Source organism: Pelagibacterium flavum (genome assembly GCF_025854335.1).
GTDB lineage: Bacteria > Pseudomonadota > Alphaproteobacteria > Rhizobiales > Devosiaceae > Pelagibacterium > Pelagibacterium flavum.
Window position 1 is genome coordinate 1190571 of sequence record NZ_CP107716.1, and the last position, 915575, is coordinate 2106145.

The 915575-nt window shown below is 60.7% G+C and carries 910 protein-coding genes, 11 tRNA genes, 2 other RNA genes, 13 pseudogenes and 1 riboswitch (2 of these 937 cut by a window edge); of the genes and pseudogenes, 537 read left to right on the plus strand and 399 right to left on the minus strand.

Annotation, left to right across the window (positions count from 1 at the left end):
- The 3 genes in view from murD to OF122_RS05860 are tightly spaced (at most 47 nt apart) and all read right to left on the minus strand, a layout consistent with a single transcriptional unit that may run on beyond the window.
- Positions 1–410 carry the 5' portion of a UDP-N-acetylmuramoyl-L-alanine--D-glutamate ligase gene (gene murD, locus OF122_RS05850; protein ID WP_264226873.1) on the minus strand. The gene continues 865 nt to the left of window position 1, outside the view, so 410 of the gene's 1275 nt are visible here — the first part of the coding sequence; the start codon lies at positions 408–410; its stop codon lies beyond the left edge, outside the window.
- Positions 400–1734: a hypothetical protein gene (locus OF122_RS05855; RefSeq protein WP_264226875.1), complete on the minus strand. Its 1335-nt coding sequence runs from the start codon at positions 1732–1734 to the stop codon at positions 400–402. The genes murD and OF122_RS05855 overlap by 11 nt, the downstream gene beginning before the upstream one ends.
- Before the next feature lie 47 nt (positions 1735–1781).
- A complete protein-coding gene (locus OF122_RS05860) occupies positions 1782–2672 on the minus strand; it encodes a metallophosphoesterase family protein (protein WP_264226876.1) in 891 nt (296 codons plus the stop codon).
- A 92-nt stretch (positions 2673–2764) separates the two neighbouring features.
- On the opposite strand from OF122_RS05860, the gene OF122_RS05865 reads away from it, so the two are divergent.
- Positions 2765–3229, plus strand: coding sequence for an NUDIX domain-containing protein (locus OF122_RS05865; protein WP_264226877.1), 465 nt, complete (start codon positions 2765–2767; stop codon positions 3227–3229).
- 2 nt (positions 3230–3231) lie between these two features.
- Here OF122_RS05865 and OF122_RS05870 read toward each other — a convergent pair whose 3' ends face one another.
- Positions 3232–4191 (minus strand): glutathione S-transferase family protein, encoded by a 960-nt coding sequence (locus OF122_RS05870; RefSeq protein ID WP_264226878.1) that lies wholly within the window; start codon positions 4189–4191, stop codon positions 3232–3234.
- A gap of 367 nt (positions 4192–4558) precedes the next feature.
- Between OF122_RS05870 and OF122_RS05875 the strand changes: the two genes are divergently transcribed.
- The 3 genes from OF122_RS05875 to OF122_RS05885 are packed head-to-tail and all read left to right on the plus strand — an operon-like array spanning position 4559 to position 6940.
- Entirely contained in the window at positions 4559–5098 is a 540-nt protein-coding gene (locus OF122_RS05875; protein WP_264226879.1) for a GNAT family N-acetyltransferase, read from the plus strand.
- A 20-nt stretch (positions 5099–5118) separates the two neighbouring features.
- On the plus strand, positions 5119–5748 hold the full coding sequence (locus OF122_RS05880) for a CoA pyrophosphatase (protein WP_264226880.1): 630 nt from the start codon (positions 5119–5121) through the stop codon (positions 5746–5748).
- Positions 5738–6940, plus strand: coding sequence for a CCA tRNA nucleotidyltransferase (locus tag OF122_RS05885; protein ID WP_264226881.1), 1203 nt, complete (start codon positions 5738–5740; stop codon positions 6938–6940). The genes OF122_RS05880 and OF122_RS05885 overlap by 11 nt, the downstream gene beginning before the upstream one ends.
- 5 nt (positions 6941–6945) lie before the next feature.
- Here the strand turns inward: OF122_RS05885 and OF122_RS05890 are convergent, their stop codons facing one another.
- From OF122_RS05890 to OF122_RS05900, 3 genes are all read right to left on the minus strand, one after another.
- On the minus strand, positions 6946–7131 hold the full coding sequence (locus OF122_RS05890) for a DUF1059 domain-containing protein (RefSeq protein WP_264226882.1): 186 nt from the start codon (positions 7129–7131) through the stop codon (positions 6946–6948).
- 74 nt (positions 7132–7205) lie between these two features.
- The gene (gene hemF / locus OF122_RS05895; protein ID WP_408636310.1) at positions 7206–8102 is read right to left on the minus strand and encodes an oxygen-dependent coproporphyrinogen oxidase; all 897 of its coding nucleotides are present in this window, start codon (positions 8100–8102) and stop codon (positions 7206–7208) included.
- Between the two features lie 85 nt (positions 8103–8187).
- Positions 8188–8676 carry a tRNA (cytidine(34)-2'-O)-methyltransferase gene (locus OF122_RS05900; protein WP_264226883.1) on the minus strand — a complete coding sequence of 163 codons (489 nt, stop codon included), beginning with the start codon at positions 8674–8676 and terminating at the stop codon, positions 8188–8190.
- Positions 8677–8904: 228 nt separating this feature from the next.
- On the opposite strand from OF122_RS05900, the gene petA (OF122_RS05905) reads away from it, so the two are divergent.
- The 5 genes from petA (OF122_RS05905) to OF122_RS05925 all read left to right on the plus strand — a co-directional run bounded on the left by petA (OF122_RS05905) (position 8905) and on the right by OF122_RS05925 (position 12487).
- The gene (petA, locus tag OF122_RS05905) at positions 8905–9429 is read left to right on the plus strand and encodes a ubiquinol-cytochrome c reductase iron-sulfur subunit (protein WP_264226884.1); all 525 of its coding nucleotides are present in this window, start codon (positions 8905–8907) and stop codon (positions 9427–9429) included.
- Between the two features lie 14 nt (positions 9430–9443).
- Entirely contained in the window at positions 9444–10697 is a 1254-nt protein-coding gene (locus tag OF122_RS05910; protein ID WP_264226885.1) for a cytochrome b, read from the plus strand.
- A gap of 22 nt (positions 10698–10719) precedes the next feature.
- The gene (locus OF122_RS05915; protein ID WP_264226886.1) at positions 10720–11544 is read left to right on the plus strand and encodes a cytochrome c1; all 825 of its coding nucleotides are present in this window, start codon (positions 10720–10722) and stop codon (positions 11542–11544) included.
- A gap of 129 nt (positions 11545–11673) precedes the next feature.
- Positions 11674–11877 (plus strand): hypothetical protein, encoded by a 204-nt coding sequence (locus tag OF122_RS05920; RefSeq protein WP_264226887.1) that lies wholly within the window; start codon positions 11674–11676, stop codon positions 11875–11877.
- Positions 11878–11953: 76 nt separating this feature from the next.
- Positions 11954–12487: an adenine phosphoribosyltransferase gene (locus OF122_RS05925; RefSeq protein WP_264226888.1), complete on the plus strand. Its 534-nt coding sequence runs from the start codon at positions 11954–11956 to the stop codon at positions 12485–12487.
- A gap of 30 nt (positions 12488–12517) precedes the next feature.
- Here the strand turns inward: OF122_RS05925 and OF122_RS05930 are convergent, their stop codons facing one another.
- A complete protein-coding gene (locus OF122_RS05930; protein WP_264226889.1) occupies positions 12518–13360 on the minus strand; it encodes an SDR family oxidoreductase in 843 nt (280 codons plus the stop codon).
- 87 nt (positions 13361–13447) lie between these two features.
- On the opposite strand from OF122_RS05930, the gene OF122_RS05935 reads away from it, so the two are divergent.
- Positions 13448–13858: a winged helix-turn-helix transcriptional regulator gene (locus OF122_RS05935; protein WP_408636311.1), complete on the plus strand. Its 411-nt coding sequence runs from the start codon at positions 13448–13450 to the stop codon at positions 13856–13858.
- A gap of 706 nt (positions 13859–14564) precedes the next feature.
- Here the strand turns inward: OF122_RS05935 and OF122_RS05940 are convergent.
- From OF122_RS05940 to OF122_RS05965, 6 genes are all read right to left on the minus strand, one after another.
- A complete protein-coding gene (locus OF122_RS05940; protein ID WP_264226890.1) occupies positions 14565–14918 on the minus strand; it encodes a DUF423 domain-containing protein in 354 nt (117 codons plus the stop codon).
- On the minus strand, positions 14915–15466 hold the full coding sequence (locus OF122_RS05945; protein WP_264226891.1) for a MaoC/PaaZ C-terminal domain-containing protein: 552 nt from the start codon (positions 15464–15466) through the stop codon (positions 14915–14917). The genes OF122_RS05940 and OF122_RS05945 overlap by 4 nt, the downstream gene beginning before the upstream one ends.
- On the minus strand, positions 15463–15957 hold the full coding sequence (locus OF122_RS05950) for a MaoC family dehydratase (protein ID WP_264226892.1): 495 nt from the start codon (positions 15955–15957) through the stop codon (positions 15463–15465). The genes OF122_RS05945 and OF122_RS05950 overlap by 4 nt, the downstream gene beginning before the upstream one ends.
- Positions 15958–16020: 63 nt before the next feature.
- Positions 16021–17685 carry an ABC transporter ATP-binding protein gene (locus OF122_RS05955; protein WP_264226893.1) on the minus strand — a complete coding sequence of 555 codons (1665 nt, stop codon included), beginning with the start codon at positions 17683–17685 and terminating at the stop codon, positions 16021–16023.
- A 69-nt stretch (positions 17686–17754) separates the two neighbouring features.
- Positions 17755–18402, minus strand: a complete 648-nt coding sequence (locus tag OF122_RS05960; protein WP_264226894.1) for a hypothetical protein — start codon at positions 18400–18402, stop codon at positions 17755–17757.
- A gap of 5 nt (positions 18403–18407) precedes the next feature.
- A complete protein-coding gene (locus tag OF122_RS05965) occupies positions 18408–18851 on the minus strand; it encodes a DUF305 domain-containing protein (RefSeq protein ID WP_264226895.1) in 444 nt (147 codons plus the stop codon).
- A 166-nt stretch (positions 18852–19017) separates the two neighbouring features.
- Here OF122_RS05965 and OF122_RS05970 point away from each other — a divergent pair, with 166 nt between their 5' ends.
- Positions 19018–19374, plus strand: a complete 357-nt coding sequence (locus tag OF122_RS05970; RefSeq protein ID WP_264226896.1) for a YciI family protein — start codon at positions 19018–19020, stop codon at positions 19372–19374.
- Positions 19371–20606: an RNA polymerase sigma factor gene (locus tag OF122_RS05975; protein ID WP_264226897.1), complete on the plus strand. Its 1236-nt coding sequence runs from the start codon at positions 19371–19373 to the stop codon at positions 20604–20606. Before OF122_RS05970 ends, OF122_RS05975 begins: the two co-directional genes overlap by 4 nt.
- A gap of 24 nt (positions 20607–20630) precedes the next feature.
- On the opposite strand, the gene ychF is transcribed toward OF122_RS05975, so the two are convergent.
- From ychF to lgt, 8 genes are all read right to left on the minus strand, one after another.
- On the minus strand, positions 20631–21728 hold the full coding sequence (gene ychF, locus OF122_RS05980) for a redox-regulated ATPase YchF (protein WP_264226898.1): 1098 nt from the start codon (positions 21726–21728) through the stop codon (positions 20631–20633).
- Positions 21729–22826: 1098 nt separating this feature from the next.
- Positions 22827–23543, minus strand: a complete 717-nt coding sequence (pth, locus tag OF122_RS05985; protein WP_264226899.1) for an aminoacyl-tRNA hydrolase — start codon at positions 23541–23543, stop codon at positions 22827–22829.
- 51 nt (positions 23544–23594) lie between these two features.
- On the minus strand, positions 23595–24233 hold the full coding sequence (locus tag OF122_RS05990; RefSeq protein ID WP_264226900.1) for a 50S ribosomal protein L25/general stress protein Ctc: 639 nt from the start codon (positions 24231–24233) through the stop codon (positions 23595–23597).
- A gap of 124 nt (positions 24234–24357) precedes the next feature.
- On the minus strand, positions 24358–24621 hold the full coding sequence (locus OF122_RS05995) for a hypothetical protein (RefSeq protein WP_264226901.1): 264 nt from the start codon (positions 24619–24621) through the stop codon (positions 24358–24360).
- 256 nt (positions 24622–24877) lie between these two features.
- Positions 24878–25810: a ribose-phosphate pyrophosphokinase gene (locus OF122_RS06000; RefSeq protein WP_264226902.1), complete on the minus strand. Its 933-nt coding sequence runs from the start codon at positions 25808–25810 to the stop codon at positions 24878–24880.
- A gap of 150 nt (positions 25811–25960) precedes the next feature.
- Complete coding sequence (gene pgeF / locus OF122_RS06005) at positions 25961–26731, minus strand: peptidoglycan editing factor PgeF (RefSeq protein ID WP_264226903.1); 771 nt, start codon at positions 26729–26731, stop codon at positions 25961–25963.
- A gap of 17 nt (positions 26732–26748) precedes the next feature.
- On the minus strand, positions 26749–27831 hold the full coding sequence (locus OF122_RS06010; protein WP_264226904.1) for a class I SAM-dependent methyltransferase: 1083 nt from the start codon (positions 27829–27831) through the stop codon (positions 26749–26751).
- On the minus strand, positions 27824–28621 hold the full coding sequence (gene lgt / locus OF122_RS06015) for a prolipoprotein diacylglyceryl transferase (RefSeq protein ID WP_264227620.1): 798 nt from the start codon (positions 28619–28621) through the stop codon (positions 27824–27826). Before lgt ends, OF122_RS06010 begins: the two co-directional genes overlap by 8 nt.
- Before the next feature lie 137 nt (positions 28622–28758).
- Between lgt and OF122_RS06020 the strand changes: the two genes are divergently transcribed.
- The 6 genes from OF122_RS06020 (at position 28759) to OF122_RS06045 (ending at position 32938) form a co-directional block, all read left to right on the plus strand.
- Entirely contained in the window at positions 28759–29010 is a 252-nt protein-coding gene (locus OF122_RS06020) for an accessory factor UbiK family protein (protein WP_014131331.1), read from the plus strand.
- 8 nt (positions 29011–29018) lie between these two features.
- Entirely contained in the window at positions 29019–29753 is a 735-nt protein-coding gene (locus OF122_RS06025; protein WP_264226905.1) for a metallophosphoesterase family protein, read from the plus strand.
- A gap of 268 nt (positions 29754–30021) precedes the next feature.
- Entirely contained in the window at positions 30022–30522 is a 501-nt protein-coding gene (locus OF122_RS06030; protein ID WP_014131329.1) for a type III secretion system chaperone family protein, read from the plus strand.
- Complete coding sequence (proC, locus tag OF122_RS06035) at positions 30519–31334, plus strand: pyrroline-5-carboxylate reductase (RefSeq protein WP_264226906.1); 816 nt, start codon at positions 30519–30521, stop codon at positions 31332–31334. The genes OF122_RS06030 and proC overlap by 4 nt, the downstream gene beginning before the upstream one ends.
- Entirely contained in the window at positions 31331–31672 is a 342-nt protein-coding gene (locus tag OF122_RS06040; protein WP_264226907.1) for a tRNA-binding protein, read from the plus strand. Before proC ends, OF122_RS06040 begins: the two co-directional genes overlap by 4 nt.
- A gap of 141 nt (positions 31673–31813) precedes the next feature.
- Positions 31814–32938: an AI-2E family transporter gene (locus OF122_RS06045; RefSeq protein ID WP_264227621.1), complete on the plus strand. Its 1125-nt coding sequence runs from the start codon at positions 31814–31816 to the stop codon at positions 32936–32938.
- On the opposite strand, the gene OF122_RS06050 is transcribed toward OF122_RS06045, so the two are convergent.
- Both OF122_RS06050 and OF122_RS06055 read right to left on the minus strand, forming a co-directional pair.
- Positions 32894–33727 (minus strand): undecaprenyl-diphosphate phosphatase, encoded by an 834-nt coding sequence (locus OF122_RS06050; protein ID WP_264226908.1) that lies wholly within the window; start codon positions 33725–33727, stop codon positions 32894–32896. The genes OF122_RS06045 and OF122_RS06050 overlap by 45 nt on opposite strands.
- A gap of 11 nt (positions 33728–33738) precedes the next feature.
- Positions 33739–34194: a MarR family winged helix-turn-helix transcriptional regulator gene (locus tag OF122_RS06055; protein WP_264227622.1), complete on the minus strand. Its 456-nt coding sequence runs from the start codon at positions 34192–34194 to the stop codon at positions 33739–33741.
- Between the two features lie 207 nt (positions 34195–34401).
- Here OF122_RS06055 and OF122_RS06060 point away from each other — a divergent pair, with 207 nt between their 5' ends.
- Positions 34402–35292, plus strand: a complete 891-nt coding sequence (locus OF122_RS06060; protein WP_264226909.1) for a branched-chain amino acid aminotransferase — start codon at positions 34402–34404, stop codon at positions 35290–35292.
- 54 nt (positions 35293–35346) lie between these two features.
- Here the strand turns inward: OF122_RS06060 and OF122_RS06065 are convergent, their stop codons facing one another.
- The 5 genes from OF122_RS06065 to OF122_RS06085 are packed head-to-tail and all read right to left on the minus strand — an operon-like array spanning position 35347 to position 39274.
- On the minus strand, positions 35347–35793 hold the full coding sequence (locus OF122_RS06065) for a molybdenum cofactor biosynthesis protein MoaE (RefSeq protein WP_264226910.1): 447 nt from the start codon (positions 35791–35793) through the stop codon (positions 35347–35349).
- 1 nt (position 35794) lies between these two features.
- Positions 35795–36046 (minus strand): molybdopterin converting factor subunit 1, encoded by a 252-nt coding sequence (gene moaD, locus OF122_RS06070; RefSeq protein ID WP_264226911.1) that lies wholly within the window; start codon positions 36044–36046, stop codon positions 35795–35797.
- Complete coding sequence (gene pgsA / locus OF122_RS06075; RefSeq protein ID WP_264226912.1) at positions 36043–36624, minus strand: CDP-diacylglycerol--glycerol-3-phosphate 3-phosphatidyltransferase; 582 nt, start codon at positions 36622–36624, stop codon at positions 36043–36045. Before pgsA ends, moaD begins: the two co-directional genes overlap by 4 nt.
- 20 nt (positions 36625–36644) lie before the next feature.
- Positions 36645–38555 carry an excinuclease ABC subunit UvrC gene (gene uvrC / locus OF122_RS06080; protein WP_264226913.1) on the minus strand — a complete coding sequence of 637 codons (1911 nt, stop codon included), beginning with the start codon at positions 38553–38555 and terminating at the stop codon, positions 36645–36647.
- Positions 38516–39274 (minus strand): SDR family oxidoreductase, encoded by a 759-nt coding sequence (locus OF122_RS06085; RefSeq protein WP_264226914.1) that lies wholly within the window; start codon positions 39272–39274, stop codon positions 38516–38518. Before OF122_RS06085 ends, uvrC begins: the two co-directional genes overlap by 40 nt.
- Before the next feature lie 196 nt (positions 39275–39470).
- Here OF122_RS06085 and OF122_RS06090 point away from each other — a divergent pair, with 196 nt between their 5' ends.
- A complete protein-coding gene (locus OF122_RS06090) occupies positions 39471–39770 on the plus strand; it encodes a hypothetical protein (protein WP_264226915.1) in 300 nt (99 codons plus the stop codon).
- Positions 39771–39833: 63 nt separating this feature from the next.
- Here the strand turns inward: OF122_RS06090 and OF122_RS06095 are convergent, their stop codons facing one another.
- On the minus strand, positions 39834–40043 hold the full coding sequence (locus OF122_RS06095) for a hypothetical protein (RefSeq protein WP_264226916.1): 210 nt from the start codon (positions 40041–40043) through the stop codon (positions 39834–39836).
- A gap of 153 nt (positions 40044–40196) precedes the next feature.
- Between OF122_RS06095 and OF122_RS06100 the strand changes: the two genes are divergently transcribed.
- Positions 40197–40640, plus strand: coding sequence for a hypothetical protein (locus OF122_RS06100; protein WP_264226917.1), 444 nt, complete (start codon positions 40197–40199; stop codon positions 40638–40640).
- A gap of 2 nt (positions 40641–40642) precedes the next feature.
- Here the strand turns inward: OF122_RS06100 and OF122_RS06105 are convergent, their stop codons facing one another.
- From OF122_RS06105 to OF122_RS06120, 4 genes are all read right to left on the minus strand, one after another.
- Entirely contained in the window at positions 40643–40858 is a 216-nt protein-coding gene (locus OF122_RS06105; RefSeq protein ID WP_264226918.1) for a hypothetical protein, read from the minus strand.
- A 102-nt stretch (positions 40859–40960) separates the two neighbouring features.
- The gene (locus OF122_RS06110) at positions 40961–41425 is read right to left on the minus strand and encodes an SH3 domain-containing protein (protein WP_264226919.1); all 465 of its coding nucleotides are present in this window, start codon (positions 41423–41425) and stop codon (positions 40961–40963) included.
- Positions 41426–41620: 195 nt separating this feature from the next.
- Positions 41621–42130 carry a pyridoxamine 5'-phosphate oxidase family protein gene (locus tag OF122_RS06115; RefSeq protein ID WP_264226920.1) on the minus strand — a complete coding sequence of 170 codons (510 nt, stop codon included), beginning with the start codon at positions 42128–42130 and terminating at the stop codon, positions 41621–41623.
- 635 nt (positions 42131–42765) lie between these two features.
- Complete coding sequence (locus tag OF122_RS06120) at positions 42766–43245, minus strand: hypothetical protein (RefSeq protein WP_264226921.1); 480 nt, start codon at positions 43243–43245, stop codon at positions 42766–42768.
- 589 nt (positions 43246–43834) lie between these two features.
- Here OF122_RS06120 and OF122_RS06125 point away from each other — a divergent pair.
- On the plus strand, positions 43835–44137 hold the full coding sequence (locus tag OF122_RS06125) for a helix-turn-helix transcriptional regulator (protein WP_264226922.1): 303 nt from the start codon (positions 43835–43837) through the stop codon (positions 44135–44137).
- 221 nt (positions 44138–44358) lie between these two features.
- A protein-coding gene (locus OF122_RS06130; protein WP_408636240.1) for an IS5 family transposase occupies positions 44359–45113 on the plus strand; the annotation gives its coding sequence in 2 pieces (ribosomal slippage) (positions 44359–44700 and positions 44703–45113; 753 coding nt in all).
- A gap of 273 nt (positions 45114–45386) precedes the next feature.
- Here OF122_RS06130 and OF122_RS06135 read toward each other — a convergent pair.
- The 4 genes from OF122_RS06135 to OF122_RS06150 form a co-directional block, all read right to left on the minus strand.
- Positions 45387–45683 (minus strand): GIY-YIG nuclease family protein, encoded by a 297-nt coding sequence (locus tag OF122_RS06135; RefSeq protein ID WP_264226923.1) that lies wholly within the window; start codon positions 45681–45683, stop codon positions 45387–45389.
- Positions 45684–45909: 226 nt separating this feature from the next.
- The gene (gene uvrB, locus OF122_RS06140) at positions 45910–48447 is read right to left on the minus strand and encodes an excinuclease ABC subunit UvrB (protein ID WP_264226924.1); all 2538 of its coding nucleotides are present in this window, start codon (positions 48445–48447) and stop codon (positions 45910–45912) included.
- 162 nt (positions 48448–48609) lie between these two features.
- A complete protein-coding gene (locus tag OF122_RS06145) occupies positions 48610–50199 on the minus strand; it encodes an acyl-CoA dehydrogenase family protein (protein ID WP_264226925.1) in 1590 nt (529 codons plus the stop codon).
- Positions 50200–50388: 189 nt separating this feature from the next.
- Positions 50389–50787 (minus strand): MAPEG family protein, encoded by a 399-nt coding sequence (locus OF122_RS06150; protein ID WP_264226926.1) that lies wholly within the window; start codon positions 50785–50787, stop codon positions 50389–50391.
- A 107-nt stretch (positions 50788–50894) separates the two neighbouring features.
- Here OF122_RS06150 and OF122_RS06155 point away from each other — a divergent pair, with 107 nt between their 5' ends.
- From OF122_RS06155 to OF122_RS06165, 3 genes are all read left to right on the plus strand, one after another.
- Complete coding sequence (locus OF122_RS06155) at positions 50895–51716, plus strand: LysR family transcriptional regulator (RefSeq protein WP_264226927.1); 822 nt, start codon at positions 50895–50897, stop codon at positions 51714–51716.
- Positions 51717–51890: 174 nt separating this feature from the next.
- Entirely contained in the window at positions 51891–53237 is a 1347-nt protein-coding gene (locus OF122_RS06160) for an HD-GYP domain-containing protein (protein ID WP_264226928.1), read from the plus strand.
- Between the two features lie 62 nt (positions 53238–53299).
- Entirely contained in the window at positions 53300–54196 is an 897-nt protein-coding gene (locus OF122_RS06165) for an HNH endonuclease (protein ID WP_264226929.1), read from the plus strand.
- Between the two features lie 18 nt (positions 54197–54214).
- On the opposite strand, the gene OF122_RS06170 is transcribed toward OF122_RS06165, so the two are convergent.
- From OF122_RS06170 to OF122_RS06180, 3 genes are all read right to left on the minus strand, one after another.
- Positions 54215–56116: an ABC transporter ATP-binding protein gene (locus tag OF122_RS06170; RefSeq protein ID WP_264226930.1), complete on the minus strand. Its 1902-nt coding sequence runs from the start codon at positions 56114–56116 to the stop codon at positions 54215–54217.
- A complete protein-coding gene (locus OF122_RS06175; protein WP_264226931.1) occupies positions 56113–57969 on the minus strand; it encodes an ABC transporter ATP-binding protein in 1857 nt (618 codons plus the stop codon). Before OF122_RS06175 ends, OF122_RS06170 begins: the two co-directional genes overlap by 4 nt.
- Before the next feature lie 427 nt (positions 57970–58396).
- The gene (locus tag OF122_RS06180; protein WP_264226932.1) at positions 58397–58603 is read right to left on the minus strand and encodes a hypothetical protein; all 207 of its coding nucleotides are present in this window, start codon (positions 58601–58603) and stop codon (positions 58397–58399) included.
- Positions 58604–58649: 46 nt separating this feature from the next.
- Here OF122_RS06180 and OF122_RS06185 point away from each other — a divergent pair, with 46 nt between their 5' ends.
- The 4 genes from OF122_RS06185 to OF122_RS06200 all read left to right on the plus strand — a co-directional run bounded on the left by OF122_RS06185 (position 58650) and on the right by OF122_RS06200 (position 61929).
- A complete protein-coding gene (locus tag OF122_RS06185; protein WP_264226933.1) occupies positions 58650–59414 on the plus strand; it encodes an ABC transporter ATP-binding protein in 765 nt (254 codons plus the stop codon).
- Between the two features lie 26 nt (positions 59415–59440).
- Positions 59441–60301 carry an ABC transporter permease gene (locus tag OF122_RS06190; protein WP_264226934.1) on the plus strand — a complete coding sequence of 287 codons (861 nt, stop codon included), beginning with the start codon at positions 59441–59443 and terminating at the stop codon, positions 60299–60301.
- 93 nt (positions 60302–60394) lie between these two features.
- The gene (locus tag OF122_RS06195; protein WP_264226935.1) at positions 60395–61447 is read left to right on the plus strand and encodes an ABC transporter substrate-binding protein; all 1053 of its coding nucleotides are present in this window, start codon (positions 60395–60397) and stop codon (positions 61445–61447) included.
- 56 nt (positions 61448–61503) lie between these two features.
- Positions 61504–61929, plus strand: a complete 426-nt coding sequence (locus tag OF122_RS06200; RefSeq protein ID WP_264226936.1) for an allophanate hydrolase-related protein — start codon at positions 61504–61506, stop codon at positions 61927–61929.
- A gap of 2 nt (positions 61930–61931) precedes the next feature.
- On the opposite strand, the gene OF122_RS06205 is transcribed toward OF122_RS06200, so the two are convergent.
- The gene (locus tag OF122_RS06205; RefSeq protein WP_264226937.1) at positions 61932–62582 is read right to left on the minus strand and encodes a GntR family transcriptional regulator; all 651 of its coding nucleotides are present in this window, start codon (positions 62580–62582) and stop codon (positions 61932–61934) included.
- A 338-nt stretch (positions 62583–62920) separates the two neighbouring features.
- Between OF122_RS06205 and OF122_RS06210 the strand changes: the two genes are divergently transcribed.
- Entirely contained in the window at positions 62921–64918 is a 1998-nt protein-coding gene (locus OF122_RS06210) for a methyl-accepting chemotaxis protein (protein ID WP_264226938.1), read from the plus strand.
- Positions 64919–65061: 143 nt separating this feature from the next.
- Positions 65062–66033, plus strand: a complete 972-nt coding sequence (locus OF122_RS06215) for an iron-siderophore ABC transporter substrate-binding protein (RefSeq protein WP_264226939.1) — start codon at positions 65062–65064, stop codon at positions 66031–66033.
- 532 nt (positions 66034–66565) lie between these two features.
- Here the strand turns inward: OF122_RS06215 and OF122_RS06220 are convergent.
- A complete protein-coding gene (locus tag OF122_RS06220; RefSeq protein WP_264226940.1) occupies positions 66566–66958 on the minus strand; it encodes a septal ring lytic transglycosylase RlpA family protein in 393 nt (130 codons plus the stop codon).
- Positions 66959–67179: 221 nt separating this feature from the next.
- Positions 67180–67827, minus strand: coding sequence for a peptidase inhibitor family I36 protein (locus OF122_RS06225; RefSeq protein ID WP_264226941.1), 648 nt, complete (start codon positions 67825–67827; stop codon positions 67180–67182).
- A gap of 169 nt (positions 67828–67996) precedes the next feature.
- Here OF122_RS06225 and OF122_RS06230 point away from each other — a divergent pair, with 169 nt between their 5' ends.
- Entirely contained in the window at positions 67997–68647 is a 651-nt protein-coding gene (locus tag OF122_RS06230; RefSeq protein WP_264226942.1) for an MOSC domain-containing protein, read from the plus strand.
- A 2-nt stretch (positions 68648–68649) separates the two neighbouring features.
- Here OF122_RS06230 and OF122_RS06235 read toward each other — a convergent pair whose 3' ends face one another.
- Together OF122_RS06235 and OF122_RS06240 are read right to left on the minus strand one after the other, a co-directional pair.
- Positions 68650–69054: an acyl-CoA thioesterase gene (locus OF122_RS06235; protein WP_408636312.1), complete on the minus strand. Its 405-nt coding sequence runs from the start codon at positions 69052–69054 to the stop codon at positions 68650–68652.
- On the minus strand, positions 69051–69644 hold the full coding sequence (locus tag OF122_RS06240; RefSeq protein WP_264226943.1) for a thymidine kinase: 594 nt from the start codon (positions 69642–69644) through the stop codon (positions 69051–69053). The genes OF122_RS06235 and OF122_RS06240 overlap by 4 nt, the downstream gene beginning before the upstream one ends.
- 369 nt (positions 69645–70013) lie before the next feature.
- On the opposite strand from OF122_RS06240, the gene OF122_RS06245 reads away from it, so the two are divergent.
- Positions 70014–70367 carry a DUF2147 domain-containing protein gene (locus OF122_RS06245; protein ID WP_264226944.1) on the plus strand — a complete coding sequence of 118 codons (354 nt, stop codon included), beginning with the start codon at positions 70014–70016 and terminating at the stop codon, positions 70365–70367.
- On the opposite strand, the gene OF122_RS06250 is transcribed toward OF122_RS06245, so the two are convergent.
- Positions 70351–71244 carry a DMT family transporter gene (locus OF122_RS06250; RefSeq protein ID WP_264226945.1) on the minus strand — a complete coding sequence of 298 codons (894 nt, stop codon included), beginning with the start codon at positions 71242–71244 and terminating at the stop codon, positions 70351–70353. The genes OF122_RS06245 and OF122_RS06250 overlap by 17 nt on opposite strands.
- A gap of 76 nt (positions 71245–71320) precedes the next feature.
- The gene (locus OF122_RS06255; protein WP_264226946.1) at positions 71321–71746 is read right to left on the minus strand and encodes a CBS domain-containing protein; all 426 of its coding nucleotides are present in this window, start codon (positions 71744–71746) and stop codon (positions 71321–71323) included.
- A 165-nt stretch (positions 71747–71911) separates the two neighbouring features.
- Between OF122_RS06255 and OF122_RS06260 the strand changes: the two genes are divergently transcribed.
- On the plus strand, positions 71912–73114 hold the full coding sequence (locus OF122_RS06260) for a pyridoxal phosphate-dependent aminotransferase (RefSeq protein WP_264226947.1): 1203 nt from the start codon (positions 71912–71914) through the stop codon (positions 73112–73114).
- Positions 73115–74223: 1109 nt separating this feature from the next.
- Here the strand turns inward: OF122_RS06260 and OF122_RS06265 are convergent.
- The 4 genes from OF122_RS06265 to OF122_RS06280 all read right to left on the minus strand — a co-directional run bounded on the left by OF122_RS06265 (position 74224) and on the right by OF122_RS06280 (position 77313).
- Positions 74224–75123 carry a LysR family transcriptional regulator gene (locus tag OF122_RS06265; protein WP_264226948.1) on the minus strand — a complete coding sequence of 300 codons (900 nt, stop codon included), beginning with the start codon at positions 75121–75123 and terminating at the stop codon, positions 74224–74226.
- A gap of 71 nt (positions 75124–75194) precedes the next feature.
- Positions 75195–76145 (minus strand): thioredoxin-disulfide reductase, encoded by a 951-nt coding sequence (gene trxB / locus OF122_RS06270; protein WP_264226949.1) that lies wholly within the window; start codon positions 76143–76145, stop codon positions 75195–75197.
- A 154-nt stretch (positions 76146–76299) separates the two neighbouring features.
- Entirely contained in the window at positions 76300–76773 is a 474-nt protein-coding gene (greA, locus tag OF122_RS06275) for a transcription elongation factor GreA (protein WP_264226950.1), read from the minus strand.
- Positions 76774–77100: 327 nt separating this feature from the next.
- Positions 77101–77313 carry a cold-shock protein gene (locus OF122_RS06280; protein ID WP_264226951.1) on the minus strand — a complete coding sequence of 71 codons (213 nt, stop codon included), beginning with the start codon at positions 77311–77313 and terminating at the stop codon, positions 77101–77103.
- Positions 77314–77821: 508 nt separating this feature from the next.
- Here OF122_RS06280 and ltaE point away from each other — a divergent pair.
- Entirely contained in the window at positions 77822–78844 is a 1023-nt protein-coding gene (gene ltaE / locus OF122_RS06285) for a low-specificity L-threonine aldolase (protein ID WP_264226952.1), read from the plus strand.
- A gap of 82 nt (positions 78845–78926) precedes the next feature.
- Positions 78927–79916: a methyltransferase domain-containing protein gene (locus OF122_RS06290; RefSeq protein WP_264226953.1), complete on the plus strand. Its 990-nt coding sequence runs from the start codon at positions 78927–78929 to the stop codon at positions 79914–79916.
- A gap of 44 nt (positions 79917–79960) precedes the next feature.
- On the opposite strand, the gene OF122_RS06295 is transcribed toward OF122_RS06290, so the two are convergent.
- From OF122_RS06295 to carB, 3 genes are all read right to left on the minus strand, one after another.
- The gene (locus OF122_RS06295) at positions 79961–80758 is read right to left on the minus strand and encodes a phytanoyl-CoA dioxygenase family protein (protein ID WP_264226954.1); all 798 of its coding nucleotides are present in this window, start codon (positions 80756–80758) and stop codon (positions 79961–79963) included.
- Positions 80759–80925: 167 nt separating this feature from the next.
- Positions 80926–81843 (minus strand): hypothetical protein, encoded by a 918-nt coding sequence (locus OF122_RS06300; protein ID WP_264226955.1) that lies wholly within the window; start codon positions 81841–81843, stop codon positions 80926–80928.
- A 118-nt stretch (positions 81844–81961) separates the two neighbouring features.
- Positions 81962–85273: a carbamoyl-phosphate synthase large subunit gene (gene carB, locus OF122_RS06305; protein WP_264226956.1), complete on the minus strand. Its 3312-nt coding sequence runs from the start codon at positions 85271–85273 to the stop codon at positions 81962–81964.
- 274 nt (positions 85274–85547) lie between these two features.
- Between carB and OF122_RS06310 the strand changes: the two genes are divergently transcribed.
- Together OF122_RS06310 and OF122_RS06315 are read left to right on the plus strand one after the other, a co-directional pair.
- Positions 85548–86387, plus strand: coding sequence for an aldo/keto reductase (locus OF122_RS06310; protein WP_264226957.1), 840 nt, complete (start codon positions 85548–85550; stop codon positions 86385–86387).
- A 72-nt stretch (positions 86388–86459) separates the two neighbouring features.
- Positions 86460–86822 carry a DUF1801 domain-containing protein gene (locus tag OF122_RS06315; protein ID WP_264226958.1) on the plus strand — a complete coding sequence of 121 codons (363 nt, stop codon included), beginning with the start codon at positions 86460–86462 and terminating at the stop codon, positions 86820–86822.
- On the opposite strand, the gene OF122_RS06320 is transcribed toward OF122_RS06315, so the two are convergent.
- Positions 86813–87271, minus strand: coding sequence for a GNAT family N-acetyltransferase (locus OF122_RS06320; protein WP_264226959.1), 459 nt, complete (start codon positions 87269–87271; stop codon positions 86813–86815). The two genes, OF122_RS06315 and OF122_RS06320, sit on opposite strands and share 10 nt — an antisense overlap.
- A 147-nt stretch (positions 87272–87418) precedes the next feature.
- On the opposite strand from OF122_RS06320, the gene OF122_RS06325 reads away from it, so the two are divergent.
- A complete protein-coding gene (locus tag OF122_RS06325; protein WP_264226960.1) occupies positions 87419–87952 on the plus strand; it encodes an outer membrane protein in 534 nt (177 codons plus the stop codon).
- Here OF122_RS06325 and OF122_RS06330 read toward each other — a convergent pair.
- Positions 87949–89556, minus strand: a complete 1608-nt coding sequence (locus tag OF122_RS06330; protein ID WP_264226961.1) for an acyl-CoA dehydrogenase family protein — start codon at positions 89554–89556, stop codon at positions 87949–87951. The genes OF122_RS06325 and OF122_RS06330 overlap by 4 nt on opposite strands.
- 119 nt (positions 89557–89675) lie before the next feature.
- Between OF122_RS06330 and OF122_RS06335 the strand changes: the two genes are divergently transcribed.
- From OF122_RS06335 to OF122_RS06350, 4 genes are all read left to right on the plus strand, one after another.
- Entirely contained in the window at positions 89676–89864 is a 189-nt protein-coding gene (locus OF122_RS06335; protein ID WP_264226962.1) for a hypothetical protein, read from the plus strand.
- Positions 89865–89872: 8 nt separating this feature from the next.
- Positions 89873–90376, plus strand: a complete 504-nt coding sequence (locus OF122_RS06340) for a cupin domain-containing protein (RefSeq protein ID WP_264226963.1) — start codon at positions 89873–89875, stop codon at positions 90374–90376.
- Positions 90377–90379: 3 nt separating this feature from the next.
- The gene (gene ypfJ / locus OF122_RS06345) at positions 90380–91291 is read left to right on the plus strand and encodes a KPN_02809 family neutral zinc metallopeptidase (RefSeq protein WP_264226964.1); all 912 of its coding nucleotides are present in this window, start codon (positions 90380–90382) and stop codon (positions 91289–91291) included.
- 187 nt (positions 91292–91478) lie between these two features.
- A complete protein-coding gene (locus tag OF122_RS06350) occupies positions 91479–92363 on the plus strand; it encodes an alpha/beta fold hydrolase (protein ID WP_264226965.1) in 885 nt (294 codons plus the stop codon).
- A 203-nt stretch (positions 92364–92566) separates the two neighbouring features.
- Here the strand turns inward: OF122_RS06350 and OF122_RS06355 are convergent, their stop codons facing one another.
- The 3 genes from OF122_RS06355 to carA all read right to left on the minus strand — a co-directional run bounded on the left by OF122_RS06355 (position 92567) and on the right by carA (position 97334).
- Positions 92567–94555, minus strand: coding sequence for a bifunctional 2',3'-cyclic-nucleotide 2'-phosphodiesterase/3'-nucleotidase (locus OF122_RS06355; RefSeq protein ID WP_264226966.1), 1989 nt, complete (start codon positions 94553–94555; stop codon positions 92567–92569).
- 346 nt (positions 94556–94901) lie between these two features.
- Entirely contained in the window at positions 94902–96023 is a 1122-nt protein-coding gene (locus OF122_RS06360) for a serine hydrolase domain-containing protein (RefSeq protein ID WP_264226967.1), read from the minus strand.
- Between the two features lie 123 nt (positions 96024–96146).
- Positions 96147–97334 (minus strand): glutamine-hydrolyzing carbamoyl-phosphate synthase small subunit, encoded by a 1188-nt coding sequence (carA, locus tag OF122_RS06365; RefSeq protein ID WP_264226968.1) that lies wholly within the window; start codon positions 97332–97334, stop codon positions 96147–96149.
- Between the two features lie 338 nt (positions 97335–97672).
- Between carA and OF122_RS06370 the strand changes: the two genes are divergently transcribed.
- The 6 genes from OF122_RS06370 (at position 97673) to OF122_RS06395 (ending at position 103700) form a co-directional block, all read left to right on the plus strand.
- On the plus strand, positions 97673–98128 hold the full coding sequence (locus OF122_RS06370) for a GatB/YqeY domain-containing protein (protein ID WP_264227624.1): 456 nt from the start codon (positions 97673–97675) through the stop codon (positions 98126–98128).
- A gap of 61 nt (positions 98129–98189) precedes the next feature.
- Positions 98190–98747 carry an HdeD family acid-resistance protein gene (locus OF122_RS06375; RefSeq protein WP_264226969.1) on the plus strand — a complete coding sequence of 186 codons (558 nt, stop codon included), beginning with the start codon at positions 98190–98192 and terminating at the stop codon, positions 98745–98747.
- A 68-nt stretch (positions 98748–98815) separates the two neighbouring features.
- A complete protein-coding gene (gene dnaG, locus OF122_RS06380) occupies positions 98816–100738 on the plus strand; it encodes a DNA primase (RefSeq protein WP_264226970.1) in 1923 nt (640 codons plus the stop codon).
- A gap of 201 nt (positions 100739–100939) precedes the next feature.
- Positions 100940–103012 carry an RNA polymerase sigma factor RpoD gene (gene rpoD, locus OF122_RS06385; protein ID WP_264226971.1) on the plus strand — a complete coding sequence of 691 codons (2073 nt, stop codon included), beginning with the start codon at positions 100940–100942 and terminating at the stop codon, positions 103010–103012.
- 70 nt (positions 103013–103082) lie between these two features.
- Positions 103083–103367: an HlyU family transcriptional regulator gene (locus OF122_RS06390; RefSeq protein ID WP_264226972.1), complete on the plus strand. Its 285-nt coding sequence runs from the start codon at positions 103083–103085 to the stop codon at positions 103365–103367.
- A 108-nt stretch (positions 103368–103475) separates the two neighbouring features.
- On the plus strand, positions 103476–103700 hold the full coding sequence (locus tag OF122_RS06395; RefSeq protein ID WP_264226973.1) for a hypothetical protein: 225 nt from the start codon (positions 103476–103478) through the stop codon (positions 103698–103700).
- An 8-nt stretch (positions 103701–103708) separates the two neighbouring features.
- Here the strand turns inward: OF122_RS06395 and OF122_RS06400 are convergent, their stop codons facing one another.
- Complete coding sequence (locus OF122_RS06400; RefSeq protein WP_264226974.1) at positions 103709–103882, minus strand: hypothetical protein; 174 nt, start codon at positions 103880–103882, stop codon at positions 103709–103711.
- A gap of 66 nt (positions 103883–103948) precedes the next feature.
- Positions 103949–104560, minus strand: a complete 612-nt coding sequence (locus OF122_RS06405) for a tellurite resistance TerB family protein (protein ID WP_264226975.1) — start codon at positions 104558–104560, stop codon at positions 103949–103951.
- Between the two features lie 129 nt (positions 104561–104689).
- Here OF122_RS06405 and OF122_RS06410 point away from each other — a divergent pair, with 129 nt between their 5' ends.
- Positions 104690–105319 carry a GyrI-like domain-containing protein gene (locus OF122_RS06410; protein WP_264226976.1) on the plus strand — a complete coding sequence of 210 codons (630 nt, stop codon included), beginning with the start codon at positions 104690–104692 and terminating at the stop codon, positions 105317–105319.
- 37 nt (positions 105320–105356) lie between these two features.
- Here the strand turns inward: OF122_RS06410 and OF122_RS06415 are convergent, their stop codons facing one another.
- Both OF122_RS06415 and OF122_RS06420 read right to left on the minus strand, forming a co-directional pair.
- Positions 105357–107702 carry an OmpA family protein gene (locus OF122_RS06415; protein ID WP_264226977.1) on the minus strand — a complete coding sequence of 782 codons (2346 nt, stop codon included), beginning with the start codon at positions 107700–107702 and terminating at the stop codon, positions 105357–105359.
- A gap of 142 nt (positions 107703–107844) precedes the next feature.
- Positions 107845–108210, minus strand: coding sequence for a hypothetical protein (locus OF122_RS06420; RefSeq protein WP_264226978.1), 366 nt, complete (start codon positions 108208–108210; stop codon positions 107845–107847).
- A 191-nt stretch (positions 108211–108401) separates the two neighbouring features.
- Between OF122_RS06420 and OF122_RS06425 the strand changes: the two genes are divergently transcribed.
- Together OF122_RS06425 and OF122_RS06430 are read left to right on the plus strand one after the other, a co-directional pair.
- A complete protein-coding gene (locus tag OF122_RS06425) occupies positions 108402–108845 on the plus strand; it encodes a secondary thiamine-phosphate synthase enzyme YjbQ (protein WP_408636313.1) in 444 nt (147 codons plus the stop codon).
- 127 nt (positions 108846–108972) lie between these two features.
- Positions 108973–109800, plus strand: a complete 828-nt coding sequence (locus tag OF122_RS06430) for a sulfite exporter TauE/SafE family protein (RefSeq protein ID WP_264226979.1) — start codon at positions 108973–108975, stop codon at positions 109798–109800.
- A gap of 47 nt (positions 109801–109847) precedes the next feature.
- Here OF122_RS06430 and OF122_RS06435 read toward each other — a convergent pair whose 3' ends face one another.
- Positions 109848–110567 carry an SIMPL domain-containing protein gene (locus OF122_RS06435; protein WP_264226980.1) on the minus strand — a complete coding sequence of 240 codons (720 nt, stop codon included), beginning with the start codon at positions 110565–110567 and terminating at the stop codon, positions 109848–109850.
- Between the two features lie 179 nt (positions 110568–110746).
- On the opposite strand from OF122_RS06435, the gene OF122_RS06440 reads away from it, so the two are divergent.
- The 7 genes from OF122_RS06440 (at position 110747) to OF122_RS06470 (ending at position 115103) form a co-directional block, all read left to right on the plus strand.
- A tRNA-Ile gene (locus OF122_RS06440) sits at positions 110747–110823 on the plus strand.
- 240 nt (positions 110824–111063) lie between these two features.
- Positions 111064–111858, plus strand: coding sequence for a hypothetical protein (locus OF122_RS06445; RefSeq protein ID WP_264226981.1), 795 nt, complete (start codon positions 111064–111066; stop codon positions 111856–111858).
- Positions 111858–112109 carry a hypothetical protein gene (locus tag OF122_RS06450; protein WP_264226982.1) on the plus strand — a complete coding sequence of 84 codons (252 nt, stop codon included), beginning with the start codon at positions 111858–111860 and terminating at the stop codon, positions 112107–112109. The genes OF122_RS06445 and OF122_RS06450 overlap by 1 nt, the downstream gene beginning before the upstream one ends.
- A 49-nt stretch (positions 112110–112158) precedes the next feature.
- Positions 112159–112509, plus strand: coding sequence for a hypothetical protein (locus OF122_RS06455; protein ID WP_264226983.1), 351 nt, complete (start codon positions 112159–112161; stop codon positions 112507–112509).
- A 187-nt stretch (positions 112510–112696) separates the two neighbouring features.
- Entirely contained in the window at positions 112697–114247 is a 1551-nt protein-coding gene (locus tag OF122_RS06460) for an AAA family ATPase (protein WP_264226984.1), read from the plus strand.
- A 222-nt stretch (positions 114248–114469) separates the two neighbouring features.
- Positions 114470–114790 (plus strand): DUF6634 family protein, encoded by a 321-nt coding sequence (locus tag OF122_RS06465; protein WP_264226985.1) that lies wholly within the window; start codon positions 114470–114472, stop codon positions 114788–114790.
- On the plus strand, positions 114783–115103 hold the full coding sequence (locus tag OF122_RS06470; protein ID WP_264226986.1) for a hypothetical protein: 321 nt from the start codon (positions 114783–114785) through the stop codon (positions 115101–115103). The genes OF122_RS06465 and OF122_RS06470 overlap by 8 nt, the downstream gene beginning before the upstream one ends.
- A gap of 698 nt (positions 115104–115801) precedes the next feature.
- Here the strand turns inward: OF122_RS06470 and OF122_RS06475 are convergent.
- Both OF122_RS06475 and OF122_RS06480 read right to left on the minus strand, forming a co-directional pair.
- Positions 115802–117625: a UvrD-helicase domain-containing protein gene (locus OF122_RS06475; RefSeq protein ID WP_264226987.1), complete on the minus strand. Its 1824-nt coding sequence runs from the start codon at positions 117623–117625 to the stop codon at positions 115802–115804.
- A gap of 8 nt (positions 117626–117633) precedes the next feature.
- Positions 117634–119439, minus strand: coding sequence for an ATP-dependent nuclease (locus OF122_RS06480; RefSeq protein WP_264226988.1), 1806 nt, complete (start codon positions 119437–119439; stop codon positions 117634–117636).
- A 300-nt stretch (positions 119440–119739) separates the two neighbouring features.
- Here OF122_RS06480 and OF122_RS06485 point away from each other — a divergent pair, with 300 nt between their 5' ends.
- Positions 119740–120465, plus strand: a complete 726-nt coding sequence (locus OF122_RS06485) for a GIY-YIG nuclease family protein (protein WP_264226989.1) — start codon at positions 119740–119742, stop codon at positions 120463–120465.
- A gap of 332 nt (positions 120466–120797) precedes the next feature.
- On the opposite strand, the gene OF122_RS06490 is transcribed toward OF122_RS06485, so the two are convergent.
- Positions 120798–121730: a helix-turn-helix transcriptional regulator gene (locus OF122_RS06490; protein ID WP_264227626.1), complete on the minus strand. Its 933-nt coding sequence runs from the start codon at positions 121728–121730 to the stop codon at positions 120798–120800.
- Between the two features lie 345 nt (positions 121731–122075).
- Positions 122076–122558: a DUF305 domain-containing protein gene (locus OF122_RS06495; protein WP_264226990.1), complete on the minus strand. Its 483-nt coding sequence runs from the start codon at positions 122556–122558 to the stop codon at positions 122076–122078.
- A gap of 397 nt (positions 122559–122955) precedes the next feature.
- Here OF122_RS06495 and OF122_RS06500 point away from each other — a divergent pair, with 397 nt between their 5' ends.
- The 3 genes from OF122_RS06500 to OF122_RS06510 all read left to right on the plus strand — a co-directional run bounded on the left by OF122_RS06500 (position 122956) and on the right by OF122_RS06510 (position 124998).
- Positions 122956–123387 carry a hypothetical protein gene (locus OF122_RS06500; RefSeq protein ID WP_264226991.1) on the plus strand — a complete coding sequence of 144 codons (432 nt, stop codon included), beginning with the start codon at positions 122956–122958 and terminating at the stop codon, positions 123385–123387.
- A 127-nt stretch (positions 123388–123514) separates the two neighbouring features.
- On the plus strand, positions 123515–124558 hold the full coding sequence (locus OF122_RS06505; protein ID WP_264226992.1) for an acyltransferase family protein: 1044 nt from the start codon (positions 123515–123517) through the stop codon (positions 124556–124558).
- Positions 124555–124998 carry a FixH family protein gene (locus tag OF122_RS06510; protein ID WP_264226993.1) on the plus strand — a complete coding sequence of 148 codons (444 nt, stop codon included), beginning with the start codon at positions 124555–124557 and terminating at the stop codon, positions 124996–124998. Before OF122_RS06505 ends, OF122_RS06510 begins: the two co-directional genes overlap by 4 nt.
- Positions 124999–125020: 22 nt before the next feature.
- On the opposite strand, the gene OF122_RS06515 is transcribed toward OF122_RS06510, so the two are convergent.
- The 5 genes from OF122_RS06515 to OF122_RS06535 all read right to left on the minus strand — a co-directional run bounded on the left by OF122_RS06515 (position 125021) and on the right by OF122_RS06535 (position 130042).
- On the minus strand, positions 125021–125692 hold the full coding sequence (locus tag OF122_RS06515; protein WP_264226994.1) for a c-type cytochrome: 672 nt from the start codon (positions 125690–125692) through the stop codon (positions 125021–125023).
- A gap of 221 nt (positions 125693–125913) precedes the next feature.
- Positions 125914–126483, minus strand: coding sequence for a c-type cytochrome (locus OF122_RS06520; protein ID WP_319019399.1), 570 nt, complete (start codon positions 126481–126483; stop codon positions 125914–125916).
- Positions 126484–126925: 442 nt separating this feature from the next.
- The gene (locus OF122_RS06525; RefSeq protein ID WP_264226996.1) at positions 126926–127789 is read right to left on the minus strand and encodes a WD40/YVTN/BNR-like repeat-containing protein; all 864 of its coding nucleotides are present in this window, start codon (positions 127787–127789) and stop codon (positions 126926–126928) included.
- A gap of 56 nt (positions 127790–127845) precedes the next feature.
- Complete coding sequence (locus tag OF122_RS06530) at positions 127846–129327, minus strand: multicopper oxidase family protein (protein ID WP_264226997.1); 1482 nt, start codon at positions 129325–129327, stop codon at positions 127846–127848.
- Between the two features lie 517 nt (positions 129328–129844).
- Entirely contained in the window at positions 129845–130042 is a 198-nt protein-coding gene (locus OF122_RS06535) for a heavy-metal-associated domain-containing protein (protein WP_264226998.1), read from the minus strand.
- A gap of 138 nt (positions 130043–130180) precedes the next feature.
- Here OF122_RS06535 and OF122_RS06540 point away from each other — a divergent pair, with 138 nt between their 5' ends.
- Positions 130181–132721, plus strand: a complete 2541-nt coding sequence (locus tag OF122_RS06540; RefSeq protein WP_264226999.1) for a heavy metal translocating P-type ATPase — start codon at positions 130181–130183, stop codon at positions 132719–132721.
- Entirely contained in the window at positions 132718–133179 is a 462-nt protein-coding gene (cueR, locus tag OF122_RS06545) for a Cu(I)-responsive transcriptional regulator (RefSeq protein ID WP_090599157.1), read from the plus strand. The genes OF122_RS06540 and cueR overlap by 4 nt, the downstream gene beginning before the upstream one ends.
- A 14-nt stretch (positions 133180–133193) precedes the next feature.
- Here the strand turns inward: cueR and OF122_RS06550 are convergent, their stop codons facing one another.
- The 3 genes from OF122_RS06550 to OF122_RS06560 all read right to left on the minus strand — a co-directional run bounded on the left by OF122_RS06550 (position 133194) and on the right by OF122_RS06560 (position 135837).
- Positions 133194–133649: a c-type cytochrome gene (locus OF122_RS06550; protein WP_264227000.1), complete on the minus strand. Its 456-nt coding sequence runs from the start codon at positions 133647–133649 to the stop codon at positions 133194–133196.
- A gap of 176 nt (positions 133650–133825) precedes the next feature.
- The gene (locus tag OF122_RS06555; RefSeq protein ID WP_264227001.1) at positions 133826–134695 is read right to left on the minus strand and encodes a type IV toxin-antitoxin system AbiEi family antitoxin domain-containing protein; all 870 of its coding nucleotides are present in this window, start codon (positions 134693–134695) and stop codon (positions 133826–133828) included.
- A 347-nt stretch (positions 134696–135042) separates the two neighbouring features.
- Positions 135043–135837, minus strand: a complete 795-nt coding sequence (locus tag OF122_RS06560; RefSeq protein WP_264227002.1) for a YdcF family protein — start codon at positions 135835–135837, stop codon at positions 135043–135045.
- 178 nt (positions 135838–136015) lie between these two features.
- On the opposite strand from OF122_RS06560, the gene OF122_RS06565 reads away from it, so the two are divergent.
- A complete protein-coding gene (locus tag OF122_RS06565; protein WP_264227003.1) occupies positions 136016–138055 on the plus strand; it encodes a copper-translocating P-type ATPase in 2040 nt (679 codons plus the stop codon).
- Between the two features lie 123 nt (positions 138056–138178).
- On the opposite strand, the gene OF122_RS06570 is transcribed toward OF122_RS06565, so the two are convergent.
- Genes OF122_RS06570 through OF122_RS06580 form a run of 3 tightly spaced genes read right to left on the minus strand, consistent with a single transcriptional unit; the run spans position 138179 to position 140210 of the window.
- Complete coding sequence (locus tag OF122_RS06570) at positions 138179–139078, minus strand: DUF305 domain-containing protein (protein ID WP_264227004.1); 900 nt, start codon at positions 139076–139078, stop codon at positions 138179–138181.
- 56 nt (positions 139079–139134) lie between these two features.
- The gene (locus OF122_RS06575) at positions 139135–139473 is read right to left on the minus strand and encodes a hypothetical protein (protein ID WP_264227005.1); all 339 of its coding nucleotides are present in this window, start codon (positions 139471–139473) and stop codon (positions 139135–139137) included.
- Entirely contained in the window at positions 139470–140210 is a 741-nt protein-coding gene (locus tag OF122_RS06580; RefSeq protein WP_264227006.1) for a glutaredoxin, read from the minus strand. Before OF122_RS06580 ends, OF122_RS06575 begins: the two co-directional genes overlap by 4 nt.
- Before the next feature lie 329 nt (positions 140211–140539).
- Between OF122_RS06580 and OF122_RS19800 the strand changes: the two genes are divergently transcribed.
- Positions 140540–140812, plus strand: a complete 273-nt coding sequence (locus tag OF122_RS19800; RefSeq protein ID WP_456299650.1) for a DUF7282 domain-containing protein — start codon at positions 140540–140542, stop codon at positions 140810–140812.
- Here the strand turns inward: OF122_RS19800 and OF122_RS06585 are convergent.
- On the minus strand, positions 140722–141768 hold the full coding sequence (locus OF122_RS06585) for a LysR family transcriptional regulator (RefSeq protein ID WP_264227007.1): 1047 nt from the start codon (positions 141766–141768) through the stop codon (positions 140722–140724). The genes OF122_RS19800 and OF122_RS06585 overlap by 91 nt on opposite strands.
- Positions 141769–142083: 315 nt before the next feature.
- Here OF122_RS06585 and OF122_RS06590 point away from each other — a divergent pair, with 315 nt between their 5' ends.
- Together OF122_RS06590 and OF122_RS06595 are read left to right on the plus strand one after the other, a co-directional pair.
- Positions 142084–142737 carry an RNA polymerase sigma factor gene (locus tag OF122_RS06590; protein ID WP_264227008.1) on the plus strand — a complete coding sequence of 218 codons (654 nt, stop codon included), beginning with the start codon at positions 142084–142086 and terminating at the stop codon, positions 142735–142737.
- A 39-nt stretch (positions 142738–142776) separates the two neighbouring features.
- Entirely contained in the window at positions 142777–143670 is an 894-nt protein-coding gene (locus tag OF122_RS06595) for a DMT family transporter (protein WP_264227009.1), read from the plus strand.
- 21 nt (positions 143671–143691) lie between these two features.
- Here the strand turns inward: OF122_RS06595 and OF122_RS06600 are convergent, their stop codons facing one another.
- From OF122_RS06600 to OF122_RS06610, 3 genes are all read right to left on the minus strand, one after another.
- Positions 143692–144495: a Crp/Fnr family transcriptional regulator gene (locus OF122_RS06600; RefSeq protein WP_264227010.1), complete on the minus strand. Its 804-nt coding sequence runs from the start codon at positions 144493–144495 to the stop codon at positions 143692–143694.
- Positions 144496–145547: 1052 nt separating this feature from the next.
- The gene (copM, locus tag OF122_RS19805) at positions 145548–146366 is read right to left on the minus strand and encodes a CopM family metallochaperone (protein ID WP_456299651.1); all 819 of its coding nucleotides are present in this window, start codon (positions 146364–146366) and stop codon (positions 145548–145550) included.
- 91 nt (positions 146367–146457) lie between these two features.
- Positions 146458–146916, minus strand: coding sequence for a hypothetical protein (locus OF122_RS06610; protein ID WP_264227011.1), 459 nt, complete (start codon positions 146914–146916; stop codon positions 146458–146460).
- A gap of 307 nt (positions 146917–147223) precedes the next feature.
- On the opposite strand from OF122_RS06610, the gene OF122_RS06615 reads away from it, so the two are divergent.
- The 3 genes from OF122_RS06615 to OF122_RS06625 all read left to right on the plus strand — a co-directional run bounded on the left by OF122_RS06615 (position 147224) and on the right by OF122_RS06625 (position 149578).
- A complete protein-coding gene (locus tag OF122_RS06615) occupies positions 147224–147490 on the plus strand; it encodes a DUF2933 domain-containing protein (RefSeq protein WP_264227012.1) in 267 nt (88 codons plus the stop codon).
- Positions 147491–147512: 22 nt separating this feature from the next.
- Positions 147513–148157 (plus strand): methyltransferase family protein, encoded by a 645-nt coding sequence (locus OF122_RS06620; protein WP_264227013.1) that lies wholly within the window; start codon positions 147513–147515, stop codon positions 148155–148157.
- Positions 148158–148360: 203 nt separating this feature from the next.
- On the plus strand, positions 148361–149578 hold the full coding sequence (locus tag OF122_RS06625; RefSeq protein WP_319019400.1) for a cyclopropane-fatty-acyl-phospholipid synthase family protein: 1218 nt from the start codon (positions 148361–148363) through the stop codon (positions 149576–149578).
- Positions 149579–149668: 90 nt separating this feature from the next.
- On the opposite strand, the gene OF122_RS06630 is transcribed toward OF122_RS06625, so the two are convergent.
- Together OF122_RS06630 and copM (OF122_RS06635) are read right to left on the minus strand one after the other, a co-directional pair.
- The gene (locus OF122_RS06630) at positions 149669–150160 is read right to left on the minus strand and encodes a hypothetical protein (protein ID WP_264227015.1); all 492 of its coding nucleotides are present in this window, start codon (positions 150158–150160) and stop codon (positions 149669–149671) included.
- Between the two features lie 24 nt (positions 150161–150184).
- Positions 150185–150628: a CopM family metallochaperone gene (copM, locus tag OF122_RS06635; RefSeq protein WP_264227016.1), complete on the minus strand. Its 444-nt coding sequence runs from the start codon at positions 150626–150628 to the stop codon at positions 150185–150187.
- A gap of 252 nt (positions 150629–150880) precedes the next feature.
- Between copM (OF122_RS06635) and arcC the strand changes: the two genes are divergently transcribed.
- From arcC to OF122_RS06680, 9 genes are all read left to right on the plus strand, one after another.
- On the plus strand, positions 150881–151792 hold the full coding sequence (gene arcC / locus OF122_RS06640) for a carbamate kinase (RefSeq protein ID WP_264227017.1): 912 nt from the start codon (positions 150881–150883) through the stop codon (positions 151790–151792).
- A 21-nt stretch (positions 151793–151813) separates the two neighbouring features.
- Positions 151814–152254: a universal stress protein gene (locus OF122_RS06645; RefSeq protein WP_264227018.1), complete on the plus strand. Its 441-nt coding sequence runs from the start codon at positions 151814–151816 to the stop codon at positions 152252–152254.
- A gap of 187 nt (positions 152255–152441) precedes the next feature.
- The gene (locus OF122_RS06650; protein ID WP_264227019.1) at positions 152442–154556 is read left to right on the plus strand and encodes a copper-translocating P-type ATPase; all 2115 of its coding nucleotides are present in this window, start codon (positions 152442–152444) and stop codon (positions 154554–154556) included.
- 2 nt (positions 154557–154558) lie between these two features.
- Positions 154559–155584 (plus strand): ribose-phosphate pyrophosphokinase, encoded by a 1026-nt coding sequence (locus OF122_RS06655; RefSeq protein WP_264227020.1) that lies wholly within the window; start codon positions 154559–154561, stop codon positions 155582–155584.
- A 29-nt stretch (positions 155585–155613) separates the two neighbouring features.
- Positions 155614–157983, plus strand: coding sequence for a phosphoketolase family protein (locus tag OF122_RS06660; RefSeq protein ID WP_264227021.1), 2370 nt, complete (start codon positions 155614–155616; stop codon positions 157981–157983).
- Between the two features lie 14 nt (positions 157984–157997).
- Positions 157998–159356: an MBL fold metallo-hydrolase RNA specificity domain-containing protein gene (locus tag OF122_RS06665; protein ID WP_264227627.1), complete on the plus strand. Its 1359-nt coding sequence runs from the start codon at positions 157998–158000 to the stop codon at positions 159354–159356.
- Positions 159353–160882, plus strand: coding sequence for a thymidine phosphorylase family protein (locus OF122_RS06670; RefSeq protein WP_264227022.1), 1530 nt, complete (start codon positions 159353–159355; stop codon positions 160880–160882). Before OF122_RS06665 ends, OF122_RS06670 begins: the two co-directional genes overlap by 4 nt.
- A complete protein-coding gene (locus tag OF122_RS06675; protein ID WP_264227023.1) occupies positions 160879–161403 on the plus strand; it encodes a cytochrome b in 525 nt (174 codons plus the stop codon). Before OF122_RS06670 ends, OF122_RS06675 begins: the two co-directional genes overlap by 4 nt.
- A 43-nt stretch (positions 161404–161446) precedes the next feature.
- Positions 161447–162136 carry a DUF4010 domain-containing protein gene (locus OF122_RS06680; protein WP_264227024.1) on the plus strand — a complete coding sequence of 230 codons (690 nt, stop codon included), beginning with the start codon at positions 161447–161449 and terminating at the stop codon, positions 162134–162136.
- Between the two features lie 21 nt (positions 162137–162157).
- Here OF122_RS06680 and OF122_RS06685 read toward each other — a convergent pair whose 3' ends face one another.
- A complete protein-coding gene (locus OF122_RS06685) occupies positions 162158–163186 on the minus strand; it encodes a saccharopine dehydrogenase NADP-binding domain-containing protein (protein ID WP_264227025.1) in 1029 nt (342 codons plus the stop codon).
- 49 nt (positions 163187–163235) lie between these two features.
- Positions 163236–163658 (minus strand): hypothetical protein, encoded by a 423-nt coding sequence (locus OF122_RS06690; RefSeq protein WP_264227026.1) that lies wholly within the window; start codon positions 163656–163658, stop codon positions 163236–163238.
- A gap of 148 nt (positions 163659–163806) precedes the next feature.
- On the opposite strand from OF122_RS06690, the gene OF122_RS06695 reads away from it, so the two are divergent.
- The gene (locus tag OF122_RS06695; RefSeq protein WP_264227027.1) at positions 163807–164847 is read left to right on the plus strand and encodes a type II glyceraldehyde-3-phosphate dehydrogenase; all 1041 of its coding nucleotides are present in this window, start codon (positions 163807–163809) and stop codon (positions 164845–164847) included.
- A gap of 18 nt (positions 164848–164865) precedes the next feature.
- Here OF122_RS06695 and OF122_RS06700 read toward each other — a convergent pair whose 3' ends face one another.
- From OF122_RS06700 to OF122_RS06725, 6 genes are all read right to left on the minus strand, one after another.
- The gene (locus OF122_RS06700) at positions 164866–165543 is read right to left on the minus strand and encodes a DUF6629 family protein (RefSeq protein WP_264227028.1); all 678 of its coding nucleotides are present in this window, start codon (positions 165541–165543) and stop codon (positions 164866–164868) included.
- A 50-nt stretch (positions 165544–165593) separates the two neighbouring features.
- A complete protein-coding gene (locus tag OF122_RS06705) occupies positions 165594–166604 on the minus strand; it encodes a hydroxyacid dehydrogenase (RefSeq protein WP_264227029.1) in 1011 nt (336 codons plus the stop codon).
- On the minus strand, positions 166601–167245 hold the full coding sequence (locus tag OF122_RS06710) for a CBS domain-containing protein (RefSeq protein WP_264227030.1): 645 nt from the start codon (positions 167243–167245) through the stop codon (positions 166601–166603). The genes OF122_RS06705 and OF122_RS06710 overlap by 4 nt, the downstream gene beginning before the upstream one ends.
- A 34-nt stretch (positions 167246–167279) precedes the next feature.
- Positions 167280–168971, minus strand: a complete 1692-nt coding sequence (glgP, locus tag OF122_RS06715) for an alpha-glucan family phosphorylase (protein ID WP_264227031.1) — start codon at positions 168969–168971, stop codon at positions 167280–167282.
- Positions 168972–169124: 153 nt separating this feature from the next.
- Complete coding sequence (locus OF122_RS06720; protein ID WP_264227032.1) at positions 169125–169322, minus strand: DUF2934 domain-containing protein; 198 nt, start codon at positions 169320–169322, stop codon at positions 169125–169127.
- Between the two features lie 125 nt (positions 169323–169447).
- Positions 169448–170116 carry a MauE/DoxX family redox-associated membrane protein gene (locus tag OF122_RS06725; protein WP_408636331.1) on the minus strand — a complete coding sequence of 223 codons (669 nt, stop codon included), beginning with the start codon at positions 170114–170116 and terminating at the stop codon, positions 169448–169450.
- Between the two features lie 161 nt (positions 170117–170277).
- Here OF122_RS06725 and istA (OF122_RS06730) point away from each other — a divergent pair, with 161 nt between their 5' ends.
- A complete protein-coding gene (gene istA / locus OF122_RS06730; RefSeq protein WP_264227033.1) occupies positions 170278–171831 on the plus strand; it encodes an IS21 family transposase in 1554 nt (517 codons plus the stop codon).
- 31 nt (positions 171832–171862) lie between these two features.
- Here the strand turns inward: istA (OF122_RS06730) and tnpC are convergent.
- From tnpC to OF122_RS19740, 3 genes and pseudogenes are all read right to left on the minus strand, one after another.
- A pseudogene (gene tnpC, locus OF122_RS06735) lies at positions 171863–172951 on the minus strand (IS66 family transposase); the annotation flags it as partial.
- Between the two features lie 123 nt (positions 172952–173074).
- A complete protein-coding gene (gene tnpB, locus OF122_RS06740) occupies positions 173075–173359 on the minus strand; it encodes an IS66 family insertion sequence element accessory protein TnpB (RefSeq protein ID WP_264227034.1) in 285 nt (94 codons plus the stop codon).
- 474 nt (positions 173360–173833) lie between these two features.
- Positions 173834–174073: an NAD-dependent epimerase/dehydratase family protein gene (locus OF122_RS19740; protein WP_408636314.1), complete on the minus strand. Its 240-nt coding sequence runs from the start codon at positions 174071–174073 to the stop codon at positions 173834–173836.
- A 913-nt stretch (positions 174074–174986) separates the two neighbouring features.
- Between OF122_RS19740 and petA (OF122_RS06745) the strand changes: the two genes are divergently transcribed.
- Positions 174987–175511 carry a ubiquinol-cytochrome c reductase iron-sulfur subunit gene (gene petA / locus OF122_RS06745; RefSeq protein WP_264227035.1) on the plus strand — a complete coding sequence of 175 codons (525 nt, stop codon included), beginning with the start codon at positions 174987–174989 and terminating at the stop codon, positions 175509–175511.
- A gap of 271 nt (positions 175512–175782) precedes the next feature.
- A pseudogene (locus tag OF122_RS19745) lies at positions 175783–175842 on the plus strand (hypothetical protein); the annotation flags it as partial.
- Positions 175843–176233: 391 nt separating this feature from the next.
- Here the strand turns inward: OF122_RS19745 and OF122_RS06755 are convergent.
- Positions 176234–176515 (minus strand): metal ABC transporter permease, encoded by a 282-nt coding sequence (locus tag OF122_RS06755; protein ID WP_264227036.1) that lies wholly within the window; start codon positions 176513–176515, stop codon positions 176234–176236.
- Positions 176516–176527: 12 nt separating this feature from the next.
- On the opposite strand from OF122_RS06755, the gene OF122_RS06760 reads away from it, so the two are divergent.
- Positions 176528–177100, plus strand: a complete 573-nt coding sequence (locus tag OF122_RS06760) for a molybdopterin oxidoreductase family protein (RefSeq protein WP_319019401.1) — start codon at positions 176528–176530, stop codon at positions 177098–177100.
- A 68-nt stretch (positions 177101–177168) separates the two neighbouring features.
- On the opposite strand, the gene istB (OF122_RS06765) is transcribed toward OF122_RS06760, so the two are convergent.
- From istB (OF122_RS06765) to istA (OF122_RS06780), 4 genes and pseudogenes are all read right to left on the minus strand, one after another.
- On the minus strand, positions 177169–177936 hold the full coding sequence (istB, locus tag OF122_RS06765; RefSeq protein WP_264227037.1) for an IS21-like element helper ATPase IstB: 768 nt from the start codon (positions 177934–177936) through the stop codon (positions 177169–177171).
- Positions 177933–178592, minus strand: a pseudogene (locus OF122_RS06770) (Mu transposase domain-containing protein); the annotation flags it as partial. The pseudogene OF122_RS06770 and the gene istB (OF122_RS06765), both read right to left, overlap by 4 nt.
- Positions 178593–178660: 68 nt before the next feature.
- Positions 178661–179452, minus strand: coding sequence for an IS21-like element helper ATPase IstB (gene istB, locus OF122_RS06775; RefSeq protein WP_264224549.1), 792 nt, complete (start codon positions 179450–179452; stop codon positions 178661–178663).
- On the minus strand, positions 179442–180968 hold the full coding sequence (istA, locus tag OF122_RS06780) for an IS21 family transposase (protein WP_264224548.1): 1527 nt from the start codon (positions 180966–180968) through the stop codon (positions 179442–179444). The genes istB (OF122_RS06775) and istA (OF122_RS06780) overlap by 11 nt, the downstream gene beginning before the upstream one ends.
- A 141-nt stretch (positions 180969–181109) precedes the next feature.
- On the opposite strand from istA (OF122_RS06780), the gene OF122_RS06785 reads away from it, so the two are divergent.
- The 8 genes from OF122_RS06785 to OF122_RS06820 all read left to right on the plus strand — a co-directional run bounded on the left by OF122_RS06785 (position 181110) and on the right by OF122_RS06820 (position 185645).
- Complete coding sequence (locus tag OF122_RS06785; RefSeq protein ID WP_264227038.1) at positions 181110–182345, plus strand: AAA family ATPase; 1236 nt, start codon at positions 181110–181112, stop codon at positions 182343–182345.
- Positions 182346–182358: 13 nt separating this feature from the next.
- Positions 182359–182568: a hypothetical protein gene (locus OF122_RS06790; RefSeq protein WP_264227039.1), complete on the plus strand. Its 210-nt coding sequence runs from the start codon at positions 182359–182361 to the stop codon at positions 182566–182568.
- Positions 182565–183152 carry a hypothetical protein gene (locus tag OF122_RS06795; protein ID WP_264227040.1) on the plus strand — a complete coding sequence of 196 codons (588 nt, stop codon included), beginning with the start codon at positions 182565–182567 and terminating at the stop codon, positions 183150–183152. The genes OF122_RS06790 and OF122_RS06795 overlap by 4 nt, the downstream gene beginning before the upstream one ends.
- A complete protein-coding gene (locus OF122_RS06800) occupies positions 183145–183681 on the plus strand; it encodes a hypothetical protein (protein WP_264227041.1) in 537 nt (178 codons plus the stop codon). The genes OF122_RS06795 and OF122_RS06800 overlap by 8 nt, the downstream gene beginning before the upstream one ends.
- Positions 183674–184036, plus strand: a complete 363-nt coding sequence (locus OF122_RS06805) for a hypothetical protein (protein WP_264227042.1) — start codon at positions 183674–183676, stop codon at positions 184034–184036. Before OF122_RS06800 ends, OF122_RS06805 begins: the two co-directional genes overlap by 8 nt.
- Positions 184002–184322 (plus strand): hypothetical protein, encoded by a 321-nt coding sequence (locus OF122_RS06810; RefSeq protein WP_264227043.1) that lies wholly within the window; start codon positions 184002–184004, stop codon positions 184320–184322. The genes OF122_RS06805 and OF122_RS06810 overlap by 35 nt, the downstream gene beginning before the upstream one ends.
- On the plus strand, positions 184319–184813 hold the full coding sequence (locus tag OF122_RS06815) for a DUF433 domain-containing protein (RefSeq protein WP_264227044.1): 495 nt from the start codon (positions 184319–184321) through the stop codon (positions 184811–184813). The genes OF122_RS06810 and OF122_RS06815 overlap by 4 nt, the downstream gene beginning before the upstream one ends.
- Positions 184814–185012: 199 nt before the next feature.
- On the plus strand, positions 185013–185645 hold the full coding sequence (locus OF122_RS06820) for an MT-A70 family methyltransferase (RefSeq protein ID WP_264227045.1): 633 nt from the start codon (positions 185013–185015) through the stop codon (positions 185643–185645).
- Here OF122_RS06820 and OF122_RS06825 read toward each other — a convergent pair whose 3' ends face one another.
- Positions 185646–186488 carry a BglII/BstYI family type II restriction endonuclease gene (locus OF122_RS06825; RefSeq protein ID WP_264227046.1) on the minus strand — a complete coding sequence of 281 codons (843 nt, stop codon included), beginning with the start codon at positions 186486–186488 and terminating at the stop codon, positions 185646–185648.
- A gap of 81 nt (positions 186489–186569) precedes the next feature.
- On the opposite strand from OF122_RS06825, the gene OF122_RS06830 reads away from it, so the two are divergent.
- Complete coding sequence (locus tag OF122_RS06830) at positions 186570–187457, plus strand: abortive infection family protein (protein ID WP_264227047.1); 888 nt, start codon at positions 186570–186572, stop codon at positions 187455–187457.
- Positions 187458–188111: 654 nt separating this feature from the next.
- The gene (locus tag OF122_RS06835; RefSeq protein ID WP_264227048.1) at positions 188112–188504 is read left to right on the plus strand and encodes a chemotaxis protein CheW; all 393 of its coding nucleotides are present in this window, start codon (positions 188112–188114) and stop codon (positions 188502–188504) included.
- A 111-nt stretch (positions 188505–188615) separates the two neighbouring features.
- Here the strand turns inward: OF122_RS06835 and OF122_RS06840 are convergent, their stop codons facing one another.
- From OF122_RS06840 to OF122_RS06850, 3 genes are all read right to left on the minus strand, one after another.
- Positions 188616–188783, minus strand: coding sequence for a hypothetical protein (locus OF122_RS06840; protein WP_264227049.1), 168 nt, complete (start codon positions 188781–188783; stop codon positions 188616–188618).
- Positions 188784–188896: 113 nt separating this feature from the next.
- Positions 188897–191332, minus strand: a complete 2436-nt coding sequence (locus OF122_RS06845; protein ID WP_264227050.1) for a YbcC family protein — start codon at positions 191330–191332, stop codon at positions 188897–188899.
- 24 nt (positions 191333–191356) lie between these two features.
- Entirely contained in the window at positions 191357–192928 is a 1572-nt protein-coding gene (locus OF122_RS06850) for a proton-conducting transporter transmembrane domain-containing protein (RefSeq protein ID WP_264227051.1), read from the minus strand.
- 107 nt (positions 192929–193035) lie between these two features.
- Between OF122_RS06850 and OF122_RS06855 the strand changes: the two genes are divergently transcribed.
- From OF122_RS06855 to OF122_RS06870, 5 genes and pseudogenes are all read left to right on the plus strand, one after another.
- On the plus strand, positions 193036–193926 hold the full coding sequence (locus tag OF122_RS06855) for a LysR family transcriptional regulator (protein ID WP_264227052.1): 891 nt from the start codon (positions 193036–193038) through the stop codon (positions 193924–193926).
- Between the two features lie 563 nt (positions 193927–194489).
- Positions 194490–194615: pseudogene (locus OF122_RS19750) on the plus strand (helix-turn-helix domain-containing protein); the annotation flags it as partial.
- Between the two features lie 3 nt (positions 194616–194618).
- Positions 194619–195440 carry a helix-turn-helix domain-containing protein gene (locus tag OF122_RS06860; protein ID WP_264227053.1) on the plus strand — a complete coding sequence of 274 codons (822 nt, stop codon included), beginning with the start codon at positions 194619–194621 and terminating at the stop codon, positions 195438–195440.
- A gap of 553 nt (positions 195441–195993) precedes the next feature.
- Positions 195994–197073, plus strand: coding sequence for a transposase (locus tag OF122_RS06865; protein ID WP_264227054.1), 1080 nt, complete (start codon positions 195994–195996; stop codon positions 197071–197073).
- A 137-nt stretch (positions 197074–197210) separates the two neighbouring features.
- Positions 197211–197489 (plus strand): annotated as a pseudogene (locus OF122_RS06870) (transposase); the annotation flags it as partial.
- 12 nt (positions 197490–197501) lie between these two features.
- Here OF122_RS06870 and OF122_RS06875 read toward each other — a convergent pair.
- From OF122_RS06875 to OF122_RS06885, 3 genes and pseudogenes are all read right to left on the minus strand, one after another.
- Entirely contained in the window at positions 197502–197801 is a 300-nt protein-coding gene (locus OF122_RS06875; RefSeq protein ID WP_264227055.1) for a hypothetical protein, read from the minus strand.
- Positions 197802–197815: 14 nt separating this feature from the next.
- A complete protein-coding gene (locus tag OF122_RS06880) occupies positions 197816–198445 on the minus strand; it encodes a HEPN domain-containing protein (RefSeq protein WP_264227629.1) in 630 nt (209 codons plus the stop codon).
- 46 nt (positions 198446–198491) lie between these two features.
- Positions 198492–200048, minus strand: a pseudogene (locus OF122_RS06885) (ISL3 family transposase).
- Between the two features lie 52 nt (positions 200049–200100).
- On the opposite strand from OF122_RS06885, the gene OF122_RS06890 reads away from it, so the two are divergent.
- Genes OF122_RS06890 through OF122_RS06900 form a run of 3 tightly spaced genes read left to right on the plus strand, consistent with a single transcriptional unit; the run spans position 200101 to position 204168 of the window.
- Positions 200101–202842, plus strand: a complete 2742-nt coding sequence (locus tag OF122_RS06890; RefSeq protein WP_264227056.1) for a baseplate multidomain protein megatron — start codon at positions 200101–200103, stop codon at positions 202840–202842.
- A 10-nt stretch (positions 202843–202852) separates the two neighbouring features.
- Entirely contained in the window at positions 202853–203929 is a 1077-nt protein-coding gene (locus OF122_RS06895) for a DUF2793 domain-containing protein (protein WP_264227057.1), read from the plus strand.
- Positions 203930–203949: 20 nt separating this feature from the next.
- Positions 203950–204168, plus strand: a complete 219-nt coding sequence (locus OF122_RS06900; RefSeq protein ID WP_264227058.1) for a DUF6127 family protein — start codon at positions 203950–203952, stop codon at positions 204166–204168.
- Here OF122_RS06900 and OF122_RS06905 read toward each other — a convergent pair.
- The gene (locus OF122_RS06905; protein WP_264225444.1) at positions 204125–205471 is read right to left on the minus strand and encodes an IS5 family transposase; all 1347 of its coding nucleotides are present in this window, start codon (positions 205469–205471) and stop codon (positions 204125–204127) included. The genes OF122_RS06900 and OF122_RS06905 overlap by 44 nt on opposite strands.
- Before the next feature lie 74 nt (positions 205472–205545).
- Between OF122_RS06905 and OF122_RS06910 the strand changes: the two genes are divergently transcribed.
- A complete protein-coding gene (locus OF122_RS06910) occupies positions 205546–205803 on the plus strand; it encodes a DUF6127 family protein (protein ID WP_264227059.1) in 258 nt (85 codons plus the stop codon).
- A gap of 160 nt (positions 205804–205963) precedes the next feature.
- Entirely contained in the window at positions 205964–206638 is a 675-nt protein-coding gene (locus tag OF122_RS06915) for a YcbK family protein (RefSeq protein WP_264227060.1), read from the plus strand.
- Positions 206639–206864: 226 nt separating this feature from the next.
- Here OF122_RS06915 and OF122_RS06920 read toward each other — a convergent pair whose 3' ends face one another.
- The 8 genes from OF122_RS06920 to OF122_RS06955 form a co-directional block, all read right to left on the minus strand.
- Complete coding sequence (locus OF122_RS06920) at positions 206865–208460, minus strand: complex I subunit 5 family protein (RefSeq protein ID WP_264227061.1); 1596 nt, start codon at positions 208458–208460, stop codon at positions 206865–206867.
- Positions 208461–208549: 89 nt separating this feature from the next.
- Positions 208550–210028: a complex I subunit 5 family protein gene (locus OF122_RS06925; protein ID WP_264227062.1), complete on the minus strand. Its 1479-nt coding sequence runs from the start codon at positions 210026–210028 to the stop codon at positions 208550–208552.
- Entirely contained in the window at positions 210025–211482 is a 1458-nt protein-coding gene (locus tag OF122_RS06930; RefSeq protein ID WP_264227063.1) for a complex I subunit 5 family protein, read from the minus strand. The genes OF122_RS06925 and OF122_RS06930 overlap by 4 nt, the downstream gene beginning before the upstream one ends.
- Positions 211479–211799 (minus strand): NADH-quinone oxidoreductase subunit K, encoded by a 321-nt coding sequence (locus OF122_RS06935; protein WP_264227064.1) that lies wholly within the window; start codon positions 211797–211799, stop codon positions 211479–211481. Before OF122_RS06935 ends, OF122_RS06930 begins: the two co-directional genes overlap by 4 nt.
- A gap of 7 nt (positions 211800–211806) precedes the next feature.
- The gene (locus tag OF122_RS06940; RefSeq protein ID WP_264227065.1) at positions 211807–212751 is read right to left on the minus strand and encodes an MnhB domain-containing protein; all 945 of its coding nucleotides are present in this window, start codon (positions 212749–212751) and stop codon (positions 211807–211809) included.
- Positions 212748–213047: a cation:proton antiporter gene (locus OF122_RS06945; RefSeq protein WP_264227066.1), complete on the minus strand. Its 300-nt coding sequence runs from the start codon at positions 213045–213047 to the stop codon at positions 212748–212750. Before OF122_RS06945 ends, OF122_RS06940 begins: the two co-directional genes overlap by 4 nt.
- Positions 213044–213331, minus strand: a complete 288-nt coding sequence (locus OF122_RS06950; RefSeq protein ID WP_264227067.1) for an MrpF/PhaF family protein — start codon at positions 213329–213331, stop codon at positions 213044–213046. Before OF122_RS06950 ends, OF122_RS06945 begins: the two co-directional genes overlap by 4 nt.
- On the minus strand, positions 213318–213899 hold the full coding sequence (locus tag OF122_RS06955) for a Na+/H+ antiporter subunit E (RefSeq protein WP_264227068.1): 582 nt from the start codon (positions 213897–213899) through the stop codon (positions 213318–213320). Before OF122_RS06955 ends, OF122_RS06950 begins: the two co-directional genes overlap by 14 nt.
- Before the next feature lie 123 nt (positions 213900–214022).
- Here OF122_RS06955 and OF122_RS06960 point away from each other — a divergent pair, with 123 nt between their 5' ends.
- From OF122_RS06960 to OF122_RS06990, 7 genes are all read left to right on the plus strand, one after another.
- Complete coding sequence (locus tag OF122_RS06960; RefSeq protein ID WP_264227069.1) at positions 214023–214334, plus strand: hypothetical protein; 312 nt, start codon at positions 214023–214025, stop codon at positions 214332–214334.
- A gap of 62 nt (positions 214335–214396) precedes the next feature.
- Positions 214397–215743, plus strand: coding sequence for an IS5 family transposase (locus tag OF122_RS06965; RefSeq protein ID WP_264225444.1), 1347 nt, complete (start codon positions 214397–214399; stop codon positions 215741–215743).
- A 373-nt stretch (positions 215744–216116) separates the two neighbouring features.
- Positions 216117–217208: an IS630 family transposase gene (locus OF122_RS06970; protein WP_264227070.1), complete on the plus strand. Its 1092-nt coding sequence runs from the start codon at positions 216117–216119 to the stop codon at positions 217206–217208.
- A 190-nt stretch (positions 217209–217398) separates the two neighbouring features.
- Entirely contained in the window at positions 217399–218649 is a 1251-nt protein-coding gene (locus tag OF122_RS06975; RefSeq protein ID WP_264227071.1) for an MgtC/SapB family protein, read from the plus strand.
- 48 nt (positions 218650–218697) lie between these two features.
- Entirely contained in the window at positions 218698–219780 is a 1083-nt protein-coding gene (locus tag OF122_RS06980; protein ID WP_264227072.1) for a patatin-like phospholipase family protein, read from the plus strand.
- Positions 219781–219786: 6 nt separating this feature from the next.
- A complete protein-coding gene (locus OF122_RS06985) occupies positions 219787–221229 on the plus strand; it encodes a GntP family permease (RefSeq protein ID WP_264227073.1) in 1443 nt (480 codons plus the stop codon).
- A 333-nt stretch (positions 221230–221562) separates the two neighbouring features.
- On the plus strand, positions 221563–223098 hold the full coding sequence (locus tag OF122_RS06990; RefSeq protein WP_264227074.1) for a site-specific integrase: 1536 nt from the start codon (positions 221563–221565) through the stop codon (positions 223096–223098).
- A gap of 120 nt (positions 223099–223218) precedes the next feature.
- Here the strand turns inward: OF122_RS06990 and OF122_RS06995 are convergent, their stop codons facing one another.
- Entirely contained in the window at positions 223219–223638 is a 420-nt protein-coding gene (locus OF122_RS06995; RefSeq protein WP_264227075.1) for a helix-turn-helix domain-containing protein, read from the minus strand.
- An 81-nt stretch (positions 223639–223719) separates the two neighbouring features.
- Here OF122_RS06995 and OF122_RS07000 point away from each other — a divergent pair, with 81 nt between their 5' ends.
- Both OF122_RS07000 and OF122_RS07005 read left to right on the plus strand, forming a co-directional pair.
- On the plus strand, positions 223720–224463 hold the full coding sequence (locus OF122_RS07000) for a ParA family protein (RefSeq protein ID WP_264227076.1): 744 nt from the start codon (positions 223720–223722) through the stop codon (positions 224461–224463).
- Positions 224460–224747 carry a hypothetical protein gene (locus tag OF122_RS07005; RefSeq protein WP_264227077.1) on the plus strand — a complete coding sequence of 96 codons (288 nt, stop codon included), beginning with the start codon at positions 224460–224462 and terminating at the stop codon, positions 224745–224747. The genes OF122_RS07000 and OF122_RS07005 overlap by 4 nt, the downstream gene beginning before the upstream one ends.
- A gap of 517 nt (positions 224748–225264) precedes the next feature.
- On the opposite strand, the gene OF122_RS07010 is transcribed toward OF122_RS07005, so the two are convergent.
- The gene (locus OF122_RS07010; protein ID WP_090597856.1) at positions 225265–225663 is read right to left on the minus strand and encodes a DUF779 domain-containing protein; all 399 of its coding nucleotides are present in this window, start codon (positions 225661–225663) and stop codon (positions 225265–225267) included.
- A gap of 130 nt (positions 225664–225793) precedes the next feature.
- On the minus strand, positions 225794–227314 hold the full coding sequence (adh, locus tag OF122_RS07015; protein WP_090597854.1) for an aldehyde dehydrogenase: 1521 nt from the start codon (positions 227312–227314) through the stop codon (positions 225794–225796).
- Positions 227315–227518: 204 nt separating this feature from the next.
- Here adh and OF122_RS07020 point away from each other — a divergent pair, with 204 nt between their 5' ends.
- The 4 genes from OF122_RS07020 to OF122_RS07035 all read left to right on the plus strand — a co-directional run bounded on the left by OF122_RS07020 (position 227519) and on the right by OF122_RS07035 (position 232259).
- Positions 227519–229354 carry a sigma-54-dependent Fis family transcriptional regulator gene (locus OF122_RS07020; RefSeq protein WP_264227078.1) on the plus strand — a complete coding sequence of 612 codons (1836 nt, stop codon included), beginning with the start codon at positions 227519–227521 and terminating at the stop codon, positions 229352–229354.
- 589 nt (positions 229355–229943) lie between these two features.
- Positions 229944–230698, plus strand: a protein-coding gene (locus OF122_RS07025; RefSeq protein ID WP_408636240.1) for an IS5 family transposase whose coding sequence is annotated in 2 segments (ribosomal slippage) — positions 229944–230285 and positions 230288–230698 — 753 coding nt in all. Because the reading frame shifts where the segments join, the coding sequence is not laid out codon by codon here.
- Positions 230640–231728, plus strand: coding sequence for an MBL fold metallo-hydrolase (locus OF122_RS07030; protein WP_264227079.1), 1089 nt, complete (start codon positions 230640–230642; stop codon positions 231726–231728). The genes OF122_RS07025 and OF122_RS07030 overlap by 59 nt, the downstream gene beginning before the upstream one ends.
- Positions 231729–231824: 96 nt before the next feature.
- Positions 231825–232259 (plus strand): universal stress protein, encoded by a 435-nt coding sequence (locus OF122_RS07035; RefSeq protein WP_264227080.1) that lies wholly within the window; start codon positions 231825–231827, stop codon positions 232257–232259.
- A gap of 151 nt (positions 232260–232410) precedes the next feature.
- Here OF122_RS07035 and OF122_RS07040 read toward each other — a convergent pair whose 3' ends face one another.
- Positions 232411–233469, minus strand: a complete 1059-nt coding sequence (locus OF122_RS07040; protein ID WP_264227081.1) for a cytochrome c3 family protein — start codon at positions 233467–233469, stop codon at positions 232411–232413.
- A gap of 117 nt (positions 233470–233586) precedes the next feature.
- On the opposite strand from OF122_RS07040, the gene OF122_RS07045 reads away from it, so the two are divergent.
- The 10 genes from OF122_RS07045 to OF122_RS07090 all read left to right on the plus strand — a co-directional run bounded on the left by OF122_RS07045 (position 233587) and on the right by OF122_RS07090 (position 241155).
- Complete coding sequence (locus tag OF122_RS07045) at positions 233587–234834, plus strand: hypothetical protein (protein WP_264224536.1); 1248 nt, start codon at positions 233587–233589, stop codon at positions 234832–234834.
- Positions 234831–235616 (plus strand): RnfABCDGE type electron transport complex subunit D, encoded by a 786-nt coding sequence (locus OF122_RS07050; protein WP_264224537.1) that lies wholly within the window; start codon positions 234831–234833, stop codon positions 235614–235616. The genes OF122_RS07045 and OF122_RS07050 overlap by 4 nt, the downstream gene beginning before the upstream one ends.
- Entirely contained in the window at positions 235609–236415 is an 807-nt protein-coding gene (gene nqrC / locus OF122_RS07055) for an NADH:ubiquinone reductase (Na(+)-transporting) subunit C (protein ID WP_264224538.1), read from the plus strand. Before OF122_RS07050 ends, nqrC begins: the two co-directional genes overlap by 8 nt.
- A 3-nt stretch (positions 236416–236418) precedes the next feature.
- Positions 236419–237075 carry an NADH:ubiquinone reductase (Na(+)-transporting) subunit D gene (locus OF122_RS07060; RefSeq protein ID WP_264224539.1) on the plus strand — a complete coding sequence of 219 codons (657 nt, stop codon included), beginning with the start codon at positions 236419–236421 and terminating at the stop codon, positions 237073–237075.
- Positions 237072–237668: an NADH:ubiquinone reductase (Na(+)-transporting) subunit E gene (nqrE, locus tag OF122_RS07065; RefSeq protein ID WP_264224540.1), complete on the plus strand. Its 597-nt coding sequence runs from the start codon at positions 237072–237074 to the stop codon at positions 237666–237668. The genes OF122_RS07060 and nqrE overlap by 4 nt, the downstream gene beginning before the upstream one ends.
- Complete coding sequence (nqrF, locus tag OF122_RS07070; RefSeq protein WP_264224541.1) at positions 237668–238885, plus strand: NADH:ubiquinone reductase (Na(+)-transporting) subunit F; 1218 nt, start codon at positions 237668–237670, stop codon at positions 238883–238885. The genes nqrE and nqrF overlap by 1 nt, the downstream gene beginning before the upstream one ends.
- A 2-nt stretch (positions 238886–238887) precedes the next feature.
- On the plus strand, positions 238888–239841 hold the full coding sequence (locus tag OF122_RS07075; RefSeq protein ID WP_264227082.1) for an FAD:protein FMN transferase: 954 nt from the start codon (positions 238888–238890) through the stop codon (positions 239839–239841).
- Positions 239842–239850: 9 nt separating this feature from the next.
- On the plus strand, positions 239851–240018 hold the full coding sequence (locus OF122_RS07080; RefSeq protein WP_264224543.1) for a hypothetical protein: 168 nt from the start codon (positions 239851–239853) through the stop codon (positions 240016–240018).
- Positions 240015–240404: a CBS domain-containing protein gene (locus tag OF122_RS07085; RefSeq protein WP_264227083.1), complete on the plus strand. Its 390-nt coding sequence runs from the start codon at positions 240015–240017 to the stop codon at positions 240402–240404. The genes OF122_RS07080 and OF122_RS07085 overlap by 4 nt, the downstream gene beginning before the upstream one ends.
- Before the next feature lie 79 nt (positions 240405–240483).
- Entirely contained in the window at positions 240484–241155 is a 672-nt protein-coding gene (locus OF122_RS07090) for a CBS domain-containing protein (RefSeq protein WP_264227084.1), read from the plus strand.
- A 174-nt stretch (positions 241156–241329) separates the two neighbouring features.
- Here the strand turns inward: OF122_RS07090 and OF122_RS07095 are convergent, their stop codons facing one another.
- Positions 241330–241854 carry a DUF6653 family protein gene (locus OF122_RS07095; protein ID WP_264227085.1) on the minus strand — a complete coding sequence of 175 codons (525 nt, stop codon included), beginning with the start codon at positions 241852–241854 and terminating at the stop codon, positions 241330–241332.
- A gap of 211 nt (positions 241855–242065) precedes the next feature.
- On the opposite strand from OF122_RS07095, the pseudogene OF122_RS07100 reads away from it, so the two are divergent.
- Positions 242066–242847: pseudogene (locus OF122_RS07100) on the plus strand (IS5 family transposase).
- Between the two features lie 37 nt (positions 242848–242884).
- Here the strand turns inward: OF122_RS07100 and OF122_RS07105 are convergent.
- The 3 genes from OF122_RS07105 to OF122_RS19755 form a co-directional block, all read right to left on the minus strand.
- The gene (locus OF122_RS07105; RefSeq protein WP_264227086.1) at positions 242885–243676 is read right to left on the minus strand and encodes a DUF2243 domain-containing protein; all 792 of its coding nucleotides are present in this window, start codon (positions 243674–243676) and stop codon (positions 242885–242887) included.
- Between the two features lie 82 nt (positions 243677–243758).
- Positions 243759–244451: an MFS transporter gene (locus OF122_RS07110; protein WP_264227087.1), complete on the minus strand. Its 693-nt coding sequence runs from the start codon at positions 244449–244451 to the stop codon at positions 243759–243761.
- The gene (locus tag OF122_RS19755; protein WP_408636317.1) at positions 244412–244924 is read right to left on the minus strand and encodes an MFS transporter; all 513 of its coding nucleotides are present in this window, start codon (positions 244922–244924) and stop codon (positions 244412–244414) included. The genes OF122_RS07110 and OF122_RS19755 overlap by 40 nt, the downstream gene beginning before the upstream one ends.
- A 271-nt stretch (positions 244925–245195) precedes the next feature.
- Here OF122_RS19755 and OF122_RS07120 point away from each other — a divergent pair, with 271 nt between their 5' ends.
- Complete coding sequence (locus tag OF122_RS07120; RefSeq protein WP_264227089.1) at positions 245196–245828, plus strand: tyrosine-type recombinase/integrase; 633 nt, start codon at positions 245196–245198, stop codon at positions 245826–245828.
- A gap of 290 nt (positions 245829–246118) precedes the next feature.
- On the opposite strand, the gene OF122_RS07125 is transcribed toward OF122_RS07120, so the two are convergent.
- The 3 genes from OF122_RS07125 to OF122_RS07135 form a co-directional block, all read right to left on the minus strand.
- Positions 246119–246523 carry a MerR family transcriptional regulator gene (locus OF122_RS07125; RefSeq protein ID WP_264227090.1) on the minus strand — a complete coding sequence of 135 codons (405 nt, stop codon included), beginning with the start codon at positions 246521–246523 and terminating at the stop codon, positions 246119–246121.
- Positions 246524–246588: 65 nt separating this feature from the next.
- Positions 246589–247248, minus strand: a complete 660-nt coding sequence (locus OF122_RS07130; protein WP_264227091.1) for a DsbA family protein — start codon at positions 247246–247248, stop codon at positions 246589–246591.
- Positions 247245–247721, minus strand: coding sequence for a disulfide bond formation protein B (locus OF122_RS07135; protein ID WP_009452625.1), 477 nt, complete (start codon positions 247719–247721; stop codon positions 247245–247247). Before OF122_RS07135 ends, OF122_RS07130 begins: the two co-directional genes overlap by 4 nt.
- A 185-nt stretch (positions 247722–247906) precedes the next feature.
- On the opposite strand from OF122_RS07135, the gene OF122_RS07140 reads away from it, so the two are divergent.
- From OF122_RS07140 to fabA, 9 genes are all read left to right on the plus strand, one after another.
- The gene (locus OF122_RS07140) at positions 247907–250039 is read left to right on the plus strand and encodes a heavy metal translocating P-type ATPase (protein WP_040673348.1); all 2133 of its coding nucleotides are present in this window, start codon (positions 247907–247909) and stop codon (positions 250037–250039) included.
- Between the two features lie 66 nt (positions 250040–250105).
- On the plus strand, positions 250106–250714 hold the full coding sequence (locus OF122_RS07145; protein ID WP_264227092.1) for a cation transporter: 609 nt from the start codon (positions 250106–250108) through the stop codon (positions 250712–250714).
- A gap of 1 nt (position 250715) precedes the next feature.
- Positions 250716–251219 carry a copper chaperone PCu(A)C gene (locus tag OF122_RS07150; RefSeq protein WP_264227093.1) on the plus strand — a complete coding sequence of 168 codons (504 nt, stop codon included), beginning with the start codon at positions 250716–250718 and terminating at the stop codon, positions 251217–251219.
- The gene (locus tag OF122_RS07155) at positions 251216–251836 is read left to right on the plus strand and encodes an SCO family protein (protein ID WP_264227094.1); all 621 of its coding nucleotides are present in this window, start codon (positions 251216–251218) and stop codon (positions 251834–251836) included. Before OF122_RS07150 ends, OF122_RS07155 begins: the two co-directional genes overlap by 4 nt.
- Entirely contained in the window at positions 251836–252579 is a 744-nt protein-coding gene (locus OF122_RS07160) for a cytochrome c biogenesis CcdA family protein (protein WP_264227095.1), read from the plus strand. The genes OF122_RS07155 and OF122_RS07160 overlap by 1 nt, the downstream gene beginning before the upstream one ends.
- Positions 252580–252603: 24 nt before the next feature.
- Entirely contained in the window at positions 252604–253068 is a 465-nt protein-coding gene (gene lspA, locus OF122_RS07165; RefSeq protein WP_151576963.1) for a signal peptidase II, read from the plus strand.
- Positions 253065–254180, plus strand: a complete 1116-nt coding sequence (locus tag OF122_RS07170; protein WP_264227096.1) for a flavin-containing monooxygenase — start codon at positions 253065–253067, stop codon at positions 254178–254180. Before lspA ends, OF122_RS07170 begins: the two co-directional genes overlap by 4 nt.
- A 231-nt stretch (positions 254181–254411) precedes the next feature.
- Positions 254412–255062 carry a TetR/AcrR family transcriptional regulator gene (locus tag OF122_RS07175; protein WP_264227097.1) on the plus strand — a complete coding sequence of 217 codons (651 nt, stop codon included), beginning with the start codon at positions 254412–254414 and terminating at the stop codon, positions 255060–255062.
- Positions 255055–255585, plus strand: a complete 531-nt coding sequence (gene fabA, locus OF122_RS07180; RefSeq protein ID WP_264227098.1) for a bifunctional 3-hydroxydecanoyl-ACP dehydratase/trans-2-decenoyl-ACP isomerase — start codon at positions 255055–255057, stop codon at positions 255583–255585. The genes OF122_RS07175 and fabA overlap by 8 nt, the downstream gene beginning before the upstream one ends.
- A 563-nt stretch (positions 255586–256148) precedes the next feature.
- Here fabA and OF122_RS07185 read toward each other — a convergent pair.
- A complete protein-coding gene (locus OF122_RS07185) occupies positions 256149–257039 on the minus strand; it encodes a LysR family transcriptional regulator (protein ID WP_264227099.1) in 891 nt (296 codons plus the stop codon).
- A gap of 96 nt (positions 257040–257135) precedes the next feature.
- Between OF122_RS07185 and OF122_RS07190 the strand changes: the two genes are divergently transcribed.
- The 8 genes from OF122_RS07190 to OF122_RS07225 all read left to right on the plus strand — a co-directional run bounded on the left by OF122_RS07190 (position 257136) and on the right by OF122_RS07225 (position 264410).
- Positions 257136–258182 carry a hydroxyacid dehydrogenase gene (locus tag OF122_RS07190; protein ID WP_264227100.1) on the plus strand — a complete coding sequence of 349 codons (1047 nt, stop codon included), beginning with the start codon at positions 257136–257138 and terminating at the stop codon, positions 258180–258182.
- A 61-nt stretch (positions 258183–258243) separates the two neighbouring features.
- On the plus strand, positions 258244–259221 hold the full coding sequence (locus OF122_RS07195; protein WP_264227101.1) for a tripartite tricarboxylate transporter substrate binding protein: 978 nt from the start codon (positions 258244–258246) through the stop codon (positions 259219–259221).
- 68 nt (positions 259222–259289) lie between these two features.
- Positions 259290–259757, plus strand: a complete 468-nt coding sequence (locus tag OF122_RS07200; protein ID WP_264227102.1) for a tripartite tricarboxylate transporter TctB family protein — start codon at positions 259290–259292, stop codon at positions 259755–259757.
- A 9-nt stretch (positions 259758–259766) separates the two neighbouring features.
- The gene (locus OF122_RS07205) at positions 259767–261293 is read left to right on the plus strand and encodes a tripartite tricarboxylate transporter permease (protein ID WP_264227103.1); all 1527 of its coding nucleotides are present in this window, start codon (positions 259767–259769) and stop codon (positions 261291–261293) included.
- A 53-nt stretch (positions 261294–261346) separates the two neighbouring features.
- Positions 261347–262204, plus strand: a complete 858-nt coding sequence (locus OF122_RS07210) for a hypothetical protein (RefSeq protein WP_264227104.1) — start codon at positions 261347–261349, stop codon at positions 262202–262204.
- Between the two features lie 8 nt (positions 262205–262212).
- The gene (locus OF122_RS07215; RefSeq protein WP_264227105.1) at positions 262213–262713 is read left to right on the plus strand and encodes a PPC domain-containing DNA-binding protein; all 501 of its coding nucleotides are present in this window, start codon (positions 262213–262215) and stop codon (positions 262711–262713) included.
- Entirely contained in the window at positions 262710–263684 is a 975-nt protein-coding gene (locus OF122_RS07220; RefSeq protein ID WP_264227106.1) for a 2-hydroxyacid dehydrogenase, read from the plus strand. The genes OF122_RS07215 and OF122_RS07220 overlap by 4 nt, the downstream gene beginning before the upstream one ends.
- A 51-nt stretch (positions 263685–263735) precedes the next feature.
- Positions 263736–264410, plus strand: a complete 675-nt coding sequence (locus tag OF122_RS07225) for an RraA family protein (RefSeq protein ID WP_264227107.1) — start codon at positions 263736–263738, stop codon at positions 264408–264410.
- A 569-nt stretch (positions 264411–264979) separates the two neighbouring features.
- On the opposite strand, the gene OF122_RS07230 is transcribed toward OF122_RS07225, so the two are convergent.
- The 4 genes and pseudogenes from OF122_RS07230 to OF122_RS07245 all read right to left on the minus strand — a co-directional run.
- Entirely contained in the window at positions 264980–265621 is a 642-nt protein-coding gene (locus tag OF122_RS07230) for a flavin reductase family protein (protein ID WP_264227108.1), read from the minus strand.
- Positions 265618–265836 (minus strand): annotated as a pseudogene (locus OF122_RS07235) (aminopeptidase P family protein); the annotation flags it as partial. The pseudogene OF122_RS07235 and the gene OF122_RS07230, both read right to left, overlap by 4 nt.
- A gap of 24 nt (positions 265837–265860) precedes the next feature.
- Positions 265861–266990 (minus strand): IS3 family transposase gene (locus OF122_RS07240; protein WP_264224916.1). Its coding sequence is split into 2 segments (ribosomal slippage): positions 265861–266747 and positions 266747–266990, totalling 1131 coding nucleotides; the frame shifts between segments, so codons are not numbered across the junction.
- A 59-nt stretch (positions 266991–267049) separates the two neighbouring features.
- Positions 267050–268057: pseudogene (locus tag OF122_RS07245) on the minus strand (M24 family metallopeptidase); the annotation flags it as partial.
- Between the two features lie 81 nt (positions 268058–268138).
- Between OF122_RS07245 and OF122_RS07250 the strand changes: the two are divergent.
- Entirely contained in the window at positions 268139–270223 is a 2085-nt protein-coding gene (locus tag OF122_RS07250; protein WP_264227109.1) for an ATP-dependent helicase, read from the plus strand.
- 142 nt (positions 270224–270365) lie between these two features.
- On the opposite strand, the gene OF122_RS07255 is transcribed toward OF122_RS07250, so the two are convergent.
- The 4 genes from OF122_RS07255 to OF122_RS07270 all read right to left on the minus strand — a co-directional run bounded on the left by OF122_RS07255 (position 270366) and on the right by OF122_RS07270 (position 272654).
- Entirely contained in the window at positions 270366–270674 is a 309-nt protein-coding gene (locus tag OF122_RS07255) for a hypothetical protein (RefSeq protein WP_264227110.1), read from the minus strand.
- 117 nt (positions 270675–270791) lie between these two features.
- Entirely contained in the window at positions 270792–271934 is a 1143-nt protein-coding gene (gene dinB / locus OF122_RS07260) for a DNA polymerase IV (protein ID WP_408636318.1), read from the minus strand.
- Positions 271921–272157, minus strand: coding sequence for a hypothetical protein (locus OF122_RS07265; protein ID WP_264227112.1), 237 nt, complete (start codon positions 272155–272157; stop codon positions 271921–271923). The genes dinB and OF122_RS07265 overlap by 14 nt, the downstream gene beginning before the upstream one ends.
- Entirely contained in the window at positions 272157–272654 is a 498-nt protein-coding gene (locus OF122_RS07270) for a hypothetical protein (protein ID WP_264227113.1), read from the minus strand. The genes OF122_RS07265 and OF122_RS07270 overlap by 1 nt, the downstream gene beginning before the upstream one ends.
- A 112-nt stretch (positions 272655–272766) precedes the next feature.
- Between OF122_RS07270 and OF122_RS07275 the strand changes: the two genes are divergently transcribed.
- Positions 272767–273441 carry an SOS response-associated peptidase gene (locus OF122_RS07275; protein WP_264227114.1) on the plus strand — a complete coding sequence of 225 codons (675 nt, stop codon included), beginning with the start codon at positions 272767–272769 and terminating at the stop codon, positions 273439–273441.
- A 174-nt stretch (positions 273442–273615) separates the two neighbouring features.
- Positions 273616–273867 (plus strand): hypothetical protein, encoded by a 252-nt coding sequence (locus OF122_RS07280; RefSeq protein ID WP_264227115.1) that lies wholly within the window; start codon positions 273616–273618, stop codon positions 273865–273867.
- Positions 273868–274416: 549 nt separating this feature from the next.
- Here the strand turns inward: OF122_RS07280 and OF122_RS07285 are convergent.
- Complete coding sequence (locus OF122_RS07285) at positions 274417–275730, minus strand: hypothetical protein (protein ID WP_264227116.1); 1314 nt, start codon at positions 275728–275730, stop codon at positions 274417–274419.
- Positions 275731–276556: 826 nt separating this feature from the next.
- On the opposite strand from OF122_RS07285, the gene OF122_RS07290 reads away from it, so the two are divergent.
- The 4 genes from OF122_RS07290 to OF122_RS07305 all read left to right on the plus strand — a co-directional run bounded on the left by OF122_RS07290 (position 276557) and on the right by OF122_RS07305 (position 279954).
- Positions 276557–276775: a hypothetical protein gene (locus OF122_RS07290; protein WP_264227117.1), complete on the plus strand. Its 219-nt coding sequence runs from the start codon at positions 276557–276559 to the stop codon at positions 276773–276775.
- 347 nt (positions 276776–277122) lie between these two features.
- Positions 277123–278616, plus strand: a complete 1494-nt coding sequence (istA, locus tag OF122_RS07295; protein WP_264224573.1) for an IS21 family transposase — start codon at positions 277123–277125, stop codon at positions 278614–278616.
- The gene (istB, locus tag OF122_RS07300; RefSeq protein WP_264224574.1) at positions 278613–279380 is read left to right on the plus strand and encodes an IS21-like element helper ATPase IstB; all 768 of its coding nucleotides are present in this window, start codon (positions 278613–278615) and stop codon (positions 279378–279380) included. Before istA (OF122_RS07295) ends, istB (OF122_RS07300) begins: the two co-directional genes overlap by 4 nt.
- 133 nt (positions 279381–279513) lie before the next feature.
- A complete protein-coding gene (locus OF122_RS07305; RefSeq protein WP_264227118.1) occupies positions 279514–279954 on the plus strand; it encodes a DUF4238 domain-containing protein in 441 nt (146 codons plus the stop codon).
- Here the strand turns inward: OF122_RS07305 and OF122_RS07310 are convergent.
- On the minus strand, positions 279951–280274 hold the full coding sequence (locus OF122_RS07310; protein ID WP_264227119.1) for a hypothetical protein: 324 nt from the start codon (positions 280272–280274) through the stop codon (positions 279951–279953). The two genes, OF122_RS07305 and OF122_RS07310, sit on opposite strands and share 4 nt — an antisense overlap.
- A 463-nt stretch (positions 280275–280737) precedes the next feature.
- Between OF122_RS07310 and OF122_RS07315 the strand changes: the two genes are divergently transcribed.
- Both OF122_RS07315 and OF122_RS07320 read left to right on the plus strand, forming a co-directional pair.
- On the plus strand, positions 280738–281925 hold the full coding sequence (locus tag OF122_RS07315) for a tyrosine-type recombinase/integrase (RefSeq protein ID WP_264227120.1): 1188 nt from the start codon (positions 280738–280740) through the stop codon (positions 281923–281925).
- Positions 281922–282539: a hypothetical protein gene (locus OF122_RS07320; protein WP_264227121.1), complete on the plus strand. Its 618-nt coding sequence runs from the start codon at positions 281922–281924 to the stop codon at positions 282537–282539. Before OF122_RS07315 ends, OF122_RS07320 begins: the two co-directional genes overlap by 4 nt.
- Positions 282540–282896: 357 nt before the next feature.
- On the opposite strand, the gene OF122_RS07325 is transcribed toward OF122_RS07320, so the two are convergent.
- On the minus strand, positions 282897–283730 hold the full coding sequence (locus OF122_RS07325; protein ID WP_264227122.1) for a class I SAM-dependent methyltransferase: 834 nt from the start codon (positions 283728–283730) through the stop codon (positions 282897–282899).
- 132 nt (positions 283731–283862) lie between these two features.
- On the opposite strand from OF122_RS07325, the gene OF122_RS07330 reads away from it, so the two are divergent.
- Positions 283863–284723, plus strand: a complete 861-nt coding sequence (locus OF122_RS07330; protein WP_264227123.1) for an alpha/beta fold hydrolase — start codon at positions 283863–283865, stop codon at positions 284721–284723.
- Positions 284724–284794: 71 nt separating this feature from the next.
- On the opposite strand, the gene OF122_RS07335 is transcribed toward OF122_RS07330, so the two are convergent.
- Entirely contained in the window at positions 284795–285535 is a 741-nt protein-coding gene (locus tag OF122_RS07335) for an N-acyl amino acid synthase FeeM domain-containing protein (RefSeq protein ID WP_264227124.1), read from the minus strand.
- A gap of 377 nt (positions 285536–285912) precedes the next feature.
- On the opposite strand from OF122_RS07335, the gene OF122_RS07340 reads away from it, so the two are divergent.
- Both OF122_RS07340 and OF122_RS07345 read left to right on the plus strand, forming a co-directional pair.
- Positions 285913–288204, plus strand: coding sequence for a putative bifunctional diguanylate cyclase/phosphodiesterase (locus tag OF122_RS07340; RefSeq protein ID WP_264227125.1), 2292 nt, complete (start codon positions 285913–285915; stop codon positions 288202–288204).
- A 30-nt stretch (positions 288205–288234) separates the two neighbouring features.
- Complete coding sequence (locus OF122_RS07345; protein WP_264227126.1) at positions 288235–288654, plus strand: cupin domain-containing protein; 420 nt, start codon at positions 288235–288237, stop codon at positions 288652–288654.
- A 53-nt stretch (positions 288655–288707) separates the two neighbouring features.
- Here OF122_RS07345 and OF122_RS07350 read toward each other — a convergent pair whose 3' ends face one another.
- The 7 genes from OF122_RS07350 to OF122_RS07380 form a co-directional block, all read right to left on the minus strand.
- On the minus strand, positions 288708–289553 hold the full coding sequence (locus OF122_RS07350) for a substrate-binding periplasmic protein (protein WP_264227127.1): 846 nt from the start codon (positions 289551–289553) through the stop codon (positions 288708–288710).
- Complete coding sequence (locus tag OF122_RS07355) at positions 289553–290365, minus strand: ABC transporter permease (RefSeq protein WP_264226716.1); 813 nt, start codon at positions 290363–290365, stop codon at positions 289553–289555. The genes OF122_RS07350 and OF122_RS07355 overlap by 1 nt, the downstream gene beginning before the upstream one ends.
- Positions 290366–290374: 9 nt before the next feature.
- Positions 290375–291199 (minus strand): ABC transporter ATP-binding protein, encoded by an 825-nt coding sequence (locus OF122_RS07360; RefSeq protein ID WP_264226714.1) that lies wholly within the window; start codon positions 291197–291199, stop codon positions 290375–290377.
- 29 nt (positions 291200–291228) lie between these two features.
- Positions 291229–292263 (minus strand): ABC transporter substrate-binding protein, encoded by a 1035-nt coding sequence (locus OF122_RS07365; protein WP_264226713.1) that lies wholly within the window; start codon positions 292261–292263, stop codon positions 291229–291231.
- 20 nt (positions 292264–292283) lie between these two features.
- The gene (locus OF122_RS07370) at positions 292284–293078 is read right to left on the minus strand and encodes an ABC transporter permease (RefSeq protein ID WP_264226712.1); all 795 of its coding nucleotides are present in this window, start codon (positions 293076–293078) and stop codon (positions 292284–292286) included.
- Positions 293075–294043 (minus strand): ABC transporter ATP-binding protein, encoded by a 969-nt coding sequence (locus OF122_RS07375; protein ID WP_264227128.1) that lies wholly within the window; start codon positions 294041–294043, stop codon positions 293075–293077. Before OF122_RS07375 ends, OF122_RS07370 begins: the two co-directional genes overlap by 4 nt.
- A 116-nt stretch (positions 294044–294159) precedes the next feature.
- Positions 294160–294768, minus strand: a complete 609-nt coding sequence (locus OF122_RS07380; protein WP_264227129.1) for a zinc metalloprotease — start codon at positions 294766–294768, stop codon at positions 294160–294162.
- A 171-nt stretch (positions 294769–294939) separates the two neighbouring features.
- Between OF122_RS07380 and OF122_RS07385 the strand changes: the two are divergent.
- The 5 genes and pseudogenes from OF122_RS07385 (at position 294940) to OF122_RS07405 (ending at position 300428) form a co-directional block, all read left to right on the plus strand.
- Positions 294940–295542 (plus strand): annotated as a pseudogene (locus OF122_RS07385) (5'-methylthioadenosine/S-adenosylhomocysteine nucleosidase).
- Between the two features lie 57 nt (positions 295543–295599).
- On the plus strand, positions 295600–296325 hold the full coding sequence (locus OF122_RS07390; protein ID WP_264227130.1) for an endonuclease/exonuclease/phosphatase family protein: 726 nt from the start codon (positions 295600–295602) through the stop codon (positions 296323–296325).
- A gap of 79 nt (positions 296326–296404) precedes the next feature.
- Positions 296405–298213 (plus strand): ABC-F family ATP-binding cassette domain-containing protein, encoded by a 1809-nt coding sequence (locus tag OF122_RS07395; protein WP_264227131.1) that lies wholly within the window; start codon positions 296405–296407, stop codon positions 298211–298213.
- Positions 298214–298591: 378 nt separating this feature from the next.
- Positions 298592–299176, plus strand: a complete 585-nt coding sequence (locus OF122_RS07400; RefSeq protein WP_264227132.1) for a L,D-transpeptidase — start codon at positions 298592–298594, stop codon at positions 299174–299176.
- 73 nt (positions 299177–299249) lie between these two features.
- Complete coding sequence (locus OF122_RS07405; RefSeq protein ID WP_264227133.1) at positions 299250–300428, plus strand: BaiN/RdsA family NAD(P)/FAD-dependent oxidoreductase; 1179 nt, start codon at positions 299250–299252, stop codon at positions 300426–300428.
- Here the strand turns inward: OF122_RS07405 and OF122_RS07410 are convergent.
- Entirely contained in the window at positions 300425–300643 is a 219-nt protein-coding gene (locus OF122_RS07410; protein WP_264227134.1) for a hypothetical protein, read from the minus strand. The two genes, OF122_RS07405 and OF122_RS07410, sit on opposite strands and share 4 nt — an antisense overlap.
- Before the next feature lie 319 nt (positions 300644–300962).
- Between OF122_RS07410 and OF122_RS07415 the strand changes: the two genes are divergently transcribed.
- Positions 300963–302111 carry a PRC-barrel domain-containing protein gene (locus OF122_RS07415; RefSeq protein WP_264227135.1) on the plus strand — a complete coding sequence of 383 codons (1149 nt, stop codon included), beginning with the start codon at positions 300963–300965 and terminating at the stop codon, positions 302109–302111.
- Positions 302112–302491: 380 nt separating this feature from the next.
- On the opposite strand, the gene OF122_RS07420 is transcribed toward OF122_RS07415, so the two are convergent.
- From OF122_RS07420 to OF122_RS07435, 4 genes are all read right to left on the minus strand, one after another.
- Positions 302492–302926 (minus strand): phage holin family protein, encoded by a 435-nt coding sequence (locus OF122_RS07420; RefSeq protein WP_264227136.1) that lies wholly within the window; start codon positions 302924–302926, stop codon positions 302492–302494.
- An 11-nt stretch (positions 302927–302937) separates the two neighbouring features.
- Positions 302938–303270, minus strand: a complete 333-nt coding sequence (locus OF122_RS07425) for a DUF883 family protein (RefSeq protein ID WP_264227137.1) — start codon at positions 303268–303270, stop codon at positions 302938–302940.
- A gap of 109 nt (positions 303271–303379) precedes the next feature.
- Positions 303380–303937, minus strand: a complete 558-nt coding sequence (locus tag OF122_RS07430) for a sigma-70 family RNA polymerase sigma factor (protein WP_264227138.1) — start codon at positions 303935–303937, stop codon at positions 303380–303382.
- Positions 303938–303946: 9 nt separating this feature from the next.
- Positions 303947–304138 (minus strand): NepR family anti-sigma factor, encoded by a 192-nt coding sequence (locus tag OF122_RS07435; RefSeq protein ID WP_264227139.1) that lies wholly within the window; start codon positions 304136–304138, stop codon positions 303947–303949.
- A 178-nt stretch (positions 304139–304316) separates the two neighbouring features.
- On the opposite strand from OF122_RS07435, the gene OF122_RS07440 reads away from it, so the two are divergent.
- The 9 genes from OF122_RS07440 to glgX all read left to right on the plus strand — a co-directional run bounded on the left by OF122_RS07440 (position 304317) and on the right by glgX (position 318207).
- Complete coding sequence (locus OF122_RS07440; protein ID WP_264227140.1) at positions 304317–305114, plus strand: response regulator; 798 nt, start codon at positions 304317–304319, stop codon at positions 305112–305114.
- A 75-nt stretch (positions 305115–305189) separates the two neighbouring features.
- A complete protein-coding gene (locus OF122_RS07445) occupies positions 305190–305357 on the plus strand; it encodes a DUF1328 domain-containing protein (protein WP_264227141.1) in 168 nt (55 codons plus the stop codon).
- A gap of 87 nt (positions 305358–305444) precedes the next feature.
- On the plus strand, positions 305445–306452 hold the full coding sequence (locus OF122_RS07450; RefSeq protein ID WP_264227142.1) for a sensor histidine kinase: 1008 nt from the start codon (positions 305445–305447) through the stop codon (positions 306450–306452).
- 400 nt (positions 306453–306852) lie between these two features.
- On the plus strand, positions 306853–309321 hold the full coding sequence (locus OF122_RS07455; RefSeq protein WP_264227143.1) for a glycogen/starch/alpha-glucan phosphorylase: 2469 nt from the start codon (positions 306853–306855) through the stop codon (positions 309319–309321).
- A 91-nt stretch (positions 309322–309412) separates the two neighbouring features.
- Positions 309413–311614: a 1,4-alpha-glucan branching protein GlgB gene (gene glgB / locus OF122_RS07460; RefSeq protein ID WP_264227144.1), complete on the plus strand. Its 2202-nt coding sequence runs from the start codon at positions 309413–309415 to the stop codon at positions 311612–311614.
- A gap of 128 nt (positions 311615–311742) precedes the next feature.
- Positions 311743–313014 carry a glucose-1-phosphate adenylyltransferase gene (gene glgC, locus OF122_RS07465; protein ID WP_264227145.1) on the plus strand — a complete coding sequence of 424 codons (1272 nt, stop codon included), beginning with the start codon at positions 311743–311745 and terminating at the stop codon, positions 313012–313014.
- Positions 313014–314456, plus strand: a complete 1443-nt coding sequence (gene glgA / locus OF122_RS07470) for a glycogen synthase GlgA (RefSeq protein ID WP_264227630.1) — start codon at positions 313014–313016, stop codon at positions 314454–314456. The genes glgC and glgA overlap by 1 nt, the downstream gene beginning before the upstream one ends.
- Positions 314453–316084, plus strand: coding sequence for an alpha-D-glucose phosphate-specific phosphoglucomutase (locus OF122_RS07475; protein ID WP_264227146.1), 1632 nt, complete (start codon positions 314453–314455; stop codon positions 316082–316084). The genes glgA and OF122_RS07475 overlap by 4 nt, the downstream gene beginning before the upstream one ends.
- 104 nt (positions 316085–316188) lie before the next feature.
- Positions 316189–318207: a glycogen debranching protein GlgX gene (gene glgX / locus OF122_RS07480; protein ID WP_264227147.1), complete on the plus strand. Its 2019-nt coding sequence runs from the start codon at positions 316189–316191 to the stop codon at positions 318205–318207.
- A gap of 194 nt (positions 318208–318401) precedes the next feature.
- Here the strand turns inward: glgX and ald are convergent, their stop codons facing one another.
- Complete coding sequence (gene ald, locus OF122_RS07485; RefSeq protein ID WP_264227148.1) at positions 318402–319520, minus strand: alanine dehydrogenase; 1119 nt, start codon at positions 319518–319520, stop codon at positions 318402–318404.
- A gap of 122 nt (positions 319521–319642) precedes the next feature.
- Between ald and OF122_RS07490 the strand changes: the two genes are divergently transcribed.
- The 5 genes from OF122_RS07490 to OF122_RS07510 all read left to right on the plus strand — a co-directional run bounded on the left by OF122_RS07490 (position 319643) and on the right by OF122_RS07510 (position 325026).
- The gene (locus tag OF122_RS07490) at positions 319643–320107 is read left to right on the plus strand and encodes an Lrp/AsnC family transcriptional regulator (RefSeq protein WP_264227149.1); all 465 of its coding nucleotides are present in this window, start codon (positions 319643–319645) and stop codon (positions 320105–320107) included.
- Positions 320108–320205: 98 nt separating this feature from the next.
- Positions 320206–322182: a methyl-accepting chemotaxis protein gene (locus OF122_RS07495; protein ID WP_264227150.1), complete on the plus strand. Its 1977-nt coding sequence runs from the start codon at positions 320206–320208 to the stop codon at positions 322180–322182.
- Positions 322183–322335: 153 nt separating this feature from the next.
- Positions 322336–323367 carry an ABC transporter substrate-binding protein gene (locus tag OF122_RS07500; protein WP_264227151.1) on the plus strand — a complete coding sequence of 344 codons (1032 nt, stop codon included), beginning with the start codon at positions 322336–322338 and terminating at the stop codon, positions 323365–323367.
- A gap of 52 nt (positions 323368–323419) precedes the next feature.
- Positions 323420–324211 carry an ABC transporter ATP-binding protein gene (locus OF122_RS07505; RefSeq protein WP_264227152.1) on the plus strand — a complete coding sequence of 264 codons (792 nt, stop codon included), beginning with the start codon at positions 323420–323422 and terminating at the stop codon, positions 324209–324211.
- A 71-nt stretch (positions 324212–324282) separates the two neighbouring features.
- Positions 324283–325026 (plus strand): ABC transporter permease, encoded by a 744-nt coding sequence (locus tag OF122_RS07510; protein ID WP_408636332.1) that lies wholly within the window; start codon positions 324283–324285, stop codon positions 325024–325026.
- A 65-nt stretch (positions 325027–325091) separates the two neighbouring features.
- Here OF122_RS07510 and OF122_RS07515 read toward each other — a convergent pair whose 3' ends face one another.
- The 5 genes from OF122_RS07515 to OF122_RS07535 form a co-directional block, all read right to left on the minus strand.
- Positions 325092–326093, minus strand: coding sequence for an NAD(P)-dependent alcohol dehydrogenase (locus OF122_RS07515; RefSeq protein WP_264227154.1), 1002 nt, complete (start codon positions 326091–326093; stop codon positions 325092–325094).
- Positions 326090–326317, minus strand: coding sequence for a helix-turn-helix transcriptional regulator (locus OF122_RS07520; protein WP_264227155.1), 228 nt, complete (start codon positions 326315–326317; stop codon positions 326090–326092). Before OF122_RS07520 ends, OF122_RS07515 begins: the two co-directional genes overlap by 4 nt.
- A 5-nt stretch (positions 326318–326322) precedes the next feature.
- On the minus strand, positions 326323–326751 hold the full coding sequence (locus tag OF122_RS07525) for a hypothetical protein (protein ID WP_264227156.1): 429 nt from the start codon (positions 326749–326751) through the stop codon (positions 326323–326325).
- 231 nt (positions 326752–326982) lie between these two features.
- Positions 326983–329379, minus strand: a complete 2397-nt coding sequence (locus OF122_RS07530; protein ID WP_264227157.1) for a S8 family peptidase — start codon at positions 329377–329379, stop codon at positions 326983–326985.
- A 166-nt stretch (positions 329380–329545) separates the two neighbouring features.
- Positions 329546–329950 carry a hypothetical protein gene (locus OF122_RS07535; protein WP_264227158.1) on the minus strand — a complete coding sequence of 135 codons (405 nt, stop codon included), beginning with the start codon at positions 329948–329950 and terminating at the stop codon, positions 329546–329548.
- A gap of 401 nt (positions 329951–330351) precedes the next feature.
- Between OF122_RS07535 and OF122_RS07540 the strand changes: the two genes are divergently transcribed.
- From OF122_RS07540 to OF122_RS07555, 4 genes are all read left to right on the plus strand, one after another.
- Positions 330352–330852 carry a PepSY domain-containing protein gene (locus tag OF122_RS07540; RefSeq protein ID WP_264227159.1) on the plus strand — a complete coding sequence of 167 codons (501 nt, stop codon included), beginning with the start codon at positions 330352–330354 and terminating at the stop codon, positions 330850–330852.
- Between the two features lie 6 nt (positions 330853–330858).
- The gene (locus tag OF122_RS07545; protein WP_264227160.1) at positions 330859–331524 is read left to right on the plus strand and encodes a response regulator transcription factor; all 666 of its coding nucleotides are present in this window, start codon (positions 330859–330861) and stop codon (positions 331522–331524) included.
- A complete protein-coding gene (locus tag OF122_RS07550; RefSeq protein ID WP_264227161.1) occupies positions 331521–332870 on the plus strand; it encodes a sensor histidine kinase in 1350 nt (449 codons plus the stop codon). The genes OF122_RS07545 and OF122_RS07550 overlap by 4 nt, the downstream gene beginning before the upstream one ends.
- A 105-nt stretch (positions 332871–332975) precedes the next feature.
- Positions 332976–333644, plus strand: a complete 669-nt coding sequence (locus tag OF122_RS07555; protein WP_264227162.1) for a glutathione S-transferase family protein — start codon at positions 332976–332978, stop codon at positions 333642–333644.
- Here the strand turns inward: OF122_RS07555 and OF122_RS07560 are convergent.
- From OF122_RS07560 to OF122_RS07570, 3 genes are all read right to left on the minus strand, one after another.
- Complete coding sequence (locus tag OF122_RS07560) at positions 333594–333899, minus strand: hypothetical protein (protein ID WP_264227163.1); 306 nt, start codon at positions 333897–333899, stop codon at positions 333594–333596. The two genes, OF122_RS07555 and OF122_RS07560, sit on opposite strands and share 51 nt — an antisense overlap.
- Before the next feature lie 244 nt (positions 333900–334143).
- On the minus strand, positions 334144–334566 hold the full coding sequence (locus OF122_RS07565; RefSeq protein ID WP_264227164.1) for a DMT family transporter: 423 nt from the start codon (positions 334564–334566) through the stop codon (positions 334144–334146).
- Between the two features lie 4 nt (positions 334567–334570).
- Positions 334571–335059, minus strand: a complete 489-nt coding sequence (locus OF122_RS07570; RefSeq protein WP_264227165.1) for a DMT family transporter — start codon at positions 335057–335059, stop codon at positions 334571–334573.
- Between the two features lie 71 nt (positions 335060–335130).
- Here OF122_RS07570 and OF122_RS07575 point away from each other — a divergent pair, with 71 nt between their 5' ends.
- The 4 genes from OF122_RS07575 (at position 335131) to OF122_RS07590 (ending at position 340720) form a co-directional block, all read left to right on the plus strand.
- Complete coding sequence (locus OF122_RS07575; RefSeq protein WP_264227166.1) at positions 335131–335625, plus strand: GNAT family N-acetyltransferase; 495 nt, start codon at positions 335131–335133, stop codon at positions 335623–335625.
- A gap of 83 nt (positions 335626–335708) precedes the next feature.
- Positions 335709–337895, plus strand: a complete 2187-nt coding sequence (locus OF122_RS07580) for an FdhF/YdeP family oxidoreductase (RefSeq protein ID WP_264227167.1) — start codon at positions 335709–335711, stop codon at positions 337893–337895.
- 261 nt (positions 337896–338156) lie between these two features.
- Positions 338157–339812, plus strand: a complete 1656-nt coding sequence (gene ettA / locus OF122_RS07585) for an energy-dependent translational throttle protein EttA (protein ID WP_264227168.1) — start codon at positions 338157–338159, stop codon at positions 339810–339812.
- Positions 339813–339886: 74 nt separating this feature from the next.
- Positions 339887–340720 (plus strand): alpha/beta fold hydrolase, encoded by an 834-nt coding sequence (locus tag OF122_RS07590; protein WP_264227169.1) that lies wholly within the window; start codon positions 339887–339889, stop codon positions 340718–340720.
- Positions 340721–340729: 9 nt separating this feature from the next.
- Here the strand turns inward: OF122_RS07590 and OF122_RS07595 are convergent, their stop codons facing one another.
- The gene (locus tag OF122_RS07595; RefSeq protein WP_264227170.1) at positions 340730–341650 is read right to left on the minus strand and encodes a hydrogen peroxide-inducible genes activator; all 921 of its coding nucleotides are present in this window, start codon (positions 341648–341650) and stop codon (positions 340730–340732) included.
- A 124-nt stretch (positions 341651–341774) separates the two neighbouring features.
- Here OF122_RS07595 and katA point away from each other — a divergent pair, with 124 nt between their 5' ends.
- From katA to OF122_RS07700, 21 genes are all read left to right on the plus strand, one after another.
- Positions 341775–343256 (plus strand): catalase KatA, encoded by a 1482-nt coding sequence (gene katA, locus OF122_RS07600; protein WP_264227171.1) that lies wholly within the window; start codon positions 341775–341777, stop codon positions 343254–343256.
- A 176-nt stretch (positions 343257–343432) separates the two neighbouring features.
- The gene (locus tag OF122_RS07605; protein WP_264227172.1) at positions 343433–344548 is read left to right on the plus strand and encodes a DUF2336 domain-containing protein; all 1116 of its coding nucleotides are present in this window, start codon (positions 343433–343435) and stop codon (positions 344546–344548) included.
- A 75-nt stretch (positions 344549–344623) separates the two neighbouring features.
- Complete coding sequence (locus OF122_RS07610) at positions 344624–345592, plus strand: ArsR/SmtB family transcription factor (RefSeq protein ID WP_264227173.1); 969 nt, start codon at positions 344624–344626, stop codon at positions 345590–345592.
- A 2-nt stretch (positions 345593–345594) separates the two neighbouring features.
- Positions 345595–346494, plus strand: coding sequence for a methylenetetrahydrofolate reductase [NAD(P)H] (metF, locus tag OF122_RS07615; RefSeq protein WP_264227174.1), 900 nt, complete (start codon positions 345595–345597; stop codon positions 346492–346494).
- 211 nt (positions 346495–346705) lie between these two features.
- The gene (locus OF122_RS07620) at positions 346706–347434 is read left to right on the plus strand and encodes a hypothetical protein (protein WP_264227175.1); all 729 of its coding nucleotides are present in this window, start codon (positions 346706–346708) and stop codon (positions 347432–347434) included.
- A gap of 107 nt (positions 347435–347541) precedes the next feature.
- A complete protein-coding gene (locus OF122_RS07625; RefSeq protein ID WP_264227176.1) occupies positions 347542–348276 on the plus strand; it encodes a J domain-containing protein in 735 nt (244 codons plus the stop codon).
- Between the two features lie 35 nt (positions 348277–348311).
- Positions 348312–348687, plus strand: an RNA gene (gene rnpB, locus OF122_RS07630) — RNase P RNA component class A.
- A gap of 163 nt (positions 348688–348850) precedes the next feature.
- Entirely contained in the window at positions 348851–349828 is a 978-nt protein-coding gene (gene rsmH / locus OF122_RS07635) for a 16S rRNA (cytosine(1402)-N(4))-methyltransferase RsmH (RefSeq protein ID WP_264227177.1), read from the plus strand.
- Positions 349825–350214: a cell division protein FtsL gene (ftsL, locus tag OF122_RS07640; RefSeq protein WP_264227178.1), complete on the plus strand. Its 390-nt coding sequence runs from the start codon at positions 349825–349827 to the stop codon at positions 350212–350214. The genes rsmH and ftsL overlap by 4 nt, the downstream gene beginning before the upstream one ends.
- Positions 350211–351935 carry a peptidoglycan D,D-transpeptidase FtsI family protein gene (locus OF122_RS07645; protein WP_264227179.1) on the plus strand — a complete coding sequence of 575 codons (1725 nt, stop codon included), beginning with the start codon at positions 350211–350213 and terminating at the stop codon, positions 351933–351935. The genes ftsL and OF122_RS07645 overlap by 4 nt, the downstream gene beginning before the upstream one ends.
- A 30-nt stretch (positions 351936–351965) precedes the next feature.
- On the plus strand, positions 351966–353408 hold the full coding sequence (locus OF122_RS07650; protein ID WP_264227180.1) for a UDP-N-acetylmuramoyl-L-alanyl-D-glutamate--2,6-diaminopimelate ligase: 1443 nt from the start codon (positions 351966–351968) through the stop codon (positions 353406–353408).
- A gap of 8 nt (positions 353409–353416) precedes the next feature.
- Positions 353417–354814: a UDP-N-acetylmuramoyl-tripeptide--D-alanyl-D-alanine ligase gene (locus OF122_RS07655; protein WP_264227181.1), complete on the plus strand. Its 1398-nt coding sequence runs from the start codon at positions 353417–353419 to the stop codon at positions 354812–354814.
- Between the two features lie 19 nt (positions 354815–354833).
- Positions 354834–355919, plus strand: coding sequence for a phospho-N-acetylmuramoyl-pentapeptide-transferase (gene mraY / locus OF122_RS07660; protein ID WP_264227182.1), 1086 nt, complete (start codon positions 354834–354836; stop codon positions 355917–355919).
- A 422-nt stretch (positions 355920–356341) separates the two neighbouring features.
- Complete coding sequence (locus OF122_RS07665; RefSeq protein WP_264227183.1) at positions 356342–357529, plus strand: FtsW/RodA/SpoVE family cell cycle protein; 1188 nt, start codon at positions 356342–356344, stop codon at positions 357527–357529.
- Positions 357530–357565: 36 nt separating this feature from the next.
- Positions 357566–358660, plus strand: a complete 1095-nt coding sequence (gene murG / locus OF122_RS07670) for an undecaprenyldiphospho-muramoylpentapeptide beta-N-acetylglucosaminyltransferase (RefSeq protein WP_264227184.1) — start codon at positions 357566–357568, stop codon at positions 358658–358660.
- A complete protein-coding gene (murC, locus tag OF122_RS07675; RefSeq protein ID WP_264227185.1) occupies positions 358657–360090 on the plus strand; it encodes a UDP-N-acetylmuramate--L-alanine ligase in 1434 nt (477 codons plus the stop codon). Before murG ends, murC begins: the two co-directional genes overlap by 4 nt.
- Positions 360087–361064 (plus strand): UDP-N-acetylmuramate dehydrogenase, encoded by a 978-nt coding sequence (gene murB, locus OF122_RS07680; RefSeq protein ID WP_264227186.1) that lies wholly within the window; start codon positions 360087–360089, stop codon positions 361062–361064. Before murC ends, murB begins: the two co-directional genes overlap by 4 nt.
- Before the next feature lie 22 nt (positions 361065–361086).
- Positions 361087–362007 carry a D-alanine--D-alanine ligase gene (locus tag OF122_RS07685; RefSeq protein ID WP_264227187.1) on the plus strand — a complete coding sequence of 307 codons (921 nt, stop codon included), beginning with the start codon at positions 361087–361089 and terminating at the stop codon, positions 362005–362007.
- A complete protein-coding gene (locus OF122_RS07690; RefSeq protein WP_264227631.1) occupies positions 362004–362969 on the plus strand; it encodes a cell division protein FtsQ/DivIB in 966 nt (321 codons plus the stop codon). The genes OF122_RS07685 and OF122_RS07690 overlap by 4 nt, the downstream gene beginning before the upstream one ends.
- Positions 362966–364279 (plus strand): cell division protein FtsA, encoded by a 1314-nt coding sequence (gene ftsA / locus OF122_RS07695; protein WP_264227188.1) that lies wholly within the window; start codon positions 362966–362968, stop codon positions 364277–364279. Before OF122_RS07690 ends, ftsA begins: the two co-directional genes overlap by 4 nt.
- 120 nt (positions 364280–364399) lie before the next feature.
- The gene (locus OF122_RS07700; protein ID WP_264227189.1) at positions 364400–364909 is read left to right on the plus strand and encodes a superoxide dismutase family protein; all 510 of its coding nucleotides are present in this window, start codon (positions 364400–364402) and stop codon (positions 364907–364909) included.
- 55 nt (positions 364910–364964) lie between these two features.
- On the opposite strand, the gene OF122_RS07705 is transcribed toward OF122_RS07700, so the two are convergent.
- Entirely contained in the window at positions 364965–365441 is a 477-nt protein-coding gene (locus OF122_RS07705; RefSeq protein ID WP_264227190.1) for a VOC family protein, read from the minus strand.
- Between the two features lie 236 nt (positions 365442–365677).
- Here OF122_RS07705 and ftsZ point away from each other — a divergent pair, with 236 nt between their 5' ends.
- The 7 genes from ftsZ (at position 365678) to OF122_RS07740 (ending at position 375058) form a co-directional block, all read left to right on the plus strand.
- Positions 365678–367384, plus strand: a complete 1707-nt coding sequence (gene ftsZ, locus OF122_RS07710; RefSeq protein WP_264227191.1) for a cell division protein FtsZ — start codon at positions 365678–365680, stop codon at positions 367382–367384.
- Positions 367385–367495: 111 nt separating this feature from the next.
- Positions 367496–368452 (plus strand): UDP-3-O-acyl-N-acetylglucosamine deacetylase, encoded by a 957-nt coding sequence (gene lpxC, locus OF122_RS07715; RefSeq protein WP_264227192.1) that lies wholly within the window; start codon positions 367496–367498, stop codon positions 368450–368452.
- Between the two features lie 150 nt (positions 368453–368602).
- Complete coding sequence (locus OF122_RS07720) at positions 368603–369394, plus strand: outer membrane protein assembly factor BamD (protein WP_264227193.1); 792 nt, start codon at positions 368603–368605, stop codon at positions 369392–369394.
- A 193-nt stretch (positions 369395–369587) separates the two neighbouring features.
- Positions 369588–371261 (plus strand): DNA repair protein RecN, encoded by a 1674-nt coding sequence (gene recN, locus OF122_RS07725; protein ID WP_264227194.1) that lies wholly within the window; start codon positions 369588–369590, stop codon positions 371259–371261.
- Positions 371262–371272: 11 nt separating this feature from the next.
- Positions 371273–373417: an NAD-dependent DNA ligase LigA gene (gene ligA, locus OF122_RS07730; protein ID WP_264227195.1), complete on the plus strand. Its 2145-nt coding sequence runs from the start codon at positions 371273–371275 to the stop codon at positions 373415–373417.
- A complete protein-coding gene (locus OF122_RS07735) occupies positions 373390–374673 on the plus strand; it encodes a hypothetical protein (RefSeq protein ID WP_264227196.1) in 1284 nt (427 codons plus the stop codon). Before ligA ends, OF122_RS07735 begins: the two co-directional genes overlap by 28 nt.
- Positions 374674–374695: 22 nt before the next feature.
- Positions 374696–375058, plus strand: coding sequence for a GFA family protein (locus tag OF122_RS07740; RefSeq protein ID WP_264227197.1), 363 nt, complete (start codon positions 374696–374698; stop codon positions 375056–375058).
- Between the two features lie 21 nt (positions 375059–375079).
- Here the strand turns inward: OF122_RS07740 and OF122_RS07745 are convergent, their stop codons facing one another.
- Positions 375080–376906 carry an aminopeptidase P family protein gene (locus OF122_RS07745; protein WP_264227198.1) on the minus strand — a complete coding sequence of 609 codons (1827 nt, stop codon included), beginning with the start codon at positions 376904–376906 and terminating at the stop codon, positions 375080–375082.
- A 141-nt stretch (positions 376907–377047) separates the two neighbouring features.
- Here OF122_RS07745 and OF122_RS07750 point away from each other — a divergent pair, with 141 nt between their 5' ends.
- Positions 377048–377191 (plus strand): hypothetical protein, encoded by a 144-nt coding sequence (locus OF122_RS07750; protein ID WP_014131140.1) that lies wholly within the window; start codon positions 377048–377050, stop codon positions 377189–377191.
- 79 nt (positions 377192–377270) lie between these two features.
- On the opposite strand, the gene OF122_RS07755 is transcribed toward OF122_RS07750, so the two are convergent.
- Positions 377271–378140, minus strand: coding sequence for a 50S ribosomal protein L11 methyltransferase (locus OF122_RS07755; RefSeq protein ID WP_264227199.1), 870 nt, complete (start codon positions 378138–378140; stop codon positions 377271–377273).
- 224 nt (positions 378141–378364) lie between these two features.
- Here OF122_RS07755 and OF122_RS07760 point away from each other — a divergent pair, with 224 nt between their 5' ends.
- Both OF122_RS07760 and OF122_RS07765 read left to right on the plus strand, forming a co-directional pair.
- Entirely contained in the window at positions 378365–378658 is a 294-nt protein-coding gene (locus OF122_RS07760; RefSeq protein ID WP_264227200.1) for a putative quinol monooxygenase, read from the plus strand.
- Between the two features lie 191 nt (positions 378659–378849).
- Positions 378850–379692 (plus strand): AraC family transcriptional regulator, encoded by an 843-nt coding sequence (locus OF122_RS07765; protein ID WP_264227201.1) that lies wholly within the window; start codon positions 378850–378852, stop codon positions 379690–379692.
- A gap of 194 nt (positions 379693–379886) precedes the next feature.
- On the opposite strand, the gene OF122_RS07770 is transcribed toward OF122_RS07765, so the two are convergent.
- From OF122_RS07770 to OF122_RS07785, 4 genes are all read right to left on the minus strand, one after another.
- A protein-coding gene (locus OF122_RS07770; RefSeq protein WP_264224182.1) for an IS630 family transposase occupies positions 379887–380835 on the minus strand; the annotation gives its coding sequence in 2 pieces (ribosomal slippage) (positions 379887–380498 and positions 380500–380835; 948 coding nt in all).
- 122 nt (positions 380836–380957) lie between these two features.
- Complete coding sequence (locus tag OF122_RS07775; RefSeq protein WP_264227202.1) at positions 380958–381659, minus strand: HAD family hydrolase; 702 nt, start codon at positions 381657–381659, stop codon at positions 380958–380960.
- Between the two features lie 58 nt (positions 381660–381717).
- Positions 381718–382650 carry a sensor domain-containing diguanylate cyclase gene (locus tag OF122_RS07780; protein WP_264227203.1) on the minus strand — a complete coding sequence of 311 codons (933 nt, stop codon included), beginning with the start codon at positions 382648–382650 and terminating at the stop codon, positions 381718–381720.
- A gap of 65 nt (positions 382651–382715) precedes the next feature.
- Positions 382716–383165, minus strand: a complete 450-nt coding sequence (locus OF122_RS07785) for a MarR family winged helix-turn-helix transcriptional regulator (protein ID WP_264227204.1) — start codon at positions 383163–383165, stop codon at positions 382716–382718.
- Between the two features lie 47 nt (positions 383166–383212).
- On the opposite strand from OF122_RS07785, the gene OF122_RS07790 reads away from it, so the two are divergent.
- Positions 383213–383983 (plus strand): hypothetical protein, encoded by a 771-nt coding sequence (locus OF122_RS07790; protein ID WP_264227205.1) that lies wholly within the window; start codon positions 383213–383215, stop codon positions 383981–383983.
- Positions 383984–384029: 46 nt separating this feature from the next.
- On the opposite strand, the gene OF122_RS07795 is transcribed toward OF122_RS07790, so the two are convergent.
- The 3 genes from OF122_RS07795 to OF122_RS07805 all read right to left on the minus strand — a co-directional run bounded on the left by OF122_RS07795 (position 384030) and on the right by OF122_RS07805 (position 387596).
- Entirely contained in the window at positions 384030–384254 is a 225-nt protein-coding gene (locus tag OF122_RS07795) for a DUF3072 domain-containing protein (RefSeq protein WP_264227206.1), read from the minus strand.
- A 135-nt stretch (positions 384255–384389) separates the two neighbouring features.
- Complete coding sequence (locus OF122_RS07800; protein ID WP_264227207.1) at positions 384390–385160, minus strand: SDR family oxidoreductase; 771 nt, start codon at positions 385158–385160, stop codon at positions 384390–384392.
- 111 nt (positions 385161–385271) lie between these two features.
- Positions 385272–387596, minus strand: a complete 2325-nt coding sequence (locus OF122_RS07805; RefSeq protein WP_264227632.1) for an ATP-dependent helicase — start codon at positions 387594–387596, stop codon at positions 385272–385274.
- A gap of 237 nt (positions 387597–387833) precedes the next feature.
- Here OF122_RS07805 and OF122_RS07810 point away from each other — a divergent pair, with 237 nt between their 5' ends.
- Entirely contained in the window at positions 387834–390017 is a 2184-nt protein-coding gene (locus OF122_RS07810) for an esterase-like activity of phytase family protein (RefSeq protein WP_264227208.1), read from the plus strand.
- A 95-nt stretch (positions 390018–390112) separates the two neighbouring features.
- Here OF122_RS07810 and OF122_RS07815 read toward each other — a convergent pair whose 3' ends face one another.
- Positions 390113–390796 (minus strand): glutathione S-transferase family protein, encoded by a 684-nt coding sequence (locus tag OF122_RS07815; RefSeq protein ID WP_264227209.1) that lies wholly within the window; start codon positions 390794–390796, stop codon positions 390113–390115.
- Between the two features lie 118 nt (positions 390797–390914).
- On the opposite strand from OF122_RS07815, the gene OF122_RS07820 reads away from it, so the two are divergent.
- The gene (locus OF122_RS07820; protein WP_264227633.1) at positions 390915–391379 is read left to right on the plus strand and encodes a MarR family winged helix-turn-helix transcriptional regulator; all 465 of its coding nucleotides are present in this window, start codon (positions 390915–390917) and stop codon (positions 391377–391379) included.
- Between the two features lie 64 nt (positions 391380–391443).
- On the opposite strand, the gene OF122_RS07825 is transcribed toward OF122_RS07820, so the two are convergent.
- Together OF122_RS07825 and OF122_RS07830 are read right to left on the minus strand one after the other, a co-directional pair.
- A complete protein-coding gene (locus tag OF122_RS07825) occupies positions 391444–392226 on the minus strand; it encodes an alpha/beta fold hydrolase (protein ID WP_264227210.1) in 783 nt (260 codons plus the stop codon).
- Positions 392227–392403: 177 nt separating this feature from the next.
- On the minus strand, positions 392404–394047 hold the full coding sequence (locus OF122_RS07830) for a chloride channel protein (protein ID WP_264227211.1): 1644 nt from the start codon (positions 394045–394047) through the stop codon (positions 392404–392406).
- A 314-nt stretch (positions 394048–394361) separates the two neighbouring features.
- Between OF122_RS07830 and OF122_RS07835 the strand changes: the two genes are divergently transcribed.
- Complete coding sequence (locus tag OF122_RS07835; RefSeq protein ID WP_264227212.1) at positions 394362–397985, plus strand: AsmA family protein; 3624 nt, start codon at positions 394362–394364, stop codon at positions 397983–397985.
- Here OF122_RS07835 and OF122_RS07840 read toward each other — a convergent pair.
- The 3 genes from OF122_RS07840 to ssrA form a co-directional block, all read right to left on the minus strand.
- Positions 397974–398186 (minus strand): ribbon-helix-helix domain-containing protein, encoded by a 213-nt coding sequence (locus tag OF122_RS07840; RefSeq protein WP_264227213.1) that lies wholly within the window; start codon positions 398184–398186, stop codon positions 397974–397976. The two genes, OF122_RS07835 and OF122_RS07840, sit on opposite strands and share 12 nt — an antisense overlap.
- 6 nt (positions 398187–398192) lie before the next feature.
- Positions 398193–398690, minus strand: coding sequence for an SspB family protein (locus OF122_RS07845; protein ID WP_264227214.1), 498 nt, complete (start codon positions 398688–398690; stop codon positions 398193–398195).
- A gap of 75 nt (positions 398691–398765) precedes the next feature.
- Positions 398766–399122, minus strand: a transfer-messenger RNA (tmRNA) gene (ssrA, locus tag OF122_RS07850).
- Between the two features lie 83 nt (positions 399123–399205).
- On the opposite strand from ssrA, the gene OF122_RS07855 reads away from it, so the two are divergent.
- Genes OF122_RS07855 through OF122_RS07865 form a run of 3 tightly spaced genes read left to right on the plus strand, consistent with a single transcriptional unit; the run spans position 399206 to position 401309 of the window.
- Positions 399206–400000 carry a thymidylate synthase gene (locus OF122_RS07855; protein WP_264227215.1) on the plus strand — a complete coding sequence of 265 codons (795 nt, stop codon included), beginning with the start codon at positions 399206–399208 and terminating at the stop codon, positions 399998–400000.
- A complete protein-coding gene (locus tag OF122_RS07860) occupies positions 399997–400980 on the plus strand; it encodes a DUF4424 domain-containing protein (protein ID WP_264227216.1) in 984 nt (327 codons plus the stop codon). The genes OF122_RS07855 and OF122_RS07860 overlap by 4 nt, the downstream gene beginning before the upstream one ends.
- Positions 400977–401309: a MazG nucleotide pyrophosphohydrolase domain-containing protein gene (locus OF122_RS07865; RefSeq protein WP_264227217.1), complete on the plus strand. Its 333-nt coding sequence runs from the start codon at positions 400977–400979 to the stop codon at positions 401307–401309. Before OF122_RS07860 ends, OF122_RS07865 begins: the two co-directional genes overlap by 4 nt.
- An 87-nt stretch (positions 401310–401396) precedes the next feature.
- On the opposite strand, the gene greA (OF122_RS07870) is transcribed toward OF122_RS07865, so the two are convergent.
- A complete protein-coding gene (gene greA, locus OF122_RS07870; protein WP_264227218.1) occupies positions 401397–401879 on the minus strand; it encodes a transcription elongation factor GreA in 483 nt (160 codons plus the stop codon).
- 87 nt (positions 401880–401966) lie between these two features.
- Complete coding sequence (locus OF122_RS07875; protein ID WP_264227219.1) at positions 401967–402263, minus strand: hypothetical protein; 297 nt, start codon at positions 402261–402263, stop codon at positions 401967–401969.
- Positions 402264–402458: 195 nt separating this feature from the next.
- Here OF122_RS07875 and OF122_RS07880 point away from each other — a divergent pair, with 195 nt between their 5' ends.
- The 9 genes and pseudogenes from OF122_RS07880 to OF122_RS07920 all read left to right on the plus strand — a co-directional run bounded on the left by OF122_RS07880 (position 402459) and on the right by OF122_RS07920 (position 410103).
- The gene (locus tag OF122_RS07880) at positions 402459–403115 is read left to right on the plus strand and encodes a TetR/AcrR family transcriptional regulator (protein ID WP_264227220.1); all 657 of its coding nucleotides are present in this window, start codon (positions 402459–402461) and stop codon (positions 403113–403115) included.
- 16 nt (positions 403116–403131) lie between these two features.
- On the plus strand, positions 403132–404064 hold the full coding sequence (locus tag OF122_RS07885; RefSeq protein ID WP_264227221.1) for an HlyD family secretion protein: 933 nt from the start codon (positions 403132–403134) through the stop codon (positions 404062–404064).
- Positions 404061–404999 (plus strand): ABC transporter ATP-binding protein, encoded by a 939-nt coding sequence (locus OF122_RS07890; RefSeq protein WP_264227222.1) that lies wholly within the window; start codon positions 404061–404063, stop codon positions 404997–404999. The genes OF122_RS07885 and OF122_RS07890 overlap by 4 nt, the downstream gene beginning before the upstream one ends.
- Complete coding sequence (locus OF122_RS07895; RefSeq protein ID WP_264227223.1) at positions 404996–406126, plus strand: ABC transporter permease; 1131 nt, start codon at positions 404996–404998, stop codon at positions 406124–406126. Before OF122_RS07890 ends, OF122_RS07895 begins: the two co-directional genes overlap by 4 nt.
- An 81-nt stretch (positions 406127–406207) precedes the next feature.
- Positions 406208–406687, plus strand: a complete 480-nt coding sequence (locus OF122_RS07900) for a GNAT family N-acetyltransferase (RefSeq protein WP_264227224.1) — start codon at positions 406208–406210, stop codon at positions 406685–406687.
- Between the two features lie 73 nt (positions 406688–406760).
- The gene (locus OF122_RS07905) at positions 406761–407447 is read left to right on the plus strand and encodes a dihydrofolate reductase (protein ID WP_264227225.1); all 687 of its coding nucleotides are present in this window, start codon (positions 406761–406763) and stop codon (positions 407445–407447) included.
- 146 nt (positions 407448–407593) lie between these two features.
- A complete protein-coding gene (hflK, locus tag OF122_RS07910; RefSeq protein WP_264227226.1) occupies positions 407594–408703 on the plus strand; it encodes an FtsH protease activity modulator HflK in 1110 nt (369 codons plus the stop codon).
- A pseudogene (gene hflC / locus OF122_RS07915) lies at positions 408703–409590 on the plus strand (protease modulator HflC); the annotation flags it as partial. The gene hflK and the pseudogene hflC, both read left to right, overlap by 1 nt.
- Before the next feature lie 327 nt (positions 409591–409917).
- Positions 409918–410103 (plus strand): DUF2065 domain-containing protein, encoded by a 186-nt coding sequence (locus OF122_RS07920; protein WP_264227228.1) that lies wholly within the window; start codon positions 409918–409920, stop codon positions 410101–410103.
- Here the strand turns inward: OF122_RS07920 and OF122_RS07925 are convergent, their stop codons facing one another.
- Genes OF122_RS07925 through serB form a run of 3 tightly spaced genes read right to left on the minus strand, consistent with a single transcriptional unit; the run spans position 410104 to position 411990 of the window.
- The gene (locus OF122_RS07925) at positions 410104–410502 is read right to left on the minus strand and encodes a GFA family protein (protein WP_264227229.1); all 399 of its coding nucleotides are present in this window, start codon (positions 410500–410502) and stop codon (positions 410104–410106) included.
- A gap of 57 nt (positions 410503–410559) precedes the next feature.
- Positions 410560–411096, minus strand: a complete 537-nt coding sequence (locus tag OF122_RS07930; RefSeq protein WP_264227230.1) for a GNAT family N-acetyltransferase — start codon at positions 411094–411096, stop codon at positions 410560–410562.
- A gap of 18 nt (positions 411097–411114) precedes the next feature.
- Positions 411115–411990 (minus strand): phosphoserine phosphatase SerB, encoded by an 876-nt coding sequence (gene serB / locus OF122_RS07935; RefSeq protein WP_264227231.1) that lies wholly within the window; start codon positions 411988–411990, stop codon positions 411115–411117.
- Between the two features lie 10 nt (positions 411991–412000).
- Between serB and miaA the strand changes: the two genes are divergently transcribed.
- Positions 412001–412897, plus strand: coding sequence for a tRNA (adenosine(37)-N6)-dimethylallyltransferase MiaA (gene miaA / locus OF122_RS07940; RefSeq protein WP_264227232.1), 897 nt, complete (start codon positions 412001–412003; stop codon positions 412895–412897).
- Here the strand turns inward: miaA and OF122_RS07945 are convergent.
- Entirely contained in the window at positions 412894–413844 is a 951-nt protein-coding gene (locus tag OF122_RS07945; protein WP_264227233.1) for a calcium/sodium antiporter, read from the minus strand. The genes miaA and OF122_RS07945 overlap by 4 nt on opposite strands.
- Before the next feature lie 19 nt (positions 413845–413863).
- Positions 413864–414340 carry a YbaK/EbsC family protein gene (locus OF122_RS07950; protein ID WP_264227234.1) on the minus strand — a complete coding sequence of 159 codons (477 nt, stop codon included), beginning with the start codon at positions 414338–414340 and terminating at the stop codon, positions 413864–413866.
- Positions 414341–414456: 116 nt separating this feature from the next.
- Between OF122_RS07950 and OF122_RS07955 the strand changes: the two genes are divergently transcribed.
- The 3 genes from OF122_RS07955 to pncB are packed head-to-tail and all read left to right on the plus strand — an operon-like array spanning position 414457 to position 416990.
- Positions 414457–415026, plus strand: coding sequence for a DJ-1/PfpI family protein (locus tag OF122_RS07955; RefSeq protein ID WP_264227235.1), 570 nt, complete (start codon positions 414457–414459; stop codon positions 415024–415026).
- A gap of 54 nt (positions 415027–415080) precedes the next feature.
- Entirely contained in the window at positions 415081–415680 is a 600-nt protein-coding gene (gene pncA / locus OF122_RS07960; RefSeq protein ID WP_264227236.1) for a bifunctional nicotinamidase/pyrazinamidase, read from the plus strand.
- Positions 415677–416990, plus strand: a complete 1314-nt coding sequence (gene pncB, locus OF122_RS07965) for a nicotinate phosphoribosyltransferase (RefSeq protein WP_264227237.1) — start codon at positions 415677–415679, stop codon at positions 416988–416990. The genes pncA and pncB overlap by 4 nt, the downstream gene beginning before the upstream one ends.
- On the opposite strand, the gene OF122_RS07970 is transcribed toward pncB, so the two are convergent.
- Entirely contained in the window at positions 416987–418390 is a 1404-nt protein-coding gene (locus tag OF122_RS07970; RefSeq protein ID WP_264227238.1) for an MATE family efflux transporter, read from the minus strand. The two genes, pncB and OF122_RS07970, sit on opposite strands and share 4 nt — an antisense overlap.
- A 317-nt stretch (positions 418391–418707) precedes the next feature.
- Between OF122_RS07970 and OF122_RS07975 the strand changes: the two genes are divergently transcribed.
- From OF122_RS07975 to OF122_RS08000, 6 genes are all read left to right on the plus strand, one after another.
- Positions 418708–418977 carry a YMGG-like glycine zipper-containing protein gene (locus tag OF122_RS07975; RefSeq protein WP_264227239.1) on the plus strand — a complete coding sequence of 90 codons (270 nt, stop codon included), beginning with the start codon at positions 418708–418710 and terminating at the stop codon, positions 418975–418977.
- Positions 418978–419285: 308 nt separating this feature from the next.
- Positions 419286–421055, plus strand: a complete 1770-nt coding sequence (locus OF122_RS07980; protein ID WP_264227240.1) for an acetolactate synthase 3 large subunit — start codon at positions 419286–419288, stop codon at positions 421053–421055.
- A 145-nt stretch (positions 421056–421200) separates the two neighbouring features.
- Positions 421201–421755, plus strand: a complete 555-nt coding sequence (gene ilvN, locus OF122_RS07985) for an acetolactate synthase small subunit (RefSeq protein WP_264227241.1) — start codon at positions 421201–421203, stop codon at positions 421753–421755.
- Positions 421756–421928: 173 nt separating this feature from the next.
- Positions 421929–422672, plus strand: a complete 744-nt coding sequence (locus OF122_RS07990; RefSeq protein WP_264227242.1) for a pyridoxine 5'-phosphate synthase — start codon at positions 421929–421931, stop codon at positions 422670–422672.
- Positions 422673–423023: 351 nt separating this feature from the next.
- Positions 423024–423632 carry an NADPH-dependent FMN reductase gene (locus OF122_RS07995; RefSeq protein WP_264227243.1) on the plus strand — a complete coding sequence of 203 codons (609 nt, stop codon included), beginning with the start codon at positions 423024–423026 and terminating at the stop codon, positions 423630–423632.
- A gap of 136 nt (positions 423633–423768) precedes the next feature.
- The gene (locus OF122_RS08000) at positions 423769–424290 is read left to right on the plus strand and encodes a hypothetical protein (protein ID WP_264227244.1); all 522 of its coding nucleotides are present in this window, start codon (positions 423769–423771) and stop codon (positions 424288–424290) included.
- Here OF122_RS08000 and OF122_RS08005 read toward each other — a convergent pair.
- The gene (locus OF122_RS08005) at positions 424287–424697 is read right to left on the minus strand and encodes a hypothetical protein (RefSeq protein WP_264227245.1); all 411 of its coding nucleotides are present in this window, start codon (positions 424695–424697) and stop codon (positions 424287–424289) included. The two genes, OF122_RS08000 and OF122_RS08005, sit on opposite strands and share 4 nt — an antisense overlap.
- A 170-nt stretch (positions 424698–424867) precedes the next feature.
- Here OF122_RS08005 and OF122_RS08010 point away from each other — a divergent pair, with 170 nt between their 5' ends.
- From OF122_RS08010 to ilvC, 3 genes are all read left to right on the plus strand, one after another.
- Positions 424868–426745, plus strand: a complete 1878-nt coding sequence (locus tag OF122_RS08010) for a phosphatase PAP2 family protein (protein ID WP_264227246.1) — start codon at positions 424868–424870, stop codon at positions 426743–426745.
- Positions 426746–426963: 218 nt separating this feature from the next.
- Entirely contained in the window at positions 426964–427593 is a 630-nt protein-coding gene (locus OF122_RS08015; RefSeq protein ID WP_264227247.1) for a TetR/AcrR family transcriptional regulator, read from the plus strand.
- A gap of 37 nt (positions 427594–427630) precedes the next feature.
- Complete coding sequence (gene ilvC / locus OF122_RS08020) at positions 427631–428650, plus strand: ketol-acid reductoisomerase (RefSeq protein WP_014131087.1); 1020 nt, start codon at positions 427631–427633, stop codon at positions 428648–428650.
- A 191-nt stretch (positions 428651–428841) separates the two neighbouring features.
- Here the strand turns inward: ilvC and OF122_RS08025 are convergent, their stop codons facing one another.
- The 6 genes from OF122_RS08025 to OF122_RS08050 form a co-directional block, all read right to left on the minus strand.
- Positions 428842–429171: a YciI family protein gene (locus OF122_RS08025; protein ID WP_264227248.1), complete on the minus strand. Its 330-nt coding sequence runs from the start codon at positions 429169–429171 to the stop codon at positions 428842–428844.
- 54 nt (positions 429172–429225) lie between these two features.
- On the minus strand, positions 429226–429789 hold the full coding sequence (locus OF122_RS08030; RefSeq protein WP_264227249.1) for a dihydrofolate reductase family protein: 564 nt from the start codon (positions 429787–429789) through the stop codon (positions 429226–429228).
- Positions 429790–429792: 3 nt separating this feature from the next.
- On the minus strand, positions 429793–430257 hold the full coding sequence (locus tag OF122_RS08035) for an SRPBCC family protein (protein WP_264227250.1): 465 nt from the start codon (positions 430255–430257) through the stop codon (positions 429793–429795).
- Positions 430254–430712, minus strand: coding sequence for an SRPBCC domain-containing protein (locus tag OF122_RS08040; RefSeq protein WP_264227251.1), 459 nt, complete (start codon positions 430710–430712; stop codon positions 430254–430256). Before OF122_RS08040 ends, OF122_RS08035 begins: the two co-directional genes overlap by 4 nt.
- A complete protein-coding gene (locus tag OF122_RS08045; RefSeq protein WP_264227252.1) occupies positions 430709–431050 on the minus strand; it encodes an ArsR/SmtB family transcription factor in 342 nt (113 codons plus the stop codon). Before OF122_RS08045 ends, OF122_RS08040 begins: the two co-directional genes overlap by 4 nt.
- 68 nt (positions 431051–431118) lie before the next feature.
- Positions 431119–432348 carry an FAD-dependent oxidoreductase gene (locus OF122_RS08050; protein WP_264227253.1) on the minus strand — a complete coding sequence of 410 codons (1230 nt, stop codon included), beginning with the start codon at positions 432346–432348 and terminating at the stop codon, positions 431119–431121.
- Between the two features lie 182 nt (positions 432349–432530).
- On the opposite strand from OF122_RS08050, the gene OF122_RS08055 reads away from it, so the two are divergent.
- Positions 432531–433424, plus strand: a complete 894-nt coding sequence (locus OF122_RS08055; protein WP_264227254.1) for a PhzF family phenazine biosynthesis protein — start codon at positions 432531–432533, stop codon at positions 433422–433424.
- Positions 433425–433452: 28 nt separating this feature from the next.
- On the opposite strand, the gene OF122_RS08060 is transcribed toward OF122_RS08055, so the two are convergent.
- Positions 433453–434022: a TetR/AcrR family transcriptional regulator gene (locus tag OF122_RS08060; RefSeq protein ID WP_264227255.1), complete on the minus strand. Its 570-nt coding sequence runs from the start codon at positions 434020–434022 to the stop codon at positions 433453–433455.
- 133 nt (positions 434023–434155) lie between these two features.
- Between OF122_RS08060 and OF122_RS08065 the strand changes: the two genes are divergently transcribed.
- From OF122_RS08065 to OF122_RS08075, 3 genes are all read left to right on the plus strand, one after another.
- Complete coding sequence (locus OF122_RS08065; protein WP_264227256.1) at positions 434156–435217, plus strand: DUF418 domain-containing protein; 1062 nt, start codon at positions 434156–434158, stop codon at positions 435215–435217.
- A gap of 539 nt (positions 435218–435756) precedes the next feature.
- Positions 435757–437310 (plus strand): 2-isopropylmalate synthase, encoded by a 1554-nt coding sequence (locus tag OF122_RS08070; RefSeq protein ID WP_264227257.1) that lies wholly within the window; start codon positions 435757–435759, stop codon positions 437308–437310.
- A gap of 62 nt (positions 437311–437372) precedes the next feature.
- Entirely contained in the window at positions 437373–438314 is a 942-nt protein-coding gene (locus OF122_RS08075; protein WP_264227258.1) for an endonuclease/exonuclease/phosphatase family protein, read from the plus strand.
- On the opposite strand, the gene OF122_RS08080 is transcribed toward OF122_RS08075, so the two are convergent.
- The gene (locus OF122_RS08080; RefSeq protein ID WP_264227259.1) at positions 438315–439031 is read right to left on the minus strand and encodes a leucyl/phenylalanyl-tRNA--protein transferase; all 717 of its coding nucleotides are present in this window, start codon (positions 439029–439031) and stop codon (positions 438315–438317) included.
- 306 nt (positions 439032–439337) lie between these two features.
- Between OF122_RS08080 and msrA the strand changes: the two genes are divergently transcribed.
- The 5 genes from msrA (at position 439338) to OF122_RS08105 (ending at position 443231) form a co-directional block, all read left to right on the plus strand.
- On the plus strand, positions 439338–439952 hold the full coding sequence (gene msrA, locus OF122_RS08085; RefSeq protein ID WP_264227260.1) for a peptide-methionine (S)-S-oxide reductase MsrA: 615 nt from the start codon (positions 439338–439340) through the stop codon (positions 439950–439952).
- A 155-nt stretch (positions 439953–440107) separates the two neighbouring features.
- A tRNA-Lys gene (locus OF122_RS08090) sits at positions 440108–440183 on the plus strand.
- A gap of 210 nt (positions 440184–440393) precedes the next feature.
- Positions 440394–440615 carry a hypothetical protein gene (locus tag OF122_RS08095; RefSeq protein WP_264227261.1) on the plus strand — a complete coding sequence of 74 codons (222 nt, stop codon included), beginning with the start codon at positions 440394–440396 and terminating at the stop codon, positions 440613–440615.
- A 130-nt stretch (positions 440616–440745) separates the two neighbouring features.
- Entirely contained in the window at positions 440746–441918 is a 1173-nt protein-coding gene (locus tag OF122_RS08100) for a lipid II:glycine glycyltransferase FemX (RefSeq protein ID WP_264227262.1), read from the plus strand.
- Positions 441919–441926: 8 nt separating this feature from the next.
- Positions 441927–443231: a lipopolysaccharide biosynthesis protein gene (locus OF122_RS08105; protein ID WP_264227263.1), complete on the plus strand. Its 1305-nt coding sequence runs from the start codon at positions 441927–441929 to the stop codon at positions 443229–443231.
- Here the strand turns inward: OF122_RS08105 and OF122_RS08110 are convergent.
- Positions 443228–443800 (minus strand): GNAT family N-acetyltransferase, encoded by a 573-nt coding sequence (locus OF122_RS08110; RefSeq protein WP_264227264.1) that lies wholly within the window; start codon positions 443798–443800, stop codon positions 443228–443230. The two genes, OF122_RS08105 and OF122_RS08110, sit on opposite strands and share 4 nt — an antisense overlap.
- Before the next feature lie 182 nt (positions 443801–443982).
- Here OF122_RS08110 and acs (OF122_RS08115) point away from each other — a divergent pair, with 182 nt between their 5' ends.
- From acs (OF122_RS08115) to OF122_RS08155, 9 genes are all read left to right on the plus strand, one after another.
- Positions 443983–445929: an acetate--CoA ligase gene (gene acs / locus OF122_RS08115; protein ID WP_264227265.1), complete on the plus strand. Its 1947-nt coding sequence runs from the start codon at positions 443983–443985 to the stop codon at positions 445927–445929.
- A gap of 114 nt (positions 445930–446043) precedes the next feature.
- On the plus strand, positions 446044–448827 hold the full coding sequence (locus tag OF122_RS08120; protein WP_264227266.1) for an EAL domain-containing protein: 2784 nt from the start codon (positions 446044–446046) through the stop codon (positions 448825–448827).
- Between the two features lie 86 nt (positions 448828–448913).
- Complete coding sequence (locus OF122_RS08125) at positions 448914–450014, plus strand: glycoside hydrolase family 3 protein (protein WP_264227267.1); 1101 nt, start codon at positions 448914–448916, stop codon at positions 450012–450014.
- Positions 450011–450544 carry a DUF1697 domain-containing protein gene (locus OF122_RS08130; protein WP_264227268.1) on the plus strand — a complete coding sequence of 178 codons (534 nt, stop codon included), beginning with the start codon at positions 450011–450013 and terminating at the stop codon, positions 450542–450544. Before OF122_RS08125 ends, OF122_RS08130 begins: the two co-directional genes overlap by 4 nt.
- A 70-nt stretch (positions 450545–450614) precedes the next feature.
- Positions 450615–451208: a LysE family translocator gene (locus OF122_RS08135; protein WP_264227269.1), complete on the plus strand. Its 594-nt coding sequence runs from the start codon at positions 450615–450617 to the stop codon at positions 451206–451208.
- 103 nt (positions 451209–451311) lie between these two features.
- Positions 451312–452112 carry a UDP-2,3-diacylglucosamine diphosphatase gene (locus OF122_RS08140; protein ID WP_264227270.1) on the plus strand — a complete coding sequence of 267 codons (801 nt, stop codon included), beginning with the start codon at positions 451312–451314 and terminating at the stop codon, positions 452110–452112.
- A 94-nt stretch (positions 452113–452206) separates the two neighbouring features.
- Positions 452207–453427 (plus strand): MFS transporter, encoded by a 1221-nt coding sequence (locus tag OF122_RS08145; RefSeq protein ID WP_264227271.1) that lies wholly within the window; start codon positions 452207–452209, stop codon positions 453425–453427.
- A gap of 57 nt (positions 453428–453484) precedes the next feature.
- On the plus strand, positions 453485–454288 hold the full coding sequence (locus tag OF122_RS08150; protein WP_264227272.1) for a UDP-2,3-diacylglucosamine diphosphatase: 804 nt from the start codon (positions 453485–453487) through the stop codon (positions 454286–454288).
- A complete protein-coding gene (locus OF122_RS08155; RefSeq protein ID WP_264227273.1) occupies positions 454285–455310 on the plus strand; it encodes a glycosyltransferase family 4 protein in 1026 nt (341 codons plus the stop codon). The genes OF122_RS08150 and OF122_RS08155 overlap by 4 nt, the downstream gene beginning before the upstream one ends.
- A 58-nt stretch (positions 455311–455368) precedes the next feature.
- Here the strand turns inward: OF122_RS08155 and OF122_RS08160 are convergent, their stop codons facing one another.
- Positions 455369–460738: an apolipoprotein A-IV repeat region-like domain-containing protein gene (locus OF122_RS08160; protein WP_264227274.1), complete on the minus strand. Its 5370-nt coding sequence runs from the start codon at positions 460736–460738 to the stop codon at positions 455369–455371.
- A 333-nt stretch (positions 460739–461071) separates the two neighbouring features.
- On the opposite strand from OF122_RS08160, the gene OF122_RS08165 reads away from it, so the two are divergent.
- The gene (locus tag OF122_RS08165) at positions 461072–461452 is read left to right on the plus strand and encodes an Hpt domain-containing protein (protein ID WP_264227275.1); all 381 of its coding nucleotides are present in this window, start codon (positions 461072–461074) and stop codon (positions 461450–461452) included.
- Between the two features lie 99 nt (positions 461453–461551).
- Positions 461552–461872 (plus strand): 2Fe-2S iron-sulfur cluster-binding protein, encoded by a 321-nt coding sequence (locus OF122_RS08170; protein ID WP_264227276.1) that lies wholly within the window; start codon positions 461552–461554, stop codon positions 461870–461872.
- Between the two features lie 57 nt (positions 461873–461929).
- Here OF122_RS08170 and OF122_RS08175 read toward each other — a convergent pair whose 3' ends face one another.
- Together OF122_RS08175 and OF122_RS08180 are read right to left on the minus strand one after the other, a co-directional pair.
- The gene (locus tag OF122_RS08175) at positions 461930–463747 is read right to left on the minus strand and encodes a metallophosphoesterase (RefSeq protein WP_264227277.1); all 1818 of its coding nucleotides are present in this window, start codon (positions 463745–463747) and stop codon (positions 461930–461932) included.
- Positions 463748–463902: 155 nt separating this feature from the next.
- The gene (locus OF122_RS08180; RefSeq protein ID WP_264227278.1) at positions 463903–464130 is read right to left on the minus strand and encodes a DUF2798 domain-containing protein; all 228 of its coding nucleotides are present in this window, start codon (positions 464128–464130) and stop codon (positions 463903–463905) included.
- Positions 464131–464603: 473 nt separating this feature from the next.
- Here OF122_RS08180 and cysG point away from each other — a divergent pair, with 473 nt between their 5' ends.
- From cysG to OF122_RS08225, 9 genes are all read left to right on the plus strand, one after another.
- A complete protein-coding gene (gene cysG, locus OF122_RS08185; protein ID WP_264227279.1) occupies positions 464604–465998 on the plus strand; it encodes a siroheme synthase CysG in 1395 nt (464 codons plus the stop codon).
- A gap of 7 nt (positions 465999–466005) precedes the next feature.
- Positions 466006–466311: a DUF2849 domain-containing protein gene (locus OF122_RS08190; protein WP_264227280.1), complete on the plus strand. Its 306-nt coding sequence runs from the start codon at positions 466006–466008 to the stop codon at positions 466309–466311.
- Positions 466298–467956: a nitrite/sulfite reductase gene (locus tag OF122_RS08195; protein WP_264227281.1), complete on the plus strand. Its 1659-nt coding sequence runs from the start codon at positions 466298–466300 to the stop codon at positions 467954–467956. The genes OF122_RS08190 and OF122_RS08195 overlap by 14 nt, the downstream gene beginning before the upstream one ends.
- The gene (locus tag OF122_RS08200; protein ID WP_264227282.1) at positions 467943–469226 is read left to right on the plus strand and encodes a phosphoadenylyl-sulfate reductase; all 1284 of its coding nucleotides are present in this window, start codon (positions 467943–467945) and stop codon (positions 469224–469226) included. The genes OF122_RS08195 and OF122_RS08200 overlap by 14 nt, the downstream gene beginning before the upstream one ends.
- An 80-nt stretch (positions 469227–469306) precedes the next feature.
- Complete coding sequence (locus OF122_RS08205) at positions 469307–470338, plus strand: NAD(P)/FAD-dependent oxidoreductase (protein WP_264227283.1); 1032 nt, start codon at positions 469307–469309, stop codon at positions 470336–470338.
- Between the two features lie 144 nt (positions 470339–470482).
- Positions 470483–470812, plus strand: coding sequence for a 2Fe-2S iron-sulfur cluster-binding protein (locus OF122_RS08210; protein WP_264227284.1), 330 nt, complete (start codon positions 470483–470485; stop codon positions 470810–470812).
- A gap of 85 nt (positions 470813–470897) precedes the next feature.
- The gene (locus OF122_RS08215) at positions 470898–471512 is read left to right on the plus strand and encodes a LysE family translocator (RefSeq protein WP_264227285.1); all 615 of its coding nucleotides are present in this window, start codon (positions 470898–470900) and stop codon (positions 471510–471512) included.
- 258 nt (positions 471513–471770) lie between these two features.
- Positions 471771–472028: a hypothetical protein gene (locus OF122_RS08220; protein ID WP_264227286.1), complete on the plus strand. Its 258-nt coding sequence runs from the start codon at positions 471771–471773 to the stop codon at positions 472026–472028.
- A gap of 243 nt (positions 472029–472271) precedes the next feature.
- Positions 472272–472559: a hypothetical protein gene (locus OF122_RS08225; RefSeq protein WP_264227287.1), complete on the plus strand. Its 288-nt coding sequence runs from the start codon at positions 472272–472274 to the stop codon at positions 472557–472559.
- An 85-nt stretch (positions 472560–472644) separates the two neighbouring features.
- Here the strand turns inward: OF122_RS08225 and OF122_RS08230 are convergent, their stop codons facing one another.
- The gene (locus OF122_RS08230; protein WP_264227288.1) at positions 472645–473667 is read right to left on the minus strand and encodes a YcjF family protein; all 1023 of its coding nucleotides are present in this window, start codon (positions 473665–473667) and stop codon (positions 472645–472647) included.
- On the minus strand, positions 473664–475121 hold the full coding sequence (locus tag OF122_RS08235; protein ID WP_264227289.1) for a YcjX family GTP-binding protein: 1458 nt from the start codon (positions 475119–475121) through the stop codon (positions 473664–473666). The genes OF122_RS08230 and OF122_RS08235 overlap by 4 nt, the downstream gene beginning before the upstream one ends.
- Positions 475122–475326: 205 nt before the next feature.
- On the opposite strand from OF122_RS08235, the gene OF122_RS08240 reads away from it, so the two are divergent.
- Positions 475327–475560 (plus strand): BrnA antitoxin family protein, encoded by a 234-nt coding sequence (locus tag OF122_RS08240; protein WP_264227290.1) that lies wholly within the window; start codon positions 475327–475329, stop codon positions 475558–475560.
- A 37-nt stretch (positions 475561–475597) separates the two neighbouring features.
- Here OF122_RS08240 and OF122_RS08245 read toward each other — a convergent pair whose 3' ends face one another.
- The 5 genes from OF122_RS08245 to OF122_RS08265 form a co-directional block, all read right to left on the minus strand.
- Positions 475598–476014 (minus strand): GFA family protein, encoded by a 417-nt coding sequence (locus OF122_RS08245; protein ID WP_264227291.1) that lies wholly within the window; start codon positions 476012–476014, stop codon positions 475598–475600.
- A 33-nt stretch (positions 476015–476047) separates the two neighbouring features.
- The gene (locus OF122_RS08250) at positions 476048–476512 is read right to left on the minus strand and encodes an SRPBCC family protein (protein ID WP_264227292.1); all 465 of its coding nucleotides are present in this window, start codon (positions 476510–476512) and stop codon (positions 476048–476050) included.
- The gene (locus tag OF122_RS08255) at positions 476509–476829 is read right to left on the minus strand and encodes an ArsR/SmtB family transcription factor (protein WP_264227293.1); all 321 of its coding nucleotides are present in this window, start codon (positions 476827–476829) and stop codon (positions 476509–476511) included. The genes OF122_RS08250 and OF122_RS08255 overlap by 4 nt, the downstream gene beginning before the upstream one ends.
- Positions 476830–476951: 122 nt before the next feature.
- Positions 476952–477872 (minus strand): homoserine O-succinyltransferase, encoded by a 921-nt coding sequence (locus tag OF122_RS08260; RefSeq protein WP_264227294.1) that lies wholly within the window; start codon positions 477870–477872, stop codon positions 476952–476954.
- 24 nt (positions 477873–477896) lie between these two features.
- Positions 477897–478829 (minus strand): ATPase, encoded by a 933-nt coding sequence (locus OF122_RS08265; RefSeq protein ID WP_264227295.1) that lies wholly within the window; start codon positions 478827–478829, stop codon positions 477897–477899.
- A gap of 313 nt (positions 478830–479142) precedes the next feature.
- Here OF122_RS08265 and OF122_RS08270 point away from each other — a divergent pair, with 313 nt between their 5' ends.
- From OF122_RS08270 to OF122_RS08280, 3 genes are all read left to right on the plus strand, one after another.
- Complete coding sequence (locus OF122_RS08270) at positions 479143–480762, plus strand: flagellar hook protein FlgE (RefSeq protein WP_264227296.1); 1620 nt, start codon at positions 479143–479145, stop codon at positions 480760–480762.
- 61 nt (positions 480763–480823) lie between these two features.
- The gene (flgK, locus tag OF122_RS08275; protein WP_264227297.1) at positions 480824–482653 is read left to right on the plus strand and encodes a flagellar hook-associated protein FlgK; all 1830 of its coding nucleotides are present in this window, start codon (positions 480824–480826) and stop codon (positions 482651–482653) included.
- Between the two features lie 6 nt (positions 482654–482659).
- Positions 482660–484126, plus strand: a complete 1467-nt coding sequence (locus tag OF122_RS08280; protein WP_264227298.1) for a flagellin N-terminal helical domain-containing protein — start codon at positions 482660–482662, stop codon at positions 484124–484126.
- Between the two features lie 77 nt (positions 484127–484203).
- Here the strand turns inward: OF122_RS08280 and flaF are convergent, their stop codons facing one another.
- The 8 genes from flaF to OF122_RS08320 all read right to left on the minus strand — a co-directional run bounded on the left by flaF (position 484204) and on the right by OF122_RS08320 (position 490827).
- Positions 484204–484572 (minus strand): flagellar biosynthesis regulator FlaF, encoded by a 369-nt coding sequence (flaF, locus tag OF122_RS08285; protein ID WP_264227299.1) that lies wholly within the window; start codon positions 484570–484572, stop codon positions 484204–484206.
- The gene (gene flbT, locus OF122_RS08290; RefSeq protein WP_264227300.1) at positions 484505–484948 is read right to left on the minus strand and encodes a flagellar biosynthesis repressor FlbT; all 444 of its coding nucleotides are present in this window, start codon (positions 484946–484948) and stop codon (positions 484505–484507) included. Before flbT ends, flaF begins: the two co-directional genes overlap by 68 nt.
- A gap of 120 nt (positions 484949–485068) precedes the next feature.
- Positions 485069–486619 (minus strand): flagellin N-terminal helical domain-containing protein, encoded by a 1551-nt coding sequence (locus OF122_RS08295; protein ID WP_264227301.1) that lies wholly within the window; start codon positions 486617–486619, stop codon positions 485069–485071.
- Positions 486620–486795: 176 nt separating this feature from the next.
- Positions 486796–488316, minus strand: coding sequence for a flagellin N-terminal helical domain-containing protein (locus tag OF122_RS08300; protein ID WP_264227302.1), 1521 nt, complete (start codon positions 488314–488316; stop codon positions 486796–486798).
- A gap of 135 nt (positions 488317–488451) precedes the next feature.
- A complete protein-coding gene (locus OF122_RS08305; RefSeq protein ID WP_264227303.1) occupies positions 488452–488802 on the minus strand; it encodes a hypothetical protein in 351 nt (116 codons plus the stop codon).
- 119 nt (positions 488803–488921) lie between these two features.
- On the minus strand, positions 488922–489389 hold the full coding sequence (locus OF122_RS08310; RefSeq protein WP_264227304.1) for a hypothetical protein: 468 nt from the start codon (positions 489387–489389) through the stop codon (positions 488922–488924).
- A complete protein-coding gene (locus OF122_RS08315) occupies positions 489389–489703 on the minus strand; it encodes a rod-binding protein (protein WP_264227305.1) in 315 nt (104 codons plus the stop codon). The genes OF122_RS08310 and OF122_RS08315 overlap by 1 nt, the downstream gene beginning before the upstream one ends.
- Positions 489703–490827, minus strand: a complete 1125-nt coding sequence (locus OF122_RS08320) for a flagellar basal body P-ring protein FlgI (protein WP_264227306.1) — start codon at positions 490825–490827, stop codon at positions 489703–489705. Before OF122_RS08320 ends, OF122_RS08315 begins: the two co-directional genes overlap by 1 nt.
- Positions 490828–491090: 263 nt before the next feature.
- Here OF122_RS08320 and OF122_RS08325 point away from each other — a divergent pair, with 263 nt between their 5' ends.
- Together OF122_RS08325 and dksA are read left to right on the plus strand one after the other, a co-directional pair.
- Positions 491091–491507: a flagellar assembly protein FliX gene (locus OF122_RS08325; protein ID WP_264227307.1), complete on the plus strand. Its 417-nt coding sequence runs from the start codon at positions 491091–491093 to the stop codon at positions 491505–491507.
- 114 nt (positions 491508–491621) lie between these two features.
- A complete protein-coding gene (gene dksA, locus OF122_RS08330) occupies positions 491622–492041 on the plus strand; it encodes an RNA polymerase-binding protein DksA (protein WP_264227308.1) in 420 nt (139 codons plus the stop codon).
- A 66-nt stretch (positions 492042–492107) separates the two neighbouring features.
- On the opposite strand, the gene OF122_RS08335 is transcribed toward dksA, so the two are convergent.
- On the minus strand, positions 492108–493688 hold the full coding sequence (locus tag OF122_RS08335; protein ID WP_264227309.1) for an ABC-F family ATP-binding cassette domain-containing protein: 1581 nt from the start codon (positions 493686–493688) through the stop codon (positions 492108–492110).
- Positions 493689–493829: 141 nt separating this feature from the next.
- On the opposite strand from OF122_RS08335, the gene OF122_RS08340 reads away from it, so the two are divergent.
- The gene (locus OF122_RS08340) at positions 493830–494816 is read left to right on the plus strand and encodes a hypothetical protein (RefSeq protein ID WP_264227310.1); all 987 of its coding nucleotides are present in this window, start codon (positions 493830–493832) and stop codon (positions 494814–494816) included.
- Positions 494817–494863: 47 nt separating this feature from the next.
- On the opposite strand, the gene OF122_RS08345 is transcribed toward OF122_RS08340, so the two are convergent.
- From OF122_RS08345 to flgF, 5 genes are all read right to left on the minus strand, one after another.
- The gene (locus OF122_RS08345; protein ID WP_264227311.1) at positions 494864–496357 is read right to left on the minus strand and encodes a carboxypeptidase M32; all 1494 of its coding nucleotides are present in this window, start codon (positions 496355–496357) and stop codon (positions 494864–494866) included.
- Between the two features lie 202 nt (positions 496358–496559).
- On the minus strand, positions 496560–497300 hold the full coding sequence (flgH, locus tag OF122_RS08350) for a flagellar basal body L-ring protein FlgH (protein ID WP_264227312.1): 741 nt from the start codon (positions 497298–497300) through the stop codon (positions 496560–496562).
- Positions 497301–497356: 56 nt separating this feature from the next.
- Positions 497357–498310: a flagellar basal body P-ring formation chaperone FlgA gene (flgA, locus tag OF122_RS08355; RefSeq protein WP_264227313.1), complete on the minus strand. Its 954-nt coding sequence runs from the start codon at positions 498308–498310 to the stop codon at positions 497357–497359.
- Positions 498311–498337: 27 nt separating this feature from the next.
- Positions 498338–499123 carry a flagellar basal-body rod protein FlgG gene (gene flgG / locus OF122_RS08360; RefSeq protein ID WP_264227314.1) on the minus strand — a complete coding sequence of 262 codons (786 nt, stop codon included), beginning with the start codon at positions 499121–499123 and terminating at the stop codon, positions 498338–498340.
- 71 nt (positions 499124–499194) lie between these two features.
- A complete protein-coding gene (gene flgF, locus OF122_RS08365) occupies positions 499195–499938 on the minus strand; it encodes a flagellar basal-body rod protein FlgF (protein WP_264227315.1) in 744 nt (247 codons plus the stop codon).
- Between the two features lie 279 nt (positions 499939–500217).
- Between flgF and OF122_RS08370 the strand changes: the two genes are divergently transcribed.
- The 5 genes from OF122_RS08370 to OF122_RS08390 all read left to right on the plus strand — a co-directional run bounded on the left by OF122_RS08370 (position 500218) and on the right by OF122_RS08390 (position 506405).
- Entirely contained in the window at positions 500218–500706 is a 489-nt protein-coding gene (locus OF122_RS08370) for a flagellar basal body-associated FliL family protein (protein ID WP_264227316.1), read from the plus strand.
- 9 nt (positions 500707–500715) lie between these two features.
- On the plus strand, positions 500716–501810 hold the full coding sequence (fliM, locus tag OF122_RS08375) for a flagellar motor switch protein FliM (protein WP_408636319.1): 1095 nt from the start codon (positions 500716–500718) through the stop codon (positions 501808–501810).
- On the plus strand, positions 501807–502220 hold the full coding sequence (locus OF122_RS08380; RefSeq protein WP_264227317.1) for a DUF6468 domain-containing protein: 414 nt from the start codon (positions 501807–501809) through the stop codon (positions 502218–502220). Before fliM ends, OF122_RS08380 begins: the two co-directional genes overlap by 4 nt.
- Positions 502217–502966, plus strand: coding sequence for a MotE family protein (locus OF122_RS08385; RefSeq protein ID WP_264227318.1), 750 nt, complete (start codon positions 502217–502219; stop codon positions 502964–502966). The genes OF122_RS08380 and OF122_RS08385 overlap by 4 nt, the downstream gene beginning before the upstream one ends.
- 85 nt (positions 502967–503051) lie before the next feature.
- A complete protein-coding gene (locus tag OF122_RS08390; protein WP_264227319.1) occupies positions 503052–506405 on the plus strand; it encodes a hypothetical protein in 3354 nt (1117 codons plus the stop codon).
- Between the two features lie 374 nt (positions 506406–506779).
- Here OF122_RS08390 and fliP read toward each other — a convergent pair whose 3' ends face one another.
- Positions 506780–507586 carry a flagellar type III secretion system pore protein FliP gene (fliP, locus tag OF122_RS08395; protein ID WP_408636320.1) on the minus strand — a complete coding sequence of 269 codons (807 nt, stop codon included), beginning with the start codon at positions 507584–507586 and terminating at the stop codon, positions 506780–506782.
- A complete protein-coding gene (locus tag OF122_RS08400; RefSeq protein WP_264227320.1) occupies positions 507540–508124 on the minus strand; it encodes a flagellar biosynthetic protein FliO in 585 nt (194 codons plus the stop codon). Before OF122_RS08400 ends, fliP begins: the two co-directional genes overlap by 47 nt.
- Before the next feature lie 205 nt (positions 508125–508329).
- On the opposite strand from OF122_RS08400, the gene flgB reads away from it, so the two are divergent.
- From flgB to cckA, 7 genes are all read left to right on the plus strand, one after another.
- The gene (flgB, locus tag OF122_RS08405; protein WP_264227321.1) at positions 508330–508734 is read left to right on the plus strand and encodes a flagellar basal body rod protein FlgB; all 405 of its coding nucleotides are present in this window, start codon (positions 508330–508332) and stop codon (positions 508732–508734) included.
- A gap of 11 nt (positions 508735–508745) precedes the next feature.
- Positions 508746–509159, plus strand: a complete 414-nt coding sequence (flgC, locus tag OF122_RS08410; protein WP_264227323.1) for a flagellar basal body rod protein FlgC — start codon at positions 508746–508748, stop codon at positions 509157–509159.
- Positions 509160–509230: 71 nt separating this feature from the next.
- Entirely contained in the window at positions 509231–509554 is a 324-nt protein-coding gene (locus OF122_RS08415; RefSeq protein WP_264227324.1) for a flagellar hook-basal body complex protein FliE, read from the plus strand.
- Between the two features lie 91 nt (positions 509555–509645).
- Positions 509646–509912 (plus strand): flagellar biosynthesis protein FliQ, encoded by a 267-nt coding sequence (gene fliQ / locus OF122_RS08420; protein WP_264227325.1) that lies wholly within the window; start codon positions 509646–509648, stop codon positions 509910–509912.
- 6 nt (positions 509913–509918) lie between these two features.
- Positions 509919–510680 (plus strand): flagellar biosynthetic protein FliR, encoded by a 762-nt coding sequence (fliR, locus tag OF122_RS08425; protein ID WP_264227326.1) that lies wholly within the window; start codon positions 509919–509921, stop codon positions 510678–510680.
- Between the two features lie 3 nt (positions 510681–510683).
- Positions 510684–511769 carry a flagellar biosynthesis protein FlhB gene (gene flhB / locus OF122_RS08430; protein WP_264227327.1) on the plus strand — a complete coding sequence of 362 codons (1086 nt, stop codon included), beginning with the start codon at positions 510684–510686 and terminating at the stop codon, positions 511767–511769.
- Positions 511770–511895: 126 nt separating this feature from the next.
- A complete protein-coding gene (gene cckA, locus OF122_RS08435) occupies positions 511896–514442 on the plus strand; it encodes a cell cycle histidine kinase CckA (protein WP_264227328.1) in 2547 nt (848 codons plus the stop codon).
- Here cckA and OF122_RS08440 read toward each other — a convergent pair.
- Positions 514439–514597 carry a hypothetical protein gene (locus OF122_RS08440; protein ID WP_264227749.1) on the minus strand — a complete coding sequence of 53 codons (159 nt, stop codon included), beginning with the start codon at positions 514595–514597 and terminating at the stop codon, positions 514439–514441. The two genes, cckA and OF122_RS08440, sit on opposite strands and share 4 nt — an antisense overlap.
- A gap of 194 nt (positions 514598–514791) precedes the next feature.
- Between OF122_RS08440 and recA the strand changes: the two genes are divergently transcribed.
- Positions 514792–515865 carry a recombinase RecA gene (gene recA, locus OF122_RS08445; RefSeq protein ID WP_264227329.1) on the plus strand — a complete coding sequence of 358 codons (1074 nt, stop codon included), beginning with the start codon at positions 514792–514794 and terminating at the stop codon, positions 515863–515865.
- 284 nt (positions 515866–516149) lie between these two features.
- Positions 516150–518813: an alanine--tRNA ligase gene (gene alaS, locus OF122_RS08450; RefSeq protein ID WP_264227330.1), complete on the plus strand. Its 2664-nt coding sequence runs from the start codon at positions 516150–516152 to the stop codon at positions 518811–518813.
- Between the two features lie 231 nt (positions 518814–519044).
- On the opposite strand, the gene OF122_RS08455 is transcribed toward alaS, so the two are convergent.
- Entirely contained in the window at positions 519045–520256 is a 1212-nt protein-coding gene (locus OF122_RS08455) for an NADP-dependent isocitrate dehydrogenase (protein ID WP_264227331.1), read from the minus strand.
- A 192-nt stretch (positions 520257–520448) separates the two neighbouring features.
- On the opposite strand from OF122_RS08455, the gene OF122_RS08460 reads away from it, so the two are divergent.
- Together OF122_RS08460 and fabF are read left to right on the plus strand one after the other, a co-directional pair.
- Positions 520449–520889 (plus strand): MarR family winged helix-turn-helix transcriptional regulator, encoded by a 441-nt coding sequence (locus OF122_RS08460; RefSeq protein WP_264227332.1) that lies wholly within the window; start codon positions 520449–520451, stop codon positions 520887–520889.
- A 37-nt stretch (positions 520890–520926) separates the two neighbouring features.
- A complete protein-coding gene (gene fabF, locus OF122_RS08465) occupies positions 520927–522198 on the plus strand; it encodes a beta-ketoacyl-ACP synthase II (protein ID WP_264227333.1) in 1272 nt (423 codons plus the stop codon).
- Between the two features lies 1 nt (position 522199).
- On the opposite strand, the gene OF122_RS08470 is transcribed toward fabF, so the two are convergent.
- The 3 genes from OF122_RS08470 to OF122_RS08480 are packed head-to-tail and all read right to left on the minus strand — an operon-like array spanning position 522200 to position 523395.
- Positions 522200–522535 carry a TfoX/Sxy family protein gene (locus tag OF122_RS08470; RefSeq protein ID WP_264227334.1) on the minus strand — a complete coding sequence of 112 codons (336 nt, stop codon included), beginning with the start codon at positions 522533–522535 and terminating at the stop codon, positions 522200–522202.
- Positions 522536–522934, minus strand: coding sequence for a GFA family protein (locus tag OF122_RS08475; RefSeq protein ID WP_264227335.1), 399 nt, complete (start codon positions 522932–522934; stop codon positions 522536–522538).
- Positions 522934–523395, minus strand: a complete 462-nt coding sequence (locus OF122_RS08480; protein ID WP_264227336.1) for a GFA family protein — start codon at positions 523393–523395, stop codon at positions 522934–522936. The genes OF122_RS08475 and OF122_RS08480 overlap by 1 nt, the downstream gene beginning before the upstream one ends.
- A gap of 85 nt (positions 523396–523480) precedes the next feature.
- Between OF122_RS08480 and OF122_RS08485 the strand changes: the two genes are divergently transcribed.
- The 4 genes from OF122_RS08485 (at position 523481) to rpsD (ending at position 526683) form a co-directional block, all read left to right on the plus strand.
- On the plus strand, positions 523481–524044 hold the full coding sequence (locus tag OF122_RS08485) for a GNAT family N-acetyltransferase (protein ID WP_264227337.1): 564 nt from the start codon (positions 523481–523483) through the stop codon (positions 524042–524044).
- The gene (locus tag OF122_RS08490; protein WP_264227338.1) at positions 524044–524853 is read left to right on the plus strand and encodes an RNA methyltransferase; all 810 of its coding nucleotides are present in this window, start codon (positions 524044–524046) and stop codon (positions 524851–524853) included. Before OF122_RS08485 ends, OF122_RS08490 begins: the two co-directional genes overlap by 1 nt.
- Before the next feature lie 73 nt (positions 524854–524926).
- On the plus strand, positions 524927–525847 hold the full coding sequence (locus tag OF122_RS08495) for a DMT family transporter (RefSeq protein WP_264227339.1): 921 nt from the start codon (positions 524927–524929) through the stop codon (positions 525845–525847).
- 218 nt (positions 525848–526065) lie between these two features.
- Positions 526066–526683 (plus strand): 30S ribosomal protein S4, encoded by a 618-nt coding sequence (gene rpsD, locus OF122_RS08500; protein WP_264227340.1) that lies wholly within the window; start codon positions 526066–526068, stop codon positions 526681–526683.
- A gap of 56 nt (positions 526684–526739) precedes the next feature.
- Here rpsD and OF122_RS08505 read toward each other — a convergent pair whose 3' ends face one another.
- Positions 526740–528116, minus strand: coding sequence for a peptide transporter (locus OF122_RS08505; RefSeq protein WP_264227341.1), 1377 nt, complete (start codon positions 528114–528116; stop codon positions 526740–526742).
- Positions 528117–528521: 405 nt separating this feature from the next.
- Here OF122_RS08505 and ttcA point away from each other — a divergent pair, with 405 nt between their 5' ends.
- Together ttcA and OF122_RS08515 are read left to right on the plus strand one after the other, a co-directional pair.
- The gene (gene ttcA / locus OF122_RS08510) at positions 528522–529373 is read left to right on the plus strand and encodes a tRNA 2-thiocytidine(32) synthetase TtcA (RefSeq protein WP_264227342.1); all 852 of its coding nucleotides are present in this window, start codon (positions 528522–528524) and stop codon (positions 529371–529373) included.
- The gene (locus OF122_RS08515; protein ID WP_264227343.1) at positions 529370–530182 is read left to right on the plus strand and encodes an inositol monophosphatase family protein; all 813 of its coding nucleotides are present in this window, start codon (positions 529370–529372) and stop codon (positions 530180–530182) included. The genes ttcA and OF122_RS08515 overlap by 4 nt, the downstream gene beginning before the upstream one ends.
- A 140-nt stretch (positions 530183–530322) precedes the next feature.
- On the opposite strand, the gene OF122_RS08520 is transcribed toward OF122_RS08515, so the two are convergent.
- The 10 genes from OF122_RS08520 to purC all read right to left on the minus strand — a co-directional run bounded on the left by OF122_RS08520 (position 530323) and on the right by purC (position 539774).
- Positions 530323–531576 (minus strand): multidrug effflux MFS transporter, encoded by a 1254-nt coding sequence (locus OF122_RS08520; protein WP_264227344.1) that lies wholly within the window; start codon positions 531574–531576, stop codon positions 530323–530325.
- A gap of 85 nt (positions 531577–531661) precedes the next feature.
- Positions 531662–532891, minus strand: coding sequence for an MFS transporter (locus OF122_RS08525; RefSeq protein WP_264227345.1), 1230 nt, complete (start codon positions 532889–532891; stop codon positions 531662–531664).
- 167 nt (positions 532892–533058) lie between these two features.
- Positions 533059–533394 (minus strand): Grx4 family monothiol glutaredoxin, encoded by a 336-nt coding sequence (gene grxD, locus OF122_RS08530; RefSeq protein WP_264227346.1) that lies wholly within the window; start codon positions 533392–533394, stop codon positions 533059–533061.
- A 100-nt stretch (positions 533395–533494) separates the two neighbouring features.
- Complete coding sequence (locus OF122_RS08535; protein ID WP_264227347.1) at positions 533495–533809, minus strand: DUF6665 family protein; 315 nt, start codon at positions 533807–533809, stop codon at positions 533495–533497.
- A 7-nt stretch (positions 533810–533816) separates the two neighbouring features.
- Positions 533817–534050 carry a BolA family protein gene (locus tag OF122_RS08540; RefSeq protein WP_264227348.1) on the minus strand — a complete coding sequence of 78 codons (234 nt, stop codon included), beginning with the start codon at positions 534048–534050 and terminating at the stop codon, positions 533817–533819.
- 148 nt (positions 534051–534198) lie between these two features.
- Positions 534199–536409 (minus strand): phosphoribosylformylglycinamidine synthase subunit PurL, encoded by a 2211-nt coding sequence (purL, locus tag OF122_RS08545; RefSeq protein WP_264227349.1) that lies wholly within the window; start codon positions 536407–536409, stop codon positions 534199–534201.
- 61 nt (positions 536410–536470) lie between these two features.
- Complete coding sequence (gene purQ / locus OF122_RS08550; RefSeq protein ID WP_264227350.1) at positions 536471–537130, minus strand: phosphoribosylformylglycinamidine synthase subunit PurQ; 660 nt, start codon at positions 537128–537130, stop codon at positions 536471–536473.
- Between the two features lie 132 nt (positions 537131–537262).
- Positions 537263–538348, minus strand: a complete 1086-nt coding sequence (locus OF122_RS08555; RefSeq protein ID WP_264227351.1) for an acyltransferase family protein — start codon at positions 538346–538348, stop codon at positions 537263–537265.
- A gap of 321 nt (positions 538349–538669) precedes the next feature.
- The gene (gene purS, locus OF122_RS08560) at positions 538670–538912 is read right to left on the minus strand and encodes a phosphoribosylformylglycinamidine synthase subunit PurS (protein WP_264227352.1); all 243 of its coding nucleotides are present in this window, start codon (positions 538910–538912) and stop codon (positions 538670–538672) included.
- Between the two features lie 97 nt (positions 538913–539009).
- On the minus strand, positions 539010–539774 hold the full coding sequence (purC, locus tag OF122_RS08565) for a phosphoribosylaminoimidazolesuccinocarboxamide synthase (RefSeq protein ID WP_264227353.1): 765 nt from the start codon (positions 539772–539774) through the stop codon (positions 539010–539012).
- 283 nt (positions 539775–540057) lie between these two features.
- Here purC and OF122_RS08570 point away from each other — a divergent pair, with 283 nt between their 5' ends.
- The 5 genes from OF122_RS08570 to OF122_RS08590 all read left to right on the plus strand — a co-directional run bounded on the left by OF122_RS08570 (position 540058) and on the right by OF122_RS08590 (position 542186).
- A complete protein-coding gene (locus OF122_RS08570; RefSeq protein WP_264227354.1) occupies positions 540058–540384 on the plus strand; it encodes a DUF1476 domain-containing protein in 327 nt (108 codons plus the stop codon).
- A 26-nt stretch (positions 540385–540410) separates the two neighbouring features.
- Positions 540411–540809, plus strand: a complete 399-nt coding sequence (locus OF122_RS08575; RefSeq protein WP_264227355.1) for a DUF1801 domain-containing protein — start codon at positions 540411–540413, stop codon at positions 540807–540809.
- 89 nt (positions 540810–540898) lie between these two features.
- Positions 540899–541213 (plus strand): ArsR/SmtB family transcription factor, encoded by a 315-nt coding sequence (locus OF122_RS08580; protein ID WP_264227356.1) that lies wholly within the window; start codon positions 540899–540901, stop codon positions 541211–541213.
- Positions 541210–541530 (plus strand): SRPBCC family protein, encoded by a 321-nt coding sequence (locus OF122_RS08585; RefSeq protein WP_264227357.1) that lies wholly within the window; start codon positions 541210–541212, stop codon positions 541528–541530. Before OF122_RS08580 ends, OF122_RS08585 begins: the two co-directional genes overlap by 4 nt.
- A gap of 47 nt (positions 541531–541577) precedes the next feature.
- The gene (locus OF122_RS08590; RefSeq protein WP_264227358.1) at positions 541578–542186 is read left to right on the plus strand and encodes an ATP-dependent Clp protease proteolytic subunit; all 609 of its coding nucleotides are present in this window, start codon (positions 541578–541580) and stop codon (positions 542184–542186) included.
- A gap of 1 nt (position 542187) precedes the next feature.
- Here OF122_RS08590 and OF122_RS08595 read toward each other — a convergent pair whose 3' ends face one another.
- From OF122_RS08595 to OF122_RS08610, 4 genes are all read right to left on the minus strand, one after another.
- Positions 542188–542739, minus strand: a complete 552-nt coding sequence (locus OF122_RS08595; RefSeq protein ID WP_264227359.1) for an RBBP9/YdeN family alpha/beta hydrolase — start codon at positions 542737–542739, stop codon at positions 542188–542190.
- Positions 542740–543086: 347 nt separating this feature from the next.
- On the minus strand, positions 543087–544391 hold the full coding sequence (gene purB, locus OF122_RS08600; protein ID WP_264227360.1) for an adenylosuccinate lyase: 1305 nt from the start codon (positions 544389–544391) through the stop codon (positions 543087–543089).
- Positions 544392–544426: 35 nt separating this feature from the next.
- A complete protein-coding gene (gene rpe / locus OF122_RS08605; RefSeq protein ID WP_264227361.1) occupies positions 544427–545101 on the minus strand; it encodes a ribulose-phosphate 3-epimerase in 675 nt (224 codons plus the stop codon).
- 90 nt (positions 545102–545191) lie between these two features.
- The gene (locus tag OF122_RS08610) at positions 545192–546040 is read right to left on the minus strand and encodes a DMT family transporter (RefSeq protein ID WP_264227362.1); all 849 of its coding nucleotides are present in this window, start codon (positions 546038–546040) and stop codon (positions 545192–545194) included.
- 147 nt (positions 546041–546187) lie between these two features.
- On the opposite strand from OF122_RS08610, the gene OF122_RS08615 reads away from it, so the two are divergent.
- Both OF122_RS08615 and OF122_RS08620 read left to right on the plus strand, forming a co-directional pair.
- Positions 546188–546925: a cytochrome c biogenesis CcdA family protein gene (locus tag OF122_RS08615; protein WP_264227363.1), complete on the plus strand. Its 738-nt coding sequence runs from the start codon at positions 546188–546190 to the stop codon at positions 546923–546925.
- A 129-nt stretch (positions 546926–547054) separates the two neighbouring features.
- Positions 547055–548221, plus strand: coding sequence for a GNAT family N-acetyltransferase (locus tag OF122_RS08620; RefSeq protein ID WP_264227364.1), 1167 nt, complete (start codon positions 547055–547057; stop codon positions 548219–548221).
- 109 nt (positions 548222–548330) lie between these two features.
- On the opposite strand, the gene radC is transcribed toward OF122_RS08620, so the two are convergent.
- The 4 genes from radC to OF122_RS08640 are packed head-to-tail and all read right to left on the minus strand — an operon-like array spanning position 548331 to position 550957.
- The gene (gene radC / locus OF122_RS08625; RefSeq protein WP_264227365.1) at positions 548331–549050 is read right to left on the minus strand and encodes a RadC family protein; all 720 of its coding nucleotides are present in this window, start codon (positions 549048–549050) and stop codon (positions 548331–548333) included.
- Entirely contained in the window at positions 549047–549883 is an 837-nt protein-coding gene (gene map, locus OF122_RS08630) for a type I methionyl aminopeptidase (RefSeq protein ID WP_264227366.1), read from the minus strand. Before map ends, radC begins: the two co-directional genes overlap by 4 nt.
- 33 nt (positions 549884–549916) lie before the next feature.
- On the minus strand, positions 549917–550618 hold the full coding sequence (gene sfsA, locus OF122_RS08635) for a DNA/RNA nuclease SfsA (RefSeq protein WP_264227367.1): 702 nt from the start codon (positions 550616–550618) through the stop codon (positions 549917–549919).
- Between the two features lie 12 nt (positions 550619–550630).
- The gene (locus OF122_RS08640; RefSeq protein WP_264227368.1) at positions 550631–550957 is read right to left on the minus strand and encodes a DUF3088 domain-containing protein; all 327 of its coding nucleotides are present in this window, start codon (positions 550955–550957) and stop codon (positions 550631–550633) included.
- A gap of 168 nt (positions 550958–551125) precedes the next feature.
- On the opposite strand from OF122_RS08640, the gene OF122_RS08645 reads away from it, so the two are divergent.
- The 4 genes from OF122_RS08645 (at position 551126) to OF122_RS08660 (ending at position 552767) form a co-directional block, all read left to right on the plus strand.
- Positions 551126–551899, plus strand: a complete 774-nt coding sequence (locus OF122_RS08645) for a competence/damage-inducible protein A (protein WP_264227369.1) — start codon at positions 551126–551128, stop codon at positions 551897–551899.
- The gene (gpt, locus tag OF122_RS08650; protein WP_264227370.1) at positions 551896–552390 is read left to right on the plus strand and encodes a xanthine phosphoribosyltransferase; all 495 of its coding nucleotides are present in this window, start codon (positions 551896–551898) and stop codon (positions 552388–552390) included. Before OF122_RS08645 ends, gpt begins: the two co-directional genes overlap by 4 nt.
- Positions 552390–552668, plus strand: a complete 279-nt coding sequence (locus tag OF122_RS08655; RefSeq protein ID WP_264227371.1) for an ASCH domain-containing protein — start codon at positions 552390–552392, stop codon at positions 552666–552668. The genes gpt and OF122_RS08655 overlap by 1 nt, the downstream gene beginning before the upstream one ends.
- Before the next feature lie 13 nt (positions 552669–552681).
- Positions 552682–552767 (plus strand) — tRNA-Leu (locus OF122_RS08660).
- 23 nt (positions 552768–552790) lie between these two features.
- On the opposite strand, the gene OF122_RS08665 is transcribed toward OF122_RS08660, so the two are convergent.
- The 5 genes from OF122_RS08665 to OF122_RS08685 form a co-directional block, all read right to left on the minus strand.
- Positions 552791–552919 carry a DUF6481 family protein gene (locus OF122_RS08665; RefSeq protein WP_264227372.1) on the minus strand — a complete coding sequence of 43 codons (129 nt, stop codon included), beginning with the start codon at positions 552917–552919 and terminating at the stop codon, positions 552791–552793.
- A gap of 176 nt (positions 552920–553095) precedes the next feature.
- Positions 553096–553278 carry a hypothetical protein gene (locus tag OF122_RS08670; protein ID WP_264227373.1) on the minus strand — a complete coding sequence of 61 codons (183 nt, stop codon included), beginning with the start codon at positions 553276–553278 and terminating at the stop codon, positions 553096–553098.
- Between the two features lie 4 nt (positions 553279–553282).
- Complete coding sequence (locus tag OF122_RS08675; RefSeq protein ID WP_264227374.1) at positions 553283–553705, minus strand: hypothetical protein; 423 nt, start codon at positions 553703–553705, stop codon at positions 553283–553285.
- Positions 553706–553837: 132 nt separating this feature from the next.
- The gene (locus tag OF122_RS08680; protein ID WP_264227375.1) at positions 553838–554113 is read right to left on the minus strand and encodes an EF-hand domain-containing protein; all 276 of its coding nucleotides are present in this window, start codon (positions 554111–554113) and stop codon (positions 553838–553840) included.
- A 301-nt stretch (positions 554114–554414) separates the two neighbouring features.
- Complete coding sequence (locus OF122_RS08685) at positions 554415–554735, minus strand: hypothetical protein (RefSeq protein ID WP_264227376.1); 321 nt, start codon at positions 554733–554735, stop codon at positions 554415–554417.
- A gap of 215 nt (positions 554736–554950) precedes the next feature.
- On the opposite strand from OF122_RS08685, the gene OF122_RS08690 reads away from it, so the two are divergent.
- On the plus strand, positions 554951–555724 hold the full coding sequence (locus OF122_RS08690) for a MerR family transcriptional regulator (protein ID WP_264227377.1): 774 nt from the start codon (positions 554951–554953) through the stop codon (positions 555722–555724).
- A gap of 73 nt (positions 555725–555797) precedes the next feature.
- On the opposite strand, the gene OF122_RS08695 is transcribed toward OF122_RS08690, so the two are convergent.
- The 4 genes from OF122_RS08695 to OF122_RS08710 all read right to left on the minus strand — a co-directional run bounded on the left by OF122_RS08695 (position 555798) and on the right by OF122_RS08710 (position 562538).
- Complete coding sequence (locus OF122_RS08695) at positions 555798–557978, minus strand: TRAP transporter permease (RefSeq protein ID WP_264227378.1); 2181 nt, start codon at positions 557976–557978, stop codon at positions 555798–555800.
- A 129-nt stretch (positions 557979–558107) separates the two neighbouring features.
- The gene (locus OF122_RS08700) at positions 558108–559085 is read right to left on the minus strand and encodes a TAXI family TRAP transporter solute-binding subunit (RefSeq protein WP_264227379.1); all 978 of its coding nucleotides are present in this window, start codon (positions 559083–559085) and stop codon (positions 558108–558110) included.
- A 223-nt stretch (positions 559086–559308) separates the two neighbouring features.
- Positions 559309–560670, minus strand: a complete 1362-nt coding sequence (locus OF122_RS08705) for a sigma-54-dependent transcriptional regulator (RefSeq protein ID WP_264227380.1) — start codon at positions 560668–560670, stop codon at positions 559309–559311.
- On the minus strand, positions 560667–562538 hold the full coding sequence (locus tag OF122_RS08710) for a sensor histidine kinase (RefSeq protein ID WP_264227381.1): 1872 nt from the start codon (positions 562536–562538) through the stop codon (positions 560667–560669). Before OF122_RS08710 ends, OF122_RS08705 begins: the two co-directional genes overlap by 4 nt.
- A 92-nt stretch (positions 562539–562630) precedes the next feature.
- On the opposite strand from OF122_RS08710, the gene OF122_RS08715 reads away from it, so the two are divergent.
- Positions 562631–563509, plus strand: a complete 879-nt coding sequence (locus OF122_RS08715; protein WP_264227382.1) for a TraB/GumN family protein — start codon at positions 562631–562633, stop codon at positions 563507–563509.
- On the opposite strand, the gene OF122_RS08720 is transcribed toward OF122_RS08715, so the two are convergent.
- Positions 563506–564027: a gluconokinase gene (locus OF122_RS08720; RefSeq protein WP_264227383.1), complete on the minus strand. Its 522-nt coding sequence runs from the start codon at positions 564025–564027 to the stop codon at positions 563506–563508. The genes OF122_RS08715 and OF122_RS08720 overlap by 4 nt on opposite strands.
- Positions 564028–564224: 197 nt before the next feature.
- Here OF122_RS08720 and gndA point away from each other — a divergent pair, with 197 nt between their 5' ends.
- Positions 564225–565634, plus strand: coding sequence for an NADP-dependent phosphogluconate dehydrogenase (gene gndA, locus OF122_RS08725; RefSeq protein WP_264227384.1), 1410 nt, complete (start codon positions 564225–564227; stop codon positions 565632–565634).
- Between the two features lie 90 nt (positions 565635–565724).
- Here gndA and OF122_RS08730 read toward each other — a convergent pair whose 3' ends face one another.
- The 3 genes from OF122_RS08730 to OF122_RS08740 all read right to left on the minus strand — a co-directional run bounded on the left by OF122_RS08730 (position 565725) and on the right by OF122_RS08740 (position 568643).
- The gene (locus OF122_RS08730; RefSeq protein ID WP_264227385.1) at positions 565725–567101 is read right to left on the minus strand and encodes a TCR/Tet family MFS transporter; all 1377 of its coding nucleotides are present in this window, start codon (positions 567099–567101) and stop codon (positions 565725–565727) included.
- Positions 567102–567191: 90 nt separating this feature from the next.
- Positions 567192–568382, minus strand: coding sequence for an FAD-dependent monooxygenase (locus tag OF122_RS08735; protein WP_264227386.1), 1191 nt, complete (start codon positions 568380–568382; stop codon positions 567192–567194).
- A gap of 15 nt (positions 568383–568397) precedes the next feature.
- Positions 568398–568643: a zinc-finger domain-containing protein gene (locus OF122_RS08740; protein WP_014130943.1), complete on the minus strand. Its 246-nt coding sequence runs from the start codon at positions 568641–568643 to the stop codon at positions 568398–568400.
- 147 nt (positions 568644–568790) lie between these two features.
- Between OF122_RS08740 and OF122_RS08745 the strand changes: the two genes are divergently transcribed.
- From OF122_RS08745 to OF122_RS08760, 4 genes are all read left to right on the plus strand, one after another.
- Positions 568791–569549, plus strand: a complete 759-nt coding sequence (locus tag OF122_RS08745; RefSeq protein ID WP_264227387.1) for an alpha/beta fold hydrolase — start codon at positions 568791–568793, stop codon at positions 569547–569549.
- A gap of 98 nt (positions 569550–569647) precedes the next feature.
- Complete coding sequence (gene cysE, locus OF122_RS08750; protein WP_264227388.1) at positions 569648–570469, plus strand: serine O-acetyltransferase; 822 nt, start codon at positions 569648–569650, stop codon at positions 570467–570469.
- 152 nt (positions 570470–570621) lie between these two features.
- Complete coding sequence (locus OF122_RS08755) at positions 570622–570840, plus strand: DUF3126 family protein (protein ID WP_014130940.1); 219 nt, start codon at positions 570622–570624, stop codon at positions 570838–570840.
- A 127-nt stretch (positions 570841–570967) separates the two neighbouring features.
- Positions 570968–572578 carry a BCCT family transporter gene (locus OF122_RS08760; RefSeq protein WP_264227389.1) on the plus strand — a complete coding sequence of 537 codons (1611 nt, stop codon included), beginning with the start codon at positions 570968–570970 and terminating at the stop codon, positions 572576–572578.
- Between the two features lie 7 nt (positions 572579–572585).
- Here the strand turns inward: OF122_RS08760 and OF122_RS08765 are convergent, their stop codons facing one another.
- Positions 572586–573281 carry a hypothetical protein gene (locus OF122_RS08765; RefSeq protein ID WP_264227390.1) on the minus strand — a complete coding sequence of 232 codons (696 nt, stop codon included), beginning with the start codon at positions 573279–573281 and terminating at the stop codon, positions 572586–572588.
- A gap of 94 nt (positions 573282–573375) precedes the next feature.
- Between OF122_RS08765 and OF122_RS08770 the strand changes: the two genes are divergently transcribed.
- Positions 573376–573702: a DUF6949 family protein gene (locus OF122_RS08770; protein ID WP_264227391.1), complete on the plus strand. Its 327-nt coding sequence runs from the start codon at positions 573376–573378 to the stop codon at positions 573700–573702.
- A gap of 123 nt (positions 573703–573825) precedes the next feature.
- Here OF122_RS08770 and OF122_RS08775 read toward each other — a convergent pair whose 3' ends face one another.
- From OF122_RS08775 to OF122_RS08810, 8 genes and pseudogenes are all read right to left on the minus strand, one after another.
- Positions 573826–574455, minus strand: a complete 630-nt coding sequence (locus OF122_RS08775; RefSeq protein ID WP_264227392.1) for a transglutaminase-like cysteine peptidase — start codon at positions 574453–574455, stop codon at positions 573826–573828.
- 125 nt (positions 574456–574580) lie between these two features.
- The gene (locus OF122_RS08780) at positions 574581–575306 is read right to left on the minus strand and encodes an amino acid ABC transporter ATP-binding protein (protein ID WP_264227393.1); all 726 of its coding nucleotides are present in this window, start codon (positions 575304–575306) and stop codon (positions 574581–574583) included.
- A complete protein-coding gene (locus OF122_RS08785; RefSeq protein WP_264227394.1) occupies positions 575284–575943 on the minus strand; it encodes an amino acid ABC transporter permease in 660 nt (219 codons plus the stop codon). Before OF122_RS08785 ends, OF122_RS08780 begins: the two co-directional genes overlap by 23 nt.
- Complete coding sequence (locus OF122_RS08790) at positions 575940–576614, minus strand: amino acid ABC transporter permease (protein WP_264227395.1); 675 nt, start codon at positions 576612–576614, stop codon at positions 575940–575942. Before OF122_RS08790 ends, OF122_RS08785 begins: the two co-directional genes overlap by 4 nt.
- A 106-nt stretch (positions 576615–576720) precedes the next feature.
- Entirely contained in the window at positions 576721–577503 is a 783-nt protein-coding gene (locus OF122_RS08795) for a transporter substrate-binding domain-containing protein (protein ID WP_264227396.1), read from the minus strand.
- A gap of 157 nt (positions 577504–577660) precedes the next feature.
- Positions 577661–578008: pseudogene (locus tag OF122_RS08800) on the minus strand (cell wall hydrolase); the annotation flags it as partial.
- Between the two features lie 285 nt (positions 578009–578293).
- Positions 578294–578926 carry a PilZ domain-containing protein gene (locus OF122_RS08805; protein WP_264227398.1) on the minus strand — a complete coding sequence of 211 codons (633 nt, stop codon included), beginning with the start codon at positions 578924–578926 and terminating at the stop codon, positions 578294–578296.
- A gap of 94 nt (positions 578927–579020) precedes the next feature.
- Positions 579021–579674, minus strand: coding sequence for a PAS domain-containing protein (locus tag OF122_RS08810; RefSeq protein ID WP_264227399.1), 654 nt, complete (start codon positions 579672–579674; stop codon positions 579021–579023).
- A 182-nt stretch (positions 579675–579856) separates the two neighbouring features.
- On the opposite strand from OF122_RS08810, the gene OF122_RS08815 reads away from it, so the two are divergent.
- Positions 579857–580600, plus strand: a complete 744-nt coding sequence (locus tag OF122_RS08815) for a rhomboid family intramembrane serine protease (RefSeq protein WP_264227400.1) — start codon at positions 579857–579859, stop codon at positions 580598–580600.
- Here OF122_RS08815 and hisI read toward each other — a convergent pair.
- Both hisI and folE read right to left on the minus strand, forming a co-directional pair.
- Positions 580588–581037, minus strand: coding sequence for a phosphoribosyl-AMP cyclohydrolase (gene hisI / locus OF122_RS08820; protein WP_264227401.1), 450 nt, complete (start codon positions 581035–581037; stop codon positions 580588–580590). The genes OF122_RS08815 and hisI overlap by 13 nt on opposite strands.
- 40 nt (positions 581038–581077) lie before the next feature.
- Positions 581078–581704, minus strand: coding sequence for a GTP cyclohydrolase I FolE (folE, locus tag OF122_RS08825; RefSeq protein WP_264227636.1), 627 nt, complete (start codon positions 581702–581704; stop codon positions 581078–581080).
- A 191-nt stretch (positions 581705–581895) separates the two neighbouring features.
- Here folE and OF122_RS08830 point away from each other — a divergent pair, with 191 nt between their 5' ends.
- From OF122_RS08830 to thrS, 4 genes are all read left to right on the plus strand, one after another.
- Complete coding sequence (locus OF122_RS08830; RefSeq protein ID WP_264227402.1) at positions 581896–582324, plus strand: iron-sulfur cluster assembly scaffold protein; 429 nt, start codon at positions 581896–581898, stop codon at positions 582322–582324.
- Positions 582324–582656 carry a membrane protein insertion efficiency factor YidD gene (gene yidD / locus OF122_RS08835; protein ID WP_264227403.1) on the plus strand — a complete coding sequence of 111 codons (333 nt, stop codon included), beginning with the start codon at positions 582324–582326 and terminating at the stop codon, positions 582654–582656. The genes OF122_RS08830 and yidD overlap by 1 nt, the downstream gene beginning before the upstream one ends.
- Positions 582634–583047: a GFA family protein gene (locus OF122_RS08840; protein ID WP_264227404.1), complete on the plus strand. Its 414-nt coding sequence runs from the start codon at positions 582634–582636 to the stop codon at positions 583045–583047. Before yidD ends, OF122_RS08840 begins: the two co-directional genes overlap by 23 nt.
- Positions 583048–583162: 115 nt before the next feature.
- On the plus strand, positions 583163–585133 hold the full coding sequence (gene thrS / locus OF122_RS08845) for a threonine--tRNA ligase (protein WP_264227405.1): 1971 nt from the start codon (positions 583163–583165) through the stop codon (positions 585131–585133).
- A 652-nt stretch (positions 585134–585785) separates the two neighbouring features.
- Here thrS and OF122_RS08850 read toward each other — a convergent pair.
- Positions 585786–586775, minus strand: coding sequence for a hypothetical protein (locus OF122_RS08850; protein ID WP_264227406.1), 990 nt, complete (start codon positions 586773–586775; stop codon positions 585786–585788).
- A 114-nt stretch (positions 586776–586889) separates the two neighbouring features.
- Here OF122_RS08850 and OF122_RS08855 point away from each other — a divergent pair, with 114 nt between their 5' ends.
- From OF122_RS08855 to OF122_RS08865, 3 genes are all read left to right on the plus strand, one after another.
- Positions 586890–587468: a nitroreductase family protein gene (locus OF122_RS08855; RefSeq protein WP_264227407.1), complete on the plus strand. Its 579-nt coding sequence runs from the start codon at positions 586890–586892 to the stop codon at positions 587466–587468.
- A gap of 58 nt (positions 587469–587526) precedes the next feature.
- The gene (locus OF122_RS08860) at positions 587527–588342 is read left to right on the plus strand and encodes a transglycosylase SLT domain-containing protein (RefSeq protein ID WP_264227408.1); all 816 of its coding nucleotides are present in this window, start codon (positions 587527–587529) and stop codon (positions 588340–588342) included.
- Positions 588343–588429: 87 nt separating this feature from the next.
- Positions 588430–589632: a DUF2336 domain-containing protein gene (locus OF122_RS08865; RefSeq protein WP_264227409.1), complete on the plus strand. Its 1203-nt coding sequence runs from the start codon at positions 588430–588432 to the stop codon at positions 589630–589632.
- 7 nt (positions 589633–589639) lie between these two features.
- Here OF122_RS08865 and OF122_RS08870 read toward each other — a convergent pair whose 3' ends face one another.
- The 3 genes from OF122_RS08870 to OF122_RS08880 all read right to left on the minus strand — a co-directional run bounded on the left by OF122_RS08870 (position 589640) and on the right by OF122_RS08880 (position 591222).
- Positions 589640–590416 carry an NAD kinase gene (locus tag OF122_RS08870; RefSeq protein WP_264227410.1) on the minus strand — a complete coding sequence of 259 codons (777 nt, stop codon included), beginning with the start codon at positions 590414–590416 and terminating at the stop codon, positions 589640–589642.
- Between the two features lie 60 nt (positions 590417–590476).
- Positions 590477–591073, minus strand: a complete 597-nt coding sequence (locus tag OF122_RS08875; protein WP_264227411.1) for an HdeD family acid-resistance protein — start codon at positions 591071–591073, stop codon at positions 590477–590479.
- Positions 591074–591146: 73 nt separating this feature from the next.
- A tRNA-Thr gene (locus OF122_RS08880) sits at positions 591147–591222 on the minus strand.
- A 134-nt stretch (positions 591223–591356) separates the two neighbouring features.
- On the opposite strand from OF122_RS08880, the gene OF122_RS08885 reads away from it, so the two are divergent.
- The gene (locus tag OF122_RS08885; RefSeq protein WP_264227412.1) at positions 591357–592463 is read left to right on the plus strand and encodes an NADH:flavin oxidoreductase/NADH oxidase; all 1107 of its coding nucleotides are present in this window, start codon (positions 591357–591359) and stop codon (positions 592461–592463) included.
- A 2-nt stretch (positions 592464–592465) separates the two neighbouring features.
- Here OF122_RS08885 and OF122_RS08890 read toward each other — a convergent pair whose 3' ends face one another.
- Positions 592466–593677 carry an ROK family transcriptional regulator gene (locus OF122_RS08890; protein ID WP_264227413.1) on the minus strand — a complete coding sequence of 404 codons (1212 nt, stop codon included), beginning with the start codon at positions 593675–593677 and terminating at the stop codon, positions 592466–592468.
- 254 nt (positions 593678–593931) lie between these two features.
- On the opposite strand from OF122_RS08890, the gene xylF reads away from it, so the two are divergent.
- The 6 genes from xylF (at position 593932) to OF122_RS08920 (ending at position 599856) form a co-directional block, all read left to right on the plus strand.
- Complete coding sequence (gene xylF / locus OF122_RS08895; protein WP_264227414.1) at positions 593932–594972, plus strand: D-xylose ABC transporter substrate-binding protein; 1041 nt, start codon at positions 593932–593934, stop codon at positions 594970–594972.
- 107 nt (positions 594973–595079) lie between these two features.
- Positions 595080–596384 (plus strand): sugar ABC transporter permease, encoded by a 1305-nt coding sequence (locus OF122_RS08900; protein ID WP_408636333.1) that lies wholly within the window; start codon positions 595080–595082, stop codon positions 596382–596384.
- A gap of 12 nt (positions 596385–596396) precedes the next feature.
- A complete protein-coding gene (locus tag OF122_RS08905) occupies positions 596397–597182 on the plus strand; it encodes an ATP-binding cassette domain-containing protein (RefSeq protein WP_264227416.1) in 786 nt (261 codons plus the stop codon).
- Positions 597183–597281: 99 nt separating this feature from the next.
- Positions 597282–598409: an S-(hydroxymethyl)glutathione dehydrogenase/class III alcohol dehydrogenase gene (locus OF122_RS08910; RefSeq protein WP_264227417.1), complete on the plus strand. Its 1128-nt coding sequence runs from the start codon at positions 597282–597284 to the stop codon at positions 598407–598409.
- A 2-nt stretch (positions 598410–598411) separates the two neighbouring features.
- A complete protein-coding gene (locus tag OF122_RS08915; protein WP_264227418.1) occupies positions 598412–598873 on the plus strand; it encodes a YaiI/YqxD family protein in 462 nt (153 codons plus the stop codon).
- A 98-nt stretch (positions 598874–598971) separates the two neighbouring features.
- A complete protein-coding gene (locus OF122_RS08920; protein ID WP_264227419.1) occupies positions 598972–599856 on the plus strand; it encodes a polysaccharide deacetylase family protein in 885 nt (294 codons plus the stop codon).
- On the opposite strand, the gene rlmB is transcribed toward OF122_RS08920, so the two are convergent.
- Positions 599853–600605 (minus strand): 23S rRNA (guanosine(2251)-2'-O)-methyltransferase RlmB, encoded by a 753-nt coding sequence (gene rlmB / locus OF122_RS08925; RefSeq protein ID WP_264227420.1) that lies wholly within the window; start codon positions 600603–600605, stop codon positions 599853–599855. The two genes, OF122_RS08920 and rlmB, sit on opposite strands and share 4 nt — an antisense overlap.
- A 180-nt stretch (positions 600606–600785) precedes the next feature.
- Between rlmB and OF122_RS08930 the strand changes: the two genes are divergently transcribed.
- The 12 genes from OF122_RS08930 to OF122_RS08985 all read left to right on the plus strand — a co-directional run bounded on the left by OF122_RS08930 (position 600786) and on the right by OF122_RS08985 (position 609674).
- Positions 600786–600870 (plus strand) — tRNA-Tyr (locus tag OF122_RS08930).
- Positions 600871–600924: 54 nt separating this feature from the next.
- A tRNA-Gly gene (locus OF122_RS08935) sits at positions 600925–600998 on the plus strand.
- A gap of 264 nt (positions 600999–601262) precedes the next feature.
- The gene (locus OF122_RS08940) at positions 601263–602015 is read left to right on the plus strand and encodes an ABC transporter ATP-binding protein (protein ID WP_264227421.1); all 753 of its coding nucleotides are present in this window, start codon (positions 601263–601265) and stop codon (positions 602013–602015) included.
- The gene (locus tag OF122_RS08945) at positions 601999–602685 is read left to right on the plus strand and encodes an ABC transporter ATP-binding protein (protein WP_264227422.1); all 687 of its coding nucleotides are present in this window, start codon (positions 601999–602001) and stop codon (positions 602683–602685) included. The genes OF122_RS08940 and OF122_RS08945 overlap by 17 nt, the downstream gene beginning before the upstream one ends.
- Positions 602686–602724: 39 nt before the next feature.
- Positions 602725–603939 (plus strand): ABC transporter substrate-binding protein, encoded by a 1215-nt coding sequence (locus OF122_RS08950; RefSeq protein ID WP_264227423.1) that lies wholly within the window; start codon positions 602725–602727, stop codon positions 603937–603939.
- Positions 603936–604805, plus strand: a complete 870-nt coding sequence (locus OF122_RS08955) for a branched-chain amino acid ABC transporter permease (protein WP_264227424.1) — start codon at positions 603936–603938, stop codon at positions 604803–604805. The genes OF122_RS08950 and OF122_RS08955 overlap by 4 nt, the downstream gene beginning before the upstream one ends.
- A 4-nt stretch (positions 604806–604809) precedes the next feature.
- On the plus strand, positions 604810–605706 hold the full coding sequence (locus tag OF122_RS08960) for a branched-chain amino acid ABC transporter permease (protein WP_264227425.1): 897 nt from the start codon (positions 604810–604812) through the stop codon (positions 605704–605706).
- Positions 605703–606212 (plus strand): GAF domain-containing protein, encoded by a 510-nt coding sequence (locus OF122_RS08965; protein ID WP_264227426.1) that lies wholly within the window; start codon positions 605703–605705, stop codon positions 606210–606212. The genes OF122_RS08960 and OF122_RS08965 overlap by 4 nt, the downstream gene beginning before the upstream one ends.
- Positions 606213–606318: 106 nt before the next feature.
- The gene (locus OF122_RS08970) at positions 606319–606903 is read left to right on the plus strand and encodes a TetR/AcrR family transcriptional regulator (RefSeq protein ID WP_264227427.1); all 585 of its coding nucleotides are present in this window, start codon (positions 606319–606321) and stop codon (positions 606901–606903) included.
- Between the two features lie 100 nt (positions 606904–607003).
- Positions 607004–608224, plus strand: a complete 1221-nt coding sequence (locus tag OF122_RS08975; protein ID WP_264227428.1) for a metal-dependent hydrolase family protein — start codon at positions 607004–607006, stop codon at positions 608222–608224.
- 30 nt (positions 608225–608254) lie between these two features.
- Positions 608255–608965, plus strand: coding sequence for an isochorismatase family protein (locus OF122_RS08980; RefSeq protein WP_264227429.1), 711 nt, complete (start codon positions 608255–608257; stop codon positions 608963–608965).
- Positions 608952–609674 (plus strand): haloacid dehalogenase type II, encoded by a 723-nt coding sequence (locus tag OF122_RS08985; protein WP_264227430.1) that lies wholly within the window; start codon positions 608952–608954, stop codon positions 609672–609674. Before OF122_RS08980 ends, OF122_RS08985 begins: the two co-directional genes overlap by 14 nt.
- 35 nt (positions 609675–609709) lie before the next feature.
- On the opposite strand, the gene OF122_RS08990 is transcribed toward OF122_RS08985, so the two are convergent.
- The 7 genes from OF122_RS08990 to OF122_RS09020 all read right to left on the minus strand — a co-directional run bounded on the left by OF122_RS08990 (position 609710) and on the right by OF122_RS09020 (position 616587).
- The gene (locus OF122_RS08990; RefSeq protein WP_264227431.1) at positions 609710–610720 is read right to left on the minus strand and encodes an Ldh family oxidoreductase; all 1011 of its coding nucleotides are present in this window, start codon (positions 610718–610720) and stop codon (positions 609710–609712) included.
- Entirely contained in the window at positions 610720–611754 is a 1035-nt protein-coding gene (locus OF122_RS08995; RefSeq protein ID WP_264227432.1) for a trans-3-hydroxy-L-proline dehydratase, read from the minus strand. Before OF122_RS08995 ends, OF122_RS08990 begins: the two co-directional genes overlap by 1 nt.
- 3 nt (positions 611755–611757) lie before the next feature.
- Complete coding sequence (gene lhpI / locus OF122_RS09000) at positions 611758–613449, minus strand: cis-3-hydroxy-L-proline dehydratase (protein WP_264227433.1); 1692 nt, start codon at positions 613447–613449, stop codon at positions 611758–611760.
- Between the two features lie 106 nt (positions 613450–613555).
- On the minus strand, positions 613556–614278 hold the full coding sequence (locus OF122_RS09005) for an amino acid ABC transporter ATP-binding protein (RefSeq protein ID WP_264227434.1): 723 nt from the start codon (positions 614276–614278) through the stop codon (positions 613556–613558).
- The gene (locus tag OF122_RS09010) at positions 614271–614927 is read right to left on the minus strand and encodes an amino acid ABC transporter permease (RefSeq protein WP_264227435.1); all 657 of its coding nucleotides are present in this window, start codon (positions 614925–614927) and stop codon (positions 614271–614273) included. Before OF122_RS09010 ends, OF122_RS09005 begins: the two co-directional genes overlap by 8 nt.
- 15 nt (positions 614928–614942) lie before the next feature.
- A complete protein-coding gene (locus tag OF122_RS09015; RefSeq protein ID WP_264227436.1) occupies positions 614943–615668 on the minus strand; it encodes an amino acid ABC transporter permease in 726 nt (241 codons plus the stop codon).
- Positions 615669–615765: 97 nt separating this feature from the next.
- Entirely contained in the window at positions 615766–616587 is an 822-nt protein-coding gene (locus tag OF122_RS09020; protein WP_264227437.1) for an ABC transporter substrate-binding protein, read from the minus strand.
- A gap of 276 nt (positions 616588–616863) precedes the next feature.
- Here OF122_RS09020 and OF122_RS09025 point away from each other — a divergent pair, with 276 nt between their 5' ends.
- Positions 616864–617529, plus strand: coding sequence for a GntR family transcriptional regulator (locus OF122_RS09025; RefSeq protein WP_264227438.1), 666 nt, complete (start codon positions 616864–616866; stop codon positions 617527–617529).
- Here the strand turns inward: OF122_RS09025 and OF122_RS09030 are convergent.
- Positions 617526–617660 carry a hypothetical protein gene (locus tag OF122_RS09030; RefSeq protein ID WP_264227439.1) on the minus strand — a complete coding sequence of 45 codons (135 nt, stop codon included), beginning with the start codon at positions 617658–617660 and terminating at the stop codon, positions 617526–617528. The genes OF122_RS09025 and OF122_RS09030 overlap by 4 nt on opposite strands.
- On the opposite strand from OF122_RS09030, the gene OF122_RS09035 reads away from it, so the two are divergent.
- Entirely contained in the window at positions 617659–618504 is an 846-nt protein-coding gene (locus OF122_RS09035; RefSeq protein WP_264227440.1) for an SDR family oxidoreductase, read from the plus strand. The genes OF122_RS09030 and OF122_RS09035 overlap by 2 nt on opposite strands.
- A gap of 44 nt (positions 618505–618548) precedes the next feature.
- Here OF122_RS09035 and OF122_RS09040 read toward each other — a convergent pair whose 3' ends face one another.
- Positions 618549–618734, minus strand: a complete 186-nt coding sequence (locus tag OF122_RS09040) for a hypothetical protein (RefSeq protein ID WP_264227441.1) — start codon at positions 618732–618734, stop codon at positions 618549–618551.
- Positions 618735–618890: 156 nt separating this feature from the next.
- On the opposite strand from OF122_RS09040, the gene ku reads away from it, so the two are divergent.
- Positions 618891–619748 (plus strand): non-homologous end joining protein Ku, encoded by an 858-nt coding sequence (gene ku, locus OF122_RS09045; protein ID WP_264227442.1) that lies wholly within the window; start codon positions 618891–618893, stop codon positions 619746–619748.
- A gap of 2 nt (positions 619749–619750) precedes the next feature.
- Positions 619751–622213 carry a DNA ligase D gene (gene ligD, locus OF122_RS09050; RefSeq protein ID WP_264227443.1) on the plus strand — a complete coding sequence of 821 codons (2463 nt, stop codon included), beginning with the start codon at positions 619751–619753 and terminating at the stop codon, positions 622211–622213.
- A 1-nt stretch (position 622214) separates the two neighbouring features.
- Here ligD and OF122_RS09055 read toward each other — a convergent pair whose 3' ends face one another.
- Both OF122_RS09055 and OF122_RS09060 read right to left on the minus strand, forming a co-directional pair.
- Positions 622215–622952 (minus strand): Crp/Fnr family transcriptional regulator, encoded by a 738-nt coding sequence (locus tag OF122_RS09055; protein WP_264227444.1) that lies wholly within the window; start codon positions 622950–622952, stop codon positions 622215–622217.
- A gap of 19 nt (positions 622953–622971) precedes the next feature.
- Complete coding sequence (locus OF122_RS09060) at positions 622972–623592, minus strand: flavodoxin family protein (protein WP_264227445.1); 621 nt, start codon at positions 623590–623592, stop codon at positions 622972–622974.
- A gap of 228 nt (positions 623593–623820) precedes the next feature.
- Between OF122_RS09060 and OF122_RS09065 the strand changes: the two genes are divergently transcribed.
- From OF122_RS09065 to OF122_RS09080, 4 genes are read left to right on the plus strand one after another with little or no spacing between them, the layout of a single operon-like run.
- The gene (locus OF122_RS09065) at positions 623821–624222 is read left to right on the plus strand and encodes a response regulator (protein WP_264227446.1); all 402 of its coding nucleotides are present in this window, start codon (positions 623821–623823) and stop codon (positions 624220–624222) included.
- Positions 624219–624725 carry a response regulator gene (locus OF122_RS09070; protein WP_264227447.1) on the plus strand — a complete coding sequence of 169 codons (507 nt, stop codon included), beginning with the start codon at positions 624219–624221 and terminating at the stop codon, positions 624723–624725. The genes OF122_RS09065 and OF122_RS09070 overlap by 4 nt, the downstream gene beginning before the upstream one ends.
- An 18-nt stretch (positions 624726–624743) precedes the next feature.
- Positions 624744–626162, plus strand: coding sequence for a sensor histidine kinase (locus tag OF122_RS09075; protein WP_264227448.1), 1419 nt, complete (start codon positions 624744–624746; stop codon positions 626160–626162).
- Positions 626163–626219: 57 nt separating this feature from the next.
- Entirely contained in the window at positions 626220–626726 is a 507-nt protein-coding gene (locus OF122_RS09080; protein ID WP_264227449.1) for a DUF2231 domain-containing protein, read from the plus strand.
- Here OF122_RS09080 and OF122_RS09085 read toward each other — a convergent pair whose 3' ends face one another.
- The 6 genes from OF122_RS09085 to pobA all read right to left on the minus strand — a co-directional run bounded on the left by OF122_RS09085 (position 626727) and on the right by pobA (position 632796).
- On the minus strand, positions 626727–627068 hold the full coding sequence (locus tag OF122_RS09085; protein WP_264227450.1) for a hypothetical protein: 342 nt from the start codon (positions 627066–627068) through the stop codon (positions 626727–626729).
- Positions 627068–629590 (minus strand): cytochrome c oxidase subunit I, encoded by a 2523-nt coding sequence (ctaD, locus tag OF122_RS09090; RefSeq protein WP_264227451.1) that lies wholly within the window; start codon positions 629588–629590, stop codon positions 627068–627070. The genes OF122_RS09085 and ctaD overlap by 1 nt, the downstream gene beginning before the upstream one ends.
- Positions 629583–630242 (minus strand): cytochrome c oxidase subunit II, encoded by a 660-nt coding sequence (gene coxB / locus OF122_RS09095; RefSeq protein ID WP_264227452.1) that lies wholly within the window; start codon positions 630240–630242, stop codon positions 629583–629585. The genes ctaD and coxB overlap by 8 nt, the downstream gene beginning before the upstream one ends.
- Before the next feature lie 20 nt (positions 630243–630262).
- Entirely contained in the window at positions 630263–630766 is a 504-nt protein-coding gene (locus OF122_RS09100) for a CopD family protein (protein WP_264227453.1), read from the minus strand.
- Positions 630763–631476, minus strand: a complete 714-nt coding sequence (locus tag OF122_RS09105; RefSeq protein WP_264227454.1) for a cytochrome c oxidase assembly protein — start codon at positions 631474–631476, stop codon at positions 630763–630765. Before OF122_RS09105 ends, OF122_RS09100 begins: the two co-directional genes overlap by 4 nt.
- Positions 631477–631626: 150 nt before the next feature.
- Positions 631627–632796, minus strand: a complete 1170-nt coding sequence (gene pobA, locus OF122_RS09110) for a 4-hydroxybenzoate 3-monooxygenase (protein WP_264227455.1) — start codon at positions 632794–632796, stop codon at positions 631627–631629.
- A gap of 108 nt (positions 632797–632904) precedes the next feature.
- On the opposite strand from pobA, the gene OF122_RS09115 reads away from it, so the two are divergent.
- Positions 632905–633789 carry a helix-turn-helix domain-containing protein gene (locus tag OF122_RS09115; protein ID WP_264227456.1) on the plus strand — a complete coding sequence of 295 codons (885 nt, stop codon included), beginning with the start codon at positions 632905–632907 and terminating at the stop codon, positions 633787–633789.
- Here OF122_RS09115 and pcaQ read toward each other — a convergent pair.
- Positions 633767–634681 (minus strand): pca operon transcription factor PcaQ, encoded by a 915-nt coding sequence (gene pcaQ / locus OF122_RS09120; RefSeq protein ID WP_264227457.1) that lies wholly within the window; start codon positions 634679–634681, stop codon positions 633767–633769. The two genes, OF122_RS09115 and pcaQ, sit on opposite strands and share 23 nt — an antisense overlap.
- A gap of 95 nt (positions 634682–634776) precedes the next feature.
- Between pcaQ and pcaD the strand changes: the two genes are divergently transcribed.
- The 7 genes from pcaD to panC all read left to right on the plus strand — a co-directional run bounded on the left by pcaD (position 634777) and on the right by panC (position 640263).
- Positions 634777–635586 carry a 3-oxoadipate enol-lactonase gene (pcaD, locus tag OF122_RS09125; RefSeq protein ID WP_264227458.1) on the plus strand — a complete coding sequence of 270 codons (810 nt, stop codon included), beginning with the start codon at positions 634777–634779 and terminating at the stop codon, positions 635584–635586.
- The gene (pcaC, locus tag OF122_RS09130) at positions 635583–635987 is read left to right on the plus strand and encodes a 4-carboxymuconolactone decarboxylase (RefSeq protein WP_264227459.1); all 405 of its coding nucleotides are present in this window, start codon (positions 635583–635585) and stop codon (positions 635985–635987) included. Before pcaD ends, pcaC begins: the two co-directional genes overlap by 4 nt.
- Complete coding sequence (gene pcaH, locus OF122_RS09135) at positions 635980–636732, plus strand: protocatechuate 3,4-dioxygenase subunit beta (RefSeq protein ID WP_264227460.1); 753 nt, start codon at positions 635980–635982, stop codon at positions 636730–636732. Before pcaC ends, pcaH begins: the two co-directional genes overlap by 8 nt.
- Complete coding sequence (gene pcaG, locus OF122_RS09140) at positions 636732–637343, plus strand: protocatechuate 3,4-dioxygenase subunit alpha (protein ID WP_264227461.1); 612 nt, start codon at positions 636732–636734, stop codon at positions 637341–637343. The genes pcaH and pcaG overlap by 1 nt, the downstream gene beginning before the upstream one ends.
- The gene (locus tag OF122_RS09145; RefSeq protein WP_264227462.1) at positions 637343–638404 is read left to right on the plus strand and encodes a 3-carboxy-cis,cis-muconate cycloisomerase; all 1062 of its coding nucleotides are present in this window, start codon (positions 637343–637345) and stop codon (positions 638402–638404) included. The genes pcaG and OF122_RS09145 overlap by 1 nt, the downstream gene beginning before the upstream one ends.
- Before the next feature lie 165 nt (positions 638405–638569).
- Positions 638570–639412, plus strand: a complete 843-nt coding sequence (gene panB / locus OF122_RS09150) for a 3-methyl-2-oxobutanoate hydroxymethyltransferase (RefSeq protein ID WP_264227463.1) — start codon at positions 638570–638572, stop codon at positions 639410–639412.
- Complete coding sequence (panC, locus tag OF122_RS09155) at positions 639409–640263, plus strand: pantoate--beta-alanine ligase (protein WP_264227464.1); 855 nt, start codon at positions 639409–639411, stop codon at positions 640261–640263. Before panB ends, panC begins: the two co-directional genes overlap by 4 nt.
- A 5-nt stretch (positions 640264–640268) precedes the next feature.
- Here the strand turns inward: panC and OF122_RS09160 are convergent, their stop codons facing one another.
- The 4 genes from OF122_RS09160 to OF122_RS09175 form a co-directional block, all read right to left on the minus strand.
- Positions 640269–642998 (minus strand): sensor histidine kinase, encoded by a 2730-nt coding sequence (locus tag OF122_RS09160; protein WP_264227465.1) that lies wholly within the window; start codon positions 642996–642998, stop codon positions 640269–640271.
- Positions 642995–643228, minus strand: a complete 234-nt coding sequence (locus OF122_RS09165; RefSeq protein ID WP_264227466.1) for a hypothetical protein — start codon at positions 643226–643228, stop codon at positions 642995–642997. Before OF122_RS09165 ends, OF122_RS09160 begins: the two co-directional genes overlap by 4 nt.
- A 12-nt stretch (positions 643229–643240) precedes the next feature.
- Positions 643241–643633 carry a response regulator transcription factor gene (locus OF122_RS09170; protein WP_264227467.1) on the minus strand — a complete coding sequence of 131 codons (393 nt, stop codon included), beginning with the start codon at positions 643631–643633 and terminating at the stop codon, positions 643241–643243.
- Positions 643634–643720: 87 nt separating this feature from the next.
- Positions 643721–645301, minus strand: coding sequence for a helix-turn-helix domain-containing protein (locus tag OF122_RS09175; protein ID WP_264227468.1), 1581 nt, complete (start codon positions 645299–645301; stop codon positions 643721–643723).
- 174 nt (positions 645302–645475) lie between these two features.
- On the opposite strand from OF122_RS09175, the gene OF122_RS09180 reads away from it, so the two are divergent.
- From OF122_RS09180 to acs (OF122_RS09205), 6 genes are all read left to right on the plus strand, one after another.
- Positions 645476–646828: a substrate-binding protein gene (locus OF122_RS09180; RefSeq protein WP_264227469.1), complete on the plus strand. Its 1353-nt coding sequence runs from the start codon at positions 645476–645478 to the stop codon at positions 646826–646828.
- Between the two features lie 72 nt (positions 646829–646900).
- Positions 646901–647929 (plus strand): branched-chain amino acid ABC transporter permease, encoded by a 1029-nt coding sequence (locus OF122_RS09185; protein WP_264227470.1) that lies wholly within the window; start codon positions 646901–646903, stop codon positions 647927–647929.
- A 1-nt stretch (position 647930) separates the two neighbouring features.
- Positions 647931–649082: a branched-chain amino acid ABC transporter permease gene (locus OF122_RS09190; protein ID WP_264227471.1), complete on the plus strand. Its 1152-nt coding sequence runs from the start codon at positions 647931–647933 to the stop codon at positions 649080–649082.
- 10 nt (positions 649083–649092) lie between these two features.
- Entirely contained in the window at positions 649093–649860 is a 768-nt protein-coding gene (locus tag OF122_RS09195) for an ABC transporter ATP-binding protein (RefSeq protein WP_264227472.1), read from the plus strand.
- A complete protein-coding gene (locus OF122_RS09200; protein ID WP_408636321.1) occupies positions 649860–650615 on the plus strand; it encodes an ABC transporter ATP-binding protein in 756 nt (251 codons plus the stop codon). The genes OF122_RS09195 and OF122_RS09200 overlap by 1 nt, the downstream gene beginning before the upstream one ends.
- Positions 650616–650626: 11 nt before the next feature.
- Entirely contained in the window at positions 650627–652555 is a 1929-nt protein-coding gene (acs, locus tag OF122_RS09205) for an acetate--CoA ligase (RefSeq protein WP_264227473.1), read from the plus strand.
- Between the two features lie 75 nt (positions 652556–652630).
- On the opposite strand, the gene OF122_RS09210 is transcribed toward acs (OF122_RS09205), so the two are convergent.
- The 5 genes from OF122_RS09210 to OF122_RS09230 all read right to left on the minus strand — a co-directional run bounded on the left by OF122_RS09210 (position 652631) and on the right by OF122_RS09230 (position 659555).
- Positions 652631–654670, minus strand: a complete 2040-nt coding sequence (locus tag OF122_RS09210; RefSeq protein WP_264227474.1) for a TRAP transporter permease — start codon at positions 654668–654670, stop codon at positions 652631–652633.
- On the minus strand, positions 654664–655173 hold the full coding sequence (locus OF122_RS09215) for a DUF1850 domain-containing protein (protein WP_264227475.1): 510 nt from the start codon (positions 655171–655173) through the stop codon (positions 654664–654666). The genes OF122_RS09210 and OF122_RS09215 overlap by 7 nt, the downstream gene beginning before the upstream one ends.
- The gene (locus OF122_RS09220; RefSeq protein ID WP_264227476.1) at positions 655160–656122 is read right to left on the minus strand and encodes a TAXI family TRAP transporter solute-binding subunit; all 963 of its coding nucleotides are present in this window, start codon (positions 656120–656122) and stop codon (positions 655160–655162) included. Before OF122_RS09220 ends, OF122_RS09215 begins: the two co-directional genes overlap by 14 nt.
- Positions 656123–656368: 246 nt before the next feature.
- Entirely contained in the window at positions 656369–657730 is a 1362-nt protein-coding gene (locus OF122_RS09225) for a sigma-54-dependent transcriptional regulator (protein ID WP_264227477.1), read from the minus strand.
- Positions 657723–659555: an ATP-binding protein gene (locus tag OF122_RS09230; RefSeq protein ID WP_264227478.1), complete on the minus strand. Its 1833-nt coding sequence runs from the start codon at positions 659553–659555 to the stop codon at positions 657723–657725. Before OF122_RS09230 ends, OF122_RS09225 begins: the two co-directional genes overlap by 8 nt.
- 211 nt (positions 659556–659766) lie before the next feature.
- Between OF122_RS09230 and OF122_RS09235 the strand changes: the two genes are divergently transcribed.
- From OF122_RS09235 to rplQ, 44 genes are all read left to right on the plus strand, one after another.
- Positions 659767–660741 carry a class 1 fructose-bisphosphatase gene (locus OF122_RS09235; protein WP_264227479.1) on the plus strand — a complete coding sequence of 325 codons (975 nt, stop codon included), beginning with the start codon at positions 659767–659769 and terminating at the stop codon, positions 660739–660741.
- 172 nt (positions 660742–660913) lie between these two features.
- Positions 660914–662185, plus strand: coding sequence for a pilus assembly protein TadG-related protein (locus OF122_RS09240; RefSeq protein WP_264227480.1), 1272 nt, complete (start codon positions 660914–660916; stop codon positions 662183–662185).
- A gap of 171 nt (positions 662186–662356) precedes the next feature.
- Positions 662357–663547 carry an elongation factor Tu gene (gene tuf / locus OF122_RS09245; RefSeq protein ID WP_264227481.1) on the plus strand — a complete coding sequence of 397 codons (1191 nt, stop codon included), beginning with the start codon at positions 662357–662359 and terminating at the stop codon, positions 663545–663547.
- Between the two features lie 118 nt (positions 663548–663665).
- Positions 663666–663741 (plus strand) — tRNA-Trp (locus OF122_RS09250).
- 238 nt (positions 663742–663979) lie between these two features.
- Positions 663980–664174: a preprotein translocase subunit SecE gene (secE, locus tag OF122_RS09255; RefSeq protein WP_014130852.1), complete on the plus strand. Its 195-nt coding sequence runs from the start codon at positions 663980–663982 to the stop codon at positions 664172–664174.
- Between the two features lie 35 nt (positions 664175–664209).
- Positions 664210–664740 (plus strand): transcription termination/antitermination protein NusG, encoded by a 531-nt coding sequence (gene nusG, locus OF122_RS09260; protein ID WP_264227482.1) that lies wholly within the window; start codon positions 664210–664212, stop codon positions 664738–664740.
- 127 nt (positions 664741–664867) lie between these two features.
- Positions 664868–665296, plus strand: a complete 429-nt coding sequence (rplK, locus tag OF122_RS09265) for a 50S ribosomal protein L11 (RefSeq protein ID WP_264227483.1) — start codon at positions 664868–664870, stop codon at positions 665294–665296.
- 6 nt (positions 665297–665302) lie between these two features.
- Complete coding sequence (rplA, locus tag OF122_RS09270; RefSeq protein ID WP_264227484.1) at positions 665303–665995, plus strand: 50S ribosomal protein L1; 693 nt, start codon at positions 665303–665305, stop codon at positions 665993–665995.
- Positions 665996–666328: 333 nt separating this feature from the next.
- Entirely contained in the window at positions 666329–666844 is a 516-nt protein-coding gene (gene rplJ / locus OF122_RS09275; RefSeq protein ID WP_264227485.1) for a 50S ribosomal protein L10, read from the plus strand.
- A gap of 60 nt (positions 666845–666904) precedes the next feature.
- The gene (rplL, locus tag OF122_RS09280) at positions 666905–667279 is read left to right on the plus strand and encodes a 50S ribosomal protein L7/L12 (RefSeq protein WP_264227486.1); all 375 of its coding nucleotides are present in this window, start codon (positions 666905–666907) and stop codon (positions 667277–667279) included.
- Positions 667280–667642: 363 nt separating this feature from the next.
- The gene (gene rpoB, locus OF122_RS09285; protein ID WP_264227487.1) at positions 667643–671785 is read left to right on the plus strand and encodes a DNA-directed RNA polymerase subunit beta; all 4143 of its coding nucleotides are present in this window, start codon (positions 667643–667645) and stop codon (positions 671783–671785) included.
- Between the two features lie 88 nt (positions 671786–671873).
- Positions 671874–676076 (plus strand): DNA-directed RNA polymerase subunit beta', encoded by a 4203-nt coding sequence (gene rpoC / locus OF122_RS09290; protein ID WP_264227488.1) that lies wholly within the window; start codon positions 671874–671876, stop codon positions 676074–676076.
- 146 nt (positions 676077–676222) lie between these two features.
- Positions 676223–677308, plus strand: a complete 1086-nt coding sequence (locus OF122_RS09295) for an esterase-like activity of phytase family protein (RefSeq protein WP_264227489.1) — start codon at positions 676223–676225, stop codon at positions 677306–677308.
- Between the two features lie 443 nt (positions 677309–677751).
- Positions 677752–678123, plus strand: a complete 372-nt coding sequence (gene rpsL, locus OF122_RS09300; protein WP_041528652.1) for a 30S ribosomal protein S12 — start codon at positions 677752–677754, stop codon at positions 678121–678123.
- A gap of 15 nt (positions 678124–678138) precedes the next feature.
- Entirely contained in the window at positions 678139–678609 is a 471-nt protein-coding gene (gene rpsG / locus OF122_RS09305; protein ID WP_264227490.1) for a 30S ribosomal protein S7, read from the plus strand.
- 12 nt (positions 678610–678621) lie between these two features.
- Positions 678622–680712 carry an elongation factor G gene (gene fusA, locus OF122_RS09310; protein WP_264227491.1) on the plus strand — a complete coding sequence of 697 codons (2091 nt, stop codon included), beginning with the start codon at positions 678622–678624 and terminating at the stop codon, positions 680710–680712.
- A gap of 53 nt (positions 680713–680765) precedes the next feature.
- Complete coding sequence (gene tuf / locus OF122_RS09315) at positions 680766–681956, plus strand: elongation factor Tu (protein WP_264227481.1); 1191 nt, start codon at positions 680766–680768, stop codon at positions 681954–681956.
- A 66-nt stretch (positions 681957–682022) separates the two neighbouring features.
- Positions 682023–682331, plus strand: coding sequence for a 30S ribosomal protein S10 (gene rpsJ, locus OF122_RS09320; RefSeq protein ID WP_014130837.1), 309 nt, complete (start codon positions 682023–682025; stop codon positions 682329–682331).
- Positions 682332–682423: 92 nt separating this feature from the next.
- Entirely contained in the window at positions 682424–683119 is a 696-nt protein-coding gene (rplC, locus tag OF122_RS09325) for a 50S ribosomal protein L3 (protein ID WP_014130836.1), read from the plus strand.
- Positions 683119–683739, plus strand: a complete 621-nt coding sequence (rplD, locus tag OF122_RS09330; RefSeq protein ID WP_264227492.1) for a 50S ribosomal protein L4 — start codon at positions 683119–683121, stop codon at positions 683737–683739. The genes rplC and rplD overlap by 1 nt, the downstream gene beginning before the upstream one ends.
- Positions 683736–684029 carry a 50S ribosomal protein L23 gene (locus OF122_RS09335; protein WP_264227493.1) on the plus strand — a complete coding sequence of 98 codons (294 nt, stop codon included), beginning with the start codon at positions 683736–683738 and terminating at the stop codon, positions 684027–684029. The genes rplD and OF122_RS09335 overlap by 4 nt, the downstream gene beginning before the upstream one ends.
- A gap of 23 nt (positions 684030–684052) precedes the next feature.
- Positions 684053–684892 (plus strand): 50S ribosomal protein L2, encoded by an 840-nt coding sequence (gene rplB, locus OF122_RS09340; protein WP_264227494.1) that lies wholly within the window; start codon positions 684053–684055, stop codon positions 684890–684892.
- Between the two features lie 3 nt (positions 684893–684895).
- A complete protein-coding gene (gene rpsS / locus OF122_RS09345; protein WP_014130832.1) occupies positions 684896–685174 on the plus strand; it encodes a 30S ribosomal protein S19 in 279 nt (92 codons plus the stop codon).
- Positions 685175–685176: 2 nt separating this feature from the next.
- Entirely contained in the window at positions 685177–685557 is a 381-nt protein-coding gene (gene rplV / locus OF122_RS09350; RefSeq protein ID WP_264227495.1) for a 50S ribosomal protein L22, read from the plus strand.
- The gene (gene rpsC / locus OF122_RS09355) at positions 685557–686267 is read left to right on the plus strand and encodes a 30S ribosomal protein S3 (protein ID WP_264227496.1); all 711 of its coding nucleotides are present in this window, start codon (positions 685557–685559) and stop codon (positions 686265–686267) included. The genes rplV and rpsC overlap by 1 nt, the downstream gene beginning before the upstream one ends.
- A 14-nt stretch (positions 686268–686281) precedes the next feature.
- On the plus strand, positions 686282–686695 hold the full coding sequence (rplP, locus tag OF122_RS09360; RefSeq protein ID WP_264227497.1) for a 50S ribosomal protein L16: 414 nt from the start codon (positions 686282–686284) through the stop codon (positions 686693–686695).
- Positions 686696–686707: 12 nt separating this feature from the next.
- Positions 686708–686908 (plus strand): 50S ribosomal protein L29, encoded by a 201-nt coding sequence (rpmC, locus tag OF122_RS09365; RefSeq protein ID WP_264227498.1) that lies wholly within the window; start codon positions 686708–686710, stop codon positions 686906–686908.
- Between the two features lie 9 nt (positions 686909–686917).
- Positions 686918–687151 (plus strand): 30S ribosomal protein S17, encoded by a 234-nt coding sequence (rpsQ, locus tag OF122_RS09370; protein ID WP_264227499.1) that lies wholly within the window; start codon positions 686918–686920, stop codon positions 687149–687151.
- A 76-nt stretch (positions 687152–687227) separates the two neighbouring features.
- A complete protein-coding gene (rplN, locus tag OF122_RS09375; protein ID WP_014130826.1) occupies positions 687228–687596 on the plus strand; it encodes a 50S ribosomal protein L14 in 369 nt (122 codons plus the stop codon).
- The gene (rplX, locus tag OF122_RS09380; RefSeq protein ID WP_264227500.1) at positions 687596–687910 is read left to right on the plus strand and encodes a 50S ribosomal protein L24; all 315 of its coding nucleotides are present in this window, start codon (positions 687596–687598) and stop codon (positions 687908–687910) included. Before rplN ends, rplX begins: the two co-directional genes overlap by 1 nt.
- The gene (gene rplE, locus OF122_RS09385; protein ID WP_264227501.1) at positions 687903–688457 is read left to right on the plus strand and encodes a 50S ribosomal protein L5; all 555 of its coding nucleotides are present in this window, start codon (positions 687903–687905) and stop codon (positions 688455–688457) included. The genes rplX and rplE overlap by 8 nt, the downstream gene beginning before the upstream one ends.
- Before the next feature lie 36 nt (positions 688458–688493).
- Positions 688494–688799, plus strand: coding sequence for a 30S ribosomal protein S14 (rpsN, locus tag OF122_RS09390; protein ID WP_264227502.1), 306 nt, complete (start codon positions 688494–688496; stop codon positions 688797–688799).
- 13 nt (positions 688800–688812) lie between these two features.
- Positions 688813–689211, plus strand: a complete 399-nt coding sequence (gene rpsH / locus OF122_RS09395) for a 30S ribosomal protein S8 (RefSeq protein ID WP_264227503.1) — start codon at positions 688813–688815, stop codon at positions 689209–689211.
- Positions 689212–689332: 121 nt separating this feature from the next.
- Positions 689333–689866 carry a 50S ribosomal protein L6 gene (gene rplF / locus OF122_RS09400; protein WP_264227504.1) on the plus strand — a complete coding sequence of 178 codons (534 nt, stop codon included), beginning with the start codon at positions 689333–689335 and terminating at the stop codon, positions 689864–689866.
- A 12-nt stretch (positions 689867–689878) separates the two neighbouring features.
- A complete protein-coding gene (gene rplR, locus OF122_RS09405) occupies positions 689879–690232 on the plus strand; it encodes a 50S ribosomal protein L18 (protein WP_264227505.1) in 354 nt (117 codons plus the stop codon).
- A gap of 36 nt (positions 690233–690268) precedes the next feature.
- The gene (gene rpsE, locus OF122_RS09410; protein WP_264227506.1) at positions 690269–690799 is read left to right on the plus strand and encodes a 30S ribosomal protein S5; all 531 of its coding nucleotides are present in this window, start codon (positions 690269–690271) and stop codon (positions 690797–690799) included.
- 23 nt (positions 690800–690822) lie between these two features.
- The gene (gene rpmD, locus OF122_RS09415; protein WP_014130818.1) at positions 690823–691011 is read left to right on the plus strand and encodes a 50S ribosomal protein L30; all 189 of its coding nucleotides are present in this window, start codon (positions 690823–690825) and stop codon (positions 691009–691011) included.
- Positions 691012–691026: 15 nt separating this feature from the next.
- Positions 691027–691506 carry a 50S ribosomal protein L15 gene (gene rplO, locus OF122_RS09420; protein ID WP_264227507.1) on the plus strand — a complete coding sequence of 160 codons (480 nt, stop codon included), beginning with the start codon at positions 691027–691029 and terminating at the stop codon, positions 691504–691506.
- Between the two features lie 150 nt (positions 691507–691656).
- Positions 691657–692991 carry a preprotein translocase subunit SecY gene (secY, locus tag OF122_RS09425; RefSeq protein ID WP_264227508.1) on the plus strand — a complete coding sequence of 445 codons (1335 nt, stop codon included), beginning with the start codon at positions 691657–691659 and terminating at the stop codon, positions 692989–692991.
- Entirely contained in the window at positions 692988–693554 is a 567-nt protein-coding gene (locus tag OF122_RS09430; RefSeq protein ID WP_264227509.1) for an adenylate kinase, read from the plus strand. Before secY ends, OF122_RS09430 begins: the two co-directional genes overlap by 4 nt.
- Before the next feature lie 186 nt (positions 693555–693740).
- Positions 693741–694109 (plus strand): 30S ribosomal protein S13, encoded by a 369-nt coding sequence (gene rpsM, locus OF122_RS09435; RefSeq protein ID WP_264227510.1) that lies wholly within the window; start codon positions 693741–693743, stop codon positions 694107–694109.
- A gap of 120 nt (positions 694110–694229) precedes the next feature.
- Complete coding sequence (gene rpsK, locus OF122_RS09440) at positions 694230–694622, plus strand: 30S ribosomal protein S11 (protein WP_014130813.1); 393 nt, start codon at positions 694230–694232, stop codon at positions 694620–694622.
- 50 nt (positions 694623–694672) lie between these two features.
- Positions 694673–695734 carry a DNA-directed RNA polymerase subunit alpha gene (locus tag OF122_RS09445; RefSeq protein WP_264227638.1) on the plus strand — a complete coding sequence of 354 codons (1062 nt, stop codon included), beginning with the start codon at positions 694673–694675 and terminating at the stop codon, positions 695732–695734.
- Between the two features lie 99 nt (positions 695735–695833).
- Entirely contained in the window at positions 695834–696262 is a 429-nt protein-coding gene (gene rplQ, locus OF122_RS09450) for a 50S ribosomal protein L17 (protein ID WP_264227511.1), read from the plus strand.
- A gap of 262 nt (positions 696263–696524) precedes the next feature.
- Here the strand turns inward: rplQ and OF122_RS09455 are convergent, their stop codons facing one another.
- Positions 696525–697085, minus strand: coding sequence for a P-loop NTPase family protein (locus OF122_RS09455; protein WP_264227512.1), 561 nt, complete (start codon positions 697083–697085; stop codon positions 696525–696527).
- Positions 697085–698236, minus strand: coding sequence for a type III PLP-dependent enzyme domain-containing protein (locus OF122_RS09460; protein ID WP_264227513.1), 1152 nt, complete (start codon positions 698234–698236; stop codon positions 697085–697087). The genes OF122_RS09455 and OF122_RS09460 overlap by 1 nt, the downstream gene beginning before the upstream one ends.
- Positions 698237–698455: 219 nt before the next feature.
- On the opposite strand from OF122_RS09460, the gene OF122_RS09465 reads away from it, so the two are divergent.
- The 5 genes from OF122_RS09465 to OF122_RS09485 all read left to right on the plus strand — a co-directional run bounded on the left by OF122_RS09465 (position 698456) and on the right by OF122_RS09485 (position 703831).
- The gene (locus tag OF122_RS09465; protein ID WP_264227514.1) at positions 698456–699847 is read left to right on the plus strand and encodes a DegQ family serine endoprotease; all 1392 of its coding nucleotides are present in this window, start codon (positions 698456–698458) and stop codon (positions 699845–699847) included.
- Positions 699848–699864: 17 nt separating this feature from the next.
- Positions 699865–701196, plus strand: coding sequence for a replication-associated recombination protein A (locus OF122_RS09470; RefSeq protein ID WP_264227515.1), 1332 nt, complete (start codon positions 699865–699867; stop codon positions 701194–701196).
- A gap of 192 nt (positions 701197–701388) precedes the next feature.
- Complete coding sequence (locus tag OF122_RS09475; RefSeq protein WP_264227516.1) at positions 701389–702390, plus strand: RluA family pseudouridine synthase; 1002 nt, start codon at positions 701389–701391, stop codon at positions 702388–702390.
- A complete protein-coding gene (locus OF122_RS09480; RefSeq protein WP_264227517.1) occupies positions 702390–703058 on the plus strand; it encodes an HAD-IA family hydrolase in 669 nt (222 codons plus the stop codon). The genes OF122_RS09475 and OF122_RS09480 overlap by 1 nt, the downstream gene beginning before the upstream one ends.
- Complete coding sequence (locus tag OF122_RS09485) at positions 703058–703831, plus strand: ATP12 family chaperone protein (protein WP_264227518.1); 774 nt, start codon at positions 703058–703060, stop codon at positions 703829–703831. The genes OF122_RS09480 and OF122_RS09485 overlap by 1 nt, the downstream gene beginning before the upstream one ends.
- Here OF122_RS09485 and folK read toward each other — a convergent pair.
- The 6 genes from folK to lipB all read right to left on the minus strand — a co-directional run bounded on the left by folK (position 703823) and on the right by lipB (position 708349).
- On the minus strand, positions 703823–704269 hold the full coding sequence (gene folK, locus OF122_RS09490) for a 2-amino-4-hydroxy-6-hydroxymethyldihydropteridine diphosphokinase (RefSeq protein WP_264227519.1): 447 nt from the start codon (positions 704267–704269) through the stop codon (positions 703823–703825). The genes OF122_RS09485 and folK overlap by 9 nt on opposite strands.
- The gene (folB, locus tag OF122_RS09495; RefSeq protein WP_264227520.1) at positions 704269–704655 is read right to left on the minus strand and encodes a dihydroneopterin aldolase; all 387 of its coding nucleotides are present in this window, start codon (positions 704653–704655) and stop codon (positions 704269–704271) included. Before folB ends, folK begins: the two co-directional genes overlap by 1 nt.
- Before the next feature lie 5 nt (positions 704656–704660).
- The gene (folP, locus tag OF122_RS09500; protein WP_264227521.1) at positions 704661–705512 is read right to left on the minus strand and encodes a dihydropteroate synthase; all 852 of its coding nucleotides are present in this window, start codon (positions 705510–705512) and stop codon (positions 704661–704663) included.
- Positions 705509–706861 (minus strand): 30S ribosomal protein S12 methylthiotransferase RimO, encoded by a 1353-nt coding sequence (rimO, locus tag OF122_RS09505; RefSeq protein ID WP_264227522.1) that lies wholly within the window; start codon positions 706859–706861, stop codon positions 705509–705511. Before rimO ends, folP begins: the two co-directional genes overlap by 4 nt.
- A 174-nt stretch (positions 706862–707035) precedes the next feature.
- Positions 707036–707557: a DUF4282 domain-containing protein gene (locus OF122_RS09510; protein WP_264227523.1), complete on the minus strand. Its 522-nt coding sequence runs from the start codon at positions 707555–707557 to the stop codon at positions 707036–707038.
- A 57-nt stretch (positions 707558–707614) separates the two neighbouring features.
- Positions 707615–708349, minus strand: a complete 735-nt coding sequence (lipB, locus tag OF122_RS09515; RefSeq protein ID WP_408636322.1) for a lipoyl(octanoyl) transferase LipB — start codon at positions 708347–708349, stop codon at positions 707615–707617.
- Positions 708350–708430: 81 nt separating this feature from the next.
- Between lipB and OF122_RS09520 the strand changes: the two genes are divergently transcribed.
- From OF122_RS09520 to OF122_RS09535, 4 genes are all read left to right on the plus strand, one after another.
- A complete protein-coding gene (locus OF122_RS09520; protein ID WP_264227524.1) occupies positions 708431–708664 on the plus strand; it encodes a FliM/FliN family flagellar motor switch protein in 234 nt (77 codons plus the stop codon).
- 111 nt (positions 708665–708775) lie between these two features.
- Positions 708776–708862, plus strand: a tRNA-Leu gene (locus OF122_RS09525).
- A gap of 85 nt (positions 708863–708947) precedes the next feature.
- Positions 708948–710585: a site-specific integrase gene (locus tag OF122_RS09530; RefSeq protein ID WP_264227525.1), complete on the plus strand. Its 1638-nt coding sequence runs from the start codon at positions 708948–708950 to the stop codon at positions 710583–710585.
- 338 nt (positions 710586–710923) lie between these two features.
- Positions 710924–711589: a Rha family transcriptional regulator gene (locus OF122_RS09535; RefSeq protein WP_264227526.1), complete on the plus strand. Its 666-nt coding sequence runs from the start codon at positions 710924–710926 to the stop codon at positions 711587–711589.
- A gap of 628 nt (positions 711590–712217) precedes the next feature.
- Here OF122_RS09535 and OF122_RS09540 read toward each other — a convergent pair.
- Both OF122_RS09540 and OF122_RS09545 read right to left on the minus strand, forming a co-directional pair.
- Positions 712218–712463 carry a hypothetical protein gene (locus OF122_RS09540; protein ID WP_264227527.1) on the minus strand — a complete coding sequence of 82 codons (246 nt, stop codon included), beginning with the start codon at positions 712461–712463 and terminating at the stop codon, positions 712218–712220.
- 182 nt (positions 712464–712645) lie between these two features.
- Entirely contained in the window at positions 712646–712966 is a 321-nt protein-coding gene (locus tag OF122_RS09545) for a hypothetical protein (protein WP_264227528.1), read from the minus strand.
- A 56-nt stretch (positions 712967–713022) separates the two neighbouring features.
- Between OF122_RS09545 and OF122_RS09550 the strand changes: the two genes are divergently transcribed.
- Complete coding sequence (locus OF122_RS09550) at positions 713023–713184, plus strand: DUF4168 domain-containing protein (protein WP_264227529.1); 162 nt, start codon at positions 713023–713025, stop codon at positions 713182–713184.
- 298 nt (positions 713185–713482) lie between these two features.
- Positions 713483–714112: a L,D-transpeptidase gene (locus tag OF122_RS09555; RefSeq protein WP_264227530.1), complete on the plus strand. Its 630-nt coding sequence runs from the start codon at positions 713483–713485 to the stop codon at positions 714110–714112.
- A gap of 31 nt (positions 714113–714143) precedes the next feature.
- Here OF122_RS09555 and OF122_RS09560 read toward each other — a convergent pair whose 3' ends face one another.
- Both OF122_RS09560 and OF122_RS09565 read right to left on the minus strand, forming a co-directional pair.
- Complete coding sequence (locus OF122_RS09560) at positions 714144–714725, minus strand: DNA-3-methyladenine glycosylase (protein WP_264227531.1); 582 nt, start codon at positions 714723–714725, stop codon at positions 714144–714146.
- Between the two features lie 15 nt (positions 714726–714740).
- Positions 714741–715526 (minus strand): GGDEF domain-containing protein, encoded by a 786-nt coding sequence (locus OF122_RS09565; protein WP_264227532.1) that lies wholly within the window; start codon positions 715524–715526, stop codon positions 714741–714743.
- Between the two features lie 200 nt (positions 715527–715726).
- Here OF122_RS09565 and mgtE point away from each other — a divergent pair, with 200 nt between their 5' ends.
- The 4 genes from mgtE to OF122_RS09585 all read left to right on the plus strand — a co-directional run bounded on the left by mgtE (position 715727) and on the right by OF122_RS09585 (position 719457).
- On the plus strand, positions 715727–717136 hold the full coding sequence (mgtE, locus tag OF122_RS09570) for a magnesium transporter (protein ID WP_264227533.1): 1410 nt from the start codon (positions 715727–715729) through the stop codon (positions 717134–717136).
- A gap of 342 nt (positions 717137–717478) precedes the next feature.
- Positions 717479–717901: a DUF1489 family protein gene (locus tag OF122_RS09575; protein ID WP_264227534.1), complete on the plus strand. Its 423-nt coding sequence runs from the start codon at positions 717479–717481 to the stop codon at positions 717899–717901.
- Between the two features lie 97 nt (positions 717902–717998).
- A complete protein-coding gene (locus OF122_RS09580; protein WP_264227535.1) occupies positions 717999–718400 on the plus strand; it encodes a PRC-barrel domain-containing protein in 402 nt (133 codons plus the stop codon).
- Between the two features lie 184 nt (positions 718401–718584).
- Entirely contained in the window at positions 718585–719457 is an 873-nt protein-coding gene (locus OF122_RS09585; RefSeq protein ID WP_264227536.1) for a division plane positioning ATPase MipZ, read from the plus strand.
- A gap of 8 nt (positions 719458–719465) precedes the next feature.
- On the opposite strand, the gene OF122_RS09590 is transcribed toward OF122_RS09585, so the two are convergent.
- The 3 genes from OF122_RS09590 to OF122_RS09600 all read right to left on the minus strand — a co-directional run bounded on the left by OF122_RS09590 (position 719466) and on the right by OF122_RS09600 (position 722215).
- A complete protein-coding gene (locus OF122_RS09590) occupies positions 719466–720245 on the minus strand; it encodes an SDR family oxidoreductase (RefSeq protein WP_264227537.1) in 780 nt (259 codons plus the stop codon).
- A gap of 63 nt (positions 720246–720308) precedes the next feature.
- Positions 720309–720590 (minus strand): hypothetical protein, encoded by a 282-nt coding sequence (locus OF122_RS09595; RefSeq protein WP_264227538.1) that lies wholly within the window; start codon positions 720588–720590, stop codon positions 720309–720311.
- 56 nt (positions 720591–720646) lie between these two features.
- Positions 720647–722215: a serine hydrolase gene (locus OF122_RS09600; RefSeq protein ID WP_264227539.1), complete on the minus strand. Its 1569-nt coding sequence runs from the start codon at positions 722213–722215 to the stop codon at positions 720647–720649.
- Between the two features lie 285 nt (positions 722216–722500).
- Between OF122_RS09600 and clpS the strand changes: the two genes are divergently transcribed.
- Both clpS and clpA read left to right on the plus strand, forming a co-directional pair.
- The gene (gene clpS / locus OF122_RS09605) at positions 722501–722917 is read left to right on the plus strand and encodes an ATP-dependent Clp protease adapter ClpS (protein ID WP_264227540.1); all 417 of its coding nucleotides are present in this window, start codon (positions 722501–722503) and stop codon (positions 722915–722917) included.
- 12 nt (positions 722918–722929) lie between these two features.
- Positions 722930–725311 (plus strand): ATP-dependent Clp protease ATP-binding subunit ClpA, encoded by a 2382-nt coding sequence (clpA, locus tag OF122_RS09610; RefSeq protein ID WP_319019402.1) that lies wholly within the window; start codon positions 722930–722932, stop codon positions 725309–725311.
- A 172-nt stretch (positions 725312–725483) separates the two neighbouring features.
- On the opposite strand, the gene OF122_RS09615 is transcribed toward clpA, so the two are convergent.
- From OF122_RS09615 to OF122_RS09640, 6 genes are all read right to left on the minus strand, one after another.
- Entirely contained in the window at positions 725484–725903 is a 420-nt protein-coding gene (locus tag OF122_RS09615; RefSeq protein ID WP_264227541.1) for an HIT family protein, read from the minus strand.
- A 61-nt stretch (positions 725904–725964) separates the two neighbouring features.
- Entirely contained in the window at positions 725965–727125 is a 1161-nt protein-coding gene (locus OF122_RS09620) for a GNAT family N-acetyltransferase (protein ID WP_264227542.1), read from the minus strand.
- Positions 727122–727871: a glycerophosphodiester phosphodiesterase family protein gene (locus tag OF122_RS09625; protein WP_264227543.1), complete on the minus strand. Its 750-nt coding sequence runs from the start codon at positions 727869–727871 to the stop codon at positions 727122–727124. The genes OF122_RS09620 and OF122_RS09625 overlap by 4 nt, the downstream gene beginning before the upstream one ends.
- A gap of 32 nt (positions 727872–727903) precedes the next feature.
- Positions 727904–728356, minus strand: coding sequence for a RidA family protein (locus tag OF122_RS09630; RefSeq protein WP_264227544.1), 453 nt, complete (start codon positions 728354–728356; stop codon positions 727904–727906).
- Positions 728331–729659 carry a DNA polymerase IV gene (locus OF122_RS09635; protein ID WP_264227545.1) on the minus strand — a complete coding sequence of 443 codons (1329 nt, stop codon included), beginning with the start codon at positions 729657–729659 and terminating at the stop codon, positions 728331–728333. The genes OF122_RS09630 and OF122_RS09635 overlap by 26 nt, the downstream gene beginning before the upstream one ends.
- Positions 729660–729663: 4 nt before the next feature.
- Positions 729664–729939 (minus strand): DUF3572 domain-containing protein, encoded by a 276-nt coding sequence (locus OF122_RS09640; protein ID WP_264227546.1) that lies wholly within the window; start codon positions 729937–729939, stop codon positions 729664–729666.
- 100 nt (positions 729940–730039) lie between these two features.
- Between OF122_RS09640 and OF122_RS09645 the strand changes: the two genes are divergently transcribed.
- The 3 genes from OF122_RS09645 (at position 730040) to OF122_RS09655 (ending at position 732841) form a co-directional block, all read left to right on the plus strand.
- On the plus strand, positions 730040–730414 hold the full coding sequence (locus OF122_RS09645) for a response regulator (protein ID WP_264227547.1): 375 nt from the start codon (positions 730040–730042) through the stop codon (positions 730412–730414).
- A 42-nt stretch (positions 730415–730456) separates the two neighbouring features.
- Positions 730457–731827: a PleD family two-component system response regulator gene (locus tag OF122_RS09650; protein ID WP_264227548.1), complete on the plus strand. Its 1371-nt coding sequence runs from the start codon at positions 730457–730459 to the stop codon at positions 731825–731827.
- Between the two features lie 405 nt (positions 731828–732232).
- Complete coding sequence (locus OF122_RS09655) at positions 732233–732841, plus strand: hypothetical protein (RefSeq protein WP_264227549.1); 609 nt, start codon at positions 732233–732235, stop codon at positions 732839–732841.
- Positions 732842–732931: 90 nt separating this feature from the next.
- On the opposite strand, the gene rpmG is transcribed toward OF122_RS09655, so the two are convergent.
- From rpmG to OF122_RS09710, 11 genes are all read right to left on the minus strand, one after another.
- A complete protein-coding gene (gene rpmG / locus OF122_RS09660; RefSeq protein ID WP_014130775.1) occupies positions 732932–733099 on the minus strand; it encodes a 50S ribosomal protein L33 in 168 nt (55 codons plus the stop codon).
- Positions 733100–733201: 102 nt separating this feature from the next.
- Positions 733202–733630: a DUF983 domain-containing protein gene (locus OF122_RS09665; protein WP_264227550.1), complete on the minus strand. Its 429-nt coding sequence runs from the start codon at positions 733628–733630 to the stop codon at positions 733202–733204.
- Positions 733631–733633: 3 nt separating this feature from the next.
- The gene (rnr, locus tag OF122_RS09670; protein ID WP_264227551.1) at positions 733634–735928 is read right to left on the minus strand and encodes a ribonuclease R; all 2295 of its coding nucleotides are present in this window, start codon (positions 735926–735928) and stop codon (positions 733634–733636) included.
- A gap of 9 nt (positions 735929–735937) precedes the next feature.
- Positions 735938–738532 (minus strand): type I DNA topoisomerase, encoded by a 2595-nt coding sequence (topA, locus tag OF122_RS09675; RefSeq protein ID WP_264227552.1) that lies wholly within the window; start codon positions 738530–738532, stop codon positions 735938–735940.
- A 186-nt stretch (positions 738533–738718) separates the two neighbouring features.
- Positions 738719–739834 carry a DNA-processing protein DprA gene (gene dprA, locus OF122_RS09680; RefSeq protein WP_264227553.1) on the minus strand — a complete coding sequence of 372 codons (1116 nt, stop codon included), beginning with the start codon at positions 739832–739834 and terminating at the stop codon, positions 738719–738721.
- A gap of 10 nt (positions 739835–739844) precedes the next feature.
- Positions 739845–740447, minus strand: coding sequence for a glycerol-3-phosphate 1-O-acyltransferase PlsY (gene plsY, locus OF122_RS09685; protein ID WP_264227554.1), 603 nt, complete (start codon positions 740445–740447; stop codon positions 739845–739847).
- On the minus strand, positions 740444–741742 hold the full coding sequence (gene pyrC / locus OF122_RS09690; protein WP_264227555.1) for a dihydroorotase: 1299 nt from the start codon (positions 741740–741742) through the stop codon (positions 740444–740446). Before pyrC ends, plsY begins: the two co-directional genes overlap by 4 nt.
- Complete coding sequence (locus OF122_RS09695; RefSeq protein WP_264227556.1) at positions 741735–742712, minus strand: aspartate carbamoyltransferase catalytic subunit; 978 nt, start codon at positions 742710–742712, stop codon at positions 741735–741737. Before OF122_RS09695 ends, pyrC begins: the two co-directional genes overlap by 8 nt.
- 69 nt (positions 742713–742781) lie before the next feature.
- Positions 742782–743285, minus strand: coding sequence for an anthrone oxygenase family protein (locus OF122_RS09700; protein ID WP_264227557.1), 504 nt, complete (start codon positions 743283–743285; stop codon positions 742782–742784).
- Between the two features lie 60 nt (positions 743286–743345).
- Positions 743346–743741, minus strand: coding sequence for a DUF4345 domain-containing protein (locus OF122_RS09705; protein ID WP_264227558.1), 396 nt, complete (start codon positions 743739–743741; stop codon positions 743346–743348).
- Positions 743738–744568 (minus strand): Rossmann-fold NAD(P)-binding domain-containing protein, encoded by an 831-nt coding sequence (locus OF122_RS09710; RefSeq protein ID WP_264227559.1) that lies wholly within the window; start codon positions 744566–744568, stop codon positions 743738–743740. The genes OF122_RS09705 and OF122_RS09710 overlap by 4 nt, the downstream gene beginning before the upstream one ends.
- 133 nt (positions 744569–744701) lie before the next feature.
- On the opposite strand from OF122_RS09710, the gene OF122_RS09715 reads away from it, so the two are divergent.
- Positions 744702–745655, plus strand: coding sequence for an AraC family transcriptional regulator (locus tag OF122_RS09715; RefSeq protein ID WP_264227560.1), 954 nt, complete (start codon positions 744702–744704; stop codon positions 745653–745655).
- On the opposite strand, the gene ruvX is transcribed toward OF122_RS09715, so the two are convergent.
- Complete coding sequence (gene ruvX / locus OF122_RS09720; protein WP_264227561.1) at positions 745641–746099, minus strand: Holliday junction resolvase RuvX; 459 nt, start codon at positions 746097–746099, stop codon at positions 745641–745643. The genes OF122_RS09715 and ruvX overlap by 15 nt on opposite strands.
- Before the next feature lie 75 nt (positions 746100–746174).
- On the opposite strand from ruvX, the gene OF122_RS09725 reads away from it, so the two are divergent.
- From OF122_RS09725 to OF122_RS09755, 7 genes are all read left to right on the plus strand, one after another.
- Positions 746175–746711: a hypothetical protein gene (locus OF122_RS09725; RefSeq protein WP_264227562.1), complete on the plus strand. Its 537-nt coding sequence runs from the start codon at positions 746175–746177 to the stop codon at positions 746709–746711.
- Between the two features lie 111 nt (positions 746712–746822).
- On the plus strand, positions 746823–747110 hold the full coding sequence (gene gatC, locus OF122_RS09730) for an Asp-tRNA(Asn)/Glu-tRNA(Gln) amidotransferase subunit GatC (RefSeq protein WP_264227563.1): 288 nt from the start codon (positions 746823–746825) through the stop codon (positions 747108–747110).
- Positions 747111–747113: 3 nt separating this feature from the next.
- Positions 747114–747581 carry a GNAT family N-acetyltransferase gene (locus OF122_RS09735; protein WP_264227564.1) on the plus strand — a complete coding sequence of 156 codons (468 nt, stop codon included), beginning with the start codon at positions 747114–747116 and terminating at the stop codon, positions 747579–747581.
- A 10-nt stretch (positions 747582–747591) separates the two neighbouring features.
- Positions 747592–749076 (plus strand): Asp-tRNA(Asn)/Glu-tRNA(Gln) amidotransferase subunit GatA, encoded by a 1485-nt coding sequence (gene gatA / locus OF122_RS09740; protein ID WP_264227565.1) that lies wholly within the window; start codon positions 747592–747594, stop codon positions 749074–749076.
- Complete coding sequence (locus tag OF122_RS09745) at positions 749076–749468, plus strand: pentapeptide repeat-containing protein (protein ID WP_264227566.1); 393 nt, start codon at positions 749076–749078, stop codon at positions 749466–749468. Before gatA ends, OF122_RS09745 begins: the two co-directional genes overlap by 1 nt.
- Positions 749416–749838 (plus strand): pentapeptide repeat-containing protein, encoded by a 423-nt coding sequence (locus OF122_RS09750; protein ID WP_408636334.1) that lies wholly within the window; start codon positions 749416–749418, stop codon positions 749836–749838. The genes OF122_RS09745 and OF122_RS09750 overlap by 53 nt, the downstream gene beginning before the upstream one ends.
- Before the next feature lie 73 nt (positions 749839–749911).
- A complete protein-coding gene (locus OF122_RS09755; RefSeq protein ID WP_264227568.1) occupies positions 749912–750226 on the plus strand; it encodes a V-type ATPase subunit a family protein in 315 nt (104 codons plus the stop codon).
- Between the two features lie 96 nt (positions 750227–750322).
- Here the strand turns inward: OF122_RS09755 and OF122_RS09760 are convergent, their stop codons facing one another.
- A complete protein-coding gene (locus tag OF122_RS09760; RefSeq protein WP_264227569.1) occupies positions 750323–750580 on the minus strand; it encodes a YjhX family toxin in 258 nt (85 codons plus the stop codon).
- A 257-nt stretch (positions 750581–750837) separates the two neighbouring features.
- On the opposite strand from OF122_RS09760, the gene OF122_RS09765 reads away from it, so the two are divergent.
- From OF122_RS09765 to OF122_RS09780, 4 genes are all read left to right on the plus strand, one after another.
- Positions 750838–751152, plus strand: coding sequence for a chorismate mutase (locus tag OF122_RS09765; protein WP_264227570.1), 315 nt, complete (start codon positions 750838–750840; stop codon positions 751150–751152).
- Positions 751153–751166: 14 nt separating this feature from the next.
- The gene (locus OF122_RS09770) at positions 751167–751682 is read left to right on the plus strand and encodes a GNAT family N-acetyltransferase (protein WP_264227571.1); all 516 of its coding nucleotides are present in this window, start codon (positions 751167–751169) and stop codon (positions 751680–751682) included.
- 83 nt (positions 751683–751765) lie between these two features.
- Entirely contained in the window at positions 751766–753250 is a 1485-nt protein-coding gene (gene gatB / locus OF122_RS09775) for an Asp-tRNA(Asn)/Glu-tRNA(Gln) amidotransferase subunit GatB (RefSeq protein WP_264227572.1), read from the plus strand.
- A gap of 50 nt (positions 753251–753300) precedes the next feature.
- The gene (locus tag OF122_RS09780) at positions 753301–753492 is read left to right on the plus strand and encodes a hypothetical protein (protein WP_264227573.1); all 192 of its coding nucleotides are present in this window, start codon (positions 753301–753303) and stop codon (positions 753490–753492) included.
- Between the two features lie 100 nt (positions 753493–753592).
- Here OF122_RS09780 and OF122_RS09785 read toward each other — a convergent pair whose 3' ends face one another.
- From OF122_RS09785 to purM, 3 genes are all read right to left on the minus strand, one after another.
- Entirely contained in the window at positions 753593–754492 is a 900-nt protein-coding gene (locus tag OF122_RS09785) for a DMT family transporter (RefSeq protein ID WP_264227574.1), read from the minus strand.
- Positions 754493–754607: 115 nt separating this feature from the next.
- A complete protein-coding gene (purN, locus tag OF122_RS09790; RefSeq protein WP_264227575.1) occupies positions 754608–755201 on the minus strand; it encodes a phosphoribosylglycinamide formyltransferase in 594 nt (197 codons plus the stop codon).
- Positions 755198–756274: a phosphoribosylformylglycinamidine cyclo-ligase gene (purM, locus tag OF122_RS09795; RefSeq protein WP_264227576.1), complete on the minus strand. Its 1077-nt coding sequence runs from the start codon at positions 756272–756274 to the stop codon at positions 755198–755200. The genes purN and purM overlap by 4 nt, the downstream gene beginning before the upstream one ends.
- 127 nt (positions 756275–756401) lie before the next feature.
- Between purM and OF122_RS09800 the strand changes: the two genes are divergently transcribed.
- Genes OF122_RS09800 through OF122_RS09815 form a run of 4 tightly spaced genes read left to right on the plus strand, consistent with a single transcriptional unit; the run spans position 756402 to position 761941 of the window.
- Positions 756402–757520, plus strand: a complete 1119-nt coding sequence (locus OF122_RS09800; RefSeq protein ID WP_264227577.1) for an AI-2E family transporter — start codon at positions 756402–756404, stop codon at positions 757518–757520.
- Between the two features lie 4 nt (positions 757521–757524).
- Positions 757525–758202 (plus strand): HdaA/DnaA family protein, encoded by a 678-nt coding sequence (locus tag OF122_RS09805; protein WP_264227578.1) that lies wholly within the window; start codon positions 757525–757527, stop codon positions 758200–758202.
- Positions 758203–758222: 20 nt separating this feature from the next.
- Entirely contained in the window at positions 758223–760403 is a 2181-nt protein-coding gene (locus OF122_RS09810) for an RNA degradosome polyphosphate kinase (protein WP_264227579.1), read from the plus strand.
- The gene (locus OF122_RS09815; protein WP_264227580.1) at positions 760400–761941 is read left to right on the plus strand and encodes a Ppx/GppA family phosphatase; all 1542 of its coding nucleotides are present in this window, start codon (positions 760400–760402) and stop codon (positions 761939–761941) included. Before OF122_RS09810 ends, OF122_RS09815 begins: the two co-directional genes overlap by 4 nt.
- A gap of 3 nt (positions 761942–761944) precedes the next feature.
- Here OF122_RS09815 and rnd read toward each other — a convergent pair whose 3' ends face one another.
- Positions 761945–763108, minus strand: a complete 1164-nt coding sequence (gene rnd, locus OF122_RS09820; RefSeq protein WP_264227581.1) for a ribonuclease D — start codon at positions 763106–763108, stop codon at positions 761945–761947.
- Positions 763109–763261: 153 nt separating this feature from the next.
- On the opposite strand from rnd, the gene aspS reads away from it, so the two are divergent.
- From aspS to OF122_RS09835, 3 genes are all read left to right on the plus strand, one after another.
- Complete coding sequence (gene aspS, locus OF122_RS09825) at positions 763262–765046, plus strand: aspartate--tRNA ligase (protein WP_264227582.1); 1785 nt, start codon at positions 763262–763264, stop codon at positions 765044–765046.
- Between the two features lie 92 nt (positions 765047–765138).
- Positions 765139–766728 carry an EAL domain-containing protein gene (locus OF122_RS09830; protein WP_264227583.1) on the plus strand — a complete coding sequence of 530 codons (1590 nt, stop codon included), beginning with the start codon at positions 765139–765141 and terminating at the stop codon, positions 766726–766728.
- 122 nt (positions 766729–766850) lie between these two features.
- A complete protein-coding gene (locus OF122_RS09835) occupies positions 766851–769133 on the plus strand; it encodes an NADP-dependent malic enzyme (protein WP_264227584.1) in 2283 nt (760 codons plus the stop codon).
- A 27-nt stretch (positions 769134–769160) separates the two neighbouring features.
- Here the strand turns inward: OF122_RS09835 and OF122_RS09840 are convergent, their stop codons facing one another.
- The 3 genes from OF122_RS09840 to OF122_RS09850 all read right to left on the minus strand — a co-directional run bounded on the left by OF122_RS09840 (position 769161) and on the right by OF122_RS09850 (position 771958).
- Complete coding sequence (locus tag OF122_RS09840) at positions 769161–770639, minus strand: AMP nucleosidase (RefSeq protein WP_264227585.1); 1479 nt, start codon at positions 770637–770639, stop codon at positions 769161–769163.
- Between the two features lie 278 nt (positions 770640–770917).
- Positions 770918–771340, minus strand: coding sequence for a DUF1801 domain-containing protein (locus OF122_RS09845; protein ID WP_264227586.1), 423 nt, complete (start codon positions 771338–771340; stop codon positions 770918–770920).
- A 12-nt stretch (positions 771341–771352) separates the two neighbouring features.
- On the minus strand, positions 771353–771958 hold the full coding sequence (locus OF122_RS09850; protein ID WP_264227587.1) for a DUF1176 domain-containing protein: 606 nt from the start codon (positions 771956–771958) through the stop codon (positions 771353–771355).
- Positions 771959–772063: 105 nt separating this feature from the next.
- Positions 772064–772175, plus strand: a riboswitch (TPP riboswitch).
- On the opposite strand from OF122_RS09850, the gene OF122_RS09855 reads away from it, so the two are divergent.
- The 4 genes from OF122_RS09855 (at position 772166) to OF122_RS09870 (ending at position 775869) form a co-directional block, all read left to right on the plus strand.
- Positions 772166–772783 (plus strand): Ykof family thiamine-binding protein, encoded by a 618-nt coding sequence (locus tag OF122_RS09855; RefSeq protein WP_264227588.1) that lies wholly within the window; start codon positions 772166–772168, stop codon positions 772781–772783. It overlaps the preceding riboswitch by 10 nt.
- 63 nt (positions 772784–772846) lie before the next feature.
- A complete protein-coding gene (locus OF122_RS09860; protein WP_264227589.1) occupies positions 772847–773461 on the plus strand; it encodes an ECF transporter S component in 615 nt (204 codons plus the stop codon).
- Positions 773458–775107 (plus strand): ABC transporter ATP-binding protein, encoded by a 1650-nt coding sequence (locus tag OF122_RS09865; RefSeq protein ID WP_264227590.1) that lies wholly within the window; start codon positions 773458–773460, stop codon positions 775105–775107. Before OF122_RS09860 ends, OF122_RS09865 begins: the two co-directional genes overlap by 4 nt.
- 6 nt (positions 775108–775113) lie before the next feature.
- Entirely contained in the window at positions 775114–775869 is a 756-nt protein-coding gene (locus tag OF122_RS09870) for an energy-coupling factor transporter transmembrane component T family protein (protein ID WP_264224093.1), read from the plus strand.
- Here the strand turns inward: OF122_RS09870 and OF122_RS09875 are convergent.
- A complete protein-coding gene (locus OF122_RS09875) occupies positions 775866–776495 on the minus strand; it encodes a Spy/CpxP family protein refolding chaperone (protein ID WP_264224094.1) in 630 nt (209 codons plus the stop codon). The genes OF122_RS09870 and OF122_RS09875 overlap by 4 nt on opposite strands.
- A gap of 174 nt (positions 776496–776669) precedes the next feature.
- Positions 776670–777923: an aminopeptidase gene (locus tag OF122_RS09880; protein ID WP_264224095.1), complete on the minus strand. Its 1254-nt coding sequence runs from the start codon at positions 777921–777923 to the stop codon at positions 776670–776672.
- A gap of 90 nt (positions 777924–778013) precedes the next feature.
- Here OF122_RS09880 and OF122_RS09885 point away from each other — a divergent pair, with 90 nt between their 5' ends.
- The 7 genes and pseudogenes from OF122_RS09885 to OF122_RS09915 all read left to right on the plus strand — a co-directional run bounded on the left by OF122_RS09885 (position 778014) and on the right by OF122_RS09915 (position 784569).
- A complete protein-coding gene (locus OF122_RS09885; RefSeq protein ID WP_264224096.1) occupies positions 778014–779204 on the plus strand; it encodes a TIGR03862 family flavoprotein in 1191 nt (396 codons plus the stop codon).
- Positions 779205–779708: 504 nt separating this feature from the next.
- Entirely contained in the window at positions 779709–780080 is a 372-nt protein-coding gene (locus OF122_RS09890) for a VOC family protein (protein ID WP_264224097.1), read from the plus strand.
- 79 nt (positions 780081–780159) lie between these two features.
- Complete coding sequence (locus OF122_RS09895) at positions 780160–780393, plus strand: hypothetical protein (protein WP_264224098.1); 234 nt, start codon at positions 780160–780162, stop codon at positions 780391–780393.
- 239 nt (positions 780394–780632) lie between these two features.
- Positions 780633–781414: pseudogene (locus OF122_RS09900) on the plus strand (IS5 family transposase).
- Positions 781415–781561: 147 nt separating this feature from the next.
- Entirely contained in the window at positions 781562–783088 is a 1527-nt protein-coding gene (gene istA / locus OF122_RS09905; protein WP_264224099.1) for an IS21 family transposase, read from the plus strand.
- The gene (istB, locus tag OF122_RS09910; protein WP_264224100.1) at positions 783078–783860 is read left to right on the plus strand and encodes an IS21-like element helper ATPase IstB; all 783 of its coding nucleotides are present in this window, start codon (positions 783078–783080) and stop codon (positions 783858–783860) included. Before istA (OF122_RS09905) ends, istB (OF122_RS09910) begins: the two co-directional genes overlap by 11 nt.
- 100 nt (positions 783861–783960) lie before the next feature.
- The gene (locus tag OF122_RS09915; RefSeq protein ID WP_264227640.1) at positions 783961–784569 is read left to right on the plus strand and encodes a type I restriction endonuclease subunit R, EcoR124 family; all 609 of its coding nucleotides are present in this window, start codon (positions 783961–783963) and stop codon (positions 784567–784569) included.
- Positions 784570–784661: 92 nt separating this feature from the next.
- On the opposite strand, the gene OF122_RS09920 is transcribed toward OF122_RS09915, so the two are convergent.
- From OF122_RS09920 to OF122_RS09940, 5 genes are all read right to left on the minus strand, one after another.
- Positions 784662–786077 (minus strand): SAVED domain-containing protein, encoded by a 1416-nt coding sequence (locus OF122_RS09920; RefSeq protein WP_264224101.1) that lies wholly within the window; start codon positions 786075–786077, stop codon positions 784662–784664.
- Complete coding sequence (locus OF122_RS09925) at positions 786074–786535, minus strand: Mov34/MPN/PAD-1 family protein (RefSeq protein WP_264224102.1); 462 nt, start codon at positions 786533–786535, stop codon at positions 786074–786076. The genes OF122_RS09920 and OF122_RS09925 overlap by 4 nt, the downstream gene beginning before the upstream one ends.
- Positions 786513–788153: a ThiF family adenylyltransferase gene (locus OF122_RS09930; RefSeq protein WP_264224103.1), complete on the minus strand. Its 1641-nt coding sequence runs from the start codon at positions 788151–788153 to the stop codon at positions 786513–786515. Before OF122_RS09930 ends, OF122_RS09925 begins: the two co-directional genes overlap by 23 nt.
- Positions 788154–788194: 41 nt before the next feature.
- Positions 788195–789211, minus strand: coding sequence for an SMODS domain-containing nucleotidyltransferase (locus tag OF122_RS09935; RefSeq protein ID WP_264224104.1), 1017 nt, complete (start codon positions 789209–789211; stop codon positions 788195–788197).
- 265 nt (positions 789212–789476) lie between these two features.
- Positions 789477–793181, minus strand: a complete 3705-nt coding sequence (locus tag OF122_RS09940) for a vitamin B12-dependent ribonucleotide reductase (RefSeq protein WP_264224105.1) — start codon at positions 793179–793181, stop codon at positions 789477–789479.
- A 543-nt stretch (positions 793182–793724) separates the two neighbouring features.
- Here OF122_RS09940 and OF122_RS09945 point away from each other — a divergent pair.
- Positions 793725–794123, plus strand: a complete 399-nt coding sequence (locus OF122_RS09945) for an NADH:ubiquinone oxidoreductase subunit NDUFA12 (protein ID WP_264224106.1) — start codon at positions 793725–793727, stop codon at positions 794121–794123.
- A gap of 15 nt (positions 794124–794138) precedes the next feature.
- Positions 794139–794552 carry a DUF2155 domain-containing protein gene (locus OF122_RS09950; protein WP_408636217.1) on the plus strand — a complete coding sequence of 138 codons (414 nt, stop codon included), beginning with the start codon at positions 794139–794141 and terminating at the stop codon, positions 794550–794552.
- Positions 794553–794693: 141 nt separating this feature from the next.
- On the opposite strand, the gene aat is transcribed toward OF122_RS09950, so the two are convergent.
- The 5 genes from aat to OF122_RS09975 all read right to left on the minus strand — a co-directional run bounded on the left by aat (position 794694) and on the right by OF122_RS09975 (position 798752).
- A complete protein-coding gene (aat, locus tag OF122_RS09955; RefSeq protein ID WP_264224107.1) occupies positions 794694–795326 on the minus strand; it encodes a leucyl/phenylalanyl-tRNA--protein transferase in 633 nt (210 codons plus the stop codon).
- Positions 795327–795380: 54 nt separating this feature from the next.
- Complete coding sequence (accC, locus tag OF122_RS09960; RefSeq protein ID WP_264224108.1) at positions 795381–796727, minus strand: acetyl-CoA carboxylase biotin carboxylase subunit; 1347 nt, start codon at positions 796725–796727, stop codon at positions 795381–795383.
- 9 nt (positions 796728–796736) lie between these two features.
- Positions 796737–797237, minus strand: a complete 501-nt coding sequence (gene accB / locus OF122_RS09965) for an acetyl-CoA carboxylase biotin carboxyl carrier protein (protein ID WP_264224109.1) — start codon at positions 797235–797237, stop codon at positions 796737–796739.
- A 37-nt stretch (positions 797238–797274) separates the two neighbouring features.
- The gene (aroQ, locus tag OF122_RS09970; RefSeq protein WP_264224110.1) at positions 797275–797712 is read right to left on the minus strand and encodes a type II 3-dehydroquinate dehydratase; all 438 of its coding nucleotides are present in this window, start codon (positions 797710–797712) and stop codon (positions 797275–797277) included.
- A 164-nt stretch (positions 797713–797876) separates the two neighbouring features.
- Positions 797877–798752 carry a DsbA family protein gene (locus tag OF122_RS09975; RefSeq protein ID WP_264224111.1) on the minus strand — a complete coding sequence of 292 codons (876 nt, stop codon included), beginning with the start codon at positions 798750–798752 and terminating at the stop codon, positions 797877–797879.
- 240 nt (positions 798753–798992) lie between these two features.
- Here OF122_RS09975 and OF122_RS09980 point away from each other — a divergent pair, with 240 nt between their 5' ends.
- A complete protein-coding gene (locus OF122_RS09980) occupies positions 798993–800132 on the plus strand; it encodes a pyridoxal phosphate-dependent aminotransferase (RefSeq protein ID WP_264224112.1) in 1140 nt (379 codons plus the stop codon).
- A gap of 157 nt (positions 800133–800289) precedes the next feature.
- Here the strand turns inward: OF122_RS09980 and OF122_RS09985 are convergent, their stop codons facing one another.
- Positions 800290–802893: an Rne/Rng family ribonuclease gene (locus tag OF122_RS09985; protein ID WP_264224113.1), complete on the minus strand. Its 2604-nt coding sequence runs from the start codon at positions 802891–802893 to the stop codon at positions 800290–800292.
- A gap of 526 nt (positions 802894–803419) precedes the next feature.
- Between OF122_RS09985 and OF122_RS09990 the strand changes: the two genes are divergently transcribed.
- The 3 genes from OF122_RS09990 to prfB all read left to right on the plus strand — a co-directional run bounded on the left by OF122_RS09990 (position 803420) and on the right by prfB (position 808537).
- Positions 803420–804697 carry an N-acetylmuramoyl-L-alanine amidase gene (locus OF122_RS09990; protein ID WP_264224114.1) on the plus strand — a complete coding sequence of 426 codons (1278 nt, stop codon included), beginning with the start codon at positions 803420–803422 and terminating at the stop codon, positions 804695–804697.
- Between the two features lie 233 nt (positions 804698–804930).
- Positions 804931–807348, plus strand: coding sequence for a penicillin-binding protein 1A (locus OF122_RS09995; RefSeq protein ID WP_264224115.1), 2418 nt, complete (start codon positions 804931–804933; stop codon positions 807346–807348).
- Between the two features lie 72 nt (positions 807349–807420).
- A protein-coding gene (gene prfB, locus OF122_RS10000) for a peptide chain release factor 2 (RefSeq protein ID WP_408636219.1) occupies positions 807421–808537 on the plus strand; the annotation gives its coding sequence in 2 pieces (ribosomal slippage) (positions 807421–807489 and positions 807491–808537; 1116 coding nt in all).
- Between the two features lie 18 nt (positions 808538–808555).
- Here the strand turns inward: prfB and OF122_RS10005 are convergent.
- Both OF122_RS10005 and OF122_RS10010 read right to left on the minus strand, forming a co-directional pair.
- Positions 808556–809662, minus strand: coding sequence for a M23 family metallopeptidase (locus OF122_RS10005; protein WP_264224117.1), 1107 nt, complete (start codon positions 809660–809662; stop codon positions 808556–808558).
- Positions 809663–809760: 98 nt separating this feature from the next.
- A complete protein-coding gene (locus tag OF122_RS10010; protein ID WP_264224118.1) occupies positions 809761–810240 on the minus strand; it encodes a peroxiredoxin in 480 nt (159 codons plus the stop codon).
- Between the two features lie 240 nt (positions 810241–810480).
- Here OF122_RS10010 and OF122_RS10015 point away from each other — a divergent pair, with 240 nt between their 5' ends.
- Positions 810481–813954: a hypothetical protein gene (locus OF122_RS10015; RefSeq protein WP_264224119.1), complete on the plus strand. Its 3474-nt coding sequence runs from the start codon at positions 810481–810483 to the stop codon at positions 813952–813954.
- Between the two features lie 33 nt (positions 813955–813987).
- On the opposite strand, the gene tyrS is transcribed toward OF122_RS10015, so the two are convergent.
- Both tyrS and OF122_RS10025 read right to left on the minus strand, forming a co-directional pair.
- Positions 813988–815241 carry a tyrosine--tRNA ligase gene (tyrS, locus tag OF122_RS10020; RefSeq protein ID WP_264224120.1) on the minus strand — a complete coding sequence of 418 codons (1254 nt, stop codon included), beginning with the start codon at positions 815239–815241 and terminating at the stop codon, positions 813988–813990.
- Positions 815242–815406: 165 nt separating this feature from the next.
- Positions 815407–816069, minus strand: coding sequence for an alpha/beta hydrolase (locus tag OF122_RS10025; protein ID WP_264224121.1), 663 nt, complete (start codon positions 816067–816069; stop codon positions 815407–815409).
- A gap of 248 nt (positions 816070–816317) precedes the next feature.
- Here OF122_RS10025 and OF122_RS10030 point away from each other — a divergent pair, with 248 nt between their 5' ends.
- The 8 genes from OF122_RS10030 to sufA are packed head-to-tail and all read left to right on the plus strand — an operon-like array spanning position 816318 to position 823514.
- Positions 816318–817460 carry a cysteine desulfurase family protein gene (locus tag OF122_RS10030; RefSeq protein ID WP_264224122.1) on the plus strand — a complete coding sequence of 381 codons (1143 nt, stop codon included), beginning with the start codon at positions 816318–816320 and terminating at the stop codon, positions 817458–817460.
- A 17-nt stretch (positions 817461–817477) separates the two neighbouring features.
- A complete protein-coding gene (gene sufB / locus OF122_RS10035; protein ID WP_264224123.1) occupies positions 817478–819007 on the plus strand; it encodes a Fe-S cluster assembly protein SufB in 1530 nt (509 codons plus the stop codon).
- Positions 819007–819525 (plus strand): cupin domain-containing protein, encoded by a 519-nt coding sequence (locus OF122_RS10040; RefSeq protein ID WP_264224124.1) that lies wholly within the window; start codon positions 819007–819009, stop codon positions 819523–819525. The genes sufB and OF122_RS10040 overlap by 1 nt, the downstream gene beginning before the upstream one ends.
- An 8-nt stretch (positions 819526–819533) precedes the next feature.
- Positions 819534–820286, plus strand: a complete 753-nt coding sequence (gene sufC / locus OF122_RS10045) for a Fe-S cluster assembly ATPase SufC (RefSeq protein WP_264227642.1) — start codon at positions 819534–819536, stop codon at positions 820284–820286.
- Between the two features lie 11 nt (positions 820287–820297).
- Positions 820298–821509, plus strand: a complete 1212-nt coding sequence (sufD, locus tag OF122_RS10050) for a Fe-S cluster assembly protein SufD (protein WP_264224125.1) — start codon at positions 820298–820300, stop codon at positions 821507–821509.
- The gene (locus OF122_RS10055) at positions 821509–822726 is read left to right on the plus strand and encodes a cysteine desulfurase (protein ID WP_264224126.1); all 1218 of its coding nucleotides are present in this window, start codon (positions 821509–821511) and stop codon (positions 822724–822726) included. Before sufD ends, OF122_RS10055 begins: the two co-directional genes overlap by 1 nt.
- A 12-nt stretch (positions 822727–822738) precedes the next feature.
- Positions 822739–823125, plus strand: coding sequence for an SUF system Fe-S cluster assembly protein (locus tag OF122_RS10060; protein ID WP_264224127.1), 387 nt, complete (start codon positions 822739–822741; stop codon positions 823123–823125).
- Between the two features lie 2 nt (positions 823126–823127).
- Complete coding sequence (sufA, locus tag OF122_RS10065; protein WP_264224128.1) at positions 823128–823514, plus strand: Fe-S cluster assembly scaffold SufA; 387 nt, start codon at positions 823128–823130, stop codon at positions 823512–823514.
- 6 nt (positions 823515–823520) lie between these two features.
- Here sufA and OF122_RS10070 read toward each other — a convergent pair whose 3' ends face one another.
- The 3 genes from OF122_RS10070 to parE form a co-directional block, all read right to left on the minus strand.
- Entirely contained in the window at positions 823521–824582 is a 1062-nt protein-coding gene (locus OF122_RS10070) for a GGDEF domain-containing protein (protein WP_264224129.1), read from the minus strand.
- Between the two features lie 323 nt (positions 824583–824905).
- Positions 824906–826315, minus strand: coding sequence for a DEAD/DEAH box helicase (locus tag OF122_RS10075; protein WP_264224130.1), 1410 nt, complete (start codon positions 826313–826315; stop codon positions 824906–824908).
- A 243-nt stretch (positions 826316–826558) separates the two neighbouring features.
- Complete coding sequence (parE, locus tag OF122_RS10080; RefSeq protein WP_264224131.1) at positions 826559–828571, minus strand: DNA topoisomerase IV subunit B; 2013 nt, start codon at positions 828569–828571, stop codon at positions 826559–826561.
- 513 nt (positions 828572–829084) lie between these two features.
- Between parE and OF122_RS10085 the strand changes: the two genes are divergently transcribed.
- Positions 829085–829978: a sulfotransferase domain-containing protein gene (locus tag OF122_RS10085; RefSeq protein ID WP_264224132.1), complete on the plus strand. Its 894-nt coding sequence runs from the start codon at positions 829085–829087 to the stop codon at positions 829976–829978.
- Positions 829979–830235: 257 nt separating this feature from the next.
- A complete protein-coding gene (locus tag OF122_RS10090) occupies positions 830236–831744 on the plus strand; it encodes an ATP-binding cassette domain-containing protein (protein ID WP_264224133.1) in 1509 nt (502 codons plus the stop codon).
- 39 nt (positions 831745–831783) lie between these two features.
- On the opposite strand, the gene OF122_RS10095 is transcribed toward OF122_RS10090, so the two are convergent.
- The 9 genes from OF122_RS10095 to OF122_RS10135 form a co-directional block, all read right to left on the minus strand.
- Positions 831784–833379, minus strand: a complete 1596-nt coding sequence (locus tag OF122_RS10095; protein WP_264224134.1) for a carboxylesterase/lipase family protein — start codon at positions 833377–833379, stop codon at positions 831784–831786.
- A gap of 311 nt (positions 833380–833690) precedes the next feature.
- A complete protein-coding gene (locus OF122_RS10100; protein WP_264224135.1) occupies positions 833691–834179 on the minus strand; it encodes a DoxX family protein in 489 nt (162 codons plus the stop codon).
- Complete coding sequence (locus OF122_RS10105) at positions 834176–834931, minus strand: HvfC/BufC N-terminal domain-containing protein (protein ID WP_264224136.1); 756 nt, start codon at positions 834929–834931, stop codon at positions 834176–834178. The genes OF122_RS10100 and OF122_RS10105 overlap by 4 nt, the downstream gene beginning before the upstream one ends.
- Positions 834928–835794: an MNIO family bufferin maturase gene (gene bufB, locus OF122_RS10110; RefSeq protein ID WP_264224137.1), complete on the minus strand. Its 867-nt coding sequence runs from the start codon at positions 835792–835794 to the stop codon at positions 834928–834930. The genes OF122_RS10105 and bufB overlap by 4 nt, the downstream gene beginning before the upstream one ends.
- Before the next feature lie 62 nt (positions 835795–835856).
- On the minus strand, positions 835857–836150 hold the full coding sequence (locus tag OF122_RS10115; RefSeq protein WP_264224138.1) for a BufA1 family periplasmic bufferin-type metallophore: 294 nt from the start codon (positions 836148–836150) through the stop codon (positions 835857–835859).
- Positions 836151–836293: 143 nt separating this feature from the next.
- A complete protein-coding gene (locus OF122_RS10120) occupies positions 836294–837331 on the minus strand; it encodes a serine hydrolase domain-containing protein (RefSeq protein ID WP_264224139.1) in 1038 nt (345 codons plus the stop codon).
- Positions 837332–837506: 175 nt separating this feature from the next.
- Positions 837507–837638 carry a hypothetical protein gene (locus OF122_RS10125; RefSeq protein WP_264224140.1) on the minus strand — a complete coding sequence of 44 codons (132 nt, stop codon included), beginning with the start codon at positions 837636–837638 and terminating at the stop codon, positions 837507–837509.
- A gap of 158 nt (positions 837639–837796) precedes the next feature.
- A complete protein-coding gene (gene glnA, locus OF122_RS10130; RefSeq protein WP_264224141.1) occupies positions 837797–839206 on the minus strand; it encodes a type I glutamate--ammonia ligase in 1410 nt (469 codons plus the stop codon).
- A gap of 97 nt (positions 839207–839303) precedes the next feature.
- Positions 839304–839642, minus strand: coding sequence for a P-II family nitrogen regulator (locus OF122_RS10135; RefSeq protein WP_014130680.1), 339 nt, complete (start codon positions 839640–839642; stop codon positions 839304–839306).
- A 342-nt stretch (positions 839643–839984) separates the two neighbouring features.
- Between OF122_RS10135 and OF122_RS10140 the strand changes: the two genes are divergently transcribed.
- The 3 genes from OF122_RS10140 to OF122_RS10150 all read left to right on the plus strand — a co-directional run bounded on the left by OF122_RS10140 (position 839985) and on the right by OF122_RS10150 (position 843204).
- Positions 839985–840069: transfer RNA gene (locus OF122_RS10140), tRNA-Leu, on the plus strand.
- Between the two features lie 54 nt (positions 840070–840123).
- A complete protein-coding gene (gene tig / locus OF122_RS10145; protein WP_264224142.1) occupies positions 840124–841512 on the plus strand; it encodes a trigger factor in 1389 nt (462 codons plus the stop codon).
- 213 nt (positions 841513–841725) lie between these two features.
- Positions 841726–843204 (plus strand): NAD(P)H-hydrate dehydratase, encoded by a 1479-nt coding sequence (locus OF122_RS10150; protein ID WP_264224143.1) that lies wholly within the window; start codon positions 841726–841728, stop codon positions 843202–843204.
- Between the two features lie 328 nt (positions 843205–843532).
- On the opposite strand, the gene OF122_RS10155 is transcribed toward OF122_RS10150, so the two are convergent.
- Positions 843533–844786 (minus strand): cytochrome P450, encoded by a 1254-nt coding sequence (locus OF122_RS10155; protein WP_264224144.1) that lies wholly within the window; start codon positions 844784–844786, stop codon positions 843533–843535.
- A 235-nt stretch (positions 844787–845021) separates the two neighbouring features.
- Here OF122_RS10155 and OF122_RS10160 point away from each other — a divergent pair, with 235 nt between their 5' ends.
- The 7 genes from OF122_RS10160 (at position 845022) to OF122_RS10190 (ending at position 851662) form a co-directional block, all read left to right on the plus strand.
- Positions 845022–845249, plus strand: coding sequence for a hypothetical protein (locus OF122_RS10160; RefSeq protein WP_264224145.1), 228 nt, complete (start codon positions 845022–845024; stop codon positions 845247–845249).
- 174 nt (positions 845250–845423) lie between these two features.
- Positions 845424–846053 (plus strand): ATP-dependent Clp protease proteolytic subunit, encoded by a 630-nt coding sequence (locus OF122_RS10165; RefSeq protein WP_264224146.1) that lies wholly within the window; start codon positions 845424–845426, stop codon positions 846051–846053.
- A 170-nt stretch (positions 846054–846223) separates the two neighbouring features.
- Positions 846224–847501, plus strand: a complete 1278-nt coding sequence (gene clpX / locus OF122_RS10170; RefSeq protein WP_264224147.1) for an ATP-dependent Clp protease ATP-binding subunit ClpX — start codon at positions 846224–846226, stop codon at positions 847499–847501.
- 185 nt (positions 847502–847686) lie between these two features.
- Positions 847687–848073, plus strand: coding sequence for a hypothetical protein (locus OF122_RS10175; protein WP_264224148.1), 387 nt, complete (start codon positions 847687–847689; stop codon positions 848071–848073).
- A gap of 251 nt (positions 848074–848324) precedes the next feature.
- On the plus strand, positions 848325–850751 hold the full coding sequence (gene lon, locus OF122_RS10180) for an endopeptidase La (protein ID WP_264224149.1): 2427 nt from the start codon (positions 848325–848327) through the stop codon (positions 850749–850751).
- A gap of 389 nt (positions 850752–851140) precedes the next feature.
- Positions 851141–851413 (plus strand): HU family DNA-binding protein, encoded by a 273-nt coding sequence (locus OF122_RS10185; protein ID WP_264224150.1) that lies wholly within the window; start codon positions 851141–851143, stop codon positions 851411–851413.
- A 173-nt stretch (positions 851414–851586) separates the two neighbouring features.
- A tRNA-Val gene (locus OF122_RS10190) sits at positions 851587–851662 on the plus strand.
- Positions 851663–851951: 289 nt separating this feature from the next.
- Here the strand turns inward: OF122_RS10190 and OF122_RS10195 are convergent.
- Together OF122_RS10195 and OF122_RS10200 are read right to left on the minus strand one after the other, a co-directional pair.
- Positions 851952–852410: a hypothetical protein gene (locus OF122_RS10195; protein WP_264224151.1), complete on the minus strand. Its 459-nt coding sequence runs from the start codon at positions 852408–852410 to the stop codon at positions 851952–851954.
- A gap of 388 nt (positions 852411–852798) precedes the next feature.
- Entirely contained in the window at positions 852799–853212 is a 414-nt protein-coding gene (locus OF122_RS10200; protein ID WP_319019357.1) for a GFA family protein, read from the minus strand.
- A gap of 35 nt (positions 853213–853247) precedes the next feature.
- Here OF122_RS10200 and OF122_RS10205 point away from each other — a divergent pair, with 35 nt between their 5' ends.
- Positions 853248–853529, plus strand: coding sequence for a hypothetical protein (locus tag OF122_RS10205; RefSeq protein WP_264224153.1), 282 nt, complete (start codon positions 853248–853250; stop codon positions 853527–853529).
- An 81-nt stretch (positions 853530–853610) separates the two neighbouring features.
- The gene (locus OF122_RS10210; RefSeq protein WP_264224154.1) at positions 853611–854147 is read left to right on the plus strand and encodes a thermonuclease family protein; all 537 of its coding nucleotides are present in this window, start codon (positions 853611–853613) and stop codon (positions 854145–854147) included.
- A gap of 50 nt (positions 854148–854197) precedes the next feature.
- Here the strand turns inward: OF122_RS10210 and arfB are convergent, their stop codons facing one another.
- The 3 genes from arfB to OF122_RS10225 all read right to left on the minus strand — a co-directional run bounded on the left by arfB (position 854198) and on the right by OF122_RS10225 (position 855307).
- A complete protein-coding gene (arfB, locus tag OF122_RS10215; RefSeq protein WP_264224155.1) occupies positions 854198–854629 on the minus strand; it encodes an alternative ribosome rescue aminoacyl-tRNA hydrolase ArfB in 432 nt (143 codons plus the stop codon).
- A 134-nt stretch (positions 854630–854763) separates the two neighbouring features.
- Positions 854764–855078: a YbjQ family protein gene (locus OF122_RS10220; RefSeq protein ID WP_264224156.1), complete on the minus strand. Its 315-nt coding sequence runs from the start codon at positions 855076–855078 to the stop codon at positions 854764–854766.
- A gap of 19 nt (positions 855079–855097) precedes the next feature.
- Positions 855098–855307, minus strand: coding sequence for a hypothetical protein (locus OF122_RS10225; protein ID WP_264224157.1), 210 nt, complete (start codon positions 855305–855307; stop codon positions 855098–855100).
- A gap of 257 nt (positions 855308–855564) precedes the next feature.
- On the opposite strand from OF122_RS10225, the gene OF122_RS10230 reads away from it, so the two are divergent.
- Positions 855565–855641, plus strand: a tRNA-Asp gene (locus OF122_RS10230).
- 348 nt (positions 855642–855989) lie between these two features.
- Here the strand turns inward: OF122_RS10230 and OF122_RS10235 are convergent.
- From OF122_RS10235 to OF122_RS10245, 3 genes are all read right to left on the minus strand, one after another.
- Positions 855990–856415: a hypothetical protein gene (locus OF122_RS10235; RefSeq protein ID WP_264224158.1), complete on the minus strand. Its 426-nt coding sequence runs from the start codon at positions 856413–856415 to the stop codon at positions 855990–855992.
- A 120-nt stretch (positions 856416–856535) separates the two neighbouring features.
- Positions 856536–856859, minus strand: coding sequence for an I78 family peptidase inhibitor (locus tag OF122_RS10240; protein ID WP_264224159.1), 324 nt, complete (start codon positions 856857–856859; stop codon positions 856536–856538).
- 208 nt (positions 856860–857067) lie between these two features.
- Entirely contained in the window at positions 857068–857286 is a 219-nt protein-coding gene (locus OF122_RS10245) for a hypothetical protein (protein ID WP_264224160.1), read from the minus strand.
- Positions 857287–857479: 193 nt separating this feature from the next.
- Here OF122_RS10245 and OF122_RS10250 point away from each other — a divergent pair, with 193 nt between their 5' ends.
- From OF122_RS10250 to OF122_RS10290, 9 genes are all read left to right on the plus strand, one after another.
- Positions 857480–858958, plus strand: coding sequence for an ABC transporter substrate-binding protein (locus OF122_RS10250; RefSeq protein ID WP_264224161.1), 1479 nt, complete (start codon positions 857480–857482; stop codon positions 858956–858958).
- A gap of 19 nt (positions 858959–858977) precedes the next feature.
- Positions 858978–859925: an ABC transporter permease gene (locus OF122_RS10255; RefSeq protein WP_264224162.1), complete on the plus strand. Its 948-nt coding sequence runs from the start codon at positions 858978–858980 to the stop codon at positions 859923–859925.
- Positions 859922–860737, plus strand: coding sequence for an ABC transporter permease (locus OF122_RS10260; protein WP_264224163.1), 816 nt, complete (start codon positions 859922–859924; stop codon positions 860735–860737). Before OF122_RS10255 ends, OF122_RS10260 begins: the two co-directional genes overlap by 4 nt.
- On the plus strand, positions 860734–862317 hold the full coding sequence (locus OF122_RS10265) for an ABC transporter ATP-binding protein (protein ID WP_264224164.1): 1584 nt from the start codon (positions 860734–860736) through the stop codon (positions 862315–862317). Before OF122_RS10260 ends, OF122_RS10265 begins: the two co-directional genes overlap by 4 nt.
- Before the next feature lie 74 nt (positions 862318–862391).
- Positions 862392–863042 (plus strand): protein-L-isoaspartate O-methyltransferase family protein, encoded by a 651-nt coding sequence (locus tag OF122_RS10270; RefSeq protein WP_264224165.1) that lies wholly within the window; start codon positions 862392–862394, stop codon positions 863040–863042.
- Between the two features lie 173 nt (positions 863043–863215).
- Positions 863216–864568: a TolC family outer membrane protein gene (locus OF122_RS10275; protein ID WP_264224166.1), complete on the plus strand. Its 1353-nt coding sequence runs from the start codon at positions 863216–863218 to the stop codon at positions 864566–864568.
- 299 nt (positions 864569–864867) lie between these two features.
- On the plus strand, positions 864868–865587 hold the full coding sequence (locus OF122_RS19670; protein ID WP_319019358.1) for a DUF2497 domain-containing protein: 720 nt from the start codon (positions 864868–864870) through the stop codon (positions 865585–865587).
- A gap of 320 nt (positions 865588–865907) precedes the next feature.
- Positions 865908–868724, plus strand: coding sequence for a valine--tRNA ligase (locus tag OF122_RS10285; RefSeq protein ID WP_264224167.1), 2817 nt, complete (start codon positions 865908–865910; stop codon positions 868722–868724).
- A gap of 575 nt (positions 868725–869299) precedes the next feature.
- On the plus strand, positions 869300–870109 hold the full coding sequence (locus OF122_RS10290; RefSeq protein ID WP_264224168.1) for a tetratricopeptide repeat protein: 810 nt from the start codon (positions 869300–869302) through the stop codon (positions 870107–870109).
- Between the two features lie 107 nt (positions 870110–870216).
- On the opposite strand, the gene xth is transcribed toward OF122_RS10290, so the two are convergent.
- From xth to OF122_RS10305, 3 genes are all read right to left on the minus strand, one after another.
- Complete coding sequence (gene xth, locus OF122_RS10295) at positions 870217–871023, minus strand: exodeoxyribonuclease III (RefSeq protein WP_264224169.1); 807 nt, start codon at positions 871021–871023, stop codon at positions 870217–870219.
- Between the two features lie 20 nt (positions 871024–871043).
- Entirely contained in the window at positions 871044–871655 is a 612-nt protein-coding gene (locus tag OF122_RS10300; RefSeq protein ID WP_264224170.1) for a LysE family translocator, read from the minus strand.
- Positions 871656–871729: 74 nt separating this feature from the next.
- A complete protein-coding gene (locus OF122_RS10305; RefSeq protein WP_264224171.1) occupies positions 871730–872080 on the minus strand; it encodes a HesB/IscA family protein in 351 nt (116 codons plus the stop codon).
- An 82-nt stretch (positions 872081–872162) separates the two neighbouring features.
- On the opposite strand from OF122_RS10305, the gene OF122_RS10310 reads away from it, so the two are divergent.
- The 13 genes from OF122_RS10310 (at position 872163) to OF122_RS10370 (ending at position 886330) form a co-directional block, all read left to right on the plus strand.
- Positions 872163–873335: a deoxyguanosinetriphosphate triphosphohydrolase gene (locus tag OF122_RS10310; RefSeq protein WP_264227644.1), complete on the plus strand. Its 1173-nt coding sequence runs from the start codon at positions 872163–872165 to the stop codon at positions 873333–873335.
- 234 nt (positions 873336–873569) lie between these two features.
- Entirely contained in the window at positions 873570–875321 is a 1752-nt protein-coding gene (argS, locus tag OF122_RS10315) for an arginine--tRNA ligase (protein ID WP_264227645.1), read from the plus strand.
- A gap of 85 nt (positions 875322–875406) precedes the next feature.
- Positions 875407–877428 (plus strand): SPOR domain-containing protein, encoded by a 2022-nt coding sequence (locus OF122_RS10320; RefSeq protein ID WP_264224172.1) that lies wholly within the window; start codon positions 875407–875409, stop codon positions 877426–877428.
- Positions 877429–877652: 224 nt separating this feature from the next.
- The gene (locus tag OF122_RS10325; protein ID WP_264224173.1) at positions 877653–878447 is read left to right on the plus strand and encodes a segregation and condensation protein A; all 795 of its coding nucleotides are present in this window, start codon (positions 877653–877655) and stop codon (positions 878445–878447) included.
- Complete coding sequence (gene scpB / locus OF122_RS10330; RefSeq protein WP_264224174.1) at positions 878444–879106, plus strand: SMC-Scp complex subunit ScpB; 663 nt, start codon at positions 878444–878446, stop codon at positions 879104–879106. Before OF122_RS10325 ends, scpB begins: the two co-directional genes overlap by 4 nt.
- Positions 879107–879247: 141 nt before the next feature.
- Positions 879248–879487, plus strand: coding sequence for a twin-arginine translocase TatA/TatE family subunit (gene tatA / locus OF122_RS10335; RefSeq protein WP_264224175.1), 240 nt, complete (start codon positions 879248–879250; stop codon positions 879485–879487).
- Between the two features lie 41 nt (positions 879488–879528).
- A complete protein-coding gene (gene tatB / locus OF122_RS10340) occupies positions 879529–880320 on the plus strand; it encodes a Sec-independent protein translocase protein TatB (protein ID WP_264224176.1) in 792 nt (263 codons plus the stop codon).
- A complete protein-coding gene (gene tatC, locus OF122_RS10345; RefSeq protein WP_264224177.1) occupies positions 880317–881147 on the plus strand; it encodes a twin-arginine translocase subunit TatC in 831 nt (276 codons plus the stop codon). Before tatB ends, tatC begins: the two co-directional genes overlap by 4 nt.
- A 71-nt stretch (positions 881148–881218) precedes the next feature.
- Positions 881219–882523 (plus strand): serine--tRNA ligase, encoded by a 1305-nt coding sequence (gene serS / locus OF122_RS10350; protein ID WP_264224178.1) that lies wholly within the window; start codon positions 881219–881221, stop codon positions 882521–882523.
- Positions 882520–883311: a 5'/3'-nucleotidase SurE gene (surE, locus tag OF122_RS10355; protein ID WP_264224179.1), complete on the plus strand. Its 792-nt coding sequence runs from the start codon at positions 882520–882522 to the stop codon at positions 883309–883311. Before serS ends, surE begins: the two co-directional genes overlap by 4 nt.
- 16 nt (positions 883312–883327) lie before the next feature.
- Complete coding sequence (locus OF122_RS10360) at positions 883328–883972, plus strand: protein-L-isoaspartate(D-aspartate) O-methyltransferase (RefSeq protein ID WP_264224180.1); 645 nt, start codon at positions 883328–883330, stop codon at positions 883970–883972.
- A gap of 91 nt (positions 883973–884063) precedes the next feature.
- Positions 884064–885215 (plus strand): M23 family metallopeptidase, encoded by a 1152-nt coding sequence (locus OF122_RS10365; RefSeq protein ID WP_264224181.1) that lies wholly within the window; start codon positions 884064–884066, stop codon positions 885213–885215.
- Positions 885216–885381: 166 nt separating this feature from the next.
- A protein-coding gene (locus OF122_RS10370) for an IS630 family transposase (RefSeq protein WP_264224182.1) occupies positions 885382–886330 on the plus strand; the annotation gives its coding sequence in 2 pieces (ribosomal slippage) (positions 885382–885717 and positions 885719–886330; 948 coding nt in all).
- A gap of 97 nt (positions 886331–886427) precedes the next feature.
- Here the strand turns inward: OF122_RS10370 and OF122_RS10375 are convergent.
- Positions 886428–887309: an ATP-binding protein gene (locus OF122_RS10375; protein ID WP_264224183.1), complete on the minus strand. Its 882-nt coding sequence runs from the start codon at positions 887307–887309 to the stop codon at positions 886428–886430.
- A gap of 165 nt (positions 887310–887474) precedes the next feature.
- Between OF122_RS10375 and yajC the strand changes: the two genes are divergently transcribed.
- The 4 genes from yajC (at position 887475) to OF122_RS10395 (ending at position 891711) form a co-directional block, all read left to right on the plus strand.
- A complete protein-coding gene (gene yajC, locus OF122_RS10380) occupies positions 887475–887810 on the plus strand; it encodes a preprotein translocase subunit YajC (protein ID WP_264224184.1) in 336 nt (111 codons plus the stop codon).
- 110 nt (positions 887811–887920) lie between these two features.
- Positions 887921–890467 carry a protein translocase subunit SecD gene (secD, locus tag OF122_RS10385; protein WP_264224185.1) on the plus strand — a complete coding sequence of 849 codons (2547 nt, stop codon included), beginning with the start codon at positions 887921–887923 and terminating at the stop codon, positions 890465–890467.
- 5 nt (positions 890468–890472) lie between these two features.
- Positions 890473–890865 (plus strand): Mth938-like domain-containing protein, encoded by a 393-nt coding sequence (locus tag OF122_RS10390; protein WP_264224186.1) that lies wholly within the window; start codon positions 890473–890475, stop codon positions 890863–890865.
- On the plus strand, positions 890866–891711 hold the full coding sequence (locus OF122_RS10395; RefSeq protein ID WP_264224187.1) for a phytoene/squalene synthase family protein: 846 nt from the start codon (positions 890866–890868) through the stop codon (positions 891709–891711). It abuts the gene before it with no gap.
- A 3-nt stretch (positions 891712–891714) separates the two neighbouring features.
- On the opposite strand, the gene trmFO is transcribed toward OF122_RS10395, so the two are convergent.
- The 3 genes from trmFO to OF122_RS10410 all read right to left on the minus strand — a co-directional run bounded on the left by trmFO (position 891715) and on the right by OF122_RS10410 (position 894042).
- Positions 891715–893094 (minus strand): methylenetetrahydrofolate--tRNA-(uracil(54)-C(5))-methyltransferase (FADH(2)-oxidizing) TrmFO, encoded by a 1380-nt coding sequence (gene trmFO, locus OF122_RS10400; protein ID WP_264224188.1) that lies wholly within the window; start codon positions 893092–893094, stop codon positions 891715–891717.
- A 95-nt stretch (positions 893095–893189) separates the two neighbouring features.
- Positions 893190–893750: a type 1 glutamine amidotransferase domain-containing protein gene (locus tag OF122_RS10405; protein ID WP_264224189.1), complete on the minus strand. Its 561-nt coding sequence runs from the start codon at positions 893748–893750 to the stop codon at positions 893190–893192.
- A 142-nt stretch (positions 893751–893892) separates the two neighbouring features.
- A complete protein-coding gene (locus OF122_RS10410; RefSeq protein WP_014130631.1) occupies positions 893893–894042 on the minus strand; it encodes a DUF1127 domain-containing protein in 150 nt (49 codons plus the stop codon).
- Positions 894043–894182: 140 nt separating this feature from the next.
- On the opposite strand from OF122_RS10410, the gene OF122_RS10415 reads away from it, so the two are divergent.
- Positions 894183–894833, plus strand: a complete 651-nt coding sequence (locus OF122_RS10415; protein WP_264224190.1) for a glutathione S-transferase family protein — start codon at positions 894183–894185, stop codon at positions 894831–894833.
- Between the two features lie 65 nt (positions 894834–894898).
- Here the strand turns inward: OF122_RS10415 and OF122_RS10420 are convergent, their stop codons facing one another.
- A complete protein-coding gene (locus tag OF122_RS10420; RefSeq protein WP_014130629.1) occupies positions 894899–895048 on the minus strand; it encodes a DUF1127 domain-containing protein in 150 nt (49 codons plus the stop codon).
- Positions 895049–895586: 538 nt separating this feature from the next.
- Positions 895587–898478 (minus strand): excinuclease ABC subunit UvrA, encoded by a 2892-nt coding sequence (uvrA, locus tag OF122_RS10425; RefSeq protein WP_264224191.1) that lies wholly within the window; start codon positions 898476–898478, stop codon positions 895587–895589.
- A gap of 318 nt (positions 898479–898796) precedes the next feature.
- On the opposite strand from uvrA, the gene ssb reads away from it, so the two are divergent.
- A complete protein-coding gene (gene ssb, locus OF122_RS10430) occupies positions 898797–899270 on the plus strand; it encodes a single-stranded DNA-binding protein (RefSeq protein ID WP_264224192.1) in 474 nt (157 codons plus the stop codon).
- Between the two features lie 44 nt (positions 899271–899314).
- Here ssb and OF122_RS10435 read toward each other — a convergent pair whose 3' ends face one another.
- The 3 genes from OF122_RS10435 to OF122_RS10445 all read right to left on the minus strand — a co-directional run bounded on the left by OF122_RS10435 (position 899315) and on the right by OF122_RS10445 (position 902623).
- Positions 899315–899848, minus strand: a complete 534-nt coding sequence (locus OF122_RS10435) for a hypothetical protein (RefSeq protein WP_264224193.1) — start codon at positions 899846–899848, stop codon at positions 899315–899317.
- Positions 899832–902090 carry an efflux RND transporter permease subunit gene (locus OF122_RS10440; protein WP_264224194.1) on the minus strand — a complete coding sequence of 753 codons (2259 nt, stop codon included), beginning with the start codon at positions 902088–902090 and terminating at the stop codon, positions 899832–899834. Before OF122_RS10440 ends, OF122_RS10435 begins: the two co-directional genes overlap by 17 nt.
- Before the next feature lie 98 nt (positions 902091–902188).
- Positions 902189–902623, minus strand: a complete 435-nt coding sequence (locus OF122_RS10445; RefSeq protein ID WP_264224195.1) for an Lrp/AsnC family transcriptional regulator — start codon at positions 902621–902623, stop codon at positions 902189–902191.
- Positions 902624–902740: 117 nt separating this feature from the next.
- On the opposite strand from OF122_RS10445, the gene rocF reads away from it, so the two are divergent.
- Both rocF and rocD read left to right on the plus strand, forming a co-directional pair.
- Positions 902741–903667 carry an arginase gene (gene rocF, locus OF122_RS10450; RefSeq protein ID WP_264224196.1) on the plus strand — a complete coding sequence of 309 codons (927 nt, stop codon included), beginning with the start codon at positions 902741–902743 and terminating at the stop codon, positions 903665–903667.
- 12 nt (positions 903668–903679) lie between these two features.
- Entirely contained in the window at positions 903680–904882 is a 1203-nt protein-coding gene (gene rocD / locus OF122_RS10455) for an ornithine--oxo-acid transaminase (protein WP_264224197.1), read from the plus strand.
- Here the strand turns inward: rocD and OF122_RS10460 are convergent.
- The 3 genes from OF122_RS10460 to OF122_RS10470 form a co-directional block, all read right to left on the minus strand.
- Positions 904879–905817, minus strand: coding sequence for a YihY/virulence factor BrkB family protein (locus OF122_RS10460; protein WP_264224198.1), 939 nt, complete (start codon positions 905815–905817; stop codon positions 904879–904881). The genes rocD and OF122_RS10460 overlap by 4 nt on opposite strands.
- A gap of 6 nt (positions 905818–905823) precedes the next feature.
- Positions 905824–906279, minus strand: a complete 456-nt coding sequence (locus OF122_RS10465; RefSeq protein ID WP_264224199.1) for a host attachment family protein — start codon at positions 906277–906279, stop codon at positions 905824–905826.
- A 96-nt stretch (positions 906280–906375) separates the two neighbouring features.
- Entirely contained in the window at positions 906376–907566 is a 1191-nt protein-coding gene (locus OF122_RS10470) for an MFS transporter (RefSeq protein WP_264224200.1), read from the minus strand.
- Positions 907567–907812: 246 nt separating this feature from the next.
- On the opposite strand from OF122_RS10470, the gene gyrA reads away from it, so the two are divergent.
- The 8 genes from gyrA to pgi form a co-directional block, all read left to right on the plus strand.
- Positions 907813–910530 carry a DNA gyrase subunit A gene (gene gyrA / locus OF122_RS10475; RefSeq protein ID WP_264227646.1) on the plus strand — a complete coding sequence of 906 codons (2718 nt, stop codon included), beginning with the start codon at positions 907813–907815 and terminating at the stop codon, positions 910528–910530.
- A gap of 75 nt (positions 910531–910605) precedes the next feature.
- On the plus strand, positions 910606–911226 hold the full coding sequence (locus OF122_RS10480; RefSeq protein ID WP_264224201.1) for a LysE family translocator: 621 nt from the start codon (positions 910606–910608) through the stop codon (positions 911224–911226).
- Between the two features lie 12 nt (positions 911227–911238).
- Positions 911239–911727, plus strand: a complete 489-nt coding sequence (gene coaD, locus OF122_RS10485; protein ID WP_264224202.1) for a pantetheine-phosphate adenylyltransferase — start codon at positions 911239–911241, stop codon at positions 911725–911727.
- Entirely contained in the window at positions 911727–912341 is a 615-nt protein-coding gene (locus OF122_RS10490) for a peptidylprolyl isomerase (protein ID WP_264224203.1), read from the plus strand. The genes coaD and OF122_RS10490 overlap by 1 nt, the downstream gene beginning before the upstream one ends.
- Before the next feature lie 27 nt (positions 912342–912368).
- Complete coding sequence (locus tag OF122_RS10495; RefSeq protein ID WP_264224204.1) at positions 912369–912845, plus strand: peptidylprolyl isomerase; 477 nt, start codon at positions 912369–912371, stop codon at positions 912843–912845.
- A gap of 69 nt (positions 912846–912914) precedes the next feature.
- On the plus strand, positions 912915–913988 hold the full coding sequence (gene queA / locus OF122_RS10500; RefSeq protein WP_264224205.1) for a tRNA preQ1(34) S-adenosylmethionine ribosyltransferase-isomerase QueA: 1074 nt from the start codon (positions 912915–912917) through the stop codon (positions 913986–913988).
- Positions 913985–915118, plus strand: a complete 1134-nt coding sequence (gene tgt, locus OF122_RS10505) for a tRNA guanosine(34) transglycosylase Tgt (RefSeq protein WP_264224206.1) — start codon at positions 913985–913987, stop codon at positions 915116–915118. The genes queA and tgt overlap by 4 nt, the downstream gene beginning before the upstream one ends.
- An 11-nt stretch (positions 915119–915129) precedes the next feature.
- On the plus strand, positions 915130–915575 hold the 5' end (the start) of the coding sequence (gene pgi / locus OF122_RS10510) for a glucose-6-phosphate isomerase (RefSeq protein WP_264224207.1). The gene runs 1195 nt beyond the window's last position; the window shows 446 of its 1641 coding nt (coding positions 1–446); its start codon is at positions 915130–915132; its stop codon lies beyond the right edge, outside the window.

Consider the following 915575-nt stretch of genomic DNA (forward strand, 5'->3'; position numbering starts at 1 on the left):
CCCACATTGCCAGCCAGCACCACATCGACCCCGGATTTCTCCAGCATCAGATGGACCAGCGTTGCCGTGGTAGATTTTCCCTTGGTGCCGGAAATCGCAACGACCGTGCGGCCTTCGCGGAAGTGGGCGCCCCAGATGTTGAGGTTGGATGTGATCTTGACCCCAGCGGCGCGGGCTGCCTCGAAAATCGGCTTGTAGAGCGACACGCCGGGGCTCTTGACGATGGTTCCGAAGCGCGAAACCTGATTTGCCTCATCGGGCGGGATGAAGCTTGCGCCATTGAGTTCGGCCACACCGTCATCGGTGGTCACGAACAGTTCGAGGTCAGGATAGGTGCGGCGCAGGAATGCGGCAGTGGACCGGGCCTCGCGGCCAGCGCCATATAAAAGAACGGGACCGTCAATGTGCATGGGGTGCAATCGCGTTTTGAATGTGTTCGGGGATGAGGTGGTCGGTGCTGTCGGTCATGAACTCCTCATAGGCCGATTGCAGGCGGGCCGGGCCGTAAAACGCTTCGAGGTCCGGCTTGAGCGCCTTGACCACGGCGCTGTCGCGCCAGTCTCGATGATCGGAGATGCGCCATAGGCAAGCCGCCGCTTCGAGAATTTCCCCAACGCATTCCCAGGGTTTGTGCCCGGAAAGCCCGGTCAATTCGCGATAGGGAGCAATGTTTTCGGGATTGTCGAGGACATCCTGTCCGAAAATGGCGGTCAGGCGGCTCCTCTCCATTTGCGGCGCAAAGATCAGGAAGACGAAATGGCATTTGGGGCATTTCCCGCACCAGAGCGGGCCGTCATGTCCAGCGAGGCGGAAATTGCGGTTGCAGCTCGAAAACACGTCGTCATAGCGGTTCGTCCGCGCAAAAAGCGCCGCGATGCGCGCTTCCGAATAGGGGCGCAGAAGGGAGAAATAACCCAGCATGCCTGATGTTGCGGTCGACAGGACGTCGCGGATGTCACGTTCAAAATCGATCGATTTCGAATATTGGTGATTGGCCTGTCGCCCATCGAATTCGACATTGCCCTCGCTGGCCGAGCGCTCGTTGGACAGCACGATATTTCCATATCCGTACAAGAGGCTGGCGAGAGCCGCGATCATCGAATTGATCGCCGTGGAGGGGACGTGCCCGTTGTAATAGCCCGGCTTTTGGCTCAGCGCGATCATTTCAGGATCGAGGGCGCGCTCAACCGTAAGGAAGGGTAGGCCGGATCGCTCCGTGGAGGACAGGATCGGGCCCTTGGGGTTGACCGCAAACAGGCTCATTTCGGTCCCGGCGCTTTCGAGCAATTGCACGCTGACCAGCGAATCCTTGCCGCCACCGATCAGAACGAGCGAGCGGGCAGGCAGAGTTGGGGGCGTATCGTCCTCGCGCGGCGCATCGGCGGTGATCGTCAGGCGTCCGAACCGCTTGAGGTCGTTGCGGGCGTAGAATTCGCCCAGCCCGTTTTCGTAAACGTCGATCACGAATGCCTGCTGCGCCTGGGACAGCGCAAGAGCGGACGCATCGATCTTGAAAGGCGCGAGCAGTTTGAAATAGCTCACTCCCAGCACGGCAGCAGTCAGATCAAGCATGGTGGCAAAAGCCGCAGTGGTGGCTCTTGCCGTCTCCAGGTTTTCGAGTGGAAAGCGCAGCGTCTCGACGAAGGCGTGATCGGCAAGCCGATATCCAAACCTCGCCTCGCCGGTTGAAGGGTCGAAAACCGGGGCATCAATGGTGAATGAAATCTGGCTCACGCTCTCGCCTTGCGCTGTTCGATACGGCGCGTTGAATCACTTGGTGTCTAATATATGCGCATTTGCAGCCGCAATGCGATCTCATCGCCGATCCGCTGATAGCCATATTCGCGCATGGCGCATGTCCATTCGGTTCCGACCTTTTCGATGCGGAAAAGATTGTAGCGGCCGGGTGCGTCGTGGCCCTCGGGCGATGCCGAGGCAGCGGCCACTCCGACCACGGGAATTTCCTGGCACGGACCGGGGATTGCGTTTATGGAGGAAAGGTGGGTGTGGCCGTGCAGGATCAGTTCTGCTCCGGTCTGCTTGAGCACGGCGCGGAAATCGCTGCCGTCCCAGAGGCCGAGCCGCCGGGAGTCGGCGAATTCGGGGTGGGGCGGATGGTGGATCATGACGATGCGGAAATAGCCCGCCTCGCCAAGCAGCGCCAACAGCTTGCGCAGCCGTTCAATCTGTTCTGCCCCAACCTTGCCGGCGGCAAAGAACGGTGGGGTGGCAACGGCGCTCGATACCCCGATCAACGCCACCATGCCCAGCCGGCGGACATAGGGAAAAGGCTGATCGTCCAGCGTTTCCCCGCGCATGTAATTGCCATAGGCACCAAGCGCCTTTTCAAGCGCGCCGGGCACATAGGCGTCATGATTTCCAGGTATCGCACAAACTTTTTCAGGGCCGCCCAGCCCGGTGAACCATGTTGCAGCCCGTCTGATTTCCTCATAGAGCGCTAGGTTGACCATGTCTCCGGTCACTGCGGTCATATCAGGATTGTGGGCCTTGAGATGGTCAAGCAGTGCCATCAGCGTTTCGGGACGCATGTCTCCCCGGCGCTTGAGCTGCCAGTTGAGCCAGCCGGTGAGGCGCTTTGATGCGAGCTCCCGTGGGGTCACGGCGGGAAGCGGTGCGAGATGGACGTCGGAAATATGGGCGAGGGTAATCATCGGTCGCACTATTGGCATGGGGGCTAAGGCAAGAAAATGGCCGATTGCAGCGTTTGCCACAATTTGTCATGGGTAGGCTAACAGGAGTGCCCATGACCGGCGGTTGGCAAAAGTTCAAATTCGGCGCGATGTTGCGCGCCCGCGGCATTTATACCCATCTCACGCTCGGGGCGCGTACAGCGGTGATAGTGAATGGTCGGGTGCTTCTGGTGCGCCACGGCTATGTGGCGGGTTGGCAGATGCCGGGCGGCGGCGTCGATCCGGGTGAGACGGCCGAGCACGCGGCGCGGCGCGAGGTGCTCGAGGAAACCGGATATGCAATAGAGGGGCCGATGCGGCTTTTCGGGCTCTACCATTCGACTGGTTACACCAATCGCGACCATGTAGCCCTTTACGTTGCCGACGACGCGCGCGAGGTTCATCGGTTCGTACCCAACCGCGAAATCGTCGAGATGGGCTGGTTTGCCTTGGGCGACTTGCCCGAACCCATGGCCCCGGGCGCCAGGCGGCGGCTGGAAGAAATCGGCGAGAACAGGGCGCCCTCGCCGAACTGGTAGGCTTAGCCGAGAAAATCGAGCGCCGGGCCTTCCGGCACGATACGGGTCGGATTAATGGTCGTGTGGCTCCAGTAATAGTGCGTCTTGATGTGATCGAGATGCACGGTTGCGGCCACACCGGGCCAGTCGCACAGGGTCTTGAGATATTTCGAGAGGTTGGGGTAGTCGGCGATGCGACGGATGTTGCATTTGAAATGCCCCACATACACGGCGTCGAACCGCATCAGGGTTGTGACCAGCCGCCAATCGGCCTCGGTCGGTGTGGAGCCGGTGAGGAATGGCTGCTGGCTCAGGATGCCTTCGACCCAGTCCAGTGCGTCAAATAGCGCAGTGACCGCTTCGGTATAGGCAGCCTGGGTGGTCGCGAAACCGGCCTTGTAAACACCATTGTTAATGTCGCTATAGACCCGCGCGTTGATGCGGTCGATCTCGTCGCGCTTCTCGTGGGGGTAAAAATCGAGCGTGTTGCCGGTGATCCCGTCAAACGCCGAGTTGAACATACGGATGATGTCGGCGCTTTCGTTGGAAACGATGGTCTGGCGCTGCTTGTCCCAGAGGACGGGCACGGTGACGCGACCCGTATAGTCAGGCACCGCCTTGGCATAGACCTGCCAGAGGTAATCGGCGCCGTTGAGCATGTCGGTGTCGGATTCAAGATCGCCGGTGAAGGCCCATCCGGTTTCGTCGGGCATCTTGGGAGATACCACGGAGACGGAAATGTGGTCCTCGAGCCCTTTGAGGGCGCGGAAGATCAATGTCCGATGGGCCCAGGGGCATGCATAAGAAACATAGAGATGGTAGCGGCCGCTTTCGGCCTTGAACCCGTCTTCGCCAGTCGGTCCGGCGGCGCCATCTGCGGTGACCCAATTGCGGAAGGCCGATTCAGAGCGCTTGAACTTTCCGCCTGTCGATTTGGTATCGTACCATTGGGTCGACCATTTGCCGTCGATCAACTGGCCCATTGCTTTTTCTCCTTATCCAATTTCTTCTCGATAACGACATATCTAGCCGGATTGTTCTCAGTTATTAGACGGAGAAAGCCGAACACCGTGTTCGGCTTCGATTTCGATGGACCGAAGGTATTGGGGGTGCTAAATCCGCACTCAGCTAGAGTATCTCCGCGTTTCTTCGAATCGCAGAAATCCTCCAAGTCCTTGTTTGGTCACGCGTCCGATGCGATAAAATGGTTTCCACTTTATCTGGACGCGCTCTGGTAATCGGGTCCGGTTCATGATGTTCGGTATCGAGCGAGACATTCGACGACTTTAGGACGCGCCTTGCCGCGCGACCGTCGTCGTATTGCCTTGATCGATCTGGATATTGCTGACAATGACCGCACTCTCGCCGCTCCCGGCTGCCACTGTTCCTACGCCTGCCGCGCTGTCCATTCGGCCCGAAACGCCGGACGATGATTCATGGATCGAGGCGTTGCACGAGGTTTCCTTCGGTCCTGGCCGTTTTGCCCGTGCCGCCTTCCGGGTGCGTGAGCGGATCGCGGTTGATCCCGACTTTTCCTACATCGCCGAAATCAAGGGACAGCGTGCGGCGAGTGTGCGGATGACCCCGATCAGCCTGGGCGGTATCAACGGATACCTGCTCGGGCCGTTGATGACCGATCCCGAATTCAGAAAGCAGGGTGCCGGGCGGGCGCTGGTTGCTCATGTCTGCGATCTCGCGCTCGAGCGGGAGGGCATTGCTTTCGTGCTGCTTGTCGGCGATTTCGCCTATTATGGCCCTTTGGGTTTTGTGCGCACCGTGCCCGGCGCCATCACTTTTCCTGGCCCCGTTGATCCGACGCGCGTGCTGGTCCACTCTCGCGACCCGCATGCGGCGGATACGCTTGCCGGGGAAGTGTTGCCCTGGGTTTAGGGGCAGGACCCAAAATCGAAATGTCGAGCGAGAGTGACATCAGGGACATTGTGACCCGGCTCCTGCCGGCCGCCCAACCCATGCCCGATGCTTCCGATCTGGTTGCCGATTTCGTCATCAGCGATGTGGGCAATGCCGTGCCCGTCCCGGCGGCGGTCCTGATCGCGCTGGTCAAGCGCGGCATGGGATACAACGTCCTCTACACCGAGCGGGCGACAGCCCTGCGCAAGCATTCGGGGCAGGTGGCTTTTCCCGGCGGGCGGATCGACCCGGAGGATCAGGACGCTGCCTATGCGGCGTTGCGGGAGGCTAACGAGGAAGTCGCCCTGCATCGCGACGACGCGGAAATTCTTGGCTACATGCCCTACTATTACACCGGCACGAACTACTTCATCACGCCGGTGGTCGCCATCGTCGACCCCCGCGCTCCCTTCGTGCCCAATCCGGGCGAAGTGGACGATGTTTTCGAAGTGCCGCTGGAAACGCTGATCGATGAAAGAAGCTACAGCACCTTTCGCGCCGTCTATCGCGGGCTGGAACGAAAAAGCTGGCAGATCGATCATGATGGCCATCGTATCTGGGGGATAACCGCCAATCTCACTCGCCGCTTTCGCGACAGTGTCCTGACGGAGCCGCGCAATGAATCGTGAGGCCGCCCTGGCGCGGCTCAGGCGCGCGCCCTGGCTCGAGGCGGCGCAGCCGTTTTTCGCGTGCCTTGATGGTGCGGAGGGCAGAACGCGCATGGTCGGCGGGATTGTCCGCGATACACTGCTCGGGTTCGAGGGCGGGCGACCTGATATCGATATGGCAAGCGAATTGCTGCCCGATCAGGTGGCTGAACGCGGCCGGGCAGCGGGGATGAATGTCCATCCCACCGGCGTCGATCACGGCACCATAACCTTGGCCCACAATGGCCGCACCGCCGAGGTCACGACGCTGCGACGGGACGTGGAAACCTTCGGGCGAAAGGCAAGGGTCGTGTTCGGGACCGACTGGACCGAGGACGCCAGCCGGCGCGATTTCACGATGAACGCACTCTATTGCGGACCGGAAGGCGAGTTGTTCGATCCGTTAGGTGGTCTGGATGACTGCCTTTCCGGCCGTGTCCGGTTCATTGGCGATCCCGATGTCCGCATCGCCGAGGATCGGCTTCGTGTCTATCGCTATTTCCGGTTTGTGGTCAGCCACGGCAACCAGGGCTTCGATGAGAACGCGCTCGCAGCCTGCCAGCGTTCGGCGGACGATCTCGGCGCTCTTTCGGCCGAGCGCGTGGGGCATGAAATGATGCGGCTGATGTCCCATCGCCGGTGCGCGCTGACGCTTGAAAAAATGGCGTCCATGGGAGTGCTGTCGGGGGAACTCTTTTCCGTCCCGGCTTTGGCCGCTTTGGAGGCAATGGAGGTGTTCGCCGTCCCCGTCGATGCGGAGATGCGCCTGGCTTTGATGGGCGTGTTGGGCGCGCCAACGTCATCGCTGCGCGACAAATGGCGCCTTTCCAACGCGACAACGGCCCGCATCGGCCGCCTTGCCGGGGCTGCCGAACTGGCACGTCAGGACAAATTGGGCGAACTGGCTTATCGATATCCCGATGACCGGGAAGCCGGCCTCGCCATAGTCGCTGCTCTCGATCGCAAGCCGGAAAACTGGCTGGCGGAGCGGTCGGAAACCGTCAGGGCAATCGCCCCTGGCAAATTCCCCTTGTCCGGCTCCGATCTTGTTTCAGCCGGATATCGGTCCGGCCCCGCGCTGGGGGCCGAACTTCAAAGGCTTGAAAAACTCTGGATCGAATCGGGCTTTTCGCTGGACCGGACAGCGCTTCTCGCCCTTGTCCGGCGCACTTAACGGCGTTAGTGACGCGTTCCGACGTCGAAAATGCGTTCCTTGATGCGTTCGACCATGTCGGGACGCACATCAGTTTCGCCGTGCTCGATCTTGAGTTTTTCCACAGCCTTGCGGACCACTTCGGCCTCACTTTCGGCCGTGGCATGCCATGTCGCGCCTGGGATCAGCGATCCGCCGTCAAATCGTTTCATGGTTGTTCCTCCGTATCCTTCCGGGTTGCACGAAGTCTAGCTTAGGGAAACGAATGAAAGCGCCTCGGGTTCCTTTACGGCCAGCGTACGGCAGGAGGCATTGATGACAGAATGGATCTCACATTGCCCCCGGTCTTGAGGCCGAAGGTCGTTCCCCGGTCATAGAGCAGGTTGAATTCCACGTATCTGCCGCGCCGTACCAACTGTTCCTCCCGCTGTTCATCGGTCCAGGCGGTATTGAAATTCCGGCGCACCAATTGGGGATAGACCTCGACGAAGCGCCGGCCCACATCCTGGGTAAAGGCAAAATCGGCATCCCAGTCACCACTGTTGTGGCGGTCGTAAAAGATCCCGCCGATGCCGCGCGGCTCGTTGCGGTGGGCGAGGAAAAAATACTCGTCGCACCAATCCTTGTAGCGCTGGTAGTCGACCTGAGCGTGTGGTTCGCAGGCCGCTTTCATTGCCGCATGGAAATCGATGCTGTCGGGATCGGTCTGCGTCCGGCGGGCGTCGAGCACCGGGGTCAGATCGCCGCCGCCGCCGAACCACCAGTTCGAAGTCACCACCATACGGGTGTTCATGTGAACGGCGGGAACGTTGGGGTTCCATGGATGGCCGATCACTGAAATTCCCGACGCCCAGAACTGAGGGCTCTCCTCTGTTCCGGGAATCTGCTTGGCGAACTCGGGCGAAAATTCTCCGAACACCGTCGAGATGTGAACGCCCATCTTTTCAAAGACACGGCCCTTGATGATCGACATTTCGCCGCCTCCGCCGGCCGGGCGATCCCAGGCTTCGCGTTCGAAACGGCCGGGCGGGAGATCGGCGTGCGGGCCGGTCACCTCATCCTCAAGGGTCTCGATTGCGGCGCACAGATCGTCGCGGACGGTTTTGAACCAGGCGCTGGCGCGGGCCTTCTTGTCTTCAATGTCGTGGGGTAGGGCCATTGTCTCAAATATCTGCATATTCATGGTCTGTGCGGCGTCCGTATCACGTTGGAGGTGGCTCGACCATGCGTGACATCCGGTCAGAGACGTTTGACCGGGATCAAATGCGTCAGCCTGCCGCGGACGCGCCAGTCAGCCGCTCAAAGCCTCCGGTCTGGCGCATGGCCTCGCCCACAACGATTGCGGCCGATACCGCGACATTGAGCGATCGCGCCGCCGGCTGCATCGGAATGCGGACCCGCTGTTCGGCGTCGTTGGCGATCTCGGGCGGCACGCCCGCGCTTTCACGCCCGACCATCAGGATGTCGTCGCCCGTGTACTCGGCCTTGTGGGCTGGGATGCTGGCCCTTGTGGTCAGCAGCACCAGCCGCTTTCCCGCTTCGTGCCGCCAGGTGTCAAATCTGGCGTAGCTGTCGTGTTCGATCATTTCGACCGTATCGAGATAGTCCATGCCGGAACGCTTGAGCGCGGCGCGGGAAAAGGGAAATCCCGTGGGGTGGATGATGTGGACCGGCACGCCCAGACACGCGCCGAGTCGGAGCAGTGTTCCGGTGTTCAGGGCGATGTCGGGCTGATAGAGCGCAAGAGCGATAGGCAATGGCAGGACCGTGGCAATAGGTTGGTTAAAGCAAGGTGGGTATAGTGTCGCAGATCGATCAAGTCACCTTTGCCAAGGCTGGACAAGTCCATGAGACAGTGCAAAAAGAGGCCAAAAATCCGCACCGCCTGGCGGCGGCGGACCCGACTCGCGTACCCATGCGTGTAAATCACGGCGTCCGGCGGATATCAGAACAAGTTTGTGCAGGCCTTTTGGGGATCTAGAGCTTTGGCGACAGCGAGCGAAACAAAAGCAACACGACGCGATTTTCTATTCATCGCGACCGGTGCGGTCGGTGCAGTCGGGGTGGCGGGAGCCGCCTGGCCGCTCATCAATCAATTGAACCCCGATGCGTCGGTCCTGGCCCTGGCCTCGATCCGGTTTGACGTTGCTCCGGTAGCCGAGGGATCGTCGGTGACTATCATGTGGCGCGGGCTTCCGGTCTTTGTCCGGCACCGCACACCGGCCGAGATCGAAGAGGCGCGTGCTGTGCCGCTTTCCGAGCTCAAGGATCCCCAGACCGACGAAGAGCGCGTGCTCGAGGGCCATGAGGAATGGCTGATCATGGTGGCCAACTGTACCCATCTGGGCTGCGTGCCGGTTGGCGAATCGGGCGATTACGACGGGTGGTTCTGCCCCTGCCATGGGTCGCACTACGATACTGCGGGCCGAATCCGTCGCGGGCCGGCACCGAAGAACCTCGTCGTGCCGCCCTACGAGTTTGTGTCCGACACTGTCGTGCAGATCGGTTAAGGGGAGTAGAGGGCATGGCCAATCACGCTGGCAATTATACGCCGGGCACCGGAATCGAGCGCTGGCTCGACGACCGTCTTCCCATCATCAGGTTCTCCAAAGAACACCTGATGGATTACCCGACGCCGAAAAACCTCAACTACTGGTGGACCTTCGGCGCGATCCTGACCTTCATGCTTGTCGTCCAGATCGTCACCGGCGTTATTCTGGTGATGCATTATACGCCGCATGTGGATCTGGCTTTCGCGTCGGTGGAGCATATCCGCCGTGACGTCAATTTCGGCCGCATCATCCAGGGCACTCACGCCGTGGGCGCCTCGATGTTTTTTGCCGCGCTTTATGTCCACATCTTCCGTGGCCTTTATTATGGTTCCTACAAGGCGCCGCGCGAGGTCATCTGGATGCTGGGCGTGATCCTGTTCATCCTTTTGATGGCGACTGCCTTTATGGGCTACGTGCTGCCATGGGGACAGATGAGCCTTTGGGGCGCGACGGTTATCACCGGCATCTTCTCGGCGATTCCGCTGGTTGGTGAAGCGATCCAAACCCTGCTGCTCGGCGGCTTCTCGGTGGCCAATCCCACGCTGAACCGCTTCTTCTCGCTGCACTATCTCATTCCCTTCATCATCGCCGCGGTCGTTGTGCTGCACATCTGGGCCCTGCACGTTCCGGGCAACAACAATCCGACCGGCGTGGACGTGAAGGAAAGCCGTGACACGCTGCCCTTCCATCCCTACATCACGATGAAGGATTTGTTCGCGCTGGTCGTGTTCCTCATCCCGTTTGCATGGTTCGTGTTCTTCGCACCCGACATTCTCGGCCATGCGGACAATTACATTCCGGGCAATCCGCAGGTAACGCCGACCCATATCGTTCCCGAATGGTACCTGCTGCCGTTCTACACGATGCTCCGCGCCATCGACTTCAACGTGCTGTTCATCGACTCCAAGCTTGGCGGTGTCATCGCGATGGCGGGTTCTTTGCTGATCCTGTTTGTGATTCCCTGGCTCGATACCTCCAAGGTTCGCTCGGGTGCTTTCCGTCCGCTGTTCCGCCCGTTCTACTGGTTGTTCGTGATCAACTTCATTGCGCTCGCCTATCTGGGCGCGCAGCCGGCCGAAGGCATCTACGTGCTGCTGGCCAAGATCTGCACGGCCTATTATTTCGGCTACTTCCTCATCATTCTTCCGATCCTGGGACGCATCGAAAAGCCAGCGCCACTTCCGGCCAGCATTTCGCAAAGCGTGCTTGGCAAGGCTAATGGCTGATAAGGCGCGAAGGACAACGACAATGTTTAAAAAGACGATCCTTGGCGTACTCGCCGTTGCGGCATTTGCGCTTGGTAGCGCCAGCGTGCAGGCCGCTGAAGAATATGCGCACACCGACCAGCAGGACTGGAGTTTTGCCGGTGTGTTCGGCACTTATGACCAGAACCAGCTTCGCCGCGGTTTCCAGGTTTACCGCGAAGTCTGTTCGAGCTGTCACGCCCTGGAATATATCGCCTTCCGCAACCTCGCCGAAGAGGGTGGGCCCCATTACAGCGAAGATCAGGTTCGGGCGCTGGCCGCTGAATATACAATCGCCGACGAAATGGCGGAAGGCGGAGAGCGCGAGGGTGTGCCGGCAGACCGTTGGCCCGATCCGTTCCCGTCCGAGCAGATTGCTGCCGAGGCCAATGGTGGCAAGGCGCCGCCCGACCTTTCGCTGATGGCGAAAGCACGCGGCATCCACATGGACTTCCCCTGGTGGGTGTTCAACTACTTCACCGCCTATCAGGAGGCTGGTGCGGACTATATCTACAATCTGCTCACCAGCTATGAGGAAGCGCCCGAGGGCGTCGAGGTCGCCCCGGGCCTGAGCTATAACGAGTATTTCCCGGGCCATTTCATCGCAATGGCGCCGCCGCTTTCGGACGGCATCGTCTCCTATTCCGATGAGGCGACACCGGAAACGGTTGAGCAGTATTCCAGGGACGTTGCGGCATTTCTCCAGTGGACCGCCGATCCGCACATGGTCTCGCGCAAGTCGACAGGGTTTGTGGTGATCCTGTTCCTTATCGGTCTGTCGATCCTGATGTATCTGGTCAAGCGCCGTATCTGGCGCGACGTCCACTAAGCGATTTGAAAAGGGCCCCGCGGGGCCCTTTTTGTTGCGGCAATTTTCGCCCTTGTTCGCAAACGCCAAATTCTCCATTGTGGCGATGGTGAAGCTGCAATCTCAATCGGAACCGATGGGAGGAAAACGATGTCGGCTTTTCGAATAGCCAAGACGGTGGCCTTCCTGGCGCTGGCGGCAAGCCGCAGTCCCGTTGTCCGCTCAGCCGTAAAGGCGGCGCCGAAGCTCGTTTCCAAAGAGCGCAAGCAAGCGGCCTATGAAGCGACCAAGCGCGCGGCGCGCAAGGCAGGAGAGGTGACGGCAAGGGTCGTTCCTCCCAATCGCTATTTCTAGGATCGTCGGCACCGACGACGTTTGGCGTTGCACGTTAATCTCAGCCCATTGACCTTTTCCTGCGGAGCTCTGCTTCATGGCCATCGACCTCAAGGCGCTCGTGCGCTCGATTCCCGACTATCCCAAGCCGGGCATCATTTTCCGCGACATCACTTCGTTGATCGAAGATTCGGCCGGGTTCAGCGAAAGCTGCGAGCGGTTGGCGGCGGCTCATCGCGGCGTCGGCATCACGAAGGTTGCGGGCATTGAAGCGCGGGGCTTTATTTTCGGAGCCGGCGTGGCGATAGCGCTCGGTGTCGGGTTCGTTCCCGTGCGCAAAGCCGGCAAGCTGCCCGGTGAGACGATCGGGCAGAACTACGCGCTCGAATATGGGGTGGACACCATTGAGGTCCATGCCGATGCGGTCGGCGGCAACGACCACGTATTGTTGATCGATGATCTGATCGCCACTGGCGGAACGGCGATCGCTGCGGTCTCGTTGCTGCGGCGTACCGGCGCCAAGGTCGAGCATGCCGGGTTCGTCATCGATCTGCCCGATATCGGTGGCGCCGGCAAGTTGCGGGCGCACGGGGTGGCGGTCGAAGCCCTTATGACATTCAAGGGGCACTGAGAGCGGCCTTTCAACCGCTCTCATGCGCCGTTACTGGAGCGCTTCGGCGACGGCCTGTTGCAAGGTCTGGGTCGGGCGGCCAAGCAGCTTGCCCAACGATCCGCTGTTTTCCGCAAAAGCACCAGCGGCGGCTTTCTCGTCACTGTCGGCAATCATATCTGCAACAGGCGCCGGCAGGCCGACCCCTTCGAGGATCTTTGCGTATTCAGCCTTGGGCAGGTTGGTATAGACAATCGGCTTTCCGGACTGGCGCGAAACCTCTGCGGCAAGGTCTGAAAGCGTATAGGGCTCATCGTTGCCCAGTTCGTAGATCTTGCCCACATGTCCATCCGAGGCGAGGACATTGGCGGCTGCCTGTGTCAGATCGGCTCGGCTGGCGGTATTGAGCTTGCCCTCGGCGGCTGAGCCTATGATGGCGCCGTGTGCCAGCGCAGCGCCCAGATTGCCGGTATAATTTTCGGTGTACCAGGAATTGCGCAGGATCGTGTAATCGAGGCCCGATGCCTTGAGAGCTGCCTCAGTTTCCCTGTGGTCTGGGGCCAGAAGAATTTCGGATGTGTCGGCGTGCAAAAGACTCGCATAGATGATGTGCTTGACCCCCGCGCGAACGGCAGCCGCTATGACGGCCTTGTGCTGGGGCACGCGCTTGCCGACTTCGCTGCCCGAGATCAACAAGAGCTTTTCGACGTTTTCGAGCGCAGGTTCGAGGGATTGGGGTTTGTCATAGTCGAACAGGCGCACGGAAACACCCAGGTCGGCGCCCTTGGACGGGTCACGCACCAGCGCGACTGTCTGGTCGCTCAGTCCCTTGTCCTTGAGCGCTGCAATGACGATGCGGCCAAGCTGGCCGGTGGCTCCGGTTAGTGCGTACATATTGATATCGACTCCATTGTTGTCGTGTGATGTCGATCGATATAAAGTTGGCGCTTACAAAAAGTAAGTACGTACGCAAAGGTAAGTATGAAGATGGTCGTCAAGGACAATTCGCTCACCAAGGGCCCGTTGGCGAATGCGATGGAGCGGGGGCATCTGTTTGCCGAAGCCTGTCCCTCACGCGAAGTGCTCAAACATCTCACCAGCCGGTGGGGCGTTCTGGTGCTGATCGCGCTTCTGGACGGAACCCACAGATTCTCCGAACTGCGCCGGAAGGTCGGCGGGGTGAGCGAGCGCATGCTGGCTCAGACCCTGCAATGGCTTGAAGATGACGGCATGGTCGATCGCCGCGCCTATCCGGTCGTTCCGCCACATGTCGAATACAGCCTGACGCCCTTGGGACGAGAGGCCGCCGAAAAGGTGGGCGGCCTGGCCGACTGGATCGAGACCAACATGCCGAGGATTGGCGCCGTCTGGGAGGAAAGGCGGGCCGGCTGACCGGCCGGCCCAAAGTTGGCCCTATCTGCCCCGCAGCTTGTCGGGCAGGGGCAGCGGCAAATTGTCTGCTTTGGGGAGGTGACTCTCTATGCTCTCCTTGCGTCTGGTTGGCAGGGGCGGGCCGCTGCGCGGGCCCTTGAGGGCAGGGGACTTTCCAAAACGTCCAGTGCCGGTGAGTTTGTACATCTTACCTTTCACGGCATCTCCAGTATAGGATGATAATCCTATTTTCAATATCGTTCCTGTCCACGCGAACGAGGTTCGGTGAAGAAACAATTTTCTGCGGATGGCCACGGTTGGACGGCCTGAATTGGGCTGTCACATGTGCCGGTTGCGGGCTGGAAAATTCGCGCAGCGTCAGATGTCCTGACGAGAGGCTCTGTGAGGATGGCGATGGCCCTGATACCAGAGCCGTCGGTGTAGAACGGAATTTGGCACGCGTTTTAGCGTGCTATAACAGCCTCTTGAAGCCGATCTGGCTTGGGCCATCGGTCCATCTAGGGCTGTCTTTCGAGGGAGAAGGCCGGAAGCATTTGGCTGCCGATTGCCGACTCTCGCAATCCGATATACTCATCACCGTCGCCATCATGCCACTGCATTGCCTTTAAAAATCCAGGCAAGGTCTTGGGCATCTGCGCTGACGCGTTACGATATCAGATCATCGGCTTTGGTTACGATGGGAAGAAAACACAGGAAAATGATCCTGTCAACCGCGTCGCCCGAACAGCCCGCCGACGAGAACCAGGAGCCATCCCGCGATCAGTGTCATGCCGCCGATAGGGGCGAGCAGAGGCAGTGGCGATGCACCGGCGAAATGGCGCACCGCCAGATCGGCGCAAAACAGTACCGCGCCCACCGCGAGGACAATCAGGGCCCAGTTGAATATCCTGGGCAGCGGGGCCAGCGCCAAAGCGAGAATGGCCGGGGCGTGGCTCAGCGCAATCAGCGAATAGGGGCCGAGCAGCGCCGCGCCGGCGTGGGAGGACGCTGCAGCAGCCATAATTCCGGTCGCGCCGAGCAGGCCCGCAAGGGCGATGGCCGTGCGCTCGAGCGGGCTCATCGGCGCACCAGCGTCTTGAGGCCCGGCACCTTTGCCAGAGCCATCACCGCCCGTACTTTCAGCGGCATCCGGTAGTCGCGCCGTTTGGAAAAACCCACAAGATCGGCCGAATATACAAGTTCGCCATGCTGATTGTACGCCTCGAGCAGGTTGAACAGCAGGCCCCAGCCGGGAATGGAGTTCGAGGGGCGTTTTCCGGTGACCGTGAGGGTAAAACGGACCGTATCCCCCGGTCGTACGGGTGCCTTGAAATCCATGCGGTTGACGCCGGGCGATGGGCCGGACACGCCCGGCTCGCCTCCTTCGGCGCGCACCACGTCCTCTTCGGCCACAAGGCGATCGACCATCAGGCGGTGCCCGACGCTGACCGTGTACCAGCCCGACGCAACCAGTCCGCCGAAATGGGAACGAGCTGCGGCATCGGCATCGACGTGGAAATATTGCGGATCGTAGAGTTTGCCGAAGCGGATAATTTCCTCGGCCGTGAAATCATGACTGCCCAGATCGAACGGCAGATCGACCTGAACGTCCTCAAACCAGCGGGTCATTGAGCGGCCTCGTGCGTGGGGGCGGATGGATCTCGCACCTCGACGAGATTGGTGAGGTTGAGGGTCATCACCTGCTGGTTCTTCTGGTTACGCATGTCGAAGCCGATCGTGATGATGCCCATATTGGCGTGGCTGGCCGAGCGGCGGAGGGAGGTGACCGTCGCAGTGCCCGACAGCGTGTCGCCCTTCATCAGCGGCCGTTTCCATTTGAGGTCGGTAAAGCCGAGCCCGCCCATCGAGGCGATCTTGGAGAGGAACGCGTCAACCAGCATGCGCAGCGACAGCGCGCCTGTTTGCCAGCCGCTCGCGGCCAGCCCGCCCAGCAGGCTTTCCTTGGCCGCCTTTTCATCGAGGTGGAAGGGGAAGGGATCGAACTCGGTGGCAAATTCGATGATGTCGGCCTTACTCACGGTGCGCGGCCCAAGGGAAATGGTCTCGCCGACCGTCAGATCCTCGAAATGGCGCCGATCTTTGGTTATCGTATTGGTCACTGTGTTGTCCTTAACGTCAACATTAATTGTGCCCCATGGGCGTTGGCGAAGCAAGGGGCTGTTCTATGGTTCGACGGCACCGATCGCGACAACACTATCCTGGGACGCGATAACGCTGAGCCTGTGGGTGATGGCGATGATCGTCACCTGATCACAGATCAGGCGCAACTGGTCCATGATCTCTCTTTCGGTATCTGCATCGAGAGCGGAACTGGCCTCATCGAGCAGCACGATGGCGGGGTCTGCATAGAGCGCGCGGGCAATGGCGATGCGCTGGCGCTCGCCACCGGAGAGCTTGAGGCCGCGCTCGCCGACCACCGTTTCAAAGCCATCCTCCAGACCCTCGATGAACCCGAGAACTGCAGCGCGTTCGGCCGCGCGGCGCAGACGGGCCGCGTCACGGGTACGGCCCAGAACGATATTGGTGGCCAGCGTATCGTTCAGCAACACAACGTCTTGGGGCACTGCGGCGACATGGGCGAACCAGTCGGCCCGCGAGACGGCGTCGATGGGCACTCCATCGACGGTTATGGTGCCCAATTGTGCGCTCATCGATTTGAGCAGCAGCTTGAACAGTGTCGATTTGCCCGAGCCTGTATCGCCCGTGATGTAGGTGATCGTGCCGCGACGGGCGACAAAGCTTGCGCCCTGAACCCCGCGGCCGTTGGGGTAGAGATAGCCGACATCGGCAAAGGTTACTGTACCATCGGTGAGGGTGAAGTCTCCGGCGCGCTCGAAGTCGTCATGGGCCTGGGCCTGCCACATGCGGGCGAAGGGCAGGAATTTTGAATACGATTGCGCCATTTGCTGGATGGCCTGCCCCATCATCTGAAAAGGCATATTGAGTTGCAGTAGCAGAGAATTGAACAGCACAAGATCGCCGACCGTAAGGCTGCCTTGGGCGACCCGGGGTACGAGCAACCATAGCGTCAGCGCGAACTGGCCCGCCAGCGCCAACCCGAACAGCAGGGCATAGCGCACATGGGTCATCGCATAACGTCGCCATGCCTCGTGGGCCGAGTGTTGGCGGGTGGTGAACTGGCCGATCATCCAGCGGGCGGAACTGAACTGGCGCAGGGTGTCCATGCTGGAAATGGCATTGCCGATAAAGCGCGAGCTCGCCTGTGAGTGTTCGATCGCCTCGTCGAGATGGGCGCGGGTTCTCCGTGTCGCGCGTGCCACGAGCGCGATATAGGCGATGCCATAAACCACCACGATCAGTGCAATGTCGGGGCTCAGCACCGTGCCGAGCATCACAAGGCTCAAGATGACCTGCAGCCCGCCCGGCAAAAGCGCCGCGAGGCTGAACTGAACCACGATATTGAGCGCTTCGAGCCCGCGGTGCTGGGCGGTTTCGATTTCGACCGGGTTGTGATCGAGAAAGAACGCGGACGCTTTGCCGGCGAGGCGCTCGAAAAATGCTGTCGAGGTGACGAAGTTCAGGCTCTCGGACGTCATGAAAGTCAGAAAGCTCGACATGCGCTGGATGGTGAACGCGGCCCCCATCAAGATCGCATAGGCCATGAACCCCCAGATCAGGCCCTGTGCAAAATTGGCGGGATCGAGCTGATCGATCAGGCGGGAGAAGACGAAGGGCGCAGCAATGGTGGTCAGCGTGCCCAGGACCGTGAGGACCACCACGACCGCCAGGATCAGCTTGGCCGTGCGCAGATATTGCCCGAGGATGGCCTTGAGTGGAGGAGCGACCAGAGCCAGATCGATTTTCATTGGTCGCCTCTTACCGCATCGGGCAGGGCACGATAATCGATTCGTCCCGTTGTGGAACAACGACGGCAATCAGCCGGCCCGTCTGATCTCCTTGATGGATTTGTCGAGGCTGGCGCGGACCAATGAGGTTACAAGTCGCGGGTAGTCAGGCTTGCCGATGTGTTTTGCCAGGCCATGTGCCGTATGCGGCAATCCAAGTTCCCGGGCGGCATCGAGACTCTTTTTGTCGGCAAAGGGATAGAGTTCGTCCCAGGCGGTCTGCACTTCGCGGAAGAAGATATCGACCCCAACGTCGCCAAGCCCCTTGAATGTTTTGAGCGCCGTTCGCATCCGGGCCGGATCCTGCCCGGCCTCCTCGCGCAAATTGCGCAGATCGCCATCATAGGTTTCGATAAGGTGTTCGGCGGTTTCACCGAGCATGCGCGACGTGCTCTCGTCATATCTGGCGTAACCGTTCTTGTTGAGCACGTCGACCCGCTCTTCCCACGTGGCATCCCTGAGCTTTTCCGGCGTCGTCCAGCCCGCATTGGACAGAGCGGCGGCAGCTTCGACGGCCTGGGCCGCGCCGATACGGGCGCTGAACAGGATCGAGGCGCAAAGCCAGCGGAACAGGGGCGAGGGCGTATTGTCGGCTATGGGGATGTGCAACTCGTCGCAATAGGTCTGCCCGTATTTGTCGAGCAGCGCATTGATTACGTCCTTGTGCGCAGATGCCATTTCACTCACTCCAGATCGGCGATCAGGGCCTTCATCTCATCAATCTCGCTGCGCTGGGCTTCGATGATGCGGTTGGCAAGATCGAGCACGCGGGGATCGGAAAGATTGGCGTTTTCGCTGGTGAGGATGGCGATCGAATGATGCGGGATCATCGCACGCATCCAGGAGACTTCATCGACGGTGGCTTGCGAACGCACCAGATAGAGCGAACCTGCAAAGACCAATATGGCAACGGCGTAAATGGAAATGTTGAGCGACGTGTTCTTGTACATGCCCAGCATGAAGCTGAGCATGACGATAGCCATGGTGGCGCCCATCAGCAGGGCCATGTAGGCGCGGGTTTCACTGAAAAAGATATGATCGAGGGCGTAGGTATTGAGATACATCAGCCCAAACATCACCAGCGTCGAGGTGACGATCATGGCAAAGAAGCGACCGTAGCCTTTCATGTCCGATCCTCCTGGGGTTGATTGGGTGCAACGGCAGCGACCTGCTATCGTTCCAACCGCCCTTGTTGCCGTGAGATTTTTTTGGCGCGCACTGTCGATCGTGCGGTTTACCGGACGACATCTGGGTGCACGATGATGTGCCTTCAAAGTCGAAAGGACCAATTTTATGCGTTACATGCTCATACTTCACGCTGACGAGGTTGCCGGCGCGGCCATTCCGCCCGAGCAGATGAAGGCCGCCATGGACCAGATGGGGGCCTATGCCCAGGCGCTTGAAAAAGCCGGGGCGTTCATCGCCACCGAAGCCCTCGATTTTGCCTCCAAGGGGTCGCTTGTTTCGGTTCGCGATGGAGACACGCAGGTCCAGGATGGCCCGTTTGTGGAATCCCGTGAACAGTTCGGCGGCTATTTCATCATCGAAGCGGCCAATGAGGATGAGGCGCGCCAATGGGCGGCGCGTTGTCCGGCGGCAGTCTGGGGCACCATAGAGGTCCGGCGCATCCGCGACCGGAGCGAATATTGAGGCCGACGAACCCGGCACTGCAGGCGGCAGAGCGCGTGGCTCGCGAAAGCTACGGGCGGCTGCTTGCCCTGCTCGCCGCGCGCACTAGGGACATCCCCGGTGCCGAGGATGCGCTGGGTGAAGCGCTGGCGGCGGCATTGCAGCAATGGCCGGAACGGGGTGTTCCGGCCAATCCCGAGGCCTGGCTGGTGGCGGTGGCTCGCCGCAGGCAGGTCGATGCGGTGCGCCGCCGGGTCGTCGCCGAGGCTGGAGAGGAACATCTGGCAATGATTGCGAGTGAACTCGAGAATGGCTCGGGTGGCGCGGGGACGGCCTTTCCGGATCGGCGGCTGGCCCTGATGCTGGCCTGCACCGATGGAGGGATCGAGCCGGCGATGCGCACGCCCTTGATGCTTCAGGTTCTGTTGGGGCTTACGGCCGGAGAGATCGGGGCGGCGTATCTGATGCCCCCGGCGACCATGGCGCAGCGCCTAGTGAGAGCCAAGGCGCGGATCAGGGAGCTGGGCCTTAAGTTCGAAGAGCCCGAGCCCGACAGCCTTGCCGACCGCCTGCCGGCGCTGCTCGATGCAATCTATGCGGCGTTTACCAGCGATTGGGTCGGGCGCGACAGCCGAAAGCGGGCGGAGGAGGCGATCTGGCTGGCGCAATGCGTCGTGGCTCGGGTCCCGTCCGATCCCGAGGCCAGGGGGCTCTTGGCATTGCTTTTGTATCTGAGCGCGCGAATGAATGCGCAGCGCGACCCCGAGGGCCGATATGTTCCGCTCGCCGAACAGGATGTCTCGCGTTGGGACCATCGTGCGATCGATCCGGCGGAGGCTCTGCTGCATGCAGCCAATCAGGACGGGCCGAGTGGGCGCTACCAGATCGAAGCCGCTATCCAGTCGGTCCATTGCGCACGGCGCAGCAGCGGAAAAACCGACTGGGCGACGATCGGCTCGCTCTATGATCTGCTGTTTGCCTTGCTTCCCTCTCCCGTCGTCCAACTCAACAGGGCGCTGGCCCGCAGTCAGACCGAAGGAGCGGCGGAGGTGCTCGCCGAGATCGTCCAACTGGGGCAGGACCGGCGCATGGTGCCTTATCAGCCCTATTGGGCCGGACTCGCACGGCTGGCTGCCGATGCGGGTGACCGGGAAACGGCGCTTGAAGCCTATGGCATTGCCATGGGGCTTACGGCAGATCCGGCGGTGCGCGCTTACCTCGCGGCGCGCCGCCAGCTTCTGTTCGATGGGTAAGGCAAATGTGCCGCGGGCCGGTTTTCAGGTGTTGAACTTGAAGAGCATCACGTCGCCATCCTTGACGACATATTCCTTGCCTTCGTCACGTGCCTTGCCCGCTTCCTTGGCGGCCACTTCGCCACCCAGCGCGACGAAATCGTCATAGGCGATGGTCTGGGCGCGGATGAAGCCGCGTTCGAAATCGGTGTGGATGACGCCTGCGGCCTGCGGTGCCTTGGTGCCGACGGGAATGGTCCAGGCGCGGGCTTCCTTGGGGCCGACGGTGAAATAGGTCTGAAGGTGCAGGAGCTTGTAGCCCTCGCGGATCAGCTTGTTAAGGCCGGGTTCTTCCAGTCCGAGCGAGGAGAGGTAATCGGCGCGGTCGGCTGCATCGAGCCCGGCCAGTTCGGCTTCGATCTCGGCGCAGATGATCACCGTGCGAGCCTCGTGCCCCCTGGCGTAGTCCTCGACCTTTTTGGTGTGCTCATTGCCGGTCGCGGCGGCGGATTCGTCGACATTGCAGACATAGAGCACCGGCTTTGCGGTGAGGAGCTGGAGTTCCCTGAACGCCTTTTCCTCGTCAGGGGCGCGCTCGGTATGGCGGGCGGGCTTGCCCTCTTCGAGCAGCGCCTTGGCGCGGTTGACCAGTTCAAGGGTGAGCTTTGCGTCCTTGTCGTTGGCGCGGATTTTCTTTTCGAGCCCACCGATGCGCTTTTCGAGGCTTTCGAGATCGGCCAGCATCAGTTCGGTTTCGACCACTTCGGCGTCGGCGATAGGGTCGACCTTGCCCGCCACATGCACGATGTCGTCATTTTCAAAGCAGCGCAGCACATAGGCGATGGCGTCGCATTCGCGGATGTTGGCGAGAAACTGGTTGCCCAGTCCTTCGCCCTTGGACGCGCCCTTGACCAGGCCGGCAATGTCGACGAACGAGAGCCGGGTGGGGATGACTTCCTTGGACTTTCCAATCTCGGCCAGTTTGTCGAGCCGCTCATCAGGCACAGACACCTCGCCGACATTGGGCTCGATGGTGCAAAATGGAAAATTCGCGGCCTGCGCCGCAGCAGTCTGGGTGAGGGCGTTGAAAAGCGTCGATTTGCCGACATTGGGCAGACCGACGATGCCGCATTTGAAACCCATGATGGAACCTCGGAGATGGCGCGAAACGCGCTCGAAAAATCGTTGGGCCTTAACTCGTGCAGGAGCGGGGAGAAGTCAAGAGAAGCTGGTCGTGCCTAAGCGTCCGACGGCGATATCGCCTCGGGCTATGATCGCCATTCGAGCCTAGCTCTCATGGCCTTCTCACCTCCAATCGTGCCACCGGCACGATTGGCCGAAGGACGGATCGAAGAACGGCATGGGGCGATGAACGCTCCGCATGTTTAGTTAGTATATGAAGCGATCATCGCCCCACGCGCCCGGGGTTTTTGGCTTAGTCGCCCTTCAGAAGGCTAGGGTCAATCCCTTCCGGGTTTCCCCGGTACGACGGCGTTAGCAAAATCGCGCCAGCCTCGAAACCGAGATCAGGCGGCCGGTTCACGCCGTCCGGCGCTTGTGACGTTTGGGCCTTCCCTGCGGCGACCCGCAAGGAACCCGGACCAAACCCGCCCAAACGTTCGTTGCGCTTGCGTCCATATGCGCGGGTTCGTGAGAGGGAGTATGGGGGAGGTTGAATGGGCGGGGATAAGTTTCTTTGCGGCTGGGGCGTGTGGCGACGCATCATGATGGATTCCGGGAATAAATCCCGGAATGACAATGGGGAGTGGGATGTTCTCCATCATCTCACACTCCCCCGCGTCATCCTCGGGCTTGACCCGGGGATCTACAGCGCTGCCATTGAGCACCGCAGAAGTGATACGTGTGGCCTCTCCCCGTTCCCAAACCTCTTCACCGGCTGCCCAATGCAGCGGATCCCCGGGTCAAGCCCGAGGATGACGACGGGGGGGCGGGCGATGGTGATTGGATCGAGAGCGGGTCGAGCCTGAGGATGATGATGGGGTGGGGTGAGTGGTGAGGATGGAGCCGGAGAGGGGTAAGACCGAGGGCGACGATGGCAAGGCCGGGGCTACCCGTCCCTGACTGTCCCGGACCCGATCCGGACACGCAAGCCTTGCCGATACTCTTGGCGGCTGCAATTGGCTCAATAAGGCCGCTCACCGGCCCGACGGACTCCATCGCCCCTCTGGCGGGAGGGTTAAGGGAAGTCGCATGAGCGCCAGTGAAACTCCAGCCGCGGCCTTAGTCCTTTTTCCCGAACAGCTTTTTGAGCATATCGGCCATGGGGCCGGATTCGGGGACTTTGCTCTGAAGGGCGGATTGGCGCGCTTGCCGGACGTGGCTTTGGGCCCTTGGTGCCGGCTTTTCGGTCGCCGGTGCGGCCTTGGGCGCCGAAGGGAGGGCAAGCGCAAGCTTGTTCATCAGCCCTGCCGCGTCACCCTTGGCGATCAACCCCGCGTTTTTGGCGAGCGAGTCGAGCAGGGGTTCGAGCCACTCGTTATCGGCCTTGTGGAAGTTGGAGAGCACATGGGAATGCACACGGTCCTTGTGACCCGGATGGCCGATGCCCAGACGGACCCGGACAAAGTCCTTGCCCAGATGGCTTTCGATGGACCGCAATCCGTTGTGGCCGCCATTGCCGCCGCCGGTTTTGACGCGGACCTTGCCGGGGGCAAGATCGAGTTCGTCATGGATAACCGAGATGTCGGAGGGCGCGAGCTTATAGAACTGGGCAGTCTGGGCGACGGAGTCGCCCGAGCGGTTCATGAAGGTCTGGGGCTTGATCAGCATGATTTTTTCGCCATCGATCACGCCTTCGGAGATGAGGGCGGAGAATTTCTGGCGGAAAGGCGGGAAATTGTGCTGGCGGGCGATCTCGTCGACGGCCAGAAATCCGATATTGTGCCGGTGAGCGGCATATTCGGCGCCGGGATTGCCGAGCCCTACAATCAGGTGCATCGCATCTCTCCGGGAACAGTAGGGCCGGCGAGGAGCGCCGGCCCGAAAGACTTACTCTTCGTCTTTTTCTTCTTCGCCTTCATCGGCGCCCGCGTCTTCAGCGCCTTCAGACGAGCGCAGGGCAGACGGTGCCGCGATGGTGGCGATGGTGAAGTCGCGATCGGTAATGGTCGGGACAACGCCCTTGGGCAGATCCACGGCCGAGATGTGCAGCGAGTCGCCGACTTCGGACTTGGACAGGTCGACCACGAGATATTCGGGGATCGAATCGGCCGGGACGGTCACTTCCACGGTGTGACGCACGACGTTGAGCACGCCGCCCTTCTTGAGGCCGGGGGACTTTTCCTGGTTCTCGAAATGGACCGGAACTTCGACCGTGAGGGTCGAATTCTTGCCCACGCGCAGGAAGTCCACATGCACGAGGAAGTCGCGCACGGGCTCAAGCTGGTAATCCTTGGGGATCACGCGGTGCTTGTCGCCGTCCACATCGATCTCGATGACGTGCGAAAGGAATCCGCCGTCATGAATCTTGCGGAACGTGTCCTTGTAGGAAATCGCGATGGAAAGAGGGGCTTTCTTATCGCCGTAAATAACGGCAGGAACCAGACCTTGACGACGCAGTTCACGAGCGGCCCCCTTGCCCACCCGGTCCCGCACCGAAGCCTTCAGCTCGACGCTCATGGAAATCATCCATTGGTTGGGTGCGTTTCTCAACCAGAAAAAGAAACGCGCGCCCGTCCTCCAGGGGTGACGAGCGCTTCATGGAGCGGGTCTATACAGGAGGCGGAAAAATTGGGCAAGAGGCTGGTTGGCGCTAGTCTTCGTCTTCAGCCAGAGCCTCGAGCCCGCGCCGGCTCATTTCCTCGAACGCAGCGGCGCGCAGGGTCAGGGCGCGTTCAGTCAGCGGCCCATCAGGATCGTGATGGACGCGGAAAAGGCGGCTGGTCCCGAACCGCTTGTGCATGTGCACGAGCATGGCGTCGGGCCATCCCGGAATTTCATCGAGGAGGGCCAGCAGCTCTGTCTCGGCGCTTGAGCGCGGGGCCACCAGAGGGTGGCGGGGAGGGGTCTTTTTCACTGATACTTCCACATACGCAGCGTACGCGGTCATGGCTGGCTCGCCCCACCGGATCTTCCGCAAAAAGGGAAAATGCCGGAGCCAGTCCAAAGTTCCGCGCGCTGGTAGCGCTTGTGGCTGAGTCGTCGCCATCGGTCAAAACTCCCTCGCTTCCATTTGAGCAATGGCAGCGTGAGAGATTCGCCGACCGGGCGACAGCCGGGGCGAGTCCGGGTATGAGCGTTAAGCGCTTATTAACCTTCGCCAGGAGCGGCGATCAGTCGAAAAGGCTCGAAACCGACTGCTCGGACGCGGTGCGCGCTATGGCTTCGCCGATCAGTGTGGCGATGGAGATGTGGCGGATCTTGTCGACCTTGGCGACAGCCTCGGTCATCTCGATGGAATCGGTGGTAACCAGTTCCTTGAGCCGCGACTTGGCGATGCGGGCCGGCGCGTCGCCCGAGAGGACGCCATGGGTGATATAGGCCGAGACTTCCCTGGCCCCGGCATTGAGCAGGGCCTCGGCCGCGTTGACCAGCGTGCCGCCGGAATCGACGATATCGTCGATCAGGATGCAGGACTGGTCTTCGACGTCGCCGATGATGTTCATCACTTCGGACACGCCGGCGCGGGGGCGGCGTTTATCGACGATGGCCAGTTGCGCGCCGATGCGGTTGGCCACGTTGCGGGCCCGCAGAACGCCGCCGACGTCCGGGGAAACGATCATCACCTTTGATGTGTCGTAATTTTCGGCGATATCGCGGGTGAGGACCGGGGCGGCATAAAGATTATCGGTTGGGATATCGAAAAAACCCTGGATTTGCGGTGCATGCAGATCCAGGGTCAGAATGCGGTTCGCACCGGCATGGGTTATGAGATTGGCCACGAGTTTGGCCGAGATCGGCGTGCGCGGAGCCGATTTGCGATCCTGACGCGCATAGCCGTAATAGGGCAGGACGGCCGTGATGCGGCGGGCGGACGACCGGCGCATGGCGTCGATCAGGATCAGCAGTTCCATGAGGTTGTCATTGGCCGGAAAGGACGTGGACTGGAGGATGAACACATCCTCGCCGCGCACGTTCTCGTGGATCTCCACGAAAATTTCCTTGTCGGCGAACTTCTTGACCGACGCGTCGGTCAGCGGAATTTCGAGATAGTCGGAAACGGCCTTGGCCACGGTGAGGTTTGAGTTGCCCGTCACCAGCTTCATGGTCAGCCTCTATGTGTGCCCTGATCGCCAGAGGCCGCCAATGCCCCGAGCTTGTGGGGCGGACGTTTAGACCCCGGACGGCGCAAACTCAATATGACTTTTGAATGAAGGTGAAGCGCGGTTAACGGTGTTGCCCGTCTGCACAGGCGATTATCCCCTGGCGATGAGCGCGATCTGGCGACCGGCACGGGTGTTGTTGTGGGTTGAATGACGATGGGAGAAATAGAGATCGGGATTGGCGTAAGTGCAGCCTCCGACCGATTCGACCGTGCCGATGCCCAGCGATTTTGCCTGCGCCAGCACAAGGCCGGGCACGTCGAAATGAGGCTTGGGCCAGCCGTCGGTGATGATGAAATCGGCTGCGTCGGGAAATCGGGTGCGAATCTCTTTGGCCATCTCCTCGCCGATCTCGTAATTTTCAACCGAGATGGCCGGGCCGATGGCCGCGATGATGTTGGCACGGGAAGCGCCCAGTTGTTCCATGGCGGCGACGGTATCGGCCAGAATGCCGCCGACGGCACCCTTCCAGCCCGCATGGGCCGCGCCGATTATCCCCGCCTTGGGATCTGCAAGTAGAATGGGTGCGCAATCGGCGGTCAGAATGCCCAGCGCGATGCCGGATCTGTTGGTGACCATGGCGTCCGCTTCGGGGCGGTGCTGAAGATCGAAGGCCTTGTCGACGATATGTACATGCGTGCCGTGAACCTGCGTCGCGAGTGCGACTTCGATGGGGCCGCCCTTGAGGGCCATGACAGCGCGGTGGACGTTATCGACCACATTTGCCGCGTCGTCACCAACCGAACGCGAGGCGTTGAGGGAGGCGAATTCGCCCTCCGATACCCCGCCGCGTCGCCCGAAAAACCCGTGGCGGATAGCGGCGGCGGCGGTGATTGCGGGGCTCTTTTCGACTGGAGGATGCATTGTGAGGTTGGCTTTCTTTATGCGGGAAATCCCGCCGGACGCAGCCCTGGGCTTGCTGCGCACAGGACCTTGAACAACTCACCCATCTGATCGGCCCCTGTGAGCCGGTCGAAGGCCGATGCGAGAGAAGCGGCCTTTTCCGGGTTTGCTGCGGCGAGCGCCGAATGGCGTTCGGCCAGTCCCAATGATGTAAGAAAACGCCCCTGGGTCACAATGGGGTGGACCGTCAACCCAGCCATGCGTCCAGCGCGGCCCAGCGCTTCGAAATCCACATGTGTCGTGAGGTCTGCGGCACCGGGTTGAGCCAAGGGATCGACCGGGGCGTGACGGGACAGTGCCTGTAGCGTTTCGCCGGGCTGAGTGTGTTCATAGCCATAATCGATGGCGAGCAACGCCCCGCCTCGGGGGGCGAGGAGACGGCACAGCTGGCCCATGAACTGTTGGGCAGCCAAGCCGATTTCGGCGACTTCGCCATCTCTGGCCGAGGCGAATGCCTCGCCGATCAGTGCTTCCTCATAAGGCGTCGGCGAAAGGCCGAGAACGCGCTGGCCATCAGCAAGCCCGACGCTGCGTTCGTACCATTTGCCTTCCCGCCGGACGAATTGCCGAACCGGCAGGGCGTCGAAAAATTCGTTGGCAATTATGACGAGCGGAGAACTGCCGAGGGCTTCGACGTCCTCGATCCAGTCGGGCGAATAGGCCGCCAGCTTTTCGCGCTGCATGGCGGCGAGAACAGGGTTGGTCTCATAGAGCTTGAGGTCGAGCGCCCGGGCAAGGCCAGTCGCGCGGGTGGCGACACGCAGGGCATCGGAGAGCAGGGTGCCGCGGCCGGGGCCCAGTTCAAGGAGGGTGAACTTGTCCGGCAGGCCCATCTGCAGGAAGAGATCGGCGATCCAGGCGCCGATCATTTCACCGAACGTCTGGCTGATTTCCGGAGCGGTGATGAAATCGCCACCGGCGCCGAGTGGGTCGGCTTTGCGGTAGTAGCCGCGCGTGGGGTGGGTCAGGCACAGGCCCATATAGGTCGCCAGCGACATCGGCCCCTGCTGGCGAATCTGCATGTCGATCAGATCACCAAGAGAAAGGCCCGGCTTAGGCATGACGACGCGTCCGGGCCCAAACGATCAGGGCGATGCCGGCAACAAGGATGGGCAGCGAGAGAACCATGCCCATGGTCAGCCAGCCGAAGGCGAGATAGCCGATGTGGCTGTCGGGCAGGCGGAAGAATTCGACGAAAATGCGTGAAAGCGCATAGCCAATGCCGAAGATCCCGGCGGCGATGCCGGGGCGGCGCAGCACCAGTTTGACGTGCGTGAAATAGCGGATGACGAGGAACAGAAGGACACCTTCAAGCAAGCCCTCATAGAGCTGGCTGGGGTGGCGCGGGAGATCGCCGGCGCCGGGAAAGATCACGCCCCATGGCATTGTGGTGACCGAGCCGTAGAGTTCGGCGTTGATAAAATTGGCGACGCGCCCGAGAAACAGACCGATGGTGGCGCAGCAGGCGAGCAGGTCCAGGCCGGACAGGATGTTGGCCTTCTTGCGGCTAAGATACACGATTATGGCAACCATCAGGCCCAGCATCCCGCCGTGGAAACTCATGCCGCCGTCCCAAAGGGCGATGATCTGGCCCGGATTTGCTGCAAAGACCAGTGGATCGTAAAACACGACATAGCCCAACCGGCCACCGATGATGATGCCGATGACGATCCAGAAGGTGAAATCGAAGAGCTCGTCCGGGGTCATTGGCGGTGTGCCGTTGACCCAGAGCGATTTGCGCTTGAGGAGCAGCATGCCGTAACCTACCCCGAGAAATATGCCCGCCAGATAGGCCAGGGCGTACCAGCGGATGACGATGGGGCCGATGGCAAAGGCGACCGGATCGATCATGGGGAAGGGCACGTTGGGCCTCGAAGCTGATTGCAATTTTGCGGGACCATGCCGCCCGGACTGGCTCTGGTCAAGCGGGCCTGGAGCCCCTACATAGTTGGCAGTGGGCCGGACGGCCAAACAAGAGGAAGTGAGCGATGTCGCAAGGACAAAAGTTTTTCGACGATCTGGGACGGCTGATGAACGATGCCGCATCGGTTGCCGATGGCGCGCGCCGTGAGGCGGAGACTGCGATCAGGGGGCAGATGGAGCGGGTCGTCAATGATCTCAACCTCGTAAAGCGTGAAGATTATGACGCGCTGCGCGAATTGGTGAGCATCCAGGGCGAGGAAATCGAAGCCCTGCGCCGCGAACTCGAAGCATTCAAGCGTCGCAAGAAGACCACCTGAGCGCGATGATGCGGGTCGCGGTCATTTCGGATGTCCATGCCAATGTGCTGGCCCTCGAAGCGGTGCTTGCCGATATTGCCCGGCATGATGTGGAAAAGATCCTCAATCTCGGCGATCATTTCGCCGGACCGCTGTGGCCCAACAAGACTGCTTCGGTGATGGCCGGACTCGATATGGTGGCGATCCGGGGCAACACCGATCGCTATCTGGCAGAGGGTGACGCCGACCTGCTCGACGCCGAAGATCTGAAGATCATCGACGCTATCGAGGGCGAGCCGATGGATTGGCTCAGGCAGCTCCCCGAGACGGCCGTTTATGCCGATGCAATCTTTATGAGCCATGGGACACCGCGTTCGGATGAGACCTACTGGCTGGACCGCAAGGTCAAAAAGCAGGGCTTTCGCCGGTCCACGGTCGAAGAAATCGAGGCCGAGCTACCCCATGCCGACTACCCGCTCTATTGTTGTGGCCATACCCACATCGCGCGTGTGGTTACGCTGTCCGACGGGCGGATCGTGTTTAATCCCGGCAGCGTGGGGCGGCCGTCGTTCAATATGAACGATCCTGAATCCGCGGCGCGGCTTTCGCCAGCGGCTGCTTATGCCATTGTCGAGATGTCGGCGGGGAAATGGCACGTCAACCTGCGGCAGGTGGCTTATGACAACATGGCGGCGTCAGCCATGGCGCGAGCCTGGGGTAATGAAACCTGGGCCCGCGATCTCGCCGAAGGCCGCACACGCTGATGCGGTTTGTGACAGTGGTGTAAAACCCTGTGGTTTGAAGGGTTTGTTAAGAACCCGTTAACCATATCGCTCCGATCATCCACAAGAGAATTTCGGTTTTGGGCTCGCGTTTCTGGGTCCGTGCCGGGAGTGCGGTGTACAGTCGAGATCAATGACGATTCGTACATCCTGTCCCCGGCCAAGCCGGTTCGGTTGTGCCGCGTAAGGCGTCCGGCATCCTGTCGGCCGCTGCATCTTCGAACCAACGCATAAGCGTGCGGAGCCAGCCATGTCACTCCTCGAATTGGAACTGGATCGGACCATTCACCCGGTTGATATTATCGAGCACATCGCCGCAATTAGCGACTGGTCGTTCGAGCGCCAGGACGCTGACGAAATCTCCATTTCGGTCAAAGGCGGCTGGAGCGACTATCATGTGTCGTTCAACTGGATGGAGGAGATGGAATCGCTCCACCTGGCCTGCGCGTTCGATTTGAAGGTGCCCGAGGCGCGCCGCGGCGAAATCAAGCAATTGATCTCACTCATCAACGAGCAGCTCTGGATCGGTCATTTCGATATCTGGAGCAAGGAAGGCGTGGTTCTGTTCCGCAACTCGCACCTGCTTTCGGGCGGCGCGGAAGTCTCGCCGCAACAGTGCGAGGCGCTGCTGCGCTCGGCAACCGAGAGTTGCGATCTTTACTACCAGGCGTTCCAGTTCGTTGTTTGGGCAGGCAAATCGGCCGCCGATGCTCTGGCAGAAGTGATGTTTGAAACCGTGGGGCAGGCATGAGTCTTTCGGACGCCGGCTCCGTGGTGCTGATCGGGGCCGGCAAGATGGGTATGGCCATGGCGTCGGGCTGGGTGCGGGGCGGACTGCCCGGTCCAGCCCTCACGCTCGTCGATCCACAGCCTCATGAAAGCGTTTCTGCGTTTGCCAGCCAGCACGGCGCTGTTGTGCGAACCGACCTGCCCAGCGAAACGCCGCGTGTCGTGGTTCTCGCGGTCAAGCCGCAGATCATGGATGGCGTACTGGGCATGACCAAACAATTGATCGGTGCCAAGACGCTTGTGGTCTCGATCGCTGCTGGGATTTCGTCGGACAAGATTGTCGCCGGTCTTGGTACCGACCGCGTCGTACGCACGATGCCCAATACACCAGCGCAGATCGGCAAGGGTATCTCGGGAGCTTATGCCGGAGACGCGGTCACGGCAGAAGACCGAGAATTGACCGAAGCGTTGCTGGCTGCAGCAGGTGGTGTGGTCTGGGTCGAAAAGGAAAGTCTGATCGACGCAGTTACTGCGGTTTCCGGTTCGGGGCCAGCCTATGTATTCCATCTCGTCGAAGCAATGGCAGCGGCTGGTGAAGCGGAAGGATTGAGCCCTGAGCAGGCCATGGTCCTGGCGCGCCAGACGGTGGTTGGTGCGGCGGCCCTAATGGAAGCGGATGACAGCGAAGCTGCGCAATTGCGCAAGAACGTGACTTCGCCCAATGGCACGACGCAGGCTGCGCTCGATGTGCTGATGGCGCCTGACGGGCTTGGTGCGCTGATGAAACGGGCAATCAGCGCAGCCCGCAAGCGAAGTGAAGAATTGGGGCAATGAGCGACACCATCACTTTTGACGATTTTCTCAAGGTTGACATCCGCACCGGGACGGTGGTCGAGACGCGGCCTTTTCCCGAGGCGCGCAAGCCTGCGATCATTCTGCTTATCGATTTCGGCCCGGAATTGGGGATCAAGAAATCCTCGGCCCAGATTACTGTTCACTACACGCCCGAGGAATTGGTGGGGCGGCAGGTGATGGCGGTGGTCAATTTCCCTCCGCGTCAGATCGGGCCACTGAAATCGGAAGTGCTCACGCTTGGATTTGAGGATGATGACGGCGCGATTGTCCTTGCCGCTATCGACAAGCCAGTCCCCAATGGCCGCAAGCTGATGTGAAGGGTTCGCTTGTCTTGGCGCGCAGCTTTACCATATAGGTGTTGCTCCTCAGACCGGAAGTAGCACGTGACCAAACCGGACCTTATCCCCGAACGCGAACCCCGTCTGCTTGGATCGAAGCGCTCGGCGCTCGTGCCGCCCATGGCGGTGGCCCGCTGGCTGATCATCCTGATCTTGCTGGCGTGTGTTTATTTCTTTCACGGCTTTCTCGTTCCCGTTCTTGCAGCATTGATTATCGGCTTTGCGAGTTGGCCGGTGTATCGGCGCGTGCTGGGTACGGTGGGTGGCAACCGCACGCTGGCGGCGAGCCTGATGATCGCCGTGATCGTGCTGTTTATCCTGATCCCCATTCTGATGGCGTTGACCTATGCCACCAATGAGGCGCGGCAGCTGATCGGTTGGGTTCTGGCCACAAATGCCAATGGCGCGGCTGCGCCGACCTGGTTTGCGACGCTGCCCATGGTGGGAGAATGGGCGACCGAGCAGTGGGATCTCTATGTGGGGCGGCCAGGCGCGCTGGGCCAGTATGTCGCCTATATCGGGGGCGCCAATGTCTATAATATCTACCAGACGATCCTGGCGGCGGGTGGAAGTTTTCTCGACCTGGCACTGAACCTTTTGTTCATGCTGATCGCTCTGCTGTTCGTTTATCGCGACGGGGCCAATCTGGCGGGGCAACTCGACCGTTTTGGCGAGCGCATCCTGCCAACCCGCTGGCAAAGACTGTCGCGGGTGGTGCCGGCTACGATCAGCTCGACAGTGACCGGCATGACCATCATCGCCATTGGCGAGGGCATTGTTCTGGGCATTGCCTATGCGCTTGCCGGAGCACCGTCTCCTGTGCTGCTTGGGGTCATCACCGGCGTGGCGGCCATGATCCCGGGCGGGGCGCCGCTTTCGTTCACGATGGTTTCGATTTATCTGGTGGCCAGCGGGTCGATCATTCCTGGTATCGCGCTGTTTGTGTGGGGTTCGGTGGAGCTGTTCATCGTCGACAAGACGCTGCGGCCCAAGCTGGTCGGCGGGCCGATCAAGCTGCCGTTCCTGCCGACGTTTTTTGGATTGATCGGCGGGGTCAAGACGATGGGGTTTGTGGGGCTGTTCATCGGCCCCGTCCTGATGGCGCTGTTCGTCTCGATGTGGCGCGAATGGGTCCACGATCTCGACCAGTCCGATGATGAAGGCGGCGCGGGTCTTGCAGTGCCCCCCGAGGTCGAGGACTTACGCGATGCCCGCATAGATGAGCCCCAGAAGGAGCAGGCCTAGCACCAGCCGATAGATCACGAAGGGCGTGTAAGACTGGCGCTGCAGCCAGTTCATCAACAATGCGATGCTGGCCAGTGCAGCAAAAAAGGCAAGGACGCCACCAAACAGCGCGTCCGAGGTCACCTGGGCATTGCCGGCCTCATAGAGATCGTAACCAGCAAGCAAGCCGGCCCCCAGGATCGTGGAGATCGAAAGAAGCATGGCGAGGCGCGCCGAAAGAGGCCGATCCATGCCCACGAAACGTCCGGCCGTCATGCAGATGCCAGAGCGCGAGACGCCGGGAATTATGGCGATGCACTGAGCCAATCCCACAATCATGGCGTCACGCAGCGAAAGGGTCTCGAGCGTGCCGCTTTGTTCGGGGCGACGATCGGCCAACCAGAGCAGTACGCCGAAGATGATGGTGGTCCAGGCGATGATCGTTATGTTGCGGCCCGCATCTGTCACCAGATCCTTGGCGAGGAAGGCGACGAGCACGATGGGGAGTGAGGCGGCTATCACGACAAGAAGGGTGCGAAAGCGCGGGCCCATTCTGCCGGTAAGACCATCGATGAGCCCCATGAACAGCATGCCGACGTCACGCCGGAAATAGACGATTACGGCACCGAGTGAGCCGACGTGGAGCGCTATATCGAGTGCCAGTTCCTCGGCGGGAGTCATGGTCGAAGAGGCGATGCCCAGAAGGCCGAGCAGCCAGCGACCCAGAATAAGATGGGCCGAGGAACTGATGGGCAAAAATTCGGTAATGCCCTGAATCAGGGCAAGAAAGACCGTGCTGACGATATCCAATTGATGGCGTCCTATGACATCGGTTCGATAAGGCGCAGGGTGCGCAGCAATTGCTGGTCGCCCCGCTCGGTCATTTCAGCAAAGAAGTGGCGAACGCATTCTCGCGTGTCCTCGGGCAGCGCTGCAAAGGCCGCCTCGATACGGCGGGCCTGGGTGGCGCTCAAAACCTCGAAAAAGTCGCGGCCCTTCTCGGTGGGAAACAGCAGGCGCTGGCGGCGGTCGGTCTCGCCGTGCCGTTGGGCGACGTATCCGCTGTCAATCAGCTGGCGCAGGACGCGCGCCAGGCTTTGCTTGGTGATGCGCAGGATATCGAGCAGATCGGCCACCGTCATGCCCGGACGCAGGTTTACAAAGTAGATAACGCGGTGATGCGCGCGGCCAAATCCCTGCATCTCAAGGAGCGCATCGGCATCGCGAACGAAGTCCCGATAGGCAAAGAAGAACAGTCCCATGATATCGATCGGCATCTCGGGAAAATCGTAGATGGCTGAATTTATGTCAGCCTTATTGACATTTATCGAATGCGCTGGCATCGTCCTACCAATATCTTTGCCGTCTAGTGACTTATCACAGAGCCGCTTTGGTTTGCCAAGTGGTGAGAGAATACTGCATTATAGGGCACAGATCGTGGCCGAATGGCCCAAAGGAAACAAACGCATAATCGGGAGATTAAAATGGCCACCGTGCCAATGGATCAGCGAGACGGTTGGATCTGGTACAATGGAGAGATGGTGCCCTGGAAGGATGCCAAGCTCCATGTGCTGACTCACGGTCTGCACTATGCCAGCAGCGTCTTTGAGGGGCAGCGCGCTTACGGCGGAGAGGTGTTCAAGCTGCGCGAGCATACCGAGCGGCTGATCTTTTCGGGCAAGACGCTCGATTTCACAATTCCATATTCGGCCGAGGAGATCGACGAGGCCTGCCGTCAGGTGCTGGCCAAGAACGACCTTGTCGATGCCTATATGCGCCCCGTCGCCTGGCGCGGATCGGAAACGCTTTCGGTTCCGGCCCGCGACAACAAGGTGCATCTGGCAATCGCCGCCTGGGTGTGGCCGAGCTATTTTTCCACCGAAGAACGACTCAAGGGTATCCGTCTTTGCTGGGCCGACTGGAAACGGCCCTCTCCGGAGACGATTCCGTGCAAGGCAAAGGCTGCGGGTCTTTACATGATCTGCACGCTGTCTAAACACGCAGCGATGGACAAGGGCTATGCCGACGCGCTGATGCTCGACTATCGCGGCTATGTGGCCGAAGCGACCGGGGCGAACGTATTCTTCGTCAAAGGCAAGGAAATCACCACCCCGCTGCCGGACTGTTTCCTCGATGGCATCACGCGCCGCACGCTGATCGGGCTGGCCAAGGCCAATGGCTATACCGTGACCGAGCGCCACATCAAGCCGGAAGAACTGGCAGAATTCGACGAGTGCTTCCTGACGGGGACCGCCGCCGAAGTGACCCCGGTTTCAGAAGTGGGCGAATACAAGTTCACGCCTGCCGATGCATGCCGGACGCTGGTGGAGGCCTATATGAGCGAAGTGCAGCCCAAGCAGGCGGCTGCGGAATAAAAAAGCTGCACTATCGCAGAGATTTGAGAGCCGGGGAGAAATCTCCGGCTTTTTTCATGACCAGCGCGCGGTGGCTTTGTCGTCGCTGTCCTTTGCCTCTACCCATCGCGTTCCAGCCGGCCCCTCTTCCTTTTTCCAGAAGGGCGCCGTGGTCTTGAGGGTATCCATGATGAAATTGGCACCGTCAAAGGCCGCCTGCCGGTGAGGGGCGAGAGCCATCACCTGCACGATGGGTTCGCCGGGATGGAGCTTGCCGAAGCGGTGAATGATTTGGGCATCAAGGAGTGCGAAGCGTTCGATCGCTTCTGCGCGCAGGGCTTCGAGCTGGCGTTGCGCGAGTTCAGGGTAGTGTTCGAGCGTCATCGACACGATAGGATCGTCAGGCGTGGAGCGCACCAGTCCCGTAAAGGTGACAGCAGCTCCGGCGCTCTTATTTGCCCCAAGGAAGGCATTGAAGAGTGCGCCAGGATCGAAGGGCTCGGACTGGAGGGTGACGCTCATCTCATCCGCCTGTCATCGGTGGGAAGAGCGCGACGGTTTTCGCGTCCTGGAGCGGCGTTTCGTGTTCGACGAGTTCGTCGTCGATGGCGGCCCGGATAAGCTTGCGGTTTGCGGTTGCCAAGGCAAAGCCTTCGTCGCGGCTTGCCAGCCACTCTATGAGATCGGCTATGGTGGCGACGGAATTGGGTGGGACCACTTCATCGCTATCTCGGCCAAGCCGCTCGCGCAGCCAGGCGAAATAGAGAATCTTCATATCGGATCGTCCTCGCTGTGCGCCATGTGTGCCGAAACGCCGGACCAATACTGCCAACCGGTGATGGCTGTAAGGATTGCCGCGAGCCAGAGCAGAATATCGCTCAATTCGCGCATGCCGGGGATAAGTGGCTCGGCGACAATGATACCCAACGCAACGAGTTGAACCGTCGTTTTGTATTTGGCGAGTTTGGAGACTGGCACCGTAATTTTTTCGGTGCCCATGAATTCGCGCAGGCCGGAAACGAAGATTTCGCGCAGCAGAATGATCGTGGCCGGGATGAGATCCCAGACGCCGAAACTGCCGTCAAAGCAGAAGACCAGCAGCAGGGCGCCAACGAGCAGTTTGTCGGCGATGGGGTCGAGCATGCGACCGATTGGGGAGACCGATCCGTATTTGCGCGCGAAATAGCCATCGAAGAAGTCGGTGACCGCGGCCGCGATATAGAGCAGCAAGGCGAGCCAGCGCAGCGGACCGTTATCGGCCAGCAGAAACAGCATGATAACCGGGATTGCGACGATGCGACCGTAGGTCAAGAGGTTCGGCAATCGGGCCATGTCGAATTTGGTGTCGCTCATTTGGTATCCTCAGGCCTTGGTCATCTCTGGTTGAAGTGATCGTAGATCAATTGCGCCATGGCGGTCGAGATGCCAGGCAGGGCGGCGATATCGGCAACCGAGGCTCGGGAAACCGCTTTGGCGGAGCCGAAATGCTGGAGCAATGCCCGTTTGCGGGTGGGGCCGATGCCGCCGATCTCGTCGAGCGGGTTCTTGACCATTTCCTTTTTGCGTCGGGCGCGATGGGTGCCGATGGCGAAACGATGCGCCTCATCGCGCAGACGCTGGACATAGTAGAGAACCGGATCGCGAGCCGGCAGCATGAAGGGCTCCTTGCCCTCCATATAGAAGGTTTCGCGGCCGGCATTGCGTTCCTCGCCCTTGGCGATGCCAATAACGGTAACGTCGCGCGGCAGATTCATTTCGGCCAGCACGGCCTTGACGGCATTGGTCTGGCCGGCGCCGCCATCGATCAGGAGCACGTCGGGCCAGTCGGGCATGCCGGTGGCGTCGTCTTCTGCTTCGGGCTCGCTTTCATTGGCCAGCCGGGTGAACCGGCGCGTAAGCACCTCGCGCATCATGCCGAAATCGTCCCCGGGCGTGAGGTCTTTCGATTTTATGTTGAAGGTGCGGTAGTGCTTTTTCGACAGCCCTTCCATACCTGCTACGACCATTCCGCCCACTGCGTTGGTGCCCTGGATGTGGGAGTTGTCGTAAACCTCGATGCGGCGCGGGGTTTCGTCGAGACCGAAAGTATCGGCCATGGCTTCGAGCAGCTTGCGCTGACTGGCCGAATCCGAAAGGTGGCGGCCCAGCGCTTCGCGGGCGTTGGTCAGGGCGTTTTCGACCAGAGTGCGCTTCTCGCCACGGCGCGGTGTTTCGATCCGGACGGCACGGTCGGCGCGGGTGGACAGCGCCTCGCGCAACAGTTCGGGTTCGACGAGATCTTCCGAGAGCAGGACGAGCCTTGGCGGAGTGCGGTTCTCATAAAACTGCGCGATGAAGGCTTCGAGCACTTCGGCGTTCGTGCTGTCATCGTCGGCGCGCGGATAGAAGGCGTAATTGCCCCAGTTCTGGTGCGCGCGGTAAAAGAACACCTGCACACAGAAATTGCCCGCCTCGTTGTGGATGGCGAAGACGTCGGCCTCGGGGATCGATTGGGCGCCGGTCCCGGTGGAGCCCTGAATGAGGGCCAGGGCGCCAAGGCGGTCGCGCAGCATAGCGGCACGCTCGAAATCGAGCGCCTCGGCCGCCGCGTTCATCTCTTTTTGCAAATGATCCTGCACGGCCTTGGTCTTGCCAGAGAGAAAGGCGCGAGCTTCGGCGACAAGTTCGTTGTAGTCCGGGATTGAAATGACACCGGTGCAGGGGGCGGCGCAACGCTTGATCTGGTGCTGGAGGCAGGGGCGGGTGCGCCCAGCATAAAAGCTGTCCGAGCAATTGCGCAACAGGAACGCCTTTTGCAGCGCGGTGATGGTGCGGCTGACAGCGACCGCAGAGGCGAAGGGCCCGAAATAGTCGCCCTTGCGGCGGCGGGAGCCGCGGTGCTTGGTGAGTTCGGGCGCCTCGTGCTCGGTGGCGATCAGGATATAGGGAAACGTCTTGTCATCGCGCAGCAGCACGTTAAAGCGCGGGCGCAGGCGCTTTATCATGTTGGCTTCGAGCAGGAGCGCTGCCGCTTCGGTCTCGGTGCGCACGAACTCCATCGACCGGGTCGCGGCGATCATGCGGTTGATGCGGACCGAATTGCCCTCATAGCTCGTGTAGTTGGTGACGCGTGATTTGAGATTGCGCGCCTTGCCCACATAGATGACGTCGCCCTTCTCATCGATCATGCGGTAAACGCCTGCGCCTGTGGGCAGGGTTTTGACGAAGCGCTTGATGATGTCGGGGCCGGTGAGGGTTTCGTCTGTCATTGCTGGCGAGGGGTCGGCGCGTTGCGCGCGCTCCATTCGAGATGTTCGCCGCCGTCGAGCGCGATCATCTGGCCGGTCATCGATGGCAGGCTGAGGATAGAAACCACTCCCTCGGCAATCTCCTCGGGATCGGCGCCGGTCTGGAGAGGCAGGCGCTGGCGGGACGCTTCAAACTCGCTCTCCGACTGGCGGGAATTGGCCAATGTGGGGCCGGGGCCGATGGCGTTGACGCGGATGCGGGGGGCGAGTGATTGGGCGAGGGTGCGGGTGGCGGTCCAGAGTACCGATTTTGAGAGGGTGTAAGAGAAATAGTCCGGAGAGAGCGACAGCACGCGCTCGTCGATGATGTTGACGATATTGCCCTTTTCACCCGCGGGGAGTTGGGCTGCGAAATCGCGGGCTAGGAAGACGGGCGCTTCGGCATGGACGGCCATGTGCAGATCCCATAGATCCTCATAGACGGTATCTGCACTGTCGGGTTCGAACACCGACGCGTTGTTGACCAGCACCGTCAAAGGACCGAACAACTCGGCCGCCTTGGCGATCAGGCCCATGCGGTCTTCGCGCCTGGCCAGATCTCCCTGCAGCACGCCGGCCAGTCCGCCATCGGCGCCAATTGCATCGGCGAGGTCCTCGGCCTTCGCGCCGGAAGAGCGATAATGGATGACGACCGCATAGCCTTCAGCCGCCAGGCGGGCCGCGATGGCTGCCCCGATCCTGTCGGCGGCTCCGGTTATCAGCGCTGCTTGCGGCATAAAGTCGATTTCCGTTTCGAGTGCGAATTGTCGTGCCGATCAGCAGGATCGTGCTGATCCGAGATAGGCAGAACGGAGTGGCAACGCAATGGTTCTTGCTCCGGTTTTCCCGCAGCTTACCCCGAATCGGGAAAGAGCGTAGGCTGGGCGGTGTGGGGAGGTGCATTTTAGCACCTCGTTTGCAAGTGGGGACACTATGGAAGCAATCATTTCTATCGTTATCCAACTCGTGGCCGGTGCCGTTGGTGGCAACGGTCTGGGCGCGGCGGCCAAGAATCTCAGCCTTGGCACGACGGGCAACACCATCGCCGGAGCTATCGGCGGTGTGGGCGGTACGTGGCTGGCCGGCCTCGTGCCCGGCCTGGCTGGACTTCTGGGCGGCGCGGGCACCGGCATGGACGCCGGTGCGCTTGTCAGCCAGGGGGTTACCGGCCTTGTTGGCGGAGGCATACTGACCGCCGTCGCTGCTGCTGTGAAGAAAGCAACAGCCAAATAGAGCCGGGCGCGCCCTGTCTCTCCGGCCCGGGCGGCATCGTCCGGGCCTTTGTCTTGCGCTTCGCTATCGCCTCAGTGTGCCGATCCCCCACATCACCAGACCGGCGAGCAGGCACAGGCCGCCGAGCGGGGCGACCGAGAGGCTGAGCAGGACCGGAACGAGGGCGGATGCGCCGGGGAACAGCGTTGCCATGACGCCCAGAGGCAAAAGGCCGATGGCGAGGAGCAAGGCTCCGAGCTGAATGAAGGCGATGCCCCAGCGGGATAGTTTCATGGACTGGCTCCTAGGATGACCTACCATGATACGGGATCGTTCCTGACCCCAGAGTGAACAAGCCTAGCATAAGATGATCTGACGAGGAGAACTTGCGGGAACCTTGTGCAATGGCCATGTTGAGACTGCAACACCAATGCGGAGGCAAGCGGTTTGGCTATCGTGCTCTATGCGGCGCTGGGACTGGCGGCGATTACCATTATCGGCAACCTGATGCTGGCGAAGTGGAATGCGCAGCGGGTCGAAACGCGGATCAGCGAGCGGGCCGAGGCGTATCTGGCCAGTCTCGAGCGCGAGGGGCTGCCCGAGCCACTTTCGGCGATGAGTGACATCGAGCGGCGGGAGGCTGTGCTGAGCGCGGGGCGCGAGGTGCGGGCCGAGAGCGACAGGCGGTTTTATCTGGCGACCATTGGCGGGATGGCGGTGTTTTTCGTGGCGCTGGGGTTCGGCATCGAAGCGGGCGGGATGCGGGCGTTCGTTCTGGCGCTGGCAGTGGGCGGGGCGGCGCTCTACGGCGTTACCGTTTTCATGCGCCGCAGCCTTAGATCGCGGCTGGCCGCGCGCGGATTGGATGCCGAACGGCTGCGGACCACTTAGGTTTACTTCAACCCCAGCACCGCGCCTCCGATATAGACCAGAACGCCGGCGGCGATGAGGGCCAGGGGCGTCAGCGCCAGGACGGATACCAGACCGCCGGTTCCGGCGGGGAGGTGGATATTGCCGCTGGCCATTCCGCCGGCGATGGCCCGTTCAAGGGCGACGGCACCGATACCGGACAGCATGAGACCGGAAGCGAGCTTGACGTAGGATTTCATCGGATAGGTCCGCGATACGACGACTAGAAGCCTAGCATATCGGATTTGAGCGGGGAAAAATCAACAAGGCCGGAGCAGAACGCTCCGGCCTTGTCTGTTCGGTCAGTTGCCGATGCAGAAGTAGCCGTTGGGGCCGTTAAAGCACACCTGGCTGTGGGGACGCGGGGGAGGGCCCGGGTTCCAGTGCGGGGGCCGCGGATAGCCCCAATGCGGCGGGCGCGGCGGGTAGGGGTTCCAGCTGGGCGGATGCGGGCGCGGGGGCTGCCAGGAGGGCGGGTTTGGCCGCGGCGGCTGCCAGTTTCCGACTTCGCGCAGATAGTTCTGGCTTGCCCAGCCGGTGCGGCCATAGCGGCCCGTATCGAGAAAGCACCAGCCCGAGCGGCAGTATTGCACGTCGACGACCTGGTGGCGCTGGAGGGTGGTGACCACGTTGAACTGCGTGCCCGGACCCGAGCGCACGTTGAGCGGGCTTGTCGCGTAGGCTTCCCAGGCAAACGCGCCTGCGGTCATCATCGCGACCATAAGAGCGGCGATGCCGCCCTTTATTGCTGTTTTTCCGAGAGCCATGACGCTTCTCCCATCGTGTGTTGCTGGCAGAGTTCTCGTCTGCCTTGATGACACTAAAGCGCAGTCTGGCTGAACCGTTGCTGAATGGGGTGTTTAGCTTGAGTTTCATATGTCTCACGGCGCGCACCGCTCCGACGGGGCGGCCAAAATGTTGGCCCCAGCCCGCGAGCGTAGCTCGCTTGGGCGACTCGTCCATTACATACTGGTTTTCCCGGTTTCGCCCATGTCGATATCGCCGCCGGTGGCAGCGGCAAGAGCCAGTTTGGCCTTGGCGACGGCGCTGCCGGGGCCGTCCCAGAGCTCGCCGCGCGAGGGGGAGACCGTGAGGAGCCGGATGGCGGGGTCGTTTTCGTCGTCCCACCAGGCCTTTGCGAAACTGGAGAAGATTTCGGCGATCCTGGCGCGGTCATTGGTGATTTTCGCTTCGCCCGCGATCACCACGTAATTGTTGGAGCCCTTGTCCACGAAGGCGCAGGACACTTCGGGGTATTTCTCGATCTCCTCGTTCTTGTGGCCAGCCTCGTCGACGAGGAAATAGAGCGCGTGCGCGTCACGATCCACATGCGCGGTGAGCGGGCGGGAATGCTGCTCGGACCCGCTCCAGGTGGTGAGCATGCAGATCTTTATGTCGTCGGCGAGCTTCCAGATCTTGTCTTCGGTCTCGGCGGGGGAAAGCTGATCGGCCTGTTCGGTGTGGTGGGACATGAGCAAACTCCTTTTCGTGTTCGGGGGAGAACGATGGAGAGTGCTTGAAAGTTGCCTGACGGTGTCCTCTTGCTCCCGCGCGTCATCCTCGGGCTTGACCCGAGGATCTGCAACGCCGCCACGCTGACGGAAGCAGTGAAACCCGCAATGCCATCCTCGATAACTCCTTCAGCGGCTCCCCCGCCCCGCGGATCCCCGGGTCAAGCCCGAGGATGACGGTTGGGGGAGGGAGAGGCGGGGGTCGTCTTCAGCACGCGCGGCAGCGGCCGACGGCCATGGGCCTCGGGGGATGGTGTGGGCGATGAACGGCGAAGCAAGCTTCTTCCGATTGTGATAGTAAGCGAAGCCAGCTTCGCCGTTCATGACCGGGGTTTTTGGCTTAGTCGCCCTTCAGAAGGCTAGGGTCAATCCCCTCTCCCTTTCGGGAGTACGACGGCGTTAGCAAAATCGCGCCAGCCTCAAAAGAGATCAGGCGGCCGGTTCACGCCGTCCGGCGCTTGTGACGTTTGGGCCTTCCCCGCAGCGACCCGCGAGGAACCCGGACCAGGCTTGCCGAAAGCTCGTATGCATCCGCGCCCGATGCAAGCCCATGACGAGGAGCCTAATGCGGGCGGGATGCGCGGGGATAAGTTTTATCACCGGGCCGACGTGATCCATGGCTTTGTCCAGGCGGCCGGTTGCTGCGGCGGTTCGGTGGGCGATCGCCCGGCGCGCCGCCGGCTCATATTGGCCACGGTGGCGACGAGCATGGCGGCCATATCGCCGTTGGCGGCATCGAGCCGGCCCTTGAGGCTGCGGGGATCGGACTGGGGGAAGTCGTGTTCGAGCCCGAGGGTTTCAAAGCGGGCAGCGGCTTCGCCCAGAACCAGCAGAATGGTTGAAAACCTGACCGTCCCGTTCGGCAGGGAAGGGACGGCGCGCTTGTGGCCGAGGCCGGTCGCAAAGCGCCGCAGATCGGTCAACAGGGCCCGGACCAGACGGGCGGTCTCGTCAGGCGCTTCAAGGGTGGGGCGCGACCTGCCCTGCGCGGCCATGGCGCCCTGAACCGCCGTCAGCCGCGCCATCAACGCGGCAAAGGCTTCGGGGGCGGGTGTGGATGTCTTGCGGCGGGGCATGGGCTGGTCTCCGTGTCAGGTCTGGCTCCGGCGGGGCGGAGGGTGACAGGAGAGGATAGGGGAGGTGCGGGCGGCGGGGATAAAGGACCAGGAATTAAAATCGCTAAGAGCGAACTTTAATCTTGAAAAAACAAATTTTGCTCGCTATATGTATTCTCCGTCTAACGGAAGAACGTCGTTATCTGAAGGTCGGGCTCTATTATCCCGACCGTGGAGGGGTGACCCTCTATCACTTCCCCCAAGAGGCCCCGGTGGGACGGGGACCGACACGGGCGAAGCAGCCGCGATCAACGACTGATCGCGGCTAGAATGAAGGTGAAGTTGCTGTTTCCGACCTCTGTTTGAGACGACCCTAGAGGACTTCCCCTCTAGGCAAACAGAAGGAGAACACCATGAGTGTTTCTGAAGACCAACAGCAACGGCGGCGGTGGACGCGATGGTGCATCTGGCAACGGATGCGCAACCCCAAGGTCCTGACGACGATTATCAGGGCAGCATACGCGCTCTATCGGCTTATTCGCTTTATCTTTGAGTGCTTCTGCACTGGGGGATAAACCGCCAACCCAAATTCTATGAAAGGAAAGAGAACATGCTGCAGGAAGCATTACGGCTTATTCGAGTTTTTCACGATCTCAAACAGTTTGAGGTTGCCGAAAAGATCGGAGTATCTAAGTCTTATATTTCTGAACTCGAAAATGGATCGAAGGCGCCTAGCTTGGAGGTGCTCCAAAGGTATTCATCCGAGTTTGGCATTCCAGTGTCATCGCTAATGTTTTTCTCAGAGCAAATAGACGCTGCCAAGAGTGGTGAAAAGGTGCGAACAACTATTGCTTCTAAGGTGATAGACATCCTAAAATTCATCGAAAACAAGTCTAAGGCGGATGCTGCCTGATGAGGCCTGGCCATCGGATTGTCGATAGCGCCCTGTACAAGGTGCGAACCCGCCGGCGGCTTGCTGAGTTACTTTTCACCGAAGTTGGATTTCTTGAAAGCCTTGAGAAAAACCAGCCTAAGTATGTGGTGAAGTACAAACCTAGGGTCCATACCCAATCAGTTTGTTGAATAGACGCTGCAAATCAGATTCTCTGGCTTTAGATGAGTTCGGAGGTATCGATGAGCAGACTATTTTGGTTGAGTGATGCAGCTTGGGCGGCCATTGAGCCACATCTCCCCAAGAACCAGCCTGGAGCACGTCGAGTGGATGACCGGCGGGTAATTTCGGGGATCGTTCATATGCTCAAGTGCGGCGGACGCTGGGCTGATTGCCCTGCCGAGTATGGCCCCTCGACAACAGTCTACAATCGCTGGAACCGCTGGAGTCGCCGCGGCGTATGGGCACGCATTCTCGCGGCTCTGACCGAACAAGGCTGGATTGCGGAAACCGCCCAGATCGACAGCAGCTATATCAAAGCCCATCGCTGTGCAGGCGGGGGAAAAGGGGGGCGCGAACCAATGCCATTGGCATCTCGCGTGGTGGCCGGACCACCAAGATCCATGCGCTCGTCGACGTTATCGGCAGACCGATCCGCCTCATCCTGACGCCCGGCAATGCCTCGGACATGAAGGGGGCCGATCTGCTCATCGCCCACACGATGGGCATGAAGAGAGTTATTGCTGACCGCGGCTATGATGCCAACCGCCTTCGTTCCACTCTGCGCAACCAGAAGACAATCCCGGTCATCCCTGGCCGCAAGAACCGGAAGCGCAAAATCAAATACGACGAGAAACGCTACAAAGACCGCTGGCGTGTCGAGGCCATGTTCTGCCGGCTCAAGGATTTCCGCCGCGTTGCCACCCGATACGACAAGCTTGCCCGAAACTATCTATCTGCCGTCATGCTCGCAGCGGCAGTCGCATACTGGCTATGAACGAGTCTCGACCCTAGTGAAAACCAAGGTGTATGTGCGGATGCCATTGGCTAGAGCGGCTGGGAGAAGCCGCTGGGTCCCGTGTCGAGCACGGGACAGCGATGGTGGGGGACGAGAGGGTCGATACAATCGCCTTCGCTTCCCCGGCGAAAGCCGGGGTCCATGAGCGGATGCCGCGGGCGACGGGGGTTTTGGGAGGCTGCTGGGTCCCGTGTCGGGCACGGGACAGCGATGGCGGGGTTGGCGCGGCGTGGGCGATGATTTTGAGCGGGGCTAGATCAGGGTTTCGGTGAGGTCGCGCCAGGTGGGGTTGGCGGTTTCGATCAACTGGATTTTCCAGGCGCGCTTCCACGCCTTGATGCGCTTTTCGCGGAGGTAGGCGCTGTCGAGGGTGGGGTGGGTTTCGTACCAGACCAGACGGGCAATATCGTATTTGCGGGTGTGGCCGGGGACGGCTTTTGAGCGGTGGTCGTGGATGCGGCGGGCGAGGTCGTTGGTCATGCCGGTGTAGAGGGCGCCGTTCTGGTGCTTGGCGAGGATGTAGACGTAGTACTGGCGTTGTTCGTACATCGCGTGTTTTCCCCCAAAGCGGAGTTGAGTTTGGGGCGGGGGCGCGGGGAGTGCAAGAGGGGCGGGTACGCTCCTTCGCTTCCCCGGTGAAAGCCGGGGTCCATGTGCGGTGCCGCTGGCGACAGGGGCTTGGGGAGGCTGCTGGGTCCCGTGTCGGAGCACGGGACAGCGATGGGGGTGGGGAGAGGCGGAGGTTCGCCGTAAATGACGGGAGCGGGCGCCGGGATCAGCCGCCGGGGCCTTCGAGGGTATCCAACTCCATCTGCCGCAGCTTCTTGATTTCATCGCGGAGCTTGGCGGCTTTTTCGAATTCCAGATTGGTGGCGGCTTCGCGCATCTGGTGTTCGAGGTCCTTGATGACAGCGGCGAGATTGGCGCCCACCGGAACCGTGTCCTTGCCGTCCTTGCCCGGGCGGATTTTGACCGAGACGTGGTCGCGTTCGTAGACGGAATCCACGATATCGTTGATGCGGGCCTTGACCGATTGCGGGGTGATGCCGTGTTCGGCGTTGTAGGCGAGCTGTTTTTCGCGGCGGCGGTTGGTTTCGGCGAGCGCGCGTTCCATGGAGCCGGTTTCGCGGTCGGCGTAGAGGATCACCTTGCCATCGACGTTGCGCGCGGCGCGGCCGATGGTCTGGATGAGTGAGGTTTCCGAGCGCAGGAAGCCTTCCTTGTCGGCATCGAGGATGGCGACGAGGCCGCATTCGGGGATGTCGAGGCCTTCGCGCAAGAGGTTGATGCCGACCAGCACGTCGAAATTGCCGAGGCGCAGATCGCGGATGATCTCGATGCGCTCGATGGTGTCGATGTCCGAATGCATGTAGCGCACGCGAATGCCCTGCTCGTGCAGGTATTCGGTGAGATCCTCGGCCATCTTCTTGGTGAGGACGGTGAGCAGGGTGCGGTAGCCCTTTTCGGTGGTCTTGCGGATTTCATCGACAACGTCGTCCACCTGAGTGGTGGCGGGGCGGGTTTCGACGACAGGGTCGATCAGGCCGGTGGGGCGGATGACCTGTTCGGCAAACACGCCGCCGGTCTGTTCGAGCTCCCACGCGCCGGGGGTGGCCGAGACATAGACCGTCTGCGGGCGCATGGCGTTCCATTCCTCAAACCGCAGGGGGCGGTTGTCCATGCAGGAGGGGAGGCGGAAGCCGTATTCGGCGAGGGTGGCCTTGCGGCGCAGATCGCCGCGATACATGGCGCCGAGCTGGCCGATGGTGACGTGGGATTCGTCGACGAAGACCAGGGCGTTGTCGGGGAGATATTCGAACAGCGTGGGGGGCGGCTCGCCGGGCTTGCGGCCCGAGAAGTAGCGCGAATAGTTCTCGATCCCCGCGCAGGAGCCGGTGGCCTCCATCATTTCGAGATCGAACAGGGTGCGCTGTTCGAGGCGCTGGGCCTCGAGGAACCGGCCCATGCCGTTGAGCTCCTGCAGGCGGGCGTTGAGCTCGCGCTTGATCTCCTTGATGGCCGCATTCATCGTGGTGCGGGTGGTGACGTGGTGGGAATTGGCGAAGACGCGCACGGCGGTCAATTCGGCCGATTTCTTGCCGGTCAGGGGATCGAATTCGGCGATGGATTCGATTTCGTCGCCGAACAGGGTGATGCGCCAGGCGGCGTCGTCATAGTGGGCTGGGAACACTTCGATGGTGTCGCCGCGCACCCGGAAGGTGCCGCGCACGAAGCCGATGTCGCCGCGCTTGTATTGCAGGGCGACGAGTTCGTTGAGTAACGCGCGCTGGTCGATCTTCTGGCCCTTTTCGAGCCAGATGGTCATGGTGGTGTAGTCTTCCACCGAGCCGATGCCGTAGATGCAGGAGACCGAGGCGACGATGATGACGTCGTCGCGCTCGAGGATCGCGCGGGTGGCCGAGTGGCGCATCCGGTCGATCTGCTCGTTGATGGTGGATTCCTTTTCGATATAGGTATCGGTGCGCGGGACGTAGGCCTCGGGCTGGTAGTAGTCGTAATAGGAAACGAAGTATTCGACCGCGTTGTCGGGGAAGAAGTTCTTGAACTCGCCATAGAGCTGGGCGGCCAGGGTCTTGTTGGGCGCGAGGATGAGGGCCGGGCGTCCGGTCTGGGCGATCACCTGGGCGGCGGTAAACGTCTTGCCCGAGCCGGTGACGCCGAGCAGGACCTGATCGGTCTCGCCATTGGTGATGCCGTCGATGAGTTCGGCGATCGCGGTGGGCTGGTCGCCGGCGGGGACGTAATCGGTCTGCAGGCGGAAGGGGATGCCGCCCTTGTCCTTTTTGAGCGCAGCCGGGCGGTGGGGCCGCCAGGCATTGGTGCCCTCGACCTCCTTGCGGCCCTCGGCGATGATCTTTTCGAGCGCGGCGACGGTGGCCGAAACGCCGGCCGAGGAATTGGTCACATCGGTGGGCGCGTGGAAACCGGCCTGCGGGGCTTCGGCGAAGCCATCGAGATTGGTGGGGCGCTCGACGGAGTTGGCCTTGGATTTTGGGGCCTTGAGCGACATGCCCGTGGCTTCACTGCGTTTGCCCTTGGCGGCACTGGCCTTGCGGGCGTTGGCTTTCGCGTTGTCCTTGCCCTTGCCGGCGAGGCGCTCGGTTTCCTGGGCTTCGGCGGCTGCTTTTTGGTCCGCGCGGTCCAGCGCGCGCTTGTTGCGCATGCGCTCGGCGTAAAGCGGCTTTGAGGCCTGAGCGTCCTCGGCCTTTTCGATTTCCTTGATGAAATCGTCGATGGAAAAGTCGGCTTTACCGGGGCGACCGGCGGACGGGGATTTTTTATCGGAGGTCATGGAGCACCATATCGGGCCGCAGGTGGACTGAATCAATAGATTGGGGTCGCGCAGTCGAACCGAAAAAGTCTGCAACTTTTTCTGACTGCACTCTTAGCACCAACGGAACGGAGTGTGAACGGTTCCTGCTGACAGGATGTGTCAGGAGGACGTGTTTTCGGTTCACGACAGCGCGGGCAGATCCTCTTCGAGCATTTGCCGCAGGCGGGCGGCGGCGTGGTCGATCTCGGCGGAGAGCGATCGGAGGGCGAAGCGGGCCGGAGCGGCAAGGCGGGGGTGGTCGGGGTGACGGGCGGCAAGGTGCGCCAGGGCTGCGGCGTGGTGGAGCAGGCCGGTGAAATGAGCCACGGGCTCGGCCGCCTGCGGGGCGCGGGGATGGGCGGCCAGTGCCTGGGCGCAATCGGCCCATTGGGCAAGGCCGGTTCCGATTCCGGCTTCGAATGGCGTCTCCCGAGCCAGCGTGGCGATGGCGTCGACGAAGGCGGCGCGCGCCGGCGGGTCGGCCAATTCGCGTTTGACGAAGGCTGCGGCGAGGGCGCCATTGGCGCCTTCATAGAGGCGGGCGACGCGGCTGTCGCGCCAGATGCGCTCAATGTCGTATTCGGCAAGGTAGCCGTAGCCGCCGAGCACCTGAATGCCCAGATCGGCGGCGCGGGAGCCCATATCGGTGCAGAAGGTCTTGACGATTGGTGTGAGGAAGGTCGCGAGGCGCGGATTTGACGTGAGCAGGCCGGCGGTGTGGGCCACCATGGCGCGACCGCCAAGGGCGAGACTGTCCATGGTCAACAGCATGCGGCGGATATCGGGGAGGTCGAGCAGGCTGGCCGGAGCGCCCGAGGCGGTGCGGCCCTGCATTCGGGTGCGGGCGTAGGCGAGGGCCTTTTCATGGGCGGCGGAGGCCGCGGCCACGCCCTGGGCGGCGACATCGAGGCGGGCGTGATTCATCATGATGAACATGCCGGCCAGCCCCTTTCCGGCTTCGCCGAGCAGGTAGGCCTCGGCACCGTCGAACCGCATCTGGCAGGTGGGAGAGGCGTGGAGCCCCATCTTCTCCTCGATGCGGGTGACGGCTAGGGCGTTAGCGGTTCCGTCGTCGCGCCGGGCCGGGCAGAGGAAGAGGGAAAGGCCGCGTGTGCCCGGCGTATCGTGGGTGCGCGCGAGGACGAAATGCAGGATCGTTTCGCTCATGTCCTGATCGCCGCCAGAGATGAAGATCTTTTCGCCCGAAATCCGCCAGGTGCCGTCCGGTTGCTTTTCGGCGCGGGTGCGGATGGCGCCCAGATCGGTTCCGGCGCCGGGCTCGGTGAGAGCCATGGTGACAAGGGCCGAGCCATCGGTCAGCAGGGGCAGATAGCGGGGGGCAAGCTCGGGGGCGAGGTGAACCAGCGCATCGGCGCCGCCGCGCACCAATCCGGTGAGCATCTGGAAGGAAGCGTTGGCCGCCGCCAGCAATTGGGTGGCCATGAGGGAAACGGCGTCGGGTGCGCCAAAGCCGCCAGCGGCTTGGGACAGGTGAAGCTGGTTCCAGCCAAGATCGACGTAGGAGCGATAGGCCGCGACCATCGAAGATGGAAGATGAACGCGGCCGTCGGTGAAACGGGCGCCTTCCCTGTCGCATTCGCCCGCCGCCGGAGCGATCACCTCGCTCACGAACTGGCTGAAGGGTTCGAGCACCTGGGCCGTTTCGGACTCCTCCCATCCGGGTTGGGGGAAGGCCGCAAGGGTGAGCAAAACGTCTTCAAGCTGCGTCATCGGGCCTCCCTGTCATCCGGCTAAATGATATGCGCCATAACCATATCGATTTCCGTGTCCGGTGCAATTGGCTCTTGCGAGCATTGTCGGGCGGTGCGGACGGTGTGGTAATGGGAGGCGGTGTCGGCGCTCTTTTGACCGCCGCTTATGCCGCCAATGGAATGGACTGTGAGCAGACCTTGCTGATGCTCATGTCAGTATGGATTGCGCCGAGAGGGCAGCGGTTACTGCAATCGAGGCCATGCCCAAACCCCAGAAGAAAGAGCGCAGGCGGTTGCGACCGGTCCAGTAAGCGAGCGTGAAGGAGATGCGGGTGGCGATGTAGGCGCCGGCGGCCGTTGTGGCGAGCGGGGGTTCGGAGCCATTGCTGAACAGCAGAATGGCTGGCGGGACGAACATGGCAGCGGATTCAAGATTGTTCTGGAGCGTCCGCGCAGCGCGTCCGGCAAAGCCTTCACGCGAAAGCGGCGTGCTGCGGTCGGTAAAGGCGAAGGCGATGCCATTGGCGGTGACCGTATTGAGATGCTGGATGGCGGCCGAGAAAAACACAAGCGCGCCAGCAGTGAGAATGGCGAAGGGAAGGAGCATGTCGGGGTCCGGCTGGTGAAGGAAAGCTGGAAGATTGCTGTTCGTTCGTGTACAGACAACGCGCAATTGTTGAACTCAATTGTGCGAAATTGCACAGGGATGCAAATGTGAACACTTCCGATTTTGTGTTGGTGAAGGCCGTGGCCGCGGGCGGCAGCTTTTCGGCGGCGGCACGCATGTTGGGCATGGCGCACACGACGGTGGCGCGGCGGCTGCGGCAGCTCGAAGCCTATTACCAGACGCGGCTGTTCGATACGCGCGCCGGGCAGATGGTGCCGACGGCGGCGGGGGAACGGGTGCTAGAAAGTGCCGGGCGGATCGCAGTGGAGATGGCGGAACTCGAAAGCGGCATCAAGGGTGAGGACCAGCGGCTGACCGGAGCGGTGCGGCTGACGACGGTCGATATTCTCGCCTGGCACTACATGGACAGGATCGCTGCGTTTCGGGCGGCCTATCCCGGAATCGAGCTTACCATTGAAACGGGAACCGAACTGCGCAGCCTATCCCGGCGCGAGGCCGAAATGGCGCTGAGGCTGACCAACCGGCCGGACGAGTTTTTGTTCGGGCGCAAGGTGGGCCGGTTCGATTTCTATCCCTACTGCCGCAACGGGGCGGCGCAAGGCGAGGTCGGCACCATGGCGTGGATCGACTACAGTGGCCGCGAGTGCGGCGGGCCGGCTGGACGTTGGCTGAAACAGACCTTGCCCGATGTGCAGCCGGTGATGAGCGTATCGACACCTTTGATCATGCTGCGCGCCGTGGCGGCGGGCATGGGAACCGGTCTGCTTCCCAGCACTGTAGCGGATGGGTATGGCGGCCTGACGCGCATCGTCGATGAAATCGCCTTCTCGGTCGACATCTGGCTGCTGGCGCCGGAGGCGCTAAGGCATACGGCGCGAATCCGCGCGGTGTTCGGGGCGCTCGGGTGAGGGGGATTTTCTGCCGGGTCACCGGCGGATCGGGAGCGGGCGGTGAGGGCCGATTTTGACCGGGCGTGTGAGCTTCCGGTGCTGACGCGCTGGAGACCTGGTTCGGCCCGCGTTAACCCAGCTTTGGGTCCTGTGGCCTACCATCGGGAAAATTCCCGATGGGTAGGGCGCGAAATGAGTGGATCTATACGGTTGGCCGAGGTGTTGGGGGCACTGAGCCGGGCGCTCGACATGACCGAGGGGCAACCGCCCGGTCACTGCATGCGCTGTTGCTGGATCGGGGTGCAGGTGGGCCGGTCCATGGGCATGGACGAGGCGGCGCTGCGCGATCTCTATTATGCGCTGCTGCTCAAGGATCTGGGGTGTTCGTCCAATGCGGCGCGTATCTGTGAATTATATCTGGCCGACGATCTGACCTTCAAGCGCGACTTCAAGCATCTCGACGGCAGCCTGCCGCAGGTGCTGCGGTTCGTCCTGTCGCACACCGGGGCCGAGGCGGGGCTGGCCGAGCGGTTCCGCTCGGTGGTCAACATCATGCGCAATGGCGGTGAGATCGTCACCGATCTGATCGAAACGCGGTGCCAGCGCGGGGCGGAGATTGCCCGCCAGATGCGGTTTTCCGAAAATGTGGCGCAGGCCATCCTTGATCTCGATGAGCAGTGGAATGGCGCTGGCAAGCCGGTTGGCAAGGCCGGCGCGGATATTTCGCTGTTTTCGCGTATCGCGCTTCTGGCGCAGGTGGTGGACGTGTTCTTCATGTCCGGGGGGCCGGAGGCCGCGATGACCGAAATCACCTCGCGCTCGGGGACGTGGTTCGACCCAGCGGTGGTTTTCGCCTTTTGCGACGTGGCCGCCGACGAGACGTTCTGGGCAATGCTGGGGCGAGAAGACATCGAGCAGGTGGTGCTCGACCTCGAACCGGGGCAGGAGGTTCAGCGGGCCGATGAGGGGTATCTCGACGATATCGCGCAGGCTTTTGCGCGGGTGATCGACGCCAAGAGCCCGTTCACCTCCGGCCACAGCGAACGGGTGGCGGTGTTTTCCGACCTGATCGCCGAGGAGATGGGATACACACGGGCGCGGCGGCGCTGGCTCAAACGCGCCGCGCTGCTGCACGATATCGGCAAGCTGGGCGTATCCAACAGCGTGCTCGACAAGCCCGGCAAGCTCAATGATGACGAATGGGTTGCCATGCGCGACCACGCCCGGCTGTCCGAAGACATTTTATCGCGCATCGGCGCGTTTTCCGATCTTGCCGTGGTGGCGGGCGCGCATCACGAGCGGCTGGACGGCAAGGGCTATCCCAACGGCAAGACGGCCGACGAACTCGACCTCGACACGCGGATCATTTCGACCGCGGACGTATTCGACGCGCTGACGGCGGACCGGCCCTATCGCGCGGCGATGCCGGTTTCCAAGGCGATGGGGATATTGTGGGAAGGGGCGGGAGCATCGCATGACCCGGCATGCATCGAAGCGCTGGAGCGGGCGCTGGCGCGGTCGGAGCAGGCGGTGGCTTAGGCTGGGTGGACAGCCAGGTGATGGTGGGACATTGTCGAATGATGCGATAGGGGAGAGTGAATTTGGGTTTTGGCGTTTTTATTCATCGCGCAGACTCGATCTATGACGACAGCCCTGCCACGCAATACCAGTTTCCACATCAGTATTATTCCCGCGTGAAATCCTGTGTTGGAGACTGGATCGTTTATTACGAGCCAACCAAAGTGAAAAATTCACGCGGCTATTTTGCCGTGGCAAAGGTTGCCGACGTTACCCTCGATCCAACACGGTCCGACATGTTTTTGGCTTTGATCGAGCCAGGAAGCTATCTGCCCTTTGCGCGCCCAGTTCCGTTCGTTCTTGACAATGAGGTGGTCGAGGCTGGCCTTCTCAACGCCGTCGGGCGGATATCGGGCAGGGCGCAAGCGGCAGTGCGATCGCTTGCGCCTGCAGATTTCAACCGGATCATCGATCTGGGCCTCGTTGGGCAGGACGATCTGCTTCCGCGAAGTGATGCAATTGCCTCTGTTCCGCCTGGTTTGGCGGAAGAGCAAGCGCCGTTTGAAGTCGAAAGAGAGCGGGTGCGTGTGCTTACGTCCCGCATTCTGCGTGACAGCGTGTTTCGGCGAGTTGTCCTGAACGCATACGACTCGCGTTGTGGAATTACGGGCCTCAAGCTCATCAATGGCGGGGGGCGGGCCGAAGTGGAGGCCGCGCATATTCGGCCGGTTGAGGCCAACGGACCCGACATAATAAACAATGGCCTACCGCTTTCGGGCACAGTCCATTGGATGTTCGATCGGGGACTCATTGCGCTGGCGGATGATCTGGAGATCGTTATTTCGCGTCAGGTCAATGACCGTCAGGGACTGGAAAGCCTGATTAACAAGTCCGGGCGGCTGATTGGACCGGCCGAACTGCGGGATCGACCGCACCCTGCATTCCTGTCGTGGCATCGAGAAAATGTCTTCAAGCATTGAAGGACTTGAGGCCCGCCCTCACGTCGTTCCGTCGCCCGCCGTGGCGGCGTTGACGATGTCGTCGGGGATGTCGTCGAAGCTTGAGTAGTTCATGGTGTAGAGGCGGGCGTAGAGGCCGTTTTTGGCCATGAGCTGATCGTGGTTGCCCTGTTCGATCAACTCGCCGTTCTGCAGCACGATGATGCGGTCGGCGCCGCGGATGGTGGCGAGGCGGTGGGCGATGACGAGGCCGGTGCGGCCTTCGAGCAGGGTTTCCAGCGCCTTTTGAATCTGACGTTCTGTGTAGCTGTCGATATTGGCGGTGGCCTCGTCGAGGACGAGGATCTTTGCGTCGGCGACAAGGGCGCGGGCGAAGCTGAGCAATTGGCGCTGGCCGAGCGAGAAGTTGGAGCCGCGCTGTTCGAGGACAGTATCGTAGCCATCGGGCAGGCGGGTGATGAACTCGTGGGCACCGACGGCCTTTGAAGCCGCGATGACGTCATCGATTGTGGCGGAGGCCTTGTTGTAGCGGATGTTTTCAAACACCGTGCCGGTGAACAGGAACGGTTCCTGGAGCACCATGGCGACCTGTTCGCCCAGGCTTTCCTGGGTCACGTCGCGCACGTCATGGCCGCCGACGCGGACGGCGCCGGACTGGACTTCGTAAAAGCGATGGACGAGGGCCATGGCGCTGGTCTTGCCCGAGCCGGTGGGGCCGACAAGGGCGACGGTTTCACCGGGATTGACGTGGAAGGAGACGTGTTTGAGGACCGGGCGTTTGGGATCGTAGCCGAAGACGACGTTGTCGAAATCGACCGAGCCGTCCATGTCGCGGGTGAGGGTTGTCGCGTCGGGCTTGTCGGCGATGGAGACGGGGACGTCGAGCACTTCGGTGATGCGGCGGCCCGAGGTCATGGCGCGCTGCATGATGGAATATTGCATGGTCAGCGAGCGGATGGGATCGAAGAAGCGCTGGATGTAGAACAGGAAGGCTACGATGATGCCGACCTGCATGGAGCCGTTGAGGACCAGCGAACCGCCGACCACGATGACCGTGGCCATGGCGATGCCGGTCAAGCTGTCGACGATGGGCACCATGACCTGGGCGTAGCGCGAGCCGGTCAATTGGGTTTTCAGGTTCGACCAGGCCTTGTCGTCATAGAGGTCGAAATTGACCTTCTGGCGGTCGAGATTCTGGATGGTGCGCACCCCGTTAATGCCTTCGGCCATGGCGCCATTGGTGGCCGAGTTGGTCTCATGGGCAGCCCAGAAGGCGCGTTTGGCCGGCGGCAGCCAGAAGATGCGGACGATGAACAGGGCGGGCATGGTGGCAAGGGTCAGAAGCCCCAGACCCCAATCGAGGCTCAAAAGCACAACGACAATGCCGCACAGCAGGACCAGATCGCCGATGGAGACGATCGAGGTTTCGAGGAATTCCTGCATGGAATTGACGTCGCCCTGCAGCCGGCTCATCAGGCGCCCGACTTCGGTCTTGTCCATGAAGCTCAGCGCAACGATCTGCAGGCGCGCGAACATGGCGCGGCGCATGTCGAACAGCACGTTTTCGGCGACGTTGCCGACCTGTTTTTCCTGCACCCAGGAGGCGGCAAAGTTGAGGGAAATTACTGCGGCGAAGGCGAGGATGGCCCAGAGCAGGTTCGTGGTGTCGCCGCCTTCGGTCATGCCCGAGTCGATGGCAAAACCAATGATGAGCGGGATGGCGAGCTGGGTGGCGGTGAACAAAAGCACGGCGCCGACCGAGAGATAGATGCGGTGGCGATAGGGGTGAACGAAGGCCCAGATGCGCCGGATGGTGCGCGGGTCATAGGCCTTGCCGAACACTTCCTCCTCGATATGGGCGCTGCCCACGGTAGCGCGCGGCGGGCGCTGGCCGGGGAAGGTGGCGGCGTCGTGTTCGTCGTCGAGATCGGTCGCGGTCATTGTCCGGCCTCTTGTTGTTCGATGTCTTCGGTGGGCCGGGTCTGGAGGTCGTAGAGGGCGCGGTAGCGGCCGCCCAGGGCGAGCAGTTCGTCATGGGTGCCGCGTTCGGCGATGGCGCCGTCCTCGAGGAAGAAGATGGTATCGGCGTCCATGAGCGAGGAGAGGCGGTGGGCTATGATGATGGTGATGCGGTCCTTGGCAAAGCGGCGGATGGCCGAGCGAATGCGGTGTTCGGTGCCGGCATCGATGGCGGCGGTGGAATCGTCGAACACCATCACGGCGGGCTTGAGGACCAAGCTGCGGGCGATGGAAAGGCGCTGGCGCTGGCCGCCCGAGAGCGAGACGCCGCGTTCGCCGACGACCGTGTCGTAATCGGCGGGCAGGCCCATGATGTAATTGTGGAGCTGGGCGCTTTCGGCAGCCTTTTCGATGCGGGTTTCCTTGGCCCAGGGGTTGCCGTAGGCGATGTTGTTTTCGATCGTGGTGGTGAACAGGAACGTATCCTGCTGCACCACGGCGACGCTGGTGCGCAGGGATTTCAGCGTCACGTCGCGGACGTCCTGGCCATCGATCTTTATGCTGCCTTCGGACACGTCATAGAAGCGGGCGATCAGGTGCGCGAGCGTGGATTTGCCGCTGCCGGGGGCGCCGACGATGCCGATGGTCTGGCCCTTGCGGGCGACAAAGCTGACGTCCTTGAGGGTCGGATGGGCGGCGCCGTCATATGTAAAGCCGACATGGTCAAAGCTGAGCGTGCCGTCGGTGACGGTGAGATCGGTGGCGCCGGGTTTGTCCCTGATCGCGACGGGGGCATCGATGAAGGCAAAGAAGCGATTGCCGCAGGTCGAGGCGCGGGCAAAGGAATTGACCATCAGGCCGAGCTGGCGCACGGGCATCTGCAGGATGGTCATGAAGGTGAGAAAGCTCGCCAGGGTGCCGACGCTGATTTCGCCGGCGATGACCTTGTTGCCGCCCACCCAGAGCACCAGCCCCATGGCGGCGAAAAAGGAAAAGGTCATCATCGAGGTGTTTTTCACCCGGATGTTGGTGCGCTGGTGGGCAAGGCCGAGAGCATCGTCGGAGGCGGTGTCGAACTTTTTGAGTTCGTGCTTCTGGCCGGAAAACGCGCGAACGACGCGGATGCCGCCGAGGTTTTCTTCCATGATGCGGGTGAGAACCGAGAGCTTTTCCTGCAGGGTCAGCCAGGTCTTGCGCAGGGTCAACTGGGCGACCGAGGAGCGCCAGGCGACGAAGGGCACGAAGCTGAGCGCCAGAAGGCCGAGCACGATATCGGTCGAAATCAGCATCCAGGCGCCGACGCCGATCAGGATGGTGAGCAGGACGACGCGGATCAGGCCGGTCGAAAAGAACATGCGGATGCCGTCGAGATCGAGCAGGCCGATGGTGATGAGATCGCCCGAATGAACCTTGTCGTGATAGGCGTAAGGCAGGCGCTGGACCTTGTCGTAAAAGGCCAGCCGCAGTTCGTAGCCAACGTGGTGGCCCACCGATTCCGCGAAATAGTTCTGGAGCAGGGTGAACAGCCCGCGCAGGATGGAGACGACGAGCAGGGTGATGGCGCTGACCCAAAGGGCCTGTTCGGCCTCTGCTCCGGTGACGGAAAGAATGTTCTGGGCCTGATCGATGGCCTGTCCAAGCAGCCGTGGAATGGCAAGCTGGAGCAGGGCGGCGACGATGGTCGCAACCACGGCGATGGCCACCTGCCAGTGGTGACGGAGGGATAGAAGGGCAATCCGCAACAGGGGGCTGCGATCTTTGCCCGAATGGGCGGCGGCAACATGGGCCCTGGCGTCGCCACGCGAACGCTCCCGGCCAGCCGTGAGGGTGGTCACTTCAGTATCCAGACATCAAAAAACGCCCGAAGGAGACGCGGGAATCGGTCTTGAAGAAAATCGGGCAAATCACTCGCCCGTGTATTCAAGGACGATTTGTAACATGTTGCAAGATGTTCCCTGCCTTCAGGGGACAATTTGCCCGACCGGTTCGTGAATGCCGACAGAGACGTGCAGTGCGGAGGCCCGACCACGAAAAAGCCCTCGCCGGGGAGGGTCGGCAAGGGCCTTGGTGCATGGGATTGAAATGAATGACTTGCCGGTCAGGCGAAGGCGCCGGTGAAGGCCATAACCGTAACCATCATGGTGACCATGACGGCGCCGGCGGCGGTTCCGATGCTCATCTGAATAAGGGTGCGGGCCATTTTCAGCCTCCAGTGTTTTATGCCTCTGTACCGCATTAAACGGGGCAGAACCGGATTTGGTTTCATCCGATGACGGCTTCGTGTGCGGTGAGGCGATAAGGCCATTTTCCGGCTGAACAGGGACTGAACGAGCGGTTCAGGCTTTCGGAAGCGGGAAACAAAGCGCCTAAATTATGGGCGCAGGCTGCGCATTTTCGGCGCAGATCGCATTGCGCCAGAAGTTCTCCCCGAAAAACATTCAATAAAATCAACAGGCTCTGCTTTGGCATGATGATTGCATCCAATTTTGCATGCAAACTGATTGAGGTGAAAAGCATGATGGATGGACTGATCGCGGGGACGGATCTGACCAAGATCTATGCAACGGCGACGGGGCCGCTGGTTGCGCTCGACGGGGTTTCCTTTTCCATCGAGGAAGGTGAGTTCATTTCGCTGGTCGGCCCGAGCGGGTGCGGGAAATCGACGTTGCTTTCCATTCTGGGAGGGCTCGAGGAGCGTTCTGACGGCGACCTGATCCTGGCGGGACAGCGGCTCGATCAGCCCCGGGCCGATATCGGCATGATGTTTCAGACCTCGGTGCTGTTTCCATGGCGGACAGTGCGCCAGAACGTGGAACTGCCCGGCGTCATCCTCAATCTGGATCGGAAACAGCAGGCCGAGCGGTGCGACGAACTGCTGGACCTTGTGGGATTGAACGGGTTCGGGGAACGCTATCCCAAGGAGCTTTCTGGCGGCATGCGGCAGCGCGTAGCGCTGGCCCGGCTGCTGGCGCACGATCCGCGTGTGTTGCTGATGGACGAGCCGTTCGGCGCGCTGGACGAATTTACCCGAGAGACGATGAATCTCGAACTGCTCAAGGTCTGGGAGAAGACCGGTAAGACCGTGATTTTCGTCACCCACAACATCGGCGAGGCGGTGTTTCTGTCGGACCGGATTTTCGTCATGACACCGCGACCGGGGCGACTCGAGGGCGTCGTCGAGGTGGACCTGCCGCGACCGCGGAGGACCGAGATGATGCGCGACCAGCGCTATTCCGACCATGTTTTCGAGATCCGCCGCATGCTCGGTGTGGATCATTGAGCCTCAGCACGGAAAGGAGAGAGACGATGACATCTGCCGGGCAAGCCATGATCACTGAGCAGACACCGATACATGCAGACGATGCAAGCGCGACCGAAGCCTTCGTGGCACGCGAACGGGCCAAGGCTCGGCGCACCGTGCTCAACAACAGGCTGATGGCGGCGGGCTTCGGGCTCTTTGTCCTCGCTCTCTGGGCGTTCGTCACGGAAGCCGGGATCGTGCATGCGCTGATCATTCCCTCGCCAGTCGATACGTTCTGGGCGACCGGGCGGGTAATGAGCGCGGGCTATTTCTGGCCGAACGTGCTGGTCACGCTTTCCGAAATTGCCTGGGGGTTTTTCTGGGGATTGAGCAGTGGCGTGCTGTTCGGAGTCGGGGTTGCCATGTTCCCCTTCGTTCGGGCCACCATCTATCCCTACCTGGTGGCGCTGCAGGCCCCGCCCAAGATCGTTCTGGCGCCGATCTTCATCACATGGTTCGGGTTCGATCAGGCCTCAAAGATCGCCATTGCGGCGGTGATGAGCTTTTTTCCGATGTTTCTCAACACGCTGACCGGGCTGGCCTCGGTCGATCCCAATGCTGTGCGGCTTATGAAGTCGCTGACGGCGGGCCGCTGGAAAACCTTTCGCTACCTGCTGCTGCCCAACGCACTGCCGATCATGATGGCCGGGGTCAAGCTGTGCTGGACGCTGGCGGTGCTCGGGGTGATCGTCGGCGAGTTTGTGGGCGCGTCGGCGGGGATCGGATATCTCATCTACGCCATGAATTTCCAGCTCGATATCGCTGGCGTCTTCTCGCTCATCATCCTGCTCTCGGTGTTCACGCTGGCTGTCTATCAGTTCATCGAGTGGCTCGAGAGCCGCATCGTATTCTGGCAGCAGGTGTAGCTGCCGGCCCCTTTTTACAAGACTTCGAACGAGATCGGACATCCCCCCGGGATAGTCCGGCGCGGAGGGACATTTCAAATGGAGAACAAAGAAATGACTGGTGCAAATATCCTCGCCAAGGCGGGAGCCGCGGCCCTTTCGACGAGCCTTTTGGCGCTGCTTACCGCCGGGGCTGCCTTCGGGCAGGACCTTACGCCCTTTAACGGGGTTACGGCGCAGGGCGGTCCGACCGCCCAGATGTTCCCGATCTTCATGGCCCAGGAAATGGGTTATTATGAAGACGAGGGCCTGGACGTTACGCTCAACTATTCAAAGGGGTCCTCAGACGCTGCGCGGCAGTTGGCTGCCGGCAATGTGGACTGGGGAATCTTTTCCTCGGCTGCAACGATGCAGACCGTCCAGCGCGGGTTCCCGCTCAAGGCGATCATGCAGGTCTATTATCCCGACACGTTCGATATCGTTGTGCCCGAAGAGAGCGAGGTGCAATCGATGGCGGACATGGCCGGGCTGACGATCGGGCTGTCCGATCTGGCCGGCGGTGAAGTGCCGATGACGCGGGCCTCGATCGTCTCGTCGGGACTGGTCGAAGGATCGGACGTGCGGCTGGTGGTTGCAGGGGAAGGCGATCCCACGACGGTGCGCTCCTTTGAAGAAGGGCGCATCCAGGCCTATGCCGGCGCCAAGCGTGATCTGCTTTTGCTTCCCGCACAAGGTCTCGCCATTCGCTCGATCACCCCCGACGTCATTGCCCAGTTTCCAGGCGATGCGCTGGCCGTGCGGCTGGAAACCTATGAAGCCGATCCCGAGCTGCTCGCCAAATTCGTTCGGGCGACGCTCAAGGGCTGGTCATACGGGATGACCAATCCAGACGAGGCGTTCGAGCTGCTCAAGACCGAGTATGCTTCAGCTTCGCTCGGCGACAACCCGGTCGCCGCGGAGTTCTGGGCACTCGTTCAGACCTATTACACAGCGCCCGAGGCCGTCGAACTGCATGGCGAGTTCGTTCCCGAGGCGTGGGAAATCTACATGGAATATTTACAACTGGGCGAGGGCGAACAGAAGGCGTTGGCTGGACCGGTCGATCTGTCGGAGGTTCTGACCGACGACATCGTTGAAGCTGCGTGGGATGGGCTCGAACTGCCCTGACATCATTTCCGGGGGGCAATGCCTCCCGGCTCCGCACTCCTCTCATATTGGTTCCCATGATCCCCAACAGTTCCCACACCGTCGATCTGGCCGTTGTCGGCGCGCATCTGCGTGGTATGCCGCTCAATCACGAGTTGACCGAGCGCGGCGCGGTTTTCCTGCGCGAGTGTCAGACCGCGCCTTGCTACAAGCTTTTCGCATTGCCCGGCACCACTCCGCCCAAGCCAGGGCTGCTACGGGTGCACGATGGCGAGGGAAGCGCCATCGTTGTGGAAGTATGGCGCCTGGAGGTCTCGGCCTTCGGATCGTTCGTTGCGGCGATCCCCGCGCCCATGGGGATCGGTGTGGCGCGGCTCGATGATGGGACAGAGGTCAAGGGCTTCATTGCCGAACCGCTGGCCCTGGACGGCGCGCTCGATATCACTGCGTTCGGTGGATGGCGCAGCTACCTGGCCAGTCTCGCCGCGGCGCAGGACGCCTGATTTCAAGACTTCAGCGTTGGCGAGACCTCGCCGACCGAGGCGCGCACCACAAGCATGTGATCGCGCATCGCGTCGGCCGTGGCATCAGGGTTGCGGGCGACGATGGCGTCGACCACCCGCTGGTGTTCTTCGACCGATTTGAGCAGGCGCCCGAGGGAGCGGAACTGCGCTTTGCGGAACGGAGCGACACGATTGCGCACGCCGATGGTCACCTCGGCGAGGAAACTGTTGCCGCCGACCGCATAAACCGTCTCGTGAAAGAGGAGATTGGTCTGGTAATAGGCATCGATATCGCCGAGCCTTGCGGCATCGGCGCAATCGGCGTGGACACGGTCGAGCGCCTCGAGATCTGATGGCGTGGCGCGTTCTGCTGCGGATCGGGCGCACAGGGCTTCAAGTTCGGCCATTACCCCAAACATTTCGGTGAGCCGCTCGGGCGTGAAATTGGGAACGACGGCGCCGCGATGGGGTCTGGCCTCTGCGAAACCGATCGCTTCGAGCTGGCGTATGGCTTCGCGCACAGGGGTTCGGGAAACCGAAAACCGTTCGGCCAGCGATGCCTCGTCAAGAACGACGCCGGGTCCCATCTCACCGCGCACGATGGCATCGGCGAGGGCGGAGCGGATACGATCGGTGGCTGTCTGCTTTTTCACAGGCGATCCTGAATGCGAGTTTGCATGCAATCTTTAGGCAAGCGAGAGCGCCGTGTAAATCGGGGCGGGGTGAAAGTCTGGGGGGAAAGCCGGCAGGAACAATGATGGCGGAAAAAGACACCGCGGGGGCGGGAGGTGCTGAAAATTTTAAGCATTTCTGCATAGGGTCTCGACGCGCTCCGACTGTGGCAGGGGACGGCATCGGCCGGAGCTGTGGGCGGATTGCGCACATGGCCGGCGGCTTTGTCCCTGGCGTTCAATCCTCCCGCGCAATGTCGGCCTCCCGTCCAGAAAGGGCGGAAGGGCTCTCGGGCTCGAATTACGGATTGAAAGACAGAATGTTTTCGAAACTCAGTGTTAAATTCAGGGTTTATGGCGCCTTTGGCGTTCTCATGGTGTGTCTGCTTCTTGTCGGTCTGGCCGGCCAGTTCGGCGTGCAGGCGATGAATGGCCTCCTCGACGGATACCAAAAGAGTGCCGCCAAGACCCAGGAAATCAACGATTACGTCCGCGACCTCGAAGCAGCGCGGCGGCTCAATTACGAATTCCGGCTCAACCCGTCCGAAGAAACTGCCGAAGCACTGGTGCTCATGATCGAGGACGTCGCAACCAACGACGCCGATGGTCTTGCCCACTTTGCCAGCGATCCTGAGGCCCTGGCCACGATTGGCGAAGTTGAAGTGCTTGCCCAGCAATATCTGACCGCTGCCAAGGAGATGATTGCCGGGCAGCAGGCGATGAATGTCACGGCACAGGTGGCCGCATCACGTACGCTTGATGAACTGGGTCCGCAGATGCAGTCGCTGTACGACGATCTGTCCGATCAGATCACCGATCAGCAGAATGCGCTGGGCGCCCGGATCGACGGTGAGCAAAACTATTACATGACGATCCTGATCGCCGAGATCGTTGCGGCGCTGCTGATCGGAGCGGTTTGCGCGTTTGCGATGGGCCGCTGGCTGTCGGGCGCGATTTCGGGCATGACGACAATGATGCGGCGGCTGGCCGATGGCGACTTCAACACCGATATCTCGGGAAGCGAGCGCGAGCACGAATTGGGCCAGATGGCCAAGGCGCTGCAGGTGTTCCGCTCCAACGGGCAGGCCATGGAAGCGGCCGAGGCCGAGCGGTTGCTCAACGCCAAGACCGCTGCGGAGCGGGCCGAAATGATGGACCGGTTCCAGACAGCGTTCGACGCGGTGATCGAGGCCTGTGTTGCGGGCAATTTCACAACGCGGATCACCGAAACCTTCGGCGATGAGGACATCGACCGGGTGGCGGCGAATTTCAACTCCATGCTCGATACGGTCAATGCCGGACTGGGCGAAGCCGGGCATGTGCTCTCGGCTCTGGCACGCACCGATCTGACCCAGCGCATGGAGGGCCAGTACCAGGGCGCCTTTGCGGCATTGCGTGATGATACCAATTCGGTGGCGGAAAAGCTGACCGAGATCGTTGCACAGCTCAAGACCACCTCGCGCGGCCTCAAGACGGCCACCGGCGAAATTCTGGCCGGGGCCAACGATCTGTCGGAACGCACGACGCGTCAGGCCGCGGCGATCGAGGAAACCTCGGCGGCCATCGAGCAAATGACCTCCACGGTCAAGGGCAATGCCGACAAGGCCGAGATCGCCTATGGCAAGAGCCAGGCCGCAGCCGAACTGGCCAATGCCGGCGGGGAGGTGATGGTCAAGGCAACGACCGCGATGGAACGCATCACGACGTCTTCAGGCAAGATTTCCAACATCATCGGCATGATCGACGATATCGCTTTCCAAACCAACCTTTTGGCGCTGAACGCTTCGGTGGAAGCGGCACGGGCCGGGGATGCGGGTAAGGGCTTTGCCGTGGTGGCTGTGGAAGTGCGGCGCCTGGCGCAGTCCGCGGCTTCGGCCTCGTCCGAGGTCAAGGCGCTGATCGAGCAGTCGTCCAATGAGGTCGACGGCGGGTCGAAACTGGTGGCAGAGGCTGCCTCCAAGCTGAGCGATATCCTGGCCGCGGTTCGGGAAAATTCCGAACTGATGCAGGGGATTTCCGAGGCCAATCGCGAGCAGACCACGGCGATTGGCGAAGTGCGCACCGCCGTGCAGCAGATGGACGAGATGACCCAGCACAACGCCGCGCTGGTCGAGGAAACCAACGCCGCGATCGAGCAGACCGAGGCGCAGGCTTCCGAGCTCGACCGGGTGGTGGCGATCTTTACCATCGACAAGAACACGGCCATTGCCGGCGAACCGGCCGCGCCCCAAACGCGCAAGCCGGAAGTGGCCAAGGCGGCGCGCTCATATCTGACACAGGGCAATGCCGCGCTGAAGGATGACTGGTCGGAGTTCTAAGACCACATCCGCCGTTACAGGATCGAAAAGCCCGCGCAGTATTCTGCGCGGGCTTTTGTTTTGGGTGGCTTGCGCGGGATCGGCTTTCTAAATATGAGTTCTGAAATCATGTTATAGCCGTCGCAGTCAAAAGGAGTTTTGCGATGACGATTGGGATCAGGGCAGCATTGATCGCAGCCATCTCCGGTATGCTGGCGGGGCCGGCGCTGGCGCAAGACTTTCCGGTTACCATCGAGCATGTCTATGGACAGACCACGATTGAAACGCAGCCTGAGCGTGTCGCGACTTGGGCTTGGGGCAACACCGATGCGGTCTTGTCGCTGGGCGTCAAGCCCGTGGCCATTCCGTTCATTTCCTATGGCGGTGGCGACAACGGCATTCACCCCTGGACGGAAGAGGCGCTCGAGGCAATGGGCGGCGAGCTTCCGGCCATTCTGGCCGAGGGCAACGAGCCTCCCTATGAGCAGATCCTTGCCGCCGATCCCGATGTCATCATCGCCGTTTATTCGGGGATCACGGAGGAACAATACGAGCGGCTAAGCCAGATCGCGCCGACAATCGCCTATCAGGGCGCCGCCTGGAGCGCGCCATGGCAGGAGGTGACCCGCGCGGTGGGGCGGGCACTGGGACTTGCCGAGGAGGCCGAGACGCTGGTGGCCGAAACCGAGCAGTTCGTGGCCGGTACCGTCGCGCAGCATGACGGGCTGGAAGGCACGACATTTATCGGGCTCAACGATTACGACGGTTCGCTGGCGATTTATGCGGGGCTCGACTCGCGCGTGAAGTTCCTGACCGATCTTGGGCTGGTCTATGCGCCGAGCCTGGACGCGTTGGGCGGGGACGACGAGAATTTCTATTTCTCGGTCAGCTATGAAAATGCCGACCAACTGGTCTCCGATATCCTGGTTTCCTATTACGAGAACCAGGCGGATTCCGATGCGTTCTTCTCCGAGCCGTATATCGCGCGCCTGCCCCAGACACAGGCGGGTGCCTATGCGTCCATCGTGGGGATCGAACAGGTGGCCGCTGTCTCACCACCTTCGGCGCTTTCCCTGCGCTGGGGACTTGAGGACTATGTGGCACAGCTGGCCGCAGCGGCTGAAAAGGCCGAGTAAGAAACGATAAAAGGGGCCGGGAACTGGCCCCCTTTTTTATGCCGCCAAAGCGCCGGTGACGAACAGGACCACGGTGAACAGGGCACACAGCGTTGCACCGGTCAGCGCGGCCACGGACATCGATACCAGTTTTTGCGTCGTCAGTTTGTAGGACATGGACAACTCTCAAGGCGACCGGGTTGGCTGCCCGGCCAAGGACGTAAGCCGTAGTGCCGGAGCGCGTTTCGCGCGCAGACACCATCTTCGATACAGCCCCCAAACCGGCGTGTGCGCATGTCGCCAAACATCCCGCACAACGCCGGCGGCATTTCTGCCGCGGCCGCAGGGACACCTCAGGAAGTGCCTTGCGACACCCAGACTATGCGCGGTTAACGGACCGCTTTGGAGAAAACTCAAATTGTCGGTAAATTTTTGGTTTCGGTCTGCGGCGCGCTGTGGAGAACCGGCGGTCACAATCTGAAAAGACCATAAAAAACAGGGCGCTCCGGTAATACGGAACGCCCTGTGGGAATAGGCCTTAGAGGCTGAACGATCAGCCGATGACTTCGACGGTCACCCGTGCGGTGCCCGAGTTGATCATGCCGATCTGGCTGGCCGCTTCGCGGGAGAGATCGATGATGCGCCCACCAGTGAAGGGGCCGCGATCATTGATCCGGACGACAACGCTCTCGCCATTGTTGCTGTTGGTGACGACCACTTCGGTGCCGAAGGGCAGATAGCGGTGGGCAGCGGTCAACGCATTCTGGTTGTAGGTTTCGCCGTTGGCGGTTTTTCTGCCGTGGAACTTGCCGCCATACCATGATGCGGTGCCTGACAGGGTTTGTACGATGGAAATCGTGTCCTGTGCGTTGATGGCTGAGGTGGCGAGGGGGAAAGCTCCAAGAGTGAGTGCTGCAACCAGCACTGCAGGCTTGATGAATTTCATGAGGGTCCTGACCCGTATTGTTTGGCGACGGGACAGGGTTCTACACGAAGTTGTGACGAGAACGAGGGCCGAATCGGTCAAAAAATGGGCAAAGCGCTCCCTGCGTCAATTGGCCGGGAACCGTGGCTTTTGGGCAACGCCCTTCAAATGCCGATTGGATCGGCTGCAAAAAACCCGCCCGGAGCGCCGGGCGGGCCAGGATTGCGCGGCGGCAGTTGCGGTCAGCGGCCGCTCAGATAGTAGGACGAGATGTCGTCCGAGAGCATGCCGAGATTGCGTACTGAGCGGTCGATAACCGCACAGCGGCCATTGAAGTTGGAACTGGTGCAAACCGTGGCGCTGACATTGCCTTCGACGCGGGCCGAACGAATGCGATCGTTCCAGAAATTACCCAGGAAGCGCTCGTTGTCGTTGTCGGCGGCACAGAAGCTGCGGCCGGCATAATCGTATTCTTCATAAAAGCATACGCGGCCCGAAGGAGCAGGCGTGCCGGGCCGATTACTGCCGATGCTCAGGTTGAAATTGGGCGTGTTGATCGAAAATCCGATATCGGGCTGGTTGGGCGAGGGGGTCGGTGCGGGCGCAGGCGAGGGGCGACCGTCATTGATCGGGCGAAGATACCGTGCCGAGGCCCAGCCACGAATGTTGGTGGCGGTGACCTGGCACCAGGTATTGGAATTGTTACAGCCGGAAACCTCGACAACCTGATTGGTCGAGAGGGCGGCGATGACCGGATAATTGGTTCCCGGACCGGTGCGCACGTTGAGGGCTGTGGTGGCAAACGCCTGATAGGCCTGAGCGCCGGTCACCGTCGCCAGCACACCCGTTACCGCAATGATCGCGGCGGCCGCAATTTTCCTGAAGTTCATGTGGCTCTCCCTTCGAGAGATTTAGGGCTTGGTGGCAAAAATCTGCAAACTGCCCCTTTGGTTCCATTTGTCCTTTCCGCTGCGCGGTTTACCGCAGGGGGACGCTCGGTTACAGAGACTATAGATCCCACCTTGAACCCCCAATGAACGGGGCTGCATGGAAAGCGTCATGCCTCAAATGCTCCTTGAAAGCGTCAATGTCGGCCAGCCCGTCGTTCTCGACCGGGACAAGCCGGACAAGACCACCGGAATCTGCAAGCGGCCCATGGTGGGGCCGGTGAGGGTGCACCGACTGGGGGCGGAAGGTGACGCGGTGGTGGATACAAGGCATCATGGCGGCCCGGGGCAAGCGCTCTATCTTTATTCGCGCGAGGATTATGCGTTCTGGTCGGCGCGCGGTTTTGAGACCGGACCGGGGATGTTTGGAGAAAACCTGACGGTATCGGGTGTCGAAAGCGCAAATCTGTGCATCGGGGACCGGCTGGCGATTGGGGAGGTCGTGCTTGAGGTCACAGCGTCGCGCATCCCGTGTGCAACCTTCGCCAAGCGAATGGGCGACCCGGGTTTCGTCAAGAAGTTCCGCGATGCGGGTCGGCCCGGGGCCTATCTGCGGGTGATCGCAGAGGGGCATATCGAGGCGGGACAGGCGGTTGAGCTGATCCCGTTCGCGGGGGACAGGATTTCGCTAGGCGAGCATTTTGCCCTGGTGTTCACGGCGATGAAGAAGCCGCTGTCACGCGAGATGATAGAGCGGCTGCTGGCACTGCCGCTCGCAGAGCGCGATCGGGTCGACAACCTCGAGCGTCTTGCGGCGCTTTAGGGTCAGGCGATTGCGGTTTTGTCGATCACACGCTTCTGGCCATCGTCGGTGAGCGCGACGTAGATGAAATGGCCCTCTGTTACCTTGGTGCGCAAGGGCAAGTCGCGGGATTTGGTCCAGGCTTCCATTCCGACCTTGATCGAGGTCGTCCCGATCCTGTCGATCCAGGCATAGACGCAGAACACGTCGCCGACCCTGACCGGGGCGATAAAGCTCATGGCTTCGACGGCAACAGTGGCGACCCGTCCGCCTACGTTTTCGACGGCGCAGATCGCCCCGGCGATATCCATCTGGCTCATCACCCAGCCGCCGAAAATGTCGCCGGCACCGTTGGTATCGGCGGGCATGGGCATGGTGCGGATGGTCATGGCACCGCGAGGTTGGGGTGTATCTTCTTGCATGGTCATGGTCCTTTCACCGGCCAGCGGCCGACAGCTTCTTCCCAATGTTTGCGGCAGAGCGAAAGGTACACCGATTTTTCGATGGAAACCTGATCGCCGTCGGTCAGCACGCGTCCATTGATATCCTGACGCACGACCATTGTCGCCTTGGCGCCGCATGTGCAGATGGTGCGGATTTCGCGCAGGGTATCGGCGATCGCCAGCAATTCGCGCGAGCCGGGGAACAGTTCGCCCTGAAAGTCAGTGCGCAGTCCGTAGCACATGACGGGAATGGCGAGCCGATCTGTGACGCGGGCGAGTTGCCAGACCTGATCGCGTGTCAGGAACTGGGCTTCATCGACGAGCACGCAATCGACCTTGGATTCCTCCTCGTTGTCGCGAACCGAGTGATAGAGGTCATCGCCCTGTTCGTAGAGAAGAGCCGTCTCGGCGATGCCGATCCGCGAGCGTATCAGCCCGACGCCATCCTCGGCGTACAGGGCGGAGGTATAGAGCAGGGGGCGCATGCCGCGCTCGCGATAATTGTGGGCGGCTTGCAGCAGCAAGGTGGATTTGCCCGCGTTCATTGCGGCATAGGAGAAATAGAGCTTGGCCACTGGGCCGTCCCGAAACTGTGAGTGACACGATGTTTGTAACCCGAGCCGACACCGATGGCGGGCGTGTCGGCAGCCTCTTCCACAAGAAAAGAAAACGGTCGCCGGGGTGGGCGACCGAAAAGGTGGTGCCGAATGGGGTATCGGCGTCGGGCTGACCGGCGGGGTATGCCGGTTGCGGAAACGACCCTATTGTTGTCTCATGACGTTGATATGACGGCCAGAGGCAACATTTGCGGTTCATCCGCAGTTCAGTTGACATCGCGCAAAAGAGCAGGCTTTGACATATCGCAATCCCCCCGGAGTTCATTCCCAATGGCGTGTCGTTTTCGCTCGTTTTTGAAACTGGTCGCGTTTGTCATGGCGATGGCTATGACCGCTCCAACTTTGGCGCAGGAACAGTTCAACCCCATCGGCTTGTGGGAGCCCGACAACAAGGAGTCGCGCTACGAATTTTCCTATTGCGGGGAAAATGGCGACCGGCTGTGCGCGGAGCTGATCTGGATCCAGGAGGACAAGCAGGACGCGCGCAACACCAAATATCTCAACACCTACATGTTCAAAAATGCGCGGCACGTCCGGCTCAACCAGTGGCAGGGAACGGTGACGCTGGAGGGGTTCAATATCGGGGGTACTGTGACCCAGACCAACAACAACACCATGCGGCTCGAAGCCTGCGCGTTGTTTGTGATCTGCGAGAACATACGGCTCAGGCGGGTTCAGTAGCCGACCGTCGCCTGAGGTTGGGCAGCAGTTCGACCAGCAGCACGGCCGCAAAGATCATGGCGACGCCGAAATAGCCGATGATTTCCAGTCGTTCGCCCAGGATGATCGCGCCGCCCAGCGCTGCGAACAGGCTTTCGGCCGAGAGGATGATGGCGGCATTGGCCGGCGGAACATGCTGCTGGCCGACGGCCTGAAGGGTGAAGCCCACGGCTGTGGAAAGAGCCCCCGCGTAGAGGATTTCGATCCAGCTGGCAGAAAGCGCAGAGAGTGTCGGAGCCTCGAAGGCGAGGGCACCCACGCTGCCCAGCAAGCCGGCAATCACAAAGCTCATGGACGATATGAAAATGGGTCGGGCCGTTTCGCGCGCCAGATAGCCCAGCAGCAAGACGTGCAGCGCCCAGAAGACGGCGCTGCCAATGACGAGTCCGTCGCCGGTGTTGAGACGGTCGAGCCGGGCGCCGTTGAGAAGAAACAGGCCGATCAGGGCAACGGGCACGCCGAGCCAGATGACCTTGTGGGGTGGCTGGCGGAAAACGAAAAGGAGGATGACCGGTACGAAGAGCACATAGAGCCCGGTCAGGAAGCCTGAATTGGTGACCGTTGTGAACAGCAGGCCATATTGCTGGAGGATGGCGCCGCCAAAGAAGTTGAGGCTCATAAAGACAATGAGCGCCCACTGCCGTCCCGTCAGCCGTTGCGGCTGGCGAGCGTCTTCGCGCAGGGCAAGCGGCAGGATCAACAGACCGCCAAGCAGGAACCGCGCGCCGGTGAAGGTGAGTGGTCCCATGGCCTCCATTGCCGATTTCTGGGCGATAAAGGCAAAGCCCCAGATGGCGGTGGCCAGAAGCAGGCAGAAAAGCGCAAGCGAGCGGGACATGGATTGGCTCAGGGTTCGGCGGTCAGGTGAGTCGCCGACTGGTACTCCGTCCGCTCGTTTCGCTCAAGCGCGGGCGTCAGCTCGCTATATATTCGCGCAGCGCGCCGGCTTCCTGCTCGGCCTCCTCGATCTTGCGCTTGACCACGTCGCCAATCGAGATGATGCCGATAAGCCGACCGTCTTCAACGACAGGCAAGTGGCGGAAACGGCCCTGGGACATGATGTTCATGGCATGATCGACAGTGTCGGAGCGCGAGCAGGTCTTGGGTGCGCGGGTCATCAGGGTAGAGACGGGCTTGGCGCGGAAACCCTCGGCGCTGCCGGCAAGATGGCGGACAATGTCGCGCTCTGAAATGATGCCTTCGACCTTGTCATTGTCGACCACGACGACGGCACCGATATTGTGGCGGGCCAGAGTGGCGATCAAATCGCCAATGGTGGAGTCGGACGGGACCGTCACGACGTCGCTACCCTTGATGGTCAGGATCGATTCAACAAACATGGCCTCTATCTCCTCATCACGGACGTTCAGCTTGCCTTGTGGTGCCTAAACGCGCAAGGGCGCGAAAAGCTCAAATTGGCGGTCGGCGGCGAAGGCACCATGGCAAGGCGTGCAGTCACCCGCTATAGAATGCCTTGGATGGCCATATTCACATAGAGAAATGTCATGGGACTTATTTCGGATGCCCTGTCGCGCGTTCAGCCTTCTGCGACCGTGGGGATCACCCAGCTTGCACGCCAGATGGCGCAGGCGGGAAAGGATGTTATCGCGCTTTCGGCGGGAGAGCCTGATTTCGATACGCCCGAACATGTGCGCAAGGCGGCCATCGAGGCCATCGAGCGCGGCGAAACCCGCTACACCAATGTCGAGGGGATTGCCGAGCTCAAAGAGGCGGTGGCGGCCAAATTCCGGCGCGACAACGGGCTCGATGTGTCGGCCGATGAGTGTTTCGTTTCGGCGGGCGGCAAGCAGATCATCTTCAATGCGTTGATGGCCACGCTCAACTCCGGCGACGAGGTGGTGGTGCCTGTGCCCTACTGGGTGAGCTACCCCGAAATCGTGCGGCTGGCGGGCGCCGAGCCGGTTTTCGCGCAGGCGAGCCAGGAGACGGGGTTCAAGCTGACGCCGCAGGCGTTGGAAGCGGCGATTTCCGACAAGACCAAGTGGCTGATTCTGAATACGCCGTCGAACCCTTCGGGCGCTGCTTATACCGAGCAAGAACTGGCCGGGTTGGCGGCGGTGCTGATGAAGCACCCGCACGTTCATATCCTCACCGACGATATCTACGAGGTTCTGGTCTATGACGGGCGCAAATTTGCGACGATCGCCCAAGTGGAGCCACGCCTGATGGCGCGGACTGTCACCATGAACGGGGTGTCGAAATCCCATGCCATGACGGGCTGGCGCATAGGGTATTGCACGGGGCCGAAGGAGATCCTTAGGGCCATGCTCAAGCTCCAAAGCCAGTCAACGACCAACCCGCCCTCTATTTCGCAATGGGCAGCCGTCGAGGCGCTCAACGGGCCGCAGGAGTTTCTCGCCGGGTGGCGCGAGACGTTTCAGAAGCGGCGCGATTATGTGGTTGGGCGTCTCAATGCGCTCGAGGGTCTCGAGTGCCTGACGCCTGAAGGCGCGTTCTATGTGTTTCCTTCATGCAAGGGGCTGATCGGCAAGACCAGCGCGGGGGGACGCAGGCTGGCGACCGACGAGGACGTGGTCATGGCGCTGCTGGAAGAGAACGGGGTTGCGCTTGTGCATGGTTCGGCTTTCGGGCTGCCGGGGCACTTCCGTATTTCCTATGCAGCTTCGGACGAGGACCTGGGCAAAGCCATGGACCGGATCGAGGCGTTCTGCGCGGGGGTGTATTAGACAAAAAAGAGGCTCCGTCCGAAGACGGAGCCTTGATCGAGGGCCGAAGCCCTAATCTCTCAGTTTACGACCCTGCCGAGGGAGGAGGAGACGGCGCAGGTCGGTTGAGCGAAGGATGTGGGAGGAGGATACATCGTTCGCTCGGTTGCCGGAAGCGAGGGGCCCAGGGAGGAGGAAAGGGCGCGTCGCTCATCGACAAGACGAATATGCGCTGTGCCGTGGCCCGCAACAATAAGCAATAGCGCATACCTGCCATGCATTAGGCACGTCATTCCGGTTGATGAAATATTGAGCAGCTTGCCGAGGCGGAAACAAAAAGGCCCCACCGGGGAGGATCGGTGGGGCCCTTGAACTGTCGGCCGCATTCGAGGGAGGAGGATTCGAATTACGGCCTTAGGAGCGTTCAGGGAGGGAGGAGGAGGAACCCATCCCGCTCTTGTCGTCACGATGCAGGGGGCTTTGGGAGGAGGAGAAAAGCGCGCCGCGTCAGTGACGGTTCGTATATGCCATTCTAATCACGACTTGAGAAGTCGTCTAATGGCATGGCAGCCATGCATTTTGTGCAGAGCCTTGCGAGAGGTATGCATAAAGCGTGGGCAAACAAGCAATGGCAGAAAAAAAGAAGCCCCGCTCGAGGGGAGAGCGGGGCCAGGACGAGAAGCAAGCTTCTCGTTAGGAGGGAACATCAAACGCGCCCAAAGGGAGGAGGAAAGACGCGCAATGTCTGGCGGGTAGGTAGAGATTAGACGCCACTCCGACAACCCCGATCTGGTTATGTCAGCCATGCGGAAAACGCATGTCTATGCCCATTAAACGGGCAATGCGCCTGTTTTCCTTACACTATTTTGTATGCAGACGCCGGCGCGCCTGCACAAAATTTTCTGCGGGTGGGGTGTTTTTTTGCGTGTGGGCAGGCGGTGTGCGCCAAGTGCGTTCCAGCACTGGTGAATGTACGTCCACTTTTCGTGGAATCGCGCCCAGTTTCACTTTCGAGCGGAGCAATGCCTGGAGCGCTTGCGCTTTTCGCTTACGCGGCGCTGGGGCCTGGAAGCGCGAAGATCCAAGGCTTTGTTTGTTGCGCGCTCGAACCGCTGAAGTGGGTGCCCACTTTAGTACTGCCAGTCGCGGGCCTTTTCGACGAGGAAGTCGCGGAACACGCCAACGCGCTTAGAGCTTTTCAAGGCAGGGGGATAGACGAAATAGGTCTCGAATTCAGGCAGGTCGACGTCATCGAGGATCCGTTTGAGGCTGGGTTCCTCTTCGGTGATGTAATCGGGAAGCATGGCGATGCCGATTCCCTGCCGGCAGGCCTGCATCATGCCGTAGATCGCGTTGACCTTGAGTGTGGTACGGCGCGGGGAGTTGTCGGGGCGCCCGATGCGCTCGAGAAAATTCACATCGCCCAAATAGGAGGGGGACGGTTCACCGAAGGTGATGATCTTGTGGCCGTCGAGGTCTTCGATCGAGTTTGGGGTGCCGTTCTCGGCGAGATAGCTTTCGGCGGCGTAGATATGGAAGTGGACGGTGAACAGCTTGCGCTGGATCATTTCCGACTGGTTGGGCCGGTGCAGGCGGATGGCAACGTCAGCCTCGCGCATGGCCAGATCGAGTTCGGCGTCGTTGAGCTTGATCTCAAGCTGGATGGTGGGATAGAGCGTCACGAATTCGTGGATGCGCTTGGTCAGCCAGGTAGAGCCGAACCCTACGGTGGTGGTCACCAGAAGCGGCCCGGTGGGCACGTCCTGGCTTTCGGTCATCTGGGCCTGCACCGATTGCAGTTCCCAGGCCATGCGATGTGCCGTGCGGAAAAGCTGTTCGCCCACTTCGGTCAGAACGAGGCCGCGGGCGTGGCGGATGAAAAGCTTGAGGCCAAGGTCTTCTTCAAGCGCGGAAATCTGCCTCGAGACGGCTGATTGGGACATTCCGAGCTTTTCGGCCGAATGGGTGAAGCTTCCCGATTCGGCGGCGACATGGAATATGCGCAGCTTGTCCCAGTCGAGCATCCCCATGTCCCCTCTTTGTGGCGCCATTCGCGGGGGATCCGCGAATGGCGATCAGTCATTGTCGTTTGCCGCCAGCGTTATTCGGCGGCTTCAGCCATTTCATGGGCCGCGAGATAACGCTCGGCTTCGAGCGCGGCCATGCAGCCCATGCCGGCGGCCGTTACCGCCTGACGATAGACGTCATCGGTCACATCGCCCGCAGCGAAAACACCGGGCACCGAAGTTGTGGTGCTGTCGGGCGCGGTGACGATATAGCCGCCATGCTTCATTTCGAGCTTACCGTTGAAGATTTCGGTGGCGGGAGCGTGGCCGATAGCGACGAAAATGCCGTCGACTTCAATTTCATGGGTCTGATCAGTCGTAACATCACGCAACACGGCGCTGCGCACCGAGGGGGGCATGTTGTCGCCCTTGACCTCGTCGAGCACCGTGTTCCAGCGCACCTCGATCTTGGGGTGCTTGAACAGGCGCTGCTGCATGATTTTTTCGGCCGTAAACTGGTCGCGCCGGTGGGCGATGATGACCTTGGAGGCGAAATTGGTCAGAAACAGTGCTTCTTCGACCGCAGTATTGCCACCACCGATCACCAGAACCGTCTTGTCGCGATAGAAAAAGCCGTCGCAGGTGGCGCAGGCGGAAACGCCGAACCCCTTGAACTTTTCCTCTGTCGGCAGTCCGAGCCATTTGGCCTGGGCGCCAGTAGCGATGACGACGCTGTCGGCAGTATAGATCTTGCCGCTATCGCCGGTCAGGCGGAAGGGGCGGGTGTTGAAATCGACATCGACGATCAGGTCGTTTTCGATTTTCGTGCCCATATGCTCAGCCTGGGCGCGCATCTGCTCGACCAGCCACGGCCCCTGGATGGGGTCGGCAAAGCCAGGATAGTTTTCAACGTCGGTCGTGATGGTGAGCTGACCGCCCGGCTGCATGCCGGCGATCATGAGCGGTTCGAGCATGGCGCGGGCGGCGTAGATGGCGGCTGTATATCCGGCCGGGCCCGAGCCGATGATTATGGTCTTGGCGTGCATTTTATCGTGCCGATCAATTTGCGTTGGAAACAAATATGGCACGGTGCCCCGAGGTTACAAGCGCGCGTGCCACTTGGCAGGGGAAAACCCGGTATGCTGAGGCGAAATTGCATCAAGGAACGGGCGGACCTGCGACCAGATCCGCCCGTTCCTGTCAGATGAAGGCAATCTTGAGGATTTCGTAGCCGCGCGCCCCGCCAGGAGCGGTCACTTCGATCGAATCGCCGACCGACTTGCCGATCAGGGCACGGGCGATTGGCGAGGAAATCGAGATGCGGCCGGCCGAGGCATCGGCCTCGGCATCGCCCACGATCTGGTAGGTCTTTTCCTCGTCGGTATCCTCGTCGACCATCGTCACGGTCGCGCCGAACTTGACCGTCGAGCCCGAAAGCTTGGAAACGTCGACGATCTCGGCCATGGCCAGCATGGATTCAATTTCCATGATACGGCCCTCGTTATGGCTCTGCTGCTCTTTGGCCGCGTGGTACTCGGCGTTTTCGGAAAGGTCGCCGTGGGCGCGCGCTTCGGAAATCGCTTCAATGATCGCGCGGCGTTCGACGCCGGCGCGGCGTTCAAGTTCAGCTACGAGTGCGGCGTGTCCCGCCACTGTCATGGGGACCTTGTCCATATCGGCCAATCCCTCCTATCAATTACAAAATACGTTGAAGCGCATATCGGTATCCTCGCTGACTTCACGTCAGCGGATGCGATCTGCGCTTTCGGGAAACTTACCTGCCAGAGGTTGCCCTTACCGGCCAAGTTGGTCAAGGCCAATCGATGGGCATTCCCCAGCGCCTCCGTGGTGCACCGGCACATATGGGGCTTTGCGCGGCGGCTGCAAGTATCCCTGGGATCGTTCCTGCCCAAAAAGAAAGAGCGCAAACCGTTGTGGTTTACGCCCTATCCTTGTTGCCCGGCCAATGAGCCGGGCTGAGCTCATTTGGCGGATGCCGAACTAGTCGGCAGCGACCAGGTTGCCGGCGGCCGATTTGCCGGTGCGCTTGTCCTTGACGATTTCGTAGGAAATCTTCTGACCTTCATCGAGACCGGTCATGCCGGAATTCTGAACGGCAGAGATGTGGACGAAAACGTCCGCTCCACCCTCGTCGGGCTGGATAAAACCGTAGCCCTTCTGGGTGTTGAACCATTTGACAGTGCCGGTTGCCATGGCTTTGTCCTTTCACGTCGTGCTGTCTGGAACGCGATCCGGCCCGACTGGACCGGCGCTCCAAGTCCTTAGTTTTGTCGCGCGGCCGAAGCGAAAAAGCTGCCACTTTTTCAGACCGCACTCTGATGGGGGTTTGCCGCCCCCGGGTATATCGAAGTCTTGGTTCAGGACGTCAGCAGGCGTAAAAGACGCACGGCTAGATCAGTCGGCCGCAATTTCGATCCCGTTTTTTTAGAAGAAATAGCCGAAATATTCAAGCACTTGTAAAAAACCGGCGGAGTAAAAAATTTTCGATGGCGGTAACACTGTTGTTAATGCCGCAAAGCTGCGCCGCCAGCCTGACATGTCAGTATTGCATACCTTTATGGTAGAGAATGTGGCCCGCCCGGCAAGTATATCGACCGGCGCCGAGCCGTTTCAAGTTGACCCGGGGGACGGTTGGCGGAAGGCGAGGGACGCGATAAGCATCGGCGCGACGCTTCCTTCGACGGGTTCCCAGGGCAGAGAAATGACGACAAGGCGCTATGATTTTCGTTCCGACACCGTGACACGGCCCGATGCGGGCATGCGCGCGGCAATGGCTGCCGCGCCTGTGGGCGACGACGTCTATGGCGAAGACGAGACTGTCATCGCGCTGGAAGCCAGAGTTGCCGAACTGACGGGTAAAGCAAGGGGAATGTTTGTGCCCTCGGGAACGCAATCGAACCTGATCGCGCTGATGAGCCATTGCGGGCGCGGGGATGAATTCATCGCCGGGCAGGACGCGCATGCCTATAAGTATGAGGCGGGCGGTGCGGCGGTTCTGGGCTCCATCCAACCCCAGCCCATCGAGAATGCGCCAGACGGTTCGCTGCCGCTCGACAAGATCGAGGGGGCCATCAAGCCAGACGACATCCACTTTGCACGCACGCGTCTGCTGGCGCTCGAGAACACGATCGGTGGAAAGGTGCTGCCGCAAAGCTATGTGGCCGATGCTGTTGCGCTGGCCCGGCGGCATGGGCTGGGGACCCATCTCGATGGCGCGCGGATCGTCAATGCGGCGGTGGCCTCGAACCGGAGCGTCAAGGAGTTGGCGGAGGGATTCGACAGTGTCTCGGTGTGCCTGTCCAAGGGCCTCGGGGCTCCGGTCGGCTCGGTGCTGGTGGGGGATGCGGATTTCATCGGCAAAGCCAGGCGGCTGCGCAAGATGGTGGGCGGCGGCATGCGGCAGGCGGGCATCATCGCTGCGGCCGGGCTATACGCGCTCGAGCACAATGTTTCCCGGTTGGCGGACGATCACGCGCGGGCGCGGCGGCTGGCCGAGGGGTTGGCACGGCATGACAGGCTGAATGTCGATATGCCGCAGACCAATATCATCTTTCTCAACGCCGATGAATCTGTAGCAAAGGAGTTTGCCGATCACATGGCGGCGCAGGGGATACTGGTTTCGGGCCGCTATGGGCAGCAGCGCTGGGTGACGCACAAGGATATCGGCGACGAGGCGATAGAGGCAGCACTGGACGCGGCGGATAAATTCTTCGCCAGCCTTTGATCTTATAGCTTGCTTTTTGTCGCGGGCGGGCGCATTTCCCCGCGCGCCGGCATTTGCCGGTCTTTGCGGATCGCAACACAAATTGACAACGACTTTTCTGTCTTCGGGCGACCTCATCGTCGATCGCCGGGCCCACTACGCCCAGATGCTGGCTGAGGCTGGCGAATTTTCATCGGCTGCCGATCTGATGGAGCAGGCGCTGGAGAGCGCGCCTGGTTGGGCAGCCGGCTGGATGATGGCGGGGGACTTTCATCTCAAGGCCGATGCATTGGGCAGTGCGATTGCCGCCTGGCAGCGGGCGGCCGAGCACGATCCCGCAGGTACGCTCGGGGCGCAGATGCATCTGGCGGCGCACGGGATTGGCGCAATTGAGCCGCAGGTGCAGGCGGCATATGTCGAAGCGCTGTTCGACCAGTATGCCGGACGCTTTGAAGAAGCGTTGCTGCAAAAGCTCGACTATGTCGTTCCGGGCCGATTGATGGCGTTGCTCGGAGAAACCATGAGCGAACTCGGCATTGACGGGTTCGCGCGCGGCGTTGATCTGGGTTGTGGCACGGGATTGATGGGCGAGCGGTTGCGCCATGTGGTGTCTCACCTGACCGGCGTGGACATTTCCGCGGCCATGGTGGCAGAGACTCGCGACAAGGCGATCTATGATGGCGTTGAGCGCGCCGAACTGCTCGATTTTCTGGGGGCTGAGGGATGCGTGGCTGATATCGTAACGGCAGCGGACGTTTTCATGTATTGCCCGGCGCTGCCGCCGATCTTTTCATTGGTGGGCAAGGTGTTGCGACCGGGCGGCGTCTTTGCGTTCTCGGTCGAGCGGCATGACGGAGAGGACAGCCAATGGCTGCAGGCGTCGCTGCGTTTTGCGCATAATGGCGATGCCGTCGCGCGGGCTCTGGCCGATGCAGGGCTGGACGTCTTGCGCGTAAGTGAGGAAACGATCCGGCGCGATCGCGGCCAGCCGGTAGCGGGGCTCCTGTTCGTTGCGCGCAAGCCCGAAGCCGAGCAACTGGGCGTTGCCGACATCGATGCGGGCATCGAAGCGCCGGTTGAGTTGATAAACTGAGTGGATCCCCGGGGATCGGTTGCGACCCCCGGGAAACGTTTGCGTCAGAACGTCAGGTTGCATGCCTTGCGAATGGCGATCTGAACCGGCGAGGGCGGCAGGGCCGGATCGAAGTCATGCGCGGGCATCAGTGGCGGCTGGGCCATGAACTTGACGCGGCTCCCCCTGTTGGGTTGCGCTGCGTGAACCAGGAACGGATGGCAGAGATAGACGGTGCCGGCGAGACCGGTCGCCAGCGCTTCGGGGCATTTTTCCGTGCCGGCGAAGCTGCCCGCCATCATCTGGTGCATTGTCGCGCCATCCTCACCAAAGGGGAGGAGGAAGCGTGCCATATCCATATGCGAGCCCACGCGGATGCGAGTGGGAGCATCGTCTTCTTGCACATCGGAGAACAGGAACAGCATCAGAAGGGCGCGGCCCCTCGATTTGATGTTGGCCCGGATCGAGAAGAAGTCGTTGGGATCGTCGGTGGGCAGCATGTAACTGGCATCGATATGCCAGCCATCGTCGCCCGGCGGTTGGTCCGAGGGGAAGCGGACGGGGAAGGTGCCCAGGCCCTGCGGCGCAAGCCATCGGCCTTCGCCCACCAACTGGTTGTAAGCGGAATGCAGGCGCGGGGTGTTGGCCGCTTCCCGGAAAGGCGCATCGGCATAGCCGCCGAGGCGGATCACCGGTTTTGTCCAGGTCGAGGGGTCATCGGGGTCGCAACCGGTGTTGCGCCAGAGAATGGCGCGTCCCTGGGCGGCAAGGTCTGCGGAAAAGGCATTGTCGATTCTGACGAAACCGTCGGTGACAAAGGCTTCGATCTGCGCTGGGGTCAGCGCGTCTTCTGTTCCAGGCATTGGAAAAGTCCATGAGTTCGCATTGCTGCACAAGGCAGCGTGCGGGCCGCCAAGCGGCCCGGCTCAAATGCTTCCGGAAAGGAAGCGCCGATCAGGCGCTCAGGAAGACTGCGAACTTGTTGGACACCATCATCATGCGCGCAACACTATCGAATTTGTGATTTCCGTCAACGCTCGACGCCGGCCTGCATCAGATATACCTGGCCGGCAATTTCGAGGCGGCGGAACAGGATTTCGGAAAGGGCGTCGTCGTTGACCAGTGTTTCGCGCCAGACGCTGTCGATCATTGCTTCCTGGCCCAGATCGCGGTCAATGCCAATGAAGCGGTAGGGCTGGAAATTGCGGGCCGCTTCGGGGTGTTCGCCGCCCGTCCACTGATAGGTGCCGGATTCTGCGCTGGCCCAGAATCCCACGACGGCCAGTTCCGCGATCGTGTGCGCGGGCGTGGACAACCCATCCACCGCGTCAGGATATTGAGCCGGCCAGTCGGGCAGGGTGCCGCCCATCTCCTGCCAGTCGGCCATATCTTCAAATGAAGCGTAAGGATCAAGACAGGGTCGGCCGGTGCATTCGTCATCGGCTGCGTCGTCGGGCGAAATCGTGCGATTGGAGACGTCGCGTACCATCGCTGCATTGTTCATCAGGGGCATGAAGACGAAACGCCAGGCCATGTGATCGCCGGTGCCGAAGTCATCGGGCGTGCCGACATTTTCCGCACCATAGGCATCGATTGCATCATTGCGGATCTGCGGGCCGAGATTGTAGTGGCGCAGTTCGATGAAGCTGATGGGTCCGGCCTCCTCATCGACCATCTCGCCATAGGAAATGGCGGTGCGGGTTCGGGTCGAGGGAATGGCGCCGGTGGCCGTCAGCAGTGCCTTTTCGATCGGGCCAATCGGCCCGCCGGGGGAAATGGTTTCAAGATCGAGCCAAAAGGCGTTGAGGTCCTGTTCGGTGGTTACGGGATCAAGGCGCTCAAAGCCCGGGGCGCCAACAAACTTGGTGATGGCGTCGTTGACTTCGCTGGTCTGGGCGAAGGCCGGTGCGGCAAGAAGCAACAACAGAGTAGCCGAAATTCGTTTCATCGCGCGTCCCTTGTGCATGAAAAGAGGGGCCGACTATTCAACCGGCCCCGGCATGCGGTCAAGGTCGCGCCCAAAAGCGCAACGAAAAGGGCGCCGGAGCGCCCTTTGGAAAGCCCGGTCAGGCTGCGAAATAGTCCTGCAGCGCTCGGACCGAGAAGTTGCCGCTGCGGTAGGCGAGGATGCCTTGCACGGCGGCGACGGCGCCGGGAATGGTCGTGTAGTAGGGCACCTTGCTCATCAACGCGGCCCGGCGGATGTCGCGGCTATCGGAAACCGCCTTGACGCCATCGGTGGTGTTGATGACCAGCTGAACCTCGCCGTTCTTGATCGCGTCGACGATATGTGGACGGCCTTCGAGTACCTTGTTGATCTTGGTGCATTCGATGCCCTTTTCCGCCAGGAACCGCTGGGTGCCGCCGGTGGCGATGATTTTGAAGCCTGCGGTGGCAAGGTCACGGACCGATTCCACAAGGGCTGCCTTGTCTTCGTCACGGACGGAAACAAACACGGTGCCCTCGCGCGGTACCTTGGTGCCGCTGCCGAGCTGGGATTTGGCGAATGCGGTGGCGTAATCGGTATCGAGACCGATCACTTCACCGGTCGATTTCATCTCCGGACCGAGAACCGTATCGACGCCGGGGAAGCGCGCGAAGGGGAAGACTGCCTCCTTGATGCCGATGTGCTTGATCTCGCGTTCTTCGAGATTGAAGGATGCGAGTTTTTCGCCAGCCATGATACGCGCGGCGATCTTGGCGATCGGGTAGCCAATGACCTTGGCGACGAAGGGCACTGTACGCGAGGCGCGCGGGTTCACTTCGAGGACGTAGAGCGTGCCGTCCTTGAGAGCGAACTGCACGTTCATCAGGCCGCCCACATTGAGGGCGCGGGCCATTTCGGCGGCCTGGCGCTTGAGCTCGGCGATGATTTCGGGGCTCAGCGAATGGGGCGGGAGCGAACAGGCGCTGTCGCCCGAATGGATGCCCGCCTCCTCGATGTGTTCCATGATGCCGGCAATGAACACGTCCGTGCCATCGCACAGACAATCGACGTCAATTTCGGTGGCGCCCTGCAGATAGCTGTCGAACAACAGCGGATTGGCGGCGAGGACCGAATTGATCTGGCCGGTCTTGTCGTTGGGATATTTGTGCCGGATTTCGGGCGGGACCAGTTCAGTCAGGGTGGACTGGACGTAGCGCTCGAAATCGTCGGCCGAATGACAGATGACCATGGCACGGCCGCCCAGAACGTTGGACGGGCGAATGACCAGTGGGAAGCCCAGGCCCTCTGCGATGATACGGGACTGTTCGAGGGAATAGGCGATGCCGTTGCGCGGCTGGGTGAGATCGAGCCGGTTCAAGAGCTTCATGAACTGGTCGCGATCTTCGGCAAGATCGATCTTGTCGGGCTGGGTGCCCAGGATCGGGATGCCGGCGCGTTCGATGGCATTGGCGAGCTTCAATGGAGTCTGGCCGCCGAACTGGACGATGACGCCGTGCAGGGTGCCCTTCTGCTGCTCGGTCTTTAGAATTTCGAGAACGTCTTCCTCGGTGAGCGGTTCGAAATAGAGCCGATCGGAGGTGTCGTAATCGGTCGACACCGTTTCGGGATTGCAGTTGACCATGATGGTTTCATAGCCGGCATCGGACAGCGCGAAGGCGGCGTGGCAACAGCAATAGTCGAACTCGATGCCCTGGCCGATCCGGTTGGGACCGCCGCCGAGGATAACGACCTTCTTCCTGTCGGACGGATTGGCTTCGTCAGCGACCGCGCCGGCAAACGGGGCTTCGTAGGTCGAATACATATAGGCCGTGGGGGAGGCGAATTCGGCGGCAGAAGTGTCTATGCGTTTATAGACGGGGCGCACATCGAGGGCGTGGCGCAAGGTGCGCACGTCCTTGGCAGTCTTGCCGGAGAGTTCGGCCAGGCGAGCGTCGGAAAAGCCCATCGCCTTGAGCCCGCGCATCTGGCCCTCGGTTTCGGGCAGGCCGTGCTCACGCACCTTTGCCTCTGTGTCGACGATGGCCTGGAGCTGCTCAAGGAACCACGGATCGATGCGGCACGCCTCATGGATCATCTGGTGGTCGTAGCCGCGCCGCATGGCTTCGGCGACCCAGAGCAGACGGTCGGGCGTTGGCGTGCCGAGCGCGGCGCGAACCGCGTTCTTGTCGTCGCCTTCACCAAGGCCGGGGATGCCGATTTCGTTGAGGCCGGTCAGGCCGGTTTCAAGCGAGCGCAGCGCCTTTTGCAGCGATTCGGGGAAGGTGCGGCCGATGGCCATGGCTTCGCCGACCGACTTCATCGATGTGGTCAGGCGATTGTCGGCGCCGGGGAATTTCTCGAAAGCAAAGCGCGGGATCTTGGTGACGACGTAGTCGATCGACGGCTCGAACGAAGCGGGGGTTGCGCCGCCGGTGATGTCGTTTTCGAGCTCATCAAGGGTGTAGCCGACGGCCAGCCGCGCGGCGACCTTGGCGATGGGGAAGCCGGTGGCTTTGGACGCAAGGGCCGAAGAGCGCGACACGCGCGGGTTCATCTCGATGACGATCATGCGGCCATCGGCGGGGTTGATGGCGAACTGGACGTTCGAGCCGCCGGTTTCCACCCCGATCTCGCGCAGGACGGCCAGCGAGGCGTCGCGCATGATCTGGTATTCCTTGTCGGTCAAGGTCAGGGCGGGGGCGACGGTGATGGAGTCGCCTGTATGGACGCCCATGGGATCGATGTTTTCGATCGAGCACACGATGATGCAGTTGTCCTTTTTATCGCGGACGACTTCCATCTCGTATTCTTTCCAGCCGAGAACGGATTCCTCGATCAGGACTTCGTTGGTGGGCGAAGCGTCGATGCCACTCTCGCAGATGGCAAGGTATTCCTCGCGGTTGTAGGCGATGCCGCCGCCGGTGCCGCCGAGTGTGAAGCTGGGGCGGATGATGGCGGGCAGGCCGATATCTTCGAGGGCCTGGAGCGATTCGATGGTGTTGTGGGCAAGGCGGGATTTCGGAGTATCCAGCCCGATCTTGGTCATTGCGTCGCGGAACAGTTCGCGATCCTCGGCCTTGTCGATGGCTTCGGCGTTGGCACCGATCATTTCCACGCCGAATTTTTCAAGCACGCCCATCTTGTTGAGCGAGAGGGCGCAGTTGAGCGCGGTCTGGCCGCCCATGGTGGGGAGCAGCGCGTCGGGGCGCTCCTTTTCGATGATCTTGGCGACGACCTCGGGGGTGATTGGCTCCATGTAGGTGGCGTCGGCAACGTCGGGATCGGTCATGATCGTCGCCGGATTGGAGTTCACCAAAATGATGCGATAGCCTTCTTCGCGCAGCGCCTTGCAAGCCTGAGTTCCTGAATAATCGAACTCGCAGGCCTGACCGATAATGATCGGTCCAGCCCCGATGATGAGGATGGATTTGATGTCTGTGCGTTTGGGCATGTGATACTTCTCGTACGGCAAGCGCGCGGCAGGAAAGCTGTCGCGCGTCGGACGGGGTATGGATTCTGTTGGCTAAGCGGTCTCCTTAGAGCAACCTTGTGGGGATTTCCAGCGTTAAGGAGCGGATTCTTTTGCTCCTGATTGTCGCGGGGCGATTTCCCGTCTTAATCGGGGTGGCGCAAAGCGGCGCCATCGCTACACTGTCTTTAACCCTCCCGACGCCGCGCGACCGGTTGCGGCGCATCATTTTCAAATCAAAGCAAGGAGCGCAGCCATGACGCAGCAGAGCTTTATCGAACTGTCCGACGGCAACATGATTCCGCAGGTCGGGCTTGGGACCTGGAAGCTCGACAGCGCCAACATGCAGCGCGTGGTGGAAGCGGCCATCGAGGCGGGCTATCGGCATTTTGACACCGCCTATGCCTATCGCAACGAGGCGGCGCTGGGCGCGGCGCTCAAGGCATCGGGCCTTGGCGCGAATGAATTGTTTGTCACAAGCAAGCTGCCGAGCGGGCGGCACGGGTACGATTCGACACTCAAGACGTTCGACGAGACTATGGCCAATCTGGGGGTAGATGTCCTCGATCTCTATCTCATTCACTGGCCTATGCCCAAGACGGGCAATTTCATCGACACCTTCAAGGCATTCATCAAGCTCAAGGAGGAGGGGCGGATCAAATCGATCGGGGTTTCAAATTTCCATGAGGCTCACATTGAAAAGCTGATCGCCGAGACAGGCGTGACGCCAGTGATCGACCAGATCGAGCTTTCGCCAATGTTCCAGCAAAAGGAACTCCGGGGGTTCCTAGAGGGCAAGGCTATCAAGATCGAAAGCTGGAGCCCCCTGGGTACAGGCAATGTTGTCGACAATGGTGTCCTCAAGGCGATCGGGGAAAAACACGGCAAGACGCCGGCGCAGGTGACGATCCGCTGGCACATCCAGAACGGGCTGATCGTTATTCCCAAATCATCAAATCCGGACCGCATCCGGCAGAATTTCGAGATTTTCGACTTCGCGCTCGACGCGGACGACATGGAAAAGATCGACGCTCTCGACAGTGCGAACGGGCGGACGGGGGTCAATCCCGATGAGGCCGAATTCCTTCAGGTGTAGGCTGGACGAAGTCCTGCCGCGGGTGCGATTTTGTGGTAAGGTTGCCGGCCGTTTGCGCAAGGGAGGTGCGTGATGAACCGGAGCGAAACCGTCGACGCATGGATGGCCAGTTACGACAACCCGATGAAGCCGGTTGTCGAAGCTGTGCGGACCGTGGTGCTGTCGGCTGACCCGCGAGTGGAAGAAACCATAAAATGGCAGGCGCCGACCTTCGTTTACAAGGGCAATATCGCGAGCTTTTTCCCCAAGTCCAGAAAGCACGCGAGCTTGATGTTTCATCAGGGCGCCTCCATCCCCGGTGATTTTGCCAGCCTTGAGGGGGACGCCAAGGATGGGCGCACGATGAAGTTCGCCGATCTCGATGACGTCGCCTCCAAGGCCGATGACCTGACGCGCGTGGTCATCGCCTGGTGCGACATGCAGGATCACAAATAGAGCTTGAAGCCCTCGTGGCTTTTGGAAAAACCGAGGCGCTCGTAGAAGCGATGCGCGTCGGTTCTCTTCTTGTTGGACGTCAGTTGCACCATGGCACAGCGACGCTCCCCTGCCTTTTCAACGGCCCAAACCATCATCTTTTCCCCGATCCGCTTGTTGCGGTGCTCGGGCGAGGCATGAACGCCTTCGATGGTGCAGCGCCAGCCACCCTGGCGAGCGATGCCGGGGGTGAAGGTCAACTGGAACGTGCCGACAGATGCCCCTTCCAGCTCGGCAATCAGCAGCATCTGGTTGGGGTCGGAAGCGATGGCCTCGAAGGCGGCCATGTAGCCCGGTCCTTTTGGGTTTTCCGTATCCTCGGTTGAACCAATCATCCCGTCGGATTCGATCAGCCCGACAATGAAGGGCAGGTCATCGGGTGTGGCGCTGCGGATGGTGAGATCGGACATGAGGCATCTCCAAGACTATCCCGACATGTTTCATGATTCGGCGCGGAGCGGCAGCGGCGGCCGATGCGTTGAACGCCATGTTAACCCTAATGGATGATTACTGCGGGCCGTACAGGGCGTTGTTGTTCTGCGTTTTTGGGGGTTCTCATGAAAAAGACAGTTTCCATACTCACGATGGCCGGCGCGATGCTGCTGGCCGGCACCGTTCAAGCGGCCGATGTGATCTATCCCGCCTACGAAGTGCCGGTAGCGCCGGTTGCGGACGGGTTCGATTGGGACGGCTTTTATGCCGGCGTCGGGGTTTCCGGTTCGCTATGGGGCGGCGGCGCGCGGAGCGTCGGCGGTTCGCTGTCGGTTGGCGGCAATGCGACATTCGACAACTTCCTGGTCGGTATCGAAGGCTCGGCCCATTACGGCTATTCGAACGCCACCAACGATTGGGGCTATGTGCTGGGTCTTGAAGGCCGGGCAGGTTATCTGGTTGCGCCAGAGGTTCTGGTTTACCTCTCGGGCGGTGCTGCCTATCTCGATCCCGCTCCTTCGGACTGGTACGCGACGGCCGGCGCCGGGGTGGAGTTTGCCGTTACAGACCAGATGTCGGTCGATGTGCAGTACCGCTATCTCTGGGCCAGCACGTCTTCGGCCAATTCGATCGGTGTTTCCGCTCTCTGGCACTTTTAGGCCGACTGGTCCGACGCCAAGGCGATGATCGCTGCGGCGTCGGCGCCTGAAGGGAGCGTTCCCAACGTGTGGCCCCAATCGTCTCCAAGGCGGGTTGCGGCGAAGATTTCGCCAGCAATGGATGTGGGGCCGCGCAGCAGCAGGCTGGCCTGGAGCAACAGTGCCATGGTTTCGGTGACGCGGCGGGCCTGCGATTCATCGAATGGATGGGCGAGGGTGGTTTTCAGGCTGGCGAGCGCGCTATCGAAAGCGGTGTGCATCCCGCGAGCGCCGTTCAATTCGGCCATCAGCGCCTTGATGGCGCCGGGCGAGCGGGCGATGGTGCGCATGACATCGAGGGCGATGATGTTGCCCGAACCTTCCCAGATCGCATTGAGCGGGGCTTCGCGATAGAGCCAGGGCATGGGCGTGTCTTCGATATATCCCATGCCGCCAAGCGCTTCCATGGCTTCGGCGGTGACCAGCGGGCAGCGCTTGTTGTTCCAATATTTGGCGAGCGCGACGGCGAGGCGGGCAAATTCGGTTTCCTGATCATCAAAGGCGGTGGCGACGCGCATGGCCAGGGTCAGCGCTCCGAGCCATTCGAGGGTCAGATCGGCAAGAACCGAAGCCATGAGCGGCTGATCGATCAGCGTTTTTCCGAAGGTCTTGCGGTGTCTGGTCCAGTAGAGGGCTCCGATCAACGCGCGGCGCATCAGGCCCGCCGGAGCGACGGCGGTGTCCAGGCGGGTGTGGTGGACCATTTCCAGAATTGTGCGGACCCCATCGCCGGGCGCGCCGAGCGGTTCGGCATAGGCGCCATGATACTCGATCTCGGCGGAGGCGTTGGCGCGGTTGCCGAGCTTGGCCTTCAACCGCATCAGGTGGATGGCGTTGAGCGTACCATCGGGCAGGCGGCGCGGCACGAGAAAGCAGGAAAGGCCCTCCGGCCCTTGCGCGAGGGTGAGGAAGGCATCGGACATGGGCGCCGAACAGAACCATTTGTGTCCGGTCAACCGGTAAACGCCGTTGGCCGGTTCGGCGATGGTCCGGTTGGCGCGAACGTCCGAGCCGCCCTGCTTTTCCGTCATCGCCATTCCCACAGTGGCTGCGGATTTCTGTCCGAAGGGAACATCGGCAGGATCATATGCCGGGATGCTCGCGAGGCGCGTGAGCTCGGCCGCCAACCCGTCATGCCGGCGCAGGACCGGAAGGGCGGCATAGGTCATGGTCATGGGGCAGCAGGTGCCCGGCTCGATCTGGCTGGCCAGATAGACCATGGCGGCGTGGGCCGCGTGACTTCCCGGCCGGGCCTCCGTCCAGGGCAGAGCGGCGTAGCCGGCCTCAAGGCCCAGTGTCATCAGACGATGATAGGCTTCGGGATAGATTATGGTGTCGATGCGCCGCCCGCCGGTGTCGAAGCGCTCTAGCACCGGGCCGGATCCGGTGGCCAGACGCTGCCCGTCGGTGACCGTGTCGGACCGGCCCAGTTGCTCAGCCAGGTGGCGCGGGGCCGGGTGATCGGTCGGGACGAGCGAGCGCAGTAGCGGATCGTCGTCCCACAAGGGCAGGGCGCCGCGTGGGGGCGGCTGGTTGGTTACCGCGAAGGGATCGACAGGGCTCATATATCCTCTCCACCGGCAATTGGACCTCTGGCGGGGCTTGGCGTCAATCGGGCAGAGGAACCTTTCGTTCGCAATGCCCGTTTTCGAAAGGCGGGGTAGCTGGAGAAAGGACTGGAAAAATGGATGAACGGGATCGGGAAACGGTAGTGGTCACCGATGGCGGCAGTGGAGGGGCCGGAGGGTTGATTTTTGCCGTGATCATCGCGCTGGTGGCGATTATTGGTGTCATCTACTTCGTCAACATCAATTCCGGTGGCGAGGGCGGGACGGTTTCCGTCGATGTCCCGGCGGTGGACGTGACGCAATAGTGGCGCAAATGGAAGCTGTCGAACGACTGGTGCTCGATGACGACGGCCGTTTTCCCAATAGCGCGCTGGCCGTTCTGGTCTATCGCACCGCGGTTTCGGGAGGTGCATCGGTCGAAGCCTTCGAGACCCTGTTTTCAACACATGGCTGGCCGGCCCGGTGGGCCGGCTCGATTTTTCAGTACCATCATTATCATTCAACCGCTCACGAGGCGCTTGGCGTCGCCAGCGGCAACGCGCAAATCACCTTGGGCGGTCCACAGGGGCGCACTGTGGCGGTCCATAAGGGCGATGCAATCGTGATCCCGGCAGGCGTCGCCCACAAGCTCGAAAACGCCAGTGGCGATTTCGAAGTCGTTGGCGCTTACCCGCCGGGCCAGGATTGGGATATCCTTACGGGCAAAGACGGTGAGCGCGAGGCTGCGCTTGCCAATATCGGGCGTGTTCCGCTGCCTCAGTCCGATCCGGTACAGGGCAAAGGGGGAACGCTGCCTGGGGCCTGGAGCGAGAGATAAATCATGAAGTGGCGGGGGCGAAAAAGATCGTCCAATATCGAGGACAGACGCGCTTCGAGTGGCGGAATGTTCCGTCGGTCCTCGGGTACGGGAAGATCAGGGTTTCGCATTCCCACCGGCGGGCGATCCGGCGGTGGACTGGGGATCGGGGTGGTCATTGTTGTCCTGATTATCGGGGTGGCGCTGGGGATCAATCCCATGTCGCTGCTCGATGGCAGTCTGGGCACGGGAACCAGTGGTCCGGGCTCGGTCTCGCGGCCGCTGCCCGAAGCCGGGGAGGACGAACTTGCCGATTTCGTTGCGGTGGTTGTTCAGGACACCGAGGATCTGTGGACCGAGGTGTTTTTCGAGAACGGCATGACCTATGAACCGGCCACCGTGGTGTTATTCACCGACACTGACCGGTCGGCCTGCGGGCTGGCCGATGCACGCACAGGACCTTTCTACTGTCCGGGTGACCGGAATGTTTATATCGACCTCTCTTTCTATGAAACGCTGCGCAGCCAGTTCGGTGCGCCCGGCGACTTCGCCCAGGCCTATGTGATTGCCCATGAGATCGGGCATCACGTCCAGAACCTGGTCGGCGTGCTGCCCGAATATTCGCGCGCCATACAATCGATGAGCGAAGAGGAGGCCAACGCCTATTCAGTGCGGATCGAGCTTCAGGCCGATTGCTATGCCGGCATCTGGGCAAGCTATGTCGGGGAAGAAAACCTGCTTGAAAAAGGCGACATTGAGGAGGCCATTAATGCCGCCGAGCAGATCGGGGACGACGCCATCCAGCGCAGGACACAGGGCATGGTCATTCCCAAAACCTTCACGCACGGCACGTCCGAGCAGCGCCAGGACTGGTTCGAGAGCGGATATTCGTCGGGCAATGTGGGGCAGTGCGACACGTTTTCCAATGAGTTTTAGATCAACCTCATCCTAAGATTCAGGATGAGGCAGGTCGCTGAATCTGATTCCGGTCCAGGCGGTAACCTGCTGCGATATAAGCGGATTTCACCTGGTCCCGTCTGGGGAGCGGGCCATGATGACAAGTGGCTTGACCATAACTAATTGATTATATATCTTCATGGTTAAGTTCACGGAGATAACGATCATGTTCAAGTCTTTTCTTGCCGCCCTTTTCGCTGCTGCGGCGCTATCCACACCATCTATCGCCCAGACCGAAGGAGCATCAGCTGTGAGCACATCCATCTATTCTGACCGAGTCGCGGTCAATGGTGTCGAGCTCTATTACGAAGTCCACGGAGAAGGGGAGCCGCTGGTCATGCTCCATGGCGGAGTCAACCCATCCGACATGTTCGGCGCTCCGCTGGCGCGCATGGCCGAAACGCACAAGGTTTACGCCATTCATCTTCGCGGTCACGGGTTCAGCACCGATAGCGACGCACCGTGGAGCTATGAGCAGATGGCCGACGATCTTGCGGCGCTGCTGGATGAATTGGAGATTGAAACTGTCGATATTATGGGGTGGTCGATGGGTGGCGGTGTCGCGCTGCAAACGGCCATTCGTCACCCCGACCGGGTGGGCAAGCTGGTCGTGATTTCCATGAGCATAAACAATGAAGGTAAATTCCCGGAAATCCAGGATCAGTTTGAAGCGATGCCTGCGATGGCACCGCAGTTCGCGCAACAGCTTTCGCAGTCGCCTCTGGCGACGCTCTACCCCGACGTCGACTGGGAAGCGATGTTTCGCAAGACCGGCGAGATGAACCAGAGCGGATATGACTGGACTGAGGATTTTGCCCAGATCACATCGCCGACCCTACTGATCTTTGCCGACGCCGACATGATGTATCCCGAGCACATGGTGGAGATGTACAGGTTGCTGGGCGGCGGTACGCGCGACGCGGGAATCGACGGATCCCTGCGCCCGACGCCAAACCAGTTGGCCATCATTCCTGACACGACCCATTACGATCTGATGCTCAAGGGAGCCGACGTCGCTACGGATTTCGCCAAAGCATTTCTGGCGAAATAACAGTGCCAAAAGTGCGGGCCCCTGGTTGTCAATCAACCCGGGGCCCGTTTTCGTTTCGATTCCGCAACCCCGTTCAAGCCATTGTTCCGGATCGATTTTTTCTAGAGGATTTCCGCGCTCCTTCGAATCGTGGAAATCCTCCGGTTTTTGTTTTTTCGTGCGTCCGAACCGATAAAGTGGTGCCCACTTTATCTGGACACGCTCTATAGCGTGATGCGGTAGATGCCGAAGCCCGCTTCACTGGTTTCGCCGGTCGGCTCAATGGAGACCGCGGTGACGTCGGCCAAGTGCTGCTCGGCTGCGGGGCCGGTTTCAAACAACACTGTGGTATCGCCAATTTCGGCCAGAGACCAGTTGCTGTCGGCCGCCGGATTGATGGTGCCCTGCTCGACGATGTAGCGAACGATCAGGTCGCGGTTGGTGTCGGGACCCATGAAGATGACCTTGTCGGGGCCGATGCCGGGGAAGCCGCCGCCGCCGCCAGCGCGGTAGTTGTTGGTGGCAACCACGAACTGAGCCTCGGGGTCGATGGGCTGGCCTTCATACATCAGGTCAACAATACGCTGGGCATCGGGGTTCTCCAACGCACCGCCGTCAGCGGCGTATTTCGAGGGCTGTGTCACGTCGATCTTATAGGTCACCCCGTCAATCACATCGAAATTATAAGACGGAAAGGAGGGGTTGATGAGCGGGGCATCGCTGGAACCGGGCTCGACCTGATTGAAGATGCCGGCCGAACGTTCGAGCCATTCCTTGACGTCGGCGCCGGTGAGCAGCACCGCCTGGATGGTGTTGGGGTAGAGATAGAGATCGGCAACGTTGCGGATGGCGACGGGGCCGACGGGAACGTCGGTATAATATTCCGGGCCGCCGCGACCACCGGCCTTGAAGGGAGCAGCGGCCGAGATGATCGGGATGCCTTCCCATTCGGTGCCGGCCATCATCTGTTCGAGATAAGCCTTCTGGGCGATGTTGACGATCTGCACGGACGGATCGTCGGCCACCAGCGCGAAATAGGAGTGCAGTGCAGCGGCGGTTTCACCAACCGGGCGGCGGACGTAGTCGAGGGTTGCCTGGTGCTCCTCGTCGACCGCTTGAGTGACGGTGTCTTCGGATTCAACGGTCGGGGTAACGGCGCCATCGACGCGCTCGTAGATGGGGCGCGCTTCGGAGGTGTGGGAAAGGATCGACCAGGTGCCGGAATCGTCGACTTCGAGCAGCAGGTCGACAAGGCCCATATGGCTGCCCCAGAAGCCGGCCATAACGGCAGGTTTCCCGTTCAGCGTACCGGCTTCGACATCGACGCCTTCGATGCCCTCATAGTCAGGGCCGGGGAAGACGAGATGCTGGTGGCCCGCCAGGATCACATCGATGCCCTCGATGGCGCCGAGCTGGAGGGAAACGTTTTCCATCATCGGAGACGCTTGCCCGCCCTCGATGCCGCCATGGTTCATGGCGACGATGATGTCGGCGCCTTCTTCGCGCATGATGGGCACATAATACCGGGCGGTTTCGATGATGTCGCGCGGGGCGACCTTGCCGGTCAGATGGGCGGAATCCCAGGTCATGATCTGGGGCGGGACGAAGCCGATCAGGCCGATGCGGATGGTCTTGGTTTCGCCAGCGCCATCGGTCAGTTCCTTTTCGACGATCACGTAGGGTTCAAACAGCGTGTCATCATCGGCGATGTTGTCGGGCAGGGTTTCGCCGCGCACGACATTGGCCAGGACGACCGGATACTGGGCTCCGGCCATCGCCGTTTCGAGGAATTCGAGGCCATAGTTGAATTCGTGGTTGCCGATGGTGCCCGCATCGTAGCCGAGTGCGTTCATGGCTGCGATGGTTGGGTGGATATCCTCAGCGTCAACGCCGCGCTCGTAAGCGACATAGTCGCCCATCGGGCTACCCTGGAGCATGTCGCCATTGTCGAGCAGGATCGCATTGCCCGCTTCGGCACGAATGTTCTCGATGATCGAGGCGGTGCGCGCCATGCCCAGCGTGTTGTCTTCACGATCGGCGTAATAGTCGTAAGGCAGCAGGTTGACGTGGATGTCGGTGGTTTCAAGGATACGCAAATGGGCCTGATTGATCTGCGCCATGGCCGCAAAAGGATGCATGACGATGGCGGCGGCGCCGACCGAGGCCGTGCCCGCTAGAAAGGCGCGGCGGCTGATTGAGAGATTATGATGCATGATGTCCCTCCGAAAGGACGCTGGGGTTTGTTGAATCACCAAGAATGATGCGAGGCGCACGTCTCCCCATTGCCGCAGTTTTCTGACGGCCCGATGACGCGCGCGTGATTACCTTCCCGCTTTTTTATCTTTTGGTCAAATATTCGTTGTGACCTGATACGCGTCCTGCCGAAATGCGCAGCGACGCCAAGCGGTCGATGTTCAGGACGCTTGTGGTCCATGCACGCTCGCAGAGGAGCTGCAGCCGATTTGCGAAGAGCCGACCGGAAGACTCACCATCGGTGCGGTAAGTCTCAACCAGATCCGGCATCTCGGGTATGCCGGATCTGGTTTTTTGGCGTTGCGCTTAGCGATTTTGCAGAGCAGCAAGCATTTGCTGGACCTGCGGCAAGGACCGCACGAAGCGGAAATAGTCATGGTCCGGCGCAACGGTCTGCATCAGATCAAGCCATACGCCCATGCCGTTGCCGCCATTGACAAAAACGACCCAGCCGTCGCGGCTGGTGACGTTGTAGACCACGATGGCATTTTCGCCCCAATCCGAGCCGGAGTGAAACACATAGCGTGACTCTTCGAAGTCGGCGACGCTCCAGCCGAGCGACTGGCCCGTTTCAATCGGGCACAGCGAAGTGTCATCCATGGTGCAGGGGGCGTGATCGGAACTGTCGAGCACCGAGGTCGTTCGGGCGTTGGCGGCTTCACCCGTCAGCGGGGTCTCTTCCATCATCGCAACGAACAACCGGGCATAGGCGGGTGCTGTAACAAACAGGTTGTCCGCCGCGCTGGGCGGCATTTCCGCATCTCCGATGGCGTCATAGACCGCCTCGCCGCGCTGCATCGGCGTAGCCAGACGATCCGCCGGCATACCGGCGGCACCAAGACTCACGTCGTTTTCGACGCCAGCGGGCTGGAGCACCCATTCATGAACCAACTCGGCGAAGTCGGCATCCATACGCCGTGCAGCAAATTCTGCGAGAATTTCATACCCAGCGCCGGAATAGGTAAATCCTGTCCCTGGGTCCTGAATGAAGGCCAGGCGGCCGTCTTCATAGTTGTACGGCCAGTTTTTCAAACCCGCCTGATGGGAGAGCAAAATCGCTGGTGTCAGCAACTCGTAGCGTGGATCGTCAGCCAGATCGGGGTGAACATATTCATTTGAGACCGGCTCATGCAGCGAGAGTTTGCCGGCCTCGGCAAGACGCAGAACGAGTTCGGCCGTCACGGTCTTGGCGATGGAGGCAGTGTTGAAAAGGGTGGAGGCGCTGGCGGGAACACCTGGCCCCTGCTCACCGGCATAGCCGCTCCAGGCCACTGCGCCATTCTCGATACGGACGACGGCAAGGCCAGCCGAGGGGTATGCCTGTAAGGCAGCGGACGCAGCATCCGCGAAACCGGCCGGGGCATCCTGGGCTATGGCACCCGTGCTCAAAAAGGCAGCCAAAAGTGCCGTAACCAAACGAATTTTCATGCCGATGTCCCCGAGCTATTGTCTAGTCAGTGCCGGCCGGCCGCCAAGGCGGCGGGCGGCAATTTGCCGAAGGTTTTTCGGCTGCAGGCTCCGAGGTGTCAAGTCACTCGGCGCGGGTGCCGCTTACTCGGCCACGACTTCCATGCCCTTCTGCTCGCGCACCAGATTGATGAAGCGCTTGAAGAGGTAATGGGCGTCGTGCGGGCCGGGGGAGGCCTCAGGGTGATACTGGACCGAAAAGATCGGCTTGCCTTCAACGGCAAGGCCGGCGTTAGAGCCATCGAACAGCGATGTGTGGGTTTCGACCACGCCGGTGGGCAGGCTGTCGCTGTCGACAGCGAAGCCGTGGTTCATCGAGGTGATCTCGACCTTGCCGGTGGTGAGGTCCTTGACCGGATGGTTGGCGCCGTGATGGCCCTGATGCATCTTTGTGGTCTTGCCGCCGAGGGCGAGGCCCAAAAGCTGGTGGCCGAGGCAGATGCCGAACACGGGCTTGCCGGTTTCCATGACCTTCCTGATGGTCGGTACAGCATATTCGCCAGTCGCCGCGGGATCGCCGGGGCCATTGGAGAGAAATATCCCGTCGGGATTGTGCGCCATGATGTCTTCGACCGTCGCGGTGGCCGGAACGACCGTTACGCGGGCACCCTGATCGGCGATACAACGCAGGATGTTGCGCTTGGCACCGTAATCGATGGCTACAATGTGAAAATCGGGGTTTTCGACGCGGCCATAGCCCTCTCCCAGCCGCCAGCGGGTCTCGTCCCATTTGTAGGTCTGGGTGGTCGAGACTTCTTTGGCGAGATCGAGACCTTCGAGACCGGGGAACTGGTCGAGTTCGACCTTGAGCGCGGCGTCGTTGAAATTGCCGTCCGGAGAATGGGCGATCACGGCGTCGGCCATGCCCTTTTCGCGGATCAGGGCGGTCAGCGCGCGGGTATCGAGCCCGGCGATGCCGATGATGCCGCGCTTTTTGAGCCAGGCGTCGAGCCGTTCGGCGGCGCGGTAGTTGGACGGACTGGTGACGTCGGCCTTGATGACGGCACCGCGGATGCCAGAGGCGGCCGCCATGTTAACGGTCTCGATGTCTTCGTCGTTGGCGCCGACATTGCCGATATGGGGGAAGGTGAAGGTGATGATCTGGCCGGCGTAGGAGGGATCGGTCAGGATTTCCTGATAACCGGTCATGGCGGTGTTGAAGCACACTTCGCCGACGGCCGTACCGATAGCGCCGATGCCTTGGCCCTCAAGGCGCGTCCCATCGCGCAGGATAAGGACTGCGGTGGGGGCGGATTCTTTCCAACCGGACACGGGGCTTCTCCATTTTCATGCATCAGAGCCATGTGGCTCTACGACTTTGTTTTGTCGTGCTTCCGGACCGAATGAGTGGTGTCCACTTATTCTGGAAGCGCTCCAGTTCAGGCGCGCGGAACCTCCGGCGATGGTCGCCGTCTGGTGGTTCTGCTCCGCCCTATATTGAATTTGCGCGAACCTATTTGAAGGGCACGGCGCGGTCAACCGAGTCGTTGGGAATTGAAAGTGTTCAAAATCAAAAGCTTAGCATGAATCGGGCAAGCGATTGGCTTTGCGGACACGCTTGGGCTATAGGAACGGCACCAAAACAGGACAACGAACCTCAAGGGAAACCGATCATGCGCGATCAGATCAGTGCTGCCATGAAGGACGCCATGAAGGCGCGCGACGGCCGCCGGACGACGACGCTGCGACTCATCAATGCCGCCATCAAGGACCGTGAAATCGCGGCGCGGGGCGAGGGCAAGGATGGCATCGGAGATGAGGATATCCTTGCCATCCTGCAAAAGATGGTCAAGCAGCGCGAGGAGTCGGCGGCACTTTACGGCCAGAACGGGCGGCCCGAACTCGAAGCGCAGGAGCGCGAGGAAATCGAGATCATCAAGGAATTCCTGCCAAAACCCCTGACCGAGGCCGAGGTCGATGCGGCGATCAAGGCGGCCATTGCCGAAACCGGAGCCGAAGGGCTGCGCGACATGGGCAAGGTCGTGGGCGTGCTCAAGGCCAAATACCCCGGACAGATCGATTTCGGCCAGGCCTCCAAGCAGGTCAAGGCACAGCTCGGCGCCTGATCTTTTCTCACGCAAATATCAGGCGTAAGGTTCCCGGGTTGTTGCGGCTTAGGGGACTATCATGGCTGACGAAAACAAGTCGTCGCGCTTTCCATCCATTCTCACCGGGCTTCGCGGGGTGCTGATGCTGCTCGCGGGGATTTATGCCGTACTGTTTCCCGGAGCGGCCCTTCTCGTGCTAACGACCCTGGCGGCGGCGCTGTTCGTCATCGACGGGGTGCTGGGTTTGTGGGCCATCACATTCGGAGGCGGTAAAACCGGCAATTTTTGGTTCGACGTGGTGCGCAATGCCCTCTCGATCGTCGTGGGCATCCTGATTCTCATCTCGCCGCTGCTGGGTACGCTGATTACCGCGGCATTCCTCGTTTATCTGGTTGCCTTTCAGGCGATTTTTGTCGGGGCCATGGAGATTGTCGTTGTCGTGCGCGAACGCGAACTCTACGCCAAGATCTGGCCGGTGCTGCTCAGCGGCGTGCTTTACGTCCTGTTCGGGCTCTTGCTTGCCTTCTGGCCGCTCGAGGCCGCCGTGGCCCTGGTCATGGTTGGCGGCGTGCTGATGATGGTCTTTGCCTTCGGCCTGCTTGGCCTTGCCTGGCGGCTTTGGCAAGCGGGCCACTGAGGCTGTGAATAAGGAGGAAAAGCGCGGGAACAGGTGACAAAGCGCCGGCTAGCGCTTACCTAACGTCCATGCGCTTTTCCGATCATTTTCTGGACGAGATTCGAAATCGCCTGCCGATAACGCAGGTGGTGGGCGAGCATGTGGTTTGGGACAAGCGCAAATCCCAGCCCGGCAAAGGCGATATGTGGGCCTGCTGCCCGTTCCACGGTGAAAAGAGCCCCAGCTTTCATGCCGACGACCGGCGGGGGCGCTACCACTGTTTCGGATGTGGGGCGAGCGGAGACCATTTCCGCTTTCTGACCGACAAGACAGGAATGAGCTTTCCCGAAGCGGTGGAGCTGCTGGCGGGGCGAGCAGGTGTGCCAATGCCCGCGCGGGATGAAAAGGCGGAAAAACGCGCTGAGGCAAGACGGTCGCTCTACGACGTCATGGATCTGGCGACGGCGTATTTCGTAGAAGCGCTGGCTCACAATGTGGGCGCGCGGGCCCGGGGCTATCTGCTTGAGCGTGGTGTGTCGGGCGCCATGCAGCAGCGGTTCAAGATCGGATTTGCGCCCGATAGCCGCAACGGACTGAAGGAGTTTCTGGCGGCCAACGGTGTTTCGGCCAAGGAAATGATCGATACGGGGCTGGTCGTCCATGGCGACGAGATTCCCGTGCCCTATGACCGGTTTCGCAACCGACTGATGTTTCCCATTACAGACTTCCGCGGGCGGGTGATCGCCTTCGGCGGCCGGGCGCTGAGCGCCGATGTCGCGGCCAAATATCTCAATTCCCCGGAAACCGAGCTCTTTCACAAGCGCCAGACGCTCTACAACGGGCAAGCGGCGCGGCAGGCAGGATATGACGGCAAGCCGCTGATCGTTGTCGAAGGTTATCTAGATGTTATCGCCGCGGTGGCCGCTGGCTTTGAAGGCGCGGTGGCGCCGCTCGGGACGGCGCTGACCGAAGATCATCTCAATCTTCTCTGGCGCATGACCGATATCCCGGTTTTGTGTTTCGATGGCGACAGCGCCGGGATGCGGGCCGCCGAGCGCTCTGTCGATATAGCGCTACCCATGCTCAAACCGGGCAAGAGCGTTTCGATCGTCACGCTGCCCGGCGGGCTCGATCCGGACGACCTCATCAAACAGCAGGGGCGGCAGGCCTTTGCCGAGCTGATCGCAGGTGGTCGGTCGCTGGCAGATGCGGTTTGGGCCATGGAGACGGCGGGGGGCATTCCCGAAGCGCCCGAGCAGCGCGCGGCGCTGGAGGCGCGGCTGCGTGAACGCGCTGCGCGGATCGCCGATGTTTCAGTGCGGCGCCATTACAGTCAGGCGTTCGACGAAAAAATCTCGTCGCTGTTTATCTCGACGCGGGGGCAGTACCGGCGCGAGGGGCGAAATAATGGATATGATCAACGGCGCACCGGACAGCGCGGTAACCCCAAGATGCTGGTTTCCGATACCTTGCGCAATTCGCGGCTGTTGAAAGGCGCTGCGACGCCGGGCGTCATTCCGCGGGAAGCCGTGATTTTGATGAGTCTCGTCAATCACCCAGAACTGGCGCAGGCCCGGCTGGAAGCGTTGGCGGAAATCGAATTCCAGTCATTGCCGGCGCGACAGGTGTTGGCGGCATTTCTCGATCTTGTGACCGTCCATCCCGATCTTGGACCCAACGGGATCGTCGAAGCGCTGATCGCGCGTGGGCACGGGCCCGTGCTGGACCAAATGCGCAGCCAATTGGCGCGGCAAGGGATATGGCAGGCCGATGCGGATACCGCGCAGTCGGACGCAGAAACAGGATTAAAGCACTCGCTGGCCTTGCATTACAAATCCGTTCAACTAAATAGGGAACTCAAAGCAGCCGAACTGGCGCTAGGCGAAGACCTGAGCGAAAACGCATTCGAGCGGCTGCGTGACATCCAGAATCAGATTTCCAGTGTCGACGGTACTGAGGCATTGATCGAGGGATTTGGTTCGCTATCCGGGCGTGCGACGCGGAGTCTTTGAAAAAAGATGATTCGTGTCTGTGCGCTTTTGCGTGTATGGAGCGCTCCTACAGCAAATGGATTCGAACCAGAATCAGGGTTGTTTCGCATCAAAGAAGCGATTTGTTAACCCTGTGATGTCTTTCAATCCCAGTTCATGTGCGATCATCGGGTGATGACACCAGTGCCGCAAACCATGGTGCGGCTCAGGAGAGCGAACTATATGGCCACCAAGGCAGCCAACCAGACCAAGACCGAGACCGACAGCAAGCCGGAATCGCAGACCGAAGCACCCGATGGGCCGCTTCTCGATCTTTCCGATGCCGCCGTCAAGAAGCTCATAAAGACCGCCAAAAAGCGCGGCTATGTGACCTATGAAGAGATCAATGCGGTTCTGCCTTCGGAAGAAGTGACCTCCGAGCAGATCGAAGACATCATGGCCATGTTCTCGGACATGGGCATCAATGTCGTCGATGAGGACGAGGTCGAAGAGGCCGAGGCTGACAACAGCAGTGACGAGGAAGGTGGCGAGATCGCGACGACGGGGACCACGGCGGTCGCCAATACGTCCAATGCCAAGTCCGGTTCCGACAGGACCGACGATCCGGTGCGCATGTATCTGCGCGAAATGGGATCGGTCGAACTGCTCAGCCGCGAGGGCGAAATCGCCATCGCCAAGCGCATCGAAGCCGGTCGCGAAACCATGATCGCCGGGCTGTGCGAAAGCCCGCTGACCTTCCAGGCCATTATCATCTGGCGTGACCAGCTTGCCGAGGGCGAAATCCTTCTGCGCGACATCATCGATCTTGAGGCGACCTATGCCGGACCCGACGCCAAGATGGCGGACGCGACGGCGGGCAATGATGACGAGGACGAAGACGAGGATGCGCCGGCTCCGGCAGGTGTATCGTCGGGCGCCCCTGCGTCGCGTGCCGAGCGGCCCGCAAAAGCCGAAGGCGGTGAGGAAGAGGGCGCGAGCGAAGGCGGCCAGCCCGACGACGACGATGATGACGATGAGTACGAGAACAATCTCTCGCTTTCAGCCATGGAGGCGGAGCTCAAGCCACAGGTCGTGGAGACGTTCGATCGGATTGCCGAGACCTATGGGCGCATGCGCAAGGTCCAGGACCAGCACGTCGAAGACCAGCTTGCCGCCAAGTCTCTGGACGCCAGCGAGGTCAAGGAACTGGATGCCTGGCGCAATCAGGTGATCCTGGACGTCAAGTCCCTCTCGCTCAACGCCAGCCGTATCGAAAGCCTCGTTGAACAGCTCTATGACATCAACAAGCGCCTCGTTCGTAACGAGGGTCGCCTGTTGCGTCTGGCCGAGAGCTATAAGATCAAGCGCGACGATTTTCTCAACGCCTATTACGGGTCGGAACTCGATCCCGATTGGGCCGACAAGGTGTTTCAGCGCCCCGAAAAGGGTTGGGCGGACTTCGTATCGCGCGAACGGGCGACGATTGACGAGCTGCGCGCTGAAATTCAGACGCTGGCGACCGAAACCGGTCTCGATATCGCCGAATACCGCCGCATCGTTTCCAAGGTGCAAAAGGGTGAGCGCGAAGCCGCCATTGCCAAAAAGGAAATGGTCGAGGCCAACCTTCGCCTGGTGATCTCGATTGCCAAGAAGTACACCAACCGCGGGTTGCAGTTCCTCGATCTGATCCAGGAAGGCAATATCGGGCTCATGAAGGCCGTCGACAAGTTCGAATATCGCCGCGGCTACAAGTTCTCGACCTATGCGACCTGGTGGATTCGGCAGGCGATAACCCGTTCGATTGCCGATCAGGCACGCACGATCCGCATTCCGGTGCACATGATCGAAACGATCAACAAGATCGTTCGGACGTCGCGCCAGATGCTCCATGAAATCGGCCGTGAGCCGACGCCGGAAGAGCTCAGCGAAAAGTTGCAGATGCCGCTCGACAAGGTGCGCAAGGTATTGAAGATCGCCAAGGAGCCGATCTCGCTCGAAACGCCGATTGGCGACGAGGAGGATTCAAACCTCGGGGATTTCATTCCCGATACCAATGCGATCCAGCCGATCGATGCGGCGATCCAGTCGAACCTGCGCGAGACCACGACGCGGGTTCTCGCCTCGCTGACGCCGCGTGAAGAGCGCGTGTTGCGCATGCGGTTCGGTATCGGCATGAATACCGACCATACGCTCGAGGAAGTGGGCCAGCAGTTCTCGGTCACGCGCGAGCGTATCCGCCAGATCGAGGCCAAGGCTCTTCGCAAACTCAAGCATCCCAGCCGCAGCCGCAAGTTGCGGAGCTTTTTGGACAACTAGTCCAGCTGGCGTTAAGCTGGTGACAAATCGGGGCGGCCAATGGCCGCCTCGTGCATATGGAGGGTTTGCGATGTCGTTTTGGAAAAATCTGTTCGGTGGTGGCGAAAAGCAGCCAGCAGCGCCCAGTGTCGACGCCCAGGAAGAGTTCGAGGGCTATCTCATCAAGGCGAGTTTGATGAAAGCGGGCGGTGAATATCAGATCGCCGGAACCATCGAGAAAGAGATCGATGGGGAGACCAAGACCTATTCCTTCATCCGGGCCGACAAATTTTCCAACAAGGATGACTGCGTCGCCGCGACCCTAGGCAAAGGCCGGCAAATCATCAAAGAGCAGGGCCGCTTCCTGTTCGACTAGAGAATTCCTACATTTTCCGGACGCGCTCCAGGTTTGTCGCTCTGCAAAAATCAAAGATGGGCTGTCGCGCTGGCGACAGCCCTGTTCAATTTCAAGATTGGAAACCCTATGGCCAGAAAGCCAACCATGCGCACGGAGTTCGTGCTTTTCGACATCGTCTATGAGGATGGCAGCCAACGATCCAACCGCAAGGTGGATGCCGGGTTGCTTGGCGGGCTCGATGGCGATGAACCGGCGCTGACCGCGATTATGGATCAGGACCGGGCAATTTCGGAAAAATCGGGTGTGCCGCCGCTCAAGATCACGTCGATCAAGCGCAGCGGCAAGAAGTAGGGTGGACGTCAGGACGTGCTGACTGTCGGTTCGGGAACGATTTCGGGACGCCCCGTTGAGTTCTCGCTACCGACAGTGAGGGCAAACCAGGCAAAAGCCAGGACGGCGAGGATCGCGACAACTCGCAGGACGATGTGGCCAAAGCCTGCATGGCGCGTCTGATCCGGGTCGAGATAGGTCATGCCAACCTCCCGCTTCCACGTTCGATCAATGTTAAGCGCAAAACCCGCGATTCGTTCCCGAAAATTCTAACGAGCCGCAGCCTTGTGAATTTCGGCCACCAGCGCGTCGGGCAGGCCGAGACGGCTGGCCAGGGCTTCAAGATAGGCGCGTTCGGTTGCCGTGTCGGCGTCGATAGCAACGAGTGAGGCCGCGTATATCTCGGCGGCGTGTTCGGGCGTATCGGCACCGCGCACCACCGCTTCGATATCGAGCGGGGTCGAAAGCTCATCAAACACAAATGCCTTTTCCTGGGCAGACAGGCTCATGTCCTCGAGCCGTTGGAATATGCGCTCCTTTTCGTCCCCGTCGATACGCCCATCAGCCTTGGCGGCCGAAATCATGGCGCGCACCAATGCCTTACCCAGCGCCTCCTGTCCGATCTCGTCGGACGGCGCGGGCATGAACGGGCCCGGGGGAGGGGTTTCGACATCCGGGGCGGTGTTGTCCTGCCGGCTTTTCTGCCAGGCGTTGTAGGCGAGACCACCGATCGCAGCGAGGGCGCCATATTTGGCAATCTTCTTGATGCTTCCACCGCCCAGCAGCATGCCCGCAGCGAGGCCTGCGGCGCCTGCACCGGCTGTGCGCTGCATGTTTGGATCGGTCTTGAGGGCCGTTACGATCTTGTCGATGTCGAACATTGCGTAAAAAGAATCTCCGATATTTTCCTGAAGCACACAAATGGGGATTGCGGGCAAACTGCGCAAGAAATCTTTCCAATCTTTAAGGAGGCTCCTTATCCTTGCGTCCAAGCGGGTGGAGAATTGGTATTGGAAAAGGTCGACTTCAAAAAGCAGCTCAAATCGCTATACGGCCCGACAAAGTCGAAAGGTTTCCACGTCGTCGACGTGCCCACCATGCGGTTTCTGATGATCGACGGGCACGGGGATCCCAATGTCGAGCGGTCCTATCGTGAGGCGGTCGAGACACTCTATGGCGTCGCCTATGCGCTAAAATTCGCCTCCAAGGCCCAATTGAACAGGGATTACACCGTCCCGCCGCTCGAAGGGCTGTGGTGGGCAAAGAATATGCGGAGTTTTGTTGCCCGTGAGAAGGACAAATGGGACTGGACGATGATGATCATGGTGCCAGACTGGATCGGTCCGGCGATGATTGCGTCAACCATCGAGGCGGTCCGCAAAAAGAAGCAACCGCCGGCGTTGGATCTGTTGCGGGTCGAGGCGCTGGAGGAAGGCAGGGCCGTGCAGGTGCTTCACATCGGCTCGTATGATGAGGAAGGGCCCGTTCTGGCCCGGATGCACGATCACTATCTGCCCGAAAATGGATGGGTGCCCACCGGCAAACATCACGAAATCTATCTTGGCGATCCGCGCAAGACAGCGCCTGAAAAACTCAAAACGGTCTTGCGGCAACCGGTAAAGGAAAGGCCGGAGCGCTAGCCCCGGCCTTTGGTCTTTGTGCGTTGTACGTCCGTATTTATCCGGCGGCGCCGTTCATCGGGGTGATGAGCGGGGTGATGCGGCGGATCGTGACGCGGCGGTTGGTGCGTTCAGCGGCCTGCGTGTTGACCTTGAGATAGCGCTCGCCATAGCCCTGCGTCGCAAGGTTTTCGGCGGGGACGCCATAAACGCGGGTCAGTGCGTAGGCAACAGCTTCGGCACGACGGTCGGACAGGGCCAGATTGGAGATGTCCGATCCCACGGCGTCAGTATGGCCCTCGATGAGGAAGGTCTCCGCCGGATTGTCCCGGATCAGCGCAAGCATGGCGTTGGCCGTCGCCGAGAGCGTACCGATCTCGCTTTGCGAGATGTTGGCGCTGCCCGTTTCGAAGGTCAGGTCGGCGATCTCAAGACGGCGAACCATGTCGCGCAGACGGGACGAGCGTTTGACTTCGTCGATCGTGTAGTAGCGCTGAATGGTTTCCACCGGCGGCTGGTCCAGGAAGGTTGCGACCTGCTGTTCATTGGCGACCGACGCGTTAAGGACATATTCGCTGGGCGGAATATTGAGCACCAGCGGCGGGAGTTGGCGGCCCGGATCGATCCAGCGGCCCTGATCGTCATAGCGGCGATAGCTGGGATCGACGTAAACGAGCAGGATTTCACGCCCGTCCGGCTCGATCCGCGAGCGGCGGATAACGTCACCGTACCGATCGCGGATCGTCACGATGCGGCTGCCATCGGCGCGCAGGATGGTTTCGCGGGTGCGCCCATCCGACAGGTTCTCGACGTAATACTGCTGATCGTCGGGATAGACGATACGTGGGGTATCGGGAGTGTTGATGAACTGGTTGGCGCCGATCGCAAAGATCGTGGCCAGGCCGATGGTGGCGATGATTTCTGCGTTGGAGGGACCTTCGCGGACCGGACCGACGAGAACGCCGCCCTGTTGGTTGGCTTGCTGCTGGCCCGAACGTTCCTGAAGGGTCGCCGCAGACGATGCCGATGCAGCCTCCTCGATCTCCTGGATCGAGACTTCCTGACGGTCCTGGCCCTCCTCGGTTTCAATCGACGGAATTTCGGTCACATCGATCTGTTCGGGGGCAGGGGCGGGTTCTGTGGCGGGCTCGCCCTGAGCTTCCGCCTCAGCTTCAACCTCAGCCTCAGCCTCAGCCTCAGCCTCAGCCTCAGCTTCAACCTCAGCGCCGGCTTCGCCTTCCGGCTGGGCGGCAGCGTCGTCCTGTTCTTCTTCCATTACACCCGAAGCTGCGTCTTTCTGGCTGTCGAGAAGCGGAGCAACTTCGCTTTCACTGGTGCCTTCAGGAACGATTTCGCCCTGAACGTCACCTTCGAGAAGGATGCTGTCGTCCATTTCCAGGGCCGGCGCTTCATCCTCTGGCGCGGCTTCCTCGACCGGCGCCTCGCCTTCCTCGGTGGCAGGAGCTTCAGCCATGCCATCGAGCTCCGCCTCGACATCGATAATATCGAGTTCGATATCAAAGCCCGCCAGGCAGGCGTCGAGATCGGTTTGGCCAAGGGCCTCACAGATGCCCTGAAGCTCGGCTTCGGCATCGATCACAGCCTGGGCCGCGGCACTCGTATCGCCACCAGCGGCAACGACCGCTTCGAATTCGGCAACTGCAGCTTCATAGGCGGCTACCGCATCGAGCAGGGAGGCGGGAGCTGAGGATTCTGCATCGGCCGCAGGTTGTTCGACGGGGGCGGCGGTTTCATCTGCCGGAGTTTCGGAGGCAGGTTCGGCATCTTCCATAGTTTCTGGAGCGGGAGCTGGGGCGGGCTCTTCAACCGGAGCAGGTTCAGGCTCAGGGGTAGGCTCTTCCGCCGGGGCGGGCGCTGCCTCCTCAACCGGCGCTGCCTCTTGTTCTGGTTCTGGCGCTGCTTCCTCGAGCGGAGCAGGTTCTTCAGCAGGCGCTGGAGCAGGCTCTTCCGCCTCTACGGGAGCAGGTTCTTCGGCAGGGGCGGCTTGGGGGGCCTCCGCTTCTGGTTCAACAGCTGCTTCGCCTTCAGCTTCAACCGACATTTCGGCTTCCGGTGCCGGGGCAACGGGAGCTATCTCACCACCCTCGAACATGGCGATGCAGGCGTCGATATCGGGTTGTCCGATGGCGGCACACAGGGCACCGAGTTCATCGCGCGCAGCGGCCAGGGTCTCCTGGGCAGCAGCTACGTCGCCACCGCCAGCCTCGGCTGCTTCCACAGCGGCCTGAGCTTCGAGATAGGTTTGAATGGCGCCGGCCAGAGCAGGGGGCGCGGCTTGGGCGACCGTGAATGAGGCATTGCCGCTTTGCGCAAAAAGAGGCGCCACGGGGGTACCGAGCATGAGCATGGCGGTACTGGTCAAGAGCAATTGTTTGAGCTTCATGGGATTTTCTCCTCTGCCCCCCGGCAAATGATGTGGCCGCGCAAAGCGGTCACATGAAAGGGATGGATAACATTGTCAAAATGACGCCAAGCTGAACGAAAGCGGGGCGTAGACGGAATGACACGCCCCGCATCCAAAAAAGTTATTGCGCGGGGGCCGCCTCGACGGGAGCCGCCTCTGCAGGAGCCGTTTCAGCTTCAGCGGGAGCCGTTTCCACCGGGGCCGCCGCCTCAGGCGCCGCTTCGACGGTCGGAGCCGGTTCGGTCACCGGGGCAGTTTCGGTCATTGGGGCGGGCTCGGTCGTCGGAGGCGTTGTTTCAACGGCCGTGGGTACCGTATCCACAGGGGCCGGTTCGCCGCCGCTCAGGGCAATAAAGCCAATAATCAGCACCGCGAGAACAAGCACGCCGCCGATCCACCAGCCGGCGCTCCCGCCGGAATTGACTGCATAGACGCGCTCGCGCTCGGTGCGATTGCGATCCGTGTAGTCGCGATCAATATCAGCCATTTTCAGTCTCCATTCTGTTACACATCGGCGAGCGGACGTCCGCCAGTCGGTGTCAGGTGTCGAGCGCGCGCCGCGTGCGACACCGTGAAAGGGCGGTGCGATGCCGCATCGATAGCGCGCGCTCGAGATGTCACAAAAACGCGATCAACCCGTTTGGGTTCCGCGCCAGGTTTCGGATAGGGTGGCAGCACATGAGAAAAACAGGTGCTGGCATGCAGCAATGGAGCGAGACACTGGAAATCACCACGCGCGGACAGGGGCTTTACGAGTTCACGCCCGAGCTGGGGCGCTTTATGGCCTCGAGCCGTATTCGCGATGGCCTTCTGACAATCTATTGTCGGCACACATCCTGTTCTCTTCTCATCCAGGAAAATGCCGATCCCGACGTTCAGGCTGACCTAAAGACTTTCTTTTCCCGCTTGGTGCCGCGCAACATGGACTGGATCACCCATACCACCGAAGGGCCCGACGATATGCCCGCTCATATCAAGGCGGCGCTGACTCAGACCTCGGTTTGCATTCCGGTCAATGATGGCCGTCCGGCGTTGGGGACGTGGCAGGGTTTGTATCTTTTTGAGCATCGTGACGCGCCACATCGGCGCCAGGTCGTTCTCCACGTTCTGGGTGAGGAGTAACCCGGGGGGCCTCGACAGAGAGCAATAAGTGCTCGATATTCCCGGGATCACCCGCCTGTAAAAGAGTCGGGCTTTCGTTATTCTTACGCAGGGCGCACGACTTCCCCGCGCTCAGGAACAGATTTCCGTGTCCGAACTCATCACCCAATTTCTTCCCTTTGCCATCGGTCTGGCGCTGACCGGGGCCCTGTCCGGCGTCATGGCCGGCCTGCTCGGCATCGGAGGCGGGATCATCATGGTTCCCGCCATGGTCTTTGCCTATCAACTGCTGGGCTACAATCCCGAAATCATCATGCATGTGGCCGTCGGCACCTCGCTTGCAGTCATTATTCCCACCGGTTTGCGCAGTGCGCGCGCCCATGACAAGCGGGGCGCTGTGGACCACAAGGTCGTCAAACTCTGGGCGCCCTGGATTGTTGGTGCGTCGCTGCTGGGCGGGCTGATGGCGGGGCTGTACAGTGCCGCCGCGCTCAAGATCATCTTCGGTGTGATGGCGCTGTTCATTGCCCTCAACATGGCGCTTCCGGTTCAACGCCGGATGATGGAGGCGCTGGCCGGGGTGCCGATGGTCAACCGCATTTCAGCGGCGGTGATCGGCTATGTCTCGGCACTCATGGGCATTGGCGGCGGATCGCTGACCGTACCGACGCTGGCCGCTTTCGGAGTGTCAATTCATACTGCCGTGGGAACCAGCTCGGCGCTGGGTGTTCTGCTCGCCGTTCCTGCGGTTGTCGGGTTCGTTATCTCGGGGTGGAGTGCCGTGGGAGCGCCGCCGTTGAGCATCGGCTTCATCAACATCCCCTCATTTGTGCTCATCGGCGGCCTTGCGACGCTGACCGCGCCCATTGGCGTGGCGCTGGCTCACAAACTCGACGCCAGGCTACTCAAGATCGTGTTCGCGATCTTTCTCATTGTCGTGGGCGCCCGAATGATCCTGCAGGCGGTCGGCATATAAAAAAGGCCAGATCCTGTGAGACCCGGCCCTCCTGAGGTGACGTTCGACTAGTCGCGATCGTCCTCGATTTCCCACGCGATGGTTGCGGTGATCGAATAGGACATTTCGCCCGCTTCCACGGGGACCGAAGCGTCGGCCGCCATTTCCATGGCCTGGGCGCGGTACATGGGCATGGGCGGTTGCTGCATGTCGACTTCCTGAATCGACTCGATCGAACCCAGACGCAACCCGGCAGCGCCGGCATAGGTCTCGGCCTTGGCCAAGGCATCGGCGAAGGCAAGCTTGCGGGCTTCTTCTTCGAGCTTGGTGACATCGTCAACGGCGAAAACGATGCCGTTGATGGTGTTGGCGCCGACGGTCACTGCCTGATCGAGCACGGAGCCGAGCGCTTCGAGGTCGCGGACCACAATGGTGACGGTGTTGGACACCTGATAGCCCTGAATTTCCGGCGGGAGGCTGTAGCCATTGTCGTCCCGACGGTCCGAATAGACATATTGTGGGCTGACACTGAAATCCGATGTCTGGATGTCGCGGCCTTCGAGTCCGGCCTCGCGCAGTGCGGCGACCAAATCGGCCATGGCGGCCGAATTGGCGTCGAGCGCTTCGCGCGCCGTCTCGGCCTGCGTGGTTACACCGGTATTGATGGTGGCCATGTCCGGCGCGGCACGCACAGTGCCCGTTCCACTCAGGGTCATGGTGTCGGCAAGTGCCGGGCTGGCTATCAGGGCGGCCATCGCGATGGGTGCGAGCGTCAGGGGAATGCGCATGAATTGTCTCCTGGAATTCTCAATTGCTGGAAATTGGTTGTGCCCCTCGCAGAACAATCAAGTTTTCCTAATGCATTGAGACGGATTTGCGGCAGCCGGGCCGACCGCTGGAAAAAACGGTAAACAGACGCAAAACCCCATGGACCTCAACGCCCTGACCCGCTAGGAGAACGAAGCGTGGGCCTGTAGCTCAACTGGTTAGAGCCGACCGCTCATAACGGTCTGGTTGGGGGTTCGAGTCCCTCCGGGCCCACCAAGAAATCCGGGCGTTTCCGAGAGATCGGAGGCGCCCGTTTCCTTTAGGGAACCCATTACGGAACCCTCTACCCCAGCGGCCCTTTTTCACGGGCCGCCGAAGCGACCCCATCTCACGTCCGCGCTGTCTCTTCTTTTTTACAATTTTTTGTCAAAAAGGATTGTGGTTGCAATCATTTATCACAGGCGACACACTGTCTTTGAGCTTAGCGCCATCGGGCGCATGAGACGGAGATAAGCGATGACTCAAACCACTACGGCATATTTGCCAGCTGTCCCCAGCACTATCTGGACGCGCTACGGTGCCATATACAAAGCGCGAGCCACAGACGCGTTTTGGCGCCTGTATCGTATCGGCAAAGAAGACCTGCGCAGCGTTGGCATCCGCTGCACCATGGAGGGGCGCGACTGGATGGCGACCTACTCTCCAGGGGTGGCATCGCCGGATCAGATCGAGCGTGTGCTGGTCCGCCTAGATGATGCCGCGATGATGAATGATGCGGCCATCCAGCGGGAGCGGGAGGCGCGCAAAGAAGAGAAACGGCGCAAGGCTGAGGCGGAAGAGCGCGAGCAGCAAGAATGGATTGCGTCACATGTCGATGAGACACGCCAGCTGCAGGCTCAAGCGGCGTCGCTTCTGAAGACATATAAAGCAGCGTGTTCGAAAGCTGAGGAATGGCCGGACTTGATCGGCCGGTTTCCACTTGGGCGCGGCGCATATTGGCGGCTCTGGGATCTGGTCCGCGCCACCAATAAGAAGATCGCGAAATTCGAGCGTGGCGAGGGCTTCAAGCGCAAGCGGTCGCCCTATGCCAATTGGCCAGCTGACGTGATCGCAAAGGGCCTGCGCACTCTGACAGCGGCTGACAGCGATCATGCCGAACTGGCAAACGACATCGGCTGGTCCGCAACGGACAGCTCGGTGGGGCACTACTGCACAGCATTGCTCGAAACCGATTATGAAACTGCGGTTGAGCGTGCCCGCCACTTCATCGGGACGTATGAGAAACAGCTCAAGATGGCGGGGGTGTTGTGATGCGCGAATCTCTTGAGATTATCCGCGATCGCCTCGACGGCACTGGTCGCAAGCGTCTGGCAATGGTCATCGATCATGAAGCCAATGGCGCCTGCCGCGTTCGCGATCATGAGAGCCTCGATGATCTGGTTGTCGTCGAATATCTGTCGCAGTGGGATCCGTCCAAAGTGGCAATGACGAGCTATCTCTCCCGATCGAATGGTGGCTGGGTCAGTCTGGAGGCCCAGACGGAAAAGCGTGTAAGCCCGTGACCCATTTAGCACTCTGCTGTATCGTGAACCCGATTCAGCAGAGGCGCCCATGTCATTTTCAGACCTGCCGCACGGCAACAGTGACCACGACGATCCGGATGCCGGCATGAGCTTTCGTGCCCGCGTCGCGCTCATCTTTCCCGATGCCGCATCGTCCCGTTTGGCCCGTATAGGCGGCGTAAATGGCCGCACCGCGCAGAAATGGCTGGCCGAAGAGGCACCGGTGCCGCAAGACGTTCTGGATTACGTCGAACAGCAATACGCCCGCGTCCATTCCGTGCGCTTAAAAACCTTGGAAGACGCCGTCGAGAAGGCCTCTGTAGATGGCGTAGACAGTGAAGTCATTGCCGCGCATTTGTCGCTGCTTTACGCACAGCTCACGGGTCAGAAAATCCGATAATGGATTTACCACCGCCATAACGGTTTTTCCACGCCGAGAAATTCGCTAATCCGCATTAACTAAACGTACCCCAATACCGCGGTTTCGACTGGTAATCCTTGTCGGCCTGTGCTTGTCTGCAGGCTCCCAAATCTAAAAGCACTCCTTACGCCATTTGGGCGAGAGGACTGCGCCATGAGGGCCAGACATGAAAAAACCCGATATCTCGGGCGCAGATCAATTGCGCCAACGCCAGACCCGCCGTGCCGAAATCCTCGCCGGCGATACGGTCATGACTGTCGACGACAGACGAAAAGCTCTCCCGCCGCTGCGTGACAATCCGTCTGCCGATTTGCGGCAGATCGCGCTGCTTCAGAAGCAGAAGCTGAAAGACGGCGACAGCGACAATCTGCTGGCGGCGATCGACAATGCCTTGGATGCCCCGACTGCAACGAGCGCGCTGGCATTGCGCGACGCGTTGCCGTGGGACCGCAATGCCAGCGCATCACTTGATTTTCTTGCGATGCTGATGGGCGATGAAGATGCCCTGTTTCGCTACATTCAGCGTGCTGGCTATCGTCCTGGGCTCAATGAAATCGATCGCTTCTTTGGTGATGCATTTCTCATCGCACTGATGCGCGACACAATGTATTTCAAACCGTGTGCTGGCCAGGATGGCTATGAAGCCGGCGATCTCGATCTCATGATCGACTGCGGAATCGGTGCGATCAAAGACTTGCACGATAGCTATGACGAGTATGTCGCTGCGACTGCTGAAGCAGCGGAAACGGCTGTAGATGTGCAGTCTGAAATCGCTGCTCTCAATGAAAAGCTCGATGACATCGATGCCAACCTGCCGTCAAAATCTGGTGGCGGCTTCTCGTCGATCGGGAAGTCGTCGGGGCATGTCGTCATCCCGAAGCTGCCGGATGGCGGCACAGGGGGGCAGAGAGATGCGCGTCGGGCGTTCAAAGAATTGGCAGGAAAACCGCTTCCGCTCATCACGCGAGGCGATGTCGCCGGTCATGCGCGTGCGCTCAAGGCTAGGTGGCCGCACGCCGCTTCGGTGATCGATACCGTGCTGGGCGACCTCGCTGCAGTCGATCCGGCTCGCTTTCGACCGACACTTCTTGTGGGTCCGCCAGGCTCAGGGAAGACCAGTCTTGCGCGGGCGATCGCAGAGCAGGTGGGTTTGCCCTGTCAGACGTATTCGATGTCTGGGGTGCACGACGCATCGCTCATCGGGACATCTGGTCAGTGGTCGACGGCAAGGCCAAGCGTGCCCCTGCAGCTTGTGCAGTCGAGCGGCAAGGGCAACGGCGTGATCGTCTGGGACGAAATCGAGAAAGTCGATCCCAGCCGCCACAATGGCTCTGCGGTCGAAGGATTGCTGCCGTTTTTCGAGACGTCGCAGTCCAAGGCCATCAGGGATCTTGCGATCGATGCCGAGGTCAATCTGAGCATGATTTCTCACTTTGCGACCGCCAACGACCTCAACGGCGTCCCGGACCCGGTTCGCGATCGCATGCGGATAATAAAAATGCCGGATCCTGAATGGCAGCATGTCGGGACTTTGAGCCGGCAAATCCTCGACGACCTGGCGAAAGAGTGGGGCAGGGACCCTAGGTGGCATGAAGATCTCGCGCAAGACGAGCTCGAGAATATCCGGCGCGGCTGGAACGGCGGTAGCCTGCGTCAGCTCAGGGTCTCAATCATGGCGACGATTGCGACCCGCGAGAGCTGGATGGCTCGAGCTTAGGGAGCCATCCGACATGACAGAGAACGAACAGCTGCGCGATGTCCTCGCGCTATGCGAGCGGCTGCGGCGGGAGGCGGGAACATCTCGCCTCCGGGCTGCAGCAGAAGAGGTCCTGCGAGTGGGCGCCGATGCTGTGCCGGAGCTGCTGGAAGCAGCGAAGGGGACGGCTCACGAGCGGGTGGTCACAAAGGCGACCTGGGCGGCGTGGAATCGGAGATGATCATGAGAATTGTTGATGGCGCACTACGCGCAAAGCTTGAAGCCGCCCAGGTGGCGCTGGACGAAATCCATGCCGGGCGGGAGCCGACGTCAGAGCAGCTGGCCGATGCGCCGCTTCTTGATGCTTGGGCTGATAGCGAAATGGGCGGCAATCGGATTTGCGGCTTTGTGGAAGGTCATCCGACGATTGATGACGGGCCCTGCACGACTAGCGCGGTGATCTATTTCGCCGAGGATTACAGCTGGTGCCGGACGATTTCGCGATATTATCGGCTTGGAAGGACACTGGAGCGGTATCTAATGAAAGGGCTGCGCGATGACTGACGACCTTTTTGACCGCCTACCCGACGAACCGCTTTCAGACTACGCTCGGCGCATGCTCGATTTGATGGAGCATGCGAAATCATGCGTCGAATTCGAGCTCGGACGCGGCATCGATGCTGACATCATGCTTGATGAAATGCGCGAGATTATCGCGGGCGACGGCAAGTCTCTCGCTGTCCGTCGTGTGCGAGAAGCGCTAACATTTGCGCGGTCGTATTTTCCACGGGTCGAGATACCGCATTACCCGAGCGACAACAACCTGATTGCGGCGGCGATGAAGCTGGTGCGGCAGCATGAGAGAGGTAGGATATGACATGGGTAGATGATGAAGCCGTGCTTGAGCATGCACACGAAGTCCTCTCGGAACGCTGTCCCGGTAAAAAATCAAGATCGTTGCCACGTTCGACATCGCGCACGTTGCATGGGAATTCGACTGCCAAAGTTGGGCTTCACCGGGAAGATGGCGTGCCAGAGCTTGTAACTGTCAATCAGACGACCGGCGATGAGCGGTCGGTGCGTGAAATCTTGGAAGTGTCGTGATCGGACTTTGGTCGATACAAGAAGGCTAAGCGCCGGTCGCCGTTGCCTCTTGGGCCACATCATGGCACCAAGCTGATGGGGTGCAATCATTTTGTTTTGGGGGAGCCATGTCAGCCGTTGACAAGCTGCTGGGCGAGTATCGGAACGCAGCAGTTACCGAACGCGAAAAGGGCACTTACTTCGAACGACTGGCGCGGGCGTATCTCCGTTTCGCCTGAAATACGGAAAAGCCGCTGTCACAGTCGTTGTAGCTGCCCATCTGAACGACCTTATATCGGGCATCGCGTTGGGACCCCCGTCACGGATGAAGAGGCAAAATGGGGGCCGGAAGCTTTCAGTCCGTTGCTGGGGGCAGATCATGGATTGACTGCCTTAAGACGCAGGCAAATGACTTGACCGCGTTACCGTCGCAATAGGCAGCCGCCGCTACCAGCTCGTGACATTGCATACTCACAGCGCCCGCCGCATAGCCTATTTGTCGGGGATCAGCAGGACGCACACGTCGTCGTTAGGCGACATGATCGTCGTGCGGGTTTTCGCGCGCGTTACGCTCACGCGGAAATTCTGGCGAGCTTGCGTCATCGCGCCCGCGCGGACATTGCCGCCCACAATGCGATCCGGGTTGCCGACGATCTCGCCCTTATAGCGCTTCGGCCATCCTTCGAAGATGATGACCTCATCGAATTGCTTCCCCTTCGCCTTGTGCATATTCATCACGACGACACCCGACTCCGGTTTGTGAGCGGTCGCAAAATGCTCCTGCACGAACGCTTGACGAGTGACAGCGAGCGCGTTCTTGTATCCGCCCGTATCGCGCCAGTCCTGCGATAGGCTTTGCCGGAGCTGCGTTCCGCGTTCGAGAAGCCGGACGTTGCGCGCCTCCTTCGCAACCTCGCCGAGCCGAGTGCAAGCACCAGCTTCAAGCACCGCTCGAACGGCGGTCCAATCGTGGTCAGGCCGGCCGGACAGCGCAACAGCCGTTGCAGCCTCGTGGACCGCGAACGTGGCTTGCAGGACGCTGTTCGCCGGAACGGCCTTCCCCTTCGCAAGGCAGTCATTCCACCTGCTCAGCGCCGAGCGGAACCGCGCCGCTTCCGCCAGATCGCCCTTGGTCGGTGCATGACCCCCTCGGCCGCTGAAATAACTGCAAAGCACGTCGACGAATTCGTCAAAGCAACCGACGTGACTTCGCTGCTGGAGAAGGAAGGCAATCACCTCGGACGCCAGGATCGGGCCTTCCATGTCGACGGCTGCAGTGTGTGCGATCGGAGGCACGTTGCCGAAGGGCGCGCGCAAATTGTCGGAGACCAGCCGGGTCATACGCTTGGTCGGCACCAGAATCGCAAGCGACCAATCTCGGCGGGCCGTCGCGACTAGCCGCTTACGAGCTTTCAGAACCTGAGCGACAAGCGAGGCGAAGGCTTGATTAGGATTCGAGGCAAATCCCTCGTAGTCTATGCCCTGATACGCTTCTTCCCGAAATTTGCCGGTAAGAAGGTGGTTTCCGAACAGTGCGATGTCGGTCCCCTTGCTGCGGTGATTGTCCCCGGCCAGATCATGCTCGGAGGGCTTGAACGCCTTCCTGAAGTGATCGAGGCGCTCGGGATCGGCGCCGATGAAATCAAAGATGCGCTGCTCAGGGTCGGCTAGCGCGATCAGTGTGCTGCTCTTGCCTACCGCCTCGACCGCGCGCCACTGCTGGGCGCTGGTATCTTGAAACTCGTCGAGAATGATGGACGGGTACATGGTCGACACGAGATCGCGGACCTTGGTGGAACCATGCAGCAAAGTGGCCACGCGCTCGGCGAACAGATCGAAGCAGATCTTGCCTTCCTCGGTCGCCAGCCGCATCCGCTCGGCAACCTCCAGCGCGGCCTTCTGCGCCTTCTCCTCATCTGACAGCTTGGAGGGCGCCTTGAAGCCGCTGCGGATCGCTGAAAGCGCAATCGCTTCATTGGGAGGCGTCAGGATCGCCATGCGGCGAGGAAACCCGACCAGATAGCCGTGCGCCTTGAGAATGCGCCAGAAGAAGGAGTGATAGGTATCGACCTCGATCCGCTCCTTGTCTTCCTTCATGACCGACTGCTCTTCGTCAATCGCTTCGAAAACGCGCGAGACCGTCGCGCGCGCAAAGCTCAGGAATAGGATGCGCTGCCCCGGCCTCAGCTTCTCGCGGGCGATCTTTGCTGCCTTCAAGATGGACACTGTAGTCTTGCCTGAGCCAGGCCCACCTACGACGAGCTGGTGCCCATCTTCCTTTAGAACATCCTTTTGCGCGGGTGTCAGATCGACCATCGGCCCCTCTATTCGATGGGCTCGACGGCAGCATCCTCGCCATTCTCGTGCGGCGGGGCGGGCGGTGGATCGCAGATCGCCTTGAGCGTCACGCAGGTGTCGCGAATCCACGACGGAACTTCGGGCTCGGAGCATTGGCCGAGGAAATCCGCGATCCCCCAATTTCCCTTCGCCCAGCCGAAATACTCCTTCAGCGCGTCGATCAGGTTGGTCTTCGGATCGGGGAACTTCTGCAACAGGTGCGGTGGCCAATCGAGCGCATCGGAAAAGCGTTCAAGCGCGGCTTGGGTCGTGTTCTTGAGGATTAGATCCTCGATGCCCTTTTCCTCGTGCATGAACAGGCGTTCGACCTGGGCTTCGATTGCGGCCTTCGCGGGGTCGGTCTGCTTGTCGCAAAGTGCGAAAGTCCGCTTGCCGAGACCCTTATAGAGCCCGCCGAGGTCGGCGATCTGCGACTCGGTACCCGCATCGATGATGCAGATGCCGAGAGCCTCGAGCGAGGCATAGGTGGCGGGGTTAAGTTCAGAGAGCCGGCGGGCCGCGACCGGAAAGGAACTCGCCTCGGTCGCGCCCTCGGCGATGAGGACGCGACGCGACAGCAGGCCCTCGCAAAACCGTGTCCGAAACTCCTGGCGATAGCGCTTGTGCTTCACGCTGTCGGGCAGCGCGATCTGCGCCTGCTTAAGGATGCCATCATTCGCCCGCGACAGGATCACCGTCTCATCGAGCTTGAACTCTTCAAGGACATAGGGCGAGTGCGAGGTAACGATCGATTGGGCCGCCAGCTTGCGTAGTTCGTGAACGATCCGCTTCTGGGCATATGGCGGAATCGCGGTCTCGACCTCCTCCATCGCGAAGATGACGTTCTGCTTATCCTCGGCGATCTGCGACAGCATCGCCAGCACCAGCATGTTGATCGTGCCGGTGCCCTGCCGGAAGAAGGGTGCGGCATGGGCGCCATCTCCGGTGGCGATGAAGGCGGTCACGATCTTGCGCAGATGCTCGCGCGTGAGGTTTGATACCTTGAGATGCGGCTTTACGCCCCATTCTCGTGGCACATATTTCTTCAGCGACTTGTCGATACTCTCGAGCACGCCCGAAATGCCGATCGCGGGATCGCTCGCGACATCGAATCCGGCGAGCGTGCCGATCGTGCCTTCCCACATTTGCGGCCGGATTTCCTTCAGCCGCAAGATTATGTCGAGCAGGCTGCCATGCTCCAAGCTGAGCGCACGCGAGCCCGTGCGCAGTGAGCGCAGGAAGAGAAAGCCGCAGTGCTGCTTGTCCTTCTTAGAGAAGGGTACTGGAGTCTCTTCTTCCGTCAAGCTGCGCGCGTAATAGGTATTGCCAACGAAATCGTCCTCTTCGCCGTCGTATGCGCCGACGAACGTGACGCGCAGCGCCGCCTTAATGTTCGCCGCATCCACGCCCGCAGGATTTGCTTCCGTGAAGAAGTCTCCAGTTTCGACGTTGAGCCACTCGATGTTGCCGCCAAACCGGGCTTCCTGCTCCTCTGACAGCCCGATGATCGTGACCTCTACGGTTATTTGCGGGGCGGGTTGCGGCTCTGCTGGGGCTGCCCCGTCATCGGCCGGAGCCGGAGCCACAGCCAGATAATTGCCCTCATAGAAATCGTGCTCGTCGACGGGAGGTCGGCGGTTCAGTCGATCCGGCCCAAGAGCGAGATCTATGGCTTCGAGAACAGAGGATTTGCCGGTGTTGTTGTCGCCGATGAGGACGGCATGATCTGGCAGAACGAGCTTGGTTGAACTTATGCCGCGGAAATTCTTGATCGATACAGCGTGAACTTTCAAAATCGCCCCCCCAAGCCCCGAGCATCTTCATAATTCATCGTCTCCTTTGTTACCTCCGATTTGATGGTGAAGCAAAGGAGCGAAATGGTTCGCGTCGTCGGTACGGGCCTTGGATGGGCTTAGTTTCTTTGTCAGAATTCTATCGGCAGCTTTTGGGAGTAAGCGGGAGCTTCCTGAACGTCCGAAATGGGCGCGCAAAGCCATATCCTCGGACAGCGCAGCGCCGACGAATGTGACGTTCCCTTGAACCTTGATGTTTTTCAGCTACCTTTTTAGCTCTATCGGGCGGGGGACGGTCAAGTGAAGAGATCGCTGCAGGAAAAAATCGACTCCGGCGAGATTGGCGATATGTCGCAATTATTGGCCTATGTCGGCGAGCAAGGCTGGTCGGTGGTTCGCAATGGCGTGGACTATCTCGGCGTGGAAAACGCTGAAGGTAAACGCTTCCGTGTCCGTTTCCCTTTCGTCAATCATACGCGTGAAGCTCGCACAAAGGTCAGCCGCGAACTCAACGAAAAGCGGCGCGACAGTCTTGCCGGCTATTGGATCTACGGTCTGTTGGCCGAACATGGCGAAGATCGTGCCTGTTACATTGGTCAGGCAGTCGACTACGTGCGCAGGGTCAAGGATCACATCCGCGGCAGAGAAGGCCGATCGTCCTGGGACCTGGCACGCTGGGCTGAGGCCCGAGGCGTCGCGGTTGAGTTCGCTCTGCTCGAATTCGTTCCCGGTCAGCCCCGTAGCCATGGGCCTGCTTCAGCGGCCACGGTGATTGAGGGGCTCTGGCTACGACGTGCGCTAGCTGCAGGGTTTCAAGCTCCGGGAATGGAGCGATGGGGTGGTCTGCCTCGACCTGGTGCAGGGGTCGATCTGCGTTGGCCGGAAGATGAAGTGGCGGAAGCCCGACGTCCGCTTGCCTTGGTCATTCCTGATCGTCTCCTGCCGGCACAGGTGGCAATTCGTAGGGCTCGCAAGAGATACGCCACATTAGAGGCGATGCAGCCGACATCTACCGATGGCACATAGAAGGCCCTCTGGATTGCTCCCGCTGCGGCGTTAGGGATCAACGGTGGGCCAGTGACTCCTTCGACTCAACTATGAGATCGGGACGCACAGCCGCATCCGGGCCAGGAACCTTCTGCTGGTCGCTCGATACGCCGCCACTGGACCGTGCGGCGACGTCCGTTTTAGAGAAATTGAGAAAGCTTGGCGAATGGCCGGAGTGGGGGCGCGTTGCTGCCGTTCGAGGACGGCAGACTTGCTCTCCATGGAAAGGCATGTTCCGATAACTTTCGATTATCGGAATATGGGTTTGCCGACCTTCCCGAGGCAATTTGGGGTATGCAAGCAATGTGAAGCTAAGCGGCCTTAGCTTCCACTTTTGGCCGTGCAGCAAGTGGGTTGCTGGCTGACAAAGCCAGAGCTTCGGTCGTGCATGGACCGGTCCAGCCGCGCTGGAGGTGGGTGGCGGCAATCTGGAAACCTGCCGAGGTCCAGTCTTTTGGCTGAGGGGTCAATATCACCCGCTTGAACCCGAACCCTTCATCGCCGATTTGGCGCAACCGGCGCTTGGTGCCGAAATGGTTGATGGGGCACAAGAAGACAATATTGTCGGCGACATCGAGTGCATGGAAGAGAAATTCCCTGAAATCGGAATAGGGCGGGTTGGTGATTATCCAATCCACTTTGCGCGTATAGCCGAAAAAGTCCCGGCCCATCGAAATCTCGCACCAATCCCGCTCGAGGTGCTTAGGAAGCTGGTCAAAGAAGGCGCCTTGGCCGCGCGCCGGTTCGAGCACGAGCCCGTCCATTTCAGAAGCGAATGCAGCGATGACACGCCGAGCCAAAGACGGCGTCGTCATCACAATGTCGGCTTCGGGCGGATTGGGTTTGGGCACGATGGAGCGCCCTTGCACCCTTGGATCGCGTAGCGCAGATTTTTGTCCGATGGCACCGAGATAGGCGAGCAAGACGGGAAGTGTGCCGGTAAAGCGGTTTTCGAGTGCGACGATTGTTGGTTGGGTGACGCCGATCCGACGCGCCATGGCCCGTTGAGATAAGCCGCGCGCCAAGCGCAAGGCTGCCAAGGATCGCCCCCGGTCGTGGGTAACGCTATCGGGCCATCCCCAAACCAGCCCAACTGCCGCAATGATGCTTGAAACTGAACTGAGCTGGCCCCGAGCATTTTCAACGTGGCGAACCGATGGAATGGACACACCGGCAATCGTGGCCAGTCCTTTCTGGGTCAGTCGCCTAGCCTTGCGCCGAGACCTTATCTCTGCGCCGAACATAGCGCGCAAGCTTTGTTGGTTTTTTGCCACAAGAATCGCCAGGAACTTTGATCGCGCGATCCTCCATATAGCGCGGCGATTAACATCTTCTGACCGCCAGGCAGGTCTAATGGGACGTCGTGGCGCCCCAGTCCTGAATGGCAGCAACGCGCCCCAATTCCGGCCGTTCAGCCCACCTTGGTTCCGTCCCAGAAGCTGCCGGTCCTCTTGTGCCGCTGAAACCTGTCAACGGGGGAGTACGACTGGGGCATTGCCGCTATGGCAGATGATCGCCATTAAACATGTCCAATGCCGCGATCGAGCTGAGGTAAGAAGGTGACCGGGATCGCCCCGGTCACCTGGTGCTTACTGGGTTTCAAGCCATTCAAGCATTTCGGCTATCTCACGTTCTTGGGCGTCGACGATTTCCTGGGCGATTTCCTTTACCCATTCGTCCTCGGCATACTCGAGGGCCGCGTTGGCCATCGCGAGAGCGCCCTGATGGTGTGGGATCATGCCGCAAATGAAGGCGACATCGAAGTCTTCGGCCATCATGGCCGCCATCATATCGTTATGCATGGCACCCATATCGGCCATCATGGCCTGGTGGCCCTCGCTCATCCCCTCCATCATTGCACCCATATCCATGTCCATCGACATGCCGGCCATGTGGCCGGCGTTCTCGAGACAGATTTCGGGCAAATCCGAGCTTTCATTGGCATCGGCATCCATGCTCATTCCGTCCATGGACATGCCATCCATGTTGGAATGATCCATGCCCTGCGCCATCGCAATTGACGTTGTGCTGGTCAAGAGGATGGCGAGGCCGAGGGTTTTGAACGTCTTCATTGGTATTCTCCGGTTTGAAATTGATCGTTATCGCGGTTCAAACCAGTGGCTTTGGAGGAGGGGCAGGAACCTTGGGATCTTCGCCGCTTCTGTGCAGGACAGGATAGGCATCAACCAGAACAGCCGTTCGTTCCAAAAGTATCGGGCGAGCTGTGTTGGCAGGCATCAGGCAGCAGGCAATCGCTGCACACTCCTCGTGGCCACTTAAATCGTGCTCCACGTCGTTGTGGTGCGCAGCCGTCTGCTGCCCATCTTGCGGAGGCGAACTCATGGCGCTCGGCGCAGCCAGAAGGCTGAACACGACCAATAACGGAAGAAGAATCAATTTCGCAAATTCGGGCATCAGTCTGATGAGAAATCTTCCATGGTCGGCGCTTCAGCAGGGGAACGTCTTTGGGTGGACCTGATCGATTCGGTTCCCTATGGTGACAAGGTAGTCATCGTATTGGGGCAAATTGCGGCAGTGACCGGTCCAACGGCGAACGCCTCTTCGTGGAAAACGTTCTTGCGCCTGATCGTTGTGGCGTGGGTAATCGTTGTTGCGCTGCCTCTACAGGCGAGCCACGCCCCGCTGCATGGCCCCACTGCGGAAACTCATTTGACGGCGATTGAGTGGAGTGCAGACCCGCAGATTGAAAAGGCGGGCACATTTGGCGCTGGCCAGCACGACAACACCGACCACGTCCATGAAACGCCCATAATCGTGAACGCCCGCTGGGCGAGTCCACCCGACTGGCCGCGGTCGTGGAAACATTCTCATGTCAGGACTCAGATAGCAGATCGTCCTGCACCAATTGATCAGCCCCCGAGACCGGAACAGAGCGCATAACTCTGTTTTCTGACCCGCCGAACATCGGTTTCAGCGGTGACGAGATGTAATCCAACATCAGATTCCGGTATGACCAATGAACCGACCCGTCTATGGGCCGGCGTCAGCTTCTGGCGCGGGCACGCCCATGATGCTTTCGACCGCCTTCGGAAATCCCGACAACAGTTACAATGCCTTGCGCTTGATCGCTGCGTTGAGTGTGGTGCTCTCCCATTCGCTACTTCTGGGCTTGAACTCACCGAGTTACGATCCCTTGAGCTGGGCCGCTTACGATCTGGGGGCAACAGCAGTAAACGTGTTCTTTGTCATATCGGGCGCGATGCTCACCCACAGCGTGTTGCAGCGAGGACTCGGGCAGTTTGTCCGGAATCGATTCTTGCGGATCTACCCGGCGCTGATCGTCAGCGCAGCACTCATTTCCCTCATTATAGGTCCTTTCGGAACAGGTGCACGCCTTTGGGAGTATTATTCCAGCCCACAGACCTGGCTCTACCCTCTCAACGTCGCATGGAACTTCGAGGGGGCCGTCCTGCCGTCCATGTTCGAGCACGGCCGATATCCCGGCGATGTAAACGTACCGCTCTGGACCATAAAATACGAAATCCTGAGTTACATTGTCTTCGGGATTGCTGCGGCTTTGGGACTTCTGCGCCATCCATCCATTGCGTTTGCTGCGTGGGCGGCGTTCGGCTTTGCCCTTCTGGCCGACGTTGGCGTCGATCCCACCGGTGAAACGCCAGTCGAGAGCCTCTTCCGCTTTGGATTTGCCTTTCTCACCGGGGCGGTGGCGCGACGATTCGGCGAAGTAATTCCCCTGCGGTTTGGTTGGGCAATGGCGGCGCTTGCCTTGGCGGTGGCCGGCACGGGAACCCGGTTTGGGGAGGTGACCTGGATCATTGGGATAGGGTATGCAGCGCTCTACGTGGGCGCCAAGAACTGGGGTCGGATCGCCGAGTTCGCGCGGCGGCACGATCTTTCCTACGGCATCTACCTCATGGCATGGCCAATCCAACAGGTCCTGACGCGGGAGCCCATCTGGTTTGGGCCGCAGGTTGCTGTGCTTTTCTTGCTGTCCAGCACCATTTCCGGAAGCCTGGCGTATCTCTCTTGGAAATTCGTTGAGAAGCCAGCCCTTCGCCGCAAAGCGCCAGCCTCGGAGAAGGAACCGTGAAAGCGAAAGGAAAGAGCCGACGCCGGAAAGCGAGCGGAATCTCGTTGGTGATGATCTGGACAGTCGGGACCTTGTTTTTTGGCCTTGTCCTGATCCTTGCGAGCATTCCACTCGTTTCCAATCCCGCTCAGCGTGCGACCGGTGAGGACACCGTCGATACGTCGGGCATCACGGTCAATGTCAGTGCCAGCTTGGCGGACGATAGAACCCTCACCGTATTCATCAGGTCGCCCGTGGATCGAGCCGATATCATCGATCCACGGGTAAAAATTGAGATGCCTGGACATCAGATGACTGTAGATGCCGACGTCTTGTCAGCAGGTCCCGGAGCCTTTCAAGCCAGTGTGATGCTACCGATGGCCGGGCAGTGGGAGGTGCAGGTCAGTATCGGCGAGGACGTCATAAGATTGCCGGTAGATGCGAACCCGGCTGGGCCGTAGCCACTAAAACCAACACCGACCCTCACTGATCCATCAAAAATTCAGCCATGTCCTCAATATGCTGATCCAACAAATAGCTGGTGGAGAGGTGAACGACTTCAGCCATCGCACCTCCAAAAGCATCGCCAGTCGGGGTGAGCCCGGTGCGCAGCGCCGCAATCAGGCTTTCCTCGGTCCAGCCCCCCTCGGCAAGCGCCTCGGTGGTGATCGGGGGTGCGGTCCAACCCGCAGTGCCGCCTGAAGCACCAGCGAACTGAGCGTCAGTATCCAAGCCGCCAGCAAAGTTTCTCGGTGTGTGACAGGCAGCGCAATGGGCCGGTCCCTCCACCATAAACCGTCCACGGTTCCACGATGTCGATTTGGTCTCGTCGACGACATAGTCCACAGGCTCGTAGAAAAAGTTGCGCCAGAGCTTCACGCCCTGGCGAATGCTGAATGGCAGTGGGACCTCGTTCTCTTCAGGCACGAAGTTGGATGGAGGAACCTCTTGGACAGCGGCCCACATGTCGGCCATATCGCGATCGGTAAGAGTGGCATAAAATTCGAACGGGAATGCCGGGTAATATGGAGATCCATCGGGCGCAACCCCGTGCCTTACGGCCCGAACGAAGTCTTGGAAGCTCCAGTCGCCGATGCCAAATTCTGGATCAGGGGTAATGTTTGGGGATACGAAGGTGCCGAAATCAGAGGCCAATGAAACTCCCCCAGCCCATGGGTCGCCGTCTTCGATCGTGTGGCAGGTGACACAGCCCGATAGGCGGGCAAGATACGCACCGCGCTTGGCGTCACCGGTAATTTGCTGCGACAAATCGGGAGTGGAGCTAGGCATGAGCATCCAGGTCACCAAGCCCAGGCCAAAGCCGCCCAAGAGCACCGCGGTTACAACGGGCCATTTGAGATCGATTTTTGGCCAGGTCACTTGCGAAACACCGTGTGGCAGGCCGAGCAGGTGCCGGCGATATCGGTTGCAACCGCGGCAGCGCTTCTGATCGATTGTGTTTCCGGGTCAGAGCTTGAATTTTCGGGGTCAGATTTCGGCGCCAGTCCGAGCAGCACCGAGGTATCCATGCTTGTCCAGTCATTTCGCGCCACCCGAGCGGTCTCCAGCGTCGGTTGGTCAGTGGTCCTTTCTAACTCTTGGGCCAGGCTCTCCAGTTGCTGGGCATACTGAGCAAAGAGAGCCCAGTCCTCCCATATTTCCGGACGTGCTTCCGAAGGGAATTCCGTAGTGCCTTGGGGGAACAACTCGGTCATTGCGTTGCCGGAGTGAGCCGCAATCATCGCTGCGGCCTCCTCAATCACCGCAGGGCCTGGATCGGAAGAGCCGTTGATGATTGGCGTCAGGACCTGCATCTGCTCGCCCAACATCATCATGCCCATCATCCTGTCGGCGACTATGCCGGTGGCGCCGTTATGCGCAAATGCGGACGCACAGCCTGTTGCTGCGCCGGCAAAAGCCAGCGCATAAAAACATGTTCGTTTCATAAGATATCTCTCGGTTGGAACTCGAAATTGCTGTCAATCAGACAGCCAAGGAGTCCTTCCGAGGAGGAGGGGGATCGACCACGAATAAATGAACCGTTAGCTCCAGCGCCGCACTGGTCCAAACCGTTGTCGTCGTATCGAGACGGAGCGCTGACGCTAGTGGGTGCGACAGCAGCAGAGGTCCGCAGTGTTTCGATCCGTGGCCCGAATGGGTATCGTCGGCTGTCGATTGGTCAAGCGACGATGACGTGTGGACGTGGTCACTGATCTCGACATTTTGTGCTGCATGGAGGTGAGCAGTCGAGGCCACCATCAACGCAAGTGCCAAAAAAATGGTTCCCAGCGCCTTCAAACCCGAGCCTTCACGAATCGCCAACCTAATGGCCCATTGATACCGATGATGATGGTTTGATTAGGGCCGTCGGCCCCAATCGTGGCTCATTTACGGAACCGAAATATCGACTGACCCATCCGACGAAAGGAGAACAAGTCCACCTCCATCGGTTGCCGCTACATACCCGCCTTCAGGCATGGATGTGAGATGAAGTAGATAGGTATCATCGAAATCGTCGGCGACAACGGCGAAGTCGAGTTCAGTCTCAGGTGAATGCACCACGCCAACCCCAAGAACGAAGGCATGAACCCCGTTTGCGTCTACATGGACAGAAGAAACCGGCGCGCTTGTTTCATATATCCTGACCCAGGTTCTGCCCGCGTCCTCACTTTTGAAAAGACCTGAATTGGTCGCGGCATAGAGGGCATCCGGAGAGATGCCCGATGCGGCAAGATCGATAATGCCGTCCGGCAGCAGACCAATCTCCTCCCAACTGCGGCCGGCGTCTGTGCTCGTTTGAAGGGAGGCGCCGTGATGTACGCCATAAAGGACTTCCGGATTGGCGCCGCTGACCGTCATCTGGTGGAAATCGACCGGCCCACCGACGCCTTCAGCGATCTTGGACCAGGTCTCGCCTCCGTCGACGCTCTCGATGACACCTATATTGCCGCCCGCGATCGGATGACCGCTGGCCCAGTATCGTTCGTTTTCAGTTGGGTGGGTCGAGAACCCCATGAAGTCGTCGCGGCTGTCTCCTAAAAGCTGGGCAGTCTCGTTGTCGAGATTTACACTCCACAGTCCATGGTGGGTTGCCATAAGGACTTCGGCGGTATTCTCCTGCGACGCCAAGCCGTGGACGTGCGTGGTTTCCAGAACTTCGCTCAGCGGCTGAAGCTCCTGTCCTAGTGCGGCCTGAGAGAGCGTTGCGGAAGTGACTATCAGAAGTGCGGCCATGCTGCGGTTCGTGATCATGAATATCTCCAAAAGTAGTGGACCAGCCCCGCTCGACGGGGCCGGTCGGTTCTGGTTTAGGCCTGGACCCGAAATTCGGTCATCATGCCGGTCGACAGGTGCGGCATGTGATGGCAGTGCAGCATCCACCGCGCCGCCTCGCCTGCGTCCATGGCAATTGTTACGCTGGCCATCGGGGGGACATAGACAGTGTCGCGGACGGCTCCGGAAACCCGGCGAGCGTTAAGGCCGACGACCTGGAAGGCGTGCCCGTGCAGATGCATCGGGTGGCCCATCATCGACATGTTGTGGAACATCAGCTCAACCCGTTCGCCGCTCTTGGCAGAAATGGGCCTATGTTCGCCCCAGCCGCGACCATCGATTGTCCAGACATAGGGCGACATCGACCCGTCCAGCATAATCATCTGGCTGTTGCTCACCTCCCTGTCGGGGAGAGGATTGATCGCGCGAAACCGCCCCTCCTGGGAGAGATCGATGTCGAAAGCGGGTGACGACGTCTCACCCATATCTGACATTTTTGATACTGCCGCCCCTGCCGGTGCAAGCATCAGACCGGTGCGCTCGCGCTCGCCTTCGCGGAGCGCCAGGATGGGGAAGGTGCGCGTCTCGGAAGGGAGGTCGAGGTCGATATCGAGACGCTGTCCCATCGCAAGTCCGAACCGGTTGCCGTTGAGGGGATAAATCCCATGGCCATCGACCGCTACTAGGCGCCCCTCGATGCCGGTGTCGATCCAGAAGGTGGTCGCCGACGAGGCGTTGATGATGCGCAACTTGACGCGCCCGCCGCGTTCGACCCGAACGACTTCCGGGTCGTCGAGCGTGCGGTCGTTGGTGAGATACGCATCGAAGTTGAAGTCATTGAGATCCATGGCCATGGTCGACATGTTTGCCATATCGCTCATGTTCATCTGTCCCATGTCCATGTCGCCATGGTCCATCTGCATCGAACCTTGTGGCATTGCAACGGAAGGACCGTGATCCATGTCCGCATGCCCGGCGCCCTGGGTAATCTCATCAAGGACCGCTTGTGGATCCTTGAACGAGAAATCGTGCAGGAACATCACCACTTCCTGGCGGTCCTCAATAACGTCCTCTGTGCTGCGCACGATGAGCGGTGCAGCAAGGAGGTTCATTTCCTGGGTCGGTACGTGGCTGTGCATCCAGTGGGTCCCGGCCAGCGGCTCGAAATCATAGTCCCGGGTTTCGCCAGGCACGAGCTTGGGGCGTGGCAGATCCGGAACGCCGTCCTGGATATTGGGCGGTATCTGCCCGTGCCAGTGAACGATGGTTTCAACGTCGAGGGTATTCTCCAAGGTGAGCTTAAATCGTTCGCCGGGATCGAGGATAAGTCCCTGACCGCCGCCAGGGCCGGCGATACCGTAGACGGAGGCGGCCCTTCCGTTGACCTCGATGGTGCGAGTAGCGACCGTGAGTTGGCGAGACGATTCCTGAGCCCGACCTATGCGAGGAAGGACAGTGGTTGCCGCAAGCGCGGCAGTTGCCGTGAGAAAGCCACGGCGGGTCAGCACGTTTGTCATTTGAATAGTCCGATCGATGCGCTCAAAAGGCGCGACTGTACGTTACCGCTTGTGAGGCGGCGCGTTAGACGAGGATCGGATTGTGTTTCGGAGGGCGCCGGCCAGGTTCGGGAACAAAAGAGATTGGACCCAAGCCATGAGGCGGGGCAGATCTCAGGGTCAGAGCCAGAGGCGAATGCAAGCTCACCGGCTCAGACAGCGGACCGGCCACTGCACATGCGGTCGCGCACAGCGTATCGTGGTGCCGCTCGGACTTGTGGTGATCGGTTCCATGATTGGTCACGGACATCCCCAAGTCGGCGCTGACCTGGTGACCTTTGTGGAGTTGCAAACGGCCGATGTCGCTTGACGTCTGTGCCCATGACATCGCCGTTGCCGACACCATCAGCGCGAGGATGGTAACGAGCCGCAATATACGTGACGCGAACATGGACATGAAAAAAACTAACCCCGAACGAAAGCGACATCAAGGCGGGTAAGGCTCCCCCGGCGCGACATATCGCGCCGGGGGCATTTCTTACATGGACTCAGGAGAATATCCTGCTTCCGCGATAACGCGTTTTAAGGCGTCGCTCGGCTGCGCACTTTCGATGCGCACGGAGTGCGTGGTGAGATCGACATCCACCTTTGCCGCCGGGTCCGCGCTCTTGACGGCCTTCTCGATTGTTCCTGCGCAGTGGCCGCAGGTCATGTCCTGAACTTTGAACTCATGCATGGGTGTATCCCTTCCGGTTCGACTGCGCCAATCATGGAGCTTCCCACCGTTGGAAGGTCAAGCGCGAATTTGCACTTGACCTTACCATGATTGGAAGGATTAGATCATTGTGCAGTTGTCGAACAAGGACTGCAGAAAATGAACCAGGTGAAACAATTAAACGGCATGAAATCCCTCGATTTTACCATCGAGGGGATGACTTGCGCCTCCTGCGTATCACGCGTTGAAAAAGCTATTCGGGCGGTCCCCGGCGTAGCTTCGGCTTCGGTCAACCTCGCCACCGAGCGTGCGCGAATTGAACTTTCGGGTCCGACAGATATCCGGCAGATCGCCGAGGCGGTGCGTAAAGCCGGGTATACCCCAGCGGCCGCGGAGACTATTACACTCGATATCGAGGGCATGACCTGTGCCTCCTGCGTGGGACGGGTCGAAAAGGCGCTCAAACGCATTGACGGTGTCGCTAACGCCGCCGTCAACCTTGCGACCGAGCGTGCAACAGTCGAAGTGCTTGCAGGAACGGCCACGAAAGAGGATTTGGCGCGCGCCGTTGAGGCGGCTGGCTACAGTGTCCGAAGTGTCGCGGCTGAAGCCAAGACCAACGGACCCAGTCGCGAACAGATCAAGGAAGCCGAAGCCATCTCGCTTCGCAACGCGATGCTTCTTGCAGCGCTGCTCACCGCTCCGCTTTTCGTCATCGAGATGGGCTCGCACTTCATTCCTGCAGTGCACATGTTCATCATGGACACCATTGGCATGCAGACCAATCGGTATCTGCAGTTCATCCTGGCCACGATCGTGCTGTTTGGTCCGGGGCGCCGGTTCCTCGTCAAAGGCTTTCCCAACCTCTGGCGCCGGACACCGGACATGAATTCCCTTGTCGCACTGGGAGCTTCCGCTGCGTGGGGATATTCTGTGGTTGCAACCTTCACACCCCAACTGCTGCCGGCCGGCACGAGCAATGTCTATTACGAGGCCGCAGCCGTTATCGTCACCCTGATCCTGCTCGGCCGTTATCTCGAGGCGCGGGCCAAGGGACGCACCGGACAGGCAATCAAACGCCTTGTCGGACTGCAGGCGAAGACGGCGCGGATCGAACGCGATGGTGCGATCGTTGAGATCGATCTCGATGAGGTCGTGGCCGGGAATGTTGTTCACATTCGCCCGGGTGACAAAATTCCGGTCGACGGCCGCGTGCTCTCAGGATCCTCCTATGTCGATGAGGCAATGATCACCGGTGAACCGGTCCCCGTTCAAAAGACGGCAGGTGCCGAAGTGGTTGGCGGGACAATCAACAAAACGGGCGCGTTCACGTTTGAAGCGACCCGGGTCGGGCGTGACACGGTGCTGGCCCAGATCATTGCCATGGTCGAGGCAGCACAAGGGGCAAAGCTGCCGATCCAGGCGTTGGTCGACCGGGTTACCGGGGTCTTTGTGCCAGTCGTAATCGGTTTGGCCGCTTTCACATTTCTGGTCTGGCTGATGTTCGGCCCCTCTCCACAGCTGAGCTTTGCGCTGGTCAACGCCGTCGCCGTGCTCATTATTGCATGTCCATGTGCCATGGGGCTGGCGACACCCACGTCCATCATGGTTGGCACCGGGCGGGCGGCCGAGCTAGGCATCCTGTTCCGCAAGGGCGAAGCGCTGCAAACCCTGCGATCGGCCGAAGTCGTCGCGCTCGACAAGACCGGAACTTTGACCTTGGGCCAGCCCGAGTTGACCGATATGATCGTCGCTCCGGGGTTCGAGGAGGATGACGTTCTCAGGCTCGTGGCAAGCCTCGAGCAGCACTCCGAACACCCGATAGCCGAGGCGATCGTTCGTGGTGCGCATGCCAGGTCTGTAGACCTTTTGGCCGCCGATAATTTTCTGGCCGATCCGGGTTTTGGCGTCACCGGTGACGTGGATGGGCGCAAAGTGCTGGTTGGGGCCGACCGCGCCTTGAAACGCAGCGGAATTGAGGTCGGTTCATTCGCAAACCAGGCGGTTGAATTTGCCGAAATGGGAAAGTCGCCACTCTATGCAGCAATTGATGGACGGCTGGCGGCCATCATTTCGGTGGCCGATCCTATCAAGCCCACGTCGCGCACAGCGATAGAGCGCCTTCACGCCCTGGGGCTTAAGGTGGCGATGATCACAGGCGATAACGAAAAAACCGCACAGGCTGTAGCCAAACAACTCGGTATCGACGAGGTAGTCGCCGAGGTGCTGCCGAGCGGTAAGGTCGACGCCATCAAAGCGCTTCGCGAGGCAGGCCGCCACCTCGCCTTTGTGGGCGATGGTATCAATGATGCGCCCGCGCTTGCCGAAGCCGATGTCGGCATTGCCGTGGGAACGGGAACGGACATCGCGATCGAAAGTGCCGATGTGGTTTTGATGTCGGGCGACCTCACCGCCGTCGGCGACGCCATCGCCTTGAGCAAGGCGACGATCCGCAATATTAAGCAAAACCTCTTTTGGGCATTTGCATACAACACTGTCTTGATCCCGGTGGCAGCCGGTTTGCTCTATCCCGTTTGGGGAATTCTGCTCTCGCCGGCCCTCGCTGCGGGGGCCATGGCCCTTTCGAGCGTATTTGTGCTGGGGAACGCCCTGCGGCTGAGGCGGTTTGCGCCTCGGCCCATCGATCCTCATCCCGTACCTCAGCAACTTTCCCAGATGAATCTGGAGCCCGCACAATGAATATCGGACAGGCAGCCAAAGCTTCAGGCGTATCGGCGAAAATGATCCGCTACTATGAATCCATAGGGCTCATAGCGCCGGTGCACCGAACAGATGCCGGATATCGCATCTACGATGATCAGGACGTCCACACTTTGCGGTTCATCAGCCGGGCGCGGGATTTGGGGTTTTCGGTGGACGACATGCGCGAACTTCTGGCGCTGTGGCGGGATCGAGAACGGGCCAGCGCGGATGTCAAAGCGATCGCATTGGCCCATGTAGAAATACTGGAGGAAAAGGCGAGGGCCCTGCAGCAAATGAGCGAGACGCTAAAGCATCTCGCCTCCCACTGTCATGGAGACGGTCGCCCAGACTGTCCCATCATCGAGGATTTCGCCAAACCTGAATTGGCCAAACAAAGGTTGAAACGCAAGCCTCGCTTTGAGGCAGGAGTTTTGGTTTCCGCGAAACCGGGATAACTGCCTTCTGACTATCAGTTTTGCTCGGACATTTGTTCTTGGTAAGCGCGTGCGCGTTCGGGCCAAGTGCTTTTGATGTAGTCGAGAATTGCCTCGATCTCGTCGTCAGTGAGCATGTCCCCGAACGCCGGCATGTCGCTTTCATAATTTCCACCAACAATCGCTGCCACGCCATCATGGGTGATGCGAAAAAGTTGCTCGTCGCTGTGATGCCAGGTGTGACCTGTCTCATCGTGGGGAGGAGCCGGCATGCGACCGTTAGGCAGACGCTGGCGCCATTGGGGCTGGCCCTCGAGCGTTTCACCGTGACAAGCAGCGCAATTGTCGAGATACAGCTGCCGACCTTCGGCCGAATTCTCGACGGCATGCGGGAGGGTTCCGCCGATCGCGAAGGAGACCGCAAGAATGGCGAAGAGCATACTCACCGATGCGGCTATGACCGCTATTGGAGCCATGATTGAATTTTTCATTTCCAGGGTTGTGCGCCGGCAAGGCTGGCGATGTCGACCAATGTATCCGCAATTTTGGTCATCTTAGTGCGTGCATCAATTTTCTACGACCCTCCTTTCGACATAGTCGATGCGCTTCGCCTCGAGCTGGTGCGCTGCCTTATTGAGGAGGGAGATATGCTCGGGACTGAAGAATTTCATCGACGCATACCCCATGTGTAGCTGCCAACCTCGGCCAACAGATCGGCTTCAGTGATGTTCACCAGCAGTCCCCATTCGCGCTCATACCCGATGTGGTCAGGCAGTCGCTCCTGACCACCAAAGACCGATCTTGCAGAGGCCGGAATGACTGATCGAAGGGCTGACCGGGCGGCGTCTCCAAGGTAATTTGGCGAATACAGGTCGAGCAAAAATCCGAGCCGCTGCGCTACCGAAACCGAACCGTGTTGAATAGCGGTTTCCACCAGGGCCTCGTCGGATACTCCTCGAGACCCATTGGCTACAATGACCGCCAGCTCCGTTGGTCCGCCGCATAGTTCGGGCCTGTCAACGCAATCGACGATTGTTTTCTCGGGCGTCGAAGCTCGAAATGTCCGCCCCATGGACTCCATTTCCTGCCAGCCGAAGAACTTTTTCGGGGACAGCTTTACATACCGAACCACATTGCCCTGAAGGATTTTTCGTGGCATCTGTCGATCTGTGGCGACCGTTAACTCCCCGGGCACTTGGGTGGTCATTCCGTGCCGACTGGCGGCTCCCCACCAACCGACATAACCTACGTCAGCTGATGCCGAAGCCAGGACATAGATGTCGAAGTCCTCAAATTTCTCGGAGCCCCACGCCGGCGGAAGAACGACGTAGCGACCACCTCCAACCGACTGCAGCCAGCCTTTTGACACCAAGCGCTTGATCGCATTTCGGGCACGATCCTCGTGACCAAATACAGCGATTGCCTCGTCGGTGGTTAGGCTCGACTTCCCTTGAGCCACGACGTCCAAAAACAGCTTGGCCTCGATAGGGCCTAGGCTGCGGAGATTAACATCATCGTGGTTTGGCGTGCTGGACATGCTATACTATATACATTTTAATCTTAGCATAGGTGAGATTAAAATGTATATGTTAAAGCGCGGATAGAACACGCTTCCCACTATGTTTTAATCGGTATCCAAGGTTTTGGCCTCTGCTACGGTTCTGATGGATGAGTTAAAATAGCGGGGCACTCCGACCTCCGGCTGCGTGGCCCGATTCCCTTTATGCTTCAGGGCACAAACGTATGGGCTCATTTATCAGGCTATGCCACCGGATGTTCAGCGTCGCATCCGGCTGACGACCGACGCCGGTGAAAACTCCAACAGGGAATTTTCCGATCACGTCCGACACACTTTGTCTTGAGGGGATTATGCAAAGCTCAGTCTCAATCCCGCGGCGATGGGAAAGTCTCTTCAGTGAACCCTGCCAGGCGATAACTCAAAAGGCCGACCCATTCGTGGGCCGCCAGGTCGGTTGTCGAGAGCCCGTTCGACGCCGTTCCAGGCCAGGTGCCGCCTGCGGATTTGGTCCGGTAATCGACCGGGTAAGGTACAACCGTCAGGTTCGTAGTCCTGAAGCAAGCAACAGCGCGTGGCATGTGACTGGCCGACGTCACAAGAATCCAGGTGCTGGACGCGCGCCCAGCAAGAGCGGCGGCCGTTTCTCGGGCATTCTCGCACGTGTTGCGGGATAGTTCTTCCATGGTGAGGCGTTCGGCGGCAACCCCAGAACTGATCAAGGCGTGTCGCGCCAGTTCGGACTCGGTGAGGCTACCATCGTTCGACAGGTGTCCTCCACCGCCAGAAAGAAAGATCTGGGCCTCGGGATAGCGCGCTGCGAGCATGCGGGTCTCAACAATGCGCTCGCCGGCTTCATTGAGAACGAGTGTGTCCCGGTCGAAAGAGATGTGCGTATCGACAGCACCACCGAGCATGATGACGCCTGCAACATCGTCGGGTAGTGCAGTCCTGGGAAATCTGTTTTCCAATACGCCCAATGCGAACGGGCCAAGAGGTGACCAAGCCGCAAGGGCCAATCCCAAAATCGAAACGATCCCGAGTGCGGCAGCCAGTTTCCGGATCTTCATGACCCAAAACGCCAGCGCCGCCAGAAGGGCCAGCAACAGAACGTTGGACGGCGTGAGAAAGAAGTCGAGAATTTGCGAAACGGCAAAGAACACCGGAAACCTCCCTTGGTTTCGCCACCTAACACTGGCGGCATCAACAAAGGATTGACGCGAATAGGACTTGACCTTCCCAGCATTGGAAGGAGCACGATACCCTTAGGTTGTCTCACCCGCGATCAGTGCTCGTGGCTGAAAACATGTAGGGCTGTTGCAAGAGCGAAGAGGGATTGGAATGGATCAGCACCAACAACACCGTCATGTCCATGACACTGCCGAGACCGAAGACATCACGGCACGCGACAAGCATGCGGGGCATTCGGTGGCAATGTTTCGTGACAAATTCTGGCTCTCACTGGCCCTCACAGTTCCGACGGTGTTTTGGGAGCCGATGATCCAGGAATGGTTCGGGTATACGGCGCCACGGTTTCCAGGATCCGAATTCATTCCCGCCCTTTTTGGGACGGTTGTCTTCATCTACGGGGGGTGGGTGTTTCTGAACAGTGCAATCGGTGAGCTCAAGGCGCGGCTCCCGGGCATGATGACGCTGATCTCGCTGGCCATCTCCGTTGCGTTTGTCTACAGCGTTGCCGTCTTGCTCGGGTTCGACGGTCACCCGCTGTGGTGGGAGCTGGCCACATTGGTGACCATCATGCTGCTGGGACACTGGATCGAGATGCGCTCGATTTCCCAGGCGCAAGGCGCACTCAACGAACTGGCGAAGTTATTGCCCGATTTGGCTGTACGGGTAATTGAAGGAGATAGGACCGAAGAGGTGCCCGTGTCGGGCCTCAGGACGGATGACGTCGTTCTTGTGCGACCAGGGGCCTCGATTCCGGCCGATGGCGTCGTCATGTCGGGCAAAAGCGCTGTCAACGAATCCATGATTACCGGGGAATCTCAACTGGTCGACAAGACAGATGGATCCGAAGTGCTCGGCGGCACCGTGAACGGGCAGGGCTCCCTTCGAGTGCGCGTGCTTCAAACAGGTCAGGAGACGGCCTTGGCCGGCATCATGAGGCTGGTTTCTCAAGCACAATCATCCCGCTCGCGCGCCCAGGCGCTGGCCGACCGGGCCGCCTTTCTGCTCACTATCGTTGCCATCGTTGCCGGTGTCGCGACCCTTGCCGCATGGTCGCTGCTCGGTGCCGAGATCGATTTTACGGTTACCCGGGTGGTGACCGTGCTCGTCATCGCCTGTCCTCACGCCCTAGGGCTCGCCGTTCCACTGGTCACGGCCATTTCAACCACCCTGGGTGCCCGCAATGGTTTGCTCATTCGGGACCGTCGCGGTCTTGAGGAAGCGCGAAATCTCGACACGGTCGTATTCGACAAGACCGGAACATTGACGCTTGGTTCCCACCGGGTGGTCGAGATTGTCGCCGCGAAGGAAAATGATCCGGATACGGTATTGTCGCTCGCAGCAGCAGTCGAACGGGACTCCGAACACCCAATCGCACAGGCATTGCTCAAGAGCGCAGAAGACAAAGGTCTCGCGCTCCCGCGGTCGTCGAGTTTCGAGGCGGCAGCTGGCAAGGGCGTCGAGGCTGTTGTCGAGGCACGCCGCTTGTCCGTTGGGGGGCCGGCGTTGTTGCGGGAACGCAATGTCGAGCTCGACAATGACATGGAGAACGCAAGCCTTCGCTTTGGTGACAACGGGCAGGCCGCGATCTATCTTTTGGAGGGCGAGAACGTTTTGGCCGTTTTTGCGATCGCCGATCAGGTACGCCCGGAGTCTAGGGAGGCAGTAGCCAAGCTACAGTCGATGGGTATCGAGGTCGTCATCCTGACGGGGGACTCAGAGGCCGTTGCGCGATCTGTGGGTCGAGAGCTTGGGATAGATACAGTCTTTTCCGGCGTGTTGCCCGATCAGAAATCGGACAAGATCAAGGAACTGCAGGCCCGGGGCAAGCGCGTCGCCATGGTAGGTGATGGCGTCAACGACGCTCCCGCTCTCGTCACCGCGGATGTAGGTGTGGCCATAGGTGCGGGAACCGATGTTGCTGTCGAAGCAGGCGACGTGGTGCTAGTGCGTTCCGATCCCCGGGACATTGCCCGCATCGTAACCCTCAGCCGCGCGACCTATCGCAAGATGATCCAGAACCTGTGGTGGGCCGCCGGATACAATATTGTTGCGATCCCGCTCGCTGCCGGGGTGCTCTATTGGGCCGGTATCGTCCTGGCGCCCGCGGTGGGGGCGGTGCTAATGTCTGCCAGCACGGTCATCGTTGCGATCAACGCTCAGTTGCTACGGCGGCTCGACATGGCGCGATAGACAGATCTTACTCGGACGAGCCCGTCGGAGATGGGTTGCGCGGCCGAGGCAAAGCGGTGTCGGCTATCAATGCACGCGGCAGACGAGGAAGGGCGCGCTGGCTTGCCGGCCCTTCCTCTTCCCTTAAGCAGAACAGGCGACGTAGCCGCCATAGCCTACGCGGAGTTCGGATCCGATTTCGAACACCATGGTGGCTTCGTTCTGATCAGCATCCCAGCCCTGTGCCTGTTGCTCCGAAGTCAGGCTGATCCGAATGTCGCCCGCTTCATACCGAAGGGCTCCCTCGGAATTGCTGGCCAACGCCAAGCGAACCAATGCTCCGTTGACTTTGATGAGGGCAGCATCTTCCCCGTCAGCGTCTGGGTTAAAAGCGAAAACAGGGTTTCCCTCGCTGGTGTAGCGAAACACGCAGCGACGATCTCCATCCAGACCCTCTTCGATCTGGGCATCATCGAGCGTTGCCGGATCCAGACCGGCGATCTGCGCACCCTCCAATGCGGCTCCTGCCGTCATGAATTCTACGGGTTCGTCGCCGAGCGCGGGATCGATGGCATCGTCAGGCGCACCACTATCGTCGCGATTCGCAAGGTCACCGATGAGAAACTTCATTTCTGAAATTTCCCGCTCCTGGGCCTCGATGATTTCGTCGGCGAGCTTGCGGACGCGCGGATCGGTAATCTGGGAGCGTTCAGAGGTCATGATGGCAATTGAGTGATGCGGGATCATTGCCTGCATGTATTCGCTGTCGTCAACGCTGACTTGACTACGCACTAACCAGAGCGCCCCCGAAAACACGACGATTGAACCAGCGAAAATGGCGATGTTGAGCTTGGTGTTCTTGTACATCGAGAGCATATACGCCAGCATGATGACGGCCATGGTGGCACCCATGACCAGCGCCATCCAGGCGCGGGTTTCGCTCCAGAATACGTGCTCGAAAGCATAGGTGTTGAGATACATCAGGCCGAACATGACCAGCGTCGACGTGGCGATCATGGCGGCAAAGCGCCAATACATTTTCATGAAACTTCTCCGATCGAAATGAATCCAAATGATTTGCGGACCTGCTTAGGTCCGGTTCATCTCGGCGGAGGTGGATCAATGCCTGTATTGTTAGCTGGTGGCGCTGGGAAAGCCCAATGATCGACCAATGTCTGCTTTTCGTCGGTATTTATGTTGATACCGGCGGGCAGCACAGCGGAGGTGGCGCAATGGAGATCGAAGGCGTTGCCAGACCCGGCGTGATGAGCCTGGCTTAATTCACCTGGCGTATTTTGACCGAGCGACTCAGCATCTTGCGTGGGGGCGAGAAGGAATGTGTGTTCGCTTTGGCAAACTGCCCCAATCGCGGGCAGGGCCGTCAAGACCATCATGAGAAAGCCCAGCGATATTGCCCTGCGGAAGCGCATAAGGGTCATAGCATCCTCATCATCCACAGCGCCATGGCCACCATCATCACGTTCTCGGTCAGGGACACGAAGCCCAAGGGGACGTTGCTGTTTCCGCCGACGCAAGCGCATTTGAGATCGCGCTTGTCGATATAGACGGCTTTGAATACTGAAATGGCACCAATGGTGCCGATGACGAGGGCGACGGGGATCGCGATCCAGAGCAGAGCGCCTGCGATCATCAGAACGCCGGCGAGCGCTTCCCCGAAAGGATAGAAGTAGGCGTAAGGGACGTAGCGTTGCGCTACGAGATCGTATCCGAGGAACGTGTTTGAAAACGATGAGATGTCACGGAGCTTGAGAACCGCGAGGATGCACATGGAGATGGCGATGAACCACTCCACGGACCGAATGGTCACAGCGGTGCCGAACGCTGCCCAGGTCGCGGCCAACGCCATTGCCGCAGCCATGGCAAAGACCGCGACTACCGGCGTGTAGCTTGTCTCGCCTTCATTTTTGCCTTTGCCAAAGTGCGTTTTGAGGTCGTCGTAACCGCCGACGCGCCTGTCACCAAGAAATGTTTGCGGCGTGGTATCGACCTGATGCTCTCGCTTGAAAGCGTCGGTCTGCTCCCGAGTTGTCAGCCAGTTGTCCTCAACCTCGTAACCTTCGGACTTCAGCAGATGTCTCGATTTGAGGCCGAACGGACAGATATGGTCGTCCATCACCATCCGATAAAGTACAGCTTTTCCGGCACTTTTACTCATAGGTTCGCACCCCCTTTTGAAATGTAAACGGCCGGGCGGCGGCATGGTTCACGACTTCATCAAGGATAACTCAACGATTTCCACGTCGACGGCGCTGCGGTCCGCGCCCTGAACGAGGGTCGGCCAAACGGGTGATCTCCAGATTGTGAGTTCAGCAGGGGGTGTGGAGTTCTCTTCCCCACGTTGACGAAGACAGGTGTGCCTTGCGTTTCCTGATTGCCAGATTGAAACTTTCCGGTCGGGGCATCGTCGCTTCTCCCAGCGGAGAGATTTGTTTCTCTCCGTGGCCCTGTCCGGGTCATCTTGAATTCATCAAGGAGAAGAACACCATGCTGAAACAATCGATAGTCGCGTTGGCGCTTGGTTCGAGTGCATTGATCGCGGGTCCTGCACTGGCCGATCATCTCAATATTGCAACGGACGGCATTCAGGTCGATGGCGATACGTTGACTATACCCTCGGTCCTCATCGATGAACCTGGCTTCGTGGTCATTCACGAGGTTCTCGATGGTCAACCCGTGGTGCCGGCCTCGATCGGCCATGCATATGTGGAAGGCGGAACGTTCGGGCGTTGCGCCCGAACCGTAAGCGCCTTGCCATAGCGTGAGCGGCCCGCGAGCAGATAAGCGACCGACACGAAGCGGCGTAGTGCAGGGTTGTCGTTGTCGGGTGACCAAACCGCACTGAACGGGACAACATCCTCGCATGCGGTAAGCGGCCGAAAGACCAGGCCGGGCCTGCGCACCTCTGTCCATACGGAGGAGACGAGCGTGATACCTTGGCCGAGTGCGACGAGGCTCATCAAGGTCTCCTGAGAGCAGGGTTTATGCTCCACTCTCGGATAAGTGCTGTAGTCGGCGACTCGTCGCACGATGTAGTCGTGGACCTCCGGGCCTGGCTCACGTCTGGTTACGATGAATTGCTCGTCCCGCAACATCGGCCAATCGACCCGCTCGTAGCTCGAAAGAGGATGGCCGACCGGCAGCGCCACGTGGACCCGCTCCTGCCACAGTTCGGCGCTCTCGCAATCGGGAATCTCCCCGCTACCAGAAAAGAAGGCGACGTCGAGTTGTCGAGAACGCAGGGCCGCCACGTGATCCCGCCGACCGCCATCGTAGACTTCGACTGCCACCTCCGGATGCTTCGACGAATAGTCGAGCAACAGATTTCGCATGAACCCGCCCGCTATCGAAACGATGATGCCAACCCGAACGGTGCCAGCAGCCACACGGCCGGCGGCGCCCGCCGCTCGAAATGCTGATCCGATCTGCCTCACCGCTGGAACGACCTGATCCAGAAAATGTGCGCCAGCGTCCGTCAGTCGAACCCCCGACGAGCCTCTCTCAAAGAGCGCGACCCCGATTTCGTCCTCGAGGTCCCTCACGCCCCGGCTCACGCTCGACGGATGTGCATCAAGAGCTTCTGCGGCGCGGCGAAAGCTCAGATATTCGGCCGCTGCCAGCACGTAGCGAAGTGCGCGAAGATCGAGGGGCGGGCTCTCCTCTGGATGCCCTTCATTCCGGACTTGCATGTGCCGCTCGCGCCGATCGTCGTTCATGCTCCCGCCTCCTTTCCCGACGCAGATCCGCCAATCGGCCGCCATGGCAAAGGGAGGTCGGCTTTCGACATGCGCTCGGGAGGATTGTCCGCAAAGCCGTTCTCACTCGCACGGAGCGAGCGTCGACGATCGCCTTCATTCAGCCGGTGCTGGAACCTGTCGTGCGGTTTCCGCCACATCGCTAAGCAGGTTAAGATTCGGCAGACGAGAAAATCTTGATCTGGATTAAAGACTTACACGCACGAAGCTTCACCTTATTGGATGCAACTTCGACGTCAGAGCAGCGATGGATATGCTGCCGAGAAGGAGAGTATTGTGGCGCGCGACGAAGATCACGAAGTGCCCGAAGGGACCTGGGAAGGTGAGGCCGCAAAGCCTCACGACGCGGCAGTGCAACGAGCACTGGTCGAGGCACAGCAGACAATACTGCATTTTCTTCATAGCCGCCTCCGGGACCGGGACGAGGCGGAGGAAGTGCTTCAACGCTTCTCCCTGCGCGCACTGGAGCGAGCCTCGCAGCTCCGTGACGTTCGCACCGTGCGCGGTTGGCTGGGCAGGATTCTCGCGACAACGATCGTCGACCATCAACGTGATGTGATCAGGCGACGCCAACGCGAGGAGGAGCTGGACCCTGAAACCCTGGAAAGCGCGGAGGCCCAGCCGGACCCCGAGCTGGACGCCGCCATATGCAACTGCCTCTATCGTTTGCTGCCGACCTTGAAGGCCGAATACGCCGACATCATCTGGCGCGCGGACATCCTGGGCGAGCCGCGTGATCGGCTCGCAGCAAGCCTTGGCACGTCGCTGAACAACGTCACGGTGCGGCTGCACCGCGGGCGTCGCGCATTGCGCAAACGCCTGGAGGAGATGTGTCGGACCTGTCCCATACACGGCTTTCTCGACTGCCATTGCGAGAAGGCGGAGAAATTTCGAGTGGAACATGCCGCCGTGGCTGGTCACGCGAAATGAAGGCGGCCCCTCGCGGCAGCTTCGTCCGGTGACGCGTTCATGCTCACTCGCTCGATACCAATCCTCGTCATGGTTGCCTTTCTCAACGCGCTCTGCTTTCCGCTTATCACGCTCGGCCTGGAGCACGCGCCTCACATCACCTTCGCCACGCTGCGGGCGATGATTGCCGGCCTCTCGCTGGCACTTGTCGCGGCCATCCTCGGACGTCCGATTCCCACAGATGTCGGATCGTGGATAGCGCTCGGTGCGATAGGGCTGGGAGCGACCACCTTGGCATATTTCGGTATGTTTCACGCTGCGGAGTTCGTATCGCCGGGCCTCGCGACGATCCTGACCAACACCCAGCCGTTAATCGCTGCGGTGCTGGCTTTCGGGGTTCTTTCCGAACGATTGCGACCGGCGCAATACATGGGTCTGGGGATCGGCTTCCTGGGGATCATCACCGTCGCCATGCCACGGTTCGGTTTCGTGGACGGCATCGGGGAGGTCGCGGCCCTGTCCTACGCTCTCCTCGCCGCTGTTGGGCTTGCGGTCAGCAACGTGGTGATGAAAACGATCCGCGGCCGCATCGATCCCATCGTCGCAATGGCTGCACAGCTCCTCCTCGGCGCGTTGCCTCTTGCGATCCTGGCGCTGCTGACGGAGCAGCCCTCCGAGATCCACCTTTCACCCGGCTTTGCACTCGCGCTGGTCTTGCTGGCACTCCCCGGAACAGCCCTGTCATACTGGCTTTGGTTCTGGGTGCTCGAACGCATTCCGCTCACCTACGCCAACGCCTTCACGTTCCTTACACCTGTGCTTGCGCTTCTGCTTGGGGTCATGGCATTCGATGAACAGGTCGGACCTCTGTTGGTGTTGGGTCTCATTCTGACCTGCATCGGCGTCGTCATCGTCCAACGGAACAGTCGGGGCCAAATCGCTCCGACCGCCTAGTTCAACCACACGCGCTGCCCTTCAAGGCGATCGTCGCTGAAACCACGACATGGCTGTCTGCGGATCGACGCCGGCGACCTCGATAAGCCGATCGGGGTCCAAGATCCGGAGCCGCCGATAGTGGAAATGGACGATCTTCTCCTTGCGGAGCGTGCTGAGCACGCGGTTCACATGGACGAAGGTTAAGCCCGTCGCGTCACCGATCTGCTCCTGGGTCAGCGGGATCGCCATTTCCTCGATACGGTCGCCCGGCCATTGGGCGCGATACCGGGTGAACAACTCAAGGAGAAGGTGCGCCACGCGCTCGCGCGCCGTCCGGCGTCCGATGCTGGTCATATGGTCGTAGGCCATTGATGTATCGCGCGCCAAAGCGCTCGCCAGCCGCATGCTCAACTCCGGATCGTCCCGCGAGGCCGCTGCCAGCACGCTGTTCGGGATGACGGAGACGACCACTTCGGTCAATGCCTGCGCGCTGTAGCTGACCTGGGCGCCCTTGGAGGTTGGCATTCCCATCACCGCGCCCGGCAACGCGAAGTGGACGATCTGCCGCCTTCCGTCCTCCAGCAGCGTGTAGATCGCGACCCAACCCGATAGGAGGTTGAAGATCGCGGTGTTGGTCTCGCCGATACTGAACAAATCCCGGCCAGCCGCGATCTTGCGGTCGCCCTTGCGGTGCCGCGGAAGCAGGCGATAGGCGTCGGTCGACGGCGGCAGCCCCGTCGCCGGAGCCCAGGTCTGGCCGTCGTTTCCGTCGCCATCGCGCTTTGGGCGCCTGCTCAACTCACCGGGCGCAACGCCCGAAGGGCGCTCCGCTTCCCGTGTCACGAATCCTCGAAGAAATGGTCTGCTCCGTCCGCGTTCAAAATCGTCCCATTCGTCGCGGAAGAGCGACCGGGCTACCTCTCTCGATAAGGACGCTCGATCCCAGCTCATATTACACCTCCGGGCGCACGGCCCGTTCCGGCGGCTGCATCCGCAGCCAGCAATGTCCAGAAGAAGAGCCTCGCTCCGCCGCAGCGGCGCCTCCAATGCGTCCTCTGCCAGCTCGCCGAGAGGGAGAGCGGACACGCGAGCATGTCGGCGTGGTCAGGGCACGCGAGGCAACGACCTAGATGGAGCTGAGGCGCGGGACCGGAGGGTCTCTGCTGAGGATGATCGATCGGAGGCAATCATCGCGGAGACCAGGCATGGCGGACGCTTCGAGGGGTCTCCACAGGAACTCGCCACGATGGCCCGGCAGCGGCAACTTGCAGGGTGCGCACACCATGGTGCAGCACGACAGTCGGGAGGAGCAGTCGTTGGCGGGAGTCGCTGCGGTCAGAACGACGTCCGCCACAGCGGCCGGCTGAGTGATGGATTGAAGCGGAGCGAACCTGGCTTCGTGCGCGGACGCCGGCTCCCCTTGCATCAAAAAGGAAACCGTGCAGACGACCAGCAATGCCAGAAACCTGAGCATCTGCCTGTTCCGCTCCGTTAACGACCCCGCGCTCCTTCACGCTTCATCCGACGGCAAGTCTAACCCATCGCACTTGGCGCGCAAGATCACGCCGTCGCACTACACGACAATACCGCTCGCGGCGCCTTGATCGAGATCAACCGTCTTCGCCGTCCGCTATCAGCCCAGCGAAAGGCTCCCCATCGCCGCTTGCAGATGAGCAGACGGCCATCTCTCGCTCGGGTGCCAGATCCGCTTGCGCGGCCTGAGCCGCGAGTGCGAGGTCAACGGATGAGCCTTCGTGGCCTCACTTGATCGAGATTAAAGTGCGCCGCAGCCGGGGCGATGATAGTGACGGTTCAGTGACAAGTCCGACTGACTTCACGGCCCAGGAATGGCATCGATAGCCTCGCCCTCGTCTGATCGAAAGCATAGCGTGGCGCTACTCGTCGCCCGCGACCAACGAAGGTATGCGCTGAGCCCGTTTTTCGCCAAGAGCGATGGGCTCCTCGTAGTCGATCCCGTGGAGCGGCGACGGCGGTATCGTGCCAATGCTCCCCGAACGAACGAGTCTGCGTGCGACCTCATCCTCGCCAGCGGGGCAACTCGTCTCATCTGCGGCTATGTGGCCGTTCCCGACCGTGACAGGCTCCGGGCCGCCGGCATCGACATCCGCCTCGGCTCTTGCGCGCGCACCGTCAACGATCTGGTCACCTCGTTCGAGAGCCTGCCGCCCGCATGAGGCCAGCGACCCCGAAAAAACGACAAGGGAGGCGCCAAACCGCGCCTCCCTTTCATCCTTGCAGCGACGCTTACTCGGGCGCGTTCGCGCGAAGCCTTCCTCCAATTGGGCGATCTCGGCCTCCTGCGCCGAAACAACATCCTCGGCGAGCTGACGGATTTCCGGATCGGACCCGTGCTCGAGGACGACGCGCGCCATGTCGATGGCCGCCTGGTGGTGCGGGATCATGCCGCGTGCAAAGTCCACGTCGGGATTGCCGCTATAGTCCATGGTCGACATCGCGGCGTGCATCGTCTCCATCGCATCGACATAGCCGCGAACCGCCGGATCATCATCGGGCGATACGGAGGTCTCGCCTGCGGCCGGGCCGCCGTGCATCGTGCTGTGGTCGGCCTGCGACCATGCCGGGATAGACGTGGCAAGGCCGAGACCAGCCCGACAGGTCTCGCGCCGGATTGTCTGCACAGTCTGCGGGATCAGTTTCCACGGCGATCCGGTCGACTCTTTAACCGAGATCAAGAACGTCGCTACGAACTGACTACACGCCGTCGTCAACGCTTCGGCAAAGGCGCAGGGCTCGTGGGCAGGCGCTGCGGCCTTCCGGAAGTGGTCAAGCCTGGCTGGCCCGCGGCCTTGCCGCCTTGGCTGCCGGCTGCTCGGACTCGGAAACCTGCTCACGGAAGTCGTCTGCCGTATCCCGCGCCATTGACGCACAGCACTCGTGCAGACTTTGCGTCACGTCGGACAAGCGCTTTGCCCGATGGGAAGCACTTTCATGGAGCACGGCGACGAGCTGGGATTGTGCCGCCAGGAAGTCGTTTGGCTGGCGGCAAAGCATGAAAGCCTGGAACCATTGACCAACCCGGTCGGCACGGTCAATTCCGGTCTTCACTTCTGCCCCATAGGCGTCCGCGACGACTTTCTGCACATCCGTGGCAAAGGTCAGCCAGCGCTTGAAATTCTTATCGATTGCGTCAGGGTGGGTCGCCGAGGGCAGGCCCCACCAAGCTATGACAGCGTTCAATCGCTCGGCGCCTGCGGCCACACCGTCTTTCATCTCCATGGTCATTCTCCTGTCTCCAAACTGCTGGCGAGGCGGGTTCGCATGGGTGATCGGCACCCTTTGCGGGAGCCCCATCAAGGCAGCATAGGATTCAGGTCAGGCCGCGATCTTTAATCCAGATTAAGTGCCAAACAGTCTCGAATGCGTCCTGAATCCGCGTTGAGATTCATCACGGCGGCCACCGAAGACCGCATCGAAACCTGCCGAAACTATAACCGAGATTAAGGTCTACATCCTCGTGCCTGCTCATGGTGGGGCGACCCCGAACTGCACCGTAAACGGGACCACTCATCTCCAGGAAGGTCGAACGATCATGGCGCCGAGCGAAAGAGACCCCGATCATCACGACCAACCGCCGCGCCGCATCTCCGCCGCGACCATCGCGCTTTGGGGCTTTCTTGCCATTGGCGCCTTCTACCTGATCGCCGAACATCGTGCGCACCTGCTCGGGTGGCTCCCTTGGCTGATCATTCTGGCCTGCCCGCTGCTCCACATTTTCATGCACGGAAGCCACGGCGGACACGATCATGGCGGAAGCTCGTCTTCGAAGCGCTCTGATCGTCCTCCCCACCAACATTGAAGATCCAGGGAAGCAGGAAGCCATGCACGAAGACATTCAAGCTTACGGGCTCTGGTCCCTTGTGTTTCTCAACTCGGCCGTTTTCATCTTCTTCGCGTTCAGTTTCTTCAAGCCCTCGACAACGCGGGATTGGCGCTCTTTCGGTGCCTATAGCGCGTTCATCGTCGCATTGTTCACGGAGATGTATGGATTCCCGCTGACTATCTATCTTCTTTCGGGCTGGCTACAGACGCGCTATCCCCAAATCGACTGGCTGTCCCATGACGCCGGACACCTTCTGGAGACGTTGATCGGCTGGCGGCTGAACCCGCATTTCGGACCGTTCCACCTCCTCAGCTTTGTCTTCATCGGCGGCGGGTTCATGCTCATCGCGGCGGGGTGGCGGGTCCTCTACGAGGCCCAAAAGAAGGGCATACTCGCGACCACCGGCGTCTACGCCTGGGTGCGTCATCCCCAGTATGTTGGCTTCGTCCTCGTGATGTTCGGGTTCCTGCTCCAGTGGCCAACGCTGCTGACAGCCGTGATGTTTCCGATCCTCGTGGTCATGTATTGGCGGCTTGCCCGCCGGGAGGAGCAGGAGGTGCTTGACCAGCATGGGGACGCATATGCGCGCTACATGCGCGACGTCCCAGGCTACTTCCCGCGCCTGATCGCCAGACCGGCTTGACCCCGAGCGCATTTCGCCAACGGAAGTGCCAAACAGCGGCGAACAAAACCACGCGTGCGACTTCTGGCGATCAATGTTCTCGCCTCATTGATCCACTTTAAAGTCTGGATACTTGGCGTCGCGCCATTGTCGCCGTGCTCTGGTTTTCTAGCAAAGCACGGTATCGGCACGTGGACGCAATTCTGTTTGGAACGCTTGACCGCATGGTCAAGAAGGGCTCGCTTCAACTCACGACAGCCCGCGGCAAGACGAAAATGTTCGGTGACGGCAGCGGTCCGCCCGTGGTGGCTCGCTTCGCCTGCAAAGCCGCGCAGCGGCGCGTGCTTGCGGACCCCGAACTTCGGCTCGGAGAAGCCTATGCCGATGGCCAGCTCTCGATCGAAAACGGCAGCGTCGCCGATCTGCTGAATCTCCTCCTGTCGCAGGGTGACGCCCTCCAAAGTCGCTTCACCTCACGACTACTATCGGGAACTCGGCTGGCGCTGCGTCGGATCAATCAACACAATCTGCGAAAGCGCTCCAAGCGGAACGTCGCTCACCACTACGACCTCGACGGGCGCCTCTACGATCTCTTTCTCGACCGCGACCGGCAATATAGCTGCGCCTATTTCGAGGACCCGAATCTGACGCTGGACGAGGCGCAGACCGCTAAGAAACGACACGTTGCCGCGAAGCTTCTCGTCGAACCGAGCGCGTCGGTTCTCGACATTGGATGCGGATGGGGAGGGCTTTCGCTCTTTCTGGCCGAGACCTATGGCGCCCAGGTGACCGGCATCACCCTCTCCGAAGAGCAGCATGGATATGCGCGCCAACGAGCCGCGATAGCGCCTCACGGCGATCAGGTGAACTTCCAGCTTTGCGACTACCGCGAGGTCGAGGGCAGGTTCGATCGTATCGTCTCAGTGGGCATGTTCGAGCACGTCGGCGTTAGCCATTTCGGGACATTCTTTCGCAAGTGCCATGATCTGCTCACCGACGACGGCGTCCTCTTGCTGCATTCGATCGGACGGTGCGACCGGCCCGGCTTCACCAATCCGTGGATAGCGAAATACATCTTTCCGGGCGGATATATTCCGTCCCTTTCTGAAGTGCTTCCGGCCGTGGAAAGCTCCGGGCTTGTGGTCACGGACATCGAGATCCTGCGACTTCACTACGCCGAAACGCTCCGCCACTGGCGGGAGCGGTTCCTTGCGCGGCGCGATGAGGCGGTCGACCTCTACGACGAGCGCTTCGCGCGCCTCTGGGAGTTCTACCTTGCGGTTTCGGAAATGGCGTTTCGCCATCAGGGCATGATGGTTTTCCAGATGCAGATTGCGAAGCGGCAGGCGAGTGTTCCGCTGAGGCGCGATTACATTGGCGCCGAAGAAGCACGCCTTCGCAACGTTAACTCCGACGCCGAGGACCGAACGAGCGCGTTATAACCAAGCGCCCTTTCGCGGTTTGCTCTGCGCGACCTCTTGCCTTCCGCTCTGCGCTGCGCTGCGCGGCCGCTGCCCGTCCAATCGACGTGACTACTGATGATCGCTGGAGAATGTGAGGTGGGTCGGCCGGTCCCGGTCCGGGATCGAAATCGACAGTTCGATCTCATAACGGCTGCGGCCAGGAAAGTTGGCGAAGCCGCCATACGTGATCGTGCCGGCGATCGACATCGGTTCCAGATCGATCCGCTCATGGCTGACATGGCCGAGCGAAGAGACCGTCGCCACGATCTCCGCGTTTTCGATCCGGTCGCTCGTCCGGGTGTCGAAGACGGCGACGACGATGTGCTGAGGGTGCCGTCCAGCGGGCGCTCCGCCGTGCATCGCGCCTTCCTCGTGATCGGAGGGATGGCCACGAACGACGGAAGCCGGCATGATGCCGAGATACACTGAAGTCCCATCGGCCGATTGGTAGCCGTCGTCGGCCGACGCCAAGCCTGCCGACACGAGAAGCGCGGCGAGGGTTGCGGACAGGGTTCGCCCGGCGAACAATCTCCTCACCGTTGACGGTTTGCGCTTGACCATCTCGCTATCCTCCGGATCGGCAGCCTATTCGCCGCGATCAGACAGCCACGCTCGCATTGCGTCGATCTCGGCCTGCTGGGCGTCGATGATCTCCTGCGCCCATTGGCGGCTTTGCTCGTCCTCACCGAACTCGAGCGCCGTGCGGGCCATGTCTATCGCGGCCTGGTGATGCGCGATCATACCCTTGACGAACGCGACGTCGGCGTTCTCTTCCTGCATCGCCTCCATCATGGGCGTGTGCATGCCCATCATAGCGCCCATATAGGCTCGCGAGGCTTCCGGCATCGTCGCCATGCGCTCCGCCATCATGCCCTCCATCATCTGCATCATGGGGCCGGATGGCTGAACGGGAGCGGGCTCGGCATGCTCACCATTCCCGTCCGGGTGATGCGGATCGGTTTGTGCCAACACGCCAATCGGAAGGATGGCGAGCCCAGCGACCAGAGCTATTCGTCCAAAGAGTTGCATCGCGACATCTCCTTTTTCGCGCGCCTCCCAGGGATTGTTCAGAGAGAAGCACTTCATTCCTGAAACTAGCGGCCGTCGTCGTGCCAAGACTTGATCTGGATTAAAGAATACGCACTCGCTGCGATCGACACTTTCAGTCCAGCAACATGCAGTTCCGGACGGTCCCCCAAGATGGGGAGAACAATCGGGTCCGGTCCGCGCTTTGCACCAGGCGCGGTGCGCGGCGGCATGGTTTAGGGATGGGAGCGATACATGCGGGTCGTCGTGGCGCTGGGCGGAAACGCGCTTCTCAAACGCGGCGAGCCGATGACGGCGGATGTGCAGCGCGCCAACGCGCGCACGGCCGCACGCGCGCTTGCCGATCTCGCGCGCGATCATGAGATCGTCGTCGCCCATGGTAGCGGACCGCAGGTAGGCTTGCTCGCCCTACAGGCAGCGGCCTACAAAGAGGTCCCGGCTTTCCCGCTCGACATCATCAGCGCCGAGAGTATCGGGATGATCGGCTATCTCGTCGAGCAGGAACTGGCCAACGCGTTGCCGGAAGGAACGCGCATCGCGACCTTGCTGACCCAGATCGAGGTTGACCGCAACGATCCCGCCTTCCAGCGCCCCGAGAAGCCGATCGGGCCAATCTACGGGGCGGCGGAAGCCAAACGGATCGCGAAGCGCGACGGCTGGCCGCTTGTCGAGGAAAGCCCTGGCAAATGGCGGCGCGTGGTCGCATCTCCTTTGCCCGGACGCATTATCCAGATCGAGACCATCCGCCTGCTCGTGGATAACGGCGTGACCGCGATCTGCGCGGGAGGTGGCGGCATCCCTGTGATCCGCGAGGACGACGGCGACCTCGTGGGCGTCGAGGCCGTGATCGACAAGGACCGCGCCGCCGGGCTCCTGGCGGAAGAGCTGTCCGCCGACGCCTTCCTGATGCTCACCGATGTAGACGGAGTCTATGAGGGGTGGGGCACCGACAGCCAACGTCGGATCGAGCGGGTCCGTCCCGAGGCGATCGATGCCAGAGACTTTCCGCCCGGCTCGATGGGGCCCAAGGTCGAGGCGGCGGTCACTTTCGCCTCGGCGAATGGGCGGATCGCCGGAATCGGCAGGCTGGAGGATGCTCGCGCGATCCTCCAACGACGCTCAGGCACGACAATCTCGCACCAATGAAACCCAACGGACACCACGATCATGTATAAGCACATCCTCATCACCACTGACGGCTCGGAGCTTGCCCGCAAGGGCGTCGATCACGGGCTGTCGTTGGCCAAGAGCCTTGCCGCCAGGGTCACCGTCGTGACGGTGACCGAACCGTTCCCGATCTATGCCGGGGAGGGCTGGGCTCTCGGACCCGGTGACTTCGAGCGCTACGACGCGGATCAGGTCAAGTTCGCCCAGGAGCTTCTCGACCCCATCAAGGCCGATGCCGCGAAACTCGGGGTTGCCTGTGAAACGCGCCATGTTCCTGGCCGACGCCCCGCGGAAGCCATCCTCGACGTCGCCTCGGAGCAAGGGTGTTCGCTGATCGTCATGGCATCGCACGGCCGACGTGGACTCGGCCGGCTCTTGCTCGGCAGCCAGACCAGCGAGGTGGTCAGCCAATCGCCAATTCCCGTTCTCGTTGTGAGATAGCAATCGCCCGACCATCCGTGCCTTGCCAGTGGCAGCCCGGCGACGGGCGCCAGCCGCCGATCAACTCGCCGGCTGAGACTTTAACCTCGATCAAAGATTCGATGCCGGGATGAGGCGAGGTTCCTCACTGGAACAACACGCCAATTGCTTTCGCAACATTGCCGCGGCCAGATCAAGGAAGGTCCTGATGAGTTCACCCCATTCCCACCACGGCCATCAGAACCACGAGACGCATGCAACCGGACATCGCGGCGGCGGCGAGGATTACTACGGCAACCCCAAAGTAATCGCTGCCGCCGGCTCCAGCCATTCCGAGCATGCCGGACATGGTGGTCACGACCATGCTGCGATGGTTGCCGACTTCCGCCGCCGCTTCTGGGTCACGCTGGTCCTGACACCTCCGATCCTGCTGCTTTCGCCGATGATTCAGCACTGGTTCGGCATCGCCGATGCCATGGCGTTTCCGGGCGACCGCTATGTGCTCTTCGTTCTCTCGACCATCGCCTACGTTTATGGTGGCTGGCCGTTCCTGACCGGCTTCACCTCCGAGCTGCGCAAAGGCCAGCCCGGCATGATGACGCTGATCGCGCTGGCGATCTCGGCCGCCTACTTCTTCTCGGCCGCCGTCACCTTCGGCTTTCCAGGCGAGGAGTTCTACTGGGAGCTGGTGACGCTCATCGCCATCATGCTCCTCGGGCATTGGGTCGAGATGCGCTCGGTCATGGGCGCCTCGCGGGCGTTGGAAGAGCTGGTAAGGCTCCTGCCCGACAGCGCGACGAAGATCGACGCGGACGGCACGACGCACGAAGTTGCGATCTCGGCGCTCCAGCCAGGCGACCGCGTGCTGGTGCGGCCCGGCGCCAAGGTGCCGGTCGACGGCGAGATCGTCGAGGGCTCGTCCGGCTTCAACGAGGCGATGCTGACCGGGGAATCCCGACCCGTCACCAAAGGAGTCGGGGCGGCCGCGATCGGCGGCGCGATCAACGGCGCCAATGCCGTCACCATCGAAGTGACGGCCACCGGCGACGGCACCTATCTGGCACAGGTCATCGATCTGGTGAAGAAGGCGCAGGCGACCCGGTCGCGCACCCAGGACCTCGCCAACCGCGCCGCGTCGTGGCTGACCTACATAGCCCTGACGGTGGGTTTCGGAACGCTGTTCGTCTGGTGGCTGGTGCTGGGCGCGCCTTTCGGATTCGCGATGGAGCGGATGGTGACGGTGATGGTCGTCGCCTGTCCGCACGCGCTCGGGCTCGCCGTGCCGCTGGTGGTGGCCGTCAGCACCTCGCTCTCGGCCAGCAATGGCCTTCTGATCCGCGACCGCGCCGCCTTCGAGCGCGCCCGCAATCTCAACGCCGCCGTCTTCGACAAGACCGGCACGCTGACCGAAGGCCGCTTCGGCATCAGCGACATCGTGCTGCTCGGCGATGGCAATGAGAACGAGGAACTGGCCTACGCCGCTGCGGCCGAGAGCCAGTCCGAGCACCCCATCGCCCACGGCATCGTGGCCGAGGCGAAGGGCCGCGATCTGACTGTTCCCAGGGCGAGCGAGGTCAGCAACATCACCGGCGAAGGCATCGTCGCCAAGGTTGACGGCCAGGACGTGCGCATCGTCAGCCCCGGCCACCTTGCACGGCAGGGCAACGCCATCGCCCACGACAGCCTGAAGCGGCTGGAGGGACAGGGCAAAACAGTGGTCGTTCTTGTCCGCGAGGGCATGCCGCGCGCGCTGTTCGCGCTCGCCGACATCGTTCGCCCGGAATCGAGGGAAGCTATCGCCGAACTCAAGTCGCTCGGCATCAGCTCCGTCATGCTCACGGGCGACGCGGAAGGCGTCGCGAAAGCGGTGTCGGACGAACTCGGCATCACCGAGTATTTCGCCGAGGTGCTGCCCGACCAGAAGTCGCAGAAGATCGAGGAACTGCAAGCGCGCGGGCTTTCCGTTGCGATGGTCGGCGACGGCGTGAACGACGCGCCGGCGCTGGTCGTGGCCGATCTCGGGATAGCCATCGGCGCTGGCACCGACGTGGCCGTGGAATCGGCCGATGTCGTGCTGGTCCGCAGTGATCCGCGCGACGTCGCCGCGATCCTGGGACTCTCGCGCGCGACCTACCGCAAGATGGTGCAGAACCTGATCTGGGCCACCGGCTACAATGCCGTCGCCATCCCGATGGCAGCGGGCATCACCTTCGGCACCGGCTTCATGATGACGCCCGCCGTGGCCGCCGTCTTCATGTCGGCCAGCACCGTAATCGTCGCCATCAACGCCCAGTTCCTGCGCAACTACAGGCGGAAGGGCTGACGATGGCGGAGAAGACGCAGAAGAAGGGGAACAGGCTGATCCTGCCATTGCCCGGAAACGAAGGGTTCGCGCGGCGCCTCGCCGATGCCGGCGACTGGGAACTTGGCGCGCTGGAGACACGGCGCTTCCCAGATGGCGAGACCTACGTGCGTATTCTCTCGGACGTGAAGGAGAAGGCGGTCGATCTCGTTTGCACCCTGGCCAGGCCCGACGATGGCTTTCTTCGGTCGATCTTTACCGCCGATGCCGCCCGCGACCTCGGTGCGCGGCAAGTGAACCTCATCGCTCCATATCTCTCCTACATGCGGCAGGACCGCCGCTTTCAGGCGGGTGAAGCGGTGACGTCGAAGAGCTTCGCGCGCCTTGTCTCATCGAGTTTCGATCGGCTGGTGACGGTCGATCCGCATCTTCATCGCTACGCGGCGCTCTCGGCGCTCTACACGATCCCGACCGATACGCTGCATGCCGCTCCGTTGCTGGCGGACTGGATCGCAGCCGAGGTCGAAAAGCCCTTGATCGTCGGCCCCGACGAGGAGAGCGAGCAGTGGGTCTCCGCCATTGCCGAGCGGGTCGGGGCCCCGCACGCCGTCCTGCGCAAAATCCGTCACGGCGATCGCAATGTCGACATCGCCCTGCCGGACCTATCCGAATGGCGCGGACGCACGCCGGTGCTCGCCGACGACATAGCAGCCTCCGGACACACGTTGATCGAAGCGGCCCGGCAACTCCCGCTTCAGGGTTTCCCTCGGCCTGTGGTCGCCGTGGTGCATGGCCTCTTTGCGGAAGACTCGTTCCAGCGGCTCGCGCCGCTCTGCGATCGCGTGGTCTCGGCCGACTCCGTTCCCCACGAAAGCAACGTCGTCAGTCTCGCCCCTCTGGTGGCCGAGGCGATGGCCTCCGCAGACACGAGCGACGGTGACCTCGTGCGGCATCGTCGGCCCCCGGAGCCGGTCGACGAGGTCGAGCAGGCGGGCTTCGATTCCTTTCCCGCAAGCGATCCCCCGCCCTGGACAGGCGGCGTGAGCTAACAAACCAGAAGACTGAGAGCGGCGACGATATGAACGACACGGCTACGGAAGCTTTCGAGACATGGCGACAGGGCTATGGCCCCATCGAGCACAACAACGACACCTTGGAGCGGGTCGCCGCCCTGGCCGCTTCGGGTCGGATCGACCCCGATACCCTCTACCGCATCCTCGTGGCGGCCGACCGCCTGACCTCTGCGGCCATGTGGACCGTCGTTCACATGACCTACGCTCACCGCGTCGATCTTTCCGGCGCGCCGCTGCCGGCCGCGGCGTTCAAGCCGACGCCCGAGGGTCACACCGGCGGCTCTCTCAACATGGTTCCCGCCTTCGTCGGCTACCTTGCGGCCAATACGATCACCGCGACGACGCGCGCCTGGATGATGGGTCAGGGCCATTGCGTCGCCGCGATCGAGGCGGTCAATGCGTTGACCGGCGACGTCTCGGATGCCCAACGAGGACGCTACGACCGCAGCGAAAAGGGTCTCTCGCAGCTCGCGGCCGACTTCTATTCCTATGCGATCGACGCTGAGGGGCGTGCTGCGGTGCCGCTCGGCAGCCACGCGGGACCGAATACGGCCGGCGCGATCTCGGAAGGCGGCTATCTCGGCTTTGCCGAGGTGCAATACGCCCATGCGCCGCTGCGGGGCGAGAGCCTCGTCGCCTTCCTGAGCGACGGCGCGTTCGAGGAACAGCGCGGCTCGGACTGGACGCCGCGCTGGTGGCGGGCGAGCGATTCCGGCCTTGCCGTTCCGGTGATGATCCTTAATGGCCGGCGGATCGAGGAACGGGTCCAGATCGCGCAGCAGGGCGGTGCCGAGTGGCTCGCCGACCATCTGAGGCTCAACGGCTTCGATCCCTTCATCGTTGATGGCCGCGATCCCGCCGCCATCGCATGCGCGATCATAGAGGCCGAAACCCGGCTCGAACGCTTTGCCGCCGATCCCGGCCGGACCTATCCTGCGCCGATCCCCTATGTCATCGCCGAGACGGTCAAGGGCTTCGGCTTCCCCGGCGCCGGCACCAACGCCGCTCACAATCTTCCGCTTGGCGGCAACCCCGCAAATGACGAGGATGCCCGAGCCGCCTTCAATGACGCGGCGCGGGGCCTGTTCGTTGCGCCAGAGGAGATCGAGTGCGCAGTCGGCGAGATCGCGTCCCATGATCGGCAGGGCCGTCAGCCAGAGAGCCGGCACCCGCTCGCCACGCGCAATCCGCCAGCGCCCGACCTGCCGGAGCCGGAATGGACCGCTGCCGGCGATCCGCCCGATTGCGCTATGCACGCGCTCGACCGCTTGTTCGTCCGTGTCGTGGATGCCAACCCCGGCCTGCGTCCGCGCGTCGGCAATCCGGACGAGCTGCGCTCCAACCATATGGGCGCCACGCTCGACAGGTTGCGCCATCGCGTGAACACCTCAGAGCCGGGCGTTGCCGACGCGCTCGACGGCTCGGTCATCACCGCGCTCAACGAGGAGGCCGTGGCGGGAGCTGCGCTCGCCAACAAGGGCGGTATCAACCTGATCGTCAGCTACGAAGCCTTCGCGATGAAGATGCTCGGTGGCCTGCGACAGGAGATCGTCTTTTCTCGGCGTCAACGCGAGACCGGCCAGGAGCCCGGCTGGATCTCGGTGCCCCTCGTCGTCACCTCGCACACCTGGGAGAACTCCAAGAACGAGCAGTCGCATCAGGACCCGACGATCGGCGAGGCGCTGTTGGGCGAAATGTCCGACACCTCCCGCGTCCTGTTCCCGGTGGACGCCAACTCCGCGATGGCCGCGCTGCGCTCCGTCTATGACGGCCGCGGCCAGGTTGCGTGCCTCATCGTCTCCAAGCGCGACATGCCGCACCGCTTCGACGCAGCAGCGGCCGAGCGCTTCGTGCGCGATGGCGCGGCGCATGTCGAAGGCGAAGCGGAAAATGCAGAGCTTCAGATCGTCGCCATTGGAGCCTACCAACTCGAGGAGGCCCTGAAGGCCGCCCACCGTCTCAAGACCCATGGGCGCCGTGTCCTCGTCACGGCGTTGTCCGAGCCGGGCCGCTTCCGTATCCCCCGCGACCCGATCGAAGCTGACTTCACCGCGAGCAACGACGAGCTGGGCGCGCTGTTTCCGAAGGGCATGCCGCGCGTGATCGTCTCGCACACCCGACCCGAACCCATGCTCGGCCTGCTGCGGCGACTGGATGGCGGGCCTGAAACCACGACCGCGCGCGGTTATGTCAGCCGGGGCGGCACGCTCGACGTGGCCGGCATGCTGTTCGCCAATCGCTGTTCCTGGGCGCATCTGATCGACGCCGCCGTTTCGCTTGCCGGCTGGAGCCGTGACGATTTTCTCGCGCCCGCCGAGCGGGACGCCGTGGACGGTCGAGGCCATCCCGGCGACATCGCCGCATTCACTATCTGAAGGCACTCATGCTCATGCTCACGCTCACCTCTCTCGGCGGTGCCGGCACTGTCACCGGCTCGAAGCACCTTCTCACCAACGGCGACAACCGCATCCTGATCGATTGCGGATTGTTCCAGGGCCTCAAGAACCTGCGCGAGCTGAACTGGGAGCCGCTCCCGGTCGCACCGTCCAGTATCGCCGCCGTCGTGCTCACCCACGCCCATCTCGACCACTCCGGCTACCTGCCAAAGCTCGTCCGCGACGGCTTTAAGGGGCGCATCTATGCCACCGCCGCGACCCGAGACGTGGCAGAGCTGATCCTGAAGGACAGCGGCTTCCTCAATGAGAAGGACGCTGAATACGCCAACCGGAAGGGCTTCTCCAGGCACAAACCGGCCTTGCCACTTTACGGCGTCCGCGATGCCGAACGCGCGATGGAGTTTTTCTCGACCGTGCCGTTCGATACGGCCGTCCAGCTCCCCGCTGGTGCCACCCTGACGTTCCGCCATGCAGGCCACATTCTCGGCGCGGCCAGCGCGGCCATCGAATGGAGCGGCCGCCGCGTGGCCTTTTCGGGCGACCTCGGCCGCTATGGCGACCCGCTGCTTCCCGATCCGGTGTCGGTTCCACGGGCCGACGCGATCATCGTCGAATCCACCTACGGAAACCGCCTCCACGAAGCGGTCGACACCACAGAGGCTTTGGCAGCAGTCGTCGAGCGGACGGTCAGGCGCGGCGGCACGGTCGTCATACCGGCCTTTGCGGTAGGACGCGCGCAGTCGCTTCTCTACCACCTGTGGAAGCTGAAGACGGCGGGCCGCCTTGCAAATATTCCGATCTATCTCGACAGCCCCATGGCGATCGACGCGACCGACCTGTTGCACGCTCATAGCGACGATCATCGCCTCACCCACGATCAATGTGCCGAGATCTGCAAGATCGCGACCTACACCCGCGATGTGGAAGGCTCCAAAGCGATCACCGCAAGCGCCTGGCCCAAGGTGGTGATCTCTGCCAGCGGCATGGCGACCGGCGGCCGTGTGCTGCACCATCTCAAGACCTTCGCCTCTGACCCCAGGCACACGATCCTGTTCTCCGGCTATCAGGCGGCGGGCACACGCGGCCGCGCCATGGTGCAGGGCGCGCGGGAGATCAAGATCCATGGACAATGGGTGCCCGTGCGCGCCGAGGTGGATGACCTCTCCATGCTCTCTGCCCACGCGGACGCTGACGAGCTGATGCGCTGGCTTTCCGGCTTCCAGCATGCGCCTTCTCGCGTCTTCATCGTCCATGGCGAGGATGAAGCCGCCGAGGCACTGCGCGTTCGGATCGACCGCGAGTTGGGCTGGAACGCCACCGTGTCGCGCCAGCAACAGGAGTTCGAGCTATGACCGCACTCCTTTCCCTTCCCGGTCCCGAGCAACCGACCCTGCGCGCTCGGCGTTTGCTTCTCCATACCCAGCATCAGCCCGTCGTCGTCATGCGCACCGACTGTCACGTCTGCCGCGCCGAAGGCTTGTCCGCACGCGCCCAGGTTCTCGTGACCAACGGCAAAGGACAGGTGCAGGCGACGCTGTTTCAGGTCGACGGCGATGCCTTTCTCGGCCACGACGAGGTCGGCCTGTCTGAAACTGCGTGGAGCCTCCTCGGCGTTGCGGAAGGCGACGCAATTCGCGTCACTCATCCTCCAGCGCTGGATTCACTCGCCAGCGTGAGGCGCCGCATCTACGGCCATCGCCTCGACGCCCATGCCTTTTCGGCGATCGTCGGAGACGTCGTAGCCGGCCGCTATACGGACGTCCATCTGGCCGCATTCCTGACCGCAAGCGCGGCGCTGCCGCTCGACGAGGACGAGACCGCCGACCTTACAGGAGCGATGATCGCCGTCGGCGACCGCATGGAGTGGGACGCGTCCGTCGTCGTCGACAAGCATTGCGTCGGCGGCCTGCCCGGCAATCGCACGACGCCGATCGTCGTCGCGATCGTCGCGGCCAACGGGCTCGTCATGCCAAAGACGTCCTCGCGCGCGATCACCTCACCGGCCGGCACCGCCGACACGATGGAAACGCTCGCGCCCGTCGATCTCGACCTCGCGGCGCTCAAGCGCGTCGTCGAGGCGGAGGGAGGCTGCATCGCCTGGGGCGGCGCCGTTCATCTCAGCCCGGCCGACGACATCTTCGTCCGTGTGGAGCGCGAGCTTGATGTCGACACCGAAGGCCAACTCATCGCTTCGGTGCTGTCCAAGAAAATCTCCGCCGGCTCCACGCACGTCGTGATCGACATTCCGGTTGGACCCACGGCAAAAGTTCGAGGCGAAGATGCCGCCACTTATCTGGCAGCCCGGATGAGCGCGGTCGCGTCCCGCTTCGGTCTTTCCGCAACCTGCGTCCAGACCGATGGATCACAGCCGGTCGGCCGCGGTATCGGTCCCGCCCTCGAAGCATTCGACGTGCTCGCGGTGCTGCAAAACGCTCCCGACGCTCCGGATGATCTGCGCCGCCGCGCGGCCATGTTGGCCGGCGCCGCGCTGGAGATCGGCGGAAAGGCCGGCAAGGGAGACGGTCCGGCTCTCGCTCTGAGCACGTTGGCCGACGGTCGCGCATGGAGGAAGTTCGAGGCGATCTGCGCGGCGCAGGGGGGACTGCGCACTCCGCCAAGTGCTTCCCACGTCCATCCCCTCGTTGCTTCGCGTGCCGGGCGCGTCGTTCATGTCAACAACCGCAAGCTCGCCCGGCTCGCCAAGCTGGCGGGCGCACCTGACGCCAAGGCAGCGGGCATTCACATGGAGGTGCGGCTGGGCGACGAAATCGACCGGGGACAGCCGCTTCTCCACATCCACGCGGAAACGCCCGGCGAACTGGCCTACGCACTCGACTATGCAGCGCAGGCCGGCGACATGATCGAGGTTGAGCCTTGAGATGGCTGCCGATCGCAAGTCGGAAAAATCTCCGGTCTCGCACCGGATACAGCATCCATCAGCGCGCTATGCACTGGGCCATTGTCGCCCTTTGCCTGATTCAGGTGCCGACCTCGTGGGCGATCCGGCGCACCCATCTGGTCCATCCGCCCGCCGTGCCCGACCCGTTCGATCTTTTCCTCCATGAGGTTCATGCCTGGAGCGGCTGGCTTATCCTGGCCCTGGCGCTGGGTCAGCTCGGCCTCCGTCTTTCATTCGGCCGCCCTGCATATCCGGACAACGGTTCACCGTTGGAGCGCCGTGCTTCAGTCGCGGCGCACTGGACGCTCTACGGACTTCTGGTCGCCCTTCCGATCACGGGGACGGTCGCGATGTATGTGACCTTTCGCGTCGCGGCGATCCATAGCCTTCTGAGTTGGGCGCTTCTCGCCATCGCCTCGATTCACGTCACGGCCGCTCTTTGGCATCATCTCTACCGCCGCGACGACGTGCTGCGGCGCATGATGGGCGGCGTCCGATGATGCGGCCAAGGACGCTCGACACCCGATGCCGTCGGCGCGATTGATGGACACGTTGATCCTCAATCTCGGACTTGCGCTCGCTATCGGCCTGCTCGTAGGGCTCGAACGCGGCTGGCGCGACCGCGAAACGGCCGAGGGTGAACGCACCGCCGGAATCCGAACCTACGGAATTTCCGGACTTCTCGGTGGCGTCGTTCGGGTCACCGGCATCATCATTATTGTTGCGCCGGCAGTGCTCGGTGTCGCCGGCATTGCCATTCTTGCCGCTGTCGCCGTCTTTGGCGTGAGCGGCTCCTTGTTTCTCATGAGGGGCAGACTCGAAGGCGACGGCGCTCAGGTGCTGCGCAATCCGTTCGACCTACCGGCCCTGCTGGTCTTCGCTCTCTTCTTCGCCGTTGTCTCGACGATCAGCGCCCTCCTGGCCATGGGGAACACAAGTGGCATGGTCGCCACGTCCGCGATTTCCGGAATTTTCGAGGTGGACGTCGCGGTGCTGAGCGCGTTGCGCTTGCTCGGCGAGGCCGCGCATCTTGAAGCAGTCGGCCACGCCGTTCTGCTTGCGCTCACCACCAACGCGCTGGGCCGGCTCTTCGTCGCAGCCGCGACAGGTCCGGTGCGCTTCTGGCTTCCGATCGTCTTCGCAACCCTTCTCGCGGGAGCGGTCGGCTACGCCGCGTTCCTGACGCTGCCCCATTTCGATTGGCCCGGCTCCCCCGGTGTTCTCGGCTCATAGTGGACGGGGTGGTGAACCCCTCTATCGAACGGTGATGGCGACGTCGGAGGCCGCAAGTTCATCAAAAACGGAGTTGGCATCGACGACCTCGTCGATGTGATGCACGCCCGGCGCCGCCGCCGTGACCAGCAGTCGGCCGATCACAAATGCCGCCACTCGGGCGGTTATCTCGGCCTCACGGCGGCCCTCGCATGTCATCGTAACCGACGCCCGCTGGCCATCCAGGCGGCCGAGAACCTCTACGGCGAGCGCGGCCCGATCAGATCCGACCCGCAGTCGCGTAAGGAGTCCCGCAATCGCCCGCTGCGCGCCGGGGCGATCCCGCAAGAGCGGGGCTCCACGGAACGCCAGCGTCGTGAAGAAGTCGTGGCCGAGCGACAGGAACGTCTTGGCCTCCGAGAGACCAAGCGTTCGTCGCACCGCATACTGATCGGAAAAGGGAAATGGAAAGGCGACCGAAGCCTTGCGATCGTTGCCAAAGCGGATACGTGCCGGCGTTCGATCAGGCATCTTGGGATCGCTCGCGTTGCTCAGCGTCCAGAGAATTGCCGCTTCGCCGTGGGCATCACCGAGCCCCAACAGGACGCCGATCCGGGCCGTTTCGGCGTGATCCATTCGCTCGACAGCCGACTTGACCATCAGGTTGGTCAGCCCAGGCGCGAAGCCGACCGACACGATCGCGCTGCCGCCGGAAGAACGCGCCAAGCTGTCGAGCGTTTCGACACCTTCGATCACAGCCTGACTAGCCGAAATGTCGACGTAGTGCTTCCCCTTCATCAAGACATGCGCCGCGAGGCTGTTGTCGGGCGTATCGATGCACATGACGATGACATCGGACTCGACAACCGCTGGTGCCCAGGTCTCGCGCTCGGCGATGTCGAGGACTGTAGATTCGCAGCCGAGCGCAGCCGCCGTGTTCGCGGCCTTCTCGCGGTTTCGGCCAGCCAGCCGAACGCCTTTATTTGGCTTTGCAAGCAACTCCCGAGCGATCAGCTTCCCGACATGCCCGTATCCGCCGACGATCAGGATATGTTTTGTGGCCTTTCCCATGCCTGCCGGCCGCCTTCCTCACATCGGCTCGACGGCCGATCCATACTGACTACGGCCCGGACTTCCAGATCAGAAGTGCAGCGGCGATCAGCGCCACGACGAACATCGACGCGATGAAGATCAGATAATCCCCGCTGATGACGACATTGCTGTAGGCGAACCGTCCGAAGGCGACGAGGATACCCGCGGCTGTGCCGTAGCGCAGCCATCTGGTGTCCCCTGCAAAAGTCGCAACACCGATCCCGATGATGACGATGCCAAAGCCGGTGATGAAGCCGCCCCATGTCCGAAAGACGATCCCGAGCCAATCGAGGAACGGCTGAGGCAGCGTCGCCTCGTCGATGCCAGTGAACCGAATATCCTCGGGAAGCAAAGTGGGGCGGATTCCCAGGAAGTAGACGCCGGTTCCCAAGGCGAGCACGCCCAGGATCGTAAGGAGCCCGCCTGTCAGGCGGTTCTGTGTCGTTTGCATGCTTGTCTCCGGCAGAAGGTGAGAACTACCGGAGCACCAATGCCGTCGGTTCTATTGGTGTCCTTAACCTCGATCAAGGATGCGGCGACCGCAGACGGAAACACTCGGCAAGATCTGTCGAACATCCACTCCAAGGAAGGCAATCGCCATGACTCAGAGCACCCCCATCCGCGTCGCCATCAACGGCTATGGTGTGATCGGAAAGCGCGTTGCCGATGCGGTGCTCGTGCAGGACGATATGGAACTGGCCGGGGTGGCCGACGTCGTTGCGGACTGGCGCGTCCGCCCGCTCGGGCCGAAAGGGATCGCTCTCTTCGGCGCCACGCAGGAGCACGCCAGGGCGATGACCGATGCCGGCGTGACGGTGACCGGCGTGCTGGACGACCTTCTCGGGCAAGCTGATGTGGTGGTGGATTGCACGCCCAAGCGCATCGCCGCGAAGAATGTCGAGACCTATCGGGCACGCGAGCTTAGATTCATCGTCCATGGGGGCGAAAAGCACGACGTGACAGGTCACTCGTTCGTTGCGGAAGTGTCCTTCTCCAGCGCGGTCGGCCGCTCAGCGACCCGTGTGGTCTCCTGCAACACCACTTCGATCGTTCGGACGCTCACGGCGCTCAAGACTGCCGGCCTTTTGAAGCGGGCGCGCGGGACGCTGCTTCGGCGCGCCACCGATCCTTGGGAAAGCCACGAGGGAGGCATCATGAACACGCTGGTGCCCGAGCCCGAAATCCCAAGCCATCAAGGCCCCGATGCTCAGAGCGTTGATCCTGATCTCGATGTCGTCACGATGGCTGTAAAAGTCCCGCAGACGCTTGCGCACCTGCACTACTGGACGGTTCAGTTGACGCGGGCGGCGACCAAGGACGAGGTGCTCGACGCGTTTCGCGCCTCGCCCCGTATCGCCCTGATCCGCGAGGCCGAGGGGCTGACGGCGCTCAACACGGTCAAAGAACTTATGGCCGATCTCGGCCGCCCGCACGACAGCCTCTACGAGGTAGCCTTGTGGGAGGATATGCTCAAGGTCCAAGGCGACGAGCTTTTTTACGCCTACATGGTCGACAACCAGGCGATTGTCATTCCCGACACGATCGATGCCATCCGCGCGCTCGCGGCACCCGCACCGAAGGCTGCGGACTCGATCGCCCGCACCAACGCCGCGTTGGGCATCGGACGCGGCCTTGTCTGACGCCATCTGGCCAAACTTCTACGCGTCGAGTGAGGTCATTCGATCCGGTCGCTTCCACCAGATCAGCGCCAGCAAGTAGGTCGAGATCAGCGCACCGCCAAAGCAGAACACGGAGATGTAGGCGTAGGAAAAGAACAGGTAGGTGATCACCACGACGCCGCCTGTCAGCAGACCGAACATCTTTACGGCGCGATCGCGGACCACCAGAAACGGCGCAATGATCACGGTGAGATAGATCCCGTATGTCACCACTCGCGACACGATCGCGTCCAGCAAGTTGATATCTTCATATCGAACCGCCCAGGCAAGGAACGACGTCGACAGCCAACCCTCGTGTGTGAAGTAGGGGATGAACTGAAGGCCACCCAGCATGGCTCCAGCGATCACAAACAACAGGATGACAGCGCTTCGGCCCCCGCTCTCGAGGAAGAAGGCCGACATGGGAATCCAGATCGGCCAGACGATCCAGGCGAAGAACATATAGACGAAGGAGTATTGCTCGACATGGTGAGTATGCCCGGCATCTCCGGCGACCCAGACCATCCCTTCGGCCCCTTGTTGCAGCCCGAACAGAAGGGGCAGGATCGCGAGCATGAGATAGCGGCGATCCCCGGCCCACGCCCAGACCGTCGCGACGGCCCCGGAAGGGACAAGGACCGCAGCGGCGGCATAGCTGACCGTGGCGGACAGGCACATGGCGTCACATCCGCTCGACTCTCGTGCTGCGGCAGGTTCCGGCCGTCACGCTACTCTCCCTCCACGATGTTGATGGCGTTGCCCGCAGCGAAGGACGAGATGTTGGCCAGGGTCGTGTCAATGATCCGGCGAAGCGCCTGGTCCGTGTTGTAGGCGTTGTGCGGCGTGACGAGGACGTTCGGAAACCGCAGCAACACGTGGTTCGCCACCAGCGCCTTGAGGTCTGGGGCGTCGAGAGATCGCTGCTGACGGAATATCTCGGCTTCCTCGCGTATCAGGGGCTCCTGCGGCAAGACATCGAGGCCCGCCGCGCGCAGCTTTCCCTCGGCTAGCGCCCGCACGAGCGCTTCGGTGTCGACGACATTTCCGCGCGACGTGTTGATCAGGATCGCTCCCTCCTTCATCGCAGCGAAGGCTGCATCTCCGATCAGCCCGGCGGTTTCGGGCAACGACGGCACGTGCAGGGATATGACGTCGGCTTGCTCCAGCACTGCGCGGAGTGCCGCGTAGGAAAACGCCAGCCTGGACGCAGCCTCATGGTCCTCGTGGCGATCATGGGCGATAACGGTCATGCCGAAGCCTTTGGCGATCTCGATGGCGCGGCGTCCTATGCGGCCGGTTCCGATCACTCCCATGACCTTGCCGTGAAGCTCGAAGCCGCGCGTTCTCGCCATCGAGAACCCGCCGCGACGCGTATGCTCCACGCTCTCGACAATGTTGCGGGCCACCGCGAGAAGCAAAGCAAAGGCGTGCTCCGCCACGGTGGAATCGCCATAGTCGGGGACGTTGGCCACTATGACCCCCCGGCGCCTGCACGCGCCAAGATCGATATGGTCAAAGCCGGTCGATCGCGTCGCAACGAGCTTGAGAGCGGGAAGGCGCTCAAGCACATCGGCATCGATCTTCGAAGCGATAAAGGGACTGACCACCTCAGCGTCGGCATAATCGCCGGCCGTGGTTCTGTTCAGCGCATGTCGGGTGCAACGCACCTCATGCGCGGGACGGAGGCCGGCGCACGCTGCCTCTTCCCAGTCCTCTGCCTCGAACACCGCGATCTTCATTGCTCGCCCTCGATCTCAATCCGGTCGTCAAATCCTGGTCCAGCGACGCTCTCGACAATCATCCGAATTGCGTCCCGTTCGGCCGACGATCGCACCGTGCCGGCGACGCGGACCCGCCCTGCCGCGACATCGACCGTGGGTTGGCGGCTCAGGTAGACCATGGCGTCTTGGAGGCGTGCCAATATCGCACGCCGCGCGGCATCGTCGCCCTTGACCTCTGGCTCAGGCTTGCCCGCCGACACGACCTTGAGCAGGTCTGCCCGGCTGACGACGCCAACGAGCCGGCCGTTCCGCATGACGGGAAGGCGCTTGATCCGATGAACGCCCAGCAGCATCGCGACCTTCTGGACAGGAGTGTCCTCATCGACCGTAATGACCTGCGGGGACATGACGTCGGCGACCTTCCAGCTCCGGCTCCTGACAAATTCGCGTGCCGGATCGTTCGACTGCTCGGCGCCTCCTACGATCGGACCCGACATCCCAAGTTCGGATCTCCGCAAAAGGTCGCCCTCGGTGATGAGCCCGAGCAACCTGCCCGTGTCGTCGACGACCGGGAGGCCGCTCACGCCTCCGGTCAGCATGATGCGGGCAGCATGCCACACGCTATGGGCTGGGCTGACCGTCACGACGTTCCTTGTCATCAGGTCCTTCGCCTGCATTGGACGGCCCCGCTCCCTAGCGTGCATATGCCTCGGTCACGTATCGGCTCATCATGCGGTGGCTGTTGAACAGGGGCCCAATCTTGCTGATTGCCTGCTTCATCATCCAAACCCACCCCGGCCGATCGCGGTAGTAGAGAGGCAGGACCACATCCTCCAGCTTCGCATAGAGTGCTAACCCATCGCCTGGTCCCGGCGGCGTTCCTTCAATCGACCACCCGGTGACGCCATCCACGCAGCCTTCGAGCCACCATCCATCGAGCACGCTGAGGTTCAACACACCGTTCAAAGCCGCCTTCATCCCGCTCGTGCCCGAGGCTTCGAGAGGCGGCAACGGCGTGTTGAGCCAGATGTCGCATCCGGCAACCAAGGTGGCCGAAAGCCGCATGTCGTATCCGGGAAGGAAGACGATCTGCGCGATGCCGTCGAGACGTTCGATGTGCCTGTGGAACGCCGCGATCGCCTTTGCACCGCCTTCGTCCTTCGGGTGTGCCAACCCCGCCAGGACGATCTGAAAGGGGTATTTCTGCGCGATCACACTCAGCCGCTCGATATCAGAGAAGACCAGCTCGGGCCGCTTGTAGGCGGTCATCCGGCGGGCATACCCGATCAGCGGCACGTCGTCGCGCAAATGCGCGCCTGTCTCCGTCGATAGGGTCGCAAGCAGTTCCGCCTTGGCGACCTGATGCGCGTTCCAGACCGATGCGTCGTCGAGCTGGTCGGAAAATGCCAGCGACTCCGGCTCGTGCGCCCAATTGGGATAGCGGCTGGAGTGTAAGTCGGCGAACGCTCGATGGGTCCATGTGTGGACATGCACGCCATTCGTGATCGACGTGATTTCATAGCCAGGGAACATCTGGCGTGCAGTTTCGGCATGTCGGCGCGCCACGCCGTTCACATAGCCGCTGAGATTCAATGCGAGCTGCGTCATGTTGAGCCGCGTTGGACCGGCCAGAGCCCTCAACGTTGCTAGTTCGATGTAGTCGCCGAGGATGGTGCGAACGAGTTCATAGTCGAACTTGTCAAACCCCGCCTCCACAGGCGTGTGCGTCGTGAAAACGCAGCGGTCGCGGACGGCGCCGATGTCGTATTGCTTCAAGGGTTCAGACGAATCGGCGTCGCGCCGCGCTGCCTCGCGGAGAAGCGGCAACGTCAGCAGCGCGGCGTGGCCTTCGTTGAGATGGAACTTCTCGATCTCAAAGCCAAGTGCCCGAAGGATGAGTCGGCCACCGATCCCAAGGACGATCTCTTGCTTCAGCCGATACGCGTCGTCACCGCCATAGAGAAAATCGGTGATGCGGCGATCCGGCGGCTCGTTCTCGTGCAGGTCCGTATCAAGCAACAGGACCGGAACAGCGTGGCCAAGCGGGCATTCCACTGCATATAGCCACGGCCGTATCCAGACATCGCGTCCCTCGATCTGCACAGCGACCATCTGCGGAAGCGGCTTGGCCCAATCTGTGGGTGACCAGGGGTTGGGGCCGCTTTCCTGCTCGCCCCGTGGCGAAATCTCCTGACGGACGTATCCCTGTTCGCTGAGCAGGGTGACGAAGACCATCGGCAAATCGAGATCTGCGGCCGATCGGGCGGTGTCGCCGGCGAGAACGCCGAGCCCGCCGCTGTAAGTATGGACCTCTGGCCGAAGCGCAATCTCCATCGAGAAGTAGGCGATTCGGGCGCGGCGCACGGAGCGCTCGAAGAATGTCAACTGGTATCCCCTGTTCAATGTGGTTTGCGCACCCACCCATGAACGGCCGACGACACGTGGTCGTGTGCCGGCCGCTCGTCGATCCGAGGAGAACCCCCTTCACTCGAACGATTGAAATCGGCGACGCCTGCGTTTCATCGTCGGCAGCGAGGTTCAGGACTTTTTCTTGGACCCCGCGCCCTCCGCCATTTCCAGCTCGGGGACCGCTTCTGTGGTCTCGGATTCCGCGCGCAGCCAGTGGTCGAGTTCGCAGCCGGTGGGACAGCCCTCGTCCTCCCAGATCTGGTATGCCCGCTCCTCGATTCTGACGTGGACCAGCTCACCGGCCGGTGTTGGTTCGCTGTCTGACATTGCCATCGCTCCATTGTAAGGGACTGCAGAACGACAGGAGGATCGCCGGGAAGGAGCGGGCAATCGTTGATGCAAGTTAAAGATACCGAAGGCCAAGTATTTCGCGGGAGCTGGCCCCTTTCCGGCTACATCCATCCCATCCGCAGGGGCATCCAGATCGCCATGGCGATCATGATGAGGTTCTCGGTGAGGGAGACGAAGCCGAGCGGCACGTTGCTGTTGCCGCCCACGCAGGCGCATTTGAGCTTGCGCTTGTCGATATAGACCGCCTTGAAGACCGAGACGGCTCCGACCGTCCCGATGAACAGCGCGACCGGCGATGCGATCCACAGCAGCGTTCCGGCCAGCATCAGCACACCGGCCAACGTCTCACCGAAGGGGTAGAAATAGGCGTAGGGCACATATCGCCGCCCGAGCAGGTCGTAGTTCAGGAACATGGTCGAGAAGCTCTCGACGTCCTGAAGCTTCTGGATGCCGAGCAGGCACATGGCGATGGCGATGAAAAACTCGATCGCGTGAAGGTCGAAGATCGTGCCCAGGGCGAACCAGCTCACGGCGAGACCCATCAGGAGGGCCACGCCGAACAGCGCAATTACCGGCTGATAGGTGGTCTCATCCTTCCCCCGCAGCGGCTTGCCGAAATGCGCGCGGGTGTCGTCGTAGCCGCCGATCCGCCTGCCGCCGATGAAGACCTGCGGCGTGGTCTTCACATCGTGCTCGGCCATGAAGCGATCGGCCTCCTCACGCGAGGTGAGCAGGTGGTCCTCGACCGCCAAACTGCGGGTTTCACAAATTCCCGGACAGCGATTTCAGTAAATCGCGGACACTGATTTCGGTAATTCCGGGACAGTGATTTCAGTAATTCCCGGACAGTTCCGGGAGCCTGGATAAGGTTGGTCACATAGCCTGCGTCGTTGCGGCATCTTCACGGTCTGAACACCGACCGGGAGGGGACATGCCGCGACACAAGCAACCAAGGCGCATGACCGTGCAAGACATACGAACGATCCTTCGACTGAAGCATGAACAGGGCTTGTCGATCCGCGAGATTGCCCTGCGTCTGAAGCTGAGCAAGACGACCGTGGCGACCTATCTGTTTCGTGCCCGGGAGGCTGGCCTTGACTGCTGGCCCCTTCCACGTGGGCGCGATGACGATACAACGCTAAAGACAGTCCTTTTCCAGAAGGTGGGACGCCCGCCCCGCGATTTGACCGAGCCCGACTGGCGCAAGATATCGTCCGAACTCAAGCGCAAGGGCGTAACGCTGGTGCTGCTGTGGGAGGAATATCGCGCTGCCCACCCCGATGGGTATGGCTACACCTGGTTTTGCACCCAGTTCCGGGCCTTCGAGAACCGAACCAGTCCCCGGTTCCGCAATCGCCACGAAGCGGGCGCGGTCATGCAAACCGATTACGCCGGCCATACTATCCCCGTCATCGATCCGGCCACCGGTGTCGCCCACCAGGCCCAGATCTTTGTCGCTGTGCTGGGCGCTTCGAACTACACCTTCGCCTGGGCCAGCTTGACCCAGCGTCTGCCCGACTGGATCGAAGCCCAAGTGCGGGCGCTGGAGTTTTTTGAGGGCGTACCCAAGGCTCTGGTCTGCGACAACCTCAAGGCAGCCGTGGCCCGGCCGCTGTGGTTCGAGCCCTCGCTGAACAAGACCTTCTCGGCTCTTGCCACCCATTACGACACGACCATTCTGCCCACCCGACCGCGCAAGCCGCGCGACAAAGGCAAGGTGGAAAGGGCGGTGCTGATCGTCGAGCGCTGGATTCTCGCGCGCCTGCGCAATCAGCAGTTCTTCTCGATCCAGACCCTGAATGCGGCCATCGCCGAGTTGGTGACCGCCCTCAATGCAAAGATCATGCGCCGGGTTGGTCAGTCCCGCCGGGATCTTTATGAGCAGATCGAACGCCCCGCATTGCGCGCCTTGCCCGACCATCCCTTCGAATATGCCGAGTGGAAGCGCGCCAAGGTGCATCCCGACTATCACATCGAGGTGCTGCACGGCTTTTACTTCGTGCCCCACCGACTGATCGGTCGCCAGGTCGATGTTCGCCTGACCCATCGAATGATCGAGATATTCTACAACCACGAGCGTGTCGCGGTGCACAATCGGCGCGGACAGCGTGGCGGGCACTCCACCGTCAGGGAACACATGCCCAAGTCTCACCAGCGCCATGGTGGCATGACCCCCGAGACGCTGGTGTCTCGTGGCGCCCGTATCGGCTACCACGTCGCCGCCCTTATCGAGCGTCTCATCCGGGAGAGACCACACCCTGAACAAGGATATCGTTCTGCGCTTGGTGTGCTTGGTCTCGAGCGGCGCTTTGGAGGCGACAGGCTCGAGGCCGCCTGCGAGCGGGCCCTGACCCATAACACCGTCCGCTACGCCTCGGTGCAATCGATCCTCATCACGGGTCTGGACAAGGCGAGCGAACCGCCAGCCCCGATGACCCCGGCGCCGCGCCACGACAATATCCGCGGCCCTGGCTACTACCAGTGACCATCAAGGAAAGAAGGTAATATGCTGACATAAGGGCCTGCTCCGGTGGCCCACCGGGTTTGTTTCTCGTCTTGAGGGCATTGACAAATCGTCTTCGTGAATGGGCCATGCATCCAAGGTGAGTGGCACCCTCCAGCGTGCGCCAGGCGGAATAGCCGTCGCTCATCAACATGCCGCGATAATCGCCGAGAAAGGCCTGCGGGTAGATCTGGCCGCGGCCCGGCTGATAATCGAGCAGCACGATCGGTTCGTCGCTGTCCTCGCCACTTCGATAAGCCCACATATACGATGTGCTGGTGGCCTCTCTATTCGTTTCCTTCAGCACCTGGACCGTCGTCTCATCGCCATGGATGAGGGGCTGCGATCTGAGCCGCAGCTTCAGCGCGTCATAGATGCGGGACAGATGCCTCTCACTCGAGCCGATCACCCAGTGACCCAGAGCGCCACGGCTGACAGGAACACCGGCACGTTCGAATGTCTGCGCCAAGCGGTAGAGCGGTGTGCCGTCGGCGTATTTGTGAACCAGGGCGAAGGCCAGCGTCGAGGCCGTGGCGATGCTGCCAGGCAAAGGCTGTGCAGGCATCGGCGCGGTCATGACCGGCGTGTTGATCCCGGTGCGGTCGCAATGGCGGCAAGCATATTTGAACCGCACATTCTGCAGGACCTTTGCCTTCACCTCGATGTGAAGCTGCTCGGCAACGGTCTCGCCCATGCGATGCATCCGGCCATCACAGCAGGGGCAGGCCTTCTGATCCTCGGGAAGGTCATATTCGACGCGCTCACGCGGCAGGTTTTCCGGCAACGGCTTGCGGCCGCGTTTCTTGCCTTCCGGCTTTCCGGCTGGCGGCAATCCGGTGTCCGGCACATCAACAACAGCGCAATCTTCGCCGCCAGCCTCATCCTCGGCTGCAACCTGCTCGGCTTCATTGAAGAGGCGATCAATGTGCTTTTCGCTCTTGGGCGCAAAACGATGCAGCCGCGCAAGCGCCAGTTCTTCCTCGAGTTTGACGACGCGCTGCGCGAGCGCCTCCTTCTCGGCCTTCAGCGTGGCGATTTCGGCAGCATTTACCGCCAACTGTGCCATCAACTCTGCAACGCTCGGTTCACCGGTTCGATTCATCAGATTCTTGAATCTGAACCGTCCAGCTGCGTCAACCGCGCAATTCGAGAGCCTTCAACCAGCGACCTGGTATTGCCGCACAGGATGGCGGACCATCCCATCAATATCGATGCCGTCGAGAATTCAGTGCAATTGTTCCGTCGTCAGCCGCACCACCGTTTCCTGGCGCCGGGGCCAGCGGAACCTGTCCTCGTTCAGCTGCTTTTGCACAAGCACAAAACCCGACCGGTCGAAAAACAGCAGCTTCATCCGGTCGCGACGACGATTGCAGAACGCAAACACTCCAGAGGCAAAGGGATCCAGTCCCATCGTCTCCTGAACCCGCACCGCAAGGCTGTTAATGCCGGCCCTGAAGTCGATCGGTTCGTGATGCAGGTAGACCTGAAGATCAGCGCCCAGTCTGAACATTGCACAATGCTCCGATCATCGCGCTCACCGCTCGCTCATCACCGCATTCCAGCATCAACTTCACCCCGTTCGGCAGTGTCGCGCTCAGCTTGGCTGGAGAGGAAAGCAAGCCGCTCTCATCAGGTTTCGGAAGCCTCGCCCCCGGCTCGTCGGACCGAAAGTCCAGCATCCGGTCATGCCTCGACACAACCGCATTCGCAGCCCCTTCAATCTCAACCGCGATAAACGCAGGCGTGGAAGGCGGCGCAATCACCGCCGTTTCCTTCCTCGCCAACCGGTGCTGGCGTATCCACTTCCACAGAAGTTCGCATTGACCCCGTGATCCAGGGCAAGCTGAGCAACCGACGCTCCGGGGTGCAAACAGTTTTCGATCAGACGCAACTTCGATACAGGATCAAACGTCCGCCGCCCACTCGGATGCACTGCCGTCACCCGCAATTTCCGACCGTCATCTTCCATAACCTGGTGTCCACCTCACTTTTGGTGGACACCACATGCCCCAGAAAACTCAACCGAAAAAGATGCGCAGAAATTCGCGCTTACAAAGCAGACGCATTCGGCCTGATGCGGAGGATGGGGCGGCGAAGACCGGACAAGCCCGACCACGCGGTAACGCTCATGCAGACGTCTAACTACCGCAGCGCCGAGATACCCGCTCGAACCGGTTACAACAATGACGGGTCTATAGTCGTCATCCATGGATGCCTCCGTCATCGCCTATTCGTGCAGGAGTTTCACAAGCGCCCGCGATCTCGAGGATAAGCAGGACGATCATGAGCAGCCACCAGTTCCCCTGCCAAGCATCATGCTGCCGTCGCTCATGATCCAGTCTCCTAGACCGCATCGGTAGAACCGTGCTGAATTCAATTTGTTCCGAAGGCGACGCCAACACGGCAAAATCAGCGTAGGTGACGGGATGAGGGTTGATTGATCTTCGAGAGTAACTTGCTGTGCAGTCTGGTCGGGATCGATTTCCTTTCCGTTCGGAAGACGCCCAGTCTTTCGATATTTCTGTTGACCTTCCATCAACAGGAATTCCTACTGTAGTGGCCATTGAGGAAGCGGAGGACGGAACATGGATGTCGCACAATCAACCGGGAGAGCCGCAAGGGATTCAGTCTGCGGCATGTCGGTACAGCCCTCAACTGACACTCTCAGCCTACAACACTACGGGCACTTCTATCATTTCTGCTCGGAGAGCTGCCGCTCGGCGACCTCCTTGCTCTGACGGTCTTCGGCACAGAACAGGATCATCCGACAGCGAGCGTGCCGCCTTGTGCCGTCGAACCTGCGCCTTAAGAACGGCCTGTCATCGAACCATCTCCCAAAATTGCTCGGATCAATGGTACGAATTACAGTTCTAGATGACTAGGGTCTCGGGCCACTGCGCCACTTCCGGCCACCCGCTCTGATCGCCTTCAGTTCAAACTAGAGTGTCCGCTGGCTGCGCTGGAGCGTGGGGGTGACGTTCCAGGACACCTTGCCCAGTTATGGCTAGCGATGATCGCTGGCACCATGTATCCTTCTCCTTTCTGTTGCTGAGTGGGTCCCAGCTGTGGCATCAAGGAGAGATCGTGCAACAGGGTTTGCTGCCCTCGCAAGTCCCCTCGGAAGGAGATCAACGATCATGACCGGAGCTTCCACGCATGAACCGAGAAGACGGGACTTCCTGTTTGTCGCAACAGGTGCAGTCAGCGCCGTCGGAGTGGCCGGAGCAATTTGGCCCCTCATCGATCAGTTGAACCCTGACGCCTCGGTTTTGGCCTTGGTAAGTGTCGAATTCGACGTGTCGGCGATAGAGGAAGGGCAGACGGTCACCATCCAGTGGCGAGGTCTGCCGGTTTTTGTGCGACACCGCACGGAAGCGGAGGTTCTAGAGGCGCGCTCGGTACCGCTGGAAGAGTTAAAGGACCCGGAGCTGGACCAGCAGCGCGTGGCTGAGAGCCACCCACAGTGGCTGATCATGATTGCTAACTGCACTCATCTCGGCTGCGTACCGGTCGGCGAAGCTGGAGACTATGGGGGCTGGTTCTGTCCCTGCCACGGCTCCCAATTCGATATATCCGGGCGGGTAAGAGCTGGCCCCGCCCCAACAAACCTCGTGGTTATGCCGTATGAGTGGCTCAGCGAAAAGCTCGTGCGGATCGGTTAGTTGTCTGGACTCCGTAGGGCCAGTCGCAGGTTTCGATCCTCCGCGCCCGCGACCCAGAAATCTCGGACTCAACTAAGTAATCTGGGACCACTACATTCTGTATTCGTCCGGAGGCATAGCATCAGCTGAGGAGAATTCGGCTGAGCAGAGGACTGCTATAAACCGCGATGCCTAGGAAACGCCCGAACCGAGGACAAGCTGCTCGAGCTCATTCCCTACGGCGGGGGGTGATCCAGAGGATGTAGCCAAGGCAGCCGTTTGGCTTGCTTCGGACGACTCCGACTATGTGGTGGGCACGACCTTGCATGTCGATGGCGGCATGACGCTCTAGTCTATGCCCGCGATCGTCGTGGTCATCCGCCGGATATAGATCGGAACGCAGGGAACTTCATGGGAGTGCTCACCAACATCAGATGAATGATGGTGTCCATGAAACGATGCCAGGCCATCCCCATGATCATGCCCGTGCTCGGAGATATCGGCCAGTATCTCGCCAACTCCGGACGCGTGCGCGGCTTGCATTGACGGAACCCCCAGCAGGCTGAGCGCAGCGACGAGCAGCAGAAAACAACGTCCCGGAAGGGCAAAGCGACGGAAAATCATGAACGATAGGTAAATCGAACGTGGTTAAGGTCTGGTTACGATGGCGCGGAAAGGTAAAGATTTGGCCGGGCTGTGATTGACCGATCAATGACGGTAATGGGAGACATGATCTGACCGACTTACAAGCCAGACCTTGTCCGCAGTATCCGAAGAATATTGGTGCAGAGGAAAGCTACGGCCGCAACACAAACGATTGACGGGCCCGCTGGCGTATCGAAGGTATAGGCCAAATCCAGACCCAATACCGCTGAAAGCACGCCGATCGCCACGGCCGCCATCGCCATTTGTTCGGGGGTGCGAGAAAGCGGCCGGGCTGCGGCGGCCGGTACGATAAGCATCGCTGTAATAAGGATCACACCCACTACCTTTATGGCAACTGCCACGATGATGGCCAGGGCCAATGTGAGGATCAATTGCTCGCGCTTCGGATTTCGCGCCAGCGCAATTTCCTGCCGCTCCCCGGTGGGGCGCGACCTGACTGGTGGATCATTTGCGAGATCGCCAAGCGTCTCGGGTTTTCACAAGCTTTCGATTTCACTTCGCCGGCCGAGATATTTGCCGAGCACGCCGCTTTGTCGGGGTTCGAAAATGCCGGCACACGCGACTTCGATATCGCCGAGCTGGCCAGTGCGGACTATGAGGCGATTAAACCTATCCAGTGGCCCATCACGGAGGGCAGAGGACGCGTGCGCCATTTTGCCGATGGCAAGTTCTATACTCCGGATGGTCGGGCACGCTTTTTCCCAACGCCGCCACCCCCACCCAAGGCCACTGCGCCGGGCCAGTTGATCCTCAATACCGGCCGGGTTCGCGACCATTGGCACACCATGACCCGAACTGGAAATACCGCGCGCCTCTCGGGGCACTACGCAGAACCCTTTGTTGAAATTCATCCCGAGGACGCCGATCGCATGGGCATTCGCGGCACGACTGTCAACGGCGGGGTAAAAGTCGGCCATTGGGCGGCGCAAAACCAGGCCACTTGATGTTGGGGGTATCGAGCGCCGGGAGGGCGTAGCCCGAGCGGTGTTCGATACCCCCAACATTGCGTTTTTCAGGACGTGCGGCTGGCTTTGCGTGCCCGGCTTTGGGCGAGGCGATAGCTGTCACCATTCATCTCGAGGATGCTGACGTGATGGGTCAGCCGGTCGAGGAGCGCGCCGGTGAGACGCTCGGACCCGAAGGTCTCGGTCCATTCGTCGAAAGGCAGATTGCTGGTGATCAGGGTGGAGCCGCGCTCGTAACGCTGCGAGATCAACTCGAACAGCAACTCGGCCCCGGTCTTGGACAGCGGCACGAAGCCCAGTTCGTCGATGATGAGCAGCTTGTAGCCGGCCACCTGCTTCTGGAGGCGCAGAAGACGACGCTCATCACGCGCCTCCATCATCTCGCTGACGAGCGCGGCAGCCGTGGTGAAGCCAACAGACAATCCCTTCTGACAGGCAGCCAGCCCGAGGCCGATCGCGACATGGGTCTTGCCCGTGCCGCTGGGTCCGAGCGCGATGACATTCTCGCGCCTGTCGACCCATTCGCAGCGCGCCAGTTCCAATACCTGCATCTTGTTGAGCTTCGGAATGGCGGTGAAGTCGAAGCTGTCGAGGCTTTTCGCTGCCGGGAACTTTGCAGCCTTGATGCGACGCTCGACCATGCGCCGTTCCCGGTCGATCAGTTCGAGTTCGACAAGTCGGGCAAGATAGCGGACATGATCCACGTCCTCGAGCGCGCATTGGCGGGCAAGCTTGTGGTGCTCGCGCAGGAAGGTCGGCAGCTTGAGCGCTTTGAGGTGGCTGGCAAGCAGGAGTTCGGGAGCATCGCTGCTCATGCCAGTTCCTCCTCGCGGTCCAGCAGACCCATATAGGCCTTGGCCGAGGTCGTCTCGACACTGGCTCTGGGCAGATAGGGGTAGATGGCAAGGTCGAGCCTGGGTGGCCGGCGTTCGGCCCGGCACAGGACGAGATGCTTGATGGCATCGAAGCTTATGGCGCCCAGGTGCAGCGCCTGCTTTATGGCCGCATGCAGGTCGGCCAGATCGAAGCTTTCCAGAAGACGCAACACTTGCACATAGGCGCGCCGGCCCTGCTTGCCCATCCGCGCTTCCATCAGGCGACGCAGTGTGGCGAACGCCTCGGGAAGTTCCCAGCCCTGGAGCGGGGCCGCCTGGTCGAGCGCATTGATCTTGTGCTCGATCAGCGGCAGGTAATGCAGTGGGTCAAAGACGATGTCTTCGCGCCCATAACTGCGCGGATGACGGGCGATGGTCTCCCCGCCGCAGCCGATCACCACCTCATCGACATAGCCACGGATCCAGGCGTCCTGATGGCCATAGGCAACAGGGACGGAATAGTCGTTGGTTCTGTAGCGCACCAGCGCCTGGGAGGAGACCCGGCCGCTGGCCTGGTCGCAGGCCTCGAAGGGCGATGCCGGCAGCGGCCGCATCGCCGCCAGATCGCGTTGCAGCCGTTCGCCGATCTGTTGATTTCTGCTGAGAAGTGACCCGGTATTTTCACCGAGAATTGACCCGCCTCATGGATATGATTTGGGATTGGTCAGGTGGTCAAGCCGGGTGTTTTCTCCTTTTTGGTTTTGACGGTTTGGGCCGAGCTGTTTTTGAACCGGAAGCTGTCGTTTCCGGTCTCGAGGATATGGCAGTGATGGGTCAGCCGGTCGAGCAGCGCGGTCGTCATCTTGGCGTCGCCGAATACGCTGGCCCATTCGGCAAAGCTGAGATTGGTGGTGATGATGACGCTGGTGCGCTCATAGAGCTTGCTCAGCAGATGGAAGAGCAATGCTCCTCCTGAAGCGCTGAAGGGCAAATATCCGAGCTCATCAAGGATCACCAGATCGGAATGGATGAGCCGGTTGGCGATCTGCCCGGCCTTGCCCTGGGCCTTTTCCTGCTCCAGCGCATTGACCAGTTCGACGGTCGAAAAGAAGCGAACCCGCTTGCGGTGATGCTCGATGGCCTGAATGCCCAGTGCCGTGGCGATGTGGGTCTTGCCGGTTCCCGGCCCGCCCACCAACACCACGTTGTCGGCCTTGTCGATAAAGGCGCCGGCATGAAGCTGGCGCACCAGGGCCTCATTGATCTCGCTACTGGCAAAATCAAAGCCAGCCAAGTCCTTGTAGGTTGGAAAGCGCGCCACCTTGAGCTGATAGGCAATGGATCGCGTCTCTCTTTCAGCCATCTCGGCCTTGAGCAATTGTGAGAGGATCGGAACGGCCGATTCAAAGGCCGGAGATCCCTGTTCGGTGAGTTCGCTGATTGCCTGGGCCATGCCTGCCATCTTGAGGCTCTTGAGCATGATGATCAGGGCCGCGCTTGCCGGATCATGACGCATGGCGCACCTCCTTGTCCGCGCGCAGGGTATCGTAGCGCTCGACATTGGCCTGCGGTTCCTTGCCCAGCACAAGGGCCTGCGGTGCCCTGACTGGCGGCACCGTTCCCGGCTTGCCATCGATCAGCCTGTGCAACAGGTTGAGGATATGGGTCTTGGTGGGCACCCCGGCCTCCAGCGCCATCTCGACCGCGGCCAGCACCGCCTGTTCGTCGTGATGGAGAACCAGAGCCAGGATCTCGACCATCTCACGATCGCCACCGGGTTTGCCCAGAAGGTGGCGCTGAAGTTGCCGGAATCCATCGGGCATGTCGGCAAAGGGTGCACCATTGCGCAGGGCACCGGGCTTGCGCTGGATCACCGCCAGATAATGGCGCCAGTCATAAACGGTGTGACCCTGCCCATGATGCCGCTCGATAATCCTCTTGTGCTCGCAGATCGCCTGGCCTTCAGCGACAACGACAATGCGGTCCGGATAGACCCTGACGCTGACCGGTCTGTTGGCGAACGAGGCCGGAACGCTATAGCGAACGCGCTCGAGGTGAACCAGGCAGGTGGGCGAGACCCGTTTGGTATGTTCGATGAACCCGTCAAAGGCCCGCGGCACGGTCATCAGATACGGCGTCTCGATGCACCAGGAATTGGCAACCGAACCCGGTTCCGCGCCATGAGCAATCTCTTCCCATAGAGCCACACAGCGCTGCTCGAGCCAGACGTTCAACTCATCGAGCGAGTTTGCACGTGGCAAGGGCTGGAAAAGCCGGTGCCGCATATCGAGCACGTTCTTTTCCACCATACCCTTTTCCCAACCGGCAGCGGGATTGCAGAACTCGGGCTCGAACAGGAAGTGGCTGGCCATGGCCGAGAACCGGGCATTGACCTGACGTGCCTTGCCACGGCCAACCTTGTCCACGGCCGTCCTCATGTTGTCATAAATGCCCCGGCGCGGGACGCCGCCCAGAACTCGGAAGGCATGGTTGTGGGCATCAAACAGCATCTCGTGGGTCTGGAGCAGATAGGCCCGCACAATAAAGGCCCGGCTGTAGCAGAGCTTGGTATGGGCGACCTGGAGCTTGATCCGCTCGCCCCCGATCAGTGCCCAATCCTCGCTCCAGTCAAACTGGAAAGCTTCGCCAGGCTCAAAAACAAGAGGAACGAAAACGCCCCTGCCGCTCACATTCTGCTCGCGCTGGCGTTCCTCTTTCCATCGACGGGCAAAGGCCGCCACACGACCATAAGAGCCTTCGAAACCGAGGCTCACCAGATCAGCATGGATCTGCTTGATGGTGCGCCGCTGCTTGCGCGGCTTGCGGCTCTCGGCCTTCAGCCAGCCTGACAGCTTCTCGGCAAAAGCATCGATCTTGCTTGGCCGATCTGGAACCTGGAACTTCGGCTCAACCGTATCGGTCCGAAGGTATTTGCGAATGGTATTCCGGGACAGGCCCGTGCGCCGCGCAATCTCCCGGATCGATAAACCGTCCCGGAAATGCCAGCGCCGGATAACGCTCAAAAACGCCATGTCCAACACTCCTAAATCTCCCGCCCAAAACGAGCAGGATAGCGTTCAAACATGGGTCACTTCTCAGTGGAAAAATCTCCCTGAACCGGGTCACTTCTCAGCGGAAATCAACACAGATACAAAGTCTCCTGGCACGCTGCATTGCTCAGCGATGACGATGCAGTCGCCGAAATCTGCGAAGAAGACACGTCGCGCTTTCACGATCTGCGTGCGCTCTTCCAGAGCGCCTTCATTAGCGGTCTGCGCTTTCAGTCATCCCACGGATTTTTGAGAGAAGAGTGGCGCGCCGGTGCTATGGACGACATCGTCGAAGGCGCGCTGGATACTTTTCGCCGTCAACGGGACGCTCTCGTGCTCTACGAAGGGGCGCTTGAAGCTGCCGACCAGGCCGAGAGCGAAAAGCAAAAACGGCTCGAAGAAATCTTCGAAGAGCATGCTGACGTACTACGTCTCGTAGATGAAGATCGTGCTGAAAGTCCCCGTGCGGGCGGTGATTTCGGGCGACCGAAGACGCACGAAGTCCCCGTGATCCCGCCTCTGGAAACGGCGGGTGGCAAAGATCGCAAAAACATCCGCGATCTTTTCAAGGCCACGGCCGGAAAAGCATTGCCGCTCGTTACCCGCGGCGGCGTCGGCTCACATTTCGCCGCCTTGGCGGGGCGATGGCCACATCTCGACGACGAAATCGAACAGATCTTGATGGACTTGTCAGTCCAGGACCCGATCTGGATCAGGCCCACTATACTTGTTGGAGGGGCGGGCACGGGAAAATCGTCGCTGGCGCGCGGCATCGGTAAGCAGCTGGGTCTGCACACGACGGTCTTCAATGCAGCCGGCGTCAGCGATGGGATGTTCGGAGGTATCAGTGCGAATTGGTCAAGCGCAGGGTGCTCGATCCCGCTTCAGTGCGTGAACAGCTCAAAAACGGCGAATCCGCTGATCGTGCTCGATGAGATCGATAAAGCTGGCACAGGCCGTTACAACGGAAATCTGATCGACACCTTGTTGGCGTTTCTCGACCGCGGAAATGCCAGGGCCTTTCGCGACCCTGCACTCGAAACCGAGGTCGATCTGTCGTGGGTCTCCTACATCCTCACGGCGAACAGCCTGGATGGTATCCCGATGCCACTTCGGGACCGGTGCCGGGTAATTCCGATCCCCGATCCTGATTTCCAGCACGTCGGCGACTTGGTCAAGCACATCGTGGAGGACATCGCGGAGGAACAGGGTCTCGATAGGCGTTGGTATCCGCCGCTTGCCGAGGACGAGATGTCGATCGTGAAGGAAGCCTGGGGCGGCGGTTCGGTGCGGAAACTCAGGAGGGCGGTCGAGGTCCTGCTGCAGGGTCGCGATCAACTCATGATGGCCCGAGCTTAAAGGGCCATCGGACATGACAGGCGAACAATATCGTGGCTGGAACGCCATGCGAGCCCTTTTGCACGACATCGCGACCAAGGGTGAAACACAAGCACTGCGCGAGGCGGCCGAGCGCTGCCTCGCTATCGGTCCGGACGGGCTGCCGGATGTTTCGAAAGAGATGGGCCAGAGCCGTTTTCTCGACGAATGGAAAACCCTGTTGTGGGAAGGATGGAATCGATGAATAGCGCACGTGAAGAATTCCTGAAGATCGCCCACGCCGCGCTGGCTGGCGATCCTTTGTTGCCGACGCTTGGGGTCGAGGGCGACGGGCCAGATTTCCGGTATTCTGTCGATCAAGGTCCGCTGCCGTCGAAGCTTGCTGGCACCGAGTTTTCTCCCGCGCCGCCGTTCGCGCGAGACGATCTGCTCAAGGTCTTGGCGACTGCAACACGCTCTCGATGGCAGCGTGGGCAACTGCCGACGCAAGTAAATCTCGATGATCTGTCGAGTTACTTCAAGGCGTGCCGTGTATCGCTCGCGGTCGATCCAGGCTGGTTTGACCTCCTCTTTTCGGTCTTCCATCTGGCTGTTGGGTTGGGTGCGGCGAACAGATGGGAGACGCTTCAGGTCAAGGAAAAATACGGCACGCTACGCATCTACTATGAAGCTGAGCCCGACGTCGTTGACGGTCTCGATCGCATCATTGAAGCCGCCGAGCATCTGAGCGGGCATATCTGTGAAAAGTGTGGTGCCCCTGGCGAACTCAGGCCGGGCGGATATGTGCGGACGCTGTGTGATGAGCATGCGGGAGGCAGTAATGGCTGACATCGAAATCTGCCTCGCGCAAGAGCGTCGGCAATGGTCCGCGTTGCTCGAAATCGGCGATGGCACTCCTGATTTCTTCGAGGTTCTTGTGCGGAAGACGGCACCTGTCGTGCCTGACGACCGGCCATTCTGGCCAAGGTGGAATGCGGATTCCGCGTTCACGCCGTCGATGACCATTGGCGAGAAATACTACGGCTTGACGCCGGAGCTAACGGACGGCTGGCAAGAATACAAGGCGCGCTGGCAACGGCTGCTCGAGCTCAATCCGCGCATGAAGATCGCTGACATGCTGGGTGACGTCTCCGAAACGCACGATTCGTCCTCTTTCCCCTCCGGATGGGAGGACGTCGTGAGAGATTGGATTCGCCACGGCATGCCGGAGCCGCGACCGTTCGATGATCGCAATCGCATGGATACGCCGGAATGGCGGGCTGAATTCATGTCGGCGGCCAAGGCGGCGGGGCCTGGGTGGGTGTTTCATGCAGACGGCCCTGAAGTCGTCTTCGAATGGAGGTGGGACGATGAGTAAAAACGGATGGGAATTCCTCGGGCCGGCGTGGCGTCGCGGATCGCGATTCGTCCGCGCCTGCGTGCGGGTCAACGATGTCTTTAGGGAGATCCCGATTGCGGAGCTGCAGGGCTGGCTCGAGCGCATGACGTTCTTCGACGAGCCGGATTCCGAGTGGGCAGAGACACCGGGGCCGACGCCACCTGGCTGCCATTTCGATTTTCAGGTCTGGGCGGAGGACGGTCGGGTTTGGATTGTCGGCGATTATGACGGGCTGGCGCGTTTGGAATGGGTGTCGGCGACGCCGGAGGCGTGGCTTCGGCATCAAGAGGAAGCGGCCGATGACAGAACGACTCCTCGACCGCCGCCCAGGTGAGCCGCTTTCTAACTACGCGCAGCGAATGCTCGATTTGATGATGCTCGCAAAATCTATGGTCGAACATGAGCTTGGCCGCAGCATCGACTTCGACGTTGCAATGGCTGAACTGCAAGAGATCATTGATGGCGACGGGAAAGCGCTGGCTGTCCGTGAAGTCAGGAAAGCGCTTGATTTTTCACGGCCGTATTTCCCGCGGCTCGAGATACCGGCATATCCGTCCGACAACGACGTGATCGAGGCGGCAATGGAGATGGTGCGGCAGCATGAGAGGGGTGAACGATGACTGATCTGCCGAAAATTGTCAGCGTCCCCGGCGTCATGTCCGGCGATCCGGTCATCGAAGGCACACGCATTCGACCGGAAACAGTCTTGCTCGAAATCCTGGATGGCAAGCCGGAAGCCGAAATCCTGGAAGCTTATCCGACATTGCCGCCCGGCAGCGTGCAAGCAGTGATCGACTGGGCGCGGGAGAGACTGTCGCTACATGAGAGCAGCGGCTATGATGAGAGAGGTCTCGAAGTCCTCAAGCGGCGGCCGAATGATGCGCTTCGAAAACTGGCTGACGAATATCCCGCCGCAGATATCGAAATCGTCGGCGACGGCGATTCCTATTTCGAGATCGCCGGGATGATGATCGCCACCTGCGCCTTGGGAGAAATCCTTACCGCTCACCCTGGAGCCGATCTCGACGCGGTGATGCGCTGGCATGAAAAGAAATTCGGAGACGACTTGGCGACGACGTATGCGGCTCGTGAATGGCGGGATCGGAGGTGACACCATAACCTGCAATAGCACGGCGGAATTGAGGGCCATATTGCAGGTTATGGCAGTTAACGCGCCTTAGCTTCGCCTTCCCTGTATCCGCGGCGAACTGTGAACTGTGGCAATGTGTGTCCCCAGATCACTTGCTGTCGGTAAATGACCTGTTAACGTGCGTGAAACAGAATAAGAACAACGAATCAAGGTGGATATGATGGACGAAGCCGGACGCGATCTCCTCAAAAAGGTTGGACAGCAAAGGTTTCGCACGATCCTTGCCGATCCCCCTTGGCAGTTTTTGAACCGCACGGGAAAGGTGGCGCCCGAGCACAAGCGGCTCAACCGCTATGGCACGATGAAGCTCGGTGACATCTGTGCGCTGCCGGTTGATCAGGTGGCTGCGCCCACCGCTCACCTGTATCTGTGGGTGCCGAACGCCCTTCTACCAGATGGACTAGAGGTGATGAGGGCCTGGGGCTTCAATTACAAAGCCAATATCGTCTGGCACAAAGTTCGCAAGGATGGCGGGTCTGATGGTCGTGGCGTCGGCTTCTATTTCCGCAATGTCACTGAAATCATCCTGTTCGGAACGCGCGGCAAGAATGCCCGCACCCTGGATCCTGGCCGTTCGCAGGTGAATTACATCAGTTCTCGCAAGCGGGAGCATTCGCGGAAGCCAGATGAGCAGTATCCTCTGATTGAATCGTGCTCGCCTGGGCCGTATCTGGAGCTGTTCTCGCGTGGCGTTCGCAAGGGCTGGGAAGTTTGGGGCAACCAGGCTGAAGACACCTATGCGCCGAACTGGGATACCTATTCCTATAACAGCACTATCGTGGCCGCTGAGTAGCTATTCAGCCGGCGGCCAGTCGCTGATGCATTCCGGACGAATGCCCACAGCCAGCACAGGGCATCCACCATTACGGCCGGCGTTCAGCCGGTATATCAGCTTACCCATCCAGGTTGTCGAGGCGCCATATTTCTGCGCAGTTGGGCGAGGCTGACCGTCCTTCATCTCGATATCGCCGTTTTTCTTTAGCGCCGGCCCCATATCGCGAAAAACTGGATTGAGGGATGCGCTTCGGGTCACCAGGACGCCGACGTCAATGGCGCCGCTGAGAAAGAAGGTGCTGAAGGCGAACAGGTCGCGGTCAAAGGTTTGATCCTTTGAATTCCATTCCAGATCGAACGCCACCTTGTTCTTCACGTAATCGATTTTATGGCCATCGAGGTAATTCTCGCGCCTGATCTCAGCTTCGCGTTTCTCGAATTTTGGCTTGCCGCCCGCTGTGATACCGATCTGCTCTTTCCAATCCAGGCGCACCACCAGGTCACCGGAAATTGTTGTCTCATGCCAACCGTGCTGCCGTAGCCCGGCGGAGAACAGCTTTGGAATGTCCGACTCATTGCCGCCGGCGGTTCGGATCATCGTCGTCGTGATTTTGAAATCGCGCAGAAAGGTCAGCAGCTCCTCAAATTCGGCTTTCCGGCTTTCAGCAAGAATTACAGCCGCATTTCTGTAGCTGACGACGTCGAACTTTTTTCGAATGTCTTCGGGCACCTTCGCATCGACGATTGATTGGGGATCGGCGGCATCGCTCGGAACGAGGGTCGCATCATCAGATTCGACGTCGACTTCATCGCCTTCGATATCCAGATCTTCAACCTCAATTTCGTCTTCGGAATCAGTCATAGAATCACACCCCCAGTCGCTCATAGCCTATCGTCAATCTTTCCGAGATCTACTTTGCGGCGGCTGAGGTAAACTCCGGGTATGCGAATCGACATTTCCGGCCACACGATAGAAGCATTGGCCCAGGTCATTTCGGGCGGACCGTCAGGGTTCGGCGAGCCGATAGGCATCTATCGCACTGCCTATGAACTAAAATCTTGGTTCGCCGCTTTTGGTTTGGATCTCGATGAGGGCCCCAGCCGGGTGAGTTCGGTGCGGTCGACGCTTTCCAGGGTCTTTCTCTCTCATTGGGATGATGAACTCTCACAGAGGATAATCGAGAGGGCAGCCGACCCAAGAGATTTTCTGGGCGACCCAGTAAGGCAGCGCGCTGTTGTTGACCATTTGAACGAGCGTCTTGAGTTCGACGGCCTCAAGCTCGAGTTCGACGGAAAGCGCGTGCGACTTGTTGAGCTGGAGCAGCATAGTGGAGCCGTGGTGGCTCTAACAGAAAAGGTCGAAGCGATCGGCTTTGATACCGTAAAACGGGATGTCGATCGCGCACTTGCAGCTGCCACTTCCGACCCCGAGGATGCTGTAACGGCGGCTTGCTCGATCGTAGAAAGTGTGTGCCGTTCTATTCTGGTTGATCTCCAGGGCGGGCTACCGGCCAAGCGCGATCTTAGTGGCTTGTATCGAGCCGTTCAGGAGCCGCTCGGACTTTCTCCCACCAAAGATGGCATACCTGATGAGATCGCCGAGGACGTCAGAAACGCGCTTTCCGGGCTGGTTACGGCTGTAAGAAGCATAGGCGCCCTAAGAACGCATGGTGGGGACGCGCACGGCAGGGAGAAAGGTTTTCGACGTGTGGACACCCGGATCGCAAGGTTGGCAGTTTATTCGGCCAGCGCAATCGCGCTATTCCTGATCGAGACTTGGGAGATGAAGCATCCGGGCGAAAAGCTGGCGCGGGCAATATCGTCGGACTAAGCCGCCGAATGCTTTAGCACCCGTCTTCCTCGCTGAAGCATGTAATGGATAGTGCGCGTATCCAGATGCCCCCAACGTGCAAGCGCAACACCGTGCGTGGAAACAAGCTCCGCGACTTCAATGTATGACGGCCGCCTGCGCACTGCCCTTTCCCATCTCGGTGCCCGCACTTGACGATCAGGGCTCCTTATTGTGTGGCTTCGCGGGCCGTCCGTTTGGGGGCCGATTGCTGCCTGTCCGGTTCTGAGATGAAAACGAAGATAGCCGACATTCGGCCTCCGACGCCATTCTGGTCAATCATTTATGCCGCAAGTCATGCCAAAAGTAGCCGTGAGGCAGACGGGTAATATGCATTATGGATTGAACCATAGTCGCCTGATCCCATCGAGCAACAAGACCACCGCTGCGCCAGCGGTTACAGGGGCCGTGAGCTTCGAGAAGGCCCAATCTACGCTAGTACGAACGGCGGAAAAAATCGTATCCGATTGGTGGTGAGACAATGCTCGCGCGCCGACCAACACAATCAACGGGTTGCAATAAAACAAGCAGTAGAGCGCGAGGTAAAAGGCTCGATCCCAGTATGACAAGCTGCCCTCCAGAAAAAGAACATTGACCGCACCGAAATAGGGAATGGCGGTCGTCAGATCAGCGACCGTGCTAGACACCGCGAACGCCAAGACAGCGAACAGCTGGGCCCCGGTAACTAAGCTTCCCAACCAGCCCTTGGGCGCCAAGGGCGTCCTCGATATCCGCGGCAGCATCGTCCAGGTCTATGATCTCGTGACCCTGCTCGGCGGTCGAGGCGGTGATAGCGAAAGCAAGAGACAGGTGGTGCTGGTGGTCTCGCTCAAAGCCAATGACATCGGCCTTCTGGCGGATTCGATGTCCGACATCATCTTTGCCAAGGGCGAAGAACTGCGACCGGCGCCCAAGGGTGGCCGGGGCGATGCCGGCTGCGTCTCCGGACTAGTCAAGAACGATCAGCGCCTGATCATCATCCTCGATCTGAAAGCGCTGCTACTCGGCGAAAGCGCAGAGTTCGCCTAGGTTGCAACGACCGCGACCGAAGTTCAAAAATCGGCTGCGGAAATCGCCCCGCTCGTTGAGCGCCTGTTGGTTTTGCAAGCAGCCTTCTACGTGGGCATCGTGGCCTTTTTCTCAACCACGAGGGCGGTTCGCTGTCTCGCCTTCCGCGCTCAAGACTTCCTCTTCGGGCAAGGCCACGCGCAACCTTGCCTCACAATCCGTGCGCAGCAGGACGACCAGGATTTCGAGCTCGTTGAGAACCTCGACCGGGTCGCGCACGGGCATCTCGTAGGGCGCCATTCAGCCAGTTGCTGAGATCGGGATGAGCAAGCGCCCAGGCGATACGTTGCTCACTTTCCTTCAGCACGTCATCGGGGGACGACACCTTCCATTCCTCCACTGCCGATCGAATATTACGCTGCAGCCTGTGCCGCCCGGTGCTCCCGATCTGTTCCGCCGATGTCCTGGTCCCAGCGCAGATCACCGACATAGCGCCAGGCCATTCTACCCTCCTCGTCAAGGGCGAACAGATGAAGCCAGCGATTGTCGAACAGTTTGCGGACCTCTGGATGGCGATCCAATATCGCGTTGATCGCATCCTGCGGCGCTTCAACCAGCACAGAGAGTCGAAGCGGTTCATGTGTGGACCGGTCACCATCGTGAACCGATTGCCAGGGCAGCCCGCCGCGCAGCAGCCCGCCATTCCCCTCGACCACACCGATACCGCCGGTCACATTGTGCAACAGCTTGTTGCCCGCGCCGAAGAGTTCGGGCGCTACGGTCGACCCATAATATTGCAGGCTTATCCAACTGGCGACGACAACCGGCGCCGTCATGATCAGCTCCAGGACCTTGAAGCCCTCATCGTGCCGCCAGTCATAGTCATGCAGGAAAGCTCGTCCCGCCAAGTCGCTTCCGGCCGTGCGCAGCCTCGGCGCGGCCACGAAGGCCTGGCAGCCGGCGAGGGCCCATTCCGGGCGCAACTCCGCCCAGTCGCGGGCGCGATGCAGAATATCCTGCCCTGCTGCGGCGCGGGGTAAGCGCAGCGCGCGTTCTGCCCGCGCCAAGATACCCGCAGAGGCGAGCCAGGTCGTCGCCTGAGCCAGGTCCTGAGCATGTCCCAGCGCGTCATGATCATCCGAATAGACCTTGACCGCATCAGTCGTCGTGTCGTGCAGCGCAGCCAGAAAAAGCGTGTCTTGTGGAATGGCAATGCCGCGTTCAACAAGACCCGCACGCACATCGGGGGCGTTGAGCAAAGCGGCAAGCAACCGCGCATTAGTCTCACCCGAATAACCCCCACATGCGCCGCAATGCAGCGCGCTGGCATGGGGGTTGTTGACCACATTGGCGCCGTGCCCAGCGAGCAGCACCAAGCGCGCAAAGCCACGGGTCAGCGACATTGCCTTGAGCACGCTCGTGGCCATGGTCAGCCGCGTCTCAAGGTCAAGCGTGCTCTCCGGCTGCGGCGCCGGATCATTCGGCGCAGCGTGCCGTGTCAAACCCAGTCCGTCACGCAGCAACTTGGCGACATAGAGCGGGCCGGTCGCTTCGACAAAGGCGAAGGAGGAAATTGCTGCCAGCTTGAAGCGACCCCACGCCCGCTTTGCACGCGCCTTGATGCGCGTGGCCACGTCGTCGGCCTGCGTCTGCGGCGTCAGCCCTCCCGCGTGTGTCAATAGCCCAGGGGTCAGAAGCACGGGCAAACGCGCCTCCACCACGTCCGAAGCGAAGCGGCGGTGGCCGATCCCCAGGCCAAAAAAGCCGGCAAACCCCATTGTTCTTATACCAGGGTCGACCTGTTCCAGCGCGCGACGGAACACTTCCGAACGCACGTCGATGCAGAAGGCCATCTGGAGCTTGGGCCGATCCGGAGCTGCTGGCGCGGGAGGCCGTGAAGCAAGAAGGCCATGCAGCCGTCTCTGCGCGGCGCGCTCGGCTGCTTCCTGCAGGATGGCATCGACGCCATCGTCAGGGGTCGCGACCAGGGGCTCGGCAAAGGCCAGCATCGCAGCGGCAAGCTGCGGCCCGATCTTGGCCGCGTATTGGCGCAGCAAGGCGGCCTCCCAGCTGATGCGGATGGCAAGCAGGTCGGTCACGGACGTATCGACCGCTCCGCCAAGCTCTGCCTGCCACAACCGATAGCGGGCCACCTGTCCCCAGCCGCCCAGACTCGTTAGAAGGCGGTGGAAATAGCTCTCAAGCGCCGCCTCACCGAGGCCCAGGTGGGCGACGCAGATTGCCAAGGCCTCTTTGGCCTCTGCAGGTGCATCTGCCACACCCTGCGCAAAACCGGCCAGGCCGAGTATTTCAGGCGTCAGGTCATTGGTGGCGACGCTTCGCCACGCGGCAAATGCGCCGCTGGCCGGAGTGCTGGCCCAAAGCGCCTGGCCTTGGTCGAAATAGCCTGATGCCCAGTGGCCGATCCGGTCATTGACGATACCGGGCCAGTCGATCGAGGAGACATCGCGCGCCAGTTCGGCGACCGTCGGAATGGCCCGGGGCGCAGTCCGATCGACGAGAGCGGCCTGCTTCAGGGCGGCTAAAGTCGTGGGGCGGAGCACCACTGGCGCTGCCTCGAAAGCGGCTCTCAAATCGGCGTCTGTGATGTCGCCAGACTGCAGCCGCTCGGCATACCAGTGGCGAGGCATCGTGAGTGCAATGCCGCCGACCAGACGCAGTCGCGCGGCTGCCATGGCAAGGGATTCGCCCGACTGGCCAAGAAAGGGATTCACGGCAACACTTGAAGCCAGCGGCCAGAGCGGCGGTATGGCGCGCGCCGCGCGATCTGCCGCTCTCATAACCGCTTCTGATGGCAGGATCGGCGCGTGGATGGTCATCGTCAGCATCGAAAATTCCTTGAATTGATCAGATCACGGCGCTTTGGACAGCGACCAGCCACCGAGGAGACGATCGAGGGTGGCATTGACATAAAGGCCATTGGAGAGATGGACCCGCAGCCCCGCCGCTGCGGGGTGCGCGGTCCAGAGCGGGAAAAGCGCCTGAGCCACAGCCACACCGCCAAAGCTGAGCACGGCCAGCGCCATCAGGGTCCATTCGAGCCGCCCAGGCGCCGGGGTTGCCGGCAGCACGCCGGCCGTCATCCATTCGGCGATGGTCTGGAGCGCGAAATATCCGATTGCGGCGGCGCTGGCATAGATGGCGGTCTTGCGGGTCAGCGGACGCGGTGCAGCATCGGCCAGGCCCTGGGCGAGAAGATACGCGACACCAAAGATCAGGATTGCCCCCAGCGCCAGCGCCTGAGCCGACTTATGGTCGAAGCCGAAGGCAAATCCGAACGCCGCACCAATTGCGGCGTAGATCGCCAGCGCAATGAGGAAGGCACGGCCCACAGCGGTTCCGTCTGGAACTGCGACAGGACCTGGACGGCGTATGGCCGCGACCTGCTCGACCGCCCCGCCGGATGCGAGGAAGGCGTGCGCCTTGTAAAGTGAGTGGGCAACGATATGCAGCAGCGCCAGCGGGAAGAGCGCCAATCCGCATTGCAGCATCATGAACCCCATTTGGGCGACGGTCGACCAGGCGAGCGATGTCTTCACTGACGGCTGCGTCAGCATGACCAAAGCGCCAAACAGGGCCGTGAACCCGCCCAGCATGGCCAGAACGGCGAGCACGCCGGGGGAGGTCAGCATGACATCGGCGAAGCGGATCAGCAGGAAGCCGCCGGCATTGATAACACCGGCATGCAGCAGCGCCGAAACCGGCGTCGGCGCTTCCATCACCTCGGTGAGCCAGCCATGGGTGGGGAACTGCGCCGATTTCAGCACAGCGGCAAGCGCCAGCATGGCCGCCGCTGCAATCTCCAGCCCCGACGCGCCGCCGGTCCGGGCAGCCGCGTTGATCGCGGCGATGTCCGTCGTGCCATAGCTCACCCACAACAGGACCGCTGCGCCCACCAGAGCAACCGCGCCGACCCCGGAGAAAAGGCGCTTCTTGCGGGCCGCACGCTGTGCAGCCACGCGTTCAGGATAGAACAGAAGCAGGCGATGCAGCGCCGCGCTGGTCGCAATCCAGGCCAGGACGATCTGGGCCAGATTGCCCGCCTGGACAAGAAGGAGAACGGCAGCCAGGGCTGCGCAAAGCCAGCCCATGAAATAGCCCTGCCGGGCCTCGCCATCGAGATAGGTGCGGGCATATCGCACTACGATCCAGCCGACGAAGGCGACAAGCAGGAGCATGGTGACGCTCACGGCGTCCAGCCGGGCCGAGAGGCCGATTCCACCCCACCCAATCAATCCACTGTCCCCCTCACCGCGCAGGACGAGGAGCGCCAGTGCAGCGAGCGCAATCACAAGTCCGCCAAACGCCGCGCCTTCTGCAAGCCTTGCCACGATGGGTGCGCGCTTGCCGGGTCGCATCCAGCCATAAACGGCGGCAACAAACAGAAGCAATGGAGCGCAGAGCGGGAGCAGGTAGATCGACACGGCAATCTCCGGAGATCAGTAACAGTCGGACTGCCACTCCATAGCGACGCGTGGGGTCAGGATAAAATTCATTGTTTTCGTCAATACGTTCGTTATTATCGAACGTCATGTCGGCGCTGAATTACAATCATCTTCGCTATTTCTGGGCCGTCGCTCACGACGGCAATCTGACGCGCACGGCCAAGCGGCTGAACGTCACGCAGTCGGCCCTCTCGGTCCAGGTCCGCAAACTCGAGGGGCGCCTCGGGCATCCGCTGTTCGAACGGCGGGGTCGCCAACTCCATTTGACCGAGGCCGGGCAGATCGTCCTGGACCACGCCGACACGATTTTTGCCATCGGCGAGGAGATGCTGGACACGCTTGGTCAGGCGGGAGCATCCCGCCAGGCACTACGTGTTGGGTCTTTAGCGACGCTGTCGCGGAACTTCCAGATGGAGTTCCTCCGACCCGTCCTGGGACGCACCGATATCGATCTGATCCTTCGCTCAGGAGGGTCGGGGGAGTTGCTGCGCACGCTCGAAGCGCTCAACCTCGATGTCATTCTCCTCAATCAGGCACCACCAGGGGACGCCTTGACCTCGTTCGTCACCCACCGTCTGGCGGAACGCACGGTCAGCCTGGTGGGGACACCGGATCGGCTGCGTCCGCCAGCGAGCTTTGCCGACCGCCTGCGCAATCACCCCGTCATTTTGCCAACCATCGACAGCAGCGTGCGCACGGGGTTTGACGCCCTTGCAGACCGCTTGGGCGTGCGGCCACAGATCGTGGCTGAAGTCGAGGACATGGCCATGATGCGGCTGCTGGCGCGGGAGGGTATCGGTCTGGCAGTGCTGCCGCCAATCGTGGTCAAGGACGAGATTGCGGCCGGGGTTCTGGTCGAGGGTGATCGGCTGCCGGGGATCGTTGAGTCATTTCATGCCGTAACCATCGAACGGCGGTTCCCCAACCCATTGGTCAGGCTGCTGCTGCAGTCCGTGGCTGAGTATGAAGGCCCTTAGCCTTCCGGATGTTGCGTTGTGTCCGGCCATCGACTGCAGCGGCATGAGGCATGAGGCATGAGGCATGAGGCAGAGAAATGTTTGCCAAACCAGGGGCAGTCCAGTCGGCAATCTGGCCACTTTACCTAAAGGCTGCCAGTCCGCTATCCACCCCGCAACCGCCATTGATTTGATTTCAGCGGACCGGCTGCTTTTGGGAAGTCGGAGAAGCCGACTGAACGGCCGGAATTGGGGCGCTTTGCTGCCGTTCGAGGACGGCATTTGTTGCTCCCCGCGGAAAGGCATGTTCCGATAACTTTCGATTATCGGAACATGGCGTGTCGCGCTTTTCGGGCAATTCAAGGAAAGTGAAGTTAACGTGCTTTAACTTCCGAATCTGCGCTGCTCACTCGTTTTTTGGTCAGGTTAGCACTTCGCTTGCGTTCGTCACTCGCATTTCTCGCCAGCGATTATGCGGCCATCAATCCTCGCACGGTGATGTCGAGGCGCGCAGCAAATGCAAATGTTGTTCATCCTTTGGCAAAGGATCCTTTCTAGAACGAGCTGTATTCTAGGAAGGATTCTTGGTCATCGAAACTGTCCTACAGCTGCGAGAGCGTCGACGGTCGCTTGGTCTGTCACAGGCCCTTCTTGCTGAGCGTGCCCTGATATCAATTCCGACACTGCGGGCTGTTGAAGCGGGGAGGGGGTCTTTGTCCGCCGCCGCCAATGTTGTCGCAGCACTTGGACTGGTTTGGGCGTGGCCCGAGCATTTGATCGATCATCCTGGTGCGGCTCTCGCACGGTTGCGATCGGAGGCGGGCGTATCGCAACGAGAGATGGCGAAACGCATTGGCGTCACCCATCCGACGATATTGAGCTTGGAAAAGAGATTTCGAGGTAGCCAATCGACCTTATTGTCGTTTCTGCGCTGCCTGGGCCAACAAGGTCACGTTCGAGACCCCTCAGTTCCGCGACGGCGACTGATCCCAAAACCAAATACCCCCCAGCGAGATATCGTCATGACGCCCGAGGCGTTGGCGGTATCCATCATGGCCCAGTTCGGCGGTGAACTGAGAGGGGTTGTCTTGGATCCTTGCCGCGGCAACGGAGCCTTTTTCAATACGTTTCCGTCCACCGTTGAACGTGAATGGTGTGAGATAGCGCAGGGGAGGGACTTTTTTGGATGGACTAGAAAGGTGGACTGGCTTGTAACCAATCCGCCATTTTCCAAAATGCGCGCGTTTCTGGTTCACGCAATGGAAGTCTCTGACAACGTCGTTTTTCTGGCACCTTTGAGCCACTTTACGACCCGGGCACGCATCCGAGACATCAGGTCTGCTGGATTTGGATTAAAACGCATCATCACGGTTCCCACGCCTTCGGATTGGCCAGCATCAGGATTCCAGCTGACAGTCGTGCACCTGAAGCGCGGCTGGCGCGGCACAATTGAGATGTCGGATCTGGATGCATCGGCAACTCGATGGCCGTCAGCCGATCTAACGGATTGTGCCGGTGTTGCACTGGTAGCTTGAGTATCTAGAACGGGGAGGCGCTGGCAGAAAGTTTACGATGTCCTCAACGGCAGGAAAGCGCCCCCTATTAAGACATTCAACCGGCTCCGGTAAGTTCCGAAAAGCGGACATCGCTTTCGCGCCCGACGGCTACCTGAATAGCGGTGGTTGCAAACTGTCGGGTTTGGTGACGGGCCGCAGCACAAGCAGACCTCCGAAGGCCGGGAGCCACGCCGTAGAGTTGCTACGCGAGCTTTCCTGCAGTGAAGTCACGCGCGAGTGCAATGTACGCCTGGAAAGCGGCGGAGGAATTGCGGCGATTATAACAGTAGAGGCACAGCGAATCGAGCGGCGGCGTCCAGGCGAACCGGCGCTGGGGCAGAGCGACCGGGGTGCCGGCGGCGGTCGGGATTACCAGCAAATCAGCGTTCTCACATGAAGGCACTGGAGGAGTTCGAGGCCGGCTATTGGGGACAGCGCTATCCGGCCATCGCCCTGAGCTGGATACCCGCAAAAACCCTGGCCTGTTGAGCGTCTTCATGATTCACTTCGGTGAACCATGGGGAGTGCCGATATGGATCCGAAGTCGCTGTTCAGCCTGAACGATCATCTTGAAGCGCTCAGTGAGCATGGTGATCCGCTCGAGGTACTCGATCAGACCATAGACTTCGAGTATTTCCGGGGCTGGTTGGTCGAGGAGCTGGGCTATAGCGATGGCAGCAAGGGCGGCCGTCCGCCTTTCGATCCGGTCGCCATGTTCAAGATCCTCATCCTGCAGGCCCAGCACAATCTCTCCGATGCTCGCACCGAGTTCATGATCCGGGATCGGTTGAGCTGGATGCGGTTCCTGGGCTTTTCGCTGGGGGACCGGACACCTGACGAAAACACCATCCGGCACTTTCGCAACCGGATGACCGAGACTGGCACCCTCAAGCGGGTCATGAAGGCTTTCGACTGGCAACTGAACAAGAAGGGATACATCCCGATGTCAGGCCAGATCGTCGACGCCAGCTTGGTGCCGGCCCCCAAGCAGCGCAATACCGATGACGAACGGCAGGCCATCAAGGATGGCAAGTCGGCGAAAGAGATCTGGCCTGATAAGCCGGCCAAGGCCGCCCAGAAGGACACCGATGCCCGCTGGACGCTCAAGATCGGGGGCAAGGTGCGCTACCGACAAGATGGCACGCCGCTGCCCATGATCGCGCTTCCGGTGTTCGGCTACAAAAGCCATATCACCATCGACCGCCGGTATGGCTTCATCCGCGGCGCTGCGGTGACCTCGGCGACGGCAGCCGATGGTCGCATGCTGCGCCAGGTGATCGACAGGGAGAATACCGGCAGCGACGTCTGGGCAGACAGTGCATACCGCTCACAGAGCAACGAGAAATGGTTAGCCGATCGCATGCTGACCAGCCGCATTCACCGGCGCAAGCCTAAGGGCAAGCCAATGCCCAAAACCATGGCGCGAGCCAATGCCGCCAAGTCTGCGATCCGCGCCAAGGTCGAACACGTGTTTGCCCACCAGAAGAACAAGTTCGGGCTGTTCATCCGCACCATCGGCATCAAGCGCGCGGAGGCGAAACTCACACTGGCTAATCTGGCTTACAATTTCGACCGCCTGGTCTTCCATGAAAAGCGAGCGATCATGGGATGAGTCTTCCCGGAAACGGGGAAATGACCCCGAACGGGGATCGACCGCAGCCGAAATTGCCGGGAACGGCACCAAAACGGCGCCCCCAAGCCGAGATCAAACTCCCACGGCAACCAAAACAACAGTTTTTGCGGGTGTCCAGCTGGCGGCGCAATTGGGAGCACGTCGTGCCCTTCTTCGCCTTTCCCGAGAGCGTGCGCCGGATCATCTACACCACGAATGCGATTGAAGCGCTGAACTCCAAGCTGAGGCGGGCCGTACGCACCCGCGGACACTTCCCCAGTGACGAAGCGGCAATGAAGCTGCTATATCTGGTGCTCAATCACGCGGCCGAGCAATGGAAACGCCCGCCGCGCGAGTGGTTCGAGGCCAAGACGCAATTCGCCGTCGCATTCGGCGAAAGGTTCGTCAGCCAGTGACGGAAACGGGCCTCAGGCACAAAATATCCGACAGTCCCCATCCCGCTCGTCTTCTGAAATAAGACCGACCGAGTAGGCCAATAGAGTTCGGGCGGACCAGGTACCCACCGGGGAATTGAAACCGTCAAGCAAAGCGTCGGTGGCATCACTTGCGACGAGGTAGCTCTTTAGCAATCTCATGAGCGCGTCCTCGATGAGTGCGCCATGCACCATCGCCATCCCGCGGGGCGTCTCGCCTTTGACTGCGGCCTCGAATTTCTCCCACATCTCATCCACAGGGATGTCCCAAGACATCTTCTTCTTTTTGGCCATAGTCCTTCACCTAGCTAAATCAGAGCGGCGATGGCTTTCATTTCGTCGAGGATCAGCTCGATGCGAGGCTTTGAGTTCGGAGTTGGCTTGGACTTCAGATAGGCCCCTACGTGCTTGACGTTGTTCACCCCGCGCTGCAGGCCTGTGTTGTGCAGCCCCCCAGCGTTCATGGCTTCGTTCATCGCATTGAAGCTGCGCTCGGAATTGTGGGCGATCTCGTTCCGCAGAGCGATCCAGAGCGAGAGCGTAGCTTTCCGAGCGTTCGATAGCCCGTCTATGCCAGTACGATGATCCTCGATCAGATATTTTGCAGCACCTTTCTTCAGCGCCCCATAGTCGAAAAACGTGATGTTCTCGCCTCGCTGGTCGATGAGATCGGTGATCAGGTCGACGGTGAGATGCTTGGGGAACGCGACGGTGACGAAGTTCTCGGCAATGACGTCCTGCTTAGGGGGGCGGGAAGCTTTGAAAGCATCCTGCAAATGATCCTGGAATCTGGTGGAATCGCGATTGATGTAAGCGATGAACATGTCGTTGACGAAGCTCTCCCACAGGGTTGCGGCCGTCAGGATCGTATTTTGAACGAGCAGGGTCTCATCAGAATCTGTTGATTGCCGCTGAGAAGTGACCCGGGATTGGGAGATATTTTCGCTGAGAACTGGCTCTGGCGCATATTTGCTGCAGCCGAGATCATACTGCTCCGATCAATCTCGCCTGCAACAGATCGAGCTTTCCGCGTCCATACATTTGCCGTTTGACGAGCTTCAGGCGTGTGATCTGACCTTCGGTTTGCCCATTAGACCAGGGGGAGATGATCGCGTTTCTGACGGCGGCCATATCCTTTTCGACACCGTTTGCAAATGAGCTCACTAAGCTGGGCTTTGCTGCTTGAAGCCATTCCTCCAGCTTTGTCGCTGTCTTCGAGCGGATCATGGATTGAAAGTCGCCGATGGCGGTGCGGGCGACAACCAGTTCGGGCACATTTATTTCGATCGCTGCTACCAAGATCGCTTCGGACTTCGCAAGGTCGTCGCGCGCAGTGGTCAGCAACCGGGCGATCACACGCGCGGATGGTGTTCGCGCCAGCCCGCTCTGATTGGCTTTTTCGGCGAGACGCCGGCGCTGCGCCCATTGCGAGACAATTCCGCTTTGCCCTGGAAACCCCTGCGCCCGCATCTCGCGCCAGAGCGCCAAGGCGTTCCGCGCGCCGTCTTCCCAGCGGGCGTTTAGCCAAGGAAGCCAGATATCCAGCGAACTCGGTCGCGTGCGGAAGACGTCGAAGCGTTGGCCGCGCAGAACATCGCGCACGACCTTTCGGCTATGGCCCGTCTGACGGACGATCTGGCGGATTGAGGTTCCCGTCTTCGACAGATCCCGAATGGCTTCATTGGTCTCTTGGCGGCGCAGATATCCCTCATATTGAAGCCGCTCGGCATAGGTCAGCAACTTGGGATCGACGATCTTGCTGCCGACCGCCTGTCTGATTTGGCGCATGGATTTGCCGACGGCATCGAGGAAGGCACGGCTCGAGTTTTCCATGAGGTGCCAACGGTCGGCGACTTGAGCCGCATTGGGCAAGGCCCTCGCGATTGCCTCGCCATAGCCGCCGCCACGATCTCGCGCGACGATCGATATCGAGGGGTGTTCGGCCAGCCATGCGCGAGAAGTATTTAATGCGCGGTCCGGTAGCAGCGCGACAGGCCTGCGACGCTCCAGGTCGCAAACAATGGTTCCGTAGGTCTGTCCTCGCCGAAAAGCGAAGTCGTCGATTCCGATGACTGAGAGATGTTCATCGTGCGCAGAAGCACGTCTGCGGACGACACGCAGCAATGTATCTTTGCTTACCGGTATCATGAGACGATCGGCAAAACCGGCTGCCGGCCGTCCTCCCAAAGCCAGCCCAAGATGGTGCACGATGGTCTCCAGGCGCTGCGTGCGCCGGCCGTACCGGGCCAGGACGTCGTCATCGAACCGCTAGCAGAAAATGCGGCGCCCGCAGAGGACACCATCACACCAAAATCGACGCGTCAGGATCGAGAGCTCTACCCGCCGGCCTCCAAGGGGTAAATCTGCCGGCCGGCGCCTATAACGGCTTTGCACGCGCTGGCTACGTCCGCCACAGCCTGGGCAGGTTCCCCAGGATCGGCGAGACCGCAGCAGGATTCGCACCCTATCCGCCACGACCTGCACCGCATCTATTGCAAAACCATCCGGCGCCAAGCTTGCGCGTTGAAAACCATGCCGCATCTGCCGATCCTCCTACGAACCGGCACAAACCTTGTTCACAACAACAGCAAATGTGAGTCAGAGCCAATTCTCGGTGAAAATACCGGGTCACTTCTCAGCGGCAATCAACACCGCGAGCTTCAGCGTCTCGGGTCAGTCGGTCTCCTGGACCGGGCCCTCCGGCGACTGGGGCCTGCGGCGGATGGTGCTGCACTACGCCCATCTCTGCGCGGCCGCAGGCGGGGTGGACGCCTTCCTGATCGGGACCGAGATGCCGGGGCTGACCACCATCCGCTCGGGCGCATCCACCTATCCGGCGGTGCAGGCCTACCGAGACCTGCTCGGCGATGTGCGCTCGATCCTCGGGTCGGGGACGAAGATCGGCTATGCTGCCGACTGGTCGGAGTATTTCGGGCATCAGCCGGTCGATGGAAGCGGCGACGTGTTCTTTCACCTCGACCCGCTCTGGGCCGATCCGGAGATCGATTTCGTTGGGATCGACAACTACATGCCACTGTCGGACTGGCGGGACGGCTTCGAGCATCTCGACGCGGCCGAGGGCTGGCCCGCGATCTACGACCGGCCCTACCTGCAGGGGAACATCGCGGGCGGCGAGGGCTTCGACTGGTTCTATGCCAGTGCGGCGGATCGCGCGGCGCAAGTTCGCACCCCGATCACCGATGGTGCGGCGGCCAAGCCGTGGGTCTTCCGCTACAAGGATCTGCGCGCCTGGTGGTCGAACCCGCATTACGACCGCCCGGGCGGGGTGGAGAGCGGCACGCCGACGGCGTGGGCGCCGCAGTCGAAGCCGATCTGGTTCACCGAGTTGGGCTGTCCCGCCATCGACCGGGGCACCAACCAGCCGAACGTCTTCTTCGACCCGAAGTCGTCGGAGAGCTTCACGCCGCACTTCTCGCGGGGCTGGCGCGACGACGCCATCCAGCGCGCCTATCTCGAGGCGACCTGGCTCTGGTGGGGCGAGGCCGCGAACAACCCGGTCTCCTCGGTCTATGGCGGCCGCATGGTGCATGTGCCCGAATGCGCCGCCTGGACCTGGGACGCGCGGCCCTATCCGTTCTTTCCGGCGCTGACCGATGTCTGGACCGACGGCGCGAACTGGCGGCTCGGCCACTGGCTGACGGGGCGGCTGGGAGCAGTGTCGCTGGCCGCACTGGTCCGGCACCTCTGCCTGCGGGCGGGGCTGCCCGAGTCCCGGGTCGATGTCACCGGGCTTTGGGGCGCGGTCGAAGGCTATGCCATCGCCGCGCTGGAAAGCCCGCGCGCGTCGATCACCACGCTGTCGCGCCACTTCGGTTTCGATGCTGTCGAGACCGAAGGCGTGATCCGGTTCTTCATGCGCGGCCGGGCCTCCGTCGCCACCCTCGCGCCCGACGATCTGGTGGCCGCCCGCGAAGGCGACGTGCTGGAACTAACGCGCGGCCAGGAGACCGAACTGCCGCAGGCGCTGAAGTGGCAGCTGGCCCGCGCCGACGAGGATTACGATGCTGCCCTCGTCGACGCGCGGCGCATCACCGTGGACACCACGCGCATCGCGTCGGAGTCCTTCCCGATGGCGGTGCCGCCCGAGGAAGCCGAGCGCCGCTGCCGCCGCGCGCTGATGGAGGCCTGGGTGGGGCGCGAGACGGCGGCGTTCCGTTTGCCGCCGTCGCGGCTGGCGCTCGATCCGGCCGACGCGATCCAACTGGAGCATGACGGGCGGCTGGTCGATCTGCGGTTCGTCTCCATCGCCGACGCCGAGGGGCGCAGCATCGAGGCGGTCCGCCAGGACCGCGCGACCTACGACCTGCCACCTGGCGATCCCCGCGCGGCGTCACTGACGCGGGCGGTCGTGTTCGGCGCGCCGGATGCGGTGCTGCTGGACCTGCCGCAGCTGACCGAGGACCTGCCCGCGCATCGGCCGCTGGTCGCCGCGCACGCCATGCCTTGGCCCGGCGAGATGGCGGTGTTCCGCAGTCCCTCGACCGATGGCTTCGAATTGCTGACGACGTTCGGCAGTCGCGTCCGGATCGGGACGCTGGTCTCGGATTTCTATGCGGGCCCCACCTCGCGCTTCGATCTCGGCAATACGCTGGTCGTCGACCTGTTGACCGGCACGCTGGAAAGCGTCACCGACCTGACGCTGTTCGGCGGCGCCAATGCGCTCGCCATCGAGAGTGCGCCCGGCGTCTGGGAGATCGTGCAGGCCGGCGCGGCCGAACTGCTGGCGCCGGGTCGGTATCGGCTCACCCGGCTCCTGCGCGGCCAGCGCGGCACCGAGGTTGCCATGGGCAATCCGGCGCCTGCGGGCGCGCGGGTCGTGGTGCTGGACAATGCGCTGGCGTCGCTACCAATCGCCGAGGCCGATCTCGGCATCCCGTGGAACTGGCGCATCGGCCCGGCGAGCCGGCCGGTTAGCGACGAGACCTATGTGGCGCAGTCATTCGCGCCCGAGGGCGTTGGGCTGCGGCCGTTCTCGGTCGCGCATGTCGAGCAGCCGTGGCGCACGCCGCGCACGCCCGGCGATCTGACGATCCGCTGGACGCGCCGGTCCCGCGCGCTCGCCGCCGACAGCTGGGGCGGGCTGGAGGTGCCGCTCGGCGAGGAACTGGAAGCCTATGAGGTCGAGATCCTCGACGGCGCCACCGTGAAGCGTGTGCTGAGCACCGCCACCACCAGCGCGGTCTACACCGCCGCCGCCCAGACCGCCGACTGGGGCGCGCCGCTCGACCCCGGCGACACGCTCGACATCCGCATCTATCAGCTCTCCGCCCTCGTGGGACGGGGTGCGCCAAAAACCGTCACGCTGATACTCTGAAGGCCATCCCATGTCCGACGCTACGACCCATCTCCTGCTGCCCTACATCCTTGCGGCGCAGGCCCAGAAGCATGTCACCCACAATGAGGCGCTGCGGATCCTCGACGGACTCGTCCAGCTCTCGGTGCTCGACCGGGGCCTGACCGCGCCGCCTGGTTCGCCCACCGATGGCGACCGCTACATCGTTGGCTCGGGCGCGACGGGCGACTGGGCGGGCTGGGACCTGAACGTCGCGCTCTGGACCGACGGCGCCTGGCTGCGCCTGCCACCGCGGACCGGCTGGCGGGTGTGGGTCGAAGACGAGGGCATACTGCTGGTCTATGACGGCGCGGGCTGGGTCGGCACAACGCCCGCGACGCTGCAGAACATGGCGCTGCTCGGGCTCGGCACGACGGCGGATGCGTCGAACCCGTTCTCGGCCAAGCTCAACGCCGCGCTCTGGACGGCGAGGACCGTGGCCGAGGGCGGCACCGGTGATTTGTTTTACACGATGAACAAGGAGGCGGCCGGCGACGATCTCGGGTTGACGCTCCAGACCGGCTTCGTGACCAAGGCGCTGGTCGGCCTCTTCGGCTCCGACCGCTTCCGCCTCGCGGTCTCGGCCGACGGCAGCACCTTCTTCGACGGGCTAAGCGTCGACAACGACACCGGCATCGTCGATCAGCCCCGGCTGCCCCGGTTCAAGGCCTGGACCAATTACGACAATTACGTGGGCGTCGGGACCTGGACGAAGATCGGCCTCAACAACACCGACTATAACGAACAGGGCGCCTTCGACGCTGCCAATAACTACTTCGTCGCCCCCGTCGACGGCACCTACCTCTTCGGCGCGACGTTGCTCTACAAAATCAACGCCAGCGCCACGGCCCGCATGCGCGGGCGGCTCGTGCTGAACGGCACGACCGAAATCCGCGGCTCGCTCGGCGAGATCTCCGCCACCCACGTCTCGCTCGCCACCGCGATCTGGCTGCAGACCCTGGTCCCGCTGACTGCGGGCGATACCGTCGAGCTGCAGGGGTATTTCCGGGTCGCGGACGGCTACTTCGCGGCCGACCACACGTCCTTCTGGGGCTGCAAGGTCGGCTGAGCGGCGGAAGGAGGATTCCGATGAACCCACCCCGATCCGAGGGCTACGTGCGCATGCCCGACGCCGAGTTCGAGGCGATCCTGACCCGGGCGGCGGAGGAAGGCGCGAAGCGCGCGCTGGCCGATGTCGGTCTCGACGGCGACGAGGCCGCGCTCGACATCCGCGATCTGGTCGCCTGTGAAGAATCCGGTTTTGTCAGGCAGGGCGTGAGCGGGCCGTGCTGTTCGGGAACAGGATGAGCGCCAGGATCAGCCACAAAAGCTTCCTGAACCATGCCAGGAGGAGCCGGAGGTTGTGACCGATGGCGCAGAGCATGACGTTGATGACGTCTCCTTCGATGCCCTTGAGGGGATTTCGTTCCAGATGGCCGTCCTGCTTCATGTGACCGATGACCGGCTCGATTCCGTTTCGCCGTCGCAGTTCTCGCCTGATGGTGGGTGAGGTGATGCCGCGCGTGTGAGAGACATGGACCTCCAGCCCGTCGCGGTTGAGCCCATGTCCGCGATAGCCGCGGTCGACATAGGCACGGGCGGGGTTCTGTCCGGTGATGCGGGCGACCTGATCGAGCTGAGCACCGAGCGTGTGGCCGTCATACGGGTTGCCGGGCAAGGACAGGGCGCCGAGCACGAACTGGCCGCCCTTGCAGCGCTCGTTGGTGGTGGCAAAGGAGGCTTTTGCGCCGAACTCATATCGGGTGCGAGCTTTGCCCTTGCCGATGCATTCGACCTCCGGCGCGTGGAAGGCGTAGAGCTTCTGTGTGTCGCCGGGCTTCTGGCCATGGATGATCCGGGCCCGTTCCAGGACGGTTGCGAGAGCCTCCATGCGAGTCGGGTCGCCATCGATCCTGCGCTCGATGTCGCGGATCAGTCGGCCCAACCGCGTGCGCATGAAGCGCAGATGCGCCTTCGCCTGCTTGTGGCCACGGCCATGCATGAGGCGGGCCGCCTCCTTGCGGGCACGGCGTGCCACGCGAAGATAGGACTGGCGCAGCCGCACGCCATTGGCCCTTGCCGCCCGGTTCAGCCATTCGATCGCCCGCAGCATCAGATGGCTGTCGGTGGGATGGGCCACTGCCTTGGTCTGGACGGTGGTGTCGACCGTGACACGTTCGAGCTGGCGCTCGCTGACGGCACCGCTTGCCATGGCAATCGAGATCGTCTCGGCCAGCAGCGCTTCGAGCTTGTCGGCGTCCATGCGCTTGCGCCAGTTGGTCATCGAGGAGCGGTCCGCCGGCAGCCTGTGCTGGAAATGGGTCTCGCCGCAAAACGCCTGGTGATAGGGATTCTCAACCCAGGCCGCGCACACGGCCTCATCCGAAAGTCCCTTGATGTGCTTCAACAGGTGCAGTCCCACCATCAGTCGGGTCGGCAGGCCGGGGCGGCCGACCTGCTCCACGAAGGTGGCGCCATAGAGCGCGTCGAGCCGGTCCCAGTCGATGCGTGCCGCAAGCCGCAGGAGCTCGTGCCGGGGATCAAGGATCGCCTCCAGGCTCTCTCGAAACATGTCGGATTGCGGCGTCGGGTCGGGCTTCCTGGGGCGCATCGGCGGGGCTCCATCTTCGGTCCTCGCACTGAATCAGGCCGCGATCGAAATGCCCAGACCCTTCATGCGCGCGCATGCGAAAACGCAAGCAAATGCCGCCAAATCCTCACAACCTTGCGAAACAGGATACTTCCAAGGCCGCCGAAAACCGCGCAATTCCAGCTCGTTGCCAATTGTTCACGGGCGACGATCTGCGCTCCCTGGTGGACTGCATCCGGCTGGTGCGCCGCACCGCGATGCAGACCGCCGTCCGCATGATCACCACCGGCGTCATGCTGGCGCTGCTCGCGGGCATCGCCATCAAGCTCAAGATCTTCGGCGGCAGCCCGTAGCCGCTCGCCATCCCCATTCATGAACCCGCACTGACCCGCCTTCGTGGCGGGGTGAGCCGTGGTCTGCCTGACAGGCAGACGGGAAGGTCCAGTGGACCTTCCCGAGCGGCGAACGCACCGAGCCCTGCGAGGGGCCGGAAACTCGTATTCGGAGGACCCCATGACCACGACCTTCCACCGCCATTGGCGCGACGTTCCGGAAAGCGCCTGGCGCTGGCGGAATTTCAGCCCGGCAGAGATTGCCTGCCGGGGCACTGGCAAGCTGCTCATCAACGAACCCGCGCTCGACAAGCTGCAGGCGCTCCGCGACCGGCTGGGCAAACCACTGATCGTACGCTCGGCCTATCGAAGCCCCGAGCACAACCGCGCCGTCGGCGGTGCCACGCGGTCGAAGCACCTCGACGGCGCGGCCTTCGACATCGCCATGGCGAACCACGACCCGGCGGCGTTCGAGGCGGCGGCGCGGGAGGTCGGGTTCCTCGGCTTCGGGTTCTACCCGCGATCGGGGTTCATCCATGTCGACCTCGGCCCCGCGCGGCAGTGGGGCGAGCGGTTTCCGGTACGGGCGACCGCATTTGCAGCTGAGACGCCACCCGCGCGCGAGGTGCTGGCCGACAGCCGCACAATGAAGGGTGGTGGTGCGGCCGGTGTCGCGACGCTGGGCGCAGCCGGAATCGAGGTGGCGCAAAGCGTCATCGCCGAGACCCAGACCGCGATCCTGCCGCTGGTGCCTTATCTCGACACGTTGCGCTGGGTGTTCATCGCCGTCGCGCTCGGGGGCATCACGGTCACGATCTACGCTCGGCTCGACGATTGGCGGAGTGGGCAGCGGTGATGGCCCCGCTCCTGACCGGCTTCGCCGCCAGCCCATGGATGCGGGCGGCCCTGTCGGCCGCCTGGTCTGCCTGTTCCTGCCGTTAAATCTGTCGTTCCGTGCGGCCTGCGGGCATGGAACAGCGCAACGAAATGACGATCGGCCACTCTAGAACATTAGCCCCCTGCCGGCGGCTGCACCCTCCATTTCCGTTGCATCTAGACCGTGGCGGGACGGCGCGCTTCGGTCAGGCAAGCGCGGCGAACAGGCCCAACGCGATCAGGATCAGGGTGACCGAGCTCGCCGCGTGGTCGTTGATCAGCCGCTCCAGCCGTTCCAGCCCATCCCAGATCTCCGGCCAGGTGCGCGCGGTCTCGACCGGCTTGTCCGATCCGCCCACCGATGCGGCGGCCTGGGCTGCGGCGACCGCACGGGCGTTGAACCTCGCAACCGAGCCGAGCAGGTCGCCTTCGGGCAGCGACGGGGCGCGCAGTCCAATTCCCAACGCGGCGATAACGAGAACCGCCGCGAGCCCAAGGGGCCAGGCGCTAACGCCGAGTGCCAAGAAGTCGATCGTCCCATAGGGTGCTTTGCCCGTTACCGCAGCATAAAGTGACCACGGCAGTGCGAGCGCAGTGGCGGCCAGCGCCACCATCGGCACAACCATCAGACCGGGCAGGCGATCTTCCTTTTCAGCCTTAGGCAGAGTAAATAGAAAACGCGCCAGCAGAAGCCCGGAGGTGAGCGCGGAAAGGCCGATTAACGTCGCACCAAAGTCCCCTGCGGAGCCCTTGATTGCCGATTTCGTAAGCGCCCCAGCGGTCAGCGGCAACCCCGCCACAGACAAGGCGACCATCGCCAGTGCCGCAATCACCAAGCCTCGCACCACACCCCGGGCCTTGCCGGCAACGCCGACACCCAGGAACAGTGCGCCCTTGGCCAGCCCGTGATGCAGCGCATAAAGCGCCACCGCCGGCAGAACCGAAGCCGCTGACAGGCCCGCCGCCAGCGCCGCGCCCATCACGCCCATCAGAAGCCCCATCTGACTGACGGTGGAATAGGCCAGCACGGTCTTTGGATTGCCCTGCATCGCCCCGTAAAGCGCCGCCGCGAAGAGCCCGCTGAACCCCGCCAGGGCCAGCAACGTTCCGCTGATCGGCCAAGCACTGCCCCAGGGCAGAAACGTGACCAGCCCGAAGATACCCGCCTTCACAATGGCGCCAGAAAGTACCGCCGAGGCCGGGACCGGCGCTGCCGGATGTGCCACCGGCAGCCAGACATGCAGCGGGACCAGACCCGCCTTGATGCCGAAACCCGCGATCATTAGCCACAGGACCAGCGGGTCGGCTCGTGGGGCGGCGAGGCTGTCGCGGATCTCGTCGATTAGGATCGTGCCGCCTGCCGCATGGGCGCCGATCATAAAACCGGCCAGCAGCGCGGTTTCGCCAATCACGGCAAGGATGATGTAGACGGCGCCGGCCCGCATCGACGCGGGTTTGCGATCGTGGATCACGAGCGGATAGGCGGCCAGAGACACCAGCGCGAAGAACACGTAGAAGCTCGCCAAATCCGCGGCCAGAAATACACCCAGGTTTCCCGCAAGAACAAGCATCCAGAACAGGGCGAAGGTCCGCGCACGCGGATCGCCGCGCATGTAGCGCAGGGCATAGACTCCGGCCCAGAACCACAGCACCGCGGCGCCGCTCAGAAAAAGCACTCCCGGTTCGGTCAGACGGAGCCCGCCGTCGAGAAGGACCCATGTCACGCTCAAAGTTTGGTCTCGCGGCGCCAGGAACACGGCGGCGAGTGCCGGCAGCGGCGCAAGCGGCAGCGCCAACAGCATCCTCGGCCCCAGCTTCGGTAACAGGCACAGAAGGGCGAGAAGGATCGGCCAGAGGATCACGACCGGCAGAAGAAGGCTGGGTGCGACTGTCATTTCAGGTAGCCACTCTCTGCGATCAGCTTGGCCCAGCTCAGAGGGCTGAACGGGAAGGTCGCAAACGCTCCGGCAGCGAGTGTGGCTAGGGCGGTTATCGCGGCGGGGAGAATCAACATCCGGTTCCAGGCGCCGTCCAGTTCCCGCACCGATGCCAGCTTCGCCGATGGCGGAAGCAGCCAAGCGCGGTAGAGCAGCGGCAGGAAGTAGAGCGCGTTCAGTAGAGATGATCCCGCCAGAACGGCGATGACCCAAGGCGCGTCGGATTGCAGCCCGCCCAACCCGAGGTGCCATTTCGAGATGAAGCCTGCCGTCGGCGGAACACCGATCATGCCGAGCGCGCCGATGCTGAATGCAGCCATTGTCACCGGCATCGCCCGCCCGGCACCGTCGAGATCCGCCACCGACTTGATCCCCATCCGGTTGTCCAGCGCGCCCGCGCACATGAAGAGAGTGATCTTCATGATCCCCTGATGCACCAGATGCACCAACGCGCCGATGATCGCGAAGGGACCGATCAGGCTGGCCCCGAGAATGATGTAGCTGACCTGGCTGACCGTCGAATAGGCCAGCCGCTTCTTGATGTCGGTCTGCATCACGGCGCGGAACGAACCGTAGAGGATCGTCGCTCCAGCCAACACGGCAAGCGGTGTGCCTAGGCCAAGCTCCGACACCGTGTCGATACCGTAGACGTCGTAGATCATCCTCACGATCCCGAACGCACCGGCCTTGACCACGGCCACAGCGTGCAGCAGTGCGCTGACCGGCGCAGGAGCGGCCATCGCCTCGGGCAACCACCCGTGGAACGGGATGAGCGCCGCCTTCACGCCGAGCCCGCCGATGCAAAGGATGAATATAAGCGTAAGTTCAAGCCGCGGGATGCCGGACAGATCAGGCGGTGCCGTAAACTCGATCGTGCCGACGAGCGACTTCAGCCAGACGATGCCCGCCAGAAAGGCGGCGCTGCCTGCCAGCGTATAGATCAGGTAGATGCGCCCCGCGCGCAGGGACTTCTCGTCACCCTTATGGACGACCAGCGGCCATGTCGCCAGCGTCAGGAGCTCGTAGAACAGGAAGAACGTGATCGTTGTGCCCGACATGGCCACGCCGGTCGCCGCGAGGACGCAGAGGTTGAAGAACCCGAAAAAGCGCGCCAGGTGAGGGCCGCGTCCGAAATAGGCGATCGAGTAGACCGTAGCGATCAACCACAGGAAGGCCGAGAGGGTGATGAACAGCAGTGCGATGGAATCGAGTCGGAGGATAAAGTCGTGGCCCGGCAGGAACTCGTAGCGCCATTCCGTGATCACGCCTTCGCGCGCTGCCAGCAGGAGGAAGCCCACGACCGCCAGCTTGATCAGGGCGAAGCTGATGTTGATCGCGTCGCGCCATACCGCCATGCGGTCGGGCAGGGCGAAGCTGATGAGTGCCGGAACGAGTGGCAGGAAGACCAACAACAGGGGCAGGAGATGGATCATCGGACATCCACCGCCACAGCCGTCGGCGGCCCGGCCCAAGGTGCCACGGCGGTGACTTCGACCATCGCCTGTCCGGCGAACCCCAGAGACACGGCGAGAAGCGCCAACGCCAGCGGCGCGGCGGTGCGCAGCGGGGCCCTCGACACGACCACCGGCGTATCGCTGCCGGCGAAGGTCCAGGCCAGCGGGCTGAACAGGTAGACTGCGCCCAGCAACCCGCCGATGAGCAGCACTGCGGCCGCGAACACGGCGCCCTGCTCCACCGCCGCCTCAAGCAGGAGGAATTTCGCGATGAAGCCGACCGAGGGCGGCAGGCCCATCAGCGACACCGCGGCCAGCCCGAAGGCTGCGACGGTCAACGGCATCGCCCGCGCAAGGCCACGCAAGTCCTCGAGGCGCTTGCCGTTCACGGCCTCGAGCATGAGCCCGGCGGCTAGGAACATCGCCGCCTTGGCCAGCAAGTGGGCGACGGCGTGGATCGTCATCCCGGCCCAGGCCCCCCCGGTCCCCGCCGCCGTGGCAACCAGGGGGAACGCCAGCAGGAGATAGCCGATCTGCGCCACGGTCGAATAAGCCACGAGGGCCTTCAGGACGTTCTGCCGGATCGCCTGGACGGAACCGTAGAGGACTGCCAGCGCACCGAGCCAGCCGAGCACCTCCAGCCCCGCAGGAGCTACGATGGTCGGGAAAGCCTCGAACCAAAGGCGCAGCAGGATCACGAATCCCACTTTCACGACGATCGCAGACAGCAGGGCGCTGGCGGGAGCGGGTGCTGCGGCATGGGCCGGCGGCAGCCAGCCGTGCAGCGGAAAGACCGCCGCCTTGATCAGCAGCCCTGCCGTCATCACTGCGAGCGCCGTCTTTGTCGCGAGGTCAGGCCGCGCCGTCGCGGCCAGAAGCGTCAGATCCACCGTCGCATAGTTCGAGAACAGGAGGGCCACGCCCAGCAGGTAGGCCAGTGATCCGACCAGAGCGATCACGAAGTAGCGCAAGGCGGCGCGCAGCGAGCCCATCGCCGCCATCGCCACCGCCGCCAGGCTGACCATCTCCAGCGCTATGTAGAGATTAAAGAGATCGGTGCTCAGGAATCCGGTATTCGCTCCACCCCATAACAGGTAGAAGAGCGGCCAGAAGGCGAAGCCGTGGGCAGTCTCCGATCTGTCCGGGCCGGGTGCGAATTCGTGAAGCGCATACAGTCCGATGAGCGAGGCGCAGGCGGCAGTGGCGCCCACCATCATCTGCGCTAGCCCATCCGCGCGCAACTGAACGCCCAGGGGCAGGTTCCAGTCGCCGACCACATGTGCCGAGCCCGCTGGCAGGAGCAGCAGCCAGACCGCCAGACCTGCCATGACCGGGATTGCCGCCAGCAGCGACCAGCGCGCCCATGCACCAAGCAGCAGCGCCGCGATCATGAAGCCGAGCGGCGCCGCAACAAGCAGGTCGAGCGGGCTCATGTGAGGTCTTCGGTTGTCTTGACCGCCGCTGCGTCGTTCGGCGCGCGCTCATCCTCGACCACGCGCAGAATCAGCGCCGCGCCGAAGGCTGTGAGCGCCACGGCGACGACTATCCCGGTGATCACCAGCGCCTGCGGGAAAGGATCGGTCGAGGCAGCCCCGCGCCCAAGGCCTCCCAGGATCAGGAAGATCCCTGCGCCGACCACGTTGACGGCCAGGATCTGACGCAGTGGATGGCGCAGGATCAGGAAGCCATAGAGCCCGAGCCCCACCAGAGCCACGCCAGTCAAGGGGTAAATATGCAGGAGCATTGTCATGCAGCGGTCAACCTTTGCGACCGGGCGCCACCGGCGGTCCGGCCAGCTGCAGCGCGAGGGTGGCGCCGATCGACAGCGCAAGGCCGTATTCGATGGCGACGATGAAGGCCTTCTCGAAGCCTGGCGGGTAGAACAAGAACCGGCCGAGGGCGATGCCCGCGGCGCCAATGATGAGAAAGACCGCCGGTCCAAGCACGAGAGCCACGCGGAGGTAGAAGTCGTCCGCCCGCGGCCATGAGATCACGCCGCCGATCGCGGCGATGATCAGACCGCCCGCCAGCACGGTTCCGGCCTGGAACGCCCCGCCTGGCAGGTCTGACCCCGCCCAGACAAGGTAGACCGCCAGGATCAGCGCCAGGGGCAGGAGCAGCCGACCGAAGGCTGCCGCCACGTCGTGTCCTTCGTACTCCGCGAGTGCCAGCGCCGCGGGGGCGTGCGGCCACGCGACGCGCGGCGCGAGCGACCAGACCGCGATGAGGGCGCCCAGCAGGACAAAGGCCTCCAGTAACGTATCGTAGGCGCGAAAGGCCAGAAGCACGCCAGTCACCGGGTTTTCGATACCAAGCCCGGGCATCAGTGCGGCGATCGACCCACCCAGATCGTCGGCGGGCGGGACACTCATAACTGCGGAACCGACCATCGCCGTAAAGCCAGCGCAGGCCAAGAGCGCACCGGCTCGGAGCCAGCCGGGCAACTCGGCGCTGACAAGATCGTCACCAAGCGCGTTCAGCCGTTGCCGCGTCAGGATCAGCAGAACTCCGGTGACGCCCGCTCCGATGGCGATTTCCGCCATCGCGACATTGACAGCGTCCATCGCCAGCCATGCCAGACCGAGCAGGTTCCCGAGCACGATGAAGAAGACGACCGCCGCCAGCGCGTTCTGCAACAGCAGCGCCGCGGCGGCAGTGCCGATGATCATCAGACAAAGGATCAGGTCGAAGGCCAGCGTCATTCGTCCGAGCCCCGCTCGGCCGAGGACTTCGCGCGGCGCGCCATCAGCTGCGCGGTTGCTCCGGCGGCCATGAGCGCGAATAGCCAGACGGCGACGATCTTGAGCGCGGCGGCCACTGAGCCCCAGTGCAACGCGGCGGCGAGCGCCACGAATCCCAGCCCGACGTTGTCGGCTTTGGTGAGCGCGTGTAGCCTCGATTCGGCATCCTGGAACCGGAGCAGCCCCAAAGATCCAGCCGCATAGAAGAACACGCCCACATAAAGAAGCGCGGGCACGAGGTAGTCCATGAGGATCATGGCCGTGTGTCTACCGGCTTGCGCCCCTTGCTCCCGCCCTCCCGCACGAAGGCGAGAATTGCGACCGACGCCAGCACCGTGGCCACCAACGCTGCGTCCAGCATCGAGGCGTCGTCCCTGGCCGCGCCCAGCGTCAGAGCCACGCCGACCCCGCTGGTCGCGATGAGTTGCGCAGCCATGACATGGTCGATCGCGCGTGGTCCGTGCCAGGCGCGGAAGAGCGCCAGCGCCAGCGTGAGCAGCAGGGCGATGGCAGCGATCATGAAATGGTCAACTGTATCCATGGTTCTCTCCTGCGTGGTTCTGCGCGACGACCGGGACACCGAAGAGGCGCAGCACGCGGCGCTCCTCTGTCTCCAGGCTGCGCGTGTCGAAAGCGTCGATGTCGAGCGCGTGAACCTCCAGCGCGCCCCCGATGACCCCTGCGGCCAGCGAGCCGGGCAGGACGCTCACGACCCCGCCGAGCACGGCGTTCACCTCGGGGATCGTCGACGAGAGCGGAACCCGGAACCAGCCGGGCCGGACCGGCAGACGTGGGTCGAAAACTCTACGCGCAACATCCAGACCACCCCAAAAGCCGCGGAGCAGGAGGTAGGGCACGTACAGGACTGTCCACCCAAGCCGGATTTCCGGTCGCGTCGCCGGGTACAGCCCGAGGCTTATCCATGTTGCCAGCAGAACCGCCGGCGCCCCGTGGGACAACGCATCTATCGCGCCGCCCGTCAGCGCCAGCCAGAACGTGGCGAAGGTGACGAGGCGCGCAACTGTCGAACGCACTTGCATGATCCAAGTCCAATCTTCACACACCGACACCCCGGTGGCCCAGTCGCGCCGTGCGATGGACATGATCATTCAAGGCTAACTAGATAGAGTTTTTCAGTCAAGCACAACTGGTTAAAAACCATAGCGACTCGACGCTAAAAAGTAACTGTCCAATGGCCAACTGCCAAGACGATTGTCCCGGCGCCCACGGAGGTGTTCGCAGATCGTGAAGCCGAGGCGTGTCGGTTTCGAACAGCACCCCCGAATTTCCTTCACCAGAAGCTGTCGTGCAACTTCCGGATGCTCATCTACGCACTAGGCCTCGACTGCGTGACCATACCGCCGGCCTTTGACGCCAACCGCTTCGGGACCTTCACCCGCGCAATCGACGGCCTGCTGGTCGCCCGTGAACAATTGGCAACGAGCTGGAATTGCGCGGTTTTCGGCGGCCTTGGAAGTATCCTGTTTCGCAAGGTTGTGAGGATTTGGCGGCATTTGCTTGCGTTTTCGCATGCGCGCGCATGAAGGGTCTGGGCATTTCGATCGCGGCCTGATTCAGTGCGAGGACCGAAGATGGAGCCCCGCCGATGCGCCCCAGGAAGCCCGACCCGACGCCGCAATCCGACATGTTTCGAGAGAGCCTGGAGGCGATCCTTGATCCCCGGCACGAGCTCCTGCGGCTTGCGGCACGCATCGACTGGGACCGGCTCGACGCGCTCTATGGCGCCACCTTCGTGGAGCAGGTCGGCCGCCCCGGCCTGCCGACCCGACTGATGGTGGGACTGCACCTGTTGAAGCACATCAAGGGACTTTCGGATGAGGCCGTGTGCGCGGCCTGGGTTGAGAATCCCTATCACCAGGCGTTTTGCGGCGAGACCCATTTCCAGCACAGGCTGCCGGCGGACCGCTCCTCGATGACCAACTGGCGCAAGCGCATGGACGCCGACAAGCTCGAAGCGCTGCTGGCCGAGACGATCTCGATTGCCATGGCAAGCGGTGCCGTCAGCGAGCGCCAGCTCGAACGTGTCACGGTCGACACCACCGTCCAGACCAAGGCAGTGGCCCATCCCACCGACAGCCATCTGATGCTGCGGGCGATCGAATGGCTGAACCGGGCGGCAAGGGCCAATGGCGTGCGGCTGCGCCAGTCCTATCTTCGCGTGGCACGCCGTGCCCGCAAGGAGGCGGCCCGCCTCATGCATGGCCGTGGCCACAAGCAGGCGAAGGCGCATCTGCGCTTCATGCGCACGCGGTTGGGCCGACTGATCCGCGACATCGAGCGCAGGATCGATGGCGACCCGACTCGCATGGAGGCTCTCGCAACCGTCCTGGAACGGGCCCGGATCATCCATGGCCAGAAGCCCGGCGACACACAGAAGCTCTACGCCTTCCACGCGCCGGAGGTCGAATGCATCGGCAAGGGCAAAGCTCGCACCCGATATGAGTTCGGCGCAAAAGCCTCCTTTGCCACCACCAACGAGCGCTGCAAGGGCGGCCAGTTCGTGCTCGGCGCCCTGTCCTTGCCCGGCAACCCGTATGACGGCCACACGCTCGGTGCTCAGCTCGATCAGGTCGCCCGCATCACCGGACAGAACCCCGCCCGTGCCTATGTCGACCGCGGCTATCGCGGACATGGGCTCAACCGCGACGGGCTGGAGGTCCATGTCTCTCACACGCGCGGCATCACCTCACCCACCATCAGGCGAGAACTGCGACGGCGAAACGGAATCGAGCCGGTCATCGGTCACATGAAGCAGGACGGCCATCTGGAACGAAATCCCCTCAAGGGCATCGAAGGAGACGTCATCAACGTCATGCTCTGCGCCATCGGTCACAACCTCCGGCTCCTCCTGGCATGGTTCAGGAAGCTTTTGTGGCTGATCCTGGCGCTCATCCTGTTCCCGAACAGCACGGCCCGCTCACGCCCTGCCTGACAAAACCGGATTCTTCACAGGCGACCTGCTGTAGTATTCGCGTTTGCCGAGCGCTGCGCTTTCCTGAGCATGGCCTGCTCGTGCCGAGTGGCCGAGGCGACCACCCGGCACCGGGCATCTCTTCGATAGGAGTTGTTTATGCCGCCGCTCTCGGCCGTGCCGTCCGTGAAGCGTCGGGCGCGGAGCAATCAGGCATCCCGGATCTCGGTGGAGGATGCCGTTCAGGCAACCGACCGCGCCGCGTACCTGCGTCAGTGATGTCCCCTGACGCCCCGTGCGTGTTACTGAGTTGGGATGCTAATGGTCGCGCATGCTAGTGTTCCACACCTGACGTAGGATTCCCAAGTCTGCTTATCGGTGGCATGATCGGCGGATGAGACGCTCCGACATCTGCCTTTACCTTGGCCCCGCCGACCGCGCTGAGCTGCAAGCTTTGCTGACCAACCGCAACACGCCGCGCAAGCTCGCATGGCGGGCGGACATCGTGCTGGCGACGGCGGACGGCGAGGGGACGGTCGAGATCATGCGGCGGACGGGCATGTCGAAGCCGACGGTCTGGCGCTGGCAGGAGCGGTATCTTGATGAAGGCGTGCCGGGGCTCAAGCGGGACAAGACGCGGCCCTCTCGGGTGCCGCCTCTGCCCAGGGAGGTTCGGCTGAAGGTGATCGCGAAGACCGTGCAGGAGAGCCCACCCAATGCCACGCACTGGAGCCGCGCGACGATGGCCGAGGCGGTTGGCATATCGGCCTCGAGCGTGGGGCGCATATGGGCGGATGCAGGGCTGAAGCCGCATATCGTGAAGGGGTTCAAGGTCTCGAACGACCCGATGTTCGAGGCGAAGGTCACCGAGATCGTGGGGCTCTACCTCGACCCGCCGGATCGCGCGGTCGTGCTGTGCGTCGATGAAAAATCCCAGATCCAGGCGCTCGACCGGACCCAGCCCGGGCTGCCGCTGAAGAAGGGGCGCGCGGCGACCATGACCCACGACTACAAGCGCCACGGCACCACCACGCTCTTCGCCGCACTCGACGTGAAGTCGGGCCTGGTCATCGGCGACTGCATGCCGCGCCACCGCGCAAAGGAGTTCCTGGCATTCCTGCGCCGCATCGACCGGGCCGTGAAGAAACCGCGCGACATCCATCTGGTTCTCGACAACTACGCCACCCACAAGACGCCCGAGGTGCAGGCCTGGCTTTCGAGGCACCCGCGCTTCAATCTGCATTTCACGCCCACCAGCGCGTCCTGGATCAACCTCGTGGAACGCTTCTTTGCGGAGATCACCACAAAGCGCATCCGACGCGGCAGCTACTCCAGCGTCGACGATCTCGAGAGCGCGATCTACGACTACCAGCTGCAGCACAACGCCAAGCCAAAGCCCTTCGTCTGGAGCAAAACCGCCGAAGACATCATCACCCGCGAACGCCGTGCGCTTGATGCACTCGATGAAATCAGAGGAAACAGGTAGCAAGTGTCAGACTCGGAACACTAGATATTCCTGTTTAATGGCGGGAAGCCGATTGCCAACCGGCACTGCGCAAGGTTGAAGGTGGGCTTTATAGCCGCGGCAGCAGCCCAAACCGTTTAGCGTACGAATAGTGGTTTTGTCGCACACGGCAACGGATGGGGGAGTAAACTTGGAGACATCAGAGGCATTATTGCTGCTCGAGGCCTTGGGCATCGGACTTCTGATCGGGATCGAGCGCGAGCGGAATGCAGGCGTGACCGGGGGGCTTGTCCCGGCAGGCGTGCGCACCTTTGCGCTCGCCTCACTGACCGGCGCGCTGAGTCAGATTGCCGGTGGATGGCCAATGCTCGCCGTCGCCGTCGCCGTCATCGGCGGCCTTCGCATGGCGACGCACCTGTCCCAACCGGATCGCCAAGCGGGCCTGACCACCAGCCTTGCCCTGTTGATCGTGGTCGTGCTGGGTGCGCTGTCAATCGAGCACACGTTCCTTGCGGCGGCATCGGGCGTCCTGGTTGCGGCGCTCTTGGCTGCGCGCACGGTGCTGCGCGACTTCAGCCGCTCGGTGCTAAACGATTTCGAGATCCGCGACGGCCTCATCCTCGGCGTCTCGGCGCTACTGATCCTGCCGATCCTGCCCAACGAAGGCTTGGGTCCGGGCGGGGCGATCAATCCGCAAAACCTGTTCGTGATCGTCATTCTCGTCATGGCGATCGGCGCTGTCGGCCACGTCTGCACGCGGGTCTTCGGTTCACGGCTGGGGCTGCCGCTGAGCGGTTTCCTCTCGGGGTTCGTGTCGAGCACCGCCACCGTGGCGGCCATGTTGAAGAAGGTGCAGGATCGGCCGTTCGAGGCCTATCCCGCTGCTGCTGGTGTCACGTTCTCCTCGGTTTCGTCGCTCGCGCAAACCGGCATCGTACTGCTGTTCCTCAGCCCCTCGATGTTCACACTTGCAGCCCCGATCCTGATCATCCCTTCGGGCGTGGCCTTCCTCTATGGGATCCTGCTTGCACGCATCGGATCGCGCGGCGGCGGCGCAGAGCCCGATGGGCTCGAACTTCCCAGCCGGATTTTCAGCGTCCAGGGCGCATTGAGCTTTGCGACGATCGTGGCGACGGTCATCGTCGTCTCCGCTGTCCTGAACGACCGTTTCGGAAGCGAGGCCGTCCTGGTGTCGGCGGCGCTCGCGGGGCTGGTGAGCACGGGATCCGCTGCCGTTGCGCTTGCCTCGCTTGTTGTTGCCGGGCAGTTGCCGGCATCCGAGGCGGTCGTGCCGCTGGCAGCAGCGATCAGCGTGAATGCCGGTGTGCGGATCGTCCTGGCCCTTCGCGGAGGGGCGACGGCGTTCGGCTGGGCGGTTGCCACCGGCCTCCTGTTGACCGCCGCCGCTGTCTGGACGGGGTGGTGGTTTGCAGCCGCCATCCGCATCATGATGGCGGCCTGAGAGTCGTGCCGCGGCGTAGACGCGGGAAGCGCATGTGTGGAGGGCGATATGGTCCAGCAACAGCCCAAAAAGACGATCGATCTGGCGCTTCAGGGCGGCGGGTCCCACGGGGCGCTGACTTGGGGTGTGCTCGACCGCATCCTGGAAGACGAACGGCTGGAGATCGCCGGCATCAGCGGGACCAGCGCTGGGGCAATGAATGCCGTGGTGCTTGCGCAAGGATTTCAAGAGCGTGGCCGGGAGGGAGCGCGCGAGGCGCTCGCCGCCTTCTGGCGGGCCGTGAGCGTTGCAGCGCGCTTTTCGCCGGTGCAGCGCAGCTGGTGGAACAGGCTCACCGGCAACTTCAACCTCGACAAGTCGCCCGGCTACCAATTCTTCGACAACCTGTCACGGCAGTTCTCTCCCTATGAGCTCAATCCGCTCGACATCAATCCGTTGCGCGACCTCGTAGCCAGCACGGTCGACTTCGATCGGGTCAATGCCTGCGCGATGCCGAAGATCTTTGTCACCGCTACCAATGTGCGCACCGGCCAGGCGCGCGTCTTTACCCAGCCGCATCTGTCGGTGGAAACGATCATGGCCTCGGCCTGTCTGCCATCGGTGTACCAGGCGGTGGAGATCGATGGCGAAGCCTATTGGGACGGTGGCTATATCGGCAATCCAGCGCTTCACCCCCTAGTCGACGAGACCGACTGTCGTGACATGGTGATCGTCCAGATCAATCCTATGACTCGCAGCAAACTGCCGCGAACGGGGCGTGAGATCCTCAACCGGGTGAACGAGATCAGCTTCAATTCCAGCCTCATAAAGGACCTTCGGGCGATCCAGCTGCTGCACAAACTTATTGAGGCGGAGGGGCTTGAGACGGAACGCTACCGCGACATGCGGGTCCATCTGATCCATGCTGATGAGGAGCTGCAGGACCTGGACGCCTCCAGCAAGCTCAACGCCGAATGGACATTCCTCAGCCACCTGCAACAGCGCGGCCGGGGTTGGGCGCACCATTGGCTAGAGGCGAACTTTGGTGACCTCGGCGTGCGCTCCACGTTCGACCTCGACGCGCTGTTCGTCGACTCGCTGCGGCCGATGCAGAGGTCCAACAAGTCGAGCGCCAACCGGTCAGCGGAGTAGTCGCAAATGTATGGCATCCTGGTCGTCGTTGCTGCGCTCGGCGGGCTCATGTATCTCGCTTACCGTGGCGTCACCTTGCTGATCCTGGCGCCGGGTCTCGCCCTGCTCACCGTGCTCGCCTCGTTTGAACGGCCGCTGCTTGCCAGTTACACTCAGATCTTCATGGTGGCGACGGGTGATTTCATCGTCCAGTACTTCCCGGTCTTCCTGCTCGGGGCCATCTTCGGCAAGCTGATGGAGGATACCGGCAGTGCCGAGGTTCTGGCCAACGCCACGATCCGGAGGCTTGGCAGCGACCGCGCCATATTGGCGGTGGTGCTGTCATGCGCGGCGATGACCTATGGCGGGGTATCGCTGTTCGTGGTCGCGTTCGCCGTGTTTCCGATCGCTGCAGCAGTCTTTCGCCGCGCCAATCTCCCCAAGCGGCTGATACCGGGCACCATCGCTCTTGGCGCCTTCACCTTCACCATGACCGCGCTGCCCGGCACGCCGGCGATCCAGAACGCGATCCCGATGCCTTATTTCGGCACGTCGCCCTTTGCCGCGCCGGGGCTCGGCATCCTGACGGCGTTGATTATGTTTGCGCTTGGCCAACTGTGGTTGGAGCGACGGGCGCGGGCCACCTCCGAAGGCTACGGCGACCACCCCGACGCTGAACGGCGCACTGACAGGGCCTTGCGCGAGCGCGCCGCGGGCGAAGGCTTCGACATTGGCGAACTCCCGGCCGGGGCGCGTCCGGCCGCGCCGCCGGCCCTCATGTTGGCGGCACTGCCGCTCGTCACGGTGATCGCCATCAACCTCACCTTTACCGCCCTCGTCATCCCGGCCATGGACACCGACTATCTTGCCGCGCCCGAATATGGCTCGGTGACCATCGATGCGGTGCGCGGCATCTGGTCCATAATCGCCGCGCTGGTCATTTCAATCGTGCTCATGATCGCCGTGAACTGGTCGCGCCTACCGAGGCTGACCGCCTCGCTGGATGCCGGGGCCCACGCCTCGCTGCTGCCGATCTTCAATACCGCGAGCCTTGTCGGGTTCGGCTCCGTCATCGCCTCGCTGTCGGCCTTCGCGCTGATCCGTGATTCGGTGATCGGGATCGGCGGCGACAATCCCCTGATCTCGCTGGCGATCTCGGTCAACCTTCTGGCCGGGATGACCGGCTCGGCGTCCGGAGGCATGAGCATCGCGCTCACCACGCTCGGCGGCGTCAATCTGGAGATGGCCCAGGCCGCGGGTATCTCGCCGGAGCTGATGCACCGGGTGACCGCGGTGGCCACCGGCGGGCTCGACGCATTGCCCCATAACGGTGCCGTCATCACGCTTCTAGCAATCTGCGGCCTGACGCACCGCGAGGCCTATCTTGATGTCGCCGTCGTCGCCGTGGCCGTCCCGATCCTCGCGCTGATCGTGCTGATCACCCTGGGAACGTTGCTGGGGAGTTTCTGAAATATGCCAACCAGTCGGCCCAGCCTGGAAAGATATCCCGCTGGCAGCCGGTGGCGCGCGTGCAAGCAGACCTTTGTGCATCGTCATCCGCGTGGAGAGGCAACTCGCCAGAGAAGGTTCGACCCCAGGCCCATCCCCTCCGCCACACTGACAATCCCTTGAAATTATTGGTCTTTTTAGCAAGCCGGCATGCGGTTGTACACCCGAAAGTACACCCTCATGTGCGCTCATTACCTTTCGCGAAAAGGCTCTGCCTGGACCTTCCAGATTCGTCTGCCCGTCGATCTTGCCGGCGACTCGACTCTTTCATCAATCCGTATTCCCATTGGATCCATGTCGGCGCTCGCGGCCAGAAAGCGCGCCCTGCTCATGGCCAGCGCCGCCCAGATCGCGTTCGGGAGTATACGGAAGATGGACGAAAACACTGTTGCCGAAGTCGGAGTGGCGAAGATCTCCGAGCAGATGATCCGCTCGCTGGTGCCCTTCTTCATGGGGCTCGACGCTCTGGCCGAGAGCGTTGACCGTGAGCACGACCCCGCCGTGGTCGATCACGTCTTTGACGCGCTCGCCCAGGTCGGCCATGACCAGGCCGTGGGGAAGGGGCTGTTCGCAAAGCCGCAATTGCATCCCGAAGCGCCTTTCATAGCAGCGCTCAAGAGCCAGCCTATCGCCAGAGCCTATGCCGGAACCGGGTCACTGGAGGGGTTGGACGACACCACGGCCATGCTTTCGACCATCCAGTCGCTGTCGACCCGGATCGAGGCCGATGCGCCGGTCAAGGCCAAGGGGGAACTGTTCAGCGTTGTCGCCAACGGACGGATCGAGGACATCAAGTCCAACAAGGGGGCCGGTCATGAACTGGTCGGCATCTACAGGAAAGTCCGGGACGAGTTCATCACCCTGTGCGGCGATCGCCGCGTGGGCGAATACCGCCGGAAAGACCTCCAGCGATATGTCGACGAGATTTCCTGGCTGCCTCCGGACGCATCGAGCCAGAAAGGGTTTTCCTACACCGACGTCGTTCGACACATAGAAGCGAACAAGACAAAAGGCGGCCGCGGTCTGGCGGTCAAGACCATCCGGGAAGGCCGCCTGAGCTATGTGAAGGCGATTATCGCATTGGGATGCGAGGATGCCGATATCCGTAACCCCGTCGCCAACTCGAGAATCCGTATTCCGGACCGGGCGCCCAAGCCTGTCGCACGCATCGCCCCGGACGGGCGCACCTTCGAGAAGGTCTGGCAGGCTGGAATCAATACCGGCATTCTGAGTGACGCGCTGCTGCCGCCTATGGGTTTGCTCACGGGGCGCCGCGTTGGCCTCCTGGCCACTTTGCGGCGTGAGGACATATTTCAGATGCACGGCGTCTGGTTCTTTCTTGTGCGCTCCCACCATTATCATGACGGCCGCTGGGAGCCGGTGCCGATCAAGTCCGAGGCATCCATGGAGATCATCATCATTCCCCAGGTCATGATCGACGCCGGATTCGTGGAATGGGCACGGCGCGAAGCCGGGCCTCACTTTCCCAAGCTGATGGCCTGCAAGGATCCTGCCGACGCCGCTCAGAAGCGGGTCAACCGTCTGATCAAGGATCACACCGGGGAGGGCGAACTTTCCTGGGTCTTCCATGCCCTGCGACACGGCAAGATCGACAATGACCGTGACAATGCTGTCGAGGCGCGCCTGATCATGAAGCAGGTCGGGCACGAGACCGGCGACGTCCATGATGCGTATGGACGTCTCACGCCCAAGCAGATGAGGGCCATTGCCGCCACCCTTCCGCCCGAGGATGTCGACTGGAGCCTGCTCAAGACCATCGATTTCGAGGCATTCTCAAAAGCCAAACCGTGGCGGAAACGGAAGAAGTAACAGTGGCAGGTCTACGCACAGGCCCTGATGGCGAATGCAAACAGGTTGAGCTTCAGTTCATGGAAGCGCACCCAATATGGGCGTTGGCCGGATGTCCGCCAGGACCCAAGGGGCGGATCTTCATCTCACGGGGACATCCGTGCCCGATCCGCTGAGCAGGTCCGGGGCGAGAATGGCGTCGAGCTCGTAAAGCAAGTGCCGGCCGCCGTCGGACAGCGCGACATAGCGCGTGCGCCTGTCGTTGGGATCTACGCGCTTTTCGATAAGCCCCATTCCAGCTTTTTGGTCATTGCCCTCGCCAAGCAGTTCGAGTTGCCGCGCGACCGTTGAGTATTTTTGCTCTGAGAGATGCTCCACGAGATCGGACATCGAGATCAATGCACCCTCGTGCTTGGGCGCCATGCCGATGGCAAACAGGGTCGAAAGCATGCCCAGCGTCATGGTGGGATAGCGGGTTTGAATAACCTCCAACGCCCGACCGAAACGTTCAAGTTCCGGACTGTCCAGAGGTTCGCGGGCGCCGAGAAAAAAGAAGAACATTTATGCAACCGGTGCGTCTTGACTCTGTCGGAAGGCTACCGATATTATATCGTAGTGTAAAGTAAAAGCGTCTCAACTGCCATGCGTCCCGATCTCCACAGCTTTCGTTCACCCGGTGCTGTTCCTGTCGCGTTCAAACCGCGCGCAGTCGGCGCGATCGAGTTCTGCCGGGCACAAGGTGCCATTGTCCTCACTGTCGCCAACTCCAAGGGAGGATGCGGGAAGTCGACCCTGACCCTCAACACCGCCATTGGCTACGCGCGGCAAAGGAAGAGGGTGCTGATCGTCGATGCGGACAAGAAGCAGGGCACGCTCAGGAAATGGCCCCGGTCCAATGACATCGGTAACCCCACGGTCGTCGCCTGCGGGCCTTCCGAGGTGATCGAGACCGTGGCCCGTCATATCGGTGACTATGACGTCGTGCTCATCGATACGGCCGGCCGGGACGAGCGGATGATGGCTGCGATCCTGGACATCAGCGACATCCTCGTCTCCCCGGTCAAGCCCGCCCATCAGGATCTTCTGGAACTCGGCCACTTCGTTCATGTCGCGCGGGCCCGCGATGTGCCGACCATCGCTGTCTTTAACGAAGCTACGCGAGAGAAGACGGCTGAGTTGAAACAGTTGGCCGCAGCGTTCAAGGCTCATGGGCCGTTCCTGGCGGTGGCCATGCAGCAATTGTCCAGCTACCGGCGCGTATACCCCTTCGGTCGTGGCGTTCTCGAGATCGGGCGCGAGGATCCCGCCAAGGACAACTTCGCCCAGGTTTTTGCGGCACTCGGCCGGGTTGTGGAAAAAGCACATGCGGAAAAGGTGGGGCAATGACGGAGGAACGCAACGGCATGCCGAGTCTGAGCCAGATGATCGAAGAGGCAATGCTGTCCGATCAGGATGACGGGGGTTCCGCAGTTTCTGATATCGTTTGCACGTCCAGCCGGATCCCGAGAGCTGTGCTGAACGAGGTTGCCGCAATCGCACGTTCGAACGGGATGAGCGTCAGCCTTTTGGTCAATCTGCTGTTCGATTCCTACCTGACCGGGCAGGGCCGTCCAGGTTACGCAGAACTGGCGCCGTGGTATTCCAGCTACGCCATGCGCCGGAAAGGCTGAAAACACTGGCCAAACGGCCCAAATCATCAGCTTGACACACAAACGCGAATAATCAGCATCTTCCGTGCCGCGATGCCGCGATGCCGCGATGCCGCGATGCCGCGATGCCGCGATGCCGCGATGCCGCGATGCCGCGATGCCGCGATGCCGCGATGCCGCGATGCCGCGATGCCGCGATGCCGCGATGCCGCGATGCAAACCAAGCCAGAGTCCCAGTCCACCCCGACACCACGCGCCCAGACGGGGAGACACGGAAGGGTCTCTCGTAGAAGCGAGCGATGCGATCCCCAGGCGGGGGAGGGGGTTGGATTCCAACGTTTGCCGAATCAACAGCAGACGCCGAGTAATCGAGCACCCGGCAATGGCAACAACGCGCCCCATTTCGGTCATTCAACGGATTATTGCATCAACGAGAAAACGGACATGACCTGGATTGTCACCTGATGTGAGAATGCAAAATCAAAAATCGCAATGGACCAAACTTCAGCATCAGTCACTCCGCAGAAGAGACAAGGCTTCAGGAAAAGAGTGTTGGCGTTCCTCGCCGTGCTATTGGCCCAAGGCGTGCGTACTCGTCATCGGTGAACAAGCGGGAGCGCGTGAGGAACCGCCGCTCGGTGCCATTATCGAGACTGAACATGCCGCCACGACCTGGAATCGCATCGATGATCAACTGGGTATGCTGCCAATATTCGAACTGGCTGGGTGACATGTAGAAGGGAGCGCTGCCGATATCACCCATCTTGACGTCATGGTCGCCGACGATGAATTCGCCTTCAGGATAGCACATCGGCGACGAGCCATCACAACACCCGCCGGACTGATGAAACATAACCGGCCCATGGCGGGCCGTGATGGTGGCGATGAGACTTAAGGCGGCGTCGGTGGCGACGACGCGCGGAACGAGATCAGTCATGGCGGGTTCCTTGCTCGACGATCATTCCAGCGGGAGGTGGCCAGGGAGAGAGTGGGGTTAGGGCTCTTCCCGCCGGAATGATTTCTGGCGCCCGGAGCTCTCCCCGGGCGCCCGCTCAGGGAGGAGCGGCTTAGAAGAAGCCCAGCTTCTTGGGCGAGTAGCTCACCAGCATGTTCTTGGTCTGCTGGTAGTGGTCAAGCATCATGCGGTGGTTTTCGCGTCCGATGCCGCTCTGCTTGTAACCACCAAAGGCGGCATGGGCAGGATAGGCGTGATAGCAATTGGTCCATACGCGCCCCGCCTGGATGCCTCGGCCGAAGCGATAGGCCCGGTTGGCATCACGCGTCCACACGCCGGCGCCCAGGCCATAAAGCGTGTCATTGGCGATCTCGAGGGCTTCGGCATCGGTCTTGAAGGTCGTCACCGAGACCACCGGGCCAAAGATTTCCTCCTGGAAAATGCGCATCTTGTTGTTGCCAGCAAACACCGTCGGCTTGACGTAGTAACCACCCGCCAACTCGCCACCCAGATTGTTGCGCTCGCCGCCAGTCAGCACCGTGGCGCCTTCCTGCCGGCCGATATCGAGATAGGAGAGAATTTTCTCGAGTTGCTCGGACGAGGCCTGGGCCCCGATCATCGTGCTCATCTCGAAGGGAGAACCCTGCTTGATGGCTTCCACCCGCTTGATCGCCCGTTCCATGAAGCGGTCATAGACGCTTTCCTGGATCAGGGCGCGGCTCGGGCAGGTACACACCTCGCCCTGATTGAGCGCGAACATGGCAAAGCCCTCGAGCGCCTTGTCGAAGAAATCATCGTCTTCGGCCAATACGTCGGCAAAGAAGATGTTCGGCGATTTGCCACCCAGTTCCAGCGTCACCGGGATCAGGTTCTGGCTGGCATATTGCATGATCAGCCGGCCCGTCGTGGTCTCGCCGGTAAAGGCGATCTTGGCGATGCGGTTCGAGCTGGCCAGCGGCTTGCCGGCTTCAAGGCCAAAGCCGTTGACGATATTGACCACGCCGGGCGGCAGGATGTCTTCGATCAATTCCATGAGAAAGAGGATTGATGCCGGCGTCTGCTCGGCAGGCTTGAGCACCACGGCATTGCCTGCCGCTAGCGCGGGCGCCAGTTTCCAGACCGCCATCAGGATAGGGAAGTTCCACGGAATGATCTGCCCCACGACGCCGAGGGGCTCGTGGAAATGATAAGCCACCGTGTCATGGTCAAGTTCGGAAATGCCGCCCTCCTGGGCGCGGATGGCACCGGCGAAATAGCGGAAGTGGTCGATCGCCAGCGGAATATCGGCAGCAGTCGTCTCACGAATTGGCTTGCCATTGTCCCAGGTCTCGGCCAGCGCGATCTCGTCGAGATGTTCTTCCATGCGATCGGCAATCTTGTTGAGCATCACCGCGCGCTGCGCCACCGAGGTTTGGCCCCAGCCCGGCGCGGCCTTATGGGCCGCATCCAGCGCCCGCTCGACATCCGCCGCCTTGGAGCGCGCGACTTCGCAAATCACCTGCCCAGTGACTGGCGAGGTGTTCTCGAAGGTCTCGCCGTCGAGCGCGTCCACCCACTGCCCGCCGATATAATTGCCGTATTTCGCCTTGTACGGAGACTTGGTCCGCTGGCCGACGAATTCAGGTTTATTCATGGCATCCTCCCTTGTTCTTGGATGCCACCGTCATTGCAACCGGCGTGCCAGATGATATCAACCTGTTGAAGCTGTTAGGGAATTCTTGTGGCACCAAGCAGGGGTGGACGCGGTGCGAATTCGGATGCAACACTTTGCAACAACCAGACGCGATGGCCGATGCAACACCTGTTGCAAACTGCCACAACTGGTAGGGAGAGAGCCATGCAACAGGCGTCCGATGCTGCCTTGGTAGCCGCGCGCGAGCGTTTCTTTTCTGGGCACGATCTACCTGAGGGCCTGGTGCCTGCGCCCATATTGCGGTCCTGGCAGCGCTGCGCACAACAGGGCCTCGATGCCTCGGCGGTCATTCATGCCGAACCGGTCACCGCACCCGAGCTTCGCGCCTTGCATGAGCAGAACGAGACCTTACGCCTCCTCTCGCGCTCTGAACTGGTGTCGCTGCGCACCGAAGCGCGGCTTACCGACAGTGTCGTCATCCTCACCGATGCCAAGGGCCTCGTGCTCGATACCACGGGAAGCCCCGAATTCGCCGGCCGCGCCGCCGAAGTGGCGCTCCGCCCCGGCGTCACCTGGTCCGAAACTGCCACTGGCACCAATGCCATCGGCACGGCTCTCGCCGAACGTCGCGCCATCGAGGTGCATGGGGGAGAACACTTCTTCGAACCACATGGTATCCTGCATTGCGCCGCATCGCCCATTTTCGACCCTTTCGGGAAGCTCGCTGGCGTGCTCGATCTCTCCGGCCATGCCTCGGCTGAGCACACCCATGCCATGGGCCTGGTGCGCCTCGCCGTCGAGCAGATCGAACATCGCTTCTTCGCCCGCGGCTTCGATGACATGACCGTGGTGCGCTTCCACCGTGCCGCTGATCTCCTGGGCACCGCCCGCGAAGGCATTCTGGTCTTTGATGGCGGGCGTTTGATCGCCGGCAATCGTCGCGCGCTCCATCTCGTCGGGCTCGACCGCAAGGCGCAGCGCCAGTCCACCGCCGAGGAAATCTTTGAAACCGCGGCGCTCGCCACACAGCGCGGCGAACTGCGCGCCCGCAATGGCGAGCGCTTCTTTGCCGCCGTGTCCGAGCCGCGCAAGTCGCCGCTGCGCGTCACCGGCACCCTGCCGCGCGTCGCCAAGTCGGGCGAGCCAGCGCCTTTTCTCACTCCCGAAACCCGCGCCGATCTCGCCAAGGCCATCCGCCTGGTCAATGCCGAAATCCCCCTGCTCATCGCTGGGGAAACCGGTGCCGGCAAGGAAGTCTTCGCCCGCTACCTGCATGGCCTCACCCAGCGCGCCGGCAAGCCCTTTGTCGCCATCAACTGTGCTGCACTGCCCGAGAGCCTGATCGAATCCGAACTCTTCGGCTACCAGCCCGGCGCCTTCACCGGCGCCCGCAAGCAGGGCGCCATTGGCCTGGTGCAACAAGCCGAGGGCGGCATTCTCTTCCTCGATGAAATCGGCGACATGCCGCTCTTGCTGCAGTCGCGCCTCCTGCGCGTCTTGCAGGACAAGGAAGTCGTGCCACTGGGCGGCGGCACCGCGCAGAAGGCTGATTTCGTGCCCGTTTGCGCCACCAATCGCGATCTCAAGGCCATGGTCGAGGCAGGCACCTTCCGCGCCGATCTCTACTACCGCATCGCCCAGTTCACCATCCGCCTGCCGGCCCTGTGTGATTTCCCCGATCGCGCCACTGTCGTCTCGAGCCTCTGGTCCCAGCTCGCGACGGGCCATCCGCCGCTGCCCGCCCCGGTGCTTGCCCGCCTCGCCGCCCAGCCATGGCCAGGCAATTTCCGCGAACTGACCGGGACGCTGCGCGCCCTATCAGCGCTGTGTGAACCAGAACAGCCCATCACTTTGGCCGATCTACCCCAGTTCACCGAACAGGTCACCGCGGCACCTCTGCTGTTCCAGAACGATTTGGGCAGTCTCACCGAAGCCGCAATGCGTCGCGCGGTGGACCAGAATAACGGCAATCTTTCCGCCGCTGCGCGCGCTCTCGGCATCGACCGCTCGACCCTCTACCGACGGCTGGTCTGGAAATAGTTGGAAGAGGCTGATTGAACAGCTGCGTTGGCTCGTGGCTTTGCCAGTATGGGCGCCGCAGTAGACCCGTATTGGCTTTCATTTGACACTCATGAGTGACAACGCGAGGGCCAGCGAATGGCAGTTAATCCACTAGGTCGGCCCGAAAGCCGACAGGCTACAAACGGCCCCGAAAGCGCCGATAGTTCTGTGCCCTGAGCTCAGCGACTTTGGAGAGGTCGTCATTGATGGCGCATATGGGTGGTTTTTACGGCGCTGAACCGAAATTGGTGCCCAAGGCCCGGCGCGGCTGTCACAAAATCACCGTCGCTCAAGACTGCGCAACACAGCAAGTACCTCAAGAACACTACTCCGCCCCCCGGCAAAAGTAATGTCACCGGCATCATCCCCCCATTTTGCAGGATCTTGTAGAGGTCCCTGCAATCGCTCTGCATCGGCCCACGGCCTGTCACCCAGTGCTCGATCTGTGCGAAAGTACCTATGGAGCAACTGAAAGAGAGGACACTTCCCTAGGGTCCATACCCAATCAGTTTGTTGAATAGACGCTGCAAATCAGATTCTCTGGCTTTAGATGAGTTCGGAGGTATCGATGAGCAGACTATTTTGGTTGAGTGATGCAGCTTGGGCGGCCATTGAGCCACATCTCCCCAAGAACCAGCCTGGAGCACGTCGAGTGGATGACCGGCGGGTAATTTCGGGGATCGTTCATATGCTCAAGTGCGGCGGACGCTGGGCTGATTGCCCTGCCGAGTATGGCCCCTCGACAACAGTCTACAATCGCTGGAACCGCTGGAGTCGCCGCGGCGTATGGGCACGCATTCTCGCGGCTCTGACCGAACAAGGCTGGATTGCGGAAACCGCCCAGATCGACAGCAGCTATATCAAAGCCCATCGCTGTGCAGGCGGGGGAAAAGGGGGGCGCGAACCAATGCCATTGGCATCTCGCGTGGTGGCCGGACCACCAAGATCCATGCGCTCGTCGACGTTATCGGCAGACCGATCCGCCTCATCCTGACGCCCGGCAATGCCTCGGACATGAAGGGGGCCGATCTGCTCATCGCCCACACGATGGGCATGAAGAGAGTTATTGCTGACCGCGGCTATGATGCCAACCGCCTTCGTTCCACTCTGCGCAACCAGAAGACAATCCCGGTCATCCCTGGCCGCAAGAACCGGAAGCGCAAAATCAAATACGACGAGAAACGCTACAAAGACCGCTGGCGTGTCGAGGCCATGTTCTGCCGGCTCAAGGATTTCCGCCGCGTTGCCACCCGATACGACAAGCTTGCCCGAAACTATCTATCTGCCGTCATGCTCGCAGCGGCAGTCGCATACTGGCTATGAACGAGTCTCGACCCTAAAAGCACGGCGCGCAAGTCTTAAAAGCGAGGTCGAGAACGCGATAGTTCGGGGCGGCGCGCTGCTGATCCCTTCATTTGCTGTCGAGCGGACACAGGAAGTTCTCGTTGATCTGGTTTGGCTCTCCCAAGGGCCGGTTCAGCCTTTCCCCATCATCATCGACTCTCCTCTGGCGACGAAAGCCACCGAGGTGTTCAGAAAGCATGCCAACGAACTGGAGAATGGCGGCGCACTGCTCGATGCGCTGGACTCGCCATTTGTCACGTTCACTGAAACTGTCGAGCAGAGCAAGGACTTGGACAAGCGAACTAGATTTCATGCCGTGATTTCGGCAAGCGGTATGTGCGACGCCGGTCGCATCAGGCACCGGCTCAAGAACTGGTTGTGGCAATCTCATGCTACGGTTTTGATGGTGGGGTTCCAGGCGGCGGGCAGTCTTGGACGGGTGCTGCTTGACGGTGCGAAGGCGGTTAGAATTCATGGAGAGGAAATCGCCGTCGCTGCCACCATCCGCTACCTCGATATCTATTCCGGGCATGCAGATGCACCGGAATTGGCAGCCTGGGTATCGGAACGGCTGCCGGTCCGGAGCGGATTATTCTTGGTGCACGGGGAGCCTCCAGCACTAGTTGCCTTGCGCGAACGCTTGGCACCGTTGATCCCATTTGAAAAAATTGTGGCGCCCCTGCTGGATCAGTCGTTTGAATTGGCCCCTGGCGGCGCTATTGTTCGTGAAGCTGGTTCACGCAGGACAACGGCACGGAATGCAATAGGCAGGCCAGACAGCAGCAACGAACATGCCGAGTTGTTGCTCGACATAAGCGACGCCCTTGAATCCGTTGCCGACGAGAGGGGCCGCGCCGCCATCATTCGCAAGCTGAAGAAGGCATTGAGAGAGAGCGCGCGCGCGGTAGGACGCATCCCCATTAAAGGCAGCCGGTGGGTCTATGCCATTCCCCTAAACATAGATACTGTGGTCAAAAGCTTGGAGATATCGCCACTAAGCACGCAATGAGCACCAGAACTCGCCGATCAAATAGCCGACCGTGAATAGAAAAATGCGAACTCGCTCGAGTGACCGCGACCAATATTGAAGAAGAGGAGAGCACCCTTGTACAAACATATTCTCATTGCGACCGACGGATCTGAAATGGCAACTCACGGACTGAACCATGGCCTGAAACTTGCCGCATCGGTTGGTGCTCAAGTGACCATCGTTTCAGTCACGGATATTTGGGCATCCGGGGCTCTTGCTGAGGCAGGCGCTAGCACAATTGCGAGCTATGAAGAAGCCATGCACCAAAGCATCAAAGACATTCTGAGCGAAGCCGCCGGGAGGGCGGAGGTGGAAGGTGTGCAGCATGAGACCGTTCATATTCCTAACCGCTATGCCGCAGATGCTATCGTTGAAACCGCTCAAAAGATGGGTGCCGATCTCATCGTGATGGCATCTCACGGGCGTCGGGGGTTGCGCAAGATGCTTTTGGGCAGCCAAACCAACGAAGTTTTGACCACAAGCACTATCCCGGTTCTTGTTGTGCGGTGATCGAGCTGAAGCTGCATAAAGTGGCGTGAAATAGTCGACGGACTCGTTGGTAGCGGCGGGTTTCATAGCGAGGCTGCTGAATTGGCTCCCCTTTGGCGATCAGGTGCCTACCTGCAGTGGGGACCCACGCCAGCAGTTTTCGAGCCGACCCCTAGCGGGGCCGCGCTCCTATTTCAACCTCCGCTCCTGATGCTGCAGACAGATCCACGATGCTGTCATAGAGCAGTTGCAGGGCGTAGTGGGGATTGTGCGCATAGGCGCCTGGGTCGCCGGTGACGAATGCAAAATTGTAGCTGGCGCGCAAAAGGCGCGGCGTCCAGGCCGTATAAGGTGATCCGGCGCCTTCCTCTCCTTCGGCCAACATGAAATAGGGATAGCGCTCCACATAGGCGATTTGCTCTCCCGAGACCTCGATCGAATAGTGCTCAATGGCGTCGAGAAGCATGGTTTTCAATCCGTCGATTTCCGTGTGGATGCCGGTGGCGGTGTCGCCGTCGCCATCGAAATCGGGTTCGGATGTGCGAATAGCCCTCGGAGACTCGGTGCCGTGACAGCGCGCACAGGTTTCGGTCTGGACTTCGAGCGTGTGCGGATCATGGCAGTCGGTACAGGTGGAAAACCGGGCGACATGCTGGAACCGGGTCATATAGCTCTTGCCCGGATACTGATAGCCGCCGCCAACCTGACTGCCGAAGAGAGTGGCGGCGGCGACCGCGTAGTGGGGATTGATAAAGCCCAAGCCGGGATCAACAGTATCGTCCTCGATGCCGCCTGTGGCCGCTGCGACCGCGCCACCAGATTGCCGCCCCTGATGACAGCTCAGGCATGTAGCCGAGGAGCCGGGATGATCGATATTCATCCCTGATGGAAATTCCACCCTCTCGATTGCTGCTGCGCCGTCGTTGTGACAGGTGGCGCAATCAACCACACCTCCTGGGGCAATCAAACCTTCAATGCTTCCAGCGACACTCCCGTCGAACCCGTGGTAGTCCCGGAACCCTTCGCCGGAGTGACACATGGCGCAAGTTCCCGGAATCGCCTGCTCCCCCTCCCAGTGACGGAACGAGGGGGACTGTGCATCGGCGTGTCCTGAGCTGAGCCATTGCTGGACAATACTCACAGTCGGTTCGCTTTGCTGAGCCCACGCCGCGTTGGGAAATGCTCCGAGAATGGCAAGCACCGTTCCCGTCCTGAGAATAAGAGCAAACATTGCTATCCCTTTCGGTTTGCGCCAAACATGCCCAAATGCTAGGCCTTTGGGATTGATCGAGGTCAAGGTCGCCTGTCCCTGAACGTGCATGGTGGCGTTTGCAACCGGTGAGGTCAAATGAGAATTGCTTTGCGGCGGGGCCTGACCGTGCCCCTCAAGGGTACGCCCGAACCTAAGGTCGACCGGGCCGTGGAGGTTACGCGCGTTGGGCTCCTCGGCCATGATCTCGGCGGGATCAGGGCCGAAATGCTCGTCGAGCCCTCAGAGCGGGTCAGTATCGGTACGCCGCTCTTCAGGGCCCGCAACAACCCCCGTCTCGTTTTCTGTTCTCCGGTTTCAGGCGAGATCGAGCGCGTCGAGTTCGGTGCGCGTCGCAGGCTCAGTGAGGTCAGCATCCTCAATGACGGCGAAGACCGGCGCATGGAGTTCGATGCGGCAATTGCATCCACCCAAAAAGGTTTGCGCGAGTTGTTGTTAGCGTGCGGCCAATGGCCGGCGCTGCGAGCACGGCCCTTTGATCGGATCGCCGATCCTGACGGCGAGGCCCAGGCCATCTTCGTGACCGCAATCGATACGGCACCCCATGCGCCCGATCCCCGCGCCATCATCGATGAACGGCGCGAAGACTTCTCGCGGGGTCTTGCAGCTCTCGCGCTTTTGACGGCGGGGCCGATCTTTCTCTGCCAGGCTGATGGCCTTGCGCTGGGTGAAGACAGCAAGCAATTGCAGATTGCCCGGTTTTCCGGTCCCCATCCGGCTGGTCTGGTGGGGACCCACATTGCTCAACTTTTCCGGCCGCGAGAGGGGCAGAAGGTTTGGCATATCGGATATCAAGACGTCATTGCCATTGGTCACCTTCTTGCGACCGGCAGAATTGATCCCTTTCGGGTCATTGCCCTGTCCGGCCCGGGACTGCGCAATCCGCGGCTCGCACAGGTCCCGCTGGGCGCTGACCTGCATGCCCTGACGCGGGCAGATCTGACCCCGGGGTCGAAAACGATCCTTTCCGGCTCGCTGATTGCGGGTCGCGAGAGCGCCTTTCTTGGACGTTACGATCGACAGGTAACCATCATCGAGCGCCGTCAGCCGGCGCGATCTCACTGGCTGGTCGAAGCGCTGCGCAAGGCGCAAAAGCCGGCGCCCTTCATCCCCACACAAGCACTTGAGCAAAGCCTTGGATCCAATGTTCCGGTGGTGCCTTTGCTGCGGGCCCTTTCAATCACCGATGTGGAAGCGGCGGAAAGGCTTGGCTGCGCCTGGCTTGCCGAAGAGGATATGGCACTGGCGACCTATCTGACGGGCGGGCAGACCGACTTTGGCCAAAGGCTGAGGATGGTGCTGGACAGTCTGGAGGCGGGGGCATGAGAGCCGGCGTATGGCACCGGGACACGATTTCCTGGATGATCGCGGCGGCGGCGCTTCCTGCTGCTGCGGCAGCGATCGGTGCATTCGGCCCGGTTGCTCTCTGGCACATGGTCCTGACACTGATCGTCGTGATTGCCTGGCAACTGGTCTTTCTGTGGGCTCGCGCACAACCGGTCTCTCCGATCGCACTTGTCACTGCAATTGCCGTGGGCATCCTGGCTCCGGGCGATTTCGCCCCCTGGCAGATTGTGCTCGCGGCGAGTTTCGGCACGGTCATCGGCGAACAGGTGTTTGGTGGATGGGGGCGAAACATCGTCAATTCCGCCGTGGCAACGCTTGCCTTTCTTTTTTTCGCTTTCCCGCAAACAGATATCGACGCCGGAGGGCTGCTCCTCGCTTTTGCCGTCCTTCCGGGGGCACTCTTGCTGATGGCGACTGGCATCCTCTCCTGGCAAATCGTCATATCGTCGATCATCGGGTCGGTTCTTGTTTCGGTCGTCCTCGGACACGATCCGTTGCTCATCTTCACCCAGGGCAGCCTGATGTTCGGCCTGGTGTTTCTGGTCGGAGATCCTGTGGCGTCTTCGGCAACCCGGATCGGTCGCTGGGCCTATGGATTTGGCGCCGGTGCTCTTCTGGCGCTTTTTGGCTGGCGGGACACGGGCTTTGATGGTCCGCAAGCCATAATCTTTGCGACGCTTGTCGTTTCCCTGTTTGCTCCCCTTATCGATGCTGCAGTCATCGCGGCAATAAAACGGTCATGGAGGCCCCGCAATGGCTGACCTCAACCCGGTGGCGCGCTGGCGCAATCTGCTTGCCCTGCCCAATGAGAGCCGCACCAAAACCCTTGCTGTCGCTTTTGCCGTTTCTACGGTTTGCGCGGTTGTCGTCTCGGGCGCGGCGGTGATCCTTGGACCAATCCAGCAGGCCAACCTTGCCGCCGAACAGGCTGCGCGGATGGAGGAAATGCTGGCCTCGATGCCCGAAATGGCGGCGCTGATCGAAGAGGCGGGCGGTGACAGTCTCGAGAAGATCGTGGTCGACCTGCGCACCGGCCAAATTGCAGAAGATGTTGACCCCGAGACTTCTGATGCCGCGGCAGCGCGCGACGATCCGGAAACCTCAACGGTTCTTTCCGCTGAGGAGGACATCGCCGGAATCGGTCGCCGCCCCGATCTGGTGCCCATTCACGTCCTGCGTGAGGCAGGGCAATTGCGTCTGGTTATCTTGCCCATCTCCGGCGCCGGCTATCAGTCGGTCATAAGGGCCAATCTTGCTCTTGAGGGCGATCTCAACACCGTCGCCGCTTTCTCGGTGACCGAGCAGGGGGAGACGCCCGGGCTCGGGGCACGGATCGAGGAGCCCGCCTGGCAGTCGCTCTGGCCAGGCAAGCATCTTGTCGGGCCGGAGGGTGACATTCGGCTCGATGTCGTGCGCGGTCGGGCGACGACCGAATTCGAGATCGACGGGATAACCGGGGCGACGCGAACCGGAAACGGTATCACCAATGCCGTGCACTTCTGGCTGGGGCCGAACGGGTTCGGTCCGGTGCTCGACAACCTTGCGCGCGGAGAGCTTTGAGCGATGAACGCGCTGCGTACCCTTTACGGTCCCATCATCGACAACAATCCTGTCACGCTGCAGATCCTTGGAATCTGTTCGGCCCTCGCAGTGACAACGTCGATGTCGACAGCGGCGATCATGTGCCTTGCGCTGACCGCCGTTCTGATCACAGGTAGCGCGATTATTTCGCTGATCAGGCGGCACATTCCCACCTCGATCCGGCTGATCGTCCAGATTACCATCATCGCCTCACTGGTGATCGTAGCCGATCAGATCATTGAAGCCTTCGCCTTCGAAATGAGCCAGCGCCTTTCGATCTTTGTGGGACTGATCGTCACCAACTGCCTGGTGCTTGGCCGGGCCGAGGCGTTTGCCATGCACAATCCGCCCGCGCCCTCGATGCTCGACGCACTGGGAAATGGGCTGGGCTATTCGCTGGTGCTGCTGATCGTGGGATTTTTTCGCGAACTGTTTGGCGCCGGCACGCTATTCGGCCAGACGGTTTTTCTTACCATCTATGACGGGGGTTGGTTTGTTCCGCTCAATCTGATGCTGCTTGCGCCCAGCGCATTTTTCGTCCTCGGCCTGCTGATTTGGGCCATTCGCTCGGTCCGCACTGCCCAAGTGGAGCCGGTTGACTTCGATCTTGAACCGGGAACCAAGGAGAGAGCGAAGTGATCGACCTCTTCCTGCGATCGGTCTTTGCGGAAAACCTCGCGCTGAGCTTCTTTCTGGGCATCTGCACGTTTCTTGCCGTCTCCAAACGCCTCGAAACGGCTGTCGGTTTGGGAATTGCCCTGACTGTGGTCCAGACGATCACCGTGCCCCTCAACTTCCTTATCTTTTCCTATCTGCTTCAACCCGACACCTGGGTGGCTCTGGGCCTGGGCAGCTTTGATCTCACATTCCTCAACCTGATTGCCTTCATTGGCGTCATTGCCGCGATGGTGCAAATCCTCGAGCTGGTTCTCGACCGGTTCGTCCCAGCGCTCTATCGCGCCCTCGGGATTTACCTGCCGCTGATTACAGTCAACTGCGCCATCCTCGGGGGATCGCTGTTCATGGTGGAACGGGGATATGATTTCGGCGAAAGTGTCGTGTTCGGCTTTGGCAGTGGGGTCGGTTGGGCGCTGGCCATCATGGCTCTTGCCGCGCTGCGAGAGCGGCTCAATTATGCCGACATCCCCGATGGTCTGCGCGGTCTCGGTATGGCTTTCATTGTTACGGGCCTGCTCTCGATGGGGTTTACGGCGTTCGCGGGGATAGGCTGATGACCCAAATCCTGCTGGCAACCGGCCTGATCGTTTCGCTGATTCTCGCGCTTTCCATTGTCGTAATGACAGCTCGCTCCATTCTCTCCCCGGCCAGACCGGTGGCGATCACCGTCAACCGAAACCGGGAGATCGTCGGCACAACCGGCACCAAACTGTTGACCGCCCTCAACGACGCGGGAATTGCTGTTCCGTCCGCATGTGCGGGAGGAGGTACGTGCGGTCAGTGCCGGGTCGGTTTGCGCGAGGGAGGCGGTGAGCCCTTGCCCACCGAGACGGCGCTGCTGGGCCGCTCGGGGATCCGTGAGGGCCAACGGCTCTCCTGTCAGGTGGTCGTGCGTGGCCCTCTGGACGTTGAAGTTGCTGAAGATATCCTTTCGGCAGAACGGTGGACCTCGCAGGTGCTTTCGACCCGGCACCTCGCCCCCCTTATACGTGAACTTGTTCTGTCTATTCCTGGAGACACCGCGTTCGACTTCGCAGCCGGCGCCTATGTCCAGGTCGACGCGCCCGCCTATGACCTCGGCCTGTCTGCGCTAAAGGCAGAGGCGCGGTTTGAACCCACGTGGAGCGAGCTGGGCGTGCGCGACCTGCGCGTGCACAATGCCGAGCCCACCCATCGGGCCTATTCGGTCGCAAGCCGCCCCGAAGACAAGAGCAAGATTGTGCTCAATATTCGCCTCGCCTTGCCGCCCGCCGGTGCGCGCGATATTCTTCCGGGTATTGTCTCGTCCTATCTGTTCAGTCTCGAACCTGGCGACAGTGTCGAAGTTTCCGGCCCGTTTGGCGATTTCCGGGTCCAGGACACAGACAAGGAAATGATCTTTATCGGCGGCGGCGTCGGCATGGCGCCCCTTCGCGCCATGATCCACGAACAACTCGCCAAGGGGACCAGGCGCAAAATCAGCTTCTGGTATGGCGCACGGAGCGGTGCGGACATCTTCTATCGCGATGAGTTCGATGCGCTCGCAAGAGAACACGAAAATTTCTCCTGGACCCTGGCGTTGTCCGAGCCGCAACCGGAGGATGGCTGGGAGGGGCCAGTCGGCTTCATTCATGAGGTGGTGCATGATCGCTACCTCAAGGACCATCCGGCGCCCCATGATTGCGAGTTTTATTTGTGTGGGCCGCCCCTGATGATCTCAGCGGTATTTGCCATGCTCGACGAAAACGGGGTCGAGCCAGCTTCCATCTTCAACGACGATTTCGGGATATGACCATGCTGACGCGCCGTAGTTTTCTCGCCCTTACCGGTGCCGCCTCGCTGGCCCCAACCGCAGGCTGGGCCGCTGCTGGTGTCGATGTGATCGGAGGGGCTGCATTTGGCAGCTATTGGCGGCTGACGGTTCCAAGCGGCATTGAACCGGCGCGCGCGGCACTTGAGACAATCGTCGACGATGTCGATCTTGAATTTTCTCCCTATCGGCCAAATAGCGCCCTGTCCGTGTTCAATGGCGCCATGACAACGGACTGGCTGCCCGCTTCCGATCAGTTCCGGACGGTTCTGAGCAAGGGGCTCGATATCGCTCACCAGAGCCGGGGGGCCTTCGATCCAACCGTCGGCCCTGTTGTCGCGCGCTACGGTTTTGGCCCCATCCATGCTGAGGCCTGGGGACAGTATGAGGGGCTTGGGATCAACGAGGTGGCGGTTCGCAAGTCAGATGCGGGGTTGAGCGCGGACCTTTGCGGCATCGCCAAGGGGCATGCGCTCGACCGGATGGCCGCGGCGCTGGAGGCGCAAGGTGTTGGAGACTTTTTGCTCGATCTGGGGGGCGAGCTGTGCGCGCGGGGAAGACATCCCGATGGCCGGGATTGGCAAGTGGCTATTGAAGGAGCATCTGGCACTCTGGGGATGGGGCTGAAGCTGCGCGACAGCGCCATCGCTACGTCGGGGATTTCGGCTCAGGTCTATGGCGTCGATGGCCATCAGGTCAGTCATATCATCGATCCTCGGACCGGGAGCCCGGTTTCGGGCCGAACGGTATCGGTTTCCGTAGTGGCCAAGAGCGCCGCAACCGCAGATGGCTGGGCGACGGCCCTGATGGCTATGGAGCACGATCAGGCACAGGCACTGGCCATCGAGCTGGGCCTGGATGCGGTTTTGCTGGTGCGCGACGGTGGGGCAATTCGGACCATTGCGGTCGGGGCCATTGGCGATCATGTGCTGGGTTGAGGAGGCTTCATGCTGATCCTGTTTACTCTTGTGGTCTTTTTGTTGGCGTTTGGCGGCCTGGCATTGGGCGTCGTGGCAGGGCGCCCGCCGATCAAGGGATCGTGCGGCGGCCTCGACTGCATCGAGGGCATCGAATGCGGTGTGTGCCGACGAAAAAGCGGAAGGAAGGCGCCTTGAAGGGACAGATTTCGATCGCGCAGTTCATGGTTACCGATGTCAGGACGCTCTCGCCGGAAATCGAGATCGGGTTTGCCGCAGGATTTCTTATGGATGAAGGCATTGCGGGAGCGCCGGTGGTCAATGGCTCGGGCGAGCTTGTGGGGATACTCACCAAAAAGGATTGCTTTAAAGCTGCGCTAAACGCCGCCTATTACGGGCAGTGGGGCGGGAACGTTGAGCGCTATATGACACGAAACCCCGAGACCCTTGACGCGGCCACCGATATCGTTTCGGCTGCAGAGCGGTTCATTGCCCGGCCCTACCGCATGTTCCCGGTCCTCGATGAGGAGATGATGGTGGGAATACTGACCCGGTCTGATTTGTTGCGCAGTTTTCTGGTTTGATCTCGCCCGCAACACAACCAGGCCCGAACCGGGCATGCAGACCATTCACTGTGACTAAACGGAAAGGTGAAGGATCGAGATGATTGCCAAAGACATCATGAGCGCGCCGCTGATCACAGTCCGCGACACGGCCCCTGTGTCCGATATTGCCCACATCCTCATCAACCAAAGGATCAGTGCGGTTCCGGTTGTCGATGCCAGTGGCAAGCTCACAGGTCTGGTGTCGGCCTCCGATCTGCTTGAACGCGAAGATATCGATACGGCGCCGGCGAGGAATTGGTTGCGGCAGAAGTTGTGGCCAAACTTGGCTGCAAAGGAGTTCAACAAGGCGCACGGCTCCAGGGCTGAGCACGTCATGACCAGAGATCTTGTGACAGTGTCCCAAGAGGCCGCGTTGACTGACGTCATCGCCAAGATGGTGAAGCGCGGCATACAGCGCGTGATCGTTGTCAATGACGAGGAGCCCGTGGGAATCCTCAGCCGAAGGGATGTTTTGCGTGCAATACTGGCGCAGCAGGAGCCGAGCCGTCAGAGTGTACGAGATGAAGACATCAGTAGAGACTTGCTCACCAAGCTTGAGCGGCAACCCTGGTTTTCCAAGGCGCGGGTGCAGGTTCGAGTCCGCGACGGCGTGGTGACGCTATACGGGGTTGTTCACAGCAGGGACGAACGTGCCGCGCTGATCCTGGCGGCGGAAAAATGCCCCGGCGTGGCCGAGGTAATTGACAGGACGGTGTCAGAGTTCATGTAGTTCGAGCGTATTGCTCCAATGCCGATCACCTGCTGCCTTCCGACGCCAACGTCCGTTGGACTGAGACGAGGATGCTACTCGCTCGCCTCGGCGCAGTCTCCGGATGAGTGCCTTCAGACACATTAGACAGCGATCGGTCGGCCATGGGAACGATGTAGCAAAACGACTTCCAAGCTACTTTAAATCGTGAGCAGCCTGGCTATCCTCCTGATGGATGCAACCTGACGTGCGATCATTCTCCCAATAAATCCACACCATCCTGTCCAGCAGCCACAGCTTGGATAGCATGGCAATAGCAAGTCCGGTCGTTGTAAGCGCCAGATTCAGCACCACTAGGCCGGCAAAGAGGACAAGGGTGCCTGTAGCCGTTGCTATCGTCAGAGCTCTGATTATTGGGATGTGATGGAGCAATTGAGAATGCTTGGGTCGTTGGAGCCACACGTGCTCGCCAAGAACCCCCTGCGACATCCAGTTGTCGATGGATGACGGTGGCGGGAAAACGCGGGGGTTCATCCATGTCCAGACGAGAACTGCTGCAACGGCAAGCAGCGCCCACCACCCGATCCAGAGGCGGCTCCATCCAGCGATGGCAAGCAGAGGCAGGATCGAAGTTCTCGACCAACCACTCCAAGGATTGGCATGTCGCGCCCAGTCTGTAGCGCTCATTGCCATGAGACGTTCAAGGCCAAAACGATTCATGTCGTGCCTTCCATGACGCAGACCATATGTTGTCGTGTGTTAGAAGCGTTGCGCCAGTTCCGGCGATGCGCAATGCCCAACGGCACTATTGCCGCATGCGGCACCTATCTGCATCGAGTGCCCCAGGATTCGTTATCTAGGTCGTGTTGACAAAGTGGATTCCCAAATCAGGTGAAGTCTGATTCAACACTCCTCTTTATGGGGAGCGATGATGGCACGCGGCGATCTGACCGATGAAGAGTGGGCAGTAATCGAAGGGTTCTTGCCCACAGAGCGCGGACGGAAATCCCGCCCTGCTCATGATAATCGGCGTTTTCTCAACGGCATGCTGCATGTGCTGCGGGTTGGCTGCCCCTGGCGCGACATGCATGAGCGCTACGGCAAGTGGAACTCTGTCTATGTCCGGTTCCGGCGCTGGGCCGAACAGGGCGTCTGGGATGCCATCCTTGAAACGCTGGTCCAGATGGGGCTGACCGATGACTGGCAGCATATGATCGACAGCACCACAGTTCGGGGCCATGTATCGGCAGCCGGCGCAAAAGGGGGACTCACAAGGAGGCTTTTGGTCGATCACGCGGCGGCTTTACGTGCAAAATCCACGCCCGCTGTGACAATCAGGGACGCCCTCTTGGCTTTGTCCTGACAGGCGGGCAAGCCTCGGACTATGGCGCGGTCGGCGAACTCATGGCCCTGCCGGTCAACAAGCCAAAGGCACTTCTGGCCGATAAGGGCTACGACGGCGATGCTGTTCGAGAAGCCCTGCTGCTACAGGGCATCTTGCCAGTCATCCCGCCAAAGGCCAATCGCAAGGTTCATATTCCCTGCGACTTCTCCCGTTACAGAGACCGCAACCGCATCGAGCGCATGTTCGGGTATCTCAAGCACATGCGTCGCATCGGCACCCGGTATGAGAAAACGGCTCTGTCATTCGCAAGCTTCCTCAACCTTGCAGCCATCCGCAGGTGGCTAAAAGACTTTGTCAACAGGACCTAGTTTTGGACTGGTTTAACCTCGCTCAAAAGTTGGGCCGCTATGCACGGATCCAATTGAAACACCCGATAGGCAGCATTGCATTACTCACCAGGATCGCACCATAACTATACAATTCGGACGGGTTGCCCCCCAAAGCCATATCGACGGCCCACATTTGGCCCGATGCATCAGTGCCGATCATTCTGCCGTCCACCGCCACAATGGCAGCAATGGCCTGCTGCTCGGGGATGTCGGGCCGGAAAAGGACCACCATTTGCGTCTGATCCGGGGGCGGGAGAGCGGAAAGTGGGCCTGCTATGATCGCAGCTACGACGAGGGCAAGAGGCGAACTCATCGCGCGGCCCCCCCTGCCGCTCGTTCCGCTTCGGCGCATAATCCAGCCAATAGCCGCAGGGACTATTCCGAACACCACGAACCAGAGCAAATCCCAGAACAGCGGGTTATCCACGTCCATGCGAATGCGATGAATGCCAAGCATCCAGTGAGAGAAAAAGCTGTCGAAAATATGCCAGACGCCGAAGCCTATCAGGGCATTTGAAAATAGGCGGCGATCCGCCCCCGCAGCCGGAAACTCTTTCCGCGCTCGCCAGAGGAGCCAAAGGCCAATGCCCGCGATGACGTACATCAGCACGTGAAAGATGCCGTCCCACAGAATGAGAACGCGAATATCCTGCCGCGCCTGTTCAACGCCGCTCAGCAGGTGGTGCCACTGCAATATCTGATGCAAAAGTATGCCGTCGAAGAAGCCGCCGATGCCGAAGCCAAGGGCGAACCCCGCCCATTCGAACCGGCCCGAGAACTGGCCATTTCTTGTTGTCGCGTCGGTCATGGCTGCCTGCTCCCTTGATTCCTGAGTGACCAATATTTGAGGAGGTGGGGTAAAGTTCCCTTTGTGGGTGGATTGAGCCCGCCTAAATTTCTTCCACCCTTTGCACCAGAAGTAGGGACGCGAGTGATAATGCGCCGAAGAGAGCAAGTGTGATATCGAGTCCTAGCGCACCGCTGACGAGACCTGCCAGCGGTGGGGCGGCCACGCTGCCGGAAGCATAGAGCATGAGGACGGCGGTAAAATTGGTCGACGGAATATCCGGGAACAGATGCTCGCTCCAGAAAGAGTAAACCGCGCTGAGCGCCATAACGCAAACACCTTGCAGAGCGGCGGAGACGAGAGTGCCGGGCCAGCTTTGCGGCATGAAGGCGAGGAGAAGCAGCGACGTCGCAGAGCTGAGGAACAATGCAAAGAGCAAGACACGAAGACCGGTCTTTTTAGCGATATCGCCAGTGAGAAGGCCCAGGCAACCCGCCACCCCGAAAGCCACGAATAGTACCGGACCGATCAGTTTGATCTGGATACCAGCCAGCCCGCCGGACTGAGAAATGTGGTCGATCCAATAGGACAAATAGGTGCCATTTGTCGCGCCAAAGGAAAAGGCGAGGCCGTAGAGGGGCACTGCCTCTGTGCACCGAAGTCGCTCGAACGTCTTGCGCATGTCGAGGCGACCTCCCCGGGCGAAGCCGTCTTGCTTCGACAGGAGAACCTGGGGAGCAACAACGACGCCAAGCGCTATCGCAGCAAATACCCACCACGCGATCCGCCAGGACATCCCCGAGCTGGCCACGGCCAGGGAAGAAGTCCGGAGGCGATGATCCCGAATGTAGTTCCGGTACTGACGATCGACAGGACCCGTTTCTGATACCGCTCCGCAACCGCTTTTTCAGCCATGCCGTTGAAAGGGGGCCAAGCAAAGCCAGCGCTCGCAGAAGCGAGAGCAATCCCGATGCTCATCGATATCAAGCCGGGAGCGAAGGCGGTGAGGGCGAACCCCGCCGTCGCCAGACTCCCCCCTATGAGCACGGGCAACCGCGGTCCGAAACGCGGCGTCAGCCAGCCAGTCATAAACAGGGCAAGAAAGAAGGCGGCAAAGGCCAAACCAGCGATGACGCCGACGGCACGCGTGCCGAAACCGAACTCGTTCCTCAACTGGGGGAGAAAAATCCCGTAAGCTATCCGGCCGGGACCGAAAGTGACGGCCGTGGCGATGAAACCCGTCAATGCAATTCGGCTTCGTACCGCCACTACACCACCTCGTTCTCATCGCACATGCGGAAGTGGCCGGCAGCGGAATGCGTTCCGTGCAGAGGTTCAAATTGAGACTTAGTGTCCTGAGTTATGAAGCAGGTGGCGGCTTTCCTCCGGTAGTTGCGTATTGGAGCGAGCGAAATGGCAGCAGATGCCGAATGTCGGCTTTCTCCAACTCATCGCCGAAACCCGACAGGCCGGTAACGGCCCCGCGGCTGCCGGTCCCAGCGTTACTCTTTTGGCCAATCACGGCCATAGGAGAACTTCGATGGGATTTTCACGATATGATGCTGCAGCCCGAGGACGGGCTGCATGGAGTGCAGGCAAGATCGTAGGGACCAAGCGCCCTTTAACGCAGAAGCAGATCTGGGCGATCCGCTTCTTTCTGGATCGGGAGGGCCGAGTTCGAGATCGGGCCCTGTTCGATCTTGCGATCGACAGCAAGCTCCGCGGTTGCGATCTGGTCAAGATCAAGACCGGTGACTTGGTCACAGGGTCGGAAATTCGAACCCGGGCAATGGTGGTTCAGCAGAAGACCGGACGTCCTGTCCAGTTCGAACTCACCAGCGATGTAAGAGCCAGCCTTCTCACTTGGCTCGAGAGGCGGGCGGGCAGTGTCAGTGATTATGCGTTTCCAAGCCGCGTCGACCACGATCACCATATGAGCACGCGACAGTATGCCCGTTTGGTCGATGAGTGGGTCACAGCCATCGGCCTTCGATCATCCGACTACGGAACGCATTCACTCCGAAGAACGAAGGCGGCCATGATCTACAAGGCCACCGGTAACCTCCGCGCCATCCAGATCCTGCTCGGACACACCAAGATCGAGAACACTGTTCGGTATCTTGGCGTGGATATCGAGGATGCTCTGCTTCTGGCTGAACGGACCGAAATCTGATTAGGGAGCGGTCATCCGCTCAGCATGGATGACCGCTTCGCAAGGCAGGCCATACGCTCACAGATGCCGACACGGGGGTGGAAAGCGGAAATGCCGCTTTCATCAGCCAACTCTTCCAAGCGGAAGTTGTCGAACGACCTGCCAAATGCCGTCGAGCAAGACATTGATCGTCGGCAAAGCTGCTATGGTAGCGCTACGCGCCCGCCCTTTAAGCCTCGTCCTGATGCTGGCTGGCGCGAAGTCGGCTCTCGTTCGCAAGAGCAGTTCTCACGGAAGGACCTTGCCTCCGATCATTTTGGCGACAGGGTTTCAATGATCCGGCAATCGGCGACGATGCCACACTCGCATTGGTCGATCATTCGGTCGAGTTCTGCCTTGAGCGCCATCAGATCAGTGATCTTCTTTTCGACCTCTGCACGATGTTCGCTAGCGATGGCATCAACTGCTGCGCAGGATTGTCCGCGATTGTCGGAGAGGGCGAGAAGCGCTCTGATTTGGTCGAGTGAGAAGCCGAGGTCACGTGCCCGACGGATAAAACTCAGCCGGTTCAGATGATCCGGCTCATAGGCCCGATAGTTACCTTCGGTACGTGAGGGCTCGGGCAGTAGACCGTTCTTCTCGTAGAACCGGATCGTCTCAACCTTGGTACTGGTTTGCTTTGCAAGATGACCGATCGTCAGAATGGAAGAGTTCATTGCATGACCCTGTAGCAAATACAGGGGCACTGTAGGTTCGATGTCGATGTTTGTCGATCTTGACGCTATTGCGTCGCTCTGGCGCTCTCCACCTCTTCACGCACCAAATCGTAGAGTTGCTGCGGGCCGAAGGATTCCAGCGGCCTGCCATTGACGAAAAAGGTTGGTGTCTGACGGACGTTATGGCTCTGAACATCAGCCAAGTCCTGCTCAAGAACGGCGGTGATCTCGGCCGAGGACATCTCACGCCGTGCCTGCTCAACATCCAGCCCCGCCGCCGCTGCAATTTCCCAGGCTTTTTCGAGATCGGGTGCATCATGCACGGCCCATTCCGGCTGTCGCGCCAGCAGGGCCTCCAGCACGGGTTCGTAGCGGTTCTGAAGACGGGCTGTTTCCAAAATCCTGACAGCTTCATCCGATCCCTCATGGAAGGGCGCGTATCGGATGACAAGGCGCGTCTCATTAGGGAAATTCGCCATGATCTGCTTAACGGCTGGATAGAAAGCTCGGCACGCCTCGCAGGACGGATCAAAGAATTCCACGATCGTCACCGGCGCATCCGCCGGGCCGATTACCGGTGAATGCGCCCTGACGAGCGCGTCCCCTTGCGGCGCTGCGACGGGCTGTGCCGAGGTGCTGCCGTAGCGGTCGTAGATATAGGCACCGCCGGCAAACACAATCAGTGCGACAAGACCAGTGAGAAGTACGATGGACCGTCTGGTCATGTTGAACGTCTCCGGTGCGCGAGAACGAGAAGAAGAGCGATGCTCCCAAAGGCGGCGAGCGATAGGTAAGGGAGCGGCAAAATGCCAAGGACCGTCATCTCGACGCCAGAACATGACGGGCCGTCTTGTGTACAAGGCTCGATGGCTGCTGGAAGGATCCTCGCATAAAGGAGGGAGTGGAATGCAGCGATGGCGGCACCTAGGGCAGCCAGTGGAAGTCCGTACCGGGAAACGCTGGCATCACCTCGAAAGCTAGCGACAGCCAGAATGACCGCCAGCGGAAACATGAAAGCGCGCTGATGCCAGCACAGATTGCACGGCGTCTGTCCCATGACCTCACCAATGAAGAGAGCGCTGAGCGAGGCGGCAAGCGCAATGAGCCATGCCGAGAAGACGAACGCCCAGGTATTTGCAGTCGTGCCCGCCCCGGTGGTCATAGCACTCCCTTTCGCCATCGTTTCGCTTCGCTCCATTTACCTTTGCATTCAACTATTTCTGCACCCTGTACCCACTACAGGGTCAAGGCTCCTTAATGAAGTTGTACCGCGAATTTGCACGTGGATCGCAGCGCGAAATCAAATAAACGAAGTCCACTCTTGACCCTATAGTTGCTACAGGGTCTATCTGCGGTGTCACATTAAACCATCGAGGTGACACCATGGCGGCAGCGAGCCCTTACAGACTGCGTATAGAAGGCATGGACTGCGCCTCGTGCGCATTGAAAATCGAGACGGCGATGCAACGCCTGCCGGGCGTTAGCGACATCAATGTCAGCTACGCCAACGAGACGCTAGCATTGCAACTCGATGAAGACCGGACGGCCCTCGGCACTATTGAGCAAAAGATCCGAGCGCTCGGGTACACGCCAGTGATCGAGCAGGCTGAGACGAAGGGGGGGCCGCCTCGGAAGCGCATCACAGAGGCGTGGTGGAAAGGCAGCAAGGGTCGGCTTGTACTGCTGACCGGCGCACTGTTCATGCTTGCCTTCGCCATTGCGCGTATCCTGCCGGATTGGGAGCAATGGCTCTATTCAGGTGCGGCCCTGATCAGCGTTATCCCGTTCGCGCGGCGGGCGGTCGCCGGTGCGATGTCCGGCTCACCCTTCACCATCGAGACGTTGATGACGGTCGCGGCACTCGGCGCGGTCGCCATCGGCGAGGCCGAAGAAGCTGCTGTCGTGATCTTCCTGTTCGCAGTGGGCGAGCTGCTTGAAACCGTGGCGGCAGGCCGTGCGCGGGCAGGCATTGAAGCGCTGATCGATCTCGTGCCCCGGGTCGCGTTCCGCGAGCGTGATGGTGTCATTGAGCAGGTCGCTGCCGAAGAGTTGGCTATTGGTGATGTCGTCGTTGTTCGGCCTGGGGACCGTGTGCCGTCTGACGGCACGGTGATTGATGGTGCATCTGAGGTCGATGAGGCGCCCGTGACAGGCGAATCCATGCCCGTGCTTAAAGAAGCCGGCGCAAACGTCTATGCCGGCAGCATCAATGCAAATGGCGAGTTGCGAGTGTCGATCAGTCATGTCGCGGCCGACAATACCATTGCCCGCATCATCCACATGGTCGAGGAAGCTCAGGAATCAAAGGCCCCGACGGCGCGTATGATCGACCGTTTCAGCCGCTGGTATACGCCTGGCGCTATGGTCGTCGCGGCTCTGATCGTCGTGGTGCCGCCGCTCGCCTTCGGCGGTGACTGGATGACATGGGTATATCGGGGTCTTGCGACGTTGCTGATTGCTTGCCCCTGCGCGCTCGTGATTTCCACGCCGGCGGCTATTGCCTCGGGTCTTGCCGCCGGCGCGCGTCAGGGATTGCTGATTAAGGGGGGCGCGGCACTGGAAATACTCGGTAAGGTCGTAACTGTTGCCTTCGACAAGACAGGAACGCTGACGCGTGGCCATCCCCAGGTGACGGACATTGTGCCGATCAATGGGGACGAGAACGCCGTCCTTGCCATTGCAGCGGCCGTCGAGCGCAGCACCAGCCATCCTCTCGGGGTTGCAATCGTGGAGGCGGCAAAAGTGCGGGGGCTCGAACTGCCCGTCACCTTCGGGGGCGGCGTTGCCACACCCGGCAAAGCGGTCACAGCGCGGTTGAAGGACGGCTTCGCTTCGGTCGGGTCTCCCCGTCATGCCGCCGAACAGGCTGCCCTCGAAGAGAACATTGCCGAGACGATCACCACACTGGAGAGCCAGGGCAAGACGGTCGTCGTGCTTATAAAGGGCAAGACCATCGAGGGATTGATCGCGTTGCGCGACGAACCGCGCGACGACGCTATCGAAGGTGTGAAGCGGCTGACAGATCGAGGTGTGCGGCCACTGATGCTGACCGGCGACAACAAGCGCACGGCCGACGCCATTGCGGCCCATCTTGGCCTTGAGGCAAGCGCCGAATTGTTGCCCGACGCCAAGCTCGCCGAGATCGGTCGCCTCAAAGCTAATGGCCCGATCGCCATGGTGGGAGACGGTATCAATGACGCGCCGGCGCTCGCAGCCGCTTCCGTTGGCGTTGCCATGGGTGCAGGCACCGACGTTGCTCTGGAGACCGCAGATGCCGCGCTGCTCAGAAACCGGGTGACGGGTGTTGCCGATCTCATCGGGTTGTCACAGGCGACACTCGGCAATATTTGGCAAAATATCGCCATAGCGCTTGGTCTGAAGGCCGTCTTCCTCGTGACGACTCTATTCGGCATTACCACGCTCTGGATGGCGATTCTCGCCGATACGGGCGCTACGGTCCTCGTTACAGCCAATGCGCTGCGCCTGCTGACCTGGCGCGGCACCCGCGACAAATGAGCCCAAGCAGTGCGCGAAGGCAGGTCGCGGCTTCCACTTCTCGCCAAGAAAGCCGAGGTGTAATTTATGAGTAATCAGTCCAAGGGCAGTGCCACTTCATCCGAGAAGAGCGAACAATGGGCGCTCGCATGGGTGCTTGCGATCAATACGGCCCAGGCAGCCATTGTGGGGGGATTAGGGTGGTGGGCTCAGTCAACAGGATTGATGGGCTCTGCACTCGATAATCTTGGCGATGCCGGTGTCTACGCTATTAGCCTTTTCGTCGTAGGTCGCGGTTTGGCGGCGAAGGTTCGAGTTGCCCGGCTGTCGGGTATCCTTCTGATGGTTTTCGCTGGCCTTCTTCTATTTGAAGTCGGTCGTCGCTTCTTCACTGGCTCCGATCCGATAGGGCCGGTCATGATTGCCGTGGCAATCGCGAGCGCGCTTACGAATATGATCTGCATGTGGTTCCTGAAATCTCATCGGGAAGGCGGCGTGCATCTGCAAGCCTCATGGATTTTCACGACAAACGACATGCTCGTGAACTCAGCCATCGCTGTTTCTGGTCTCGCCGTAATTCTTTTCAGCTCGCCCTATCCGGATCTGATCATTGGTCTGGGTGTGGTTGTTGTCGTTGTCAGAAGCGGCTTGGAAATCCTTGAGAAGGCCGGCGAAGCTGGAAACGAAGGAAAGTAACATGACAAGTTTGCGAGCCCTATCCGCAGCCTTCCTTGCCCTTGCAGTATCGATCTCTCCTGCTGTGGGACACGACTTCCAGACTGGTTCGATCACCATCGATCATCCGTGGTCACGCGCGACTCCGCCGATCGCCCCGGTAGCCGGCGGCTATCTGACGCTGACGAATAATGGCGGTATGGCCGACCGTCTGGTTTCGATCTCATCGCCCCTGTCAGAACGGGCGGAGATCCACGAGTCGACCGTAAGCAATGGGGTTGCCAGCATGAGGCCAGTGCAAAATGGCGTCGAGATCGAGGTTGGCGAAACGGTCGAGCTTCAGCCTGGCGGTATGCACATCATGTTCATGAAGCCATCGCGTCCTTTAAAGGAAGGGGAACGGTTTGCCGCGAAGCTCACATTCGAGCAAGCCGGAACCGTCGAGGTCGAGTTTGTCGTGCAGGGTATGGGTGCAGGTCCGGCAACAACGAGCGAGCATGACGGGCACGGGGAGCCAGAGCAATGAGCGGCATCAAACTCTTCCGTCTCGTTACCTGGGTTGCTGTCGCCGTCGTCGGAGGGCTTTTCATCGGCTTGTCAGTATCCAAGCCTTGGCAGCAGCAAACTGCGGCGGTCGCGTCTTCGACAGGCATCGCAGCTATCGGCGGCCCGTTCCAGCTCATATCTCATCAAGGCGAGACAATCGGCAATGCCGCGCTGGCTGGAAAGCCTTATCTCGCCTTCTTCGGCTTCACCCATTGTCCCGATGTGTGTCCGACCACGCTCTACGAACTCAGCGATCTCATGAACGAGCTCGGGCCGGCAGCCGACCAGTTCAACGTACTGTTCTTCACAGTCGATCCCGAACGGGACACCCAAGAACTGCTGTCTCAATACATGACAGCCTTTGATGATCGCATCCTCGCATTGCGGGGAAATCGACAGGAAACGGACGCCGTGGTGAAGGCCTTTGCGGCCTACGCGCGAAAAGTGCCTCTGGAGGGGGGCGAATACACGATGGATCACACCGCAGGCGTCTACATGATGGATGCCGAGAGCCAATTCGTCGGCACGCTCGACATGCACGAGCCGCGAGAGATTCGATTGCAGAAGCTCCGCCGCCTGGCGGGCGAGATTGGCTGATGGAGTTCTCCAGCATCGGAATAGCGACGGCTTTCGCCGCTGGCGTCGTATCCTTCCTGTCGCCCTGCGTTCTGCCGCTGGTGCCGGGCTATATTTCCTACGTCGCAGGCCGCACGATTAGCCCAGACGGAATTGCGGCCGATACAGAATTCAGGGCAGCGGGCCGAACTCTCGGCCTCAGCCTCTGCTTCGTGCTCGGCTTCACGACCGTGTTCGTCATCCTTGGGGCCAGCGCCACCGTGTTGAGCCGGCTCTTGCGCATGTATCTTTTCGAAGCGAACCTGATTGGCGGAGGGATCGTTATCGTCTTCGGCCTATTCACGACCGGCCTCGTACCAATGCCCTGGCTCAATCGTGAAGCCCGGTTCCATGCCAATCCGGGCAGCGGAAGCGCTGGGGCCGCTTATCTCCTGGGTCTCGCTTTTGCGTTCGGCTGGACTCCCTGCATCGGACCAGTGCTAGGTGCGATTCTGACCCTCTCCGCTGCCAACGCCACGGTTGCAAGCGGAACGACGCTGCTCGCCGTCTATTCCCTGGGCCTTGGCCTCCCTTTCATCTTGGCCGCTTTGTTCATGCGCGGGTTCATGGCTCGGATGATGTCGATGCGCCGCACTGGCCGCGTGCTCAAAATCGTCGCTGGTGGGGTGATGGTGGTGATGGGCATCGCCATGATCACCGGCCATCTCTCCAGCTTTGCGATATGGCTGCTCCAGACCTTCCCGGCCCTCGGCCGCATCGGCTAAACCGAAGTTAAAGGAAATCTCGACATGCTCAGGCTCGGCCTTCCCATTGCCTTTGGCGGATTTTTCTTCGATCAGGCGACGAAGTGGTGGGTGCTGAACCATGCTATGAATCCGCCTCAGGTCATCCCCGTTACCGGCTTCTTCAATCTGGTGCTCGGCTTCAATACCGGCGTGAGCTTCGGATTGTTCGGCCAGGCTCCGGCTTGGACCCTGGTAGCGTTCACGCTTACCATAGTTGCGGGGCTCCTGGTCTGGATCAAGCGAACCGACAGCAGACTAACGGCCTGCGCCCTTGGGCTCATCGTCGGAGGTGCGCTCGGCAATCTGCTCGATCGGCTGCGCCAGGGTGCCGTGACGGATTTTCTGGATTTTTACGTTGGCAGCTATCATTGGCCCACCTTTAACGTTGCCGACGTAGCGATTGTTTGCGGGGTAGGGCTTTTGCTCGTGGAGAGCGTTCTGGCACGAGGTGAAGCAAAAACTACATGAACAGAAGTCCTCGCCAGCTATTCGAGAGCCATGGTTCGGGGGAAATAGACGTTCTGGTGATCGGCGCGGGTCAAGCGGGTCTCGCAGCCGGTTATTACCTTGCCAGAACAGAGCTTTCATTCCTGATCGTTGATCGCCACGCCCGCATCGGCGACAGTTGGCGCCGTCGCTACGATTCCATGACGTTGTTTACCCCGCGCGCATTCAGTTCGCTGCCTGGTCTTGCGCTCGACGGGGACCCGGACGGCTACCCAACGCGAGACGAGTTTGCGAACTATCTCGAAACCTACGCCAGCCAGTTCGACCTACGGGTGCATTCTGAAAATGGTGTGGCTCGGCTCGAACGCGGGGCTGATGAGCGGTTCACCGCGCAACTCGATGATGGCAGACACGTGGTCGCCACGGCGGTAATCGTCGCGACGGGTGCGTTTCAGAAACCAATAATCCCAACGATTGCTGCCGGCTTCAACAATGCGGTCGCTCAACTGACACCGGAAAGTTATCATAATCCCGGTGATCTCCCGCCTGGCACGGTCCTTGTTGTCGGGGATGGAGCAAGCGGGCGCGACATCGCAGCTGAGCTGGCTTTGACCCATGACGTGCTGCTTGCGGTTGGGCGCAGCCGCCGACTCTTTCCAGAACGCATTCTCGGCAAGAGTACATGGTGGTGGCTGCACACATTGGGCTTGATGAGAGCAAGGCCCGAATCCGCGATAGGACGCCTGATGCGGCGCGCGGACCCCTTTCCTGACAGGGATCGCAGCCTTGACGACTTGGAACGAAGGGGCGTAGGCGTCGCAAAACGCTTGGTCTCTTCACAAGACCGCTTCGCATTCTTTGCCGATGGATCGAACCGGGTGGTCGATTCCGTCATCTGGTGCATTGGATATCGAGATGATAGCGCATGGCTCCAGATTCCAGGCAGTACGCATCCCAACGGAAGCTTTATGCAAGAGGGCGGGCTAGCTCCAGTACCCGGCCTTTTTCATCTAGGTCGCCCATGGCAGCGGAATCGTGCTTCAGCCCTCGTGATGGGCGCAGGTGAAGATGCTTCCGTAGTTGTCGCCGCGTGTCTGAAATTTTGCGCCGGCCGCGACTATAGCATGACGTGACTGCCCCTGTGATAGGTCGCGGATGACGTGGCCACCTGCAACGTCTGGTTTCAGGAGCGACGACCTGCCTAACTAACGTCCTGAATGGGGTCGACTGCGGAACGTCAGCTTTCCTCAATCTCTCGCCAAGACCGGACAGTCCGCTGACGGCCCCAATGGGTTGCCAGTCATAGAGTCCGCGAGCGACGATGAAAGCAGAGGTAGTTACATGCCGCTTTCGAGTTGGCCTCCTTGACATCAAGCTTTCCGTTTGTCAATGAATTGAATTCAGTTCAGCATATTCGAGAAAATGCGGCATTGGGCAAGGTTCGAAACCTGATTGAGGCGGCTGAGGCCGAACTTATCGCTGGCCATGGTCAGTTCGAAATGCAAGCCGTTGCCAAGCGCGCACACGTATCGGTTGGGCTCGCCTATCACCACTTCGGATCAAAAGCGGGATTGATTGCTGCTGTCGTTGAGGCTTTCTATCAGCGGCTCGACGAAGCGGTTTTTTCAAATATCAAATGGCCCAGCGAGTCCTGGGCAGAAAGAGAGCGCGGCCGGATTGGCGCGTATATCGCGTTTCACTATGCCGATCCTTTCGCCCTGCTTGTGATCGGCAGCATGAGCCGGGCGCCTGAAGTGCTCGACGTCGAGAAGGCGTTCACCGACCGGCAACTGGCTGCGGGAGCGCGGATGCTCGACGAGGCCCGGCGGCTCGGAGTTATTTCCGATGATGCCGACCCTCATCTCACCATCGCAATGATGATCGGTGGAATTCGGCAGGCTGTGGTCGGTGCCTTGATGCAGGATCCAAGGCCCGATCCCGAAAATCTGACGAATGATATCTGGGCGTTTATGTCCGCAGCGTTGCGTTTAACCAAAGGAAAGTCGAGTGTTTGATCCTAGGTCGTTCCATACGCCGCAGTCTTCCTACACCAGGCAAGAACTGCTTAAATCCGCATCTGGCGGCTATTTCGGGCCGGGCAACGCTCAGTTGCCGGCACCCCCAATGCTCATGATGGACCGCATCACCGAAATCAGCCTGGGGGGCGGAGCTTTCAGCAAAGGGCATGTCATTGCTGAATTGGATATCGCACCCGATCTCTGGTTCTTTGACTGCCATTTCCCGGGCGATCCTGTGATGCCGGGATGCCTGGGGTTGGACGCGATGTGGCAGATCATCGGCTTTTGGCTTGGATGGTCCGGCTCTCCCGGCAAAGGCCGCGCCTCGGGCGTGGGCGAGGTCAAGTTCAGGGGCCAGATACTGCCGGAAACACGGCGCGTGCGGTATGAGGTTGATATCCGTCAGGCCCGGCGCGGCAAACTCGTTGTAGGGACCGGCGACGGCCGAGTGCTGGCGGACGGTGCTCCAGGCTATGTTGCCAAAGATATGAAGGTAAGTCTCATTCCCCCTGCCGTCTGATCGCCGGCCGAAGGAATGAGCTATGCTCGCTTCCGATGGCTCGCAGCGGCCAGGTGATGGCAGAGATGGGATCGACTGTCGAACGTCTACTTTCTCCAATTCCTCGCCGAAACCGGTCAGTCCGGTATCGGCCCCGATTGCGCCGTTCCTTCGATGACGGGAATCTCCAGTGGGATGACCGGCATGGGGTAGTTTGTTGACGGTCCGCTCTCAGGCGATGTCTGCGAAAAGCGGACGCTGCATTCCGCAATAATGCACCATTGCGCCATGCTAGCCATCCGGGGGCCCAATCGGCAAATGGCCATCTAGGCGGTCCGCAATTACTACAGGAGTAGACGCCACAGCGTTCTGGCAGGTTTAACATAGCGCTCCCGTAGATGAAGCAGCGACAGATGTTAACAATATCGGCAGGGGATGGTCGGCATTGGCGAAAAATCACCTCGAACCGGAGTTTGCGCAAGCGCTGCGACCTGGAGTTTGTTGCTTCCGCGCCGAAACTGCGCTTAGCCGGAGGGTAACGTGCCAGCCTTTAGATAATCCTCATAATTGCCAAGGACAATCTCCTATATATCTTTGCCATGCTCTACGAGGAATTGGCATAGTTTTTTGCACGCTTGCGGCAAGTAGCTCGCTTTGCGTGTGAGAATACCAAAATGTCGATTCAGCGTTGCGGATGGGACATCGATTTCACTGATTTTTTCCGCCACCTCTGGCTTTTCGAGATTGCGGTGTGAAACGAAACTAAGCAGGCTCGACTGGTAGATGAGTTGGGGAAGCTGGACCAGTGTATTGACTTCGATCTTGGCCCTGGGCGGTGGAAGACTTCGTGAACTGAATACGGCGTCTATCCATTCTCGAGTCTTTACTGGCCGGGCAGCAAGAACCCATTGATACCCGCACAACTGCGCCACATCGACAGACTGCCCGACAAGCGGATGATCCTTGCTGGCAACCACAACGACCCGGTCTTCAACGATCGGCTGGCAGTCGAAATCTTCACTATTGCTCGTTGGCCCAAGGACCAAATCGAGATTATCCTTAAGGAGCGCTTCGCGCAGAACATCGCTCATGCCCACGCTGATCTCGAGGGTCACGTCGGGCATGTGCTCGTTGGTCATTCGCAAGACCTCGGGCATCATGAATTCGGCAACAGTTGCGGCGGCGCCAATTCGGATATGCCCCTTCATTCCGTGGGCGTAATCCAGTGTTTCCTTATACACCTCATCCATGCCGCGCACGATATGCTGCGCACGACTGGCAAGCTGGCGACCTACGTCGGTTAAAACCAGTGAGCGGCCATGCCGCTCGAATAGGGGCGCTTGCAACAAATCTTCCATGCGCCTGATACACTTCGAAAGCGCCGGCTGGGTGATGTGTAGGCTTTCAGCGGCGCGATGCACATTTCCATGTTCGACGATCCCGATGAAGTACCGCAAATCGCGTTCGTTGAGCATTCGATATCCAAGAGTTATCAAAAGTGGAATTTTAATCATTAGTATTCATCGGCGGTGCGTGCAAGAGATTGCGTAATGTTCCGCGGGATACCGACAATGAGCTACACCATTCTGGTCACTGCACCATCATTACACCCAGCCGGTTTGAAGCAGTTGCAAGCCCGCGGGTGCAGCGTCGATTTCATCGATCTGGACATTGGCGCGCCAGAACTTCACGCAAAATTGGCGGCACGCCCCTATGACGGCATCATATCAAGGACTGTGAGACTTAGTGCGGAAGGTTTTGATGCCTGTCCCTCCCTCGCAGCCGTATCGCGCCACGGCGTAGGCTTGAGTAACGTCGATGTCGGCGCGGCAAGCGAACGCAATATTGCGGTTTTTCATACGCCTGGCGCTAACGCCCAGGCTGTAGCGGAATACACCTTTGCTCTCTTGCTGGCCTGTGTGCGCCGGATTGTTCGGTTCGATGGATCAGTGCGCAGTGGGCAGTGGACGAGAACGGGCGACGGCACTCAGTTGCAGGGGAAGACGATCGGACTTGTCGGCTTTGGCCGCATTGCCCGAAAGGTCGCTCAATTGGCCCGTTCATTCGAAATGAAGGTCATTGCCTTTGACCCTGCAATGGAGCGTGGCTGGGATGGAGATGTCGAGATCTTCGATTCTCTGAACGACATGCTTAAGAGTTGCGCAGTGTTGAGCCTTCATTGCCCAGCAAAACTGGGCGCGCCGCCAATTATCGGTAGGGCCGAGCTTTATGAATTGCCGAGAGGATCGGTGGTGATCAACACCGCACGTGGTGAGTTGATCGATGAGATGGCGTTGTACAACGCCTTAGAAACCGGGCAGGTCGCAGGGGCAGGACTCGATACATTCGCAGTTGAGCCTGTTGCATCGGACAATCCGCTATTGAGCCATCCCAACACGGTCGTTTCGCCCCACATCGCAGGATCCACGCCCGAAGCGCTCGCGGCAATGGCGCGGGGGTCGGTCGAAAATCTTTTGAGCTATCTCGATCTTATATCAGGAAGGCCGGCTACTATGAGCGCGCAAGCGTTGGCATCGGCGTGCGTCAACACAGTTGTCTGTAACAAGGCGATAAATGGCCGTCCTGCCACTGCGCATACAAAAGGTTCTGGCCGTTGAACGTCTGTCAGTAGGCGTTCGGGTCTTCGCTAACTACCCCAGTGTTCAAAAGGAGGAGAATATGAACATGAACAACACACCCAAAGTCGTAGTGGCCGCAGTGGCTGCGCTGACGGTCGCGGCTCTGGCCTTGCCGGCCACGGCGCAAGACTATCCCAACGCTCCGATTCGGTTGATTGTGCCGTATGCCGCCGGCGGCGGCACGGACCTATCTGCCCGTCTGCTTCAGGAGCCACTTGGAGACGCACTGGATACTTCGATTGTTGTCGAAAATCGTGCGGGTGGAGCAGGTTGGGTCGGCTGGGCAGCACTTGCAGCAGCCGAGCCCGATGGCTACACGATCGGCTACATCAACTTGCCCAACCTCATCGTCGGATATCTCAATCCTGATGCGGGGCGTACCGAAACGTGGGAGGATTTTGATTTCCTCACCAACCACGTGGTCGATGCCGGCGTGATTGCAATCCGAGCCAACGACGAGCGGTTCTCCGATCTGGAGAGTTTGGTCGAATATGCGAAGGAAAATCCGACCTCTTCGACAAGCAGCGGCGTTGGTTCGGCCACTCATTTCGCCGGCCTGCAAATGAACGCGCGGCTCGACACTAACTTTGAATTTGTCCACTCAGGTGGCACCGGAGATTCTATTCCAGCGGTGCTTGGAGGTCATGTCGATGTTCTGATCGCCGGTATCGCGGATGCGGTAAGTTCGTTTGACAGCGGTGAATTGCTTCCCATCGGCGTGTTCGGTCCCGAACGCGTGTCGCTACTCCCCGATGTGCCTACCGTCACCGAAGTTACGGATGTCGAGTTCGATCGTTTGCTCCGGCGCGCGATTGCCGTGCCAAACGGGGTGCCTGAAGATGTTCGCGCAGAACTTGTCGATGCATTGATCGCGGCGCAGACCACGCCAGAGCACATTGAGAACCTTGAACAGGTTGGCCTGCAAGCAGACGACCTGTCAGGCGATGAGCTGGATCAAATGGTGGCCAATTCAGAAGCCGAGATTATTGAGCTCCTGCCAGAATTGGGTTGGAGATAATCTTCCTTCCGATTTGTGCAAGTGTCCCGGGATCGTCCTGATCCCGGGCCAGTTCAAGGAAATCGCAAATGCTGGCCCGTGTGCATCACGACATCCCAATTGCCCTGCTGCTTATGGCTTTTAGTGCTGGAGCGTATGGGGCAACTGCACGATTTGAATCGATCGCCCTCTATCCTCGAGCCCTTATCTTGGTTCTTTCCACTTTCGCCGCTGTGGTGCTCATCGATGGAATCCGAAAGTCGGTGAGACTGCGCCAGGACAAGCCGGTGACTACCGCCCCCGACGAGACTGGATACACGCCCGTTGCCATGGCCCGGCCTCTAGTCGTTTTGGCAGCCACAGCGCTCTATGTTTGGTCGCTTCCATTTGCCGGTTTCTGGCTATCAACCGCGGTCTTTGTTGCCAGCGTAGCCAAACTCATAGGGCTTGTGGGTGTCATACGTCCGCTCGCTGTCTCTTTGGGATTTACGGTGTTTGCCTACCTTCTTTTCGCCTGGCAGCTTGGCGTGCCTTTGCCCCGTGGCGTGGTGTTCTAGGAGAGTGAGATGACATTTGAATTGCTCTTAAGTGTTCTTGGCACCCTGTTTTCTCCGCCCATGCTCGCGTTGATCACACTGGGCACCTTCGCTGGCATTGTGGTTGGCGCGCTGCCAGGACTTTCGGCAACCATGGCGATTGCGCTCATGATCCCTGTGACATTCACCATGGACGCTTTGTCGGGCATTGTCCTGCTTATCGCGATCTATGCTGGGTCGATGTTTGGCGGGTCGGTGCCGGCTATACTTTTGCACACACCAGGCACACCTTCGGCGGCTGCAACCGCAATTGACGGCTATCAGCTCACGCGGAAGGGGCAGGGCGGGCTTGCGCTCGGGATTGCCGCGATTGCCTCAGCGACGGGCGGAACGTTGAGTGCATTGGCGTTGCTCTTAATTGCCCCGCCATTGGCACAGGTTTCACTGTTTTTCAGTGCGCCAGAGTATTTTCTGATCGCCGTGTTTGGCCTTTCAATCATCGCTGGCGTGGTCGATGGGCCGATCATCAAAGCGTTGGCAGCGGGTGTGTTTGGTCTGCTCGTCGGCACTGTTGGCATCGACGTCTTTACCGGATTTAACCGGTTCACATTTGGAATAACCGAATTGCAGGGTGGAATCTCGCTGGTGCCCGCCATGATCGGTCTCTTTTCCATGTCCCAGGTGCTCATCCAGCTCGAACCCGGCAATGAGCCTACCCATCAGACGACGGGTCCGTCGACATTGGGACGAATTTTACCAACCCGGGCTCAGCTCAAGTCTGTACGAGGGGCAATTTTTGGCGGTTCGGCGATTGGAATGGGCGTTGGTGTTCTTCCCGGAGCGGGGGGCGAGATCGGCTCTTGGGTCGCTTATAATGAGGCCAAGCGGTTTTCAAAAAACAGGTCCGAGTTCGGCAAGGGCTCGCTCGAAGGTGTCGCTGCACCTGAAGCAGCCAACAACGGGGTGACTGGCGGGGCGATGATCCCTCTAATGACCCTTGGTATCCCTGCAAATATCGCAACGGCTGTTCTTTTGGGCGGGTTCCTTATTCAGGGCTTGACCCCCGGCCGGAGCCTGTTCACCCAGCAAGCCGAACTGACATACTCGATCATTTTCGGCTTTGTGATCGCCAATATCGTCATGGGCGTACTTGCCATCTCAAGCGCTCGATACCTCGCCTTGATCTCGCGCGTCTCCCCGCGCGTCATCACCCCCTTGATCATTGGCCTGAGTGTCGTGGGTTCCTATGCAATCAACAATAGCCTGTTTGATGTGTGGGTGATGCTGGCCTTCGGTCTGCTTGGCTATCTCGCCCGAAAAGGCGGCTTCCATCCGGCCCCTATTGTTCTGGGAATGCTTCTGGGCCCTATTGCGGAACAAGGATTCCGCCAGACCATGACGCTCGCACGCGTCGCTGGCCAAGACGTTGCTTCGTTTATCGTCTCCCGACCGCCATCCCTCGTGTTGATCGCTATCATTGTTCTCGCTTTTGGTGGCCCGATTATTGCCAAGGCTTGGCGCTCATGGCGTCGGCCAGCCGTCAAACCTACCGGATGACCCAACCATTCCCAATTTTTAGAAGCTCAGAAATTGCGTCAGGAGTATCGATCATGACAACACTTAGCACCAAAGAAGTCCAAGCTATCGCGGCCTACTTCCATTCTGCGCAATGGCAACGCACCATTGAGGCACTCAAGCAGCCAGACGAACCCGTTTATCACATTCACACCTACATCCAGACCCAGATTCACCCCCTTGCTCTTGAGGAGATCGTGAAGGGTTACTTTGCCAAGCGGGGCCAACCGGTCCATCGCAAGATCGAGATCTTCACCTCGGGTCAGGTGGCCGATTCCGGCTCGATCCACGGTATTGAGCCCCATGGCATGCCCCATTTCGATCTGCTTTGGAGCTACAGCGAAACCGATTTGATCGCGCCAGCCGACCGAGCTGAAAATGTCGAGACCTGGGGCGAGAGCTTCATGGTTGATTTTTATAAAAAGTATCCATTCCGAACCGAACTCTCAGCGTCGGACGAAGCTGAGGTCGAAGCCTATTTTCAAAGCAAGGCTTGGGAAAAATACTGCGCGCTCAACGAGCACCCCGACGTGGTTCATATTCACGCCAATGTCGAAACCTCGCTGCATCCCGACATCATCCGCAAACACGCGCTCGTGGCGATGGAAAAGCAGGGTTGGGAGATTGAAGAAGCGGTGCCAGTCGCATTCCAAATGCGGGGGCAGATGCATGGCAAGATTGTTTTTCTGGGCAACAAACCCGAGAAGATTTTCGACATTGCCTGGGCGTTTAATCCCGCAGTCGCGCTAATTCCGAGTACCCGGTACTGGTTGACGACCGAGGACCCGACCTACGATGCGCGCACGATGAAAGAAGTGCCCTTGTTGCTCAAGAAAAATAGCTATCGGTGGCTTTCGCTCGCGGACATTGAAGCCGTCGTCAACGCCGTCTAGGAGCTGTTATGTCCCAGCAATCATCGTATCATACAGCGGCAGTGGGCTCAGTCGGCCGCGTACTCGCCGCGCGTATTCACCCCGATCAGGATGTGCTCGAAGCTATCGAAAGGGTATGTCTGGAACACGGGATCCTTCGTGGCCAGATCACCACCTCGATCGGTAGCTTCAAGAGGGTTCACCTACACTATATCGCCCGCATGCGTCGGGACCCCGATCTGGGCTACAATGAATTTCTAACCCTCCACGGTCCCCACAGCCTTCTGACGGGGCAGGGGCTGGTTTCACCTGGTGACACGCCTGACAGGCTTAATATCCACTATCACGCGGTCATAAGCGGGAAGGACGATGTGATCTATGGAGGTCATATCGAGACGGGTACGATTACCCTGACAACGCTTGACCTTTTCATCGTCGAGGTCAGCGGGATCGAGATCGAACGTGGTATCGACCCCGAGACGGGAGCGCTTGTGACATCGTTCCGGCCAAATGCGGGAGAGGCCAAATGAAGGTTTTTATCACTCAGCCACTCGAGACCGAGGCAGTGGAACAACTCCAGGCAGCAGGCATCGAGGTGATATGCAGCGGCGTCAAGCGTCCCCTCACGCGCACCGAGTTCCTCGATGGCATTGCCGATGTCGATGGTGTGATCTTTGTCTGGCACACCGAGCAGCTCGATGCCGAGGCCTTCGCGCATGCTCCCAAGCTCAAGATCGCGGCGCGTCGCGGTGTGGGCTATGACAACATTGATCTCGACCAGGCGCGCCAGCGCGGCGTTTATGTGACTGTGACGCCTGTTCACACCCACACGATTGCGGACTTGACGTTCGGATTGATGATCAATGCTGCGCGCAAGCTCCATCTCGCCGACCGGTTCGTACGTGACGGGCAATGGACTGAGGCCGGAACATGGGTCGCGCAGCGCTTCATGGGTTATGATGTATCCTATAAGACCATGGGGATTGTCGGCCTTGGCCGGATTGGCCAGCACATGGCAAAACGCGCCAAGGGGTTTGACATGGACGTGCGCTATTTCGACGTCCGCCGCCAGCCCGAGGTCGAAGAGGAGTTGGGTATCCGCTATGTGGAGATGGATGAAATCCTGGCCGAGTCCGATTTTATTGCGCTCACTTGCGCGTTAACCGAGCGCACGCACAAACTGATCAACGCCGACGCAATAGCCAAGATGAAATCCACGGCTGTGCTCGTGCTATCCGCCCGCGGAGGGATCATAGATGAAGCCGCGCTTTACGATGCTTTGGCCAATGGGCGCTTAGGCGCAGCTGGCCTCGATGTGTTCGAGCAGGAGCCGGTGCAGCCTGACAATCCACTTCTCAAGCTCGAAAATGTGGCACTTTCCCCCCATCTTGGCGCAAGCGTGCAGGAGACTCGCGTTCTCATGGCCACTACCGCGGCAAACGATGTCATCCGGGTTCTCGGAGGGGAGGAGCCTCGATTTGCCTTAGTGACACCTCAATGAACGTTGGGGCGCTGAAACTAGATCAACAGATACTTGAAGTGGGAAAGTCCAATGAGTGAAGGTTTTCGGGTGAGGCAGGAATGGGACCGCGTCGATGCGACGGTTATCAAGCGGGCCAGCGCCTTGCCAGTGGCAAATGTCAGCGACTGCATGGGACGAATGTTTGCCGGCGGCGCCAGTTTGCGCCCCATGCACAGGGATGGCCTTCTTGCTGGCCCAGCTCTGACCGTGCGGTGCAGACCAGGGGATAATCTGATGCTGCACAAGGCGGTCGACATGGCCAAGCCGGGAGATGTGATCGTGTGCGATGCCGGTGGCGACACGACCAACGCCTTGATCGGGGAGTTGATCATAGCACACGCCAGGAAGCGTGGCGTAGCCGGCTTCGTGCTCAACGGTGCTATCCGCGACTACCAAGCGATCCGCTCTGACGACTACCCTGTCTTTGCAGTGGGGATCACCCATAGAGGGCCATACAAGAACGGGCCGGGAGAGATAGGATTTGCAATCGCAATCGACGGCATGACGCTTGAAGCTGGCGATTTGATTATGGGCGATGGTGACGGAGTGCTCGCGTTGCCTAGACTTCAGGCGCAAGCGATTCTTGATCGTGCAGAAAAGAAAAAGCAGGCCGAGGACGTTCAAATGGCCTCGACCTTAGAAGGTACTTTAGATCGAGGATGGGTGGATCGTACGCTTTCGGGGAACGGCTGCGTGTTTGTTTGATGCCTTCTGTTCGATTTATTGCGCTCAATTTGCGGTCATGAGCGAGGACGTCCGAAGTAATAGGCGTATTCGACTACTCAAACGGTGGAGCGTGAACTGCTGGATCGTACGGACACGCACCTTCCTGTCGCCGAAGCAGTGAAAAGAAAGGAGGTCCTTAGTCACAGCAACAAGCGGCGTGCGTTGATACTGGTTGGCGCTCAAAGATCGGGATATGAACGGCGCAACCACCGTGTTCGACCTTCTCGAGCCAAAACACCCTCCCCAAGAGCTGTTGAGCTCGAGCAATCTCCCCGTCTCGGTGCTCAACGACCTCAGAACTGTACTGCTTCGTCGCTACGTTCAAGCATATTTGAGCGACTACTTGTGCTGGCGGGGAATAGGCTCACGTCCGCTTCTGGGCAACATGGTGCGCGCCCCGAATGACCGAAATGGGGTCGGATGCGGAACGACGGCTTATCTGACACTACGGCCAGAACCGGACAGGCAGCTTGCGGCCCCCAACGAGCATTGAGAGATCCGGACGGACCACACCCGGAAAGTCATGCCTTTGTGCCAGCCGCTCGGCTCTATGCAGTGTGCCACTGCTCAGGGGTGAGCGTGACGTGCTCGAACTGGTCGAAAGTTCGACTATAGGAGTGTCCGCCGAGCCGCCCGACTGCATCCATGCCAATCTGGTCGACATGCAGATTGTCGTTGACCAGGTTTTGACGCACATGGATGCCGACGACCTCGCCCAGAACGATTTGGCGGGCTGGGCTGACTTCGAGCGTGAACATGCGTTTGCACTCAAGTGCTGTGGGTGCCTTCAGAATGCGCGGCGCGCGGACGGATAGCCCGGGGCGGGTGGCCAACCCGGCCGCCTCCAGCTCGTCGATGTCGTCATCGAACTTGATGGCACAAATCTCCATTTTTTCGACGAGCGCGGTATCGCAAATGTGGACGATGAACTCCCCGGTATCCCGGATATTGCGGGCGGTGTCCTTGAGCGCGCCATCAGCCTTGTTCTCAATGCCAATTCCCACGATCGCAGGATCGTGGGTTAGGACATTGAAGAAGCTGAAGGGCCCCGCATTGGGTTTGCCGGCACTGCTTAAGGTGGTGACCAACGCAATGGGCCGCGGGATCACCGTGCCGATTAGCCATTTGTAGCGCTCTCGCGGCGTGAGTTCAGCAAAATCAAAGTGTCGGAAGTCCTCGCTCATACTCATGCCGCCACGCGGTACGTCTCAAGCGGCGTGTGGCGGCTGAGATTTTCAAAGCCATCTTTGGTCACCAGATAGCAATCCCCGATGTTCGCGCCAGCACTGAGTGGCTCAAGCCACTGAGCGTGCAAAACGAAGACCATTCCCTCTTCCAGCGTGTCGTAATTGTGCGAGGAGACATTGAAGCTATTTTGTGCTCCGGCCATGCCCACTGAATAGCCCCGAGTTTCGTGGACACCCTCGGGTTAGTTTTCCTGCTGTCGTTCGAACTCGACGGGTGACAGCATCCCGTTCCGGACGTGCTTTCGTTTTGGGTTGTAGAACATTTCGATGTAGTCGAACACGTCCTGCCTTGCCTCTTGGCGTGTTCGATAGGTTCTGCGCCGTATCCGCTCACGCTTGAGCAGATTGAAGAAGCTTTCTGCCACAGCGTTGTCGTGGCAATTCCCCCGTCGGCTCATTGAATGCTCAAGATTGTGATGCTTGAGAAATGCTGCCCAGTCCATGCTGGTGAACTGGGAACCCTGGTCGGAATGAATCAGGACCTTGTTCTTGGGCTTTCGACGCCACACTGCCATGAGCAAAGCCTGCAACACGACGTCGGTTGTCTGGCGGCTGTGCATTGACCAGCCGATGACACGACGTGAGAACAGGTCGATGACAACGGCCAGATAGGCAAAGCCTTCCTGGGTTCTGATGTAGGTGATGTCGGTCACCCACGCCCTGTCTGGAGCCTCCACATCGAACTGGCGGGCCAAGGTATTGTCGACCACGATCGAGGGCCTGCCGCCATAGGAGCCGGGCCGTCGCTTGTAGCCGATCTGCGCCTTGATCCCGGCAAGCCTCGCAAGACGAGCAATGCGGTTGGCACAACTGGTCTCTCCCTGATCGAGAAGGTCGTCATGGAGCTTGCGGTAGCCATAGACCCTGCCGCTTTCCTTCCAGGCATTGCTGATGAGCTCCGTCTGACGTGCATCTTCCAACGCCCGCTTGCTCAGCGGATTCTTCAGCCACGCGTAGAAACCGCTGGGTCGGATGCGCAGGCAACGGCACATTGCCCGAACCGTGAACTGCTGGCGATGCTCGGCAATGAACGCGTATCTCACTTTGCATCCTTGGCGAAATACGCGGTGGCTTTTTTTAAGATGTCGCGCTCCTCGGTGACGCGCGCCAGTTCCTTCTTCAGTCGCCGGATCTCTGCTGTTTGATCCACATCGTCCGATCCCGAGGGCTTAGAGAACTTCTTTTTCCAAGCATAGAGCGAATGCGGGCTCACGCCGAGACGCTTCGAAACCTCCGCAACGGGGTATCCCCGCTCGGTAATCTGCGCGACCGCATCACGCTTGAACTCATCACTGAAATTGCCAGACCGCATCATGGCCTCCTTGCCTCAAATTTAGGGAAGAAGGCGTCCAGAAATCTAGGGGCTATTCACACAGAATGCCCGAGATTGGGATTATGGGGACCGGCGAGCGCGGGATAGATGTGATCGAGCGAGCGCCCCTTGGCTTCCCAATCGGGCTCACTCACCTTGCCTCTGGGGATGGCGAGAGGTCCCCCGTCAGGAGCCGTGCTCCAATTGTAGGGCATAGTTCGAGCCGCCGGAGAGTCGAGCAAGCCGTTCTCGACAAACGGTGCGAACGCCGCGTTGTTAACGTCGCTCATCGACGCTCCCGGCTTGATCAACGCTTCTGCACGTTTGACGCCCTTCGTGCACACATCGAGAACGAGCTCTTGTCGTTCTGTAATTTCACCCACAGCGATCATTCGGGCGGTCTGGGCCGTGTAGCCCTGATAAGTGACGTTGGACACATAGAGATTGACCAGATCGCCCGGTCGGACGACGCGGCCATAGGGTTTTCCGCAATGGGTGCCGTATTGGTTGATGCCGATCTGATAGCCATCGCCAGTCTCGCCGCCGCGCGCCATCTGGGCGAAGGTAAAGGCCGCCAGGATTTCCTGGTCCGACACCCCCGGCCGCGTCGCGTGATAGGCCGCCTGCGTCCCGATGGAAATCAATTGTGCGGCGGCGCGGAACATCTCGATTTCGCGCCGCGAACGGATCTTCTGCATGCGGTCGATTATGGAATTGGCGGTCTCCATGCGAGACTTTGGCAGGTGCTCCGACAAGGCCGGCCAGAACCGGTCGGCAGTCCGGTCGCCGATGCAGCCGAACTGCCCCGCCCCGAGCCCGAGATCGCTCAGCACGTCGGCGCATGCCTTAATCGTAAGGGCCTGGGATGTCCCGGGCCGGTCGGCGTATTCGCGGCCGATTGCACCGATCTGGCGTATGTCGGCGACACCGACAGGTTCACCCCCGGGCGGCAGGATCACAGATTGGGTGAAGAATGACAGCAGGACGGGTTCGCGGTCGGAATCCGTTGGTATGATCAATACGCCTTCACGCATCCAATCGCACACATATCGAAGATAGGCGTTCGAAATGAACGCAGCATTTCAGCGCTCCAAAAGCAGCCCAATATCACCTGTTGCGAACAAAACGGGAATGCGGTTCGATACTGCATGTCTGTCATTGATCGATTCGTCGCCACCGACACGAGCTATCTGGATGTGTTGAACACCAACCAACGCCAGGCGGTTGAGCATGGGGTAGGGGCCTCCGCACCCGGACCGTTGCTGGTGATCGCTGGCGCGGGGTCCGGCAAGACAAACACGCTGGCCCATCGTGTGGCGCATCTGATGGTCAACGGCGCCGACCCTCGACGTATGCTGCTTTTGACCTTTTCGCGCCGGGCAGCGACCGAGATGAGCCGACGTGTGGAACGCATCGCCGCGCGTGTCCTCGGAGTGGGATCGGGCGCTGTGACTGATGCGCTGACCTGGGCGGGCACGTTCCATGGCATTGGTGCTCGGCTGCTGCGCGAACATGCCCATCAGATCGGCCTCGATCCTGCGTTCACCATCCATGATCGCGAAGACGCCGCCGATCTGATGAATCTTGTGAGGCACGAACTCAAGTTGAGCGAGACTGCCTCTCGGTTTCCGACCAAAGGCACGTGCCTGTCGATCTACTCTCGGGTGGTCAACGCTCAGGCCGACCTTGACGAGGTGCTGGAAAAGACATTCCCGTGGTGTGCCATGTGGGGCGCCGAACTTAGGACGTTGTTCGGTGCTTATGTCGCCGCCAAGCAGGCCCAGAACGTTCTCGATTACGATGATCTGCTGCTCTACTGGGCCGTGATGATGGATGAGCCGGCGATTGCCCAGGCCGTGTCCGACCAGTTCGACCATATCCTTGTCGATGAATATCAGGACACCAACCGGCTTCAGTCTGCGATTCTTCTGGCCATGCGCCCAAGCGGGCAGGGGCTGACGGTGGTGGGTGACGACGCCCAATCCATCTATTCGTTTCGGGCCGCTACGGTTCGAAACATTCTCGATTTCCCGGTATCGTTTTCGCCCAATGCCGAAATCGTCACGTTGGACCGCAATTATCGGTCGACCCAACCGATCCTTGCTGCGGCCAACGCGGTCATCGAGCAGGCGACCGAGCGCTTCACCAAGAACCTTTGGTCCGAGCGCCAGTCGGAGGCCAAGCCTCAGCTGGTCACTGTCCGAGATGGTGCCGACCAAGTTGCCTACATTGCCACATCCATTCTTGAGGCGCGTGAGGCGGGCACCCCGCTCAAGGAGCAGGCTGTATTGTTCCGAACCTCCAGCCATTCAGGTCCGCTCGAGATCGAATTGACCCGCCGCAACATACCCTTCGTCAAGTTCGGCGGGCTCAAATTTCTCGATGCAGCCCACATCAAGGACATGCTGGCCGTCCTGCGCTGGGTGGAAAACCCGCGCGATCGCGTTGCCGGCTTTCGGATGCTGCAGTTGATACCGGGAGTGGGCCCAGGCACGGCGGGGCGGGTTCTTGATGCCCTGGACACAAGTTCAGATCCGGTCTGGGCGCTCTCCGAGGTGCCTAAGCCCTTAAAGGCCGGGCAGCACTGGACCGACCTTGTCACGCTGTTTGGACGGTTGTCTGGGAAAGAGATCGCCTGGCCGCTCGAACTGTCCTATGTGCGCCAGTGGTATGAGCCGCTGCTGGAGGCCGGGTATGAAGACGCACACATTCGCACTGCCGACATCATTCAGCTCGAACAGATCGCGAGCGGGTATCCGAGCCGCGACCGCTTCCTGACCGATCTCACCCTCGATCCCCCCGACGCCACCAGCGACCAGCCGGGTGTCCCGCTTCGGGATGAAGACTACCTCATTCTTTCGACCATTCACTCGGCCAAGGGGCAGGAGTGGAAGTCGGTCCATGTGCTCAATGTGGTCGATGGCTGTATGCCCTCGGACCTGGGCGCAGGAACGACCGAAGAGCTCGAAGAAGAGCGCCGTCTGCTCTATGTGGCCATGACTCGGGCCAAGGACGAGCTGCACCTGCTGGTGCCGCAAAAGTTCTACGTGACCCAGCAGTCGCGCCATGGCGACAGGCATCTTTATGCCCAACGCACCCGTTTCATCCCGCGGTCATTGACGCATTTGTTCGACGATGTGCTCTGGCCGCCAGTGACACCGGTGCGTGCCGATCTTGCGCCATCCCAGCCGACACGTGTTGATATCGCAGCAAAGATGCGCAGCATGTGGTGAGTGGGGGCGCGGCACGGAAATGAGATCGGACGCCACAGTTGTGCGCTTAGGCGTCCGGCATCGCCTGCCTACCGTGTTTTGAAACGCCAAAGGCAAGTTCTTGATGAAGCGTCTGTGCCACTGTTTTGGGCAGATGTACGGCCTACTTGGCCAACACAGACTTCCGCTCAACTACCTCTTCGGGTCGTCCCAGCGAGGCAATAAGAGCGCCGGTTATCCGAGAATGCAGCCCCTCAATGTGCTCGGGATCCATATGCCCATCCATCGGCGACAAAAGACGGCTGGCCATAGCCTCCCAGTCTTCAATGGAGATGGCCTGGCCGCTCGGCATGGCTGCTGCCGTACGCAGCGCATCGACAAGAAGACTTTGAATGGACCGGACAGACAGAGGATGGAACGGCTGGACGACATCGCCGAGGATGCTTTGCGCAGTTCGCTTCGCCCAATCCATGCACTGCCCCCCGGATGGTTCGAGCGATACTGGCGCATTAAAGACGTTTGCTCAATCCCAATGCGCGTCAGCTGAGGACACGTAACTCTCGGAAGCTGCAGCATCGACGGCACGAACCTACAAAGCCAAACTCAACTGCTCGGCATTATTCTCTCGCTCTGAACTCTCAGCAAAGCCTGACAGGCTTACCCCAAGCAGCCGTATGCCTTTTGCGACCGGAAACACCGGGTCGAGCAGAGCATGGGCGACGGCTTCGACTTCACCCAGGGTCCGCAAAGCGTGCGGCATGGTGCGGCTGCGGGTGATGATTTCGAAGTCAGAATATTTGACTTTCAGGGTCAACGTGCGCCCGTAGAGCGCTTTGGCCTCGGCATGGCGCCAGACCTTGTCGATGATGGGCGCCAGTTTTTCTCTGGCTTCGGACAGCGCGTGCACATCGTCAAAGAAGGTGTTCTCGCCTCCCACCGATTTTCGAATGCGATCGGCTTTGACCCGGCGATGATCAACACCGCGGGCAATCCAGTAGTAATAGCTGCCCGATGACCGGAATTTCTCCTGCAGGAAGGGCAGGGGTTTTGCCTTGAGATCGGCTCCCGTCTGGATGCCGAGTGCTTTCATCCGCGCTGCCGTGGCCGGGCCAATGCCGTGGAATTTCTCAATCGGCAGAGTTTCGACAAACGCCGGCCCTTTCGCCGGCGTGATGACGAACTGGCCATTGGGCTTGTTGTGCCCAGACGCCATCTTGGCGAGGAACTTGTTGTAGGAGATCCCGGCAGAGGCGGTCAGACCTGTCACCTCAAAGATCCTTGCCCTGATCGCTTCGGCAATCTCGCTGGCGATCGCCATTCCTTTAAAATTCTCGGTGACGTCGAGATAGGCCTCATCAAGCGAAAGGGGCTCGATGAGCGCGGTGTATTCTCCAAAGATTTCATGGATCTGCGCAGAGACCGATTTATAGACCTCGAACCGTGGTTTGACGAAGATCAGCTCGGGGCATTTGCGCGCCGCTGTGACCGATGGCATGGCCGAACGGACGCCGAACTGGCGTGCCTCATAGCTGGCGGCCGCGACGACACCCCGTTTTTTCGCGCCACCCACGGCTACCGGCTTGCCACGCAGTGCGGGATCATCGCGCTGTTCGACCGAGGCAAAGAAGGCATCCATGTCGACGTGGATGATCTTGCGTATGCCGTCCTGTCCCACCTCGGGTTCGGCCACGTCCGGTGCTCCTGCTGCGTTGAGGGGACTAGCGCTCAGCATCTTGAATGAACATCAGTTCATCGCGATCGATCGTTCGCACAGTCGTATAGGGTATAGACAGCCGATACTCGCCCTTGTCAGGATCAAATATCGAAAAGCGAAAGCCCAGGATATACATGGCCAGCGCCTCCTGATCGGTCAGCTCTGGCCAGGCGCTATCGCGGCCGGCCAGCGTTATCGCATGTCGGAGTTCTGTCGGCTGTGTGATCGGGTTGGCATGCATCACAATTGCACCATCTCGGATGGGTCACGGAATTGGGTATCATCGCCGGGCAAAATCCACCGGATGGTGGCGCCGCCGGAGTCGCATTGTGGGCATCGTGCCCAGCGCTCAAGGCGCTCGAGGCTGCACTGCCGACCGTGCGTGCCGACAAGCGTCGTCCGATCCAAAGCGACGGCAGGGCAGGCTCGAACCCGTTTGAACGCATAGTGCCGGCGCTGACACACAAGGACTGGGCGCCAGCCCTTGTCCTGCGCATCAGAGAGCTTCGCCCAGTAGGTAACCGGTGTCGGCTGCACAAAGGCCGTGCACTGGTTCCTCGCGACCGAGGGGCAACCGCCATCCTCGGCGACGCGCTTTAGGAGATCGGCTATGGTGATCATGCCAAACCGGCGCACGGCGGTGTGCAGCTGCATCTGGCCCCGCCGGTTGCACTGGACGCATTCGATAACCAGAAGCGGAGGTCCAAACGCTGCAATGGTGTCGGTTTGTTTGAACATGTCGTTTTCGATTCACAGCGACGAGACCGCGAGTCATAAGACGAGAACAAAGATAGAACAAGATTGCACTGCGCGCATTTTTAAGATGTGATCAGAGCGCAAGGAGGCGATCATGTGCAATCTCTACAGCCACACCTCGGCCCGCCAGTCGGTGATTGATCTGACGCGCGCCAGGTCGGTCTCCGACAGCGTCGGCAACATGGCGCCATTGCCGGGCATTTTCCCGGACTATGCCGCTCCTGTCGTCCGCAACGTCGCCGGGGTGCGTGAGTTGGCCATGGCCAGATGGGGAATGCCGAGCCCGCAATTTGTGCTTAAGGGGAAAAAGACCGACCCTGGCGTCACCAACATCAGAAACACCAGGAGCCCACACTGGCGCCGATGGCTGGGCACAGAACATCGCTGCGTGGTGCCGTTTACGAGCTTTTCCGAGTTCGATCATTTGCCGGGCGCTGACGGCAAGAAGCGTGGCGATACGTGGTTTGCTCTGGATGAGAGCCGACCGCTCGCAGTTTTTGCCGGCATTCACGTGATGGCCTGGACCTCGACCCGCAAGGTCAAGGAAGGCGAGGTGACAGCCGATCTCTATGGCTTTCTGACCTGCGACCCCAATGCGGAGGTCGCAGCCATCCATCCCAAGGCGATGCCTGTCATTTTAACGACGCCAGAAGACATCGAGACCTGGCTGACTGCCCCATGGGAAGACGCCGTCCAACTCCAACGTCCTTTGCCCGATGGTGTATTGAAGATCGTCGCAGTGGGACAAAAAGCGGATGAAGCGGCATGAGTATGGTGCCGAGGTCAGGGCCAAACATCGTCATGCGCCGCAGGCTCTTGGCGCGTTACCGAAAGCGGCTGGAAGCGTTCCAGCGTGTGCCGGCGCGTTGGCGTGAAGCCGAGAATGCCGATATTGGCGAACAGACCTGCCTGGCGTTGATTGCAGAACTGGAAAGGGACTTGAATGGAAAAGGCGACAGCGCCCAGCAAACTGATCGTGGTGATGGCGTTCGAGGACGATGGGGAAGGGGGGATGCGTCCGGCATTTGAGCCCAGAGAGTTCCAGAACGAGGGGCGTGCAAAGATCGAAGCCGGCTCTTTGGTGAATGCCTATCCGGCAGTGATTGCATGGTCACGCGAAGCCAAGCCGGATATCGGCGAATATGGCGAGCCTACTGTGCTGTTCAGCTTTGGTCCGGTGCCCGATATGGAGTAGCCGCCGGATGAGCTTCGATGTTTGCCCCCTAGGGGCGCTTACGATTGTGTCACGGTTCCGATGGCTATCAGCTCAGGCTGATACGACGAGAAGGCTTCAGTGCTGCAGGAGGCAGGATCACGCCTTTCGATCTTCAATCCCAAGTCCGATGGGCAACGAGTGCTAGGTCTCGCGGCCATTTGCGATGATCCAGTGGCTCGATCGCGGCTTTAGTTCCGGGCCTGCAGAAGCCGCTGGTCTGACGTTGGCGCAATGTAGGCTGGGTCTCGGTTGGAAACGGCGGATGCGCCGCGGACTGTGGTGCTACGCATCAGGTTCGTGGAGATCAATGCGGGGACAGATGGTCGCGAGGCTACAGCATTAGGGCGGACCCGTGTGAAGGGAAGTGTCTGTAACGTTTTACATAATACTAAAACTTTCGGAACATAGGACCGATGTGGTAGGTCAAGCAGCAGGGTAAAAGGTGCGACCATTCCAGCCGGCCTAGTTAGCATTATGTAAAACGTTACAACAGCGGTTGCCTTGAGGCTCGTCCTTCTTGCGCTGATGCTAGTCAGCATCATATGACATCCTTGCCAGTTGACCCAGGATCTCACGATCGGAAATGCTACCCGCGCCATAGGCTTCCGTGAATGCATCAAGATGAGCCAAAAACACAGTGACATCTGAAACCTTTCTGCCAGGAAGGATGTCAAACCAGATCTTCTCGACATAGCTCGTCTCATCAATCCAATCGAGGACCGCAGCATGTGGATTCTCTCGAGCATCCAGCGTCTGCAGCAGCAAGCGAATGGCTAAGATCGCGTCTGCATCCCGAGGATTATGTGTCGCGGCCCATTCGAATGCGCCGCCGTCACCTTGCCGATATAACGCATTCTGAGCTAATCGGATCGAACGTTCGACCCCTTCTACATCGTGTACTTTCAGTCGTTCGAGGTTATAGAACGTCGAGTCGGTACCTATCATATTGTCGAGGATATGATCATTCACGGCTGCCACCGGAAAGAGGGAGATTCGCACGAACTCCCCGATATCCAGTGCATGCACGTGTTCGAAAGTGGTGCGGACCACCATGGCCAAGTCGCTGAACACTAAATTGCGCTTCGACAAGGCATATTTCGGAAGTTGCTTCTGGCTGATGTGTCGCCTCTTTCCAAGCCATTCTCGTGCTTGCCTCTCAGTGATTTTCCGACCACGCGAAATCAGAATGCCAGTTGCAACCGCTATCAATTGCAGTCCAAGTTGATGTTCAGCTATTTCTTTCGCAATCCCATCGATATCGAGTTTCGCGTCGCGGTGAGCTTCGTAGAGATCCAGGCCCATTGCGGTCAGAACGGCTTTCTCAAGATCGTCATGATGGACGAAATGCAGACCTTCGACGGGTAAGTGAGAATCCAGGTATCGAACTGTAATTCGAGCTTCGTCGGTAAGAGCACCGCTCCGTCGCCACTGGGCATCAGTTGGTCCCAAGTGGCTACGAACTATCCGCTTTACACTGTTTGGGCTCATCTCATAGCGGAGGGCCAACGCGCGATAGGAAGGTGCGCTCTCACCTTCACTCCGCGCCAAATGGCTCCTCAACAGTTCCAAATCCCGTGCGTATCGATCTGTGCGACTGGTTTTAGGCGGCGGACGCCGCTTTGCCGGATCGAAATTCTTGCGAATGGATGCAGCAATTTGGCCAGCGATCTTTTTCTTCTCAAGCAAAGACAGCGGCTGCTTGCACTTCATCACCTCATTAAAGCAATGGCTGAACAAGGCGTCCTCGCCGGGAAGGGCCTCAACTGATTGCGTCCATCGTGCGACGCGTTTGAACGCGGCGTCACGAGCATCAGAAAAGTGGCGCTGTCGGATATTTGACATCAAGATGTGGATTAATGTTTAGAGAATTGACAGGGATGTTACTGCGGATCGCAAGGAAATACGGTTTGCCTGCAAAAGTCGCTTACCGTCGAGTGAAATAAGGGGTGGTTCATCGCAATGCCCATGAGATGTCACCTTGCTGCTTGGATCCTACAGACACTCTGTTGTTGGGCACTAGGATGATGTAGGGCCATGAGCCTCGGTGCAACCAATTTCTGCTCGCGCAGCGACCCTCAAAGCCACATCGATGCTTAAGAGGGCGGGGTAAGCGTGTGTTGGATTGAAATTCCTGTCCTCGGTAGAAGCGGGCCGCAACCCATTCGATAAAAAGGAGAATATAGTGGCTGACGATGAGAAAGCGAGCAGTTCGGGTTTGTCTCCCAAGACTGAACGCCGAATTCCGAGCTATCCTCCCATGTCAACGCAGATGAATCAGATCGCCGATCTTATTCGGGGCCTCGAGGAACGCCGAGCAAAAAAGGAGGCTTCGCCCAAGCTTAGAACACTGCGTGAGGCACTCTTTTCGCGAAGACAAGAGGATGACCAATGATTAGCTCCTGCGCCCGGGCAGGGATCCGGATGCGATCTGTGACATGGTAGCTGCCGGTCGGTTCGCCGGAGTTCACTGCCCACCGCTTAGGAGACGACATGCTGCTTCCGACTGGAAGATGGAAGGCGATGTGCGAGGGTCGTTTGCAATACCGCGAGCTGGCTCATTGGCTGCGGAAGCATAAATTTAGAAATAAATGCGGCTGCACGGGTACGCCAGAAACGATCTATTGTTCTACTATGGTATTAGATCATAGTCCAGTAGTTGGAGGCCGACATGGCAGTAGGTATCACAGAAGTCGAATTCGGTTTGGCTCGCGCATACAGTCGGAATCTCGCAACGCTTGAGAAGAAAGCACAAAAAATCATCGATCGCCATGATGCGACGATCGCCGCGCTTCAGGCCCGCGTGCGGGAGCTCGAAGCTGAGGTCGAGTGCGAGCGCAAGGCGCGCAATTTGGCTGAATTCCGCGCTAACCGTGCCCGCTTCAATTAAGCGGGCAGCAAGGGGACGCTGCCAGCGTTGCCGGCGCAGTCCCGGCGAGCGACATTCCATCAATCGCAATCACATTACCGGCCGCAACGGGTTATTTGTTCCGGACGTCCGCGTGCGCGGCATCGATCCCTCGGAATCGTTGAATCCGGACGTGTAAACGATGTCGCTGTCAGGTGCTGTAAAGTCGCTCCAGTTCACTTCAACGACGACATTACCCCGCAATCTTGAGAACGGCGGTGCAAAATTAGTCCACGGTAGCGGCTGGATTGTCCTGCTGCGGGCGGCTTAAAAGTCGTCCACCTATTTTCCTTCTGCAATTTGTGCGGGAGGGACGAGGGATCTACACCGTGGACTTATATTTGAAGGTTCGTCTGGCTTGCGATGGCGGCATGAGCCAGCGCGAAGCAGCCAGGCATTTCGGCATCTCGCGCGATACGGTTCGCAAGATGATGGCGTATTCTGTTCCGCCGGGCTATCGGCGGCAGGCGCCGGTGCGACGCCCGAAGCTGGACGCGTTCATCGCGATCATTGATCGGTGGCTTGACGAGGACCGGGCGGTCCCGCGCAAGCAGCGTCATACGGCCAAACGCGTTTTTGATCGCCTTCGTGACGAACATGGGTTTGCCGGCGGCTACACGATCATCAAGGACTACATGCGCGAGCGGGACCGGCGCGGTCAGGAAGTATTTGTGCCGCTGGCCCATCCTGCCGGACATGGACAGGCCGATTTCGGGGAGGCTGTGGTTATCATCGGCGGGGTGGAACAGAAGGCGCACTTTTTCGTGCTCGATCTGCCCCACAGCGACGCCTGCTATGTCCGGGCTTATCCGGCAGCTGTGGCTGAAGCATGGGTGGACGGCCATATCCACGCGTTCGCCTTTCTGGGCGCAGTGCCGCAATCGATCGTCTACGACAACGACCGCTGCCTGGTGGCAAAAATTCTTCCTGACGGCACGCGCAAGCGGGCAACGCTGTTCAGCGGGTTTTTGTCCCACTACCTGATCCGGGACCGTTATGGCCGCCCCGGCAAGGGCAATGACAAGGGCAGTGTTGAAGGACTTGTGGGCTATGCCCGCCGCAACTTCATGGTGCCGATCCCCCGATTTGCAACCTGGGACGCGTTCAACCTGTGGCTCGAGGAGCAGTGCCGCAGGCGCCAGGGCGATCGGCTACGCGGGGAGAGCGAGACGATCGGCGAACGGCTGCAACGCGATCTGGCGGCGATGCGGCCGCTGCCGGCATCGCCCTTCGAGGCCTGCGACCAGGCCAGCGGCCGGGTCTCCTCCCAGGCGCTGGTGCGCTACAGAACCAACGACTATTCCGTCCCTGTTGCCTATGGCCATCAGGACGCCTGGATCCGTGGCTATGTCGATGAGGTGGTGATCGGCTGCGGCGGGGAGACCATCGCCCGTCATCCGCGCAGTTATGGGCGCGAAGACATCGTCTTTGACCCACTGCATTACCTGCCGCTGATCGAGCACAAGATCAATGCGCTCGACCAGGCGGCCCCGCTCCAGGGCTGGGAACTTCCCGAGGCGTTCGCCACACTGCGTCGCCTGATGGAAGCGCGGATGGGCAAGCAGGGCCGGCGCGCCTATGTGCAAGTGTTGCGTCTTCTGGAAAGCTTCGATCTGGCCGACCTGCATGCGGCCATAAAGCAGGCGCTGCACCTGGGCGCCATAAGCTTCGATGCCATCAAGCATCTCGTCCTGTGCCGGGCCGAACGCCGGCCACCCAGGCTCGACCTTGCCATCTACCCCTATCTGCCCAGAGCCAGTGTCGAGACGACCTCGGCCAAGGCCTATATGGGTCTGCTGGACCGCGAGGAGGAACTGGCATGAGCAGCGATGCTCCCGAACTCCTGCTTGCCAGCCACCTCAAAGCGCTCAAGCTGCCGACCTTCCTGCGCGAGCACCACAAGCTTGCCCGCCAATGCGCGCTCGAGGACGTGGATCATGTCCGCTATCTTGCCCGACTTGTCGAACTCGAACTGATCGACCGGGAACGGCGCATGGTCGAGCGTCGCATCAAGGCCGCCCGGTTCCCGGCCGCCAAAAGCCTCGACAGCTTCGAGTTTGCCGCCATCCCCAAGCTCAACAAGATGCTGGTGCTGGAACTGGCGCGCTGCGAATGGATCGAAAGGCGCGAGAATGTTATCGCGCTCGGACCCAGTGGCACGGGCAAGACCCATGTTGCGATCGGTCTTGGCCTGGCAGCCTGCCAGAGGGGATTGTCCGTCGGCTTTACCACCGCAGCCGCCCTGGTCAGCGAGATGATGGAGGCGCGCGACGAACGTCGCCTTCTGCGCTTCCAGAAGCAGATGGCTGGCTACAAGCTGCTCATCATCGACGAACTGGGCTTCGTGCCGCTGTCCAAGACCGGGGCCGAGTTGCTGTTCGAGTTGATCTCGCAGCGTTACGAGCGCGGCTCCACCCTGATCACCAGCAATCTGCCTTTCGACGAATGGACCGAGACCTTCGGGTCCGAGCGCCTCACCGGCGCGCTCCTCGACCGCCTGACCCATCACGTCAGCATCCTCGAGATGAATGGTGACAGCTATCGCCTCGCCCAAAGCCGGGCACGCAAAGCCAGCCGCACGTCCTGAAAAACGCAATGTTGGGGGTATCGAACACCGCTCGGGCTACGCCCTCCCGGCGCTCGATACCCCCAACATCAAGTGGCCTGGTTTTGCGCCGCCCAATGGCCGACTTTTACCCCGCCGTTGACAGCAGGAAGAAATGGAAATTTCTGCCATGAGGGCCCTCATAAAACTGATCGATGGGAAAGGTGTGGGTGAGAAAATGAACGCCCTCACTTGGGCAGTCATTGACACTACCGGTGCGGAGCATGAGCTGTTGACGTCCGATCGTCCAATTATTCGAACGAATGGACTAATGGCAGAGAACGGGCATCTGGCGCTACCGATAGGGCCTCGAAAGCTGTTCCTCGCAGCCAAAGATGTGGAAACGGTTGATCGTATATCTTCGATACCTACTGCCGAACTGGTCACGGAGGCGAACCGACAGGTCGTCGAGTTTGCCGTCCGGTTCGTTTACGGCACGGATGATCGCCAGCTACGGTTCGTCCAAAACCGCATGGCGACAAAAGAACAGCCGAGAATAGTTTCCGGCCTGAACAAGCGGGGCCGCGAGCATCTTTTGAAGCGGGCAATGAACTAGCCTGCGGCTCTTTTCTTCCCGCCCTCGATGATCTGCAGCCCGCCCAAGGCAGGCGGCAGGTCAGGGGGCGTAGGATCACGTTCGATGTCTGGGAGGTGAATGCCACAGCCCTTTCGATATTTTTGCGCTTTGAACCGATCTGCAGTCCAGGGACAATCAGCGGCCAGCAGGTCGAGCATGTGCGCCAGCGAGGTTTCTGCACCGAATTTCTCTGCCAGCCGAGCAAGCCGATATTGGCCGTTTCGCCTGCACAGATTGCACTGCACACGGACCACGACCCACGGATAGTCGACGATGAGGACCGATTTCGGACGCTTCATGAGTCCGGATTTTAAATCCGGAACATAGAGAGAACAAGGTGCATGGTATTGCCTGCGACTTAAAATCCACCAGCGCCGATTTAAAATCTATATCAAGGACTTAAAATTGGGTTGCCCTGAATCTAAATTCGGGCGACGCTCGAATCATGATGTCGCTTGCCAAACCCACTTCGCCCTTTAATCAGCCCGTTCCGATGGCCGCGGCATTGGTCTATTATGCGTGCGATCCCGATCTACATCCGAAACTACGGAACCGTCCTAGGGCGGTCGTTACCCCTTTTCAGGATGAGATACATCCGGACCGGCCATTAACGATTGCGAAACTTCTGCAGTTGCCAGAGGCCGGGGAGTACGTAAGTGAATACAGAATTCGGGAAGCAATCCGATCGGGTGACCTTGTCAGCGAAAGGTTTGGCAGCCGTATCCTTGTGACATTGCGTGAATTTCGGGCGTGGAGATACAGATGCCAAGACCATCAAAAGGCGCACGCCTCTGGCTCAAACCCGCGGAATACGGAAAAGACGGCAAGGTCCGGAAGCGATCGGTCTGGGTCATTAGAGACAGCAGCAAGTCGGTCGTCACTGGCTGCGCTCCGGAAGACCGCGCGGGCGCTGAAAAAGCGCTAGCAGAATACATCGACGACAAATACGAACCGGAAACCGTCCGGCAGCGCCCGGCAGCGGATATCTTGGTCACCGATGTATTGAATCTCTATCTGCAAGAGAAAGCGCCTGATCACGCTCGGCCCGAGAAGACCACGGCTAGTGTGCTGCAGTTGGCAGAGTGGTGGCAGGGTAAGACCCTTGCTGACGTCACCGGGCGCAGCTGTCGTGCATATACGAAATGGCGCGTGGGACAGCCGTGGAAGTCGGCGAAGCCCGAGAAGACGGGCAATGCACCGCGACTGGTGACGGAAGCCGGTGTCAGGCGGGAGCTGGAGGACCTGCGGTCGGCAATCAATTTCCACCGGAGAGAGGGTCTCTGCAGAGAGATCGTGGAGGTGACCTTGCCGCCCAGGTCGCCAGCGAAAATCCGCTGGCTGACCCGTTCCGAGGCGGCTCAATTGCTCTGGACGTGCTGGCGGATGCGGGAGATGCGGAACGGCAAGCCCACGGGACGGCGGACCGGCAAACATCTGGCGCGGTTCATTTTGGTCGGCCTTTATACGGGCACTCGTGCATCGGCGATCTGTCAGGCAGCCCTTAAACTCGGTAGCGCGAACGGTTATGTCGACCTGGAACAGGGGGTCTTTTACCGTCGGCCGCATGGGAAAGCCGAGACTACCAAGCGGCAGCCGCCTGTGCGTCTGCCACCCAGGTTGCTGGCTCATATGCGGCGCTGGGCTAAGGACCGCGATGAAAAGACGATCTCCAAAAAATTCGTTGTCGAATGGAATTCCAAGCCGGTCGGCGAAGTGAACAAGGGTTTTGCTGGTGCTGTAGCGAAAGCCGGTCTGGGCAAGGATGTGACGCCTCACGTCCTACGGCACACGGCAGCCACCTGGATGATGCAGAATGGCGCGGATCTGTGGGATGCTGCAGGGTTCTTGGGGATGTCCGTCCAGGTCCTGGAGAGAGTGTATGGCCATCACCACCCTGATCATCAGCGATCGGCGATCACTGCGGTCACGTCTAAGCGGAGTGGAAAGTGAAGGCGAGGCCCATCATAGAGCGTCAGGCGTTCGATCACCTTCTGATGATTAAAGCCCATATGCTGTCGCTGGACAGAGGGCTAAAGGCGATTAGAAAAGGGCGGACCCCCCTAACCTTGGCCAAGATGAGACAATGCTATCTTGATCGAAGGATGATCATCGAAGAGCTGATGCTCCTCTCGGTCTCTGCCCATTCAGACGCAGGTCACGCGCTTGAGCGAGACTTACGATCTGGATTTAACGCCAAACGCAAGATGAAGCGGCTCGAGGTTCACAACCCCGAATTCTTCCCCAGAGCTATTGACCTTATCCCAGGAGATGAGGATGGCATCGCCGCTTGTTTTGTGGAAGTCACGGACGAGACTTTGAGCCGGCAGTTGGCAGAAGATTTTTATACCCACGGTGACAACTATCTGCACGCAATGTGGAAGGGAATGGACAGGACGCAATACGGTGCCGCCGTCGAGGATCTTAGCTTGTTCTTCAGGCTAACGGAGAGGCTGATGCGGACTTTCGAGGTCGATATCTCGGGTAAACGATACATGATGATCGGCCACCTGAATCTTCACTCGACCGAAAATCCCGAGCTGTTCAAAGCTGCAATGGAACCGTGAACATCTGTTCTAGGGGGACAGGATGGGGACAGAAACCCCCAGAACAAACCGAGATGATCCGACATTCAGCCTTGCATTCGACCGGTTGAAACCATAGGAAAACCGGGTCTTTATGGTGTGCAGCCTTCCAAGAGCCGACCGCTCATAACGGTCTGGTTGGGGGTTCGAGTCCCTCCGGGCCCACCATTTTCAATATCACACACGCCGCACCGTCCGCCGCATGACGCGCAAAAGCCGGGCCATGTGGTTCTCTGGCGCTCCAATGGGGTGCGCGTAACGTGGCGCGGGTCGCAGTCTCGGCCTTGGGTTCGAGGCTTCGCCTCGCACCTTCACCATCCTTTACGGCGCTTCCCGCTTTTAGGAAACCCGCGCCCAGGCGCCGACGAGTCGGGGATAGAAAATGCACGGGTCGGTTCCGGCCTGGGCTTCGTGAATCAGTCGCTCGTGCAGTGTTTCAATTTCGATCTCTGCAGCGCTGGCTATACCCAAAGTTTCCATCGCTGACGTCAGGCTTCTGGTGGATTCGACGATGAACTCGAAGCCGTCGACGTCCTGATCATTGCCGATCCGGGTCAGCCCGATCATCTCGGGCGCCATACCCGCGGTCCGGTAGGCGGGATAGAGCATAGCACCCATATCGGCGGTTCTGCCTGACCGGCGATAGACCTCGGTGATGCGCTCGATGCAGCGATGCAGGAGGGGCAAGGCGGGCTGAGCATAAGAGGTCGAAATATCGAACTCGATGAAGCTGACGAGCGTGCCGGGCTTTAGCCGCTCCGCCAGCCCGGCCAGGGTGGCGCCGGGATCGGTCATGTGGAGCAGAAGGAAGCGTCCGATCACTGCGTCGATGTCGGCGGGGATTTCCATGGCCTCGAGCGTGCCGGGGACAAACGAGATATCGAGCCCCTTGGCCTCTGCCCGCGCACGAGCCACCGAGAGAGCCGCCTCCGAAGGGTCGAGGCCGATAATTGCGCCATCGGTTCCCACGATGTCGGCTGCGATCAGGGAAACGTCGCCAACCCCGCACCCTACATCGAGCACACGCATGCCCTTCTCAAGCCCCGCCCGCAAGAGGATATCGCGGGTGAGATCGGCAAACAGGGCGGCCTGACGCTCGAGCCGAACCAACTCGCGTTCGGAATGACCCAATATGTAGGCCTGCTCTTTTGCTTGAGTTTGCGATCCGCTCATTGGTGTCCTCTGAAGATGATTTGCCGGGATATGGGTCCGAACCTGCGGGGAGTTCTCAATTGCGTTGTTAACGCGGCCTACACGCGCGGTCCGCTAAAATTGGGTCAACTGGTATCCTGGGTGGAACCTGAGATGTTGTACAGTCGCATTCAGACAAGGCAAGCAAGTATCGCGCTGGTTGAAACCGGCAAGGACGGCTTTCCGGTGCTGTTTCTGCATGGGAATTCGAGCTCCAGCGACGTTTTTGCGCGACAGCTGGAAAGCCCGCTTGCAGAACGCCATCGCCTCATCGCGCTCGACCTGCCGGGTCACGGTGCATCCGATGACGCCATCGAGCCGAAGGCAGCCTATACTATTCCCGGATTCGCCAACACGGTTGCCGAAGTGCTCGACGCCCTCGCGATTGACCACGTCGCTGTCGTTGGATGGTCGCTTGGCGGGCATATCGGCATCGAACTGCTGGAGCGCGAGCCTCGCATCGCGGGGCTCATGATTATGGGAACGCCGCCGGTATCCCGCGGCATTTTGGGCATGCTGCGCGGCTTCCAGCCGCAATTCGACCTGACGTTGACCACGAAGGGGCGGTTGACGCCCCGGGAAATGGACAGGCTCGCTCGCCTGTGCTTCGGGGAGTCGCCGCCGCAGCGCTTTCGTGATGCGATAGCGCGCGCCGACTGGCGCATGCGAAAGATCCTGGGGTATGGCCTGATGATGGGAGCGGGAGCCGATCAAAAAAAGGTCGTCGAGCACAGCCCGGTTCCCCTGGCTGTGGTCAATGGCGAGCGGGAGCCGTTTGCGCGTCTCGATTACCTCACCGGTCTTGACTATGCCAATCTCTGGGATGGGCAATGTCATCTTATCAATGCGGCGGGACACGCTGCCTTTCTTGATGCTCCGGGTGAGTTCAATGCGCTGCTCGGGCGGTTCATCGAGGATGCCGCGGCATTTGCCGTGCTCAGCCAGACGTCCGACCTTGGCCGGCGCCACGGCTGATTTTGCCTTCTAGATTATTGTTTTGTCGCGCTTCCGAACCGGATAAGTGGTACCCTTATCCTGAAAACGCTCTAGTGCAGGTTCGCCGGCTCCACTCGCCCTGCGAATATGGCGGTGGCCATCGGGTCGACCTTGGCGCGGTCTGGACTGAAGAGAAAGTCGAGTTCCGCTTCGGTTGCGTTCATGAAGGGATAGCGCGCAATGACGCTTTCTCGCACGGCGCAATAATCGATGCCCATCAAGCTTAGCTGCTTTTTCAACCCGTGATACTGGCGCGGCGGGCACAGGGGGCGCATGCCGAAAAGGCGGCGGTAGAAAGCCTGATGCTCTACCCGCACCGAGGCAAGGCCTAGATTGGCACCGTAATACTCGGAAGCCAGAAAGCCCAGTCTTGCCGTGATATAGGGCAGTTCAGGATGCTGACCACTGACAGAGGGGTGCACGGCAAAGCGGGTCGGATCGACGATGACGTGACCCTTGTCGATTTCCGGTCTCAGAGTTTCAGGAAATGCGTCCACGGTAGGGGAATGCGGATTTTCAGGGCTGGCATGATGCACCCTGATGGTGCTGGCCATCTCGCCGTCCATGTAGACGCCGAAAACATGGACATTGTCAGCGTGATCGTAATCGTCGGTCAGGCGCTTTTCGAAACCGATCGGAATCATGCCTTCACGAACATAGGCCGCGTAGCGCAGGCGGAACGCATGTTCGAGTTCTTCAGCTCTTTCCAGACGACGATATTGAATCCTGTCAAGAAAATCGATCAGACGCTGGGAAAACGAAATCGCCCCAACTGATGATACTGAACTCATGGAACGCCCCCTAAACCACACAGGGAGCTACTTTAACAAAATTTTAACTAAGGTCAATTGAAGGAATATGTCAGGGCGGTGTCAGCGGGGCGGCGTTGCTGAATCTGCTTCGTCTGTGAAGACAGTAATACTGTGCTTTAACCAAGTATTAACTATGAGTCGCGCGATAGATGTGCATTAAGCATCAGGATGCTGCAAAAAGGATTTGCGGGTTTTAAGAAAAAATGCAGGCCGATCGCGTGTTCCTGCTCGGCGTAAAATTGTCGAATCCCGGAAGCGGAGAGGGGAATATTTAAAATTGCCGAGATAGCGTGAGAAAATTTTAAAAGCTTTCAATTTATATCGTATTGGTTCTGCAGGGGTATGGCGAAGCAACCATGGGTACAGTCTCTCCCGAAAACGCGCCCGACCTCCCCGCTGAGGTTTATATTTCCTCGGTGAGCGCTCTTTATAGGGACCGGCGTTCTCTTTTTTCCGGCACTGCGAGCGCTATTGCCGCTTCGCTGGTGACGGGCTGGATAAGCGGGATCATCTGGCTTGCCATGTGCGCCATTCCGCTTGCGCTGACCGGCATCTTGCGCTGGATGGACATGAATGCCTATGAGCGCAACGCAGCAAGTCCGCAAACGGTAGAACAGGCGCGTGGCTGGGAGAGGCGCTACATCATAGGCTCGTCCACCTTCGCGGTGCTGCTGAGCCTTTGGTGTTTTCTTGCTTTCGCGCTCTCGTCCGATCCAGCCGTCCATCTGGTGAGTTTTGCGGTCTGCCTTGCCTATATGATCGGAATCACCGGGCGCAATTATTCATCCGACCAGCTGGTTACCTTCACCACGGCTTGTGCGGCGATCCCCATGGTCATGGGACTTCTGCTTCACCTTGAAGCGGCCTATCTGTTTCTTGCGCTGGTGCTCGTGCCGTTCTTCCTGAGCGTGAGAACCATCGCCACGCGGCTGAGATTTACGCTTTTCGATGCGGTGGTCGCCTCACACGATCTCCGTGCGCTCGCCACCCATTTCGACACTGCCGTCAACAACATGCCGCACGGGCTATGCATGTTCGACGCCGACCAGCGGCTCGTTGTTTTCAACGATCGCTTTACGAGCCTGCTCAATCTCGATGCAAGAGCCACCTGGAAGGGGCAGGAAATCGCCTCGCTGCTCGATACGGCACTTGTGGCCAACGGTGTGCCGCGTCATGCGTGCGACACGGTATTTTCCGCATTTCGGAAATGGATGAAGGCCGAGGGGACGGAGGCCCTCGTAATCGACGCCGCCGGGCACAGAATTCTTCAGCTGACCTTCCAGCCCATCAAGGCTGGCGGATTTGTGCTGCTGATCGAAGACATCACCGAAAAGCGCAAGGCAGAGGCGAGGATCGAACATCTGGCCCGTTACGATGCGCTGACCGGCCTGCCCAACCGATCGCATTTTCAGGAACAGTTCGAAGCGCTGATTGCCCGTGGCAATCCTTGTGCGCTGCTCTTTATCGATCTCGATCAGTTCAAGGTGGTCAACGACACGCTGGGCCACCCGTGCGGGGACGCTCTATTGTGCCTTGTGGCCGACCGGCTTCGCAAGGTGATGAAATCGTCCGACATCATTGCTCGGCTCGGTGGAGATGAGTTCGTTGTCCTGCGCGAGCTGAAAGGGTCTGCTGACGAGGCAAGCCTTGTCGCTCAGCGAATTGTAAGGACGTTGAGCGATGTATTTGCTGTCCAGGACCATCAGTTTGTAATTGGCGCGAGCATAGGCATCGCCATGGCGCCGCGTGACGGCACGAGTTTTGAGCAAATGCTTAAATGCGCCGATCTGGCGCTTTACACCGCCAAGTCGGATGGTCGCGGTGTCTGGCGCTTTTTCGAGCCCGAAATGGATGCCCGGGTGCAGGCGCGCCGGGCGCTGGAGATCGATATCCGCACGGCGCTCGACAATGGAAATTTCGAGGTGTTCTTCCAGCCCATCGTCAATCTCAGGTCGGGCAAGAGCACGGTGTGTGAAGCGCTGGCGCGTTGGCGGCATCCCCAAAGGGGGCTGATATCGCCCACCGAGTTCATCCCCGTCGCTGAGGAAACGAACCTGATTATCGAGTTGGGCGATTTCATATTGCACGAGGCCTGCCGACGGTGCGTGACGTGGCCGGGCAGCGTGCATGTTGCCGTCAACATTTCTCCGGTTCAGTTCCGGCGGGGGGACGTCATCGCTTCGGTGATTTCCGCCCTTGAGCATTCGGGCCTGCCGGCCCATCGGCTGGAAGTCGAGATTACGGAATCGCTTCTGCTCGAAAATACGGCAGCCATCGGGGCCATATTGGAAAAATTGCGCGACCTTGGCGTGCGCATCTCACTTGACGATTTCGGCACGGGCTATGCCAGCTTGAGCTATCTGCACCACTTCCCGCTCGACAAGGTCAAGATCGACCGCTCCTTCCTGCAGGACGTGGAGGTGAGCAGCCGCTCCCGGCGCCTGCTGGCGGGCGTGGCGAGTTTGAGTTCGGAACTCGGCATGTCGGTGGTCGTCGAAGGCGTGGAAACGCCCAGGCAGCTTGCCTTGCTCAGAGAGCTGCCCGGGGTCGATGAAGTTCAGGGCTTCCTCTTTTCACCGCCTATCCGTGCGACGGAGATCCCCCGCTTTCTCGCGGCGGGCAGCTTCGATTTCGAAAAGGTCGCCTGAGCACGGCTGCGACGGCTTGGGAGAAGCACGATGACCCAAAAGCGGGCGATGGTCAGGACCCTGACCACGATAGATGAATTCGACAGAGGGAACGGCGTCGTTACGCGGCTGTTTTTCAATGCAGACATATGCGGCGCTCAGGTTACCACTGGAACCACCTCGCTTCCCGTTGGAAAGAGCGTGGCACTGCACCACCACAATTGCGACGAGCAGATTGTCATTCTGAGCGGAAATGCCGAAACCGAGTTCGATGGAGCGCGACGCCCCGTTGGTCCCATGGAAGTAGTCTATGTTCCTGCCGGTCAGAACCATTGCTTCCACAATGTGGGCACGACCCCGGTTGAGATGTTGTTCATCTATGATGCCGGCGAGGTTACCCGGACCTTTGCGGCCACGGGCGAAACGGTCGTCCATCTCGGCTCGGGCGACCGGGCACAGCCTGGCCGATAACGGCAGCAACTGCTCGTTTGCAATGGCGTAAACGGGGCAGGGCCTGGGGGCTGTCAGCATGAGCCGGTATCGGACGGACACAGAATGTCTGCGTCCAGATCGTAGCGATCGGCCAGACGGGTCAATGTTCCGTCTGCGCGGATGTTGGCGATCGTGGATTGCACAGCGCGCTTGAGCGTCAGATCGCCTTTCCAGAACCCCATGCCCAGCGGAATGCGTTCGAGGGGTGGACCGAGGACGGTGATGGCGAGGTTGGTGTTGGAAAAAGTGGTGCTGGCCAGCAGGGCTTCGGTGATCGCCGCATCGTAATCGCCGGCCTCCAGGCGGGCGCGCAGGGTGGCGGCGTCGTTGACGATGGTCGCGGTGATGGCGCGCTGGCGCAGATACTGGCCCAGCCCGATCCGGTCGAGACCCGTGAGGCCGGCCAGAAAGCCCACCGGGCTTTGCACGGTCTCGATGGTGGTGCCGGGCGGTGCGATCAGGGCCCATCCGGTCACGAGATGCGGGTCGGTGGTGTCGAGGAACGAACGCGTCGTCGAATTGACCGCGATGCCTCCGGCCAGGACCTGGCACTGGGCACGGGTGATGCGCCAGCTGCGTGGATTGAAATCGCGCCCCATCGACGCGTTGGAGACGATGTTGAGCCGCCAGCCAAGCCGTTCGGTGATTTCCTGGAGCAATTCGACCTCAAAGCCGGGCCTGTCCGCTTTGCCGGTCACAAGCGGCGGGTAGAGGGGCGGCATGCACACATTGAGCCGACCGAGCCTGTCGACCTCGTAGCGCGCGCTGTCGGGCGGCAAGAAGCTCACGGCAAACAGCAGCGCAAAGCAGAGCGCCAGAGGGGCCATGTCGAACAGCCAATGGCTCTTGCGTGGCCTTTTGTGAGCGGGAGCCGACATCAGACTTTCCGGAATTCCCACATGGCCAGAAGGAACAGGCCGACGGCCATGATGCCAACCACCTGAAAACCGAGAGCTGGATCGAACTGATTGAACTTGATCAGGATGCCGCGCATCGCATCGACGGCATAGGTCAGGGGGTTGTGCTCGACGATGATGACCAGCCATTCGGGGTAGGTCACCAGCGTCTGGGCGCGGGTCAGTGCCGGATCGAGCGGGAAGACGGAACTGGCGGTGAAATAGAGCGGCAGGATCACGGCATTGGAGAATACCCCGAAGCTCTCGAACCCACGCACGTAATTGGCAATGACGATGCCGAAGGCGGTCAACCCGAACGCCAGGGCGAACATCAGCCCGATAGCTGCAAAGATCGTCTCCCAGGTCAGGGTGACGCCGACGAAGCGCGCGACGACCAGCACCATGCAGCCATGGATGACGGCGGTCGTGGCGCCGCCCAGGACCTTGCCCAGAAGGATCATGTTGCGTGACATGGGTGAGACCAGAACCTCGCGCAAAAACCCGAACTCGCGGTCCCAGATCAGCGAGACCGCAGACTGGATGGAGGTGTAAAGAATGTTGAGGACGATGACGGCGGGGAAGATGAACTGGAGATAGGTGTAGGGCACCACGAACCGCACTTCGCCATACACTTCGCCCCGGAAATAGGGGTTGAGACCGATGCCCAGGATCAGCACCCACAGCAGGGGCCGACTGACGCCGCCGATCAGTTGTCCCTTGTCGCGCAGCGAGCGTTTGACCTCGCGCAGCCAGATGGCATAGACGCCGACCAATTGTCCCCACATGGCGGTCATCGGGAGCTCCTATTCGTTGAGATTACGGCCGAAGAATTCAGAGGCGGGGTCGGTGAGCACAAGGTCGCGGATACGGTTCCACAAATAGGACCTCTGTTCGAGGAACCGCGGATCAGCGCGCATTTCGACGGTGAGCCGTGGTCGCGGCAGATCGACCCTGATGGTTTCGAGCACCGTTCCGGCGCCCATCACCACGATGGTATCGGCCAGCACGAGCGCCTCATCGACGCTGTGGGTGACAAAAACGACGGTGGGGGTGAGCCGCCGCCAGATGGAGAGCAATTCGCCCTGCATCAGTTCGCGCGTTTGCGCGTCGAGGCTTGCGAAGGGTTCGTCCATCAGGAGCACGCGCGGTTCTCCCGCCAGCGCGCGCGCCAGGGCCACGCGCTGCTTCATGCCGCCCGAAAGCTGGGCCGGATAGGCCTTGGCCGAGCGCGACAACCCGACGAGATCGAGATAATGCCGGGCCCGTTCGGCGCGCTCGGCCCTGGAGAGGTCGAGGCTTTCCAAAGCGAATTCGATATTGGCCTGCGCATTGGCCCATGGGATCAGGCGGAAGGCCTGAAAGACAAAGCCCATATCGGGTCCAGGTTCGGGCGGCCGACCATCGATCCGGATCGATCCGGCATCGGGAACGATCAGGCCGTTGGCCAGCCGCAGGATTGTGGTCTTTCCGCATCCCGAGGGGCCGATCAGGGCAACAAATTCGCGTTCGGCGATGTCGAGCGAAACGCCATCGATCGCCGTGTTGACCGACCCGTCCGGCTGGACGAAGCGTTTGTGGACATCTGCGAATGTGAGCAGGGTCTTTGACGCCTGCGGCTTTGGTGCCACGCGGTCACCTCCCGGGAAATGGACGACGCTCATCGATCGGCGGGGTCCATGGTATCGTCAGTGCCCAATTCGGCCAGAACGGCATCAACAGGCCCGAAATCGACCCAGTCTTCGAGCGCCAGAGGCTCGAAATCGGTGAAGTCTTCGGTCTCATACAGCCAGTCGCTGGTAAAGCTCAGTTCCTCAACGCTCATGCCGCCATTGACGCTCCAGCTGCCAACAAAGGACTGCGCAAGCATCTCGAGCACTTCGGGGCTGACGTCGGGGCGAACCTCCATCATCGCGTCGACCCACATCTGGGGGTTTTCTGCGAAGTCGCGCGAGAGCCTGGTCAGAGCCCGGATCACAGCTTCAACGTCCTCGCGCCGCTCGGTCAGAACCTCGCCGGTGACGGCATTGACCTTGTTGATCACAGGCGCGCCCTCATAATAGGCGTCCTGATCGATCAGAACATGCAGACCCTGAGTGTCGGGCAGTTCGCTCCACACGCCGATCGACATGGTCGTGGCATCGACCTGCCCGGCCAGGAGCGCCTGGGCGCGGATATCGGGCTGGCCGAGCGAGACGATTTCGGAATCATCGATTGAAACGCCCTGGCTCGACAGCACCAATGTCGAAAGCGAGTGGTCGAGACTTCCCACCCGTCCAACACCAAAGCTGCGGCCGGCAAGATCGGCAGGCGTTGCGATATCGTCCTTGGAGGCGATGAGGAACGGCAACGATTTGTTGGGCGAGGTCACCGCGCGGAAATCGGTAGCGCCATTGTGGATCACCTGCAAAAGCGCATCGACACCGATATTGGCCATTTCGCCCTCGCCCGATTGCAGCGCGGCGATGGCCGAGGGGGTCTGCTGAACGCGAACGAGTTCGACATCGACGCCTTCGGCTTCGAAATAGCCCAGCTCTGCGGCCAGATCCATTACGGAATTGGGAACAAGCGGCGGCTCGAGGTGGGTCAGGATCAGGCGGAAGGGCTCGCTCGATTGCGCCAGCCCGGCGCCGGTCATCAGGGCCAGGCTCGCGACCGATCCGGCCAGAGCCAGCATCATTGATTTGGTGGTCATTTACTCTCTCCCTTGGATGTTTAGCGCCGCCATCTGGCAAGGCGCAGTTCGACGAAACGCAGCCCCTCGGTCACGACGACCCCGATGGCTGCGAGCGAAAGGACGATGACGAAGTACTCCGCCATCCTGAACGTGTTGCCATAGATGGCCAGAAGCCCGCCCAGACCACGCACGGCGGTATAAAGCTCGGCGACCACGGTATTGATGAGACCGATCGTAGCGCCAAGGCGCAGGCCGACAATGACATAAGGCACGGCGCCGGGTAGCACGATACGGGTAAAGATCCGAAGTCGCCCAGCGCCGACCGAGCGGGCCATTTCGACAAGCTCGGGATCGGACTGGCGCACGCCGGCATAGGTGTTGATCAGAATGGGCATTACGGCGCCAAGAAAGACGATGAACACCTTGGCTTCCGAGCCCAGTCCGAGCAGTACGATGATAAGGGGAATGAACGCGACGCGGGGGGTGGCCGAAAGCGCATAGACATAGATCTCGAGCGTCCGGCCAAGCAGGTTGAACGCGCCCATGGCGACCCCGAGCGGGATGGCACACAGGATCGCAAGGCCATAGCCCGAAAGATAGACCGACAGGGAATCGACAAAAGCGGTCTGCAGGCGCCCCTCCTGCAGCAGCCCGCCTGCCGCCTGCAGCGTTGCCCAGGGCGAGGGGATGATGTTGCGCGCCACATTGACCGACGCGATCCACCACAGAACGATCAGCATGGCGAGAAACCCGATCCGGGTTGCCGCAACCAGCCATGGGCCCGGGTCTTCGCCCGGTTGAATGGCCATGTCTTTGGGCGGGGGCTGGCTCATGGGTGCCCCCGCGTCTTGCCGACGGCAGGCGGCGCCTCGCGCAGGTCGCGACCGGTGAGTGACAGGAACACGCTTTCAAGGCTCGGCTGATCGACCGAGACCTGGCGCAATCGGGTTCCGAATTCGGCCAGCAGAGCATCGGCGCTGCCGGCGTCTTCTGCCCTGATCAGCAACTGACCTTCGGCCCCTTCCACGGTGCCGGGATATCGCGCGACAAGAGCTGCATGGGCGTCAGGCGTGCGGGGCGTCACGCGAAACAGGCTCGTGCCATGCGCTGCCTTGAGCGTTTCCGGCGTGCCGGTCACCAAAATCCTGCCATGATCGATGATGCAGATCGTATCGCAGGTATCGACCTCCTCGATATAGTGGGTTGTCACGATGATGGAGAGATTCTGGCTGGCCCGCAGCTGTTCGAGATAGGACCAGATCTTGGCACGCGACTGTGTGTCGAGACCGATGGTGGGCTCATCGAGAAACAATATTCTGGGCTCGTGCATCAGGCCGCGTGCGATCTCGAGGCGTCGCCGCATACCCGAAGAGAGGGTTCTCACCACCGCATCGCGCCAGTCGGAAAGTTCAACCAGCGCAAGCATCTCATCGATGCGCCGGCGCCGGTCAGCCCGGTTCATCTGATAGACCATGCCGTGGAAATTAAGGTTCTCATAAACCGAAAGGCGCGTATCCAGCGTTGCCTCCTGGAACACAACACCCAACCGCTTGCGGGCCTGCAAGGGGTGCCTGACGACATCGATACCGGTTATCTCGGCCCGTCCGCCATCGGGCCTGCTGATCGTGCACAAAATATCGATCAGGCTCGACTTTCCCGCACCATTGGGGCCAAGCAAGGCAAATGTCTCGCCCTGCCGCACCGACAAAGACACATCATCAAGCGCCAGAACACGACCAAAGCGCTTGGATACGCTTTCAACCAAAATCGCGGGCGTGCCGGCGGAGCCATCGTTCATCAAAGATCTCCCTGTGCACGAGGCGTAAGCGTGCAAAACGCAAAGACCTCATCTTCGGTCGGAACCTCCACGAAACGCCGGTCTATCGAACTGAAAAGCCGCTGCATTTGCATGACTTATGGCCCCCCAAGAAAATTGACCAATGCACCGAAAGGCGTTTCGGAAAGGCTACGATGGGTCGCGACGATGAGAGCGGCCAGCGCGATGGACACATAGAGGTGGCGCTTTGCGAGCCATTTATGAGTGCGCGGGGTGAGCGAAAGCAGCAGGTAGCCCCCCAGCAATGGCGGAACGGGAACAAGGTTAATGACCAATGTCCAGACCGCCATGCTGGACGTCATCCTGATTGTTGCGTCGGCCAACGCGGCACTGCTGATCGGCCAGTGGACCGCCACCAACGGCAGCGACAACAATACAACGCGACTGAAGACAAACAGCGCCGCAAAGGTCAGCAGCGCCACCACGACCGGGGTGGCACGTCCCATCCTGTTTTCGACTGGATCAATGGCAATCGGTCGCACCCAACACACCCTTCCGACAATTCCGGCCAACAGACCGAAGAGATCGCAGTGAACGAAAGGATTGAGCGTGAGCTTGCCGTCATAGACTACGCCCCGGTCACCCAGAACGCGCGCAAAACCCGTAGCGCAAAAACCCATAAAAGTCATGACAATGATGGCTGCAATGGCGCGCGTCAGAATCTGCAGAAAACTCAGATCGAACACCGGCGATCCTCCACGGCGATGCTGTCCATGGAACAGAATAACACTTTTGCTCAGTCCTTGCTTGGATTGGTCGGTCCGTTCTGCAGGGCACGGCATGCATTTGGACGACGCTGTTGTTTACGACAGATCGATTTTGCTTGCGGGCAATCTGGTGGCGGCATAGGCACGAGCATGGTTTCAATTCTTTATGTCATGGCTGCCGATCCCGAATTTGGCCCGCATTTGCGAGCCCGGATCGAACCCGTGATGACGGGCGTCGGTCCGGTCGAGGCGGCTGTTGCCGTCACGCGCGCTCTTGCGGATGCGAAAATCGGCGATGGCCTGCCCGATCTTGTGGTGTCTCTGGGTTCAGCCGGCTCGGCAACGCTGGAGCACACAGGGGTCTACCAAGCCATCTCGGTTTCTTATCGCGACATGGATGCGACGGCGCTGGGATTTGGGCGTGGGGTGACCCCTTTTCTCGACCTCCCGGCCGTTTTGCCGCTCGAACCGTAGATCCCCGGCATCGCGCAGGCGCGACTCTCGACCGGGGCCAATGTGGTATCGGGAGTGGGCTACGAAGCGATCGATGCCGATATGGTCGATATGGAATCCTTTGCTGTGCTGCGGGCCTGTCAGTCATTTGGCGTTCCGCTGGTCGTCCTGCGAGGCATTTCCGGTGGGGTGAGCGAACTCACGGGAATTGCCGACTGGACGCGCGACCTTGCCATTATCGATGAAAAACTGGCCCGTGCCGTCGATCTTGTCGAAGCCCATGCAAACACCATTTTCTAGCAACCAAGTTCGGCCGGCTTCATTGACCTGCCACATCGGTATGACAATTATGGAAAAATGATTTCTGTTGCTTCCTACAACATCCGCAAAAGTGTGGGCACCGACTGGCGGCGCGATCCGGGCCGCATTCTCGATATTATTTCCGAAATCGGTGCCGATATCATTGCTCTTCAGGAAGTCGACAGGCGGTTCGGAAGCCGCGCCGCGTCGCTTTCGCCGGAAATGGTTGCCGATCGGACCGACTATTTCGCCATCAGTTTCGGGGTGCGCGAGCAGAGCCTTGGCTGGCACGGCAATACAATCCTCTATCGTCAGGGCATCGAGGTGCTCGACACCAAAACCCTGACCTTGCCCGCGCTCGAGCCGCGCGGAGCGGTGCTTGGCGATTTCCAGGTCGGCAAAGAGCGATTGCGTGTCATCGGGTTGCATCTGGGACTTGTTGATCTCTGGCGACGCCGGCAGGCGCAATCGGTGCTCAACCAGCTCGATATTCTCGATGAGACACTGCCGACGGTCATCATGGGTGATCTCAATCAGTGGACGACGGAAGGTGGGTGCCTCGCCCATTTTGCCGAAAATCATCAGGTGGTCGCGCCGGGTCCGAGCTTTCATTCGTCACGCCCTGTGCTCAATTTCGACCGCATCATCACGACGATGGACATCGATGTGGCCGCTTCGGGTGTTCACATGTCTGATCTGGCCCGCAAGGGATCGGACCATCTTCCGGTCTGGGCGCGGATCAGGATAAATGCCGAGGCGCGCGAGATTGCGCAATCGGCCTGACGACGGGGCTTGCATTGGCCAGTGATATTGGCCATCTGTCACCCACGACGGACTTCCCCGAAATAACCTGAGTTTTTTTATGGCCGCGCCACTTCTCGCCCTGCAATCGATCCGCCTCGTCATGGGGTCGACGCCCCTGCTGGAAGGGGCCGACCTCTCGGTTGCGCCCGGGGAAAAGATTGCGTTGGTCGGCCGCAATGGATCGGGCAAGTCGACCCTGCTCAAGATTGCCGCTGGCACCATCGAACCAGACGGCGGCGAGCGGTTTTTCCAGCCCGGTGCCACCGTGCGCTATCTCCCTCAGGAACCTGATTTATCAGGCTTTGAAACCACACTTGCCTATGTCGAAGGTGGTTTGGAAGGAGCTGACGACAATTACAGGGCGCAGTACCTGCTTGAACAGCTGGGGCTGACGGGCAAGGAGAACCCCGCCTCGCTTTCAGGCGGGGAGGCGCGCCGCGCGGCGCTGGCTCGCGTATTGGCGCCTGAACCCGACATCCTGCTTTTGGACGAGCCGACGAACCATCTGGACCTGCCGGTCATCGAATGGCTCGAAGATGAGCTCAAATCGCTGCGGTCCGCCCTCGTCCTCATTAGCCACGATCGCCGATTTCTGTCCGATCTGACGCGCAGCACGGTGTGGATCGACAGGGGCCAGACCCGCCGCATCGATCAGGGCTTTGGAGCATTTGAGGCCTGGCGCGACGATTTCCTCGAGCAGGAAGAAAAGGAACAGCACAAGCTGGCGCGCAAGATAGCCGCCGAAGAGCACTGGGTGCGCTACGGCGTTACCGCGCGCCGCAAGCGTAATGTGCGGCGTATGGACCTGCTGGGGGGATTGCGCCAGCAGGTCAAGGATTATCGGGGCCCGCAGGGCACGGTAAAAATGACGGTGGCCGAGGGCCGCAGTTCGGGTGCAATGGTCGTCGAAGCCGAGAATATCCGCAAGGCGTTTGGCGAGCGCGTGGTTGTCGACGATTTTTCGACGCGCGTCATGCGCGGCAGCCGGGTCGGCATCGTCGGCCCCAATGGCGCGGGCAAGACCACGTTGATCCGTATGTTGACGGGCGAACTCGAACCCGACAGCGGCACCGTGCGGCTCGGAACGCGACTCGAACTGGCGGTGCTCGACCAGCGCCGCGCTTCGCTCGATCCCGACGCCACGCTCAAGGATGTGCTGACCGGCGGCGGCAGTGATACGCTCACCATCAATGGCCAGCCCAAGCACGTGATCGGCTATATGAAGGAATTCCTGTTCATCCCCGAGCAGGCCCGAACAGTGGTGGGCAAACTCTCGGGCGGGGAGCGCAACAGGGTTACTTTGGCGCGGGCTTTGGCGCTCCCATCGAACGTTCTGGTGCTGGACGAGCCGACCAACGATCTCGATCTCGAAACCCTCGACCTGCTCGAGGAAATGATTGCCGACTATCAAGGCACCGTCATCGTCGTCAGCCACGACCGAGACTTTCTGGACAAGGTCGCGACTTCGATCATCGTCGCTGAAGGCGACGGGAGCTGGAACGAATACGCCGGCGGCTACGCGGATATGGTTGTCCAGCGCGGGGCAGGGGTTTCGGCCCGCCGGGTCGAAAAAACGCCGGCCAGCCCCAAGAACAAGCCGGCTCCCGCCGCGCCGCCGCCGCAACAAAAGCGCAAACTGTCATTCAAGGACAAGCACGCCCTCGAGACGCTGCCAAAAGAAATGGACGGCGTGCGTGCCAAAATGGCCTCGCTCCAGACCACGCTTGACGATCCCGGCCTTTACAATCGTGACCCGAGCACCTTCGACAAGGTCACCGCCGATCTCGCCATCGCGCAGCAAAAACTGGCCGAGATGGAAGATCGGTGGCTGGAGCTGGAAATGCTTCGCGAGGAGATCGAAGGCTGACTGTGCCTCTCACAAATCTGCGATCACATTTATCCTTTCCCGATTGTAAACCAATATCCTGCTAGGTGAGCGCCGGAACTCACGCGCACAGAATATGCCGGGTTCCGGGCCAATTGACCGCTTTTCAAGGATGTGCGGTGATCCGCGGGGGACCATCCGGATGCAAAGGGGCGTGGTGCCGAAAGGCAACACCGAGCCCTGCTGCGTCGAGGAGGGCGGAACAATGTCGCGCCTGCCATATTTCACATCGCGCCGTGCAAGCCACCCGGACAACAAAAAGCAGACAAGATGACCTCATTGACCACTCCACTCCCCCGTCGCCGATTCCTAGCCGGAGCTGCCAGTCTTTCGGCCCTGACTCTCGCCGGTTGTTCGAGCATGAGCACGCCCGCGCCAGAGCTGCCCGCTACTCCGCAATTCGACCCGTTTTACGCCAATGTGTATCGCGGCGTGCAGGATGGCGAGTTCTACGTGCCGGCAGTCGATCTGCGCTTTGTCGATTCTGCCTATTACCGCCGGGTCGTTCCAGACCCCACGGGTGAACGCCCGGGTACGATTTACGTCGATACGGCCAATTATTACCTCTATCTGGTGCAGGAAGACGGGCAGGCGATGCGTTATGGCGTCGGTTTGGGCCGGGAAGGGTTCGGCTGGTCGGGCCGCGGGACGATCGAGTTCAAGCGCCGGTGGCCGACCTGGACGCCGCCCGCCGCGATGATCGAGCGCCAGCCCGAACTCGAGGAGTGGCGCAACGGTCAGCCAGGCGGCCTCGACAACCCGCTTGGCGCGCGTGCCCTCTACATTTTCCAGAATGGCCGCGACACCCTTTATCGCATTCACGGCACCCCGGAGCCCTGGACCATCGGGACCAACGTCTCCTCGGGCTGCGTACGCCTGATGAACCAGGATATCATGGATCTCTATTCACGCGTTTCGACAGGCAACACGCTTATCGTTGCCTGATCGCGTTCAGCGTTTGCGCCGAACCCGCCCGTCCGGTACCAACCGGGCGGGTGTTTCTTTGTAGCAGGGTATCATGCGTTCATTCGACGTCGTTGTGATCGGAGCGGGGGCCGCGGGCATGATGTGCGCCGCAACGGCCGGGCAACGCGGACGGTCGGTCCTGATTGTCGATCACGCCGAGGCGCCGGGCAAAAAGATACGCATTTCGGGCGGTGGGCGGTGCAATTTCACCAACATCCACACGACGCCGCAGTCGTTCCTTTCGCAAAACCCCAAATTCGCCATCTCGGCTTTGAAGCGCTACCGCCCGGCCGATTTCATCGGGCTGGTCGAACGCTACTGCATCGCCTATCACGAAAAAACGCTTGGCCAGCTCTTCTGTGACGGATCGGCCCAGCAGATCATCGACATGCTGCTCGATGAAATGAAGGCCGGCGGGGTGACACTGGAACTCGGTGTCGGCGCGGAAGCGATCGAGCGAACGGACAACGGCTACATCCTGCGGTTGCCGGACGGTCCGGTCACCTCCCCAGCACTGGTCATTGCCACGGGCGGTAAATCCATTCCCAAGATGGGCGCCACCGGTTTTGCCTATCAGGTTGCCACCCAGTTCAACGTTCCAATCGTTACGCCGCGCCCTGGCCTTGTGCCGCTTACTTTCGAGCCGGGCATGCTCGATCGCCTGCGAGGGCTGGCCGGTGTGTCGGTGGATGCACAGGTCAGCTACGGCAAGACGGTGTTCCGTGAGGGCCTGCTGTTTACCCATCGTGGACTGAGCGGGCCGTCGATCCTGCAGATCTCGTCCTATTGGCGGGAGGGGAATCCGGTGAGCGTCGATCTCGCGCCGCAAACCGATATCGGCCAGTGGTTGGCCGATGTGCGCACGCGCAACGGCAAGCAATCAGTGCTGAACGCACTTGCCGAATTGCTGCCCCGCCGCTTGGCCGAGCTTGTGATTGCTGAAACCGGCATTGCGGGCAATCTCGCCGATCTTGGGCGCAAGGGCATGGATGCGATTATCTCCGCCGTATCGGGCTGGCGTGTCAAACCGGTTGGTACGGAAGGCTATCGCACGGCCGAAGTCACGCTCGGCGGCATCGATACCGCCGCTCTGAGCTCAAAAGACATGCAGGTCAAAGCCGTACCCGGTCTCTACTTTATCGGTGAGGCTGTAGACGTCACCGGATGGCTCGGAGGCTATAACTTCCAATGGGCCTGGGCATCGGGCAAAGCCGCCGGACTGGCAATTTAGCCCGGACTGAGCACCGTATGGACGGTTCCCGCGACGTTGGCGAGGCGCAGATGCGCGCTCGATGGCGAGAGCTGGCTCGAGGCGAGCATGTAGCCGACCACGGCCAAGACGATGATCGCGAACCAACCGATGATAAACCCTCGTCGGTTGTAGCCCTTGATCGGGGCCGATGACCTCGGGCGGTCAGAGGTGCGGGCAAGGCTTGGGAAACTCATAAGTCACAAATCCGAGAGGGTGGACGTTAGCCTTGGTTATCGCTGGTCATTGTGCTGGGCCAATGGCGCAAACATGCCCAGATCAAGGCATTAGCGACACAATCGGGCCCGGTGCGAATATGGGTGATTCAAAAGAAACGAGCGGGCGTCCAATTGTGTTCCCAAGCCCGGAATCGTTATGGATTCTTGTTCCATTGGGGAACCAAGCGGGGGAGGCGACGTTCAAATCCCATGACGGCTGGAACACCGATCGGAGCATGAGTTGAGCCCCGCGGTCCCAGCCCGAGAACTTGAAACAAGCGATTTCAGGAGAAAACTAATGTATCGCAAGCTTCTTGCCTCGACCGCGCTCGCTCTGGTTGTTACCGGCGGCGCCTACGCTCAGGAAATGGCCCCGGCCGACCCGGCCATGGCCCCTGCGGACCCCGCGATGGAGGCGCCCGCAGAACCCGAAACTCCGCAGGAGCCTCTTGTTAGCGCTGCTGACACCGGCATCAATGCCGATGGCTGGCTGGCCACCGAAATCATCGGTGAAACCATCTACAATTCTACAGGTGACGATGCCGAAGCTATCGGCGACGTGAACGACTTCGTGCTTGATCAGAATGGCGAAATCGGCGCCGTCGTCGTCGGTGTGGGCGGGTTCCTTGGCATCGGCCAGAAGAGCGTCGCCATCAACTGGGCCGATCTTGAACTTGCCCAGGATATGGATGGCAACAATCGCCTGATCGCCAACATGACTCGTGAACAGCTGGAAAATGCTGCCGAGTTCGATCGTCAGGAATGGCTGGCCAGCGAGGCCGAGACAGCCGCCGAAATGGACGCTGGGGCTGGCGATGCAATGGCTCCCGCTCCTGCTGGCGACGCAATGGCACCCGCCGACCCGGCTGCGGACGCGATGGCGCTTGAGGAAGCACCGGCCGACGACGCCGCTGTGACTGAAGAGGTTGCTCCGGCCGAGGACGCTATGGCCAGCGAGGAAATAGCCCCGGCTGACGATGCGATGGCGAGCGAGGAAACGGCGCCTGCTGATGATGCCATGGCGAGTGAAGAACCCGCTCCTGCAGAAGATGCCATGGCCAGCGAGGAAGCACCGGCTGAAGCCGACGCTGCTGCTGCCAGTGATTTCGACAGCATGGAGGCGGTCGCAACCGCAGATATTTCGGCTGACGAGCTGACGGGTACGGCAGTTTACGGTGCGGGTGACGAGGAAATCGGCTCGATTGGTGACATCCTGCTTTCGGAAGATGGCACTGTAGATGCGGTCATCATCGACTTTGGTGGTTTTCTGGGCATCGGCACCAAGCCGGTTGCCGTGGCCTTCGATAACCTGACCTTCGTCCGCGATGAGAATGGCGGCCTGCTCTTGCGCACGCCGCTCACTGCGGAGGAGCTGGAAGCCGCTCCCGAGTATGACGAGGAAGCCTATCTTTCGGCGCCCGAGGACAACGCGCTGATCGTCGAATAGCACCCCATCACACGTGAGGGTTGAAAGGGCCGGCTGATAGCCGGCCCTTTTGCTATGGCGCAAGGAGAAAACCGCCGCTTCCAACGGCATGGCCATTGAGATGCCAAGAGCGAAAAGAATGGCCTTGTTTGTCTCGATGGCGGGGCGGTGGCCGTACCGCCGCCGAAATCGCCGGAGACCTGGCTCGCCCAACGCTGCCAAGACAGAGCTGCTTGAGAGCCTCGGGCAATTCCATCCAGCCCGACAAAGGGATTCGCAAAGATGCCGATCTGACGCGCGACAAGCTGTGCAAGCCCAATGCCTTGCCAATGATCGCTGAAGGGTAAAGATACAAAAAAGGCCGGTCGCTGAGACCGGCCTTCTCCTTGATGCGATACGCTCTAATCGTCGTCGTGATCGCCGCCCGATGTCCCGAAATACCAGCCAATAGCGATAGCAGCCACCGCTGGCCAGAACAGGGGACCCTTGGCGCGCGACGCGATCCGCAATCCGGCCGATGCGAGCGAAACAGTAGAGGCCATCATTGCGGTATTGGCTGCGTCACGGCGGCGTTCCTCCTTCTTTCGGTTGTTGCGCGCCACCACGATAGCCAGCGAAATGCCGGCGATTGCGATAAAGCCCGCGCCCATAAGCAGGGCAGCGCCCAGCGGGCTGGTTTCTTGGGCCAGCCAGATGTAGAGCGCCGAAATGAGAAAGCCGATGCCAACAAGGCCGATCAGTGCGATTACAGCATACACTGCAACCGACTGACCCATGGATCGGGCAGTCGAACTAACGCGGCCGGTTACAGCGGCGAAAGGTGCGGTCAGCGCCATGGCGCCGCTCCTTAAAGAATTTTGGAAAGAACGTAGCCGATGCCGGCCGCGATCAGCACCGACGAGATCGGCTTTTCGCGGATCATCGTCTTTAGTTCGCCCTCCGCGGCCTCGAAACTGTCCTGGACCTGCTCCAGCGTTTCTTCGCCCTTGCGTTCAGCGGATTTGCGGAGCCGGCGGGCTTCGGTCTTGGCTTCACCGGTGCGGTATTTGACGACATCGCCAAGGGTCGCGGTAATCGCGGCCACGTCTTCGCGCAGGGCTGCGATTTCAGCGTCCAGATCTTTTGCAGGATCGTCACTATCGGTCTTTGCTGTGCGGGCGGTTGTTGCGGCTCGGGCCATGATCGGCCTCCCATGTTGGAGTTGCACTCGCAACCCTAACGCGGGAACAAAAAAGAGGTTCCGGGCTCATCGCCCGGAACCCCCCGAATTTAGGCGGTTTGCGCCGTTTTCAGGCTGCGTTGGGGGAGGTGAGGTTCATTACCCCGACCGCGACGGCGTCGGGACCGAACTCTCCATCACCCTCGAGCTTGAGAATGGTTGCCAATTGTGTGCGGGCGCGGCTGACGCGGCTTTTGATTGTGCCTACGGCGCAATCGCAGATTTCGGCAGCTTCTTCGTAGGAAAAGCCCGACGCGCCAACCAGGATCAGGGCTTCGCGCTGATCTTCGGGGAGTTGGTTCACGGCCTTTTTGAAATCTTCCATATCGAGCCGACCGACCTGTTCGGGATGGCTCGACAGCTTTTCGGCCATTGCGCCTTCTGGATCGGATACTTCGCGCTTGCGCTTGCGCATCTGGCTGTAGAACTCGTTGCGCAGAATGGTAAAGAGCCAGCCCTTGAGATTGGTGCCGGGCGTGAATGACGATCGCTTGTCCCAGGCGCGCACCAGAGTCTCCTGCACCAGATCGTCGGCCTTGTCGGCTGCGCCGACAAGCGACATGGCAAAGGCACGCAAATTGGGAATTACGGCGAGAAGTTCGGCGCGGAAATCGTATGTATCTGACATGGCCGCCTCCTATTCGGACTTGGGCTTGTCATCGTCTCCGAGCTTGCCAAGTAGCTCAAGCAGACGATCGGGAACCGGCTCTGCGACGACATCGTCGTAGAGTTCGCGTAGCTTGAGCCCAATGAAGGCCTGGGAATCGGCCCCCAGGCTCGGCTTGTCTTCGCCCTCACGGACCTTTTCGTCCTGATCTTCACTGGTCATGATCTTACTGCTGAGTTGCGTCACGTTTACCCCACAAAGCGACTTCTTGTTGGCTCCGGAAACGCCAGGAGTCAAAAAAAGTTCCATCGTTGCGGAACTTTTTGTCAAAGGCCCCGTTATCGGTCCATTGTCGCTGCTTGCGCGTCAAGCGAGACGACTATGCGAGGGAGCTATATTTATGAATCTTGCTGAGTTGATTGCGCCGCACATTCCGTATCTGAGGCGTTTTGCGCGGTCGTTGACCGGTAGCCAGTCGAGCGGCGACGCCTATGTGTCGGCCACGCTAGAGGCTCTAGTTGCCGACAGGTCGATTTTTCCGTCCGACCTGGACTCAAAGGTCGCTCTTTACAAAGTCTTTTCCCAGCTCTGGAAATCGGTCGATATCAATCTTGCTGACCTGCCGCCAGCCGCTCATGCATGGGAAGAGCAGGCGCGCAGGAGCCTACGCGCAATCGCGCCCTTGCCGCGCCAGGCGTTCCTTCTGATGGCGGTCGAGCGGTTTTCAAATGCGGAAGGCGCGGAAATTCTCGGTGTGACCGAGGTTGAGTTTGCCGACCTCATCGAGACGGCTTCGACGGAAATGGCTCGCCAGGTGGCGACGACCGTCCTCATCATTGAAGATGAACCGCTGATTGCTATGGATATCGAGCAAATGGTCGAAGCGCTGGGCCATTCGGTGACTGGCGTCGCGCGGACCCACAAGGAAGCCTTGGAGCTTTTCAATCAGCGCCGTCCCGGCCTGGTCCTTGCCGATATTCAGTTGGCCGATGGAAGCTCGGGCATTGATGCCGTCAACGATATGCTGCGCTCGGCCAGCGTGCCGGTCATCTTCATTACGGCGTTTCCAGAACGGCTCCTGACGGGTGAACGTCCGGAACCGGCTTTCCTGGTCACCAAACCCTTCCAGCCCGACATGGTCAAAGCACTGGTCAGCCAGGTGCTGTTCTTTTCCGAACAAATGGAACAGGCGGCCTAAATCGGTGAGGCGCCGGAACCACCCGGCGCCCCGGTTCGTTCTCCCAAAAGTTCAGTATTTATGGGAGTACGGTCCATGCTCGGTTGGGCACTTGCATTTCTTGTAATAGCTATCATTGCCGGCGTTCTCGGATTTGGCGGGATCGCTGGGGCAGCATCTTCGATCGCGCAGATTCTGTTCTTTGTATTTCTCATCGCAATGGTTATTGGTCTCGTCATAGGTTGGGGTCGGCGAGCACGTTAGCCGCCCCGTGCCGGGGCAAAGATCGGGCCACCCGCCGGGGTGGTTTAAGTGGGGCTTGTGGAACACTCGGACAAACATGCATCGTCTATGAAGGGCCAGGACAACGGAAAGTCAGGAGAGGGCACCTATGAAAGCTCTCGCCGCTTCGCGTTCGCCATGCGCGCCCTCAGTCGAACGCCGGTGTCGCTAAGTTATCAGAACCGCGATCTGCGCTATGAGTGGGCGGAAAACCTTCCCGCCGGCATCGAGTTGAACGATGTGCTGGGATATACCGATGCCGATTTTCTGCCCCGGTTGGCCGCCGAGCGTCTGCGTGTCACCAAACTTCATGTTATCGAGACCCGGGAGCCGCAACGCTTCGAATTGCCCGTGAATATTGGCGGCGAGGTGCGCTGGTTCGACATCTGGATCGATCCCGACCTCGACCCTTCCGGCCTGGCCATGGGGGTCTATTCCACAATCATAGACGTCAGCGCCCAAAAGCGCCGCGAGGTCCAGCTCAAGAACCTGTTGCGCGAGGTCAGCCATCGCTCACGCAATCTGCTGGCGATTGTCTTGTCGCTCGCCTCCCAGACAGCCCGCAGCGCGACCAGCGTTCCCGCTTTCGTTACAGCGTTTTCCGGTCGGCTCCAGGCTATCGCCCGAGCCCAGGATCTCATTACTGATCGGGACTGGCAGGGGGCGCTGCTGAGCGATCTGATATCGCGCCAGATCGCGCTGTTTCATCGCGACAATGCGCTTCCGGTGGAGCTCAAGGGTGATGACCTGGTTGTTTCGCCCAACGCGGCTCTCTATGTCGGCCTCGCAATTCACGAGCTTGCCTCAAATGCCGTGCGAAATGGCCAATTGTATCCGGGCGACGGCGCCATTCACGTGGCTTTCAGCGTGGAGCCGCGTTCCGATGGTGGGCGCAATCTGATTGTCAAATGGACCGAACGGCTGGGTGCCGGATCGACGGCGCACGAGGTTGAACCTCTGACCCGCAAATTTCTCGAAAGCGTGGTGCCGCTGGCTGTCGACGGGATGGGCGAGCTTGCCGTCAACGGCGGCCGCGTGGATTACGCCTTGCGTATCGACGGCAACCACATCACCTGATCACAAAGTCTTTTGGAAACGCGCCTCAAAACGAGGAAAGACCGGGAAGCCTTTTGGGCTCCCGGCCTTTCTGATAGCGAAAGCGCTTGGGGGAAACGCATTCGCGTTACCCATTAATGCGAGCCGCTCAAATTGGTTCCGGCGTGTGCACAAAAAAAGAGGATCGCCGGGCAGCAATCCTCTTAGGGTCAGGGCTTGGCACGATGAAGGTAGGGGCGCCTCCATCGGCTTTTCCTAAAACGCGCCGGCCCGCCGCTGGTTCCATCGACGCCCGTTATTTGTTCAACCATGTTGAAGGCACATGGACGCCATGACGCTAAAGGTGCTGGAAAGCGGCCGGAACTCGTGCAACACTGAACTTCTCTGAGGGGAGGAACAGACATGAACCATGGGTTGCGATATGCCGCAAAAGCCAATCGTTTACGACGCCCCCACCCCTCAGCCGCGGGCCAGCGATGCTGAAACGCTTCGTAACGAAATCCTCGAAAAGCTGACCTATGCCGTCGGTAAGGATCCGATTGTCGCGCGCCGAACGGACTGGTTGACTGCGACCATTCTGACCATTCGCGACCGGATCATCGATCAGTGGATGGAATCGACGCGCGACACGTGGCGGACATCGCAAAAACGCGTCTATTATCTCAGCCTTGAATTTCTGATCGGCCGCCTGATGCGCGATGCCGTGTCCAATCTGGGCATGATGGAGCCGGTGCGTGAAGCGCTGGCCTCGTTCAATGTCGACCTTGATGAATTGATCGAACGCGAGCCCGATGCGGCTCTCGGCAATGGCGGTCTTGGCCGTTTGGCCGCGTGTTTTCTGGAATCGATGTCCACCGTCAAGGTTCCCGCTTATGGCTATGGCATCCGCTATGTCCACGGGCTTTTCCGCCAGGAAATGAGCGATGGCTGGCAGGTGGAATTGCCCGAGGACTGGCTTGCGCACGGCAATCCATGGGAATTCGAGCGGCGCGAAAGTGCCTATGAGATCGGGTTTGGCGGCTCTGTCGAACCGGTCACCCAGCCTGACGGCAGCGTGCGGCAGGTCTGGCATCCGGCCGAGCATCTCAACGCCGTGGCCTTCGATACGCCGGTGGTGGGTTGGCGCGGCGCGCGGGTGAATACTCTGCGCCTGTGGAGCGCCCAGCCGATCGATCCGCTGCTGCTCGACCGCTTCAACTCGGGCGATCATATCGGCGCGCTGGAGGAAAGCGCGAAGGCGGTTTCCATCACGCGGGTGCTCTATCCCGCCGATTCGACGCCCGCCGGTCAGGAATTGCGGCTGCGGCAGGAGTTCTTCTTTTCCTCGGCCTCGCTGCAGGACATTGTGCGCCGCCATCTGCAGCAATATGGTGATCTGGGCTCGCTCCCCGACAAGGTGGCCATCCAGCTCAACGACACCCATCCGGCGATTTCGATTGCCGAGATGATGCGTATCCTGATGGACGTGCAGGGACTGGCCTGGAACGAAGCGTGGAAGTTGACCAAGGCCATCTTCTCTTACACCAACCACACATTGTTGCCCGAGGCGCTGGAAACCTGGCCCGTGGCGCTGCTCGAGCGGCTGTTGCCGCGCCAGATGCAGATTGCCTACGCGATCAACGCCATGGTGCTCGAGGAAGCGCGCGAAAAGGGGCTCGACGACTCCCGGATCGCGGCGATCTCGCTGATTGACGAAAACGGCGGGCGTCGGCTGCGCATGGGGCAATTGGCATTCGTCGGGTCCCATTCCATCAACGGCGTTTCCGCGCTTCATACCGAATTGATGAAGCAGACGGTGTTTGCCGATCTGCACAAACTCTATCCCGAGCGCATCAATAACAAGACCAATGGCGTCACGCCACGCCGCTGGCTGATGCAGTGCAATCCTGCACTGACCAAGCTGATTTCCGAGCGTATCGGGCCCGAATTCCGGGATGATATCGAGCAATTGATCAAGCTCGATGTGCATGCCGAGGACAAATCGTTCCAGGATCAGTTCGCCGCCGTCAAACGCGGCAACAAGGAACGGCTTGCGGCGCTCATCAAGGAGCGGGCGGGCGTTACGGTTTCGCCCGACGCGCTGTTTGATATCCAGATCAAGCGCATTCATGAATACAAGCGCCAGCTGCTCAACATCATGGAAGCAGTAGCGCAGTACAACATGATCCGCGCCCATCCCGAAAAGCGCTGGGTGCCGCGGGTCAAGGTGTTCGCGGGCAAGGCGGCGCCGAGTTACTGGAACGCCAAGCTCATCATCAAGCTCATCAACGACGTTGCCAAGGTCATCAACAACGACCCGGCGGTGCGGGGGCTTTTGAAGGTGGTGTTCCTGCCCAATTACAACGTGTCGCTGGCGGAAACGATTATTCCGGCTGCCGATCTGTCCGAGCAGATTTCGACTGCCGGCATGGAAGCGTCGGGGACCGGGAACATGAAGTTCGCGCTCAACGGGGCGTTGACCATCGGGACGATGGATGGCGCGAATGTCGAGATGCGTGAGCGGTTAGGCCCTGAAAACATTGTGATTTTCGGGATGACGGCTGATGAGGTCGATGACGTTCGGGCTCAGAACCGTTCGCCGCGCGAGACGATCGAGGCGAGCCAGTCGCTGCGTGAAGTGATCGAGGCCATCGGGTCGGGCGTGTTTTCCCCGGACGACCGGGCACGCTATCGCGGCCTGATGGACGGGCTTTACGATCATGACTGGTTCATGGTGGCGCGCGACTTCGACGCGTACTGCGCGGCCCAGCGCAAGGTCGATACTTTCTGGAATGACCGCAAGGTCTGGAATGCCATGGCGATCCGCAATACGGCGCGAATGGCCTGGTTTTCCTCGGATCGCACGATCCGCGAATATGCCGATGACATCTGGGGAGCACCGCACATCTGACGATTTGACTGCGGGACGCCGGAACTGGGGGGTCCCCGGCGGGTTCATTACAAGAGGCTGATGCGTTGACATCAGAGGGGGAGTAGAACACTTGGCGAAAAAGCAGTCCGACTGGCAGGCCGATCCCAAACAGATCGCGCGCGTGGTGAACGGCCAGCACGATGATCCGTTCGCGATCCTGGGGCTACATGAGAGTGACGGCCAATGGATCGCCCGTGCACTCGTGCCCCACGCCCAATGGACCGAGGTGCGCACGCTCGACGGCAAGTCCTTGGGAAAGCTCGAAAAAAGGGACGATGCGGGATTTTTCGAAGGCCGTGTGGCCATAGACCGTTTTCAGCCCGTAATCTACCACGCCGGCAATGAAGGGGGAGAGTGGGACGTCGTCGATCCCTATTCCTTCGGCCCGGTGCTTGGCCCGATGGACGATTATTACATCGGCGAAGGATCCCATCTGCGCCTGTTCGACAAGATGGGCGCCCATTTCATGACATTCGAGGGGGTGGAGGGCACCCATTTTGCCGTCTGGGCGCCAAACGCGCAGCGGGTTTCGGTGGTGGGCTCGTTCAACGATTGGGACGGGCGGCGCCATGTCATGCGGCTGCGCAAAGAAATCGGGATCTGGGAGATATTCCTGCCCGGTGTTCAGCCCGGCGCTCAATACAAATACGAAATCATCGGCAAGGCGGGAAACCTGCTGCCGCTCAAGGCCGACCCCTACGCGCAGCAATCGGAATTGCGGCCCAGGACGGCCTCGGTGGTTGCCGATCCGACGCCCTTTGCCTGGACCGACGACGCTTACATGGAAGCGCGCAAATCGCGCGATTACCGCCGCGAGCCGATGAGCGTTTACGAGGTTCATCTTGGCTCCTGGCGCAAGCGGCCCGATGGCGGGTTCCTGAGCTATGACCAGCTTGCCGAGCAATTGGTGCCCTATGCCGCCGATATGGGATTTACCCACATCGAATTGCTGCCGATCACCGAGCATCCCTACGACCCGAGCTGGGGGTATCAGCCGACGGGGCTTTACGCGCCCACCGCGCGGTTCGGCGACCCGGCGGGATTTGCCCGGTTCGTCGATGCGGCGCACAATGCCGGGTTGGGGATCATTCTCGATTGGGTGCCCGCGCACTTTCCCACCGATGAGCATGGACTGGCCAATTTCGACGGCACGGCGCTCTATGAGCATGCCGATCCGCGTCAGGGCTATCACCCGGACTGGAACACGGCGATCTACAATTTCGGGCGCAAGGAAGTCTCGAGCTTTCTCACCAACAATGCGCTCTACTGGCTGGAAAAATTCCACATCGACGGGCTGCGCGTCGATGCGGTCGCATCGATGCTCTATCTCGATTATTCGCGCCAGCCGGGCCAATGGGTGCCCAACAAGCATGGCGGCAACGAGAACATCGAAGCCATAGCCTTTCTCCAGCGCGTCAATGCCGAAACCTACGGCCAGCACCCGGGCACCTTTACCGCCGCCGAGGAATCGACGAGCTGGCCGGGAGTAACCGCGCCGACCTACGCCAAGGGGCTGGGGTTCGGGTTCAAGTGGAACATGGGGTTCATGAACGACACGCTGCGCTACATGCAGCGCGAGCCGATCCATCGCCGCTTCCACCACCACGATCTGAGCTTCGGGCTGCTCTACGCGTTTTCGGAGAATTTTACCCTGCCCCTCAGCCATGACGAGGTGGTGCATGGCAAGGGATCGCTGCTTGCCAAGATGCCGGGCGACGACTGGCAGAAGTTCGCCAACCTGCGCGCTTACTACGCCTTCATGTGGGGCTATCCAGGCAAGAAGCTGTTGTTCATGGGCCAGGAATTCGCCCAGCGCGAGGAGTGGAACGAGGCTCAGGCGCTCGATTGGTGGCTGCTGGACGCGCCATCGCATGAGGGGGTGCGGCGTCTCGTGTCCGATCTCAACACCGTCTATCGCGAACTGCCGGCGCTGCACGGGCGCGATTGCGAGCCCGAGGGGTTCGAGTGGATCATCGCCAACGATCACGCCAACTCGGTGCTCGCCTGGGTGCGCAAGGCGCCCGACGCCGCTCCTGTGGTGGTCATCACAAATCTGACACCGGTTCCGCGCGAAAAATACCGCCTGCCGATGCCCGCGGCGGGGCGCTGGATCGAGCGCATCAACACCGATGCGGGTTGGTACGCGGGTTCCAATACGGGCAATCAAGGTGTGGTCAATGCAACCGAAGGAAACGAGTTCGGTTATCCGGCAACCGCAGAGATCGTTCTGCCGCCGCTATCGACCCTCATCCTGCAATTTGAACCGGGATAGGCGCTAACAATTGGCGATCGTGCGGTCGAACCGGAAAAGTCTGCAACTTTTGCTGACCGCACTCAAAGAAAAAGAATGCAAACGCTGCCGGAGAGGGACCAGCCGGAGGCGCAACAAAGGAGAGGAACATGGTCACCAAGAAGAACCCTGCGCCGCTTGCGCGTGACGCCATGGCCTATGTCCTGGCGGGCGGACGCGGCACGCGCCTGATGGAATTGACGGACCGACGTGCCAAGCCTGCGGTGTATTTCGGGGGGAAGTCACGCATTATCGATTTTGCGTTATCGAATGCCATCAATTCGGGCATTCGCCGGATTTCGGTGGCCACCCAATATCAGGCGCACAGCCTGATCCGGCATCTGCAGCGCGGCTGGAACTTCCTGCGCACCGAGCGTAACGAGAGCTTCGACATTCTGCCGGCCAGCCAGCGGGTGGCCGAGGACATGTGGTATGCGGGCACGGCGGACGCGGTTTACCAGAACATCGATATCATCGACGACTACAACACCAAGTACATCGTCATCCTGGCCGGCGACCACGTCTATAAGATGGATTACGAGATCATGCTGCGCCAGCATGTCGATACCGGCGCGGACGTCACCGTGGGGTGTCTCGAGGTGCCCTCCAGCGAGGCCTCGGCGTTCGGGGTGATGCATGTGGACGGGCGCGACCGGATCGTCGAGTTCATGGAAAAGCCCAAGGACCCGCCCTCGATTCCCGACAAGCCAGGCATCTCGCTGGCCTCGATGGGCATTTACGTGTTCGAGACCAAGTTCCTGATGGATCAATTGCGCCGCGACGCTGCGACGGAAGGCTCGAGCCGCGATTTCGGCAAGGACATCATCCCTCATATCGTTGCCAAGGGCACCGCATGGGCGCACCGGTTTCCGCGCTCCTGCGTGCGCTCCGAGTACGAGCAGGTTTCCTACTGGAAGGATGTGGGGACGATCGACGCTTATTGGGAAGCCAATATCGATCTGACCGACATCACCCCCCAGCTCGATCTCTACGACCGCGAATGGCCGGTCTGGACCCATGCCGAGATCACGCCGCCCGCCAAATTCGTCCACGATATCGATGGACGACGCGGGCATGCGATCTCCTCGCTTGTGTCGGGTGACTGTATCGTTTCCGGCGCTCAGTTGCGGCGCACGCTGCTGGGGACGGGCGCACGGGTCAATTCCTATTCCGAGCTCAACGAGGCGGTGGTCCTGCCCCAATGCACGATCGGGCGCGGGGTGCGGCTCAACAAGGTCGTGGTCGATGCACGGGTGGAAATTCCCGAAGGGCTCGTGGTCGGAGAGGACCCTGAATTCGACGCGAAATGGTTCCGCCGCACCGAAAGCGGCGTTACGCTCATCACCCAACCCATGATCAACCGGTATCTTTCTTCGAAATGATGGACGTTCTTTCGGTCACATCCGAAATCTACCCGCTGGTCAAAACCGGGGGGCTGGCCGATGTGGCCGGGGCGCTGCCGGCGGCGCTGGCCGATCACGACATCGCCATGCGCACGCTGGTGCCCGGCTATCCGCAGGTCAAGGCCGCTATCAAACGCGGCCGGACGGTCGCAACGTTTGACGATCTGTTCGGCGGGCCCGCCGAACTGATCGCGGCGCGGGTGGCGGGGCTCGATCTGATCGTGCTCGATGCAAGGCACCTGTTCGAGCGAACGGGTGGCATTTATGTGGACCAGGCGGGCGCCGACTGGACAGACAACTGGCAGCGTTATGCGGCGCTCTCATGGGTGGCGGCGGAGCTGGCCAAGGGGCTGGTCGAGGGCTACCGGCCCTCGATCATCCACGCCCATGACTGGCAGGCCGCCATGGCGGCGGCCTATGTGGCGTTCGGCGGCGACACGCACACGCGGGTGATCGTGACCATCCACAACATCGCCTTTCAGGGCCAGTTCGGGGCCGATATCTTTCCCCATCTGCGGCTGCCCGCACAGGCTTTCGATATGTCGGGGGTCGAGTATTACGGCGGAGTTGGGTTCTTAAAGGGCGGGCTGCGCTGCGCCCATGCCATCACCACGGTCAGTCCGACTTACGCTCGGGAAATCCGCACGCCGGAATACGGCATGGGGCTCGAAGGGTTGCTCAATGAGCGCGGGCACGATCTTTACGGCATTCTCAACGGGATCGACGATGCGGCCTGGAACCCGCAGACCGATCCTGAACTGCCGGCCCATTATGCGGCGGCCAACATAAGGCCGCGCGCCACGAACCGCGCGGTGCTGGCCGAGCGCTTCGGGATCGAGCCGGGCGAGGGGCCGCTGTTCGGGCTGGTGTCGCGGCTGACCTGGCAGAAGGGCATCGATATCGTTGCCGAAAATGTCGATTGGCTGGTCTCGCTGGGCGGTTCTCTGGCGGTGCTGGGGTCGGGCGACGCGCTGCTCGAAGCGGCGATGAGCGATGCGGCGGCGCGCCATCCGGGACGGGTTGGGTTCGTGCGCGGCTATGACGAGCCGCTCTCGCACCTGATGCAGGGCGGAGCCGATGTGCTCATGGTGCCTTCGCGGTTCGAGCCATGCGGGCTGACCCAGCTTTATGGTCTGCGTTATGGCGCGGTGCCGCTGGTCAGCCGGGTCGGCGGGCTGGCCGATACGGTGATCGACGCCAATGAGGCGGCGGTGGAAGCGCGCGTGGCGACCGGCGTGCAGTTTTCCCCGGTCGACGGGCCGGCGCTGGGCGAAGCGATTTCGCGCACCGTCTCGCTGCATCAACGGCCCGATATCTGGTCACGCATGCAGCGCAAGGGCATGAAGACCGACGTTTCCTGGACCAACAGCGCCGGCAAATATGCCGGTCTCTATCAAAAGATTCTGGGGGAAGCCCAATGAGCATCCGGACTGTCGCCACCACGCCGTTTTCCGATCAGAAGCCGGGGACATCGGGGCTGCGCAAGCGGGTCACGCATTTCCAGCAACCCAACTACGTTGAAAATTTCATCCAGTCGCTGTTCGATAGCCTGCCGGGCCGGGAAGGGCAGACGCTGGTGATCGGCGGGGACGGGCGCTATTTCAACGACAGCGTCATCCAGATCGCCATTCGCATGGCGGCGGCGAACGGGTTCGGCAAGGTGATGGTCGGGCAGGGGGGGATTTTATCGACCCCGGCCGCCTCGCACATCATCCGCCACTACAAGGCGTTTGGCGGGCTCGTCTTGTCGGCCAGCCACAATCCGGGCGGGCCGGACGGCGATTTCGGCATCAAATACAACGCCTCCAATGGCGGGCCGGCGGCTGAAAAGATCACCGATGCGGTCTATGCGCGATCCTTGGAAATCACCCGATACAAGAGCGTGGATACGCCCGATATCGATCTGGGGCAGATCGGCGTGCATGACGTTGCGGGGATGAGCGTCGAGGTGATCGACCCCGTGGCCGACTATGCGGCGCTTATGGAAACGCTGTTCGATTTCGACGCGATCGCGGCGATGTTCGCCGCCGGGTTCACCATGCGGTTCGACGCCATGCATGCGGTGACCGGGCCTTATGCCAGGGCGATCATCGAGGGACGGCTGGGCGCTGCAGAGGGGACCGTGGTGAACGGCACCCCGCTGCCCGATTTCGGTGGCGGGCATCCCGACCCGAACCTGGTTTATGCCAAGGACCTTTACGATCTGATGATGGGCCCGGATGCGCCCGATTTCGGCGCGGCATCGGATGGCGACGGGGATCGCAATCTGATCATCGGCAAAAACCGGTTCGTGACGCCTTCGGATTCACTGGCGCTGCTGGCGGCCAATGCGCATCTGGCGCCCGGATATGCCAGGGGGCTGGCAGGGATTGCGCGGTCCATGCCGACCAGCGCGGCGGCGGACCGGGTGGCCCATCGGCTGGGGATCAAGCTCTACGAGACGCCCACGGGCTGGAAATTCTTCGGCAATCTGCTCGACGCCGGGCAGGTGACGATCTGTGGCGAGGAAAGCGCGGGGACCGGGTCGGACCATGTGCGCGAAAAGGACGGGCTGTGGGCCGTGCTGCTCTGGCTCAACATTCTGGCGGCGCGCAAGCAGGGTGTCGATGAGATCGTGCGCGAGCATTGGGCGACCTACGGGCGCAATTATTATTCGCGGCACGATTACGAAGAGGTCGATGCCGATAACGCCAAGGCGCTGATGACGGATCTGCGCACCAAGCTGCCGGGGCTTCTGGCCAACGGGCTGGATGGGCGCAAGGTGATCCTTGCCGACGATTTTTCCTACAATGATCCGGTGGATGGTTCGACCGCCACGGGGCAGGGGCTGCGGATCGGGTTCGACGACGGATCGCGCATTGTGTTCCGGCTTTCGGGAACCGGAACGGTCGGAGCGACTTTACGGGTTTACATCGAGCGGTTCGAGCCCAGCGACGGCATGCATGACAGGGATACCCAGGAGGCTCTTGCCGACCTGATCGCACTGGCCGATGTTGTTGCCGAGATCAAGGCGCGAACCGGCCGCGATGCACCAAGTGTGATTACCTAGAGCCGATCCGGCCCGGATCACGCTCCAGGTCCTTATTTTCTCGCGCGATCGAACCGAAAAAGTCTACAACTTTTTCTGATCGCACTTTGACAGAAAGCCCGTCGATGTCCCCAGATAAAAAGCCTGCCTCGCCCGCGCCGCTTGGTGCGACGGTGACCGAAAAAGGTGTGGCGTTCGGCGTCTATTCGGAAACCGCCGAAAAGATCTGGGTGTGCCTGTTCGACGATCAGGACGAAGAGACCGATCGGGTCGAGATGAGCCGGGGTGAGGGCAATCGCTGGTCGGTGGATATCGAGGGGATCGGGGCCGGCGCCAGCTATGGGCTGCGGGCCGATGGGCGGTACGATCCGGCGCAGGGGCATTATTTCGATCCCAACAAGCTTCTGGTCGACCCTTACGCGCGGCGGATCGACAGGACGTTCGTGCGCAGCCCCAAATTGCGGCTGGCGCGCGACGAGTCAGTCGATACCGCGCCACTGGTGCCCAAGGCGCTGGTGCAGGGGGCGGTGGCCGATATCGAGTTCAAGCCCGATCACACCCGCCCGAACCTGATCTATGAGCTCAATGTCCGCCCTTTCACCATGCGCCATCCGTCGGTGCAGGGGCCGCTGCGGGGCACGCTGGCGGGGATGACGACGAGCTATGTCATCGAGCATCTGCAACATATCGGCGTCGATGTGGTCGAGTTGATGCCGATTGCCGGGTGGATCGATGACGGGCATCTGCCCTCGCTGGGGCTGACCAATGTGTGGGGATATAACCCCATCACCTATTTCGCCACCGACCCGCGGATCATTCCGCGCGGGCCGCAATCGCTGCGGCATATGGTCGAGACCTATCGCGAGGCGGGGATCAGGGTGGTGCTCGATGTGGTTTACAACCACACGGGCGAAGGGGATTCCCAGGGGCCGGTCATTTCGATGAAGGGGCTGGATGCGCTGACTTATTACCGCCATGTCGAAGTCGATGGCGCGATGGAACTGGTCAATGATGCGGGCACCGGCAACACGCTGCGGTGCGACCATCCGGCGGTGCAGGACCTGGTGATCGACAGCTTGCGTTACTGGGTGACCGAATTCGGGATCGCCGGGTTCCGGTTCGACCTGGCGACGGTTCTGGGACGTTCACTGGACGGGTTCTCGAGCGATGCGGAATTGCTCGAGCGGATCCGCACCGACAATATCCTGAAAGATTGCCTGTTGATCGCAGAGCCCTGGGACCCCGGGCCGGGGGGATATCATGTGGGCAAGTTCGGCGAACCGTTCATCGAATGGAACGATCAGTACCGCGATATCGTGCGGAAATTCTGGCGGGGCGAGGATCACATGATCGGGGCCCTGGCGGGCAAGGTCGCGGGATCGGCCGACCAGTTCAACCATGATGGGCGCAAGCCCTCGGCGAGCGTCAATTTCCTTGCCGCCCATGACGGGTTCACGCTGGCCGACCTGGTTGCCTATGAGCACAAGCACAATGAGGCCAACGGGGAAGACAATCGCGACGGGCACGACGCCAACTATTCATGGAACAACGGCGCCGAGGGCGAGACCGATGACGAGGCGATCAATACGGCACGCCGCAACGACATAAGAGCTTTGCTGGCCACGCTTTTTGTCTCGCATGGTTCACTGATGCTGACCGCCGGCGACGAGTTCGGCCGCACGCAGGGCGGCAACAACAACGCCTATGCGCAGGACAATGAAATCACCTGGCTGGACTGGGAAAACGCCGATGGCGATCTGGTCAATTTCGTTGCTGCACTCTCGGAGATGCGTCGCAACCATCCGGGCTTCCGCAGCGACAAATTCCTGACCGGGGAAAAGAGCGATGGGTACAAGGATGTCATGTGGGTCCGGCCCGACGGGGCCGAAATGACCGAAGAGGACTGGAAGCGACCAAATGGAAGCGTTCTAGGCATGTTCCTGCATGAAGCAGGCGAGATTTTGCTGGTCTGGTTCAACAGGCTGCGCGAGGAAATCGAGGTCGTCCTGCCCCCTGAAAAGGGGCTTAGCTTCGAGGTTGCCCTCGTATCGGCGATCGATGCTGAAATCGTCATCGAAAATTCCCGCCTGACCCTGCCGCCCCGCAGCGTCGTGATTCTGGCGCACACGAACGGCAAATCCTGAGGGCCGCCAAGTCTTCGGACCCATCGAAACCCGGTCATTGGCGGCCCAAACAGGGTTGTCGATTGTAGAAATGCTGCTGGACCCCGGGAACAAGCCCCGGGGTGACAGGGAGGGGGTATGGAGACGGCGTTGCTTCAAACTCTTCCCGGAAGCCAGGGCAACGCCAGCCAAAGACGTCTGAATGTCGATTCAGCCTAGCGCGCCAGCGCCTGTTCTGCGGGCAGGTAATTGTATCCCAGAACCTGGGCGACCGGTTCGCAGGTCACGGCGCCATGTGCCACGTTCAATCCGTTGCGCAGGTGCGCGTCATCGGCCAGCGCCTGTTTCCAGCCCTTGTTGGCGAGCGCCAGGGTAAAGGGCAGGGTGACGTTGTTGAGCGCGTAGGTCGATGTGCGGGCGACGCCGCCGGGCATGTTGGCAACGCAATAGTGAACGATGTCATCGACCACATAGGTGGGGTTGGCGTGGGTTGTGGGCTTTGAGGTTTCAAAACAGCCGCCCTGATCGATGGCCACGTCGACCAGCACCGCGCCGGGCTGCATGGTGGCCAGCATTTCGCGCGTAACCAGTTTGGGCGCCGCGGCACCGGGCACCAGAACGGCGCCGATGACCAGATCGGCCTCGGCAATTGCGGTGGCAACGGCAGCGCGATTGGAATAGAGCACCCGAGCAGAAGCTCCGAAATGGTTCGAGAGGCGTTCGAGCGCCGCGGGGCTCTTGTCGAGAATGGTCACATCGGCCTGCATGCCGACGGCCATCTGCGCTGCATGGAAGCCCACGACGCCGCCGCCCAGCACGGCCACCTTGGCCGGGTGAACGCCGGGAACACCGCCCAAAAGGACGCCGCGTCCGCCATGGGACTTTTCAAGCGCCGTTGCGCCGGCCTGAATGGACATGCGCCCGGCCACCTGGCTCATGGGCTTGAGCAGGGGCAGGCCGCCCGACGGCTCGGTCACGGTTTCATAGGCTATACAGACGGCGCCTGACTTGACGAGATCGGCTGTCTGGTCGGGATCGGGAGCGAGGTGGAGATAGGTAAAAAGGATCTGGCCCTTTGAAAGCATGGCGCGCTCTGCGGCCTGCGGTTCCTTGACCTTGACGATCATTTCGCTTTCGGAAAAGACCCTGCCCGCATCGGGGGCGATTTTGGCGCCGGCGGCCTCATAGGCGGCGTCGGCTGCGCCGATCCCGGCGCCGGCACCGGTTTCGATCAGGACGTCGTGGCCTGCAGCGCCAAGCTCGGCGGCGCTTTCAGGGGTCAGGCCGACCCGATATTCATGGTTCTTGATTTCTCTCGGCACGCCGATACGCATGTCGATCTCCTCTCCTTGTGAAGATGACAGTGTAACGCCGCCTGGGCACAGTGATGTTGCAGATTGCATTGCGATTATTTACATGAGCGGGATGTTGTTGCGCCATACGGGGAAAATGCGTGATGAAATTGCCCATCGATGAGATCGACCGCAAAATCCTGCGCGCCATACAGAAGGATTCAGCACGGTCGATGAGCGAGCTCGGCGACCAGATCGGGCTTTCCGCATCGGCTTGCCACCGGCGTCTCAAGGCGCTCGAGGAACGCGGTTACGTCGCCGGGTATCATGCCGTGCTGAGCCGCGAAAAACTCGGGCTTTCGATGCAGTTCTTCATCGAACTGTCGCTGACCAGTCAGTCCGACAAGACCTTCGAGGCGTTCGAAAAAGCGGTGCGCGACATTCCTGAAGTTCTCGAATGTCATCTGATGGCCGGGCAATCGGACTATATCCTGCGCGTTGTCTGTGAGGACGCAGCAGCCTTCGAGCGGCTGCACCGCGATCTTGTTGCCCGCCTGCCGGGGGTGGCGCGAATTCATTCAAACTTGAGTATTCGTGAAGTCAAACAGTGGAGCAGCTTCCCGATATAGTTGCTTTTTTGCCTGAAATTGTGTTCCTCGCGCGGAGATTCACCGAAATTTAATCGTAATATCGGTTTGTTTGCGTATCTCACGCAACAGGTGTCCTCATGAAATTCACCCGCCCGAAGATTAAAAACATAAAGCTGTCCACTTCGGTCGTTCTTCTTTTTCTCGCTACGCTTGCATTGTCGGTTGGTAGTATTTTCCGGCTGGTCGATAGCGAATTGCGGAACGAGATTGCCCGGACGGCTCATCACAATCAGCAATCGAACCTGCGTGTCGCCGCGACAATGTTCGCCGACGCTGTAGAGGGTGGAGAGGTTGCCTGGAACGCCGAGGGCGAGGTTACGGGTGTTACGCTGCCTGCCATTCCCGAGTTCACCGACAACACGCTGATCGACAAGATCACCCAGGTGACCGGGGAGACCGCCACCGTTTTTGTTTGGGACGAGGAAACACAGGATTTCTGGCGCCGCACCACAAACATCATCAAGCCGGATGGGACACGCGCCATCGGGACCGAGTTGGGCCAGACCGGCGCCGTCTATCCGGTGGTCATGTCGGGGGAAACCTTTCTTGGCGAAGCCGTCATTCTGGGCAATCCCTATTTCACCGCTTACCAGCCGATAACGGCGCCGGACGGAGAAATCCTGGGCATACTGTATGTGGGCGTGGAAAAGGCCAAGATCGTTGCGTTGCAGGATCAGGTGCTGATGCTTTTGGCGGGGCTGTCGCTTGCGGTTTTCCTCGTGGCCGGGGGGCTGGTGCTCGTCGCGTCGCGCCGGCTCATGCGGCCCCTCGCGCGGCTGGCTTCGGCCATGGAGGATGTCGCCGCCGATCCGGTCAATGCGCAGGTGCCTTACGCCGATCTCGGCAATGAGGTGGGCCTGATGGCGCGGTCAGTCGAAGTGTTTCGCCAGAACGGGGTCCGGGTTGCCGAAATGAGCGACAGCGAGCGCGACGCGAGCGAAAAGCGGCGCGTCGAGCGTGCGGCCATGATGGAGCAGTTGCGCGACGCGTTCGGCGCCGTGGTGGACGCGGCGGTGGAGGGCGATTTCAGCCGCCGGGTGGATGAGGCGTTCCCTGACGAACAGCTCAACGCGCTGGCCCGCAGCGTCAATGGACTGGTATCCACCGTTGCCAATGGCCTTGAAGAGACGGGGGACGTTCTGGCGGCCCTGGCGCAGACGGACCTGACAAAGCGCGTCGAGGGCGAATACAGCGGGGCTTTTGACAAGCTCAAATCCGATACCAATGCGGTTGCCGACAGGCTGGAAGAAATCGTGGGGCAGTTGCGCCAGACCTCGCGGTCGGTTCGCACGGCGACGGGTGAAATCCTCTCTGGTGCCACCGACCTTGCCAACCGCACGACGCGGCAGGCGGCAACCATCGAGGAAACGTCGGTCGCCATGGAAGTTGTGGCCACGGCCATCGCCTCGAACGCCAAACGGGCACAGCAGGCTCTGGAGCGGGTCAACGAGGTGTCGGAACTGGCCGGCAGCAGCGGCGAGGTGATGACCAGCGCCACCCACGCGATGGAACGCATTACGACCTCGTCGGGCAAGATTTCCAACATCATCGGCATGATCGACGATATCGCTTTCCAGACCAACCTTTTGGCGCTCAATGCTTCGGTGGAAGCAGCGCGGGCCGGGGAGGCGGGCAAGGGCTTTGCGGTTGTCGCGATCGAAGTGCGGCGGCTGGCTCAATCGGCGGCGCAGGCCTCCGCGGAGGTCAAGGCCCTGATCGAGCAGAGCGCCAGTGAAGTCGATGGGGGCTCGAAACTCGTGGCCAACGCAGCGGGCATGCTCGAGCAGATCCGCGAGGCGATCATGGTCAATGCCCAACTGATGGGCGATGTCGCCAGCGCCAACAGCGAGCAGGCGAATTCGGTCTCGGACGTGAACCGGGCCGTCAGCCAGCTCGACGAGATGACCCAGCACAATGCGGCGCTGGTCGAGGAAACCAACGCAGCCATCGAGCAGACCGAGGTTCAGGCGCGCCAGCTCGATGAGATCGTCGAGATCTTCCGCGTTTCGGATGGCAATTCCGATGACATGCAGCCAAAGGCGAGGGCGGCTTAGATAAGTTGCCCACGGCAAAACCAAACCTCCTGTGCAGTCTGCCCAAGCCTTAGGCAATTGGCTGGGCTTGCACAGGATTTGGCATTTTTTACTTTACAGTCAAAAATCGCCGCGCTTGTATCACCCTTGGCAAAACCAAGGGGTAAATCCATCATGCTTAACCGCAGAGTGTTCACGCTGGCCGCCGGGTCGCTGGTTCTGGGCGCAAGCCTTGCCGCACCGGTGATGAGCCAGGAATTGACGCCGGTCCGCTTCACGCTGGACTGGCGCATCGAAGGGCCGGCCGCCGGCTTCATGCTGGCGCGCGACAATGGCTATTTCGAAGAAGAAGGGCTCGATGTGACCTTCGATGTCGGCAATGGCTCGGTCGAGGTCATCCCGCGCGTTGCGACGGGTGCCTATGACATGGGCTTTGGCGACATCAACTCGCTCATCAAGTTTCTCGACGAAGATGCAAGCCAGCCGATCAAGGCGATCATGATGATCTATGAGACCCCGACCTTTTCGGTCGTGGGGCGCTCGTCGCTGGGCATCACCGAAGACCCGGCATCGCTGGAAGGCAAGACGCTGGGCGCGCCGCCGCCCGATGGCGCGTTCGCCCAGTGGCCGGCTTTCGTTGAGGCTTCGGGGATCGATACGTCCGATATCACCATCGAATCCATCGGCTTTCCGGTGCGTGAGCCGATGCTGGCGCAAGGGGATGTGGACGCGGTGTTCGGGTTTGCCTTTTCGGTGATCCTGAACCTCAAGGCGCAAGGCGTGCCCGACGAGGATATCGTGCCGATCATGATGGCCGATCACGGGCTCGAGCTGTACGGCAACGCGATCATGGTCAACACGACATTTGCGGAAGAAAATCCCGAAGTGGTCGAGGGCATGCTGCGCGCGCTGGCCAAGGGTTTTGCCGATGCGGTGGCCGATCCGGCAGCGGGTGCCGCGGCGGTGGTCGCGGCCAACGACATTCTCGATATCGCCATCGAGACCGAGCGGCTGGAAATGGCCAACGAGATGAACATCAATACCCCTTACGTCCAGGAAAACGGGTTCGGGGGCATCGATTTCGACCGTCTCGACCGCGCCATCGCCCAGCTTGGCACCTCGATCGGCATCTCGTCGGATATTTCGGCAGCGGACGTGTTCGACGACAGCTATCTGCCGCCGGCTGAAGAGCGCATGTTCGAGTAATCACGCTTTGGCCGGGCTCGATCAGAGCCCGGCCACCAAAGGGGGGCAGACTATGAGCAAACCGCTCGTTGAAATCGACAATGTCGACATGCGCTATGGCGGCGCCGATGGCACGCTGGCGGTGTCGGGGCTCGATATGCGCGTCGCCAAGGGCGAATTCGCCGCCGTGGTCGGGCCGTCCGGGTGCGGGAAGTCGACGCTCATGAAACTCGTCACCGGCCTGCATATCCCGCAGACGGGGGTGGTGACGGTGGCGGGGAGCTATGTGACCAAGCCGGTTTCCATCGTCGGCATGGCGTTCCAGAACCCAACGATGCTGCCCTGGCGCACGACGCTGGACAATATTTTGCTGCCGCTCGAAATCGTCGAAAAGCACCGCCATAGGTTGCGCCGGCACAAGGCGGAATATGTCGCCAAGGCCGAGGCTTTGCTGGAAACGGTGGGGCTGAAGGGCTTCGGCTCGAAATTTCCCTGGCAGCTTTCGGGCGGCATGCAGCAGCGGGCCAATCTGTGCCGCGCGCTGATTCACGAGCCCGAATTGCTGATGCTGGACGAACCGTTCGGGGCGCTCGATGCGTTTACTCGCGAAGAACTCTGGCAGGTGATCCGCGACCTGCATGCCGCGCAGGGGGTGACCATCGTTCTGGTCACCCACGATCTGCGCGAAGCCGCGTTCCTGGCCGACACCATTCATGTGATGAGCGCGCGTCCTGGGAAGGTGGTGAACGTGCACAAGGTTCCCTTTCCGCGCCCGCGCGAACTGGACGTGATGTATGAGCCGGGGTTCAACGACATGGTCCACGCGCTGCGGGCCGAAATCGCCGAAGCGAGGGCCGTGGCATGACCGATACGCCCGCTCCAACTGTCACGGTCAGCAAGCCGATTGCGAAAAAGCCGTTCAACTGGCTGCCCTGGATGCCGTGGATCTATACGGTGGCGCTGTTTGTCATCTGGGAAATCGGGGTGCGGCTTTCGGGGCTGCCGCATACGGTTTTTCCGGCGCCAACGCGGATTTTCGAGGCAATCATCCAGTATTGGCCAGCCATCCAGCGCCATTCGATCCAGACGCTTTATACCACCACGCTCGGGTTCATCCTCGCGGTGATCGGCGGGCTGGCGCTGGGGCTGTTGATCGGCTGGTCGCGGACCATCTATGCGGGGCTCTATCCGATCATGGTGGGGTTCAATGCCATCCCCAAGGTGGCGCTGGTGCCCATTCTGGTCATCTGGTTCGGTATCGGGACGGTACCCGCGGTGCTGACGGCCTTCCTCATCGCCTTTTTCCCCATCGTCGTGAATGTCGCCACGGGGCTCGCCACCATCGAGCCGGAAACCGAGGATGTGCTGCGGGCGCTGGGGGCGAAGAAAATGGACATCATGCTCAAGGTCGGCATTCCGCGCTCGATGCCCTATTTCTTCGGCTCGCTCAAAGTGGCGATCACGCTGGCGTTCGTCGGTTCGGTGATCTCGGAAACCGTCGCGGCCAATTCCGGGCTCGGCTACATGATGAGCGCCGCCCAGAGCCAGTTCAACGTGCCGCTGGTCTTTGCGGGGCTGGTGATGCTCGCCGTCGAGGGCATTGCCATGTACGCGCTGATGGCGTGGATCGAAAAGCGCACCACGGGATGGGCGCATCGGTCGACGACGATGGCGGGGTAGGATCCACGTTTGGTCGCGCTTCCGAACCGGATAAGTGGTGCCCACTTATCCTGGAAGCGCTCCGCTCAGGGCATCTCTATAATCACGTCCCCCGCCTTGGTTTCCTGCTCGACATAGCGGTGCGCTTCGGCGATAGCCTCAAGAGGCATGACGCGGTCGATGACGCCGTGGAGTTTGCCTTCTGCGACCAGTTCGCTCAGCAAAAGCATGTCCCTGGCCTTGTCGGGCAGGGGACGCAGGCCGGTGGTGGCCAGTTTGCCGCGTTTGCCCTGCTTGTCCCTGCCGGTGAGCATGGCCCACAGGATGGCGAAGGAGGGGGTGGTGGTGAGATAAATGCCACCCGGTTTCAGCGCCCTCCTGCATGCCGAAAAGCTGCTTTTGCCCACGGCATCGAAAATCACGTCATAGGCGGCTTCGACATTGGTGAAATCGGACGTATGGCGGTCGATGATGGTATCGGCGCCAAGGCTTGAAACGAGATCGGCGTTGCGGGCGCTGCACACGGCGGTGACCTCTGCGCCCATGTGGCGGGCCAGTTGCACGGCCACGGTGCCGATGCTACCCGCTGCGCCGTTGATGAGGATCGATTGTCCGGGCTGCAGCTTTGCCTCGTCGCGCAGAAACGGCATGGCGGTCAAAAAGCTGTAGGTGAGGCCGGCCGCTTCGCCGAAGTCGAGCGCGTCGGGCATGATGGCAAGCGGCGCGTCTTCGGCCAGGGCGACATATTGGGCCATGGCTGAAGGGTTGGGTTCGGTTGTGCCGAACACGCGATCGCCCACCGAAAACCGGGTGACCTCCTGGCCAGCGGCCACAACCTCCCCAGCCACGGCGCCGCCTGGAATGGGCGCCTTGGGGCGCAGCAATCCGGCGAAGAACCGCACGATAAAGGGGTCTGCGGACCGAAAGGCGCAATCGGGCAGGCTGACTGTCGAGGCGCGTGTGCGGATCAGCACATCGCTGGGACCCATCACAGGCATTGCAGTTTCACGCACGGTGATGGCCTGGGGCGGGCCGTAACGCTCGATCCAGGCGGCCTTCATCGGGGCGGCGGGTACGGGGTGTGTCATTGGCTGTCCTCGTCATACTGGAACGCTTCTTCAAGCGGCACGCCAAAGGTGCGCGCTATGCGGAAGGCAACTTCAAGAGAGGGCGAATAGCGCCCCTGTTCGATGGCCACGACGGTCTGGCGGGTGACGCCGACTTTTTCGGCCAACGCGGCCTGGGTCATCTCCCCGGCGTGGAACCGCAGGGTGCGGATGGTGTTGGAGATTTTTGGTTTTCCCTTGCCCATCCGGTCTATCCGATCCGGTAGTAAACAAGCTGGGATGCGGCGAAGACGCCGCCGGCCAGCATGGAGATGCCAAACAGCGCGTGAGGCACCAGAACGGTATCGAGGCCGAACGCCAGCGCGGCAATGACACCGGCGGTCGCCACCGAGAGAACAGCATAACCATTGCGCATGGAGCGGGAACTGACCGCCAGATCGCGCTCGTCCCCGGCTTCATCGACCAGTTCCTCGCGCTGGACGATGCTGACGACGATGGTGACCACTATAGAGGCCACGATGTTGAAGACGATCACGTAAAGAATGGCCCAAAGCATCTGCCAGGCCCCGGCGGATGCATCGGGCGGAGGGCCATCGGTCGCAAGGCCCCAACCCACCCATGTCGAGATGATAAGGGCACTCGTCACCATGATCAGTGCATTCCATTGTTTGTAGCTCATTGCATTTCCCGCGTTTTGATGTGTGGGGAGACGCATAGAACTGAAATTTCTATAAGTCAAGTTTTTTTGACATTAAGTCCGAAAAAGCAGATACAAGGTCGTATTTATCGGACTATTAGGATTGGAACTGCTCAGTACGGGGCGCGCGCCCGGCACACGAGATCGCACGCGGCAAGCGCCAGCGGTGAGCGAGGGAGGGAAAGTGAAGCCGGGCGCGTTGAGTGAAAAGCGTCAGAAACGCCCGCGAAGCTGCCCGCCGAATACGGCGTTGGTGGCGCCCCCTATATGGCCCGCGTCATGACTGACCACCGCACCGAACGCCAGTTCCGCTTCGGTTTCCAGGGCAATCTGGTAGCGCAGCCCGAGGTCGATCTGGCGTCCGGCCGGGGCCAGGGTGGCGCGATGGTCGGCCATAACAACCGCGCCATCCTGTGTGCGCCCGACCGGCAGGGTGAAGTCGACGGCGCCCGTTTCGAGCCGCAGGGGCTGGGAGATGGCAAAGGTCAGCTGATCGGCGTCGCCCAGAACATTCGCCGTCGACAGCCCGACCTGAAAAGCTGAAAAGGTCAGGTTATCCATTGCGGTCACATAGCCTGAGCCGGCTTCGGCAACAGCGGTGCCTGTCTCAAGGCCGGCAAAAATCATGCTCCCGGCCCCAATTTCGAGTTGGCTGGACAAGGCGGCCGAATTAATGGCCGCGCCGGATGGCGCTCCCATCAGGCCGAAACCGGAAAGGCCGAGAACCCCGCCCTGTTCCTGGGCGGTCAGCAAGGAAGCCTTGAGGCCGATCGCGCCCAGATCGAGGCCCAGCGCCGCGCCAACCCCTCCCACGGCGCTTTCCGACAGAGTCGCGTGACTGGAAACAAACCCGTAATGCTCAACGGTCAATGGTCCGGCTTCAACCTGCCCGACCATCCCCGCGCCACGGCCTGAAAGCGAAGCGAGCGATCCGGTCATCGCGGCCGGGCTGCTCAAACCGCGAGAGGATGAGACAATTTCCGCGCCGCCCAGGGCTGCCACGGTCAGGCGATATGTGCTTGTCCCGAATGTGGTTTGTCCCGACTGGCGGTCGCTTCCACTGACGGCCAGGGCGTCGACGACGGAACTGTCGCCGAAAAGCGGCAGGGCGTGCGGCCGCTCCGGACCGGAATCGGCGGCTATGGCAAAGGTTTCGGCGGGCACCAGAAAGGGCGTATCGAGGCCATCGAAAACAGCGATGTCCATGCCCGACAATGCCCGGCGCGTGGCGTTGCCATAGGCCGCCCCGGAAACCAGCGCCGCGCCGGCGAGCGTCGTGCGCTCGGCGCTGTCGAGTGAGCGGCCATTAACCAGCGATACGCCGTCCACCGGGCTGAGCGCCGCAGCTATATCGAGCACGCCCATGCCCCATTCATCCGAATAGGCCCTGACGATGCCGCTACCGAAATTGACGGTGCCGTCCTGGGCGAAATCGACAAAATCGGAATAGGCAGTCGCCAGAAGGCGCTTGGTCCATTCCTGCGGTGAGAGCGAGGGGAAAGCCTGAGCCATTATGGCAACCGCCCCGGAAACCTGGGGAGCGGCGAACGAGGTCCCCGTGCCCAGCCCATAGGAGGTATCGCTGGAAACTCCCGCCGAGCGTGTGGTTCCATCGGCGAACAGGCACTGGCTCGCCATCTCGCCGCAGGCGGCAGAGAGGCGTGAGGTGCTGGTGATCTCGTTGGCGCTGTTTGTCTGGAACAGTCCGTTTCCCACGGCAATCCACGCATCGAGCTCGGGGATGAACAGTGGCAGTGCGCTGGACGCGTCGTTGACGGCCAGGGTGTCGTCATTGGACATCGCCCAAACGATCACACCGCTGGACTGGAAGGCTTCGAGTTCATCGAAATAGGTGCTCCAGGCGGCCTGGGTTCCCCCGGCCAGGCCGGCAAAAGCCTCCGCGACGGTCGAGCCATTCAAAGTCATATGATCGCGCACATCGGTCACGAGGAGTTCGCGCGTGGGGTCGCCCGGTGGCGTATAGAGCAGACCCCAGGAATTGTTCTGGGCGACGGCATCGAGGCTGGCGGCTTCGGCGGTCGCAGCGGCGAGTTTGTCGAGATCGATGCCGGTGCGGCTGCTGTCATCGAGATAGCTTGTGAGATGCAAATCGGCATCGGGGGCGAACCCCATCATGGACCCCTGATCGTCGCTGCCGGCAATCAGGGCCGCGACGTGGGTGCCGTGCGAGGAACCTCCGGCGACCGCAATGTTGCCGTTTGCAACGATGTCGGTGCCCGCAAATTCCTGATGGGTCGTGCGGAATCCGTCGTCAACCACGGCGACGCGCTGGCCCGCTCCAGTCCAGTTGCCCGAGAGCACAAGGTCGAGCCTTGCGAGTTCATAAGGATGGGACTGGTTCGACCCCCCGCCGCTGATAGCGGCATCGACACCCTGAAAGCGGGAGGAGTTGCGTATCTGAGCGGCTTGCACCGTGTCGAAGGTGTGGGCGACCGAGGCGCTGACCCAGTCATTGGAATAATCGGGCTGAGGAAGATTGGAATCCGCTGATCCGCCGCCGCCATTGCTCCCCCCACCACACCCGGCGAGGGCAATGCACAGGCCAACCAGCGATGAGAGCTTCGCAAAGCGGTGGAAAGGTCCGTGCAAAAATTTGATCCCGAATCTTGGCAATTACCGATGGTCTGCAGAAAATGACAGGGGTCGGGGACACCGGCCACGGCAATTTCGGACAATTCCCACTTTTGCGAAGCGGGAGGGGCACCGAACGCGGCGTTTCACCGCGTTCGATATCCGGGCTTTGTGCGTGCGAGGATCAGGGACGGCCCCGACCGGCATCTTCGGGCCGGCCGCGACCTTCATTCTCGTCGTCGTCCTCCTCCTCGAGTTCGACCTCTTCTTCTTCCTCATCATCATCATCGTCATCGCCATTCATATGGGCGGCCAGCACAGCACCACCGCTCATGGCGTTGGCATGCTCGAGGGCCTCGGTCGAGCGTCCGCCGGATGCCTCGTGCGCGGTCTGCAGACCGGTCAGGCGCTCATTGACGGGCTCTTCGCCATCCGGGTCGCTGACGTCGGCCTCGCAGCCGGGAATGGGCTCAAGGCCGAGAAGTTGCGCGATGGACTGGGGGTCGCACGACACGACCTCCTGGGCCAGCGCGGCGCCCGGTGCTGCCATCGAGAGACCGACGATTACGGAGATGAGCGACAGTTTCATGGAAATTTCCCTTTTCGGTCCGCCAGGCGTATCAGGCGATCAAAGGCCCAACCCGGACGCCTCGCGGACAAGCGCGCCGTGGCCGGCGCAATACGATGAAACAGAGCGAGTGACACCGCGTATGCGGGGGTACAGTCTTGGTGCTAGCGGCGCCACCCGTTCTGCCATACCATGACCGGAGGTCTGGTTTGCGAATCGAGCCTAGCAATCAAAGCCTGACGCCGGCCTGAGGTCTCTGTCAGCATTTTGTCAGTTGGGTCGGTTCAAAGTGCCCAGGGGACGGCAGGGGATGACGAGCGTATCGCGATGCGTTCGAGGTTCCTGATGCACCAGTTGGCGCTTTGCGTCCCACCCCGAGATGGCGCGCCGTGCGCGCGAAATTAACAGGTCCCGAGCCAGCCATGCGCATCCTGTCATTTGTTGCTCTCGGCGCGATTGTGGCGCTCACGCCCACACTTGCATCCGCTCAGGGCAATTCGGGGCGTCCCGATATCGGACGTCCGGACAATCCCGGCCTTGATACTGCCGCGGAAAATTCCGCAGGCGCCGATGTCAGTGACAATGCAGAGCGTGCCGGCGAGACGCCAGACCCAGACGATGCTGGAAATGGCGCAGCCAATGCCGGAGACATCCCGGGCAATGGGTTGGGCAACGCTGCCGGCGGCGGATCGGGTTCGGCGCAGTCGGCGCAGGATCGGGCCGCTCAGGCGGTGAGGACAGGGCAGGCGGTTCCCCTGGACCGCGTGCTGCGGCCGGCCCTGGAACAGCACGGGGGCAGCCTTATCGATACGCGGCTGCTCACCGTCGAGGGGTTTTTGCTCTACGAACTCAAGATACTTCTGCCTGACGGGACGCTCGATACGCTTTACTATTACGCGCATACCGGCAACCCGGTCAGATAGGAAGCCATGCGTGCATTGGTCATCGAAGACGATCCCCGGATTGCCTCCACCATGGCGGCGGCATTGGCTGCGGCCGGGTTTACGGTCACGGGCGAGGCGGATGGCGAGGAGGCCTGGTTCCTGGGAAGCACCGAGCCGTTCGATGTCATCGTACTCGATCTCGGCTTGCCCCAACTCGACGGGATGACCCTGCTCAAGCGGTGGCGGCAGGAAGGCATGACCCGACCGGTCATCATCGTAACGGCACGGGGGCACTGGGCTGAGAGGGTCGACGGGATCGAGGCCGGTGCCGACGACTACATCGTCAAGCCGTTCCGGCCCGAAGAGCTGATGGCCAGGGTCCGGGCTGTCCTGCGCCGTTCGGCCGGTCATGCCTCGCCGCGCATCGAAGTGGGGGACCTGGTTATCGACACGCGCATGCAGCAGGTTTTGCGGGGCGGCGTGCCGATGGGGCTGACGCCGAGAGAATACAGCCTGCTGTCGTATCTGGCGCACAATCGGGGGCGCGTGGTTTCGCAACTGGAGCTGACCGAGCACCTTTACGCCCAGGATTTCGAACGCGACTCCAATTCCATTGAGGTGCTGGTGGGGCGTGTGCGCCGCCGCGTCGGGGGCGAGATCATCAAGACGCGGCGGGGTTTTGGATATTACGTGGAAGGACCCGGTGCGTGAGGGGGACCTCGCTTCGCCTGCGGCTTCTGATCGGGGCAGGCGTGTGGATCGGCCTTGCGATGATCGCGGTCGGCGTTTTGCTCATACACCTGTTCCGGGCGCATCTTGAAGCCTCGGCAGAAACCGAACTCAGGGCCACGCTCAACCGGTTGGTGGCCCAGGTTGACCGCATCGAAATCGGTGATCTGGACCGGCCGCTGGCCGATCCGCGCTACGAGTTGCCCTATGGCGGGCTCTACTGGCAGATCGACGGCCCCGACGGCGAAGTGCTGGCCCGCTCGCCCTCGCTGTTCGATGTGACGCTGGACTTGGGGCAGGACGCATCGCCGGCCTTGATCGTATCGGAGGGGCCGGCCGGCATGCCGATCCTGGGACTAAGCCAGACAATCCGGTTTTCCGGGCCGCCCGACAATCGGCTGGTGGTGACCGTCGCGCGGGATCGCGAGCAGATCGATCTTTCGGTGCGCACCTTTTCGATGCAACTGACCAGTGCGCTCGCGCTGGTCTGGGGGGCGCTGACGCTTGCGGCGGTCCTTCAGGTCCATCTCGGCCTTGCTCCATTGGCCAGCCTGAGAACCGGTATCGAGGACATCCGCACGGGGCGCGCGGCGCGGCTGCGCGACGACTATCCGCTGGAAATCGGTCCACTGGTCGAGCAGGTCAACGGGTTGCTCGACGCGCAAAGGGCGATGCTCGAATTTGCGCGTGCCCGCGCCAGCGACCTGGCCCATGCCCTGCGGACCCCTCTGTCGGCGCTGGGCGCGACCGAGGCACGCCTGCGCGACCTCGGGGACGATCAGGAAGCCGATGCGCTTGATCGGCTGGTGCAGACGATGAATGAACGCATCGAATATCAGTTGCGCCTCACCCAGTTGCGGTTGCGATCCGCCAGTGCAACGGCCAGCACACCTCTGTCTCCCGCGATCGAGCAGGTCGTTTCGGTTCTCAAGAGAACCGAGCGGGGCGGGATGGTCACCTGGAAAATTGCCTGCCCGGACGGAGCCATCGTTCAGTTGGACCGTCATGATCTTATCGAACTGATCGGGGTCCTGCTCGACAATGGACTGCGCCATACCTGCGACACCATTGAAATAGCTGTCTGTCAGGAGGACGAAAACCTGCGCATCATCGTCGCCGACAACGGTCCGGGCATGACCGAGGAGCAGATGAAAACAGCGCGGCAACGCGGTGTCCGTCACGACCAGAGCCAGGCCGGAACGGGGTTGGGGCTATCGATCGCGCATGACATTGTCGAAATCAACGGTGGCAGGGTGGTCCTCGAGCGTGCGCCGCTCGGGGGGCTGGGCGTGAGCGTTTTCCTTCCGGGCGCGCTGCCCGACGACTGAAGCATCGGTCGTTGCCGGCGCACCCGCCAACCGTGAAATAGTGTGACCTGTTTGTCGGAACGCCGTGGCGCGGACCGTCGTAACGACAATCAGGAGAGAACAGCCATGGCAATCACGATTACGGCGTTTGAAAATTCGCCGGATGGCGGCAGGGGACTGGCGCGGGATATGCGGGTGCGCTGGGCGCTTGAAGAGGTGGGGCTGCCCTATGAGGTTCGCCTGGTTTCGCTCAAGCAGATGAAAGAGCCCAGTCACCTCGCGCTGCATCCCTTCGGGCAGATCCCGACCTATGAGGAGGGCGATCTTGCGCTGTTTGAGACCGGCGCGATCGTCTTTCACATCGCGCAACACCACAAAGGCCTGTTGCCCGAGGATGAAAATGCACGGGCGCGGGCGATCACCTGGATGTTCTCGGCGCTCAACACCGTCGAGCCGCCGATCGTCGAGCGCGAACAGTCGCGATATTTGGTGGGTGACAGGCCATGGTATGGCGAGTTGTTGCCCATTCTCGAGGATCGCGTGCGCGTGCGGCTGGACCAACTGGCCAACCGGCTCGGCGCTTCCGAATGGCTCGACGGCACGTTCAGCGCGGCCGATCTGATCATGGTGCTGGTGCTGCGCAGGCTGGAGGGGGCGGGGATATTGGAGGAATATCCAAGCCTATCGGCCTATGTGGCTCGGGGGGAGGCGCGGCCCGCATACAAACGGGCTTTCGCGTCCCAGTTAGCGGTCGCCAATCATGATCGAGGCACCAAAGACGCCAAGCGCCAATAAGCCGAAGCCGAAGATCATGACGATGTTGGGATTGTGGACCCAGCCCATGGGGGCAAAGCGCCCCAGCCAGACGGGGTGATAGATCGCGACGCCGAAACCCGACCAGCCGCCGGCGAACACCGAATACAGCCTCTCACGCCATTTCGCCCTGGGCAGCAGCCCCTTGATGGCGGCGATAAGGATCATCAGGCCGGCGACGGGGACAAGCAGGGTCTGGAGCATGGCGGGTATTTTCCGGTTGGACGGGGCCGACATACGCCCATCCATGCCGCTGCGCCAGAGTGGCGATGTCGCATGTTGGCGTCTGAATCGGCATTTGCCTTGATGTCCCATTCCTCCAAAACCCCCTCCGTCACCCCGGCTCCCCGCTTTCGCGGGGACAGGCCCGAGCCGGTGCCCAGCACACTCCGCACCGGCGACGGAACCGCCAGCGCTGCCGGTTACTGGATCCCGGATCAAGTCCGGGATGACGCCGGTGGAGAGGGAGGCGTCGGTTGACCTAATCCCGCTTTTGCGTCAGGGCCATGCCGGCGATAATCATGGTCACGCCGATGGCGCTGGCCGCGAGGTTTTCGGTGTTGCCGCGGGCCAGATCGAGCAGGACGCCCGAGATCATCTGGCCGCCGATGACCAGCATGGCGGTGTTGATCGCGCCGATGCGGGCGATGAGCCAACTGCCCGAGGCAACGAAAACCACCCCGATTGTGCCACCCAGATAGGCGTACCATGGGGCGCTCAACGCCCCTTCGGGCCACAGGCCGCCGAGGATCAGGCCCAGAACCGTGAGCACGGCAAAGCCGACCACATGGTTCCAGTAGGAGGCGATCAGTGCGGTTGTCGACAGCGCCAACCGCCCGTTCAATTGCCGGGAGAGCGAAACGAGGATGCCCGCGAGCAGGGCGAAGAGAATGGCTGTGGTCATCTGCCTAACCCTGCCCGAAAATGATGATCATCGAGCCGGCAAAGATCAGCGCCAGCGCAGCGAAATCCTTGATCCGGGGGATGCGCTTGGGCAGGCCGAACAGGCCCCAGCGGTCGGCGGCCAGCGAAAACAGCACCTGTCCGGCAAGGCCCAGCGCGAGGGTGCCTGAAAGGGCCAGGGGCGTGTTGACCGTGGTTGAGGTGAGCGTGACGGTCAGCGCGCCCGAAACGCCGCCGAGATAGGCCCAGAGAGGGGCGCGGGGCTTTTCGGTGGTTGCGCCCGATCGAGGGCGGAGGCGCAGCAGCGCCAGAAAGATCAGCGCGGCAACTGTTCCCGTGCCATGGGCCACCCATGAGGAGTACATGGCACCGCCGAAAAGCCCGACAAGCCCGTTGAAATCGACCATGAGGGTCAAGAGGCCGCCGCTGGCGAAGGCCAGCAGCAGATGGAGGGGTGCGGGCCGGAGGGCGGATGATGAGGAGAGGGATGACATGGCGAATCGTCCGGTGGGCAGTACACTGGCTATAAGCGCATTCGATCTGCCCCCAAAGACAAAGTCTGGACATGACAGCGACCCCACCCATCCTCACCACCGACCGCCTGGTTCTGCGGGCGCCGCAGATGGCAGATTTCGAGGACTACGCCGCGCTGATGCAATCGGAGCGCGCCATCCATATGGGCGGGCCGTTCGACCGGGAGGGCGCGTGGTATGCCTTCTGCCATGACACGGCTCAATGGCTCTTGATGGGCCATGGGGCGCTGATGGTTGACGTGGGCGACCAAACCGTTGGGCAGGTCGCGATCAATTCGGGGCCGCTTTTTCCCGAGCATGAGCTGGGGTGGCTGGTTTATGCCGGGCAGGAAGGCAAGGGTTATGCGCTCGAGGCTGCGAATTGCATCAAGGCCTGGGCACGCGAGACGCTGGCTCTGCCCTCGCTGGTGAGCTATGTCGATCACGACAATCACCGCTCGCGACGGTTGGCCGAGCGGCTGGGCGCAGCGCTCGATCCCGACGCAGCGCGGCCCGATCCCGACGATCTGGTGTATCGGCACTGGTAAGCGATTGCGTGAAACAGTGTTGCGCAGCGATCTGTTGTCACTGCCGTCCGCCGTGCCATACTTGCCGCGAGGAGATTTGACGTATGCCGCATTCGCACCAGACCGTGGGGGGAGGGCCCAAGAAGGTTCTCTATACGCTCCAGACCGTGGCCCGCATGGGCGTGGGCAAGGCGGCCAAGGCGCTGACGGCCAAGAACACGTGCAAGGCCTGCGCCTATGGCATGGGCGGGCAGATGGGCGGCATGACCAACGAATTGGGCGAGTTCCCCTCGGTCTGCAACAAGTCGGTGCAGGCGCAATCGACCGATCTGCAACCGGCCATTCCGCACGCCATCTTCACCCACCCGCTTGCCGATCTCAAGGAACTGACCGGCAAGGAGATGGAGCATCTGGGCCGGTTGGGCGATCCGGTTTACAAGGCGGCCAATGCCGACCGTTATGAGGTGGTCGATTGGGACTGGGCGCTCGATCACGCCGCCAAGCGGCTGCTGGCCACGGTGCCGGACCGGACGTTCTTTTATTCCTCGGGGCGGTCGTCAAACGAGGCGGGGTTCATCTTCCAGCTCCTGGCGCGAGCCTTTGGCACCAACAACGTCAACAACTGTTCCTATTTCTGCCACCAGGCGACCAGCGAGGGGCTGGCCACGACCATCGGCAAGGGCACGGCGACGGTGGAACTGGCGGACCTTACTGGCGCGGACATGATCTTTGTGATCGGGGCCAATCCCTCGTCCAATCATCCGCGCTTCATTCACATGCTCAAGCACTGCCGCGACCGGGGCGGAGAGGTGATTGTCATCAATCCGGCGCGCGAGCCGGGGCTGGTCAAGTTCGCCGTGCCCAAATCGCCGTCCTCTATGCTCAAGGGGGGCGACGAGATCGCTTCGGACTATCTCCAGCCGCGTATCGGGTTCGATATCGCCTTGATGCTGGGCATCGCCAAGGCGGTGATCGAGGCGGGGATGGAGGACGCCGAGTTCATTGAAAACCATACCGGCAATGCTGCGGCCTACAGAGCGCAGGTCCATGCAATGTCATGGGACGCTATCGAAGCATCGACAGGGCTCGCGCGGGCCGAAATCGAGCGCGTGGCGCACCGCTATGGCCGGGCTAAGAACGTGGTTTTCGCCTGGGGCATGGGGATGACCCATCACGTCCATGGCGTTGAAAACGTTGAATCAATCGCCAACCTGGCCCTGCTGCGCGGCATGATCGGGCGGCCCAATGCCGGGCTGTTGCCGTTGCGCGGGCACTCCAATGTGCAGGGGATCGGGACGATCGGGGTCAAACCACTGCTGACCGAGGACGTGATGGCCGAAATGGAGCGGCAGTTTTCGATTTCTCTCAGCCGCTCAAAGGGCCTGGACACCATGGCCTGCCTGCACGCGGCCCATGGCGGGGAAATGGATGCGGCAGTCATCATGGGCGGCAATCTCTATGGCGCGTCGCCGGATACGGCTTGGGCCGAAAAGGCTCTCAACTCCATAGGGTTCAAGCTGTTTTTGACCACGACGCTCAATCTGGGGCATGTCCATGGGCACGATGATTCCGAGAGTCTCATCCTGCCGGTGACGGCGCGCGATGAGGAATGGGAGCCCACCACCCAGGAATCGATGTTCAATTTCATCCGACTATCGGATGGCGGCATCGACCGGCTGGCCAATGTGCGCCCCGAAAGCGTCATCCTCACCGATCTCGCCACCCGCATCCTGCCCGACAGCCCCATCAATTTTCAGGCGTTCAAGAAGCACGCCGAGGTGCGGCGGGCGATTTCGGAAATCGTGCCTGGTCTGAAGGACCTGGCCGAGATCGATGTGGCAAAGCGTGAGTTTCATATCGCCAATCGCGTCATGCACGAGCCGCGCTTTTCGACGGCCGACGGCAAGGGGCATTTTCAGGTGATCGCTCTGCCGCAAACCCCTGAGGCGCCGGAGGGCCGCAAGGCGCTGACGCTGGCGACGATCCGGTCTGAGGGGCAGTTCAACACCATCGTTTACGAAGAGACCGACAGCTATCGCAACAAGGCGCCGCGCTGGTCGGTGCTGCTCAATGGCAAGGACATGGAGGAGATGGGCATTGCCGAAGGCGATCTGATCGATCTGGCGTCCGAACGGGGAAAGATGAGCAGGCTCAAGGCCCTGAGCTTCGATATCCCCCGTGGTTCGGCGCTGGCCTATTATCCGGAAGCCAATGTGCTGGTGGGGACGGCCATCGATCCGCGCTCGAACACCCCGGCCTTCAAATCGGTCCCGGTGTGGATAGAGCGCTGAACGCGGGCGGGCAATCTCTCGGTTCCATCCCCACCGCTCACCCCTTCCTTGCCGTTCCCGGGCTTGTCCCCGGAATCCATCATGATGAGTGTCGACACTCTCCGGCCGCAAGGAGCGCTTCCAGAATAGGCGTGCCCCGGACCTGATTGGGGGCGGGAGCCGGGTTTCCGGTTGGCGCGCGCCCATTGCACCGCCTGACGGCTTGTCCTACATACGGCCCCAAGTTTCTCAGATACGAATTTCCAAAGAGGCACCCGCTTTATGGCGCGTCAATTCATCTATCATATGCACGGCATGTCCAAGGCCTATTCCGGCGGGAAGAAGGTCATCGACAACATGAACCTCTCGTTCTATCCCGATGCCAAGATCGGCATCCTGGGGCCGAACGGCGCGGGTAAATCCACGCTTCTGAAAATCATGGCCGGAATTGACACCGAATTTACCGGCGAAGCCTGGGCCGCCGATGGTGCGACTGTCGGATATCTGCCCCAGGAGCCCCAGCTCGACGAGCAGCTCGACGTCAAGGGCAATGTGATGATCGGGGTGAAGGAAAAGCAGGCCATCCTCGATCGCTATAACGAGCTGATGATGGATTATTCCGACGAAACGGCCGATGAAGCCGCAAAGCTTCAGGACCAGATCGACGCGGAAGACCTCTGGGACCTCGACTCCAAGGTCGAGATGGCCATGGACGCGTTGCGCTGCCCGCCGGGCGGGGAAAACGTCACCAATCTTTCGGGCGGTGAAAAGCGGCGCGTGGCGCTGTGCCAGCTGCTGCTGAGCCAGCCCGACCTGCTGCTGCTCGACGAACCGACCAACCATCTGGACGCCGAAACAACGGCGTGGCTGGAAAAGCATCTGCGCGAATATCCCGGCGCGGTGCTGATCATCACCCACGACCGCTACTTCCTCGACAATGTAACGGGCTGGATTCTGGAGCTCGACCGCGGGCGCGGCATTCCCTATGAGGGCAACTATACGGCCTATCTGACGGCCAAGGCCAAGCGCATGCAACAGGAAAAGAGCGAGGATCAGGCCCGCTCGAAGGTGCTGGAGCGCGAAAAGGAATGGCTGGGCCAGTCGCCCCAGGCGCGCCAGACAAAGTCCAAGGCACGTATCCGGGCCTATGACGAACTGGTCAAGATCAACGAGGCGCGGACCCAGTCCAACACCGCCCAGATCATCATTCCGCCCGGCGAGCGGCTGGGCCAGAACGTCATCGACATCGACGGCGTCAAGAAGGGCTTTGGCGACCGGCTGCTGATCGACGGGCTGAGCTTCAAGCTGCCGCCGGGCGGCATTGTTGGCGTGATCGGGCCGAACGGGGCGGGCAAGACCACGCTGTTCAAGATGCTGACCGGGCAGGAGCAGCCCGACGAGGGTACGATTACGGTCGGCGAAACCGTCCATATGGGCTATGTGGATCAGAGCCGCGACAGCCTCGATCCCAAAAAGAGCGTCTGGGAGGAAATCTCGGGCGGCAACGACATCATCAAGCTGGGCAAGCGTGAGGTCAATTCACGGGCCTACACCTCGTCCTTCAACTTCAAGGGCGGCGACCAGCAACAGCCGGTGGGCACGCTTTCGGGCGGGCAGCGCAACCGCGTGCATCTGGCCAAGATGCTCAAATCGGGCGCCAACGTTCTGCTGCTCGACGAACCGACCAACGATCTGGACACCGAAACGCTGGCGGCGCTGGAAGAGGCGCTCGAGGAGTTCGCCGGTTGCGCGGTCATCATCTCGCACGATCGTATGTTCCTCGATCGGCTTGCCACCCATATCCTGGCGTTCGAAGGCGACAGCCATGTGGAATGGTTCGAGGGCAATTTCCAGGATTACGAGGCCGACAAAGTTCGGCGTCTGGGCCCGGATTCGGTCAACCCCAAGCGGGTGAGCTACAAGCCGCTGACGCGGTAGGGTCATACAAATCGACAGTGAATGCGGGCCGGGGATTTTTCCCCGGCCCAATGATTTTGCGATAGGCTGGTCTTATGAGTGAACCATTCTCGCTTGAAATCGATGACGCCGTCTTCACCGGCATCGAGGCCGGAGAGGGGATTCCGGTGGTGTTCTTGCATGCGGGGGTGTGTGACCGGCGCATGTGGGAGAACCAGATCGAGGCGGTGGCGGCGGCCGGGTTCTGGGGGATTGCCTATGACCGGCGCGGGTTCGGGGACACGACCTCGCCCGACGAAGGATTTTCCCATCTCGAAGATCTCGAAGCGGTGCTTGATGCGCTGGACGTGCATGCCGCGGTGTTTGTCGGCTGCTCGATGGGCGGTGCGCTGGCCATCGATTTCGCGCTGGCCAATCCCGAGCGCACGGCGGGGCTGGTGCTGGTGGGCACCTCGATCAGCGGGGCCAGGGTGCCGCACCTGCCACCCGAGATCATGCAGATCGCCAATGCCATGGAGGCCGTGGAGGAAAGCGGGGATGTCGATGCGATCAACGCGGTCGATACCCATGCCTGGCTCGATGGGCCGCTTTCGGAAAGCGGGCGCGTGAAAGGCGAGGTGCGGGCGCTGTTTCAGGCGATGAACGGCAATATTTTGCGCAAGAGCGAGATGACGCGGGAGGACAAGCCCGAGGCGGCGATCGACCGCATAAGCGAAATCGATACTCCGGCGCTGCTGGTGGCCGGGGACCTCGATTTTCCCCATATCGTCAATCGTCACGACGATCTGTCCGAGGAAATGGAAAACGCCTTTGCGGTGGTAATCGAGGGGACGGCGCATCTGCCCAGTCTGGAGCGTCCCGATCTGTTCAACCCGCTGTTGCTCGAGTTCCTGAGCATGGTGACGGGACAGGCAGAGCCCGAGGACTGAACGGACCGGTTAGGCCGAGGTCCGCAGATCAGTCCGCAGGCTTGTTTCGCCGACTTTTGTGACGATGTCTCCGATCTTTCGATAGAGCGCCTCGTAGGGCGAGTTGGCGCGCCAGACGAGCCGAAGCACGCGCGCCGCGCCGGGCGCGCCGAGCGTGTGGAATTCGATGCGCTTGTTGTGCTCCTCGCGGCGCAAACTGATGGTGGGCAGAAGCGTCACGCCATAGCCATTGGCCACCAGTTCGAGAATAGTGGTTAACGAGGTGGCGGCGAAGGTGCGGCCCTGCAAATCGGGCTTGAGGGCGCAGGCGTCGACCATCTGGTCGCGCAGGCAATGGCCCTCTTCGAGCAGCAGGAACTTGTCGCGCGGCAGGTTGGCGAGACTCACCGGGTCAGCCAGGTTGGTGCCGCTGCGGGTGGCAAGCACGAACGGATCGGCGAACAGGTCAATCGAGGTGAGGTTGGGGCGGTCGGTTTCGGTGGCGATGAGCGCGAGATCGAGATCGCCGTCGTTGAGGGCGGCGAGCAAGCGTTCGGTCTTGCCCTCGCTGACCGAGAAGCGGATATCGCCAAGATCGGACCCCAGTGAGGGCAGGATTTCAGGCAGGAGATAAGGCGCGACGGTGGGGATGAGCCCGAAACGCAAGGGGCGGGCGGGCTGGCCGGCGGCCATGTCGGCGAAGGTCTCAAGATCGACGGCGGCGCTCAGGACGCGGCTGGCGTGGGCAAGAAATTCACGGCCGAAGGGGGTGAGCGTCACCGTCTTGCCAAGCCTGTCGAAAAGAGAGGTCTGGCAACGATCCTCGAGCAGCCGGATTTGCTGGGAAAGCGCGGGCTGAGTCACATGGCAACGCTGGGCAGCGCGACCGAAATGGCCTTCTTCGGCAATTGCTTGCGCGTAGTGGAGCTGGCGCAGGGTGATGGTTTGCATTCGTGGCTCATCTGGCTTGATTAGACAATCTTATCATGATTGTCAGTTTTATCAATTTGCATGATTGCCGCACTGAGGCTAGGAAAAGCCATCTCTTTAGAATCGATACAAACTAGGAGGCCTCATGTCCGACAAACCGACAATGACGACCAGCGCGGGCGCGCCGGTTCCCGACAACCAGAATTCGATCACTGCCGGACCGCGCGGCCCGGTGCTGATGCAGGACTACCAGCTGATCGAAAAGCTGGCGCACCAGAACCGCGAGCGGATCCCCGAGCGCGTGGTGCACGCCAAGGGCTGGGGTGCTCACGGCACGCTCAAGATCACCGGTGATATTTCGAAATATACGCGCGCCAAGGCGCTGCAGCCGGGTGCGGAAACGCCGCTTATCCTGCGGTTTTCGACCGTTGCGGGCGAATTGGGCGCCGCCGACGCCGAGCGCGACGTGCGCGGCTTTGCCATCAAGTTCTATACCGAAGAGGGCAATTGGGACCTGGTGGGCAACAACACGCCGGTGTTCTTCGTGCGCGATCCGCTGAAGTTCCCCGACTTCATCCACACCCAGAAGCGGCATCCCAAGACCAATCTGCGTTCGGCGACCGCCATGTGGGACTTCTGGTCGCTTTCGCCCGAAAGCCTGCATCAGGTGACGATCCTGATGAGCGACCGCGGCCTGCCTGTCGCGCCGATGTTCATGAACGGGTACGGAAGCCACACCTATTCGTTCTGGAACGACAATGGCGAGCGGTTCTGGGTGAAGTTCCACTTCAAGACCCAGCAGGGCCACAAGCACTACACCAATGAAGAGGCCGAAAAGGTCATCGGCTCGACCCGCGAAAGCTACCAGGAAGAGCTTTTCGGTGCGATCGAAAAAGGCGAGTTCCCGCGCTGGACGGTGCAGGTGCAGATCATGCCCGAGGCCGATGCGGAAAAGACTTCCTACAATCCGTTCGACCTCACCAAGGTGTGGCCGCATGCCGAATATCCGCCGATCGAGATCGGCGTGCTCGAGCTTAACCGCAATGCCGAGAACTATTTCGCGGAAATCGAGCAGGTTGCGTTCTCGCCGTCCAACATCGTTCCCGGGATCGGACATTCGCCCGATAAGATGCTGCAGGCGCGCGTGTTCTCATATGCCGACGCGCATCGCTATCGTCTGGGCACCCATTACGAGGCACTGCCGGTCAACGCACCGAAATGTCCGGTTCATCACTATCATCGCGATGGCCAGATGAATTTCTATGGCGGGATCAAGACGGGCAATCCGGAAGCCTATTACGAGCCCAACAGCTTTAATGGTCCGGCCGAAGACAAGTCCGTCCAGGAGCCGCCGCTCAAGATTTCGGGCGATGCCGACCGGTACAACCACCGCGAAGGCAATGACGATTTCAGCCAGCCGCGGGCCTTGTTCAACCTGTTCGACGAAGGGCAGAAAAAGCGGTTGTTCTCCAATATCGCCGCAGCGATGGGCGATGCTCCCGACGAGATCAAGGAACGTCAGTGCAAGCTGTTCGACCAGGTTCACCCTGAGTATGGCGCAGGCGTGCGGGCTGCCTTGGCGGCCGGCAAGACGGAGCGTCCCGCAGCCATCTCGGCCGCTGAATAAGCTATCGTTATTGCGCACCATTTTTTGGGCCCGGCTCGCTTGAGCCGGGCCCTTTTCGTTGTGATCAGGGAAATTACCTAGACTTTTATTCAAATCTCTCCGGACGAATTCAGCGGGCCGAAAAGACGGAAGCGCTAGGTAGGTCGAATATACGGCAACCAGCCGGGGAGAACATCATGACCGAAGCAAGTGAAAGCGTGCGGGCATTCGCAAATTTCAGGGTTCTGAACGGCGAGGCCGACGCCGGTGAGCGCGACCATCTGATCCGCAATCTGGCGCAATTGTTCTCTTATGTGTCGGATCGTTGCGACGACGAGCAGGTTGCACAGTATGACGAAGTGCTTTGCCAACTGGCCGATATCGTGGAAGTCGAGGCCCGAGCGCACGTGGCCAAAATGCTGGCGCCGCTCGAGCGCGCACCCGGCTCGGTGGTTCTCAAACTGGCCAATGACGAGATCGAGGTGGCAGGGCCGCTGCTCGAATTCTCCCAGGTGCTATCCGATGACGATCTTATCGATATCGTCGAACACCGTTCCGAGGAACACCGCCTGGCCATTGCAAGCCGCAAGGGGCTGGCGGGCCGCGTAGGTGAATCGATCGCGATGTTCGGGGCTGAGCCTTCGGTCATGCGGCTGCTGGGTAACGCGCGGGCCGAAATCACAATCCGCACCGTTGACAAGATTGCTCAACGGGCGCTCGAAACCGAAGCTTTCGCGCAACTGCTTCGTGGACGCAAGGACATCGACTGGGCCGAGGTGCGAGCCGAAATTTCCAGCATGGGGAATGCGGCCCTCGAGCAGATCGGCATCTTTTCCCGTACGGATAACCCCAAGACCGCGTCGCGGGTGCAAGCGGTTGTGTACAATCGCATGAAAAACCAGGCGGGCTTTTCTTCCCAGGAATGGAAGCTGGCCTGGAACCAGGTCAAAGCCCTTGCCGATCGGCGTCGCTTCGATCTCAAGGCACTGCACCGGTTTACCCGGTTCGGGTATGGCCATCACACGGCGGCGGGCCTAACCATGCTGCTGGAAGTGCGACCTGAGATCGTCGTCAAATGGCTGGCGATGCAGGATTATGTGGCCTTTACGGTGGCGGCGCGTGCCATCGGTCTCGATGCCGATCTGTTCGAGTCGGTCGTTTCGGTCCTGCCGTGGCGCGATATGCCGAGCCGCGATGATATCGTTAATGTGCGCAAGCGTTACGAGGCGCTGAGCGAGGACGAAGCGTCAGGCATTTTCGGGCTGTGGCGGTCCCATTCCTTCCGCCGACGTCAGGAAGAAGCCGTGGCCTGACAGGGCACAAGCCTTGACAGGAAAGATATAAAGATATCTTTATGTCCCGAACTGCTTTGACAGACAGGGACACGCATGCGGCAACCGCAGGACATCGTCTTGCTCTTGAAGGCGGCGGGTGAAATCACCCGCCTGCGCCTGCTTGCGCTTCTCGTTCAGGGCGAGCTGTCCGTGAAGGATTTTACCGAGATTCTGGGCCAGAGTCAGCCGCGGATTTCCCGGCATCTCAAGCTGCTGGCCGACGCCGGACTTGTAACCCGGCATGCCGAAGGGGCGTGGGCCTATTACCGGCTCAATCGCGACCGGACCAGTGGCGCTTTGGCCGAATGGCTGATGGACCATCTGGATACCGACGCTTCCGAGCTGCGGCGCGACCTTGAAAAGCTGTCGGGGTTGCGGGCAGCACAGCAGGAACGCGCTGCCACCTTTTTTGCCACCATCGCGCAGAGCTGGGACAAGTTGCGCAGCCTGCACGTTGCCGAATCCGCGTTGGAGACGGCGATCGTTGCAGCCGCGGGGCAGGGGCCGGTCGAGATGTTTCTCGATCTGGGGACCGGAACCGGGCGGATGCTCGAGCTCCTCGCGGGGAAATACACCCAGGGCATCGGGCTGGATTCGAGCAGGGAAATGCTTTCGGTGGCGCGGGCCAAGCTCGATGCCGAAGGCATAGAGAACGCGCAGGTGCGGCTGGGCAACATAACCGAGCTGGGCGACTATCATGGGTCGTCCGATCTGGTGATGCTGCACCAGGTGCTGCACTATTTCGACGACCCTTCGATTGCGATCGCCCACGCAGCGTCCTGCCTCAAGCCCGAGGGGCGGATGCTTGTGGTCGATTTTGCACCCCATGATCTCGAGTTCCTGCGCAGCGAGCAGGCGCATCGCCGGCTGGGCATGTCGCACGAGCAGATGGCCCTTTGGGCCGATGCGGCTGGGCTCAGTGTTGCCTCGTGCAAGAGCTTTCCCCCCTCGCGTGAGGATGGGCTGACGGTGTGCCTTTGGGCGCTCGAAACCATAAAACCAAACCATACAAAAGGAGTCTGATCGTGGTGTCTGCGACAGACGAGAGCCGGCTGAGCCGTCAGCCCGAGAGTGGGCGTCCCGACATTGCGGTGAGCTTTGAGTTCTTCCCGCCCAAGACCGACGCCATGGAGGAGAGATTCTGGGCGAGCCTTTCGCGGTTGGCGCCGCTTGGGCCGCGGTTTGTTTCCGTGACTTATGGCGCGGGTGGCTCGACGCGCGAGCGCACGCTGCGCATGGTTTCGCGGATCACCAATGAGACCGGCGTTCCGGCGGCGGCGCATCTGACCTGTGTCGGGGCGACCCGCGATCAGGTCGATGACGTGGTGCGTGGTTACGCTGCGGCGGGCGTCAAGCGTATCGTCGCTTTGCGCGGTGACCCTCCCGAAGGGGTCGGGCATGCCTTTACCCCGCATCCTCATGGATATAACAGCGCCGCCGATCTGGTGGCGGGCATCCGCAAGCTGGGTGATTTCGATATTTCGGTGGCGGCCTATCCTGAAAAGCATCCGCAAAGCGCGGACTGGGATGCCGATATCGACAATCTCAAGCGCAAACTCGATGCCGGTGCGGATCGCGCGATCACCCAGATGTTCTTTGAGAACGGCGATTACTGGCGGTTCGTGGAACGGGCGCACAAGGCGGGGATCACCGCGCCGATCGTGCCCGGTGTGCAGCCGATCCACAGCTTCCGGCAGATCGCGGGTTTTGCCGGCCGGTGTGGGGCGTCGATCCCGCAATGGCTGGCGGACCGTTTCGAGGGATTGGACGACGATCCGGAGACCCACGCGCTTGTCGCGGCGGCCGTCGCCGCCGAGCAGGTGACTGAACTGCTCGATTCTGGGATCACCGAGTTCCATTTCTATACGCTCAACCGCTCCAATCTGGTGCTGGCGCTGGCGCGATTGCTGGGTATTCGTCCCTAGAGCCCGATTGAATCGGACTGGGGCTCTAAGTCATTGTTTTGTCGTGCGATCGAACCGGAAAAGTCTGCAACTTTTCCCGATCGCACTCCAGGGGCCCGGCACGGGAACGGGCCTTCAGGTTCCATTCACCAAACTGCTGCCATTTTCAGGGACGAAGAGATTGGCTGTGCGGGGGCACATGGCCAGTGGGCCGATTGGATACGCAGATATGATGCTCTCAAGATCCGTGGCATCGGGCGCGATGCTGGTACTGATAATGGGTGCGGTTGGCGCTGCTGCCTTGCAGCAGGAGCCGGGCGCAGGCTTTGTCGCTTTGCCCGATGCGCCAGCGGAAAATACCGAGCGCGATGCAACAGCGGCCGACCGGGTTGTCGAAAGCGCGGGCTTTCCCGTGGTGCCGCAGGCCGAGCGCGACCGGGCCGGTGAGGCCACGCATGGTCCGATGGTGACGGTCAATGGGCGGCCGTTGGGCGAAAACCGGCCCGCCGCTGATCGGACGGTGGCGACTGCTCCTGCCGAGGAGCCCGTTGCGGCTGTGACCCCGCAGACCGAAACCAGCGCTGCCGAAACGGCGGCAATCGAGCCGCCGCGCCCGCTGCCTCGGCCCGAAGGGCTCGGGGTGCCCCAGCAGCAGGATGCGACCGGCATCGACTATGAGGCGATTGCGCGCGCCGCCGGCATGTCCGGCCAGAACTCGCAGGTCTCGGCTCCGGGTTTTCTGACGCCGCCCGATACGCAGACACTGGCGCCGCTCAGCGGATCAAACAGCGCATCTGATCCGCGCAATCGCGAGCAGGATGAGTTGGTCGGCGTTGTTGGCCCGAACGGGGAAATCCTCTGGGTCTATGAGGAGCAGGTTCCTACACTGAACAGCCGCGTCGTCATCGAGCGCCGGCAGCAGGTTCCGCAGACCAATCCCTTCGGTTTCGTTTACGAGTAATCTTCCAATCGAGCGTATTGACGCATCGGGTGCGTCCTGTCTTGCTTGTGCCCAATTGCTGCGGACGATAAACAACCCCTCCGCAAAAGTTCGCACGGGACATTGTCATGTCGATCTGGCAGCAAATCGCAGCGCTCCTTGGCTCGTTCTCGCAGGGGACAGGGCTGGCGGGCGGTATTGCCAGCATTCTGGACCCCGACAACTGGGCGCCGGGCGGCCGCGAGGCGGCGTTCACCATGTCGATCATTGCACTTTCGGCCAAGATGGCCGTGGCTGACGGGGTGGTGAGTCGGCGCGAAGTCATCACGTTTCACACGCTTGTGGACATTCCCGAGGGCGCCGACGCGCATGTGGACCGGTTTTTCGCTCTGGCTCAGCAGGATGTGGCCGGGTTCGACAGCTATGCGCGCAAGGTGCGCAAGCTGTTTGCCGACAGTCCGGCGACGCTCGAGCACGTGCTGGACGCGTTGTTCGAGATCGCGACGGCCGATGGGTTCGTGCATGGCGACGAGATGGCCTATCTCGAAGCGGTGAGTGAGATTTTCGGGTTCGATTCCGTGCGTTTCGAGCAGATCGCCTCCCAACACGTGCTGATGCCGTCAGGGCATCGGGACCCATATGCGGTGCTCGGGCTCGCGCCCGACGTGACCGATGACGAGCTGCGCCGGACCTATCGGCGGCTGGTGGCCGAGCACCATCCGGACCGGATGGTTGCCAAGGGCGTGCCCGAGGAATTGATGGGGCTGGCCTCTGCCAAGATGGCGTCGATCAACACCGCCTATCGCGATGTGACCCGGGCGCGGGGCACGCGACCGGCGCTGACTTCGACTCAATCGACTTGACCGGGTCACCCCCGGCACCCTACATCAGCCGGTCACCAGTTGACCGGGCGGCCGCTGCGCAAGCAGAGGAAAGTCCGGGCTCCATGAGAACACGGTGCCGGGTAACGCCCGGCGGGGGCGACCCCAGGGAAAGTGCCACAGAAAGCAAACCGCCCCGGATAAGTCCGGGGTAAGGGTGAAAGGGTGCGGTAAGAGCGCACCGGGTGCCTGGCAACAGGGACCGCACGGCAAACCCCACCGGGAGCAAGACCGAATAGGGACGATGGAGGCTTGCCTCGGCCGCGTTTTCACGGCTTGTCGTCCGGGTTGGTTGCATGAGGGCTCCAGCAATGGAGTTCCCAGATGAATGGTCGCCACGTCCGCGTTTCGGCGCGGGCCCTACAGAACCCGGCTTACAGGTCAACTGGTGACCGTTTTGCCCGTTCTTTGTGCCTCCAAATCGGTTTGGGAAACAAAATCTTAAAGACTGGGATGCAATCTGCTCAAAGTGGATCAATGCCACTTGTTTCAGTTTTGAGTACCGGCCGAAATCCTCGGCTGGCCCAAGGAGCGCCGGGCGCGAGTATCTGACCAGATGGGCGAGCCACAATCCTCTCATGAATCGGTGTTGCTGAGCGAGGTGCTGACAGCGCTTTCGCCGCTCGATGGCGCGCGCGTGGTGGATGGCACATTCGGGGCAGGCGGGTATTCCCGGGCGCTGCTTGAAGAGGGTGCGCATGTGACCGGGATCGATCGCGATCCGACGGTGGCGCCGTTCGCAGACGCGCTCACGAGCGAGTTTCCCGACCGCTTCGTATTTGTTGCCGGGCCGTTTTCCGAGCTCGATACCCTGGTTGGCGAACAGCAGGTCGATGGCGTCGTGCTCGATATCGGAGTGAGCTCCATGCAGCTCGATCAGGCCGAGCGCGGCTTTTCGTTCATGCGGTCTGGACCTCTGGACATGCGGATGGGTCGGGAAGGCGAAACGGCGGCCGATCTCGTCAACACCTTGAGCGAAACCGATCTGGGCAATCTGATCTTTGCATTTGGCGAGGAGCGGGCTTCGCGCCGCATTGCCAAGGCAATCGTCGAAGCGCGCAAGAGCGCGCCGATCACCGATACGCTGGCGCTGGCACAGTTGATCGAAAAGACCGTGGGGCGCAAGCCGGGTGCGCCGCATCCGGCGACGCGTACGTTCCAGGGATTGCGGATTGCGGTCAATGGCGAGTTCGACCAGCTGGTCGCGGCGCTCTTTGCCGCCGAGCGCATCCTTCCCGAAGGCGGGCGGCTGGCGGTCGTGACATTCCATTCGCTCGAGGACCGGATCGTCAAACGGTTCTTTGACCAGACCAAGACCGCGGCGCCCCAGTCGCGGCACCTGCCGTATTCGGCGCCGATCGAGGCGTGCTGGGCGCCGGTGCGCAAGCCCGTCAAGGCTGGCAAAGACGAGGTGGGGCGCAACCCGCGGGCGCGTTCAGCGACCCTGCGCAGCGGTGTGCGAACGGCGATCGCGGCGCGGCCGGAACGGGCCGCGGGACTGGGCGTGCCAGGCTTCAGGAGGGGTGTGGCATGAGCCGGTTTTTGCAACGCCTCAATATCGTGCTGGCCATCATTGCGGTTCTCGCCGTTGTTGCCGTCTATTCGCAAAAGCACATGGCCGAACTGACGGCCGAAGAGATCGGGCGTATCGAAACGGCCATCGCGCAACAGCAGGCCGATCTTTCCGTTCTCAAGGCGGACTGGGCCTATCTCAACCAGCCCACGCATATTCAACCCATCGTCGATCGTCACAATGACGTTCTAAACCTTCAGGTCGCGGAGGCCGAGCAGTTCGGCAGTTTTGCCGATTTGCCCATGCGGCCGCAACAGCGGCTCGATACCGAATCCCTTGATGCCCTGTTTGAAACCATTGAAGCTGGAGAAGATCCGATCGGCTCCCTGCTGGAGGGGCTGCTATGAGCGCGATCACCCCCGAAACCATTTCCATCGACGGCACGCGCAAGGCGCGCGGCAATCTGACCGGCGCGCGCATTCGCTGGGCCATGGCGTTCGTTCTGATCGTGTTTTCGGTGATGGTGGGGCGGCTCATCTGGCTGGGCAATATCGAGATCGATACCACGATCGAGGGCCAGACACGCGATGCCATCATGGCGTCCCGTCCGGCAATCCTCGATCGGAACGGACTGGAAATGGCGGTCGATATCCGCGTGCCATCGCTCTTTGCCGAGCCCCGACGCATACTCGATGTCGATGAGGCCGCGGACGCGATCCTGACGGTTTTGCCCGAACTGGACAGCGCCTGGCTGCGCGACCGACTGACGGGGGATCAAGGGTTTGTGTGGGTGGCGCGTGAATTGACCCCCGCCCAGCGCGACCGGATCATGCGGCTTGGCATTCCGGGGCTCGATTTTCTCGAGGAAAGCAAGCGGTTCTACCCCGGCGGGACGGTCGCCGCGCATGTGATGGGTGCGGTCAATATCGACAATGTCGGGATTGCCGGTGTCGAAAAGCATCTCGATGACGACAATCTGGCCCTGTTGCAAAATCTGGGGCTGGCGCGCGACAGCGCGCTGACCCCGGTCAACCTTTCGCTCGATCTGCGCGTCCAGAGCATCCTGCATGAAGAGCTTGTGAGTTCCATCGAGCGCTATCAGGCGATCGCGGCGGGCGGAGCGATCATGGATGTGCGGACCGGCGAAATCATCGCCATGGCGTCCATTCCCGACTTCGACCCCAACAATCCCGGGACCATGCTCGAGGAAGGGCGCTTCAACCGGCTGACCGCGGCAAAGTTCGAGGTGGGCTCGATTTTCAAGCCGATCACGTTTGCTGCCGCCCTGGATGCGGGCGCGGTGCAACTCACCGACACGGTCGACGCCCGGTTTGGCGTGCGCTTCGGGCGGTACACGATCGAGGACTTCCATGGTGAATACCGCGTTCTGACGGTGCCCGAGGTGTTCCGCTATTCCTCCAATATCGGAACGATCAAGATCATGCAGGCTCTGGGCAAGGATAATTTCCGGGCCTTTCTGACGCGGATCGGGCTGGATGGTGCTCCCGATATCGAGCTTCCGGAAGTCACGAGATCGAGCATTCCGGCGAGCTTTTCGGAAGTGGGGGCTGCCACGGCCTCTTTCGGGCATGGCCTGAGCGTGACGCCGCTGCAGATGTTGACGGCGACCGCGGCGCTGGTGAATGGCGGGCACCTGATGGATGCGACGCTGTTTCCGCGCACCGAGCAGGAGGCCATGGCCGGAGCCACGCAGGTCGTTTCCCAGCAGACAAGCGATTATTTGCGCTATCTGTTGCGCATGAACGGAGTCATCGGTTCAGGCAGCACGGGCAACAAGATCGCCGAGGGCTACCGGTGGGGCGGCAAGACAGGGACTGCGGAAAAGGTGGTCGATGGACGATATTCGAGCAGTCTTGTCACGGCTTTTTTCGCCTCGGCTTTTCCGCTCGAAGATCCTAAATATGCCCTGATCATTTTTGTAGATGAACCAAAGGCAGAAAACGAGCGATCGGGGCGTACCGCCGGCTGGAACGCGGGACAGATGTCGGGACGTATCGTCAAGCGCATAGCACCGATGCTCGGTATCCAACCCGTTCTGGGGCCACAAATCGACGCCCAATTGGTGCCAGTCCAGTTGCGCAGCGGGGCCGAATTTACCGGGTTCTGATGCTAGTGGCTGAAAACGGGGGACGTGATATTGCCGCATAAGCTTACCGACATTCTGCACGGGGTCGCCGGGGCAGACAATTTGCCCGATATCGAGGTTGGCGGACTGAACGCCGATAGCCGGCTGATTGGGCAGGGTGACGTGTTCTTTGCGCTGCCGGGCACGCGCGGACACGGAAACAGCTATGCAAAGGATGCTGCCGGCCGTGGAGCCGTCGTCATGGTTACTGACGAGGCACCAAAGGCCGATCCGGGAATTCCGGTGGTGCTGATTGACGATGTGCGGGCTGCCTATGCCATAGCCGCCGCCAATTTCTGCGGACCGCAACCAGCCATTTGCGCTGCGGTAACCGGGACGAACGGCAAGACCTCGGTGGTGTCTTTTCTGCGCCAGATCTGGGCCCATTCGGGCATTCGTGGCGCCAGCTTGGGCACGCTCGGGCTGATGGTGGGCGAAGACCATATTCCGGGCGAGCTGACGACGCCCGACTCGCTATCGCTGCACAAGACGCTGGCAAAGCTCAAGGCGGACGGCGTGGATCATGTTGCACTTGAAGCCTCCAGCCATGGCCTCGATCAACGACGGCTCGACGGGGTGAAGTTCAGCGCGGTGGCGTTCACCAATCTCAGCCGCGACCATCTCGATTATCACGAGACGATCGAAGCGTATCGCGATGCCAAGCTGCGGCTGTTCCGCGACCTGATCGACGCCGATGCGACTGCCGTCGTCGACGCCGAAGACGAGGAGGGGCTGCCCTTCATGTTCGCGGCGCTCGACAAGGGCGCGACGGTATTCACCGTGGGCGCGGGCGGAGCGCATATCGATGTCGAGAGCGTTGAAAGCGAGGGGTTCGGGCAGCGGGTCAAGGGCAAGCTGGTGGGCGAGCCGATGGAATTCCTGCTGCCGCTGGTGGGGCGGTTCCAGGTGGACAATGCGGTGGTCGCGGCCGGGCTGGCCATGGCGACCGGCGTTGCCAATGGCGATGCCATCAAAGCGCTCGAAACGCTTGAGGGGGCCAAGGGGCGCCTGGAAAAGGTTGTCCAGCGCGGCGAGGCCGCCGTGTTTGTGGACTATGCCCACACGCCCGATGCACTGGAAAACGCGCTGGAAGCGCTTCGGCCCTTCGCCAAGGGACGGCTGATCGTCGTGTTCGGGTGCGGAGGCGATCGCGATCCGGGCAAGCGCCCGCAGATGGGGGAGGTGGCTCAAAGGCTGGCCGATCTGGTGATCGTTACCGACGACAATCCGCGCACGGAAGATGCGAACGCCATTCGCGCGCAGATACTGGCGGCGGCGCCCGGCGCGAGGGAAATGGGAGATCGGGCGGCAGCAATCGGTCATGCAATTGCCGGAATGGGCGCAGAGGACGTTGTTCTGGTCGCCGGCAAGGGACATGAGGACTACCAGATCGTGGGAAAGACAAAGCATCATTTTTCCGACCACGAGGTCGTGCGCGCGGCCTTCGGGACCTGAGGCCTTCAGTGTCTGCGCTCTATGGCATCGATGAGATCGTCGCCGCGACCGGTGGGGAAGCCCGCGATATCGCTGTCGAAACCGTTTCCTCCATTTCGATAGATTCCCGCGAAATTGCTGCCGGAGCGCTGTTTGTTGCGATCAGGGGCGAGAATTTCGACGGACATGATTTTGTTGCCAGGGCCATCGAGGCGGGTGCGGTTGCGGCGCTGGTGAGCCGGGACAAGGCCGAAGCCCTGTCGGGGCTACCGCTGATCGTTGTCGAAGATGCGCTGGAGGGGCTTTACGGGCTGGCGGCGTTTTCCCGATCCCGGACGCGGGCCCGCATCATCGCGGTAACGGGGAGTGTGGGGAAGACATCGACCAAGGAAGCGATGCGGGTGGCGCTGGAGGCCAGCGGGAAGACCCATGCCTCGATCAAGAGTTTCAACAATCACTGGGGCGTGCCGCTGATGCTGGCGCGGATGCCGGCCGACGCCGAATTCGGCGTATTCGAGATCGGGATGAGCGCGGCTGGAGAGATCACACCGCTTTCCAGGCTCGTGCGTCCGCATGTGGCGGTGGTGACAACGGTGGCGCCGGCCCATCTTGAGTTTTTTGCCTCCGAGGCGGCGATTGCCGATGCCAAGGCAGAGATTTTTTCCGGCGTGGAACCGGGGGGATTGGCGATCATCGGGCGCGATCATGCGCATGTGGAGCGGCTGGCCGGCGTAGCGGAGGCTGCGGGGCTGGAAACGCTGAGCTATGGCTTTGCCGACGCCGATGTGACGATTTCCGATTATCGGGTGACGCGGGACGGAGCGACCGGACATGTCGAGGGCGACGGACTGTCACTCGATCTTTCGATTGCCACCGGTGGGCGGCACATGCTGGCCAATGGGGTGGCGGCATTGCTGGCGGCGCGGGCGGTTGGCGGCGATGTGCAAAAGGCGATGGCGGCTCTGGCTGGTCACGGAGCGCCGGAGGGGCGTGGCGCGGCGATTTTGCTTGGCGATCCGGGCCATCCCATCCGGTTGATCGACGAAAGCTATAACGCCAATCCCACATCGATGCGCGCGGCGCTCGAGGTGTTCGCGACGATGCCGACCGAGGGGCGGCGCATAGTGGTGCTTGGGGACATGCGCGAGCTGGGGGCCGCGTCGGCCGATTATCACGCGGGACTGGCCGATGCGGTGGTCGCGGCAAGGCCCCACCTGGTGTTTCTGGTGGGGGAGCATATGGCCAAACTGGCGGACGCTTTGCCAGCGGCGCTTGTTGCGGGGCGGGCACAGGCTGTGGACGAGATTGGCGAAGCTGTTTTGGAAACGCTTGCACCGGGCGACTCAGTTATGCTCAAGGGATCGAACGGCGTGAAGCTGGGCTCTTTGGTGGCCCGGATCCGAGACCGGTTCGGCGGAAGAAAGTAAAGGCACAGACGGTAACCCCATGCTCTATTTCCTGCAGCAGTTTGCTGACGCCTTTCCGGTCTTCAACGTGTTCCGGTACCTCTCGTTCAGGACGGGCGGGGCGATCATCACGGCGCTGTTTTTCGTATTCCTGTTCGGGCCGGGCATGGTCAATTCGCTGCGCGTGCGGCAGGGCAAGGGGCAGCCGATCCGCGAGGACGGGCCGCAGAGCCATCTTTTGACCAAGAAGGGCAAGCCCACCATGGGCGGGTTGATGATCCTTTCGGGCGCTCTGGTTTCGATCCTGCTCTGGGCGGACCTTTCCAACATGTATGTCTGGGCGGTTCTGCTGGTGACGACCGGGTTCGGGCTGGTCGGGTTTTACGACGATTACCTCAAGGTCAAGCACCAGAACCACAAGGGGTTCGGGGGCAGGGCGCGGCTGGCCATCGAGTCGGCGATCGCCATCGCCGCGTGCATCATCATCGCCAGTCAGGCGCCCGAGGGGTACGAAAACGCGCTGCTCTTGCCGTTCGTCAAGGATCTGGCGCTCAATCTGGGCCTGTTCTTCTTCATCTTCGGCGCCTTCGTGATCGTGGGTGCGGGCAATGCGGTGAATTTGACCGACGGCCTGGACGGGCTGGCGATCGTACCGGTGATGATCGCGGCCGCAGCGTTCGGGCTGATTGCCTATCTGGTGGGTAACCAGGTCTATTCGGACTATCTGTTCTTGAACTTCGTTCCCGGAACGGGCGAGCTTTCCATCGTTTGCGGGGCCCTGATCGGGGCGGGGCTCGGATTTTTGTGGTTCAACGCGCCGCCGGCCCAGATCATCATGGGCGATACCGGGTCGCTTTCGCTGGGTGGCGCGCTGGGGACCATTGCGGTGGCCACCAAGCACGAGTTGGTCATGGCGATCGTGGGCGGGCTGTTCGTTCTCGAAGCGGTATCGGTGATCGTGCAGGTGGTTTCGTTCCGGCTGACGGGCAAACGGGTGTTCAAGATGGCACCCATTCACCACCATTTCGAGCATCTGGGCTGGACCGAGAGCCAGATCGTGATCCGGTTCTGGATCATTGCGATGGTTCTGGCGCTGATCGGGCTGAGTTCGCTGAAGCTGCGGTGACATTTTTCTCCTGTTGATTGAGGGCGGCGCGGCTCTTGCGCGTGGGTCCGATGCGGCATGCGGCCTGGGCACTCTCGCACGCATCCCCTGTCTCCATCCTGCCCCCCACCGGAAGCTCGTATGCATCCTCGTTTCTGGTGCGGCCGTGAGACAAAAAACCAGGGGCTCGATACCGGACGGGACAAGTGCGGTCGGAGCGTGTGGGCGCTCATCATGATGGATTCCGGGGACAAGCCCCGGAATGACAAGGGTGGGGACGGAACTGAGCATGGGCCCCGGCGTTCGCCGGGACAGCGGGGAGGTGGGGGAAGAAAAGCGCGGGCAGACGTTTTAGCAAAGGCGTCATGGTTGCGAAATGGTAACCACTGGGGTGGTAGTTTCGCATTCTGCAATTTTGTACCCCCCGCGTACCGGAGTATCCCGTGACCGCCATTTCCGCCTGGTTCTCCCGCGAGCGAAAGACGCCCATTGCCGAATGGTGGTGGACCGTGGATCGCGAACTGATGTTTGCGCTGTGCGCGCTGATGGGTTTCGGGGTGCTGTTGAGCTTTGCGGCGAGCCCGCCGGTGGCCGAGCGCATCGGGCTGGGGCCGTGGCATTTTACCCAGCGGCATGTGCTGTTCTGCATCCCGGCGCTGGGGGCGATGCTGCTGGCCTCTCTGGTCAATGCACGCTGGACGCGAATCATCGCATTGGTCACGCTGGTTGGGGGCGTGGTGCTGCTGGCAATGACCCTGCGCTATGGCGTGGAGGTCAAGGGCGCGCGGCGCTGGATTTCCTTTATGGGGCAGTCGCTCCAACCCATCGAGTTCGTAAAGCCCGCGCTGGCGGTGATGTCGGCCTGGTTCATCTCCGAGCAGATGAAACGCAAGGACGTGCCCGGCCATATCCTTGCCCTCGGGGCGACCGGGCTGGTTGTGGGCCTGCTGCTGCTCCAGCCTGACGTGGGGCAGACCATCCTGGTTTCAGTGGTCTATGGGGGACTGCTGTTCCTGGCTGGCATTTCCTGGCTGGTGATTGCGGTTCTGGGGGTGGCGGCGATCGTGCTTCTGGTCATGGCCTATACGTTCTTTCCGCATGTGGCGCGCCGTATCGATGCCTTCCTCAACCCCGAGACCGGTGACAATTATCAGGCCGAGCGCGCTCTTGAATCGCTGCTGGAGGGCGGATGGTTCGGTATGGGGCCGGGCGAGGGAATCGCGCTGCGCTACCTGCCAGACGCCCATGCCGACTTTGTGTTCGCGGCGGGCGCGAGCGAGTTCGGCATCCTGTTTTGCCTGATGCTGGTGGGGCTGATCGCCTTCATCGTCATCAGGGCGCTCAATCTGGCGATGGCGCAGCAAAATCTGTTCAACAGACTTGCGGCCAGCGCGCTGGCTATTCAGTTCGGTGTGCAATCGGCCTTCAACCTTACGGTGAATCTCAATCTCATCCCGCCCAAGGGCATGACGCTGCCGTTCGTTTCCTATGGCGGCACTTCGATGATTGCGATCGGGCTGTCCATGGGGTTATTGCTGGCGCTGACGCGGCGCAAGCCGGAAGAAACCTTTGCCACCGGCCTGCCGATCCGCAGCGCTCTGGACAATCAGAGCGTGCCGGGAAAACGCTGAATTGGCCCCGCTTTAGCCCCTGAACAACAGGTTGACATGAGTACATTTGCATTGATGGCCGGGGGGACGGGCGGACATCTTTTTCCAGCCATGGCGCTGGCGCAGGAATTGCGCCGGCGTGGGCACGAAATCCATCTGGTGACCGACGAACGGGTCAGCCATTACGGGGCGGAGTTTCCGGCGAGCGGGATCCATGTGGTGCCGGCGGCCACACCTTCGATCCGCAATCCGATAAAGTTCATCAAGGCGGTGTTCACGATCCTCGGCGGGACGGCAACTGCAATCGGTGTGTTGCGCGGGATCAAACCGGCGGCAGTGGTCGGGTTCGGAGGCTATCCCTGCTTTCCGCCATTTCTGGCGGCTTCGGTGCTGCGCATTCCAGGCATTCTCCATGAGCAGAATGCCGTGATGGGGCGCGCCAACCGGGCGCTGGCGCGGTTTGCAAAGGTGCTGGCCATGAGCTTTGCCCAGACCGTGCATGCGGACAAATTCAAGCTCGACAAGGTGCTGGTGGGCAATCCGGTGCGCGACAGGGTGCGGGCGATTGCCGGGATGAGCTATCCGGCCCTGGCCGAGGGCGGACCGATCAATCTTTTAGTGTTCGGGGGCAGCCAGGGCGCGCGCGCGTTTTCCGACATCGTCCCGGCGGCGATTGCCGAACTCGACGAGCCATTGCGGCGGCGCCTGGTCGTCACCCAGCAATGCCGCGAGGAAGACCTCGACCGGGTGGCGGAAGCCTATCGCGCGGCGCGGGTCAATGTAGAACTGGCGGGCTTTTTCACAGACCTGCCCGAACGCATCGTTTCGAGCCATCTGGTGATCGGGCGGGCCGGGGCTTCGACCATTGCAGAACTGGGAGCGCTGGGGCGCCCGTCGATTCTGATCCCGCTGCCCGGATCGCTCGATCAGGATCAGAAGGCCAATGCGCTGGTGATGGAGGAGGCCGGTGGGGCCTGGGTCTTCGACCAGGTCACGCTTTCACCGCAATCTCTTGCCACCCAGCTTAACGAACTCTTCCTCGCTCCGGATCGCCTTCGGGCAGCAGCTTCTGCCGCGCTGGCGGTGGGCAGGCCCGATGCCGTCGAACGGCTGGCCGATCTCGTCGAGCAAACCGCCAAAGGACAATCATGAACACCAAGATGCCACGAGATATCGGGCCCGTGCATTTCATCGGCATTGGCGGGATCGGGATGAGCGGTATTGCCGAAGTGCTGCACACCCAGCGCTACACGGTGCGCGGTTCGGACGCGTCGATGAACGCAAATGTGCAGCGGCTGCAGGCCATGGGCATCGAGGTGATGGTCGGGCAGAAGGCCGAAAATATCGGCGATGCGGCGGTTGTCGTGGTGTCGTCGGCGATCAAGAAGGACAATCCCGAGCTGAAAGAAGCGCGCGCCAAGGGGCTGCCGATTGTAAGGCGGGCCGAGATGCTGGCCGAGATCATGCGCTTCAAGAACGCGATTGCCATTGGCGGCACTCATGGCAAGACGACGACGACCTCGATGGTCGCGGCGCTCCTCGATGCGGGGCAGTTCGATCCGACGGTCATCAATGGCGGCATCATCAACGCCTATGGCACCAATGCGCGGCTGGGGCAGGGCGACTGGATGGTTGTCGAGGCCGACGAGAGCGACGGCACGTTCGTCAAGCTGCCGGCGGACGTGGCAGTGGTGACCAATATCGACGCCGAGCATCTGGACCATTACCACAATTTCGACGGGGTCAAGAAAGCGTTCCGCAATTTCGTAGAGAACGTGCCGTTCTACGGCTTTGCGGTGATGTGCCTCGATCACCCCACGGTACAGGCGCTGGTGGGCGAGATCGAAGACCGGCGGATGATTACCTATGGGCTCAACCCCCAGGCGGATGTGCGGTTGATCGATGTGGTCAACGACAATGGTGTTTCGAAGTTTTCGGTGATCGTCCGCGACCGGATCAGCGGCAAGACGCGAACCATCGATGCGCTGGAACTGCCCATGCCGGGGATGCACAATGTGCTCAATGCGACAGCGGCGATTGCGGTGGCGCAGGAACTCAAGATCACCGATGCGCAGATCCGGGCGGGGCTCAAAGGCTTCGGCGGGGTCAAGCGGCGCTTTACCAAGACCGGCGAGGTCAACGGTATTGCGATTATCGACGACTACGGACACCATCCGGTCGAAATTTCCTCGGTGCTGCGCGCAGCTCGGCAATCGGCAAAGCGCGACGTGATTGCCGTGGTGCAGCCGCACCGCTATTCGCGGCTCAACGATCTGTTCGACGATTTTTCGGCGTGTTTCAACGAAGCCGATACGGTGCTGGTGGCGCCGGTCTATGCGGCAGGTGAAGCGCCGATCGAGGGCGTGAGTCATATCGAGCTGGTGGACCGTATCAGGGCCCGTGGACATCGCGATGCACGGGCGATTGCTGGGCCGGAAGAGTTGGCGGGCCTGATCGCGGATCGCGCTGGGGAAGGCGACTATGTCGTGTGCCTGGGGGCGGGGAACATCACGCTGTGGGCGGCGGCGCTGCCGGGCGAACTGGAAGCCGAACTGGCAGGAAAGTCCAAGGTCAGCGCATGAGTTTCCCCGACCTTTTGCCGCAGTTTTCCGGCTGGATCGGCGATGTGAGGGGCAATCTGGTCCCCAACCATCCATTGGCCAAGGCCGTGTGGTTCCGCGTGGGCGGACCGGCGCAGCTCTATTTCGAGCCGGCGGACGAGGCCGATCTTGCGCTGTTTCTGAAAAATCTGCCGGCCGAGATCAAGGTGACCGTGATCGGGCTAGGCTCGAACCTTCTGATCCGCGATGGCGGGATAGACGGAGTGGTCATCAAGCTGCCGGCCAAGGCGTTCGGCGGGGTCGAGGTGCTGGGTGGCAATCGCGTGCGGGCCGGGGCGGGGCTTCCCGACGTCAAGATTGCCACGGCGGCAGCCAAGGCGGGAATCGACGGACTGGAATTTTTCCGGGGCATTCCAGGTGCGGTTGGTGGTGCGCTTTACATGAATGCGGGGTGCTATGGCACCGAAGCGAAAGAGCGGGTGGTGAGCCTGCGCGGCGTGACGCGCGATGGCGAGATCATCGAACTGGCCAATGCCGACATGGCCTATCAGTATCGCAAATCGAACGGGCCGGAGGGCGTTGTGTTTACCTCGGCGGTGTTTGAAGGGCTGGCGGGCGAGAGCGAAAGCATTCTCGCCAAGATGCGCGAGATCACCGAGCGGCGCGAGAGCACGCAGCCGACCAATACACGCACTGGTGGATCGACGTTCAAGAATCCGGACGGCCAATCGGCCTGGCAATTGGTCGATGAAGCCGGGTGCCGTGGGCTGCGGATCGGGCATGCGCAGGTCTCGCAAATGCACACCAATTTCCTCGTCAATCTCGATGCGGCAAGCGCCTATGACATTGAAACGCTTGGCGAAACCGTACGGGCCAAAGTTCGTGAGAAGCACGGGGTCGAGCTGGTGTGGGAAATCCGGCGGATGGGGCACTTCGCGCCGGGGCGCGAAGTCAAAGAGTTTTTAGACGGCGATGTTTTTGCCGGCGTAGCCTGAACAAGCCGGAAGGGGCGAACCAATGGCCAAACATGTTGCAGTGCTCAAGGGCGGATGGTCGCACGAACGCGAGGTCTCGCTGAGTTCTGGTGCCGAGTGCGCGCAGGCGCTGCGCAATGCCGGGTACGAGGTCACGGAGATTGACGTCAAGCGCGACATTGCCTTGGTGCTCAACGAGCTCAGGCCCGACGTGGTGTTCAATGCGCTGCACGGGCGGTTCGGCGAGGACGGGACCATTCAGGGGGTGCTGGAAATCCTCGGAATTCCCTATACCCATTCGGGCGTTCTGGCCTCTTCGGTGGCCATGGACAAGCATCAGGCAAAGATAATGTTCAAATCGGCGGGCGTGCCGGTCACAGATCATGTGATCGCGACACGCGATGCCATCGCCAAGAGCCATGTGATGGCTCCGCCCTATGTGGTCAAACCCTATAATGACGGGTCGAGCGTCAATGTGTTCATCGTCAAGGAGGGCCAGGAACATCCGCCCCAGGAAATCCTGCGCACCGACTGGGATGGCGACGAGGAGCTGATGGTGGAGCGGTTCATCCCCGGGCGCGAGCTGACTTGCGCGGTGATGGGGGATGTGGCGCTGGGGGTGATCGAGATCGTCACGGACCTTGCCTTCTACAATTACGAGGCCAAATACGTGAATGGTGGGTCGCGGCATGAGTTGCCGGCGCAGGTTTCACCGAAAATTTACGAAAAAGTTCAGAAGATGTCGCTGATGGCGCATGCCGCTTTGGGCTGCCGCGGGGTGACGCGGAGCGACTTCCGCTACGACCCGCGCGGCGGTGATGATGGCGAGCTTGTGTGCCTTGAAATCAATACCCAGCCGGGGATGACCAAAACCTCGCTGGTCCCAGAGTTGGCGGCCCATGCCGGCCATTCGTTCGAAGAGCTGGTGAGCTGGATGGTGGAGGACGCAAGTTGCAACAGATGAGGCGTAAGGAAGTCATCGGGGCCGTGCCCGCTTCCAGCCCTCTCGCGCCACCCGCGCCACGCATCGAGCGTCCTGCCCTGCGGGTGGTTCCGAGCCTTTCCCCCCTAACACGCGACCGGTCGCCAGCCCTTGCCGGCGGGCGGGGCATGCTGGTGCAGGTGCGCCGGCGTGGTGGGATATTGGTATCGCTGGGCAATTGGTGGGTTCTGCACAAGAAGCTGGCGCTGCGGGTCGTGGCGCTGCTGATCGTGGTTTGCGTTGCAGTTGGCGGTTATGTCCTGCGCGACGAACTGTCTGGCGGTCTGGGCGTGGTCGGCAATGTGCTGACGGGCCATATGGCCGATGCCGGGTTCGGGATCGAGAAGATCGAAATCACCGGGCTTTCGCTGACGCGGGAGGCCGATGTGGCGCATGCGCTGGGGATCGAAGGCGGTTCGACAAGCCTTGGCTTTAATATCGCCGAGGCGCGACTGCGGGTCGAGGAAATCCCTTCGGTCGCATCGGCCACGATCCGCAAGGTCTATCCCGACAGCCTTCTGGTTTCGATTACCGAGAAGACGCCCATGGCGCGCTGGCGGATCGACGGGGCGACCATGCTGATCGATGCTTCGGGCGCGCCGATTGCGCCGGCCGGTGTCGAGAACGGCGATCTGCCGATGGTGATCGGCGAGGGAGCCGGGGACAACGCGGCCGCGATGATCAATCTGGTCAACCGCTATCCCGATCTGACCTTCGATCTGGCCGCGCTCAACCGCGTGGCGGACAGGCGCTGGGATCTGATCTTTTATTCCGGCCTGCGTGTGCAACTGCCCGAAAGCGGGGTGGTCGATGCGTTGGGCAGGCTCAACGATTATCAGCTCGAATATCAGGTTCTGCAGCGCGACCTCGATCTGATCGACATGCGGGTTGCGCAATATGTGGCCGTTCGGCCCACGGTTCGTGAAGAAGAAGACGCTCAATGATGACCTCTGCGATGACAGCGCGTTTGAAACCGGTGCAGCCGGGGCGGTCATCTTTGGTGACCGTGCTCGATATCGGTTCGACCAAGATATGCTGCGTCATCGCGCGGCTGGTGCCGCGCGAGGGCAGGGCGCTGCGCGGGCGTACGCATATGGCCGAGATCATCGGGTTTGGGTACGGCCCTTCTGCGGGCGTCAAAAGCGGCGTGGTGACCGATCTCGACAAGGCCGAGCAGGCCATCCGTTCGGTTGTCGGCATGGCGGAGCGGGCCGCCGGGATCACCGTGCAGTCGGTGGTCGTGAACGTCACCGCCGGGCGGTTGGGTTCGGAGACATTTTCGGCGAGCGTTTCGCTCGATGGCCATGAGGTCGAGCCGAGCGATATTTCGCGGGTGCTGATTGCCGTCAATGACCGCAGCGTGCGCGACGAGCGCTCGATTATCCACGCGCTGCCGATTGGCTATGCGCTGGACGGACAAAAGGGTGTGCGCGATCCGCGCGGCATGGTGGGCGAGACGCTGGGCGTCGATGTTGCCGTGATTTCGGCCGAGACGCTGGCCATGCGCAACATCGAACTGGCGCTCAACAAATGCCATCTCGAAGTCGAGGCGCTGATGGCGACGCCCTATGCGTCGGGGCTGGCGACGCTGGTCGATGACGAGGCCGATCTGGGGGTTGCCTGTGTCGATATGGGTGGGGCGACGACGACGGTTTCGGTCTTCAACGAGGGCCATCTGGTTTATGCCGATGCGCTGGCGATCGGCGGGCATCACATCACGCTCGATATCGCGCGGCAGCTTTCGGTGAGCGTGGCGGACGCGGAACGGCTCAAGACGCTTTACGGGTCATGCCTGCAGGGGCAGACCGACGAGACCGACGTCATCACCGTGATGCCGATTGGCGCCAACTCCCATGAATCGCCCAATTCGATTTCGCGTGAGATGCTGACGCGGGTGATCCGGCCGCGTGTCGAGGAAATTCTCGAAGCGATCCGTGACCGGATGCAGGCGACCGGGATGATGGATATTTCGGGCCGCCGGTTCGTTCTGACCGGCGGGGCATCGGATCTGACCGGGCTGCCCGAACTGGCGCGGCGCATGCTGGCGCGCAATGTGCGCAATGGACGTCCGCTGGGGGTTTCGGGGCTGCCCGATCGGGCCAAGGGGCCCGCGTTTGCGACAGTGGCGGGGATGCTGGTCTATCCGCAGGTGTGCGGAACAGAATACGTCCAGCCGCGTCCGACGCGGAAGCTGACGGGATCGGACGGATATTTCGCCAGGGTTGGAAGCTGGCTGAAATCGGGTTTCGTCTGAGGACGCGCGGCGCCGGACCACCCTTGTTATCCTCCAGGAACCCTGCCCGCGCGGGGGCATTGGGCAGGAGAGCCAAGCCAGGCTTGGTCGTTCCAACCCATCCATTGTGGAGGATCTCCCATGAAAGCACTGCTTGCAACTTCAGCTTTGGCCCTGATGTTTGCGTCCTCGCCCGTATATGCGCAGGGCCAGACAGCCAGCGCGACCTATATCGACGCCGAAGGACAAGAAATCGGTGAGGCAACGCTGGCCCATACGGGCAACGGCGTGGTTATCGAAATCGACGTCAACGGACTTCCAGCCGAACAATGGGTGGCGGTGCACGTCCATGAAAATGGTGAATGCGACCCGGACGGCGGCTTTGACTCAGCGGGCGGCCATTTCAATCCCGCCAATGTCGATCATGGCTATTACAGCGAGACTGGACCGCATGCCGGGGACATGCCGAACCAGTATATCGGCGCTGACGGTTTTCTGCGCAGCCATTTGTTCAATCCCTTCATCACCCTCGGACGGGGTGATGCCGATATCATGGGTCGGGCGCTGATAATCCATGGTGGCGCCGATGACTATCAGAGCCAGCCGTCGGGGGATGCCGGCGACAGGATCGCCTGCGCTGTAATAGAATAAGCTGCAGGACGCTCGGTATCGCAGGGGGGCTTGAGTAGATCCCCCCTGCTCTTGGTCATTGGCCGCGATAGGCCGCCTCGAGATCGGCGACGATCAGTTTTTTCATCTTGAGCATGGCCTGGGTGGCGCGCCTGGCGCCTTCGGGGTCCTTGCCCGTCACGGTGTCGTAGAGGGCTCTGGGCACGATCTGCCAGGAGACGCCGAACTTGTCCTTGACCCAGCCGCACTGGCTTTCGGCGCCTTCGCCTTCGGTCAGCTTGTCCCAGTAATAATCGACCTCGGCCTGATCGGCGCAGTCGATGATAAAGGAGGTCGCTTCGGAGAACTTGAAGTGGGGGCCGCCATTGATGGCGTTGAAGCGCTGGCCGAGGATTTCGAAATCTCCGGTCATCACCGTGCCGGGTTCGCCCATGCCGCCTTCGGTGTAGCGGGTGGTGCCGTGGATTTTGGTGTCGGGGAAGACCGAGGCGTAGAAATCCATGGCTTCCTCGAGGTTGTTATCGAACCAGAGGCTTGGAGTGATCCTGGACATTTCCTGCTCCTATTAAAGAACCAATATGTTATATTCTGTTATGGTTATATTATGGCGCTGGAAAATGTCAAGCCGATGTCGGCTCAGGTGGGGCAAATCATGCTTAACATGCGGTGACTTTGTGGCTGTCAAGGCTCGCATTTTGCAGACTGGTTAACGAAATCGGTAGCTTTGTTAGGGTCCGGTTAACGAATTGAGCGCTACATCTTTGCCATGCAGCCACTAAGAGGCCAGAGATGACAATCAACCTACAGATTCCGGGAATCCAAGAACTTAAGCCGCGAATCACCGTCTTTGGCGTCGGTGGTGCGGGCGGAAACGCGGTCAACAACATGATTAACTCGGGCCTTGAAGGCGTCGAGTTCGTCGTGGCCAACACAGACGCGCAGGCGCTGGCGTTGTCCCGCGCGCAACGCGTCATCCAGCTCGGCGTGGGTGTGACCGAAGGTCTTGGCGCCGGTTCGCACCCCGAGGTGGGGCGTGCGGCGGCCGAAGAAAGTTTCGATGAACTCAACGATCATCTTTCGGGTTCGCACATGGTGTTCATCACCGCCGGTATGGGCGGTGGCACGGGAACGGGCGCGGCGCCCGTCGTGGCGCGCGCAGCACGCGAGCAGGGCATACTGACCGTTGGCGTGGTGACCAAGCCGTTCCAGTTCGAGGGCAATCGCCGCATGAAGCTGGCGGATGAGGGCATCGACGAGCTGCACCGCCATGTCGATACGCTGATCGTGATCCCGAACCAGAATCTGTTCCGGGTGGCCAACGAAAAGACCACGTTTGCCGACGCGTTCGCGATGGCCGACGAGGTTCTGTTTTCGGGTGTTGCCTGCATTACCGACCTGATGGTCAAGGAAGGGCTCATCAACCTCGACTTTGCCGACGTGCGCGCCGTGATGCGCGGCATGGGCAAGGCGATGATGGGCACGGGCGAGGCCGAGGGCGAGGATCGTGCGCGTCACGCCGCCGAAGCCGCTATCGCCAATCCGCTGCTCGACGATGTCTCAATGCAGGGCGCCCGTGGGCTCCTGATCTCGATCACCGGCGGCAAGGACATGACGTTGTACGAGGTCGACGAAGCGGCTTCGCGGATCCGCGAGGAAGTGGATTCGGATGCCAATATCATTCTTGGTGCAACGTTCGACGATTCGCTGCAGGGCAAGGTTCGCGTTTCGGTCGTTGCGACCGGCACCGACGCGCTGATGGTTCAGGCGCTTGACCCGGTCAAGCCCAACGCAAACCGCCAGCCGCTGCAGGCCAAGCGTTTGCCGGAAGCTGTTGCCGCTCCGGCGACTGCGCAGGCGCCCCGTGCCGAACAGCCTGCTTCCCAGCAGAGCGCTCCGGCTCAGGCCAGTGCGCATATGAGCGACGACCAGTTCGAAGCTGCCGTTGCCCAGGCGATCAAGGATGGCAATTCGGCGGCGGCTGCCGCGGCAACTGCCGCTCGGCAAACCGAAGATGCCGGCGTGACCATCGAGCCCTATACGCCTGCCGCCACCGTGCGTCAGCCGGTTGAGGAAGCTCAGCGCGCGCCCGACGCGGCCATGCCCAAGCCTTACGTTCCCTCGGGCGCCGAGCGTCCGCAGTTGCAGCGCCGCATTCCTCGTGCTGAAGACATGCCGCCGGTTGCTCGCCAGCAGATGGAACAGCCCCGGAGCGAAGAGCCGCGCAACGCGCGCGCCCTGTTCCGCCGGTTGGCCTCCAATGTGGGTTTGAGCCTTGGCGGGGAAGCCGAGCCGCAGCCCCAGGGGGAGCGCTTGCAGCCCCAGTTCGACGATGCGGCGGCCCGTAGCGCCATTGAAGCTGCCCCCTCCCGTCCGGCCGCTCCGCGTCCCCAGACGGAAGGCGCGGCGGGACAACTCGACGCACATGGTCGTGCTCCGGCTCGTGCCCCGCAGAAAGAACAGCTGGAGATCCCAGCGTTTCTCAAACGCCACGGTTAATTCAAAATTGCCATTTAGGCGCTAAATCGGCCTGACACGGGTTTCGTGTCAGGCCGATCTTCGTTAATAGGGCGATTGGGCCATTCGTCAACAAAAGGGCCCGGAGCACCAATGAAGAACAATACCGTGCGCCAATGCACGCTGACGCGTCCCGCGGAATTCGCTGGAATCGGTGTGCATAATGGCAAGCCCTCGCGCCTTGTCATCAATCCGGCACCCGCCGATTCCGGCTATACGTTGACCCGCATACTGGACGATGGCAGCACGTCCGCCAGCGTAAAGATCGACCATTCGCGCGTGAGCCGAACCTCGCTGTGCACGGTTATCGATCTTGGCAATTCGGTCAGCGTCGCGACCGTCGAGCACGTCTTGGCGGCGCTCAACGGGCTGGGCATCGACAATGCGGAAATCGTGGTCTGGGGCGAAGAATGCCCGATCATTGACGGCAGCGCCGAACCGTTCGTGGATGCGGTGCTCGACGCCGGCATCTCGATCCAGCCCCAGCGCAAGAAATTCATCCGCATCCTGCGTTCGGTGACGGTTCGCGACAATGATGCTTTCGCCATGCTCGAAGCCTATAACGGGCGGGCTTTCGACGTGGAAATCGATTTCAACAGCAAGGTGATCGGCCGAGAGCGCATGATCTTTGACTGGTCGCCGCGCAAATTTGCCGTCGAGGTTGCCCCGGCGCGCACGTTCGGGTTCGTGGCACAGGCCAAGGTTTTGCGCCAGGCCGGCTACGCCCTGGGATCGAGCCTTGAAAATTCCATCGCCATCGAGGAAGAAAGAATCGTCAATCCGGATGGGTTGCGCTTCGATGATGAATTCGTGCGTCACAAGCTGCTCGACGCCGTGGGCGATCTGGCCTTGGCCGGGCTGCCGATCTATGGGCGGTTCAAATCCTACAAAGGTGGGCATGGGTTGAACGCGCTGGTGCTCAAGTCGCTTTTTGCCAGCGAAGCCAATTACGAAATTCTCGAGGCTGATGCGCTGCCGCTCGAAATGGAAGCGCTCGGCGACCTGCCCGAGAGGCTGTCTGTTGAGCCCTACTTGCGTTCCATCGGTTGAATGGGCGATAACCCCCGTCACAGTTTTGAACAGATTGCCCGCTAGCGAATTGTGGGCACGCGCGGGTCACGGTTCATGCCCCGGGCCATGAGGACGGAGTTTTTCGTGAAGATCATAGCCAGACCAAGCAAAGCGCCACGGATTTGGAAGATGGCCGCGGCCATGGCCCTTGTTGGGGTGCTTGCCGCCTGTTCGCCCATGTCGATGTTTTCGCGCACCGGGGACGAAGAGCCGTTGGTTCCAGCCGAACAGCTTTACGCAAGCGCTGTCACCAATATGGAGAACAATCGCTATATCGCTGCCATCGAGGATCTTGAAACGCTCGAGCGGCAGAACCCGTTCTCTGAGGTCAACGAACGCGCCAAGGTGATGCAGGTCTTCGCCAATTTCCGCCTTGCCCGCTTCTCGGAAGCCGCGCGGCAGGCCGACCAGTTCCTGGCGCTTTATCCGCGCTCCTCGGAAGTGCCCTATATCCTGTTCCTCAAGGGCAGCTCGTATTACGAGCAGATCACCGATATCACGCGCGATCAGGAACTGGCTCAGGACGCCATCGAGACATTCACCCAGTTGCAGGCGAACTATCCGGACTCGCGCTATGCTCAGGAATCGCGGCAGATGCTGCTGATTGCCCGCGATCAGATTGCCGGCAAGGAAATGAGCGTGGGCCGCTACTATCTGGGCAATGGCCAGTACACGGCGGCGATCAATCGGTTCCGGGTGGTTGTGGAAGATCATCAGACTTCGACCCATGTGGAAGAAGCGCTGTATCGGCTGACCGAAGCCTATCTGACGCTGGGCCTGGTGGGCGAAGCACAGACGGCAACAGCCGTGCTGGGCACCAACTATCCGAGCTCGGAATGGTATCAGCGGGGCTTTGCGCTGCTCCAGAACCAGGGCCTGCAGCCCCAGATGATGACTGGAAACTGGATGGCGGATCGCTAGGTCTCGTCCAGGCAGCAATATGGCGATGCCCCGGCCAGCGGTCGGGGCATTTTCGTATGCGCTTGTCGCTGGAAGTTTGTTCCTGTAATGTTCGCGTCTTCAATGGTGCGAATCTCGCGTTCGAGGTTTGCAGCGGGGGCGTTTCACAGGGTACATAGTCGGGGCCACCAAACGAACGGGAGAAGCGGGAGCGATGTTGAACACGCTTTCGGTCCGCAATATCGTTCTGATCGACCAGCTCGACCTGGCGTTCGAGACGGGCATGACCGTCCTGACCGGCGAAACGGGTGCGGGCAAATCGATCCTTCTTGATGCGCTCACACTGGCGCTGGGCGGACGAGGGGATGCCGCGCTGGTGCGCAAGGGCGCCGATAGCGGGCAGGTCGTGGCGGTCCTCGCCCTGTCTGAAAGCCATCCGGCGCGGATGCTGCTGCGCGAGAACGAGATCGAGGATGATGCGGAGATCATCCTGCGGCGCGTGCAGCATGCGGACGGCCGCACTCGGGCCTTTATCAACGATCAACCCGTTTCGGCAGGACTTTTGAAATCCATCGGCGCGCTGCTCGTGGAAATTCATGGACAGCATGACGACCGCGCGCTTGTGGATGCGGCGACCCATAGGGTGCTGCTGGACAGTTTCGGTGGCTATGAGGCCGATCTTGTGGCCGTTTCGAAGGCGCATGGACGGCTGGTGGCTGCGCAGAAGGCGGTCGACGTGCAGCGGGCACGTGTGGAACAGGCAGCGCGTGAGGAGGATTATGCGCGCCATGTTGTCGAGGAATTGTCGGCCCTCAAACCGGAGGTCGGGGAGGAAGTAACACTTTCGGAGCGCCGGCAATGGCTGATGGGGCTCGAAAAGGCGGCGGGAGAGGTCAACGACGCCGACGAGATTCTCAACGGCACCAATGCGCCCGGGCCGACCCTGGCCATGTTGCTGAGGCGGCTGACGCGAAAATCGGAGGCCGAGGCGGCGCTGTTTGCACCGATGGCCGATGCGGTCGATCAGGCGCTGGTGGCGCTCGATACAGCCAGCGAGGCGCTGGAAGCGATCCGGCGGGAGATGGCGTTCGACCCGCGCGAGCTCGAGCAGGTCGAGGAGAGGCTGTTTGCATTGCGGGCGGCGGCACGAAAGCATCAGGTCGAAGCCGACGCCTTGTCCGAGGTGCTGGCGAAGTATGCGGGCGATATCGAGGCGCTGGAATCGGGCGCGGAGACTCTGGTGGTGCTCGAAGCCGAGCTTAGAGAAGCCGGTATTGAGTATCGTGGGGCGGCCGAGAAGCTCTCGAAAGCACGTGAGAAAGCGGCCAGGGCGCTCAGCAAGGCGGTTGAGGCGGAGTTGCCGGATCTCAAGCTGGGGGCGGCGAAGTTCATTGTCGACCGGCAGGTGGATGTGGAGCGGGTTTCACCGCACGGGATCGATCAGATCGCCTTTCACGTGCAGACTAATCCGGGCACGACGCCGGGGCCGATGATGAAGGTGGCTTCTGGTGGCGAGCTGTCACGGTTTCTTCTGGCGCTCAAGGTGGTGCTGGCCGACAGGGGTTCGGTGCCCGTGCTGATATTTGACGAGATCGACACCGGCGTTGGCGGCGCGGTAGCGGACGCCATCGGCAAGCGGCTGGCGCGGCTGGCGCAATCGGTGCAGGTTCTGACCGTTACACACGCACCACAGGTGGCGGCGCGGGCGCAGACTCATCTGCTGATCGAAAAGCAGGCGATTGAGGAAGGTGCGTTCATGCGTACGCATGTGCGGCCGCTCGATATCGAGACGCGGGGCGAAGAGGTGGCGCGCATGCTGGCCGGGGCGACGATTACCGAAGAAGCGCGTGCGGCGGCGCAGCGGCTGATGCGTGAAGTTGGCGTTTAGGAGCTAGTGCCTTGAGTATCGATTTGCCGGTTGTCGAGCTGTCGCCGGAAGACGCCAAGAGGGAACTCGACCGGTTGCACGGTGTGATCGAAAGAGCCGACAGAGCCTATTATCAGGACGACGCGCCCGAGATTTCGGACGCCGAGTATGACGCTGCGCGGCGGCGTTATATGGAGATCGAAACGCAGTTTCCCGAATTGCGGCGGGCGGACTCATTGTCCGAGCGCGTTGGAGCGGCGCCAGTCGATGGCTTTGCCAAGGTGCGGCATGCGGTGCCGATGCTGTCGCTGGGCAATGCGTTCGACGATGCAGATGTCGCCGATTTTGTTCAGCGCGGGCGAAAATTTTTCGAGCGCGACAAGAACCTGGAACTGGCGTTTACCGCAGAGCCCAAGATCGACGGGCTTTCGGCCTCGCTTCGTTATGAAAACGGGATTTTCGTGCGCGGCGCGACAAGAGGGGATGGCACCGAAGGCGAGGACATCACCGAAAACCTCAAGACCATTGCCGACATTCCCAAAAAGCTTTCGGGCGCGGGGTGGCCAGACGTGCTCGAGGTGCGCGGCGAGGTTTATATGACCCACGCCGATTTCGCGGCGCTCAAGAAGCGCTCGGCGGAAGAGGGGGGGCAGGATTACGTCAATCCGCGCAATACGGCCGCCGGATCGCTGCGCCAGAAAGATCCTTCGGTTACCGCCAAGCGGAATTTGAAGTTTTTCGCCTATGCCTGGGGGCAGGTGAGCGCGCCGATTGCCGAAACGCAGTTTGAAGCGGTGCAAAGGCTGGGTGAATGGGGTTTTGCCATCAATCCGCTGATGATCCGCACGACGAGCGTTGAGGAATTGCTTGGCCATTACCGATCGATCGAGGAACAACGGGCGACGTTGGGCTACGACATCGACGGGGTTGTGTACAAGCTCGACAGGCTCGATCTGCAGCAGCGCTGGGGGTTCGTGGCGCGGGCGCCGCGCTGGGCCATCGCGCACAAATTTCCCGCCGAACAGGCGACGACCATTCTGCACAAGATCGACATCCAGGTGGGGCGCACGGGGACACTGACGCCGGTGGCGCGGTTGCAGCCGGTGACGGTGGGCGGTGTGGTTGTGGAAAACGCGACGCTGCACAATGAGGATTATATCGCGGGGCGCGACAGCTTCGGGGCCGAGATCCGCGACGGATACGACATCCGGGAGGGGGATACGGTCATCGTGCAGCGGGCCGGTGACGTTATTCCGCAGATCGTTGCGGTTGTGCCCGACAAGCGTCCGGCAGGATCCAAGCCGTTCGAGTTTCCTCATGTCTGTCCCGAGTGTGGGTCCGAGGCGGTGCGGGAGGTCAATCCGAAAACCGGCAAGCTCGATGCGCGACGGCGGTGCACGGGAGAGTTGATCTGTCCCGCGCAGGCGGTCGAGAATCTGAAGCATTTCGTTTCCCGCAACGCGCTCGATATCGACGGGCTGGGGGACAAGCAGATCGCTGCGTTTCATGCGGAAGGGCGGATAAGGGAACCGGCCGATATCTTCAGGTTGGCCGAGGAGGACGCCAACAGTCTGAAAAAACTCAAGGATCAGGAGGGGTGGGGCGAGACTTCGGTCAAGAAACTCTTTGCCGCCATCGATGCGCGGCGCGAGCCCGATCTGGACCGGTTCATCTTCGCGCTCGGCATTCGTCATGTGGGGGAATCGACGGCGGCGCTGTTTGCCAAGACGTTCTCGAACTTCGAAGCGTTTCGGGAAATAGCTTTCCGGGCCGGAAAGGGCGATGAGGAAGCCTATGATACCCTGTTGGGCATCGACGGCGTTGGCGACACGGTGGTGCAATCGGTCACGGGCTTTTTTGCCAATGAGCGCAACGAGAAGGCCATCGACGCGCTGCTCGCCGAGGTGAAGCCGAAAGAATATGTTGTCAGCATTTCCGCTGACAGCGCGGTAGCGGGAAAGACAGTTGTGTTTACCGGCAGCCTCGAGCGCATGTCGCGTACCGAGGCCAAGGCGATGGCCGAGCGGTTGGGCGCCAAGGTTTCAGGTTCGGTTTCGGCCAAGACCGACCTCGTGGTGGCTGGACCGGGGGCTGGCAGCAAGCTCAAACAGGCCGAAAGTCTCGGCGTCGAGGTGATTTCGGAAGATGAATGGTTCGAAAGGACGGGGCAGGCATGATGGGCAGGGTCTGGCTGGCGTGCGTGCTGGCTTTCGGGGCGGTCACCGGCGCCGCCGCGCAGGAGAGCACCGCCGATATTCTGCGTGAACATCTCTATGGCGGCCAATTGGTCGAGGGGCTGGCGGCTATGGAGGCGCGGGCCGACAATGACCCTGAAGCCTCGTTCGGTGTTGGCGTTTTGGCCTTGTTTTCAGCCATCGAGGGGTTGGTGCAGCCGCTTTATGCCCACGGGTTCGATCCTGAGCGGGGCATCGCCGTCAGCCCGTTTTTCGGAATGATGGGGATGGAGGGAAATCAAAGGACGCCTGAGCCGCTTAGCTATGGTGATTTGCGCGGCTATCTTGAAACCTTTTCGGACGATCTGGACATAGCCATTCCCTTGTTGCTTGCGGCAGCGGAAGGCGATTTTTCCGTCGAGATCGACGTGACGCAGATTCGCATCGATATCGACGGTGACGGACAGGCGGGCGAGGCAGAATCGGTGGGTGCGTTCCTGGCCATGGCAGCCGGGGCGGGGCAGCGGCTCGACATGGGATCGGGGATGGCGCCTGGCCTGGGTCTTCCTGCCACCAGTTTCGCCTTCGATGGAGCGGATGCGATCTGGCTGGCGGGGTATTCGCAGGTTTTGGCGACGCAGTCGGACTTTCTGCTGGCCCATGATTTCGAGGGGTTCTTCGATGCGGCGCTGCACCGGCTGTTCCCGGGAGCCGGATTGCCGATGGAGACCTATCCCAATGGCGGGCAGTTGTTCATGGACCGTGACAGCGACGCTTTGCTGGCCGATGCGATTGCCATGATCCATACGATCAATTGGCCCATCGTTGATCGGGATCGGCTGATTGGGGCGCGGGACCGATTGTTCAACGTGCTCGATTTGTCGCGGCGCAACTGGAACGCGATCCTGGCGGAAACCGACGATCATCTCGAATTTATTCCCTCGCCCCGCCAGACGCCGCTGGCGCCTCAAATGACCATCACCAAAGAGATGGTGGAGGCGTGGCGTGAGACGCTGGACGTTTCGGAGGCCATATTGCGCGGCGAGTTGCTTTTGCCGCACTGGCGGTATGCTGAGCTGGGGTTCGACCTGGCCGCGTGGTTCGAGGGGGCCGAGCGGACCGATTTCGTGTTGCTGTTTACCGGGCTCGATGCCTTGCCGTATCTCAAGGCGGGCGAGATCGCCGATGCTGGATCGTTTGCGGCGGCCAATGCGGTGTTCGGCGGTTCAATCTGGAATTATGCGGCCTGGTTCAATTAGCGCGACAAAGGAGCACCGGGTCATGCCGGAGGTCCACAAGCTTTGCTGCCATTGCGGCGAAATCGAGCTTGAAGTGTCCCATGAGTTGGGGCGGCTCGTGGAGTGCAATTGTTCGACCTGCGCGCGCTCGGGCTTCCTTCACTGGAAGGTGCCGGTGGAGGCGGTGCGTCTTCTGACGCAAAAGCGCAGGCTCTCGGTCTATCTATGGCGCGATGTGGATGGCGGGCACCATTTTTGCCCGACCTGCGGCACCGCAATCTTCAGGACCGGTTATCGGGACAGAATTTCGATCAACGCCCGGTGCCTTGTGGGCGTCGATGTTTTTGCGCTTGAGGTGGAGCGCCTGGACGGCCGCAACGAAATGCCGCCGGGCCCAACCATCTGACCGGACGCCCGACGGTGTCTTTCACAGCGGAGCGGTGGCCCGATCCAGCCAGCTTCTTGTGTTTTCGTCGAGGTGGGGGGCGATTTCGCGGGCGATGCGGGCGTGGTAGGCGTTGAGCCAGTCGCGTTCAGCGGTTTCGAGCATCTCGACAGCGATCAGGCGCCGGTCGATGGGCGCCAGAGTGAGGGTCTCGAAATCGAGATAGCCCGGGGCCAGTTCGCTCTCCTGCACGATGATGAGGTTCTCGATCCGGATGCCGTACTGGCCTTCGAGGTAATAGCCAGGCTCGTTGGACAGGACCATGCCAGGCTCGAACGGCACGGTGTAACGCGGCGAAATCCCGGCCGGGCCTTCATGGACCGAGAGGAACGCGCCGACGCCATGGCCGGTGCCATGGTTGAAGGTGAGACCGACCTGCCAGAGAAACTGACGCGCCAGGATATCGATCTGTGCGCCGTTGGTGCCCTTGGGAAACCGGGCGCGAGAAATGGCGATCATGCCCTTGAGGACGCGCGTGAAATGGTCCTTCTGCTGCGCGGTGACCGGGCCAGTGGCCATTGTGCGGGTGATGTCGGTGGTGCCCGAGAGATATTGGGCACCTGAATCGACCAGCATCAATTCGCCGGGATTGAGCGTGCGGTTGGTTTTTTCCGAAACGCGGTAATGAACGATGGCGCCGTTGGGCCCCGAGCCTGAAATGGTTTCAAAGCTCACATCGACCGCGGTCGGCTCCTCGCGCCGGTAAGCTTCGAGCATCTTGACGATGTCGATTTCGGTGAGGCCGCCGCGCGGCGCTGCCTCATCGAACCAGGCGAGGAACTTGGCAAAGGCGATGCCGTCGAGCTTATGGGCCTCGCGCATGCCGGCCAGTTCGACATCGTTCTTTTTGGCCTTGGGCAACAGGACGGGATCGCGCTTCTCGATCAGTCTCGCGCCGTTCGACAGCACCGATTTGACCTGAACCGGCGCGGTTTCCGGATCGAACCAGACGGCGCGGCCCTGTTTGGCCAGATCGCCAAGCGCGGCTTCAAACCCATCCTTGCTCTTGAGGTCGGCGATATCGGCCAGGGCGGAGCGGTTCTCGTCGGTGAGCTTGTTGTGGGCCAGAAACAGGGTCGGCCTTCCTTCAGCGGGGATGATGGCAAAACCGAGAACGAACGGATTGTGGGGGACGTCACGACCACGGATGTTGAACAGCCAGCACAGCGATTCCGGCAAGGTCAGAACGACCGCTGCCGCGTCCTCCTTGACCATCGTTGCGCGCAGTTCGGCGAGCTTTTCGGTGGTGGGCTTGCCGGTACGGTTGTGGCCGAGCACGTCAAGCGGTCCCTGCGGGGGCGCCGGCCGGTCTGTCCAGATCGCATCGATGGGATTGGAGACGGGTACAAGCTCGATGCCTGCCTTTTCCAGTGGCTCTCTGATCGATGCCAGACGGCCCGGCGTGTGCAGCCAGGGGTCGAACCCGATACGGGAGCCAGAGGGAAGGTTTTCGGCCATCCAGTCGCCGGGGTTGGTCGTTGTCGTATCGTGAATGGAAACCAGCGCGGTGTCGGTCTGGGCAGGGGCCTGAAGCGTATAGCGGCTGTCCACGAACAGGGCCGCGAGATCGTTCGTCACCACGGCCATGCCCGCAGAGCCGGTGAACCCGGTGAGATATGCAAGGCGCGCATCGCAATCGGGCACGTATTCGCCCTGATGAACATCGGTGCGCGGGATCAGGAAGCCGTCGATTCCCAGCTCCGCGAAAGTGGTTCTGAGGGCGGAAAGGCGCGGGGCGACCTGGGCAGGGTCAGACTTCTCGTCGAAGGTCTGGAACCTGGCGTCCGGGATAGCGGCATATTCGGGCATGATGGACTTTCTCGTTAACCGTCCATGCGCTTCCGGCATGGCTGGGTTTCGCTTTGAGGACTAACTAACAGAAGCGAATGGCTCTATCTATTGTCTCGAAGGCAAAGGTTACTCGATTTTTGCCAACCAAGGAGAGATGACATGGTTGAAGACAAGAGCTTCTTCCGCAAGGCACTCGATGCCATGATCGAAGCCCGCAGCCGTGAAGCGGCTCGTCAGGTCGATCGCTATACGCGGATTTACGGGTGTGACTTCGGCACGTCCAAGAAGGGCGCGGCCGAATAGGGTCGCCTGGGGCTGAACGGCCCCACAGCACTATCGTAAGCATGAGCCCCTACGGCCCGCCAGCCGCCGGGGCTTTTTGTTATGCCTTTTCCAGAATCAGCGTGGCCCAGTCCTTGCGGACGATGCGGTCCTTCAGCACCATGCCCTGACGGTTGTAGGCGGCGATGACGCGCTGCGCCTGGGTGTTGAGCAGGCCCGAGAGGATGATGGCCGCTCCGCGGTCGGCGATGCGACCGATATCGGGCGAGAGCTCCACCAGCGGGCCAGCCAGGATATTTGCGATTATGAGATCGTAGGGCGCGTTGCCCCGGATTGTCGTGTGGTCGAGACCGGCGGCATCGACCGGGACGATCATGTGTGAAACCCCATTGGTCCGGGCGTTTTCCCGGGTAATGCGGACAGCGAGAGGGTCGATGTCGGAGGCCAGGACCGGGAGTTTGCGGCGCTTGGCAACGGCGATGGCCAGAATGCCGGTGCCGGTGCCTATGTCTATGGGACGCATGGGTTTTTTGCGTTTGAGGACGCGTTCGATTGCCTCAAGGCAGCCCGTAGTGGTTTCGTGGTGACCGGTGCCGAAGGCCTGAGCGGCGTCGATGCGGATGGGGATGAGCCCGCGCGGCAGGGCGCCGGTCTCATGGCTGCCATAGACGTAGAAGCCGCCCGCGGTGACCGGCTTGAGGCCCTCGAGTGAGCGTGACACCCAATCGGCTTTTTCATCAATGGGTTCGATGGCAAAGCCGACGTCGCCACCGAGGATTTCGCGGGCCAGCGCCTCGAACGCAGCCAGATCGGGCGGGCTGTCGCAGGTGGCCTGGAACACCCATTCTCCGGTGTCCTCGTTCTCGTGGGCCGAGGCCGTGAGGGCCAAATCATCGCGGTCCATCACGGCATCGACCAGGGCATAGGCCTGGTCCTTGGTGAGGGGGATGGATATCTGATCCTGGGGCATTGGGGTCGCTTTCACTGGACTGGCGCGGGTTGTGAAACGGGCACAGCGATAAGTCAACATTGGCGGTAAAAGCTATGGACGTGGGTGAAATGTCGTTCCATGTTTGTTCTGGGTGTAGGTCTGAAACCGACCCAAATTTGCCATCGGGGGCGGGACGCGCGAGTGTTGTCTGTCCGGCGGAGTGATGGGTACGATCTGGCCCGTGCCGGGAGTTTGGAGGAAAGATGTATGGATTGATCGGGCGAATGATCGCGACGGAGGGCCGGCGCGAAGAGTTGATGGCTATCCTGAAAGAAAGCGCCGGCGGGCGGATGCCGGGGTGCCACAGCTATATCGTTGCGCGATGCAAGGAGCATCCTGACGGGATCTGGGTGACCGAGGTCTGGGACGATGCCGAGAGCCACAAGGCGTCGCTGGAACTGACGGCGGTGCAGGATGCGATTGCCCAGGCGCGACCGTTGATCGTCGGGTTCGACAACCGGTTCGAGACAGAGCCGGTGGGTGGGCTCGGGCTTTAGGTTGCGCGACCAGTTGGGTGATGGCAGCCTGTAAACGACAGTGTTCGCTGTCGCGGACCTTCGGTTCGGCACACACTGACCCAACTTCTCACAAAACCTGTAAGCGGGGCCGGAAAAGCGCAAGGGCGGTCAAGCCGGGGCGTGGCGGTTGGCGCAATGTCGGTGGTGTAAAGACATCAAGGGAAACTGCCGTGCGGTTCGTGGGCAAGGTGATCTGGTACATCGAGAGCAATTTCCGCAAAGGGGTTGGGCTCGATGAAATCGCAGCGGCCTGCGGCGTGTCGCGATTTCACATGTGCCGCAGCTTTGCGGCGGCAACGGGGTATCCGGTCATCGACTATCTGCGGGGCCGGCGGTTGACCGAAGCGGCCCGGCAGCTCGCGGCGGGCGCGCCAAGCATACTCGATGTGGCGCTACAAGCCGGATACGGGTCCCATGAAGCCTTTACCCGCGCCTTTCGCGACCGGTTCGGGGTAACGCCCGAGACGGTGAGGGATGGAGGCGCGGTGGATCAAACCCTGCTTGTGGAGCCCATCAGAATGGACAGAGCAAACGAGACGACAATTGAACTGGCAGAGCCGCGGCGCGAGAAGAGCGGGCCGCTGACCATCGTCGGGCTGAGCCGACGATATAAATATCGCGAGGTGGGGGGCATCCCTGCGCAATGGGTGGAGTTTCAGCCTTTCGAGGGTACGCTGGGCGAGCAGAAGGGCCTTTGGTACGGGGTATGCGACGGGTTCAACGAAACCGAGGGGACCTTTCGCTACACCTGCGGGGTCGCCGTCGAGCAACCGGGAGACGTGCCCGCAGAACTTGAGGTCATCAAACTGGCTGCCCGATCTTACCTTGCCTTTGCGCACAAGGGGCATATCTCGGAGTTGCGGCACACGATGAATGCGATCTGGAGCCAATATATGCCGGTTAGTCCCGACAAGCCCGATGGCGATGCGCCAATGTTCGAGCTTTATGATGAAAAGTTCGACCCCAGGACCGGACATGGTGGATTGGAAATCTGGATTCCGATCAAGGGGTAAGGCGCCGGTCTTCAACCGGTGCCTGTGGTCTGAATGGATTGGCCGGGCCGGGATGTGGGGCAACGCATTGTCGTCATCCCGGACCTGATCGGGGAGGCGCTGGCGCCAGAACTTGTGGTTCAGTCTCGGGCGCTGGGGGGTACTGGATCCCGGCTCAAGGCCGGGATGACCGAAGAGAAAGAGGCTAGAGCCTTTCAGTTTTTAACAGAAGCGTATCCTGCATTTTCGAGATAATTTGCGCATTCGTCTTGGCTGATGTTTGAGATGAGGTGGCCGACGTGACGCCATGTATCCTCAAGGGTGCGCATTTGGGCTTGGCGCATCCAATGCTTGATCTTGGCGAAGGCCTGCTCGATCGGGTTGAGGTCGGGCGAATAGGGCGGCAGGAACCAGAGCCTGGCACCGGCGGCCTTGATGGCTTGGCGAATGGCTGCGGCCTTGTGGCTGCCGAGATTGTCCATGACGACGATATCGCCAGGTTCCAGCACCGGCACGAGTTGCTGCTCGACATAGGCGCGGAAGCACTGACCATTGATCGGCCCGTCGAACACGCAAGGCGCCGTCAGCCGGTCGCAGCGCAATGCGGCCAAGAAGGTGAGCGTGCGCCAGTGACCATGCGGGGCAAAACCACGCAGGCGTTTGCCCTTCTGCCCCCAGCCACGCAGCGGCGCCATGTTGGTCTTGATCCATGTCTCATCAATGAACACCAGCCGCCGGGGATCGAGATCCGCCTGAAAAGACCGCCAGCGCCGTCGCCGCCGGGCTATGTCGGCACGAGCATGCTCAAGGGCGAACAGTGTTTTTTTTGAAACGAAGCCCCTCACGGCGCAGGAATTTCCACACCGTATCGTGCGACACCTTCACCCCGCGCGCCGCCAGCTCCTCCTTCAGTCCGTGCAGCGTCAGATGCGGTCTCTGGTCAATGCGCTCAACGATGAATGATCGGTGAGGGTCGAGAATGCGCTTGCGGTGCCCACCCATCTTGCCGGGCTCCACCGAGCCCGTAGCCCGGTAGCGCTGATGCCACTTCACCGCCGAGGAAACGGCAACACCAAAGCGGGCCGCGACAGACCGGCAGCTCTCACCGGTCTCGATCGCACCAACGACACGCTCGCGAAGATCATTGGATAGAGGTGCTGTCATCAGATGCTGGCCTCCTTCCCAGCCGACATCTTGAATCACAAAATCCCGAACTCGGGAATCCCCAACCGATTCAATCAATGACTGAACCGCTCTAGGGCGGATCAGGCGAAAGTCGATTGATGCTAGCGCTCGAGGCGTTCGATCAGGGGGCGCAGTTCGGCCAGCGTTTCGATTTTGGCGAAACGGGGAGCGTTGTCGGGCTCTTCGGCGCGTTCGTAGTCCCAAGTGAGCGCGTGGGGGACGTAAGTGCCCCATCCGCCCGCTTCGATGGCGGGGAGAACGTCCGAGCGGAGGGAATTTCCAACCATCATGGCCTGTTCTGGGCCGTCGCCGTGGCGCGCGAAGGCGGTCGAATAGGTGGCGGGGGACTTGTCGGAGACGATCTCTACGGCGTTAAAAAAATCGCCCAGACCGGATTGCGCCAGCTTGCGCTCCTGATCGAACAGATCGCCCTTGGTGATCAGCACCAGTGTGTGGCTGGCGGTGAGGGCTTCAAGTGTCTCGTGGACGTGGGGCAGGGTGTTGACGGGGTGGCTGAGCATTTCGCGGCCGGCGGCAACGATGCGGGCGATGATATCGCCGGGCACCTTGCCGTCGGTGATCTCGATGGCGGTTTCAATCATCGAGAGGGTGAAGCCTTTGATGCCGAAGCCATAATGAGCGAGGTTGCGCTTTTCGGCGTCCAGCAGCCGGGCAGAGAGATGCTCGGGCTCGGCGTAATCGGCCAGCAGTTCTGCGAAATGGGCTTCGGTCAGCCGAAAGAAGTGCTCGTTTTCCCAAAGCGTGTCGTCGGCGTCAAAGCCGATTGTCGTTAGGGTGTTCATAGGCGCTATCTGCCACGATCCGACCGGGAACGATAGGGGGTTACTGAGATTGGATGCCTCAGGCCCAAGCGGTGCCGGTGGCGGCTGCCTTTTTGGCCTCGTAGAGATTCCTGTCGGCCACGACGAACAAATGCTGCGGGTCGAGTTCATAGGCTCTTGAAGCAAAAGCAATGCCGACCGAAGCCCCGATGGGAAGCCGGTCGCCATTCCAGGGCACTGGAGAGAGAAGGCTCTGGGTCAACCAGCGCACATCGCGCTCGGTCTTGCTGGCCGAGCCAACCGGCGGAAGCAGGACCGCAAATTCGTCGCCGCCGATACGAGAAACCAGACGCGCCTGCGGAAATGCCCTTTTGAGGCGTTCGCCGAACGCGACAAGGCAGGCATCGCCCGCGGCGTGGCCCCAGCGGTCGTTGATCTGCTTGAAGCCATCGAGATCGAACAGGATCAGCGCGCCGATTCGTCCGAGTGCCGGTTCATCGTTGGGTCTTTCAAGGAAACGTTGAAAACGCATGCGATTGGCGACCCCGGTCAAAGGATCGCATTCCGCCTGGGCGCGCAGGATTTCCCATCTCGCATGGTCCTCGGTGATGTCCTGCTTCATGCCGTACAGGGTTTCGGCCCGCCCATTTACGCTACGCACGGCTGCGTTGATCCGTATCCAGCGCTCTGTGCCGTCGGGGCGAATGATGTTTGCATCGAGCGAGAAGCTCGAGCAGGTGGCGATGGCGTGGGACCGCTTGCGGCCGAGCAATGCGCGCGAGGCTTCCGTGTACATTTCCACGGTGGCCTGGCGCTCGGGAGGGCGTTCGCCAGAGAGGCCGAACATATCGAAGACCCCGCCGGTCCAGCTCAGCCGTTCATCTGCAAGGTTGCAGGAGAAGGCGCCCATGGGAACGATCGATGCGGCCTGCTCATAAAGGCCGAGCGAGTCAGTTTCCCGATTGCTTGTGACTGCCGGAGCGGCGGCTTCTCTCAAAAGTATGTTCTTCATTGACGCCGTTCTCGGCCGCTCCCCAAATTCGGACCCAGCTTGGCATCGGCGGGTAAATGTTGCGTTTAACCGAGTGCGTCGTCCTCACCGAGAATGTTTGCTGTCATCTTTTTGAGCACCGCATTGGCACCGGCGACTTCCTCGGGCGAAAGTCCTTTTGTGGCCTGGGCAATGAAATCGCTGACGATGGCGGTAAGGGGGGCTTCGAGGGCCCGGCCCTTCGGCCCGAGATCGACCAGGACCGAGCGACGGTCCCTGGGGTCGGCAGTGCGCCGGAGGAGGTCCTTGGCGACCATGGAATCGACCAGCCGGGTGACCGTGGTCCGGTCTCGCAAGGACATGGCGGCCAACTGGCCCATCGATTGCGGGGCTTTGGCCCAGAGCATCATGAGCATTGCCCATTCCTCGGCCGTTATGGCGTGGCCAGCCGCCTTGAAGCGCTGCTGCACTTCGGCGCGGATGAGAAACGACAGGCGATTGACCCAATGGGGCGTGGCGGCTTGATAGTCGAACATTTATGTGTATATTACACTATATGTAACAGGCACGCAAAGGTGCGCTCATGAATGCGAATTTCAACACGGGTTCCCTCACTGTCGTGGGTGAAACCGGGCGGTTTCCCAAGATCGAGCTGATCGAACCCAATGGGTACGGTTATATCGTCTTTGCGCTCGAAGTCGATCACAGCCGCTTGCCATTCTATCTCACCCAAAGTGCCGGCAAGAGGCGGCTCCTTGAGGATCTCAAGGGGATGGCGGTCAATATCGGAGGGCTTGATGGGGTTCAGAAGGCGGTGGTGTTCAAGGCACTGATCGTGCCGCCCGGGGAAGGGCGCTACAAAAAGGCGCGTCCCGATGTGCCGCAGGCCCGGTTCGACGTTGTCGTTCTGATCGAGACCGGGACGCCAGAGCGCGCGAGAGCGCTGATTGCGACGCCGGAATTTGCCGCTCTGGAAAAGCGGGGGCGGGCGGGGGCGAAGCGTGCCGAAGTGATTGTCGGCCAGAACGCCCGACGCATCGGACCGGTCGATCACAGCCGCGACGGCGTGTTCCTGTTCAATTATTTCCTGGCGGAAAGCGGTGAGCAGAATTTGGCGGTGTGGGAATATACAGCCGGGTGGTTTGCCGACCAGACGGGTTTGGACAATTCAACGCTGGTGTTGCCCGATGCCGAGCATTCGGGCGGGTTGACGCTGATCAACCATTGTCGCTGGGACAGGTTGGGCGATGTGCTGCCCAGCCTTTTGTTCAAGCGCTCGTTCCGCGACTATGTGCTGGCCAATTTCGACGCCAATCGCACGGCGCCCATGCCAGTGCTCTACGGGCTGGCCTAGGCTCGTAGCGGGGGATTCTTTCCGCCGAATAATCGCCAGAAGCGCGCTATCCGTCCAGCTTGCGTTTCAGCAGCTTGATGCGGTTGATCGCTTCGAGGCTGGTGAGGTCGTCATCATAGGCGTCGGGTTCCTCGGCGCGCTGGGCGAGGCAGAGCAGCTCGGCGGCCTGTGAGGGGGTCATGGGGCCTTCACCGGACTGGTAATCTTCATGATCGTTGACGCGGAAGGCGTCGGGATTTGCTGTGGCGATACCTGGGTGAAGGTCTGACATGGGGGCAACTCCGCTGGGCTGAAGTGTATGCAGATTAAACACTTTGCGCGGGCCGGCGGTTCCACTCATTGATCGATGTCAAAGAGAAATGTTGGAAGTGGCGGGAGCGGCCACAACTGGCCGCTCCATACGACTTTACGTTCGGGTGATCGAGACGCCGCCATCGGCCAGTACTGCTGTGCCGGTCAGAAAGCTGGACGCATCAGAAGCAAGGAAGAGGGCCGCTTGTGCCAGCTCCTCGGGTTTGCCAAGGCGCTTGAGCGCGTGCAGGCTTTCGATGAACCCGCGCATTTCCGGCGCAGCGCCTGGAAGGTTCGCCGCGTTCGACGGCGTATCGACGCCTCCGGGCAGCAGAGCGTTGGCGCGGACTCCCTGAGCGCCGTATTCGGCGGCGAGCGTCTGAACGAGGCCGACCAGCCCGGCCTTGGCAGCGGCATAGGCCGCCATGCCGGGGAAGCCGACCGTGTTGCCCACGAAGCTCGAGGTGAAAATCAACGACCCGCCCCCGCGTTTGAGCATGGCCGGGATCTGGTGACGCGAGCCGAGAAATGCGCTGGTAAGATTGGTCTCCATGACCTCCTGCCATTCAGTGGGATCGAGATCGGTCACCGAACCCATGGCAGTGGCGGCGCCAGCGTTATTGAAGGCGATGTCGAGACCACCGAACTGGCTCGTCGCGGTGTCAACGCAAGCCTGGGCGTGGCTCTCCTCGCGCACATCGCCAGCAACGGCCACGACGCTGGCGCCGAGATTGTCGATTTGTCTTACGAGATCGTTGAGCTTGTCCTGCCGACGGCCCGAAATGACAAGGCATGCACCCTTACGAGCGAAGAGCAGCGCCGCGGCTTCGCCGATGCCCGAAGTGGCACCGGTGATGATGGCGATTTTGTTTTTGAGCTGAGACATTTCTTTCCCCGTTTGGTGTGAACGGGGATGTGGTCTCAAATCGAGTGGCCTGGCGCGACCCGGATTCTACGGCCCGGTTTTGACAAGAAGCCATTGCCAGACCGGCGGTTTTCACCCCCGCTTCACAAAACTATCCAGCACCTTCTTGGGCCCGGCCTTCTCAAAATCAATCGAGAGCTTGTTACCTTCAGCGGCGGTCACCGTGCCGTAGCCGAATTTGAGGTGGAAGACGCGTTCGCCGACGCCGTAGGCGGCCGAGGGGCCTGAGGAGCGGGCGACGAGGTCGCCGTCTATGGTGACAGGGCCTGGGCCCTTGCGGGACGATTGCTGGCGCTGGGCGCGTTGCCAGCCGGGGGTTTCATAGACGGATTCGAAGGGGTCGCGGTTGTCGAACCGGGTGGTGGCGCGGCCGCCATAGGTGTAGCCGCCGTAAGAGGAGCCGGTGTCGGTGACTTCGACGACCTGGGCGGGGAGTTCGTCGAGGAAGCGCGAGGGGATGGCGGATTGCCAGAGCCCGTGGATGCGGCGGTTCTGGGCGAGGGAAATGCGGCAGCGTTTTCGGGCGCGGGTGATGCCGACATAGGCCAGACGCCGTTCTTCCTCGAGACCGGCGAGGCCGGATTCATCGAGAGCGCGCTGATGAGGGAACAGGCCTTCTTCCCAGCCGGGGAGGAAGACGGTGTTGAATTCGAGGCCCTTGGCCGAGTGCAGAGTCATGATCGAGACCGCGTCGCCACCCTCGCCGGAATCGCGGTCCATGACCAGAGCGATGTGTTCGAGGAAACCGCCAAGGTTTTCGAACTCTTCCATGGAGCGGATGAGTTCCTTGAGGTTTTCCAGCCGTCCGGGGGCGTCGGCGGATTTGTCGTTCTGCCACATGGCGGTGTAGCCGGATTCATCGAGAATCTGTTCGGCCAGCTCATGGTGGGGGATGGTGCGGAGACGATCGGCCCAATCGTCGATCTGGCGGACCAGTTCACGAAAGGTCGAACGCTGTTTGGGCTTTAATTCCTCGGTTTCGGTCAGCTCGCGGATGGCTGTCAGCAGCGGGATTTGGGCGGCGCGGGCAGTGTCATGGACGATCTGCAGGGTGGCATCACCAAGGCCGCGCTTGGGCACATTGACGATGCGTTCGAGGGCAAGATCGTCGGCGGGCTGGGCGACGATGCGCAAGTATGCCAGCGCGTCGCGGATTTCCTTGCGCTCGTAAAAGCGCGGGCCGCCGATAACGCGGTAGTTCAACCCCAAAGTGATGAAGCGTTCTTCGAATTCGCGCATCTGGAACGAGGCGCGCACGAGGATGGCCATGTCGTCGAGCGGGTCGCCCTGGCGCTGGTATTGTTCGATCTCTTCGCCGATCTGGCGAGCCTCTTCTTCGGAGTCCCAGACTGAGGTTACCGAGAGTTTCTCACCTTCTTCGCCAACATCGGTCTGGAGCGTCTTGCCCAAGCGGGACTCGTTGTTGGCGATCAGGTGGGAGGCGGCGGAGAGGATGTTGGAGGTGGAGCGGTAGTTGCGTTCGAGCTTGATGATCTTTGCGCCGGGGAAGTCCTTTTCGAAGCGCAGGATGTTATCGACCTCGGCGCCGCGCCAGCCATAGATCGACTGGTCGTCATCGCCGACCACACAGATGTTCGAGCTGTTGATGCCGTCGCGGGACTGGGCGAGGAGGCGGAGCCACATGTATTGGGCGGTGTTACTGTCCTGGTATTCGTCGACCAGCATGTAGCGGAAGCGGTCGTGATATTGGGCGAGAATTTCGGGGTTTTCCTTGAACAGGCGAATGCCTTCGAGCAGGAGATCGCCGAAATCGGCGGCGTTTAATGTTTTCAGCCGCGCCTGATAGTCCTTGTAGATATTCTGGCCCTTGCCATTGGCAAAGAACCCGGCATCGGCGGGGGAGATGTCCTTGGGGAGCAGGCCACGGTTTTTCCAGCCATCCATCATCGAGGCGAACTGGCGGGCGGGCCAGCGCTTTTCATCGATGTTTTCGGCGGCGAGCAATTGCTTGATGAGACGGATCTGGTCGTCAGTGTCCAGAATCGTGAAATCGGGGCGCAGGCCGACCAGCTCGGCATGGCGGCGGATCAGGCGAGCGCCGATGGAGTGGAAGGTGCCCAGCCAGGGCATGCCTTCGACCGAGGCACCGACGAGCTTGCCGATGCGCTCCTTCATCTCGCGCGCCGCCTTGTTGGTGAAGGTGACGGCGAGGATCTGGTTGCCCCGGGCTTTGCGGGTGGCAAGGATGTGGGCGATGCGGGTGGTCAGGACGCGGGTTTTGCCCGTCCCGGCGCCGGCAAGGACCAGGAGGGGGCCTTCGGTCGTTTCCACCGCCTCGCGCTGTTCGGCGTTGAGCCCGGCAAGGTAGGCCGGCTCACGCGCAGCGAACTGGGAGGTGATGGGGCCTTGCGGGCGATGGGGCGGGACGGCTGACATGTAGGTTGAGTTTTTTCCTTGCTCGCGCCGCCGAACCGAATAACCGGATCCGTCCCCGATCACGCCGAGGACATGCTTTTTCTGGCGGCGCTCGAATCTCATTTTGTTCTAGTCGCCAGTATATAGGTCCGATGACGGCAAAAGTACATGCACAGGCCGGTTCGGCGTTGTCACAGAAGTGTTGCCGAGGGGGCCTAAGACGCCCGGCGTGATCATTTCACGCATCAGGGGATTGCAATGACCAAATCGACTCTGCTCGCGGCACTCGCTGCCGGGTTGCTCGCCAGCGCGGCCATGCCAGCGCAGGCAGCCTTCTTCAACCGTATCGCCAGCTTTCCGGTCGCAGAAAATGCGCCCGAAGCCGAAGCAACATCCTCAGAAATCATATCGGCCTCGGAAGACGGCATGACGCTGGTCTATTCCGACAGCCCCGGTGGTGGAATCGGGTTCGTCGACATCACCGATCCGGCCGCTCCTGCCGCTGCCGGATACGTCAGCACGGACGGTGAGCCGACTTCGGTCGTCGTGATTGGCGACTACGCCTTTGCCGGCGTCAATACCTCAGAGAGCTTCGTTGCGCCCTCGGGCCACGTCGCGGTCATCGACATGGCCAGCAAGGAAATCGTTGCGACCTGCGACGTCTCGGGGCAGCCTGACTCCGTTGCCAAATCGCCCGACGGCACACTTCTGGCCGTGGCGATTGAGAACGAGCGCGACGAAGACCTCAATGACGGGGAAATCCCGCAGCTTCCCGCCGGGAACGTGACGCTGTTTTCGACCAGCGACGCAGGGCTCGATTGTGACTCGATGATCGAAGTCGACGTGACCGGCCTCGCCGACATCGCGCCGAGCGATCCCGAGCCCGAGTTCACCGATTTCAACGAGAACAACGAACTGGTCGTCTCCATGCAGGAGAACAATCATTTCGTTATCATCGACGGCAATTCGGGCGAAGTTATCAATGATTTCTCGGCCGGTTCGACCGACCTTTCGGGCATCGATACCGAGGAAGACGGCGTGCTCTCGTTCACCGAGAGCCAGGATACGCGCCTGCGCGAGCCGGACGCCGTCAAGTGGATCGACGCCGACCATTTCGTTGCCTCGAACGAAGGCGACTACAATGGTGGTTCACGCGGCTTTACAATCTATAACAAGGACGGTTCGGTCGCCTATGAATCCGGCGCGGCGATGGAAATGATCACCGCAACCCTCGGGCACTATCCCGAAGGCCGGTCGGACGCCAAGGGCATCGAACCCGAAGGCATGGAAGTGGCAACATTCGGCGATGACACGCTGATCTTTGTCATGCAGGAGCGGTCCTCACTGATCGCCATCTACCGCACCACCGACGGTGAACCCGAATACATCCAGTCCATCCCCTCGGGCATGGGACCGGAAAGCGCCGTGGCGATCCCCGATCGCAACATCATCGCGACGGCAAATGAAGAAGATCTGCGCGAAGACGGCCTTGCCGGTTCGCATGTGATGATCTTTGCGTATCAAGACGTCGATGCGCCTGACTATCCGCAGATCGTGTCGGCGATGAACGAAGATGGCACGCCGATCGGTTGGGTGGCCCTTTCGGGTCTGGTTGCCGATGCGGACGAAGCCGGCAAGCTCTATGCGGTCAATGACAGCTACCTTTCGATGATGCCGACCATCTATACGATCGATGCGGCCCAGAGCCCGGCGATGATTACCGAGGCAACGCTGATCACCCGTGATGGCGCCGCAGCCGAAGCGCTCGACCTCGAAGGCATCACGCTCGATGGCGAAGGCGGGTTCTGGCTGGCCTCGGAAGGCCGGACCGACCGCGACATCCCGCACATGCTCTATCGCGTGGATGCCGAGGGGGCGATCGTCGAGGAAGTATCGTTCCCGGACTCGCTGCTGGCCAACGAAATCCGCTTCGGTTCCGAGGGCGTCAGCTCGGTGGGTACTGGCGAGGACATGGTGCTCTGGATCGCCATTCAGCGCGAATGGGGCGATGACGAAGCGGGCATGACCAAGCTGGTGTCCTATAAGCCTTCGACTGGCGAATGGGGTGCCGTCCACTATCCGCTGGAAACTCCGACCGACGGCGCCTGGGTCGGGCTTTCGGAAATCACCATCCACGGTGATTACGCCTATATCGTAGAACGCGACAACCAGATCGCCGGCAATGCCGAGCTTAAAAAGCTCTACCGCGTTCCGGTTGCCGAACTGGTCGGTGCCGAGATCGGCGGTGAATTGCCGGTGGTCACCAAGGAAGAAGTTCGCGACTTCATCCCCGACCTTCAGGCGCTCAACGGCTATGTTCTCGACAAGGTCGAAGGCTTTGCCATCGATGCCAACGGCATCGGCTGGGCAGTGACCGACAATGACGGCGTGGACGACAGTTCGGGCGAGACCAATTTCTGGTCGATCGGCGCAGTCGAATAAGCCTGCGAACCAGACAAGATGCTGGAGGGGCCGGACCTTTGGGTCCGGCCTCTTTTTTATGGATGCGCAGCTGAAAATGGGCTGTTTCCGGTCCGTCAGGCCGCTTGCCTTAAGAGCCATGCGTCATGATTTCTAAGAAACCCCATGAGCCGGTCGGCATAGTCTGAGGTGACGGCTGCGCTTACGCTTTCGCGCGCGGCGAGTTCGCCTCGCCATCTGGCCACACGCGGCAGCGGGTCGAACAGGCTGGTCGACGTCAAGGTGTCGAACACGTCGAAATAGCGGAAGATCGGCGCGAAAACCGCATCGATCATGCTGAACGCCTCGCCGGAGAAAAACGGTCCATCACCCAACTCTGCCTCGACGCGGCTGAACTTGGCGAGCAACGCCTTGTGCTTGTCCGCAAAGGTGTTCGAATCCCTGGCGGTTTCAAAGCCCCACAGGTCCGAAAGGATGGAGGAACCAAACTCCATCCAGCCGCGGTGTCGGGCCCTTGCCAGCGGATCGGTGGGATGGAGTGGCGTGCCGGGTTGGGTTTCTTCAAGATATTCGCAGATCGCGGCACTCTCAAACACCACTGCCTGGGTGCCATCCTCCTGTTTGATGATCAGCAGAGGCACCTTGCCCAGCGGAGAAATGGCGGAAAACCAGTCTGGCTTTGCCGACAGATCGACATAGCGGCGCTCGAACGGCACGCCCTTTTCGGCAAGCACGATAGCGGCACGCTGAACGTAAGGGCACAGGTGGTGGCTGACGAGAGTCAGATGGGCGTTGGACATGGTGAAATCTCCTGTTTGAATTAAGCCGAGGCCGGAAGTGGCCTTCGTCGAGCTCATATACATGCAGTTGCATCTATATGAGCTTGCGTTGCTCGTCAATATAGATGTAACTGCATTTATGTCCGATCGCCCTGATACAAAGCTGCCGCATCCTTCGCCCTCTGTTGTCAAGGCGTGGGTGCGCCTGATGCGCACGCAGCAAATTGTCCTTGCGGCGATCGAGCAGGATTTGAAGATGGCCGACCTGCCGCCGCTCGGCTGGTACGATGTGCTGCTGGAGGTAGGGCGGGCCGAGGACGGCAGATTACGGCCTTATGAAATCGAGCGGCGGACCCTCTTGGCACAGCACAATCTGTCTCGGCTTCTCGACCGGATGGAGAAGGCGGGGCTGGTTCGGCGCGAGGTGTTTTCCGAAGATGGACGGGGCCGATGGGTTATCATAACCGAGGCTGGCCGAGCTATGCAGGCGCGCATGTGGAACGTGTATGCAGCGGCCATTCAGCGCCATTTGGGCAACAAGCTGGACGATGCCCAGGCCGATCAACTGGCTGGTTTGCTGGCCGTTCTGATGCACAAATCCTAACTCTTGCGGCCATTTAGTCGGTTTGATTCGATGACCGGCGGGCTGCCTGTTCTGCCCGGTCGGTTCAGGATGCCAGAAATCTCAGTATTGCATCTAAAAACAGTCTTGGTGCTGTCGTCATTGCGACGTGTCCCTGGCCCTCCAGTGTGACAATCTGACTGTCTGGAAGCGCATCGTTAAGTGCCTGGGCAGGCGCTGTGAGTTCTTTGGGGCTGTTTTCCCCCACCAGCAGCAAAGTCGGCACCGCCAGATTATGAAATCGTTCGGGCTCAAACAGGTAATCCCCGTCCGCCAGTTCACGCAGCGCGGTATGCGCAGCCGCGATGCGGCCAGCCCAGGAGGGGTCTGCGCGAAGCGCCTCGATCTGTGCATCCGGTGCGCCGACCACGTCCCTGAAAAAGGCCACCAGCATCGCATCGCGATCCCCGCTGTCCAAAATCGCCTTCAGGCGGTCGGGGATCTCGGGCGAATAGAGCGGATTTCCGCCGACGGGAAACGCAGGCTCGTAAAGGACGAGCCGTTTGAGATTGTCCACGCGAAGCGCGGCCTCCATCGCGCACAGCGCTCCGAATGAATGGCCAATGACGCTTACATCGCGCCCTGCGGCCCGGATGACTGCCGCGACATCCTCGTATTCCCGCTCCAGGGCGTAGTCAGAGGCGTCGCCGCTTTTCCCGCGACCCCTGCGATCCATCGCAAGGACGGTGAACTGGCTCTCGAGATCGGACAGAACGCCAGCCCAACGCGTGTGATCTGCCGTAGAGCCATGAACCAAGACCAAGGACGGACCGCTGCCGCTGCGCTCAAATGCAATCGGGGTTCCGTCTTCGGACGTGACGAAGTCCATCCGAGGTCCTCCCACATATCGAAGTTCTGTGGTGCACCGGCTGCGTGAAAGTCACGACCAAAATGGTGCGCCCAAGGATAGCACCAAATGGCGGTTTCGTCAGCATTCAGGCCACGGATGAAGGACAATCCAGACGTCAGCTTTCCTCAACGGCAGATACAAATCGGAGCGATCCGTTTAACTGTGTTCTTCGCGCGAATGGGCGACCAGGGCCTTGTTGAAGCTTGCCAGGGCGTCGACGTGGTGGGCGTGGCCGATGATGGCGTTGGTTTTGGATTCGATGACCGGCAGGCGGGAGACCTCGCTGGCGTCGAAGGCCTTGAGTGCGGATTCGAGGGTTTCGGAGGGGCGCAGCCAGGGGGCGCCCGAGGCGATGTCGAAATTTGTGTCTTCGCCTTCGGGAAGCGGCCGAAGAAAATCGCGGACGCGGATGAACTGGGCGGCATGTTTGTGCGGACCTTCTTCGAGCATGATGCCGCGGGTATAGAGCTGCCAGTGGAAATAGGAGCGGCCCATGACGGCCTGGCACAGGCCCGTGGCAATACCGACGGCGAGCAGCAGGGCGATGGAAAAGGCAAAGCCGCCGGTCAATTCGAAAATCATGACGGCAGTGGAGATCGGCGCGCCGAGCACGGCTGCGGCGACGGCGCCCATGCCGATCAGGGCGTATAGCCCGACCGAGGAGGCGACATCGGGGAAGACCGATGTGGCGATGATGCCGAAGGCGCCGCCGGTCATGGCACCGAGATAGAGGCAGGGCGAAAAGACGCCGCCGCCGGCGCGCGAGGAGAGCGTTATCGTGGTGGCGACGGTCTTGGCAACGATCAGGGCGAGCATGAGCCAGAGATCGAGCGAGCCCGCCAGCGCCATATCGGTGGCTTCATAGCCGACGCCGAGCACATGGGGGAAGGCGAGCGCGATCAATCCCACCAACAGCCCGCCAATGGCCGGACGGACCCAGACCGGGATGTCGCTGCGTTTGGAAAGCCAATCGCCTCCGATCAGCGCTGTCTGGAACAGAATGGCGACTGCGGCGCAGACCAGGCCCAATAGGGCAAAGGCGGGGATCTCGAGATAGGACGAAATGGAGATGGCGTCTGGATCGATGACGAAGGCGGGGGCTTCGCCGAACCAGAGCCGGGAGATGATGGCGGCGACCACCGAGGCGATGACCAAGGGCACGAAGGCGCTCATGGCAAAGTGGCCCAGAATGACTTCGTGGGCGAACAACACGCCGGCAATGGGGGCGTTGAACGAAGAGGAAATGGCAGCGGCCACGCCACAGGCGAGCGCGATACGGCGCGCCGCGGCGGGCAGGCGGAAGATGCGGAAGCCGAGTTTTGACGCGGCGGCGGCGTAATAGACGATGGGGCCTTCGCGGCCGCCGCTGCCGCCCGAACCGAGCGTAATGGCGGTAACCAGCGTGGCGACCGTCGCCCCACGGAAGGTGAGGGTCGACGATTCGCGCACGCGGGCCTCTATGACATCGGCGACGCCGCCGGCGCGGCCAAGCGGGCGCCAGAAATAAAGGATGATGCCGACGACGATGCCGCCGGCAAGGGGCCCGATCATCGGCCACCACCAAGGGAGCGCGGAAAGCGTTGTGAGGACCTGTTCGCTGGTGGTGCCCAGCCAGATCCATTGGACAAAGCCGATGGCGAGGCGAAAAGCGATGCCCAGCGCTCCACCGATCAGGCCGAGCAGAATGGCGAGAAGCCACAAGCGCGGCTGTTGCAGGGCGTGAAAGCTCGCAAGATGCGGGCGGACCCAGCGCTGGGTGACGAAATAGATCTGCTTGGCCGTTTTGACCGGCGTTGCCATGATTTTTCCTGCTTTGGCGCCGCGCGAACCCGATTGCTCCAGGATCAAATCCGCGCTGCTGATAGGCTCTAGGGTGCTGCGTTTGCATCTGCAAGGCAACTTGCCGCATACAGGTTGTGAAATCTTGAACTCAGGCGGGATAAGCCGGGTGACGGGGCGGGGCGATATGCCTAATGTCCAATTGCGCTTTGTTGAATCGGAATTGGACCTTAGGCCCTTGTATTGGCGTGAGATCGAACCGGAAAAGTTGGAGACTTTTCCCTTCGCAACCCTCACTCTAATGTGCCCTCGACTTTGTAAAGGACGCCAACGGCTTGGCCAATCGCATCTACATCGCCATCGGACTGATCGCGATCCTTTTGCTGGGGGGCGCCTTCGTCGTTCCCTGGTTCATCGACTGGAACGCCTATAAGCCGCGCATGGAGCAGATGGCGGCCGAAGCGCTGGGCGTTGAGGTCGAGATTGCTGGCGATATGGATTTTACCCTGCTGCCCCAGCCGCGCCTGCATTTCGAGAACGCGCGGCTGGGGCCGGCAGAGGCGCCGGTGGGATCGGCTCGGCAGATAGAGGCCGATCTGTCACTCATGGATTTCCTGCGTGATCGGTTTACCGTCACCCAGTTGCGGCTGACCGGGCCGGAACTCAATCTGGTCATTGATGAAAACGGGCAATTGCAGACGCCGATCACGCTGGCGCAATCGGCGACGGTCACCAATGTGTCTATCGCCAATGCGCGGCTGACCGATGGCGTGGTGCGGCTGACCGATCTGCGCAGCGGGGAGAGCTGGCAGGCCGATGGGTTTGATGGAGACATGACGCTGGCTGGCGTTCGGGGACCGTTCGCCATCGAGGGGCAGACGGTGCACGGGGGCACGGCCTATGGGGTGCGGGTTTCGACGTCGGCGATGAATGCGGCCGGGCAGATGCAGGTCAGCGCCTTTGTGCGCCCGGCCAGCGGGGCGTTCTCGGTTGCTGCCGAGGGCTTGTTGGACACCGGGGGGGCACCGAGCCTTGATGGAACGCTGACCTACAGGCAGGCGCCGCCGCCCGATGATGGCGAGGCGGTGATCGGCGGGATGCTGCTGCAAAGCCCGCTGATTGCCAACAGTGAGGAGATAATTCTTTCCGAGTTTGTCCTGCTTCCCGATGAGAACCAGACGGCGACACGGCTGACGGGGGAGGCGTCACTGAGCCTTGGAGCCGAACCGGCGTTTGATGCCATGGTCTCGGGCGGGGTAGTGACGCTGCAGCCGCGGGCGGTGACCGAGGAGAGTGCTCAACCGTTTGAAATCGTGCGCCTGTTGCGCGGGATGCCCGAGCCCTTGACCCCGCCCTTGCCGGGGCGGATCGCCATGTCGATCAACGAACTGTCGGTACGCGGCGTTGCCGTGCGCGACGTTCGGCTGGATGCGACAAGCGACGGCGACATCTGGTCCGTTGAGGAATTTTCGGGGCGGTTATCGGGGGACACGACGCTGAAACTGACCGGACAGTTGGGCCGGGCGGCCGGATGGCCGGCCTTCGATGGCACGCTGGCCATGTCCTCGCCGCGGCTCGACGCGCTCTCGCTGCTCTGGAAGCGGGCGGGGGAGGGCAATCCGCTGTTTGGAATGGGCGGTTCGCTCAACGGGCAGCTGCAACTGGTCAATGACCGGCTGCGCCTTGTCGATGGGTTACTGGTGCTCGACGATACAGTGCACACGGTTTCTGGCTCGATGCGGTTCGGGGATGCGCCATCACTGGAGGTCACGGCCGGGCTTTCAGAGCTCGATGGCGGCCAGAGCGCGGCGCTCCTGGCGCTGTTGCCGCCAATCGATCCGGCGGGAACGTTCGGGTTGAGTTTTCCGCAGGGGCGCCTCGATCTCGATGTGGAGGCGGCGCGGGTCGAGGGGCTGGTGCTCGAGGATCTTTCGCTGCGCTCGGCATGGAACGGGGAAGGGCTGGAGATCGAAAGCATCGCAGTGGGAGACTATGGTGGAGTCGGATTTGAGGGTGCCGGGCGGCTATCGGGAACGCTGGCCGCGCCGGTGGTTGCCGGCGAGGGCAGTCTGACCGTGGCATCGAATGCTCCGGCAATTGGGCTTTTGGCCGGAGAAGACAACCCGTTGCGCGAGGGCCTGCTTGGCAGCCTTCCCGCGCAACTGTCGGTGGTTCTCGATCCGCCCGGACGCGACGGGGTGCAGACGCTGACGCTCGATGGAAGGGCGGCGGCGAGCGAGGTTTCCGGCCAGCTGGAGATGACGGGAGGCATAACCGGGCTGGGGCGTGAAAATCTAGTAGTGGCGCTTGAGGCAGCGGCCGAGAGCGGCAGCGCGTTGCTCGACCAGTTGGGGATGGCGCCGCTGATCGCCGGTGACGATGGCGCGATTGCCAGTGCGCGGCTGGAGGGCAATCCGACCGGCAATATGGATGCCGAGTTCTCGCTGGAGGGCGGCGGAGAGCGGATCGATTTTTCCGGAATGCTGGTGCTTTCCGACCCTGGTTCGATCCGGGGTGAGGGGCAGACTTCGTTCCTGTTTGCCGACGGAGTTGCCCTGGCCGAACTTGCCGGCGCCCAAGGCACCTGGTTTCCGGGGCTGGAGGGGCAGGCACAAATCGGATTTGTGGGCAGTGAGAGCGTAACGCTGTCCGAAATTTCGGCCTTTGCCGGCGAGCGGGCGATCAGCGGTACGTTGTCTTATGCGGCGCAGCGGGAAACGGCGCTGGTGACCGGATCGCTCGAGTTCGACGGGCTCGATGTCGAGACGGTGGCGGCCATGCTGGCCGGCCCTGCCGGTGTGCTCGAATTCACGCCTGGCGTGTGGCCGGACGGACCGGTCGATCTGGGGGCGAGCCAGCGGACGACGCGGGGGCGGGTTGCGATAACCGCGCCGGCGCTGATGGCGGGCGATGAGCGGCTGATCGAAGCACTGGCGTTCGACTACGCGTGGGGCGAGGAGGATGTGGGGCTGCGTGGCCTGTTTGGCGAATTCGGCGGCGGCACCATCCAACTCGATGCAACGGCGTGTTGCGCCTCGGCCCTGGCCGACAAGAGTCTGAGCGGGCGTCTCACGCTCAACGGCGTCGCCATCGATGCAGCGCTGCCCGATATGCCGGCGGATGTCCTGGGTGGGACGCTGACCCTGGGAATGCAGTTTCAGGGCAGCGGCGACAGCTATCGTGCCTTTGCCGGATCGCTGAACGGGGAGGGCAGTTTTTCGGTCGAGGATTTACGGATTGAAGGACTGTCGCCCCAGGCATTTCAGGCCGCGGCCAACGTGGACAATCTGATAGAAATCGAGCCAGAGGCGCTGGAAATTCTCGTTGCGACGGCGCTGCAATCGGGCCCGTTCGAGAGCCAGGATGCGGGCGGACTGGTGCGGCTGATCGGCGGGGTGGCGCGGATCGCCAACATCGCCATGGATGGCGGCGGCGCGCGGCTGGTCGGTGGGGGCAGTCTCGATGTGGAAACTGCCGCGCTCGAAGCGGACTGGACGCTGGCACTGACACAGGCACTGGCCGGAAACGGGCTGATTACCGAAACGACGGGACGGATCGGGATCGGAATTGACGGGACGCTGTTTGCGCCCGAGCGGAGCCTTGATCTTGGGCCGATGGTCGATGCGATCCAGATGCGGGCCTATGAAATCGAACTCGATGAACTTGAGGCGCTGCGGGCCGAGCAGGAAGCGCGCCAGCGTGCGGCGGCCGAGGAACAGGCACGGCTGATGGAGGAGGAAGCGCGGCGGCAGACCGAATTGTTGTTGCAGCAGCAACAGGAAGAGGCAGACCGCCTGCAGATCGAGGAGCAGCAGCGCCAACTGCAGGAACTCGAAGAACAGCTTTCCGAGCCCAGCGTTACCCCATTACAGCCGGAGCCCGGTGCAGCGGATAACCCCGATTCGTCGGTTACGGTGCTGCCGCCAGGTTCACTGCAGTTGCAGAGCCTATCGCCCTGAGGCCGAACGGTACCAGGCCAGAACAAAGACGCGGATAGCAGAGGACAGGTTCGGGTCCTCGCGCGTTTCATCGATTTCTGCAATCAGATGGGGGAGCGAAACGTCACGTGTCTGGGCAATGGACTCAAGCGCATCCCAGAACTGCGGCTCAAGCGCGATAGAGGTGCGGTGGCCGGCTATAGTCAGCGAGCGCTTGCGCACTGTGGGCTATTTCTTGCGGAAGGAATCGAGGCTGACGACTTTTTCGCCGCTTTCTTCAATACCGGGCTCATCGGTTTGTTCCGCATCCCCGGCCTCTTCGCCTTCGGCATCATCGGGGTCGGCGACAATGCGCGGCCCGGCCTGAGCCTCGGCGACCTCGAATTGCAGCCCGAACTGGACCGATGGATCGAAAAAGCCCTTGATGGCGGAAAAGGGGATGAGCAGAGTTTCGTTGACGCCGTCAAATGACAGGCCGACCTCGAACCCGGTTTCGGAGACTTTCAGGTCCCAATACTGGTTCTGGAGGACGATGGTCATTTCCTTGTCGTATTGCGAGATCAGTTTCTGACTCAGGCGCACACCGGGGGCTTGCGTGACAAAGGAAATGAAGAAGTGATGATCGCCGGGCAGGCCGGTGCGGGCAACTTCGCTCAGCACTTTCCGTACGACGCCGCGCAGGGCTTCCTGGGCCAAGATGTCGTAGCGGATGTGGTCTTGTGCCATTTATGGCGGCTCCCTAAGCGATTCTCATTTGGCTCATAACAGCCTGAATTTGCGCCGGGTTTCAAGCGAAAGAGAAATGCAGGCTTCTGTTGCCAGGTGCCTGCGGACCCCGCCTATGCCCGGCTAGGAGCGTAGGACTTCAATTCCCAGTTCTCGCACCGCTTACGCGGCGAGAGCGACCGGAGCCTTATTGTTGTCATTAGCAACTATAAGTTTTAGTCCGATAACGGTGGTACCATGCCGAGCGAAAACACACCCTTTACGCCCTCGTCGATCCTGTTTCGCCCCCATAAGCCTCTGTAAGCAGAGGGTTTTTGGTGGAGGCGCCGGGTACTGCCCCCGGGTCCGATGGGTTTATTACGATGGCAATTTATCGCCATAGCCGTTGCCGGCACGCTCAATATAAGGACCATGGGCCCCGATGAAAAGGGGGCAGCAACAAAGGGTGCAAAACCTTGTGCCGCAAACGATGTGTAGGTCGGTGCGACCGCGAATCGCGCTAGCATCGTCGCACAATGAAGCAATATCTCGATCTTTTGCGCCATGTGATGGAAAACGGGGTGGACCGGGCCGACAGGACCGGGACGGGCACCCGTTCGATTTTCGGCTATCAGATGCGGTTCGACCTCAATGAGGGATTTCCGCTGCTGACGACGAAAAAACTCCATATCCGCTCTATCGTCTATGAGCTTTTGTGGTTCCTGCGCGGGGACACCAATGTGCGCTGGCTGCAGGAGCGCGGGGTCAAGATCTGGGACGAATGGGCCGACGAGAACGGCGATCTGGGACCGGTATATGGCAGTCAGTGGCGCAGCTGGCCGGCACCGGACGGACGCCATATCGACCAGATTGCCAATTTGGTCGAGCAGATCAAGACCAAGCCAGATTCACGCCGTCATATCGTTTCAGCCTGGAATCCGGCGGAAGTGGACGACATGGCGCTGCCGCCCTGCCACTGCCTGTTCCAGTTCTACGTCGCCGACGGCAAGCTCTCGTGCCAGCTTTATCAGCGCTCGGCGGACATCTTTCTGGGTGTGCCGTTCAACATCGCGTCTTATGCGCTGCTAACCCATATGATGGCTGAGGTGACCGGGCTCGGGGTGGGCGATTTCGTGCACACCTTCGGGGATGCGCACATCTATCATAACCATTTCGAGCAGACCCAGACACAGTTGGGACGCTCGCCGAAGCCGTTGCCGAGCCTGGAGATCGTCAACAAGCGCGACTCAATTTTCGACTTCGAATTCGAGGATTTCGAGATCGTCGGGTACGACCCCGATCCGCATATCAAGGCACAGGTGGCGGTATGAAGGCATGGGCGATCGGAGCAGTGGCTTTGGGGCTGGCGCTCCCGGCCCATGGCAATGATACCACGGCGACCATCGGGGTCGGCGGGCTGCAATTTGCGCAAAACGAGAATGTGCGCATGCTCAGCGAAGACCTCTATCTTTCCATGGACGAGGTTCGGGTTACCTACGAGTTCGAGAACCTGACGGACACCGACCAGCATGTCCTGATCGCGTTTCCGATGCCGGACATCGAGAGCTCGCCCTATGAAATGGCGGGGTTTCCGACTGATGACCCGGAGAATTTTTTCGGCTTTTCGACCACTTTTGACGGTCAGCCTGTCGAAGCGGAATTGTATCAATCGGCTTTCGCGCTGGGAGTGGATCGCACCAAGGAGTTGCAGAAGCTCGGTGTGCCGCTGGCACCGCATCTTTTGTCCACCGAGGACGCTATCAACGCGTTGCCCGAGGCGGACCGGCAGGTTCTGGTGAGCATCGGCGCTCTGGGGCCGCATCCTTATGACGACAGCGGGTTTTATTCGCCCGCATGGACGTTGAAATCGGCCTATCTGTGGGACGCTGTGTTTCCTGCGGGCGAGATCGTGGAAGTGCATCACCGCTATACGCCCGGACTGGGCGGCACAGTGGCTGCGACCTTCATCGATACCGAATATGGCCAGCGGGCTGAGTACGAGGAAAAATATTGTCTCGAGGACAATTTGGTGGCGGCCGTCGAGCGCACGCTGACCAGCCCCGACGAGCCGTGGTCGGCCCCGTTTACCGAGGCGTGGCTCACCTACATCCTGTCTTCGGGTGCCAATTGGGCCCATTCCATCGGTACATTCCGGCTGACCGTGGACAAGGGCAGCGTGGACAATTTCGTCTCGTTCTGCGGCGAGGGGGTCACCAAGACCGGGCCGACGACCTTCGAGATGGTGCAGGAAGATTTCTATCCCTGGCAGGATATCGAGGTGCTGTTCGTGGTGCGGAGGGACGACTATTGAGACCGGATAAGGATGCGGCGCGGGCGCAACTGGCGGCTTTGACGCGGGCGGTGGGGAAGGTGTCGGACACTTATGCCACGCGCTGCGATATCGACCGGGATCGCGACTGGGCGGCGCTGAAACTCAGCGAGGAAACCGGCGAGCTGGTGGCAGCGTTTCTGAAGGCGACCGGCCGGGGGCGCCGCGAAGGCGAGTCGGAAGATGGGCTGCGCGAAGCGCTCGAGGATGAGGCCGCCGACGTCCTGGCGATGCTGCTGATCTTTGCCAAGCAGAACGGCATCGACCTGACTACGGCGCTGGAGCGCAAGTGGTTTCGGTATCTGGCGTAGGTTGTGTAACCGGTTGATCGTGGTCCGCAAACGGCCATATTCGCTAGCGAGGGCCTGCGGTTCGGCCTTCCTTTGGGATGCCGCAGCCTAAGATATGTCGATGATATCGATTTCCTTGTCGCCCAGATTTGCGACGTCGCCCGCGGTTTTGCCCATGAGGGCGCGGGCGAGGGGGGAAACGTAGGAGATCGATCCTGATTTGGGATCAGCTTCGTCCTCTCCCACTATGCGGTATTTCTGTACCCTTCCATCCTCGCGACTAAAGGTGACCGTGCTTCCGAATGCGACGGTATCGGCTTGCGCTGGGGGCGGGATGACCTGGGCGGTTCGCACACGCTGGGTGAAATAGCGCAGGTCGCGCAAAGGGCCTGCCGCTTCGCGGCGCCGATCGTTGACGTCTTCTATGGCGCTTGCGGTTTCATAGGCCTTACGGGCGGCGTCTAACTGGTCGCGGAGGGCTTTGAGCCCCGCCTCGGTCACAAGATTGGCCTCGGGCGAAATGGGGCGATCGGGCAACAGGGTTTCCGATGCCGTTTCTGCACTTTCTTCCTTGGTAAAGGCGACGCTCAATCTGGTGAACTCCATTGCGCCCGCGCGCATGGCGGGCCAAGCCGGTTATCTGGTGTGCACCAGCAGAGGTTAAAAGAGCCCTGCGGCTTATTGGTCGGCGGCACCTGATGGATCGACGTTGTCCAGGGTGCGAGCCGGCGAATCCGGAGCGGCCTGAGTGGGCTCGCTGGTCAATTCGCCCCCGTCGGGCACGGCTACGCCTTCGCTGGTAACTTCAGAATCACCGATATCGGCGGGATTGGCTGTGCGTTCAGGTTCTTCGGCGGTGAAAAACACCAGAAACCCTACATAGAGCAAGGCCAGAACGGCAAGAATGCCCAGAACGCCTGTGGCGAGATTGCGTGCGGGTGCTCCGCGTGCCGGCCCATTTTGCGGATCGGTCATATTCGCCTCCTTTGCGCGTCTTACTCAACGCTGCCGAGGGGCCGAGGTTCCTCAAAAAATTATTTGAAGCCGGGCGCATGGGTTTTTTTTGAGGGCGGTGAATAGTGGCGAAAGGTTGGGTGCTCGTCTATTGTCTTGCAAATAACTGGCTGGTCAGTTATTAATTGAAAGTGCGGTGGCGCAAAGGAGTAGGCGATGGCGAGCGAAGGTGTCAGGCGACGCGGTCCGAAATTTCGCAGACGGTCAGAAGCCCGGCCCGACGAGGTTCTGGATGCCGCGCTGGCGCTGTTTGTGGAAAAGGGGTTTGCCGCAACGCGGGTTGAAGACATCGCGGCGCGCGCGGGGGTGAGCAAGGGAACCGTTTATCTCTATTTTCCATCCAAGGACGCGGTCTTGGAAGGGCTCGTTCGCCGGGGCATCCTGCCCATCGCCGAGAGTGCGATAGAGAAGTTCGGAAATCTCGAAGGCGATCCGAGGATCATTCTTGCAAGCGCGATCAGAATGCTGGGCAGCCGATTCTCAGACCCGGAGGTTCGGGCCATCCCCAAGGTCGTTCTGCGCGAGGTGGTGAGCTTTCCTCATCTGGCGGAGATGTATCGGCGGGAAGTTCTCGATCATGTGATCCCGGTGGTCGTGTCGCTCATCGAGCGCGGCATTGCTGAAGGATATATGCGTCCGGTCGACCCGGAACTGACTGTCCGGTCCATTGTGGGGCCGCTGGTTCTTCATGTGGTGCTTGCCGAGGTGTTCGGCGTCGTGCCCAAGGGCGGGGTCGAGATCGAGAAGCTGATCGACAATCACCTTAGCATCCTGTTCGACGGCCTGAGCGCCGATGCGGTGAAAGCGGAGTGAGGCCATGGATGAGTTCATGTCCTGGTTGTTCGGGTTGATCGCCATGGTCGTTCCGGGGTTCGGAGTGTCCGAGCCACCGGCCTGGAACGGTTATGTCGAAGCCAATTATGTCTATCTCGCTGCCCCGGGGGGCGGCACCATTACGACGATTGCGGCACGTGAGGGCGAACCCATCGAGGCGGGGGACGTGATGTTTGCTCTGAACGATGGCCAGCAGCGAGCCGCGCTCGATGCGGCGCTGGCCCAGGTCGCGGCGGCGCAAGCCAATGTTGATAATCTTTCGACGGGCAGCCGCGACGCCGAACTCGACGTTATCAGGGCGAGCCTTGCCAGAGCACGGGCGGATCTCGAATTGACCCGCCTGCAGGCCGAGCGCACCGGGGCCTTGCTGGAGCGTGGCCTGGCTCCCCAGGCGCAGGCCGATCAGGCCAATGCCGATCTGGAGCGCGCTCAGGCGCAGGTGGACGAACTCGAAGCCCAATTGCGGGTTGCCGAACTGCCGGCCCGCAATCCACAACGCATCGCAGCCGAAGCGTCGCTCGCGGCCGCGCGGGCCAATGCCGAGCAGGCGCAACTGGCGCTTGACGAGCGTGTCGTCTCTGCTCCCGTGGACGGTCTCGCGGCGCGTGTCTATTTCAGCGCCGGAGAGTTCGTGGGCACTGGCATGCCGGCGGTGGCGCTGCTCCCCGACGACGCGCTCAAGGTCAAATTCTATCTCTCGCAGGCGGATCGGGCGGGTTTGGCGCTGGGTGACGCGGTGTCCATAAGCTGCGACCGATGCCCGGACGGGCTCACCGCAACCGTGGGCTACTTCTCTCCGGACCCCCAATTCACGCCTCCGGTTATCTATAGCCGCGAGGAGCGCGACCGGCTTACCTTTCTGGTTGAGGCCGTGTTGGACGAGGGGTCGGAGTTGCATCCGGGCCAGCCTGTCACGGTTTCGAAATGAGTGACGAACCGGTCATAGACGTTCGCGGGCTGACCAAATCGTTCGGCGAGAAACGCGTTGTCGATCATTTCGATATCGTGGTGCCACGCGGCGCCATTTATGGCTTTCTCGGGCCCAATGGTTCGGGCAAGACGACCACCATCCGCATGCTTTGCGGCCTGTTGACGCCCGATGAGGGCGAGGGCACATGCCTGGGCTTCGACGTGCGCAGACAAGCGGGCCGCATCAAGCAGGAAGTCGGCTACATGACGCAGAAGTTCTCGTATTATGAGGATCTCTCGATCCGCGAGAATCTGGACTTCGTGGCGCGCATGTATGGGCTGGACCGGCGCCGGCAACGGGTCGAGGCGGCGCTAAGCGATCTCGGTCTTGCCGACCGGCAAAATCAGCTTGCCGGCTCGTTGTCGGGCGGTTGGAAACAGCGGCTGGCTCTGACCGCATGCCTGCTGCACAATCCCTTACTGCTGCTGCTCGATGAGCCGACCGCCGGTGTGGATCCCAAGGCGCGGCGGGATTTCTGGGACGAGATCCGCCGGCTTTCTGCCAGGGGCGTTACCGTTCTGGTCTCGACCCACTACATGGACGAGGCCATCCAGTGCGATTTCATCACCTATATCGCCTATGGCAAGAAGCTGATCGATGGCCGGGCGGCTGATATTCCCTCGATGATCGGACTTGTCACCTACAGGGTCTCGGGACCCGACATCACCGCTTTGGAAGACGAACTGAAAAGGGAGGATGCCGTAGAGCAGGTGGCGCGCTTCGGTTCGGTCCTGCACGTGTCGAGCACCGATCGGCCCAGGCTCGAGGCGGTGATCGATGCCTACCGCAAACGGGGCACCCACGAGTGGGTGGAAAAAACGTCCGAACTCGAGGAGGCCTTTATCTATCTGATGGCGGGAGCGCGGGACAATTTTGCCCGTGATGTGGCATGAGCTTCTCCCTCGCGCGGTTCCTGGCGGTTCTGACCAAGGAGTTCATTCAGATGCGGCGCGACCGCGTCACCTTTGCCATGATGATCGGGCTGCCGATCATGCAATTGCTGCTGTTTGGCTTCGTGATCAATTCCGATGCGCGGCATATGCCGACACTGATCGAGGTCAACGATGACGGCCCTCTGGTGCGCGCTGTCATTTCCGGCATGCGGATGTCGGAATATTTCGACATACAAGGTTCTGTCAGCGGGGCCGAGAATGGCGAGCAGGCGCTGCGCGAGGGTAGTGCGTCGTTCGTTGTTGTCATTCCAGACAATTTCGAGCGCGACGTCGTCCGGGGACTACGGCCCGAACTTCTGGTGGTTGCTGACGCTTCCGATCCGGCGGCTATCGGTGGCGCGGTGGGGGCCATGGACGGCATCGTGAAGGTCGCGATGACCGAGACGTTCGCGGGGCCGCTGGCCGGAGTTGCGCCGGCGCCGGCACCATTCGGCGTCGCGGTTCACAGGCTCTACAATCCCGAAGGCAGCACCACGACAAACATCGTTCCCGGCCTGCTGGCCATCATCCTTTCGATGACGCTGGTCATGATGACCGCCATTGCCATCGTCAAGGAGACTGAACGTGGCACCATGGAGATGTTGATCGCCACACCGGCCCGTCCCATGGAAGTCATGCTGGGCAAGATATTGCCCTATGTCCTGGTCGGGTATGTGCAAACCGTCCTATTCCTGCTCGCCGGCTTCACCGTGTTCGATGTGCCGTTCGAGGGAGCGTGGCGGGCCTTTTTTATCGGCTTCAACCTGTTCATAATCGTCAATCTGGCACTGGGCTTCCTGATATCGGCACTGGTGCGCTCGCAGATGCAGGCCATGCAGCTTTCGATGTTTACCATTTTGCCGTCTGTGCTGCTGTCGGGCTTTCTGTTTCCCTTCGCGGCAATGCCGGGCTGGGCGCAGGTGCTCAGCAACGTCGTGCCGACCACTCATTTCCTGCGCGTGGTGCGCGGTGTCATGCTCAAGGGTGGCGATATTTCGGACGTTGCCGGGGAACTCTGGGCTCTGGTGGCGCTCCTGATCGTCATCTCGGCCATCGCCATGATGCGGTATCGCCGGACGCTGGACTGACGCGGCATTTGATGGGAACCATTTGCCGCGCCATGCGGAATCACCTCATGGTCGGGGCCCGCATCGAATTCGAAACCGCTCATGTCCCTTTTCATACGACGCGCTGAACCCAACGACGCCGCACTGGTGCATGGCTTTGTCGTGAAGCTCGCCGAATATGAAAAGCTCAGCCATGAAGTCGAGGCTACGGTCGAACAGATCGGCGCGCATTTGTTTGGGGAAGATCCAAAAGTCTTTTGCGAGATTGCCGAACTGGACGGGGAGCCCGTGGGGTTTGCCCTGTGGTTCTATACGTTTTCAACCTTTCAGGGGCGGCATGGGATATGGCTGGAGGACCTCTTTGTCGATCCCGTGGCGCGCGGCAAGGGCGTCGGCAAGGCGCTGCTGGCACACCTGGCCAGACGCTGTGTCGATGAAGGGCTCGGGCGGTTCGAGTGGTGGGTGCTTGACTGGAATGAGCCGGCGATTGAATTTTACAAATCGCAGGGGGCGGTTATGCAGGACGAATGGACTGTGTGCCGGGTGGGCGGGGCGGACCTGATTGCATTGGGGAAGCTATAACTGCGTTTGTCTCAACGTTGCATATGTTCTAAGACGCGCCCCACGCAACCATACTCATGCTCTAGGGGATTCGATGGCGACCAAGCCTATAGTTAGAGTGCCATCGGCGACCTATATCGTCGCTCGCAGTTTCCCTGACAATATTATCGGGGTAGACAACGCCCTTCCTTGGCACTTGCGTAGCGATCTGCAGCACTTTAAGAGCCGCACATCCGGGCACGTGATCCTAATGGGGCGAAAGACGTTTGAATCACTTGGACGACCTCTTCCCAATAGGATAAATATAGTTCTTTCGCGCTCGGAAATATCTGATACCGAAAACTTGATTTGGGCACAGGATCCGGAAACAGCACTGTTATTAGCTGATGCGCACGCGATATGTCGCGGACAGCGTGAGTTTTTCATTATAGGCGGAGAAAACGTCTACAAGCTATTTTTCCAGCACGTAAATGAAGCGTGGGTAACTGACGTTTTCTGCGGAAATATTAACGGTGACGCGAAATTTGACGTTGATTTTCCATCGAATGAATGGCGTACCCGGTCTGAGGTTGAGCACCCTGCCTCTGAGCACGACGATTGGCCATTTAGAATCTCGCATTACGTGCGCAGGAAAAAACTGCACAGGCAGCGAATGCGTGAAGAATTTTTGAAGGTCGATTTGGATGTGTTACAGCATCTGGATGAATGGCAGGAACAATACGGGCAAACTCAAGATAGTGATAAGCCTGACTCCGCCGAGCAGCTCAGCCTCCCTCAGTAGTACGGACCGTTAATTACGTTTTGTGAACCAACTGGGTCTCCTCGCACCTTCTGACGCACCCGGTTTCCATTGATCGGGGAGCCAGCCTTCCCTATATAAAACAGCAATAAGCAAAAGCACTTTCACGACAAACCGAAAGGGACGAAATGCCGTGGGAAGACAATAGGGGCGGCCGCCGAAGCCGCAGCGGCGGTCCATGGGGCCAGGCGCCGGGCGGAGGAGGCGGTGGCAACGGACCACGCCGTCCCGGGGGAGGAAACAACACTCCCAATCTCGAGGACATTCTGGCTCGCGGCCGGCAACAGTTTGGCGGCGGTGGGAACATTCCTGGCGGCGGCCGCTGGCTTGCAGTCGGCGTGGTCGCAGCAGCGCTGGTTTTCTGGGGCAGCCAGTCGATCTATACCATCGCGCCCAACGAAGTGGGTGTCGAGCTTTTGTTCGGGCAGCCCAAGGATGAATTCTCCAGTCCGGGCCTGCACTTCCATTGGTGGCCGATCGAGCGTGTCGAGCGCGCGTCCACGACGGAAAACCAGACCCGCGTGGGTACGGGAACGAGCAGCTCCAGCGATAGCGGGCTGATGCTTTCGGGCGATCAGAACATCGTCAATATGAGCTTTTCGATCCTGTGGCGCATTGCCGATCCGCGGCTGTATCTGTTCGAGGTCCGTGACCCCGACGAGATGGTGCGTCAGGCGGCCGAGAGCGCGATGCGTGAAGTGGTCGGGCGTCGTACGGCACAGGACGTGTTCCGTGACGACCGTACCGGAATCGCGCTGGAAGTGCAGCAGATCACCCAGACCATCCTCGACAGCTATGGCGTGGGCGTGACGATTTCCAACATCTCGATCGAAAACGTGGCACCGCCGGCCGAAGTGGCCGATGCGTTCGACGAAGTGCAGCGCGCGCTGCAGGACGAAGACCGCTTCCAGGAAGAAGCACGGCAATACGCCAACACCCTTTTGGGTAGTGCGCGTGGTCAGGCCGCTGCGATCCGTGAAGAGGCCGCGGCCTATCGCGACCGCGTGATCAATGAAGCCGAAGGTCAGGCGGCGCGTTTCGTTTCCGTTTACAACGAGTATCGCAACGCGCCAGAGGTCACCCGTCAGCGCATCTTCCTTGAAATGATGGAAGAAGTGCTGGGCGGAACCGAGAAGGTGCTGCTTGAAGGCGGGCAGGGCTCGGGCGTCATTCCCTATTTGCCACTGCCTGAGCTACGAAGCAGCGGGTCCACCCTCCAGACCGGAGGTAACCAGTAATGAACCGTCTCGTTATTGCTATCGTCGCACTGGTCATTGCTGCCTATGTGCTTTTTTCGTCTCTGTTCATCGTCAACGAGCGCGAACAGGCCATCGTGATGCGCTTCGGCGAAATCACGCGCGAAATCCAGGAGCCGGGAATCTACTTCAAGGTCCCAACCGATTTCGTGGAAACCGTTCAGTACATTGACAAGCGTTTGCTGCGCTACGATCTCGAGCGCATCCGGCTGCAGGTTTCGGGCGGCCAGTTCTATATCGTCGATGCGTTCATCACCTACCGTATCGTCGATCCCATCCGGTTCCGCCAGACGGTGCTCGGCAGCCTCCAGCTTGCCGAACAGCGTATTGCGACCCGTCTGGAATCGGCTCTGCGTGCCGTTTACGGTCTGCGTGAGTTCGATGCGGCGCTGTCCGAGCAGCGTTCGGAAATGATGCGCGAAGCCAGCGATCTGGTGGCGGCCGACATGACCGAGTTGGGCATCGAGGTTGTGGACGTTCGCGTTCTGGTCACCGATCTGACGCCGGAAGTTTCACAGCAAACCTATGAGCGTATGCAGGCAGAGCGTAATGCCGAAGCAGCTTTGATCCGCGCCCGTGGTCAGGAGCAGGCACAAACCCTGCGTGCCATCGCCGACCGTCAGGCCGTCGAAGTAGTCTCCGCCGCCAACCGCGATAGCGAAATCATTCGCGGTGAGGGTGACGCAGAGCAGAACCGTCTGTTTGCTGAAGCCTACTCCCAGGACCAGTCCTTCTTCGAGTTCTACCGTTCGATGGAGGCCTATCGCAACGCTCTGGGCGATGGGAACACCACGATGGTGCTCTCGCCGGATTCGGCGTTCTTCAGCTATTTCGGTTCGAACGGCGAATTGCCCGACTTCCCGGCACCGACGGCCACGCCGATCGATATCGGGGTTGAGGGACCGAGCGAGCAGCCCATCGACTCCACCGAGATCGATGACCTGCTGGCAACGGATTCGCTGGTTTCCGGTGAAGGCGCCGACCTTGAACAGGATGTTCAGGATCTTGAGCAATTGCTCGAGACCGAGAACCTCGGTTCCGAAAGCCTGCCGCAAAGCGAAGTCATCCCGCCGGCCGAAGCACCGGTCACCGAAGCGGTGCCGCCCTCCGACGAGGAAACCGCGCCGGCGCAATAAGCGCCAGACAGAGTTCAAGGGCGCGCCCACCGGCGCGCCCTTTGTTTTGGAGGATAGGCAATGAGCGATCTTTTTGCAGCGCTGGCGCTGGCCATTGTCATCGAAGGGCTGCTCTATGCGGCGTTCCCCGAGCAGATGAAGCGCATGATTGCACAGCTGCTCACGCTGCCCAGCCCGCAATTGCGGCTGGCGGCGCTGGGATTGGCCGGGGCGGGACTGGTGCTTTTGGCCCTCGTAAGGCTCTAGCTACCATTGGTTCCTGCCATCGACATGCTCGATGGGCAGGGCGGTGATGTCGAAATCGTCGAGCACCCAGAGGTTGATCGAGATGCGGCGTTTGGTGGGATCGAAATTTGCTTCGGCTTCCTCCCAGTTGCCCTCCGCAAAAGCCGAATAATCGGGGGTATTGGAAAAGGCGGCGCAGCCGCAGGTGGGGCAGAAATAGTGCCTGTTCTCCGGCGTGGTCGGTGAATATTGCGCCACGTTGCGCATGGGGGTGGTCAGGCGGAACTGATCGGGCTCGCAATAGGCCCACAATGCGCCCTTCTTGGTGCAGAAGGTGCAGTTGCAGCGCGTTGCGGTTTGGGGAATGACATCGATCTCGAATCTGGTGGCGCCGCAATGGCAGCTTCCGGAAATGGGCATGGCTGATCTCCTGTTTGCCAGTGACCAGACGCTACCCAAGCGCCATGACAGGTTTTGTCAGGAGTTGTCGGGATTGGTGATGCGGTAGAGCACGTGAGGGCGCAGGGGGTGGTTTTCAGCGATGCGCGGGTGGAGGAAATCGCCCATGGTGTCGCGTGACATGCCGATCTTTACCATGACCCTTTGAGAGGGATGGTTGACGGCGGCCGTGAAGGCGACGAGTTCGGGCAGCCCACGGCGCCATGCCTGGTCGATGTGGGCGCGGGCGCCCTCCGGGGCATAGCCCTGTCCCCAATATTGGCTGCCCAGTACCCAGCCGATTTCTTCTGGCGGATTGCCTCGCAACGGGATGTCGATCCGGGCCGTGCCGATCAGCCCGATCAATTCGCCGTCCGATTTCCGCTCGGCGGCAAGGAAGGCGGAGGTTCCCGCGCCGAGGCCGGCGATCATCTTGTCGATCCAGGCATCGGCGGCCGCCCGGTCACGGGTGTTTGGGTAGAACCGCATGACATGGGGATCGCCCACGATGGCTGCGAAGGGCGCGCGGTCGGCATCCTGCCATGGACGCAGGATCAACCGTTCAGTTTCGAGCAATTTGAAAACCTTGTTGCCTCATCTGACGATATCGTCGTCCGAATAGCCCTGGAGGTAAAGCAGGGCGGTGAGGTCGGAATGATCGATCCTGACGGCGGCCTGTTCGGCGACGATGGGCTTTGCGTGGATGGCGACGCCAAGGCCGGCGGCCTGGAGCATGTCGAGATCATTGGCGCCATCGCCCACGGCCATGGTCTGGGCAATGGCGAGACCTTTTTCCGCTGCAAGCGCCATGAGGCGGTTACGCTTGGTGGTCTTGTCGACGATGGGCTTTTCGACGGTGCCGGTCAGCCGGTCGTCCGAATCGAACTGCAGAATGTTGGCGATGGCCTCGTCAAAGCCGATGCGTTTGGCAAAGTGGTCTGCAAACAGGGTAAAGCCGCCGGAGACCAGTGCCGTGTAGGCGCCATAGGCGTTCATGGTCTGGATCAGGGCGCGGCCACCGGGAGCGAGCGTTATGCGTTCGCGGCGGATGTCCTCGACTACTTTCCGCTCCAGCCCCTTGAGGAGCGCGACGCGGGTATCGAGGGCGGCCTCGAAATCGAGTTCGCCGCGCATGGCGCGTTCGGTGATTTCGGCGACCTGGGGTTTTAGACCCAGCGCGTCGGCCAGCTCGTCGATGCATTCCTGCTCTATCATTGTGGAATCCATGTCAGCGACGAGCAATTTCTTGCGCCGATTGGCAAGTGCAACGAGGGCGGCATCGATGGGCCTGGAATCGATCACATCGCGTGCAATCTCGACTGGATCGGCGGCCTTGGGCGCGACGATCTCACAGGCTATGCCTTGCGCGAGCCAGTTGATTTCGCCATGGGTTTCACGTTGGACCTTTTCGACCACAGTGCTGGACAGGACCGGCTCATTGGGATTGGCGATCAGAACGAGGACGGACATTACAAAGACCATGGCAAGGGATGGGGGAAAGCGTGCGGTTTTGATAGCCGGTCCGACTGCCAGCGGCAAGACGGCGCTGGCTATTGCGCGGGCGCGCACGCGCGGCGCGCGGATCGTCAATGCGGACTCCATGCAGGTCTATGGTGTGCTCGACCGTCTGACGGCCCGGCCCAACGCAGAAGAGTTGATGCAGGCGCGCCACGAGATGTTCGGACATGTCGATCCATCGGTGCGCTATTCGACCGGGGCGTGGCTGGCCGATGCTCACAAACAGATTCAAGAGGCTGACAAAGAGAATCAGGAGTTGATTTTCGTTGGCGGGACAGGGCTTTACTTCGATGCGCTCGTAAACGGATTCGCGCAGGTTCCGGCCATCGATCCTGAATTTGTGCGGCAGGCTGAGAAACTGATTCAAGACCGCGATGAGGCGGGGCGGATGGCGGTTCTGGTCGAGAGAGATCCGGAAACGGCCCGACGACTCAAGGTCGCCGATCCACAGCGGGTCGTGCGGGCGCTTTCGGTGCTGATGGCGACGGGCAAACCGCTGAGTGCGTTTCAGGATGCAAACGGGCCGGGACTGCTCGATGGATACGCGCTTGAGCGGATCGTTTTGATGCCCGAGCGAGCCTTGCTGCGGCGGCGGATTGGCGAGCGATTCGAGGCGATGATGCAGGCAGGAGCGATCGAGGAGGTCGAGGCGCTGCTGGCGCTGGATCTCGACCCGTCGCTGCCGGCCATGAAGGCGATCGGCGTGGGGGAAATCGCAGCCATGCTGCGGGGCGAAATGGACCGCGAGGACGCTGTTGAACGTGCGGTGACTGCCACGCGGCAATATGCCAAGCGGCAGTCGACATGGTTCCGCAACCGGTTCGGGGACTGGACGTTTACCGATCCATTCGCCGGCTAGCTGATGGCCCCCAACGTCAGCCAACCGATATAGCCCGCATAGAGGGCAAGGAGCACACCACCTTCCCAGCGGACGATTTCGCGTTGGGTGTAGGAGAAGGCGAGGAGCAGGGCTGTGGCGCCGAGCATCACCCAGATATCGAGCCGGATGATTTCGTCTGGAACGGGGATGGGCTGGATCAGGGCGGTGATGCCCAGGATCGAAAAGATGTTGAAGATATTTGACCCGATGATGTTGCCCAGTGCCAGATCGGTGTGGCGGCGAAGCGCTGCTATGATCGATGTGACCAGTTCGGGCAGCGAGGTGCCTATGGCGACGACCGTCAGGCCGATGATCGTTTCGGAAACGCCAAGGGTCGTGGCGATTTCGACCGCGCTGGACACCAGCAGACGGGCGCCGAGCACTGTGAGGGCGAGGCCGCCGATGACGAACAGGAGCGAGACAAGGACTGGTTGTTTGCCGCCCGTCGCTTCGATTTCCGCTGCGAAGCCGGCCGATGCCTGCGATTTGCGGTCGGCAAAATAGGAATAAAACAGATAGGCGATCAGCAGGGCTACCAGAACCAGTCCAGCGATGCGCCCCAGCGCACCGATCAGCACAATGGCCAGGGCGGCCAGCGAAGCGACCACGAGGACCGAACCATCACGGTGCAGCACCGCCTTGTCCACGGCAATGGGGTAGATGAGCGCGGTGATGCCCAGGATCAGCAGGATATTGGCTATGTTGGAGCCCACGACATTGCCCACGGCAATGCCGGGCGCCCCATCGAGGGCGGCCTGGACCGAGGTCACCAGTTCAGGCAACGAGGTGCCGAAGCCGACCAGCGTCAGCCCGATCAACAGCGGCGACATGCCCAGCTTTTCGGCGATGGCCACCGAGCCGCGCACGAAACCTTCGCCCCCTGCCACGAGCAGAATGAGGCCGACGACGAGCAGAAGATAGACCATGTTTGTGGCTCCGGGTGGATCAGGTGACGGTTATGCGTGCAGCGCCCGTCACGCGGGCGAGATCGTGGGGGGTAATTTCAAACACCGAACGTGCGTTCCCGGCGGCGGCCCATACAGTCTGAAATGCGAACAAATCTTCGTCCATATAGATGGGAATGGACTTGAGGTGGCCCAAAGGCGAAACGCCGCCGATGGCAAAGCCGGTGGTTTCGCGCACGAGATCGGCGTCTGCGCGGCCAAGCTTCTGGCCGATCTGGCGACCGGTGCGTTTCTCGTGGACGCGGTTGGCGCCAGAAACCAGGACCATGATGGGTTCGCCAGTTTCCTCGCCGACAAAGATCAACGATTTGACGATACGGCCGACCTCGACGCCGAGGGCTTCGGCGGCCATGATTGCGGTGGTCGCCAGTTGATCGAGCACGACGACAGTGCCGTCCAGATTGTGGCGGGCAAGGTCGGCGGCGACGCGGAGTTCGGATTGGCGCAGTTCGATCATGGGGGAAAGGAGCCCGATCGATTATCGATCGTCAAGGGAGAACGTGCTGACACGAATTGTCACTAGGGCGGAATAGGTACTGGGCACCGACACCACGATCGGACGAGGAGACCGAAATGCTTGCGATCACCATTGTGCTCACCGAAGGCTATTCCGATTGGGAGATCGGCGTGCTCGCTGGTATAGGGCGAGCGTTTTATGTCGCCGATGTTCGATTTGTCTCGGCTGAGGGCGGCCCGGTAACGGCGATCTCGGGCCTGAAGACGCAGGCGCTGGAGCGGTTTTCGGCACCGGATTCCGGGGTAGTCGTCGTTTGCGGTGGGCCGACCTTTGAGAGTGATACGCCTCCCGAGATTGAAGGGCGCCTAAAGCAGGCTCATGAGAATGGGTGTGTGATCGCCGGGATTTGTGGGGGAACGTTGGCGCTGGCGCGAGCGGGGTTGCTCGATGAGGCCGCGCATACGTCCAACGGACTGGACTATCTGCAGGCGGTGAAAACCTATCGGGGTGCGGCGCATTATCGCGATCAGCCGCAAGCGGTTGGGGATGGGCGGGTCATCACCGCGCCTGCGCCCGCACCGGCGAGTTTTGCCGTAGAGGTGCTGACGGCTGCGGGGATCGAGGCAGAGGCAGCAGGTGTCATCATGGGCATGCTGTCACGGGAACACGCGCGCTTGGGGAGTTGACGCGGCGCGCGTGGCTTGCAGTAGTGCGCGTGACTTTGATTTGGGGAGGCGCCCATGGCCACAAAAGCGTTGATCGTCATCGATGTGCAGAACGACTTCTGCCCCGGAGGGGCGCTGGCGGTGGATGAGGGCGACCGGGTGGTGCCGGTCATCAACCAGCTTATGGGGCAGTTCGAGCACGTCGTTCTGACCCAGGATTGGCACACGGCCAACCATTCGAGCTTTGCCTCCCAGCATCCCGGCAAGGCGCCGTTCGACGATATTGAAATGGATTATGGCAGCCAGCGGCTTTGGCCGGATCATTGCATCCAGGGCAGCCACGGGGCCGATTTCCATCCCGAGTTGAACCTGATGCCGGCTGAGCTCATCATCCGCAAGGGATTCCGGACACCGATCGATTCCTATTCGGCTTTCTTCGAGAACGATCACACGACCCCGACCGGACTGACAGGGTATCTGCGCGAGCGGGGACTGAGTGAACTGACATTTGTGGGGCTGGCCACCGATTTCTGCGTCGCCTATTCGGCGCTCGATGCGGTGGGGCAGGGCTTTTCGGCGCGGGTGTTGCTGGAGGCGTGCCGGGGGATCGATCTGATGGGCTCCATGGAGACGATGATCGGGAAGATTAAGGCAGCAGGGGTGGACGTGATTTGAGTTCGTCGTCCAAGACCGACATTGCGCGGCGCGTTTTCAACCATACGTTCAAGCTCGACCCGATCATCCGTTCGCTGCTCGACACCGATTTCTACAAGTTCTTGATGTTGCAGATGATCTGGGGGCTGTATCGGGATGTCGATGCGACGTTCTCGCTGACCAATCGCACCACCAGCGTGCGGCTGGCGGACGAGGTCGATATCGACGAGCTGCGCGAGCAGCTCGACCATGCACGCACGCTGCGGTTCACCAAAAAGGAAATGATCTGGCTGGCGGGTAACAGTTTTTACGGCACCAAGCAGATTTTTTCGCCGCAGTTTCTAGCCTGGCTGCAAAATTTCCAGCTTCCCGAATATGAACTTTCCCAACGCGACGGGCAGTTCGAGTTGCATTTTCCCGGCAGATGGGTCGAAACGGCCATGTGGGAAATTCCTGCGCTGGCCATCATCAATGAGCTGCGCTCGCGCCGGGCGATGCGGGGCATGGGGCGGTTTGCGCTGGACGTGCTCTATGCACGGGCCAAGGCCAAGACCTGGGAGAAGGTCGAACGGCTGAAAAAGCTGCCTGATCTGAAAATTTCCGACTTCGGGACGCGGCGGCGGCATTCGTTCCTGTGGCAGCGCTGGTGCGTGGAGGCGCTCAAGGAGGGGTTGGGGAACGCGCTGATGGGCACGTCGAACGTGCTTCTGGCCATGGACACCGATCTCGAGGCGCTGGGGACCAACGCCCACGAATTGCCCATGGTGGCTGCGGCGCTGGCCGACGGCGATGAGGCGCTCAAGGAGACGCCGTATCAAGTGCTCCAGGATTGGCAGAGCTATTATGGCGGCAATCTGCTGATCGTATTGCCCGATGCGTTCGGGACGGCCTCATTTCTCGAAAATGCACCCGATTGGGTGGCAGACTGGACGGGTTTCCGACCCGACAGCGCGCCGGCCATCGAGGGCGGCGAAAAGATCATTGAATGGTGGAAGGCGCATGGGCGCGATCCGAAGGAGAAGCTGCTGATCTTTTCCGATGGGCTCGATATCGAAACGATCGAGGCGGCCTACAGGCATTTTGAAGGCAAGGTGAGGATGAGTTTTGGTTGGGGGACAAACCTCACCAATGATTTTGCCGGAACGGCGCCAATGCATACCCCGCAACTCAAGCCGATCTCGCTGGTCATCAAGGTGTCGAGCGCCAATGGACGTCCGGCGGTCAAGCTTTCCGACAATCCGGCCAAGGCGGTGGGAGACCCCAAAGAGATCGCGCGCTATCTTCGGGTGTTCGGGGATGCGGAGATGGCTGAGCAAGCGGTGGTCGTTTAGGCCGCTGCCACCATGCGTCGCCTGTCGATCAGGCCCAGCCTGTCGCGCATGGCGAAGCGGGCGGTGAGGACGACGGCACAAAAGGCCAGGCCCGCGGCGAGCCCGAGCCAGATGCCGATGCCGGCCAGGCGGTCGGGGGATCCCAAAAACCAGGCGACCGGCATGCCAACACACCAATAGCCGAACAGGGCGATGTACATAGGTATCTTGGTGTCGTTGAGGCCGCGCAGAATGTGGACAGCGACAACCTGAGCGCCATCGACGATCTGGAACAGGCCAGCAACGCCCAGAAAAGTCGTTGCCATGGCAAGTGCGGCGAGGTTGCCGGGATCGGCGGGATCAAGGAACAGGCGGGTAAAAATCTGCGGCACGGTGAGAAACAGCACGCAGGTGATGACCATGAAGCCCGTGCCGATAATCATTGCGACCCAGCCGGCCTGTGCGATACCGCGGTCACTGCCAGCACCAAAGGCAAGGCCTACGCGGACGGTGGCGGCCATCGACAGACCGAGCGGCACCATAAAGGCGAAGGAGGCGCATTGCAGGGCCACGGCGTGAGCGGCAAGCGCGTCGGTGCCGTGCCAGCCCATGAAAATGGCGGCGACCGCGAACATGCCCACTTCTGCCATCAGGGTGAGCCCAATGGGGGTTCCGATGCGGAAGATTTCTCTGAACCGCAGCCAGTCGGGCTTCCAGAACCGCACGAGGATGTGGAAGCGACGATATTTGCGGTGGGTGAGCGTATAGGCGAGCAGCAGACCGAACATGATGAGGTTGGTCAGTACCGTTGCGATGGCGGCACCCCGCAGTTCGAGCCGTGGGAAGCCGAAATTTCCGAAGATGAGGCAATAGTTGATGGCGGCGTTTATGACGACGCCGGCCAGGGTGACGTAGAGAATGATCTGGGTCGAGCCGAGCGCCGACAGGAACGAGCGGATGGCGAAAAGCCCGAGGCCGGGGAAGAGCACCAGCACAGCGATGTGCATATATTGCGCTGCCATGCGGGCCAGTTCGGGTTCCTGACCGGTGGCGAGCAGGATGTGCTCGATCTGCCAGATCAGCGGGAACAAGAGCGTGGCGACTAGAATGCCGGCCCAGAATCCCTGACGCGCGGTGCGGCGGACATTTTTGATCTGGCGAGCGCCCAGCGCCTGGGCGGCGAGCGGAGCGACGGCGGAAACGATGCCACCGCCCAGCAGCAGGAAGGGTGTGAAAAACGACGTGGCCAGCGTGCCGGCGGCCAGATATTCCGGTCCGAGCCAGCCCATCATGATGACGTCAGTGGTAAACAGGGCGTTCTGGGCCACCTGGGCAACCACAAGCGGCCAGGCGAGCAGAAAAGTGGCGCGCAGTTCCGCGGCCCATCCGGGCGCGAACCGCATCGTTTCGGTCGTATTCATTATCGTGGGCCTTCCCAAGCCGCGCCCAGCGCTTGATGGCGATGGGTGAACAGAACCCGATACACGCGAATCGGGTTCTTGTCAGCGGTCTTGGTTCTTGATGGATTGCTACAGCCGGTGGAAGCCTGCCCGTGGGATGAGTGCCAAACCACTTGAAAAAGTTCACAAAATGGAGAAAGTTAAGGAATTGTCGACGGCGTTCAGTTTCGCTTCATGTTGAAAATTGTAAGGCCAAGGGCCCCGCTCGCGGAACCAAAAGCGGCTAGCCGCATTTAAGGGCGAGGGAACTCTAGAGTTAAGTCGCAGGAGGCTTGGAAATGAAAAAAGCATTTATTATTGGCGTTGCCCTTACTTCTCTTATGGCCATTTCGGCCTGTACCCGCACTCAGGAAACCGCTGCCATTGGCGCTGGCGCTGGCGCCGTGATCGGTGGCGTGACCACTGGTAGCGTGCAGGGCGCCGTTGTTGGCGGCGTTGTCGGCGGTGTTGCCGGTGCGCTGGTTGGCCAGGTCGCTGGCGAACCGAACCAGTGCTACTATCGCGCTTCGGACGGAACGCTGTACAAGGACGCTTGCCCGAGCAGCTAATCGGCCGCGCAAGGCAATTGAAAAAAGGGCTCGTGCTTTCCCTGCACGGGCCTTTTTGATTCCCGGTGATGCCCGGCGTTAGCTTTTTGGCTTGACCACCGCCGTACCGGGCAGTACCAATAGCGCCGAAATTTGGAGATGGTTTCCGTGAAGACGGCACTTATTCTTGTAGTACGCAGGCGCATCGCAACATGAGGGCATAACCCTCGTGCGAAATGCGATGCGCCGAACACAGGTCCCTCACGGGGCCTTTTTTATTATCAAATTCCGGCTGTGGCGGGATGAAATTGAAGTAGGGAGTGGCTGAGATGGCCGAACAGATGACCGGCGCGGAAATGGTGATCAGGGCGCTGACCGATAATGGAGTGGAGCATATTTTCGGCTATCCCGGTGGCGCGGCCCTGCCGATCTATGATGCCATGTTCCAGCAGGACAAGATCGAGCACATTCTCGTCCGTCATGAGCAGGGCGCCACTCACATGGCCGAAGGGTATGCGCGTTCGACCGGCAAATGCGGCGTTGTTCTTGTGACCTCGGGGCCGGGCGCTACAAATGCCGTGACCGGGCTGACCGATGCGCTGATGGATTCGATCCCGCTGGTCTGTATCACGGCCCAGGTTCCGACCAATCTGATCGGGACAGACGGTTTCCAGGAATGCGATACCGTCGGGATCACCCGTAGCTGCACCAAGCACAATTATCTCGTCAAGAACGTCGAAGATCTGCCGCGCATCCTGCACGAGGCATTCTTGATCGCGACGACGGGGCGGCCGGGGCCTGTGGTGATCGATATTCCCAAGGACATCCAGTTTGCCCTGGGTGATTACTATACGCCCGACGTCGACAAACTGCGTCACCAGAGCTATCGGCCACAGATGGATGGCGACCTGGGAGCAATCGAGGCCGCCGTCGATCTGATGCTGCGCGCCGAACGGCCGGTTTTCTATACCGGGGGCGGGGTCATCAATGCAGGGCCGGAAGCGTCCGAGCTTTTGCGCGAGTTGGCCGAGCTGACCGGATTTCCGGTGACCTCGACCTTGATGGGGCTTGGCGCGTTCCCGGCTTCGGACCCGCAATGGCTGGGCATGCTGGGGATGCACGGCACCTATGAAGCCAATCTGGCGATGCATGAATGCGACGTGATGATCAATATCGGCGCGCGCTTTGACGACCGCATCACCGGTCGTATCGATGCATTTTCACCCGGTAGCCGCAAGATTCATGTCGATATCGATCCCTCTTCGATCAACAAGGTGATCAATGTCGATATCCCGATCATCGGCGATTGCGCCCGGGTGCTCGCTGAGATGATTCGCATCTATCGCTCCAAGACCAACCAGCCGCGCAGCGAAGCGATAGCGCCATGGTGGGCGCAGATCGAGAAATGGCGGGCCGTCAATTCGCTGGGCTACGAGAATTCTGAAACCACCATCAAGCCGCAATACGCCATCCAGCGCCTGTACGAGGCGGCAAAGGCACAGAGCAAGGAGGTGTTCATCACCACCGAAGTCGGCCAGCACCAGATGTGGGCAGCGCAGCACTTCCATTTCGACAAGCCCAACCGCTGGATGACATCGGGCGGCCTTGGGACCATGGGCTATGGGCTGCCGGCCGCGGTCGGTGTCCAGGTCGCACATCGCGATGCGCTGGTGATCGACATTGCCGGCGAGGCGAGCGTGCAGATGACCATGCAGGAGATTTCAACGGCGGTTCAGTACCGGCTGCCGGTCAAGATCTTCATCCTCAACAATGAGCGCATGGGCATGGTTCGCCAATGGCAGGATCTGCTGCACGGGTCGCGCTATGCCCATTCCTATTCGGAATCGCTGCCCGATTTCGTCAAACTCGCCGAGGCCTATGGCGCCAAGGGCGTGCGTTGCGACAATCCGGCGGACCTTGATGCGGCGATTGCCGAAATGCTCGATTACGACGGACCGGTGCTGTTCGACGTGATCGTCGAAAAGGACGAGAACTGTCTGCCGATGATCCCGTCGGGCAAGGCGCACAACGAGATCATACTGTCCGATACGGCCAATATCGGCTCCATCATCGATGAGAAGGGACGGCAGCTCGTCTAGGGCGCCGAGGAACGATCATGAATGCACATCTCATGATCCCGTCGGGCAAGGCGCACAACGAGATCATACTGTCCGATACGGCCAATATCGGCTCCATCATCGATGAGAAGGGACGGCAGCTCGTCTAGGGCGCCGAGGAACGATCATGAATGCACATCTCAAGCCGACGGGATCGGCCTATTTCCTGACCACTGAAACCCAGGCCAGCGAGCGTCATACGCTGACGGTTCTGGTGGACAACGAGCCGGGGGTTCTCGCCCGGGTGGTGGGGCTGTTTTCGGCACGGGGCTACAATATCGACTCGCTGACGGTCAGCGAGACCGAGCATGACCGGCATCGCTCGCGCATCACCATTGTGACCGTTGCCACGCCGAAAGTGCTGGCGCAGATCAAGCTGCAGCTCGAGCGGCTGGTGCCGGTGCACAAGGTCCACGATCTGACGGCCGAGGGGGGATCGCTGGAACGCGAACTGGCGTTGCTCAAGGTAGCCGGAAAGGGCGAAAACCGGGTTGAGACGCTGCGGCTGGCCGATGCGTTCCGAGCGCAGGTGGTCGATGCCTCCACCGAAAGCTTCGTGTTCGAGATCACCGGGAAATCGAGCAAGATCGAGCAGTTCATCACGCTGATGACGCCGCTGGGGCTGGTGGAAGTGGTGCGCACCGGGCTTGTCGCGATCACGCGCGGGCCGGAAGGCATGTAGGCTTGGAGGTCACTCCGTCTCCACTCGGTGAGGACGGTTAAGTCTGCGACGTTGTGGTTCGCGGATCTTGGGGTCCTGACCGCGCTCCGAAAGTTGAGGTTTGCGTAAACCTCGTTTCACGATAGACGGGGGCCGTACATTTCGTACGGTCCTTATTTTTTCAGACAGCTGCCATGACCAAGCTTTCCGTCAATCTCAATGCAGTGGCGCAGTTGCGCAATCGCCGGAATCTGCCCTGGCCGAGCGTGACGGGCATCGCGCGAATCGTGCTCGATGCGGGAGCGGTGGGGGTCACCGTGCATCCGCGTCCCGATGAGCGCCATATCAGGCGCTCGGATGTGTTCGACCTGGTCAATCTGCTGCGGACAGACTATCCGAACGCCGAACTCAATATCGAGGGCTACCCCACGCCGGCTTTTCTTGAGCTGGTGGCCGCGGCCAATCCCCATCAGGTGACACTGGTGCCCGATGCACCCGAGCAGGCGACGTCGGACCATGGTTGGGACTTTATCACCCATCAGGCGCTGCTGAGCGAGGTGTCGGCCCAGCTTGCGGCGCCGGGGCGCCGGGTGGCCATGTTTTGCGATCCCGATGCAAGCACCGAGGCGCTGCAAGCAGCGAAAGCGGCCGGGGCCGATCGGGTGGAGCTTTATACCGGTCCTTATGGCGCGTGCTATGACAATAGCGATGCGGCGGTTTCCGCTTTGGCCGATCTTGCGGAAACGGCGCATGCGGCCGATGCGCTCGGGCTGGGAATCAATGCAGGCCACGATCTGACGCTTGCCAATCTGCCGGCCTTTCAGAGCACGGTGCCGTTCGTTGACGAGGTTTCCATCGGGCATGGGATCACAGCCGACGCCCTGATCTTCGGGTTTGCCGAGACCGTGCGGAAATATCTGGGCGTGCTTAGCCGCTAGATCATTTCACCGTTTCGCGGAAACGGCGCAACGATCTAAGTCTTTATTTTGTCGCGTGTCCGAACCGACAAAGTGGCATCCACTTTATCTGGACACGCTCCAGGATCGGAACAGGTCAGCGCTTTTGTCGTTTCGAACCCGTTGTTTGTTTGTTCGGCATCGCCGAACGATGGCCGGCTTTGTGAATAGTGTACAAATTACCCCTTTGTTTTCAGTGGGTTGAATTTCATGCAATGATCGTTAGGCAGGTGCACATGCCCTGCTTACACCCGTGTGCCTACTTGAGCGGCGTCCCAAGAGTCACATATGCAGCCCTACTTACTGTTCGTAACCAAGTGTAGGGAAAACATCATGTCCAAGCCGAAAATTGCAATCATCATTTCTTCGACCCGCGAAAGCCGTTTCGCCGACAAGCCCGCCCAGTGGCTTTTGGCCAAGGCCCAGGAGCGTTCCGAATTCGACGTCGAACTTGTCGATCTGCGCGATTTCGATCTGCCGTTCTTTGATGAGGTGGCCTCCAACATGTGGGCGCCGAGCCAGGACCCCAAGGCTATCGCCTGGCAGAAGAAGGTCGGCGAGTTCGACGGCTATATCTTCCTTGTTGCTGAATACAACCGCTCGATTACCGCAGCGCTCAAGAATGCGCTCGATCAGGCCTATGTCGAATGGACCAAGAAGCCCGCTGCATACGTCGGTTACGGTTCAGTCGGTGCTGCTCGCGCCATCGAACAGCTGCGACTGATTAACGTCGAACTTCAGATGGTCCCTGTTCGTCACGGCGTGCATATCGGCGGTTCGGAATTCTTTACCGTCTGGGGGGGAGGCAAGAACGAGCCGATGGAAGCCATCGAACCCGTGATCGCTCCGAGCCTCAACGATATGTTCGACAACCTTGGATGGTGGACCGCTGCCACCAAGGCTGCCCGCGACGGCAAGGTCGAAGCTATCGCCGCCGAATAAATCCCGGCTGCATTGCAAGATTGACGAGGGCTGCCCGTACGGGTGGCCCTTTTTTGTTGCCGTGTGGCATGTCGCCATTTTGCCACGGACGGGGCCTAGATCGTCTCAATCACGATCCAGCACAAAGGGGTGTGCGATGTTGGACTGGCTGGAAACAGCAGGCGACTTTCTGATGGGAACCGCGCTTTCCACACTATCGGTGGTGGGACTGGGGCCGGACGAGCCTGCGCGCTATCAGATGGATGGCTTTCTGGCGGGGCTGGAACAGGGCTGCGAGATTTCAAGCGATCTCGGGGTGTTCTGGGAGCAGATCGTGGCCGATGGCACGCTGATTGTCCCCGCTGATGCCAGCGCCTATTTTTCCGCCACCCAGATTGCGGTGCGGGAGGATCATCGGGAACTGCGCGTGCCGGTCAAGGGAGACTGGCTGGGCCATGAGGTGGCCGCGATCTCGGTGATCGCCGGTATCGACAATGGCTACAGCTCGATCGGCGTGGTGTTTGTGCCCGGTCAGGAGGGGCTCGACGCAGCGATGGCGCCAATCGCCGCGCAGTCGGATGCCATCATGCAGGCCGATCCCGACAATCTGGTCGGGGCAAGCGCGGTTTTCGGCACGTTTGGTGGTGCGCCACAGTATATCTGCGACTTTTCAAACTAGCGCGGCATGTCCGGGCAGACGAAGGGCACGGGCGCGGCCGTGTAGCGCTCTTCGACGATGTCTTCGCCCAGATGCAGGGCCAGAACCAGCTCGGCTTCGTTGAGCTCCACGATGTCGGCCTCGATGGTCATGGTGTCCTCTTGCCAGCTCAGTGAATCCTCGCCGGTCATCTGCCAGTTTGAGAGGCGATAGGTTTCCCAGCAGGAATCCTGGAGCATGGTCCCTTCCGAAAGGAACAGAACCATTGAGCCGGGCAGGCCGGCATCATCTTGCGACTGTATCCAGAACTTTTCGGTGAGGGACGCCCCAATCATCGGGGCCGACGTCATGCCTTCGGCTTCCTGGGCCGTGGCGGGGGATGCGAAAAGTGCCGAAAAGGCAAGAACTGTAAGGATAGTCGGACGCATCATTGGCCTCGTTGGCATTCGGAGCGGGCAGCCTGCAGCGATGTTTGGCCCAAATTGTGGTGATTGCAAATCGTTTCGGGTCGGGGTGCTCAAGTTTGTGGAAAGTGTCACCCCGGTGTCATTGGACCACCCTAAAGGGCAGCTCCATTGTTCACACTGGAGCCATATCCATGAACCGCAAATCCTCCATATTCCTTGGCCGTCTGTCGGGTGCGCTGGCACTCTCTTTGCTGACCAGCACGGCGCTGGCCGCCCCTCTCGGCGTTGGCGAATTTACAGTGCCGCTGCCCGATGTCGCCTATCCGCTGCCGGTGGTCGAGACCTATACGCACCAGGCAGGTGTCGGTGCCGACGGGGCCGAAGTCAATCGCTATGACCGCGCCGAAAACCCGGTTCTCGAATTGCATCGCGGCTTTGACGAAATCTGGAATCTCGGTGACGAAGCGTGGCGCTCGGGTGGTGCGAACGGGGACGGAGCGCTCGACTATTCCAATGTCGAAATTGTCGATCCCGCCGTGTGGGCGGCCAACATGGCCTATGTACTTTCGATGACCGGCAGCGCCCGCGACGATCAGGAAGCGCTGGAAGCCTATCTCGACGATCGCCGTTCGCAGGGCTTTTCAGTAATCTCCGGCATGGGGCCGGTGCTGGCCAATATCTACGCCGCCGAAGCGCAGGCTTTCACGACGATCAATCACACCTTGGGCACGTTCGATCCCAATTTGGTTCTGCCGGTCAAGGAAGACGACCACGGCACCGAAGCGGGAACGGGTGGTGAAACCATGCAGGACTTTGTGGCCTTCATGGCGATGATGCGCGGGCCCGAAGGGACGACATCGCCCTCGAAATATTTCTACGCCTCGCCGCGCCCCTGGCGCATGAGCGATACCGGGCAGGTGGTGGAAACAGGCACCGATGTTATCGGGCCGAACAGCTTTGAGCGCTATGATAGCAATGTCGAGGTGATCCCGGCTCTGCTCAGCGCGCGCGAAACACGCGGCCGGCACAAGGATGGCGGGTATCCTTCGGGACATGCCAATGCTGGCTACCTTGCTGCCATTGCTTATGCCTATGCGCTGCCGCAGCGCTACGAAGAGCTTTTGACCCGTGCGTCCGAGTTGGGCGAAAATCGCATCGTGACCGGCATGCACTCGCCGCTCGATGTGATGGGTGGGCGCACCATGTCCATGGCCATGGCGACCGCGCTGCTCTCTAATCCCGAGCATGCCGACCTCAAGCAGGCGGCATTTGCGAACATGCAGGCCGTGATGGCGGCCAATGTGGGCGAGGGCACCACGATTGCCGCAGCGGCCGAGAGCCAGCCGGGCGACCGTTGGGCCAATGATGCCGCCAACGCAGCGCTCTATCGCTTGCGTACCCATTATGGCCTGCCTCAGGACGCAGCGGATATGGGGCAGGAGATGGTCGTGCCGATGGGCGCCGAGGTGCTTCTTGAAACGCGCCAGCCCTATCTCAGCGCTGAACAGCGCCGCGTGGTGCTCTACACCACGGGTGTGCCCAGCGGCTATCCGGTGCTCGATGAAACCAATGGCTGGGGCCGGATCGATCTTGTGGCTGCGGCTGGCGGCTATGGAGCCTTCCCGGGCGACGTATCGGTGACCATGGATGCGGATCTGGGCGAAATGCACGCCGAGGACATTTGGGTTCACGACATTTCCGGCCCCGGCATGCTGACCAAGGCCGGTTCGGGCAAGCTGACGCTAAGCGGTTACAATTCGTACGCGGGCGGCACGCGACTGGAAGAGGGCACGTTGGTGGCTGGAACCACGATGGCGCTTGGCCAAGGCGATCTGCTGGTGAGCGGCGGCGTGCTGGAGGTTACCGCACTTGGCCTTGATATCGGCGGTGAAATTGACGTCGAAGGCGGCGCACTTGTAGTCGATCTGGGTGATGCCGAAGCGGGCAGCACGGTCTCGATTCTGCGCGCGACCACGATCGTCGGTACGTTCGATGCGGTGACCGATATCGATGGCAATGCTCTGGAGGTCGAAACGGCCGGTGGCGAATTGACGGTCATTGTTCCCTGACCTGCCAGAAATGGCGCCCCGTGGCGCCGCGAAAGCTGGATGAAATCGGGCCGTCGTCTCGAAAGAGGCGGCGGCTCATCGTTTCGGGTCAGGGCGCGAAATCACTCTTGAAAATTGCCGAACCGTACCGTACGGTACGCCTCGCTCGGAGGGGCTGTTTTGCTCATTGGGGCATGGCCTTCCAGCTACGATAATCGATAACAGACAGCGAGTCACGCTTGACCCCGCCAACCCTGACCATAAACGACGATACGCTCACCAGTCGCCAGAAGGATGTTCTGGATGCGGCGCTGGGTCTTTTGGTCGATGGTGGCGATGGGCTCACCATGACCGGGGTGGCGCGCAGGGCGAGCTGTTCGAAGGAAACGCTCTACAAATGGTTCGGCGACCGGGATGGGCTTTTGACGGCCACCGTGCAATGGCAGGCCTCCAAGGTGCGGGTTGTGCCGGTGGACCGGGAGACACTGGACAAGCGCACGCTCGGCATTGCGCTGGAAAAATTCGGGCGCGACTGGCTGACGGTTCTGACCGGAGACATTTCGGTGGCGCTGAACCGGTTGGCCGTGAGCCATGCGGGCCAGGAAAAGCGCAATCTGGGGGCGATTGTCCTCGAGAATGGGCCCATCGGGATGGCGCGACGCTGCGAACCTTTGCTTGAGGCGGGCAGGGCGGCGGGGCTGCTCGATTTCGACGACGCAGATCAGGCGTTTCGGACATTTTTCGGTCTGGTGGTCAGGGACACCCAGATCCGCATGTTGCTCGGCGAACAACGACGACCGAGCGAAGAGAAGATTGCGGGGCAGGCACGCCGGGCCCGCGAACAGTTTTTTGCGCTCTACGGCGCTTAAATCCATCAACAACGACAAGCGACATAGGGAGAGACCAATGCGCGTTTATTACGATCGGGATGCCGATATCAATCTTTTGAAATCCAAGAAGGTCGCCATTATCGGGTATGGCAGCCAGGGTCGCGCGCATGCGCTCAACCTCAAGGATTCGGGCATCACCGACATCGCCGTCGGTCTGCGCCCCGGCTCCTCGACCGCCAAGAAGGTGGAAGCGGACGGGCTCAAAGTGATGAGCGTTGCCGAAGCTGCGGCCTGGGCCGACATGATGATGATGGCGACCCCCGATGAATTGCAGGCCGATATCTACCGCGATGATATTGCGCCCAATATCCGCGACGGTGCCGCGCTGGCGTTCGCGCACGGCCTCAACGTCCATTTCGGGCTGATCGAGCCCAAGGACACTGTTGACGTGCTGATGATTGCGCCCAAGGGCCCCGGCCACACCGTGCGCGGCGAATACGAGAAGGGCGGCGGAGTGCCGTGCCTGATCGCCATCCATCACGATGCGACCGGCAACGCGCACGACCTTGGGCTGGCCTATGCGTCCGGTGTTGGCGGTGGCCGTTCGGGCATCATCGAAACCACCTTCAAGGAAGAGTGCGAAACCGATCTGTTCGGCGAGCAGGCTGTGCTCTGCGGCGGTCTGGTCGAGCTGATCCGCGCCGGGTTCGAGACGCTGGTGGAAGCCGGCTACGCGCCGGAAATGGCCTATTTCGAGTGCCTGCACGAAGTGAAGCTGATCGTCGACCTGATCTACCAGGGCGGCATCGCCAACATGAACTACTCGATTTCCAACACCGCCGAATGGGGCGAATATGTCACCGGCCCGCGCATCATCACCTCGGAGACCAAGGCCGAGATGAAGCGCGTTCTGGCCGATATCCAGTCGGGCAAGTTCACGTCCGAGTGGATGCAGGAATACAAGGCCGGCGCCGCCCGCTTCAAGGGCATCCGCCGCAACAACGATGCCCACCAGATCGAGGAAGTCGGCACCAAGCTGCGCGACATGATGCCGTGGATCAAGGCCGGGGCACTGGTCGACAAGAGCCGGAACTAGCCTGCACGGGCGCTTGGCGATCCACGGCCTTTGCTTGGTCGGATACCAGACCGGAAAAGTGCGAGGCACTTTTCCGGGCATCCTCCGGTGGATCAAGGCCGGCGCGCTGGTGGACAAGAGCCGGAACTAGACTTCCGCAGTTGAAGTTGAACTTTGAAAAAGGGTCGGTTTTGCCGGCCCTTTTTTCTGAGCTACCACTCGTTGAGCGGCCAGATTTCGAACACGCCGTGAGCTATCGCGCAAGGCGTTTCCGAGGCCAGCGCGATCGCTTCGTCCATGTCATCGGCTTCCATAATTGCAAAGCCGGCGATTGGCAGATCCGACGAGAGGTAGGGCCCGGTTTCTGTCTGGACGCCGCGTCCGTTGTGATTGCGCACCTGGACAGGTGTTCCGGCGATACCCATCGTGACACCGCGCTCCTTGAGAAGGGCATCGTGGTCATGGGCTGCCTGCCTGATGTCCTCTGGTGTCCGATCGTATCCGGCTCGGTCGCCATAGCCTATGGTTATGTATTTTGGCATTGCTGGGTCTCCATGTTGAGTGGACCGGCGCTTTGCCGCCGTTTGGGTTTGCCGTCAGGTTGGGGTTTTCAAGCCGTAATAAAGAACGATGCCGCCGTTCTTGAGCGGCTGGGTCTTGAGAAGTTCGAGATCGATCCGCAAGTCGGACGGCTTGAACAACGGGTTGCCGCGACCAAGCAAGAGCGGGGCGATACCCAGCCGGTATTCATCGACAAGGCCCGCTGGCAGGAGTGAGGCAAGCAGTTCAGCGCTCCCAAAGATATAGAGATTGCGCTGCGATTTTGACTTGATGTCGCGCAGAGCTTCGACGACATCGCCATTGATAACTCTGGTGTTGTTCCAGTCGGGCACCGTCAGCGTGTTTGAGACGACATATTTGGGCAGCGCGTTCATGGCATCGGTAATGGGCCCGGTTTCGGATTCGTTGGCCCAGTACGCAGCCATGCCCTCATAGGTGCGCCGTCCGAAAACCAGTGCTTCGGTATCGGCCAACTGCGCCTCGGAGAGGGCCGCCAATTCGTCGCCCCAGATGGTTTCGTGCAGAGACAGATCCCAAGGCTGAAGGCCCTCGAAATAGCCATCGAGGCTTGCAATGTTCCAGACAATCAATTTGCCCATCGGTCAGTCCTCCACGATTTTTGCAAGGGCGGCCAGAAGCCCGGCCGTTCCGTCTTCACGGATCTTGGGGTCATCATAGCCGTCGAGATAGGCGCCCTGTTCGGTCAGCTTGAGCTGGGTGCCGTCCGCCGCGTCGGTCAGTTCGATCGTGGTGAGCGAGGCCGATATGTGGTGGCCGTCGGCGTCCATGTCATAGGCATAGATGATGCGCTCGTTCTCGATGATGTCGAGGTAGATGGCGTCGTAGCGATAGGCGTGCGTGCTGCCATGTTGTTCGGCAACGCCATGGCTGTGCTCGCGGCCTCCGACACGGAAATCCATATTGGCCGCTGCGCCCTCCGGGGCGTCGCTTCCGAACCATTTCTGCTTGGTCTTGAAATCGGAAAAGGCTGCGAAGACCTTTTTGCGCGGGGCGCGGTAGGTGCGCTGGAGCGTGAAGGTGGCGTGGACGACGTTGCGGTCGGTCATTGCTTTTGCTCCAGATGATTGTTGAGTCGGTCGAGAAGGGAGGTGGTTCCGCTCCTCCAGAATTTTGGTCCGTCAAAGCCGTCGAGATAGGCGCCTTGCTCGGTGATCTTGAGAAGGGTTGCCCCGTCTTCGGCATCGGCCAATTCAACGGTGGTCAACGTCGTGCCTGCGTTTCCTTGTCCGAAGCTGAAGGAATAGGCGTAGATGATGCGCTCATTTTCGACGATGTCGTAATGGATACCATCGTAACGGAAGCTACCGCCGCCGGGGGCAGACATTTCGACGTGTTCGCGTCCGCCCACGCGAAAATCGAGTGAGTATCCCTGTGCGGGGGCTCCATGTGCCCATTGGCGCTTCTGCGGCTCATCGGCAAAGGCCAGAAAGACCCGGCTCTGGGGTGCGGAATAGATTCGCTCGAGATCGAAAGTGGCGTGTACCACGGTGCGGTCAGTCATTTGTCTTCCTCCAGAGTGTCGTTTTCGAGAAGGGCCCCGAGAGCGTCGAGACGGCGGCCCCATAATGTGCGGCGCTCGTTGATCCAGCGCTCGGCCCGGCTGAGTGCGGCCGTATCGAGCGTGCAGATGCGCACGCGGCCTTGTTTTTTGGTGACCACCAGTCCGGCCTGCTCAAGCACCGCGATGTGCTGGAGCGTGGCGGGCAGCGAAATGCCAAGCTGGCTGGAAAAATCGCCGATGCTTGCACTCGATTTGCTCAGCCTGTCGATCATGGCGCGACGGTTGCCGTCGGCCAGGGCGCGGAACATGAGATCGAGCTGTGAAGAATCGTTAAGCATATGCCTAACTATCAGTGCGTCGATAGTTAAGTCAATGCCTAAGTTATGTGCGCGCCCAGCCTGAAGTGTCAGGGCTGGCGGCGGGCGAAATCGGGGGCATGTTCGGGGCGGGGGCCGAAGGCGACAAAGCGCGCTGGAACTTTGCGGAAGCCGGGAACGTGCCGGGCCAGAAACAGCATGAAGCGCGGCGGTCCGGCGTGCTCGGATCGAAACCCGTTCTGGAAAACGATACGATGGAGAATGCGCTGCATGGCCTGAATGACTCTGGTGGGCATCATGCGACGTTGTTGCACGGCCTCGAGGTCGGTTTCGGTCAATGTTCCGGCGCGTAGCGGATTGCGGAGAATGCGGGCGGTCGCAACAGCATCCTGTATGGCGAGATTTACGCCGACACCACCGACAGGTGACATGGCATGAGCGGCATCGCCGATACAGAGCAGCCCGGGGCAATGCCAGCGTTTGAGCCGATCGAGTTTCACATCAAGGGTCTTGACCTGTTCCATTGAGGTGAGCGTATCCACGCGATCGGCGAAGTCGGGACGCAATCTGGCGATCATATCGCGAAGGGGTTGGATGCCTTGAGCGCGGCGCCGTGCATCGGTGCCTTTGGGGATGAAGACCGCAATCTGGTAGAATCCCTCGCGGGCTATCGCGAGCATGATGTCTTGCCCGGCAAAGCTGGGGACAAGATTTGCCGGTTCGGCTTGTTCATCGGGGCGGCGGGGCCGGCGAAACCACCAGACGTCAAAAGGCACGTCATAATCGCGAGAGACCAGCCCGGCCTGCTTTCGCAGGATGGAATGGCGGCCATCGCACGCGACGACCAGGTCGGCTTCGATCATCTCCTCTCCATGATCGGTGCGCACAGTGACCCCGGCAACTTTGTCGTCCCGCCAGAGCAGGTCGGTGACCTCGGTTCCCATAAACAGTGCGAAGGCCGGTTCGCGCCGGGCATGGTCGGCCAGAAATCCAAGAAAATCCCATTGCGGGATCATGGCGATATAATTGTAAGGCGGCGGGAGCGCGGAAAAATCGCCGAAGTCGATGCTTTCGCCGTTCGTTGTGGGCAGGCGCAGGCTTTGGAGCCTGCTTTGCGGCAGTTGCGCGAATTCCGCACCGAGGCCGAGCTCGTCCAAAAGCCTGATCGTCGAAGGGTGCACGGTATCGCCGCGGAAATCGCGCAGGAAGTCGGCATGTTTTTCGCAAACAATGACTTCCACCCCGCCGCGCGCCAGCAGCAGGCCGAGCATTATGCCGGCGGGACCGCCCCCGGCGACGAGGCAAGTCGTGCGTTTCATGCGAGCTCTCCCCCTTGGCTATTGTGCCAAATGCCGGAGATCGTGTCGCGGGGAAAACGCAAATTCCCGGCGATCGTGAGGAGCCCGATTATGGGGGTGGTAACCATTGCGACGATAGGCATAGTGTTTTGAGTACGCGCATGGAATTCGCCTCCCAACCTGCCCCGAGGACTGCCCGAAAGATGAAGCTAACCTATTTCATTCTCGATGTTTTCACCCGTGATCGGCTGAGCGGCAATCCGCTGGCGGTCGTGCTCAAGGCCGATGAACTTTCGACCACGCGGATGCAGGCGATCGCGCGCGAGTTCAATCTTTCCGAGACGGTTTTCGTCAACGCTCCCAAGGGCGAGCGGCACACGGCCGCCTTGCGGATTTTTACACCGACGAGCGAGTTGCCGTTTGCCGGCCACCCCACGGTGGGTGCGGCGGTGCTTTTGGGCCTGCAGCATAAGCAGAGCGCCGTGCGGCTGGAGCTGGGTGTGGGCAATGTCACGGCTGTCATGGAGCGAATCGACAGGCGAACCGGCGAGGCCAAGTTCGCTCTGCCACAGCTCCCTGCGAGGATCGAAGACCCTGTGGTGATCGCTGATGTTGCGCGGCGTTTGGGGCTGACCGAAAGCGACATCGGATGCGATGGCATGACGCCGGCGCTCTATTCGGCCGGGCTGCCGTTCTATCTCGTGCCGGTGCGTGACGCGCGGGCGCTCGAGGCGATAACGCTGGAGCGTCGCGGGTGGACCGACACGTTTCCGGGCGAACGCAATTCGGTCTATGTCTTCACCAAGACACCAAAGGAACGCGGCAACGACTATGCAGCGCGCATGTTTCATGTCGCCCATGGTGCGGGCGAAGACGCGGCCACCGGTTCGGCAGCGGCGGCGCTGGTCGGCATGCTGGCCGAACATGGCGGCTATGGCGACGGGCATCACGCGATCAAGATTCGTCAGGGTCGCGAAATGGGGCGGCCAAGCGAAATCGGCGTGCAGTTCAACATCGAAGGTGGCCAGCTCAAGCATGCCGGGATTGGCGGTGCCGCGGTCATTCTGGCCGAAGGGGTGCTTGATCTGGACGACTAGTCTTGGGGAGCAGGGTATCGCTGCCGCGCTAGGCGGGGCGTTTGGCCGCGCCGGCGAGCATTTGGTGCAGAGCCTTGCGCGCCGCGGCATCTGGGCGGCGACGTTCGGCGACGGCGCGAAGCGCGGTCCCTTCGATGAGATCGAGAACCATTTCGGCATAGAGATCGCGGTTCGGTGTCTCAAGACCGAGCGTGCTGCCGAGCGCTGCGATCAACCTTGATCGGTTGGCCTGAAAAATCGCCGCGATCTGCGGCTCGCGGAAGGACTCGGCGGTCAACTCGAGCGTCAGCAATGCATTTTCGGGCGCGGCCATATAGTCGAGATAGGCATTTGCGAAGGCGGACAGGGAGTCCTGGGGACGCTTCGCGGCGTCTAGAAGTGCTATGAAGGGTTCCAGTTCTGCGCCTTCGATTGCGGCCAACTCCATCAGAATGGCCTGCTTGCCCGGGAAATGATTGTATAAATTGCCGAGGCTGACACCCGCAGCCTCTGCGATGTCGCGCATACCGGCCTGATGATATCCTTTTTCCAGAATGCAGACGACAGTTGCTTCGATGATCTTTTGTTTCCGGAAGCCGGCTTTTTCCATCCTGGACATGGGCTTGCAATTTTCCTCTACAGCGTCTAGAAAATGAACGAACGTTCGTTTTTTTAACGACGAATGAAGGCGTTTTCAAGGACGCTTCCGGTTTGGGAAAGGGCCGTTGGCCGAAGGCGAGGAGATGGGACAAATGCACGCACAGTCCACGCCCGGTTCCCCGGGCCGGCTCGAAGGGCTCGATCTGGCGCGCTTTTTTGCGTTTGCGGGAATGGTTCTGGTGAACTTCAAGATCGTCATGGGCGCCGAGGGTGGCGAAGGGCTGCTCCACTGGTTGAGCTTACTCGTTGAGGGCAAGGCGGCGGCCAGCTTTGTTGTTCTTGCGGGACTGGGGGCCGGGCTGGCCTGTGCGCGCTTCGGGGACAATTCAATCGGCACCACGCTCAAGCGCGGCGCCTTTCTGTTGGTGCTAGGACTGGTGAACATGCTGATATTCCCCGCTGATATCCTGCATTATTACGCCTTCTATTTTCTGTTTGGCGCGGTGGTGCTCTCGCAATCCACAGCGCTCCTCGTGTCGGCCATGGTGGCTCTCAATATCGGCTTTGTCGCGCTGGTTTTCGTTTTGAACTATGACGCGGGGTGGAACTGGCTCGACTATTCCTATGTCGACTTCTGGACGCCAGCCGGGTTCGTGCGCAATCTGATGTTTAATGGATGGCATCCTGTCATTCCCTGGTTCGGTTTTTTCCTCTTTGGAGTGGTGCTGAGCCGGATCGAGTTGAGTGCACGCCGGGTTCAGCTGTTGATGATCGGGACCGGGATTGCGCTGGTCGCAACGATGACTTTGGTCAGCGGGGTGCTGGCGGAAATTCTCGCAGGCCTTCATCCCGAGTTGTCTCCGCTCGCAACGACATTGCCAGTGCCGCCTGGCCCGCTTTTCTCGATAACAGGCATGGCATCGGCTTCCGTTCTCATCGGCTTGTGCGTTTGGGTTGCGGATCATCTCGGCAGCGGCGGTTTTCTTGGCGTTCTGATGGCAACAGGGCGACAGACGCTTACGCTCTATGTTGCGCATATCGTCGTCGGGATGGGGCTGCTGGAGGCCTTCGGCTTGGCTGGAGGGCAGACGGCCGCCGGCGCGACACTTGCAGCATTTGCCTTCTGCGTTGTTGCCTGCATCTATGCTGCAGGGTGGGCGCGGCTCCGGCCGCGTGGCCCGCTGGAAGCGTTGATGCGCAAAGTGGCGGGGTGATGGAACTGGAAGGGCCAGTTTTTGCTATACAGGGTGGCGTTGGTCGGGCTTCCAAAGGGTGAGGGCGGTCGAGTCAAACACGTGTGCATCAGTGGCGCGGCGGCGGTGATGATCGAAGGTGTGATTGACCACGATGACCGGACAGTGCTGCCGCAACGCAATCGTCCGACCAAAGTATCGGCTCTAAAGCTCTATTATTGTTGCGCGAAGTCTTGCGCTTGGCGCTCAATTGGACCATTGTCCGCTTGTCGATTTATCAGGAAGGGCAAGGCCGTACCGATGCGCCGCAGTGCAAACCGCGCAATCGCCATAGCCGCCAGCAGGCAAAAAGCCTTGCAGGCCCGTATCCTTGTGGGTTCGGCGCTGCTGCTTTCGGCCGCCCTCCTACTTCTCCTTATCAGCCCCTGATAACCGGCAGTCTGCAATATGCGGACGGGTCGTCAGGGGATTTTGCCATAACGCCGAACATCAATGTCCGGCCATAACCTGCTGCATACGCAAAGCGATCTCGCGCAGGTGGCCGATCAAGGAAGACCAAAATGACCAACCAAGCCAATACCGACCGCGTCTATATTTTCGACACCACGCTGCGCGACGGAGAGCAGAGCCCCGGCGCCACCATGACGCTGGAAGAAAAGCTCCAGGTGGCCGAAATCCTCGACACCATGGGCGTCGATATCATCGAAGCGGGGTTTCCCATTGCCTCGAACGGCGACTTTGAAGCGGTGGCAACCGTTGCCAAGCGCGCCAAGAACTCAGTGATCTGCGGCTTGGCCCGTGCCATTCCAGCCGATATCGACCGGGCCGGAGAGGCGGTGCGGTTCGCCAAGCGCGGGCGCATCCACACTTTCGTTTCGACCTCGCCCATCCATCTGGCCCACCAGATGAAAAAGACCGAGGACGAGGTGCTCGAGATCGTCACCAAGACGGTGACGCAGGCCCGAAACCTCATCGACGACGTCGAATGGTCGGGAATGGACGCGACCCGCACGCCGATAGAATTTCTGGCCCGCTGCACCGAAGCGGCAATCAAGGCCGGGGCGACGACGATCAATATTCCCGACACTGTGGGGTATTCGACGCCCGAAGATTATTACCAGTTGATCCACGATCTGATCGAAATGGTGCCCAATTCGGACAAGGCGATCTTTTCCACCCATTGCCATAACGATCTGGGCATGGCGGTGGCCAATTCGCTGGCGGGTGTCCGCGCGGGTGCGCGGCAGGTGGAGTGCACCATCAACGGGATCGGGGAGAGGGCCGGCAACGCGGCGCTCGAAGAGGTGGTGATGGCATTGCGCACCCGCGCCGATGCATTGCCCTATCACACCGAAATCGAAACCACGCACCTTTCGCGGGCCTCACGGGCGGTATCGGCGGCGGCGAATTTCCCGGTTCAGTACAACAAGGCCATCGTGGGCAAGAATGCCTTTGCCCATGAGAGCGGCATCCATCAGGACGGCATGCTCAAGAACGCTTCGACCTACGAGATCATGACCCCCGAAAGCGTGGGAATCAAATCGACCTCGTTGGTGATGGGCAAACATTCGGGCCGCCACGCCTTCAAGGAAAAGCTGAAGGATCTGGGGTACGAACTGGCCGATAACCAGTTCCAGGAGGCCTTCCAGCGTTTCAAGGATCTGGCCGACCGCAAAAAGCACGTCTATGACGACGACATCATCGCCCTGGTGGACGACGAAATCGGCTCGGGGGCCGATCGTATCAAGCTGGTGGATATGAGCGTGACGTCCAAGACCGGCGGCGTGCATCGGTGCGAACTCAAGGTGGCCGTGGACGGCGCGCCGGTTGAAGTCTCTTTCGACGGCACGGGTTCGGTCGACGCGATCTTTTCGGCGATCAAGAAGGCGGTCAATGCCAGCCCGCATCTGGTGCTCTATGCCGTGGATGGTGTGACCGGTGGAACCGACGCTCAGGCCAACGCGCATGTACGGCTGGAATTGAACGGGCGTATCGCGTCGGGCAACGCAACCGAACCCGATACGCTGGTTGCTTCGGCCCGTGCCTATCTCAATGCCTATAACCGGTTGCTGGTGGAGCGCGGGGCTCCGGCACAGGGCGCGCTGGCGGGCTGATTGGTATTTGGTGTTTCCAGGCGCGTTTTGGAAACACTCCAGGGGACGACGATATAGTGGCAATGATGGCCGAGATCCGTGGCGTGCTCACAGGCTTTGGCCTGGTTGCCGCCGGCATTCTGGTGCTGACACGAATCGACCTCGGCCTGCCCGGCCAGTCCCTGCTGCAATCGCTGCAACTCCATATCGGGGCAAGCCTTGTCGGGCTTGCCCTTTTGCTTGCGCTGGCCGGCGCGCCGTGGCGGGCGGGGCTCGTTGTGGCGATGGCGCTTTTTGCTGCAGGGCATGTGATCTGGCGCGTGGCGGCGCAATATGAGGCGCGGGCGCCCTTGCAAGGGCTCGAGCGGGCGGCCGAATTTACGCTGCTGAGTTTCAATGTCCTCGAATCCAACGAAAGGCACGCCGACGTTGCGGCCTTCATCGCCGGGTCGGGGGCCGATATCGTCTTTGTTCTTGAAGCGGCGCGGATGCGGCAGCATTTGCCTGAGCTTGAAGCTGTTTATCCTTATCGCGCCGGCTGTGTGGCCGAGAATGAATGCGATCTGATGATGCTTTCAAAGCTGCCGCTGCAAGATACCGAAATTCGGTCGTTGGGTAACATCTATCCCAACCGCATGGTCGTGGCGCGCACCGTGATTGGCGGGGAGCCGGTCACGCTGGTTGCCGCGCATCTGACCAAACCTTATTTCGACGATGCGGGGCTGCTCGAAATGCGGCGTCTGACGCGGCAGGTGTCACGGATGGAAGGGGCGCTTGTGTTGGCCGGCGACTTCAATTCCGCTCCCTGGGCCGATGCCGTCGATGACCTGGTGAAAGGGGCCGATCTGTTGCCGCCATCGCGCTACAATGCGACCTGGCCGACCGAACTGGGCCCTCTTGGTGTTCCCATCGACCATGTCTTTTCGCGCGCGCCGATTATTGTCGACCAGATCGAAGCGATGGCGGACCCTCTCGGGTCGAACCATCGTGGGCTGATTGCGCGTCTGGGGATCGTGGCCCAGTAATTAGGCCGTTTCCGGTGACCAGCCCGCGGTGTCGGCGAGGCTGAACTTGGCTTGCCATTGGCCGGTGCCGAGCGTGGTCTGTGCCGGGCGGGTGAGGAGGGCCTCATATTCGCCGCGCTGGAGGACGGTGCCGCCGAGCGCTTCGACCCAGGGTGACATGATCTGGTGATCGACCGTGGTAAAGCCCGCATCGGCCAGATGATGGTAAAGGCTGACGATAGCGAATTTCGATGCATTGTCAGCAATGTGGAACATCGATAGCGCTGAAAATACCGGCCCGATGGTTACGCCGAACAAGCCGCCAACGAGTTTGCCTTCGGCGTCAAAAACTTCCACCGAATGGGCGTGGCCCTCGGCGTGCAGCCGCATATACAGGGCCCGGGCTTTTGGGGTGATCCAGGTGAGATGGGGGCGTGAAGGGGCGCGCGGGGCGGCACAACCATCGATCACACCGGCAAAATCGGTGTCGAACGCGATGCGCATGTCCGATCCGCGCATGGTGCGGCGGAACCGTTTGGCGATATGAACCGACGCAAGATCCATGATGGCCCGCTCGGGGGGCGACCACCATTTCATGGCGCCCCAATGGCCCTGGGGGTAAAATCCGCGCGCCATCGCTTCGAGCACGACCGGGGTCGACAAATCGTTGGCCAGACCCGCAAATCCCGGTGGAGAGGTTCGGATTCGCGAGGCGTCGGGGATCGGGGCAGGACGCACCAGGCGATCTCCCACAAGCCCGGCCACAAGTCCCGGAAAGTGCTTAACGCGCTGGGGTTTGAGCCAGTAAGCTGTTGCGAGTGCCAGCCGGCCAAGACTGTAATTGCCCTGCCGGGAAGGGCCGGGTTGGGAAAAGCTGGTCGTGCAATGAGCTCCGGGGGCGAACTGGCGGCGACATTAGGCTGAAACCATTGCCGGGCGCTTACCGTAATTGCTTAAAATACGAAGAATTGCGTACGCTCACGCGGCTTTGACTTGCTGTTGAGGTCGTAGGCGTTCCAACTGACGCAAACGAGGAGGTGCAGCATGCATCGCACACTGATTGCCCTGGCAACCGCTGCGAGCGCGTTTGCCGCAAGCCCCGCACTGGCCGATACCGCGCTTTTTGCCGGCGGGTGTTTCTGGAGCGTTGAATCCAATTTCGAGAAGGTGGAAGGCGTTTCCGAGGCCGTATCTGGCTTTGCTGGCGGTCATGTCGAAAATCCCACCTACAACCAGGTCGCCTATGGCGGCGACACTGGCCATTACGAGTCGGTCCAAATTACTTTCGACCCGGAAGTCGTGAGCTATGAGGAACTTCTCACGGTCTATTGGCACACCACCGACCCGACCGATGCGGAGGGACAGTTCTGCGACTATGGCCCGATGTACAAGCCGGCCATCTTTGCGCTCAATGATGAGCAGGCCGCTATTGCCGAGGCGAGCAAGGCCGCCATTGCCGAATCGAGCGGTTATACGATCGTGACCGAGATCAAGCCGGCCGCCACATTCTATCCTGCGGGGCCCGAGCATCAGGATTTCTACAAGACCAATCCGGACCATTATGAACGCTACCGGATCGGTTGTGGACGCGATGTTGTGATTCGCGAGTTGTGGGGCGATCAGGCGTTCCTCGGGACAAGCGAGAATCCTTTTCCTTAGAGCATTCGGCGCTTCTTTGAATCGCTTCAACTGCTCCGAGAGTTCGGAAGCACTCCAAGCATAACGAAAAAGCACGGATGTGGGTGGACAGCTTGAATGGCGTTTGCTAGAGAGGCGCCACTCTGGCGGTGCGGAGACGCGCTGCCCGATGGATCGGGTGTATAGCTCAGTTGGTAGAGCAGCTGACTCTTAATCAGCGGGTCCGAGGTTCGAGCCCTCGTACACCCACCATATTTCCGGCAGTTGCCTGGAAAACTTCATGTAATGATTGAACGTTGCGCTTCGCGGCGATTTGCGCCGCCGCTGGCCGAGTTTCGGCCAGAGGTCCTCAGCTGGTCAACGGCGCACTCTCCCAATTTTGCAGATATTGCTCGACCGCACGCTATTGCCCGGCAGGGGCAGGCATGGTGTGTTCGGCGCCGTCTGTTGTGGGAGGATTCGATGAAGTGGATAAGGGGTATCGTTGGCATTGTGAGCGTTCTGGCCATCCTGCTGGGTGGCCTCTGGTTCTTGCAGGGCACGGGGCTGGTTGTGATCGAGCCCGTTGCCTGCGTGGGGGAATGCGAACCGCTCGAAGGACCGTCAAGCGGTTGGGCCATTATGGGTTTTGCGACAATGCTCCTGGCCACCGCCGCGCTTTGGTGGGCGGTCAAACGCCGGTAACCGCTATGCAAAAGTGCAAGCCTTGATTTACCACGCCAGCAATTGACGGGCTTTATCGGCTTTGCGGAAAGCATTCCCTAGGGGGTGCTGGCTAAGTTGGGGTCAAATTGATCTAACCCCGGTGACGCCGATGTCTCTGACCAGCCATTCGCCAGCTTTGACCACGCACGCTCCCACCGCGGCAGGCGCGGTGCGAAAGGATAGAGCGCTTCTCGACTGCCGGTTGGTGGAGGGGGCGGTCTGGGACAAGCTCGTCTCGACATTCGACGGAGTCTGCCAGGAGCAGCTCCATGCCTATGCGAGCCTTCGTTGGCCTGGGGTGGCGCTCGAGCCGGTTCTGTTTTCCGATGACAACGAGCCTGTAGGCGGCGCGCTGGTGATGTTGCAGCGCTTGCCACTGGGCGTGGCGACCGTGGCACTCGTCAAATGGGGACCGTTTCTTGCCAATGCCGAGGGGCGCGATCGCGACGCCCTCATGGGCCGGATGATCGATACGCTGGTGGCTGAATACGCCCGGAAGCGCTCCATGATGGTTTCGATCATGCCCCATGCGGAGGCCGGCGAAACCAATCGCATGGCCGTAATGCTCGGCTCGCGCGGGTTCAAGTCCGGGGTTGGTGTGAAATTTCCCATGCGTTACGTGGTCGATGTCTCGCTCGACGATGAGGCGCGGCTGGCCGCGTTCGGTCAGAAATGGCGCTACAATCTGCGCAAGGCGATGAAGGCCGGGCTGGAGTTTACCGTTGGCGCTCCAGGCGACATCGGCCGGTTCATGACGCTTTATCAGGCGATGAGCGAGCGTAAGTTGTTCCCCGATTATTCTGGCATCGATACGCTCGAAGGTCTCATGGCCATGCCCGATGGAACGGCGCGGCCGGAGCTGTTTTTCGTCTCGCAGGGCGAAAAAACCATCGCCGGGGCGGCGATCTTCACGGCCGGCACAACGGCTTGCTATCTTTATGGCGCGACCGACGATGCGGCGCTCGATTTGCGGGCCGGCTATCTGCTGCACTGGCACATCATCAGATGGCTGCGCGACAATACCAGGGCCAGGCTCTACGATCTGGGCGGCACTGATGGCTTTGCCGGGCTGCACCAGTTCAAGAGCGGCATGGTGGGCGATGCGGGCCATATCAGCCCCTTGCCGCCAACCATGAATTTTGCCTCGCATTTGCCGGCCTATGTGGCAGGAACCGCTGCCTACAAGGCGCGCGAGATCCTGACACGCAGCCGCGATGCGGCGCTGGCGACGCGGCTCGAACTGCAAAAGCGCTTCAGGCGCGGCGCGCGAACCCAGGGGTAATACCAGCAATGTCGATAGCCGGCAGGCTCGCCTCGAAATCGGTGATGATCTTTGCCCTGCGCATCTTTGGCGCGGGGTTCATCTTTCTTGTACAGGCCGCAATCTCGCGCGTTTGGGGCGCCCAGTCGCTCGGCGATTTCCTTCTGGTCATCGCGGCGGCCAATCTGATCGCCGTTGTACTGCCGCTCGGGTTTCAGACGGTTTCAACCTATTTTTCAGCGGAGTACGGCTCGCGGGGCGAAGGCAATCATCTGCGGCGTTTCGTGGGCCGAGCCTACATCCAGATGGCGGTCATGGGGGTGGCCATTGTTGCGCTGGGCTGGCCGCTGACCTTCGTTCTGGGCGAAGCGGGCGAGCATTTGCGCCCGATCTGGGTGCAGACGGCGCTGATCGGGATTGCGACGGCCATCACCTATATCAGTACCACCACGTTGGTGGGCCTCAAGCAGCCCATGGCGGGCTATCTGCCCGATATGATCTTCAGGCCGGCACTGACGCTGGCCGCTTTCGCGGCAGTGGCCTTGATGAGCCCGGTTGCCGATCTTGGCCGCATGTTGTGGCTTCTGGCCGCCGCACTGCTGGTACTGTTCGGGTTCCAAAGCATCTGGGTGCGCCGGGCCGTAATAGCCGTGCCGCGCGCTGACGCGGTGCGTCAGGGTGAGCCCATACGCTGGTGGCGTTTTGCGGCGCCCTGGGTGCTCATTACGCTCGCTTCGGACTATTTCTTTGACATCAATCTGATCCTGCTCGCCGGGCTGCTCGACCGCACCGATCTGGCCATCTTCGGTGTGAGCACGCGGATTTTCGCGCTCGCTTCGTTCGGGGTGGTCGCGGTTTATGCCCTGACGCTGCCCAACATGTTCGATGCCGAACGCGATGCGGACAGCGGCGCTTTCGGCAGGCGGGTGGGGGAGGCCAATCTTGTGGCGACGGGGCTGGCGCTGGCGCTGTTCCTCGGCGTTCTGCTGGTGGGGCGATATGCGCTGATGCTGTTCGGCGATGAATTTGCGGACGGGGCCCTGCCGGTGGCCATCTTGTGCCTCGGGCTGGTGGTGCGGGCGGCGTTCGGACCGGCCTCACTGGTGCTTTCGATGCATGACCGGCCCTGGGCCAGCCTGCCGTCGGTGGGCCTGGGACTGGCCGCGCTCATCGTCGGTAATTTCACCCTCGTGCCGCCCTATGGGCTGATGGGTGCGGCGATTTCGGCGTTTATCGCGATTTCGCTTTGGTCGGTCTCGCTGTGGGCGACGGCGCTCTATCGGGCCAAGATCGATGTTTCGATCTTCGGCCGGTTTCGCGCGGCGGTCGCCTAGCGGTCGAGGAGCGCCCGTGCCTTGAGCTTGAGCCTGGTCGCGAGCGGCAGAGATATGCCGTTATCATAACCGTCCACCGCCTTGGTGAACTTGCGTTCCATGACGAAGTAATCTTCCCCGAAGATATGGTCTTCGAGATGGGCGACCTGGCTGTAGCCGTAGCGCTTGAGCAGGACGAGCGCGGGCCGGTTGTCAGGGCGGGTGTAGGTCGACGCCTTATGGAAGCGCGAATTGTCCCAGTGGGAAATGAAGGCATCCATGCCGAAACGGCCCAGCGGCGTGCCGCGATAATCGGGATAGATGGCCGACCAGAACTGGAAGATCGTCCCGTTGGCCGGTCCGGAAATCAGAAAGCCGCCGGTCACGCCGTCCATTTCAAGCAGCAGGATGTGCCAGGGATCGATTTCGAGCAGTGTGCGCAGGAATGTGCGGTTGAACCGCGCCTTTTCAAAGGCTTTGAAGCGCTCGCCGTAATAGGGCATGGAATCGATCAGGTCCATCAGCTCGCGATGGACATCGGCGATATCGGCGTGGGTGGCCGCTCGCGAGGTCATCTGTGCGTCGGTCATCATCTTTCCCCCGGTTTGCGGGCCAGATTAGCCGAAGGTCCGCTAAAAAAGGGTTTGCGGAGCGGTGGAGCAAAATCGCTCATATCGAAACTTGCGCGATTTGCCATCCGGCCGTGCCTTGCGGCTGGCTGAATCGGCGGGTTAAGACAGGGATAGCGAGCCAATAAGGTGGAGGAGTTGTCATGAGTTCGGAAGTGTTTGCACCCTCGGAAGAGGTGGTCGCCAAAACCAGGGTCACCGCTGAGCAGTATGACCAGATGTACAAGCGCTCGGTCTCGGACCCCGACGGGTTCTGGGGCGAGCAGGCGCAGCGCATCGACTGGATCAAACCCTTTACCAAGGTCAAGAATACCAGCTTTGAATGGCCCGATATCTCGATCAAATGGTTCGAGGACGGCGAGCTCAATGTTGCCGCCAACTGCATCGACCGGCATCTCAAAGAGCACGGCGATACAGTCGCCATCATCTTCGAGCCAGACGATCCCGAGGCGGAAACCCGGCATATCACCTATCGTCTGCTCCATGGCGAAGTGTGCCGGTTTGCCAATGTGCTCAAAGACCTCGGCGTTCAAAAAGGCGAGCGGGTTACGATCTATATGCCGATGATCCCCGAGGCCGCCTACGCCATGCTGGCCTGCGCGCGGATTGGCGCGGTGCATTCGGTGGTGTTCGGCGGGTTCTCTCCCGACGCACTCGCCGGGCGAGTCAACGATTGCGATTCCCGCGTCATCATCACCGCCGATGAAGGTTGCCGCGGCGGCAAGAAAGTGCCGCTCAAGGTCAATGTCGACAAGGCCATCGAGGACTGCCCAGGGGTGGAAAAGGTGCTGGTCGTCAGAAACACCGGCGGCGACATCGCCATGCAGGCAGGTCGCGATGTCTGGCTGCATGAGGCGGAGGCCGGAGTTGAGGCAACATGCGACCCCGAGCCGATGAATGCGGAAGATCCGCTGTTCATCCTTTACACGTCCGGTTCGACCGGGAAGCCCAAAGGTGTGCTGCACACGACGGGGGGCTATCTGGTTTATGCGTCGCTCACCCACGAATTGACCTTCGACTACCGCCAGGGCGAGGTTTTCTGGTGCACCGCCGATGTGGGCTGGGTGACCGGGCACAGCTATATCGTCTATGGCCCGCTGGCCAATGGTGCGACGACGCTGATGTTTGAGGGCGTGCCCAATTATCCCGATGCCGGGCGGTTCTGGGATGTTGTGGACAAGCACAAGGTCAACATCTTTTATACCGCGCCCACGGCCATCCGAGCGCTTATGGGGGCAGGCAACCAGTTCGTCGAACGGGCCGACCTGTCCAGCCTGCGCCTTTTGGGCTCGGTCGGTGAGCCGATCAATCCCGAAGCCTGGATGTGGTATCACAAGCAGGTGGGCCGCGAGCGGTGCATTGTCGTCGACACCTGGTGGCAGACGGAAACCGGTGGGTTCATGATTACCCCGCTCCCTGGCGCCATTCCGACCAAGCCCGGTTCGGCAACCAAGCCGTTCTTTGGCGTGCAGCCGGTGGTGCTGGAGCCTGAAAGCGGCAAGGTGATCGAGGAGACCGAAGCGGCAGGCGTCCTGGCCATTGCCGATAGCTGGCCGGGGCAGATGCGCACCGTTTATGGCGATCACCAGCGGTTCAAGGAAACCTATTTCCAGCAATACAAAGGCTATTATTTCACCGGCGATGGCTGCCGCCGGGACGAAGATGGCTACTATTGGATCACCGGGCGCGTGGACGATGTGCTCAACGTGTCCGGACACCGGCTTGGCACGGCGGAAGTGGAGAGCGCGCTGGTCGCGCATCCAAAAGTGTCCGAGGCCGCGGTTGTTGGCTTCCCACACGACGTCAAAGGGCAGGGCATTTATTGCTATGTGACGCTGATGGCAGGGGATGCGGCATCGGATGATCTGGCGGTCGAGCTGCGCAACTGGGTGCGCAAGGAGATCGGGCCGATCGCCTCGCCTGACCATATCCAGTTTGCGCCGGGATTGCCCAAGACGCGTTCGGGCAAGATCATGCGCCGGATTCTGCGCAAGGTGGCCGAGAACGACTATGGTGCGCTTGGAGACACGTCCACGCTGGCCGATCCGGGCGTGGTCGACGATCTGATCGCCAATCGCAAGAACCGGTAGGGTTATCCTGCTTTTTGCTCAGCGCCGGGCTCCGCAATCGCGGCGCCCGGCGCCCTGCATTTACGGGTTGTTCAACTGCTTGGGAGATAAAGGAAAAAGTGCTCACGACATGAATTGTGGGCGAAAGCAGGGGGCGATATTTTCAGGGTGGCGCGGGTTCGGCATCTTTTGGTTACGGCGATCGTGTGCGCGGCTGTGCTGGTGGCCGTGGCGATGGGCTGGTTTTCAGCTTTCGATTTCGCGCTGCGCGACATGCGGTTTTCCATGGCCTCCCGCCCCGCCAGTGGCGACATCGTATTTGTTGAGGGCGATGCTGCGGCCATGGCGCGGGCAGGCAGCCAATCGCGCGCGCGCAGCGTTTATGCCGATGCCCTCGACAGCCTGATCGATGCCGGTGCGCGTACGGTAGTGCTCGACGTCGGGCTCCAAGGCGCACTCGACTATTTCGACGACAACGCGCTTATCGGAGCGATGACAAGGGCCGCCGGCCGCGTGCGGACGGTTGCCACCGAGGTTCGTTCATCGAATGCCTCACGCGTTCTGAATATGCCTCTGGACAGGTTTGCAGCCCATGCGCCGCCAGTCTATGTGGATGCGGTTGGCGGCAGCCAGCGATCGGGGATATATCGCGCCCGGATCGTCAATGATGGCTGGGTCATCGAATCCTTGGCGACGGCGCTCTCGCCAGATCATTCGATATCGCGTCCGTCCTTCTTGATCGATTTTTCCATAGACCTCGCAACCGTGCCGCGGCTCAGGCTTTCGGACGTGATCGGCGGCAGCTTTGAGACCGGCCTGTTCGCGGGGCGGCAGGTGATTGTGGGGCAGGCGAGCTATTCGCAGCAATCGAGCCATTCGGTGCCTCGTTACGGACTGCTCTCCACGTCAGCGCTTCAACTTCTGGCGGCCGAAACCGTACGTCAGGACAGGGCGCTGTCCGATATGGGACGTCTGCCGGCCATCATTATCGTTTTTGGCATGGCGTTGCTCTTTGCCTTTCTGCGGCCGCGCATGACATTGGGTTCTGCCATAGCCGGGTCGCTGGCCTATGCGGGGATGCTGGAATTTACGGCTCTGGCCATGCAGGTCCATGCGGGCATGCTTCTCGATACGGCGGGCATTCATATCGCCCAGATCGGATTTCTGGCCACCGCGTTCTGGCACGAACTCGAGGCGCGCGGCCGCTCGCTGTCCCATGCGGCGCGCGAGCGCGATTCCATGCGGGGCATCCTGGCCCGCGTGGTTGCAGACAATTTTGACGGCGTGGTTGTCGTCGATCACAACAAATCCATCCGCGCAGCCAGCCGCCTGGCCGAGGAATTGATATCGCCGGGGTTGCGCGGCGCCAATATCGGCGACGTGCTTCCGGCGCCGTTCCGGGATGCGCTGGAAGCGGCTCTCGATAGCGGACGGATGATGGAAGCGGTTTCCGAAGTCGCGATCGTGTGCAATGGCGAGAGCCGGACGGTGGAATTCGTGGTGACACTGTCGGACGTCGATGCGGGCGAGGTGAGCGCGGAGTCGGCTGGACGGGTTGCATGCCTTACCTTCCGGGATGTGACTGAGCGACGGCAGGTCGAACATCGGCTGACCTATCTTGCACAGCACGACCCGCTGACCGGCGCCGCTTCGCGGGTCAAGTTCGTCGAAACGATCGGCGCACTGCTCGCGACGCCCACTGGCCGTGGGCGCGGCGCCAGTGTCTATCTCGTCGGGCTTTCGCGGCTCAAGACCGTGAATGATACGCTCGGGCACGCCTATGGCGATGCTCTGCTCAAACAGGTGGTGGCGCGGCTCGAACTCTTGGGGCCGATCAGCGTGGCGCGGCTGGAGGGCAATGGATTTGCGGTGTTGCGTGAGGGATTGCTGGGCGACGACGGTGGTATGGCATTTGCCGAAACGCTGATTGCCGAGATTATTCGGCCCTATACGTTGGATGAGCACAGGGCCATCGTCGGCGCGCGCGTGGGCATGACCGATTCCAACCTCTCGGGCAGCGCACCCGATGCGCTGGTCAGCCATGCGGGTATCGCGCTCTCGCTTGCATCGGATCAATCCGGCAACCGCGCCCTTGCCTTTACCAAGGAAATGGACACGCGCATCAAGTCCAAGCAGGACATGGAAATCGCGCTGCGCGCCGCCCTGGCGCGCGAGGAATTTTCCGTCCACTACCAGCCTCAGGTAGACCTTGAAACCGGGGAGGTCACCGGCGTGGAGGCGCTGGCGCGCTGGACGCATCCCGAACTGGGGTCGGTTTCGCCGGGGCAATTTATCCCGGCGGCCGAAGAAACAGGGCTCATCATCGAACTCGGCCGCTGGATACTCCATGTCGCGGCAAAGGAAGTGGCAGGCTGGCCACGGCCGGTGCGGCTTTCGGTCAACGTTTCCCCCCTGCAGTTCGAACACGGGGACATCGTCGCCGATGTCCGGTCCGCGCTGGACATATCGGGCCTGCCGGCCGAGCGGTTGCAGGTGGAAATCACTGAAAGCCTTTTGGTGACAGAAACCTCTCACGTCACAGAAAAGCTCAAGGTCCTTAGGGCGCAAGGGGTCGGGGTCGCGCTTGACGATTTCGGCACGGGCTATTCCTCGTTGAGTTATCTGGGCCGGTTGCCCGTCGATACCATCAAGATCGACCAGAGCTTCGTGCGTGGGCTTCCGGGCGATGCGGAGGCTTCGGCCATTATTCGGGCGGTGCTCATGCTTTCGGAATCCCTGGGCAAGCATGTGGTGGCCGAGGGCATCGAGAACCAGGATCAGGCGTGGTTGCTGCGCCTTGCCGGGTGCAAGACCGGGCAGGGTTATTTCTTCTCGCGTCCCGGCCCGGCCGAAGACATACTCGCCCAAATGCTCGCCGCCGAACACGACAAGCTGTCCTCGGTGATGCGCTTGGGCTGATTTGTGCCCTAAAGTTGCGAAAGGTTGGCCCACTTGGTTGGGAATCGGGCACATTTGCCGTTCCCGCCGCCCACCGAAAGCAGGTCATGCGCGTTCTTTTCTCACTTTGTATCGCCCTTTGGCTCATTGTATCGGGCGGCTCGTCCGGCTGGGCGCAGAGCCTTGAGGATATGGCCGGTCAGATGGTGATGGTGGGTTTTCGGGGCGATGCTGCCGATGCCGCCGGCGTGCGGGCGGTGCGCGAACAAATCGCGCGCGGAGAAATCGGCGGCGTGATGTTCCTGCGCATCAATGTGGACAGCCTGGCGGCGGTGCGGGGGATCAATCGCAGCCTGATAGCCGCGCGTCCATGGCTGCCTCCGTTCATCGCACTGGACCAGGAGGGCGGGCAGATCGAGCGGCTGACGGCCGCCGTGGGATTTGACGAAATTCCCTCAGCGCGCGCTGTTGCCGCCCAGGCGCCCGATCGCGCCAGGGTGATCTATGCCGGTCTGGCGGACGATCTGGCGCGGCTGGGGTTCAACGTCAATTTCGGGCCGGTGGTCGATCTCGACCTCAATCCCGATAATCCGATTATCGCGCGCTATGATCGTGCTTTCGGCTCCGATCCGGCCGAAGTGACCGCGCGGGCCTCGGCATTCGTGGAAGCGCATCACGATGCGGGAATAGCGACGGCGCTCAAGCATTTTCCGGGGCATGGTTCGAGCGCCGAAGATACCCATGAGGGTTTCGTGGATGTCACCGGGGTGTGGCAGCCGGTCGAGCTCGAACCCTATCGCGAAATGATCGATGCCGGTCTGGCCGACATGGTGATGGTGGCCCATCTCTATAATGCCGATATCCAGGGCGAGGATGGGCGGCAGCTTCCGGCCAGTCTTTCACGCACCTGGATCGAGGGCGTGCTGCGCGACGAGTTGGGATTTGCCGGCGTTGTGATCAGCGACGATCTGGAGATGGGTGCCATCCGCTCACGGTTCGACCTGCACGACACGGTGGTGACAGCGGTGGAGGCGGGGGTCGATATCCTGTTGTTTTCCAATACCGCCGACTATGATCGGGGGCTGGGCACCGCAATCCATCAGGTGCTGGTCGGTGAAGCACGGGCTGACCCGCAGTTTGCCGATCGGATAGCGCAAAGCTATGGGCGCATCATCGCTCTCAAGCGCCGGATCGCGATCGTTCCGTGACACGCTTTGTGGGCCTGCTGTATTCCATTATCCTGCCGGAGGGGAAACGTGTTCTCAACGCGCCGCTGCGCGAGTTGCTCGAGAGATTGGGCCATAGCGAGGTGACGACATTGCTGGCCACCGGCAATGTGGTGTTCACGGCCAGAGATAATGACCCGCGCGCCATCGAAAAAGCGTTCGAGCCGGCCTTCGCGGCGGCGTTCGGACGTCATATCGATTTCATTGTGCGTGAGGGCGCGCGTTGGGAAAAACTGGTCGCGGGCAATCCCTTTCCCGAGCAATCGGCCAGAGACGGCTCCCATGTGACGGTGCGCGTGATGCGCGATCCGGCCACTGCAGACGCGAAGAAATTGATCGAGGATAGGGCCGGCGCCGCCGAGATCGTGCGCGTGGTCGACGGCGACCCGTGGATCTATTTCGGGAACGGAACTGCCAAATCGAAGCTGGCGGGCGTGCTCACATCCAGGCGCACCGGCATCGGCACCTCGCGAAACTGGAATACAGTCAAAAAGATCGCCGATGCGCTGTGATGCAAAGTCGATTGGCAAGGCCGCGAAAGCCTGTTATTAGGTCAGCATTGCTGACATTATGAGCTTTTCCATGACGTCCACCCTCTTTGTCGCCTTCCTTCTGGCCGGCGCGACTGCTTCGTTTTCGCCAGGGCCGAACAATCTGATGGTGATGACATCGAGTGCAAAATTCGGTCTGGGCCGGACGGTTCCGCATTGCGTCGGCATTACCCTGGGCTTTCCGATCCTGGTGTTTGTGGTGGGATTGGGTTTGGGGGAGCTCGTTGTCGCCTATCCGCAGATCAGCACCGTCATGCGCTATGGCGCCGCCGCCTATTTTCTCTGGATGGCCTATCATATGCTGGGCATCACCATGGGCGCGGCAACGGGCCGGGAACGCCCGATGCGCAGCTATGAGGCCGCGCTGTTTCAGTGGATCAATCCCAAGGCGTGGGCGATGGCGGTCAGCTTCGTCGCGTTGTTCGTACCGGCGGGACCGAACCGGATCGCCAATCTGGCGTTGCTTGCGCTGGGCTGCGGTGTCTTCGGGGCGCTGTCCTCGAGTACCTGGATGATTTTCGGACTGGGCCTGACTGTTTTCCTCGAGCGTTCGGGACTGGAGAAATATCTGGGCATGATCCTGGCCGGTCTTATGCTCTGCGCCGTCGTCCTGTTCCTCATCTGACACACACTTCACCCGAAACGGTTTTGCCATCGGGGGCTGCTCGTCTAAAGTACCCGCCGCGCCGATCGGGAATCAGGAAGCGCGCTAGATAGGTGCTTTGGGCATGGAAGAAACGGGGACCGTCCGGCACGTCAGGGCGCTCTTTATAAGCGACGTCCATCTTGGGATGCAGGCGATTCAGGTTGAGGAACTGCTCAAGTTTCTCGCTGTTCATGATGCCGATACGATCTATATCGTGGGTGATCTGATCGATGGATGGCGGCTGCAGAAGGAATGGAACTGGCCGCCCGAATATGACGCACTGGCCAATGCGCTGCTTGCCAAGGCGCGGGCGGGCGCGCGCATCGTTTATCTTGCGGGCAATCACGACGAGTTCCTGCGCGATTATCTAGGCACCTATTTCGGTGGTGTCGAAATCGTCGACCGCATGGTCCACATCACCGCCGACGGCAAGCGCTATCTGGTGATCCATGGCGATCAGTTCGACGTTGTCGTCGCCAATGCCAAATGGCTCGCCCATATCGGGGACTGGGCCTATAATTTCGCGCTGACCATCAACGCGCCCATCAACTGGGTGCGCCGCCGGATGGGGCTTAGCTACTGGTCGCTTTCGGCCTGGGCCAAGCAGAAGGTCAAGAGCGCTGTGTCGGTCATGGGGCGGTTCGAGGAAGCCCTCTCGCTCGAAGCGCGCAATTCCAAGGTCGAGGGGGTGATCTGTGGCCACATCCATCAGGCCGCCATGCACCACAAATTCGGCATCCACTACATCAATTCAGGCGATTGGGTGGAAAGCTGCACGGCGATCGTGGAGGACCACGACGGAGCGTTCGAGTTGATCCGCTGGAAGGACATTTCCGCGCCACCGCGCAAGCGCCGCGGACTGGGCCGGCTGCGCGCGGGCTGAATTCTTACGAAATTGACGGTACTTGGCGCTTGCCAGGGTGAGCGGCGCGGCGCATGGTCGCTCTCTTCAATCCTGCCTTGCGGAACCTTCTTCAATGTTGCCGAGACTGCCCGAGCGGCTGACCACGCCCGAAATGCGCACGGGTCTGTTCTACGCTGCCATGTATCTGCCGATCGGCGTCTCCACGCTGCTTTTGCCCGTATGGCTGGACGGCAGGGGTATAGGCGAGGAAGAAATCGGCATCATCAGCGCGACGCCGATCTTTATCATGATCGTGCTCAATCTGCTTGTCGGGCGTGTGGCGGACAAGGCGAGCGACTGGCGCGGGGTGATCGTCGCCGGCTCGCTCATCAGTGCTGTGGTGTCGTTGGGGTTCGTTTTTGTCGACGCGTTCTGGGGCATTCTGCTCTTTAACACTCTGCTCGTTATCCCTGTCATGGCCATAGAGCCGGTGATTGATGCCGCGACCATAAGAATGACGCGTCGCCGCGGCACCGATTTTGCGCGGGTGAGGATCTGGGGCACATTCGGCTATATCGGGGCGACGGCACTGGCCGGGTGGACGTTCGGCTGGCTGGGAATCGCGGTGTTCGTGCCGCTGCTGATCGCCACGGCGCTACTGCGCGGGCTGTCGGCACTGCCGCTGCCATATTTCCGGTCGCAGAACGGGAGCGGACTGGCGGGCGCGCCGCTGGTGAGCGCCCCCGGTGCGGGCCAGACCCTGCGGCAGGTCGCGCGGCCATGGTTCGTCCTCACGCTTCTTGGGGCGGCCATATTGCAGGCCAGCCATATGCTGCTCATCAGTTTTGGCGCGCTCTTGTGGCTCAGAGCGGGGGTGCCGGACGCTGCGGTAGGCATATTGTGGATCGTGGCGCCGGTCTGCGAGATCGTCACCATGCTGTTTTTTTCCCATTTCGCACGGCGGTTTTCGGCCCGGCATCTGCTCCTGGCGGCCTGCGCCAGTGGGGTTCTGCGCTGGGTCGGCATGGTTTACGCAACGGAAGTGTGGCAATTGGGTCTGCTGCAAGCCCTGCACATGATGACGTTCGGCCTGGCCTATATGGGCATCGTCACCTTCATCGCAAATTGGACCAGCGAAGAGATCGCGGCTCAGGCTCAGAGCTTTTATGTGGTCATGAAGCAGATCTGCTCGGTTATCGCGCTGCTGTTTTTCGGCATGCTGGTGGCCCATTTCGGATTGCAAAGCTTCTGGGCAGCGGGGCTGCTGTCGGCGATCGGGGCGGGGATGATTCTGATTTCACTCTCGATCTGGTCCACCAAGGCACAGAACGAATCGCGCCCGCTGTCACAATAGAGTTGCGCAAATCAGGCATTCGGACAGTCGCGAGCCAACAGCCTTGCGGTACATCCGATGCATTCCGCACAAAAGCCACGTCAGTTGCGCGCTCTGTTTATCAGCGATACGCATCTGGGTATGCGCGGCGCCCAGGCGGGCGCTTTGCTCGATTTTCTCCAATCGGTCGAGGCCGAATGCATCTATCTGGTCGGCGATTTTGTCGACGGGTGGAAGCTTAGAAAAAGCTGGCACTGGCCGCCGGCCTGCAACCGGGTGATCCAGCATCTGCTCGATTGCACGCGCAAGGGCGCGCGCATCGTTTATGTGCCGGGCAATCACGATGAGTTTCTGCGTGAGTTCGCGGCGCTCCGGTTCGGCGGCATAGACGTGCGCGAACGGGCAATTCATACCGGCGCGGACGGGCGGCGCTATTTGGTCATCCATGGGGACCAGTTCGACGTTGTCGTCCGGCATGCCCGCTGGGTGTCCTGGCTTGGGGATATTTCCTACAATCTGGCGCTGCGCGGTGCCATGCTCATCAATCGGGTGCGGCAGCGGCTCGGTCGCCCGCGCTGGTCGCTTTCGGGCTGGGCGCGGGCCAATGTGGGCCGGGCCGCCGCGCTGATCGAGCGGTTCGAAACCGCGCTGGTGCGCGAGGCGGACGAGCAGGGCTTTGATGGTGTGGTCTGCGGCCATATCCATGCCGCCGCAATCGCCAGCCACGGAAGCGTCACCTATCTCAATTGCGGCGACTGGGTGGAGAACTGCACAGCCATCGTGGAGACACGGGAAGGGCGGTTCGAACTGATCCGCTGGGTCGAGGAGACTGTGCCCATTCGCCAAGCGGTCCTGCCTCCGATGCAGGAGGCCACCCCATGACGCGTCTGCTCATCGTTTCGGACGCCTGGCACCCGCAGGTGAACGGGGTCGTCCGCTCGCTCGAAAATGTGGGCAACACATTGAAGCGGCGCGGCTATGAGGTGAGATACCTTACGCCCGAGCCGTTCTGGACGCTGCCCCTGCCGACCTATCCCGACATCCGGGTGCCCTTGCCATCGCTCAGGGTGGTTCAGGACATGATCGCCGGCTTTGCGCCCGACCATATCCACATTGCCACCGAAGGCCCGCTGGGGCTGGCGGCGCGGACGCTTTGCGTGGCGCAAAGCCTTGCCTTTACGACCAGCTATCATACCCGCTTTCCCGAATACCTTGCCGCACGCCTGCCGGTGCCGGTCGAGTGGAGTTATGGCTATCTGCGCTGGTTCCATGCTGCGGCATCGGCAACCATGGTGCCCACACCCTCGGTCCTCAAATATCTGCGGCGGCGGTTTTTCCGCCATCTTGCCGTCTGGTCGCGCGGGGTGGATCTGTCTGCGTTCAGCCCCGGGCCCAAGGCGATGTTTTCGGGCCTGCCAGGGCCGCACCTCCTCTATGTGGGGCGAGTCGCTGTTGAAAAGAACATCGAGGCGTTTCTCGAGATTGACCATCCGGGCACCAAGATTGTGGTCGGCGACGGCCCGGAACGCGGCGCGCTCATGCAGCGGTTTCCCAATGTCGTCTTTACGGGCCAATTGACGGGCGCGGCCTTGCGGGATGCCTATCGCAGCGCTGATGTTTTCGTCTTTCCCTCGCGCACCGATACGTTCGGCAACGTGATGCTTGAATCCATGGCGTGCGGCACTCCGGTTGCCGCCTATCCGGTGATGGGGCCGGTCGACGTGATCGGAGCGGGCAAGGGTGGGGCGCTGGAAGAGGATCTTGCCCTCGCCGTGCGGCGCGCGCTTTCCATTCCGCGATCCGAGGCGATTGAAAGATCCAGGGGCTTTACCTGGGAGGCAGCGGCGGATCAGTTCGCACGGCGCCTGGCACCGATCCGTTTGCAAGCCATGGCCGCGGCATGAGGCGGAAACAAAAACGCACCCCGAGGGGTGCGCTTTTTCAATTCAAGGTTGGGCGGGCTTAGTTCAACCGGCCGCTTGCATGGGCGAGCATCGTATAGACCTTGCCCCGATTGCTCACGAGCTGATTGAAGGTCTGCTGCATGCCGTTAGGGCCGTTGGCCGCCTCTCCAAGCAACTGCTCGAACTCGTTCATATAAGCGCTCGCGGTGCGCGAGAATTCGGGATCGCGCTGGAGCTTGCGGCGCACTTCGTCGAATGTCGACTGCCCGGTGATGGTGTAGAGCCGGCGATTGAAGGCGCCCGACTCCCCATCCTGATAGCGGTTCCAGGCCGCTGTGAGCGCATCACTGTCGATGGCGCGGGCGATGTCTTCGGTCAGGCTCGAAAGGTTCAGCGGGCGCTGCGTGCCGGCCTGCTGGCTTGCCGAAGCGTTGCGCAGGACGTCGCGGAGCCATCCCCCCTCCTGCGGAGCAGCAGGAGCAGCGGCGGGCGCCGGTTGCGGCTGGTTGCTACGGGATTGGGTCAGCGCTTCATTGAGGCGCTCGGACGGTGATTTCTGCGTCTCTGCGGGACGGGCCTGAGTGGCAACCGGGGCCTGCTGGCGCGTCGGCTCGGGCTGACGCACCTCAGGCTGACGCACCTCAGGCTGACGCACCTCAGGCTGGCGCACAGGCTGAGGCGCCGGTTCGGCGCGACGGGTCGGCTCGGCAGCGGCAAGCCGTGCCGAAGGCGTCCGCGGCGTGGTACGGCTCGACACTTCGTGGGTGCCCGGCTGGGCCCGCACGATGGCGTTGAGTTCCGACAGCGCTTCGATCTGTTCGGCGACGACGCGACGCATTGCAGCCGCGCTGGCCCGGGTTTCCTCCGGCAGATCCAGCACCGAGCGCTGCAATTCGTTGCGGGTCGCTTCGAGTTCCTGGCCGAGCTGGGAAGCGGTCATGCGCATGGCGTCGGCAGTATCGCCGAACCGGCGGGTCGCGTCGGCGTAAGCGCGCTCGATATCGGCGAGCAGATCGGCCTGGGTCTGGCGCAAGGCGTCGCTGGCGCGCTGGCCTTCGCCCGAGGCGAGATCGCCAATGGTCGAAATCTGGCCGGTCACGGCATCCGATGTCGAGGCGAGCGCGTCTTCCATCGCCTTGCGGGCAGCGATCAGGCGACGCTCGGTCTGGTTGACGGTTTCGGCGATCGACTGGGCGAAGCCGCGCAGGCGGTTGTCGATTTCATCGGTGCGCGCGGCAAAGCCTTCGGCGAGCGACTCCATGGCCCCACGGCGATTTTCCAGCGTATCCATGGTGGAGTTGGAGACTTCGGCCAGATTGGCCGCGGCCGTGGTGAACCCGTCAGTCTCGGAGTTGAGTTTACCCGACAGCTGGCCGAACTGCTCGAGCATTGCAGACATGGTGTTCTGCAGCGCTTCGACGTGCTGGCTCATCATGGTGCCGGCCTGTTCGGTGCCCGTCATCGCATCGCGGACGGCGGCGGTGTAGGCCTGGGTCTGTTCGCCGACATTGCCCTGCAGGCGGGCAAGGTTGCCGGTCGAGGCTTCCAGAACCCTCTGGAGCAGCAGATTGGCATCGTTGAGCTTGCGCAGCGAGTCGGTGATTTCGTGCTGAATACGGTTGGACGATTCCGACATGATGTCTTCGGCGTCGCGGGCGTTTGCTTCAAGCGCGGCGCGCAGCAGATTTGTCTGGCTGCCCAGAGCGTTGGTCAACTGGTTCTGCTTGGTGTCGATGAGTTCGGCGAACCTGTCGGTATGCTCGGACACGATTCGGTTGATCTCGGACGCCTTGCGGCCAAGCTCGTCTGCGGTATGGACGGCGCGCACTTCCACCAGATCCTCGATATGGACAGTGGCCACCTTGAGCTCTTCCATGGCCTTGCGAACCACGGCGTCCATGCGCATTGCCGTCTGTTCGACGTCGGCGGAAATGTTGGCCGTGACGTTGGCGAGCTTGTCGTTGAGAACGGTCTCGATGCGGCTGGCGCCGGATTCGAGGTCGGCCATCGATTGGCCGATGGCGCTGTGGATCGAACCGGTGAGGGTGGATTCGATCCGGTCGGCGCCGCTCTCGAGGTCACGCATGGAATCGGTGATCGTGCCGTGGATGGCCTCATTGAGACCGGCCAACCGTTCGGCGGTGATTTCGGCGCGGGTGGTGATCGCCTCGGGCAGGGTGCCCAGACGATCGTCGACCATCTCGGTAATGGCGCTGCGCGCTTCGGTGAGACGCGCTTCGACCAGGTCCGCAGCGTCGCGGGCGCTCTGGCCGACCGAGGATGCGGCTTCGCCGATCCTGGCGGTGACGCCGGATTCCGCGCCGCTGATCTTTTCGACAGCGACGTCGATCTCGCGGCCGATATTGGAATTGAGCTCGGCCACCTTGCTTTCGATGAGCTCGGACACCTGGTTGGACCGGGTTTCCATCGTTTCGGTGACGTTGACAAGGCTGCCATCGATCGTGGCGCGGATGCGCTCGCCCGAGGCGTCGACAGCGGTGGTGAGTTCGCTTGTCCGGTCGGCGATCGACTCCGCCATGTGGCGGGATTTTTCATCCAGTGATTCTTCGAGCCCGCGAGCCCGATCGCCGATCGAGCGTTCGAGGCGCTCGGCGGATTCGTCGATGATGCCACCCATGTAGCGGGTGCGCTCGGTCAGCGTTTCCGAGAGCTGGCTCGAGGTGATGTCGAGCATCGAATTCATGGCGTTGGCGCGCTCGGCCAGCGTGTCATCGAGCTGTGTGGTGCGGGCCGCCAGCGCTGTATCGAGCTGGGTGGTGCGTGCATCGAGAGCGGAGGTAAGCTGCTCGGAGCGGCTGTCGAGCGCCGAGGTGAACTGTTCGGTCCGGCCATCCAGCGCAGAGGTAAAGGTCTCGGTCCGTCCATCGAGCGCGCTGTTGAACTGCTCGGTGCGGCTGTCGAGCGCCGCGGTCAGCTGTTCGGTCCGGCTGTCGATTGCCGATGTCAGATTGCCAGTGCGGCTTTCGATGACCGAAGCGATTTCTTCGGCGCGGCCATCGAGGGCGGAACCGATCTGCTCTGCACGGCCATCAAAGGCCGATGTGAGCGCCTCGGTGCGGATATCGAGGCTCGAATTGAGCGCGTCTGCGCGGGCGTCGAGGGCCGAAGAGAGCGCCTCGGTGCGCAGGTCCACGGCCGACGTGATGGCTTGCGCGCGCGCGTCGAGGGCTTCGGTGAGGGCGGAGGTCTTGGCGTCCGCCATGGCGCCAAAGCTCTCGCCGCCGGTTTCCAGCGCGCTGGCAAGGGCGCGGCCCTTGTCGTCGAGCAGTGTTTCCAGACGGTTTGACCGGTCTGCGATTTCGGTGGTGTGCGCATCGAGCGAGGAAACGAGCTTTTCGCCCTTTTCACCAACGATTGTGTCGACCTGACCGATGCGGTTATCGAGAATGACCGAAATCTCATCGACCCGGGCATTGAGCTGGGCCAGCGTATCGGTGCCGGCCTTGGTGAGGGTCTCGCGCGTGCGCTCGGTCGATTCCTCGAGCGCACCGTCGAGGCGCAGGCTCATGGATTCGATCTGGCTCTGGAGGGCGTTGGACTGGATAGAGAAGGTTTCGTCGAGCCGATTGGTGATCCGGCTCAGGGTTGCCTCTGCTTCCTCGGCGCGGCTTGCGATGCCATTGGAGACGGTCTCGCCCATCGCGGCAAAGCTCGATCCGAGCGCTTCGGAACGCCGCGAGAAATCCACGAGAATGGATTCGGTCGAGCCCTTGAGAACCTCGCCGATGGTAGCCGACTTTTCTTCGATGGCTGCCGAAAGCGAGATGGTGTGGGAATCGAGCGAATTCACCAGCGAGTTGATGCGCGCATCGACATTCTCGGTGACCTCGCGGGCCCGCTGATCGAGCGCCTCTGTCAAGGCATCGGTCCGGCGTCCGAAGGCGGCCTCGATGCTTTCCACGCCAACGCCCAGGGCGTCTGCGAGAGCTTCGGCCCGGCCCTCGAATGCTGCCCGGACTTCTGCCACGCCGGTTCCCAGCGCTGCCGCCAGCGCGTCGGCTCGGCCCGCAAACGCGGCTTCGACATCCTCGACGCCGCTGCCGAGAACCTTGGCAATCGCTTCGGCGCGACCCTCGAATGCGGTTTCAATGCGCGAAACCCCAGAGCCCAGAGTGTCTTCGAGAATCTGGTTGCGGCTGTCGAGCGCGTTGGTGAGATCGGCGGTTCGGGTTTCAAACAGGGCGTTGAGCTGGCCGGTCGTTTCGCCCAATGCAGCTTCAACCATGCTCGAATGGCCCTCGAGGGCGATCTGAACGCTGGAAGCGCTGGAGGTCAGCACCGTATCGAGGCGATCGGTCGATGTATCGATGGCGGTGGCGAGCGCTTCGGCCTTGTCGGTCAGCGTGCCATCGAGGCGGCTGGAGCTGTCGTCGAGTGCCATGATGAGGTCGGCGGTGCGGCCCTCAATGGTTTCGGCGAAGCTCTGCGAGCGGCGTTCGAACGTGGTTTCGATTGTCGTGCCGGCCGTTTCGATCGATTCGGTCATGGCCGTTGCGCGGTCGGAAATCGCCTGAGTGACTTCGCTGCCGGTCGTCTTGAGCCTCTCGGTGATCGACGAGCCGATCTCGTTAAGGTCATTGGTGACGTTTCCATGCACGGCCGCGATGGCTTCGCGCATGCGCTCGGAATTGGTGATCACCGCGTCGCGCTGGCTGGCCAGTTCTTCGATGAGCTGGCGCATGCGCGTTTCGTTGTCCGAATAGGTGCGCTCGAGTGCGGTCACTTCATTGTGGACCATCACTTCAAGCTCGCCGGCGCGCGAGAGGGCGCGTTCGAGCCCGTCGCCGATGGCGTTCACCTCGCGGCGCACGGCCTGTCCGACGGTGGCGATCTTGTGTGCGGCAGCCGATTCGGGCTCGGTCAGACGCATGGCGGCCTGGGTCATCGAGGCGGCGGCAAGGCGCAGATCCTGGGCACGGCGCACAAGGAAGGCGATGGAAATCATCGCGAGAATGGGCAGGGCGGTGATCGCTGCGAGCGCTGCAAAATCAAGGCTTTGCACAAATTCGGCGATCGAGAGCCCTTCAGTGAAACGCGGGCCGTAGCGCAGGGCGGCGATCAGGCCAACGCCGATCAGCCAGAGAAGGGACGTGGTGATGGCGAACCAGATCGGCGCATTGGATGCACGAGACTGGAGGGCATACAGCGCGGAGGCGGCGGTGGTACGATCGTCATTGGCGACCGAGGAGGCCTGAGCGGCGATCTTGTCGGCGGCGCGCAAACGCTCGGTGTTGGTGGGCGCCTCACGGCGCTGTTCGCGCCTGGGTTCGCGGCTTGCCGGCTGGCTCTCTACTTTGCGGGCTGGCTTGTCATCCATTGAAAAGACCGAGTCCTTGAGTGCGTTTTCGACAGCAGAAAACGCCAGCGCTGCCGGATCGTCCTTGGGTGGGGTCGACTTGTTCGCCATACTCTAAATACTCTTTACTCATGCGCCGCATTTTAGAAAAATGACTTTTGCGGCAATACCTTGGCGGGAGCTAACCGCTTCGGTCACATTGCCTGCCAGGATATCGAACGCGCGGAAACATGCCCCGCAATCACCCCAACAGCCATTTCTCTATCCTGAGTTATACACGGTTTGGGGCCATTGCTGAAATCTTTATTAAAAGACCGTTAACGACTTTTTTCGTGCACCCTCTGGAGCCGAAAATATAGCAGATATCAGCGATTAAGGGTCTTTTTATCCAATCAGGGTTAAGCTGGCGGTAGTGATTGTGACAGTTGCGTAACGGGGTGAGAGATGATGCAGCCACGGCCGGGGGTGAGCCTCGATTCTGTGAAGGTCGACAGGACCAGCCGGCCCATCGATCTCGTGTATCTGGCGCGCCAGACGCTGGGGGACAGGGCGCTGGAATGCGAAGTGTTGCGCATGTTCGAAAAGCAGGTCGCCATCTATTTCGAGCGGGTGAGCGCGGCGACCGATCCGCACGAAATAACGTTGGGGCTTCATACGCTTAGAGGTGCTGCCCAGGGGGTTGGCGCCATGGTTCTGGCCTCCCAGGCGCGGGCTGCCGAGGCGGAATTTGTCCGCGACGGCAAGCTGGACGAGGAGACGCTGGCCGATCTGGGCATGGCGGTCTCCGAGGTGTGCGGCTACATTTCCTCGATCGTTTCGGACTGAGTTTTCGCGCCAACATTGCGCAAGGTTGACCCGCTTGTGTGTGCGGGCTGGTTTTCCTATATCCGGGGCACCTCACAGATTTATCCCCGGAGCAACTTTATGCCTATGATCACGTTCGTTGAACCCGATGGCGCGCGCCGCGAAGTCGAAGCGGAAAATGGGGCGACGCTGATGGAGACGGCGATCCGCAACGGGGTGCGCGGCATCGTGGCCGAGTGCGGCGGGGCATGCACCTGCGCGACGTGCCACGTTTATGTGGAAGAGGAATGGTTCGGGGTGACCGGCGGACCGTCGTCCATGGAGGAAGACATGCTCGATTTTGCCTTCGAGGTTAAGGACACCAGCCGGCTTTCGTGTCAGATCCGGATCCGGGACGAACTGGACGGGTTGGTGGTCAACGTTCCCACGCGGCAGGGTTAGACCCGATATGCAAAAGCCCCGCCGAAGCGGGGCTTTCTTTTTTGGTGCTGAGAGCAATCAGTTCAGCGCGAACCGGTCGAAGAGTTCGACTTCACCTTCGGGGTCGGTGGTGTCGAACACGTAGGAACTGACGGTTGTGCCGTCCGCACCGGTTTCGAGGATCGAGAATGCAGTCATCTCGTTGCTGGCGATGCAGGGGAGGTCTTCGCCGGAGGTCGCATTGGTCATGGGCGAAAACTCGGTCGGCATCACTGGTTCATAGCCGTGCGGATCGCCGGTGACGGCATAGTCCGCAGGGTCGTAATCGAAACCGGACGGGGCGTTGCCGCGCGCCTGATGGCCTTCGATGTAGCAACCGTAATTGTTGCCGACATTGGAGGTTTCGAGGATGTTCATGCCAGCCGGGTTCACGAAGCGATACCAGACGTGGGAATGGCCGGTGTGGACAAGCTGCACGCCGGCGTCCGAAAGAAGCGGTTCGACGTGGTTGACGAACACGTCGGCGTCGACCGGATAGTCGTAGCGCACGCCGGTCAAACGGCCCTCATCGTCATAGTCGAGAATCTGCTCGGGATGAGAGTAGGCGGGAATGGAATTGTCGCCCATCCCGTGCGCCGGGTGGTGCATCAGGGCGAGTTTGACCGGCGCGGATTTGAATGCCTCGCTGTCGAGAACCGAGACCAGCCAGTCATACTGCTCGGAGCCTTCGGCCATGTCTTCGAAGATGAACTCGCCCCAACCCCAATCGTCGGGGGTGTTGAGGTCGGCTGCCGCCTCGCGGTATTTGCCGCGGGTGCCTTCGGACTGTGAGGGCGAGCGCCAGATGCGGGTGCCGTAAAGCCCGATCATGAACACATCGCCATAGCGGATGGCGTAATAGGTTTCCTCGCCCGGACCATCTGCTGGCAGGGTGAAGATTTCCTCGTAGGTGGTGGTGTTGAACGAATTGTCGGCGATCCATTGTTCGCGGATTTCGGTGGCGCCCGACGGGTTGTAGAGGTCGGCATTGGCCTCATAGAGCGCTTCGGCGACAGCGCGGGGACGCGGATCGTTGAACTGGCTGCCCAGAGTGGTGGCAGGATTGTAGCGGCCCATCACTTCGTGGTTGCCGATGACCGGAAACAGCGGGGCGTTCTGGATGATTTCGCCGCCATGATAGGTCGTCGTCGTGTCAAAGGTGGTGTCGCCTTCGGTGCGCGACTGGGCCAGCGCGTATGCAGCGTGGCCCTGAAGGCCGGGGAAGAAGGCGAAACTGCGATTGTCGTCGAACCACTCGGAAGCCCGGTCCGGGATATTCTGGAGATCGCCGGAAAAGAACACGGCGTCGAGCTCACCGACATTCTCCGCGATCTTTTGCATGTTGGTCGGAGTCATCGGTTTGAGCTGATGATCGGAGGTCAAGAGAATGCGCAGGGGCTGCCCTTGTGCGGGAAGCGGGGCGAGGGAGAATGCCCGGCTTTCGACGGTCTCGCCATCGGCGTCGGTCGAGCGCACGAAATAGGTCTCGCGCTCGCCTGCGGTCAGACCGTCCACATAGGCTTCGTGACGCCACACGTCGCGGGCGGTGGTGGAGGCATACACCGAACCGTCGCCATTCTGGGTGCCGACCCAGGACTGATTGTCTTCAGCCAGACGGCTCATCTTCATGGTTTGGGCCGTAAATTCGCGTTCACCGACGAGAACCGTGTGGTCTTCGCCTTCAAATTCGGTGAACCAGACGACGTGCACGCCGTCCTCTGTGGGAAGTTGTAGGAACGGGTCGGTCAACAGGCGCTCGTCAGCCTGGCTGGCCTGGGCCATCGCGGGGATGGGGGCAAAAAGGGCAGTTGCCGCGAGAAGACCGGCAACAAGAAGGGTTCTGGGGGCGGGAGTCATCGCGTCCTGTCTCCGTTGGGGAACATACGCGACGGCTGTACGATCAGGGGTTTACAGCGGCATGACAGGGAAATGTCAGGCTGGTGAATGGGGTCGGGGCCAGCCAGGCGGGGAAGGCGGTGTCGCCGTCTTCCCCTTGATAGAAGCGGGCGCGGCTATTTTTCTGCAGCGGTCAGGCTTCCCGAAATGGCAAATGCGATCTTGCCGACCGGAAGCGTCAGGCAAAAGGCGATGGGCCAGGCGATGATGAAGGATTTCGGCCAGTTGGCCAGCCATTCCGGCGTTGGGCCAAGGGCGAAAAAGCCCATGATCCCGGACATCGAAAAGGCCATCATCAGGGTAATGAGGATCTGGGCGATCAAAAGGGTGTGTTTGCTGGGCATGTCGATCTCACAATACAGGGCGGAGAACGGCAGATCGAATGTCCCACCATAGCACCACCCAAATCAAGGTTGGTGCCGTGGGTTCGCTCATCGCGACAATCCCGCGATTGCGGGCACCGGAATAACCAGACCGGCCATGATCTTTTCGACGCGGAAGGAGTTATGCCAGCGGCAAAAGAAGATCAAGTCCCAAGGCCGAGCATCGGCGCCAGTCCTTGTCTATCGCTCCGGTCGTGTTTTTCGGGCCGGGAGTGAGAGGGAAATTTATTCGCGCATCGGGACCTTGCCCGCGCGCGGCGTTCCAAGTGGCATCATGGGAGGGAAATAAGTCTCCGAAAGCCGTTCTTGCGCTTGCTGGATGGGCCGAAAGCACCTAATTTTGCACACGTTTGGCAGAGCGCGTGTCCCTCCCGATCCCGCCGCCAACTCCAGAAACTGAACCGATCTCGTTTGCGGCCAGGAGAACCTCACCCGTGGCACGGCTTAACACATTCCCGGTTTCGGTCGCCGTCAAAGGGCGGCGCATCGTCATTGTGGGCGGTGATGAGGAAGCCTTGGCCAAGGCGCGGCTGGCGGTCAAGACCAGCGCGGAAGTCGTGCTGTTCGCCCCTGAATTCGAGGCCGATTTTTCCGGGATGGATGTGACGCTGGTTACGCGCTCGGTCGAGCCCGAAGATTTTGCCAATGCGGCGCTGGCGTTCGTGGCCGATCACGGACCCGACGGCGCGCGGGCGCTCAAACTGGCGCGCGAAGCGGGTGTGCCGGTCAACGAGGTGGACGTTCCCGAAAACTGCGATTTCTTCACCCCGGCCATTGTGGACCGGGCGCCGATCTCGATTGCCATATCGTCCGAAGGCGATGCGCCGGTGCTGGCGCGGCTGGTGCGGGCAAAGATCGAGGCGATGTTTTCGCCCCGGCTGGGCGATATAGCCCGGCTGGCCGGATCGATGCGCGAGAAGGTTTCAGCGTTGCTTTCCGATGGCACGGCGCGGCGGCGCTATTACGAGGCGCTGGTGACGGCGCCCGGTATCGAAAATGCGCTTGCAGCCGGAGAGGGCGAGGCCAGGGCCGATGCGCTTTTGGCCGCGCATGCCGAGGCGGCGTCGGGTGATGGCGTCGTCTGGCTGATCGGGGCTGGGCCGGGGGCAGAGGATCTGCTGACCCTGCGCGCCCAACGCCTGCTGCAGGAAGCCGACGTTATCGTTCATGACCAGCTGGTGCCCTCGGCCGTCGTCGAAATGGGGCGGCGCGATGCGGACCGGATTTCGGTGGGCAAGGCCAAGGGTCATCATTCGTTTTCGCAGGCTCAGATCAACACGCTGATCGTGCGGCTGGCCCGCGAGGGCAAGAAGGTGGCGCGGCTCAAATCGGGCGATCCGATGGTGTTCGGGCGCGCCGGCGAGGAAATCGCGGCGCTGCGCAAGGCGGGAATCGCGTACTCCATCGTGCCGGGCGTCACATCTGCGCTGGCCGCGGCCGCGGATACGGCAACACCGGTGACGTTGCGCAAGGTCTCTTCGGGGTTCGTTTTCGCCACAGCGCACGGCGCGGACAATTCAGACCTTGCCCATTGGGCGTCGCTGGCCCAATCAGGGCTGACGCTTGGGCTTTACATGGGCAAGTCGATTGCCGGGCAGGTGGCCAGCGATCTCATGGGGCAGGGGCTTTCGGGCTCCGTGCCGGTGGGAATCGTTGTCAATGCCGGACGCAGCGACAAGACGCTTTACGCGGGCACTGTTGGCGGGCTGGCATCGGGCGAGATCGATTTTGTCGATGGTCCGGCGATCATCTTTATCGGCGAAGCGGTGGCCGCAGGCGATTGGGCGCAGGCCGAAGCCATTGCCGCAGAAAAGTTCAAGGTAGCGTAAGGCACATATGAAAATCCTCACAGGCAACGAACTGCTCTCCGGGGCGACAGTCTATCTCGATCCGCAAGGCAATTGGGTCGAGGACATTCAGGCTGCGCGGGTGTTTGCAAAGGACGAGACCGAGGCGCTCGAGGCCGCGATGGCGGCGACCAAGGCGACCGGCCGGATCATCAGCCTTGAATCCGAGGACGTCGAAACGATCAACGGCGCAATTTACGCCAACCGTATCCGTGAGCGCATCAGGTCCGAAGGGCCGACCGCGCCGCGCTTTGACCGCCAGCATCTGGGCGAGGACGAACATGTATCGATATGACGAATTTGACGCGGCGTTTGTTTCCGAGCGCGTCGAGCAGTTTTCAGACCAGGTGCGCCGTCGCATTTCGGGAGAGTTGACCGAGGACCAGTTCCGGCCCCTGCGGCTGATGAACGGGCTCTATCTCCAGCTTCACGCCTATATGCTGCGCGTGGCGGTGCCCTATGGCACGCTGAGTTCAAGGCAGATGCGGATGCTGGGCCATATCGCGCGGAAATATGACCGGGGCTACGGGCATTTCACGACGCGGCAGAACATCCAGTATAACTGGCCGAAACTGCGCGACATCCCTGAAATTCTCGCCGATCTTGCGAGCGTGGAAATGCACGCCATCCAGACGTCGGGAAACTGCATTCGCAACGTCACGACCGACCAGTTTGCCGGTGCGGCGGCTGATGAGATCATCGATCCGCGTCCGGTGGCCGAGATCATCCGGCAGTGGTCGAGCCTGCACCCTGAATTCACCTTCCTGCCGCGCAAGTTCAAGATCGCCATCACCGGCGCTCCCAACGACCGCGCGGCGGTGAAATTCCACGATATCGGGCTGATGGCGCAGACCAACGGCTCGGGCGAAATCGGCTGGGCGGTTTATGTCGGTGGCGGCCTGGGCCGCACGCCGATGATCGCCAAGCTCATCAACGGCTTTGTGCCGCACGAGCATCTGCTGGCGTACCTGGAGTCGATCCTGCGGGTCTATAACCGGTATGGCCGCCGCGATAACAAGTACAAGGCGCGCATCAAGATCCTTGTTCACGAGGAAGGGCTGGAGACCATCAAGGCGCAGGTGGAGGATGAATTCTCCCAGATGCGCGGCGGCGTGCTGACCCTGCCCGAGGCCGAGCTGGACCGGATCAACGCCTATTTCGCGCAGCCGGCTTATAAGGACCACGGTGTGGTTTCCATCGATGTGGAGCGGGAAAAGATTCTCGATCCGGCCTATGGGCGGTTTCTGGAAAACAACACCTTCCCCCATGCGCGGTCGGGCTATACCTCGATCACGATTTCACTCAAGCCCATCGGCGGCGCGCCCGGCGATGCGACGGCCGAACAGATGGAAGCGGTGGCCGATCTCGCCGAACGATATTCGTTCGACGAGGTTCGGGTGACCCATGAGCAGAACCTGGTTTTGCCCCACGTGGCACTGAGCGATCTGCGCGCCGTTTACGACGGGCTGGTGGAAGCGGGATTGGCGGATGCCAATTCGGGCGAGATCACCGATATGATCACCTGCCCGGGACTCGATTTCTGCGCGCTGGCCAATGCGCGCTCGATCCCGATTGCGCAGGACATTTCGCGCCGGTTCGCAGCGCCCGATCGGCAGAAGGAAATCGGCAAGCTCAAGATCAAGATTTCGGGCTGCATCAATGCCTGCGGGCATCACCATGTGGGCCATATCGGCATTCTGGGCGTCGAAAAGAAGGGCACCGAGCTCTACCAGATCACCGTCGGCGGTGATGGCACCGAAGAGGCGTCGGTGGGCAAGATTTTGGGCCCGGGGTTCGTTGCAGAAGAGGTTCCGGGCGCCATCGAGCGGCTGGTCGATGCCTATATCGCCCAGCGCACAACCGACGACGAAACGTTTATTTCAGCCTATCGGCGGCTGGGGGATGCGCCGTTCAAGGAGGCGCTCTATGGCAATGGTTAGCTCAATCATCAGCGCGGCCGAACCCAAGCAGGACAAGCTGCGCCAGCTCGGCATTCTCTCGCTCAACGGCATGTTCGACGAGATGGACGCGGAGGGCGTGCTGCGTCAGGCGGTCGAGGAATTGCTGCCGGGCGAGATCGCCTTGGTCTCCTCGTTCGGTGCGGATTCAGCCGTGCTTTTGCATCTTGTGAGCCTGGTCGACAAGAATCTGCCGGTCTATTTCCTCGAAACAGGCAAGCATTTTTCCGAGACGCTCGATTATGTGGAAACGCTCAAGTCGCGGTTCGGGCTGACCAATGTGATCACGCTTCATCCCGACAGCGCGGACATCAAGCGCTTCGATCCCGATGGCACCCTTTGGGAAAGCGATCCGGATTCGTGCTGCCATATCCGCAAGACCGAGCCGCTTGAAAAAGTGCTTGAGGGCTATGGTGGCTGGGTGACCGGGCGCAAGCGCTTCCAGACGGCCGAGCGCGGGGTGCTGCCCCATTTCGAACTGACGAGCGATGATCGCATCAAGGTCAATCCATTGGCCTACTTTACCCATGAGGACATTGATGCCTACAAGGCGGCCCACGAGCTGCCCGAGCATCCGCTGTTCGAGCGCGGGTACAAATCCATCGGCTGTGCTCCGTGCACCAGTGCCGTGGCGGAAGGGGAAGACCCCCGGGCCGGCCGTTGGCGCGGGCGCGACAAGCGCGAGTGCGGCATTCATTTCGACTTCAACGGGAGCATCGCGAAACCGGTGAGCCAATCTTCTTTGACTCTCTTTAAGGACGGTGCGTTCAAAGCCGATCCCTGGCGCATGTGGACCGATGGCGATATCGCTGCCGACGTTCGCTATACCCATGTGCCGCTCACCGTGTTCGTTGAGAACCGCGAGGTGTTTCTGGCCAGCCCGCACCCGATCGGGTTGCTGGTCAGCCCCGGCGAAAAGGTCGAGGACGTGGCCGACGATCTCAATCGGTTTTCTTCGATCGCCATCAACTTCCCGGCCTTTACGGACGGGCGGGGCTATTCGAGCGCGCGGCTGCTGCGCGAGCGGTATGGCTATGATGGCGAATTGCGGGCGGTTGGCGACGTTCTGAGCGATCAGATCCCGTTCATGCGCCGCTGCGGTATCGACGCGTTCGTTGTGACGAACGGGCCGACGCGTGTAGCGCTGGAAAAGGATGCGCTCGCCGAGGTATCGCGTTATTACCAGCCGGTCGGAGCGCGCGTTGAAATTCCCGAAGGCACGCGACCGTTTCTAAGGCGGCCGGCCGATTGATCCATACTTGACAGTTCACGTCATATATATATCCCAAGCGCGAACTTGGAAGCGCACCACAGACCAGGACTCCTTTATCCATGAGCGGAAATGAAATCGTCACCGATGTCGTGATTATTGGCGCAGGCCCCGTGGGCCTGTTTGCCGTGTTCGAGTTGGGTCTGGTCGACCTCAAATGCCACGTCATCGACATTCTCGATCGCGCGGGCGGGCAGTGCGCCGAGCTTTATCCCGAAAAGCCGATCTACGACATTCCCGCATTTCCCGAGATTTCGGGGCAGGGGCTGACCGACAATCTGATGAAACAGATCCAGCCTTTCGGGGCGGAGTTCCATTTCTCCCAGATGGTCAAGTCGGTCGAAAAGCTCGATGACGGTTCGTTCCGGCTGACCACGGATGCTGATGAGGTGTTTCTGACCAAGGTTGTTGTGATCGCGGCGGGCGGTGGCTCATTCCAGCCCAAGCGGCCCCCGGTGGAGGACGTTGAGCAATACGAAGGCAAGTCGGTGTTCTACGCCGTGCGCAAGATGGAAGATTTCCGCGACCAGGATCTCGTCATCGTGGGCGGCGGGGATTCGGCGCTCGACTGGACACTGAACCTCGAACCGCTGGCCCGCTCGCTCACTCTTGTCCACCGCCGTGACCAGTTCCGGGGTCATGCCGACAGCGTCAACAAGATGCGCGCGCTGGTCGAAGAGGGGCGGATCAACTTCATTACCGGCCAGCTCGGGCGTCTCGAAGGCGAGAACGGCCAGCTCAAGGAAGTCTATCTCAAGACCGCCGGCGGCGAGCTTGGCATTCCCGCCACCCGACTGCTGCCGTTCTTTGGGCTGACCATGAAGCTCGGGCCGGTTGCCGACTGGGGGCTCGATTTGCACGACAACGCGCTCATCAAGGTCGATACCGAGAAATTCGAGACCAGCGAGCCCGGCATTTTCGCCATCGGCGATATCAACTGGTATCCGGGGAAATTGAAGCTGATCCTTTCGGGTTTCCACGAAGGCGCCCTGATGGCCCAGGCCGCCAAGAGAATCGTGCATCCCGACCAGAAGGTGGTTTTTCAGTACACTACGTCGTCCACCCAATTGCAGAAAAAGCTGGGCGTCGCGTAACTGGGGTGGCCTGCAAACGGCATTGGCCTGCGCTTCCGGTGCTCACGTATCTGTAATACGCTCCGCTCCGGTTCTCATCCAATACCGTTTTCGACTCACTCCAGCCCCGCGAAAATGGGCGACCAAAACCTCACAGGACCTCACATGCAGATCTACGTCACCGACCAGAATGGGACCGAACACGAACTCGAAGCCCTCGAAGGCTGGCGGGTGATGGAAGTGATCCGGGACTGGGGGCTCAATATCAAGGCCGAGTGTGGCGGTTCGTGCTCTTGCGCGACCTGCCACGTCTTTGTCGATGCCGAATGGCAGGACAAGCTCAACCCGCCGACCGACGAGGAAGAGGACATGCTGGATTCGGTGCCCGATTACGAGGCCAATTCCCGGCTGTCCTGCCAGATCCTGATGAGCGAGGAACTGGACGGGTTGCGGGTAACGCTGGCGGATTCGGCCAAGCAGGAAGAAGCGGCCTGAAATCGGTCGCAACTGGTCCTTTCCGGTTTGGGCGCGCGGGTGTATGAGCACGGCATAGACTGATGCTTTGTCCCGAGTGCCTGCCATGAACCTTCTCGACTATCTCCCCTATGCCATCGCGCTGGCCATAGCCGCCGCCATTCCCGGACCCGGCATCGCCGCGGCGGTCGGCAAGGCGCTCGGTTCGGGCTTTCGTCCGGCGGTATGGTTTGGCACGGGGCTGGTGCTGGGCGATCTCACCTATCTCACGCTTGCCGTTTTGGGCCTTGCGGCGGTCGCGGCGGCCTTTTCGGGCATTTTCGTTGTCGTCAAAGTGCTCGGCGCCGCCTATCTCGCCTATCTGGCGTGGAGCTTCTGGCGGGCCGGCATCGATCCTGAAAAGATCCAGGCCGGCAAGGGCAATGGCGCACTGGCCTCGATGCTGGGCGGCTATTCGGTCACGCTGGGCAATCCCAAGACCATCATCTTCTATATGGCCCTGCTGCCTACCGTGGTCGATCTGCAGGCGGTGACCCCCGAGCGGTTTGCGGGATTGGTCGTCACCACGATTATCGTGCTTTACCTGGTCGTTGTGCCCTATGTGGCACTGGCCGCCAAGGCGCGCGACTTCCTGCGCAATCCGCGGGCGCTCAAGGCGCTCAATCGCGGCGCGGCAGGTGCCATGGCCGGCGCGGCGGCCTATATCGTGCTCAAGCCTTAGGCTGAAGCGGCACGTCTTGCGGAATGTTGGACCGGGCCGGAAATCCTGGCCATTGAAATTTGATCATGTCAGCCGGCGGACCGATTTCAGCCTGAAACCGCCTGTTTCCGGCGTTGTCCAGCGGGTGAAATGGACTCCCTGAACCTGCGCGCCACAAAGTGACAAAAATCTAATATTTTTAATCTGGAAATCGGCTGGAGAGCGCCTATCTCTTGTCCTGTCTCCAACGAGGGACATCAAGAAAAGGATACTTAAAAAATGAAGCTCAAAGCCCTTCTCGCCTCGGTCGCAGTTGTTGCCGGCCTTGCCGCTCCCGCTATGGCCAACACGATCGGCACGATCACAGTTTCCGATGCGGACTGGACCTATGTGACCGATTACTGCGACTCCCTTGATGGCCTTTCGGTTTCCGACGCCTTTGATTTCAGCCCGTCGGCGACCGCTGAACTCTCCACTCCGAGCGTTCAGTTGAGCTCGATCAGCCAGAGCGACTGCCAGAAAGCCGGCCTGATCTGATCGAAAAAGCTATTGTTCAAGATGCGACAAGGGCGGCTCCAGGGAGCCGCCCTTTTCTCTTTGCGGTCGCGAGTCCTTGCCACAACTGTGCCGTAAAATGATCAAATTTGCGGTCGCAACCCATCGACCGGGGCATGCATTGTTCGACCAGCGCCCCGCTTGACGAGACTGGAAGAGCGGGTGCCGCGTTGTTCCATCGGTTGTATTTCGTTGCAACCGATCAAAGAACCAATGGAGAAAACCATGAAACGCACTGCCCTTTTCGCTTCCATCGCCCTCACCGCCGGCCTCGCCGCTCCTGCCATGGCTCAGGAAATCGGCGGCGTTGCCGTCAGCGCTGAAGATTGGGTCTATGTCGAGGACTATTGCGAGACCCTTGCGGAGCCGCTTCCCGAGGCTGTCGACGAATCCCCGAGCTCGGCTGAAGAGCTGTCCACGTCCTCGATCGATCTTTCGACGCTCACCCGTGACGATTGCGCCGAGGCGGGTCTGATCGACGTTCCCATTCCGGGAGAAACCGCGGACGATTAAATAGAATGGTGACGCAGGCGAAGAAGACGCTGAATAATCGCGCATCGTCTTAACGTCTTTTCGGGCAGCGCTTCGGCGCTGCCCTTTATTCTGTCTTGTCCCCGGTTGCGACCTTGCCCAGATCGGCCACGAAGTCCGACACCACCGGCGATGTCCGGGCGGCAAAGGGCAGGGGGCGGACCAGCTTGATCGCCGCGATCCCTACCCGCACCGTCATCAGCCCGTTGAGCACGCCTTCGCCCAGACGCGCGGAGAGCTTGGCGGCCACGCCATGACCGATCAATTGTTCGACCACCCCGTCGGTCAACACCAGCCCACCGGTGACCGCGAGGTGGGCAATGATGGCCCCTATCAAACGGATAAAGCCAAAAAAGCCCGGCCGGGCGCCGTAGAGATCGGCCAGATTGCGGGCAAGGCGGAAACTCTCGAACACGACGAATGCGATGTCGATCAGGGCGCGCGGGGCGACTGCGGTGACCAGCGCGACGCGGCGGGCGCTTGACGCGGTCAGCGCGCGGGCCCGCGCATCGAGCGGCGCCATAAGCGTCCGTTCGGCGGCCAGGATCAGCTCGGCCCCATCCATGATCGATGCGGTATCGGCCTTGAGCCCGGTGCGTGCACGGGCCAGGTCCGCACGCTCTGCGTAAAGCCCATCGAGTTCAGAGACGATTCTTTGCGCGGCGGGCAAGTCGTCGGCAATCAGTGCAGAAGCCGCCCTGTCGCGCAGCCGGTCCATTGTGCGCAGCCGCGCCAGCCCGATCACCTCGCGGATGGTGAGGACGACGAGGGCGAGGGCAAAGACCGCCAGCACGCCCAGCCCGAACCAGCCCAGCCAGTCATAGGCCGCAAACAGATCGCGGATCAGCCGGTCGGCGGCGAGGCCCAGGCCGAGAGACACCAGTGTGCCGCCGGTCCACAGTGCCAGATTGCGCCAGAAACGGCCCTTGCGCTTGAGCGTCGGGGCGACATCGGTATCGGCGAGGTCCTCGGGCGTGGCTTCAAACACATCAGGGGCCGGTTCGGCCAGCGTGGTTTCAAAGGCGCGCGGGGCGCGGGCCGCCGGGTCATCTGCTCGCGTTTGGGTGGGGATGGCGCGGGGTTCTCTCATGCCATCTTGTCCCCGATCAAAAAATCCAGAGCGCGGTCGAGGCGGATATGAGGAAACACGGGATCACCGGTCTGGCTGGGGGAGAGGGTTTTGGGCGGCAGAAAGCGCAGGAAGTTCAGTTGAGGTGTTGAGTCAACCGATTTGAAAAGTGAATCGGGGTTTTCGGGCAAGTCACCGGGAAACAAGGCGATTTCGGTCTTGCCGTCATAGGTGGTTTCGCCGAGGCGCTGGCCGTTTTCGGGGGTGCCGATAATTGTGGGCAGGGTCTCGCCTCCGTGTTTGACGTTGCCTTCATGGGTGGCACGGATGGCGGCGATGGCCAGCGAGCGGGTTTCGGCGCCGTGGAATTTAGCGCGGCGCGAGGCGTTGGCGACGAGGCGGTTGAGGATGGTTTCCAGCGGGGCGTGGGAAGTGTGGTGCAAGAGATCGGCCTTGGTGGCGGCGAACAGGATGCGGTCGATCTTGCGGGTGAAGAGCCGCGAAATCGGGTTGGATGCACCTTGTCGAAAGCAGGACAGCACCGAGGTGAGCGCCGTTTCCAGATCGGCCACCGCTTCAGGGCCGGCGTTGAGCGCACGCAATGCATCAACCAGCACGATCTGGCGGTCGAGGCGGGCGAAATGGTCGCGAAAGAAGGGGCGGACGACGACGGATTTATACGCCTCGTAGCGGCGCTCGAGCATTGCATAGAGGCTCGAATGGCGCGGCGTCGATGCCGGGGCCGGTAGGGGCGCGAAGGTAAGGGCCGGGGAGCCCTCGAGATCGCCGGGCATCAGAAAACGCCCCGGCGGAAGCGTTGAGAGCGCGCGGGCATCGCCCTTGGAGGCACGAAGATAGGCGGTGAAGGCGGTTGCCAGAGTTTCGGCGGCCGCGTCATCGGCTTCGCGCGCGGGATCGAACGAGCCCAGCGCATCAAGGAAAGGCTTTGCGTCCTCGGCGCGGGCCGGGCGGTGGGCGAGCGCCAGGGCTTCCTCGCTCCATTCGGCATAGGATTTGGTCAGAAGCGGCAGATCGAGCAGCCATTCGCCGGGATAATCGACGATGTCGAGATTGAGGGTCGATGTGCCGAACTGCGATTTGATCCAGCTTGCCGACTGGTAGCGGAGCGTGAGGCGCAGCTGGGAAATCCGCCGCGTGCTTTCCGGCCAGACCGGGGGCGTACCCATGAGGGCTGCGAGGTGGTTTTCATAGGCGAAACGGGGCGTGGCGTTGTCGGGGTGCTCGGCGAGCCGGGCGCCGATCAGCCGACCCTCGGCCATGGGCGCAAAGCCGGGCAGGCGCGCGCCCGTCAGCAAGTTATGGATCAGGGCGGTGATAAAGATGGTCTTGCCCGCGCGCGACAGGCCGGTGACCCCCAGCCGCAAGGTGGGGGTGACGGTTCCGGTTGCCGCATCGGCGAGATTGCCGAGCGCTATGCCCAGTTCGTCGGCGATGGTGGTGGGCAGGCTGGGCAAGAACTCGAACTCCGGTTACGCCCGATCAAGGTAGGGGGAGAACACGAGAATGCAAGAGAGGTCTTGGCGCGATATCGCTTGCCCTTGGCGCCGGTCTGGATTATCGATGCGCCGTCTTCGATCTTCGCCGATTGAAGGCTTTGGCCCGGTCGGAGATTCCACCTCCTGGCCGGGTCATTCATTTTTGCACAGCATGGTGACCCTGATGGCCTATACCCCGCGCCGACCCACCAGCGGCAAGGAGCGCGCCGAAGCGCTGTTCAAGGCCGCAACAACCAAGCCGGCAGAGCCCAAAGCGAAAGCCAACACCATCCCGACCGGCAAGGAGCTGGTTTCGCTCCGCATCGATCGCGACGTGCTTGCCCATTTCCAGGACGATGGGCCGGGATGGCAGGAGCGGATCAACGCGGCGCTGAGGGCTGCTGCCGGCCTGGAGTGAGGAGCGGGCACGGCATCGTGCCCAAACTACCTGTCTGTCAAGCCGCTGGCATTTTCTCAAACGCTCGCAATCCCGGATCGATGGTATCCCATGCGTGGCCGCGGATGCTGTAGGTGAGCGCTTGCGGGGTGAACTGGCCGGGGTCGTCGAGGCTGGCGGCGTGGATCGCAATCAACTCAGGCATGGCGGTGAAGGTCAGGTAAACAGGCGTTCCGCAGGTCGGGCAGAAGGCGTGAATCTTGTCTTGCCCGCTGTCCGCCGTCACACGCCACTCTGACACCTCACCGGTGATTTCCACCTCGGCGCGGTGCGGAAAGCTCAGATAGGAGCCGTGTCCGGTGCCGCTTCGCTTCTGGCAGTCGATACATTGGCAGTGGTTCTCGAAGATGGGATTACTGCCCGTTTCATAGCGGACCGCGCCACACGCGCATCCGCCCTTGTAGGATCTGGCCATTTGTAGGTCCTCGAAAATTCGTTCTGCGCGAGGTCAAGCCGCCTTGGGCTTGGTAAAGATGTCGAGCCCGCGACCGGTTTCAAGGAAGGATTTGAGGCTGGAAAGCACGGCCGGCCAGCCCTTGCTGATCCCCGCTTCCATGCCGCTGCCGGCAATCAATTCGTCATGGCTGACGGTGAGGCGGACCATGTCCTCGTATTCCTCGATTGAAAATGTCACGCGGCTGCGCGCCTCGGGGTCGTCGGCCTGTGAAGCGTTTGCCCAGGTGATGACGAGATGGGAAGGCGGGGCGATCTCGACGACCTCGCCGACCAGTTCGACAGTCCGCTCCTCATTGGCGCGGACGTGCTGCCACTTGGCGCCGGGCGTCCAGTCCGACACGTTTTCATGGCCCCAATAGCGCCGGGCGATGTCAGGACGGGTGATGGCTTCGAACACTTTTTGCGGGGTCGAGGCGATATAGGTGACATAAACAAAGCTGGTGCGTTCGGCGGTCATTCTTTCTCTCCTTCGAGTTCGTTCTTGAGCTGGTAAAGCAGGCTCAGGCGCTGGTGCTCGAACTTGCGGACCCAGCGCTCGTAAACGTCGTGGAGCGGCACGGGATTGATGAAGTGCAGTTTTTCCCGGCCGCGTTTGACGGTGGAGATGAGATTGGCCGCTTCGAGGATATCCAGATGCTGGGTGGCGGACTGACGGGTCATGTCCAGCCCTTCGATGAGCTGGCTGAGCGTCCGTCCATTGTTTTCATAGAGCAGGTCGAGAAGCTTCCTGCGGGTCGGGTCGCCCAGCGCCCTGAATACCTTGTCGTCGTCCATTGGCCTCATTTCCGTCTGGAGAGATAATATGCAGGTATTTACCTGCATATCAAGATGCAAAATGGATGCGCGCGGTTGTTGAGGCCGCGCGACCATTTTCCGCTCGATTTCAGTCGATCAGTTCACCACTCGCCCGTTCCGACCTTGTCGAGGTCGTACGGGGTTGTCTGGTAGATCTCGTTGATCCAGTTCTGGAACAGCAGGTGGGCGTGGCTGCGCCAGCGGTTTTCGGGCATTTTGGTCGGATCGTTGTCGGGAAACAGATTGACCGGCATTGGGGTGTCGAGCCCGGCCTCGATGTCGCGATGGTATTCGTCGGCCAGCGAAGTGTTGTCGTATTCGAGGTGGTTGAGCATGTAGGCGGCGCGATATTTGCGATCGTCGAGCATGCAGATGCCCACCTCGTCGCTGTCGATGAGGATATCGAGATCGGGCGAAAGGCTTTGCCGGTCGATATCGTTGTAGCGCGACACGGGCACCGCCAGATCGTCGGAAAAACCGCGCAGGAAGGGGTGGCGGGTGTCGAGCACCTTGTGGCGATAGACCCCGAACGCCTTGTGCTCCATGCGATAGCGCTTGACGCCGTGCAGGTGATGCAATGCGGCCTGGGCACCCCAGCAGATGAACATAGTGTGGTGGACGTTGGTCTGCGTCCAATCCATGATCTCGAGCATTTCGGGCCAGTAGCGCACGTCCTCGAACGGCATGTTGGCAATTGGGGCGCCGGTTACAACGAAACCGTCGAACTTTCTGGTATGGACCTCTTCCCAGGTCGAATAGAAGTTCTGGAGGTAATCCTCGGGCGTGCTTTTCGACAAGGGATCGGCGACCCGGACCAGTGTGAGATCGATCTGGAGCGGGGTGGAGGCGATGAGGCGCGCGAACTGGGTTTCGGTGCGCTGCTTGTTGGGCATTAGGTTGAGCAGGCCGAATTGCAGCGGGCGGATGTCCTGCCGGGCGGAGCGGGACTGATCCATGACCACGACGCCCTCGGTTTCGAGGGTCTTTCGCGCAGGAAGCTGGTCGGGGATGCGAATGGGCATCGTGAAACGTCCTTCAGTGGAATCTTATATAAGTGCAGTCCTGTTTTCTGCGGCCATCACCGGACGATTGGCGATGGCCCTGCACATGAGCTCCATGAAGTCTTTTTCGTCACGCACGCCTGAAAGTTCGGACGCGTCGACCTGGTATCCGAAATTGTCGGCCAGTGCCTGATAGCGCGGCAGCCGGTCGCGCAGCAGCGCCTCGAAACCCCACACACCGAAGGCGTCGGGATCGACGTCGTCGTCATGGGCAACGCCGTTCTCGCGCTTGAACTCGTCCCATTTGGCGATCAGGAAGTCCGGCGGATAATACATCGGCTTGGGATTGGCCTTGTACCGGTCGATCAGGCGCTGGGCATCGTCCTCGGTGCCGCGCAGATAGAGCAGGGCCGTGGTGTCGGTCAAAGCCTTGACCACGGGGTCCTCAGGGTTGTGCGGGTCGAGCACCTCGATCAGCGAACCGCCGGTGTCGCAGAGAAAATTGTCATAGCCATAGAGCGCCTTGGCACGCTCGATGAAATAGGGAACGTCGAGCAGGGCGTAGATTTCGGCGACGCGGTGCTGTTCCTGGCGGCGCTGGTACTCGGAAAAGGTCAGCCCACCCTTGGCCGGATTGCCCGGTGTGCCGAGATAGGTCGAGAGCGGATCGAGATTGTCGAAGCTGATATTGGACTGGATCGAGATCGAATCCGAGCGCAGCAGTTCGGCAAGGAAGGGGACCTTCATTGCCTCGCGCTTGAAATTGTCCACGATGTATTCGCCCATGTGCCGCGTGCCGATGCGGAAATCGACCGAGAAATGAAACCAGTCCGCGCGGCGCAATATGTTGCCCAGCCGCGTCTTGCCCACGCCGGCCATGCCGAAGACCGTGACGGCCTTGCGGGGGAGGGAGCGGAACTCATCGGCGGAGGCAAACAGCATGGGGTGGGTCCAGGCAACTGTATGAAAATCAGACATGCTGCTTAGATTTTTATGGCGCAGCCGTCCAGTCATTCGCTGGCGTGCCCCAGACCTCAGCCTGTCACCCCGGCAGTGGGGAGGCAGTGAGAGCGAACAGGCAAAGAGGGAAAAATTTGCCGGGTGGGCGGCGGAAATTTCCCGGAAATCTGGTCCTTGCCACCCGTCTTTCTGAACAAAGGTCAATAAAATCAATGCCCTTGGAGTCTGGCACTCCCCTTGCATCATCTCTTTGCGAATGCGCGTGCTTGGCGTGCAGATGTTTGGGGCTGTCGCGATCCCGATTGGGGTCGCTCGTACGACGGAGAGTAAAATGGGTATCTATGGGGCATTGTCGACGGCCGTGACCGGCATGGCGGCGCAGTCGTTCGCGCTCGAGAACATTTCGGGCAACATCGCCAATTCGCAGACCACGGGCTACAAGCGCATGGAGACCGGGTTCATCGATCTGATCCCCGATGCGGCGGTCGGTCGGCAGAAGCCCGGCGCGGTTCTGTCCTACTCGCGCTCCACAAACGATGTGCGTGGCGACATCATCACCTCATCGACCGGTACCCACGTCGCGCTGAACGGGTCGGGTTTTTTCGTTGTCGCGGAAAAGACCGGCACGTCCGATGGCAATTCCGTGTTCGGCGATGCGAGCTATTATACCCGCCGCGGCGATTTCGAGATGGATCGCGAAGGGTTTCTGCGCAACGGCGCGGGCTATTATCTCAAGGGCGTGCCGATCGATACCTCGACCGGCAACGTTGCCGGCTCGGTGCCCGAGATGGTGCAGGTGTCCAACGGGCTGATCCCGGCCAAGGCAACCCAGCGCATTGTCTATGAAGTCAACCTGCCCGACACCCCCGCTGTGGGGCTGGCGGCCGATTTTGCGACGACCCTTTCCTCCGATGGCGATATGGACGGCAGCGAGACGCTTCAGGGTGCCGCTCCGGGCCTGGGATGGGCGGCCAGCGACCAGTTCACGATTTCGGTTGGGGGCGGGGCAGTCCAGACTTTCGAGGAAGGTGTGGACGGTACCACGCTCCAGGATCTGATCGACTGGGTCAATTCATCGGTTCCCGGCGCCACAGCGTCGCTGGACTCCGAGGGTCGCCTGCAGATTTCGGCCGAGAACACCAACCACGACATCGCCATCGGCGGTACGGCCACCATTACGGGCATCGCCTCGCAGCCGGTTCCGGATGCGCCGGAAACCAATTCCGACTTTGTCTCGCGCTCGGTCGAAGGCGGGGCGATCACGGTTTATGCGCCCAATGGCGCGTCGGTGAACGTGCAGATGCGGTGGGGCAAGGTTTCCAACGAACCCGACACCTGGCGGCTCTACTACATGAGCGACAGCGAACCCCAGACCTGGTCCGAGGTTCCCGATGGTGAGTTCACCTTCGAGGATGGCGTGCTCCAGACGCAGGGCGGCGCTTCGGTTTCCTTGTCCGAGCCTTTGCGGCTGAACCTGCCAAATCTCACCATTAACGGCACGGAAGTCGGCGACGTTGAAATCGACCTCGGGGCCGGCGGGCTGACCCAGTTCGACAACGCCAATGGTCGCGCCGCTGTCTCCACGCTGAACCAGAACGGCTATCCCGCCGGTTCGTTCATGTCGGTGGCCATCAACGACAATGGTCGGGTGGTCGCCACCTATTCGAATGGCGAGCAGATCGAAATCTTCCAGCTGGTGACGGCCAATTTCAATGCCGAGAACCAGCTCAAGCGGCTCGATGGCGGCATTTACTCGGCAACGGCGGCCTCGGGCGAGGCGATCCTTTCCACCGATGGCGGCATCACCGGGGGCGCTCTGGAATCGTCAAACACCGACATCTCCGAAGAGTTCACCAAGCTGATCGTCACCCAGCAGGCCTATTCGGCGGGCACGCGCATCGTCTCGACGGCAGACGAGATGCTGCAAGAAGCCTTGAACATGATCCGATGATCGATTGGCCGCCGGTAAAACGGCGGCCGGTTAACTGACCCTGTGAGCTGGAGTTGATGCGATGGGATTGAGTTCGACGCTATCGAATGCACTGGGTGGCATGAATGCCAGCCAGCGGGGCATCGATGTCGTTTCGCGCAACATCGCCAATCAGGGAACGCCGGGCTATCACCGGCAGTCCATCGTCATCGAGGAAACCGCCTATGGGACGAGTGCGCAGGTTCGCGCCTCGACCCTCACACGGGCGTTCAACGAGGCGCTGGAAAAGCAGCATCTGGCGGCGGTTTCCTCGGCCAGCTATCACGATGTGCGCACCGATTTTCTCGATCGCATGCAGATGCATCTGGGCAAGCCGGGCGATGCCAATTCCCTCGATACGCTCTATGCGGGGTTCGAGAACGCGCTGCAGGCTCTGGTCACCAACCCCAATGATGTGACGACGCGGGCGGGCGTGCTCAACGCGGCCCAGCAGCTAGTCGGTCAGCTCAACACGTTGACCGGCGCCGTGCAGGAAATGCGCGTAGAAGCCGAGCAGCAGATTTCCAATGGGGTATCCGAGCTCAACCGGCAGCTTACCGCGCTGGCCGATATCAATGTGCGCATCCTCGACATTTCGCAGGATCAGCAGGCGCGGCTTTCGCTCATGGACGAGCGCGACCGGCTGGTGGCCTCGATTTCCGAACTGGTCGACGTGCGTGCCACCTACCGCTCCGACGGCACCGTGGCGCTCATGACCGAGAGCGGGGTGGGCATTCTCGACGTCGAGGCCTCCCAGTTCGGGTTCCGCTCGGGCGGCGGGCTCAATTCGACATCGCTGTTTGATCCCGATCCGGCCAAGAGCGGGGTGGGCGAACTGACCCTGCGCACCCCATCGGGGCTGGAGGTCGACTTGGCCGGGGGCGAATTGCTGTCCTCGGGTCGCCTTGCCGGCCTTCTGGAACTGCGCGACACGACGCTGGTCAACATGCAGGATCAGCTCGACGAGATCGCCGCCGGTCTGGCCCAGGCGATGAACACCGTCACCACGGTCGCGGCGCCCGACGATTTGACGCCCGACCTCTACGAGCTCGACATTTCCGGCATGCAGCCGGGCAATTCGATTGCCCTGACCTATAATGACGGAACGACCGACCGCTCCATTCGCGTGGTGGCGATGGGCGATGCGGCCAACCTGCCGCTCGCCACGCCCAATGCAAAGGGCGAACGGGTTATCGGGGTCGACATTTCCGGCGGCGATCCGGCAGCGGCGATTGCCGCGGCGCTGGCTGGCGAGTTGCCGGGGGGCGCGGTCATCACCGACGCTGCCGGCGTTCTGTCGATCGACAGCGCCGACATGCGCGCCATGTCCTCCCAGATCAGCGTGACCGGCACGCAGGACGGCACGGGCGCGCTCAACCTGTTTGTCGATACACGTGACGCGGCCTTTACCAATTCACTCGATGGCAGCGGTCAGAAGCGCGGCTTTGCCGGGCGAATTTCGATCAACACCGCGTTGATCTCGGATCCGGCGCAGCTTGTGCAATATGCCAGTGGCGTGTCGCTGGGCGATGCGACGCGGCCGGAGTTCCTGCTCGATAATCTCAAATCGATGGAGTTTGTCTCCGACAAGATGACCGCGCTTTCCGATGGCGGTGTGCGGCTCACGGGCAAGGTTACCGATCTCATCGGCCAGATGATCAATCACCAGGGCAATGTGGTCTCCAAGGCCCAGTCGGAAAGCTCAGCCGTCAGTTATACGCTACAATCGATCACCACGCGCATGGGGGCCGAATACGGCGTGACGGTGGACGAGGAAATGGCGCGTCTGATGCAACTCCAGAACGCCTATTCAGCAAGCGCGCGCGTGGTTTCGACAGTGCAGGAACTGATCGATGCTCTGCTGGCTATGTGAGGTCTCATGACGATCATCAACAAATCGCTCTATCCGGTATCTTCGACCCTGACGTCCATCTCCAAGATGAGCAAGCAGTTCGAGAACCTCCAGCTGCAACTGGCGACGGGCAACCGCTACAACACGCTGGCGGAGATGGGCAGCGATCGCGTCCACGACATCAATCTGCGCAGCCGACTGTCGCGGATCGAGGGCTATCAGTCCAATATCCTGACCGTCGAAAACCGGCTCAGCTTTTACACAAACGGGTTGGAGCGGCTCGACGAGATCGAAGGTTCAGCCCGGGCGCTGGCCGTGCCCAATGCCTATGGCACCGATGGCATCAACCTCACCAACGCCCGTAATCAGGCCACCAATCTGCTCAAGGAAGTCATCGACGTCCTCAATACCGATATCACCGGGCAGTTCATTTTCGGGGGCAACAAGTCGGACACCAAGCCGGTTGCGAGCTTTGAAGAGATCATGGACGGGCCGACCGGGTTCGTCAGTTACACCGAGAACCGCAACGAAGAGGACATGGGCACGATAGCGGGCAATTCTGGCCGCATCGACCAGGCGCTGGCCGCCGATACGATCACGCTGACCGAGGATGGCGACCACGAATTTGGCTTCAAGATCGCCTCGGTGACCACGACGGGAACCGCCATCACCGGGACGGCGGAGCCGGTCGACCCATTGTTCCCCGACGCCGAGCAGGTTGCAACGATCACGGCGGGCGGCGTGCCGGCCGATGGCGATACGGTCACGATCGGCATCACCTTCCCCCATGACCGCGATACCGTGCAGTATCTCACATTCACGGCCACCAGTACCGATCCGGTGCCCGAGGGGGGCTTTGCCATCGGGGCGGACGCCGACGAAACAGCGGCCAATCTCGATGCGGTCATCGCGGCCAAGCTCGAAACGCTGGCCAGGACCGATCTGCGCTCGTCCTCGACCTATGCGGCGGCCGATGACTTTTTCAATGGCATGGGCGAGGCGCAGGATCCGGCTGCGACGGCCTGGTATCGCGGGCAGGACAGCGACAATCCGCGCCAGACGGTTTCGGCCAATATCGATGAGAACACCAAGACCCAGTATGGCGTTCAGGCCAATGAGCAGGGCTTTGTCGAACTCATCAAGGGGCTGGCGGTGTTTTCGGTTTCCGAGCTTTCGCCGCTCGATGAAGACAATGCCGCCCGCTACGATGCTCTGGTTGACGTTCAGCGCTCGCGGCTATCGGAAGACAAGAACGCCCAAACCGGGGCGATTGAAGTCATCACCATGGAACTGGGCATCGCCGCCTCCACGGTCAACACCGTCAAGGAGCGTCATTCCCAATATGGCGCACAGCTCGAAACGATGCTGGCCGAGATTTCCGAAGCCCCGCGCGAGGAAGTGGCCATGCTGCTTATGACGCTGCAGACCCAGCTCCAGGCCAGCTATCAGGCTACGGCCATGGCCAGCCAGCTCTCGCTGGTGAATTACCTCTAAGCGTTCCGTTCAGAGCCTCAAAAAACTAAGCCCCGGCATCGACCGGGGCTTTTTCACATCGGCGCTGGGCCAGGGGCTTAGCCCTTGCTGCGCAGGCCCGCGGAAATCTGGCGGTTGATGTTGATGAGCGCGTCGAGCTTGGCGGGGTCGGCGCCGGCGAGCAGCTCATAGGTCTGGCCCATGACAAAGATGCCGAGATTGGCGATGTTCTGGCGGATCGGTGCGGGCAGGGGGCTGTCGTCTTTGGTCACGGCCTGAACGAAGATCGACCAAACCTTGCGGTTCTTGTTGAGCGCTTCTGTCAGCTCGGGCCGGCTTTCAGGCCAGGTGTCGCGAATGTTTTGCAGACGAGAGGCAAGACGGGCCAGAAGATTGGCCTCAAGATCTCTGGGACTCGCTGTCTGTTGCGCGGTCCTCTGGTATGCGAGTGCCCCCTGATGTTGCATGCCCCAGCAACTCCCCTTCGTATTCGATCAGCTTTTTTGCAGCCCTGAGAGCTTTGTAGAGATCGCCGGTTAATATCTCATTATTGATAGCGTCGACATAGGGCAAAGTGGACGGTGCGGCGCGGACCATTTCGTTGATGAGTTCGAAATAGCTCTTTGTGAGCTTATCAATATTGCCCTCCACATACATGATCTGGATGGCGAGATAGATGGCCTTGGCGGGCGTGTCGGCTGTCGCTGCGGACAGGATGTCCTTTTCACGCAGGATGGGTGCTTTGCCCTCGATGAACAGACGTGTGCGCTGGTCGGAATTGGTGATTACGCAGCTGCCCACGATGAGCTTTTCGCCGGGCTTCAACTCGACCTTCAGCGCCATGATTCGTACCTCTTCAAATTTGCACCGATTATGAAGAGGGGCGGGACAAAAGAAAAGGGCGGGCCTTCTGGCCCGCCCTTTTCCGAAAGATGTACTCCCGTTCTGGGAGGATCAGATTTCTTAGAACAGACGCAGGACGGCCTGATCAGCCTGCGAAGCCATCGACAGAGCGGTCGAGGACAGCTGCTGGCGGGTCTGCAGGGCCAGAAGGTTGGCGGCTTCCTCATTGGCATCGGCCAGGGTGAGGTTGGACGCGCCGGTTTCCAGCGTGTTGATCATGTTCTTGGTGAAGTCCTGACGGTTTTCGACGATCGAGAGGTTCGAACCGAAGGTCGAGGACTGCGACCGGACTTCGTTGATCGCGGACTTTACGTCTGCGAGCACGGAGTCGATGTTGGCGTCGCTGTCGAGGTCAGAGGCTTCAAGCGTGGTCGGAACGCCCAGATTGCCCGAGTTGATGGTCTCGCCACCTTCGGTCTGGATGTTGATTTCCGACGTGCCGGTCTCGTTGAACGTGATCTGCAGGTTGTCGCCGCGCAGCAGGTTGATACCGTTGAACGAGGCGTCGTCTGCGATCTTGTCGAGCTGGTCGCGCAGTTCGTTGAACTGGTCGGCCAGACCCGCACGAACGGAGTTGCCTTCGATCGAGTTCGCACCGGTGGACGTGCCATCAATGGCACCGGCGGACGAAACACCATCAACATCGAGTTCCTGGGTCGACTGGTTCTCGATGCGCAGCTTGCCGTTGTCGTTCGAAGCGCGGATCGCGCCCGAGAGAGACGAGTTGTTGTTGATTTCGGAAACGAGCGTATCAACGGATTTGGCAACGCCTGCGGTGGCGCTGTCGACAGCGGCGCCAAGGCCGGAGTCACTTGCACCCGCAAGAGTTTCGGCAACGGCACTGACCGTAATGGCTGCGTCTGCCGTGTCAGCACCGGTTTCACTGGTCAGTACCAGTTCGCCGCCACTGGTGGATGCATCGATCGCAATACCTTCGGCATCGAAGCCGGCGTTGAGAACGCTGGCAAACTCATCGGCGGTAACGGCTTCGACGTCGGCCACGTCAACTTCGACCGCGGTACCGCCATCGATCGAAATCGAGAGCGTGTCAGCGTCGGTCGCGGAGATGGCAACGCTGTTGGTCGTGCCGCTGCCGTTGAGTTCGACATCAAAAGCGACGGTGCCAGCATAGCTGTCGTCGGCGGCGCTGTCGAAGTCGAGGGCAGAGAAGCCCGAACCGGTCGAAATACCAAAGGACTCTGTCAGCGCGACATCGACTGCAGTATCGCCAACGGCACCGCCGGAGAACGAAATGTCGCCCGAGGTCAGGCTGTCGTCGACCGTGTAGGAGGCGGTCTCGAAAGACTTGTCCTGACGGGCCTGACGCAGCGTCGACTGCATGGATTCCAGCGTCTTGGTGATCGAGGACAGGCCGTTATCGGCAGCCTCGAGCGTCTGGATACCATTGGCCATGGAGTCCAGCAGCGAGTTCATGTCGCCGGCGCGCGAGTTCAGAGAAGAGGCAGTGAAGAAGTTGGTCGGGTTGTCCAGGGCCGAATTGACCTTCTTGCCGGTGGCAAGCTTGGTCTGGGTTGCCGACATCATGTCAGCAGTGTTCTGGAGGGAGAGCAGGTTCGAGCGAACCGCCTTCGAGAGCGTGACGTCAGACATATAGAAATCCCCTTCTAGGATTTATGCAATTTATAGCGCCTCTTCCTGAGACGGCTGGCCCGACACTGTGCGATATCTTCTAAAGATTGGTTAAGGCGTTCCCCCTCATCGGAAATATCGCGCAATAAAAAAGGCGGGCCGGAGCCCGCCTGGTTTCATCTTCTTTGACGTACCATTTAGCCGAACAGGCGCAGGACGGCCTGATCGGCCTGGCTGGCGAGGCTGAGCGCGGTCTGGGAGAGCTGCTGGCGGGTCTGCAACGCCAGAAGGTTGGCGCCTTCCTCGTTGGTGTCGGCGAGAGTGAGATTGGCCGCCCCGGTTTCCAGCGTATTGATCATACGCTTGGTGAAATCCTCGCGGTTCTGGACCACCGAAAGGGTCGAACCGAGATCGGATGCCTGCGCGCGCACCTCATTGAGCGCGTTCTGCAGGTTTGCGAGCTGGGCGTCGATGTCGGCGTTGAGGTCGAGATCTTCGGCGGAGAGTTCGTCCAGGCCGAGATTGGCCACGTTGATCGCCCGTGCCTCGCCTTTGGCGTTTTTGGCCTGGATTTCGATGCTCGATGTGCCCGATTCGTTGAACACGATCTTGAGCTGGTCGCCGCGCAGCAGGTTGACGCCGTTAAAGGACGCGTCCTCGGACAGCCGGTCGAGTTCGGTGCGGGTTTCGTTGAACTGGCGGGCGAGGCTGGCGCGAACGTCGTTGCCCTCGATTTCGGACTGGCCGATGCCGCCTGTCATTTCGCCGTCGGTCAGACCTGTCAGGGTCAGTGCGCCGGTCGACTGGTTCTCGATGCGCAGCTTGCCGTTGTCGTTGGACGCGCGGACGGCACCCGTCAGGTTGGCGTCGGCGTTGATGGCGGTGACGAGTGCGTCGACGGTCCGGGCGGTGATGTTGATGTCCGTGCCCGTTGCGTCGGCAATGCCTGAACCGGCCGCGCCATTTGTGACGGTAAAGTTGGAAATCTCGATATCGGCTTCGCTCGTGCCCGCAGAGGCGTCGGTGGTAAAGACCAGGTCGCCACCATTGACGGTTGCGGTCGCGGCAACTCCGGCATTGTCGAGCTTGGCGTTGAGAATGGCGGCCATTTCATCTGCGGTGACCGCGGCGGGATCGGCCACGCCCGCGGTTACCGCATCGGCATGGGTGATTGTGATCGTCTCGGCTGTGCCGCCGTGAACGCCGATGTCGAAACTGATCTCGCCGTCATTGGCGCCACCGTTGGTGAAATCGATGTCGGTATAGGTGCCGGCCTGGATTTCGGACTGCGCGGCGGTGAGGTCAACGTCGAAATCGGTACCGTCGGCCAGTGCTCCGCCCGCGAAGTTGAGCACTTCGGTGCCAACCGGCGCGTCGGCGACATTGACAGTATAGCTTTCGGTCTTGAACGAATTGTCCTGCCGGGCCTGACGCAGCGTGGACTGCATCGACTCGATCGCCTTGGTGATGGCGGTGAGGCCATTGTCCGCTGCCTCGATGGTGCGGATGCCGTTGCTCATGGCGTCGAGCAGGGTGCCAATGTCGGCGGCCCGCCCGTTCAGCGATGCGGCAGTAAAGAAGTTGGTGGGATTGTCGAGGGCCGAATTGACCTTCTTGCCCGTGGCCAGGCGCTCCTGGGTCGAATCCATGAGCTTGGCGGTATTCTGAAGGTGCAGAAGGTTGGAGCGTACCGCTTTCGATAGCGTCACATCAGACATGGCCAAAACCCCCGTGTCGATTGGTATGAACAGAATCACTCCCTGTTAGGAGCGCGTTAACCATAGAGTGCTTCGCCAAGTGCTACCGAATAGTTAACAAAGTCTGATCATCAAGGGGTAAATTTACCTTTTGCCCTACACGGAGCGGTCGCGCAGCGTCAGGCTCGATCGCGGCGGTTCCCAGGGAGCAGAGCGCACGATCAGGGCAGCGCCCGAAGTCGTCTCGGTGTTGACGAGGGTGGATGCGATCAGGCTGGTATCGAGCAGTGTCGCTGCGGAGACGTTGCCATCAAGTACTTGATCTTCATCGGAATTCTGGCGCCGCTGGCGGTTGGGGGCGGGGCGTTTGGGAAGGGGCTGGCCGAGGCTCGCTCCGGCGGAATCGCGGACGCGATGGGGCGGGGGTGCCGCCGGTCGTTCGACCGGTCGCGCCATGGCTGCAGCGATCCCGAGCGGGCCCTGCTGCGGTGGAATGAACCCCGTCACCTGTTAACCATTTCCCTGGCCGATGCGGCAAAATCTGCCGGGCATAATGTGCCGCAAAGGCTGTCGGGCGGGTTAGGCGGGGTGGTTGTGTTTTAAGAAAATTGTCTCAATCGGGAAAATCACAGCGCCCGGTTGATCGAAATGCCCTTCATGGATTCTGTCGAAGGCTTGGGCGATTGGCCGGCTGCGCCATAAGTCTTGGGCTTAGCCGCGTTGCCGGCGGCGCGGGCGACGTCCGAGAGAAGGTTTTCGGTTACAGTGCGGGCCGTGGCCAGAACACGCAGATTTTCAGCCATCTGGGTGGCGAGCGCCTCATGGCCGCGGCGCAGGGCGTCTATGCGGGTGGGGGCTTCGGCCTTCAGGCGCGGCGCGGCGCGCTGGATAGCGCGGGCCAGCGTCACGTAATCCTGGGCCAGCTGGGTTTTTTCACCCGTCAGCGCCGTGGCTTCGCGCATGTGACCGGCCCGCAGATAGGTGGTTTCGCGGTTCATCACCTCGACCAGCGCGCCGAGCGCGGTTTCGGCGCGAGCGCAAAGGGTTTCCGCATCCAGGGATTCAAGCGCTATGAGGCGTTCTGCGGCGGTCATTATCGGTAAGCTCCCATGGATGACAGTTGAGGCGCGGTGCTTTGTGCTGCCTGCATTTCGATAAGGGCGGCGACCATCTGGTCGGCAATGCCGATGCCACCCGCCTGGGCCATTTCGGCCGCGTATTGTTCGCTCATCATGCCGCGCCAGGTTTCCTCGGCGTAACCGCCGCCGAACATGGAGTCGGTTTCCAGTCCCTTGAACATTTCCGAGACCAGGGTGTTGAGAAACACGCCTTCGAGCTCGCTGGCCTTTTCGCGCAGATTGGCGTAGCCGGGCAGGGACTGGTAGGCAGAGTTGAGGGCGATGGCCATCAGATCACCTCGATTTCAGCTTGCAGGGCGCCAGAAGCCTTTATCGCCTGCAGGATGGCGATCAGATCGCGCGGCGAGATGCCCAGTGTATTGAGTCCGTCGACAAGCTGCTGCAGCGAGATCGATTCCGGGACCACCGCAAGCTGGGTCCCGTCTTCATTGACATTGATCTGAGTGCGCGGCTCGACGGCGGTTTCTCCGTCCGTAAACGGATTGGGCTGCACCACATTTGGGTTTTCGGCGATTGAAATGGTCAGATTGGCATGGGCGATGGCGACCGAGGAAACCCGAACGTCACGACCGATGACGATGATGCCGGAGTTTTCGTTGATGACGATGCGGGCGGCCTGATCGGTCTGGATCACCAATTGCTCGATATCGGTCAGAAGATCGACGATGTTGCCGTTGAAATTGTTGGGCAGGGACAGCCGGACATTGGCCGGGTCGGTCGGGATGGCGACCGGCAGGCCGATCAGATCGTTGATGGCCAGCGCGATGCGGCGCGAGGTGGTGAGGTCGGGATTGCGCAGCGAGAGGCGAACCGAGTGCTGGGCGCCGAGCGCGAAGTTGATCTCGCGCTCGATCAGCCCGCCCGATGAGACCATGCCGGTGGTTGGGACGCCCGAGATCACCGTCGCGGCCTCGCCCTCGGCGGAAAAGCCGTTGATGAGAACCGGGCCCTGGGCGATGGCATATGCCTCGCCATCGGCGCCAAGCAGGGGGGTGACCAGAAGGGTGCCGCCCTGCAGGGACGAGGCGTCGCCCATGGCGGCCACCGAAACGTCGATGCGAGAGCCTTGCGTGGAAAAGGGCGGCAGATTGGCGGTGACCATGACGGCGGCAACATTTGCCGTGCGCAGGGTTTCGCCACGGGTGTTCACCCCCATGCGCTCGAGCATGGCGATCAGCGACTGGCGCGTAAAGGGCGAGTTGTTGAGGCTGTCGCCGGTGCCGTTGAGGCCGACCACGAGCCCGTAGCCGATCAGCTGGTTGTCGCGGACACCTTCGATTTCGACGATATCCTTGATGCGGGCCGGCGCGGAGCTGGCCGGAATCGTCCCCGTCAGCGCCAGCGCTGCGCTAAGGGCGATTGCCAATGTCGTGCGAAGCAGTCCTGTTTTCATTTTGTATCCGATTCCCCGTTTCCGGGCGGCGTGCCGTCGTCCCCACGATGACGCGCCGCAATTCACAGACGATATAGCGAAAAGCGTGCCAAACCGGGGCGAGTCCGCTTAATCCATTGTTTTTGCGTAGTTTTAATAAAACCTACGCAGTGCGGACGATGCGTGGATGGGCAGGCTTTGCCGGGTCGTTAAGGGTAAATTAACTCCTCTGGGCAAAATCTGCCGGCTAGCAATCGATTAACCACGAGCCAATCGGGCCAGATATGCGGATCGACGGAACAGGGCGGATCATCACCACGAACCGGCCGGGCACTGCCGCGACATCGTCGGGGCCGGCGTTTCAGATTGAATCGGGACAGGGATCGGCCCGCAGCGCCCAGACCTCGGCGCCCATCGCGGCGGGTGGCATTGACGCGTTGCTGGCGCTTCAGGCGGCGGACGATGCGACTACCGGACGCCGCAAGGCGGTCAAGCGTGCCAATTCCCTGCTCGATATGCTCGAGGATATCCAGGCCGACCTTTTGATCGGGCAGGTGGGCGAAGGGCGGCTCAACCGCGCCGTCGCGCTGTTGCAGCAGGCCAAATCACAGATTGAGCCGGCTCTGGAAGACATCGTGGCCGATATCGAATTGCGGGTGCGGGTCGAACTGGCCAAGCTGGGACGATACCCGGCGCTGTGACCCGTTTGCGGCACCTCACGGTGTTGTTAACACCCCGGCAACTTTCCATTTGCTCGAAAAGTTTGACCCCACTATATAAGCGGCGACCTGTTGCCAAGGGGAGTGAGTCTTACGATGTCGGTCGAGGCCCTTGCAGACGATTACCGTCCCTCCGAGGACGAAGAGTTTATGAACGCGCGCCAGCGCGAATACTTTCGGAAAAAGCTCAACGCCTGGAAGGACGAGATCCTTCGCGAGAGCCGCGAAACGCTCGAAAACCTGCAGGAAGAAAGCACCAATCACCCTGATATGGCCGACCGGGCGTCTTCGGAAAGCGACAGGGCGCTTGAGTTGCGCACCCGGGACCGCCAGCGCAAGCTGATCGCCAAGATCGATGCCGCGCTCAAGCGGATCGAAGAGGGATCCTACGGCTTTTGCGAAGAAACCGGTGAGCCCATCGGGCTGGCCCGTCTCGATGCCAGACCGATTGCGACCCTGAGCCTTGAAGCGCAGGAAATGCACGAGCGGCGCGAGAAGGTCTATCGCGACGACTGATTGTCGAACCTTTAGAATCGTTTGCGGCGGCCCGTTGAAGGAATACTTCAGCGGGCTGTTTGCCGTTTACGCCAGTGAGATCTCCCGCGTGATGCCGATGGCGTCAAGGAACGGACGGTCGTGGCTGACCGCCAGCAAGGCGCCGTCATAGCCACGAAGTCCTGCCTCCACTGCCTCGATGGAATCGAGGTCGAGGTGATTGGTGGGTTCGTCCAGGATCAGCAGTTGCGGCGGGGTGTCGGTGCCCAGAACGCAGGCCAGCCCGGCTCGCAGGGTTTCGCCCCCGGAGAGCGAGCCGGTCATTTTCAGCGCGGCATCGGCGCGAAACTTGAACCGGGCCAGAGCCGAGCGGCAGGCGTTTTCGTCAGAAGCCGGATTGAGAGCCAGGAAATTCTCGCGCACGGTCTTTTGCGGGTCGAGGATGGAGACCTGCTGGTCGAGCAGGGCGTATGGCACATGCATACTGACAGTGCCCGCGAATGGTTCGAGACCGCCGGCCACGAGGCGGAGCAGGGTGGTTTTGCCCGAGCCGTTCGGACCGGTCAGGGCAATTCTTTCAGGACCGGTTATGGCAAGGGAGAAATCCTTGAGGATAGGGGCATCCCGATCGTATCCCGCCGTGAGGGCATCAAGTGTCAGCACCGTCCTGCCGGCGGGCAGGCCGGTCGGGGGCAATGCGATGGTAACGTGCTGGAGCACTTCGATTTTGTCGCGGGCCGCTTGAGCATCCGATTCCGCCTGTTGCCGTAAGCGGCTGGCAAGCCGGGCGTTTTCGCCCGCCGAGTTTTCGGCGGCGTTCTTCCTGCCATTGAGCAGGATTTTCGGCAGATCGCCCTTTGCGCGCCTGCGCTTGCCCGACGCGTCTGATTTCTGCTGGCGTTCGCGGGTCTGCTGGGCCTTCTTCTCGACGTGTGCCGCGCGCCTTTCGGCACTGGCCAGATCATGCTCTGCGGCCGCCAGTTCGATGGATTTGCGCTCACGATAGAGGCTGTAATTGCCGCCATAGGTCGTGGCACCAAGGCTGGTCAGTTCCACAATGGCGTCCATGGTTTCGAGCAGTTCGCGGTCATGGCTGACCACCACCGCTCCGCCGCGCCAATTGGCCAGAAGGTCGATCACCGCGTTGCGCCCATCTCTGTCGAGATTGTTGGTGGGTTCGTCGAGCAGCAGGAAATCGGGATCGGCGAACACCAGCGCGGCCAGCATGGCGCGGGTGCGCTGGCCGCCCGAGAGAGTTTCAAGCGGCGTTTCGGCGGTTGCGGGCAGGGAAAAGCGGGCGAGCGCTTCTTCGAGCCGGGCTTCGATCGTCCAGTCGGCATCGGCCAATTCGTCCGCGCTTGCCGTCCCGGCTGCGGCGCGGGCGAGAATGTCGATCTGGCCGGTGGCGCCGAACAGATCGGCAATGGTTTCGCCCGGGCCGGCCTTAAGCGACTGGCGCAGAAACCCGATGGTGCCATCGATGGTGACGCTGCCCGATTGCGGGACCAGCGCGCCGGTGATCAGCCGCAGGATCGTCGATTTGCCCACACCGTTGCGGCCCACAAGGCCGGAGCGCTGGCGGGAGAAGGCGAGATCGAGATCGGAGAAAAGCTGCGTGCCGTCAGGCGTTGAAAAGCTTAAGCGCGATAGCGTGATGTGTGCGGGCATAGATGGATTCCGTTCCGAGGCAATTGCGGTTTGCTGTCGGAAGAAAATCCATTTGGGCACACGTCCTGTAGGTGTTGCAGTTCGGCGCCAAATTAATCGCTAAACACCACAAGTCAAGCCGCGCAGGTTGACAGGAAAGCCATGCTGACGCTTTCTGCTGACATGGGCCCGAAAGCATTTCTCACGACCACCACGATTGCGCTTGCGGCGGCTCTTGCCACCGGGGCATCCGCCATGGACATTTCGGTCGGCTCGAACGTGCGGCTGAGCGCCGGGTATCTCTCGCTCAATCACGACGCCTCCCATCTCACTCCGCCGGGCGGACCGGGAATGGCAAGCTATGGCGATCCCACCTCGATCCTGAGCTATGAACCGCTCTATCAGGCCGATATCGAGTTCGTCGTTTCGGGACGCGGCGGAGAGGGCTGGTTCGATCTGATCGCCGGGTTTCCCATCGCGGCGGGCGGCACGTTCGGGGATCGCGACTATGAAGTCGGGCAGGCGCTTTATTCGGAAACCTTCAGCGATCTGGCGCTCGGCAATGGCGGCGATGTCAGCTTGCGCTACGGATTGCCCACCGACGGAACGCTGATCTGGAATGACATGGTCGTGCGCCCCTATGTGACCGGTGGTTTCGGGCTGCAGCGCTATGACGTGAACGGGTTGCGCTGCGGGGCCGCCTGTCCCAGCGGCCCGATCGCGTCCAGCGTCACGGTGATCGGGCACGACATGTTTTCGGCTTCAGCCGGGCTGGGCGTGTGGCTTGAAAACGAGATCTCGGAGGCCGAGACCATCGACCTGCGGTTCGAGATCAATGGCGGCTATCTCGGTGTCACCGACAGCCATTATCTGCGTGTCTGGAAACCGGCTCCTGCATCGGGCTACGACTTGGGGCCAGTGCCGAATGTTTTTTACAACCTGGCCACCGTGGGCGGGCTGGCCGAGGCAGCTTATCGCTATGAAACCGAGCAGGGCGCTTCGCTTTCGGCCAGCGTCTTCGCCGGCGGGCAGCTCGGGCTTGGCGGGGTGACTTTCGGCAGCGCCGGCGGCCCGCAAACCGGACCGCTCTGGGCGTGGTCGGTGGCGGGGCATGCCGGCGTCAGCCTCGGCGCGAGCGTTCCGTTTTAGGCACAGATCGCCGGACTGAGAGTAGGGCGTACAGCGCCTGGACGCTGCTACCCATACCGCTTTTTCAGATGCGCGATGAAGATGTCGGGGTCGAGCGTCGAGCCGGTGGCGCGCTTGATGAGGTCGGGGGTCGAATAGCGCGAGCCCTGCGACCAGATATTGTCGCTTCGCCATTGATTGACGCCGGAAAAGTCGCCCTTTGCGATTTCATCGAGCACGTTGGGGCGGGCCTTTTCGATGGCCTGCCACTGTTGCGCGGCCAGCATGGCGCCCAGCGTATAGCTGGGGAAGTAACCGAAGGCACCGGCGGGCCAATGAACGTCCTGCATGGGGCCGTCCTTTGGGTTATCGATGGTGGACAGTCCCAGATACTGGGTCATCTTCGCGTCCCAGGCCTCAGGTAGATCAACCACTTCGAGATCGCCACCGATCAGCGCCTGTTCCAGCTCGAAGCGCGCGATGATGTGGAGCGGATAGGTCACCTCGTCCGCATCGACGCGGATATAGCCGCGCTCGACCTTGTTGACCTCGGCCACAACGTCCTCGATCTCCCAGCCCTTGAGCGCATTTTCACCGAGATGCTGGGACACGATGGGCATGGCCCACTGCCAGAATTGCGGAGCATGGGCCAGTTGCTGTTCGACGAACAGCGACTGGCTTTCATGCATGGCCATGCCGCGCGCCTGGCCGACCGCCATGTGCGAAAGATCCTTGGGCAGACCCTGCTCGTACAGCGCGTGGCCGGTTTCGTGCAGAACGCCCATCAGGGCGGTGAGAAATTCTTCGGTCTTGTAGCGCGTGGTCATGCGCACATCGGTGGGCACGCCGCCGCAGAACGGGTGATGGGACACATCGAGCCGGCCATGGGTGAAATCGAACCCGAGAGCCTGCATCATGGACAGACCCAGCTCACGCTGCTTTTCAATCGGGAAGGGGCCTTCGACCGATTTTGCCGGACGCCTGGCGTAACGCTGTTCCTGGGCGTCGAGCGCTTCGGGCACGAAATCGACAAGGAAGGATTTGAGCTTTTCGAGCACTGGAGCCACGTCGGCCACGCGGTTGCCGGGGTCGAACTGTTCCATCAGCGCGTCATAGGGCTTTAGGCCCAGCACCTCGGCGCGCATCTGCGCCTCCTCACGGGCCAGCGCCACCACGCCCTCGAGCGCCGGGGCGAAGTTTGCCCAGTCATTCTTGGCCCGCAGGTCCCGCCAGAGCTGTTCGGAGCGAATTTCGGCCTGCGACTTGCGCACCACGAAATCGGCGGGCAGGCAGGTGGCGTTGGTATAGACGCGCTTGAACTCGCGCACCGCGAGCTTCTGGTCATCCGACAGGTCTTCGGATTCGGCCTTGGCGATCCAGTCGCCAATCTCGGGCGCCGTGGCGGTCTCGTGGCGCAACCCATAGAGGAAAGACACCGACTCCGCGCGCTTCTCGCCTCCGCCAACCGGCATGTTGGTCGCCTCGTCAGCGGAGAGGATGGCGATGGCGTGCTCGATGGATTCGAGTTTTTTGCCAAGGGTTTCGAGATCGGCGTAGGACATGGGAGGCTCCGGAGGAAAGATATTTGCCGGCGGCTTTGTAGCTGCGCTCGGTGGCGAAGAAAAGGAAAAGGGGCGCGCCGGGGAGGGCGCACCCCTTTTGAATCCGGCCCGACGGGGAAGACGGGCCGGTTAACCGGCTGCCGCAAAGTTGGGGAACGGCGGCCGGTTGGGGACTGGAGGCCGGTTGGGGACTGGAGGCCGTCTAGAACGGCAGGATAGCGTCGAGAATCTGCTGGCCGTAGCGGGGCTGCTGGACGTCGGTGATCTGGCCGCGGCCACCGTAAGCGATGCGCGCCTCGGCGATCTTGGTGGACGAGATCGTGTTATCCGATCCGATGTCTTCGGGGCGCACGATGCCGGCGACGATCAGGTCGCGAACCTCGAAATTGACCCGGACTTCCTGACGGCCTTCGATGACCAGATTGCCGTTGGGCAGCACCTGCGTCACCACGGCAGCGACCTGGGTGGTCACGCGTTCCGAGCGGTTGACCGAGCCGTTGCCGGCGTTGGAAATGCCCGAGGTCGTGCCCAGCGCCGCATCGGCGGAAACGTCCGCCGGGGCCACCGAATTAAAGATCGATCCCAATGCGCCGTTCAGCCCGGTGGTGTTGGACGAGGAGCGCGTGGCGGAGGTCGTGTTGCCGATCTGGGCGCGGTCATCGATGGTGACGATGACGGTGAGGATGTCGCCGATCTTTGCGGCGCGCTGGTCCTTGAAAAAGCCGCGCGCATCGGAGGAAAACAGCGAATTGGGCTGGTAGCTGGCCGGTTCGGCGGCGGGCATGGGCATGGTCACCGGACGATAGCCGGCGGTCACCGTGGGATCGACGATGGGCGTTAAGGCCGGAGCCTGACCGACATTGGCCAATCGGTCTGTGGTGGCGCAGGCGCCGAGCGTGGAAACGAGCAGCAGGCCCGTTGCGAGTTTGAGAAGTGCATTCATTTCAATTTCCCCGTTGCGTGAACGTCGCCCTTCCCCAAGGGCGACGGGTCGAAAGATCAGAGCCCGGCGAGTTGCTGGGGGCCTGAATAGACTGTGACAGTTCCGTTCTGCGTGGCGATGCCCTGCAGAACCTTGTTGGTCATGGTGTTGAGCACGGAAACCGGCTGGCTCAGGCTGGCGGAGTTGAGCGCCTTGCCCGTTGTGGTGAGGGTGAGGGCGCCTTGCTGGAAGACGACGGTCACCGAGTCGTTGCGCGAGATGATTTCGGGCGCGGCGATGTCGGAGGGCTTGAGCATGACGCCTTCGCGTGTCTGGCGCTGCAGCGCCATGCCCATGATCTCCTCCATTGCCACCAGGCCGGTGGATTCGGCGTAGGCCAGGGGGATCATGCGCATTTCGATGTCGTTGGGACCCAGAATGGTGCCCTGCGGCAGGGTGCGGGTGAGATGGGGTGCGGCGATCATGAGCTGAATCTGGCCGGAAACGTCGAGCGGGCGGTCGATACCAGAAACCTGGAAGCGGGCCGAAAAGCTCGATGAGCCGGGCATATAGCGCAGGATGGTCAGCGATGCGGGCGTGTCGGTATCGGCGGCGATCATGGCCGGCAGCGGCGCATCGAGCGCGATGTCCATTTCCATATCGGCGGTCAGGATGCCCCGTGCGCGCAGATCGTCCGCAATCAAATCGGAAAGCAGGTCCTGGCCGACATCGATGCCGACGCGGGCAACACGGATGCGATCGTAGCCGCCTGGCTCGAAACTTTCGATGCCGGCTGCCTTGACCGCGGCGGCAATGTCCTCGAGCGAGAGAACGCCCGAGGTGCCGGGAGCGGGCGCGCGGAACACTGCCGTTTCGGCAATGAGGCCCGCGTCCTCGAACAGGTCACCCACCGTTACGATGGCGGCGTTGACGGTCACGTCGCCGCGCAGCATGGGCTCGGCCTGCGCCGCGCCGGCAAGCGCGCAAACGGCGATTGCAAATCCTGTGCGTTTGAGAAGCGAAACGATCATCGTCGGTACCCCCTTTTTTTAGAAGTGCTAGCGAAGCTGGGCCGTGGCCTGGAGCATCTGGTCGGCGCCGGAAATCACGCGGGCGTTCATTTCGTAGGCGCGCTGGGCCGAGATCAGATCGGCCATCTCGGTCACCGCGTTCACGTTGGCGCTTTCGAGATACCCCTGAAGCAGGCTGCCCATGCCGTCGGCATCGGGCACGCCGATCTGGGCTTCGCCCGATGCGGCGGTTTCGAGAAACAAATTGTCGCCCATCGATTCCAGGCCCGCCTTGTTGACAAAGCGTGCCATCTGGAACTGGCCGAGCTGGACGGGTTCGGTGCCGCCGTTGAAGAACCCTTCGACAATCCCGTCGCGGCTGATCGAGACCGATGTGGCATCGGCCGGAATGATGATGCCGGGCTCGACCTCATAGCCGTCCACGGTCACCAGCATGCCCGCGGAATCGCGCTCGAAGGTGCCGTCGCGGGTATAGGCGGTGCGCCCGTCGGGCAGGTTGACGATGAAATAGCCCTCGCCACGGATGGCGACGTCGTTTTCCTTTTCGGTCGGCGCCACATTGCCCTGGCTCATGATGCGGGCGGTGGCCGAAACGCGGACGCCCGAGCCGATTTCGATGCCGACCGGAACCTGCGTTCCAGCTTCCGAAGTCGATGCGCCGGCCCGGCGATAGGACTGGTAGAGCAGATCCTGGAATTCGGCGCGCTGGCGCTTGAAGCCGGTGGTGCGCATGTTGGCGATGTTGTTGGAGATGACTTCGACATTGCGCTCCTGGGCGGCCATGCCGGTCGATGCGATGTAGAGGGCTTTCATCCGTCTTGCTCCTTTTAGTGGTCGCGCTTCCGAACCGAAAAAGTGGTGTCCACTTTTTCTGGAAGCCCTCGTTAGGCCTGAGTGTCGCCAAGGCGCTGGATGGCGCTGCGGCGCAATTCGTCTTGCTTGTTCATGAGGTCGGCGAGCGAGGAATAGGCCCGCGTCACCCGGATCATTTCGGTCATTTCGCCCACGCCCGAGACGTTGGAGCGCTCGAGAGCGCCCTGAACCACACGGGTCGTCGAAACGGGCAGCGGCGTGCCGCCGGCAAACATCGTGTCGCCGGTACGGGTCAGCGCCTGCGGGTTCTCGAATTCGACGATTGCGAGCTTGCCCTTGTTGCCGGCGCTCGAGGTGATCTCGCCCTCGGCGGTAATGGCGATATCTGTTTCGTCGGCGCCAAAGACGATGGGGTTGCCGCCATCGGAAAGCACCGGAAAGCCGTTCTGGGTGACCAGCGTGCCGTCGGACGCAATCTCGAGGGCGCCGTTGCGGCTGTAGCGCGTGCCCTCGGGGGCCGCGACGCTCAAGAAGCCCTCGCCGGACAACGCGACGTCGAGCGGGTTGCCGGTCTGGGTCATGCTGCCTGCGGCCAGATCGTGCATGGTCGCCCAGTCCTGGACGTAGGAAAGCTGCTGGCTGCCGCTCGGGAAGCTGCGGTCGGAGGCGACCGGCATCACGTATTCCTCGAACAGGATCGCCTCGGCCTTGAAGCCGGTCGAGTTGATGTTGGCCAGATTGTTGGCCACCACATCCATCTGCCGCTGGAGCGCCATCTGGCGCGACAGTCCGATCAGTTGCGCGTTCTCGATCATGCGCGTTTCCCCGTTAACACCTTTTGAGAACCCTGCCTCCCCAGGCCGAGCGTCTCGCAGATGACAATGCAGGGAGCGTGCCAACTCCATAAATTGTTATAAAACAATGTATTAGCTTGGCGGGGTGTTATCGGCTTCCCGGTTAGGGTTTGCCGATGGGGAAAAATCTACCCGGCAATACTTGCCGCCCTTAGGTAAATCGTAACCTTTCGTTAACCCTGTCTGGATTAGCTGTGGGCAAGGAAAAAGCGCTGAAAACCGGGGGATTCGGAAGCTGGCATGAGTGATGTGACCGAAACAGACGTTAACGCCACATCGGGCCCTGCCAAGAAGGGGATGCCCAAGCTGGTGCTGATCGGTGGTGGCGCTGCCGTGCTGCTGCTGGTTGCAGCGGCCGGCGCATGGTTTCTGACCCAGTCGGGCGGCGGTGCCGACCATGGCGCTGAAGTCGAGGTTGCTGCGGAAACGGCGTTTTACGATCTGCCCGACATTGCGGTCAATCTCAACAATTCCGGCGGCGGAGCCGAATTCCTGCGGCTGCGCATCGCGCTCGAAGTGCGCGACGAGACGATGATCGAAGTGATCGAGCCGCGCATGCCGCGGGTGCTCGACACCTTCCAGGTCTATCTGCGCGAGTTGCGTCCATCCGATCTCGAAGGTTCGGCGGGGCTCTACCGTCTCAAGGAAGAGCTGCTGCGGCGCGTCAACCTCGCTGTCTATCCGGCGAGCGTGGACAATATTCTGTTCAAGGAAATCCTGGTTCAATAGCGGGCGATCATGGCCAACGAGACGGGAAAATCGGATGGGGCGCTCGGGGACGACTGGGCAGCCATGCTCGAAGCGGAAGCGGGGGCCACCGATACTGAGGGGCGCGTTCTCAATCAGGACGAGATCGATTCGCTTCTGGGATTCGATTCCAGCGCCGCATCCAGCGTCGAGCTGACAGGTGTCCGGGCGCTCATCAACTCGGCGCTGGTTTCCTACGAACGCCTGCCGATGCTGGAAATCGCGTTTGACCGGCTGGTGCGGCTGACGACGACAACCCTGCGCAATTTCACCTCCGACAATGTCGAGGTTACCCTTGAATCGATCAGTTCGGTGCGGTTCGGGGATTATCTCAATTCGATCCCGCTGCCGGCCATCCTCTCGGTCATCAAGGCCGAGGAGTGGGACAATTTCGGGCTTCTGACCGTCGATAGCGCGCTGATCTATTCGATGATCGACGTGCTGTTGGGCGGACGGCGCGGATCGAGTGTCATTCGCGTCGAGGGGCGGCCTTATACGACAATCGAACTGGCGCTGGCCCGCCGGATGATCGAGCACATTCTCGACGACATGCACAAGGCATTCGAGCCGCTGGCGCCGGTCAATTTCAAGCTCGACCGCATGGAGACCAATCCGCGCTTTGCCGCCATCTCGCGGCCGGGCAACGCGGCGATCCTTGTCGAGTTGCGCATCGATATGGACGATCGCGGCGGCAAGATCGAAATCATGCTGCCCTATGCCACGATCGAGCCGATCCGCGAGCAATTGCTCCAGATGTATATGGGCGAAAAATTCGGGCGCGATCCGATCTGGGAGGGCCATCTGGCCACCGAGATTTACGCCGCCGATACCGAAATTTCCGCCGTGCTGCATGAATTGCAGCTGCCCTTGTCCAAGGCTCTCAATCTGGCCGAGGGGGATACGATCATGTTCGACATGACCCCGTCGGACCCCATTACGCTGCGGTGCGGCGATGTGGACCTGACGCGGGCGGTGATGGGCCATATCGGCAAAAATGTTTCGGTCCGGGTCACCCGACCGCTCAACCCGCCAAAGGTAACGATGGCGGCCTTCGAAGCGATGGAAGAAAAGGCGGAGGGCAAATGATGCCTCTTGGATTGATGATTGAGCTTGCCGTTGCCGTTCTTCTCGCAACGACAATCGGTTACTGCATTGTCCTCAACAGCCGAATCCGCAATCTGCAGGCCGACCGCGCCGCGCTCCAGCAGATGATTGCCGATCTTGTGCAGGCCACGACCATGGCGAACGGTGCCATCAAGGGGCTGCGGGAAACCGCCGTCGAGGCCGACGAAAAGCTCAACACCCGGCTCAACGAGGCCGAGCGCTTCGCCATCGAACTGGCCAACCACGTCAATGCCGGCCAGGCCGTCATGGATCGTATCGCCAAGATCACCCAGGCAGCGCGTACGCCGGGCGATGGTGGGGAGGGTAGCCGGGCCGGCAGCGCGCTCAGGACACTCAAGGACCACCAGAAGCGCCGGGAGCACGCTGCGTGAACCAGGTTCGTCTTCTGCCCGTCGTCGTTGTCGCGGCATCGGCCTTGCTGATGCTCAAGACGTTCGGCATCGTTTCCGGACAGGGCTATTTGCTCGGCGGGGTCAGTGCTGCGCAGGCGGCTGGCGGTGGCCAGGTCACCGAGGAAACCGTGGCTGAACCCGAAGCCGCGCCGGAAGCCGATCAGGAGCCGGAAGTCGAAATGTCGGCGGCCGATGCAGCCGCGGCGGCGCTTTTTGACAATTTCCCCACCGAGGACGCCGAACTTGCCGCGGCCGGGGACGCCGAGCCCGGTTCGACCGAGGCCCTCATCCTGCAGCGGCTTGCCGAACGCCGCGTCGAGCTCGAGAGCTTTGCCACTGAGCTTCAGACCCGGCTGGCGGTGGTCGAGGCCGCCGAGTTGCGGATCGAGGAGCGCATGAGCGAGCTCAGCGCCATGGAAGCCCAGATCAACGCGCTGGTCGACGCCCAGCAAAATGCGGAGGCCGAACAGTTCGCGGCCATCGTCGCCATGTATGAAAACATGCGGGCGGGTGATGCCGCCACGATCTTTAATGATCTCGACGAAGGCGTGCTGGTGAAAGTGGGGCAGGCCATGAACCCGCGCAAGCTGGGGCCGATCATGGCCAAGATGATCCCCGCCAAGGCGCAGCAACTCACCGTTCTTCTTGCCCAGACCGGGCCGACCGGCCCCGCCGAACCTCCGGCGCAGGAGTTCGCCAATTTGCCCCAGATCGTTGGCCAATAGCCGATCGCGCGGCTTTTGCCGTGCGTGGTAATCCCATCTTAAGCGCTGCTGCCTAGTGTGCCCTTGAATAAGGGCGGCAGGCAGAATGCTTTCGACCACAAGAAAACGTGGACGCCAGGTTTATGGGTATGGGGACGCTGCAAGAGCCATCTTGCTGGCGTTTTTTGCGTTGCTGGCGGGTATTGCGCCCGCACTGGCCCAGGAAAACATTATTTTCGAAGCTCAGCGGCATGAAAATTACGGCCGGCTGATCCTGACCTTTCCCGACCGCATGAAGCTGCCCGAACATACGGTAACCAGCGACAACGGCGTACTGGTCATCGCGGTTCCCGGCACGCCCATGGATGGGTTTCTGCCCGATATCGGCACCATTCTTGGCGAGTATCTTGCCGTCGCCCGGTTCGATCCCGATCGCACCGGCATCCGCATGGGGATGCGCGAGCAGTTCCAGATCAACACCATTGCCGCCGGCGAGCAGCTCTATATCGACCTTCTGCCCACCGACTGGGTCGGATTGCCCCCGGCGCTGCCGCCCGAAATCATCACGAAGCTGGCCGAGCGCGCCGAAGAGGCTGCCCGGATCGCCGAGGAGCGCCGCCGGGCCGAACTGGTGCTCGAATACAATCCCCAGCCCACGATCAGGGTGGGGCGGCATCCGACCTTCTCGCGCATCGAATTTAACTGGAACGTGGGCACCAAGGCCGAGTTCACCCGCGAAGGAGAGAGCGCCTCGATCCGGTTCGACTGGCCGGTGCGCGTCGATCTTTATCAGGTGCTGTCCGATCGCCCCGCACAGCTTGGCGAGGTGACCAACATCGTCCATGGGGCCGATACCGAAATCGTCATGGCCATTCCCGAGGATGTTTCGGTCCGGTTCTACGAGCAGTCGAGCACCGAGTTCATTCTCGATATCGACGTTCCCGGAGCCAGTGCCGAGGGGTTCGATCTGGGCGAAATTGCCGCGACCCTGGGCGGACCCGAAGCTGTCGCAGAGGGGGATGAACACGCCCAAACGGCCGAACAGCCGACCCATGACGGGCCGGACATCGTGCAGCCCTTTGTCAGCACGGTGGGACAGACGGTTCGCATCGTTTTCCCGTTCGTCGAGGAAACGCCCGCGGCCGTGTTCCGTCGCGGCGACGTGGTCTGGATGCTGTTCGATACCTCGGCCCGGCTGGTCAGCCCCGATGAACAGTCGGGTGAAATTCTCGATGGTCTGGCTCGCGATCTCACTGTCGAGAGCACGGGCGCGGCCTATGTGGTGCGCATGGTGCTCAACCAGAACCGGCTGGCAACGCTGGCTTCGGAGGGACAAAGCTGGGTTCTCTCGCTGGGTGATATTCTGCTGTCGGCCACCCATCCGGTAACGTTTGAGCGCCGCCGCTCGCCTTCGGGACTTTATGAAATGCTGGCCGATCTCGAGCGGCCCGCCAATGTGCATCAGCTTCGCGATCCCGATGTGGGCGATATTCTCGATGTGGTGACCACGTTTCCGCCGGCCCGCGGCGTGGTGCGCGATCTGGGCTTTGTGGATTTCGAAGCGCCGCGGTCGGTCCACGGGCTGGTCGTCAAGCCGCTCCATGAAGGGGTCAGCGTTTCCATCGAGGACAGGTTTGCTGTGATTTCCGCCGATGCCGGGCTTACGGTTTCGACCGATGACGGCCAGCGTCTTTACGCTCCGGCGTCAACCAGCGTCAGCGCCCTTGATCTCAATGAAATGATGACGCCCAACCCCGATGATTTCGTCTTGCGGCGCGACGAATATCAGGCGCGCGCCGCATTGGCCGAGGGCAGGGCGCTCGACCGGGCCCGGCTCGATCTGGCCCAGTTCTATCTGAGCAACGATTTCGCCTTCGAGGCGATCGGTGTGCTCAACGTCCTTTCGCGGGATCTGCGCCAGACCAGTCTGGAACACGAGCTCAATGCGACGCTTGCCGCCGCCAATGCCCTGGCCGGACGCCATGTCGACGCGCTTGCGCTGCTCAACGCGGAGATCATGCTCAACGATCCCGACGCGATGATCTGGCGGACCATCGCCAAGGTCGATGCCGGCGATTTCGCAGGCGCGCGGCTCGATGCGTTCGGGGGCGATCATGTCGTTGACAATTATCCCAACTGGATCAGGGCGCGCTTCCACATGGCGGCGATACGCGCCGCAGTGGAGCAGAGCGACGCCACAATGGCCGCCGACATGATCCGGGCTGTCGATCTGGCCGCTCTGACGCCCGATCAGGTTGCGCAGTATCAGCTGCTTTCGGCGCGGCTCGACCATATCAACGGGCTCGAGGATGACGCGCTGGAAGGCTATGGCCGGGTCATTGCCGCCGACCGGCGCGGCTCGACGGCGGAAGCTGTGCTGCACACCATCGAAATCCTGGACGATATGGATCAGCTCGATGTGGAAAAGGCCATCCACACCCTGGCTGTGCAATCGACCTTGTGGCGTGGCGACCAGCTCGAAATCGACATCGTCACCAAGCTGACCGACCTGCAATATCGCCATGGCGATTATCGCGACGCGTTCGTTCTGACACGGGAAATGGCCATGGGTTTTGAGGATAGCCGGGCGCTCGATCCGCTCCTGGCGCGGGCCCGTACCGAATTTTCCGGGCTGTTCCTCGATGGCCGGGCCGACGCGCTCGACGCGGTTTCGGCGCTCTCGATCTATTACGATTATCGGCACCTCACCCCACCGGGGGCCGAGGGCGACATGATGATCCGCAATCTCGCCCAGCGGCTGATCGAAGTGGATCTGCTCGCCCAGGCGTCGGAACTGCTGCTCTATCAGGTCGAAAACCGGCTCGATGGCGCTGCCCGCGCCCAGGTGGCGGCCGATCTGGCCATCATCTATATCGCCAACCGTGACCCCAATTCGGCGTTGCGGGTGCTCTATGAGACCCGGCTGGCCGGATTGCCGCCGGGGCTCGAACGCCAGCGTCGCGTGCTCGAAGCCAGCGCGCTCATTCACGCTCATCGCCACGATCTGGCGCTGGACCTGCTCTCGAGCCTTACGGGGCGTGACACCGAATTGCTGCGCATCGATGCTCTGTGGCAGGCCAGCCGCTATTCGGCGGCCGCTGAAATGATCGAGGCGCTTTATTCGCCCGATCTCGGCACCGGCACGCTCAGCCCCATGGCGCGCACCAATGTCGTCAAGGCGGCGGTGGGCTATGTTCTCTCGAACGACCAGATCGGGCTGGCCCGTCTGCGCAGTCGGTTCTCCGAGGCCATGTCGACAACCCCCGAATGGCCGGTCTTTTCCTTCGTTGTCGAAAATGTCGATCCCAACGGCGTCAATTTCCGCGAGATTGCCCGGCAGGTCGCCGATACCCAGGCCATCAACGCGTTCCTGAACGCCTATCGCGAGATTTACGCCGGCCAGAACGCTGTGACGCCGCTGCGCGCGGCGCCCGAGACGGGTGCCGTGGCGAGTTTGTAGGTGTTGGGCAGAATTGCCATTTGCCCCAGCGCTTCCCCGTGAAAACCGGGGTCTATGGGCGCAGCCTCCAGCATCGACGTTGACGGTGTGCTGATGGCCCCCGGCGTTCGCCGGGGATGCGGTGGATGGGGCACGCTTGCGACAACATTTGAACCGTTCAAGACGACCAAACTCTCCCTTGTCATTCCGGGATTTATTCCCGGAATCCAGCTAGAGGTGGGAGCGGCACGGCTCAAAGGCCGTGGAGTTGGCAATCGCTGATAGTGGGCCGGTGTATGCTGCGGTGCTGATCCGGCCGTCGCTTATGCTCCGGCGTTCGTGCCTCAAATCGCTCCACTGGAGCGATTTGACCTTGCCTTTGGCAAGGTCGGCACTCACCCCGTGAAACTTCTTATCAGCGATCCGGCAACAAGGTGCCAGCCGTCGACCAGCACGAAAAAGATCAGCTTGAACGGCAGGGAAATGATGACCGGGGGCAGCATCATCATGCCCATGCTCATCAGCACCGAGGCCACGACCATGTCGATGACCACGAAGGGCAGGAACAACAGAAAGCCGATCTCGAACGCCCTTCGGAGTTCGGAGATCATGAAGGCGGGAATCAGGATGCGCAGTTCGAGGTCTTCGGGGTTTTCCGGCGCCGGAGTTTCGGTCAGATCCATGAACAGCATCACGTCCTGGGGGCGGACATGGGTGCGCATGAATTCGTGCAGCGGGCCCGAGCTCAACTCGATCGCTTCGGTGATTTCGACCTCGCCGGCCACCAGCGGCTCTATTCCCAGCTCATAGCTTTGCTGCAGGGTGGGCGCCATGATGAAGGCGGTGAGAAACAGCGCCAGCGAAATCATCACCGAATTGGGCGGCGCGGTCTGCAGCCCGATGGCGGTGCGCAGCAGCGAAAGTACCACGACGATACGGGTAAAGCTGGTCACCATCACGAGAATGGAGGGCGCCAGCGCCAGAATGGTAATGAGCGCGATCATCTGGATCGCGCGCTCGGTCAGCGTGGTCTCGTCGCCGAAATCGATGGAGATGTCCTGGGCGATTCCCGTGGCGGGCAGCAGCAGGATGGCGGCGAGGCCAAGAGCAACGACAAGTGCCGCGCGGGGCGTTCGAGCCCGGCGCGGTGCGGTATCAGGACCTTGTTGCCGTGTCCTCGTAATCGTTTTCCCTCGCTTCAAGCAGCGGTTCGGGCTCCACGGTCGTGGTGGCCGACATGGCAACGCTTGTAGCTGAGTCGGCGGAGGCGCGGCCCTTATTGTCAGGCTTTCCCCCATCGAGTTTGGGTTCATTGTCCTCGACCGGGCGCAAAAGGCCCGTATGGCGCAGCGATTTGCCCATTGGCCGGGCAGGGGCCGCGGGCTCGGGCGCAGCAACGGCCGGAGTGGGTTCGGCGGCCCTGCGGCGCGGGCGCTGGACCTGCTGGACGGGTGGGGCTTCAAAGCCGCTTTCGACCACCAGGTCGTTGGGGCCGCCAATGACGATCAGATGCTCGGTCTGGTCGCGGCGGACGATGACGGCCTGGCGCTTGTTGTCGATGGCAATGGAATCGATGACCATGAGGCGCCGGTTGCGGCCACGGCCAACGCTGGCCGAGGCATCGCCTACCAGTTTGATGAGCCACACGGCGAGCACGATCAAAACGATCACGATGGCCAGAGCCACGATCATTGTCAGATAGCCGTTTTCACCGCCAAAAAGGCTGTTCAGAAATCCCACTGGCACGCTCCTGGAAATGGGCAACTCGTCCCGCGACACATAGCCGGACGCTTGGAGATGGGCAATAGCTGCCTACTATAGCTTAGCTTTGTTCAAAATTGGGAGATTTCCGGCCCTTGATGTCGGGTCGGTTAACGCGTCGTTAACCATAGGGTAGGCAATGTTTGCCCAGTTAACAGACTGTAACCGGATTCGGCGGACCGACATGGCCATTGGCGACCTGCCCATTTTTGCCGCGCTCAAGAACAGGATGCAGTGGCACCAGACCCGCCAGACGCTTCTGGCCGAGAACGTCGCCAATGCCGAAACGCCGGGCTATCGCGGACGGGACCTCGCACCGTTCTCCATCGAAAGCACGGCGCGCCGCTCGGGCACCAATGTCACGACGACGGCGACAAACCGCAACCATTTCTCGGTCGGGGGCGATCCAAGCCGCGCCATGGGCGCGCGGACGATGAACAGTTTCGAGATCATGCCCGAGGGCAACGGGGTGACGCTCGAAGAAGAGATGATGAAGGTCACGACCAACCAGATGGACTATCAGGCCGCGACCACGCTCTACACACGCTCCATTCGGCTGATGAAGATCGCGCTGGGCAAGAACGTATAGGACGCTAAGGCATGAACGACTTCATGACATCGATCAAGATCGCCGGGTCGGGGCTCAACGCCCAGACGGCGCGCATGCGGGTGATCGCCGAGAACATGGCCAATGCCGATTCCGCCGGGCATACGCCCGACGAAGACCCCTATCGCCGCAAGGTGCCGACCTTCCATGCGGTGCTCAATCGCGAGCTCGGCGCCACGGAAGTGGCTGTCGGGGCGCTCGCCACCGACATGAGCGACTTTTCCTCGCGCTATGAGCCGGGTCACCCGGCGGCCGACGAGAACGGGTATGTCAAATACCCCAACGTCAACACGCTGATCGAGACCATGGACATGCGTGAGGCCCAGCGCACCTACGAGGCCAACCTCAACGTCGTCACCGTCTCGCGCCAGATGCTGGGGCGGACGCTCGATATTCTGCGCGGTTAAGGGAGGGCTTCGAGCAATAGTGGTTTCCACTTTTGCGGTTCGGAAGCGCGACAACCAAAGGAACTAAGTTCATGAGCACGCCATTCAATGCAGCCGCAGCAGCGTACGGCAACGTCTCGCGCCTGGTTTCCGATCAGGCTGGCGGCAAGCTGACCGCGCCCGCCGCCTCACCCTCCGGCGCCGATTTCGGGCAAATGCTGGCCGAGCAGCTCAGCGGCATCGTCGAGACCGGGCAGCGCTCCGATCAGGTCGCTGTCGACATGATCAACGGCAAGGCCAACGTCGTCGACGTCGTGACCGCGCTGGCCGAAACCGAGTCGGCGATGGAGACCATGGTCACGGTGCGCGATCGGGTGATCTCGGCCTATGAAGAAATCATGCGCATGCCGATCTAGCCCGTCTTTTGGGCGTGGCCCCTGAGTACACCGAGGGTCCATTGGGCGTCAGAGCGTGTACAATAGGCTCGATTCGGCAGGAGCCATTCCCATGAGCGGGGCAGAAACTCTCGACATCGCCACCTCCGGCATCTGGACCCTTATCATCGTTGCAGGGCCGATGATGATTGTGGGACTGGTGGTCGGCGTCATCATCGCCTTGTTTCAGGCTTTGACGCAAATCCAGGAAATGACACTGGTTTTCGTGCCCAAGATCATCGCGATCTTTGTCACGCTGCTGGTGACGCTGCCGTTCATGGGCGCCACGATGAGCGCTTACATGACCCAGATCGTCGACATGATCATTACGGGCGGATAGCGGGGAATGAGCGTCAGCTGGGGCCCCGATGTCGCCTATTATTTTTTCCTCATTTTCGCGCGCCTCGGCACGATCCTCATGCTGTTGCCGGCGCTGGGGGAATCGACGATTCCCACGCGGCTGCGCCTGACCTTTGCGCTGGCGTTTTCGCTGATCCTCTACCCGCTGATCCTGCCCAATCTGGGGGCGGTTCCGGTGACGCTGGGCGGGCTCATGACAGCGCTGGGGCATGAACTTGCCGTCGGATTTATCCTCGGGGGGCTGACCCGGCTTATTATCACCGCCGCGCAGGTCGCAGGTGCGGTGATTGCGTTCCAGATGGGGCTCTCGATGGCCCAGACCTCCGATCCCACCCAACCGGGGGTGCAGGGGGCGATCGTTGGCAATTTTCTGGCCATGCTGGGCGTAACGCTGATTTTCGCCACCGATCTGCATCATGTGCTGCTGGCCGGTATTTATGCCAGCTACAGCTATTTTCCGCCCGACGCGCCGCTCATGCTGGGCGACGCGGCGCAGATGGCGACCGAGATCGTGGCACAGGCGTTCCTGATCGGCACGCAGATGTCGGCGCCGTTTCTGGTTTTCGGCCTGGTGTTTTACCTGGGGCTGGGCATTCTGGGCCGGCTGATGCCCCAGATTCAGGTGTTTTTCATGGCCATGCCGGCCAACATCATCATCGGGCTCGTCCTGTTCGCGCTGCTGCTCAGCGTCACGATGGGGCTCTATATGAGCTATCTCGAAGATCATTTTTCGCAGTTTCTGGGTTAGGTCATGAGCGACGACAAACCCGAACAGAGCGAAAAGACAGAAGACCCCTCCCATAAGCGGCTCGAGGACGCTCACAAGAAGGGCGATGTGGTCAAGAGCCAGGAGGTGACGACCTGGTTCATGATCCTGGGGTCGGCACTGATCTTTGCGTTCGTGGCGCCGATGACCAGCGCGCAGATCATGACGAGCCTTGGAGATTATCTCGGCCGTGCAGACCTTTACGAGGTGGGCGGGCCGGGGTTCAACCAGTTCGTTTACGGCGCGACGATCAGCCTTTTGAGCGCGCTTTTGATTCCCATGATCCTTCTGGCGCTGTGCGGGATAGCCGGGAACATGGTGCAGCACCGCATGGTGTTTTCCGCTGAAAACCTCAAACCCAAATTCTCCAAGGTCTCCCCGCTGGCCGGGGCCAAGCGGCTGTTTTCAACCGAGGCGCTGGTCAATTTCGCCAAGGGGCTTTTCAAGCTCGTCGTGTTTTCCACCATCATGGTGCTGGTGGTCTGGCCCGACAGGGACCGGCTCTCGACCATCATGACCGCCGACCCCATCGTGACGCTGGAACTGTTCCAGGAAATCGGCATCAAGATCTTCATTGCGACGCTGATCGCCATCACCATCGTGGCGCTGCTCGATTACATCTACATGCGCCACAAATGGTGGCAGCGCCAGATGATGACGGTCAAGGAAGTGCGCGATGAATACAAGCAGATGGAAGGCGATCCGCACGTCAAGGGCCGTATCCGCCAGATCCGCATGGAGCGCAGTCGCAAGCGCATGATGGCGGCGGTGCCCGATGCGACGGTGGTGGTGACCAACCCGACCCACTTCGCCGTGGCGCTCAAATACGATAAGGATATGGCGGCGCCCCAGGTTCTGGCCAAGGGCGTCGATGCGATTGCGCTGAGGATTCGCGGTCTGGCCAAGGATCACGACATCCCGATCGTCGAAAATCCGCCGCTGGCCCGGGCGCTCTACGCGGGTGCCGAGGTGGGGGAAACCATTCCGGCTGAGCATTTCAAGGCAGTTGCGCAGATCATCGGCTATGTGATGCGGCTGAAAAACCGCTCAAGCTGGAAGAGCGGAAATTAGGGTCGACCCTAACCGAGACTGTTAATGAGCGGTTAATCCGCACTACCCAAGGCGAAGCGGGTTTTGCTACCAATAGGAAGCCCGATTCGGATCGGGGTTGAGATATTGTACCAAGGAAAGAAACCGATGGCGGTGGCCCCGATGGACGAGGACAGCTATCCCGAACCGATGGTGGCGCGTCCGTCCTCCAATGCCGCGCTGTGGCGGGTGGTCATCCTCTCGCTGGCCTTTGTCGCGGTTGCGGTGGCCTTTTCGCTGATGGGCGAAGCCATTTCGCCCGAAATGATCGTGCTGTTTCTGGGCGTTCTGTCGGTTGTCGGCGTTTTTTCGCTGTTTGCGCTGGCGGCGGGCCTGTTCCGGTTCGTCGGCGGCACCGAAAAGCGCACGCTGGCGCGCGCCATCGTCGACAGCCTGCCATACGGCGCGGTGGTTACGGACCGCGACGGCAAGATTTTTTATGCCAATGCGCAGTATTCGGAACTTTCCAAATCGGTTTCCAAGGGCGTTCCGGTTGGTGTGCCGCGATTGTTTGCCAGCCAGCCCGAGGCCAGTGAGGCCGTTTACCGGTTGTCGCGCGCGGCGCGGGACGGGCGCGCCATTGTCGAGGACGTGCGGATTTCGCGTGGCCGGAGCGCGGCGCAATGGTTCCGGATCGGGGCGCGCAGCCTGCCCGATTACGACGGCGCGCCGGGCAAATCGGTGATCTGGACGGTCGAGGACATCACCCGCGACCGCGATGCCCAGGAAAATTTCTACGTCGAGCTGCAAAAGGCAATCGACTATCTCGATCACGCACCGGCCGGGTTCTTTTCGGCCAATGCGCGCGGGCGGATCCAATACATCAACTCAACTCTGGCCGATTGGCTCGGCTACGACCTCGCGGCCTTTGAGGCGGGCGATCTCGACCTGGGCGAGATCGTGCAGGGCGATGGAGCGGGGCTGCTGATGGGCGGCGGGCAGGACGGCGCGGTGCGTACCGAAGTGATCGATCTCGATCTGGTACGCCACGACGGCACCAGTCTGCCGGTGCGGCTGCTGCATCGCGCGGCGCGGCTGGCGGAGGGCGAGCTGGGTGAAACCCGTACGCTGGTGCTCGATCGATCACGCGGCATCGAGGGCGAGGAGGCGTTGCGGGCCGCCGAAGTGAGATTCTCACGGTTTTTCAATCATACACCCATCGCCATCGCGGCGCTCGATAGCGCGGGCAAGGTGGTGCGCACCAATGCGCCCTTTACCCGTATTTTCGGGCTTACATCGGGCGATCGCGGGATCGAGGGGCTCAATGTCGCCTCGCTTATCGACCCCGAAAGCCGGGAAAAGCTGGCGATGGCGCTTGTCGATGCCAAGGGACACAGAGCGGAAATCGCGCCGGTCGATGCGACGATCCCCGGCGAAAAGCCGCGCAGCGTGCGCATGTTCATTTCCGGCGTCGAGCAGGGCGGAGAAAGCAACGAGGCGGCAATCCTTTATGCGCTCGACATGACCGAGCAGCGCCAGCTGGAAGAACAATTCGCCCAGGGCATGAAGATGCAGGCGGTGGGGCAGTTGGCTGGCGGCGTGGCGCACGATTTCAACAACGTTTTGACTGCCATTATCGGGTTTTCGGACCTGCTGCTGCTCAAGCACAAGCCGTCCGATCCCTCGTTTGGCGACATCATGTCGATCAAGCAGAGCGCCAATCGCGCGGCGGGATTGGTGCGCCAGCTTCTGGCCTTCTCGCGTCGGCAGACCCTGCGCCCGCAAGTGCTCGAAGTGCCCCAGCATATCGACGATCTGACGGTGCTGCTCAAACGTCTGATCGGCGAGCATGTGACGCTCGATGTCGAGCACGGGCGCGATGTATGGCCGATCCGCGCCGATCTGGTGCAGCTCGAACAGGTCATCATCAATCTTGCGGTCAACGCGCGCGACGCCATGCCGGATGGCGGGCAGATCACGCTGCGCACGCGCAATGTCGAGAAAGCCGAGGCGGAAACCTTCACCTATCCGGGACTGGTGCCTGCCGATTTTGTTTCGATCGAGGTGAGCGATACCGGCACCGGCATGACCCAGGAGGTCATGGAAAAGATCTTCGAGCCGTTCTTTTCGACCAAGGAACTGGGCAAGGGCACCGGGCTGGGCTTGTCGATGGTCTATGGCATCATCAAGCAGACCGGGGGCTACATCTATCCTGAATCCGAAGTGGGCAAGGGCACGACCTTCCGGCTGCTGCTGCCACGGCACATCCAGCAAGAAAAGGAAGAGGTGGTCAAGGCGGTTGCCGCGCCGGTCCGGGATCTGACCGGGAACGAACGTATCCTTCTGGTCGAGGACGAGGAAAGCGTGCGCATGTTCTCAGCACGAGCCCTTTCGACGACGGGCTATGAAGTGTTCGAAGCCGGGTCGGGCGAAGAGGCGCTTGAGGTGCTTGAGGAGATCGAGGGCAAGATCGACCTGATCATTTCCGACGTCGTGATGCCCGAAATGGACGGGCCGACGCTTCTGACCCATGTGCGCAAACTTTATCCGGGCCTGAAAGTGATTTTCGTCTCCGGTTACGCCGAGGAGAGCGTGCGCCAGGGGCTCGAGGACGACAGGAGCGTGGAATTCCTGCCTAAGCCCTATACGCTCGACCAGATCAATTCCAAGGTCAAGGAAGTGCTGTCGGGGAGTCCGGCGGCAAGCGAGGACTAGTCTTTCTTCGAGGAGTTCGAACTGGCAAGAAATGCTGCGCCGAGGCCCGCGCCGATGGCGACGCCAATGCCAATTCCCACGGCGATGTTGTCGATCGCAACCCCGATACCGGCGCCGATCGCGATTCCCATGGCGATTCCCGTGCCCATGTTCATAGCGGCCTCCCTGATGATGAGCCTTTGCAATGATCGCGGGCCCGACTGGTTCCATTGTTCCTGAATGTTCTTATTTTGTCTCTTGACATATCGAAAACAAAATGAGAACAAATATGCAACCTAGAAATAGGCGTTGAGGGCCGACTGATCGCGTTGCGCGCGCAGGGCATTTGGTGAAATAAGGAGAGCTAACAATGGCAGTTTCACAGCTTCGCGTGGTTGACGGGGGTTCGATGGACAAGAACAAGGCACTCGAGGCCGCTCTGGGCCAGATCGAGCGCAATTTCGGCAAGGGTTCGGTCATGAAGCTGGGGGAAAACACCTCAGTCAATGTCGAATCGATTTCCACGGGCTCGCTCGGTCTCGATATCGCGCTGGGCATCGGTGGGCTGCCGCGCGGGCGTATCATTGAAATTTTCGGACCGGAAAGCTCGGGCAAGACCACGCTGGCCCTGCATGTGCTGGCCGAAGCTCAGAAAGGCGGCGGCATCTGCGCGTTCATCGACGCAGAACACGCGCTCGATCCCACTTATGCGCGCAAGCTTGGCGTCAATATCGACGAGCTGTTGATCTCCCAGCCCGATGCGGGTGAACAGGCGCTTGAAATCGCCGATACGCTGGTGCGGTCGGGCGCGATCGACGTTCTGGTCGTCGATTCGGTGGCGGCCTTGACGCCACGGGCCGAACTCGAAGGCGAGATGGGCGACTCCCTGCCGGGTCTTCAGGCGCGTCTGATGAGCCAGGCCATGCGCAAGCTCACGGGTTCGATTTCCAAATCGAAGGCCATGGTGATCTTCATCAACCAGATTCGTATGAAGATCGGCGTGATGTTCGGTTCGCCCGAAACCACGACCGGCGGCAACGCGCTCAAATTCTATTCTTCGGTTCGCCTCGACATCCGCCGTATCGGTGCAATCAAGGATCGTGAAGAGGTCGTCGGCAACCAGACGCGGGTCAAGGTGGTCAAGAACAAGATGGCCCCCCCGTTCCGCCAGGTCGAATTCGACATCATGTATGGCGAAGGCGTTTCCAAGACCGGTGAGCTGCTCGATCTGGGCGTCAAGGCCGGGATCGTCGAGAAATCGGGCGCCTGGTTCTCTTATGACAGCCAGAGGCTGGGGCAGGGGCGTGAAAACTCGCGCCAGTTCCTCAAGGACAATCCCGAGATCGCCAACCAGATCGAGAACGGGGTGCGCGAGAGCGCCGGCCTTATTGCCGCTGAACTGATTACGGCGGGTGAAGACAGCGCCGAGGATAGTGAAGACTAGCTTTGCCGTTGCCGGTCCAAGCCGGCTGGAAGCAAGATTTGTCTATGACCTCCTGGCGCCGGGCAACCGGCGCCTTTCCTTTTGCTGGCCTGCAGCTAGTCGCTCGCGACTTATTGGCCCGGTGCCACAGCCTTCGCATTGCACTCGCCCGATGCACACGCTAGAAGGCTTGCTCAGGTTTTCAGCCGGTGAAAACGGGGCGCAATCGGCCACGTATCCGGCGCATCCGGAACGATAAAATATGGTGCGGCGCATTGGCCGCAGACAGGGTTTTTGGCGCGATCATGACAAGCGTAAACGACATCCGTTCGACCTTCCTCGACTTCTTTGCCAAGAACGGTCATGAGAAAGTCTCTTCCAGCCCGCTGGTGCCGCGCAACGATCCGACGCTGATGTTTACCAATGCGGGCATGGTGCAGTTCAAGAACGTCTTTACCGGTCTTGAAAAACGTCCCTATTCACGGGCCACGACATCGCAGAAATGCGTTCGGGCCGGGGGCAAGCACAACGATCTCGACAATGTAGGCTTTACCGCGCGGCACCTGACCTTTTTCGAGATGCTGGGCAATTTTTCCTTCGGCGACTATTTCAAGGAAGAGGCCATCGATATGGCCTGGGCGCTGGTCACCAAGGAGTTCGGGCTCGACAAGGATAAGCTGCTGGTCACCGTCTACCACACCGATGACGAAGCGGCCGACCTTTGGAAAAAGATTGCCGGGCTTTCCGATGACAAGATCATCCGTATCCCAACTTCGGACAATTTCTGGACGATGGGCGATACGGGCCCGTGCGGGCCGTGCTCGGAAATCTTCATCGACCGCGGCGAGCATATCTGGGGCGGCCCTCCGGGGACGCCGGAAGAGGATGGCGACCGGTTCCTTGAATTCTGGAATCTGGTGTTCATGCAGTACGAGCAGTTCGCCGATGGCACGCAGGAGGCTTTGCCCAACCCGTCGATCGATACGGGCATGGGGCTCGAGCGCATGGCCTCGATCCTGCAGGGCGTAGAGAGCGTTTTTGAAACTGACATGTTCCGCCACGTGATCGACGCGACGGCGTCGGCTGTGGGTCATGCGCCGACACCGGAAAACGTAGCCTCGTATCGCGTCATCGCCGATCATTTGCGCTCGATGTCGTTCCTGATTGCCGACGGTGTTCTGCCGGCCAATGAAGGTCGCGGTTATGTGCTGCGCCGCATCATGCGCCGCGCCATGCGCCATGCAACGCTTCTGGGCACCAACGCGCCCACGATTTTCAAGCTCGTCCCCTCGCTGGTCCGCGAGATGGGGCAGGCCTATCCTGATCTCGTTGCCGGCGAAGCGATGATTTCGGAGACGATCAGGCTTGAAGAGGAGCGCTTCCTCAAGACGCTCAGCCGCGGGCTGCAGATCCTTGAAGATGAGAGCACCGGTCTGGGCAAAGGCGATACCTTGGCTGGTGAAACAGCCTTCAAGCTCTATGACACATATGGCTTTCCGCTCGATCTGACACAGGATGCGCTGCGTCTGCGGGGGGTGTCGGTCGATCAGACCGGGTTCGATGCGGCCATGGCACGCCAGAAGGCTGAAGCGCGCAAGAACTGGTCGGGTTCCGGCGATGCGGCAACCAGCGCGGTATGGTTCGCGATTGCCGACGCTGCAGGTCCAACCGAGTTTCTGGGCTATGAAACCGAGGACAGCGACGGCGCGGTCAAGGCGCTGGTCAAGGAAGGGGCAAGCGTCGATGCGCTCAATGCGGGGGACGAGGGCTTCATCGTTCTGAACCAGACGCCGTTTTATGGCGAAAGCGGCGGACAGGTGGGCGACACCGGCACAATGGAGAGCGAGGACGGCGCGAAAGTGGTTGTGCTCGATACCACGAAGCAGGCCGGTGGTGTCTTTGCTCATCGCGTCAGGGTTGAGGCTGGAACGGTCAAGATCGGTGAGGCGCTGACCCTCAAGGTCGATCATTCCCGCCGCACCGCGATCCGCGCCAACCACTCGGCGACCCATCTGCTGCATGAGGCGCTGCGCGAGGTTCTGGGCAGTCATGTGGCGCAGAAGGGCTCGCTGGTATCGCCCGACCGGTTGCGGTTCGACTATTCGCACACCAAGCCGATGAGCGAAGCGGAAATCGCCGAGGTCGAACGTCTGGCCAATGCCATCGTGTTGCAGAACGCGCCCGTGGAAACGCGGCTGATGGCTGTCGATGATGCGATCAAAGCCGGTGCCATGGCGCTGTTCGGCGAGAAATATGGCGACGAGGTGCGCGTTGTCTCGATGGGTAGGGCGCTGGAAGGCGAAAAGGCAGGCAAGACCTATTCGATGGAATTGTGCGGCGGCACGCATGTGCGGCGTACAGGTGACATCGGGCTGGTCAAGATCGTGCAGGAAAGCTCGGTCGCAGCCGGTGTGCGGCGGGTCGAGGCGCTGACCGCCGACGGCGCGCGCGCCTATCTCAACGCGCAGGAAGACCAGCTCAAGACCGTCGCGGCCACTTTGAAGGTTTCGCCGCGTGACGCGGTCTCGCGTGTCGAAGCGCTTGTGGAAGAGCGCCGCGCCCTCGAACGCCAGGTCGCCGATCTGCGCCAGAAACTGGCGATGGGTGGCGGCACCGGCAATGGCGGCGGGGCCAGCGAAACGATCAATGGCGTAACCTTCATGGGACGCGTGGTGGAAGGGCTCCAGCCCAAGGATCTGCGTGGTCTGGTCGATCAGGGCAAAAAACAGATCGGATCGGGGATCGTGGTGATCGTCGGCACGACCGAAGACGGCAAGGCCGGCATTTCGGTTGGCGTGAGCGAAGATCTGGTGTCGCGCTACAGCGCCGTCGATCTGGTGCGGATCGGCTCGACTACGCTGGGCGGGCAGGGCGGAGGCGGGCGCCCCGACATGGCGCAGGCCGGCGGCCCCGATGCCTCTCAGGCCCAGGCCGCGGTCGAGGCGATCAAGGCGCATCTGGGCGCTTGAACCATCTCCAACTGGACGCATAAAGAATGGCCCCGTCAGGGGCCATTTTTGTGTTCGGAGTATCGTGGAGTAGCGTTCAGAACGACGCCTTGAGGCTGGCGCTGATCGCAAGGACCGAGCCGCGGTCCCAGGTTTCGTCTTGCAGATTGCTGCCAACGTCAACGCCGAACAGCAGGCAAAGGAAAAGCCGCCCCGAGGGGCGGCTTTGGCACTTGTGCTCTAGAATAAAGGTTACGCCATGGCCTTCTGGAGGTTGGCGTCGATAGCATCGAGGAAACCCATGGTGGTGAGCCAGGGCTGATCGGGGCCGACGAGCAGCGCCAGATCCTTGGTCATCTTTCCTTCCTCGATGGTGGCGACGGTGACCTTTTCGAGGGTTGCGGCAAAGTTTGCCAACTCATCATTGCCATCGAGTTTGGCGCGGTGGGCAAGGCCACGGGTCCAGGCAAAGATAGATGCCGTCGAGTTGGTCGAGGTTTCCTTGCCCTGCTGGTGCTGGCGATAGTGACGAGTCACGGTGCCGTGGGCAGCTTCGGCTTCCACGGTCTGCCCATCGGGGGTCATGAGAACCGAGGTCATCAGGCCGAGCGAACCAAAGCCCTGAGCAACGATGTCGGACTGCACGTCGCCATCGTAGTTCTTGCAGGCCCAGACGTAACCGCCGGACCATTTGAGAGCTGCTGCGACCATGTCGTCGATCAGGCGGTGTTCGTACCAGATCTTTTTGGCTTCGTATTTTTCCTTGAATTCGGCCTGGAACACTTCCTCGAAGATATCCTTGAAGCGTCCATCATAGACCTTGAGAATGGTGTTTTTGGTCGAGAGGTAGCAGGGGACGCCGCGCTGGAGCGCGTAGTTGAGTGAGGCGCGAGCGAAATCACGGATCGACTCATCGAGGTTGTACATGCCCATGGCAACGCCGGCGGCTGGCGCGTCGAACACTTCGTGCTCGATCTCGGTGCCGTCGTCACCCACGAACTTCATCGTCAGCTTGCCCTTGCCGGGGAATTTGAAATCGGTGGCGCGGTACTGATCGCCGAAGGCGTGACGGCCGACAATGATCGGCTGGGTCCAGCCGGGAACCAGGCGCGGAACATTCTTGCAGATGATGGGCTCACGGAAGATCACGCCACCGAGGATGTTGCGGATGGTGCCGTTGGGCGAACGCCACATCTTCTTTAGACCAAATTCCTCAACGCGGGCTTCGTCGGGGGTGATGGTGGCGCATTTGACGCCGACGCCGTATTTCTTGATGGCGTTAGCAGCGTCGATGGTGATCTGGTCGTCTGTTTCGTCGCGCTTCTGAACAGAAAGATCGTAATATTCAAGATCGATGTCGAGATAGGGGTGGATCAGCTTGTCCTTGATGGCCTGCCAGATGATCCGGGTCATTTCGTCGCCGTCGAGCTCGACGACAGGGTTTGCGACTTTGATCTTGGTCATTAAAATGTGCTCCTCGCGCGCAAAAAACCGGTTCGGCCAGCATGGGCCAGCCAAAGTTCGCGGTCCCTATAGCAGAGCATTGGTAAGGCGCAAAGTGTCTCGCCGCGAAGGGGGGCGTGCCGAGCGGCATCGGGGACTTGTGGGATGGTATAGTGTATTTACACATGTGTAATTACACTATAGTTTGCCGCCATGACCTTTGCCTTTTTTGATTGCCTCGTGCTCAACACCGTGATGGCCGCGCGGGCTCTGACGCGCCGCTATGACAAAGTGCTTCGCCCGTTTGAAATCTCGGTCGTTCAATTTACGGTTCTGATGACCGTTCAGAACTCACCGCGCATGTCCGTCAATTCGATGGCGGCACGGATTTCCATGGATCGCACGACGCTCCTGCGCAATCTCGAGCCGTTGAGCAAGCGCGGGCTGGTGATCGCCGGGCGCCCCGAAAAGGGCAACGTTCGACACTTTGAACTGACCGAAAAAGGCGCTGCGCTGCTTGAAGAGATCCTGCCCCTCTGGCGGGATTCGCAGGACGAATTGCGAGCGCTGGTGATCGATCCGGGCCCTGAGGATTTCCTCGGCGGGTTGCGCGCGCTTACCGCCGGTGAGGCTCGCCAACAAGCGGACGCGTGAAGCCAAATCAATACAAAACCAGTGATGGAGACTTTCGATGCAAAGCGATGATCCGGTTGTTGTAACCGGCATGGGAGCGGTGTCCCCGCTTGGGGTGGGCGTCGCGACCAATTGGGAGCGGCTTCTTGCGGGCAAAAGTGGGGTCGTGCGGAACAATCGCTTCGATACGACGGGATTTGCCTCCCACATCGCCGGATTGGTGCCCGACAAGGCCCATGATCCCGATGGGTTCGATCCGACCGAATGGATTGAGCCCAAGGAGATCAAGAAGATGGATCTTTTTATTCAGTATGGGCTTGCCGCCGCGGCGCAGGCTCTCGATCAGGCGGGCTGGCACCCCCAGGATGATGCAGGGCAGCAAGCAACAGCCACGATTATCGCGTCCGGTGTCGGCGGAGAGCCGGTGATGGCGCAGGCGGCGCGGACCATTGCAGAAAAAGGGCCGCGGCGGCTATCGCCGTTCACCGTGCCCTCGTTCCTCGCCAATATGGCAGCGGGCTGGATTTCCATCGTGCATCGGTTTCGTGGCCCGATTGGAACGCCGGTAACCGCGTGCGCGGCGTCGGCCCAGGCGATTGGCGACGGCATGCGGCTGATTATGACCGGAGAGGCTGAGGTTGCCGTTGTTGGCGGGGCCGAAGGATCGGTTGATCCCATATCGATTGGCGGGTTCGGCGCGTCGCGCGCCCTGACCTCGTCCTATAATGATGAGCCGCATAAGGCGTCGCGGCCGTTCGACACCGGTCACTCCGGGTTCGTTCTGGCCGAGGGAGCAGCGGTGCTGGTTATCGAAAAGCTCAGCCATGCCAAGGCACGCGGGGCGGTGCCGCTTGCAGTGGTAGCGGGCTATGGCACATCCGCCGATGCCTATCACCTGACGGCGGGTTCGCCGGACGGCGCGGGCGCGCAGGTGGCGATGCGCAAGGCGTTGGCTATGGCGGGAATTTCTCCCGACGTGGTCGGCTACATCAACGCGCATGCTACCTCGACGCCGGTTGGCGATGCGGCGGAACTGGCCGGCATCGGTGCCGTGTTCGGTGACCGGGGGAAGACGCTGGCGGTTTCATCGACCAAATCGTCAACGGGGCACCTTCTTGGTGCGGCTGGCGCAATCGAGGCCATGTTCTCGGTGATGGCAATCCGCGAAAACATGTTGCCCGCCACGATCAATCTCGACGATCCGGTGCCTGAGGGCCGGGGGTTCGAGCTGGTGCCCAATAAGCCGATCGCGAAGCATGTGGACTATGTGATGTCCAATTCGTTCGGCTTCGGCGGGATCAACGCGACGCTGGTGTTCGGGCGCGCCTGAACTATTTCGGCGGCAGAGTGGCGGCGAAGGCCAGGCAACGATCGACCCATTGGGCCAATCCCTCTTCGGTGTCGAGCACATCGCCATCGACGACGACAAAGCCCGACATGGTCTTGGCGCCCATGGTCATGGGCTGGCAGCCGGGAAGAGCGAGGGCGGCGTCGTAGCCGTCCTTGCCGACGCGGGCGAGCAAACCGCCATCCTTCATGATGCCGCAGATCATATTGCCATCGAGCATGAACGCACGTCCACCGAACATCTTTTGTTCGGCGACTCCCGGAATAGGGGCGAGGCGTTCACGAATGCGGTCGGAAAGATCGTCGGCGGCCTGGCTCATCTACATTCTTTCGTGGGCCTGTACGCCGGGCACTTCGGGGTCCCAGTGAGGGCGCTGATGCGTGTAAAAGACCATGCCGGGGCTGAACCAGTCGGAATTGTCGAAGGCGCCGACGGCAATGCCGATGATGCCGGGCGCGGTGTTGCGTTCGGAAAACAGGGTCGAGCCACAGGATGGGCAAAAGGAGCGGCGGCGTTCGCTGCCACTATCGGCAACGTTCTCGAAAACTGCCGGTTGTCCGCTGATGGTCACATCGTCGGTCTTGAAGAAGGCCTGAACGATGTGCCCGGTGCCGGTCAGCCGCCGGCAATCCTCGCAATGGCACTGGGCCATGCGGATTGGCGGTTCGGCGACCGAAAAGCTGATGGCTCCGCAGAGGCAGCGGCCGGTTGCAAACATCAAAATCCTCCATTGTCGCGGTAGGTATCGTATCGGGGAAGCGCCTCGTCGAGGGTGTCCCAATCGAGATGGGTGCGCGAGAAGATGGCCTGTCGGGGCGAAAACCAATCGGGTTGATCGAATAGTCCGACCGGAAGCAGGGTCAAAAGCGGCGCGCGGGCGGTTTTGGCGAACAGGGGCGTCCCGCATTTCGGGCAGAAGTTGCGGGTTATCTCGGCCCCTGAAGCGGCCGTGCGGGTATGTCCCTTCATCTTGCCCGAGGCAGCAACAGAATCGGTGGACATCAGGACCACGGCAGAATGGCCGGTGCCGGTCGATTTTCGGCAGTCGAGGCAGGAACAGACCAGCATCGAGAGAACCGGCCCCTTGATCCGGAGGCTCACGGCACCACAGGCGCAACTGGCGGTTTCATCGAGACTGAGCATTGGCATGGGTGAAAGCTGGCACGAGGCTGCGCACATTGCCAGCGTAAATCCTGGCCAGCGCAATTGTTGCCATCGCCGTCGGCAGGCATTACTGACCGCAGGGCAAACGAGCGTCGACCTTATGACTTTTTTTCCCATTGAAACCGAACGGCTGATACTGCGCAAATTCGCGCCTTCCGATGCCGAGGCGGCGGCCGCCTATCAGGGGCTGCCCGAAGTCGCGCGCTATTGCATGTGGGAGCCGCGTTCGCTCGAGCGTGTCCGTGAGCTAATGCCGCGCTGGATCGCCATGGATGGTCTGGGAGAGAACAGCGAAGGCATTCAATATGCAGCTGTACTCAAGGCAAGTGGGGCATTGATCGGGGATGTGGTGCTGATGTTTGAGGACCGCGCGGCGCGGCAGGGGCAGATCGGTTATGTGATGAGCCCGGCATTTCAAGGGCAGGGCTACACGACAGAAGCGATGGAATCGGTACTGGCGGTGGGCTTTGAGCAGGTGGGCCTGCACAGGATTTCGGCGCGGTGCGATGCGCGCAACACAGGCTCGTGGCGAGTAATGGAAAAACTGGGCATGCGGCGCGAGGCGCATTTTCGCGAGCATGCGATATTCAAGGGCGAATGGGACGAAGAGTTCGTTTACGCCATTCTCGAAGATGAGTGGCGCGCAGCGCGGAAGGCAAACTGATGGCGGGGACCGACAGCAGCAAGGAATTTGCGTTCCGGCCCACGCCGGCGATCATTCTGGTCGAGCCGCAGCTTGGCGAAAATATCGGTGCAGCGGCGCGCGCCATGGCCAATTTCGGGCTCTGGGATCTGCGGCTGGTCAATCCACGCGATGGATGGCCAAACGAAAAGGCTACGGCTTCTGCGGCCAAGGCGCTGCCGGTGATCGAGCGGGTTCAGGTGTTTGAAACGCTGACCGAGGCGATGGGCGATCTCAATCTTGTTCTCGCCACGACGGCGCGAAACCGGGAAATGTTCAAGCCGGTGATCGGTCCCGACGAAGCGGCGGACCGGCTTTCGGCCCACATCGGGGGCGGGCAGAGGGCGGGCATCCTGTTCGGGCGCGAGCGCTGGGGGCTCAACAATGACGAGGTTGCGCTGGCCGATGCCATCGTGACGCTGCCGGTCGAGCCGGCCTTTGCCTCGCTCAATATCGCGCAGGCGGTGTTGGTTCTGGCGTATGAGTGGCGGCGCGCGGCGCTCAAGGATCAGCCACTGCCCTTTTCGGCCGATGAAGGTGAACCGGCGCCACGCGGGCAACTGGCGGCGATGACTGAGCAATTGGGCGAAGCTTTGGACCGGGCGGGATTTTTCAAGACACCGGCCAAGCGGCCCGGCATGATGAACAATATTCGGGCCATGTTTGCGCGGGGCGGTTTCAACGCGCAGGAAGTGCGGACGCTGCGTGGCATCGTTGCAGCACTCGACCGGCGGCACGAGCGGCCCAACCCTTCGCGGCAGAAGGGCGAGGACGAAACCGAACAGGGCTGAGGTTGCGGTGGGCTGTGCCCGAGACTAGGGTGTCGCCTTATTGACTCCCACCTTTGCTGGCCGATTTCTCCTCATGGCTGTTATCAAATCGCAGGCGCGAGACGCACTCGCCAACTCGACAAGCGGGATGCCGTTCATGATCGCGGCAGTGCTGCTGGTGCCGATCAGCGATGCCATGTCCAAGAGCCTGACGGGCATAATGGAACCCTTCGAAATCGCGTTCTGGCGCTTTCTGTTCCAGATGCTGATGCTGGGATTGGCCATTGTCGTGCTGCGACGTCGGCTGGCCCGGGGGCCGTGGCCGCTTTTGCTCATGGGCGGGGCCACGATTGCTGTGGTGCTGTCGTCACTGATCGCGGCATTCGTCACAATGCCGATCGCGACCGCGATTGCCATATTCTTTGTCGAGCCTTTGATCCTCACGCTGCTCTCTGCCTGGCTGCTCGGAGAAAAAACCGGGTGGCGTCGTTACGCCGCCGTGGCTGTGGGCCTTGTTGGCGCCCTGATCGTCATTCGGCCCAGTTGGGACGTATTCGGTTGGGCTTCGCTGTTGCCGCTGGTGGCGGCGACAGGCTTTGCCTTGAACGCCATCGTCATCCGCAAGCTGTCAGGCGAGATGGACGGGTTGTCCGTGCAGTTCTGGTTTTCGCTGGTCGCCATGGCAATTTTGGGCGGCGGGTTGCTGGCTTTTGGTGGCTTCGATCTTGTGAGTCTTGAGGGAATCGATCCCGACGGACCCTGGGGGCAGCTTGTTTTCATGGGGATGTTCTCGGGGGTCACCTTCTTTTTGTTTTCCGAGGCATTCCGCAGGACGTCGGCCAGCACGCTCGCGCCGTTCCAGTATCTGGAGATCATCGGCGCAACGATTATCGGTTACCTCGTTTTCGGGGATTTTCCCGATTTCTGGACCTGGGTTGGTGCCGCAATCATTCTCGCCTCGGGTCTTTATGTTTTTCAGAGGGAGCGCAGGCAGGGGCGGCAAGCGCTGCAATAGTCGCGCGGCGCTTGACTTTACAGGCTTTGCCCCATAGAAACCGGCCATCCTGATCGGCTTTGCCCATCGGGAAGCACCCGGGACCGTCGGTTTGTGCTTCTGGTTCGGCTTTGAAGCCGGGCCTGCAACCACGTTTTTCGCACGGTCTGTCGGTTCTGCCTTCGGGCAGGACAGAGGAGGGCGCTGTCTTTTATCTTTGGTTTTAAAAAGGACAAGCGATGTCAAAACGTCATTCGCAGAAGCACAAGATCGACCGCCGCCTCGGCGAAAATATCTGGGGTCGCCCGAAGTCCCCGCTCAATGCCCGCGCCTATGGCCCCGGCCAGCACGGCCAGCGCCGCAAGAGCAAGCTTTCCGACTTTGGTATCCAGCTGCGCGCCAAGCAGAAGCTGAAGGGCTATTACGGCTCGATCACCGAAAAGGCCTTCAAGCGCGTTTACGCTGAAGCTGCCCGTCGTCGCGGTGACACCGGCGAAAACCTGATCGGCATTCTCGAAAGCCGTCTGGATGCCATCGTTTACCGCGCCAAGTTCGTGCCGACCGTGTTTGCTGCGCGTCAGTTCGTCAACCACGGCCACGTTCAGGTCAATGGCAAGCGCGTCAACATCCCGAGCTACAATGTGCAGCCGGGCGACGTGATCTCGATCCGTGAGCGCTCCAAGCAGCTCACCATCGTTCTTGAAGCCGTTCAGCTCGCCGAGCGTGACGTGCCCGATTACGTCGATGTCGATCACTCCAAGATGACCGCGACCTTTGTCCGCGTTCCGGCCTTGGGCGATGTGCCCTATCCGGTGCAGATGGAACCGAACCTGGTTGTGGAATTCTATTCGCGCTAAGCGAATTACAGAGTTTCAATTCAAAGGGCCGCCCGATCGGGCGGCCCTTTTTTTGTCTAGCTTGCGTACTCGCTGACTGATTCCTTGATCGGTTCCTGGTCTCGCGGGATGTGGCTTTCGAAGTGCATCAGGCGCTTGTGGACCGAGAGCAGTTCAATGACCGTGGACCAGGCGCGGGCCAGGAACTGGAACGAGGAGGCCACCTGGCCGAAGGCCTGCTGCACCTGCTGATAGAGACCGAGCGTCAGCGCGCCGGCCAGAATTGATGGCGAAAGGGCGAGCAGGGGGATGTATCCCGCCAGGTTGAGATAGCCGTAACGGGCGAGATTGAAGTAGGTGTAGTGCCAGTAGAGGCGGAAATAGTTCTTCTGCACATTGGCAAACAGTTCGCGCCATGTCGCCGGCTGGGCGTATTCCTCGTGGTCTTCGCCATAGACCAGTTCCTTACGATAGGCCGCCTCGACCTTCTGGTTCTCGAAATTGAGACCGGGCAGCTTGATACCGACAATGGCCAGAAGCACGGTGCCGAAAGCTGCCGACAGCAACGCCACCCAGACCAGGCTGCCCGGCACGTCGCCGATAAAGGGCAGGGAGGTGACGTTTTGTGAGAGCGTCCACAGCAGGGGAATGAACACCACAAGCGTAATCAGGGAATCGAGGAAGGCGACGCCGAGATCCTCGGTGATCGAGGCAAAGCGCATAGTATCTTCCTGCACGCGCTGTGCGGCGCCTTCGGTGGTGCGGATCGAGGGCCACCAGGCCATGTAGTAGGAGTTCATCGCCTTGCGCCAGCGGAAGACGTAATGGGCGGTGTAGAAGGCGACAATGACCGCCACGACGATGCGGGGCATCAGGACGACGAAGGCTTCGGCGATCTGGCCGTAAAACACTTCCGGCGTGACCGACCCAGGTTCGGTCAGCGCCTGTTGCATTGTGTTGAAAAATCGGCCCTGCCAATTGTTGATGAAGGCGTCGACCTGGACGTTGAAATAGGTCAGCAGCATGATGGCCACGGTGCTGACGACCGACCACCAGTACCATTCGTTGCGCTTGTAACGGTACCAGAAGACGCAGAACGCGACGGCCAGAATGAGCAGGTACTGGTAGAACCAGACCCGCTCGGCGGTGAGGAACGACCCTTCCGGCAGGCAACGCGCTTCGGTGGCTGAGGGCGCATCGGGCTGGGTTATCGAGGAATCCGGCAGATCGGGTTCAGTGAGTTCGGCTCCGGGCACGGCCTGGGCGGTATCGCCCACGCCCGGCGGCGCGACCGCCTCGGTCGGCGCGCATGGGGGCGGCAGTATAAATCGGTCCAGACTGAGATAGGGTTGAAGCGTCGGCCCCAACGTCGACCAGCCGATGATCGCCAGAATCATCAAGCCAAGAAGGGAGGAGAAAAACAGCTTGGGAACCGGGAAGAAAGATCGAAACATTGCGCGCTCCACATGGGACGGCGACTCGCCATTCCGCTGCGGGCCGCGAAACTTGATCTAAGGCCGCGAATCCGGCGCTTGCAAGAGCGCGCGAGGGTCAGATCCTGGCTGATCGAAGGCAATTGACGGGTTTTTGAGGAGAATGCGTATAGACGCGTTGAGAAGAGGGCAATGCCTGCCTGATATGGAGGTGCAAGCCGGACCGCAGATGGTTCCTGACGGCTTCGGTTCGAACGGGTTCAAAGCAGCCTTGTTCTGCGTCACTGGGCCGGGTGAGCCGCAATAGCGGCTTTCGCCCGGCCTGCTGCGCTGAAATCGGCACCGGCCCCTTTTCCCCCGCGTCGGTCGCATGTATCAAACGCATGCGCCTCGTTTCACACTCCCTTTGGCGCGAGAAGGGTCAAGATGAGTATTGCCGAACCGATCGCGGATTTTGACGAATCCTGCCCTGCGCTGTTTCGGGACGCGCCCGCGGGCGTTGAGTTCAACAAGCTGCGCAAGCGCCTGATCCGGCAGGTCCGGGAGACGCTGGACGTCTATGGTATGGTGCGGCCGGGCACGAAATGGCTGGTGGCTCTTTCAGGCGGCAAGGACAGCTATGGACTTTTGGCGGTGCTGCTCGATCTGAAATGGCGCGGGCTTTTGCCGGTGGAACTGCTGGCGTGCAATCTCGACCAGGGGCAACCCAATTTTCCCAAGCACATTCTGCCCGAATTCCTGGAGCGCAACCGCATCGCGCACCGGATCGAATATCAGGACACCTATTCGATCGTTACCGACAAGCTGCCGGAAGGCGCGACCTATTGTTCGCTCTGCTCGCGGCTGCGGCGTGGGCATCTCTATCGCATCGCGCGCGAAGAGCAGTGTTCGGCGCTGGTACTGGGGCATCATCGCGAAGACATCCTCGAAACATTCTTCATGAATCTGTTCCATGGGGGCAAGCTGGCCGCCATGCCGCCCAAGCTGCTCAATGATGAGGGCGATGTGGAAGTGCTGCGGCCACTGGCCCTGTGCGCGGAAGCTGATCTGGCACGATTTGCCGAGGCATTGGAATTTCCCATTATTCCCTGCGATCTGTGCGGATCTCAGGACGGGCTGCAACGCAACGCCATGAAGGCGATGCTCGATGATTTCGAGCGCAAGATGCCTGGCCGCAAGGACGTGATGATCCGCGCGTTGGGCAATATCAATCCCAGCCACATGCTGGACCCGAGGCTTTTCGATTTCGCCGCGCTGGCGGCCAAGGTGACCCAATGAATATCGATCGCCTGACCGCTATCCTGCGAGAGGCAGCGGCCAAGGAAATCATGCCCCGGTTCCGGCGGCTCGATGAAGGCGCGATCCGCACCAAATCGCACGTGCATGATCTGGTGACCGAAGCTGACGAGGCCTCCGAGCGGTTCATTACCGATGCGATCAAAGCGGCTTCGCCACAGACCGTCGTGATTGGCGAAGAGGCGGTGGCAGCCAACCCCAGACTGCTCGACACCCATTTCGAGAACGAAACCGTAATCTATGTCGATCCAGTGGATGGGACGTGGAATTTCGCTGCGGGACTGCCACTGTTTGCCGTCATGGCGGCAGTTGTGCAGAAGGGTGAAGTGGTTGCCGGGGTGATCTACGATCCGGTCGGTGATGACTGGGTAATGACCGAGCGCGGCTGCGGCTGCTTTCAGGTGTTTCCCGATGGGCGGATGCTGGCGCAGAAATTTGCCGATCCGGTTCCGCTCGACCAGATGGCGGGGACCGCTTCGGCGTCTTATGTCGCAAAAGACAAGCGGGCAGAAATTCTGGCCAATCTCGCCAAGGTTCACACGCTGGCGGCCTATCGGTGCGCGGGGCACGAATACCGGTTGGGTGCGGGTGGCAGCCTTAATTTCATGATGTACAACAAGCTTACGCCATGGGACCACGCGGCGGGATCGCTGATGATGGCCGAGGCGGGCGCGCATGTCGCCCATTTCGATGGGTCGGCCTACAAGCCCGCCCATATGGAGGGCGGGCTTCTGGTGGCGGGCAGCAAGGACAGCTGGGACGAACTGCGCCGCGAGGTGTTTACCGTTTGAGGTGTGTGGGGATTCAGTTGATGGCTGGCTGCAAATTGCACTTTTCTGCGCTTCCGGTACTCACGTACTTTAAGTACGCTCCGTTCCGGTTCTCGAAAAGTGCCATTTTCGCTCAGCCTTGACCTGAATCCCCACACACCTTAGTGCACATCGGCCGGTACGGCATCTTCGCGGTATTCCTCGCCGACACCGAACAGCTTGCCGTTCTCGGCAATCAGGATGAATGCCAGCGCCATGCAACCGAGCACGAAATATCCGGCAGCGATAGGCGTTACGGTGCCGTTGTAGAACTGTCCGATCACCGTGCCGATCAAAGCGCCGCCCACCGTTTGGACCAGCCCGAACACTGCCGAGGCGGTGCCTGCAACCTTGCCGAGCGGCTCCATGGCCAATGAGTTGATGTTGGCCATCGACCAGCCGAACATGAACATGACGACGGCTAGGAACGCGAGGAACAGCCAGAGCGGCATGAAACCGGTGAGCGAGACCATTAGCCAGACGCCACTCATGATGGTGAACACCAGCATGGCGCCATGGCTCAGCCGACGCATGCCGATTTTCCGGACCATGAGCGAGTTGGTGTAGGAGGAAACCGACATCATGCCTGCAATGGCCGCGAAGGCGACCGGGAAATATGCCCCCAGGTCGTAGATGTCGACATAGATCTGCTGGGCCGTGCTGATGAAGCCGAAAAGAGCGCCGAACACGAACATGGCCGAAAGCCCGTAGCTGAAGGCCATCTTGTTGGTGAAAACCAGCCGGAAGCCTTCAATGATGACCGTCAGGCGCAGCTCGCGACGGTTTTCGGGCAGCAATGTTTCGGGAAGGCGCACGAACACCCAAACGGCAATCGCCAGACCCAGCCCGCCCATGAAAAAGAAGATATACTCCCAGGGACCGGTCAAGAGGAGAACCTGGCCGATTGCCGGCGCTATCACCGGGATGATCATGAACACCATAAAGACCAGCGACATGACTTCGGCCATCGCCCGGCCGCCGAACTTGTCGCGGACTAGCGAGGTGGCGATCACGCGCGTGGAGGCGGCGCCCATGCCTTGAACGAAGCGGAGAACAAGAAGGGTCGCGAAAGTCGGCGAGAACGCAGCGGAGAATGCTGCGGCGACGTAGATCACCAGACCGACCATGAGCGGGGCGCGGCGTCCGAAACGGTCGGAAAGCGGGCCAAATGCGATCTGTGCTGCCCCGAAACCGAGCATGTAGGCTGTGAGCACATAGTGGCGGTCGTTTTCGTTCATCACGCCCAGTGCCTCGCCCATATAGGGCAGGGCGGGCAGCATCACGTCGATGGCCAGCGCGTTGAGCGCCATGAGCCCTGCAATCAGAGCAATGAATTCCGGCCGGGAAACGTCCCGGGTCGCTGTCGTGGTGGTCATGGGGATACCTTGAAATGGCAAGGCCGGGACTCATCGGCCCGGCCTTGTTGGTAAAGCTTGAACCCCTCTATCGGGTTTGGCAACCCTAAATTGCCGGTTGGGGGGCAATGAAGGCGGGCGCTCTGGCTTCCTTTATGGGGATGTTTACGGCGGCTGAAAACAGGCCGATGAGGATGCCCAAATACCAGACCGCGTAATAGTTTCCGGTCATGTCGTAGGAGAGACCACCGAGCCAGACGCCAAAGAACGAGCCGATCTGGTGGGAGAGAAAGGCCACGCCATAAAGCATGCCCATGTAGCGCGGCCCGAAGAACAGGCTGACGAGCCCGGCGGTCAAGGGCACAGTCGCGAGCCAGAGCATGCCTAGGGTCGCTGCATAGATATACGCACTGATCTCGGTTATGGGGAGCAACAGGAAGGCGGCGGTGCCGACCGCGCGCAGGAAGTAGATCACCGAAAGCAGAATCTGCTTGGGCAGCCGATCGCCCAGCCAGCCGGCCAACAGCGAGCCGGCAACGTTGAACAGGCCGATCAGGCCCAGAGCCCAGGAGCTGGCTTCCGGGGTCAGTCCGCACTGGACCAGGAAGGCGGGGAAGTGGACGGTGATGAAGGCCAGATGGAAGCCGCACACAAAAAAGCCGATGACCAGCAGGCGATAGGAGCCATGGCCGAGGGCCTTGGATAGCGCCTGCATGAAGGGCATATCAGCATCGCCGGGTGCGCTGTTGGTCCGACCGCGCAACATCGTCGAGAGCGGGATGACCATCAGGATGATCAATCCGAGATAGACCAGCGCCGTCTGCCAGCCGAAATTTGAGATGAACGCCTGCCCCAGCGGGGCAAAGACGAACTGGCCCATGGAGGAGGCGGCGGTGGCAATACCGAAAACGAAGGACCGCTTTTCAGGCGGGACGGCGCGGCCGAAGGCCGCCATGACCACGCCGAACGATGCGGTGCCGATGCCGACGCCCATCAGGACCCCACCGGTGAGCATGAACATGCCTTCAGTGGGCGTGATGGACCACAGGATGAGGCCCAAGGCGTAGACCAGCGCTCCCGCAGCCAGGACGCGTCCGGTGCCGAACTTGTCGGCCATACCGCCCGCGAACGGTTGGGTGATGCCCCAGACGAGGTTCTGGATGGCCAACGCCATGGCGAAGCCCTCACGCGACCAGCCGAGGTCCTCGGTCATGGGCAGAAGGAAGATGCCGGAGGTGGAGCGAGCGCCAAAGGTGACCATGGCGATGAAACAGCCGGCAACGATGATAACCGGCAGGGGAACCGGCATGGCGCGGCGGGAGGTTATGGCGGACATTGTCGTAGTTCCACTTTTATCGTCTGGCGACGATAAAGACTTCCGCGAGCGTCACAAACGAAAAAGCGCGATGGATGTCATCAATATGATTGATTTGAACCTGAGCGAATCCAAAAGGGCCCCAAGCATGGCTTGAGGCCCCTTGAAAATTATAGTTCTGAAAATGATCAGGCGGTCTGTTTGACCGGTATGCCGGCGGTCTCGAAGTGGGTCTGGAGTTCGCCAGCCTGGAACATCTCGCGGATGATGTCGCAACCGCCGACGAATTCGCCCTTCACGTAGAGCTGGGGGATGGTGGGCCAGTTGGAATAATCCTTGATGCCCTGACGCAGTTCGTCGGTTTCGAGAACATTTGCGGACTTATAGTCGACGCCGAGATAGTTCAGAATCTGGACGACCTGACCCGAAAACCCGCACTGGGGAAAATCGGGCGTGCCCTTCATGAACAGGAAAACGTCATTGGACTTAACCTGCTCGTCGATAAATGCATTGATGTCACTCATCAAAATGTCCTTTCGGCCCAGTGGGAGGTTCGGGGCGTTGATCGGCGTTTCCCGATAGATAGGTGATGATGGTGGCTATGTCGAGGTCACCACGTTCAAATCACCGGTGAACGGCGCCGAGCCCATTAAGCACTTCGCGCGGAATGGCAAAGGCAGCGACTACGTCCTGATGGCGCTTGAAGCCGCACAGTTCGCGCTGAACAAAATAGGCCCAGACAGCATGTTGTGCGGCGATGAGCTGTTCCGTGCGTTCGCCCGGCGCCGCCGCGTTGTACGCCGCCACGGTTTTTGCGACCCGCTGCTCGGCAGCGCCAAGCGAGGCGGCGCGCTCACCCATGATCTCGTTCTCGAGAACGGCATGGCCGTCTTCGGGATTGACGGCCTTGATGAGATCGAGGCTGTCGCGCAGGCTCATTTCAAGCTCAATCGGGTGCGTTGGTCGTCAGCGCCAGCGCGTGCAGTTCGCCGCCCATATTGCCCTTGAGGGCCTGATAGACGAGCTGGTGCTGCTGCACGCGGGACTTGCCGCGAAACGCCTCGGAGGTGACGGTTGCGGCGTAATGGTCGCCATCGCCCGCCAGGTCGCGGATATCAACCTGTGCATCGGGAAGCGCCTGTTTGATAAGGGTCTCGATTTCGGCGGCATCCATTGGCATGTGAGGCACTCTCTTTGTTGTCGCGCTATGCGAAACGCGGCGGAAACTAGATCAAGTCCGCTTTTCTTCGAATCGCGGACTTGATCTAACTTGTTGATTCATCGCGCGTCCGAACCGCAAAACCGTTTCCACTTTTGCTGGACGCGCTCTAGTTGATTGTAGCGCCCATGAAGGCGGGAAACCACCCTTCGTAAGCTGCGCTCAGGTCTCCAACCGATATGGACCGGGTGGCGCCCAGCTTCAAGGTGTCGCCACCGGTCGTGCCGATAATGGCAGCGGAAACGGGAGAAGCGGCGACGATTTCCTCGGCCTGGTCGGCGGAGGTTGTGATGATGTAGCGACCCTGATCTTCGCCGAACCATGTTGCGAGCGTGTCATGTTCCGGTGCAGCGATTTCAGCGCCGATGCCTGACTTTATCGCTGCTTCGGCCAGCCCCAGCGCAAGGCCACCATCGGACAGATCGTGGACCGAACGGACTTTGCCTTCGCGAATGAGGGAGAGCACGAAAAGCCCGGCCCTTTTCTCGTGGTCGAGGTCAACATAGGGAGCGGTGCCCTCGCGGCGGCCTAGAACGTCGCGCAGATAGGCCGATTGGCCGAGATGACTGCCCCAGCTTTCCGGTGCGCCGACCAGGACGATCACATCGCCTCCGCGGGCGAAGCCGGAGCGCGCCATCTTGGCATGGTCTTCGATCAGGCCGACACCGGCAATGGTCGGGGTGGGCAGGATGCCGCGGCCGTTGGTTTCGTTATAGAGCGAGACATTGCCCGAAACGATGGGGAAATCGAGCGCGGTACAGGCTTCGCCGATGCCTTTGATGGCATGAACGATCTGACCCATGATTTCGGGGCGTTCGGGATTGCCAAAATTGAGATTGTCGGTCGCAGCCAGCGGTTCGGCGCCCGTGGCGATCAGGTTGCGCCAGCATTCGGCCACGGCCTGTTTGCCGCCCTCGAAAGGGTCGGCTTCGCAATAGCGTGGGTTGACGTCCGAGGAGAAGGCCAATGCCTTTGTGGGGTGACCTTCGACGCGAACCACGCCGCCATCGCCGCCAGGTGTCTGGAGCGAGTTGGCCTGGATGAGCGTATCGTACTGCTCATAGACCCAGCGACGGGAGGAGTGATTGGCCGAGTCGAGCAGCTTTAGCAGCGCATCGGCGATATCGGTGTCGGGGACCGATGCGGGGTCGAGCGGCGCCGGGAGGGTAGGAGCCACCCAGGGGCGGTCGTATTCGGGGGCCTCGTCGCCCAGTTCCTTGATCGGCAGGTTGGCGACTTCGTCGCCCTGCCAGAGCACGCGGAAGCGCAGATCGTCGGTGGTTTTGCCGACAGTGGCAAAGTCGAGCTCCCATTTCTCGAAGACTGCACGGGCCTCGGCCTCCTTTTCAGGATGCAGGACCATGAGCATGCGCTCCTGGGATTCGGACAGCATCATTTCATAGGGCGTCATGCGCTCTTCGCGAACGGGAACGGCATCGAGATTGAGCTCGATGCCCAAATCCCCCTTGGCGCCCATTTCAACGGCTGAGCAGGTTAGCCCCGCGGCGCCCATGTCCTGTATGGCGATGACCGCGCCGGTTTTCATAAGTTCCAGACATGCTTCGAGCAGACGTTTTTCGGTGAAGGGGTCACCGACCTGAACAGTGGGGCGTTTTTCCTCGATATCGTCGCCGAATTCGGCCGAGGCCATTGTGGCCCCGCCGACGCCATCGCGGCCTGTCTTGGCGCCGAGATAAACCACGGGCAGACCGACGCCCTTGGCTTCGGAGAGGAAAATCTTGTCGGCATCGGCCAGCCCGGCGGCAAAGGCGTTGACAAGAATGTTGCCATTGTAGCGGGCATCGAACTGAACCTCACCGCCAACAGTGGGCACGCCGAAGGAATTGCCATAGCCGCCGACACCGGCGACCACGCCGGAAACAAGGTGCTTGGTCTTTTCGTGATCGGGCTCACCAAAGCGCAAGGCATTCATCGCCGCGATGGGGCGGGCGCCCATGGTGAATACGTCACGCAGGATACCCCCAACTCCGGTGGCCGCACCCTGATAGGGTTCAATGAACGAGGGGTGGTTGTGCGATTCCATCTTGAAGACGACCGCCTGACCGTCCCCGATATCGACCACACCAGCGTTCTCGCCCGGCCCCTGCAGCACGCGCGGCCCCTTGGTGGGCAGGGTCTTGAGCCATTTTTTCGAGCTTTTGTAGGAACAATGCTCGTTCCACATGGCCGAGAAAATACCGAGCTCGGTAAAGGTGGGTTCGCGCCCGATCAGGTCGAGAATCTTCTGATATTCGTCAGGCTTGAGACCATGATTGGCGACGAGTTCGGGAGTGATTTCGATGTCGTTGCGAAGAGTCATTTTAGCCAGTCGTCAATGAGGAATCGGGGGCCGAGCATGCCCTCTCGATCTGGGAAGCGCCCTAGTTGAGAAGTCCGGCAAAAATGCCCTTGCCGTCTTCGCCGCCATGAGCCGGTTCGATGAGGTTTTCGGGGTGGGGCATCATGCCCAGCACATTTCCGCGCTTGTTGGTGATGCCGGCGATATTATTGATCGAGCCGTTGGGGTTGGTTTCGGCGGTATAGCGGAACACCACCTGGCCGTTGTCTTCGAGTGCGGCGATCGTATCGTTGTCGGCGAAATAATTGCCGTCGTGGTGAGCGACCGGGCAGCGGAACACCTGGCCCTGCTCATAGCGGCGCGAGAAAGCGGTGTTGGCGTTGGCGACCTGGAGCTTGACTTCGCGGCAAACGAATTTGAGCGAGGCATTGCGCATCAGGGCGCCGGGAAGAAGCCCGGCTTCAGTCAGGATCTGGAAGCCGTTGCAAACGCCGAGGATGTGAACACCCTTTTCGGCGCGCTCGCGGATGATGTCCATCATGGGCGAACGGGCGGCGATGGCGCCGCAGCGCAGATAATCGCCGTAGGAAAAGCCGCCCGGAATGACGATCAAATCGACATCGGGCAATTCGGCATCCTTGTGCCAGACGACAGCAGGCGGCGTGCCGCCGATCTTTGTCAGCGCCGCGATCATGTCGCGTTCGCGGTTGAGGCCGGGAAAGACAACGACTGCGGACTTCATCGCGCTACGTCTCGCTTCTTAGATATTTGGGGGCTGAACCGGATGGCCGCCTTGTCGGGATTCTGGCCGCAAAAAGCAAGGGGATTCGTACGCTTTCACATACGAATCCCCTCGCTAACGCCGAAGTGAAGTCTATTCGGCCGGGGCGGGAGCCTGGCGCTGTGTCCAGCGGCTGCCGGGCGCACCCGGCAGATGAGCCCATGAGGGGCGTTCGAAAAGGAATTTGCCAAACCCGGTCTTGCCGATAATCCAATAAAGGATCAGTGGGCAGACAACTGCGACGATCAGGCAGGCGAGACTGGCGATGCCGGCATCGATTTCAGGCACAAAACGCAGCAGCACTGTGCGGAAGCTGCCCATCGGGATGACAAAGCTGAGATAGATGACGATCGAGTGTGCCCCCATCCAGCGAAGCCACTCCATGGCGGCGAGGCGGGCGAGCAGTACCGCGGCGGCGCAGACGGCGGCGGCACCGGCCATGGCCATGACGAAATGGGCTCCGGGGATGTGATCGACGCCGCTGGTGACTACGCCATAGGTGACCGAGTGGCCCGGCGAAAAGACCAGCGCGCCATTGGCGAGCGCCCAGGCGGCGAGGCCGGCGATAGCGAGAGCGGGCCGCGACTGGATCCATTCAGCCAGCTTGAAGATGGCTGGTGCCAGAGCATAGCCGGCATAGAAATAGACGAAATATTCGGCCACATAATTGACGATGGACACCGGCGTCGCGACCGGAGCGATGGACGCGGCGGCAGCGACAATAAGCACAGCGATATGGGGCACGCGCAGCTGATGGAGCAGCTTGGCGACCAGCCCGTAAACAGCAAGCGCGTAGATGAACCACAGAATTGAATAGGGCTCGTAGATGGCGCTGGCCATGAGGGCAAGCGTGCCGGCGGGATCGCGGTCGACGATCAAATGCTTGAAGGCGATCAGGATGACGGCCCACAGCAGGTAGAAATAGAGGTAGTGGACGACGCGCCGATCAGCAAAATTGCGCCAGGGACGGGTGATAACCGACGAAAGAAACAGACCCGAGACGAGGAAGAATTCGGGCATGCGGAACGGCGTCGCGAAACCGAGGATGTAGTGCATGAAGCCGACGCGCTCGGTCGCTTCGCCCACGCCGTAGGTGGAATGCATCATTACCACGAGGATGATGGATAGGCCCTTGGCCACATCCACCCAAGCGTGGCGTTGTTTGGCAGTGTCAGTCATGTCGCGTCCCCAAGCAAGAATTGGGACGAGCATAGTTCAAGGCACTAAACGACGCCTTTCACCAATGATGACAACTGAAAGCGTGGTTAAGAATGCGAAAAGGCCGGGATTTGGCCCCGGCCCTTTTCGATTTGTACACCGCCTGGGGGCGGGAAGACTATTTCGACCTCAGACCACCGGGACAGTGCCGTAAGCGGCAACCAGCACACCAAGGGCGAGAAAGAACAGGGCCGAAAGGGAAACGGTTTTCAGCATTTCAGGGCATACTCCATGGCGCGCGGACGCGACAAACTGCGCAAAAGTTAAGTTAAATGGGAGAGGTTAACCGATAATCTCTACGGCGTAATTTTCGATCACGGTGTTGGCGAGAAGCTTTTCGCACATCCTCTCGATTTCCGTCTTAGCACTAACGGGGTCGGTGGCGGAAAGTTCCAGATCGAACACCTTGCCCTGCCGTACCGACTGGACGCCGGAAAAACCCAGCCCCTCGAGTGAACCTTCGATGGCCTGTCCCTGAGGGTCCAGAACACCAGTTTTCAAAGTGACGATGACGCGGGCTTTCATGACGATCCGTTTGGCCTTTTTGGTTGGGCGGAAGAATTTTTGTTGTCACGTTCCCGAACTGGATAAGTGGTGCCCACTTATCCTGGGAACACTCCGGTTACTGAACCAGTCGGGGTCCGGTGGTCAGGGCGTTGTCTGCCTCGACAAGAATGCCGAGACGCTGGGCGACTTCGCGGTAGGCATCGACGAGTCCGCCGAGGTCTTCGCGGAATCGATCCTTGTCGAGCTTGTTGCGGGTCTTGATGTCCCACAGCCGGCAATTGTCGGGCGAGATTTCATCTGCCAGCACGATACGCATGAGATCCCCCTCGTAAAGGCGGCCGCATTCGATCTTGAAATCGACGAGCTGGATGCCGACGCCCATGAACAGGCCGGTCAGGAAGTCGTTGACGCGCACGGCAAGCGCCATGATGTCATCGAGCTCCTGGGGATTGGCCCAGCCGAAGGCGGTGATGTGCTCCTCGGAGACCATGGGGTCGTTTAGCGCATCGTCCTTATAATAGAATTCGATGATCGAGCGTGGAAGCTGGGTGCCCGATTCAAGGCCAAGGCGCTTGCACAGCGATCCCGCGGCGACGTTGCGCACGACCACTTCGATGGGGATGATCTCGACTTCGCGGATCAGCTGCTCGCGCATGTTGATGCGGCGTACGAAATGGGTGGGGATGCCAAGCGTATTGAGCTTGGTGAAAATATACTCGGAAATCCGGTTGTTGAGGACGCCCTTGCCGTCGATGATTTCGTGCTTGGCACCATTGCCGGCGGTGGCGTCGTCCTTGAAGTGCTGGATCAGCGTGCCGGGCTCGGGGCCCTCATAGAGCACTTTGGCCTTGCCTTCGTAGATCTTGCGACGACGGTTCATTTCGACGGTGTCCCGTAGATTGCGTGTTTAAGCGGGTCGGAATTGGGCGCACTCATGCGCCTTTTTGGGTGGCCAATGCAAGCCCTTTCATGGGCAGGGCCAAACCATTTGCGCTCTACATATCGCGATTCCGCCACCTGTTGCGCAAAAACTGCGGTAAGGTTTAACGCGGGTATCGTGCCGCAGCGCAGCAAGTTGATTTTATAGGCGATACGGCCTATCTCAAACCTTAAACCGCGCGTGGCGGGTGCACCGAAAAACCAAACAAGTCGAGGGACTGGAAATGTCTTCATTCGAGGAACGCGAGAGAGGCGAAGAGGCCAAATTCGCCCATGACGCATCGCTGCGGTTCAAGGCAGAGGCCCGCCGCAACAAGCATCTGGCACACTGGGCTTGTGCTGAAATGGATGTGACCGATGCGGACGCGATCGCCAATTACGTCGCCGAAGTGATCGCCGTCGACATGACAGAGGCCGGGCCCGCCGATGTGGTGCGCAAGGTCAAGGCTGATTTCGACGCCAAAAACGTCGAGATCGATGAAAAGGCCATCGAGGCCAAGATCGCCCAATTCGATATCCAGGCGCGCGCCGAGGTGCTGTCGGAAGCTTAACGTTCTTGCTTGAACGGGCAGGTGGTATGAAAGGCAGCAAGCACGAAAGCATTGCCAGCTATCACGCGGTTCAGGCCGACGAGGATCGCGCCATCTGCGAGCGGTTGCGCGGTGTCATCGATCGCGTGCTGCCAGAGGCCGAGAGCAAGATCTGGCACGCCCATCCGGTGTGGTTTCTGGACGGAAACCCCATCGTTGGATACAGCAAGCTCAAGCATTGTGTGCGGCTCTTATTCTGGAGCGGACAATCCTTTGATACGCCAGGGCTGGCGCCTGAAGGCACCTTCAAGGCGGCCGAAGCCCGCTTCACGCGGGCCGAGGATGTGAACGAGGACCTGCTGGCGAAATGGCTTGAAGAAGCCCGGACGATCCAGTGGGATTACAAGAATCTCATCAAGAAGCGAAAGCTGGAGCGGCTGAGCTAGAGTTTGATCCAATCGAATCTGAAGAACCCCGCGTGATCGGCGCGGGGTTTTTTGTTGCTCAATAGATAAGTGTATGCTTATTTGTTGGCATGGATGATGATTCTCTTTTCAAGGCGCTGGCCGATCCCACACGCCGGGCGATCTTCGAGCGCTTGGCCACCGGGCCAAGCAATGCGAGCGGTTTGCGCGAAGGCTTCGGCATCAGCCAGCCGGCGATGAGTCAGCACCTTGGCGTTCTGGTCGGCGCCGGATTGGTGCGGCAGGAGCGGGATGGCCGGTTCGTCAATTACGAAGTCGACCCGGCCGGAATCGGGAGGATTGGGAACTGGCTGGCGCGATATCGAGCCTATTGGCCCAGTCGGATGGCCGATCTTGATGAGGTTCTGAGGGAGATGGACCAATGAGCGAGACGATCGAGATGGAATTTACCTTCGACGCTCCGCCGGAAAAGGTCTGGCGGGCGGTGTCGGTTACCCAATACCGAGAGCGCTGGCTGCCGGGCGCCGATCTGGCGCAGGACGAGCCGGTTTCGGTCGAGGAGGGCAGCGCGGTCAGCTATCGCATGCGCGACAGTCAGCCGCCGCATGAGGAAAGCATCGTGACCTTCCAGATTGCCGCCGACGGCGCCGGAGGCACGCGGCTCGAAATCATACAGCGTCTTGTGGTCGAGGTGCCGGCTGCCGCCAATGCAAATGGCGAGATGATGATGCTGGCCGCCTGAGCCAACCTTTTTCGATTTTATTCCTAGCAAAGCATTGGAGGTCGCCCATGCGCGACATGATGCAGCTCGTCCCTATGGTGGTCGAGCAGTCCCAGCGCGGTGAGCGCTCGTTCGATATTTATTCGCGCCTGCTGCGCGAGCGGATCGTTTTCGTCAATGGCGAGATCAACGATGCAATGGCCTCGCTGGTCTGCGCGCAATTGTTGTTTCTCGAAGGTGAGAACACGAAGAAGCCGATCCAGATGTACATCAATTCCTATGGCGGCGTGGTGACCAGCGGGCTGGCCATGTACGACACCATGCAGTTCATCCGCTCGCCGGTGCATACGCTGTGCATGGGCACGGCGCGGTCGATGGGATCGTTTCTTCTGATGGGCGGGGAAGCCGGTTTCCGGGCCGCATTGCCCAATGCCAGCCTGCATGTCCACCAGCCTTTGGGCGGGTTTCAGGGGCAGGCCAGCGACATGCTGATCCATTCCGAAGAGATGCAGCGCACAAAGAAGCGGCTGATCGAACTTTACGCCAAACATTGCGAGCGCAGTTATGACGAGGTGGAAAAAACGCTCGACCGCGACCGGTTCATGACGCCGCAAGAGGGCAAGGAGTGGGGGTTGATCGATACGATCATGAGCGAACGCCCGCCAGTCCAGGACTAAATCAGATCCGGCTCATCAGCCGGGTGAACATCAATAATCCTTCGGGCCAGGGGCCGTGACCGGATTCGACATTGATGTGGCCCACATCGCCGGCGATGTGAAAATCGGAGCCCCAGCGGGCTGCAAATTCGGCGGCACGTTCGACGCTGCAATAGGGGTCGTTCGAGGACGCCACGAGCATCGAGGGGAACCTGAGCGGATCAGATGACAGGCCTCGGAATGGCGAGGTCGCGGCGGGAACGTCGGGGTGCTCATCGACATCGGGCGGCGCGACGAGGAAGGCACCTTTGACCTTGGTATCGGCCTGGGTCTGGCTAGCGGCGACGATGGCCTGAACGCCGAGCGAATGGCCCACCAGAATCACGGGCCGCGTGGCCATCATGATCTCGCGTTCGAGGGTTTCGAGCCAGCCGGCAAGGGTGGGCGTATCCCATTCGTCCTGCTCGACGAATTTTGCGTTGCGGATCTTTTCGACCCAGCGGTGTTGCCAGTGGCCGGGGCCGGAATGGCCTAGCCCGGGAACGATGAGGATGTCGGCGTCTGCGGTTTTCATAGCACGATTACTTGGTGGATTTCCGGCCGTTACGCAAGGGCCAGTTGAGCGGGATGGGCGGCCCCGCTCTGACGCTTTTGGACGCACTGCTGACACCGGCTGTCAGGATGTTTCTGTTATGTTCTTATTCCAACGGAGAGCGAAGACATGACGGAATGGAAAATGGCCCGGAGTGGCACAGCCAGGGGAAACTGGGTCGGGAGCATTCTGATCCTGCTCAGAATAACCCTTGTTTTCAAAGAGCGGCCGGGCGAGCACCGGGCACAAATTGTGCCCGATACCCTGCGGGTGGATGTGGGATTGGGCCGAAAGAGAAACCCCGGACGTGGCGGGATTTTCGCTAGATGCTATTCGCCGAACACCCGGCGAAAAATCGTATCCACATGCTTGAGGTGATAGGCGTCGTCAAAGCTCGCATCGATCTGTTCGTCGGAAAGCTTTGCCGAAACGTCCGGATCGGCCTTGAGGAAATCGGGGAACTTACCCTCGCCCCGCCAGACCTTCATGGCGTTGCGCTGGACGGCTGAATAGCTTTCCTCGCGGCTCATCCCGGCTTGCGTCAGGGCGAGCAGGAAGCGCTGGGAATTGTGGAGGCCACCAAGCTTGTCCATGTTGGCCTTCATGTTCTCGGGATAGACGACGAGATTTTCGATGACGCCGGTCAGGCGGGCCAGGGCGAAGTCCAGGGTCACCGTCGCGTCCGGACCGATCATACGCTCGACCGACGAGTGCGAAATGTCGCGCTCATGCCAGAGCGCCACGTTTTCAAGAGCCGGGGTGACCATGCCGCGCACGAGGCGGGCGAGGCCGGTGAGGTTTTCGGTCAGCACCGGATTGCGCTTGTGCGGCATGGCCGATGAACCCTTTTGTCCCTTGGAGAAGAACTCCTCGGCCTCAAGCACTTCGGTGCGCTGGAGGTGGCGGATTTCGGTGGCAAGGCGCTCGATCGACGAGGCAATGACGCCGAGCGTCGCGAAATACATCGCGTGACGGTCGCGCGGGATGACCTGGGTCGAAACCGGCTCGACGGCAAGGCCCATTTGTTCGGCGACATATTCTTCAACCGAGGGATCGATATTGGCGAATGAGCCCACAGCGCCCGAGATCGCGCAGGTGGCGATTTCCGCACGCGCGTTGATGAGGCGATCGCGGCATCGGGAGAATTCGGCGTAGGCCTGCGCCAGCTTCACTCCGAATGTGGTCGGCTCGGCATGAATACCGTGGCTGCGCCCGATGGTGATCGTGTTTTTGTGCTCGTAGGCGCGCTTCTTGAGGGCTGCGAGCAATGCGTCGAGATCGGCGAGCAGCAGGTCGGCGGCCCGGGCGAGTTGGACCGAAAGCGTGGTGTCGAGCACGTCCGAGGACGTCATGCCCTGATGGACGAACCGGGCTTCGGGGCCGACGATTTCGGCGAGGTGGGTCAGGAAGGCGATGACGTCGTGTTTGACTTCCCGCTCGATCTCGTCGATCCGGTCAACGTCGAATTTTGCGTCCTTGCCTTTGGCCCAGATTTCATCAGCAGACGCCTGCGGCACGACGCCGAGTTTGGCCTGCGCGGTTGTGGCATGCGCTTCGATTTCGAACCAGATCTTGAACTTGGTCTCGGGTGACCAGATGTCGACCATCTGCTGGCGGGAATAGCGCGGGATCATGGGCTTAGGGTCCGTCGTTCAAAGATTGATTCAGATTATCGGGCCATCGCGGCGTCGCGGATGGCTTTGATGCGGGGAGCGTAGGTGGCGGCGTCGTTGCCCTTGTAAACGGCCGAGCCGGCAACCAGCGCGGTTGCGCCGGCCTTTGCGAGCGCGCCGGCGTTGGAGGGGTCGACGCCGCCGTCGACCTCGATCTCAATTGTGCGCCCACCGATCAGGGCCCTGGCCTGTTCCACCTTGGCAATGGCTTCAGGTATGAATGCCTGTCCGCCAAAGCCGGGATTGACGCTCATGATCAATATAAGATCGAGCTTATCGATGACGTGTTGGATCGTGGAAACCGGCGTTGCCGGGTTGAGCGCCACTCCGGCCTTCTTGCCCAAAGCCTTTATCGCCTGAAGCGAGCGGTCGAGATGCGGGCCGGCTTCGGCGTGAATGGTGATGATATCGGCGCCTGCCTTGGCGAAGGCTTCGAGATAGGGATCGGCGGGCGCGATCATCAGATGCACGTCGAGCAGTTTGCCGGTAACGGGCCGGATGGCTTCGACGATCAGCGGACCGATGGAGATGTTGGGGACGAAATGACCATCCATTACATCCACATGCACCCAGTCGCAGCCGGCCTGATCGATGGCGCGCACTTCGTCGCCCAGGCGGGAGAAATCGGCGGAAAGGATCGAGGGGGCGATCTTTATGGGATGGCTGCTCACGGCGAACCCCGGATAATGGTGTGTTGGCAGGCTTGTTAGTATGGCGGACGCCGGAATCCTAGTCCCAAAAGGTCTGATCGGCCGGTTTGCTCACCGCTTGCGACGTTCGGCGGCCAAAAGCGCAAGGGCCACGCCTCCGAGAATGCCGATCGAGGCGAGCGTGAGCCGCAGCGTAATTGGCTCGCCAATAATGAATACGCCACCGGCGGCAGCAATTGCGGGAACCGTCAGTTGTACTGTCGAGGCCTGAACCCGCGACAGCGAGGGCAGGGCCAGATACCAAACGGCATAGCCAAGTCCCGAAGCGAACGCTCCCGAGGCAATAGCATAGGCCGCACCATGTTGGGTGACCGGGGCTGTTACGAGTCCCAAACCAACCAGAACGACGGCGATGGGCAGGCATCGCACGAAATTGCCTGTTGTATCAGCCAACGGTGACTTCGATCCTCGTCCAATCAGTGAATAGGCGGCCCATGACATTCCGGCCAATGCCATTAGCACAGTGCCGAGTGGATGGGGCGCTGCAAGGCCCGGCGAGACGAGATATGCGAGCGAGGCAACTGCCAGCCCTATCCCGATCCATTCGATTGCGCCCGGGCGGTCGCCTCTGAATACTGCCCACCCGAGCATGCTCATCTGCACGCTGGTGAACAGGATCAGCGCACCCAGTCCGGCTCCGAGCATCAGATAGGCAACCGAAAAGAAGATTGCGTAGCCAAAAAGCGCCGCAGCGCCTGGCCAGCTTCCGCCGATCCTGCGGGCAGCGCCTGTGTGCGGACCCCACATCAGCAGTCCATAAAGCAGCACGGCCCCGGCGATCAGCCGGATGCCCGTATAGCTTGCCGCATCGATTGCGCCGTCTGACAGCGCCAGGCGCGCGAGAACGGAGTTTGCCGCAAAGGCCAGCATGGCGATGATCGTCAGGACGATGATGCGCATGCCATTCTCCCCGGGGCCGTTCGGGCATGCTAGCCGCAAAAGCCCATGGTCGCCATGGATCATCAAAACGTTGCGATGAGACAAAACAAGCCATTGCGCCCCATACGCACACCGTTACAAGTCCCGCATCGGTTTTCGGGAGCGGAAATGTTCGGATTTGAGTTGCCGGTGGTGTTTGGTGCCGGGATTTTGAGTTTTCTCAGCCCCTGCGTGCTGCCGCTGGTGCCCGCCTACCTCACCTACATGTCTGGAGCGACCTTCGAGCGGTTGCGCGAGGAGGGCGTGGCGGGTGGCAGGCTTTATGGCCGGACGCTGGTGACGGCGCTGGCATTCGTGCTGGGCTTTTCGCTGATCTTCATAGCGTTCGGTGCTACGGCGACGTTTTTCGGGCAGGCTTTGCGCCGGGCGCTTCCGATCCTGATGCCGCTTGCGGGCATCGTCATCATCTTGATGGGCTTGCACTTTCTCGGCGTTTTCCGGATTTCGTGGCTCTACCGGCAGTTCAAGCTCGAAGGTCCGAAAATGGCCAGCGGGCCGCTGGGCGGATTTCTGCTCGGATTGGCATTCGCTATCGGGTGGACTCCGTGTATCGGGCCCATTCTTGCGGCCATCCTGACTGTCGCTGCAAACCAGCAGACAGCCTGGGAAGGCGCGGCGCTGCTTGCGGTCTATTCTGCGGGACTGGGGGTGCCGTTCATCCTTGCAGCTCTGGCGCTGGGGCCATTCCTGTCATTCTTCGACGGGTTCAAAAAACACCTCGGAACGGTCGAGAAGGTGATGGGGGGCCTGCTGGTCATTGTCGGAATTCTCTTTCTTTCCGGCAATTTTACCCGTCTGGCGTTCTGGATGCAGGCCAATTTTGAAGTGCTGAATCAGTTCGGCTAATTCGCGCTTAACCATAGCCATAGACAAATTTGGCTAGTGCCGATTTTCGCGCAACACGATGCGATCACGAAACCGCGAGTTTACCCCTTCGGTCCATGGTCCTGTGGATCAATTGGGGGATCAGCAGCAATGTCGGCACTTTCTGTCGCGGCGGGCGAGGCGCCGGAATCTGGCTCGGCGCGCGCATCTTTCACCGTGTACCAGCGCATTGAAGACGTGGCCGACAGTTGGAAGGGGCTGGAAAAGAACCATTGCCTTCTGGCGTCGCAGAAATATGGCCTGGTCAGCGCATGGATAGAGGCTGGCGCGATTGGGACTGCCGATTGTGCGTTCATCATCATCTCGCTGGCCGGAGAACCGGTGGTTTTGCTGCCGTTGATGCGAAAGCGGGTCTATGGGTTACGCGTGGCGACGTGGTTTACCGGCGACCATTTGGGATCATACGCGCCCCTTGTCGATCTGGATCGGTGGCAAACCGTTCCGGTGGCAGAACGGGTTCGGCTGTGGCGGCAGGCATTTTCGGCACTTGCCAATTGCGATCTTGTCCATTTGCCTGATGTGCCTGTGTCGCTCGCCCAATCGAGCGGATTGAGCGCGGCGCTCGGTAGCCGGATGCTTGCCGATTGCGTCCACGTTGCGCGCTATGGCGATTGGGCGTCCTGCGATGCCGAGCGCCGCGACAAGCGTCGCCGCAAGGTCGATCGCCAGCAGGGCAGCAAGCTGGCAGGGCAGGGAGAAGTTGGCTTTGAAGTCGTTAAAGCCGGTGCGGAGGCGGCGGCGATCATCGATACGATGTTCGCCCACAGGGCCGAGCGGTTCAAGGTGCAGGGCATCCGCGATCCGTTCCGTGACGCGCCGATCAAGGCATTCTACAAGCGCGCCATGCACAGCGCCGGCGGCCTGCTGCACGTGTTGCGGCTCGACGGTGAAGTGATCGCCGTTCGCTACAATATCGAAGCGGGTGGCGGGCTCTATTCGCTCATCACCTCAATGCACCCGAGTCCGGATTTGCAGTCTGGGTCGCCGGGCAAACAGAACCTTTTGCGCGCCATGCAGGCCAGTTTTGAGGGAGGCTATCGGTTCATCGACATGGGCAAGGGCGACAGCGACGAGAAACGCCTCTGGTGCAACGAAAAGCAAAGCCTAACGGCGTTTGCGCACGCACTGACTCCGGTTGGTCGCGTTGCGGCGGCAAGCCTGGCGGTTGGCGAAAGGGCCAAGGGCGCGGTCAAGAATCACCCGGGGCTTTTCGATATGTATCGCAAGCTGCGCAGCCGGCTGGGTCGTTTGGGCTGAACGGCTCCTGATCATTCTGGCCACGACATGCAGCCCACTGAACTCAACGGGACCGGTTCTTCTGCCTGGGGATAATGGTCATCATGCGTATTGGGCTGTACTAGCGGCCCTAGAACAACTTCATGCCACGCAGCGATGTGTGGGTCGATTTGCCAACGATGATGTGGTCGTGAACCGTGATGCCGAGTGGCTTGGCGATATCGGCGATCTGGCGGGTCATCTGAACGTCTGCCGATGACGGTGCAGGGTCGCCGGACGGGTGATTGTGGACGAGGATCAGCGCGGTTGCCGAAAGTTCCAGCGTGCGTTTGATGACTTCGCGGGGATAGACCGGCGTGTGGTCCACGGTTCCAACCTGCTGCACCTCGTCGGCGATCAGCTTGTTCTTTTTATCGAGAAATAGAATGCGGAACTGCTCGACGGTCTCGTAGGACATCGAGGCCTTGCAGTAATCGATAACCTCGGTCCACGAGCCCAGGATCGGGCGATCGTGAACGGCATCCTTGCCGATGCGTTGGGCGGCGGCAAGGATGACCTTGAGGTCAGTGATTGCCGTGGGGCCGAGCCCGTCGATCTCCTCGAGCAGATGCCGGGGAGCCCCGATAGCCTCGGAAAAGCTGCCGAAACGCTTGAGCATGGCCTTGGCAATGGGCTTGGTGTCGCGGCGTGGCAGGATGCGGAACAGCAGAAGTTCGAGCAGTTCATAATCCTGCAGCGCCGATGCGCCGCCCTTGGTAAAACGGTCGCGCAGCCTGTCGCGATGCCCGTGATAATCGGGTGCCGCTTCCGCCAATCCATTCGTGTCGCTTGCCCCCAGTTTCGACGTCATGGACTGTTGCGGGCCTCCAGAGGATTGAACAAACCGCGCGGCGAGAGCGTGAAAATCTCATTTCCGGTATCGGTGATGCCGATCGAGTGCTCGCACTGGGCCGAAAGGGTTCTGTCGCGGGTGACGGCCGTCCAGCCATCATTGAGGATTTTGACCTGTGGTCGCCCGAGATTGATCATCGGCTCGATCGTGAAAATCATCCCCGGCTTGATCTCAACGCCGGTGCCCGGATTGCCGAAATGCATGATGTTGGGCTCGTCGTGGAACAGGCGGCCGAGCCCGTGGCCGACAAAATCTCGCACAACGCTGGCGCGTTCGCCTTCGGCATAACGCTGGATAGCGGCACCGATGTCACCGGTGGTGTTACCGGGCCTTGCCGCCTCAATGCCCAGCCGCAGGCTTTCATAGGTGATTTCGATGAGCCGCTCGGCCTTGCGTGAAATCTCGCCCACCGGATACATGCGGCTCGAATCACCATGCCAGCCATCGACGATCAGGGTGACGTCGATATTGACGATATCGCCTTCGCGCAGCGGTTTTTCGCTCGGCATCCCGTGGCAGACCACATGGTTGATCGAGGTGCAGGTGGAATAGCGGTAGCCGCGATAATTGAGCGTTGCCGGGGTCGCGCCATTGTCGCGGGCAAATTCATAAACGAAGCGGTCGAGTTTAGCGGTGGGCACGCCGGGTTCGACCATGGGAACAAGCAGGTCGAGCACTTCGGCGGTCAGCGCGCCGGCCTTGCGCATGCCGGCGAAGCCTTCCTCGCCGTGCAGCGGGATGACACCGGGCATGCGTTTCTTCTTGGCCGCCGCTTCGACGTAGGTGGTCATTGTCGTCTCCTGTTGGAGGCAAAGGTAATCGGCTCACTCGCGTATGGGAAGAGGGTCCCCGAGGGTGATCGCTTCAGATGTTATGTCGGTTGCGTGGCACAGAGCCTCAACCCCGGCCGAGCGCGCATCGCGGAACGCCGCCGCATAGGCCCTGTCGATATCGGCGGCGAGGGTGAACTGGGTGCAGTCGCCGCGCTGGACGAGATAGAGCATCACTGCCCGGTGGCCCTCGTCAACCATGCGGGCCAGATCAGCCAGATGACGGGCGCCGCGCGTGGTCACCGAATCAGGAAATTCAGCCAGCCCGGCAGCGCGCACCAGATGCACGTTTTTAACCTCGAGATAGCAGTCGGGCAGCCCTTCGGCGGTCAGAAGGAAATCGACACGGCTTTTTTCGGCATATTTGACCTCGGGCCGGATGCCGTCATAAGCGCCCAGTTCAGGAATGGAGCGGGCGCGCAGCGCTTCGCCAACGATGCGGTTGGGATGGGCAGTATTGATGCCCACGATGCCGGTGGGCAGTTCGACCAGTTCGAGGGAATAGGCGAGCTTGCGTTTGGGATCGTCCGATTTCGAAAGCCAGACGGGCAGGCCCGGCATGGCCAGCCCCGTCATTGCGCCGGGATTTGCACAATGTGCAGTGAGAATTTCTCCAGTTTCCAGAGTCACATCTGCCAGAAAGCGCTTGTAACGCCTTATGAGCATGCCGCGAACGAGGGGAGAGGGAAAATGCATGGACAAACTGTGTCAGGGATGCGGATGGGGAAAGCCGTGGCGCTCGGACAAGGCGCCCAGGATCTGGTCCTTGTCGTTTATGAAAGTCAGGCCATCGAATGTTTCGCCATCGGCCAGCACGAGAAGTGGCAGGGACTGGCGCGCCTCGCCGACCACTGCAATCACCGGGTGGCGCGGTCTGGCCCATTCGACGCGCTCGACATCGAGCTTGTTTGCCAGTGCGGGAAACGATGCGAGCACGCCTTCGAGCAGGGCGCAATGCCAACAATAGAACCGCTTGCCAGGATAGGCAGGGTCCTCAAAGTCCGGACGGAGGAGAAAAAGCTTGTCTCGGGTCATTGAGGGCTCCGCGCATTCCTGCCGATATGACCTCGATTGCCCGAAAATCGATCCAACCGCAAGCGAGGGCGTGAGAGGGTTGGGGATGGAGAGCGCTGGATTGGGCGTCGCGCTTGATTTTTTTGGGCGGTAAGGGCATCCATGGCGCTTGTTTTTTCAGGCGGTCCAATGTCCTCATCTGTCGTTACAGCCGGTCTTGTCGTCATCGGAGATGAAATCCTCTCGGGACGGACAAAGGACGTCAACATCGCCACGACAGCGCAGTTCTGTACCGATCTGGCGATTGAGTTGCGCGAAGTGCGGATCGTTTCCGACGATACCGATGCGATCATCGAAGCGGTGAACGCATTGCGCGCCCGCTGCACATATGTGTTTACGACAGGCGGGATCGGGCCGACCCATGACGATATAACAGCCGATGCCATAGCAAAGGCCTTCGGTGTGGATCTGCCGATCAACGAGGAAGCGCGGGCCATGCTCGAGGCGCGATGGGCCGAGACCGGCACGCCGGCGACGCCGGCCCGGTTGCGCATGGCGCGCATTCCGGTTGGAGCCGATCTGATCGTCAACGCCGTTTCGGCAGCGCCGGGATTTCGCATCGGGAATGTCCACGTCATGGCGGGGGTGCCCAAGATCATGCAGGCCATGCTTGAATCCATCGCGCCGACGCTGGAGGGCGGGCGCAAGGTGGAAAGCCGGACAGTGCCAGCCGCCGTGGGAGAGGGCGCCGTTGGCGATCCCCTGGGCGAAATCCAGTCGCGCTATGACGACGTCAAGATCGGATCCTACCCGCAGATGGGGAATACCCACGTGATGACCTATCTCGTATTGCGCAGTCACGATATTGAACGGCTCGAACAGGCGACAGCGGAAGTGCAGGTGCTGGTCGACCGTCTGCACGCTGAAAAGAACATCGTTTTGCCCAAGGAACCTTACGTATGAACCCGCAGAACAAGTCTTTCCCGGTTTCCTGGGATCAGTTTCACCGCGATTCCCGCGCGCTTGCCTGGCGTCTGACCAGTGAGGGCCCATTCCATTCGATCGTTGCGATCACGCGTGGCGGGCTGGTACCCGCTGCAATCATTGCGCGCGAACTCAATATCCGGGTGATCGAGAGCGTCTCGGTCAAATCCTACGATCACCAGAGCCAGGGCAAGATCACGGTGCTCAAGGCGATCAATTCCGATCTGATCGCCGCCGATGCGTCGGGCCAGAAGCTGCTGATCATCGACGATCTTGTCGATACGGGCGCCACGGCTCGCGCGGTGCGCGATATGCTGCCCAACGCTCATTTCGCGACGGTCTACGCCAAGCCTCAGGGCCGCGAAATGGTCGATACCTTCATTACCGAGGTCAGTCAGGACACCTGGATATTCTTTCCATGGGATCTGGACTTCACCTATGCCGCGCCTATCGCGGGTGGCACCGACTGATGCTGATCAAGCTCGAAGTGCTCGAGAAGATAAAGGCGGGAGAAATCACACTCCAGTTCCGCCGCTGGCGGCGGCGGACGGTCAAGCCCGGTGGCACGCTCAAGACTAAGGTTGGCGTCTTGCAGATCGGTACTATCACCCCGATCAGGGCCGAAGATGTTACCGATGCGGATGCCCGTCGTGCCGGCTTTCGGGACGTTGCCGAATTCCTGAAATGGCTCGACACCATGAAGCCGGGGGAATTGGATCGGATCGAGGTCGGGTATAAGGGAGAATAGCCGATCTCGCCTTGCGGGCGTGGTGGAATGGTAGACACACAGGACTTAAAATCCTGAGGAGGCATCTCCGTGCGGGTTCGAGTCCCGCCGCCCGCACCATTTATGTCCGGCTCGTAAGGGGGCTATTTAGCGTTCTTTTTGTCGGAAGCGCTGTTGCCGCTTTTCTGGGCCTTGATTTTTTCCAGCAGGGCCCGCTTGGCGTCGGCCGACGCTTTGCGGCGGTCGGCATGGTCTGGAAGTTTGAAGTTCATTTCGTGCGCTCTTTTTGCGGTGTCGCCGAAATAAATGACCCGGCCAGGAGGTGGAATCTCCGACCGGGCCAAGCCTTCAATCGGCGAAGATCGAAGGGAGGCGAACAGTTAGAGCAGGGCGCCACTCAACGCAAGATTTATCGCGGCCCGAACCAGCGCAAAGATGCGCCTTGCCGCTAAAGCGCGAGTTCTCGCCGTATCAGCGCCGTTGCGATTTCCAGCGCCTTGATTCGGCGTATGAGCAAGGTGTGGGAGGCCGTTCCGGTCTTGAGCTTGGGTAAAGCCTTTTTGCACTTGGCGATTGTCGAATCCAGTGCCCTGAGTGCTTCGATCAGTTCACTTTGGCTTGGGTTGTCCATAAGGTTACTCACAGCGTGAGAACAGCGTTGCCTCGGTTCCCCGCTCCGGCCAGAGAATGGCGATCTGTTCGCCTGCCTGAGCAAAACTGATCGGTTCCACAATCGTTTCGCCTTCGGACCGGCACGTCAGTCGTGCGGTGGCGCCACCTTCTGGGGTTGTCTCGATTTCGGTCATCTCGCAGATGTTTTCCCGTCCTTCAAAAGCGGTTGGTGTGATGGTGATCGGGAATCCGTCTGTCTGGTCGGTACACCACACCGGATCGGCAGCCCATTGACCGACATAAAAGGGAGCCGGCTCCGGGGATGGCTCTGCTGTTGCTTCAGGGTTAATGGCGCCGGCATCGGCCTGGGGCGTCTCGCCGTCCGAGCACGCGCCCAATGTTGCGGTTAATATCAGAGCGCAAAATGGGATGAGGTAGAGTCGCATAATTGTCCTTTGGCACTTGATGGTCCTAACGCTGACACAAAATCGGCCGCCCCGCGAGTGCGGAACGGCCGACCGGGAGGAGGTCTGCACCAAAGTCTGAGGCCGGGAGAATGCCTCAGAAACTATGTTTGTCTATTGGGCGGCAGGCGCTTCCATGGTGTTGGCGGGGGCTTCGGTCGCCGGCATAAGGGCAGCGAATTCTTCGGCCGACAGCGAGCCGTCGGTGTCGGTGTCGAGCATGGCAAAGCTCTCTGGCGTAAGGTCGGGGATCGCCACCTGCAACTCTTCCATGCTGACGACACCATCCGTGTTGGCATCGAGCGCGTTGAAATCAAGGGCCTGGGCGAAAGCGCCACCGGTAGCGGAGAGGCCAATAAGCGCGGCGAGGGAAAGAACGGTCTTGCTCATGGGGTTGTGCTCCATGTTGGTCGGTACGTGCCGTACCATTTATTCAAGATCGATCGGCAGGATGCCGAACGCCGACTCCGCTGATCGCGAAACCGTGAACACATCGTGAGGAGGGGCAGTGGCGGGGTTGGGACCGCGATGCGGCCATGTAGCGGAGTTTATGGGGATATTTTGTGACCGCTTAGGCGCACTATGGCGAGACTTCGATCACGAACTGGAGCGCAAAGGCCCTGCCGAGTGGGAAAAATGCGCGACACGCAGTCGCCAATCTGGGCAATGGGTGACCAGATTGCCTTACTGGTTAAGCAGCGACGCCCGTACGGGACGGGATCTCGGGCTCGGCAATAGAAAGCGTGCACATGGGTTGAGCCAGCATTTCGCGCAGCAGCATCAAGCCCCGGGTCCAGCGCGCCAGGGCGACCGGATCGGTCGGAGAGACATTTCCAGAGCGGGCGTGGGAAACAACGGTCGCCGCTTCAGCGACGGGCAGGGCCATGACATTGCAATAGAGCGTGAGCGCATCGGCGTGCGGGTGGGGTGTGGACTCCACCTTCTGCTCGCGGAAAGCCCAGACCAGCATCAGAGCCAGTTCGTTGCGGGTCAGCATTTTTTCCATGGCCATTTTTCCGTTCTGGAAAATCGTTGTGCAGGAACGCTACACCGCAAGAACGGTCAGACGGTAAACGACGGCGGTCGTCCGGGCGCAGTTTGAAAACGCGGTGAACTGTCGGCTTCCGGGAAAGATAAAATTGTAACGAAATGGCGTTGCGGGTGGTTGACCCTCACGTTGCGTGAGGGACTATGAGGTTGTCCTGCGGATGGTGCGGGAAAGAGAAAATGGCACGATATACAGTCAAGCAGGTGGCGCAAATGGCCCGGATTTCGATCCGCGCGCTGCACCATTACGACCAGATCGGCCTGCTCAAACCCGCCCATATCGGCGAGAACGGCTACCGTTATTACGGCCGCGAACAACTGCTGCGCCTGCAGCAGATCCTGATCCATCGGGCGTTGGATATTCCCCTTGCCGAGATCGGGGCCATCCTCGACGATCCGGAATTCGATCGTCTCCCGGCGCTGGAAAATCAGCGCAAAAAAGTGGCTGAACAGGCAGATCGGCTCGCCGCCATGCTCAGGACGATCGACCGCACGATCGCCGAACTCAAAGGAGATCGCGCCATGAGAGACGCCGATTTGTATTCGGGGATCATCGATCCTCAAAAGCAGGCCGAGTATGAAGCTTGGCTCGAAGAAAAATACGGGCCTGAAATCAGACCTGAAATCGAGGCTTCGCGCCGGAAGACGGAACTGCTTTCGGACGACGACCGCGAGGCTATGATGGATGAATTGCGGTCCATCGAAGAGGATATGGCCGAAGGGCTGCGCAAGGGTATTCCGGCGCAATCGCATGCTCTTAACCCTGTAATCGCCCGTCACTGGAATTGGGTGCAGGCCAGTTGGGGCCGCTCGGCACCGGTTTTGGCCTATGCCGGGCTTGCCGATGTTTATCTTGGGCACCCCGATTTTGTCGCGCGCTACGAGAGTATCGAAACCGGGTTTGCCGAATATCTTGCCTCGGCAATGAAAAGCTGGGCGGCGCGGCAGGGATGATGGCCACGCCATTGCAAAAAGATAAAGGCCGCCTCCGGTGGAGGCGGCCCTTGTTTTCAGCGTGTGCTGGCCCTCAATCTGCGCCCTTGGCCAATGTCCGGGGGGTGACGAGGCGTTTCTGGTAAAAAAACAGGCCGACCGCGACGGCGAGGCCGAACAGGTCGGTGTACCACGTGCCTTCGATCATCGAGAGCGCGGCGACAAGCAGGACGATGCGCAAGATGACGCCGATGGTGCCAAAATAGTACCCTTGCACCGCAGCCGAGAGCAGATACATGCCCAGCAACGCAGTTGCCACGACGCGAGCGATGTCGATCCATTCCCCCTGCATGAGCAGTTCATGGCTGTAAAAGAACATGAACGGCACGATAAAGGCAGCCAGCCCGATCTTGAACGCTTCCACCGAGGTCTTCATGGGATCGGAGCCCGATAGCCCCGCACCCGCATACGCGGCCAGTGCCACGGGTGGGGTGATCGCCGACATCACGGCGTAGTAGAAGACGAAGAAGTGGGCGACGAGGACCGGAATTCCAAGCTGGATGAGGCCCGGCGCAACCACGGCGGCGGCCACGGCGTAGGCGGCGGTGGTGGGCATGCCCATGCCGAGGATGATCGAGATGCACATGGCAAAGAACAGCGCGATCAGCTGGTTCTGTTCGGCGATGCCGAGCAGGAGCGAGGAGAAACGCGCCCCCACGCCAGTCAATGCAATCACGCCGACGATGATACCGGCGGCGGCACACACGGCGACGAGCTGGATGCTCATCTTGGCGCCCAATTCTAGCGCCTTGAGGACCGCGGTTGGCCCCATGCGATAGGGCGTGAGCCAGGAGACGACAGCTGCCGAGGCCATGGCCACAGTACCCGCGCGGATCACCGAATAGCCGGCGAACAGCGTATAGATCAGGATGATGATGGGCAGGAACAGAAAGGCCTGTTTGGCCAACACCTTGAACTTTGGCAGTTCGGACTTGGGCAGCCCTTTCATGCCCAGCTTTGTGGCCTGCAGATCGATCATGAAATAGACCGACACGAAATAGAGCAAGGCCGGGATGATCGCGGCGATGACGATCTCGGTGTAGGGAATGCCGGTCACTTCGGCCATGATGAAGGCGCCGGCGCCCATGATCGGGGGCAGGATCTGGCCGCCCGAGGAAGCCGTCGCTTCAATCGCCGCTGCGCTCTTTGCCGGATAGCCGACCTTTTTCATCAGCGGGATGGTGAGCGAACCGGTCGCCACGACGTTACCCGCCGAGGTGCCGTTGATCATGCCCATAAGACCGGATGCGAACACAGCCACTTTGGCCGGGCCGCCGCGCAGATTGCCCGCTGCAGCAAAGGCGAAGTTGACGAAATAATCGCCGACGCGGGAGGCCTGCAGAAAGGCGGCGAAGACGATGAACAGGATGATGTAGGTCGAAGAGACCGCGATCGGATCACCCAGAATGCCCTGGTCGGTGAAGATGTAGGTGAAGAACCGCTCGGCCGTGTAGCCGCGATGGGTCAGGAACCCGGGCAGCCAGGGGCCGACGAAGGAATAGGCGATGAAAACGCCCGCGATGATGACCAGAGCCAGTCCGGCTACCCGACGGGTCAACTCGAGGATCAGGATCACCCCGACGAGCGCCGCATAGAAATCGGCGGTCTGGGCCATGCCCGTGCCGGCGCGAAGGCGCAGGGCGCCGACGTTAAATATGATGTAGCCGAACATGGCGAGCGCGGCGATGCCCAGCAGCCAGTCGGCCGGATGAACACGCTCGCGGTTGCGGTCCGAAAACAACCAGCCCGCGGCGACGGAGGCAACCGTGCCGATCAGAAGCGGCAGGCCGTAGGAGCCGAACACGAAGGCGTCGGGCAGGGGCGCAAAACCGAACCACCGGCCCGCCCAGGCATAGGCGACCATGACGGCCCCATAGAGGGTGCCGGCCGCGGCGATGGCGATCAGTCCCCATTCGATGGGGCTGTGGCTGCGGGCCGTGATGGGCGCGTCGGGATTGAGGGTCAGGGCCGAATAGGTCAAAAAGCCGATGAACAGGCCGCCGGTCACGTGGACCATGCGGTAGGTCCATGGCTCAAGCGGCGAAATGTTCATCACATAGATATGAAAGACCGTATAGGCGATGGCCATCACCGTCACGGCCAGGCCGATCCTGCCCGCAAGGCTGCGCTGGTTGGTGGCGAGGGGCTCCTCGTCGGTCCCCTGTGCGATCATCGGACCGGCATCATTTTCCGGTACGGACTTGTCCTGAGACATTGAACTTTCCTCCCGCGGGCCGCTTAAGCCCCGGATAGCGCATAGCATGCGCTTCAATTGGCTTTCCTGCAAACAGGCGGATGGCGGTAAAGACCGTCATCCGCCCGATTGCCCTTCAGATGGTTGGCGTTAGCCGCGCAGATCGTCCGGAATTTCGATGCCGATTTCCTCGTAATACCGGACGGCGCCCGGATGGAACGGCATGAAGGTGTTCTTGTCGACGTTATCGGTTGTGGTTTCCGCGGCCGCCGAGTGGATTTGCACCATGCGCTCGGTGTTTTCCATCACCAGCTTGGTGATCTCGTATGCCAGGCTTTCGGGCATGGACTCGCTTGCGATGGCGAAGTTCCACATTGCAACGGTCGGGCTTTCTTCGGGGAAGCCCTCGTAGAGACCGCCCGGGGCATCAAACGCGGCCATTTCCGGCATCTGCGTCAGGATCTGACCCCGCTGTTCTTCGGTGAAGCCGAAGATGTTGACGTCGTTTTCTGCAGCGATCTGGGCGAAGGCGGCAATCGGCACGCCGGCAGCAAAGGCAAACGCGTCGATCAGGCCGTCCTTGAGCTGGCTGACCGCATCATTGGCGCCCGAATAGCTGATCTCGGGCGAGACGCCCAGGATCTCGAAATAGCGCGGCCAGTAGGTGGCTGCAGTGCCGCCAGCCGGGCCGACTGAAACGCGCTTGCCGTCGAAATCGGCTACCGATTCAATGCCCGAGGAGGCCAGCGTTACGACCTGGAAGGGCGTCTGATACATCGGGAACAGGGCGCGCAGGCTCTTGTGCTCGACGCCGGGAGCGAGTTCTGAAACGCCGGTCCAGGCTTCATAGGCCGGGCCCATGGTGACAAGACCCATGATGTGGTCGCCGGTCTCAATCAGTGTCGAGTTCTGAACCGGGCCGCCAGTCACTTCACCCGAAGCGTTGACGCCGAGTTCCTGAGTGATCAGACCGCCAAGGCCGGTACCGTAGATAAAGTATGTGCCGCCCTGGCTGGCAGTACCGATCGTCATGCTCGCGGGCCAATCGGACCGATCATCCTGAGCAATGGCCGGAGTGGCGGCGAGCAGGGTTGCTGCCGCAAGAGCGGCAAGAGTGGTAAAACGCATAGCGTTCCTCCCGTGGGGTTACCTCTTTGGGTTCATTCCTCACCGGGCGCGTAACGTCCTCCGCATCGCCCGGCGGTGAACCATGAGGGCCGCAACGGGTGCTCCTGCGCAAGCGGCCCCGGACGTGCTCGTCATACTTTTTTCATATTTTCGAAAGGGCGTGGGTGGAAACGGTAACATTGGGCCCGTCCGGTGTGTGGAATCCCCCACACGTCAGGACCGGTCAGTCAGCTTCGGCCTCGCTGGGCAGGTAGCGGCCGCGCTCCAACCCGTACTTCTGCATCTTTTCATAGAGCGATTTGCGCGACAGCCCGAGCGATTCATAGACCGGCTTGAGGCTTCCGGCGTGGGCGATCAGAGCGCTTTCTATGACGCCGCGCTCGAACTCGGCCACCCGGTCGGCCAGTCTCGAATCGCCTTCAGGCCCGTCATTGGCCGTTTCGACAAAAGGCAGACCCAGATCGAGGATGTAGCGATCGGCGGCGTTGCGCAGTTCGCGCACATTGCCGGGCCAATGGCGTTCGCTCAGCGCCGTCAGAACCTGCGGCGGTACCGTGGTCGGATCACGCCGGTAGCGCGCCGCCGCCTCGGTCAGAAGTTGCATGAAAAGCAGGGGAATATCCTCGCGCCGCTGAGAAAGCGGAGGGATTTCCAGAGTTATGACATTGAGCCGGTAAAGCAGATCGGACCGGAACGTGCCCTCCGCCACATTGGCTTCGAGCGGGGTTTTCGAGGTAGCTATGAACCGCACATCAAGCGGCAGGCCATCATTGGAGCCCAGCCGGGTTATCGTTCGCTCCTGGATGACCCGGAGCAGTTTGCCCTGCACGTCCATGGGCATCGAGCCGATTTCATCGAGCAGGATCGTGCCGCCCTGGGCCAATTCGAACTTGCCGAACCGGGCCCGCATGGCGCCCGGAAACGCCCCGATCTCATGGCCGAACAATTCGCTTTCGATGAGATTGGCCGGGAGCGCAGCGCAGTTGATTGCGACATAGGGCTTGCTCGATCGGTGGGACAGATCATGCAGCGCCCGGGCTGTCACTTCCTTGCCCGATCCGGTATCGCCGACGATCAGGACGTCAGTATCGGTCGGGCCGATGGTGCGCAGCTTGCGCCGCAGTTCCACCATGGCGTTGGATCTGCCCAGAAGCCGCTGTTCGAGATCGTCGCTCTGCCCGGCGGCAGCGCGCAGCACGCGGTTTTCCAGAACCAGCTTGCGGTACTCGAGGGCGCGCGCGGCGATTTCGGCCAGCTGGCTGGTGACGAACGGCTTTTCGATGAAATCATAGGCGCCTTCGCGCATGGCGCGGACCGCAAGTTGAACGTCGCCGTGACCCGTGATCAGAATGACCGGTATGTCGCGGTCGAGTTCGTGCAACCGGTTCATCAATGTCAGGCCATCAATGCCCGGCATGCGAATATCGGTAATCACGATGCCCTTGAAGCCGAAGCCGGCAAAATGGGTGGCCTGTTCAGCCGATGCGAAATCGATGACCTCGAAGCCCGCCAGCTCCAGTGCCTGGGCGGTCGAATGACGCAATTCGTTTTCGTCATCGACGAGGATGATCTTTTCCCCGCTCATTGCGCCGCTTCCGTTAGGGCCCGGGTTTGAGCGTACCGGAGTTCGATGGTGAACAGCGCACCGCCCTCGGGGTGGTTTTCGACGCGCAGCTCGCCGCCGAAATCCTTGATGATGTTATAGGAAATCGAAAGCCCAAGCCCCAGTCCCTTGCCAACCCCCTTGGTGGAAAAGAACGGATCGAAGATGCGTTGGGCCAGACCCGGAGCTATGCCGGGGCCGCGGTCGCGGATGGTGACAACGGCACGCTCCTCGGCGCGCCTTGCGACAAGATCGATGCGTCGGTCGGTTCCGGTTTCGGCGGCGTCGATGGCATTGGTGAGGATGTTGACCAGAACCTGCTGGAGGCGGATCGGACCCCCGATGATGGTGAGCGGGCCATCTTCGATGTCGATGAACAGTTCCACACCAGCCGATTTCAAGCGCCAGTCGATCAATTCGACCGTGTCGCCGATCACCAGATCGAGCGGTACGTTTGTGAGCTTCTGGTTCGGCTTGCGCGCGAAATTGCGCAGATGGCGCGAAATGGAATTCATGCGGTCGATCAGCCCGGAAATGCGCCCGACATTGGCGCGCGCATCCTCGATTCTGCCCCGGTCGATCAGTACGAGCGCGTTATCGGCGTAGTTGCGGGCGGCCGAGAGCGGCTGGTTGAATTCGTGCGAAAGCGCGGCGGACATCTGGCCTAGCGCCGCTAGCTTTCCAGCCTGGACGAGATCGGACTGGGTCTTGCGCAGCATTTGTTCGGTCACCCGGCGCTCGGCCACTTCCTCTTCGAGCTTGATATTGACGCTGGCGAGTTCGGCTGTGCGCTCTACGACGCGGCGCTCGAGCATTTCCTTTGCCTCGCGCTGAAGGTGCATGCGCTCACGCAGACGGGCGCGCCGCTGGGCATAGATCGTACCGGCCAACGTGCCCAGCGCAATTGCGAGCAAGGCGATTATGGTGGCGGTGAGCGCCTGGGCGCGGGCCGAGGCGGTGTCGAGCATGACGCTGACCGTCCAATTGGCCTCGGGCATGGATTCGGACACCACGAGATATTCGCTGGCCGTCTCCTCGCGCTCGATACTGATCAGCCGATGGCTTTCATCGCCGGTTTCGCGGAACGGCAATTCGGCCAGTTCGGCATTGGCATAGCGCCGCGTTTCATCGGTCCGGGCCAGCCGCTCGGGGGTGAGCGGCAGCATGGAATTGTAAAGCAGGTCGGCCCGGCTCGACATGAATATAATGCCTTCGGGGTCGGTCACGACGATGAGGTAGTCGCCGCCGCGCCAGGTCTCCTCAATGGAATCGACGTCGACCTTGACCGCCACGACGCCCCTGAACTCCCCATCGACCAGAACCGGCGCGCCGAAATAATAGCCCCGCTTGAACGATGTGGTGCCAAGGCCAAAGAATCGACCCTCTCCGCCGTCGATAGCGTCGTAGAAATAGGGGCGATACTGGAAGTTTTCGCCGACGAAGGGCGCTTCGCTGTCGTAATTCGAGGCGACGATTGTCGTGCCATCCTCTCCCATCACGTAGATGTCGGACGATTCGAACTGGGTGTTGATCTGTTTGAGATAGGCGTTGACGTCCGCAACCAGGTCCTGATTGCCAGGATCGGCGACTACCGCCTTGATGTCATCAAAATCGGCAATAACCCTGGGCAGACTCTCGTAACGCTCCATGTGCCCGCGCAAAACGGCCACGGCGAGACGCAGTGTATTATTGCCGCGCGCGTGGGCTTCGTCAAAATAGAGCCGGTTGGCGTAGCCGCTGCCCCACAAGGCGACCGCCGCCATGGCAAGCACGGCAAAACCTGCCGCAGCGATCCAGCGGCGGGGCAGGGGCCGATGAAGCGGCGCACTTATGGTTTGAGCAAGGGTCATGGCGCCATAGTAATGGCGGCATGAAGTTTTCGAAACAATTTCTTGGGTCGGGGGTTCTCCCCACTCGGTTTATGACTGGAAGGGTTGAGCTTATGGCGCTTGGACGATGGACGCGAAGGATTGCGGCTGGGCTGCTGCTCGGAACGACGGCCACCCCGCTTGCCGCTCAAACGCCGGAGCCGCCGATCTGGGTCGTCGAGGACGAGAATTCGACCATCTACATGATCGGCACCGTCCACATGATGCGCGACGGGGTGGATTGGGAAAGCCCCCAACTGGCCGAAATCCTCGAAAAGGCCGACAGCGTCTGGCTCGAACTCGACAGTTTCGAGCCGCCGGCCGATCTGTCTGGGCTGATCATGACGTCCGGCATGTCGCCCGATCGCCCGTTGTCTTCATTGCTCAATGAAGAGGAGATGGCGGGACTTCAGATCATTCTGGACGAGCACGGAGTTCCGCTCGAAAGCTTCGATGGATTGCGTCCCTGGTATGCCTATCTGCAGATTTCCGCGCTGATGCTGGTCGAGGCAGGGTTTGACCCCGCAGGTGGCATCGACATGCACATCAAGGCCCGCGCCGACGAATTGGGCACGCCCGTGGAGGGGTTCGAAACGTTCGAAGACCAGTTCGAAACCCTGTCGGGCATGGATGAGGCGGTGCAACTGGATGTGCTGCGTCAGACCATCATCGAATACGAGGATGCCAAGACCGAACTCGTCGGTGAACTCGAGAGCTGGATCGATGGCGACCTCTCAACACTCGAGAGGGAGACTGCGGAAATCGCCGAAGAACTCGAAGGGTTCTATGACGTGCTGTTCGTTGAGCGCAATCACGGCTTTGTCGATGGGATCGAGGACATCCTCGCCGGCGAGGGTACCACGCTGGTCGCCGTCGGGCTGGGCCATTACGTGGGCCCGGATTCCATTCCGGAAATACTGGAAGAGCGGGGCTATACCGTCGAGCGGCGCTAGCTGAGCGCCGCAGCGGCCTCATCGACGATTTCGTCGATCGACAATGCGACATCGATTGTTATGCCGCGCTCTTGCGGTCCGAACTGCTCGAGGGTCGCAAATTGGCTGTCGAGCAGGGCAGGTGGCATGAAATGGCCGGGACGATTGGCCTGGCGTTGGGCAATGACCGATTTGTCTCCGTGCAGCAGCACGAAGGCGATGGGCTCTTCGGCGCGGTTCCTGAGGCAATCGCGATAGGACCGACGCAGGGCTGAGCAGGCGCACACGACGCGACCATTGGTGTCGGCGGTGTTGCGCATTGCATCTGCGACGATCTCCAGCCAGGGCCAGCGATCGGTATCCTCGAGCGGGCGGCCGCCTCGCATCTTTTCGACGTTGGCCCGCGGATGGAGGTTGTCGGCGTCGATGAAGGGCACTTCCAGCCGTTTGGCCAATTCCTCTCCGATTGTCGATTTTCCGGCGCCCGATACACCCATGACGATTATGAGACGGGGCTGGGCGGGGGAAGAAGACGACATGGGCATCCGGATGCTGCTGGCTCGAGATTTCTTACCTGCCACGACCGCGCCCGCGCTGCAATCGGTTGCAGTCGATTGATGCATCGGGGTGACAGCAAGGGGGAGCGATGCATTTCGGCATGCCGGCACAACTTGCCCCCGCCCGCGTCGAGGGCTAGAGACAATGACTATAGAACTAAAGTTGAGAGGCTTTGTGCATGGAAGAGGCAGATATCGGCCTGATCGGGCTCGGGGTGATGGGCGAAAATCTCGCCCTCAATATTGCCGATAACGGCTACAAGGTGGCCGTTTACAACCGCACTGCGGACAAGGTGGATGCGTTTCTGGCCAATGCCGGAGATCTCAAATCCAACGTGATGGGCAGCGGCGAGCTCGCGACATTCATTTCCATGCTCAAGCGGCCGCGTTCGGTCATCATCATGGTCAAGGCCGGCGATCCGGTCGATCAGGTGATTGCTGAACTCAAGCCACTGCTTGAAGAGGGCGATGTCATCATCGACGCCGGCAACGCCAATTACCATGACACCGTACGCCGCTTTTCGGAACTCGATGGCACGGGCATCGGCTTTCTGGGCATCGGGGTGTCGGGCGGCGAAGAGGGTGCGCGCCATGGCCCATCGATCATGGTCGGCGGCTCGGAAGCCCAGTGGAAAAACGCCGAGGCGGTACTGACCGCCATTTCGGCCAAATTCAACGGCGAAGCGTGCTGTGCCTATCTGGGCACCGGCGGCGCCGGCCATTTCGTCAAGACCATCCATAACGGTATCGAATATGCCGATATGCAGATGATCGCCGAGATCTACGGCATCATGCGCGACGGGCTGGGCATGAGCCCGGAGGACTGTGCCAAGGTGTTCAAGGAGTGGGACAAGGGGCCGCTCGACAGCTACCTGATCGAAATCACCGGCCATGTGCTTGACGCCGTGGACGATGAGTCCGGCAAGCCACTGGTCGAAGTGATCCTTGATGCTGCCGGCCAGAAAGGCACGGGCCGCTGGTCGGCCATCGAAGCACTCAATCTGGGCGTTTCGGCCACGACCATCGAGGGCGCGGTTGCCGCGCGGTCGATTTCGGCCATGAAGGGCGAGCGGGTCCGGGGCGAGGAAATCTACGGCGCCGGGGTAAAAGGCAACGCGACCATTTCGCTCGAGGCGCTGGAAAAGGCGCTGCTGGCCGGCAAGATCGCTGCGTATGCGCAGGGCTTTGCCGTCATGGCCAAGGCGTCAGAGGAAAATGGCTGGAACCTGCCGCTGGCGACCATTGCCAAGATCTGGCGGGCCGGCTGCATCATCCGTTCGCGGTTCCTCGATCAGATTTCCCAGGCCTTCGACAGCGGCGGGGCGGCCAATCTTTTGACCCAGCCGGCCTTCATCGACATGATGAAGGACAGCAACGGCGCGCTCCGTGCGGTGGTCGCCACCTGCGCAATCAACGAATTGCCCGCGCCGTGCCTCTCATCGGCTCTGGCCTATTTCGATGCCTATCGGCAGGCGAGGGGAACGACCAACCTTACCCAGGGCCAGCGCGACTTCTTCGGGGCGCACGGGTTCAAGCGCTTGGACAAGGATGGTGACTTCCACCACACCTGGCCGAGCCTGATCGGCTAGAGCGTGTCCCGATAAGGTGGATTCCACTTTGTCGGTTCGGACACGCGACAAAAGGGACTAGTGAACGAAAGGTCGGGGGAAACCCCGGCCTTATTTGTTTGCAGGCCGTGCGCTGGTGGTTTCGCCGTTTTCGACCCCATTGCCGTTCTCGTCCTCGGGAAGCTCGGTCTCGGGCGGATTGACGGCCTGGCCGCTCGGTTGCGCATAGCGCGGCTTTTCGCGCGCTTCATCGTAGGGCCGGTGCGAAAGATCGTACCTGATGGCGGCGTAGATGAAGAGTGCCATGGCAGCGGCAATGATCAGCCCGGCCGCAAAAAACGGCGCACCGGGGAAGGTAATCGGGCGCAGATCATTGGTGGTAAAAAAGGAGAACATCTGGGTCGCAACAAGCGGCGCGATGATGGCGGTCAACGAATTTGAGGCATTGACCGCACCTTGAAGCTCGCCCTGTTGATTGGAGCGCGCATTGTTGGCCAGAAGCCCGGTCAGGGCAGGGGCCGCGATGCCCGAAAAGGCACCGATCACAAGAAATGTCCACAGGCCCAATTCCGTGTGGATCAACGAGACGCCGATAAAGGCGACCATTGCCAGCGTCAGTCCGATGAGCACCGTGGCCGTGACCCCGAGATAACGGGTGGAAAATCCGACCAGAAGCGCCTGGCTCAGCGCGAACAGGATGCCGAATATGGCCAGCGAGCGCCCGACCTGGGATGGTCCCCAGTCGAATTGCTCGATGGTGAAGAAGTTCCAGACGTTGGGATAGGTCTGTCCGGCCAGTGAAAACAGGAACACGCAGCCGAGCAGGACGAAGATCACCGGCGTATGCCGGAACGCCCAGAGCGCGCCAAAGGGATTGGCCCGCTTCCAGTTAAAACGGCGGCGCCGGAATTTCGACAGGCTCTCGGGCAGGACAAAAAACCCGAACACCACGTTGGCGGCAGCCAGCGCCGAGGCGAGATAGAATGGCGCACGGGGGCCGAATTCGCCCAACTCGCCGCCGATCACCGGACCGACGATGAAGCCCAACCCGAAGGCCGCCCCTATCAGCCCGAAGCGCTGGGAGCGCTTTTCCTTGGGCGTAATATCGGCGACATAGGCGGTTGCTGTGCCCATCGCCGCGCCGCAGATGCCCGAGAGCACGCGGCCGACGAACAGCCAGACGAGCGTGGGCGCCCAGGCCATAATGAGATAATCGAGCGACAGGCCAACCAGCGAGAGGAGCAGGATGGGCCGACGTCCCCATCTGTCGGACAGATTGCCCAGAATTGGGGAAAAGATGAACTGCATCGACGCATAAACAAAGATCAGGTAGCCGCCGATCTTGGCTGCATCCGTTATCGCTTCATGCGAAAGCTCAACGATCAGCCCTGGAAGCACCGGCAGTATGATGCCCAGTCCCACGATGTCGAGAAACACCGTGAGAAGGATGAATAGAAGTGTCAGCCTGGACTGGGGATTAACGCGCATGGATTTTGCTGCGGCCTTTGGACAAGCATTCAGTTGGCATATAGGCGGGGGGAAAGGCAAGAACCAACGGGGCGGTTCCGGATCCTCCCATCAACTCTTTTCCGATTGGATGGCATCATACCCGTAAAGCCAGTCCAAACGCTTGAAATGTCCCTCGGGCCCTTCGCTTCTGATGACCGCGTTACGGGCCAGCGAGAAGGGAAAGCCCATATGAAAGATTTTCCCGTTGCTGGCGGAAACCTCCTGCACCCGCTTCACCCGATCCTGACGGAGCGTTGCAAAGCGGGAAAAGGCGTGTTCGGCGCTCGGCGAGGCGGCAAGCAGGGGCGCAAGAACCGCGGCATCCTCGATGCCCATCGCTGCGCCCTGCGCCTGGAACGGCAGCATGGCATGAGCGGCATCGCCGATCAGCCCGATGGGACCCTTGTGCCAGACGGGCGTTTCCACACTCGATAGGACCCATGGCGTCCAGCCCTCGCCCACTGATTCCAGAATATGGGCCAACCTGCTGTCTTTGCGCGGGTTTACCCGCGGCGCGCGTTGGTCGAGAACAGAAAGGTCTCGCTCATCTTCCTGCGTGAACAGGGCCAGATTGACCGCGTTGCGGTGCGGCAGGGGATAGACCACGAGATGAAAATGGGGATTGAGCAGCAAGCTGGTGCGGCCAAGGTCGAGCACGCCGGACAACGCTTCGGGCGCGACCAGTGCCCGCCACGCAACCTTGCCGGTATATCGGGCATCCGGCCCGCCAAGGTAGCGCGTTCTGGTGACCGAGCGCACCCCATCGGCGCCAACGAAGGCGAAGGGTTTTGCCTTGCGTTGTTTCCCATCCGGCTCCTGCGCGCTGACGGTCAGGCCACCGCCCGAGCCATCCAGGGTGAAATCGGCGACGGAAAACACGATGTCGATATTGGCGAACCGTCTTGCGGCGCCATGGAGCACGTCGAGCAGATCGGCCCTGTGCATCACCGCATAGGGCGCGCCGAAGCGCTTTTCGATGGCCTTGCCCAGCGTCAGGGTCTGAAGCGGCTTTTCCCGTCCATCGGGAAAGATTTCGATGCCCTTGGGGGTGAAGCTCTTTTGGGCTATCGCTTCGGAAAGCCCCAGATTGTCGAGCACTTTCCGGGCGTTGGCGCTGATCTGAAGCCCGGCGCCGAATTCGGAAGCCGAGTCATTGCGCTCGAGCACCACCACATGCAGGCCGAATTTGGCCAGTGCAAGCGCAAGGGTCAGTCCGGCAATGCCTGCACCGGCGATGTAGATTGTGCGAGGGGCGCCCACGGTGCCAGACGCGCGTCAGGCGTGTTCAACCTCGAACACCGCGCTGGGCGGGTTGGCCGCGCCATGGGGAAGGGCGGGGCTGAAGACGTAGAGCGTCGAGCAATAGGGGCAGACGATCTCGGTGTCGTGACCCATATCGAGGAAGACATGGGGGTGGTCAAAAGGCGGCTTCGCGCCGACGCACTGGAATTCCTTGGCGCCGATCTCAATGCGGGCCAATCCTTCGGAATTGTGGAAGTGAGGGGTTCCGTGCTGTGCCATGAAAGCGACCATCCGGCTGAGCTTGTTTGAATTGGCGCGGACCATACCGATTTGGGCCGGTCATGGCCAGAGGCATGTTGGCGCGGTTGGCGGGCTTTGCGTGGCTTGCTAAAGGTTAAGAAAATCGACGAGTCGAAAGAATCCCTTATGCCGGTTTTCCAATCTGAAGGTTTCACTCTTGCCTATGATGTTCATGGCGAGGGCAAGCCCGTTGTGGCCGTCCATGGCTTTGCCTCGAATGGAAACGTCAACTGGGTGGCAACCGGTTGGGTCGATGAACTGACCAAGGCGGGTTATCAGGTCATCACCCTGGACAATCGCGGCCACGGCGCGTCGGAAAAGATCTATGACCCCTCGGTCTATGGCGCCGCCGACATGGCGCGGGATGTGGCCAATCTCATCGATCATCTGGAGTTCGAGAAGGCCGCGCTCATCGGCTATTCCATGGGCGCGCGGATCAGCGCATTTGTGTGCATCCGGAACCGCGAAAAGGTCGCCTGCGCGATTTTCGGAGGCCTTGGCGGCAACATGGTGCGACCCATGCTCGACAGCGACGAGATCATTGCCGGGCTCAACGCGCCGACGCTGGCCGAAGTGACCCATAAGACCGGGCGGCAATTTCGCATTTTTGCAGAACACACAAAAAGCGACCTGAAGGCGCTTTCGGCCTGCATGGCGGGTTCGCGCACGCGGATATCCGAAGAGCAGATCCGGCAGATCGCGGTGCCTGTTCTCGTTGCCGTGGGCAGCGAGGACGAGGTGGGCGGCGATCCGGAAATGCTTGCCGGATTGATGCCGCATGGGGAGGCGCTGACCATCGAACGCCGCGACCACATGCGGGCAACGGGGGACCCGCAGTTCAAGCGTGGCGCGCTGGAATTTCTGGCGCGGGTTTATCCGGCATAAGGCAAAAGTGAACCAATTTGCCTCGGAAGCCTTTGTTTGAGACAATGGGTTCGCCTATATGTGGCAATCTGAAAAAATCGCAGAGTGCGGAGAAAGTCATGTCCTCGAGCGCCAAGAAGCCCGGCAACATCAAGGCCGTCGATCCCATATGGGATGCGATGACGGCTGAGGCCGAGCGTATCTGCGCTGACGAACCCTTCCTTACGCAACTGGCAATTTCGAGCGTTCTCAACCATTCGAGCTTCGAATCGGCGCTGGCCCATCGGCTGGCGGCACGGCTCGATCACTCGGACGTTCCGGCCGATTTGGTCCGGCAGGCGTTCGACGAAATGCTTGAGGATCATCCCGAGATCACCGCTTCGGCGCGTGCCGATCTGGCGGCGACCATGGAGCGAGACCCGGCCTGCCATCGGGTGATCGAACCCTTTTTGTTCTTCAAGGGCTTTCAGGCCATCCAGACGCATCGCTTTGCGCATGCGCTTTGGGGTGCGGGGCGGCGTGACTTCGCGCTTTATCTCCAGAGCCGGTCCAGCCAGGTGTTCCAGACCGATATCAATCCTGCGGCACGGATCGGCAAGGGAATCATGCTCGATCACGCGACGGGGTTTGTCGTGGGCGAGACCGCAGTGATCGGCGATCACGTGTCGATCCTGCATTCGGTGACGCTTGGCGGTACCGGCAAGGCCGATCAGGACCGCCATCCCAAGATCGGCAACGGCGTTCTGATCGGGGCAGGGGCCAAGATTTTGGGCAATATCAAGGTGGGCGATTGCTCGCGCGTCGCTGCCGGATCCGTCGTACTCAAGGAAGTGCCCCCACGCACTACGGTTGCCGGTGTTCCCGCCAAGGTGGTGGGCGAAGCCGGGTGCAACCAGCCGGCGACTGTCATGGACCAGATCGTCATGGTATCGCGCGACTGATAGCGGGCGCAGCGGGGGAAAAATCATCCCCGTTCTTGCGTTCCGGGCCGCAATGGCTAAAGTCGCGCCGACCTCGAAATGATTGTAATCGATAGCGTTCCCGGCGGCGGGCACTGGTTTCGCCGAGCGATAGCGCACAACGGAGATTTTTTGTGAAGCACGAAGAAATCATCAAACTGCAGAAGTATCTGCAACACAAGTTCGGCAACCGCTCCATCGATGTTCGCCCCCGCCCCAAGCAGGACGACTCGGTCGAACTGTATCTGGGCGATGAGTTTATCGGGCTGATCTATCTCGACGAGGATGAAGGCGAGCGCTCCTATATGGTGCAGATTTCCATTCTCGATATCGATCTCGACGAAGTCAGCTAATACGCTGAGAACACATGTGGAATTTTGGAAAGGCTCTCCACTTGGGGAGCCTTTTTGCTTTTCGGCCGTTAGCTGTGCATGCTTTCCCGATGGGGGATTGTTTGTGGGCTAAGAGAGGGAGGCTCCCATGGAAGCCTGGGCCGAACGGTTGGGTCTGAGGACAGACCCGACCATCTTTTTCGTTTCGGCGGGACTTACCGTCGTGTTTGTACTGCTGCTGGTCGTCGTTCCCGAACCGATCGGCGGCTTCTTTGAAGTGACCCGCGCCTGGATCGTCACCAATCTGGGTTGGTTTTTCATCATCGGCGTCAATGCCTGGCTGGGCTTTCTGATCTGGGCTGCCGTCAGCCGGCACGGCCATATCAAGCTCGGGCCCCGCGACAGTACCCCTGATTATTCCAATCTTTCCTGGTTCACCATGCTGTTTGCCGGCGGCATCGGCACTGTGCTGATGTTCTGGGGTGTGGCCGAGCCGATCAGCCACTTTTCCAGCCCGCCGCTGGCGGGCGTAGAGCCGTTCACCGAACAGGCCGCCAAGGACGCCATCTCGATATCGATCTATCATCTGGGGCTGCACACCTGGACGATCTTTACTCTGCCGGGGCTGGCGTTCGGCTATTTCATCAATCGCTATAACCTTCCGGTGCGGGTCAGCTCGGTATTTTATCCTCTGCTCAAGGAGGGCATTCATGGCCCCATAGGCAAGGCAATCGACATCGCGTCGATTCTGGGCACTCTGTTTGGCGTGGCGGTCTCGCTTGGCCTTGGCGCCTCTCAGATCTCGGCCGGAATCTCCGCGTTGACCGGCCTTGCGGACGATGTGCCGCTCACGGTGGGGATACTTGCCGTGTTGACCGCCGTCGCTGTCGTTTCCATCGTTGCCGGTCTCGACAAGGGGGTGAAATTTCTCTCCAACCTCAACATCGGCATGGCTGTCGGTCTTATGGTCTTTGTGTTGGTGACCGGCTCAACCCTGTTTTTGTTGCGGGCAATCGTTGAGACCTTCGGGCTCTATTTTTACAATCTGCCCAGGCTGGCCTTCTGGAACGACATGCTGGCCAACATCAACCCCACCAACGATCCATGGGGCTGGCAGGGGGATTGGACAGTCTTTTATTGGGCATGGACGGTAACCTGGTCGCCGTTCATCGGCCTGTTCGTGGCCCGGATTTCCCGCGGGCGCACGATCCGGGAATTCGTGTTCGGTGTCCTTTTGGCGCCGTCTCTGTTTACCCTGATCTGGTTCGCAATCTTTGGCTGGCAGGCGATGGAAATCGATGGCATCGGGTTGGCCCTGCGCGACCAGATGGGGCCGGCGGCTGGTCAGCTGAGCCAGGCGGTCAGCGACTCGGTGCCGCTCGCCATGTTCGCCTTCTTTGAGAGCTTTCCATTGGCCACCCTCGTTCAGGGCATCGCCATAGTTGTGGTGGCCATCTTTTTTGCCACGTCTTCGGATTCCGCCTCGCTTGTGGTCGATATGCTGTGCACCGGCGAAGCCGAACCCGGTCCGGTACGCCAGCGCGTGTTCTGGGGCGTGGCAGAGGGCATGGTGGCCGTCATGCTCATCATTCTGGCAGGCGATCTGGGGCTGACGGCCCTGCAACAGGTGATCACCGTGGTGGGGCTGCCGATTTTCTGTCTGGTGTTCATGATGATCCCGTCGATCATCATGGGTTTCCAGATCGAGGACATCGATCACGTCACCATTGGCCGGCGCCCCAAGCTCGATCAGTTCTAGGGACCGGCTATTTGCGAAGCGGCGCCAGCGCCGCTTCGATTTCCGCGTCAAAGCGGCGCCAATTGTCCAGGACGGCCGGGTCAAACGTGACGATTGCCGTATTGCGATCAGTAAGCGCCAGCACGCGCAGGCACGTCCTGTCGCCCGGTGTCATCGCAACCGGCGTCATGCATTTGGCGACGAACGGATTGGCGTGCAGCGGGTCGTACCAGACCGTTTCGCCGGCGGTGCCAGCGCCCGGTTCAAGCGGTTTGCCCACCAGGCCCGGAACACCTGAAAGCTGAGCCGGGGCAAATTGGTGCAGGTAGACGCTATCGAGCAGGGCGGCGCTGGTGCGGGTCCGTCCGCGCGGCATGATGGTGATGGCAACCTCGCTTAGTTTTCCACCTGCACCCAGTGGCAGGGCCAGGGTGAAATCCATCCGATCGGCAAAGCCGTCCCGGTGCTGGATCGGGTCTGCCAGCAAAGCGGCGGGCATAACATAGCGCTGCGCACCGATCGTGATGATGTGGCTGGCCGAGAGTTCGGCGGGCGTTGCCTCGCCCGCCATCGAGTTGATCCAACCGCGTATGCCGTAGGCAGCGCCCAGTGCGGCCATTGCCACGATGAGGCTGATGGCGATCGCCGTATAGAGCGCCGAGCCCGCAGAACGGACGGGAGGGGCGATTTGGCGGGTGTCTGACAGGCTGTTCACATTAACCATAGATGCGCGTGAGCGATGACAACGAGTTTGGGGGTGCTTATGCTTAATAAATCGTAAACTTGGCTGTCTGCGCCGTGCGGCGTTGGAGGAAAGCGTGACACATCTGATTCTGGCGCTGTTTCTGATCGCTGTCGGGATGAGCGTGGCCGGTACCGGCACGCATCTCTATCAGCAGATTGCCCGCAAGGTGGCCGAGTTCCGCGTCGAGGGCGCCAACGCGCTCGAGAGCCTCGTCAATCTGTTTGTGATGTTTATCTGCGGTCCCTACATGATGCTGCGCCTTGGTTTGCGCGCCGATGCGGGTGGGAGGGCCTCCACCGTCAACGTGCTGCTGGCTGCAGTCATCGCGTTCGGCTGGAGCTTTGTGACCGGCATGATGGTCGTGGGCACCTACATTTCGGTTCTCAAGGTCGCCGCCTGACGCATCTTTCGAGATCGGGTGACGCCGAAACAGAAAAAATGCCGGCATTCGGGGTGGAATGCCGGCTCAGTAAACACTCCTGTCGGGGAGTGAGGAGGGGTGCCCCGGTGCCGGGGCAAATCTTCAGTAACCGGCAGTTGCCGTCACGATCTCGTCTCGACCGTCAACAATATCGACCCACTGGCCGGAATGGGCCTGGGACTGGCGCTTGAGGTAGGTGTAGGGCGTGTCGGTCCAGAGCTTGATGAGCCCTTCCTGGTTGTCGAGCACAAGATCGCCCCGGTCGGTGCGAACCATCAGCACGGCATGGCCTTCGCCGTCGGGTTGCTTGACCACCGAGATCAGCAGATTTGCCGGGTTCCAGCCGCCCTCGATCAGCGCGGCGCGCTTGGCGAGGACGAAATCCTCGCAGTCGCCATAACCCGACGTGGGGTAGGTCCAGAATTCTTCGGTGCCGTACAGGTCGTAGTCACTGACGGCGGTAATCGTTGTGTTGTAGTGATTGTTGACGTCCTGCAACTGGCGCCACAGATCGTCGTTGAGCGCGGTCGGCGCCGTCGCAGCCAGAGGCTGACACTCATAGGGGCGCTTCTGGCAGAACTCCATGTGCCCGATTGGAATGGACGTTACGTCAGCCGAAACCTCGGCATAGGCGAGTTCAAGACGTCCGTCCTGCCCGCTCGCCGGTGCGACAGCTCCGGCAGAGGCGATGAGGGCAACAAGGCCCGATATAAGGATCGATTTGTTTTTCATTATCGTAGTCTCCCCGACGAAGACCACGATAGAGGGCGGCAATTGCCCCGATTGAAAAATTGCCGCGCAGTTTTTAAGCGTGTTTTATGCTCTGGATTTACAGCCTGTTAGTCATGGCTGCCGGCCTAGAGCATGCCGAGAAACTGCTTGAGTTCGGGTGTTTTCGGGGCTGAAAACACATCGTTGGGCGGTCCCATTTCGTGAACCAACCCTTGATGCATGAACACGACCCTGTCGCACACGTCGCGCGCAAAGCGCATTTCGTGGGTGACCATGACCAGCGTCATGCCCTCCGCCGCAAGCTCCTTGACCACGGCGAGCACCTCATTGACCAGTTCTGGGTCGAGGGCTGAGGTGATTTCGTCGCACAACAACCCCAGCGGCTGCATGGCCAACGCACGGGCAATCGCCACGCGCTGTTGCTGACCGCCCGAGAGTTCGTCGGGATAGGCGTCGTATTTGTGCAAAAGCCCGACCCGGTCGAGCATTTGGCGTGCCACCTCTTCTGCTTCGGCCTTGGGCGTTTTTTTGACCACCGTCTGGCTCAGCACGACATTGCGGCCGGCGGTCAGGTGCGGGAACAGGTTGAAGGACTGGAAGATCATGCCGATCTTGAGCCGCAGCGCCTTGAGCGCGGCCTCGCCGGGCAGGAGTTGCTCGCCACCCACCGTGATCGCGCCGTCATTGATCTGCTCAAGCCCGTTGATGCACCGCAGCAGCGTCGATTTGCCGGACCCTGACTTGCCGATGATGGCGACCACTTCGCCGCGTTCAATGTCGAGGCTTATGCCCTTGAGGACCTCGTTGTCGCCAAAGCGCTTTTTCACGTCAGTGATGGTTATGAGCGACATTGAGCTTCCTTTCGAGGATCTGGCTGGATTTCGAGAGCGGCCAGCACAGCGCAAAATAGATCAGCGCAACCAGCCCATAGACCAGGAAGGGCTGGAAGGTTGCGTTGGTTACGGCGGTTCCGGCCTTGGTCAATTCGACAAAACCGATGATGGATGTAAGCGCGGTGCCTTTGACGACCTGGACGGAAAAGCCAACGGTCGGCGGAATGGCGATCCGGGTGGCCTGGGGCAGGATGACATGGCGCAATTGTTCGATCCGGCCCATGCCCAGACTGGCAGATGCTTCCCACTGCCCTTTTGCGATGGCTTCGACACAGCCGCGCCATATCTCGGCCAGAAACGATGCAGTCCACAGAACCAGCGCGACGCCGGCGGCGGCCCAGGCAGGGATCGTATAGCCCAGCAGGGCCAGGCCGAAAAACGCCAGAAACAGCTGCATCAGCAGGGGCGTGCCCTGGAACAGCTCGATATATCCGCGCGCCAGGGTCGAGACGGCCTTGTTGGCGCTGATGCGCATGAACATCACGAGCAGGCCTACAATGCCCCCGCCAATAAACGAGACCAGCGAGAGCAGAATCGTCCAGCGCGCGGCCAGAAGCAGGTTGCGCAATATGTCCCATAAAGTGAACTCGATCATCGCACGGCCTTTCGTTTGGGAAACAGGGCCATGCCCACGCCCGAGAGGATCTGCCGCAAAACGATGGACAGCATCAGATAGATGAGGGTTGAAACGATATAGGTCTCGAACGCCCGGAAATTGCGCGACTGGATGAAATTGGCGGCGTAGCTGAGATCTTCTGCCGCGATCTGGGAAACCACTGCCGAGCCGAGCATCACGATGACGATCTGGGAGGACAGGGCGGGCCAAATCCTTTGTAGCGCGGGGATCAGGATGACATGAATGAAGGTCTGGATCGGTGTCATCGCCAGACTGGCACCGGCCTCGAACTGGCCTCTGGGGGTGGCCTGTATTCCCGCGCGAATGATTTCGCAGCTATAGGCGCCCAGATTGACGACCATGGCCAGCGTCGCCGCCTGCAGGGCGTCCATCTGTACGCCCAGCGAGGGCAGGCCATAGAAGATGAAAAAGAGCTGTATCATGAAGGGCGTGTTGCGGATCAACTCCACGTAACCCACCACGAAGGGGCGCGCCCAAAGCGGCCCCAAAGCCCGCGTCCAGGCGCAAAGCACCCCCAAAAGACACCCCAGAACCGCACCGACCACGGTCAGATAGGCGGTAATCCCGACACCCTCGAGAAGTGCGGGCCAGTACTGTGGCAGCCACGCGAAATTGAGCTGGTAGCCCATGTCGTTCCCTCGAACCTTTAAAAGCAGTAGCGCCGCCTTGCCCTCAATCCCTCCCCAAAAAAGGGGAGGGAGACCATGCGTGGCATGGTGGGGCAACTGGCTGGTATCAGAGGTCCGCGGGCAGGGGTTGGCCCAACCATTTCTGCGCGATCGCTTCGAGCGAGCCATCGGCCTTGGCGTCGGCGATGATCGTGTTGACCGCGGCGAGCAGTTCGGGCTCTTCCTTGTTCAGCCCGATATAGCAGGGTGAATTCTGAACGAGGAATTTCAGCTCGGGCCGTATCGGCGGGTTGCGCTCGAGAATGGCGGCCGCGACCACGTTGCCCGTGGCAATCAGGTCCACCTGCGAGGAGAGGAAAGCCGAAATCGTGCCGTTATTGTCCTCGTAACGGCTGATCGAAACGTCGCTGCCCACAAGCTCGGTCAGCGTCAGATCCTCGACCGCGCCGCGAGTCACACCGATGGTGTAGCCGGAAAGATCCTCGACCGATGAAACATTTATGGAGTCGGGGCCGAACACGCCGTTGAAGAACGGCGCATAGGCATCGGTGAAATCGATGACCGCCTCGCGCTCGGGATTTTTGCCGAGGCTGGAGATCACGAGATCGACCATGCCGGTCTGGAGATAGGGAATGCGGTTCGCGCTGGTTACCGGCACGAGCTCGACCGAGACGCCGAGCTTGTCGGCGATCAGCTTGGCCAAGTCGATGTCGTAGCCCACCGATTCAAGATCGAGTCCTACACTGCCGAAAGGCGGAAAATCCTGCGGTACGGCGACCTTGAGTGTTCCGGATTCCATGATATCGGCCAGCGCATCGGCGTGGGCCGGTGCCGCAAAACCGAGCATGGCGAGTGTCGCTGCGATCGCGAGAAAAGAACGGCGTTCCATTTGTTACCCCTTGTGTGTGTCGTTCGACGGGCAAGGGGAATGCAATTGGCATGCCAGCCGCAAACCGGCTGCGGCTGGCGCAAATCGGTGTTGAGCTGCAAAGATTTGCCTATGAATTAGGCGGATTTTGAATTTTGAACAATCCGTGCGCTATTCAGCGTCGTGCGTAAAAGGCGTTGCCGCCGGCCACCAGCACGTAGTGCATGTTGCGATAGGGGAAGCTCAAGCCGGCGGTATGGAAGTACATCGCGTCCTGCACGCCGGGGTGGCGCTCGCCGCGCAGCACACGGCTCGCCATCTGCGCCGCGAGGTTGAGGCTGCGTTGTTCGGTCATCTGCCGCGACAGCACACCATCGGCAAACTGGTTCTTCTGGCCGACCACGCCGCAGACATCGCTGGGGAATTGGTGGGAATTGACGCGGTTCATCACCACCGTGCCCACGGCCAGCATGCCGTCCGGGCTCGAGCGATTGGACTCGAAATACATGACGCGGGTCATGCATTCGTGCGGGGTTTTCGATCCGAACAATCCGAACAGCGAGACGCAGCCGGAAAGAGAGGTGAGGGCGGCAAGGCTGACGGCAATCGCCGCAACCTTTTTTACGATACGCATGACTTCAGACCATCCAGAGTACGCGGGTGGTTACGCTTTCCGACCCCGCCCCCCAACGACCGGTCTCGCGCATATCGATGAATTTTAGGGCAGGCGGGTTAAGGATCGGTTCACTACGAAAATTTCGGGATTGGCAGTCAGGCCGGACGGCCGCAACCCCTGTGCCCAACGCGCCGGTCAGTTGATCCGCAGGTTCTGCTGCACCACGGTGAGCATTTCCTGCACCGAGGCGAATTCCACGGCGATGCCGTCGGAGAAATGCCGCACGACGCGGGCCCGCATGCGGCCCAGCGAGATCGGTGTCCCGAGTGCGGGGCGAACCTCGATTTCTACGGCGGCGCCTGAGAGCGAGATATCGGTAATCTTGCAATTGTAGCGCCGCCCATCCTCGAGAACGATCGAGGAATGGCGGATATCGGGCACCACACGCTCGTGGCGCCGGTCTTCTGGCAGGTTCAGGATGTCCTTGTTGGCCAGCCAGGTCAGTTGGGCCGCCATCTTGTCGCGCCGTCTGGCGGAGGCGACGATATCCATGTGAAAGCCGCCATCGATAAGCGCGAAGATCGTGCCCTCGACGCGACCGAGATGATCGAGATAGATGATGACTTTTTCGCCGACCCTTCCGGAAACCGGGGCAATGACCATTGCGTCGCCAGGCGACATTTCAATGGCCTGGCAGGGAAACTCGCGGCGGTCGGCCAGCATGTACCGACCGAGCACCGAGACCTGAACCCGTTGGAAGCGGTCAGCATCCTCGCGGGGGAGAGCGTCAGCCAGCGTCGTCCGAAGCGTTGTGTCTTCGCTGATCATGTTGCGCGCCGCCCTGTTGTCCGTCGGTTTTCATTTCAACAATATGCGCAATAGCGTTAACGGACGGTAAGGGTGTGAGGCAATTATCCGATCTTCAGTTCTTGCCGCCGTCGATCACAGACAGATGCGCATAGCGGCGTGCCGAGTAGCCAGCAACGGTAGCCGGCATGGGCGCCGTGGGGCTGTCATTCATGGCTGCGGCTATGTCGTCGAGCATGGCGCTGCGGAAGCCTTCGGGGGTTACCGTATCCTTGTCATCGGGCCAGATCAGCCGCAGGCCGGTGATGCGCTGGTCAACGATTGGGTGGATGCCCAGCCAGTAGGGGTTATCGAGCGCCGAAAGCCCGCCCAGCATCCGCGACGTCGTGACGCCGTTGTGGCGCAGGGGAAACAGCGCCAACTCAAAGGAGAGTTTTTCGCCACGCTCGGTGCTGCCTTCAAAGGTCACCAGCGCGACCGCGTGGTCTTCGGTCACGGCCCGCATCAGCGTTTCGAGCGCGTCATGGTCGCGTACCGACCAGAGCGCCGAAAAGGGACGCGATTTGAGCTCGCGGCAATAGGCGGCGCAGATGTGGGAGCCGGCCAACCGGAAGTTGAAATCGAGCCCGTCGTCGGATTCGAGAATGAAGGTGTGAGCCAAGGCGTCGCGAATCCGTGTAGGGTCGATGTCCCGGCGCTCGGGAGTGGAGCGGGCGCCGCGGATTTCGTTCCAGTAGGAGTAGAGCGTTTTCGTTGAGCGCTGTTGCATGCCGGCAGACCTTAACAATACGATGCGGCGACTCGTGATGAGTTCCCGCCAAGACAACGCTACAGTGCCAAATCGGCTGCATAAAAGCGCTCTTAAACAATCATTAAGGTTAATTTCCACCGGCTCGGTGTGGATAAGCCACCGAGCCGTTACAACGCCGCCGCAAGACAAGGGAAAACCCGATGGCCGATACGCCACAACAGCCACAGCGTGAGCCGATCTTCAACGTGCCGCGCGTCATCGCGATCCTGATAGGTGTGATGTGGGTTGTCCATATCGCCGCCGATCTGGCGCTCGATGATTACGGGCTGGGCAATCTGCGAATCTGGTTCGCGTTTATCCCTGACCGGATCACCAACAGCGCCCAGTGGCAGGGCGGGGCGTTGCCGCTGCTGTGGACCGGCTTTACTCACGCGTTTCTGCATGTCGATTACATGCACCTGTTTGTCAACACGGCCTGGCTCATGGTTTTCGGAACACCCGTCGGGCGCCGCTATGGTGCTTCGGGCGTGCTTGCCATCTTTCTGCTCGGGGCGCTTGCGGGAGCCATCGTCCAGTCGATCGCCCTGTTGTTTTCGATCAATCAGTTCGCCATCCTGCTCGGGGCGTCGGGCGGCGTGTCGGCGCTGACCGGGGCCGCCATGCGGTTCATTTTCGAACCCATAGTGGTCGGCAAGGATCCCGAAACCGGCGATCCTGTTGCGCTTGGCCGCCGCACGGCAACCCTTGCGGGTGTGTTTGCCAATCCGCGCAGCCGGACATTCATCATCTTCTGGATGGGACTGAACCTGCTGATCGGTTTTGCGCCCTTCATTCTCGGGGCCAGCGTCGCCATTGCCTGGGAGGCTCATATCGGCGGGTTCGTCGCCGGGCTGCTCTTGCCTTCGGTGCTGGACGGCGTTGCGCGGCGCAATCAGCGCCCGTAAACGTCCTCGGGGTCGAACAGGGGAGCGTCGCCCGTGCCGGCCAGCTTGATCTCGCCATCGGTCATCTCGACCCGACGATAAAAGCAGCTCTTGCGGCCCGTGTGGCATGCGGCGCCGTGCCCTGTCTGGTTCACCACAACGACCAGCGCGTCCTGATCGCAGTCGGTGCGCAGTTCCACGAGCTCCTGGAGTTCGCCCGACGTCTCGCCCTTTTTCCAGAGCTTGCCCCGTGAGCGCGACCAGTAGGTCGCATGGCCCGAGCGCAGGGTTTCGGCAATCGCCTCGGCATTCATATGGGCGACCATAAGCACCTCGTTGGTGCCCGCTTCGATGGTCACGGCGGTGACGAGCCCGTTGGTATCGAATTTCGGCGCGAAGATACCGCCCGATTCGAGTTCGGCTTTGGAAAGGGTCTTGGGATCGGCGAATTGTGTCATGGCGCGGTGTTTAACTGATACCCGCGCTATGGGAAAGGTTCTATCGCCCGGCGCGGATGAGGGCGAAGAAGCGGTCCTGTTCCTGCCGGTCTTCGGCGAAAACGCCAGTGAAGCGGTGGGTCACCGTGGACGAGCCGTGCTTTTTGATGCCGCGCATCGACATGCACATATGCTCGGCCTCGAGCATCACGGCGGCGCCGCGGGGGTTGATGGCCTCGTTGATGGCCTCGATGATCTGGGCGGTAAGGTTTTCCTGGGTCTGCAGCCGCTTGGCGAAAACGTCGGTCACCCGCGCCAGCTTGGAGAGGCCGACCACGCCGTCATGGGGAAGATAGGCGATGTGAGCCTTGCCAACGAAGGGCACCATGTGGTGCTCGCAATGGGAGTGGAACGGGATGTCGCGCACCAGAACGATATCGTCATAGCCGCCGACCTCGGTGAAGGTGGTTTCCAGCACCGCCGCGGCGTCTTCCTCATAGCCTGCGAAAAATTCGCGATAGGAATCGGCGACACGGCGCGGCGTATCGAGCAGTCCTTCGCGGTCGGGATTGTCCCCCGCCCAGGCGATCAGCGTGCGTACTGCGGCCTCGGCCTCTTCGCGGCTCGGGCGTTCGATCACCCGGTCCAGTGCGGTCTGCGCAGGCTTGGGCTTGACGTTCATGTCCATGAAGGGTGTCCCCTTGAAAATCGACGGGCGCATATCTGCCCCTTATACGCCGACAAATTGAGTCTGGACCAATTGCGTTTGCAGCCCGCGACGACGCTCCTTATATAGGCGGGACGTGCCGGTCGACAAGAAAACAGATTGGCAAATTTGAGTGAACAACGGGGTCCAGCGACCCACAATTGGCCCGAAAAATGGAATTTTCCGACCTTTACAGCAATCGGATACTCGAAATCGCCGGCGCGGCGCGCCAGATGCCGCGACTCGAAAATCCCGACGCAACGGCCCGAAAAGTGTCCCGGGTGTGCGGTTCGGTGGTCGAAGTCGACCTCAAACTGGACGATGGACGGGTCGCAGCCTATGGCGCGACCGTCAATGCCTGCGCGCTCGGCCAGACCAGCGCCGCCATCGTCGCCGAGCGGATCGTCGGCTCGACCCCTCGCGAACTCCGGGCCGTCCGCGACCAGATGACCGCCATGCTCAGGGCCGATGGTGTGCCGCCGAACGGCAAATGGGACGATCTGAAATATCTCGAACCGGTCCGCGCCTTTCCGGCTCGCCATGCTTCCACGCTTCTGGTGTTCGACGCGGTGGTCGAGGCGCTCGACAAGGCCGGGGTGTGATGGGCCGGATCTGGGCCATTATCGACTGGCCGTTCAAATGGGGCGCCTATCTGCTCATCCAGGCCTATCGCTACACGCTTTCGGCCCTGGTGGGCCGCAATTGCCGCCACGCGCCGACTTGCTCGGAGTTCACCCGAGACGCTATCTTGAGCCACGGGTTCTGGCCGGGTGGCTGGATGGGGGCAGGGCGGATCTGGCGCTGCCGGCCGGGTGGAACGCATGGCTATGATCCGGTACCCAAGGCGCTGCCGAGCGGCGCGCGCTGGTATTTGCCTTGGCGCTATGGGCGCTGGAGGGGAAAACAGAACGATGAGCACCAACCGCATGCTTGAGGGCTCCTGTCTTTGCGGAGCGGTGACCTATGAGGTCGAAGATGCGTTCCGCTATGCGCTCAATTGCCATTGCACCGATTGCCGCAAGGCGACGGGGGCGGCGTTCAAGCCGATTGCCGGCATCGAGGCGGAAAAACTCTCGATCACTTCGGGCGCCGACACCGTTCTGCGTTATGGCGGCGATGGGCCAGAGGACTCCTACGACATCCACTGCGGGAAATGTGGCTCGCTGCTCTATTCGATCGTCCAGAAGGGCACGCGGGCCAATGTCTCACTCGGCACGCTGACCGATACCCCCTCGATCCGCCCGACAATGCACATTTTCGTTGGCTCGAAGGCTCCATGGTACGAGATTACCGACGATCTCCCCCAATATGAGCGGTTTCCGTAACCCCCCACGGGATCGGACGGGCCACAAAGGGCTGGATTGACCGCCAATTCATGCTAATCAACCCGCCTTGCGTGTGGTCTGCGCGCAATCAACCAATGAATTCATGGAGATTACGATGATTAAGGTGACGTTCCCCGATGGTGCAGTGCGTGATTACGCATTGGGCACCACCGGGACCACCATCGTCGAAGGCATCTCCAAATCGCTGGCCAAAAAGACCGTCGCCATGCGCTGGAACGGGGAATTGGCCGATCTTTCGAGCGAGCTTGACGCCGATGGCCGCATCGAATTCGTCTTGCGTGACGATCCCGCAGCGCTTGAGCTGATCCGCCATGACGCCGCGCATGTTCTTGCCGAAGCCGTGCAGGAGCTCTGGCCCGATACGCAGGTTACGATCGGCCCGGTCATCGAGAACGGGTTCTATTACGATTTCTATCGCGCCGAACCGTTCTCGGAGGACGATCTGCGCGCCATCGAAAAGAAGATGGAAGAAATCGTTGATCGTGGGGCCGAATTTACCCGCGAAGTCTGGGACCGCGATGAAGCCAAGAAGGTGTTCGGAGCCAAGGGCGAGCAGTTCAAGGTCGAACTGATCGACGCCATTCCCGCCGACCAGCAGGTGAAAATCTACAAGCAGGGCCAGTGGTTCGACCTCTGCCGTGGGCCGCACATGCGCACCACCAAGGATGTCGGCAAGGCGTTCAAGCTGACCAAGGTGGCCGGCGCCTATTGGCGTGGGGATTCCAACCGCGAAGTCCTCTCGCGCATTTACGGCACCGCCTGGGCCTCAAAGGACCAGCTCGACGCCCATCTGCACATGATCGAAGAGGCTGAAAAGCGCGATCACCGCAAGATCGGCCAGGAAATGGACCTTTACCATTTCCAGCATGAAGCGCAGGGCTCGGTGTTCTGGCACCCCAAGGGGTTCGTCATGTACAATCAGATGGAGGAATATATCCGCCGCCGTCTGAACGCCTCGGGCTATAAGGAAATCAAGACACCCCAGCTTCTGGACAACAAGCTGTGGGAGAAATCGGGCCACTGGGGCAAGTTCCGCGAGAACATGTTCGTTGTGCCCGACGAAACGCCGTCGACCGAAGGCGATCAGCCGGAAATCTCGGCTGATGCCAACCTTCTGGCTCTCAAGCCCATGAACTGCCCGGCGCATGTTCAGGTCTTCAACCAGGGCATCAAGTCTTACCGCGATCTTCCTTTGCGGCTTGCCGAATTTGGCTGCTGCCATCGCAACGAAGCACATGGCGCTTTGCATGGCTTGATGCGCGTGCGGCAGATGACCCAGGACGATGCGCATATTTTCTGCCGGGTCGATCAAATCCAGGCCGAAACCGAAAAGTTCTGCGCGCTGCTCGATTCCGTTTACGAGGACATGGGCTTTACCGAGGTCAAGATCCTGCTCGCAACGCGGCCTGAAACCCGCGCCGGCGACGACAGCGTCTGGGACCTTGCCGAAAAGAGCCTGGGCGATGCCCTCACGGCCACTGGTCGTGGTTTCGAGATCGCGGAAGGCGAGGGGGCTTTTTATGGTCCCAAGCTCGAATTCCACCTCAAGGACGCCATCGGGCGTTCCTGGCAGTGCGGCACATTGCAGCTCGATTTCGTGATGCCCGAGCGTCTTGAGGCGTCCTATGTGGCCGAGGATGGGTCGCGCCAGCGCCCCGTCATGCTGCACCGGGCGATTTTGGGATCGCTGGAGCGGTTCCTGGGTATGATGATCGAAAGCTATGCCGGTCGCATGCCGCTCTGGCTTGCGCCTGTGCAGGTGGTGGTCGCCACCATCGTTTCCGATGCCGATGATTATGCCAATCAGGTCGTGGCCGATCTGCGCGCGCAAGGCATTCGGGCGGAAGTCGACACCCGCAATGAATCGATCAACTACAAGGTGCGCGAGCACTCTGTAGGCCGGGTGCCTTTCATCTTTGTTGCCGGCCGTCGAGAAGCAGAAGAAAAGACGGTCTCGATCCGCCGGCTGGGGAGTCAGGGTCAGACCGTTACACCGGTCGCTGAGGCGATTGCCGATCTGGTCGGGCAGGTGACCCCACCCGACCTCAAGCGCAAATCCGCCTGATTTTTAAGGGCCGCGCACCGCGCGGCCCTTTTTTGTCCCGGTGTCCCACGCCTTGCTTTACCTCCTCCCTCGCTGCCCCGGCGAACGCCGGGGCCCATGAGCCTTGCCCCACGCTCCAGAGCATGGGTGATGCTGCTGGGTCCCGGATCGGGTCCGGGACAGCGATGGGGGGTGGATACGCGCGAGAAATATTTATCCCCGTGCTTCCGGTCTGCCCCATACTCCCTCTCACGAACCCGCGCATATGGACGCAAGCGCAACGAACGTTTGGGCGGGGTCGGTCCGGGTTCCTTGCGGGTCGCCGCAGGGAAGGCCCAAACGTCACAAGCGCCGGACGGCGTGAACCGGCCGCCTGATCTCGGTTTCGAGGCTGGCGCGATTTTGCTAACGCCGTCGTACCGGGGAAACCCGGAGGGGATTGACCCTAGCCTTCTGAAGGGCGACTAAGCCAAAAACCCCGGATGCGTGGGGCGATGATCGCTTCATATAAAAACTAAATCATGCGGAGCGTTCATCGCCCCATGCCGTTCTGCGATCCGTCCTTCGGCCAATCATGCCGGTGGCACGATTGGAGGTGAGAAGGCCATGAGAGCTACGCTCGAATGGCGATCAGAAGCCGAGGTCATTGGCCGTCGGAGGTTTTGGCGTGCCTTCAATAGACCGTGGTCAATATCTCGATCTCGCGCGGGCTGCCGGCCGTCACCTCGAATTCGCGGTTGTAGACATTCTCGCCCAGCTTGGCCAAAGCCAGATAGTCGCCCTCGGCCAGCACCGTCGCCGGAAAGGCTCCGATGTCGGAAAAGATCGTCTCGCCCTGCGGTGTCTTGATCGTCCATTCAACGTCGGCGATGGCTTCGCCGCCCTCTTCGGAAACCAGCCGCAGCGAGACTTGCGCCGCCTTCTGGTACAGCGTCGCCTCGGTGATCTGTCCCGGTTCCACCCGCAATTCCGAGCGCACCACGGCATTGACCGATCCGAACCGCGAGGTGATCGAATAGATGCCGGCGTTGAGATGGATGAGTTCGTTGGCAGCCACGTTTTCGGCCACGGTCACGCGCCCATTGGGCCCGTTGGAATAGATGTCGAAGCGTAAAAGGTCGCTGGGGATGGGGACGTCCCCGGAGATCATCGCCGAAAGCCGCAATCCTCCGACCTCGAAAACGATGGTATGGGTGTTGGGGCCGGGTTCGACGAACATCGTATCGCTGGCCTGAGCGCGCCCATAGGCCACATGCGTGATGTATTCGCCCGGCGGCAGGCTCAGGCTTGCCGTGGCGTCTTCCGATTTGGCGACCAAAGCCAACTCGCCCGTCTCGTCGGTCCGAGTATCGAAAACGCGCCAGACCAGACCTTCGGGAATAAACGGTCCGTCGTCGGTCAGTCGGGCGGAAAGGGTTACCGGCTGCGGGTCGGTGATGCCGGAAAAGTCGAGCCGGTCGGGGCCGGTACCAGGCTCGACGCCATCGATTGCCGCATCAGGACCGGCTCCGTCCTCCGAATCGCCGGGCTGGGACGTGCCACCGAACTCGACGGGCCGGGGAGGTGGAACCGGGGAGACGAGCGTTTCATCGATTTCCTGACCGAAGGCCGGCATGGCGCCAAACGCCAAAACGAAAAGCAAAAGCAGGGACCGAAGACGCATCAAACCACTCTTTACCAACTACTCCTCGCCAGCGATCACTCTGTTAGGCTTGGATTGGGGAAAAGCTGTGTCATAAGGAAGCGCGATGAGCAAGTTGGGAGCCGATTATCCGTCATGACTGTGAATACCGCCCTGCGCGACTACCTGTTGTCACGCCGTACCGTCACTGCACCGTTTCTGGCCGAGCCGGGACCATCGCCCGAGCAATTGGCGGAGATGCTGGAAATTGCGTGTCGCGTTCCCGATCACGGCAAGCTTGCGCCATGGCGCTTTGTCGTCTTTGAGGGCGATGCCCGTCAGGCTGTGGGTGACCGACTGCACGCCATCGCAAAAGCCAAGTGGCCCGAGCGAACCGACGAGCAGCTTGAATTTGAGCGCAAGCAGTTCCTGCCCGCGCCGATCACCGTCGGTGTCATCTCGACCGCTGCGCCACACGTCAAAATCCCCGAATTCGAACAGTTGCTGGCCGCCGGAAATGTCGCGTTCAACCTTTGTCATGCCGCCAATGCGCTTGGTTTCGGCGCCCATTGGGTCACCCGCTGGTTCGCCTATGATGCCCAGGCTGCCACAATGCTTGGCGCCGGTGAGGGCGAGCGGTTCGTGGCTTTCGTTCACATCGGCACGCCACAGACGCGCCTTGAGGAGCGCGACCGGCCAGACCCCGCGGCGCTGACCACGTATTGGCGTGGTTAACCGAGGGTTAACCACGGTAGGGTTTCATTAACCTCCAAGGATTCTTGAGTCGGATTTCATGGCCTCGCCGATTTCCAATGTGCCGCAACCCATAGCCTATGCCCTCGACCGTGCGGGGGCGCGCAATGGCGTGGATTTCGACTATCTGCTGCAGACGGCAATAAGGGAAAGCAGCCTCAATCCGAGCGCGAAAGCCCAGACGTCTTCGGCGACCGGGCTTTTCCAGTTCATCGAGAGCACGTGGCTCGAAGTGATGAAGTCGGAAGGCCCAAGGCTGGGCTACCAGGATTTTGCCGACCACATCGAGGAACATGAGGGCGAGTTTTTCGTCTCCAACCCTGCAGTGCGCCAACAGATCCTCCAATTGCGCAACGACCCGCAGGTGGCATCCGACATGGCGGCGGCGTTCACCCGGCGCAATGGCGATTATCTCATGGGCAAGTTCGGGCGCATGCCCAGTCCGGGCGAGCTTTATATCGCCCATTTTCTCGGGCCGAGTGGGGCAGAGCGGTTTTTCGAGCTGGGACTGCAAAATCCCAACGCCGACGCTGCGGCCGCCTTTCCGCGCCCCGCCGCCGCCAATCCTTCGATCTTTTACGAAAATGGCCGCCCCCGCAGCGTGCGGGAGGTCTATGAGGCGCTGGTGGCCCGGCACTCGGGCACAGAAAACGCCGCCTTTGCCGCCCAGCAGATGGCCAGCCAGCAACCCTTGCCCTCGAGGGTGGAGATCGACGCCGCGCCGCTGATCCCGCCCGGAGTGTCCTTCACGTCGCTTTTTGCCACCGAAGCGCAATCGTCGGTATCGGCCCCGGTCCAGGCGCCGGATGTTGTGCCGGGCCGCGCGCTGTTCAGCGGGTTCTATTCGGAAGAATAGTCCCCCGGGCCGATCGGGCGTTTATGGTGAACCAAAACTTAAACCTTGCGGGCTAGTTTGAGCCTCAAGAGTGTTTTGGGGATGCGTATGGTCGCCTATCAGCGTTACGTGCAACTTTGCCAGTCGCGGGACAGCGAGCAGCGGGGGCAGGCGGCTCATCTGGCCGCCATGGCGTATCTTGCCCATCGCGGACCGGCGGACGAACAGGCCGCGCTTTATGCCGCGCTGATGAATTTTCTCGACGATCCTTCCGTCAAGGTGCGCGCCGCCCTTGCCTATGGGCTGCTGCATTCCGAAAATGCGCCTCGCCCGATCATGCTTTCGCTGGCACAGGATGCTCCCGTCATTTCCCGCGCCGTGGTTCATTTTTCCCCGGTGCTGCTCGATGCCGATCTCATGGGGATCATCCGCTCGGGCGATCCGGACATGCTCGCCGTCATGACCGCCCGTCCGACACTGAGCCAACGCGTGGCGCTGGCACTTACGCGCCTGGGCGACCCCGATTTGTGCATTCGCGTGCTGGGCCGCACCGAGATCGTGTTGCCCGACGATGATCTCATGCTGTTGGCCGAAAAATGGGGCGAGGACGCAAAAGTGCGCGGGGCCTTGCTCAAGCGGCGTGATCTTCCCGGTATCGCGCGACTGCATCTTGTCGAATGCGTTCGTCAGGCGCTCCTGGGGTTGCGGGTCGTCAAAGGCGCCGTCCAGCCGCGCCGTCTGGATCGCCTGTTGCGCGATGCGTGCGACAACGCAACCACCGCCATCGGCGAACGCGAAGCGGGCAGGGGCGCGCGAGGCTACGTCGCGGCTATGGCCGAGAACGAGAAAATCAACGCCCGGCTGATGCTCCATGCCATGGTGCACGGCCACGTGCTGTTTTTCGCCGATGCGCTTTCCCATCTCTCCGCCACACCGCGGAGCAAGATCTTCACCATTCTCGACAGCGGCAGCCGGGCAGCGCTCCATGCGGTCTTCAGCCGTTGTGGTTTCACACCGGCCGTACGCAATCTTCTGGCCCGTCTGGTCGCTCATGCCCGGCAGGCCGATCTGGCCGACGATGTGGCGGCGCGTCATTACGTGGTGTCGCTTCTGATCGAGGAGTTGATCGTCGAGCATGATGGCGTACTTCCGCCGGCTCTCGAAGAGTCCTTTGCCTATCTCAACGAGCAGAACATCGCGCTCGCCCGCAGCGCGGCGCGGGGCGTGATGCCTGCCTTTGCCGCCGAATCGCCCGACGAGGTCATGGTGCCCGACCTGCGCCAGGAACGGCTGGCGCTCCCGGCGGCCTGATTCCGCCTCAGTACCGAAACTGTTCGATCAGAACCCGCTCATCGAGGCTGTGGCCGGGATCGAACAGCAATGTCGCCGAATGGCGGCGGCTTTCGTGGACCTGCACTTCAACGACACGGTCGAATTGCACGTTGTCGGCAACCGCGCTCACTGGCCGCTTGCCGTTCTCCTGGGTCGTGAAGGTAATGTTGGCGCGATTGGACAGGATCGCCCCGCGCCAGCGCCTTGGACGAAATGGCGAGATTGGCGTCAGCGCCAGAAGTGGCGCTGTAATCGGCAGGATGGGACCGTGGGCCGAAAGATTGTAGGCGGTTGAACCGGCGGGGGTAGCCACGATGATGCCGTCGCAAATCAGTTCCTCGAGCCGGACTTCACCATCGATGGCAATCCGGATCTTGGCGGCCTGATAGGACGAGCGGTAGAGCGAAACTTCATTGAGCGCCAGCGCTTCGGACACCTTGCCATCGGCATCGGTCACCCGCATGGAGAGCGGATGGATGCGGGTGGGGAGAGCTGCCCGCAGCCGAACGTCCAGCGCATCGGGGTTGTAGTCGTTCATCAGGAAGCCGACGGTCCCGAAATTCATCCCATAGACCGGTACATTGCGGTCCATGACCCGGTGCAGCGTTTCGAGCATCAGCCCATCACCGCCAAGGGCAACGACGATCGAGGCGTTTTCGAGCCCGGCGTCGCCGTGGCGCGCTATCAACTCTTCCCGGGCCGCGTTGGCTTCGGGCGTGTCAGAGGAGACAAAGGCAACCTTGCCATCGGTATAGAGCGCCAAGGTATCCTCCGCAGAACCACATTCGCCAAGTCTTGCAGGGCCTTACCACGGCTGGCCGGGTCAGCCAATCGGTTTGGACTGGTCCGCGACCTGCCGGATCGACCAGGCGAGATAGCCGATCGCCGCTCCGATGGCGATCAATTGCAGGCCCACAAATATCGCGATCAGCCATGGAGCCGTCGTTTCGAGGCTGATGATGAGGATGATGGAAAGCAAGACGCCCAGCACGCCGCTAAGCAACACCCAGAGCCAGCCGGTAATCGGACGGATGGTCAGTGCCCAGACGACCTTGGAGAGCCCCTCGATCATGAAGAACACGACGATCAACAGCCCAAAAGCCAGAATCGATTGGCCGGGATTGCGCAGGATGAGGAACCCGATCAGCAGCGCCAGCACCGCCGAAATGAGCTGCAACCAGACATAGGGCGTATGCCGGGCCGGAATCAGGCCGATGCCCTGCAGAACCCCGCTGGCAACCAGTAGCCAGCCGATGGCGCCAATAACCGCCTCGGCCGAGAATATGGGGGAGACAATCGACAGCAACCCGGCGAGCACCAGCAATCCCGCTTGCGCAAGATAGAGCAGAGAGAACCGCCTGACGCCCTCGCGCATCGCCTGGCGATAAAGTTCTGCCGCAGCGTCCATCGAGATGGTCATGATGATCGAGCCTCCGCCTGTTCGGCGCAAGTCTATCTCATTCGTCGCAATAGGGAAATCGGCTGGGAGTGCATGGTGCCGGCAGCAGGACTTGAACCCGCGACCCTCTGATTACAAATCAGATGCTCTACCAACTGAGCTATACCGGCAACGGAGCGGTTGCTAGCACCAGTCCCGTTCCGATGCAAGGATCATGGCGACGTCTGGTTATGAGATTTGTTGCTTTATCCCCGCGCTGGGCGCTACCCGATAAGATCACTTTAGAACAAGGACGCATTTGATCATGGCAAAGCCAAAACTGTTCGAGCCGATCAGGATCGGAGACACCACTCTGGCCAACCGGATCGTCATCGCCCCGATGTGCCAGTATTCGGCACGGGATGGTGAGATGAGCGACTGGCATCTGATCCATCTCGGACAGCTGGCGATGTCAGGCGCAGCGCTTCTGACCATTGAAGCGACGGCAGTCACGCCCGAGGGCCGGATTACCTATGGCGACGTGGGGCTTTACAGCGATGCGACAGAAGCAGCGATGAAGCGGGTGATCGATGGCATTCGACGGTGGTCTGACATGCCCATTTCCATCCAGTTGGCCCATGCCGGCCGCAAAGCAAGTTGCGAGGTGCCTTGGAAGGGCGGCGCGCAACTTCCTCCCGATCATTCCAATGGGTGGCAGACGGAAGCTCCCTCCGCCGTTCCGTTCCTCGACAGTGACAATCCTCCTGTGGCGCTCGATGCGGATGGGCTTGCCCGCGTCCGCAATGCCTTTGCGGACGCGGCGCGGCGCTCAGACCGATTGGGGCTTGATGCCATTCAAATCCACGCAGCGCATGGCTATCTGCTGCACGAATTTCTTTCCCCCATCTCAAACCGGCGTGACGACGAATATGGTGGGTCGCTCGAAAATCGCATGCGCTTCCCGCTTGAGGTCTTCGACGCCATTCGCGCCGCTTTCTCTGCAGACAAGCCTGTCACGGTTCGGGTCTCGGGAACCGATTGGGTCGAGGGCGGCTGGGATGGAGAGCAGACCGTAGATTTTGCAAAGGCGCTTGAAGCCAGGGGATGTTCCGCCATCCATGTTTCGAGCGGCGGCGTCAGCGTGGCCCAGAAAATTCCCATCGGCCCCAATTATCAGGTTCCCCTGGCCCGGCAGGTCAAACAGGCAGTGTCCATGCCGGTTGTTGCCGTTGGGCTGATTACCGAAGCCGAGCAAGCCGAGGCCATTGTTTCGACCGGCGATGCTGACATGATCGCGGTGGCGCGCGCGGTGCTCTACAATCCGCATTGGCCATGGCATGTCGCGGCCGCGCTGGGTGGGCAGGTCAAGGCTCCGCCCCAGTATCTGCGATCCCAGCCGCGCCGGTATCCAAACCTCTTCTTGGCCGACTGATGCTATTCCGCCGATCGGCGTGCCGCCGGCAGCGAAGCACGGTCGGCGAAGGTTCTGTCGATCTCGGTCAGGGTCTTCATCATCAGGCCGCGATAAATCGGCTCGCCGGCGTCGGGTACGAGCTGGATCGGCGGCAGGCCGCGCATCCGGCCCATGAGCGAAGCGGCAGCGCCTTCGGCGATTGCGGTTTCCATAAGGTCATAGGCCGCGGTGTTGGGGCCTAGAAGGATGAGCTTGTCGATTTCGACGATCGAAATCAACCGGCTGATGCCATGTCCTATGGCGCTGCCGGCTGCGGCAAAGGCGCGTTGGGCTGCGCGGTCGCCCTGTCGGGCGCGGGCGAAGATGTGCTGGAAATCGGCCGGAGGGACGGCGCTGGCCGGCGTGGCGTGTTCGGGAACCGAATAGGCGGCACGCAGTACCGCATAATCGGCGGCGTAGGCCTCGATGCAACCGCGCGCGCCGCAGCGGCACAACGCGCCGCCGGGCATGTGGATCATATGGCCGAATTCGGTCGCCAGGCCGGCGCTGGGGCTGGAATCGGTGGGCAGCGTCAGCCCCATACCGATTGTCGATCCGATATAGATCGTTGCGATGCTCGATTTGGCGAGGCCAGGATCGAGCCAGCGCATGCCATCTGCCATCAGGCGGCCGCGCTTGAACAGGCGGACCGCCAGTCCGAGCCGGTTGTTGATCGCCGTGACGATATCATGGCCGCTCAGGTGAGGAATGGGCGACCATGTCAGGCCGTGTCCTTCTCCATCCAGGATCCCCTGTACCGAAATAGACACCCCATGAAGCGTGTTGCCGATATCGGCGTTGCGGCCGATCATGTGGCCTATGCGCTCGATGAACCATGCGGCGGGCGCGACTTCGGAAAAAAGGGTAGGGCCGACTCCGGACTCGACCCGGTCGATAAGCACCCCGCCATAGTCGAGCAGCGACATGCGGCAGCGATTGACGTCCAGCTCGATGAGCAGCACGAAGCCGGCGCCTCGGTTGTGTACAAGTTGAACGGCGGGGCGGCCACGCGATTTCACCCCCGCTTGCGGCTCGGCAAGTTCGGTGATGATCCCATCGCCGACCAGATCTGTGGCGATAGCGGTCAGCGTGGCATTTGAGAGTCCGGTCAGCGTTGCCACCTGCGAACGTGACAACGGTCCGTGTCGACGCAATGCGTCGAGCACAAGCAGCCGGTTCTGTCGCCGGATCATCTCCGTATCCGCAACACCCTGCGCCAAACGGGCCTCCCACTCATGCCGCCGTAGGAACTTCTATGAGGAGCTGCGCGCCGTTGCACGCATTTTTCCATGACGAGCAAATCGAAGTTGACACAGCAATTTACGCGTGCCAATTATTTTTTCGGGTATTGAAAAATATCCCTTGCGGTCGCCTGAGGAGGCATGCCGCTGGAGGCACCATCTTTTACTGTGGTTGGGCGGACGAGGATGTCCGCAGGAGGAAAATCATGAAAACTTTCGCAGCTGCCCTTTTGGGCACGACTGTTCTTTTCGGTCTGGCCGGGGGCGCGCTGGCTCAGGACATCACCGTTGGCGTTTCCTGGTCCAATTTCCAGGAAGAGCGCTGGAAGACCGACGAGGCGGCCATTCAGGCCCAGCTTGACGAAATGGGCGCCAGCTACATTTCCGCCGACGCGCAGTCTTCGGCATCCAAGCAGCTCACCGATATCGAGAGCCTTATCGCTCAGGGCGCTGACGCGCTGATCGTTCTGGCTCAGGATACCGATGCCATCCAGCCGGCAATCGCCGCCGCTGTCGCGGAAGGTATTCCGGTGATCGGCTATGACCGCCTGATCGAAAATTCTGACGCGTTCTACATCACATTCGACAACAAGGGCGTCGGCCGTCTGCAGGCTGAATCAGTCTATGCTGTGCAGCCGACTGGCAACTACGTCTTCATCAAGGGCTCGAGCACCGATCCCAACGCGGACTTCCTGCACGAAGGTCAGCTTGAAGTGCTCCAGGATGCCATTGACGCCGGCGACATCGTCAATGTCGGCGAAGCCTATACCGATGGCTGGCTTCCCGAGAACGCCCAGGCGAACATGGAACAGTTCCTGACCGCCAACAACAACGAAGTCGATGCTGTCGTTGCGTCCAATGACGGTACCGCTGGTGGCGCAATTGCTGCTCTCGCCGCTCAGGGCCTCGACGGCGCCGTGCCGGTTTCGGGCCAGGATGGTGACCATGCAGCCCTTAACCGTATCGCTCTGGGCACCCAGACCGTTTCGGTCTGGAAGGACAGCCGTGAGCTTGGCGCCAAGGCAGCCGAAATCGCGGTTGAACTGGCCGGCGGCGCAGCGCTTTCCGACATCGAAGGATCGGTGATGTTCGATGGTGGCCCGAATGGCGTCGAAATGACTTCGCTGTTCCTTGCTCCTGTCGCCATTACGCAGGACAATCTCGACGTCGTCATCGACGCCGGCTGGGTCAGCAAGGATGTCGTCTGTCAGGGCGTTGCCGCTGGTTCGGTCGCCGCTTGCGATTGATCTGCATCCTTAATCTTTGATCCGCGGTCGCGGCGCTGCTCTGGCGCCGCGACCCGTTCCTTAAGGAACCAGCCCTTTGGGGGGAGAGAATGGCCGATCAGAACGCCATGTCATCAACATCGAACTCATCATCGTCCGGTCTCGTGATGGGCAATCCAATTCAGCGCTTCTTGAGTGCCACCGAAATCGATACCCGTCTTCTGGGCATGCTCGGCGCGCTGTTGCTGATCTGGATCGGCTTCCATTTCATGTCGGGCGGCCTCTTCATGACGCCTCGAAACCTCTGGAACCTCTCTGTCCAGACGGCTTCGATCTCGATCATGGCGACCGGCATGGTTCTGGTCATCGTTACCCGAAACATCGATCTTTCGGTCGGGTCGCTGCTTGGCGTTCTCGCGATGGTCATGGGGGTAACCCAGACCGAATATCTGCCAGCGCTGCTCGGCTTCGGTCACCCGCTGATCTGGGTCATCACGCTCGCCGTAGGCCTTGCGTGCGGCGTCGCGATCGGGGCCTTGCAGGGCTCGATCATCGCGTACCTCAAAGTGCCCGCTTTTATCGTCACGCTCGGCGGCTATCTCGTCTGGCGCGGTGCGGCATGGTGGGTGACATCGGGGAGGACCGTAGCGCCGCTCGATACCAATTTCCGTTTGATGGGTGGCGGTCCGGAAGGCGCGGTTGGCTATTCGGTGAGCTGGATTTTGGCGATCGTTGCCTGCCTGGCCATCGGCGCCTATCTCATCTATGCGCGTCAGCAGCGTCGGCGGTTCAACTTCCCGCAGCGTCCCGTCTGGGCGGAGGGCGTCCTCGCAATACTCGGCTGCGGTTCGGTAATTGGTGCGGTGACGGTATTCAATGCCTATCCCTGGCCGATCCGCATTGCTGAAAACTACGCGAACGCCAACAACATTCCGGTCCCCGAAGGCGGGCTGTTCATTTCGCACGGCATCGCGATTCCGGTGTTGATCGCTATCGGTGCCGGCGTCGTGATGACCTTCATTGCCACGCGCACTCGGTTCGGGCGCTATGTCTTTGCCATGGGCGGTAGCCCGGAGGCGGCCGAACTGGCCGGCATCAACACCCGTTGGGTCACGGTCAAGATCTTCATGCTCATGGGGGCGCTTTGCGCCATTGCCGCATCGATTTCATCGGCTCGCCTCAATGCTGCAACCAATGCCATGGGCACGCTCGATGAGCTTTATGTCATCGCTGCGGCGGTGATCGGCGGTACGTCCCTTTCGGGCGGCGTGGGAACGATCGTCGGCGCCATGATCGGCGCGCTCGTGATGCAATCGCTCCAGTCCGGCATGGTGCTGATGGGGCTCGACAGCCCCCTTCAGTCGATTGTTGTCGGCATCGTCCTGGTGGTCGCGGTCTGGCTCGACACGCTTTATCGCAATCGCGGGCAGTAAGGATTTGAATCGATGAACCAACACGTGACAGCTCCGCTCGTTGAACTCGAAGATATCTCCATTGCGTTCGGGGGCATTCGGGCCGTCGATGGCGCCTCGATCGACCTCTATCCTGGAGAGGTCGTCGGACTGCTCGGGCACAATGGTGCGGGAAAATCGACGCTCATCAAGATTTTGTCCGGCGCCTACAAGCGTGACTCGGGTGACATTCGCATCGATGGGCAGGCCGCAACGATCAACAATCCGCGCGATGCGAAGGGATACGGGATCGAGACGATCTACCAGACCCTCGCGGTGGCCGACAATGTCGACGCGGCTGCCAATCTGTTCCTGGGGCGTGAATTGACTACCGCCATCGGTACGCTCGACGATGTCGCCATGGAACACAAGGCCCGTGAAGTGATGGGGCGGCTCAACCCCAATTTCCGGCGTTTCAAGGAACCGGTCAAAGCCCTCTCGGGTGGTCAGCGCCAGTCGGTGGCCATCGCGCGGGCGATCCTGTTCAATGCCCGCATCCTGATCATGGACGAGCCAACAGCAGCGCTGGGCCCGCAGGAGACGACGCAGGTCGGCGATCTGATCAAGCAGCTCAAGTCCGAAGGTATCGGCATCTTCCTCATCAGCCACGACATCCACGACGTCTTCGATCTCGCTGATCGGGTGTGCGTGATGAAAAACGGCCAGGTTGTTGGGACCGCCAAGACCTCTGAGGTCACCAAGGATGAGGTGCTGGGCATGATCATTCTGGGAAAATGCCCACCCGCCGCCACGCCGGGGCCGGGGGCGATGAAAGAATAAAAGAGCGGGCGCTTCGGCGCCCGTTATTGTTTTCAGTCGTTGCTCTTGGCATTGAGCCTGTGCCACTTTCCTTGTGAAGCAGAATCGAGGAAGCAGGCAATGAAGACGCAGGCGGCAGTTGCATTTGAAGCGGGTAAGCCGCTGGAAATCGTCGAGTTGGACCTTGAGGGCCCCAAGGCTGGCGAAGTGCTCGTCGAGATCAAGGCAACCGGCATCTGCCATACGGACGATTTCACGCTTTCGGGCGCCGATCCCGAGGGGCTTTTCCCGTCCGTTTTGGGTCATGAAGGCGCCGGTGTCGTGGTTGAAGTCGGTGCAGGCGTGACGTCTGTGAAACCCGGCGATCACGTCATCCCGCTTTATACGCCCGAATGCCGCGAGTGTCCGTCCTGCCTGTCGCGCAAGACCAATCTGTGCACCGCCATCCGCGCCACGCAGGGGCAGGGGCTGATGCCTGACGGTACCTCCCGGTTTTCCTACAAGGGCAAGCCGGTGTTCCATTACATGGGCTGCTCGACATTCTCGAACTATACCGTCATGCCCGAGATCGCGCTGGCCAAGATCGATTCCAGCGCCCCGTTCGACAAGGTCTGCTACGTGGGATGTGGCGTCACCACCGGGGTCGGCGCAGTGCTCAATACCGCTAAGGTCGAGCAGGGGGCGACGGCGGTGGTGTTCGGGCTCGGCGGGATCGGGCTCAATGTCATTCAGGGCCTGCGCATGGCGGGCGCGGACATGATCATCGGCGTCGATCTCAACAATGACAAGAAGAGCTGGGGTGAGCGCTTCGGGATGACCCACTTCGTCAACCCGCGAGAGATCGACGGCGATATCGTCAGCCACCTGGTTGCCATGACCAGGCGCGGTGCCGACCAGATCGGTGGTGCCGACTACACCTTCGATTGCACGGGCAATGTAACCGTCATGCGTCAGGCGCTGGAGGCGAGTCACCGCGGCTGGGGTAAGTCGGTCATTATCGGTGTTGCCGGTGCGGGGCAGGAAATCTCCACACGCCCCTTCCAGCTTGTCACGGGCCGCACTTGGATGGGCACGGCATTTGGCGGGGCAAGAGGGCGCACGGACGTTCCGAAAATCGTCGACTGGTACATGAGCGGCAAGATCGAAATCGACCCGATGATCACCCATACGTTGCGGCTTGAAGATATCAATGAGGGGTTTGAGCTGATGCATTCGGGCGAATCCATCCGCTCGGTGGTCCTCTACTAATCGTGCCCGAAATTTACGTCGATGCCGATGCCTGCCCGGTAAAGGCGGAAGCCGCTCGCGTCGCTGAGCGGCACGGCCTTGTTCTGACGTTGGTTGCCAATTTCGGGTTGCGGCCCTCGCGCGATCCCATGGTCAGGCATATCATGGTGCCTCAGGGCGCCGACGCGGCCGACGATTGGATCGTCGAGCACGCCGGGCCTGGCGATATTGTCATCACCTCCGACATTCCGCTGGCGTCCCGTGCTCTCGAAAAGGGTGCCCACGTGCTGGGGCCGACCGGAAAGGCCTTCACGACGGCCTCAATCGGCATGGCGCTGGCCATGCGCGAACTCAACCAGCACCTGCGCGAAACCGGCGAAAGCAAGGGTTACAACCGCGAATTTACCGCTCGCGACAAGTCCAACTTTCTCCAGGCGCTCGACGAGCTTGCGGTTCGCCTGAAGCGTGAGAACTCCGCCAAGTAACTGTTTGTTAAGTATAAAATATGGTGATTTGAACACGTTGTTAACCATGATGCGCGCAGCTTGGGCGCCGAACGAAGCAGTTCGGCCGGGTGGTTGTTGTGGTGCGTACAGCGTGTCTATTGGGGGTGGTCGCGGCGCTATTGGCAGGGTGTGCCAAGCCGCCCGAAATGCAGCCGGACCTCATGGCCGGCGCCAGCATTGACACGATGAGCACCGGCTCGATCAATCCTATCGCCATGAGCTTGAGAACCGCTTATCAGCCAATGCCTGCAATACCTTCAGCGTTATTTGGAAAGCTTGCCGGTCGAACCGTGACGGTTTCGGAGTCCGGGCCCTTGGGATTGCAGCCGGGCGAAATCGTCCTGACCTTCGACGACGGCCCTCGGGCCGGAACGACGGACTCTATCCTCGACACGCTCGATCAATTCGGGGTCAAAGCGACCTTCCTCATGTTGGGTTCGGCGGCTGAGCGCTATCCCTCGATGGTGCGGGAAGTGGCCGCTCGCGGCCACACGATCGGTACTCACACCTACGATCACGTCGATCTTTCGACATTGAGCAATCATGAGGCAATTGCGGAAATCTATGCGGGCCAGCAGGCCGTCGCGGCGGCGCTAGCGCCCGACAGTATCGCGCCGTCACGGTTCTTCCGGTTTCCCTATCTGGCGCAAAACGGGGTGATCCGCACCAGCGCTGTCGAGAGCCGCTTTATCGTTCTCGACGTGGATATCGATTCCAAGGATTACTACGCCGAGACCCCACAACAGGTGCTCGAACGCACCCTTGCACGGCTCGATGAGCACGGGTCGGGGGTCGTGCTTTTCCACGATATCCATCTGCGGACAGTCGCGATGCTGCCTGAATTTCTGAAGGCGTTGCGCGAGCGCGGCTATCAGGTCGTTACCCTGAGGTCATCGGGGGGCGGGGTGTTCGATGGTCCGGTCATAACGGCCGATGCATCGAGCACTGGTTCGGAAATCTAGCCCGCTGTCGCGGCGAACAGGGCGATTGCGGCGGCATTGGAGACGTTGAGCGATTTGATCGGTCCCGGCATGTCGAGCCGGACCATTTCGTCACACAGCGATCGGGTCTTCTGGCGCAAGCCTTTCCCCTCAGCGCCCAGGACAATAGCCAGCTTGCCGCCGGCAGGGCGGGGGCGTAGCAGTCCGGGCGCTTCGGAATCAAATCCGAGACACACAAGGCCGTTGCTCTTGAGGGTTTCGAGCGCATCACCGAGATTTCTCACCGACACCAGCGGAATGAGATCGAGAGCGCCGGAGGCCGACTTGGCCAGTACACCGGTTTCGCGCGGTGCATAGCGCGCCGTGGTGATGACGGCATCGGCTCCAAAGGCACAGGCCGTGCGCAGGATTGCCCCCACATTGTGCGGATCGGTGACCTGATCGAGGACGATCACAAGGTCGAGCTTTTCGACATCGCTGAGCCCGAACCGGTCGATCGGGTCGACCTCCAGCGCAACGCCCTGATGCACCGCCTCTGCGCCGAGCAGTTTGTCGAGATCGCGGGGCGTAGTCTCCTCGACGAGCATCTGAGGCAGCGGAGCGCCCTCTGTCAGCCTGTTGAGGCCGTTCTGCGTCGCCAGAAGCCGCCGCTTCGTGCGGCGCGGGTTGTCGAGCGCCGCGCGGACGGTGTGCAGGCCATAGAGAAAGACCGGCCCATCATCGGGCAGAATCGGCGGGCGCTTTTTCGGCGGGAACTTGTTCTTGCTCATGCGCATTGGCGTATCGCTTTGCCGCGAACTCGGCAAGCGGCAAGCGCATCGGTGAAACATATGAAATTTCCTTGCGATGGCAGTTGACAGGACAGGTCACTACCACCATAAACCGGCCCGTGATGGTGTTCGGAAACGGGTGCTATCGCAAATGCTTCGCTTCGCCGATGTAACGATTGGGGAGGGGTGGGAGAGTGGTTAAATCCATCAGACTGTAAATCTGACCGCTTAGCGTACGCTGGTTCGAATCCAGCCCCCTCCACCAAAATCGTGCTTGCCCACAAGGCATGAACCGGACAGAGTGGCGAGACACCCTCGGGCGGGTGTAGCTCAATGGTAGAGCAGAAGCCTTCCAAGCTTACGACGAGGGTTCGATTCCCTTCACCCGCTCCATTCACACCAAAATTCCAGAGACGTTCCCCGGTCCGATTTGGTTGCCGAGAGGCGGACTTCGCCTGATTTTGCAGCCAGCCATGAGGTGTGGTGCCTCGCCTGAACTGGCCGAAATCCCGAAAAGCGTAGCTACTACAACCGGTTAAAGAAGCCTTCGCCGCGCCATCCAGCAAAAACAAACCGGCTTGCGTGTTTGTTTGTTGATTGCTAGCCTTCTCCCAGTCGGACAGAGGGGTTTGGACGACAATGCTGGAAGTACGGAACATGACCGTCCGGTTTGGCGGCTTCAAGGCTGTTGATGACCTGGATCTGGACGTTGATGCAGGCAAACTCACCGCGTTGATCGGCCCAAACGGGGCCGGCAAGACCACGTTCTTTAACGCTGTCTCGGGCCTGATCAGGCCCAATGAGGGGTGTGTTCGTCTTAACGGACACGACATCACGGGAGCCAGGCCGTATCAGATTACTGCGGCCGGAATGCTGCGGAGCTTCCAGATAGCGCGCGGGTTTCCGCGACTGACGGTCTTTGAGCATCTGATGCTCTACGATCAGCATAACCCCGGTGAAAACATCGTCACCGCGCTTTTCGGCGGATGGCGCAAGCGCGAGGGCGAGACCGCCGAGCGGGCTCTGGGTGTCGCGCGCCGTCTCGAGATCGATCATGTCCTCGACAATCGCGTGACCGAAATTTCCGGCGGCCAGAAGAAGCTGCTCGAAATCGGGCGCGGTTTGATGGCCGAGCCGGATCTTCTCCTGCTCGACGAGCCGGTTGCCGGCGTCAATCCCACCCTGGCCGAACAAATCGGCGACAGGTTGCGGGATCTCGTTGCGGGCGGGCTGACCATCCTGCTCATCGAGCACGACATGGCTCTGGTTGGTCGCATCGCCGACCATGTCATCGTCATGGCCGAAGGCAAGCAACTGGCCACCGGACGCTTTGAAGAGGTGCGCAACGACACCAATGTGCAGAACGCCTATCTGGGGGGAGGGGGCATCGACCATGCTGTCGGTCAGTAACCTGGTTGGCGGCTATGGCGCCGCCGATGAGATCGTCAAAGGGGTCAGCTTCAACGCGGTTCGCGGTGAAGTGCTCACCATCATCGGCCCGAACGGGGCCGGAAAATCCACAGCGCTCAAGCTGGTGGCCGGTTTGCTCGTCACCAAATCGGGTTCGGTCACCCTCGATGGCAATGCTCTGACGACGCTCGATCCGCAGAGCCGTGCACGTCATGGCATGGTCTTTGTGCCTCAAGAGCACAATGTGTTCGGCGCTCTTTCGGTCGCAGAGAACCTCTCAAGGCAGGAAAAGGAGCGGTCTGAAGACATATTTGCCCGCTTTCCAGCTCTCAAGGAACGCCGCCGGAATGCTGCTGCGTCGCTTTCGGGTGGACAGCGCCAGACCCTCGCCATGGCCATAGCGATGATGGCATCGCCGCGCGTGCTCTTGCTCGACGAGCCCACCGCGGCGCTTTCGCCGGTGGCTGCAGCAGAAATTTTCAAGGTCGTTCGATCTGTCGCCGACGAGGGAATCGCGGTGCTGATGGTCGAGCAAAATGCGCTCGCCGCCCTCGCCATGTCCGATAAGGCGTGCGTGTTGGTGGACGGACGCGTGGTGCTGGAAGGCAAGGCTGATGAACTGGGAAGGGACCCGGAAGTTCGCCAGGCCTTTTTGGGTGGCAGAGGCTGATCGAAAGGCGATCGGTCGTTCAAAGGAAGGAACTCAACAATGACAATCGGCATGTTCAAGCGGGGCGCCAACCGTCGTGACGTGATCAAGGGGATCGCGGCCACGGCAACGTTTACGCTTGCCGCTCCGGCCATCCTGCGGGCGCAGGAGAGTGCGATTCACATCGGCACGCTCACCCCGCTCACCGGTGCAGGTGGCCCCTACGGCCCGGTGATGGCCGACGCGGTGCGCAAGGTCGTCGATGAAGTGAACGCTGCCGGCGTGCTCGGTCGCGAAATCATCCTGGTCTCGGAAGATTCGCAGACCAGTCCAGAAGCGGCCGTCCGCGCGGCGCGCAAGCTGATCGATGTCGATAACGTATCGGCCATCATCGGAACCTGGGCTTCAGCTGTGACCACAGCGGTTGCGCCTATGGCCTGGGAAAGCGAGCGGATGCTGTTCACGGTTTCCGGTGCGGACTCGATCACTCAGTTGCCTCACAATGGCTACATCATCCGCACCCAGCCCAACACGACATTGCAGGGACAGAAGTTCGGCGAGTATGCCGTGGAACTTGGCGACCGCCGCGTCTTTTTCCTTACACCGCAGACCCCGTTCGCCGATAGCCAGTACACGACGATCAAGGCCGCGGTCGAGGCTGCGGGCGGTGAAGTCGAAAGGCTGATCTACGACGACAAGAAGCCGTCGCTGCGCTCCGAACTGGACCAGGCGCTGCGCTTCGATCCCGACATGCTGATCCTTGGCGGCTATACCCCGGACACCACGGTATTGCTGCGCGACATCTATCGGGCCGGCTACGAGGGGCATCTTCTGGGCTTTGCCTATTCGATCAATCAGGACCTGATCGGCGGTCTCCCCGCCGAGGTCGTTGAAGGCGCCTATACTCTGGCTCCCTCACCGGCCGAGGGCGGCACGGCTTACGATCGGCTGGCGGGGCTGGTGGGCATCGACGTGCCGGACACCTACACCTGTCAGGTTTACGACCACATCAACCTGGCTCTGATGGCTATCGCCCATGCCGGCGGATCGTCCGGGACCGAAATCCGCGACTCGGTCCGCGAAGTTTCCCAGGGCGGCGGCATGGAAGTCGATAACGCAGTCGCGGGCATCGAGGCGATCCTTGCCGGCGAGAAGGTGGACTATGCGGGGGCTTCGGGTCCATGTGAGTTCAATGAAATCGGCGACATAACCGATGCCAGCTTCCGTTATGAGCAGGTGGTTGGCGGTGCCATCGAACTGTTGAAGATCGCATGACCTTCGAGATTTTTGCCCAGGCTCTTGCCAATGGGCTCGTGTCCGGCACCGTTCTCGCGGTGCCGGCCATTGGGTTCACGGCAATTTTTGCCATTCGCGGCTATCCGAACTTCATGATCGGTGCGATCGCCACCGTCGGCGCTTACGCCGGCTGGATGGCCAACACCGGTGCAGGTCTTTCGATCTGGCCCAGTATCGCCATCGCGTTCCTGGCTGCCGGAGCGATAGGGCTGGTAACCGAAAAAGTCGCCGTTCGGCCGCTTGCGGCGTCGGGCGCGCTCACCATGGCGATTGCTTCGCTCGCCGTGGCTATTGTTCTTGAAAATGGCGTGCGGTTCTTTTTTTCCAACAATCTGCGCGGCTTCGACGTGCCGCTCGAGCGCGACATGATGTTGGTGGGTATTCGTGTCGGTCCGCAGCAATTGCGCAACCTTTTGATGTCGGTGGGGATCATGGCGGCCATCTGGGCGGCGCTCAAATTCACCCGCTTTGGCCGGGCAATGCGAGCTTGTGCGGACAATCCTGATCTCGCCCGGCTCAAGGGCGTCGAGCCGGTGCGGATCGCCGATATCACGATTGCCGTGTCGCTGGGTTTGTGCGGGCTTGGCGGAGCCTTGCTTGCCGTCGATGCCTCTGTGGATCCGATGGTGGGGACGCGCCTGCTGCTTTCGATCTTTGCCGCCGCCGTTCTGGGCGGGCTCGGCTCCATTCCGGGCGCCGTGATCGGTGCGTTGTCTATCGGTATCATCGAAGAAATGACGGTAGCCTATCTCGCACCTGCCTACCGCCTCGCCGTGAGCTTTATCGTCATCCTCATCGTTCTGACCTTCCGTCCACAAGGACTGGTCGGCGCCAAGGCAAGGTGAGCGCATGTTGTCCTATATCGTCTTCATCCTTGCTATTGCCGCCATTTACGCCCTGCTGGCCCAGAGCCTGGTGCCGATCTGGGGACAGACCGGAATGGTCAATCTCGGTCTCGTCGGTTTTTTTGCCATCGGCGCCTATACCTCGGCACTTCTGACAACCGATTTTGGCTGGCCCGCCTTTACCGGACCGATCATGGGGTTGATCGCCGGCGGGCTTTTGGGGCTCGCTGTTACATTTTCGACGCTTAGGCTGCGCGACGATTACCTTGCCATCGTCACGCTGGGCTTTGCCGAAGTTGTGCGGATCGTTGCGTCCAATGAGATATGGCTTACCGGCGGCACAGACGGCATTGCGGGCATTCCGGCTCTGTTCGACCGGGATGGCGGGCTGATGTACCACGTCCAGTTCCTGGTTCTGGCAACGGTCATTTGCATTGTGACGGGTCTCATCATCACCCGGTTGGTAAAATCGCCATGGGGACGTGTTCTCAGGGCCGTTCGCGACGATCAGGTCGTTGCCTCGGTCGCCGGCAAAAAAGTGGTCGTCTTCAAGATCCAGGCCTTCGTGCTCGGCGCTTCGATCGCCGGCATGGCCGGAGCCCTGTATGGCAGCTACATATCCTACATTTCACCGGACCTGTTCTTGCCGCTGATCACCATTTATGTGTTCCTGGCGGCGACCGCGGGAGGCAATACACGGGCGCTGGGCGCCACCGTGGGGGCCTATCTTCTGGTTGCATGGCTGGAAATCAGCCGCTTCGCCGGCGAAATCCTGCCCATGCTCTCAGCGGTGCAGATCGCTTCGGTTCGCGAAATGATCGTGGGATTGGCGCTGATTGTGGTCCTGCGTTTTGCGCCGGGCGGTCTTTTCAAGGAAAAAAGTCAGAAGGCTCCAGCATGACCCCTCCATCGGCACAAGCGCAGCTCGACGCATTCGACACAGTGGCCAAAGCCCTTGCCGAGGGCGACCGGCACCATCTCTATGAGGCGGTCGAGGACGCCCTTCAGACCCTTGTCGGGCACAAGCTTTTTACACTTCTCATGGTTCTGCCCGGGGCAAAAGAAGTGCAGCGGTTCTACAGCACCAATGTCGAGGCCTATCCTCTGACGGGGAAAAAGACCATGGGCGACACGCCATGGGGAGATCTGGTGATCCGGCAGCACAAACCGTTTCTGGGTCGAAACAGGGCCGATATCGAGTGGGCGTTCTTTGACCATGAACTGATCGCCAGTCTGGGGCTGGGTTCGGCAATCAACGTTCCGGTTATCCGCCACGGCGAATTGCTGGGCACGCTAGCTCTGCTGCACGCCGAAGGGCATTTCGATGATGCTAAACTCGCCATTGCCAGTCGATTCGCGCCATATCTCGTCGACGCTTTCGCGACCGAGATTGAAGCCGCGCAATGATCTAAGGGAGATCCTGATGGCTTCGAGCGAACACGCCGGCTCATCGCAAAGGACAAGCAAGAGGCGGACGCAGGAGGAGCGAAGCGCAACAACGCAAGAGCTTTTGATGCAGGCGACGATCGACGCGATGTACGAAAATGGCTTCGCGCGTCTGACAACAGCCGATATCGCCAGGAGGGCCGGCGTTTCTCGTGGCGCACTGATGCATCATTATGCCAGCAAGGAGGACCTGATCGTCGTTTCTTACGAGCGGATGCTCGCCGATGCGACCCGTGAAATCAGGTCCTGGCTCGGGTTGGCGAGGGCTGGCGAGCTCATGCTCGACGATTTCCTCGACAAGCTTTGGGCGATGTATTCGGGGAAGTTGATCTTCGTCACGCTCGAACACATCACGGAAGCTCGCCACAACGAGCCTCTGCGCCAGAAATTCATGCCTGTCGTCAAGGAGTTCCACGCCGCGCTTGAGGCCTGCTGGCGTGAGTTCTTTCACGAAACAGGCTCGAGTACAGAAGACCCGATAACCGTCCTGACCATGACGACGGCACTTTTCCGAGGAATAGCAATCCAGATGGTGTTGCGTGAGGATGCTGTTTATTTCGACAAGCTGCTGGAACACTGGAAGTCCCATGTGCGCTCGCTGGTCGAGGTCGAGGCCAACGGGGAAGGGGATGCAGCCAGACCGGGTTCGTGAGGGCAGTAGCCCAAAAAGCAACATACAGGCTGTTCTGTATGTTGTGCGAAATTTGACTGCCGGCGAGCCGACATGGCGCCGTTCAAAGAAGGACTGAAAGATGCCGACCATTCTCACCAACGCCAACCTGCTCGATGTCGATGCCGGCGAAATCGTGGGCGTGCGCCACATCGTGATCGAGGGAAACCGGATCAAGGAGATTTCCGACACTCCGGTCACCGGAAGCGGAGACGTCATCGATCTAAAGGGCAAGACGCTCATGCCGGGGCTGATCGATGCGCATGTTCACATATCCGCTTACACCGCAAATCTGGCGGACCTGCCTTACCAGTCGCCATTTTACGTCGCGGCCAGGACCATTGAGATTCTGGGTGGTATGCTTGATCGCGGCTTTACCACGGTGCGTGACGTGGGGGGCGGTGAATTTGGCATGGCCCGTGCGCAGGCCGAGGGCAGCGTGCGGGGGCCGCGCATTTATTTCGGCGGCAAGGCTCTGTCGCCGAGCGCGGGTCACGGGGACATGCGCAAGCCGGGGCAGGATACGCAGGACGCGGGTTATTCGGTCCCGAGTTTGGGGCGCATCTGCAATGGCGTTGACGAAGTGCGTTCCGCCGCTCGTGACGAGATTCGCCGCGGCGCCAACCACATAAAAATCATGGCCAATGGCGGCATCGCCTCGCCGACCGACCGCATCGACTCCGACCAGTTCTCAGAAGATGAGATCTCAGCCATCGTCGATGAGGCCAGCATGGCCAACATCTACGTGGTGGCTCATGCCTACACCGCTCGCTCCGTTGAACGGGCCGTGCGTAACGGCGTGCGCTCGATCGAGCATGGCAATCTGCTCGATGAAAACACTGTCGGCTTCATGAAGGAGAAGGGGGCTTATCTTGTCCCAACCCTCGCCACCTATCGCGGCCTGAAGGATGAGGGCGTGGCCGCGGGCCTGCCCACCGCCCTGGCGGCCAAGATCGACAAGGTGCTCGATGCGGGCATTCGGGCGGTGGAAATGGCGCACAGGGCTGGCGTGCCGATGGCCTATGGCACCGATCTGCTGGGTGCGATGCACTACCGGCAATTGACCGAGTTCGACCTGCGTGGCGGTGTCGTGCCCGCCGCGGACCTGTTGCGCTCGGCCACCGTCACGGGAGCGGCGCTGCTGCAGTGCGAGGGCGAGATCGGGCGCATCGCTCCGGGGTATCTCGCCGACCTCATCGCATTCGAAGGTGATCCGCTGGCCGACATTTCAATAATGGGCCGGCTTGCCGAAACGCTCGCCCTCGTCATGCAGGATGGCAAGGTCGTTCGGTCCGCGTTCTAGCATACGTGCCGGTGGCCAGAGGAGGAAAGAATGAGTGACGACTACAAGCGTCGCAGCTATGGCGAAATCCCTGTAGGGTTTGGAGAAAAGCCTGGGATTGTCGTCGTCGATTTCATGCTTGCATTCACCGAGGCGCAATATCCGCTCGGCGGCGCGCCCCTCGTCATGCGGGCGTTGGAAAATACGCAGCGTCTGGTCACCGCAGCCCGGCGCTACGGCATTCCCATCGCAAATTGCACCACCGCCTATATGAGCGAACGCGAAATGCCGTACTGGAAGATTTCGGCGGTACGCGAGACCTTCAGACACGATCATCCCAGCGCAGCTCTCGACCCACGCATCTTTGATCCCGAATACGATTTGTTCGTGTGCAAGAAGGGCCCGTCGATCTTCTTTAACACCGGTGTCAGCGATTACTTCACCAAGGAACGGGTCGATACGGTGATTGTCACCGGCTGCAACACGAGCGGGTGCATTCGCGCGACTTCAATCGACAGCTTTTCCTACCGGTACCGCACAATCGTGCCCCAAGATTGCGTTGGCGACATCGAAGATCAGCCTCATGCAGACAATCTTCGCGATCTTGGCCGTCGCTATGTCGATGTTTCGGACGCCGATACTGTCCTGGCTTATTTCGACAGCTGGAGCAGAACACAACGCCAAGGAGGAACACGGGGCCGCTCCCCGAACCCGCTCAATGCACTTTTGGAAATGAAGGATATCGGTGATGCGACTGAGTGATTTCAAAGTACTCACCTTCGATTGCTACGGTACTCTGATCGACTGGGAGTCAGGGATTTTCGAGGCGCTAAAGCCTCTGACCTCCCGCATTGAGGGCCTGGACCGGAATGATATCCTCGAGGCCCATGCTCGGCACGAATCCTTTCACCAGCGGCAAACCCCAACCAAGCGCTACAGCGAACTTCTCGCCACCGTGTATCGCCGATTGGCCGAGGAATGGGGCCTTGCAGTGGACTGGGCGGAGTGTCTCGAGTATGGCCGCAGCGTCAAAAATTGGCCCGCCTTCGAGGATTCGGCGGGCGCGCTGAACTATCTCAAGCGCCACTATAAGCTCGTTGTTCTCTCCAACGTCGACAATGAGAGCTTCAGCCATTCAAACCGGCGTCTGGAGGTAGAGTTCGACGCCATCTACACCGCCGAAGATATCGGCAGCTACAAGCCGGCGGAACGCAACTTCGAGTATATGATCACTATGCTCGAAACGCATGGCCTCCAGCCGGAAGATATTCTCCACACGGCTGAAAGCATGTTCCACGACCATAAGCCGGCCAACGCTGCGGGCCTGGCGTCCGCGTGGATTTATCGCCGGCATGACGAGACGGGTTTTGGCGCGACGATGAACCCCGGCGACATGCCCCATTATGATTTCCGCTTCAACAGCATGGCGGATATGGTCAAGGCGCACCAGGACGAGTCGCGCGATGGCTGATGAGGGCATCCGGAAAGGGATGCGATAGGGATCAGCTAGCCCTTCGCCAGTCCTTCAAGCCAACTCAACTCATCCGTTGTCAGCGCGATGCCTGTGGCGTCCGACTCCTTGCGTTTCGCGAAGCGATGCTGGCCCGGAAACCGGGTAACGCCTGCGGATTTCATCTCGTCGATCAGGGTCTCGGCACGCACGCCGAAAGGCGCTGCGCCGGCCAGTGCGGCGTTGATAAGAATGATCAATTGGCCGGTATGTGGAGTCGCGGCGCCAGGGTGACCTGACCAGTCAAACTCGAAAGAGTAGTTCCCCCCTGTCAGCGCGGCCGAGAGGAGTTCGATCATCATTGAGATGGAGGAACCCTTGTGGCCGCCAAACGGGAGCAGCGCGCCGCCATCGAGAACGGCATTCGGATCGGTCGTGGGGTTGCCCTTGCTGTCCACGCCCGAGCCGGGCGGCAGTTGACGGCCCTGGCGCGCGGCGATCTGGACGTCGCCATTTGCCATGGACGATGTCGCCATATCGAAAACGATGGGGTCACCCGAACTTGTGGGTGCGGCAAACGCAATAGGATTTGTGCCGAATACCGCGCTCTGGCCGCCATGGGGCACGGTGCAGGCAAACGAGTTGACCATGGAAAGCGCGATGAAACCTTCTTCCGCGAAGGGTTCGAAGTCGGGCCAGAGAGCGCTCAGATGGTGGGAGTTCCTGATAGCGAGCAGGGCAATTCCGTTGGTGCGGGTCTTTTCGACAAGGTCTTCGCGCGCCAGTGCCAGGGCCGGCTGCGCAAATCCGTTTTGAGCATCGGCGCGCAGGAAACCGGCAGCGGCATCTTCGAGAACGGGTTGGGCCATACCGTCCACCCAGCCCGTCGCAAGGCTGTCGGTATAGCCTTTCATCCGAAAGATTCCGTGGCTCTTTGCGCCGTCGCGTTCGCAGCGCGCGCAATTGTCCGCCAGGATCGCCGCCGTCTGCCTGCTCGTGCCAAAGCGGAGAAAAATCGCTTCGAGAAGAGCGACGAGTTCGGCAAAGGATATGCGTGACTGGTCCATTACGCGCTCCGGGCTGGCCAGGTGTCGCCAACACGATAGCCGCCCGGCCAGGGGTCTGAGGGATCGAGCATCAGCTGTTTGGTTTCCGTCACCCAGCCGCGTCCCGAAATCGAGGGGATGATGGCAGGGGTGCCGGCGAGGTCGGTCGTGCTCTCTATCCGGCAGTTGAACCGGCTGCCGATGATCGAGATGCCCGCGAATTCTTCGCCCACGGCAAGCTGGCCTTTGGCATGAAGCACCGCCATCCGCGCCGAGCAGCCGGTTCCGGTCGGGGAGCGGTCGAGCTTGCCCGGTTCGATGGCTACGGTGTTGCGGCCCGTTTTGGTCCCGTTCTCGATTTCGACGGGCGCTGTGAACTGACAGAACGAAATATGGGACCAATCGGGGTTGGTCGGGTGGGAAAAGCCCAATTGTTCGGTCGCTGCGCGCGTTATCTTCATGCCGGCGTCCGCGAGATCCTTGGCCTCGTCAGGCGCCAGCGAGAAGCCAAGTGTCGTCGCATCGACAAGCACGAAACTGTCGCCGCCATAGGCGGTGTCCACCGTCAGCGTTCCCATGCCCTCGACTTCAATGGTGGCGTCAAGTTTTTGAGCGAAGCTGGGATGATTGGTGACGCGGATCGAGACCGCCTTGCCATCCTTGCAGGTGGCGACCACATCGACCAGCCCGCCGGGGGCCTCGAGCGTGAAGCGCGTTTCAGGCTCCTGCATTTCGATGATGCCGGTATCGAGCAGGACCGTTGAGACGCATATCGAGTTCGAGCCGGACATGGGCGGGGTGTGCATGGGCTCCATGATGATCCATCCCATGGCGGCCTTCGGGTCCTTGGGCGGGACAAGCAGATTGACGTGACGGAACACGCCACCGCGTGGCTCGTTGAGTACGAAATTACGCAGGGTGTCATCCTGGGCTATCCACCGAGCCTGTTCCCAGATGGTGTTGCCCGGTGGCGGCGCAACGCCGCCCACGATCACGTCGCCTATTTCGCCCTCGGCATGACAGCCGACAATGTGGATGAGTTTCGACGTGCGCATATTTCAGGTCTCCAACCATTTGGGCAGGCGCTGAGGGGCGGTTCCGGTCAGGGCAGCGCTGACGCAATCTGCCAGACTGCCCAGGCGAACGGCCCGACCGGAAAGGCCGGGGCCGTAATGGGCATATTTGCCGGAGTCTGTGAGGACCGTTTTGGCAGCGGGCGGGAAAACCGGTTCGGAGATTGAGCACCAGCAGAGGTCCGAGACCGTGGTGACGCCGCTGGCGTTGAGGCGCGCGAGCGTTTCGTCGCCAGCCATCCGGGCTTTTGTTTCAGGACCGACGGTGAGGATCACGCTGACCGTGTCCAGGATCGGGCGCCCGTCAAGAGCGTCGGCAAGAGCGTGACATTCGGCCAGCGAGGCATGGGGGCTGCCGATAGCGACAAGGTCGATCTGTTCAGGGCCGGCATTCAGTTTTTGCCAGATGGACGCCATCAGCCGGCGATCGATTACAGCGTGGGGCGTCTCCGGATCAAAAGCGTTGGCGGCCTCTGGGGTCACTCCCTCTATGTGGAGCATCGGGGCGGCCGATGTCGTTCCGAAGGCTGCGCACAGGGCCTTGAGATCGTCGCGGCTGGGATGGGCCGGGGCGAGGCCGCGGAGCAGGGGAATGCGATCTGGCGCGAGCAGCCCAGCGATATAGCCGATCAATGGCCAGAAAGCGCCGTCGGGATTTTGGGGTAGCTCGACGTCAATCACCAGTTTCGCTTTGCGGTGAGCGTCGAGATAGACGCCTGACAGCGGCGCGCGGCCAGTCAGCGCAATGCAGAGATCGAGGAAATCGGGGTGCTTGGCGGTCCGCGCGCCGAGCACCGAATTGGCAAAGATCACCGCATTGGATTCCGACCACCCGACTGCTTCGCCAGTGCCTGGGGCGCTGTCGAGCAGGTAAGGCGCGCAGGTGAATGTCGGGCGGCAACCCATCTTCACGTAAGCGTCGGCCAGCTTGGCGGCGGGGGAGCCAAAACCCTCGGGTATGCCCTGAATTTGCCAATGTTCATGGTCGACGGAAATGGCATTCATCGTTGTCGGGATGACGACCTGGCCACCCATGTCGGCCATGGTCTGCGCGAACGTCAGATTGGCAGGGCTGGCATAAATGCAGCCGTCGATGTGGGCCTGGGTCACGTCGATGAGCTCTTCGGCACCCTGCTGGGCGGCCATTGCACAGAGGATCCTCATGGCCTGTGCCGTGGCCGGGCCATCGCGCCCTTCGAGCATGGCCCTGTCGTTTTCGCTCAGGGCGAGAGCGGACATCTGCGGGGGCAGCAAGGCGATCGGCTGATCGTCGGCCATCAGCGTTTCCGCAGTAAGCGCCACCCTTTTTGCTGCCGCCATTGTGGCGAAGGCCTCTGGGGTGGCGCGCAGAACAGGGAGCGTATGACCGAAAATTTCGGCGACCAGCGCGCCCAGGGTGAGCACATCTTCAGGGTCGGTAAAGATCAGGGCCGCGGGCGCGCGGTTGTTCAACGCGAGGTCCAGCAGAACGCCCGAACCGGTGCATGATCCTCGCGATGAGGGCATCAGCAGTATCTTGCCCGTCACGGTCTCGCCGTGAAGAGGATGATGGATATCGATGATTTTGCCCGTCGCAGGGTCGACCCCACCCCAAAAGCTCAGCGCTTCAGGGCTGGCAAGGACGGGGCCGTCGGCTGTCCCGCTCAGTATGGTGCGGGCCGAAATGGCTGCGCTCATCTGAAAACATCACGGCGATCGTGGTGAGGATACGCCATTGGGTTGGCTCCGAGGGCGGTGGAAAGGGGCAGCGAATAGAATGCTGCCCCAATGCTGATTACTCTTGCTAAAGGACCGACTTGAGAAACTCGGCGGTTTCGGGGCGTTCGGGATTTTCAAAGAGCTGGCTGGGCGATCCAATCTCGTGGATCAGACCATCCTTGAAAAAGGCAACGCGATTGGAAACCTCGCGGGCAAACGCCATTTCGTGGGTCACCACGATCATGGTCATTCCCTCGTTGGCCAGAAGCCGCATGGTGTCGAGCACCTCTCCGACAAGCTGGGGGTCGAGCGCCGAAGTGACCTCGTCGAACAGCATGTATTTGGGTTCCATGGCGAGCGCACGGGCGATCGCCATGCGTTGCTGCTGACCGCCCGACAGCTTGCCCGGATAGACTTTGAGCTTGTCACCCAGACCAACGTGGTTGAGCTGTTTGATGGCGATTTCGTCTGCTTCGGCCTTTGATTTTCCTAGGACCTTCCGCAGCGCCAGCGTTGTATTTTCCAGCACCGTAAGATGGGGGAAGGCGTTCCATTGCTGGAAGACGATGCCGATATTCCGGCGCAGCTTGTTGAGGTCTGTGTCCTTGGCATGGACCTCGACGCCGTCGACGGTAATCTTTCCGGAATCGATCGGTTCGAGCCCGTTGATGCACATAAGCATCGTCGATTTGCCCGACCCCGACCCGCCGATCACCGAGACCACTTCGCCTCTATCAACGGTCATCGAGACGCCCTTGAGGACCTCGAAGCTGTCGAAGGATTTTTTGACGTTATCGATTTCAATCATTTTCGCGCCATTTCTTTTCGAGGTGAGCGCCGAGGCGAGAGACCGGGAAGCTCACAATGAAGTAGATCAGACCCGCGATCGCCAGAATGAGCAGCGCCTCGTGGGGTTTGCGGGTAATGATGATCTGGCTCGAGCGCAGCAACTCGATAACGCCGATAGCGTAAACGAGCGCGGTGTCTTTCATGACGCCGAGAGTCAGACCGATCCAGGAGGGGAGCATGACGCGGGTCCCGAGCGGCAATACGATGTAGCGCATGTCCTGGGTCCAGCTCATGCCCAGCGATCGCGCGGCGCGCCGCGTGGTGGTCGGCACCGACTGGATGCCACCGCGGACAATCTCGGTACAAAAGGCCGATGTATAGGCAGCGAGAACGACACAACCCACCACGAACGGGTTCATGCCCCATCCGGCGATGGACTGAAAGGAATTGAACAGGATGAACTGGATGAGCAGCGGCACCGAACGCAAGACGTCGAGTACGGCCCCCATGGAATAGTTCACATACCAGGGCGATTGCACACGGATCACGCCGAAGACGATCCCCATCAGCGTACCGCCAAGCATGGCCCAGAAAGTGATGGCGAGGGTGAGACCCGCACCGGTCATCATGAAGGTCAGATCACCGATGGTGATGGAAGTTCCAAGCATTGTCCGGTCCTCCCCCTAGTACCTGAACAGCCGCCAGGCGATGAGCCTGGCACCGCCGGTGACGATCTTTGCGATGACGTAATAGATGGCGGCGGCGAGCGCGAAGAACTCGAAGGTTCTGAATGTGCGCGCGTTGAGTTCCTGTGTGACGCCGGTCAGATCGACGTTCAATCCAACGAAGATGCCGATGGATGTCATCAGGATCGCCCAGACCATCTGGTTTGTCATGGGGTGGAACACGGCTCGAAACATTTGCGGCAGAACGATCAGCCGGAAAGCGTCGAAGGCGCCGAATCCCAGCGAACGGGCAGCTCGTGTCTGTGTGGCGGGCACGGCGCGCAGACCACCGCGAAACGTCTCTGCGAGATAGCCCGCATTGTTGAACGCGATGCCGACAAGAACGGCCCAATAGGAGTCAAAATAGAAGATGTTGATGCCAAGGGCCCGGAAGTCGATCCCGAACAGGCCCGCAACGCCCTGCAGCACGGCTGGCACGCCGAAATAGATCATGTAGACCTGAAACAGTGCCGGTGTGTTGCGGGCAATCTCGATCCAGGTGCCGGCGAACGCGCGCAATGGCGCGCTTCGCGAACTCTTGGCCAAAGCCAAAGGCACGCCGATCAGTATGCCGATAATCATGGAGAGCACTGCGATCTGCAGAGTGATCAGAGCGCCGTCGATCATCTCGGGCAGGGCGCGGAACGCTTGCCCCCAGTGGAAGGTATAGTTGATGTCAAACATCGCGTGACGGTTCCCCGGTTTCGATCAGGCCCACTTGGGGCGCGCCGCGAAAGCAAGACCGCAGGCGCTCCAGGGAGCGCCTGCGAACCGGGATGGCTTAGTAGTACACGCCGGGAACAGTGAGATCGGGGGCTGTTGCGCCGCCGCCGACCCATTTTTCGAACAATTCTTCGTAGCGGCCGGTGCGGATCTGCTGATTGACGAAGAGATTGAGATAGTTCAGCAGGCCGTATTCCTGGCGCAGGCCGATCAGGCTTACATAGTCGACGAGGTAGGGGGCATCACCCTTGATCACAAAGCCGTCGAAATTGCCTTCATTTACGGTGGCTGCAGCGACAGTTCCCGTCACCACAGTTGCGTCGATCTGACCCTGGTTGAGGGCGAGGAACACATCGGCCTGGCTCTGGAAGGTGCGGAAGGAACCGCCGGCATCCCACTCGTTGAAGTCTTCTTCGAGCGCGATGGCTTCAAACACACCGGCGACCGAACCGAGATTCTTGCCCGCCAGGTCTTCATAGCTTTCGATACCGGTATCTTCACGCGTCAGGACGACGTTGATGAAGGCAAAATAGGGAATCGAGAAGCCAATGGTCTTGGCGCGCTCGAGCGTGTCGGAAGTCGAGGCAACACCGACGTCAGCGCGTCCGGAAACAAGCGCCGGAATACGGTCGGGGAAGGGAGTTTCGACGATCTCTGCCGTCACGCCGAGAGCTGCGGCGAGGTCATTGCAGGTATCGACGTCAAAGCCGATCGGCTCGTTGTTTTCGTCGCGCGAGCCCATGGGCGGGAAGTCGAGTGTCACGGCACAGCGCAAGGTGCCCGAAGCAATGATGTCATCGAGCTTGTCGGCGAAAGCCGGGGTTGTTGCGGCAAGACTTAGCGCTACTGACGCAGCCGCAATCAAGGCAGGAAATTTCATGATGATCCCTCTCTTTTTGGTGACGTTTGATATTCCCGGTCGCGCATCTCACCCAATTTTCAGAGCTTGTTGTGACGCACGCCATTCCCTCTTCCAGCCCACTGGGAGCCGGTTTCATATTAAGTTTGCATAATTGTATCCAATCTACAATATACTAATTGCAGGAAGTTTCACATACTGATTGCGGCAAGTTTCGCCGGGTCGTATTGGTGCCGCAGTGCCGTGATGCGAGGGTGAACTGGCGGCAAACCGTGGGGCCAAAAATTGGCTAGTACATTGAAGTTAAAAGCATTTGATCTTGGCAGGCAGGCGTCTTCGGCCGACGTGATATATGACGCGTTGCGAGATGCGATCATTCGGGGGGAGATCGAAGAGGGCGAACCGCTGCGCCAGGATACGATTGCGCAGATGTTCAACGTTTCCCGAATCCCGGTTCGCGAAGCCATGCAGAGGCTCGAGGCGCAGGGACTTGTCGTTTCAGAGCGCTACAAGGGGGTGATCGTCGCCTCTCTGAGTCACGACCAGATTACCGAAATTTTCCAGTTCCGCGCGCTCGTCGAGCCGACGGTGATCAAACTGGCGGTTCCGCTGATGACCCAGGCATCGCTGGACGCGGCACAGCGCTATTGCGACGCTTTCGCAGCAGAGACCGACCCTGTTCGCTGGGGTGATCTCAATCGCGATTTCCACACCGCGCTGTATAAGGATTCCGACAAGAAGTTCTTTCTCTCCATGATCGACAAGACCAACGATCTCGTCGAGCGCTATGTGCGGTTGGTGTTGTACCTGACAAAAGGGATGCGTTCGGCCGTCGCGGAGCACCAGGCGATCCTGGACGCCTGCAAGGCGCGCAAGCCCGAACTGGCTGCGGAACTGACGCGCCAGCATATCGATCAGGCCGGCAAGGCGCTTGTGGGCTTTCTGCGCGATCACCATCGCTAACTCGCCGCTGCACCGAAATTTTCACTGGTATTGCCGCCCTGCCGCGCCCGCTTGGTGAACGTCTCATGGCGTGGAACGAAGCGGCCATCGGGGCATTGATCGCGCAGGATTTTCTGCGGAGAAAGCGTCATGGCCGGTCAACCAGCTCAACATCAGGAAAAGCAACCGGGCCGCGAGGGGGCGATGAACCCAGAGCCGGAATACGCGCCGCTATACCCGGGGAGCGGGCGACTCGATGGTAAGGTTGCCATCGTAACTGGTGGGGATTCGGGTATCGGACGCGCTGTCAGTGTGCTGTTCGCCAGAGAAGGCGCCAAAGTTGTCATAGTTTATCTCGATGAAGACGATGACGCCGAAAAGACCCGTCAGCTTATTGAAGCAGAGGGCGGCGAGGCGCTGGTAATCGCCGGAGATGTCGGTGATCCCGCGTTTTGCGGAGCGGTCGCCGAGCGCGCCATTGCCGCTTTCGGCCAGATCGACATCCTCATCAACAATGCGGCCGAGCAGCATGTGCGTGAGGATATCGCCGAGCTTGACGCGGACGCGATGAAGGCCGTCTTCGAGACCAATATCTACGGCTATTTCCATATGGTTCAGGCGGTCCTCGATCATTTGGAATCGGGTGCGCGGATCATCAATACCGCATCCATCGTCGCCTACCGTGGTCACCCGCAGCTTATCGACTACGCCATGACCAAGGGCGCTATCGTCGCCCTCACGCGTTCGCTATCGGACCGCTTTGCCGACAGGGGCATTCTGGTCAATGCGGTTGCCCCCGGGCCAATCTGGACGCCGCTCATTCCGGCCAGCTTTCCTGCCGAGAAGGTGGAAAAATTCGGCACTAATACCCCGCTCGGGCGACCGGGCCAGCCCAATGAGGTGGCGCCCGCCTATCTGCTGCTGGCATGCGAGGACGGACGATATATGACCGGGCAAACCATCCATGTTAACGGCGGCGACTATTCGAGTAGTTGAGCCTGTACGGCCACGAGCGTGATGGCTGGAAAAATCGCCGGCCGCTAGAGTTTGACCACGGTACGGGAGGCCGCGCTCTGGCTCAGCAAAGCAAGGCGGATCAGGCTGTGATCGCGACATTTGTGCGTATTGGCAATCCGCACGGCAGCTTCTTCGAGCTTGAGCAGGCGGCGGTCGTGTTGCGCGACCTCCTCACGCACCGATTGCGCGACGGTTTTCTGAGTTTCCATAAACGGCTCCATCTTAGGCTCCTAACTTATAGCACCGGCTCGGCGATGCATTAACCTGGGTTAGTGGCTGCCCGAGGGGATCGGCTGCCCCATTTGGAACCCGCATTCGTCTCTGTGAATTGAATCGGCAACGCCGTTTATGTTCAGGACAGCCCCATGCCCTCTGCACGTCCCGTCTGGAAAGGTCAGATCAGATTGTCTCTGGTGGCCATACCGGTCGAGCTCTATTCCGCTTCGAAAACCGGCGCCCGTCTGTCTTTCCGGCAGATTCATGGGCCCTCGGGCAAGCCGGTCAAGTACGAGAAGGTCGTGCCCGGCATCGGACCCGTTGATTCCGACGAAATTCTCAAGGGCTTCGAATACGAAAAGAATGATTTTGTCCTGCTCGAGGACGAGGAGATCGATGCCGTCAAGCTCGAGACGCGCAAGACACTCGAACTTGTGCAATTTGTCGGCGGCTGTGAGATCGATCCGATCTATTTCGACAAATCCTATTACGTCGTGCCGCAGGACGAGTTGGCAGAGGACGCCTTTCGTGTGGTGCGCGATGCCCTGCGGTCCACCGAAAGGGTCGGGTTGGGGCAGATCGCCATGCGAGGACGCGAATATATTTGTGCCCTGAAACCGTGTGGCACCGGACTCTTGCTCGAAACACTTCATTATGAAGATGAGATTCGAAAGTCAGATCCATTCTTTTCCGGCATATCGAAAACCAGGGCGGAAAAGGATCTGCTCGACGTCGCCACCCAGCTTATCGAGCGCAAGACGGCACCGTTTGAGGCAGAAAAGTTCAAGGATCACTATACCCAGGCCCTGCGCGCCCTTGTCGACAAGAAGCTCAAGTCGAAAGGCAGGAAAAAGATTGCCGCCGATACCGAAGAGCCAACGGCCGCGGAATCCAAGGGCAATGTGATCGATCTTATGGATGCCCTGAAATCCAGCCTCGAAGGTACTGGCGGGCGTAAGAAGCCCGCAGCGAAATCCGCCAAATCCACGCGTAAGAAGGCAAGTTGAGAATGGCCCAGGCCCGCGACCTGCTCGACGAATACCGCGCAAAGCGGGATTTCACGAAAACCAGCGAGCCCAAGGGAGGCAAGGGCGCGGCCTCTGGCAACGTCTTTGTCGTGCAAAAGCACGACGCAACGCGGCTCCATTACGATTTTCGGCTCGAATATGAAGGCGTGCTCAAGAGCTGGGCCGTGACGCGCGGCCCCAGTACCGATCCAGCCGACAAGCGGCTTGCCGTCCGGACCGAAGATCATCCGCTCGACTACGCCACCTTCGAGGGCATAATTCCCAAGGGACAGTATGGCGGCGGCACCGTCATGCTCTGGGATTTTGGCACCTGGGAGCCCATTGAAGATCCCAAAAAGGGGTTCAAGTCGGGCAAGCTCAAGTTTCGCCTCAAGGGCGAGCGGATGAAAGGCGATTGGGCCTTGATACGCATGAAGCCGAAAGCCGGCGAAAAGCGCGAGAACTGGCTGCTCATCAAGGAACACGACGACTTCGCCACCGACGGCGGCTCCGAACTTCTCGACGAGGACACGAGCGTGTCGACCGGCCGCAAGATGGCCGCCATCGAAAAGGGCAAGCCACCGGCAAAAAAGGCAAAGGCGGATGAGCGACCTTTGCCGAAATTTGTCGAACCCCAGCTTGCAACCCTGGTCGATAGCGTCCCGACAGGCAATGACTGGCTGTTTGAGATGAAATATGATGGCTATCGCTGCGTGGCTGCTGTTTCAGGCGAAAATGTCCGGCTCTACACGCGCAACGGGCTCGACTGGACCGACAAGTTCGCTTCCCTGGTCGCGCCGATGTCGATGCTGACGAAATCGAGCGCGCTGCTGGATGGGGAGATTTGTGCTTTTGATGAAAGCGGCAAGACCAGTTTCTCGACCCTGAAGTCGCGCCTTTCCGAAGGTGGACCTCTCGTCTATTTCGCGTTCGATCTTCTTGAGATCGATGGCAAGTCATTGCGGTCCAAGCCGCTTTCAGAGCGCAAGGCGGCACTGGAAGACCTTTTGGGTCGCCGCACGCGCCACGATCCGATCCAGTTCTCGCCAGACATCGCCGGCAAGGGTGAGGAGGTTTTTTCTGCCATTTGCGAGGCCGGTCACGAGGGTATTATCGCCAAACGCGAAACGGCGCCGTACCGCTCCGGTCGCGGCAAATCCTGGCTCAAGGTCAAATGCACCCTGCGGCAGGAATTCGTCATCGTTGGCTGGTCTCCGTCCGAAAAGCGGCGCGGCGTTTTCGCGTCGCTGCTGCTGGCCACCCAGGAAGATGGAAAGCTGGTCTATCGCGGCCGTGTAGGCACGGGATTTTCCGATGATTTGCGGTCCAACCTCCAAGCGATGCTGGAAAAGGATGCCCGCAAGACCGCACCCCTGAGCGGGGTGCCGCGCGAAATGGCGCGCGGCGCTCACTGGGTTTCGCCGCGCCATCTGGCCGAGATCGCCTATACCGAGCTGACGCCGGATGGCGTTCTGCGCCATCCTTCGTTCTTGGGATTGCGGGAGGACAAGCTGGCAAAAGACATCAGCCTGGAACAACCGGCCAAGGCCAAAGGAAACAAAGCCATGTCGCTGAGTGAGGATTTGGGGATCGCCGCCGCGGAAAAGGCTGGCATCAAGCTCTCGAGCCCGGAAAAGGTGCTTTATCCCGGGCAAGGGGTGACCAAGGGAAAGCTCGCCGCCTATTATGCCTCGGTGGTCGAGGCGATGATGCCTTACATCGCCGATCGTCCGTTGAGCCTTGTGCGCTGTCCCGCTGGCCGCGCCAAGCAGTGCTTTTTCCAAAAGCACGACACCGGCGGGTTTGCGCAGGGCATGGATACTGTCCAGATCACTGAAAAGGACGGCAAGTCCGACAGCTATTTCACCTTGAACGGTCTTGAGGGGCTTCTGGCGGGCGTGCAGATGGGCGTTCTGGAGTTCCATATCTGGGGCTCGCGGCGCGATGCCGTTGAAAAGCCGGACAGGATTGTCTTCGATATTGATCCGGATGAGGGCCTCGATTTCGGCGACGTCAAATCCGCCGCGCTCGATATTCGCGATCGGCTTGCCGACCTGGGCCTTCAAACCTTTGCCATGGTAACCGGCGGCAAAGGTATCCATGTGATCGCGCCGGTCACCCGCCGCGCCGAATGGCCGGACGTCAAGGCGTTCGCATCGGGGTTTGCAAAGCAGATGGCCGAGGATGAACCTGATCGATTTACGGCAACGCTTTCCAAAAAGGCCCGTAAAGGCAAAATGTTCATCGACTATTTGAGGAATGAACGGGGATCGACAGCGATCGCGCCTTACTCCACCCGGGCCAAAGAAGGGGCGCCCGTCGCTGTGCCCGTGGGTTGGGACGAGGTCGAGACGCTGGCCTCGGCCAACGGCTTTTCCCTTGAAGCGGCAGTCGAGCGGTCGCAAACCAATCCCTGGCCCAGCTACGCAAAGCTGCGTCAGTCGCTCCCCAAAACCAGCAAATAGCTCAGGCGGGGACTGGCTTGATCTTGCCGGGATCGCGCAAGTGCAGATAGCCCGGAGAGAACAGGCCCAGTGTGGCCAGGGCATCGAAGTCGAACAGTTCGACCATGCCTGATTGGAATGTGATCAGGCCCGATTTGCGCAGTTCCTGAAGCGTGCGGTTGACGTGTACGGTGGAAAGCCCCAGCACGTCGGCCAACTCGCTCTGGGTCAAAGGCAAGGGGAACCGGGGGCCGGTGGTGCGCGCAACAGCGGCGAGCCGAAGATAGACCTCGCACAGCAAATGGGCGACCCGTTCGAGCGCTGAGCGTTTTCCGATGCTGACCAGCCACTCGCGCGAAATCGATTCCTCAACCAGCGTCGTGCTCCAGAGCGCCCTTGTCGCGCGTGGCGAGGTTTCGAGCAGCTTGAGCAGCTTTTCGTTTGGAATGGCGCTCATCGAAAGCGGCGACAGGGCGGCCAGAAGGGGCTGAGTGCCACCTAGCACGAACTGACGAAGATCGATGATGTCGCCGGGAACCAGGATCGAGAGTATCTGTCGGCGCCCGTCCGGCAGATCGCGGTAGCGGCAAGCAAAACCCTCGTCGATGACGTGAACGTGGTTGTCGATCAGCTTGCCTGTAAGGGTCGAACTTCGGGCCGAAAACTGGCGTGATTGGGCCGGAAGTGCCAGGAGGCCCGCGCGGTCCGCCGGTTCCAGGGGCATGTGGCTTTCGAGCCGGGCAAGGAGCAACTCGGTCACGTGTTACACTTCTCCAGCTTCATTTGACGCTTGGGTAGGGCGTGTCGGTCAGCAGGCGGGCGAGATGAGCTGAAGTCTCTACGACCATCTTTGCCGCGCTTGCCACTGTTTCGGGAATTTCGTCGAGGTCTCGGAAGTCCGTCGAACTCATGGCCTCGCCAACCCAGTAGGAGACAGCGTTGGGCGCGATGGAAAACCCGACATCGTTGAGTGCCTGAAACAGTTCAGCCGATACATGATGCGCTCCATCCTCGTTGCCCACAACCGCTACGGCCGCAACTTTCCCATAGCTGGGCATGCGCCCCGCGCTATCCTTTTCCGAAATGAAGGCGTCCATTCGCTCGAGCGCCCTTTTGATAACGCTCGACGGTTGCCCCATCCAGACCGGTGTGCCGGCAATCAGAATATCGGCCTCCATAATCTTCTCGCGAATTTCGGGCCAGGCGTCACCGGGCCCCTCGTCCGAGGTCACGCCCGGCGGAATCTGGTGGTCGGCCAGTCGGACGGTCTCGCCGCTGATGCCGTGTCGGGCAAAACCTTCCATGAGCAGGTCGATCATGCGGTCGGTCGAGGAGGTCTTGCCGCTTTCCGACGGTTTGAGAGTGCCATTGAGTGCAAGAACCTTGAGAGGGGGAGCCATAATGAACTGTCTTGTTATTCGAGGTGGGGCTTAATTCATGTTAATATCGCTTCAGCCGAATTTTGTTACCGACGGTGAACCGAATGGTTGTTGTCGGTATCAACGAGTGCATGGCGAACGCGTTCCAACTGGACGTGAAGGCCAATCGCCTAATATGCTCAAATCGTGCAACGAAGTTTGCTGTCGATACTTTTGCACTCGGAGCGGCGGACGAGGCGGAGGAATTTTATGAACTCGGCGTACCCAACATTGTGCGGGAAAGCCATTATGGTCGTGGAAGACGAATATCTGATCGCGCTCAATATCGAGATGGCGATTGTCGATCTGGGCGCGAACGTGGTCGGCCCGTTTTCTCAGATCGACGATGCACTCGCTGCACTGCAAGGCAGCACGAACCTTCCCGATGCCGCTATTCTCGACATCAATGTCAGGGGACAGCACGTTTTTCCCGTCGCCGACCGTCTTCACGAGCGCAGCATCCCGTTTGTCTTTGCCACAGGGTATGACAACTGGACCATTCCGAACCACCTCGCCCATGTGCAACGCTTTGAAAAGCCGACTGATCCGGTCCGGCTGATCCATGCGCTGGCTGACCAATTGGTGTCGCGCGACGCGTCGGGGGTGGCATGAGCGCGCTTGAACAAGCGGATTCGGATTCTGTCGCCGGGAAATGCGTTCTCGTGGTTGAGGACGACTATGTCCTGGCACGGGAAGTGTGCAACGATCTCAAGAGCCACGGCGCCAATGTTCTCGGTCCGGCGCCGACTGTTCATTATGCCAGCCTTATCGTCGGGCGGCGGCGTCTCGACGGAGCCATTCTCGACATCAAACTGTTCGGGCAGGAGGTTTACGAACTCGTCGACGTGCTGATGGCGCGCGGCATTCCGATTATCTTTGCGACAGCCTACCAGAAAGACCATATCGACGCGCGCTATCGGTCCGTCGAGACACTCCACAAGCCATTGGACCTTGGGCACCTCAGGCGCAAGGTCGCCGCCTTCCGTCCGCAACGACCGTCCACCCCGGCCAAAGCTGCCGAACCTGTATCCGCGCCGCGCGAGGCGCGTGGGCACGAGACGGTCCAGGACCGATGGGCGCGACTGTTGTTCGACGCAATGCGGAGTGACACCTGATACGGCTCAGGAGGCCATATGATCGACGATAGCGGCAAGGGCCATCATCGGGGCGGGGCCATGCTCTCCGTGGATGGCGAGGAGGGGTTCCGGCTTATCGTAGAGAATGCGCGCGACTATGCGATATTCACAACGGACAGTGAGGGCAATATCGATAGCTGGCCGCCCGGCGCCGCCAACGTTTTCGGTTGGTCGAGCGATGAAATTCTGGGCAAGCCCGCTTCCATGCTCTTTACGCCTGAGGATCGGGAAAGCGGCGCGCCAAGGCAGGAACTCGATACTGCGCTGTCGCGTGGGCATGCTCCCGATGTCCGCTGGCACCAGCACAGATCCGGCTCGCGAGTCTATATCGAGGGCAGCGTGTGGCCGCTGAAACGGGCCGACGGAAGCCCAAGAGGCTTTCTCAAGATCGGCCAGGACATGACGCTGCGCCGCCAGCACGAGATTGCGTTGATGGAAAGCGAGGAGCGCTTCCGGCTGCTCGCGACCACCGTGCCCCATCTTGTGTTCCGCTCCACCACCGAGGGCCGCCGGACCTGGGCCAGCCCGCAATGGACCGCCTATACCGGTATGAGCGACGAGCAGTCAGAGGGTTATGGCTGGCTCGAGGCCATTCACCCCGATGATCGCGAAGTTGCACTCGTCAAATGGGACGAGGCAGGCGAGGATGGCGAGCTCTATTACGGCGAGCATCGTATTCGCCGCAAACAGGATGGCATGTATCGCTGGCACCAGACCCGTGCCGTCCCCATCCGGTTTTCCATGGATGGTCCCGACGAGTGGGTGGGGTCGGCTTCCGACATCCACGATATGCGCCAGCTCCAGGAGCGGCAGGGCATCCTTGTGGGCGAGTTGCAGCACCGTACGAGAAATCTGCTGGCCGTCGTTCGCTCCATAGCGTCACAAACCGCCTCCACGGTTGGCTCGCTGCAGGAATTCCAGGCCGCCTTCGACCATCGCCTCGGAGCTCTCTCACGCGTTCAGGGATTGTTGTCGCGTGTCGAGGGGGAGGCGGTCACTGTCGAATCCCTGCTGCGCATGGAACTCGACGCGGTTACCAAAGACTGGGATCGTATTGAGATCGAAGGGCCGAGGATCCTGGTGGACGATGGAACCCTGCAGACCCTCACGCTGGTCATTCACGAACTGAGCACCAATGCCGCCCGCCATGGCGCGCTTTCGGATCCCGAGGGCCGGATTGTCATCCGGTGGTTCCGGCCCGACGATCGCAAGGGCGATGGAGCGGGGCACCTGGTTATCGAGTGGTGCGAGAAGTTTTCCCCGCGCACACCCGATCTGAGCGGCCCGCGCGGCTTTGGCCGGCAACTGATCGAGGAAGCCATTCCCTATCAGCTTGGAGCGTCGACCCGGTTTGTCCTTGAGGAAACGGGGCTTCACTGCGTCCTCACTCTTCCACTCGACCCTCAGGAAGAATAGCGGAACCGCCTTGCCAGGGACCGCATTGTCCTCGTGGAACGGCCGTCAGGGGCGCGCATGAGCGAAGACAGGACAGCAGCAGCGGACAACCCCGTCATCGCCGATGTCATGGAGCATGACGTCAAGTCCGCCGTGGCTGTCGCGGGCCATCCCATTCACGCCATGATGGTTCATTTCCCCATTGCCCTGGTGTTTGCAACGCTGGGGGCCGATCTGTTCTATTGGTGGACCGGTGATCCCTTCTGGGTCCGCGCCGGCCTGTGGTCAGCCGGGTTTGCCTTCTGGTTCGGGATAGCCGCAGGCATCGCGGGAACCGCAGAGCTCATTCTGGTAAAGGGCATTCGAGGCCGCGTCGGCAGTTGGACGCACGCGATCGCGGCCATGACACTGCTCGCTGTTACAGGCACCAATTGGGGTGTCAGACTTGCTGATACGGACGCTGTTCTGCCGCTGGGCCTGGGCCTTTCGGTATTGGCCGGCATTTTCACCGGATTGGCCGGCTGGCACGGCGGCAAGCTGGTCTTTGACCATGGCGTCGGGATGATCGTAGGTCCGGACGAATAGTCACAAGCACATCGAAACGAAAAGGCTTGGCGCAAATACGAAGATCGTGGCGGCAAGCGCGGCCACGCTTGCTATTGCGCCGATCCGGGCGAGGCTGGGGGCCGGGCGCGCAGCCTTTACGGCGCGGCGCCAATGGCCAATGCTCCACCAGGCCACGACAACCATCGAACCTGAAGCGATCAGCGTCAGCCCGATCATCACCCAACGCTGGAGCGCCGCGGGCCAAGCGAAAGCACATCCGATTGCGTTGATCGCATAAAGGCCCACAAACGCGGCGCTCCAGGACACAAAGCCCATGACGATCACCAGCATGGATCGGGGCGGAACAGGCGTCGGTTCCATCAGCGCACCCCTTCGAGCATTCCGATAAGCGCGGGCATGAGCAGGACCAGCGCTCCGCCGACGACGCCGGTTACGGCCGTGTAGTCGTGCCAGAGCCCGGCGAGCCGCGGGCTCAGGCTACGGCGCGCAGAAACGTAGCCATTGCGCGCTTTAAGCACTGCATGGAGCCCGAGAGCAAAGCCGCCAAAGGCGTGGAGCCAACTATACCCTATCAGTGCAGCAACCGTGGCTATATGCGCGTGTGTTGTCGGATCAGGCAGCATCAACAGCGTGGCCGAAAACATCCCAAGTGCAGCGAGATCGATGGCCAGTGTCGCCATCAGCACCGGCATGAAAGCCTTGCCCGAACGGTTCAAGCCGTTCACCCACCGCATGAGACCGGCAGCAACCACAAGCAACAGTGTCGCGCCCACAAGCCAGATATCGCCCGAAGCGATCTCCGCCGGCGGCCAGCCGGGTGCAATGAGCCACAGATACAGCGCGCCGAAGACCAGCGAGGCGAACAGCGTGCCGTTGGCTGCGAGCGTGAAGACCATGGCCCACCACGGCGTCGGGCCATCCACCTCGGTGTCGGGCAGGGCCTGCTCGCCGCGTCCGACATCGATCGGACCCTCGTCGGCCGTCGAGCCCGTGCGGGCCGCCCAGAAGAAAAAGCTTGCCAGCGTTGCCAGAGCGAACAGAAGCGCCAGAGGGTAGAGCTTGAACAGCAGACACAGCACCATCGCGCCCGTCAGTGCCGCCGATACAAGAGGCAGATAGGTCGGACGGGGTAGGATGACGACATGTTCGAGCCGTCCTGTCGTCATATCCACGCCAAGCGTTTCCATTCGGCCCTTGCGCGCGAAACCCAGATAGCCATGCCCCGCCGCCAGTTGCGCGCCCAGACTGTCGGGATCGATGGCGTCCGCCCTTTTGTCGATGCGGGGCAGGGAAGCAAAGGCATAGGATGGCGGACGCGTCGGCATCGCCCAGTCGAGCGTTGCAGCCTTCCAAATGTTGCGTCGGAACCGCCGGCCAAACCGGAATTGCAGAATCATATCAACGGCAAACAGCGCAAACCCCATGGTCAGGATGAAGCCGCCGACGCTCGAGAGCAGGTTCAGCCAGTCCCAGCCAAAATTGGACGGGTAGGTATAAATCCGCCGCGGCATGCCCATCAGCCCGGTCAGGTGCATCATGAAAAATGTCAGGTTGAACCCCACAAAGATCAACCAGAAGGCCGGCACCGAAATGCGGTGCATGGTTTCGCGCCCGGTGATGTGGGGCAGCCAGAAATAGATGGCGGCCAGCATGGGAAATACGAACCCGCCGACCAGTACGTAATGGAGGTGGGCAACGACGAAATAGCTGTCATGGGCCTGCTGGTCGAAGGGCACCATTGCAAGCATCACCCCGGTCAGCCCGCCGATCACGAACACGAGGAAAAACCCCGTCACATAGAGCATGGGAATGTCGAAGCGCGGCTTGCCATGGGCCAATGTCGCCAGCCAGGCAAAGATCTGCACAGCCGTTGGTATGGCCACCAATGCGCTCGCTGCCGAAAAGAATGCCAGCGCCAGGTGCGGTATGCCCACTGTGAACATGTGATGCACCCACAGGCCGAACGACAGGAAGGCCAGCGCGACGATAGCAGCGATTATCGCGTGATAGCCCACGATCTGGCGCTGGGCGAAAACCGGAATGATCGTCGAGAGGACGCCCGCCGCCGGCAGAAAGATGATGTAGACTTCCGGGTGCCCGAACAGCCAGAACAGATGCTGCCAGAGCAGGGGGTCACCGCCGCGCGTCGGGTCAAAAAACGGCAGGTCGAAAGCGCGTTCGAGTTCGAGCAGGGTCGAGCCGAGGATAAGCGGGGGAAAGCCGAACACCATCATTAAGGCCGTGACCAGCATGTACCAGGCAAACAGCGGCATGCGGTCGAGTGACATGCCGGGGGCGCGCAGCTTGAGGACCGACACGGTGATTTCCACCGCTGCCGAGACCGCCGATATTTCAACGAACGTTACGCCGAGCAGCCAGATGTCGGCATTGATGCCGGGCGTATAGGGCTGCGAGGAAAGCGGGGTGTACATGAACCATCCGCTGTTGGGTGCCACGCCAAACAGCATCGAGGCCACGATGATGGTTCCCCCGAAAAGGTAGCACCAGTAGCCATAGGCCGTCAGGCGCGGGAACGCGAGGTCGCGCGCGCCGAGCATTTTGGGCAGCAGATAGATGGCCAGCCCTTCCAGCATCGGGATGGCAAAGAGGAACATCATCACCGTGCCGTGCATGGAAAAGAGCTGGTTGTAGATTTCAGGCCCGACAAATGCTGAATCGGGCGTTGCCAGTTGGGCCCGGATCAGCATGGCCAGCAGGCCGCCGATGGCGAAGAACACGAAGGCGGTCAGCATGAACCGCTTGCCCAGCACGGTATGGTTGACCGCCGAAAGCCGCTGCCAGCCCGGCCCGGTTCGCCATATGCGGTCGAGCGCCTTGTGCAGTGCAATGGGCGAAAGCTTTTCGGGAGTGGGGTCAGCCATCGGCCAGCTCCGCCATGAGGGTATCGAACGCTTCGCCGTCATGGGCTTCGATCGTAAAGCGCATGCCGGTATGGCCCGCGCCGCAGAACTCGGCGCAAACCCCACGGTAGGTGCCGGCGCGGTCTGCCTGGATGCGGATGGTGTTTTCGTGGCCGGGTATCGCGTCGATCTTGCCGGCCAGCCGGGGCACCCAGAACGAATGAATCACGTCGCCACTCGTGACGATCACATCAACCGGTTCACCGGCCGGAATATGAAGGATGGGCGTGGGCGGGGCGCCCGGCGCGTCAGCATAGGAAAACTGCCATTGCCACATGACACCGTGCGCCGCGACGCGCGTCGGCGTTTCGGCAAGGGCATGCGGCAACAGCCTTTCGCCGGTGAAAAGGGCGTAGCCAAGCAGCACAGTCAGCAAGACGCCCGGCATTGCAAGGCCACCCCATACGATCCAGCGCGTCGGCGCAACCGATCCACCGAAACCGGGACGTTTCCAGACGGCCCACAGCAAGCCGGCAACGAGCAGCAACAGCGCCGCTGCCGCCCAGAACATGACCCACCAAAGCGCGGAAATGGCTGCTGCGGCAGGGCCGGCGGGATCGAGTACCGACAGCGATCCCGCACAGCCACCCAATAGCGGGACCAAGACCAGCATCGGCAAGATCGACCGCCCCCTCACTGGAAGTCCCAGCCCATCATATTGCCCACAACCTCGGAGAGCTGGCCGGGCGCCAGCCAGTCCGGGGTCAGGCGCGACACGTCGATGATTGGCTTGGCGGAAACCACACCAAGGATTGCCGACACAACCGTGAGCGTCCCGCCCGTCACAATCACGAAGCGCAGCGTCGAATAGCGGGCGCTTTCGTCAAAGAGCTTGAGTATCAACAGGCCCGACAGGATGTGGATCATCACCATCATTCCCACGAGCGCAAGCTTGAGCGCGAACCAGGGCTCGAACGTCGAGCGCAGGAAGATCAGGCCCGTCCCGCTGCCCACGGCGACGAATGCCGCTGGCGAGAGGATGACAACGTAAAAAAAACGCACCATGGCGTGCAGCCGGTTCAGGGCATCGGGATGTGCCACGTCCTTGCGCTGCGCAAACAGAAACGGCAGGCACACCAGACCCGCCGCCCAGACCGAAATCGTTGCGATGTGGACGAACTTTAGAAATGTCGTCATCGGGACAGGCCTTGCCGCCGGTGCGAGGGCACGGCATTCGTCAGACGCAGTACCAACCATAGGCCCGCCAGGAGATAGGGTGCCATCGCCGGTACCCACATCAGCAGGCCGGCCAGTTGCTGATCTGCCAACGCCGACAGCCCAAACGGCGCCGTAGTCGCTAGGTGGGGGGCGTAAACCGGGTAGGGGGCGAACACGAGGAGCCCACCCAGCAACCCCATCTGGGCGATGAATGCGACGAGGGCGATCAGTGCTGCACCCGTCCGGGCCAGCGGCGAAAGCACTTCGCGCCACAAGAGCCAGGATGTTGTCAGGAGAGAAAGCTGCATCAGCCAGTACGGCCCGGCGCGCACGGTCGCCCATTCATAGGCGCTGGGGGCGTGCCATAACCAAACGGTCAGTGCATTGAGCAGTGTGAGTGCCGACAGCGGCAGCAGCGGACCACTGCGCCAGGGCAGGGCAATTGCAGCAAGCGGCGCGATGATGCCGATCAGAATGACATGGTGAGCGACGCGGGCTGAAAACAGTGCCGTCGTCAAGCCGCAAAGAGGGGAGAAGAATGCTACGAAAATCAGAGCCAGAGCGGCGCCTAGTGCGCTGCGCCCAAAAGAATCCCGGCGGCCCGACACAAGCCATACGCCAAGCACTGCGACCATCAAGATCGCTGCGAATGGGTCAAACGCCCACCGCAACCAAAGGTCGTGAGGCATGGGCGGCGGCCCACAATAGGGAGTTGAAAAATCCATACAATCGGTCCCCCGTAACCGAGGCGCGCAATATGCGCCGCATGGATTTTCCAATGCCGGGGGCGAAAATTTGTTCCCGTGAATGATCCGGCCAACGGGAAGTTCGGAGCGTCCTTATGCCCGAAAGCCGGTGTAATTTTCGGCCAGCGACTGGCGCGCTATGCGCGAAGCGCTGAGATAGTCGAAATCGGCGCGCTGGATGCGACGGCCGAAATCGCCACTGTCGGGGAATGTGTGCAGGAGCTGGGTCATCCACCACGAAAAGCGTTCGGTACGCCAGGTGTTTTCCAGAATTTTTCCGGAATAGGCATCGATGCCTGCACTTGACCGTTCGCCGTAAAACTCATTGAGCGCGGTGGCGAGCTCCATGACGTCATGGATTGCCATATTTAGGCCCTTGGCGCCGGTAGGCGGCACGATGTGGGCCGCGTCTCCGGTCAGGAACAGGCGGCCAAAGCGCACCGGCTCGGCAACGAAGCTGCGCAGCGGCGCGATCGATTTTTCGATCGACGGGCCCGTTTTGAGACTTTCGGCGATATCGGGATTGAGGCGGGCGCGCAGTTCGTCCCAGAACCTGTCATCTGACCAGTTTTCCACCTTTTCGGTCGATTCCACCTGCACATAGTAGCGCGACCGGGACAGAGAGCGCATTGAGCACAGCGCGAAGCCGCGCTTGTGGTGGGCATAAATCAGTTCTTCGGCGACAGGGGGCTGGTCCACAAGCACGCCGAGCCAGCCGAAAGGATAGATTCGTTCGAAAAGAGAAATGGCTTTGTCAGGAACGCTGGCGCGCGAGACGCCATGAAAGCCGTCGCAGCCGGCAATAAAATCGCATTCGATCTGATGGCTTTGTCCGTCCTTTGTGAAGGTGACGCGCGGCGCTTCACCGTCGAAATCGTGAATCGCGACATCGCTGGCCTCATAGATCGATTTGGCGCCCGAAGCGGCCCGCGCGTCCATCAGGTCGCGGGTCACTTCGGTCTGCCCATAGACCATGACCCTGCGCCCGATTAGATCGTTGAAATCGATGCGCAGCATGTCGCCGTCGAAAGACAGTTCCACACCGTCGTGAAAAATCCCCTCGGCGTCCATGCGCTCGTTGACGCCCATCTGGCGCAGCAGGTCCACCGAGCTTTGTTCGAGTACGCCGGCCCGGATCCGCCCCAGAACGTATTCAGCGCTGCGCTGTTCGATGATCACGGCGTCGATGCCGGCCGCTTCCAGCAGCCGCCCCAGCGTCAGTCCGGCCGGGCCGGCACCGATAATTGCAACCTGAGTGCGCATGAGATTCCTCCGCAAGTGACGGCGTTGTCGCCTGATTTGGTTGCAGAGTGTGGATTGCAAGGGCAATTGCCAATGGACAGGCGCGACAAAGAGTTGGATTATAGCAACATGGAAGCCATTCCGACCTACGCCCTTTATGGTGAAAACGAGAACAGCGGCGAGAGCTGGCTGCACTGGGAGACGATTACCTCCCGCTCGCGCCTGCATGGCTTTCGCATATCGCCCCATCGGCACGACCAGCTTTACCAGATCCTCTATCTCAGGGGCGGCGCTGCCACGGTCATGCTCGATGGCGAAACATTCGAGATTTCCCCCCCCGCGATCGTCATTGTGCCGCCACTTACGGTTCACAGCTTCGTCTTTTCCGAAGGCGTCGATGGCTTTGTCCTGACATTTTACATCCAGGATGTCCGAAACGGGCTGGCAGACATCGGAAATGCCATGGACGGGCTGATGCGTCCGCGCATACTCAAACCGGTGGCCGGGGTACTGGGGGCTGACGAACTCGATCACACCGTCGAGCGGCTGATCGCCGAAGCCGACCGGAGCGCGCCGGGGCAGGTTGCGGCGCTCAGGGCGCGTTTGAGCCTGCTGCTCGTTGCCGCGCATCGGCTCGATCTGGCGGCCGCGCGCAGCGATGAATCAGGCAACGCGCCCGCCGACCGGCACGCTCATGCGTTTCTGGGCCTTGTCGACCGGCACTTTCGGGACACCCGCAAAGTCGGGTTCTATGCGGGCCGGCTGGGCATAACGCCGACCCACCTCAATCGGGTCTGCCGGCAGGTGCTCGGCCTTTCGGCGCTCACGATCATCGAGCGGCGCATTCTTCTCGAAGCCCGGCGCTATCTTCAGTTTTCGAATCTGAGCATCAAGGAAATCGGTATCGTTCTGGGCTATCCCGATCCCGCCTATTTCAGCCGCTTCATGTTGCGACGGCTGGGGCAGGGACCGCAGGCGATACGCGACGGCCTCAGCCGGCAAGTTCGCGGATAACGGCGCGGATCGTGTGCTCCAGAATTTCGAGCGAGGCGTTCGAGGGTGAACCCTCCCGGGTCGTCAGGCCCACGGCGCCCTGGGTTTCGGCCGTGTCGACGGGCAGAGCCGCAAGGCGTCCCGCCGCGATCTCGCGGATCACCACACCTTCGGAAATCACCCACACGGCGTCCGTCTCGGCCACAAAGACGTGCCCGAAGGAATCCGAGACCGTTTCGATCGCGTGGGGCAGTTCGGCCATGCCGTGGGCAAGAAGATATCGGTCGACATAGGGGCGGATGACCGACCCCGCAGGCGGCATCAGGATGGTATAATCGCGGATCCGCTCGAAATCGAACTGATCGCGCGCAAGAAGCGGGTGCCCGGAGCGGACCACAAACCGCACCTGCTCGGAATAAAGGTACTCGAACGTCAGGCCGGCCATCTGCTCGGGCGCCGCGAGCCGCCCCACGACCAGATCGAGCGTTCCGGTGCGCAACTGGCCGAGCAGGACATGGTTTTCCCCGGTCACGATCTTGACCGGGCTGTCTGTGCCCTCTGCCAGAAAGCGCTCCATCACCTTGGGCATTATGCGCGCCGAAACCGTAGGCAGCGCCCCGATGCGGACCGGCGGCCCGGCATCGACCCGGCTCAGGCTGTCAATTCCGGTCTGCAGAGCGGCCACGGATGCCCCCGCATGGCGCAAGAACACCTCGCCATAGCGCGTGACCCTGAGCCCGCGCCCGTCCTTTTCAAACAGCTTCTTGTCGAGAATCTCCTCGAGTTCGCGGATGGTTTTGGTCACCGCCGGCTGGCTGACGGCGAGCACCTGTGCCGCGCGCCCAACGGAATTCTGGCGCACCACTTCAATGAAGGTGCGCAAATGGCGGAAGCGGACACGACTGTCGATCATCTGATAACCCATAAACTGCAGGTTATCTGTATCGCCGATAGTTTCATTTTACAAAACCAATTACGCGCTCCAATCTGACTTGTCGGAGGAACCTCATGGACTGCATCAAAGTCGGCGACATTGTCCTGCACTATCGCGCGCGCGCCGCCGCAAATGGCGCCGCCACGATCGTGTTCATAAATTCCCTTGGCACCGACTTCCGCATCTGGGACGCCGTGATTGCCGCGCTGGATGCCGATCTGGGCGTTGTCGTTTACGACAAGCGCGGCCACGGGCTCTCGTCATTGGGTCAAACCCCCTATTCGGTCGCCGATCACTCGGGCGATCTTGCGGGCCTTCTCGACGCTCTGGCGATATCGAAAGCCGTTATCTGCGGGCTTTCGGTCGGTGGTCAGGTCGCCCAGCAGCTCTATTTCGAGCGGCCCGACCTGGTTTCCAGGCTCGTCCTTTGCGACACAGCCGCGAAAATCGGCGAGCCCGATTTCTGGAACCAGCGCATCGAGACCATCGCCCGCGACGGGCTGGCGTCGGTCACCGATGGCATCATGGAGCGCTGGTTCAGCAAGCGCTTCCGAACCTCGGGCGATCCGCTTTTTTCCGTCTCCCGCTCCATGTTCGAGCGGCAGCCTGTCGAGGGGTATCTGGCAACCTGCGCCGCCATTGCCGGTTTCGACAGGCGCGCGGACACGGCCGCCATTTCGGTCCCGACCACAGTCCTTGTGGGCTCGGAGGACGGCGCGACGCCGCCCGATCTCGTGCGCGGCTTTGCCGATGCCATTCCCGACAGCGATTTTCAGATCATGGACGGGGCAGGACATCTGCCCTGCATCGAAACACCCCAACCGGTGGCGGCAGCCATTGGCGCGCTGGTTGCACGGATTGCACAAAAGGAGCATGCGCAATGACGCAGCACGAGGGCCCCACGGCCCGCCACAATCAGGGCATGGCGACGCGCCGCAGCGTGCTCGGCGCATCCTATGTCGATAAGCGGGTAGCCGCGACCACCGAGTTCGAGCGCCCGTTTCAGGACCTCATCACAGAGGCTGCCTGGGGCCATGTCTGGTCGCGTGACAACTGGGACAAGCGCCAGCGCTCGATTGTCACCATCGCCCTTCTGGCCGCCCTCGGGCACTATGAGGAAATGGTGATGCATATCGAGGCGACCGTGCGCACCGGCGCGACCGAGGACGACATCCGTGAAATCATGCTGCATGTGGCAATTTACGCGGGCGTTCCCACGGCAAACCATGCGATAAAGCTCGCCCGGCAGGCTCTCGAACGCATGAAGGAAGGCAAGAATGAATAACCGCTTGAGCAATTCGCGCGCCGAGGCAGGCGCCTTCATGGAGCGCGATCATTCCCTGCATCCCCCCGCCTTTACGCCGGGATACAAGTCTTCGGTCCTGCGGGCGCCCAAACAATCGCTGATCAGCTTTGCCAGCACGCTGAGCGAGAAAACCGGCCCCGCATTCGGCCACAACATGCTGGGTGAATACGATAACGATCTCATCATCAACTTTGCCAAGCCCGGCGAGGAAGCCATCGGCCAGCGCATCGTGGTGCATGGCCGGGTCATCGACCAGAATGCCAAGCCTGTTCCCAACGTGCTCGTCGAGTTCTGGCAGGCTAATGCCGGTGGGCGCTATCGGCACAAGCGCGAGGGCTACCGCGCGCCACTCGATCCCAATTTCGGCGGCTTCGGGCGCACGATAACCGATGATGATGGCTATTACTGGTTCCGCACCATCAAGCCCGGCCCCTATCCCTGGCCCAACGGGGTCAACGACTGGCGGCCGGCCCATATCCATTTCTCGCTGTTCGGCACCGGCTTCGCCCAGCGTCTCGTCAGCCAGATGTATTTCGAAGGCGATCCGCTCATCAAGATCTGTCCCATCGTCAACACGATCAGCGATCCCGATGCGATCGACCGGTTGGTGGCTCGGCTCGACATGAACAACACCATCCCGATGGATTCGCGTGCCTATCGGTTCGATATCGTGTTGCGTGGCCGCCGCTCGACCTTCTTTGAAAACCGCAAGGAGGGCAATTGATGTCAAAGCCGCTCGAGTACCTCAAGGAAACGTCGTCCCAAACGGCCGGCCCTTACGTTCATATCGGAATGACACCCAATTGGAGCGATATCAACGGCGTGATCCCCGAAGATCTCGGCCGCCGGGTCGTCTCGGACGGGGTCAAGGGCGAACGCATCAAGGTCACGGGCCGGGTCATCGATGGCGGTGGCAATCCGGTTGGCGACTGTGTCGTCGAAATCTGGCAGGCCGATGCCAACGGCATCTACAACAGCCCCATGGAACACCGCTCTGGCGTTGATCCCAATTTTTCGGGCTGGGGGCGTCAGGCTGCCGGAGAAAACGGCGAATTCGCGTTCGAAACAGTCAAGCCGGGCTCGGTTCCCCTTGCCGGGGGCGGGCTCATGGCGCCGCACATCACCTTCTGGATCGTGGCGCGGGGTATCAATATCGGGCTCCAGACGCGGATGTATTTTTCCGACGAGGAAGGGGCCAACCAGAAAGACCCGATTCTTGCAAAGGCCCGCATGATTGGTCGCGACAAGACGCTGATCGGTCAGCGCGACGGCAATATCGTAACCTTCGACATCTACCTTCAGGGTGAAAACGAAACGGTCTTTCTGGACATCTGATGTCTCTTTCCCCCTTCGATCATCCTTTCCTTTCCGGCCTGTTCGGTGATCCCGAACTGGCCGGGCTGCTCTCCGCTCGGGCAGAGATCGAGGCCATGGTGGCGTTCGAAATTGCTCTGGCGGCGGCACAGGCCGAATGCGGGGTCATTCCGCAGGCCGATGCGGAGGCGATCGCCGGTCTGGAAACCAAATACACAGCAGATTTCGAGGGGCTCAAATCGGGGTTGGGACGGGACGGCGTGGTCGCTCCCGAAATGGTCAAGCAGATGCGCAGCGCGCTGGGTGACCAGGCTGCCCGATCGCTGCATTTCGGGGCCACCAGTCAGGACGTGGTCGATACGAGTCTGGTTGTTCGTCTCAAGTTGATAACGGCAATTCTTGCCACCCGCATTGCTGCCGTTGAAAAGGCTCTCGCGCATCTGTCCGACCGGTTCGGCGGCCGCAAGCTCATGGCCCGGACGCGTATGCAGGATGCGCTCGAGATTACCGTTGCTGATCGGATTGCCGATTGGACTGCGCCGCTTGCCCGGCATCGTCAGCGGCTCGAAGAGATCGAAGAGCGTCTGCTTGTCGTCCAGTATGGCGGCGCCGTCGGCATTCTTGAAAAGCTCGGGGAAGATGGCCCGCGCGTTACAAGGGCTCTGGCAGAGAGACTGGGCCTCGGCTTCACCGAAAAGCCCTGGCACAACCAGCGCGACGCGATCGTCGAATTTTCCGGCTGGCTCGGCCTGGTTTCCGGCAGCCTGGGCAAGATCGGGCAGGATATTGCGATGATGGCGCAAAATGCCCCGCGCGATGTGGTTTTGACCGGGGGTGGCGGGTCGTCGGCCATGCCGCACAAATCAAATCCGGTTGCCGCCGAAGTGCTCGTCACGCTAGCTCGCTATGTGGCGGGAAGCAGCGGTACCATGGCGCAATCGCTCGTCCATGAGCAGGAGCGTTCGGGCGCTGCATGGACGCTGGAATGGCTTGTCCTGCCCCAAATGATCCTGGCCACCGGCAGCAGCCTGTTGTTGGCCATCCGCCTGCTCGATTCCGTGGATGGCATGGGGCAGGGTTGATTGTCTGCGTCTATGCCTGGCGCGTTCGGGCCCGCTCGCCTGCGCAATTTGCCCGATCAGTCCAACGTCTGGGTTTGAACGTTCCTTGAGATCGGTTATGAAGACCGCCATATAGCAGGCACGGATGATCCGGATTTGAACCGGCTCACATGTGGGAGAGTTCCGATGACTTACGGCAAGGCACCCCGGCCACCCCAGAGTCCGCCGTCCATTCTGGCACGGAAGGGTGGTGCGCCGATCGTGTGTCTCACTGCTTATACCACGCCAATCGCTCAGCTTGTCGATGACCATTGCGATCTCGTTCTGGTCGGGGACAGCGTTGGCATGGTTATGCACGGCCTGCCCAACACCCTCGGGGTCGATCTCGCCATGATGGTGATGCACGGCAAAGCGGTTCGCCGCGGCCTGAAATCGGCTCTCATGGTCGTCGATCTGCCGTTCGGGACATATGAGGAAAGCCCCGAACAGGCGTTTCGCAATGCTGCAACGCTGATGCGCGAAACCGGGTGTGACGCCGTCAAGCTCGAGGGCGGCGTCCATATGGCGGAAACCATTGCGTTTCTGACGCGCCGTTCGATTCCGGTCATGGCTCATATTGGTCTGACGCCGCAGGCGGTCCACACCATTGGTGGCTACAAGGTTCAGGGTAGGGGCGCCGATGCCCATGCCATTCTGCGCGATGCGCAAGCCGTTTCCGAAGCTGGCGCCTTCGCTGTGGTTGTCGAAAAAGTGCCCGATATCCTGGCGCGGCGCATAACGTCGGACATCGATATTCCGACCATCGGGATCGGTGCATCGGCGGCTTGCGATGGGCAGATACTGGTCATTGATGACATGCTGGGCATGTTCGCCGAGTTCAAGCCCAAATTCGTAAAGCGCTACGCGCAACTGGCCGACGATGCCGAAAGGGCCGTAGCGGCTTATGCCGACGATGTGCGTGCACGCCGTTTTCCAGCCGCCGAACATGTGTTCGGTGACGTGCCCGCCAGCGTCCCGGATGCTGGATGAGCATGCTGGTCGTTCGCAGCGTCACAGAGGTTCGGGCGCAAATTGCGCAATGGCGCCGGACCGGGGACAACATTGCGGTGGTGCCCACAATGGGTGCCTTGCATGAAGGGCATTTGTCGCTCGTCCGGTCCGCCAAGGGCAGGGCGAAGCGCGTTATCGTCACGCTTTTTGTCAATCCCACCCAATTTAACAATGCCGAGGACCTCGCCAAATATCCGCGTGATGAAGCCTCGGACATCGCTCGGCTCGATGCCGAGCATGTCGATATGCTGTTCGCGCCCGATGTCGCGGAAATGTACCCGGAGGGCTTTGCCACCAAGGTTTCGGTTTCCCGGTTGAGCGAAGGTCTTTGCGGCGCGCACCGCCCCGGACATTTTGACGGCGTTGCGACGGTGGTCACCAAGCTGTTGCTTCAGACACAGGCTGATTCCGCATTTTTCGGCGAGAAGGACTATCAGCAACTCAGCGTCATTCGCCGCCTTGCGCGCGATCTCGATATTCCGGTCGAAATCGTCGGCGTGCCCACCGTCCGTGAGGCGGACGGCTTGGCCATGTCGTCGCGCAATGTCAGGTTGAGCGAAACGGCCCGCAAACAGGCACCGGCCATGGCCGAGGCGTTAAGGGCTGCAGGCGCAGCCATTGAAGCGGGTCAGCCGGTTTCGTCCGCCACAGACACCGCTAAGACGACGCTTTTGACGGCGGGTTATTCCCAAGTCGAATATCTCGAACTGCGCGATGCCGAAACACTTGAGCCGATTTCCAAACTCGATCGTCCCGCCCGGCTGCTCGCTGCCGGCTGGCTTGATGGTGTGCGTCTGATCGACAACATTGCCGTCTTGCCAGCACACTGAGCCGCCTATTGCGCGGCACCGGCCTCGCTCTGGGTTATCAGGGGCAGGGTGATCCGGAAACAGGCGCCCTCCTCGCGGGTGGAAACCAGTTCGAGCACACCGTCCATCCTTGAGATGATTTCCCGGCTGATCGGTAGCCCCAGGCCCGCACCGGCATATGGCCCCGTTTCGCCCAGCCGCCCGCGATAGAACTTGTCGAAGATTCGCGGCTGTTCTTCCTGGGCGATCCCGATGCCGTTGTCCTCGACTTCGATGATATAGGCGCCCCTCTTGAGCCTCGAGCGCACTTCGACAACCGGAGCGATGGCTCCATTGTATTTTATTGCATTGGAAATGAGGTTGATGAGCACCTGGCTCAGGCGGTCGGGATCGGATCGCACGTAGGCGGCCGAGGCCCTGGTTCCGATCTTGACCTGCGTATTGCTCTGGCGCGCCAGTGCATCGCAGACCCGAAGCGCCTGATCGAGCGATTCTTCCGCATCAATGGGGCGGTTCTCCCAGGCGCGCTCACCGCGTTCCAGCGCTGAAAGATCGAGAATCTCATCGAGCAGGGAGGTCAGGCGCAGGCTTTCCTTGTGGATGGTCGACACGAATTTGGCCCTGGAGGCGTCGTCGAGTTCCTCGTCGTCGAGCAGGATTTCGGAAAAGGCCCGGATCGCGGTCATCGGCGTGCGCACCTCGTGGCTCACCTGGCTGAGAAATTCATCCTTCTGCAGGTCCACCTTACGCAACTGCCGGTTGGCTTCCTCGAGCTTTTCTGCGGTTGCCCGCAACTGGGTGGAGGTCCTTTCCAACTCCTGGGAATATTCGATGGCCTGCTGGGTTTCGTCCGCCATCTGCATGACTTCCTCGAGCGAGATCGAGTCGCCCGAAACCACTTTGGACAGCATGACGTGGGCCGAAGCCGCGCCGATCGATCCTGCCATCTCTCTTTCCAGCCGCCGGATGAACGATGAACTCGGTTCCAGGGTCGTCCACGGCATTCGCGCCTGCTTGGCTTCTTCGGAAAACAGCGCCACGGCGCGCTCGTGACCCAAAACGCGACGCGCGACCAGAAACAGGTCATCTGCGGTCGCAGATCCACGGATCGGGCTTGCCTCGTTGCTGGTGCGCCGGAAGACGTTGAGGAACAAAGCGGCCTGCACGTGTTCGAGAGCCGACTGGTTGGTCATCAGTGAGCCGAGGATCAAGACAGTGGTGTTGAGGAACAGACTCCAGAACACGGCATGTGTGAGCGGATCGAGATCGTCAAAACCGAACAGGCCTTGTGGGCGTAGCCAGTCAATCCCCCAGGGTCCATTGGTCATGACCGAGGCGACAAGTGGACTTGAGGAGGCAAAAGAGGGCATGAAACTCGACCACAACCAGACCACAAACCCTACGGAAATTGCGCAGATAGCAGCTTTTGTTGAAGCATCACGCCAGAAAAGGCTCGCAAGTATTGCCGGCAGGAATTGCGCGACACCGGTAAATGAGATCAATCCAATCGGCGCCAGCGCATCCGACCCACGGGTCAGATAGAAATAAGCAAATCCCAGCAACAGGATAAGCATGATCGAAAGGCGCCGGGCGTTGAGGATCAACCGCCTCACGCCCTGTCCATCCCCGATCCCGTCACCCGACGTCAGCCGCAGCATGATCGGCACGACAATATGATTGGACACCATTATAGAAAGTGCAATGGATTCAAGGATGATCATCGACGTCGCCGATGAAAATCCGCCAATGAACGCAAACAGCGCCAGCGCATCCTGACCCTGCGCCAAAGGCAGCGTGAGCACGAACATGTCAGGGTTCGACCCCACCGGCATAAAAGTGAGCCCGAACAAGGCGATAGGCAGGGTGAAAAGGCTCATAGCGAGCATGTAGGCGGGAAAGGCCCAACTCGCCGTGCGCAGGTGTTTTTCGTCCGAATTTTCGACCACGGTGACCTGAAATTGCCGCGGCAGGCATATGATCGCCGCAGCGGCCAGAACCATCATGGAAATCCAGCGGTCGCCAAAGGTATCGCCGGCATGAATGTTCAGCCCGGCCGTCTCGGCATCGGCAAAGATAGCGTCCATGCCACCGCCGACATAGACAACGAAAATGCCGACGGCGAGCAGTGCCGTGAGCTTGACAACAGCCTCGAAGGCAATCGCGGCCACAACACCGTGGTGCTGCTCCTTGGCATCCACGTTGCGGGTGCCGAACAGGATTGTGAACACGGCCATGCCCGCGGCTACGCCAAACGCCAGCCCGACCTCGTCCCAACCTGCCAGGCTGCCGCGCCCGAATTCGGAAGAGCCTGCAATGGCTTCGATAGAGGAGGTTATGGCCTTTAGCTGTAAGGCTATGTACGGCGCGATAGCGATCACGGCCAGCACGGTAATAAGCACGGCCAGCGTACTGGACTTTCCAAAGCGGGACGAAAGCAGATCGGCAATGGACGTGATGCGTTGGTCGTGACTGATGCGGACCAGACGCCTCAGGATGAACCACCAGCCAATGAAAACGATGGTGGGGCCAAGATAAATCGTGAGATATTCCAAGCCATTGCGCGCTGCCGTGCCGACCGCGCCATAGAAGGTCCAACTCGTGCAATAGACAGAAATCGAGAGCGTATAGACGAAGGGCGAGCGCAGAAAGCCGCCGCTTCGGCTTCGCGTGTGCCGGTCACCCAGATATGCTATGACAAACAGCAGTCCGACATAGGCCACGGCTGTGGCAATGACGAAGTCGGCCGTGAGCGTCATCGGGGTTCCTCGCCCGCCGGTTGATGCGGTTCATCGCGCGGCAGCGCGTATCCGAACCAGGCAGCGCCGATAACGAGAAACACCCAAAGACCGAAAAGGAACAGGGTTGCGACCGGTAGTCCGAAGATGATCGCTTCGAACCTGAACAACAGGATCAGCGGCGGCAGGCTGGCCATTGCACCAAACAGTGTGAAAAACAGCGATGCACCGATGATCTTACGGCGGGTCATCGCGGATCGACTTCAACTGGGCTGCCGGTCATCCGCGGGCGCGCCAAGCAAGCTGCGTACCGCGTCGACAACATCGGCATTGGAATAGGGCTTGGTAACAAACTTGCTGGCGCCGAGTTCTTCGGCAATCCGCCGATCTTGCTGCTGGCCTTTTGCGGTCAGGACAAGAACAGGCAAGTCCGCGGTGGTCCGGTCGGCGCGAATTTGTTTGAGAACTTCAAACCCGCTGCGCTTGGGCAACATGATATCGAGAACCAAAACACGGGGACGGTAACGCCGGACGGCGTCCATGACAGCCTCGCCATCCGTGACGGCGCTGATCGTCCATCCCGCTCTTTTCAGAACGAAATCAAGTGCTTCAAGTATACTCGGCTCGTCTTCTGCAATGAGAATATCGATCGCCAAAACTCCCCCTCCGAGCCCCTTCCTCCTCGAGACTCACATTCACATAACCGCAATTTCCGCCATTCGCCAAGTCCCTCTGATTGGCGGTTAGGATCGGACCGTGGTCAATGTGGGCTCATCGCCGGGAGCAAAAGGTGCCTCTTCGCGGCTGATGCAGTCCGTTCGCGTGCAGAGCCGGCAGGTCGGTCCTACGGGGACGTCGGCATCGGAATCGCCCAGGTCCAAGCCGTCCGCATAAACGGTACGATCGGCGTGAAGGATATCGGTCACCAAAAGGATCGAATGGGGAAGGGCTTGATCGGCAAACCCGGATGCACGGCGAGAGACCGCCTTGGCCACGAACAAAAACCGCGAGCCGTCCGAAAACCGCACCACTTGTCTTACGAGTTGGCCGGAAGATCGAAACGCTGCGTAGAGCGCCCACAGGGGGCATGCATGGCCTGTGTGCGGCAGCAACAGGCCCGGCAGTGGAAAGTGCTTGGTCAGGCGTCCGGCCGGATCGGAACGCAGGAAGCCAAAAGGTACACCTTCTGCGCCCTCCGCTCGCAGCGTTACAAGCCGGTGGGCTATCTGCTCAAAGCTGGCATTGTAGCGTTCGCTAAGAGCCTCGACGTCATAGCGCAGGTTTTCGGCATCGTTGAGAAATTGGTCGTAGGGAAACAGGGCCGCGCCGGCGATGTAGGAAGCGAGATAGTTTCGGGCGAGGTGACGAGCCGTTGGCGAAGAAAGGTGGGGAACTTTGACCGCTTCGGTCAGCGCGCTGTCGCTGGTCAGTTCGGAAATGAGGCGAACCATCTGAAACTGCCTGGTCGATTGCGGCACCGTGTTGCGGAACCATAAAACTCCACGCTCGGCATCATGACCGAAGGCCCGCCCAGAGTTTGGTCTGGCATTTCGCTCGACGCGGACGCCATGGACCGTTTCCAGGAGATGAGCTATTGCCGCTTCTCCCAGGGCGCCGGACTCCTGCATGTCCCGGGCAATCTCGGCTCCGCGCTGCTCGAGCGCTGGAAAATAATTGCGTGCGGCGAAAATCATATCGTCGAGTTCGCGGCGTACAGATGCGGATTTGCTGACAGTGCTGGCATGGTCGAATTGTCCGATCAGGTTTTGTGCGACTGCCGACAAGCTGCGCGTTTCGCGCGAGATCGAGCCAACGAACCGCGCCCGGTCCGCACCACTCAAATCCTCCACATCTTCAAGGATTTCGGCCGAGGATCGTACCGCCGTAATACCCGATAGGACCTGGTGCAAAAGCTGACTGAGCAGCGGATCGGCCCTCAACCTGTTGGCATAGGCGTCTGCGCTGGCGGAGGCGGCCACGTAGGCTCGATAAAGCTTGGCGATGACGCGGGCGATGTCGGGTTGTGTTGCGACAAGACTGCGGGCCGTCTCCATACCAAGCCCGACATCGGCGATAGCAGGGTCGGCGAAAGTCTCAACCAGTTCGTGAATGAGTCGGTGTTCTGCCTCACCCGTGAGCTCGTCAATAGAGATATCGAGCTGGGCAGCTATGCGCTGGAGCAGGGTGCCGCCAACCTGGCGTTTGTTGGCCTCTATCAGATTGAGGTAGCTGGGCGAGATTTCAACATTGCGTGCCAGGGCCGCCTGAGAAAGCCCCAAATTCTTGCGTCTTGTACTTATTCGAAGCCCGATTGGCGCCCGCATACAGCCCTCGCCTGTCAACTACTTGACACTATGTACGCCGAAATCAGTCAAAGCTTTACAAGAATTCCTATTAATTACAATAGCATATTGCCCTTGTATTAACGGCAATCGATACTCTGGCGGTGGATTTGGGACATATGGAGGTATGGCCCGCCGCACCAAAGGAGGAGATTAATGAGCGATTTGAAACGCGGAATCAGCCGTCGTCGCGTCGTCAAGACGGGTATGGCGGGCATCCTGGCGACGGGGGTTTCGCCCCTCATCTTGTCCAAGGGGGCTTGGGCGCAGGAATTTTGCAACGCGCCGACCGGTGATACGGTAACTCTCGGGTTCAACGTACCCCAAACCGGTGCCTATGCTGACGAAGGGGCTGATGAACTTAAGGCCTACCAACTGGCGGTAGAACATCTCAATGGCGAGGGCGACGGAGGTCTGATCCCGCATTTTTCGTCCAAAACGCTGACCGGAAATGGCGTTTTGGGCAAGCGCGTTGAATATGTCACCGGCGACACCCAGACCCAGTCTGACCCGGCTCGTGAATCGGCCCGCCGCATGATCGAACGCGATGGCGCTGTGATGATCACCGGCGGCTCGTCTTCGGGCGTGGCCATCGCCGTGCAAAGCCTTTGCCAGGACATGGGGATCATCTTCATGGCGGCATTGACTCATTCCAACGACACTACGGGCAAGGACAAGCGCAGATATGGCTTCCGCCATTTCTTCAATGCCTACCAGTCCGGCGTCGGTCTCGGTCCGCAACTGGGCGCGGCCTATGGCAACAATCGCCGGGCCTATCACCTGACGGCTGACTACACCTGGGGCTGGACCCAGGAAGAATCGATGATCGCCGCGACCGAAGCGCTCGGTTGGGAAACTGTGGAAACGGTTCGGACGCCGGTGGGTGCCGGCGATTTCAGCCAATACATTACACCGGTTCTCAATTCGGGCGCCGACGTTCTGATCCTCAATCACTATGGCTTTGACGGCATCAATTCGTTGACTCAGGCCACCCAGTTCGGTCTTCGCGACCGTCAGGCCAACGGCCAGGATTTCCAGCTTGTCCTGCCGCTGGTCTCCGATCTCATGGCGGCTGGTGCCGGCTCAGCGATGCAGGGCGTTTACGGCACGTCGAACTGGTACTGGAGCATGCAGGATGAAGGCTCGAAAGCCTTTACCGCTTCGTTTGGAGCCAAATACGGGTCACCCCCCAGCCAGGCCGCGCACACTGCCTACGTTCAGACACTGCTTTATGGCGACGCCGTGGAGCGGGCAGGGACCTTCTATCCGCCCGAAGTTATTGCCGCGCTCGAAGATTTCGAATTCGACGGCATGGGAAATGGCCCCACGCTCTATCGTGGTTCCGATCACCAGTGCTTCAAGGACGTTCTGGTCGTTCAGGGCAAGGAACAGCCTTCCAACGAGTTCGATCTGCTCGAGGTGGTCAATACCGCGTCGCGCGACAGTGTGACCTACGACCCGGCGATCTTCGGCGGCGACCTGGGCCCGTCCGACCCGCAAATGTGCTGACGCCGAACTGACGGTTGTTTGCATGTCCGGCCGCCGCGGTGGCCGGACAAACCTACATCTGGAGCCAAATCGATGGATGCGATTCTCGCGCAATTGCTCAACGGGCTGGACAAGGGCGGCGCTTACGCCCTGATCGCCTTGGGCCTCACTCTGGTTTTCGGCACTTTGGGTGTCGTCAATTTCGCTCATGGCGCGCTGTTCATGCTTGGCGCATTCTGCGCGGTCACGTTCCGTGCGCTTATTACGATGGAAAGCGTCACGATCGACGAAACCCAGCTTTCGCCCTGGGGCTCGCCTCTCGAAGTCCGCACGCCGATGGCCGAGATGTGGTTCGGCGATTTCGGCGCGGTGCTCGTTGATTATTCAGTACCGTTTTCGATCCTTCTAGCCATCCCCGTCATGCTGATCATCGGCGTGGCGATGGAGCGCGGGCTGATCAAGCATTTTTACAAACGTCCCCACGCCGAACAGATTCTGGTGACGTTCGGCCTAGCCATCGTTCTTCAGGAAGTGGTCAAGGCGTTTTTCGGTCCCAATCCGTGGCCGCAACCGATCCCTTCCGATCTGCGCGGCGCCACCGATGTCGGCGCGCTGTTCGGAATGCAGGCTGGTGCGGTGACATACCCGCTTTGGCGGCTGGTCTATCTTGGCTTTTCGCTCGCCGTCCTGGCCGCTGTGTTCGCATTCTTGCGCTTCACGACCTTCGGCATGGTGGTTCGTGCGGGCATGGCTGACAGGGAAACCGTGGGTTTGCTCGGGATCAATATCGATCGCCGCTTTACGATCATGTTTGGCCTGGCGGCGGTGGTGGCAGGCCTGGCAGGCGCCATGTACACGCCCCTGCTGCCACCCAACTACAATCTTGGCATGGATTTCCTGGTGCTCTCGTTTGTCGTCGTCGTGGTTGGCGGCATGGGGTCGCTGCCCGGTGCGGTCGCTGCCGGTTTCCTGCTGGGGATCCTGCAGTCCTTTGCCTCGATGACGGCCATCAAGGCTCTAATTCCGGGTATCGACCAGATCATCATTTACGCGGTTGCCGTGATCATTCTGCTTGTTCGTCCCCGTGGCCTGCTTGGCCGGCGCGGCGTGATGGAGGCCTGAGATGGATTTCTTTCGACTTCCCAAGAACGAATACATCACCCTTGCGGTCTTCTCGCTGGTGGTTCTCACCATGCCGGTCTGGCTGCAGCCGTTAGGGGCGGCGTATCCGGGGCTCATGCAGCAATTCACGATCTTTGCGATCTTTGCGGTAGGCTTCAATGTCCTCTTCGGTCTCACAGGATATCTCAGCTTCGGCCATGCGGCCTTTCTGGGTGTCGGTTCCTACACGGCGGTTTGGTCGTTCAAGCTGTTGTCGATGGACGCCATTCCGGCGTTGATCTTCGCCATCGTCATGGCTGGGGTCTTTGCATTGGTCATTGGCTTTGTGTCATTGCGCCGCTCGGGAATCTACTTTTCGATCCTGACCCTGGCGTTCGCCCAGATGAGCTACAACCTTGCCTATTCGGTGCTGACGCCAATCACTAATGGCGAGACGGCCCTGCAGCTAGCTGGCTCTGACCCGCGCGTACTCGATAACCTCTTTGCTGTTGGCACCTCGTCGACCATCCCCTCTCCGAGTCTTTTGGGCAATGCTCTGGGGGGCATGGGGGGCTTTTATCTCTGCGCCGTGATCCTGCTCGTGGTGTTCTTTATCGCCCAGAAGATATTCACTTCTCCATTTGGAATGATGCTGCGGGCGGTCAAATCCAACCAGACACGTCTATCCTACATGGGGGTAAACACGCGTCCCTACACGCTGGCGGCCTTCGTTATTTCCGGCATGTACGCTGGCCTGGCCGGCGGTCTTCTGGCGGTAACCGATCCGCTGGCCGGTGCCGAACGCATGCAGTGGACAGCTTCGGGCGAGGTTGTCTTGATGACCATCCTTGGTGGCGTCGGCACATTGATCGGGCCGGTCATCGGGGCATGGCTCATCAAATTCATGGAAAATATATTCTCGGCCTACAATGATCGCATCCTCCAGTTCTATTTCGACTGGATGCCCGACGGTATTCAGGACTTCGCGGTCACCGTGGCGTCGAAATTCGTGGGCGAAGGCTGGAAGCTCACGGAGGGACTGGTGTTCGTACTGGTCGTCGTCTTCCTTCCGGGCGGTATCATGGAAGGCGTTCGGCGTATCCGCTCGCTGGTCGGCAACGGCCGCAAGCACGAAGAGACGCAAGCCAAACTCAGCACATCGGCAGCGGAATAGGAGGTTGGTCATGGAAGCCAATAAGAATGTCGTTCTGCATGTCGCCGATGTGCACAAGAACTTCGGTGGTCTGCATGCTCTCGCCGACATCGACCTGCAGGTCGAGGAGGGCAAGACGCATGCGATCATCGGGCCGAACGGGGCGGGCAAATCAACCCTGCTCAATGTCATCATCGGACGCATCCCGCCCACCAGCGGCGCTGTGGTCTTTGATGGCACGGTGCTGACTGGCAAGCAGCCCCACCAGATCAATCAGCTCGGCGTCTGCCGCGTCTTTCAAACTCCGGAAATCTTTTCCGACCTTTCCGTGCTTCAGAATGTCATGACGCCTGCCTTTGCCCGACGCGACGGTGCATTCAAGATCAATCTGGCCAAGCCTTTCGAACGAGAGACAGCTTTGCGCGAGGAAGCCGAAGCTATGCTGGAAGATGTCGGGTTGATTGACCGGCGCGGCATTCACGCGGGTTCTCTGTCGCGCGGCGACAAACGCCGGCTGGAGCTGGCGATGTGCCTGATCCAGAAGCCCCGGCTTTTGCTACTGGACGAGCCGACGGCCGGGATGAGCCGTCATGACACCAACACCACAATCGAGCTGCTCAAAAAGATCAAGAGCCGCGGCATGACCAAGGTGATCATCGAGCACGATATGCATGTGGTTTTTTCGCTTGCTGACAAGATCTCGGTGCTGGCCGGCGGGCGGATCATCGCCGAGGGCCTGCCCGAGGACGTGCGTGGCGATCCGCGCGTACAGGAAGCCTATCTGGGAGGAGCGCATTAATGAACGCCGTCTCGACAAACATGCAGCCGGAAGCGACGGCTCAGGCCGATGCACCGTTTCTGTCCGTGCAGGACGTCCACGCCTATTACGGCGAGAGCTACATCGTGCAGGGGGTGAGCTTCGAGGTGCCTCACGGCAAGATTCTTGCGCTATTGGGGCGCAATGGCGCGGGTAAAACTTCGACCCTGCGCACCATTGCACGGCTCGACAATCCCAGCTTGCACCAGGGGGAAATCTGGCTCGACGGCCAGCCGGTGCATGGCATGAAGGCCTTTGAAGCGGCTCGATCCGGAATCCAACTCGTTCCGGAGGACCGCCGCATCATTCAAGGGTTGTCGGTCGAGGAAAATCTGGCCCTTGCCCAGGTGGCGCCGGGCACTGGATGGGACCTTGACCGCATTTACGGTCATTTTCCCCGGCTTGCCGAACGCCGCCGGCAGGAGGGCACGACGCTCTCTGGCGGCGAGCAGCAGATGCTTGCCATTGCCAGGGCTCTGGCCCGAGATCTCAAGCTCTTGTTGCTCGACGAACCCTATGAGGGGCTTGCACCGGTTATCGTCCAGGAAATCGAAACAATCCTGCACGAGATCAAGGATCTGGGCATCACCACGATCATTGTGGAGCAGAATGCGGTCGCGGCACTCAAACTGGCCGACCGGGCCGTTATCCTCGACACCGGAGAGGTGGCGTTCGCCGGGACAGCTCGCGAAGTGCTCGAAAATGCCGAGTTGCGGCAAGAATACCTCGCCATTTAGGAGGATGGACAATGAACAGCCAAGCTCCCGTGGCACGGCATACCCGGCTCACGCCGGAGAGTTTTGAAGAAAAATACGCAGCATCGCTATCTAACCCTGAGGCTTTCTGGGCAGAGCAGGGACGACGGCTGGACTGGATCGAGCCCTACACCAGAATCAAGAACACCACCTTTGCCTACCCGGACGTCTCCATCAAATGGTTCGAGGACGGGGTTCTCAACGTTTCAGCCAACTGCATTGATCGGCACCTTGCGACCAATGGCGACAAAACGGCGCTGATCTGGGAGCCGGACAGTCCGACAGATCGTGCCCAACACATCAGCTTCCGGCAATTGCACGACGAAGTCTGCCGGTTTGCCAATGTGCTCAAGGATCTGGGTGTCAAAAAGGGTGATCGGGTCACCATCTACCTGCCGATGATACCGGCAGCGACCTATGCGATGCTGGCCTGTGCCCGCATCGGAGCGCCACATTCGGTCGTTTTTGCCGGGTTCTCGCCCGACGCTCTGGCGGGGCGGATCAATGACGCGGATTCGAGCATAGTGGTTACGGCCGACGAGGGACGGCGCGGTGGCAAGGCTGTTCCGCTCAAGGCCAATGTCGACAAGGCACTGGAAGATTGTCCGGGCGTTTCCAAGGTTTTGGTGGTGGAAAATACCGGAGCCGCCGTCGCCATGAAAGGCAGCCGTGATGTCTGGTGGCATGAGGCAGCCGCCGGAGTGGAGCCGTTCTGTGCTCCAGAGCCAATGAAGGCCGAGGATCCGCTGTTCATCCTTTATACGTCGGGCTCGACCGGCAAGCCCAAGGGCGTCTTGCACACCACTGGCGGCTATCTTGTCTGGGCCTCTCTGACCCATGAGATGATTTTCGATCCGCGGCCCGATGATGTTTACTGGTGTTCGGCCGATGTCGGTTGGGTGACAGGACACAGCTATATCGTTTATGGACCTCTGGCCAACGGCGTCACCTCGCTGATGTTTGAAGGCGTTCCCAACTGGCCCGACCCATCGCGCTTCTGGCAGGTGGTCGACCGGCACAAGGTCAACATCTTCTATACGGCTCCGACGGCCATTCGTGCGCTCATGGGCGCTGGCGTCGAGCACGTCGAAAAGGCCGACCTTTCATCCTTGCGTCTCATCGGAACGGTGGGCGAGCCGATCAATCCCGAAGCGTGGCAGTGGTATCACAAGCATGTCGGTCGAGGCCGATGCGAAATCGTCGATACCTGGTGGCAGACGGAAACCGGCGCGTCGATGATCATGCCGCTTCCCGGCGTGATCCCGACCAAGCCAGGTTCCGCGACCAAGCCGTTCTTCGGCGTCGATCCGCTTGTTCTGACGCCTGAAGGCCAGGTGATAGAGGAGACCAAGGCGGAAGGGGTTTTGGCGATAGCCGACAGCTGGCCGGGGCAGGCGCGTACCATATGGGGCGACCATGCGAGGTTCGTCGAGACCTATTTTTCGACCTATAAGGGCCTCTATTTCACCGGCGATGGCGTTCGGCGCGATGAGGACGGCTATTACTGGATCACCGGGCGCGTTGACGACGTGCTCAATGTCTCCGGCCACCGATTGGGTACAGCCGAGATCGAGAGCGCTCTGGTTGCTCACCCGAAGGTCTCCGAGGCCGCGGTTGTCGGCTACCCGCACGAAATCAAGGGGCAGGGGATTTATTGCTACGTTACGCTGATGTCGGGAGAACAAGAGAGCGACGATCTCCTGGTCGAACTGCGCAACTGGGTTCGCAAGGAAATCGGGCCGATCGCTTCTCCCGATTGCATCCAGTTTGCGCCGGGACTTCCCAAGACCCGCTCCGGCAAGATCATGCGTCGTATTCTGCGAAAGATCGCGGAAAACGACTTCGGTGCTCTGGGTGATACCTCGACGCTCGCCGATCCTGCGGTCGTCGATAATCTCATAGACAATCGCCTGAACCGATAGAAACACCCGCCGACGGCGTTACCAGCGGCGGGCGTTTCAAGAGGAGACCGGGCCCCGGCGGTTGCCGGGGCTTTTTCATGCGGGCTGAAGATTGGCTCGGTCGTTGCGCCAGGCAAGCCAGGCGTTATGCCCCAGGATTGCAACGCAGCCAAAGAACCCGGCAATTTCAGCGGCCGGATATGGCGACAGACAACCAATGGCGGCAAGACAGAGCACCACCCGCAAGACGATATGCATTCGGGTTTGGAAGAAGCCCTCGAGTACGGCGACAAACGCCACTGTGCCAGCAAGCGCCAACGCGCCGTTCCAAAGCACTATGGGCAGCGGCCCGCCTATGATGATTTCTGGGTTAAACACCATGAACATGGGAATGATGTAGAGGCCCTTGGCAAACTTCCACGCCTGGATGCTGGTCTCCATCGGCCCGCTTCGCGCTATTGCTGCCGCTGCAAAACCGGCGAGGGCGACCGGTGGTGTGACGTTGGAATCCTGGGAATACCAGAACACCACAAGATGCACGATCAGCAGCGGAATGCCGAATTCCTGGTTGAGGGCTGGCCCGACCAGGATGATGATCACGATATAGGCGGCGGTGACGGGCAAGCCGAAGCCAAGGATCAAGCTGGCGACAAGCACCAGCAAGAGGGCCAGCAGCACGTACCCGCCGGAGAACGCGAGCATCATGGAAGTGAATTTCAGGCCCAGGCCGGTGAGGCCAATAATGCCAACGATTATTCCGCCGATGGCGCAGGCGATCGTGACCGTCAGCGCGTTGCGGGCGCCGACCTCACAGGCCTCAACCAGCTTAAGACCGCCGAGCTTGAGAGCTTCGCCAATCGAGGGGCGTTTGGTTCCGTCCTCCCGCGGTGCGAACCGGAGCCAGTCATAGCTTCCCTTGAGGATGGCGACGATCAGCACCGAAATAACGGCCCAGAAGCCGACCCGCATCGGAGAAATGCCGAGGACCAACAGATACATCAGGGTCGCGAGGGGCACCATGAAGTGCCAGCCGTTTTTCATCACCTCGCGTACGGAGGGCAATTCGCTCGCCGACATGCCCTTCATGTTCTGCTTAATGGCGATGATATGGACGAAAAGATACACCGTCAGGAAATAGAGGAACGCCGGAAATATCGATACCAGAACGATGTGGAGGTAGGGGACACCTGTGTATTCAGCGATCAGGAAGGCTCCGGCGCCCATCAGGGGCGGGGTTATCTGCCCGCCTGTTGAAGCGGCGGCTTCGATGCCCCCTGCCTGCGCGGGTTTGTATCCGAGCCGCTTCATCAGCGGGATGGTGAAGGGGCCGGTGGTGACCACATTGGCAATGGTCGAACCCGAGATCGATCCCATGGCCGTCGATGCAACGACCGCAGCCTTGGCCGGGCCGCCCCGACGGCGTCCGGTCGCGGCGTAGGCAAGCTCGATGAAGAAGTGACCCGCTCCGGTGACTTCGAGCACGGCACCAAATAGCACGAAAATGAAGACGTAGGTCGCGGCCACGCCGAGCGGGAGGCCGAAAATCCCTTCCTGTCCGAGATAGAGTTGTGCTGCCAGGCGGTCGATGGGGTAGCCCCGGTGGCTGAGAATTCCCGGTATGATGTCGCCCAGCCACGGCAAGGGCCCGTTTGGTCCCGCCATTGCGTAAAGGATGAAAACGATGCCGATGATGGTGATGCCTTTACCGACCACACGCCGGCTGGCCTCGAGGAGGGTGATAACCGCGATCACACCCACTGTAACGTCGGTCGAACTCCAAAAGCCTGCGCGGTCGATTATGTCGTTGAGAAAGACGGCGATATAAAAGCCCGATACGATTGCGAGCGCGAAAAATACGGTATCGATCAGGGCTCCTACCGGACCTTGCTTGCGGTGCGGGCCGGCGACCGGGAACACCAGAAAGGCGATCGTCAGGATGAAGCCAAGATGGATGGATCGTTGGTAGAAGAGACCGAGCGGATTTATGCCCGCTGTGTAGAGCTGAAACAGCACCAGGGCGACTGACAGAATGATGACCGCCAGACGGATGGGCCAGGGGCGCTCCACCACGGAACTGGTCGGAGGCGGTATGTCCGGGGTCAGCGTGCCCTGTTGCTGGAAGATCGATTTCAGCATGAATTTTCTCCCTCGTGTCCTGAGCCATTCAGGACGATGCGCACGGCCTCACGTGGCGCTATGGCAGACAGGTTCTCGTCTCGTTGATTGACAATGATCCGGTGGTCGACTCCGGGCGCCCCTACACGCAGGCGCAGGCAATTATTGGGTACGGGCTCGTTTATGTTCTCGATCCAGTAGCCGCCCTCAGGTGCCGAAACCATCGTGCCGCGGCCAGGAATATGGCCCAGCCCTGCTGCAAAATCGGGTTGATGGGATCTTTCGAGTAGCATCTGCCCTTCGCTCGCGACAAAGCAGTCCCGGACGAGAAAGTGCTGGACCGAATGATTCCAGAAAATGCACCACCGCGTACCCTCGGCGACCGGTTCCTGAAAGATGGTTTGGCCGTTTTCCAGGAGAACTTCCAGCACCAGACCATCGTTCTCGTCGGACAGCGCTACGGTTGAAAGGATCAGGGCGAGCACCAGGCTCGCCCCACCCATCTTGCCCTTAGGGCCGGGCATTTTCGGGAATGTCCGCTCCGGCTTCCTCGTAGTAGCGGATCGCCCCGGGATGCAGCGGAATCGGGGTTGCGCCCAGTGCAAACTCGATCGTCGTGTCGTTGGCCGCCGGGTGGATTGCCCGCAGGTAGTCGACCTGCTCATGGAGCAGCTTGGTTACCTGATAGGCCAGTTCTTCATCCATGCTGGCGCTGACCACCAGTGCGTTGGGGATGCCGACCGTAGGTGTTTCGGTATCAACACCCTCGTAGCTGTTGGCCGGAAGAACGTAATCGGCAAAGATCGGCTCGACATCCTTGGCTGCCGCGACTTCTTCTTCGCTCAATGGAATCAGGCGAATTTCGCGGGCCACGGCCAGAGACATGATCGAGGAGGTCGGAGGGCCGACGCTCCAGATGCCTGCATCAATATCGCCGTCGCGCAGGGCATCTGCTGTTTCGTTGAAGTTGAGACGCTGGGCTGCGGCAAGGTCCTCATAAGTGATGCCGTTGGCATCGAGGATGGCCTGGGCGTTGAGTTCGGTACCCGAGCCGGGTGCGCCGACCGAAACCCGCTTTCCAACGAGGTCGGACAGCCCTTGGATGTCGGAATCTGCAGGGACGACGATCTGCACGGCGTTGGGATAGAGGGCGCCAAGCGACAGGATATCGACCTGACGACCATCGAATGCGCCGGTGCCGGTATAGGCCTGGGCAACGGTGTCTCCGAGCGCGATGGCAAAGTCGGCCGCACCCTGATGGACCAGCGCCATGTTTTCCACCGACGCGCCAGTGACTTCGGCAACGGCGCTGTAGCCTTCGAGATTTTCGGTGACCAGTTCGGCCAGACCACCGCCGATCGGATAGTAGGCGCCACCGGTTCCGCCGGTTGCGATGGAAAGTTGCTGTTGGGCAAACGCGGGTGCGTTCACCGCCAGCGCGCCGATTATGGCGCAGGCTGTCAGAAGTTTCATTGTTTCCTCCCAATTGCAGCCAAAGGGACTGCATGGTTCCTCTCTAGCGCCGGGATCCCGGTCGCTACACCAGCCACGCTTCCTCTGCATGGCCGGCGAGGTATTTATTGCAATCGCTGTGCCAACGGCGCGATAATGTGCCTGGCGCGATAAATCCTTTCATTTCAGGTTCTTACAGATTCGAGTGGTCATTTTGATTCAACGCGATCGGCAAGAAATTGCCGATGGCCAGCGATTTTGCGCAACTTATTGCCCATATTGATCGTCGGCCTCGCGTCTCCTGATGCCGAGCCTCGTCATTTTTTCGTTGAGGGTTCTCCGGGGTACGCCAAGTTTTTCGATCACTTCGCTGATGCGGCCGCCGCTATCGGCAAGGGCGCGCTCGATGATGCGACGTTCATAGGCCTCGAGTTGCTGGGCGAGAGGCATGACGTCCGCGAGATCTATGGGCCGGCTGTTATCGGCGGCCGCAAAACTGCTAAGACCCAGCGCGTGCCGCTCGGCAACATTGCGCAACTCACGCACATTGCCCGGCCAGTCATGCCGCATCAGGGCGTCGAGTGTGGCTCCTTTAAGGGGCCGGGTCTCGCGATTGTGGCTGCGGGCCGCCTCTGCCGCGAAAAACTCGAAAAGAAGTGGGATGTCATCTCTGCGGTCGCGCAGGGGCGGGATGTTGAGCTCGACAACAGAGAGACGGAAATAAAGATCGGAACGGAAGGCTCCCGTGGCGCTTTCGGCCTTCAGATCGCGCTTTGTCGCCGCAATTGTCCGGAAATCGACGGGAACGGATGTGTTGGAGCCAAGTCGTTCGATGACGCGTTCCTGTAATGCTCTCAAGAGCTTGGCCTGCATTGCCAAAGGCATCGATTCAACTTCATCGAGCAGAAGGCTGCCCCCGCTTGCGTGCTCGATCTTGCCGATCCGGCGGCCGGCGGCGCCAGTAAAGGCACCGGCTTCGTGCCCGAACATTTCAGTTTCCACCATAGTATCGGGAATGGCGGAGCAATTGACGGCCACGTAATTGCCCTTCGCGCGTCGACCCAGATCATGAAGACATCGAGCCACGAGATCCTTGCCCGATCCGGTTTCCCCATAGAGCACGACGCTGACGTCGGTTGCCGCGATTTCTGATACTGCTTCGCGAAGGCGCTCGATTTCGCGCGAGGTGCCCAGAATCCTGTTGCGCAACGTGTCGGCCGGTGCTGCCGCTGCCAGATACCGGTTTTCCAGTACAAGGCGACGTTTCTCGGTTGCGCGGCGTACGGTCTGAGCCAGGCGTTCGGGATCGAAGGGCTTTTCGATGAAATCATATGCACCGATACGCATCGCCTCGACAGCGCTTTCAATGTCGCCCTGACCGGTCATGAGGATCACGGGGATGTCCGGATCGATTTCCAGGATGCGGCGCAACAGAGCCATGCCATCCATGGATGGCATGCGCAAATCTGTGAGGACGATACCGTTGAGGCCCGCTGAAATATGTTCGAGCGCGGATTGGGCCGATCCGAAGCTCTGCGCATCATGTCCGGCGACCCCGAGCCATTGCTGCACCGCATGGCGCATTGGCTCTTCGTCATCGACGAAAACGACGGTCTGCCGTTCAGCCATTGCCTGCCACCTCGCTTTGCAGTGCCGGCGATGCTTGGTTTGCCGCAAGGAGTTCGATAGTCAGGACAGCGCCGCCATCAGGACGGTTTGCAGCTCTGAGCGAGCCACCGAACTCGCGAATGATCTCGTAGGAGATCGTCAGGCCCAAACCCAGACCGGCCCCGGACGACTTGGTGGTGACGAAGGGGTCGAACAGCGTTTCCAGTATGGCCAGGTCGAAGCCGGGACCGTTGTCACGGACCTCGATGAAGATGCGTTCGCCAGCGGCACGCATGGAGAGCTCGACAATCGGATCGGGCGTTTCGGACACAGCGTCGATGGCGTTACGGACCAGATTGATGACGACCTGTTCGAGCCGGACGTCGTTTCCCAGCGTAAAGGCTGGGATAATCGATGTTCGTATTGTGATGGCCTCTGTCTGCAGTTGAACGTCAACAAGGTCGAGCGCCTTCTGGACGGCACGATCCACCGAAATCACTTCAGCCGGGCCCATGCCTTCCTTGCGCGCGAACGATTTGAGGTGGGAGGTAATTCGCCCCATGCGCACAGCCAGATTGTCCACCTTTTCGAGATTGTCGAGGACGGCACCGGTGTCGCCGAGAGGCGCAAAGACCCGTGTGGTGGCAATATAGGTGCGCATGGCGGTAAGGGGCTGGTTGATCTCGTGCGCTATGGCAGCAGACATCTGCCCAAGCGCGGCGAGCTTTCCCGCCTGTATCAGATCGTTCTGCGCGCTGCGCAGTTCGCGTTCAGTTCGCCGGCGCTCCTCCACCTCGATATGCAGGGTCTCGTTGACCTCACGAAGCGCGCTGGTGCGCTCCGCAACGCGCTGTTCGAGTTCGGCCCTGGCGGTCCGTTCCATGGCAAAGCTCCGCTGGCGCTGGGCGAGGTAAAACAGGATGGCGATCACCAAGGCCGAGCCCGTTGCGCCGATCATGGTTCCGTCGCGACTTGCATCGGCGACGCTCGAGAGATCCGTAAGTTGGTTTACCGTCCAGCCCAGCTCGGGAATGTGAACCGTCTGGCGTAAAAAACTCCCATTGGCGGGAAGACCTTCGATCCAGACCTGACCACCGTCGGACGAGTGCTCTTCGATCCGCAATTGTTCGATTTCAGTGCCCGCATATTGCTGGGTGCTCTGGATTCTGGTGATGGCGGTTTCGTCCACCGGTGCGAGCGAGCGGTATTTCCAGTCGGGACGGCTGGCGAGGAAGATGATGTCGTTCTCATCTGTCACCATTATGTGTTCCGCGGCTCGGGCCCAGATTGCTTCGAGGTCATCGAATTCGATCTTGGCGACGGTGACCCCGGTCGGCCTATCTCCGCCGACTGCGCGGGCAATGAAATAGCCCGCTCTGCCGGTCGTAACGCCAATGCCGAAATAGGTGCCCTCGCCACCGGCTATGGCCTGGGTAAAATAGGATCGGAAGCCGTAGTATTGGCCGACAAAGCTGCCCTCGGTATTCCAGTTGCTGGCTGCGATCGTGTGACCATCAGGTTTCATGACGTAGAGCGCTGCCGGGCTGCCCGACGCTTCGATTGTCTCGAGCTTGCGATTTAGAACATCTATGGCGTCCGGGTCCGACGATCCGCCAAGGACGGCCTGCACGTCCGGATCGAGTGCGAGCACCAATGGAAAATGGGTATTTTGGGCAATGGTGTCGCTTATCGTCTGCGCGACGAGTTCGGCGCGCGTTTCCCCGGTGGATCGCGCGGCGTTAAGCGCCGATTGTTCCCAGAAGACGCGGGCTCCCATGGCGCTGGTGACGACCACCAGCGCTGCCAGCGCGATCTGTACATATTGGCGCAGCCTGTCTTTCCTCATCCCCTTTGAAGGTTAGCGGCGGCAGAACCGCCTGCCTAGCCCTTAAACGGCGGCAGGGCACCAATACGTGCGCTCGCGTGCGAGGATCGGCAGGTCGTGAGGACGCCAAGCCAGGAATTTTCCCAGTTGCGGCAGTTAGGACTTTGGTTGGTCTGGACGCCCGCGGCCCTGCAGCATAAGCAGGACTGGAAACCCCCTTTGGAGATGGCACGTGGCACGCAAAACTCTTGAAACCTGGATCGCGGAAAGCAGGTTCGATGCGGCTGTAGGGGGCATTTTCGGGATGGTCGCCGACTGCGCTATCGAGATTTCGGTCGCGCTGCGCGTAGCCTCGACGGCCGGTGACACAGGGGCTGCGCAGGCAATAAATGTGCAAGGGGAAGTGCAGAAAAAGCTCGACGTCGTCGCCAACGATATTTTTCTGAGGCGGGGAGAGGCCAGCGGGGTTCTGGCTGCCATGGTATCGGAGGAACTGGACGACATAGAACTGGTGGCTGGAGCGGGCAATGCGCGCCATGCGTTGGTTTTCGATCCGCTTGACGGTTCGTCCAATCTCGAAATCAACGGCGCGGTGGGGTCCATCTTTTCCGTGCTCGACCTGCGCAAGAGTTCAGGGATCACGACTGCAGATGTATTGCAGCCGGGGAAAAAGCAGATTGCCGCGGGCTACGCCCTGTATGGCCCCGCTACACTTCTGGTGCTGACGACAGGGCAGGCGGTAACAGTGTTCAGCCTGGACGAGGCAAGTGCTGAATTCGTTGTGGTTCGGGACAAGGTGGAAATCCCTCAAGAGGCGGCCGAGTTCGCCATAAATGCATCGCGCCAAACGCGTTGGTATGCGCCGACCCGCGCCTTCATCGACGCCTGCCTTGCCGGAAAGTCCGGCCCGTTCGGCAAGAGCTACAACATGCGCTGGTGCGCAGCGATGGTCGCCGATCTACATCGCATATTGTGCCGGGGAGGAGTCTTTCTCTATCCCGAGGATGAGGACACCAAAGGCAAGGGGGGACGACTGCGCCTACTTTATGAAGCCAATCCCATGAGCATGATCGTCGAAGCGGCTGGTGGTGCCTCAAGTACAGGGACGGAGCGTCTTCTCGACCTCGAGCCTTCGAACCTGCATCAACGGATTGGAATCATCATCGGTTCGCGCGGTGAGGTCGAACGCGCGAAATCGTTCTATTGAACTGGGCTCAGTTGCTTAACGCCCAGTAAACCCTTTCATGCAGTTTTGCTGAAACGGCGTAAGTTTACTGAAAATCCATTCCGATACTGTGTGATCTACGTAGAACCGGCAATGCCGGTCGCAATCGTGCGGTTTATTGGGCGCCAAAGGCGCCGGAGATGGACGAACGGGCATGGGACGCAGTTTGTGGGACTTGGTCCGGCGCGAAGATGGCGTCGTGGCCGTGATTTTCGCCGTTATGGCAATACCGTTCATCGCGATGGCCGGATGGGCCGTCGATTACGTACGCCTTCAGCATGTAAGAGAATTTCTGCAAAATCAGGTCGATTCGGCCGCCTTGAGCGCTTTCGTGGAAGAGGATGAGACCTGGCAGACAAAATGGGGGCTCGTTGAATCTGTAGCGTTAGCTGAAATCGATCGTGAGTATCAGGGCAGCTGGGCGCAAAACGTCATTCTCACACCAGACCGGATCAGCGACTACGACCTTGAGGTAACTGCTTCTGCACTGGTGCCACTCGCGTTCATGAGTATCCTGCCCGGGGTTCCGGACACCCAACTTGTCTCAGTATCGGCGACCGTGCGGTTTTCTGACGTTAAAGAAGTTCGAGAGCCGCCTGACACTTCATTACTTGATCCCGAGGCCGGCGATTTTAACCGGCTCTGGATGTATTGCTTTTGGCCGAATCGCCCGGAAAATGACCCGGATTTGCCGCGTCGGACGCGCATGGTGCCGGTAGCCGACAACGGCGGTTCGGAGTTTCTTGCCGATTTCGATTCACCTCCGACCACACCGGGTCTGGTTTCGATTTATAACAGCATAGCCACGTCGAACCCTCTTGGATTGGATGGGGTAGAGCAGGGCCCGTGGCGTATATCGGAAGGTGCCAACACCAACGACCGCGAATACGAGTATATGTGGCCCGACTGTGCGCAAGGCTCTTTCCTGAGCTTTCGGTTGGAGAACGTCCGTTTCGCTCGTACGCAGCAGCAGTACTGGGACACCGGCGCAGCGCCCAACAACGGTGGAGACAAGAAGACGGGCCGCTTCAACTATTACACCGATACCTTTTTCACGTTGGGAAGCACCACCGAGCAATACGCTGGACTCCAGGGTCCAGAGCCCTATGTCCCGGCGGGACAGACGGTCAATATTCTCGAGACTGTTCTTTGTGACACGATCGAAGACTGTCGCCCGGCAAGCCAGGGCGGCGTTATCCCTGAGGGTACCAATCGCACACCACAGCGGGCCACTGGGAGTTGCGATGGTAATGAGGGAAAGTATATGTACTATGGCTGGGAAGATCGGCCCCCTGGGCTGTCGGGTACCTCCAGCAACTGGCAGCATATTGCTTGGACCGACCGGGACTATGACGATATTCGCATCATCATCAAATGCCCGACCTTTGAAACGGTGGGCGAGCGGAATGCGCGCCTGATCTACTGACCTTGGCTATTGTTACGAACAGCGGAAGGGACGGTTTTCGACCGTTCCTTTTTGCTGTGGGCGGGTGCCGGGGCAGGCGTTGATGTTCGAAGCAGAAAAACCACTTGTCTCTCAGCGCCCAACCGGGTAAACGCCCCCGCAGTTCTAACTCTTGATTAACGGTTGTGAGCAATGGGCAAGGAAAAATTTAGCCGTAACAAGCCGCACTGCAACATCGGCACTATTGGTCACGTTGACCATGGCAAGACGTCGTTGACAGCAGCGATCACGAAGGTTCTGGCGGAGACTGGCGGGGCGACGTTCTCTGCTTACGACCAGATCGACAAGGCGCCTGAAGAAAAGGCTCGCGGGATCACGATTTCGACGGCGCACGTCGAATACGAGACCGAAAAGCGTCACTATGCGCATGTCGACTGCCCCGGCCACGCTGACTATGTGAAGAACATGATCACCGGTGCGGCCCAGATGGACGGCGCGATCCTTGTTGTTTCGGCTGCCGACGGCCCGATGCCGCAGACCCGCGAGCACATCCTGCTTGCCCGTCAGGTTGGCGTGCCGGCGCTTGTGGTTTTTTTGAACAAGGTCGACCAGGTCGACGACGAAGAGCTGCTCGAGCTGGTCGAGCTTGAAGTTCGCGAACTTCTGAGCTCGTACGAATTCCCCGGTGACGACATTCCGATCACCAAGGGTTCGGCCCTGATGGCGCTTGAAGACAAGCGTCCGGAAATCGGTCACGACGCGGTTCTCGAGCTGATGAAGACCGTCGACGACTACATTCCGCAGCCCGAGCGTCCGAAGGACCAGCCGTTCCTGATGCCGGTCGAAGACGTCTTCTCGATCTCGGGTCGTGGCACGGTTGTGACCGGTCGCGTGGAGCGCGGCATCGTCAAGGTTGGCGAGGAAGTCGAGATCGTTGGCATCAAGCCGACGCTCAAGACGACCGTTACCGGCGTTGAAATGTTCCGCAAGCTGCTCGATTCGGGTGAAGCGGGCGACAACATCGGCGCTCTGATCCGTGGTATCGACCGTACGCAGGTCGAGCGTGGTCAGGTTCTGTGCAAGCCCGGTTCGGTGACCCCGCACACCAAGTTCGTTGCTGAAGCCTACATCCTGACCAAGGAAGAAGGTGGCCGTCATACGCCGTTCTTCACCAACTACCGCCCGCAGTTCTATTTCCGGACGACGGACGTGACCGGTGTGGTGACGCTGAACGAAGGCACCGAGATGGTGATGCCTGGCGACAATGTGGAAATGAACGTGGAACTGATCGTTCCGATCGCGATGGAAGAAAAGCTCCGCTTCGCCATCCGTGAAGGCGGCCGCACCGTCGGCGCCGGCGTCGTCTCCAAAATCGTCGCTTAAGCGCTTCGATTTTCATTGAATTTCAAGGGCGGCCCTCGGGTCGCCCTTTCTTTTTGCCTTGTGATTGCAACAGGCTCTTGCGCTGGAAAACCAACTCGACTAGACCATGGCACGGCACAGGGGTGTAGCTCAGTTGGTAGAGCATCGGTCTCCAAAACCGAGGGCCGTGGGTTCGAGTCCCTCCGCCCCTGCCAGTCCTTCTTTGCGGGAAAAGGTCGTCTGACGCCCATTGTACACTCGGTGTACCCGGCGCCCACGCCCAATGGACACGGTTTTCGCGCCTGTTCGCAGCGGCCAAAAAAGATGGTCGCAAGGTCTTGCCTTGAAGCGTTCCAGAGACTAAATAGGCCCTTCTTGGCCGTGCGATGCGACTCGCGCGGCAATTGCTTATGGACTTAAGCCCCAGATTTAACACCAGGTATCGAGCGGTATATGGCCCGGACTAATCCTTTTACGTTTTTTCAGCAGGTGCGTTCGGAGGTCGGCAAGGTTGTCTGGCCAACCCGGAACGAGACGCTGATCTCGACTGCGATGGTTCTGGTCATGGTGATCTTCGCGAGCCTGTTCTTTCTGGCCGCCGACCAGATCATCCAGTTCTTTGTCGGGTTAATACTGTCCATTCGCTAAAGCGAAGCGGCGGGATCAGGAGCGAAAAAAGCAGTATGGCCAAGCGTTGGTACATTGTTCAGGCGTATTCGAACTTCGAGCGCAAGGTTGCAGAAGACATCAGGCAGAAGGTTGTCTCCAACGGCCTCGAGCATCTTTTCGAGGACGTTCTGGTGCCGACCGAGAAGGTCACGGAAGTTCGTCGCGGCCGCAAGGTCGATGCCGAGCGCAAGTTTTTTCCCGGCTACGTGCTGGTCAAGATGGAACTGACTGACGAGACGTTCCATCTCATCAAGAATACCCCGAAGGTCACCGGGTTCCTCGGCGCGGACAACAAGCCGCAGCCGATTTCGGAACGCGAGGCGATGAGCATTCTCCAGCAGGTGCAGGAGGGCGTCGATCGTCCCAAGCCTTCGGTCTCTTTCGAGGTCGGCGAGAACGTTCGGGTTTCCGACGGTCCGTTCGCGAGCTTTTCGGGCGTCGTCGAGGAAGTCGACGAAGAGCGCGCGCGCCTCAAGGTGGAAGTTTCGATTTTCGGTCGGCCCACGCCGGTCGAGCTGGAATACGGTCAGGTCGAAAAGGTCTGATCGGTTACGCCCTGGCAACAGGGCGAATGATGTGTGGGAGAGGGCGATGGTTGCCATCCATCGGTCAAGCCTCGGACCACGCCGTCACCAAATGGCCGTTTTGGCGGTCTATTGAAAGGAACGCAGTATGGCAAAAAAGATTATCGGTTATATCAAGTTGCAGGTGCCTGCCGGCTCCGCGACTCCGTCGCCCCCGATCGGCCCGGCCCTCGGCCAGCGCGGTCTGAACATCATGGAATTCTGCAAGGCCTTCAATGCGGCCACGCAGGAGATGGAAAAGAACGCGCCGATCCCGGTCGTCATTACCGCTTTTGCGGACAAGAGCTTCACCTTCGAAATGAAGCTGCCCCCGGTCACCTACTTCATCAAGAAGGCGATCAATCTCAAGTCGGGCTCCAAGCGCCCGGGTCACGATAGCGCCGGCACCCTGTCCCAGGACCAGCTGCGCGATATCGCGGAAAAGAAGATGAAGGATCTCAACGCGGATACCGTTGAAGCCGCAATGAGCATGGTTGCCGGGTCCGCCCGCTCCATGGGCCTTCAGGTTGAGGGGTAATCGGACATGACCAAGATCGCAAAGCGCACAAAGCAGGTTCGTGACGGTATCGACCGCAAGAAGCTCTACGGCGTCGACGAGGCCATCAAGATGGTCAAGGAACGCGCCACGGCAAAGTTCGACGAGACCGTTGAAGTTGCGATGAACCTGGGCGTTGACCCGCGCCACGCCGACCAGATGGTCCGCGGCGTCGTCAACCTGCCCAACGGCACGGGCAAGACCGTTCGCGTCGCCGTGTTCGCCAAGGACGCCAAGGCCGAAGAGGCCAAGAAGGCCGGTGCGGATATCGTTGGCGCAGACGATCTGGCCGAGGAAATCCAGAAGGGCAACATCAATTTCGATCGCTGCATTGCGACCCCGGACATGATGCCGCTCGTTGGCCGCCTCGGCAAGATCCTGGGCCCGCGCAATTTGATGCCGAACCCCAAGGTCGGCACCGTGACCCCCGATGTCGCCGGAGCCGTCAAGGCTGCCAAGGGCGGCGCCGTGGAGTTCCGTGTCGAAAAGGCCGGTATCATTCACGCCGGTGTGGGCAAGGCTTCGTTCACCGAAGCTCAGCTCGTTGAAAACATCAAGGCGCTGACCGACGCCGTTTCCAAGGCAAAGCCTGCGGGCGCCAAGGGAACCTACGTCAAGCGCGTCGCCGTTTCCTCGACAATGGGCGCTGGCGTCCATGTCGATCCTTCGTCGGTCATCTAAGGCCGAAGAAGAAACCAGTTTCGGGCGGTTCCGGCCGCCCGAGATGCCCAAAAGGGACAAAATCCCTTTTGGGTAAAGTCCTGTCCGAGACTGTGTGGTGATGGCGGCTTGCCATCCTAATTGCCGGGGGCTCCCGGTGGCCACCAATAGATGGGGTGATGACCGGACGAGATTTTCGCAGAAATGCGCTCGTTTTGGTTTGAACCGAACCGGCTTTTGGGGTGCGCCCCTTGAACCGGTTTACAGGCACTGCACCGCTGTTCCGATATTGGGGCAGCTTATTGCAACGGGTTCGATCCATGTGGGATCGGGCCTAACTCGTGGAGAGTAGCAGTGGATAGAGCGGAAAAAGCTGAGGTCGTCTCCTCGCTCCAGCAGGCATTTGCCGGCTCGGGCGCGGTTGTCGTCGCTCACTATGCCGGTCTGTCGGTGTCTGACTTCGAAAAGCTGCGTGTGCAGATGAAGCAGGCCGGTGGACAGGTTAAGGTCGCAAAGAACCGCCTTGCCAAGCTCGCTCTTAAAGAAACCGAAACCGCGGATATCTCGGGCCTTCTTACTGGCCCGACGGTTCTTGCCTATTCGGAAGATCCCATCACGGCACCTCGTATTGCCAAGAAGTTCGCTGACACGAATTCCAAGTTCGTGATTCTCGGCGGCGCGATGGGCTCGACCGAACTCGATGCCGATGGCGTCAAGGCACTGGCCGATCTGCCTTCGCTGGACGAACTGCGCGCCAAGCTCGCCGGTCTGCTCACGCAGCCTGCAGCCCAGATCGCACGTCTGGCCAAGGAACCGGGCGCTTCTGTCGCTCGCGTTATCTCCGCTTATTCGGAAAAGGGCGCTGCATAAGGCGGCGCGACCATCCACGGTTCAAACTGAAACCAAAGTTGAAAAGAAAAGGCTGATCAAATGGCTGATCTTGCAAAGCTCGTAGACGATTTGTCTGCACTGACCGTCCTGGAAGCTTCCGAGCTCTCCAAGATGCTCGAAGAAAAGTGGGGCGTTTCCGCCGCCGCTCCGGTTGCCGTTGCTGCCGCTGGCGGCGCCGCACCTGCCGCCGCTGCTGAAGAGCAGACGGAATTTGACGTTGTTCTGACCGCCGCTGGCGACCAGAAGATCAACGTCATCAAGGAAGTCCGTGGCATCACCGGCCTCGGCCTGAAGGAAGCCAAGGACCTCGTCGAAGGCGCTCCCAAGGCTGTCAAGGAAGGTGTCAACAAGGCGGAAGCCGAAGACATCAAGGCAAAGCTCGAAGCAGCTGGCGCCAAGGTCGAACTCAAGTAGTTCAACCAGACTTTTCGGGATGGCCCGCGGGCCATCCCGTTTCCCGCCTCCTGCTTAGCGGAGCGCGGACGCCACCCGGGAATAACAGGGCAGGGCGGAAGTTGCGGAACAAGGCGGATATCGGGTCCAGGCCACAACGGGCCGGATGATGCCGCCAGACAAAGACATAACGTCATAAAGGGCACCTGTTCAAAGAACCGACGGCTGATTGTCGATTCTTTGAACAGCTGCCTCCGAGACATTCCAGAGCATTTTCGCGTTTCTTAGAACCGCTCCATGCTCATGATGTTGTTCACGCGTTGCCGAACCGCAAAAGTGCATTCCACTTTTGCTGGCAACGCTCAGACGAGAGGAAACGGGTACATGGCTACCACGTTCAACGGGCGCCGCAAGGTGCGCAAGTCCTTTGGGTCAATTCGTGAAGTCACGGAGATGCCGAACCTGATCGAGGTGCAAAAGGCATCTTACGATCAGTTCCTGATGGTCGATGAGCCCGAAGGCGGGCGGGGCGATGAAGGCCTCCAGTCGGTCTTCCGGTCGGTCTTCCCGATCACCGATTTTTCCAACACCGCGTCTCTCGAATTCGTTCGTTTCGAATTCGAGCAGCCCAAATATGACGTCGAGGAATGCCGCCAGCGCGACATGACCTTTGCCGCGCCGCTCAAGGTGACGCTGCGGCTGATCGTGTTCGAGGTCGACGAAGACACCGGCACCCGCTCGGTCAAGGACATCAAGGAGCAGGACGTCTATATGGGCGACATGCCCTTCATGACGTCGAACGGCACCTTCATCGTCAACGGCACCGAACGCGTCATCGTCTCCCAGATGCACCGTTCGCCTGGCGTGTTCTTCGATCACGACAAGGGCAAGACCCATTCGTCGGGCAAGCTTCTGTTTGCCGCGCGCATCATTCCCTATCGCGGGAGCTGGCTCGATATCGAATTCGACGCCAAGGACATCGTCTATGCGCGTATCGATCGCCGCCGCAAGATCCCGGTGACCTCGCTGCTCAAGGCCCTGGGCCTGGACGCGGAAGAGATCCTGGACACCTATTACGATATCCAGACCTACACCAAGAGTGAAAAGGGCTGGAACAAGCCATTCGACGCCGAGAAGATGAAGGGCACCAAGCCCGTTTACGATCTGATCGACGCCAAGACCGGCAACGTGGTTCACGAAGGTGGAGCTCGCCTGACGGCCCGTGCCGCCAAGAAGATCGTCGAATCCGGTGTGACCCATCTGCTGGCCACCAACGAAGATCTCTACGGCATGTACCTTGCCCGCGACATCGTTGACCTGTCCAACGGCGAAATCTTTGCCGAAGCCGGCGACGAGATCGACGAGAAGGTGCTGGAAACGCTGGTCGAGAAGGGCTTTGACGAGCTTCCGATCCTCGACATCGACCACATCAATGTCGGTGCCTATATCCGCAACACGCTGGCCGTGGACAAGAACGAAAGCCGCGAAGACGCGCTGTTCGACATCTACCGCGTGATGCGTCCGGGCGAGCCGCCCACCATCGACACCGCCGAAGCCATGTTCAACTCGCTGTTCTTTGACAGCGAGCGCTATGACCTTTCGGCGGTCGGCCGCGTGAAGATGAACATGCGTCTCGATCTCGATGCGCCCGACACCATGCGCGTTCTGCGCAAGGAAGACATCGTCGCTGTCGTTCGCACCCTGGTCGAACTGCGTGACGGCAAGGGCGATATCGACGACATCGACAACCTCGGCAACCGCCGTGTGCGTTCGGTCGGCGAATTGATGGAAAACCATTATCGTCTCGGCCTTCTGCGCATGGAGCGCGCCATCAAGGAGCGCATGAGCTCGGTCGAGATCGACACGGTGATGCCCCAGGATCTCATCAACGCCAAGCCGGCTGCGGCTGCGGTGCGCGAGTTCTTTGGTTCGTCCCAGCTTTCCCAGTTCATGGATCAGACCAACCCGCTTTCGGAAATTACCCACAAGCGCCGTCTTTCGGCGCTTGGGCCGGGCGGTCTGACACGCGAGCGCGCAGGCTTTGAAGTCCGCGACGTTCACGTGACCCATTATGGCCGTATCTGCCCGATCGAAACGCCGGAAGGTCCCAACATCGGCCTGATCAACTCGCTGGCCACCTTCGCGCGCGTCAACAAGTACGGGTTCATCGAAACCCCGTACCGCAAGGTCGTGGACGGCAAGGTGACTGACGAGGTCGTCTATCTCTCGGCCATGGAAGAAGCCAAGCACCACGTTGCGCAGGCCAACGCCACGCTGAGCGACAAGGGCGAGTTCATCAACGAACTGGTCGTGGCCCGTCACGCCGGTGAGCCCTCGCTCACCCCGCGTGAAATGGTCGACCTGATGGACGTTTCGCCCAAGCAGGTGGTCTCGGTTGCCGCTTCGCTGATTCCGTTCCTGGAAAACGACGACGCCAACCGCGCCCTGATGGGCTCGAACATGCAGCGCCAGGCCGTGCCGCTTCTGCGTGCGGAAGCCCCGTTCGTGGGCACGGGCATGGAAGCCGTCGTGGCTCGGGATTCGGGTGCCGCGATCGGTGCCCTGCGCACCGGTATCGTCGATCAGGTGGATGCGACCCGTATCGTTATCCGCGCGACCGAAGAAAACGATGCGTCCAAGTCGGGCGTCGACATCTATAACCTGATGAAGTTCCAGCGCTCGAACCAGTCGACCTGCATCAACCAGCGTCCGCTGGTGGTGGTTGGCGATCATGTTCAGGCCGGCGACATCATTGCCGATGGTCCTTCGACCGAACTGGGCGATCTGGCCCTGGGCCGCAACGTGCTCGTCGCGTTCATGCCCTGGAACGGCTACAACTTCGAAGATTCGATCCTGCTTTCCGAAAAGATCGTTCAGGACGACGTCTTCACCTCGATCCATATCGAGGAATATGAAGTGATGGCCCGCGACACCAAGCTCGGACCGGAAGAAATCACTCGCGATATTCCCAACGTTTCGGAAGAAGCGCTGAAAAATCTCGACGAGGCCGGTATCGTTCACATCGGTGCCGAAGTGCAGGCGGGCGATATTCTGGTGGGCAAGATCACGCCCAAGGGCGAAAGCCCGATGACGCCGGAAGAAAAGCTGCTGCGCGCCATTTTCGGTGAAAAGGCATCGGACGTCCGCGACACCTCGCTGCGCATCCCTCCCGGGGATGGCGGTATCGTTGTGGAAGTGCGCGTGTTCAACCGTCACGGCATCGACAAGGACGAACGTGCCATGGCGATCGAGCGTGAGGAAATCGAACGCCTCGCCAAGGACCGTGACGACGAACAGTCGATCCTCGACCGGAACGTCTATGCGCGTCTCAAAGAGATGCTGTTCGGCAAGGCCGCCACGACCGGGCCCAAGGGCTATGTCGCAGGCACCAAGCTCAACGACTCGATCTTTGATGCTCACGCACGGTCCAAGTGGTGGCAGTTTGCCGTCGATGACGACAAGCTGATGAGCGAGATCGAATCGCTCCAGGGCCAGTATGACGAGAGCCGTCGTCTGCTCGAGCAGCGGTTCATCGACAAGGTCGACAAGCTCCAGCGTGGCGACGAGCTTCCGCCAGGCGTGATGAAGATGGTCAAGGTGTTCGTCGCGACCAAGCGCAAGGTGCAGTCGGGCGACAAGATGGCCGGCCGTCACGGCAACAAGGGCGTTATCTCGCGCATCATGCCGGTCGAGGACATGCCGTTCCTCGAAGACGGTACGCATGTCGACATCGTGCTCAACCCCCTGGGCGTGCCGTCGCGCATGAATGTGGGGCAGATCCTCGAGACGCACCTTGGCTGGGCGGCTCGCGGCATGGGCCGCAAGATCGACGCCATGATGGACGCCTATCGTCAGTCCAAGGACGTCACGCCGCTCAAGAAGGAAATCTCGGTTCTCTACGAGGGCGACGACTATGTCGGCGATCTCGACGATGACGGCATCGTTCGTCTGGGCCAGCAGCTTTCCAAGGGCGTTTCCATTGCGACCCCGGTGTTCGACGGGGCCAAGGAAGCCGATATCGTCACCATGCTCGAAAGGGCAGGGCTCGACGGTTCGGGGCAATCGACGCTCTATGACGGCCGTACCGGTGAAGAGTTCGACCGCAAGGTGACAGTGGGCTACATCTACATGCTCAAGCTGCACCACCTTGTGGACGATAAGATCCACGCCCGTTCGATCGGTCCATACAGCCTGGTTACCCAGCAGCCGCTCGGTGGCAAGGCCCAGTTCGGCGGACAGCGGTTCGGCGAGATGGAGGTGTGGGCGCTCGAAGCTTACGGCGCTGCTTACACCTTGCAGGAAATGCTCACCGTCAAGTCGGACGACGTTGCCGGCCGCACCAAGGTTTACGAAGCCATTGTGCGTGGCGACGACACCTTCGAAGCGGGGATCCCCGAGAGCTTTAACGTTCTCGTCAAGGAAATCCGCTCGCTGGGCCTCAATGTCGAACTGACCGACATGGAAGCGGACAATGACGAGCCGGGTGGCGATCCCGAACTCGCACCTCCTGCGGACGCGGCGGAATAATCCGCCGCCTCCCATTGAACCGAATCTCAGCTCCGCTGCGATGCGCTGACACCCAGCCGCATCGCAGGGGGCACCAAGGAGACAAAAGATGAATCATCATCAGCACGTCATGGATCCGTTCAACTCGCAGGCGGCTGCGCCGACTTTCGATCAGATCAAGATCAATATCGCGAGCCCGGAAAAGATCCTGTCGTGGTCGTACGGCGAAATCAAAAAGCCCGAGACCATCAACTACCGTACGTTCAAGCCCGAGCGTGACGGCCTGTTCTGCGCGCGCATCTTTGGCCCGACCAAGGATTACGAATGCCTGTGCGGCAAGTACAAGCGCATGAAGTTCAAGGGCGTCATCTGCGAAAAGTGCGGCGTGGAAGTCACCCTTTCGCGCGTTCGCCGCGAGCGCATGGGCCATATCGAACTGGCTGCGCCGGTTGCCCATATCTGGTTCCTCAAGTCCCTGCCGAGCCGCATTTCGCAGCTGCTCGACATGACCTTGAAAGATGTCGAACGCATTCTCTATTTCGAGAACTACGTCGTCATCGAACCGGGCCTGACCCCGTTCAGCCAGCATCAGCTGGTGACGGAAGAAGAGTATCTCGACGCCCAGGACAATTACGGTCCTGACGCCTTCACCGCCATGATCGGCGCTGAAGCGGTGCGCGAAATGCTGGCCGCTCTCGACCTCGAAAAACTCGCCGCCGATCTGCGCGTCGAGATCGCCGAGGCGACCACCGAGCTCAAGCCGAAAAAGCTGGCCAAGCGCCTGAAGATCGTCGAGCAGTTCATCGTTTCAGGCAACAAGCCCGAATGGATGATCATGACGGTCATCCCGGTCATTCCGCCCGAATTGCGCCCGCTGGTTCCGCTCGATGGCGGCCGGTTCGCGACTTCGGATCTGAACGATCTCTATCGCCGCGTCATCAACCGTAACAACCGTCTCAAGCGCCTGATCGAACTGCGTGCTCCCGATATCATTATCCGGAACGAAAAACGCATGCTGCAGGAAGCTGTGGACGCGCTGTTCGACAACGGCCGCCGTGGCCGCACCATCACCGGTGCGAACAAGCGTCCGCTGAAGTCGCTGTCCGACATGCTCAAGGGCAAGCAGGGCCGGTTCCGCCAGAACCTGCTCGGCAAGCGCGTCGACTATTCGGGCCGTTCGGTTATCACCGTGGGTCCCGAACTCAAGCTGCACCAGTGCGGCCTGCCCAAGAAGATGGCGCTCGAACTTTTCAAGCCCTTCATCTATTCGCGTCTCGACGCGAAGGGCCTGTCTTCGACCGTCAAGCAGGCGAAAAAGCTGGTTGAAAAGGAAAAGCCCGAAGTCTGGGATATCCTTGACGAAGTGATCCGTGAGCACCCGGTTCTTCTCAACCGCGCGCCGACGCTTCACCGTCTGGGCATCCAGGCATTCGAGCCGATCCTGATCGAGGGCAAGGCCATCCAGCTTCACCCGCTGGTCTGTGCCGCGTTCAACGCCGACTTCGACGGCGATCAGATGGCCGTTCACGTGCCGCTGTCGCTCGAAGCCCAGCTTGAAGCGCGCGTGTTGATGATGTCGACCAACAACATCCTGCACCCGGCCAACGGCCAGCCGATCATCGTGCCGAGCCAGGATATCGTGCTGGGCCTGTACTATGTGTCGATCATGGCCGAGGGCGAGCCCGGTGAAGGCATGGCGTTCGCGTCGATGTCCGAACTCGAGCACGCGCTGGAGAACAAGTCGGTCACGCTGCACACCAAGATCAAGGGCCGGATCAAGGCTCATGATGCCGAGGGCAACATGACGACGTCGATCATCGAGACGACGCCGGGCCGCATGATGCTTGGGCAGATCCTGCCCAAGACCGTGCCGTTCGAGGTGGTCAACCAGCTCATGACCAAGAAGAACATCTCCAAGGTTATCGACACGGTTTACCGTGCCTGTGGCCAGAAGGAGACCGTGATCTTCTGTGACCGCGTCATGGACCTGGGCTTCAAGCAAGCCTGCCGCGCCGGCATTTCGTTCGGCAAGGACGACATGGTCATCCCCGACACCAAGGCCAAGATTGTGGGCGATACCCGCAAGCAGGTCGAGGAGTTCGAGCAGCAGTACAATGACGGCCTGATCACCCATGGTGAGAAGTACAACAAGGTCGTCGATGCCTGGGCCAAGTGTGGTGACAAGGTCGCCGAAGAGATGATGAAACGCATCTCGGCGCACGAAAAGGACGCCAACGGCCGCTCCAAGCAGATCAACTCGGTCTATATGATGAGCCACTCCGGCGCCCGTGGTTCGGTCGCCCAGATGAAGCAGCTCGCCGGCATGCGCGGCCTTATGGCCAAGCCGTCGGGCGAAATCATCGAAACGCCGGTGATCTCGAACTTCAAGGAAGGCCTGACCGTTCTCGAGTACTTCAACTCGACCCACGGTGCCCGTAAGGGTCTGGCCGACACCGCGCTCAAGACGGCAAACTCGGGTTACCTGACCCGCCGTCTCGTGGACGTCGCCCAGGATGCCATCATCACCGAGGACGATTGCGGCACCGAACGCGGCCTGACCATGGAACCGATCATCGATTCCGGTCAGGTGGTCGCTTCGCTCGGCCAGCGTATTCTGGGCCGTGTGGCAGCGGACGACATCATGGTTCCCGGCACCGACGAAGTTCTCGTCGCCAAGGGCACCCTGATGGACGAGGCCGATGTCGAACGGGTCGAAGCCGCCAAGGTTCAGTCGGTGCGCATCCGCTCGCCGCTGACCTGCGATGTTCGCCAGGGCACCTGTGCGACCTGCTATGGCCGTGACCTTGCTCGCGGGACGCCGGTCAACATGGGTGAGGCTGTCGGCGTTATCGCCGCCCAGTCGATCGGTGAACCGGGCACCCAGCTGACCATGCGTACGTTCCACATCGGTGGTACGGCGCAGGTGGTGGATAACTCGTATCTCGAGGCCGGTGCCGAAGGTAAGATCACGTTCCGCAACAAGAACATTGCGACCAACTCCGATGGCCACATCGTGGTCATGGGCCGCAACGTTTCGATCGTGATCGTCGATGGCGAAGGCAAGGAACGCTCGGTCCACAAGCTCGGCTATGGCTCACGCCTGCGGGTCAAGGAGGGCGATCAGGTCAAGCGTGGCCAGCGTCTGGCGGAATGGGATCCCTATACCCGTCCCGTTCTGACCGAAGTGGAAGGCGAAGTGATTTTCGAGGATCTGGTCGATGGGGCTTCGGTCTCCGAACAGACTGACGAAACCACGGGCTTTACCAAGCGTCTGGTCATCGACTGGCGGTCCAGCCAGCGCGGTGACGGCCTCAAGCCTGCCATCGCTGTCGGTGCGCAGGGCCAGGCCTTCAAGACCGAGCGTGGTTCGGATGCGCGGTACCTGATGAGCGTGGATGCGGTCATCGCCGTCGAGCCAGGGACACGCGTTGCCCAGGGTGACGTTCTGGCCCGTATTCCGCTCGAAAGCGCCAAGACCAAGGACATCACCGGCGGTCTGCCGCGTGTGGCCGAACTGTTCGAGGCTCGTCGTCCCAAGGATCACGCGATCATTGCCGAAGTCGACGGCACGATCCGCTTCGGACGCGACTACAAGAACAAGCGCCGCATCATCATCGAGCCGACCGACGAGACTCTCGAGCCTGTCGAGTATCTCATCCCGAAGGGCAAGCCTTTCCATCTTCAGGAAGGCGACCCGATCGAGAAGGGCGAATACATTCTGGACGGCAACCCGGCCCCCCACGACATCCTTGCGATCAAGGGCGTCGAGGAGCTGGCACGCTATCTCGTCAACGAGATCCAGGAGGTCTATCGCCTGCAGGGCGTGCTGATCAACGACAAGCACATCGAGGTGATCGTTCGCCAGATGCTGCAGAAGGTCGAGATCACCGAGCCCGGCGAATCCGGTCTGCTCAAGGAAGAGCAGCTTGACCGGATCGATCTGGACGAACTCAACGAGCAGCTCATTGCCGATGGCAAGAAGCCCGCAGTGGCCGTTCCGGTCCTGCTCGGCATCACCAAGGCATCGCTGCAGACCCGTTCGTTCGTGTCGGCCGCCTCGTTCCAGGAAACCACACGCGTCCTCACCGAGGCTGCGGTTTCAGGCAAGGCGGATCTGCTCGAAGGTCTCAAGGAAAACGTCATCGTTGGCCGTCTCATCCCGGCGGGCACGGGTGCGCGTATTTCCAACGTGCGCCAGATCGCGGCCAAGCGCGACGATCTCATTCTGGACGAGCGGCGCCGTCAGGCCGAAACGGTTGCCATTCCGGCACCCGAGGCGATGCCTGCCGCACCGGACTCGCCAGCCGAGTAATCGGCTTGCATCAAGATTTGAGAATGGGGGCTTCGGCCCCCATTTTTGTTGGCGCAGGCAGTCGCCGAAAGTTCACCCTGTCGTCATCGGAGATTTGCATGTCGGGGGCAGTTACCGGGGGTCGAACACCCAACCGGAGACTTCCGATGCGCATTCTTTGCGGGGCCACGCTTTCGCTGGCCATTCTTTCATTCGCTTTGCCGGCCCTTGCCCAGACTCCCGAGCAGCCTGTGCTTGTCGACCAGATTGTTCTTCCGACCGAACTGATGCTGGACGGGGTGCCGTTTGGCGGCATTTCCGGGCTCGATTACGACCCGGAAAACGACATCTTCTACGCCATCTCCGACGATCGGGCGCAGAATGGTCCGGCGCGCTTTTATACGATCGGGCTGACGCTGGATGGCAGCGAGATCACCGGGCTCGATATCGTCTCGACCCATGAGCTTCTCAATACCGAGGGACAGAGCTTTGCCGCCGGCGCCGTCGATCCCGAGAGCATTCGCTTTGCCGCGGACACCGGCACGATCTTGTGGACCAGCGAGGGCAATGCCGAGGGAGCGCCCGAGATCTACGAGGCCGATCTCGACGGCCATGTGGTGCGGACATTCGATGTGCCGGCCGCCTATATTCCCGATGCGGACGGGAAGGGCATCTATGGCAATCAGGCCTTTGAAAGCCTGAGCCTTTCATTCGATGGCGCGAGCATCCTGGTGGGCACCGAGAACGGGCTGATGCAGGACGGTGGCAAGGCAACGCTCGAAGCGGGCAGCCCGTCGCGCATCGCGGTCTTCGACCGGGACAGTGGAGACCTGACCGCCGAGTACATCTACCAGACCGACCCGATCCGTGTGCCTTCGACCGAGGAGCCAAATTACAATGACAATGGCCTTTCCGAGCTCCTGGCGCTCGACGAAGGCAGGATCATTGCGGTCGAGCGCACCTTCGCAAGCGGCTATGGCAATGAGATCGCCTTTTATGTTGCCACGTTCGACGGAGCCGACAACATCGCAGGTGTTGCGACGATCTCGGGCACCGATGTGGTCCCGATGGACAAGCAGCACTGGTTCACGATCGGTGAAGGGGATTTCGGCCTCGATATCGACAACATCGAATCCATCGCCTGGGGACCTCAGATCGAGGGGAATCGCACTGTATTGATCGCCTCGGACAACAACTTCAACCGCAACGGCCAGCTCACCCAGTTCGTGCTGTTGGCGGCGCCCGGACTCTGAGCCGGTTCGGGGGGGATTCGCGGGGAAGGGCCTTTGGAGGCCCTTTCCTTCGGACGGGGCGACACCGGACTTGAAAATCGGGTCGCTCCGGGCCATATCCGGTCCTGCGCTGGGCGCAGGGCAGGGGTTCGGGGGCCAATCGGGCTTTTTTCCCCGGAATGTCTTGACGATTCTGAATCAACCCAGTAATACCCGCCCTACCTAAGCGGTCGGTCGTGATCCGGCATCGAATGTGAAGCGCCCAATGCGACACATTCAAGCCGATCAAACACACTGTCGGGTAGTTAGACGCAACAAGTCCTGGGCGCATGATTGCTTCCGCAAGGAGGTGATCCTCTGCATTCATGGCGCCACCGGTTCTCTATCGAGACCGGGAGGGCGCTGCTCGCTTGTTATGTCGAACAGGTTTTTGTTTGTACGGATGAAAAGAGGGTTCGAGCGATATGCCGACCATTAATCAGCTGATCCGCAAGCCCCGGCAGGCCAAGCCGAAGCGGAACAAGGTTCCGGCGATGGAGGCCAACCCGCAGAAGCGCGGTGTTTGCACGCGTGTCTACACGACAACGCCAAAGAAGCCGAACTCGGCTCTGCGTCGTGTGGCCAAGGTGCGCCTGGTCAATCAGCGTGAAGTCATTACCTATATTCCCGGCGAGGGGCACAACCTCCAGGAGCACTCCGTCGTGCTGATCCGCGGCGGCCGTGTGCGCGACCTTCCGGGCGTGCGCTATCACGTGCTGCGCGGCGTTCTGGACACCCAGTCGGTGAAGGATCGCAAGCAGCGCCGTTCGAAGTACGGCGCCAAGCGGCCGAAATAAGGAGATCTGTGAGCAATGTCCCGTCGGCATAGTGCAGAAAAGCGCGAGATCAACCCTGATCCCAAGTTCGGTGATCTGGTTGTCTCCAAATTCATGAATTCGCTCATGAAGGACGGCAAGAAATCTGCCGCCGAGAGCATCGTTTATGGCGCGTTCGAGGTGATCGAAGAGCGGACCAAGCAGGACCCCATCCAGGTCTTTCACGGTGCTCTGGAAAACATCCGTCCCGCCGTTGAAGTCCGTTCGCGTCGCGTCGGTGGTGCCACCTATCAGGTGCCCGTCGAAGTGCGCACCGAGCGTCAGCAGGCCCTGGCCATTCGCTGGCTGATCGATGCCGCCCGCAAGCGTGGCGAGCAGACCATGGTCGGTCGCCTGTCGGGCGAGCTCATGGATGCCGTCAACGGACGCGGACAGGCCGTCAAGAAGCGTGAAGACACGCATCGTATGGCTGACGCCAACCGTGCATTCTCGCACTACCGCTGGTAAGGAGAGACAGGCATGGCCCGCGAATACAAACTCGAAGATTATCGCAATTTCGGCATCATGGCGCACATCGATGCCGGCAAGACCACCACGACCGAACGTATCCTGTTCTACACCGGCAAGAGCCACAAGATCGGTGAAGTTCATGACGGCGCTGCCACCATGGACTGGATGGAGCAGGAGCAGGAACGCGGTATCACCATCACTTCGGCCGCCACGACCACATTCTGGCAGGGCCGCGATGGCAAGAAGCGTCGCTTCAACATCATCGACACTCCGGGCCACGTTGACTTCACCATCGAAGTCGAGCGTTCGCTCCGCGTGCTCGACGGTGCCGTCGCGCTTCTCGATGCCAATGCCGGTGTCGAGCCGCAGACCGAAACCGTCTGGCGCCAGGCCGACAAGTACGCTGTTCCGCGTCTGATCTTTGTCAACAAGATGGACAAGATCGGTGCCGATTTCTACCGCTCGGTGGAAATGGTCGGTACCCGTCTGGGCGCCAAGGCCGTCGTTCTGCAGCTGCCGATCGGCGCTGAAAGCGAATTTGCCGGCGTCGTCGATCTGATCGAGATGAAGGCATATGTCTGGGACGGTGAAGAGCTCGGCGCCAAGTGGGATATCGTCGATATCCCGGCCGACCTCAAAGATCGTGCCGAAGAATATCGCGAGCAGATGATCGAAGCTGCCGTCGAACTCGACGAAGCTGCGATGGAAGCCTATCTAGAAGGCCAGATGCCCGACAACGACACCATCCGCAAGCTGCTCCGCAAGGGCATCATTGCCAATAACTTCTTTGGTGTTCTGTGTGGTTCGGCGTTCAAGAACAAGGGCGTGCAGCCGCTTCTTGATGCAGTGGTTGACTTCCTGCCGGCTCCCAACGACATCGAAGCCATCCGTGGTATCGACGCCAAGACCGAAGAGCCCATCGAGCGTCACGCTGACGATGATGAGCCCCTTTCGATGCTGGCGTTCAAGATCGCCAACGATCCCCACATGGGTTCGCTGACCTTCTGCCGCGTGTATTCGGGCAAGCTCGAAGCTGGTGCGCAGCTCCAGAACACGGTCAAGGACAAGCGCGAGCGCGTCGGCCGCATGTTCCAGATGCACTCCAACTCGCGTGAGCAGATCTCGGAAGCCTATGCCGGCGACATCGTCGCCATCGTGGGCCTCAAGGACACCACGACCGGTGATACGCTGTGTACGCCGCAGTCGCAGGTTATCCTTGAACGCATGATCTTCCCCGATCCGGTTATCGACATCGCTGTCGAGCCCAAGTCCAAGGCCGACCAGGAAAAGATGGGTCTCGCCCTGCAGCGCCTTGCTGCGGAAGATCCCTCGTTCCGCGTCAAGTCGGACGAAGAGTCGGGCCAGACGATCATTTCGGGCATGGGCGAGCTTCACCTCGACATTCTCGTCGATCGCATGAAGCGCGAATTCAAGGTCGAGGCCAATATCGGCCAGCCGCAGGTTGCGTATCGCGAAACGATCACGCGTGCTGCGGAAATCGACTACACCCACAAGAAGCAGTCGGGTGGTTCGGGCCAGTTCGCCCGCGTCAAGCTGACGATCGAACCCAATGAAACCGGTGCTGGTTTTGCTTTTGAAAGCAAGATCGTCGGTGGTTCGGTGCCCAAGGAATACATTCCGGGCGTTCAGAAGGGCCTGGAGTCGGTCATGGGTGCCGGTATCCTGGCAGGCTTCCCGATCGTGGACGTCAAGGCCACGCTGACCGATGGTGCCTACCACGACGTCGACTCCTCGGTGCTGGCGTTCGAAATCGCCGGTCGCGCAGCGTTCCGTGAAGGTCTCCAGAAGGCCGGTGCGAAGCTGCTCGAACCCATCATGAAGGTCGAAGTGACTACGCCGGAAGACTATATGGGCGACGTCATTGGCGATCTGAACTCGCGCCGTGGTCAGATCCAGGGCACGGAAAGCCGCGGTGTCGTGCAGGTGGTCAACGCCTTCGTGCCGCTGGCCAACATGTTCGGTTACGTGAACTCGCTGCGCTCGATGAGCCAGGGACGTGCACAGTACACCATGGTGTTCGATCACTACGAGCAGGTGCCCCAGGCGGTCGCCGACGAAGTTCAGGCGAAATACGCCTAGTTGGAAAACAATTAATCAGCGGCCCCGGGGCTGTCTGAAGATGGAGATATGTGATGGGCAAGGAAAAATTTAGCCGTAACAAGCCGCACTGCAACATCGGCACTATTGGTCACGTTGACCATGGCAAGACGTCGTTGACAGCAGCGATCACGAAGGTTCTGGCGGAGACTGGCGGGGCGACGTTCTCTGCTTACGACCAGATCGACAAGGCGCCTGAAGAAAAGGCTCGCGGGATCACGATTTCGACGGCGCACGTCGAATACGAGACCGAAAAGCGTCACTATGCGCATGTCGACTGCCCCGGCCACGCTGACTATGTGAAGAACATGATCACCGGTGCGGCCCAGATGGACGGCGCGATCCTTGTTGTTTCGGCTGCCGACGGCCCGATGCCGCAGACCCGCGAGCACATCCTGCTTGCCCGTCAGGTTGGCGTGCCGGCGCTTGTGGTTTTTTTGAACAAGGTCGACCAGGTCGACGACGAAGAGCTGCTCGAGCTGGTCGAGCTTGAAGTTCGCGAACTTCTGAGCTCGTACGAATTCCCCGGTGACGACATTCCGATCACCAAGGGTTCGGCCCTGATGGCGCTTGAAGACAAGCGTCCGGAAATCGGTCACGACGCGGTTCTCGAGCTGATGAAGACCGTCGACGACTACATTCCGCAGCCCGAGCGTCCGAAGGACCAGCCGTTCCTGATGCCGGTCGAAGACGTCTTCTCGATCTCGGGTCGTGGCACGGTTGTGACCGGTCGCGTGGAGCGCGGCATCGTCAAGGTTGGCGAGGAAGTCGAGATCGTTGGCATCAAGCCGACGCTCAAGACGACCGTTACCGGCGTTGAAATGTTCCGCAAGCTGCTCGATTCGGGTGAAGCGGGCGACAACATCGGCGCTCTGATCCGTGGTATCGACCGTACGCAGGTCGAGCGTGGTCAGGTTCTGTGCAAGCCCGGTTCGGTGACCCCGCACACCAAGTTCGTTGCTGAAGCCTACATCCTGACCAAGGAAGAAGGTGGCCGTCATACGCCGTTCTTCACCAACTACCGCCCGCAGTTCTATTTCCGGACGACGGACGTGACCGGTGTGGTGACGCTGAACGAAGGCACCGAGATGGTGATGCCTGGCGACAATGTGGAAATGAACGTGGAACTGATCGTTCCGATCGCGATGGAAGAAAAGCTCCGCTTCGCCATCCGTGAAGGCGGCCGCACCGTCGGCGCCGGCGTCGTCTCCAAAATCGTCGCTTAACGAGCCAATTGAGAGCGCGGTGCGCGAATGGCGCGCATCGCGGTCCTTTTTTCGGGATAGAACACAATGAACGGTCAGAATATTCGCATCCGGCTCAAGGCGTTCGACCATCGCGTGCTCGATAATTCGACCCGCGAGATCGTCAACACGGCCAAGCGCACAGGCGCGCAGGTTCGCGGACCCATTCCGCTGCCGACGCGAATTGACAAATACACCGTCAACCGGTCGCCCCACGTCGACAAGAAGAGCCGCGAGCAGTTCGAAATCCGGACTCACAAGCGTCTTCTGGACATCGTGGATCCGACCCCCCAGACGGTGGATGCACTGATGAAGCTCGATCTCGCCGCCGGTGTCGACGTCGAAATCAAGCTCTAGGCTTAAGCGTTTAGACGCGGTTTTCGCTTTAGTGGGTCCTCTTGGGAAACAATGACCCGGAAAGCCGCAAGATAAAGAGAAGGTAACAACCGATGCGTTCTGGATTGATCGCACAGAAGCTGGGAATGACCCGCATCTTCACCGATGACGGCGCTCATGTACCCGTTACCGTTCTGGCGCTGCAAGGCTGCCAGGTGGTGGGCCAGCGGACGCAGGACAAGGACGGCTATGTCGCGCTGCAACTCGGCGCAGGCTCGGTCAAGGTCAAGAATGTAAGCAAGGCCGAGCGCGGACATTACGCCGCTGCCAAGGTCGAGCCCAAGCGCAAGGTCGTCGAGTTCCGCGTGAGCGAAGACAACCTTATCGAAGTGGGTGCTGAACTTCAGGCGGACCACTTCATCGAAGGTCAGCTCGTGGACGTCACGGGCACTTCGATCGGTAAGGGCTTTGCCGGTGCCATGAAGCGTCACAATTTCGGTGGCCTGCGTGCATCGCACGGCGTGTCGGTCTCGCACCGCTCGCACGGTTCGACCGGTCAGAACCAGGACCCCGGCAAGGTGTTCAAGGGCAAGAAGATGGCTGGGCACATGGGTGCCGAGCGCGTCACCACCCAGAACGTCAAGGTCGTCAAGACCGATGTCGAGCGTGGCCTTATCATGGTTCAGGGTTCGGTTCCTGGCTCCAAGGGCGGCTGGATCCAGATCCGTGACGCCGTCAAGAAGCCGCGTCCGGAAGGTGTTGCGTTGCCTGGCTCGTTCAAGGCCGCAGCCAATGGGGAGAGTGCATAATGGAACTCCAGGTCACAACCCTTGAGGGTAAGTCGGCCGGCAAGGTCACTCTCGATGACGCCGTTTTCGGTCTCGAGCCCCGCGCCGACCTGATCCAGCGCATGGTGCGCTATCAGCTTCTGAAGCGCATGTCGGGTACGCACGACGTCAAAAATCGTGCCGAAGTGTCCCAGACAGGCAAGAAGTTCGGTCGCCAGAAGGGCGGCGGCGGTGCTCGTCACGGTTCGCGCCGTTCCAACATCTTCCGTGGTGGTGGTCGCGCATTCGGTCCGACTCCGCGCAGCCACGCGGTCGATCTGCCCAAGAAGGTCCGCGCGCTTGCTCTCAAGCACGCTCTTTCCGCCAAGGCAAAGGCCGGTGATCTCGTCATCATCGACCAGGCCACGGCCGAAGCGCCCAAGACCGCCGCACTTCGCGCGATCTTCGGCAAGCTCGGTTTTTCCAATGCGCTGATTATCGGCGGCACCGAACTGGACACCAATTTCGCGCTTGCCGCGCGGAACATTCCCCAGATCGACGTGCTTCCGGCGCAGGGCATCAACGTTTACGACATTCTGCGTCGTGAGAAGCTGGTCCTGACCAAGGACGCTCTTGCTGCGCTGGAGGGCCGGTTCCAATGAGCGCGCTCAAGCACTACGACATCATCCGCAATCCGGTCGTGACTGAAAAGTCCACCATGGCTTCGGAAAACGGTCAGGTCGTGTTCGATGTTGCCATCGACGCAACCAAGCCGGAAATCAAGGCCGCCGTCGAGGCGCTCTTTGAAGTCAAGGTCAAGGCTGTCAACACGATCGTCCGCAAGGGCAAGGTCAAGCGGTTCCGCAACATGCTTGGCACCCGCAAGGACGTCAAGAAGGCCGTCGTTACCCTCGTTGACGGTCAGACCATCGATATTTCGACCGGTCTGTAAGAAGGCGAGAAGGAAGAGTTCAAATGGCTTTGAAACAATACAATCCCACCTCGCCGGGCCGTCGCCAACTTGTCGGCATCAACCGGTCCGAGCTCTGGAAGGGCGGTCCGGTCAAGAAGCTGACCGAAGGTCTTTCCAAGTCGGGTGGCCGTAACAACAACGGTCGCGTCACTTCGTTTGCACGGGGCGGCGGACACAAGCGCAGCTATCGCATCGTCGATTTCAAGCGCACCAAGTTCGACGTCCAGGGCACCGTTGAGCGCCTTGAATACGATCCCAACCGGACCGCGTTCATTGCTCTGGTGACCTATGACGACGGTGAGCAGGCCTACATCCTGGCGCCGCAGCGTCTCGCTGCCGGTGACAAGGTGATCTCGTCGATGAACGCCGTGGACGTGAAGCCGGGCAACACCATGCCGCTCGAGCGCATGCCGGTCGGCACGATCGTTCACAATATCGAGCTCAAGCCAAAGAAGGGCGGCCAGATGGCCCGCTCGGCCGGCGCTTATGCTCAGTATGTGGGCCGCGATGCCGGCTGGGCGATCCTTCGCATGGGTTCTGGCGAACAGCGCCTGGTCCACGGCTCATGCCTTGCGACCGTCGGTTCTGTTTCCAACCCGGATCACTCGAACACCTCGATCGGCAAGGCCGGTCGCAATCGCTGGCTGGGCCGGCGTCCGAATGTTCGCGGTGTCGCGATGAACCCGGTCGATCACCCCCATGGTGGTGGTGAAGGCCGTACCTCGGGTGGCCGTAACCCGGTTACTCCGTGGGGCAAGCCGACCAAGGGCAAGCGCACCCGCACCAACAAGGCGACGGACAAGTTTATCGTTCGCTCGCGGCACCTCAAGAAGGGCAGGTAAGCCATGGCACGTTCCGTCTGGAAAGGCCCGTTTGTCGACGGGTATCTGCTGAAGAAGGCAGACAAGGTCCGGGAATCGGGCCGCAACGAAGTGATCAAGATCTGGAGCCGTCGCTCCACGATCCTGCCGCAGTTCGTTGGCCTCACCTTCGGCGTCTATAACGGTCAGAAGCACATCCCGGTGAATGTCTCCGAGGATATGATCGGCCACAAGTTCGGTGAGTTTTCGCCCACGCGCACCTATTACGGGCACGCGGCCGACAAGAAGGCGAAGAGGAAGTAACGATGGGCAAGGAAAAGCGTGAACGCGCGCTCAAGGACACAGAGGCGAAAGCCGTCCTTCGCATGGTGCGCACGAGCCCCCAGAAGCTCAATCTGGTTGCCGCACAGATCCGTGGCAAGAAGGTCGAGAAGGCTCTGGCCGAACTCGAATTCTCGCGCAAGCGGATTTCGCTTTCGGTCAAGAAGACCCTCGAGAGCGCCATTGCGAACGCCGAAAACAACCATGGTCTGGATACGGACTCCCTGGTGGTCTCGGAAGCCTTCGTTGGCAAGGCTCTGGTGATGAAGCGGTTTCATGCACGTGCCCGCGGTCGCGGCGCTCGCATCGAAAAGCCGTTCTCGCATCTGACCATCGTTGTCCGTGAAGTCGAGGAGGCCGTCTGATGGGCCAGAAAGTTAATCCGATCGGGCTTCGCCTCGGCATCAACCGCACCTGGGACTCCCGTTGGTACGCCAACAAGGGCGAATATGGTTCGCTCCTGCAGGAAGATCTCAAGATCCGCGAGATGCTCGAGAAAGAGCTCAAGCAGGCCGCTGTTTCCAAGATCGTCATCGAGCGCCCGCACCGCAAGTGCCGCATTTCGATCCACTCGGCTCGCCCGGGTATCGTGATCGGCAAGAAGGGTGCGGACATCGAGAAGATCCGCAACAAGGTCAAGAAGTTCACCAATTCGGAAGTGCACATCAACATCGTTGAAGTGCGCAAGCCGGAAACCGACGCAACGCTGGTTGCACAGGGCATTGCCCAGCAGCTCGAACGCCGCGTGGCGTTCCGCCGGGCCATGAAGCGTGCCGTTCAGACGGCAATGCGCATGGGCGCCCAGGGCATCCGCGTCAACGTTGGTGGCCGTCTTGGCGGCGCCGATATCGCCCGGACCGAATGGTACCGTGAAGGCCGCGTGCCGCTTCACACCCTTCGTGCCGACGTCGACTATGGTGTTGCCGAAGCCGCGACCACCTATGGCATCATCGGTATCAAGGTCTGGATCTTCAAAGGCGAGATCATGGAACACGATCCGATGGCTCACGAGCGCCGCGCCACCGAAGGTGGTGACTCCGGCGGGCAGGGCCGCCGCGGTCCGGCTGCAAGCTGATAGGACTATAAAAAATGCTGCAACCGAAACGTACAAAGTTCCGCAAGGCCCACAAGGGCCGGATCCACGGCGCCGCCAAAGGCGGCACCGATCTGAATTTTGGCGAATATGGCTTGAAGGCTCAGGAACCTGAGCGTATAACCGCCCGCCAGATCGAGGCCGCACGCCGCGCGATGACTCGCTACATGAAGCGTGCCGGTCGTGTGTGGATCCGGGTTTTCCCGGATGTGCCCGTGTCGTCCAAGCCGACCGAAGTCCGTATGGGTAAAGGTAAGGGTGCTCCCGAATATTGGGCAGCCCGCGTCAAGCCCGGCCGGATCATGTTCGAAGTTGACGGCGTAAGTGAAGAGATTGCGCGTGAAGCTCTGCGTCTGGCGGCCATGAAGTTGCCGATCAAGACGCGGTTCGTCAGCCGCATTGCAGATTAAGGACGTACAGCGATGGCAAAGCCGAGCGACGTTAGGGCAAAGACGGTCGACGAACTCAAGGACGAGCTCGTCAATCTGAAGAAAGAGCAGTTCAACCTGCGTTTCCAGCGCGCCACCCAGCAGCTGGAAAACACTTCTCAGGTGCGCAAGGTCCGCCGCGATATCGCGCGCGTCCAGACCGTGCTTGCTGAGAAGTCAGCAGAAGCCAAGTAAGGAGCCAAGATGCCCAAGCGTATCCTGCAGGGGACAGTGGTCTCCGATACGAACGAAAAGACGGTTGTGGTGAGCGTCGAACGCCGCTTTACACACCCGATCATGAAAAAGACCGTGCGCCGGTCCAAGAAGTATCACGCACACGACGAGGCCAATGCGGCCAAGATCGGTGATGTGGTGCAGATCCAGGAATGTGCGCCGATCTCCAAGAACAAGCGTTGGACGCTCGTTAACCCGGCGTAACGCAAGAGCTCATAAAGAGGTCTAGTGCCGTGCCGGATACCGGACGCGGACCAGTAATTAAAGAAGGCAACCAGTCATGATTCAGATGCAGACGAACCTCGACGTCGCCGATAATTCGGGCGCTCGTCGTGTTATGTGCATCAAGGTGCTGGGCGGTTCGCATCGCAAGTATGCGTCTGTTGGCGACATCATCGTTGTGTCGGTCAAGGACGCCATCCCGCGCGGCCGCGTCAAGAAGGGCCAGGTTATGAAGGCTGTGGTGGTTCGCACCGCTTCCGACATCCGTCGCCCGGACGGCACCGTGATCCGCTTCGACCGCAATGCGGCGGTGATCATCAACAACAACAAGGAACCGATCGGCACCCGTATCTTTGGCCCGGTTCCTCGTGAGCTGCGCGCGAAAAGCCACATGAAGATCATTTCGCTCGCGCCGGAGGTGCTGTAATGGCTGCCAAGATCAAAAAGGGTGACAAGGTCATCGTGCTGACTGGCAAGGACAAGGGCAAGACGGGGCAGGTGCTTCAGGTCATGCCGTCCGACACGAAGGCCCTGGTTTCCGGGATCAACCTGGTGCGTCGTCACCAGAAGCAGACCCAGAGCCAGGATGCGGGCATCATCACCAAGGAAGCCCCCATTCACCTGAGCAATATCGCTCTGGTCGATGCCAAGGACAACAAGCCGACCCGCGTCGGCTTCAAGATCGAAGACGGCGTCAAGAAGCGCGTCGCAAAGCGTTCTGGAGAAGTGATCGATGGCTGAGACATACATTCCGCGCCTGCGCACACATTATGAAGATGTGGTGCGTGCCGGTCTCACCGAGACCTTCAACTACGTCAACCCGATGCAGGTTCCCAAGCTTGAGAAGGTCGTTCTCAACATGGGTGTCGGCGAAGCGGTTGCCGACTCCAAGAAGGTGAAGGCTGCTCTGGCCGATCTCGAAAAGATCGCCGGCCAGAAGCCTGTCGTCACCTATGCGCGCAAGTCGATCGCCGGCTTCAAGGTCCGCGAAGGCATGCCGCTCGGCGTCAAGGTCACGCTGCGTCGTGCCCAGATGTATGAATTCATCGACCGCCTGGTCAACGTCGCGCTGCCGCGCGTCCGCGACTTCCGCGGCCTGAACCCGAAGAGCTTCGATGGCCGCGGCAACTACGCCATGGGCATCAAGGAACATATCGTGTTCCCCGAGATCAACTATGACCAGATCGACCAGGTCTGGGGCATGGACGTGATCGTCTGCACCACGGCAAAGACCGACGACGAAGCGCGTGCGCTTCTCAAGGCTTTCAATTTCCCGTTCCGCCAGTAAGCGGATAACTGGAAAAGAGACGAAAGAGAGACTTAGATGGCTAAGACTAGCTCCATCGAGAAAAACAAGCGCCGCGCCAAGCTCGCCAAGCAGTATGCGCCCAAGCGGGCTGCGCTCAAGGCAAAGGCAAAGGACGCGTCGCTCAGCTTTGAAGAGCGCTTCGCTGCCCAGCTCAAGCTGGCCGAGTTGCCCCGCAATGCTTCGCCGGTTCGCATTCGCAACCGTTGTGAGGTTTCGGGTCGTCCGCGCGGCTACTATCGCAAGCTCAAGCTGAGCCGTATCGCGCTCCGCGAGCTTGGCTCGATGGGCATGATCCCCGGTCTGGTCAAGTCGAGCTGGTAAGGAAAGAACGAAGATGACTCTTACAGATCCTCTTGGCGATATGCTGACCCGCATCCGCAACGCGCAGATGCGCCGTCGCGATGTCGTCCGTACGCCGGCTTCGAGCCTTCGCGCTCACGTTCTCGACGTTCTCAAGGCTGAAGGCTACATTCGTGGCTATTCGGAAGAGACCAACGAAAACGGTCTGCCCGAATTCTCGATCGAGCTGAAGTACTCGGAAAACGAGCCCGTTATCCGTGAACTGCAGCGCGTGTCGAAGCCTGGCCGTCGCGTTTACGCCTCGGTCAAGAATATTCCGGTTGTCGGCAATGGTCTTGGTGTCTCGATCCTCTCCACCCCCAAGGGTGTGATGGCCGACCACAAGGCTCGCGCTGAAAACGTTGGCGGCGAGGTTCTCTGCCGCGTCTTCTAAAACGTGTTACATGCCGGTCGTTTCAACCGGCCGGCGTGGCGCACATACGTTTGGAGTTTCCGTGTGATCGGAAGCGGGCAGGGTGAAAGCCTGCCTTCACACAACGAAAAGGCAATTTAATATGTCGCGTATTGGCAAAAAGCCGGTAGCACCGGTCAGCGGCGTGACGGTCACAGTGGACGGCCAGAAGGTCACCGCAAAGGGCTCCAAGGGTGAGCTTTCTGTGGTGCTCGTCGATCTGGTCAAGCCCGAAATGACCGATGACGGCGTCGTTATCACCCCTGTCAACGACAGCCGCGAGGCCCGTTCGGCCTGGGGTCTGTCCCGCTCGCTCGTGCAGAACATCGTGACCGGCGTCTCGACCGGCTTTGAGCGCAAGCTCGCCATCACCGGCGTCGGCTATCGTGCCCAGATGCAAGGCTCGGACCTCAAGCTGTCCCTCGGCTTTTCCCATGAAGTGATCTTCAAGGCGCCCGACGGGATTTCGCTTGCAGCACCCACCCAGACGGAAATCGTCGTCACGGGTATCGACAAGCAGCAAGTTGGACAGGTCGCGTCCGACATTCGTGAATTCCGTCCGCCGGAGCCCTACAAGGGCAAGGGCGTGCGCTATGCGGACGAGCACATCTACCGCAAAGAAGGCAAGAAGAAGTAAGGATTGGTCGAGATGGCTAAGCTTTCTGGTATCGAACGGCGCAAGGCGCGTGTTCGTCGGGCTCTCAAGGCCCGTGCCAACGGTCGTCCGCGCTTGTCGGTCTTCCGTTCGGAAAAGAATATCTACGCACAGATCATTGACGATGCGAATGGCGTGACCCTGGTGTCCGCTTCCTCGCTCGAAAAGGATCTCAAGATCAAGAACGGCGCCAATCAGGCCGCTGCCTCTGAAGTTGGCAAGGCACTCGCTGCCCGCGCCACCAAGGCCGGCGTTTCGAATGTCGTGTTCGATCGCGGTTCCTATCTGTTCCATGGTCGCGTCAAGGCGCTGGCCGATGCAGCCCGTGAGGGCGGGTTGAGCTTCTAAGCTCGACCAAACCGAAATTACAAAGAGCTGGTAACGATGAAAGACTTTCAAGAGCGCGACAGCGAGTTTGTAGATCGCCTGGTGCACATCAATCGCGTCGCCAAGGTGGTGAAGGGCGGCCGGCGGTTCGGTTTTGCCGCGCTCGTCGTCGTTGGGGATCAGAAGGGCCGCGTCGGCTTCGGTCATGGCAAGGCACGCGAAGTGCCTGAAGCCATCCGCAAGGCAACCGAGCAGGCCAAGCGCCAGATGATCCGCGTGCCCCTGCGCGAAGCCCGTACGCTGCACCATGACGTGCAGGGCCGTCACGGCGCCGGCAAGGTGATCCTGCGTGCGGCTCCGGCCGGTACCGGTATCATCGCGGGTGGCCCGATGCGCGCCGTTTTCGAAACTCTGGGCATCAACGATATCGTTGCCAAGAGCCAGGGTTCGGCAAATCCCTACAACATGGTTCGCGCCACGTTCGACGCGCTCAAGAACGTCGACAGCCCGCGTTCGGTCGCGGCCCGTCGCGGTCTCAAGGTTTCCGAGTTGCAGGCACGTCGCGGCGAAGCCGCCGTCGAGGCCTGATAGAGCGCTCGAGGAGAGAAACAATGGCTAAGAAGACCGTCATCGTCGAGCAGATCGGTTCGCCGATCCGCCGCAAGGAAGATCAGCGCGCGACACTTGTCGGCCTGGGGCTGAACAAGATGCATCGCCGCAGCGAGCTGGAAGACACGCCGTCGGTGCGCGGCATGATTTCCAAGGTCGCTCACCTCGTCCGCGTCGTGGATGAGCAGTAAGAGGGATTTGGTATTATGAAACTCAACGAGATCGCCGATAACGCCGGCGCCACCAAAGCCAAGGTTCGCGTCGGTCGCGGCATCGGCTCTGGTCTTGGCAAGACCGGCGGTCGTGGCGTCAAGGGTCAGAAGTCCCGTTCGGGCGTTTCGATCAATGGCTTTGAAGGCGGGCAGATGCCGCTTCACATGCGGATGCCCAAGCGCGGCTTCAACAATCCCTTCGCCAAGAAGTGGAATGCTGTTCGCCTCGACCGCATCCAGGCCTATATCGATAGCGGCAAGCTCGACGCCAAGGGCGTCGTGGATGCCGAAGCACTGGTCAAGGCCGGCGTCATCCGCCGTGCCAAGGACGGTGTGCGCCTGATCAACAGCGGTGAATTCAAGGCCAAGAAGGTCACCTTCAAGGTCAACCACGTTTCCGCTGGTGCCGCCGCTGCTATCGAAGCAGCCGGGGGCAAGGTCGAGCTGATCGGCAAGCCTGCCGACGCCGAATAATTCGTTGCGACTTTTCGAGCGCGCCCTGGCGATCTTCCTGAATACGGGGATTGCATAGGGGCGCGCTCTGACTATATCAGAGCATTGTCTTTTTTCCGGGCCCATGTGGCCCGTTCCTTTGCTCTATAAGCTACTTCAGAGGGAGCCGTCATGGCGTCTGCAGCCGAGCAACTGGCCCGAAACTTGAGTTTTTCGACCTTTTCGAAGGCCAAGGAACTCCAGAAGCGGATTTTCTTCACCCTTGGCGCGTTGCTGGTTTACCGACTCGGCACCTATATTCCGATTCCGGGCATCGACCCCGATGCCTTCGCGTCGACATTTCAGCAGGCGCAGGGCGGCATCTTCGGGCTGTTCAACATGTTCGCCGGCGGCGCTGTCGAACGGCTTGCGATTTTCGCGCTCAACCTGATCCCCTACATTACCGCTTCGATTGTCATCCAGGTGATGTCGACGGCTTCTCCGCGCCTCGAGGCGCTCAAGAAGGAAGGGGAGAGCGGGCGGCGCAAGCTCAACCAGTACACGCGGTATCTTACCGTCATCTTCTGCGCCGTTCAGGCCTATGGCATTGCCGTGGGCCTTGAGGCGAGCGAAGGCGTAGTGGCCGATCCGGGCTGGTTCTTCCGTGTTTCGACGGTCATCACGCTTGTTGGCGGCACCATGTTCCTGATGTGGCTGGGTGAACAGATGACGGCGCGCGGTGTCGGCAACGGCATTTCGCTGATCATTTTCGCCGGTATCGTGGCATCGTTGCCCGCGACCATCGCCCAGACGCTCGAATTGAGCCGCACCGGCGCGCTGCCGACCATTGCCGTGGTGGGCATCCTGATCGGCGCTATCGTCGTAATCGGTGTCATCGTGTTCTTCGAGCGCGCCCAGCGCAGGCTTCTGATCCAGTATCCAAAGCGCCAGGTGGGCAACAAGATGTATCAGGGCGATACCTCGCACCTGCCGCTCAAGCTCAACACGGCGGGCGTTATCCCGGTGATCTTCTCGTCCTCGCTGCTGCTGTTGCCGGCAACGATCGCGACATTCTCGGCCCAGGGCGATGCCCCGCAGTGGCTGCAGTATATCTCGGCGCTGCTCGGGCGCGGACAGCCGCTCTATCTGGCGCTTTTTGCCGGAATGATCATCTTCTTTGCGTTCTTTTACACCTCGATCGTTTTCAATCCGACCGAGACGGCGGATAATCTCAAGCGGTCGGGCGGGTTCATTCCCGGCATCCGTCCGGGTGAAAGAACGGCGCAGCATATCGACTATGTGCTGACCCGCATTACCGTTGTCGGCGCGATCTATCTGACCATCGTCGCGCTGATCCCTGAAGTGTTCCTGAGCCAGCTCAACATCTCGGCCTTCCTGGGCGGCACCTCGCTGCTGATCATGGTCACGGTGACGCTGGATACGGTGAGCCAGATTCAGAGCCATCTGATCGCACAGCAGTATGAGGGCATGGTCAAAAAATCGCGTCTAGGGGGACGGAAAAGATGAGACTGGTTCTTTTGGGGCCTCCGGGGGCAGGCAAGGGCACTCAGGCACAGATCCTGGTATCGACCTATTCCATTCCGCAGCTTTCGACCGGTGACATGCTCCGGGCGGCAATTGCCGACAAGACGCCGCTGGGCCTCGAGGCCAAGGCGATCGTTGATCGGGGGGATCTGGTTTCCGACGATATCGTGTCGGGCATCATTTCCGAGCGCATGGATCAGCCCGATTGCGAAAACGGGTTCATCCTCGACGGCTTCCCGCGCACCATCGCCCAGGCCGAGGCGCTGACGCATATGCTTGACCGCAAGGGGCTTCACCTCGATGCGGTCATCGAAATCAAGGCCGATCCCGATGTGCTTGTCGAGCGCATCATCAATCGGGCCAAGGAAAGCGGCGGCGCCCGGGCGGACGACAATGAGGAAGTGCTGCGCAAGCGCCTCGATGTCTATACCCAGCAGACCGCGCCCCTGGTGTCGTTCTATTCCGAGCAGGGCCTGCTCAAATCAGTGGATGGAATGGCGCCGATCGAGGAGGTCACCTCCGCGATCAAGGCAGCGATCAGCTGACCGAAACGATTGGGCTTGCGGCAGTGTTGACTTTGATGCCGTGAGTCCTTAGAACCGCGCCCAGTCTCAGAAATTTCGAGGGCTGGATTCGGTTCCTTCCGTATAGAGAAGGGGGTCGGATGCCGGTCCCTTGTTGTTGAACGAAACGGGACGGTAACGTCCTCATATCAATTTAGGAGATCCGACGTGGCTCGTATTGCTGGCGTCAATATCCCGACGAACAAGCGCGTGATCATCGCGTTGCAGTATATTCACGGGATTGGGCCGAAAATGGCCTCTGAAATCTGCGAGAAGGTGTCCATTCCGGCCGAGCGGCGCGTGAATGAGCTGACCGACGCGGAAGTTATCCAGATCCGCGAAACCATCGACCGTGACTATCAGGTCGAGGGTGACCTTCGCCGTTCGGTTGCCATGAACATCAAGCGTTTGATGGATCTGGGCAACTATCGCGGCCTGCGTCATCGTCGCGGTCTGCCGGTGCGTGGTCAGCGGACCCACACCAACGCGCGTACCCGCAAAGGCCCTGCAAAGGCCATCGCGGGCAAAAAGAAATAAGAAGGCCGGCGCCGGTGCGGCAGGGTGGGGCATTTTGCCCGGCCCCGACGTTCCGTTTCGGGTTTCTTGAGGTGTAGCCGCTGGAACCACGGCGGCGCTAGAGATCACTAGAGGAAGTAAATGGCTAAAGCAGAAACGACACGCGTTCGCCGCCGCGAGCGCAAGAATATCAGTGCTGGCGTTGCACATGTGAACGCCTCGTTCAACAACACGATGGTCACCATCACCGACGTTCAGGGCAACACGATCTCCTGGTCCTCCGCCGGTACGATGGGTTTCAAGGGTTCGCGCAAATCGACCCCTTACGCAGCACAGATGGCTGCTGAAGACGCCGCCAAGAAGGCGCAGGAACACGGCATGAAGACCCTCGAGGTCGAGGTCCGTGGCCCGGGTTCAGGTCGTGAATCGGCACTGCGTGCCCTTCAGGCCGCCGGTTTCACTGTCACTTCCATCCGGGACGTTACATCCATTCCTCACAATGGGTGCCGGCCGCGCAAGCGCCGTCGCGTCTGATGTGAATGGACCTCGGCAAGGCCAGCCGGGGTTCTTTTACGGTTTGCGGCATGGCGGCCGGGCAGGGCCGCGATTTTGAAAGGAAGTTGGACGTGATGATCCAGAAAAACTGGCAGGAACTGATTAAGCCGACCAAGCTCGACGTCGTTCCGGGCAGCGATTCCGCGCGCGTCGCCTCCGTGGTCGCCGAGCCGCTCGAACGCGGTTATGGCTTGACCCTTGGCAACACGCTGCGCCGGGTTCTGCTCTCGTCGCTGCAGGGTGCGGCAATTACCGCCATCCAGATCGATGGCGTATTGCACGAATTCTCGTCGATTCCCGGCGTGCGTGAGGACGTGACTGATCTCGTTCTCAACATCAAGGAAATCGCCATCAAGATGGAAGACGAAGGGCCAAAGCGCCTTACGCTTTCCAAGCAGGGTCCGGGTGCCGTCACCGCCGGCGACATCAAGACCACTGGCGACATCGAAGTGCTCAATCCTGACCTCGTTATCTGTCACCTTGATGACGGGGCCGAGATCAATATCGAGTTCACGGTCAATACCGGCAAGGGCTATGTCCCGGCCGACCGCAACAAGCCTGAAGATGCACCGATCGGCTATATCGCTGTCGACGCATTGTTCTCGCCGGTCAAGCGCGTCAGCTACAAGGTCGAAAAGACCCGTGAGGGCCAGAACCTCGACTTTGACAAGCTGAGCATGCAGATCGAGACCAACGGCGCGATCAGCCCCGAAGACGCGCTGGCCTTTGCGGCCCGCATCGTCCAGGACCAGCTGTCCGTGTTCGTCAATTTCGAAGAGCCCACCAAGGAAAAGGCCGAGGATTCGACACCCGAACTCGCCTTCAACCCGGCGCTGCTCAAGAAGGTGGACGAGCTCGAGTTGTCGGTGCGTTCGGCGAACTGCCTCAAGAACGACAACATCGTTTATATTGGCGATCTCATCCAGAAGACGGAAGCGGAAATGCTCCGCACGCCGAACTTCGGGCGCAAGTCGCTCAACGAGATCAAGGAAGTGCTGGCCCAGATGGGGCTCCATCTCGGGATGGACGTCAACAACTGGCCGCCCGAAAACATCGAAGACCTCGCCAAGCGTTACGAAGATCATTATTGATCGTCCGCCAAGCGAACGAACTTTTGGATTGTCGCGTTCGCGAACCGAAAAAGATGGTATCCACTTTTTCTGCGAACGTTCCGAAATTAGGAGAGTACCATGCGCCACGGTAAAGCCGGCCGCAAACTGAACCGGACCTCTTCGCATCGCAAGGCGATGTTCAAGAACATGTCCGCATCGTTGATCAAGCACGAACAGATCGTGACGACCCTTCCCAAGGCGAAGGAATTGCGTCCGATCGTCGAAAAGCTCATCACCCTTGGCAAGCGCGGCGATCTGCATGCCCGCCGCCAGGCCATCGCCCAGATCGGCGATGAGACCATGGTCAAGAAGCTGTTCGACGTTCTGGGCCCGCGCTACAAGGACCGCAACGGTGGCTACACCCGCGTCCTCAAGGCCGGCTTCCGCCACGGCGACAACGCCGCTGTCGGGATCATCGAGCTTGTCGATCGCGATGTCGAAGCCAAGGGCAAGGATTCCGGCCCGACCGCTGACTTCACGCGCGACGAAGAGAGCGAAGCCGCATAAGCGGTTTCCGCCTCAGGCAGAATCGAAAAGGGCGGCTCTCGAGCCGCCTTTTTTGTTGGCCGGCCATCCGTTGGCCGGGGAGGCAGCGGTCCCGAAAGTCGGTTGTTGATTGTGGTGATACTGCTGGACCCCGGGAGCAAGTCCCGGGGCGACAGTTGTGGGGGAGGCGTCGCCTCAGAATCTGCCTGTCATTGCGGTATGGTCGATCCTGATCCAATGCTGCAATCGGGTGCAAATCCTTCCGGGAACGCCTGAATGCCGATTAAGCGCTGGGTTTTTCCAGACCCCATTGCGCATACAGGCGATTGAGGGCGCCCATGCTGTCGACCCTTGCAAAGGGCAGGCCGCTGGCCTTAACGACGTGCTCGAGTTTTGAGCGGCGACGGGGCTGGACGAAGGCGATATGGTGGATCATCAGCCATTTGAGGCTGTCCTGACCACCTTCGAGGGAGCCGATCCTGTGGCGTTCGAACAGCGTGCGACGGAAATAGCGCCAGAGATTGCCGGGCATTGCCGTATCGACCCAGATAATGCCGGTGGCGCGCTCGAGGCGTTGGGGCATGAGGCGGGAGTAATTGCCTTCCATTACCCAATTCTCGCCAGCAATGGCCTGGTTGTGCAGGCGCTCGAATTCTTGCGCCGGGCGGGGAACCCAATCGGTGTTCGGCTGATGATGGAGCAGGTCGAGGTGGACGGGAGGCAAGCTCAATGCCTGACCGATCGCCGCTGCGAGGGTCGATTTTCCCGAATTGGATGGACCGAAAACGCAAATCCGCGGCCCGAGTGTTTCGGGTCGCGGGAATTGGCTGTTGCCGGCGGTCATCAGACCAGAATGTCGTCGACCCAATAGAGGTCGCGACGGTCGAAACCGTTGAACGGGGTGAGGGAAGCCTGAGTGTAGGCGCCCATCAGGCCGAACTCGATATAGTCGTCCTCGGCAATTGCTGCCGGCAGAATGAAGGTCTGGGGCATCACGTCGTAGCTGTCGCAGGTCGGCCCGAAGATCTTGAAGTCCCAACTCTCGCCGGTCAGCACCTTGTCGCCGCGCCACACGCGGATCGGCAACATGAATTCAAGGATCATCGCTTCCATCAGCGAGCCATAGACGCCGTCGTTGAGATAGACCGACTGTTCGCCGCGCACGTGTTTGACGCGCAGCAGGAGCGATGTGCAGCCGGTGGACAGGCCGCGTCCGGGCTCGGCGATCAGTTCGGGCTTGTTCGAGCCGAACGTATCGGCGACAGCGTTGCGGATGGTCTCGAAATAGACGTCGAGGGGCGGGGCCGAATTGGTGATGTAGGGGGCGGGAAAGCCGCCGCCGATATTGAGGCGCTTGAGCTCGATGCCCGAGGCCTGGGCGATGCGCCCCGCAGCGGCGATGTGGCGCTCATAGGCATAGGCTTCCTCGCACTGGCTGCCGACGTGGAAGCACAGCGAGGTCGAATATCCCATGGCCTTGGCCAATGTGCAGATTGCGATGGCGCCTTCCTCCATCACGCCGAACTTGGTGCCGAAATCGTAGGATTTGAGCGCCTTGCCGGCCTTGAAGCGCACAGTCACCTCGACATCCTCGCGGGGGGGGATGACGGCGGCGAGCTGGTCGAGCTGGGCCACGTGGTCGATGGTAAAGGAGCGAACGCCGAACTCGGAATAGGCGCGCTCGATCTCTCGACGCGACTTGATGGGATTGTTGTAGTGCATCCCGGCTTGAGGCGCGTATTTGCGGATCAGGGCCATTTCGGTGTTGGAGGCAACATCGTAGGCCTTGAGCCCCTCGCGATTCATGATCTCAAGAATATGGGGCGAGGGGTTTGATTTGACCGCATAGGTCAACAGGCCATCAAAGCCCGTCTTGAAGGTATTTATGGCATCGACCAGAAGCCGTTCGGAAAACAGGAAACTCGGATAATCGGGTTCCTCGGTGGCGATCAGTTCTGCGGTGTTCGCGTATGTGCGAGACGGCGCGTGGTCCATTGACCTTGATACCTTGTGCGGGGGTTGAAAGCGCGCGTGTATAGGGCTCATTGCCCCCCTCTGCAATGGCCAATTTCGGCTATAGAGCCAGGTTGTGACGATTCTTTGTGCGGGGTCAAAATTGACACGCTTTTGCCGCCAACCTTACGGGCTTGTCACTTGAAACCAAAGCCCTGGCAACTAACCTCTGAGGCGCGTTGCAAGCTCTGGAGTGTGCCCATGTTCCGCAAGTCGATTATTGCCGTTTTTCTGGCTCTCGCACCCGCCGTCGCCTTCGCTCAGGCCGAAAAGGTGGTCCCGCAGAGCCAGGCGGAAATCCAGCTATCCTATTCACCTGTCGTGGAGCAGGTCGCGCCGGCGGTCGTCAACGTCTATGCCACGCGGGTCACCCAGCAGCAGAGCAGTTTCAACGATCCGTTCTTTGAACAGTTCTTCGGGCGCTCGCCGCTGTTCAACCAGCGGCCGCAGACCTCCCAATCGCTGGGGTCGGGCGTGATTGTCAGTGCGGATGGCATGATCCTCACCAACAATCACGTCGTGGAAGGGGCGACCGACATTCGGGTCGTGCTCAATGACGGGCGGGAATATCCCGTCGAGCTGGTGCTGGCCGATCCCTCGACCGATCTGGCCGTGCTCAGGGCCGAGGACGGGGCGGGGGAGTTTCCCTTCGTCACGTTTGCCGATTCCGACCAGTTGCAGGTCGGCGATCTCGTTCTGGCCATCGGCAACCCGTTCGGGGTGGGGCAATCGGTGTCCAGCGGCATCGTTTCGGCGCTGGCGCGGACCGGCATGGGGATGACCGACTACCAGTTCTTCATCCAGACCGATGCAGCGATCAATCCGGGTAATTCGGGTGGCGCGCTGGTCGATATGAACGGGCAACTCGTCGGTATCAACACGGCGCTGTTTACCCGCTCGGGCGGGTCGCAAGGGATCGGGTTTGCCATACCATCAAATATGGCGAGGGTGATCGCCGATGCGGGCGCGGCGGGCGGCGAGATCGTGCGGCCATGGTTGGGCGCGCAGATGCAGATGCTTGACGCCGAGCTGGCCGCCAGCCTGGGGCTGGCCACGCCGCGCGGGGCGCTGGTGACCGAGATCGCGCCCGGCAGCCCGGCGGAGGCTGCGGGGCTGGCTTCGGGAGACGTGATCACCGCGATCGACGGAGTGGCGGTTCAGGACCCCGAAGCGCTCAATTATCGCGTGGCGACCAAGCCGGTCGGCTCGATCTCCCAATTGACGCTGTGGCGGAACGGCGCCGAAACGACTGCCGCACTGGAATTGGGGGCGCCGCCCGCCACTTCGGACCGGCAGGCGACGATTTCGGGCAATACGCGATTTGCGGGGGTTACGGCGGCTGAACTGAACCCCGCATTGGCGCAGCAATTGGGGCTGGGCTTTTCAACGCAGGGCATTGCCGTGGTCGGCGTCGAGCCAGGGAGCCCGGCGGCGCGGATGGGGCTTGAGGAAGGCGATGTCATCGTTGCGCTGAACGGCATGGAAATCCGTGATATTGAAACCTTCGAATCCGTTGCCAGCCAGCGTCCGCGCGCCTGGCAGATTATCCTGCAACGCGGAGGCAGGGTCATCCGTTCGGTGGTGAGCGGATGAGACCCATGTGAGGTGCGATGAGCGACCTTTTTCCCGAGGACCTTCGGGCCTCGCGACCGACCGATGAACCGGGCGCCGACCGGCCGCTGGCCGACCGGCTGCGGCCGAAATCGCTCGATGAAGTGATCGGGCAGACCCATATCATCGGGCCCGACGGCACGCTGCGGCGGATGCTGGCATCGGGGCGGCTGGGTTCGCTTGTCCTGTGGGGACCGCCGGGAACGGGCAAGACGACAGTGGCGCGGCTGCTGGCCGATGCGGTCGACTATCGGTTCGAGCAGATTTCGGCGATCTTTTCGGGGGTAGCGGACCTCAAGAAGGTGTTTGAAACGGCGCGCACGGCGCGGCGGGCCGGGCAGCGCACGCTGCTGTTCGTCGACGAGATCCATCGCTTCAACCGGGCGCAGCAGGACAGTTTTCTTCCCGTCATGGAAGACGGCACCGTGGTGCTGGTCGGGGCGACGACGGAGAACCCCAGTTTCGAGCTCAACGCGGCGCTTCTGTCGCGGGCGCAGGTGCTCAAGTTTACCAGTCTCGATCGGGACGATCTCGATGCGCTTGCCAAACGCGCCGAAGAGGAATTGGGCAAGGTATTGCCGCTCGATGAGGACGCGCGACAGACGCTGATCGGGCTGGCCGATGGCGACGGGCGGGCCATGCTGGGGTTGATCGAGGAGATCATTGCCGCAACGGGACCGGATGAAATTTTAGATCCTGCAGGGCTGGCGCGCCTGGTGCAGCGGCGGGCGCCGATCTACGACAAGAGCCAGGATGGCCACTACAACCTGATTTCTGCGCTGCATAAGACGGTGCGCGGATCGGATCCCGATGCGGCGCTCTATTATTTCGCGCGCATGATCGATGCGGGCGAGGACCCGATGTATCTGGCGCGGCGGCTGATCCGCATGGCGGTCGAAGATATCGGCATGGCCGATCCGCAGGCGCTTCCCATCGCCACGGCCGCCAAGGACGCCTACCACATGCTCGGTTCACCCGAGGGCGAGTTGGCGCTGGCTGAAGTGGTGGTTTATCTGGCCACGGCGCCGAAATCGAACGCGCTCTATAATGCTTACAACCGGGCGCTGGCGCTGGCCAAAAAGACCGGGTCGCCGACGCCGCCCACGGCCATTCTCAACGCGCCAACCAAGCTGATGAAATCGGAAGGGTATGGCGAGGGCTATATCTACGATCACGATACGCCGGAAGGGTTTTCGGGGCAGGAGTATTTTCCCGAAAAGATCGGGCGGCAGGATTTCTATCAGCCGGTCGAGCGCGGGTTCGAGCGCGATATCAAGAAGCGGATGGATTATTTCGGGAAACTGCGCGCGGCGAAGCGCGACGTCAGTTAGGTGAGGGTGGTCTGCAAATGGCGGTATTCTGCGCTTCCGGTGCTCACGTACCAAAATGTACGCTCCGCGCCGGTTCTCGAAAACCACCATTTTCGACTCACCCTGACCTAACTGCTTGCAGGACTGACTTCGCCCATGACGGCGGAGTGATTTCCCGCTAGAAGGGCCGCGAATGACAAAGGACAAAGTTTTATGAGCGGCGTGCAATTGCGGGAAGTGGTGGCGGATGAGGACGGGATGCGGCTCGACCGCTGGTTCTCGGTTCATTTTCCCGACCTGAGCTTCGGGCGCCTGCAGAAGCTGCTGCGGTCTGGGCAGGTGCGGGTGGATAGCGGGCGCGTGGCCACCAATGCGCGGCTGGTCGCCGGGCAGACGGTGCGCGTGCCGCCGCTGGGCGATGCGCCCGTGCGCTCGCCGGACGCGCCGCGGATCAATCAGAAAGATGCCGATTTCCTGCGCGACCTCATTTTGTATGAGGACGATGAGGTCTATGTGTTCAACAAGCCGCACGGGCTTGCCGTGCAGGGCGGATCGGGCACCAAGCGCCATATCGATGGCATGCTCAAATCGCTGCCCAACAAGAAGGGTGAGCCGCCGCGGCTGGTTCACCGCCTCGACCGGGATACGTCGGGGTGCCTGCTGGTGGCCAAGACGCGGGCGGCGGCGAGCCATTTCGGAACCGTGTTCCGCTCACGCTCGGCGCGCAAGATCTATTGGGCGATAACGATTGGCGTTCCCCATCCGCGCCAGGGGCGGATTTCGTGCTTTCTGGCGCGGCAATCGACCCAGGATGGCGAGCAGATGGTGGTTGTCGAAAACGGCACCGAGGGCGCGCAGCATTCGGTGAGCTATTATTCGGTGACCGAGAGCGCGGCCAACCAGTTCGCCTGGGTGACGCTCAAGCCGGTGACCGGGCGCACGCATCAGTTGCGGGTGCACATGATGGAACTGGGTACGCCCATTCTCGACGACCCGCGCTACAACACGCTGGAAAACTGGAATTTCGAGCGGCCCGAGGAACTGGGCAACGGGCTGCATCTGCACGCGAGGCGGCTGGCCATTCCGCTGCGCAGCGGCAAGAGGCTCGATATCACGGCGCCGCTGCCGCCGCATATGAAGGCGAGCTTCGAGACGCTGGGGTTTGATGCCAATCAGTATGATGTGCAGGATGTCGATCCGGAGGATGATGCGTGATGGCCGAGCCGCGTCTAATCATGTTCGACATGGACGGCACGTTGATCGATTCCGGAGCGATCATTGCCGAGCACATGGCGGCGACGTTTCGCGATCACGGGCTGGACGTGCCGACGGCGGAAATGTCTCATTCGATCATTGGTCTGTCGCTGGAAATTGCCATGGAACGTCTGGCGCAATGCGATGCGGAGACAGCCATCCTGATGGCAGGAACCTACCGCCAGCACTATCGCGCCATGCTGGCCGGCGGCGAGCGGCACGAGCCGCTTTATGCGGGGGCGCTGGAGGCGCTGAACCGGTTGCGGGCGCATGAGGCGTCGATCCTGGGCATTGCCACCGGCAAGAGGCTGAGCGGGGTCAATCGCATTCTGGCGTTGCACGCCCTGGCGGATCATTTCGTGACACTGCAGACTCCCGACCACAATCCGTCCAAGCCTCATCCGGGGATGATCCTGCGGGCCTGCGCCGAGACCGGGATCGATCCGTCCTGCACGGTGATGATCGGGGATACGACCTTCGACATGGAGCTGGGGCGGTCGGCTGGGGCGCGGACCATCGGGGTTAGCTGGGGCTATCACGCCCGCGTTGCGCTTGAAGAGAGCGGTGCCCATATCATCATCGACGATTATGCCGATCTCGATGACGCTATCGAAAGGGTTTTGAGCTGATGCGCGAATTTCTCGAAGACGCGATCCGGCACCAGGATGCCGGACAGGGGCGCCATCAGAAGGATCTGATTCGCGAGTTGCCCAAGCGCTTCTACAAATCGGTGGACGTGGCCGAGACCGATGGCGTTTTCACCGTGCTGCTGGATGGGCGCGTGACCAAGACGCCGACCGGCAAGCAGGTTGGCGTGGGCCACGCCGATCTGGCGGCGCGCATGCGCGAGGAATGGGATGCGCAGGGCGATCGCATCGATCCCGACATGATGCCGCATGTCAAACTCATCAACTCGGCCGTCGAGGCGGGCGAGGAGTCGCGGGCGGCTCTGCTCGATGAGGTGGTGAAATATGCGGGTAACGACCTGCTGCTCTATCGCGCCGACAGCCCGCGCGAGCTTGTCGAAAAGCAGGAGCAGATCTGGGACGATGTGCTCGTGCGGATCGCACGGCATTTTTCGGTCAGCTTTCAGCCAACCGTTGGGATTGTGCACAGGGCGCAATCTCCCGACATGCTGAAAAAGCTCAGAGGTGCCATCGAGCCGCTGCATCATGTGCCTGCCACTGCGATGGTGTCGGTGACGGGGCTGACGGGCTCGGGTCTGCTGGCAATTGGTTTGCGCGAGCAGCTGGTCGATGCCGATGCCGCGTGGACGGCGGCGCATGTGGACGAGGACTACCAGATTTCGCTGTGGGGCGAAGATTACGAGGCGGCGGCGCGGCGTCGGCAGAGGCGCCTCGAATTTGATGCCGCCGTCAATGTCATCAAGCTCTTAGCCTGATTTCCTGCCAGCCTGATTCAGCAGCCATTCGGCCACATCCGGGGCGATTTCGCGCAGCGGATCGAGCACGAAATCACGCTCATGGGCATAGGGATGGGGCAGGGTCAGGCGCTCGGTTTCCATCACCAGATCATCGTAGGTGATAACGTCGATATCGATGCTGCGCGGGCCCCATTTCTCGATACGGACGCGTCCGATTTCGGCTTCGGTGGCAAGGCAGAAATCGAGAAGTTCGAGCGGGGAGAGGGTGGTTTCGACCAGAACGGCGCCGTTGTGAAACGGGTTCTGATCGGTCTTGCCCCAGGGCTCGCTGACGATCAGGGCGCTTTGTTTCAAAAGGGAAATCCGGGGATGGCCGGCGATGGCCTCAATGGCTTTGGCGATCTGGTGCGCGGGATCGCCAATATTGGCGCCAAGCGCCAGAACGGCGCGGGCCATCAGATCTGCTCCCGCGTCCTGACCATTTCGATGGCGGCTTCGCCGGCCACGATGGGCAGGGGCGCTTCGGGCTTTCTGACCTTGATGCGGATCCAGTCGAGCTTGTCGAAGCGTTCGAAAAGGCGTGTCATGATATGGTGGCCGAGCGCTTCGATCAGCTTGAAGCGTCTTTCCTCGAAGGCTTCCTTCACCAGATCGTAGATGTGGGCGTAGGAGATGGTGGAGGCCACGTCATCGGTGCGGGCGGCCTCGGACATGTCCAGTCCCAGCTCAAGATCAATGCGGAAGCGCTGGCCGAGGGAGTTTTCCTCCATCATGACACCGTGGTAGCCATAAAAGGCCAGCCCGGCCAGAATGATGCGGTCGCGATCGGCAAAGCTGTCCATGGGACTCACCCCTCCAGTTGCGGCGGACCATAGAGCGTGGCGGCAGCCACGCGCAAGGCGTCGCGATTGGCACGCACGTCATGGACGCGGAAAATATGCCCGCCCTTTAAATAGCCCAGAACAGAGGTTGCGATGGTGCCCGAAACGCGCTCCTTGGGCGGTACATCGAGCAGATTGCCGATCATGCGCTTGCGGGATGTGCCGACGAGCAGGGGAAAGCCGAGCGCGTGCAATTCGTCGAGACGGTTGAGGAGCTCGTAGTTCTCGGCAAAGGATTTGGCAAAGCCGAAGCCGGGATCGAGGATGATCGCTTCGCGGGCGATACCGGCCTTGAGCGCGATCTCCACTGACCGGGAGAGCCAGCGCGTCATTTCATCGATCAGGTCGCGCGCGGTATCGCGCTCGGTGTCCCAGTGCATGGCGATGACGGGAGTGCGGTGATGGGCGGCGACGTCAGCGATTTCCGGATCTCGCTGGAAACCCCAGACATCGTTGATGATTTTGGCGCCCGCCTGGACCGCCTGATCGGCGACCAGGGCCTTGTAGGTGTCGATGGAGATCGGGGTTTCAAAACCGCGCTCCGCAAGGGCGTCGAGCACGGGCATGACCCTGTCGAGTTCGTCCTGTACGCTGACTTCTTCAGAGCCCGGCCGGGTGCTTTCGCCGCCGATATCGATGATATCGGCGCCCTCGGAAACGAGGTCTCCTGCGTGCGCGAGGGCCGCGTCGAGGGCGGAGAAATCACCGCCATCGGAAAAGCTGTCTGGGGTGACATTGAGAATGCCCATGACGAGAGGCGTGCGGCCCAGTGTCAGCGGGCCGCCGGCCATCGGAACGTCATAGGCGAGGTGCGTCACTGCACCGAACCGGCCGGGACCGCATAGAGGTCGTATTCGTCGGAATCGACCACGGTCACCGAGATCATGTCGCCGGGCTTGATGCCGGTAGCGTTCTCGACGATCACATTGCCGTCGATCTCGGGGGCATCCCATTGCGAGCGGGCGATGACGCGCTGCTCTTCGGGTTCGACATCATCGACCAGAACGTCGATGGTGCGGCCGACACGGGAGGCGAGGCGTTCGGTCGAAACTTCCTGCAAAGCCTCCATGAGGCGGCCGTAGCGTTCCTGCTTGAGCTCATCGGGGATTTCATCAAGGCCCAGATCGTTGGCGCGGGCGCCAGTGACCGGCTCGTAGGGGAACGCCCCGGCGCGGTCGATCTTTGTCTCGTGGACCCAATCGAGCAGCATCTGGAAGTCTTCCTCGGTCTCACCGGGGAAGCCGACGATGAAGGTCGAGCGGATGGCGAGATCGGGACAGGTTTCGCGCCATTTGCGGATGCGGTCGGCGGTCTTTTCCTGATTGGCCGGGCGCCGCATGGATTTGAGAACCTGCGGGCTGGCGTGCTGGAAGGGGATATCGAGATAGGGCAGGATCACCCCGTCGGCCATCAGAGGAATGACGTTGTCGACGTGGGGGTAGGGATAGACGTAGTGCATGCGCACCCAAGCGCCGAGCTTGCCCATCTCCTCGGCCAATGTCTGGAAGCGCGCTTCGACCTGACGCCCGCGATAGGGGGACGTAGCGTATTTGATGTCCACGCCATAGGCGGAGGTGTCCTGGGAGATAACCATGATCTCCTTGACGCCGGCCTTGACGAGCCGCTCGGCCTCGTAAAGCACCGAAGCGATGGGGCGCGAGACGAGATCGCCGCGGATCGAGGGGATGATACAGAAGGTGCAGCGATTGTTGCAGCCTTCGGAAATCTTGAGATAGGCGTAGTGACGCGGGGTCAGACGCAACCCCTGTTCGGGGACGAGATCGACAAAGGCGTTGGGCACCGGGGGCACGGCCTGATGCACGGCATCGACGACGGCCTCATACTGGTGCGCGCCCGAAACGGCCAGAACGCCGGGATGGGTCTTGCGGATCAGCTCTTCTTCGCCGCCGAGGCAACCGGTGACGATGACGCGGCCATTTTCCGAAATTGCCTCGCCAATGGCGTCGAGGCTTTCGGCCTTGGCGCTGTCGAGAAAGCCGCAGGTGTTGACGATGACGACATCGGCGCCCTCATAAGAGGGCGAAAAGCTGTAGCCCTGCGCGCGCAGCGTGGTGAGAATGCGTTCGGAATCGACGAGGGCCTTGGGGCAGCCAAGGCTGACGAGGCCGATCTTGGGGGCGTTCTGCGTTGATGTTGGCGCGCTCATGGGCGTCCGCTGATCCTTGAAAAGGCGAGATTGCCAAAGGTACCGGGCCAAGCGGACCGGCGCGATGGGATATGAAACTCGCATGAATTTGAGCGTGTCATAACGTAAAGCGCGCAAAGGTCAATCTTTGCGCGCTTCATACCTGCCTTGATGTCAGGGCGCGGCCCTTCGATTTCAAGCCTTGGGGGCCGGTTTTGCGCGGGTTGCGCGCCGTTTGGCCGCCGGCTTGGGGGCTTCTTCCTCCGGCATGATGGCCGGCTCTTCGGCAACCGGGGTGGCAGGTGCGGGAGGCGTTGGGGCAACCGGAGCGGGAGCCGCAGGCTCGACAGGGTCGGGTTCCTGATCGGCCAGGTCTTCGATTGCTTCGCGGACGTCATCGATTAGGGAAGCGCCCATATGTTCGGGCTCGTAGGTTTCGGCCTCGACGCTGTTGGCGCGGAAAAAGACAATGACTGCTTCGCAAACAATGCGCAGGGCCACGAAAGCCAAAAGTCCGAACACAGCGATTTCGAGCAGGCCCCAAAGCCCGTTGCCGAAACCGAACCGGAAGCTCGAAAAGAAATGATTGATCGCCCATAGGCCGATCGCGGCCAGGCCGAGCAGATAAAGGATCGTCACGAGGCGTGGCGAAATGATCCGGCCCAGATTGAACAGGACGCTGCCCGTTGCCAGTTTCCGCAGATCGTCGAAGCGCATTTTTGTCCCCTTGCACCCAGAAACAGTGAGGATTGCTTTGCAGTCACCTTGTCGCGATCAGAGCGCGGAGGCAAGCCTTGCCGGTCCGAAGTGCGTTTCAAAGTGCGATTTGAGCACCGAATCCACCTCGGCCATCGAAACGATCTGCCCCAGATCCTCAAAGCTCGTCACGCCATGCTGGCTTATGCCGCATGGCACGATGCCCGAATAATGGTCGAGGTCGGGGCTAATATTGAGCGAAATGCCGTGGAAGCTGACCCAGCGCGAGACGCGGACGCCGATGGCGGCGATCTTGTCTTCCACGAACGGGCCCTTATCGGGGCGCTTTACCCAGACCCCGATGCGGCCATCGCGTTTTTCGCCCTTGATATTGAAGGCGGCGAGGGTGTCGATCACCCAGTTTTCAAGCCCGGCGACCAGGCACCGGATGTCGCGTCCGCGCTCGCGCAGGTCAAGCATGACATAGGCAACCCGCTGCCCGGGGCCATGATAGGTGAATTGCCCGCCCCGTCCGGCCTGGAACACGGGAAACCGATCTGGGATCAGCAGGTCCTCGGTTTTGGCGGAGGTGCCGGCGGAATAAAGGGGAGGGTGCTCAACCAGCCATATGGCTTCAGACGCTTCACCGGCCGCGATGGCGCGGGCGCGCTCTTGCATTGTTGCCAGTGCATCGGGGTAGGCCACGGGCGCATCGGCGATAACCCAGTTGGCGGGAAGGCCATCGGCCCGCATGAGCTTGGGCGCGCTTGTGCAAATGTCGATCTGGTCGGTCTTTAACACTTCACTAACCATGACGCCTCAATGTCGGAGCCGGCGCGCGGGAGAAATATCGATTCTCGCCGTACGGTTTGCATATGGGATTCCGACCTGTTGATGAATACGCTTGAAACCATCGAAATCGATGTCTCCGTGGAACTTGGGGCGGCCGTTCTGCCGGTCCATCACCTGCTGCGCATGGGGCGCGGCGCGGTGATCGAACTCGATGCCTTCGAGAACGACGCCATGCGTATCTATGCCAACAATACGCTGATCGCAAAGGGCGAGGTTCAGGTCGACGAGGGACAGCTTAATGTGGTGGTGACAGAGAAGGTCATCAAGCCCGCCTGACGTTGAGTGCAAAACTTTATCCCCAAACGGCGAAATAGCCCTTGAGGGACACCAAACCATTTGCTACATGCAGCCTCGCTTCGCCCGAGGGCGCAGCATTCCCCAGACAGTGCGGTCGTGGCGGAATTGGTAGACGCGCAGCGTTGAGGTCGCTGTGGGGTAACTCCCGTGGAAGTTCGAGTCTTCTCGACCGCACCATCTCTGGCTGGAAGTTCAAGATTTCCAATTAGATGAGTGATTTCATTAGCTTGTAGATGCCCGACCACTACAAAGGGCACTACAAATGACTATCCTAATGCCGAAGCTCTCCAAAGCCCCCAATGGCGATTGGTTCGCCCGCAAAGTGATTCCGGCTGATGTTCGGGACGCCTATCAGGCTGCTTTTGGCGTGCGCCAGGAGGAACGCTTCAGGTGTCCCCAAGGGACAACGCAGGGAAGGGTCAAGATTGAATTTACTGAGTGGGTGGCGGAAATCGAGGGGCGGGTTGCCAAACTCCGTGCAGTGGTTGTTGGTGAACGGCAAGAGCTGACCCAGAAGCAAATTCATGCGCTTGTTGGTCGCTGGTACGATTGGTTTGTCGCCCAGTACGATGAGAGCCCCTTATCGCCTGAGGCTTGGGAAAGTCTGTTCGAGCGGTATGAGGATGCCCTCAGCGCCGCTAGCGGTAACAGCCTTGGGGCACCGGAAGAGCAGGAGGAGGGTTTCGATGCTCGACACACTGCACTTGTCCAAGCCCGCGTTCAGGAATTGGCTCAACTTTCTTCTTTCTTGGCAATCGACGGCACCACGCTTTCGCCTACCACCATGGTCAGCTTTGTCAGCTCCGTGGCGAATGAAATCGGCCCCGTAGCCGCGTTGTTAAGGCGCAGGGCTGGTGGCGACTACCGGCCCGATTACCACAGGGAGAAATTCCCGCAGCCGGTAAGAGAAAACACCGGGACGAAGCCCACTGGCTGGAACGCGTGGGAAGCGTTCGAAGCATGGGTAGGTGAGAGGAAACCTGAAGCGGCCACGATTAATCGGTGGCGCAGCGTGTTTGCCAACCTCAACGAATTTCTTGAAGGCCGCGACATCGCGATCATGTCGGATGAAGATGCCGTTCGCTGGAAAGACCAGCTGATGAGCGGAAGTCGCAGTGGCCGCACCGTTAATGAGGTTTGGCTAACTGCAGCACGGCGGGTGTTCAATTGGGTGAAAGACCAAAAAAAACTGCGTGTTAATCCGTTCGATGGAGTGAAGGTGGCTGTTGCCCGTTCGGGGCCGACCAAAGGCAAATTCCAAGAGGAAGATGCGGAGATTATCCTTAGGGCGACACTGAAGCCTCTCAGCGCGAGAACTTCAGATCACTTGAAGCTGGCCGTCAGGTGGGTTCCCTGGCTTTGCGCATACACAGGCGCGCGTTCGGGCGAAATGACCCAGTTGCGCAAGCAGGATATTCAGTGGCACCGCGATGGCTTTTGGATGCTTAACATCACCCCTGATGCGGGAACTGTGAAAGGCTCGATGCCCCGAACAGTTGTTTTGCACGATCATCTGATCGAACAGGGCTTCGTGGATTTTGTCGCCCAGGCCAAACCGGGGGCGCTGTTCTATGACCCGGCAGCATTTAAGTCCAGCGACCTGGTCGACCCGCTCAATCCGCCACGTCCTCCCTATGTGATCATGCGTCAAAAACTGGCGGACTGGGTTCGAAAGCTGGGTGTAACGGACCCCGGCGTGGGGCCTAACCATGGCTGGCGACATACGTTCAAGCGTCGCGCTGCCCGCGCAAAGATCGAAGAGCGTATCCGCGATGCCTTTTGTGGCCATGCTGACATGAAGGTAGGGCGAACCTATGAGCTGCCGGACATTGATGAACTTGCTGAAGCCATAAAGGAATTCCCGCGATACCCGGTGAACACCGAGGAGCAGCCCCGCTGAGCCCTTTGGAGGACTCATGGAGCGGCTTTAAGCGCGGCTGGTAGCTTCATGCCAGCGTGACGACTTTCCCGACTCCATGAGTCCCTCTGAGGGCTTCAGTGGCATTTCCATGCCCACCTCACGCTTCCCGATAGCGGGCAGCGCCACCGCGAAACCTAGGGGCTTTCCATGCGCGGTCTTTTCTCTGTTCTCTCCGGTCTGACCTTCAATGTGCGGGAGGGGCCTTACTACCTCACCCGGCCCGGCGTGGACTTAGTTACTTTTCTGGGACGTCTCTGAAAAGGCCGGTCGACTGCCCAATACCAGCCACATTCGTTGGGCAAGTTGTTAGTTCCTCGTTGCGGCGGACTGTCCGCGTCTGGGGGTGGCCGGTCCTTTCATCAGTCCCCCACTGTGACAGGGCCGGTCTACAAATCTCTCTCGTTCCTGTCGTCACCCTCAAGAATGGCCAAGCGTTCGCCAACTCGCGGGACGTTGCGGAGTTCTTCGGGAAGCAGCACGTCCACGTTCTCCGGGACATCGATCAGATCATGAAATTCAAGCCAGTCAGCACTGCCCCCAATTTTGGGGCCAGCTCTTACAAGGACCGGACCGGCAGGTTACTGCGCTGCTTCGACATGACCAAGGATGGCTTCACGCTCCTCGCTATGGGGTTCACCGGGGCGAAGGCGCTGGAGTTTAAGCTCAAGTACATCGCCGCGTTCAACAGCTTGGAGCAAAGGCTGGCCGAACGCACCTCACTCCCTCAGTTATTCTGCGGTAGTCGCGCACCTTCCTACACCGTCATATCCGAGAGTGGCCTCTACCAGCTGATCATGCGGTCAGACAAACCGGAAGCCCGGAAGTTCCAAGACTGGGTGACCCGCGATGTGCTGCCAGCCATCCGCAAGACGGGTGGGTACCTGCTCAATGAGGAAGCACGGGAAACCGCGAAGGCGTATGATCGGCAGTCGATGCCAATGTTCAATAAATGCAACGGCTTAGCTGTTGGTGTGTTGGTATAGTAATACACCAACGCGATTACCCCCCACAGTAAGAGGCCCCGGGGGTTACATTAGGGTTATGTGATCGCACTTTGGCGTTCCTGTGTGGTCCTTGAGGGGACGCTTAGGGGGCCTCCGACCACCACCCACTTCTCCACAATGTTCTTCTATGGCTTTCATGGGAAAGTGCCCTCTACAGGTCTCCAGCCTGCAATTGCCGATGTCCAGTCAGCATGATCATGTTCCCCTTTTGTTTTATCTTCTTCCCCCATGGTAACACGCCGATACACACTTGGGATGATCGCCAGAGATGGCCTTGCGATAACGGTGAGCTGTCCTCGCTGCCACCGCAAGGCGACATTTATGGCATCCGACCTCATGGTCTTTTATGGGACTTATAGGGTGCCACAGGAGGTCCCCTTCAAGTGCGCCAAGTGCGGCAGCAAGGACCTAACGACCGCAGTCCATTCCCTTCAGCCTGCTCCGGAGAGCCCCTTGCTGGAGTACCGGACGGTGGTCTGGAGGCCATATAGGGGGCCCCGATAGACGGGATGTTTTTACCGAAAAATTCCGAGCCGGTAAGATAGAATTACCAGACCGCTCTTCCCCCCTCGGGGTGGCTCTAGGTGGGAATAGCTTGAGTAGGCTACTAGGCCCCGGACAGCTTCCTGACTGACCTGCCAATCTCAGCCAAAGTGCCTAGGGCGAGCGCAAAGACGATGACGTAGATCGATTGATCGATGACAGCACCGGATGAAGACGCCCCCGTATATCGAGCAAGAGCTTGCTCATAGGGTCCGATGACTTCTGTTGCGATTGCAAAGCCCAGCCCGAGCCGGAACAGGCCAATGATGAAGGCTAGCGTGGCCAGGATGCGCGATATATTGGAAAACAAGGTCCCCTCCCACTAAGAGCAATGCGCTGACGATCTCCTCTAGAAGATATGGCCGACCGCTTGTGAACTCATGGTCAGTAGGTGCGCAAGGTCCGCTCAGTGGACGTGATCAAGGACGGCTTCGTGTTGCTCGTGTCGGCTTCACGGGCGGGGGGCTGCGCGGTTCCAAGAAACCTACGTCGCTATTGGTGGAGACGTGTTCTGCGCTCAATAATAGCGAGCCGTTGATTTGCGGCTTCCCTTAGTTTGTCGGACGCTGTCTTTGCCACTGCGTTGTGCATGGCGAGCCTGGTTTTGTCCAATGGGTCCCATGTTGCTTCATCAGACGCATTGAGTTTTTCGGCGAGTTCAGCCTGTTCTCCTAGTCGTCTCGCCAGCACGTTCACGAGCCGCTGAATACCATAGCTTTTGGTATGTGTGATAACAAACGCAATATCATCTGTAGGGACCTCATCAAGCTTGGCGACATTCTCATCTAATGTATAGCGAACCAGTTCGGCCAACTCCCTCCCGGCGCTCGATACCCCCAACATCAAGTGGCCTGGTTTTGCGCCGCCCAATGGCCGACTTTTACCCCGCCGTTGACACAAGTGCCGTCGAAAGCACCGAAGGCATTACCGTCGATGACTACAACGCCATCCTGACGGCGGCACAGGCCGATCCGGCGTTTGCCGAGGAGGTCGGGGGCGCCATTAACGCGGTTGTTCAGCCGGACAACTGATTGTCGCAATCCACCGAGTATTGAATGAAAGGGGCATCGGCTTCGATGCCCCTTTCGAAGTCGGCGTTGCCCAACCTCCAGCCCCAGGCAATATTTCGGGCTGGCCTGCATTTGCCACTAAACCAGATGTGCTGGCGGCAATGCTCGCCATAGGGTGTTGCAGATTTGCCGCGCTCTCTGGCCAGATCGCACCAAAACGGCAATCGGGCCGTCATGCGGCGGAATTATGGTGAGAGAAGTTTTAACCCTTATGGTTAATTGTTGCTCACGTTGTTGATTCTTGCCTGGGTAGCTATCGATGAGCCTGACACGACGCGGATTTCTCGTAGGCCTTCCGCTTTTTCTGGCCGCGTGCTCGACGCGCACCACTTCATCCTCAATCTCGATGGTCAGTGCCTATGGGCCCGTTGCCGATGAGCCGTTTCCGCTTGCCGCGCTGAATGCGCGGTTGATCAAGCCGGAATTGCGGCGGCAGGTGGTGGACTACGAGACCAATTATTCCAAGGGCACGATCGTCGTCGATACGCCCAATCGCTTCCTCTATCTCGTTCAGGAAGACGGCAAGGCCATGCGCTATGGCGTGGGCGTCGGACGGGAAGGGCTGGCTCTTCGCGGCAATGCCTATATCGGGCGCAAGGCCGAATGGCCGAGCTGGACGCCGACGGCAAACATGCTGCGCCGGGACCCGGAAGCCAACGGACCGTATCGCAACGGGATGCCGGGCGGCCCCAACAATCCGCTGGGCGCACGGGCGCTCTATCTCTATCGCAATGGCGGCGACACAATGTTCCGCATCCACGGCACCAACCAGCCGCAATCTATCGGGCTGGCGATGTCTTCGGGCTGCATTCGCATGCTCAACCATGACATCATCGATCTCTACGAACGCGTGCCGTCGGGGACCCGTGTAGTGGTCGTTCAGGCCTAGCGCTTCGTCCGATCCGATTTCGAGCGGCCCCTCAGACCTCTGAGGGGCCGTTTTTCGTGAAGGGCCTGCTGAGGTATTTGCTGCCGGGCACCCCGAACCGCCAGGGCAGATCGACAGCCTTGGTGATGCCGATGCGCGGGCCGATGACGACGGGGCCCTCCACGGGGGCAGGAGCGAAGCAGAAGGGGGCGTCGGACAAGGGGCGATCATTGTGGCTCAGGTCGATGCCGAGGGCTTGGGTCAGCCGTCCGGGGCCGGCGCATAGCTTTTTGGGGTCGGGCAGGCCGCGCCTGTCAATCATTTGCTCAATGCCGTCAGTTGGCACGAGCGCGCGGATGAGAACCGCGCTGCCGGGACGGCAGACGAAGTTGACGCACCAGTGGATGCCGTAGCTGCGATAGACATAGACCGTGCCGGGGAGATCAAACATCGGCTTGTTGCGGGGCGTGGGGCCGCGAAAGCTGTGAGAAGCAGGCTCGTTGGGGGCGTAGGCCTCTGTCTCGATGATGGTGCCGCCAACGCCGTCGACATGAAATCGCGCTCCGATCAGGCGCCGGGCGACGGCCACGACGTCATCGTCGAAATAGCGATTGATGAAAGTCGGATCGGCCATTGAGGCTAAATAGCTTTACGAGTCGAGGATTGCAAAGCCGGCGCCGCTTGTGGCGCAGCCGATCAGCCGGACAGTGTTGCGGCCCTCATTCTTGGCGGCGTAGAGCCGTTCGTCGGCCAGCCTGAACAGTTCCTCAAAGCCGGTGCGGCGGTCGAACACGACGCCGCCCACGCTTACGGTAAGCTGGTGGTGGTGGCCGTCGGCGACAAAGGCGAGTTTTTCGACTGCGCGCCGCAGCCGTTCGGCGACCGTTTCGGCGCCATAGCGGTCGACGACGGGCAGGAAGACGCCAAATTCCTCGCCGCCCAGGCGACCGACATTGTCGCCGGCGCGGACCGAAGAGCGGATGGCACGGGCGATCAGGGTCAGGGCGATATCGCCATTGTGATGTCCGAAGCGGTCGTTGATCTGTTTGAAATTGTCTGCATCGATGACCAGCAGGGCGCCGTGGACGTGATCGCCTTGCGGGACCAGCGCCTCGAGCCGGGCCTCGACCAGCGCGGTGAAGGCCGTCCGGTTGAGGCAATTGGTGAGGCCATCGGTGGCGGCCAGAAGACTGAGCTGTCTATTGGCCGATGCCAGTTCGCGCAGCTTGATCGAAAAATAGAAAAAGAACGGGGTGGCCAGCCCAAACGGCACAATGATCGCCGCGAGGGCTGCGCGGACCCTGATTTCCGAGGGAAAGCCCGCAAATGTCATGATGTTGTAACCAAGCGCCACCAGAACGCAGAACAGCGGTCCGCACGCCGTCCATGCCGCGATCGGTATCCACTCTTTGAGCCTATGGCCGCCGATGCTCATTGCCGCCTCCATTGCGTGCTGCAATGTGGTGCGGTCGACGATAAGGGTGTCCTTATATGGCTTTAGGCTAAACTACTTAGCGCGCGCCGGCGGTGGGTGGCTGCCATGCGATTGTGCTGTGGCAAATGGCGGGCGGATGGGTTACGCCATAGCCAGAGCCAAGAGTCGCGGCTTCGCGAAAAACCGGGAAGGAGAGTTGCATGGAAGACGCTGCACCGACCGGACCGGAACCCGACGAAAACCCCGAAAGCATCTATGATGCGGACGGTCGGCTTCGCTCCGATTGGTATGAAGCGCTCCGCGCCGAGATCGAGGCGGGGGATTCCGAGGCGCTGCGCAAGCGCATGGAGCCGCTCCATGAATCGGAAACGGGCGATGTCATCGAGGCCTTGCCGGCCGACGAGCGGGTTCAGCTTGTTACGCTGCTTGGCGATGCCTTCGACTATTCGGCGCTGACCGAGGTCGACGATTCGGTTCGTATCGAGCTTATGGACGAGCTGCCGAACGCCGAGATCGCGCGAGGTGTCGCCGATCTCGACAGCGACGATGCCGTTTACATTCTCGAAGATATCGACGCGGAGGACCGGGACGAAATTCTGGCGCAAATGCCGGCTTTCGACCGCATCTCGCTCAAACGCAGCCTTGATTTTCCAGAGGACTCCGCCGGGCGGCGGATGCAGACCGATTTCATTGCCATCCCGCCGTTCTGGACGGTAGGGCAAACCATCGACTATCTGCGGACCAATGATGATCTGCCCGACGATTTCTACCAGATCTATGTCGTCGACCCGGGTTTCAACCTGCTGGGCACGATCCCGCTCGACCGCATTCTTCGTGTGCAAAGGGCGACGCGCATCGAAGACATCATGAACACCCAGATCCGCCAGATCGACGCCACGCTCGATCAGGAGGAGGCGGCACGCATCTTCGAGCGCTACGATCAGGTCGAAGTGGCGGTGGTCGATGAGAGCAGGCGACTGGTGGGCGTCCTGACCATCGACGACATCGTCGACGTCATAAATGAAGAGGCCAGCGAGGATATCCACCGTCTCGGCGGCGTGGGCGACGAGGACATTTCGCGCACAGTGCCGGGCGTCGTGCGCAGCCGCGCGACCTGGCTGCTGGTCAATCTGGGCACGGCAACGCTTGCCTCGCTGGTTATCGGGCTGTTCGACGGCACGATCGAGCAAATGGTCGCACTGGCCGTGCTGATGCCCATCGTCGCTTCCATGGGCGGGGTAGCGGGCACGCAGACCATGACAGTGACGGTGCGCGCCATTTCGCAAAGGGAACTGGACAAGAACAACGCCTGGCGCCTGATCCGACGCGAATTGCTCGTCGGGCTGACCAATGGCGTGATCTTTGCGGTATTGCTGGGGGTCATTACCGGTTTCCGCTTCGCCAACCCGGCGCTGGGGCTGGTGATCGGCATGGCGATGGTGGTCAACATGATCGTCGCCGGTGGCTGTGGCATCCTCATTCCGATGCTGCTCAACAGGCTCAAGATCGATCCGGCCGTTGCGTCCTCGACTTTTGTCATGACGTTTACCGACGTTATCGGCTTTTTCGCCTTCCTGGCCCTCGCCGGCTGGTGGTTCGGCCTGTTTTGAAGGTGATTCGCAGCCATGCGTGGATTGCAAGCGTGATTTGCGTGAATGTGGCCTAAACATGGCTTGCTTAACCGGCGCTGCGTAGTTAATTAGGCGTTACCGGTGAGTGACAGAGATGGCGCTCACCGATTTTGCAACAGCGCAAGGAGCTTGCATGCGTAGCCAATCCAAGGCCGTATGCTGGCGAGCCGCAAGCTGGACATGTGTCGGCTTGATCTCGCTCGGTTTCATTGTTTCTGTCATTGCTGGCGCCTGATACGGCCTTTCGGCAAGAGACGGATTCAGATACGACAATGGGGTGCCCGGAAACGGTCGCCCCATTTTCTTTTTGGGTGGTTCCCCATGCATATCATCAAGCTTTGTGTTGGCGTTTCCTCGGTCGAGGAATTGATCGAATGGCGGGCCCTGCGCCGTGAGCAGGGGTTCGGACGTCCCGATGGCCTTAACGTTCATCGTACGCGCATGATGCCCAAAAGAGCCGATGAAATCGTGGGGCAGGGATCGTTATACTGGGTTATTGCCGGTGCGATCCGGGCGCGGCAGGTGATTGCGGACCTCAAGTCTGAGACCGACGGGGAGGGCCGGTCGTGCTGCGACATCGTGATGGAGCCTGAACTGATCCGCACAGCGCCCTATCCGCGTCGCCCTTTCCAGGGCTGGCGCTATCTGCAACCCAAGGACGCCCCGCCCGATCTTGCCCGGGCAGGCGAGGACGCTCCGCCCGAAGGCATGGCCGAAGAACTGGCCCAACTGGGGCTTCTTTGAGCCGATCCGATGATACCCTGCCTTAGTTATTTCAGGCTGGAACTCGCAGGAGTCCATTCCGTTGACGGTGCAGTGCAACCAGCAACGGAGACTGACAATGGATCCGAGGACAGACAACGGCTTGCGGGCCCGCGATCTCGACAGGCGCGAAACCGGCAATCTGATCGGTAGCGACAAGGTCGAAGGCACCGCCGTTTACAGCCTGGCCAATGACAAGATCGGCACCATCGAACGGGTCATGATCGACAAGCTCAGCGGCAAGGTTGGCTATGCCGTTCTCAGCTTTGGCGGCTTTCTGGGCATCGGGGACGACCACTATCCGATCCCCTGGGCCAAGCTGACCTATGACGAGAGCCTTGGCGGCTATCGCACCGATATCTCGAAAGCGGACCTTGACAACGCGCCGCGCTACAACGCCGACGATGATTTCGAATGGAACGATCGTCAGCGCGCCATGGATATCTACACCTATTATGGCGTGCCGCCATATTGGATCTGATCGTCACCCCGCGAACTTGATTCGGCTGGTCGGTGCGCCAAACGCGTGCCGGCCATTCGTTTATAAAATGTAAATCAAATACGAGCTAAGCTGACCCCAAGGCGCAATATTCGCACTTGTGCGGGTTTTACGAAGCACACAAGCTGTGCAACGCTTTTTTGGGGCATGGGTTAGAGTCGAATCAATGCAGCGATCGAACGCGCACGTCATCGTTCTGGGCAATGAAAAGGGTGGCTCGGGTAAATCCACCACGGCGATTCACCTCGCCGTTCATCTGCTTTATGAAGGCTTTCGTGTTGCCACCATCGATGCCGACAGCCGTCAGCATACGCTCACGACCTATGTGCGCAATCGCCGGGAATGGTCCAGCGCCCACGGCCTTTCGGTTCCCCATTCCACCCATTTCCACCTGCCGCAGGGGCGAGGCGACTCGCGCGAAAAAAATGCGGACATGGAATTCGAAATGTTCCGCCAGGCGGTGGCTGAAGTGGAGCGGGACGTCGACTATCTGATCGTCGATACGCCCGGATTTGATACCCACCTCACGCGTATTGCCCATTCACTGGCCGACACGCTGATTACACCGCTCAACGACAGCCTGATCGATCTCGATGTCATCGCCAAGGTTGAGCCTGACAGCGGAACCTTGATCGAATTGGGCCATTATACGCGCCTCGTCCAGCGATCACGCCGCGAGCGTCTGGCCATCGACGGGCGCACAATCGACTGGCTGATGGTGCGCAACCGCATTTCCACGCTCAACTCGCGCAACACGCGGCTGGTGCGGACGGGGCTGGAAAACGTTGCCGACCGCGTCGGATGCCGCGTCGCGGATGGCATTGCCGAGCGCGTGATTTTCCGGTCGCTGTTTCCGATCGGCATGACGGTTTTCGATCCGCTCGACGAAGACGCTCTGGGTGGAGCGCCGACCATGAGCCATATCGGCGCGCGCCAGGAATACCGGCTGTTGCTCGACGCTCTTAATCTCTCTGGCAAGCGCCGGAGCGAGGCGCAACCGGCGCAGCGCGGCCAGCGGGTGCTGGCCGGAACGGTTTAGGTCCTTTTTCAGACGAGCAGTGACTGCGCCCCGTCGATCCAGATGGGCGTGCCGGTGATGTGTCGCGAAGAGTCCGAGCTCAAGAAACAGACGAGATCGGCAATTTCTTCGGCCTTGCCCGGCTTTCCATCCGTGAGCGGGATATCGCCGTCGGGGTAGTAGGCAGGCTCTGCCGCCATTTCCACGTTACGCTGTTCGGTGTTCTGATCTATCTGGCTTTCGATGGCGCCGGGGCAGATGGCGTTGACGCGGATGCGGTGCTTGGCCAACTCGAGCGCGGCCATCTGGGTCAGCGCCAGTTGACCGGCCTTGGTGGTCGAATAGGCCGAAGCGCCGGCCGTGGTGAATGTGCGGGTGCCGTTGATCGAAGAGGTGATGATGATCGAGCCGCCGTGTTCCTTCATCAGCGGGACGGCGTGATGGAGTGTGAGGAACGTGCCGCGCAGGTTGACGGCGTTGGTCTTGTCCCAGTCTTCGACCGTCAGCTCCTCGAGCGGCGCCCAGGTGCCGTTGATTCCGGCATTGGCAAAGACGATATCGAGCCGCCCGAAGGTTTCGGTGATCTGATCGAACGCTGCCTGCATGTCGGCGACGTCGGATATGTCGGCATAGAGGGGCAGGGCCTTGCGCCCCAGTCGGGTGATTTCGAGGCAGACGGCGTCCACCTCTTCCATCGTGCGGCTAAGCAGGGCAATGTCTGCGCCTTCGGCGGCCAGCTTGAGGGCGCTGGCCCGGCCCAAACCGGAGCCGCCCCCGGTGACCAATGCAATTCTGCCTTCAAGTGCCATGTCTGCCTCCGTTGCCGATACCCAAGGCAACGCCAGCAAAGACGGGCGGTTCCGTCCGGTTGGTCAGTCTTCCTGGGGCATGTACATGCGCAGAGCGCGACGGCCGGCGGGACTGAAGACGTCGATATCGACCGACACCTTGGGCAGAACCATGCGGCGCGTGCGCGACGACAGTGCCAGAACGACTGACAGCATGTCGGACATACGCCGGTGCACGGGCTTGTTTTCTCCAAGGCCGCGCGCCAGCAGACGCAGGGATTCCGCGCGAACCGCGTCGTCATCCGAGGCGAGTGGCGAGCGGGGCTGGAACTGGCCAAGCTCAGAAAGTCGGGTCATTTCGCTCATTGGGCTACTCCATACATCTGCGCCAATTGTCGAAGACTGTGCGGTCGTTCTGGTCGCTACCCCTGGACCGTGAGGCAGTTGATCGAGGCTTCGGAAAGCGCATCGCAGGTCGTTCTGGCCTGGGTGCGGTCGGCAAAGCCGGCGAAACGGGCGCGATAATAGAGAACGCCGTTGCGCTCGAAGGTTTCGACGTAGCCGCGCAGATTTGCGAGCTGGTCGTATGTCTGGGTGGCTTGGCTCAGCAGTTGCTGGGCATTGCCTTCGCTGTCAGCGGCACCGACCTGAACCACCCAGCCGCCGGCGGGAACGGTCGCCGCGCTGTTGGTGCTCATGGTGTCGAGCGACAGCCCGTCCGGACGTGCGATCGGGGCGGGCGGCACGAGGATCTGTCCCGATTGCGGGCCGAGCTGGAGCGATTCGGCGATCCAGGCGCCGATCGGGTCGTCGGCGGGATAGACCGGTGCCTCGGAGGGCATGACGCCGGTTGCGACATAGGTCGCCTGATCGAGGGCGTTATCGCCCGGGCGGGACGGAATATCGTCCGCCGATACGATCTGGAAGGGGATGGTTTCGGGCTCGTTGGACGCCGGGGTGGGCGCGTCCTGGCTGAGCGAAGCCACCTGAATGGCCTGTTCCTCGGTGATGACCGGGAGAAGACTGACGGGGCGACCGGGCGGCAGGCGGTTAAGCGGCACGGCGGCACCTGCGGAGGCCACGGCAATACCATTGCCCAGCAAGGTGGGGCGCGGGATCATCGCTTCGCGCCAATAGTCGCCCTGGCGGGCCTTGGGCAGGTAGGTGCGCACCAGTTCGGCGACGCGGGCGTTGCGGGCCGCGCCGGTGTTGAACCCCAGTCCGATCACCACAATATGGCGGTTGCCCGAGCGGGCGGCGGTCATCAGATTATAGCCCGACGCATTGATATAGCCGGTCTTGATGCCATCGACGCCGTTCTGGCCCAGCAGCGCATTGTGGTTGCCATACGTCTTGGAGCCGTAGGTGAAGCTGCGGGTCTGGAAATATTCGTAATAGTGGGGGAAATGCAGATAGACGGCGCGCGCCAGGGTGGCCTGATCGGCCGCGGTTGTGACCTGGCCGCTGTCTGGAAGGCCAGAGGCGTTCTTGTACGTCGTGCGGCTCATGCCCAAGGCGCGCGCCGTCTGAGTCATGCGCTCGCCGAACTTGCTTTCAGTGCCGGAGATGTTCTCGCCAATGACCCGGGCGACGTCGTTGGCCGAAAGGGTGACCAGCGCCTTGATGGCGTTTTCGACGCTGATGGTCGATCCGCGCTGCACGTAGAGCTTGGTGGGGACGGCGGCAGCGGCGTGGGCGGAAACCGTAAGCTTGCTGTCGAGGCTGAGGCGGCCGGCTTCGAGTTCCTGGAAAAGGATATAGAGCGTCATCACCTTGGTGAGCGAGGCGGGATAACGCAGATCGTTGGCATTGTCCTGATAGAGGACCTGGCCGGTCTTGGCGTCGACGGCGATACCGGCATAGGCGCGCGGGACGCTTTGCGCTGCCGCCGGAGCCGAAACGGCGGCAAAGGCCATCGCCGCGATCAGAACCGTGAGAAAAAAGCGCACAAATGGGACGCGTGCGGAATCGATACGCAGAAGGGTCGGCACCCGATACTCCAACTCTTTACTCAATCGGTACGAAAAACGCCGCACCGGTACTCTACTCTTGAATTGCCGCGCGCCCGTCCCCCGATGGCGCGCCGGAAACTCCAACTTGCAGGCACTTTAGGCCGATGCAGTTACAAATCCGTAAAGTGCTTAAAACTTGAAGCAAAAACCGTGTCGGGCGATCACACCTGATTGATCGGTTTTTCGCCCCTTAACATGGCCGAGATTTTGCCTACATAATGGGGCCATCTTGCCTTTCTGATTTGGGACGAAAGAGCCGTGCTAATGTCTGCCCCTTCTACCGGTCTGGAACTGCCGCATGGCGGTGGTGTTTGCGCGCGGCGTGACACGCTGCCTGCGATCTCGGCCGGCCCGGGAGATGACGACAACAAGCGGGACGAGGGCGCCGGCCAGACCGGGGTCGCAACCAAGACCAGAACGAAGACGAAAAAGCCGAGCCTTTATCGGGTTCTGCTGCTCAATGACGACTACACGCCCATGGAGTTCGTCATCCTCATTTTAGAAGAGGTCTTCAACAAGTCCCGGGAGGATGCGACGCGCATTATGCTGAGCGTCCATAATCAAGGTGTGGGGGAATGCGGGGTTTATCCATACGAGGTGGCCGAAACCAAGGTTACCAACGTCATGGATGCCGCGCGCCGAAACCAGCATCCGCTGCAATGCGTGATGGAAAAGCAATAGGATAGGACCAACATGCCTTCATTCTCTCGCGGTCTCGAAAAGGCGTTGCATCAGGCCATGAATTTGGCTCGGGAGCGCAGCCATGAGTTTGCGACCCTCGAGCACCTGCTGCTGGCGCTGACCGAGGATCGCGACACGATTTCGGTTTTGACCGGCTGCGATGTCGATATCGAGTCGCTTAGGGCCGATCTCGAAGAATTCATCGACGAGGAACTCGACAGCCTCGTTGTGCCCAACGGCCAGGACGCCCGTCCGACGGCCGCGTTTCAGCGCGTCATTCAGCGCGCGGTGATCCACGTTCAATCGTCCGGCCGCGAGGAAGTGACCGGGGCAAACGTGCTCGTGGCAATCTTTGCCGAGCGCGAAAGCCACGCTGCCTATTTCCTTGAGCAGCAGGACATGACCCGGCTCGACGCCGTCAACTTCATTTCCCATGGGATCGCCAAATCCGGGCGCAATGCCGATCGGCCCGTGCGCGGCGCGGAAGAAGGCGGGCCGGGATTCGAGGGCGAGCAGGAGCGCGGCGGGAGCGGGCCGCAGCAGAGTTCGGCGCTTGCCGATTTCTGCGTCAACCTCAATGAGAAGGCGCGTGCCGGCAAGATCGATCCGCTGATCGGGCGGGGTATCGAGCTCGAACGCACCATTCAGGTGCTTTGCCGCCGGTCCAAGAACAACCCGCTTTATGTGGGCGATCCCGGCGTGGGCAAGACGGCCATCGCCGAAGGTCTGGCCCGCCGGATCGTCGAGGGCGATGTTCCCGAGGTACTTGAAACCGCTGTGATCTATGCGCTCGATATGGGCTCGCTTCTGGCGGGCACGCGCTATCGCGGCGATTTCGAGGAACGCCTCAAGGCGATCATGAAAGAGCTCGAAAAAAAGGACAATGTGGTTCTTTTCATCGACGAGATCCATACGGTGATCGGCGCGGGGGCAACCTCTGGCGGAGCGCTGGATGCTTCGAATCTCCTCAAGCCTGCTCTGGCTTCGGGAGCGATCCGCTGCATCGGCTCGACCACCTACAAGGAGTATCGTCAGTTCTTTGAGAAGGATCGGGCGCTGGTGCGCCGGTTCCAGAAGATCGACGTCAACGAGCCCACGATCCCCGATGCCATCGAGATCATGAAGGGCCTGCGGCCCTATTTCGAGGATTACCACAAGCTCAAATATACCGATGACGCCATCAAGGCCGCCGTCGAGCTTTCGGCCCGTTATATCAACGACCGCAAGCTGCCTGACAAGGCCATCGACGTGGTCGACGAGACGGGTGCCCGGCAGATGCTGGTGACCGAGGACAAGCGCAAGAAGACCATCGGCGTCGAGGATATCGAGGCGACCGTGGCGACGATTGCGCGGATTCCACCGAAATCGGTTTCCAAGTCCGACACCGAGCTTCTGGGCAATCTCGAAGCCAATCTCAAGCGCGTTGTGTTCGGCCAGGACAAGGCCATCGACGCCCTCTCGTCGGCGATCAAGCTGGCGCGAGCCGGGTTGCGTGAGCCCGAAAAGCCCATCGGTTCGTATATGTTTACGGGCCCGACGGGTGTGGGCAAGACCGAGGTGGCCAAGCAACTCGCCGATACGCTCGGGGTGGAGCTTTTGCGCTTCGACATGTCCGAATACATGGAGCGTCACACCGTTTCGCGGCTGATCGGCGCGCCTCCGGGTTATGTCGGGTTCGACCAGGGCGGGTTGATGACCGATGGCGTCGACCAGCATCCGCACTGTGTGTTGCTGCTCGACGAGATCGAAAAAGCCCATCCGGACCTGTTCAATATCCTTCTGCAGGTCATGGATCACGGCAAGCTGACCGATCATTCGGGCAAGCAGGTCGATTTCCGCAACGTCATCCTGATCATGACGTCGAACGTGGGTGCGACCGAACTGGCGAAATCGCCCATCGGCTTTGGCCGGGTGCGCCAGGAAGGCGACGACGAGGAAGCGATCAACCGGATGTTCACGCCGGAGTTCCGCAACCGGCTCGATGCGATCATCTCGTTCGCGCCGCTGCCGCCGTCGACGGTCAACCGGGTCGTGGAGAAGTTCATCCTTCAGCTCGAGGGCCAGCTTGCCGAGCGTGGCATCACCATCGAGCTGACGCCCGAGGCCTCCGATTGGCTGGCGGCCCGCGGCTACGACGAAAAGATGGGCGCACGCCCGCTTGGTCGGGTGATCCAGGAATACGTCAAGAAGCCACTGGCCGAAGAAGTGCTGTTCGGTCTGTTGCAGAAGGGCGGATCGGTGAAGGTGATCGTGGTCGGCGAGGGCAGCGAAGCGCGGCTCGAACTGGTCTCGGTTCCCCCGCGTCCGGCACGGCCAAAGGCCATCACCGGACCCAAGGGCGGCAAGAAGCCGGCCCGGAAGTCCAAGCCCAAGGACGCCGAGCAGAACACCTGATCGAGGTTTCTTGCTAGGCTGCGCGGTCGAGCCGAAAAAATCTGGAACTTTTTCTGACAGCGCTCTGGAAACTATGAAAAAGGCCGGTCTCGCGACCGGCCTTTTTGTTGAGGTTTTCCCCGAACTTATCCTCAGAGTTATCCCCACTGTTCCCAAAGTTATCCACAAATGTTCAGAACGCGGCGCGGATCTTTTCCGCCTGGGCGGCCAGTTCGTCCTGATCGGCCATTTCGCCGGTGTGGGGGCGGAGCGGAACGCCCTCGTACATGGGAATGATGTGGAAATGGAGATGGAATACGGTCTGTCCGGCGGGGGCTTCATTGAATTGGGCGAGGCGCAGTCCGTCGGCATCCATGGCGGTCATGACGGCTTTCGCGACCCTCTGGGTTTTCTGGATCAGATTGGCCAGCACCTGAGGCTCGGCGTCGAACAGATTGCGTGAGCCGGTCTTGGGAATGACAAGCGTATGCCCGCGCGATTGGGGCATTACGTCCATGAAGGCCAGCGTATTGTCGTCCTCATAGACCTTGTGGCTCGGGATTTCGCCCTTGAGGATCTTGCCGAAGATATTGTCCGGATCGTAAGCAGTCATAACACGCTCCCTTGCTTTTCAATCCGAGCTATAGCCGAACGGCGATCAGGAACAAACCCCGCTAACCCTTGCGGAAGGGCGTGTAGTCAGCCAGTTCCTGATTGTGCAGGTCGATATATCTGCGCTCGTCCTCGAGATATTCGGCAACGGCGCGGCGAAGGCCGGGGTGGACGATGTGATGGATTGAACGTGTGGTTGCGGGGGCATAGCCGCGCGCCAGCTTGTGCTGGCCCTGAGCACCCGCCTCGACGCGCGTCAGGCCGTGCGCTATGGCGAAATCGATGGCCTGATAGTAGCAGAGCTCGAAATGGAGGAACGGCACCTCCCGAATGGCGCCCCAGTTGCGCCCGTAAAGCGTGTCCGCACCAAGGAAATTGAGCGCGCCGGCAATATAGTCGGCACCGTCGCGGGCAAGCATCAGAACAATGCTTTCGGCCATGGTTTCGGTGATGCGCGAGAAAAATTCGCGGTTGAGGTAAGGTCGGCCCCATTTGCGGGCGCCGGTGTCCATATAGAACTCATAAAAGGCGTCCCAGTGCGTTTCGGTCAGATCGCTCCCGGTCACCCATTCGCAGGTGATGCCGTCAATCAGCGCTTCGCGGCGCTCGCGGCGGATGGCCTTGCGCTTGCGTGATTGCAGCGTGTCGAGGAAATCGTCGAACGTCTTGAACCCATCATTGGTCCAGTGAAACTGGGTGTCGTGGCGCACCAACCAATTCGCGCTGGCGGCGATGGCTTCTTCGTCGCTGGTCACGAAGGTCGCGTGGACCGATGATGCGCCGAGCCGCTCGGCCAGCGCCTCGGACGCTTGCAGCAGCAGCGTCTGGGTATCTGCGCTGCCGTCTGCCGTCAGCAGTTTCGGCGCGCTGGCCGGGGTGAACGGCACCGAGGACTGCAGCTTTGGGTAGTAGTTTCCCCCGGCCCGCTGGATGGCATCGGCCCAGGCGTGATCGAAGACGTATTCGCCCATCGAGTGCGATTTGAGAAATAGCGGCATCAGCCCGACGGGCTCGTCGCCGCGCGAAATCAGGATGTGCTGGGGCTGCCAGCCGGTTGCGCCGGTGGCGCATCCTGACTCCTCGAGTGCCAAGAAAAACGCGTGTTCAAGAAACGGATTGCCGGGCTTTCCTCCACCACAGGATGCAAGAGCATTCCAAGTCGTGGAGGGGATGGAGGCGGTGGTTGGATGAACCGAGATCGTCAGTTCGGAATTTTCACTCACGCTTCGGGATCGAATCCTTCAAACACTATCTGGTCGGCGTGCTGTAACGCCGCTTCCGCTTCGGCTTTGGAGCGCACCGTCCAAGTCATCACCTTGATGCCGAATGCCCGGCGCAGGCGGATCATCGGGGCCGTCAATGCGGTACGTTCACATGATATGAATGTGAAGTGCGAGGCGGCCCTGTGCAAGGTATTGCGCAGAACAAATTTCTGCGCGCCCTGGAGGTGATCGGCGTGGCTCTTGTAGTCGTAGGTGATGATGCCCAGCGGCCCGCGATAGCCCTTCTGGTGCAGGACGCTGAGCGCCAGAGGGTCGAAGGATTTGAAGGCGAGCGGGCCTGCGTATTCGGCGATTTCGGAAAAGACCTTTTCGGCCAGCAGCCGGGTTTGCTCGGGATATTCCTGCTGCTTGATCTCGACGACCAGACCCACTTGCCCGGCAATGCCCGCGAGAAACTCGGCAAAGCGGATCGGGGTGTCGCCACTGGCGCTGCCGGTGAGCGGCAGCGCGCATAGTGCCTGGGCCGTCATCTCGGAAACCAGACCGTCCTGGCCAGTCAACCGCGCCAGGTCCTTGTCATGAAAGACCACTGCTTCTCCGTCCTGGGTCAGCTGCACGTCACATTCGATGGCAAAACCGCGATTTATCGCCGCCGCGAAGGCCGATCGGGAATTTTCGATGATGCCGTTGGCTTTGTCGTGAAAGCCGCGATGGGCGATGGGGCGGTTGAAGGGAAAGTCGGTCATGGGGCCTGAATGGTAAGCAGAAAAAGGGGCGGCTATTCGATCTCGATGATGGCGTCGATTTCGACGGCAGCGCCAAGGGGAAGGGAGGCTACGCCAAACGCAGCGCGGGCGTGCTTACCCGTGTCGCCCAACAGTTTTATGAACAGATCTGAAGCCCCATTGGCAACGATATGCTGCTCGTTGAAATCGGGTGTCGAGGCAACGAGGACTGTCAGTTTCTGGATGGCCTTGACCTGGGACAGCGCCACGACGGTATTGACCTGGGCCAGAATGTTGATGGCGCAGAGCTCGGCAGCCTTCTGCCCGGCGGCTACGTCGACATCTTTGCCAAGGCAGCCCTTGATGAGCCCATCGGGTCCCTGGGAAAGCTGGCCGGATACAAACAGCAGCTTGCCCGACTGGCGCACCGGGACATAGCTGGCTGCAGGGGCCGATGGGGTGGGCAGTGTGTAGCCCAGATCATTGAGTTTCTGTTCGATCGTCATCGTCGCTCTCCGGTTTGATCTTTGTGGTTTTCGACTGGCGGTAGAGTTTGCCGCGCACCAGGGCTTCGCGGCCGTATTTGTCGCGCACCTTGTCCATGGCCCGCTCGGCGGCCGCCTTGCGGGCGATCTCGGGTTCGATCAGATCGACCGGATCGATGCCGGTGGCGGCCTCGAGACCGGTAACACCGATCCCCAGCAGGCGAAAGGCCGTGCCGTCCACTTCGCGGGCCAGCAGTTTCACGCCGGTTTCATAGAGCGTCGTGGCGAGCTGGGTGGGCAGCATGATGTGCTGGGCGCGGGTCCGGGATTTGAAGCCCGCGGTCTTGAGCTTGATGGTGACGGTATCGCCGACCAGTTGCTGTTTCTTGAGCCGTTCGGAGAGCCGCTCGCATAAGGAGAGCAGGGCGGTAGAGAGGGACTCGAAGTCGGAAAGGTCGGCGAAGAATGTTGTCTCGGTGCTCACCGATTTGGTTTCGCGGTCGATCGAAACACGCCGATAATCTTCGCCGCGCGCCAGCTTGGCCAGTCGCGCCCCCATTTCGCCATAGCGGCGCATGAGATCTTCGGGCGAGCGCTGCTGAAGCTGGCCGATGGTGACGAGGCCGTCCTTGCGCAGCGTTTCGGCCATGACCTTGCCGACGCCGAAAATCACGGTGATGGGCTTTTGGGCCAGCAGCGATACGGTTTCGGCCTCGCCGATGATCGCAAAGCCGCGCGGCTTGTCGAGCTCGGAGGCGATCTTGGCGAGGAACTTGTTGTGGCTCAGGCCGATCGAAATGGTAACGCCGATCTCGTCCTCGATCCGCTTGGCCAGCCGGGCCAGCGAAACCGCCGGCGCAGCCTTGTGCACCTTTTCGGTGCCGGACAGATCGAGAAACGCTTCATCGATGGAGAGCGGCTGGACGAGAGGGGTCAGCGAATCCATCAACGTGCGGATCTGGCGGCTGACGCCGACATATTTGGCCATGTCGGGCTTGATGATGACGCCCTGCGGGCAGAGGCGTTTCGCCTGAAACATCGGCATTGCCGATTTCACGCCGCTCATGCGGGCAATGTAGCAGCATGTGGCGACGACGCCGCGCTGCCCGCCGCCGACGATCAATGGCTTGTCGATCAGGGAGGGATCGTCCCGCTTTTCGACCGAGGCATAAAAGGCATCGCAATCGATGTGGGCGATGGAAAGGGAAAACAGCTCGGGATGGGCCAGGATGCGGGGCGATCCGCATTTGGCGCAGCGGTCGGGAGCCTTTGGGCCTTGCCCTGTCGCAAAGCAATCGCGGCACAGATGTCCGCCGACGGGCATCGCGTCAACTCTGCGGGTTGAGGCCGTGCCACAGCCGCATGACGCGATTCACGTCCAGGCCGGCATTGGCGCACATGGCCAGAAGCAGGGATTCGTTGCGTCCGAAATAATCGACAAGGCCCTCGGCCAGCCCCCGTGTGCCCACCGATTCCCGCAGGCGTTGCGGCGAATAGCCGGCCAGCGCCATGAAGCGCTCGAGTTCGTTCACGTCGGCCGCAAGCCAGGTGAGGCAGGCATCGCCAACGGACACAAGCTCTGCGGTATCGACCCTATCGCGCACGGTGCCAGACTCAGCTTATTTCTTGTTTCGTAACACATTGCTGTTAGCGCAAAGCAATGACAACTCAAAGCACCCGATCGCGGGTGCCGGGCGAGGTGCGATGGCAAAGACCGTCATGATCGTGGAAGACAATGAGCTTAACATGAAGCTCTTTCACGACCTGCTCGAATCCCGTGGATACGATACCGTCCAGACCCGCAATGGGCTGGAGGCGCTGGAGTTGGCGCGTGAGCACCGTCCCGATCTGATCCTGATGGACATCCAGCTTCCCGAAGTGTCGGGGCTTGTGGTCACCAAATGGCTCAAGGAAGACGATGACCTTGCCCACATTCCGGTGATCGCGGTTACCGCCTTTGCCATGAAGGGCGACGAAGAGCGCATCCTGTCGGGGGGATGTGAGGGTTACATCTCGAAACCCATTTCGGTGCCTCACTTTTTGGAAACGATTGAAGGCTATATTGGCAAGGCCGAATAGCCAGAAAGCAAATCTTCATTCAGGGCCGAAGGGACGCGCGCCGTGACTGCACGAGTGCTCATCGTTGATGACATTCCCACCAATGTGAAATTGCTCGAGGCGCGCCTGCTCGCCGAGTATTTCGACGTTGTGACGGCCGCCTCCGGCGCCCAAGCGATCGAAATTTGCCGCAGCCAGGACATCGATATCGTCCTGCTCGATGTGATGATGCCGGAGATGGACGGATTTGCCTGCTGTCAGATTCTCAAGCGCGACGCTGCAACGGCCCATATCCCCGTCGTCATGATCACCGCCCTCGATCAGCCTTCGGACCGCGTGCGCGGCCTTGAAGCCGGTGCCGACGACTTTCTGACCAAGCCGGTCGACGATGTTCAGCTGCTGGCGCGAGTGAAGAGCCTGGCCCGCCTCAAGGGGTTGGGTGACGAATTGCGCGCCCGCACGCGCACCAGCCACGAACTGGCACTGGAAGACACGGCGCGCACCGAGTTCGGCATTCCCGTCGATGCCGGCCGGATTCTGGTCATCGACACCGAACGGGGGCGAGCCGAGCGCGTCGAGGCATATCTGCGCAATTCCCACAAGGTCACGATTCTGTCCGACCCCTCGGAAGCGGTGTTCCAGATGTCGGGCGGGGAGTTCGAGCTCGCCATTGTTTCGATGGCTCTGGAAGGTTTCGATCCGCTGCGCATCTGTTCCCAGATTCGCACCGTCGATCAGACCCGCTCTGTTCCCATCATCCTTGTTGCCGAGGAAAAGGACCGCCCGCAGGTGGTCAAGGCGCTCGACCTCGGGGTCAATGATTTCATCATGCGGCCCATAGAGCGCCACGAGCTTTCGGCGCGGGTCAAGACCCAGATCCGTCGCCAGCGCTATACGGTCGAATTGCGCGAGAGCCTCAATTCGACAATGGCCATGGCGGTGATCGATGAGCTGACCGGGCTCTATAACCGGCGCTATTTCGAGCGGCATCTGGCGATGGTGCTCAACAAGGCGCAGGAGCAGGATCGCGATATGGCGGTGATGCTGCTCGATATCGATTATTTCAAGCCGGTCAACGACACCTATGGGCACGATGTGGGCGATGCCGTCCTCAAGGAGTTTGCCACACGGTTGCAGCGCAACATCCGGGGCGTCGATCTGGCCTGCCGGTTCGGTGGGGAAGAGTTCGTGGTGGTCATGCCCGACACCGACATGCGGGCGGCCCAGGGCGTTGCCGAACGTGTGCGCAGTGCGATTGCCGATGAAGGGTTTCGGGTCGGAGCCGACAGGCCGCTCAGCATTACCGTCAGCGCCGGGCTTGCGCTGAACGATCACGATAACGATACGCCCGAATCGGTCGTCAAGCGGGCCGATATCGCGCTCTACAGGGCCAAACGTGCCGGACGCAACCGCGTGGTGCACGACGCAGCCTGATCGGGGCGGCGGCGGTAAGGTTAACCTTTCATTATTAATGGCAAAACCGGAGCTGAACGGCCCTGGAATGCTTGGCGTTCGGCTGGGCGCGGAGTAGGTTGCCAGCACTGAGACGGACGCGTTCACGCAATCCCGTCCAGTACAAATCCCTACGGTTTTTCAGGTCCGCCGCAACTCCTGATCCCGTAGGGCGGCTGGCCCGGTATCGGACAAGAGTGGCCTCTTCGACAAACCGGACCGGGTCAGCCAACCCCCACCTCATCTCGACCGCATCAAATGCCGTGTTTCACGCGCGCCGAAGGCATGGAATTGCCGGGTCGGGTGTAACCGCGCGAAGGCCAAATCGGGAACGCAATCGCTTCTGGAATCTTAAACTATGGCCAATAGCGGCTCCAGGAGGATCGGATGCAACGCTGGGTGACCGTTACACTGGTTGGAGTTGTGCTCCTTGCCAGCGTCACGTTTCCGCAGGCTCAAGAGATGCCGAGTTCGGACGATGGGCTCTATGCGGACTCCATCGCGATATTCGGCGGGCACTACACGAAGGGTGATTTTGGGCAGTCATTCAATCCTGTGGCCGTGCCTTATGAGGACAATGTCGTGCTGGGTATTGGCGTTCGGCAAGACGGCCCTGTCCGGGACGACGGTATCGCCGTCGGATGGGAAACGGGCGGTGCAGTTCGCGCGGGTGAAACGACCAGCGCAGAAGTGTGGTCAGGGCCATATGTGGGGCACGACGGAATCGAATTGGGCGAAGCTGTGAAAGTATCGCCTTCGGTGACGTTCGGTCTCAGCGCCGTCACCGGCTCGATGAGCTCCGAACAGCGGCGTGCACGTTCCGAAGGGGGCTCACCGGAGTTGTTGTTTTACCTCAGTCCGGAAATTGCGCTGTCTTCGGTGCAAAATCCGGACACGGAGGTATTCTGGAGGCTCCATCACAGATCCGGCGCCTGGGGCACAATCGGCGCCGGTTCGGCAAATGCGACGACAGTGGGTCTTCGCCAGCATTTCTAGACCGTCCGCTTGCGACTGCTCGATGCGACCAACAAAAAACCCCGCTGAATGGCGGGGTTCATGTTCGTTCAGAAGGGGCCTTTGACCAAATTATTTGATCTTGGCTTCCTTGAATTCAACGTGCTTGCGAACAACCGGGTCATACTTGCGGAACGAGAGCTTCTCGGTCGCGGTACGGGTGTTCTTTTTGGCGACGTAGTAAAAGCCGGTGTCGGCTGTCGAAACCAGCTTGATCTTGATCGTGTTGGACTTTGCCATCGCGGTAGCCTTTGAAACAAACAGGCCGCGCGACGGTTTTGCGCACGGCTCAGGAAATGAGTTGGGCGCAAACTATGCATTTCGCGCCAAAAGTCAAGCGGATCAACTCCGCTCGTCGTCCTCGAAATCGTCATGCGCGCCGGCGGGGTCAAAGCCGTGCATGTAGCGCGCCCATTGCAGACCCACGACGGCACCCTTGGTGATCGGCAGCAGGATCAGAGAGGAGATGATGATGAGCGGGATCATCACCCAGAGGTAAGTCAGGGGATGGAGCGGGGTCGAACTCATTTCCATGTGCAGAACTGCCCCGACGGCCAGATGTCCGACGATGGTAATCACAATATAGGGCGGGGCATCGTCAGCACGATGGTGAAAGAGTTCGGTGCCACAGACGTCGCATTGATCGACGACCGTGAGGTAGCTGGAAAAGAGCTTTCCCTGGCCACAATTGGGACACCGGCACTTCATGCCATTGAGCATGGCCGGCCAAGTGGGCCGGGCCGGTCGCAATGTCAGGTCGGTATATGGCATCGGCTATCTCCTCGCGCGGTGCCCGCGCGGCGTCGGCTTGCCCTTGCGGTCTCTGCGACCGCGCGTTGGACCGGGCGGCTTGACCCGTTCACCTTCAGATAGAACTTCAAACCGCAGCGCGCCAGCCATGGGCGCTGCTTCAAGCAGTCGCACCTCGACGCGATCACCGATTCGGAACCGCTCACCGGTGCGTTCGCCGATCAGGGCCTGCTGGTCCTCGAAGTGGCGGAAATAATCCTGGCCGAGCGAGGAAACGGGAACGAAGCCATCGGCGCCGGTCTCATCGAGCCGCACGAACAGCCCCGCGCCAACGAGGCCGGCGATCTTTCCGGTGAAGCGGGCACCGATATGGGCGGCGAGATACTGGGCCAGCAGCCGGTCGGCGGTTTCGCGTTCGGCGACCATGGCGCGGCGCTCGGTGGCGGAAATGTGCTCGCCGATCGAGCCCAGACGCTGTTCCTCGGCCACGGTCAGGCCGTCATCGCCAAGATCAACTGCCCGGATCAGGGCGCGATGGACGATCAGATCGGAGTAGCGTCGGATGGGCGAGGTGAAGTGGGCATAGCGGTCGAGATTAAGGCCGTAATGGCCGTAATTGCCCGGAGCGTATTCGGCTTGCGCCTGACTGCGCAGCACCATTTCGTTGACCTGCTGGCTCTTGCCGGCCTTTTCGGCACGGTAAAGGATCTGGTTGAAATCTTTCGGCCGCAAGGCCTCGCTGCGCGGCACCGGCAGGTCGAGGGATTTCAGGAACTCGCCCAGCGTTACGATTTTTTCGCGGCTCGGCGCGTCGTGAACGCGATAGAGCAGGCCGAGTTTGTGTTTTTCCAGCGTCTCTGCGGCGCAGACGTTGGAGAGAATCATCATTTCTTCGATGAGCCTGTGGGCGTCCAGCCGTTCGGGGACATAGACGCCTTCGACCATGCCGTTGGCATCGAGCCGGATGCGGCGCTCGGGAAGGTCGAGCGCTAGCGGACCGCGTCGGTCACGGGCCTTTGAAAGGGCCTCGTAGGCGGCCCAGAGGGGCTTGAGGATCGGTTCGAGCAATGGCCCGGTCACTTCGTCGGGCCGGCCGTCGATCGCAGCCTGGGCCTGCTGGTAACTGAGCTTGGCTGCCGAGCGCATCATTACCCGGTGGAAGGAATGACTCTTCTTGTTGCCTTCGGCGTCGATAACGATGCGCAGTGCCATGGAGGCGCGGTTCTCGCCTTCACGCAGCGAGCACAGATCGTTGGAAATGCGCTCGGGCAGCATCGGCACAACGCGGTCGGGGAAATAGACCGAGTTGCCGCGCAGGAAAGCCTCGCGGTCCATGGTCGAGCCCGACTTCACATAATAGGAAACGTCGGCGATCCCCACACGGATGATGAATCCACCGGCATTGTTGGGATCGGTATCGGGTTCGGCATGAACAGCGTCGTCGTGGTCCTTGGCGTCGGCGGGGTCAATGGTGACCAGAGGGATGTCGCGCCAGTCCTCGCGGCCCTTGAGCGTTGCCTCCTGGGCCTGCTCGGCTTCCTTGAGAACAGAGGCGGGGAACCGGTAGGGAATATCGAGCGAATGGAGGGCGATCAGGCTGACTGCGCCTTCCGATTGCGGGTTGCCGACAACGCTAACAACCCTGGCGCGCGGAATCATCATGCGGCCCGAAACCGTTACTTCGACTTCGACCAGATCGCCGTCTTTGGCGTCACCCAGATCGCCGGCGGAAATCCGCATTTCGCGGGCCTTGCGCTCGATGGGCACCAGCCGCGCGCCATCATCGTCCATGCGCACGATGCCCAGATCGGCCTTGCGGGGCTTGTCGAGCACCTTCATGGGCCGGGCCGTATAGGTCGGCACCGTGCCGCCATCGCGCTGGATGCGGGCAAGAATGCGATCGCCGGGGCCGGGGACGACGCGGGCGTCCTTGCCAACGGACACGGTCACGCGGGGCTTTTCGCCCTCGTCCTCATCCCATTTGGCCGGGAAGGCGTGAAGGTTGTCGGGATCGGCATCGGCCGGAATGTCGAGCACGGTCACCGCGGGCAATTCGCCCACGGGGCGCAATTCCTTGCGCTTGCGGGCCAGAAGGCCCTCTTTTTCCATGTCGCGCAGCAGCACCTTGAGCGGCACGCGATCATCGCCCTTGATGTTGAAATGCCGGGCGATCTCGCGCTTGGAATTGATCTCGGGGAAATCGGCAATCGCTTCGAGAATCTGTTCGCGGGTCGGCAGCTGACCGGGTGTGAAACTGGCCGAACGCCGGCCCTTGCGCGGAGCAGGGGCCGATGGGGTCTTTCCTGTGCGTCTGGCCATTTCTATCCTTTAGACCTCAGCCTTCTTCTTGGCTGCGGGCTTTTTGGTTGTCGTCTTCTTTGTCGCCGGCTTTTTCGCGGCGGGCTTCTTTGCTGCCGCTTTGGGCTTGGCTTTCGCCTTACTCTTCGAACCGCCCTTGGCGACGATCAGTTCCAGCGCCTTTTCAAGCGTCACGGCCTCGGGGGCCAGATCCTTGGGCAGGGTGGCGTTGACCTTGCCCTGGTTGACGTAAGGACCATAGCGGCCCGCGCGCACGGTAATCGGACCATCGTCATGCTCGAAGGTCTGGATTGCCGCCACGGCAGCGCCACGTCCTCCGCGCCCGCCGCCAGCCCGCTTCTGGGCGATCAGATCGACGGCGCGGTTGAGCCCGACCGTGAAAACCTCCTCCACATCAGGAAGATTGGCGTAAGTCTTCTCGTGCAACACGAAGGGGCCGTAACGGCCGATCCCGGCAGTGATCGGCTTGCCATCTTCGGGGTGCAAGCCGACTTCGCGCGGCAGGGAGAGCAGCTTCAGTGCCTTTTCCAGATCCATGGCGCCCGCGTCCCAACCTTTGGGAATGGAGGAGCGCTTGGCATCCTTGGCGTCTTCGCCAAGCTGGACATAGGGGCCGAACCGGCCGGTCTTGAGATAGATTTCCGAGCCGGTTTCCGGGTCTGTACCCAGAACGCCATCGCCCTGCGCCGCTTCGGACGCCTGCCCGGTGGCGCTTTCGGCCAATTGCTGGGTATGGCGGCATTCGGGGTAATTCGAGCAGCCGATAAAGGCGCCATACTTGCCCAGTTTCAGCGAAAGCTGGCCAGTGCCGCAGGTGGGGCAGAGGCGGGGGTCGGTTCCGTCGGGCCTTTCGGGGAAGATGTGATGGCCCAAAAGGTCATTGAGCGCATCGAGGACTTCGGAAACCCGCAAATCCTTGATCTCGTCGGCCTGATGGGAAAAGTCCTTCCAGAAGCGGCGCAGCACTTCCTTGTAGTCGATTCGGCCGGCCGAGATCTCGTCGAGTTCTTCCTCGAGCCCGGCGGTGAAGCCGTATTCGACATACTTGGTGAAAAAGCTTTGCAGGAATGCGGTGACCAGGCGGCCGCGATCCTCGGGGACGATGGCGCGCTTGTCGATGCGGATGTAATCGCGGTCCCTGAGCGTTCCCAGCGTCGCTGCATAGGTGGACGGGCGACCGATGCCCAGCTCTTCCATCTTCTTGATGAGGCTCGCTTCGGTATAGCGGGCAGGGGGCTGGGTGAAATGCTGATCGATCTCGACTTTTTCGAGTGCCGGGGTGTCGCCGACATTGAGCGCGGGCAGGTCCTTGCCGTCTTCATCGTCCTCGTCGGTCTTTTCAACGCCATAGACGCCGAGAAAGCCCGGGAAGGTCACGACCGATCCGGTGGCGCGCAGGGTGATGGCACGGCCCGCCGCAACGACGTCGATGTCGGCTGTGGTGCGTTCGATTTCGGCCGATCGCATCTGGCTGGCCAGCGCGCGGCGCCAGATCAGCTGGTAGATCTTGTGCTGGTCGGGGTCGAGATTGCGAAGCGTATCGGGGTGCTTGCCCAGATCGGTGGGGCGGATCGCCTCGTGCGCTTCCTGGGCGTTCTTGGCCTTGGTCTGGTAGAGGCGCGGCTTTTCGGGCACGTATTCGGTGCCGAATTCCTTGCCGATCACCCGGCGGGCCGCTTCGATAGCCTCGGGCGCCATCTGCACGGCGTCGGTCCGCATATAGGTGATCAACCCATCCTCATAGAGGCGCTGGGCGATCTGCATGGTGCGCGAGGGCGAAAGCGAAAGCCGCGAAGAGGCGTCCTGCTGCAGGGTGGAGGTGGTGAAGGGCGCGTACGGATTGCGCTTGGTGGGCTTCTTGTCGACGCTGGCGACCTTGAAATTGCCCTTCTCGATTGCCGTTTTCAGACCTTGGGCGTCTTCGCCGGTCTTGATGGCCAGCTTGTCGGTCTTGTCGCCATCGACCGAATGAAGCCGTGTCGCAAAGCTCTTGCCGGACTGGTTGAGGGTCGGGATGACGCTCCAGTATTCCTGGGGCTTGAAGCGCTCGATCTCTTCCTCGCGCTCGGTGACCAGTCGCAGGGCGACCGATTGCACCCGGCCCGCCGAGCGCGAGCCCGGGAGCTTGCGCCACAGGATCGGCGAGAGCGTGAATCCCACCAGATAATCGAGTGCCCGGCGCGCCAGATAGGCGTCGACCAGCGGCGCATCGATATCGCGCGGATGCTGCATGGCGTTGGTCACGGCGTCCTTGGTGATGGCGTTGAACACCACGCGCTTGACCGGCATGTCGGCCTTGATGGCCTTTTTGGCCTTGAGGGCATCGAGCAGGTGCCAGGAAATGGCCTCGCCTTCGCGATCCGGGTCAGTTGCCAGAATCAGCTCGTCGGCCCCCTTGAGGGCGCGGGTGATGTCGGCCAGCCGCTTTTTGGAGTTGGAATCGACCTCCCAGCTCATGGCGAAATCGTCGTCGGGCCGCACCGATCCGTCCTTGGCGGGCAGGTCGCGCACATGGCCAAAGCTGGCCAGAACCTCGAAGTCCTTGCCCAGATATTTGTTGATGGTCTTTGCCTTGGCCGGGCTTTCGACGATGACGACTTTCATGCCTGTGACGGCTCCGCGAATAAGAGAGAATTGCCTTGAAGGGGTGGAGATAGGGCGGAAGACACCCGCCCACAAGGTCCGCGCAAAATGGTGAAAGCGTTCGCTTCTGTCAATTGCGTGCGGTTATTGCAGTCGATTGGCGGTGCTTCCATGAGCCCCAACGCGGGTGAAACCGCATGCCGAGACTTATGCCTTGAGTGCGAAAAGATGGCCGGCGGAGCGCTCGATCCGGCCCGCCAGTTCGAGTTCGAGCAGCAGGATCTGCATGACCGGCGCCGCAATGCCGGTGGTTTCGATCAACAGATCTGTCGCGGTTGGTGCGTGGCTGAGGGCGGTCAGCAGGCGGCCGCGTTCGTCTTCGGAAGGGTCTGCGGTTGTGATTGATGGAGATGGCTCCATCATTTCGTTTTCAAACAGCGGCAGGCGTGCCGGATCGGCATGGGTGAGTTCGGCAATGATGTCGCGCGCGCCGGTCACGAGTTTGGCGCCCTGCTGGATGAGATGGTTCCCGCCTTCCGCGCGCGGGTCGAGCGGAGAGCCGGGCACGGCGAAGACCTCCCGGTCCTGTTCGAGCGCGAGGCGCGCGGTGATCAGCGAGCCCGACCGCTTGGCGGCCTCGACGATGACCACACCGAGACTGATGCCGGCCACGAGCCGGTTGCGGCGGGGAAAATCGCGGGCACGCGGCTCCCATCCGAGCGGCATTTCGGTGACCAGCGTGCCGCCCGCCTCGACGATGGCGCGGGCGAGGTTCTCATTTTCATGGGGGTAGATGTGGTCGAGGCCGCCGGCCATTACCGCCACGGTTCCCGTCTGGAGCGAGGCGTGATGCGCGGCCGCGTCGATGCCTCGGGCCAGGCCCGAAACGATAACACAGCCCTCGCGCCCCAGGTCGGTCGCGAGCAGTTGCGCCATGCGGCGACCGGCTGCCGAGGCGTTGCGGGCGCCCACGATGCCTACCGTCCGCTTGCCGGTCAAAGCGGTGCCCCCCATCACGGTCAGCATTGGTGGCGGGCCAGCGACGTGGCGCAGGTGGGGCGGATAATCGGGATCGTTGATGGCAACGAGCCGCGCGCCTATCGCTTCGGTGCGTGCGATCTCGTCTTCGGCCTCATCGAGACTGGGGATTCTGACTTGCTGCCCGCCGCCGCACCGGGCCAGGTGGGGCAGGGCATCCAAGGCCGCTTCGGCCGAGCCAAAGCGGTTGATGAGCGTGCGGAAGGTGGTCGGCCCCACATTGTCGGAGCGGATGAGGCGGAGCCAGGATACGCGCTGGGGTGGGGTCAAACTCGAGCGCGTCATCTGTTTCGGCCTAGTCTTGTCCGGCGTTCTTCTTGCTGCCGACCTTGCTTTCGGTTCCGGCGATCAGCCGCATGATGTTCTCGCGGTGCGTGATGAACAGCACGATTGAAAGGATCCCCGTGACCCAAGTCAACTGCGCCCCCGAAAATGCAAAGGCAAACATCGGAGCGGTGGCCGCCGCGGTCAGGGCGGCGAGCGATGAATAGCGCTGGGCAACCAGGATCAGCAGCCAGGTGGCGCAAAAAATCAGACCGATCGGCCAGTTGAGCGCCAGAAGGATGCCGACATAAGTTGCGACACCCTTGCCACCCTTAAAGCCCAGCCAGACCGGGAAGATGTGGCCGAGAAAGGCCGCCACGCCGGCGACCATCGCAGCCTCATAACCCCACAGCCAATTGGCGATCATTACCGCAACCGCGCCCTTGCCAGCGTCGAGAACCAGCGTCAGCGCCGCAATGTCGCGTCGACCGGTGCGTAGGACGTTGGTCGCGCCGATATTGCCCGAGCCGATGGTGCGCACATCGCCGAGGCCGGCTGCCCTGGTGATAACAAACCCGAAAGGAACCGAGCCGAGCAGGTAACCCAATATAAGGGCCAGCGCATATTGGGTCATGCGAAGGCTTCCTCTCTATAAACGATCTGCCCGCCGACCAGGGTCGCCATGACCTTTCCGGACATGCGGGCGTTCTCAAAAGTCGTGTTGGTCGAACGCGAGCGGATGGTAGCTTCCTCGACAATCCAGGGATAGTCCGGATCGAAAAGGCACAGGTCGGCTTTGGCGCCCTTGGCGATACGTCCGGCCTCAATACCGAGGATTTCGGCGGGCCGGGCTGTCATGGCGCGAAGGGTGGTCATCAGATCTGTATCGCCCGAATGGACGAGCCGCATCGCGGCGGCCAACAGGGTTTCGAGCCCGATGGCGCCCGTTGCCGCATCGGCAAAGGGCTGGCGCTTGCCTTCGGCATCCTGAGGGTCGTGATCGGAGACGATAACGTCGATGGTTCCATCCTTGAGCGCTTCGACGAGGGCCAGCCTGTCGTCTTCGGTTCGCAGGGGCGGGTTGAGCTTGAAGAAGGTGCGGTATGAACCGATGTCGTTTTCATTGAGGCACAGATTGTTGATCGACGCGCCGACTGAAATGGCATTGCTGCGCTGTTTGTAGAATGCGGCCAGTTCGGCGGAACGGGCCGTCGAAATCGCAGCGGCGTGGTAACGCGCGCCGGTCATCAGGGCCAGTTGCAGGTCGCGATCGAGCGGGATGGTTTCGGCTTGTGCCGGGATGCCCTTAAGCCCACGGAAGGTGGCCAGAGGACCCGAGTTCATCACTCCGTCGGATACGAGGTGGGCATCGGCGGCCAGGTGCATGATCGGCATGTCGAAATTGGTGGCATAGACCATGGCGGCGCGGATCACAGCGCTGCTCTGCAGCGCTTTTCGTCCTTCGGTAAAACAGATCGCACCCGCCTCCTTGAGCAACCCGAACTCGGTGAGGTCCTTGCCCTCGGTGCCGGTAGTGATCGCGGCGGTGGGCAGGACGTTGACGCAAGTGGTGGCTTCTGCGTGACGCGCAATGAATTCGACCAAAGCGCTGTTGTCGATCACCGGCTGGGTGTCGGGCATGACGAGGATCGAAGTCACTCCGCCCGCAGCCGCCGCACGACCGGCGCTCTTGAGCGTCTCGCGGTATTCGTGGCCGGGCTCGCCAGTGAACACCCGCATGTCGATGAGGCCCGGCGCCAGCACCAGACCCCTGGAATCGATAATCTCGGATTTTTCGGGAGCGCCCGGTGCCTTGCCTTCGACAATGTCGGCGATGCGGCCGTTTTCGATCAGCACCGCACCGGTGAAGTCGGCATTGCTTGCTGGATCGATGATGCGGGCGTTTTCTATAAGGAGGGGCTTATTCACTGCCGTCCTCCTTGTTGAGCAGCGCATCGAGCACCGCCATGCGCACTGCCACACCCATCTCGACCTGTTCGGTAATTACCGATTGTGGCCCATCGGCGATGGCCGGATCGATCTCCACGCCGCGGTTCATCGGGCCAGGGTGCATGACCAGAGCATCGGTATTGGCTTTGGCCAGTTTGTCGGCGTCCAGGCCGTAGAAGCGGTAATATTCGCGCACCGACGGGATAAGCTTGCCAGAGGCACGCTCGTTCTGGAGGCGGAGCATCATCACCACATCGGCGCCCTCGAGGCCCTTATCCATGTCGGTGAAGACTTCGGAGGCCATCTGCTCGATGCCGCGTGGCAGCAGCGATTTTGGCGCGATGACCCGGGTGCGGGCCTGCATGGCGCCAAGAAGGATGAGGTTGGAGCGGGCGACGCGCGAGTTGGCGATATCGCCGCAGATCGCCACGGTCAGCCCGTTCAGACGGCCCTTGTGGCGGCGGATGGTCAGCGCGTCGAGCAACGCCTGGGTGGGGTGCTCATGGGCCCCGTCTCCGGCGTTGAGCACTGCGCATTCGACCTTCTGGCTCAGCAGTTCCACGGCGCCGGACGATCCGTGCCGCACGACGATGGCGTCGGGCTGCATGGCGTTCAGCGTCGCCGCCGTATCGATCAACGTTTCGCCCTTGGCGACTGACGAGGTTCGTACGGCCATGTTCATGACCGTTGCGCCCAGCCGCTTGCCGGCGATCTCGAAACTCGCCTGGGTGCGGGTCGAGTTTTCGAAAAACAGATTGATCTGGGTCTTGCCCGCCAAGCTCGGCAGCGTCTTGCGCTGGCGCGAGATGGGGATCATCGCTTCGGCCCGATCCAGAAGGTCGATGATCTCGACCGGATTGAGCTGGGCGATTCCCAACAAATGCCTGTAACGGAAAGGGAGAAAGGAGGCCGAGGATGTGTCCGACGTGTCGGGTGCTGGACGTGCCATAGGGGTTCCCACTGCGACTAGCGGTGCGTACCCCAAGGTCCGGCCAACGGCAAGGCCCTATTGGCGATTTTAGGCCATTGACCGCCCGGCGAGAAATATCGCAATGCCGCAAAGCAGCGTCGAGACGATACTGGAGAGGGTGCGGATGTGGTTCCACCAGGTCCAGCGGCTCGAATAGTCCACCCAGAGCGCGCGGGCAGTTTCGGCCTCTTGGGGGATAGATTCCGCACCCAGGGCTTCATTCATGGGGACGTTGACAGCTACGGTTATGCCGAAGGCGCCGATCAGATAGGCGAGAGCGGCCAATCCGAAGACGATGCCGACGTCGCGCAGTCCCATGGAGAAAAAGACGATGGCAGCGAGGACGGCAAAGACCGGAGCGCCGAAAAAGTTGGGGAAGAACCAGGGGTTCTGGATCACCGTGTTGATGCCTTGCATGCCATCGATCGCAGAAGCTGGCGCCGCCGCGTCCAGGCCCCACATCACCGAGATGGAATAGGCAAAGAAAAAACCTGCCATGATGGCGCTGGTGATGAAGGCCAGCGTGGCCAGTATGCCCGCGAAATAGGTCATATCGTTCTCCGTTGGTTGGCCTTATCGTGCATGCGTTGCGGTGCGATGACAGCGCCTTTGTCATCTCCGGGTGGATCGTCGTCGCCAAACAAGCAGCGCGCCGATTGTACCGAGCAAAAGTTCGGACATCATTGCTAGCAACATTCCCGAGCCGGGGAGGCCATCAAGAACCAAGGAAACGCCGCGCGCCGCAGCGTAGCTGAGATAGAATGCCGCTGCGATACCAAGCGCGATGCGGCCCAGACCGGGCCGGAAGGGACCGAGCCCCATGGTGGCACCGACCAATACAAACCAAAGGCCCGGCGAACGCAACTCGTTTGCCAGATCGGTCGATGCTGCCGGATCAATGCCATAGCCTGCGTAGAAGGGGTCCGGCAGGGCGACCATTCCCAGCCCGATCAGGAGCGCGACAGCGCCGGCGGCCAAAAGATAGATGGTTTCCAGTCGCTCCATCATGCAGCCTGCCGCCATGCGCCCTTGGCGATCGCGTTGCGCACGTAATCCGCAAAATCACGCGGTTCGCGCCCCAGTGCCTTCTGGACGCCGTCGCCCACCCATTCATTGCGCCCGTCGAACACTTCGGCGCAGATACTGGTCAGCAGGTCAGCTTCGGCCCTGCCCATTTCAGCCAGCAATGCGGCGTGGAAGTCTTCGATGCTGAGCGGGACGTAATTGACTGCGCGTCCGGCCGCTGCGGCTATTTCGCTCGCGGCATCGGCAAAGGTCATGAGCCGTGGTCCGGTCACGTCATAGGTATGGCCGTTGTGCCGATCATCGAGCAGTGCCGCGACGGCCACGTCTGCAATGTCGTCGGCATCGACGAAGGGCTCGAGTTTGTCGCCGGCGGCCAGGGCAAGCGTGCCCGAAAGGATGGACGGCAGCAGCATGCCTTCATCGAAGTTCTGATTGAACCAACTGGCGCGAACGACAGCATAATCAAGACCACTCCGGCTCAATCTGTCCTCGGAAAGTTCGGCTCCGCGTTCGCCACGGCCCGAGAGGAGGACAATCTTGCGCAGTCCCTCTGCTCTGGCCACGGCGGCAAGGTGTTCGACGACTTCAGGTGCGCCGGGCGCGGCGAGGTCGGGTACGTAGGTCACGAACGCGCTGCGCATGCCGCGCATTGCGTCTGCCCAGGTCGCGGGGTCCTCCCAATTGAAGGCAGGGTTGGTGGAGCGCGAAACCGCGCGGTGGGCATGGTCCAACGCGGCCATACGGCTGGCGACGCGTGAGCCGATCTTGCCGGTCGCGCCAATGACGAGAATGGGGTTGTCGAACGTCATTTCTTCTCTCCTGCTAACGATGTTGCCAATATCGCCGGGAGCAGTTGGACGATCAATGATGGAAAATCCGTGCGTATTTGCAGAACGTCCAAATGACTGGACGTTCTGAGGTTGTCGGTCTAGGCTCTCTGGTATGGATGATTGTTTTCAACCCGCACCGCTGGCCGACCCGCTTGGAGAAGTCCTGCATATGTTGCGGCTCACCGGAACGCTTTATTGCCGCGCCACCATGACTGCACCCTGGGGGCTGATCATGCCAAGGTTGGTGGATTCGATGATCTTTGTGATCGTCACCGCCGGACGCTGCATTGCTGAAATCGATGGAGAGAGCGTTCCGCTATCGGCAGGCACCATGGTGCTGATCCCACATGGCGACAGCTTTCGGCTGCTGAGCGATGCAGATGCGCGCGCCGTACCGCTGTTTGATCTGCCGGTCGAGAAAATCAGCGAGCGCTATGAATTGATGACCTATGGCGGCGGCGGTGAACTGACGCGGGCGATGGCGGGCGTCGTTCAGTTCGATAGCGTTGCGGGCCAACGCATGATGAGCACCCTGCCTCGCATCATTCGTATCGACGGTTGGGACGAATCTCTGGGTGACTGGGTGGGGAGCACGCTGGGGCTGATTGCGCGAGAGGCGAGTGCGCTCAAGCCGGGCGGTGAAATCGTGATGACGCGGCTGGCCGATATTCTCGTCATCCAGGCCATCAGGGCCTGGCTCGATTCCGCGCCCGAGAGCGAACAGGGTTGGCTTGCCGCGCTGCGCGATCCGCAATTGGGACGCGCGCTGGTGGCGATTCATCGTTACCCGCAAACCGACTGGACCCTCACGCAACTGGCCAGGCAGGCGGGCATGTCGCGTTCTGCCTTTTCGGCGCGGTTCAGCGCGCGGCTTGGGCAGTCAGCCATGGCTTATCTCGCCCAATGGCGGCTGCATCTGGCGCGGGCGCGTCTCATGGAAAGCACCGACCCGCTGGCTTCGGTGGCGCGGGAGGCGGGGTATCGATCCGAGGCTGCCTTCAGCCGGGCCTTCCGGCAGCATTTCGGCAAACCGCCCGGTGCGATGCGGCGCTCAGTTGCGGCGTAAACGGTCCAGCGCACCCTGCAGGATGTAGCTTGCGGCCAGCTTGTCGACGACTTCGGCTCGCTTGGCGCGCGACAGATCGGCTTCCAGCATGGTGCGGGTAACAGCCATCGTGGACATGCGCTCATCCCAGAACACGATCGGCAGATCGGTTTTTTGCTTCAAGTTCCGAACGAACGCCCTTGCCGACTGAGCCCGGGGGCCTTCGGTGCCGTCCATGTTGAGCGGCAGGCCCATGACGATCCCAGTCACATTGTTCTGGGCGATCAGGGTCAGCAGGCGCTCGGCATCGGCGGTAAATTTGGTGCGTTTGATGGTTTCGATTGGCGAAGCCGCCATGCGCAGGGAATCGGATATTGCCACTCCGATGGTTTTTGTCCCCAGATCGAGCCCCATCAGCTTGCCGGCAGGATGCAGGTCAGCGAGGGGGTAGGGAGTATCGGTCATCGCGTGGTTCCTTGCGGAGAGCTGTCTGTCGGCTTATCAGCAGTTTGCGCGGCACTGGCAAGGGAAATGGCTCAAATGAAGATCACCTGGTTTGCCAACATGACCTTTCGCATCCAGATCGGGGGACGGATTATCGTGACCTATGTCGAGGGCGCGCCCGAGGGGATCGACCGCACAGAACTGATCGCTGGAGCCCAGACCGTCATTTCGGCCCAGAGTCCCGATCTCGCCCAGTTCGATCCACTGGCATGGCGCCCGCGCCGCCGCACGCGGCTGATCGACCAGGAAGCGGGCGATGAGGGGCTCGATCTCTACCGTTTGGGCGCGCGCGGGCTTGTTGCCTATTCGGTCGATGAAGGATTGCTGGTTCTCGAAGATGCCGGGGCAGGGGCGCAGTGGTCTCGGTTTGCGGACAATGGTGTTATCGTTCTCGCAGGATCGGGCGCCCAATGCGCGGCGCATGGCACAGCCTTGCTCGATATCGACCGGCCGCGCCTCATCGCGCTAGCGGTCGACGATGGAGAGATCGATGCGGCTTTCGAGACGCTTGCACCCAAGTTGGGCCAGACAGGCCTGATCGTTCTTGAGCCGCGGCTGGCCGTGGAAGTGTAAGAAGAACCAATCGGGCGTATAAAGCCCTTCGATGGGCGGATTTGCCGATTGCGTTTGCCGGACGCCCATTGCTAAAAGCCCATTCAACAAAATGTTTGCTAGGAGATGGCTATGTCGGTCGACGCCGATACAGTAAGACGCATCGGGCGTCTGGCCCGCATCCGGATCACCGAAGACGAGGTCGCCGCCTATGAGGGTGAACTCAACGCCATTCTCGGTTTCGTCGAGCAACTCGGCGAAGTCGATGTCGAGGGCGTCGAGCCGATGAATTCGGTGACCCCGATGACGCTGCGCCGCCGCGAAGACAAGGTGACCGATGGCGGCTATGCCGACAGGATTGTTGCCAACGCGCCGATTTCGGAAGACAATTTCTTCATGGTTCCCAAGGTCGTGGAGTAGGCCGTGGCCGCAACCATTGCCATCGAGACACCGCTCACCGATGAGGTGCGGGCGCTGGTCAAGGCGCTCAACGCCTATCTCAACCCGTTGTCGCCGCCGCAATTTCAGTTCCAGATGACCGTCGAGCAGATGGCGGGTGACGACACCACGGTGTTTATCGCCCGCGATGAGGCTGGGCAGCCGGTGGGCATGGGCGCTCTGAAAACGTTCGGCGATGACATGGCGGAGGTCAAGCGCATGTACACCTTGCCGGAAGTGCGCGGCCAACGCGTTGGCGTGGCGCTGCTCGATGCCATCGAAGCCCTTGCCCGGCAAAAGGGCGTCAAAATGCTCAAGCTCGAAACCGGAAACGTGGCCGGGTTCGAGCCGGCCTGGCGGCTCTACGAGCGCGGTGGCTTTTCCCGTTGCGGCGCCTTTCTCGATTACCCCGATAGCGAATATTCGGCCTTTTACGAAAAGGCCCTGATCTAAGGATTTATCCGTGACCGATCTTACCCGTCTGAGCCTTAAAGCCCTGCGCGATGGCATCGCTGCCAAGGAGTTCACGGCACTCGAAGCCACCGATTCCTACATTTCGGCCATTGAGGCCGGCAACGACAAGCTCAACGCCTATGTCGCCGTCACCGCCGACAAGGCCCGTGAGATGGCCAAGGCGTCCGACGCGAAAATTGCGTCCGGCGACAACGGCATGCTCGAGGGCGTGCCGCTGGGCGTCAAGGATCTGTTTGCGACCAAGGGCGTCCACACCCAAGCCGCCAGCCACATCCTCGATGGCTTCAAGCCCGAATATGAATCGACGGTCACCGAACACCTGTGGGCCGATGGCGCCGTCATGCTGGGCAAGCTCAACATGGATGAGTTTGCCATGGGTTCGTCCAACGAGACCTCCTATTACGGGCCGGTGGTCAATCCCTGGCGCGGGGAGGGCGGCAACAAGGACCTGGTGCCCGGTGGCTCCTCGGGCGGTTCCGCCGCCGCGGTTTCCGCGTGGCTGTGCGCCGGCGCGACGGCCACCGACACGGGCGGTTCGATCCGCCAGCCTGCAGCGTTCACCGGCACCGTGGGCATCAAGCCGACCTATGGCCGCTGCTCGCGCTGGGGCACCGTAGCCTTTGCCTCCTCGCTCGATCAGGCCGGGCCGATTGCCCGCACGGTTGAGGATACGGCGTTGATGCTGCAGTCGATGGCCGGGTTCGATCCCAAGGATTCGACGTCGGTCGATCTGGCCGTGCCCGATTTTGCCGCTGCCGTGGAGCGGGGCGTGAAGGGACTCACCATCGGCGTTCCGGCCGAATACCGTATGGAGGGGATGCCCGCCGAGATCGAAAAGCTCTGGAGCCAGGGTCTCGAATGGCTCAAGGCTGAAGGCGCGACGGTCAAGGACATCTCCCTGCCGCACACCAAATACGCGCTGCCGGCCTATTACATCGTCGCCCCCGCCGAAGCCTCGTCCAACCTCGCCCGCTACGATGGCGTCAAATACGGGTTGCGCGTTTCGGGCAAGGACATCACCGACATGTACGAGTTGACCCGCGCCGAAGGGTTCGGTCGTGAGGTCAAGCGCCGGGTGATGATCGGCACCTATGTGCTTTCGGCCGGCTATTACGACGCCTATTACGTTCGTGCCCAGAAGGTCCGCACGCTCATCAAGCGCGATTTCGAGGACGCCTTCAACGCCGGTGTGGATGCCATCCTGACCCCGGCAACGCCCTCTGCAGCCTTCGGCATCGCCGATCAGGAACTGCACGCCGATCCGGTCAAGATGTATCTCAACGACATCTTCACGGTGACCGTCAACATGGCCGGTCTGCCGGGCATCGCGGTTCCCGCCGGCAAGGACGGGCAGGGGCTTCCGCTCGGGTTGCAGCTCATCGGCAAGCCGTTCGACGAAGAAACGCTGTTTGCCGCCGGTCGTGTCATTGAAAAGAGCGCCGGTCTCGATCTGGCCCCCGCCAAATGGTGGTAATGACCCAGGGAAAGCTCGAAGAGCTGATCCTTGCCAAAAAGCCTGTCGAGAACGCCGATCTGTCGGCGATAGACTGGTCCGATCTTGTCGATGGCGCGCTGCATGCGCGCCATTGCGTTTTTCGCGACGCTCATCTGACCGATGCCGAGCTGGCCGGTGCGAAGTTCGAGCACTGCACGTTTGAGCGGGCATGGTTCGGCGGCGCCAATTTCACCGATGCGGTATTTTCCAATTGTTCGTTCTTTGATGCCGAGACCCGGCAGGGCTGCGATTTTTCGCGCGCCGATTTCGAGGGGGGCGACGTTCGAGAACTGCAATCTGGCAACGGCAAAATTCGGCCTGGCGAGCCTTTTCGATGCCACTTTCAAGCATTGCAAGGCTGCGGGGGCTGATTTCGAGGATGCACGGTTTGCCAAAACCTCGGGCCGGGTCGCTGTTTCCCGCGTGCGGTTCATCGGTACCCAGCTCGACATGTCGAGTTTCCGGCAGGCGCGGCTCGAGGATTGCGTATTTTCCGAGTGCAGCCTGCGTCAGGCCGATCTGCGCCAGACGACGCTTTCGAGCACGGATATGCGCGGCTCCGATCTCTCAGAAGCGAACTTCAATGGTGCCATCCTCGACAATGCCGATCTGCGCGATGCAACATTGCTGGGCTTGGATGTCACCCAGCTCACGAGCTTTGAGGGCCTCAAGGTTTCCGCCGATCAGTTGACTGACATCGTGCGTCCCCTTGGCATCAGGGTCTTCCCGCGGGCGCGTTGAGTCACCATGTTGCACTGAAAGCCCTTAGCGGCTAACTCACACCTACAACAGTTTTCCGGTATTTTAGAAACTCATGTCCGATATCTTCACCACCCAGGATTGGTCCGCTCCGCCCAAGGATCTCAGCATGCCGCTTCAGGCGCTGTGGTGGATCCGCAAGGGCGAATTCCGCATGGGGCCGGAATGGGAGGAGGCGCATCGGATCGTCGTGCAGATGGAGGGCGTGGAAGCCTTCGATTGGGTTCATGCCCTGTTGCATTGGATCGAGGCCGACATGGGCAATGCCGATTACTGGTATCGCCGCTCGGGCAAGCGCCGCACCGCACCCACCGTATCCCAGGAATGGGAGCACATGGCGATGATGCTCTCGGACGGGCCCCGGCATTAGCGCAAGCTGATCTTGTCTGCGGAGCATTCATGGCTCAGCGACAACCGGTGTTCGCTGGACCGGCGGTGGTCTGTGCCGCCGGTCCAGCGCAGTTGATCAGCGGTTATCCAGTTGGCCGCGGACCAGCATGATGCCCCGCCGCGTTATGCGGTAGGGGCCGCCACCTTGAGAGGCAATGGTCTTGCGGCGACGCAGTTTCTTGAACAGCGTCAAATCGCATTGGGTCAAGAGCCAGCCGTCTCGATTGTAGCACTCGATGTCGGCGATCTTGCCGCGTGCGTCCTTGAGAGGCTGGATGTAGCCGCCCTGGGCCAGCGCGTGCAACACGCGCTGTTCGTCTCGGGAAATGTCCATGTACGTCTGTCTGCAAATCGGGCGGTGGGACCGCCAGTCAAACAAAACCGTGCCGCCCGCATCGCGCCAGGCGGTCGGTCGGTTCGATTTTCAGCCCAGCCTAATTCGGCCGGGCCTCAGCAGAGCTCAGACAGATTACACATGAGCAATCCGGATAAGCCCGGAAAGCCCAGAAGGCAAGTGGGGCGAATGAGGTGGTTGAAAATCATCGGCCGCCGATGCACACCTGCATCACGTATATTAGATGGGACACGGCCATGACCGCCACAAAACTGCCAGCCGAATGTGAAACCAAGGATGATGTACGCTTTGAGATCGACCGGATCGATCACGCGCTGATCGAACTTTTTGCCGAGCGGCATGCCTATGTAACGCGGATGGCCGAGATCAAGACCGACCCACATGAAGCCAACGATCCTGCCCGGATCGAGGCGATTGTTGCCAAACGGCGTGCCCAGGCTCTGGAACTCGATATCGATGAAGATCAGATCGAATTGCTCTGGCGCACATTAATTGACTGGAACATCAACTACGAAAAGGGCATCATCATCGCCCGGAACCGGAAAAAATAGAGCGCCTGAGGAAAATGCTCGACAATCTGATCCTTCGCCGCGCCTCCATCGCCGAAGCGGACAAGCTCGGCAAGCTGGCTTTTGCGTCCTGGGATTCGAGCATGCGCCACATCATCAGCCCGGAATCCGAAGAGGGTGTGGCCGCAGAGCGCGCTGCGCTCGAGCTTTCGTTCCAGCTGTTCTGCATCACCGCCAGCGATGCCATCACGGTTGCCGATCATGATGGCGAACTGGTCGGCTGGGGCGCCCGTGAACCGATGAGTGATTATATCTCCGACCTCTGGGTCAGCCCTGCCCATCAACGCAATGGAATTGGCCGCGCGCTTCTCGGCGCCGTGGAACAGGACGTTTTCCGCGCCGGGCACGATGTTGCGGTTCTTGAAACCCATGCCGAAAATGGAGGCGCCATCCGGTTTTACGCCCGTGAGGGGTACGGAATCGTTTGGCGGGGTATCAAATTTTCGCGCATGTTGGGCCAGCGCATCGAAAAAGTGCGCATGGAAAAGCAACTCGTGGTCACCGCCCACTAGCGCTTCCCAATCAATTGTTTTATCCCCGACATCATATTTCCGCGCAGTCTAGCGCCTGAGCAATCAAGCAGGTTTTCGCCTCCATGACACTGGTCGATACACGCACGCCCACCCCGAAATATTTCATCTCCGGCGCCACTGGCGATTGGGAAATGGTGATCGGCATGGAGGTGCATGCGCAGGTAACCTCGGAATCGAAGTTGTTCTCTGGCTCGTCCACAAAATTCGGCAATGCGCCCAATTCCAACGTGTCATTCGTCGATGCCGCAATGCCGGGCATGCTGCCTGTCATCAACGAGGAGTGCGTGCGGCAGGCCGTGCGCACCGGGCTGGGGCTCAAGGCGAAGATCAACAAGCGCTCGGTGTTCGACCGGAAGAACTATTTCTATCCCGATCTGCCCCAGGGCTATCAGATTTCCCAGTTCAAGGACCCGATAGTGGGTGAGGGAAAGGTCATGCTCGACCTCGGTGAAGACGGCGAGGTCGAAATCGGCATCGAGCGTTTGCATCTCGAGCAGGATGCCGGCAAGTCAATCCACGATCAGCACCCCAATATGAGCTTTGTCGATCTCAACCGCTCGGGCGTGGCGCTCATGGAGATCGTCTCCAAGCCCGATCTGCGTTCGGCGGACGAGGCCAAGGCTTACCTCTCAAAGCTGCGCACCATTCTGCGCTATCTGGGCACCTGCGACGGGAATATGGAGCAGGGTTCGATGCGGGCAGATATCAACGTTTCGGTTCGCCGACCGGGCGGCGAATTCGGCACGCGCTGCGAGATCAAGAATGTCAATTCGGTCCGCTTTGCCGGTCAGGCCATCGAATATGAGGCGCGCCGCCAGATTGATATCCTCGAGGATGGCGGGGTGATCGACCAGGAAACACGCCTGTACGATCCCAAGACCGGCACGACCCGGTCGATGCGGTCCAAGGAAGAAGCGCATGACTATCGCTATTTCCCCGATCCTGACCTTTTGCCGCTCGAATTCGATGATGCCTTCATCGAAATGCTCGCAGAGAACCTGCCGGAGTTGCCCGACGAAAAGAGCGCCCGCCTCGTCAAGGATTATGGCGTCACTCATTACGATGCCTCGGTTCTGGTCTCTGACCGCCGCTATGCCGATTTCTATGAGGACGTCGCCAGGGGGCGTGACGGCAAGCTTGCTGCGAACTGGGTGATCAACGAATTTTTCGGGCGCCTCTCGAAGGAAGGTCTTTCCATCGACGACAGTCCTATGGATGCCCACCAGCTCGGCGGCATCGTCGAGTTGATCTCCAAGGGCGAGATTTCGGGCAAGATCGCCAAGGATCTGTTCGAGATCGTGTGGACCGAGGGCGGCGATCCGGCCGAACTGGTTGAACAACGCGGCATGAAGCAGGTCTCCGACACCGGCGCGATAGAAAAGATCGTCGATGAAATCATCGCCGGCAATCCCGGACAGGTCGAAGCGGTCAAGACCAAGCCGGGCCTTTTAGGCTGGTTTGTTGGTCAGGTCATGAAGCAGACCGGGGGCAAGGCCAACCCGCAGGCGGTCAATGAAATCCTGAAAGCCAAGCTGGGACTGGAATAGACAGGGAACACAGGCGATAGGGTTGTCGTTGGTTGGGAAAGGAGGTCGCCATGACCAACCCACCACCGGACAACCCTATTCCCAATCCCGATCCGACCCCGCCGATTCCGGGGCCTAAGCCCGATCCGGTTCCGCCACCGCCGGACAGTCCCGTTCCTGATCCGACCGACCCCATACCGCGTCCGCCCGAACCGGAAATTCCGCCCAATCCGGGCGATCCGGTTCAGCCTGTCCGGAGCTAGAGCATTTCAGCGCTTCTTCGAATCGCTTCAGTTGCTCTAAGCCTCTGTTTTGTCGCGCTTCGGAACCGGAAAAGTGGTGCCCACTTATCCTGGAAGCGCTCTAGCTGGCCGCACGGGAGCGCATGCCCAGCCAGCGGGGCAGGCGGCCATCAATCATCAACAGACCGATGAAGATGGCCAGCATGCCCAAAAGGTGCGTGGGCAGGATGATTTCCCCGAGCAGCAGGAAGCCGAATATGATGGCCGATACGGGTGCCAGGAAGGTGACCGTTGAAAAGTTGGTCGCACCGACCCGGGGCAGGATCCGGTACATGATGATGAATGTGAAGGTCGTGGCCACGAGCCCTATGCCCATCGCCGCCAGCCAGGTTTCCGGCAAGGTGATGACCGGGGCCCCCTCAAAGAACAACGCCACAAGGGCCGAACTCAACCCTGCACCCGACATGGCCATAACCGCGAATGCGGTAGGCTCCACGCCTTTGAAGCTGCGGGTGATGTTGAGCGAAAGCGCATAACAGATGGTTGCAGCCAGGCATGCCATGATGGCCGAGAGTTGCGAGGTGCCACCCTCGCCAAGAGCCGGAGAGGCAAGAATGGCAACACCGGTAAATCCGCAGACCACACCAACGAATTTGAGCACGCTGGCCCGCTCACCCTCGCGGAAGAACAGCGAGATGATGACCGTCATGATGGGGGTCAGGGCATTGATGATCGCCGCGACGCCGCTGGCAAGGCTCCCCTGGGCCAGCGGATAGAGCGCAAACGGGATGGAATAGGCCAGCCAGCCCAGCGCACCGAGCTTGAGCCAGAGAACCGGGTCACGCGGGAGAGGCTTGCGCATGACGAACAGCGCCACCCAGCAACCCAGCGCCCCGATGCAGACGCGCAGCGCCGACACCCAGAGAGGGCCGAGTTCGCGGATCAGAATTGCGTTGAAAATGAAGGAAAATCCCCAGATTCCTCCCAGAAGGAAGATCCAGAACCAGTCGCGAGTCGCCATGATCTAATGCCAATAAATGGGAAAGAACGACGCTACGCCTTCGCCGGCGCGATGTCGAAGCAGTAATGGAAATGGCATGCATCAAATCGGGTGATGAAACGACCCGCTTTTGACGTCAATTGCGATAGGTGACCGCGCCGGAGGCGAGCAGGCGCAGAGCTTCAGGGTAGAGCTTGTGTTCTTCCACCAGTACACGGGCCGCAAGCGTTTCGGCGGTATCGTCGGGTTGAACGGGCACCCGTGCCTGCAAGATTGGAGGGCCTTCATCAAGGCCGGGCGTTACGAAATGGACCGTGCACCCGGCCTCAAGAGCACCATCGGAAATGGCCCGCGCGTGGGTGTCGAGGCCCTTATAGGCCGGGAGGAGCGAGGGGTGGATGTTTATTGCCTTGCCCTGCCAGTGCGTCGTGAATTCAGCTGTCAGGATGCGCATGAAGCCCGCAAGGCAGACGTAATCGACTGCCCATCCCTCAAGGATTTCTGTCAGGGCGTTCTCGAAATCGAGGCGGCTTTCAAAACTGCTTTGCGCCAGGCTGGCCGTTTGGATGCCTTCGGCGCGCGCCGTTTCAAGTCCGGGCGCCGCGGCGCGATTGGAGAAGACGCCGACGATTTCGGCCGGATATTCTGGCGCCTTTGCTGCTTCGATCAACGCGGTCATGTTCGAGCCGCGACCGGAAATCAATACGGCGACGCGTTTTTTGCCGCTCATAGGGCGAGGGCACCCGCAAATTCGACGGCATCGCCGCTGCGCTCGACGAGTTCGCCGATGATGCTGGCCGATTCGCCTTGGTTTTCGAGCCTGGTGACCAGCGCTTCGGCATCCTCGGCGCTAACGGCAACGAGCATGCCGACACCGCAATTGAAGGTGCGCAGCATTTCGCGTTCGGCAATCCCGCCCTGTCTGGCGAGCCAGCCAAAGACCTTCGGTGTCGAAACGGCGTTGAGATCGACGCGTGCCGCCAGCGATTGGGGCAGGACGCGGGGTATATTCTCCTGAAACCCGCCGCCGGTAATATGGGCCAGCGCCTTGATATCGAGGCTGGACCGGATCGCGTCGAGCAGCGGCTTTACGTAAATTTTGGTGGGCACGAGCAGGGCGGCGCCGAGGCTGGTTTCCGGAGCAAAGGGTGCCGGGTCGGACCAGTCGAGGCCGGACATGGTGACGATCTTGCGCACCAGAGAATAACCGTTGGAATGGACGCCGGACGAAGCGATGGCAACGAGCTTGTCGCCCGGCCCAATATCGGCGCGGGGCAGGAGCGCACCGCGTTCGGCGGCGCCGACGGCAAATCCGGCGAGATCGTAATCGCCACCGTGATACATGCCGGGCATTTCTGCGGTTTCTCCGCCGATCAGCGCGCAGCCGGCCTGACGGCATCCTTCAGCGATGCCTTCGACAATGGCCGTTCCCTGGGCGACGTCGAGCGCCCCGGTAGCGAAGTAATCGAGGAAGAACAGCGGCTCGGCACCCTGGACGACGAGGTCGTTGACGCACATGGCGACCAGATCGATGCCGACGGTATCGTGGATGCCTGCTTCGATGGCGATGCGAAGCTTGGTGCCGACGCCGTCATTGGCGGCAACCAGAACCGGGTCGGTAAACCCTGCGGCCTCGAGATCGAACAGGCCGCCAAAGCCGCCGATTTCCCCATCGGCGCCGGGGCGGCGGGTTGACTTGACCGCCGGCTTTATGGCTTCGACAAGGGCGTTTCCGGCGTCGATGTCGACTCCGGCCTGCTTGTACGAAAGGCCATTCGAGGGCAGGTTTGCATCGTCGGACATTTAAATACGCCATCCCCGGTGAGGCGCCGTCATGAAGGTCGGCATCAGATTAACGTTGATCGGCCCGGTCGGGCTCTGTATCTCGAAAGGCTGATACCGGCTCACAACGCTACGCGCAAGGACTGCCATGTCACTCAAGAACCAGATTACGTTCTGGATCGCACTGCTTGTCATTCTGGGCGTGCTGTTGTGGGTCTTCCGCGGCATTCTGCTGCCGTTCGTGCTCGGCATCACGTTGGCGTATTTGCTCAACCCCTTCGTCGACTGGCTTCAGAGCCGCAAGGTGCATCGCGGGTTTGCCACGCTGATCGTGATGGTGCTGGCGGTGCTAGCGCTGCTTGCGGTTTTCCTGTTGATCGTTCCGCTCCTGCTCCAGCAAGCCTTCGGGCTGGCGCGCAACATTCCGACTTACGTGCAGCAACTGCAGGTGTTCATCGAGAACATGATTCCGAGGCTCGAGCAGTGGCTCGGTCCCGAGCGGATGCAGGAACTCGAACGGGGCATCGAACAGATGTTTGCCGATGGCATCGGCATGCTCACCGGCTTTACGGGGCAGGTGATGCAGCAATCGATGAGCATCATCAATACGATCGGCGTCATGATCGTTACCCCGGTGGTGGCCTTCTACCTGCTTTTGGACTGGGACCGGATGGTGGCAAGCGTGGACAGCCTGTTCCCGCCTGCGCACCGTGCTGAAATGCACGCACTGTTCAAGGACATGGACATTGCCCTCGCCGGCTTCGTGCGCGGCCAGGGTGCCGTGGTGGGGATACTGGCAGTCTTTTATGCGGTGTCGCTGTCGCTGGCCGGGCTGAGCTTCGGTCTTGCCATCGGGCTGATGGCTGGCCTTTTCAGCTTCATCCCCTATGTCGGCGCGCTTATCGGGTTCGTTCTTTCGATGGGCATTGCACTCGTGCAATTCTGGCCCGACTGGCCCATGATGGCTGTGATCCTGGCGATTTTTCTCGTCGGCCAGTTTCTCGAGGGCAATATCCTTTATCCAAAGCTCGTCGGGTCGAGCATTGGTGTTCACCCCGTCTGGCTGATGTTCTCGCTTTTTGCCTTCGCCGTTCTGTTCGGGGCGCTGGGGGTCTTGATTGCCGTTCCGCTTGCGGCCATCTGTGGCGTTCTGGTTCGCTGGGCGGTTCGCAAGTACAAACAGAGCCCAATCTACGATTCTTCGACGACAGCAATGATTGCTCCGCAAAAGGCTAGCGCCGATGCAAGCCCAAAAGAAATCTCCTAGCGCCTTGTCGCCGCTGACAAAGGAACAGCTTATCCTCGATCTTGGGCATGACGTTGCCCAGACCGAGGATGATTTCATGGTGTGCGCGGGGAACGAGCTGGCTTTCGCCCATGTCATGGCTTTCCCGGGCTGGGCGGCGCCCATGACGCTGCTCGTTGGTGCTGCCAAGTCGGGGAAATCCCATCTGGCGCGGATATGGGCCAAGCGAGCCGGGGCCGTTATTGCCAGCGCCGACGATGTCGAAGCGCTGGCCACTTCGGGTGGTCAGCAGCCGGTTCTGGTGGAAGATACGGATCGGAACGGGTATGAGGAGGCAGGGCTTTTTCACCTGCTCAACCAATCGATGCGGGACGAGCGGCCGATTTTGATGACGGCAAGAACGCAGGTTGGTGAATGGCCGTACAGGACAAACGACGTCAAATCGCGGGCCAGGCTGGCCGCGCACTTTTCGCTCACGGCCCCCGATGACATCTTGTTGTCGCAGATGTTCGTGAAATTGTTCGCCGACAGGCAGTTGTCGGTCGATCCGAAAGTAATCTCCTACCTGGTGGGCCGCATGGAGCGCTCATCGGAAGAGGTTGTCGCTTTGGTGGAACTGCTCGACAGGATGTCGCTATCACGCGGCCGGGCTATCACGCGGGCCATTGCGGCCGAGGCGCTTGCAATTCGCTCGGAACGCTAGCCGAACTGGAAAGGTGAGGAATGGACGATATGGCTTATGAGCAGCACTCAACGGACGAGGCTGCGCCCGATATCGAGGCACTGCGCACGAGCCCCGCACGGTTCGTAAACCGCGAAGTGAGCTGGCTGCAGTTCAACATGCGGGTGCTCGAAGAAGCCGCCAATCCCAATCATCCCTTGCTGGAAAGATTACGATTCGTTTCCATCTCGGCCAACAACCTCGATGAGTTCTTCATGGTGCGCGTCGCGGGCCTGAAGGGGCAATTGCGCGCGGGCCTGCCGCGCGAGAGCGCTGACGGCATGACACCGAGCGAGCAGATCGAGGAGATCACGACGCTCGCCCAGCATCTCCACCTCGAGCAGCAGGATCAGTGGCAGTCGATACGCGAGGAACTGTTCGAGCAGAACATCGTCCTGCTTGAAGCGGCCGATCTAACATCCGAGCAGGTGGAGTTTCTGCAGAAAATCTTCCGGGAAGAAATCTTTCCGGTGCTGACCCCGATCGCCATCGATCCGGCCCATCCTTTCCCCTTCATCCCCAATCTGGGGTTCTCTCTGGCCTTCCAGCTTGATCGGGCGACGGACAATTCACGGCTGACCGCGCTGGTGCGCATTCCTGCCAATCTCGATCGCTTCATCAAGCTGCCCACCAAGGCGATCTCGGACCGGCGGGTCGAAATGGTTACCGTCGAGACGATGGTCCAGCTGTTCTTCCACAAGATTTTTCCCGGCTACAACATTGTCGGGCACGGATCTTTCCGCATTGTCCGCGACAGCGAGATCGAAATCGATGACGAGGCGGCCGATCTGGTCGTCGAATTTGAATCGGCCCTGCGCCAGCGGCGTCGGGGACAGGTGATCCGGTTGGAAATCGAGCGGTCGATGCCGCGCTCGCTCAAGCGGCTGATTGCCGAAGAGCTGGGGATATCGGCTGAGGATACGTTTGAGGTCGAGGGTTTCATGGCGCTCGCCGATGCGGGCAAGATCTGCGACCTGGATCGGCCGGAGCTGAAATTTCCGCGTTACCACGCTCGCTTTCCTGAGCGTATCCGCGACCATCATGGCGATTGTTTCGCGGCGATCCAGGAAAAGGACATCGTCGTCCACCACCCTTACGAGAGTTTTGACGTCGTCGCGCAGTTTGTCGCCCAGGCGGCGCGCGATCCGGACGTGGTGGCGATCAAGCAGACGCTTTACCGCACGTCCAAGGACTCCCCCATCGTCAAGGCCCTGATTGCGGCCGCCGAGATGGGCAAATCGGTGACCGCGCTGGTTGAACTCAAGGCCCGGTTCGACGAGGAAGCCAATATTCGCTGGGCGCGCGATCTCGAACGGGCCGGCGTACAGGTGGTTTTCGGGTTCATCGAGCTCAAGACCCATGCCAAGCTCAGCCAGGTCGTGCGGCGCGAGAAGGGAAAGCTTGTCTCGTATTGTCACGTCGGGACGGGCAACTATCACCCGGTAACTGCCAAGATCTATACCGATCTTTCCTATTTCACCGCCGATCCGATCATCACGCGTGACGTGGCGCGGGTTTTCAATTTCATCACCGGTTATGCGCGGCCCAGCGAACTCGAAGCCATTGCGATTTCGCCGTTCTCGCTGCGCGCGACATTGATGGAGCACATTGCTACCGAGATCGACCTGGCCAGACGGGGAGAGCCTGCTGCCATCTGGTTCAAATGTAACGCACTGGTTGATCCCGAGCTGATCGATGCGCTTTACCAAGCCAGCCAGGCTGGCGTCAGTGTCGAGCTGATTGTGCGCGGCATATGCTGTCTGCGCCCTGGAATTCCAGGGTTCTCCGAGAACATCCGCGTCAAGTCGATCGTCGGGCGCTTCCTTGAACATTCCCGCATCTACTGTTTCGGCAATGGGGGCGAGATGCCGTCACGCGAGGCGGCGGTCTATATTTCGTCGGCCGATCTTATGCCGCGCAATCTGGACTGGCGCGTTGAAACGCTGGTACCGATAAAGAATCGGACCGTTCACAGGCAGATCCTCGACCGCATCATGGTGGCCAATCTTCGCGACAACCAGCAAAGCTGGGAAGTCTTGCCGGACGGAACGGCGCAGCGAATAACGCCGGGTGAGGGAGAAGAATCGTTTAATGCCCATGACTACTTCATGACCAATCCGTCTCTGTCAGGGCGCGGCAGCGCATTGCACGGGGACAGCGACGACGAGGACAGTGATCTTTGATTCGATTCTGGAGCCTTGAGTCCGATCCCGCTGGCCAAGGGCGCCTTGCCGGCGCCAAGCCTGTCGCGGTGCTCGATATCGGCTCGAATTCGGTGCGTCTCGTCGTTTATGAGCGCCTCACGCGCGCTCTGACCGTTCTCTACAACGAGAAGTCTGCGAGCACGCTTGGACGCGGGGTCGCGGCAACGGGACGGCTGGCCGAGACCTCGATGGCCAGCGCTCTCAAGGCGATCCGTCGGTTTGCGCTTGTCTGCCGTTTGACCGAAGTCGGCGATATCTACGCCATCGCGACATCGGCGACCCGGGAGGCGGAAAACGGACCCGAATTCGCGCGAGCCGTTGAAGACATCATTGGCGTGCCGGTCCGGGTGCTCAGTGGAGCCGAAGAAGCCCACTATGCGGCCCTCGGGTTGGTCTCAGGCATGCCCGAGTTCATGGGTGTAGTGGGCGATCTGGGCGGCGGGAGCCTCGAGTTGGCCATGGTGGATGGCGGCCACGATACGGGTGGGGAGACCCACGAGCTGGGTGTCATCCGGCTGCAGGACGATACCCAGATGACCCCCAGCAAGGCGTCGGGCATCATCAAGGATCGTCTCCAGGCTTCAAAACTGCTCGATCGCGGAAAGCACAAGTCTTTCGCAGCCATCGGCGGCACTTGGCGTGCGCTGGCCAAGTTGCATCAGGCCCGGTGCAACTATCCGCTGCATATGGTGCAGGACTATGTGGTGCGCACAGCTGACATCCTGCCGCTTTGCGATGCCCTTATCGAGGGCAATGGCGACAAGAAACTGGTCAAGGGCATCGAGACGGTGTCGGGATCTCGAAAAGACCTTCTGCCTTATGGCGCTGCGGTCTTGGCCGAAGTGTTGCGGGCCGGAGAGTTCGATGAAGTGGTCTTTTCGGCCCAGGGCGTTCGAGAAGGTTATCTTTATGACAGGCTTGCGGATGCGGATAAGGGAATCGATCCCCTGCTGCAGGCCGCTGAAGAGATTTCGATGTTGCGTTCCCGGGCGCCGGAGTTTTCAGGCGACCTTATTGATGGCAGCGGCGAGTTGTTCAATCTGATCGGCGTCCAGGAAACCACCGATGAGGAAAGGCTGCGCAAGGCGGCCTGCTACATCTCCGACATCGGATGGCGGGCGCATCCTGACTATCGGGGTGAACAAAGTATCCAGATGGTGGCGTTTTCCGACATTGTCGGGATCAGCCATGCCGGTCGTGCCTTTCTCGCCCAAACGTTGGCGTTCCGGTACATGGGGTTCAAGCAAAAGAGCGCCAACGCCAAATTGCTGGAGCTCGCTGGCAAGAATCTTGGGCCGAGGGCGCGGCTGATCGCTGCCTATTTCCGGGTCGCCTATCCCCTCGCGGCAGCCATGCCGGGCATTTTGCCGCGGACGCGGTTCACGGTGGATGGCAAGACGCTGGAATTGCGCTTGCCGACAGATCTGGCGTTTCTTGACGGGGACAGGATGCATGGGCGTCAGCGCCAGCTCGCCATAGAAGCAGGCTTCAAGGATGGCACGATAAGGGTCGACTGACCCTTATTCGTCGACGAGGTCCACAGGCACTTCGACCACACCCTTGCGTGTGGCGGCCAGCGCCAAACGGCCGTGCTTGATCGCAAGGGCCTTTTCACCGAACAGCTTGCGGCGCCAGCCCTTGAGGGCAGGGACGTCGGCGTTGTCATCGAGCACGATGGCGTCGATGTCGTCGGAGCTGGCGATTATGCGGGTTGCTACACCATTGGTATCTGCAACGGCTTTCAGCCAGACCCTGAGCAGGTCGCCGACCGCACCTTTCGGCGAGGGCCCGCGCGGGCGCTCGGCAATCTTGGGAAGGCTCGATTTGTCTGCCGCTTCCACCGACTTGATGACGGCAATCAATTCTGCCGCAGCTGAGGACCGGCCGTAGCCACGCGGAACGGCCCGGAGCTTTTCGAAGGCGTCAGGGGAGGTGGGCCGCTGGATAGCCAATTCGGCGATGGCGTCATCCTTGAGGATGCGGCCGCGCGGTTGATCGTTTTCCTGTGCACGGCGTTCGCGCCAGGCGGCAATAGCCTGCAGAGCGGCGAGATCGCGGGGTTTATTGACGCGAGCCTTCACCCGCTTCCATGCAACTTCGGGTTGAATGATGTAGGTGTCGATACTTTCGAGTACGGCCATTTCGTCGGCTACCCATGCGCCGCGACGGGTTTTGTCTATCTCGGTGCGCAATTGGGCGTAGATGTCGCGCAGATGGGTGACGTCCGCCAGGGCATAGGTGAGTTGCTTTTCGGTCAGCGGACGATGCGACCAATCGGTAAAGCGTGAACTCTTGTCGATCTGCTCGCCGACCACCGAGCGCACCAGATTGTCGTAGGACACCGAATCGCCATGACCGCACACGCTGGCGGCAACCTGCGTGTCGAAGATGGGGTGGGGCACGACCCCGAACAGCTTTACGAAGATTTCGATGTCCTGCCGTGCGGCGTGGAACACTTTTGTCACGTGCCGATCTGCAAGAAGTTCAGCGAACGGCGCCAGATCGATGTCATCGGCGAGGGGGTCGATGATGACCGCCCGGTCGGTGGTGGCAGCCTGAATGAGGCAGAGCTTTGGCCAATAAGTCGTTTCGCGCAAGAATTCAGTATCGACGGTCACGAAATCATAGGTCGCAGCGTCCTTGCAGAACGCTTCCAGCGCCCGCGTCGAAGTGATGACCTGCATTGAGTCGGTATCCAGTTCAAAAATAATGGGATGTCTGTTATCAGCATTGTCGTCCCGCCGCAAAGTGCCAAGGCGCATCATGCTTGACATTGGACACTTCACATGCGCTTTTCCGGCACAAATTCCCACTCCGTACTCGAAAGATCTGTTGTGATGCATCGCTATCGTTCGCACACCTGTGCCCAGCTCAACAAGGCAGATGTCGGCTCGACCGTCCGCCTGTCAGGATGGGTGCATCGCATTCGAGATCATGGCGGATTGCTGTTTCTTGACCTGCGTGACCATTACGGGCTGACCCAGTGCGTAATCGATCCGGATTCGCCTGCATTCAAGCTGGTCGAAAGTGTCCGCGCCGAGTGGGTCATCCGGGTGGATGGCGAGGTTAAGGCGCGCACGCCCGAAACCATCAACAAGAACCTGCCCACGGGCGAGGTCGAGGTGTTCATTCGCGACATCGAAGTGCTGGGCAAGTCTGCCGAGCTGCCTCTGCCGGTGTTCGGTGAGCCCGACTATCCCGAAGACACGCGTCTGCGCTATCGCTTCATCGACCTGCGCCGCGAAACGCTGCATGCCAACATCGTCAAGCGCACCAAGATCATTTCGGCGATGCGCCGGCGTATGTCCGATATCGGGTTCGCCGAGTATTCAACCCCCATCCTTACGGCGTCGTCGCCCGAAGGCGCGCGCGACTTCCTGGTGCCCAGCCGCATTCATCCGGGCAAGTTCTTTGCCCTTCCGCAGGCGCCGCAGCAATACAAGCAATTGCTGATGGTGGCCGGGTTCGATCGCTATTTCCAGATCGCCCCGTGCTTCCGCGACGAAGATCCACGTGCCGATCGTCTGCCGGGCGAATTCTATCAGCTTGACGTTGAAATGAGCTTTGTGACCCAGGAAGAAGTCTGGGATACCATGGAGCCGGTGATCCGGGGTGTGTTCGAGGAATTTGCCGAAGGCAAGAAGGTCACGCAGGAGTTCCCGCGTATTCCCTATGATGTGGCGATCCGCAAATATGGCTCCGACAAGCCCGATCTGCGTAACCCGATCGAGATGGAAGACGTTACCGAACATTTCCGCGACTCGGGGTTCAAGGTCTTCGCCAACCAGATCGCCGGTGATCCCAAGGTTGAAGTCTGGGCCATCCCGGCACCGACCGGCGGGTCGCGTGCGTTCTGTGACCGCATGAATGCCTGGGCACAGGGCGAAGGCCAGCCGGGCCTGGGCTACATCTTCTTCAAGGATGGCGCAGGTTCGGGGCCGATTGCCAAGAACATCGGTGAGGAGCGCACCGACGCCATTCGCAGCCAACTCGGACTGAAGGACGGCGATGCCGTGTTTTTCGTCTGTGGTGTGCCCTCCAAGTTCCACAGCTTTGCCGGTGCGGCCCGCACCAAGGTCGGTACCGATCTCGAACTTCTCGACCTCGACAGCTACGCGCTGTGCTGGATAGTCGATTTTCCGTTCTATGAATGGGATGAAGAAGAAAAGAAGCTGGAATTCGCCCACAATCCATTCTCCATGCCGCAGGGGGGGCGCGAGGCTCTCGATGGCGAAGACCCGCTGTCGATCAAGGCGTACCAGTACGACGCCGTCTGCAACGGCTTTGAAATCGCATCGGGCTCGATCCGTAACCAGGAACCCGAAACCATGGTTGCCGCCTTCGAGAAAGTGGGACTATCGCGTCAGGACGTCGAAGACCGGTTTGGCGGACTCTATCGCGCGTTCCAGTACGGCGCGCCTCCACATGGTGGCATGGCGGCGGGTGTCGACCGGATCGTGATGCTTTTGTGCGGCGTCCAGAACCTGCGCGAGATCACGCTGTTTCCGATGAACCAGCAGGCCGAGGATCTGCTGATGGGCGCGCCCAGTGATGCGTCACCCCGGCAGTTGCGCGAACTTCATTTGCGGCTGAATTTACCGGCGGACAAGAAGAACGCCTGACGAACGCGGCGTAAATACGCCAGGCTTAATGCGCAGTTAAAGTGTTGCCCGGTAGGATCGAATTTGAGGGTTCGATACTTCCGGGCATTTTTTTGCGGTCGCGTTTTTCACAAATTGTACTGCTCGTCGTTGCGCTGCTGGCATTTCTGCCGGTGGTGGCGGTCGATCATGTGATCGACGGTTATGTGATGGCGCGGGAAACAACCGCGCTGCAGACCACAGTCGATGCCATCACCCATGACTCCCAGCTTACCGTTCACGAGGGAATTCAATCGCTCAGACGCATTCTGGCAAACAGCCCCTCATTGTGTGCCGCGACCTTCGTGCAGAACGTCAACAGCGAACTCGAAGCCAATCCGTTCTTGCGTCAGGTCGTCGTTGAGAACCGTGACGGGGTGCAATACTGCTCGGCATTCGACCGCGCGGTGCAGTATCGCGTACTTTCGGAAAGCCTTACAATTCCTGGGCACACCGAAACGCTGAGCGTCATCAAGATCGACGGCAACGAGACGCCATTGCTCAAGATAACCCAAGCATTCGGGCGCGAACGGACCGTTTCAGCGTTCGTCCTGGCCTCTCCCATGCTCATGCGCAACGACGTGCCGCTGCTGGGCCAGATCAGCTATTTGCAGGTGGCGCTGACAAGCGGCACGTCGATACTGCTGCGTGGTGATGCGCGGATCGGCCAGGGATCGAGCCGGTCTGAATATCTGTTCGCACGGTCTTTTGCCGGAGAAATACCACTCAAGGCAGAGGCCGGCGTTTTATTTTCCGAAGTTCGATCGGATTATTCATCGCTCGACATCGGTTTTACCGTGGCGGCGTGCTTTCTGGGCGCGCTCATTCTGGTGCTCGCGATCCAATACGCCCGCAAGGCTGACATTGTCGCATTCGATCTCGAGCGCGCTATCATCGCGGGGGAAATGAAGCCCTATTATCAGCCGGTCATCAACCTCAAGACCGGGAAGCTGACGGGGTGCGAGGTTCTCATTCGATGGGTGAAAAAAAACGGTGAGGTTATTCCGCCCGGCGCTTTTATCGACTACGCGGAAATGTCCGGCCTGGCCATTCCCATGACCCTGAGCCTGATGGAACAGGTCCGTTACGACCTTGAAGACATCTGCCGTGAGGTGCCGGATTTCAAGGTGTCGATCAATTTATTCGAGGGTCATTTCCGCGATGGTTCGATCGTGGAAGACGTCCAGTCTGTCTTTGAGGGCAGTGGCATTTCCTATCGTCAGCTCGTTTTCGAAATTACAGAGCGCAGGCCGCTTGACGATCGCAACGCCGCCAACAGGGTCATGACCGCGCTACACAAGCTCGGCGCGCGGATCGCCATGGATGACGCTGGCACCGGGCACTCCAATCTTGCCTATTTGCAGACGCTTGGCATCGACATCATCAAGATCGACAAAATTTTCGTTGAAATGATCAAGGACGCTACCCAGCCCGTGCCGGTGGTCGATGGGCTCATCTCGATGGCTCGTGAGCTCGACATCGAGATCATCGCCGAAGGGGTGGAAACCCAGGAGCAGGCGCTTTATCTGCGGTCCAAGAGCGTCGTTTTTGCGCAGGGCTACCTTTTCGCCCCTCCCATGAAATTGTCGTCGTTTCTTGTCCTGGCGAATGCTCTGCGGCCAGCCGGTCGGGAAAGCAATCTGGAGCCGGGTCTGGCCGCCTGAATCGGGGTTCTGCCGGTCGGGCCGCACGGCCAATTTCCTGCGTGCGGAAAAGTTAGCTCAGCAAGCCTTCCATTTTGTCGCGATTGGTGGCAGGTATCTCGCCGCTAATCCGAGGAGACGGCATGACGGAAGAACCGCGCGATCCGCAGAAGGCACTCAAAGAAGCCGCGCTGCATTTCCACCGATATCCAAAGCCGGGCAAGATCGAAATTGCCCCGACCAAGCCTTTGGCCAATCAACGCGATCTTGCGCTTGCCTATTCGCCCGGTGTGGCGGCGCCTTGTGAGGAAATCGCCGCGGATCCCGAAACGGCGGCGCTTTATACGTCGCGCGGCAATCTCGTGGCCGTTATTTCGAATGGGACCGCGGTGCTCGGGCTGGGCAATATCGGTGCGCTGGCATCCAAACCCGTGATGGAAGGCAAGGCGGTTCTGTTCAAGAAGTTTGCCGGTATCGATTCCATCGACATCGAGATTGACGAGCAGGATCCAAAAAAGTTCATCGAAACCGTTGCGCCGATGTGGCCCTCTTTCGGCGGCATCAATCTCGAAGACATCAAGGCTCCGGATTGTTTTGAAATCGAGGAAGCGCTGCGTGAGCGCATGCCGATCCCGGTTTTCCATGATGATCAGCATGGTACGGCCATTATTGTTGCGGCTGCTGTTCTCAATGGGCTCAGGATCGCCGGCAAGGACATTTCCAAGGTCAAGATTTGCACGTCCGGCGCGGGTGCCGCGGCTATCGCTTGCCTGAACATGCTGATGGCCGTTGGGGCCAAGCGGGAAAACATCTGGGTTGCCGACCGTGAGGGGCTGGTGACGACGCGGCGCGACAATTCGGTCGATCGCTGGCGTGGTGCCTTCGCCCAGGATAGCGACAAGACCTCGCTGGCCGAAGTGATGCAGGGGGCCGATATTTTCCTTGGACTTTCCGCTGCCGGTGCGCTCAAGCGGGAAATGCTCAAGGACATGGCGGAAAACCCGCTGATCCTTGCGCTGTCCAACCCGGTGCCGGAGATCATGCCCGAAATCGCTCAGGAAGAGCGTCCGGACGCCATGATCTGCACGGGGCGGTCCGATTATGCCAACCAGGTCAACAACGTCCTGTGCTTTCCGTTCATCTTCCGCGGGGCACTCGACGTCGGCGCGACCACGATCAACGAAGAAATGAAGGCCGCTGCCGCGCACGCCATCGCCAAGCTGGCGCATGAGCCGGTGCTCGAGTCGGTTCCGGGCGCGCCTTCCACGTTCGGCCGCGACTACCTCATTCCCAACCCGTTCGACCAGCGCCTCATCTTGCGTATTGCACCGGCTGTGGCCAAGGCTGCCATGGACACGGGTGTTGCGCGGCGCCCCGTTGCTGATTTCGACGCCTACAAGGACAGCCTCAATCGCTTCGTCTTCCGTTCGGGCATGGTGATGAAGCCGATGATCGAACGGGCGAAGGGTGCCGGCCAGCGGATCGCCTTTGCCGATGGCGAAGACGAGCGCGTATTGCGCGCCACGCAAGTGGTTCTCGAGGAAGAAATGGCACAGCCAATCCTTATCGGGCGGCCATTCGTTATCGAACAGCGCATCGAACGCTTCGGGCTGCAACTGACTCCAGGCAAGGATTTCGAGATCATCAATCCCGAAGACGATCCACGCTACAAGGAATATGTCGCTGAATTCCATTCGCTTGTCGGTCGTTCGGGCGTGACGCCCGACACGGCACGGACGATCGTGCGCACCAACACCACGATCATCGGGGCGCTTGCCGTCAAGCGCGGCGATGCCGATGGGCTGATATGCGGTCTTCAGGGGCGTTACATCAAGCACGTGCGCGATATCAAATCCGTCATCGGGCTGTCGGACGGCGTTTCGGACGTTTCGGCTCTTTCGATGCTCATTATGCCGCGCGGAGCGTTTTTCCTTGCCGATACCTATGTGAACATGGACCCCAGCGCTGACGAGATCGTATCGATCACGCTTCAGGCCCGCGACCACCTCAAGCGCTTCAATATTGAAGCCAAGGCAGCGCTGTTGAGCTATTCGAACTTTGGCTCGCGCGAGGGGGCGTCGTCAGACAAGATGAAAGCCGCCTATGACAAGCTCAAGCGCGTCGCGCCGGATCTCATCGTCGAAGGTGAAATGCAGGGCGATCTGGCGCTGAACCAGGGGCTGCGCGAGCGCTATATCCCCGACTCGGTCCTTAAGGGAGAGGCCAATCTGCTGGTGTTCCCGAACCTGGAAAGTGCGAATCTTTCCATGACCTTGCTCAAAGAACTCAACAACGCGCTTCCGGTCGGGCCGATCCTGATGGGAACGCGGAGCCCGGCGCATATTCTGGCGCCGTCGGTGACCAGCCGCGGGATCGTGAATATGACAGCGATCACCGCAAACGAAAGTCTGGCTCTTAAGGGCTGAAGAAAGGGGGCTGCAGGCCCCCCTTTTTTATTGGAACGCTGTTTCTGCAAAGGACCGCAGCTTGCGTGAATGCAGCCTTTCGACGGGCTGATTGCGCAGGATTTCCATTGCCTTGAGCCCGATGAGAAGGTGCCGGTTGACCTGAGTGCGATAGAAGTCCGAAGCCATGCCGGGCAGCTTGAGTTCGCCGTGCAGAGGCTTGTCTGAAACGCAGAGCAGGGTGCCGTAAGGCACGCGGAAGCGGAAACCATTGGCGGCAATGGTGGCGCTCTCCATGTCCAGTGCAATGGCGCGTGATTGTGACAGGCGGCGCGTGATCTCGCTCTGGTCGCGCAGCTCCCAGTTCCGGTTGTCGATGGTAAAGACCGTGCCGGTGCGCATGATGGCCTTGGTCTCCAGGCCTTCGAGGTGGGTCACCTCGGCTACGGCTTCCTGCAACGCAACCTGGATTTCGGCCAGGGCCGGTATGGGAACGGTCACTGGCAGATCGTCGTCGAGGACGTGATCCTCTCTGACATAGCCATGGGCGAGCACGTAATCGCCAAGGGACTGAGAGTTGCGCAGCCCGGCGCAGTGACCCAGCATCAGCCAGGCATGGGGGCGCAAAACGGCAATGTGGTCGGTGGCTGTCTTGGCGTTGGACGGGCCGACGCCGATGTTGATCATCGTGATGCCCCGGCCGTTGGGGGCGGTAAGGTGGTAGGCTGGCATCTGCGGCTGGCGGGTCGGAATGGTGCCATTCGTGCCTCCACCAAGCCGGGAGTTGGTGGTTATCACGTTGCCCGGCTCGACAAAGCTCTCATAGAATTCATGACCTTCGCTCATCCATTGATGGGCGAGACGGGTGAACTCCTCGATGTAGAACTGGTAGTTCGTAAAGATCACGAAGTTCTGGAAGTGATCGGGCACTGTGCCGGTATAGTGATTGAGCCGGTGCAGCGAATAATCGACGCGGGGCCCGGTGAAGGCGGCAAGCGGGTAGGGGCCGCCCGAAGGTGGAATGAAGGTGCCATTGGCGATCTCGTCGTCCATATGCGCCAGATCGGGCACGTCGAACAGATCGCGTAGCGGTACGCCGATATCGAGGAGGGTATCGCCTTCAACACGTTCCTTGGGATCGACGGCGAAATGGAGCGGAATGGGGGTTTCGGATTCTCCGACCTCGATCTCACCGCCATGGTTTTTGAGGATCAGCGACAGGTTTTCGATCAGGTATTTGTGAAAGAGCGCGGGCTGGGTCAGTGTCGTCTGATAGAGGCCCGGGCTGTGCAGAAAGCCATAGGCGAGACGCGAGTTGGCCTGTTGCTGGAAACTCGTTGAGAGGACTTGCACCTTGGGGTAATGGGCGCGGACCTTGCCAGGCGGCACCTGTCCCTTGGTGAGATTGAGCAGATGGTCGCGGATGAAGCTCGTGTTGCGGTCGTAGATTTCGCAGACATATTCCCAAGCCTTCACCGGGTCGGAGAAAGATTTGAGCGGTATGGCGGGTGGAGTGACGAGTTTCATGCGCAAGTCCTGTTCTTGTTTTTGGTTTTAACCCCAAGGCATGCCAGTTTCGGCTCCGCCGTGCAATGGGCCCTCATCCAAGCAGCATTTTATCACAGTTCGGTGATTGGGCCTTTTGTCGCCGCAATGGCACCCGATATTGGGTGTGTCTGCTGGACTGGCAAACGAGCCCATGCACTAGCGGACAAAAGCTTCCGCTGTAGTCCCCCAAGCCCTCAACAGCGCGGCGGAAGCGGTTATGGAGACCGCAGTCGTCCGCCCGGCGCTGCGGTCTCTTCTTATCTGGTGGGGTAGGTCGCCCGCATGTATTCGACCGACCGGCGAATGATCTCTTCGAGAACGCCAAGATCGATATCGGCCAACTTCTTTACGTAAAGACACGAAACGCCGGTTGAGTGCTTGCCCAGCTTCTCCATGAGAGAATCGTACTGGGCAAACCCCGGCATCACGTAGATCGTGAGATTGGCCTTCCGCGGCGAAAAGCCGGTGATGGGCCATTCGGCGGGCTTCTTGGTCGTGTTTACGTAGGTGTAGGTTCCGAAGCCGACAATGGAGGCCCCCCACATGACGGGCTCGGAACCGGTTATCCCGCGCATTATATCAACGACGGTCCAGCAGTCTTGCCGCTTCTGGTCGGGCTCAACCGCGTCGATGAATTGCGAGACCTTCTGGTCGGTTGGGCGAGTCTTGAGCTCTGACATGGAGCCTTTCTCCTATTTGAAGCTCACCAGCGTCTCGGGATTGGCTTCACCATCATACTGCGCATCGACGTCGTAGCGGATAAGCACGAACTGACCGTCATCGAAGGTCCATGTTCCCGCTGAAAAGGCATCGCCAAGGCCGCGCCAGAGGGCGTGGCTGGTGATTGTCTTTGTCTCGGGGTCGAATTCGGAATTAGTGAGCAACAACTGGCTGCCATAGCCGGTCATCGGCATTTCGAGAACCGCGCCTTCGAAATCGTCATTCTCATAGACAACATCGAACTGAGGCGTCGCAAAACCGACGGGGACCAGTCCCTCGTACTCGGTTTCAAGATAGTACATGTGATTGACGTTGTAGGCTCCCGAACCGCAGAAGAACCTGTAGAGCGTTGCGGTTTGCGGAGTGTCCGAATACTCGGTTTCCCAGCTCAGATTCCAACTCTCGTTCGGGTAATATTCCGCGGCGGCAGAGTCTTCGAGCCCATAGCACAATTGGGGAAAGCTCTGGGCAAAGCGTGCGAATGCGTCGCTTTCGGACAGTGGGCTTTCTTGTGCGGAGGCAATGGCAGGAACAGTGCCGGCAAGCAGTGCTGTCATTAAAAATAGAGTGGTTCGCATTGGTCGGCCCTTCAATGATCGTGAAACCAGAGTGCCGGAAAACGCTGTTTCCTCAAAGCAGGAAGTTGCCGTTGCGACACGATCCAAAGTTGTGCTAACCATCGAGTCGTTCGACAGGGGTGCTCCGTATCGCCGGGGCTGAGAGGACGGCGCAAAGCCATCTAACCCTAAAGCTGATCTGGATAATACCAGCGGAGCGAGGCGAAGATGAAGTGCGGCGCACAACTCTCCCTTTATGTCATGGCGGATGATTTCGTCCGCGTAATCCTGTCCTCCCTCGATGCAATGGCACCCTATCGGGATCGCTTGCGCATCGAGAGCGACGATATCTCGACGCTCATCGTCGGGCCGCCCGAGTTGATTTTTCCAACCATGCGCGAATTGTTCGTTGCCGCAGCGCGGAGCGGGCATCACGTGGCGATGCATGCCACCATCTCGCGCGGGTGTCCGGGAGAGCCGGACATGGACATCTGCGAACCCGGACAGCCGTCGGCCTTCGATGAAGACCTTGAAAGACGCAAGGCTCTGGCGGCGCAGGCTGTGAACGACGCGCCCTCGACCGGCCAGCGGGTTGCCGTGCAATTTTCGCTCTATCCGCTCGGCCCGGCCGATTACATGGACGAAATCTACGGCTGCATCGATTTCCTGAAAGCCTCGCCGGTGTTCGACAGGGCGAAGAACTATTGCACAAGGCTGGCTGGCGACGCCGGGCCGGTCTTTGAGGCTCTTTCGCAAGCCTGGCTCAGCTTTGGCGACCCGAATGCCCATGTCGCGATCGATCTGACCGCTTCGGCCAACAGCCCGTCCAAGGACGCCGCTGCGTGATCTTTCCGCGGGGCGCGGTCCCGCGGCGCTTTTTCCAACATCGTTATCAAAGGAGGACAGGACATGTCCGATTTCGCTTCGCAATCGTGGCGCTGGACGCTGCGCGAAACCCTTGTCGTTGCCGTTTTCGGCGCCGCGTTTGCCGTGCTTTATCTGGCCTGGGTTCAGGTCTGGCTGGTCAGTCAGGCGGTGTTCGGGCCAGTGACCATGGACGTCTTCATGGGGTTCTGGTTTTCCGCATCCATCGTTGCCGCCGCCGTCATACGCAAGCCCGGTGTTGCCCTGATGGCCGAGGTGCTGGCGGCAGGGATTGAAATCCTGCTCGGCAGTCCCGCGGGGCTGGGGTTGCTGATCGCCGCGGTGGTGCAGGGGTTGGGAGCCGAGCTGGTTTTTGCGGCGCTGGGCTGGAAGCATTATCGGCTGCCGGTTCTGATCGCTGCGGGGATGGGCGCTTCGGTCACGAGCTTTGTCTATAACTGGTTCCTGTTCGATTACGGCGCGCTCGAGCCCTGGCTGGTTGGTGCAATGTTTGTCGTCCGGCTTATCAGCGGGGCGGTACTGGCGGGTGTTCTTGGGCATCTGATCGTCGAGGCTCTCTATCGTACCGGTGTGCTCAGAGGGCTGCGCATCGATATCGAGCGCCGCGGCGCCGGACTTGTGGCGCAGGCAGCCCAATGAGCCTGGCGCAATGGGAGGGGGTATCGATCCGGTATCCCTTCGCCACCAGCGATGCTGTTGGTCCGGTCGATATCGCCATCGGGCATGGTGAAAGAGTTCTTGTGCTCGGGCCATCGGGGTCAGGCAAGTCCTCACTCATGCTTGCCCTGACGGGGCTGATCCCGAATGCCGTTCCGGCGAGCGTTGTGGGGCGGATCAAACTGAATGGTGTTGACGTTGCCAGCCGCAGCGCGGCGCAATGGGCCGATACCGTGGCGCAATATTTCCAGAATGCCGATGAAACATTGTGTGGCATGCGGGTGGGCGAGGAAATTGCGTTCGCGTTGGAAAACCGGGGGGTGGAGCCGGCAACAATTGCGGCGCGAATAGCTGACGTTCTCGGAAGACTCGGCTTGCCACAGGTATGGCAACACAGGCGCAGTTCGGCACTGTCAGGTGGCGAACGCCAGCTTGTCGCGCTAGCTTCGGTGCTGGCGCAGGAGACGCCGATACTGATCGCCGACGAGCCAACCTCGCATTTGAGCCCGGCGGCCACGGCCAAGGTCCATGGCCTGTTGTCGGACAGGAGCGCGTTTGAGGCCGTTGTGGTCATAGACCATAGGCTGGACGGGTTGATCGACACTATCGATCGCGTTGTCGTGCTTGGCGAAAACGGAGCGGTGCTGGCTGATATGCCGCCGGGACCGCTGTTTCGGGAGCGTGGAGCGGATCTCTTGGGCGCAGGTATCTGGCGGCCCGCTTTTTCGGCGCTCGACGATATGCTTGGTGCGGTCGGACTTGCCTCCGAGCGGGCTCCGCTGTCCTTTTCGGATGTGCTGGCGCCATTCGAGCCGGGCGTCGGCAATGGTGCGGCAATTGCAGCGGCCAGCGTCGTTGCACGCCGGTACATTGACCAACACGTCAGTTCTCCGTCGCCGGCCGGCAAGGTCATTGCATCTCTGAGACAGGCCGACTGCGCGCCGCCGATGGCCCCTGTCGTTTTGAAGGGCGTCGACATCGATATTTGCGAGGGGGAAATCCTTGGGCTGGTTGGGCCCAACGGGGCGGGCAAGACGACACTGGCGGCAAGCCTGGCAGGGGTGCTGAGGCTGCGTGCGGGGCATCGGGAGGGGCCGATGGCGGGTATCGCATTCCAGAATCCGGAGGCCCAGCTGGTGGCGGCGAGCGTGCGGGAGGAAATCGCTGGGGCGATGGAGGGTGGCGGGGATAGCCGGGCGGTGCTGGAGCGGTGGGGGCTCACGGCGCTTGCGGACCGGCATCCGTTCGAACTCTCATTCGGGCAGAAGCGCCGGCTGGCGCTGGCAAGCCTCGATGCAAGCGGGCGATGGCCGTTCATGGCTTTCGATGAGCCATTTTCCGGGCTGGACGCCGCGGGGGCGGCAATGGTCGCTGACCATCTTCTTGAGTTGAAGAAAAGGGGGAAGGGCGTAGTGCTCGTCACGCATGACATGGATATGGCGGTACGGCTCTGCGACCGGATTGCCGTGGTTGTCGAAGGCGGGATACTGGCCGAAGGCAGACCTCGGGACATCCTGGGCAATGCTGCCACGACCGAAAAGGCGGGATTGGCGCGGCCGAGTTTTGCGCCGGTGATCGATTGGCTGGATCGCGTCGAGATGGCGTCGCGCATTCGGGCTGCGGGGTGAGGGGGGATGGCTGTGCTGTATGAAAGATTTGCGGACGCGCCGCTGGGACGGCTCAATCCGCTGACGGTCTTTTTCGTCTGTGTGGCGTTTTTCGTCGGGATCGCTACGTCGTTCGATCCGTTTTTCCAGATGTCGGTGATTGGCGTTGTCGCCCTGGTGCTTGTGGGCATTCAGCGGGTGCCGCCGCTGCTGCTTCTGGCATTGATGGTGCCGTTCATTCTGTTCGGCATGGGATTTGTGACCACCAATCTGCTGTTCCGCCAGGACAGTGATTTTGCCATGCATATCGCGGGCGGGGATAATGGCGGTGGGGCGCTTTCGGAGGGGCTGACGTTGAGCCTGCGGGCATTGGCGATCGGGACGATTTCGATCCTGTTTGCCCTCAGTGTCGATCCGGGCGCTTTCGTGCGGGCGCTCATCGCCTATCTCAGATTTCCGGCGCGGCTGGGCTATGCGCTTTTTGTGGCCATGCAGCTGGTGCCCGATTTGCTGGCCGAGGCGGCGCAGATGCGCATGGCTCGAGCGATGCGGGCTGGCCGTCCCATGCGGCGTATTCCGGGTCCGCGGGAGATGGCGGCGCTGGCGGTGCCGCTCTTGGCTTTTGCCGTGCGCCGGGCCGGGCGGTCGGCGATTGCCATGGAAGCGCGGGGGTTCGGAGCGACGCCAACACGCACTATGGTGGGCGTGCCGGGGTTTTCGTGGGCCGACCCGGCGTTCCTGATCGCCGGGTCGACTGTGCTTGTGATGTTGCGGCTGGTTTAGCCCTCGACCTCGGGAGTTGCGGGAGCGGCATCGGTTGTGGGAGCCGATGGCGCGCTGCGCGGACCACCGGGACGCTGTGGGGTCAGCTTTTCGAGCTGGGCTTCATCGAGGCTTTCGACAAAGGCTTCGAAAGTGGGCTGGAGCGTTTCGAGGGCTTCGGCGCGGGCGGTGGTCATGGCGACCATGCCGGCAAAGCGGGCGACCAGATCGGGCGCTTCGGCCTCTTCCTCGGCGACAGGGGCGATTTCATCTCGCGCGGCCTGGACGTCTTCGAAGGCATCGAGAGCCGCGACGCGCAGGTCTTCGAGCAGTCCCTGCTGGTCTTCGGTCAACTCAAGCAGATGGGTGAGCCGGACTGCGGCAATATCGATCGCTTCGGCACCGCGGTTGGAGAAGAACATTTCGACGAGGCCGCCACCCTGGCCGAAGGCCGCGCCGCGACGGAAATGACCCATCTGGTTGTCGCCGCCGGGGCGGAAGCTGCGCGCTCCCTCACCCTGGATCTGGTGGACAGCAACGCCGTCGCGGGCGCCGCCGAAAGGCTGAGCGAGGGCCGGAGCGAGCGTTGCGGCTCCGATCGAGGCGGCGGCGATGGTTACGATCGCCGTCCGTGTCAGGTTCTTCATTTGTCGTCTCCTTTGCATGGGCGGCGCAGCTTTCTTGCGCCGGTGGAAAAGAGACTAGGGGATGCAAGCTCACGACAGCCTGTCCGCCAGATGAAATGTTGGACAGGATGGTAAGGCAAAGAAAAGGGCCGGGGATAACCCGGCCCTTTTCCATCCTGTTTGCAGCGCTTGCGATCAGTTGGCCCATTCGCCCTTGCGGAAGACCGGCACGCGTTCGCCGTCCTGGGTGATGCCGTCGATATCCATCTGGTCGGACCCGATCATCCAGTCGATGTGGATGAGGCTCGAATTGCCGCCCTTTTCGGTGACTTCGTCTTCGGAAAGCTTGTCGCCTCCAACGAAGCATTCGGTGTAGCACTGGCCCATGGCAATGTGGCAGGCGGCATTTTCGTCAAACAGCGTGTTGTAGAACAAAACGCCGGACTGGCTGATGGGAGAGGAGTGCGGCACGAGTGCCACTTCACCCAGACGGCGGCCGCCTTCGTCGGTGTCGAGAACCTTGTTCCAGACGTTTTCTCCCTTGGAGGCCCGTACTTCGACGGCGACGCCGTCCTTGAAGACCATTTCGATGTCTTCGATCACCGAGCCATTGTGGGCCAGCGGCTTTGTGGCGCGCACGGTGCCGTTCACGCGGCGGGCGTGGGGGGTGGTGAAGACCTCTTCGGTCGGGATGTTTGGGTTGCAGGTGATGCCGTTCTTGGCGAGGGAGGCGCCACCGGCCCATTCGTGATCGTCGGCAAGTCCGACGACGAGATCGGTGCCCGGTGCCTGGAAGTGAAGATCGCGGAACTTCATCTTGTTGAGCCAGTCGCGGCGGGCGTGGATCTCAGCGTTATGCTGCTTCCAGGCTTCGACGGGATCGGCCTGGTCGACGCGGGAGGCGGCGAAAATGGCATCGGCCAGTTTGGCGACGGCTTCGTCTTCGCCGAGATCGGGGAAGACCAGTTTGGCCCATTTGGGGTTGGGGTAGGAAACGATGTTCCAGTTGATCTCAAAGCCCGTGATCTTCTTGATGGCGGGCTTGTAAGCCTTGGAATTGGCGCGGTTGGCGCGGGAGACCTTTTCGGGGTCCTGTTCGGCCAGCATCATGGGGTTGTCGCCGGAAATGGCGAGGCGCGCCGTGTTGGAGCCGAAAGCATTGGCCATGCCTTCATAGAGCCAGCCGGCAGCGTGATCGAAGGCTTCGTCATTGGCGTATTTGTAGCGGGCGAGGGTGGCCTCCTCGTCCGAATAGAGGGTGGTCACCAGCCCGGCGCCGGCCTTGTAGGCGTGCTCGGTGATCTTGCGCACGAGCGGGAGGGCCGAAAGGGGGGCGGTGATGAGCAGATCCTGACCGGCTTCGAGCCCGAGGCCGGTGTGAACGGCGACCTGGGCGAGCTTGTCGAGCTTTTCCTCGTTGACGGGAGCGTTGGAACGCGAGTCGGGCATGATGGGTCTTCTTTGTTTTGGAAATGACTCAGGTTGAGCGGGAAATCTATCGGTTTGACAGCGGCGGCGAAAGGGTGTTCTGGGCTGGCCATGGACAAGCGCATTGCAATCATTGGGGGCGGGCCCGCCGGGTTGATGGCGGCCGAAGTGGTCTCGGCGGCGGGATATAACCTGACCGTTTACGAGCGGATGCCCACGGCCGGACGGAAACTGCTGATGGCGGGCAAGTCCGGGCTGAACCTAACCCATGCCGAGCCGATGGGGGATTTCTTTTCCCGGTTCGGGGCGGCGCGGGAGCGGCTGGAGCCCTTGCTTTCAGCGTTCGATAATGAGGCTGTGCGGGCCTGGGCGGCGGGGCTGGGCAGCGAGACGTTTGTGGGGTCTTCGGGGCGGGTGTTTCCCAAGGCGATGAAGGCTTCGCCGCTGCTGCGGGCGTGGCTTGAGCGGCTGGCGGGGCAGGGCGTTGCCATTCGCACGCGGCATCGCTGGGCGGGGTTCGAGGACGACGCGCTGGTGTTTGAGACGCCAGAGGGCGAGGTGCGCGAGACGTTCGATGCGGTGGTTCTGGCCCTGGGCGGGGCGAGCTGGCCCAAACTGGGGTCTGATGCGGCGTGGGTGGCCTGGCTTGAAGCGCGGGGTGTTTCTGTAAACCCGTTCCGCCCGGCCAATTGCGGGTTCGATGTAAACTGGAGCGCGCATTTCATCGAGCGGTTCGCGGGAGTGCCGGTCAAGGCCGTGGCGGTGGGGGCGACCCGGGGGGAGTTTGTCATCTCCCGGCATGGTGTCGAAGGCTCGCTGGTTTATGGGCAATCGGCGGCGCTGCGCGATGGGCTGGAGGCGGGGCCGACGGCGTTGGTGCTCGATCTGGCGCCCGACCGGTCGGCCGAGCGGCTCGAGCGCGATCTGGCGCGGCAGCCGGCCAAGGCGAGCCTTTCGAACCGGTTGCGCAAGGGAGCGGGGCTCGACGGGGTCAAGGCCGGGTTGGTGAGAGAGCTGACCAGCGAGGCGGTGCGCGGGGACAATGGTGCGCTGGCCGGGGCGATCAAGGCCCTGGCCGTGCCGCTGGTGCGGCCAAGGCCGATTGCCGAAGCGATTTCGGTGGCGGGCGGGATCGACTGGAGCGCGATCGATGCGCGGCTGATGCTGAAGAGGGTGCCGGGTGTGTTCGTGGCCGGGGAGATGCTCGACTGGGAAGCACCAACCGGCGGGTATCTGCTCTCGGCGTGCCTTGCCACGGGCCGGGCGGCGGGGCAGGGCGTGCTGGATCATCTCGGGGCATAGGACGCGCAAAAGCGCCCGACGGCCATAAGCCCCGGTTTATATTAGCGCGCCCGAATGGGGCGGAGAACGGCGAAGCAAGCTTCATCCGTAGTTTGGTAGTCAAGCGAAGCCAGCTTCGCCGTTCACATCCGGGGTTTTTGGCTTAGTCGCCCTTCAGAAGGCTAGGGTCAATCCCTTCCGGGTTTCCCCGGTACGACGGCGTTAGCAAAATCGCGCCAGCCTCGAAACCGAGATCAGGCGGCCGGTTCACGCCGTCCGGCGCTTGTGACGTTTGGGCCTCCGCTGGGGCGACCCCCATCGGACCCGGATCGACCTCACCGGAAGCTCGTATGCATCCTCGCCCTTGGTGCGGCCGTGAGGGGAGAATGGCACGGGTGCGCAGATGCGGGGACAAGATTTTGTGCGGCGCGGGGCAGGGTATGTCACAATCGTGATTGGCCGGGACTTGTGCCGCGCCCGATGCGCGAAAACAATCCCGTTCATCCAATTACAGGAGGGACACAGATGCAATTGGGTGCATTTTCCGTCAGCCTGGCGGTCAAGGACATCGCCGCATCTCGCGCGTTTTACGAAAAGCTCGGGTTTGAGGTCTTTCACGGCGATGCCGAGCAGGGCTGGCTCATCATGAAATCGCCGACGGCGGTCATCGGGCTGTTTCAGGGCATGTTCGAGAAAAACATCCTGACGTTCAATCCCGGCTGGGACAGCAATGCGCAACCGGTTGGCGAATTTACCGACATACGGGACATCCAGAAGAAGCTGAAGGCCGCTGGCCTCGCTCTCGAGCAGGAGGTGGACGAGGCCGGCAGCGGACCGGGAAGTTGCACATTGCTCGATCCGGACGGCAACCCGGTCCTGATTGACCAGCACGTGTGAGTGTTGTTGCGGCGAACGGTTGAACTGGCCGGCGGGCCGACTAAATGTCGTGTTTCAGTAATGCGTGATGGAGGCAGTCATGGCCCGCAAACCCCAACCGATCAATGGCGAGAACGCCGAAGAGGCTGAAGCGCGGCTGCGTGATCTGAAGCGCCGGTTCAGCCGCGTCTCCGGCCGCTACGGACGCCGCAGCGGCCCTGTCGCAGGTGCCGGCGGTTCGGGCGGGGGATTTTCGCTCAGCGGAGCGGAATGGGCGATTGTTGCGGGGTTGGTTGTGTTTCTGGTGGTGGTTGGCGCGATGGCTTTGGGGTAGGTGCGTGATGGTGCGTGGCGGGGTCGTTTTAGGCGGCCGGGCTCAAACGCCTGAGGTGCGACGCGGAAGCGGTGCGAATCCCCGGGGCAAGCCCGAAGATGACGGTGGGGGAAGTGAGAGCCGAGGCTGTGTGTCCCTCGGATTAAACCCGGCGAAGCGGTAATTTAGGTCGTGTTGACAAAGTGGATTCCCAAATCAGGTGAAGTCTGATTCAACACTCCTCTTTATGGGGAGCGATGATGGCACGCGGCGATCTGACCGATGAAGAGTGGGCAGTAATCGAAGGGTTCTTGCCCACAGAGCGCGGACGGAAATCCCGCCCTGCTCATGATAATCGGCGTTTTCTCAACGGCATGCTGCATGTGCTGCGGGTTGGCTGCCCCTGGCGCGACATGCATGAGCGCTACGGCAAGTGGAACTCTGTCTATGTCCGGTTCCGGCGCTGGGCCGAACAGGGCGTCTGGGATGCCATCCTTGAAACGCTGGTCCAGATGGGGCTGACCGATGACTGGCAGCATATGATCGACAGCACCACAGTTCGGGGCCATGTATCGGCAGCCGGCGCAAAAGGGGGACTCACAAGGAGGCTTTTGGTCGATCACGCGGCGGCTTTACGTGCAAAATCCACGCCCGCTGTGACAATCAGGGACGCCCTCTTGGCTTTGTCCTGACAGGCGGGCAAGCCTCGGACTATGGCGCGGTCGGCGAACTCATGGCCCTGCCGGTCAACAAGCCAAAGGCACTTCTGGCCGATAAGGGCTACGACGGCGATGCTGTTCGAGAAGCCCTGCTGCTACAGGGCATCTTGCCAGTCATCCCGCCAAAGGCCAATCGCAAGGTTCATATTCCCTGCGACTTCTCCCGTTACAGAGACCGCAACCGCATCGAGCGCATGTTCGGGTATCTCAAGCACATGCGTCGCATCGGCACCCGGTATGAGAAAACGGCTCTGTCATTCGCAAGCTTCCTCAACCTTGCAGCCATCCGCAGGTGGCTAAAAGACTTTGTCAACAGGACCTAGGCTACTTCTGGCAGATCCGAAAGAATTACGTTGTTGTTGATTGCCGCTGAGAAGTGACCCGGTATTGGGAGATATTTTCGCTGAGAACTGACCCATGTTTGAACGCTATCCTGCTCGTTTTGGGCGGGAGATTGAGGAGTGTTGGACATGGCGTTTTTGAGCGTTATCCGGCGCTGGCATTTCCGGGATGGTTTTTCGATCCGGGAGATTTCGCGGCGAACCGGTCTGTCCCGGAATACCATTCGCAAATATCTTCGGTCCGATACGGTTGAGCCGAAGTTCAAGGTGCCTGAGCGACCGAGCAAGATCGATCCGTTTGCCGAGAAGCTGTCAGGCTGGCTGAAGGCTGAGAGCCGCAAGCCCCGCAAGCAGCGGCGCACGGTCAAGCAGATCCATGCCGATCTGGTCAGTCTTGGCTTTGAAGGCTCCTATGGTCGGGTGGCGGTTTTTGCCCGGCGCTGGAAAGAGGATCTCCAGCGCCATCAGAATACCACCGGCCGTGGCGTGTTCGTTCCCCTGGCTTTTGAGCCTGGAGAAGCTTTCCAGTTCGATTGGAGTGAGGACTGGGCGCTGATCGGGGGCGAGCGGATCAAACTGCAAGCAGCCCATACCAAGCTCTGCTACAGCCGGGCCTTTGTGGTCAGGGCCTATCTGCTTCAGACCCACGAGATGCTGTTCGACGCCCACAATCATGCCTTCCGCGTGCTGGGCGGCGTGCCCCGGCGCGGCATCTACGACAATATGCGCACGGCGGTCGACAAGGTTGGCCGTGGCAAGGCCCGGCAGGTCAATGCCCGGTTCTCGGCCATGGCCAGTCACTTTGTGTTCGAGCCCGAGTTCTGCAATCCCGCCGCCGGTTGGGAGAAGGGGTTGGTGGAAAAGAACGTGCAAGATGCCCGTCATCGGCTTTTCCAGCCGATACCGCACGCGAACTCGCTTGAGGAGTTGAACCTCTGGCTCGAGCAGCGGTGCCAGAGCTTGTGGGAGGAGACCTCTCATGGCGTGGAACCGGGCACCATTGCTGATGCGTGGCGGGTCGAGACCCAGTTCCTGATGGCTGTGCCAAGGCCCTTTGACGGGTTCGTCGAACACACCAAGCGTGTTTCCCCAACGTGCCTGATCCACCTGGAACGCAATCGCTACAGCGTGCCGGCCTCTTTCGCCAACAGACCGGTCAGCGTCAGGGTCTATCCGGACCGCATTGTCGTTGTCGCTGAAGGCCAGGCGATCTGCGAGCACAAGAGGATTATCGAGCGGCATCATGGGCAGGGTCACACCGTTTATGACTGGCGCCATTATCTGGCGGTGATCCAGCGCAAGCCCGGTGCCCTGCGCAATGGTGCACCCTTTGCCGACATGCCCGATGGATTCCGGCAACTTCAGCGCCACCTTCTGGGCAAACCCGGTGGCGATCGTGAGATGGTCGAGATCCTGGCTCTGGTTCTCCATCACGACGAACAGGCGGTGCTGGCCGCGGTCGAGATGGCGCTGGAGGCCGGGGTGCCCACCAAGACCCATATCCTCAACCTGTTGCACAGGCTGATCGATGGCAAGCCGGGAACGGTGCCGCCAGTCAGGGCACCGCAGGCCCTTGTGCTGGGCAAGGAACCGCAGGCCAATGTCGAGCGCTACGATACCCTGCGCGGGGACAAGGAGGTGCGCCATGCGTCATGATCCAGCAAGCGCAGCTTTGGTCATCATGCTCAAAAGCCTCAAGATGACAGGCATGGCCCAGGCGATCAGCGAACTCACCGAACAGGGGTCTCCGGCCTTCCAGGCAGCCGTTCCGGTTCTCTCCCAATTGCTCAAGGCCGAGATGGCCGAACGCGAGACACGATCGATCGCCTATCAGCTCAAGGTGGCGCGCTTTCCAACCTATAAGGACCTGGCTGGCTTCGATTTTGCCAGCAGCGAGATCAATGAGGCCCTGGTGCGCCAGCTCCATTCCGGTGCCTTCATCGAAAAGAGCGACAACGTGGTGTTGGTGGGCGGGCCAGGAACCGGCAAGACCCACATCGCCACAGCGCTGGGCATCCAGGCCATCGAGCATCACCGCAAGAGGGTTCGCTTCTTCTCGACCGTCGAACTGGTCAATGCGCTGGAACAGGAAAAGGCTCAGGGCAAGGCCGGACAGATTGCCAACCGGCTTATCCATTCCGATCTGGTCATCCTCGACGAGCTTGGATACCTGCCCTTCAGCGCATCAGGAGGGGCATTGCTCTTCCATCTGCTGAGCAAACTCTACGAGCGCACCAGCGTCATCATCACCACCAATCTCAGCTTTGCCGAATGGGCGAGCGTGTTCGGCGACGCAAAAATGACGACTGCGCTGCTCGATCGGCTGACCCATCACTGCCATATCCTCGAAACCGGAAACGACAGCTTCCGGTTCAAAAACAGCTCGGCCCAAGCCGCAAAAACCAAAAAGGAGAAAGCACCGACTTGACCATCTGACCAAACCCAAATCATATCCACGAGGCGGGTCAATTCTCGGTGAAAATACCGGGTCACTTCTCAGCGGCAATCAACACCTGAAGACTGTCAAAATACCCGCAGACCGGAGGATCCAGGACTACCGTTCGACCTACAACGATATCCGGGACTGGCTTCGCCAAGAAAAGGCAAGCACTGAGCGGGTTGAGTCAACGATCGACTGGGGTGATGTCGTCTTTGAGGTCGACCTCTTGAAGTCCCAAGAAATCAATTTGGATTACATCCTTGAGCTAATCTTCGAGCACAACAAAAAGACGAAGAGCAAGTCAGAGCTCGTTGGCGAAGTTCGCCGTGTCATTCGCGCCAGTATTGGCAACCGCGCGAAAGAAAGCCTCATCGTCGATTTTATCAATCAGACAAACCTTGACGAATTGGGGGACAAGGCCGGGGTGATTGAGGCATTTTTTGCCTTCGCACAAGCTGAACAACGCCGGGAAGCGGAAGAACTGATAACCGATGAAAAATTGAATGCGGATGCCGCCAAGCGCTACATCGCGACGTCGATCAAGCGCGAATATGCGAGCGAAAACGGCACAGAGTTGAACTCGATCCTTCCAAAAATGAGCCCGCTCAATCCACAATACCTGACCAAAAAAAGAGATGTGTTCCAACGCATCTCTGCGTTCGTTGAAAAGTTCAAGGGTGTGGGCGGAAAAATTTAGGCGTGTTCATGATCGATGGTCGCGAACTACTGCATACTGGCTATAGTTTTCGATGGGAACACCAAAACCTCTACCGCTCCCTCTACGATCAGTCACCTATCGATCACCGCAGTGGGTACATATTTGTTGGCCACGAACTCGTGGAGCTGAGTTGACGGGAACGCATTCCAGCGGTGGCCAATGGCGACGGCGAATGCAGCTGGCCCAACGAAATAGATGTCGATGCCTACGGGGCTAAGAAAGGACACTGCCTCATCGATACGGCGCTTGATAAGGCCGACAGAGGCCTGTGCCGCCTTCGCCGACACCAGGGCGCTGGGCGTATGTATGGACATGACCGCGTCTTCAGCGATGCCGGTCGAGGCAATCAAGGCAGCAGTTGGATCACGGATTACTCCGATGGCAATCTGCAGCCTGTCCCCATGCAGACGGGTAGCCGGTCGAATGGACCAATCAGGCAGCGAACCTTCGATCGGCCTGTCATCGGTGGGCCAGTGTCCGTCCCTTGTGGGAATATCAATTTCGAAGCCGATCGCCGACCTGAACGACCATCCAAGTGCAAATGCGGTTGTCAAGCGATACGAACCCTTAAGCGCGATGCGGACAATGTTTTGTCGGCGGAGCCATTGAGAAGTTGCACCTAGAGGTGCCAACAGATCGGTGGCCCAGACCGGCGAAGATGGGTAACCGGCATCGCCGCCAGAAAAACCTGATGCATCAAGCTCAAGACTGGCTTCGTCCTGTTCATTCCGGTCCGATCGCACGTTCAGCGGAAATGCCATCGGCAACGGTAGGGATGTGCCAAGTGCTTTCTCAAGCGTCTCGATCAAGATTGCCCGGCCAACGGGGGCGCCCACAGAATTTCTGACCAGCTTGGCAAGTGCGTCGAAGGCCGCCTCTACCTTTCGCGAGGAAACATCGAGCTGCGGAAATGCGGTATTGAACTGCGTGGTAAAAGTTGCAATCGCGTTCGCAAGATCCGGCATATTTCGTTCGTGCACCTCGACAGTGCCGGCGACGAATTCCCCCAAAAGTCCGGGATAGGTCGAAGCAATGACAGAGCGAAGTTCGTCTTCGTTAGCCGCGGTGATGGTGTTGAACGGCGCGTAGAATGGCCGAGCTTTTCTGACACGGTTCTTGTCCCTTGCGAACCACGATAAGCTCGCAGGAAGCGATGGCATCACCAGCGTGTGCACCCGTGCGGTGCTGGGGTGCGCCTCATCATAGCTCTGGAAGTTCTCGAAGACCTCTTTCACCGCAGCGGGCTGTAGTGTGCTGGCCTTGGCTTGGTATCTATCGAGCACCGCTCGGTGCGGACTGTGCGGTGCAAAAAACTTGGCTTCGTGATCTTCCAAGCCCTCGAATATTAGCTGTTCGAACGCGGGGTTGGACACCCACGACGGTATGCGGGCGAGGCAGTCCCAAAGCTGGTAATCGAACCCGTCTATGGCGATGATGCCGCCCATGCCGCGGGCGTCGATGAGGGTAGGGGTTCTGGTATCGGTCATGTCTGCACCTCAACCTTTGCTTCGCTCTCGCGGCCTTGTGGATCGAACACCCAACTTCCGACGCTAAGGATGCCGGCGTCGGCCCGCACAATCATCAGCACTGCGAAATTTCCGGCAAAATCGGTCTCGTGAACCAGGTTTCGCATGGTCTCGATGTCCGTCGAACTGGCCATGACCGCAAAGCTCGGATGGCTATGCCATTCGCCGATATAGTTAAAGGTCGGGTATCGGTGCCCCGTGCGATCAAAGAATCGCATCGCAGCTTTCGCCGCGTGGAATAGATCCACCACGAAGCGCGAGAATGAGCCCGCTCGAGGCTGCACCACCAACTCGGTGATAAGAAACTTTGATGGCGCCAGAAGTTCGCCGAACAGTTGACCACCGATCTCCTTGGATCCGGCACGTTCCAGTGCTTCGAGCAGTTTGTCCCGTTGGTCAGGCGCCAGTATCAGGTGCATCGAGCCACTCCCTAAACAGCTGTGCGGCGTGGGCGACAGCATCGGTATCCGGCGCGGCGGACGCTTCTGCAGGTGATCGTGCGCCTACGTCCAACCATATGGTGTCGCCATTCCCTGCGAATATCCATTGAGCGCTGTAGCCGAGCAGCAGCCACGCCGCAGATCGGGGTTGAGGTCGACCATCCAGGATGTCCAGAGCGATCCGCGCGGCATTCCCCGCCGTGATGGTAATGGAAGCGTCATCGGCCGCCATCGGGACGCCATCGGAGATCATCTCGTATCGGCGTTCACCGCTTTGAGGCGGCTTCACGCCTTTTGCCTCGCACCACGCCAGGAAGCTAGCTCGCCCAGCGACGTAGGGCGGATCGCGCTCGGGAATGCTGGTGGACACCAAGGCGCCGATCCCGCCCTCGAATACTTCAACCGACAGGAACGGCTTTTCGTTCGCGTACGCCACGGCCCCAAGAAATAGGCTTGTCGCCGAGTCTCCAGTCGCGTCGATGATAACGGTCGGCGAAGCGATTTCCTGCACCTGCCACGCGTGAGTCTTGGCAGAGCGTTGCCAACTCAAGTTGTCGGTGATTGTCTTGATCGTGGCGCCAGGCACGATGGACAACAATTTTTTCTTGAGCGCGTCGACCTTTCGGATGCCGACGTCCTGCCAGTCCAGGACATGACGCTCGAGATTTCCAGGAAGGAAAACATCGCCGTCCACCAGGGTGATGGTGTGCACGCCAGATCGCAGCATTGACTCGGCAATTTTTGATCCGACGGACCCGCAACCGATAATGGCCGCGCTCTTGCTGGCGGTCTCGCCCACCCGGCCGCTGCGGGCGCCGTGATCGTCCGGCAATATGTAGACTGCGCGATTATGCGTTACGCCGTCTGGCATCAGGTGGAACGCACTGATGTTTTCCGCGTGGACGAAAAGGGCGAGGCCGGCTGTCGACGTTTGGACCTGTTCCCTTATATCTGAAGTGAACTGTAGAGAAATTGCGGCGCGATCGTCGAGGTTGGCGGGGGGCTGCGCCGACGTGACGTAGACCGGAATGTCCGTCTGCCATTTCTCAAAGGTGGCAACGGGTGGACGCTGCGGCTTTGACCGGTCTATTTCATCATGAATGATGATGGGCCAAATCTCAGCATCGGGCGGCATCCTGAGAGCTATCACCCCCGAGGATGTACCAGCGACAATTCGCTGCGCACAGCCTGACGAGATCAGCACCGGATTCGTCCACCAAGTATAGGATTGCACTTGATTGTAGCGGTGCGCCGATGGGGCGCGTGTAGCACCTTCACCCATCGGGTCTTCGATCTGTAGTAGATCGTGGGCGCTGCGCAAAACGTCGACACCGCCGGCGCTCGGATGCCAATTGTCCGGCCGCAATTCCAGACAGAGCACCGACTCCCCGTACTGGTGGTCCGACCAACGTACCTTTTCTTGCGGCTCAACCCACGCCGGGACCTCAGGGAATTGGTCCGGATAGATCAGGCGCACCGGGTAGTCGTGCCCATGTACCTTAATCACACCTTCAGCACAGAGCATGCCTTTGAAGAAGCGCCAACGACCTAGTTCAAACCAGGTGCCTTCGCCGCCTAGCGCCGAGACGCAGCGCATCTCCTCTCCGAGGCGCTTCGAGTCGTCTACCCACCAGAATCTCAAGCAAAGGCCCGGGGCTTACTGCTGACAGGAGCGGCCATGTTGTTGGGGAAGGTGTAGCCCCCAACTGCTGGTGCAGAAGCTAACGTAGCCGTCTTGACGGATTTGGCCGCATTGGCGGTCCACTTGAACCTATCGCCGAAAACACGGCGCCATTGGCGCGACGCCTCTTCCATATCATCTGCTTCCTGGGCCCGCCGCGCGATGCCGGCATAGATCCGCACCTTTTCGATAAAGGCTTGCCACTGGGCCACGGTCACCTTGGAAAGGATGTCGTTTGAGCCATCGGCTGGATCCCAGATTTGAGGTTTAAATCCGAGCTCGGCGTTTTGACCATGCGTGGCATAGATGTTCTCCAGCGTCTGCGCGAATGCTTCGCCATAGTGGGTGACCCCAAGCGGCGCATGGCGCCCCACCAGCACTTCGAGGACGAAACCCTTCGGTCGCTTCCCACTTGGATTGATCCGGCGCCACCACTTGAACATTTTGACCAGGGGTTTGAAACGTCCGCCATAGGTCTCGTTCCGTTCGGCGCTCCACTGGCTGTGCATCGGCGGGTTGGTGAATTTCCACGTCCCACTCTCACGATCCGCGATCATGTATCCACCGCTGGCGAGTTCGTAGACAGGTACGATGTCCATGTCGGCTTGCCAGGTTTCCAGACGCACCGAACGACGATTAATGCGCTCAACGATATAACCGTCGCCTCCGTTCTCGAGCGCTTTGCACACAGCTTTCAGCACCGCGTCGGGGGTGTCCTGGTTGGTGAAGTTTGTGACGACGATGATGTCGACATCTGGCTTTTCCTGCACGCCATCGACGGTGCCGGGCCTGATGGAGGTGTCGCGCGCATAGCTTCCTGACAAGAACGCATACTGGAACTTCGACTTGAAATCTTTCTGAGTGGCGAGGTGCTCGCGCACACCATTATGGCCACCAGATGCTCGGCCCACGGTCGTGGGGCTAGGCTCGATGTCTTTTAGCAGTTCGTTGAAGCGAGCCTGAGGTACCGGCATGCTGCCCTCCGTTAAGATTCACCTATTGTTCTTCCAGTCATTCGGCGGCGAGAAAATCCCGCCGCCGTTTGATTAAATCGAACGATCACTTCTGACTGTTCGTAGTGCAGTACTTTGCGACCGTCACCAGCCACATTCAATCCAACAATAAGGAGCAGTCACGGCGAGGTTGTCGCGGAGCCGAACTGTTGGGTGCATTGAGGCAATCGTTGGTTTCCTCCGGCCATCCGTTGGGTGAATTCACACCGCGCTGCTGATCGCGACCTCAGCTACACCCGGTCGTGCTCCCGCAGGTATCACACTTCAAGCACGTGCCATTCCGCACCAGCGTGAAGTTCTGGCACTCCGAGCATGCCTCGCCCACGTACCCCTTCATCTGGGCTTCCAGCCGCAGGGTTGTTGTGTCCTTGGCCTGGGCTTCGTCGACCAGTTTGGTGGCGGCGGCTTCGGCCTCGGCTTCCGGTTCGGCTTTGAGCGCCGTGCCTTGCTTCAAAGCCGTGACCGTCTGGGTCTGCATGGCCTGGACGGGGTTGGCGAGTTTGAGGTCGGAGGAGGCGACCAGCATCAGGGTCTTGTCCTTGACGCGGCCGCGGGTCATGCCGCGGGAGACGAAATTGTCGGCCGGGACCGGGGCGGGAGCCGAGCGGTCCTTGACCTGGTTGTCTTCCGAGACGCCCTTGCCGATCGAGGTGGCGCCGGCGTCGGGGGTGACGTGGGCCAGATCGGTGCGGTCGAGATAGGAAATGGCCAGCTCGCGGAACACGTAATCGAGGATCGATGTGGCGTTCTTGATGTGGTCATTGCCCATGACGAGACCGGCAGGCTCGAAACGGGTGAAGGTGAAGGCCTCGACGAATTCATCGAGCGGCACGCCATATTGCAGGCCGATCGAGATCGCGATGGCGAAATTGTTCATCATGGCGCGGAAGGCGGCGCCTTCCTTGTGCATGTCGATGAAGATTTCACCCAGGCGTCCATCGGCATATTCGCCGGTGTGGACATAGACCTTGTGGCCGCCAACGATTGCCTTCTGGGTGTAACCCTTGCGGCGGTCGGGCATGCGTTCACGCTCACGGTAACGCTCGCGCTCGACGATGCGTTCGACGATCTTTTCGGCAACGGCCGGGATGCGCTCGGAAAGCGCGGCGGCGGCGAGTTCGGCCACTTCGTCCTCGTCTTCGTCCTCATCGGCGAGGAGCGAGGAATTGAGCGGCTGGGAGAGCTTGGAGCCATCGCGATAGAGCGCGTTGGCCTTGAGCGCCAGCTTCCAGGAGAGCATGTAGGCTTCCTTGGAATCCTCGACGGTCGCATCGTTGGGCATGTTGATGGTCTTGGAGATCGCGCCCGAAATGAAGGGCTGAGCCGCGGCCATCATGCGGATGTGGGACTCGACCGAAAGATACCGCTTGCCGATCTTGCCGCAGGGGGTGGCGCAATCGAAGACGGGCAGATGCTCGTCCTTGAGGAACGGCGCGCCTTCGAGCGTCATGGCGCCGCAAACGTGAATGTTGGCGGCTTCGATGTCCTTTTTGGCAAAGCCAAGGAAGGGCAGAAGCTCAAAGGTCGGGTCGATCAGCTGCGCATCGGTGACGCCGAGAGATTTAAGGAAATCAGCGCCCAGCGTCCACTGGTTGAAGACGAACTTTATGTCGAAGGCCGACTTCATGGCCGCGTTGAGCGCGGCGATCTTGTCCTCGGGGAAGCCCTTGGCGGCCAGCGTCACCGGATTGACGCCCGGCGCCTGGTTCATGTTGCCATGGCCCACGGCGTAGGCTTCGATCTCGGCGATCTGGTCTTCGGAATAGCCCAGCGTGCGCAGGGCGGCGGGGACGGCGCGGTTGATGATCTTGAAGTAGCCGCCACCGGCGAGCTTCTTGAACTTGACCAGCGCAAAGTCCGGTTCGATGCCGGTGGTGTCGCAATCCATGACCAGACCGATGGTGCCGGTCGGGGCGATGACGGAAACCTGGGCGTTGCGGTAGCCGTGCTTTTCACCCAGTTCGAGCGCCAGATCCCAGGCGGCGATCGCGCGATCGATCAGGTTCTGATCGGGGCACGAGGCGTGGTCGAGCGGGACGGGCGTGATCGAGAGGGCTTCATAGCCATCGGCCTTGCCGTAAGCGGCATTGCGGTGATTGCGGATGACGCGCAGCATGTGCTTGGCGTTGCGCTTGTAATCCTTGAACGCACCGAGCTCGGAGGCGATTTCGGCCGAGGTTGCGTAGGACACGCCGGTCATGATGGCGGTCAGCGCACCGGCGATGGCGCGGCCTTCGTCGCTGTCATAGGGGATGCCCGAGGTCATCAAGAGGCCGCCGATATTGGCGTAGCCCAGACCAAGCGTGCGGTAGATGAAGGAGCGCTCGGCAATGGCTTTCGAGGGGAACTGGGCCATCATCACCGAGACTTCGAGGACGAGGGTCCACAGCCGCACCGTGTGCTCGTAATCGCCGGTCGCGAACACCCCATCCTTGCCGCGATAGGGCAGCAGATTGACGGATGCCAGATTACAGGCGGTGTCATCGAGGAACATGTATTCCGAGCACGGGTTCGATGCGTTGATCGGGCCGGCTTCGGGGGAGGTGTGCCACTCGTTGATGGTGGTGTGGTACTGGATGCCGGGATCGGCGGAGGCCCAGGCGGCATAGCCGACCTGTTCCCACAGATCGCGTGCCTTGAGGGTCTTGGTGACCTTGCCGGACTGGCGCGCGGTGAGGTTCCAGTCGCCATCGTCTTCGACGGCGCGCAGGAAATCATCGGTGACGCGGACCGAGTTGTTCGAGTTCTGGCCCGAAACGGTCAGATAGGCTTCCGAATCCCAATCTGTGTCGTAGATGGGGAATTCGATGTCGGTGTAGCCCTGCTTGGCGAACTGGATGACGCGGAAGATGTAGTTTTCCGGGACCAGCGCCTTCTTGGCGGCCTTGACCTCGCGCTTGAGTGCCGGGTTCTTGTTGGGATCGAAGCAATCATCGGCGTGGCCGTCGCAGTTCACAGCGGCCTTCATGATGAGCTTGAGGTGTTTCGAGACGGTCTTGGAGCCGGTGACCAGCGCTGCCACCTTCTGTTCTTCCTTGACCTTCCAGTTGATGTATTCCTCGATATCGGGGTGATCGATGTCGATCACCACCATCTTGGCGGCGCGGCGGGTGGTGCCGCCCGACTTGATGGCGCCGGCGGCGCGGTCGCCGATTTTCAGGAACGACATGAGGCCGGACGACTTGCCGCCGCCCGAGAGCTTTTCGCCCGAGCCGCGCAGGGCCGAGAAATTGGTGCCGGTGCCCGAGCCGTACTTGAACAGACGCGCTTCGCGGACCCAGAGGTCCATGATGCCGTTCTCGTTGACGAGATCATCGTCGACCGACTGGATGAAGCAGGCGTGGGGCTGGGGGTGCTCGTAGGCCGATTTGGACTGGACGAGCTTACCGGTGAAGGGGTCGACATAGAAATGGCCCTGGCCGGGACCGTCGATGCCATAGGCCCAGTGCAGGCCGGTGTTGAACCATTGCGGGGAATTGGGGGCAACGCGCTGGGTGGCGAGCATGTAGCACAGCTCGTCATAGAAGGTGCGGGCATCCTCTTCAGAGGTGAAATAGCCGCCCTTCCAGCCCCAATAGGTCCAGGTGCCGGCGAGGCGGTTGAAGACCTGGCGCGAATCCATTTCCGAGCCATAACGCTCGTCTTCGGGGAGCTTGGCGAGCGCCTTTTCGTCGGGGACCGAGCGCCACAGCCAGGAGGGGACGTCGTTTTCTTCGACCTTCTTGAGGACCTTGGCGACACCGGCCTTGCGGAAATATTTCTGCGCGATGATGTCGGCGGCGACCTGGCTCCAGGGCGCGGGGACAGCGATGTCCTCAAGCTTGAAGACCACAGACCCGTCCGGGTTGCGGATTTCGCTCGTGGCCGAGCGGAATTCGATGCCGGCATAGGCCGATTGCCCAGCCGTGGTGAAGCGCCGTTCTATATGCATTCGTCTTGTATCCCCAAACTAGGTGCCGCTCTGCTGGCTGATCGCCCCTGCAAGCGCCTTGTCGTTGCCGACAATGTCGATTTGATCGGGTCATGAATCGGCCCGTTGATGTGACTGTTTTCGATTCTTTGGCGAACCGTCAATCACACGAAATCGACTATCCCTTGTGCCTATGGATTACTCACTCGCTAAATATAGTGGTTTTTAGTGTGGATAGCGAGGAAAACGTGCAAAAAGCTGCATAAGTTTCACTAGGGTGTCACAAAGCAAGTGCGAGCAAAGGTTAATGAAGCGTTGTCTGGAAAAGCGCGGTTAAGTGTTGGAAAAACCTCATTCTCTGGCGCTTCGCAAGGCGGGCGCTAGACTCACAAAGCCCTGTCAAGCGGCTTTTTTGACCCCGGATCGCGCTTTTTTGTTCGCTCACGAAATGCACAGCATCTTGTGTGCGAAACAGGACTGAAATCGACCGCAGCACTCTCTAGGCTGACCCGGTCATGTGTGCTAAGCCCAACCAACTCATCGTGACGCGTGAAGGTATCGGACGTGGCAAACAGCGGCTTTAAACAGTTCGTTTTCGAAATTTTCGGCTGGTGGAACAAGCAGACCCTTTCCACCCGCATTTTCACCGCCTTGCGCGGGGTCAAGGTGGGCGAGGACGAGTTCGGCAACGTCTATTACGAAGGCAAGAAGGATGGCCGCCGCTGGGTCGTCTATAATGGCTATGCGGAAGCGTCTGCGATTCCGGCCGGCTGGCATGGCTGGATGCACCGGCGCACCGACGTGCCGCCGTCCAAGTCCGACTACAAGCCGCACGAGTGGGAAAAGGCCCATATCCCCAACATGACCGGTACGGCGCAGGCCTATCGTCCGGATGGATCGATCCTGACGCCGCAATCGCGTCCGCGCGTTACCGGCGACTATGATGCCTGGTCGCCGGAATAGGGCGGTTCTGCCCGCGTGAGCGCTCCGGGACTTAAAGGCATTGCGAGCTGTCTGGCGCTTGCCGTTGCCGTGAGTGCGGCGCCGGCCCACGCGCAAGCCATTTCCAATCCGGTGGCGGTCTTTACCGGGCTCGACAAGATCACCGGCCGGATCACGATATTTGATGTCTATATCGATGAGACAGTGCAGTTCGGATCGCTGCAGCTGACGCCACGTGTCTGCTACTCACGGCCCCAAACCGAGGCGCAGAGCGTTTCAGCCTTTGTGCAGGTGGACGAGGTTTCGCTGCAGGCGACCATGGAGAGGGTGTTTTCTGGCTGGATGTTTGCCGATTCGCCAGCGCTCAATGCCATCGACAACGCCGTTTATGATGTCTGGCTGATCGATTGTCGCCAGACATCAGATGTGCCACCACCCGACCAGCGCTAGGTTGCATGGACAGTTCGGTGATGGTGGCCTGCAAATGGCAGTTTTCTGCGCTTCCGGTGCTCACGTACCCAAATGTACGCTCCGCTCCGGTTCTCGAAAACTGCCATTTTCGGCTCACCCTGACCGAACTCTCCACACAACCTACCCCGTCTTATCCCACGCGTAGAAGTCACCTTCAATATCGAGGGCACCCGAGAGGCGGATTTCGTAGATGGTGCGAGGGATTTCGATGGCGCCGAGAGATGCCAGATGGTCGGTGATGAACTGGGTGTCGAGGAGCGCATAACCGCCCGCCTTGAGCCGATCGACGAGGTGGGCCAGGGCGATCTTTGAGGCGTCGGTGCGCCGGTGAAACATGGATTCGCCAAAAAAGGCGCCGCCGATGGACAGACCATAGAGGCCGCCCACCAGCTCGTCGCCGTCATAGACCTCCACGGTGTGACAATAGCCCATGGCAAACAGCTCACCGTAGAGCGCGCGGATGGTGGGGTTGATCCAGGTCGATTCCCGGTCACTGCCAGCGGTCGCGCAGCCTTCGATGACACTGGCAAAGTCGCGATCGACAACAACCGAAAAACCACTTTTGCGCATGGTCTTTCGGAGGCTTCTTGATGTCCTGAATCCGTCGAGCGGCAAGACGCCGCGCATCTGTGGGCTGACCCAGAAGATATCGGGATCTTCGGCGCTTTCCGACATCGGGAAAATCCCGGCGCGATAAGCGCGCAGGATCAACTCGGGCGTCAGTTCGATATCGAAAGGGTCGTTCCGTGTCATCGCAAAATCGTATCGTCGCAAAAATCAAAAAGCGGCCCGTTGGGCCGCCTTCTGCTATTCCTTGTTGGCTTCGAGAAATTTCTCGAGCCAGTGGATATCGTAATTTCCGGCCTGAATGTCGGGTTCCTTGATAAGCCTGCGGAATAGGGGCAGGGTCGTCTTTACGCCATCGACGATGAACTCGTCCAGCGCGCGATTGAGGCGCTGCAGGCATTCTGGCCGCGTGCGGCCGTGTACGATCAGCTTGCCGATCAGGCTGTCGTAATAGGGCGGGATTTTATAGCCCTGATAGACGGCGGCATCTACCCGTACACCTACGCCACCGGCCGGGTGGTAATAGGTGATTTTTCCCGGTGAGGGCGCGAAAGTCTGGGGGTCTTCGGCATTGATGCGCACCTCGATGGCGTGGCCATAGAACACCACGTCCTGCTGCTTGAGCGAAAGGGGCTCGCCGGCCGCGACGCGAATCTGCTCATAGACGATATCGAAATTGGTAATGCGCTCTGTGACCGGGTGCTCCACCTGCAGGCGGGTGTTCATTTCGATGAAATAGAACTCGCCGTTCTCGTAGAGGAACTCGATGGTGCCGGCGCCGGAATATTTGAGCTTGCGCATGGCGGCGGCGCAAATCTCGCCGATTTCGGTCTGCTCGGCCATAGGCACCGTGGGGGCCGAAGCCTCTTCCCAGACCTTCTGGTGGCGGCGCTGGAGCGAACAATCGCGCGTACCCAGATGCACAGCATTGCCCTGACCATCGCCAATGACCTGAACCTCGATGTGGCGGGGTTTGCCCAGGTATTTTTCCATGTAAACGGCGTCATCGCCGAAGGCCGCCTTGGCCTCGGTGCGCGCCGTGGAAAATGCGATGGACAGTTCGGCTTCGGTTTTGGCGACTTTCATGCCGCGGCCGCCACCGCCTGCCGCAGCCTTGATAAGGACCGGATAGCCGATTTCCGCTGCTGTCGTGCTGGCTTCCGCCTCGGTGGTCACCGCGCCGGCCGAACCGGGGACGCAGGGGATGCCGAGTTCGAGGGCGGTCTTTTTGGCCTGGATCTTGTCGCCCATGATCTCGATGTGGTGGGCGGACGGGCCGATAAAGGCGATCTTGTGCTCTTCGAGAATTCGGGCGAAGCGGGCATTTTCCGACAGAAAGCCATATCCGGGATGCACCGCTTCGGCGCCGGTGATTTCGCAGGCTGCCAGAATCGAGGGGATATTGAGATAGCTGTCGCGGGCCGAATTGGGCCCGACGCAGACGCTTTCGTCGGCAAGGCGCACATGCATGGCATTGGCGTCGGCCTGGGAGTGGATGGCAACCGTCTGGATGCCGAGTTCCTTGCAGGCGCGCAGGATGCGCAGGGCAATCTCGCCGCGATTGGCTATGAGGACCTTGGAAAACATGGGCCTGCCTTATTCGATGACGACGAGGGGTTCACCGTATTCGACCGGCGAGGCATCATCGACCAGAATGCGGGTGATGGTGCCCGATTTGTGCGCCGGAATCTGGTTCATGGTCTTCATGGCTTCGATGATCAGAACCGTCTGGCCCTCGGAAACCTTGGCGCCCACCTCAACGAAGGCCTTGGCGCCGGGCTCTGGCGCCAGATAGGCGGTGCCAACCATGGGCGAGGTCAATGTGTTGGGGCTGGCGGCGAGATCCTCGGGCGATGCGGCGGCGGGCGTGGATGCTGCAGAGGCCGCGGGGGCGGCGGGCGCAGCCGGAGCCGATGGCGCCTGCTGCTGGGCGTACCCGCCCGGCGCTGCGACCTGGACGACTTCCTTGGCAAAGGTGCGGGTCACGCGGATGCGGAAATCATCCTGCTCGAGTTCGATTTCGGCCAGGTTGGCCTCGTTGACCAGTTCGGCGATGGTGCGGATGAGGTCCTGATCGACCTGCGAGATCTTTGCCATTGTTATCGTGTCTCCACCGACCCCTTGGGGGTCTTTCTCAATTCAGGATTTCGGCGACGGCCTCGAGGGCCAGCGTATAGCCTCTTGGGCCCAGACCGCAAATTACGCCCTTGGCCACAGCAGATACGTAGGAATGGTGGCGAAAGGGTTCACGTTGATGAATGTTTGACAGATGCACCTCGACAATCGGCTTGTCCAACGTGCGCAACGCATCGTGGATAGCCACCGAGGTGTGGGAATAGGCGGCAGGGTTGATGACGATCGCATCGGCTGTCTTGCGTGCCGACTGGATCCAATCGACCAGTTCGCCCTCGTGATTGGACTGGCGAAAATCGCACGCCATGCCAAGCTTTTCGCAGGATTCCCGGCACATCGCTTCAATATCGGCCAGCGTATCGCCGCCATAGATCGCTTTTTCCCGCGTGCCCAAGAGATTGAGGTTCGGTCCGTTGAGGATCAATACGCGTTTTGCCATGTGCCTTATCGTGCCGCGTTCTCAGCGCCAAAAGATGGCAAACGCGCCCTTTTAGAGCTTTTTGAGCCAGCAAGGCCGGCAATTCAAGCTGGCGTTATACGAAATGCACCGAAAAGGCAAAGGGAACGTCCCTAAGTTGGCGGCGGTTGTTCGGCGCGGACAAGTCAGCCGCCCTGGGCGCTATCGGTGCAGATGGTGGCGCCGCACTCCCGCATGTTTTCGATGCGGCGCACCAGATCGGCCTTGGGCAGGGCGCCGGGAATCACTTCATCGCCGATGATGAAGGTGGGTGTGCCTGAAATGCCGAGCGCCTGGGCGATGGTATAGGTGCGCTGGAGCGCTTCGGAGACATCGGGAGCACCCATTTCCAACGCGAGAGATACGCGGCTCAGGCCCAGCGATTCGGCAGCGGCAAGGGCGGCCTGGGTATCGACCTGACCGCGGGAGGAAAACAGCGCCGTGTGGAAATCCTGGTAGTTGACCTCTGAGCGAGCAACCAGAATGGCGATGCGGGCGGCATCGACCGAGTTTTGCGAAAGGATGGGGAATTCCTTGAGGATGACGCGCAGATTCGGGTCTTCCTCGACCAGAGCCATGACGTCGGCGACGACCTGGCGGCAATAGCCGCAATTGTAGTCAAACATTTCGACGAGGGTGACGTCGCCGTCGGGGTTGCCGAGGACGATGTTGGCGGGGTCGTTGTAGATTTCCTCTTCCATCGCCGCGAGCGCGATGCGGGCCCGCTCGCTTTCCTCGGCTCGGACCTGGGCTTCGAGTTCGACCGACATGCGTTCGAGCAGGCGCGGATTGGCGAGGAGGTAGTCTTCGATTAGCGGGCCGATGGTGGCGGTGTCGATCGCTTCAGGCCGGGGTGCTGCAGGCAATTGGGCGGCGGGCTGGTTCGCTGCCGTTTGGGCAAGAAGACTTTCGACCTCGGTCTGGCTCAAACCGGGCTCGGGGCGCGTTGCGATGGAATATGCGAGCCCGGCGCCGAGGATGGCCACGGCAGCGGCAAGTCCCAGATTGATCGCTTTTTGCATCCCAAACTCCCTATCGCGTTGCGGCGGGTTTACCGTATGCAAGGGGCGGGTGCCAGCCGCAATGGGCGGGCAGGCGAACAAAAGCGCGTGTTGGAAACGGTTGCTTTGAATAACTAAGATATTAGAATAGTATTCTAATATTATTGACGCAACGACAATGATATGCTGATATAATGCGTATTTACGCAAGCAGGTCGTTCGAAGGCTGGCTGCCGGACAGAACAAGCGGACATTGAAATGATGAGTGCCAATTCGATTCGCCCATTTTACGCCCTTGAACTTATGGCACGGGGGCAGGCGCTGGAAGCGCAGGGGCGAGAAGTGTGTCACCTCGAAATCGGGGAGCCGGGTGGCAAGCCGGCCGAGTGCGTGCTGGATGCAGTTCGCGACTGTCTTGATCGCCCGATGGGATACACGGCAGCCAAGGGTACGCCGGCGCTGCGCGAGCGGTTGAGCCGATATTATGCAGAGCAGCATAGCGTCGAGGTTTCGCCCGAGCGGATCGTGGTGACCACCGGTTCGTCGAGCGGGTTCATCCTGACGTTTCTTGCCGGTTTTGCTCCCGGACAGCGCATTGCAGTGACGCGGCCGGGGTATCCGGCCTATCTCAATATTATCGCGTCGCTCAATCTGGGGAGCGTCGAGATTCCGGTTTCACCGGCCAATGGATGGCGGCTGACGGCGGCCGATATTGAAGCGGCTTATGAAAGATCCCCTTTCGAAGGATTGCTCGTGGCCAGTCCGGCCAATCCGACGGGCGCGGTTTTGGAGCGCGAAGAACTGGCGGCGATTGTCGCGTGTTGTGATCGGCTCGGTGTCCGGTTCATCTCGGACGAGATTTATCACGGGCTCAATTATGTGGGCGGAGACGCCAGCGCGCTCGAATTTTCCCACGACCATGTGATCGTCAACAGCTTTTCCAAATATTACTGCATGACGGGCTGGCGGATCGGCTGGCTGGTGCTGCCCGAGGATATGGTGCGCCGGGCCGAGATGATGGCGCAGAGCCTGTTCATTTCAGCCTCGAGCGTATCCCAATGCGCCGCGCTGGCGGCGATGGAGGCACGCATCGAGTACGATGCGCGGCGGGATCAATATGCCGGAAGCCGGCTGGTTCTGTCGGAGGGGCTCAAGGCGCTGGGATTCGGGCTGGCCGAGCCGTCGGACGGGGCGTTTTATGCGTATGTCGACGCCTCGGCCTTTACCAATGACACGATGGATTTTTGCCTGCGCATGCTCGATCAGGCTGGCGTCGCCGCGACGCCGGGGCAGGATTTCGACAGGACGGACGGGCACAAATATGTGCGGTTTTCCTACGCGGGTACTGAGGAAAGCATCGCCATGGCGCTTGAGCGAATGGGCAAATTTCTCCATCCCTAGATCATTCACCGTTTCACAGAAACGGCGCGACGATCCAAGTCTTTGTTATGTCGCGCTTCCAAACTGAATAAGTGGTACCCACTTATCCCGGAAGCGCTCCAAGCGGGAAACAAAAAAGGGCGGCTCAGCCGCCCTTTTTCATTCGTGTGGAATGCTTTTAGCCCAGACCGAGGCGGCGCTGCCACCAGCCAGCCTTCTTGGGCTTTTCTTCGGTCGGCTCGCTGGTTGATGAGACAAGAATCTCGTCGGAGGGCACAGCCTTTTTCTTGCGGGCCGCAGACTTATCCTCCGCGGCGGCCTCGGGCTGAGCGTCCGGCTTGGATGCGGCAACGGGCTCAGGTGCCTTGTCGGGCTGGGGCGCCTCGGCGGACTTTTCTTCCACAGGAGCTTCGGCCTCGACCTTTTTCTTGCGCGGAGCCCGAGGCTTGCGAGCCGGCTTTTCAGGAGCTGGCGCAGGCTCGGCGGCGGGCGCTTCTTCGGCGCCTTCCACGGCTTCCTGTGCCACCGAGTCCGGCTCGACGGCCTTGGCCTTCGTGGTCCGGCGCGTGCGGCGCTTTTTCGGCTTTTCCTCTGCGGTTTCGGCGACCACTTCGGTTTCCGGTGCGGCGTCGGGCGCAGGCGCATCTTCCGCCTGAACCGCGACCGCAGGCTCGCGGTCTTCGACGGCATTCATGGCGTCGGCATCGCCGGGCGATTCCGTGTCCTGATCGGTGCCTACACCTTCGTTGGGGCGTTTGTTGCGGCGTCCGCCACGGCGGCCGCGACGACGGCGCTTGCGCGGCTGGTCGTCATCATCCTCATTGGCGGCATCGGCACGCGGCTCATCTTCCGTATCGCCGGATTCCGCGTCGGGGGTGGCAACCTCGGTGGCCTGAATTGCGGCGCTGTCCTTGCCGCCACGACGGCGACGACGGCGACGCTTGTTGCGGTTGCCATCGCGTTCGCCGGACATGTCGTCCTCGGCCTCGATCTCAGCTTCGACCTCGGCTTCTTCCTCGACTTCAGGTTCCTGATAGTCGTCCATGGAGGCCGCATCGGCACGGATGTGCTGGACCGGCGCTGCTGCGACCGGCGCGCGGGCTTCACCGCGTTCGATGTTGAACTGGGAGCCGAGAAGGCCGCTCTGGGCGGAAATGGTGATCGAAAGCCCGTATTTGGCTTCGAGCGCCGTGAGCGTTTCGCGCTTGGTATTGAGGATATAGAGCGCGACTTCGGCGGGCATGTTGACGTTGATCGACTGACCGGGCTTGCGCAACACATGGTCTTCAATGGCGCGCATGATCATCAGCGCCAGCGAGGAAACCGAACGCACCAGACCGGTGCCCGCGCAGGTGGGGCAGGTGTGGGTCGATGATTCCAGAACACCGAAGCGGATGCGCTGACGGCTCATCTCCATCAGGCCGAAATGGCTGATATGGCCGACCTGGATGCGGGCCCGGTCGTTCTTGAGGCAATCCTTGAGCTTCTTTTCGACAGCGCGGTTGTTGCGGCGCTCTTCCATGTCGATGAAATCGATGACGATGAGGCCGGCCAGGTCGCGCAGGCGCAACTGGCGGGAAATCTCTTCGGCCGCTTCCAGGTTGGTCTGGAGCGCTGTGTCCTCGATATTGTGTTCCTTGGTGGCACGGCCCGAGTTCACGTCGATCGATACCAACGCCTCGGTCGGGTTGATGACGATATAACCGCCCGAGGGCAGGGTGACCTGCGGATGGAACATGGAGTCGAGCTGGGACTCTACGTTGAAACGCGAGAAAATCGGCGCATCGTCTTTATAGATCTGCACATTCTTGGAATGGCTGGGCATGATCATGCGCATGAAATCCTTGGCCTCGCGATATCCGGCCTCGCCGGACACAAGGACTTCGGTGATGTCCTTGTTGTAGAGGTCACGGATGGTGCGCTTTATCAGGCTGCCTTCCTCATAGACGAGGCAGGGGGCCGAGGATTCGAGCGTAAGGGTGCGGACGTTTTCCCAAAGGCGCATGAGATATTCGAAATCGCGCTTGACTTCAGCCTTGGTGCGCGAGGCGCCGGCGGTGCGCAGGATGACGCCCATGCCCTGGGGCACTTCGAGATCGGTGGCGATTTCCTTGAGCCGCTTGCGGTCGGCAGCGCTGGTGATCTTGCGCGAAATACCGCCACCACGGGCCGTGTTGGGCATCAGCACCGAATAACGGCCGGCCAGCGACAGATAGGTGGTGAGCGCAGCGCCCTTGTTGCCGCGTTCTTCCTTGACAACCTGAACCAGCAAGACCTGACGGCGCTTGATGACTTCCTGAATCTTGTAGCGGCGCTGGTTGCGGCGGGGACGTTCCTGAAGATCTTCTAGGGCATCGCCTTCACCGATCTGCTCAACCTTCTTGGTTTCGCGCGGCGCGTCGAAATCGTCACCATTGTCTTCGGCGGTGTCTTCGTCGCCTTCGGCGCTCTCGACCTCGTCATCATCAATGAGATCGGCTTCTTCCTCATGGGCTTCTTCTTCGTCGCGCATGAGAGCTTCGCGGTCGGCGACCGGAATCTGGTAATAGTCGGGGTGAATTTCGGAAAAGGCGAGGAAGCCGTGACGATTGCCGCCATATTCAACGAAGGCAGCCTGCAAGGAAGGCTCGACCCGCGTAACCTTGGCGAGATAGATATTGCCCCTTAGCTGCCGCCGTTCGGCGGATTCAAAGTCGAACTCCTCGAGTCTGTTACCTGTGGTAACGACTATCCGTGTTTCTTCCGGGTGGGTGGCATCCACCAGCATTCTTTTTGTGGCCATAAATTAGAACTCCGCGCGCTCGCGCGCCGGGCCCGGACCGTTCTTGTGACGGGCGGCCAGCGCCATGCGAGGCGTATGACAGTATTGTGAAAACGCCAGGGGCGTCGTTGAGAAGGGTAGGGGTCAAGGAATGGGACAGCGGGCTGTGGCGCGCCGGAACATTGATCGTGCCGATTGCCAGAGTTAAACCCATTCGACCTCGTCCTTAGAGGCATGGCCAGATCGGCCTTGCCAGTCGGATCGCCTCAAAACCGGCGATTCCGATATTCTTGTCTCGGTGCAAGTCGCGCGTCACATGTCCGGTGTGTCGAGGCCGGTAAAGATACCGGAGGCGAGATCGGGCCTGGGCGCAGACTCTATAGAGCACCGCATTACAGTCCTTACGAGTGTTCCCGGAAATTGGCAATAGCCAATGGCCTTGGCGCTCGATTGTTGGGATGTGGCGTTGCGGGCCGCGAAGTTCAAGCGGGGGCTTGCCTATTTCCGCCCAAGAATCGCATAAGGTGCGCGCGAACTGGAGTTTTCGATGATCGTCCCGGCTGTGCGTGCAAAGCTGATTTTTTTCGTTCTGGCATGTGCCGTTTTCAGTGTGTCGGCGGGCCCGGCGCAGGAAAACCCGGCGGCAGAAACCCAGGCTACGGCAGCCGATGGCGCCCAGCCCACCGCGCCGGCGCTGCTCGACTCGCGGGTTACTGCCACCCAGGATCGCGCGCGGCTGGTGCTGGATCTCACGACGCCCACCGAATTTGCCGTGTACACAATTGCCGATCCGATGCGCGCTGTCGTTGAATTGCGTGGTCAGGCAGGGGATAGCGGGCAGGACAATCAGCCGGCCGGCGATGGTCTGGTAACCGCCTATGGCGTTGAAGCCTTCGGTGAAGACCGGGTGCGGGTGACGCTTTCGCTTGCAGGGCCCGCGCAGGTGCAGCAATCGTATATTCTCGATGCGTTCGAGGACCAGCCGGCGCGTCTGGTCATCGATCTCGTGCCCGATACGGCGGAAAACTTCGCAGCCAATGTTAGAGGCGCCGAGCCGGCGATCGCGCAGGCCGAGCAGGAAACGCCGCCCGCCGAACTCGATGGCGCTCAGACAGCCCCGGGTGAGACCGCTACGGCTGTCGATAGCGTGCGGCCGCTCGTGATTATCGATCCCGGCCATGGCGGGGTCGATGGCGGCGCACGGGCGACCAACGGGCTCGAGGAAAAGACGATCGTTCTGGCCTTTGCGCTCAAACTGCAAAATCTATTGGTCGAAACCGGCCGGTTCGATGTTGCGTTGACGCGCGACACGGACACATTCCTCACGCTTTCCGAGCGTGTTGCGCTGGCGCGGCAGAACCAGGCGGATCTGTTCATTTCGCTGCATGCGGATTCCTTCGACCAGCAGGATGTGCGTGGAGCATCGATCTATACGCGTGGAGATCTGGCGACGTCCGATCTCGATCGCGTGTTGGCCGAGAACGAGAACCGGGTCGATCTGATCGCCGGGTTTTCACCACCCGAGGATGAGGGCGCGATTAACGTGCTTGTCGATTTTCTGGCCCGGGAGACGCGGCGGCAATCTTATCTGGCCGGGCAGGCATTGATCGAACAGCTCGAGCCCTCGGTTCAATTGCGGCGCTTTCCGCTGCGGCAGGCCGATTTCTTCGTTCTCAATTCCCCAGACATTCCCTCGGTGCTGATCGAGTTGGGTTTTCTCTCCAATTCGGACGATACCGCGAACCTGACCACGGACGCCTGGCTCGATCGCGTCGCCGCAGCGCTGGCGCGTGGCGTCGCGGTCTATTTCGACGATCGATACTAGAGCATTTCAGCGCTTCTATGAATCGCTTCAATTGCTCTAAGTCTTTGTTTTGTCGCGTGTCCGAACCGATAAAGTGGCATCGACTTTATCTGGACACGCTCCAGGTTTTGACCGGTACACACCGTTTTGATTCATCTTCAAGGGTTTGGGCGCACAATGGGCAGCGATTCTGATAAGCTCCAGAATCGCGGGGAATGGCGCAACGAGTGGGCGCGGGCCCGTGTGAGAATGCAATGTTTCGACTTTTAAGCTGGCTGTTTGGCTTTTCCGTTTTTTCAGGCCTGATCGTTCTGGGCGGCGTTGCCTATTATGTCGCGCTGCTCAACGACGATCTGCCAGACTACACGGTGCTGATGGACTACCAGCCGCCGGTGACGACCCGCGTGCATGCCGCCGATGGCGTATTGCTTGCCGAATTTGCCCGGGAACGTCGGCTATTCCAGCCGGTCGAAACCATTCCGCCGATGGTGATCGAGGCCTTCCTTTCGGCCGAGGACAAGGATTTCTACTCCCATTTCGGTATCGACGTTGCCGGTGTGTTTCGCGCGGCGCGCGACAATGTCGTGCAGATGGTGGACGGCAGTTCGGGCAATCTGGTCGGCGCTTCGACCATTACCCAGCAGGTAGCAAAGAATTTCCTTTTGACCTCGGACCAGACCTGGGACCGCAAGATCAAGGAAGCGCTCCTGGCGCTGCGGATCGAAAACACGTTCACCAAGGACGAAATTCTCGAGCTCTATCTCAACGAGATATTCCTCGGTCTCAACTCCTATGGCGTTGCGGCAGCCGCGCTCAACTATTTCGACAAGGCGCTCTATGAGCTGACCTATGCCGAGGCGGCCTATCTTGCGGCGCTGCCCAAGGGCCCCTCGAACTATCATCCTTTCAGGCGGCCCGAGGCGGCGATCGAGCGGCGGAACTGGGTGCTCGATCGGATGGCCGAGAACGGGTACATAACGCTCGAGGACGCGAGCGCCTACAAGAACGAAAACCTCAATGTCATTCCGCGGGCCGGCGGATCGCAGCTCTATTCGGCCGAATATTTTACCGAGGAAGTGCGCCGTCAGCTGGCCGGGCTGTATGGCGAAGATACGCTTTATGGCGGCGGCATGTCGGTGCGCACGTCGCTGGACCCGCAAATGCAGCTCCATGCGCGAAAGGCGCTGATGGATGGCCTGATCGACTTCGACCAGCGGCGCGGATTTCATGCGGTCGAGGACACGATCGAGATCGGCGAGGATTGGGGCGGGGCACTGGCTGGTATTTCTCCGCTCGGAGATGTGCCCGAGTGGACGCTGGCCGTGGTCCTTGAGATGGAGGCCAATTCGGCGCGGATCGGTCTTCGACCGATGATCGACGTCGATGGGCGCGTGAGCTCGGAGCGCATCACGGGCACGCTGCCGGGTTCGGCGGTAAGCTGGGTCAACGAGCCGCTGAGCGAACTCCTTAATGTTGGTGATGTGATTTACGTCGAGCCCGTGGCCGGCGAAGAAGGTGTCTACACATTGCGGCAGGTGCCCGAGATCGAGGGCGCCATCGTTGCCATGGACCCGAGGACCGGGCGCGTTCTGGCGCTTGTGGGTGGCTTTTCGTTTGCAGAAAGCGAATTCAATCGCGCGACGCAGGCGATGCGCCAGCCGGGATCGTCTTTCAAACCTATCGTTTATGCGGCGGCGCTGGACAATGGCTATACGCCAGCAAGCGTGATCCTCGACGCGCCGCTCGAGGTGGTCAATGCCGATGGCTCGGTCTGGCAGCCGGAAAATTACGCGCGGCAGTTCTATGGGCCGCAGACGCTGCGGCGCGGCATCGAACTTTCGCGCAACGTGATGACGGTGCGGCTGGCGCGCGATCTGGGCATGCCGATGATCGAGGAATATTCGCGCCTGTTCGGCGTTTATGACGACATGCCGCATGTGCTTGCCATGGCGCTCGGTGCTGGCGAGACGACGGTCATGCGGCTGACGGCAGCCTATGCGACCATTGCCAATGGTGGGCGCAGGATCACGCCCACGTTGATCGACCGTATCCAGGACCGGTATGGCGATACGATCTATCGCCATGACGAACGGATTTGCGAGAACTGCCAGCAGGCAGAATGGCACGGGCAGGCGGTGCCGATGATCATCGACAGCCGCGCGCAGGTGCTGGATCCCATGACGGCCTATCAGATTACGTCAATGATGGAGGGCGTCGTGCAGCGGGGCACGGGTACGGCGGTGCGGGCGATCGGGCGGCCGGTGGCGGGCAAGACAGGCACGACCAATGACTACAAGGACGCGTGGTTCGTGGGGTTCACGCCCGAACTCGCAGTTGGGGTCTATGTCGGGTACGACACGCCGCGCAGCATGGGCTCGAGTTCGACGGGCGGCGAGTTGGCAGCGCCGATATTTGCCGATTTCGTTGCGGCAGCGCTTGAAGGCGTGCCACCCACGCGGTTCCAGGTGCCTCAGGGCATGCATACGGACTGGATCGATCCGGCAACCGGAGTGGGAATTGTCGCGGGCGGATCCGGGGTGCAGGAGGCGTTCAAGCCGGGGACCGGGCCGAATTTGATGACCTCTGTCATCGGGGTCAATTCCCAAGCCTTCGATAATATCCAGACCGGCGCCAATCAACAGCCGGGCTTTGGGGCGGGTTCCCTTTTCTAGTGGCTTGCAGGCGGTTGATTGTCGCTTTCAATGCCGCTAAGTCAGCCTGCGAACAGAAATACGGAAAGAGATATGCGCGCAGACGTTCTCAAGACTGTCGACGAAATCAAGCAGGCCCTAAGCCTGCTGAGGAGGCATCTTTGACTGGGATACAGCAGAAAGACGCCTCGACGCGCTGAACGCACGCTCTGAATCTGGCGATCTCTGGAACGATCCGGAGGAAGCCCGCAAGGTGATGAGCGAACGCCAGTCGCTCGAAAGCGCCATCGACACGGTCAAAACGCTTGAAGCCGGGATCAGCGACAACATCGAATTAATCGAACTCGGTGAGGCCGAGGGCGACGATGAGATCGTATCGGAAGCCGAAAAGGCGCTGGTCGAGCTGAAAAGCACCGCGGCACGCATGCGAGTGGAAACCCTGCTTTCCGGCGAAGCGGACGCGAACGACTGCTATCTCGAAGTCCATTCGGGGGCTGGGGGCACCGAAAGCCAGGACTGGGCGCAGATGCTGTTCCGCATGTACACGCGCTGGGCCGAACGGCGCGGGTTCAAGGTCGAGACCATCGAGTACAGCGCCGGTGAAGAAGCGGGCATCAAGGGTGCAACCATCCTGATCAAGGGCCACAATGCCTATGGCTGGCTCAAGACAGAAAGCGGCGTGCACCGGCTGGTGCGCATTTCGCCCTATGACAGCCAGGCGCGGCGGCATACGAGCTTTTCGAGCGTCTGGGTCTATCCGGTGATCGATGATTCGATCGATATCGACGTCAACGAATCCGACGTTCGTATCGATACCTACCGCGCGTCCGGCGCGGGCGGTCAGCACGTCAATACAACCGATTCGGCGGTGCGTATCACCCATATCGCCACCGGAATCGTGGTGCAGTGCCAGAACGAGCGCAGCCAGCACAAGAACAAGGCGCAGGCCTGGGATATGCTGAGGGCGCGGCTTTACGAACTCGAGCTGCAAAAGCGTGAGGAAGCCGCCAGTGCCAAAGCGGCCTCAAAGACCGAGATCGGGTGGGGACACCAGATCCGCTCCTATGTGCTTCAGCCCTATCAGTTGGTGAAGGATCTGCGCACGCAGGTGGAAAGCACGGCGCCGGCCGATGTGCTGGATGGCGCGCTCGACCCGTTCATGGAAGCCTCTCTCGCCCAGCGGGTGGGGGCAGACAAGGACGAGGAATAGGCTGTAGTAGCTTTGGGCCTAGTGCAGATACGCCGCCAGAGTGCGCCCGGCGGCGATGAAGCGCGACGGGTCGATGGCGCTGCCGCCCTTGCGGACTTCGAAATGAACGTGAGGACCGGTTGAGCGACCGGTCGATCCCGCCCGACCGATTTGCTGGCCGCCGGTTATTGTCTGGCCAACGCTGACGCCGAGATGGCTCAAATGGGCATAGCGGGTGGAAAGCCCGTTGCCGTGGTCGATTTCGACCATATTGCCATATCCGCCATTGGACGCAGCAAAGCTGACCGTGCCGCTTGCCGCCGCAAGCACGGGGGTTCCTGTTGAGGCGCGGAAATCAATGCCGGAGTGGAAGGCGGCGCGCTTGAGAAACGGGTCTGTGCGGTTGCCGAAGGATGAGGTGATGGTGCCACCACCATTGACCGGAGGCTGGATGGGGGCCGTCAACAGGGCGCGGCGGGCCGATTGGTAGCGCGCCAGAGCGTCGGCCACTGCGTTGGCTTCGTCGATGATCGAGCCGGGCTCGCCACCGGCTGGAATAAACGGGCCGCCTACGCCATCCGTCACAAGCCGCGGTTCGATGCCTACGCTGCGCAGCCCTGAAACGATCTCGTTGGTCGAGAGGGTCGCTGCATCGGAGAGTGAAACCAGCGCCATTCGGGTTTCCTCCTGCATGGAAAGCAGGGTGTCGGCCAAAAGTGCAGTGTCGCCGGAAAAAGCGAAGGGCTGGGCTCCAATCGATCCGGTTGTCATGGTGTCGGGTTCTGCGGCTTGGCCGGCAATGCCCATTTCGTGGGCCATTTCAGTGAGTGCGCGGACATATTCGTGCTGTTCGGACAGCACTTCCTGCTGCTGAACAAGCTCATGCATCTGCAGGTTCATGTCGCCCATCTGGGCGTATTGGCGGGAGTGAAGCCTATCGACTTCCAGGCGCAGTTCGGTAATGCGCTGTTCATAGGCTGTCAGGATGGTGGAATTGTCCTCGCGCAGCAGACTGTTGATTTCGGGGGCGAAATAGAGGGCAAGGGCCGTCACCGCGTTGGTGACCAGAAGTAGCGCGACAACCGACATCAAGAGAAGGTAAGCGCCCGCACCACTCTTGCGGGTCGCGGCTTTCTGCCGACCCAATACTATCGTCTGATCCCCCGAACGCACTGATGGTCCCCTGATGACGCAATTCTTACATCCAACATCAGGAATTATGCAGCGCTATAGTTAATGCCGGGCTAACCTATGGCTTTCATGACACGTTCGACATGTCCCTTGGCTCTGATATTGGGCCAGACCTGAGCGATCCTGCCTTCGGGGTCGATCAGGACGGTGGACCGGATCAGGCCTTCGTAGGTCCGGCCATAATTCTTTTTCTCTCCCCACACGCCGTATGGGCCGATGGCCTTGTGATCGGGGTCCGAGAGCAAGATGGGTGATAGCGCGTATTTCTGCCGGAAATTGGAGAGTTTTTCGACGCTGTCGGGGGATATGCCGACGAGCACGATATCGCGTTCGGCGAACCATTTTGCGTTCGCAGTGAAGGCGAGGTTCTGGTCGTTGCAGGCGGGGGTATCGGCCTGCGGGTAGAAATAGATGAGCACCGACCTGCCGCGCTGATCCGACAATGTGAAGGGCTCGCCCGCGTCCGTTTGCAGGGTGAAATCGGGAGCAGATTTGCCGACAGCCGGTATGGTCATGAGGAGGGCCTTTTCCATCAATTTTCCCTGCGCATAGGGCGCGGCAGGGTATCTGTGCCATATTCAAGCCGATATGGTCGGCAAGAGACAGCTTTGATAGCCGATTCTGCGGTATTGGCGTTGGCACATATTTCCAGATCATTTCGCCGTGTCACGGAAACGGCGCAACGATCTAAGTCTTTGTTTTGTCGCGCTTCCGAACCGGATAAGTGGTTTCCGCTTGTCCTGGAAACGCTCTAATGGGACCTGCATCCGACAGTGAGTGAGACGACACGTCCCAGGCGAACCATTTTCGGCCCCAGGCGACGGTTGGCGCTCAAAATTCTTGCCCTTCTGGGCATTGGGCTGCTCGTTGTTCTGTCCCTTTTCTATGTGCGCCTTCTGTTTGGGCCGATATCGCTCGGGTTCCTGTCGGATCGGGTCAAAAGCGAAGTTGCCGGGATTGTCGATGACAGTTTTGACGTCGACTGGCGCGACTTCGGGTTGTCGCTGACCGGGCCGGTCAGCTTGGGTTTTCATCTCTCTACGGTCACCCTGACCGAGCGCGCCTCCAATGCGGTGATCGAGGCTGATGCGCTGGAGATCGGTCTGTCGCCACTGGGACTTGTGTTCGGGCGACCCCAGGCGCGCATCATTCTGATCGAGCCCCGCTTCCAGATGGTTCAGGACCTGCTGGGCCCGAGGCTCTCGCGGTTCGAATTTCTCGAAGAAGACGGCACTGGCGAGACAGTGGTGCGCGTTATTGAGGGCAGCCAGCGAGCGCCGGACGTGCAAATTGGCGATGAGGGCATTTCGGCCGGGGCGCAAGGGGCCGAGGATATCGGGTTGCGCTCGGACAATGACTGGCTGGTGGCCAATGTCGAATCTCTCAACCAGGCGCTGGCCCAGCTTGCCGAGCAGGCCATGGCGGGGCAGGTGAGGCGGTTTGAAATCCGTGACGGGTCGATCGGCGTGCTCGATACGGTCTATGGGCTTTACCGGTCGTTCGACAGGGTTGATCTCGACGTCCGATCCGGTCGCATAGATGGGCGCGTCGCTGCCAATTTTGCGGCCGAGATCGCTGGTGAGACCATGGATGGCGAGATCGTGCGCGAGATGGGTGCGCAAGGCGCGACCATAAAGGCGGACATCAGGAACCTCGATTTTTCCACGATCATCCCATTCCTCGATGACGCCAACAGTCTCGCAGCCTTGCGGGGAACGGGAAATCTCGGCCTCTCGGTTGCGCTCGAGGCGGGCGGACGGGGCGGCGTCCAGTCGGGGCAATTCGTTGTCGATATCGACGGGACACGCCTTCGCCTCAACAATGATTTGTTCGACGTGGCCGCCGATCCCTTTGCGGTGGACTGGTATCCCGGCCAATCGCGGTTTTCCGTCGCCGATGTCGAGGTCGCGGTTGGACAGAGCCGGGGGATTGTGGGCGGCGATATCGTCATGGGCTTTGACGAACAATTCGGCCCCACGCTGGGCATGTCACTGCGTGGGCGGGACTTGTGGCTGCATCCTGACGATCTCGATGCGCCAGCCGAGCCGTTCGAGGAAATCCACTATGAGGGATGGTCGGCGCCGCTCTATGGCGCGGTCGGCATCGATCGGATGGTGGTGGCCAAAGAGGACGTCAGCGTCGTCATGCAGGGCCGGCTCGACATGGTGCGCGAAGGCGTGGGGCTCGACGTCTCGCTGAGCGGGCGGGGCGCGTCGGCCGACGACATCAAGCGGTTATGGCCCTATCTATTTGCGACAGAGGGGCGGGAGTGGTTCACCCGATATGTGGCAGATGGGACTGTAGCCGGCGCCGATATGCACTTCCGGTTTCCAGTTGGCAGCATAGCGCTGGATGGCGAGCCCCGCCCGATGCCCGAGGGGGCGATGCGGATCGATCTTGTCGGCAACGGCGTGCAATTGCGCCCGCTCGAAGGGGTTCCCGAGTTTCAGGTGGGCGGCGAGGCGCGCCTGACCATGCGCGACAATCAACTGACAATGGCTTTCGAGCGGGCCAGCCTCACCGAATTTGGCGATGAGGTCTCGATCGCCAACGCTGCCTATATCAACCAGGACGTTTCAGCGAGCCAGCAGGTCTTCGAGATTTCCGGCGATGTATCGGGCCCAGTGCCGGCAATCCTTGAAGTGGTTACGAGCGATACGTTCAACCTCGCGGAAGATCTTGATTTCGGGCTCGATCCGAGTGCGTTGGCGCAAGATTTGACCGGAGAGATGTCGAGCACTGTCATTGCCACAATTGAGACCGACGACACCGGCCAGTTGGTGAGCACGGATTATGCGCTCAATGGCTCAATCTCAGATATGGCCAGCGCTCGCCCGATCCAGGGGGTCAGCTTTTCCGATGCTGATTTGACCTTTACCGCTTCGCAGGAGGGGTTCCGGGTTCTTGGAGCCGCGAGCGTGGGGGAAGCGCGGATCGACCTCGAGGCGCATCAGGCGGGAGGCGGCGCGCCGCAACTGGCGTTTGCCTCGACGCTGAGCGTTGCCGATGCAGCGGAACTGGGGATCGATCTGTCCCAGTATATGGGCGGCACCGTGCGGGTTGTCGCCCGACCGCTCGAGGACGGCCGGATCGAGGTGCAGGCCGACCTGACGGACACTTCGCTGACGATCAGCGATATCGGGATCAGCAAGGTCCGCGGTGACGCCGGCGGTCTGGAGGCGACGGTATCGTTGGCCGATGAGGATATCGTGGTCTCCGACATCGCCCTCAATTTCGGGACCGTGCGACTGGAGGGCGCCATGAATCTCAGTTCGGCCGGAGAGTTGGTGTCGGCTGACTTCGGTACATTCCAGATCAGTTCGGGCGACAGCGCGCAGGTGAGCATGACGCCCGTCGAAGGCGGCTATTCCCTCGCCATAAGTGGCCAGCAACTCGACCTTAAGCCAGTGCTCAAGCGGTTCTTCAATATCGAGGGGGCCGAAAATGCCGGGGCAAGCGAAGACTTGCAGGACCAGGTTTTCAACGTCAGCGTCAATCTCGAGCGGGCACTGGGCTATTTCGGCACCGTGGCATTCAACGTCGATCTCGACCTCTCGGTCATGGGCGAGCAATTGCGCAGTGTTAACCTGGCTACCCAATTCGGGAGCGGACGTTCGGCATCTGCTACGACCAATCCCTTGCCCAGCGGGCGGATCATTTCCTATGCGACCAACGATCTGGGTGAAACGCTGAGGTTCATCGGCATCTATCCGCGCCTGGTGAACGGCGAGGGTAGCATGGTGATGCGGTACGATGAGAGTTCGGAAACCGATACGGGCGAGTTCGAGGTTCGCAATTTTGCGGTCGTGGACGAAGAAAACCTCGATGCTATCGTCGGGTCGCATGAGGAGTCGCAGGAGGTTCTGGCGGGCGCGTCTGCAATGGAGTTCGATTATGGCCGGGCCGAATTCGTCCGCTTCAGCGATCGCATCGAACTGGTCGAAGCCGCCATATATGGCGATACGGTGGGCGGCACGATCCGCGGCAACATCATGACCGATGCCGGGCAGTACGATCTGGCGGGAACCTATGTGCCCCTGTTCGGGCTCAACAATTTCTTCCAGCAGATTCCGGTGCTCGGGCCGATTTTCGGAGGGCGCGAGGGCGAGGGGCTGCTCGGGGTCACCTTTGCGGTGCGCGGGCCGCTGGACCAGCCCGATCTGCTGATCAACCCGGTGTCGATTTTGGCGCCCGGCGTATTTCGCACGCTGTTCGAGTACCGATCAGCCAACCAGCCGCAGAACTGAAAAAAGGCCGGGGGTGTCCCGGCCTTTCCTTGTTCAGACAGGCTTGAGCAGTACGTGGCGCTTCTTGCCGATCGAGAGCTTGATGACGCCCTCGCTGAGGACCTGATCCTGGCCCAGGCTCATTTTTTCGTCGGTCACGGTCTGGTCGTTGACCTTGAGCGCACCGCCCTGGATGTGGCGACGGGCCTCGCCATTCGATGACGCCAGACCGGCGGTCACAGTCGCTGCAAGGATGCCAAGACCGCCGCGCAGGGCCGACCAGCCGATCTGGATGGTCGGCAGCGAGAGATCGAGCTGACCGGCTTCAAAGACCGCCACTGCCGTTGCGGCCGCGTCCTGGGCAGCCTGGCGGCCATGAACAAGCGCCGTTACCTCGGTCGCCAGCACCTTCTTGGCTTCGTTGATGTCGGTGGCGACACCGGCCATGACGCGGGCGATCTCGTCGAGCGGCAAGGTCGTGAAGAGCTTGAGGAAACGCTCGACGTCGGCGTCCTCCGTGTTGCGCCAGTACTGCCAGAAATCGTAAACCGAAAGTGCATCGGCATTGAGCCAGACAGCACCATTGGCGGTCTTGCCCATTTTCTGGCCCGAGGCCGTGGTCAGCAGCGGCGAGGTGAGGGCGTAGAACTGGGTATCGAGCATGCGGTGTCCGAGATCGAGACCGTTGACGATATTGCCCCATTGATCCGAGCCGCCCATCTGCAAGGTGCAGCCGTAGCGCTTGTTGAGCTCCACGAAATCGTAGGCCTGCAGGATCATGTAGTTGAATTCGAGAAAGCTCAGGGACTGCTCGCGGTCCAGACGCAGCTTGACCGAGTCAAAGCTGAGCATGCGATTGACCGAGAAATGGCGGCCCACGTCTCGCAGGAACTCGATGTAGCCGAGTTCGAGCAGCCAATCGGCGTTGTTGGCCATTACGGCGTCTTGCGGGCCCTGGCCAAAATCGAGAAAATTGGCGAACTTCTGTTTGATACCCTCGATGTTTGCGGCAATGCCCTCGACGGTCAGAAGCTTGCGGGCCTCGTCCTTGAAGGAGGGATCTCCGATCATGCCGGTTCCGCCGCCCATCAGAGCGATCGGGCGATGGCCGGTTTTCTGCATCCAGTGCAGCATCATGATCTGCATCAGGTGGCCGACGTGAAGCGATGCGGCCGTGGGATCGTAGCCGATGTAGCCGGTCACGATCTCGGTCGAGAACTTCTTGTCGAGCCCGTCGGGGTCGGACACCTGATGAATGAAACCGCGCTCTGAGAGCGTATTGAGAAATTCGGATTTGAACTGGGTCATTGGTCTTGATTCCAGAGCGTTGAAGCTGCCCGGCCGCCATATGCCGGACGGGTTTGGCTCGAAATCATCCCGTCAATCGGGCGCCCTTCCACCCGGGATGAGATTCGCAGACTGTCTGGAGCGTTTCCGACTTTTGCCGGAAACGCTCCAAAACGATCGCAGGGGTCAACGTCCGCCGCCGGCGGCGATCTCGGCCCGGCGACGGTCGAGATATTCGCCGCACGCTTCGATCAGTTCGTCGATCTTGTCCTCGTAGAAGTGGTTGGCACCCTCGACGATCTGCTGTTCGATCGTGATGCCCTTCTGGAGTTTGAGCTTGTCGACCAGCTTCTGAACGGCCTCGGGCGGCGCCACACGATCCTTGTCGCCATGGATGATCAGGCCCGAAGACGGGCAGGGGGCCAGGAACGAGAAGTCATAGAGGTTTTCCGGCGGGGAAATTGAAATAAAGCCCTCGACTTCGGGACGACGCATCAGGAGCTGCATGCCGATCCAGGCACCGAACGAGAAGCCGGCGATCCAGCAGCCGCGGCTTTCGCGGTTGAGGGCCTGCAGCCAGTCGAGCGCGGCCGCGGCGTCGGACAATTCGCCCACGCCATGATCGAAGAGGCCCTGGGAGCGCCCAACGCCGCGCGAATTGAAGCGCAGGACCGCAAAGCCGCGCTGCACGAACATGTAGAAGAGATTGTAGACGATCTGGTTGTTCATCGTGCCCCCGAACTGGGGGTGAGGATGAAGGATGATCGCAACGGGTGCGTTGGGCTCCTTGCCCGGTTGATACCGGCCCTCGATACGCCCCTCAGGTCCGTTGAAAATCACTTCAGGCATTGACTCTTACCTTTATGCTTAGTTCGGCGCTGCATGGGAGCCATGCACCCGCGGACCCGGCTTGACGAATGGTGCAGGCGTCCATAAAACTGACTTGGAATACCAGTTTAGAATAATTCCAAACGGGTTTTGGCCGGAGTTTCCGGCGCATTTGAGCGCTCCTTTTACTTAAGGAGCGAGTCGAATTTCAAGGATTGTTTGCTGCAGCGGCCTTTTAGAGAGTCCGGGAGCGGCGAGTTGACGGATCGATGAGCGTATATCTCGACCATAACGCTTCGGCGCCCATGCTGCCGCGCGTCCGCGCAGCGATGCTGGCTGCGCTCGAAATGGTGGGTAATCCATCGTCGGTTCACGGCCCGGGGCGGGCGCTGCGCGCGCTTATCGATGATGCCCGGGACAAGGTTGCAAAGGCGGCCGGGGCCGAGGCCAAGCAGGTGGTTTTCACCGGCTCGGCGACCGAAGCCCTGACCCAGGCCATTGTCGGGGGCGTCAAGGCTTTTGCGATCGACCGGGTTGTCGTTTGCGCGACCGACCATGCGGCGGCACTGAAGGCCGCGGAAGCGTCTGGCGTGTCGGTTCGGGTAGTCGGCGTTGATGGCAACGGGATCATTGATCTCGACGCATTGGCTCGCCATATCGAAACCGCCAATGCCGCCGGGGAAAAGCTGCTGGTGGCCGTATCCTGGGTCAATAACGAGACCGGAGTTGTCCAGCCGCGTGCAAAGATCGAGATGCTGTTGGGGCCAACGCCTCATATTCTCGTCGTCGATGCGGTGCAGGCTTTTGGCAAGCTTGGTCTGGATTTTGCGGCCTGCGCTACCGATATGATGGCCATATCGGCTCATAAGATCGGCGGGCCTGCCGGCATCGGCGCCCTGCTGGTCAAGGGGCATGCGGACACGGTTCGGCTGGTTCCCGGGGGCGGGCAGGAGCAGGGCCGGCGGGGCGGCACCGAATCGGCGGCGCTGATCGCGGGGTTTGGGGCGGCCTGCGAAGAGTTTGGCGAGGTTTTCAAGGCAGATCGGGCGGCAGCGCTCGTCACGGCGTTTGAAGATCGGCTTTTTTCGCTGGTGCCCGATGCGGTGATTTTCTCACGCGGGGCGGAGCGGATCGGCACCACGATCAATTTCGCGGTGCCGGGGATAAAGAATACAGTGGCGATGATGAGCCTGGACCTGGCTGGCATCGCCGTTTCGTCGGGTTCTGCATGTTCGTCTGGCAAGGTTGGACGTTCCCATGTGCTCAGCGCCATGGGCGTGTCGCCCGATTTGAGTGAATGCGGCCTTCGGGTCAGTTTCGGCTGGTCGTCGACCACCGAGGAAATTGACGCCTTCTTTTCGGCGTTTGAAACCGTTCTGAGCCGTCATCGCCGTAACGGCGCTGCAGCTTAGCACCAGGAGACTTTTTGATGTCCGATTATGACATTCCGACCCTCAAGGAAAACATTGACCGCGATACGGTCGATCAGGTGCTGGCGCTCGACGTCGACAAGTACAAGTACGGCTTCGAGACGATCATCGAATCCGACAAGTCGCCCAAGGGCCTCAATGAGGATACCGTGCGGTTCATTTCGGCCAAGAAGAACGAGCCTGAATGGATGCTCGAATGGCGGCTCGAGGCCTTCCGGCGCTGGCTGACGCTCGAAGAGCCGACCTGGGCGCGCGTCTCGTATCCGGAGATCGATTTCCAGGATCAGTACTATTATTCGGCGCCCAAAAGCACCACGGGACCGAAGTCGCTGGCCGATGTCGATCCGGAATTGCTGCGGACGTATGAAAAGCTGGGTATCCCGTTATCCGAGCAGAAAATCCTGGCTGGGGTTCAGGGCGAGGATGCGACGCAAGATACGCCGTTCGGCAGCAATGTTGCAGTCGATGCAGTGTTCGACTCGGTTTCAGTGGTGACGACCTTCCGCGAGGAACTGGCCAAGCACGGCATCATCTTCTGCTCGATTTCCGAGGCGGTGCGCGAGCATCCTGAACTGGTCAAGAAGTACCTTGGCTCGGTCGTGCCGGTTACCGACAATTTTTACGCAACGCTCAATTCGGCCGTGTTTACCGACGGATCGTTCGTTTACATCCCCAAGGGCGTTCGCTGCCCGATGGAGCTCTCGACCTATTTCCGGATCAACGAGAGGAACACCGGCCAGTTCGAGCGTACGCTGATTATCGCCGAGGAAGGCTCGTATGTGAGCTATCTCGAGGGCTGTACGGCTCCGATGCGCGACGAAAATCAGCTCCACGCTGCCGTTGTCGAGCTGGTGGCGCTCGATGAAGCCGAGATCAAATATTCGACGGTCCAGAACTGGTATCCAGGCGACAAGGACGGCAAGGGCGGCATCTACAATTTCGTCACCAAGCGTGGCGATTGCCGCGGCAAGAACTCCAAGATTTCCTGGACGCAGGTCGAGACGGGCTCGGCGATCACCTGGAAATATCCCAGCTGCATCCTGCGCGGCGACGGCTCGCGCGGCGAGTTTTATTCGATCGCGATTTCAAACGGAAAGCAGCAGGTCGACAGCGGCACCAAGATGATCCATCTGGGCAAGAACACGTCCAGCCGTATCATTTCCAAGGGTATAGCGGCGGGTAATTCCGACAACACCTATCGCGGCCAGGTCTCCTCGCATCGCCGGGCGACTGGCGCGCGCAATTTTACCCAGTGCGACAGTCTTCTGATCGGCGATCGCTGCGGAGCGCATACGGTACCCTATATCGAAAGCCGGAACTCCTCGACGGTGTTTGAGCACGAAGCGACGACGTCCAAGATTTCCGACGACCAGATGTTTTATTGCCTGCAGCGCGGGTTGAGCGAGGAAGAAGCAGTGGCTCTGATCGTGAACGGTTTTGTTCGCGACGTGCTGCAGCATCTGCCAATGGAGTTCATGGTCGAAACCCAGAAGCTGATCGGCATCTCGCTGGAAGGCAGCGTTGGATAATGGCGGGAGCGGACTACAACCCGGTGGTTCGAGTGCCCGAGATGGAACTCGAGCGCAATGCGGGGATGGGTTGGTTTGAATCGTTTGACGGTTATGTCGGCGAAATCCTCCAACTCACCCGCTTGGGCTGTGCCTATACCGAGGTGGCGCCGGGCAAGACGGCATGCCCCTACCACGTGCATCATGCCGAAGACGAAATGCTGGTGATCCTTTCAGGTGAAGGCGACTATCGGTTCGGCGGAGAAATTTACAGGGTGAAGGGTGGCGACGTGCTGGGCGCGCCTATGGGCGACGCAAGCTACGCGCACCAACTGATCAATACCGGGACGGAAACGCTGAAATACCTGGTGATTTCGTCCAAGGCGGATGTCGATGTCTGTGAATACCCCGACAGCGCGAAGTTTCAGGTGATGAGCCGCCCAGTGGAAGGCACAAAACGACGGCGCTTCCGCTTTATCGGGCGAGAAGAAACGAGCCTCGATTATCTCGACGGCGAAAATATCGGAGACGAAAAATGAGCACCCCGTTGCTTGAAATCAAGAACCTGCATGTTCGCGTCGAGGACAACGAGATCCTCAAGGGTGTGAACCTGACCCTCAATCGCGGTGAAGTTCACGCGATCATGGGCCGGAACGGCTCTGGCAAATCCACGCTGTCCTACGTGCTGGCCGGCAAGGAGGACTATGAAGTCACCGAGGGCGAAATCCTGCTCGACGGCGAGAATCTTCTGGAAATGGAAGCCGACGAGCGCGCTGCTGCCGGCGTGTTTCTGGCATTCCAGTATCCCATCGAAATTCCCGGCGTTGCGACGATGACCTTTCTCAAGGCGGCCATGAATGCCCAGCGCAAGGCGCGCGGGGAGGGCGAGCTTTCGACGCCCGATTTCATGCGTGCCGTCAAGGATGCTGCCGGGCTGCTGGAAATCAAGCAGGACATGCTCAAGCGCCCGCTCAATGTGGGGTTCTCGGGCGGTGAGAAAAAGCGCGCGGAAATCCTGCAGATGGCGCTTCTGGCCCCCAAACTCTGCATTCTCGATGAGACCGATTCCGGGCTGGACATCGACGCGCTCAAGGTTGTGTCCGAGGGTGTCAACAAGCTGCGCGCGCCGGAGCGTTCCATGCTGGTCATCACGCACTACCAGCGCCTGCTGAACTACATCGTGCCCGATGTCGTGCATGTGTTCTCTGCCGGGCGGGTCGTGGAAACCGGCGACAAATCGCTGGCGCTCGAGCTCGAAGCCAAGGGCTATGCAGACTTCGACGAATCCAACGCTGCCTGAGAGGTAACGCCGTGAACATACAGACACCTGTCCGGCTGAGCGGCGCCGAGGAAAGCCTCGTCGCACAGCTCGAGAGCGCCGGAGCCACAGATGCGGCCGAACGCCTGCGGGTGATCGGCCTGCCGACGCGCCGGGTCGAAAGCTATCACTATACCGACCTCAGGACCCTTCTGGGCCAGATACCACCGCGGGCGAAGGCGGCGAGCGATTCCAGTGCGCCGGCTGTCGATATTCCGGGGGCCTACCGCATCGTAATCGCCAATGGCGTCGTGCAGTCGACTTCGACCGCGCCTGCGGGCGTGATCGTGGGCAAGGCGGCCGGTTCAGTTCTCACAACGCGGGATGACGTGCTCGTGCGTCTCAATGCTGCGCTGGTTTCTGAATCGCTGAACCTTGAGCTGGCCGGCTCGGTGGATCCGGTAATCCACATCGACCACCGCATGGAAGGGGCCGCGGGTCACGTTCAGTCGGGGGCCAAGATTGCCTTCGGTCCGGGTGCAAAAGCTACGGTGATCGAGACGGTGTCGGGCAGCGACGCCGCTCATATGGGCAATGTTGGCAGCTATGTCTCGGTTGGTGACGGTGCCGAAGTGACCCATATTCTGGTGGACCTGTCGGCACGTCAGGCGACCCATTTCGCCACCGTCGAGTATCGGATCGGCGCAGAATCGAGCTTTAAGTCGGTGGTCATCAATGCCGGTGCGCATCTGGCGCGGACCAACGTGTTTGCCGATTTCGTCGGCGAAGGAACGCATGGCGATTTCTTCGGTCTCAATGTTGTCGATACCGACGAGCATCGGGATATCACCATCGACATCACCCATGGCGTGCCCAACACCACTTCGGCCGAGCTCTACAAGCAGATCGCGCGCGGGCGCGGCAAGGCAGTGTTCCAGGGCAAGATCAACGTCGCGATCGACGCGCAGAAGACCGACGCCAAGATGATGACGCAGGGTCTGATGCTTTCGGACGAGGCGGAAATTCTCTCCAAACCCGAGCTGGAGATTTTTGCCGACGACGTTGTCTGCGGGCACGGCGCGACATGCGGGGACCTCGACGAAACCTCGCTGTTTTATCTTATGAGCCGTGGCATTTCGCGTGCAGACGCCGAAACCATACTCATTCGTGCTTTCCTTGAGGAAATCACCGGAGCGGTAGAGGACGAATACGTCTCCGAAGCGCTTGCGGGTGTTGTGGAGCGCTGGCTCAAGAAGGACGTTTGATGCCTTTCGATCTCGCGACAGCACGCGCGGATTTTCCCATTCTCGAGGAGAAAATTCACGGCAAGCGCCTGGTTTATCTCGACTCGGGTGCTTCGGCGCAAAAGCCGGTGCAGGTGCTCGATCGCATGGATCATGCGTATCGACACGAATATGCCAATGTGCATCGGGGACTGCATACGCTGGCCAATCGGGCGACCGAAGCGTTCGAGGGCGCACGCGAGAAAGTGCGCGCGTTTCTCAATGCCGAGCGGGTCGAAGAGATCATTTTTACGCGTTCGACGACCGAAGCCATCAATCTGGTGGCGTCCTCATTTGCCAGTCCGCGGATCGGGGAGGGGGACGAGATCGTCATTTCGATCGCCGAACACCACTCCAACATCGTGCCGTGGCATTTCCATCGGGAACGCAAGGGCGCGGTGATAAAATGGGTGGACGTGGCCGATGATGGAAGCTTCGATCTTGATGCCTTTACGGCGGCCCTGACGGACCGGACGAAGATCGTTGCGATCACACATATGTCGAACGTGCTGGGCACGATCAATCCGGCCAAGCAGATCGTGGAGATCGCGCATGCGCGCGGTATTCCGGTTCTGATCGATGGTAGCCAGGCGGCCGTTCACACCAAGGTGGACGTGCGCGATATCGGGGCCGATTTCTATGTCTTTACCGGCCACAAGCTCTATGGGCCGACCGGGGTGGGGGTTCTTTACGGCAAGTATGACCTGCTTGCCGCGATGCAACCGTTTCTGGGCGGCGGGGAGATGATCGAAGAGGTTTCGCAGGACGCTGTGACCTACAACGCTCCGCCGCACAGGTTCGAGGCCGGCACGCCGCCGATCGTACAGGCGATCGGGCTTGGCGCGGCGATCGATTATGTCGAGGCCATTGGGCGTGACGCCATTGCGGCCCACGAGCACGAGGTCGCGGTTTACGCGGGCGAGCAGCTGTCGCGGATCAATTCCCTGCGCATGTTCGGTACCGCACCGAGCAAGGGCGGGATTTTTTCCTTCATGCTCGAGAATGCTCATGCCCACGACGTTTCGACAATTCTCGACCGGTATGGTGTTGCCGTGCGGGCCGGGACCCATTGTGCAATGCCCCTGCTACAAAGATTTGGGGTTACCTCTACATGTCGGGCCTCGTTTGCCCTATATAATGGCAAGGACGATGTGGACGCGCTTGTCGAGGCTATCGAAAAAGCGCAATCCTTCTTTTGATATTGGACCGTCATGACTGATACCGCACCGGAAAAGACCGAAGCCGAAGCCAAGAGCTTTGTTGAGGGTGGCAATGCGTTGCCGACCGAGGATGTCGAGCGCATCACGGCGGACCTGATTGCGGCGCTCAAGACGGTTTATGATCCCGAAATCCCTGTCGATATTTATGAGCTGGGGTTGATCTACAAGGTCGATCTCGACGACGACCGCAACCTGACCATCGACATGACGTTGACCGCTCCGGGGTGCCCGGTGGCCGGTGAAATGCCGGGCTGGGTCGAGAATGCGGCGCGCTCAGTCGAAGGGATTCAGGACGTTGAAGTGAAAATGGTATTCGATCCGCCGTGGGGGCCGGACCGGATGAGCGAGGAAGCGCAAGTCGCGCTGAACTGGTGGTAGAAATGGCTTTCGCGATCATGCAGCTTACCGATGCCGCTGCCGAGCGCATCAGGGAAATCATCGAAGACAGCGACAAGCCGGTCATTGGCGTGCGTGTCGGGGTGAAGAATGCCGGCTGCGCAGGCATGGCCTACACGCTCGATTATGTCGAAGAGGCCGTGGCCGGTGACGATCATATCAGCGACAAGGGTGTGCAGGTCTGGATCGAGCCTAAGGCGACGCTGTTTCTGCTCGGAACAGTGATGGATTATGAAGAAACCCGGATGTCATCGGGTTTTACCTTCAACAATCCCAACCAGGAAGGCGCTTGCGGGTGTGGGGAGAGCGTTCAGCTCAAGCCGGCCGATCTTGCCGACCTGGCCAGAGCGCGGGCCGAAGCAACGGTCTGAGGGCGATCAGGCGACGTCGGATGAGCCGATGAAGCCTGGCAGGTCCTTTTCCGACATTACCCGATTTCGTCCGGCGCCCTTGGCGGCGTAAAGACACTTGTCGGCGCGCTCGATAAGTGTGGCCGCTGTGTCGCCGGCGCGCCATTGTGCAACCCCAACCGACAGCGTGATGCGGCCCAGCTTTTCGTTGGTCGAGCGCTTGAGAAGTTCCTTGGCCTGCACCGAGCGGCGAATATTTTCGGCAACGGTAATGGCACCCTCCAGCTCGGTCTCGGGCAGGATGGCGACAAACTCTTCCCCGCCGAAGCGGGCGGGCATGTCCCGCCCCTTGAGATTGGCCTTAAGAACATGGGCCACCAGCCGAAGCACCTGATCGCCGGTCAGGTGACCATAGGTGTCGTTGAAGGCTTTGAAGCTATCGATATCGAAAAGCAGCAGCGACATGGTGGCGTTCTGGGCGTGAGTTCGCTCCAGATCGGCCGAGAACTGCTCGTCGAAACATTTGCGATTGGGAATCTTGGTAAGAGGATCGAGCATGGACTCCTTGCGGACCTCGTCGAGGTCGCGCTGGAGAACGGAAATGTCGTCCTTTGAGGTTTCCAGTTCGGCCTCGAGACGCCGGTTCATGTCCTGCATGCGGCGGGTTTCCCGCAGCAGGCGCGAAGACAGCATTTTCAGCGCATCTTCGTCGATACCACCGCCAGCCAGATCGCCCGAAGCCTGTTGAAGCGAGCCCGAATAAGAACTGGCGGATACCATGGCGGCATCAATCGCCTGGTTCACATCAGTGATCTTGCGGCTCATGATCTGCGACATTGCCCGCAACTTCTCGTCCATGTCGGGGACTTTGAGGAATGTCTCGCATAATTGCGTAGCTTCCTCGAGTGTGATCGTGCCTGATCGCGTCAGGATTGCGTTGACCTGCGTGTTGAGCTCGGCATTCGAACCGGTCGCGTAAGTATAAAACAGCTCATAATATACCGGAAACGGCGGAATCTGCGCGCGCTTGAGCAAGGCAAGCGCCGCATTGGCAAATCCTGATGCGCGGTCAAAGTCCAGGTTCGTCACGTTACGTCAACCATCACCTGTTCCGATCAGATCATAGTCCGCCAGGGCTTAAAGGCGCCTTAAACCCAGTCCAACTCCCGAGCCGCGCCCTGAAGGCCGTCGATAAGCGGATTGAGATTTCAGATTGCTGTGCAGGTTACGAGCGGCAACATCAGATTGGAGTTCCGAACGCTTCCAGAGCCCCCCGGCATGGAACCATTGATTAGCTAGAGCGTCCTGGCGCGGCTGTCCAGATCAAAAATCACCGGCAGCGTCCGGGATTCAAGATGTCAACAGACCTGCTGTCCTGACCGGGTGCAGGGCCGTACCCCAAACCATTGCGATCAGGCTCTGCCAGTCGGGCGCAGCAGGAATGCGGGAATATGGCCTTCCGACTTGAAACTCGCGGGACCATCGTCATTGTTCGCGCGGCGCGGCTGTTCGCGGTTCTGGCGTGGGGCCTGCTCACGGTTCTGGCGCGGTGCCTGTTCGGTTGGTTTGGCCGGCTGCTGCCTTTCGGCGGCAGGCTTTTCGTCTTTCCCGCGTGTGCGCCGACCACGTTTTCGACCACTGGATGGCGCCTCATCGCCTTGTGAGACTTCAGGCGCGGGCGCAGACACGGTGGCTGACGCGTCCGCCCAGGCTATGTCGCGCTGGATCAGTTTGGTGATCGCATCGACATATTTGGTTTCGCCCGGACCAATCAGGGTAATTGCGGTGCCGGAGCGTCCGGCACGGCCGGTCCGGCCGATACGATGGACATAATCTTCTGCATGGGTGGGCACGTCGAAATTGAAGACATGGCTCACCGCGGGGATATCTAGGCCGCGGGCGGCAACATCGGACGCAACAAGAATCGCCAGCGATCCGGCGCGGAAGCTGTCGAGCGTTTCGGTGCGGGATTTCTGATCCATGTCCCCGTGCAGCGCGCCGGCATCGAAACCGTGGCGCTCGAGCGAACGGGCGACCGTCGCAACGTCGCGCTTGCGGTTGCAGAAGATGATCGCGTTCTTGAGATCCTTGGCGGCGCGAATCTGGTCGCGAAGCGCGGCACGCTTTTCCGCCGGCGTGCGGCCGACCTTGAGCAGAACCTGCTCGATGGTGTCGGCAGTCGAATTCTGGCGCGCCACTTCCACCTTGACCGGATCGCGCAGGAAACGCTGGGTCAGCTTCTGGATTTCAGGTGGCATGGTGGCCGAAAAGAACAGGGTCTGCCGGCGCTGCGGGAGCAGCGAGCAGATGCGTTCGATATCGGGGATGAAGCCCATGTCGAGCATGCGATCGGCCTCGTCGATGACGAGAATGTCGACACCGGTGAGTAGCAGGCGTCCGCGCTCGAAGTGATCGAGCATGCGGCCGGGCGTGGCGATGAGAACGTCAGCGCCGCGATCGAGCTTCTTGTTCTGATCTTCAAACGATACGCCACCGATCAGCAAAGCGACGGTCAGACGGTGGTTTTTGCCGTATTTTTCAAAGTTCTCGTGAACCTGCGCCGCGAGTTCGCGCGTAGGCTCTAAAATGAGGGTGCGCGGCATGCGCGCGCGGGCCCGGCCCTTTTCGAGAAGGGAGAGCATCGGCAGCACAAATGAAGCCGTCTTGCCGGTTCCGGTCTGGGCGATCCCGATAAGATCCTTTTTTTCAAGGATATGGGGAATGGCCTGGGCCTGGATATCGGTTGGCTTGGTATAGCCGGCTGCAGCGACTGCTTCGGTGACCTTGTCGCCCAAGCCGAGCTCGGAGAATTCAACAGTCAAATCGGGTGTCCATCATGTTCGGGTCAGAGAATAAAGAAGAAGTGAGGCAGGCTGCCGGTTCGTTCTTTCTCGACGTGTCGCCAGCGGAAATCGGTACACTTTCATCCACACTTTGCTCAAACCTGCGCGCGGAACGTGCAAGTGAACGGGTATGGCCTCTGACGAGCGGGACCATAAACTACCTTGGGTTCAAGTCAATCTTGATTTGGCCATCAAGATTAATGCCTGCCTGACCGCGCACGATCAAACGTCGAGTTCGGTCACAAAGGCCGCTTTTTCGGAAATAAATTCGAAGCGGGCCTCGGGTTTGTTTCCCATGAGCCTGTCGACCGTATCGGTGGTCTCCGCGCGGTCTGAGACGACGCGAACCTCGAGCAATGTCCTTGATTTGGGGTTCATGGTGGTTTCTTTCAAGTGCGCATGCGGCATTTCGCCAAGGCCCTTGAACCGTGTGACTTCGACTTTGCCGCGCCCGGTGAATTCTTCTTCCATCAATTTGAGTCGATGGGCGTCGTCCATGGCGTAGGCCGTCTTGGCGCCCTGCGACAGGCGGTAAAGGGGCGGCAGGGCCAAAAAGAGGTGGCCGCCTTCGATCAGCTTCGGCAGTTCCTGATAAAAGAAGGTCATCAGAAGCGAAGCGATGTGGGCGCCGTCGACGTCGGCATCGGTCATGATGATGATCTTGTCGTAACGCAGATCCTCTTCACGGTACTTGTCGCGCGTTCCCACTCCAAGCGCCTGCAAGAGATCTGCGATCTGCTGGTTGGCGGCAAGTTTGTCGCGGCTCGCGCCGGCCACGTTGAGCACCTTGCCGCGCAGTGGGAGTACGGCCTGGCTGGACCGGTCGCGCGCCTGCTTGGCGCTGCCGCCGGCGCTGTCGCCTTCAACGATGAAGAGTTCGGCGCCCTGGGCCGCCGACTGGCTGCAATCGGCGAGCTTGCCAGGCAGACGCAGCTTGCGGGTCGCCGATTTGCGGTCGATTTCCTTTTCCTTGCGACGGCGCAGACGGTCCTCTGCGCGTTCGATGGTCCATTCGAGCAGCTTGTTGGCCTGGGTCGGCGATGCGGTGAGCCAGTGATCGAAGGCGTCGCGGATGGCATTGTCCACGATGCGAGTGGCTTCGCCCGAAGCAAGCTTGTCCTTGGTCTGGCCAACGAATTCCGGCTCGCGGATAAAGACCGAGAGCATTGATCCGCAATGGCCCAGAACGTCTTCGGATGTGACAATAGATGCGCGCTTGTTGCCGACCATCTCAGCGTAATTCTTCAGGCCGCGGAGCAGGGCGGTTCGCAGGCCGGCCTCATGGGTGCCGCCGTCGGGGGTAGGGACGGTGTTGCAATATGAGGAGGTAAAGGTATCGCCGATGTACCACGAAATCGCCCATTCGACCGATCCGTGGCCGCCGGGCTTTCCTGTCCGGCCGGAGAATATGTCGTCGAGGATTCGCGTTCTACCCTCGATGCGGCGTTCGATGAAATCGCGAAGACCACCAGGGAAGTGGAACACCGCCTTGGCGGGAACCTCGTCGGTAGCGAGTGACTCGTCGCATGACCAGCGGATTTCGACGCCGCCGAAGAGATAGGCCTTGGCACGGGTCATGCGGAAGACCCGGTCGGGGACGAAGCGCGCCGCGTTGCCGAAGATTTCGGCATCGGGATGGAAGCGGATCGTCGTTCCGCGCCGGTTGTTGACACGGCCCATGTTTTCGAGCTTCGAGGTCGGCTTGCCGCGCGAATAGGTCTGCCGGTAAAGGGTCTGGTCGAGCGCGACCTCGACGACGAGATCGTCGGTCAGCGCGTTGACGACCGAAACGCCGACGCCATGCAGCCCGCCCGAGGTTTCATAGGCCTTGGAATCGAATTTTCCGCCCGCGTGGAGCGTGGTCATAATGACTTCGAGCGCGGAAAGATGGGGCTGCTTGGGATGGTTGTCGACCGGAATGCCGCGACCGTTGTCGACCACCGTTATGTAGCCGTCTTCGCCGAGATGAACTTCGATCCTTGTGGCATGCCCGCCGATCGCCTCGTCCATCGAGTTGTCGATGACTTCGGCAAAGAGATGGTGCAAAGCGTTGGTGTCTGTCCCGCCCACATACATGCCCGGCCGGCGGCGCACGGGCTCAAGCCCTTCGAGCACCTCGATATCGGCCGCCGTATAGGAGTTTGACGGCGCTGGCGCACGCGCAGGGGCAGCGCGCTGCGGCTCGGCGGCGGGTTGGGGGGGCGTGACGCCAAAAAGATCGTTGTCGTCGGTCATGAGCCTCAAAAATTCTTGCCGGGCGAATCAGATGGAATTCCGGTCTATCATATGGCGGCATGTATGAGCGGAAACACCACAGATTCCAAGGTGTTTCAACAGCATTGCACTCTGATTTGCGCAACTTATGCCGACCGCCGCATTCTCATCCTGGGACACTTCGGGCGCGCAAAATAGTGGCTCGATTTACGTTCGGTTTGCGTCTCATCAGCACTTTTTTAAGCCCCTTGCGATAAAAATTGTTCATACGGTTCATGTGTTTGGAGTTGCCGTATGCGTGCACGATTTGCCCGAGGCGCTGCGTATCAGGTGTCTGGGTCAGGGCACGAAGTGTTCAGGTGGCTGCAGGCCGGATTGAAGAGTTCTGCGTACCGGCTTGCCCACCTTTCCCTCCCCAAAGTGGTCCTGTTGCCAGGGCTGGCCACGGTGTTTTTTCTCGCCTGAAGTTCCCGCCGCGGTTGCGCGTACCTTGCGCGGCAGATAACTAGTGCGGACAGTTCTTGGGAGTCCGCCGTGTCCGATCAACAGGCAAAGCCTATCCGTCCGCTCTATTTCGTTGCGTCCTACCCGCGCTCGGGCGGCAATTGGGTGCGGTCGGCCATTTTCCTGATGATCGCTCTGAGTCAGCCCAATCCGCCCAAGCGGATCGATATGCGCAATATCGACAATATCATACCGCTCGATTCCCATGGCCGCTTCTACAAGGAAGTGACCGGCAAGGACGCCAACAGCCTCGGGGAAGAGGAGGTGGCGGCGGCGCGGCCGCAGGTGCATGAGTTGCTTTCGCGCGATACGCGGGGGTTGCCCGTGGTGCGGACGCATGCGGTGCGGGGCACGTTTTTCGGGCATCCGACCTTTAACACCAAGGTTTCAATCGGCGGGACCTATATTGTGCGCTCGCCGCTCGATGTGGCCGCTGCGCTTGTCGATGCAAGCGGGATGCAGCCCATGCGGGTCATCGAGGCGATGATGACCGTCGATCGGCGTGTGCGGGGCGGCGCGACACGCGTCTCCGAACCGCAGGGGTCGTGGAGCCAGAATGTGGCGAGCTGGATCGGCAAGCGGCAGCCCGAAGTGCATGCCATCCGCTTTGAAGACTTGCGGGCCGATCCGATCAAGGAGCTCAAGGCGCTCGCGGCGCATATGAAGATTCCGGTGACCGAGAAAAGCCTCAAGACGGCCGCTGGCCTGCTGGCCGAGACACATAAGGCGAGCGGGAAAAACGCCGTGCCGCGCGACTATCGCGAGACGCTCAAGCCGATCCATGCCCGCGCCATCATCGAAGCGCATGGCGTCCAGATGCAAGCGCAGGGTTATCTGACCGACAGCGTGCTGCAGTATGCCGATATCGACCGCAAGGCGGCGATGATGCTGGCGGAGAAATACGCGCCACGCACCGCGAACTGAGCCTTGCGGGACCGCGCCGGGCTGGTGCATAGTCTTGGTGTTTCTGGAATCGGAAAGGAGGGCTGCGTGATAGAGATTTGGCGTCACCATCGTCAGCGTGGCCCTGTTTACGCCCTGCAGCAGATGTTGCAGGGCTGACCGTCACCGGACATTTCGCATTCGAATTCCGTACGGGTCTGCCCTGATCGCGACCGCATGACATCATGCGGCCTGGCAGAATTGGGTGGCCTGTGCCGCCCCGGACATTCGAGACTGAAATGACGACAATTGCCCTTAAATCCGCCGGCTATACGGCAAAATCCAACCTTTTCAATGATTTGACTCTTACGATCGGCTCGGGCGACCGGGTTGGGATCGTGGCCGGAAATGGGGCCGGGAAGACGACCCTGCTTACTTGCCTTGTCGGCGAGAACGAACTCACGCGTGGTGACATTACGCTCTCGCGCGGTGCGCGGATTGGGATGGTGCCGCAGGTGGTGCCCGAAAAGCTGTTTGATTTCAGCCTGTTCGATGCGGTTGCCACCGGACTCGATGCGGAAACGCTGGAAAGCGAAAGCTGGCGTGTCGATGTGGTGCTCGATACGCTCTCCATGCCCGAGGACATACGCAATCTGCCGGTGCGCGCGCTGAGCGGGGGCTGGCAGCGGCTTATGTTGCTGATGCGGGCCTGGGTGTCCGATCCCGATATTCTGGTGCTCGACGAGCCGACCAATCATCTCGATCTTGAGAAAATTGCGCTGTTAGAACAATGGTTTATGGGGATCGGTGATGTGCCGGTGATCATGGCAAGTCACGACCGGAGCTTTCTCGACGCGGTGACCAATCGCACGCTGTTCCTGCGGCCCGAAACCTCCCGGTATTTTCCCTTACCCTATAGCCGGGCGCGGGAGGCATTGGCGCAGGAGGACGCGAGCGACGCGTCCAAGCGCGAACGCGACCTGAAAGAAGCCAGCCAGCTTCGCCAGCAATCGGCGAAACTGAAAAACATCGGCATCAATTCCGGCAGCGACCTTTTGCAGAAAAAGCAAAAACAGCTTCGCGAGCGGGCCGAAAGAATCGAGGCGCAAGCCAGAGTACTGCACAAGGAGCGCAGCGGGGATATCCGGCTGGCCAATCGCGGCACTCATGCCAAGGTGCTGGTTTCGATCGAGGAGCTGACGGTGGCGGCGCCCGATGGGCGCAAGCTGTTCTCGATCCCGAAACTGCATATCTTTCAAGGAGATAGAATCGTTGTTCTGGGGCGCAACGGGACTGGAAAGACCAGTCTTGTCAGGATGCTCAGGCGCGTTCTGATGGGAGGTGAGAGCATTGAGGGCATCAAGGCGACGCCCAGTCTGGTGGTCGGGTACATGGACCAGGCGCTCGATTTTGTGCCGGAAAAGCTCAGCCCGTTCGATTTCATATCGGCGCTGGGGCAGGGCGATCAGCGGACACGAAGCCTGCTTGCGGCGGCCGGAATCGACCCTGACGCCCACTGGACACTCGGTGCACTCCTGTCCCACGGCCAAAGGGCCAGGCTTGGACTGCTCGCGCTGCGCCTGATGGAGCCCAATTTCTACCTGCTGGACGAACCGACCAACCACATCGATATCGCCGGACAGGAAGCGCTCGCTGCCGAGATCATCGAGCACGATGCCAGTTGCGTGCTGGTGTCGCATGACCGCGCCTTCGTGCGCGAGGTTTCAAACCGGTTTCTGGTAATCGAGAAGGGGAGGCTTATCGAGGCTGACGATCCCGAAGGGTTCTTTGCCGAGATGGGGGCTTGATAAAACCGGCCCCGCACGAAAATGCGGGGCCGGACCAGGCTACTGGCTTATGCGTTGCCCGTGGACGATCTGCATGGCCCCGTGGTTGGGCCATTCGATTGTGTCGACGGTGTCGATATCGAATTCGACAAGACGTTCGTCACCGAGTTCATAGACGGGCCAGTCGAGGCCATCCATGTTGGGATCGCCCGTCTGTGCAAAGGCGACGAGGGCGCCAGCCGAGCGGTCGCGCAACTCGAGATCGGCGTCGGTCCATGTCCGGGTTTCCCGGAACATGTTGAGGCTATCGAGCGTGTCGAGGAAATAAGGCACCTCGACGGTGTGATAGGCGCCGACCGTTGCCGGGTTGTGATCGGCGAAGGTCACCCCTTCGGTGTAAGGCTGAGTGCGGCTGAAGATATAGGCATAGACCGGGCTGTCGCCGTGCGTGGTCTGGGCGATTGCCCAATCGCGAACGGCGCTGGCCATGGATGTGTCGCGGGAGATATCGACCGCGGTGCGGCGGAAATCTTCGGCCTCCAAATCGTAGAATGCCAGGATTTCCTCGGCGTCATCGCCGAACATGTCCTGTGCTCTGGTGCGCAGTTCATCGGCGTTCTGGGCGCCTGCGAGACCGTTGAAGGTTTCGTCCTTTGTGTAGCCGATGACCATGGGCACGTCGGCGAAACTGCCGTTCTCGAAGGCCGTCCATGCGGGTTCAGGCAGGACGTGGCCGTCGATGGCGATGCCGAAGCGGACGCCCTCGAGGTCGAGAAATTTGTCGGCGGAAACGGCGCGCATTGCGCTTATGTCGGCGGCTCCCAATTGTTCCTGGGCCTGAAGGCCGGCCGCTTCGACCCGCTCATAGGGAGACGAGAAGCTGTTGACGACGCTGCCGGACATGCCGAAGATCTTGTGGAACAGACCGTCGGCCAACGGGCTGACCTGAAGAGCGCTGAGCGACATGGAACCGGCGGACTGGCCGACAAGGGTGACGTTGCCGGCATCACCGCCGAAGGCTTCGATGTTGTCCTGAATCCATTGCAGACCGAACGCCTGATCCATCAGGCCGTAATTTCCCGAAGTCCCGGTTTCGCTTTCAGCGGCCAGTTCGGGGTGGGCCATAAAGCCCATGGCACCGAGGCGGTAGGACAGGGCGACATAGACAACGCCGCGCTGGGCAAGCTGTTCGCCGGAATAATTGGCCATGTTGGTCGAGCCGACGTTAAAGCCGCCACCGTAAATCCAGACGACGACCGGCAGATCGGCCCCCGCCTCGGCGTCCTGGGGTGCCCATATGTTGAGATAGAGGCAGTCCTCGGATAGGGATTCCTCGCCGAAGTAGTGGTTGATGTCGCTGTTGCGCAAGGTCTGCATGCATTCGGGGGCAAAGCGGTCCGCATTATAGACGCCTTCCCATTCCGGATGCGGCTGCGGCGGCTGCCAGCGCAGTTCGCGCAGGGGCGGTGCTGCAAAGGGTACGCCGAAATAGGCTTTGACACCTGAATCCAGCATCTTGCCCGCGACCTGACCAGAACCGGTTTCCACCGGATCGCCCGGGATCGGGGTCTTGACGATCTGGGCCAGGGCCCCGGTGGCCAACGCCATTGTCGCCGCCGCCAGCGCGGTCGCGGCGATCTTACTCAACCGAAACATGGATATCCTCCTCATCATATGTACGAAACGGTCCGTACATTCGAAAGCTAGCACGAGAAGGGGAGGAGTCCATCCGGGTAAATAGAAAACATCATATAAAAAATAGTATAGCCTACATTATTTCTCGCCATCCATGGCGGTTGCCATGACGATTTCGGCAAGCAAGAAGAGGAACCGTTCGCCATCGCTGGTTACGCCGGTCTCCGATCGTTTCGCCGAGCCTAAAGGGGCGGGGCGAGGCTGTTGCATCGATCATCGGGCAGTCCGGGTCAGTGATGAAACGCGCGTCGCTGCTGATGACCCGAGGTGTTTCAGCGATGGGAGCCTGTCGGGTTCATTTCCGGAGTCCGGCTGGCAAGCATGCCATCGACGCTCAGCCGACCGGCTCCATAGGCCATGAGGGCCAAAGCCATGGCGGCCCAGGGCAGATGGAAGTTCGCCCACCCTTCGGGGACGGTGAGCTGGATTACGGCGGTCATGAGCAGAATGCCCAACGCCGCAAAGCGCGTGCCCAGTCCCAGGACCAAAAGGATGGGCAGAACGATTTCGCCGGTTGCGGCGAGATAAGCGGCAAGGGTGGGGAACGGGTAGGGGTAGGCGCCTCCGAGAATATGGAGGCGGAATTCCTGTCCGAACAGGAACGCCTGGCTCGGCGCGAGCATGAAGGGGGCGTCCCATTTGGTCAGGCCGGACCGAAAGAAGGGGACGGCAAGCGCGATGCGCAAGACCAGCAGCACCAAGGGTGCGGGAAGGCTGGCGATGAGCGCTTCGCTTCTGGCGATTATCGAATGCAGTGTCATGCCTTGTTCCCTTTCGATGGTTTGAACGCGCCCAGCGAAACCAGCCCGACAAGAGCGGTGCCGAGGTCGAAATCCGCATCGTTGGCCGATGCCGTCGCAGCGCCGCCAACGGTGGCGCCGGCCATTATGGCGCGGGCGAAATCGGCGTCCTCGTGGGGCAAGACCGTTACGACGACGTCGAGGCCGGGGCGTGCAATCAGCACCGTCTCGGGGCCAGCCGATCCGAGCGCGGCGGGCGGTGTCTGCCGGTGCGCGTGCCATATGGAGCCGACGGGAAAGCGCGAGGTTATGAGCGCGCAAGCAGGATGCAGGGCAAGGCGGGACTGAAGGAGGTCTGACGGCTGCAGGCCGGCGAGCGCATTGATCGTCAGGATGGGATCGTCCGCAGCGTGGTATGCGCGGGTCCATGCGCATTCGAGCCGGGCGACATCGGAGAGGTAGGGCAGAGAGGCTGCCGGCGGGAACTCGGCAATAAAATCGGGGAAGTTCTCGCCATATTGAAACAGCATGGGCGATGAGGGTTTGGTCTGGCCGACAAAGACGCGGGCCATGGCGGTGAAAAATTCCTCGCCGACGAGGGCACTCACGACGGGAAACCCCTTGGTCAGGGCGTTCACGAGGCTGACGTGAACATTGTTGCGATAGACGGCGAACCGCAGGGGGTCGTTCTGCCCGCCCTTGCTGGTCAGGCCCTGGGGCAGGGCGCTGGCGGGGTCCTGCACCGCCTGGGCAAAGCGGGTCTGCGCGCTCATTGTGCCGCGCTCCGGACGCCGGGGAGAGCCTTGTCGAGCGCGGCCTGGGCCATGCGGGCTTCGCTCATCAACGTGGGTAAATCGGGCACGTCATTGTCCCATTCCACAAGTGTGGCGATGGGGCCTGTGCGGCCGAGCGTATGGACATAGAGATCGAAGACATCGGGGCGGACGGCCGAACCATGTGCGTCGATCAGCAGGCGGGCACCGGCGCTGTCGAGGGTTTCATCATAACCGGCGAGATGGATTTCACCGACGAACTCGATGGGAAAACGATCGATATAATCTTTGGGGTCCCAGCCGTGGTTGACCGATGAGACCATGACGTTGTTGACGTCGAGCAGCAGGCCGCAGCCGGTCCGTTCGGCGATGGCGGCGAGGAAATCGACCTCGTCGATGGTGCTTTCCTCGAACAGAAGATAGGTCGATGGATTTTCGAGCAGCATGGCAACGCCAAGCGTTTGCTGGACGTCATCGACATGGCGGCAGACCTGATCGAGGGTTCGTGGCGTGTAGGGAAGCGGCAGCAGATCGTTGAGATAGGCGCTGTCATGGGTCGACCAGGCGAGGTGCTCGGAAAATGACGCGGGCTTGTAGGTCTCGATGAGATGCTTGAGACGGGCGAGGTGGGCGCGGTCGAGATCGTTCTCTCCGCCGATCGACAAGCCGACGCCATGCAGGGAAAGCGGATAGGTCTCGGCGATGGCAGCGAGATAACGATGCGGCGCGCCGCCATCTCCCATGTAGTTTTCGGCATGGATCTCGAAAAATCCGACAGACGGACGGCTTTCGAGAATTTCCCCGTAATGCTCGGGCTTGAGGCCCACGCCGGCTTGCTGGGGAAGGGTGTTGTAGCGGTTCATCATGGCCTCCCGGTCGATTGGCGAGCGGAGCGCGGACAGTGCCGCGCTCCAATGGGTGCGGCTCAGGCGGGGACGTCGCGTTCGAGCGGCTCGAGGCTGCCCATGCGATCGCCCGGCAATTCCATGCTTTCGCAGGTGCCCGAGGGAACCAGTGTCCAGGCGTTGCCCTGATAGTCGACGGTGGAGGTGCCGGCGCAGGTGGTGCCGGGGCCGGCCGCGCAATCGTTCTGACCGGCAAGCGAGACGCCGTAGCACTTGACCATATCGTCCTGGGCGATGGCCGGGGCAGCGCCGGCGGTTCCGAGAGCTGTCGCCAGCGATGCGGCGAGAGCGACTGAGGCTATGTTGAGGTTCATTGCAATGTCCTTCCTTTGGGGATCGAAGGCGCCGCTTTGGGCACCGATCACTCATTCGTTGGGACATCGAAGATGGTTACGCCCGCGCGTCATCACGGTTCTGTGATCGGGCCCAGGGGGAGCGAAAAAGGGCGGCCCGACGGCTACTCGCGCGCGCCGCTGTCATAAATGCCGATAATGTCGGCGAGCAGGTCGTGAAGGCGATCGCGATGGCCGTTGCCGCCCGACGGGCTATTGGGGTCCGAGGTCATGACGACGGTCAGATCGAGGCCGGGAACGATGTAGAGCATCTGGCCGCCATAGCCCCACGCGTAGGAAACCTCGTGACCGCCAAGCTCGGTGAGGAACCAGCCATAGCCGTATCCGTGCCCGCCGAAGCGGGAGGTGGTGCGCTGTTGCCAGGATTGCTCGATCCAGTCTTCCGAGACGATCCGTTCGCCATCTTCGGTGACGCCGCCATTGCGGATCATTTCGCCCAACGCCAGGAGGGAGAGTGGTGTCATGGCGAGTTCATTGCCGCCAAGATGGATGCCCTGGGGGTCCTGAAGCCAGCCGGTGATGGCAAAGCCATCGATGAGGCCAAGCCAATCGCGGGCAAGCTGACGCGTCGAGGCGCCGCCCACCTCGGTGAGGATGGCAGAGAGCAAATGGGTCGAGCCCGTGGAATAGATCATCGGTCCGCCCGGTTCGGCGACGAAGGGCTGGGCGAGGGCTGAGCGCACCCAGTTGGAGCTCGCGACCCATCGCCCGTAATTGGCGCCGGACGTTGCCTCGAGGCCCGCCTGCATCGACATGAGGTGGCTCAGGGTGATCCGATCGAGGCGCGGGTCGGGATCGGAAGGCAAATCATCGGTGAGCAGATCGGCAACCCGCTGTTCAGGGCCTTCGAGCAAACCCTTGTCGATGGCGATGCCGACCAGGGTGGTGACAATGACCTTGGAGGCCGATTTGATGTTGGTGGGGTCGCTGGAGGTGTAGCCGTTATAGCCGCGGTCGGCGATGATTTCGCCGTCCAGGGAAATGGTGACGGTGCGCAGCGGCTCGAGGCTTTCGGCGGCATCCAGAACGGTCGTAAGCGGGCTGGGGTTCGCCGCATCCTGCGCCGAAACCGCGAGGGGCATGGACATGACGGCGGCCATTGCCAGCATGCCGACAGGGCGAGAAAAGATTGAAATGGTCATGAAATGATCGCCCCGCGCAGCAGTGGATATGTGCCAGGGCGATGTGTGAAGCAAGATGGGCTTTTGTGGGGCCGGGAAGGTGGGGTGGCAATCAACAAACCGGGAGGTGGGGGCAGGGGCAATGCCGGCAAGACATTGTATCTCTGCCCCTCGTGGGTCGGTGAGCGCTTGTCTCTTACTTCTTGGGCTTTTTGTGCTCTCCGAGCTGCACGACACCCTTCAATGAAGGGGCTGCGGCTATGGTTTTTTCTTTGACCTGTTTGGGCTTTTTCGCTTCGCGGTTTTTCCGCACCTGACCTTTGGCCATGACGCTATCCTTTGAGCGCGCGAACATGATCGTTTGCGCTCGCGCAGCATCGCACGTTCCGGCTTGAGGCCCTATGGAAATCTGCAGCCCGCGTCCTGCATGCGCCAAACAAAAAGGGCCCCCGAAGGAGCCCTTTCCGTATGCGATAAACCGCGGTCTTAAGCCGAGTAGTACATCTCGTACTCGACGGGGTGCGGGGTGTGCTCGAACTTGATGACTTCTTCCATCTTCAAATCGATGTAGGAGTCGATGAAGTCGTCGTCCATCACGCCGCCTGCCTTGAGGAAGTCGCGATCGGCCGAGAGGCTTTCCAGCGCTTCGCGCAGCGAGGCGGAAACGGTGGGGATGCCCTGGAGCTCTTCCTTGGGCAGTTCGTAGAGATCCTTGTCCATCGGGTCGCCCGGGTGGATCTTGTTCTTGATGCCGTCAAGGCCAGCCATGAGCAGGGCGGTGAAGGCGAGGTAGGGGTTGGCAAGCGGATCGGGGAAGCGGACTTCGACGCGCTTGGACTTCGGGCTCTGGCCGAAGGGGATGCGGCACGAAGCGGACCGGTTGCGGGCCGAGTAGGCCAGCAGGACGGGGGCTTCAAAGCCCGGCACCAGACGCTTGTAGGAGTTGGTGGTCGGGTTGGTGAAGGCGTTGATGGCCTTGGCGTGCTTGATGACGCCGCCGATGTAGTAAAGGCATTCCATCGACAGACCGGCATATTCGTCGCCCGCAAAGAGCGGCTTGCCGTCTTTCCAGATCGACTGGTGGCAGTGCATGCCCGAGCCGTTATCGCCATAAACGGGCTTGGGCATGAAGGTTGCGGTCTTGCCGTAGGACTGGGCGACCTGCTGGACGCCATACTTGTAGAGCAGGACGTGATCGGCAGCGGTGATCATCGGCGCGAACTTGATGCCGAGTTCGTGCTGGGCCGAGGCCACTTCGTGGTGGTGCTTTTCGACAACGACGCCCATGGCGGCGAGGGCTTCGAGCATTTCACCGCGGATGTCCTGGGCGCTATCGACGGGGGGAACCGGGAAGTAACCCTTCTTGAGCGCGATGTGGTGGCCGGTGTTGCCGCCTTCGTAATCGGCGTCCGAATTGGAGCCGAGTTCGGAGGAGTCGACCTGGAAACCGACCTTGTAGGTCGAGGTCGAGTACTTCACGTCGTCAAACAGGAAGAATTCGGGCTCGGGACCGAAACCGACGAAATCACCGACGCCGGAGGTCTTGACGAACGCTTCGGCCTTCTTGGCGATCGAGCGCGGGTCGCGATTGTAGGGCTGGTAGGTGGCGGGCTCGAGAATGTCGCAGTTCACGCACAGGGTCGGCGCCGAGAAGAACGGATCGACATAGGCCGAATCGTTGTCGGGCATCAGGACCATGTCGGATTCGTTGATGGCTTTCCAGCCAGCGATCGAGGAACCGTCGAACATGACGCCTTCTTCGAACATTTCGGCGTCGACGACCGATGCGTCCATGGTGACATGCTGAAGCTTGCCGCGCAGGTCGGTGAAGCGAAGGTCAACGTATTTGATGCCTTCGTCCTTGATCTTGTTCATAAGATCGTTTGCTGAGCTCATAATAGATCCCCAGTTAGTGGTGTTTGATGTTTATGCCTGCGCCATAAAGGTCCGGGAGGAGTTTATCGCGCGCCTGACTTGGTTTCACGAAGCCCGGCTAGAGGGCTTCGTCTCCGCTTTCGCCCGTGCGGATTCGAATGGCCTGTTCGACCGTCGAAACGAAAATCTTGCCGTCGCCAATGCGACCGGTCTGCGCCGCGTTGCGGATCGCCTCGATCGCCTTGTCGGCAAGCTGGTCTGGGACAACGACCTCGACTTTGACCTTGGGCAGGAAATCAACGACGTATTCGGCGCCTCTGTAGAGTTCGGTATGGCCCTTCTGACGCCCGAAACCCTTGGCCTCCGTCACCGTGATGCCTTGCAACCCAACTTCCTGAAGGGCCTCTTTGACCTCATCGAGCTTGAAGGGTTTGACGATGGCCTCAATCTTTTTCATGTCCACGTCTCCTAGTGTTCGGGACCGGTTGGCCCATAGAATGCATGGGGTGTGCCAGTCGAGATTTTTGTTGCATCGGCATTGATAAAACAACGGGTTGCAGGCGTGAGCACAACCTTTTTCTTATGTCCTTGGCGGCATGTGTGGCTAAAAAATAGGCAAAAAGCCCAATTTATAAGCACGTTTGGCGGTTGGTTCAGCGGTTCTCGGTTGAGCATCATGGAACAGTATGAAGCCGGGCGCAAACGCGGGGGAAGGCAGCCCCCAAATCAATGAGGCTTTGACTGCAATGAGAAGTTGGGCTAGGACGCGTGCCAACTCGACGCCGGGCGTACGAGGTACGCGGGTGTGGCGGAACTGGCAGACGCACTGGATTTAGGTTCCAGCGCCGCAAGGCGTGGAGGTTCGACTCCTCTCACCCGCACCAAATTCTGCGCCGGCTTCCAACACGATTTACGAAAATACGGGATCGATACGCAAAATGAACGTAACTGAAACTCTGAACGAAGGGCTGCGCCGCAAGCTCGATGTGACCATTCCGGCGACGGCGCTCGCATCGAAACTCGACGAAAAGCTCGACGAGGTTCGGGGCAAGGTGCAGATCAAGGGCTTCCGCCCCGGCAAGGTGCCGACCGCGCATCTGAAAAAGGTCTATGGCCGCTCGCTGATGAGCGAAGTGCTGCAGGATTCGATCAACGAGACAGTTTCCAAAACGCTCGAAGAGCGTTCGGAAAAGGCAGCGACCCAGCCCGAAATCGACCTCAGCGAAGACCAGGCGCTCATCAACCGCGTGCTGGACGGTGAAGGCGACCTCGCATTTTCAGTCTCTTATGAAGTGCTTCCCCCGGTTTCGCTGATGGACTTCAAGACCATCAAGCTTGAAAAGCCGGTTATTGAAGTGACCGACGCGGAAGTCGACGAGGAAGTCGAAAAATTCTTCAAGCAGAACCGTCCTTATGAGGACAAGGGCGACGATGCCGTTGTCGAAGATGGCGACCGGGTCGGTCTTTCGTTCGTCGGCAAGATCGACGGCGAGCCCTTCGAGGGCGGTTCGGCCGATCACACCCATCTGACCATCGGTTCGGGCCAGTTCATTCCGGGCTTCGAAGAAGGACTGATCGGCGTCAAGAAGGGCGGCAACAAGACCATCAAGGTCACGTTCCCCAAGGATTACCAGAACGAGGAACTGGCCGGCAAGAAGGCCGAGTTCGACGTCAATGTGCTCCATGTCGATGGCCCCAAGGCCGATGTGGAACTCAATGATGAGTTCGCCAAGACACTTGGCCTCGAAGATCTCGCGGCGCTGAAGACGGCGATCCGCGGGCAGATCGAAAGCCAGAACAAGAACCTGTCGCAGCAGCGGCTCAAGCGCCTCGTTCTCGATGCGCTGGACGAGGGCCACAAGTTCGACGTGCCGGCCAAGCTGGTCGAATCCGAGTTCGATGCGATCTGGAACCGGGTCAAGCACGAGGTCGAGCATCACGGCAAGACCTTCGAATCCGAAGGCACGACCGAGGAAAAGGCGCAGGAAGACTACAAGAAGATCGCCGAGCGCCGCGTGCGGCTGGGGCTGGTCGTTGCCGAGATCGGCAATGTCAACGAGATCACCGTGTCGGACGAAGAGCACCAGCAGGCGCTGATCGCCGAAGTGCGGCGCTTCCCCGGCCAGGAGCAGCAGGTTTACGACTATTACCGCAAGAACCCCAACGCTCTTGCCGGCCTGCGCGCGCCGATCTTTGAAAACAAGGTCGTCGATTTCGTCGTGGAACTGGCTGACGTCAAGGAAAAGAAGATCAGCCGCGAAGATCTGGTCAAGCTGGTCCGTGAAGGTGAAGACGGGTTCGATATCGACAGCGATCACGATCACTGACGCTATCGCTTCTTTAGTGGCCGCGCTGCCGAACCGGAAAGTGGGTGCCACTTTTCCTGGCAGCGCTCCGGATCGAAAGCGATCACGATCACGGCCACGTTATCGACACAGAACTGGCTATTTGAATGGGGCTCCGCAAATTTGCGGGGCCCTTTTTGTTTGTGAGTGCAGGCCGTATCGGGGGAATGGCGCTGCCGCTCGTGACCGGAGTCGATGGTGCAGGAACTGCTAACCCCAAAACAGATGGCCATGGCCGACCGGCTGGCAATCGAAAGCGGCGTCAATTCGCTCAGTCTGATGGAAAGTGCAGGGCAGGCCGTCGCCTATGAGGTGAGCCAGCGGTTTCTGCTGCAGCCGGTGCTTGTGCTGTGCGGACCGGGCAATAATGGCGGCGACGGATTTGTGGTGGCGCGGCTGCTTTCCGAACGCGGATGGCCGGTGCGGGTGGGGCTCACCTGTGCCAAGAGCGATCTCGACGGCGACGCGGCGATGATGGCGCGCATGTGGGGCGGGGCGATCGAAACGGCGGCGCCCGGAATGTGCCATGATTTCGGGATTATCGTCGATGCCCTTCTCGGCGCGGGGCTTTCGCGGGATATCGAGGGCGAGATGGCCGACCTTGTCGCCGCGATCAACGAGAGCGGAGCGCAGGTGGTGGCCGTCGACATCCCGAGCGGCGTTGATGGCGCGACGGCGGCTGTGCGTGGCGCGGCGGTCAAGGCGGACCTGACGGTGACGTTTTTCCGCCACAAGCCGGGTCATTTGCTGTTGCCCGGCGGCGGATTGTGCGGTGAGGTGCTGCTGGCCGATATCGGCATTCCCGACGCAGTGCTCTCGGAGATCGACATAAACCTTTACGAGAACGATCCACGGCTCTGGAGCCTGCCTGCCCGCAGGGCGGATGGGCACAAATATGATGCCGGCCATTGCGTCGTGGTATCGGGCGACGCCCTGCACACCGGGGCGGCCCGGCTTTCGGCGCTCGGTGCGGCGCGCAGCGGGGCCGGGCTTGTGACGATTGCCGGTGAACGCGAAGCGCTGCTGGTGCATGCCGCTCACGTCACAGCGATCATGCTTGCCGAAATTGGCAATGCCGAGGCACTGAGCGCAATGCTGGACGATACACGCAAGAATGCGCTGGTGATCGGGCCGGGTGCCGGTATCGGGGAGGCGACACGGCAAATGGTCTTGGCGGCGCTCGAGAGTGATGCGCGGCTGGTGCTCGATGCCGACGCGCTGACGAGTTTTGCCGACCAGCCGGATGTGCTGTTTTCGGCGATTGGCAAACGTGCGCCGGAAAGCGTGGTTCTGACGCCGCATGCTGGGGAGTTCAAGCGGCTGTTCGGTGAGATCGGGGGGGCAAAGACCGATATGGCGATCGCCGCAGCCCAACGGTCGGGCGCTATCGTGCTGCTCAAGGGCTCCGACACTGTGATTGCGCATCCGCAGGGGCGGGCCGTGATCAATACAACCGGAACGCCGATCCTGGCCACTGCCGGTACTGGCGATGTGCTTGCGGGCCTGATCGGCGGGTTTCTGGCGCAGGGCATGGACAGCTTTGAGGCTGCATGCGCCGGCGCTTATGTTCACGGTCGGGCGGCGCGGCGCTTTGGCAAGCCGGGGATGGTGGCGGACGATCTGCCGGGCTTGATTCCCGAGGTTCTGGCCGATCTTTCGGCGGCGCGGCTTTAGGCTGAAACCGGGCGCCGCTGTCAGGGGCTCTGTTTTGGACGCTGAGTGTACTGGATTCCGGATCAAGTTCGGGATGACGGTTGTGGGCATGGGGAAGGCTGTGGCATTGCCCACGTCGCTGTCCCGGACTCGATCCGGGACCCAGCAGCCTTGCCGAGCCATCACAGAGTGTGGCGGCGCACATGGGCTCCGGCTTTCGCCGGAGCAGCGAGGGAGAGGAAAGACCTTTGCCAGAACCATCTGGGCTGCCGCGTAGTGGGTCCGGATCAGGTTGGGGATGACTGTAGCGGGTTTGCCGGGCCGGGGTCGCTGATTAAGAGTCAGCTGCTCACCAACTTACGTCCAGCCGTTCCAATCCGTGGAAGTGATAGACGTCGGCGTAGCGGGGTGGAGCCGAGAGGTGCAGCTTGGGGAGGCGCTCGAACAGGATTTTCATGGCGATCTGCATTTCGAGGCGGGCGAGGGGCGCGCCGATACAGAAATGGATGCCGGCGCCGAAGCTGACATTGGCGCCGTCAGTACGGAGCGGATCGAAGGTGTTGGGGTTGGTAAAGCGGTTGGGGTCGCGGTTGGCGGCGCCGAGCATCAATCCGATCATATCGCCTTTTCGCAGGGCGATGCCGTTGTATTCGAGGTCCTCGAGGGCGTAGCGGGTAAACATGTGCAGCGGGGCGTCGAAACGCAGGGCTTCCTCGACGGTGGCGGCGGTCGCCGCTTCGTCGGCGAACAGCATGCGCGGATCATAGCCGCTTTCAAGAATCGCCTTTACGGCGTTTCCGGTGGTGTGGACGGTTGCCTCGTGGCCGGCGTTGAGCAGCAGGATGGCGGTCGAGAGCATTTCGTCTTCGCTCAGGCGCTCGCCGCCCTGTTCGGCGGCGATCATGTGGCTGAGCAGGTCCTCGCGCGGCAGCATGCGGCGCTCGGCAATGACCTGGCGCAGATAAGCGGTGAACTCTGCGGCGGCGCGATTGGCCTCAAGCTCGGTCTCGTGGCTGACCTCAAACATGTACATCCGGACCATGCGATTGGACCAGTCGAGCAATTGAGGCGCCATTTCGGTGGGCAGGCCGATCATTTCGGCAATCACGATGGCGGGAATGGGGGCGGCAAAAGCCTTTATCAACTCGACGCTGCCCTGATGTTCAAAGCCATTGATGATGGAATGGGTGAGCGCGGCGATGCGCGGGCGCAACAGCTCGACCTGGCGGGAGACGAATGCCCGGTTGACCAGGGTGCGCAGCCGCGAGTGAGCGGGCGGTTCGAGGTTGAGAAGAGAGTATTTTTCGGTGAGGTCGAAATCGGTGGTGTGCGGCTGGGGCTCGGGCAGTCCGATTTCCTCGCGCGTGGCGACGTGGAGAATGTCGCGGCCGAATCGCCGGTCGCGAAGGAGGGCGCTGACTGAAGCGAAGTCGGCAAAACACCAGTGACCGTATTCGGTCCAGAAGAAGGCCGGATGGGTAGAGTGGCGTGATGCGTAGAACGGGTAGGGGTTCTGGTAAAAGGCGGGATCGGAGGGTTGGGCGCTGGCGCCAAGGCCGTCGGGGACATCGGTGATCGGTCGGAGCTGAACTATGGCTGCCATCGGTCTGCGTGTCCTTTTTTGGCTTCGTCTTTTACGGCAGCCTATTCCGGCAAATCCTTCATGCCTAGAGCCGGCCATGTTTTGGCGGAATCAAAACGACGGCTCTAAGTCCTTGTTTTGTCGCGTGTCCAGATAAAGTGGTGCCCACTTTATCTGGACACGCTCGATGGTCCGGTCTTGCCCATGCCCAGAATTTCTTTAGGTATGGGCCGGATTATTTTGGAGACCAAATATCGTGAGTGACATCACAGTATCGCAGGCGACAGACGCCATTTACACCTCGCTTGAAAATGACAATGAAGATCTGGACCTCCATATCGCGGCGCTGAAAGCCGCCATGGCGCGCGAGGGCGTCAAGGAAGCGGTGTTCGAGACATCGAAGCTGGCGCAACCCAACCGGCAGGGACGAAAACTCATGCAGGCCTATTTTCGCAAAAAGGGCGTGGCGACCAGCTTCAAGTGACCGTGTGGAAAGGCTGTGAGCGTTAAGCATGCGCCACAATAGGGCCACGCTTGGGCTTGCTATTGAAGTTGAACGCGGCCAAGCCTATGTGAGCCTTAACCGTCCTTTAAGCAGCAATCGCTTGCTATCTGGCCGACAAGCCGAATCCTTTTCTCCGGGGGAGTTACCCAAAACATGCGAGATCCCGTCGATCTATACATGAACACGCTCGTGCCGATGGTGGTCGAGCAGTCCAATCGCGGCGAACGCGCCTTCGATATCTATTCGCGCCTCCTGCGTGAGCGCATCATTTTCGTGACCGGCGTGGTCGAGGACAACATGGCCTCGGTTATCGTCGCGCAGCTGCTTTTCCTCGAATCGGAAAATCCGAAAAAGGAAATCGCCATGTACATCAACTCACCTGGCGGGGTGGTGACGGCAGGCCTGTCGATCTACGACACCATGCAATTTATCCGTCCCAAGGTTCAGACCCTGTGCATGGGGCAGGCGGCGTCGATGGGATCGCTGCTGCTGACCGCAGGCGAGAAGGACATGCGCGGCGCGCTGCCCAATGCCCGCGTGATGGTGCACCAGCCCTCGGGTGGCTATCAGGGTCAGGTGACCGACATCATGATTCACGCCCGCGAGGCCGAGAATCTGAAGCGCCGGCTCAATGAAATCTACGTGAAGCATTCCGGGCTCGAGTATCAGCAGGTTGAAGACCTGCTCGAGCGCGACAAGTTCCTTTCACCGCAAGAAGCCAAGGAACTCGGCCTTATCGACCACGTTCACGAGAAGCGGGCGGTACCGGAAGGCGGGGCATAAGAGCCCGTTATTGAACAGATGCAACGGGCGCAAAGAGAAGCGCTCGTGCCGATTGCGCCCCGACGGAACGATCTTTATGGTCAGAGTGAGAAATTGTTCATGCGTCGTCGGGTAGCGTTATGAATCGGCGAAACTGAACCAAGCGTTTGCAACGCTTCTGGAGTTGCTAGATGTCCAAGGAAAATTCGAGCGGAGAATCCTCCAAGAACACGCTGTACTGCTCGTTCTGCGGGAAATCCCAACACGAAGTCCGCAAGCTGATCGCCGGACCCACCGTATTCATCTGCGATGAATGCGTTGAGTTGTGCATGGACATCATCCGCGAGGAATCGAAAACCTCGATGGTCAAGTCCGCAGATGGTGTGCCGAGCCCGGCCGACATCTGCAAAGTGCTCGACGATTACGTTATCGGCCAGCGGCGCGCCAAGCGCGTGCTCTCGGTGGCCGTGCACAACCACTACAAGCGCCTGCACCACGCGACCAAGAACCAGGATGTGGAGCTGTCCAAGTCCAATATCCTTTTGATCGGTCCGACCGGTTGCGGCAAGACGTTGCTGGCCCAGACGCTGGCGCGCATTCTCGACGTGCCGTTCACCATGGCTGACGCCACCACGCTGACCGAAGCCGGTTACGTGGGTGAGGACGTCGAAAACATCATTCTCAAGCTCCTGCAGGCCGCGGACTACAATGTCGACAAGGCGCAGCGCGGGATTGTCTATATCGACGAGGTCGACAAGATCTCGCGCAAGTCGGACAATCCTTCGATCACCCGCGACGTTTCGGGCGAGGGCGTGCAGCAGGCACTGCTCAAGATCATGGAAGGCACCGTGGCTTCGGTTCCGCCCCAGGGTGGCCGCAAGCATCCGCAGCAGGAATTCCTGCAGGTGGACACGACCAACATCCTGTTCATCTGCGGCGGCGCCTTTGCGGGACTGGAAAAGGTCATCGCGGCGCGTGGAGAAAACTCCTCGATCGGGTTTACCGCCAGCGTCAAGGACCCCAACGACCGTCGGGTCGGTGACGTGCTTGCCGAAGTCGAGCCCGAGGATATGGTCCGTTTCGGGCTGATCCCGGAGTTCATCGGCCGTCTGCCGGTGATTGCGACGCTCGAGGATCTCGATGAGGATGCGCTGGTCCAGATTCTGTCCGAGCCCAAGAACGCCCTGGTTCGCCAGTACGCACGCCTGTTCGAGATGGAAGACGTGCAACTGACGTTCCACGAGGACGCGCTCAAGGCGGTCGCCCGCCAGGCCATTGCCCGCAAGACCGGCGCGCGCGGCCTGCGCTCGATCCTCGAGGCGATCCTGCTCGATACCATGTACGATCTGCCTTCGCTCGAAGGGGTCGAGGAAGTGGTCATCAGCCAGGAAGTCGTGGACAACAAGGACGTGCGTCCGCTCTACATCTACGCAGAGCGCGCCAAGGAAGACATGAAGTCCGGCGCCTGAGCGCGTATTGATCGGAATGTATCGGAAAAGACCCGGATCAACGCGATCCGGGTCTTTTGCTTTGGCCACCCGGCAGCGCGGGCGCTCGCGGAAAATTGGATGATGATGGCGTTTACGGGGAGGCGTGAGGCTTGCTATGGTCGGTGGGCGGCCTGGCTCGCCAACGAAGATAGGGGACGGAACACATGAAATTTTCCAGCTATTTGCTGCCATTGGCGCTTGTCCTCGGTCTTGGCGGCACGGGAAGCGCCGTGGCCCAACCGCAGACCAAGCTAGTCCAGGATCTGCCCAAAAGCCTGATCCAGGCGATCTGGTGCAGCGCGCTGTTTTTCGAGGAATCCTACTATTACGAGGAAGGCAGCGAGGACGCTGCGCATTACGAAGACCTCGCCTTCGATCTGGGCGCCGACATCGACACCGTGCTGCTGGACGACCATGGGTTGCGCCAGGAGGAGGTCGACGAGATCTGGTCGGTCTTTGACGGCGGGGCCTATGATCTGACCATGGAAGACGATGAGAGCTTTCTGGCGCAACTCGAGCTTTGCGAAGCCAATTACGACACGCTGCTGTAGCGCAAAGGCGTGATCTGTGATGTTTTGAGCCGGTATGGGGTGTCATGCCGGCAGTGCATGGCGGCCATTTTGATATGCGCACGGGAAATTGTGCCGTCATGCTTGTAGAGCGGCGCTATTGCCCTATCTTAGTGGACGAAGAGTCGTTTCGGTTAGCCAATCCCTAACGGGTGAGGCGCACACTGGGACGCAACACACTACAAGTTGCCGGCAATCCTTCTCCCTGTCCGGCAACGACGAAAGGATAGTCCATGTCCGACACCGAATTCTCCGCAGTCGAGTTCGACCGCGAAAAGGTGTACCCCGTCCTGCCGCTGCGCGACATCGTGGTGTTCCCATCGATGATCGTGCCGCTGTTTGTCGGGCGCGAGAAATCCGTGCGCGCACTTGAAGAGGTGATGCGCGAGGACAAGCATATACTGGTCGTTACCCAGAAAAATGCACAGGAAGACGATCCTGAACCCGACGGTATCTACGAGATCGGCACGATCGCGTCGGTACTGCAATTGCTCAAGCTGCCCGACGGGACCGTCAAGGTTCTGGTCGAGGGGCTGCACCGGGCCAAGATCGAGAACTATGTGCAGACCGAAAACTATTTCGAAGCACAGGCCGAAGCGCTGCCCGTTGAAGGCCATGACGCGGTCGAAGCCGAGGCGCTTGCGCGTTCGGCGGTCACCGAGTTCGAGAACTACGTCAAGCTCAACAAGAAGATCTCGTCCGAGGTTGTCGCCGCGGTCACCCAGATCGACGAACATTCCAAGCTCGCCGACACGATTGCCAGCCATCTGGCGGTCAAGATTCAGGACAAGCAGGACATTTTGTCGACCCCATCGGTCACCGAGCGTCTTGAGCGCGTCCTGGGCCTTATGGAAGGCGAGATCGGGGTTCTGCAGGTTGAGCGGCGTATCCGCAGCCGGGTCAAGCGCCAGATGGAAAAGACCCAGCGCGAATATTATCTCAACGAGCAGATGAAGGCGATCCAGCGCGAGCTGGGCGATGGCGAAGATGGCACCAACGAGCTTCAGGAGCTCGAGGAGCGCATCGCCAAGACCAAGCTTTCCAAGGAAGCGCGGCAGAAGGCCGACGCCGAGATGAAAAAGCTCAAGCAGATGAGCCCCATGTCGGCGGAAGCCACGGTGGTGCGCAACTATCTCGACTGGATGCTGAACCTGCCCTGGGGCAAGAAGTCCAAGGTCAAGCGCGATCTCAAGTTTGCAGAGGACGTGCTCGACAACGATCACTATGGCCTGGACAAGGTCAAGGAACGCATTGTCGAGTATCTCGCCGTGCAGAGCCGGACCGGCAAGCTCAAGGGCCCGATTCTTTGCCTTGTGGGCCCTCCGGGCGTCGGCAAGACCTCGCTGGCCCGCTCGATCGCCAAGGCGACGGGGCGTGAATATGTACGCATGAGCCTGGGCGGCGTTCGGGACGAAGCGGAAATCCGCGGCCACCGGCGGACCTATATCGGGTCCATGCCCGGCAAGATCGTGCAGTCGCTCAAGAAAGCGGGAAAAGCCAATCCGCTGTTCCTGCTCGACGAGATCGACAAGATGGGCCAGGACTTCCGGGGCGATCCTTCTTCGGCACTGCTCGAAGTGCTCGATCCGGAGCAGAATTCGACCTTCAACGACCATTACCTCGAAGTCGATTTCGACCTCTCGGATGTGATGTTCGTGACGACGGCGAATACGCTCAACATCCCCGGGCCGCTCCTCGACCGTATGGAGATCATCCGGTTGTCGGGGTACACGGACGAGGAAAAGTGGGAAATCTCCCGCCGTCACCTGATACCCGAGACCCTCAAGGAGCACGGGTTGAAGGCCGAGGAGTTCGAGCTGACCGACGAGTCTCTCCAGCTTCTGACGCGGCGCTACACCCGCGAAGCGGGCGTGCGTAACCTGAAGCGCGAGATCGCCAATCTGATGCGCAAGTCGGTCAAGGACATCCTGCTGACGGGCAAGAAGAAGATCGTCGTCACACCCGAACTGGTCGAGGAATATCTCGGCGCTCCGCGGTTCCGCTATGGCGAGATCGATGCCGAGCCTCAGGTTGGCGTTGTGACCGGTCTGGCCTGGACTTCGGTTGGCGGTGAGTTGTTGACCATCGAAGGCATCATGAGCCCGGGCAAGGGCAAGATGACCGTGACGGGCAACCTCAAGGACGTCATGAAGGAGTCGATTTCGGCTGCCGCAACCTATGTGCGGGCCCGGGCGCTCGAATACGGCATCAAGCCGCCGCTGTTCGACAAGCGCGACATCCACGTGCACGTGCCCGAGGGCGCGACGCCCAAGGACGGACCCTCGGCCGGTATCGGCATGGCCACGGCCATCGTCTCGGTGATGACGGGCATTCCCGTTCGCCACGACGTTGCCATGACCGGCGAGATCACGCTGCGGGGCCGGGTGCTGCCGATCGGTGGGCTCAAGGAGAAGCTGCTGGCGGCTCTGCGGGGCGGCATCAAGAAGGTGCTGATCCCGGAAGAGAACGTTCGCGACCTCAAGGAAATTCCTGACAACGTCAAGGAAGGCCTGGAGATCGTGCCGGTGAGCCGGATGGGTGAAGTGCTCGAGCATGCGCTGGTCGAGATGCCCCAGGCCATCGAGTGGACCTTCGAGGACGATGCCAAGCCGGTGCCCGCCACCGATAGTGACGACACCGGAGCCGCGCTGCCGCACTAGAGCAGTCCCGCGCTTCCGAACCGAACAAGTGGTATCCACTTATTCTGGAAGCGCTTCGGCCAAGCGTGCCATGAAATATTAAAACGGCGCCTCGAAAGGGGCGCCGTTCTTTTTTGGGGCCGGGCATATGGGGCACATATGGGCGGAGGCCGGTGATTCGGCCGGAAAGTCCCGCAAACCGGCACGCGAGCCGCTTTTTGTGCATGATGTGTTAACAATTGCGCGAGGACCTTGCCACATTGGTGACATGGTCTGGAATTTTCCCCCGTTTTGCGGCCGAAAACGCCGAGAATCCCGCAGTTTTCCTTGCTTTTACCCCGGAATCGTAAAAGGGTGATGCCGCTTCCGCTCGTCCCGTTAGGATGGGCACATCATTGTGAGGAAACGCTATGAACAAGAACGATCTGAGCGCGGCTGTCGCCGAAAAGGCTGATCTCACCAAGGCCCAGGCGGCAGCAGCGGTTGATGCTGTTTTCGAAAGCATCACCGCCGCTCTGAAGGGTGGAGACGAAGTTCGTCTCGTCGGTTTCGGCACTTTCGCCGCTACCCAGCGCAAGGCCACCAAGGGCCGCAACCCGGCCACCGGCGCGGAAATCGACATTCCGGCTTCGACCCAGCCCAAGTTCAAGGCCGGCAAGGGCCTCAAGGACGCGCTGAACTAAGCCATTTATGGCTTCAGTATGGTTTGGCCCCGGACACCCGTCCGGGGTCTTTCCGTTTCCGGCCCGTGGTGGCGTTCCAGCTATTGACGGGAAGGGGGTTTGCGCCTAATCAGGCGCGGCATTGCGCGACCGGGACGACCAAGACCCGGTTCTTTCCGTTCACGAGCGGGCAAGGGCGATTAGCTCAGTTGGTAGAGCGCCTCGTTTACACCGAGGATGTCGGCAGTTCGAGTCTGTCATCGCCCACCAAGCCCTTGCTAAATGCTTGATATTAAGCGATCTTTCCCACTTTTTCCCTCGCCAGACTCGAACAGGACTTGGTGACCGTCGGCACAAGCCTATGAAGCCGAGAGATTCGCAAAAAGCGAATGGCTGATAAGGGGTGGGAAGCGGATTGCCGGGCTGCAAAGCCGCCCTCACGCATCGCAGAACCCCTTGGGTCTCACCTGCTTTCGCGCCCGGCTTTTGCGACCGAAATTGGCCGTGGATTTCAGGGGCGACCGATCTGTCGCGAAACTTAGGAATTTTTGTGAAACGTTCAGCGCGCTAAGCCAAACTGGATTTCGATGTTGTGATATGAAGCGCCGGGGCCGCTCCAGCCGTGATATATCTCCCGGCTTTCCCCTGAGTAGATATACCGGGACATATCCAATTCAGCGATAAGGGAGGCATACCCTTTCGTAAAAAGCGTTCGTAGCGATCCTTGGTGCACTTTACTCGCCACCATGATCGGCTCGAGATGAGCCAACTCAAGTTTGCCCTCGTATCGCTCGGTCTTCTTGACTGGGCGGCATATTTCCCAGTCGAAGAAGGTTTTGCTATCCTTTGGCAGATTGTGAGAAATGAAAAGATATGGGCCGTCAATCTCCAACCCGGCCTCCATAATCTGCTCGTCAATTGTCACAGCATACTTTGCTGCAGAGTTTTTGACGTCTGGAATCCTCAAACGGCTCCTTTCGCGCAGAACCCATAAGTCCTGCGTTTCCTTGATTTCCATCGGTTTCCACCTCTCATAGCCAGTGCAATCTCGGTGTCGTCGATACCTCGAAAAGGGATTACCGTCGCTTCAAAGTGTAGAACGATATTTCAATTTTCTTTTGGCAGTTTGGTGACTGAGGAAAATATTTCCAGAAAAGACATGTCGTTGCGCGAAGCCCCGACAAAAATGCGAGTTCTGCGCCGAATTCCTGCGAAGATATCGCCGATGACGACGAGCACCGGCAAGGTCTGGTTTCAGGAGCAATGACCGCCGACACAAACGACCGCAACGGGGCGGAAAGCTGCTGTCAGTGCCTGACGAGGGCAGCGACAGCGATGATCAACGCGGATCGCCATTTCCCGGACTTCGTTCCGCACGCCATGGTGCGCCCACCAAAGTTGTATGTTTAACCGGGAAGGCCGTCGATCGTTTCGAGTGACGCCAGGTCGTCGTCCCAGCTTGCACGACTGGAAAAGCATATGTGCGCGTTGGGCCGTATGCCGGTCCCACTGTCAAGGGACCCTGCCGGGACGACAATCACACCCTCGCTCACTTGAGAAAACGGGAGCGCAGAGCCGCATTCCGTACAAAAGCACTTTACGTGCCGTGATCCGGCAAGCCGGAAGGACTTGATATTGTTCTCACCCGACAACCACGTGATCTTCGCGGTGGACGAAAACAGGTTTGCCGAGTGGGCCGAGCCGCTATCCTTGCGGCAGCGCGAGCAGTGGCAAAGGAAGAAGCTCTCGAACTCTCCCGATACGTGGAACTTCACAGCGCCGCATAGGCACCGTCCGGTCGCTGGACTAGTCATGCGCATACACCTCGATATTCAGCCACCACCATCTGTCGAGCATGCAGTCAGCGGCCACCCGGTTCCGTATCCGCGTACCGAACTATGGTCAACTCAGGCTCAAAGCCGCTATTCCGGACGCCAAGTGTGAACGACCACAATGGATCGAAATCCGGCTGTCCCCCGCGCCATCATCAAGCTGGTATGTGCAGGAAGGGCTGCAAAATTCGCAAACGAAATCAATGGCCGGCTATCTGGTGGTGCGGGGTATCCATGCCAAAAACCACAGCAAAAGCGGAATGTCATCGCCCATCATTTTCCTTTCCAGTGCAAAGTTTGGTTAGTCGTAACCAGGGGCTGTTGCTTGCGCCCCGGGGCTCGAACCGCCAGATTGGGACCGAGGAGCAAGGGGGAGCAGCGGGGACATGCGGTTTTGGCGCCGATTCATCCTGTTTCTGTTTACGCCCGGCACACCATCACGCAGGACCGGGCCCGCGGTTGTTCGGCCGGTCAGGATCGAGCCAGAGGTCGTCCGGCGGCCAAGCGTTATCAGGGGGCGCTGCTGGGTGATCGATGGCGATACCATCGTTATCGACAAGATCCGTATCCGGCTGGCGGGGATAGATGCGCCCGAGCTCGAGCATCCCTGGGGACAGAAATCAAAATGGGCTCTGGTGCAGTTGTGCAAGGGGCAGACGATTACCGCCCAAATCAAACCTGAACTTTCTTACGACCGGATGGTGGCGCAGTGCTTTTTGCCCGATGGACGCGACCTGGCGGCTGAACTGGTCCGGTGTGGTCTGGCGCTCGACTGGCCGAAGTTCTCCGGCGGTGTGTATAAGCACCTTGAGCCCGAGGGCGCGCGGAAAAAACTGTGGCTGGCGGACGCCAGACAAAAGGGGCGGCAGGTGTTTTCGCGCTATTCGGCGCGCGATAGCGTGCCGCCCAGGCCGGGCGCGTGAGCAGGGCCTGATCGCTTGAGGGCAGCCGGCCTGTTGAACTGGCCGATCAATCAGTCAAATCCCGGTTTGTTGCCGCGCAGGCTCTTTATGGCACCGCGGCGGGTCTTGGCATCCAGGCGGCGGCGCTTGGAGGCGAGGGTGGGTTTCGTGGGGCGGCGCTTTCGCGGGACGTGGGTAGCCGTCCGGATCATTTCGGCAAGGCGATTGAGAGCGTCCTCGCGGTTGAGTGGCTGTGTGCGATGACGGTCGGCGGTGAGAACGATTACGCCGTCCTTTGTGGCCCGTGAGCCGGCCTGCGCGATGAGGCGGGTGCGCACGCCATCTGGCAGCGATGGGGATGCGGCAGCGTCGAAGCGCAGTTGTACGGCGGTTGCCACCTTGTTGACGTTCTGGCCGCCGGGCCCCGAACTGCGCACGAAATTGAGTTCCACCTCCGAGAGGGGAATGGACAGGTTGGCCGTGATTTCCAGTCGATCGGTCATGAGAGTTCTTTGCCGACCTCCCTTTGGAATTCTTTCGGTAGCGTGGTTCGGGCGACTGAAGTGGGTAGCTGAAAATGAGCGGAGGACGATTGATGTTCCTGCCGATTCTCGTTCACCTCGTTATGCGACGACAATCATTCGAGCCGCACCGCCGTGCCGTAGGCGAGAATTTCGGCCGCGCCCTGAGCAATCATCGAGGTTGTGATCCGTACGCTGACCACGGCGTCGGCACCCATGGTCTGGGCGTTTGCCATCATGCGATCGAGGGCCTGCTCGCGCGCTTCGGCCATGAGCTTGGTATATTCGCCAACTTCGCCGCCGACGAGATTGCGCAGCCCGGCAATGATATCGGTTCCCACGTGGCGGGCGCGAATCGTATTGCCCCTGGCGATGCCGATGGTTTCGGTAATTGTCCGGCCGGCAATGGTTTCGGCGGTGCTGATGATCATTGTTCGGTCTCCGTGCTGATCACTTGTCGACATTCTTGTCGTAGTAGTCGTCTTCCTTATTGCGCAGGCGTTGCTGGATGACGACAACGAGCAGACCCAGGGCAATCGCGATGGGCACCAGGGCCAGCAGGCCGAACGGCATGACCACGACAATGCCGGCAAGGCTGATGCCCAGCCAAAGCACGCCGAAAATTATCACCACGATGAGCGCGACCATATCGAGGCGCATGCCGGTTTTCTCCTCTGGTTTACCGGCTTTGTCTATCACAGACGTCGGGAGGCAGATAGGCGGTCGCCGGGCATCGCATGCGACGCGCCGACCGGGTGGTGGTTGGGGATAACCCGAGAAATTTTAAGGCGTTAGCGCGCAAATCAGATGGCAGTGAAAAATGATTTCGAAACTGACATGAAACCCGCTTGACTTGGTTGGGGGACCCCGTTAAACGAAGCCCACCTTGCCGGGGCCGAAGCGCTCCGGGGTCGCAAGGGGGTGTAGCTCAGTTGGTTAGAGCGCCGGCCTGTCACGCCGGAGGTCGCGGGTTCGAGTCCCGTCACTCCCGCCACTTTCCCTTGATCCCTCAGTGATTTTTCACCGCGTGGCAGGCAGAGTTTTTGTCTTGCGCCGGCAGCTGGTCGCGGTTCGAGTCCGGTCACTTCCCCTACAAACATTGCTGGAACATTGGCAGTATCTTACCGCCAGAATGCATGGATTTGCGTGTTGGGTGGGCCCGCGGGTGCGTGTTCTTGGAATTGCCTTTTGATGGCCGTGCTGTTGCCCCAATTCACGAACATGTTACCCATGGCCTGAATCGCTAGCGAGCCCCCAAATTTGTCATGCGGTTCGGCCATGAGCACTCGTTCGGAGCATACCGGGCGGGTGCTCCAGTTTTTTGGGCGGGCGGCGTCTGTCCCTATCCCTGGTCCGCGAAATCCTTGAGCGTTCCGTCTTCATAGACCAGCGCGCGGACGCAGGCGATGCCCTCGATATCGTCGGGATGAAGGTTTTCCAATCGCTCCAGAATTGTGCCGGCTACGACGTGGCTGAAACTGTAATCGGCTTGCGGGTCGATTCCATCGGCGCGCTCAAGCGGGAATTCGCCGATGCGCTCGCCCAGCACGTCCTGGAAGCGGACGGTTGCGTCGATCAGGCGGATGCCGACCGGACCGGCATGGTGGAGGGAAATGCTGAGGGTCTTTTCGCTGTCGCTCTCGCCATCGAGCAATTGCCAACTCTCAAGGCTGAGAATGTCTCCGGACTGGCCGTTGAGGCATTCGATGGCGTTCGCGCTGGTGGCGCTGAAAAGGGCAAAGGACAGGGCAAGAACAATCTGACGCATCAGGAAACTCCTCGGATCAGGAGGGGAATGCGGCAGAGGGGCACCCGGTTTCATTTGGAAGGGTGTGGTTGCATCACAATGATGCCAGAAAGGCCGGACGCGGGGGCCCGGCCATAAGCTTTAGCTGCAATAGGCGCGTACGAGATTGCCTGCCGCATCGACTTCGAGATTGAGGCGGTCAGGGCGGAAATCCTGGGTGACGGCCATGCCGGGGGTTATGACGCGGACGGTGCCGGGGGCATTGATGGGCTCGCCGCCTACGCGGACGTCCTGCGCCGTGCTGCCGATCACCGATTCTCCCGTCTTGCCCGCAAGCGCCTGGGCGCCGCAATCGACCGGAGGGGGCATGGAGGTGTCGGGTGGGGTGACGGTGGTCGAACAGCCCGCAAGAGCGATGGAGGTGGCAAGGGCGAGACCGCCAAGGGTGGTTTTCATTATCGGCATGCTGAATTCCTCGATACTAGAGCATTTCAGCGCTTCTTCGAATCGCTTCAATTGCTCTAAGCTTTTTGTTTTGTCGCGCTTCCGAACCGGATAAGTGGTACCCACTTATCCTGGAAGCGCTCTACTGAGTTTGCCCCCCGCAAGGTGCACTGGCACAACGAAAAAGGCCGGGAAATGATCCCGGCCCTTGCTTTTGTGTTCAATAATGTCAATCGCGGCTGGCGAACTTGCGGAAGCCTGCCTTGAGCCAGCGGCGGAAGTGCATGAAGCTTTCGCGGGTATCGCCGCGCAGATCCTGGTACACGCCGGACGCCATCAGCCCGAAGTCGCGCAGGTTCTCGATCCATTCGGGCTCGGTCGCCGTCAAGGCGGCTTCGGCGCGGCGGATGCGCAGGCGGTCTAGAAATGAATTTTCATTGTGGGCCATAGCAAACCCTCGTGATCGTTAGGCAATCGATGCCAATATAAGTATGGCGAATGCAAGGACAATGTCCAATCGGTACATAATGTTCCACATCCAAGGGGCAGTGTTGCCGATAAGCGCCATCCGGCTTATGGGTGAAAGGGCGGCGCTATCGGAGGTAATGATGGCACGTACCTTAAGGGAAGGGAAAAGAAGAATGCACCAAGTCATTCGTGCAACAGCGGTTTTTGCTTTATTGGTTCTGGCATCGATGCCGGCCATGGCGCAGCGGACCGATATTGTTGTGGGGCTGGTGCTCGAACCGCCGCATATGGACCCGACATCGAACGCGGCGGCGGCGATCGACGAGGTGGTTTACGCAAATCTGTTCGAAGGGCTGACCCGATTCGGGCCGGATGGCGATATTCTGCCTGCGCTGGCGCAGAGCTGGGACGTGTCCGGGGATGGGCTCACCTATACCTTCCATCTGGCCGAGGGCGTGGCCTTCCATGACGGATCGGCGCTGACTGCGGACGATGTTGTGTTTTCGCTCAACCGGGCGCGAGCCGAGGATTCGGTCAATGCCCAGAAGTTCCTGTTTGCCGATATCGAGAGCGTTGAGGCGGTCGACGACCTGACGGTGGTGGTGACGCTGAGCCAGCCGAACGGCAATTTTCCCTTCAATATGGCCTGGGGCGACGCGGTGATCGTGGCGCCCGAGAGTGCCGAGACCAACGCGACCGATCCGGTGGGGACGGGGCCGTTCCGGTTCGAGGACTGGCGGCAGGGCGATAGCGTTATCCTGGTGCGCAATGAGGAGTATTGGGGCGAGCCGGCGCTGCTGGAGCGGGCGACATTCCGGTTCATTTCCGACCCAACGGCGGCGTTTGCGGCGATGATGGCCGAAGATGTCGATACGTTTCCGGTGTTTCCGGCACCCGAAACACTGGCGCAGCTCGATGCCGATCCGCGGTTTGAGGTTGTGGTGGGCACCACCGAGGGCGAAACGATACTGGCGATGAACAACCGGCGCGAGCCGCTGAACGATGTCCTCGTGCGCGAGGCGATTGCCCGTGCGATCGACCGGCAGGCGGTGATCGATGGGGCGATGTTCGGGTACGGCACGCCAATCGGGACGCATTTCGCGCCGCATCATCCGGCCTATCTCGATCTTACCGAATTGTCCGAATACGATCCGGAGCGGTCGCGGGAGTTGCTGGCTGAAGCCGGGGTGAGCGGATTGCGGCTGTCGCTGGCGCTGCCGCCGCCGGTCTATGCGCGGCGCGGCGGGGAGATCATCGCGGCGCAGTTGCGCGACGTGGGGATCGAAACACAAATCGTCAATGTCGAATGGGCCCAGTGGCTCGAACAGGTGTTCGGCGAGGGCGATTTCGATCTGACGGTGATTTCGCACACCGAGCCGATGGATATCGAGATCTATGGCCGCGAGGACTATTATTTCGGTTATGGGGCGCCCGAGTTCGTAGCGCTGTGGGACGAGTTGGCCCGCACGATCGAACCGGAAGCGCGCAATGCATTGCTGGGCGATCTGCAGCGCAATATCTCGGAGAATTTCGTCAACGCCTATATCTTCCAGCTGGCCAAGGCCGGGGTGCAGAATGCCGACCTTGAGGGGCTGTGGGTGAATGCACCGACACAGGCGACCGATCTGACCGGGGTTCGTTGGGCCCGGTGACACAAATCCGGGCGGCGGGATGCTGAACTTCGTTCTGCGCCGCGCTGTTTCGCTGGCCATCAGCCTTCTGGTGGCCAGTGTGGTTATCTTTTTCGTGCTCGAGGTGCTGCCGGGCGATCCGGCGCGGTTCATGCTCGGGCTCAATGCCTCGCCCGAAGCGCTGACGGCGCTGCGGGTGCAACTGGGGCTCGATGCGCCGGTTGTTGTGCGCTACTGGACCTGGCTCGCCGGGATGGCCAGCGGTGATTTCGGGATCAGCTATACCTATCGAACGCCAGTGATCGATCTGATTGCGGCGCGGCTGTGGGTATCCATTCCGCTGGCGATCTATGCGCTGGTGCTGGCGACGCTGATCGGGATACCGCTGGGCGTGCTGGCGGCGACCAACCGCAATTCGCCGATCGATGCCGGCACCATGGGTCTGACCCAGATCGGCATTGCGCTGCCGAACTTCTGGTTCGCCATGCTGCTGGTGCTGCTTTTTTCCGTCACCTTGCGCTGGTTTTCGTCGGGCGGGTTTCCCGGCTGGGATGACCCGGTGGCAGCGATGATGGCGCTGACCTTGCCGGCGGTTGCGCTGGCGCTGCCGCAGGCGGCGATTCTGGCGCGGGTGATGCGCTCGAGCCTGCTCGATACGCTGGACGAGGATTATGTGCGCACGGCACGGGCCAAGGGGCTGGCGCGGAGCCAGGCGCTGTGGCGGCACGCGTTTCGCAATGCGCTGATCCCGGTGCTGACGATCATGGGGCTGCAGTTTTCGTTTCTTCTGGCCGGGGCGATCATCATCGAGAACGTCTTTTACCTGCCTGGACTGGGGCGGCTGGCGTTTCAGGCGATTACGGCGCGCGACCTGATCGTCGTGCGCTCGGTGGTGATGATCCTCGTGTTTGCGGTGATCCTCGTGACCTTTGCCGTCGACATTGCCTATGCGGCTGTCGATCCGCGGTTGCGGCGGGGGACGCGATGAGGACCGGGTTGGTCATCGGCGGGGTGCTGACGGCTGTTCTGGCGGCGATGGCGCTGCTCTCGCTTTTCTGGACGCCCTATGACGTGACGCTGATTGCGGTGGGGGAGCGGCTGATGCCGCCGGGGGCGGCGCACTGGCTGGGAACCGACCATTTCGGGCGCGACATGGTGTCGATGATCCTTGTGGGCGCGCAGACCTCGATTGCCGTGGCACTGGTGGCGGTCGGGCTTGGGATGGCGGTTGGCGTGCCGCTGGGGCTTTGGGCAGCGGCGCGGACCGGATCGGTGCTCGACGATGTCATCATGCGCGGCAACGATCTGGTGTTTGCGTTTCCGGCGCTCATCATCGCCATTCTGATTACCGCGGTGTTCGGGCCGGGGGCGATCAACGCGATCATCGCGATCGGGATTTTCAACATCCCTGTTTTCGCGCGGCTGACGCGCGGGGCGGCGATGGGCGTGTGGCAGCGCGAGTTCATCATGGCGGCGCGAGTGGCGGGCAAGAGCCGGGTGCTGATTTCGCTCGAGCATGTGCTGCCCAATATCGGCAACATGCTGATCGTTCAGGCCACCATCCAGTTTTCGCTGGCCATTCTGGCCGAGGCGGGGCTGGCCTATGTGGGGCTGGGGGCGCAGCCACCCCTGCCAAGCTGGGGGCGGATGCTGGCTGAGGCGCAGACGATGATTTCGCTGGCGCCGCATGTTGCGCTGGTGCCTGGGCTGGCAATCGTTTTTTCGGTGCTGGGGCTGAATCTTCTGGGGGACGGGCTGAGGGACTGGTTTGACCCAAGATTGGGGAAGGCCGGGCGATGAGTCTTCTCAACATCGAAAAGCTGGGACTGACCATCGGCGGGACGCGCATTCTTGATGCCGTCTCGCTGGAGATCGGGGCGGGCCAGGTTCTCGGGCTCGTTGGAGAATCGGGGTCCGGCAAGTCGCTGACGGCGCTTTCGATCATGCGGCTTTTGCCGGGCGGGGCGAAACTGGCGGGCAGGATCGGGTTCGAGGGGCGCGATCTTGCTGCCGCAAGCGAAGGCGAGATGAACGGGCTGCGCGGGCAGGCCATCGGGATGATCTTTCAGGAGCCGATGACGGCGCTCAATCCTCTGATGACCATCGGGGATCAGGTGGCCGAGACGGTGCGGGTGCATCGGCGGATGGGGAGGGCGGAGGCCCGGGCCCTGGCTGCGGAAAAGCTCGAGCGGGTTGGGCTGCCCGGGAACAAGATTTCGCCCTCGCGCTACCCCCATGAGCTTTCGGGCGGGCAGCGCCAGCGCGTGGGGATTGCCATGGCGATTGCGTTGCGACCGAAGATTTTGATAGCGGACGAGCCGACAACGGCGCTGGACGTAACGACACAGGCGCAAATTCTCGATCTGCTGGCCGGGCTGGTGGATGAAGAGGGGATGGGGCTGATGCTGATAACCCACGATCTGGCCGTGGTGTCGCAGATGGCCGATATTGTGGCGGTGCTGCGCGACGGCAAGGTGGTGGAGGCGGGGTCGGCAAGGGCGCTGATCGGCGTGCCGCAGCATGCCTATACAAGGCGCCTGCTGGAGGCGAGCACGCACGTTCCAAAGCGCGTGAGGGGCGCAGTGGGCGAGGTGCTGTTGCGGGTCGAGGGGGCGACGCGGGACTATCCTTTGCGGTCGGGGCTCTTGTCTGGCGGCAGGAAAACGTTCCGGGCGCTCGATGGTGTGAGCCTGACCATAGCGCGGGGCGAGAGCGTGGGGCTGGTGGGGGAAAGCGGGAGCGGGAAATCGACGCTGGCGCGGGCGATCCTGGGGCTTGAGCCGCTCGATGCGGGCAGGGTGGTTTTTGCCGGGCAGGTCGTGGAGCGGGCCGGGCGGGCGGCGCGGCTTACGCTGCGCGACATGCAGATGGTGTTTCAGGACCCCTATGGGTCGTTCGATCCGCGGCACAGGGTCGGAAGGCTGGTGGCCGAGCCGCTGCATCTTTTGGGAGCGCGGGCGCCCAGGGGGGCAGAGCGGGAGGCGCTGGTGGCGCGGGCGCTCGAATCGGTAAAGATCGAGCCGGAGGCGGCGGGGCGCTATATCCACGAGTTTTCCGGGGGGCAGCGGCAACGAATTGCGATTGCTCGGGCGCTGGTTATCGAGCCGGCGCTGATCGTTCTGGACGAGGCTGTTTCAGCGCTCGACGTGTCGATCCGGGCGCAGGTGCTCGATCTACTGGCGGAAATTTCGCAGCAGGCAACCATAAGCTATCTGTTCATTGCCCATGATCTGCAGGTAGTTCGGGCGATCACCGACCGGGTCGTTGTCATGGAAGGCGGCAGGATCGTGGAGGAGGGGGCGACCGACAGGGTGCTCAGTGATCCGCAGCATGGGTACACGCAGAGTCTGGTGGAGGCCGCACCCAGACTGATCGCCTAAAGTCTTGCTTCGGTCGGCGGGCGGCGCTATTGACCGAACAACAGGGCTGAAAGCACTCAGGAAGGCAATTGACGATGGACTTTTCGCGCGCGCGCCGGACGATGGTCGACAACCAGTTGCGGACCAGCGGGATCACCGATTGGCGCATTCTGGACGCCATGAACCGCATTCCACGCGAGCGTTTCGTCCCCGATACGCATTCCGACTTTGCCTATAGCGACGAGCCGATTGCACTTTCGGCAACCCGGACAATGGCATCGCCGGCCGATTTTGCGCGGCTGGTGCAACTTGCCGAAATTTCGAGCCAGGACGTGGTGCTCGATGTGGCGTGCGGGACGGGATATTCGACCGCCGTGCTCTCGCTGCTGGCCAATGCGGTGGTGGCGCTGGAGAGCGACGAGATCCTGGCGGGGCGGGCCAATGATATTCTGTCCGACCTCGATATCGGCAATGCGGCGGCAGTGGCCGGGCCGATCGAGCAAGGGGTAGCCAAGGAAGCGCCGTTCGACGTGATTATTCTGGAGGGGGCCGTGGACGTGGTGCCGCCCGCACTGCTGGCCCAATTGCGCGATGGCGGGCGCCTGGTGGCTGTTCTGGGTTCGGGGAATGCGGCAGTGGCCAATCTCTACGTCAAGACCGGCAACGATGTGGCGCCGATGCCCAGCTTCAATGTCAGCATTCCAGTGTTGGGAAGCTTTGCGGAAGCGCCGGCGTTTGTATTCTGAGATTGTCGCGAATCCGTAACCTTGCAGCAATCTTGGTGTGCCAGACTCCGCTGTAGTGTTAACAAGGCGCAACGGGTGGAATCTTAGTAGCTGAAACTTGGACAATGCGTTGGTTTTGCGTTGAAAGCATACTCGCGCACCCCTAGATTAGGGCGGCGCTGGAGGCGTGGGTAATGAAATTCAATAAAGTTCTGGGTGTAAGCGTCATTGCACTTTTCGGATTGGTCTCGACGGCGCAGGCGGAAAGTCTGACGTCGGCTATGGCATACGCCTACGAGAACAATCCCGAAATTGCGAGTTCGTTCCTTTCGGTGCGCGCTGCCCGCCAGGGAATAATTGCTGCCGAAGGGGCAAGGTTGCCCACGATCGGGGCCTCCGGAACGATTGGTTACAGTGATAGCTGGCCTGCCTCCGCGCAAGATGGCTGGTCGGACAGCATCGGGCTGTCCTACGAGCAGAACCTCTTTGATTCGGGCTCGTCGTCGGCCGCTATCAGCGGGGCCGAGGCGCAGTACGACGCTGCCGTGTATGGTGCCAAAAATACCGAGCAGAATGTTCTGCTTTCGGTGATTCAGGCCTATGTGAACGTGGTGGCCAACCGGCGCATCGTCCAGATTCGGCAGGAAAGCGTCGGGTTTGTCGAAGCACAGGTGCGTTCGGCGCGCGACAGGTTGGAGCTGGGCGAGGGCACACAGCTCGAGGTTTCACAGGCCGAAGCCAGCCTTGCGCAATCGACAGCGTCCTATCAGGCTGCGATCAACAATCTGCGCACCAGCGAAGCCAATTACCAGCGCTGGGTCGGGCGGGCGCCGGGGAGTCTCTCTGGCGGCTATAATTTTTCGTCCTTGTTGCCGAGTTCGCTCGACGCAGCACTGGCGCGGGCCAATAGCGGCCATCCGGCCCTTCTGGCATCGGCCGCGCAGCTGCGCGCCGCCCAATATGGCTATGAAGAAACGCTGGCGAGCTTCGGGCCGAACCTTTCGCTGACCGGAAACGTGGGCGCCGGCGGCTTTACGACGCCGGGTTCGGTCGGAACATCGGCATCAATCCAGTTGCGGCTGAGTGTGCCGATTTTCGTACCGTCGCGCGATCCGTCGGTCGAACAGGCAAATATCGGCCAGATACAGACCCAGCTCGAAGGCTTTGCAACCCGCGATCAGATTGTCGAGGCCGTGCGTCAGGGGTGGGCCGGGGTTCAGGCCGCCACCGCGCAGATCGAAGCGGCGACGGCCGCAGTTGCTGCGAGCCGGCTGGCGCTGCAGGCAACGGTCGATCAGAACGAGTTGGGGCAGGCTACGACGCTTGATGTGCTGGACGCGCGTGCGTCGGTTGCTTCAGTCGAGGAAACGCTGATTTCCGCGCAGTCGCAAAGAACGATTGCGGCCTATTCGCTGATTGCTGCGATGGGAACGCTGGACGCTCAGCATCTTGGTCTGCCGGTTCAACCGCGTACGGTTGAGGGCAATGTGATCGTTCCGGCCGCTGCGCCGACAGCGCCGACCGATGCGTGGGGCAACCTACGCTAGAATACCGATAGTACCCTTTTTACGTGGATTACGCCCCCTTGACGGGGCGTTTCTCTTTTCGCGTGCCGGGGTCTCACGTTAAGGTGCTGTAAAGCGAATCAACGGTTGCGAGCCGTTGTCGCCAGAGCCATCGCTTGATGGAATCAAACCGATGGCTCTAGGTCGTTGTTTTGTCGCGCGTCCGAACCGACAAAGTGGTTTTCACTTTATCTGGACACGCTTTAGCAGTGCGAGTACCGGCCAGATGGCCGAGCGAGATCGGGGCAGATATGAACCAGCCGGCATCTAAAGAACCGACAATGGACGAAATCTTATCGTCGATCCGGCAGATCATTGCCGACGACGACGAGGCCGCGGCTCAGAAAATGCCGGTGGCCAAGGCGAGCGGACCCAAGGCCGTACCGGCCCCGGAACCCGTGCCAATGCCCTCGGTGGCTGAAATCGATCCATTCAGCGACGATGACGACGACACGGTGACGCCGCTGGCGCTTTCGCCCGAACAGATCGTTGAAGCTCCCGCTGCTGAACCGGAGGTGGCCGAACCTGAGCCCGAGGTGGCAGAGCCGGAGGCCGAAGAGATGGAAATGCCCTCTGCCGCGAGCTTTGATGCCGCTGCGGAGCTTGTCGTGCCCGACGACGTAGCGTTTCAATCCGACCAGGACGAGGAGCCGGCCCGCGAGCCAGCGCCGAAGATGCAGGCGGAACCCAAGCCGCAGCCCGCGCCCAAGCAGACAACCAATTTTGCGCAGGCCGCGCCTATGCCCGACCCCGATCTGAGCAGTGATCTGGCCGACGAATTGCTCGAGCCGGCAACCAGCGCGGCGGTGAAAAACGCGTTTGCCAAGCTCGGCGGCCCCAAGGCGGTGCCCGACATGGCGCTGGGCGCGAGCGGCCTGACCATCGAGGCAATGATCCGCGAAATGCTGCGGCCGATGCTCAAGGAGTGGCTCGAAGAAAACCTGCCCTCGATGGTGGAGCGGCTCATCGCCCAGGAGATCGAGCGCGCATCGCGCGGTTGACTTCGCCGCCCGGCTTGGCTTTACAGATAAGCGAAATCTTTCAGGACCCGTCCCACCGTTGGGGCGGGTCGTCTCTGTAGAGCTTGGCTTGTCGCGCCTGGGAACTGCAAAAATGATGTCCATTTTTGCCGGAGGCGCTCCAGGTCCTTGTTTTGGCGTGCGGATCAAGAGGGGAAGTCGGCGACTTTCCTGTCCGCACTCCGGAGGCGTTCCGCTGTTCCTGGAATTGCGGACATCTCCAAGTCTTTGTTTTGTCGCGCGTCCGTACGGTCAGAGTGGTGCCCACTTTGACTGGACACGCTCTAGGGATACCGGCACAGATGATCGAAAAGACCTATGAACCCAGCTCGGTTGAAGGGCGCATCTACAGCGCCTGGGAAGAGGCGGGGGCCTTCAAGGCCGGCGCGGGCAGCAAGCCGGGCGCTGAAAGCTATTCTGTCGTCATTCCGCCACCCAACGTTACCGGTTCGCTTCATATCGGGCACGCGCTGAACAACACCATCCAGGACGTGCTGGTGCGCTTCGAGCGCATGCGCGGCAAGAACGTGCTGTGGCAGCCGGGCACCGACCATGCCGGCATCGCGACCCAGATGGTGGTCGAGCGCCGCATGATGGAGCGCCAGGAGCCGGGGCGTCGCGAAATCGGACGCGAAAAATTCCTCGAAAAGGTCTGGGAATGGAAGGCCGAGAGCGGGGGTGCGATCCTCAACCAGCTCAAGCGGCTGGGCGCCTCGTGTGACTGGTCACGCGAGCGCTTCACCATGGACGAAGGGCTGTCCGAAGCGGTGCTCAAGGTCTTTGTCGAGATGTACCGCAAGGGGTTGATCTATCGCGCCAAGCGACTGGTCAACTGGGACCCGCAGTTCGAGACTGCGATTTCGGACCTCGAGGTGGAGAACACCGAAGTCAACGGCCATATGTGGCATTTCAAATATCCGCTGGCCGGGGGCGAAACCTATACCTATGTGGAAAAGGACGCCGAGGGGAACGTGGTGCTCGAGGAAGAGCGCGACTACATCTCGATCGCGACCACACGGCCGGAAACCATGCTGGGCGACGGCGCCGTGGCGGTGCATCCCGACGATGAGCGCTATGCGCCGATCGTTGGCAAGATGTGCGAGATCCCGGTCGGGCCCAAGGAACACCGGCGGCTGATCCCGATCATCACCGACGAATATCCTGACCCCGAGTTCGGCTCGGGTGCGGTGAAAATCACCGGCGCGCATGACTTCAACGACTATGAGGTCGCTCGGCGCAATCACATTCCCATGTATGTGCTGTTCGACACCAAGGCCAATATGCGGGACGATGGCGCGCCCTATGCAGAACAGGCCGAACTGGCGGGCAAGATCGCGCGCGGCGAAATGGATTTCGACGATGCGGTGACCACGGCGATCAACATCGTGCCGGATGAATACCGCGGCCTGGACCGCTATGAAGCGCGCAAAAAGATCGTGGCCGACATCGATGCCGAAGGGCAGATGGTGATGGTCGAGGACAAGAAGATCATGCAGCCCTTCGGAGATCGCTCCAAGGTCGTGATCGAACCGTTCCTGACGGATCAGTGGTTCGTCAAAGCCGACGTTTTGGCCCAGCCGGCCATCGCATCAGTGCGCGAAGGGCGGACCAAATTCGTGCCCAAGAGCTGGGAGAACACCTATTTTGCCTGGATGGAGAACATCCAGCCCTGGTGCATTTCGCGGCAATTGTGGTGGGGCCATCAGATCCCTGCCTGGTACGGACCGGATGGAAAGGTGTTCGTCGACTATGACGAGGCAGGCGCCGCCAAGGCGGCCGCTGCCCATTACGGCGAGCCGGTGGAATTGACGCGGGACGAGGACGTGCTGGACACCTGGTTCTCCTCGGGGCTGTGGCCGTTCTCGACGATGGGGTGGCCAAAGCAGACGAAAGAGCTGGAAAGCTACTATCCGACAGCGACGCTGGTCACAGGGTTCGATATCATTTTCTTCTGGGTTGCCAGGATGATGATGCTGGGCCTTGAATTTACGGGTGAAGAGCCGTTCTCGACGGTCTATGTGCATGCGCTGGTCCGCGACGAGAAGGGCCAGAAGATGTCGAAGTCGAAAGGCAACGTCATCGATCCGCTCGAACTGGTCGACGCCTACGGGGCGGATGCGACGCGGTTTACGCTGGCTGCGATGGCGGCACAGGGGCGCGATATCAAGCTGGCCATGAGCCGGGTCGAGGGCTATCGCAACTTTGTCACCAAGCTTTGGAACGCGGCGCGCTTCCTCGAAATGAACGAATGCGTGCGGGTGGACGGGTTCGATCCGACGACCCTTTCGGGGGCGCTTAACCAGTGGATCGCCGGGGCGACGGCGCGGGCCGTGGCCAATGTCGAACGGGCAATCGTGGAATACAAGTTCAACGAGGCGGCCAACCACGCTTATGATTTCGTGTGGGGCACATTCTGCGACTGGTTCGTGGAACTGGCCAAGCCGACGTTCTCGGGCGCTGACGAAGCGGCAAAGGCCGAGACGCGGGCGACGGCGGCCTGGGCGCTGGATCAGATCCTGAAAATGCTGCATCCGTTCATGCCGTTCGTAACCGAAGAGCTTTGGGCAGAGACCGGCAAGACAGGCCCCAAGCGTGATGGCTACCTGATGCTGGCCGATTGGCCGGTGCTCGATGCGGTGTCCTACCCGCAAGCGGGCGCGGAACTGAGCTGGCTGATCGAGGTGATTTCGGCTATCCGGTCCGTGCGCACGGAAATGAACGTGCCGGCCGGGGCGAAAGTGCCGCTGGTCCTCGTCGGTGCCAATGCTGAAACACTGGCGCGGATAGAGACCCATCGCGCGGCTATCGAAAGGCTGGCGCGGGTTTCGACCATCGATCCGGTCGACGCGATCCCGGCCAGTTCGGCGCAATTTGTGGTGGGTGAGGCAAGTTGGGGCCTACCGCTTGCCGATTTGATCGACATCGGTGCCGAGCGGCAGCGGCTTTCCAAGGACGTCAAGAAGCTCGAGGGCGAAATTGGGGGACTGGAAAAGAAGCTGGGCAATGAGCAGTTTCTGGCCAAGGCGCCCGAAGAGGTCATTGAAGAGCAGAAGGGGCGTTTGGCCGAAGCCAAGGCGCGACGCGAAAAACTGCAGCAGGCGCTGGCCACGCTGTCGTGAGCGCCACGCGCTTGTGACAATTTTGCTACATTGGCAACAGAGTCGTGATCGCGCCCCGCGCGGTCACGCTTTGCTAAGGGACCATGCCACAATCTTACCCTAAACCAGCCGGAGAAAGGTTGGCGGCGGGTGGATATGGCAATTGATGCGCAGTATGGCGCACGGTGCGGTCATGCCTGCCGAACCAGGCCCGATGTGGGATCAGAGATCCCGACAACGGGCAAGGAGCAGGATAGAAAATGGCAACCGGCGCGTCCCATTGCAGCGAATTTATCGGCCGAGCGGCATACAGCAATGTTGCCATCTTGGCGGCAGACAATCGCTCTAATGCCGACACAATGGGCGAATATCCTCTCAATCAAACATATGAACTGCCGTTGGCGGTTCGCGCATTGAAGACCGTAGTGGCCCGTTGGGTCGAGCGGAAAGCAAATGCGGAAACAATAAAGATCAACAGGGTGGCGGCGGACACACGATCTGCCGTCTGCAACAATACGGTAGAACTTTCCGGTCCGGCAGTGGGCGCGCACGATGTGGCGCGACGGCTGCGCGACTGGGGCGTGAGAAGGTGTGTTATGCCTATAGTCAGGAGTACTGCGTTCGCTCTGGCTGCGACCTGTTCGGCCCTGCTGTCCCTCGGCACGGTGCTGCCGGCGCAGGCCCAGAGCGCTCTCGACGCCGCGCAAGAGTTGGCCCAGATGCTGGATGGCATGACGGCGACCGAGTTGAGCGGCGACAATCTGGTTTCTGCGCTCGAGGGGGCCGCTGATGCCGGCCAGCCCATCGCGCTGTGGCAGCTCGGGACGATGTATGAGACCGGGGCGGGGGTTCAGAAGGATCCGGCCAAGGCCTTCCAGTATTTTTCGCGCATTGCCAACGAGAACGCAGATGCGCCTCCGAGTTCGCTCGATGCGGATATCGTGGCGCAGTCCTTCGTCAAGATCGGCGATTATTACCTGCATGGGGTGCCCGATGCGGGCATTCCCGAGGATGCTTCGCGTGGCCATACGCTGCTGATGCACGCTGCGACCTATTTCGGCGATGCGGACGCGCAGTACCGCGTGGGCATGTTGTATCTGAGCCCCGAAGGGTTCGGTGTAAACCCGTTGCAGGGCGCGCGCTGGCTGTCTCTGGCGGCCCGCAAGGGGCATCCGGGTGCGCAGGCGCGGCTGGGCGAAATGCTTGTTCTGGGCAATGGCATCGAAGCGCAGCCGGTCGAAGGGCTGATGTGGCTCAATATCGCCTATCGCTCGGCACTCGGGACGAGCGACGAAGGATGGATCCGCGAGTTGACCGATAGCGCCATGGCCAAGGCCGACCCCGCCCAGGCCGAAACGGCTCTGCGGGCGGCGGATACGCTCGGTAGCCAGTTCGCCGAGTTTTAGGCCTTAATCCAATCTACCTTTTGCCCGATGGAGAATCGGCATGATGGACTCCGGGAATAAATCCCGGAGTGACAGACAGGTTTGGGGTTCGCTCTGTCGAAAGGCGATCAGGCCGCTTTGGCCGAGTGGCCGGCGAGGGTGAAATCGCCTTCGACGGGGACGTGGTCGGAGGGCTTGTCCCAGCCGCGGGTATCCTTGTGGACGGTGACGCCGGTGAGGCGGTCAGCGGCCTGGGGCGAGAGCAGCAAATGGTCGATGCGGATGCCGGCGTTGCGGCGCCAGGCACCGGCCTGGAAATCCCAGAAGGTGAAGACCTGATCGCTGGTTGTGGCCCGCAGGGCGTCGGTTAGACCCAGATTGACGATGCGGCGCCATTTTTCGAGGCTCTCGGGCCGGAACAGCGCATCGCCCCACCAGACTGATGGATCGTGGCAGTCAAAGCCGGTCGGGATGAGGTTGAAATCACCCATCAGGATGAAGGGCTCCTCATGGGCCAGACGCTGTTCCACGAAATCGTAGAGGCGGTCCATCCAGCCAAGCTTGTAGGGGAATTTTTCGGTATCGACCGGATTCCCGTTCGGCAGGTAGATATTGCACACGCGGACGACACCGCCGTCTTCAGTGGAAAAGACACCCTCGATGAGGCGGGACTGGGGGTCCTCGTCATTGCCCGGCAGGCCGCGATGGACTTCGTCGAAGGGAAGTTTGGAGAGCAGGGCGACGCCGTTGAAGCTCTTTTGGCCATGGGTTTCGACATTGTAGCCGCGCGACTCAAATTCGGCGCGCGGGAAGTTTTCATCGAGGCATTTGATTTCCTGCAGGCCGACGATGTCGGGCTTGGTTTCGTCGAGCCAGGTGAGGACGGCCGGGAGGCGTGCGTTGATGCCGTTGATGTTCCAGGTAGCTATGCGCATCGGGCCGTCTCGTTGGTTGGTCAGCGATCTGAAAGGGCGAGGCGCAGGCCGAGCAGGCCAAATGTGCCCGCAAAGCTGCGCCTTATCCATTTGAGCACGTCGGGCCGGGAGATGACATAATCACGCGCAAATGCGGCGCAGGCCCCGTACCCCACGAATGTCACGAAAGTTATCGCCATGAACACGGCGGCATGCAAGAGCAGTGTTGCTGTCGCATGGGGTGTGTCGAGGGGAACGAACTGGGGCAGGAACGCCAGAAAGAACAAGCTGAGCTTGGGATTGAGGACGTTGATGAGGGCGCCGCTGGTGGCGATTTTGGCCATGGAGGCTGGCGAGCGGTCGGCATCGAGCCCCATGGCGCCACCGGAGCGCAGGATCGACCAGGCCATATAGAGCAGATAAGCGACGCCAAGATATTTGAGCGTTTGGAAGGCCAGGGCGCTGGCGTGGAAGATGGCGGCAAGGCCGACAATGGAGGCGAGAGCGGAGGGGATGATGCCCAGCGTGCAGCCAAAGGCGGCGGCGATGGAGGCCTTAAAGCCGCGGCCAAGGCCAACGGCCAGCGTGTACAGTACGCCCGAGCCCGGAAGCAGGCATATAATCAGGGCGGTGATCAGGAATTCGGTGCTCATGGCTTACCTCCGCGCGCAAGAGGGCAGAGGTAAGCATTATGGAGCTGCGAATGCGACCCGAAAAATGCGGAAGGTCAGACCGCAAAGCTCGTGCCGCAGCCGCAGGACGCGACTGCGTTGGGGTTTTTGATCTGGAAGGACTGGCCGATCAGATCGTCGACAAAGTCGATTTCCGCGCCGCCCATGAACTCGAGACTCATCGAATCGATGTAAACGGTGGCGCCGTCACGAGTGAGGACCAGATCGTCGTCGGTGGGGGCTTCCTTGACGATATTGTACTCGTACTGGAAGCCCGAGCATCCGCCGCCCGCTACGGCGATGCGCAGGACAGTACCGGGTTCTTCCTTTGACAGAATGCGATTGATCCGCTTGGCGGCGCGCTCTGTCAAAACGACCTCGTTTGATGCTAGTTGGGTGTCGGTCATGGCGCTGCTTTGGCTTGAGACATTTGGCCTCAACATAAGATCGTAGGGCAACGATGAAAAGGGGCAGTCCCACATGAGTGATATGCACGCGGTTTATGCCGCCGATCCGGCGCAGTCACGGGGGCGGGTCTATCGGCCTTCGGCCAGCCCGACGCGCAACGAATTCCAGCGGGATCGGGACCGGATCATCCATTCGACGGCGTTTCGGCGGCTGCAGCACAAGACGCAGGTTTTTCTCCATCACGAAGGCCAGCATTTCCGCACGCGGCTGACCCATACGCTCGAAGTGAGCCAGATCGCGCGCTCGATCGCGCGGGCGCTGCGGCTCAACGAGGATCTGGCCGAGGCCGTAGCGCTGTCGCACGATCTGGGTCATACCCCGTTCGGACATGCCGGCGAGCGGGTGCTGGGCGAGAAAATGGCGGAGCTGGGCGGGTTCGACCATAATGTGCAGGCGCTGCGCGTGGTGGGAGTGCTTGAGAACCGCTATGCCGATCATGACGGGCTGAACCTGACCTGGGAGACGCTCGAAGGCATCCTGAAACACAATGGCCCGGTGACCGGCGGCGAATCCGAGCACGGGCAGGACATCGCGGCGGCCCTGGCGGATATTCCCGCGAGTGCTGATTTGCTGGCTGGCACCTATGCCAATCTCGAGGCGCAGGTGGCGGCGATTGCGGACGATATTGCCTATAACGCTCACGATATCGACGATGCGGTGCGGGCCGGGCTGTTGGTGATCGGCGATCTTGTCGATGTGCCGCTGGTGGGGCCGATTGCGCGCGAAGTCATCGAAATGTGGCCCGGACTGGAGCGGGGAAGGCAAATCCATGAGGTTCAGCGACGGCTGATTACGCGGACCATCGAGGCGGTGATCGCCGAAAGCGCCGAACGGCTGATTGCGGCGGCTCCGCAAAGTGTCGATGACGTCCGGTATGCGGGGCGGGCCCTGATCGGGTTTCCCACCGAGATGGCCGAGGATGAGGCCGAGCTCAAGGCATTCCTGTTCGCCAAGGTCTATCGCGACGCGCGGGTCATGGGGCCGGTCCGCCAGAGCGAAGCAGTGGTGGGGCGTTTGTTCGATGCCTATATCACCGAGGGAGACATGCCGGGACGCTGGGGGCTGGCCTATAGCGCTGCCGGTTCCGAGGCCGCACGGGCGCGGATCGTTTGCGATTTCGTGGCCGGGATGACCGACCCGTTCGCGCTGGATGAGTACGCCCGTTTGTTTGACGAGAGACCGGAATTCCGGTAACCCGCCCCGACATGCCGATATTGGCGTGAAGGCGGGCTTTGAACCCCGGCTTTCGGCGCTTCCGGTGCTCACGTATGTTTTTAGTCGTGCTGTCGAACCGAAAAAGTCTGCAACTTTTTCTGGCAGCACTCGGAACGTACGCTCCGCTCCGGTTCTCGAAAGCCAATGTTTGCGCCTCGCCTTGACGCCAATCGCGACATGTCGGTTTCCAGTCCCAATCATAGGTTCCTTCAGATGGATGTGTTTGCCCTTTTTGAAGGGCGCGTCACCGATGCGCTGATCGCGAGTTTTCCCGAGCTGGCCGATAACCGGGAGTTGCTGGCCCGCGTTGTTGTGGAGCCGCCGCGCGATGCCGCTCATGGAGATCTTTCGACCAACGCCGCCATGGTGGTGGCCAAGCCGCTGGGCAAGAACCCGCGCGAGGTCGCGGCGGCGATTTCCGAGCGGTTTGCGGGGGATGCCGACGTGGCTTCGGTCGAGATCGCCGGGCCGGGGTTCATCAATTTCCGGCTGCAGCAGAGCGTCTGGCACAAGGTGCTGTCATCGATTGCCGAGCTGGGCGACGATTTCGGGCGGGCTGATGTGGGGCAGGGCGAGAAGGTGAACGTTGAGTATGTTTCGGCCAACCCGACCGGGCCGATGCATGTCGGGCATACCCGCGGCGCCGTTTATGGCGACGCGCTGGCATCGCTTCTGGCCTATGCCGGATATGACGTTTCCAAGGAATACTACATCAACGACGCCGGCTCGCAGGTCGACACGCTGGCGCGGTCGGCCTTCCTGCGCTATCGCGAGGCGTTGGGGGAGACCATCGAAATTCCGGCCGGCTTCTATCCGGGCGATTATCTGATCCCCGTGGGTCAGGCACTGGTGGAAGAGTTCGGCAACAGGCTGCTGGACAAGCCCGAAGAGGCATGGCTGGCCCCGGTCAAGCAGCATGTGCTGGCGGCGATGCTCGAGCTGATCAGGGCCGATCTGAAAAAGCTCAATATCGAGCACGAAGTGTTCTTTTCCGAAAAGACACTGCATGGACCGGGGGGCGAGATCGAAAAGACGCTGGCCTGGCTGCGCGAGGAAGGTCTCGTTTATGAGGGGCGGCTCGAGCCGCCGAAGGGAAAGCTGCCCGATGATTGGGAAGACCGCGAACAGACCTTGTTCCGGGCCACCCAGTTTGGCGACGACGTGGACCGGGCGCTTGTCAAATCGGATGGCAGCTATACTTATTTTGCCGCCGACATCGCCTATCATCGCAACAAGGTGCTGCGGGGCTTTACCACGCTGATCGACGTTCTGGGCGCCGACCATGCGGGGTATGCCAAGCGCATCGAGGCCGCCGTGAAGGCCGTTTCGGGCGGCAAGGCATCGGCTGACGTGCGGTTCTGCCAACTGGTCAAGCTGTTGCGGAATGGCGAACCGGTGAAAATGAGCAAGCGTTCCGGCGACCTGGTGACACTTGCCGATGTTGTGGAGGAAGTGGGAGTCGACGCAACCCGCTTCATGATGCTGTTCCGGCGCAACGACGCGCCGCTCGATTTTGACTTTGCGCTGGTGAAAGAGCAGAGCAAGGACAATCCGGTTTTTTATGTGCAGTACGCGCATGCAAGGACGTTTTCGATTTTCCGCAATGCGGCGCGCGACCTGCCGGCTCTCGATACGTGCGAGTCGGCACTCGCTGGCGCCGATCTTTCATTGCTGTCGACTGCGGATGAAATCGAGCTGATCCGGTTGCTTGGGTCCTGGCCGCGGCAGGTTGCGGCAGCGGCGCGGGCGCACGAGCCGCATAGACTTGCGTTTTACTTGCACGAGCTGGCCGCGCAGTTCCACGCCTTCTGGGGCAAAGGCAAGGAAGACCCCAGCTTACGCTTTGTTAACGACGATGACCCGAAACTAACGCTTGCTCGACTCGCGCTTGTGGATGGCGTGCGCCGGGTTCTCGGTAGCGGCCTTGATCTTTTAGGCGTGAGTGCGCCGCAAGAGCTTTCATAATTACGGCGCATTGCTGTGAACAGTTCGGCGGATATGCTCGCAATCAAGGGCAAGTTAAAGCGAAAGACTTTCGGGGCACTGCTCTATGAACGACACCAAGCACAACCCGGCGAATGCGGGGCAGGACTCCGATGACCTGATCGCGGAGCTGGCGCGGCTTGTGGCGCAGGATGCCCGCGCGGCGGCTGCTCCGGCCAGCGCGTATAGGCGGGAGGAACCCCAGGTCCCCGCCCAGCCCGAACCCGAAGCCGGGCAGGAAGACTTTTACGAGGCCGAGCCCAGTTTCGGTGCGCCGCAGGAATTTTCCGCGCGGGACGAAAGCCATGCCGAACGTGACGAACGGGTTCCGGATTCCGGACAGAACGATACGATGCCGGCCTTCGATTTCGGGTTTGGCGCGGCCCAAGACGTCAGCGCGGACGATCAACAGGCATCCGGTGATCCGATTGCCGATCTGATTGCCGATGCGGAAGTTGCGACCTACGAGAGCGATTCTTTGCGGGACGAGGGCTGGAGCGGCCACGCTGACGGGGCGTCTGCCGAGCCCGAGCCTTCACATGGAAGCTATGGGCGCGCGAACGAGGATGTTTCCGGCGCCGCGCCGGTGGCACAGAAGCGTGATCCGCTTGGCGAGATCGAAGCCTTGATCGGCGAGGCGGCACGCGCCAATTCCGCCGATGCCGGACTGCCAGCCGGACGCCGGGTGAAATCGAGCTTTCTCGACGATTATGAAACAGATGCGGCCGTCGATGCCGCGGAATCGGCGATTCTGGCCGCTGCCGCCGCGACGGGAACGCCAGTGCGCCGCGTCCAGCCGGCAAACGATCCCGAAGACTGGCTGGTGGCGCCTGCGCCCCGCCAAATCGCAGAACGGCCAGAGCCAAGGCTGGAAGCGCAGCCGAGCCAGGAACAGTTCATTCCCGATCCGCTGTTTGCCGCGCCATCGACGCCACACCCCGAGACGCCGGCAGGTTCAGATTCGAATGAGTATGTCGATGAATACACCGACGAAGATTATGCCGAGGAAACCTATGCCGAGGAGCAGGTTTCACCGCGCCGTTCGCGTCGGGCGCTCGGCGGTCTGATTATCCCGGTCGCGGCCGGTGCGCTGATTTTTGCGCTGATCGGTGGGGTTTATTTCGCGTTCTTTTCGGGGCCGGGCGATCCGGGCGAAGCGCCGGTTCTGACCGCAGATGCCTCGCCGCTCAAGGAAGATGCGCCGGCATCACAGAATGATTCGACGGCAAGCGAGTCCGTTGTTTTCAGCGAAATCGAGGGCAACACCACGGCGCCGGAAGACGAAGAACTGGTGTCGCGCGATCAGACCAATGGCGCAAGCGGAGCGGAGGTTGCCGAAGTGCTGGCACCCGAGGAGGGCGAGACGGCGTTGGCCAATCGCCCGGTGCGCACGGTGACCGTACGGCCCGACGGCACGATCGTCCCGGCGACCGATAGCGTTGCTGGCTCGAACGTGTTGCCGGTGGAAAGGCCTGATGTGCCTGCTGTTCCCAACAGTACACTGACCTCCGATCCGATCGGGGAAGCGATTGCACTGGCCATGGCCGGGAGCGAAACCGCTGCTGAAGCCGGAGCCGAAGGTGCCGCTTCAGAGGCTGGTGCGGCCGTTGTGGACGCTGGCGTGACCGAGGCTGCAGATGAAGGCGTAACGGCGCCGGCAGAGACAGAAATTGCCGACGCGCCGCGTCCGATCCCGCGTCCTGCCGGGCTGACGGCGCAAACCGATACGACTACCGCGCCTGCCGCCGCTGCGGCGGCTCCGGTCACAGAGACCGTGGCGGCTGCCACGCCGGCCCAGACAACTCCAGCGCCTGCTGCCGCGACGCCGACGCCGACTTCAAATGTCGGCGCCTGGGTGCAATTGTCTTCGCAACGCAGCGAAGCGGACGCGCAGGCTGACATTCCCTCGCTGCAAGCGCGTTATGGGACGCTGTTCAACGGTGCGACGCCGGAGGTCAGCCAAGTCGATCTGGGCGAGCGCGGCATCTATTATCGGGTGCGGCTGCCGCAGCCCACGTTCGATCAGGCCAATTCGGTTTGTAGCGCGATCCAAGCGCAAGGCGGGGACTGTTTCGTGCTGAACAACTAAGTTGCGCGCGCAGTTAGGTGATGGTGGCCTGCAAATGGCAATTTTCTGCGCTTCCGGTGCTCACGTACCAAACGTACGCTCCGCTCCGGTTCTCGCAAATCGCCATTTTCGGCTCACCCTGACCTAACTGACCACACAACTTGGGTGGATCGTTCGTCGCGCCTTGACGAGACCGAGGGGAGTGGCAATGCTGCTCTCCTCTTTTGCTTTGCCAGCGGCGGGATATGGCCGAGACTTCTGATCCCTGGTTCAACGAGACACCCGAGCATGCGCAGACCGACGCTGTGCTGCATGTGGACGTGCGCGGGTATGAAGGTCCCATGGACCTTCTGCTTGACCTCGCGCGCAAGCAGAAGGTGGATCTTTCGGGCATTTCGGTGCTCGCGCTGGCCGAGCAGTATCTGGCGTTCATCGAAACGATCCGCCAGCAACGGATCGAGGTGGCGGCCGATTATCTGGTGATGGCGGCCTGGCTGGCGTATCTGAAAAGCCGGCTGATGGTGCCCCAACAGAGCGATGACGACGAGCCGAGTGGCGAGGAAATGGCCGCCCTGCTGCAGTTCCGGCTGGCGCGGCTCGAAGCGATGCGCGATGTGGCGGGACGGCTGCTCAATCGCTCGCGGCTGGGGCGCGACGTTTTTGCGCGCGGGATGCCCGAGCCGGTGTCGATTACCCGGCATGCGCTTTGGGAAGCGGATCTTTATCAATTGCTGCGGGCCTATGCGGCGCAGCGCGAACGCGGTATTCCGGCCGAATATTCACCCCATCAGCGGACGGTGTGGGGATTGCAGGAGGCGCGCGAGATTTTGGAGCGGTTGATCGGGCAGAGTTTTGAGTGGGTATCGCTCGATACCTATCTGGCGGACTATCTCGCTCGGCCCGAAGAACGGGCTACGGCGATGGCATCGAGCTTTACTGCATCACTTGAACTCGTGCGGCTGGGGCAGGTGGAATTGCGCCAGCAGGAGGCCTTTGCGCCATTGCTGATGCGCAGGCGGCAGGGGGACAAGCCGCAATGAGTGCAATGGAAAACGATGTTTCCGAACTGCACGAGCGCAATCTGCGCATCCTTGAGGCGCTGCTTTTTGCGTCCGCCGAGCCGGTTGACCTGCGCGATGTTCAGCCGTTCCTTTCCGATGGGGCCGATGTGGATGGCCTGATCGATGCGTTGCAGGCGCGATATGCGGGACGCGGCATCAATCTGGTGCAGCGCGGGTCGAAATGGGCGTTTCGCACGGCGGATGATCTCAATTTCCTGTTGCGGCGCGAGGAAACCGATACGCGGCCTCTGTCGCGGGCGGCGCTCGAGACGCTGGCGATCATCGCCTATCACCAGCCGGTGACGCGAGCGGAAATTGAGGAAGTGCGCGGGGTTTCGATCTCCAAGGGCACGCTTGATGTGCTCATGGAAGCGGGATGGGTGCGGATGCGGGGGCGGCGTCGGACGCCTGGGCGCCCGGTGACCTATGGCACGACGGAGGCGTTTCTGGATCATTTCGGGTTAGAGGGCCTGGGCGATCTGCCCGGGCTAGAGGAACTGAAAGGGGCGGGGCTGCTTTCGAGCCGCGTGCCGCCGAGCTTTCAGGTGCCCATGCCGTTCGATGGCGCGCTGCGCGATGACGAGGATCCGCTCGACCCGGACGATACCGGTGATGCCGAAACCGAGAGCGAAGATTGATCGGCCAGCTACAAGCTGCGACGATTATGGTCGAACAAGAGGGCACAGCATCCTTGTTTTCGCCGCCAATAATCAATATCTCTGGGCCAGACACATCTGCCGTTCGACCAGAGCGCCGAGCTGGCAATTAGGAGGTACACAATGAATCCCGGACCCTGGGGACTGCTGATTATCGCGATTGTCGTGCTGCTGCTTTTCGGGCGCGGCAAGATCTCCAGCCTGATGGGCGAAGTCGCAGGTGGCATCAAGGCCTTCCGCAAGGGCATGGCCGAAGACGATACCCCCGACGACAAGCCGACGGCCACGATCGACCAGAAGCCCGGTCAGGCTGAGCCGACGCTCAACCAGACCACGGAAGCTAAGACGCGCAAGGACGCGTAAAGCGCCTTTTCCGCACAGCTTTCAAACAAGGATAGATCAGCATGCTTGGGCTTGGCTGGAGCGAGATGCTCGTTATCGGCATCGTGTTGCTTGTCGTCGTCGGCCCGAAAGACCTGCCGATGATGATGCGCAATGTCGGGCGGATGATGGGCACCGTGCGGCGCATGGGCAATGATTTCCGCCGGGAGATCGACAAGGCCATCGCAGCCGATGAAATCGCCGAGGCCAAGAAGGCAATTTCCGACCCCCTCAAGCAGACCAGCGCAGAGATCAATCGCGAATTCAATTCGATCCGAAACGGCAAGGTGGAGCCGACCGGCAAGCTCAAGCCGCCCGAATCGGGCGAAGAGAGTGTCGTCGATGCGATCCACGCACAGGCCGGGATGGCGCCGTCGCGGGCTGAACCTTCCGCTGCTTCGGCGGCGTTGCGGGCCAAGGTGAGCGAGACGGTTGCCAAGCCTGCCAATGCGGCAACCACGGCGGCCGAACAGCCAGCGCCGCTTGCCGATGCGCCCAAGGGCAAGGTGAAGGCCGCGCCGCGTAAGGCTGTCACGGCAAAATCCAGCGAGACAGTGTCGGAAGCAGCGGCAAAGAGCGCAAAACCGGCAGCGAGCAAGGCTGCCCCCGCAAAGAAGGCCGCACCCAAGCGGGCGCCAAGCAAGGCCGCGGCCAAGCCGGCGGCAAAATTGACTGCGAAGACGACAGCTCGCAACGAAGCGGAAGCGCAACCCAAGTCCGCGGCCAAGCCGCGTGCGAGCGCCAGCAAGACGACATCTAAAAAGACGACGCCGGCGCGCAAGAAGGCCACTGCGGAAACGGGCGGCGAACAATGACCCAGGCGCAAGAAAAAATCGCGGGCTCCTCGCCCAAGGAAGATGAACTCAAGGCCAGCGAAGCGCCGCTGATCGAGCATCTGACGGAGCTGCGCACACGACTGATCTATTCGATCATCGCGCTGGCGGTGTTGTTTATCCTGTGCTTTTTCGTTGCCGACCAGATTTACGGCTTTTTGCTTGGCCCATTCGTTGCGGCGGCAGGGAGCCCAGAGGCGGTGCGCCTGATCTATACGGCGCCGCAGGAATTTTTCTTCACAAAGCTGTCGGTAGCGCTGTTTTCGGCAATCTTCCTGGCGTTTCCGATTATCGCTTCACAAATCTATGCCTTCGTGGCGCCGGGGCTCTACAAGAACGAGCGGCTGGCCTTCCTGCCTTATCTGGTGGCCACGCCGATCTGCTTTCTGGTGGGTGCGGCGCTGGTCTATTACGGCGTTATGCCGCTGGCGCTCGGGTTCTTCCTGGGGATGCAACAGACCGATCCTTCTGGTGTCACCATCGAGATGGTAACGCGGGTTTCGGAATATCTGAGCTTGATCATGACGCTGCTGCTGGCGTTCGGCGTTTGCTTTCAGCTGCCGGTTATTCTGACTCTTCTGGCCCAGATAGGGCTGATCGGCGTCGACAACCTCAAGAAGTGGCGGAAATATGCCGTCGTGGCGATTATTATTATCGCTGCGTTTCTTACGCCGCCCGATCCGATTTCCCAGATCGGCCTCGCGGTGCCGTTGCTGCTGCTTTATGAGCTTTCGGTCTTTGCGGTGCGCATTGTCGAAAAACGGCGGCTGAAACGCGAAGCGGAACTGGCCAAGGATTTGGGAACCTAACCGGTCCTTGAGTTTGACGCCGCGCTCGGCTAGGCACTGTCCGTATCTTTTTTCCAGCGGATCAGCCCAAAATGTTCGACATCAAGTGGATCAGTGCAAATCCTGAGGCGTTCGACGCCGCGCTCAAGACGCGCGGGATGGAGCCGGTCTCCGCATCCCTGGTTGCGCTCGATGATGAGCGGCGCGCGGTCGTGGCCGAGCTCAATGCGGTGCAGGAGAAGCGCAACGCATCCTCGAAACTGATCGGGCAGGCCAAGGCGCAAAAGGACGAGGCACGGGCGCAGGAATTGATGGCCGAGGTGTCAGGTCTCAAGGACAAGCTGGGCGAACTCGAAGCGCGCGAGAAGGCGCTGACCGAGGAAATTCGGGCGGCGCTTTCGGTGATCCCGAACCTGCCCGCCGAGGGCGTGCCGGTGGGTGCGGACGAGAACGACAACGTTCCCTATTTCCGGGCCAATGAATCCGAAGCGACCCGGCCGGCCAAGCCCAGCCTGGGTTTTGCGCCCAAGGAGCATTACGAACTCGGTGAAGCGATGGGCGGGATGGATTTCGAAACCGCTGCCAAGCTTTCGGGCAGCCGGTTCGTGGTGCTCAAGGGGCAGATCGCACGGCTGGAGCGGGCGATTGGGCAGTTCATGATCGATCTGCATGTGGATCAGCATGGGTACACCGAAGTGCAGCCGCCCTATCTGGTTCGGGACGAGGCGCTGTTTGGTACCAACCAGCTTCCGAAATTCGAGGAAGATCTGTTCTTTGCTCCGCATGGGGACGGGCGGTTGGCACTGATCCCCACCGCCGAGGTGCCGCTGACAAATTTCGTGCGCGAGTCGATCCTTCCTGAAGATGAACTGCCGCTGCGGTTTACGGCGCTGACGCCGTGCTTCCGGTCGGAAGCGGGGTCGGCGGGGCGGGATACGCGGGGCATGCTGCGCCAGCACCAGTTCAACAAGGTCGAGATGGTGTCGATCACGACGCCGGACAAATCGGCCGAAGAGCATGAGCGGATGCTGGCGTGTGCGGAAGAAGTGCTCAAGCGGCTGGGCATCCATTACCGCGTCATGCAGTTGTGTACCGGCGATATGGGGTTCGGGGCGCGGCGGACCTATGACATCGAGGCGTGGCTGCCGGGGCAGGATACTTATCGCGAGATTTCTTCGGTTTCGGTGTGCGGGGATTTCCAGGCGCGGCGCATGGATGCGCGCTATCGCGACGCGAATGGCAAGCCGCAATTCGTCCACACGCTGAACGGATCTGGCGTTGCCGTGGGGCGGGCGCTGATCGCGGTGATGGAAAACTACCAGAACGAAGACGGGTCGGTGACGATTCCCGAGGTGTTGCGTCCCTATATGGGCGGGATCGAAAAGATCGGCGGATGAAAGCCAACCCGCGCATTTTGCTGACCAATGACGATGGCGTGGATGCGCCGGGACTTGCCGTGCTGCTCGGCATCGCCAAGGCGCTTTCCGACGATGTGTGGGTGGTGGCTCCAGCCAATAACCAGAGCGGCACCGGGCATCGGATGACTTTCGGTTACGAGATCGAGATCGAGGCGCGGGGCGAGCGGATATTTTCGCTCGACGGCACGCCTGCCGATTGCGTGGTGGCGGGAATTACCCATGTGCTCAAGGACAAGCGGCCCGATATCGTTCTGTCCGGGGTCAATCGCGGGCAGAATCTGGGTGATATCATGCATTGCTCGGGGACGGCCGCCGGGGCGCGGGAGGGGGCGCTGCATGGCGCCATAGGGATCGCTTTGAGCCAGGCCATGGATTATGACCATGGGCACGATGAGATCGACTGGGCGCCTGCCGAGGAGCTGGGCGCGCAAACCATTCGGTCCATCCTGGACGTTGCGGGCGCGCGCGATACCTATTTCAACGTCAATTTTCCGATCTGCGCGCCTCATGAGGTGAGCGGCATCAGGCTGGTGCCGCACCAGCGATTCGCGCATTCGCCGTTCGAATTGTACGCCAGCGACAATCCGGGCAAGCATTTCGTGACGATTCTCAGCACGCCCAAGCCTCTGGACGCCGGCTCGGATTTCCATATCCTGCATGAAGACAAGGCGATTACGGTGACCCCGCTCATGCTGCAGCAGACCGATATGGAGTTCGTCCAACGCCATGAGGGGCGTTTGCCCTTCACGGGCTCCGGGCGCGGGTGAGCGGCGGGGCGGCGGCGTGACCGATTACTGGGAAGCGCGGGCCGGATTGATCCTGAACCTTCGCCAGCTCGGCGTGACCGACCCGGAAATCCTGCGCGCTTTCGAGACCGTTCCGCACGAGAAATTCGTGCCCGAGGATTTCGGCGAGTACGCCTATCGCGAATCCTCGCTTCCCATTGAATGCGGGCAATCGATCACCGCGCCGGGGCTGCTGGCGCAATTGCTGGTGCCACTCGCGCCGCAGGGCACCAACAAGGTGCTGGAGGTGGGGACCGGATCGGGCTATTCGGCGGCGCTGCTCTCGCGGATGGCAAGGCGCGTGTTCTCGATCGAAAAGTACAGGGTTCTGGCCAGCAATGCGCAGACCCGCTGGCAGGCTCTGGGCTATACCAACATCATCGGACTCAACGAGGATGGGCTTTTGGGCCTTGAACAGCAGGCGCCGTTTGAGCGTATCCTTTTGACCGGGTCGGTAGTCGAGGTACCCGAAGATCTGGTCGAGCAGCTCGGCGATGGGGGAATTGCCGTGATGGCGGTTGGCGCGCCGTCAGACAGACAGGCGATTTTACGCATCGAGCGTGCCGATGACAGTTTCATCGAAACCGAAATGGGCACGGTGCGGCTGGCGCCTCTCAGCCCCGGACGATCGCGCGGCGTATAACTTCGCGCAATGCCAGCGCCTTTAAGCTCGTCTTTACCTTAACAAGTCTACTCTAACTTCCATTGAGTAGACGAGTTGACAGGCACTTCCCATGACCTTGAGCGTAACGGGTTCCAATCTGCGCAGCGCCGGCTCTGCACTTGCCATGAGTGTTGCTGCCCTTGTGTTGGCAGGGTGTTCCTCGATGGGTTCATTCGGAGGCGATCCCACGGTTACCGGATCAACCTCGCGGATGGGTGGTGCCGCAGTGGGCCAGGCGATGCCGGCGTATCTGCCCCCAGCCAATATCGGTGGCGGGGCAGTTGGTGTTGCCAATACCGGGCCGGTCCTGATCGACCGGACGACCGCTTCGCCGGTCGGCACGCAGTCGGCAGTCGTCTCCCAGGATCTTCCCGCTTTGCAGCCGTCGTCAGTAACGAGTACCCAAGCCATGCCTGCACAAACAGCCGCAGTATCCTCTCCGTCGCCAACTCCTTCCCAACCTACACAATCGAGTTCGCCGCAGCTCGGTGTGGTGCAGGGCGATACCTACAAGCACACCATCGCTTCGGGTGAATCGCTTTACACGATCGCCCGCCGCTACGACGTGAGCGCGACGGACATCATCGCCGCGAACAACATCACTTCACCCGACAAGATCGTTGTCGGGCAGAGTCTTGTCATTCCGGGACGTCCCGATCTTCTGGCCCAGCGCGGGCAGACCCAGCAGGTTGCCGCAGTTTCGGGCAGTCAGACGCTGGCAACGCCTTCGAGCACTCCGGCCAACTCCCAGACCGCCACGCCCGCCCCGGCTGCCCAGCCCGCGCCTGAGCCGACCACTCAGGTCGCGGCAGCGCCAACGCAGCAGCCGACCCCCGCGGCGACCGCCTCGGTAACCAGCGACAAGTTCCGCTGGCCGCTTTCAGGTCGGGTCATTACAGATTTTGCTGCTTCGCGCGGCACCGGCATCAACATCGAAGCGCCGGAAGGCACATCGGTGCGCGCTGCCGAAAACGGCGAAGTGATTTATGTCGGCAACGCTGTCGAGGGCTATGGCAATCTGGTGCTGGTCAAGCACGCCAACGGCTTTGTTTCGGCCTATGCGCACCTCAGCACGATCGGCGTGGTCAAGGGCGACACCATCTCGCGCGGCGATGCCATCGGCACAGTGGGTATGACCGGATCGGTCAGCCGGCCCCAGCTTCATTTCGAGCTGCGCAAGGGTGCGACGCCGGTCGATCCGATGCCGCTGCTCGCGGGCTAAGCAGTTTCAAGAATACTGGTAGGCAATGCTCCTTGTTGGGGCCGGTCCAGGAGGGCCGGCCCTTTCGCATCTTAGAGCGGTTCAGTCATTGATTGAATCGGTTGGGGATTCCCGAGTTCGGGATTTTGTGATTCAAGATGTCGGCTGGGAAGGAGGCCAGCATCTGATGACAGCACCTCTATCCAATGATCTTCGCGAGCGTGTCGTTGGTGCGATCGAGACCGGTGAGAGCTGCCGGTCTGTCGCGGCCCGCTTTGGTGTTGCCGTTTCCTCGGCGGTGAAGTGGCATCAGCGCTACCGGGCTACGGGCTCGGTGGAGCCCGGCAAGATGGGTGGGCACCGCAAGCGCATTCTCGACCCTCACCGATCATTCATCGTTGAGCGCATTGACCAGAGACCGCATCTGACGCTGCACGGACTGAAGGAGGAGCTGGCGGCGCGCGGGGTGAAGGTGTCGCACGATACGGTGTGGAAATTCCTGCGCCGTGAGGGGCTTCGTTTCAAAAAAAACACTGTTCGCCCTTGAGCATGCTCGTGCCGACATAGCCCGGCGGCGACGGCGCTGGCGGTCTTTTCAGGCGGATCTCGATCCCCGGCGGCTGGTGTTCATTGATGAGACATGGATCAAGACCAACATGGCGCCGCTGCGTGGCTGGGGGCAGAAGGGCAAACGCCTGCGTGGTTTTGCCCCGCATGGTCACTGGCGCACGCTCACCTTCTTGGCCGCATTGCGCTGCGACCGGCTGACGGCGCCTTGCGTGTTCGACGGGCCGATCAATGGTCAGTGCTTCCGCGCCTATGTCGAGCAGCAACTCGTGCCGGTGCTGGAACCTGGCGATATCGTCGTCATGGACAATCTCGGCAGCCACAAGGCCGCAGCCATTCGCCAAGCCATCAAGGCCGCCGGTGCCAGGCTCTGGTTCCTGCCGCCCTATTCGCCCGACCTCAACCCGATCGAGCAGGCCTTCGCCAAGATCAAGCATTGGATGCGCCAAGCCCAAATGCGCACCCTTGAGGATACATGGCGTCACGTCGGCCACCTCATCTCAAACATCAGCCAAGACGAATGCGCAAATTATCTCGAAAATGCAGGATACGCTTCTGTTAAAAACTGAAAGGCTCTAGAGCATTTCAGCGCTTCAATTGCTCTAGGTCTTTGTTTTGTCGCGTGTCCGAACCGATAAAGTGGCATCCACTTTATCTGGACACGCTCTAGGAGATCGATTTGCCCTTGATGCCCGCCAGGTGGCGAACGAACTGGATGGCGACGCGGCCCGAGCGGGATCCGCGAGTCGCCGACCATTCGATCGCCAGAGCACGCAGTTCGTCTTCACCGACTTCGATCCCGTAATGGGCGACATAGTTACGCACCATGGCGAGATAGGTGTCCTGGTCGCAATTATGGAAGCCGAGCCAGAGGCCAAAACGGTCGGAGAGCGAGACCTTTTCCTCGACCGCTTCGCTGGGATTGATGGCCGTAGAGCGTTCGTTTTCGATCATGTCACGCGGCATCAGGTGCCGGCGGTTGGACGTGGCGTAGAACAAGGTATTGGCCGGACGGCCCTCGAGTCCACCGTCAAGGACGGACTTGAGGGCTTTGTAGCTCGACTCATCGCGGTCGAAACTGAGGTCATCGCAGTAGATGATGTAGCGCTCGGGGCGGTCCACGAGGAAGCGCAGAAGCACGGGCAGGGTGGCGATGTCCTCGCGGGCCATCTCGATGAGGATGAGGCGGGAAAGCCCTGGCTCGCCTGAGCTTTCGATGTAACCGTGGATCGCCTTGACCATAGAGGACTTGCCCATGCCTCGGGCGCCCCAGAGCAGCGCGTTGTTGGCGCCATGGCCACGGGCGAAGGCGAGCGTGTTCTCCAACAGGATGTCGCGCAGGTGGGCCACGCCTTCGAGCAGGTCGAGCGGGATTCGATTGACATTGCGCACGGGGCGCAGGATGTGGTCGGCGCCGTCCCAGAGATAGGCGTTGATGCCATCCTCGATCCGGGCGGTCGCTTCGGTGGTTCCGGCCATGGTGTCGAGCGTGCGCGCGATCTTTTCGAGCGACGCTGAAATGGCCGAAAGCTTGTCTGTATTTTCCACTGGAGAATAGTCCCTGAAAGTGCCCGATAGGCTTTGCCTTTCGCCGGGCCCGCTAGTATAGTCCGCGCGATTTTTTGGGAGGAAATTACCTGCCCAAAACCGCAAGCGTCCCTATATGGGACAATCAGTCCTGCTTTGACAAGCAGACCGCTACGGAGTGCCTTAATGTTCGTTACGCCAGCCTTTGCCCAGGGTGCAGCAGCACCCTCCGGGATGGACTTTATTTCCAGCTTTATTCCCATCATCCTGCTTATCGCCATTTTCTGGTTCCTTATCTTCCGTCCGCAGCAGAAGCGGATGAAAGCCCATCAGGCCATGCTGGCGGCCGTCAAGCGTGGCGACACCGTCGTCACCAATGGTGGCGTCGTTGGTAAGGTGACTAAGGCCGTCGACGGCGAAGACCTGGAAGTCGAGATTGCCCAGGGCGTCAAGATTAAGGTCGTGCGGACCATGATTTCCGATGTGCGGACAAAGTCCGAGCCGGTCAACGACAACAAATAGTCGATTGATTTATCCGCGGGCCCTGCGCCTTGCGGACGCGAACCGGTAGCGCCGGCGTGCCTTGATTGGCAACGCCGGCGCTATAGATCATTTAAAAACGAAGGTTTCCCATGAAGATCCCGCCATTCCGGACCATCGCCGTTCTTCTGGTGACGCTGCTCAGCGTCCTGGCGGTCTTGCCGAATTTCCTCAGCGAGCAGACCAAGGCCGGAATGCCGGACTGGCTGCCAAGCCAGGAAATCGTGCTCGGTCTCGATCTGCAGGGCGGGTCGCATCTTTTGTTGCAGGTCAACCGCGACGACATCGTCGAGGGCCGGATCAGCGACATCAGGCGCGATGCGCGCGCCACGTTGATCGAGGCCGGAATCGGGAGCCTGATTACGACTGACGGCGCGACGCTCAATGTTGAATTGACCGATCCCAGCCAGCTTGATGCAGCACGAGAGGCGCTTGAGCCCCTTGCACAACCGGTCGAGGGCGGAATTTTCGGGGGCGGGACATCGACGCCGGAGATAGAAATTGGCACGTCGGGTGGTCGTATCCTGATCACTCTGACCGAGGACGCCATTGCCAGCCGCATGTCCTCGCTCGTGGCTCAATCGCTCGAGGTGATCCGCAGCCGTATCGACGAGGTGGGAACCACCGAGCCGATCATCCAGCGGCAGGGCGACGATCGGATTTTGGTACAGGTGCCCGGCTTTGGCGATTCCGAGCGCCTCAAGGATCTCATCAGCCAGACAGCGCGTCTGACCTTCCATCTCGTCTATCCTTCGATGAGCGCTGCGCAGGCCCAGGCGCAAGGGCTGCCGGCAGGCACGATGATCGTGCCCAGCACCGATGGGTTCGACGAGTTGCTGTATGAAGACGTGGCCATTGGCGGCGAGGAACTGGTGGATGCCCAGCCCGCGTTCGACCAGAACAGCCAGCCGGTCGTCTCATTCCGGTTCAACACCCAGGGCGCAATCACGTTCGGTGAAATCACCTCGGAGAATGTCGGGCGCCGCTTCGCCATCGTGCTCGACGGGCAGGTGATAACCGCGCCGACGATCCAGCAACCGATTACCGGTGGTACGGGACAGATTTCGGGCAATTTCACCTCCGAATCGGCGAGCGATCTTGCGGTTCTGCTGCGGGCCGGCGCGCTTCCAGCTACGCTCGATGTGGTTGAAGAACGCACCGTGGGCCCGAGCCTGGGGGCAGATTCGATCAATGCTGGTGTGACCGCCGGCCTCATCGGCACGGCGGGCGTGGTGCTGTTCATGCTGGCGGCCTACGGGCTGTTCGGGGTGTTTGCCAATATCGCGCTGGTGCTCAATATCGGCATGATCCTTGCGGCGCTTTCGACGCTGGGCGCGACGCTCACGCTTCCGGGTATCGCCGGCATCGTGCTTACGGTGGGTATGGCGGTCGATTCCAACGTGCTGATTTTCGAGCGCATACGCGAAGAGCTTGGCGCGGGGCGATCTCCGTTCCAGGCAATCGATGCGGGCTTCAAGCGGGCGATGACGACAATCATCGACGCCAATGTCACCACGCTGATCGCCGCCGTGGTGCTGTTTTTCCTTGGCTCGGGGCCTGTGCAGGGTTTTGCCGTGACGCTGGCGATCGGTGTGCTGACCACGATGTTCACAGCTTATCTGGTGACCCAGCTTCTGGTGACGACGTGGTTCTCGAACCGGCGGCCCAAGACACTCAAGGTCAACATTCTCGAGCGTTTCCTGCCGCTCGAGCCCAAGCTGCCTTTCATGAGCTGGCGCAAGTTCGGCTTTGCCTTCACACTTGTTCTGCTGGTCAGCACAGTGGCGCTGGAAGCTACGCGCGGGCTCAATCTGGGCATCGACTTTACCGGCGGCAGCGCCATTGAATTGCAGGCCAATGACGGCGAAGCCGATATCGGCGATCTCCGCGCCCGGCTCGGCGATCTGGGGATCGGCGAAGTGCAGGTCCAGGAGTTCGGCTCGCCGTCGGACGTGCTGGTGCGCATCGGCACGCAGGACGGTGACGAAACTGCCCAGCAGGTAGCGGTGCAGCAGGTGACCGACGCGGTTTCCGAGGATTACGAGGTCCGGCGCACCGAGGCGGTGAGCGGTACCGTTTCGTCCGAACTGGCCTTCAACGGCATCGTGGGCATATTGGTCGCCATGGTGGGTATCGTGATCTATGTGTGGTTGCGGTTCGAATGGCAGTTCAGCGTCGGCGCCATTCTGGCGCTGGTTCACGATGTCATTCTGACTGTCGGGCTGTTTGCGTTGCTGCAGCTTGAGTTCAATCTTTCGAGTATCGCGGCCGTGCTGACAGTGATCGGCTATTCGCTGAACGATACGGTTGTGATCTACGACCGGATTCGCGAGAATCTGGCGAAATACAAGCGGATCAGCTTGTCTGAAATCATCAACATGTCGCTCAACCAGACGCTTACGCGGACCATCCTGACCGGCGGTACGACGGCGCTGGCGCTGATCGCGCTGGTGATTTTCGGCGGTGAAGTGATTCGCAGCTTCACGCTGGCCATGGCATGGGGCGTGTTTGTGGGCACATATTCCTCGATCTTCGTTTCAGCGCCGATACTGCTCTATCTGGGCGTCAAGACGCGCGCGGAAACCGAAGCGGATGATAAGCCCAAGCCTGAGCGCCGCGCCGACGGCGCCGCGGTTTAGCGCCCGTGACCTGGGAAGCAGGTCAGGGGCACTATCCCTATCAGGCGACGATCGACGCCTATGGCGATGGCGGGTTCCGATTCGCGGAAATGTCGCACAAGGGCTCGCTGATCTGTCTGCCTTCGGGGATGTACGCCTGGGAAGCACGGGCCGCCGAGGACGTGACTCTTGCGTCCCTCGCGCGGGTCATCGAGACGGCGGACAGCATCGATGTGCTGCTGATCGGCATGGGGCCAGACATTGCGGCAATCTCGCCCGATATACGGGAAACGCTGCGTGCGAAGGGTGTTATTGTCGAGGCGGTTTCGACCGGAAGTGCCATTCGGACCTATAACGTGCTGCTGGCCGAAAACCGGGCGGTTGGCGCCGCACTGATCAGCGTCGAAAAGGCCCGCTAGATGAGTGATAGCTTTGCGCTTGCGGCGGACCAGTTGCGCGAGCTCGACCGGGATCGCTACGCTGCGAGCCTCGTCATCCCCGCCGCACACCGCTCGGCGGTGCAGTCGATCTTTGCCTTTTCCGCTGAGATTGCCGCTGTTCGCGAGCGGGTTTCAGAGCCGGTGCCGGGAGAAATCCGGCTGCAGTGGTGGGTCGATGCCATTGAGGGCGAAGGACACGGGGCCATCGCCAGCAATCCGGTGGCGGATGCGCTTTTCAGGACACTCGAGCGGTATGAACTGCCCAGCGGGCCGCTGCTGCGGCTGCTGGCGGCGCGACGGTTCGACCTCTATCACGATCCCATGCCTGACATCGGCCAGTTCGAAGGCTATGCGGGCGAGACGGTTTCCGTGTTGTTCCAATACGCGGCGATGATTCTTGCGGGTGGACCGGTGGACCAGGCTGCTGACGCTGCCGGGCATCTGGGCGTTGCGCAGGCGTTGGTGGGCCACGTTCGGGCCTTTGGCTACAATGCGTCGCGCGGCCAGCTTTTTCTGCCGCTGGCGCTGTTTACAGCGCACGGGGTGCGCGAGGCCGATATTTACGCCGGAAAGGACAGCGAGGGGTTGCGTGCGGCGTTGGCACAGGCGGGCGAACTGGCGCAGACGCATGCCGAAAAGGCGGCACTCGCGATAGCGGGACTGGATGCGGGCATCAGACCGGCTTTTGCGAGTCTGGCGTTGGTCAAGGCGGACATCCGCGGTCTGGGCCGGCAGATCGACCAGCCCTTAACAGCACTCCCGCCGCCATCGGCTTTTAGTCGACTGGCCGCGACAATCTGGTGGGCGTTGCGGAACGCTCGCTGAGGCTTAGAGCCAGCCAGCCAGATCCTCGAGCGCGCGGGTGGTGAAGGCCTTTTTCTTGGCTTTTGCCTTGTCAGGACCGCGCCAGCGGCCTTTCAGGCCCTCGGGCTTTTTGATCTCCACGGGCGGGAACAGGCCGAAATTGACGTTCATGGGCTGGAAGCTGCGGGCGCCGGAGTAGGATTCGGCTTCGAGATGGCCGCCAGTGATGTGGCCGATCAGCGCGCCGAAAGCCGTGGTGACGGGCGGCAGAGCAGGTGTTTCGCCCTTGGCCTCGGCGGCCGAGAGGCGGCCGCAGATGAGCCCCATGGCGGCGCTTTCCACATAGCCTTCGACGCCCGTCACCTGACCGGCGAACCGCAGGCGCGGGTCTGCCTTGAGCTTGAGGTCCGGCCGCAGGACCTTTGGCGAATTGAGGAACGTGTTGCGGTGCAGCCCGCCGAGCCGTGCGAATTGGGCGTTTTCGAGCCCAGGGATCATACGGAAGATTTCGGTTTGCACGCCGTAGCGCATCTTGGTCTGGAAGCCGACCATATTCCAGAGCGTGCCCAGCGCGTTGTCCTGGCGAAGCTGGATCACTGCATAGGGCTTGGTTTCCGGATCGCGCGGATTGGTGAGCCCGACCGGTTTCATAGGGCCAAAGCGCAGGGTTTCGCGGCCGCGCTCGGCCATCACCTCGATAGGCAGGCAGCCATCGAAATAGGGGACGATCTCCCAATCCTTGAACTCGTGCAGGGGGGCGGCGAGCAGCGCGTCGATGAAGGCATTGTACTGCTCCTCGGTCATCGGGCAGTTGAGATAGTCGGCGCCGGTGCCGGCCGGGCCCGGCTTGTCATAGCGCGATTGGGCCCAGACGATATCGAGGTCGATGCTGTCATAGTGGATGATGGGGGCGATAGCGTCGAAAAAGGCCAGCGAATCCTCACCAGTCAACTCCTGGATGGCAGCGGCGAGGGCAGGCGAGGTCAGCGGGCCGGTGGCCACGATGACATTGTCCCATTCGGCGGGCGGCAGGCCGGCAACCTCCTCGCGGGCGATGGTGATGTGGGGATGGGCTTCGAGCGCCTCGGTAACTTGCTGGGAGAAGCCATCGCGATCGACCGCCAATGCGCCGCCGGCGGGCAGGGCGCATTTGTCGGCGCAGGACATGATGAGCGAGCCGGCTCGGCGCATTTCCTCATGCAGCAGGCCAACAGCGTTGTGTTCGTGATCGTCGGAGCGGAAACTGTTCGAGCACACCAGTTCGGCAAAGCCATCTGTGTGGTGCGCGTCGGTGGGTTTGACCGGGCGCATTTCGTGCAGCACCACGTCGACACCGGCTTGGGCCGCCTGCCAAGCTGCTTCCGACCCGGCCAGGCCGCCGCCGATCACATGAATTTTCGCCATGACACCATCCGTTTATAGAGTTGGGATGGCTATAGACGAAAAGCGCGCGGCAATCCAAGACTGCCGCGCGCTGCGTTTGGTCACAGGTGTTTGAGTCAGGCGGCGCGGCGCTCGTGCCGGCCCTCATTGATCTCCTCGGCGATCTTTTCGCAGAAGGCGTCGAGGTCGCCGGGATTGCGGCTGGTGACGAGGCCCTGATCGGTGGCGACGGGGCTGTCTTCCCATTGCGCGCCGGCGTTGATGACGTCGGTCTTGACCGAAGGGTAGGACGTCATCTTGCGGCCCTTTGCGATGCCGGTTTCGACAAGCAGCCAGGGGGCGTGGCAGATAGCGGCGACGACCTTCTTGTCGGTCCAGAATTTGGTGATGAAATCGATGGCCTTTTGTTCAACCCGCAGCAGGTCGGGGTTGATCTGGCCGCCGGGGAGGACGATGGCGTCGTAATCGTCGGCGGAGACGCTGTCGAGCGTTTTGTCGACGTCGACGGCGCGGCCCCAGTCGTCCTTGTCCCAGCCCTTGATCTGACCGGATTCGAGCGAGACCACGTGAACGGTTGCGCCGGCCTCGCGAAGCTTGTCGCGTGGGACTTCGAGTTCGGATTGTTCGAAGCCGTTGGTGGCAAGAATTGCGATGGATTTGCCTTGCAGGTTTTGCATGACTTTCCCTTTCTTTTTTGGAGAAGAGGGAACGGGCTCAGGCTGTCCGATGTTCCTTGGCGCTAACCCGGGCAAAAGAAAAAAGGGCGCTCCGTTTGGGGGCGCCCTTCAGATATGGTCGTTTATTATGTAGCCGGCGCGATTACAACGCGCTGGCATGGTCGCGAGCAATGCGCTGGATGTCCGAGCGGGCGATGCCGAGATCGCTCAGTTCGCGGTTGCCGAGGGCATTGAGTTCACGAACCGTCTGCTGGTAGGCCGACCAACGCTTGAAAGTCTTGCGAATGTCCATTTTATTCTCCTTTCGTCTTACGCCCCTTAGCTAATGAGAATCGGGACATATGTGCAGAGGCTGATTGTTCATTGCCGCCTTGCATGTTCTGCATGACTATTGGGCGGATGATTCAGCCTTGCTTAACAAATGAGCTTTTGATGACAGATCTGATACTTTGGGGGCGGGCAAGCTCGGCCAATCTGCAAAAAGCGCGCTGGGCGCTCGAGGAGACCGGCGTACCGTTCGAATTGCGGGAAGTGGGCGGCCGGTTCGGCGGGTTGGGTACGCCGGAATTCGGGGCAATGAACCCCAACCGGCTGGTGCCAGTCCTTCAGCACGGGGATTTGACGCTTTGGGAGAGCCACGCTGTGGTGCGCTACGTGGCGGCGGCTTTTGGGGGCGCGGATTTATGGCCCATCGATCCGAAAGACCGCGCGCCCATCGATCAGTGGACGGACTGGACGGCTACGACGTTTCAACGGGGGTGGATACCGCTTTTCTGGCAATTGGTTCGTACACCGCCTGAAAACCACGACACAAAGGCGATCGCCGCGGCGCTCAAGGACACTGTGGCGGCGCTGCAGATCATGAATGGGCAATTGGAAAGAACCGATTATCTGGCCGGTGATGAATTCAGTTATGCCGATATCGTTGCCGGTGTTTCGCTTTACCGCCTGACGACCATGGAGATCGATTTGCCACCACTTCCCGGGGTCGAAGCCTGGCATAAGCGGCTCAAGAGCCGGCCCGCGTTCGAAAAGACGGTCTGTATCTCCTATGAGGAGTTGCGAGGGCGTTCGGTCCATTGAATCAAAAAAGGCATCCTGGTCAAGGATGCCTTTTTCGTGTTCGGACGTTGGAGGTCGCCTGAAGCTTAAAGCTGGCTGGCATGATCGCGTGCGATGCGTTCGATATCGCCGCGGGTGATGCCGAGGTCGGTCAGTTCACGGTTGCCGAGCGAGTTGAGTTCGCGAACCGTCTGCTGGTAGGCCGACCACTTCTGCAAAGTCTTACGAATACCCATGTGATGTTCCTTTCGTTTCGATGACCCTGATATAGGCCTCTAAAGACGACTCTTGCACTAGGGTTTTGGTCATTTCGGCCATGCAGTTTTCGCATGGCTGGCGCGGAGGAAATGACGAGCGGCGCTCCGAGGTGTCGGAGCGCCGCTCTTGGTTTTGTCTTGCCGGACCGACCGCTTGTTTCGAAGGGGCTAAGCCCTTGCATTGTAACACTTCCGAACAGGATAAGTGGTTTCCACTTATCCTGAAAGCGCTCTAATCGTGGCGATCGAAAAGGCCCTTGGTCATCTTGGCGAAATCCCGAACCGGGATTTCCAGATCCTCGCAACCACGCCGGGGAACGGGGGCTAATCGGCGCAGGCTTCTCGGGTCTGTGCCAAGGGGCTTCGATTGCTTCCAGGCGATACGGACGAACATGGAATCCTCCATGCAGGCTGTTTGCACCTTCAAAGCATAGGCACGAATCATGACGATCCGTTATCGGGCCAAGCGCACGCCGCCCCTGCATGGGACGCATGGCACCGGCCGCTGCGCCCGAGCCTATTGGGCCGCAGTCATGCGCAGGGGACGACGCTCCATGATTTCCTTGAGGAAGTGGCCGGTGTGTGAACGGGGACTTTCGGCGACCTGCTCGGGGGTGCCGACCGCGACGATTTCGCCGCCGCCATCGCCGCCTTCGGGCCCAAGGTCGATGATCCAGTCGGCCGTCTTGATCACTTCAAGATTGTGTTCGATGACGATGACCGTGTTTCCCGTATCGACAAGCTGCTGGAGCACGTCGAGCAGCTTGGCGACGTCATGGAAGTGCAGGCCGGTCGTGGGCTCGTCGAGCACGTAAAGCGTGCGGCCGGTGGCGCGCTTGGACAATTCCTTTGCCAGCTTGACGCGCTGCGCCTCGCCACCCGAAAGGGTTGTCGCCTGCTGGCCGATCTTGACATAGCCTAGCCCGACGCGCTGGAGCGTGACGAGCTTGTCGCGGATGACAGGCACTGCGGAGAAGAACTCGGCCCCTTCATCGACCGTCATGTCGAGAACGTCGGAAATCGACTTGCCCTTGAACTGGACTTCGAGGGTTTCGCGATTGTAGCGATGGCCCTTGCAGACATCGCAGGTCACGTAAACGTCGGGCAGGAAGTGCATTTCGATCTTGATCACGCCATCGCCCTGGCACGCCTCGCAGCGGCCGCCCTTGACGTTGAACGAGAAACGCCCCGGGCCGTAACCGCGCGCCTTGGATTCGGGCATGTTGGCGAACCACTCGCGGATGTGGGTGAAGGCACCGGTGTAGGTGGCCGGGTTGGAGCGCGGGGTGCGCCCGATTGGGCTCTGGTCGATGTCGATGACCTTGTCGAGCAGTTCGAGGCCTGTGAGGCTCTCGTGGGGCGCTGGGTGCACCCGCGCGCCGTTGAGGCGGCGGGCGATGGCCTGATAGAGCGTATCGACGGTCAGAGTGGACTTCCCGCCGCCCGAGACGCCGGTTATGGCCACGAACATGCCGAGCGGGATATCGACCGAGACATTTTTCAAATTATTGCCGGTTGCGCCCTTGAGCGAGAGCTGGCGGCCCTTCTTGGCCTTGCGGCGCTCGGCGGGAACGGGGATGCCCATGCGGCCCGACAGATATTGTCCGGTCAGGCTGTCGGGGTGCGAGAGAATATCTTCGGGGGTGCCCTGAGCGATGATCTGGCCACCATGCACACCGGCGCCCGGCCCGATATCGAGGACATGATCGGCGGTGAGGATGGCGTCTTCGTCATGCTCGACCACGATGACGGTGTTGCCCAAGTCGCGCAGGCGGCGCAGCGTATCGAGCAGGCGCGCATTGTCGCGCTGGTGCAGGCCGATAGAAGGCTCATCGAGCACGTAAAGCACGCCGGTGAGCCCCGAGCCGATCTGGCTGGCAAGGCGGATACGTTGGCTTTCACCGCCCGAAAGCGAGCCGGAATTGCGCGAGAGCGTCAGATATTGCAGCCCGACGTCGTTAAGGAAGGCCAGCCGGTCGCGGATTTCCTTGAGAATACGTTCGCCGATTGCCGACTGGGTCGCGTTGAGATGGGCGGGTAGATCAGAAAACCACTCGGCTGCGCCCTTGATGGACAATTCCGAGACCTGACCGATGTGGCAGCCATGGATCTTGACCGCCAGAGCCTCGGGCTTCAGGCGATAGCCATTGCAGGCCGGGCAGGGGGCTGCTGACATGTAGCGCTCGATATCCTCCCGAGCCGCCGAGGATTCGGTTTCCCGATAGCGGCGCTCGAGGTTGCCGATGACACCTTCGAATGGCTTCTGGGTCGAATATTTGCGCAGGCCGTCGTCATAGACGAATTCGATCTTGGTCTTGTCGGTGCCAAACAGGATGGCGTGCTGGACCTCGAAGGGCAGATCCTGCCAAGCGGTGCCTGTCGATGCCTTGAAGTGCCGCGTGACGGCCTGAAGGGTTTGCAGATAATAGGGCGAAGAGGTTTTCGACCACGGCTGGACGGCGCCGTCGCGCAACGACAGCGAGGCGTCAGGGATCACGAGATCAGGATCTATCTTGGCCTCTGTGCCAAGGCCGGAACAGACCGGGCAGGCGCCGAAGGGGTTGTTGAACGAGAACAGGCGCGGCTCGATTTCCGCAATGGTAAAGCCAGACACCGGGCAGGCGAATTTTTCCGAGAATGTCAGGCGTTTGGGGCTGCCGTCTTCCTCGGTCTGGTCGGCATATTCGGTCAGCGCAATGCCGTCGGCCAGACGCAGCGCGGTCTCGAAACTTTCCGCAAGGCGGCCGGCGATATCGGCATTGACGACGACGCGATCGACGACGACTTCGATGTCGTGCTTGAGCTTCTTGTCGAGTGCGGGGGCTTCCTCGATTTCGTAAAACGCGCCGTCGATCTTGACGCGCTGGAAGCCCTTTTTCATCAGCTCGGCGAGTTCCTTGCGGTACTCGCCCTTGCGACCGCGCACGATGGGGGCCAGCAAATAGAGGCGGGTGCCTTCCTCGAGCGCCATGACCTTGTCGACCATCTGGGAGACGGTCTGGCTCTCAATGGGAAGCCCGGTGGCCGGAGAATAGGGAATGCCAACGCGAGCGAACAGCAAGCGGAGATAATCGTAGATTTCAGTAACCGTGCCGACGGTCGAGCGCGGATTGCGCGATGTGGTTTTCTGCTCGATGGAAATGGCCGGAGAAAGCCCTTCGATGCTTTCCACATCGGGCTTTTGCATCATTTCGAGAAACTGGCGCGCATAGGCCGAAAGGCTTTCGACGTAGCGGCGCTGGCCTTCGGCATAGATGGTATCGAAGGCAAGCGAAGATTTGCCCGAGCCCGAAAGCCCTGTCATCACGATCAGCTTGTCGCGGGGCAGGCGAACGTCGATATTTTTTAGGTTGTGCTCCTTGGCACCCCGGATGACGATGTCGCGATTGGGATTGGAAATGTCATTCATGGGCGAATATCCAAGGATAGCGGCCGGTCAGTGCCGACACAAACGTCTTAACGGGCGCGGGAGGCGTCCGGTTCACTTAAGCACAACTCCGCCCGCCTGCAAGGTCGGCTCATGCACAGCAGCAATGTCTTGGAACATAATAGGAACAAATTGGATTCCGTCAAGCTTGACATTCATCAAATAAGTCGAACAAAATAAGAACAAACGAGTTGTGTATAGAGTTGCCGGGCGCTGAACTTTTGCCGGCGATGGCTATATAGTGCGCTCAACGTGACTGGCCGGATTGTGGTTCGGCGGACAAGAGACAGGAAGGCGAATATGTCGGGAAGCGTGAACAAGGTTATTCTGGTTGGCAATCTGGGTGCCGACCCCGAGGTGCGGTCGCTACCCAACGGAAATCCCGTGGTCAATCTGCGCATCGCGACATCCGAGCGCTGGCGCGACCGCAATTCCGGTGAGCCGCGCGAAAAGACCGAATGGCACCGTGTGGTGATCTTCAGCGAGGGACTGGCCAAGGTGGCCCAGAATTACCTCAAGAAAGGCTCCAAGGTTTATATCGAAGGCCAGCTCCAGACCCGGAAATGGGAAAAGGACGGCCAGGATCAGTACACGACCGAAATCGTGCTGCAGGGGTTCAATTCGACACTGACCATGCTCGACGGGCGCGGTGAAGGCGGCGGTGACCGTGACAGCGGCGGTTATGGCGGCAGTCGGCAGGTTGAAAATCGCGGGCGGCCGTCCAGCGCCCCGGCCTTCGAGCCGGGCGGAATGGACGACGACATCCCGTTCTGATTGCAGAAAGGGCGCCGTGAGGCGCCCTTTTTCATAAGAGGCGATTACTGGGTGAAGGGCACCTGGGCCGTGGTGACGCCGCCGGTCGAGAGATCGGTGATATGGAGGTCCATGCCGATCTGGGCGCCCTGGAGCGCCATTGCGGCCTCTACCCGGTATTCCTTGCCTTCGGCGTTGCGGTTGATGAGTTCGAAGTCGATGTCATCGCCGTTGCGGCGGCCGATGGCCAGGCTCTGGAAGCCGGCAACCGAGGACATTGCGGCTTCATACTGGCTGGCCTGCTCGTTCCAGATCATTGTGCCGGCCACCGCGATCGTTCGGCCAGCCAGCGTGCAACGGCCGTCGAATGTCACTCGGGCGGTTCCGGTGTCCTCGACGGCCATACGGCAGACGACGGTTTCCTCTTTACCGGTGGATGCAAGGACCGCAGATCCCCGACCGCGCCAGTCTCCGACATAGCTCTTGAGCAGATCGACATCCTCCTGCGCTGCCAAGGCGGGGCCAGCGAGCGGCAGGCTTGCAAGTGCGATGGCGAAAGCCATCACTTTTGCCGGAAGCGCTTTAGGCAGGGATCTCATTTTTTCTTTCACTCCATCTGGCAAACACCATTCCGCCACCGATCAGCAAAGCGGGCAAGACGATCAGATCGCCGATCAACGCTGCAAGCAGCGTGATGACGGTCAAAAAGCCGAACAGGGCGACCTGGGGCAGCACCGAAACTGTAACCACCGCACATCCGGCAATCAGAATGAGCGTGGTCGCGATAAGGGCCGGGCCCACTCTGTCGAGGGTCGTATCCACGGCCTGGGCGATGGTTTCTCCCCGTTCGCGAGCCCGTGCATAATGGGCCAGAAAATGGATCGTGTCATCGACGGCAATTCCAAAGGCAATCGTAAGGGAAATGACAGTCGTCAACTGCAACTGAATGCCCGATGAATAAAGGAACAGCTCGGTCAGAAGAATCGGAAGGCTGTTGGGTATCACCGATACCAGCGCGAGTTTCCATGAGCGGAAGGCGATGCCGATCAGGACGACCGATAGCGCTATAGCGAGCATCAGACTGATCTGGAGGGTGCCGATCATATCCAGGCTTGCATAGGCGGTGAGCACGCGAAAGCCCGAGATTTCGGCGCCCTCGATTCCGGCGGATGCCAGTTCGGCGCGCATCGATTCAACGAGGGCCACCGTCTGCTGGGCATTTTCCGATGTGGGGGAGAAGGCGGTTATGAGCGCCTGCATGCCATCATCGGTAACGAAGCGCTGGCGCAGGAAGGGGCCGACGGCCTCGAAGATGCGTTCGCGCGAGAACCCCAATTCGGAATAGTGCCGGAAGCTGGCGGCAGAGATGACCTTGCCGGCGCCGAAATTGTTTTCCGCGATCTGGTGGACGCGTTCAACGGTGGCGAAATCGCCGTCGGTCATTTCGGTCAAACCGCCTTCAAGTGGGATGCGGATATAGACCGGGGCAACGCCGCCGACGCCCGCATCGATCTGATCGCTGGTGGCGATGGCATCGCTGCCGCGGGGCAGGAAATCCTGAAACTTGAAGTGCGGCTCGAGCAGGAAATGCGGGATGAGCAGCAGGCCGGCGACCAAAATGGCGGCGAGCGCCGCGCCGCGCGGTGCGACGTGGGCGATGCGGCGAACCAGCGGTATAGGGGCCGTCAGGGCGACGGATGGCGTTTTACGCATGCGGAAACCGAGCCGCATGGCGAACAGCAACGACAGAGGCAGGAAGGTGACAAGGGCCAAGAAGGCCAGGGCCATGCCCAGCGCGCCCGAAATAGCAAATTCGCGCAGCCCCTGGCCGGGCGCCAGGGCAAGGCTGGTGCAGGCGATAATCGTGGTGATGGCGGTCAAGGCGCAGGCAGGGCTGACCTTTCGGACCGTTTCGACGAGCGCTGCGCGCTGATCGACGCCGGTGTTACCGGTGCGCATCCAGTAGAGGCAGAAATACATGCTTTCGGCGAACGCGATGACCAGCACCAGAGCTGAAATGATATTGGTGAGAAAGGTGAAACTGCCAAACGCCAGAATGGTCATCCCGGTGACCCAGAAGGCAGTCACGACCGGGGTAAGCGTGGCGATCAGCGCGCCCCAAAAAGTGCGGAAGCTAAAAAGGGCGGTGAGAAATCCCAGCGCAACCCCTGCGACCATGAACAGGAGCTGATCGAAGCGCGAGGCATTGAGCACTTCCTCCTTCCAGATCGCCGGGCCAGTCAATTCGATATGGATGTCCTCGCTTTCATAGGCTGTCATCAATTCGCGCAGGGAGGCGAGCATTGTGTCTTCGCCAAGCTCCGCCATCGTCTGGGGGGCGGGGAACATGATCATCACCATTCCCGTGTTATCGGCGAGAATGAGATTGCTCATCAGCGGATCGTTGGTACGCAGATCGGTCAGTGCCTCGGCGACCTGCTCGCTGGTTTCCATGCCCTCGGGAACGGCGGGGACCGACGTGCCACCTTCGGCGGGGCGCCGCAGGGAGAAGGGCGACATTGTGCCGGCGGCAAATTCGTTGAGCTCGAGCTCGAAGCCCAAAAAGCGCAGTTCCTCTAGGACTTCCGGGTCGGTCAGCTTGTCCGACCGCACCAGAAGATAGACGTCGTTCTCGAACGTGCCGAAATTTTCGGTCAGCGCGATGTAGCGGTCGTATTCGATGCCGGAGCCACGATAGAGGCGCAGCAGGTCGCCATCGATATTGAATTTGGTGAGTTGAAAGGTGCAAAGCACCGTAAAAGCCAGGACCGCGACGGCCACGATGCGGGGGAAACGCAGGGTCAGCAAGCCCAGTCGCTCAAGGCCAAATCCGATCGACACTTGGTTTCTCCTCCGGGCGAATCGCAGGGAAAAGGCGCGCTGGAATTGGTAAAGGCTGGAAGGGGCGGCGTCCACTCTCGGCGGCGGGGAATGCGTGGCTACCGCTTAAAGCGGGCTGCGAGCAGGATATTGGTTTCGGTGAGGCTGATGCCTTCGATCAGCCTGATGGCGCCGAGGACGGAATCGAAATCGGGCAGCGAAGCGCTTTCGATTTCGGCGACGAGGTCCCAGCGCCCGTTGGTGCTGTAGAGTGCCCGCACCTGGGGCAGTCCCGAGAGGGCGCGGGCGACCTTTTCGGTTCCTCTGCCCTCAACCTCGATCATGGCTATGGCGCGGACGCGCTCGGCGTCGTCGGGTTCGCCGAGGCGAACGCCATAGCCCGAGATGGTGCCGTTGGCTTCCATGCGTTCCATACGGGTCCGGACTGTGGTGCGGGAAACGCCAAGGGTTGTGGCAAGGCTGGCGATGGGCAGGCGGGCATCGTCGCGCAGTAATGCCAGAATTTTGCGGTCCAATTGGTCGGTACTTGGCATTTCGCGCAATGGTCCTTGTCAGATCGGCCAATACTTGTGCCAGATTGCGCAGATTTGCAACTTTCCGTCTTCGCATTGCTTGGGCATGCTGGCGTGAGCATTTGGAGGCAAGAGCGCATGCGTGGACCACAGCCCAGGACAATCACCCTGATCGGAGCGCCTATCGAGGGCGGCGCGGGGCGGCAGGGGTGCTCGATGGGACCGAAGGCCTTGCGTATTGCCGGGCTGGCGGACGCCTTGTCGGGCCTCGGGCACACGGTGATCGACCGTGGCGATGTTGGGCCGCGGGACAATGATTTCGCGCTCGATGGGCTGGCGCACAATGTGGGCGAAGTGACCGGATTTGCGCGTTCGCTGGCCGATGCAGGGGAAGCGGCGCTTGCGGACGGGACCGCGGTCTATCTGGGCGGAGATCATGCGCTGTCATTTGGCTCGGTGGCGGCGGCTCTGCGCCATGCGGACCGATTGGGCAAGACGCTGCATGTGCTCTGGCTGGACGCGCATGCCGATTTCAATACGCCGCTCAGTTCGACGTCGGGCAATATGCACGGCATGCCGGCAGCGTTTTTTTGCGGCGAGGCGGGGTTCGAGGGAATGCTCGAGTGCCCCAAGATGGAGGCGACCCGTTATCATCTGGTCGGTGCGCGCTCCATCGATCCGGCCGAGGTCGATCTGCTGGCGGCGCGGGGTGCCGATGTCAACGACATGGCCGAGGTCGACGAATATGGAATTGCCGCGATCCTGCGGCGCATCCTTGGCGCGGTCGAGGCCGATGACGCGCTTTTGCATGTGAGCCTCGATGTCGATTTCATCGAGCCCGATCTGGCGCCCGGCGTGGGCACGACGGTGCCCGGCGGCGCGACGGTTCGCGAGGCGCATCTGGCGATGGAAATGGTGGGACGGTGCGGGCGGCTGGTCAGTCTCGATCTGGTCGAACTCAACCCGTTTCTCGACGATCGGGGCAAGAGCGCCCGGCTGATGGTCGAACTGGCGGCCAGCGCCTTCGGACGCCGGATTTTCGACAGACCGACACAACCTGCATAATCGAGGGAAAAGATGGCACTGACCGAGGATCTTATTGCGCTCGAACAGACGCTGGGCGCTCACAATTACAAGCCGCTGGATGTCGCGCTGGTGCGCGGTGAAGGCGTGTTCGTCTATGATGTGGATGGCAAGAGATATCTCGACTGCCTGTCGGCCTATTCGGCCGTCAATCAGGGCCATTGCCACCCCAAAATCTTTGAAGCGATGGTCGAACAGGCCAAAAAGCTGACGCTGACCTCGCGGGCCTTTCACAATGACCAGCTTGCCCTGTTTTATCAGGAGATCGCCGATCTCACCGGGTCGCACAAGGTGCTGCCGATGAACACAGGCGCCGAAGCTGTAGAAAGCGCCATAAAGGCGGTGCGCAAATGGGGATACGAGGTCAAGGGCGTCGAAAAGGACAAGGCCGAAATCATTGTTTGCGCCAACAATTTTCATGGACGGACCATGGGGATTGTCGGGTTTTCGACGGACCCTGATGCGCGGGGCGGGTTCGGGCCTTTTGCACCGGGGTTCCGGATCATTCCGTTCGGCGATGCCGATGCGCTGGAAAAGGCGATTACGCCCAATACGGTGGGATTTCTCGTCGAGCCGATACAGGGGGAGGCCGGCGTCATTATTCCGCCGGAGGGGTATTTCCGGCGCGTGCGGCAGCTGTGCACTGATAATAATGTGACGCTTATATTAGATGAAATTCAAACAGGGCTTGGGCGGACCGGGAAGCTGCTGGCCGAGCAGCATGAGGGCATCGAGGCGGATGTGACTTTGCTCGGCAAAGCGCTGTCGGGCGGGTTTTATCCGGTTTCAGCGGTGCTGTCGAATTCCGAGGTTCTGGGCGTGCTGCAACCCGGGCAGCATGGCTCGACTTTTGGCGGCAACCCCTTGGCATGTGCTGTGGCGCGAGCGGCGCTGAGGGTCTTGATCGAGGAGGGAATGATTGAGAATGCGGCGGCGCTCGGGCCCTACTTCCTGGAGGGGCTGGCCGGCATAAAATCAAACCATATCCGCTCGGTCAGGGGGCGGGGGCTGATGCTGGCGATCGATTTGCACCCCGAGGCGGGGGGAGCGCGCCATTTCTGCCATAGGCTCAAAGAACTTGGCATCTTGGCCAAGGACACCCACACCGACACGATCCGGATCGCACCGCCTCTGGTGATCACCAAAGAGCAGATCGATGATGCGCTGGAGGTGTTTGACGCGGCATTGACCGGCTAGGGCTCGACATTGTCAGCAACGTAGGCCCCGCGTTGCCCCATCGGGCGGTCGGGGCCGACGGTGCTGTCGACGGCTGTTCGTAGTTCGAGTCCGGCGTTCAGCGCAGCTCCGAAGACGAAGATCTGGGCGGAAATGAACATCCAGAAAAGCATAACCACCGCGGCCGCCAGTGAGCCGAACGTCGCTTCAAACTCGCCGAAATATTCGACATAGAGCGAAAACAGCAGGCAGGCGGCGATCCAGACAAGCGCGGCCAGTGTCGCGCCGGGCCAGATCCAGCGCAGTTTGGCGCCGCGGCGGTTGAGCGCGTAGCGGTAGATCAGGGCGAAGGCGAGGATGGCCATGGCCAGAAGCGCGGGCCAGCGCAACAGAAGGGCCAGCCGTTCACCGGTGCCGGGAAAGGGGAAGAAGCTGGTGAAAATCGGGATCGCAGCGATGAGTGTCAAAGCCACGACCAGGAAGACGGCGCCGAGAACCGTGGTGGCAAAGGCCACCAGGACCCCCATGAAGAAACCGCGATCCGAAGTTTCGCCGTAAGCGACGGATGTGGCGTGGAGGAGCGCATCGACGCCGCGCGAGCTACTCCAGAGAATGACCACGATCGAAATGGCCAGCCCGACCCCGAACCCGGCCTGATCCTGATTCATGAAGGAATCGAGCTGGTTAGCGACCAGGGAATAGGCGATGGCGGGCATGATGTCGGAGAACCTGTCGATCTCGGCCCGCAGCGCACCATAGTCGCCGAGAATGCCGACCAGCGACACGACAATGCCGATGGCTGGGAAGATCGACAGGAACCCGAAAAACGCGACCCCGGCGCAGCGCAGGGACATATCCTTTTCGCTCATCGTCTTGGCGGTGTGGATAGCGACGTGCTTCCAGTCCCGCATGGAGAGGGCGAAAGGATTATGCGCCTGATGCGCTGAACGGGCCACGACTTACTAGCCCGCGCTTAGAATACGCTCGATCTGATCGACCGGATGGTTGGTCAGCGTCTTGGGAACTTCACCGATCACGCGATCTGTGACGATGGCGTGGAGTTCCTTGCGCAATTCACCCAGCACGCGCGGCGCCGCGCAAAGGACGATCTGTTTGTAACGGTTTTCGTTGGCATATTTGTAGAGCAGCTCGGCAGCGTCCTTGGCGAAGCGTTCCTCGGCAAGCCGATGCCAGTCGGTTGGCTCCATCGCGCTCTTCTGGTTCTGTCCGCTGTCGTACATTCGCCCGGGAGCATCGGTGCCCTGGTCCCTGGTGGGGGGATTGTCCTGCTCCATTTCGCGCACTACCCGAAATACAGGGTTTTTTCGGGTGCCAGTGTTTTCAAAGAACAAGGCTTTTTCGCCGTCGGCGACGAGCACCCAGACCTTGTTGTCGACTTTGAAATCCATTTCCTGCATGGGGGGCTCCTGTTCAATGAAACTCATCAAGGAACGGGTCAGATTAGCCTGAGTTCCGCCCGGAGTCTTTCCACTTTATAGGAACAGGGCTTTGAGTCACTCGGCGCTGAAATTGGCGTATCGGGCAAGCCGTGACAGGGCTAGGGTTACGAGAATCAAGGCTGCCGTGCCCATCAGGACCGGCGAGAAGCCCGTGTGTTCGGCGATGAACCCGATGGCCGAGGGGGCGATCAGGATTCCCGAGTAGCCCATGACCGTGACAATCGACAGCCCGATCCCCGAGGGGATGCCGGGGAGATTTCCGGCCGCCGAAAAGGCGATGGGGACCATGTTGGAAATGCCAATACCGGCAATGGCAAAGCCCAGGATGGTGAGCTCGGGAACGGGTGCCGACGCGGCAATCATCATGCCGGTCAAGGCAAAACCGCCGCAGATGCGAAGGGTGAGGACCGCGCCCAGCCTTTGCCGGATGGCATCCCCGGCAAAGCGCATGATGGCCATGGTTGCGGAAAAAGCGGCAAAGCCAAGCGCCGCCAGTTCGATGCTCGCACCGTGCTTCTGTTGAAGAAAGAGCGCCGACCAATCGAGGATTGCCCCTTCGGGGATCATCGAAAACAGCGCCATGACGCCTACGAGGTAGGGCAGGGGCGAGCGGGGGAACTTGAGCGGGGTTGCGGCTTTGGCCTCGGGCGTCGGCTGATCCTGGGCGAGGAGCGGGAGCGCCAAGACCGCGGCAGCGGTTGCAAGGGCGGTGATGATCAGCCCGTGAGCGAACTCCCCAACCGATCCGAGAAGGACGCCACCCAATGCCGCGCCAAGCAGGGCGCCAAGGCTCCAGAATCCATGGCACGAGGACATGATGGCGCGCTTCATGCGTTTTTCCACCGCCACGGCGTTTGTGTTCATGGCGACGTCCATGCCGCCGATAAGCCCGCCAAATACGAAAATGACCACTGCGGTGGTGATCAGTTCGGGGGCCAGCGTGAGCAGGAACAGCATGGGCAGGAGAGCAAAGGTTGCGGGCTTGAGCAGTGGTGCCGAGCCGTGCTTTGCCGTTAGTGCCCCGATTACCGGCATCATGGCAATCGAACCAAGGCCGAAAACCAGGATCAGCAGGCCCATGACCGACTCGGTTATGCCGAGCCGTGCCATGAGCACCGGGATCTTGGGTGCCCAGCTTCCCACCAGAAATCCGTTGACCAGAAACAGGGTCGAAACCGCGAGGCGATCGCCGCGCATGCCGAAATAGAGCGGCACGGGGCCGCGGGACGTCGCCAGATCGGACATCGAAATTCACACTCGCAAAAGTGGATGATCGTTGTCCGTCATTCAACCGATTGTGCGATTTTCGGCAACCCCTTTTCTGTAATCGATCTCATTGACGACCGCCGGGAAGAAAACTGTGCCTGGGGGGTGCCAAAAGGGCGCGCAAAACTGGTATCTGCGTTCGGAATCGAATAAACCCGGTGCCAGCAGAATCAGTGCAGAACGAGCATCGTGACAGATACGCCAGAAGATGACGCAGGCAGCGTAATGCCCTCCGACATCCACCCGATCTCGATAACGGACGAGATGCGCAAATCCTATCTCGATTACGCGATGAGCGTGATCGTGAGCCGGGCCCTGCCCGACGTGCGCGACGGGCTCAAACCCGTGCATCGCCGCATCCTTTTTTCGATGCACGAGCAGGGTTACGAACATAACAAGCCCTATCGCAAATCGGCCCGCGTGGTCGGTGACGTTATCGGTAAATATCACCCGCATTCGGACGATGCGGTCTATATGTCCCTGGTGCGCATGGCGCAGCCGTTCTCGATGCGCGTCAAGCTGATTGACGGGCAGGGTAACTTCGGTTCGGTCGACGGTGATATGCCGGCGGCAATGCGCTACACCGAAGCGCGCATGGAAAAGGTCACAGGCTCGCTGCTCGACGACCTGGACAAGGATACTGTCGATTTCCGCGACAACTATGACGCCAGCGAGCGCGAACCGACGGTCTTGCCGGCGCGGTTCCCGAACCTGCTCGTCAATGGCGGCGGTGGTATCGCCGTGGGCATGGCCACCAATATTCCGAGCCACAATCTTGGCGAGGTGATCGACGCTTGCCTGGCCATGATGGACAATGCGGACATCACGGTCGATGAGTTGATGGAAATCATTCCTGGACCGGACTTTCCGACAGCAGGCATCATTATCGGCAAGTCCGGCATCCGGTCTGCCTATGAGACAGGGCGTGGCTCGGTTCTCATGCGTGGGCGCGTGACGGTCGAAGAGGTTCGCAAGGAACGCGAAGCGCTGATCATTCACGAGATTCCCTATCAGGTGAACAAGGCGACGATGATCGAAAAGATTGCCGAGATGGTGCGCGACAAGCGCATCGAAGGCATCGCCGACATTCGCGACGAGTCCGACCGTCAGGGCATGCGTGTGGTGATCGAGATCAAGCGCGATGCCGTGGCAGACGTGGTGCTGAACCAGCTCTATCGCTATTCGATGCTGCAGACCTCATTCGGCTGCAACTTCGTGGCGCTCAATGGCGGCAAGCCGGAATTGATGAACCTGCAGTCGATCCTGCAGGCGTTCCTGCGGTTCCGCGAAGAGGTTATCACCCGCCGCACCCGGTTCCTGCTCAACAAGGCTCGCGACCGTGCCCATGTGCTGGTGGGTCTGCTGGTGGCCGTCAACAATGTAGATGAGGTTATCCGTCTTATCCGTTCGTCGCCGGACCCCGCAACGGCGCGTCAGAAGCTGTTGGAGCGTGACTGGCCGGCGTCGGACGTCATGGGTCTGATCAAGCTGATCGACGATCCGCGCCACCAGATCAATGACGACGGCACCTTCAAGCTCTCCGATGAGCAGGCGCGTGCCATTCTGGCGCTGACCCTGTCGCGACTGACGGCGCTTGGCCGGAACGAAATCGGCGACGAACTCAATTCGCTTGGCGAGCAGATCAAGGATTATCTCGATATTCTGCGCTCGCGCGAGCGGGTTCTGGGCATCATTCGTGACGAGCTCAACGAGATCAAGGAGCAGTACGCGACACCGCGGATGACACAGATCGACGAGTTCGCCGGCGATCTGGACGATGAAGATCTGATAGCACGCGAGGATATGGTGGTGACCGTGTCGCACGCCGGTTACATCAAGCGGGTGCCGCTTTCGACCTATCGCGCGCAGCGCAGGGGAGGAAAGGGGCGTTCGGGCATGTCGACGCGCGACGAGGATTTCGTCGCGAGGCTGTTCGTCGCCAATACGCACACGCCGGTGCTGTTCTTTTCCTCGCGCGGTATCGTCTACAAGATGAAGGTCTGGCGATTGCCGGTGGCCGCGCCACAGGCGCGCGGCAAGGCGCTGATCAACATGCTGCCGCTCGAAGACGGTGAGCGCATCACATCGATCATGCCGCTGCCCGAGGACGAGGACAGCTGGGCTAGCCTCGATGTGATGTTTGTCACCCAATCGGGCAATGTGCGCCGCAACAAGCTCTCGGACTTCGTCGAGGTGCGCCAGAACGGCAAGATTGCCATGAAGCTCGATGAGGGCGACGGGATCGTCGGCGTCGAGACGGCCTCGGAAAGTGACGATATCCTGATCACGACGGCGAAGGGCCAGTGCATCCGCTTTGCGATAACCGATGTGCGTGTCTTCAAGGGGCGCGATTCGACCGGTGTTCGAGGTATCAACCTGGCAAAGGGCGACGAAGTGATCGCCATGTCGATCCTGCGCCATTTCGATGCTTCGGCGGAAGAGCGTGCGGCGTACCTGAAGATGAGCCGCGCCGTGCGCGGTGAGGCCGAAGAGGCGGCGGAGGTCGCAGAGGGCGACGAAGAGGTTGCGGGCGATTCACCGCTTGACCAGGATCGCTATGCCTCAATGAGCGCGGCCGAGCAGTTCGTCCTGACGATCTCCGAAAAGGGCTTTGGAAAGCGAACATCGTCGTTCGAGTACCGGGTGACCGGGCGTGGCGGCAAGGGTATCGTTGCCATGGCGGTCAACAGCCGCAATGGCAACCTGGTCGGCTCATTCCCTGTGGAAGACGAAAACCAGCTCATGCTGGTGACCAATGGCGGGCAGGTGATCCGCGTGCCGGTCGATGGTATCCGCATTGTCGGGCGTTCGAGCCAGGGCGTTACGATTTTCCGCACCGCAGCGGACGAAAAAGTGGTCTCGGTCGAGCGTATAACGGAGCCGGAAAGCGCTGAGGGCGAAGAACCCGAAGACGGCGCGGAGGCATCCCCGAGCGAAGAGTGATCAAGCATAGCCATGGCCCCTTGCCAGAAGCATAGGGCCATGGCTAGCTGACGGGGTTGTCTCCTGGAGGGTGCCATGCCCGATATGACCTCACTTCTCGCCTTTCTTGCTGCCTCATTTTTCATAGCCGTCGTTCCCGGCCCGACCGTAACTGTCATTATCGCCAGCGCTCTATCGCGCGGAACGATGGCGGGGATGGCGATCATTCTGGGCACGCAGCTTGGGCTCGTCTCGATGATTATGGTCGTTGCGTTCGGGCTTGAGGCTGTGATGAGTCTCATGGGCTGGGCATTCGACTGGATCAAGCTGATGGGAGCGGCCTATCTTGTCTGGCTGGGCTATCGCATGTTGCGCTCGAGCGGGGAGATTGAACCACTCGAGGCAGAACGGCACAGGAGCTTGCGCGGATATGTGGTCCAGGGATTTGTCGTTATCTGGTCCAATCCCAAGGCGCTTCTGATGTTTGGCGCTTTCCTGCCTCAGTTCGTGGTGGCCAATGGAGCAGCGCTGCCGCAGATCCTTGTGCTGGGCGGATTGTTCATGCTGGCGACGACGCTGAGCGATTCTGTTTACGCTGTTCTGGCGGGGCAGATGCGCCATTGGATCAATGCGGCCCGGGTGCGGCTGGTCAATCGGGTTTCTGGCGTTGTGCTGATCGGGGGCGGCATCTGGCTTGCGCTCCAGCGCCGGGCGTGACAAAAACCGGCAATGACTGAGCGTGTGGGATTTTACCCCGGATCGTTCGATCCGGTGACCAATGGCCATCTCGATGTTATCGAGCGGGCCTGCAAACTCGTGGACAAGCTGATTGTCGGTATCGGGGTGCATGCGGCCAAAAAGCCGATGCTGAGCGCGGATCAGCGGCGGGAACTGCTTGCGGAGACGGCGGGCGCAATCGGTACGCGCAAGGGCGTGGCAATCGAGATCGTCGAGTTCGACGGGCTTATGGTTCAGGCGGCGCAGCGTTGCGGCGCGGGGATGGTCATTCGCGGGCTGCGCGACACGACCGACTACAATTACGAAATGCAGATGGTGGGCATGAACGCGCAAATGGCGCCGGACATTCAGACGGTGTTTGTGCCTTCGAGCCCCTATGTGCGCCATATTTCGGCAACGCTGGTGCGCCAGATAGCGGAGATGGGGGGCGATATCGCGCCCTTCGTGCCGCGCGCCGTGCTCAAACTTCTGGAGACATGATGGCTGATCATTCCGCCAAACCGGCCAACCGCATGGTTGGCTTTCTCGTTTTCGCTTTTGTTGCCGTTTTCGGTGCCATGGTCGCATGGCCCTATCTGCCGTTCGGGCAGACGCCTGCCATGGCGCAATCTGCCGCCGATGTGCCTGCGGACGCACCCATTGCGACGCTGACGCTGGAGAGCGGCGATGTGACCATTGCGCTGCGTCCCGATCTTGCGCCCGAGCATGTGGCGCGGATCACCGAGCTGGCGAATTCGGGCTTTTATGACGGTCTGAAATTCCATCGCGTGATCGACGGGTTCATGGCGCAGACCGGGGACCCGCTGGGCAATGGCACCGGTGGCTCGGAAATGCCGGATCTGGCTGCCGAGTTTTCCAACGAACCGTTCGTTCGCGGCACGCTTGGGATGGCCCGTTCGGCCAATCCCAACTCGGCCAATTCACAGTTCTTTATCGTGACGGCGGATTCGCCGCATCTGAACGGCCAATATACCCTGTTCGGCAATGTCATCTCGGGTATGGAGTTGGTCGACGGACTGGAAAAGGGGCCCGCGAGCGCCAATGGTGCTGTCGCCGATCCCGACATCATGGTTTCTCTGCGCATCGCAGAGTAGCAATAATCAACAAAAGGAAAGCCGCTCATGGCCGATATCAAGGATCCGGAAAACACAATCGTCATGGAGACCTCCAAGGGCAATGTGGTCATCGAACTGCGCCCCGACCTGGCCCCAAGTCACGTTGAACGCATGAAAGACTTGGCCCGCGAAGGGTTTTACGACGGGATCGTGTTTCATCGCGTGATCGACGGGTTCATGGCGCAGGTTGGTTGCCCGAAGGGCAACGGTACGGGCGGATCGGACAAGCCTGATCTCAAGGCGGAATTTTCCCAGGAAAAGCATGTTCGCGGCACGGTTTCGGCAGCGCGTTCGGCCAACCCGAACTCGGCCAATTCCCAGTTCTTCATTTGCTTTGGCGAAGCGCCCTGGCTCAACGGCCAGTACTCGGTTTTCGGCCAGGTAATCGAGGGGATGGATGTTGTCGATCAACTCGAAAAGGGTGAACCGGTTCGCAACCCCGACAAGATCGTCTCGATGAAGGTCGCCGCCGACGCTGCGTAGGCTGCATCTACCCCAAGTGCTTTGTGTACCCCGGCGCGAGCCGGGGTCGCTTTTTGTGGAAGACAGAAAATGAAGGTCGATCTTTTCGACTTTGATCTCCCCGAAGACCGGATTGCGCTGCATCCCGTTTCGCCCCGCGACAGCGCAAAGATGCTGGTCGTTGCGGAGGACGGAGGGCTTACGGACCACGTCGTCACCGACCTTGAAACGATCCTGCGTGCCGGGGACGTGCTGGTGGTCAATGACACGCGGGTTATTCCTGCCGATCTCAGGGGTACGCGCCATCGGGGAGAGTTTGCGGCCTCGGTGTCGTTCAACCTGCACAAGCGGGTGGACGGCAGCACGTGGCTGGCGTTTGCCCGGCCCGCAAAGCGGCTCAAGATCGGCGATCGCGTGGTGTTCGGAGCCACATCGGAAGTCTGCATGCTCGATGAACTTGCGGCTACCGTCAAAGCGGTTGAAGACGGGCAGGTAACGCTCGGTTTCGACTTTTCCGATGCGGTGCTCGATGAAGCGATCAAGGCGCGCGGCGCAATGCCGCTGCCGCCCTATATCGGGGCCAAACGCGATATCGAAGAGCGCGACAAGACCGATTATCAGACGGTTTATGCCGAGCACGACGGCGCGGTCGCCGCGCCGACTGCAGGGCTGCATTTCACACCAGAGTTGCTGGAGCGGCTCGAGAACAAGGGTGTGGCAATCGAGCATGTGACGCTGCATGTGGGGGCGGGGACGTTCCTGCCGATGAAAGCAGATGACACCGAGGATCATGTCATGCACGCCGAGTGGGGCGTGGTTGCTCCCGAAACGGTTGAACGCATCCATGCGGCGAAGGCGGCCGGCGGGCGAATTGTTGCCGTGGGCACGACCAGCCTGCGGCTACTCGAAAGTGCGGCGCGCAAGACCGGCGCGCTGGAGCCTTTTGCGGACGAGACGGATATCTTCATCACGCCGGGATTTGGGTTCCGCGTTGTCGATGTGCTGATGACCAATTTCCACCTGCCGCGCTCGACGCTGTTCATGCTGGTCTCGGCCTTTTCCGGCCTGGAGACCATGCACAAGGCCTACAAGCATGCCATCGATCACCATTATCGTTTCTATTCTTACGGCGACTCCTCGCTGCTGTTCCGGGCCAACCGATGACCGAAAATTTCCAGTTCACGCTTTCCGCCACCGACGGCATGGCCCGTCGCGGGCAGATGGATACGCCGCGCGGTGAAATTCGCACGCCGGCCTTTATGCCCGTAGGTACGGCGGGCACGGTCAAGGCGATGTATCCCGAGCAGGTGCGCGAGACCGGCGCCGATATCGTTCTGGGCAACACCTATCACCTGATGTTGCGCCCCGGCGCGGAGCGGGTGGCGCGGCTGGGCGGGCTGCATGAGTTCATGGACTGGCAGCGTCCGATCCTTACCGATTCTGGTGGATTCCAGGTGATGAGCCTGGCCAAGCTGCGCAAGCTCGATGAGAACGGAGTGACGTTCAAATCCCATATCGATGGGGCAACGCACAACCTGACGCCGGAACGCTCCATCGAAATCCAGAAGCTGCTCGATTCCGATATCATCATGCAGCTCGATGAGTGCGTGAGCCTGCCGGCCGAATATGACGAGCTCGAACGGGCCATGGAGCTGTCCATCCGGTGGGCGGAACGCTCGAAAAAGGCATTCGACAATGCCAAGGGCAGGGCGCTTTTCGGGATCGTGCAAGGGGGTGATAACGCGGAACTCCGCGCGCGCTCGGCTGCCGGGCTGATCGATATCGGGTTCGACGGGTATGCGGTTGGCGGGTTGGCCGTGGGTGAGCCGCAGGAGGTAATGTTTACGGTCCTCAACGAGGTCACCCCGCAATTGCCGACCGACAAACCGCGCTATCTGATGGGTGTCGGTAAGCCCGACGACCTGTTGGGCGCGGTTGAGCGCGGGATCGACATGTTCGATTGCGTGCATCCGACGCGAGCCGGGCGGCACGGGCACGCCTATACGCGGTTCGGTGTGGTGAACCTGAAAAATGCAAGGCACAAGGACGATCATCGACCGCTGGACGAAGCCTCGTCCAATCCGACGGCACGGCGCTTTTCACGGGCCTATCTGCATCATCTGGTCAGATGCGAAGAAATGCTGGGCGCGATGATCCTGAGCCAAATCAACCTTTCCTATTATCAGGAGTTGATGGCGGGCATGCGAAATGCGATTGAGAATGCGACTTTCGTCCAATATTGCGCAGAGGTCCGCGAAGGCTGGACCAAAGGCGACCTGCCAGCGCTAGATTAGGGGTGCATACGATGTCGAACAAGGTTCGCAAGGCTGGTTTCGAGGCTTTGAAGAAACACAAGAAACGCCTGGCGGGCACCAGCATGCGTGAATTGTTCACCCATGACGAGGATCGCTTTTCGTCCTATTCGGCGTCGTTTGGCGATATCCTGCTCGACTACTCCAAGAACCGTATCGACAGCCAATCCATGGCTGCGCTGTTCGATCTGGCGCGGGAAACCGATGTCGAGGCTCGACGTCACCAGATGTGGGCGGGTGACCCCATCAACATTACGGAAAACCGCTCTGTGCTGCACATGGCGCTGCGTTATGGCGGCGATGAAGCAGTGATGGTGGAGGGTGCCGACGTGATGCCCGCAGTGCGGGACGTTTTGGCGCGGATCAAGGGGTTTTCCAACGATGTGCGCGATGGCGCGGTCCGTGGAGCGCTGGGGGACCAGTTCACCGATGTGGTCAA

Coding starts and splice junctions, on each gene's coding strand:
- flgC (WP_264227323.1), top strand. CDS start 508,746: ATGAACGACTTCATGACATCGATCAAGATCGCCGGGTCGGGGCTCAAC.
- uvrA (WP_264224191.1), bottom strand. CDS start 898,478: ATGAATGACATTTCCAATCCCAATCGCGACATCGTCATCCGGGGTGCC.
- OF122_RS08720 (WP_264227383.1), bottom strand. CDS start 564,027: ATGTCGTCTTCTTCCCCCGCCCAGCCCCGTCTCATAATCGTCATGGGT.
- OF122_RS08150 (WP_264227272.1), top strand. CDS start 453,485: ATGCATTCCGCACAAAAGCCACGTCAGTTGCGCGCTCTGTTTATCAGC.
- OF122_RS07860 (WP_264227216.1), top strand. CDS start 399,997: ATGAAGGCATGGGCGATCGGAGCAGTGGCTTTGGGGCTGGCGCTCCCG.
- OF122_RS07545 (WP_264227160.1), top strand. CDS start 330,859: ATGCGTGCATTGGTCATCGAAGACGATCCCCGGATTGCCTCCACCATG.
- OF122_RS09585 (WP_264227536.1), top strand. CDS start 718,585: ATGCAGCGATCGAACGCGCACGTCATCGTTCTGGGCAATGAAAAGGGT.
- OF122_RS10285 (WP_264224167.1), top strand. CDS start 865,908: ATGATCGAAAAGACCTATGAACCCAGCTCGGTTGAAGGGCGCATCTAC.
- OF122_RS07825 (WP_264227210.1), bottom strand. CDS start 392,226: ATGGACTTCGTCACGTCCGAAGACGGAACCCCGATTGCATTTGAGCGC.
- OF122_RS08265 (WP_264227295.1), bottom strand. CDS start 478,829: ATGTCTGATTTTCATACAGTTGCCTGGACCCACCCCATGCTGTTTGCC.
- pncA (WP_264227236.1), top strand. CDS start 415,081: ATGGCCACAAAAGCGTTGATCGTCATCGATGTGCAGAACGACTTCTGC.
- OF122_RS09445 (WP_264227638.1), top strand. CDS start 694,673: ATGGCGGCCGGGCAGGGCCGCGATTTTGAAAGGAAGTTGGACGTGATG.
- fabF (WP_264227333.1), top strand. CDS start 520,927: ATGCAAAGCGATGATCCGGTTGTTGTAACCGGCATGGGAGCGGTGTCC.
- rpsJ (WP_014130837.1), top strand. CDS start 682,023: ATGAACGGTCAGAATATTCGCATCCGGCTCAAGGCGTTCGACCATCGC.
- OF122_RS08170 (WP_264227276.1), top strand. CDS start 461,552: ATGCCTATGATCACGTTCGTTGAACCCGATGGCGCGCGCCGCGAAGTC.
- OF122_RS07955 (WP_264227235.1), top strand. CDS start 414,457: ATGCTTGCGATCACCATTGTGCTCACCGAAGGCTATTCCGATTGGGAG.
- OF122_RS09890 (WP_264224097.1), top strand. CDS start 779,709: ATGCAATTGGGTGCATTTTCCGTCAGCCTGGCGGTCAAGGACATCGCC.
- OF122_RS08555 (WP_264227351.1), bottom strand. CDS start 538,348: ATGACTGACACTGCCAAACAACGCCACGCTTGGGTGGATGTGGCCAAG.
- OF122_RS10060 (WP_264224127.1), top strand. CDS start 822,739: ATGACTGATACCGCACCGGAAAAGACCGAAGCCGAAGCCAAGAGCTTT.
- OF122_RS06820 (WP_264227045.1), top strand. CDS start 185,013: ATGGACGAAGCCGGACGCGATCTCCTCAAAAAGGTTGGACAGCAAAGG.
- OF122_RS09655 (WP_264227549.1), top strand. CDS start 732,233: ATGCAACGCTGGGTGACCGTTACACTGGTTGGAGTTGTGCTCCTTGCC.
- OF122_RS08575 (WP_264227355.1), top strand. CDS start 540,411: ATGAAAGGCAGCAAGCACGAAAGCATTGCCAGCTATCACGCGGTTCAG.
- OF122_RS09695 (WP_264227556.1), bottom strand. CDS start 742,712: ATGGCACGTCCAGCACCCGACACGTCGGACACATCCTCGGCCTCCTTT.
- map (WP_264227366.1), bottom strand. CDS start 549,883: ATGACCACCTACGTCGAAGCGGCGGCCAAGAAGAAACGCATGCCCGGT.
- OF122_RS08380 (WP_264227317.1), top strand. CDS start 501,807: ATGATGCCTCTTGGATTGATGATTGAGCTTGCCGTTGCCGTTCTTCTC.
- OF122_RS07565 (WP_264227164.1), bottom strand. CDS start 334,566: ATGACCACAGCCATTCTCTTCGCCCTGCTCGCGGGCATCCTCGTTTCG.
- lipB (WP_408636322.1), bottom strand. CDS start 708,349: ATGGTTAGTGAAGTGTTAAAGACCGACCAGATCGACATTTGCACAAGC.
- OF122_RS08730 (WP_264227385.1), bottom strand. CDS start 567,101: ATGCGCGTTAATCCCCAGTCCAGGCTGACACTTCTATTCATCCTTCTC.
- OF122_RS10410 (WP_014130631.1), bottom strand. CDS start 894,042: ATGGACATTCGCAAGACTTTCAAGCGTTGGTCGGCCTACCAGCAGACG.
- OF122_RS08805 (WP_264227398.1), bottom strand. CDS start 578,926: ATGATCAGCGAAGACACAACGCTTCGGACGACGCTGGCTGACGCTCTC.
- OF122_RS09925 (WP_264224102.1), bottom strand. CDS start 786,535: ATGCACCTGATACTGGCGCCTGACCAACGGGACAAACTGCTCGAAGCA.
- radC (WP_264227365.1), bottom strand. CDS start 549,050: ATGACGTCGAAACTGGGGGCAAGCGACACGAATGGATTGGCGGAAGCG.
- flgF (WP_264227315.1), bottom strand. CDS start 499,938: ATGATCGAGAACGCGCAACTGATCGGACTGTCGCGCCAGATGGCGCTC.
- rpmD (WP_014130818.1), top strand. CDS start 690,823: ATGGCTAAGAAGACCGTCATCGTCGAGCAGATCGGTTCGCCGATCCGC.
- OF122_RS07285 (WP_264227116.1), bottom strand. CDS start 275,730: ATGTCAAATATCCGACAGCGCCACTTTTCTGATGCTCGTGACGCCGCG.
- OF122_RS07995 (WP_264227243.1), top strand. CDS start 423,024: ATGTCCAAGCCGAAAATTGCAATCATCATTTCTTCGACCCGCGAAAGC.
- acs (WP_264227265.1), top strand. CDS start 443,983: ATGAGTTCGGAAGTGTTTGCACCCTCGGAAGAGGTGGTCGCCAAAACC.
- OF122_RS07210 (WP_264227104.1), top strand. CDS start 261,347: ATGACAACACTTAGCACCAAAGAAGTCCAAGCTATCGCGGCCTACTTC.
- OF122_RS06710 (WP_264227030.1), bottom strand. CDS start 167,245: ATGACAAGGAACGTCGTGACGGTCAGCCCAGCCCATAGCGTGTGGCAT.
- rpsQ (WP_264227499.1), top strand. CDS start 686,918: ATGCCCAAGCGTATCCTGCAGGGGACAGTGGTCTCCGATACGAACGAA.
- OF122_RS08095 (WP_264227261.1), top strand. CDS start 440,394: ATGAAGTGGATAAGGGGTATCGTTGGCATTGTGAGCGTTCTGGCCATC.
- OF122_RS10445 (WP_264224195.1), bottom strand. CDS start 902,623: ATGCCAAGTACCGACCAATTGGACCGCAAAATTCTGGCATTACTGCGC.
- rimO (WP_264227522.1), bottom strand. CDS start 706,861: ATGAGCGCGCCAACATCAACGCAGAACGCCCCCAAGATCGGCCTCGTC.
- OF122_RS09145 (WP_264227462.1), top strand. CDS start 637,343: ATGTCTCTTTCCCCCTTCGATCATCCTTTCCTTTCCGGCCTGTTCGGT.
- OF122_RS08610 (WP_264227362.1), bottom strand. CDS start 546,040: ATGCGCATCATCGTCCTGACGATCATCGCCATGCTGGCCTTTGCGGCA.
- glnA (WP_264224141.1), bottom strand. CDS start 839,206: ATGAGCTCAGCAAACGATCTTATGAACAAGATCAAGGACGAAGGCATC.
- recA (WP_264227329.1), top strand. CDS start 514,792: ATGGCAGTTTCACAGCTTCGCGTGGTTGACGGGGGTTCGATGGACAAG.
- OF122_RS09555 (WP_264227530.1), top strand. CDS start 713,483: ATGAGCCTGACACGACGCGGATTTCTCGTAGGCCTTCCGCTTTTTCTG.
- rpsD (WP_264227340.1), top strand. CDS start 526,066: ATGTCAAAACGTCATTCGCAGAAGCACAAGATCGACCGCCGCCTCGGC.
- miaA (WP_264227232.1), top strand. CDS start 412,001: ATGGCAAGGGATGGGGGAAAGCGTGCGGTTTTGATAGCCGGTCCGACT.
- OF122_RS08620 (WP_264227364.1), top strand. CDS start 547,055: ATGTCGGCACTTTCTGTCGCGGCGGGCGAGGCGCCGGAATCTGGCTCG.
- rpoB (WP_264227487.1), top strand. CDS start 667,643: ATGGCTACCACGTTCAACGGGCGCCGCAAGGTGCGCAAGTCCTTTGGG.
- OF122_RS07145 (WP_264227092.1), top strand. CDS start 250,106: ATGAGTAATCAGTCCAAGGGCAGTGCCACTTCATCCGAGAAGAGCGAA.
- OF122_RS08860 (WP_264227408.1), top strand. CDS start 587,527: ATGGCCTCGCCGATTTCCAATGTGCCGCAACCCATAGCCTATGCCCTC.
- OF122_RS09645 (WP_264227547.1), top strand. CDS start 730,040: ATGGCAAAGACCGTCATGATCGTGGAAGACAATGAGCTTAACATGAAG.
- OF122_RS07900 (WP_264227224.1), top strand. CDS start 406,208: ATGTCCCTTTTCATACGACGCGCTGAACCCAACGACGCCGCACTGGTG.
- OF122_RS08135 (WP_264227269.1), top strand. CDS start 450,615: ATGACGTCCACCCTCTTTGTCGCCTTCCTTCTGGCCGGCGCGACTGCT.
- msrA (WP_264227260.1), top strand. CDS start 439,338: ATGCATCGCACACTGATTGCCCTGGCAACCGCTGCGAGCGCGTTTGCC.
- rpsE (WP_264227506.1), top strand. CDS start 690,269: ATGAAAGACTTTCAAGAGCGCGACAGCGAGTTTGTAGATCGCCTGGTG.
- OF122_RS07990 (WP_264227242.1), top strand. CDS start 421,929: ATGACCAAGCTTTCCGTCAATCTCAATGCAGTGGCGCAGTTGCGCAAT.
- OF122_RS07735 (WP_264227196.1), top strand. CDS start 373,390: ATGGTTCGAAAGGACGGGGCAGGCATGATGGGCAGGGTCTGGCTGGCG.
- fliQ (WP_264227325.1), top strand. CDS start 509,646: ATGAGCGGGGCAGAAACTCTCGACATCGCCACCTCCGGCATCTGGACC.
- OF122_RS08390 (WP_264227319.1), top strand. CDS start 503,052: ATGCTTTCGACCACAAGAAAACGTGGACGCCAGGTTTATGGGTATGGG.
- OF122_RS09835 (WP_264227584.1), top strand. CDS start 766,851: ATGACGGAAGAACCGCGCGATCCGCAGAAGGCACTCAAAGAAGCCGCG.
- OF122_RS06250 (WP_264226945.1), bottom strand. CDS start 71,244: ATGTCCCGCTCGCTTGCGCTTTTCTGCCTGCTTCTGGCCACCGCCATC.
- ypfJ (WP_264226964.1), top strand. CDS start 90,380: ATGAAGTGGCGGGGGCGAAAAAGATCGTCCAATATCGAGGACAGACGC.
- flgB (WP_264227321.1), top strand. CDS start 508,330: ATGGCCATTGGCGACCTGCCCATTTTTGCCGCGCTCAAGAACAGGATG.
- OF122_RS08475 (WP_264227335.1), bottom strand. CDS start 522,934: ATGTTTGCAACCGGCCGCTGCCTCTGCGGAGCCATCAGCTTTTCGGTC.
- folB (WP_264227520.1), bottom strand. CDS start 704,655: ATGGACAGCTTTGCCGATCGCGACCGCATCATTCTGGCCGGGCTGGCC.
- OF122_RS07560 (WP_264227163.1), bottom strand. CDS start 333,899: ATGTCGGCCCCGTCCAACCGGAAAATACCCGCCATGCTCCAGACCCTG.
- tuf (WP_264227481.1), top strand. CDS start 680,766: ATGGGCAAGGAAAAATTTAGCCGTAACAAGCCGCACTGCAACATCGGC.
- copM (WP_264227016.1), bottom strand. CDS start 150,628: ATGCAACTCTTTGGACGAATAGCTCTGGTCGCTGGGCTCGCCATCCTT.
- xylF (WP_264227414.1), top strand. CDS start 593,932: ATGAAAACTTTCGCAGCTGCCCTTTTGGGCACGACTGTTCTTTTCGGT.
- OF122_RS08840 (WP_264227404.1), top strand. CDS start 582,634: ATGAGCACCAACCGCATGCTTGAGGGCTCCTGTCTTTGCGGAGCGGTG.
- OF122_RS10095 (WP_264224134.1), bottom strand. CDS start 833,379: ATGTTTCGGTTGAGTAAGATCGCCGCGACCGCGCTGGCGGCGGCGACA.
- OF122_RS08205 (WP_264227283.1), top strand. CDS start 469,307: ATGAGCGGAAATGAAATCGTCACCGATGTCGTGATTATTGGCGCAGGC.
- OF122_RS06395 (WP_264226973.1), top strand. CDS start 103,476: ATGGCCAGAAAGCCAACCATGCGCACGGAGTTCGTGCTTTTCGACATC.
- OF122_RS09105 (WP_264227454.1), bottom strand. CDS start 631,476: ATGCCTCACGACCTTTGGTTGCGGTGGGCGTTTGACCCATTCGCAGCG.
- OF122_RS09030 (WP_264227439.1), bottom strand. CDS start 617,660: ATGACGCTTTCTCCGCAGAAAATCCTGCGCGATCAATGCCCCGATGGC.
- rplR (WP_264227505.1), top strand. CDS start 689,879: ATGGCTAAGCTTTCTGGTATCGAACGGCGCAAGGCGCGTGTTCGTCGG.
- OF122_RS10010 (WP_264224118.1), bottom strand. CDS start 810,240: ATGGAAAAGGCCCTCCTCATGACCATACCGGCTGTCGGCAAATCTGCT.
- OF122_RS06950 (WP_264227067.1), bottom strand. CDS start 213,331: ATGGATACAGTTGACCATTTCATGATCGCTGCCATCGCCCTGCTGCTC.
- OF122_RS08640 (WP_264227368.1), bottom strand. CDS start 550,957: ATGACCCGAGACAAGCTTTTTCTCCTCCGTCCGGACTTTGAGGACCCT.
- OF122_RS08030 (WP_264227249.1), bottom strand. CDS start 429,789: ATGGGCAAATTGATTGTCTGGAACATTGCAAGCCTCGATGGCTATTTC.
- OF122_RS06295 (WP_264226954.1), bottom strand. CDS start 80,758: ATGCCTGGAACAGAAGACGCGCTGACCCCAGCGCAGATCGAAGCCTTT.
- OF122_RS08455 (WP_264227331.1), bottom strand. CDS start 520,256: ATGACCAAGATCAAAGTCGCAAACCCTGTCGTCGAGCTCGACGGCGAC.
- rpsH (WP_264227503.1), top strand. CDS start 688,813: ATGACTCTTACAGATCCTCTTGGCGATATGCTGACCCGCATCCGCAAC.
- OF122_RS08505 (WP_264227341.1), bottom strand. CDS start 528,116: ATGTTTCGATCTTTCTTCCCGGTTCCCAAGCTGTTTTTCTCCTCCCTT.
- tnpB (WP_264227034.1), bottom strand. CDS start 173,359: ATGTTCAGACTGGGCGCTGATCTTCAGGTCTACCTGCATCACGAACCG.
- OF122_RS08855 (WP_264227407.1), top strand. CDS start 586,890: ATGACTGTGAATACCGCCCTGCGCGACTACCTGTTGTCACGCCGTACC.
- OF122_RS07310 (WP_264227119.1), bottom strand. CDS start 280,274: ATGAAGCGTCCGAAATCGGTCCTCATCGTCGACTATCCGTGGGTCGTG.
- OF122_RS10470 (WP_264224200.1), bottom strand. CDS start 907,566: ATGTCCGATCTGGCGACGTCCCGCGGCCCCGTGCCGCTCTATTTCGGC.
- pth (WP_264226899.1), bottom strand. CDS start 23,543: ATGCACCTGATTGTAGGGCTCGGCAATCCCGGCGCCGAATATGCCGCT.
- OF122_RS08045 (WP_264227252.1), bottom strand. CDS start 431,050: ATGCTTAACGATTCTTCACAGCTCGATCTCATGTTCCGCGCCCTGGCC.
- OF122_RS06280 (WP_264226951.1), bottom strand. CDS start 77,313: ATGGCAACCGGCACTGTCAAATGGTTCAACACCCAGAAGGGCTACGGT.
- OF122_RS08615 (WP_264227363.1), top strand. CDS start 546,188: ATGTTCGGATTTGAGTTGCCGGTGGTGTTTGGTGCCGGGATTTTGAGT.
- rpsS (WP_014130832.1), top strand. CDS start 684,896: ATGGCACGTTCCGTCTGGAAAGGCCCGTTTGTCGACGGGTATCTGCTG.
- panB (WP_264227463.1), top strand. CDS start 638,570: ATGACTTACGGCAAGGCACCCCGGCCACCCCAGAGTCCGCCGTCCATT.
- murC (WP_264227185.1), top strand. CDS start 358,657: ATGAACACCAAGATGCCACGAGATATCGGGCCCGTGCATTTCATCGGC.
- OF122_RS10155 (WP_264224144.1), bottom strand. CDS start 844,786: ATGGCAGCCATAGTTCAGCTCCGACCGATCACCGATGTCCCCGACGGC.
- OF122_RS07520 (WP_264227155.1), bottom strand. CDS start 326,317: ATGGGCAAGGGAAAACCAAAAATCTCCAACACCATCCGCACCCTGCGG.
- OF122_RS08175 (WP_264227277.1), bottom strand. CDS start 463,747: ATGACTCCCGCCCCCAGAACCCTTCTTGTTGCCGGTCTTCTCGCGGCA.
- OF122_RS09615 (WP_264227541.1), bottom strand. CDS start 725,903: ATGACTGCTTACGATCCGGACAATATCTTCGGCAAGATCCTCAAGGGC.
- OF122_RS09895 (WP_264224098.1), top strand. CDS start 780,160: ATGGCCCGCAAACCCCAACCGATCAATGGCGAGAACGCCGAAGAGGCT.
- OF122_RS09705 (WP_264227558.1), bottom strand. CDS start 743,741: ATGATGGAGCGACTGGAAACCATCTATCTTTTGGCCGCCGGCGCTGTC.
- OF122_RS05910 (WP_264226885.1), top strand. CDS start 9,444: ATGGCCAATCACGCTGGCAATTATACGCCGGGCACCGGAATCGAGCGC.
- OF122_RS06135 (WP_264226923.1), bottom strand. CDS start 45,683: ATGTACGAACAACGCCAGTACTACGTCTACATCCTCGCCAAGCACCAG.
- OF122_RS09015 (WP_264227436.1), bottom strand. CDS start 615,668: ATGTTTGACATCAACTATACCTTCCACTGGGGGCAAGCGTTCCGCGCC.
- OF122_RS08975 (WP_264227428.1), top strand. CDS start 607,004: ATGCCGACCATTCTCACCAACGCCAACCTGCTCGATGTCGATGCCGGC.
- OF122_RS09010 (WP_264227435.1), bottom strand. CDS start 614,927: ATGCTTGGAACTTCCATCACCATCGGTGATCTGACCTTCATGATGACC.
- accC (WP_264224108.1), bottom strand. CDS start 796,727: ATGTTTTCCAAGGTCCTCATAGCCAATCGCGGCGAGATTGCCCTGCGC.
- OF122_RS06655 (WP_264227020.1), top strand. CDS start 154,559: ATGGCGGAGAAGACGCAGAAGAAGGGGAACAGGCTGATCCTGCCATTG.
- OF122_RS09195 (WP_264227472.1), top strand. CDS start 649,093: ATGGAAGCCAATAAGAATGTCGTTCTGCATGTCGCCGATGTGCACAAG.
- OF122_RS07595 (WP_264227170.1), bottom strand. CDS start 341,650: ATGCAAACCATCACCCTGCGCCAGCTCCACTACGCGCAAGCAATTGCC.
- OF122_RS09200 (WP_408636321.1), top strand. CDS start 649,860: ATGAACGCCGTCTCGACAAACATGCAGCCGGAAGCGACGGCTCAGGCC.
- OF122_RS09995 (WP_264224115.1), top strand. CDS start 804,931: ATGTTTCGACTTTTAAGCTGGCTGTTTGGCTTTTCCGTTTTTTCAGGC.
- OF122_RS09725 (WP_264227562.1), top strand. CDS start 746,175: ATGAAGATCACCTGGTTTGCCAACATGACCTTTCGCATCCAGATCGGG.
- OF122_RS07325 (WP_264227122.1), bottom strand. CDS start 283,730: ATGAGCGGATCGCAAACTCAAGCAAAAGAGCAGGCCTACATATTGGGT.
- OF122_RS07720 (WP_264227193.1), top strand. CDS start 368,603: ATGGCCGCGGCCATGGCCCTTGTTGGGGTGCTTGCCGCCTGTTCGCCC.
- OF122_RS07535 (WP_264227158.1), bottom strand. CDS start 329,950: ATGAAACTGTCGCTCATCTCCGTAATCGTCGGTCTCTCGATGGCAGCA.
- OF122_RS06660 (WP_264227021.1), top strand. CDS start 155,614: ATGAACGACACGGCTACGGAAGCTTTCGAGACATGGCGACAGGGCTAT.
- OF122_RS08220 (WP_264227286.1), top strand. CDS start 471,771: ATGAAGCTCAAAGCCCTTCTCGCCTCGGTCGCAGTTGTTGCCGGCCTT.
- trxB (WP_264226949.1), bottom strand. CDS start 76,145: ATGCACGCCAAGACCATAATCATCGGCTCGGGCCCGGCCGGATATACA.
- OF122_RS06470 (WP_264226986.1), top strand. CDS start 114,783: ATGACTGACGACCTTTTTGACCGCCTACCCGACGAACCGCTTTCAGAC.
- rpmG (WP_014130775.1), bottom strand. CDS start 733,099: ATGGCAAAGTCCAACACGATCAAGATCAAGCTGGTTTCGACAGCCGAC.
- OF122_RS05945 (WP_264226891.1), bottom strand. CDS start 15,466: ATGACCCGCTGGTTTGAGGACGTTCAGGTCGATCTGCCGTTCGATCTG.
- OF122_RS05870 (WP_264226878.1), bottom strand. CDS start 4,191: ATGGGCCAGTTGATCGACGGCAAATGGTCGACCCAATGGTACGATACC.
- OF122_RS08010 (WP_264227246.1), top strand. CDS start 424,868: ATGAACCGCAAATCCTCCATATTCCTTGGCCGTCTGTCGGGTGCGCTG.
- OF122_RS08705 (WP_264227380.1), bottom strand. CDS start 560,670: ATGAGCGGGGAAAAGATCATCCTCGTCGATGACGAAAACGAATTGCGT.
- OF122_RS08680 (WP_264227375.1), bottom strand. CDS start 554,113: ATGAGCAAGACCGTTCTTTCCCTCGCCGCGCTTATTGGCCTCTCCGCT.
- OF122_RS06535 (WP_264226998.1), bottom strand. CDS start 130,042: ATGCATGAGTTCAAAGTTCAGGACATGACCTGCGGCCACTGCGCAGGA.
- OF122_RS06350 (WP_264226965.1), top strand. CDS start 91,479: ATGTTCAAGTCTTTTCTTGCCGCCCTTTTCGCTGCTGCGGCGCTATCC.
- OF122_RS08245 (WP_264227291.1), bottom strand. CDS start 476,014: ATGGCCAGATCCTACAAGGGCGGATGCGCGTGTGGCGCGGTCCGCTAT.
- OF122_RS07270 (WP_264227113.1), bottom strand. CDS start 272,654: ATGTTCAAACAAACCGACACCATTGCAGCGTTTGGACCTCCGCTTCTG.
- OF122_RS06455 (WP_264226983.1), top strand. CDS start 112,159: ATGTCATTTTCAGACCTGCCGCACGGCAACAGTGACCACGACGATCCG.
- OF122_RS07345 (WP_264227126.1), top strand. CDS start 288,235: ATGACCCAAAAGCGGGCGATGGTCAGGACCCTGACCACGATAGATGAA.
- OF122_RS07000 (WP_264227076.1), top strand. CDS start 223,720: ATGCGTCCCGATCTCCACAGCTTTCGTTCACCCGGTGCTGTTCCTGTC.
- rplO (WP_264227507.1), top strand. CDS start 691,027: ATGAAACTCAACGAGATCGCCGATAACGCCGGCGCCACCAAAGCCAAG.
- OF122_RS19740 (WP_408636314.1), bottom strand. CDS start 174,073: ATGACGGAGGCATCCATGGATGACGACTATAGACCCGTCATTGTTGTA.
- OF122_RS07895 (WP_264227223.1), top strand. CDS start 404,996: ATGAGCTTCTCCCTCGCGCGGTTCCTGGCGGTTCTGACCAAGGAGTTC.
- OF122_RS06830 (WP_264227047.1), top strand. CDS start 186,570: ATGCGAATCGACATTTCCGGCCACACGATAGAAGCATTGGCCCAGGTC.
- OF122_RS06390 (WP_264226972.1), top strand. CDS start 103,083: ATGTCGTTTTGGAAAAATCTGTTCGGTGGTGGCGAAAAGCAGCCAGCA.
- OF122_RS10255 (WP_264224162.1), top strand. CDS start 858,978: ATGCTGAACTTCGTTCTGCGCCGCGCTGTTTCGCTGGCCATCAGCCTT.
- OF122_RS09800 (WP_264227577.1), top strand. CDS start 756,402: ATGTCACTCAAGAACCAGATTACGTTCTGGATCGCACTGCTTGTCATT.
- adh (WP_090597854.1), bottom strand. CDS start 227,314: ATGAATAAACCTGAATTCGTCGGCCAGCGGACCAAGTCTCCGTACAAG.
- OF122_RS06575 (WP_264227005.1), bottom strand. CDS start 139,473: ATGACCCTTATGCGCTTCCGCAGGGCAATATCGCTGGGCTTTCTCATG.
- OF122_RS05940 (WP_264226890.1), bottom strand. CDS start 14,918: ATGAGCCCGCTCGAGCGCACGGCCATCGCCCTTGCGGGCCTGCTCGGC.
- OF122_RS10270 (WP_264224165.1), top strand. CDS start 862,392: ATGGACTTTTCGCGCGCGCGCCGGACGATGGTCGACAACCAGTTGCGG.
- OF122_RS09770 (WP_264227571.1), top strand. CDS start 751,167: ATGCTCGACAATCTGATCCTTCGCCGCGCCTCCATCGCCGAAGCGGAC.
- pgeF (WP_264226903.1), bottom strand. CDS start 26,731: ATGCATCCTCCAGTCGAAAAGAGCCCCGCAATCACCGCCGCCGCCGCT.
- dnaG (WP_264226970.1), top strand. CDS start 98,816: ATGCGCTTTTCCGATCATTTTCTGGACGAGATTCGAAATCGCCTGCCG.
- ftsA (WP_264227188.1), top strand. CDS start 362,966: ATGATGACCTCTGCGATGACAGCGCGTTTGAAACCGGTGCAGCCGGGG.
- OF122_RS08320 (WP_264227306.1), bottom strand. CDS start 490,827: ATGAAAACAGGACTGCTTCGCACGACATTGGCAATCGCCCTTAGCGCA.
- OF122_RS09335 (WP_264227493.1), top strand. CDS start 683,736: ATGAGCGCGCTCAAGCACTACGACATCATCCGCAATCCGGTCGTGACT.
- OF122_RS10395 (WP_264224187.1), top strand. CDS start 890,866: ATGAGTGATAGCTTTGCGCTTGCGGCGGACCAGTTGCGCGAGCTCGAC.
- OF122_RS08230 (WP_264227288.1), bottom strand. CDS start 473,667: ATGAGAGAACCCCGCGCCATCCCCACCCAAACGCGAGCAGATGACCCG.
- OF122_RS07005 (WP_264227077.1), top strand. CDS start 224,460: ATGACGGAGGAACGCAACGGCATGCCGAGTCTGAGCCAGATGATCGAA.
- OF122_RS10125 (WP_264224140.1), bottom strand. CDS start 837,638: ATGGCCAAAGGTCAGGTGCGGAAAAACCGCGAAGCGAAAAAGCCCAAA.
- OF122_RS06700 (WP_264227028.1), bottom strand. CDS start 165,543: ATGTGCCTGTCCGCCACGGTCAGCTATGCCGCCGCTGCGGTCCTTGTC.
- OF122_RS06460 (WP_264226984.1), top strand. CDS start 112,697: ATGAAAAAACCCGATATCTCGGGCGCAGATCAATTGCGCCAACGCCAG.
- OF122_RS07905 (WP_264227225.1), top strand. CDS start 406,761: ATGGCGACCAAGCCTATAGTTAGAGTGCCATCGGCGACCTATATCGTC.
- OF122_RS08025 (WP_264227248.1), bottom strand. CDS start 429,171: ATGCCAAAATACATAACCATAGGCTATGGCGACCGAGCCGGATACGAT.
- OF122_RS08075 (WP_264227258.1), top strand. CDS start 437,373: ATGATGGCCGAGATCCGTGGCGTGCTCACAGGCTTTGGCCTGGTTGCC.
- OF122_RS09230 (WP_264227478.1), bottom strand. CDS start 659,555: ATGAGGAAAGACAGGCTGCGCCAATATGTACAGATCGCGCTGGCAGCG.
- proC (WP_264226906.1), top strand. CDS start 30,519: ATGAGTCTTTCGGACGCCGGCTCCGTGGTGCTGATCGGGGCCGGCAAG.
- OF122_RS06620 (WP_264227013.1), top strand. CDS start 147,513: ATGCACGAAGACATTCAAGCTTACGGGCTCTGGTCCCTTGTGTTTCTC.
- OF122_RS08440 (WP_264227749.1), bottom strand. CDS start 514,597: ATGAACATGGGCACGGGAATCGCCATGGGAATCGCGATCGGCGCCGGT.
- OF122_RS10250 (WP_264224161.1), top strand. CDS start 857,480: ATGCACCAAGTCATTCGTGCAACAGCGGTTTTTGCTTTATTGGTTCTG.
- OF122_RS07775 (WP_264227202.1), bottom strand. CDS start 381,659: ATGAACACCCTAACGACAATCGGCTTTGACGCCGACGACACGCTTTGG.
- OF122_RS06220 (WP_264226940.1), bottom strand. CDS start 66,958: ATGAAATTCATCAAGCCTGCAGTGCTGGTTGCAGCACTCACTCTTGGA.
- OF122_RS09980 (WP_264224112.1), top strand. CDS start 798,993: ATGAGTGCCAATTCGATTCGCCCATTTTACGCCCTTGAACTTATGGCA.
- OF122_RS06810 (WP_264227043.1), top strand. CDS start 184,002: ATGACAGAACGACTCCTCGACCGCCGCCCAGGTGAGCCGCTTTCTAAC.
- OF122_RS07315 (WP_264227120.1), top strand. CDS start 280,738: ATGCCAAGACCATCAAAAGGCGCACGCCTCTGGCTCAAACCCGCGGAA.
- flgK (WP_264227297.1), top strand. CDS start 480,824: ATGGGATTGAGTTCGACGCTATCGAATGCACTGGGTGGCATGAATGCC.
- OF122_RS07475 (WP_264227146.1), top strand. CDS start 314,453: ATGAGCATCCGGACTGTCGCCACCACGCCGTTTTCCGATCAGAAGCCG.
- OF122_RS09210 (WP_264227474.1), bottom strand. CDS start 654,670: ATGCTGAAATCGATCTTCCAGCAACAGGGCACGCTGACCCCGGACATA.
- OF122_RS09765 (WP_264227570.1), top strand. CDS start 750,838: ATGACCGCCACAAAACTGCCAGCCGAATGTGAAACCAAGGATGATGTA.
- OF122_RS07415 (WP_264227135.1), top strand. CDS start 300,963: ATGTATCGCAAGCTTCTTGCCTCGACCGCGCTCGCTCTGGTTGTTACC.
- rpoD (WP_264226971.1), top strand. CDS start 100,940: ATGGCCACCAAGGCAGCCAACCAGACCAAGACCGAGACCGACAGCAAG.
- OF122_RS06245 (WP_264226944.1), top strand. CDS start 70,014: ATGACCGCTCCAACTTTGGCGCAGGAACAGTTCAACCCCATCGGCTTG.
- OF122_RS10290 (WP_264224168.1), top strand. CDS start 869,300: ATGCCTATAGTCAGGAGTACTGCGTTCGCTCTGGCTGCGACCTGTTCG.
- OF122_RS07970 (WP_264227238.1), bottom strand. CDS start 418,390: ATGAATACGACCGAAACGATGCGGTTCGCGCCCGGATGGGCCGCGGAA.
- OF122_RS07160 (WP_264227095.1), top strand. CDS start 251,836: ATGGAGTTCTCCAGCATCGGAATAGCGACGGCTTTCGCCGCTGGCGTC.
- OF122_RS10185 (WP_264224150.1), top strand. CDS start 851,141: ATGAACAAGAACGATCTGAGCGCGGCTGTCGCCGAAAAGGCTGATCTC.
- OF122_RS08970 (WP_264227427.1), top strand. CDS start 606,319: ATGCAGGCGACGATCGACGCGATGTACGAAAATGGCTTCGCGCGTCTG.
- OF122_RS06090 (WP_264226915.1), top strand. CDS start 39,471: ATGGAAGCAATCATTTCTATCGTTATCCAACTCGTGGCCGGTGCCGTT.
- OF122_RS06340 (WP_264226963.1), top strand. CDS start 89,873: ATGGAAGCTGTCGAACGACTGGTGCTCGATGACGACGGCCGTTTTCCC.
- OF122_RS08100 (WP_264227262.1), top strand. CDS start 440,746: ATGTCTCTGACCAGCCATTCGCCAGCTTTGACCACGCACGCTCCCACC.
- OF122_RS07150 (WP_264227093.1), top strand. CDS start 250,716: ATGACAAGTTTGCGAGCCCTATCCGCAGCCTTCCTTGCCCTTGCAGTA.
- OF122_RS07340 (WP_264227125.1), top strand. CDS start 285,913: ATGGGTACAGTCTCTCCCGAAAACGCGCCCGACCTCCCCGCTGAGGTT.
- OF122_RS07215 (WP_264227105.1), top strand. CDS start 262,213: ATGTCCCAGCAATCATCGTATCATACAGCGGCAGTGGGCTCAGTCGGC.
- OF122_RS06925 (WP_264227062.1), bottom strand. CDS start 210,028: ATGATCCATCTCCTGCCCCTGTTGTTGGTCTTCCTGCCACTCGTTCCG.
- OF122_RS10495 (WP_264224204.1), top strand. CDS start 912,369: ATGGCCGATATCAAGGATCCGGAAAACACAATCGTCATGGAGACCTCC.
- OF122_RS08415 (WP_264227324.1), top strand. CDS start 509,231: ATGAGCACGCCATTCAATGCAGCCGCAGCAGCGTACGGCAACGTCTCG.
- rpoC (WP_264227488.1), top strand. CDS start 671,874: ATGAATCATCATCAGCACGTCATGGATCCGTTCAACTCGCAGGCGGCT.
- OF122_RS07610 (WP_264227173.1), top strand. CDS start 344,624: ATGCGGCAACCGCAGGACATCGTCTTGCTCTTGAAGGCGGCGGGTGAA.
- OF122_RS05990 (WP_264226900.1), bottom strand. CDS start 24,233: ATGATTTCCATGAGCGTCGAGCTGAAGGCTTCGGTGCGGGACCGGGTG.
- hisI (WP_264227401.1), bottom strand. CDS start 581,037: ATGACACAATTCGCCGATCCCAAGACCCTTTCCAAAGCCGAACTCGAA.
- OF122_RS06555 (WP_264227001.1), bottom strand. CDS start 134,695: ATGTCCAGCACGCCAAACCACGATGATGTTAATCTCCGCAGCCTAGGC.
- OF122_RS08005 (WP_264227245.1), bottom strand. CDS start 424,697: ATGCGTCCGACTATCCTTACAGTTCTTGCCTTTTCGGCACTTTTCGCA.
- OF122_RS06495 (WP_264226990.1), bottom strand. CDS start 122,558: ATGAAGACGTTCAAAACCCTCGGCCTCGCCATCCTCTTGACCAGCACA.
- secE (WP_014130852.1), top strand. CDS start 663,980: ATGGCCCGGACTAATCCTTTTACGTTTTTTCAGCAGGTGCGTTCGGAG.
- greA (WP_264226950.1), bottom strand. CDS start 76,773: ATGGACAAGGTCCCCATGACAGTGGCGGGACACGCCGCACTCGTAGCT.
- OF122_RS08765 (WP_264227390.1), bottom strand. CDS start 573,281: ATGGTTAATGTGAACAGCCTGTCAGACACCCGCCAAATCGCCCCTCCC.
- OF122_RS06320 (WP_264226959.1), bottom strand. CDS start 87,271: ATGTCCGATCTCACCATCCGCAGCGCCACACCCGATGACCTGCCCTTC.
- OF122_RS08225 (WP_264227287.1), top strand. CDS start 472,272: ATGAAACGCACTGCCCTTTTCGCTTCCATCGCCCTCACCGCCGGCCTC.
- aroQ (WP_264224110.1), bottom strand. CDS start 797,712: ATGGCAAAACGCGTATTGATCCTCAACGGACCGAACCTCAATCTCTTG.
- cueR (WP_090599157.1), top strand. CDS start 132,718: ATGAATATCGGACAGGCAGCCAAAGCTTCAGGCGTATCGGCGAAAATG.
- OF122_RS07350 (WP_264227127.1), bottom strand. CDS start 289,553: ATGTCGGCTCCCGCTCACAAAAGGCCACGCAAGAGCCATTGGCTGTTC.
- OF122_RS08955 (WP_264227424.1), top strand. CDS start 603,936: ATGACCTTCGAGATTTTTGCCCAGGCTCTTGCCAATGGGCTCGTGTCC.
- rpsL (WP_041528652.1), top strand. CDS start 677,752: ATGCCGACCATTAATCAGCTGATCCGCAAGCCCCGGCAGGCCAAGCCG.
- OF122_RS09430 (WP_264227509.1), top strand. CDS start 692,988: ATGAGACTGGTTCTTTTGGGGCCTCCGGGGGCAGGCAAGGGCACTCAG.
- rplP (WP_264227497.1), top strand. CDS start 686,282: ATGCTGCAACCGAAACGTACAAAGTTCCGCAAGGCCCACAAGGGCCGG.
- OF122_RS08675 (WP_264227374.1), bottom strand. CDS start 553,705: ATGCGACTCTACCTCATCCCATTTTGCGCTCTGATATTAACCGCAACA.
- OF122_RS07880 (WP_264227220.1), top strand. CDS start 402,459: ATGGCGAGCGAAGGTGTCAGGCGACGCGGTCCGAAATTTCGCAGACGG.
- OF122_RS07925 (WP_264227229.1), bottom strand. CDS start 410,502: ATGCCCATTTCCGGAAGCTGCCATTGCGGCGCCACCAGATTCGAGATC.
- OF122_RS09070 (WP_264227447.1), top strand. CDS start 624,219: ATGAGCGCGCTTGAACAAGCGGATTCGGATTCTGTCGCCGGGAAATGC.
- OF122_RS06195 (WP_264226935.1), top strand. CDS start 60,395: ATGACTGGTGCAAATATCCTCGCCAAGGCGGGAGCCGCGGCCCTTTCG.
- OF122_RS07120 (WP_264227089.1), top strand. CDS start 245,196: ATGGGATTTTCACGATATGATGCTGCAGCCCGAGGACGGGCTGCATGG.
- OF122_RS10115 (WP_264224138.1), bottom strand. CDS start 836,150: ATGAACCTCAACATAGCCTCAGTCGCTCTCGCCGCATCGCTGGCGACA.
- tatC (WP_264224177.1), top strand. CDS start 880,317: ATGACCCAGGCGCAAGAAAAAATCGCGGGCTCCTCGCCCAAGGAAGAT.
- OF122_RS06940 (WP_264227065.1), bottom strand. CDS start 212,751: ATGACGCTGGCCTTCGACCTGATCCTTTGTCTGATGATCATCGGCACT.
- OF122_RS08905 (WP_264227416.1), top strand. CDS start 596,397: ATGAACCAACACGTGACAGCTCCGCTCGTTGAACTCGAAGATATCTCC.
- OF122_RS07490 (WP_264227149.1), top strand. CDS start 319,643: ATGAAATTGCCCATCGATGAGATCGACCGCAAAATCCTGCGCGCCATA.
- lhpI (WP_264227433.1), bottom strand. CDS start 613,449: ATGAGCGCAGCCATTTCGGCCCGCACCATACTGAGCGGGACAGCCGAC.
- OF122_RS09635 (WP_264227545.1), bottom strand. CDS start 729,659: ATGCCCGTCGGCGGACATCTGTGCCGCGATTGCTTTGCGACAGGGCAA.
- OF122_RS07780 (WP_264227203.1), bottom strand. CDS start 382,650: ATGAAGAACATACTTTTGAGAGAAGCCGCCGCTCCGGCAGTCACAAGC.
- OF122_RS08325 (WP_264227307.1), top strand. CDS start 491,091: ATGCGGATCGACGGAACAGGGCGGATCATCACCACGAACCGGCCGGGC.
- rsmH (WP_264227177.1), top strand. CDS start 348,851: ATGGGCGAGCCACAATCCTCTCATGAATCGGTGTTGCTGAGCGAGGTG.
- OF122_RS08850 (WP_264227406.1), bottom strand. CDS start 586,775: ATGCGTCTTCGGTCCCTGCTTTTGCTTTTCGTTTTGGCGTTTGGCGCC.
- serB (WP_264227231.1), bottom strand. CDS start 411,990: ATGTCCGTCCTCGTTCTGATCGCCAATCCCAATGAGCCGGTCCTGTCC.
- OF122_RS07795 (WP_264227206.1), bottom strand. CDS start 384,254: ATGTCAGACCTTCACCCAGGTATCGCCACAGCAAATCCCGACGCCTTC.
- OF122_RS08790 (WP_264227395.1), bottom strand. CDS start 576,614: ATGGGCTACCAGCTCAATTTCGCGTGGCTGCCACAGTACTGGCCCGCA.
- OF122_RS07525 (WP_264227156.1), bottom strand. CDS start 326,751: ATGAGCTACAAACAATGGAATGCACTGATCATGGTGACGAGTGCCCTT.
- OF122_RS08000 (WP_264227244.1), top strand. CDS start 423,769: ATGTTGGACTGGCTGGAAACAGCAGGCGACTTTCTGATGGGAACCGCG.
- OF122_RS10405 (WP_264224189.1), bottom strand. CDS start 893,750: ATGCAAAACCTGCAAGGCAAATCCATCGCAATTCTTGCCACCAACGGC.
- ilvC (WP_014131087.1), top strand. CDS start 427,631: ATGCGCGTTTATTACGATCGGGATGCCGATATCAATCTTTTGAAATCC.
- OF122_RS06325 (WP_264226960.1), top strand. CDS start 87,419: ATGAAAAAGACAGTTTCCATACTCACGATGGCCGGCGCGATGCTGCTG.
- OF122_RS08655 (WP_264227371.1), top strand. CDS start 552,390: ATGCTGATCAAGCTCGAAGTGCTCGAGAAGATAAAGGCGGGAGAAATC.
- OF122_RS07685 (WP_264227187.1), top strand. CDS start 361,087: ATGGCCAAACATGTTGCAGTGCTCAAGGGCGGATGGTCGCACGAACGC.
- OF122_RS06475 (WP_264226987.1), bottom strand. CDS start 117,625: ATGGTCGATCTGACACCCGCGCAAAAGGATGTTCTAAAGGAAGATGGG.
- OF122_RS05915 (WP_264226886.1), top strand. CDS start 10,720: ATGTTTAAAAAGACGATCCTTGGCGTACTCGCCGTTGCGGCATTTGCG.
- OF122_RS06695 (WP_264227027.1), top strand. CDS start 163,807: ATGACTCAGAGCACCCCCATCCGCGTCGCCATCAACGGCTATGGTGTG.
- OF122_RS10105 (WP_264224136.1), bottom strand. CDS start 834,931: ATGAGCGCGCAGACCCGCTTTGCCCAGGCGGTGCAGGACCCCGCCAGC.
- OF122_RS08280 (WP_264227298.1), top strand. CDS start 482,660: ATGACGATCATCAACAAATCGCTCTATCCGGTATCTTCGACCCTGACG.
- flhB (WP_264227327.1), top strand. CDS start 510,684: ATGAGCGACGACAAACCCGAACAGAGCGAAAAGACAGAAGACCCCTCC.
- ligD (WP_264227443.1), top strand. CDS start 619,751: ATGGCCCAGGCCCGCGACCTGCTCGACGAATACCGCGCAAAGCGGGAT.
- OF122_RS07975 (WP_264227239.1), top strand. CDS start 418,708: ATGAAAAAAGCATTTATTATTGGCGTTGCCCTTACTTCTCTTATGGCC.
- OF122_RS09785 (WP_264227574.1), bottom strand. CDS start 754,492: ATGGCGACTCGCGACTGGTTCTGGATCTTCCTTCTGGGAGGAATCTGG.
- OF122_RS06805 (WP_264227042.1), top strand. CDS start 183,674: ATGAGTAAAAACGGATGGGAATTCCTCGGGCCGGCGTGGCGTCGCGGA.
- ruvX (WP_264227561.1), bottom strand. CDS start 746,099: ATGACCGATACTCCCTACCCCCTCGCTGACCTGCATCCTGCCGGCAAG.
- ssb (WP_264224192.1), top strand. CDS start 898,797: ATGTCGGGAAGCGTGAACAAGGTTATTCTGGTTGGCAATCTGGGTGCC.
- OF122_RS06930 (WP_264227063.1), bottom strand. CDS start 211,482: ATGAGCCCGCTCGACCTGCTTGTTGCGGCGCCGCTCGGCTTCATGATC.
- OF122_RS09760 (WP_264227569.1), bottom strand. CDS start 750,580: ATGGACATTTCCCGAGACGAACAGCGCGTGTTGCACGCGCTGGCCCAG.
- OF122_RS07705 (WP_264227190.1), bottom strand. CDS start 365,441: ATGTCCAGGATCACTCCAAGCCTCTGGTTCGATAACAACCTCGAGGAA.
- OF122_RS09460 (WP_264227513.1), bottom strand. CDS start 698,236: ATGGACCACGCGCCGTCTCGCACATACGCGAACACCGCAGAACTGATC.
- ilvN (WP_264227241.1), top strand. CDS start 421,201: ATGAATGCACATCTCAAGCCGACGGGATCGGCCTATTTCCTGACCACT.
- rplQ (WP_264227511.1), top strand. CDS start 695,834: ATGCGCCACGGTAAAGCCGGCCGCAAACTGAACCGGACCTCTTCGCAT.
- OF122_RS09085 (WP_264227450.1), bottom strand. CDS start 627,068: ATGGAACCGACGCCTGTTCCGCCCCGATCCATGCTGGTGATCGTCATG.
- OF122_RS10310 (WP_264227644.1), top strand. CDS start 872,163: ATGCACGCGGTTTATGCCGCCGATCCGGCGCAGTCACGGGGGCGGGTC.
- accB (WP_264224109.1), bottom strand. CDS start 797,237: ATGGCAAAGATCTCGCAGGTCGATCAGGACCTCATCCGCACCATCGCC.
- OF122_RS07625 (WP_264227176.1), top strand. CDS start 347,542: ATGTCGATCTGGCAGCAAATCGCAGCGCTCCTTGGCTCGTTCTCGCAG.
- OF122_RS07500 (WP_264227151.1), top strand. CDS start 322,336: ATGCTTAACCGCAGAGTGTTCACGCTGGCCGCCGGGTCGCTGGTTCTG.
- OF122_RS08945 (WP_264227422.1), top strand. CDS start 601,999: ATGCTGTCGGTCAGTAACCTGGTTGGCGGCTATGGCGCCGCCGATGAG.
- OF122_RS09190 (WP_264227471.1), top strand. CDS start 647,931: ATGGATTTCTTTCGACTTCCCAAGAACGAATACATCACCCTTGCGGTC.
- rplC (WP_014130836.1), top strand. CDS start 682,424: ATGCGTTCTGGATTGATCGCACAGAAGCTGGGAATGACCCGCATCTTC.
- OF122_RS10025 (WP_264224121.1), bottom strand. CDS start 816,069: ATGCCTGAAGTGATTTTCAACGGACCTGAGGGGCGTATCGAGGGCCGG.
- OF122_RS05955 (WP_264226893.1), bottom strand. CDS start 17,685: ATGAAAATCGATCTGGCTCTGGTCGCTCCTCCACTCAAGGCCATCCTC.
- OF122_RS10225 (WP_264224157.1), bottom strand. CDS start 855,307: ATGCGCCTCGATATGGTCGCGCTCATCGTGGTGATAATTTTCGGCGTG.
- OF122_RS07020 (WP_264227078.1), top strand. CDS start 227,519: ATGCAACAGGCGTCCGATGCTGCCTTGGTAGCCGCGCGCGAGCGTTTC.
- uvrB (WP_264226924.1), bottom strand. CDS start 48,447: ATGACCTCCGATAAAAAATCCCCGTCCGCCGGTCGCCCCGGTAAAGCC.
- OF122_RS09550 (WP_264227529.1), top strand. CDS start 713,023: ATGGCCGACTTTTACCCCGCCGTTGACACAAGTGCCGTCGAAAGCACC.
- OF122_RS10165 (WP_264224146.1), top strand. CDS start 845,424: ATGCGAGATCCCGTCGATCTATACATGAACACGCTCGTGCCGATGGTG.
- tatB (WP_264224176.1), top strand. CDS start 879,529: ATGCTTGGGCTTGGCTGGAGCGAGATGCTCGTTATCGGCATCGTGTTG.
- OF122_RS07195 (WP_264227101.1), top strand. CDS start 258,244: ATGAACATGAACAACACACCCAAAGTCGTAGTGGCCGCAGTGGCTGCG.
- OF122_RS08580 (WP_264227356.1), top strand. CDS start 540,899: ATGGATGATGATTCTCTTTTCAAGGCGCTGGCCGATCCCACACGCCGG.
- OF122_RS06260 (WP_264226947.1), top strand. CDS start 71,912: ATGGGACTTATTTCGGATGCCCTGTCGCGCGTTCAGCCTTCTGCGACC.
- thrS (WP_264227405.1), top strand. CDS start 583,163: ATGATTAAGGTGACGTTCCCCGATGGTGCAGTGCGTGATTACGCATTG.
- OF122_RS10240 (WP_264224159.1), bottom strand. CDS start 856,859: ATGCCGATAATGAAAACCACCCTTGGCGGTCTCGCCCTTGCCACCTCC.
- yidD (WP_264227403.1), top strand. CDS start 582,324: ATGGGCCGGATCTGGGCCATTATCGACTGGCCGTTCAAATGGGGCGCC.
- OF122_RS07845 (WP_264227214.1), bottom strand. CDS start 398,690: ATGGCACAAGACCACATCCGCTACGACATCTTGGCCCAGGAAGCCCTG.
- OF122_RS08460 (WP_264227332.1), top strand. CDS start 520,449: ATGACCTTTGCCTTTTTTGATTGCCTCGTGCTCAACACCGTGATGGCC.
- OF122_RS10325 (WP_264224173.1), top strand. CDS start 877,653: ATGGCCGAGACTTCTGATCCCTGGTTCAACGAGACACCCGAGCATGCG.
- OF122_RS06445 (WP_264226981.1), top strand. CDS start 111,064: ATGACTCAAACCACTACGGCATATTTGCCAGCTGTCCCCAGCACTATC.
- OF122_RS06330 (WP_264226961.1), bottom strand. CDS start 89,556: ATGAGCCCTGTCGATCCCTTCGCGGTAACCAACCAGCCGCCCCCACGC.
- OF122_RS08155 (WP_264227273.1), top strand. CDS start 454,285: ATGACGCGTCTGCTCATCGTTTCGGACGCCTGGCACCCGCAGGTGAAC.
- OF122_RS08310 (WP_264227304.1), bottom strand. CDS start 489,389: ATGACCGCCGCAGAACGCCTCATAGCGCTTGAATCCCTGGATGCGGAA.
- pcaD (WP_264227458.1), top strand. CDS start 634,777: ATGGACTGCATCAAAGTCGGCGACATTGTCCTGCACTATCGCGCGCGC.
- OF122_RS06795 (WP_264227040.1), top strand. CDS start 182,565: ATGAATAGCGCACGTGAAGAATTCCTGAAGATCGCCCACGCCGCGCTG.
- OF122_RS09700 (WP_264227557.1), bottom strand. CDS start 743,285: ATGACCTATTTCGCGGGCATACTGGCCACGCTGGCCTTCATCACCAGC.
- OF122_RS10480 (WP_264224201.1), top strand. CDS start 910,606: ATGCCCGATATGACCTCACTTCTCGCCTTTCTTGCTGCCTCATTTTTC.
- ftsL (WP_264227178.1), top strand. CDS start 349,825: ATGAGCCGGTTTTTGCAACGCCTCAATATCGTGCTGGCCATCATTGCG.
- OF122_RS06235 (WP_408636312.1), bottom strand. CDS start 69,054: ATGACCATGCAAGAAGATACACCCCAACCTCGCGGTGCCATGACCATC.
- rplF (WP_264227504.1), top strand. CDS start 689,333: ATGTCGCGTATTGGCAAAAAGCCGGTAGCACCGGTCAGCGGCGTGACG.
- OF122_RS09875 (WP_264224094.1), bottom strand. CDS start 776,495: ATGAAGAACCTGACACGGACGGCGATCGTAACCATCGCCGCCGCCTCG.
- tatA (WP_264224175.1), top strand. CDS start 879,248: ATGAATCCCGGACCCTGGGGACTGCTGATTATCGCGATTGTCGTGCTG.
- OF122_RS06415 (WP_264226977.1), bottom strand. CDS start 107,702: ATGAAGCTCAAACAATTGCTCTTGACCAGTACCGCCATGCTCATGCTC.
- ftsZ (WP_264227191.1), top strand. CDS start 365,678: ATGACAATCAACCTACAGATTCCGGGAATCCAAGAACTTAAGCCGCGA.
- OF122_RS08200 (WP_264227282.1), top strand. CDS start 467,943: ATGGCAATGGTTAGCTCAATCATCAGCGCGGCCGAACCCAAGCAGGAC.
- OF122_RS06095 (WP_264226916.1), bottom strand. CDS start 40,043: ATGAAACTATCCCGCTGGGGCATCGCCTTCATTCAGCTCGGAGCCTTG.
- OF122_RS09855 (WP_264227588.1), top strand. CDS start 772,166: ATGAAGTGCGGCGCACAACTCTCCCTTTATGTCATGGCGGATGATTTC.
- glgX (WP_264227147.1), top strand. CDS start 316,189: ATGTCCCCAGATAAAAAGCCTGCCTCGCCCGCGCCGCTTGGTGCGACG.
- OF122_RS06965 (WP_264225444.1), top strand. CDS start 214,397: ATGCGCCCCAGGAAGCCCGACCCGACGCCGCAATCCGACATGTTTCGA.
- OF122_RS06705 (WP_264227029.1), bottom strand. CDS start 166,604: ATGAAGATCGCGGTGTTCGAGGCAGAGGACTGGGAAGAGGCAGCGTGC.
- OF122_RS08990 (WP_264227431.1), bottom strand. CDS start 610,720: ATGGACCAGTCACGCATATCCTTTGCCGAACTCGTCGCTCTTCTCGAA.
- clpA (WP_319019402.1), top strand. CDS start 722,930: ATGCCTTCATTCTCTCGCGGTCTCGAAAAGGCGTTGCATCAGGCCATG.
- OF122_RS06865 (WP_264227054.1), top strand. CDS start 195,994: ATGGATCCGAAGTCGCTGTTCAGCCTGAACGATCATCTTGAAGCGCTC.
- OF122_RS06190 (WP_264226934.1), top strand. CDS start 59,441: ATGACATCTGCCGGGCAAGCCATGATCACTGAGCAGACACCGATACAT.
- OF122_RS06540 (WP_264226999.1), top strand. CDS start 130,181: ATGAACCAGGTGAAACAATTAAACGGCATGAAATCCCTCGATTTTACC.
- grxD (WP_264227346.1), bottom strand. CDS start 533,394: ATGAGTGACATCAATGCATTTATCGACGAGCAGGTTAAGTCCAATGAC.
- purQ (WP_264227350.1), bottom strand. CDS start 537,130: ATGAAGTCCGCAGTCGTTGTCTTTCCCGGCCTCAACCGCGAACGCGAC.
- OF122_RS09755 (WP_264227568.1), top strand. CDS start 749,912: ATGTCCGATATCTTCACCACCCAGGATTGGTCCGCTCCGCCCAAGGAT.
- OF122_RS08780 (WP_264227393.1), bottom strand. CDS start 575,306: ATGTCGCTCATAACCATCACTGACGTGAAAAAGCGCTTTGGCGACAAC.
- OF122_RS07405 (WP_264227133.1), top strand. CDS start 299,250: ATGCGTTCATTCGACGTCGTTGTGATCGGAGCGGGGGCCGCGGGCATG.
- nqrC (WP_264224538.1), top strand. CDS start 235,609: ATGGCTGACCTCAACCCGGTGGCGCGCTGGCGCAATCTGCTTGCCCTG.
- OF122_RS09870 (WP_264224093.1), top strand. CDS start 775,114: ATGGCTGTGCTGTATGAAAGATTTGCGGACGCGCCGCTGGGACGGCTC.
- OF122_RS06125 (WP_264226922.1), top strand. CDS start 43,835: ATGCTGCAGGAAGCATTACGGCTTATTCGAGTTTTTCACGATCTCAAA.
- trmFO (WP_264224188.1), bottom strand. CDS start 893,094: ATGGCGAAAATTCATGTGATCGGCGGCGGCCTGGCCGGGTCGGAAGCA.
- OF122_RS07045 (WP_264224536.1), top strand. CDS start 233,587: ATGAGAATTGCTTTGCGGCGGGGCCTGACCGTGCCCCTCAAGGGTACG.
- OF122_RS07125 (WP_264227090.1), bottom strand. CDS start 246,523: ATGAACTCTTCCATTCTGACGATCGGTCATCTTGCAAAGCAAACCAGT.
- rplA (WP_264227484.1), top strand. CDS start 665,303: ATGACCAAGATCGCAAAGCGCACAAAGCAGGTTCGTGACGGTATCGAC.
- OF122_RS08210 (WP_264227284.1), top strand. CDS start 470,483: ATGCAGATCTACGTCACCGACCAGAATGGGACCGAACACGAACTCGAA.
- rplN (WP_014130826.1), top strand. CDS start 687,228: ATGATTCAGATGCAGACGAACCTCGACGTCGCCGATAATTCGGGCGCT.
- OF122_RS07050 (WP_264224537.1), top strand. CDS start 234,831: ATGAGAGCCGGCGTATGGCACCGGGACACGATTTCCTGGATGATCGCG.
- OF122_RS10220 (WP_264224156.1), bottom strand. CDS start 855,078: ATGATCATCAGCACCGCCGAAACCATTGCCGGCCGGACAATTACCGAA.
- OF122_RS06720 (WP_264227032.1), bottom strand. CDS start 169,322: ATGTCAGACAGCGAACCAACACCGGCCGGTGAGCTGGTCCACGTCAGA.
- OF122_RS09475 (WP_264227516.1), top strand. CDS start 701,389: ATGAGCGGCGTGCAATTGCGGGAAGTGGTGGCGGATGAGGACGGGATG.
- OF122_RS07495 (WP_264227150.1), top strand. CDS start 320,206: ATGAAATTCACCCGCCCGAAGATTAAAAACATAAAGCTGTCCACTTCG.
- OF122_RS07190 (WP_264227100.1), top strand. CDS start 257,136: ATGAGCTACACCATTCTGGTCACTGCACCATCATTACACCCAGCCGGT.
- gatB (WP_264227572.1), top strand. CDS start 751,766: ATGACACTGGTCGATACACGCACGCCCACCCCGAAATATTTCATCTCC.
- OF122_RS08315 (WP_264227305.1), bottom strand. CDS start 489,703: ATGGCCATCGCCCTCAACTCTGCCTACCAGTCCCTGCCCGGCTACGCC.
- OF122_RS10420 (WP_014130629.1), bottom strand. CDS start 895,048: ATGGGTATTCGTAAGACTTTGCAGAAGTGGTCGGCCTACCAGCAGACG.
- OF122_RS06550 (WP_264227000.1), bottom strand. CDS start 133,649: ATGAAAAATTCAATCATGGCTCCAATAGCGGTCATAGCCGCATCGGTG.
- flgA (WP_264227313.1), bottom strand. CDS start 498,310: ATGATCGTTTCGCTTCTCAAACGCACAGGATTTGCAATCGCCGTTTGC.
- OF122_RS07785 (WP_264227204.1), bottom strand. CDS start 383,165: ATGTTCGACTATCAAGCCGCCACGCCCCATTGGGTCAATCGCCTGTCG.
- OF122_RS10150 (WP_264224143.1), top strand. CDS start 841,726: ATGGTGCAGGAACTGCTAACCCCAAAACAGATGGCCATGGCCGACCGG.
- OF122_RS07230 (WP_264227108.1), bottom strand. CDS start 265,621: ATGAGTATGAGCGAGGACTTCCGACACTTTGATTTTGCTGAACTCACG.
- surE (WP_264224179.1), top strand. CDS start 882,520: ATGAAAGCCAACCCGCGCATTTTGCTGACCAATGACGATGGCGTGGAT.
- OF122_RS09240 (WP_264227480.1), top strand. CDS start 660,914: ATGGGACGCAGTTTGTGGGACTTGGTCCGGCGCGAAGATGGCGTCGTG.
- OF122_RS05885 (WP_264226881.1), top strand. CDS start 5,738: ATGAATCGTGAGGCCGCCCTGGCGCGGCTCAGGCGCGCGCCCTGGCTC.
- OF122_RS06040 (WP_264226907.1), top strand. CDS start 31,331: ATGAGCGACACCATCACTTTTGACGATTTTCTCAAGGTTGACATCCGC.
- rnr (WP_264227551.1), bottom strand. CDS start 735,928: ATGGCCAGACGCACAGGAAAGACCCCATCGGCCCCTGCTCCGCGCAAG.
- OF122_RS07590 (WP_264227169.1), top strand. CDS start 339,887: ATGAGTGAACCATTCTCGCTTGAAATCGATGACGCCGTCTTCACCGGC.
- OF122_RS06180 (WP_264226932.1), bottom strand. CDS start 58,603: ATGCCAAAGCAGAGCCTGTTGATTTTATTGAATGTTTTTCGGGGAGAA.
- petA (WP_264227035.1), top strand. CDS start 174,987: ATGACCGGAGCTTCCACGCATGAACCGAGAAGACGGGACTTCCTGTTT.
- OF122_RS08485 (WP_264227337.1), top strand. CDS start 523,481: ATGACTTTTTTTCCCATTGAAACCGAACGGCTGATACTGCGCAAATTC.
- rocF (WP_264224196.1), top strand. CDS start 902,741: ATGCGTGGACCACAGCCCAGGACAATCACCCTGATCGGAGCGCCTATC.
- OF122_RS09470 (WP_264227515.1), top strand. CDS start 699,865: ATGAGCGACCTTTTTCCCGAGGACCTTCGGGCCTCGCGACCGACCGAT.
- OF122_RS06490 (WP_264227626.1), bottom strand. CDS start 121,730: ATGTTCGGCGCAGAGATAAGGTCTCGGCGCAAGGCTAGGCGACTGACC.
- pcaH (WP_264227460.1), top strand. CDS start 635,980: ATGAATAACCGCTTGAGCAATTCGCGCGCCGAGGCAGGCGCCTTCATG.
- OF122_RS09510 (WP_264227523.1), bottom strand. CDS start 707,557: ATGCGCTTCGACGATCTGCGGAAACTGGCAACGGGCAGCGTCCTGTTC.
- OF122_RS09865 (WP_264227590.1), top strand. CDS start 773,458: ATGAGCCTGGCGCAATGGGAGGGGGTATCGATCCGGTATCCCTTCGCC.
- OF122_RS08815 (WP_264227400.1), top strand. CDS start 579,857: ATGGCCGATACGCCACAACAGCCACAGCGTGAGCCGATCTTCAACGTG.
- OF122_RS08715 (WP_264227382.1), top strand. CDS start 562,631: ATGGCGCTTGGACGATGGACGCGAAGGATTGCGGCTGGGCTGCTGCTC.
- OF122_RS07280 (WP_264227115.1), top strand. CDS start 273,616: ATGGAAAAGGCGACAGCGCCCAGCAAACTGATCGTGGTGATGGCGTTC.
- OF122_RS10320 (WP_264224172.1), top strand. CDS start 875,407: ATGAACGACACCAAGCACAACCCGGCGAATGCGGGGCAGGACTCCGAT.
- OF122_RS09175 (WP_264227468.1), bottom strand. CDS start 645,301: ATGCGGGCGCCAATCGGGCTTCGAATAAGTACAAGACGCAAGAATTTG.
- OF122_RS07820 (WP_264227633.1), top strand. CDS start 390,915: ATGTCCGATCGCCCTGATACAAAGCTGCCGCATCCTTCGCCCTCTGTT.
- OF122_RS06025 (WP_264226905.1), top strand. CDS start 29,019: ATGCGGGTCGCGGTCATTTCGGATGTCCATGCCAATGTGCTGGCCCTC.
- parE (WP_264224131.1), bottom strand. CDS start 828,571: ATGACCGACGACAACGATCTTTTTGGCGTCACGCCCCCCCAACCCGCC.
- OF122_RS08700 (WP_264227379.1), bottom strand. CDS start 559,085: ATGCGTTTTACCACTCTTGCCGCTCTTGCGGCAGCAACCCTGCTCGCC.
- OF122_RS09530 (WP_264227525.1), top strand. CDS start 708,948: ATGACTATCCTAATGCCGAAGCTCTCCAAAGCCCCCAATGGCGATTGG.
- OF122_RS07040 (WP_264227081.1), bottom strand. CDS start 233,469: ATGTTTGCTCTTATTCTCAGGACGGGAACGGTGCTTGCCATTCTCGGA.
- OF122_RS05875 (WP_264226879.1), top strand. CDS start 4,559: ATGACCGCACTCTCGCCGCTCCCGGCTGCCACTGTTCCTACGCCTGCC.
- OF122_RS08740 (WP_014130943.1), bottom strand. CDS start 568,643: ATGGCACAGCACGGAACCCCTCACTTCCACAATTCCGAAGGATTGGCC.
- OF122_RS08540 (WP_264227348.1), bottom strand. CDS start 534,050: ATGCCAATGGATGCCGCCGAAATCGAGACCCTTATCAAACAGGCGCTT.
- istB (WP_264224574.1), top strand. CDS start 278,613: ATGAGCAGCGATGCTCCCGAACTCCTGCTTGCCAGCCACCTCAAAGCG.
- OF122_RS08040 (WP_264227251.1), bottom strand. CDS start 430,712: ATGACTGACCGCACCGTGGTACACGCCACTTTCGATCTCGAGCGAATC.
- lspA (WP_151576963.1), top strand. CDS start 252,604: ATGCTCAGGCTCGGCCTTCCCATTGCCTTTGGCGGATTTTTCTTCGAT.
- OF122_RS09780 (WP_264227573.1), top strand. CDS start 753,301: ATGACCAACCCACCACCGGACAACCCTATTCCCAATCCCGATCCGACC.
- OF122_RS08140 (WP_264227270.1), top strand. CDS start 451,312: ATGGAAGAAACGGGGACCGTCCGGCACGTCAGGGCGCTCTTTATAAGC.
- moaD (WP_264226911.1), bottom strand. CDS start 36,046: ATGAAGATTCTCTATTTCGCCTGGCTGCGCGAGCGGCTTGGCCGAGAT.
- purM (WP_264227576.1), bottom strand. CDS start 756,274: ATGTCCGACGATGCAAACCTGCCCTCGAATGGCCTTTCGTACAAGCAG.
- OF122_RS06105 (WP_264226918.1), bottom strand. CDS start 40,858: ATGAAATCCTACGTCAAGCTCGCTTCCGGTCTCATGCTGTCCGGTATC.
- OF122_RS09220 (WP_264227476.1), bottom strand. CDS start 656,122: ATGAAACTTCTGACAGCCTGCGCCATAATCGGCGCGCTGGCGGTGAAC.
- OF122_RS08515 (WP_264227343.1), top strand. CDS start 529,370: ATGAATATCGATCGCCTGACCGCTATCCTGCGAGAGGCAGCGGCCAAG.
- OF122_RS06335 (WP_264226962.1), top strand. CDS start 89,676: ATGGATGAACGGGATCGGGAAACGGTAGTGGTCACCGATGGCGGCAGT.
- purS (WP_264227352.1), bottom strand. CDS start 538,912: ATGAAAGCCCGCGTCATCGTCACTTTGAAAACTGGTGTTCTGGACCCT.
- OF122_RS07750 (WP_014131140.1), top strand. CDS start 377,048: ATGGTTGAAGACAAGAGCTTCTTCCGCAAGGCACTCGATGCCATGATC.
- OF122_RS07090 (WP_264227084.1), top strand. CDS start 240,484: ATGATTGCCAAAGACATCATGAGCGCGCCGCTGATCACAGTCCGCGAC.
- flaF (WP_264227299.1), bottom strand. CDS start 484,572: ATGCAACATCAGGGGGCACTCGCATACCAGAGGACCGCGCAACAGACA.
- lon (WP_264224149.1), top strand. CDS start 848,325: ATGTCCGACACCGAATTCTCCGCAGTCGAGTTCGACCGCGAAAAGGTG.
- ltaE (WP_264226952.1), top strand. CDS start 77,822: ATGACGACAAGGCGCTATGATTTTCGTTCCGACACCGTGACACGGCCC.
- OF122_RS09485 (WP_264227518.1), top strand. CDS start 703,058: ATGCGCGAATTTCTCGAAGACGCGATCCGGCACCAGGATGCCGGACAG.
- OF122_RS10040 (WP_264224124.1), top strand. CDS start 819,007: ATGGCGGGAGCGGACTACAACCCGGTGGTTCGAGTGCCCGAGATGGAA.
- rplK (WP_264227483.1), top strand. CDS start 664,868: ATGGCAAAAAAGATTATCGGTTATATCAAGTTGCAGGTGCCTGCCGGC.
- OF122_RS06875 (WP_264227055.1), bottom strand. CDS start 197,801: ATGGCCAAAAAGAAGAAGATGTCTTGGGACATCCCTGTGGATGAGATG.
- OF122_RS09065 (WP_264227446.1), top strand. CDS start 623,821: ATGAACTCGGCGTACCCAACATTGTGCGGGAAAGCCATTATGGTCGTG.
- OF122_RS07945 (WP_264227233.1), bottom strand. CDS start 413,844: ATGGTCTATCTTCTGCTCGTCGTCGGCCTCATTCTGCTCGTGGCAGGG.
- istA (WP_264224548.1), bottom strand. CDS start 180,968: ATGGCGTTTTTGAGCGTTATCCGGCGCTGGCATTTCCGGGACGGTTTA.
- OF122_RS10245 (WP_264224160.1), bottom strand. CDS start 857,286: ATGGCCCACAATGAAAATTCATTTCTAGACCGCCTGCGCATCCGCCGC.
- OF122_RS06110 (WP_264226919.1), bottom strand. CDS start 41,425: ATGGCTCTCGGAAAAACAGCAATAAAGGGCGGCATCGCCGCTCTTATG.
- OF122_RS07700 (WP_264227189.1), top strand. CDS start 364,400: ATGAAAGCACTGCTTGCAACTTCAGCTTTGGCCCTGATGTTTGCGTCC.
- istA (WP_264227033.1), top strand. CDS start 170,278: ATGCCGCGACACAAGCAACCAAGGCGCATGACCGTGCAAGACATACGA.
- OF122_RS06665 (WP_264227627.1), top strand. CDS start 157,998: ATGCTCACGCTCACCTCTCTCGGCGGTGCCGGCACTGTCACCGGCTCG.
- OF122_RS06010 (WP_264226904.1), bottom strand. CDS start 27,831: ATGCCTAAGCCGGGCCTTTCTCTTGGTGATCTGATCGACATGCAGATT.
- OF122_RS06990 (WP_264227074.1), top strand. CDS start 221,563: ATGTCGGCGCTCGCGGCCAGAAAGCGCGCCCTGCTCATGGCCAGCGCC.
- OF122_RS08470 (WP_264227334.1), bottom strand. CDS start 522,535: ATGAGCCAGGCCGCCGACGATCTTTCCGACCGCATTCGTGAACGCCTC.
- OF122_RS10260 (WP_264224163.1), top strand. CDS start 859,922: ATGAGGACCGGGTTGGTCATCGGCGGGGTGCTGACGGCTGTTCTGGCG.
- OF122_RS06425 (WP_408636313.1), top strand. CDS start 108,402: ATGAGAAAAACAGGTGCTGGCATGCAGCAATGGAGCGAGACACTGGAA.
- tgt (WP_264224206.1), top strand. CDS start 913,985: ATGACCGAAAATTTCCAGTTCACGCTTTCCGCCACCGACGGCATGGCC.
- flgG (WP_264227314.1), bottom strand. CDS start 499,123: ATGAAAGCCCTCTACATCGCATCGACCGGCATGGCCGCCCAGGAGCGC.
- OF122_RS06580 (WP_264227006.1), bottom strand. CDS start 140,210: ATGAGTAAAAGTGCCGGAAAAGCTGTACTTTATCGGATGGTGATGGAC.
- OF122_RS08165 (WP_264227275.1), top strand. CDS start 461,072: ATGATGCAGCCACGGCCGGGGGTGAGCCTCGATTCTGTGAAGGTCGAC.
- OF122_RS08340 (WP_264227310.1), top strand. CDS start 493,830: ATGCTGACGCTTTCTGCTGACATGGGCCCGAAAGCATTTCTCACGACC.
- OF122_RS07135 (WP_009452625.1), bottom strand. CDS start 247,721: ATGGAGCGAAGCGAAACGATGGCGAAAGGGAGTGCTATGACCACCGGG.
- murG (WP_264227184.1), top strand. CDS start 357,566: ATGAGTACATTTGCATTGATGGCCGGGGGGACGGGCGGACATCTTTTT.
- OF122_RS09595 (WP_264227538.1), bottom strand. CDS start 720,590: ATGAGCGAAATGACCCGACTTTCTGAGCTTGGCCAGTTCCAGCCCCGC.
- OF122_RS06450 (WP_264226982.1), top strand. CDS start 111,858: ATGCGCGAATCTCTTGAGATTATCCGCGATCGCCTCGACGGCACTGGT.
- hemF (WP_408636310.1), bottom strand. CDS start 8,102: ATGAATATGCAGATATTTGAGACAATGGCCCTACCCCACGACATTGAA.
- OF122_RS08810 (WP_264227399.1), bottom strand. CDS start 579,674: ATGCAACAGCGCTCAACGAAAACGCTCTACTCCTACTGGAACGAAATC.
- OF122_RS06255 (WP_264226946.1), bottom strand. CDS start 71,746: ATGTTTGTTGAATCGATCCTGACCATCAAGGGTAGCGACGTCGTGACG.
- OF122_RS10175 (WP_264224148.1), top strand. CDS start 847,687: ATGAAATTTTCCAGCTATTTGCTGCCATTGGCGCTTGTCCTCGGTCTT.
- OF122_RS06625 (WP_319019400.1), top strand. CDS start 148,361: ATGGTCAAGAAGGGCTCGCTTCAACTCACGACAGCCCGCGGCAAGACG.
- OF122_RS09005 (WP_264227434.1), bottom strand. CDS start 614,278: ATGATTGAAATCGATAACGTCAAAAAATCCTTCGACAGCTTCGAGGTC.
- OF122_RS06825 (WP_264227046.1), bottom strand. CDS start 186,488: ATGACTGATTCCGAAGACGAAATTGAGGTTGAAGATCTGGATATCGAA.
- rpsN (WP_264227502.1), top strand. CDS start 688,494: ATGGCTAAGACTAGCTCCATCGAGAAAAACAAGCGCCGCGCCAAGCTC.
- OF122_RS07435 (WP_264227139.1), bottom strand. CDS start 304,138: ATGACCAGTGAAGATCAGGACGAAAAGGTCCGTGAGGGCGAAGACAAG.
- OF122_RS09160 (WP_264227465.1), bottom strand. CDS start 642,998: ATGACGCTCACGGCCGACTTCGTCATTGCCACAGCCGTGGCCTATGTC.
- OF122_RS07410 (WP_264227134.1), bottom strand. CDS start 300,643: ATGAGTTTCCCAAGCCTTGCCCGCACCTCTGACCGCCCGAGGTCATCG.
- OF122_RS06525 (WP_264226996.1), bottom strand. CDS start 127,789: ATGATCACGAACCGCAGCATGGCCGCACTTCTGATAGTCACTTCCGCA.
- OF122_RS07805 (WP_264227632.1), bottom strand. CDS start 387,596: ATGTCAGCCGTCCCGCCCCATCGCCCGCAAGGCCCCATCACCTCCCAG.
- OF122_RS07755 (WP_264227199.1), bottom strand. CDS start 378,140: ATGCCCCAGGATCAGATATCCATCCCCCTCACCAAGGACCAGGCCTAT.
- OF122_RS08190 (WP_264227280.1), top strand. CDS start 466,006: ATGAAAATCCTCACAGGCAACGAACTGCTCTCCGGGGCGACAGTCTAT.
- glgA (WP_264227630.1), top strand. CDS start 313,014: ATGGACGTTCTTTCGGTCACATCCGAAATCTACCCGCTGGTCAAAACC.
- hflK (WP_264227226.1), top strand. CDS start 407,594: ATGCCGTGGGAAGACAATAGGGGCGGCCGCCGAAGCCGCAGCGGCGGT.
- OF122_RS10100 (WP_264224135.1), bottom strand. CDS start 834,179: ATGACACTGCATTCGATAATCGCCAGAAGCGAAGCGCTCATCGCCAGC.
- OF122_RS06145 (WP_264226925.1), bottom strand. CDS start 50,199: ATGACGCAGCTTGAAGACGTTTTGCTCACCCTTGCGGCCTTCCCCCAA.
- OF122_RS08480 (WP_264227336.1), bottom strand. CDS start 523,395: ATGTGCGCAGCCTCGTGCCAGCTTTCACCCATGCCAATGCTCAGTCTC.
- dksA (WP_264227308.1), top strand. CDS start 491,622: ATGTCGGTCGAGGCCCTTGCAGACGATTACCGTCCCTCCGAGGACGAA.
- OF122_RS08950 (WP_264227423.1), top strand. CDS start 602,725: ATGACAATCGGCATGTTCAAGCGGGGCGCCAACCGTCGTGACGTGATC.
- nusG (WP_264227482.1), top strand. CDS start 664,210: ATGGCCAAGCGTTGGTACATTGTTCAGGCGTATTCGAACTTCGAGCGC.
- fliR (WP_264227326.1), top strand. CDS start 509,919: ATGAGCGTCAGCTGGGGCCCCGATGTCGCCTATTATTTTTTCCTCATT.
- dprA (WP_264227553.1), bottom strand. CDS start 739,834: ATGACGCGCTCGAGTTTGACCCCACCCCAGCGCGTATCCTGGCTCCGC.
- OF122_RS08710 (WP_264227381.1), bottom strand. CDS start 562,538: ATGACCCTTGCTCAAACCATAAGTGCGCCGCTTCATCGGCCCCTGCCC.
- tig (WP_264224142.1), top strand. CDS start 840,124: ATGAACGTAACTGAAACTCTGAACGAAGGGCTGCGCCGCAAGCTCGAT.
- bufB (WP_264224137.1), bottom strand. CDS start 835,794: ATGAACCGCTACAACACCCTTCCCCAGCAAGCCGGCGTGGGCCTCAAG.
- OF122_RS06905 (WP_264225444.1), bottom strand. CDS start 205,471: ATGCGCCCCAGGAAGCCCGACCCGACGCCGCAATCCGACATGTTTCGA.
- OF122_RS08795 (WP_264227396.1), bottom strand. CDS start 577,503: ATGGAACGCCGTTCTTTTCTCGCGATCGCAGCGACACTCGCCATGCTC.
- OF122_RS08255 (WP_264227293.1), bottom strand. CDS start 476,829: ATGGACGACGACAAGGTATTCAGGGCGCTGGGCGACCCGACCCGCAGG.
- OF122_RS09715 (WP_264227560.1), top strand. CDS start 744,702: ATGGATGATTGTTTTCAACCCGCACCGCTGGCCGACCCGCTTGGAGAA.
- clpS (WP_264227540.1), top strand. CDS start 722,501: ATGTCTGCCCCTTCTACCGGTCTGGAACTGCCGCATGGCGGTGGTGTT.
- rplD (WP_264227492.1), top strand. CDS start 683,119: ATGGAACTCCAGGTCACAACCCTTGAGGGTAAGTCGGCCGGCAAGGTC.
- purL (WP_264227349.1), bottom strand. CDS start 536,409: ATGACTCTTCGCAACGACATCGAAATCACTCCCGAACTCGTCGCCAAT.
- OF122_RS08885 (WP_264227412.1), top strand. CDS start 591,357: ATGGCAAAGCCAAAACTGTTCGAGCCGATCAGGATCGGAGACACCACT.
- rplX (WP_264227500.1), top strand. CDS start 687,596: ATGGCTGCCAAGATCAAAAAGGGTGACAAGGTCATCGTGCTGACTGGC.
- OF122_RS09625 (WP_264227543.1), bottom strand. CDS start 727,871: ATGACCGACTTTCCCTTCAACCGCCCCATCGCCCATCGCGGCTTTCAC.
- rnd (WP_264227581.1), bottom strand. CDS start 763,108: ATGCAGGTCATCACTTCGACGCGGGCGCTGGAAGCGTTCTGCAAGGAC.
- pgsA (WP_264226912.1), bottom strand. CDS start 36,624: ATGAGCGACACCAAATTCGACATGGCCCGATTGCCGAACCTCTTGACC.
- OF122_RS06915 (WP_264227060.1), top strand. CDS start 205,964: ATGACCACGACCTTCCACCGCCATTGGCGCGACGTTCCGGAAAGCGCC.
- OF122_RS08690 (WP_264227377.1), top strand. CDS start 554,951: ATGGCACGATATACAGTCAAGCAGGTGGCGCAAATGGCCCGGATTTCG.
- OF122_RS06185 (WP_264226933.1), top strand. CDS start 58,650: ATGATGGATGGACTGATCGCGGGGACGGATCTGACCAAGATCTATGCA.
- OF122_RS09850 (WP_264227587.1), bottom strand. CDS start 771,958: ATGCGAACCACTCTATTTTTAATGACAGCACTGCTTGCCGGCACTGTT.
- OF122_RS08685 (WP_264227376.1), bottom strand. CDS start 554,735: ATGGCCATGGAAAAAATGCTGACCCGCAACGAACTGGCTCTGATGCTG.
- OF122_RS08055 (WP_264227254.1), top strand. CDS start 432,531: ATGAAGCTAACCTATTTCATTCTCGATGTTTTCACCCGTGATCGGCTG.
- OF122_RS07540 (WP_264227159.1), top strand. CDS start 330,352: ATGCGCATCCTGTCATTTGTTGCTCTCGGCGCGATTGTGGCGCTCACG.
- OF122_RS07510 (WP_408636332.1), top strand. CDS start 324,283: ATGCCGTGGATCTATACGGTGGCGCTGTTTGTCATCTGGGAAATCGGG.
- OF122_RS06225 (WP_264226941.1), bottom strand. CDS start 67,827: ATGAACTTCAGGAAAATTGCGGCCGCCGCGATCATTGCGGTAACGGGT.
- serS (WP_264224178.1), top strand. CDS start 881,219: ATGTTCGACATCAAGTGGATCAGTGCAAATCCTGAGGCGTTCGACGCC.
- OF122_RS08960 (WP_264227425.1), top strand. CDS start 604,810: ATGTTGTCCTATATCGTCTTCATCCTTGCTATTGCCGCCATTTACGCC.
- OF122_RS08335 (WP_264227309.1), bottom strand. CDS start 493,688: ATGCCCGCACACATCACGCTATCGCGCTTAAGCTTTTCAACGCCTGAC.
- OF122_RS08865 (WP_264227409.1), top strand. CDS start 588,430: ATGGTCGCCTATCAGCGTTACGTGCAACTTTGCCAGTCGCGGGACAGC.
- OF122_RS06465 (WP_264226985.1), top strand. CDS start 114,470: ATGAGAATTGTTGATGGCGCACTACGCGCAAAGCTTGAAGCCGCCCAG.
- OF122_RS09480 (WP_264227517.1), top strand. CDS start 702,390: ATGGCCGAGCCGCGTCTAATCATGTTCGACATGGACGGCACGTTGATC.
- OF122_RS06845 (WP_264227050.1), bottom strand. CDS start 191,332: ATGCTGACGATGACCATCCACGCGCCGATCCTGCCATCAGAAGCGGTT.
- OF122_RS06520 (WP_319019399.1), bottom strand. CDS start 126,483: ATGAAACGAACATGTTTTTATGCGCTGGCTTTTGCCGGCGCAGCAACA.
- OF122_RS09940 (WP_264224105.1), bottom strand. CDS start 793,181: ATGCATATAGAACGGCGCTTCACCACGGCTGGGCAATCGGCCTATGCC.
- OF122_RS07830 (WP_264227211.1), bottom strand. CDS start 394,047: ATGGCAACGCCGGTCAAAACGGCCAAGCAGATCTATTTCGTCACCCAG.
- aat (WP_264224107.1), bottom strand. CDS start 795,326: ATGACACGGAACGACCCTTTCGATATCGAACTGACGCCCGAGTTGATC.
- OF122_RS10300 (WP_264224170.1), bottom strand. CDS start 871,655: ATGAGCACCGAATTCCTGATCACCGCCCTGATTATATGCCTGCTTCCG.
- OF122_RS07425 (WP_264227137.1), bottom strand. CDS start 303,270: ATGGCCCGAGCCGCAACAACCGCCCGCACAGCAAAGACCGATAGTGAC.
- OF122_RS07505 (WP_264227152.1), top strand. CDS start 323,420: ATGAGCAAACCGCTCGTTGAAATCGACAATGTCGACATGCGCTATGGC.
- rplV (WP_264227495.1), top strand. CDS start 685,177: ATGGGCAAGGAAAAGCGTGAACGCGCGCTCAAGGACACAGAGGCGAAA.
- istB (WP_264224549.1), bottom strand. CDS start 179,452: ATGCGTCATGATCCGGCAAGCGCGGCCCTGATCATCATGCTCAAGAGC.
- lpxC (WP_264227192.1), top strand. CDS start 367,496: ATGAAGAACAATACCGTGCGCCAATGCACGCTGACGCGTCCCGCGGAA.
- OF122_RS08940 (WP_264227421.1), top strand. CDS start 601,263: ATGACCGTCCGGTTTGGCGGCTTCAAGGCTGTTGATGACCTGGATCTG.
- OF122_RS06420 (WP_264226978.1), bottom strand. CDS start 108,210: ATGGCTGATATTGATCGCGACTACACGGATCGCAATCGCACCGAGCGC.
- OF122_RS08070 (WP_264227257.1), top strand. CDS start 435,757: ATGACCAACCAAGCCAATACCGACCGCGTCTATATTTTCGACACCACG.
- OF122_RS07790 (WP_264227205.1), top strand. CDS start 383,213: ATGAATGCGAATTTCAACACGGGTTCCCTCACTGTCGTGGGTGAAACC.
- OF122_RS07200 (WP_264227102.1), top strand. CDS start 259,290: ATGCTGGCCCGTGTGCATCACGACATCCCAATTGCCCTGCTGCTTATG.
- OF122_RS08145 (WP_264227271.1), top strand. CDS start 452,207: ATGTTGCCGAGACTGCCCGAGCGGCTGACCACGCCCGAAATGCGCACG.
- OF122_RS08745 (WP_264227387.1), top strand. CDS start 568,791: ATGCCGGTTTTCCAATCTGAAGGTTTCACTCTTGCCTATGATGTTCAT.
- pcaQ (WP_264227457.1), bottom strand. CDS start 634,681: ATGATCGACAGTCGTGTCCGCTTCCGCCATTTGCGCACCTTCATTGAA.
- OF122_RS08525 (WP_264227345.1), bottom strand. CDS start 532,891: ATGTCCGCCATAACCTCCCGCCGCGCCATGCCGGTTCCCCTGCCGGTT.
- OF122_RS07375 (WP_264227128.1), bottom strand. CDS start 294,043: ATGAACGATGGCTCCGCCGGCACGCCCGCGATTTTGGTTGAAAGCGTA.
- OF122_RS06790 (WP_264227039.1), top strand. CDS start 182,359: ATGACAGGCGAACAATATCGTGGCTGGAACGCCATGCGAGCCCTTTTG.
- OF122_RS09080 (WP_264227449.1), top strand. CDS start 626,220: ATGAGCGAAGACAGGACAGCAGCAGCGGACAACCCCGTCATCGCCGAT.
- OF122_RS07265 (WP_264227112.1), bottom strand. CDS start 272,157: ATGCATGCCAACCCGATCACACAGCCGACAGAACTCCGACATGCGATA.
- OF122_RS07140 (WP_040673348.1), top strand. CDS start 247,907: ATGGCGGCAGCGAGCCCTTACAGACTGCGTATAGAAGGCATGGACTGC.
- OF122_RS08670 (WP_264227373.1), bottom strand. CDS start 553,278: ATGGACAACCCAAGCCAAAGTGAACTGATCGAAGCACTCAGGGCACTG.
- OF122_RS08980 (WP_264227429.1), top strand. CDS start 608,255: ATGAGTGACGACTACAAGCGTCGCAGCTATGGCGAAATCCCTGTAGGG.
- panC (WP_264227464.1), top strand. CDS start 639,409: ATGAGCATGCTGGTCGTTCGCAGCGTCACAGAGGTTCGGGCGCAAATT.
- rplE (WP_264227501.1), top strand. CDS start 687,903: ATGGCTGAGACATACATTCCGCGCCTGCGCACACATTATGAAGATGTG.
- OF122_RS10090 (WP_264224133.1), top strand. CDS start 830,236: ATGACGACAATTGCCCTTAAATCCGCCGGCTATACGGCAAAATCCAAC.
- OF122_RS06375 (WP_264226969.1), top strand. CDS start 98,190: ATGGCTGACGAAAACAAGTCGTCGCGCTTTCCATCCATTCTCACCGGG.
- OF122_RS08965 (WP_264227426.1), top strand. CDS start 605,703: ATGACCCCTCCATCGGCACAAGCGCAGCTCGACGCATTCGACACAGTG.
- OF122_RS09590 (WP_264227537.1), bottom strand. CDS start 720,245: ATGGCACTTGAAGGCAGAATTGCATTGGTCACCGGGGGCGGCTCCGGT.
- OF122_RS07370 (WP_264226712.1), bottom strand. CDS start 293,078: ATGAGCCAGCCCCCGCCCAAAGACATGGCCATTCAACCGGGCGAAGAC.
- OF122_RS08060 (WP_264227255.1), bottom strand. CDS start 434,022: ATGTCCAGGATGGAAAAAGCCGGCTTCCGGAAACAAAAGATCATCGAA.
- folK (WP_264227519.1), bottom strand. CDS start 704,269: ATGGCCCGCGCCGTTCTGGCGCTTGGCGCCAATATTGGCGATCCCGCG.
- OF122_RS06120 (WP_264226921.1), bottom strand. CDS start 43,245: ATGCCCCGCCGCAAGACATCCACACCCGCCCCCGAAGCCTTTGCCGCG.
- rlmB (WP_264227420.1), bottom strand. CDS start 600,605: ATGAGCAAGAACAAGTTCCCGCCGAAAAAGCGCCCGCCGATTCTGCCC.
- OF122_RS06360 (WP_264226967.1), bottom strand. CDS start 96,023: ATGAAAATTCGTTTGGTTACGGCACTTTTGGCTGCCTTTTTGAGCACG.
- OF122_RS07450 (WP_264227142.1), top strand. CDS start 305,445: ATGAAGGGCCAGGACAACGGAAAGTCAGGAGAGGGCACCTATGAAAGC.
- OF122_RS07800 (WP_264227207.1), bottom strand. CDS start 385,160: ATGTCTCAGCTCAAAAACAAAATCGCCATCATCACCGGTGCCACTTCG.
- OF122_RS10030 (WP_264224122.1), top strand. CDS start 816,318: ATGAGCGTATATCTCGACCATAACGCTTCGGCGCCCATGCTGCCGCGC.
- OF122_RS06150 (WP_264226926.1), bottom strand. CDS start 50,787: ATGCTCCTTCCCTTCGCCATTCTCACTGCTGGCGCGCTTGTGTTTTTC.
- OF122_RS07185 (WP_264227099.1), bottom strand. CDS start 257,039: ATGCTCAACGAACGCGATTTGCGGTACTTCATCGGGATCGTCGAACAT.
- OF122_RS10055 (WP_264224126.1), top strand. CDS start 821,509: ATGCCTTTCGATCTCGCGACAGCACGCGCGGATTTTCCCATTCTCGAG.
- rpmC (WP_264227498.1), top strand. CDS start 686,708: ATGGCAAAGCCGAGCGACGTTAGGGCAAAGACGGTCGACGAACTCAAG.
- OF122_RS07355 (WP_264226716.1), bottom strand. CDS start 290,365: ATGACCGCCATGTGGGGACAATTGGTCGGCGTCTATGCCATCTGGCTG.
- OF122_RS06000 (WP_264226902.1), bottom strand. CDS start 25,810: ATGAAGCTGGTGACGGGCAACTCAAACCTCACCGTGGCCAAGGCCGTT.
- OF122_RS09990 (WP_264224114.1), top strand. CDS start 803,420: ATGATCGTCCCGGCTGTGCGTGCAAAGCTGATTTTTTTCGTTCTGGCA.
- OF122_RS07885 (WP_264227221.1), top strand. CDS start 403,132: ATGTCCTGGTTGTTCGGGTTGATCGCCATGGTCGTTCCGGGGTTCGGA.
- OF122_RS07155 (WP_264227094.1), top strand. CDS start 251,216: ATGAGCGGCATCAAACTCTTCCGTCTCGTTACCTGGGTTGCTGTCGCC.
- OF122_RS06895 (WP_264227057.1), top strand. CDS start 202,853: ATGTCCGACGCTACGACCCATCTCCTGCTGCCCTACATCCTTGCGGCG.
- OF122_RS06985 (WP_264227073.1), top strand. CDS start 219,787: ATGTATGGCATCCTGGTCGTCGTTGCTGCGCTCGGCGGGCTCATGTAT.
- OF122_RS09710 (WP_264227559.1), bottom strand. CDS start 744,568: ATGACGTTCGACAACCCCATTCTCGTCATTGGCGCGACCGGCAAGATC.
- OF122_RS09185 (WP_264227470.1), top strand. CDS start 646,901: ATGGATGCGATTCTCGCGCAATTGCTCAACGGGCTGGACAAGGGCGGC.
- OF122_RS08890 (WP_264227413.1), bottom strand. CDS start 593,677: ATGATCCGGCGACAGAACCGGCTGCTTGTGCTCGACGCATTGCGTCGA.
- recN (WP_264227194.1), top strand. CDS start 369,588: ATGTTGAACACGCTTTCGGTCCGCAATATCGTTCTGATCGACCAGCTC.
- rocD (WP_264224197.1), top strand. CDS start 903,680: ATGGCACTGACCGAGGATCTTATTGCGCTCGAACAGACGCTGGGCGCT.
- purC (WP_264227353.1), bottom strand. CDS start 539,774: ATGAACCGTCGTCGCAAGATCTACGAAGGCAAGGCCAAAGTGCTCTAT.
- OF122_RS06230 (WP_264226942.1), top strand. CDS start 67,997: ATGCCTCAAATGCTCCTTGAAAGCGTCAATGTCGGCCAGCCCGTCGTT.
- OF122_RS10415 (WP_264224190.1), top strand. CDS start 894,183: ATGACAGATCTGATACTTTGGGGGCGGGCAAGCTCGGCCAATCTGCAA.
- OF122_RS08570 (WP_264227354.1), top strand. CDS start 540,058: ATGTCTTCATTCGAGGAACGCGAGAGAGGCGAAGAGGCCAAATTCGCC.
- rplB (WP_264227494.1), top strand. CDS start 684,053: ATGGCTTTGAAACAATACAATCCCACCTCGCCGGGCCGTCGCCAACTT.
- arfB (WP_264224155.1), bottom strand. CDS start 854,629: ATGACCGATCGACTGGAAATCACGGCCAACCTGTCCATTCCCCTCTCG.
- gyrA (WP_264227646.1), top strand. CDS start 907,813: ATGCCCTCCGACATCCACCCGATCTCGATAACGGACGAGATGCGCAAA.
- OF122_RS09920 (WP_264224101.1), bottom strand. CDS start 786,077: ATGACCGATACCAGAACCCCTACCCTCATCGACGCCCGCGGCATGGGC.
- OF122_RS07620 (WP_264227175.1), top strand. CDS start 346,706: ATGCTCTCAAGATCCGTGGCATCGGGCGCGATGCTGGTACTGATAATG.
- OF122_RS07555 (WP_264227162.1), top strand. CDS start 332,976: ATGGCAATCACGATTACGGCGTTTGAAAATTCGCCGGATGGCGGCAGG.
- uvrC (WP_264226913.1), bottom strand. CDS start 38,555: ATGGAGCGCGCGCAACGCGCCGACCCCTCGCCAGCAATGACAGACGAA.
- acs (WP_264227473.1), top strand. CDS start 650,627: ATGAACAGCCAAGCTCCCGTGGCACGGCATACCCGGCTCACGCCGGAG.
- OF122_RS08495 (WP_264227339.1), top strand. CDS start 524,927: ATGGCTGTTATCAAATCGCAGGCGCGAGACGCACTCGCCAACTCGACA.
- OF122_RS06565 (WP_264227003.1), top strand. CDS start 136,016: ATGGATCAGCACCAACAACACCGTCATGTCCATGACACTGCCGAGACC.
- OF122_RS07080 (WP_264224543.1), top strand. CDS start 239,851: ATGCTGATCCTGTTTACTCTTGTGGTCTTTTTGTTGGCGTTTGGCGGC.
- OF122_RS08785 (WP_264227394.1), bottom strand. CDS start 575,943: ATGATCGAGTTCACTTTATGGGACATATTGCGCAACCTGCTTCTGGCC.
- OF122_RS08900 (WP_408636333.1), top strand. CDS start 595,080: ATGTCATCAACATCGAACTCATCATCGTCCGGTCTCGTGATGGGCAAT.
- sufB (WP_264224123.1), top strand. CDS start 817,478: ATGTCCGATTATGACATTCCGACCCTCAAGGAAAACATTGACCGCGAT.
- queA (WP_264224205.1), top strand. CDS start 912,915: ATGAAGGTCGATCTTTTCGACTTTGATCTCCCCGAAGACCGGATTGCG.
- plsY (WP_264227554.1), bottom strand. CDS start 740,447: ATGACCCAATATGCGCTGGCCCTTATATTGGGTTACCTGCTCGGCTCG.
- OF122_RS07400 (WP_264227132.1), top strand. CDS start 298,592: ATGAGCACGCCCGCGCCAGAGCTGCCCGCTACTCCGCAATTCGACCCG.
- OF122_RS07760 (WP_264227200.1), top strand. CDS start 378,365: ATGTATGGATTGATCGGGCGAATGATCGCGACGGAGGGCCGGCGCGAA.
- OF122_RS08910 (WP_264227417.1), top strand. CDS start 597,282: ATGAAGACGCAGGCGGCAGTTGCATTTGAAGCGGGTAAGCCGCTGGAA.
- lgt (WP_264227620.1), bottom strand. CDS start 28,621: ATGATCGATCCGGTCGCCTTTGCCATCGGCCCCATCGTCATCCGCTGG.
- OF122_RS07515 (WP_264227154.1), bottom strand. CDS start 326,093: ATGACACACCCCGTACCCGCCGCCCCGATGAAGGCCGCCTGGATCGAG.
- OF122_RS09060 (WP_264227445.1), bottom strand. CDS start 623,592: ATGGCTCCCCCTCTCAAGGTTCTTGCACTCAATGGCACTCTCAAACCG.
- OF122_RS08215 (WP_264227285.1), top strand. CDS start 470,898: ATGAACCTTCTCGACTATCTCCCCTATGCCATCGCGCTGGCCATAGCC.
- OF122_RS10210 (WP_264224154.1), top strand. CDS start 853,611: ATGCGGTTTTGGCGCCGATTCATCCTGTTTCTGTTTACGCCCGGCACA.
- OF122_RS09180 (WP_264227469.1), top strand. CDS start 645,476: ATGAGCGATTTGAAACGCGGAATCAGCCGTCGTCGCGTCGTCAAGACG.
- OF122_RS07075 (WP_264227082.1), top strand. CDS start 238,888: ATGCTGACGCGCCGTAGTTTTCTCGCCCTTACCGGTGCCGCCTCGCTG.
- OF122_RS06630 (WP_264227015.1), bottom strand. CDS start 150,160: ATGGTCAAGCGCAAACCGTCAACGGTGAGGAGATTGTTCGCCGGGCGA.
- sufA (WP_264224128.1), top strand. CDS start 823,128: ATGGCTTTCGCGATCATGCAGCTTACCGATGCCGCTGCCGAGCGCATC.
- flgH (WP_264227312.1), bottom strand. CDS start 497,300: ATGAATGCACTTCTCAAACTCGCAACGGGCCTGCTGCTCGTTTCCACG.
- OF122_RS06900 (WP_264227058.1), top strand. CDS start 203,950: ATGAACCCACCCCGATCCGAGGGCTACGTGCGCATGCCCGACGCCGAG.
- OF122_RS09930 (WP_264224103.1), bottom strand. CDS start 788,153: ATGCGCTGCGTCTCGGCGCTAGGCGGCGAAGGCACCTGGTTTGAACTA.
- rplL (WP_264227486.1), top strand. CDS start 666,905: ATGGCTGATCTTGCAAAGCTCGTAGACGATTTGTCTGCACTGACCGTC.
- OF122_RS07365 (WP_264226713.1), bottom strand. CDS start 292,263: ATGACCACCAAATCAATGATGCTGGCTCTGGCCGGATCGGTCGCGAGC.
- OF122_RS08595 (WP_264227359.1), bottom strand. CDS start 542,739: ATGAAAACCGCAGACGCCGACATCCTCATCGTTCCCGGGCTAGGCCAT.
- OF122_RS08645 (WP_264227369.1), top strand. CDS start 551,126: ATGTCCTCATCTGTCGTTACAGCCGGTCTTGTCGTCATCGGAGATGAA.
- OF122_RS06955 (WP_264227068.1), bottom strand. CDS start 213,899: ATGATCATGTCCATCGCACGGCGCGACTGGGCCACCGGGGTGTCGGTG.
- mgtE (WP_264227533.1), top strand. CDS start 715,727: ATGGAAGACGCTGCACCGACCGGACCGGAACCCGACGAAAACCCCGAA.
- OF122_RS10435 (WP_264224193.1), bottom strand. CDS start 899,848: ATGAGATCCCTGCCTAAAGCGCTTCCGGCAAAAGTGATGGCTTTCGCC.
- OF122_RS06055 (WP_264227622.1), bottom strand. CDS start 34,194: ATGCCGATCGATATCATGGGACTGTTCTTCTTTGCCTATCGGGACTTC.
- OF122_RS08995 (WP_264227432.1), bottom strand. CDS start 611,754: ATGCGCACGTCGAAACTCATCCACATTGTCGGCTGTCATGCCGAGGGC.
- OF122_RS06435 (WP_264226980.1), bottom strand. CDS start 110,567: ATGCGCATTCCCCTGACGCTCGCACCCATCGCGATGGCCGCCCTGATA.
- OF122_RS10235 (WP_264224158.1), bottom strand. CDS start 856,415: ATGCGTCAGATTGTTCTTGCCCTGTCCTTTGCCCTTTTCAGCGCCACC.
- gpt (WP_264227370.1), top strand. CDS start 551,896: ATGAACCCGCAGAACAAGTCTTTCCCGGTTTCCTGGGATCAGTTTCAC.
- OF122_RS06115 (WP_264226920.1), bottom strand. CDS start 42,130: ATGTCCCACCACACCGAACAGGCCGATCAGCTTTCCCCCGCCGAGACC.
- OF122_RS08240 (WP_264227290.1), top strand. CDS start 475,327: ATGGCCTATACCCCGCGCCGACCCACCAGCGGCAAGGAGCGCGCCGAA.
- cckA (WP_264227328.1), top strand. CDS start 511,896: ATGGCGGTGGCCCCGATGGACGAGGACAGCTATCCCGAACCGATGGTG.
- OF122_RS08260 (WP_264227294.1), bottom strand. CDS start 477,872: ATGCCCATTCGCATCCCCGACCAGCTTCCTGCGCGAAAGACCCTCGAA.
- OF122_RS07305 (WP_264227118.1), top strand. CDS start 279,514: ATGGAAATTTCTGCCATGAGGGCCCTCATAAAACTGATCGATGGGAAA.
- OF122_RS09035 (WP_264227440.1), top strand. CDS start 617,659: ATGGCCGGTCAACCAGCTCAACATCAGGAAAAGCAACCGGGCCGCGAG.
- OF122_RS07225 (WP_264227107.1), top strand. CDS start 263,736: ATGAGTGAAGGTTTTCGGGTGAGGCAGGAATGGGACCGCGTCGATGCG.
- OF122_RS06045 (WP_264227621.1), top strand. CDS start 31,814: ATGGCGGTGGCCCGCTGGCTGATCATCCTGATCTTGCTGGCGTGTGTT.
- OF122_RS09975 (WP_264224111.1), bottom strand. CDS start 798,752: ATGCAAAAAGCGATCAATCTGGGACTTGCCGCTGCCGTGGCCATCCTC.
- OF122_RS08370 (WP_264227316.1), top strand. CDS start 500,218: ATGAGTGATGTGACCGAAACAGACGTTAACGCCACATCGGGCCCTGCC.
- rpsC (WP_264227496.1), top strand. CDS start 685,557: ATGGGCCAGAAAGTTAATCCGATCGGGCTTCGCCTCGGCATCAACCGC.
- OF122_RS07570 (WP_264227165.1), bottom strand. CDS start 335,059: ATGTCATCCCTCTCCTCATCATCCGCCCTCCGGCCCGCACCCCTCCAT.
- OF122_RS10305 (WP_264224171.1), bottom strand. CDS start 872,080: ATGACCGACACCCAACTAGCATCAAACGAGGTCGTTTTGACAGAGCGC.
- OF122_RS06170 (WP_264226930.1), bottom strand. CDS start 56,116: ATGACCGCGACCGATCTCGACGACGAACACGACGCCGCCACCTTCCCC.
- OF122_RS07275 (WP_264227114.1), top strand. CDS start 272,767: ATGTGCAATCTCTACAGCCACACCTCGGCCCGCCAGTCGGTGATTGAT.
- OF122_RS07220 (WP_264227106.1), top strand. CDS start 262,710: ATGAAGGTTTTTATCACTCAGCCACTCGAGACCGAGGCAGTGGAACAA.
- OF122_RS08065 (WP_264227256.1), top strand. CDS start 434,156: ATGCACGCACAGTCCACGCCCGGTTCCCCGGGCCGGCTCGAAGGGCTC.
- OF122_RS09935 (WP_264224104.1), bottom strand. CDS start 789,211: ATGCCGGTACCTCAGGCTCGCTTCAACGAACTGCTAAAAGACATCGAG.
- OF122_RS07330 (WP_264227123.1), top strand. CDS start 283,863: ATGTTGTACAGTCGCATTCAGACAAGGCAAGCAAGTATCGCGCTGGTT.
- OF122_RS08830 (WP_264227402.1), top strand. CDS start 581,896: ATGGAATTTTCCGACCTTTACAGCAATCGGATACTCGAAATCGCCGGC.
- OF122_RS08345 (WP_264227311.1), bottom strand. CDS start 496,357: ATGTCCTACGCCGATCTCGAAACCCTTGGCAAAAAACTCGAATCCATC.
- OF122_RS07815 (WP_264227209.1), bottom strand. CDS start 390,796: ATGTCCAACGCCCATCTGACTCTCGTCAGCCACCACCTGTGCCCTTAC.
- OF122_RS09985 (WP_264224113.1), bottom strand. CDS start 802,893: ATGGCCACAAAAAGAATGCTGGTGGATGCCACCCACCCGGAAGAAACA.
- OF122_RS09575 (WP_264227534.1), top strand. CDS start 717,479: ATGCATATCATCAAGCTTTGTGTTGGCGTTTCCTCGGTCGAGGAATTG.
- carB (WP_264226956.1), bottom strand. CDS start 85,273: ATGCCCAAACGCACAGACATCAAATCCATCCTCATCATCGGGGCTGGA.
- OF122_RS06355 (WP_264226966.1), bottom strand. CDS start 94,555: ATGCATCATAATCTCTCAATCAGCCGCCGCGCCTTTCTAGCGGGCACG.
- OF122_RS06065 (WP_264226910.1), bottom strand. CDS start 35,793: ATGAGCGTCACCCTCCAGTCCGAGCCCTTCGATCCTGGCGCACTCTTC.
- OF122_RS07855 (WP_264227215.1), top strand. CDS start 399,206: ATGAAGCAATATCTCGATCTTTTGCGCCATGTGATGGAAAACGGGGTG.
- fusA (WP_264227491.1), top strand. CDS start 678,622: ATGGCCCGCGAATACAAACTCGAAGATTATCGCAATTTCGGCATCATG.
- OF122_RS09465 (WP_264227514.1), top strand. CDS start 698,456: ATGTTCCGCAAGTCGATTATTGCCGTTTTTCTGGCTCTCGCACCCGCC.
- OF122_RS08585 (WP_264227357.1), top strand. CDS start 541,210: ATGAGCGAGACGATCGAGATGGAATTTACCTTCGACGCTCCGCCGGAA.
- OF122_RS06945 (WP_264227066.1), bottom strand. CDS start 213,047: ATGATCCTCATGGACTACCTCGTGCCCGCGCTTCTTTATGTGGGCGTG.
- OF122_RS10275 (WP_264224166.1), top strand. CDS start 863,216: ATGAAATTCAATAAAGTTCTGGGTGTAAGCGTCATTGCACTTTTCGGA.
- OF122_RS08535 (WP_264227347.1), bottom strand. CDS start 533,809: ATGAGCCTGCGCGACAGCCTCGATCTCATCAAGGCCGTCAATCCCGAA.
- OF122_RS06920 (WP_264227061.1), bottom strand. CDS start 208,460: ATGCTGTTGGCGCTGCCGCTTGCGCCGCTGCCGGCACTCGCCGCCGTG.
- OF122_RS09840 (WP_264227585.1), bottom strand. CDS start 770,639: ATGAAACTCGTCACTCCACCCGCCATACCGCTCAAATCTTTCTCCGAC.
- OF122_RS07255 (WP_264227110.1), bottom strand. CDS start 270,674: ATGGATTGGGCGAAGCGAACTGCGCAAAGCATCCTCGGCGATGTCGTC.
- OF122_RS09100 (WP_264227453.1), bottom strand. CDS start 630,766: ATGACGACATTTCTAAAGTTCGTCCACATCGCAACGATTTCGGTCTGG.
- OF122_RS06200 (WP_264226936.1), top strand. CDS start 61,504: ATGATCCCCAACAGTTCCCACACCGTCGATCTGGCCGTTGTCGGCGCG.
- OF122_RS06980 (WP_264227072.1), top strand. CDS start 218,698: ATGGTCCAGCAACAGCCCAAAAAGACGATCGATCTGGCGCTTCAGGGC.
- OF122_RS07335 (WP_264227124.1), bottom strand. CDS start 285,535: ATGAGTTCAGTATCATCAGTTGGGGCGATTTCGTTTTCCCAGCGTCTG.
- OF122_RS19670 (WP_319019358.1), top strand. CDS start 864,868: ATGGACGAAATCTTATCGTCGATCCGGCAGATCATTGCCGACGACGAC.
- OF122_RS06650 (WP_264227019.1), top strand. CDS start 152,442: ATGAGTTCACCCCATTCCCACCACGGCCATCAGAACCACGAGACGCAT.
- OF122_RS06970 (WP_264227070.1), top strand. CDS start 216,117: ATGAGACGCTCCGACATCTGCCTTTACCTTGGCCCCGCCGACCGCGCT.
- OF122_RS05960 (WP_264226894.1), bottom strand. CDS start 18,402: ATGGCATCTGCGCACAAGGACGTAATCAATGCGCTGCTCGACAAATAC.
- OF122_RS06685 (WP_264227025.1), bottom strand. CDS start 163,186: ATGGGAAAGGCCACAAAACATATCCTGATCGTCGGCGGATACGGGCAT.
- OF122_RS10490 (WP_264224203.1), top strand. CDS start 911,727: ATGGCTGATCATTCCGCCAAACCGGCCAACCGCATGGTTGGCTTTCTC.
- OF122_RS07105 (WP_264227086.1), bottom strand. CDS start 243,676: ATGACCGACGCGACAACAAGAAATGGCCAGTTCTCGGGCCGGTTCGAA.
- OF122_RS08050 (WP_264227253.1), bottom strand. CDS start 432,348: ATGAAACGCACGACTTGCCTCGTCGCCGGGGGCGGTCCCGCCGGCATA.
- OF122_RS08775 (WP_264227392.1), bottom strand. CDS start 574,455: ATGAAAAACAAATCGATCCTTATATCGGGCCTTGTTGCCCTCATCGCC.
- OF122_RS07430 (WP_264227138.1), bottom strand. CDS start 303,937: ATGTCAGATACATACGATTTCCGCGCCGAACTTCTCGCCGTAATTCCC.
- OF122_RS10465 (WP_264224199.1), bottom strand. CDS start 906,279: ATGCAGGAAATGGATTTCAAAGTCGACAACAAGGTCTGGGTGCTCGTC.
- OF122_RS09860 (WP_264227589.1), top strand. CDS start 772,847: ATGTCCGATTTCGCTTCGCAATCGTGGCGCTGGACGCTGCGCGAAACC.
- OF122_RS09040 (WP_264227441.1), bottom strand. CDS start 618,734: ATGGAAACTCAGAAAACCGTCGCGCAATCGGTGCGTGAGGAGGTCGCG.
- OF122_RS05970 (WP_264226896.1), top strand. CDS start 19,018: ATGCGTTACATGCTCATACTTCACGCTGACGAGGTTGCCGGCGCGGCC.
- ald (WP_264227148.1), bottom strand. CDS start 319,520: ATGCGTATCGGCGTGCCGAGAGAAATCAAGAACCATGAATATCGGGTC.
- OF122_RS06265 (WP_264226948.1), bottom strand. CDS start 75,123: ATGGGGATGCTCGACTGGGACAAGCTGCGCATATTCCATGTCGCCGCC.
- yajC (WP_264224184.1), top strand. CDS start 887,475: ATGTTCGTTACGCCAGCCTTTGCCCAGGGTGCAGCAGCACCCTCCGGG.
- OF122_RS08160 (WP_264227274.1), bottom strand. CDS start 460,738: ATGGCGAACAAGTCGACCCCACCCAAGGACGATCCGGCAGCGCTGGCG.
- secD (WP_264224185.1), top strand. CDS start 887,921: ATGAAGATCCCGCCATTCCGGACCATCGCCGTTCTTCTGGTGACGCTG.
- OF122_RS05930 (WP_264226889.1), bottom strand. CDS start 13,360: ATGTACGCACTAACCGGAGCCACCGGCCAGCTTGGCCGCATCGTCATT.
- OF122_RS07575 (WP_264227166.1), top strand. CDS start 335,131: ATGACAGCGACCCCACCCATCCTCACCACCGACCGCCTGGTTCTGCGG.
- OF122_RS08665 (WP_264227372.1), bottom strand. CDS start 552,919: ATGAACTTCAAACTTCCAGACCATGCCGACCGCCGCAAAGCGTCGGCC.
- OF122_RS07580 (WP_264227167.1), top strand. CDS start 335,709: ATGCCGCATTCGCACCAGACCGTGGGGGGAGGGCCCAAGAAGGTTCTC.
- tuf (WP_264227481.1), top strand. CDS start 662,357: ATGGGCAAGGAAAAATTTAGCCGTAACAAGCCGCACTGCAACATCGGC.
- OF122_RS07980 (WP_264227240.1), top strand. CDS start 419,286: ATGGCCGAACAGATGACCGGCGCGGAAATGGTGATCAGGGCGCTGACC.
- topA (WP_264227552.1), bottom strand. CDS start 738,532: ATGAAAGTCGTCATCGTCGAAAGCCCGGCCAAGGCAAAGACCATCAAC.
- OF122_RS06615 (WP_264227012.1), top strand. CDS start 147,224: ATGGCGCCGAGCGAAAGAGACCCCGATCATCACGACCAACCGCCGCGC.
- OF122_RS06680 (WP_264227024.1), top strand. CDS start 161,447: ATGGACACGTTGATCCTCAATCTCGGACTTGCGCTCGCTATCGGCCTG.
- OF122_RS05890 (WP_264226882.1), bottom strand. CDS start 7,131: ATGAAACGATTTGACGGCGGATCGCTGATCCCAGGCGCGACATGGCAT.
- aspS (WP_264227582.1), top strand. CDS start 763,262: ATGCATCGCTATCGTTCGCACACCTGTGCCCAGCTCAACAAGGCAGAT.
- OF122_RS08035 (WP_264227250.1), bottom strand. CDS start 430,257: ATGACCGACCGCAACGTCGTCCACGCCACCTTCACGCTCCAGCGCACC.
- OF122_RS06300 (WP_264226955.1), bottom strand. CDS start 81,843: ATGAAACGAATTTCGGCTACTCTGTTGTTGCTTCTTGCCGCACCGGCC.
- OF122_RS06570 (WP_264227004.1), bottom strand. CDS start 139,078: ATGAAAATGTATTGGCGCTTTGCCGCCATGATCGCCACGTCGACGCTG.
- OF122_RS08590 (WP_264227358.1), top strand. CDS start 541,578: ATGCGCGACATGATGCAGCTCGTCCCTATGGTGGTCGAGCAGTCCCAG.
- OF122_RS06210 (WP_264226938.1), top strand. CDS start 62,921: ATGTTTTCGAAACTCAGTGTTAAATTCAGGGTTTATGGCGCCTTTGGC.
- folE (WP_264227636.1), bottom strand. CDS start 581,704: ATGGACATGAACGTCAAGCCCAAGCCTGCGCAGACCGCACTGGACCGG.
- OF122_RS07445 (WP_264227141.1), top strand. CDS start 305,190: ATGCTCGGTTGGGCACTTGCATTTCTTGTAATAGCTATCATTGCCGGC.
- OF122_RS09560 (WP_264227531.1), bottom strand. CDS start 714,725: ATGGCCGATCCGACTTTCATCAATCGCTATTTCGACGATGACGTCGTG.
- OF122_RS10195 (WP_264224151.1), bottom strand. CDS start 852,410: ATGGAAATCAAGGAAACGCAGGACTTATGGGTTCTGCGCGAAAGGAGC.
- OF122_RS09225 (WP_264227477.1), bottom strand. CDS start 657,730: ATGGCTGAACGGCAGACCGTCGTTTTCGTCGATGACGAAGAGCCAATG.
- OF122_RS10135 (WP_014130680.1), bottom strand. CDS start 839,642: ATGAAAAAGATTGAGGCCATCGTCAAACCCTTCAAGCTCGATGAGGTC.
- OF122_RS07390 (WP_264227130.1), top strand. CDS start 295,600: ATGATTTCTGTTGCTTCCTACAACATCCGCAAAAGTGTGGGCACCGAC.
- ettA (WP_264227168.1), top strand. CDS start 338,157: ATGGCGCGTCAATTCATCTATCATATGCACGGCATGTCCAAGGCCTAT.
- OF122_RS09295 (WP_264227489.1), top strand. CDS start 676,223: ATGCGCATTCTTTGCGGGGCCACGCTTTCGCTGGCCATTCTTTCATTC.
- istB (WP_264227037.1), bottom strand. CDS start 177,936: ATGAGCAGCGATGCTCCCGAACTCCTGCTTGCCAGCCACCTCAAAGCG.
- OF122_RS08105 (WP_264227263.1), top strand. CDS start 441,927: ATGTCGATAGCCGGCAGGCTCGCCTCGAAATCGGTGATGATCTTTGCC.
- OF122_RS07010 (WP_090597856.1), bottom strand. CDS start 225,663: ATGACTGATCTCGTTCCGCGCGTCGTCGCCACCGACGCCGCCTTAAGT.
- OF122_RS05880 (WP_264226880.1), top strand. CDS start 5,119: ATGTCGAGCGAGAGTGACATCAGGGACATTGTGACCCGGCTCCTGCCG.
- dinB (WP_408636318.1), bottom strand. CDS start 271,934: ATGCTGAGCGCTAGTCCCCTCAACGCAGCAGGAGCACCGGACGTGGCC.
- OF122_RS06670 (WP_264227022.1), top strand. CDS start 159,353: ATGACCGCACTCCTTTCCCTTCCCGGTCCCGAGCAACCGACCCTGCGC.
- OF122_RS09580 (WP_264227535.1), top strand. CDS start 717,999: ATGGATCCGAGGACAGACAACGGCTTGCGGGCCCGCGATCTCGACAGG.
- istA (WP_264224099.1), top strand. CDS start 781,562: ATGGCGTTTTTGAGCGTTATCCGGCGCTGGCATTTCCGGGATGGTTTT.
- OF122_RS09520 (WP_264227524.1), top strand. CDS start 708,431: ATGAATACGCTTGAAACCATCGAAATCGATGTCTCCGTGGAACTTGGG.
- purN (WP_264227575.1), bottom strand. CDS start 755,201: ATGAGCGGCAAAAAACGCGTCGCCGTATTGATTTCCGGTCGCGGCTCG.
- OF122_RS07605 (WP_264227172.1), top strand. CDS start 343,433: ATGACCGAAGCAAGTGAAAGCGTGCGGGCATTCGCAAATTTCAGGGTT.
- OF122_RS09880 (WP_264224095.1), bottom strand. CDS start 777,923: ATGCCCGACTCGCGTTCCAACGCTCCCGTCAACGAGGAAAAGCTCGAC.
- OF122_RS06935 (WP_264227064.1), bottom strand. CDS start 211,799: ATGACAATGCTCCTGCATATTTACCCCTTGACTGGCGTGGCTCTGGTG.
- coaD (WP_264224202.1), top strand. CDS start 911,239: ATGACTGAGCGTGTGGGATTTTACCCCGGATCGTTCGATCCGGTGACC.
- OF122_RS06400 (WP_264226974.1), bottom strand. CDS start 103,882: ATGACCTATCTCGACCCGGATCAGACGCGCCATGCAGGCTTTGGCCAC.
- rpsK (WP_014130813.1), top strand. CDS start 694,230: ATGGCTAAAGCAGAAACGACACGCGTTCGCCGCCGCGAGCGCAAGAAT.
- OF122_RS08695 (WP_264227378.1), bottom strand. CDS start 557,978: ATGTCTCAGGACAAGTCCGTACCGGAAAATGATGCCGGTCCGATGATC.
- argS (WP_264227645.1), top strand. CDS start 873,570: ATGGATGTGTTTGCCCTTTTTGAAGGGCGCGTCACCGATGCGCTGATC.
- OF122_RS08195 (WP_264227281.1), top strand. CDS start 466,298: ATGTATCGATATGACGAATTTGACGCGGCGTTTGTTTCCGAGCGCGTC.
- OF122_RS08295 (WP_264227301.1), bottom strand. CDS start 486,619: ATGTCTGACGTCACGCTCTCGAAGGCGGTTCGCTCGAACCTGCTCTCC.
- OF122_RS07875 (WP_264227219.1), bottom strand. CDS start 402,263: ATGACCGATCCGCAAAATGGGCCGGCACGCGGAGCACCCGCACGCAAT.
- mraY (WP_264227182.1), top strand. CDS start 354,834: ATGCTCTATTTCCTGCAGCAGTTTGCTGACGCCTTTCCGGTCTTCAAC.
- ychF (WP_264226898.1), bottom strand. CDS start 21,728: ATGGGTTTCAAATGCGGCATCGTCGGTCTGCCCAATGTCGGCAAATCG.
- OF122_RS06215 (WP_264226939.1), top strand. CDS start 65,062: ATGACGATTGGGATCAGGGCAGCATTGATCGCAGCCATCTCCGGTATG.
- OF122_RS09020 (WP_264227437.1), bottom strand. CDS start 616,587: ATGAAATTTCCTGCCTTGATTGCGGCTGCGTCAGTAGCGCTAAGTCTT.
- OF122_RS06995 (WP_264227075.1), bottom strand. CDS start 223,638: ATGTTCTTCTTTTTTCTCGGCGCCCGCGAACCTCTGGACAGTCCGGAA.
- ctaD (WP_264227451.1), bottom strand. CDS start 629,590: ATGGCTGACCCCACTCCCGAAAAGCTTTCGCCCATTGCACTGCACAAG.
- OF122_RS08125 (WP_264227267.1), top strand. CDS start 448,914: ATGCGCGTTCTTTTCTCACTTTGTATCGCCCTTTGGCTCATTGTATCG.
- arcC (WP_264227017.1), top strand. CDS start 150,881: ATGCGGGTCGTCGTGGCGCTGGGCGGAAACGCGCTTCTCAAACGCGGC.
- OF122_RS05860 (WP_264226876.1), bottom strand. CDS start 2,672: ATGATTACCCTCGCCCATATTTCCGACGTCCATCTCGCACCGCTTCCC.
- OF122_RS06405 (WP_264226975.1), bottom strand. CDS start 104,560: ATGTTCGACATCGACAAGATCGTAACGGCCCTCAAGACCGATCCAAAC.
- OF122_RS06315 (WP_264226958.1), top strand. CDS start 86,460: ATGAACCGGAGCGAAACCGTCGACGCATGGATGGCCAGTTACGACAAC.
- OF122_RS06085 (WP_264226914.1), bottom strand. CDS start 39,274: ATGCCGCAAGCAGCGCTGATAACCGGAGCCGCCGACAGGATCGGGGCA.
- OF122_RS07205 (WP_264227103.1), top strand. CDS start 259,767: ATGACATTTGAATTGCTCTTAAGTGTTCTTGGCACCCTGTTTTCTCCG.
- OF122_RS08985 (WP_264227430.1), top strand. CDS start 608,952: ATGCGACTGAGTGATTTCAAAGTACTCACCTTCGATTGCTACGGTACT.
- OF122_RS06160 (WP_264226928.1), top strand. CDS start 51,891: ATGAGTGGATCTATACGGTTGGCCGAGGTGTTGGGGGCACTGAGCCGG.
- OF122_RS06855 (WP_264227052.1), top strand. CDS start 193,036: ATGTCGGCGCTGAATTACAATCATCTTCGCTATTTCTGGGCCGTCGCT.
- istB (WP_264224100.1), top strand. CDS start 783,078: ATGCGTCATGATCCAGCAAGCGCAGCTTTGGTCATCATGCTCAAAAGC.
- gatC (WP_264227563.1), top strand. CDS start 746,823: ATGTCGGTCGACGCCGATACAGTAAGACGCATCGGGCGTCTGGCCCGC.
- OF122_RS10205 (WP_264224153.1), top strand. CDS start 853,248: ATGCAGTCAGCGGCCACCCGGTTCCGTATCCGCGTACCGAACTATGGT.
- OF122_RS06800 (WP_264227041.1), top strand. CDS start 183,145: ATGGCTGACATCGAAATCTGCCTCGCGCAAGAGCGTCGGCAATGGTCC.
- OF122_RS06310 (WP_264226957.1), top strand. CDS start 85,548: ATGACGCAGCAGAGCTTTATCGAACTGTCCGACGGCAACATGATTCCG.
- gndA (WP_264227384.1), top strand. CDS start 564,225: ATGGAAGAGGCAGATATCGGCCTGATCGGGCTCGGGGTGATGGGCGAA.
- OF122_RS08270 (WP_264227296.1), top strand. CDS start 479,143: ATGGGTATCTATGGGGCATTGTCGACGGCCGTGACCGGCATGGCGGCG.
- OF122_RS10120 (WP_264224139.1), bottom strand. CDS start 837,331: ATGACCATTTCAATCTTTTCTCGCCCTGTCGGCATGCTGGCAATGGCC.
- OF122_RS06910 (WP_264227059.1), top strand. CDS start 205,546: ATGCGAAAACGCAAGCAAATGCCGCCAAATCCTCACAACCTTGCGAAA.
- OF122_RS06060 (WP_264226909.1), top strand. CDS start 34,402: ATGGCCACCGTGCCAATGGATCAGCGAGACGGTTGGATCTGGTACAAT.
- rpsG (WP_264227490.1), top strand. CDS start 678,139: ATGTCCCGTCGGCATAGTGCAGAAAAGCGCGAGATCAACCCTGATCCC.
- OF122_RS09215 (WP_264227475.1), bottom strand. CDS start 655,173: ATGCCCGGCCCTAAGGGCAAGATGGGTGGGGCGAGCCTGGTGCTCGCC.
- murB (WP_264227186.1), top strand. CDS start 360,087: ATGAGTTTCCCCGACCTTTTGCCGCAGTTTTCCGGCTGGATCGGCGAT.
- OF122_RS05920 (WP_264226887.1), top strand. CDS start 11,674: ATGTCGGCTTTTCGAATAGCCAAGACGGTGGCCTTCCTGGCGCTGGCG.
- OF122_RS07455 (WP_264227143.1), top strand. CDS start 306,853: ATGCCGCAAAAGCCAATCGTTTACGACGCCCCCACCCCTCAGCCGCGG.
- OF122_RS07890 (WP_264227222.1), top strand. CDS start 404,061: ATGAGTGACGAACCGGTCATAGACGTTCGCGGGCTGACCAAATCGTTC.
- OF122_RS07095 (WP_264227085.1), bottom strand. CDS start 241,854: ATGAATCGTTTTGGCCTTGAACGTCTCATGGCAATGAGCGCTACAGAC.
- OF122_RS05865 (WP_264226877.1), top strand. CDS start 2,765: ATGACCGGCGGTTGGCAAAAGTTCAAATTCGGCGCGATGTTGCGCGCC.
- OF122_RS06585 (WP_264227007.1), bottom strand. CDS start 141,768: ATGAACGACGATCGGCGCGAGCGGCACATGCAAGTCCGGAATGAAGGG.
- OF122_RS06840 (WP_264227049.1), bottom strand. CDS start 188,783: ATGGCGCCCTACGAGATGCCCGTGCGCGACCCGGTCGAGGTTCTCAAC.
- OF122_RS06595 (WP_264227009.1), top strand. CDS start 142,777: ATGCTCACTCGCTCGATACCAATCCTCGTCATGGTTGCCTTTCTCAAC.
- OF122_RS08520 (WP_264227344.1), bottom strand. CDS start 531,576: ATGACCACCACGACAGCGACCCGGGACGTTTCCCGGCCGGAATTCATT.
- secY (WP_264227508.1), top strand. CDS start 691,657: ATGGCGTCTGCAGCCGAGCAACTGGCCCGAAACTTGAGTTTTTCGACC.
- OF122_RS05965 (WP_264226895.1), bottom strand. CDS start 18,851: ATGAAAGGCTACGGTCGCTTCTTTGCCATGATCGTCACCTCGACGCTG.
- OF122_RS09115 (WP_264227456.1), top strand. CDS start 632,905: ATGGAAGCCATTCCGACCTACGCCCTTTATGGTGAAAACGAGAACAGC.
- OF122_RS10365 (WP_264224181.1), top strand. CDS start 884,064: ATGACCTTGAGCGTAACGGGTTCCAATCTGCGCAGCGCCGGCTCTGCA.
- coxB (WP_264227452.1), bottom strand. CDS start 630,242: ATGCTGGTCTTGGTCCCGCTATTGGGTGGCTGTGCGGGATCGCTGTCG.
- OF122_RS08110 (WP_264227264.1), bottom strand. CDS start 443,800: ATGACCGACGCACAGATGACCTCGCGAGCGGCCACCCACGCCGATATC.
- OF122_RS07420 (WP_264227136.1), bottom strand. CDS start 302,926: ATGGCGCTGACCGCACCTTTCGCCGCTGTAACCGGCCGCGTTAGTTCG.
- OF122_RS07745 (WP_264227198.1), bottom strand. CDS start 376,906: ATGCCCGAATATGCCGCTATCCCGGACGCCAGGTTCCAGACCTTCGAC.
- OF122_RS07060 (WP_264224539.1), top strand. CDS start 236,419: ATGAACGCGCTGCGTACCCTTTACGGTCCCATCATCGACAACAATCCT.
- OF122_RS08490 (WP_264227338.1), top strand. CDS start 524,044: ATGGCGGGGACCGACAGCAGCAAGGAATTTGCGTTCCGGCCCACGCCG.
- pcaC (WP_264227459.1), top strand. CDS start 635,583: ATGACGCAGCACGAGGGCCCCACGGCCCGCCACAATCAGGGCATGGCG.
- fliM (WP_408636319.1), top strand. CDS start 500,716: ATGGCCAACGAGACGGGAAAATCGGATGGGGCGCTCGGGGACGACTGG.
- ku (WP_264227442.1), top strand. CDS start 618,891: ATGCCCTCTGCACGTCCCGTCTGGAAAGGTCAGATCAGATTGTCTCTG.
- alaS (WP_264227330.1), top strand. CDS start 516,150: ATGACAAGCGTAAACGACATCCGTTCGACCTTCCTCGACTTCTTTGCC.
- OF122_RS06815 (WP_264227044.1), top strand. CDS start 184,319: ATGACTGATCTGCCGAAAATTGTCAGCGTCCCCGGCGTCATGTCCGGC.
- OF122_RS06505 (WP_264226992.1), top strand. CDS start 123,515: ATGATGCTTTCGACCGCCTTCGGAAATCCCGACAACAGTTACAATGCC.
- OF122_RS06530 (WP_264226997.1), bottom strand. CDS start 129,327: ATGACAAACGTGCTGACCCGCCGTGGCTTTCTCACGGCAACTGCCGCG.
- pobA (WP_264227455.1), bottom strand. CDS start 632,796: ATGCGCACTCAGGTTGCAATTATCGGTGCCGGCCCGGCCGGACTGACG.
- OF122_RS08760 (WP_264227389.1), top strand. CDS start 570,968: ATGGAAGCCTGGGCCGAACGGTTGGGTCTGAGGACAGACCCGACCATC.
- clpX (WP_264224147.1), top strand. CDS start 846,224: ATGTCCAAGGAAAATTCGAGCGGAGAATCCTCCAAGAACACGCTGTAC.
- tyrS (WP_264224120.1), bottom strand. CDS start 815,241: ATGACCCAGTTCAAATCCGAATTTCTCAATACGCTCTCAGAGCGCGGT.
- OF122_RS06645 (WP_264227018.1), top strand. CDS start 151,814: ATGTATAAGCACATCCTCATCACCACTGACGGCTCGGAGCTTGCCCGC.
- OF122_RS07130 (WP_264227091.1), bottom strand. CDS start 247,248: ATGACCAGACGGTCCATCGTACTTCTCACTGGTCTTGTCGCACTGATT.
- OF122_RS06030 (WP_014131329.1), top strand. CDS start 30,022: ATGTCACTCCTCGAATTGGAACTGGATCGGACCATTCACCCGGTTGAT.
- OF122_RS19800 (WP_456299650.1), top strand. CDS start 140,540: ATGCTGAAACAATCGATAGTCGCGTTGGCGCTTGGTTCGAGTGCATTG.
- flbT (WP_264227300.1), bottom strand. CDS start 484,948: ATGGCGCTGAAGGTCGAGTTGAAGCCCGGCGAAAAGCTCATCGTGGGC.
- OF122_RS09745 (WP_264227566.1), top strand. CDS start 749,076: ATGACCCAGGGAAAGCTCGAAGAGCTGATCCTTGCCAAAAAGCCTGTC.
- OF122_RS08180 (WP_264227278.1), bottom strand. CDS start 464,130: ATGCCCAGCAAACACACCCTTTTGATCGCCCAGATCCTCATTACCCTG.
- OF122_RS07810 (WP_264227208.1), top strand. CDS start 387,834: ATGACCAAATCGACTCTGCTCGCGGCACTCGCTGCCGGGTTGCTCGCC.
- OF122_RS07250 (WP_264227109.1), top strand. CDS start 268,139: ATGTCTGTCATTGATCGATTCGTCGCCACCGACACGAGCTATCTGGAT.
- OF122_RS07740 (WP_264227197.1), top strand. CDS start 374,696: ATGCCGGAGGTCCACAAGCTTTGCTGCCATTGCGGCGAAATCGAGCTT.
- purB (WP_264227360.1), bottom strand. CDS start 544,391: ATGATCCCGCGCTATTCCCGCCAGCAGATGGTCGACATCTGGTCACCC.
- cysE (WP_264227388.1), top strand. CDS start 569,648: ATGTCCTCGAGCGCCAAGAAGCCCGGCAACATCAAGGCCGTCGATCCC.
- sfsA (WP_264227367.1), bottom strand. CDS start 550,618: ATGCATTTTCCCTCTCCCCTCGTTCGCGGCATGCTCATAAGGCGTTAC.
- OF122_RS07920 (WP_264227228.1), top strand. CDS start 409,918: ATGAGCGATCTTTTTGCAGCGCTGGCGCTGGCCATTGTCATCGAAGGG.
- katA (WP_264227171.1), top strand. CDS start 341,775: ATGTCCGACAAACCGACAATGACGACCAGCGCGGGCGCGCCGGTTCCC.
- OF122_RS05935 (WP_408636311.1), top strand. CDS start 13,448: ATGAAGATGGTCGTCAAGGACAATTCGCTCACCAAGGGCCCGTTGGCG.
- OF122_RS09665 (WP_264227550.1), bottom strand. CDS start 733,630: ATGCCATATACCGACCTGACATTGCGACCGGCCCGGCCCACTTGGCCG.
- OF122_RS09565 (WP_264227532.1), bottom strand. CDS start 715,526: ATGAGCATCGGCGGCCATAGGCTCAAAGAGTGGATACCGATCGCGGCA.
- OF122_RS10265 (WP_264224164.1), top strand. CDS start 860,734: ATGAGTCTTCTCAACATCGAAAAGCTGGGACTGACCATCGGCGGGACG.
- OF122_RS07395 (WP_264227131.1), top strand. CDS start 296,405: ATGGCCGCGCCACTTCTCGCCCTGCAATCGATCCGCCTCGTCATGGGG.
- OF122_RS10200 (WP_319019357.1), bottom strand. CDS start 853,212: ATGCGCATGACTAGTCCAGCGACCGGACGGTGCCTATGCGGCGCTGTG.
- OF122_RS07690 (WP_264227631.1), top strand. CDS start 362,004: ATGAGGCGTAAGGAAGTCATCGGGGCCGTGCCCGCTTCCAGCCCTCTC.
- OF122_RS09630 (WP_264227544.1), bottom strand. CDS start 728,356: ATGACGATCGAACAGAAACTCAATGATCTGGGCTACACACTGCCCACC.
- OF122_RS06610 (WP_264227011.1), bottom strand. CDS start 146,916: ATGACCATGGAGATGAAAGACGGTGTGGCCGCAGGCGCCGAGCGATTG.
- OF122_RS07440 (WP_264227140.1), top strand. CDS start 304,317: ATGAATCTTGCTGAGTTGATTGCGCCGCACATTCCGTATCTGAGGCGT.
- OF122_RS08300 (WP_264227302.1), bottom strand. CDS start 488,316: ATGTCTGATGTGACGCTATCGAAAGCGGTACGCTCCAACCTTCTGCAC.
- OF122_RS07950 (WP_264227234.1), bottom strand. CDS start 414,340: ATGATCGAACTGCGCCAATCCGAACTCCGCGTCGCCGCCGACCTTGCC.
- nqrF (WP_264224541.1), top strand. CDS start 237,668: ATGACCCAAATCCTGCTGGCAACCGGCCTGATCGTTTCGCTGATTCTC.
- OF122_RS05925 (WP_264226888.1), top strand. CDS start 11,954: ATGGCCATCGACCTCAAGGCGCTCGTGCGCTCGATTCCCGACTATCCC.
- OF122_RS08250 (WP_264227292.1), bottom strand. CDS start 476,512: ATGACCGCCGAACGCACCAGCTTTGTTTATGTCACCTATATCGCCTCG.
- OF122_RS09845 (WP_264227586.1), bottom strand. CDS start 771,340: ATGTCAGAGCTCAAGACTCGCCCAACCGACCAGAAGGTCTCGCAATTC.
- scpB (WP_264224174.1), top strand. CDS start 878,444: ATGAGTGCAATGGAAAACGATGTTTCCGAACTGCACGAGCGCAATCTG.
- OF122_RS06690 (WP_264227026.1), bottom strand. CDS start 163,658: ATGCAAACGACACAGAACCGCCTGACAGGCGGGCTCCTTACGATCCTG.
- glgC (WP_264227145.1), top strand. CDS start 311,743: ATGGTCACCAAGAAGAACCCTGCGCCGCTTGCGCGTGACGCCATGGCC.
- OF122_RS09165 (WP_264227466.1), bottom strand. CDS start 643,228: ATGACCCGCCGTAAGATCATCGGTGCATCGCTGTTTTTCACACTGTTT.
- OF122_RS09075 (WP_264227448.1), top strand. CDS start 624,744: ATGATCGACGATAGCGGCAAGGGCCATCATCGGGGCGGGGCCATGCTC.
- OF122_RS09810 (WP_264227579.1), top strand. CDS start 758,223: ATGGACGATATGGCTTATGAGCAGCACTCAACGGACGAGGCTGCGCCC.
- OF122_RS08875 (WP_264227411.1), bottom strand. CDS start 591,073: ATGACCATCTCGATGGACGCTGCGGCAGAACTTTATCGCCAGGCGATG.
- OF122_RS07110 (WP_264227087.1), bottom strand. CDS start 244,451: ATGTCCTGGCGGATCGCGTGGTGGGTATTTGCTGCGATAGCGCTTGGC.
- xth (WP_264224169.1), bottom strand. CDS start 871,023: ATGCGCATAGCTACCTGGAACATCAACGGCATCAACGCACGCCTCCCG.
- OF122_RS07645 (WP_264227179.1), top strand. CDS start 350,211: ATGAGCGCGATCACCCCCGAAACCATTTCCATCGACGGCACGCGCAAG.
- pcaG (WP_264227461.1), top strand. CDS start 636,732: ATGTCAAAGCCGCTCGAGTACCTCAAGGAAACGTCGTCCCAAACGGCC.
- OF122_RS07170 (WP_264227096.1), top strand. CDS start 253,065: ATGAACAGAAGTCCTCGCCAGCTATTCGAGAGCCATGGTTCGGGGGAA.
- ttcA (WP_264227342.1), top strand. CDS start 528,522: ATGAGTATTGCCGAACCGATCGCGGATTTTGACGAATCCTGCCCTGCG.
- OF122_RS07290 (WP_264227117.1), top strand. CDS start 276,557: ATGGCAGTAGGTATCACAGAAGTCGAATTCGGTTTGGCTCGCGCATAC.
- OF122_RS09885 (WP_264224096.1), top strand. CDS start 778,014: ATGGACAAGCGCATTGCAATCATTGGGGGCGGGCCCGCCGGGTTGATG.
- OF122_RS09455 (WP_264227512.1), bottom strand. CDS start 697,085: ATGACCGCCGGCAACAGCCAATTCCCGCGACCCGAAACACTCGGGCCG.
- OF122_RS06020 (WP_014131331.1), top strand. CDS start 28,759: ATGTCGCAAGGACAAAAGTTTTTCGACGATCTGGGACGGCTGATGAAC.